The organism is Paenibacillus sp. FSL H3-0329, from assembly GCF_037963285.1.
In the GTDB taxonomy this organism is placed as follows: domain Bacteria; phylum Bacillota; class Bacilli; order Paenibacillales; family Paenibacillaceae; genus Paenibacillus_AQ; species Paenibacillus_AQ odorifer.
This window is the reverse complement of the sequence record NZ_CP150150.1, coordinates 2,998,915-3,921,660: the sequence shown is the minus strand read 5'-3', so window position 1 is coordinate 3,921,660 and position 922,746 is coordinate 2,998,915. Positions and strand designations below refer to the sequence as shown.

Below are 922,746 nucleotides of genomic sequence, written 5' to 3'. Positions count from 1 at the left end.
ATTGCAGCTATTTGGTGTTTTTGGAGCATTTTTCAGAATTACCGGACTGCATAGCTCTTATAGCCAAGTTTTTGCTCCAGAGAGGAGCGAATTAGGTTTAATAGCTGCATCTGGGTCCGATAGCATGGCGAAATGGGCTAAATCTGCGAAATAACGTCTCCTGAGTCCGAACCCATAGTTAGTGTGGACATAAAGCATCGGCAGACGAGAACGAATCGACGTATAAGGTCTCCAAGGTCCGATATCGCCGCATCGGAGATGCGGGTAAACATAATGTTACTCCAAGCAGAAACTAAAGACGCTCTATGCGAACTTTAAAGTGATCCCCCAAAGCGCACACCTAGCAAACTTAAGGACAATCCCAATGGTACACCTAGCAAACTCAAGACATTCACAGGGTACACCTAGCAAACTTCAAGACATTCACAGGGTACACCTAGCAAACTTCAGGACAATCCCAATGGTTCACCTAGCAAACTCAAGACATTCACAGGGTACTCTTAGCAACCTTTAACCTATCCCCAATGGTACTCTTTGCAAACGTCATCTCATCCCCAAACGTTCTTTTCACAGACTCCAAATCACTCCAATGTGCTCAGCGAAAATTCCTTCGAAGCATTCTCAAGTAATATTCCTCGAAGTAGTCACTTTTTATGCTTAATTCCCAAACTTGGAATCAAATCGCATAGTCTTCTTCGAGGCGCGCCAGACCAATCCAGTCAATTACTTAAAGTTAGTTTGAAACACAGTGGAAGGATGATCACATTTAGGCGACTGGGAATTTTGATCATGTTATAAACAGCTTTGTATGAAGAATTTTAAATCAGAGTGTGTAAAGTTAGAGCACCTAAACCCATGCTGGGAGCGGGTTGTTAACTTGCTCGCGGATTATTTCCTAGTAATTTAATATGAATAATCCAATAAGATAATTGGTGTGACATTAATCATAATTACCAATTTGAAGCTTTGTGAAAATAATAACTTTTCGTAAATGTCGAAATGAGGTTGACGAATAAAAATATCAGTCGTATGATTGATTCTACTGAGTATGCTAGTAATTAAAAGTAAGTTAATAAATAATATATAATAGCGGGAGGAATGAAAGTGGAATCATCAACATTTGTGCTTTTTGGCGCTACAGGAGATTTAGCAAAACGTAAAATCTATCCTGCACTATATAACCTCTTTTTAGATGGTCAAATTTCAGGTCCTCTCTCAGTGATTGGATTAGGAAGAAGAGAAGTTTCAACCGAAGCTTTCCGTAAGCAAGTCCTGCAATCTTTGCAGACATTTTCTAGACAACCGGCAGTAGAATCTCCACAGTTGCAGGTTTTCTTGGAAGCTTTTGAATATAGCGTTCTAGATGTAGGTAATACAGAAGATTATTTTAAGCTCCTGGAGCATGTTAAACGTCGTGAGCAATTTTTTAACATTCCGGAGAATCGGATGTTCTATTTATCGGTGGGTCCTGAGTTTTTCAAGGAAATTGCCGCCAATATTCATTCCAGTGGTCTGGGATCGACGAAGGGCTGGAAGCGTCTGATTATTGAGAAGCCTTTTGGTACAGACTTGCAAACAGCAAGAGAGTTAAATGACAGCTTGAATGCCGTATTTGCAGAAGAAGAGATTTTCCGAATTGACCATTTCTTGGGTAAACCGATGGTTCAGAATCTGGAAGTTCTAAAATATTCAAATCCTGTACTTAGAGCACTGTGGAAAAATCGTTATATCGCAAATGTGCAAATTACGGCGAGTGAGATTGTCGGCGTTGAAGAACGGGCAGGCTATTATGATAAAGCTGGGGCACTTCGTGATATGTTCCAGAACCATATGCTGCAATTGCTCATGATGATGGCGATGCAGCTTCCAAAAGGCAGTACACCTGAAGAGATCCGCGGGAAGAAAAGATATGTCATGGAGCGCCTCATTCCGTTAAGTAAAGACGAGGTTAATCAATACGTTGTCCGCGGACAATATGCTGAAGGTGAAATTAAAGGTAAATCTGTTGCAGGATACTTAGATGAACCAGGAATTAGCCAATCCTCACAAAATGAGACGTTTATTGCAGCGCGTTTGTTTATAGATGATCCATTGTGGAATGAAGTTCCGTTCTATATCCGTACCGGCAAGAGAATGAAAGAGAAATCAACAAGAATTGTTATAGAATTTAAAGAACCGTTTAATGATAACAATAACAAAAATAAAGGGAATGACGTTCCAAATCTACTCATCATCGAGATCGGTCCAAATGAAGCCATTACGCTTCAGTTGAATACGAAGGATCAGCTGCAAAAAGGGAAACTTGAACCTGTCCTCGCTACTTATGAAGCCGGAACTTCAGACGTACCAGAAGCTTACGAAAATCTGATCTTTGATGCGCTTCGTGGTGACGCCACTTTCTTCGCTCACTGGAAAGAAGTCGAGCTGTCATGGCAATGGGTTACACCAATCCAGGAAGCTATGGAGGAGGGGCTAATGCCACTTCATACCTATGCTTCAGGTTCTTATGGTCCAAATGCGGCTATGGAGCTTTTGGGTGAAGACCGCTGGTGGTTTGATGATGCAGATCAGGAGTCAGATGTTCTCGACGCTCAAGCAGAAGTTGCAGCAGCGCAGGAATCTATACGGCCAGGGGCTTAAGCCCCTGCCTGTTTTTTTTGCCAATTTAGCTAAAATACATCATAAGAATCTATAAATCGGAGGGAATTTACATGAAAGTAGGATTAGTTGGGTTAGGAAAAATGGGTTTTAATTTGGGTCAAAATTTGCTGGATCATGGACATGAGGTTGTTGCTTTTGATCTGAATGCACCTGCTGTAGAAGAAATGAAAGCTAAAGGCGCTAGTGGAGCAGTTACGCTTCCTGAATTGGTGCAGCAATTGGAAACGCCAAGAATCATTTGGATCATGGTTCCGCATCAGGTCGTTGATTCTGTAATCGCTGAACTCACTCCACAATTGTCTAAAGGTGATATCGTTATTGAAGCAGGAAACTCGCACTACAAGGAATCTATTCGCCGGTATGAGGAATTGAAGGAGCACGGAATTCACTTTATGGATGCAGGCACCTCTGGTGGTATGGAAGGGGCGCGTAATGGCGCTTGTTACATGGTTGGCGGAGATCCCGAAGCTTGGGAAGTTGTGGAGCCGATTTTCCGTGATACAGCTGTAGAAAGCGGCTTTTTATATGCTGGTAAAGCAGGTAGCGGCCATTTTCTAAAAATGGTGCATAACGGTATCGAATACGGCATGATGGCTGCGATCGGTGAAGGTTTTGAGGTTCTGGAAAAGAGTGAATTTGACTACAACTTTGAGGAAGTAGCTCGGGTGTGGAATCACGGCTCTGTAATCCGTTCATGGCTGATGGAACTTGTGGAACGCGCCTTCTCGAAGGACGCTAAACTAGATGAGATCAAGGGCATTATGCATTCGTCTGGTGAAGGCAGATGGACGCTTGAAACCGCCTTTGATCTACAAGCGGCGACTCCGGTTATCGCAATGGCGTTATTGATGCGTTACCGTTCCCTTGAGACCGACACATTCACTGGCAAAGTAGTTGCTGCACTGCGTAACGAATTCGGTGGACACGCTGTGGAAACTAAATAAGATTGGCCGACTCTGAAATGAGTGTTTACAAGCTCGAATTTCCCGCAATTTATGTTGCGGAGAAATTTGGGCTTTTTATTTTAAGGGGAATAGATAATGGGAAGTATAGATGGAGTACGAATTTAATGCAGTTTACATATTTTAGGGGTAGAAGGGGAAGTTAGGAAGCAAGGGGGAGATTTCATGCAAAGTGGAATTCGTGAGCGACTTCATTTTCTAAATAAATTTCTGCATGCGCCCCGACAATATGGTAGTGTGACTCCCAGTTCACATTGGCTGGCCCAGACGTTGCTTGATCCAGTGCCTTGGAACCAAGTGCATTCTATGGCTGAGTTGGGTGCGGGGACTGGTGCAATCACAAGGTTTATTCCGCGTGGAGAAAAGACCGGTATGAATGTTTTTCTATTTGAAATAGATCCTGATTTTCGCAGGCAATTAAGAGAGGAATTCCCCGGATGTTTCTGCAACAACGATTGTCTCCGGCTGCGTCTTGCGCTTCATAACAGCAGTCTGGAGAAGCTGGATTGTATCGTGAGTAGTTTGTCTTTGATGAATTTCTCGAAGCCAGACCGCACTAGGTTTATGGAACAGATCATTTCTTCTTTAAAAGAAGGAGGGTGGTTTATAACCTATGAATATTTTCCGCGGATGAAAACAGAGTTGAGCCAGCATTTTGAGATCCTACACACGAAGTGGGTGCTGCTGAATTTTCCACCAGCGCTTGTATATATTTGCAGGAAAAAAACCACAACGCAAGTGCAACGCGAAAATCCCAAATCAACAGTCAACGTAGTCCCAATCTCTCAGGTTTATACAAAAAGATAATCATCTTTATACAACAAATGCCGTCACCCATTACTCATTGGGGAACGGCATTTTTAATTGGGCACCGAAGGCATTTGAGCCCGATCAATAGAGAAGCTCAATATTCTCTTTGTTCAGGCGCTTCAACCAAACCTCAGAAGGCTGGCGGTCTGTGATCAAAAAGTCGATTTGGCCAAGCTCGATCAGCTTCGTAAAGGCGGTCTTATCGAATTTGGTGTGATCGGCCAGGAGTATGACCTTGTTAGCTTGACGTAGCATATATTTCTTGAGCTCACACTCCGGTTCATTAGAATCTGTGATGCCCCGCTCCATATCAATTCCTTTACAACTGATAACCGCAGTGTCCACATTGTATCTTTGAATGGTGTCATGTGCTACAGGACCCACGAGTGACATGGATCGGTAACGTAAAGAACCACCGGTAGAGATGATATCCATCCCTGAATTCGAGAACTCATGCAAAATATTAATCGAGTTCGTGATAATGGTCAGATTGTTTTTATTGCCAAGCAGTTTTAGAAACTCAAAGGCTGTGGAGCTAGGATCCACCATTAACGTATCTCCATCATTGATTAAATCGAGCGCCTTGAGGGCGATTCCCCGTTTGATATCTGTATTCAGCGCATTGCGTGTAACAAAAGGCAAATCCTCGTTCGTGTGACGATTCAGCATGGCCCCGCCATAGGTTCGGCTCAGAATGCCATCCTTCTCCAGCTTCTCCAAATCTCTGCGTATCGTCTCTTCTGTAACTTCAAACATCCGGCTTAGATCAGAGACTAATACTCGTTTATCCTGATGAACAAGATCTATTATTTTTTTGCGTCTTTCAGCTGCAAGCATAGGGATCACCTTTCCGAAATCTGTATATTCCTTAATCTTAGCTCCAAATATCTGTGTTTTGCAATAAAATCAACGTAGAATCATGTTTGTTTTCCAATAATATTCACAAAACGGATATAAAACAAATAAAAACAACACAAATAATATTTAAAATGTTGACAACAAAGATTTGCAGACATACGATGAAGGAGAAAAGAAGTCCTGTAGTGGTAATTAGATTTGAAAGATACCAGAGCCGGCCCAGTTGCGATTCAGAGGCCAGCCTGAGGCGCTGCAGCCGGAATACTACGCTCTAGCTTGCAGAGTTGTGTGTAAAACTTTGGTGTTGATAAATTAACTTTAGGAGGCTGGTCAAGCAATGAGCACGCATGTGTATTATGTTCCATCGATCAATATTATGGGCAAGGGATGCTTGCAGGAGATTGGTCCATACATCCAAGAACTTAAATTAAAAAAGGCGCTAGTAGTTACGGACAAATTCCTTATGAAAAGTGGCATTGCTGGTAAATTGCTGGCGGTATTGGACGAAGCGGGGATTGAATATGCCATCTATGATGAAGTGAAACCCAATCCGACCTGTAAAAATGTCCACGATGGCGTTGATTATCTCAAGTCGCAGAATTGTGATTATCTGATTTCCATCGGCGGTGGATCACCACAGGATACTGCCAAAGCCATTGGTATCATTGCCACAAATGGCAGTCATATCAAAGAATATGAAGGTGTACACAAGTCTAAGCATAAATCACTGCCGATTGTCGCCGTGAATACCACTGCTGGTACTTCGGCTGAAGTGACCATTAACTATGTAATCACAGACGAAGATCGCAAAGTGAAGATGGTTATGGTAGATAAAAACAGCCTTGCGACGATTTCAGTCAACGATCCTGAGCTTATGGTTGATAAACCAGCTGCACTTACCGCGGCCACGGGTATGGATGCACTGACTCATGCGATTGAAGCGTTGGTGACGCCAGGAGCTTATCCGGTAACTGATGCTACGGCACTAGCCGCAGTGGAGCTAATTTTTGCTAACCTGGCTCGTACTGTGAAGAATGGCCATGATATCGAAGCGCGTGAACAGATGGTATACGCGATATTCCTTGGCGGATTGGCTTTCAATAATGCGGGGCTTGGTTATGTGCATGCGATGGCGCATCAGCTGGGCGGCGTATACGATCTGCCGCACGGCGTATGTAACGCGATGCTGCTGCCTTTTGTGGAAGAAGAAAATGCCAAATATGTGCCTGAGAAATTCAGATCCATTGCTAAAGCGATTGGACTTAATGTAGAGAACCAAACGGATAAACAATGCGCGGATTTCGTAATTGAGTCGATCAAGGCGTTGTCTAAAGAAGTAGGGATTCCAGCCAAATTATCCGAGCTTGGTGTAGAAGAAGTAGATCTTGATCTTCTGGCTGAAAATTCGATGAAGGATGCTTGTGCACCAGGGAACCCTTTTATTCCTACTAAAGAAGAAGTTATTACACTGTTCAAAAAAATATTATAAATCACCCCTTATCATAGGAGATTGTTTATGAATAATCACATCGCCGTTGACATCGGTGCCTCAAGTGGGCGATTGGTGCGCGGAATATTGCAAGAAGGTATTCTTTCCTTAGAAGAGCTTCATCGCTTTAGCAATAGCTTTACGGAACAAGAGGGTTCCTGTTTCTGGGACATTGATTATTTAGTAGAGCAGATTATGATCGGGCTTCAGAAGGCTAAAACCGATGGAATTACTACCTGTACGCTCGGTATTGATACATGGGGTGTAGATTATGTGCTGGTAGATGCGGACGGGAATCGTGTTCAGGAAGTATACGCCTACCGGGACCGCAGAACGGATCTGGCTGTGGATCTGGTGGCAAAGCAGCTTTCACCACAAACCGTCTATGAAAAGACAGGAATCCAGCAGTTATCCATCAATACCTTGAATCAGTTATATGTTCATAATGAAGAAGAGTTAGCGCAAGCGGATCAAATTTTACTTGTACCAGATTATCTATATTACCGACTGACTGGCCGCAAGATCAATGAGGTTACTATTGCATCTACAACACAGCTGTTGAATCTGGAAAGCCGGGATTTTGACGATGACCTATTAGAATTCTTGAATATCAGGAAAGATCAATTTTCAAAATTAACTGAGCCTGGTGTAGTGGTTGGTCCTCTTGACGAAGCTTTAATCCAACAATATGACCTGCCAGAATGCCAACTGATCTGTGTGGCTTCCCATGATACGGCCTCAGCAGTGCTAGGTGCTCCACTTCAAGAAGGCTCAGCTTATATCAGCAGTGGAACTTGGTCTTTACTCGGTGTAGAAAGAACGGAGCCTCTAAATTCTCTACAAGCCATGCAGGCCAACTACACCAATGAGTGGGGAGCCTACGGAACTTATAGATTCCTCAAAAATGTAATGGGCTTATGGCTTATTCAAGAGGTTCGCAGATTACTGAACAATCGATATAGTTTTACGGAGCTTGCAGAGCTTGCACAGGGAGAAGAAGGGTTTCGCAGCCTGATCCCTTGTAATGCACCAAGGTTTCTTAATCCATCCAACATGATAGAAGAAATCCGCAGTGCCTGTATGGAGAGTGGGCAGCCCATTCCGGAGACACCTGGACAGTTAGCACGTTGTGTTTTTGACAGCTTGGCGTTATCCTATCTAACTTATTTGGAAGAGTTGGAGGAGCTGACAGAAGGTCGGATCGAGGGATTGCAAATTGTCGGCGGCGGGGCGAACAACCGGCTTTTATGCCAACTAACAGCTGATGTTATCGGCAGGGAAGTAAAGGCTGGACCAACGGAAGCGACTGCTCTAGGAAATATAGTAGTGCAGATGATTAGCACAGATTCCATTGCAGACATAACTGAGGCAAGAGCTATTATCGAACAATCTTTTGAAATAACATCATACATTCCGCAGCCGATCAAGCATTTTGATAACATTCTAAATCGCTGGAGAAGCCTTCATCTGTCCAGAGTGAATGAGCTTATCTAAGCGAAACAGACATTGCACTATTTTAGGAGGATAAACAGCATGGATCAGAGCATTATCACTAGCTATAACGAAGCCAAAAAACTATACGCCGCCCACGGTATTGATGTGGATAAAGTGCTGGAGCGACTCGCGCAAATTAAAATTTCCATACATTGCTGGCAGGGTGATGATGTAAAAGGTTTTCTTTTTAAGGAAAAAGAACTAAGCGGGGGCATTGCGGTAACGGGAAGTTATCCGGGCCGGGCGGGTACACCAGATGAACTACGTCAAGATTTAGAAAAGTCGTTATCTCTTATTCCTGGTAAACATAAGGTTAACCTGCATGCTATTTACGCAGATACAGATGAACCTGTAGATTTGGATGAACTAGAGCCACGACATTTTCAATCCTGGGTGGATTGGGCGAAGGAGCAGGGCTTAGGGCTTGATTTTAACCCTACTTGTTTCTCACATCCGAAAGCAGCCGATGGATTCACTCTCAGTCATTCGGACGCGGAGATTCGGGATTTCTGGATCAGACACTGTAAAGCTTCACGTACGATCGCTGAGCATTTTGGGCGGGAGCTGGGTCAGCCTTGTGTGACGAATTTTTGGATTCCAGACGGTTATAAAGATACGCCAGTAGATCGGCTAGCTCCAAGAGTACGTTTAAAAGAGTCGCTGGATGAGATTTTTAGTCAGGAAATAGATCCGCTTTATAATATGGATGCCTTGGAAAGTAAACTGTTTGGAATTGGCTCTGAAAGCTATGTGGTAGGTTCTCATGAATTCTATATGGGTTATGGTTTAACAAATGGAAAAGCAATCTGTCTGGATGCGGGACATTTTCATCCTACAGAAGTGATTTCGAATAAATTATCTTCGATTCTGATGTTCAGTGAGCAGCTGCTGCTGCATGTTAGCAGACCTGTCCGCTGGGACAGTGACCATGTGGTAACGATGGATGATGAGCTGCTGGAAATCGCCCGTGAATTAGTTCGTGGGGACTTACTTCCTCGTACAAATATTGGATTGGATTTCTTTGATGGCAGTATCAATCATCTCGCGGCATGGGTCATTGGCACCCGCAACACTATTAAGGCGTTGCTGCGTGCGATGCTGGAACCCGTGGAAGAACTTAAGCAAATCGAGCAGTCCGGGGATTATACTTCACGTCTTGCTCTGGTAGAAGAGTTCAAATCGTATCCGTTTGGAGCGGTCTGGGATTACTACTGTGCATCACAAGGTACACCGGTGCGTGAGCAATGGCTTACTGAAGTCAAAAATTATGAACAGGACGTTTTGTCTTTAAGATAAAAGTGGATACGGAGAGCAGCAAATACAAAGGAGAGAATAGACTATGAGTACATCCTTGTTAGAGTCAAAAGGTTATATTGCCAGCAGTGAAGCTCCATTTATTCAGGAAATGTCAGAGATCACCCGTCATATGTGGGAGCTTGGCTGGGATGAACTGAATGGTGGGAATGTCAGCTATTTGCTGGATGAGAATGAGGTGGCTAAGTATATTAATGTACTGGAGCCGTTGCGCACGATCAAACTCACCTTTCCGGTAAAAGAATTAGCAGGCAAGTATTTTATCGTAACAGGTTCGGGCAAATATTTCAGAAATGTGATTAAAGACCCTGAAGCGAATCTGGGTGTGTTAAGGGTTAGCGGCAATGGCGAAAGTGTGGAAGTATTGTGGGGATTGCGGAATGGGGCAGTTCCTACGAGTGAGCTCGCTTCGCATTTTATGAGTCATATTGAACGCTTGAAAGTAGATCCCACACACCGTATCGTGCTGCATACACATGCTACAAATGTTATCGCGATGACCTTCACGCATGATCTGGACGAACTAAAGTTTACCAAAACACTATGGGAAATGTGCACAGAGTGCCTTGTTGTTTTCCCTGATGGGGTCAGCGTTATTCCGTGGATTGTTCCGGGCAGCAGTGAGATCGGCCGTGAGACTGCCAAAAAAATGAAGGATCACCGTTTAGTCATCTGGCCGCAGCATGGGATTTTTGGCACGGGCTCCACCATGGATGCTACCTTTGGTCTAGTAGAAACGGTTGAAAAGGCTGCAACGATCTACAACTTGATTGGCGGTAGAGAAATCAAACAAAAGATCACAGACCAACAGCTATGGGATTTAGCTAAAGCATTTGGAGTTACACCTAAAGCGGGGATTCTTGAAGTCTAGAGAGTCATTATAATTTGGTGAAAACCGGGCATTCGTAGATTCTGCGAGGTCCGGTTTTTTTTGTCTTTTTCTTAAAATTTGCATTTCCCATCTTTTGGGTAGATAATAAGCTTACTTAAAGTAATCAATTAATAAATTGGAGGTAACATATGAATACAGAGCAACTATTTTCACCTTTTCAAGTGGGGAATCTTTCGCTGTCGAACCGATTTGTAATGGCGCCGATGACACGCGCGCAGTCTCCGAATGGTGTGCCGGGAAGCAATGTTGCCGCTTATTATCGTAGACGTGCAGAGGGTGGAGTGGGATTAATTGTTACTGAGGGTACTGCGGTAAATCATCCAGCGGCTGTCAGTCACCAAGATATTCCTAATATACATGAAGAAGCATCTTTAGAAGGCTGGAAGAAGGTTGTGGAAGAGGTTCATGCAGCTGGGGGCAAGATCATCCCGCAGCTTTGGCATGTGGGGATGGCGCGTACAATCGGCGAGTATCCTAACGTTGAAGCCCTTCCTGTAGGCCCTTCGGGTCTGAATTTAGCAGGTGAGCCGGTGACAGAGCCGCTGACCACAGAAGAGGTTGAAAGTTTAGTAACAGCCTTCGCTCAAGCGGCGGAAAATGCCAAAAGCGTTGGCTTTGATGGCATCGAGCTGCATGGCGCTCATGGGTATCTGATAGACCAGTTCTTCTGGGATAGAACGAATAAACGTACCGATCGTTACGGTGGCGATTTGGTAGGAAGAACAACATTCGCTGTCGAGATCATTAAAGCATGCCGTCAAGCGGTTGGACCAGACTTCCCAATCGTGCTGCGCTTTTCCCAGTGGAAGTTGGGGGCGTATGATGAGAAGCTGGCGAAGACTTCAGAAGAACTTGCGAGTTTCCTGGCACCGCTTAGCGAAGCGGGTGTAGATATTTTTCATTGCTCGACCCGACGCTTCAGTCAACCTGAATTTGCTGGCTCTGATCTTAATTTAGCTGGATGGACTAAGAAACTTACCGGGAAGCCGTGTATTACAGTGGGCTCTATTGGCCTGCAAAGCGATTTCTTCGCAGAAGATAAAGCTCAGAAGCCTGCGGATAATATCGATGAGTTAACTGAAAGGTTCGGTCGGGAGGAGTTTGATTTGGTTGCAGTGGGCAGAGCGCTTATTAGCGATCCGGCTTGGCCCGCTAAAGTACAAAGTGGAGCGATAGACGAAATCATCCCATTTACTCCTGAAGCGACGAACACTCTTTACTAAAACTAGCAGAATATACAATGACTATTTTTTTAGGTAAGAGGTTGTATAACTGTTTCAAGAGTAGTGTATCTGCTTATAATAGTAGCATACCCCCCTTAATATGATAGAACTTGACCCTGCCAAACGTTGGCGGGGTATTTTTTTGTCGATATGCAACGCTCCTTTACATCATTAATAGATCGGGCACTTCTATGTTAGGCCAGCATTATGTTATAATTTTAAATTAGCAAAGTATAAAAATAATTGTTGAACAATAGAGGACGTGAAAACAGCATGACAAAGGGGAACCACAACTCACCGGACTTAAAATCCGGCAAGGGTTCTAAGGATTATTCGAAATATTTTGATTTTAGTGATGCAAAGGTAATTAGTGAAGAAGAAGGTAAGGTTACTTACCGGATTAAAGGAAGAAATGTGCAAATTAATAGCCAGCCTGACTATAAAGAAGGAAAACGGCGCGGCAAGGAAGAAATAGAAGTGCATTATGATTTCGAGATTCCTGAAGAGATGCAGAATTTCGGAGTGGGCAAATATTATCATATAACGACTTATGGCTGCCAAATGAATGAGCATGACACGGAAACGATGAAGGGCCTATTGGAACAGATGGGCTACCGCAGTGTCGCTGACCGTAATGACGCGGATCTCATTTTGCTGAATACTTGTGCGATTCGGGAGAACGCCGAGGATAAGGTATTTGGAGAGCTAGGACATCTTAAGAACCTGAAGATCGAGAAGCCGGGTCTGTTGTTAGGGGTATGCGGTTGCATGTCCCAAGAGGAAGGCGTAGTCAACCGGATTATGTCAAAGCATGGCTTCGTGGATATGATCTTCGGTACGCATAATATTCACAGATTGCCACACCTCATTAAAGAAGCGGTATTTAGTAAAGAGCTTGTGGTTGAGGTATGGTCTAAAGAAGGCGACATTATTGAGAACTTGCCGAAGAAGCGGGAAGGCATGCGCGCTTGGGTGAACATTATGTATGGCTGTGATAAGTTCTGCACGTATTGCATCGTACCGTTTACACGCGGTAAAGAACGCAGTCGTCGTCCAGAGGACGTTATCGCTGAGGTGAGAGAGCTTGCCCGCCAAGGCTTCAAGGAAGTAACGTTGCTGGGGCAGAACGTAAATGCTTACGGTAAAGATTTTACAGACATTGATTACACTTTCGGTAACCTGATGGATGATATGCGCCTGATTGATATTCCGCGCATTCGCTTCATGACATCGCATCCGCGGGATTTTGACGATAAATTGATTGAGGTTCTAGGCAAAGGCGGCAACTTGGTGGAGCATATCCATCTGCCGGTACAATCGGGAAGTACTGCCGTTCTTAAGAAAATGAGCCGTAAATATACCCGGGAAGCTTACCTGGAATTAGTGCGTAAGATTAAGATAAGTGTGCCGAATGCTGTATTAAGTACCGATATTATCGTTGGTTTCCCTGGGGAGACTGATGAGCAATTTGAAGATACCCTATCGCTTGTGCGTGAGGTTGGGTATGATATGGCATATACGTTTATTTATTCTCCACGGGAGGGTACACCAGCAGCGGCCATGGAAGATAATGTACCGATGTCGGTGAAAAGTGAACGTCTGCAAAGATTAAATGATCTCATCAAGGAGAACAGCCGGATCATTAATGACCGGATGCTGGGTGAAGTTGTAGAGGTGCTGGTAGAAGGGGAGAGTAAGAATAACTCCGAAGTCCTTTCTGGCCGTTCCCGCGCTAACAAGCTGGTCCATTTTGAAGGTCCGAAGGAGCTTATCGGCACATTTGTAAACGTGAGAATTACAGATACCAAAACATGGTACATTAAAGGGGATATTGTGGTTGAGGCCGCAGCTGTTCATTAATCACATACGAATGGGGAGATGACTAATGAGTACAGAAGAACAACGGTTGAATAAATATGGAATGAAGACTTATAATACTCGTGATCTGATCGTTCGCGAGGATATTATGGGCAAAGCTAAAGAATTAGCATCATTAATCTCAACCAGCGAAGAGGTTCGCCATTTTCAGCAGGCGGAGCAAAAAATTCTTAATCACGAGCGTGTGCAAGGACTGATTGCAACCATTAAGAAAAAACAAAAAGAAATCGTGGCCTTCGAAAGCTTCAATAATAAAGATATGGTCGCCAAAATTGAACGTGAAATTGAAGTGCTGCAAGATGAGATCGACGGTATTCCTGTCGTCAATGAATTTCAGCAAAGCCAGAGCGATATTAATTATTTGCTCCAGCTGGTAATTTCCGTGATTAGAGATACCGTTTCGGAAAAAATAAATGTGGAAGCCGGCACCGAAGCGCCTCCGACCACATGCGGATAACCCACACTCAGTTCAGGGGGCGGATGCAGATCCGTCCCTTTATTTCAATATAAGAGGTAGAAGTAAGATTCAAGAATATACATAATCCTTATAATTCAACGACAAGGTCGTTTCTCATATAGTCTTTTTTGTAGGATAATGTAAAATAATGGAATTTAGCTGTTGATTTATGAAGAACATGTTTGGTACATTTAAAGATACGAATAAGTAAAACTACAGCTTCGGAAAAGGATGGGGCAATTATGAGCGACAATGGGGAATTAACCTATAACGCCAAAAAATATCGTACACCGGATGGTGTTCCGGCCGACATTGTAATGTTTACACTGACCAAACGCGAACGGAAGACGGTCACTAAGACGCTGCCTTTACGTGAATTGAAGGTAATGTTAATTAGACGGAAAAAATGGCCATGTGCAGGCATGTGGGCTCTACCAGGCGGATTCTGTCAGGAAGATGAGTCTATTTATGATGCTGCAACTCGTGAGCTGAAAGAAGAGACCGGTGTCGATGGAGGTCACTTAGAATATCTTGGAGTTTATAGTACACCTGGCCGCGACCCTCGGGGATGGATAATCAGCCATGCCTTTTTCGCCTTAGTAGAAGAGTGGATGCTGGAACAAAGACAAGCTTCCGACGATGCGGGTGAAGTGGGTTTATTTACGTTGCAGGAAGCGTTAGAAGAACTGGAGCTCGCTTTTGACCACCATGAAATCATCAAGGATGCATACGTACGTATCCAACAGCAAATGCTGCAGACAACGATAGCAAGACAGTTTTTGCCTAGGCATTTTACGCTAAGTGAGCTTTATCAGGTGATTCAGACAGTAGTGCCGGAATTTAAAGAGCCAAATTTTATTCGTAAAATCACGTCAACACGCAGCCGTCAGGGTATATTAAAAGAAGTGAGAGATGAAGAGGGCAATGCACTCAGCTCCAATCAATACTCACAACGCCCGGCTCAGCTGTATATGTTTACAGATCACGAGCCATTGTTGTCCATTTATACGTAGTGTCTTAAATCAGGGGAGGGACGATTCTCATGAGAGCACTAATAGTAATTGACTTTACCAATGATTTTGTCAATGGGAATTTACCGGTTGGGCAGCCTGCAATCGACATCGAGCCAAGAATCAGCCAATTAACATCTGAGTTTGTCCAAAATGGCGATTATGTTGTAATGGCTGTAGATTTACATGAAGACAATGATCCTTATCATCCTGAGAGTAAACTGTTTCCACCTCACAATGTACGAGGGACTGAGGGGCGGGAGCTTTATGGAAGTCTGAAAACTGTTTATGAAGCTGACCAGGATTCCATCTATTGGATGGACAAAACTCGATATAGCGCTTTTAGTGGAACCGATCTAGAGATCAAGCTGCGGGAACGTGGCATTACTGACCTTCATTTGATTGGTGTATGTACAGATATATGTGTTTTGCACACTGCGGTGGATGCATATAACAAAGGTTTTACTATTACTGTGCACGAAGATGCGGTCGCCAGCTTCAACGCGGATGGACATAAATGGGCACTAAATCATTTCCGGGGAAGTTTAGGAGCAGACGTTGTTAAGGCATAATACTATAAAAAACATACACATACAGCAACGTGGATATTAGGAGATGAGGACTTGAAGAGAGAACTTGCGCTACATACAGATAAATATCAGATCAATATGATGTATGCTCACTGGGTGAATGGAAGCCATAAGCGAAAAGCTGTATTTGAAGCTTATTTCCGCAAGTTACCTTTCGGAAACGGCTATGCCGTGTTCGCAGGATTAGAGCGTATCGTTGGGTACATCGGCGGTTTGCGTTTCACCGAAGATGATATCCGTTACTTGTCGGAGCAAGAAGAAAATTACGCTCCCGCTTTTTTGGAAGAATTGCTGCAATTTCATTTTCAGGGCAATGTTTATTCGATGAAAGAAGGGGCGTTGATTTTTCCGGATGAGCCACTAATCCGTGTGGAAGGGACGATCATGGAAGCGCAGCTGGTGGAGACCGCCATTCTGAACTTCATGAACTACCAGACGCTGATCGCTACGAAGGCTTCCCGAATTAAGCAGGTGGCTCCGAATGATATTCTGCTGGAGTTTGGTACCCGACGGGCACAAGAAGCGGATGCGGCGGTCTGGGGCGCTAGAGCGGCTTATATCGGCGGCTTTGATGCAACCTCTAACATGCTGGCAGGTAAAATGTTTGGCATCCCTACCAAAGGTACACATGCGCATTCTTGGGTTCAGAGCTTCAGCAGCGAGCAGGAAGCTTTTGATGCTTATGCCAAGGTGATGCCGGATGAAGTTACACTATTAGTTGATACCTTCGATACGTTGCGCAGTGGTGTGCCGAATGCGATTAGAACCGCCAAAAAGCTTGAAGCTCAAGGTAAAAAGATGATCGGTATCCGCTTAGACAGCGGTGACTTAGCCTATCTATCCCGGCAGGCGCGGAACATGCTGGATGAAGCTGGGCTCGATTATGTGAAGATTGTGGCATCCAATGATTTGGATGAGAATACAATCATGGATCTGAAGCTGCAAGGTGCAGCCATCGACACGTGGGGCGTAGGCACCCAATTGATTACGGCTTCGGATCAACCCTCTTTGGGTGGGGTCTATAAGCTAGTAGAAATTGAGTCCGCAACGGGAGAAATGGTACCGACGATCAAGATTTCTTCTAACCCTGAAAAAGTATCCACGCCAGGCAGCAAGGACGTATTCCGGATTATCGGGAAAAATGGCAAAGCGCTAGCAGATTATATCTGCTTCCCGGAAGAGGAAGCTCCGCGCAACGGCGGTCGGGTGAAGCTGTTTAATCCGCTGCATCCATACATGCACAAGTATGTGGAGCGCTATGAAGCGCTGCCTATGCTTGAGCCGATCTATGTGAACGGCTTCCAGGTCTATACTTTGCCGGATCTGAATGAAGTTCGCCGTTACCATCGGGAGCAGAAGGATCTGTTCTGGCCGGAATATCTGCGTAAGCTCAATCCTGAGGTGTACCGGGTGAATCTGAGTGAGAAGGTCTGGACCAACAAGCAACAATTGATCGCGGAGCATATTCAGCCGGAGATCGAGTAGATTTTGTAGTTTCGATGGAAAGAAGCATGGGAGGATTAGATTCCCGTGCTTTTTTGCGTTTGGGTGAAGCCGATGTTTGGGTGAAGCTTGCGTTTGTTAACTTCGAACGCCGCGAGTTTATTTTCTGAGAGTATATTAAGCCAGCTTGTCTGCGTATATCTGATTTGGATTTCGTTGCATTTTGTGCAGCAGAACACTAGTTAAAGTATATCGACAAATTACCATAAACCCAAAAGAATAAGTAATTCCCGCAGAATGGGGCGCATCCGGTGCGAGTAGGCGAATCAACGGTATAAATCCCGCAGAATGAGGCGCATCCGTTGCGAGTAGGCGAATCAACGGTATAAATCCCGTAGAATGAGGCGAATCCGGTGTGAGGAGGTAAATCAACGGTATAAATCCCGCAGAATGGGGCGAATCCGGTGCGAGTGGGCGAATCAACGGTATATCTCCCGCAGAATGAGGCGAACCCGGTGCGAGTGAGCAAATCTACGGTATAAATCCCGTAGAATGAGCCGAATCCGTGTGAGTAGGCAAATCAACGGTATAAATCCCGCAGAATGTGGCGAATCCGGTACGAGTGGGCAAATCTACGGTATAAATCCCGTAGAATGAGCCGAATCCGTTGCGAGTAGGCGAATCAACGGTATATATACCGCAGAATGTGGCGAATCCGGTGCGAGTAGGCGAATCAACGGTATAAATCCCGTAGAATGAGCCGAATCCGTTGCGAGTAGGTAAATCAACGGTATAAATCCCGTAGAATGAGGCGCATCCGGTGTGAGGAGGTAAATCAACGGTATAAATCCCGTAGAATGAGGCGCATCCGGTGTGAGGAGGTAAATCAACGGTATATATACCGCAGAACGGGACGAATCCGGTGCGAGTAGGCAAATCAACGGTCCCATAAGAAAAGGTGTATCCCCGTTCTACGCTATCGCGTGGAACAATGGATACACCTTCTTACATGTCAATGCGAGCAATTTAGTTTAGTTCTTCTTCCGGAATTTCGCGAATGACCAGATGGTAAGCATCAGCAGGAAGCCCAGACATGTGCCTATGCTGATCCGGTTCTGAGTGTCGAAAAGGAAGGAAATCGTAATAACCGACAAACAGATAAGTGTCAAAATCGTTATATAAGGAAAGCCCCAGACTTTAAAGCTTGGCTCTTTAGGATAGGTTTTCCGCAGCTTCAGCTGTGATAGACAGATGCTGATCCATACCAAGCTTACTACGAAGCCGGGAACAGCCATCAGCAGCCGGAAAAGTCCATCCTGTGCGAAGTACGCTAACATAGAACCAACAAAAAGAACTATAGCGCAAAGTTTAAGACTGTTGATCGGCACACCTTTTGCTGAGGTCTTTGCTAAGCTACGTGGAGCTTCACCCTGTGAAGCCAAAGAGTGCAACATCCGTGTGGCGCCATAGATACCGGAGTTAGCAGCAGAGAGCACAGCTGTAATCAGTATGAAGTTCATAACATGGTCAGCACCCTTAAGTCCTGTAGCTGCTAAAACCTGCACAAAGGGGCTGGTATGCTCGTTAAGCTGATTCCAAGGAATTAACCCACAGATGATCAGAATTGGAATCGTATAGAACAGAATAACGCGCAAAATGAAGCTTTTGACAACTCTAGGCAACACTTTTTCTGCATCTTGAGTTTCTGTTAAAGTTAGTCCAATCAGCTCAGATCCGCCATATGAGAACATGACGACCAGAAGGGCAGAGAAGATAGGTGTCCAGCCTTGTGGGAATAATCCGCCATAATCCGTAAAATTACTTAAATAGGGTGTCCCTTCAGACATAGGCAATAGCCCAAACAATAATGCAGCTCCCAGAATAATAAAGATGATAATCATAGCTATTTTGATTCCTGCTAACCAAAACTCCGTCTCTCCATAACCGCTTACACTCATCATATTGATGCCAATAATTAAAGCACCACTTGCTAGACTCAGTAGCCATAACGGAACATCCGGTAACCAGTATTGCAAGAAGCTTCCTGCCGCCAGCACTTCGATCACGCAGACAGTCAACCACATGAAGCAATAGAGCCAACCCACGATAAAGGAAAGCCGTTCTCCAAAAGCTTCGCGAATGAATTCCTTCATATTTTTGTTCGGGTATACCGTGGCCATTTCGGCAATTGCACCCATAACGACTAGTAGCAGCAAGCCTGCCAATACATAGGAGAGAACAACCCCTGGTCCAGCAATGCTTATCGTCTCAGAGCTTCCTTTAAAAATCCCCGTACCGATTACGCCGCCCATCGCCATAAAGCTGATATGCCGTGGAAGCAATTTTTTCTGTAATGATGCTTCGTTTGACTTCACATTTAATGCCTCCTAAGTAGGTTCAAAAAATTACACCAAGAATCAGTTTATCCTGAAATGGACTAGTTGAAAAGTATAAATGATACACATTTGTAGAAATAGAGGTGATTTTTCATCGGTGTGTGATATTTATCATGAACAATGTGATGAATTTAACATCTTAATTTTTAATTTTATTGCTAAATGAAAGTAGATAAATAAGCTTAGGCAACACTTGGAAAATGCAAGATTTGTCACTTCGCGTCTTGCGAAATCAAGTTACAATCGTTGAAAAAGTCAAAAGGATATTATACTAGATGACATTCTGAAAGGGGCTATGTCGGTGGTACAGTTACCAAAAGTGAACGAGCTCGGATTTTTTGAGATTCGTCTGGAGTCAATTGGAGGGTTGGGTGCGAACCTGGCTGGTAAAATGCTTGCGGAAGCAGGTGTTGTCGGTGCTGGAATGAATGGGGTCAGCTTTTCGTCATATGGTTCGGAGAAGAAGGGATCAGCGGTAAAAGCGCATATCCGGTTTTGTGATTTGAACACACCTATTCGTGACACGTCTCCGGTTGAGCGTCCGCATGTTGTTGGGGTATTTCACGAAGCACTAGCAAAGACAGTTAACGTAATTAGCGGAATTTATGAACATAGCACAGTATTGGTAAACTCAGCAAAATCGCCGGAGGAATTGAAATCCTCCCTGAATATGATGGCAGGAACTATTGCAGTAGTTGATGCTACAACTATCGCCTTAAATGAGAAAAACCGCGTTAATATGGCGATGCTGGGCGCGTTGTTCCGGATGTGTGATTTCTTGGACCCTGAAATTATGAAAGGCGTTATAGAGAAATCACTAGGCAAAAAGTATCCACAGGCAGTACAGTCAGCGCTGACTACTTTCGACCGTGGATTTAATGAAGTTAAGTTTATGCATTTTCCACTGCCTGCGGGCGTGACAATGCCTGAATTCGTGCGGTCTGATATTTCCGCATTGGGTTATGAAACACAGCCTATCGGCGGTACCATTACGAATCCTGGGAGCAGCTTTTTAAAGAACTTGAGCATTTCTCGCTCCGGTTTGCTGCCTCATTTTAAGCAGGAGGATTGTATTCATTGTGCGCAGTGCGATACGGTGTGTCCTGATCTGTGTTTTGTTTGGGATGAGCAGCCTGATAAGAAGGGGCGTCCACAAATGTTCCTGCAAGGTATTGATTACCAATACTGTAAAGGCTGTTTAAAATGTGTAGAAGCTTGTCCTACAACTGCCTTGTCTGGCGAACGTGAGGAAGAAGGCTACGCAGAGAGTCATACGGTCCGGCATATTTTTGATCTCGTTACTGAGGCCTAATTAACGGAGGAAAGGTGGAATACACGTGGCAATAGATTATGAAAAAGAAGTAGGCTCTGCTAAAGTAGAGCAGAAATTCCTATATGAATCCGGCAATGAAATGGCAGCTTATGCTGCTCATCAGATTAATTATCATGTAATGGGGTATTTTCCGATTTCTCCATCGACAGAAGTAGCGCAATTTCTTGATACGATGAAAGCGAACGGACAGCATGATATTATGCTGATTCCGTCAGATGGCGAGCATAGCTCTGCTGGAATCTGTTATGGCGCTTCAACGGCTGGCGGACGTGTATTTAATGCTACCAGTGCCCAAGGTTATATGTTCATGCTTGAGCAATTGCCTGTACAAGCTGGTACGCGTATGCCTATGGTTATGAATCTAATCTGCCGTTCGATCTCTGGACCGCTGAATATTCACGGGGATCATTCTGATTTGTATTTTGCCCTGAATACAGGTTGGCCAATTTTAATGTGCCGGGATCCACAATCTGTTTATGATATGAATCTAATGGCATTGAAGCTTGCTGAACATGCTAAAGTTCGTCTTCCGGTAATGGTGGCCTCAGATGGATATTTCACTTCCCACCAGAAGCGCCGCGTACAGGCCTTTACTCATCGGGAGGATGTTCATAAATTTGTTGGAGCACAACCTCCAACAGGTTTCACCGATACTTTAGACCGCAATAATCCGGTAACCGTTGGCCCTTATATGAACGAACCTGACTATATTAACAACCGTTATCAACAGTCCGTAGCTATGTACAATGCGGGTGAAGTTTTTGAAGAAATCGCGAAGGAATTTGCTGAGTTAACCGGACGTTATTATCCAATGATCGAGGAATATCGGATGGAAGATGCTGAAGTAGCCGTATTCTTGATGAATTCTGCCTCTGAGATTATTAAGGATGTTGTAGATCAGCTTCGTTTGCAAGGAATCAAAGCCGGTGCAATCTCGCCGAATATGATCCGTCCTTTCCCACAGAAGCAAATTGCTGAAGCGCTGAAAAACGTTAAAGCAATCACCGTTGGTGACCGCGCAGATTCTGTTGGCGGACACGGTGGTAACATGGTCAATGAAATTAAGGCAGCCCTGTTCACATATGGCAACACTACGACTAAAGTAATAAGCCGTATTTACGGTTTGGGTGGTAAGGACTTCTACGCAGAAGATGGTCATGCATTTTTCCAATTAGCAATTGATGCTGTTGCTGCAGATCGAGTAGACATACCATTTGATTATTACGGCCACAATCCGGGTACACCAGATAAAGCTCCACAACGTCTTCTGAAGCCAATGGACTTTGACTCACTGAAGACAGGCTTGATCACTGTGAAACAGGATGAAGCAACGGGCAAATTAAGCGTACGGATTCCGCCGCTACGTAGCTTGACGAAGAAACCTAAACGGCTCTCCCCAGGGCATGGTGCGTGTCCGGGTTGTGGGATTTTCTCAGGACTAGAGACTTTCTTCAAAGGGATTGAAGGGGATATCGTCGCACTTTATCATACAGGCTGTGCCATGGTAACGACTACGGGGTACCCGTATTCCTCCCATAAATCAACATTTATCCATAATCTTTTCCAAAATGGAGCGGCTACCTTGTCCGGTGTCGTAGAGATGTTCTGGGAACGCAAACGTCGCGGTGAGCTGGATGGACTAGGGCTTAAAGAGGACTTTACGTTTGTTATGGTAACCGGAGATGGCGGCATGGACATCGGGATGGGACCGGCAATTGGAGCTGCACTGCGTGGTCACAAAATGATTATTGTAGAGTACGATAACGAGGGTTACATGAATACTGGAGCACAGCAGTCCTATTCGACACCACTGGGTCACCGTACTTCAACCTCCAGTATCGGCAAGCAGCAGCAAGGTAAAGTGACTCAGCATAAAGATACAGCACAAATTATGGCGGCTACTAACATTCCTTATGTCTTCACGGGTTCGGAGGCTTATCCGCAGGATCTGGTGAAAAAAGCGGCAAAAGCACAGTGGTACGCACAAAACGAAGGTTTGGTGTATGGTAAAATCCTGATCGCATGTCCGCTAAACTGGATGTCTGATGATAAGGAAGGCACTAACATCGTTTCATTAGCTGTTGAGTCTTGCTTCTTCCCGTTATATGAAGTAGAGCATGGTTCTACGAATATCACATATAATCCCGAAGACAAGGGCAAACGTGTCGAGCTCTCAGCATGGCTGAAGACAATGGGTAAAACTCGTCACTTGTTGAAACCTGAGAATGAGCCAGCTTTGCACAGCTTCGAAGAAGAAGTTGAGCGCCGTTGGAATCGTCTCAAGGCAAAACACGAACATCCTGACTTATAAGATGTGTTTATCTCCAGCATATAAAATATGAAAAAACCCGGCAGATTTGTCTGCCGGGTTTTTTGTGGTTAGGGAGCATTTGCGCGTAAGAAACAGTTTTCGGACACCACTGACCTTAAACACAGTCTTCTTTCCCATTTGGAATTCTAACGGACTGCATAGCAGTTATCTGCCCTAAAAACTCCCAATATGAACCCTTTTTGAAGGAATAGTGTCACTGGAGTCCGCGAAACTTCTGAAAAAGCTAAGAACCGGCAAATAACGTCATTTAGGTCCTATGTGTTAAAGACTTGGTCATTTACAATTAGAATAAAGTCCAATTCCCTTTTACTCTTGCATGTTGTTCTGCCCTAACCAGAAGATAGCGGGTACAAATGACAAGACAAGAACTACCTACGATTAAAGCGCCGAGAGCCCACCACCAGCTAATCCCGATATTATCGTATAACGCCCCGCGCACGAGAACCAGACTATATGTGAGTGGAAACAGAAGGGATAGGCCCGTTGCCCATGCTGGGAATACCGCTGGTGGAATACGAACCCCACCAAACAGCTCCATTGGTGCTTGAAAGATGTAATAGAGTAGCCCTGAATCCCTTGAGAATAGAGATATCGCACACAGCAAAGCTCCCCATATAACCGCTGATATCATGATAAGTACTAATACAGGCAATAAGGCGCCCCAGTTAACAGTCGTTGCATCCGCAAGAAAAATGAAAGTCAGGATGGAGAAACAAGCGAACATCCATATTCCGTGAAATAGTGAATATATGGAACGTCCATACAGGAAGGCCATTTTTGACGCTGGGGTTAGGAACACTACCTCAAGTGTGCCCCCTTTGCGTTCTTGTTCGAATAACCATGCGGCTTGCACAACCGTCCAGTATAACTGAAAGACGAGATATCCGCTCAGCAGAAAAAGGGGAATCCGTCCATCTGGTATTACTTTTGAGAGTGCTGATCCTGCTCCTGTTCTAAAGGGCTGCATAGTAAAGTAGGTGGTTAAAAAGGTGAGCGCCGGCCAGAGTAGAAGTGAAAAAAACACTGCGCGTCCCTTAACTCTATTTCGATGCTGCTTAGTGATCTCCGCGCTAAGGGTAAACCATAAGCTATGTAAGTTCATGATACCCTTCCTTCCGAAAGGAGGATAATCGCATCCTCCAAATTAGGTTTTTCGGATGCGAAGCTTTTAATGCTAAGTCCATGCTCCGTAGTCCATGGCAGCAGCTCTGTAATGATCCTATCAGCCGAAGGTGTCTTTACAGAAATGCGCTGCAGTCCATCATTTCGAAGTTCAAGTTTTTCTGTTGCGCAGACACCCATTAATTCCGCAGGCTGAGTATATGTTCGTAGATGCTCTAGTAGCTTGGGACGAAGTGATTCATGCCAGCCTGTAACCTCTAAATGAGCAGTTTGCGAGCCTGCAACCTGATGGACAATCCGCTCAGGTTTGTCACAGAGCAGAAGCTCGCCTCGATTCAGTACATAAACCCGGTCACAGAGTTCTTCGACCTCCTGCAAATAATGGCTGGTCAGAAGGATACCCTTTCCACTGTCCAGTGCAAGCTTTCTTATCGTACCGCGAAGCTGCCTGGCAATGGGGGCATCAAGGCCAAGTGTGGGCTCATCTAGAAATAAGTATTGTGGATCGTTGATAAGTCCGCGGGCGATTTGCAGCCGTTGCTTCATCCCTTTAGAATATTGCTCAACGGGTTGGTCAGCAGCTTGGGTCAAACCTACTTCCTCCAGAAGACGTTCTGCTTCTCTAGCGATTTGAGGGCTGTTCATTCCATAGAGTTTACCGAAGTATTGAAGATTCTCTCTACCAGTGAGTCGCCAGTACAACATTCGTTCTCCTCCGGCGATCATATTTACTTTTTGCTGAATGGCCTGTCGATTCTTGTGCAGTGACATTCCATCGACTTCAATACTGCCTGAGGTTGGCTCTAGGAGAGTAGAGAGCATACGTATTGTAGTGGTTTTTCCAGCGCCATTTAGACCGAGAAGACCTACGATTTCCCCCGCAGCGATATCTAAAGATAGTGATTTCACTGCAGTCACTGATCTTTTTTCCGAACGGAACCAGCCCAGTCTATGTTTGCTTTCGTAAATTTTAGTAACTTCATGCATGTTTATCAATGGTTTTCACCCTCCAAGGTTTTAGAAACGTTCGAACAACCCGCGCTCTATGCGCCGATTTGTCCATTGACCAACCGTTATGTATACAACACTAAGTAGTATGATAGGCAATGCATCAATTAATCGTATTGATTCTCCAGTTAGCAGCGTGCCTCGTAGCAGTTGTAGCGCATAGGTCAATGGGAAAATCTCACCTATAGCCTGCAAGTAGTCAGGCAAGTATTGCCTTGGAAACTGAAATCCACATAGTAGAGCAGTTATCGTAAATAGAGTATTTTGAACAATGAAGGTGTCCCTTGTATAAAGCATAATGCTTCCTAGCACCAGCGCCATCGCATAACATGATAGTAAAAACAGCAAAATTCCCACGAGGAGAGATATAAAGTGAACAGAGGGGAACCGAAGTCCTGCCAAAAGGCCAAAGAAGAGAACCACCAGCAATTCCGCCCCGCTTCGATACAACTGCTGGACTGCGTTTCCTAGAAAATAACCGCTCCGGCTTGAAGGGGAGAGCAACAGTGCCTCAAGTGTACCTTCTCTCCATTCGGTAATAAGTGCCCTGGATACATTCATCATCATACTGACGGAAAATATACTGAGCATACCTCCAATAATTACATAGGTCAGATAGTCATCACTGCCACTATAGATAGCGAATTTTGAATCTATATCCCCATTGATTAGATACACATAAGAAAAATAAGAGATGATGACTAGATAAACTCCATCAATAATGTGCCCGAATGTAAAGGTCCAGGGAAAGGCTCTAAGATTAGATTTTTGGTTTCTTTTTAGGGTTGCGATAGCGATATGCCACAACTGTACTCACACCTTTCATTAACCTTATTGTTCAAGGTACTGCCTCTGCAGAACGAGAAGATTATCAAAGACTTCTTTGTTCACTGAATAAAATAAATAATTCCCTTTTCGCTGTGATTGGGTAAATCCTGCTTCACTTAGTTGTTTTAGCTGTTTAGAGACCGCAGCTTCAGAAATACCCAATATTGGCGCAAGCTGCTTGGTACAATGTGGACTTTTCCACAGTAGTTTCAGAATTCGCATCCGCGTATCATCACTTAAAGCTTTGAGTTGGCGCAACAGGTCACTCGGCGGTCCTTCACTAAAGGCAAGACCGGGAACATCCACCGTGAGTGGTAAAAATAAAGTATCTTCGTACCAGCCAACAAGCAGATGCGGAAATATGAATGTAGAGGGAAAAACGTACACTTGTCCAAACTGTTCATAAGAAAAGTAATACGTTACTGCCTTTTGAACTGTTAGAGTCCCGTTCTCTGCGAGGAGGCGTGGGTGGAGCGTATTTAGTGCCTTTTCCGGGGAACGACTGGCTAAGTCTTGAAACTGAGCGGCTGAGATGTTCATAAATGGTTCAATATAGTCCCATTCCTGCCCGAAATAATCATGTTCGTATGTAATTAATGTTGAGATTAACAGCTTGCGAACACTAGCCAGATTGTTTATCAGGTACTTCACGTTTCCACTCAACTTCATCAGCGAACGCTTGCTTTCAGATTCATTCAGCCATTCGACTAGGGTACTTAGTGCAATTTCTTGATTCATAAATAGATACACTAGCTCTGCATCCGGAAGTTTTTTGAGTAGGGTGATTCCTTGATTGCAAGAAATAGGGACACCCATACGGTCCGGTAAATCTAGCAGAGCGATCCAACGGTCTGACAACTGCCCAAGTGTGTGGATGTTCTCCTGTAGAGCAAGAGGCATCCTTTTCTTGAGCTCCAGAGCCCATTGTAATCTTGTTGGATGGTGTTCTGGTTGATGGAAGACATGCAGACTGCATAATAACTCATGAAAAGGACTGACGACCGTTTTGATCTTTCGATTTAAAGTTTGGAGTGAGCTCATCTCTTTCCTCTCCGATTAACTGTTTGGTTAATCAAAAACCACTTTCGCGTAAAGTGTTCAAAATTATAGGGGGATTGGTCAGGATTGTCAAATCTTTTATGCAGAAAAAAGCGAGAGCACATCCCCATGCGATGGACATGGATGATGTTTCTCTCACTTATAGGATTCTTTTGATAGAGTTATGAAGTAGAGTTATCTTCTGCCTCTAGGCATCATGGAGTTATCGCACATGATATCTTTAACAGAATAGGTGTAGCAATGACGAGGAACTGGGACACAGTGATGGCGTCTAACGATTTCTACCGGGTGAATAACATTCACAACTTGAGGGTGGTAGTAATCTTGATAAACCACCTTAGGTGGGTCAGTGACAGTTTGGGCCGGGCATTTTGGACATCCTTCTGACATTTCCTTCAGCTCCTTTGTGTGTGAACTTACCGTATTATACGCACAGAACAAAGGCATGCTTGGTTATTTGTCTAGTTTATAAAAAAAATGGGTGGGATTATTGTTTGTATATCTCTCGCATTACATGACGAAGCTCCGGGATAATGAGCCGTTCCATAGCCAATTTAACGGCTCCAGTGGAGCCAGGCATAGAAAAAACAGCTGTGTTGCCAATCGTACCTGCAATTGCCCGGCTAAGGATTGCCGCCGAACCAATGTCCTCTGTGTAGCTTAACATTCGAAAAATCTCACCGAAGCCCGGTAGCGTTTTATCAAGCAAGGATGAAACTGCTTCGTAGGTGGTATCACGGGGAGAGATTCCTGTTCCACCTGTCAGCAACACGGCCTCAACTTCAGTGTGATCAGCGTTTTTATAGAGTAGTTCACGAATGTCCTGATAGTTGTCTTTGATAATGGTATGACCAATAACTTCATACCCGGCAGCCTCGAGCATGGATTTGATTAATGCTCCACCGGTATCTGTTTCAGTAGTTCTGGTGTCTGAGACGGTAATGATGTAGCAGGAAACGGATTGTGGTGCTTCCTTCCGATGTTCTTCAACGGATGACAATGAGATCAGCTCCTAAATTAGAGATGTTCTCATGATAGGGTATGGGGAAGGCAAAGACAAGTTTTGTTATCAATCGCTATTCTTTTGAGGTTATAGGTGTGCCGCTTGCGTGCTTTGGCATCATGTAGTAAACTCGCTACCATACCCGTAATTTGCAAGGAGCGATGAATCATGGAACAGGTTGTACCTGTGTATATATTGTCAGGATTTCTGGGAAGCGGCAAAACTACCCTGCTGCAGCGCCTGCTGGAACATTGGAAAGATCAGGGCTTGCGCCCGGCCGTAGTGATGAATGAGCTGGGTGAAGTGAACCTGGATGGGCTGCTGGTTGAGCAAACCGTTCCTATGGCAGAGCTGCTCGGCGGCTGTATCTGTTGTTCTATCCGAGGGGATCTTAGCACAGAGCTAACTACTCTTATCAAGAAGGAATCACCTGATGTGGTTGTTATTGAGGCCACAGGTGCGGCGAACCCGTTGGAAATTGTAGATGGTGTAACCGAAACTTCACTGTATCAAAAAGTCGAGCTAAAAAGCTTGATCACCGTCGTTGACGCCGCGCATCTGCTCGAATTGTACCGTGCGCAGCAGGGGGCAACCTATCGACTGATGCAGGAGCAAATTCGCTGCGCATCTGTTTTGATTCTGAATAAAAATGACCGTGTCTCAGCAGATGAAGCGGAAGAGATCACAACTGTTCTGCGAAAATGGAATTCTTATGCACCGATTATGCCAGCGGAGCGTTGTGAGATTGACATAGAGGAGCTCCTGCGTAGCGCAGGTGGAGTTCTTACGGATACACAGCTTGAAGAGAGCGACAGCGAAAGCCATGTGCATGAGGAAGCTCTGCAACCTTCAGGAGGCACCCATGCTTCCCACGATCACGTGATGGCATACACACATTACTTCAAACGACCTGTCAACAGCGAGACCTTTGAACAGTTCGTCAAGGAGCTTCCGCGTGATGTTTATAGGGCTAAAGGCATTGTGACCTTTAATGACACCTCCAGTCGTTTTCTTTTTCAATATGCTTACCGTGAAGCTGATTTTATGAAAATCACACCTCAAGGCGAAGTCCCAGACGTAGCTGTATTTATCGGGGAACACTTCTCATCCAGTGAGTTACGCACGAAGCTGCTGGAGATGGAAGGACGTATTTTAGTTCGGCCTGGCACGATCAAAAGAAGCCTGTAATCCGTTCTGCTTCAGAAGAAGCTGTGGTTCATTCCTAATCTTGTAGGTTAATAGTAAGGCATACCCATTAAAAATGCAGGAGGTTGAAGGCTATGACCCGAATTCAATATCAGGAGTGCATTGACGCTTGTCTCGAAAGTATGAATGCCTGTAACTACAGCTATGTCTCAAGCCTAAAAGAATATGATCTTGCATCACTTCGTGAGAGCATGCGACTCGATCGTGAATGTGCGGATATTTGTTCTTATGCCATTCAAGCAATGACCCGTCAAAGTCCGTTTGTATCTGGAATTCTAAAACTATGTGCAGAAATATGTGAAGCATGCGCAGATGAGAGCAGCAAGCATATACATAATCACTGCCAAGAATGTATTAATGCCTGCCGTAAAGCTGCAGAGGCATGCCGTTTGATTAGCGATGCTGTTGAGGTATATGCGTAAGATCGTATAGCTTAACTCTCATATATGAACTAATAGCCAGACTGTTGCTGTAGAAATATAGCAATAGTCTGGTTTTTTATATTCGGGTCTGTTTGATTAATGCTACTGGTAGAAAAAAAGGGGAGGAATACTGGATAGAAAGGAAGTTTTAGAAAGGGCTGCTATAGCAGTTCTTTCATTTTTTTGATTCCTAGAAGAGGAAATTCGTAGGGAACCGGAGAATTAACAGTAGATATGAAGGGAGAATGTTAAGTGGCGAACTTAGTAGATCGTAACTTTGCCAGCGGTAGTATAGATGTTGCTATTCCCCTGATAGAATTAGAACAGATCAGTAAACAGTATGGACGCCGACCCGTATTGGAAGATGTATCGTTTACTATTGAAAAGGGGACTGCAACTGCTCTGATCGGACGGAACGGATCCGGCAAAAGTACGCTGTTGTCAATCTTAGCTGGACTGGTCCATATTTCCTCTGGAAAGCTGAGTTGTAAGGATTCAAATCTGAGAATTGGTTATGCACCTGAGATGTTTCCAGGGTTGAAGCTGACCCCAGAACAGTACTTGCGAAGTATGGGACAGATTAGCGGCCTTGCGCCAGTCCTGATCGAGCAGGAGCTAACAACGTTATTTCAACTTTTTAAGCTGGAGCACTTTCGCAAGCAGTCTATGCTAAACTTCTCCAAAGGAATGCTGCAAAAAATTAATTTGATTCAAAGCTTGCTGGGGAGTCCCTCGTTGCTGCTTCTTGATGAACCTATGTCGGGCCTTGATCTCCCCTCAATGAATAAGTTAGCTGAGCTTCTCATCGGTTTGAGAAATAAGGGTACTGCTATAGTCTTCTCTGTACATGAACCCCAATGGATTGAATTGCTTGCGGATCAGGTTCATGTGATACATGAAGGGAAAATTGTAAAGTCAATTCAGGGGTCAGAGAAGCTGAACTTTAAACCCTCTACATACATACTATTGTCTAATCTGTCGATTCAGAAACTGCAGCAATTGAAGGAAATGGCAGGTTTCATTGCAATAAATACGTTTAAGGATAGTTGTAACATAGAACGTACGGCATTGACAGTAACAAGTTCAGAATCAGATGCTTTTTTGCGGGTTATCTTGGAGTCGGGTGGTTCAATACAATCGGTAGAACCTCGCGGAGGATCGCATGACTTAGAAAAATGGATGAATCCTAGAAGTTGAACAGGGGGTCTTACGTGTATCCGTTTATCGTTTACATGCTGCGAAGTTATACTCGATCTCAGCGTTATTTCGGCCCGTTAGCAGGGATTGTGATTGCAGTCTTGATATTGTATTCTTATAAGCCCAATCCAGTTATGAATAGCTATGCCGCTACAGCAGTAATGTTCTTTATAAGCTGCGCTTGGATGAGTCTTAGTTTTTTGAATCATGAGCACGCTGTTCATCGGCAGATTGCAGTTGTTCACATGCGAAGTGCGGCAAAACATAGTGCAGGTGGTATCTTAACGCTTGCATTTCTAACGTTGCTGATAGATCTATTGATTGTCCTTTATCCTTGGGTAACAGGTCATTTCGCAGAATCACCTGGGGCATATCGGTTAATTCTAGCGCTTATAGGACATGGATTGTTGGGTATGCTTGGTGTGGCTATTGCCCTATTCTTTCAATCTTCTTGGATTCAAAAAGGCAGTCACGCAACAGGTATGTTATTAGCTATCGTTGTATTATCACTGGGTGGAGCACAAATCAGCGAAAGTTTGCCTGGTATATTTCATTTTTTGATCTGGTTGTTGCCGCCAGTAACTCCTGTAATGGAGGCCATGATGAAAGCTGATACATTGTCATTAGCGGAGTTGTTAGGTTCATTTGCACAAGCATTAGTATATATAACACTGCTTATCGGTTTTTATTTGTACAGATCAAGACAGAGGGATTACAACAAAACATAACTTGTATAGATAAAAGGAACAAGGATACAGAAGTGGGGGAAAAGATGAAGGATACATATGTACCTGAGAGTGAACAATCGAAAGAGTTATTCGCCTATTTTGGACTGGCAGTTTATTATGGACAGGCCCTCGAGCAGCAGCTTACCAACTTGCTATTGCTTACTAAGCTATCACAAGGAAAAACGCCAACAGAAGCAGATCTGACAGACCTTTATCAGCGAAAACTCAGCAATTCACTCGGCCAACTCATCAAAGAAATCCAACATCATTTTCCTTTCTCGGAGCAAGAAACCGCTCAGTTGGAGGAAGTGTGGAAACAACGTAATTACATCGTTCATGATTACTTTAAAGAGCGTATACAGGAAACCTTTACGCCTGCCGGAAGAGCTAAAATGATTCGGGAGCTGAAACGTTTTAAAAATAAAGCAAGTAGACTTGAAGTTAAACTGCAAGGCTACTGCACAGAAATGTTCACGAAGCTTGGATTAGAGGAGGAAAACTTATTGTAATAATCCTTCTAAGCCGCAAGCTGTTACAACCTCTGGTCTAAAATGAACCGAAGAAGCTCTAACACAGCGAGAGAGTGCAGTTAAAGCTTCGCCTAATGCCGGAATCATCTCCGGTGTTAGGCTTTCTCCAGGTTCCCACCACCAATTGTTAATATTCAATGTTTGCTTCTTCTTATCCATCACCGGTTCAAATCTGCCAACAAAACGATCATTATATAATATTGGCAGTACATAGTAACCATATTCTCGTTCTATTGCCGGCTTATAGACCTCCCAGCGGTAATGAAATCCGAATAATTGCCGAACCAGCTCGCGTTCCCACAACAAATTATCCAGCGGAGCCAAAACAGCCGCAAATGAATCACGTGGTTGAAGCCCAATCTCTTCAGATTCTTGCAGCATCACAGACTCCAAGGTTGGAGCATCTATACTGCGGATATAAAGCGGAACCTTAATCCCCTCGACCCAAACTTCTCTGAGACTATCCTTCTCCAGCAATCTCTGAACCGCCGCCGCACGCTCTTTGCTCTTCAGTCCGGATATGCCCAGCCATCCGTCTCCAGATTTATTCCATAACAAGCCGATACTTCCTATTCTACGTAACACATACCAATCGTGAAATTGTTCTTCCGTGACATTTGGATCGGCTGAACTCAGCAGCTCTGAGGGTAACAAACGTTCAACGAAATCATAATATCGCCGAGTATGTACACGATGGTGGACAACAATCTCTCCCCAAAAGTACATGCTTTCCATTGCAGCTCGTGATAATCTTGTCGGAGCCCAAGCCCAATCTACTTTCTCCTTTCCGTCTAAATCCAAAGAGGAGAGGGGACCGCGCTTCTGAAGCTCTTCACGAACCTGTGCTACAGCGACCATTACAGGCTCATTAGCCTGATGGTGGGAGGCAGCAGCTGTTCTTCTCCGCTTAAAATAAGGCCAATCCTCTGTACAATAAATAGACATGTTCTTGTCCCAGCCATCAACGAGCAACCTGTCTTTATACAGAAGCTCTTGGACCAGTTCTGGCGTAAATCCCGGAATCCGTGCTTGGAGGACCAGCTCATGATTATGGCCGGCAATATTAAGGGGGTCATATTGGATGCAGCCTACGTGACGAACATAGTCATAAATACTAAGTTTTCCGGAAGGGATAGCTCCGGCAGTTAACTTTTGATGAGATAGCAGAAAAAGCCTGGCTTGTTTCTTAGTCAGATTATAAGTAAGCATCGTTTACTCCTCCAAGGATATGTATTAATTTCCATAATACAGAACATCTGTTCTAAGATCAAGCAGGAAAAAAACCTGAATCACAATGAAGTGACTCAGGGTTGTAAATTACATTTTCTCAAGAGAGGGTTGCAAGTTTCCGAGTGCTGGACGGTTGCTTGCGCCAGCGTTATCGTCAGAGCTGTTAGCAGCGGCACCTACTTGCAGCTGGTACATACGGAAGTATCTTCCGCCAAGCGCCATCAGTTCATCGTGGCTGCCGCGTTCTACGATCTCTCCGTGATGCAGGACTAGAATCTGATCTGCACTGCGAATCGTGGATAAGCGGTGAGCGATGATGAAAGTGGTGCGTCCTTTTTTGAGAACTTCCAGCGCATCCTGAATGACGCTTTCCGTTTCTGTATCGATGTTGGAGGTAGCTTCATCTAGAATGAGAATAGCTGGGTCAAAGGAGAGAGCTCTCGCAAAAGAAATCAATTGCCGCTGACCCGCAGATAAAGTACTTCCTTTTTCGATGACAGGTTCATCAAATCCTTGTGGAAGATGAGCGAGTAACTTATCCGCACCAACCTCACGCAAAGCACGTTCTACCCGTTCACGGGAAATTCGTTCATCCCCTAGGCTGACGTTCGAAGCAATGGTGCCCGTGAAGAGGTACGGATCCTGCAGCACGATGCCCATGTGATTCCGCAGCCACTGCTTCGGAATATCCGTAACCTTTTGACCGTCAATCGTAATATCGCCTTTTTGTGGATCATAGAACCGGAACAGCAGATTGATGATTGAGCTTTTGCCGGAACCCGTATGACCTACAAGAGCGACAGTTTCACCCGGGCGTGCTTCAAAGGAGATATCGCGAAGGACGTAGTCTTTTTTATAAGCAAAAGATACATTCTTAAATTCCACTTTTCCTTTGTAGCGTGGCATGGAGCCGTCCGTAACATTCTCTCCAGGTTCATCCATAAGCGTAAACACACGTCCCGCAGATACCATAGAAGTATCCAGGTTCGCCAACTGGTTCACCATACCCGTGATAGGCTGGAACAAACGTCCGAGCACATCGACAAAGGCATATAGAACGCCTAAGGATACAAAGGTTGAACCAGTAATACTGCCATGTCCGAAATACCAAAGCACCATCACAAAAGAGAGAGAACGAAGTGAGTTCACCAGATTGTGGGACGTGAAAGCATTCAGATTTAACATTTTATTCTGATATTTCAAGTAATCATCGTTCAGGTTCTCAAATTCTGCACTAAGCTGCTTCTGACGGCGGAATATCCGGACGATTGACATCCCCTGAATCGATTCATTAATAATGGCGTTAATTTCACTTAGACGTGAGCGAATGATCGTATTGTATTTGGTCGCAATTTTGCGATAGAGCACGATCCACAGCACAAGAATAGGTACAATGAACAAGCTGATCAGACCCAGACGGACATCAAGTAAGAACAGAGCGATATATACGCCAGTTATATTGATAATACCGGTGCTGAAATTGGAAAGGACGGCAATGAATAGATCCTTAATCGCCTCGGTATCATTTGTAACCCGCGACACTACCTTACCAGCAGGCAAATTGTCAAAAAAATGAACGGGTAGTCGCTGGATATGTGCGTATACATCTGTCCGCAGCTTCCGGATTACCTGATTCGCCGAAGATTGCAGCCAGTAGGTTTTTCCGAATTCAGCAAAGATGGAGATTACAAGAAAAATAGCATACATTCCGACCAACTGATAGATTCCAGGAAGCTCAGGTTTGTAAAAAGCGAACAGCTCATCGGCCGATAGCTTAACCGCCGGATAGATAACTTCGTTATCACCACGGGTGATATGCATCTCTCCATCGATGAACTTTCGTTCACCGTCAGGCTGTGTTACAGCTTCGTTAATAAAATAAAAACTTCTCCCTGCTTGAAGAACACGAATTTCTTGGCCTTTAGTTTCACCAGGCTCAAAGCGATCGCCGCGTTTGTATAAACTATTGTTATATTCAGCCGCCTTATCGGGAGACGTGGTGCTGAAATAGGGCTTCTCGATGGCCAGCATGTGATTGTCGATCATGCTTTTGGCTATAAATGGACCTGCCAGCTCTGCCGCTACCCCGATTGAAAGCAGCAGAAGGGCTGCGATAAAGGTTTTCTTTGCGGTCAATGCATATTCCAGCAGGCGTTTGCCTGTACTTTGTGTCAACCGTGACACCTCCTAAAATGTTTTGCGTAGTCGTAGCTCGTTTATTTATGGTTGTAGTTTAATCATTCGACAAGTTATTTTCGACTTGCTGCCGATCATATTGTTCACGGTACCAGCCATTCAAATCCAACAGCTCCTGATGTGTACCTCGCTCAACGATTTGTCCGTTATCCAGTACAACAATCATATCGGCATGTTGGACGGCGGAGAGACGGTGAGTAGAGATTAATGTGGTTTTTCCGGCACGTTCATTCCGGATATTGTCGATAATCTGAGCTTCCGTACGAGCGTCAACGGCTGATAAGGCATCGTCCAGAATAAGAATATCAGGATTAGCGATAAAAGCTCTGGACAGAGAGACACGTTGCTTTTGTCCACCGGAGAGAGATACACCACGTTCACCCACCAGAGTATCCAGACCATCGGACAATGTGCCCAGGTCGTTCTGGAAAGCGGCAGCTGTAATGGCTTGCATAATCGTATCGTCATCGGCGTTGTCTAGACCAAATTGAATGTTTTGCCGAACGGATTTGGAGAAAAGAATTTGCTCTTGCGGAACATAACCCATCCAGCTATGCAGCTGATCCAGGGAAATCTGTTGAATAGGCACGCCAGAGATAAGGATCTCTCCATTACCTGTCGGATATTCGCGGAGCAATTGTTTGAGCAGTGTAGATTTCCCGCTTCCTGTACGCCCGACTACACCTAATGTCTGCCCTTGGTTCAGGGTTAAGTTGACATGGCTTAGATTGTCAATCGTCGAAGAAGGATAACGGAAAGTCACATCGTTAAGCTCGATTCGAGTAGGATGGGGAACTTGAACAGGATGGGCAGCATTTTGAACATCGGGTTTGGAGTTTAACGTCTCGTCGATACGTTCGAGGGAAGCTCCGCCACGCTGCATAATGTTGATCAATTCTCCAATAGCGAACATCGGCCATACAATCATACCGAGGTACATATTAAAGGAGACTAGATCACCCAGTGTGATCTGATTGCGGAATACAAGGTAAATCCCATAAGTAAGACCAATAATGTAGCTGAGTCCAACGCAGAAGCGGATAGTTGGTTCGAAGAAAGCATCGACACGAGCTACGGCCATATTTTTGTTGTAAACATCTTCAGTAATATCCGAGAAACGTTTTTCATCAAGACGCTCTTGGACATAAGCACGGATTACGCGCACACCAGAGACAGATTCGAGCACTTGGTCATTCATATCTCCGAATGCATCCTGCGCTAAGCTGTATCGATCATGAATAGCTTTACCATAAAAAATCATAGCTATTGCAATTAGGGGTAATGGTAATACTGCTGCAAGGGTCAATTTCCAACTCACGAGAAAGCCCATCGCAAACAGCACAACCGTGAGGTAGATTGTAGAATCCACCAGTGTAAGCATCCCGAATCCTACGGTAGCTGAGACGGCTCTGATATCATTGGTTGCCCGGGCCATGAGGTCACCAGTTCTATTTTTTTCGAAGAACGAGGGTGTCATAGTCATAAGATGATTCATAAATCGGGAGCGCAGCAGGCGCTCAACAAGGTTGGAACCTCCGAAAAGTTTGTGCATCCATATGTAGGTAATCCAATAAATAACTAGCAGCAAAATAAAGATCATGCCGATATATTTGGCAAGCGAAGCTGTAGTAATCGAACCGCGTACTATGTCGTCAATGGCATTGCCTAGCAGACGTGGAGGGAGTAATTCAAGAACGCCTACACCTATGAGTAATATGAGTCCAATCAGGTAACGCCTTTTTTCTCGGCGAAAAAACCAGCCGAGATCGCGAAGAACAGAGAACAAGTAAATCCCTTCCTTTCAGGTTGTAATGATTGCTTGTGATGCTGATAAAAGCGCAAGTGATTATCTCTTCAGCAAACAAAAAAGGCATATCATCCGAAAACGGACGATATGCCTGTAATTTACAGCTATCATGCGCACGGTGCGTTACAGCACCAAGCATGTGAGAGACCTTCAAGAACTAAAGTTATACGGTCCATAAGACTCGCAAAAACTTCAGGATGGCTTAATCACTTGGGCTGCTTCGGTATTCGGTTGAGTAAAAATTCCAACAATAGTAAAATAATATGGCTGTAACTTCGTAAACACCGCGCTCACCCCTTTCATTAATTTGGTAATAACTAGAAGACGTTTAGTTATGTTCAGAGTTTATCATCCGGTTCGCGAATTTGTCAAACTTAATTTTAAATGGATTGGGAAATCATTAATTGCATAAAGTTGTTTGAATATCGACTTATTTTCGTTATGATTAGAATATACAAAGGAGCTGAGAGAAATGAACATGGAAATTAGTCAAGCAGCGGCAGCTTGGTTTAAGAGAGAATTGGACCTTAAGAATGGAGACTATATTCGTTTATTTCCCCGTTATAGCTCGGGAGGTGGACTTCACCCCGGTTTTTCGCTGGGCATTGCTACAGAAGCGCCTGGGCGTCCAGCTATTCAGGTCAAACAGGATGATATTGTGTTCTACATGGAGGAGCAGGACTTGTGGTATATGGAAGGTTATGACCTATCTATCGTATACTCTGAGTCAGAGGATGACATTGAATATAAGTACGAACCAAAGCCGGTATCCGGCGAAGTGCAGGTATTGTTGTCTTAATGATTGTTTATTTTAATCAGGAAAAGCCCTTGCCAAAAGGCAGGGGCTTTTCAAATGCTGTCTTTAAAAATGAGGGTATTCCAGTTGGAAATACATAGGTGTTATCAGTGCAAATTGCGAGAGGTTTCTTCCTCCAGAGCGAAGTCGAAGTCGTCAATATCGTACACCTGAACTGGAACTCCACCCTCGATGATCCGTTGAATCAATTCAAATTGATCCGTTAGGATAGGTACTTTCTCACGTTGTGAGGACAGCAGAAGCTCTGTTTCGATGGGATCGAACATCTCACCGTAGACAGCGGTATCCATACTGTTAATGATGGTGATTTTGGATTGCCCGCCAAGGAGAATACCTGAGCTTTTCGCCCATGGCACTGCTAAACAGCGGTTGATCTTCTTCGCGTTGAGCGGTTCTTCAAAATAAGCAATGAGCTCACTAATCTTCAACTTAACATGCTTGTCGTCGTCCGGACGGTTCATCAACGGATCATCGCTGTCTCGCAGTTCGTATAGTTCCATCACAGTAGTATAAGGCACTATATATTCTACAGGGCTGCTCGATACGAGAAGCTGGCCGTAAATCGCCATCATGACGGCTTCCGTCACAAATTGTCTAGACATCGTTATCCTCCTGAAGTTCGGTACTGCAATTGTACTTATGATCTAAAATTATAAAAACACTGTAGAGAGCAAAAGTCAACTGTACTTAGCAACTCACTAAAGAGAAGGGAAAGAATATTCCTGTGAAGCAATGGAAATCATATTTTACTTTTGTACGACCTTATATGAAATTGATTGTGTTTACGCTGTTTATCGGCATGATCAAATTCAGTATTCCGCTAACACTGCCAATGATTCTGAAATACGTGGTTGATGACCTCCTAATGAACCCGAGCATGGGGATTGAGGAACGGGTATCGCATTTGATGCTTATTCTGGGTGGTGCCTTAATTTTATTTGTTATCGTAAGAGGACCCGTGGAGTATTATCGCCAATACTTTGCTCAGCTTATCACAAGTAAAGTGTTGTTCGATATGCGAAATAAGCTTTACAGTCATTTACAGCGGCTGTCACTGCGGTATTATCAGAATACCAAGGTGGGAGAAGCCATCTCCAGATTTATTAACGATGTTGAGCAGACCAAAAATTTGGTCGAAGTCGGCATGATGAATGTATGGCTCGACACGTTTACGCTAGTTTTTGCTTTGGGATTTATGTTTTATTTAAATCCGGTGCTGGCGCTCGTGTCTATCTCGGTATTGCCTTTTTACGCAATTGCTGTTAACAAATTGTATAAGCGGCTTAAGCTTTTAACGAAAGATCGTTCCCAAGCTCTGGCTGGCATTCAAGGTTATCTCCATGAACGGATTCAAGGGATATCAATTATCCGCAGCTTTACGATGGAAAAAGTGGATCAGAAGCAGTTTGAAGACATCAACGGTAACTTTCTTAAAAAAGCGATGGCGCAAACCCGCTGGAACGCTATGACCTTCGCAATTATTAATACATTAACGGATATAGCACCTCTTTTGGTCATCGGATATGGTGGTTATCAGGTCATTCATGGCAATTTGACAGTAGGTACCTTTGTAGCTTTCTTTGGCTATCTGGACCGGATGTATTCTCCGCTGCGAAGATTGATTAATTCCTCGACGGTGCTTACACAAGCCTCTGCTTCTCTTGAACGGGTGCTTGAGCTGCTGAATGAGCCTTACGATATTGTAGACAAGCCGGGAGCAAAAGTGCTAAAGGATGCACGTGGTGAGATTGCTTTTCAGAATGTATGGTTTAAATATAACGAAGAGAATGATTGGGTCTTAAAAGATATTAATCTGAGTATTCAGCCCGGACAGACCATTGCGTTCGTCGGAATGAGCGGTGGAGGAAAGTCCTCCCTTATAAGCTTGATCCCGAGATTCTATGACATCAGTAAAGGCAGCCTCCAAATGGATGGTTATGATATACAGGAATTAACACAGGAAAGCTTGCGCAGGTCTGTCGGTATGGTCTTACAAGATAATTTCTTATTCAGCGGATCTGTGCGTGAGAATATTTTATTCGGTAATCCTAACGCCACGGAAGAAGAGGTCATTTCAGCAGCGAAAGCTGCCAATGCGCATGATTTTATTGAGCAGCTGCCACTGGGTTATGAGACAGAAGTGGGAGAACGTGGTGTTAAGCTATCCGGAGGACAGAAGCAGCGGGTTGCTATCGCAAGGGTATTTCTCAAGGATCCGAAGGTTCTTATATTAGACGAGGCTACTTCGGCGCTGGATCTGGAATCGGAGCATTTAATTCAACAAGCGCTGCAGTCCCTTTCTTCGCAACGTACTACACTAATTGTAGCGCATAGACTGTCAACGATTACTCATGCAGATCAGATTGTCGTACTTGAGAATGGTGAAATTACTGAACGGGGTACGCATGAACAGCTGATGTCGATAGAGGGTAGTTATGCGCGATTATTTAACGTACAGCATTTAGACGCTTAATATGTTTTGAATAATTAAACACTTTAGTGGTCCTCTCGAAAGAGAAGGCCACTTTTTTTGAATTCCAATCAGGCTTGTGGCACACAGTAACTTATACTATGGCAAAAATTCTACAGGGGACTTGAGTCTTTTCGGTGATCATGTGCGTCTAAAGCTTATAAACATCATGAAAGGAAGTGAGGAACGTGAATAAAACCACGCTTGAGGAAAAGGCGATAGATGGTGATGAAGACAGCTTTACTGCGCTTATTGACGGCATGCAGGAGCGTTTATACCGAATGGCCTACTCCTATGTGCGGAATCAAGAGGATGCGCTGGAGATTGTGCAGGAGACCGTCTTCAAAGCCTATATCTCCATTCATAAATTGAAGCAACCGCAATATTTTAAAACTTGGCTCACCAAGATCGCTGTCAACTGTGCGCTGGACTTTATCCGTAAATCTAAAAAAATCGTGTATATAGATCAAGAGCTAGGAGGCAGTTATGCTCCGAAATCTAGGGAAGAGGTTATGGATTTGCATGAAGCGCTCAGCGGTCTTGATGAAAAATCAAGAATGGTGATTGTGATGAGATATTTGGAGGACTTGCCCATAAAGGAAATTGCAGAGGTTCTCGATATGCCCCTGAGCAGCGTCAAAACCGTTATTTATAGAGGTTTGGAAAAATTAAAAATAAGTATGGAGGAGAGTGAGTACTTTGGATAAGCAACTAGAACGTCTACAGGAAGCCTATAATGAGATTGAAATTCCTAAAGAACTATCATTCGCTTCTCGTAAAGGAATTGAAAGAGGGAAAATCTATAAACAGAAAAACAGTTCTTCAAAACGTACTTTGAAATGGACAGGATCAGTAGCTGCTGCTGTATTGATTTCTTTTACGGTGGGTGTAAATACGGTTCCTGCTTTTGCGAGTAGTATGGATCAAATACCGGTTCTAGGTAAGCTGGTCAGTGTTCTGCAATTTACGGAGGGAAGCGCAGGAGGGGGAACTATTCAGGATGGAGTAGATGTGAATTTTATTTCGGTCAAACAACTGAAGAATAGTGATCAATTGATTTTGAATTTTGCAAATCCGGATGAAACTCAACAGATGGCAAGCTCATATAACGTAAAGTTTACGGAAAATCCGGCAACAATGACGATTACAGTAAGTGGGGCCAGGAAATTCTCAGCAGTCAAAGATCTGGAGACATTAAAACAAAGCCGATATGTTCAGGATGCTTATCCACTAATTACACTAGATGATTCGGCCATTCGGTTCAATGTCACACTTACGGACTCGGTTGCTTATGAGGTGAAAGAATATAAAGAGCCAGCACAGGTAGTGATTACGTTAAAAGAGAAAGGAGACGAAGCAAAAGGGGGCTCTGTATATTCCTTAAGAACGGTCTCACAGCCTTCTGGTGAGGCGCTGGGTATGGCTGAAGAAATGTTATATGGGTTAGAGGATATGCGGATGTTAAAGGATCAGAAAGGCTTATATCTCGTGGAAGCAGGATATTTTAATACAGAAGAAGAGGCTTTGAAGCAGTTGCAGAAAATTAAGACAGAGTATGGCGTTGAAGATTTATTAGTCGTTGAAAAAAGAGCAGTACAGCAAATTCCGCAGTCCATTTCTCAGGTGGAGGAATAGTGAAGAAGATGGTTGTATAAAAGGCACAATAAAAAAGACCGCCAAAAGCGGTCTTTTTTGTGCTGTTCTATTACATTTTGCCGATCATAAGTGATAAAATGCCGGCTGCGATCAGCGGTCCGACCGGAACGCCTTTAAATAACGCAACCCCGATCACCGTGCCAATCAGCAGACCTGCAACAACTGTGGGTTGGTTGGTCATGAGCGTAGCACCGCGGCCTCCAAGAAAAGCGACGAGAATGCCAATAGCGATAGCAAGCAAGGACTTCCAGTGCAAGAAGGATTGACCGACTGTCTGCAGCGATATTTTGCCGCTGGCTAATGGGGTCATGACCCCGATGGTCAGGATGATAATCCCGATGGTTAAACCGTATTTTTCTAGCCAAGGAAAGGTTTGCTGCAGGCCAAGTACTCTTAGCAGTAATAGGACGACCATTGCTATTGTTACAGGGGAATTGCTGCTGATAATTCCCAGCGCTGCAAGTCCAAGCAAAAGCAAAGAGGTCATGTCCATCTTAATGTTTCAACTCCTTAGGATTAGAACTTTCTTTTGACACAATGTGATCTGCGATAAGCTTACCATGCCCTCTTCCGGTCTCAATAAACACTTCGTTAGCATTGCGGCCGGAGGCGATTACTCCAGCAACATACAACCCTGGAACATTACTTTCCATGGTAGAGGTGTTAAAAGCAGGCTTATCCATGTCGTCATCCATGATCACACCCGCTGAAGTGAGGAGGGTACGGCTAGGACGGAAGCCAGTCAAGGCAAGAACGAAATCATTATCCAATGCTTTCTTGTCCCCCTTATGATCCGTAACAATTACTGAGCTTGCAGTAATTTCAGTGACACGCGAGCCTAAGTGCAGAGTGATTTTCCCTTTTTGCACCATGCCTTCAAAGATTGGCCGAACCCAAGGTTTAATATTCTCTGAGATGCTTTCACCACGATATACCATATCTACCGTAGCTCCTACACGCATAAGCTCCAGCGCTGCATCTACTGCGGAATTACTGCCGCCAATTACAGTTACCTTCATTCCCGTGTAAGGATGAGCTTCACCGAAATAATGAGTAACTTTAGGTAGTTCTTCACCTGGAATGCCAATCATATTCGGCTGATCAAAATAACCTGTTGCTATAACTACATTAGCAGTGATACGTTTCTGATGCTCACCACGCATATTTGACGTATGTACGGCAAAGGTTCCATCTTCAAGCGGCTCAATGGATAAAGCTTCTTCATAAGCGGCGATCTCTAGACCATATTGCTCAGCGGCTCGGCGATAATAGACAAGCGCTTCGTGACGGTAAGGTTTGTCGTTGGTCGAAGTGAACGGAACATCCCCGATTTCTAATAACTGAGCCGTACTGAAAAATTGCATATTTGTTGGATACAAATAAATGGAGTGTACAATAAAGCTTTTTTCAATGATAAGGCTGGACAGGCCTTGGCGTTGGCATTCGATAGCTGCCGAGAGGCCGCAAGGACCTGCACCGATAATAATGACATCTTTCATAAAGCGGGTTACCTCCTGATTGTTACTATCTTTTCTTTAAATCCTACCCTAAATTCATGAATTTTTCCATAAGAGCAGATTGAGTATAATAACCATTGCAAGAATAACGTTGATTATTATATAATTAGATATATATCTAATGTTTCAATTTATTGTGAAATTCTAGGAGCGTGAACCCAGTGCAGTTGGAGAAAATCGTGAGTTATCATAAAGCTTTAGCTGATCCAACGCGTCTTCGCTTATTGTTGCTTCTGTCCCAAGGAGAAATGCACGGGCAAGCGCTGGCTGAGAAGTTGAATTTATCGCAGCCTACAGTCACTCATCATGCGGCTAAATTACGTGAAGCGGCTCTAATAAAAGAAAGACGCGACAAAAATACAGTTTATTTTAAGTTGAATCCGGAGTTTATCAATAATGGTGCTGAGGCTTCACTGCAGTTTATTTTTTCGAAAGGAGCTGAGAATATGGAAGAGCAATTACCTGAGAATAGTCTTCAGGATACTGTAATTCGTAATTTTTTCTCTAAAGATGGCCGGCTGCGGCAAATTCCAGCACAATACAAGAAGAAATTGATAGCGCTTCAATACATGGTTGAGAAGCTGGAGCCAGGAGTTGTTTATACGGAAAAGGAAATCAATGAGTTTATTAAGCAGTTTCATGAAGATTTCGCCACTATTCGTCGTGAATTCATCATGCATCAGTTTATGTATCGTGAGAAGGACAAGTATGAACTAAATCCTCGAGAAGTATGGACTCGGTGGGAATATGTCAAATAATGATCTTTTAAATATTAACATTCTGTGTCGATTTGAAATGTACTGATTAATTATTCGAATTTCGAATAAAATGGAATTGTAAGCGTTATCTGAGACATATTTAGAAAGGAGACTTTCGTTATGTTATTTAAACGCACAAAAAAGCAACCCAAATCAGATCATGTAACCGTCACATTACCCCAAGTGAAACAGGCGATTCGAAAGTTCGAAGAAGATATGCCTGGACCTATTAATAGAACAGCATTAATCTTAGAGGACAAAAGAATCGATATGAGTCGCCTGAAACGTTATTTGGGTGGAATACCCGAACGGAATTTCTATATGTCACGAGAGACCTATGAAATTTTCGAGGAAGAAGACAAGTTAGTGCCGTATTATCTGGATTTAGTTCAGGCTGCTGTAGACAGTTATATTAGTGATACAGGCAAGCTACCGTTGCTTGAAGACACCTGGTTGCCAGAGGTTCATTATCGATTGTTATCTACAGAAAGTTATCTAAAAGAAACACCTCCTTTTCCGCTGTATATTACGGATGAAGAAATGATGCTGACCCATCGGGCAGAGCATTTCGAGTAAAGGAATGACGCAGATACGAATCTTCATAAAGACTGTTCAGTAAAAGGGAAGCCATAAATCCTTTTTGTTGAATAGTCTTTTCTTTGTCTCTTAAGGCATAGTACAATTACATTCTGTAGGTTAGGTTTGAAAATTAACAGCATGTAAGGGGAATCGCTTGATGAAGGAAGTACAAGCTATTTTATTTGATCTGGACAATACTTTAATGGATCGCGACTATACATTTCGCAGCTTTAGCACTCAGTTCGTGCAGGATTTTCTTGGGCATCTGAAACCTGCGGAAGCGCAGGCCGTGATTGAGGATATGATCCACAGAGACGCTGATGGCTATCGTGATAAAGACGGATTTTTCTTAGAACTTAGTGAGATCCTGCCTTGGGAAAAGCCTGTGACGGCTGAACATATCCGGGCGTATTATGATGCGAGCTACATCAATCATGGCGCAGTCATGGAGCATGCTTTGGAGGTTCTGGAGTATTGCGTGGAGCGTGGATATACTTTGGGGCTGGTCACCAACGGTAAAAAAGAAATCCAGAACACCAAAATCGATATTCTCGGCCTGCGAGAGTACTTCAAGGCTATAGTTATATCTGGAGAAGTTGGCATTGCGAAGCCTGATCCTGCGATTTATCAATTGGCACTAGACAAGCTGGGTGCCTCTGCGGATCAAACCTTGTTTATAGGGGATCATCCGGTAAATGATATCTGGGGTGCAGGTAAGGCTGGCCTTGAAGGAATTTGGCTGCAAAGGAAACATCCTTGGGACGATCAGCTGGACATCCGACCTTGGAAAATGATCCGTGAGCTGAAAGAATTAAAGGCTATTTTGTAATCCGGAAAATTTGGGGTTGACATTTTACTGCTGCACCAATTATGATAACAGCATCTTAAATTTCGGAAGGAGACGATGTTTTATGACAGTTTTAAATGTAATGAACTCAACTGTTGTGGATACGTGTCTTCCGGGAACAGCTGCTGCCGAATAATTGATTCGTGCAGTTTAGCAGGTAAGCTCAATTACGCTTATTAGAGCCGCCGGGAACCGTATAGGGTCCGGTGGCTTTTTTGCGTGTGTAGAAAGATTGGATTTGGTGTAATAAATCCACATGTCTATATACCGCCGCCGGAGTCTTTATTTCCGGCGGCTTTTTGTGTTCTCGGAAAACGCCAAGGGGCAAGAAAAAACATAAACATATCTTTTAGGAGGAAATGAATGAATAGCATAAAGCAATATGGTTGGAATGAAAACTGGAGTACAAAATGGAATGAAAAGTGGAGTCATGCAGAGGATAAACAATTTATACCCGGGAGAATCGTTGGTGATTTCGGCAGTAAGTACAAAGTGTTAACTGATGTAGGAGAGACGTGGGGAGAGCTTGCCGGGAAGCTGAGACACACATTTGTAGCCTCGGGTGATTTTCCTGCCATTGGAGACTGGGTAGCATTAGCAATGCAAGATGGCGGCGAGCATGGAATTATACATGGCGTATTGCCCCGGCAGAGTGTGATCTCACGCAAGGTCGCAGGAAATACACAAGATGAGCAAATTGTTGCCTCCAATGTAGACACGTTATTTCTGGTCAGCGCGTTGAATGATGACTTTAATGTTCGCCGGATGGAGAGATATCTGATCATGGCTTGGAATAGTGGGGCAAATCCAGTTATTCTACTCACTAAAGCGGATCTTTGTCCGGATGCAGACAGTAAAATCGCTGAAATGGAGAGCGCGGCTCCCGGAGTATCAGTACATGCTGTTAGTGCATTACAAGATGAAGGGCGCGAGAAGCTGCTGCCTTACATTGGTGAGGGTCAAACAGTAGCTCTAACGGGCTCCTCCGGTTGTGGGAAGTCGACAATGGTCAACTGGCTATGCGGGAAGAACCTTCAGATTACTCAGGATGTTAGAGAAGGGGATAGCCGCGGACGTCATACTACTACCCACCGTGAACTGTTTGTTTTGCCGGATGGGGGGATTATCGTAGATACACCGGGGATGCGGGAGCTGCAGTTCTGGGAAGATGAAGGTGGTCTTGATCTAGCCTTTAGTGATATCAGCGGCCTAGCTATTAAGTGCCGGTTTAGTAACTGTAGTCATGAACGCGAAGAGGGCTGTGCTGTACTTGAAGCAGTCCAAACAGGTGAACTGGAAGAGAAGAGACTAATCAACTACCGAAAAACACAACGAGAAGTATTGTACCAAAATAATAAAGAAGCCAAGCTTAAGAGAAAAAGCGCAGCTTCCACTAAAGTGAGTTCATCCAGAACCAGAGGATACGGATGGCGTAAAGAGCTGGATGAATATTAAAAAGAATTGATATAACGGCATAGACATTGGAAAAGGGCGCCCCTTAGCTTTTGACAGCTAAGGGGCGCCCTTAATTATTGAATTGAATCTAAACGGTTATGGTTTAGAAGGATGCAGCAGTTTCCTTAGCCAGTTGCAATCCGTTTTCAATGATTTCAGCGGATTGTGCTGGAAGTTGGTTGTGGCCTTCGATGATTACTTGTGTAATATCTTTAATTCCCCACAGGTTAAGGTTACCAACGATGAAGTTTACTGCCATTTCAGCACTTGCTGCAGGACCTTCAGAGTAGATACCGCCTCTTGCATTCAGAACGATTGCTTTTTTACCTGTCAAAAGACCAACTGGACCTTCAGCAGTGTAAGAGAATGTTTTACCAGCTTGGCAAAGGTAATCTACATAAGTGTGCAATACAGCAGGTACAGTCATGTTCCACAGTGGGAAACCGAATACTACCTTATCTGCAGCGATGAACTGGTTAAGATATTTATTAACGATAGCGGCACCAGCTGCTTCATCAGGTGTTGCTTCGTATCCTTGAGCGGCTTTATACATACCAGTGATCAGGGTATTGTCGTAGTATGGAAGTTGCTCTGCGAACAGATCAAGCTCAGTGATTTCATCTTCTGGGTTGTTGAGCTTGTAGCTCTCCAAGAATTCATTGTAAAGCTTAACACTTACGGATTGTTCTGCTGGACGGTTGTTTGCTTTAATAAATAGAACTTTAGACATTATGATTTCTCCCTTGCATGTGTGTATTTAATATTAACTATATTTAATATAGCATGTAATCTTTTGTTTGTAAATTATTTTTTTGTCATTGAAATTTGTTTATGCTCAAGGAGTTTGAAAAAATGAAAACAAGGTTAATAGGTGATACAAGAGAAACAGGAAATAATTTCCTGTCTCTATAAGTTCCAGAATGATCTAAAAGGAGCGATTGACATGTCCATCGATCGGTTTATCATTAAAAAATTGGACAGCTGTCACGAAGAGCATACGCGTCAGAATTTAGTGAAGCTATTTAGACTTCGAATCCAAAAAGCTGAAAAAGCAGAGCAGAAGAATTACAAGATCAGCTGATAATTGCTTAGCTCTTCCTAATAGTAGATTTTTCGCTGAATGAGACAGAGTCCTTGGGTTAAAAAAGTCCGTAAATATAGCAGAGCAGTGATCCTCCCGTTAAGGGGGGATCACTGCTCTGCGTTTTTAGTCTTGGGCAGATTGTTTCAGCTTAGAATCAGCAAAGGAAGCTGACCGACCACAAACGTTACTTTGGCAAGTGACATTGTAGCGTCAGGTAAACCGCTACCTCTAATCTGCTGACAAATGCAAAGTCATTTGTTGAGTTACACACTAAGTGACCTTCCAAGTTATCCTCAGCGGCCAACGGACTCAGATGACGTTATATGCGAAATTATGGGCATTAGAGCAGAGTTTCGGACTCCAACGCAGCTATTTAGCTTTTTGAGGTCGTTAATTAGTGTTTTTCGTGCCAATAGTGACTCTGGGGTCCGATAGGATTCTAAATGAGCCAAAAAGCTGCGATTAAGGTCAACTGAGTCCGAAAGCATCCAACAATGAGTCCAATAGCAGTCAGCTATGTGACTAGTCAGTAAACAGCAATTCAATTTTGCTATATAGCAGTCCCAAGTCGAACCAAAGCAAACCATGCAGAACTCAAGCAGAACCAGACAGAACTAAGGTCGCATACTTTAATAGTTGAAGCTATGTATGTGTAAATGGTATCTAATACAAATGATGGCTCGGATTTAGATCAAGATGCTAGAGGGAGCTCCAAAATGGTCAAGAGGTCCCAGCGGTTATTATAGTGTTAAGTGACAACTCCCTGGAATTTCATGTAACCCGCTATACATACATCTGCACCACCGAGTAATAAACATCCATCGCAGGCAACGGACTCAGATGACGTTATATGCGAAATTATGGGCATTAGAGCAGAGTTTCGGACTCCAGCGCAGCTATTCAGCTTTTTGAGGTCGATAATTAGTGTTTTTCGTACCAATAGCGACTCTGGGGTCCAATAGGATTCCAAATGAGTCAAAAAGCTGCGATTAAGGTCTTCTGGGTCCGATAGCAGTCGGCTATGGGGATGGCCGGCAAGCAGCAATCTAAAATGTGCTATGAAATAGCACAAAGCAGTACAAAATAGCACCAAGCAGAACCAAGGTCGCTGATTTTGATAGTAGAAGCTATGTATGCGCAAATGGTATCTAAATCAAACGGAGTGTCATTTTGGATCAAGTTTAGCTTCAAAAAGAAAACGAGTCTAAGCAGCAATTCTTAGTTGCTTAGGACGCTCTTTATTAGAAGCGTAGGACTGCAATGTTGTGACAAAAAAACTACCCCTCCATTAATAGAGGGATAGCGCCAATGAATCATTTTCACTGTAACTGTGCAATATAGCTTCAGAGCCTTTAATTTCGATACTAATCAGAGAATTGAGGCATTTCTGGAGGGCACTTTTGCCCTTTTGAATTTTGAGCTCCAGCGTACTGTTAAGTAATCTAAGTACTTTTTGAGTGGGCTGTTTATTTTCTGTTGTGAAATACACAGGTACAAGTTTGTTCTGAAATGTGATGAGCATTCTCATTTTGAAATCACCTCGCTACAAGTATTTCATGTTAATGATCATACCCCTTGTTTCTTAATTTTACCTTAAAATTAGCTTATGATAACATAAAGATTGCTAGTTTAATATACATTTATATGTAATACAGGAAGGATACAATAATGTGAATGAGAAAGAACGAACGGATTTAACGGATTTAACGGAATTTTTATTTCCAGATCGGGTAACCGACCAAGTAGTATTAAATGAATTGTTAAATACTGCGCCTACAGCAGAAAGGATAGGTAGATTCAAATATAGAGAGAAGGAGAAAACTAAAGATCTGTGTTTGCAAATACATAAGGATAAAATACTAGCCTACTGCAATAATACACCGGACTCTCCTCCGTGTGTGCTGAAGAGCAGAGATGAAACAGAGAGCTTTTGTCTCGAGTTGTTCGAATGTGAGAGAGCGATGGAGCCCTTTGCTCACGGGATTCCGGCGTTGCTAATGTCAAAAAAAAGGTTTGAGGAGCTGAAAAAAGGCTCAGATTCCTCTACGGTTCACAGACTCTCAGAGTGTTTAGCTGCAGAGACAGGGGATGACGTCCATTCCAACCATCTTGCACGAGTGATGAAATGCTTCGACGCAGAGGGAGAATTACGACTTTGCATTTCTAGTGATAATGGCTGGAAGTTTCAGTATGCTAGCTTCATAAGCGATCATTCAAGTGGCTGGTTGCTGCGAATGAGCAGCGATCCTTCCCAAGACTGGATTGTAGCTCTTCCTATATCGAAAGCACAATTATGTAGTTCAGTGGCAGAGTGGGTATTAGATTCCTCCTCTTTTCCTACTTCACAATAACCGTTGAATAGGGAGGAAGAGTAAGCTGATCTGAATTTAAGGTCACTTTGTCAGCAGTTGTCTTTTGGATCTTGGTGTAAGAGATACCTTCGACATTTGGATGAAGCGTAATGATTTGTTCATCTCCAGTTAGGTTATGAACAACGAGGACTTGATCCTTTGTTGTTATACGTTCGTAGGCCATTACCCCTACATTGCCAGAAGTGTAGTCTCGAATTCCGCCATCACGGAGCGCAGGGACTTCGTTTCTTAACGCAATGAATTCGCGGTATCTTTTAAGCAGTGAGCTGCTGTCGTTAGTCTGGCTTTCGACATTAATGCTAACATCATCAGCGTTATTGCTGCCGACCTCCCAAGTAGTCTGCCCCTCACCCTGATCCGCTGTCATCCATCTCATGGGCTCACGAATTCCTTCATCTGGTTTTACACCAAGCATTCCTATTTCTTCACCATAATAAATAAAAGGATTTCCAGGCAAGGTTAACAGCAGGGCTGCTGCCATTTTTGCATGATCCAGATTGCCGTCTAATTGACTCATGACTCTGTTTTGATCATGATTTGTCAAAAAAATCGCATCGGTAAAATGGCTCTCAGATATTTTGGAGTACAGATTATACGTACGTTCCAGCGTAAAGGCAGTCCCGCTGTCTTTTTCAGTTTTCACGGAATTAATAAGAGTTTCCGCTAAACCAAAGTTAAAGCTGGAGTCAAAGGCTTGATCCAAATAAGCCCCTACGGTGACTGCAGAATTCTCCCATACTTCACCAACAATATAAGCTTGAGGATTCACTTCATTCATCGCTTTGCGGAAATCCTGCCACCAAGATACATTTTTATGGGTTGTGGCTTGGCTTTTGTCGGTTAGAAGGTCTTCGTAAATATGTTTAGCAGCGTCTAAACGGAATCCATCAACCCCTTGTTCCAGCCAAAACTTGCCGATATCCTTCATTTCATTACGAACTTCCGTATGATCAAAATTTAGATCAGGCATGCCTTCCCAAAAGCCACCTAGATAATGACTACCCAGTAAAGAGTGCCATGCATTTCCACTACCAGCGGCACTGGCTCCATTCGCAGGACGTCCTTGATCTTCAGCCCATATGTACCAGTCGCGATATTTGCTGTCCTTATTTTTAGCGGAATCTACGAACCAAGGATGTTCTTTGGAGGTGTGATTCACGACCAAATCCATAATTACTTTAATCCCACGTTTATGCGCCTCCGTAACGAGCTCCTGTAAATCCTCAATCGTCCCATAATCTGGATTGATTGCACGATAATCAGTCACATCGTAACCATGATAGCTTGGTGAAGGGTTGATAGGCATAAGCCAAATCCCACCGATCCCCAGATCGTCTGTGGTGTCAGGATTTCCGTCATTTAAGTAATCTAATTTTTTGGAAATCCCTTTGAGGTCACCGATGCCATCCCCGTCAGAGTCATAGAATGAACGAACAAAAATCTCATAATAAACCGTTGAGGGTTGTTCGTCAGTAGTTATCGTTTTTGCAGCGGGAGGTGTTGTAGTATCCTGAACAGTATTTGCTTTTGGCGATGGAAAAGGGGAGGCAGAGGAAGAAATATTGTTATTATTTCCTGAACACCCGGAGAGCAGAAAGGCAGTTAAGCTAAGACCCAAAAGTCCGTTTATTGTGTGTTTTTTGGTGATAGGTGTTGCTTGTTTATCCATATAAAATAACCCCTTCTGCTGCAATTTTCCTATAAAGGAAATGGTAAGCGCTTTAATTCTTATAGTACTGTAATCATATCCTCAGGTAAAACGTTTGCACAGATATAAAAACAGCAAATCCAGTGATATTTATCCATAAATTCAATAAAAACTGCTGATATCATGGATATTCTTTTAATTCCCCACGATATTCGGGATTTTAACCTTTCAGTAGGCATGTGCATATGCTTTAAGCAAGGGCGAAGGACCCGGTAAGAAAGGAGAATGAAGAATGAAGATTCGGAAAAAGCTGTCATTGTCGCTCATGATCATTACTTTATGCTTTTCAGTACTTGCCGGTTGCGGCGGAAAGTCAGAGACGGTAAAGGTGAAGATTGGGGAGGTTACCCGCTCTGTCTTTTATGCACCCGAGTATGTTGCCTTGACTCAAGGTTTCTTCAAAGATGAAGGGCTGGATGTAGAGCTGCAGACGATTCCCGGTGGCGATAAAACGATGACCGCATTGCTTTCAGGTGCTATTGATGTGGCGTTGGTTGGTTCAGAAACCTCCATTTACGTGTATCAGCAGGGCTCGGATGATCCGGTCATTAATTTTGCACAGCTGACTCAAAGGGATGGAACTTTCCTGTTCGCCCGGAAGGCTGATGGAGATTTTAATTGGGATAAAGTGAAGGGCTCTACTTTCCTTGGTCAAAGAAAAGGCGGAATGCCACAAATGGCAGGCGCGTTTACTTTATCTAAAAAAGGAATTGATCCTGCGAAGGATATTACCTTGATCCAAAATATCGATTTTGCTAATATTGCCGGTGCATTTGCTTCAGGTACTGGTGATTATGTGCAGCTGTTTGAGCCGCAGGCCTCTATCTTCGAACGAGAAGACCGGGGAGCTGTAGTGGCATCGTTTGGGGTAGAGAGCGGTTATTTACCTTACACAGTATTTATGTCAAAGAACAGCTATATAAGCAAAAATGGGGACACCGTGCAAAAGTTCACTAATGCCATCCAGCGTGCTCAGCTTTGGGTGAAGGAACATAGTCCTGAAGAAATTACGGATGCCATAATAACTTATTTTGATAAAACGGATCGTGACATTGTGATTTCTGCTGTAAAACGTTACAAGGAGCAAGACACCTACGCCATTAATCCGGTTGTTGATAATGAAGAATGGAATAATCTGCTAGATGTTATGGATAACGCAGGTGAACTTAAAGAACGTGTTCCAGCAGAAAAAATCGTGAACAATACTTTTGCTGAAAAAGCTGAAAAGACCATAAAGAGCAGTGGCTCTAAATAAGAGAGATAAGATCCTAAAAGGATTTTGTTAACTATAAGGAGGGGATGACCTTGCTTCCAGTAGTGCAATTAAAGGGAGTAACGCATGCCTATCTCGGCGATCGGGAAGCTTCACTGGCCGTTGAGGATCTAAATCTTAATGTCGAGCAAGGAGAGTTCGTCAGCTTAGTAGGCCCAAGTGGCTGTGGCAAGACGACTCTCCTGTCGATTATTGCCGGACTGCTGCAGCCCTCTGAGGGTGAAGTATTCGTAAATGGCCAACCCATTCTAGGCCCTTCACCTGAGGTTGGATATATGCTGCAGCAGGATTATCTTTTTCCTTGGCGGAGTATTCTTGACAATGCCGTGCTTGGACTGGAGCTGACCGGAAGCTTAAACGAGGAAAGTCATAAACGGACTTTGGAGCTGCTGCGCGAGATGGGATTAGAAGGGAAAGAACAGGCCTATCCTTCTCAGCTATCCGGAGGGATGCGGCAACGGGTGGCTCTTGTACGAACATTAGCTACCAATCCAGGACTGCTGCTGCTAGACGAGCCGTTCTCGGCACTTGATTATCAGATCAAACTTCAGCTGGAGGATTTAGTCTCAGAGACCTTACGCAGCCGGGGAACCACGGCTATTTTGGTCACGCATGATCTGTCAGAAGCGATTGCGGTCAGCAGTAGGGTTATTTTATTGCAGCGAAATCCAGGGAAGATTCGTAAAGTTTTTCCTGTTCCGGAGCTAATCCGCTCAGCCCCACCGCTGTATGCGCGTGATCAGCCAGGGTTTGCGGAGCTTTTTCATGAAGTATGGACAGAGATGGAGATCGCAGGGAGGGAAAGCTAATGAAACGAACAGAGCAAGCGGGAGTTTTAGCTTCCCGTGAACTGTGGCTGCAGCAAATGCATGTGGATTTCAAAAAAAGAAAGCAGCGCCAGCGTAATCAGGTAATTGCTGTAAGAAGCAGTCTGTTGCTGCTGTTCTTTGTGCTGTGGGAAGCGGGAGCAAGAATGGGCTGGATTGATGAGTTATTGTTCAGCTACCCGACAAAAATCTTCAAGCAGATTTGGCAGGATATGATCAGTGGAAGCTTGTGGCCTCATTTGGGGATGACGGTAGGAGAGACTGCGGTAGGGTTTGTTCTGGGAACCTTGTTAGGAACGCTGCTGGCAGTGATTATTTGGTGGTCTCCGTTTTTATCAGCGGTGCTTGATCCGTTTATGGTTGTCTTTAACAGTATGCCGAAGGTGGCCTTGGGGCCGATTTTTATCGTAATGTTCGGGGCGGGTTTCACCGCTATCGTTGTAACAACCTTATCGATTACGGTGATCATTACTACACTTGTTGTTTACAATAGCTTTTGTAGTGTGGATCCTAATCTAGTGAAGGTGGTTCGTTCTTTTGGAGCTTCTAAAGTTCAGGTGTTTTTTAAAGTGATTCTTCCGGCATCTTTTCCAACGGTTGTCTCTACCCTAAAGGTGAATGTGGGTATGTCATGGGTCGGGGTTATCGTGGGAGAGTTTCTAGTAGCAAAATCCGGTCTTGGGTACCTGATCATATATGGATTCCAGGTGTTTAATTTCACGCTTGTGATGTCCAGTCTGCTGATTATCGCAACCGTAGCAACGGCAATGTATCAACTGGTAGTGTATCTGGAGAAGCGCTTGTTATACCGGCGGTAAGTCTAATGTAACGTTGTGTCCGTACACAAAATCTTGTAACATGTCTATATCTTTACCTATTAACGGTTAGTGCTTTTAAGGAGAGATAGGGTTATGGGATTTCGTGTGATTAAAACAGCTGCTGCGACGTTAATGTCCGTTCTTCTCGCGTCTGCAGTAGGCATACCCAATGCACAAAGTGCAGGGCTTTTAGCCATTTTGGGTGTGGAGGTTACCTTGAAAAGGAGTTTCCGGACGATAACGGCGCGTTTTTTGGCCTCGCTCGTGGGACTCTTTTTTGGGTGTATTTTATTTTGGATATTAGGATTTCATTACTGGGTGCTTGGACTATACGTTCTGGTTGGCTTTCCGATGATTGTGAAGTCTGGCTACAAGGAAGGGATTGTCACTAGCTCTGTTATTGTGTTTCGTGTTTTTGGACAAGCTGAGTTATCGCTTCATGTGTTGTTGCAGCAAGTAGAGCTTCTGGCCATAGGTCTCGGTTCAGCGGGGGTGGTTAACTTGATTTACATGCCACAGACCGGGGGAGTTATTTATGGAATCCGCAAGGAAGTGGATCGATACTTTTCAGTTATTTTTACTCAGATGGCCCGTACTTTGCGTGAACCTGCGTATATGTGGGATGGCAAAGAATTAATTGATGCGGATAATGCAGTGCAGCGGGGACTGACTGCCGCTACTCGTGAGATGGAGAATCATGTGATTCATCCTGATGAAGCTTGGAATGTCTATTTCTATATGCGTAAGGAGCAGCTGGAATCGATTCAAAGCATGATGCAGCTGATTTCTCAAGTATATCGCCATTTACCGCATGGAGAGATGGTAGCTGAATTGTTCGACCAGCTTAGCGGAGATGTTTTGGCTGAAGAATATACAGGCCGCACGGAACATTTGCTGGAAGAGCTTGAACAAGAATTTGAAAGCATGGATTTGCCGGAGACACGTGAGGAATTCGAAGTGCGATCAGCGATTCTGCAGCTTTGCAGAGAATTGGCACTTTATTTGAAAATTGCGAAACGCCATAAAATACCGGTCAGCTATAAGCCTGAGAAACGTTTGCTCACCCGGAAAAAAGCTTAAAATTAGGCTTTAATAAAGTGAAGTATTAACATTCGCCCCTGAAATCACGATAAAATATGTATGAACTAAAAGTTGATCTCCGAAAGGGATTAACAATTATAGGGTGAGTTCAAATTCAAGCAGGAAATTCATATACGAATTTTCCGCATTGGCAGGTGAGGCGTATGGACAAAGATATGGAATCATTTATCGGAAAACAACTTGTAGCTAACCTCTTTAATGACAAAGGAGTATTTGTTTTACCCGCATTGACTTTATTGAGTGCTGAACATATTAGATTAATTCGACAACATAAGATCACTCTGGAATCTCATGACGTCGTCCAGCTGGATAGCGCGGAATTTTTCCAGCTTGCAATTGATGATTGTACAGCTGCGATTGAGAATATTTTTGAACAGATTCGTCATAACAAAAATAAAAGAATTCCTATGCTGGAAGTTAGAAATGAAGTGATTCCGTTTATCCAGCAGGTAAGCGAAAAGAATGACTTCTACGGAGTATTGGCTGCTTTGCAGACCAAAGATGATTATACATACAGACATAATGTAGCCGTGGGCATAATATCTACCTTGCTAGGCAAATGGCTGAAGCTAAAGTCTGAGGATTTGAGCATGTTGACCATTGCAGCGACTCTTCATGATATCGGCAAAATGAGAATCCCGGATGACATATTAACCAAGCCCGGTCCATTATCCGACGAAGAGTTTCAGCTGATGAAAAAGCATACGACCTTTGGGTATGAGATGATCAGGGATACGGTAGGCACAAACCATACCCAAGCGCTAGTAGCCTTACAGCATCATGAAAGAATGGACGGCAGTGGTTATCCATTTGGTGTGCTTGGGAACCGGATTACTGATTTCAGTAAAATCGTTGCTGTGGCTGATGTGTTTCACGCGATGACCTCCGACCGTTTTTATCGCAAAGCGGCTCCTTTATACGAAGTATTACTGCAAATGGAGGAGAGTGTGTTCGGTAAGCTCGACCCTTATATTTGCAGAGTGTTTATTAATAAGTTAATGCAGTCAATGCTAGGGAACGAAGTGGAATTGACAGATGGGCGAAAAGGAAAAATTGTTATGATTCTTGCTACAGACCCTTTGCGGCCACTGGTGAATATTGATGAGGATTTTATTGACTTAAGCAAACATAGATCGCTTGGAATTGTGCGGGTAATCCCGCAATAGCTGGTGTTTTAAGGTTTTTTTAGGGGTCAGGAATGGCTCTGGAACAGGTTGGACCATTTTTGGAATCTACTCATATATGTACAAATTTTGAAATAAAATGAACTATGAGTCTCCTGAAAAAGCCTTCTTGAGGGCTTACTCAAATTTATTTATAGTCTAACAATCAACAAATGCCTAGAACCTGCATACACTTGATAGTGAATGATTGTATGGAGGAGGTTCAAAGATGTCATTAAGCCATAAACGTCAAACAAGGGAGATCATTACGAAGGCAATTTGCGGCAAAGGTCGTAAGTTCTCTACAGCAACCCATACCGTGACTCCGCCACATCATCCGACTAGTATTTTGGGGGCTTGGATTATCAACCACCAATACGAAGCGGTTGCCGCCGGGAACGGAATCGAAGTAATTGGTACTTATGATGTAAACATCTGGTACTCGTACGACAAGAACAAGCAGACCGAGGTAGCAAAGGAAACAGTCTCTTATGTGGAGCTCATCCCGCTTTCCTACCTGGACACGAGACACCGCACTTCAACAGTTGAGGTCTCTGCGGAGGCAACGCAGGAACCCAACTGTGTAGAAGCGGGCGTATCGCCAGGCGGAGGCAGTGTGACACTTCGCGTAGAGCGCGAATTCGAAGTGGAGTTGGTGGCTGAGACCAAAGTCCGTGTGTATGTCACTGAGCAAAGTGATGATCCAGAAGACAAGGATTATGATTTTGAAGGTGATAGCTTCGATTACGATGATCTGGACCCTGACAATCTGGATGATGAGCTGTAAGGAAGGATACGCCGCCGTTAACTGAGTATCAATGGGTTATGGTCCATTATATGTAGGGAGTGCGGCGGCGTAGAGGGCGAATGCCCTCCTTTTTTTTATTTATTTTTAGGATGAAAAAAGGTTCACGCTCGGATGGAGGCGCTAAAGAGTATGAATGAAGGTCTTAAGGTGTATTCAGAATTGTCTGTGGCAGAGAGAGAGTCTAGATTGCTTAGAAGCGGAGTTGAAGCAACGCTGACGCCATCTGTAAAACGTTTTGTCGATACATATGCTTTACACGCTACTGAGAAGGGGCACAGGCAGTGTTATAAGATATTGGTTTATCATTTGACTGTGCTCCACATCTCTTTGCTTGGAGCGGGTCTTGGAATGCGTGCGGCCACCGATAATTATAGCGAAGCTGTGAGCTTTGCTAATGCCGAGAGCAATACCACGGGAGGCCGAGTGCGGGGAGAGCTTCGCGGGGTGATGAAATTGCTCCAGCGGATTGCTGTCCGCACGCTGTACAGCTTGGGGCTGGATAGCGGTGAGGTACTGCTGAGGGCAATGGGGAACCGGAGGTATGTGGTGGAGGGAGTCACTCCACTAGTAAAGACCTCCGGGCAACGATTGCCCGAGCCTTATCGTTCCGCAGCGTTAGCGCTGGAACGAGAGCTGGCTCTGGAGCAGCCGGGCCGCAGCGGCTTGCTGATGGGTATGGACCCGGAGTTCATCATCCTCCGGGAATCCACCGGCCGCGTCGTGCCTGCGTCGCGGTACCTGCCCACGGACGGCGTCGCTGGCTGCGACGCCGGACCTCCGGGAACGCGCGGCGCGTTCCCGGTCGCCGAGCTGCGCCCTCAGCCGCGCGGGGAACCGCGCGCGCTGCTGGCGCAGCTGATGTCCGCCGCGGCGCTGGCGGACCGGCTCATCGCCGACCGCTCGCTGCGCTGGCGGGCGGGAGGCATGCCGCTGACGGGCTGGGCCCTCGGCGGCCATCTGCACTTCAGCGGCGTGACGCTGACGGCGCCGCTGCTGCGCGCGCTCGATAACTATCTCGCGCTGCCCATGCTTCTGCTCGAAGACGTCCGCGCAGGGGCGCGTCGTCCCCGATACGGCGTGCTCGGCGATTTCCGGACTCAGCCGCATGGCGGCTTCGAGTACCGGACCTTGCCGAGCTTCCTGGTATCCCCGGTCATCGCTAAAGGCGCGGTCTATCTGGCTCATCTGATCGTGAGCCATTATGAGGACCTGACGCAACGCCCGCTAGACCGGGAAGACCTGCATATCGCCTACTACAGCGGCGATAAACCTCCGCTGCGCGCCGCAATCCCCCCATTGCTGGCGCAGCTGCGTTCCCTAGGCGGCTACGAGATTGCCGCCCCCTATATCGAGCCTTTATTCGAATATATTGCCGCTGAGCGGACGTGGGATGAGTCGCGTGATATACGTGAGTTATGGTGCAGCAAAGTAAAAATGTGATATTTTACTATTTGGTCTACATGTTAACGATGGTCCATGAACCGATATCTTGAAAGCCAAGTCGTTTATAAATAACTCCGGCATGTGGGTTGTCATAAAAGAGGCATAATGACTTTCCTTCATGAAGCAGGTCTGCACATAGCTGTGCCATTACGCGCGAAGCAAGGCCTTGCTCTCTGAATGCTTGATGTGTGGCAACCCCGACAATCATCGCTGACATGGAATTTTCCGCTGAAGTTGAAGCGGTGACAATGACCTTATCTTCCCGTTCCATATAATACGTGCGGCCGGTGTTGCTTTCCAGCGTTTTACGCAGGCTGGTTCTTGAACCATTCCGGCTGCTTTCAAATTCTTCAATGGTATCGGTGAGTGCGCAAATCGCTTCTACATCCTGAACTGTAGCTTTTTTGATAGGCTCAGCTGAAGAGAAGGACTCACTTATTTTATTGTTCATATCTTTTAATTCAGCAAAATACAGCTGTTTTACTTGTTTGAAATTAATTTCCCCGTCAAAAGCCTTCACCACCTCTGAGGCTCCGGAGATCATATGCATGTCATTATCCTTTCGGATAATCTCAGCGAACCCCTCGACATCAAAAGGGCCATCTGCATAAGGAAGGTAGCTTCTATAGAAGCGTAGCAGAACGGCTTTTATCCGCCCGTCAGCTGGATCAATCTCTCCCCACAAATCCATGAAATCCTGTTCAAACCCAAAATTCTCCACATCGCCAATGATAAATAAATTAAGCGCCGGCTCTTTCCGCAGCAACGCCATCAGCAGCTCTTGATCATCCTTCGTTAGCTTTCGTATCATATTGTATTCTCCTTTGATTTTCATATGGGCTGACGATCTGTGTTAATATTTTACAATATTTAAAAGCAGAAGAATATACCTCCTGTAAGTGTTTGTCTGATAAGTATTCTAGTCTTTCGTTGTACTAATGTGAGGTTTCAGGGTAACTTTGTCCACCAATTTTCTGTTATAATGGGGGACAGCATTAAATAGGCATGGAGGTTGACCATGGCACAATATACGCCGATGATAGAGCAATATTTAAAGGTAAAGGAAGGGGCTAAGGATGCCTTCCTATTTTTTAGACTGGGCGATTTCTATGAAATGTTCTTTGAAGATGCCATTTTGGCTTCCAAGGAGCTTGAGATTACGTTGACAGGCCGCGAAGGCGGGGGCGAGGAGAAAATCCCTATGTGTGGAGTGCCTTACCACGCCGCCGAGGGATATATTCAACGCCTGATAGAAAAAGGATATAAAGTCGCCATTTGTGAGCAGTTAGAGGATGCTTCAGTCACGAAAGGCATGGTGAAGCGGGATATTGTACGCGTCGTGACACCAGGAACCGTGATGGATGGAAAAATCATTGCTGACAAGAGCAACAACTACCTCGTTTGCGTTACCGAAAGTGACGGAATGATGGCATTAGCTGCCTGCGATTTAACAACTGGTGAGCTATATGTTACTTCGGTATTATCTGGAGCCGAATGGCTGCGTGATGAGATTGGCATCTATGAACCGGCTGAGATCATCGGAGACGCTGCACTGTTGGAGATTCTGCGAAGCGAAACGCCGCTGTTAGCCAAACCTGTAGTTTACACCCCTTGGGAGAAACGCGAGGAGGAGCTGGCACGTCGTCAGTTCGGTGAAGCGGCATGGGTACGTCTAGAGAAGGAACGTGGACAATGTCTGGCGCTTCTGATCTCTTATCTGAATGAGACCCAGCGGCGTTCGTTAGGGCAGCTTAGTCAGATTTCTCCTTATGAACCAGGCAATTATATGATTCTAGATCCATTTACACGCCGGAACCTTGAACTAACCGAAACGGTTCGCGAACGCTCCAAAAAAGGATCCTTGCTCTGGCTGCTGGATCGAACGGAAACGTCGATGGGCGCCCGTCTGTTGCGCCGTAGAATTGATAAGCCGCTATTGCAGCGAGCTCCGATCGAACGGCGCCTAGAGGCTGTCGATTATTTGTACAATCAGTTTATCGTTCGCGAGGACCTGCGTTTAGCGCTTAAAGAAATTTATGATTTGGAGCGGTTGGTGGGTCGTATTGCTTTTGGCAGCGCCAATGGCCGTGATATGAATGCCCTGAAATTATCGCTGGCGCAAATTCCTGCATTGAAGGAATTATGTATGACCTCCGGTTCAGCTACTTTACGAGAGATCGGTGCAAGCATGGATGAATGCGCCGAGCTGCGAGAGGACATTGACCGTGCAATCGTCGAGGATGCCCCGGTGTCTGTGCGCGACGGTGGAATTATCCGTTCCGGTTATCATGAACGTTTGGACGAGCTTAGGGAAGCTAGCAGTAACGGTAAACGTTGGATCGCTGAACTGGAGGCTAAAGAAAGACAGGCCACTGGCATTAAGTCACTGAAGATCGGCTATAACAAAATCTTCGGTTATTTCATAGAGATCACCAAATCCAATCTGGCTGCATTGCCGGAAGGACGTTATGAACGCAAACAGACGCTTGCTAACGCAGAGCGTTTTGTCACACCTGAGCTTAAAGAGAAGGAAGCACTTATTCTTGAAGCTCAGGATAAAATGACGGATTTGGAATACAGCCTCTTTACCGAGCTGCGTGATCGCATCAGCGGGCAAATCCCCCGCCTGCAAAATCTTGCAGAAAAGGTTGCCGAGATTGATGTGTATCAATGCTTGGCGGCAGTTAGTGCCGAACATCGTTTTGTGAAGCCAGTCCTTTCGGATGGTTATGATCTTCGGCTTGAAGGGGGCCGTCATCCCGTTGTGGAGGCGGTGCTTAAAGATTCCGCGTTTATTGCAAATGGAAGCACGCTGAGTAAGGAAGAAGGTAACATTCTTCTAATTACAGGTCCTAATATGGCGGGCAAAAGCACCTACATGCGTCAGGTGGCGCTGATCTGCATCATGGCTCAGATTGGATGTTTTGTTCCAGCAAACAGTGCTGAAGTTCCGCTTATAGACCGGATCTTTACTCGTATTGGAGCAGCTGATGATTTGATCGGTGGTCAAAGTACATTTATGGTGGAAATGGCTGACATCCAGGTTATGACAGAGAAAGCAACAGCTCGCAGCTTGATTATTATTGATGAGCTGGGAAGAGGTACCTCGACCAGTGAAGGTATGGCCATCGCTCAGGCGGTTATTGAATATGTACATGATGTTATTTCTTGCAAAGCTCTAGTTTCGACGCATTTTCATGAATTGGCTCATTTGGAAGGGAGTCTTAAAGGACTGCGGAATTACTCTATGGCTGTTCAAGAGAGCGGCGATAAAGTAAACTTCCTGCGCAAGCTAGTTCCTGGAGCGGCTGACAGCAGCTATGGGATCTATTGTGCACGTCTTGCGGGTCTTCCTGAAGGGATTATTGACCGAGCTTATGGTCTCTTACAGAGCATTGAGCAGGCAGCCCATCCTGGTGGTACTGAACTTCATTACGGGGGAAGCCTCGAAAGACAGGCGGCTGTAAGAGAAGTTGCTAGCACATCTTCCGTGGCGCAAGCCGTAAGTGTCATCACTGAGGCACCTGTAGAAAATGAGGTTGTTCAGTTGTCTATCTTTGGTGAGGAAGAACCACGCAAGAACCGCAAAGGTAGTGCACATCAAGTAGCGGTAACTGAAATCCATGAGAATCCCGCGCTAAAAGAGTTCATTTCTTCTGTGCGTGACGCTGATCTTATGAATATGACGCCGCTGCAGGCGATGAGTCTGTTGAACGAGCTGAAGATGAAGGTTAAGGATCTGCAATAAAGATTTTATAATAATTGATTGCCTAAATAAGAGGTGAATGAAATGGCCAAAATTCATATATTGGACGAGCATATTGCCAACCAGATTGCTGCGGGTGAAGTAGTAGAGCGGCCAGCTTCTGTTGTAAAGGAGCTTGTCGAGAATGCGATTGACGCTGGCAGTACAAGAATTGAGGTATCGGTAGAAGAGGGGGGCTTGCAGAGCATCCGCGTTAAAGATAATGGCTCTGGGATTGATCCTGAAGATTGTGAGACCGCCTTTTACCGGCATGCTACAAGTAAAATTCTGAATGGCCGTGATCTATTTCAAATCACAAGCTTAGGCTTCCGCGGAGAGGCACTTCCCAGTATTGCCGCGGTATCCAAGGTATCGCTTCTAACTGCAACTGCCGATGACGGCAAAGGGCGCCTAGTAGACATTGAGGGTGGCAATCTCATACGAAATGAGGACGCTCCTTCCGGCCGGGGAAGTGATCTTGCCGTTCGTGAATTATTTTTTAATACGCCGGCAAGGCTGAAATATATGAAGAGTATTCAGACGGAGCTGGGCCATATCTCAGATGCCATGTACCGCATGGCGCTCGCTCATCCGGGGATCTCTTTTACCTTGCATCATAATGGCAATCAGCTGCTGCATACGCTCGGAAATGGTGATCTGCTGCAGGTCATCGCAGCTGTTTACGGAACCAATGCCGCCAAAGCAATGCTGCCGATTACGGCAGAAGACTTGGATTACCGGATTTCCGGATATATTAGTCGTCCAGAATGGACTCGTTCCAATCGAAATGCAATCACTACTATTGTCGGTGGACGTTATATTCGCAGTAATGGTCTGAACGCAGCAATCATGCGCGCTTATCATACCTTGCTTCCGATTAACCGTTATCCGCTATTAGTTCTTGAACTGGATATGCACCCCTCTTTGGTAGATGTCAATGTACATCCAGCAAAACTGGAGGTTCGATTTAGTAAAGAGAATGAGCTTTACACCTTTGTTGAGCAGGAGATCCGCAAAATACTGCTGGGGCAAAGTCTGATTCCACGTCCAAGCAAGGAAACAATCGGACCCAAGGGCAGCAGCTCCTTTATCCAGGAGCAATTTGCTTTTTCCAAAGGGGCCGTTCCACCGTCATCTTCGACTGGTGATGTGAAGGATACAGCTCCCACGGGATCTGCCAACTTCTTAAGTGGACTACAGTCATCGAGCCTTGACCGTAATTCCCGTGATTTTAGCAAGGAAGGTCAGGCGGATCATCAGGTGGCTCGCGAGGTGGCTCCAGCTTACGGGTCAGGCTATCCGTCTTCATCTTCGCAGGGGCGCCAAACTAGTGCGAATACTAGTTATTCCAATAGCTATCGCCCGCAAGAAACCTCAATGTCGCAGAAGCAGCTCCCTTCGGTTGAGAAGCTATGGGCTCCACCACAACAAGAAGAGCCTGGACTTCCGGCCTTTCCTGAGCTTAATTATATAGGTCAGCATCATGGGACGTATATTATTGCTCAGAATGATGGAGGGCTTTATTTAATCGATCAGCATGCGGCACATGAACGAATTAATTACGAATACTTCTATGAGAAATTTGGTCGGCCGGAGGATGCCTCACAGGAGCTGCTACTGCCGATTACGCTGGAGTTCACGCCATCTGAAAGTCGCCAGCTTAGTGAACGTCTACATTGGTTTCAGCAGGCCGGGGTATACCTTGAGCACTTTGGCGGACAGACCTTTCTCGTTCGTTCCTTGCCCTATTGGTTTCCTGAAGGGGATGAGAAGGCGGTCGTTGAAGAAATGGCGGAGTGGGTCTTAAGTGAGCGTATGATTGATCTTGCGAAGCTACGAGAAAAGTCATCGATTCTGTGTTCATGTAAAGCCTCGATTAAGGCCAACCATAAACTAACAGAACAGGAAGTGGAAGCTCTGTTATCCCGACTTGCAGAGTGCAAGCAACCGTATACTTGCCCACATGGACGGCCGATTGTGATCTCTTTTTCATCCTATGATTTAGAGAAATTGTTCAAGCGGGTTATGTAATTATACATTTTTTTGAAATTTGTTGAGAGCAAGACTGGAGGCACCATGATTATAACTACGGGGTATAGCCCGATAATGGAAATAGTAGAACGCGCGCAAAGCCTTGCGAAGAGAACGGGTTGTAGTTATGCTTCACGTGAGAAACTCTCAATTACAAGGATGGTTGAACATTACGGAGATGAGGATATTCTGATTCTATCTCAGGACGCTGTTCGACTACACCGCTTAGGAATGGAGCCTATGGAGTTTCATCCAAGCATGGGCTTCGTTCGCGCTAAACGAATCCTAAAGGGTGAGATCGAGCCGATGCTTGTTGCTGCTCGAATGCTTCCCGGAGATAGCGTATTGGATTGTACAGCCGGATTAGGAGCCGACTCCTTACTGTTTGCTGTGCATGGTGGTGAGTCCTCGGAGGTTACCGCTTTGGAGAGCTCATTACCGCTGTACGCACTGCTCAGTGAAGGGATGTCTCATTACACCTCTGGGCAAGTAAAGGTCAATGAGGCTTTACGCAGAGTTAATGTCGTGCATAGTGAACATTTGGATTATTTACGGTCTCAACCAGATCGAAGTGTGGATATTGTCTACTTCGATCCTATGTTTCGCGTGCCTCTGACGGGTTCTGCCTCGATTTCCCCGCTGCGGCAATTCGCTAACCGTGCAGCCTTATCGACAGAGAGTGTAGCAGAGGCGGTTAGGGTCGCCCGTAAGACTGTTCTTTTAAAAGAAAAGGCTTTGAGTGGCGAATTTGAACGCCTAGGGTTTACTGAGCTGCTCCGAAGCAACTCCAAAACATCGTACGGGGTGATACACATTGACAACTAAAGAAAGGCATAAGGTTCTAGTGCTGTTAGGACCAACTGCCGTAGGCAAAACCCGGTTAAGTCTGGAGCTGGCAGCAGCTTATAACGCTGAGATTATTTCCGGCGATTCGATGCAGGTTTATTGTGGTATGGATATTGGTACAGCTAAGATTACACCCGCTGAAATGAAGGGAATTCCCCATCACCTGATCGATATTCATGATCCGCAGGATGCGTATTCTGCCGCTGAATTTCAAGAGCAGGGCACTAGACTTATCGAGGAGATAAGCGCTAGAGGGAAGCTTCCCTTTATCGTAGGGGGGACTGGACTGTATATTGAGTCTTTATGTTACGGCTTTCAGTTCTCGGAAGCAGTGGCTGATGAAGCTTTCCGTAAAGAGCAGGATCAATTTGCGGAAGAATATGGAGCGCTTGCACTGCATGCCAGACTCGAGGCGGTTGATCCAGTCAGCGCAGCCAAACTTCATCCTAACGACCGTCGCAGAATTATCCGTGCACTGGAAATTCAACACCAGACAAACACTACACTTTCCGCTTCTCATGCTGCTCAAAAGAAGGAATCACCCTATGACTTATGTCTCATAGGTTTGACAATGGACCGGAAAATACTATATAAACGTATTGAGGACCGAATTGATAGCATGCTGGCGGATGGTCTCGTTGCTGAGGTGAAGGGACTGCTGGATAACGGTTACAGCAGAAGCCTTGTGTCCATGCAGGGATTGGGTTACAAGGAAATTGCCGCTTACCTGGCGGGAGAACTGACGCTGGAAGAAGCTGTGATACTGCTTAAACGCGATACTCGCCGATTCGCCAAAAGACAGTTGTCATGGTTTCGCCACATGAAGGAAATCGAGTGGATCGATGTCGAAGGTGAACAAAACTTTTCTGAGAATTTCTCAAAAATACGTGGTATAATAGCAGGAAAGTTTCTCTCAGGTCTTGAATATACTTCTGAACAATCTAATTGAACCATTGGGGGTACGTCATATGAACAAGTCCATTAACATCCAAGATACATTCTTGAACCAACTACGCAAAGAAAATATCCCTGCTACGGTATATCTGACCAACGGTTTTCAAATCCGGGGAATAATTAAAGCATTCGACAATTTTACAATCGTCATTGACAGTGATGGACGCCAGCAAATGGTGTATAAACACGCAATTTCCACGTTCACACCACAGCGTAGTGTATCACTGATGCAAGACAGCAGTAGTGAAGAATAATATTTATCAAAAATGAATTGAAACCTTTCTTGTTTATAAATCGTTTGAATAGAGTGTGAGAGAGCAACCTGTGAAGGTTGTTCTTTTCATTCATGGCAGACCATTTATGTTTATTTCCGAAAGGGAGTCAGGAGGCATTATGTCTAGAGACGATACATCCAGGACGAATCACAATAGAGATAGAGGATCGTCCAGTTCCAAATCAAAACCAAAATCAAAACCAAAAAAGAAAAAGAAATTTTTGACGAAGAAGCGTGTGCTGTGGAGCTTGTTCTTCGCTACGGCATTAGCCATTTTTTGTGCATTAGGTGGATATCTGTTCATTATGCTAAATGGTCAAAAGCTTCTGCTTGAGAACCAAGATAAGCTAACAGTGAATGAAACTACTAAGGTATATGACCGCAATGCTAATTTAATCGGCGAATTATCACTGGAGAAAAGTGATCCAGTAGAGTATGAAGAAATTCCACCGTTATTGGTTAATGCTTTTGTAGCCACAGAGGATAAACGTTTCTTCGAACATTCTGGTGTGGATTTATGGTCGATTGGCCGGGCAGCAGTAAAGGATATCGCCGCACGAAGTATGGTAGAGGGCGGTAGTACCATTACTCAACAGCTCGCCAAAAACATCTTCCTGACACGGGACAAGACGTTTTTCCGTAAAGCAACTGAAGTGTCTATTGCCGTAGCCCTTGAGAATCAGAAATCTAAAGAAGAGATCATTACGATGTATCTGAACCGGATTAACTTCGGGGGTACAATTTACGGAATTAAAGCAGCATCAGTAAGATATTTTGGTAAAAGTGATTTGAGTCAGCTTAAGGTCTGGGAAATCGCGACATTGGCGGCGATGCCAAAAGGTCCGTCTCGTTACAACCCGCTGCGTAACCCAGATCTTTCGAAGGAACGGCGCGCAGTAGTGCTTCAGCTTATGTATGAGCAAGGGTACATAACGGAGCAGGAAAGAGACGAAGCAAAAGCCGTAGATTATAACTATAAGCCGCCAGAAAAGAAACAGCGTTATCAAGCATTTATTGATTTTGCAGTAGATGAGGCGGAAGAAAAATTTGGATTGTCAGAAGATGATCTGAATATCGGCGGATACAAAATTTACACTACCATGGATAAGCATGCTCAAGAAACGGTTGAAGATGCTTTTGCAGATAGTGATAATTTTGAAAAGAGTGTAGATGAAGAGCTGGTACAAGGCTCAATGACGATTGTGAATCAGGAGAATGGCAGTATTGTCGCACTCCTTGGCGGACGGAATTATGAGAAAAAAGGCTACAGTCGTGTAACTGGCAGCCGTCGTTCTCCAGGTTCTGCTTTCAAACCAATTGTCTCTTATGCTCCAGCGCTGGAATCTGGGAAATTCACCATGAATTCAACGCTAAGCAATGAGAAGCAATGTTTCGCGAACTATTGTCCAACCAACCTGCACGGATATTCTAAGAGCATCAACATGAGTGATGCCATTCAGAAATCAGAGAATATTCCTGCTGTTTGGCTGCTCAATGAAATTGGTGTGAATACCGGATTTAAATTTGCCAAGAAACTAGGCATTGGATTGGAAGACGAGGATAAGAACCTCTCGCTGGCTCTTGGAGGCATGAGCAAAGGAACCAATACGCTGGAAATGGCGCAAGCCTACAGCGCTTTTGCAAATGGCGGCGAACTAAGAGAGGCTTATTCCATTAAATCCATCTCTGACAGCAGTGGTGAGACGGTCTACAAAGCGAATACAACGCCTGAGCGTGTGATGAGTAAGGAAACGGCTTATCAAATGACTGAGATGATGCAGAAGGTCGTGGAGAGCGGTACGGGTAGAAAAGCTAGGATTGACCGTCCTGTGGCCGGTAAGACCGGTACGACGCAAAGTGGATATTCTGGAATCAGCTCGAACCGTGATGTGTGGTTTGTAGGCTACACGCCGGAATGGACAGCAGCAGTCTGGATGGGTTATGACAAGCCAAGTAAAAAGCATCTGCTTAAGAACAGCAGTCCGCTTGCCGCTGCTTTCTGGGGTAAGGTTATGGAGGAAGCGCTGAAGGATGTTCCTAAGAAATCCTTCCCGCAGATCGATAACGAGATTGCCCCTGAGCCTACAGAAACACCAGAAACAGCTCAGACCGTTACTGGACTATCAGCAGCATATGATCCTTCTACGATGACTGTAAATCTCAATTGGGAGGCAGTTCCTATTTCCGGAGTTGAGTATCGTATTTATCGTAGAGAGACATCGGAAGCTGAGTTTGGCTCACTGTTAAATACAGTGACTACCAGCGCAGGGGATTTTAGTGCACTGCCTGGTTTGGTTTACGAGTATTATGTAACTTCTTATGACCCTGCGCTGAAAGTGGAGAGCGAACCATCCAATGTGGTTAGTGTATCCGTGCAGGATGAAATGCCAACCCCTGAACCAACCATAGATCCTAATCTTCCGACCCCGACCCCAGAGGAAGGTGGCAACAACGGAGAGAATGGAAATGGTGGCAATAACGGAGGCGGCAACGAGGGTGGCGGAAATGACGGAGGTACAGGGACGATCCCTGAAATCACCCCGCCACCGCCAACACCAGTGCCGACTCCAACTCCAGAACCCACTATCGGTGGAGAGGGTTCCGGCGATGAGAGCGGGAATGTGTCCACAAACCCTGATCCAGAGGCGGGGTTTGTGAACGGAGATTCTTCCGCTCAATAAACGAGTTTGAATTTCAAATAATAAGCTTTATCCATGGCAGCCCAGCTTCGCTTTATTTAAAAAGCGAAGCTAGGCTGCCGTTTTTGTTAGGTTTAGAAGAAAAATTTCTTGTATTTTGCGGGATGTTTTGAGTGTATCCTCTAAATGTGTTAAGCTGAATAGACCATACTGGAGAGGGTAATTTCTATGAAACGTAAATTCGGAGACCGGGCCAACTGGCGCCGGATTACGCGTCGCCATTTTGCCTGCCGCTATGTGGAGAGCCGGGAATTCAGCGGATATATTACGCTTTATACCATCTACGGGCTGAAAGAACCACTGTGGAAGAGCTATGGACGACATACATATCGTATTGCAGATAAAGGTTATTCCTGGCTGCAATATTTTCCGAAAGACAGTCACTATATTGTGACGGCTATGTTCGACGAAAAACAAAATATTGTTCAATGGTACATAGACACCTGTAAGGTGCAAGGCGTCACTGACCAAGGTGTGCCTTGGTTTGACGATTTGTATCTGGACGTGGTAGTACTTTGGAACGGCGAGGTGTTTTTGCTCGATGAGGATGAACTGGAGGAAGCACTGGAGAGGCAAGATATCTCAGAAAGCGATTATAAGCTAGCCTGGGAGACTGCCCATACTATTTTACGTGGCATCGATGCTCATGCTTTCCCTTATTTCTCTCTCTCTTTGAAACATCGTGCCGAATTATTTCATCATGGAGAATTCAGGAGGAAATAAAGATGGAATGGTACGTTTATGGAAGAGACTCTTCCCCGATTCGGATTGTTCCCAAAAAACGCCGGATTTGGTCTAAACGAACGTTGCTTATTGCTTTAATGCTTATTGTTGTAGTTGGATTGTTGTGGTGTGCGTACGCATTGAGGAATATCAATAAAGCTGCAACGACAGATCCTATGCTCAAAGCCGATACAGGGATTATTCTTGGCATGTCGATGTGGGGAGATGAACCGAGCCCGGGATTGAAGGAACGATTGGATTACGGGCTTAAGCTTTATCAAGAGGGGATGTTCTCGCATTTCATAGTTTCTGGAGGTTTGGATAAACCTGATCTTAAATATACCGAAGGTCAAGGCATGCGCAATTATTTAGTAGCTCATGGAGTTCCGGATAGCGCCATTTCTGTTGAAAATAAAGCTACCAGCACTTACGAGAATCTTCTGTATAGCAAAGCCATTATGACAAGTGAGGGATTGTCTTCAGCAATTATTATTACGCATACATATCATGGATGGCGTTCACACGAAATCGCGGACGAGCTCGGTTATGTGAATCCTGAACTGGGACTTACAGAATCCACTGTTCTGTCGATGACAAGGCATAAGTCGCGTGAAATTCTAGCCTATACGAAATGGAAAATCCAGCAGTTGTTCCTGTAATTGTTCCCGAATATCAGAATCTTCTAATAACGCCTCCTATTCCGGAAGAGACTTGATTAGAAAAGCCAGCCCCCAAATGGATTAAACTCTAACTGGGGGCTATTTGTTATTTGTATATCAAAAATAATGGGAGTGTAAAATGATAAAAAAATAAGCGTTTGCTTATGGCTTTTATGTATTTCGGTCATTCTATCCTCGTGTACCATCGTAGAAGATGCGAGAGATAGCAGGGAATCCAATGTCGAAACCCCATTCTTTAAAACAAGTGCATGATGTCATTCAGTTATTGCATATAATGCTCTAACGAGGTGATTACAATGGGTGAAGAAAATTTAAGAAAGATAACCATTAATGATTCCAGAATGAATATAACTTTCAAAAATCAAGACCCAACAAATATTACGAATGAAACATTGGAGAGCGCGCTGGCTCAAAATAATCATTTAGAATCTACAAAAGAAATCCTGCAAGAGCTTCATGAGCTTATCGGTCTTGAAAAGGTGAAGGATCTTATATATGAAATTCATGCGCTTATCCAAGTGGAAAAAATGAGACAAGAACTGGGGTTAAATGTAGTTAATCAGGTTTATCATATGTTGTTTAAAGGCAACCCCGGGACTGGAAAAACAACTGTAGCAAGGATCGTTGCCAAGCTGTTAAAGAATATGGGCATATTAAGTAAAGGTCAATTAATCGAAGTAGAGAGAGCGGATTTAGTGGGGGAATACATAGGGCATACAGCTCAAAAGACCAGAGACCTTGTTAAGAAAGCTATGGGTGGCGTATTATTCATTGACGAGGCTTATAGCTTGGCTAGAGGCGGAGATAAGGATTTTGGGAAAGAGGCAATCGACTGTCTTGTAAAGGTTATGGAGGACAGGAATGATGATCTCATCATTATCTTAGCGGGTTATCCAAATGAAATGGAGATGTTCATGGAGGCTAATACCGGGCTTCCCTCACGTTTTCCAATTCAACTTGATTTTCAGGACTATACAACAGATGAACTGATATTGATTGCACATAAAATGGCAGCTGAAAGAGACTATATAATTACTCCGGAAACAAACGGGAAACTAAAAGAGTTAATCCTTAATGAGAAAATTATTGAAGAAAATTTTAGTAATGCGCGGTATGTACGCAATATCCTCGAGCAGGCAATTCGCCATCAAGCGGTTAGATTAATAAGCAGACATGTCAAAATATCCAAGCAATCTTTGATGGAGATCTTACCGAGAGACCTTGTTCTTCCGGTCGATGATTATCCAAAAGGGGAGAGTATAATCTCTTAAATAAATTGACACCGGCTAAGTTTATACGTGCTTAGTCGGTTTATCTTTTATAAAAGATTGAAGATTATCATAATGAAAATGCTGACAGCATGGGGAGCCGTTCCATTATCAGCCTATATTACCAATGAAACTTATGATAAAATGTTTTGAAGTGCTGTGAATGAACAGTTTCATCTGTATAACATCAGCAAGAAGTGAAAAACTGATTAAATGGTACACAAAGATTCTATTACCGTCATAAGGAGCATGAATAAATGGCAATAACTACGCATGATACAGAAACGGATATTCAAGATCGGGCGATATTGGTCACTCTCGTCACAGATAAAATTAAACGTACCGGTATTGACCCAGAGCTTTCTCTGCAGGAATTAGTACAGTTAGCAGAAACAGCAGGTGTTGAAGTCCTGGATGTGTTGCGTCAGAATAAGGAAACACCGGATTCAAAATGGTTTATCGGGAAAGGTAAGGTAGAAGAGCTCCGCATGGCCGCTGATGGTCTTGGAGCTAATACGGCTATTTTTGATCAGGAATTATCTGGAGCGCAGGTACGGAACCTTGAAGAGTCTTTGGATCTGAAGATTATTGATCGGACGCAACTCATTTTGGATATTTTTGCTGGGCGGGCCAAAACGAGAGAGGGTATTATTCAAGTAGAGCTGGCACAGCTGTCCTATCTTTTGCCGCGGTTATCCGGTCAAGGCAAAAACTTATCCAGATTAGGCGGGGGTATAGGAACCAGAGGGCCAGGTGAAAGTAAGCTTGAGACCGATCGCCGGCATATTCGCAATCGGATTACGGAGTTGAAACGCCAGTTGGATGAGGTAGTTAAGACCCGTGAGCTGCACCGTGAACGCCGTCGCAAGGCAGGGGCAGTGCAGGTTGCTCTAGTCGGCTACACAAATGCTGGTAAATCGACGCTGCTTAAGCAGCTTACGGATGCGGATGTTTATATTGAAAATCAATTGTTTGCTACGCTTGACCCTACTTCACGTGTGCTTCAGCTAACGGGTGGCAAAGAGGTAGTGCTTACGGATACTGTAGGCTTCATTCAGAATCTTCCGCATGATCTTGTGGCATCTTTCCGCGCAACGCTGGAGGAAGTCAATGAGGCCAATCTGGTGTTGCATGTAGTGGATGCCTCATCTCCAATGCGTGAGGAGCAGATGGAGATTGTGCAAACTATTTTGCAGGACTTAGGGGCAGCCAGCAAACCGCAAATAGTGCTTTTTAATAAAATCGATCTATGTGAGCCTGAGCAACTGGAAATGCTGCCAACCGGCACAGGGTTTTTGAAGATCAGTGCGTTTAACCCTGAGGATTTAACCCGGATTATCGAAATTATCTCTGATGAATTGGCCGGAGATACGCTGAATTTTCGAATTCCTGGAGACCGTGGCGATATTTCTTCCCTGCTTTACAGAGTAGGTGAGGTTCTGGAAACCACCTATGACGAGAACGATGTTATCTATAACGTCCGTCTTAATAAAGAGGATTATGATAAATGGGGTTACATGCTTGCTGATTTTGTGGACCAGCCGTAATCTTCTCTGTTCCCTAAAGTGGAAATGCTTGTTGTATAGGTATAAAATAATAGCTAATGACAAAAAGCGTCAGGCAACTGTCGCTTTCTGTCATTATGATGGCAAGTAAATGTAAGGAGCGAATAAGAACTAATGGCAGTTTTTGCAGAAGATATTTTAGGAGCGGCAGAGTCCGCAGAAGTTGAAATCGAAGGTGCAGTCAAAGCCCTCGATCGAATTGTCGATAAGAATCAATGGAAGGTTATTGAAGCGTTTCAACGTCATCAGGTCAGTGATTATCATTTTGCGGGTTCAACGGGGTATGCTTACAACGACCGTGGACGCGAAGTGCTGGATCTTGTCTATGCTGATGTTTTTGGTGCGGAATCAGCTTTGGTGCGCCCGCATTTTGCTTCAGGAACACATACCATTTCAACAGCCCTCTTTGGTGTGCTGCGACCAGGAGACGAGCTTTTATACATCACAGGTCGTCCGTACGATACCTTACACAAGGTGATTGGCCAAGCAGGAGATGGGACAGGCTCACTCGCAGACTTCGGAATTACATATCGGGAGGTTGCCCTTACCGCAGAGGGTAAGATTGATTGGGAAGAGGTAACTCTCTCTATCAATGAGAAGACTAAAGTAATTGGAATTCAAAGATCGCGTGGTTATGATTGGCGTGCTTCCTTCACAGTAGCCGAAATAGGTGACATGACAGCGAGAGTGAAGTCATTGAAACCGGATGTTATTGTGTTCGTTGATAATTGCTATGGTGAGTTTACTGAAGAGCTTGAGCCTCCACAGGTTGGAGTGGATCTAGTAGCGGGTTCATTAATTAAAAATCCTGGTGGTGGAATTGCTGAGACGGGTGGATACATCTGTGGGCGCAGAGATCTAGTAGAGCTTACAGCGTACCGTCTTACAGCTCCTGGTATCGGCGGCGAAGTAGGTGCAATGTTAGGAACTACCCGCGGGTTATACCAAGGACTGTTCATGGCTCCGCATACAGTTGGACAAGCCCTTAAAGGCAGTATTTTTGCGGCAGCTGTATTTCAGCGCTGCGGGTTTGAGACGAAACCAGCGTGGAATGAACCTCGTACAGATTTGATTCAGGCGGTTTCCTTTGATGGACCGGATCACTTAATTGCCTTCGTGCAGGGAATTCAACGTGCTGCGGCGGTAGACAGCCATGTAGTTCCAGAACCATGGGATATGCCGGGATATGAACATCCTGTCATCATGGCGGCAGGTACGTTTATACAAGGTGGTAGCTTAGAGTTATCGGCAGATGCGCCTATCCGTGCGCCTTATATCGGCTATATGCAAGGGGGATTAACCTACTCCCATGTCAAATATGGCGTTTTGATGGCACTCCAAAGTATGCGTGATCGAAAATTACTGTCAGAAAATCTTACACACTATTGACACGCTGTATTAGGAAATGTACAATGAGATCAGAAAAAGATCATTGGAAGGTTGGATGAGTCATGGGTGATGAAATCCGCAGAAATATGGCATTATTTCCTATTGGAATTGTAATGAAGTTAACTGATTTATCTGCAAGACAAATTCGTTATTATGAACAGCACAGTCTAATCGTACCTGCACGTACATCTGGGAATCAACGTTTGTTCTCTTTTAATGATGTTGAGCGCCTATTAGAAATTAAGGCCTTGATTGAAAAGGGTGTTAACATTGCTGGCATCAAGCAAGTAATGAACCCAGTCTCTAAGGAATCCGAAGAAGCTACTGTGATTACCCCTGACACAGAGGTTAGACGTAGAGAGCTATCAGATTCGCAGCTTCACCGTTTGCTGAAGCAAGAACTAGTTTCCGGTAAAAGACCGGGACAGGTATCGCTTATTCAAGGTGAGTTATCCCGGTTTTTTAATAAATAATAATATACAGAGTTTTGAAAGGGAGAGGATCACGTGAGCTTTTCTAAAGAGGATATTTTACGCATTGCCAAGGAAGAGAATGTTCGTTTCATTCGTCTGCAATTTACAGATCTGTTAGGTACTATCAAGAATGTAGAGATTCCGGTTAGCCAATTGGAAAAAGCACTCGACAACAAAATGATGTTTGATGGTTCCTCCATTGAAGGTTATGTACGGATTGAAGAATCCGATATGTATCTCTTCCCAGATCTTGATACTTGGGTAATCTTCCCTTGGGTGACTGATAGCCGTGTTGCACGTCTGATTTGTGACGTGTATATGCCTGATGGTACTCCATTTGCTGGAGACCCACGTGGTATCCTGAAGCGTTGTCTGAAGGAAGCCGAAGAAATGGGCTTTACAGCGATGAATGTTGGACCTGAACCTGAATTCTTCTTGTTCAAAACAGACGAAAGAGGTAACCCAACTACAGAATTGAACGACCAAGGTGGTTATTTCGACTTAGCTCCTACGGACTTAGGAGAAAACTGCCGTCGTGAAATCGTATTGACCCTTGAAGAAATGGGCTTTGAAATCGAAGCATCCCACCATGAAGTGGCTTCCGGCCAGCATGAAATTGATTTCAAATATGCTGACGCAATCACTTCTGCTGACCAAATTCAAACCTTTAAGCTCGTTGTGAAGACGGTTGCCCGTCAACACGGCTTGCATGCAACTTTTATGCCTAAACCTTTGTTTGGTATTAACGGATCGGGTATGCACGCTCACCAATCCTTGTTTAATGGCAAAGAAAACATGTTCTACGATGAAAGTGACAAGCTAGGTCTGAGCAAAACTGCACGTTACTATATGGCTGGTATTTTGAAGCACGCTCGTGCTTTTGCAGCGATTACTAACCCAACAGTGAACTCTTACAAACGCCTTGTTCCTGGTTATGAAGCACCTTGTTACGTAGCTTGGTCTGCAAGTAACCGTAGCCCGATGATTCGTATCCCGGCTTCGAGAGGGCTTAGTACACGTGTTGAAGTTCGTAATCCGGACCCGGCAGCTAACCCATACCTCGCACTTGCTGTTATGTTGAAAGCAGGGCTAGACGGAATTAAGCGTAAGCTTGATCTTCCAGCCCCAATTGACCGTAACATCTATGTGATGTCTGAGGAAGAGCGTATTGAAGAAGGCATCCCGAGCTTGCCATCCGATTTGAAAGAAGCGCTAAGCGAAATGATCCGCAGCCATGTAATTACCGAAGCTCTCGGCGAACATGCGCTGGCTCACTTCTACGAGCTGAAAGAAATCGAATGGGATATCTATCGTACTCAGGTTCACGAGTGGGAAAGAAACCAATACATGACTTTGTACTAGAACCTTTAAACCCTTGACACCTTTGGTGTTGAGGGTTTTTTTGTTTGGGCAAAATAGTGGTTTTGTAACCATCAATGATATGTCTACGAAAAATGCCCGCGAAATGCCCACAAATAGCTGAGGTTAAGGTTATTCGAGGATGTTTTACAGGTGAATATCAAAATTGGCATATTGTTGATTAACAATTTTAACGTGTAAGAAGTTGTTCATTTATCATAAATAATGGGATATGATTTGATATAGAAGAATTAAATGCAGAGACGGAGGAGTGAATTTGGATATAGTTTGGTCAAACTTAATATTAACTTTGATAATTTTCGGGATATTAGTGGTTTTGATTTTTAAAGGTATAAGTTTATTAGTAAGAAGTTATAAATCAAAAAAATAACTCTTCAGACGAGTCTGCATAGTCATGACAGATATTGGTTATATTCCCGCATCGCTCTGACTTTAAAAGGATTTATCAAAGAGTGTTGACACAAATCTGAGTTACAGATCATTAAGGATGGCGATTTACAGAACCACCCCGCGGTTGGCTGTGAGTCGCTATTTTATTATTTTTGTATATTCTAAAAGTGTTAAAGTAAAAGTGATTGTAAATTTTTTTCACTTTAATTGATTTATCGTCTACCTTGCTCTTGCTCAGTCCAATTAACCTTATAAAACCGAGAAGAACTAAGATCTCATGGGTCACTTTATGGAATCTGGTGGCATTAATTAAGATAGTAGGTGCCCGAATCGTCCGGGAACAATTTGAATTTCGAGCACAACTCCATAGCTGTCAATAAGAGTGAGTCGATTGAATGAAATTTTTCAATCCGTAGCAATAAAAATGAAGAAAAGATTTTGAAGAATAAGAGGACACGTTAGTCATGTGGGTAATAACTATTATAGTAATAAGGAGGTGCGTAATGAAAAAAATATTATTAACTACAGCTACTAGTATTCTTCTGTCTGCCTCAATTCTCGGTGCATGTAGTAACAATAAAACAACAAACGAGGCAGAGCCTACAGCGTCAAGTGCAGCGCCTACGCCAGTTGTCGAAGCTACAACCACTCCCGAACCTTCTGCTACTCCTTCTATGGAGGCGCAGGAGTCCGCCAGTCCGGAGGCCACTGATCCTCTAGCATCCGATCGACCAAAGACCAAAGCATTTGGTGAACAGGAGGGAGGGGTCTCAGGGCAAGAAGGTACACTTGGGCAAGGTGATGGATATTCCCTGTATGTTTTTCAGGGTTTCACACTAGACTCACAGTCTGGTCGTTTATCATTAACTGAGGATCCAACCTATTATGCCGAAATTGAACACTTGCCTGCCGGTTACGATCTCACAGCTTTGAAGCAACAGGGACAAACCGAGCTTTCTGCAATTGGTAAAGCAAACGACCATAGCGGGGAACTAATTGAACATCCTCTAGGTTTTGCAGAATTATATCTGCAGGCTACCAGTGATAAGGGGATAGAAGATTATATGGTCTGGAAAAATCAGGCGGGGGAAGCTTTTCTTTTTCGGATACACAATCCTAAGGGTGATTCGTCGAATAACTTTGCACCTTGGGTGATGGTTTCACTGGCAACACTTGAACTTGAAAGGAATTAAGTGTAAACAGAACCGAAGGGGTTGTATGGAGTAGAAGAAGTGTGCCATAACCATAATCAAAAAATGGTTGTTGGCACACTTCCTCTTCTTCTTCTTTTTGGTACCTTACTTCATTTGAACGCCAATTTCCGTTTGCTGAGGTTGCAAATTTCGCGTATGAGCCCGCTATAAGACCCAGCAGACCTTATATGAAGCTTTATCCCACATTTTGGATACTAAAGGACCCCATAGTCGCTATTGGCATTAAAAACACTCAATATGAGCCTCATTCTTAGGAATAACGTCACTGGAGTCCGAAACCATGCTCCAAAGGCTGAAAATAAGCAAATAGCGTCATCTGGGTCCGAAAGTCATGGCGCGTAGCAGAGGAATTTAATGTTAAAATATCTTATATATAGATAACTAATTCTTACCTGCGAAGGAGTAAGTTCATGCAAATTTTTATTTACATAGGCTTGGGATTTTTTATAATTTCAGGTATATGTGTTGGAGCCTTCACGACAGGTACACAACAAAGAGGTAACTTTTATTCGGAATCTAAGCAAGACCGTAAAGCTAAAAACAAAGTAGCGAATGGGTCCGCTTTAGGTGGTCTTATTTCATTAGCTATAGCTGGGATTCTTTATTTGTTGTAATTGAACGCAAAATATAAGGAGGAGGAGTGTGCAGATGGTAAAGATTTTTAATGAAAATACGGTCTCATTTACTCAAAAACAGTCCCCGATCCCAGAGTTTGCTTGGCATACGAGTGAAAGATTAGCTGAAATGGTGGGCTCCAAGCATTTAGTTTTTGATATCAGATCTTTAGATCCTGATAAATATTCTTATCCTTATCATTTTCATAGAAATGCTGAAGAAATATTTGTGATTTTAGCGGGAAAAGCGATGTTAAGAACACCGGAGGGTTTTACGGAGGTTACTGAAGGGGATGTAATATTTTTTGAAATGGGACCGGAAGGGGCGCACCAGCTTTATAATCATACGGATGCACCATGCAGGTATCTGGATCTCCGAACGAATCAGGGAATAGATGTTTGCGAATATCCAGACTCTGGAAAAATCAACATTTTGCCTTATCAAGAAATCTATCAAGCGGATGAACAGGCGGATTATTATAAGGGTGAAGAGCATGTAAGGGAAAAATGGAATGGGGGAGCGTAATTGATTAAAGATCGTTGGTTTACAGTAACGGAAATTGATCCGACCACCTATGCAATCAGTGAATATGGACATTGGGAAAAGGTGCATTCTTTTTTACTCTTGGGGCAAAAACAAGCCGCGTTAATTGATACGGGATTAGGTATTGATAATATAAAAAGAATAACGGATCAGTTAACGGATTTACCTATCGCTGTCATAACTACACATGTGCATGCAGATCATATTGGCAGTCACGGACAATTCGAGACAATCTATGTTCATAAAGAGGATGAGGATTGGCTGATTAACGGAATAAAAGGCTTGTCCCTTGCCCAGATTCGAAAGGATATGAGTCGAGACATCACTCTTCCTGTTCCTGAAACCTTTGATCCTAACAGCTACATACCTTTTCAAGGGAAACCAACGGCTCTTTTACAAGAGGGGGATGTGCTCGACATAGGTGGGCGCGAAATAGAAATTTACCACACACCAGGTCATTCGCCAGGTCATATCAGCCTATTTGATCATGCCAACGGATATCTGTTTACAGGTGATTTATTATATGACGTTACGCCAATCTATGCTTTTTACCCTTCGACTAGTCCGGTTGATTTAGTGGCATCCTTAGAGAAGATTACAGAAATTCCAGGGGTTACCCAAGTATATGGCTCTCATAATACGCTGGGTTTAGATCCATCTATTTTACAAGAGGTCAAAAAGGCAGTTCGTGAGTTACGTGAGCAAAAAGTAGTGGCACATGGTACGGGTATTCACCAGTTTGATGGGTTTAGTGTGCAATTTTAGGTTCTTTCTATTTCGAAATCAAATGAGAGGTATGGCGATAACAACTTAATTATTCAGATACGATTGACCTGAAGAGTGCATGCAATTGTTGTACTTGGGAGTAAGCTTCCTTGTACTGGTTGTCGGATTGTCGAATAGGCAATAAACCCGGCAAGAAGGAAATACAATACACAGGCGTTTCTTTGCTGTTCATATATATTTTAAGCGTGAGTTCTTCTATCACATTAGCTTCTTCATCAGGTTCCTTAAGGACGTTAATATCTGCACTAGTTGCAGTTGTTTTGCTGTTTTGTTGTCTTTTGGAGACTTTTGAAAGGGTAAGTGCGTTAACCACAATCTCGGATCCCATTACATTATCGAAAGAGTATAGCTTTGCTACTGCTTTTTTGTTGCTCTTCGGATTTCTGGTGCCTATTGCTAATTTTTTATTAGGTTCGTTAAGTGCGATCAAGTGAGATTGATTGGGGGGAATGAATGTTTTGGTGAAAATGATGTTAAAGGATGCAGCCGCATTAACTAGCATAGAAATATCAGATGAAGTGGATAGCGTTTTCAATTTTATAATGGCGGCACTTAGAATTAAAACAACTCCTAAAATAGCAAATAAGTACACTAAGATAATCAGCATATAATCACCTCCCAGTTATCTCATTAGACTCAAATTGTTGCTTATTGAAAGATATGCCTGAATGATCCCCACTAGTATCTTTTAAAAGGGAAATTCGTGGAATTATAGGATCGGCTTCGGAATTAGCCCAAAAAAAGCACCCGGAGAAACCTGCCGATTCTGCAAATGGCGCAAAATTGGGGGTTGCTGCAAGGGTGCTTTTTAAGGTAAGTATGTAACCTATAGAAAATTGAAGGCAGTGATATGATCGGTATAAACAATCAGCTGTTTGTATTCGATCGGAGTCCCATAACTAGCATAAGGTCTTAAAGTAACGTCATTGAGGACAACAAAGTTATAGCTGAAATTTTTATCAGGGTGTTCTGCTCCCAAATAAGATATGTATTCGTCTACTATTACATCATCCATCAAAGATTTTAAATCAAATACATCCTCTTTGTTGGAGACGGCTGGAGAGACGATTCCCTGAATGCTGCCAAAAGAGGTGAGCAAATTCACTTTTTTTCCACTAGCTTGTTCATCATTTAAAAGTAAACCGGACAGCTTACCCAGTGCATCGACTTTAAAATCGACGAGGGTTCTAATTTTTGAGTTATTCAAAACTAAACACATCCTTTTCAATTTGCAATCCTGTTAACAATATTCGACATATAATCACCAAACTCCTAGTATGCTAATGAAAAAATACTTACTTATGTAATGACCCCCATTCTGTATATGGTGATTTGGGGGTTGTGACGTCCTCAGCGAATTCAATTCCTTATCGTTACTCGTGTTCCTATAGGGACGATAGCTGCGAGTGTTAACACATCCTCGTTGTACATCCGGATACAGCCGTGGGATACCTCTTTCCCAATGGAGGAAGGATCATTCGTTCCATGAATCCCGTAGTGTGGTTTAGACAGTCCCATCCAAAAGGCACCAAAGGGACCGCCTGGATTGGGTTGTTTGTTAATAATCGTGAATTCTCCCACTGGGGATTGGGTTAACATCTTACCAATGCCGACAGGGAAACCTCTAATCACAATATCATTGTCCAGAAGATATAACATTCGTTGGGTCAGATCTACAATAATTCGGTAATTTGGCATTATGCACAACACTCCTTTCTAATTAGGATATGAGCAGAACGCCTAAACGGTTATTCATAGAAAATGCCCATTTTAGCGAACGAGAACAAATGTTCGTTAGTGGTTGAGAAAGCAAAATACACAGAAAAAAGGCTGTTCCGCATTTGCGGAACAGCCTTTTATGGTAGGAGTGCATACTTAGTGGATATCTCGAAACAATCCGATGACTCTTCCGAGAATAGTTACGCGATTAAGGCGAAGAGGCTCATAAGCTGGATTCTCCGGCTGAAGCCGTATATGATCACGTTCCTTGTAAAAGGTCTTAACGGTTGCTTCATCTTCTTCAGTCATGGCTACAACGATATCTCCGTTGTCCGCTGTTTGTTGTTGGCGAACAATTACATAATCACCATTCATAATGCCAGCATCCACCATACTATCACCCATAACTGACAGCATAAATACTTTGTTGTCACCTACATAGTGAGTAGGAAGTGGGAAGTAGTCCTCGATATTCTCTGTAGCAGTGATAGGTACCCCGGCGGTAACTTTACCTACGACAGGAATCCGTGAGATGGTCTGGGCGAATTGGTGAACATTCTCTGAATCCTCTTGGCCTAGTAATTCTATTGCACGTGGCTTCGTTGGATCTCGACGAATAAGTCCCTTCTTCTCAAGCCGGTCCAAATGACCGTGAACTGTGGAGCTGGAAGCAAGGCCAACAGCTTCTCCAATTTCCCGGACGGAAGGTGGATAACCCTTGCTGCGGACTTCGCTTCGTATAAATTCCAGGATCGCCAGCTGGCGACTTGAAATCTTTGACATTGGAATCAACCCCATATAGTAATGTTTGGGAAAATTATAACATAGAACTACCGTTCGCACAAACATAAGTTCTAACTATTATAAATATTAATCTGCTAGAGTTAAAAAATGGTAGACAAATGATAATAAAATGTACCACTTGAGTCTCTCGAAAAAAAGAGAACAATTGTTCTGAAATAGTATTGAACAAAACACATGTTCGTGTTATTATGAATTCGAAAGTAAGAACAAGTGTTTGGAGGATGATAATTATGCTAAAATACAGTACATATCGCAGCATCTACGATAAGGCCCCAGTGGTTGAATCTTTAGGACATAATGACGTTGCCCGTAATTCCGCTAAGGTGAAAGAGATAACGGAACGTTTGCTAGGAGGGATGATTTCGTTGTTCCGTCAGGACTTCTTTATTAAGTTAATATTGATTATCGTGCTAGTATTTTCTGGCCTAACAGTAGTGGGAAATGTATTTGCAGGATCGACGACTATAATGAAGGAAGAGAAGCGGATTGTGGTTGAACGTGGAGATACACTATGGAGTATTGCCCTTAAGAATAAACCGGCTGATATGAAGACAGTTGTTTATATAGAAGGAATTAAACGTTCAAGTGGGATTAAGAGTAGTCAAATTAACGCTGGAGACATACTTACTTTACCTATTTATTAATTTTCTGAGAACATAATAGAATGACCAGTAGAGCTTGCAGGGAGTAGACCTTGACAAGCTCTTTTTCTCATGGCAGAGTTAGAATTAATTTATAGGGGGAGGGAAAGTATTGAATATTGATGAGTTGGTCGCGCGAATTAACGAATTGGCACGCAAACAGAAGAGCGTAGGCCTTAATCAAGAGGAAGTGGCGGAACGCGCCAAGCTTCGTGAAATTTACCTGGGGAATATCCGCAATAACTTCCGAGCACAATTAAATACTATTGAAGTAGTAGATAACGATGAGCATGAACAAGGTAACAAGGGGCTTTAACATTAGCTCGCTGTTCCTTTTCATAGATATTTCAGGATGACTAGGGGGAACGCACATGGCCCGTTCTTGGGAAAGAATGGTTCAACGCAACACACAGCAAATCAACAAGCAAAGAAAGAAACAAGGCAAGGATACGATTTATGCCTCTAAATCTCCTACCCAGAATGCCGAAGTCTTTAAAGGTCGCAACATTGCATTTCCGGTAGTGTTAGTGATACTTGGCACTATGTTTTGGGTAGTTGGTTCTATTGATCAGGCCAAAGGAAACGGCATGCTGGCTAATTGGTTGGGAGTAGTACTGTACTATTTGCTGGCAGCGCTATTGTTCTTCCGTCGTCCGTACTTGAAGGTGGAAAAAGCAAGACTGTCTACTATTAAATTCAATCGCGAACGCGGGCTTCCAGCTGCAGATATTGAGAAAATCACCCTTTCGCGTGGAGCTGTAGTCATTAAGCACAAAGGGAAACGTACGAAATGGATTTTCACAAGACTTATGAATCGCTATGATACTAATGCGATGAGTACACGATTAGAAGCATTTGCTAAAGCTCACAACATTGAAGTAGTTCACGAATAGAACTAGACCAGTTAAAGGGAGAGGGAGACCTGTAATGCCAATTTCTGCTGTACTATTTGACCTTGATGATACATTGCTGTGGGATGATCGGAGCGTCGAAGAAGCATTTCGTTCTGCTTGTGAAGCCGCCGGGGATACGATTGATCCACAAGAACTAGAAGTTGCAGTTCGTAAGGAAGCAAGTAGCTTGTATGAATCTTATGAGACGTTCCCATTTACAAAGATGATCGGAATTAATCCATATGAAGCACTCTGGGCTAACTTTACGGCAGGTGAACAGCCAGAATTCCGTCAATTGGAGCAGCTTGCACCGGTTTATCGTAAAGAGTCTTGGCGTCGCGGACTTGCAACCTTAGGGGTGGAAGACGAAGCACTAGCTGAGACCTTGGCAACTAAATTCGCAGCAGAGCGCAGAAAACGTCCATACATCTATGAAGAAACAATGCATGTACTGGAGCAGTTACGGGGTCAAGTGAAGCTTTTGCTACTTACGAACGGTTGTCCTGCACTGCAACAAGAAAAACTAGATGGTGTGCCAGAGTTAATTCCTTTCTTTGATCATATTGTGATTTCCGGAAGCTTTGGTAAAGGCAAACCGGATAAGGAAATTTTCCTGCATGCTTTAGAGCTTCTTGATGTAACTCCTGAGCAAGCGGTTATGGTCGGCGATAAGCTTACAACGGATATCCGTGGGGGGCTGGCAGCAGGGTTGACCACGGTCTGGATTAATAGAAAAGGTAGAGCACCTAGTCTTGATATTCATCCGGATCATGAAATCAATCACCTTGAGGAGCTTCTTCCACTAGTTCAATCCTTGTAAGATATACAGAGCTATTAGCTCCAACATAAAGACTTTATAAAAGCAGCGAGTTTCTGAGATCCTAAGAAACTCGCTGCTTTTCTGTACATACATACTAACATAAGGATTTCATTAGATTTTTAAGTAAATGATTTAAGTCACAAGTCTAATGCGGAATTGATGCAAAATACTGAAAAACCAATAATAATGTGTATAATAGATGGAGATGTATAACATGAATTGGTAGATTTTTATTATTCGATAATGATTGGGAGGGCTCCAAATGATGAGATCGAAGAAATTAGTCGCTGTATTATTAGGTGCAACACTTCTAGTACTAGGTGGATGTTCTTCAAATGGAACCAAGCATTCAGAAATACATAACATGAATATGAACATGTCTATGGAACCTATCAAAGTCGAACTACAATGGAGTCCTGAAGAAGTTGTTGTAAATCAAAAGGTAACCTTTGAAGCTGTGGTGACCCAAGATAACGAGGCAGTAGATGATGCAAAAGAGGTTCTGTTCGAAATTGTGAATAAAAATGATGAGGGACAGAAAATAGAGCTTAAGGGAAAGCTAATAGGTAAAGGAGTCTATCAAGCAGAAGGGACCCTTGAAAAGGAAGGACAATATAATGTCACTTCACATGTGACAGCCCGGACACAGCACTCTATGCCTAGCAAAGAGCTGTCTGTGAAACCATGATTCAAAGGTTCACAACGGTTGCTGAGCAATAACAGATAAAGCAGAGTGGAAAGGAAGGCTTTTCGAAATTCCTTTATTCTGCTAAACTTACTCTAATGTTTTACTGGGGGGACTATTAGTTGGCTAAATATACACTTGAGGAAAGCTTACAACAAAGGATTTTGATCCTTGATGGCGCAATGGGCACAATGATCCAACAGGTGCCTCTTACTGGAGAAGATTTTGGTGGCGATGAGCTGGATGGCTGTAATGAAATGCTGGTATTAACACGTCCAGAAGTCATTCAGACGATTCATGAGCAGTATCTCGAAGCAGGGGCTGATCTCATTGAGACTAACACATTTGGTGCAACCTCTGTTGTACTAGCTGAATATGATATTCCTCAGCGCGCACGTGAGATCAATCTAGCGGCAGCAGAGTTGGCCCGCAGAGCAGTAGACAAATATGACACACCTGACCGTCCGCGATACGTCGTGGGGGCTATGGGTCCAACAACAAAAACGCTCTCAGTAACTGGAGGCGTTACTTTCCAAGAGCTAGTTGATAGCTATGAGGAACAAGCAGTGGCATTGATCGACGGTAAAGTAGATGTTTTGCTGCTGGAGACCTCTCAAGATACACTTAACGTTAAAGCTGGAAGTATTGGTATTCGTAATGCTTTTGAAAAGACTGGCATCACATTACCGGTTATGATTTCAGGAACAATTGAACCAATGGGTACTACACTGGCGGGTCAGAATATTGAAGCATTTTATATCTCATTAGAACATCTGAAGCCTATCTCTATGGGCCTCAACTGTGCGACTGGTCCAGAGTTCATGCGGGATCATATTCGTTCGCTTTCGGAGATCTCCTCGGCAGCCGTGAGCTGTTATCCAAACGCAGGATTGCCGGATGAGAATGGACATTATCATGAATCTCCAGATTCTTTAGCTCGCAAGATTGCAGCCTTTGCTGAAAAAGGCTGGCTGAATATTGCGGGGGGCTGCTGTGGAACGACACCAGAGCATATCCGTGCGATGAAGGAAGCACTTTCCGAATATCCTCCACGCCCGCTGGCAGGTAATCATCCACCTGCACTTTCAGGTATTGAGCCAATCTATATTGAGAACGACAACCGTCCTTACATGGTTGGTGAACGTACGAATGTACTTGGCTCTCGTAAATTCAAACGTCTTATCGTCGAAGGTAAATATGAGGAAGCCTCAGAAATTGCCCGAGCTCAGGTAAAGAGTGGGGCACAGGTTATTGACGTGTGTGTACAAGACCCTGACCGCGATGAGATTGAAGATATTAAGCTTTTCTTAGAACTGGTTGTAAAAAAGGTTAAAGTACCTCTGATGATCGATACTACCGATCCTAAGGTTATTGATTTAGCTTTGCAGTACTGCCAAGGTAAGGCGATAATTAACTCTATTAACCTTGAAGATGGTGAAGAGAAATTCGAGCTGGTGACGCCGATCATTCATAAATATGGCGCAGCTATTGTTGTGGGTACCATCGATGAGACGGGACAAGCAATTAAGGCGACAGATAAACTGGAAGTGGCTAAACGCTCCTATGACTTGCTAGTGAACAAGTATGGTTTAGCAGGAGAAGATCTTATTTTTGACACGCTGGTGTTCCCTGTAGGAACCGGAGATGAACAATATATCGGTTCAGCAAAAGAAACGATTGACGGCATTCGTTTGATCAAGGAAGCACTTCCAGGTGTTCATACGATCTTGGGCATCAGCAACGTCTCCTTTGGATTGCCGGAAGCGGGACGTGAAGTGTTGAATTCAGTATTCCTTTATGAATGTACAAAAGCTGGATTAGATTATGCGATCGTAAATACAGAGAAAGTGGAGCGGTATGCTTCCATTCCTGCCGTAGAACGTCATCTTGCTGAGGAACTGATTTATAATACGAATGATGAGACGCTTTCTGCTTTTGTAGCTGCTTTCCGTGGTAAAAAAGTAGAGAAAAAAGAGAAGATTTCCAACCTGTCACTTGAAGAACGTTTAGCCTCCTATGTGGTTGAAGGTACGAAGGAAGGACTCATTCCTGATCTAAATGAAGCATTGACTAAATCTGGTCCGCTGGAGATCATCAATGGACCGCTGATGGCAGGGATGTCGGAAGTCGGCCGGTTATTTAATAATAATGAATTGATTGTTGCTGAAGTGCTACAAAGCGCTGAAGTGATGAAGGCTTCTGTGAATCACCTAGAGCAGTTTATGCAGAAGGATGAGACAGCGGTTAAAGGAAAAATTATGCTGGCGACCGTAAAAGGGGACGTACATGATATTGGTAAGAATCTAGTGGAGATCATCCTCTCCAACAATGGTTATCAGATCATTAATTTGGGTATAAAAGTACCACCAGAGACCATTATCGAAGCCTTCCGTCGAGAAAAAGCTGATGCGATAGGATTGTCCGGGCTGCTTGTAAAATCTGCTCAGCAGATGGTGCTCACCGCTCAGGATTTACGTACAGCTGGGATCGATGTTCCGATTATGGTTGGCGGCGCAGCTTTGACCCGTAAATTTACGAAGACCCGTATTCGTCCAGAATATGACGGCCTAGTATTGTATGCTAAGGACGCTATGGACGGGCTGGATATTGCCAATCGGCTTATGAACCCTGAAGAACGGGAGAAGATTGCCGAGGAAATTCGTGTGGAGGCAGAAGCAGCGGTTGCGGTTGCGCCTAAGCAAGAACTGCCGAAACTAACCAGAGCAGTGCGTTCCAAAATATCTCCAGATGCACCTGTTTTTGTTCCACCGGATTTAGAACGCCACGTACTGCGTAACTATCCATTGGGGCATATTATCCCCTATGTGAATATGCAAATGCTGCTGGGTCATCATTTGGGGTTACGGGGTTCTGTAGAAGCCCAATTAGCTGCTGGAGATCAGCGGACTGTTGAACTGAAGGGTACCGCAGACGATATTCTCCATCAAGCGATGCTAGAGGGTACCATTACTCCACATGCTATGTATCAATTCTTCCCTGCACAATCGCAAGGGAATGATATTATAGTGTATAATCCACAGAATACGTCCGAGATCCTGCATACCTTTACTTTCCCAAGACAAGGGGTAGAGCCTCATCTGTGCTTGGCGGACTTCTTGAAACCTGTTGACAGTGGTATTATGGACTATGTTGGATTCCTAGTTGTAACAGCAGGTCACGGTGTACGTGAATTGTCTACTCAGCTGAAAGAAAGCGGAGATTATCTGCGTTCACACGCCTTGCAGTCGGTTGCACTTGAAGTGGCAGAAGGACTGGCAGAACGTGTCCATCATATGATGCGCGATACTTGGGGTTTCCCAGATCCGGCGGATATGACGATGAAGCAAAGACATGGGGCAAGATACCAAGGGATCCGTGTTTCATTTGGTTATCCTGCATGCCCGGATTTAGAAGATCAAGGTCCACTGTTTAAGTTGTTATCTCCGGAGGATATCGGTGTTCACCTTACAGAAGGCTTTATGATGGAGCCCGAAGCTTCCGTTTCGGCTATGGTATTTGCCCATCCAGAAGCGCAGTATTTTAATGTAGAGAAGCTGTAATTCTTTCATTTATATACCTGGTCTGTAGGGGATTGTATCCCTTTCAGCGGAACCTCCCGTAACTGGGGGGTTTTTTGCTGGAAGAAGGTCGTTTAGAATTGAAAAGAGATGGTTGAGCCAATAAGTAGAAGGGAGGAAAAAGAATGGATTTATATTTTTTAGGTACTAATGCAGGTGTGCCAACGCTACAACGCAATGTAACGTCCGTTACATTAAGACTGCTGGAAGAACGTCGCAGTATTTGGATGTTTGATTGTGGGGAAGGTACACAACATCAGGTTCTTAGTTCGCCGATTCGGTTAGGAAAGCTGGAAAAGCTATTCATTACCCACTTGCATGGTGATCACCTATTTGGTCTTCCAGGTCTATTATCAAGTCGTGGCTATCAGGGAGGTACAGCGCCGTTAACGGTGTACGGACCCCCTGGATTAAAAGCATACCTAGAGATCTCCTTAGCTGTGAGCCAATCCCGAATTCCTTACAAGATTGAGATTGTAGAGCATACAGGAGGAATTATATTCGAGGATGATGGCTTTAAAGTTGAGGCGGCATTACTTGAGCATCGCATTGACAGCTATGGCTACCGGGTAACGGAAAAGGATAGTCCCGGAAGCCTCAATACGGAATTGCTTAAGAGTTATGGTTTAAAACCGGGACCGATTTATGGGAAATTAAAAAAAGGTGAAGATGTTGTTACGGATGAAGGTGTACGAATCTGTGCTGCTGATGTTGTCAGGGAACCTAAACGAGGACGTATTGTTACTATCCTTGGGGATACAAGACCTTGTTCGGGAGCCTTAGAACTCTCTCTTAATGCAGACCTTGTTGTTCATGAAGCAACCTTCGCCCATGATCTGGCTGACATGGCGTATCAATATCATCACAGTACAGCGCGTCAGGCTGCAGAGTTAGCAAAAGAAGCCAAAGCAGGTCAGCTGTTGCTGACTCATTTCAGTTCTCGTTACAGCTCGCATGAAGAGTTAATTCCTTTGCTTGAGGAAGCTGAACTCATATTCCCTGAGACATTATTAGCTGAGGAATTTAATGCATATCCGGTACCTCGCAGACTAAATGGGCAATAGGGGGAATGATTATTTTCCGGGAAAGCGCAGGAAATGACAGTGCTATGCTAAAAAATGCTGGATGGGACGCTTGTTCGATTTCATTCGACGAAGTGTGTTAGATTTAAAGTAATCACGGAGTAAAAGACGAACGAATGGCTGGACATATTGCCGAAAATCAGTAGGTGATATCTTCCACCTAAAGGGATTGAGTATGCTTGTAAATCCAAGCAGGGCAAAGGCTGCGAGTTTGTTAATACTATTATTTATTTATTATATTAATTAAATTTATTATGGAAACTGAGGGGTTAGTGATGGAACAAATTGAAGGATTATTGATTGATCTAGACGGTACATTGTACCATGGGCATAAAATGATTCCCGGTGCTGATCTGCTGATAAAAGCTCTTCGTGAAGCGGATATCCCTTTTTTATTTGTTACCAATAACTCATCGCGTACGGCAGCTAACGTTGCTGCCCACTTAAGTGGAATGGGAATTGAGGCGAAAGCTGAGGAGGTATGTACCTCTTCTATGGCAGCCGCACGTTACATAGCTGAGGAATCACCTGGGGCTACAGTGGCGATACTTGGAGAAGAGGGACTGCGTATGGCTTGCATTGAGGCAGGGCTCCAAATCGTCACAGAATCCCCTGATTATGTGGTGCAAGGTATCGATCGTTCTTTTAATTATGCTTCGCTAGCTCAAGCTTCGCGTTGGATTTTGAGCGGGGCAAAGTTTGTGCTCACCAATCCAGATTTAATGTTACCATCAGATGATGGGGTTATGCCGGGTGCGGGTACGATCGGTGCAGCAATTGAGGCTGCCAGTGGTGTGAAGCCAGTAGTGATCGGTAAGCCTGAATCGCATCTGATCAAATATGCGACAGATCTTCTGAAAATTCAACCTGAACATGCTGCTGTTGTTGGGGATAATATGCGTACGGATATCGCTGCCGGTGTTAATGCGGGCTGTCGTACAATCCTTGTTCTTACCGGTTTAACCACTACAGAGAATCTGGAGCACTATAAAAGTATCACAGGGATCACTCCCGATGAAATATGTGCCGATTTAGCTGAACTTAAAATGTTTCTCGGTGTATAATAGCTAGGGTCTTATTACTTCACCAACTTAGAGGGGACGATGAGTATGCCAGAATTGCCGGAAATGGAGAATTATAGACAGCTGCTTAGCCAGCGTATTATAAATGTTCCGATAACTAATGTAATTGTGAACAGAGAAAAAACAATTAACATGGAAACAGAAGCTTTCATTGATGCCTTGATCGGTGCGCGTGTTGTTTTTGTAGAGCGGCGCGCCAAGTACATTTTGTTTCATCTCCATGATGGACGAAGATTACTATTGCATTTAATGCTGGGTGGATTGCTTTTTTATGGTTCAGAAGAAGAGCGGCCGGATCGTAATACGCAAGTAGAAATCGCATTTGGTGATCAGATCCTTTATTTTATGGGCCTGCGGTTAGGGTTCTTACATTTAGTATCCGTGAAGGAAAGCGAAGCAACGATGGGTAAGCTTGGACCTGAGCTGCTGGATCGACGGATGACGCCGGAACGTTTTGCAGGAATATTAAAAGGGCGGCGTGGTGCGTTAAAAAGTCTGTTAGTGAATCAGCATGTAATGGCGGGTATTGGAAATTGTTATGCGGATGAGATTGCTTTTGACGCTGGGCTTCTGCCTTCAGTTTTAGTACAAAATTTATCACCTGAAGCCATTTCCCGTCTGTATCAAAGCATTCAAAAAGTATTAACTGATGCGACAGAGATCGGCGGATACATGGAAATGCCGTTTATGACAGGTGACATGGTTACGGGTTCCTATAATGATCAATGTAAAGTCTATGACCGTGAGGGCGAGCCTTGCCTACGCGATGGGGGAACGATTATCAAAACAGAGCTGTCTGGACGCAAAGTATTTTATTGTCCAGACTGTCAGCATGAAGCCTAAACCCAAAATAGGGGCTCATGTTAGCATTCGTGGTGGATATGGGAGAGCTGCCCGATTGGCTTGGGAGAGCGGTGCAACAAGTTTTCAATATTTTCCGAAAAATCCGCGCAGTCTGAAGCTAAAGACGGTTGATATTCGAGATACAAGGGATTGTGCACTCTTTTGCCAAGAAAAAGGAATCACCTCTATCGCCCACACCCCTTATGCAATCAATATGGCTGCGAATAGGGATGACGCAACCCCTCGAAAGGTGTATGTAGACTCCCTTCTTAATGATCTGGAAATTGCTGAAGCCTGCGGTTCCTTAGGTATTGTTGTTCATTTTGGACATTTTGCTGGAATGGAGCCGTTACAAGGCTATCAAAATATTATACAATGTATGAATGAGACGCTGCAGTCCTGGGAAGGTAACGCCAAGCTGCTAATTGAGAATCAAGCGGGCAACCATGGTACCGAAGGGATTACACTTGAAGAATTGGTGAAGGTTCGTGAGCTTAGCCAGTTTCCCGAGAAGATTGGATTTTGTCTGGATACCTGTCATGCTTTTGCAGCAGGAATTTGGAATCCTGAGCATACGGAAGACTTGCTTGAACGAGGAAACCAGCTTGGATTTTGGCCGCATCTTGTAGCTGTTCATCTTAATGATTCTAAGTTTCCCTTTGGTTCAAGACGGGACCGGCATGCTGGAATAGGAAAAGGTTTTATCGGCGAAAAGGGTCTTGAAAGCTTAATAACTTCTGATCGATTACGTAAAACATCTGTTGTTTTGGAAACTGAAAAGGGTCCAGATGGCAGTCATCGGAATGAAATAGCTACTGTTCGCAGTTGGTTTGAAGCGGGGGCTAGAAAGTGATTCATATCTATATGGACGATCTCCGTAAAGGTCCGCTTGGATTTGCTTTAGCCCGGACAACAGAAGAATGTCTTCTGATGCTGCGTGAGTGTGAGGTCGGTATTTTATCGTTAGATTATGATATGGGACCGGATGATTATTCAGGTGGGGAAGTGGCTAGACGGATTGTTCTGGAAGGACTGTACCCCTGTGAAATCTATCTACACACCTCCAGCGTTTTAGGGAGAAAAGAAATGTATGAAATCTTATACGCGGCTAAACCTGAGGGGATGCGCTTGTTTAATGGTCCCCTGAGTTCTGATAAGCTTCATGATATCGCTGGGGAGACGGGACTAAAATGAAGGAAATGAACGAAGCGGATTTACTGGAGATACTCACGAGACCGGGAGAACCGCTGGTAGTGTTTTTGCATACTCCGCTGTGTGGTACCTGTAAGGCAACAGAACGCATGTTGGAAGTGGCGGCACATCTGTTGCCTGCTGAACTCCAAATGGTTGCTGGAAATGTGAACATGTTGCCTAATCTGGTACAACAATACCGTATTACCAGTGTTCCTGCTCTACTAGTGGCTTCTGCTGACCGGATAGAGGATCCGCTTATTTATTATTCAATGGTTTCAGTTGAGCGGATTCTGGAATACATAAGGAGTATTATATCATGATCATTTCATTACAACATTTATCTCTGCGCAGAGAAGAAAGCCTAATCTTGGACGATGTGTCCTTAGAAGTTAAGGAAGGCGAAAACTGGGTCATTTTGGGACGGAATGGTTCTGGCAAAACAACAATTTTGGAGATTATGACAGGTTATTTATTCCCTAGCAAAGGAACTGTTGAGGTATTGGGGAATAAATATGGTCAATGTGATTTACGCGAGGTTCGTAAAGAAATTGGTTATATTGGTCCTTCCTTAATGGAGAAGATGTCTTTAAATGATCCGGTGTGGGAGGTTGTCGCTACAGGAGCTTACGCTTATTTGCGTTTCTACGAGAGCATTCCACACGAAGTGAAGGAGAAGGCAATCCGCTTGCTAGAGGATATGAATCTGGGCAATATGGCACTTCATCCTTTTGGAACCTTGTCACAGGGAGAGCGAAAAAAAGCAATGCTGGCAAGATGTCTTATGGCTGACCCCAAACTACTGATTATGGACGAGCCTTGTGCAGGTCTTGATCTGTACGAAAGAGAAAAAATGCTGGCTGAAGTAGATAAGCTGAGACAACGTAATGTCTCCGTTGTTTATGTAACTCATCATGTGGAAGAAATTGTCCCGCTTTTTACACATGTTGCTTTAATTCGCGACGGTAAGCTAGCTGGTTCCGGACCGAAAGAAGAAGTATTAACCAAAGAAATGATCTTGGCCACCTATGATATTCCTGTTGATGTAGAATGGGATAGCGGTCGTCCCTGGATTAAAATTAGACCTGGAGGCAAAACGATTTGAACGAATTAAGACATGATAACGAAGAGCAGACCACTGCTCCGGAAGAAATAGTGTACTCCCGATATATTTGTACAGCTAATCACGGCTTTGCGCCATATGCTCAGGAAGAGCTTCGACGCTTGTTCGGCGCAGTGAAGAGTACGCTGCTGTTGCCGGGAGAAATCTTTCTCGCCACCTTGCAGTCTGAACCCGAGGAAGTATCACGATTGCTCACACAGAATCTGCCCATTTTCCTTCGTCATATACAGCCTGTGCAGTTTCAGGATGAAGGAACCATGGAAGCACTACAGCGTTTGGCTGTGTATTTAAGCCGCCGCAGTGAGCTAGAGGGGGAGAAAGTATCCCTAAATGTTCGTAAAGGGGATCCTTCCTTCTGGCAGGAAAGTCCGGGCGAACTTCGTGAATGGCTGCAGGAGCAATTACAAAGCTTGGGTGCAGAATTTACAGTACAAGATCCGGCATGGGTCATTTCTGTCTACGCAGACGGGAATGCCTTATATGCAGGAGTGTCCAGACCAGAAGAGAATCTATCCGGCTGGAATGGCGGTGCAATCCGCTTCCGCAAAGAAGACGGACAAATCTCACGTGCTAAGTTCAAGCTGATGGAAGCGGAGAAGGAGTTCGCTATTCCTTTTTACAGCTTCCGTAATGCGCTTGATATTGGCGCCTCTCCAGGGGGCTGGACTTCTTTCTTGCTGGAGCGTGGAATGAAGGTAACAGCGGTTGACCCTGCTTTGATGCATGAATCGCTGCGTAATTACCCGGGTCTGAAGATCTTGCGCAAAAATGCCGGAGAAGTGAAATTCCGCGATAATGAATTTGATCTGCTTGTATGTGATATGAGCTGGAGTCCTAAGCTGATGGCAAAGCTTGTAACCGGGCTGCTGCACAGCCTGTCACCAGGCGGAACAGCGATTGTGACCGTAAAGCTGATGCATAAGAAACCTCTAGCGATGATCAAAGAGATCATTGCAATGTTTGAGGGCGAACGTATGCAGATTCAGCGGGCTAAGCAGCTGTTTCATAATCGTGACGAGATCACGCTTTATATGATTAAATACTAGGTAAGATCCTAATTTAAAAATCTTAAGGGAAAGCATCCCGTTATTAACGTTATCGTAATCTGCGGTAACAACGTTAATGGCGGAAGCTTTCTCTTTTTTTTATGTGAAAAAGGGGGAAGTTCAGTGAATTTTGCATCGAAGCTTGGGGTAGGGCAGATAATGGACGCCAGATACAGAATTATTGACCAGATTGGAACAGGTGGAATGAGTATTGTTTATCTTGCGGAGGATCTGCGTTTAAAGGGGAAACGTTGGGCTGTAAAAGAAAGTGTTAGCTCAGCAACGCTGCATTCGGACATTGAAGCGGAAGCGGAGATGCTAATGGGGCTGGATCACCCGCGGCTTCCACGTATTGTTGATTACTATCTTTCGGATAAAGAAGGGTATTCTTATTTAGTCATGGATTATATTGAAGGGATAACTTTAAGTCAGCTGATGAGGGATAATCCCGGACCTTTGCCTTGTGAATTCATCCTACAAATTGCTAAACAGCTTTTAGAAGTCCTGCAATATTTGCATGGTCATCATCCGCCCATTGTTTATCGTGATTTAAAGCCCTCCAATCTTATGTTAACTAAGCAAAAAGAATTAATGTTAATCGACTTCGGAATCGCTCGAAATTTTAGAAAAGGCATCGCTGAAGATACGGTGAAGCTTGGTACGGTAGGATTCGCGGCTCCTGAGCAGTATGGGAATGGGCAGAGTCAACCGGTTTCTGACTTATATGGTCTTGGTGCGTTGCTTTTATATATGGCTACCGGAGGATTATGCAGCCACTGGGAGTCAGGAATGGAAAATAAGTTGCGTGACCAAGTTCCCGCAGCTTTTATTCCGATAATTAGACGTTTATTACGGCCACATCCGGAGGAAAGATATCAGGAGGCAACAGCTGTTATTCAAGCACTGGTTCATGTGGAGGCTGATATGGATGAAGGTAATCATTCAGCAGTGTCTGTACCCCTAGCAGTTGACAAACGGAAAGCTAAAGTGATTGCCTTACTTGGAGTAGGGCCAGGACTTGGAACAACACATACTTCATTTGCGATTAGCAGTTATCTGGCACAGATTGGTTCAACAGCTTGGGTTGATCTATCACCGGATTCATCGGTTTATGATCGCATGCACAATTTGCTTGATGTGCAGAGCGCTTCAGTTCCTGCTGAGAGCTCTGAGTCTGTATTTTCCTGGATGAAGGTTCATTACTGGAAGCGACCTCACCATGGGGATGTAGCAGAGCTTATGAGAGGGGCTTATCAATTTGTGGTATTAGATCTGGGCACGGGTGGATTTGATGGAGCGCTGGAAGAAATCAAACATAGCGATATTCCCATTCTAATTGCTTCTGGCGCAGATTGGCGACTGGAGGAAACTTTATTATGGATTAGGAGGAAGGGGCTGCAGCCTGAACGGGATTGGAGAGTGGGTTTACCACTTGCTGAACAGCAATCTGTTGAACTGTTGCGAAATTCTTTAGGTATAGATAGGGTTTATAATCTACCGTGTCAGCAAGATCCATTTTTACAAAAAGGGAAGTTGGCAGATGTAATTGCTGAGCTGTTAGGGGACATTAAGGGCGAACGAAACGATGGAAAACGCCGTGGTTTTTTCTTAAGATAGGCTATTGGGACTAACATTTAATTCAGTGTTCCGCTAAAGTGTGATAAAATATATATTTATACGTGATTTGATTTACGCATTATTTAAGTATAGACAGGAGCTTGCGGAGAATTTATGAGTTTACTTACTGTAGAAGACGTTTCCCACAATTTTGGGGATCGGACGTTGTTCAAGAACGTGTCTTTCCGGTTGTTACCAGGAGAACATGTTGGAATTGTTGGAGCAAATGGCGTTGGTAAATCGACGCTAATGAATATTTTGACAGGAAAGCTTTTGAAGGATAATGGTAAAGTAGAATGGACCCCTCGGGTGCGTTACGGTTATTTGGACCAACATACGATTCTTACACCAGGAAAAACGATTCGCGATGTTCTAAAGGACGCTTTTCTGCCACTGCTTGAGTTAGAGCAGGAAATGCTGAAGATCACAGAGCAGATGGGTGATGCTTCGCCTGAGGAACTAGAAGTACTATTGGAGCAGATGGGGGACATTCAGGAACAACTGGACATCGGAGATTTCTATCTGATTGATGTAAAAGTGGAGGAAATGGCAAATGGTTTAGGCCTGTCCGTGATTGGGCTTGATCGTGATGTAGCTTCTCTTAGCGGTGGTCAAAGAACCAAAGTACTGCTGGCAAAGCTTTTGCTTGAGAAACCCAATGTACTATTGCTTGATGAGCCTACCAACTATTTGGATGTTGAGCATATCGATTGGCTGACCAACTATTTGAAACAGTACCCATATGCATTTATATTGATTTCCCATGACACTGAGTTCATGAATAAAGTCGTTAATGTCGTTTATCACTTGGAGTTTGGTAAATTGACCCGTTACACGGCGAACTATGAGAAATTCCTTGATATGGCGGAGATGAACAAAAACCAGCATATCGATGCCTATGAGAAACAACAAGATTTTATCAAAAAACAAGAGGACTTCATCCAACGGAATAAAGCGCGTGCTTCAACCTCAGGCCGGGCAAAAAGCCGTGAGAAGCAGCTTGATCGTATGGACCGAATTGATCGTCCTGAAGAAGCTGCTAAGCCGACCTTTAAGTTTAAAGAGAGCCGGGCAAGCGGCAAAACCGTATTCGAAGGAATTGATTTCGAGATTGGTTATGATCGTCCGCTGCTGCCACAGCTAAATATGGTCATTGAACGTGGGGAGAAGATTGCTATTGTTGGCTGCAATGGTGTAGGTAAATCTACACTGCTGAAGACTATTCTGGGAGTGATCCCAACATACAGCGGCAAAACCTATCTTGGGGATTATCTGAACCCTGCATATTTCCAACAAGAAGTGAAAGCAGCTAGTCTTACGCCTATTGAGGATGTCTGGAATGAATTCTCCAGTTTAACTCAGAACGAAGTTCGTGGGCATCTGGCTCGCTGTGGTCTAAAAAATGAACATATTACACGTCCGCTTAGTATGCTGAGCGGTGGGGAGCAAGCGAAGGTGCGTCTTTGTAAGCTTTTGATGCGTGAAAGCAACTGGGTACTATTCGATGAACCTACCAATCACCTTGACGTTATTGCTAAAGCAGAGCTGAAGCGCGCTTTGCAAGAATATAAAGGCACAGTCCTGCTTGTATCCCATGAACCTGATTTCTATGAAGATTGGGTTACGAAAATTTGGGATGTTGAGCAGTGGTCAGCTGTACAAGTATAGAATAATCATAAATCCGGAGAATAGCAGACATCCTGCTGTTCTCCGCTTTTTGGATATGGGGAGGAGATAATGTATGTTTCATTACGCCGGGCGAGAAGATCGATACTCACGACAGATACGTTTCGCGCCATTTGGTACTGAAGGACAGCAAGGGCTCGCAAAATCAAAAGTGCTTGTGGTTGGTGCGGGTGCGTTAGGTACAGGGATTGCAGAGACATTGGTCCGTTGTGGTGTTGGGCATGTCCTTATCGTTGATCGCGATTATGTAGAGTGGAGTAACCTGCAGCGGCAACAGCTGTATACCGAGATGGATGCACAGGAGCGAGCTCCGAAAGCCATAGCAGCCCAGAACAGACTGCAGCAGATTAATTCTGAGGTTGTCATAGAAGCGCATGTTATGGATGTGCGGAAGGAAGAACTGGAAGGACTCATCTCAGGGGTGGATCTGATTATGGATGGGACCGATAATTTCGATACACGTCTCATCATTAATGATATTGCCCAAAAGAATAATATCCCTTGGATTTATGGAGCTTGTGTAGGAAGCTATGGAATTACATATACGATTTTGCCTGGAGAAACGCCATGTCTTCATTGTCTTTTAGGTACAGTCCCACTAGGGGGAGATACCTGTGATACAGCGGGTATTCTTCCACAGGCCGTGCAATTGGTTACTGCAAATGCTACAGCTGAGGCGTTAAAGCTTCTCGGTCACCGTAAGGACCAATTAAGAAATAAACTGCTCACTTTCGATGTATGGCGTAATGAACATCAAGAAATTGGAGTGAAAAGTGCCAAAAAGGAGAATTGCCCTTCTTGTGGGACTCATCCGATCTACCCTTATCTAACAGCCTTGAATACGGAACGAAGTGATGTGCTTTGTGGTAGGGATACCGTACAAATCCGCCCTGCCCGGCCGCAGAGCCTTAACCTGCAGGAAACAGCCAGCCGCTTGTCTCGTTTAGGAGACGGTGAGGTAGAGAGCAATCCTTATCTAATTTCCTTTAAAGAAGGTCCTTACCGGATGGTGATCTTCGCAGATGGCCGGGCATTGATTCATGGGACGAAGGATATTGCCGCCGCCCGTAGCTTTTATCATCGATATTTCGGTTAAAAAGCAAGATAAACTGATCTTCAGACCATTTCCTAGGAATGGTCTCTTTGCTTTCCGGGGATTCTATATCTATTAATGGGATGCTGATGCATGCCTGATGGATACGGGGGATCTTTGTGAGTGAGCAACTGATATGGTATATGTCTGAGGGAAACGAAAGAGGAGAAGAAGAGCGAATCGCTATAGAAAAAGTGTTTAATGATATCGGTCTGCAAATAACAAAAAGCGAAGATCCCGAAGATCTTCGCTTATCCATTTCTGAAGTAGAACCGGTATTGCTGGTTGCTGATTTAGGCGAGGTGGGAACATGGGAAGGATGGAAAATCATTTCCGCAGTAAGAGATGAGGGAATGATTCTTCCGGTCATGGTGATTTCCGAAGAGTTATCGGGTAACGGAGCGGTTGCGGCCTTTTTAGCCGGGGGGAATGATTTTATGTCAAAGCCACTACATACCGGTGAATTCAAATGTAGAATTCTAAATTTATTAACCCTCACGGGTCGGCGTCGAAATTTAAAACATCTGTTAAAGGTGGATGGTTTAATGCTCGATCCCAGCCGCAGGCTGGTCACCCGTGAAGGGATCGAGCTTAAGATGACGCATAAAGAATTCGATCTTCTATATTATCTCGCTGCGAATCGAGGGATTATATGTTCCCGCGAGGAAATACTCAAACAAGTATGGGGATATCAATTCCATGCAGATACCAATGTTGTAGATGTATACATCAGGCATATCCGCTTAAAGATTGATAAAGGGTACCGGAACAAGTTAATTCACACTGTTCGCGGAACAGGATATGTAATGAGGGTGCCCGAAGGCAGCACCACATCCTGAGACTTATTCTCTTTTATAGAAAAGACTCTACTATAGAGCTGTTGTTTACAGTACGCGGCGAGCCTTTAGATAAGTCTTTTTCCATGTACCAGAATTAAGATCAGAAACCGTAACACCTGGTTTACCGTAAGTGTGCAGAATTTTACCGTTTCCGGCGTAAACAGCTACGTGAGTTACATTTTTACCAGTTGCTCTGCTGCCGCTAGAGAAGAATACAAGATCGCCCACACGAAGGTTTGCTTTGGAAACAGAAGTTCCTACTTTTGATTGAGCTGCAGCTGTACGGGGTAATGATACATTATACTTTTTAAAGATATGTTTCATAAATGAAGAGCAATCAAAAACCTTAGTAGTAGAAGTAGATGCTCCGAATTTGTATGGAGTTCCCATATAGTTTTTCCCGAAATTGACAACGCTTTGTCCTTTGGACACCGTAGCGGCTTCGACTTTAGTTGCGCCTACGCCTGTTGCCATCATTGTTCCTAAGCCCATCGTAGTAACCATTCCTATGACAATCGCTTTTTTTATCCATTGTTGTTTATTCATGTTGTAAGTACCTCCAAAGTTAGTATATCAATCTGTCTTGCTGTGTCTTGTCTTGCTTGCCTGATTCGTAGTATAGCAGGTTATCTATGTCATAAAATTTGGTAGAGCAGCAATAAAGTGAGGCTGGGCCTGGGTTGTAAACGTTTTATTAAAAATTCATTAAAAGTTACAAAAAATTAATAACTTGATATTTTGGACAATAAAATAAGCCGTAAACCCCTTGATATATAAGGGATTTATCGGCTTTTTGATTTTAAAACAAAAGTTACAAGGATGTTTCTATATCACTATGTATTTAGTCTTTGCTCTGGATAATCAGCAATAATCCACTACGTATTCTAACTGTTCCAGTGGAGGAAATCAGTTTGTTGCTTACACCTAGAGATTGGCCTAGCTTTAAAGTGGCGTCATTCAAAGGATATTGAAATCCTTCTAATGTAATCCCTGTTACTTCAGGAGTTAATGGAAGCAAAGATACATAGGTGTAGCCCAAATCTTCAATGACTGTTTGGGATCCGGTAAGTGTCACATAGTTATTAGAATCCATGACGTAGCAATTGATTTGACGTTGCAGAGCCCTTGTCATCATTTGAATGCTGGCTAAGGAGTGGTCAATTCGAGTGCCTGTAACTCCTAATAGTAAAATAGAATCAGGTTGCTGATTCATCGCAATATCGAGCGCCATCTCACTGTCGGTTAAATCCTTGTTTACGGCATCACAAGTGATGGTTTTTTTACTTTTGGATTGAATATCCTGAAAAGCTTCAGGCGATACAGAATCAAAATCACCTACTGCAATATCTGGTATATATCCATGTGAGATTAGGAATAATGCACCCCGGTCCGCACCGATAATAAAATCTTCTTCATCTAATAGAGCGAAATAATCCGGAGATAGTTCTCCACCGGCAAAAATAACGACACGTTTGGATGGCATAACATCCATTCCTCCTCTAAAACTCTAGTTGGTTATCCTGTCCCAGTATAATGCAGATTGAAAAGTTGCACAATTGACCAAGACAACGCTAAAATGATAGTGTGCGATTTTTTATGTGCATAAATTCATATTTACTTATGTTTTAACAATTGGGAGGTGAATGAAATCGTAAACGTGCTATTTGTATGTCTGGGTAATATTTGTCGCTCACCAATGGCGGAGGCAGTTCTGCGCCATAAGATTGATGAACAAGAGCTTTCACATAAGATTCTGGTTGACAGTGCGGGAACTGGAGATTGGCATATTGGTAAGGAACCCCATGAAGGGACTAGACGTATACTTGATCAAAACATGATTAGTTATGCAAATATGGCAGCGCGTTTGGTCAGTAGCGAGGATTTTCAGAAGTTTGATTATATCGTTTGTATGGACAAGTCTAATGGAGAGAATGTTCGAAAGGTTCCTGGTGGGGAAGAGGCTAAGCTTTTGTTCTTCATGGATTTATTGCCTGAGGAAGAATTGAGAGAAGTGCCAGACCCTTATTTTACAGGGAATTTTGAGCAGGTATATGATTTAATCAATGCAGGCTGTGACGTTTTGATTGAAATGGTGATAAGAGAAAAGCTGTAACCCGGTTGGGTTCCAGCCCTCTCTGATTAGTATTAAAGTAAATTAAGGAAATTCGCTGGATTAAACTGTAAGCGCAAACACGGCTGAAATCTACATACGTTCTTTAGATGTTCATTTTTTGCTTCTATCAATAAGGCATTATGTGTTTAAAAAATAGAGTAGAGATTCAGGGAGTTCCTTTTGCCAAAAGCCCCAGAGATGACGACCGTCTTTCTCACGGTAGGATACGGTAGCTCCACGTGCTTCAAGCAACGCTTTTGTTTCTCTGTTCATCTGAACAAAATCATAGGTCCCTGTATCAGTCTGGTAATCTGTTTCCTGCAGTCCAACGACCATATTAATGTTAAGCCAGGCGAGATCTTCTTCTTTTGCCAGCATGGCTTGTGATTCGGGATAGAATGCACCGGATAGGCTGATGATACGTGTGAAGATAGCTGGATAAGCAAGTGCGAGATGGAGGGAGACGCTGCCTCCAAGGGAATCGCCGGCTAAGATTCGTTCTTCGGGTGTACGGCGTACGGGATAATTTTTTTCAATGAAGGGAATAATCTCTTCGGAAAAGCAAGATAGGTACTGCTTGAATCGGCTGCCGAACGGAGCGTATTCTTGAGTCCGAACAGCGACGTTAACTTCTACACCGACGATAATGAAGGGCTCGACATCTTCTTCTATAATAAGTTGTCCAGCAAGTGTAGCAATGCGTCCAAAGTTGAAAAATTCTTCTCCGTCTTGGCAGTACACCACGGGGTAACTGAGAACTTCATTGTAGCCTGGGGGCAGATAGATACGTAATTTACGTTCCTCCTGCAGATGTTCACTCCAAAGCGTTTCTTTTACAATTGTGCGTTTCAGAAAAACAGAATCGCTCATCGTTGTCACGTCACCTTTCTTGTCGAATTTTGCAATACACACAGGGTTACGCTAAAATTATTAAATGTGTAACTGTGTTATTAATCATTTACTTGTTGGAAAAGTGTTAAACTGTTATATTAAATTATCTCACCTGTTATACATACAAAATTTAAAGAAATATAAATTTTATAAGTATTTCTTTGACGAAAGTAACTAAACAGGTGTATAATAATATTATAACAGAGGCAGCTGATATTCAAATTTTTTTATTGAGGTGAAGATAATGAGTAAAGTTCCTTATGAAGTGTATACAGAGGACGTCGAGGCTCTATCGGTACTTTCCCCGGATGGAGAAATTATCAATAAGGATAAGATGCCAGATTTAACTGACGATCAACTGAAAGAAATTATGTATCGTATGGTATTTACCCGTACTTGGGATGATCGTGCAGTAAACCTTGGCCGTCAAGGTCGTCTTGGTTTCTACGCACCGGTATCCGGTCAAGAAGCTACCATGATTGGTAGTGAGTTCGCTTTGGAGAAAGAAGACTTCTTATGCCCAGGCTACCGTGATATTCCGCAGCTAGTATGGCACGGACTTCCATTGTACCAAGCTTTCTTATATTCCCGTGGTCACCAACATGGTGGAGCTATTCCTGATGGTGTTAATGTATTGATGCCACAAATTATCATTGGTGCGCAAATCCTGCACGCTACTGGTATTGCTATGGGCTTCAAATTGAAAAAACAAAAGAATGTTGCAATTACTTACACTGGTGATGGCGGTTCTTCAGAAGGTGACTTCTACGAAGGCTTGAACTTTGCTGGTCGTTTTAAACTGCCTGTAATCTTCTTTGTTCAAAACAATGGTTACGCGATTACGACTCCGTTCGCTAAACAAACGGCTTCCAAATCGATCGCTCACAAAGCGGTTGCAGCTGGTATTCCAGGGATTAAGGTTGACGGTATGGACATCTTTGCAGTAATCAGTGCTGTACGCGATGCTGCTGAACGTGCACGCAACGGCGAAGGTGCTACATTGATCGAAGCTGTAACTTACCGTTTCCGTCCACACTCCCTTTCTGACGATGCAAGTAAATATCGTTCGAAAGAAGAAGAAGGACAGTGGAGTGAAAAGGATCCAATCGCCCGTCTTGCCAAGTATTTGGAGAAGAAAGGTCTTTGGACTGAAGAAGATACACTGCGCGTGAAAGATGAAGCGAAAGCTACTGTTAACGAGCAGATCAAAAAAGCTGAACAAACCGAAAAAATGACAATACCTGGCTTGATCGACAGCATGTTCGAAGTAACACCTAAACATCTGGAAGAGCAAAAAGCCGATTTTGAATAAGGGGGATATCAGGCAATGGCACAAATGAATATGAAAGAAGCGATCCGCGACGCGATGCGCGTTGAACTGAATCGTGACCCTAACGTTCTTATCTTCGGAGAGGATGTTGGTAATGTAGGTGGCGTTTTCCGTGTAACAGAAGGTCTGCAAAAGGAATTTGGCGAAGATCGTATTTTTGATACACCACTAGCTGAGTCCGCTATCGGCGGTCTGGCATTTGGTCTTGGTGTACAAGGCTTCCGCCCAATTGCAGAAATTCAATTCGTAGGTTTTATCTTTGAAGCTCTGGATCAGATCGTTGTTCAAGCGGCACGTCTGCGCTGGCGTTCTGGCGGTAAATATAATGCTCCAGTAGTATTCCGTACTCCTTTTGGTGGCGGAGTTAAGGCTGCTGAGCTTCATACTGACTCACTCGAAGGTTTGATTGCACAAAGCCCAGGGATTAAAGTTGTAATTCCTTCAAACCCATATGATGCTAAGGGACTTTTAATCGCGTCTATCCGCGACAATGACCCTGTATTCTTCATGGAGCACTTGAACCTTTATCATGCATTCCGTGCTGAAGTGCCAGAAGGTGAATATACAGTTGAACTTGGTAAAGCGAACGTAGTACGTGAAGGTTCTGACGTTTCGATCATTACTTACGGGCTGATGGTACATACAGCTACCAAAGCAGCCGAGCAACTCGAAAAAGAAGGCGTTAATGTTGAAATTATCGACCTTCGTACTGTAAGTCCGATCGACATCGACACTATTGTAGCGTCTGTGAAGAAGACTAACCGTGCTATCGTGGTGCAAGAAGCACAAAAGAGTGCGGGTGTAGCTGCTGAAGTTATCGCACAAATCAATGAAAAAGCTCTACTGCACTTAGAAGCTCCTGTGCTTCGTATCGCAGGTCCTGACACTGTATATCCATTTGCACAAATTGAAGATACATGGCTTCCAAACCCTGCGCGTATTATTGCAGGCGTGAAGAAAGTTTTGGAATTCTAAATATTTTTACGAGAAACAGTTGTCATCCATATGGATGACAACGTTGTTTCATCTTATAAAGTTTAAATCATAAGGTTAGTCCCAATTTCACGAGGAGGTTTTCAAAGTGGCAAAGTTTGAATACCGATTTCCTGAACTAGGTGAAGGTCTGCATGAAGGTGAAATCATCAAAATGCATATCAAAGCCGGTGACAAGGTAACGGATGATGATATCGTAATGGAAGTTCAAAATGACAAGGCGGTAGTTGAGGTGCCTTGCCCAGTAAACGGTACTGTATTGGAAGTTCTGACTAAAGACGGTCAAGTATGCCGTGTCGGTGAAGTGGTGGCTATTATCGAAGCAGAAGGTGACGTGCCTGATCAAGAGGGTGCTGCTACTGAAGCTCCTGCTGCTCAAGCGCCAGCTGCACCAGCTGCTCCAGCATCTAACAAAGCATCGAATTTTGAATATCGCTTCCCTGAGCTGGGTGAAGGTCTGCATGAAGGTGAAATCATCAAAATGCATATCAAAGCCGGTGACAAGGTAACTGATGATGACATCATCATGGAAGTTCAAAATGACAAGGCGGTAGTTGAGGTTCCATGTCCAGTGAATGGTACTGTATTGGAAGTTCTGACTAAAGATGGCCAAGTTTGCCGCGTAGGCGAAGTTGTTGCTATTATCGCTGCTGAAGGCGACGTTCCTGAACAAGAAGGTCATGCATCTGCTGAAGCTGATGCAGCAAAAGGAAGTGCAAACACTACTTCTTCCCCTGCAGCAACAAGCCCTGCTGATGCTAAAGAAGGCGGATCTGCAGGTGTAACACCAGCTCCTGACCGCGATGTATTGGCTACACCAAGCGTTCGCAAATTTGCTCGTGAGCAAAAAGTGGATATTTCCAAAGTGAACGGAACTGGAAAAGGTGGCAAAATCACTCGTGAAGACGTAGAAGCCTTCTTGAAAGGTGGTTCTACACCTGCGGCTCCTGCAGCAGCAGCGGCGTCTGAAGCTCCTAAGGCTGCTAAGACCGAAGCTAAAGCAGCACCTGCAGCAGCTAGCGGTAACGTTAGTCTTGAAGAAGAACGTGTACCATTCAAGGGTATTCGTAAGGCGATCTCCAACGCAATGGTTAAATCGGCTTACACTGCTCCGCACGTAACCATCATGGATGAAGTAGATGTTACTGAACTGGTAGCATTCCGTACGCGTATGAAACCTATTGCTGAGAAAAAAGGCGTTAAGGTTACTTACCTTCCATTCATCGTTAAGGCTCTTGTTGCAGCTTCCCGTCAATTCCCAGCACTTAATGCTATGATTGATGAAGAAGCAGGCGAAATTGTCTACAAGAAATACTACAATATCGGTATCGCTACTGATACACCAAACGGTTTGATCGTTCCAGTTATCAAAGACGCTGACCGTAAGAGCATTTGGATGATCGCTAGCAGCATCACTGACTTGGCTGTTCGTGGCCGTGACGGTAAATTGTCTGCTAACGAAATGAAGGGCAGCACGATCTCCATCAGTAACATCGGTTCTGCTGGCGGTATGTTCTTTACTCCAATCATCAACTTCCCTGAAGTGGCTATCCTCGGAACTGGCCGTATCAGTGAAAAAGCAGTTGTGAAAAATGGTGAAATCGTAGTTGCTCCAGTAATGGCGTTGTCACTCAGCTTTGACCACCGTATTATCGATGGTGCGACTGCTCAAAACTTTATGAACTACATTAAATCGCTGCTCAATAATCCTGAGCTGCTGGTTATGGAGGTATAATTATGGTAGTAGGAGACGCTTCACTAGATATTGATACATTGGTCATTGGTGCAGGTCCTGGTGGGTATGTGGCGGCAATTCGTGCCGCCCAGCTCGGCCAAAAAGTCCTCATCGTGGATAAATCGGAACTCGGCGGTGTATGTTTGAACCGTGGATGTATTCCTTCTAAAGCCTTGATCGCTGCTGCACATCAATTTGAATCTGCACAGCATGGTGAAGTTTTCGGCGTTACAGCTGAGAATGTTAAAGTGGATTTTGCCAAAACTCAAGAATTCAAGAACAGCGTAGTTAAAAAAATGACTAGCGGTGTGACTAGCTTGATGAAGGGCAACAAAATTGAAGTATTTAACGGCGAGTGCATGTTTATCAGCGACACAGAAGCACGTGTGTTCAATGATCATGAATCTCCACGTTACCGCTTCAAACACTGCATCATTGCTACAGGTTCCCGTCCAATTGAACTTAAACCTTTCCCATTCGGCGGACGTATTCTGTCTTCGACTGAAGCTCTGGAACTTCCAGAAATTCCGAAGAGCATGATCGTAATCGGTGGTGGATACATCGGTGCCGAGCTTGGTCAAATGTACTCTAAATTTGGCACTAAAGTAACAATCATCGAAGGTTTGGATACTGTACTTCCAGGCTTCGATAAAGATATGACTCGTCTTGTTGCGAAAAACATGGCTAAAACTGGCATCGAAATCGTAACTAACGCTAAAGCTGAAAGTGCTGTTCAGAACGACAAAGAAGTAACCGTGAAATACTCTGTTGGTGGCGAGTCCAAAGAAGTTACAGCAGATTACTTGCTTGTTACTGTAGGTCGTCGTCCTAACACTGACGGTGAACTTGGTCTGGACCTGATCGGTCTTGAGCTCGACGAGCGCGGATTGATCAAAGTTGATCACCAAGGACGCACAAGCATTCCTACCATCTTCGCTATCGGCGACGTTGTTCCAGGTCTTGCTTTGGCTCACAAGGCTTCTTACGAAGGTAAAATCGCTGCAGAAGCAATCGCAGGACTTACATCTGTTGTTGACTACAAAGTCATCCCAGCTGTTGTATTTACAGATCCTGAGTGCTCAAGCGTTGGTTTGACTGAGAAAGAAGCAAAAGACAAAGGCTACAAAGTGAAAAGCGGCAAATTCCCATTCGCAGGAAATGGTCGCGCAGTATCTTTGAACAGCCCAGAGGGCTTCATCAAAATTGTTGCTAACTCCGAGAACAATTTGGTACTGGGAGCTCAAATCGTTGGTATCGAAGCATCCAATTTGATCGCTGAACTTGGTTTGGCAATCGAAATGGGCGCAACGCTTGAAGATATCGCCTTGACTATTCACGCGCATCCAACCCTTGGCGAAATCGTCATGGAAGCTGCTGAATTGGTTGAAGGTCACCCAATTCATGTAATGAAATAATTTTTCTCCAAAATTGCTCTAGCAGGCAACAGAAAGGCGGACGCAAATGCGTTCCGCCTTTTTTTGTGTTTTCCACTTTTTTGAAAAGAGATATACTGGAAGGAAGAGTAATTACCTAATCTGTAATTCATGAATATAGGGAGGTTCAATGATGAGAGCTGATAAATTAAAGCCTGGAGATGAGCTGCGGATTATCTCTCCTTCCAGAAGTTTGTCATTAATCGATGCTCAGCAAAGAAAAATTGCCAAAGAGCAGCTTGAACGGTTAGGTTTTCGGATATCCATTTCAACAAATTCTTTTGAGACGGATGATTTTGTTTCCTCTTCTATTGATTCGAGAATTGAGGATTTGCACGAAGCCTTTTTAGACCCCAAAGTGAAAGGAATATTAACGACCATTGGAGGCTTCAATAGTAACCAGCTGCTGCGTTATATAGATTATTCAATCATTGCGGGGAATCCAAAGCGTTTATGTGGTTATTCGGATATTACTGCACTAAGTAATGCGATTTATGCTCAAACAGGATTAGTTACATACTCCGGGCCGCATTTTTCCACATTTGCGATGCTCCACGATAATGAATATACCATCGAATATTTCCGCAGGCTGATGATGGACAATAAAGAAATTCTCGTGCAGCCTTCCAAGCATTGGAGTGATGATGAGTGGTATCTGGATCAGGAAAACCGGATATTTATTAAAAATGAAGGTCCATTCATTATCAATGATGGGGAAGCGAAAGGAACGATTATTGGTGGCAATTTATGCACTTTAAATCTTTTGCAGGGAACAGAGTATATGCCTAGTTTAAAGAATTCTATTTTGTTCATCGAGGATGATTATGAGTCAGCACCTGCAACCTTTGATCGAGATCTGCAATCCCTAATTCATCAGCCTGAGTTTGAAGAGGTCAAAGGGTTGGTGATCGGCAGATTCCAAAAAGAATCGCGTATGTCAAAGAAGCTGCTAACTACAATTATCCGCTCGAAAGAAGAATTATCTGATATTCCTGTGATCGCAGACGTGGACTTTGGACATACATCGCCGATGATTACCTTTCCTGTGGGTGGACAAGCAAACGTTCGTGCTTATGGGGCCAGAGTGGAGCTTAGGGTAGCGGAGTAGAGATACACTTGCTGAACCAATCCTTTATAATTGAATATGTAACCCGATTATTAAATATATTTAAAAATTATCTTACCTTCTACAAAATTCGGATTTTTCAGATATAATATATGAGGTGTAATATTACGGAGGTGCAGTACATTGACGAATGAGTTAGAACAAACCTATTTGAATTTTTTACGATATATTTTAGATCATGGTGTAAAAAAAGAAGATCGTACAGGAACTGGTACAATTAGTGTTTTTGGTTATCAAATGCGATTTGATTTATCAAAAGGGTTCCCGCTGTTTACAACAAAACGTACACCGTTTCGCTTAATTGCAAGTGAGTTATTGTGGTTTATTAAAGGCGATACCAACATTCGTTATTTATTGAAAAATAATAATCATATTTGGGATGAATGGGCTTTTAAAAGATGGGTTGAATCAGACGAATATGTTGGCCCAGATATGACAGACTTCGGGAATCGTTGTTTAGTTGATGAAGATTTTAATCAAGTGTATCAAGTAGAGATGAAATCATTCTGTGATCGTGTCTTAGAAGGTGATGAGTTTGCTGCGAAATATGGTGAGCTAGGGAATGTTTACGGTAAGCAATGGCGGAATTGGACATCTTCTACTGGTGAATCAATTGACCAATTACAAGACGTTATTCATCAGATCAAAACAAATCCTGATTCTCGGCGTTTAATCGTGAGCGCATGGAACCCGGAAGATGTTATAAATGCCGGAACAAAAGGAAGTAAAGCTGCGTTACCGCCCTGCCACGTTATGTTCCAGTTCTATGTTGCAAATGGTAAACTAAGCTGCCACTTGCTGCAACGCAGTGCTGACTCCTTTCTCGGGGCAAACTTCAATATTCCATCTTACTCATTACTTACGCATTTAATTGCATATGAATGTGGTCTAGAAGTAGGTGAGTTTGTATACAGCATTAGTGATGCGCATATCTATTCAAACCATGTTGAGCAAGTGAAAGAGCAATTATCAAGAGAATTAAGAGCATTGCCTACCCTGGTTATTAATTCACAGAAGAAATCAATTTTTGATATTGAACTGGAAGATCTGGTCATTGAGGGGTACAATCCGCATCCTTCGATAAAAGCGCCGATCGCAGTATAACGTAATTGTTATAAATTAAGATTCGCAAATATAATTTCTGGCAGCGTAGTTTTTTAATTTAGTATGAAGGAAGGAGGGAACTTCATGAGTATTAGCTTAATATGGGCAATGGGTGCCAATCATGTCATAGGAAAAGATAACGATATGCCTTGGCATTTACCGCTGGATTTTGCTTATTTCAAAGCAGAAACATTGGGCAAAAGAATGCTAATGGGCCGCAAAACATGGGATTCGCTCGGAGGCAAGCCCTTGAAGGGCAGAACGAGCCTAATTCTAACTAGGGATACTGATTATTCAGCTGAAGGTGCAGTGGTTCTACACACGCTTGAAGAGGCTCTCAGCGAGGGTAGAAAAGAAGATGAGCTGATGGTGATCGGTGGTGCAGAAATTTATCGCTTGATGCTGCCGTATGCTGACAAGCTAATGTTGACGCAGATCGATCAGGATTTTGAAGGAGATACCCGGTTTCCTGAGATTGACTGGAGGATGTGGAAAGAGGTCTCCAATATCAAGGGAATTCGTGATGAGAAGAATCCGTATGATTACCGTTTCCTTGTTTATGAACGTACGGAATAGCAATAAAACGTTTTCTCTGACATAACATGTGAAATAGTACAAATAATCAGTAGATTTATCCATTACTGTGCAAAAGTGATGAATGTTACTATAATTAAAATTAGAAATGATTATGTATAGGTATAGAATAGAATGTGCAGGTACTTCATTGCGTTGCTGACAACCATACGAAGCCGCAATATGCTACAATGTACTATACTTCAACACGAAGAGAACGGATGGGGGAAACGTAAACATGTCTACACCTACAGGTTTTATGGAGTATAAACGGCAGCTCCCAGGTGATCGGGATCCTGAGCAGCGGGTAAAGGACTGGGAAGAATTCCACCATCATTTATCCGAGGACGAGCTTCGGACACAGGGCGCACGCTGTATGGATTGCGGAACCCCCTATTGCCATACAGGTATTGATATGGCTGGCGGGACCTCAGGTTGTCCAGTACACAATTTAATTCCGGAGTGGAATAACTTGGTGTATCGTGGACTCTGGAAAGAAGCACTGGAACGTCTGCATAAGACAAACAACTTTCCTGAATTCACAGGCAGTATTTGTCCCGCCCCATGTGAAGGCTCTTGCACAGTGGGTCTGATCGGACAGCCGGTAACCATCAAAACAATTGAACTTGCGATCGTTGATAAGGGTTTTGAAGAGGGCTGGGTTGTACCTAATCCTCCTGAGAAACGGACTGGCAAAAAAATTGCAATTGTAGGCTCTGGACCTGCTGGACTTGCCGCGGCAGCACAGCTTAACAAGGCTGGACACACTGTAACTGTATTTGAGCGCAGTGACCGCATTGGCGGACTGCTGACATATGGAATACCTACTATGAAGCTTGATAAAAAAGTTGTACAACGTCGTGTAGATTTGCTGGCTGCTGAAGGAATTAACTTCGTGGTGAACACTGAGATCGGTAAAGACATTCCGGCTCAGCAGCTTGTTGATGAATATGATGCGGTTGTTCTGTGTGGTGGAGCTACTAAAGCACGCCGTTTCAACATTGAAGGCAGTGAGCTTAAGGGCGTTATGTATGCCATGGATTATTTAAATGGAACGATCAAGAGTTACTTGAATTCGAATCTGGAGGATGGTAACTATGTATCCGCTGAAGGTAAAGATGTAATCGTCTTGGGTGGAGGGGATACAGGTTCTGACTGTGTTGCCACAGCACTTCGTCATGGCTGCGGCAGTATCACTCAATTTGGTACACATGAAAAAGCGCCTCTGCAACGGGATCCGATTGCTAATCCTTGGCCGCAATTTCCGAATGTGTACAGCTTGGATTATGCGCAAGAAGAGGCGAAAGCTATTTTTGGTGATGATCCGCGTGAATTCTCAATCATGACCACTAAATTTGTTGGGGATGAAGAGGGGAACTTGAAGGAGCTTCATACCGTGCAGATCCGCCGGATCGTGGATGAGACAGGTCGTAAAATCTATCAGCCCGTTCCTGGAACAGAAGCTGTATATCCTGCTCAACTCGCTCTTATCGCTATTGGTTTCGATGGACCAGAGCAAGATATTGTTGAGGAGCTTAAACTGGAGACCGATCGTCGTACCAATGTGAAAGCACGTTACGGCAAGTTCAACACGAACGTGGATAAGGTGTTTGCTGCTGGGGATATGCGTCGTGGTCAAAGTTTGGTGGTCTGGGCCATCAACGAAGGTCGCGAAGCTGCACGTGAAGTGGATAAATATCTGATGGGCTCAAGCGTTCTTGTCTAGGCTTTAATTTAAGAAGCCGTTTCAAAAGCAGTTTACCTGCTGGAGAAGCGGCTTTTTTTTGGAGCCGACGCTTGACGGAAATATTATTTTCATATAGATTTAATACAATATTTAAATGACAAAAGCATTGACCAAGGACTTACGGTCCAAGAAGCGTTAGAACAGAGAGGGAACTCACCGGCTGAAAGGTTCCTCAAATACGTGTGGATGGTATCCTGCCTGGGTAGCTGCAGCGTACAACCGCTGCCGGAATCGGCCGTTATTCGATCGAGGATCGCCATGTAGACTATGTATGGGCTGGCGGTTAAATAAGGGTGGTATCACGACACATTCGTCCCTGACGAATGTGTCTTTTTGCGTTTAGAGCGTTCATTTTTTAGGGAGGGTACAAATATGCGTCAAAGTAATCTTTTATTAACAACTCTGCGTGAGGCACCTTCAGAGGCGGAGACAAGCAGTCATCAGCTACTGCTGCGTGCGGGATATATTCGCCAATTAGCAGCGGGTGTGTACACTTATTTACCGCTTGGAAGACGTGTTTTACGGAAAATAGAAGCGATTGTGCGGAATGAGATGGATTTCTCTGGGGCTCAGGAGGTATTGATGCCATCTATGCAGCCTGCGGAGCTCTGGAAAGAATCAGGCCGATATGAGGTATACGGTAAGGAGTTGATGACGCTTCGGGATCGTCATGAGCGGGAATTCATACTAGGTCCTACACATGAGGAAGTAGTAACCACACTCGTACGGAATGAGATCAGCTCTTATCGTAAACTTCCTATTACCGTATATCAGATTCAGACCAAGTTCCGTGATGAACGCCGACCACGTTTTGGACTGCTGAGAGGCAGAGAGTTTTTGATGAAGGATGCTTACTCTTTTGATACAAACATGGAAGGTCTCGATAAATCATATATCCAAATGTTCGAGGCTTATCACCGGATATTTGAGCGATCTGGATTGAAATTCCGTGCTGTCCATGCGGATTCCGGTGCGATTGGAGGCGAGGGCGGCAGTCATGAATTTATGGCGCTGGCTGAGATTGGGGAGGATACGATTGCTGCATGCTCCGTTTGTGATTATGCGGCCAATCTGGAACAGGCAGAGTCCGTGCGGCCTGCAAAAAATGAAGTTGTCATGCAAGTACCGGAGATAGAGAAGTTCCTCACTCCTGATTTGCGCACAATTGAGCAACTAGAGCAGGAGCTGGATATCCGGCCAGAGCAGATTATTAAAACATTAATCTATGAAGGTGACGGACAGATTTTTGCTGTTCTGGTCCGGGGAGATCATGAAGTCAATGAAATTAAGGTAAGTAAATATTTAGGAATGAATGAGATTAAGCTTGCTGACTATGAGGCAGTGAAATCCTTAGCCGGTGTAGAGAGTGGATTTGTAGGACCTGTGGGTTTAACGCTGACTGTCCTAGTAGATGCAGCAGTAGCAGATATGACCCAAGGGATTACAGGGGCGGGAGAAAAAGATTATCACTTCCGTAACGTAGTTCCAGGTAGAGATTTTGCGCTTGAGCATGTGGGGGATCTACGGAATGTAGCAGAAGGTGAAGTTTGTCCGCATTGTTTGGAGGGTATTCTGCATTTTCATCAAGGGATTGAAGTGGGTCATGTTTTCAAATTAGGTACTAAATACAGTGAAAAGCTAGGCGCTTCTTACTTAGATTCTTCAGGCAAAAGTCAACCTATGATTATGGGCTGTTACGGAATTGGTATCTCACGGCTTTTATCCGCTATTGCTGAACAGCATCATGATGAGGATGGATTAATGTGGCCAGCAGCATTGGCACCTTATCAGGTTCATATCTTGATAATGGCCGTCAAGGATAGTGAGCAGCGGACGGTTGCAGAAGGTCTCTATGATCAACTAACCAAGCTTGGCATTGAGACGCTGATCGATGATAGGGATGAACGCGCTGGCGTGAAATTTAAAGATTCAAGCTTGATCGGGATACCTTTATCAATAGTTGTGGGCAAGGAAGCATCTCAGGGAAGAGTAGAGTATCTGGAACGAAACACAGCGGAGAAAGAAGTCTTAGAAATTATGGAAGCTGTGTCTCGGATCAAAAAATTCTATTCACCGCTGATATAAATGATCTTTTTAATCTAATGAGAGTGCCAATGATCAGGGCACAAGAGTGCTGCTGGTAATTTCGTGAGAGTATTGCCTTTTGCCGCATTGATCTGTGCCTGGGTGAGAAAGAGAGCTTCTGCTAAATTAGCACCTCTGAGGTCAGTATCGCGAAAGTCTGCTCCAATAAGGTCTGCACCTCTGAGATCAGCATCCCTAAGGTCTGCGGCTATTAAATAGGCTCCTCTCAAGTTGGCACCTCTAAGATCAGCTCCTTTGAGCTTTGCTCCCATAAGGTCGGCACCTCGACTGAAATTCTTCGTGGATTTTTTTAGTTTACGACGAGCGTCAGTTCTTACAATTTCACTGACCTGCAACAGTAACATATTGATTTTTGCTCGATGAGCGGAAACATCCACCTTTATAAGAGCTTCAGGATTGAGTAAGGTGAGCTGTTCTGTTTCATCGAGAGCTGTTTGCAGCTCAGTATGGATTGTACGGGTTATTTCTAGGTTCAAAGATTCATGTAAATACCAAAGCAGCTCGTGCAAATGCCACATAATCGGAAATACCTCGAACATCTGCTTCGCAGTTTTCGGCTTTTTCCTCCAGTCTTCTCCAGCATAAGTGACTTGAGAAATCTTTTGCCCAGCTCCAAAACAGTCATAGACCGTACAACCACGGTAGCCTAATTCTCTTAGCTCTGTATGTACACCACAGCGAAAGTCCGACTGTAGATTGTGACACGGCTGTCCAGCGTCTTTGTCTCTAGCGAAATCTACGGAAGCAGCAAAAGGTAATGCGGCACAACATAAGCCGAAGCACTGCTCACAATCCGCCTTCAGGGCAGAGAGGCTTCGATCAGAAAAAGGTTCTGTAAATCTGTGATTCTCATACAAGGTTTGTTTCCCTCCGATACATGAATACGCTTATACCAACTTATTTTAAATCAAACGAAAGACTATGAAAAGTCCGGTCGATTAAAAAAAACCGAGGTTAATGTTATAATAGAGTACTGGACCTATTTTGGACTTAAGAACGAGAAGGTAAGGAGCGAATGTTTTTGAAGACACTTATTATTGCGGAGAAACCGGACATGGGGCGGAATATCGCCGCCGCAATAGAACCAAAGGCTAAAAATTACCGTTCCTATCTTGAAGGGGAGCAGTACATTATTACATGGGCAATAGGGCATCTAATCGGATTGGCTGAGCCGGATGCATATGATGTAAAATACAAAAAATGGAATATTAATGATCTTCCCATTATTCCGGACCAATTCAAGCTGGTTCCTAATGCACGGACCATTGATCAGCTGAAGGTAATCGGAGAGCTGGCTAAACGAAGCGATCTGCTAGTAAATTCTTGTGACGCCGGGCGGGAAGGCCAGCATATATTTTCGCTCATTCAGCGGCATTTGAAGCTTGAACATCCTGTGAAACGGCTGTGGATTTCCGATTTGACACCAGAGACAATCCGCAAAGGATTTCAAGAGCTAAAGGATGGGGCGGAGTACGAGAATCTAACAAAAGCGGCAAAAGCGCGCAGTGAAGCCGATTGGCTAATCGGTATGAACGGATCACGTGCATTTACTACGAAACATAATGTGCTGCTGTCGGTGGGGAGAGTTCAAACTCCAGTACTTGCACTTATTTATGATCGCCAGAAGACGATTGAGGCGTTCTCATCCCTTAAGTTTTTTGAGGTAGAGGGCCATTTTACACAAAATGAAATGACTTATAAAGGCATGTGGCAGGGTGACCGGCTGACCGATGGTGAGAAGGCGGAGGCGCTGGCTGCCAAGGTCAAAGGAAAACCGGGACGAATTGACTCTTATGAGGTTAAGGAAACGAAAGAGTATCCGAATAAACTGTATGATTTGACGCTGTTGCAGCGGGAGGCGAATGGGAAGTACGCTTTTTCCGCTAAAAAAACACTCGATATCGCACAAGCGTTATATGAAAAGCATAAGGTGATTTCCTATCCGCGGACAAATTCTAACTATGTTACAGAACAGAATATTCCGGAGATGCATAAGACTTTATCTGCGCTCCAAGGGACGGCTTATGATGAATGGGTGAAAGGCGCGAATCGTAATCTCGTTTATAAAGGAAATAAATTTATCTGCAATCCCTCGAAGGTCGAGGATCACCATGCGATTTTGCCTACATATAGAAAAGCAACAGGGCTTAGTGCGGATGAGGGAAAGCTGTATGATTTGATTGTGCGGCGCTTTTTATCACAGTTCTATCCGGCTGCGGAATATAAAGTGCATACGGTTATGACTGATGTAGAGGACGAAAAGTTCAAAACTACTGTTAAGGAATTATTAAGTCTCGGCTGGAAGGTCATTTACGCGGACCAGAAGAAAGATAAAGCGAAGTCGTCCAAGGGAAAAAACAAGGATGATGAGGAAGACGAAGAGATTGAAGTGAATGAACCGTTCACAATTGCTCCGGCAGATGAAGTGATCTGTAGTGATGCGATTGTTAAAGAGAAGGATACACAGCCGCCAAAACACTATACAGAAGGCACGCTGCTTAGAGCGATGGAAAGTGCCGGAAAACAGATTGAGGACGAAGAGCTTCGGGATGCTATGAAGGATTCAGGGTTAGGCACTCCAGCCACACGTGCTGCAACCATTGAACGGCTTAAGAATGTCGGATACATTGAAATGCAAGGTAAAAAAATCGCCATCACGCAAAAAGGACGAACGGCTATTGAACTGATACGTGGAGCGGGCATCGAGCTGTTGACTTCACCTGAAATGACCGGCCAGTGGGAACGTCGCTTGAACGAGATATCCAGAGGAACGGCGTCGGACGGACAATTTATGGAGAATGTAAAAAGATTCGCCTGCATGATCGTGGACAAGGTTCGTGTGCAGTCTCGGGCGTCCAAAACTTCTTTTGAAGGGGAAACTCCTTCTGTGAATACAGGGGCTAAAGGTCGGAGTGGTGGAGGTACATCTCGTAAAACCAGCGATAAACCTGCCGCGCCAAGAAAACGTAAACCAGCTAATGAAGAGGAATCAGCAAATTCCGGTCCGAAAATTATCGGAAACTGCCCGCGTCCTGGCTGTGGCGGGATGATTTTTATGGGTAAAAAAGGCTACGGCTGCTCTCATTACAAAGAAGGCTGCAAGTTCGTGATCTGGAAAGAAAACCACGGACGTACCCTTACAGATACACAAGTAAAGGCATTGATAGAAAAAGGCCGTACGGGAAAGCTGAAGCTTACGAGCGAAGACGGCACCCCGCTGGAAGGCAAACTTGTGCTCAATAATATGGATACGGGTCAATTAACAGTGGAGTCATAGTCTAACTGGAAGCTTGAATGGATCATGGATGATTACAGCGAATTTGCACGTACAAAGCCGCTATCGGACACAGTTGATCTTAAGCGCGGGAATACATCCTTTTTGGACTGCTATCGGACCCCATAGTCGTTATGGGCGTAAAGGGCTATAGATGCACCGCTTGCGGGAGAATACAGCACTGGAGTCCGCAAACTTGCTCCAACGGCTATAAATTCGCCAATAGCGTCAGCAGGGTCCATAGTCATGACTATTAGTCAGACTCGCCGTATAGGGGATTTGGTTTCGGTGACAGCTGTGGGTGACCATATCTTTTACACATAAAATTCATTAGTAAAGAGTGTAGGACATACCTATCTTAAACGGGATGTAGTAACTTGTGCGCACAAGATATTATGATTACGTAGGGGGCTGATCTTCACTCTTTTTTTATCCTACGGGATAAATTCAAAGGTTACATTTTGATAGGGCAGTATAGTCACTACTAGAATGGAAGGAAGGATGACATCATGGGAATGCGTGGATATTACTTCGCAATGGATGACAACCTAGTGCAGCAAATTATTGCAGGCGACATTGCATTGAAGAGCTTGAAAATAGATGATTATCCCGGACTGGACATTGATAGATCCTGGGAGGCGATTCACTACTTGCTTTGTGGAGCTATTTCCGATGGAGATGCCCCTCTTGGCTATGTTGTTCCGCTGACGTCAGACAAAGGCATCGATTTTGGCTCATTCGGGGCGTTTTCCTTACGCGCTGAGCAAGTTGCAGAAGCGCTTCAGGCTATTTCTGAGCTGGATGAAGCGCAGCTCCGCTTGCGGTATGATTTCCCGGCCATGGTCAAGGAAGAAGTATATCCTCTTGAACCTGATATTGTTTCAGACGAGGATAAGGATGCGTTCTTTGCCTACCTGCTACAGCATTTTAACGATATCCGGCGCTTCTACAGCCAAACTGTAGCCGAGGGCAAAGGTCTCATCTTTTATATTTTCTGATTCTAACCAAAAGGCGATACACGTCTCCTGATTCCAATGAGCGCGATAAAAAAAGAACCTTGGACTGCTGAAGATTATGACGATTAGAGAAATAAATGACCAATGCGGGAAACAGTAGGTTCAAGTAATCGATGAGACGAAGAGGGGGAAACGGAAATGAAGACGATCAAGCGCATGATGGACCACCTGTACTGGGCGGACGCACGAATCTTGGAAGCGCTCGAGGAGAGTGAGATGAAGAACAATGACCTTCTGAAGCTGGTTCGGCATGTCGCGGTTGCGGAACGAGTCTGGCTGTCCCGATTGCAGGGCAAGGGCAGTGCGCAATATTCGTTATGGGAGGAAGCGGAAGACCTGACGGCGATCCGAACGATGTTCGAAGAAAACGCCGAGCAATATCGTGTGTATATCGAAGGGCTGGAGGAATTTGATTTGGACGTGATGATCGACTACGCGAACCAGAACGGAGTCCCGTTCCGAACGTCCGTCCGTGACATCCTGTCGCAGGTCATTTTACATGGGCAATATCACCGGGGACAAATCAACCGGGCACTGCGGATCGAATTGGCAGAGCCTGTCCAAGTCGATTACATCACGTTCGCGAGACTCTAACAGGGCCTAATCATCACCATTACCCGGAATGAGATGGGCATTGAACTTCTCCGATATGATCTAGTTTACTCACGCAGGCTCATGAATTCGTAGGATTTTACCTTTAGCTAAATGTGAGATAAGAAGGAAATTGAGGAGGCGGTGGCTTGGAACAACTGTAAGGGCATGTGATTTTCACTCCCATGTCTCAACGGGTCCGAGCCCTTTTATTTAATGCCTCCCGGTACTCCGTGCTTCTTGTCCATCCTGCGAATGCATGACACGCTTAAGCTGCTTGCGGAAATACTTTGACAGAACGATAGGGTTATACACCGACCACTAAGTGCAAAGAGGAAATCTGATGAGATTCCGAAATAGTAGGACCAAAACGTTTGATTTGTCATTGAATGATAACGTTGATATTTTCCAAGGCGATTTAAGGTACAAATATATCCTCTCCTCTCTTTTCCGCAAGTAGAATCAAGCAATGCAAATTCCATTACTCTACAATGACTATAGAGTGGTTGAAACGAGGTGAACAGACCAATTGTACGAGTGGCACAAGCAAATCCAAATAATCGTTAATGAAATTGACGAGTGTATTAAGAATCGTAACAGTGAAGCAATAACGCTACGATTTCTTTCTCACAAGTTAGGTTATTCCGAATTTCATACTACGAGAAAATTTAAGGAAATATCGGGAATGCAATTTAGGGATTATCTACGGCATAGAAAATTAGCCTTCGCACTAAAAGAGGTTCGGGATAGTGAAAAGAGCATTTTGGATATTGCTTTTGATTATGGTTTTTCATCACATGAAGCTTTTACCAGGGCTTTCAAGGGAACATATGGTGTAACTCCAAGTGAATACCGGAAAAAGCCTATGCCTGTCGCCCTTCGTACAAAAATAAACTCTTTCGACCGCTACTTTTTCGGATTTGGAGAGATTGGTATGATGAAATCTACAGATGATCTTAACATTTATTTTGTAACCATCCCCACTCACAAATTTTTGCACATTAAAAACTATGAGAGTAATGGGTATTGGGATTTTTGGCAAAAGCAAAGCCTTATTACAGGACAGGACTGCGAAACTATTTGCGGCTTACTCGATAGTATCAAGGGCAAATTGGATGACGATGGTGGGAGTGAATCTAACGGTGGCAGCGGTCAGATTATGGCTTACATTAATGACCCGGATGGCAGACTCTGCGATTGGGGTATTCCACGTACAGAGTGTTTTGGTGTACGTCTTCCTCTTGATTATAAAGGTGAAGTACCTCCACAAATGCTTATGATTGATGTTCTCGAAGCCGAGTATATTGTTTTTGAACATGGGCCATTCAATTATGAACAGGAAAATCGTAGTGTAGAGGAAAAGATGGAAAGGGCAATGGCAGCTTTTAATTTTGCAGACACTGGTTACTGCTTTGATACTTCCCCTGGGAGAATCAATTACGTGTATCACGATCCGGAGCGGTTTTTGAAGTATATCAGGCCAGTAGTGAAGTTGACCTCCAAGCTAATCGAAACAGATTAAGCAGGTGCTATGTGTTGATGAAGAAAATAAGCAGACTGTAGTGTAGTCTCCGCAATCATATAGTCGCATGATTAGTTGGATTATCTGCTTTAGAAGCAATATAAGTTTAGAGATCCCTATTGTTGTTTGAGTTATTGACAGAATATTCCTATTATCTTATATTAAACTTAATTAATAATTACCAAATGCGATGAAGAGGACAATTAGATCTGGAAACGCCGTTCAGAGAACTGCCGGTTGGTGCGAGGCAGCGGATATCCGAATCAAAAAATCACCTCAGAGCTGTCCCCCGAATTATAGTAGATGGGACCGGGATTCTACCGTTACAAAGAAGCATCGTTGTTGGACGATGGCTAAGAGGGCGTTTATTATAAACGTCAATCAGGGTGGTAACGCGGAGCAACTCCGTCCCTAATGGGATGGGGTTTTTTGCGTCTTCATTAATTAATTATTAAATTGGCAGGCGAAAAATCAACAAACTGTAAGAAGAACGATTAGTTCGAAAAATCTGGAAAAACGTTGAGCAGATGAAAGGGTGATATTGCAATGCAATTCAAGTTGTATACGGATGTGCATGAGTTTTACAATGATACCTATGGTATGCTGATGCGTCATGAAGCACAAAATTTGATTCCTCTTGGCAATATCATAATTGGGCATGAAGGAAAAGACAAAACAGACTGGCGTGACCCTGTAAATTGGCTTATGGTAACTATTTCAGATTCTAGGGGCATACAACTTACCGCCATAATGACACCGCCACACAATATTACGCTTTATGCAACAGACAACATAATAAACCCAGAAGCTATAAACTGTCTGATAGATGGGCTGAAAGACCGTGAAATTCCAGGTGTGATGACCGAAAAAACCTTGGCAGAGTATTTTGCCAAAGAATATACCTTGCGCAAGGGAATATCCTTTAAAACAATGATGAGCCAACGTATATATGAACTTACTGCAGTAAATCCAGACATTCAAAAGGTTGGTATCGTTCGATTGCTAGATGAAAAGGATATTCACTTTTTCCCATACTGGGCTGAAGCATTTTATGCAGCGGGGAATTATGGTAAAACAGAAATGTCCATCCCGCAAGATGCAGACCCTTACCTCTACCGAATAGCATCGAAGAAACTCTATATTTTAGAGGACAACGGGATACCCGTATCTATGGCAGGATATACAAGGGAAATGCAGACGGCAATTGGCGTGGCATTTGTTTATACCCCTCCATATGAGCGCGGAAAGGGTTACGCTACTTCAATTGTGGCGCAAATAAGCCAACTTGCATTGGATAAAGGGTTTATTAAGTGCGTCTTATATACGGACTTAGCAAATCCCACATCTAATAGCATCTATCAAAAGATAGGCTATATGCCAATTTGTGATTCGCTTCAGTTAAAATTCGAATAGTAGAATGATGCGGACAGAACTTCTACTACTTTAGAAAATAAGAGCACAATATTCACTATACGACGGCGCGTTTTGGTGATGTAGGTTCAACAGATATGCTTGCAGCTGCAGCTGTAGGTGCCAAAAGAATTCTCGTAGAGACAGGATGGAGTAAGCAGTCTCTGGAAAATTATCGTCACACATGGTATGAGCTAGCATCAACAGATTTTGTTGCAAAGGACCTCTTGAATTGAAGAGCTTGAAGGTCGATTGATCGAGCTTTGGGAGAAATATAGAGTTACAACCAAATCCAACTGTATAACTCCAGGGTTGACGAGTTATAAAAAAATGAGTTGACACAAAAGTAGTTAGGGACCATACTACATATATGAACAACAATAATAAAAAAATAAACGACATTGAGGCTATTCCCTCGCTTGTACAATCCAAGCGTCAGATTGATCGTTATAACCTAGACATAGACGCACAGGCTATACTCGTCGCGTCTAGGCTAATGGCAGCGGGAGCCATGCTTGGACACGCCTCTGAGATTCATTTCTCTAGATTCGGTTTATCAACAGGGCGTTATCGTTTATTGGCAGATCTTGAAGATAACGAAGGAGAAGAGTTGCCTTCGCAATTAGCGGAGCATCTAGGCGTTACACGTGCTACAGTGACTGGTCTTATCGACATTCTTGAACGAGATGGGCTAGTATCTCGGCGATTAAGCTCAGACGATGGCCGTCAGAAATCAGTCGTTTTAACGGAAGAAGGAGCGAAGAAGCTCCGTGAAATGGCTCCTGAGCATTTCGCTCGGTTGGAAGCGATGGTGGGGTTGCTCAACATCGAAGAACGCAGCGTATTTCTCGACTTGCTGGGTCGAGTTACACAGGGCATTTCAGCACTTACGGGCGAATTAGGCTCGAAACCAAAGGGAAACATCAGTAATGAGTAGAATTGGGCTAGTGAAGCTAGCCTTTTTTTACTCTTATATAGTTAGGTGCCTAATTATAATTTACTGAAATCAATCGTTGAACTATTTCAAAGAAGAAGGGAGCAACTAAATGAACCAGATGAAATACCCGAATCAGACAGAAGATGTTTACAGCATCAAGGCTGTTGGTTCCAAGAAAAAGACTTTTGTACTATGGCGTGAAGTTGTAATGGCCTATGCTGCTCCTGCCATTATGGCAGGTATCGGGGGATTGGTTACTGTAGATAGGGGGCTTCAAATAGCGGCATTGACTACTATTGGCGGTGCATCGACCTTGATGGCCTTGATGATTGGACTTTTGTTGCACAGCCGAGTGGGCCGTTTGCGATGGGTCATCGGTGCACCTCACTTGGTTGTGGTAGGGGTATTCGCAATGGCCGGGTCCTCATTTGGGCTATACGCTGCATGGGTGACATCTGTTGTAGTAGAAATTATGATTCCGAGTAATCACTTGGCCTGGGTAAATCGTGTCTGGATCGATTTCCCGTTGTCTGGATTCATAGCGAGCACGATAGTGACATGGCGGTGGCGACTTGCCTTCACAACTAATTTTTCATCCAAAAGGAGAAGATAAAAATGATAGTTATTATCGGAGCAACAGGTACGATTGGAAGTGCGCTTTTGGAACGTTTGGTTGATCTTGGCGTACCTGTCAGGGCGCTGAGCAGAGAGCCAGAGAAGTTGCGTGATCAAATCGGAGAGAAAGGCCGATCGACTACTGAGGTCGCAAGGGTAGACGCTTCCGATCCTGAATCGCTGCGACGTGTGTTTACAGGTGCTAGCCAGCTCTTCCTTGCCATGTCCAACAGTCCAAGACAAATCGAATTGGAAACCTCAATCATTCAGATTGCCACCGAATCTGGAATCAAACACATCGTAAAAATATCCAGTCCAGCTTTTGAGCAGAGCTCTCCAGTGGCAGTGGCGGGCTGGCATCAAGAAATTGAGAACACGTTGAGGGAATCGGGTATCACCCATACCGTATTGCGCCCTTATGCGTTCATGCAAAATTTAATGCGCTTTGCACCAACGATCACAACCCAAAATGTTTTCTTCGGCTCTATGGGCGTTTCACCGTGTAACTTTATTGACTGTCGCGATATTGCAGACGTTGCCGCAGAAGTTCTGACCAACCACAAGGTATCAGGCCATATATATACGCTTACTGGTTCGGAGATTTTCAGTTATCCCCAGATCGCGAGTCGACTATCTGCCCTGCTTAATCGGCCGATAAGTTACATCAACATGGAACCTCAAGTACTACTCCGTAATCTTATTGAGCATGGGAATCTGCCTCCTTGGCTCGCGAACCACGTTGTGGAAATTCAAACCATGTCTAGGATGGTGCCAGAAAGTCCAAATGACACTGTGAAGCGTTTGCTCGGCAGAGATCCACGCACACTAGACGCCTTTCTACATGAGTGTATAGATAATTTCCGGTAGAGGCGGAGTCCACCTATTCTGATATTTGTATCGATAGCAGTATTTTATTCCGATTCCCATATCTCAATGGTTCAGAGTGTATCCCAAAGGTCATAAAATGACTGCTGGGATACACTCTTTTTATTATGTTCTATGGAACTCATAGAACTTGTTCTTCTATAGCGTTTATAACAGCATTACAAGAAATAAGCTAAAATTCGTCAATAAGTTAGTGTTATTTACGAAATAACACTAAAAAAGCTAATAAAATATTAACGAAAAGTTCATATTCAACAAATAAGTTATATTAATTATAACGAGTTATGCTAACTAACGTAACATTTTTTCTTGACAATCTTTGTGGAAAATTTTAGAATGTAAGCGATTACTCTTAGTTTTCTAAGTGAAATTCAAAAGAAGACATTCGAAAGTTCACAAACAAACATCTGAGTTTAAATTTAGGGGGGGCAAAACATGAGAAGGTGAAGGATAACATCATAGATAACAAAAAAATAAAATGTTATTTTTTAGATTCATGACTATGTACGAGGGGGTTCACTTGAGGATGAAAAAAAAGAACGCGTTCTTAGCTCTACTTCTGTCATTTTCTTTGTTATCTGTGACTGCTTGCAGTAATTCCTCTAATACTGCCAATGAGAACGGTAAAAATGCTGCAGGCAATAGCAATACTTCTGTAAAAGCAACCAGTGATGTGGGTCAAACGGCAGTTAAGAATGAAGGTGCTGCTGATCTTGAAATTAAGGCGGGAAGTTCGGTAACCGTTTTCAATCCAAAGATCCCGACGCTTGATCCTACACAATGGCAAGGACAAATTCTGGTAGGGCAAGGAACTTTGCTCGAAGGGCTTTATGGCTACAATCAGGATAATGAAATCGTTCCGAAAATTGCGACAGGTTATACCGTCTCCGACGACAAAAAAACTTGGACATTTACCCTCCGTAAAGATGCCAAATGGTCTAACGGCGATCCTGTGACCGCCCATGATTTTTATTTTTCTTATATGTATCAATTGGATCCAGCTAACACAACCGCACAACTTTGGCTAAGCGTGCTTAATTTTGTGAAGAACGGATATGCATACCATGCCGGATCTGTAAGTAAAGAAGAAGTTGGTCTAAAAGTAGTTGATGATTACACGCTGGAAATTACGACCACGCTGCCTCACGCGATTCTGGGTGATATGGTTCTTTCCGGGTCGATGCCTATGAATCCTAAAGCGGTCGAAGCGAACCCTGGTAAGTGGTTTGAACCGGGGAATTTTGTGAGCAATGGCCCTTACATGGTTAAATCTTTTACACCAAACGGTGAACTCGTCATGGTGAGCAATCCGAATTATGTAGGTGCAGCTGGCCAGCTTAATCACGGCAATGTAGAGACCATCCATGTTCTTCCGGCAACAACCGTGCCGGTGGAGGATTATATGTCCGGCCATGCGGATGTTGTTCTAATCCAAAGCGCGTCTGATTTACAATACGTGAAGAAAACGGATGAGCTAAAGTCCCAGTTGTATACTGCAGCGACTTATGCGATCAAATATTTGCTCTGGAGCAACCCGACAACGGAATCTCCATATGACAAAAAAGAGGTGCGCCAGGCTATCGCCAAAGCGATCCAACGTAAACCGATCGTAGAATCGGTGCTGAACGGCATGGGCGGGGCGACCAATATCTTTGCTTCACCAGGTTGGCCAACGGAAAAACTGGAGCAAGGACTTCCGGAAGATCTCGAGGCAGCCAAACAATTATTGAAGGATGCCGGTTATGAAGGCGGTAAAGGTCTGCCAACCTTATCGCTGTATGTTGGGGTCAAGCAAGTAGATGCTCAGGGTGAGCAAATCGCTTTGGCGTTAGGTCAATTACTGCAACAAAATCTTGGTATCAAAACAGAGCTAGTTCAGCTCAATGAGGCGCAGTTTAACGCTTATCAGTACAGCGGTCCTCAGGGCGACGCAAAACCGGGCTTTATTCTGGCGTCGGGCGCAACAAACTGGAGTGAACCAGGAAGTTTGGACATGGGTGCAACGCAGCAACTATATTCCATAGGAACGCTGGATGCTCCATTAGAAGCTACGAAACAATTCGTGGATTGGACCAAGGAAACTTATTATAAACCGGCCATTAAAAAATATGGAGATCCGGACAATAAGAACGCCGGTGTGGAATGGAGCGACTGGGCAGCATTAGAAAAAGCTGCCAAAGAGGATATCGCCTTTTTGGATAAATGGACAGCAGAGCAGCCTGCGGATTGGCAGCCTTATCTGAAACAACCGGGGCTTCCAACGGCCGCCGAACAATGGCAACAGATTGTAGATCTTTGGAAAAATGCTAAAAATAACGATGAAAAACATGCCGCCTTTGTAACCGCTTGGACCTTCGTAGCACCAAACGCGCCAGGTGGCAAGTTGAATCAAAATGCACTTGATGTACAGGTATACTATAACGGTTATCAATCCGATACCTTAAGAGATTTGAGAATGTGGCAAGCGCAATTCGTAAATGCGCTGACCGTCGAAGACGCTGCTCCTATCGCGGCTAAGGTAGTTAATAACCTGCTAGAAGAAGCTTATGCTATTCCGTTGTATTATCAACAGCAATACTTCTTGGTAAAACCCGGCATTACAGGAGTGCAATCAAATCCTTGGGCATGGGGCAACTTCTATGGGCTGCATCTTTTATCTGTAGAATAATCCTAAATGGGTTGAATAATTACCAATCGCGGGCGCCAATTATGGTGCCCGTGAATCGGTAAAGGAGGGTCGAATTTGACCATATTGAAATTTATTTCAAAGCGCATTTTACAAATCATTATCACTTTAATTTTGGTCATTTCAGTCAGCTATACCATGATGTATTATTCACCTGGCGGTTTCATGAATACGAATACCATGGCTACGGCACTGGCTCCGCTGCAAGGGCAAAACCCTGTTCTCTATCAGCAAGTCATGGACCAATTTCAAAGCCGGTATGGTTTAAATTTACCGCTGTGGCAGCAAATCATGAAGTATATATGGCATCAATTAACCTTCGATTTCGGTAATTCGATGCAGAATCCGTCTTTGCAAATTGCGACTCAACTGAAGCAAGCTTTGCCGATCAGTACACTTTTGGCATTTGGTTCTGTTGTTCTTTCGGTAATTATCGGGGTTCCGCTTGGCATTATTGCAGCACTCAAACGTAACACTTGGATCGATTATGTTGTAAGCACCATCTCATTGACGGGTCAGGCCATTCCGGCATTTGTTCTCGCGGTGATTATGGTTTTGTTATTTGGTGTTGTGTTTCAAGGGATTCTGCCTGTAACGGGATGGGGTCACTGGAGGCAAGCAATTTTGCCGATTATTTGTTTATCTGCGGCAAATGTCGGTGTTGTGGCCAGATATATGCGGGGCAGTCTGATCGAAACCATGAGGTCGGATTTTATGCGGACCGCAAAAGCTAAGGGCGTCAAATATTGGCCGATGATTTTTAAGCATGGTGTCAAAAATTCGCTGACAGCGATGATAACCGTCATCGGACCTCAATTTGCTTTTACAGTGATGGGCACGATCTGGGTGGAGCAAATTTTCGCCATTCCAGCGCTTGGTCAGGTGATGCAGACGGCATTTACCAGTTTCGACTATCCGCTCGCCATCACATCTGTATTTCTGCTGGGATCCATGATTATGATTATGAATTTACTTGTTGACATTATTTATGCCTTTATTGATCCGCGTGTCAGATTATAAGCGGCACAGACTATACGAACCTAGGAGGGGGAGCAATTGGCTGGCACAGTTGCAGCAACTCAATCGGATGTAGCTTTGAAGAGAAAAAAGAATCTTCAGAGATCCCAGTTTTATCAAGGTTGGAAGCGATTTAAAAGACATCGTCTTGCCGTTATTGGTTTGGTCTGGGTTGTCCTTTTTTTGATCGCGGGGATTATCGGACCTTGGGTGGCTCCGTATGATTATCGCACGGGAGATTTTTTGGCCATCAATCAAGGGCCGACATGGCAGCATATTTTTGGCACGGATAATGTGGGGCATGACATGTTCAGCCAGATCTTGTTCAGTGTTCGAAGCGCTTTGATTATTGCCTTTGGCGCGACTTTGGTCAGCTTCATCATCGGGATCATATTGGGCTTATGGGCCGGATTGCGCGGCGGAATTGCCGATATGATTATTATGCGTGCTGTGGATTTCATGATGACCTTGCCGGGATTTTTGTTCGCCTTGATATTAGTCATTATGCTGGGACGTGGGTATTTATCTTTGATTCTAGCGATTGGAATTCCGGGCTGGGCGGGGTATGCGCGCTTGATCCGAAGTCTGGTCCTGAGTATGCGGGACGGGGAGATGGTGGAAGCGGCAAGAGCGTTAGGCGCATCTCAGGCGCATATTGCTAGAAGGTATATGTTGCCGAATGTTATCGGCAGTATGGGTGTCTCTCTTGCCTTCGGGATTCCCGGTGATCTCATCCAGATTGCAGGCTTAAGTATTTTTGGCATGGGGCTTCGGCCGCCAATCCCTTCATTTGGGAGTATGATTGCTCAAGCCAGTGAGAATATTCTCGGCTTTCCGTGGCTGCTGTATTTTCCGGCAGGTATCTTTGCAATAACCTTGCTTTCGTTTCTGTTTGTAGCAGACGGTCTCCAGGAAGCATTCAGTCCGAAAGGAGGCAATTAATATGGGTGAACCGCTACTTTCTATTGATGACCTTCATGTGAAGTTCTCCCGCAGTGAAGATGAAGTTTATGCCGTAAACGGCGTTAGTTTTTCAATCAATGAAAATGAATCCTTGGGGATTGTTGGTGAAAGTGGCTCCGGCAAGTCCGTTACATTGATGTCATCAATTGGGCTCATTCGCGAAAATGGAAAAATAACATCGGGGACAGCTCAGTTTAATGGTAAGGACTTACTTAAAATGCGTCCCAAACAATTAGAAGATATTCGTGGACGTGACATCGGCGTTGTTTTTCAAGATCCGATGACCAGCTTGAACCCGATCATGCGTATCGGGGATCAAATAATGGAAGCCATGCTGACGCATCAATATGCAAACCGGAAGGAAGCTTTTGACCGAACCATTCAGCTCTTGCATGAAATGGGGATTCCGGATCCCAAATCACGGTTTAAAAGTTATCCTCACGAATTTTCCGGGGGTATGCGCCAACGTATCATGATTGCTATTGCTTTGGCATGTGAACCGCAATTATTGATTGCCGATGAGCCAACAACCGCGCTTGATGTCACTGTGCAGATGCAGATTCTTGCACTATTGCAGGAATTGCGCAGAAAACATGGGATGAGCGTAGTGATGGTAACGCATGATTTTGGCCTTGCGACCAACTTTTGTGACAAAATCATCGTGATGTACGGGGGCCAAATCATGGAGAAAGCCACTACGGACAAGTTCATAAGTGAGGCGGCGCATCCCTATTCACTTGGATTGAAACGCTCCATTATCGAAGTGGGCCACAAGGGAAAAGAAATAATGCCTATTCCAAAGACGGCAAAGACACTTACACAGACATTGACCGGCTGCCCATTTGCCGATCGTTGCTTCTATACAACTGAGCGGTGTCAGAATGAGGTTCCCAAGCTTCGAGATTTTAGCACCGATCATCAGATCGCCTGCCATCATGCTGAGGAGGTCGCTTCCTATGCCCAATAATCCGCTCTTGCGCGTAGAGAATGTCTCAAAAACTTTTCGGGTACAAGGAAAAAAGCTGCATGCCATCGAGAATGTTTCTTTTACCCTGGAAGCGGGGAAAACACTGGGGCTTGTTGGGGAGAGTGGCTCAGGAAAATCAACCTTAGGGCGAATGGTTCTGCGTCTACTCGAATCTGACAAAGGAAAAATATTTTTTGAGGACGTGGAGCTCTCAAAGGCAAATAAAGAGAAGCTGCGGGCGATGCGCCGGGATATGCAAATTATTTTCCAGGATCCCAAGGCGAGCCTAAGTCCGAGAATGACGGTAGGAGACGCTATTGAAGATGCAATGGCTATCCACAAAATCGGAACTAAAGTAAGCCGGCATGAGCGTGTGATCGAACTTCTTGAGCGGGTCGGTTTGCCTTCTGAAGTCCAATACGCTTATCCGCATGAACTGTCAGGTGGACAATTGCAGCGGGTTGGGATTGCCAGAGCGTTGTCACTGAATCCTAAATTGCTTATTTGTGATGAACCGGTGTCCGCATTGGATGTATCTATTCAGGTTCAAGTCATTCAACTACTAAAGGATTTGCAGAAGGAATTTAACCTGACTTATATCTTTATTTCGCATAATTTGGCAGTAGTGGAGTATTTGAGTGATGATATCGCGGTTCTTTATTTAGGAGAGGTGGTTGAGCAAGCTCCGGCGGATGAATTGTTCAAGAAACCTACGCATCCTTACACGCAGGTCCTGCTAAATTCGATTTTGAAGATTCCGGATAGTGTGGAGCAGAAGCAGCAGATGGTATCGATTCAAGGCGAGGTGCCATCACCGCTCAATCCACCAAGAGGCTGCACTTTTCATCCGCGGTGTTCTTTTGCCTCGGATGTATGTATGGCTGTCAAGCCTGAACGGAAAATCGTGTCAGAAGGCCATAGTGCCGTGTGTCATTTGGTAGAATAAGCAGAGGCTTAATTAAGTAATCAGCAGATGACTTCTGTATATCACAGAAGTCATCTTTTTTAATTCATACACACAAAAAAGCCCTATAAGAAGGTCGCTTTTTTCAAAGTGAACAGCTTATAGGGCGCAGTTAAAATCTGCTTACTGCTTATCAATCGCTGCTGCTAACCCTTCATAGGAAGAATCCTGAAGCAGTACTCCGTTCACCATAAATTTAGGAGTACCGTTCACTCCGTAGGAACCAGCGATCTTAAAGTCTTCTTTTACATCGAACATGTAGGTATGATTCTTGAGATCTGTTTCAAATTGAGCGTAATCAATGCCCTCGATGTTATTCTTAACGAATTTTAGAATGAATTTCTGAGTGGCCCAAATTTCGCTCTCATCGCCTTGATTAGCGTACAGCTTATGAAGGTATTCCCAGAACTTCTCGTTGCTTTGCTTGTAGATGGCTTCGCCGGCGCTAGCAGCAAGATAAGAGTCCCGGTCCAAAAATGCAAAGTTCATGAAAAAAAGTTCCACTTTTCCGGTATCCACGTAGTCTTTAATAAAAGTATCCAGATACTTTTCAGTCCACATTTTGCAGGCGGGACATTTGAAATCTGCGAATTCGATAACTTTAACTTTGGCATCAGGACTTCCAAGATGAGGTTGCTTCTCATATTTCAGCCCATCAACAACAATGCTTCCCTTTACGTCGGTGTAGTTGGGTAGATCTGCTGTATCATCAGTCTTATTGCTTAAGATGAAAACAATTACAGCGAGAAGGATTACAACAACGACACCTAATATCATGGGAAGCAAAGGTCTTTTGGTCTGAGATTGTTTAGCTGACACTTTCTTATTCATATCTCACCTCCTAGACAATATAGGAATACTATAAAAATAGTATAATCATCCAGTAGGTAGTGTAGATATGTCATTTGTAACAATGCTACGTAACGTTGTAGCTAGATTATTAGTTTTTGAATTTAGCGGCTGAGCGAATGACAGGAGGCACCTCGTGGATGGACGAAATAGTCATCACGGCTTGCTGCATCTCCTGCTCCAGCTCGATAAGGTTATAGCTCCATTCATTTTGTTGCTTCAGGTAGATACTGTTAATGCCTGCGGTAACTGCGGGAAGTACATCTGTACGTAACGAGTTGCCAATCATCCAGGTACGTTTGCGGTCAAAGCTTTGGGTAGCCAAAATATTTTCAAGTGCCTCAACATTTTTATGCTTCCGAATATAGATACGATCGTCAAAATAAGCATCCAGCTTCATTTGTTCAATTTTACGTTGCTGAATGGTGTCGTCCCCGCCAGTATACAAGAATAAATGGTGACCCTCTTGCTTCAGCGTATCGAGTGTTTCAACCATGCCAGGGTAAGCTTCAATTTCTTGGTCATAGACACTTAGGCCGAGCTTGTGTAATTGCTGCTCTTGAAAGCGATCTGTCGGACAGTTATATTTGCCGCAGAAATAACGGTAGGTGGCGATTAAGGATTTGGGAAAGTTGTCGCTGGCCAGGCCACTCGTGTTGACGGTATCAACATCAATTTCTATTTGCTTGCTGCGTAATTCACTGGTGCTTGGGCCAAATTCATTAAACCAATCAGTCATGAGCTCGAAATATTGACCTAAAATTAAATCGAAATACTTGTTGCAGTGAACCAGCGTATCATCTAGATCGAAAATTACCTGTTGAGTTGTGTATTTCATATCTCTCACTCCTTGGATCTGTATCTGTATAGTGTTCTATAGGTGAATATAAGATTCTAGAAACATTTGAAGCTCAGAAGCGCCGTCTGGACGGATACTGAAGCGCTCGTCTTGTTCCCCGCGAAGATGGATACGGAGTAAACCGGCTACGCGTAGGATCATTAGGTGATGCATAAGCATTTCTCTGGATTGATTTAGATCGGACTGCATCTCCCATAAAGATTTGGGTTCATGGGCGACATACCGAAGCAATCGGAGTCTGGTTGGATCTGACAGCGCCTTGGTCATGCGCAATAGCACCATCGGTGGCTCATTTTCATCTTCCAATGGCACATCTACAGGATACTGTACAATCACCATAGTTTTGTAGAAGCAGTAGGTGTTGATTGGTCGATTATGAACGGTAGGCAATAATACTATAGTCTTAAGATCCCGTATATCCTCGAAAACTACACCACCGGATGCGTATTCAATTAAAGAAATAGGATCCATTTTGCTTTCCAGCATTTTTTTCTCAGAGGCATCTTCAATTAATAACGGTAAAATCTTGTGTTCAACATGACGGAAATATTGCTCATACCAGAGTCTAAGAAGCGGACTATAGCTGCTCTTGATCCGGGAAGCTTCATCTATGGTGAAATCATGAATTAACGGTGCGATCTGCTGATAACACTCTTCTATAGAAGCTGAATCCAGATCATCCAGGAAATGCAGTACTGACGTTGCGGGCCCTCGGCTGTAAACCCAAGCATATAACACATCATAATCCGTAAATGGCCACTCCGCAGCTTGCATGAGAGCTGTTACTTTATGAGGAGTAATGCGATCTTCCACATCACTTACCCAGTGGGGACCGAGGTCCAAATTGGAGATCCATTTTCTGGTTACATATATCATAAAACTGTCCAGCAGTTCATAAACCGGCGATACGTCGATTTTTAATTCGTAATCCATGTAACATGCACCCCCAGAAATCCGTAACTTCTACATATTATCTCTTGTTTTGAAGAAGGTTGTCCACTATAATGTTCGGTGTTTGCCATTACATCATTGTTTTTATTATAGGGGGATATCATCCGTGTCAGACCGGCTTAAAGTATCTATACGAAGTAATAGCAAAATGACTTTCATGATTCTTATTACAGCTACTATAGCCGCGGGGCTTAGCCAAGGGCTATTGCTGCCCATTCTATCCATTCTTTTGGAGCAAAAAGGAGTCTCCTCGTCACTGAACGGACTGAATGCTGCTGCCCTATACATAGGATCATTTGGGATGACCTTGATTGCTGAACGTGTTCTTGGAGCGGTTGGATTTAAAAAATTGATAGCTGGTGGGATTAGTTTAGTCTTAGTAAGCTTGCTCATGTTTCCCTTTTTTACAGGGATCAAGGTATGGTTTGTATTGCGTCTGCTTGTGGGTGTGGGCGATGCTGCGATTAATTACGGGGCCCAGCTTTGGGTTCTACTCATGACACCTGCCGAGCATCGCGGACGTAATCTTTCACTATATGGCATGTCCTATGGTCTGGGCTTTAGCTTAGGGCCACTTGGGATAAGTCTGCTGCGTTATGGACAGGCCGTGCCTTTTATTGTTCTCGCATTTCTATTTTTGTTAGTCTTAATTCTTGTGACTACAATTCTGCCGGATTCCCGGCCAGATAAAGCGGAGAGTGGTGAAAGTCAGGTTCGCCGTTTCGGTCGTTGTTACAGCTTAGCCTGGTTCGCTTTAATTCCAGCCCTTTTATATGGCTTTATGGAAGCCAGCTTAAATAGCAGCTTTCCGGTATATGGTCTGCGTATCGGTTACAGCACAGATCAAATTGCAGCATTATTGCCTTTTGCGGGGGTCGGAGGACTGCTTCTGCAGTTTCCATTAGGTCTGTGGAGCGACCAGTTTGGCCGCAAGCGGGTACTGATTATTGCCGGGATCGGAGGCGGGATCGCCTTCACTATGTTGCCGCTGGCAGGTGACCATTTTACGTTGACAATGGTGCTTCTGATGATCGCAGGAGGACTAGTGGGCTCCTTTTTCTCATTAGGGCTAAGTCTGGCCGCGGATATTTTGCCACGACATCTACTGCCTGCTGCCAATGTGGTTGCTTCTTTCCATTTTAGTATTGGCAGTATTATTGGGCCCGGCATTGGTGGTTTGTTGCTGCAAGTGGGCTTAAGCGGCGGTATTTTTGCCCTGATGGGTGGTTTATATATCGTGTTCGGCTTGCTTGGGTTATTATTCTCGCCACAACCTAGAAATTGAGGTAAGATAAGAACGAGTGCTCGCATGGAAATTGAACTCACATTCAGAGTACACTATAGATTATAGATGAAGACAGGGAGAGGCTGAACTATGATCACAGTTGAACACTTAGCCAAGGCAGTTGGGGAAGATAAAAATCCGGTCCTGCAGGATATAGGATTTCAATTAGAGCCGGGTGAGCTCGTAGCCATACTTGGAGCGAGTGGGAGCGGTAAGACCACTTTATTACGCTGTTTAGCGCTGCGAGAGAAGTGGGACAGAGGGAATTTTAGAGTGGACGGTACGGATATTATGGCGAGTGCCTTTTCCGGAAAAAGAAAAATTCGCCGGGAGTGGGCTTACCTGGAGCAGAATGCTGAGCTCAATCCTAACCGAACAGCGCTGAAAAACGTGCTGATCGGCCAGTCCGCACAGACGCCAATGTGGCGTATGGTTACAGGGATGGTTCGTTCAGATGATTATATGGGTGCGATGGATGAATTAGATGCCCTTGGACTTCTAGATAAAGCGAAGATGAAGACTAGCCAGCTAAGCGGTGGTGAACGTCAGCGTGTAGCGATTGCTAGAGCATTAACTCATGGTGCCAAAGTAATTCTAGCGGATGAACCGGTTACGGGTCTTGATCCCAAATCGGCAGAGAGTGTATTGGAAACTTTGCGCAGACTATGTAAAGAGACGGGGCTTACCGTAGTGACGGTGCTGCCTATTGAACTGGCTGAACGTTTCGCTTCACGTATATGGGTACTAGAAGATGGACGAATTAAGCATGATATAAAGGGACGTAGATTAACGTCTCAGGAACGCGCGAATTTGTAAAGTTCGGACACGGATAAGGAAAAGAGTGATGAGGTTGAGTATAAAAAGTCTTAGGTGCCTGGCAGCTGCAACACTGTCGTTATCCGTACTTTCGGGTTGTACTTTCATCAGTGATCCCGTTTCGAAGATGAAAGCTCCGCAGCTGTCTGCTGACAAAGCAACACTTATGGCTGCTATTAATTCACATATTCCAGCGGGTACGGAGTTGATCCGTCCGGTTAATGATGAGAGCTCAATTTTCACAGAGGATCTCAATAACGATGGAATTATGGAGTCGTTGGTGTTCTATAGAACGCCAAGCGAAGCTGTAGAGATTCACGGGATGATCTTAGAGAAGCAAGGAGATGCCTGGGTCAAAAAGCTTGTTTTTGATGGGGATGGAACTATGCTGGAGTCCGTCGATCTGAAAGATATGACAGGTGACGGGAAGCTGAATATCATTACAGGTTATTCACGTGGGGAAGAAAAAGGCCTCGTCGTGTATAGCTATTCCAGCGGATCATTGGAAGAAGTGCTTTCACTTCCTTACACCAAATATATGATTGATGATCTTAACAAGGATGGAATTGAAGACATCACCGTTGTTTATTTTAAAAGAAATGAATTTGCAACCATTTCGATCTATCAGTACAATGATGGCTTTAAGGTGCTCGATAAGATCGAGGATATCGATCCGTATTTTTTTAATTATTACAATATTGTCGCAGGAAAGATTGCCAAAGATAAAGAAGGAATCGTATTGGACGCTTCGGTGGATTTCCAATCCGCCTACAGTTTAATTGTTCTTATGGAGCATAACAAGCTGCGCGTGGTTTTGCCAGGTGATACGAGGACTTACAAAGATCGTCTGATTGCAAGCGAAGATATTGATCATGATGGCATTATTGAAGTTGGATTGCTTGAAGCGCCAAAAGGATGGGAGTATTTCGACCCCGCAGATATTCCTTATTTCACCTCCTATTATAAATGGGATGGAAAAGATGGCCTAACCTTTGCAGTCCAGCTATATCGTGATCCATCGGATCGCTTTACTATTAATTTTGATCCAGAGCTGCATGGAAAGGTAAGTATTGACACGAAATCTGTTCTGGATAAAAACCTTAAGTTCATCATGACCGACACCGGAGAGACGTTTGCTGAGGTTTCCTTCTTTTCTCCTTCGGAATGGGATAAGGCTAAGAATGAAGGCTGGGAGCTGCTTGGGCGGGATTCAGATAAAGTCATCGGCTACCGTGGTGAGCTAGAACAAAGTACAACAAAAGAAGGAAGCAATAAGATTGCCTCCCCTATTGAAAGGAAGGGAATAGATGAGTAAAGTTCTGATATTGGAAGATGAAGAGTCCATTCGCAGTTTCATAGTCATTAATTTGAAGCGTAATGGGTTCGAAGTGCTGGAGGCTGCTGACGGAAATGAAGCATTGCATAAATTAACCACTATACCTGATATTGATATTGCGTTATTGGATGTTATGGTTCCCGGCATTGATGGATTTGAAGTTTGTAGACGGATTAGGGAGACTAATGAACGCTTGGGAATTATTTTTCTTACCGCCAAGGTTCAGGAGCAGGATAAAGTTTACGCTTTGTCCGTAGGTGCAGATGATCATGTTAGTAAGCCATTTAGCCCAACGGAGCTAATTGCGCGTATTCAATCTTTGCTGCGCCGAGTAAATGTGCATCGTGAACAGTCGGCCAAGGTTTCTTTTCATTCGGGGCCTTTCAGCTTGGATCTTATTACTAAACAATTCAAACGTGATAATGTAGCCATTGAACTGACGCCTACGGAGTTCTCTCTGATTCAATTCTTTCTTGAAAAAGAAAACACTCCACTTAGCCGCGATCTTCTGTTGGATCATGTGTGGGGCAAGGAGTATATGGGTGATCCCAAAATTGTAGATGTAAATATCCGGCGCTTACGCCAGAAGATTGAGAACAATCCTTCGGAACCGGAATTTTTGCAGACTGTATGGGGGCACGGATATAGATGGAAAGGCCAAGGACAATGATTAAGAAGGGGATGCGCAGACAGATTGTTCTGCACTACATTCTTGTAGTTTTTTTGGCGCTTCTCCTCGTAGAAGTTATCTTCCTGCTGGCCATCAGAACATATTATTATGACAGTGTATACAGCAAGATTAAAAATCACATTTCTGTTTCAGAGTCGTTTTTTCAAAAGAACATGATACCAAGCGATAATAGCATCTATCTGCTACAAGAAGTACTGGAGAGGTTCTCATTGAGCAAGACGGAGCTGGAAATCTTATCGCTAAATGGGGATATCATCACTAGTTCCACTGGCTTTCAGCCGGATCGGACCATTACGACCAGTGATGTACCAGAAGCCGTTGGCGGCAGCGTTGGACGCTGGGTAGGGCGTCAGGCAGGCACGAATGAGAGCGTAATGGCGGTTTCCAAAATGCTGCAGATTCATGGACAGGATAAGTATGTCCTAAGGTATATTACTTCACTAGAAGAAATCAATAATGATTTGCTTAATCTTACCTTATTGTCTACTGCTATTGCTGCAGCTGTTATGGCTGTAGTTGTTGGGTTTAGCTTCGGACTGGCCAATTCGATTGTGAAGCCGCTGAATAATATTACGGCAGTTTCAGCCCAGATGGCCAAGGGGAGATTCAACGTACGGATTAAGGGAGACTATAAATTTGAGATTGGTGATTTGGCTTCAACGCTGAATTATATGGCTCAGGAAATTGTGCGCAGCAATCAGATTAAGGATGATTTTATCTCGTCCATTTCTCACGAGCTGAGGACACCTCTTACAAGTATCAAGGGCTGGAGTGAAACTTTAGTTTCCGGCGGGTATGATCCGGAGGAGACAAAACTTGGAGTCAGCATCATTTCCAAAGAAAGTGAACGCCTGATTGGGCTGGTGGAGGAAATTCTCGACTTTTCTAAGCTGCAGCAGAACCAAATGAAGCTGTCGATTGGGGTTGTAGATGTAAAGGTACTGCTACAAGAGACGATACTGAATGTTTGGGCTAAAGCGGAAAAGAAACGAATTCATCTGCTGCTGGAATGTGAAGACGCGATCTTTGTTAAAGGGGATGCCAATCGCTTAAAACAGGTATTTTTGAACTTGGTAGACAATGCAGTGAAATTCTCACATGAAGATTCCAGTATTGAATTGTCAGCAAAGAGGCTGTCTGCTACAGAAACAGCGATTATGGTACGAGACAGCGGGATAGGGATTAGTGAAGCGCATATCTCCAGAGTTAAGGACCGTTTCTTTCAAGTGGATGCACTTAATGGAGGAACAGGCTTGGGGTTAGCGATCTCACAGCAGATTGTAGAACTTCATAATGGGACACTTGATATGGCAAGTGAGCTTGGAAAGGGAACGGAAGTAACCGTCATCTTGCCTCTTACTGAACCACAGCCGGAAGTTAACTCAGATGAGGTAACTCAAATTACAGCTACCTTTCCTGAATTAGATGATTGGGAGACGTGACCTGAGATGGGGATAACGAAGAATTCGATCCGTATAGTTCGTGGAGAGCCTGATCGGGTTAACGACATCTTGAGGCTGTTGCAAGAAGCGGCAGAATGGATGGAGCGTAACGGGATTAACCAATGGACACCCGGACAATTTAATGAGACCGATATTGCAGGATATTTCGCTGACAGACATGTTTATTTAGCCCTTGACGATGGGGCTGTAGTTGGCATGTTCACGTTGCAATTCAGTGATCCACAGTACTGGGGCAGTAAAAATGATAAGTCCTACGCTTATTTGCACCGATTGGCTGTGAAAGACTCCCACCGCGGCCGAGGACTTGGACAGCAAATGCTTAAATATGCAGTAGTTCTAGCCAAAGATCTAGGCTGTAAGAGTCTTAGGTTTGACACTGTGGCACATAACATTAAGCTCAATCGTTATTATCAGAGCATGGGTTTTCACTACATGGGCACTAACGATATGGGAAATGGTCGTTTAGTGAACTTATATGAACATTTTGAGGAGAGTGCTGAGTCAGACCGTCTGATCCTCAGGTTTATATCAGAATCTGATTTTGAACACTTAAAGCGCTGGAGTGTTTCTCCAGAGTATCTGAAGCAGTGGGCAGGACCTTCGCTTACTTATCCTTTAGACGATGAGCAGCTTGTTAAATACTTAACGGATGCTAATCATCCAGGCTTATCCGATCGCCTTATCTTCTGTGCAATTCAGGAAGCTACGCAGCAGGTAGTGGGCCATATTAGCTTTTCAGCCATTGACCGGGTTAATCGTTCTGCACGTATCGGCAGGGTAGTAGTGGACCCTGAGTTTCAAGGTAGAGGCATTGGTAAACGGATGATACAAGAAATGCTTCGAATTGGATTTGAAGGTCTGGACCTGCATCGTCTGTCTCTAGGCGCTTTCGATTTCAATACAGCTGCCCTGAAAGCTTATGAAGCTGTTGGCTTTAAGCGGGAGGGTGTTCAACGTGAGTCCGCTTTATTCGGTGAGCAATATGTAGATTGTGTGGAAATGAGCATATTAGACAGAGAATGGACGGCTAGCCGTAATTCATAAAATCATTAATTTTGTACAACCGAAGGGGCTGTTGCTCTGGTCATGATCGACCAGGACAACAGCCCCTTTTTATATAAAGTATTTTTCTATATAATGGTTGTTATGAAGGAAGAACTTCACGCAAACGTCCTGTCTTCTCATACACATCCTGAAACAGACGGGAAGGTTGGTTTCGGACCGCCGGCTTGGCAGCCACAGTCTCATGTGGTCCAACGACAACGATATTATTTATGCTTCCCTTGATGACTGCGCCATCCTTAATGATTGCCCCTTCACCAATAATGGCATTCTCAATCAATACTCCACGACCAATGCGAGCTCCAGGCATAATAACACTTTGTTTGATCTGGCTCATCTTACCGATTTCTACCCCATTAAAGACTACAGAACGTTGTAGACTACCTTCTTGGGAGCAGGATTCATTCACGAGAGAGTCCGTTGACGGGATCTGTACACGTGGTTTATGAACTGCAAGCTTATTCCGGCGAACCCGACTATACATAGGCCAATGAGTCTTGTCTAACTTCATGCCATTGTCTTTTTGCAGAAGGTCCATATGTGCTTCCCAGAGACTGCCGACTGTACCTACATCTCTCCAGTAACCCTTGAAACGGTAAGCGAATAAATCATCATTCTGATCCAGCATGGTAGGAATAACGTCTTTACCAAAGTCATGGCTGGAATTAGGATTAGCTGCATCCCGCAACAAGTGCTCCTTCAGATAAGCCCACTCGAACAGGTAGATACCCATTGAAGCAAGATTACTTTTTGGTACTTTAGGTTTTTCCGCAAATTCGGAAATTTTCAGATCATCGTTTACGTTCATTACTCCAAAACGACTAGCCTCATCCCAAGGAACCTCCATTACGGAGATAGTTGCTTTTGCTCCTTTTTCAATATGATAATTCAGCATCTTACGGTAATTCATATGGTAAATATGATCACCGGATAGAATGAGCACATGTTCTGGGTTGCGGCTATCAATAAAGTCAATGTTTTTATAAATCGCATCAGCAGTTCCTGTATAACTGTCTCTGCCTTCAACACCTGAAGGAAGCAATGTGACACCTTTATCCTTTTGACTAACTAAGCCCCAAGGCTCGCCTTCACCGATATGATTATGCAAAGAGTCAGCTTCGTATTGTGTCAGAACACCTACTGTATCAATGTTCGAATTTACACAGTTACTTAGCGGGAAATCAATAATTTTATACTGTCCACCGAAAGGGACTGCAGGCTTAGCCATACTGGAAGTCAAGGGAGCCAATCTGCGGCCTTCCCCTCCTGCCAATAACATGGCGATACAATCTTTTTTGTTGTTCATTTGTTATCCCTCCCATTATTTTGTCAATGCTTGTAATATAAACTTACGACAAGCGCTTGAAACGACATAGGTGAAATATATTGCTTTGTAAACAGAAAAATTACAATTAATATTTCTTTATCAGAAAATCTTTTCTTTTAACATCAAAACATTTTCAAAATGGTAATATTCGGGTAAGGTAATAGGTACAAGCACATTGAAAAAGGTGGTGTAGAATTGGCTGAAAAAGCAAAAATCGAGACCCTTCCGTCAGCTGCTGATATCTATCTGTTCCATGAGGGCACCAATTATCGCAGCTATTCTTTGCTGGGTGCACACACTGCCGCTGAAGAAGGCGTTACCGGTGTGCGCTTTACCGTGTGGGCTCCTCATGCGACATATGTAGGACTAGCTGGTGATCATAATGATTGGGACGGAACACAGGGCGTGGACTCGTTATATAAGATACCCGATTCAGGATTTTGGAGTCGTTTTTTTCCGGGAATACAGCCGGGAACTTTTTACAAATACAGGATTCTTGCCTCAGATGGATCAAGTTTCCTAAAAGCGGATCCTTTTGCTTTCAAAGCCGAGGTTCGACCGGCAACGGCTTCGGTAGTAGCAGAACTGGATGGCTACCGATGGGGAGATGCAGCATGGCGTCGGAAAAGCAAAGCGCCTTATCAACAACCAATGAACATTTATGAAATGCACTTCGGTACCTGGCGTCAAAAAGAAGATGGAGAGTTCTACACCTATCGGGAAATGAGCGAGCTCTTAATTCCTTATTTGGTGGAGATGAACTATACACACGTGGAATTTATGCCGCTGGCAGAACATCCATACGATCTATCCTGGGGTTATCAAGGGACGGGGTATTTTGCGGCAACCAGCCGTTATGGCGAACCCCATGAGTTGATGTATTTGATCGATCAGCTGCATCAGGCAGGTATCGGTGTGATTTTAGATTGGGTTCCAGCTCACTTTGCCAAAGACGCACACGGATTACGTATGTTTGATGGAGCGCCACTTTATGAATATGCCGATCCAATGTTAGCTGAAAAACCAGGCTGGGGGACACTTTCGTTTGATTTCAGTAAGCCGGAGATTTCTTCTTTTCTTATTTCTAATGCGCTTTTTTGGTTTGAGTATTATCATATCGACGGAATGCGTGTAGATGCGGTTACCAGTATGCTTCGATTAGATTTCGAAAAGCGGGATCATCAATATCGGCGGAATGTTAACGGTGGATTGGAGAATCTGGAAGCCATCAAATTTATCCAGAATCTGAACAAGGCTATCTTTCATTATTTCCCAAAAGCATTGATGATGGCGGAGGAATCCAGTGCTTGGCCGGGGGTTACTGCACCAGTGCATGAAGGAGGCCTTGGCTTCAATTACAAATGGAATATGGGTTGGATGAATGATACGCTAGGCTACATAGAACATGATTTTGGTGGGCGCCCTTATCATCATAATTTACTTACGTTCCCAATATGTTATGCTTATGCCGAAAATTACGCATTGCCGCTATCGCATGACGAGGTTGTCCACGGCAAGAAGTCTTTGTTAGACAAAATGCCAGGTGCTTATGAACAGAAGTTTGCAGGGCTCAGACAGCTGCTGGGATATCAGATCTCACATCCCGGTAAAAAGCTTCTGTTTATGGGTGGAGAGTTCGGTCAGTTTATCGAATGGAAGGATCAGGAGCAGCTGGACTGGCTGCTGTTGGATTATGAGAGCCATCGTCGTATGCTTGCATACACGGCTGCACTTAATAAACTGTACCGCTCCGAAAAAGCGCTGTGGGAGCTGGATCATGCTCAAGAAGGTTATCAGTGGATTGATGCAGATGACAATGATCAAAGTGTGATTTCGTATATACGCCGAGGGAAGAAACCAGGAGATACGCTGCTTATTGTCATCAATTTCCAACCGGTAGAACGGCACAATTATCGTATAGGCGTGCCACGGGCTGGGACATATGAAGAGTTCTTTAGCTCCGAAAATGTAGAGTACGGCGGTTCCGGATTGCACAATGTCCCTCAAAAGAGCGTTAAGCTGGAATGGCACAATCAGGTGAACAGCATAGAGCTGACTCTTCCGCCCCTTAGCTTCCTGGTGTTTAAAAAAACGTCACGAATGGGTAAGAATAAAGAGGCAAAAGAGTTATAGATCTAAGTACGAATAGAGAATCCGTACAGTTTAAGGGGGAAATAATCATGAAAGTTTTATTTGCCGCAGCTGAAGCCCATCCTTTTGTCAAAACGGGTGGTTTGGCCGATGTCATTGGAGCACTACCTAAAGCGCTGAAGGCTGCCGGGGTAGATGTACGAGTGATTTTGCCTAAATATCGTGGGATTCCTGATAAGTTCACCGCTCAAATGGAGCATTTAACGGAAGTGTATGTCCCAATTGGCTGGCGAAAACAATACTGTGGAATTGAACGCATTATCTATGAGGGTATCCCCGTTTATTTTATCGACAATGAGTATTATTTTGGGCGTGATGGAATTTATGGTTATATGGACGATGGTGAACGGTTTGCGTTCTATAATCGTGCAGTACTGGAGTGTCTGCCGGCCATTGATTTCCAGCCTGATGTTCTGCATTGCCATGATTGGCACGCGGCCGTAATTCCAATGCTCCTACAGGGGCATTATCGTCACAATCCATTTTACAGTGAAATGCGGAGTGTATTTACAATACATAACCTGTTGTATCAGGGAGTGTTTCCTTATGAGGTACTTGGAGAGCTGTTAGGTCTGGATAGCAGTTATTTTGGTAGTGTGGAGTACTATGGTAATGTGAATTTCTTAAAAGGCGGGATTGTATTCAGTGATCGGGTCACGACCGTTAGTCCGACCTATTCAGAAGAGATTCGCACACCTTATTATGGTTACGGCCTGGATGGTTTGTTGAACGCACGGTCAGATGTTTTAAGTGGGATTGTGAATGGCATTGATACTAAAAGTTATAATCCAGCGACAGATTCCAGCCTTGTCACCCGTTATCGTTCCAATTTAACCAAGAAGACGGAAAACAAAGTAGCCTTGCAGGAAGAGCTGGGATTACCCGTAGATGCTAATATCCCAATGGTAGCTATGGTCACGCGTCTTGTGGACTCCAAAGGCTTAGATCTGCTTACCCGAGTGCTGGATGAGCTGCTATATCACGATGATATTCAATTTGTGCTGCTTGGAACTGGTGATGAATCCTACGAGCGTTGGTTCAAGGAAGCAGCATGGCGTTATCCGACAAAGCTGTCTTCACAGATCCTATTTAATGATGCACTCTCACGTAAAATATATGCTGCCAGCGATATCTTCCTTATGCCGTCCAAGTTTGAGCCATGTGGCATCAGTCAGCTGCTCGCTTTGCGCTATGGTAGCATACCCGTTGTACGTGAGACAGGTGGCCTCAATGATACTGTGCACGCTTATAATGAAGAAACCGGTGAAGGCAATGGCTTTACGTTCAGCAATTATAATGCTCACGATATGATGTTTACGCTGCGCCGGGCACTTTCTTTTTACAAGCAGCCTGAACATTGGAAAAAGATCACAAAAAATGCATTCGCGGGAGATTATAGCTGGAATGTATCCGCTCAGCAGTACATGGATATCTATGATGATATAACAAGATAAAGTTTAACAAATTCTGTAATGGGTTAATAAGGGATTGCACCCGGGAGTATGGTAAATACTCTGGGAGCAGTCCTTTTTTTATGACAGAAGGGAATGAATAATCGAATGATTTAGCTAGTATAGGGGATAGTAAAAATGTATAAATCTTGCTTCATCGTGAATAAAAACGGTTTTTTAGTTGTGTATTATAGAATTACCCTCATAGAAATCCATTAAAAGGAAGTTATTGTCACAATTATGCCTTTGCATATTCATGCGTTCTGATTTATAATAAGTCAGTCATTGGGTCAACTTAGATTTTTTCATATGAATAGGGGAGATATAGAAATGAACAAATGGGGTAAACTTAGTTTAGGAATGGTATTAGCGGTAGGTCTGCTCTCAGGCTGCGGTCAAAATAAAAATGATAATGATACCGCTGCTAGTGGTAATGCAAATTCCGGTGCAGTTACTAAAAAGCTGATTATGGGAACAAGTGCAGATTTTCCTCCGTACGAATTCCATAAAGTAGTGGACGGAAAAGATACTATCGTAGGTTTCGATATCGACATCGCTAAGGAAATTGCTGCTGACATGGGCGCTGAGCTTGAAGTTAAGGATCTGCCTTTTGATTCACTGCTTAACGAATTGTCCAGTGGACGTGTAGATATGGTGATTTCCGGTCTTAGCCCGACTGAAGAACGCAAAAAAGCGGTTGAACTCTCAGATATTTATTACAAAGCAGAGCAAGCTATTGTAGTGCGCGAAGCAGATAAAGATAAATACGCTACTATGGACGCGGTGAAGGGCACCAAAATTGGTGTACAGACAGGCTCTATTCAAGAAGAAATCGCCAAAGAGATTGAAGGCGCAAAGATCACTTCTCTTGGTAAAATCTCCGAGATCGTTCTGCAATTGCAATCTAACCGTATCGATACAGCAATTATTGAAGGACCTGTTGCCAAATCTTTTGTTAAGAATTTAGCGGGTCTTGTAATTACCGATGCTAAGCCTGAAGTAGAAGATGATGGATACGCAATTGGTATTAAAAAAGGCAATACAGAGCTTCTAGATAAAGTAAATGCAACACTTAAACGTCTAGAATCAGAAGGTAAGATTGATGAATATGTAGCGGCAGCCAGTGAGCTTGCTGAAAGCACGAAGTAAGGAATGGATATTGTTTTAGGTCTGCTGAAGTAAATTGTATGTGTATTACAGAAAATAGCAGAACTTTGCTATTTTCTATTTTTTTGGAGATAGGGGGATAAGATATTGGATATTACTTTATTTAGAATGGCTTATGATTATCGTGATCTTTTCTTGACTGGATTACAATATACCTTGCTTCTTGCTGTTCTTGGTGTCTTTTTTGGCTTCATTCTTGGGATTATCGTCTCTCTACTACGGATGTCAAAATGGAGAGTGTTACGTTTCTTAGCCACTGCTTGGGTTGAATTTTTGCGGGGCACTCCAATGCTTGTGCAACTGTTTCTCATCCATTACGGGCTGGCGACGTTTGGGATTGAGTTTACTCCGATTCAGTCCGGGGCGATTACACTCTCCATTAACAGTTCTGCTTATCTGGCAGAAATATTTCGCGCCGGAATTCAGGGTGTCGATCGTGGACAAACGGAGGCCGCACGTTCACTTGGAATGAAACAAGGGATGACAATGCGTCATATTGTACTTCCTCAGGCACTTAAAAGTGTACTTCCGGCAATCGGTAATGAATTCATTACCATTATCAAGGAATCATCAATTATTTCATTTATCGGAGTAACGGATTTGATGTTTCAAGCTCGTACGGTTACAACGATTTCGTATGATGGTATGACACCACTCGTGATTGCTGCCTTTATGTATTTTGTTCTAACATTTACGCTTTCCAAGATCCTAGGTAGACTCGAAAGGAGGCTGAATACCGATGATCGCCGTTAAGAACCTGCAGAAGCATTATGGAAAGCTGGAGATTCTCAAGGGAATCGATTTGGAGATTAAAAAGGGTGAGGTTGTCGTTGTAATCGGGCCCAGTGGTTCGGGAAAAAGTACCTTTCTGCGTTGCTTGAATCTATTGGAGCAGCCTACAGGTGGAGAGATCACTTTTGAAGGGGAATCGATCACCTCAAAGAAGCATGATATCAATGCAACGCGTGAGAAGATGGGGATGGTTTTTCAACAGTTCAACCTTTTTCCGCACAAAACCGTTCTGCAAAACATTACACTCGCACCGATTAAAGTAAGAAAACAGCAACAGGCTGTGGCCGATAAATTCGCAATGGAGCTCCTCAAGACTGTAGGGCTTGAAGATAAAAAGGATGTTTATCCAGCTCAATTGTCCGGTGGACAGAAGCAGCGGATTGCGATTGCTCGTGCATTAGCCATACAGCCGCATGTGATGCTTTTTGATGAGCCTACCTCAGCGCTTGATCCGGAAATGGTAGGAGAGGTACTTGAGGTTATGAAAAAGCTTGCCGAAGACGGAATGACAATGGTTATTGTTACACATGAGATGGGCTTTGCCCGTGAAGTGGGTGACCGCATTCTGTTTATGGATGGCGGGGTAATCGTTGAACAGGGTACTCCTGAACAAGTATTTGGTAATCCTACACATGCTCGGACTAAGGATTTTTTAAGTAAAGTATTATAAAGAATTCGTCAAAACGGCCCTGGACAAGTATCCGGTGGCCGTTTTGTTATAGGGTCCTGAGGGTAATGTGGGGATATATCGCTGGGACTGAGTTCATTTATTTATGTAAACCATGTATAATAGATGGTCAGTCAATCAACAGGAAAAGGAGTACATACATAATGAGAGATGATCTACGCCGGATAGGCATTATTGATATTGGTTCGAACTCCATTCGTCTTGTAATTTATGATACAACGCGCGAAGGAGGCTATAAGATCATCAAGGAGTGTAAGTACTCCGCTCGCCTTAGTGAGAAGATTACGAAGGAGAATAGACTGGAACAAAAGGACATGGAAACGATTGTTCCGGTCTTGCGGCAGTTTAAGGAAATCTGCAATGCTTTTGCAGTGGAAACCATTCGGGCGGGTGCAACGGCAGCTATTCGTAATGCAGCTAACTCAAGCGAAATAATAAGCTTTTTGTCACAATCCTCTTCCATTCCGATTGAGGTGATCAGTGGCCACCAGGAGGCATATTATGGCTTCTTGGGTGTTATTAATGCCTTTAATGTAGAGGATGGTTATGTCATTGATATTGGTGGCGGGAGTACTGAAATCACTCTTTTTTGTCAGCGGCGTTATCAACATAGCATTTCTTTCCCGTTCGGGGCAGTAAATACCAATCTAATGTTTGGTCAAGGTGGGAATTGGAGCGATGAGCAGATTCACAAGCTGCAGACCTTTGTTCTGGGCAGGCTGGTTGAGCATGATTGGCTAAATGCTAAAGCTGGTCTTCCTTTATTCGGTTTAGGAGGGACGGTTCGTTCTTTAGGGAAGCTGGATCAGAAGACACGAGCATACTCATTGCCTAACTCCCATGGCTATACGATGACCAGTGAGACGATCGAGCACTTTATGAACACCCTACCTTCAATGCCTTACGAAAAACGTAAGGATTTAGAAGGACTATCTAAGAGTCGGGCGGATATCATTGTATCCGGGTTGATTATTTTCCATACGGTGTATCAGTATATTGGGGCGAGTGAGGCGGTGATCAGCGGGGAGGGACTCAGAGAAGGTTTGCTGCATGATCTGTTGGAGCCGGAGCAGCCAGTGCGTGATAGTGCTTTAGAATATAGCTTAAACACGATTATTCGCTTTGATATTCATACCTCTAAACGGTATTTAGATCATATCAACAAGCTAGCGCTCAGCCTGTTTGACGCATTTAAAGATGAATCGAATAGAGCAGAGCACGAGATGTTAATCTATGTGTCCATCATGCTGCATCGTACGGGAACGAATATTAACTATTACCAATCCAAACGACATACTTTGTATTGGTTGATGAATTCACCGATTCGTGGACTTACCCACCGTCAGCTTATTCTTTGCGCTATGATTGCCTCATACAGCACAAAAAGCCGGAAGCAGAAATTGTCCCAACAACATAAGGACATTTTGCTGCCATCCGACGAAGAGTGGATTCATAAGCTCGGATCGCTTGTCCAGCTTAGCATTGCGCTGGACAGCACGGAGATTGGAATTGTAAGCGGCCTGAAGGCCAATCTGCACGGCAATACGCTTCATCTGGACTTAGAGGGCGCATCGTCACTGCTAATTGGCCTAGAGGACATTGAGAACGCGATAAAAGCATTTAAGAATGCTTGGGCGGTGAAGGTAAAACTCGGCTTCCCTTCCAACGTGTAACATCCATTGCAGCAAACTGGCTCCGGAAAGGGGCCTTTTTGTCGTCTGGTTGTTCGTAATATCCATTAGCCTGCAAGAAGCTGGCTTTAACATTATCTTGTAGAGACAACTCTAGAATCTTGACGATCTGTTTACGGATGCCGCTGTCTCTGACAGGACACATCAGCTCAATCCGGCGGGTTAGGTTTCTAGTCATCCAGTCGGCACTGGATAAATACACCTCAGGTTTGCCGCCATTTTCGAAATAATAGATCCGGGAGTGCTCCAGAAAACGGTCTACGATACTGCGTACTGTAATGTTTTCACTTAAGCCCTCTATTCCCGGACGTAGGCAGCAAACCCCTCGCACGATTAAGTCAATGGAGACACCGGCTTGGGCTGCGCCATATAAATCGTCGATCACTTGCTGATTAGAGAGTGAGTTCATCTTGGCGATTATGCGTGCGGGTCTGCCTGCCCGCGCATGTTCAGCTTCACGCATCATTAGCTTTTGCAGGGATAAGCTCATATTCGTTGGCGCTACAATGAAGGAATGCCAGTCAAAATTAGCCGAATATCCAGTCATTTGATTAAACAGCTCGGAAGCATCCAGTCCGATATCGCTTTGGGCGGTGAATAGACTGAGATCCGTGTAAGCCTTGGCTGTACTGTCATTATAGTTTCCTGTGCCTACATGCACGTAACGACGCAGTTCAGGGCCTTCCTGGCGGACAATCAAGGTCACTTTGGCATGCGTTTTGAGTCCGATCAGACCATAAACGACATGACAGCCTGATTTTTCAAGCTGGCGTGCCCAAGCGATGTTCCGTTCCTCATCAAATCGGGCTTTTAACTCTACAACCACTGTAACTTGCTTGCCAGACTCCGCAGCATTGGCTAGTGCAGTGATAAGTGGAGAATTTCCGCTGACGCGGTATAAGGTCATTTTAATAGCCATCACTTGCTCATCTTCTGAAGCTTGAATGATAAAGTCTGTCATCGCATCAAAAGACTCGTAAGGGTGGTAGACTAATACATCCCGTTCACGCAGCACCTCGAAGAAATCCTCGTTTTCTTGAAATTCAGCAGGGTAGACCGGCTCAATAGGTGGATAGTTCAAGTAACTAAAACCTTTTAAGCTTCCGGCAAAATTACGAAGAAAGCCCAGATCGAGCGGACCTTCTATTTCAAATACGAAGTCCTCCAGCTCAAATTCAGCTTGTAGCTGCTCAAGAGCATAGGGATGGATACCTTTTTGTACCTCCAGACGAGCAGGCACCCCGCGACGACGCTTGCGCAGCTCTTTTTCGATCTCTTCCAGCAGATCCTCGGCACCTTCCTCATCGATAGTAAGATCTGAGTTACGAGTCAAACGAAACTCACTAACCGCAACAGGTTCGTAACCGCTGAATAAGGTTTGAATGTGATGGCGGATCACATCTTCAATAAATACAAATTGTCTTTTCTTACTATTAGAGCGGTGTGGAAGAGGGATACATCTTGGCAGATTCGAAGGAATTTGCAGGATAGCAAAATAAGGCTCCTCTTCAAGGCCATTCTTACGAGTAAGAACAACAGCTAGGTAGATAAACTGGCTGTGCACGAGTGGAAACGGCCGGCTCTGATCAACAGCCATTGGCGTAAGTACAGGATAGATGATATCTCGGTAATACTGTTCTATGGACTGCTCTTGGGCATGGGTAAGATCCTTATAATCCACAAATACGATGCCTTCTTTATGCAAACTCCGCGAAATATCACGGAATGTCCGGTATTGATCGGCAATGATTTTGGTTACGCGTTTGATGAGGCGTTTATACAGCCCGGAAGGGGTGTAGCCTGTGAAATCTTTTTTAGTATAACCCGCCCGGATCTGATCTTGAATTCCCGCTACGCGAACGCTTATGAATTCATCCAGATTGCTCGAGACGATTGCCAGAAATCTGGCACGTTCCATTAAAGGGTTATCAGGGTCCTGCGCCTCCTTGAGTACACGGCGGTTAAATTCGATCCAGCTCAAATCCCTATTGAGGTAAGCAGTGGCTGGACTGCTTTGGTTGTTTTTAATCTCTTCTGTATTCATGGGACCTCCAAATATGCTTCGATGTCTGTATCTCAAATCTATTTATCATATTCTATCATTTTACTATTGGATGAGGCACGAAATGTTAAATCTATGTAAAATCTCAAAGAATATTATTTAATTATCTTATATAATAGGATATGATTGTCGCTGATTAGTTAACATAATGAAAATTATGTTAACTAATCAGCGGATCAAAGACAATAATTAAACATGTTATTTCAGAATGGTAACAATTACATACGCATAGGTTACAAAATTGTGATATATTAAGTCCTGTCAGTTTTACAAAAGACAACAATACATCAGGACATCACACAAGATGTACATAAGTACAGGAAATGTACACGAGCGTATACGGAAGTCATACCGCTTACGCCCATCTAAAGAGGAGGCATTTATGAAGAACAAGTTCAGAACCATTAAAACCCTTGCTGCAGTTATGGGAATTAGTGCATTGCTGCACACCGCTCCTGCTTTTGCAGACAGCGTTCATATTGCAAAGGAAGGCAATACTTTCTATACTCTTTCTCAACAATACAATGTCGGTGTTAATGATCTAATGAAAGCTAATCCAAACGTTGCAGCTCTTAATATTTACGATGGACTTAAAATAACGATCCCTAGTAAAATGCAAGCAGAGTCTGTAGCTACGACAGAAACTCCAGTGCTTACCCCAAGCCTGAATGTTACTCCAGAATCAAAAACAGTTGAAGCATGGGGCAAGTCATTTAACTATGAGAAAACGATACAAGTTAAGGCTTCTGCTTATTCCTCAGCGGCTAGTGAGAATGGAGGCTGGGGTGCGGTTGATTATTTTGGAAACCCACTTAAGCTAGGAACCATTGCGGTTGATCCAAGTGTAATTCCTCTTGGAACAAAAGTGTTGGTTACCGGCCATTCACACTCAGGATTGCCTAAAGAAGCTTTTCTGGCTACTGCAACCGATATGGGAAGTGCCATTAAAGGAAACCGCATCGATATCTTTATTCCAGGCAGCCAAAGCTTTGTAGCGGATTTTGGTTATCAATATGTACAATTATACATTGTTAAATAGCTAGCTAAAAATATAGAGATTTATACAGAGATATGGAATGGTTTTAAATAGGTTAAATAAGAAACGGAGGGAGTCCTTAGCGGCTGCCTCCGTTTCTTATTTATTTATTTATTTATTTATTTTTAGAGACCTGCAGCAATTGAGGCACGGTAACGAAAGAATAGCCGCGTTTACGCATAATCGTGATTACCTCAGGTAAAGCCTGAATCGTTCCACTAAGATCACTACCCGGCCCACCTCCACCATGCTGAAGGATAATTGCTCCTTTTCCTGCATTAGCTAAGATATTATTTCTAACTTGAGTTTTGGAAAGTCCCTTCCAGTCCAACGAATCCACATTCCAATTTACGAGCTTATAACCATGATTTTTTGCCCATCTCAATTGTTGCTCAGAGATATCTCCATAGGGTGGACGAATCAGGCGAGGTTTATATCCGGCCAAGGTTTGAATAATGTTCTCGGTCTCAATGATCTGTGATCTGAAATCATGCATCTTCAGCTTCACAAACTGAGGATGGTCATAAGAGTGATTTCCAATAGCATGTCCTTCTCTAATCATCCGCTTCACTAGAGCAGGATGTTTCTCAGCTCGGCTTCCTACCACGAAGAAGGTTGCTTTGACATGATATTTTTTAAGAACATCTAGCAATTGGGGTGTAAACCTTGGGTCAGGCACATCGTCAAAAGTTAAGGCGATGACTTTATTCCGAGGACCGCTGGTCTTAAAGGTCTCGGGATATTTGTGTAATAGCTGACTCAGAGACAAGCCCTTAGTGTTCTTATTGTTGCTGCTCGTTGAATTATTTGTAGTAGAAGTTCCCGCAGATATCGCCTTGTCTTCGTCAGTGGTCTGCGTACTTTTAATTTGATCCTGTGAGGACTTCTGATTCTGAGCTGGAGCTGAAGCAACCTCTGCTGAAGAGGTTGGAAATAGCAGGACAATGATTGATCCTAATACTACTAGCAGTTTCTGGACTCTCCGTTGATCATACATCCCCAAATGCCTCCTTTACTACCTGATCATCACCATATTCTTCATTGTTATCTCCATTGAAGGATGAATTTATGCCGTTTCTTCAAGGTCTCTGGTAAAGATTTCTTGCACACACTAATGCGTGTATACTAAATAGAACGGGATATTCCCGGGCCAATTATAGACAGGTGGAAGGATGGGGACAAGGATGTCAGAATTGTTTGCACCTTATGAATTGAAGGGTTTAACGCTGAAAAATCGTATTGTTATGCCACCTATGTGCCAGTATTCGGTGGATAAAGAGGATGGCATCCCCAATGATTGGCATTTTGTTCATTATGTAAGCCGTGCTATTGGAGGTACTGGTCTAATCATTGTCGAGATGACTGGAGTACATCCGGACGGTAGAATAACGAACCGGGATACAGGGATTTGGAGTGATACGCATATAGAGGCGTATCGTAAGCTCACAGATAGTGTACATGCCTATGGAGCAAAAATAGCCATTCAACTAGGGCATGCCGGACGTAAAGCGGTCGATGCTGAGCCGCCGGTTGCACCTTCTGCAATTCCTTTTGATGCTCGTTCTAAGCAGCCACAGGTGCTTTCTAAGGAAGGCATCCTTGAGATGATAGAAGCCTTTCGTGATGCCGCTCGTAGAGCTGTGGAGGCAGGATTTGATACTGTGGAGATTCATGGTGCGCATGGTTACTTAATTCACCAGTTTCATTCACCTCTGTCCAACCTCAGAGAGGATGAATATGGACAAGATCCTGCACTTTTTGGAGAACAAGTAGTTGCAGCAATCCGAGAAGTAGTGCCAGTAGATATGCCCTTGATCATGAGGGTATCCGCGAAAGAATATGTTGATGGTGGATATGATGCTGCCTATGCCCTGGAGTTTTGCCGCCGATATAAGGATGCTGGAGTGGATATGTTCCATGTGTCTTCAGGTGGTGAAGGGCCCATTGGCTCTAATGGTGGACCTAATGCGGGCCCAGCCTACCAAGCAGATCTGGCAGAATATATTCGCAGTGGATTACAAGTGCCAGTAATTGCGGTAGGACGGCTTGAAGCCTATTCTGAGGCACAGTCCATCATTGCAGAAAAAAGGGCGGAGCTTGTAGCTATTGGCCGTGGGATGTTAAGTGATCCTTATTGGGCTTTACATGCTGAAGAAGCGCTTGGTGGCGTACATGATGTACCTAAACCTTATGAACGTGGGATTTGGAAAAGAGGCTAGACCGTTTTCAATGTGAAGTTTGTCACAGATTTTATGCTCCTTCTAAGGCAATCTTAATAAAGATAAAATTTGAAGGAGCTTGATAACGTGGGGACGGTTCTAAGTAACGAACGGCTGACAGATGGTGTGTATCACCTTAAGGTAGAGACGAATAGTGGCGGAGCAATGGGTCAATTCTACATGTTACGGGCATGGGGAGCTTACCCCATCCTATCCAGACCCTTAAGTATACATGAAGTACACGAGGATAGTGTTGAATTTCTGTATCACGTAGTTGGGGAAGGTACGGAGATATTCTCACGGCTGGGTTCAGGTGATTCGGTAGAGCTTGAGGGCCCTTTTGGAAATGGATTTCCACAGGTTGAAGGGAAGGTTGCGCTCATCGGCGGTGGGATCGGAATTGCACCGCTTTATTATTGTGCGAAGCAGCTTCCGGGGAGTGATATCTTTTTGGGCTTTAGCCGTGAAGCTTACCGGACAGAAGCGTTTCGCCCACTTGCAAGTGAGCTTGTAGTCGATGTTGGCGGTTTAATTTTGGATAGTGTGGATTTCAGCCAATATGATCATGTCTTTGTCTGCGGCCCACACCCTATGCTTAAAGCTGCTCAACGTAAAGGCATTGCTGCTGAAGAAGCAGGCATTAGAACGAAAGTATACCTTTCTCTAGAGAACCGAATGGCTTGTGGGATTGGAGCCTGTCTGGTCTGCAGTGTATCCTGCCGTGATGGTCAAAAGAAGGCCTGTGCAGACGGACCTGTGTTTCTTTCTGAGGAGGTGGTTTTCCATGACTAAGTTGAACACAACAATTGCTGGCGTTCATTTTAAAAATCCAATTATAATGGCCTCTGGAACGTTTGGTTTTGGCCGTGAATATGGCAAGCTGTATGATGTGTCTCTGCTGGGTGGAATCTCTGGCAAGGGGTTAACCCTCAATCCGAAAGCGGGGAATCCCGGCACTCGTGTATATGAGACAGCTTCTGGTATGCTGAATAGTGTGGGACTCGAGAATCCGGGTGTAGCTGCATTTATAGATAAAGAATGCCCTTATTGGGAAACACTCGATACTGCTCGTTTGGTCAACCTGGGTGGAGGCACACTTGAAGATTATGTTCTTGGTGCTGAGATGATTCAGCGGGATGCAGATGCTCGTGCGAGTGCAGGTAAGACAGCAGTGGACATGATTGAATTGAATATTTCTTGTCCAAATGTTAAAGAGGGCGGCATTGCGTTTGGGATCCAAACTTCAGAAGCTCAAAAAGTAGTACAGGCTGTTAGACGCGCAACTAAACTGCCCCTCGCTGTAAAGCTGTCGCCGGGAGCCGAAAATATCGTTGAAATGGCACAAATGTGTCAGGAGGAGGGAGCAGACGCTGTCTCACTCATCAACACGATCTCAGGAATGAAGATTGATGTCCGCCGCAGAAGCAGTGTATTCAATAACTTATATGCTGGATTGTCTGGACCTGCGATTAAGCCTGTCGCTCTTCGTATGGTGCATCAAGTTGCACAAAACGTAACGATTCCCGTGATCGGAATGGGTGGCATCACTTCAGCAACGGATATCATCGAGTTTATTATGGCAGGTGCTGCAGTTATCCAAGTGGGAACTTATAATTTCATGAACTTGCGTGCAGGTAGTCAGCTAGTTGCAGAGCTTGAGCAATTTATGGTTGAAGAAAATATTCAATCACTAGAGGAAATACGGGGCATTATATAAAGTGAAGTAGTGAGGGGAATACTATTGACTACTAACCAGATTGATCCTGAGGATATTGAGCTGAAGGCGACGGCTGTCGGACGTGATCTCTTGCTCTTAATTAGTGGAGGTGTTCGGCATATTGGTGCTACGAGTACTGCTTATCTGGAGGGGGAGCAGGTTAAAGTACTGACTTCAGCGGTTCCTCATCATAAAGAGCACACGATAAGCGAGCCCATTGCGATCAGAGTAGCTGAAGCGCTGAACAAGACGGTCACAGTAGTGATGGGGATTCATTATGACAATCTCACGAAAGAAGGTATTATGGAAGTCGTGGAAATTGTGAATTTAAAAGTAAATCAATATTTAGCGCAACAAATATGAAACGGTAGTGACAATTCTACGTAAAAGATAGCATGTGAGGAATTAAATTATCTTTTGGAGGAATGAAACCATGTCTATATTTAAAAGATTGCGCGATTTAACCATGTCTAATGTGAACGCGATTATTGACAAAGCAGAAGACCCGATTAAAATGACAGATCAATACATTCGTGATATGACCGAAGATTTAGAAGATGCAGAAAAAGCTGTAGCGGCGCAAATCGCCATTGAGAAGAAATTCAAACAGCTGTATGAAGAACAAGAAGCGCTTGTTAACAAACGTACCCAACAGGCTCATGCAGCAGCTCAAGCGGGTAATGTTGACCTTGCTCGCCGCGCTCTGGAAGAGAAAAATGCTGCTGAAGCTAAACTGGTAGAATACAAAGCCAGCTTTGATCAGAACAAAGCCTCTGCGGATAACCTTCGTGGCAAGCTTGAAGAGATGCGCAAACAACTTACCCAAATGAAGAACAAACGTGAGACATTGGTTGCGCGTTATAACGCTGCCAAAGCTCAAACCGAGATCAACAAAGCAATGAGCGGATTTAGCTCCGATTCAGCGTCTGCAGGTCTCAAACGTATGGAAGATAAAATGCTGCAAGCAGAAGCTCAGGCTGAAGCCAGCAATGAGATGAGTTCAGGCAATAAATCTCTGGATGATGAATTCGAGAAGCTGAACAAAGATCAAGCGGTTGAAGATGAACTGGCGGCTCTGATGAAACAATACGAGAAGCAATAACATTTGATCTTTAGCCGGTTCACGGCTGGTGTTCACAGGCGAAGGGGAGACAGAAATTCGTTTCTTCTTCGCTTTATCTATGCTTATGAAAGGCATGCAAAATGATTAAGCGGGGGCTATAGAATGGATCTCCATATTCTGGTGTCCATGGTCGTGTGGACGGTGAGCGGCGCTGTGTTGCTGTTTGTACTGATGTATATAGATTCACTTTTTACTCGTTATAACGATATTGAAGAGTTAAAGGCTGGAAATATGGCGGTGACTACACGGTTTGTAATGAAGCTTTTAGCTCAGGCCTTCATTTTATCTTCATCGATAGCGGCTTCCAATAGTTTGTTAGATGCGTTGCTGATTTCGTTGGTATCATTTTTGCTTTTGTTAATTTTAGAAAGAACGGTTCGGCTTCTACTAGCAAATTGGGGGAAGCTGGATCTGGATCATGGTACACAGCTTGGTAAAATCGGATATGGCCTGCTATCAGGTTCACTGCAAATTACGGGTGCTTTAATTATTACTGCCTTTATGTAGGAGGAACGATCAAGTTGAGTATGTGGAAACGTATAGGTAACCTTTTCTCTAAGCCAGCGCCTCAGGAAGTTCAAAAAAGTATGCTTAATTTGTCTCCCGGAGACATTTGTGAAGTATCGCTTGTCACCTATGAAGTTACTGGCCGGACACATAATCGGGGCCGTAATGCTGTAGTTCTGACCCTTAGAGATGGAAGCCAGATATCTTATCTTCATATAGAAGAGCGGGAACAGCTGCAATATGGATTGTACAGACCTATCGATGGGCGGTTAGATAATCCTGCTGAGGTTCCAGCAACGCTTGAGCTCGATGGCTATACATTTTTCCTGGAGGAAGAATATGAAGGTTTTGTCGCTGTTGCAGGTCAGACGCCATTTATGAATGGTGGAGAGCAGCATGTGTGGCAATATCAATCAGATGATTCACGTCTACTGCGTGTAGAGTGGCAACATGGACGGTTTATGCTTTATGAAGGGGAGAAAATAATCCCTGGGGATGTAAAGGTAATTAGAGCATCCTAGCCTAGTAGAGAAGTAATAGATCACTATACCGGAAAAAATATTGTAGAAAAGGCTGCTGCCCATAAACATGGATGGTGGCCTTTTGTGTTTATAATTTTACTTCAAGAGGTCTCATGTTAAAATAATACCTATTACAGCAAAAATCGACGTTTCAGAGCGGAGGTCTTTATGAAGGATAATAAATTTCAGCGGGAAGCGCTGCAAGTCAAAGAAGCTCAGGCCAAAATAATCAAATATGCCAATCCGCTAGAATCAGAAGACGTATCGCTGGATGAGTGTTGTGGACGTTATTTGGCTGAAAAAGTGATTGCTCCACACCCATTTCCTGCGTTTAATCGATCTAGTATGGATGGATATGCGATTATCGCGGGGGATACCCGTAACTGTGTTAATGGACAAGTTGTATGGTTAGAAATTGTGGATAATATTCCGTGTGGCGCAGTGCCTGCGGTAGATATAACTCCGGGAACAGCCGCAAGAATTATGACTGGTGCACAAGTACCGGTTGGGGCTGATGCTGTGGTGATGCTGGAGGTCACGGAGAGACGTGAAGAGGAAGGAAAGACTTACGTTGGAATTCGAAAAAAACTAGAAGCAAACAGCAATATCACACCTCAAGGTTTCGAATTAAGCCAAGGTGATCTTGTATTGCCAACAGGAAGGTTAATCTCTGCGGGGGATATAGCTGTTCTTGCAGCGTTTGGATTACATACCGTGAAAGTCTATCGTCGTCCCAAGGTAGCCATCTTTGCCACAGGAACAGAGCTGCTGGAAGTGCATGAGCCGCTGGAGCCTGGCAAAATCCGCAATAGTAACTCCCCTATGCTCGAAGCTCTAGTCAAAGAGACAGGGGGTGTTCCAGCAATGTTAGGCGCTATTGTGGATGATCTGGAGCTGGCTAGAAGTAAAGTACAGATGGCGCTGGAAACTTATGATTTTGTGATCACAACGGGTGGCGTTTCTGTGGGGGATTATGATATCATGGGCGACTTGGTTCGTGAACAAAGTGGTAATATGTTGTTCAACAAAGTGACGATGCGTCCGGGAAGCGTAACTACTGCTGCGGTTAGAGGGGGTAAGCTGCTGTTAGCTTTATCCGGGAATCCGGGGGCTTGTTTCGTTGGGTTTCAACTGTTTGCACGGCCTGTGATTTCACTGATGCAAAGTGCTTCTCAGCCTTTTTTACCGGAATGGAACGTTACACTCGGTACAGATTATAAAAGAGTGAATAATTTTACTAGATTTGTGCGAGCTCGCTTAGAAATAAAAGACGGCAGCTTGTTTGCTTATCCGGCACTCATTGATGAATCTTCCGTAACGGTCACGATCAAGGATAGCGACTGTTTGATAGTTGTACCCCCAGAAGAAAAGGGGCTATCTGCCGGAGATAAGGTAACGGTGATCAAGCTGCCAGGAGAGATTCGGGGCTAGATGTGGAGGGTACTCTGCCCATCGATGATGAACAAAATTTCACCGCAGGTATTGGAGTAATTAAAGGTATTTGATATCCACGCACGCACAGAAATCGTCATAGAATTGCTAGGTCAACGGTATTATTTCCAACATTTCAACATATGAAAAATTCACAATAGATAAGCAAAAAAACAGCGTTCCTGCTAACCCAATAGTCGCTAACAACCGGTTTTAAAGGGAGGGTTACCCCAGAAATTAGAATAAGAAAACCCACTTGCGTACCGTAAGTGGGTTTTTAGTGCAACAATAATCGGGTTAGGGGTGCCCGCCGAATGTAATTCAAATTTGAAGAAAAGCGAAAGTAAAGTTTCCGGGTAGGCGACACAAATCGCAGTAAATCTCCTATCGGAAGAGTTACTGCTCTATTGTTTTGAGTTATTGGCTGCGCCACTGCCGAGATTAATCACCCGCGGACGCTTACGGACCCAGATGATCTTATTTGCATATTTATCACCTTTTAAGCGGGGTTTCGGACCTCATGAAGCTAGAATAAAAAGTGGACAGTAGTTAACAGACTGGCGATAATGAGTCCACGGAGGTGTGTTCACATGGGAGAACATCGACAACGGTATAACGAAGAATTTAAAAAACAGACAGTGCAGTTCATTCAAGAGCAAACAAAGACAGTGGGCGACTTGGCGGAAGAGCTCAACATCCCAAAAAGTACCCTGCATCAATGGATGAGCCAGTATCGAGAACTAAAGAATGAACCGGCAGCTAGCGTGGATCGAGTACGGGAACTCGAGGCACAGTTGAAAGAAATGAGCCGTCAACTTCAAGAAAAAGATAACAAGATTGCTGATGTGGAAGAGGAATTAGCGATCGTAAAAAAAGCAGTGCACATCTTCAGCAAACCAAGGAACTGAGATTCCAGTTTATTGAAAAACATCGCTCCGAGTTTCTCTTGGAGAAGATGTGCATGACCCTACATGTGTCACGGAGCGGGTACTACAAGTGGCGGACAGAAAAAAACAGTACGCATATGCTTCGTAAGGCTGCGATAATGAAGCGAATTCAGTATCATTTTGCAGACCATCAAAAGCGGTATGGGAGTCCGAAGATCACCCGCCTGTTGCATCAAGAAGGTTATACCGTTACCGAACGCACGGTGAGTGTGTACATGCGACATATGAAGCTTCGCTCCATTGTCTCCAAAACGTATCGCGTACAGACCACCGACTCCAATCATGACCATCCGATTGCCCCGAATACGCTGAACCAGCAATTTAAAATACTCAAACCCAATTCAGTATGGGTTACCGACATTACGTACATTCCTTGCCGGGGAGGGCGCTTGTACCTGGCTAGTGTAATGGACCTTTGCACGCGCGAAATCGTGGGGTGGCGCTTGGAGAACCATATGGAAACTAGCTTAATTTCGGGCGCCTTACAAGATGCTTACGAAGCTAAACAACCGGAAAAGGGTCTATTACATCACTCCGATAGAGGTTCTCAATATACTTCTCATGAATACAGGCAGCAGTTGAAAGCGTATGGCATGGAGTCCAGCATGAGCCGCAGAGGTAACTGTTATGATAACGCCTGTATCGAGTCGTGGCACAGCATTTTGAAAAAGGAGCTCATTTATTGTAATCCACGATTCAAAACTAAGGAGCAAGCCTACCAGACACTTTTTCAATATATTGAGTTTTATTATAACCGCAAGCGAATGCATGGCGCGCTGGGGTATCTTTCTCCAGTTCGTTTTGCTGAGCAATTGACTAGAATGTCTGTTGCGTGACTGTCCACTTTCTTGACAGAGGTCCACCAGCGTCGCTATTTCATAGAAAGGAGCTCATATTTGCGTATTTCAGGCCAATAGCGACCTTGGGGTCCGGTGGCAATCCAAATGTGAGATAATCCTGCGTCTAAGGTCCGCTGAGTCCGATAACAACTCTGCACTAGCGAAGAGCAGCTACTCAACCGAAGTATGAGCTCCCCTTGGTGATGATTAATTATCGACACGTCGCTCGATCGCCTCAGACATCGTTTTATCCGTTAGATGAGCGTAGATCTCAGTTGTTTCGGTGGATGCGTGCCCGAGCTGTTCCTTCGTTTTATAAATATCATTTTGCAGATAATAATCTGTTGCAAAAGAATGACGCAGCTTATGAACCGTAAGATACGGTTTACCAAAGCGTTTAGCGTACTTAATAATCATTTCTTGAATCGCACGTTTGGTCATACGTTTGCCTTCTTGACGCCCGTTAGGGAGAGAGATAAATAAGGCCTTTTCTCTCTTGGGTGTTTTGTAGCGAGATTGGCGCAGACTAAGATAAAGAGCTAGATCATCTTTAGCTTGCTCTCTAAAATAGACGGGTGTCTTAAACGTTTCGTCATTATTCCCTTTGCGGGTGACATAGAGCAGCTTGTTGTTAATATCCAAATCGTCTACGTTTAGATTGACTACCTCAGATACACGCAGGCCAGAGTTCAGAATCAAGCTGGCAATACAGGCATCACGCTCGTGATTCAATTGAAACGAATAATAAGCCTGTTTGTTGCCTTCCACATCCCGTCCATACCCTTCATAAATGTACCCCACAAACTCCAGTAATTCCTCATCTTCCAAAATCTTACCCTTTAATTTAGCGGCAGTGTCTTTTGGCTTATGTGTTCGTTTGACCTCAACCTTAGCCATAATGTTTCGCTTAAGCAATGGATAAAAGTTCTCGTCCTCAGCGATTTGACTTAAATAATGAAATAAGGAGCGTAATGCAGATAGTTTACGGGATACAGTAACACGAGTGTTCGTACCTTCGGCTCGGGTAGTTAGATGCAACCGATATCCGACAATACTGTCCATATGTAGGGTTTCCAATTCTAGAAGCGTGATCTCGGTATTTGAGCCGGCTTGGGATAAGCCCTCTGCCCGCAACCAGCCGAAAAAAGATTCATAATCCCGGATATACTCCAGCAGTGTGGAGGGGGAGAGATCAGGTCGTTTATAGTCAATAAACTGCTGAACGAACCAGGGCATGAGGGGTAGCTTTTGATCAAGTTTTTTACGGTCATCGTTCTTTTGAACGCTCATGTGATTCACCTTTTTCCATAGATTGCATAAAATTTCTCCTTTCTATCTTAACATGTTTTGTCCCATATTGGACTTTGAATGAAGGGGAAACTAGGTACGAGCCTTGCTCCTGATGCCGCTAAGCTTTATGATGTGAAGTAAACATAAATATCAGAGGTGCACATAATGAAACTTGAAATTGAGCTGGTTCCTAAAGAACGTAAGCATACTATAAGCAGATTAATGCAGTTCTACCTATATGATTTCACCCGTTATTTGGAATTTGATGTCAATCAAGACGGGGTATTTCCGGCCTATCCGGGACTAGAAGCTTATTGGAGTAGCGGGAATAATAAATTCGCATATTTGTTTAAGGTGGACGGGCATATTGCTGGTTTTGCTTTGGTGGACAGGTTATTGCGTAATCCTGAAGGCCAGTTTTATATGACTGAGTTTTTTGTGATGCAAAAATACCGCCGAAGTGGTGTAGGTACATGGGCTGCGCATAAGCTATTTGATATGTACTCTGGTGAATGGAAGGTTTCACAAGTCCGTGCGAATACGCCCGCTCGTGATTTCTGGCATAAAGTGATCGGGGACTATACCCATGGAGAGTTTCAAGAGCGCTTTAATCCACAACAAGGCAACCCCAGCCAATACTTCAACACATTAACTATTAATCGAATTAAGAAATGAAAATCCGTGTGTTTTCGGGTTTTTCTTAAAGAAGGAGTTTACTATTAACAGCAAATGGAATGGAAAAGTGGTGCTAAGCGAGTGAGAGCTAGACAGTGGAGGATGACCAAGAGAGCGTCAAGAAGGACGGCCAGGAAACTGTATTTTTTATAAAACTGGCTAGCTATTAAGAACATATACGAATTGTAAAGTAATGAGCATCTAATGCTCTCTACTTTAGTTAACATAACATTATTTATGTAAACCAATTAAACCATTCACCATAAAAAGGGTCGTTGGTTTATTTTTTGTGTTCAAAATACCCAGTCAGTGAGGGCAATATTGCATATCTTATGATGTACTCAATTACAAAGGAGGAGTCAACAATGGGCGAATTTGCAGGAGGATACGGTGGTTTCACTTCCACAGGAGCTATTCTGGTTCTGTTTATCCTGTTGGTTATCATTACTAAAACCCTCTGTCTGTAATCCTTTAACTTCACAAATTAAAGGTTCCGTCAGTCTAAATGACTGGCGGATTTTTTATGTCCAGATATGTACATTGGAGGAGGGGAATACATGTGACTAAGGATATTGACATAAAACTAATCCGAAATATATATTAAACAGTGTTCAATGATTAAACAATGTTCAACTCATGAGGAGACAAATTTATGACTAAAGAACAACGAAAAGTACGTGAGCGTGAAGAAATGAGAAATCTGATCCTGCAAAATGCAGCTTTATTGATTGCTGAAGTGGGAATAGAGAAGCTCTCTATCCGAAAAATCGCTGAGAAAATCGAATATTCACCGGGAATTATTTATCATTATTTTAAAGGCAAAGAAGAGATTATCGAGAACTATTTGCAACAAAAATATACGGATATGCTTACTGAGCTTCAGTCTGTGCAACAAGAGGTACAGCAGGAATTACCTCCAGATACACTTTTAAAACGATCATTGGAGAAGTTCATCAGGATGTCTCTTTCCACGGGTGTAGAATACCGGAATGTCATGCTAAACGATACGCCGGCTGTTCTTAGTTACACAGCTGTTCTATTTAGAGGAGCAGCCCAGGAGCGTAAAGCGATTGGGATGCTCTGCCAGGGCCTGTTCAGATTTGAAGCACAGAAAAACCGTGAGGAAGCTTTCGTAGAACTCACTGCTCAGGTGATATGGAGTGCAGCGTTCGGTTTAATTATGCGTTTGCTTGTCGAAAAAGATCTGCCTGATGATCAGGTCGAAGCTCTGATTTCATGTCATTTGGATTCAATGGTTGCTATTGCCTCCAGGTAAAATCTAAATATTTTCATGAAGGGAGGGGGAGGTTGTTATAAAACATATAAGGAAAGTCGTAGTGCTGTCGGTGTTGATTTCGGTTATTGCAGTGTTTGCAACAGCGGTTGGGTTGTTTTCAGATGGGATAAGTGATGGAACAAAATATACTTTTACGTCAATATGGGGCGAGGATGTAAAGCTTCAGGGGTCAGGAGTGTACAGCCATGATTCTGTCTCTGCGGCGGCACAAGCTAAAGCACAGGATGGAGTTACATTATTTCTTGCCATACCTTTACTGCTCAGTTCGCTCATCATGACAATTAAAGGCTCGATAAAGGGGAGGATGCTCCTTACGGGCACTCTGGGGTACTTTTTATATACTTACGCATCCTACAGCTTTCTGACGATGTACAATTCATTGTTTTTAGTTTATGTGCTGTTGTTTTCTTTAAGTTTTTTCGCATTCATCCTAGCCTTATTTTCCTTCGATAAAGAATCCATACATACTTACTTTAAAAACAGTTTACCTTCTAAAGGAATCGGCTTTTCACTAATGGTTATTGCTTTTATGATTTTATTTCTCTGGCTAGGGAAAATACTGAATTCACTACTGGGGGGAATACCGCCACAAGGGCTCGAGCACTATAGTACGTTGGTAATTCAAGTTTTGGATCTTGCGATCTTGGTCCCATTAGCAATTGTTACGGGGATTATGGTCATTCGTAGACAACCTTTTGGGTACCTACTGGCAACTGTCGTTGTTTTCAAAGGAGTTACATTACTGCTAGCAATTACGGCAATGCTGGCGGCAATGATCTATAGCGGTGTGGCTGTGTCTATAGCCGAGTGTGTAATTTTTCCGACGATGGCTTTAGCTATTGCTGCTTGTATGGTTATTTTGTTAAAGCATGTACGTGAACCCTTAAGATAATAAGTGACCAGCGAGCGGAAGGGAGCGATTAGAATGAAGACAATAATTATGTTTACCTCGAAATATGGGTGTGCGGAGAAAGCGGCTTATTTATTAAAATCTCAACTGGGCGAAGAAACCGAAGTAGTTAATTTGATGCATGCTAAAGAGCCGACACTGGAACGATATGATACGGTCATCTTGGGAGGATCTATTTATTATGGGAAAATCCAAAAACAAATGACTGATTTTACAGCAAAATATCAACATGAACTAGGGAAAAAACGAGTAGGATTGTTTATTTGTGCAGGAGCAAAAGGTGAGGAGGCCTCACAAGAATTGAAATCTGCGTTTCCAGAAGTGTTATATAACCAATCTGTGACGAAAGAAGTTTTTGGAGATGAGATCTATGAAGAGAAGCTAACTTTGCTAGATCGGTTTGTATTGCGGATGGTAAAAAGAAAAAATAAGAACGTAAATGGGTTGTCAAAAGAGACGATAGAGCGTTTTGCGCTTGCTATGAAAAGGCAGTGAAAGTGAGTGGACAAACGAACTGCTAAACGTACTTCAGGTCATAGTTAACATAATTATGATTATGTTAACTATGATCTTGACATTCAAAAAAAGTAGTCCTTCTTGTGAGAAGAATTTTACTTCCTCATATCGAGTCTCTGTTCATCGAAACATGAAAACCCTACAGAATCGTGCAGAAAAAGTCGGGAAGGTAAAAACCTTCTCTGATAACCTATAATTAACGAGGGGAGGCAACGTCATGGATACGCTGATACAACTGAACAAAGCAATAAACTATATTGAGGAGAACCTAACAAATCAAATTGATTATCAGGAGGTTGTGAAAATAGCCTGCTGTTCGGAATATCATTTTACTCGCATGTTCTCATTCCTAGCAGGCATTACTCTGTCGGAATACATCCGGCGTCGACGTCTAACCTTGGCAGCACTCGAGCTATCACAAAGTAATATCAAAATTATCGATACCGCTCTGAAATATGGTTATAATTCGCCTGATTCCTTTTCTAGGGCTTTCCATAGCATGCATGGGGTAAATCCTTCGGAAGCTCGGGTCCATGGACAATCCCTTAAGGCGTTCCCTCGGATGTCGTTTCAGCTGACTATCAAAGGAGGAAATGAAATGAATTACCGTATTGAAATCAAAGAATCTTTTCACATCGTGGGCATAAAAAAACGGGTACCAATCATTTTCCAAGGGGTCAATCCGGAGATTGCGTCGATGTATGAAGGGTTGACGCCGGAAATGATTGATGAGATGAAGAGATTTTCCGATGTTGAGCCCTCAGGGTTTATAAGCGCCTCTACAAATTTCTCTGAGGGGCGTATGGAGGAAAAAGGAGAGTTCGATCATTATATTGGCGTTGCCACTACGAAAGACGCATGGAATGGCTTGGATCAGCTGGAAGTGGCGGCCTCCATGTGGGCTGTATTCACAGTCGTCGGCTCTTTTCCGAGTGCGCTACAAGAGATCTGGGGGCGAATATATTCGGAATGGGCTCCGTCATCGGGATATGAGCTAATTAAAGGGCCTGAAATTCTTTGGAATGAGCACAAAGATATCACATCGCCAAATTTTAAAAGCGAAATATGGGTGCCTATCACTAAGAAATAAAAGAGTTTGGTTGGATTAATGAGACTGAGAGCTGAATATCCTTTCACTACGAAGCTGCCGCGAAAAACATTCCGGCAGCTTCGTCAAGCTATAGGCAGGATATTTCGAAAATGTTGTAGAAGTACAATTGGTGAGTCGAATGATTTTTGGAATGTTGTAGATTTCAATTTTTATGATTCAGACGAAGATTGAATCAATGAATCCTTCTATTTTAAAGGAGTCCTTATGACGAACGAGAAGCTTTTGGACTTACTAGGCAGTTACGATATCCAACAGCCTGAGATTATTTTCTTAAGGCATAACGAGAACAGAACCTATCGTGTTAATGACAGAACGGGAAAATCATATTTACTCCGCATTCATGACCCTTTTATAGATGACATGAAAGGTCTGCAACATACATACGGCGGCATTCTTGGAGAATTGCAAATGCTTGAGAAGCTGGGAAGCTGGAGCAGCAACGAAATACAGACTCCCGTAAGAAACAATGAGGGTGAACTTATTACGATCATTGAATACGAAGGTGAACTGCTAAACTGCTCCGTCCTCACCTGGCTGGATGGAAGAGACATGAATATGAATGATGTTAACAATCTTGAACTGGTAAAAGAACTGGGATCGCAAATAGCAGAACTGCATACTTTTTTTCGGCAGTACGAACATACAGGTATGGAGATTCGACCGAGTCAAGGTAAAGCTTATAATGAACGGATGATCCGTGTGATTCATTCGGGTGTGAAAAAGAATTTATTTACGCCTTCTGATGCTAATGTCATTGAACAAACGCTGCAATTGATCAACTCCCGGTTAGATGACCGTGGCGGGGAGGCTGGCCCTGACCTTATTCATGGGGATTTGTGTATGGGTAATATCATCATCACAACCGAAGGAGAGGTGCGCTTCATCGATTTTGGCTTTTTCGGTAACGGTTATGCCTTACTTGATGTAGCCATGGGAGCTATGATGCTGCCATCCGATCGAAGAGATACTTTCCTAAAGGGTTACTACAGAGAGTACGAAAATACAGCGAATGATCTACTTCAGTTGGAAGGTTTAATGTTGGTCGCTATTATTGGATATTACGTCTTCCAGATGGAGAATGTACATGTTCATGCCTGGATGCGTGAAAGAATGCCCAAATTATGCGCTGAGTATTGTCGCCCCTTCCTCAATGGTGAAAGTATATTTTATAAAATATGAAATGGAATGTTCATGGTTGAACTAACGAGGAGTGGTAGGTTTGATAAAAATTGATTATATCCGTTTATCACCAAACGTGTTATCAAAAAAATAGTAAAATAATACTGTTAAGCGCGATGGCTGTCGATGAGCATTTATTTCGATTATATTATAACAAGGAATGAAAGGGGGAATGGTGTTGATTGAACATAGCAATCTTGAAGAATTTCAAGATCCGGTAAATTACGATCTTGAATTTGACGGTGAAATGGACAAATATCAGTTCTATCTTGAGCTTGCTAGATCGAGTCCTGGGGAAGTGTTAGAACTTGCTTGTGGTACAGGCTTAACAACGATCCCCCTCTCGAAAGCCGGTATAACAATGACCGGTGTAGATATCTCTTCAGCAATGATTGCATATGCGCGGTTGAAGGCGAAAGGGCTGACTGTTACTTTTATGGAAGGTGATGCCCGTACCTTCGAATCGGACAAGCGATTTTCGATGATTTATTTGACTGGTAATGCATTTCAGGCATTTTTAAGTGATCAAGATCAAAGCGATTTGCTCACGACCGTTCACAAACATTTACAACCTCATGGAATCTTTGCATTTGAGACCCGTAATCCGGAGGGAACGGATTTATCCGATCAAGAGGAGACAGAATGGGGATCATTTATTGATAAGGATGGAAATAACGTCAAGGTATCAGGCACACAATGTTACGATGCTGGCCAGCATATCATGCATTGGGTCACGATGCGTGATTGGGGGTATAAACGAACGACTTCCCGGATTGCTTGTCGGTTCACGGATCCGAATACGCTGCATTCTTTATTAACCCGTCACGGCTTTCGCGTCGAACATCTATATGCTGACTGGAATAAAACGCCGTTTTCTCCGTCATCTTCATCTATCATTAGCGTTTGTAGGAAATGTTAGGAGAAACGTAATGCATTGCAATAGAACTCCCCCTCAGATTGAGGGGGATTTTGTTGTTCCTAAGTTTAGCATACTTTTCGCATTAAGAATTCAATCGGTCCGCGGGACATTCGTTTTCTCCACCTATGTGAGAAGATCACACATGTATCGGATGAAGAAAGAAGTTCTGCTCAATAAATAAAAAAGAAGTCGACCCTCTCGTTGGTCGGCTTCTAATTGTTCTATTGCGCGGTCAGGATTTGTGGACCTTCAGCGGTGATGGCGATCGTATGCTCGTATTGGGCGGCGAGTTTGCGGTCCAGCGTCCGGGCGGTCCAGCCGTCCTGATCAATTGTCATGTTGTAGGTGCCTTCAGTGATCATGGGCTCGATCGTGAATACCATGCCTTCCTTGATGCGGGGGCCTTTGCCGGGCTTGCCGACATGCATATAGGTAGGCTCCTCATGCAGGTCACGACCGATGCCATGAGCGAGAAGGTCGCGCACGACGCCAAAGTTGTTCGATTCGGCATGCTGCTGGATTGCGCTCGTCACGTCTCCGAGCCGATTGCCGGGCTGTGCCTGCGCGATGCCGAGGTCAAGGCACTCCTTCGTGACGCGCATCAGCTTCTCAGCCGCCGGTGAGATCTTCCCGACCGCATAGCTCCAGGCTGAATCGCCGAGCCAGCCGTCGAGCTCCGCTACCGTGTCGATCGTCACGATATCGCCTTCCTCAAGTGGCTTATTTGTAGGGAAGCCATGTGCAATTACGTCATTGACGGAGGCACAGGTCGCATATTGATAACCATTGTAGCCCTTCGTATATGGTTTGGCGCCGTGCTTCAAAATAATATCCTCGAATATGCGCTCAATCTCGTTCGTTGTGATGCCCGGTTTGATGAGCGGGGCAATTGTGCGATGGCATTCGGCCACAACCTGGCATGCCTTGCGGATGGCTTCGATTTCATACTTGCTTTTTAAGATGACCATGTTTGTTTCAGGACTCCTTTGTAATGGCTTGTATCGCGAGCTGGGCGATTCGATCGATGTCCAGCTCGGAATTGCTCGCATAGTAGTGCAGCCCGCAGCAGCCGACCAACACGGCAAGCATAAGGTTGATGCTGTCGTCTTCACGCTGCATAGTCGATTGGAGTGGAACATACAGCCTTTCCATGAATCGTCTCTTGGCAGGGTGCCGATCTTTCTCTGGCAAGCCTGTAAAATGTTCCGCTGCCATTTTGTAGACGAGATATGCGCGGGCATCTGACTGCCACAACTGGAGTAGCGTCTTGCAATACGTTAACAACTGCCTGTCGTCAGGGTTGTCCCGGCTGATGTTCGCCCATTGAGTCAGGGTTTGCTCACATCGCTCGAAGCCGCTGCTCAGCACATCTTCTATTAGTAAATGCCGGTTGGGGTAATAATGGTATACCGTGCCATAACCGAGACCAGCCTCGCGGGCGACGTCGCGAATATCAAAGCTTCCGCCCGTACGGAAGTAGGTATGCGCGGCGAAGTCCAGGATCTGTTCTCTGCGCTGCATACGTATGAGCTCATTTTGTTCTTTGGTACGGGGGCACATGGGCGCGTTAACCTCCTTTTTTTATATAGACCTGCAAATTTGTCAATATAAAGAGTGTAACGCATGAGGCGGAGAAATGCAATTATCCGTTGGCGTTCGATGAAAACAAGTATTAGACTGAATAATAAAGTGCTTACCGGGTAAGACAATCCTGAGATACGAATTTGCATTGAATCGCTTCGTCAGCAGCAAGTTCAAGAGCCGACACCGAAACAAATTAAGCGGGAGATGGATGAAAACAACAAGGACGCCATCATTGCGTCGTTAAAACGAAAGATGAAGAAGCTCGAAGAAGAAAATAAAAAGTTGCGAGAACAACTTAAGTTTTCCTATGCGGAGGTCTATCAATGGATTTGAGGGAATGACTGTTAGCTTATCCAGCTTACGGGCAGCTTAATTTAAGATCATACTCGGTGAACTGTATCATAAATAGGGGCAAGTTTAACCCTTGAAACCAGTGAGCTAGGATCAATTTCGTTTCGAGTTAATGTGAATAATATCCATTATTTTTAAATATGCGACAAAAATTGCATTTGAAGAAATATTATTGTATGATTTTATTGTGTTAAAAATTGGAAAATTTAATCGTCATTGTGTGGACAGTACGGATACTACTTCAGCAGTTAATTATGGCGTAACCAAAGTTTCTTATACTTATTAACTAAGGAGAAGCAGCCTTGCGTAAGAAGAAATATGTTAGCATAGCCTCAATTACATTGATTGTGATTATGGTCGTTCTATTCTTCAGTATGAAAAATGTTCTTTTCGACGGCTCTTCTAACAAATCAGAGGAACAGGCCGTCACAACAACCAGTGAGATGATTAACGAGACAGAGAAACCAGCTGCCACAATAACGAATAAGGGAACCAATGAAAAGAAGAGCGTAACCGCGATGGAGGCACTGCGCCTTGGGTACTCAGAGGCGAATAAGCTTACGGAAGAAGAGCCATTACTTATTAACATAACAAGCACGGATGACACTTCTGTTTCCCAGGAACGAACCGATGGTTCGGATGGAACAAGAGATGCTTGGAATCTCGAATTTGGCAGCAAGAAAGGGAATGTTTTTATTTATATCAAGATCGATAATGGAATGGCCATTAAGACTGATGTGAAAAAGCACGATAAGAATTTACTTGTAAAAGGACAGTATGCGATATCTGATATTCAAATCGATTCTTCCGATGCAGTTAAACAAGCTGTTGAGAGACTGGGGATGAAACCAGGAAATCCTGCTATAGCAGATGACTGGATCAAGGGGTATCATTTTACTATCAGCAGGTATAATACTGATCCTAACTCCTCCAAAACACGTCTGCTGCTAAGAGTTATGGGTATCTCGCCAAATTCTCCTAATCGTGAGAATGACAGTTTGAGAATGAGCGCTTTCTTTGATGTCAAAACAGGCGAATTGATGAGCGCTACCGAGATGACAGGCTTCGACAAGGATGGGAATACCATGTGGAAGAATATTGAGCTTAAATACTGATGACGGCATAAATAAATGAAGAAGGAAGATATTTTCGTAAAAATACAACATATTACCAAATAAAGAGTTATTATTGATGGAACTTACCGTGCGTTACTGCTCATGAGCAGACGCATGGTAAGTTTGTTTTTGTGTAAAGGCGTTATTAACTGTCTACTTGGTAAAGTCTATACGCATCACTCAAGTTTATTGAACTGGAAATATCCATTCTTCGAGGTGATGTATATGCTGAGTATATTCTTTAGTCCCCTGAACGGCGGTTAGGGCAATTGGAACCTAGCGGATCAAAGAAAGAGCATCCTGCAAAGGATGACCCAAAAACTCACCGTTAAAAACAGCGCGGTGAACTGTATCACAAGTTGTGGTAAAGTAGATTGTTGGGTTGAGCTAAGAGCAGCAATGTTAAAAATTGCAGATTGTTGTTTATAGATTGCTAAGTGAGGATTGAAAGGCTGGAAGATCGATGAATAAAGGGATGCAGGCGATTCGCAAAGCTAATAATTTTGAGCGATCCTAATAAAAGATGAGGTATATGTGATGCCAAAAAACGATAATATGCTGGCAATCCTATGGATGCTGAATTCGGGTGTTAAAATGACCGCAAAACAAATATCCGAAAAGTTAGAAATAAATATAAGGACAGTCTATCGGTATATTGATGCGCTAAGTGCCAGTGGAGTGCCTATAATATCCGACACTGGTCATAATGGCGGGTATAGCCTACTGAATAATTTTATCAGAGCACCACTGCTATTTGATATTGAAGAAAAAAAAGCACTTCTTCATGCTGCTGTTTTTGCAAAAGAAGCCGGATACCCTTTGAGTGAGGCATTAGGTAATGCGACATCCAAATTGAAAATGTATTCGAATGAGGAACAGGAAAGTGTTCTCAGCCGTCATTTAGCCGGATTTGAAGTTATAAACCGTAGGGGAGATCCTTCTATTCAGCCAGTATTAGCGGAATTGGAGCAAGCTGTAGCAAACGAGTTCTCTGTAGAAATTGATTATCACACACGCCGTGATGATCAACCCAAGACTAGGGTGATAGATCCCTATGGTATGGTGTACTGGAACAATAAATGGTATATTGTTGCATTTTGCCACCTGAGAAATGAGATTCGCAGCTTTCGGGTAGAACGGATTTTACAAATCAAGCGGACTCAAAACATATTTAAACGTTCCGAAGCTTTTTTGGCTCGAGAATTTTTTTTGCGAAATCTATTACCTGATTTAGTCGGCAAGGACGGGTTAATTGCTTTAGTTATCGAAGGTAGGTCAGAGGCGTTGGATGACTTATGCCTGCATTGGTTTTTGGGGCATCATCTGAAAGAGCGTACATCAAATCAAGCAATCTTTTTACTTGAGGAAAAATCAATTCATACCTATGTTCCTAATTTTCTCTTATCCTACGGGAAATCCATTCAAGTAATCGAACCACAGAGTTTGAAGGAAAAACTTGTTGGTGTGGTGTCGGAGTTATTGGAATATTATCAACTTTAATAACTTCACTGACAGCGGATGTCAGTGAAGTCATTTTATAATGACGATAATCATTGATTACCGATGGTTGGTATCACTAGATGAATTGTAAAATAAGGAGAACTTGCAAATGAATAATACGGTATATCTTTATGTGTTTGACACAATGGCAGACTGGGAAATAGGCTACGTAACTGCCGAACTGAAATCGGGAAGATATTATAAAAAGGGGCTGGTCCCGTCAAAAATAGTTACCGTGGGAATTGATAAGACTCCAGTAACTACAATGGGCGGATTGAAAATACTGCCTGACATCAAATTGGATGAGTGCAGCATTGAAAGATCAGATCTATTGATTTTACCCGGTGGAGATACATGGACAGAAACCATTCACCACCCCCTCTTAAAAATCGCTGAAAGGTGTTTAAGGGAAGGTATATGGGTTGCAGCGATTTGTGGTGCTACAATGGGACTTGCCCAGACAGGATTGCTGAATTCACGTGGGCATACAAGCAATGATCTGGAATACCTTAAAATGATCTGTCCCACTTATACAGGAGAAAAGTATTACAAAATGGAGTCTGCTGTAACGGATGGAAAACTGATCACAGCATCTGGAATAGCTCCATTGGAATTTTCTGCACACATCTTGAAAGCTTTGGATGTGTTTTCTCCAAAAACATTAGACGCCTGGTATAGCCTTAATAAGACTAATGATTCTAAATATTACTATGAGTTGATGAATTCAATACAATGAAGGTATCAGCATTTAAGGAAAAGTGAAAGTGTGTTGTATATATGGATATGGACAAGATGCCACATGAGTAACAATGCGACTTAAAATATTCCTTCCATAGGAATCCTAATGGAGTACGATAGTTAAGCATAAAGGGTTCCACATATTAGTCATGTATAATATGTAGAACCCTTTATTATATCTGACTTTCCTAAATCTAGATCTTGATTAATTGAAAAAATAAAGTTGTAGACTGCACGCTGGCATTAAGTTGTTTAAGAATACATTTGGATAAAGTGGGAGATATTACTGAAAACTTCTCCAGATGGGCGGTTATTATGAAAAAAATACTGATATCATTTTTGGTGATACTTATTTTTTCCACTGTTACAGTAGTGGCTGCGCCTGAATACGCAAAATGGGGCAAAATTGCAGTAGAGGAAACACAAAAACGATACAATGCAGTCATAATTGATTATAAGCACATTGGTCGTACTGAACTAACACCTAAAAAGTCTGAAGAGAAATTCAAACTATGGATTAGAAGCAAAGCAGGTAACGAGTTTGGGGTTTTTGTATCAATCCAATTTGACCCATCAACTGATACAATCCAATCGATTCAGTTTTCTGAAACTAATCGTTAGATTTAATAAATCTCGCTATTTACGCTAATGGGGCACGATAGCACAATGACAACAGGCTGCCGAGATCATAGGCAGCCTGTTCAGCTCCCTCGAAATGATTCAGTTTCCTCACTCAGACTCATGAATTCGCAGGATTTCATCCTGTAGTTAAAGTGATGAAGAGGATGATGAAGGAGCCGGTGGCTGGGAGATGGGGAATTGGGCATGCGTAAATAAGGGTGAATAAGGATCACCCATATTGTTCCATTATATGCACGTCTCCACTTCGCCCTAGCGATTCTCACTCCCATGTCTCAACGGGTCATAGCCCTTTCATTCCTTCGTCACATCTAACTAAGGGGTGGAGGTCGGTCTTTCTAACGGAACGGGTCCGAGCCCTTTTGCGTAACGTCTCCCGATACTCCGTGCTTCTTGTTATCCTGCGAATGCATGAGTCGATGAGGATTAATTGGTTTTATGCTGCTTGTGGGAATACCTTGATCGGTTCGTAAGCGGTACTGCTTTTAGCCAATGCGACTAGCATTCTCGCTACTTTACCGATTAATTTCATAATGGATTTCATCTTCTTCAGTTTCTTTTCCTCTACATTATAACGATGTGCCGCTCGTATCTCCGGATTTGTCATAACCATACTCATTGTCATGAGATAAAGAAAATGACGTAAACGTGGCCGGCCTCGTTTGCTGAGCACCATCTTTCCTCGCCATTTCCCGGAGCTAGCTTCAGCTAGATTTAACCCAGCATGACGCAGTAAAGCATTTCCGTGCGTATATCCGCTTAGATCACCAGCCTCACCGAGTACACCAGCTAGATTCGTAACATAGATGCCTCGTATTTCAAGGAGCTTCTGTGCATAAGGAATACGCTTAAGAATGAGGCGGAGCTCATGCTCAATTTGTTCAAGCTGGCGCTGGGCCAGGTCATATTCTTCGAGCAATTGCCCAAGATGGAGCTTGTATGCGTGGAGTGCCTGAGTGGCACCCACACTGGATTTCGCAAGTGAAATGAGTAGCTCAGCACGTTTAACTCCAGCATGACGCTTTACATATTGCTTCCAACCGGCAAGGACCTGTTCCGTATTTAACAGACGGATCTCTTTTGGCAAGGGGAAGAGTCGGAGTGTTGCGATTGCACTGGTGCAAGTGAGGATTTTAAAAACCTGACGAAGTTCAGGGAAAACAATGTCTACCCAGCGATGAATCTGATTAACCGCAGCGTTGAGGCGCTTGGTAACCGTCTCTCGGTTCGCCATTAGAATACGTAGTTCCTCGTAATCTTCGGGATGAAAACGAACAGGGGAGTAGTACCCGTTTTTGACCATGTCTGCTATGACAAGCGCATCTTTATGGTCACTTTTAGACGGTGTATTATCTCGGTTTTCCTTGTTCTTTTTGACGAGATGAGGATTAACCAGAACGGGCTCCATGCCTTGATCGAGGAGCCAACGTGCCAGGCTAAACCAGTAGTGGCCAGTGGGTTCCATACCAACTATGACGCTGCTAAGTTTGTAGGATTTGAGTAGATCTTGGATCCAGCGTTCGAACAGATCGAACCCTTCACGATGGTTACCGAATTCGAGCGGAGTTCCCAAAGCAATCCCACGAAAGCTGACCGCGCGGGCCACATGGACTTCTTGGGCGATGTCTACGCCAATGACCAAATGATGAACGGTAATGTTTTCAATGAGTTGATTTTGCTTGTCTTGAGCTTTAAACTTCATAGTAGAGCGACCTCCTAAATGGTGAGATTAAAAGGGCTGTAGACCCGTATCCAACTCCCATGTTACCGAGGCGCTCGTTTTTGTTCAAACTCCAAATTATTCAGTTTACAGGAATTCTAACGGGCAGAATAACGTGATGTAGGTGTGTACTTTAAATGAGAAGAGTAATAGAGGTGGATTAAAGATAGGACTTTATTTTCCAGTCCAAGACTGCCGCTGGTTTTATAAGGCGCCATTCTAAAACCCTATTTGCCTCGGACATTACCTCCTCAATATCAGCAGGGTCCACGATTTTTGGGAATTTTCATCGTATGACTAGTTTAACCTCTAATTGAACTATCTTAATCCCAGGATGAAATCTCTCCAAAATGCTGTGAAATAACAGCATTTTATAAACTAGAACTAAGGACAGCTTACCAAAAAGGACTAAAATTACTACTTTGTTCTATAATTTCAACATATGAAAAATTCACAATAGAAAAATCAAAACCTATTCCTCTCCCTAGCTACAATTCACTAATTCAATAAGTTCTACGCCCCCACAAACAAAACCCATGAAAAAGGATACCCAACACCAACCTCTATGTTTACACAAGCTTTTTTTCTATTTTTATTGCTAGTTCCATAGCTTGTAGGGCATGGTCTAACTCGATTATGGATGAAGTACCCTCCTCTAAGCATTGGATAGCATGCGTAATACTCTTTTCAAAAGGATTAGCTTGTTCTATCAATAGTTGCTGTTTACCTGCAGAGGTATATTCAATTAATGATCCTTCAACCTTTCCGTTCATGTCGTCACTTTCTTGATAGACAAGCTTTCCTTGTTCAAAATAAGCTTCATACCCTACGGAAAAAGGATAACCAGCTGGCATTTGTGAGGATACAACGATTTCTGCGGAGACATTCGTTTTCTGAAAATGGGTACGTACTAACGCTTGTTCATTTCGTCCACCATCGGTTCCCCACACAGAGTATTCTTCTAAAGACCCAAGCAGCCAGGTAACAAAATCAAGTTCGTGAATCATCAGATTTGTGGAGATAGAATGAAGTCCGAGATCACCCCACAGAGGTGCCGTTTCTCTTTTTAAGGTGAAGGCTAAGAGCTTTCCATATTTCTCTTGATGAGTGGTTTCGTATAAATATTTGTACGCAGGATCAAATTTAATAAATTGGTTCACGAGGATTCGTCTGCCATACTGTTGTTCTGCTTCCTTCATCGCAAGGGCATCTTCATTGTTAAAGCATACAGGTGTTTCACAGAATACATGTTTCCCATGCTTAAGCGCCTCAACGGCAAACTGTCTATGTAAAGTTACGGGCAGACAGATATCGATCACATCAATTTTGGTATCAAGCATGATATCCTCTATATTTGTGGTAATCTCAACGCCTAAAGCTTGTTTTAAATTTTGCAGCTTAGCTTCATTTCTACCATAAACAATAACTTTGTCTACACGCTCATTTTTCGTCAATAATTCTGCATGATAAGCTCCGAACCCTGTTCCTAAAACGGCAATTTTCATATGTTTCAGCTCCCTTTATGTAATGAACTAATCATAACCTCTTATTGTTGACAACATCATGGCAAGAATTTTGAAGTATACTTGATAAAAAAGAAAAGCTCGGAGGTTCCCATGCGTTTGCATCGTTTGATTGCTATTTTATTATTAGTGGAGTCGAGAGGGAAAATGAAGGCCAATGAACTAGCTCAAGCCTTGGAGACTTCTGTACGTTCAATCTATAGAGATATTGATGTACTAGCTGAAGCTGGAATTCCTTTGTTGTCTATGTCGGGGCCGAATGGTGGTATCTCCTTAATGGAGGGATATACAGTTAACCTGAAGCAGTTACATGGTGAAGATGTAATCAATCTATATTTAACAGGTATGGGCATCTATTCTGGAGGACATTCTGAATCTGGTCTTAAGCTGAAGACGACGCTGTTGAAATTAGAAAAAACATTGCCCGCATCCTATCAACCTGACATTCAGAAAGCGCAAAAGCGCTTTTATTTCGATGACACACCTTGGTGGACAGAACGAATAGAAATCCCCTGTCTGGAATCTATCCGGACAGCCGTTTGGCGATCTCAGAAACTACAGGTTAAGTACCAAAAGGTTAACGGAGAAGTATCGTGCAGGAAATTACAGCCCTATGGTCTTGTGGTGAAAAAAGAGGAATGGTATCTTATAGCCTACTGTGAAGAAGCTAATCAAATCCGAACGTTTAAATGTGAGCGAATTGTCTCTACGCAGCTTGTGGAAGAAGAGTACTCTATACCTATGGATTTTTCATTAGAAGAGCACTGGAAGCAGCAGGGACAGGTTTTTAAGCAAGCGTGTAAAGAAGAAGAGGTCTATCCTGTTGTGATCAGAGCTGATAAGAGAACAATGTCTTCTTTATCTCAGCTAGAGATCATGGAAATGAGAGAAGAAGGGGATGCATTCATTTTAAAGGTGAATATGTTTGGTTATGAAAGTGCATGTGCTAATGTCTGGTGCATAATAGGTCATTCCGAAATCATGGAGCCCTTAGAGCTAAGGCAATATGTAAAAGGCCAGCTGAGTTTTCTTCAGGGAATATATGATTAACCGTTTTTTCTATGTAAAAGAGACCGTAGCTATTGCATATTCTGCAAAGATACGGTCCCTCTTTTCTGATTAAAAGAATTAATTCATATAATTGGTTAACATAATAATGATTATGTTAACCGAGATGAGGATGATCCAATAAACAACGTATTGAATTGGAAAATCATCCTTTTATTGCTCTATTTTTAATACCAAGTGTTAATTTCTCTCTGGCAACAAGTCTTTTGTGCGCTACGAGAAGAAAAGGAAGACCAAAAGCTGTTGTTAAAGCCAACGGCACAAAGATCGCAAGGCCATTCTGAGCGCCATAATGGTCTAACAACACCCCACCGAAGATAGGTGCCATAACACTCCCTAAATTATTAAAGCCAATCGTACCAAAGTACGTCCCTTTCATTTCAGGTTTGGCAATCCGATCGATTAACATGTCCATCATCGTAAAGAGTAAGACTTCCCCTATAGTGAACAGAACTACACTGATCATTAGTAGAGCCACACCACCAGCAAGCCCCACTAAGAGAAGACTAAGTGCAACGCAGATATTCCCAAGTATTAAAGGGACAATCGGTGGAAATTTACTTGCCGTACGTACAATGGGATACTGCACTACTAACACGGTTATAGCATTCAGTGAAAGCATATAGGAGAACAATTGCCCCCCATTGGTGAAATGCGTGTTCATCGCTAAATATTGAGCCATTGTTGAGCCGAAGTGACCGTATCCTAACACACAAAAGATTATACCCAGCAATACTGGCAGGAACACACGGTCTTTTCCTGTGATTGTCAAAGCTTCGAGTAAACGTGGTGCTTGAGCTTGTGTACGGGCGGGCATGCTTGAACGATGTGCCTTAAATTGCATGAATAATACAATTCCGTATGCAACATATACGATTCCGGCGATTAGAAAAGGAAAAGTTGATTCCGCAGAGCCGAGCTGTAGCCCAATGATCGGACCAAATACTACACCAAGATTAATTGCTGCATATCTAAGATTAAAGACAAGCAGCTTGCTCTCGGGTGGTGTAATATCGGACAAAAGTGCCCGTGAAGTAGGCTCGAATACTGATCGACATAAGCCATTTAGGGTGTTTACCAAGAAAAATACCCATAGATGCTGAGCCACTGAGAATCCGAAGAAGACGGCTGCCCAGCCAAATACCGAGATTAACATCACGATTTTGCGGCCAACAATATCAGAAATATAACCGCCATAGAAACTAGCCAATACGCCTGCCAGCGAGCTAACCGCGACCGTAATCCCTGTTTGTGTCGGGGAAGCTCCGAGAACTTGGGTCAGATAGATGGATAAGAATGGGATGCTCATCGAGGTCACCAGACGTCCGAACATGGTGCCGATGATAATTGTCCAGGCTAGAGGGTGAATGTGCCTTAGATGCTGTTTCATAATGATTACGATCTCCTAGTCTTATTGCTCTAATATTGTTGCTGCATATTCATTGTTGATTTATGTATAATTATAATGATAAAAGGGGGAAGGAAAAGTGTAAGAAATACATTGACCGTTTCACCTTTAAAGGAGTGAACCATTTGGACCAGATAAGTAATCATTTTTTATGTTTAGCAGCAAGCGTTACTAGTTCGTTCAAAGTGAATGAACCTGTTCCTGTGACGATAGATTTATTGGCTTCGATCCTAATTTGCACTCCACGCAATGTTAAATTCGTTCTGCGGAAACTGGAAGAGCAGGAATATATTCTATGGCAGCCGGGGAGAGGCAGGGGGCATATCTCTCAACTTACTTTTTTAAAAAGTATTGATGAGGTGTTCGAGGATAGCTTTCAGGAGTTAGTCAGTAAAGGCAAGATAAAAGAAGCTATCGAATTGATGAGCAGCGATCAGGTGACCGGACCCTTAAAGGAACGATTGTTAACGATGTTAAATAAACAGATGGGTTTCCGTAGTGAAGCAGAGTCAACCTCAGGGCTGGACGTCCTGCGGATTACCCGTAACCGGCATAAGGAAGTACTGGACCCTGCTTATGTATACACCGCTTTTGAATCCTATTTGCTGGGTCAGATCTATAGCACACTAGTTACTTATGACGCAACGACCGATGCCTTTCTTCCTGGTTTGGCCCATATGTGGGAAGCTAATGAGGAGCATACAAGTTATATTTTTTACCTCCGCAAGGGGGTACGCTTTCATCACGGAAGAATTATGACCTCGAGAGATGTAAAAGAGACGCTACAACGGCTTATTGACTTGAATAGCCCTGCGGTGAAACTTTATAAGGATATCGAACGAGTAGAGGTTGAAGGAGATCATCGAATCCGGTTTGATCTGTCTCGTCCAAATCTCTTTTTTCTGCATCTGTTTAGTTGCATTCACATGTCCATACTCCCATACGATATAGACATCACTAGTGAAGTGATCGGTACAGGTCCTTACCGTTTAATGGATCTGAATGAGGATGTATTGGTGCTCGCAGCTTTTGATTTTTATTTCGGAATTCGGCCGCTCCTGGATCGTGTTGAGATTTGGTATTTGCCAAAAGAGGCTTCTAATGAACGCCAATACCAGCTGCCAAATCCTGAACATGGAGAACTTTTACCTGATATCATCAGCAATCACAGTATAGATTACCCGGCCTTAGGCTGTAGATATATTCTGTTTAATTTTCATAGAGAGGGAATTCATCAGCAGCTATGGTTTCGTCAAGTGATCCGTATCCTTTACAGTCGAACGGCTTTAATAAAAGAGTTGGGTGGCAATCGTATCACTCCAGCAGATAGCTTTTTGCCATGGGAGAGCAGTAAGAGAGAGCTTGTAGATCCAACTTTGGAACATGCCCGAGCGCTTTTAGCGGAAAATGGGTATCAGGGAGAAGTCATTACTTTAGCAACTAAGGATAAAAAAGAAGAACGAGAAGAAGCGTTATGGCTCCAAACACGCGCTGCCTCCGTTGGTTTGCAAATTAAATTATACTTTTTCAATGAGTTTAAAGCAGATCATATACAGACAACAGCCGAGATCCAGCTTGCTGAAGAGGTTTTAGAAGACGATTGGCAATGGGGAATGATTAACTACTTTAATAATAAATCTAATTATTTATTTTCTTTGCTTAGAGAGGACCAGATTTCATTGTTTTCAAAGGTGTTAGGTCCTTTCACAGAATCTCCAAAGGATGAACGGGTGAAGCTGCTGAATCAAGCGGAGGGAATTTTACGAGACAATTATTGGGTGCTGCATGGCTGTCATATGAATAAAAAAGCTCAGCTAAATCAAAGCCTGTTTGGTCTGCACACCGGTTCCTTCGGGTTTTTGGACATCTCCAAGTTATGGATTAAAACTAGGCTTTAAGGTTTTCTTTTGTTATACTTTCCAGGGAGGCTGTATCGATAGAATCGAATGGTGCTCTAGTTGGATCAGATTTATGAATAGTAATTTAATTGTAGCCATGGAGGTGAACTCGTTGGATTTTGCTCAGATCCGTATGGACCGAGACAAAAGAACGGTCGATACTTGACTCTTTTTTTGCCATTCGGACCTGTTTAGCGGATAAGCTAAGCGGTCTTTTTATTTGTTTAAAATAAGGTGAAAAAAGGGGAGACTTACATGCGTTTTCTATTCGTGGGTGCAGGAGCTATTGGTGGTTATTTTGGAGGGCGTCTAGTTCAAAAAGGGGAAGATGTAACTTTTCTAGTCCGTTCTACTAAACAAAAGCAGTTAGAAGATGAGGGTCTGGCAATAAAAAGTGTGCATGGTGACTTTCAGACTCCCGTTCGGACGATTACATACGGGGAGAAGGCAGAGCCTTTTGACTGTATTATTATTGCAGTGAAGGCCTATCATTTGCCTCAGGTGATGATGGATCTAACCCCTTTCGTCGGTGAACATACAATGATTCTCCCGCTCCTCAATGGGTATAAACATTTTGGTATTTTGCAGCAGCATTTTGGAGCAGAAAAGGTACTGGGTGGTCTTTGTTATATCGAAACAACGTTAGATTCGAATGGAGCTATCATACAAAGTAGTTCTTTCCATAGTATTGTGTTTGGTGAATGGGCGGGTGGGGAGTCAGAACGGATGCAGATACTTCTCAGCCATTTGGATAAAGCAGGATTCACTGTGATATTAAGTTCTGATATTCAACGCGAAGTGTGGCAGAAATATATATTCGTAGCTAGTTTAAGCGGGATTACAACTTTAATGGATAGCTCGGTTGGACCTATTTTAGCCTCACCTACAGCTCGTGCTATTTATGAGCAGCTTCTGAATGAGATCGTGAGCATAGCGCAAAGTGCAGGTATGCCTGTTGGACCAGATATGGTGTCGGTCACGATGCAAAAGATGGATTCGGTCCTGCCCGAATTTACCTCCTCTATGCATAGGGATATGCTAAAACATCTGCCAGTGGAAGCTGAGCATCTGCATGGTGCACTTTTGGCGATGGCTGTACCTGGTCAAGTTGCGTATCCCATTCTTGAAACCGTATATGCCCGTTTGAAAGTATACGAAAGCGTTAATGATATGAGATGATCTGTATAAAATGACTGTAAGGAGCTGGACGATTATGAAGGAACTGAATCAAAAGATAATGACTTTTCTAATGTTCGAAGGAAAGGCTGAAGAAGCTATGAATTTCTATACTTCTTTATTTGATCACTCCGAAATCATCAGTATTAAGCGTTATGGAGCGGACGAAGCAGGACCTGAAGGGAGTGTCATGCAGGCTACTTTTTCATTACATGGACAAGTTTTTATGTGTATAGATAGCTATGTGAAGCATGGATTCACCTTTACTCCAGCGGTATCCTTATATGTGAATTGTGAAAGTGAAGCTGAAATTGACCGCGTTTATGAAGCATTATCCCAGGGTGGACAGGTGCTCATGCCACTAGGTGAATATCCATTCAGTTCGAAATTTGGCTGGGTGGCGGATCAATTTGGCGTGTCTTGGCAATTAAATCTTCTGGGGAATGTGTAAACGATTGATGTGTTGCACAGACAGATAATACGCTGTATCACAAGGGGCCGAGGTCGTCTATAAATGACGAACTCGGCCCCTTAGTGTCAGGCAGCGGAAAGGTCTGAGGACTCTTCTGATTTTAACTCACGATTGCAGCCCGCTTATGACTAATGATGAAATTCTCTCGGCGACTTCTTGTTGATTTATAGTATTATTTCCTGTTACCCATTGATAGACACCTTCATGGATCATTTGTGCGATGATCGGTACATAAAAGCTTTTCATGTTATCTCCTAAAGCGTTAGATAAGTGAACCTTCAGCTCATTTACAATCTTCTCTTTCAATTGAGGGACAACCATCCCTATATAACTGCTGCGGCATTGTATGTTCGGTTGCTGATAGAAATCGAATACCGATAATACGAGTTGAATGATGCCTTCTTGATCGAATTTAATTTCTCCTTCAGTATGTTTTACAATAGCCGCGGATGCCGAATCACCCATAATATAATCCAATAATTCATATTTATCATTAAAGTGTGCATAAAACGTGGCTCGATTAACTTTAGCTCCCTTTGTTATATCGACGATTGTTATTTTCTCAAAATCCTTCAGGGAAACTAACCTTAAAAAGGAGTCAATTAAAGACTGTTTAGTCTGTGTCAGCCGAATATTGTTTACTTTAGTAGCCATTACTTCACTCCTACCCAACAATTTAGCAATCTTGTTGCTATAGCAACATTTGCAGGTTGATTGTTGATTGATACATTAAATTAGTAGCTGTATATTAGCAATTAAAGCAACAGCTGTTGCTTTAATATATCATAGAAAAGGAGTTCATCAAAAATGAAAAATATTGTTATCGTTGGTGCAGGGCCTGGGTTAGGATTGTCTCTAGCTAAAAAATTCGGAGTTAATGGATTTAGGGTGGCTGTCATTTCACGCAATCCCGAGAAATTATCAATGATTATAAGTGAACTTAAGAAACTTAATATTGAAACACAATCTTTTGTAGCGGATGTGACAGATTTAGCAGCGCTAAAACAAGTCTTTCAAGCGATAATAAAAGAGTTTGGTTCAATCGATGTACTAGAGTTCAGTCCGTATGCAGGGTGGGATAAATTCACTCATGTGCTGGAAACTACACCTCAAAGTGTGTTGGAACAAATAAACAGTTACTTGCTGCCCGCCGTTCTTTCAGTTAATGAAGTATTACCCGATATGATCCATAGAGGATCAGGAGCCATTCTTTTTACCACTGGTATTTCTGCTATGTTCCCGTTGCCTTTTGTAGGAAATGGCGGCATTGTTATGTCTGGTATACGAAATTATGCTACTGCTTTACACAATCAGTTAATAGATAAAGGAGTATTTGTCGGCCATCTTTCCATAGGGACAATGATACAAGCTGGAACAGCTGGTGATCCTGATGTTATTGCAGAGACTTGGTATAGCTTATATGAAAAGCAAGATAACTTTGAGGAAGTATTCCCTCTAGGATTCGACCCGACCCTTTTTCCAAATTAAAAAACTAAATCTTATTGGATAAGCAAGTCGCCTTAATGGCGGCTTTTTATCTATTAGAAGACTTATCTCTCATCAGAGTGAAGCAGGATTGAAGGGTCAGATGAAAGGATTTAATTACATTGCTGAACAACGGTAGTGCGTTCATTAGTAATCGTGACTTTGGAATGACCTGATAAATATTCGGTATAACCGCACACGGTTTGTTCTTTAGACTGTCCGTTAGAGTTGGTGTATCGAAGATATATAGCACCTTCACCATTTAGACTCAATTTTGGTTTGAATTTTTTCTTTTGTCCTGCTTTTATTGGACTTGTATATAATTTCTTTGAATCCGCACGAATTAATCCTACTTCGATAGAGCTAATATCAACATCAGATTGATTATCTACGATGACTGAGAAGCTTTTAAACGGACTCAGAAGATTTGATATCGTCCCTACGCCAAGAACAACTCCACAAGCAATCAGAAATATCGTAATCCCTATAAAAAATCGTTTTCTCATCTTTTAGTCCCCCTATATAAGTAAGACAGGGTTTACTTAAAAAATGTTACATCAAGGAGAAGTTATTTATAACAATTAATTACCAAATGTAGCGTGGACATGCATGTTATTATAAATATATTCCATATTAATGATTTGAAAAGGGGTTTTGCATTGACTACTATTCGTCATTTTGAACAAGGTGACATGCCATTACTTGGGGAACTTTATAACTCGGTATCTACAAAGGGGAATGTTGTTTTTTGGTGGGTTGGTAATGAGGAAAATTGGGAAAATGTATATTGCGCTTTCGAGGACGGTAAAATGGTGGCCAAAGGCCAAGTGAGCATCATCAATATTGTGCCGCCCGGCCGTTCCAAGGATAGCAGACATTCGATCTACCTGAACTTAAAAACAATACCAGAACGTGAAAGTGATTTTGATTTATTAGAAAAAGTGTATCAGTCACTCTTATTAAGAGCCCTTGAATTAAAAGAAACTTTATCAAAGGATTACAAAACCACTCTTTGTATAGGGAACGATTCGGCAGAGGTCTTGAATACTCAATTTTTCGAAAAAGTGAAGGGCTTCTCTCATTATAATAGCTTATTTAAGATGAAACACAATCTAAGTGATGGTTTGTCCGAACCCACTCTGGCTAAGGAACTTGAATTCGCAACCTGGAATATGGAGACGCCTGAAGAAGACGAGCATTATTTGGAATTAGAAGCTGAGATTTGGCCGGAAACTCCGCTAGGGAAAGAACGGTTAGCTGAATTCAAACAAAATCCGCTCTGGACATCACTTGTTGTTCGAGAAGGGGAGAAGGTTGCGGGTAGCTTAATGGTCTGGCAGGAAGAGAAGGGCGGCTATATCGAAAATGTATTTGTACTTGAACCATGGAGAAGATCCGGAATTGCTAAGTACATGCTTTTTCAAGCATTGAACTATTTTAGAACCCACGGACTGGAAGAGGCATGCCTGATGGTGCTTACGGAAAATGATTCAGCATTACGGCTATATGAATCAGTGGGATTTATTCTAACAAATGAGGAAAGACGATATCGGATTGAGCTATAAAAGTTATTGAAAGTGAAGGATTACCAAGCAAAGTGCGATAGCTTTTTTGTCGAGCCTAGGTTCGAAGTTAAGGTCGCACTTTATTTGATAATCCGCTCTGTGAATCATCTGCTAAATGCTTTCATGCCTTTTGCTTTCCATCACATTTCTTACATACGTTAAGCTTTTCACCTGAAATGCCTTTCCCGAAGTACAACAGCTTAATACGTGTGCTGCCACAGATCGGACATGTTCCTCTGGCACGGGAGGGAATGCGCCAAAGTGCTTTGCCGCGTTTGTTTTTTGACATGATTTGACCCCACCTTTACTCTTAATACTCCATCTTATGACCAAGAGGAACTTAAAGTTCGAAGAGTGAAAAGAATAGAAAATCAGAAGAAAAAGGGCTGAAAAACGCTCTCAAAAAACAGCGTATAACTTAAATTATACGCTGTTTTGATTTTAAGGCGTTTTTTTAGGGGGAATGGGGCACTTGGACGAGTAAAACAGGTGGATTTTAAAGGGATATTTTATAAATAACGGATGTCGATATCTTTGAATCTTCCCGCTGACATTTTAGCCATTCTGAATTGCAGGGAACCTTGCTTATAAGTGCCTCTGCTCTGATCTGGAATGACGGGAACTGGCAGCTGAATAATCTCGCTATGATCTTTTCCTAAACCTGTTAATTTAATTTGTGTGCGATTGATTTGTGCCCATATACTTTCGGGGTGGATTCCGCTCGGAATACGAATTTTGGTAATCAGGTGATTATGAGTGTCGATATGCTCAAAGCTTAAACTTGAGGTTTCGTTCATAAATGAAGAGGAGGTCGCTGCAGTTGCTTCTCGGATGACTTTTTCGACATACCCGTCAATTTGGTTAGGATCCAACTTCCACTGCTCTTCAAGAGCTTTCAAGGATAACTTTTTCTTAAAAAAAGGATCTTCATTCATCCAATCTAAAGGGTTCGTCTTATTGGGACTCATAGCTCTGCGCCTCCTACGGTTTTTATCCATTGTATGGGCGTTTGACTTATTCAGTGACATCTGGGCGAATATCTACATAGAATAGCTTATCATTCCGAAAGGAGGAGTGGTTTGGTGGTTTCAATCATCGGCAATATTAAAATCAATAGCGTAGGCCCCAGCTCCACAGTCTTAGTAGGAAATACGGCATCCGTTATCCTGAGCAGCAACTCTAAAATTTATGCCGGTGCCAACTCCTTCTCCATAGGTGACTCCATAGGTACGAATATAACGAATAATGCGGCCAGCAGTACAAATACGATGGATTCAGATGTGGTGGATCAAGTATCACCTCCTTAAGGGTGGGGTTTAAATGAACATTACGGTATATCAATGCATATCGATCTATAATCTAAAAATCGGTACTATCTCTAATTCCTCGGTTCTTCAGATTGGTACATCGGGACGAATCAATACTTTGTCTCATAATTATGAGACCTCTGGAGCTCCATCATCGCCTTCAACACCTCCAGCGGAAAAAATGGATTCACCCCTTGTGTCCTTGCCGCCAGCGGCAGAACTATATGCACAACTGAATTAGGCTCTTTGTCCCCGCATACAATAAACCATAGGAGGGGGTTGTATGCATCCGTATTATGCTCAGCAGGTTTTTAATACACTAAGATTGCAAGCGGAGAAGATCCAACAGCTAGAGAAGCAACTTCGAGATTTGCAAGGCGATGTAGACAGCATAAAGAACAATAAATCTGCAAGTATAGGACCTATCAATTATCATTTTGAACAATTAAAAATCGAAAAGCTGGAAGGCACTTTAAATATAGGCATTACACCGAATGAGGGGAACAATCTGGATGAAGCGATGATCAACGGTAAATCTATTGGAGAGCAGGAGGTAGGTACAACTGCCTTATCGGATCAGATTCGCCCACAGATTCTGAAGTATGTGCAAGAAGAGGTTCCCTCGCAATTTTCACGTTTAGAAAAAGAGAAGAATTTAAGCATTGATGAGCAATATATCCAAATGGTGACTCAGGATCTGCTGAATCAGATGGATGGACGGATTAACGAGTATGTAAGCCAACTCCCTGCCACAGAAGAAGGGCGTGGATACACTGATGAGGAATGCGCTTCTATTGTAGAGCAAATCAAACGAGATATCGTTATGGCAGTAGAGCGGCATTTGGAAATAAATATAACCGGAAGGCGGGAGACGAATGAAGATAACGGTGATCAATAGAGATATTAGTGTCAATGCAGTGAAAGTCGTTTCGATCTCGGGTTCATCAGTATTTTTAGTAGGGGATACTCAATCCATTCATTGCTCCTCGGCGTTTGACAGCGTAATAGAATATACTCAGAGCGCTCCAGATCAAGTCAAAAAAGGCAGTTAACCTATGCACACCTCACGCATACAAGATGTCTATATCAACAATCTGTCTGACAGTTCTATTTTTATATGTGGATCTGTAGGCCGGGTTCAATCTAAATTCCTGGGAAGCAAGGAGAATTACCTTTTTAACATAAAGGAGATTAATAATCGCACGAAAGATACTACACTTATAGACATTCCTATCCCTGTATGGACAAACCAAGGGAATGAAGTGGATGAATTTGTGATATTAAAGGATTCCGCGGAATCAACAATTAATATACAATATATCAAAATTCTGTCGATTGGGTCTGGCACGACCTTCCAGATTGGAAACAGCGGGTCAGTTCATCTGGAGAGTCGAACCATTGAGTTTAAACGAGAAATGGCTGCAAAAGATAAGGAGTAACAACAACTATTTTAATTCTTTTGGCAGAGAAATCGCGAATATATTGTGCTCCGTCTGGATGTAGAGAATACCATTCGCACTGAATAGTTTACCGTATTGTTGTGCTCCAGTTTTTACTTTGCCAAGTGTTTTTCCTGTTTCTGCATTTATGATATAGAAGTAGCCATTCTCATAGCCAGCGTATAGCCCCTTACCCATAGATTGAACGCTTAACGCAGGACTGTCCGGCCCGTTGAAGTTAATAATGCGATTATCGTTCATTTGAACGGCAGTGATCTGTGCATCCTTTTGGAAAAAAGCCATGTTATTTACTGGACCAGCCACCCAATTTCCGTACTCCTCATAACTTTTGGGTTCACTCGCTGTTTCTTGACCTAAGGTAAAGCGGTATAGTGGATGACCCCCCCATTGGTCTAAACCTCCATCGACTGTATATAGATACGAGCCTTGAAGTGATGTGAAATAATTACCGAGTCTACTGACATCTTCGAGCAGTTTATAGTTCTTTTTGGTCTTCGCTTTTCCAGTTTTAACATCAACATGTACCAAGGTCAACTGATAGCCTTTAAGAGGCTCGTTAGAGGCATCATTTGCAGCATTTGCTTGTTCGCGGAGTAATAATTCACCATCCCGGTAAGCAACAAAGCTATAAAATCCCTGAATTCTCCATAACCTCTTGCCTGTAGCCGGATCGAGCCCGAAAAACTGTGTACGCCTATTATCAACAGTACTGGATACTACCAATACCCCGTTATATAGGCCGTCGATACTTCCTACATACATAGGGATGTCTTTATTCTCCCAGATTTTTTTACCAGTAACCGGGTGATAAGCTGCAATTCCACCATGCTCGTTCCGGAAGTACAACACTCCGTTAACTAACTCCGCGAAAGCACCGATTTCAATCGGATCTTTGGCAGCCTTAACCTTCCAAAGCAATTTCCCCGTTTGGGCATTAACTTTTACAAGATAACCCTCATAAGTGATAAAGAAAACCGAGTTATTCGTTATAATCTCAGGATTTGTTCCGTTTTTGTAGGACCATTTAACTTTGCCTGTACTGAGATCGGCGGCCTTTAGTGTCCCGCCTGATGAATAATAGAATAATCCATTTGCAATAGGGGCCTGTTGGCTATAAATTCCTTGACCATCTGCCTTGTCGTGCCATAAGGGTTTAATTGTGGTGATAGAGTCGACGGTTGTTGAAGAGGAGGCAGGGGTTGTTACTGCTGCTTGAGCACCAGGCAAATATACACCAGCTCCAGATACGAGCAAGGAGGATGCTATAACGGTCTTTAGGATAAACGGTACATATTTCACGATTTTAGCTCCTTATAGATCATTTATAATATATTGACGCAGGGAATAGATATTTGTTTCTCAATTGTAAAAATACACTTGTTAACATAATAAATATTATGTTAACAAGAAAAGACGAATCAGTTTCGCACAAAATTCTTGTGAGAACCAATTCGCCTAGTAAAAGAATATGTCAACAGTTGATTTGTTTAGAAACCTTCACGAAGCCATGTAGTCGCTAACTTGATAGCTCCCTTTTTAGCATGAGTCTCGGCTAAAGGATTCAGCATGACAAAATCATGAATGATGCCTTGGAAGCGGACAGCCGTAACATTCACGCCAGCTTCCCGCAATTTGGCGGCATAAGCTTCACCTTCATCCCTTAGCACATCTGCTTCACCAGTAATAACCAGTGCATCTGGTAAATCCCGTAGCTGCTCTAGGTTAGCCCGAAGAGGAGAGGCAGTGATTTGATTTCGTTCCTCAGGGTCAGTGGTATACTGATCCCAGAACCATTTCATGCCGTCCCGCTGCAAGAAATAACCTTCGGCGAACTCATGATAGGATTCAGTATCAAACGAGGCATCCGTTACCGGATAGAATAGTAGTTGTTTCGCTATCTTCGGTCCACTCCGTTCTTTCGCCATGAGAGTAATAGCAGCTGCCATATTCCCACCGACGCTGTCTCCGGCTATAGAAAGCTTGCTAGTATCTAATCCGTGCTCGCTTCCTTTTTCAGCTGTCCACTTGAGAACTGCGTAGATTTCTTCAATAGCTGTAGGATATTTAGCTTCTGGGGAGAGGCTGTAATTTGGGAAAACAATAGCGGCCTCCGCTCCGACAGCTAGTTCACGGATCAAGCGATCATGGGTATGGGCATTCCCAAACACCCATCCTGCGCCATGAATGTACAGGATAACAGGCAACGATGCTGATGAGGAGCTAGGGGGGCGAACGATTCGTATGGAAACATCACCGTTAGGTCCACCTGGCACCATTAGATCTTCAATATCAACTTCCGGTTTATATATATCACTGGATTGTACGCTATCTACCGTTTCACGACCTTTTTCTGGCCCAAGGTCAGGTAGAAAGGGAGGTTTCGCATTATCATCGGCAAATTTTTGAGCTGCTGGCTCAAGAATGATCTTAGTTTTGTTTGGCATGATTTATCGTCTCCTTTGACTGGTCATAGTCTAGTATACCCTCTTCATTCCATAACCATCTAAGCAGCTGCTGAAACGAATGCCAGTTTACGACTAGTTAGAGATTTGACACTATTTGCACATTTATCGCCTATTGAGCACGGTTTCGGACACCAGTGTAACTATTCCTTTGGGAGAGGTTCAAACGCAGTTAGAGCCTTACAACACCTTTTGTTGTTTCTCATGCATTCCACGACTAATTTCCTCAGTGACACTTATCCTCTGTTTACTTTTATTACGGATAATCCAAACGAACACCAAAGTGATGAGCAGCGGATAGCCTATCGCCCAACCCGTAAAAGGAAACACAGCAGCTGTTGCTAAAAAAGAAATCCAGCTTATCGTCACACCTAAGCGACTTCCTTTGAGCAGGCGTATCCCTGCGGCACACCCTCCGATATAAGTCAGGATAAAAGTAGCATTCGGAAACTGAATCAGAGTGGTGATGGAGATGGATCCGCTGCCATACAGTGTCATCACCGATACAAAACAGAGCAGAAGAAAAGCTATGCCACCGATAGGGGTATGATACTGTTTGGATATTTTACCCATCCATTTCGGCGCAGAGCCTTGGCGGGATAAAGCATAAGCCACACGTGAGGCAGCTCCTGCATAGGCAATAATCGTGGCTGTACAGATGAACAGACCGGTAAGTCCGGCGATAAATCCTCCCCAGCGCCCAAGAGGCTGACTAATAATCCAGACGAGTGATGTGCTTGCTCCACCTTTGAGGTAGCTTTGTGTACCAACAGTTGCTAGTGCGGAGAGAAAATATAGAATCCCTACTATAATAGCGGCGATGGTGACCCCTTTAACGGCGGCACGCTGTGGGTCCTTGAACTCCTCAGATAGGTGTGAAACAGCTTCCCAGCCAATAAAACACCAGAATAAGATTGCTGCAGCCTGGCCAATGCTCATCCATCCATGTGGGACAAAGGGAGTGAAGTGTTCGACTTCCATGCGGGGCAGTGCAGTAGCAAAGGAGAAGACCAGCACAGCAACAATCGCTATTACTACCGCTATCTGTACCTTTCCAGCGACGTGCATGCCAATCCAGTTCGTAATCAGGCCAATGACCAACATAATAGCGGCGATAGTAATTCTCGCAGATTCGTCCCAGCCCATAGCGGCTGTCATATAACCCGCTCCAGTCAGTGCAGCAACAGGTGCACCAATCGGAACGGACATCAGAAAAAACCAGCCCACCAGTGAGCCAGCTTTTGGACCAAAAGCAAGCGTTACAAAATGGGACACGCCTCCAGCGTTAGGGAATTTAGCAGAGAGCAGACCCATTGATAAGGCCATCGGCAAAATCAGCAACGACATAAATCCCCACGCCAGTAATGAAGCGGGACCCGCCATTTCTGCAGCTAAACCAGGAACAAGTAAGACCCCAGAACCCAACACAGCCCCGATGTAAAGGGCAATAGCCTGAGGCATGCCAATGTTTTTTTGTAAAGTGTTTGAACCGGATTCCTTCATGTTTTTTTATCCTGCTTTCCTTGTCTTTTGTTCTAGAGTAGCAGATAATAGATCCATTGGAAAAACAGAATTTTTGAATAGTATCCATTCGATATTCCGATGGTTCATTTTCATTTAGGGGGAAATTCATGGAGTCACGTCATCTTTTTACCTTTTTAGTGGTAGTGGAGACGGGCAGTTTTACTAGAGCAGCACAGAAGCTTGATTATGCACAGTCCAGTATTACTGCACAAATCCAAGCACTAGAGTCTGAAATTGGCCAGCCATTATTTGATCGGATCAGTAAAAAGATTATTCTAACCGACGCAGGCCGTCGTTTGCTTCCGTTCGCACAGGAAATATCCAGAATGCACAATTTAGCACAGGACGCGTTACGCTCGGATAGTGAACTAACGGGTTCTTTGCGGATTGGGGCTCCTGAATCTCTGGCTGCTTTTCGCTTACCAGGCATTATTAAGGAGTTTCGCGCTAAATATCCGCAGGTGCAAATTATTCTGAAGCCTGGAGCTTGCTGGGAACTATCAGATTTTGTCCGTTCGGGTGAACTGGATTTAGCGTTCTTATTGCAACCTGAGACGGAAGATAAAGATTTAAATATAGAAACATTAGTACATGAGCCGATGACGCTGATCGCAGCACCAGATCATCCCTTATTAAACCTTGCTGAGGTAGAACCCCTTCATTTAAAAGGAGTGACCATACTTCATACCGAAACTGGCTGTTCCTACCGGACTTTATTTGAACGGCATTTGAACAGTTACGGTGTATTTCCTGACCCCACGTTAGAGTTTTGGAGTATCGAGGCGATAAAGCAATGTGTAATGGCTGATCTTGGCATTGCCTTTCTTCCATTAATTACTGTAAAAAATGAACTGGCTGAAGGCAAACTTGCCAGATTAAATTGGAATGATGAATCACAGCGTGTGGCGACGCAGATCGCCTATCATCATAAAAAATGGAAATCGCCCGTGCTTACGGAGTTCTTACTTGCAATAAAAAAACATGCTGAGCAATGGAGAAGTCTAATATAGATCAACATTAACAAGGAGGCTCTAAGGCATGAATGAGTGGTGTGAAGACTACGAAGAAGGGCTGGAGGCCTTTCTCATCTGGATGAAGGATGCCGGGTACACTCCCTATACGCAAAAATCCTATTTAGTAGATGTGAAACAGTTTTTAGACAGTCTGAATGGTAAAAAGCTTGAGACAGTGAAGAAGCTGCATGTCATTTCCTTTTTGACCTCTGTCCGCGAACGTGGAGTGAGTGATGCCACTCGTAACCGGAAGCATGCTGCGATTAACTGTTTTTTCAAGGCATTGATTGAGCTGGAACTACTACAGAACAACCCGGCAGCCGGAATTAAGAAATCCAAAACTGAGATCAATCGTGAGCCGGTTTACTTAGATGAAAGTGATCTGGGGCGGTTTTTATCTTCTATAGATGGTAAATACAAAAAGCGTAATTTAGCAGTTTTTTTGTTGATGTCCTATATGGGGCTTCGGGTGGGGGAAGTCCACACGCTGAATTTGAGTGATTATAATGTAGAAAGACATTCCCTCCGTGTGTTTGGGAAGGGGCGTAAATGGCGTAATGTGCCGGTTCCCGAGGATGTAGTGCCTTTTCTCGACTCCGCGTTAGCAGAAAGGTTAGACCCTTGGCGCAGTAAAGAGGAAGCGATGTTCATTTCACAAAAAGGACGCAGGTTGTCTATCCGAGGCATTCAGCAAATCGCAGCAGATACCTTCGATCGTTTCCAAAGGGATGTGCCAGCAGCACAGCGACGCCCGTATTCAAGCCATAAGCTCCGACATTCTTTTGCAACCATGCTGCTGAGAAAAGGGGCAGATCTGCGTACCGTACAGGAACTGCTAGGTCACTCCTCGATCCAGACTACAACCGTATACACACATATCACGAGTCGTGAGAAGGAAGAGGCCATGTCTAAATTACAAATCCAGCTGTGATTGAAAAGAAAGCAACCTCCTTAGAAAATCGATAACAAAAAATAACTTGTTATTATAACGGTATTGATTTATTCTAACAGTTATTAAGAGTTTTATAGGAGGTCCTAATCGTGAAGAATGTTTTTCTAAAAGGGATGACTTATGGCTGGGGATCAAAACGAGGTGAATACCGTACAGAATATGCAGAAGATTCGATGAGAAAGCTGGCAGAGACAGGTAGTGAATGGATTGCCTTATCTTTTTGGACATGGCAAGACACTGTGCATTCAACAGAAATTCATTATGATTACGGTTACACGGTGACTGATCGTGATCTCACACATGCGGTACAACTGGCAAAACAGCTTGGTCTTAAAGTTTGTCTTAAACCTGTAGTGAATTCGAGGGATGGCATTTGGAGAGCTAGGATTGGATTTCCGGAAGAGGGAGATGTTTATTGGGCAGCATGGTTCCGTTCTTATACTAATTTCATTAAACACTACGCAGAGTTGGCGGAAGAACTTGAATGTGAGATGTTCTGTATCGGCTGCGAAATGGTCGGCACAGAGTCTAGAACTGCGGAATGGAGACAATTGATTCAAGAGGTCACCAATCTTTATACAGGGCCGATCATTTATAATGCCAATCATGGCAAAGAAGAAGGAATCGAGTGGCTGGATGAGGTGGATTTTATCGGAACCAGCGCTTATTATCCGGTAGCTTCAGTGCCGGGAGATTCTTATGAGAATATGCTGGCTGGTTGGGAGCGGCAGAAACCGCGGCTTAAGTCACTCTCTGAGCGATTTGGCAAGCCTCTCGTATTCATCGAGATTGGCTGCCGAAGTGCTCATGGGTGTGCCACCATGCCATGGGACTTTACATACACAGACTTACCATATTCAGAAGATGAACAGGCCAACTTCTATCGCTCAGCGCTGGAAGCATTCTGGAATGAACCTTGGTTTGCCGGTTACTTCTGGTGGGATTGGAGCACGAAATTGTATGACTTAGAAGAGGCTTCCATTGACCGTGGTTTTGATATTTATGGCAAAAAAGCCGAACAAGTTCTCAAAGAATACTATAAGCAAACTATCACTAAATAAATTGATAAAAAAGATCCGGAATTTCAGGTGAGCCTGGCCTGCTAAAGGATCTTTTTGTCATTGGCAGGCTAAGTTAATTCGTGTTATATTAAAAACCGTCCTTTTCATAGTGGAGGCAACGCTCCACATATAAAAAGGACGGTTTCTTGTGTCTTTTGTAGTCAAAAAGGGCTGTTTCCAGCCAGATTCGCTTACAATTCTAGCTTAGCTATTTCTGCTTTTAGCTTCTCAGCGGATTTCTGGAATAAAGCCTGTTCGGTTTCATTGAGTGGGAGGTCCAGTACCTGTCGAACACCCGAGCGATCTACTACGCAAGGTGCACCGAGATAGACATCCGAAACCCCGTTATAGTTATTTAATAAAGTAGAAACATTCAACACGGCGCCTTCATTATGAAGAATGGAGACTACAATTCGGTCCAGTGCAAGCGCTATTGCATAAGAGGTTGAGCCTTTGGCATCAATTATTTCATAGGCTGCATTCTTGGTATCTTGGAAGATTTCTTCGCGTTCTGCTTCGTCAAAACCAAGATCAATCCCAGCTACATTCGCAAGACTCCAAACCGGAAGCTCTGAATCTCCATGTTCACCGATGATCTGTCCGTGAATACTGCGAGGATCGATTTCTTTGTGAAGACCGATCAAATAGCGAAAACGAGCACTATCAAGTACCGTACCAGAACCAATTACACGTCTGCGGTCAAACCCGCTTATTTTCAAAGTCGCGTAAGACAGAATATCTACAGGGTTAGTCGCAATAAGTAGAATGGCATGTTGGTTATACTTTGTAATTTTTTCAATGATATCTTTAAAAATTGAAATATTTTTACGAAGCAGATCTATCCGGGTTTCTCCCGGTTTTTGTGATGCACCGGCAGTTACTATAATGATATCTGCTTCACGGCAGTCTTCATAAGTACCAGCCCATAACTTCACACCACCGACAAAAGGCATGCCGTGATTCATATCCAGTGCTTCGCCAAGTGCTTTCTGATGATTAACGTCAATAAGTACGAGTTCGGGCATACGTCTACGTAACAATAATGTATAGGCTGTAGTTGTACCAACTGCTCCAGTACCGATAACTACGACCCGATTGGGTTTTGGGGGGGCCATGTCTCCATCTCCTTAATATTTCAAATTTTTGGTTTCAATCTTGTCCATCATAATCGTTAACGGTAGTGTTTTCAAGCTGATCTTATTTAATGCATTACCCTAATTAAGGCCATACTAAAATGTGATTTTTATTTCATTATCTTAGCAAGACTAGACAGGAGAGAATGTAAGGATGGATTTATTTCGTAAAAAGGCTCTAAACATACCCACAAGTTCTGAGGAGACGCAGTTAAACAAGACGTTGGGTGCCCTGGATCTAACAATGCTTGGGGTAGGAGCCATTATCGGCACAGGTATTTTTGTAATGACAGGAGTTGCCGCAGCAGAACATGCAGGTCCTGGTCTTATAATTTCTTTTTTACTGGCGGCGTTTGCCTGTGTGCTCTCGGCATTATGTTATTCGGAATTTGCTTCGACCATTCCTGTTTCCGGGAGTGCTTATGCTTATAGTTATGTAGCCTTTGGAGAACTATTAGCTTGGATCTTAGGCTGGGATCTCGTCTTGGAATACGGAGTTGCCGCAGCGGCTGTAAGCAGTGGCTGGTCAGGGTATTTTCAGGGGTTATTAGAGGGCTTTGGGATACATCTCCCAACCGCACTATCGGGGGCTTATAATCCGGAAGCGGGTACAATAATAAATCTGCCTGCAGTAATCATCATTTTGTTAATTTCCTATTTACTGACTCGGGGAACGAAAGAAACGGCACGTTTTAACGCCATCATGGTCTTTATCAAAATAGCAGTGGTGCTTCTATTTATCGTAACTGGATTTTTCTATGTGAAGCCAGAGAATTGGACTCCATTTCTCCCCTTTGGGTACCATGGCGTGATCAATGGCGCGGCCACAGTGTTTTTTGCCTACATAGGTTTTGATGCGCTAGCAACCGCTGCAGAAGAGGTGAAAAGACCCCAACGCGATTTGCCGATTGGAATTATTTCATCCCTTGCTATCTGCACTGTCTTGTACGTTCTTGTCTCACTCGTATTAACAGGTATTGTTCCATATACTGATCTCAATGTTAGTGATCCTGTATCTTATGCGCTTCGCTTTGTAAATCAGGATATGATTGCCGGTCTGATCTCTGTTGGAGCCATCGCGGGAATGACTACAGTACTCCTCGTGATGTTATTCGGTCAAACCCGGCTGTTATTTGCCATCTCACGTGATGGCCTACTGCCAATAAGTTTATCTAAGATTAATGCTAAAACACAGGTACCTGTACGAAGCACATGGATGGTAGGCATCTTAATAGCCGTGTTAACGGGTTTCATCCCACTGGACCGGTTGGCAAATCTGACAAGCATAGGAACATTGTTTGCCTTTTTTGTAGTGTCTTTAGGGGTAATCGCGCTTAGATATATTCATCCGGATTTAAAAAGAGGGTTCAGAGTTCCATGGGTACCTTTCATTCCGCTGTTAAGTGCGGCAACTTGTGGTATTTTGATGTATAATCTAGGAAGTGAGACATGGATTGGTTTTCTAATTTGGACAGTTGTTGGACTTCTAATCTATGCACTATACGGCTATCGTAATAGTAATTTGAATCATAAATAAGATTCAATCCATCCGAGAGGAGAGAGGTTATTGGCATCTAAGATTGCTGGATTGAAGGGAATAAGATTAATATTGATGTTGATTTTGTTAGCGTGGGTGGTCACGGCTTGTTCATCTCCTCCCCCGGAACCTACTCAGCAGCCCCAGCCGACAGAGGCACCTGAAGAAGGACAGACGATAACCCTGATTACTCCAGACGCGAATCATGTTGACAATGATAGTGCTCCGAAATATCAAATTCAGACTCGTCTTACAGATTTTCAGCTGCTTAGTGAAAGTGAAGGTCTGGCCTGGGGGGTTACCAAAAACGAACTCCGGTTGTACTTAACCCGGGATAACGGAGCAACTTGGGCTAATATTTCACCAGCACCAAATGTGCAGTTCCTCTCCAACCCTGTGTATGGGAAGGGGATTTTCTTCACGGATCCATCTCATGGTTGGATTATAAGAAGTGCTTTTGGAGCGACAGAAACGATTGTGCTGCGAACCACAGATGGTGGCCAAAGCTGGAAAATCTCATCTTTAGGAGATGTGAATACAGTATCCTCTGTATATTTCAACTCACCCAAACGGGGTTGGCTGATGACCTCATGGAACGCTTCTTCCAATAAAGAGAACAAGGCACTTTTTTCAACGACAGACGGTGGGGCCACTTGGGAAGAAGTGATGCAGAATGAGCAATACAATCCGAATTTCCCTAATGATTCGATACCGTTTGCCGGCGTCACCACTGGAATGATTTTTCGCAATAGTACACATGGATTTGTGACAATGCAGACAGGTGCTCTTCCCAAAATCTTTATGACAAAAGATGGCGGTAAGAGTTGGAGCCTCGGGCCAGCTTTTCTGGTTAACGAACGTTTAGAGGATTGTGACCGAGTAATTACGGGCAAACCGGAGTTCTTCGATACCAGTAAGTCTACTGGTTGGATGTCTGTTGGCTGCCAAAAGGATAAAGAAAAAACAATCGCCTACCATGGATATTTTACAGCTAACGGAGGTGCTAACTGGAAATTTGCATCCTTTGGATTGAACGCACAAGCTGGTGTCAATCGTCAAATTACTCCGACGTTTTTGAACTCACAGATCGGTTGGACCATACTCGGCGACACTCTTTACCATACGGTTGATCAAGGAGCTACGTGGTTGCCCCTTAAAGAGAGTAGTGTATTGCGATCTAAACTTCTGGAATATCCGGAGATTGTAAAGCTGCAGTTTTTTTCCACTGAGGTGGGGTGGCTTTTGATTGAGAAAAAAGAGGACAAGCGCTCGATACTGTTACAGACTACGAATGGTGGTATCAGCTGGCGCGTAATGTAATAAGGAAAAAGAACCTGCCTGTTGGTAGGTTCTTTTGTTGTTAGCAGAGTGGGGGTTTATTGTTGTTTGTGAATGATTGAATATAAGGAAAAAACTTATTTAAAATTTTCTTTATAAATGTGAAAAAAATCACATGACATTTAAAGAATCCTGTGATATATTTAACACATAGAAAACAAGTTCAAATTTTCACAAACTCAGACATCGAATAGGAGAGATTACAATGAAAACATTCGAAACAGATTATATGACAAGAAACCTTTTGCAACTTTGCTACAACTGTGATGACGCTCATCTTTGTGAAACTGAAGAACAATGCAGAGCTTGCTGGGCTGAAAATGGAATGTTAGATGATCAGACAGACGAAACTAAGAAATTGCTAGACCTAGTTCATGCTTAATTTAATTACTGAAAACTCTGTATAGAGACCACTCGAATTCTTGATTTTTAAGAAAACGAAGTGGTCTTTTTGCATCTAGTCTCACTTATTTAATGCTTTCTGGACTAGATGAGGCATATACATGTACAGAAGTACCCAGAACGCAGCAATTAGGCTGAATTACAAGGGGAAGAAGGGGGAAACTGTCATGGGAATGGGCCCGGATCTTTCGTGGATGTTTGATTTTGCCGGAACGGTGATGCCGATCTTTATCGTTGTTATGATTGGTATTCTTGCTATATCAGCAGGCAGGGGCTTGCTTCAATGGGGCAGGAACAATGGCTCACCCATACTAACAATCCCTGCACATATCGTTAGCAAACGGACTGAAGTACGTCAGCAGCAGCTTCAGGAAGAGAATGGCTCAACTCGTACGAGTACAACTTACTATTTAACGTACGAGCTGGAAGGCGGCAGTCGCATGGAATTTAAAGTAGATGGCCATGAATATGGCTTGAGCGCAGAAGGCGATAGAGGAATGCTTACTTATCAAGGAACTAGATATCATGGATTCCAACGACAGCCACAATACTCAACTGCGGAGTAGTCATTTGTATTAAATCAAAACAGCGATCCTCATGCTAATGGAGGATCGCTGCTTTGCGTTTTGGTTATGTACAATTCAAGTTCATTGACCCTGTAGCTCTCAAAGCTCACTGATCCCGTAGCGCTCAAAGCTCACTGTAGGTGCGATCATCTATTAAGTGTCAGATATTCATTACCCTCTTACCTTACGGACCCAGATGACGTTATTTGTAATTTCACAGCCTTTTGAGCCTAGTTTCGGACTCCAATGCAGCTATTCATTAGAAAGATGCTTATAATCGGTGCTTTGCGGGCCAATAGGGGCTTTGGGGTCCGATAGAATCCCAAAAGTGGATTAATATCGCGAATAAGGTCGGCTGTGTCCGATAGCGCCTTCTGAGCGGACGTTTACGTGGATGCTGTTGCTGACGTTGAAGCTATTGCTGTTGCTAACAAGGACATCGACGCTGACGTGTACATTGTGGCTAAAACCGACAACGATTCCAGCACCGATTCGACGCTAAAACCGACGCCGACCCTGATGCTGCCACCAACATCGACTCAGACGCTAACGCTGTCGTTAACGAGGACATCGATGCTGACGCTGACTTTGTCGCTAACACCGCAGCTGCCCCCGACTCTTACGCTGTAACGCGAATGTAATTGGGCAAACGCAGCTTAGAGTGTAGATAAAGGGGATTTGCTGAGTGGTTAAAAGGAAAAATCCCTACTCTAAAAAATAGGCGGGAACTGTCACCTCTTAGGCGAATGCACATACTATACAGCATGCAGTTAAGAACGAGGTTGCTACAAGAAGTGACCCCAAGGAGGAGACAGCGTGGCCGTCATCAAAACGAACTCGGAAGATGTGAAGGTGCTGGCGCGGTTGATGAGAGCGGAAGCTGAGGAAGATGGAGAACTCGGTATGCTCATGGTCGGCAATGTTGGCGTCAACCGGATTCTTGGCAATTGCTTGGACTTTAATAACATTCGGAATGTGAATGACATGGTCTATCAAAGTCCAGGAGGTTTCGAAGCGCCGCAGAAGGGATACTTCTATCAGCGAGCCAGAGAAGCAGATATCCGTCTAGCCAAACGTGTAATTGCAGGTGAAAGAACCTGGCCAGCTACCAATGCTTTGTGGTTCTTCAGACCCGCAGGTGATTGTCCTGCAACCTGGTATAACCAACAAAACACAGGCCGCTTCAAAGCCCATTGCTTCTTTACTCCGACCGGAGAAGATTGCCCGACTGTATTTATCGGCAATTAGAATGGTAACTGTGCAAAGAGAATTACTCAATAAAATGAGTAATTCTCACAGAAAGTAAGAGTGATTTCAATTGTGTCCAAAGGAGTTTATGCTCCGATAAACATTTAGGAGGTTTCATTAAATGATCGTTCAACCTTACCGCCCCGTAACTTATACCATCGGTAGTGTCTCTTCTTCAGGTATGCCAATGTCTTCCGGAATGCCGATGTCATCAGGAATGCAAGGCATGGGCAGCATGCCACCTCAAGTAAGCAGTGGCAGTCCAATGACGCCAGGGGGAGTAGTAGTTCAGAATCCACCACAAACGTTCGAACAATCCTACATCGAAAATATTTTCCGCCTGAATTTAGGAAAAGTAGGTACGTTTTATTTTACTTATGAGAACAACAAAGACTGGAATGCCAAAGTTTACAAGGGTGTGCTGGAAGCGGCAGGCCGTGACCACATTATTATCAGTGACCCTGCGACTGGCCAACGCACCGTCTTACTTATGATTTATTTTGATTATGCTACCTTCGATGAGCCCCTTACTTATCAATACCCAGGTGTAATTGGCAATCCTCCAACGATGAGAAATTGTCGCTAAATGTAATCCATCTTCGATGAGAAGAACTCCAACGCCAAACGGTTAGGAGTTCTTTTTATTTGTGATTAATTTATGGAATAATCTTGATAATCACTGCCCATTTTTTTTCGAAAGGACACGCATGCTTGCGGTTTGCCCCAATATATTAATATAATAAAGTATATATTCAAAAACGTGATTCTAGACTGGAGATGAAACCATTGGGAAATTGATACTGAAAGGAACAAACGGCGAGCATTTTGCCAATACTCTGAAAAAACGAAGGAGGTGGGCCTATCCATCCATGTACGGAAAATGGTGGATAGGAGTATAAATTGAGCGACCCTTTACCCGGTATATTACATGTTGGTCTTATTATTTTGTTGGTATTGTTAAATGGATTTTTTGTTTCAGTCGAATATGCAATGGTGAAAGTGCGAAGTGGTAGAATTGATACCCTGATTGAAGAAGGTAGTAAAAAAGCTTTTAATGCAAAAAGCATTGTCAGCAACCTGGATGGCTATCTCTCAGCCTGTCAGCTCGGCATTACATTGGCTTCACTTGCATTAGGGTGGCTGGGTCAACCAGCTATAGCTAATCTTATAGGACCTTTATTAGGAAGCATAGGTTTAGGAGAAACTGCTGTTAATGTTGTATCTTTGGTTATTGCTCTTATGTTCATTACTATCTTGCATATCGTATTAGGTGAGCTTGCACCTAAGACCATTGCTGTTAACAAGGCTGAATCTGTCCTTTTACTAACAGCAGGACCGATGAATGTATTTTACAAAATCATGTATCCAGTGATATGGATCGTTAATGGGCTGGCGCGTGGTTTACTGCAAATTTTCCGATTAGCCCCGGCTTCAGAGCTGGGAACGGCGCATACGGAAGAAGAAATTCGTATTATCATGCAGGAAAGTAACAAAAGCGGCTTTATCGATAATACTGAAATGGCTTTGGTTGACAATATTTTTGAATTTGTGGATACCATGGCTCGGGAGATCATGATTCCGCGGACAGAGATGATCTGTCTGAATAATCATGTTTCTGCTGAGGAGAACCTTGAGATTGCCTATGATGGCATGAGGACACGTTATCCCGTCTGTGATGGTGATAAGGATCATATTTTAGGCTTCATCCATATAAAGGACTTAATTAAGGATCGCCCGCAAAGTTATCAGAAATTAATTCGTCCAATATTAACCGTGCCGGAATCCATTCAGATTAGCGCTTTGCTGAAAGTTATGCAGCGTGCGAAGACACAAATCGCCATATTGATCGATGAATATGGTGGAACTTCAGGAATGGTGACATTGGAAGATATCATGGAGGAAATTGTTGGAGAAATTCAGGATGAATTTGATGAGGAACGTCCCGGTGTTGAGAAGCTTGGCGAGGATGAACACTCCATTGACGGTTTGATGCTTATTGAAGAGATTAATGATCTTTTGGGTCTTCATATGGAGACTGAGGATTACGATACGATAGGCGGCTGGCTGTATTCTAAATTGGAGGTTAATCCACCTCAAAAAGGGCAATCCGTAGAATTTGATGATCATCTATTTATTGTAGAAGAGACTGAGAATAAGCGAATTTCTCGAATTAAGCTATTGCGGTTACAGTTATTGAATGAAGAAGCTGGAGCTTGATGGAATTATATATTTTTAAAATAAGAGCAGCGTTTCTCCTTTTGGAGTCACGCTGTTTTTTTTGACTATACTGTTTGCCAAAAAGAGATTAATAATTATATAATTTTAAATGTATATGATAAAAACTACATTAGTCCCTAGAGGACAGAAAGGAATTCTCCTTGAGTAAACCTAAAAAAAGTCCAAATGTTCCCCAGTTGAGCAAACAAGAGAAACGACGGGTAGAACAGGAGCAACAGAAGCAGAAAACGAGAATTTTAGTTATTAGTTCAATAGCTGTAGTAGTTATCATTTTTGTTGGATTGTTTATGTTAGCTTCGAAAGATGCAGCAAAGAATGTCTCTACAGGAGAACCGGTAGAATTCAATTACAGTGAGCTACCTAGGATTGGTAATGAGGATGCACCTGTTAAGCTTGTTGAATTTGGCGATTTCAAATGTCCAGCTTGTTCCCAGTTTGCTGGCTCCATGAAACCGAAAATTGTTCAAGATTTTGTCAACGAGGGAAAAGCAGCTCTTTACTTTGTAAATATGGCTTTCGTTGGTCCTGACTCTGAGACAGCTTCACTAGCTGCATTGTCTGTATACCATCAGAATAAGGATGAATTCTGGAAGTTCTATGATGCTGTATATGCGCAGCAAGGGGATGAGAGCGACGAATGGGCCACTGAGGATTTCTTGATAAGCCTTGCTGAAAAAGAGAAATTAGCGATCGATTACGATCTGTTGCGTAAAGACATCCAAGAGAAAACTTATGCAGATGAGCTGAAGAAAGACATTCAGTTGGCAACTGACGCAGGCGTGACAACTACGCCTTCGCTCTACATTAATGGGGTGAAAACGGCTGAACCTTTCGATATTGAAGCGATTACATCTGAAATTAACACCGCCGCAAAAGCAGTGGAGGCAAAGTGACAAAATTCCTATCTTTTTGCAAGCGTAACTGCCTCTATCTGGCCTGGTTTGTCTCTTTGGTTGCTGTAGCTGGTAGCTTGTATTTAAGTGAAGTCTTGAAATATGAACCTTGTAAGCTTTGCTGGTTTCAGCGGATTTTTATGTATCCGCAGTTATTTTTGTTGGGAATTGCCACTTTCCGTGGAGATAAGCGCATCATTCCTTATGTGCTTCCATTAAGTTTGATTGGTGGCAGTATCTCAATCTATCATTATGCGGAACAGAAGATTCCAGCGTTAAGTAAAGTTCTACCTTGTACAATTGGTGTTCCTTGTAATAAAGATTACTTGAACTACTTCGGATTTATTACGATTCCTTTGTTAGCTTTAATCGCTTTTGCTCTAATTAGTCTCCTTCTTTGGTATGGACGTAAGGAAGAAGAAATGATTGAAGTAGATGCAGAGGAGAGCTTAGGATTTTAGTTTTCGCTTTGGAAGTTACAAAAAAGCTGAAAAGGTATTAAAATCACGGGCTAGAGGGATAATTGAAGATAATGAAAGAGAGCATCCAATAAGACGCTATATTTGAGCTTATTGGATGTTTTTTCATTCTTTTTTCATTTTTTTCAACGCTTTACTGTAGGCACTTTGTAGACTAATATTAGACCTTGTGAGAAGTTGAATATGCGCTGAATTTTCTTAGGAAAAACGGGGGAACCAAACTTGGCATTCATGCCAATGGGGTGAATCGGAACCGGGTCGAACAGACCTGTACCGTAGGGCTATAACCACAGCCCGAATCCGCCAGCTAACCTCGTAAGCAAGGTGGGAAAATGACCATGCATAAGCATGCGGATCATTTCCGTATGCTTATTTTTGTGTCTGCATTTATGAAATCCACCGATGAAAACAGCGCACGGAAATTCCGTTTCAGCTCCCAAAGAAAGGAACTGTATCCACCATGGTAAGCAAGGTAAAACGACTATTGATCGGACGTCCGATGAAGTCGAATGAACTCGATCATGAAAAGTTATCCAAGGTTAAAGCACTGGCTGTCCTGTCTTCTGATGCGCTCTCGTCTGTAGCCTACGGAACGGAACAAATACTGATTGTACTGGTGGCTGCCGGGTTTACTGCCATCTGGTATTCCCTGCCAATTGCATTAGCCGTATTGGGCCTGCTGGCCATCCTGATTTTATCCTATCGGCAGACGATTTTTGCTTATCCGCAAGGAGGCGGAGCTTATATCGTAGCCAAGAGCAATCTTGGTATTCCGACAGGGCTGCTCGCTGGGGGTTCATTATTGGTGGATTACATTCTTACCGTAGCGGTTAGTGCCTCGGCAGGGACGGATGCGATCACATCGGCTTTTCCAAGTCTTCATAATCATACTGTTCTCATCGCTGTATCTGTTATCGTTCTATTAACAATCATTAATCTTCGCGGAGTGACTGAATCGGCTTCGTTCATCGCAATTCCAGTGTATTTGTTTGTGGTTTCGATTGTTGTTCTGATTATCTCCGGTATCGTTAAATATGCAATGGGTGGCGCGCATGCGAATGTTCCTGAAATAGGCAGCGCCGTATCTAATGTAAGTTTGTTTCTACTATTAAAAGCGTTTAGCTCTGGTTGTTCAGCCCTAACGGGGGTTGAGGCCGTATCTAATGCGATCCCAAACTTTAAAGCACCGGCTGAGAAGAATGCAGCCAAGACGCTAATGATCATGGGACTTATCCTTGGCTTTATGTTTACCGGAATCACTGTGCTGGCGTATTGGTATGGTATTGTGCCAGATGAAAAGGCTACGGTTGTCTCTCAGATCGCTGAATCGACCTTTGGCCGTGGCGGATTGTACTTTTTCATTCAAGGGATTACAGCAGTGATTTTGTTCTTGGCAGCTAATACAGCATATTCAGCGTTTCCGCTGCTTGCCTTTATGTTTGCAAAAGATAAATATCTGCCACACGCATTTATGGTCCGTGGTGACCGCCTGGGCTTCTCAAACGGCATTATTTTTCTAGGAGTTATGTCTATCATACTTGTGGCTGCATTCCATGGGAATACGGAAGGTTTGATTCCACTTTATGCGGTAGGCGTGTTCATTCCTTTTACCTTATCCCAACTGGGGATGATGGTGCATTGGATCAAAACAAGACCTGCTGGATGGGTGAAAAGATTTGTTGTAAATACCATCGGTATGCTGACTACATTGACGATTACGCTTATATTTATTATTACTAAATTCTCAAGCGTATGGATGGCATTCATTTTCTTACCTGCTGTAATGTTCGTGTTCCACCGTATTCATAAGCACTATTTGAACACTGCGGATCAACTGCGTATATGTCCGGCTACTGATAAACCTATAATTAAAGGAAGTACTGTAGTTGTTCCTGTTGCAGGGGTTACACGTGCTGTATTACATTCCATCAGCTATGCGAAGTCTCTAACAGATAATGTTGTTGCTGTGTATGTAGGCTTTGATGAAGAAGACATTCATAAGATGGAGCAACGGTGGGAGGAATGGAATCCAGGCGTACGCCTGATTGTACTTCGCTCCAGATATCGTAGTATCATTCGTCCGTTAGTGAAGTTTATCGATACGGTTGAGTGGAAGACAGCTGCGACGGATCACATCACGATTCTGATTCCACAGTTTATTACCAAACATTGGTGGCAAGCCGTGCTTCATAATCAGACCAGCTTTTTAATCCGCTCGTATCTAATGAATCAAAAGGACGTTGTAGTAGCGACTGTCCCTTATCATTTAAATAAATAAGTAGAAGATTAAAGATGAGGTTATATCCGGAACGTTCGGAATATAACCTCTTTTGTATTTTATATGAAGGAAATTGTTGCAAATCCACAGAATTTGAAATTTATATGTTGACACAGAGAATGAGAATCAATATCATTTAAAAGTGAAGCAGAGGTAAAGGTCACCTTTGAATATCAAAGCAGTTACATATAGGAGGGTTTTTAATGTTTTGGCTTAACAGAAAAAGATCAGGAAGCATGAAAGTGACAATGAGCGGACTAATAGTGATGACGCTATTACTTTCCGCTTGTGGTAATAATAATGCTGAAAGTTCATCAAATGCAGGAACAGCGCCTACAACAGCTCCTACAGCAGAATCTACAGAGGCACCTGCTGCTCCTAAGACATTAACAGATGCAATGGGCCATGAAGTAACGATTCCGGCTAATCCACAGCGCGTCCTGGGTTCATATTTGGAAGACTCATTGGTAACTCTGGGTGTGACTCCAGTAGCTCAATGGTCAGTTACAAATGGCGTTCAGGATTATCTGGCCACTGAATTGAAGGATGTTCCTACAATTAGTTACGATCTTCCGTTAGAGGCTGTAACCAGCTTTGCTCCGGATCTTATTATCATCCCATCGGAGTCTTCTGTTCAGAACGGGATTTACGATCAGTTGAATAAGATTGCACCCACTTATGTAATTGGGGATGAACTAAATCAAGATTGGCGCAAATCTTTGCTCAAGATTGGTGAGATTTTGAACAAAACCTCTGAAGCAGAAAAAGCCATTAAAGATTATGATGTTAAAGCAGCGGCTGCGAAAGAACAGCTTGCAGGAGCTATTGGACAAGAGTCCGCGGCTATTCTATGGTTGGTGCAAAAAAACTTCTATATTGTAGACGAAACCCGCAGCAGTGGTGCTGTATTATATACAGACCTTGGCGTAAAGCTTCCTAACTTAGTAACAGAGATCCCAGTAGGAACAAGAGCAACTTGGAATCCAATCTCGCTAGAGAAGCTTTCTGAGCTGACTGCAGATCATATTTTCCTTGTAAATAGTGATAAGACTGAGGGTTCGGAGATCTTAGATAGTGCAATTTGGAAGGGCATCCCAGCTGTGAAAGCTGGAAATGTGCATGAAATGAGCTCAACAAGCAGCTGGCTTTACAGTGGTGCGAACGCTGGCAGCAAAATCATTGACGATGTGCTAAAAAGTCTTGTGAAATAAAAGTCGTAATTCACCATGAATGAGACTGATCATTTCGGTGGGGAAGGGCGTGCAGATCAAGTATCTCGTGATACAAAGATCTGCACCATTTTTTTATAAACCAATCCCATAGTACGGAAAAATCGTTCCTGCAATTGTACAACATAAATATTTTTGCGATAATGAGAATGATTGTTGTTATCATATAAACCATTGTAACTATTGAATAAGGAGACAACCCATGGTTTCACCCTCAGATTTCGCAAATCGTATTAACAATGAACCCAAAAAAGCTCTACATACCCGACCGGCAGCTGCCATTGGTATTCTTATTTTTGGACTTGCTGCCATTGCCTTCGGATTGGCACTTTCGGTCTCAGTGGGTGCGGCAGATATCAAGTTAGCTACGGTATGGGAAGCAATATTTCATTTCAATCCAGATTTACAAAAACATCAGGTGATTAGAGAACTGCGATTTCCACGTGCTATTGCTGGCGCCTTAGTCGGTGCTTGCTTCGCAGTAGCAGGGGCTATCATGCAGGGGATGACAAGAAACCCGCTTGCGGATTCAGGGCTGTTAGGCTTGAATGCAGGAGCAGGAGTAGCGCTGGCAATAGTATTTGCTTTTGCACCCTCACTCTCATTCACTTCACTAATGTTGTATTGCTTTATCGGTGCCGCTGTGGCCTCTTTTATCGTATTCGGAATCGGTTCGCTTTCTTTTAATGGCCTGACCCCCTTGCGATTGACACTAGCAGGTTCGGCAGTTAGTGCTTTATTGGTTGCTATTAGTCAGGGAGTAGCTATTCTTTTCAACTTATCTCAGGATATAGCCTTCTGGTTAGCCGGTGGGATGGGGGGAGCTAGCTGGACTCAGATCAAGATTATATTCCCTTGGGTGGCCGTAGCCTTAATTGCAGCGATGATGTTATCACGATCCGTTACATTGCTCAGCTTAGGAAGAGAAGTTGCGGTTGGTCTGGGGCAGCGGACAAGGTTAGTTCAGTTGGCATGTATGATTGTTGTGGTTATCTTAGCTGGAAGTGCGGTTTCAACGGTTGGCCCGATTGCTTTTATAGGACTAATTATTCCACATGTTACACGTTATTTCGTTGGAGTGGACTACCGCTGGATTATACCTTGCTCGGCTGTTCTGGGGAGCTTATTGATTATCTTTGCAGATATTGCCGCAAGAATGATAAATGCACCGTATGAGACACCGCTAGGAGCCTTAATTGCCATCATCGGCGTACCTTTCTTTATTTATTTAGCGAGTAAGCGGAAGGGGGAGCTGTAATGCCCAAAATAACCCTTACTCCAGATGAAAAAGAACGCCGTACACGCGCCCTAACGGTGTTATCGCTCCTTGCTATACTGATCGTCGTGGTGTTTATAGTCAGTATGAATACAGGGTTTATGCGTCTATCCCCACTGGAGGTATTACATACACTGCTGGGTGATGGAACACATCAGCAAAAGCTTATTTTATTTGATTTCAGATTACCCCGCATCGTAATTTCATTGTTAGTTGGAGCGGGCTTTGCAGTATCAGGCTGTATTCTACAAAGTCTCGCACGTAATGCACTCGCCGAACCGGCTACGCTGGGCATAAGTGCTGGTGCAGGTTTTGCTGTAATCATTTTTATCTCGTTCTTTCCGGCTACAACAGCAGCTCCGGTATTTGTCTTGCCTCTCCTAGCGCTTGGTGGGGCTGGCCTGACCGCAGCTTTAATCTATATTCTTGCCTACCGGAAGGCAGATGGTCTGTCTCCTACAAGGCTGATCCTTATCGGGATTGCGGTCGCTGCAGGAATCAATGCTTGCCAGCTTGTATTGGCACTTAGGCTTGATCCTAATAATTATCAATTTGTAGCTACTTGGATCGCCGGGAAAATATGGGGTGGGGATTGGAGATTCGTCCTTGCTTTGCTGCCTTGGATCGCGATTCTGTTACCGTTCGCCTTCTATAAAGCCCGGGTTCTAAATGTATTGAATCTAGGGGACCATACTTCATTAGGTCTAGGAATGCGTGTGGAGAAGGAACGTATTCTCCTTCTGGTAACAGCCGTAGCGCTTGCCGGCTCCTGCGTCGCAGTAAGCGGAGGTATTGGCTTCGTCGGCCTGATAGCACCACACCTGGCTCGCAGGCTCGTGGGACCCCGTCATCAGGTGTTATTACCTGCTAGTGCTTTGACAGGGGCGCTTCTTATGATTACCGCTGATACCATCGGCAGATGGGTGTTGCAACCTGCGGAAGTTCCTACTGGCATTGTGGTTGCGATTATTGGCGCACCTTACTTTTTATATTTACTCGCCAAGTCTAAAGCGTAAATTAGTTCATACTTAGGAGCAAAGCTCCATAAAACTTTTAAGGGAGTTGTAGATCATGTCAGAACGTTTGAATACAGAAGAATTAAGTATTGGGTATGCAGAGGCTACTATAGTTAAAGGATTGAACTTGTCTATCCCTACGGGAAAAATCACCGCACTAGTGGGCGCTAACGGCTCCGGTAAATCTACAATCCTCAAAACGATGGCCCGGATTATGAAGCCGAAGAGTGGCACCGTAATGCTGGACGGCAAATCGATCCATAACTTTTCAACTAAAGAGGTTGCTAGGCAGCTAGCGATTCTACCGCAGAACCCAACGGCTCCTGACGGTCTGACGGTATCTGAGCTGGTCAGCTACGGTCGTTTCCCTCATCAGAAGGGATTTGGCACGATGACCGCTGAGGATCGCAACATCATCTCCAACGCCATCTCTGTTACGGGCATGGAATCTTTTCATGATCGCCCTATTGACCGTCTCTCAGGTGGACAACGTCAACGCGCATGGATCGCTATGGCGTTAGCTCAAGAAACAGATATTTTATTCCTTGACGAGCCTACAACCTTCCTAGATATGGCGCATCAGCTCGAAGTTCTTCAGCTATTGCAAAAGCTGAATGAGGAAGAAGGCCGTACCATCATCATGGTCGTGCATGATTTGAATCATGCTACTCGTTATGCGCAGCATATGGTAGCGATTAAGTCCGGTACTGTGGTTAGCGAAGGCTCACCTACTGAGGTTATGACACCAGATGTATTGCGGGAAGTGTTTGGAATTGAAGCGGATATCGTTCCGGATCCACGTACGGGTGTGCCACTGTGTCTTCCTTACGAGCTTGCTGCCTATAAAGCTGTGTAATTATCATCTAAAATCATACAACGAACAGGCTCCCGTCATTGACAAGGGAGCCTGTTCGTTGTTACAGTTGTGGTTGCCTACAATTTCATAATAACTCTTTAAAATAGATCAAGGACCATCATTTATACATGGTTAAAGGAGCATGAAAACATGAATATTGACAAAATTCAAGATGACCTAGAGCAGCTAATGACTGCAGGAAAAGTGAAAAGTCATGAGAATTTAAAAGATCACGTGTACACTAAAATGGGCGGCAAAGCTGATATTTTGGCTGCACCAGCTACTTATGATGAAATTCAAAAGATCGTTACATATGCAGAACAAAATGGGATAACCCTTACGGTACTTGGGAATGGCTCCAATGTGATTATCCGTGATGGAGGTGTACGTGGGATCGTTCTGCAAACGGCAGGACTGACCGAAATGGGGATTCGCGACAATCTCTTATATGCGCAATGTGGTGCCAAAATAATTGATGTTTCCAGATATGCACTTGATAAGGAGCTTACGGGTCTTGAGTTCGCCTGTGGCATTCCAGGAACAGTTGGTGGAGCGCTCTATATGAACGCAGGTGCTTATGGCGGTGAGATCAAAGATGTCCTGCATAGTGCACTAGCTATAAATAAGAACGGGCAATTGGTAACTCTGCAAGGTGATGAGCTGCAATGGGGTTACAGAAAAAGCGTGTTCGCAAGCGGTGAGTACATTGTACTTGAGGCCAAATTTGCTATGACTTCCGGTGATGTTTTAACGATCAAGGCAAAAATGGATGAACTAACTTATTTACGTGAATCGAAGCAACCGCTTGAGTATCCATCCTGTGGGAGTGTATTTAAGCGGCCTCCAGGCCGTTTTGCAGGTCAGTTAATTCAAGAGAGCGGCTTACAGGGTACAAGAATCGGCGGTGCTGAGGTATCCAAGAAGCATGCGGGATTTATTGTGAATGCAGATAATGCAACAGCCAGTGATTACATCGGGCTAATCCACCATGTAAGAGCGACTGTGAAGGATAAATTCGGTGTAGAGCTGGAAACTGAAGTGGAGATCATTGGAGAAGAATAAATGATAAGCAAAAAGAGCCCGCAATCGCTGTGGGCTCTTTTTGCTTATCATAATCATGTTCGTTTAATCTACTGAAAGGGTGTAATTAGCTCTGTCCGTAGTTATTTCTGCCTTGCGGTCGGCTAAGTCTACGATTTGAAGACCTTCAACAGCTAAATCATAAGTGGATTGTGGCAGGGATACCAGTTCACCATCGGCGTTAAGTGTGCTGCCGAAACCTCTTAATATCAGTGCACTTCCAAGATATTCATCAATAACATCGTCTGCACTCCGGAAATCTACGGACTCTAAATTGAAGTGAACTTTATCCAAATCACGAAGTTCTTTCTTTTCAATAGCGATTGTTTCATTCAAATGATTGTTAAGCCAATCCATAAGCTGCTGTATACTTTGTTCCATAAAATGCTCCCACCCTTAGCTCGAAGATTATTATGAATAAGTTACCCTTTTCTTAGGGTTTGAATCCTTTTTTTTGCCGCATCTTAATTAATCATATGAATAATTCATGTCATTAAAAAGAAATTCACGATCAAATGGCATTGTTTTTGAACTTCATAAACTCTACGTACGTAAAGAGTAGAACTTGTCAGGAGCGGGCTACCCATGGTATAGTTCAAGACGCAATATGCTTTAAGAAGAAGTCTGCACTAAAGTTGTGCAGGAGAGGTTCGCGAACTCCCTCTATAAAAAACTAAGAATATATTAAACAGTACAAGCGGTTGCTGTCCTTTATCCGGACGTTGCTTCCGTTTCTTCTTAGTGGAGCCAAGTTTTCGAAATCTCGTTCTTCTTTCCATTACCGGCCAAGGCCGAAGGAAAAGAGAGGGGTTTTTTGTCGTGTCAGAAGGAAGATTGAAAGAGGAAATGCAAGAAGTTACTTTGCTTGGTAATCAGGGAACACAGTACAAGTTTGGTTATGATCCAGACATTCTGGAGGTGTTTGATAACAAACATCCCGGACGTGATTATTTTGTTAAATTCAACTGCCCTGAGTTCACTAGCTTGTGTCCTGTAACGGGTCAGCCGGATTTTGCCACGCTGTATATTTCGTATATTCCTGAACAAAAAATGGTGGAATCCAAATCATTAAAGCTGTATCTGTTTAGCTTCCGCAACCATGGTGACTTTCATGAGGACTGTGTCAACATTATTATGAATGATCTGATCTCACTGATGGATCCGCGCTACATTGAGGTATGGGGCAAGTTCACTCCGCGCGGAGGCATTTCAATTGATCCTTATTGCAACTATGGAAGACCGGGTACGAAGTATGAGGCGATGGCGGAACACCGCTTAATCAATCACGACCTCTATCCAGAAAAAGTGGACAACCGCTAAATTCCAACTTGTGATAAGGAGAGATTCATATGAACAAAAAAGCACTCGTCGTATTCAGCGGCGGACAAGATAGCACCACTTGCCTGGTTTGGGCATTGCAGCAGTATGAGGAAGTGCAGGTAGTTACCTTCAACTATAATCAACGTCATGCGGCTGAAATCGAAGTTGCAACAGAGATAGCAGCTAAGTTTAATGTAAAACAGCATATTCTTGATCTGGGGCTGCTCAATCAGCTGGCACCCAATGCACTTACCCGTCAGGATATAGATATCGTGGCTGGTGAAGGAGATGAGCTTCCAAGTACTTTCGTCGATGGACGGAATTTGTTGTTTTTATCTTTTGCCGCAATATTAGCTAAACAACTGGGGTACTCCCATATCGTCACTGGGGTTTGCCAAACGGACTTTAGCGGTTATCCGGACTGCCGTGATGTTTTTGTGAAATCATTGAATGTTACGCTGAACTTATCTATGGACTATGAGTTTGCGATCCACACTCCCCTAATGTGGCTGGATAAAAAAGAAACGTGGAAAATGGCCGATCAACTGGGGTATTTTGATTATGTTCGCGAACACACACTGACCTGTTACAACGGTATTATTGGCAGTGGCTGCGGTACTTGTCCAGCCTGTCTATTGCGTCAGCGTGGTCTTGAGCAATATGAGGCGGAGAGAATGGAGGCCGGTTCTTAATGCTTAACGAGGTTTCAGTCTGCAAAATATTTACGTTCGATGCGGCACACCAGTTAGTGGGACACAAAGGGAAATGCAGCAATCTGCACGGACATACTTATAAGCTCGAAGTAGTGCTTAAGGGCAAACCTATGGCCGCGGAAGGCCACTCGGATGAAGGCTTCGTCATTGATTTTAGCGATATCAAAATGACAGTACAACAAAGCCTTGTAGATCGTTTAGATCACGCTTTTCTTGCTATGGGAAATGAACCTGTGTTAGAGACGTTAACGAATACGGGCTCCAAAGTAGCCTTATTGTCTTTCCGCACCACAGTGGAGAATATGTCTTCATATATTGCCTACAAGCTTAAGCAAGCAGGGTTGCCTTTATACTCGGTAAAGCTATGGGAGACTCCAACCTCTTGGGCAGAGGTGCTGGCTGAAGACGTTCCGGATGAAGGGCCATCCTACCGTTTGTATGGAGGCTGTGACTGTGAGTAAGATTCCTGTAATTGAAATGTTCGGTCCAACTATTCAAGGCGAAGGTGCGGTAATTGGAGTGAAGACGATGTTTGTCCGCACCTATGGCTGCGATTATCGCTGCGGCTGGTGTGACTCCGCTTTTACTTGGGATGGTACGGCTAAGAATAAGGTTCGCATGATGGAAGCAGAAGAAATCATAAATGAATTATTGGCGTTAGCTGGAGATAATTTCGACTGTGTTACGATTTCAGGCGGTAATCCTGCCTTGATTGGTGAAGGAATGGGTACCTTCATCAGTCTGCTTCATGAGCGTGGAATAAAAGCAGCGATAGAAACTCAGGGGAGTAAATGGCAGGATTGGTTCAATGACGTGGATGTGCTGACAATCAGCCCTAAACCCCCAAGCTCAGGAATGACAACGAATTGGGAAATGTTAGATAACATCATGAGTAAGATGGAGAAACTGGGTCGTTCTACGCATAGCTTGAAGGTCGTAGTGTTTGATGATAATGATTTTGATTATGCGAAAAACGTTCACCAGCGATATCCGAATGTGCAGCTCTTTCTGCAGCCTGGTAATGATGATGTCACGGAAGAGGGCAACATTTCTGCTCGACTTCTGGGAAGGCTGGAGTGGTTGTTTAATAAAGTAATCGTGGATTCGGATATGAACAAGGTTCGTGTACTTCCACAGCTGCATGCATTGATCTGGCATAATAAGCGTGGCAAATAAAAGATTGATGAAATCGTCCGGGTATCTGCTTACAGATGCTCGGTTTTTATTTTTAACATTTGTAACTTCTAGTAGGTAGATAGTCTGTCCCAGTTTCTGGTATGATTTTGAAAAAAGCTCTTGGAGGTTATTCATTTGGAACAATCAACAGCATTATTAATTATCGATGTTCAAGAAGCCATGTTCTCCTATGAACTAAAGCTGTACGATGAAGAGGGTGTGATGGACAGGATTGTCTCCCTTCAGCAAAAAGCTCGATTAGCAGGTACTCCTATTGTGTATATTCAACATACCGAAGATGAGGAGTACACAAAAGGTACACCCACTTGGCAGATCAGTCACCGCATCACACCGCAGGAAGGCGAAGTTATCGTTGAGAAGCCTACTTGGGATGCTTTTCACCGAACGGAATTGCAAGATGAACTCCAAAAGCTCGGGATCACGAATCTGGTGATCTGTGGGATGCAAAGTGAATTCTGTCTGGATACGACAATAAGACGCGCATACAGCATGGGATATAAAAGTGTACTGGTTTCAGATGCTCATAGCACCTTTGATAATGGGGTTCTGAGTAGTAGGGAGATCGTTAAGCATCATAATGCGATAATTGGAGGTAGATTCGCCCAGTTACGAGCTGAAAGCGAGGTTCAGTTCTAGATGAATACACCCCAGGCTGCCATGAAGCCTATTCAGCGTTCTCGCCTTAGATTGTTTGCTGGCAAACGATATTTTATTTGGAAAAGATATTTGAAATGGTACACTGGACGAAGCAAAATAGCGAAGCAGCGTACGGATGAAACATTATCTTATGCAGCTATGACTCATGCTACCCCGTTATTAAGAAGTCTTCGGAATGTAGATATGCTGCTTCAATACAATAAAATTACTAACTTACGGCTGGCAATTGCGAAGCTGGATGGACTTGTTGTGCAGCCGGGGGAGACTTTTTCCTACTGGAGAAGTATTGGTAAGCCCACTAAACGAAAAGGGTATCTGGAGGGTATGGTGCTGCATTATGGTGGTTTTCATTCCGGGGTTGGAGGAGGCTTATGCCAGTTGTCTAATCTGATCTATTGGATGGCACTGCACACACCACTTACCGTTATGGAACGGCATCGTCACAGCTATGATGTATTTCCAGATGAACAACGTACACAACCTTTTGGAAGCGGGGCGACCTGTTCTTATAACTATTTGGATCTTCAATTGAAAAATAACACCGCTCAAACGTATCAACTAAAGCTCTGGCTGGACGATAGCCATTTACACGGGGAATGGAGATGCAATGAGCAGGCGCTTTATGATTATGAAGTATACGAAAGTGATCATAGGATTAGTCTAGAGCCTTGGGGCGGATATATACGCAGTAATAAGATCAGTCGAAAAGTATATACCCGATCTGGAGATCTAATTGGAGATGAAGCTGTAACTGATAATTACGCACTGATGATGTATTCTCCGCTTCTTCATGGATAAGAGGTTAGGGCTTAGGGATATAACATAGAAAGGTATGAACGTTATATCTCTAGACCATCTCCAAAGGAGCGGATTAACAGCATGAAAGCACTAACCTACCAAGGGAAGAAAAAAGTGGAAGTTAAAGAAGTAGCTGATCCGAAGCTTGAGAAAAAAGATGACATTCTTGTTCGGATTACCACTACGGCGATTTGTGGCTCGGATCTGCACATTTATAACGGAGAAATTCCAGGTATGCATGATGATTATGTTATTGGTCATGAGCCGATGGGGATTGTTGAGGAAGTGGGACCTGACGTAACTAGAGTCAAAAAAGGTGACCGAGTCATCATCCCCTTTAATGTCGCCTGTGGGCAGTGTTTTTTCTGCCAGCATGAGATGGAGAGCCAATGCGACAATGCTAATGACGCCAAGGACACAGGCGGTTATCTTGGTTATTCCGATACTTATGGCGGTTTTGCTGGCGGACAAGCTGAATTGCTGCGGGTACCTTATGGTAATTTTGGGCCTTTTGTAGTTCCGGAGGATGCAGAAATGGAAGATGAGAAAATTCTTTTCTTATCTGATATTGTGCCTACTGCTTGGTGGGGAGTAGAAAGCGGGGGAGTGAAGCCGGGAGATACGGTCATTGTTCTCGGCTGCGGGCCCGTGGGACTGCTAACTCAAAAGTTTGCCTGGATCAAAGGAGCCTCTAGAGTCATTGCTGTTGACCATATCGGCTACCGATTGCAACATGCGAAGCTGACCAATAATGTTGAAGTTTATAACTTCGAAGAGATCAAGGACATTGGGGCTCATTTGAAGGAGATCACTCATGGGGGCGCAGATGTGGTTATTGACTGTGTGGGTCTAGATGCCAAAATATCTGCCTTGGAGAAAGTGGAAACGGTTCTGAAGCTGCAAGGGGGCTCGCTCAGTGCATTCAGAATGGCCGCGGATATCGTACGTAAATTCGGAACCATCCAGCTTGTAGGGGTCTATGGACTTAATTACAATATGTTCCCGCTGGGTCAGTTATTTGAACGAAACATCACATTAAAGATGGGACAAGCGCCGGTGATTCACTATATGCCGTTGCTGTATAAGATGATTAAAGAAAATAAATTTGATCCTACAGATATCATTACGCATCGCCTGCCAATTAGTAAAGCGGAGCATGGCTATGACGTTTTTAGTGAGAAAAAAGAAGATTGCATCAAGGTTGTTCTGAAGCCGTAGCCTTTTAAGAAGCATGAGCTTTCGTCAGAAATGACATTGCTTGTGCTTTTTTTAGTGAAATCTTATGAAAAAAGATGCATTTTTTCACGGTCTGCGTTAAATTAACATAAGTGACTTAAGATATTGAAAGGACGCGTAACATGTGAAACTTAAAAAACCGCCACTTCCGATTCCACTATTAATGTTGATAGGGATTGTGGCCATCTCTTTTTCCGCCATTTTTATTAAATGGTCTGATGCACCTGCATCTATACAAGGCATGTACAGATTATTATTTACCTCACTGCTGATGCTGCCTTTTGCAAGACCCTATAGTGGAGCTGCTTTTGCTCTTCGTAAAAAAGACTGGCTAATGCTCATCCTCTCAGGCGCAATGCTTGCGCTGCATTTTTTGCTATGGATGGGATCATTAAAGTATACTTCGGTAGCTAGTTCAACAATGATCATGGCGCTGGAGCCTGTATTTATTATGCTGGGTGTTTATTTTTTTGTATAAGGAAAAGACAGCTCTGTCTGCTATTCTAGGGCTTGGCATTGCAATTGGTGGTGTCGTGTTTATCGGCTGGGGTGATATTGGAATCTCTGCAGATAATCTTAAAGGTGATCTATTATCGGTCGGAGGCACTGTGGCGGTAGCTATACATATGCTGATCGGTCAAAAGCTAGTGGTGCGCATGCCCTCTTATTTATATAGCTTGATTGTCTTCTTGTCAGCCGCTGGCGTGTTCGCCGTATACAATCTGTTCATGGGGATTTCCTTTTTTAATTATCCGGCCAAGGAATGGGGAATCTTTGTATTGTTAGCAGTGGTGCCAACGGTGTTTGGCCATATTTTGTTTAATTGGTTACTACAATATGTATCTGCGACTACGGTTTCAATGAACATTTTAGGAGAACCAGTGGGTGCCAGTATCTTAGCGTATTTACTCTTGGGTGAACAGCTAACAACCTTACAATGGGCAGGTGGGCTGCTCGTTATGATTGGACTCGCAGTATATTTGTACGCGGGAAGAAGGAAAACTATCCGGATGGCTGATGCCATTCAGAATGCTTCATAACAGATATTTTACACATAAAGGGGTAGCAATGGATGGAAGAGCAGAATCAATATTCAAATAATCAGGCAGAAAAAAACGCTGTGCCAACAAGCGAAGAGCTTTGGAACGAAGATACTTATACCGCTTGGGTAACTCGGTTTGGTACACCGCCAGAAGCAGCTGCAAAATTAATAAAGGAACCAAGTGCAAAGCTTTACCCGCTCCTTTCTTTTTTTGGAGAGGTGAAGGGGAAGAAAATGATGAATTTAATGGGCTCAAACGGAATGAAGGCCGTGGCACTCTCATTACTAGGTGCGGAAGTAACGGTTGCTGACTTCTCGGAAGCCAATGCGCGATATGCGGCTGATCTTGCCCAAGAAGCAGGGGTACCACTAACCTATATCGTCTCAGATATTCTTAAGCTGCCAGAAGACGTCCTTGATGGTTCATATGACATCGTCTTCGCGGAGTTAGGAATTGTTCATTATTTTACCAACCTTACACTATTCATGGAAACAGCTCGCCGATTGCTTTCTCCTGGAGGCGTATTTGTACTCCGCGATTTTCATCCGGTAACGACCAAGCTTATTTCCTCGAAGGGATCTACTGCGAAGGTACGCAAACACAAAGTAAACGGAGATTATTTTGACTCATCATTGGAAGAGAAAAAGGTATCCTATTCCAAGTATTTGCCTTCCACAGGTAAACCAGCAGGTGTACAAGAGCATAGTGTTGTGTATTGGCGCCGCTGGACACTCGGAGAAATTGTAACCGCAGCAGCTAATAGCGGACTAGTGATCCGCCAATTAGTAGAAGAACCTAATCTATCTTCCGACGTGTATGATAAGGGAATTCCTAAGACCTTCACATTGGTGGCTGGAAATGGCGCAAGCCTGTAAGAGGGATCGCTGACATGTGATTTTTTAGGATATAACATTTGTGCTGAACTGAGGTGCTCTCGGTTCAGTTTTTTTGTGTGTAAAACATAAAATTTTAAACTTTTTTACGGAGATTATTCCATTACAATGGCAACTTATAGGGAATACAATGATTTTACATTCCGGATTGTAAGCGATTACTTTAAGGGTTAATGCATTCTCAAAGAATTTGAGGTGGATATCAAAATGAACGAAGTGTTGCTTCGTATGGAGGGAATCAACAAGTTTTTCCCAGGTGTTCATGCTTTGAATGAATGTCAATTTGAGCTGAAGCGTGGAGAAGTTCATGCGTTAGTAGGAGAAAATGGCGCTGGCAAGTCTACCCTTATGAAGATTGCGACAGGTGTCTATTCCAAGGATGCTGGTCAAATGTGGTACAAGGGAAATGAAGTGCAAATTGTTAATACCCGTGAAACACAGGAGCTTGGAATTAGTATCATCCATCAGGAATTGAATTTAATGCCTCATCTTACGGTCGCCCAGAACATTTACATTGGACGAGAGCCGCGAAAAGCTCTGAAATGGTTCGTTGATGATTTAGAGATAAACCGAAAAGTTCAGGTTTTGTTTGATCAAATGAATCTGAAGCTGGATCCCAGAGTTTTGGTATCAGACCTGACAGTTGCTAATCAGCAAATGGTTGAAATCGCTAAAGCCTTGTCTTTCCAAGCCGAGGTATTGATCATGGATGAACCAACCGCCGCGTTAACAGATACAGAAATTAACGAGTTATTTCGAATGATTGAGCAGCTACGAGATAAAGGTGTGGGAATTATTTATATCTCTCACCGCATGGATGAATTGAAGCGAATTACAGACCGCATTACAGTTATGCGCGATGGTTGTTATGTAGATACCGTTCGTACCGATTCAATAACGATTGATCAGATCATCAGCATGATGGTTGGACGTGAATTATATCAAACGTCGAAACCAACGATTGCGAAACAGACTCAGCAAGTTGTCTTAGAAGTTCGGAATCTTTCTAGAGGGCATGCGTTCAAGGATATTAGCTTTCATCTGTATAAAGGTGAGATTTTGGGCTTCGCTGGTTTAATGGGAGCTGGACGTACCGAGGTTGTTCGTGCCGTATTTGGTGCCGATCCCATCGATGAGGGTGAAATTATGCTCCATGGAAAATCGGTTCGTATACGTCAGCCACATCAAGCGGTACAGCATGGTATCGGGTATTTGTCCGAAGACCGTAAACGTTTCGGACTGCTTGTGGATATGGATATCAGCATGAATAATGCGATTGCCTCCTTTTATAAATTCCGTAATTCATTTGGCTGGATGAAGGAGCGGGAGATGCGAAGCTCAGCGGAGCAGCATGTTGAAGCGCTAGCCACCAAAACTCCAAGTGTAGGTCAAAAGGTTAAGTTTCTGTCCGGAGGTAATCAACAGAAAGTGGTCATCGGCAAGTGGTTGACGAGAGACTGTGATGTACTCATCTTCGATGAGCCCACACGAGGTATTGATGTAGGCGCGAAAAGTGAAATTTATAAGCTGCTGGATCAGCTTGCGAGTCAAGGGAAGGCGATCATTATCATTTCTTCAGATCTTCCTGAGATTCTAAGAATGAGCCATCGGATTATCATTATGTGTGAAGGGCGTATAACAGGAGAACTCCCCGCAGAAGAAGCATCGCAGGAGGCGATTATGAAATATGCGACGAAACGTTCATAACTGTTCAAGAGTTAACCGGAGGTGTCAGGACTATGAAGATCGCGGATAAAGAGATTAGTCAGCCAGCGGGTATGAAGCAAACGGGAGGGCAATCCGGATTCAAACAAAAATTATTGGCATTTGCCAGTCTGATCATATTGGTCATCGTATTCTCTTTATCCTCCAGTAACTTTTTTCAATTCTCAAATCTTGTCGGAATTCTAGTTTCTACAGCTGTAATCGGAGTATTAGCGCTTGGAGCTACCTTTGTTATTATTACGGGTGGCATCGACCTCGCTCTGGGTACTGTAATGACATTCTCATCTGTTATGGTTGGAGTCATTATTACCTTCTGGGGTCTGCCCGTCCCGTTAGGTATTGTAGGTGGGATTCTGGCTGGAGCACTGTGCGGCTTTATCAGCGGTTTGATGGTGGCGAAGATGAACATTCCACCCTTCATCGCCACTCTGGCGATTATGATGGTCACCAAAGGCTTGTCGCTTGTCATTACAGGAGCCAAACCCATTTATTTCAACGATGATCCGATCTTTGCCAAGATCGCCATGGGTAAAATGATCCCCGGTATACCCAACACCATCGTTATCTTCTTATTACTCGGTATGATCGCAAGCATAATCTTGTCTAAGACGATTATTGGGCGTTACAACTTCGCACTTGGCAGTAATGAAGAAGCTACTCGCTTATCAGGTGTGAACACAGTCAAATGGAAGATTATTATCTATTCCATTACAGGGATCTTTAGCGGAATCGCAGGTATCCTGATGGCATCACGTTTGAATTCAGCACAGCCATCACTGGGCACCGGTTATGAACTAGAGGCTATTGCGGCAGTGGTCATTGGCGGGACTTCCTTAAGTGGAGGTGTAGGTTCTATTCTAGGCACGATTATTGGCGCACTGATTATGAGTGTGTTGACGAATGGCTTGCAGATTATGTCTGTTGCTCAGGAATGGCGGACGGTCATTGTCGGTGTTGTAATCATCATTGCGGTTTACGCTGATATTCTACGCCGCCGTAAGCAATGAACTTGGTATGATCTCCATCCGGAGTGATATACAAAGCAAATGACGAGGGGGAAGATTCAAATGAAACTGCGTCGTAGAGGGTTTATCATGCTTGCCTGTCTGTTATTAGTTACTACATTGCTGAGTGCATGTAACAACAATGATAGTAACAAGAGTGCATCCGGTTCAGACAAACCATACATTCCAGTCATATCAAAAGGGTTCCAGCATCAATTCTGGCAAGCGGTAAAGCAAGGAGCGGAGAAAGCTGCTAAGGAGTTTGATGTTGAGATTACCTTCGAAGGTCCAGAAAATGAGAGTCAGGTGGATAAACAAATTGAGATGCTGCAAACAGCTCTCGACAAGAAGCCAGCAGCAATTGCGCTAGCCGCACTAGACAGCAAGTCTGCGATTCCTTATCTAGAAAAGGCAAAGGAAAATAAGATTCCTATCATCGGCTTCGACTCTGGTGTAGACAGTGATATCCCTGTAGCAACAGCAGCGACTAACAATAAAGCAGCAGCTGCTTTGGCCGCAGATAAAATGGCTGAACTGATTGGCAAGAAAGGTAAAGTGGGCCTTGTCATACATGACCAAACGAGCAGCACAGGGCAACAGCGTCGCAATGGCTTCTTGGAACAAATGAAAGCAAAATATCCGGATATTCAAGTGTTAGAGCCGCAATATGGGGGTGGAGATCAGTTAAAGTCCACAGACCTTGCGAAAGCGATGATGCAGGCAAATCCGGATCTGAAAGGAATCTATGGCTCTAACGAAGGTTCTGCTGTAGGTGTGGCTAATGCAGTAAATGAATTGCAAATGAATGGTAAGATCGTAGTCGTCGGCTTTGACTCTGGCAAGCAGTTGATGGATGCTATCCGCAGTGGTGTTGTGGCTGGCGCTGTTACACAAGACCCCATTGGTATTGGCTATCAAGCTGTGAAGGCAGCTGTGCAAGCGATTAAAGGGGAAGCGGTTGAAAAGAACATCGACACGGGGTTCCACTGGTATGATAAAAACAATATGGATTCTGATGAGATCAAACCTCTACTATACGAATAGAGTTTAATAATAGAGGTTGCCTCACGCAGGCGGCCTCTATTATGCTTATGCTGATAAGTTCAAAGTTGTGGAGGTGTTGGATGTACAAAATAATTCTGGTTGATGATGAAGATGAGGTTCGTGAAGGGATCAAACAGAAGATTACATGGAGTAAATATGGGTTTGAGCTGGTTGGTGATTTCGATAATGGCCGAGATGCGCTGGAAGCAATCGAGCAGCATCGGCCTGACGTAATTATTACTGATATTTGTATGCCTTTTATGGATGGACTGGGATTGGCCAAAGCTGTGATGGATAGGTACCGGGATATGAAGGTCATTATCGTCACTGGATATGAAGACTTCGAATATGCGAAGCAGGCCATAACACTGAAGGTGACTGAGTACTTATTAAAACCGATTAATGCACGTGAGTTTGCTGAATTTCTAAGTAAGATGAAGCAGGATTTAGATGAAGAGCATCTACAAAAAGCGAATTTAGTTAAGCTTCGTATGCAACTTAATCAGAGTCTTCCATTGCTGCGGGAACGATTTTTGGAGCAGCTGGTAACTACTCGAATGAAAAGCGAAGAAATCGAGAATAAATTGAGTTATTTTCATATTCAGTTACAGGGTCAAGTGTACCTTGCGCTCGTTATAGATATAGAACTTGAGAAACGAAGCCAGGACCTAGCTTTTGATGCAGAGCTACTGCGTTTCGGAGCCTTTAACATTGTTCAGGAGCAGCTTGAGAAAGAGCAAGACGGCGTGGTATTCCAGACGAGAGATGGAAAAATCGCTGCGATAAGATCCGGCAGTTCAGAGACGTTAGAAGTAGCAACGCAGCTTCTTGCAGAGCAAGTCCAGAGTAGCTTAAATAAATATTTGAAGCTGTCATCAAACATAGGCATCGGTAGAAAATATAATACTGTACAACAAATTCCACTATCCTTCCAAGAAGCGGTCTCCTCCATAGAATATCGTTACCTTTTAGGCATAGATAAAGTTATCTCCATACAGGATCTTGAGTTTGGCAAGGGATTGGATCAGGCGCATTTCACCTCATGGGAAAAGCAATTCATATCCGCTTTAAAGACAGGTAAAGCTTCTGCTGTATCGGAAATTCTATTGAAGTGGTTTCAGGAGCTTAAAAGTAATACCTCCTCTATAGAAGGCTGCCGTAGCAGCATCTATCAGCTGCTGGTTTCTTTGATGAATTATGTGGTCGACATCGGCTTCCCAAATACAGTAGTTGTTTCGCATAATATGTTTGCAGAGGTTGCTGCGCTTAAGACTTTAGATGAAGCTAGAAATTATCTGGAGAGGACTTGCCATGAGCTGATACTTAAACTATCGGAACAGAGAACAACGGTTCGGACTTCTCAGATGCAAGCCGCAGAAGCTTATATTCGCGAGAATTATTGTAATGACAGCTTTTCACTCAATGAGCTGTGTAGCCATATTTTTATGAGCATCAGTTATTTCAGTGCAACTTTTAAACAGCATACCGGTGAAACATTTATAGAGTATCTGACTCGACTCCGTTTGGAAAAAGCAAAAGAACTCCTTACCGTCACGCAGTTGAAGACATATGATATCGCTGCCAGAGTTGGTTATGCTGATCCACAGTATTTTAGTGTTATTTTCAAACGTAATGTAGGAAGCACACCGAAGGAATATCGACACCGGCAGAAGGAGAATCTCTCTCTATGAGATCACAGCGCTTTTTCCGCAGCCGAAGTATTCATACTAATATTGCTGTCTCCTTTTCACTTCTTATCCTCTGCACAACTATTGTCCTGAGTTATACTTCCTATCGCCTGTCCTCAGCCGCGGTCAAGGGCAATTCTGTAGCCTATACTTCACAATTAATAGAACAAGTAAAACTAAATATCGAGAATTACATTGGTAATATGGAGAGCATAGCTGCTCTGGTGTTAACTAGCAGTGATCTAGAGAAATATATAAAAGGCTCGAAATTAGATGAAGAAGAAGCGCTTAAGAATAAACTGCTTGCCAGTCATTATCTCCGGTCAGTCGTTCAATCCCGCTCGGATATTTCCTCTATATTATATGCAGGCTCAGATGGCATGACTGTTTCGGATCGACAGCATGCTATTTTGAAATCGCTTCCTGAACTAATAGCTCAAGATTGGTATCAAAAAGCTATGAATCAACTTGACGTTGCAGTTTCTTCCTCACATGTGCAGCACATCTTTCAAGATGAATACCGGTGGGTAGTGTCGATAAGCCGAAAGCTCTCGAATGCGAATGCTATGACGGAAGCGGATCAACAAGGTGTACTGCTCGTAGATCTCAATTACAGTGTAATTAATAATCTATGTAAACAAATCGAACTGGGAAAACGCGGTTATGTTTTTATCGTCGATCCCGCAGGTAGCCTTGTCTATCATCCACAACAGCAGTTGATTTACTCCCAGCTCAAGTTCGAACAATTGGAGACGGTCCTTGGGATCAAAAATGGATCTGTTACGGTTAACACGGGGAATGACCAGAAACTGTACACTGTGGACACTACCAGCTTTGGCTGGAAAATAGTTGGAGTCACTTATCCAGATGATTTGGTCGCGAACAAGCAACGTATGCAAGGAACCGCCGCCTTATGGGGAGCAATTAGTTTGATTTTTGCTATGGCTATATCGATTTTTCTCTCTTACGCACTGACCAAACCGCTGAAGAATTTGGAGCTGAATATGAAAAAAGCGGAACGTGGAGAGTTCGACATACGCGTAGAGATTGAGAGCACGAATGAAATCGGCAAGCTTGCTCGTACGTTTAATCTTATGATCATGAAGATTAAAGAGTTAATGGGTCAGATCGTCTTGGAGCAAGAGATGAAGCGTGTGAGTGAACTGAAGGCGCTGCAAGCGCAGATTAAACCTCACTTTTTGTACAATACACTTGATTCGATTATTTGGATGGCAGAGACAGGAAAGATGGAGGAAGTGGTGGAGATGACTTCATCTCTATCCAAGCTGCTCCGTTCAACAATTGGTAAGGGTGAGGAATTGATTCCGCTGGCCAAAGAATTAGAGCATATTCGGCACTATTTAACGATTCAGAACATGCGTTATCGTAATAAATTCACTTATTCCATAGAGGTACAAGAAGATATCCTAACCTGCAGCATTTTAAAAATGGTACTTCAGCCTTTGGTTGAAAATGCGATCTATCACGGCATAAAACATAATCCTGAGCAAGGGCACATTCTGATCCGGGCAAGACAAGAACAGAACGATATTATCGTACAGATCATTGATGACGGTATTGGGATGGATGAAGAGCAGATGGGTAAGGTACTGCTGCAAAAGTCAGATTTCAAGACTGGCAGCGGTGTAGGTGTCGCAAATGTGAACCATCGTGTCCAGCTGTATTTCGGTGTGAAATACGGTTTGTCTTTTACAAGCGAGATGGAGGAAGGAACGACGGCCACTTTACGAATACCTGTAATTTATGAGGAGGAGAGTCAATGAGCGCATTACGGTCAAAAATTGGCCTGTATACTCTGTTGCTGCTCTTCATTGTTACTTTGGGTTCATTAGCCTATCGTATGTTTGCAAATGAGCTTGACGCAAAGGTTAGGACCATTATTTATGTGCCCAAGACTATCGACAGCAGTATTGAATTCTGGGAAGTGATGAAACAAGGTGTGGCAACAGCGGCTAAGGAGTTCGGTGCAGAGGTTCGCACGGTTGGAACGGATACAGAGCTTGATGTAGATCAACAAATAGAACTGTTGGAGCAAGCAATTAAGGAGAAGCCTGACGCCATTATTTTATCTGCTACGGATTATTATCGCCTCATTCCAATCGCGGAAAAGATCAAATCAGCTGGCATTACGCTTATTACTGTAGATTCGGGCTTGAGCGGTGGTGTATCAGAGAGTTTTATTGCTACGGATAATTATGAAGCAGGACGTAAGGCAGGGCAGGAGTTAAGAAAATATATCGATCCAGAGGATAAAGTCGCCATCGTTAACTTTGTACAAGGCTCTGCGACAGCAATAGAGAGGGAAAGAGGAGCTCGTGACGCCCTTTTAGAAAATGGAGTTCATGATGTGCAGCCTACATTATACAGTGATGGTTCCGTGCGAAAAGCGTATCAGTTAACTATTGATTTGCTAAAGGACGAGCCAAATTTAAAGGGAATAATCGGTCTTAATGAACCTTCTACACTAGGTGCTGGGGAGGCGATTATGGATATGGGATTTCAGGACAAAGTGAAATTGTTTGGGTTCGACAATTCTAGCAATGAGGTGAAGCTCCTCGAAAAAGGGATTTTGCTTGGCACGGTCATGCAGAAGCCCTTTAATATGGGGTATTTAGCTGTGAAGACGGCGATTGAAGCTGTTGAGGGTGAGGAAGTGGAACAGATAATAGACACAGGCTCCGTGGTCATCACGAAGGAGAATATGTATTTAAGTGAAAATGAGAAATTAATGTTTCCTTTTATAGAATAAATGAACAAGGAAGCTTCTAAAACCGTTTGCGGCTTTAGAAGCTTCCTTGTTTTTTTAAAGATCAAGAGTCGTTACTATTTCAACAAAGGATTGCTGCAACGGTGTTAAAATATGATCTTTACGCCAGCCGAGCACAAACCCGCCGCTTTCAGGCAAAATCCCTGGTAGGTTGGCATAGCTAAGCTTGCCTAGCTCAATCTCAGCTTTAACAGCCGCTTTAGAACATATGCCAACACAGTCACTCCCGCTAACTAGCTGCTTAATCACTTCTGGAGAATTCAACTCGGATCGGTTCCATAAACGGATTTGATTGAATTGTGCCCATTGATCGGCATACCCCCGTAAACAAGATCCTTGCTCATGCTGAATCCACGGCTCATTGGCAATTAGTTCAGGTGTTAATTTCTTTAGGTCTTCAAATGGATGACCAGGTGCAAAAATTAGGACAGGTTCATCACGGACAATAAGCTGAAAATCAAAAGATTCGTCCTGCCAATCCGAAGTATGTAAAATGGCCATCTGAATATCCCGACTACGGAGACGTTCACGTAACAAAGCATCGCTTTGAACAGTCAAGGAGTTGTTAATCCCCGGATAGAGTTTCATGAATTGGATTAACACATTAGGTAAAATATAAGTTGCAGGAATAAAACTGGCTTCCAGCTCTAATGTTCCTTTTGAGGGAGAAGAAAATTGTTTGACTGTACGCTCAGCTTCTGCTGTGAGGGAAACGATTTTGAGGGCGTATTGATAAAGGGCTCGCCCAGCATCCGTAAGCAGCACTCTTCCGCTGCGGTAAAGAAATAGAGGGGTTCCGAGCTCAGCCTCCAGATTCTTCATATGAAAAGAAACAGTAGGCTGTTTAAGGCCTAATTCTGCGGCTACATCGGTTACCTTTTTATATTTTTCAATTAGAACTACGATGTTCAATTTCATAATATTCATGACTTTCCTCCACATAATGCTAAGTTGGATTACAAATTATATCTCCATTATAGATTATATCTATACAGATATACACTTTATATTGGTATTTTTTTCGTTCACTTTACAAAGATAAGAAGTTTCTCTAACGAACGAGCTCTAGAATAAGAAGAGTCAGAGGGGCCAAGAAGTCCCGGACAACATATAACATATGCGTTTGATGAACTTTTACAGTAACCATGCATATGGGGGCCAAGCTCCACAACACCATGTTAAAGCTTTCGAAGCCAGTTTGGTATGAACTGATCAGGGAGCCATGCTAACAAACCATTTAGGAGGAGACAAAACAATGCAATTCAAAAAATCATGGATCATGACTTTGGCTTTAACAAGCGTACTGGCACTATCGGCTTGCGGTAACGGCGGGGCAAACAACACAGGAGGAAACGCTGCAGCAACTAACGAAGGAAGCGGCGGCGCTGAAATAAGTGGTTCGATTCTGGCTTCTGGTTCAACAGCATTACAACCCTTGGTTGAGCTGGTAGCAGAGAATTTCATGGATAAAAACACTGGCGTGGACATTCAAGTTCAAGGCGGTGGCAGTGGTACTGGTCTTACTCAAGTAGCTGAGAAACAAGTAGATATCGGAAACTCTGACGTATTCGCAGAAGAAAAATTAAAAGATGCAGATGCAGAAAAAGCAGCAGCACTCGTAGATCATCAAGTAGCAGTAGTAGCGATCGCAGCAGTAGCTCATCCTGATGCTGGTGTGGATAGCTTAACTAAACAACAACTGGTGGACATTTTCACTGGTAAAATCACTAACTGGTCTGAAGTAGGCGGAGCGGATCAAAAAATCCAAATCATCAACCGTCCAGGCAGCTCCGGTACTCGTGCAACCTTTGAAAGCTTTGCACTTGGAACCAAAACAGAAGATATCCCAGGTTCGATTCAAGAAGATTCCTCCGGTACGGTTAAGAAAATGATCGGTGAAACTCCAGGGGCAATCGGATACCTTGCTCTTTCTTACCTGGATGATTCCATTAAAACACTTAGTCTTGACGGTGTGGAAGCATCTGTTGATAATGTTGTTTCTGGTAAATACCCAGTGTGGGCTTACGAGCATATGTACACAAATGGTGAACCTAACGCGACAGTAAAAGCATTCCTCGACTTTTTCTTAACTGACGAAGTTCAAACTGGTGAAGTTGTTGAACTTGGATACATCCCAGCTGTTAAAATGCAAGTTGTTCGCGACGTTGCAGGAACTGTTACCGCTAAGTAATTAAATTCTAGGCAATGTTATTGATTAGAATCTCAAGTGATTAGAGGCGGATACATCTGCCTCTCTTTTCACTTTAGAAAGAGGGAGCAATTGAGGGTGAAACTAAAGAACTCACGATTCGAAAAACATCATATTGAAGATTTTGTTGGACGTACTTATATGTCCTTCTGTGTATTACTGTTGATAACAATCATTGTATCGATGGTATATTTTGTAGCGTCTAAAGGAATTTCAACCTTCACAAGTGGTAATGCTACAGTTTCTGAATTTCTATTCGGTACAAAGTGGTCGCCAGAAGCGGATACGCCTTCCTTCGGAGCTTTTCCATTTATCTCGGGTTCCTTTCTGGTTACTTTGCTTGCCGCATTGATTGCTAGTCCACTTAGCTTATGCGCTGCGTTATTTATGACTGAGATTGTTCCAGGGTGGGGCAAAAAATTACTTCAACCTGTTATTGAGCTTTTGGCAGGGATTCCTTCGGTAGTATATGGTTTCATCGGATTAAGTGTAATTGTACCGTTTCTACGCAACAACCTGCCGGGCCAAGGCATCGGGGTAGCTGCAGGCGCGCTTGTGCTCTCGGTAATGATTCTTCCGACGATTACAAGCGTGGCTGCAGACGCGCTGGCTTCATTGCCGCAAAACTTAAAAGAATCTTCCTATGCGCTTGGTGCCACCCGGTGGCAGACGATTTCGCGGGTGATTATTCCAACAACCTTTCCTGCCATAATGACAGGGATTGTATTGGGAATGGCTCGTGCTTTCGGTGAAGCACTCGCTGTACAAATGGTTATCGGGAACGCGCCATTCGTACCAAAATCACTCTTTGAGTCAGCTTCTACCTTGACCAGTGTGATCACACTCGGTATGGGGAACACGACCATGGGCTCACCTCACAATAATGCACTGTGGAGTATGGCACTGGTTCTCATGCTGATGACTTTCGTATTTGTCTTCTTTGTGAGAATGCTTGAAAGGAGAAATAAAATTTGAAGCCGAGAACCGTAAATAAAATTGCCACCAGTCTTATTGTATTTTTCGCGATGCTCATCGTTGCCATTCTACTTGGACTTTTGGGATATATCCTCTTTAGAGGCTTAAGCCATATCAGTTGGGATTTTCTTTTCTCCGCACCGCAAAAGATTCGTGCAGGTGGAGGGATCGGACCACAGCTATTTAACTCCTTATTCCTGTTAGTACTGACACTTATTATTACAGTTCCGCTTGGACTGGGTGCCGGTATTTATATGGCGGAATATGCTCGTCCCGGTAAGATTACCGGCTTTATTCGCTTGATTGTTGAAGTATTGTCATCTTTCCCTTCCATCGTAGTCGGCTTGTTTGGTCTATTGCTGATTGTTAACTATTTCAATCTAGGCTTCTCCTTAATCTCCGGTGCATTGGCATTGACGGTCTTTAATCTACCACTGATGGTGCGGATTACGGAGCAAGCTTTTCGTAGTGTTCCAAAACAACAAAAAGAGGCTGGTTTTGCACTAGGATTATCCAAGTGGAAAATTGTTACCTCGGTGTTGTTTCCGGTAGCATTACCTACAATTATTACAGGTACTATCCTGTCCGCTGGCCGTGTCTTTGGGGAAGCAGCTGCGTTGATGTTCACAGCAGGAATGAGTAGCCCTAGATTGGATTTCACCAACTGGAATCCACTTAGTGCGAATTCGCCACTGAATCCCTTCCGTCCAGCGGAAACGCTGGCTGTCCACATTTGGAAGGTCAACAGTGAAGGTCTAGCTCCAGATGCTGCACAGATTGCTGCGGGAGCTTCGGCGGTGCTTGTAATTATGGTGTTAATCTTCAATCTGGCAGCACGTTATTTCGGAAGATTTATTTATCGTAAGCTTACAGCTTCAAAAAGAATGAACTAATCATACAAATTAAAGTAGAGATGTAGGAGGAGTAATCGATGGGAACGTCGGCAACAGCAGTGCGTGAATCTTTTCAAACCGAAGACCTGAGTATTTTTTACGGAACATATGAGGCAGTAAAGGGGATAAGCCTTCCATTTGCTGAAAATACGGTTACTGCACTGATCGGCCCATCCGGCTGCGGTAAATCAACCTTTCTTCGTTCTTTGAACCGGATGAATGACGAAATTTCTGGCTCAAAAACAAAAGGAAGCATCTGGATTGATGGAGTGGATATTAATGCTCCGGGTACGGATGTGATTAAGCTGCGTCAGAAGATCGGGATGGTATGGCAAAAGCCAAATCCGTTCTATAAATCGATTTACGATAACATCGCTTTTGGACCTAAGTATCACGGCATTAAAGGCAAAAAGGCTCTTGATGAGATTGTTGAGAGCAGTCTTCGCAAAGCAGCATTGTGGGATGAGGTAAAGGATCGTTTAAAAGATTCAGCACTTGCACTTTCCGGTGGACAACAGCAGCGCCTTTGTATTGCTAGAGCGTTGTCGGTTAACCCGCAAATTCTGCTCTTGGACGAACCAGCATCAGCTCTAGACCCGGTCTCCACAGGTAAAGTAGAGGAGCTAATCAAGGAGTTGAAAGAAGAGCTTCGCATCGTTATTGTGACACATAATATGCAGCAGGCAGCTCGGATCTCTGATTATACCGCATACTTTTATCTAGGCTCCCTTGTCGAATATGATAAGACGGATAAAGTCTTTACCAATCCAGAGAATCAAATGACGCAAGAATATATCATGGGCCGATTCGGCTGAAGCTGTGAACATCGTTCTTTCGGGAACGGTGTTTTTTTGTGAATTCAAGAGTTGTGATTCGAATGGTTGCCTATTATTTGCAAAAGGCAGAAAGATGCTGTATCATTTGTGATAATGATTATCATTATTACTATATTAGGGAGTGGATCTTATGACGCAATCTCAACAGACTCAACAGAATAGTGTGGCCGAAATAATAAAAGAACGACGCTCGATTAAGCTTTTTAAAAAAGATCCACTTCCACAAGGCCTTTTAGAGGAATTATTAAATGTAGCGGTATGGGCACCGAATCATGGTGTGCGTGAGCCGTGGAGATTTATTGCTTTTCAAGGGGAAGGTTCGAAATTCCTAGCTGAATCTGCATTTGCTTTTGTAAAACGTGCTATAGCTGATCCAGAAGTGGCTGCTAAACGTAAAGAATATATCTCGAATATTCCATTAACAGTAATCGTAGTGATGCCTGAAGATCCTCGGCAAAGAGAGTGGGACGAGGATTTTGCAGCAGCGTCCGCACTAGTACAGAACTTCCAGCTCGCAGCTTGGGAACAAGGTGTAGGAACGATTTGGAAGACAGATCCATACATCAACAACCCTGAATTCCGCACTAAAATTGGTGTGAAGCCCGGCGAAAAAATTGTAGCCATGATCCATGCCGGATATCCGGAGACTGTACCTGACAGCCGTCCACGCACAGACGCTTCGGAGCTGCTGAAGATCGTAGACTTCTATCCAGAGAATGGCGTAGTGGAATAAGGAAAGTCGAAGGCATTCGTATATTAAAAGCGGAAAGATCATAAACATCGAAAAAGCGTCGAAATATCAAAAAGATCGAAAGATCAAAAGCATCGAAAGATCAAAAGCATCGAAAGATCAAAAGTATCGAAAGATCAAAAGTGAACTGTGACCCGTAAGATGGAAACTTTGAAAAAAGTGACCCTCTTACGGGTCATTTTGTGTTTTAATCGAAATATCGAAATAACGGAGGAAGCCTTCATGAATAACAAAACAAGAGGAAGCTCAAGGATATTCAACGAAAATGAGATCAAACAACTAGAGAACAATCCAAATGTAGAGAACGTGACGGAAAAGAGTATTACCTATTCACCAACGTTTAAGTTGGCTGCGGTTAAGGCCTATAAGGAAGGCCAAGCCCCAATGGAGATCTTCCTTAGCGCAGGATTTAACCTAGATATTATCGGTCGCAAGAAGCCTAAGCATTGCCTAACCCGTTGGCGTAATACATATAATGCTCTGGGAGAGGCTGGACTACTAGAGGAACAACGAGGAAAAGGATCCCCGGGCAGACGACCGACAGGGGAACTTTCTACCGAGGAAAAGTTAAAACGTGCAGAAGCACGAATCAAGCTTCTGGAGATGGAGAACGACTTCTTAAAAAAGCTGGAGGCGCTCGAAAAGCAGAAGATGCAGAGGAAACGTTGACCCCCTCCGAGCGCTACGAAATTATTAACCAAACGATACGTAAGCACGGTCTGCAGCGAATGACGCGTTATTTGTGTAAGCTAGCTTGTGTGAGCTTAAGCGGATATTACCGTTGGCAAGTCGCTGAGGAAGCAAGACAGTTGCGAGAGAAGGCAGACGAACGAGACGCTTTCCTTATCAAGAAACACTATGACGCTTTGAATGGTAAAGCTGGAGCATTGGTCGTGAAGATGTGGCTGGAACGGGAGAATGGTATCATCATGAATCATAAAAAGATTCGAAGATTAATGCGAAAATATAAGCTTGTTGCTACGATCCGGCAAGCAAATCCCTATCGCAAGATGGCAAAAGCCACACAAGAGCACCAAACATGTCCCAACCTACTCAAGCGCCAGTTTGACCAAGGAGAGCCTGAGAAAGTGCTGCTGACGGATATTACCTATATGCATTATGGTAATGGACAATGTGCTTATTTATCCGTGGTGAAAGACGGGGCTACGAGACAAATTTTAGCTCACTACCTCTCTTCTTCATTGGCTATGCCAATTGTAGAACGAACACTGGAGAAACTACTTGAACGACTGGATGGCAATATTCATCCAGAAGCCCTTTTGCATTCGGATCAAGGAATGCACTATACTCACCCTAGATTCCGCCTTCTCGTACGCGAAGCTGGGTTTACACAGTCCATGTCACGGAAAGGGAACTGCTGGGATAACGCCGCCATGGAGAGCTTTTTTGGCCATCTGAAGGATGATTTGGAGTACAAGACATGTATGACTCTCTTGGAATTACGAACAAAGGTTGATGACTATATCGCCTACTATAACTCCGAGCGATATCAATGGACATTAAAAAAGATGACTCCCGATGAATTCAGGAGTCACCTATTAATTGCTTCTTAAAGGTCTTCTTTTTTTCAACTTTCCACAAATACGGTCACAGTTCAAAGTATCCTTAGGGATGCTTTTTTTTGTTACTTTGACTAGCGATAGTAGGGTGATGGCTGATGGCTGCTGATCACTTGTCGCTGCCGGTTCCTCTGCTGATGTGGCTCAACCTTCTACTTACTTCCTAGTGATCTTTGCTGACCTCCAGCGGGCTTCATACAGACCTCCTACAGGCTCCCTAGTGATATCCTACTGATCTCCTACTGATCTCCTACTGATCTCCTACTGATCTCCTACTGACCTCCTACTAACCTCCTACTAACCTCCTGCGGGTTTCCTACTGATCTCCGCATCGGACCGTATTGCAACTATTTGAGCTTTTGGAGTCATTTTGCAGAAGTATCGGACCACATAGCTCTTATAACCATATAACTGTGCAGAACTGGTGTGGTTATGAGTAAATAGCTGCAACTGGGTCCGATAGCACGTCAATTAGCTGCAAATATACGAAATAAGGACTCCTCAGTCCGATGCAACGGCGAATAAGCGAACTAACCCCAAACTAACCTAAACTAACTAAAGAACCTCATGTTGCGGACTGTATTGCAGCTATTTGAGCTTTTTGAGTCATTTTGTAGAAGTATCGGACCCCATAGCTCTTATTACCTTGTAAAGGCGCAGAATTGGTGTGGTTTTGAGTAAATAGCTGCAATTGAGTCCGATAACCCGCAGAAAACACTCGAATTTGCATTATAAGGTCATCTGTGTCCGAACTATTGGCAAAAGTGTGCTTACATACTAGCCAAGGCGGCGAGTTAGGCATCGCAGCTGACTGGGTATGGACTCAGTTACAATCACTCTTCACCATTTGATCCAACGGTGGGGAGAAAGTATTCCTGACGGAGAGGGAATGGAAAATGAAGTCTGGATCCTAAAATGACACGTCGATCCTAAAGTGAAATGTTGATCCCAATAAACAAATGTAATATATAATGTACATAATGACCGATAAAGATTACAATGATGGAAAATGGAATGCATCACAAACATTAAAGGGAGGTTATGGAGTGGGAGAGAACAAAAACATCAAGTTAAAGCTGGCAAGGATCCAAAAGAATCTTTCCCAAGAACAGTTAGCGGAAGTTGTAGGGGTTACACGGCAGACGATCGGCCTGATTGAAGCTGGTAACTATAACCCGACGATTAAGCTGTGCATAGCCATCTGCAAGGCGTTGGATACGTCATTAAACGATATTTTTTGGGAGGATTAGTTGTGAAAGGGCCAAAGATTAAAGACGAACGAATTATCACAGAAATTCAGAAGTTTAGTACGCACGGATTATTGATTGTGTTAGTGGGATTTATGATCAGCCTTTTGGTAAAAGTATTTATCCTGGAATGGGACATCAAATATTGGGTAGATACTTTTGGGATTATGCTGTTAGGTTGCTTGTATGTTACCGTTCGTTGTGTCAAAGATGGGATATACCTGCTGCCGAGTAAGGAAGGAGAACTCAGACGGTTTAAGAAGATTCATTTAATATCGGGTGTTATCAGCACGCTTATTTGGGCCACGCTAACATTTTTGCTTGATTTTAGAGAAGCGGGAGAAGTGGATATTAGAAAAAATATATCGAGTACTCTCGTGGGGGCGGTTGTTTTTTTCATAGGGATCACTTGGGCGATGTGGTACATAATTAATAAATCCAACAAAAATGCTGACAAAAACATTGAGAGTTAAATATTAAAGATTAAATATTAAAGATAACAATCTCTTGCAAAACTAATATCATTAGTTTATATTTAAGCTAATACCATTAGTTTATCGGAGGGGTAAGGATGAGAGTAACACGTGAAGGTCATTTATTGCAGTTGACTTGGATGCCAAATTTTTTTCCAGTGAATTGTTACATTATTGAGGAAAAGGATGGATTAACTTTGATAGATGCCGCTATGCCATTTAGTCTAAAAGGAATTATGGATACTGAAGCGAAGCTAAATAAGAAGCTTACACGTATGATCTTAACGCATGCGCATGATGATCATATTGGGGCACTGGATGGACTAAAAAAGCAACGTCCAGAGGCTCAGGTGTACATCTCTGAGCGAGATTCGGCATTACTACGTGGAGATCGTTCACTTCGGGAAGGAGAACCTCAGACCCCTATTAAGGGAGGCGTGCCGAAGAAGATAGCTACCAAGCCAGATGTCCTTCTCCACGAAGGGGATACCATTGGATCATTAACAGCGATTCACACTCCAGGACATACCCCCGGCTCTATGTCTTTCCTTGATTCACGCAGCGGTGCTGTAATCGTTGGGGATGCTCTTCAGACCTTCCGGGGAACTGCGGTGGCTGGAACCATCATCCCCCTGTTTCCTTTTCCAGCAATGGCTACATGGAATAAAGCTCAAGCTCTGAATAGTGCGATTAAGCTTCTAGAGTTATCTCCAGCTTTACTTGCTGTTGGTCACGGCAACTTACTGAAAGCGCCAAAGCAGGAGATGGAGAAAGCCATACGTAAGGCAGAAATGATTCAGGATAGGAGTAATTAAATGTCACCTAGAGCAGGATTAGATCGTCACACACTAGTGATTAGAGCAGCAGAAATTGCCGATGATGAAGGTATAGAGGCCGTTACCTTGGCTGCATTAGCAGGTAAACTAGGTGTTCGTTCCCCGTCATTATACAACCATATAAATGGACTGCAGGATTTGCGGACTGGGCTCGCCATTTACGGATTAGAGTTATTATTTACAAGCATGTCGAACGCAGCTGAAGGATTAAATGGAGATGCTGCTGTACACGCAATGGGCCGGGCATATGTGGATTTTGCTAGGAGTAGACCAGGTCTGTATGAGACTACACTACGAGCGCCTGAGCAGGAGAACACGGAGCTTGAAGCGGCTGGTGAGCATATTTTGCAGTTTATAATTCAGGTGATGAAGAGTTATCTATTAGGCGAAGAAGGAGAACTTCATGCCGTAAGGGGATTACGGAGTATCCTGCATGGATTCGCCTCATTGGAGCAAAAGGGTGGATTCGGTATGGCGCTCGATACTAACGAGAGTCTAACCCGCTTGATTAGCACTTTTATAACCGGAATTGGAAATATGAAATCTGATTAAATTAGATCTAGGAGATGATGAACAAATGGGTCAGGAATATGAACAAGGTAGTGTCACCACTTATGGTGAAACAGCAGAGGTTATTGCGAAATTGGGGATTTTACCGCTTGCTGCGCTCATCCCCGGGCACCCGTCTTTAAACGGCTTAACTAAGCCCGAGAATTGGCATACTGGAACAGATTTAGATCCGTGGTCATGGCGTGCGCAGTTTCCAGGTGAGGGCCTTGCAGGATACGGAAAGTTTATTAAGAAAAAGGCTATTTTGGTCTCAAGGGAGTGGTTCCCGGCATTTGTAGCAGCAGCAGGCAGTACCAAATCTATTGAAGAGCGGTATAAGGATGGGTTGGCTAGTAAAGAAGCTGTGACCTTGCTGCAGATTGTTCGTGAACATGAAGGTATTGATACACGTAAACTTCGGGCAGAGGCTGATATGAAGGCAAAAGAAAAGAAAACAGCCTTCGATAACGCGGTTACTGAGCTGCAAGGATCTTTAGATATGGTGATCTCAGGCATCAAGCAACGCCTGAATGATGAAGGTGAAGTAAATGGTTGGAGTAGTACCTCGTTCGAGACGGTCAGTCACTGGATGTCAGATAACGGTTTATCCGCTTTTGAAGGGGATAGAGAAGAGGCCATAGCTTGGATACAATCGAAGATGAACGGGGTATGGTCGCCTACAGCAATAGCTTGGACAAACAAAGCATTCTCATGGAATTAATAAAAACGGTTAATCACTACTCCATAGAGAGTGATTAACCGTAAGCGTTTTCCAATAAAGTTATATCCATCACATTAAGGTTCCAACATAGGCGCCAAGTAAGCAATCAGGAAATACAAGAATCCAAAAAGCAGCATAACATAGGCAGTGTATTTAATAGCATTAGATGCAACAATTCTTGAATCTACCGGTGGTTGAATTTCTAGCTGTTCTTCTTCGATGCTGTCAACTTCTTTGGATACTGGGTCTCTCAACATGATAATCCCCTCCTTGGAAATTCAATCCTTAATTGTATTGTGACATATTTGTGAACGAAAATCAACAATAGTGTGAACAAATATTGAACATTTATTCAAATTTGGGCATTTCACCACCTGAAATGTTATTGTTAAAACAAAAACAACCCGCTTACTCTCTAATTAGAGAGCTAAGCGGGTTGTTTGAAGTTGGTTCTATCTAGGATCTAACGGGTGTTGTTTAAGCCTTAAGCCCAATCCCCATTACGGAAGATAGGTACTGTTGTTCCATCATCGTTAATTCCGTCAATATTCATTTCAGGAGAGCCCATCATAAAGTCAACATGGGTATGGCTTTGATTCATTCCTTTTTCCAACAGCTGTTCCTTAGTCATCGTAATTCCTTCTTGAATTGTGAAGGCATAAGCTGCACCTAAAGCCAAATGACAGGAGGCATTCTCATCATACAACGTAGTGTAATAAAGAATACCGCTCTCAGAAATCGGAGAGTGGAAAGGTACCAAAGCAACTTCGCCAAGATAGGAAGAGCCTTCATCCAGCGCGATTAGTGATGCCAAAGTTTCAGCGCCTTCTTCAGCAGTAAAATCAATCACTTTACCGTTCTCAAAGGTCAGCGTGAAGTTATTGATTAGATTGCCGCCGTAGCTAAGTGGCTTAGTGCTGCTCACTTTACCATTAATACCAGACTTCAAAGGGGCAGTAAACACTTCTTCCGTAGGAATATTGGCTAAGAAAGGGACGCCCTTACCGTTCACAGCTCCTGCCTGACACCAGATGTGTCCTTCCGGCAACTCAATAGTTAAATCTGTACCAGGTGCTGTATAGTGCAGCTTGCGAAACTTACTTTCATTCAAGGAAGCGCAACGAGTTTTGAGTCCATCTAAATGGCGGCTCCATGCTTCAATAGGATCGTCCTGATCCGCACGTGTGGCTTTAAAGATGGCATCCCATAACAGTTCAACCTGCTGCTCGGATGGAGCATCAGGGAACACTTTTGCCGCCCAAGAGGCTGATGGGAAGGCAAGACCGCTCCAGCTCGCATGATTTCCCATTAAGTACTCACGATATGGCGCTAGGGTCTGCCCAGAGATACGCTGATTATCGGCAATTCTTCCAGGTTCAACGCCTTTTAAAAGATCCGGGTCAGCAGAGATAATGGTTAGAAATGCGGCTCCCTTTTTAGCAAGATCCTCTAATTCATCGGCTTGCCACTGCGGCGGCTCCAGGAAGGAATCGGATGGAGCAAGATCATATCGTGTACGTAATACAACTTCATCACTATAATTCACCTTTACAAGTCTCGCGCCGGCTTCATAGGCTTTACGAACCACAAGTCGCACAAGCTCTGCGGATACAATATCTGCATTCACAACGAGTGTCTGACCCGGTTGAATATTAACGCCAATCTTCACGGCAAGCAATGCGTAATTCTCCAGCTTTTGCTTGAAATCCAACATAGTTTCTATTCCTCCCAATATCCTGTATCTCTTGTGTGCTTAAATTAGAACGCCCAGTTTCCATTCAGGAAGACAGGTTCTTCAGTTCCATCAGCAGTTATCCCGTAAATGTTCATCTCAGCTGACCCGATCATGAAATCTACATGGGTTACACTATTGTTGAGGCCATGCTCAATTAACTGCTCTGGATTCATGTCTTTACCGCCTTCTAAACAGAAGGCATAAGCCATACCTATAGCAAGGTGATTAGAAGCATTTTCGTCAAACAATGTGTTGTAATAAAGAATGTTGGATTCAGAAATAGGGGATTTATGAGGAACCAAGGCAACTTCCCCTAAGTATTTCGCTCCTTCATCCATACTAATGAGGTGCTCTAGCGCTTCTTGACCTTGCTCAGCAGTAACACTTATAATACGGCCGTTCTCAAAGCTAATAGAGAAGCCATCGATGATGTTGCCGCCATGACTAAGTGGCTTTGTGCTTCTTACAGTGCCATTAACACCAGTCTTTAGTGGTGCAGTGAAGACTTCTTCGGTAGGCATATTGGCTACAAAAGAATGACCTTTTGCATTAATGCTGTCTCCTTGTGCCCAGATATGGCCTTCAGGAAGCTCGATGCTAAGGTCAGTGCCAGGTGCTATGTAATGCAGCTTTTTATATTTTTTTGCATTGAGTACATTTGCTTTTTGTTCTAAGGTGTCGAGATGCTCCTGCCATGCAGCTACTGGATCTTCACGGTCAAGACGCACGGTGTGGAAAATGGCTTCCCAGAGTTTATCTACACGTTCTTCGGCTGGAACCTCAGGGAACACTTTATCCGCCCAAGCTTGACAAGGAACAGCTACAATACTCCAGCTAACTTTGTCGGACATTTGCATTTCACGATATTTGGTGAGGGCAGCTCCACGTACTTTTTGGAAATTGGAGATACGTACTGGATCAATGCCTTTAAGTGCATCAGGATCTTCAGCGATCACGTTAAGGATAGCCGCACCTTTTTCGGCGAATTCAGTCATTTCACCTGCGTACCAAGTAGGAGGCTGAGTAAATACCTCAGGCGCAGCGTGTTCAAACTGTTGGCGTGTAATGCTCGCATCACTCCAGTTCACCTTAACTAAACTTGCTCCGATGGCATATGCCTTAGCGGTAATTAGACGTACGAAATCAGCGGCAAGAATCGGTGCATTCACCACTAGAATTTGCCCGGGTTGAACATTAACACCTATTTGTACAGCTAAATCTGCATATTTACTAAGCTTAGCCTGAAAATCAGTCATTGTAATTTCCTCCATTTACTAATAGTTTATTACTTTACAAGCATTGTACTAAATTATTAACCGCCGGATGAAAAAAGTCAATTACGTGGAATTTACAGAGCAAAGAGAAGGAATTACAATCATTTCAATGATATACTGAAAGGGTAGCTGATTTGATGATAGGAAGGAAGATAAGTGGATGAATTTAGAGATCGTAAATGCTGAAATGAGCCGTAAAGAAGATAAAAGTTATGTAGGGAGGACTGTATTCACTCTCGAAAATCATAAGGCTCCATATGAAATTACTTTCTTCAGTACAAGAGGAACGGAATGGGATTACAGTTTAAGCTTTGCGGGTGAGCCTGGGAGCGAGGAACAGTTCTTAGAAACGGATGCATTGCTGGAGAATAACGATGATGTGTACAATCAGTTGCTGGATGCTGCACTTGATCAACAAGAAATCGTGGAAGAATAATACTTTTATTGATATGACGCCAGCGGCATTATCTGGTAGCCGCTGGCCATATCATGACTATCCAATCGTTATCTTACCTTCTGGGTAACGATACAGTTCTTTACTACCTTTTGGTTTCAAAGCATAAGCAAGTGTAAGTGGTCCGGTCCGGCCCATAAACATCAGGATAATCACTAGAACCTTTCCTGCCGTAGTCAGTTCCGGAGTAAGGCCCATAGATAAGCCTGAGGTTCCAAAAGCAGATACAGCTTCAAAAAGTACAGTTAGAAATTCAGCGCTCTCGGTCAAGGATAATAACATCGTAGCGATGACAAGCAGCATAAGAGACATTAATGTGATGGTAAGGGCTCTATATACATTTTCTTTAGCGATCCGGTGGCGAAACATTACAATATCTTCTTTCCCCCGTAATCGTGCAGCTACCGCAGTAACCAGTACGGCGAATGTAGTGATCTTAATTCCTCCACCCGTCGACCCAGGTGCAGCTCCGATAAACATCAATAGAATCATCAGAAATTGTGTGGATTGCCGTAAAAGTGGAACTTCAATGGTGGTGACACCACCAGATCGCGGAGTTACCGCTTGTAAAAAGGTCGCCCAAAACTTTCCGCTTGCACTCAAGGGCTTCAGCGTAGAATTATACTCCAGTAAGAAAAACAGCCCCGCACCAATAATAATCAATATAAGAGAAGTCCAAAGAACAACCTTTGAATGAAGAGTGAGTCTTCTGCGTTTAGGAAAGTCCATAAGATCAGACAGAACGATAAAACCAATCCCTCCAAGAAATATAAGGCTCATTGAGGTGAAGTTAACAATGGGATCATTTACAAAACGAGTAAGTCCGCTAAAAGGCCCATGAATATCACCGAAGAGATCAAAGCCTGCATTATTAAAGATAGATATACTGTGAAAAATCCCATAATATGCTGCTTTCCCAAAGGGCATATCCATCATAAACCTTCCAGCAAACAACACGGCACCCGACAGCTGAATAACAAGAGAATAGATCAGGACCCTACGGATTAAGAGTACAATCCCCTGCATCGAATTTTGGTTCATAGATTCTTGCAAAAGGATTCGCTCTTTCAAGGATATCCGTTTATTAAGGACCAAGGTAATCAAAGTAGCCATCGTTACAAAGCCCAGGCCTCCAATTTGAAATAAAATAAGCAGAACAACTTGTCCGAAGGTAGTTAGCTGAGTTCCCGTATCAATGACTGCAAGACCTGTAACACATGTGGCTGAAGTCGCCATAAACAAGGCATCGATAAAGGATATTTGTCCGGATGTTGAGGAGACCGGGAGACTAAGCAGAAAAGTCCCGGCAGTGATAAGGATTAAGAATCCTAGTGATAAAACTTTGGGCGGGGTCATTTTAAAACCACCGAAGTTCAGGTTAGCCAATGTAATTCTCCTGACGTACGTGATATTGGAGTAATGCTCACAGAATTATAACACAACTTACCAGCCCTTCCCTAAATGGAGGGAGGTAATTGACATATTTTATCGAATTATTCTAGAATAACACCCTATCCGTCAACTTTAAAGAGGAGGCTTTCTTAATGATGATAAGTCCGATTCTGAATCAGATTGGTGCTGTTTTTATTCCGGTAAAGGATATTGAGAAATCTAAACAATGGTATTGCCAATTGCTTGGACTGCCACTAGATGGAGAGGTATTATTCGGCCATTTATATGTAGTCCCTATGCAGGGACCGGGCATCGTTTTGGACAGTAAGATTTACACCGCTGAATCTGTTCTAAACATCCCTTCGTTTCATCTAAACACCGAGGACATTGATGCTGCTTATGATTATGTAAAGGCCAACGGAGGAGAGATTTTGACGGATATCGAACATGATCATTGGTTTAATTTTAAAGATCCCGATGGAAATGTGATTATGGTCTGTCGTTGTTAAGCGTTATATAGAAGGGAGTAGACGAATGATAAGAGAAGCTGTGCCCAAAGACGCTATCAATATTGAAGAACTATACCGGATTTTGCTGCCTGAGCATCCAGCTATCTATGTATCCCCTGAGCGACTGAAGCAGATAGCAGATCATCCGGATAGTTTTCTTTATGTGTATGAAGAACAAGGAATAATTGTCGGGTCGTTACATCTTCATTTTTGTATGGATGCTTTGTGTGACGATAGGCCCTTTGCTGTTATAGAAAGAGTTATTGTGGCTGAAAAAGTACGAGGAAAAGGGTATGGCGCAATGCTAATGAGACATGCCGAGAATGTAGCAATCTCCAAGGGAGCCCTTAAGATTATGTTATCAAGTGCTGCAAAGAGAGAAGAAGCGCATCGTTTTTACGAGCATCTAGGTTATGATGGCAGCTCCAGCAAGTTGTTCAAGAAGTATTTATAGTTATTTACGATTGGAAGTGATGATATGATGGTCACACTTAGAGAGCTGGTGCCGGAGGATGCAGGTGAATTGCTTCGACTTCAGCATCAGTTAGACCAGGAGTCCAAATTTATGTTATTGGAACCGGATGAAAGACAAGCTAGTCTTTGTCAGGTCAAAGAAATGCTCGAAAGCTTTCTGGCAGGGAAAACTTCAATTCTTATAGGGGCAGAGGTTGACAATCATTTGGCAGGTTACTTGTCTGTTAGAGGTGGAAGTGTTAGACGCAATAGACATAGCGCGTACATAGTGATCGGGATTCAGAAACAATATCAGGGGAAAGGGATTGGAGCTGGCCTGTTCCGTGAGATGGACATCTGGGCTATGAACAATGGGATTGTTCGTCTTGAGTTATCCGTCATGACCCATAATCAAGCTGCTTTGGCGCTATATATCAAGAACGGGTTTGAAATCGAAGGGACGAAGCGGAAATCTCTTATTATCGATGGTGAGTGGGTGGACGAATATTATATGAGCAAAATTCTCCCAAAAGAAAAAAGGATAGAGGATCAGATTTAATCTGATGACCCTATCCTTTTTTTTATGAATAAAGGTTATGATTTCGTAATTTATGATGATTCAGTGTTGCTTGATTGTTCGATAACAACTTCAACCTTGCGGACACGGTATCTGTTCATCTCGCGGATGGTCAATGTTACATGGTCACGAACAATACTTTTGCCAATGGCTGGATCGGTAATATGACTGTATACCCAACCTCCAACTGTGGTCACTTCTTCATCTTCGAAATCAAGCCCTGTAAGATCCTTGACCTCTAACAGAGATACCTTACCATCGAACAGATAGTTAGTATCGCTTATTTTTTCGACTTCTCTGCGTTCATCACCGTCAAACTCGTCACGGATTTCACCAACGATTTCTTCCAAAATATCTTCAATCGTGATGAGACCGGATGTTCCACCATATTCATCAAGCAGCAAGGCAATATGCACACGCTCCAACTGCATACGAGTTAGAAGATTCTTGACCGGTGTCACCTCAGATACTGTCAGTACGGGTTGAATTAAGCTGTGGAAATCAAAATCAGGATTGTTATCATACTGCAAATAGAGCTGTTTTGTATTGATCATCCCGATAATATTATCCTTGCTGCCTTGTGCCACAGGGAAACGAGTATATTGCTCCTTGCGGATAATTTCGAAATTTTCTTTCAACGAATGATTGGTAAAAAGACATACCATATCGGTTCGCGGAACCATGATTTCTTTGGCGAGCATCTCATCAAAAGTAAAGATTCGGTTAACATAGCCATATTCGGCTTTATTGATTTTCCCGCTTTCGTAACTCTCGGACAAGATCAAACGAATCTCATCTTCACTATGCGCGTCTCCATGCTCACTAGCTGGTTTCATCCCGAAAAGACGAACAAGCATATTAGCGGAACCGTTCATGAACCAAATGAGAGGGTACAAAATTCTGTAGAACCAAATAATCAGCGGTGAAGTAATTTGACCGATTTTTTCCGGAATGTTTATAGCTGCCGTCTTCGGAGCAAGTTCTCCGACAACGACGTGTAAGAATGTTGCAATGATGAATGCGAGTAAAAACGCAAGAGGGTGACTCACACTAGAACTGATATTGGCCCAGTCGAAAATAGGAAGCAATAACTGTTCGAATGCAGGCTCTGCCAGTGCACCAATACCCAGCGCAGTGATAGTAATCCCGAGCTGACAAGCGGATAAATAGCCATCGAGATTAGCGGATACCTTCTGTACTGCTAAGGCATTCTTCTTTCCGTCAAGCACCATTTGACTGATCTGGCTACCTCTAAGTCTCACCAATGCAAATTCTGTTGCTACAAAAAAAGCGGTTAAAATAATCAAAATAACCACCAACGTCAAACTAAGTCCTATACCCATATAATCTTTACCATCCCTTTCGTTCCTAAAATAGGTTATACTCATTATTATGAGTTCTTATGAACTATTCTACGAACTTTTCAGTAAAATATCAAATGGTGGAGGGAAACAGATATGGAATCATTTGCATTGACTCGTGTGGAGATGTCCAGTCTACTGCTCTCATTGACCGGATTGTCAGACCGGAAACCGCTGAATATCCTCCAAGAGGCATGGGCAAAGTTTCACCGTGAAGAATTACAAAAGGGGACTTCGTTACCCGCTTTTTTATCAACCAATGTTCCACCCATATTACAAAAGATCATTAAAGGCGGCCATGTAAAAGGCTTTTCACTTGGTGAAATTGCTTCATTGGGCCATCTTATAGAGTATTCCACATTGACCGTCACAGCTATGCAAAATTGGGTCAAGCGCGACTTCAAGGAATATCTCGGTTCGCCTAAAGAAGGAAAGAAATATTCGGTTAATCAGGCGGCGCTTTTGTTTATTATTGATGATCTCAAATCAGCCCTTAACTTTGAAAGTATTCGCCAATTGTTCCAGCTAATGTTCCTAAAGCCGGATCGCGATGATGATGATCTAATTGAACCGGCCAAGCTGTATTACGCATATGCAGGGCTTTTTGAGGAGATCAAAAGCAATCCATCGATTCAGACGCAATGTAAAGTAGATCAAGTGTTGCACAAGGAGTTCTCTTGGAAAGAAGATACCTCGTTAAAAAGCTCTATAGATCGTGTAATTAACCGGCTGACACATTTGTCGAGAGCGCAGAGAGAATCCGTTCGTAATATGCTGCTTATCGCCACAATTTCTGTGCAGACCTGTTATTTTCAATCGCTGGCTAGGCAATACTTTAATGCTGCTTTATTTCTTGATTTTTGAGCACTTCAATTTTAAAATGTATAAGTGAAACAATCAAAAGTAAGTTTTATTAGTTAGCAGGTTGAAATAAGGGGGCTTCGAAGTGAATCAAATGACACTGCTGCGGAATCCGAAACAAAGGAAATTACTCTTCAGCGCTGGCTTGAGCTGGATGTTCGATGCGATGGACGTCGGAATGATTTCTTTTGTTGTAGCAGCTTTAGCTAAGGATTGGAATCTGGGACCGGAGCAGATCGGTATATTGACTAGTATTAATTCCGTCGGTATGGCAGTAGGTGCTGCAGCGGCAGGAATATTAGCAGACCGCTTTGGTCGTAAACCGGTATTGCTGTGGACACTCCTTATTTTCTCGGCGGCAAGCGGATTATCTGCATTTGCAACAGGCTTTGCGATCCTCTGTGTGCTTCGTTTTATTGCTGGGTTTGGCCTTGGCGGAGAGCTGCCTGTCGCTTCTACCTTGGTCTCAGAGAGCATGCCTGCTCAGGAGAGAGGCCGTGCGGTTGTGCTTTTGGAGAGCTTTTGGGCAGTCGGTTGGATTGCATCTGCATTAATCGCGTTCTTCATTATCCCTGATTATGGCTGGCGTATAGCTTTCGGAATTGGGGCTGTACCTGCACTCTACGCTTTATATCTAAGACGGGCGATTGATGATTCACCGAAATTTGCTGAGATTAAAAAGGCACCCGTTTCCTTAAAGAAACGAATCGCTACCGTATGGTCGCCAGAATATCGCCGTTCTACAATTATGTTGTGGATTTTATGGTTTACGGTGGTGTTCTCGTATTATGGCATGTTTCTATGGCTGCCTACAGTTATGGTACTTAAAGGCTTCAGCTTGGTCAAAAGCTTCGAGTATGTGCTTATTATGACGCTCGCTCAGCTGCCTGGGTATTTTACTGCCGCTTACTTTATTGAAAAGTTCGGACGTAAATTTGTCCTAGTCATCTATATGCTGTTCACTGCGGTTAGCGCTGCATGGTTCGGAAATGCGACTACTGAAGGAATGCTGATGGCTGCCGGAATTTGTTTATCCTTCTTCAATCTTGGCGCTTGGGGTGGCATGTACGCTTATACGCCAGAGCTGTACCCAACGGCTATTCGTTCCACAGGTGCTGGTTTAGCAACGTCCTTTGGCCGGATTGGGGGCATTATCGCACCTTTGCTGGTAGGGGTTCTAGTAGGTAAATCTATGGCGATTGGCTCGATCTTTATGTTATTTTTTGTAACAATTATTATCGGTGCATTAGCGGTATTGTTCCTTGGCAAAGAAACAAAGGGTACCGAGCTTCTCTAAAGTGTGATTCTGCATTACATACTTGATGTTAATCTATCAACAGTGCTAAAATATCAAGAAGAAACGATGTTGTCGTCCTGTATGGACGACCACTACTATTACGTAAGAACAAAACGGTTCCTTCACAGTTGTGAACAGGACCGTTTTTTTACATTAATCCTTATTTATAAGGACGGAGCGATCGCACATGAGTAATGATAGGAAGCAGCCGCATTTCACAGAATTAGTCTGGGAAAGTACGGAACAAAATGTACCGATTCCGCCGCGAAATTCCCCTGAACCTGCGCTGCCTAAGTCATCTTCTAAGAATAATGGCAAAACAAATTCCACCCCTGAACCTTCATTACAGCTGCAGCTTTGGGATACAGAGATGGAAACGCCGGAGCCTGTGACTACCACCGAAGGGCAGTTCGTAACAAGAGCGAAGGAATTGGTTGATAAAACTGAGGATTCAGCGCTATTTGTTCCTTTTAAGAGTTACTGGCCTACATATGGCCATATGACAGGCACGCAAAGCAGATGGTATTTTTATTGGCGGAATGAAGTTAGACAAGGCAGATATCTGAAAACAGATCTTTCTTATATTTTTCTGCATGTATATGAGCTTATTAATGGCGTGGGGTGGACTGATCCTTATGATGGCTATAGGCAGCTAAATCAGATGTGGGAAGCTTACCGGGAAAGTTATAAACGCTTGGATCAATATCTTGGCGGCTGGATCGCGGACTTCTCTTTTGTACATCACTTGGATGTCCCGCTTTCTATCATTGTGGCTCGTTCACGTGGTTTTGCAGGAGATCTGGCGGAACTTGAATTAATGAGAGGCTTGACCGCAGCGCCTGAGCAACTAACCTTTGCAGTATTAACGGCAATGTCGGACTATGATATTAGTAAATCCAAGTTCTACATCGGAGAAGGCAAAGAAGCTCTTGAACAATACATTCCGCAGGTCGTGGCGTTAATCAATGCTTATGTCACCCGAAAACACGGCTCCAATCTAGTTGAAATGTTTCCACCTGGACCAGCGGTGATGCGGGAGCGTTATTTATTCCGAAGTGCCGTATATGACATTTCATTATATGGCTATTCTGTTCTTATACCGGTTGTACGTATTAGTAAATCTCCACCACTTCGCAGTCTGATTACCAGGCTATTTCGTCTGACTGAGAATAAACTACGGGAACTGATGGGCTACCGCGGACGACTTAAAGGTGTTAATGTGGATGCCGATATGGACGATTTGATCACTCGTTTTCTAAAGCGTGAGTACCTTAAAGAGACGCAGGAAGACAAGGGGCCGGCAGTCGTCATAGATCCGGAGAAGCTAGAACGCCTGCAAAGTGATTCTGAAATTGTACGGACGATGCTTACGGTTGAGAATATGGACGAGCAGGAAGATTACGAGGATAGCGAGATCGATGTAACTATCGATGAAATCGGTCCAATAAAAGACAGCAAGGAAGAATTGTTGCCTGTAGATGTGATGGAAGAAGCTCAAGTGGTTAACATAGGGTCGGAGGCAGAACAGTTTGCCAATGCTTTAAGTCCACTACAACGGGAAGCACTGTTTGCTCTTTTGGATGAGGATGGAAGTCAATCTATGCTGAAGCTGGCTGCTGCCAATGGCACGATGTCAGAGCTTTTAATTGATGAGATTAATGAAATCGCAATGAATATTCTCGGTGATCTGATCATTGAGGGGGAAGACATTGTTGAGGAATATATCTCTATGCTGCGCAATATTTAATGAGGTGAACTTTGGATGAGTGAATTAAAAATACCTAAACGAATGACAACTGCGCTAGTCAATTCGTTGACGGCTGGTGTTGTTCCGCGTATCGGACTAGAGCATATAGCCGTTGGCCGCCGGCCGGAGATTGAAGCCATATTAAGAGATATGGAGAACATTGCAGAGGGTGGGGCAGCTTTTAAGCTGATTACAGGCAAATTCGGCAGCGGCAAAAGCTTTCTGCTTCAGATGATCCGTAATTACGCTATGGATCGTGATTTTGTAGTAGCAGATGCTGACCTCTCCCCTGAGCGCAGATTAGTGGGAACCAAAGGACAAGGCCTAGCGACTTACCGGGAGCTAATGAGCCATTTATCGACCCGCACACGTCCAGATGGTGGAGCGTTGGAGATCATCCTGCAAAAATGGATTATTACGCTACAGCAGTCCGTGATGCAGGAGAAGGAATATGGACCTGATCACCCTCAGCTTGGTGAAGAAGTAGAGAAGCGAATTTACGCTGTAGCCTCTGAAATGCGTGGTTTGGTACATGGTTTTGATTTTGCCAAAGTACTCGCCTCTTATTGGAATGCACACAAGCTGGCTGATGATGACCAGAAACAGGATTCGCTTCGCTGGTTGCGTGGAGAATTTGCAACTCGGACAGAAGCCCGCAAAGCGCTTGGAGTTGGCGTGATTATTGATGATGATAATTGGTATGACTATATGAAGCTTTGGGCGGAATTTACCGCGGCTATTGGCTATAAAGGTCTGCTGCTGTTTATTGATGAAGGTGTCAATCTCTATAAAATTACGAACAGTATTTCCCGCCAGAGCAACTATGAAAAGCTGCTTACCATGTTCAATGATACGATGCAGGGGAAGGCAGAGAACCTTGGGATTTTTATAGGGGGAACACCGCAATTTGTGGAAGATGGACGGCGCGGATTATTTAGTTATGAGGCACTGCGATCGAGATTGGTTGCAGGCCGGTACGGGGCGGCGGGTCTGAACAATTATACTGGACCTATCATTGCACTGGACATGTTATCACACGAGGAAATTCTGGTACTGCTGCAAAAGCTTAAAGGGATTCACGCCCTACATTATGGTTATGAAGCGCGTTTATCACAGGAACAATTGGTTCATTTTATGGAGGAAGCGGTTGGAAGATTAGGGGCTGAGGAACTCTTGACTCCACGGGAGGTAGTTCGTGATTTCATGGATCTGCTGCATACGCTCCACCAGCATCCGGAGATTACTTTTGAACAGCTAGTGGGCGAAAAAACAGCTAAGCCAGCTGAGACCGAGCAAAATGAACTGGATGGGTTCTTAGCGGAGTTTGAATTATGAGTGATAATCCGTTCTATAGGCTGGCACCCTTCATTAAAGAGTTTATTTATAAGAACCGCTGGGAGACTTTGCGTGAGGCACAGGTGGATGCCTGCCGTGTGCTTTTTGATACCCCGCATCATCTGCTGATTGCCTCAGGTACCGCTTCAGGTAAGACAGAGGCAGCTTTTTTCCCTGCGCTTACTGAGCTGTATGAACGTCCTTCCGGTTCGGTTGGCATTTTGTATATCGCCCCTTTGAAAGCTTTGATCAACGATCAATTTACACGTTTGAATGATTTGCTTCGCGAAGGCAACATTCCGGTGTGGCACTGGCATGGAGATGTACCACAAGCTGATAAAACAAAACTGGTGCAGAATCCTTCAGGCGTGCTGCAAATCACCCCTGAATCGCTTGAAGGATTGTTGATGAACCGCCCGAATGCTATTCCAGCGTTGTTCCATGATCTACGTTTTATTGTCATTGACGAGGTGCATGCCTTTATGGGAGCTGACCGGGGGATCCAGGTGTTAAGCCAGCTGGCGAGAATTTCACGAATGGCGGGATGCCATCCTCGCAGAATCGGTCTATCTGCTACGCTGAGCGACTACGCTTCTGTCACGGAGTGGCTAGCGGCAGGCACACGGGAGAGCGTTGAAGTGTCCGCTCCACAAGGCGGGCGTAAGCTCAGGTTAAGTGTGGAGCATTTCTCTTTCCCGGATGCACGGGATGAGGTGCAGGCGGAGCATTTAGAACGTGCGAAGCAGTCTTATTACGATTTTATTTATGATCATACGCATCTGAAGAAGGCGTTGATCTTCACCAACAGCCGCTCAGATGCGGAGACGGCGACCCTAGAGATGCGGAGAACGGCCGCGAAGCGTGGTGAACGGGATGTGTTTCACGTTCACCATGGCAGCATCTCCGCGATGCTGCGTGAAGAGACGGAAGCCGCGCTGCGGCAAGGCACCGGACCGGCTGTTGCCGCAGCGACGTTGACGCTGGAGCTGGGCATTGATCTGGGCGAGCTGGAGCGAGTGCTACAGGTCGGCGCTCCCTATAGCTGTGCTAGCTTTGTGCAGCGGTTAGGCCGCTCGGGCAGGCGTGGAGACGCTGCATCCGAGATGATCTTTGTCACGCCCGAGGAAGAGGACGAGGAAGCTCAGCTTCCGGCGCGGATGCCGTGGACACTGCTTCGAGCGATAGCGGTTATTGAGCTATATGTGCGCGAGAAATGGGTTGAACCCCTGGTCGTGCGTCAGCTGCCAGTTGGACTGCTATACCATCAGACGATGAGCATTTTGAAAAGTATGGGTGAGGCCGAACCGGATGATTTAAAAGAAGCGGTTCTGAGTTTGCCTTCGTTTAAAACCATAGATCCTACTGATTATGATATTTTCATGACCTATATGTTAGGCATGGGACAAATTGAGAAGATGGACGAAGGCAGCTTGATCATCGGGATGGCGGGAGAGAAGATCGTGAATAACTTCCGCTTCTACGCGGTCTTCAAAGATGATGAAGAGCATGTGGTCTATAACGGAACTGAGGAAATCGGATCGATCACAACGGTTCCACCACCAGGCTACTGTTTTACTCTGGCAGGTAAGCTTTGGAAGGTAGAAGAGGTGGATAATCGCCATAAAGCCGTTTATGTGAAAACCTCACGCGGCAAAGTAGATACGTTGTGGCTTGGTGCGGGTGGGGATGTACATACACGCATCATGAACAAGATCCGTGAAATCTTAGGAGCCACTTCATTGTATCCGTATTTAGCTCCGAGTGCCGCTGCGCGGCTCGAACGAGCTCGTCGTTTAGCGAAGGAAAGCGGAATGCTTGTGCGATCCGTTATGCCGGCGGGTGGAGATTCTATGTTCATTCTGCCCTGGGCGGGCAGTCGACAATTCCGCACGCTGGAGCGCCTTCTGAAGAACAATCTGAAGAGCCCTCTGGGACTGCGTTCTATCGTTCCGATGGAACCTTATTATATGGTTGTTGCGGGTAAAACTGATGCAGAAACGCTGGAAGCAGAGATCATTGCCGAAAGTATGGCTGCCACAGATCCATTATCATTGTTATCACCAGATGAAGCACCCTACCTCGGAAAATACGATGAGTTCATCCCGCATGAGCTGCTGCGCAAAGCTTTTTCCTTGGATGGATTAGATGTCCCGGGTTTGATTGAAGTTTTAAAGCAGTGGCAGTAACCTAATTAACCTTGGGCAGTAAACATCGAAAATACTCTAAATTGCAGACGCCCGCATAAGCGGGCGTTTTGTTATGTCCGGATCCATGGTGATATATGAACTTTCCTTAAGTTTCAAATGTTGCATAAGAATAGGGTGGAAGGAGAATAGTACTAACAGATTCCTATAGAGGATGATTGCGATGTGGCCTAAAATAGTCTCTTATATTCCGGACTGGACAATTTTTATGCAGGCGGCGATTACGCTGCTCTTTCCCGTAGGGATTTTTTATCTTTACAGGCATTTGTATTTTTATGTTGGAAGCGGACGCTCTAAGGAAACAGAGGCCAAATCACAGGATGCGGAACTGAAGAAGAATGACAATCGGGAAGTAAATCCGCAGCCTCCTGTGTCTACTGCTTTTACTCAGGACTATGATGCCGATCTGACAGCGATAAAAACGGCATTGGGGGAGAACAGTGATGTACATTTTCGTGAATTCTCAGTTAAAGGTATTCAGGCACGTGCCGCATTAGTCTATGTAGAGGGGATGCAGCACGAAGAACTGATCAATCAGCAGGTGCTGCAGAATTTGATGTTTGCCGGCGAAACGCAAGCTTCAGAAGGAATATACAACTACTTGAAACAGAATATGCTCCCGCTAGCTCAGCTCAGTGAAGCCAAGGATTTAGACCAGCTGCAGGAGTTTGTCCTATTCGGATACACTGCGCTGATTGTCGAAGGCATGTGTGAGATGTTGCTGGTGGGTTCTCCGCATGGAGCAGTGCGCTCGATTACTGAGCCGACCTCAGAGGCTTTGCTGCGGGGGCCTCGGATTGGCTTTACCGAGGTGCTCAGTGAGAATACCTCTATGCTGCGGCGCCAAGGGCTTAATAAGAATCTGGAAATGAAAATGGTTGAAGTAGGCAGCGAAATCAAGAAGAACCTGGTTATCGCTTATATGAAAAACATTGTAAATCCTGATCTGCTCCAGGAAGTGAAGGAACGTATCTCCAAAATTGATATGGACTTTATTCTGGAATCCGGCTATGTGGAACAGTTGATCGAGGATGATTATTTAAGCCCGTTTCAGCAGACACAGAATACGGAAAGACCCGATCGGGTAATTGCTTCCTTGTTAGAGGGAAGAGTCGCTATTTTGCTGGATGGCACACCGTTTGCACTCGTTGTTCCAGTGACGTTCAGTATGCTTTTGCAGTCTCCTGAGGATTATTATGAGCGCTGGATTCCGGGTACACTTTTGCGGATACTCCGGTTTTGCGCATCATTTCTGGCTCTGTTGGCTCCGGCGCTGTATATTTCCTTTATCTCCTTTCATCCGGGACTGATTCCTACACAACTGGCGATCTCCATTATCGAAACACGCCAAGGTGTACCCTTTCCTGCATTAATTGAAGTGTTGATTCTGGAAATTTCCATTGAAATCTTGCGTGAAGCTGGAATCCGGCTGCCGAAGCCCATAGGTCCGGCAATGGGGATTGTCGGAGGTCTGATCATTGGAGATGCCGCGGTACAGGCTGGTATTGTGAGTCCGTTTCTGGTAATTGTTGTAGCCGTGACAGCGATCTCTTCGTTTTCCATACCGATGTACAGTGCGGGGATTACTCTCCGGATCTTACGATTCGCAGGCATGTTATTTGCGGCGGTCCTGGGCATGTTCGGAACCATCCTTTTCTTCCTGCTTATTTGCAGTCATCTGACTCGGCTTTCAAGCTTTGGAGTTCCTTACGTCACTCCTATTTCCCCTTTCCGGTTAAGTGACTGGAAGGATTTGTTCGTCCGTGCACCGTTATCAATCATGAAGCGAAGACCGGAGATGCTGAAGACCCAGAAGAAAAAGCGCAGGTCCTAGAGAATGTATTCTTAGCAGGAGCAGAGGGGAGACCACAGTGTTCAAACGAACTGATGACAAGATCACAACCTCGCAGGCTTCCATAATCTTGACCAATTCAATGCTAGGTGCGGGAATTTTGACTTTGCCCAGAAATGTTGTTAAGGCTGTACAGACTCCCGATGCCTGGATTTCAGTAGTGCTGGGAGGTATCACCGTATCTTTGGTGATATTGGTTATGGTGAAGCTTAGCCAGCAATTTCCAGGGAAGACTGTCTTTCAGTATTCTAAAAGAATTGTTGGGAATATTCCAGGCAGTGTAATGAGTACAATATTGATTCTGTACTTTATTGTGATAGCGGGTTTCGAAATCCGCGTTTTGGCGGAAGTAACATTGTTTTTTCTTCTGGAAGGGACACCGATCTGGGCGATTGTGATGCCGTTCATCTGGGTGGGCACTTATTTGGTGTATGGTGGGATTAATTCCATGGCCCGCGTGTTTCAGATTGTATTTCCGATCAGTATTTTTATCCTGATAATTTGTTATATCTTAAGTACCAGAATATTTGATATCCAGCATTTGCGTCCTTTTCTGAGTGAAGGTATGATCCCGGTGATCCGAGGCATGAAGTCGAGCATCCTGATCTTTACCGGTTGTGAGGTTGTGATGACAATGACGGCCTTTATGGAGCATCCACAGCAAGCAGTCAAGGGAATGTTGGTTGGTTTAAGCATACCATTTGTATTATATTTGGTTACTGTTGTAATGGTTATCGGCGGCTTATCTATTAATTCTGTAATCTCCAGCACCTGGCCGACGATAGATTTGGTGCGGAGCTTTGAAATTTCAGGGTTCTTTTTTGAACGATTTGAATTTCCGTTGCTGGTTATCTGGCTGATGCAGATGTTCTGCAATTTTTGCAGCTTTTTCTTTAATGCGTCACTCGGAATCTCCCAGGTGTTTCACCTAAAGATCCATCCGGTTATGTTCGCTTTAATGCCCATCATCTTCATCTGCACGATGATCCCTCAACGCATCAATGATGTCTTCAGTCTTGGTGATGCGATTGGCTATATGGGTGTGCTGATCTTTATATTGCTGCCACTGTTATTGTCGATTGTATTAATCATTAGGAAGAAAGGACTCAAGCAGAATGTTTAGACAGCAGGTTATTCGCTTACTATTGGTATTTATGATTCTGCTTACGCAGTCCGGCTGCTGGAGCAGTAAGGAAATTGAAGACTTGAGTGTTTATACGGGATTGGCGCTTGACAAGGGGGAACCTCAAACAGTCGAAAAGAAATTTGAGGAACTCGGAGGAAGTTACCTTAAGCATAATAAATTGACGGCTACGGTACAAATTGTGCCTGAAAATGTAATTGGAAACTCCGGCAAAGAAGGTGAAACACCCAAAACTCATTTCCATAATATTTCAGAGTCTGGAGATTCCCTGCTTGAAGTATTCCGCCAGATTTCGATCCGCAAGAACCGTCCGATTATAGGCCATCACCTCAAGGTTGTTGTCATATCCGAGAAATTGATACAAGAGGAGAAAATCCGACGGCTAATGGACTTTCTGTTGCGTGATAACGATATTCGCCCTAGCTGCCTCATCTTTCTTAGCCAAGGACGTGCGTCTGATACGCTAAACACGACAGCAGAGGAGGTTCCTTCTTTTCGTCTGGAGGACATGGTCCATAACCACTTCAGGACTAGTAAAGTTATGAAGGGCATAACATTGTCGAATCTAGATGCATTGATGTATTCGAAGCAAAGCTTTGTTTTGCAGAACGTTATTGAGGCAAATGGTGAGGTGGAGTTTTCCGGTGCCGGTATTATCAAGGGAGACACAGGATATTGGATCGGCAATCTGAACCAACAGGATGTGGAGAGTATTGCCTGGATCAAAGGCGATGTTAAAGGCGGGAGCATCAAAACATATGATCAGTCAAACGAAGCAATTACTTATGAGATTAAATCAGTCAAGAGCAAGATTACACTGAAGGAGACTGCTGATGAGAAGTTTTCCTTTCATGTTGCGATTGAGTCTGATGGACGTCTTATTGAGCATTGGGATGATAATGAGCATTCCGCGGAAGTTGCCTATTTCAAAGAATTGGAGAAGATATTCGAGGAGAGATTGACCGAAAAAATTAATGCTCTTATTCACAAAATGCATTCCACCTATAAAGTAGATGTGGCAGGGTTCGGAAATTGGTTCAGCATAGAAAAACCGCAGGTTTGGAAAAAGGTCAAGGATCATTGGGACGAGGAATTTATTCGGATGCCATTAACCTTTGATGTAAAGCTTAAAATCACCGATTTTGGTTCCACGACTGAATGAAGGGTTCACTTGATAGCGTGTTAACTCGAAAAGGATCTCAGCAGCCGATGATGGCTATTGAGATCCTTTTCGTGGTTAGTAAGTAGAAGCTGCAAAAACAAACACAACGACGAATAATATAATAATTGCGTACATCAGCGTGCCCACAATTCCACATACCAGGCCTGCAATCGCTAGGCCTTTGCCTTGTTCATAACGATTACGGATTTCCTTCAGCGATAAGGCGGATAGAATAATCGCAATAATTCCTAACAGAAAACCAATATAAGGCACAACAATGGAGAGGATTCCCAAGACAAAACCAGCGATTGATTTGCCATTCGTTGGTGCCGGAGGGGGTGGAGGCTGATAATAGTTCAAATTGTCGTTTGGTGGATAGCTCATTAAAATCACCTCCAATAGAAATTGTTATTGAATGTAGTTAATCCAGTGCTCTAGCTGCACACAAGGGACAAGTCCAATAGATTCAGCTAGACGAATGGACGCTTGATTTCTTTCAAGGACGTGATAGCGTGGAATAAAGCCTCGTTCTAACGTTTCTTGTATGGCTGTGCGAACTACCATTTTCGCGTATCCGTATCTTTGAAATGCTTCTAAAGTATGTACAGCGCCGATTTCCCAAATCTGCTCTTCATTGCGGAACGCTAGGCAGGTACTAACCGGATTGTCGCCCTGAAAGATTGAAACGGAAAACGCTCCTTTTTGGAAATATTCCTCAATTTCTTCCTTATTGTAATGGTTAGCAGCCCAAAGTGGAAGTAGTCTGTCGTCAAATGAATGATTGATTGTTACCTCTTTGTCCTTAACATACCTTAACCCCTCAGTTGTGCTGTAAGAGAAAAACCCCCGAACTTTTTCTAAAGAAAAATGCGCAGACAGTGCCTCTTGGTACTTCACATCCTGCAGTTTAAAAACAAGCTTCGCCTCTGTGGGGAGCAGCGTTAGTAATGCTGGAAATATATCGGGGCAGCTGTAATCCAAAAATACGATGTAATCCGCTTGAGGATATACCCTATGATCATATGCGTATGCTGTGGCTGGAAGAAGTAAAACAACACCCCACTGCTCACCTTGCTCTACTAGATGTGTTTTCATGACTTCGTGGAAGGAGGTTAACATTTTTAACAAGCTAACATTCTTTAAGGGGTTCTTTTGTAGTTTGTTTATGATTTGTTCGTTCTGGTGCACACCCATCCACTCCTAGCTCAGATTTATATATTTTACTATAAATTGTACTTATGCAGATATTTATATTTTTGCTTTTACTAATCATTAATCTATTGAAAAAAGAAGGTTGACAGTGACTGATATAATATATTAGGGAAAATAAAGCTCGCTGTTTGAAGCAGCATACGTGAACGGAGGCACATAATTTCATGACACAATCTATCACAGGCGCTGCTGTTCGTGTAGGAGAAGGTCTATCTAAGCAATTCATCCTAATTCTAGCCATTGCATCAGGACTAAGCGTGGCAAATATGTATTATAATCAGCCGCTCCTAGCTGAGATAGGACGCACCTTTAATGCTTCCTCTAACTCAGTGGGATATGTATCGATGCTTACTCAAATCGGCTACGCGCTGGGAATGTTATTTTTTGTTCCACTAGGTGACATTCGTGAACGCAGAACACTGATATCCGGACTTCTTATTGCTGTATCACTGTCCCTAATTGGTTTCGCTACCGCACAAAACCTCACTTGGATGTATATCGCGAGCTTTGCTATCGGCATAACTACGGTGGTGCCGCAGGTCATCATTCCTCTCTCGGCTGAGTTAGCTTTACCGGAGGAACGGGGGAAGGTTATAGGTACAGTAATGAGTGGATTGTTTTTTGGTATTCTGCTAGCAAGAACAATATCCGGAATTATAGGGGATATGTTCGGCTGGAGGGCGATGTACTGGATTGCCGCAGTAGTCATGTTATTGCTATCCCTTATTCTTTATCGGCTAATCCCGGCAACGAAACCAGACAATAATTCTTCGTACTCCGATCTGCTGAAATCAATGGGGCAACTGATTCTCAGATATTCGACGCTTCGTGAGTCATCTTTAATTGGGGCTTGCATGTTTGGCGGCTTCAGTGTGTTCTGGACTTCTCTAGCTTTCTTTCTGGAAGGAGAACCTTATCACTACAGTAGCTCAATCACAGGATTGTTTGGTCTTATTGGTGTAGCAGGTGCTGCTGGTGCTCCATTTATCGGGAGGTTAGCAGACAGAATTGCTCCCAAAAAGATTGTAGGAATCCTACTGTTAATTACATTGATTGCTTACGGATTTTTTGGTTTAGCCGGATTTACAATCTGGAGTTTGATTGCAGGAGTTATTATTCTGGATCTTGGGGTACAGGGATCACAGGTCAGTAACCAAACACGGATATATGCACTTGAACCAGCGGCTCGAAGTCGTATAAATACTGTTTTTATGGTCAGCACTTTTACAGGTGGAGCGATTGGATCCACGCTGGGAAGTTTTGCATGGCAGCATTGGGGCTGGAGTGGCGTCTGCTTAATGGGGGGAACGCTTGTTGTAGCCGCTCTATGTATATGGATAGTCTATAGAGTGATCGAGAAAGAGGATATACCGGAGATTAGCTAGAAACGTATTATATTACCTTTTATTATACCCGGGAGGTGTTTGATCATCGCTGAGAAGACGAAAGTTATAGAGGTTGTCCCGTATAACCCAGAGTGGAAGGCAGAATTCAATAGATTAAAAGAACAGCTCTTATCTTATGTCGGAGATCTTATTATTTCTATCGAGCATGTGGGCAGTACTTCCATTGAAGGGCTGGCTGCTAAACCTATCATCGACCTAGATCTTGTGATGGAAAGCTACGATGTACTCCCACAAATCATCGAACGTTTACAACAGCGTGGTTATGAACACCAAGGGAACTTGGGAATAGAGGGCAGAGAAGCTTTTCAAAGACTTCAGGATGACGGGTTTATGAAATATCATCTGTATGTTTGCCCTAAGGATGGAAAAGGCTACTTGGAGCATATCGCTTTCAGAGACTATCTGCGATCGAATACAGCGGCGCGTCAAGCGTATGCAGAGGTCAAACAGCGCCTGGCAGAACAACATCGTTATGACATTGATGCTTATTGTGAAGGAAAGACAACGTTTGTTACCTCTATTTTATCTAAAGCCATGAAAGAAACGTAAGAAAGATCAATCATTTGCCCGTTCGAAGATGATTTCGAAATTCACTTGGAGACATGCCGCTCCACTTACGAAACTGCTTGGAGAAGTATAACGCGTCATTGAAACCGACCGAGGAAGAGATCTGGTCGATGGTCAGCGTTCCTCCTAGCAGTTTTTTTGCGTTATCCATACGAACCTTTAATAAATATTGTTTGGGAGACATGCCGATCTTTTGTTTAAAGACTTTAGAGAGATGCGCTCTATGATAGCCTAGAGACGATGCCATATGGTCGATACTGATCTGTTGATGAAACTGCAGAGAAATCCAACGGATCGCTTGATCGATCTGGCGGTCGATAACATCCGGTAATTCTATCGATTGAGAGGAAAGCGAACTTATGTTCGCAACACCGAATTTGTGCACTAGCAGCCGCAGCCAACCCGAAGCTTCTAAGCTCTCCAGTCGAGGATAAGCAGATTGCTGAAAGGATAAACGAATATGTTCATATATTTTATGTATCTCTATTAGGTTATCTAAGTGGATTATTGGCTTGTCCCTTGTAATTCCCACTTCGTGTAGTAGCTGTTCAACCGCTTCCCCTTGTAAGGCCACCCATACATATGTCCACGGACGATCCATGTCTGCCTGATAGCTAAATAACGCACCCGGAAAAATTACAAAGGTATCCCCCTTACTACATCCCTGTGAATTACTGCCACTTTGAAAAACACCTTTACCATCAATTACTGTATGAATGAGATAGTAATCATGAACAGAGGGGCCCATTTTATGGCCAGGAACAGGCTTGCCTTCTCCGCTGAATAATACAGATAGGTCATGATCATCGGGAGCCAGATTAAACCCTGCTGTAAAATGATAATGCTCTGAAGCCATTCACTTAGGACCTCCCCAAGATTGCTTTTATAATACATTTAGAGTATAGGATTGAATATACAAATGCAACAAACGTCCATATTTCTCTTGTATTTCTCCATACTCATTGGGACCGCTCTCATTTATAGTGATTAGTGAAGAGAGCAGACGGTTATGATCTAACATCCTAGTGTTTATAAGGGAATTATAGTTTACTCTACTCCATAAAACTGCGATGTTAACACCGTTCACCTCACCTATAAGGAGGAATATTTCATATGTCTAAAATTACATTTATCGGAGCGGGTAGCACCGTATTCGCCAAAAACGTGTTGGGAGATTGTATGAGAACGCCAGCCCTGCAAGGGTTTGAACTTGCCCTGTATGATATTGATCTGCAACGCCTTAAAGATTCCGAGAATATGCTTAATAATATAAAAGAGAGCAGCGGCAGCACTTGTGTTGTGAAATCCTATACGGATCGTAAAGAAGCTTTGCGTGGAGCTAAATATGTCATTAATGCAATCCAAGTGGGAGGTTACGATCCTTGCACCATCACAGATTTTGAAATTCCGAAGAAATATGGCTTGCGGCAAACGATTGCGGACACAGTTGGCATAGGTGGGATATTCCGTAACCTGCGTACTATTCCAGTGATGCTGGACTTTGCTGCGGATGTACGGGAGGTTTGTCCGGACGCACTCTTTATGAACTATACGAATCCTATGGCAGTTCTGACCAATGTGATGAATACCTATGGCGGTGTAAAGACGGTGGGATTATGTCATAGTGTGCAGCATTGTATTCCGGGCTTGTTCGAGCATCTGGGTATGGATCAGACAGGTGTTCAGGCTAAGATCGCTGGGATTAACCATATGGCTTGGTTATTGGAGGTTACTAAAGACGGCGAGGATTTGTATCCGGAAATTAAACGCCGTGCAGCTGAGAAGCAAAAAGAACATCACGGAGACATGGTCCGTTATGAAATGATGCTTAAATTCGGTTACTACATTACGGAATCTTCGGAACATAACGCAGAGTATCATCCTTATTTTATCAAACGTAATTACCCTGAGCTTATCGAACGGTTTCAAATTCCACTCGACGAGTATCCACGCCGCTGTGTAGATCAAATTGAACGTTGGCAACAAATGCGGGAAGAATTGGTTAATAACAAAGAACTTAAACATGAACGTTCGCATGAATATGCGTCTTATATCATGGAAGCCATCGAAACTAATGTGCCTTTCAAAATAGGTGGCAATGTTATGAACACAGGTCTTATCACCAATTTGCCAAATGAAGCATGTGTAGAGGTCCCTTGTTTAGTAGATAGAAGCGGAGTAACTCCGACCTACGTGGGAGATCTGCCTCCACAGTGCGCCGCACTGAATCGTACAAACATTAATACACAATTGTTAACGATCGAAGCAGCGATTACCCATAAGAAAGAGCATATCTATCACGCCGCAATGCTCGATCCACATACAGCAGCTGAATTGTCGATGGATGACATTACAAATATGTGCGACGAGCTGATCACAGCCCATGGAGACTGGCTCCCGGCGTATAAATAAATTAACTAGTTAGGACTAAGGAAGCCTGAGAAATCAGGCTTTTTTTGAATATATTTCTACGAGAAACGATTGTTATCTTTAAAAAAAGACAACGTCGTTTCTTCTTGCTTATATGTCTAGGACAACTGGGGTATATCGGAATACACATATATGGATTATCTAAATGTGGAGGTGATCCTTTATGATCGTTGAAAGCTATACCTTAGCATCGTCCACAGCTTTTGCTACCCCTTATTATGTGATTAGAGGTGAGCTTCCTGGTCCTGTCTTTATGGTGGTGTCGGGGATACATGGGAATGAGACAGGAAGTATTCGTGCCGCACAGATCATTGTAGAACGTTTTAACCAGAGAAGGTTGTATATACACCGGGGCACGATCATTGTAGTTCCTCTATTGAATCAAAAAGCTTACCGCAAACGGATCAGAGGTGTACCTGATTTAAATCGCACCTTTTCACGTTTCAGCAAAACAGCGGCAAAACATCCATTAGCTTCAGCTTTGCTACAGCTAGTACTAAGATATCGTCCCACCTGGTTTCTGGACCTTCATGAAGCAAATGGGTTGTCACAAAAAAATCCGAAGCGACTTGGCCAGTCGATCATCGTCACTCCGGGAAGCCGAGGAATAGGTACAGCAAAACGTGTCATCAAAGGCATTAATCGAACGATTCCCAAAACCGCTTATCATTTTAATATCCGTTTACGGGAGCGCCCCGGCTCCTCAAGGGCAGCCGTTACCCGTATATTAGGAGCTAAAGCATTTACTGTGGAAACCTGCTGGAGCCTTGATCGTGACCTACGGATTCGCTATCAGATAGATATTGTTAGCCGTTTTTTAAAAAGTGCTGGATTATTGTGATGAAGAAAATATCTGATAACTATGTAAGCTGGTTCTTAGATCCTAGGAATCAGCTTTTTTGCCGATACAAGAAAGGTAATTGACAACATTGAGTATAGTGTATATATTACATATATACAATGATAACACATAAACTAGGAGTGAGGGCACAATTCCATGAACATATTGATATCCAACACTTCCGGTGAACCCATCTATGCACAGATTGTCAGCCAGATCCGCCAGATGATTCTGCAAGGAGAGTTAGTGTCTGGCACCCCATTACCTTCTATCCGGCTATTAGCCAAAGAGCTGCAGATTAGCGTAATTACAACGAAACGAGCCTATGAAGAACTGGAGAGAGAAGGGCTTATCAATTCAATTGTGGGGAAAGGTTCCTTTGTTTCTGGTGCAGATCAGGAGTTTATTCGGGAACAACGGCTACGGATTATGGAGAACAAAATGAAGGGGATTATCGACGAGAGTAAAATGCTGGGGATTGATTTTGCTGAGTTTAGTGAGATGTTGAAATTGCTTTATGAGGAGGAGACAGAATGAAAGAAGTCATTCAATTGGACCAAATTTCTAAAAAATATGGCCATTTTAGCCTATGCGAACTTACGTTCGGAATCAAAGAAGGGTATATCACGGGGCTAATTGGACCGAATGGGGCAGGGAAAACAACATTAATTAAAATGATGATGGGGATGGTGTTTCCTGATCACGGCAGCGTCAAGATTTTTGATCAAGAGATGTCTATCCATGAAGCAGAGAATAAGGATCGGATTGGCTATGTCTCCGATGAGAATTACTTTTACGATCAATTAACCATCGATCAGATGAGTAAGATTATTGCTCCTTTTTATAGTCGTTGGGATCAAGAAACGTATAGGAAATACATAGAGATGTTCAAGCTTTCCCCGCGGAAAAAGATTAAGGAGCTCTCCAAAGGAATGAAAATGAAGTATTCGCTCGCTATTGCCTTATCACATGGTGCAGATCTGCTCATTATGGATGAACCTACTGCAGGACTTGATCCTATATTCCGAAGAGAGTTGCTTGATTTGCTTAGTGAGCATATCCAGGATGAGAAGAAGTCTATTCTTTTTTCAACGCATAATACGACTGATTTGGACCGGATCGCAGACTATATTGTTTTTGTGAATGAAGGGCGCCTAGTATTTAATGAAATGAAAGAATCTCTAGCCAACAAATACATGCTGGTAAAAGGCAATAAAGAGTTGCTTGATCGGGATGTACGAAAATGGTTCATCGGGCTTAGAGAGACGGAAGTTGGTTTCGAGGGTCTTCTGAACAATCGCTCTGAGGGGGAACACTTCTTTAGGGGTCATGCCATATGCGAAACACCTACTCTGGAAGAAATCATGTATTTTACGGTAAAGGGAAACACTTTGTATGTTTAATCTCTTTTTGCTGATTCGAAAAGACTTTATTCTCCTGCGGAATTTTATCCCTATATTTCTCTTGAGTATCTTGTTTATCGCATATGTTCAACTGGATAACTCCAGCATGTTTGCTACATTTCAATCTTTACTGTTGCTCGTATACTCCTGTTCTATGGATGCACAGAATAACAACACAAAGTTTGTTATAGGGTTGCCAGTAAGACGGCAAGAGATTATCTTGGCTAAATACTTATCACTTGTTCCTTATTGTTTCATCGGTTTGGTTTGCACTTTAGCTTTGTTACTAATTTCCTTTTCATTTGGATATTCCATTAGCCCGTTTTATTGGATAGGGGTATCTTTAACATTACTGATGATTCCTTTGACTGCGTCTATTTATCTGCCGATTCATTATTGGCTTGGTTCCAAAAACTATTACTTCAATATCCTTTTTAATGTAGTAATAACGATTACCACCCTAAACACTGGATCTTCACTCTCAAATTCATCCTTTTTCTTAACAATTACCCATTTAAAGCTGCAGGATCATCTGGTGCCGATTGGTTTGACAGGGATTGTTTATCTATTCATATTGTACTGCTCTTATAGGATTTCACTACGATTGTTTAGCAAGGAAGAGTTATAAGCTAAGGAGGACGTAAAGTGTATAAATCATTTTTTTTAATTCAAAAAGACTTCATTCTTTTGCGTAAATTTCTGATGCTGCTAATCCCTTTCTTTATTTTCATAGCATACTCAAACTATCATAGCTTCAGTTTATTTACGGTAATGCCACCTATGCTGTTATTGATAAGCTCCTGTTCAATGGATACTCAGCAGATGACGCAACGGTTTCTCGTTAATCTCCCTGTACGGAGACAAGAGCTTGTCCGTGCCAAATATTTTTCGATCCTTCCGTTTGCTCTTGTCGGGCTGGCAGCAACGGCCTTTACCTATCTCCTGATTGTTGTGACAGGTAAAGCCGTAACCCCTCATTTTTGGCAAGAGGTTGGTATTACGATATCCATTTTCCCTCTCCTTGCGATGCTTTATTTACCGATTCATTACTGGTTAGGGGCAAAGGGGGCACAAGTGGTTAATCTTGTATTTATGATGATTGTTATGTTTGGCCCGAACGTGTTTAGCTTTTTGATCCAGTGGATACCTGATGTGAACAGATGGCTAAGTTTTGGAGTGAAAGGTACGGTCATTCCCTTTATAATCCTAGGGCTGGCTTATATATTCTTGCTTAGCTGTTCATATATCATTTCTCTGCGGATTTTTGTGCGGAAAGATCTTTAATTCGAAGGATTTGAGATTTTGAATGAATTCATATACCATTGTCACTACAAAGATAAATAGTAGGGGAAGGGTATACAACCAATGCCTAAAATGATTTATAGCTTTCGTACAAAAATGATTATGCTGCTGATGGCCAGTATGCTTGTATCCGGTGGAATTACCTTTTCAATCTATAAAATTCTGCAGAGATATTATCGATCAGAGGTCTTATTAGAAAATCCATTGACTAAAGTTCGCTACTTGATGCGGGATATCGGTGATGTTAATGCGTTTTTGATTATCTTCATTCCTTTGGCCATCTTATTCTTTTTTATATTTACTAAACCATATGCAAATTATTTCAAGGAAATCTCGAAAGGGATCCATCAGCTGGCGTCGGGTGATTTCTCGGAGCGGGTGGATATCCCTTCTAAAGATGAATTCGGCCTTATTGGCCATGATATCAATCTGGCTATTGATCATCTTCAGGAAGCTATTGAGCGGGGAGACTTTGCGGAGAGCAGTAAAGATCAACTTGTGTTAAATCTGGCACATGATCTGCGTACTCCACTTACCTCAGTTATAGGTTATTTGGATTTTATCCTTAAGGACAATGAATTAACGCCAGAACAGACCAGACATTACACAACGATTGCTTATACTAAATCTCAACGTTTGGAAAAATTAATTGATGAGCTATTTGAAATTACAAGAATGAACTACGGTAAGCTTACGCTTGAGAAAACCTCGATCGACCTTAGTGAGCTTCTTTTACAATTAAATGAAGAGTTATATCCCGTTTTTGAGAAAAATGGTCTTACTTCCCGCTTGGATGTAACCCAACCTCTGAAGATAGAGGGTGACGGTGAGCTGCTGGCACGTGTATTTGAGAATCTTCTCACTAACGCAGCGCGATACGGAAGCGACGGTCAATTTATTGATATTCATGGGTATTTAGAAGAAAACGAAGTCGTTATTGAGATTATTAACTATGGAGATTGTATTGATCCGGAAGAGCTGCCGCGTATTTTTGATATGTTCTACACCGGGGATCGAGCGCGAACGCATCCCACAGGGAGTACGGGACTGGGCTTATTTATCACTAAAAACATTGTGGAACAACATGCTGGAACAGTTTCTGCACAAAGCAGTGTAGTGCGGACGATGTTTGAAGTGCGGCTTCCACAAAATAATTGAGAACGAAGTCAAGTGTTGACTGGGCAGGAGTAAAAAAACAAGATCTACGTGATCTTGTGGTTTTACTCCTTTTTTAATGGTTTGGTCAGCAGACAGGATGAACGTTACCGGACATTTATTTGAAATTTTTAATAAATCGTGATATTATTAGCTTGCTAAGTAATTTGTATGGCAGTACGGAGGAAATATCTGTGATAGAAGATGAGATAAGGGAACTACTGGATAGAATATCAGCGGAAATGCGTAGAGATTATGCAGAGCTGCTTAGAGAACTTAATCTTCATGTGGGTCAAGAACAGTTATTATGCCGGTTATGGAGAACAGATGGAATGACACAGATACAGCTAAGTGAACGCTTGAATTGTGAGCCTCCAACCATAACGAATATGGTGAAATCTCTTGAAAATCATGGGTTTGTTGTTCGAAAAAGAGATCCTGAAGATGGCAGAGTTAGCCGAGTGTATCTAACCCCAGCCGGACGTAATCTCTGCGAACCTGTGGAACAGATCTGGAACAAACAGCTGAATAAATTACTAGCCGGAATTATACCTGAAGAACGTTTATTATTAAGAAGACTTATGAAACAAATGGCTGATAATTTAGCTTGAATCTGGAACTAATCGCCATAACCGTTAGTAAGCTAATTAAAACTAAGAAAAGAGGAACATAGATGATTACAAGTTTGACTCGCATCAATGAATTAGCTAAGAAAGAACGTGAAGTAGGTCTGACACAAGGCGAATGGGTTGAACAGATCGCTTTGCGTGAAGACTACCTGCGTGAAATTCGTGGACAAGTTCGTAATAGTCTTTCTGGAGTGACAATTTTAGATCCGGATGGAAACGATGTAACCCCTGAGAAGCTTCGTGCAGCGCGTAAATAATCAATGAACTAATAAGTGGAAACTACACCTTTAGATAACGTTAGATTAGCCTATGGTTAATCGACGGATAACTAAAGGTGTTTTTTTGTTATTCCAATCTTAACAGAAGCTTAAATCGTTATCATTAGGGGCTGTTGAAAGTTAAGAATCAATTAAACTTGCGTTACACAGGATCTAAGACTGGATTGATAGAATGGAATAGACAAAAGATAAGGGATAACAAGAAGGGGTGCAGAAGTTGGAGAAACTAAAAGAAACATCAAGGAAGGAAATGAAAGTATGAAGAAAACATTATTAATTTTACTTAAAGTAATAGTCGCTATAGTCCTCCTCCTAGCACTTTTTCTGGTCATCGTTTTTACAGTCAATGTGATCAGCAATAAAGTGGAGAAAGGAAAAATAGAACCCTATGGTCAGCTTGTACCTGTCGACGGGAAAAAGATGAATGTAACCATACAAGGGCAAGGCAAGGAAACGGTCGTGTTACTCCCAGGGTTTGGAACCGCATCACCCGTAATTGATTTCAAACCACTTGTAGATGAACTGACTCCTTTCTATAAAGTTGTAGTAGTTGAGCCGTTTGGTTATGGACTAAGTGATGTCACCACAAAAGAACGAACGGTCGACAATATAGTGAGTGAGCTTCATGAAGCTTTACAAGAATTAAAGATAGATCGTTATATTCTGATGGGACACTCTATAGCAGGAATTTACGGACTGGACTATGTGAACAAATACGAAAACGAAGTTAGTGCATTCGTAGGCATCGACAGCAGCGTACCCACACAAGGGGGCAACGATGAAGAATTTCCATCAGGAACCTATAAGCTGCTTAAAAAATCAGGATTTATGCGATTGCTGGTAAAACTCAACCCGGCCCAAATCGTTCCACCAAGTGATGATGAGGAAACTAAAGAACAAAATAGAATGATTTCACTTAAAAACATGATGAATCCTAATATCATCAGCGAAGCAGAGCATTTTAAAAGCAATTTCAAAGCCACGGAAACATTAAATTTCCCTAAAGATCTTCCTGTTATTTTCTTCCTAGTGAAAGACAATACGGATGTTCCAGGCTGGGAATCCCTGCATAAAGAACAGATTAAAGACTCCTTACACGGGAAATTGATGTTGCTTGATGGGGAGCATTATTTGCACCATACCCGATCTAAAGACATTGTCGAGAACTTTAGAAGCTTTCTGGGAGAGATAAAGTAAAAATGAATGAGAAAAGCCTGCTAATACAGGCTTTTCTTTTTTTATATTTTCAAATAAGTGAATCCTTTAGAAAAAAATGATAAATTTATCAAAGCAATTATGGGCACTCTATATCCTAATCTTTATAATAGGAAGGACTGCCAGAGTATGTGCGGAATAGCAGGAATATTAAAATATAATGGACAGCCACCACATGAAGAAACCTTAAAACAAATGACAGGGGTTATGAATCACCGAGGTCCCAATCATGAGGGAGTATGGCTCGATTCTCGCATTGGACTTGGTTTTCGCAGATTGTCTGTAATTGATTTACGTGATGGCAATCAACCGATGACGAATGAAGATCGTACTCTTTGGATTATTTTTAATGGTGAAATCTATAATTATAAAACACTACGAGATCAACTTAAGCTAAAGGGACATCACTTTCAGACGCAATCAGATACAGAGGTCATTGTGCATTTATTTGAGGAATACGGCAAGGACTGTGTCCATCATTTACGTGGAATGTTTAGTTTTGCGATTTGGGATCTTAAGGAACAATCTCTTTTTGCTGCTAGAGATCATTTCGGGATCAAGCCTTTTTATTATTACAAAGACGAAAATAATCTTTTATTTGCTTCGGAAATTAAAAGCATACTTGCAGTGCAAGGGGTACCCAGAAAGCTTCAGTATCAAAGTTTATTCAGCTACTTAACTTTTCAGTATGTCCCGCATCCTGATACGATGTTTGAACACATTCATAAATTAGGACCTGCAGAGCGAGTATTTGTTAACTCGGAAGGTGAAATGAAGATCGAGAAATATTGGGAACCCCATTTTCAACCGGTAGTACGATCTTTAGCAGACTACGCAGAAGAAATTCAGTGGAAATTGAAAGAGTCTGTAAACCTTCATTTACAAAGTGATGTGAATAGAGGATGTTTTTTGTCCAGTGGAATTGACTCTACAGCTATAGCTGCAATGATGAGAACAGAAGAATCCACCAAAACCTTTTCAATTGGATTTGAAGGGTTGAACAATGAAACAATCATTGCAAATCAAACAGCAGCCAAACTGGGGACAGATCATTATTTTCACATCTTATCGCAAAAAGACTTTTTTGAAAGTATCCCGAAAACGGTCTGGCATCTAGATGAACCTGTAGCGGATCCTTCTGCCATTGCACTCTATCATCTAAACCAGCTTGCCAAAGAACATGTTACGGTTGTCTTATCAGGGGAAGGTGCTGACGAATTATTCGGAGGATACAGAATCTATAGAGAGCCAAATGCTTTAAGACCGATAACCTGGATGCCTAACTTTATAAAGGATTCGTTACGAAAATCATTATCCGTATATCCCTATCATTTTTATGGAAAAAATTATTTGCTTCGGGGTCTGACACCTTTAGAAGAACGTTTTTTCGGTAATGCGAACATCTTCAACAAAACCGGTAAGATGAATTTGCTCCACGAATCGGTACACGCTCAGCATAGCTTTTTACATCCCGCGGATATCGTTAAGCCTTTTTATGATAAGACAGCTCACCTAGACCCTACGACAAGAATGCAGTTTATTGATATGAATTTTTGGTTACCTGGAGATATTTTATCAAAAGCAGATAAGCTATCCATGGCACATTCATTAGAATTAAGAGTCCCATTTTTAGATAAAGAGGTTTTCGAAACGGCTAGTAAAATACCTGTATCCAATCGGATTGGGCAAAAAACAACAAAACTTGCTTTGCGTAAAGCTATGGAAGGAATCGTTCCGGAAGCTATTGTGAATCGCCCGAAACTAGGATTTCCCGTACCCATTCGTGATTGGCTCAAAACTCCAACTTCAGATATAATGTTCGAACAAATACGATATAGTGGCATTGAAGAAATATTCAATATGAATATCATCGAAGAGATGTTTACCCAGCATCGGAGTAATAAAGGCGACTATTCGCGTAGAATATGGCTAATTTACATTTTTTCAGTATGGTACACTCTTTTTATAAAAGAAGATCTGAAGCAATTAAATAGTGCCGTATTGTAATGGGGGAGTGATTCGTTGAATATTGAGGAATATGCATGGAATAAACATGAACAGCAATTAAGAGAAACTAACATGTTTACTTATACTAGTCCAAAGATAAAGATTATAGATAACCATGAATTAAGAAATTGGCTTGAAGAAACGCTTGAAGAGCTGCCGCAGAAGTTTCTGGCCAAATGGGCTTTGAAAGTAGCAGTTGAGCACCTGGATCATCTGGACCAGCAGCTTGTAAATGACCCGCGGATTGATTTAGGTATAAAAACGCTAGAAAAGCGTATAACTGGTGAGATTAGAGCCTTTGATTTAAGAAAAGTTGGATTCATAGTCAATGAATTGGCCAAAGAGTCCACAACCGAGGTTAGTAAGTATGCTGCCCGTTCTTTTGCACAAGCCATTGCAACTGGACATATGAGAGGACATGCTATGGTTTGCAGTGACTATGCAGTTAAACTAGTGAATTACATATCAGAACATTCTTCAGTTGCAGAGGCAGCTACTAAAGAACGGGAAAGACAATTAAGGATAGCTGAAGAGTTGCTTTGAAATTAAAGCTTTAAAGATGAACATGTATGAGGATGATTCTAAAAGTTAAATACTGGTAATAATTAACTTTTTATAATCGAGAGTTATTTAATCTAATGCAACAATAAAAACATTATCAGCACTTAAAGTTTTATGCGACACTCTGATGAGCTTTAAAGCTTAATAATCGTTTAAGATAAATCGATTACTAAATAAGAATCAATTGCTTATGAAAGGGCAGCTATTTTGAACAGGTTTGAACATTGATTAGATAATCATTAATAGACAGTAAATAGGCAATAATTTGGATCAAATTGGTTGGTTCCTTTAATTTATATACTACTTCCTCACAAAACCCGTATTTTGTACATATGTCACTAAGATGCATTCTACTTAGACTATACATAGATCTATATGGATTGTGTCACAATCTAGGGGTTTATATTATTTGATCTATTTATCACTTCCTCTTTCGAGTTCCGAGCAATAACCACATCATTAATTAGAGCCTTGCGATTTCGACTGGCCATATCAATTGCTCAGAGTTTCATCAACCACTTATAGGACGACACACAAATGCATTCAAAAAAACCGTTGAGCTGATTCAACGGTTTTTTTGAAATTCCTACAAGGCATCACATCCAAGTTAAACATTGAGCGATAATCACCCTTTGTTTATATGCGCTAATAACCGGTAGCGAAGCCAGATAATCTTCTTCGCTTATTGCACACAGTATGTACTAATTTCTTCTTTTTTGAAAAGATTAGATAATAAAGAACTTTGCTGCGTTCTATAGATATCCCCAAAAGTCCCGACAACAATTGTAAGTCTCTTTTGAAGAGTACTATTATTATTTAACTAATCACCGGAAAACGAATCATAACTGTCGTACCACACCCTACCCCGCTGCTAATGTGGACAGTACCTTGATGTTGATCGACGATCCAACGTGCGATCGATAGCCCTAGACCTGCTCCATGATCCCCTCTACTTCTAGAGGAATCTCCCTTATAAAAGCGATTAAATACGAGTGGTAATTCATGTTCCGAAATACCCACTCCGTTATCCTTGACGGTTACAAGAACTGATTTTCCCTGCCTCACTCAAGATCGATTTGCCCATCCGCCTGCGTAAATTTAATGGCATTGTCCAACAAAATCATGAACAACTGCTTTTTCCATTTTATATATCACCTATCAATTGATATTGATTATCAATATCATGATTCATGAGGTAAGTATATCATCATTAAGTGACATTGGGGACGGGGGCCGAATAAATGTATAGAATCCTTATCTAGGATGCTTTCATGAACGGTCATCGTTGCATCAACCCCACCTTTAAACACAGATATCGTAAAAATGAACGTTTCAGCGGGCTTCCGCTTCGAGAAATTTAGAAGAACATCGAATCGGCAATCACAAGTTCTTGCCCTGAACAAAAGACAAGAACTTGTTCCAATAAAAAAACCGCGCCCAGCGCGGATTCCAGTGAGACTATGTTCTTGTCCTCTGACCGAGTAATCGATTCTACAATCTCAGCAGAAGATATAGTTTACAGCTAAATATCACGAAGCAGTGAAGTATTAAGCTCCGCTCTCCCCAAGTAGCCGCTGCAGATAACGGGGCGGTTAATGATTTCATACATTTTTTTAAGATCGGAAATGTACTCTTGGCTCCAAGTTTCAAACGAATCGAATTCCGCCATAGATATTTGATGGTACTCCGGGGAGTCGGTTACCCCCGTTAGGACCTCATATGCATAAATATTGTCACCAAACTTTCCTGCAGATTGGTATCTACCTGTTTTCAGGCGGATATAATCGGTATATCTCACGGTCTTCCCTCATCCTTTCATTGATTTCATCATGTCTATTTTCTTAATCTTGTATAAATCTAACTCCGCAGCAACTCGTCCCGCGCTTCCGTCAGTGCGAACCCCAGCAGATTTCTACCCCGCCATTTCACGGGATTCTCCGCATCTGGATTGGACTGGCCCATGCCGATCCCCCAAATACGGTCCCGCGGGCTAGCCTCCACAAGGATGCGGTTCTTCGTCGAGTTAAGATAATCGTTAAGCTTCGGACTCTGCGAAAATTTGGCCAAGCTGGCTCTTTTGACGATACCGTAACATTCCTTATCCCAAATATCTTTGTCAAAGTTTTGGACCGCACGTCCAAAAGCCTTCATCTCTTTTGGGTGCTTAGCTTTAAGGATGGACTCCAGCATTTCGTCATCGCCGAACAACCTTGCCTTTTCGGCCATCATAAACTGCTCGGCGCAGGAGTACTGCGTTCCCTCTACCGTGAACGGGCACATCCACCATTGGCTGAAGCAGCTTTTATCGACGCTCCCGTCCTTAGGCGGTGTATGTCCCCAAAAAAATACGAATTTGAACTTTTTTCCTTCGTTATATACTTTTCTTAACTCATCGATATTGTAAATCATCGTTAACCCTCCAAATTTCTTCGATATAAGCGGGATGGCCTATGCCCCGCATTTTCGGTATAATGATCGGTCTCCACTACAAGATCTGCAACTTTACGCCGGAAGGCCGCCTTCAACAGCTCTTTATCCATAATTACCTCATACACCTGCTGCAGTTCCGTCAAGGTAAAAAGCATCGGCATCAAGTGCAGTGCAATATCGGTATAATTTACTTTTCCCCGTAACCGATCAATCGCGCATGCTATGATCTTCGCATGGTCGAAGGCCAATCCGTCATTCGATACGATCTCATAATCCGTGCCAGTCGATGTAGTCTTCGCTGTCATAGTCCTTGCCACGACCGCCGAAAGTTCTTCTTCTTCACTGCTTAGTTTGAGTTCGTACTCCAGCGTCTTGATGTATCCGTCCTCAATCAGCTCTTTTTGCTCCCGCAGCGGCCGATAGGATACCTTGAACCAGGCGGCGTCTGCTGCATCATCTCCTGCCTTAAGCTCCAACTTGTCGCTGTTGATCAGAGCCATATAGCTGCAGCTGATCACCCAGGTTCGTGGGTCGCGCCCGATATCACTGAACGTATACAGCTGTTCCAGATAAATGTCTTCCACGCCGGTTTCCTCGCATAGTTCCCTTACTGCTGCCTGCTCAGTCGTCTCATTCGGCCGGACAAAACCGCCAGGCAGAGCCCATTTGCCCAAGAAGGGGTGAGCCCCCCGGCGAATAAGGAGGACGCGTAGCTCTTTTTCCGGCAGTTTGCGATAACTGTCAGCATCCTCTTCCGTCACAGTGAAAATAACCATATCCGTTGTCACTGAAGGCCGCTCGTAATCCTCTGCTCTGTATTGCTCCAAAAATTCGCGTTCTATAAGTCCATCCTTATCCAACAAATCCAAGTGGGTACGCCTCCTTTATATTTGATTTAACCGTTCAGCTCTCCGAAATAGTTGCCGTAGGGCTCGAACTTTGCCAACACTTCATCAACCTTGCGAATACGTTCCTCCAGGCTCCCCCGCAGCGTAATATAGGGGATCCGCCGCTCCTTCAAATCCGCGATAATCTGTTTATGAAACACATGCCGCTTCTGATCCCCACTGCGGTCCCAAGTATCGTCGTAAGGAATATCGTCAGCGCATAGGAAGAACAGATCATAACGTTGCGCGTTCTCAAGAGCGATCCGGGTTAACAGCTCTGGGGCCCGGCCGTGGTAATCCAGGGCGAACATATACGTCGTGATCGCATTGGTATCGACGAACAGAACCCGGTTCGCCTCAAGTATTGCCTGTTCTTCGCGCTCGATATGACCCACCGCGATTTCATCGAACGCTTCCAAGCCGATTCGGCGGTCCACCTGATGTTCGGTCCAATAATCGCGTCCGTATTCGTTCGCGAACGTCGTGCAATATCGCCGTGCCAGCGCTTCGGTGATCGTCGACTTCCCCGTCGACATCGCTCCAACGAACACCACTTTCGTGATCAAATCCCGGTACACGATATCACTTACGAACTCCCTGTACTTATATGGATTGGAACGGACCATCGTCGCTGAGATCGGAACCCGCTCTCGGGCTTCATCCACCCGCCGGTCTATTGCACCCAAAGAGAGACTCATATGTTTGCCGTAGAACTCGCTCGAGTAAAAATGCGTTACTTGCTCTCCGTTCAGCAAACCGAGTATATACTGTTCTTCCCGAATCTCATGCTCCCTGTCATCCGAATACCCGTCCGGACCGTCCCAAGCCTCGATTACCCGGACTTCCGGATAGAGCCTGCGAATCCAATTTGCCCGGACATGAAGCGGGATCGGGGTGACCGTCGTTTCGTAAATGACCAAGATCAATTCATCGACTTCTTGTAGCGCCGTCTCGATCATGAACTGATGGCCTTTATGCAGCGGGGCAAACTTCCCCAGTGTTAGTCCAAGCGTTTTCATGCCGCCACCTCCTTAGCCCCTTTATTCCAAATATAGTACCCGTATACTGCGTTGACCAGATACGCGCTCCACATCACGATCATCATCAGGCCTTCTCCGCTACCCTCCAGCATACGAATCACCCACAATAGCACCGTAAAGAGATTTAGCACGATATAGACCAGCCATTGTTCCTTGAATCTTCTAACCATTAAGAAGGCCGCCCCAACAGACAGCACCGTCGTAGTAGCATCGATGTAAGGCGAGTTCTGTCCCGGAATGAACGAAAGACCAAATCCGAGGAGCAAGCAGCCGATTACACAGACCATCCCAACGAGGAGCAGTCTTCTAAGATCCATCTGCCTCATGGTCAGCCTACCGTCTTCTTGCCGATTACTTTTCCACATGTAGAAGCCAATGACATTCATTGGAACGAAGAATAGCAGATTGAGCATAACCTCTCCAAACAAACCGTTAATATAGGCCAAATAAGCGTAACCGACTGTATTGTACATGCCGAAAACATAGCTCATCAGGTTGCCCTTCGCCGCAAGCACCACGCATAACACCCCAGTAATAAAAACCGTAAATCCGAATAAAGAGTCCTTTGTTATCACCGTAAACCCGACAGCGATTGAGGTAAACAGTACCAACCACGTAATTTCGAACAGATTCCAGCTACCCGCCACCTTTTTCATCTTGCATCCCTCCGCTTTTTCGACTCATTCATAGAGTGAAAAACATAAGTTTTACTTAGTATCATTTTGTTAATAACATATTGTTACTATCAAAAATAACAGAAAATCCTGCGAAGGGCAAGTAAATTCTTCCTATTTCTACAGACAGGTACTTATTCATTTGTAATGGTTCGTTATAGGATCAAGCATAAGCCCTTTGCTCTAGGGATAATTGAACTCCTCGCCAGTAAGGTATGCGTTTGGAAGTCCAGAAGGCTTCTCAACAGAACTAACTTTAATTGTGTGAAAATAAAAGAAAACCCCTAATAAAAGGGGTTTCCTCCAATCTTGTTCAACTAACGTACCAATAGGTGAACTGTTTTTTTAGGTATGTATTTTATAATTCTCACTCTATAAGGTTTACTATTCCGTCTTTATACTTAAATAAATAATCACCCTCTTTTTCTAAGAGAACAGGTAAATATTGAGCTACCATTTCAGCAATTCCTAAATTACTTGGGTTCAATATCCAATCAATTTGTTTCCAATCGAGAATACCTTCTCTCGTTATTTGTATGGGCTGATTTCCTAAATTCTTATCTACTTCGAATAAGTACAGATACAATCCATCTTTTTCCTCGCCATTTTTATCCCAGGTAATGATACCTTTTGAATAGTATTTGCTTACTTTAATACCCGTTTCTTCTAATACTTCACGTTTTGCACCATCATCAGCATTTTCGCCTACTTCATTTTTACCGCCAACACCGTTCCACACGCCCATAATTGGTGGTTTTTCACGATTCAACATTAAGATACGGTCGTCACTCTTTAAAAAACACACATTATATTGAAACACGAAATCATCTCCACAATTAAATTGTGCACTACATCAGATAAACCCGTCTTCGGGTTCACCAACATCAAATCCTAATACTTTTGTCGCTTCCAATTTAAATCTCTCTATCCAAGAATTCCAATCACCATTACTCATCTGTGCATAAAATGATAATCCACTTGGCTCTACTGAGGCCACAATAAAAATATCATCATCTTCCTGCCCGAACCAATAGGGAATTCCATTTTTATATCCTATCCAACCTGGCATACTCTCATATATATTAGTTACTTTATCCCAGACTTCATCTGATAGGTAATACCATATATTTAGATTGCAATTTTGAGAGGTTAGGTTACTCATTTGTGTCCCTCCTTTAGCCAAGATCTATTTCAGATCCTAGCTTCACTTATCTCTATATAGCATCAGCAACTTATAAGAGTCAGCAGCTCTGATAGAATAACTCTAAGCTCATGCTCCGTCTGCTCTGACTTCACGGCTTTTTCCAGCTTTGCTCGACTTCCGAATATCCGGTATAGAACCTGCTCCCGTTCATATATTTCTTTAGGAGACACCTCTCGAAGCAGCACTTCTGCTAGCTCGGCCCGATCGATCACGAAGTTTTTGACAGATCTTGCTTCCTCATTTCCTGCTAGCAGAATGTCTACTAGGACTGGTATAAGCTCAGCCTCTACACCGTGCGCATCAATAAAGGCCTCCGCATAACCATCCTGTATCATTTGGTGCTCCGTATCTACCATCTCCATATAACGAGAGATGAGTGAAAAATATTCCTTGCTATATAATCCTAATCCGAGTACAGCATAGGTACCAGGCATGACCGACTTTTCACCCGGATTTGTGTCCTTGTACCACGCATAGGGCTCCATAGCGATATTCGCATACGCAGCTAGCTTAGGATATAGAGCCGGATATGCGAGTGCACCAGCAAAAAACTGATGAAGACCTGATTTAGCCATTTTTTTTAGAGGAAGATAGTTCTTTTGTGTGCTTTTAAGCTTCAGGTAATATTCCTTCGGAAATCCTTGCTGCAGCAATTCGTTAATGTGATCTAATGCTTCTCCATAAGCTGTTTCCTCCTCGGTCAAAATCCGGATTTCAATGCTCTGGGTTACATCATTATTATCAACTTCAACACGGGTTCCTTTATATACTGGAGTGAATTTCCCGCTTCCCCCCTGAATATACTCCGCTGCGCGTTTTGAACCAAGCTGGACAGCAAGTTTCAAATATTGTTCCCGGATGTCCGGTTTCGTTTTTCCAATTTGCAGAGCGGCATATACAAAAAAGGAAAGTTGATCTGCATTCGGATCCATAAGCGCCATATTCTCTTTAGGTATCCAATCCATTCTAAAGCTGCCTGTACGCACAAAATGGCGAGGAAGAAAAACATTCTGAATCCAATCATCCATAGCCGAAGTATACTGGCCAGTCCATTCGTCTAAGCGTCCCCTATTACTTCTGAGCTTGTCGGACAAACGCTCTATTAATGGGCCAACCGCATTCTCTTCCTGCTTCAAAAGATCAGGATTCATCAAGTGATGAGAAAAGAAAAACTGGTCATCAACACTCGGCAATACCGGAAGATCAGACATGATTTTGGATGTTATAAACTTCTGTAATGATTTGCGGAGTTCGTTCAGCTTCTCTTCGTTTACCAGATGCACGCAAAGCGTTAAGTCTTCGTCTTCCATTTCAAAGGAAAGTACGATCTGGAATCGGTAATCAAAAAAACGAGGACCTAGTTTATCTGATAAAAAAAGCTCCTCCACTCTCTTGCATAATGCCGGGTAAAGTTCAGATCTAATTAATTCATCCGTGAGCTCGGCGATATAAGGACCTGCTTCGATTTCATAAGAGCTGTCCGTCCAATCAAGCGGTTCTTCAACATCAATATGTATTTTTCCTTCACGCCAAGCTACTTGGAGATAATCCTTTATCCCAGCCTGAAGCGGACGATTGCCTATGAATTCATTTATTCTTATAGTCTCTTTGTTATATATGGTCATCATCTCGCTCCACACATCGTTTAAAAACCTCTGTACTGCTGCGTTCATTCCCACTCCTCCTCATAGTTAATGCTAATAGAACTTAGTACTCCTCATGCAGATTGAAGACGGAGCAGCAGTTGATCAACCAGATCTGTCTCTCGCAGCTGGTTGATCCAGCGCTGAGGGATATGCTCATAGCCATATCGGATTCCGGCAAGACCGCCTGTGATACAGGCCGTTGTATCCGTGTCGTTGCCTAAGGCAACTGCTCGTTTGACGGCATTTTCGTAGGAAGTGCAGGTTTGGAGGATCATACATGCACTGAACAAGGAATCCACGACATAACCAGATCCTTCGCCATAGAATACTTTATCAGGCTGAATGTTCTCTTCAAGCTCCCGTTCATGCTCAGGCATCTGCTGGTAGATCTTTCGAAGCTTGCTAAGAGCAGTTCGGTAGCACAGATTGAAGTCTTGCTTTTGCAACAGTTCACGTGCAATTAACACATACAAGGCACAACATACCTGATTACAGATATGTCCATGAGTTACAAGGCATTGAGTATGTGCGTTTTGAACGAGCTGCTCGTCTGTTCCTTTATGCCACAAGGCAAGTGGTAGCACGCGCATCAGCGCTCCATTCCCTTTCCCATCAGGAACCGTATTGCCACTCTCGTAAGGGGACATTCCATGGTAATAAGTAGTCAGCGTACGACTGGTTTGTATCCCAATATCAAAAACTTGTTGGGCTACTGCCCATCTACCTTCGTGATACCAATCGACCAATTTGTCTGCAAAATCAGTTAGCTCCAGTGTACCTTTATCGATCAGACTCTCCAGCAGACATAGTGCCTGCGCACCATCATCCGACCAGGTGCCTGCAGGGACATCTCGGTAGGTGGGCTGAAAGCCCACAGGAGGAGTAAACTCAATATGCTTCAGAGGTGGGAGCTGCTCCGCTGATCTGAATTCATAGGGGACACCAAGAGCATCTCCAATCAATAAGCCGTAAAGCCCACCCTTAATTTTATCCCACATGTTGTATTCTCCTTATCACTAGATATAATTTGGATCAAGTTGCCTACAAATATATAAGCCTACCCTATCAATATTTAAACTGTTTTGCATCATCTAAATAAAAATTGAAAAAATAAGCTTCCAATGAACAATACGATAGTAATCTAAGCCTATTTTGAAATCAATACATAACAAAAGATGAGGCTGTTTTTAAAAATCAACAACCTCATCTTTTTTATTAATCTTTCCCGAATAATTACGTATCTCTACTTAAATAACCAATCAACTTTTTCTGCGTATTCGCTGTTTACTTTAGTCTCAGTAATTAGTTAGGGTGAAGTGCCCGGGCCATCGCATCCATATAGCCCTGAACAGCGCGCTGACTCACTTCTGTTTCTGGAGCGAAAATTTCGAAAAGGTGAAAACAACCGGGATACAGGTGGAATTCAACATCTACACCTGCTTGTGCAAGTCGTGCCACATACTCCATTGTCTCGTCTCGGAATAGATCGAGCTGACCTATACAAGTATAGGCTGGCGGCAAACCTGCCAAGTTCTCCGCTCTCGAGGGTACTGCATAAGTAGATTCTCCTCTGCCAACGCTCTCCTCGCCCAGGTACATGTTCCAAGCTGCTATGTTGTCTGTTCGGTTCCAGATTGCGCCTGCTTCTGTAATCTCATGACTGGACGGTGTGATGTTACGGTTGTCAAGCATCGGGTATAATGGCATTTGGAAAATAAGAGAGGGTCCTCCTTTATCACGCGCCATCAGCGCGAGTGCTGCTGTCAGTCCGCCACCACCGCTAGCACCGGCAATTGCAACCCGATTCACATCAATGCCAAGCAAGGCTGCCTCCTCCGTCATCCATACCAATCCAGCATAACAATCTTCGATCGCCGCCGGATAAGGATGCTCGGGAGCAAGCCTATAATCAACCGATACGACAATACATTCAGCTGTCTGAACAAAACGTTCGCATAATTCGTCGTCCATATCCGGATGTCCTAACACGTATCCGCCCCCGTGAATCCATAGCATGGCAGGTAACAAGTCATTCGTTCGCCCGGCAGGTTCATAAATTTTCACCAGCATCTCGCCTCCATCCCTCGGGATTTTGCGACTGGTTGTGTTTACATGCTCTGATCCTTTCACGGATGCAGCTGACACTAAGCTCCTGCTCCACTCTAAATTCTTCTCCAATTCAAACCCAGGAAATTGTGAATAAACCTCTCTTAATTCTGGTAGTATACGTGTTTCATTACTCATAATAATCCCTCCAAATAAAATAATGAATTCGTTCGTTTACGTCTTATTCATAGATAATCCTTATCCCATTTGAGCTTCCCACTTGGCAATTTCCTCTCGAACTCGCGGCGCAACCTCTGTACCGAGCAGTTCTATAGCCCGCATAACCAACTCATGCGGCATCGTACTTAAGGGAACATACATCATGAATCGTGTAATCCCTACATGCTTACGCAGATGGATTATTTTTTGGGCGACTGTTTCCGGATCCCCTACATACAACGCACCATCAAAGCGTCGGGCAGCATCATAGCTGGAACGATCGTAGTACGCCCACCCCCGTTCTTTGCCGAGCTTATTCATACCGTACTGGGTAGACGGAAAAAAGAGTTCTGCCGCCTGTTCCGTATCTTCTGCAACAAATCCGATGGAATGTGAACCTACCTGAAGCCGCGATACATCATGTCCGGCATGAGCTGCCGCCTTTTTATACAGTTGTACAAGCGGTGCAAAATTGGTTGGGTTTCCACCGATAATCGCCAGGACTAATGGCAGGCCCAGAAGTCCTGCACGCACGGCAGACTCCTGGGTACCGCCACTACCAATCCATATGGGTAAAGAGTGCTGAACAGGGCGCGGGTATACACCCAGATTATTTATCGCTGATCGATGTCCTCCACTCCATGTAACTTTCTCAGATTCCCGTATTTTCAGAAGCAGCTCGATGTTTTCATTAAATAAATCCTCATAGTCATGCAAGTCATACCCAAAAAGCGGAAAGGATTCAACAAAGGAACCCCGGCCCGCTATAATCTCGGCACGTCCATTGGATAAGCCGTCAAGCGTGGCAAAATCCTGAAACACACGGACAGGATCAGCTGATGAAAGAACCGTCACAGCACTCGTCAATCGAATCTGCTTTGTTAGGGGGGCTGCAGCAGACAACACCACTGCTGGTGATGAAGCTGCATAATCTTCACGATGATGCTCACCTATGCCAAACACATCAAGTCCTACCTGATCCGCAAGGACGATTTCTTCGACGACTTCTCGTAATCGCTGTGCGTGACTCATCACAACTCCGGTCTCAGTATCAGGCTTTGTTTCTATGAACGAAGTAACACCTATTTCCATAGTTAATCTCTCCTTATATTTTCTCTTGCAATTCGCCCGACATCATCGGTGCAACCCAATTTTTTAAGAAGAATGCTCAAGACAACGGATTAAAGCCGTCCAATCCAACTCACCATAACCATTGGCAATTCCTTCAGACAAGTGATGGTGGATAAGCTGACCTAAAGGTAGAGGAGTTTGAACGGACTTCGCTGCCTCAATAGCCAATGCAACATCTTTTAACCCAAGCTTCATTTTAAAACCGGCCGGTTCAAAGCGTTGTTCGCTCATGATCGCTCCATAGTTCTGATATATTGGAGATTGAAAAAGAGCATTCACGACATTCATAAATCGGGACGAATCAATACCGTGCTTTTCTACCATTAGCTGCACTTCCGACAAAGCTTCCAGCATTGAAGCAATTAGAAAGTTAACGCCAATTTTCACAACGTTCCCTTCTTCGCCGTGATCCCCAATCTCTACTATCTCTTGACCCAATACTGTTAAAACGGGAAGTACCCGTTGTCTTGCTTGTTCCGGACCAGCTAAAATAATACGCAATTTAGCTTCTTTAGCGGCATCTGGGCGCCCCATCACCGTGGCAGACACAAAGTGTTGCTTTCGCTCCGCATGCGAGACGGATAATTTTCGAGCCAGATCTACGCTGATTGTACTGGCAGAGATGTGAATTCCATTTTCCGACAATCCATTCAGAACACCATCTGGTCCCTCGACGACCTCCTTCAAAGCAGCATCATCAGAAAGCATGGTAATTACAAGATTGCTTTCTTTCACTGCCTCTAGCGGTGTTTTGGCATATCGTGCTCCCTGTTTCATTAAGGGTTCAACTTTTTCAGGGGTCCGATTAAAGATGACTAATTCATAACCCGCTTTCGACAGATTTTGGGCCATTGGGAGCCCCATATTTCCAAGCCCAATAAACGATACTTTCATTAGACACCTCTCCTTATTTTGATGGGTTTCTCAATAACGGAATGATCGTTCCAAAATAATCAAAAAAATATAGTCTAACATATACTCTTCAATTATCACTTTCATAATATGGGGAATATGATAACGGAACGATCGTTCCGAAATAATTAAAAAAAATTAGATTCCTGCTATTACAAAGCTAATCATCTCTTTTGCACGTTCCGGATTCTGATCTGCTTTGGCCATAATATTAATACTTTGATGTAAATTCAACAATAAATAAGACAACGCTTTGATATCAGTCGTTTTATCAATTTCTCCCCGTTGCTGGCCCTTTTCTAAAAGGTCACAAAAAGCTTGCTCTAATTCCAAAAAACTAGTCTTTATCAACTCATTAATTTTTTCATCTGGCGACTCCAATGTTGTAGCTACATTCGTAACAAAACACCCGCCCGGCAGGCTGGTATCGTATGCTGAAGCAATATGATACTCAAAAAATTGAAGAATTCCATCTCTAACACTAGATGCATGTTCAAGAATAGCCTGCTTATTGAAATTCCCCTTTTTATAATGCTCAAGGGCATCTGTATACAAGGTTTGCTTGTCGGAAAACGTATCGTAAAGGCTGGATCGGCTAATGCCCATCACCTCTAGTAAATCCGGTATGCTAGCCGCTTCATATCCTTTTTTCCAAAACAACAGCATGGCTTGATGCAGGGCTTGATCTTTGTTAAATTCTTTTGTCCTAGCGATAAGTAACACCTCCCGTCATTGAAATATAACATATCTGAACTGATCAGTCCAGATTTATAAAATAAACGGACACTCATATTGGTGTCCGTTCTTAAGAGCAAATACTTATTTATTGAATTGCTCAAAAATATCTTTTATCCAAACATCAATGTTTGTTGCATATTATTCTAGTTTAATGATCAAATCAGCTAGTTCAGAGTTAGGCATCTCGTTTACGGTAAAATATAATAGCTGCTGTAATAAAGATCAGTGTCCATAACAGGGAAATACCTGTCCCTTCCATTGGTGTAAGGACATTTATTTCATTAGAGGAAGGTGGCATATACATATAATATCCTGCTGTATCCGGAAAAAAATATTTAGTATTGTCTAGAAAATCTTTCGACAATGGACTGACAATGAAGTAATAGCCAAGCAGTACCACTAAAGCAGGAGTAGTTCGTCTTAATAAAGCACCTATAGCTGCACTGAGAAGTGTGGTTAAAGTTAGATAGCCTGTTGCACCTGCTAATGATTTTATCATTTCGTCTATTTCAATCACTACTGCTGTGTCTTTCATCATGATAAAGGTATATAGTACACCTGATGCAGTAGTAAAAGACGCCGCAGGAATGGTTATAATGGTTAAGGCCAAATACTTCGTGGATAATTGAAACCCTCGCCAAGGTATCGTAGTTAAAGTAGTTCGAATCTGTCCCCCTGTATACTCTGAACAAGTAGCTAAGATACCAAGAATAATGAATCCTGCTTGAAGATATCCCATAGAAGAAAGTCCTGTATTCAGTATATTTTGCGTTCCTGCTGCCCCTTGTAGATCAACAGAAGTAAAAGCAGCGGCTAAACCTAAATTAAGAATGAATGTAACCAAAAGAGTGAGCCCTATCAATGGTAATGTAACTAATTTATCCAGTTCAGCACCCAGGATTTGTGTTATCTTTCTACTAGATGAGACACTCATGCTGCAACGTCCCTCCTATGGAATACAATAGCTGCAACAATGAAAACAACGACTACCCAGGCAAACATGACTAAACCGCCTGTGAGGGGGGTGTGAAACCTCTCGAATAAACTGCCTGTGGACGTGTTGTCCGTAAACATAAACATTTCAGCGCCAGCCCTATCTGGTAAGTAAAACGCCAACTTTGTAATCCTATACAACAGGACACTAAATGATACAACGGATGAATTTATTATGAGCACAGCAAGCGGGAGGATGCCATTCTTAGTTAGAAAAGTAATTCCAAGTGCTAAAAGAGCAGTGAATGTCCAGTAACAAATGGCACCGATAAGTCTGGACCATTCAAATGCAGGGGCATATTCACCAAGAATAAGATGCGTTGCAGACACAGTTGTCATAATAGCAACAATACAAAGCAGTATGCTGATCACAGTCACAGCGCCTGCTTTTGCCAGCAAAAAATGAAGACGGGATGAAACAACAGTTAAACTCGTTGTAATCTGTTGTCCTCCACCAGATTCACTGCTCTCTGTCAAATACTCACTGCTGACAGCAAGCACACCAAGAATAATAACGCCTTGCACACCAAGAGCTAACCCGATATAGCCAACTTCCGATAGCCGCGTGCTAACTCCAGCTATAATCTCCTCTTTTTGTGCTATGCTGTCCAAGGCAGAAATAAGCGCTGGGGCAAACGCTCCAATGAGAAAAGCAAGCCAAATACCCGGTAAGGAGAACAATTTAGATAGTTCCGCGTTGAATGCTCTCATACAACTTCACCCGCATTTTCAGATGTCAGGGCAAAAAAGGCTTCCTCCAGCGTGGAATAGTTACCTATTACTTCTTCCAATGTTCCATCTGCAACGATAGTTCCATGCTTAATAATCACCACATCATCAACCGTCTCTGCAAGCTCTCCCATTAGATGACTGGATAACAACACCGTATTTCCAGACTCAGCACGTTCACGTAAAAATGTCCGAATCCACCGAATTCCTTCTGGGTCGAGCCCATTTACGGGTTCATCTAAAATCAATACTTTTGGATCACCGAGTAGCGCAGCTGCTATTCCAAGTCTCCTCCCCATACCAAGAGAATACTTCCCAACTCTTTTTCCGGCTGCATTAGTAAGACCTACTATTTCCAGAACTTCCTCGACACGTGAGTTAGACAATCCTGCGGCACGGGCAATCCAACGCAAGTGTGCCCGTCCTGTTCGCATACGATGAGCTCCAAATCCATCAAGTGCGGCACCTACTGTTGATACAGGATTATGTAATTCTGCGTATGGCTTTCCATTGATTAGTGCACTCCCTGAGGTAGCACGATCTAATCCAAGCAGGATGCGAAGTGTAGAGCTTTTACCTGCTCCATTTGGACCTAGAAAACCAGTTACTCTGCCAGGTCTAGCTTTAAAACTGATACCTGATAAGATTTTCCCAGTTCCGCGATGTTTGACTAAGTTATTAATTGTAAGCAACCATAACACTTCCTTTCTGTTATGGTTCTAATTATAAAGAAGCAAAGTTACATCTCGGTTATCCTGCTGTTTACTTCTGGTTTAACTTTAGGTTAAGCTCTACCAATAGCCACTGTTGTGCCGTTTTCATTTGATGTAAAGCCAGCTTTAAGCTTCATTTTATTCAACATATAATTTGAAGTCGATAAACCTATCCCCACCCCACGCTCATAGGAAGAGTTATCCATCCCCGGACCTCTGTCTGCAACAATGATCTGTTCTTTTTCTACATCAACCACAATGTTTACATATTTCCCCTCTGCTGCATGGCGGAGAATATTCTGAAATAAATTATCCAGAACACGTGTTATCCATTTAGGATCTGCTTCCCAATAAAAAGTCTTCTCTGTCGGTAAATCAACCTCGATCCGGATTTCTTTTTCTTCAAATACAGGATACCACGCAGCAACAGATGCTCTTACTAAACGTCCAATATCTGTTGAAGTGGGCTCAAAAGGATGTTTTCCTGATGTAAGCAATGTATAGGAAAGTAAATCATCCATTAGATCTCCGACTCTAGTAATCGTATGGTTCATCTCTGATAATGAGTTTTGTCCTTCTAGACTCATTGATTCTTTATTTAATCGGGTGACATGTCCTCTCAAAATGGTAAGCGGCGTTCGTAAGTCGTGAGATAAATTCGCGATGAGTCGATGTCGTAACAATTCCTCTTCATGTTCTCGCTTGCGACTGTCTTCAAGCTGTTGAATCATCCAATTAAAGGAACTTCCTAACTGGTCTAATTCATCCATACGATCACTTTGAACAGCTATTGGTTTAGGAAATGAGTTATGATTAGCTGAAAATGACATGACTTCCTGTAAGCAGGTGAGACGTTTACGAAGTCTCAAGAAGAAAATCCAAGAGATTACCACAAATGCGACAATAATAAAACCAAACACAAGAAGTACAATGTAAAAATAATTTAACTTATTCAGCTCTTCTTCATTAAAAGGAGACGCAATGAACGCAGATAAGAAAATAAGTACGATCGGAGGTAAAAAGATAAATAGAAAATGTCCTTTTAGAAAACGACGAAATAATGATTTAGTCTGTCTCATAGTTTCACCCGATAGCCTATTCCCTTCAACGTTTCAATAATCTCTGGGGAGTCTGGATGGCGTTCCAGCTTTTGACGCAGTCGATGAATATGTACCATTAATGTTTTATCACCTGTGATATAAGCTTCTTCCCAGATGGCTTCATAGATTTGTTCTTTTGGTAAAACTTGATTAGGGTGGCGTAAGAAGTACATCAAAATATGATGTTGTTTCCCTGTCAATATAATTTCTTCTCCTGTGTGTTTGTCAAATACCATTTGGATGTCTGGATCTACTTCAATATAATTCCCTAATGAAATGCGTTCGGAATGTGTTCCGCCCTTTCGACGGATTAATACTTCTAATCTAGCAATTAGTTCATCCGTATGGAATGGTTTCGTTAAATAGTCATCAGCAAATTGTAACCCTTCTACCTTATCATCTATCGATGTTCGAGCAGTTAACAGCAAAATAGGAACAGCAGGAGCTGCCTTTTTTAATCGTTTCCCCACAGTAAATCCGTCTAAACCGGGTAACATGATATCCAAAATAACGATTTCATGCTGATTTACTTCTTTTTCAGCTCCTTCACCAGAAAGCAGCCACTGTACTGAAAATCCTCGTTGTTCCAATTCTTCCTTTACCCAACTGCCGATCTTCTCATTATCTTCAATATATAACACGTTTCTTTTCAAGTAACTTCCCTCTTTCTAAACCGAGTTCACTATTAGACAGATTAACACAATCTAAAGAATTGTTTCCAGTTAAGACAATTTTATCGTTCGTGCGGACTTTCACCGCCAAGTTATCGTCCATGACTGTCGCACACTAGAAAACCCTCTAACATGGCAGTGCATGTTAGAGGGTTTCGAGCGTAGCTGCTAATTTTAGGAAATACTACTTCATGATACTAATAGATTTCGAAGTATTATCGAAGAATATATTTGCACCAAAATACTCAACAATGAAACGTAATGGGAGCATAGTACGACCGTTTACAAGTTCAGCTGCTACATCCATTCCTGGTGCAAGTTCACCGATCTTAATCGATAAAGTCTGACCTTTCAAGGTGATCATTACGGTTTTCGTAACGTTATCCCAGCTTACATTTGCTCCTAAGCTCTCGGCAATGAAGCGCAGTGGGACTAACGTTCTGCCTTTAACTACCGTTGAAGCAACGTCCATACTCATTTCGATTCCGTTTAATTTATATCCTGTCTTTCCTAGAGTGAATTCCAATTTCACAGGTTCAGGCTTGGCTGTAATGAAGATATAACCTAGTCCTTTTGCCGTGAAGGTAAATTTACCTGTCTCACGCTCATAGTTGCCGCCTAAACGCTCCATGTTACCGTTCAATTGAAGCATAACACCGCATAGCATGTTAAGATCGTTTGTCGACAGCTTCTCTTTTGACAGATCGAAGGTTACGGGTATAAGCCCTCTATAATCCGTTACTTCCCGGCCATCCACGAAGATCTTTAATTCATATCCCCGCCCTATAGCTCCGTCTCTTTCATTTACAGGTTTAATGACAATCTTCATCCGCTTTCCTGTATTCAATTGCTTCAACAATTCAGCGGATAATTTAACAGATACGGTGTCATTCGTAACGATTAGCGGTTTGTCGGCATTAATAATCGCACCGATCGTATCGCTTTGAATCTCAAGCTCATCTTTTCCGGCTGACATCGTCAATGCAATGGAATTGCCCTTCTTCAGCTGCTCTTTGATTGTAGCATCAATACGCTCCGCTACTGATGACTCTGGCGAAGGAGTCGGCGTACTGCTGTGGCCATTTGAATTGCCGCCATTGTTATTGCCATTATTGCCACCACTGTCATTTGTAGTAATTACAATAGTTAACTCTATCGTATCCATGCCAGCATGATTGGAAGCCGTAATATTGAATTTGTAAGTTCCCGCTTCAGTAGGCACGCCTGAAATAATACCCGTAGCTCCTTCTAAATTCAGCCCAGCAGGTAAATAATTATCACTCACTTTCCAGGTAATCGGTTTGTCGCCGTAAACCGCTAATGTTACCGTATACGGTTGTCCAACGTTGCCGCTTAGCAGATTCTTAGTGATAATCTCCGGAGCTGTATCCACTGGCTTATCTTCTTTAATCTCGATGCTCAATGCTCGCTCATCTCTACCAAAATCATTCGTTGCTGCAACAGTGAATTCGTAATATCCCGCCTCTAGAGGCGTACCCGAGATAACGCCTGTTGCTTCATCTAGGTTCAAATCTACTGGCAAATCTCCTCCCTGGACCTTCCAAGAAATCGGTTCACTGCCATATACCGCTAGTGTTACTGTATACGGTTGTCCAACTTTGCCATTTGGTAAATTCTTAGTGATAACCTCCGGAGCTGTATCAACTGAGACATCTTCAGTGATCACTATATTGAACTGTTTTGTGTCACTGCCAACGTCATTGTTTGCTTGAACTTTGAACGTAAATTGACCCCATTGATCCGGTGTACCAGAGATAACACCAACATCTTCATCCAAGCTCAATCCTGATGGTAATTGACCCTCTACAACAGCCCATTTGATCGGCTTATCGCCATCAGTGGTAAGAACTGCCGAATAAGGTTGTCCTACCTTGCCATCCGCAAGCGAATTCGTCATTATCGTTGGTGCCGTACCTGCGTCTTCAGCCCATTTCGCATATAATTCAATATCCCTTGTAACAGGATCAGCATCGAAATTCCAAGCATCGTTTAATCCTTTATCTTGATACCAACCGCCGAAAACAGTTTTATCTTTTGTCGGCGCTGTTGGCTCGGTAATTGTACCGCCCATGTCAGCGAACTTCACCGCAACTTCGCTGCCCCCATTGGAATCAAAAGTTACCGCATAAGGGTTGTGCGCGCCGATGGAAGGCGTTCTACCGCTAAGTGAATTGCCGAAGAAGTCTGTTCTCTCCGTCATATGAGGCAGAGCATTCGCCCGATCCACATATGGGCTTACAATCTCGGCACCTGCACCATAGGCCAGGTTATTACCATCCGCAAGACGGAACCCGTTCATCGCATCGTAATCAAGCTTGGCATCCACTGTCCCACTGTTGGTAATCCAATGTTCAGGTGCAGATTTATAATCTTTTAATATAGAATTCAGTTCCTCTTCCGTTACATAGCGGTTGTCTGTTGCTGTTACGCCTGCACCTAGATATCCGCCTCCACCTGCGTTCATGCTGCCAAAAAGATTAGCCGGATACACAATGTTGTTCGTAAACCGTCCGGCTGCAAATGGAGCTGATGTTCCCCCGCCTTTCAGACCAACCTGGTTGTTTGCCCCAGTGTAGGCAAATATATTATTTTGGAAATAAATGTGCAAGTTGAAGGCTGTCGGGTCAAATACTAACGAACTGCTATTCTTCAATGGTGTGACGATGACATTGTTATAGTATAAGCCACTTAATTCCTCGCTCGTTGAAGAACCTCCTGCAAGCAATATTAGACTGTTAAAGCTCTTGTTAAAATCGGGGCTGCGGCCGTCGTTCACGCTAATATTATAGCGAACGATATTGCCCTTGGCAGCATTCATCTGTAAGTACCAACCACCATAGTTATTTCGGCTGTAATTGTATTCATACACATTGTCCTGACAATAGTTGTCAATGTCCCAAGCCATACCGTCATTACTTGCATGATAAGGGTTATCCACAGCTTCATTATAGCGGAAGATGGTGCCTTTACTTGCCATAATCCACGCAGCCGCATAGTTTTGCGAACCTAGATATGTTGGTGTTGTATTATTTGGCCCCCAGTTCGTAACCAGATTGCCGCTCTTATCGCTTAAATAGCTATAACCGTTGTCTGTGACCACATTTCGTTCCACAAGGGAGTTGTTCCCGCCGGACATGACAATGCCATCTCCAACCGAACTAGAAACCCAGTTGTTTCTAAACACAGCGTTGGATGCCCAAGGATAGCTTGAATTACTCCAAGTAATACCTGTGTTATTAGTCCCAGGATTGCTTGGCCCGTAGGCATTATTGCGAATCCCTTCGTTATCACAACGAAGGGTTTTGTTGCCTTCAACCAATATATCCACATAACCATTAATAATGATACCGCCGGATACCTTACTTGCTCCATTTGCTTGGTGCAGCCCATTAACATCATGAACATAGTTATCTCGAATGACGATTCCTTGCATACGAGCATCAGCATAATCTTGAATATTAAACTGACCTTGTCCCAGCTTGGAAATCCGTGACATTACAGCGATACCGGAGCGGCCGTCACCTGCCGCATTGCCGATGTTCGTTACTTCAATTCCACTGACTACCCAATAGTTTACGTCATATAACTCTATGGTACCGCTTAAGGAAATGCCTGATGGGCTCGACGCTGTTCCTCCACCATTAATTACCGGGCGTTGGTTAGGGTCGGTCGTATTATATTTTGTAAGTGTAATCGGATTTCCTTCCTCACCATTGCCGCGCAGTCTGATTTGTTCGTTCCATACGCTATTCGCATCCAGATAAATAGTTGAACCTGGCATAAATACATATTCATTAATCTTGGAGATTGATTTCCATGCCGTAGCTGGTGTGCGTCCATCTGCATGATCGTCACCGTTATTGGAGAGATAATAATCACGGACTTCAAGGGGTACAATGTTCAACTCGAAGGTGATTTCGGCAGGATACAGATCAAGTCTAACGGTATATTTTCCCGGCACGATATTATTTCTTGTGAATGATTTTTTGTTAATCTTCAATACATTACCGCTAACCGTATAATCCACATCCCGCAGCAGAGTTACAGCGCCGATCTTCACTCCAGCCAGATCCGTTAAATCAGGATTTACGGTGATATTATAGTCATCCAGACCAATAACATATGTGCTGTCTTCCAAGTGACTATACTCTTTAGGCAAGAGCTTTAGCGTAATAGAAGCTGTTCCGGTTTGGGCTGCTATTCCACTATCGATAACATATACGTCATCGATAAAATGCCTGTTCTGTATATCCTTAACCGTTCCAGGCTTGTTGCCCCAGTTCGTAGCAAGCTGCAATGCATCGATCTTGGAAATATTGTTCTTAACTGGAGTATCAAAATTTCCGCCAGCTGTTGTTTGCCTTTGAATGTCTTGTCCATCGATTTTATAGGTTGTTCCTGTTGATGTAACGAACCATTGAAATTTATGCCAACCTTCGCTTCGCTGGACATCTACAGGATAGAATCTCCCGGATGAACCAGGCCTGACTGCGTAATTGGTCAGATTTGCCGCCCAGTCACCATCTCCATTGCCATAATTTATTGCGATATGTTCATTGGACGATGGGGTTAAGCCAAAGACAGCGTGGTCATTGGAAGCCGCTCTGCCATCATCATAGTACCAAGCAGTAACGATTGTTGTCTTACCGGTTGCAGGGGCATAATTATAGGTACCTGGAACAGTCGCCACCTGACCGGCGCCGCTTGATGTCGCGGCCTTTCCTCCGGTACGAGACATCACATCGCTGTGAACATATCCGTTCGCACCATTTGAAAATTTCTTCTCCCCTTCAAATCCATCGTAAAACTTAGTGTCAGCCTTATTGAAGTAATCAACGCTCACATGTACAGTAACTTCTTCGTTCCCTGTCGGAATATAACCTTTCTTAACCGTCACGAATCCGGCATCATCAACTTCAATCTTATCCTTGTCTTGATCCGCCGGACTGAAGCTGATGTTATCAGCAACGAACACATCAGCTGTGTCAACCATTAACCGCGTTCTATCTCCTGCCCGTAATGTATCGTTCTGGCGAATTAGCGCAATGTTCGCTGAATATTGTGCACTCTCCCCTGACTCATCAGAGTCTAAGAATCGTGACGTTGCGTTGCCGTTTGCTTTTATTTTAAATGTATCATTTAAAGTCGGGGACAAAGCCGCATCATTGCTTGTTGCTGCAATCGGGCTTCCTTTAGCCACTCCATTACTGAAGAGTTGAACCGAATAGGCAGATGCGTTAGCGACGCGATCCCATGTAGCGTACGTGCCGTTCCATCTGGCATTTGCCGGTACAGGCAATTTCTCAATCTTTAATATTCCGGATGCTGCAACTTCTTCACTGATATCTCCCGCATTATTTATGACAATAGCTGTAACAGTGTAGTTGCCCACTCCCAGTGCCCTTGCATAGGGCAGAACATGATGCCTTTCATGATTGTTAGGATGGTCGGGTCCCCCATTTTTCGATAAATAATAACCAACAGGTACACCGTCTTTGAACAGTGTTACAAGGGTATCCCCGTAATTGGAAGCGCCATTATAAATACCCGAATCCGAGTCAAGCGTTGGATTAATTGGTGCATTCACCTGCGTATTGGTGGTTATCAACAACGGTACAGCATGGGATTTCACTACAACTCCCTCTGCCGAGGAAACTTCGCAATAATAAAAATTGCCTTGTTGTGAAGCTGCGTCCACATTGGAAAGTGTTAATACTGCCTTATCAGCTCCGCTGACTTTTGTCCCGCTCAAGCCAGTCTCATCATCAGATACATACCATTGATAAGCAGTAGCAGCGGCTGATGCCGTAATGCTAAATGTTGCTGTCTCACCTTGTTTCACTTCTGCAGCTGTTGGCTGAGTGCTTATTTCTAAATTTGGCAATCCGCCGGGAGGCACCAAATTCACTGTTAATGTTCTGGTTCCTGTTGTTGTAGCCACATCTTTTACAACATAAAAATCGTCGATTAGATGTTTATTTTTAATATAAGCTTTGTTCCCTGTCTGGCTATTCCATCCTCCCGCTATTTTAGGCTGAATGGTTGTACCGCTCTTCATAGCTCTGTAAATATCACTTTGCGCTGAATCGGATATTAATGTTCCGTCTATTTGTAACGTCGCACCATTTGGTGTAATAAGCCACTCGAATTTATGCCAGCCTGTGGAACGTAAAGCCCCGCTATCTTTCCAACGGTTGCCTGCTGTACCCGCTGATGATGGTGCATAAGCCCAAGTATATTTCGTCGGGTTATGAATAACATCAGCCTCTGAACTTTGATAGAATGTCCCGGCAAAGGTGGCATTTTTACCATCTACAATAGCAAATTGCGTTCTATCCGTCGCAGTCTTCTCCTCATTAGGATACGGGTCAAAATACCATGCCGTCATCTTATAATTGCTGCCAGCCGGCAATGCCACATCTTGAGCTACCTTTTCATTATTCGTATCATCCGAAGGTGTAATCGCTTTCAATCCAGAACGGGACTGTGCATCGGACAGCGTGAATGACGAGCCTAATTTGCTCATAGATGTCATCGGACCATTGTTGTTCTCGAAGTCCTCCATGAATAACACTTCTGAGTCAGGGTAATAACCCGCCCTGGCCGTGATTGTCACCGGAACGCCCGGAGCATCTGGCGACGCAAATGTATAACCGTTAGATAAAGTAATGTTCCCCTGATTATTAACAGTTAAAAGTTGCGAATTGCTGGAATCATAACTTACCTCGTCAATAACCGGTCCTTTAACCAGACTGCTTAAAGGTGAACCTTTATACGTAAGATTTACCCTACCTGTTTGACCTGCCGCTTTTGTCAATTCTAGTACAACGGAGTCAAAAGATTCGCTCCCTCCCGCAGCTGACACTTCGGATGAAGGTGCCAAGCCGAACAGACCAGGGAATGCCAACGTTGTAGCCGTAACTATCGACAAAGCTTTTTGCATCCATTTCCATCGTATCATTCCAAAATTTCCTCCCTTTGAAATTAATAAATTTATACTTTATAAAAAATCTGTATCTATGGAAGTCTCAATAGACATAGATTTTTATAAACTTAAAAACTAACTATTCTAGTTCACTACTAACTCACTGAATCGATTACCGTTATACACGATCTTCAATTCATTCGTATTTGCAATTAACGCTCGCAAGTCAGACTCCGCCGATCCGTATAGAATGGAATCTTTCACTTCTTCCAGTTTAAGCTTGGTGATTTCCGGTTTTGTGGTTAATGTAGCAACGACATCCTCACCCATATATTTACCGATTACTGTCTCACCTACAGAAGCAGCAGCTAAAGACTCCCAGAACTTAAGAGACTCGGTATCTTCTTTGGATATATCTAAACGATTTAGCACTTTCTCTTCTTTGACTTGTCCCGCTGTCGCTAACGCAGCCGTTAATTTATCAGCTACACGAATATAATCCGCACTTTTTGATGCATACTCAACTTGTAACTGGGCGTCGCTCATTTTCGTTTTCTTTACCTGGGTTTCTATCAAATCCGGCCAACGGGCGCCACTTAAATATTGCATGTATTGATATAAATCAAACTGAGGCAACCCATAGTAAGTCTCTCCTGAATCATCCATCTTAGCTCGCTTAACATTTTCTTCTTCCATGTCGGATTTAAGCTCATCAAAGCTTTGGTAAGGGGCGATCCCCCGCTCATCTGCAATAAATTGCTCCTGCTTGGTTTTTAGCAATGCAGTCATCGCAGAATTTTTGGCGTATTCAGAGGGGGTTTCATGATTTTTGCCGTATTTACGTGTCCAGAAGCCCTCATCTACTTGAGCCCCATAAGTTCTGAAGAAATAGTCTGCTGTTACAGCTCTTTGCTCTGTTACATAGAAATGAAATTCTTCCTCTGTTACGGCATATCCATCTACTGTAAATATCCAGTTTTCAGGCAGCTCCGCCTTTTTGTTAGTTAAGCCCAACATGAGTAAAGCAAGAACAATCAGAGCGGTAAACAAGATAATCACTGTTGGTTTTCGTCTTGTAATCCCCATGACAGCCCCCTTTCCAATATTCAACCTAGCTTTGCATGAAAGCCATGACAGTGAAATTCTTCCCCGTTGCAGGAGAAGTTCCCAAATTTAAATGGTTAGACATTATTGTAAGTTTAGCCACCCCTTAATGTAAGCGCTTATTTAGACTGAATTAGAACAAATTTGACTTATAAAAAAACAGTCCTAGTTCGCAACTTTGTGTGTGCTAGGGGATCAATATCTTAAAAAGGAACTGTCGTTTGGTGTAAACGCTTTTATTTATGGATATTAATTTTTAAATTTTATTCACAAACACCTAGACACGGCGAAAATAGTTGTGATACATTTGAGCATAAGTAATGCTGCTGGGTTAGCAATTTCTACCTATAGGTGAAAAGTGACGTTGAGGATGCGATGATTTCCTATTGAAGCGCATATCTTCAAATCTCTTCAGCATATAAGTCAAATGTCACTTCCGCCCTAAAGTTAAAGCGCTTAAACTTTATAGGCTTAAATAACATCTATTGTTAAGCGTGTTACTTTGGAGATCAGACTATAGGGAAGGAGGATTCATTGACGTTAATTAAAAACCGTCACTTAAGGAGAAATTTTTGTGCACTCATTGAAATCGACCTCGGGCACAATGAAAGTGTTAATAGTAACGTTGAGGATGCGATGATTCCCTAAGGAAGCACGTATCTCCAAATCTTTTTCAGCATATAAGTAAATGTCACTTCCGCCCTAAAGTTAAAGCGCTTAAACATTATAAGCGTGTGTAGCACTTATTGTTAAGCGTTTTACTTTGGAGATCATTCTATAGGGAAGGAGAATTCATTGACGTTAATTAAACTAACCATCACTTAAGGAGGAATTTTTATGTACTCATTGAAATCGACCTCAGGCACAATGAAAGTGATGTTACTTGTTATGCTTTCGGCGGTTATGCTTCTATCGACATTAGCCGCACCTGCACCGCTTCAACCAAAAGCTCATGGAGCGGGTGAATTGAAACCGTTTCCTCAACAAGTCAGCTATCCGGGTATCATTAAACCAAACCACGTCAGTCAATCCTCGTTGAATAGTTCTGTAGCTTCCTACTATGACTACTGGAAGGCTACTTATCTTAAAAACAACCTGTCCTCGCTGACTGGAGGATACTATGTAAAAGGTGACATTACTGGCGAAGCGGACGGCTTCGATCCGCTAGGCACATCGGAAGGCCAAGGATACGGTATGGTCATTACCGTGCTTATGGCCGGTTACGATACGAATTCCAGAACAATCTATGACGGTTTGTTCAAAACGGCTAGAGCGTTCAAGAGCTCTAACAACCCGAACCTGATGGGATGGGTAGTAGCAGATAGTACTGGGGCTCAAGGGCACTTCGGTTCGGCAACAGACGGGGACCTCGATATCGCTTACTCCCTTATTCTAGCTGATCGCCAATGGGGCTCGACCGGAACGATCAATTATTTGGCTGAAGCCAAAAAGATGATTGGCGCTATTAAGCTTAGCAATGTGACAACTAACAACAGGCTGAACCTTGGTGACTGGGATACGAAGAGCGCCTTGAATACCCGTCCCTCCGACTGGATGCTCAGCCATCTACGGGCTTTCAATGAAGTAACTGGAGATTCAACTTGGCTAAATGTCATCAACAATCTGTATAACGTATACAGCCAATTTACAGCAGCTTATTCGTCTAGCACAGGTCTGATATCGGACTTCGTGGTAGGCAACCCGCCTAAGCCGGCTCCCCCAAACTATTTGGAAGAGTTCCCTGAAACAAATGAATACAACTACAATGCAAGCCGTGTACCACTTCGGATCGTAATGGATTACGCCTTGTACGGAGATACCCGCGGTAAGGATATCGCTAATAAAATGGTGGTATGGATCAAAGGAAAAACAGGCAACAATCCGAACAATGTGAAGGATGGTTACCAACTGAACGGTTCGAATCGCGGTACTTATGCAACAGCGGTATTCGTAGCGCCTTTCATCTCCGCAGCGACGACTACCAGCACGCATCAAGCTTGGGTCAATGCCGGTTGGGACTGGATGAAGAACAAAAAGGAAAGTTACTTTAGCGACTCCTTTAACATGCTGAACCTACTGTTCATCTCGGGGAACTGGTGGAAGCCTACCTACAGTGCAGCGGATGCACAAGCTCCCTCGGATCCAACGAATCTGACCGCAACAGCAGCTTCAAGCAGCCAAATTAATCTGAGTTGGACTGCTTCCACAGATAATGTCGGTGTAACAGGCTATCGGGTTTTCCGTGGCGGCGTGGAAGTAGGCGCACCTACAGACACATCCTTCAGCGATACCGGACTTACCGCATCGACAGCTTACAGCTATACGGTGAAAGCTGTCGATGCCGCAGGCAACCTGTCTGCTAACAGCAATACCGCAACAGCAACTACAAGTGCAACTTCTCCTGACAACACCAACCTTGCGCTAGGTAAGACAGCGGTAGCCAGCTCTATCGAAGGTGCAGGATTTGAAGCTTCCAAGGCAACAGACGGCAACTCCACTACCCGTTGGGCGAGCATGGAAGGAAGCAACAATGAATGGATTTACGTCGATCTGGGTGCAACCCAAAGTGTGAACCGCGTCAAGTTGAATTGGGAAGATGCTTACGCTAAAGGCTACAAAGTTCAGGTGTCTAACGACGCAACAACATGGACGGATACTTACGTAACAACGACCGGTAATGGTTCTATTGACGATATTACATTTACCGCAAATAGCGGACGTTACGTCAGAGTGCTGTGTACTGCTAGAGGGACCGTATACGGATATTCAATATTCGATTTCGAGGTTTACGGCTCTTAATTGAACAAAGCCTGGCGGATATGAATCCGTCAGGCTTTGTTACTTTTGCTTAGGGTAGCGACGGTTCTATAAACCGTATTATCACTGGATGTGCAGCTATATGGACTTCATTTCGATTATAGGAGAATAAGAACCATTTCCATTGCGACATTTGCTCGTATCTCTTTATTAAAGATTAAATATCCCGAAATCTGGATGCCTCCCTCCACTCTCATATCCTGATCTTGATCATTTATTCGATTTATCGTTCGCAACAAGGTTGATTTCCAGCAACCGGAGGGGCCGATCAAAGCCGTAATTGATTTTTCAAGGATGCACATAGTTATATTTTTTAATCTGGCACATCTCACGTTCAAAATAATACGGTTGGCTGAAATCGCCCTGCTGATCTAGCATGAGCAGTATCGTGTAAATATCACCCAGTTGTGAGCTTTGAAAGATTAGATTAAATACGATCGGATGCTCCGGCATATGTTCCAAAAATGTACTGTCTTCTTACATCATCGTTTTACAAGTGATTTGCATAATTCAATACTAAATTCCTAGAAATAAAAAGCCGAATGGATCGTTCTCATCCACTCAGCTCATAGGTTTATTTTACAATAATCTGTATAGTATCACTTTCCGTAGTTCCACTTCCATTCATAAACTCACAGTGATATTGATAAATGCCAGGAGTTTTCCCTGAGATTTGTGTAATGGCCGATTGAGCACTTGGTGTTTGTGAAGATAAAGATTGCGTTTCAATGAGTTCGCCATTTTCATATAATCGATATTGTGCTGCGTTCGTGCCCCACCACATATTAGCAGTAATGTTATAGTCCCCATCTTGATCCCAGTTGTCACTAGACAACACAGGTTTGCCGGGATTCGCCTCAGTCACGGTGACGGTGTGTGGATCACATGAAGTCGTTCCATACAAATTCGATAACTCACATGTATACACATAGGTTCCATTCGGCTTTCCTTGAATAGGAATAATGGAAGTCTGGGCAGCAGGCGAAACATCGGCCAGTGACTTCGTTTGGATCAATTGGCCATTCTCGTACAACTTATACAGTGAGCCATTGTTTCCCCACCACATATTCATCGTAACTTCGTAATTGCCATCATTTATGCCTGTGGCAACACCGCTATTATTCGAAAGTGCCGGTTTACCTGGCACCCCATTTGCAAGCAATTCCGGGCTAACGGAATGCCGTTCGAACTTGACTGCATCAGCCCTCGTATAAATCATATCGGCAGGTAGAGTTGGCGGATCTACCGTTGTCGGAGTAACCCTGGTTAGACGAACATACTCGCTGCCGTCTCCAGTAAAGTCGAACGTTCCTAGATTAACCCAACCTGAGGAGCCGACGGTTGCATCAATATACGTGACCTCGGTAACCGACTGATGCTTCACTTCTACTTTGACATAATTATCGTTTGCCGTCGTATGGACGAGCTTGTAGATGGAGACCGTATATTTCCCCTCTGGGAACTGGCCTTTCCACGTCGCTGATGATCCTTGCACGGTAGAGTAACGGGACTTAACCCCAATTTTGTATCCGGCTAAATTGCTTTGGCTCCAAGATCCTTCTGTCGTGTATAACCCAGTCGTATTCGTGCTGTCGACAATAACCGTTAAGTCCCTGATCGCAATTGTCAAAGACGGCGTTGTTAAGGTCACCCCGTCAATCGTTACAGTGGCCCATACCTCAATATGATCCGTTTCTCCGTCGAGACTTAGAAGGGTCAACATACCGCTACTGTCCACTTCAGCCAGATCGGTTCGATCAACGAAATATTGCACATTTGCCTGTGATAGATCACCAATCAGACCGTTATCCAAATAGCCGGTCACGCTTAGTTGTGCGGTTTGAGTCATTTGCAGTTCACTCCGATCCGACAGGATCACCACAGACTCCAATTGCGGCATACTGTTTGGATCGACCCACATCATCGCATCGGCAACTACCCGTGACTTGTTGGCCTTATTGGTTAACTCGACATATCCGCTATCGCCTGCTGCAAAAGGATAATCTCCCAGGTGCACCCAAGTCCCATTGGCCGTTGTCTCATCAACGGTAACCGTCTCGGAGCCTCCACTATAATAAACGGTAAATGAGGCATTCGTTGCCCAATTTTCACTTGTAGCGGTTATTTGCGGAAGCTTGTAATACACACTGTAAGTAACACTTTCCGGCAGCTCAGGCTGCCATTTAATTCTGCTTGTCGCTGTGCCGGCAGCCGATTTGGCGTACACATAGTTATCATAGTAATAGTCGTTAGCGGTTGTATCCCGTATCCAGACGCCTTCTGTCTCCGCCTCCGTATTATCCACAATGATCGATGAACCCTTCTGCCAATCCGGTTGAACCGGAGTTTCTTGTACCTGATCAGGCAAATAGAGTGTCCGCTTGCGAGTCTGTTTCCCGTCCGATTCCACATAATAAGTGAAGGTTTGGGATAAATCGTTTACCCGTATCGACCATTCCATCGGATAAATCGTATCTGGAATCGTCGTATACGTCGCCCCGCCATCCAAGGAATAATGGATCGTCGCTGGTTTTGTCGTTTTTGCCTGCACATAAGCATCATAGGCCGTTTCGTCGGGCTTGACGATCAGCATACCTTTAACCGCATCTATAGGGCTGTGGATATCGAAGAAATAGCTTGCCTCCGATGTATCAGCAGTTCTGACCTGGTGCAGCGGCACATCAATGTTGAGTCCTTCTACAATGATAGCGGTTATTCCCTTGCTTGAAACCGTGGCTTGAATGATTCCGCCACTCATAACCGTTTGCTCTGGTGTGCCATTGTCGCGGATGATGGTTACGGTATAATCTTGTGCCGGGTTGAACCCAATGATTTGCGCATTCAATTCGATAGGAGTCTGGACTTCAGCTGACGATTCGTTGCTTAACCCGATGTAGAATTTATTCCCGCTCTCTCCCGTTATCCAGTTCAATTGAGGATGGTTGGTCTTAATAATCCCCTTGGGCATCCAGAGCCAAACGTCGGAATTACCGTAAAAATGACCTGGTTTATTTCCATAGAGGTGATATTTGAACCATAAAAAATTAGTTTCAAATACAGTAGGGAATGTAATACTACCATTCGATTTCAACGATTGTTCGCTGATCAAATAATCCATCGTTTGCCCGAGTTGTCCCGGTATATGGTGATAATAGATAGATGTAGCCCCGCTTGGGCCTTCCAGAGGAAACTCTGGTTCAAGTTGGCTAACGGCGAAGCCCTTATAGTAATAACCTGGATAACTGGAATACCGACCAATAACCGCATTATGAGCAATATCCTGCAGCAGTGTATCACCTGTATAGAGCGACAATCTCAGCATGAATGGAGCTTCCTGAGCATTCATCCGATAATAGCCAGTTGTACTTCCCGCTTCAAACGTCAATCCATTGGGAGAAACAAGCTCACTATCCGCTTGTACGCCTCCGGCTACATCTTCTGGGAGCTTGATCCGAGGATATTGATATTTACCACTTTCCGGCCAATGGAACGACTCCGCGTAATTATACGTCTCAGGCTGCGGAATCGTAACGGCACCTTCAGGAACCGGACGAGCAACGAACATCGTTGCATACCGTTTGGCTTCCTTATAAGCAGCATTCAAGTATTTGGGATCCTGAGTTTCCTCGTAAAGCTCCAAGATCTCCATCCACAGCTTGCTATAATAATAAATGAACTCATTTTTACTCACATTAACAGATGCAGGCGTATCAATATGCTGCATGATATAGCTGTCGGCTGCATCCTTGGCAGCCTGTAAATAATGCGCATCTCCCGTCATACGATACATCATCAGGGGCTGAATGACAGGACCGCGGTCTTTCTGGTCAGGATCACGCACGAGGTACTCTTCCTGTGCTAGCGCCCCAATTCCTGCCGAAGTACCCATCATCTGATTGACAGCGGCTACGCTTGAAAAATCAAACGGCAAGGTTGCCATTTTCCATAACGACGGCACACCGTATACTGGCTTCTGCGTCGGCGACCAACCTATGCCATTTCGCGATAAGCCATACTGGACGGACGGCAATGCTCTCGTATCGTAAAGCTGGTCATCCCCAGTCAAATAGTAAGCCCCCAAAAGAACCGCATTCGAGCTTGTTCGAACGCTATCCTCGTTTTCGATGTCAATGAAGCCCTTGGCACGGCTCCACCACCCGCTGGGTGACGGGACATAATCAACAGAGTCATCTCCTTGCGGCTCTATCTTAAGTAAATCGATCATATTGAACATCGCGTCAGTAAGCGACTGATCTGATACATTCTCACGGTATGCAGAATAACCGTACTCTTTGCGAAGAATATCCGCGTAGGACTCATACAAATTGCTTTTTTGAGCGATTAGTCCCATATGAAATTGATAAGTGCTTTCTGCGTTCATTTGCGAATAGGTCCCTAATTGAGGAGCATACAAGATTGGCTGCACGCTGCCTTCGTTGTTGACAAGGCTCATGCCGAGCCTTTGCTTCGTAACACCTCCCGTCGGTTCAAATTCAACCGGAAGCTCATCCGACGGAACAAATACCCCATACGTCAATGGATTCCCCGAACCGTCATTCTTCTCAACCAGACTCATCGGAGCGCTCAGTTCCCTTAAGCTTGTTGATTCCACTGAACCTACCATTTTGGCGTGTGATCTGAAACCATTTAACACTTCATTGACACCTGAGATTTGCTCTGTTGTGAAGGACTGATAACCGATTACATAATTGCCATCCCTGCGAGGTGTAAAGGCGAAGGAAACATCAGGTTTGTCCCCTGACATAGACCAGTTCACTTGTAAATCGTAATCGCTTTCATGTGATGAATCGGTTAATATCGCCGTGTGGCTGTCGGGGAAGTCGATCTCGTCGAATGTAATCCAGTGTTTGTTCATCGTATCGTAGTAATTGGTACGACTCCCCGCATTCCCATCCAATAAGACCCATTGTTCTTCAAGTCTTTCTGATACATTATTGACAGGTACCCAGTTCTCCGTATCCGCGTCCTTGTAGAACAAATCACGAACGATGGATTTGCCACCATCCCAAGCTGCTTCATAGAAGGTTGCTTTATAGCCGTCATTCTCGATGCTGCCTTTTTCCGTGTAACTGAGATTCGCCAATGTACGGCTGCGCAGCGGAGGCAACGGGGGAGCCTGCTGCCGGATATTCCCTTCAAATTTGACCGCATCGGCCCGCGTAATGATCTTTCCGGTCGTAGGTTGTGTTCGAGTCAGTCTGACAAATTCGCTATCATCACCACTGAAATAATATGACCCCAAATCAACCCATCCGGCCGATGGTCCCGACGAGGGTCTCAGATCCATAAACATGACATCCGTAATCCCATTGTGAACAATTTCGATTTTAACATTACTGTCTGCTTTGTCCGCCCAATCAAGCTTGTTGAATGAAATTTTCGCCGTCCCTGCTTCTAATCGCGGATTCCATGTGATGCTTCTTCCTACTGCATCGGTAAATTTGGAACTGGAATTATTATATCCCTTCACTCCCGTACTTGTAGTCCAATCAGGAGCGGAGAATCCGTTATTTGCGTTATTTACATCAGTGGTGACGACATCATCAATCGTGATGCTTCCATCATCAATGATGATCGTCTTATGAGGTTCTTTTTGCTGAATATTACCTTCGAACTTGACCGCATCTGCACGAGTAAGTATCGTACTGGTTGTGCTGGTAGACCGAGTTAATCTAACGAATTCGTTACCCACTCCGGAAAAATAGTACTCTCCCAAATCAACCCATCCCACAGAAGCGCCAAATGAAGGTCTCAAATCCATAAAAAGAACATCCGTCGTTCCATTGTGGACGATTTCAATTTTTACATTGCTATCTGCTTTATCTTCCCAGTTAAGCTTGTATAACGAAATTCTCGCCGTTCCCGCTTCCAATCGTGGATTCCATGATATCGTTCTGCCTGCTGTACTCGTATATTTGGAACTGGAGTTATCATACCCCTTCACCCCTGTACTTGTGGTCCAATTCGGAGCCAAATATCCGTTGTTCTCGTTACCCACATCAGGTGTCACAACATCACTGATCGTGATGCTCCCGTCATCGATGATAATCGTCTTATACGGTAAGGTCTCTGCATAAGCGGTCCTTATTCCGTCTAGGCTGAAAGGAACTAATATCGTCACGATGAAAACGATTAAGAAAAACAGCTTCCTTTTTATCATACAACTCACAGCCTCCCTTAAGTTGATAACGCTTTCAAAATAATAAAACCCTCCTTTGTTCGAAGATCATAAAGAAGCGATCAGCCGTATCCTTCTGGCTAATCCCGCTCCGTCGTTTTTATCATAGCATGTCACAGAACTGTGAAATTTCTTTGATTTCAAGAATTTCTTATAAGATTTTAAGCAAGAAGAAACGACTTTGTCTTCCTTTAAAAAAGAGACCTACATCATAACTGGCCGCTCAACTGCAGTCAGTATAAAATAGGTCTTTCAATTGGATAAAACCTTTAGATTAATTATAATGGCGGCTGCACCAATAACAACTTCCCAAGCTGGATCACCGTTTGATCATACCAATCTGGATGCTGCCGAACATGCTCAATACTTCGTTCATTGCCGCATGCCTCAAACACAGCCGCTTTGTCTGTCTTTTCGGTATCGACTTCGAAGCGAACTGTATGTTTCCCATTCGGGAGCTCTGGCAAGAATACATACTGATTACGATTATGATCGTTGTGTAGTGTGAATCGATCGACAATAAAGGGTTCTCCACCATCCACCGACACCTTCAATCTGCCAGAATCAGGCCCCCCGATATCGAATAACCCGATATGGGTTCCCTCGAACTGCACCGTGATAGCCTCTCCAGGATCGACTGCTCGCCATAGGCCGGGGAACAACCAATTGTACTCGCGCACTAAAGCACAATCATCCGGAGTCATGTAAGACCATCCTGCGGAAAAATCGGTAAGAATATCCAGTGACAGCATGGTCGCATACTCCCAAGGATTAGCCGGAACCAACGGATTCTGAGGTAAGTGATGTACTGACCTTCCCGGATGATCTTGAAGTTCTCTAATTTTCTCAAATGACCGGGTGATCGTATCCGTGTAAATCTGGTGTCCTTCGGGAATAGTCGGATGGATCGAATCATGCGTAAAAACAACGGCTCCGGAAATGGACACGTCTTCCCTTGAGGTAAAAACGAGTTTTCCCTCCGACACCAAGTGACTGACCTCTACGCCTAGATGAATCGAAGGAATGCCGTAATAGTCGGCCACTTCCTCTTGCATTATAGCCCCCTTCTGGTATTCCCCAGACTGAAATAAGGCCACATCCCGCTCCTTCAGCGTATAAACGAACAGGATATCAGTAAACCGGTTCCGCTTGCGGATCTGACGGACAATCCCTTCGATACGCGCCTTGGATTCGGGATCTCCGCCATCGTTACCGACAAATTCAACAAATACTAGATCAGGCCGATGACGCAGTACATCTGTCTCCAAACGGGCACAGCCCAAATCCGATCCTGTCCCATCAATGCCTGCATTCACAGAGCGGATATCCGCCTTAGGATATTGCTTACGAAGCCAATCCGCCGTCATGACCCTGTAGCCTTCAGAACGTGTATTACTGCCGCCGAAATAGACGATTGTTACGGTATCCCCATTTTCCAATTTTTGAATTATATTGGGGAGCCCTTTACGAGGGAATAATTCCTTCATCGTGACTTCACCTGACCTCATTTATCGATTTTAGGAGCAAACAATTTTACAGCAAACACTTCGAAATAAGGCGAACCATAAGTTGCGCAGAAATTAATCCGGATTCGGGATACACGTTTCTCATCCACCTTATGTTTATTCAAGGTGAGATAATTCCCACGAGTTATGATTGTCCTATCGGTTCCGTCTTCTAAGGTCAAGGTCATATCATAATCTTGAATAAGGGACTCGATCGGATCGTTGAAATGCTCCAAATCCAGCTGTGAATTAAAAACAAGATGGATTTCGTCCAGATTTTTGGGGCTTGTAAAACAGAATTCCAACCATTCCTGTCCTTTCGAATGTTCAGAAATCCAGCCGTTCGGTTGGCCATAAGGTCTGGAGTAGCCATTGACAACATTCTCAGGACTATACATATTCTGAGCTGGCATCAGGTCCTTAAAGCAAATGCTCTTATTGAATTTCTTCAGCCTGGACGGCTCTTCCGGCCTATAATGGAAGCTGACCGCACCTGTCAATTTCTCTTCATTACCGTATATGGCAAGGCTCGCCGTGCCCTCCAATATGATGTAGATTTTGTCGTCATCCGGTTTCTTGCAGTCCAAGTCTAGCGTAATCCAGTCGTCATGACCGGCTGTAATAACCAAGTGGTAGTCTCTCAACTCGCTGGTTGGAATGTAATTTTCCTTCCGTTCCCCGCCAAACAGCTTCACATGTAGAGTTTCCGAATGCTTGGACCTATTTTTAATTTTGATCCGTACGCTTTCAGCCACGGATGTCTGAATCGGCAAGACCAAACATAACCCTTTCTCCAAGGAAATCTCTTCGGTTGGATGAAGATTGTCATAACTGCGCTGAGACGAGGCACGAATAGTTAATCCGTCAGCGAAGTAAGGATCCAATTCTTCTTGAAGGCCTACAATGGTTTGCCCGTCTCGAAGCAGTAGCGCCTGCAGCTCCCCCATATGAGCTTCGACTATGGCCGCGGGGTCTACCTCATATTTCGAGCACAAAGAAGCAGCTGTTCCAACCGCCTGCCCCATACAACCGCAGGTTGCCATAACCCTTGTAGATCCGAAAGCCACATGGGTAGCACTTATATTGCGACCAGCGAACAAGAGATTAGGAATATTTCGTGAATATAAACTGCGGAAAGGGATATTGTACAATCCGGGCACGAAATTCCAAGCTGTAGCCGGCCCCTCATCGTAGATGCCCTTATTAGCATGTAAATCCATATACCATCCACCGACGGATACAGCATCTTCGAAATGCGGCTTTGCTGTGAGATCGTTCTGAGACAACATATGATCCCCAATAAACCTCCTCGACTCCCGCTTTCCCGGGATCGGGCATACATAATCCAAGATGAGATTGTCTACATCATCAAATTCACCGCTATTTTTGAGATAATCCCAAATCCCGTACACCAATTTCCGCAGTTCCAACGCGATGTCTTCATTATTTTTGATAATATCCATATGTCCGCCGTATTCCAGCCACCACAATCCGCCAAGCCCGTTGATTTTTCTTGGAAAAGCCCGATGGTTCAAGCCTTTTCTGATACTATCGAAAAAGGCCAACTTCGTAATATCATACGCAAAGCCAGGTCTTTTGTATGGAACGGAATATCCTACGTCACGGGCTTGAAACAGGATCGTATCGCCCATGGTGTAATGGTCCGCCACTTCAGGAGCCAATTCTTCCTTGTATTCATGTTTCGCTTCTCTCCCCCATCGGAAGAGAGCACCTGCCTGATATCCGACAACTCCATCTCCGGAGCAATCGATATAGGTTCGGCTTTCAAAACGAAATTTCCTTTCGGAAGCCAATTGAAGGCCCTCCACCCATTTAATTCTGCCGTTCTCCATGCCCGTTTCATGCACGCATGTATTCAGAAATAGAGAAATGTTAGGCTCAGCATAGACCATATCCAACAAGACCGTATCCGAAAGCGAAAGCATCAGCTTCTTGTTGTATAACGGATTATAGTGGAAAATCTTCAACTTGAGTTCTTCCACCAACCCTCCTTCGCGTGCATAATAGGATGGACTGTTTCCGAGATATGCCGACCCGTTGATATGAACCCTGACCTCGCTGCTCGCATTTCCCCCAAGAACCGGTCGATCATTAATAAGTGACACTTGCAGCCCTTGGCGTGCGGCAGCAATGGCAGCGCATATCCCAGCAATACCTCCGCCGACGACGGTTACATCTGCTTTAATAAGCTCCATTTTGATAACCTCCATGATTAGATCCTTCTATCATGGTAATCCTTTTGCTCCCTTTTTTTTTACATGATTTCGCGAAAAAATCACACATTTTTTGCAACCTTAATTGGATTCATACCGTGTCATTTTTATCCGATATTGCTTAGGAGTATCACCCGTATATTCTTTAAATAATTTGCAAAAATAACCTTCATTCACAATTCCTACTTCCTCGCACAATTCCAATATAGAATAATCCTGAACATTTAACAGCTCGAGAGCTAATTGGATTTTTTTACGATTGATGTAGCTGATAACGCCCTCGTTCATTGTTTTTTTGAATAAGCTGCTAAAATACGATGGAGCTAAATTCACTTCCTCGGCAATCGCCTCGAGCGTTAATCGCTGTTTCAGGTTTTTCTCTATAAACCGCATAGCACTCATGATTTCTATACGATGTAAAAGTTGGCCAGCGTGTACATATTCGAAGGTAAAGTCGCCAATATAGGCAAGCTGCTCCCGAAAAGCTAAAAATTCTATGGGAAACTCTGCTACTTCCGTGGCCAACTTGTTCCCCGATTTAAACTTCACAATAATGTCTCTGTACAAGTCTCGTAGCATAGGCGCCATGATGGACTTATGGATTTTATGGTCCGTAACAAATTGGTTCAGATCAGCAAATGCTTTCTCCAGCTCTTCCTTGGAAACCTTTCTTTTCACCCCAGCAAGAAAATCAGCCAATTTCTGTTGAACTTCTTCTTTCCTGTCATTCTGGTACTGGAACCGATGCATAGGTGTTTTTACAACTTTCTCTGTATGATAATAGAAATCATCACTCACATTTTGTGCTTCCGTGTAAGCTTGTTTGATGGATTCCCAGCCTCGGTGCTGACCTCCAAAAGCGACGGAAACCCTTTGATTCAAATATTGATGCAAGTGGGAGACGATCTGCCCCCCCAATGTCTGGCAATCATATTCCGTTTCCAGATCACTGCGATTATTTTCCCAGGAAAGAAAGCCAATAAAACGATTATCGGATAGATCCGCAGCTACACCACTGCCACCATTCATCACCGTTTCTTCGATTATATTTGTAATCGCATACCGCAAGATGTTCTGATCAGACGCTGAATAATCGTTTCGGAAACTTTCATACATATTCATTTCGACAATGAAGCAGCGATAGTTGGCTTGAAAGAAATGGAACTGCATACGATTGGCAAAATCCGATGCCCGATGAGAAGGAATTTCGCCTCTGATAAGCTCGTTAAAAAATTGCTTGCGGACTCTATATTTATTTTCAAGCACGGATACGTTTAAAGATTGAAATTCCGCTTCTTTTTTCTTAACTTCATTTAAAATCCCGGCTGCCTTATCTAAAGCCCGATCCAAATCCGCATCTCTGAGCGGAACCTTAACAATGTACTCCAATACGTTGGCTTGAATAGCTCTCTGGGCGTATTCAAAGGATGAATAAGCGGTCAAAAGAATGAATTGGGTATGGGGAAGCTTTGGCTTTAGCTGCTCAATCATGGAAATCCCATCCATACGCGGCATGACGATATCAGATATTACGATATCCGGCTTAAGCTTTACGATCTCCTCTAACCCCTTCAGCCCATTATTCGCTTTTCCCACTAAATGAAATCGCCTATCCCTAAGGGAGAGCTCGTGAAAAAACAATTCCAATCTCTGAATGATTAGATCTTCATCGTCAACAATGAAGCAGGTGTAGTCTCTCATCATCATGCATCTCCTTTAAACAAGCCTGCTGGGAATAAGGCGCGAACCCGGGTTATTTCCTTAGGTATGCTTATGATTTGGAGCCCGAATTGTTCTCCGTAGTGAAGTCTGATTCGGTCATGAATATTGTTTAACCCGATTCTTTTTCTTTTCAATTCCACATCCCCCGGTTCTGAAATTAAAATATGCTTTATTTTATCAGTTGGAATTCCCTCGCCCTGATCAACTACTTCTATGATGACATTGCCGCCCTCCCTGTACGCATGAATAGTAATAGGGCCTTCGATCCCCCCACCGTTATAACCATGGAAGATACTATTCTCCACAAGGGGCTGCAGCAGCATTCTAAAAACCGGAAAATCTATTAGCCCTGCTTCGATATTTTCGATTAAGTGGAAGTTTCTGTTATAGCGGATGTTCTGGATCGCGATATAGTCCGATACATTTTGCAATTCCTGACGCAGTGATACCTTCTCCGAAGCGTCGGCTATCCCATATTCCAATATTGAAATAAGAGACTCAATCACCACATCTACTTTCTCTATTTGTCCGAGTCGTATGACATTGCTGATAGAACCAAGCGTGTTATACAGAAAATGAGGGTTTATTTGAGACTGCAGTACTTGAATTTCCAGCTTGCGTTCAAGTTCATTATGAAGCTCTGCTCCCCGAATCAGTTCCACAATTTGCTGCAGCATACGATCGAATGCTCGGGAAAGATCTCCAAACTCATCGTTTCGGTTAATCGATATTGTAGTTGTGAGGGAGCCTTGCTCCACCCGCTTCATTTTTGTTTTGAGTGCATAGAGCGGAGTCCTTATATATTTGGCAATAAAGAAGGAAACGAACAGACTTAAGAGAAAACCTGCAGCTAGAAGCTCTATATAATAGGTTTCCAATCTGGATAAAGCAGCTTTTAGGCGTGATTCATCGTTGATTGAGATGATGGTCCAGTTAAATTTTTCAGTCGGTTTTTTCAGAAGGGAGACCTGAATCCCCTCCTTGGTGTGCAGTTGAAGGTTTGTTTCTGTAGTATCCAGAATTTGTTCCGCTGACGTTTCACCGACTGAAAAAGTATGATCTTGAACATTCAGGGGTCCTTTATTTTCCGAAAACCCGGCAATGATTTTTCCCGATGCGGTGATTAGAGCCAAATTCATTTGTTCTTTTTTATTAATCTTGAACAAGGTTTCTTCAATGGCATTTAGATCTAAGTCTACCGCAATGGCCATAGGAAACGGAGCACTGTTCAGATATCGGACCATCGTAACTGTCCAGCCGGAATATTTAGATTTGTAAGGATCACTGACAAATGTAATCCTTCTGTTCTTGTCAGCTGCCTCAAACAATGGTTCTCTTTCAGCTAAAGGTTCATCAAATATTCGGGTAGGTGTACTTCCGCCTAGAATAGATAAATCGTTTTTGATCAAATAAATATTACTGACGTAATTACTGTTGAGTTCATAGAGCTCTCTTAATTGCTTTTTAATCACGTCCGGATTGTCAATGTTGGCTTTCACCGATGACTCGACCGAGAACAGCATCGTCTGGAAGGAGGAAAAATTAACTGTGAAATACTGATCAATCTTATCAAGTATTTGGTTGGTGTAATAAATGTCAGAGGTTCTTATTTCCTTTTGGACATAGCGATAAGACAATTGACTTATCAAGATTATGCAGCTTAATACAAATGCAAACACGATAAAAAATAGTTTTAAAGGCAAGCTGATTCTTCTTCGCATCGATCATCTTCCTTTTAAATCTGTAATAAACAAATAATAGCATATGATAAGAAGAAACGCCTTCGGCGTCCTTTTTAAGGACGATAAGCGTTTCTTCGAAAAATAGAAGGATAAAGTATAAAGTAAAACTTATACTTTCTTATATTTCAATAAAGAGAGGGGCTAATTATAGCCGCTCTCTTCGTTTAAAAGATAAGAATTTATATGCTTCGCGCATAAATGTTCCTTATCTTTCTCGCTGAAACGGTACCGCCCTTTAAAAGGACGGCGAAGCCGTTTCTACTTGATTTACTTGATTAAGCCTGCTTCTTTAAATTGCTTGATTACTGAGTCTTTATACTTCTGCATGTCAAACTTAGTTTCCAATGTATTGAGGAAATTGTCCCAGTTCGAAAGAGGCTCTTTGCCAGTCATAAATTTGACCAAGCTTTCATTAATGTAACGTTGGCGGTCAGCTGCCAATGAATCGTTCGGGTCTTCAGTCAATAAATTCCCGGGCAACGTAGCCGCCACGTATTTCTGATTGTTCTCAAAAGCTTCTGCCGTCTTAGGATTCTGGAAGCTGAAGTACTCAGCATCATCACCACGACGCGGCATTCTATAATGATCGACCCATAAGTACTTTTCTTTCATTTCCTTTGATAATTCGGAGGTTTTATTTTTGATCTTGCCGTCTACCGAATCCCAATGAATCCCTTTAATTCCGTATGCAAAATTCGGATATGCTTCTTTGTCCGTAAAGAGATAATTTAGCATGGACAAGATCCGAATGATTTTGTCCTTATCCGCTTTCTTGGATATGGCCCATGAATTGCCTTGGAACGATTTTCTCTCTACAATTTGATCACCATAAGGACCTGTCATTGGAGGAATGACGATCCATTCCGGCACCTCTCCACTGATTTCTTTCATTTTTTGCTGATAATCTGGTTCCAGCCTGCGGGCATCTCTTATCATGAAGCCAACTTTACCCTTAAATAACTTTTGGTCCAATAAATCGGGAGTATTCATCGTCACCCAGTCTGGATCTACAACTTTAGCTTCCATCATTTTATTGATATAAGCGAGTGCTTCTTTCATTTTTGGGTCGGTAAACAGGAACACTGGTTCATTGTCTTTCACATCAATGGCTGAGGGAGGATTGACACCAAACATCCACATCAAACTATCGAAGCCGTAGGTTTGCAGATTACCTTCTTTATTCATTCCGCCTATGAATCCGTACGTATCATTTTTGCCATTGCCGTCAGGGTCTTTCTCAGTAAAGGCTTTCATAACTTCAAATAGCTCGTCAGGTGTTGTTGGCACTTCCATATTCAGCTTTTTCAGCCAATCATTACGGATAAAGAAGCTTCGGCTAATACCGTTTACGTTATCATAACCTGGAACCCCAATGGTTTTTCCCTGATAGGACATCGCCTCCCAGGAGTCGTTGCTAAAACGTTTCTGCAATTCAGGAAATTGATCCAGATACGGTGTCAAATCCGCAAGAACGCCCTGGTCATAATATTGTGCAAGATCAGCCCGGCTCTTTAAGAAGATCAAATCTGGAATATCTCCGCCAGCAATGAGCGTATTTAATTTAGTCGTTGCTTGCCCTGATTGAGGAATCAGCATTTCCAAGTCGATATTTACTGCTTTCTCCAACATTTGGCGTTGGATATCTTCTTCACGGGGAGGAATCGGAGCAGCAGCATTGAAAGTTCCTTGGTTAAACATCGAAATTTTCAATTTGGTTTCAAAGGGACTAGACTGGCCTTGTGAATTGCCCGAAGCTGTCGATGTAACCTCTTTTTGTTCCCCACAGCCTGACAATACTGTTCCCACACCGACCATTGCTGTCAGAATAGCAAATGTAATCGCTTTACGTTGCATAATGACCTCTCCTTTGCTTCTATATTATCACGGTTTCCCCGTAACAACTCAGGTTGGAATATCTTTTTAACCTTTAACCGATCCCAAGAGCACACCTTTGGTAAAATGCTTTTGCATAAATGGGTAAACGATCAAAATCGGAACTGTAGTCACGACAACTGCTGCCATTTGTATAGCGAACGTACTAACAGCTCCGGTATTGGCAAGCGAATCAGCACTTTGTGTTGCGACATTAAGCAGGATGTTGCGCAAGATCACTTGAAGCGGCATTAAGTTGGAATCATTGATATAAACAATAGCATCGAAGTAACTGTTCCAATGCCCGACTGCGTAAAATAAAGAAATTGTGGATAGGACGGGCAAGGACAGAGGTAAAATGATCCGCCATAACGACTGAAGTTCACTTGCACCGTCTACCCTCGCTGATTCCTCGATTTCAGCAGGCAATTGCTCGAAAAAGCCTTTAATGATCACCAGATTAAATGCACTAATGAGATTTGGAATAATCAATACCCACGGGCTGTTTAGCAATCCCAGAGAGCGGACTAGTAAATAAGTCGGAATTAATCCTCCCCCAAACATCATCGTAAAGACAATGAATAGTAAAAATGGGCTGCGACCCGGCAAATATTTTTTGGATAACGGATATGCCGCGATTACCGTAAAGAACACATTGAGAGCAGTGCCCACAATCGTTCGAAACAATGTAATTTTATACGCCTGCCCAATACCATGAGAAATAAATACTTCTTTATAGGCTAGAAAGGTAAAGGTTTCTGGTATAATAACAATTCCTCTTCTTAGCACTTCCGATTCTGGCGTTACTGAAACAGCAACCACATATAGAAAGGGTAGTAAGCAAAGTAGAGCTAGCAAAATAAGAATAAAATAAACGAATGCTTGCCAGACCTTTTCTCCGATTGTCAAATTGATCATTTTGATAACCACCTCACCAAATTTGCCCATCGAATTTTTTGGCGAGCTTATTCGCTGCCAACACTAAAACAAATCCGATGACCGCTTTAAATAATCCCACAGCAGTAGCCAAGCCAATCTTAAGTCGCTCGAGCCCTTCACGGTATACCCATGTGTCGATAATGTCGATCTTCTCCTGATTAAAGCTGTTGGCAAACATGAATATTTGGTCAAAACCAGCATCCAGAATATGGCTTAATTTAAGGATCAGCATCAGAATCATAACGCCTCGAATGCCGGGAAGTGTTACATGCCATAGCTGTCTCCACTTGGAAGCGCCATCAATTTTAGCCGCTTCATATAAGCTTGGATCGATTCCTGCTAATGCTGCAAGGTACAATATCGCTCCCCATCCAATATCCTTCCATATTTCAGATAAGATGATCAGCAGTCTGCCCCAGGCAGGTTCCGTTAGGAATGAGATGGGTTCAACTCCAGTTTCCTTCAAAATCATGTTAAAAAGACCATCCCCTGGGGCTAGTAATGCCACCATCATTCCATAAACAATGACCCATGATAGAAAGTGGGGTAAATAAGTGATCGTTTGTACGATTTTCTTAAACCATTGGGTATAAACTTCATTGAGCAGCAAAGCAAGTATGATAGGAGCTGAGAAACCGAACAACAGCTTATACAGGGATATGATAATCGTATTTCTCATGATGTCCCAGAAATAAACGCCGTTCATAAAATCTGTGAAATTTCTAAATCCCACCCATGGGCTATCCCATAGTCCCAAAGCTAGGTTATAGTTTTTAAAGGCAATAATGATTCCCGCCATAGGAATGTATTTGAATACGGCAAAGTAAACTAATGCCGGGAACAAGAGAGCGTACATCACTTTATACTTTTTTATCGTCCTTATCCATGAGTTCCGCTTTTTGGGGAGGGGAATGGCGTCCGCTGCCAATTTTGCTTGCATATCATCACCTCGTCTTTATTTGTATTTGTATAATAGCATCTCGTTATTGGATAAATTTCTGTAATTTCAAGAATTTCTTATAAGATATTAAGTAAGTACAGCCTCGGATAATTCGAATACAATAGGCATGATTGTCTTGCATTAAAGCTCGTACAATAACTCTGACACGAAAGTTTGAGTATAGACCAAATACAATCCTGAGGTCCCAAACAAAAAAAGCCCTAGAAAAAAATGGGCTTAATTTAATGAGTCTGTTTTTATATAATGCATCCACGTATTTTATTTTCCATTAATAAAAACTACATTCATGAACAAAAGTCATCCTCCAGCGTAAGTTTAGAGTTCTCAATATATAAATCAATAATGCTTATGACTAGACCAAAATTCCTTTAACAAACAATGAGACACTATGCTTGTAGAACTCTTCCTCGGTAACGAATTGGGATTGATATTGCCGATGAATCAGCTCGCTCATCTGAAATCCGTAACACATCGAGAGAAAAGACATTGCGACAAGACGCTCATCCTGCCTGGCGATAACTTTTTTCTTCTGCAAGCGTTCAAAATATTCAACCAGCAAGGAGTGAAGTTTCGCCGGCGGATCGGCCAGCACTCTGTCTAATTCGGGAAGCATTCCTTTGTCGCGGATGCCAATCAAAATGATGTCCGCATTTTTATGGAAAAATAAACGGTACTGCTGACTTACATTCAGCAGATCGACTTCCGGATTATCGGTCGCTTCCTCTTTTAACAGCTTCTCAAATTGCGGAATATCCGAATGTCTTTGAATGATGGCTTCCAATATCCCTTGCTTGCTTCCGAATTGCCGGAAAATCGTAGATTCATTTACTTTAGCTTCCGTTGCAATGGCTTTGGTGCTTACACCCCGATAGCCATTCTTTTTGATGAGACGTGTCGCGGCTTCAATGATTCTGTCTGAAGTTTGCATTGTAGTTCTCCTTTTGCATATGTTAATCCTATTCTACTACAAGTTTTGCAGTCAGGTACCACTTGCGTGAGCATGCTCTTTTACTATCATATCGAAAAGAATATATGCAAGCAAGTACTCGCTTGCATATATTCTTTTCATTCTCTATAATAATGACTTAGTCAGTATGCCTTATCCTAAAAACATATACGTAAAGGAGAATTTTTATGAAGTATGGACGTATTATCCAAAAACCTCGCGTTAAATTTTTTGAAGTCGCAGATGGCGTCTTTGCTGGTATTTCGCCGTATCGTGGGATCAGTTGGGCCAATGCCGGGTTCATCAACAAGGGTGATGGGTTGGTGTATGACACGTTCTTCGATTTGTTCCATGCGCGGGAAATGCGGGAGGTTTTTATGGAAGTAAGCAACGGCGGCTCTCCCGCATATGTGGTGAACTCGCACTATAACAGCGACCACGCCTGGGGAAACAAAGTGTTTGAAGATGCTTGTATTATTATGCACAAGGAAGCCTCCAGAGAGCGTCTCACCGAAAATATCGCTTGGATGGACAGCGTCATCAGAAGAGGAAAGAATTCTCCGGAATCGACTCCGGGTGAGCGGTTTTTTGCAGCGGAATTTGAAGGATTCGACCTGGAAGGCGTAGAATGGGTGCTCCCGAGTATTGAGATAAAGGACGATATCAACATCCGTCTTGGCGATACAGAAGTTATGATTCACAACGTAGCTCCAGCCCATTCTGATAGTGACTTACTGTTGTGGATGCCAAAAGAAAAAGTGCTGTTCGCTGGCGATGTCGTGTTTAATGGTTGTACGGCATACAGCGAAGAGGGAACCCTCAATTGGGTTAAAGTGCTTGATCGCATTATTGATGAAATTAAACCCGAAATCGTTGTTCCAGGGCATGGCGCCATTTGCGGCTTGGATTTCGTGAAGGAACAGAGAGACTACCTCTTGAACCTGATCAGCGAGTTCAACAAGCATTACAATGATGAAATCGATTCCTTGTCCCTGACCAAGCAAATGGATATTTCCCGCTTCCTTCATTGGATTCAGCCAGAACGCTTGTATGTTACAGTGGATATCCTATTGAAAAGCAAACGAGGGTTGCCACCCCTTCCAGTTTGGAACGAGGTGCCTGCTAAGCTGGAAGACATGAAAGTTTTTTTGGCTGGAAAATATGACAATCAGATCAAGCCATGGGACCCTATGAGTGTTTGGCAAGAATAGCAATTTACAGCTAACCTATGAAAACAAAAGAACGGCCCTGTCGCTAATGATGCGAACAGCGGCGGTTCTTTTGCATTGTTCCAAGGAATTAAAATCGGTGCTTAGAAACGATTATGATAAAAAATGGAGAAGGACTATGACTTACTAGAGGAGAATCTCCCCAATTGGATTGGAGAGATTCCCGTTGTTGTTGTATTTATTATTCCAAATAGCCTTGGGCAAGTTTCATTAGGGTTTCTTTGCTTACTTTATTTATGTCACCACGTAAAGTATAGGCGTATTTCACCTTTTTGTCTGGGCTCTCGTATACCCATTTCAGCTCGTGCGTCTGCGAAGGAGCAAATTCTGTATGCAGCATTTCTACTCCCTTCACTTGAATCTTCTCCTGCTTAAATTCAACCTTTTCGTCAATATACATTGTAGGGTCGCTCTTTCCACTCAGATTAGTGATATCAACCCCGATTTCATCTTCGCCATTTTTATACGTAGCAAAGAGAAGGAAAAACTGATCTGTCATTTCAACCGGCATCATGGCATATCCCTGATTGGATTCTTCCGCCTGCTTTCTCAGTTTTTCTGCCATTTTCTTTTTTTCTTCCGAAGAAGGAGGATTCACTTCCTGAGCATTTTTAAAGATTACGTCCGCCTTCTGGAATGTATAAATTCCATTGATGTTGTCTGCGATCTTAATGGATTGATCCGTAATCTTATCACGCAATTGAGATGAATCGTGGAAGATAGTCAACTTTGTTCCAAGATCTGTTTGATGATTCGGGTTATTGGCAACCAAATAGAACAGCCCAGCTTCCCCGTTCTTTAGCACCTTTTCCTTCAGTTCAAAAAATGCCTTGAACCGCGCTGCCTCATCTTTCGATTCTGTTTTTTCGTAATCTTTCGTAGATTTCGTTTCATATACGACTTTGCCATCCTTATTGGTCAAAGAATGATATTGAACTGCCGCATAACCCGTGGAGGCCATTAACATCATCCCTACACACGCAGTCAGAACAACTTTATATTTCATAAAAAACCTCTCCTTTTCTTTTGGCTTAGCATGTATTATTCTCATTACTTTTCCTGTCAAGTCGGCGTCAGGAATGCTCGCGTCATCAAACAGTTTTTTCAAATCCCGATCCCTGTCCATATTCATACACTCCCACTCCCTTCACTTGAGCATAATACTTTCGAAATTTTGCAGATGTACGTTCGTACCTTTTACGAAGGCTGGCGCTGTTTTTACCGAGAATCAATCCGATCTCCTGATAGCTTTTATCCTCGACACAACGTAAGATTAACAAATTACGCTCTTCCGCCGATAATTTTGCCATGGCCTGATGTACGGATTCATCAAAATAGTTGGCTTCAATATGCAAATCGACTTCATTATTTTCTTTATCATCCTGGTAAAAGAAAGGCAAATATTTAACCAACTTTCGCTTACGGATGATGTCTATACATTGATGGTAGGCAATCTTGTATATCCAGGCGCCAAAATCGATCTGATATTGGGTATATTTTTTCAAGGTGCGGAAGGTCTTCAAAAATACCTCCTGTGCGTTCTCCTCGGCTTCGGCATAATTGCCCAGCATGTGATAACAGTAGAGAAAAATCGGTTTTTGATAAATCTCCATGATTTTCTCGAATTGTTCTGTGTTCCCATCCAACACATCTGCAATGATCTGATTTAACTCCGTATCATTCAAGCTGTCTCCCCCCTTTCACTCTATACAACGAAGAGCTCGACCCAAAATGTGACAGCAATAAAGATCATTACAATCTAAATCGAGCTTCGCAAGGAGCTTGTGTGGCCCTTTTCCGTTGGAATGTTTGTCCTTTTTTCGCCATAAAAATATCCCCTCCAAGTGTCACTCGAACCTCCATGATAACATGCAGGTTTTTTCGAGTGTCTACTTGAAGGGGATAATACCAAACAAGATCAACCTTTAGTTTTTATCTTAACCATTTTTTGAATCAATCGTGTATAAACCATCGGAATCTGAGAAGTGGCATTTGCAACAAGTTGATGTGTTTGGTCTATATTTACACTTCAACTTCTCCGATCATTTGCTGTTCGATTTGTTTCATCTCATAAAAATAGCCTTTTTGCCCCATCAACTCCGAATAGGACCCCGTTTCGACTACCCTGCCTTGGTCCATGACCACAATCTGGTCCATCTCTTCTAATCCGGTTAGCCGATGACAAATCAGGAGAAGCGTATCATTAGCCGCCTGTGCGTAGAGATGCTTCAATACGTGATGCTCTGTCACATAATCCAGCGATGAAGTTGGTTCGTCCAGAAGCCATACCCGTCCTTTGCGGAGCATCGCTCGCGCCATAGCCAACCTCTGCTTCTCGCCGTCTGACAGATTCTCCCCTTTTTCATACACCATATCGGTCAACGATGTATCGGGCAGCTGCATTTTAGCTAGCACATCCAACAATTGTTCGTCAGCGTGTTCTTCTCCATTCAGCAGCAGGTTGTCCCGAATCGTTCCCCGGAAGAAATGACTTTGCTGAAATACCACATTAGCCGTTTGCCAAATGCTCGTCTCGTCCAGTTCCTTCACCGAAATACCGTTTAATCGTATCTCGCCAGCCGTTGGTGTTCGCAGTTTGAGCAGCAATTCGATATTTGTTGATTTTCCTGACCCACTCGGCCCGACTATTGCCGTTTTGGAGCCAGGTGAAATGTGCAGGGACATATCCCTGAGTGCCGGTCTCCACTCCCCTTCATATTGAAATGTAACATTGGATAGTTCCATCGTAACAGCATGATTAACAGGCAATGTGCCACTTGGTTGCGAAGACTGCTCATCAAAAGTCTGAACTGTTTCCGTCAGTCGTTTGGCTGCGTGTTCGCTATCCTCTTTATACGCGGGTAATGTGGCCATAGCCGCCGCTTCTTCAAATACGGTTTGTGATGCCATAACCAACATGGCAAGAAATACGCCTGCAAGCGCTCCTTCCATAATTAAATAGGCGCCGAGCGTCAGCACTCCCCAGGAAACGAGAAATGTAACAAAAGTGTGCATCGATTGCCCGCGCAGCAAGTGCCCGGCTGCTCGTTGCTGTTCAGTTGCCAATACAGCGGAAGCATGCTGAAGCTGCTCCTCCCGCTGTGCCAATTGACCATATACTTTCAAATCCCGGAAACCGTACAACACTTCGGTAACTTCCGTGGACAGCTGCGCCCTCTGCTCACGAACGCGTCCATGTGTTCTCCGCTGCCCGAGTAACACAATTCCCGGTACAACGAATGCCGTTACCAGCATACCTATTACAAACAAAACGGCAATCCAGATCGAAAAGGTAGAAGTAAACAGCACCGTAGCCAAAAATACCATGACGACCATGATCGGAGGATAAGCGACTCGCAAAAAATAATTTTGCAAACTTTCCACATCCCCAACGATCCGCGCAAGCAGATCCCCGCTTCGATTTTTGTTCAATATACCAGGCGTTAAAGGAATAAGCTTGGCGAAAAAGGATGTACGTAAACGGCTAAGCATGGAGAAAGTCGCCCGGTGAGAATACAAGCGTTCTCCATAACGACTCGCCGCCCGAAGCAGACCCAGCAGTTTGACCATGGAGGTGAGTACAATTAAAGTATAAAGCGGTGGCGCAAATACCGTTTGCGAAATCAGATACCCGCTCGCAGAAAAGAGTGCCACACCGGCTATGCCGGCAATAAATCCACCCAAAATCGAAAGAATGATATCCTTGCGCTCCTGAATCATCGCCTTTGACAGAACAGCCAGTTCATTCATGAGGATATCCCCCCTTTCCGCTCTACATCAATCATCTCGGCATACTGAGGCAGGCGCTCCAGAAGCTCGTCATGTCGTCCCGAGTCCACCAACACTCCATTGTCCATAAACAAAATCTTGTCGGCTTGTTGAATCGTATATAATCGGTGAGCCACCGTAATCATCGTAGCCGTTTTTGCCAGTTTGGCTATGGAGCGTTGCAGTACCCGCTCGGTGTGCAAATCCAGTCCAACTGTGGGTTCATCAAACAAAATGATAGCAGGACGCTTCAAAAAAGCGCGTGCTAAGGCAAGCCGCTGCTTTTCCCCACCAGACAGTCCCCGGCCTCCTTCACCAACAAAGGTATCAAATCCATGCTCTAATTGGGCTGTAAGCGCAGCGAGTCCGGCTTCCTCCCCCGCCCGCTCAATTTCAGCTCTGGAGATGTTTCCACCAGCACCAATCGCAATATTTTCAGAAAATGTGCCTGCAAAAATATACGGATGCTGTGTAATGTAGCTAACATGTTCGAACCATTCGGTTTCATCGTATTGCGAGAGTGGACTTCCATTCACCAGAAGCGTACCCGATTCTGGTTTCAGCAGACCGGCAATGAGATGTAGCAAAGTCGTTTTGCCGGAACCGCTTTTGCCAACAATGGCAATGTGTTCTCCTGGACTAAGCTGGATCCGCCCCGTCTTAAGCTCGAAAGAATCTGGAGCATACTGAAACCGAAGTTGGTCAATTACGATAGACGGTGGTATTAAAAGGTCTCCAGAATGGGCAAGTTCCAGTTTGCTTATTCTGTCGGTCCTATCCCCGACCTTATCTATGCTGTCGATCTCGTCGATTCCATCGGTTGTTAATGCTCCTTCAATGCCATTAGCGTCCCTGCTCTCCCCTGCCGTTTCCTCAAGCATCTGTTCCACCTTACGAACCGCACCCATACTTGTCCGGCCGCTGTGAAAGGCTGTTCCCGTATTCTTTAACAGGTTGTAAAACTCGGGAACGAGCAGCAAAACGAAAAAGGCAGTGTGGAACGTCATAGCTTTGAAAACAAGCAACTGGATGGCCAGTTCGAGAGCCACAATACCAATGCTTAGCATCACGATTGATTCCAGCATGAATGTATTCGTAAACGCAATCTTCAAAATACCCATCGTGGCATCACGATAACCCAAGCTACTGCGTTCAATCTCCTGTTGCTGACGGTGAGCCCGTCCAAATATTTTCAATGTCACCAGTCCTTGAAGAGAGTCCAGAAACGTCCCTGAAAACTCAGCCAGTTGCGCATATTTTTCTTCGGATTTGTTCTTCGTTTTCAGCCCTACCAAAATCATGAACAGCGGGATGAACGGAGCAGTAAACAATAGAATGAACCCCGTGTTGGCATGTTGGATAAATGTAACGACCAAAATCAGAACCGGGATGATAGCAGCTTCCATCATACGCGGCATGTATTGACTGAAATAACTATCAGCCTCATCCACAGCATCCAGAGCAATACTGACCTTCCCTCCCGTCTGTCCACTAAGGGTTGAAGGCATGGAAGCATGGGTCAAGTTTTGCAGCACGGCTGCGCGCATATTTGTCTTGGCAGCAGCTGCCATATGCAAGCCAACAATACCGTTTCCATAAGACAATAGTGTGCGTACAGCCATAATAGCCAGAAGTATACCGAGCAACAGGATAACCGATGAAAATGAAGCTCTCTCCACAAAAATCCGTTGGACTGCTTCAGCAAGCAGTCCAGCCTGACTCACAATAGCTATACCAAGCCCGAGCGAAATGATTGCGAGGAGAGCCATGTTTTTCCTTTGTGAAGACATTTGTTGAGAAATCAAACTGGATTTCCTCTTCACAGATCACACCTCCTTTATATATAGGCTTGTAGGGAAACCTCAAACATGCCGTAATGGATTAATCAGCTTTATTTTTTCCCTTTTACATAATCCGCATCAAACAGGAAGAGTCTGAAGACCAGAATAAGGGATGGGATCAACAGGCATAGACCGCCGATAAACACAATAACTAATGCTAAGCCCATTGCCGGTGAAGTTGCACTGCTCTGAATCGTGATATACGGATCAAGAATATAAGGGTATTGCCCAATTCCATAAGCGAAAAAGGCACAGAAAAATTGCAACATGACGCATATAAAAGCTAATCCGTAACGGCGTCCGTTATATAATAGCCACATCGCGATCATGAAGAAAGCAACGGAAAGTGCCAGCAACCACCATAAATCCATCATATTTTGAAAATGCCGCTCATTGTGTTGACCCAAATAGATAAATGCTGTAAGTGCGAGGATTATCGTCGGTGTGCTCCAAAACAGGGCGTAGTTGCGCATCAGCTTCAACGCGGAATGATCCTCTGCCCGAGAAGCGTAAAATGTCAGAAATGAGCCGCTAATGAACAAAACGGACACAATTGCCAGTCCAACGATACTCCACGATAACGGATTGGTGAACAGCGCCCAGTAATCCAGAGAAACCGTCTCCCCCTGCTTCACGATAAAGCTGCCTTCAGACAAAGTTAGCGCCACTGACAACGATGCTGGAATAAGCAAACCTGTAGCTCCGTACAAAAAAAGATATACTATGTTTTTCTTGGAACCGTAATTTTCAAAAGCATAGAATGAACCGCGAATCGCAAGAAGAATCAATGCAATGCTTCCCGGAACAAGTAGCGCGGAGCCATAATAATAGGCTGTGTCCGGAAAAAAACCGACGATGCCAATGTAGAAAAAGATAAAAAATACATTTGTAATTTCCCAAACGGGTGATAAATAACGCGAAATCAGACGATTAATGAGATGATCCTGCTTCGTTAAACGGGCATAAAAGGCGAAGAAGCCCGCTCCGAAATCAATGGAAGCTATAATTAAATAGCCGTACAAAAACAGCCAGAGCACCGAGATGCCAATCAATTCGTAACTCATCATTCAGTGCCCCCCTTTTCCGTAGATTGATTAGGATGATCCTTCATCCATTTCTCCATCTCAGCTTCTGCCGGATTATTGTTGAACAAGCGTCTTAGCACGATTACACACATACTGCCGAGAACGATGTACAAGAGCAATAAGGCGAAGAATATAATTCTTACATTCGGTGAAGACGTGGCCGCCTCCTCAACACGCATATATCCACGGATAATCCACGGCTGTCGGCCAACCTCTGCATAAAACCAGCCCAGCTCAACAGCCAGAAAAGCGAGGGGGGCGCTCAGTGCGATGATGCGAAGCATCCACTTGTTAAGCTCATTACGCTTTTTCCAGAACACAAACAGAAAATATAGGAACGAAATCGCGAGCAGAGTAAATCCGATTCCGACCATTAAATCAAACAGATAATGAACGAGAAGTGGTGGCCATTCTTCCTTGGGGAATTCCTCGAGCCCCGTCACCTCTGCATTAAAGTCTCCAAAGGCCAGGAAGCTGAGCAGCTTCGGAAGATGAAGAGCCCCTAGAACTTCATGCTCTGCATTCAGCCATCCCAATAGAACCAAATCCACCCTGCTACTCGTCTCAAAATGCCACTCTGCCGCTGCAAGCTTCTCTGGCTGATGCTCGGCCAAAAACTTGGCGGACACATCACCGGCTAACGTGTTCAGCAAACCGAATAGTAAAACGACCGCCATCATGAGATTTAAAGATTTTTTGTGGTATGCGGACACACCTTTTCTCAGCATCGCGAAGGCTGCAATCCCGGCTAACAAGGCAGCTCCTGTTAAATAGGCCGAGCTTAATACATGGAACACTTTGGAGAACGTCGCCGTATTCAGCATCGCTTGCACCGGGTTAATCGCTGTGAATTGGCCTGCTTCCATGACAAAGCCTTCAGGCTGGTTCATGAATCCGTTCACCGTCGTAATAAAAACGGCAGACATGCCTGCCCCGGCGACAATCGGTATCGTCAGCAGCCAATGGGTATATGGATTTTTGAACCGATCCCACGTATACAAATAAATGCCCAGGAAGATAGCCTCGAAAAAGAACGCGAACACCTCCATGAATAACGGAAGTGCAATGACATTCCCAGCCAGTTTCATAAAATTCGGCCATACCAGGGCCAGCTGTAGTGAAATCGCTGTACCGGTCACAACACCAACCGCCACAGAAATGACAAATCCTCGAGACCACCTCTTTGCCATAAGTGTATAATGGGGGTCTTTCTTCCGGATCCCGATGAACTCTGCTATAGCGATCATTAGCGGTATACCGACGCCAATCGTCGCAAAAATAACGTGGAACCCGAGAGTCAAGCCTGTCACTAGCCTGCTCCATAGCACCGTATCAATTGCCATTCTTTACTGCTCCCTTCAAAACTCTGTTCATTTTTCGTCTTAAGTTGATACTTATGATTAGGCCCGCTAACTGTAGGCTGCATTCAATATCAGGTTTAGCAAGGCTCAGCGACATCGTTTCCTGTTCGTTTTAGTATGACATTCCTCGTTCTTTGCTATGTAAAAAGAGAAATATTTCACAAAGCAAGAGTTGGCGAACCTGATTTACCTGTTACTGAGCAGTCAAATTAATAACGTGGCCTAATAATTAAAGTTATCTTATCTTAAATTTTAAGTATTTCAATCATCGACATCTCTTAATCCCTAAACGTTCAAGAAAGGGACAAATCTTTCTAACAACTCAGTGAATAACACAAAAAGCACCCGAAGGAGCTATTGATTGATTAGCGTATATGTGATGTCACAAGTTTCCTCCTACTTCGATGCTAACAAAAAAACGAAATTTTCTCATTTTAAGCCGTAATATACCCCCTTTTTGCAACAAAAAAACACTGACTTAAATCATCAGTGTTTTTGAATTCAAGCTAATTTCATCTTCGTCATGACAAATCTTGAACTGCCACCATCATTTAGTACGACCGTAGAAAAAAGAATACCCATCTGACTTCCCGAGTTTAGTCGTCTCCGTTCCGTCCACTAGCTTGACCGCTTTCAGCAACGATACAATTTGCGTATTCATTAGCTTTGCATCAAATTTGTCCATCTCTCTGTTGTCACTATCCACGAGCAGATAGTCGGGCATTGGAATGAATCCAATCACCGGTATCCCTGCTTCAAATAAGGGCTGACTCTCTCCAAACTCAAACTTGTTATGTCCACGCAATAATACAGTACGTGTGCTATCTGTCTTTTCAATAGCCTTCAGCCAAATGGCTGCCATCATTTCATTGCCTGCATACGTATATTCTGTACTTATTTGTCCAGTTGGACCATAGTGACCCGTATCATCGTCCTTCCACTCCATGCTGCCTAAATGCTCAACCGTAATTCCAGCTACAGCTTTTAAATGGCCATTCTTGCCATCCCAGAGCTCTCGATGCCCCTCCATCCAGGTGGAAGTTGCCTGAGAGGACCCTTTGAACTCCGGTAATCTAAAATGCCCTGTCACAAAAGCGAAAATCATCGTACGTTCCGGCTGCTCCTGCTGTAAGTAACGAATCATAGACAGCATACCCACAGCGCCATTCTCCTCCACTACATTTATCCCATCCGTATGGGTATTTACGATAATCGCTTCGTCTTTATTCTTACCGTCAATCTTCACATAAAAGGATTCTGTTGGGGCATCTTTTTGTATTTCCGCTTCTAAAATAACCGTACCTTCTTTATGCTCTTGAGCTGCGCTGATCACCTTTTTCCCTTCCGTTTCATTAACCCAGATTGCAGGGATTCCTGCATAATCGGTGGTAAAAGGCACATATTGCTCTTCAACCTTATCGTCAGATACCCCTTTCCAGACTAAAACAACAGCTTTTACGCCCATTTCCGTCGCTTGCTCCAATTTAGCTTCTTTTAAAGCTGTAGTGAGGACCAGATCGCCTTCATTTGGGGCAATTTGGTTGTCCATTGGAGATGAAGCCCGCATATTCATAACGATCCCACTTGGAAAATTTCTAAAATTCTCAATTTCAATGACAGCAATTTTTCCACTGGCCTGGCCATATTCACCACGCTTCGTATACACCAGCTCCCCTGTCACACCTTTTTCGTCAGTTTCCCCGGAATAGGGAAAAGCTGAAGAGACATGAATTGCCTGCTGATCAATCATTAAAGCACTGTTCTTTTCTTCCCATCGGTCAAAAGTATAGCGATCACGATATACTTGCAGCCCCATATCCGTTACCTGCTGCTCCAGCCAAGCAATAAACTGATTGTGACCCTCAGAGCCGGTTGTACGGCTTCCAAAAGAATTCATTACTTCAATATCTTTCAGCATCATTGCTGCAGAATCCAATTTACGTTCATCGATCGTCATAGCCGCATCAGCTGATAATACCACAGGTGTTGTAATAGGTTTTGCATAGATTCCAATCCCCCAAAGTGCAGTAACGATAAGTGCAGTAATGCTGAATAACACTTTACGAACGGCTAGAAACGGAGTGACTCTTTTGCTCCCCGATTGCCCAAAGAGTCCTCTACATATGCCCGCTACGATCAGCAGCAGGATAGAAAGCGCAAGCAGCCAAAATTCTCTTGTTAGTAAGAATAGCCCTTCTGCCACCATCACACTAATAAAAACCACATGTACCTTCTCACGTTTCTTTAAGAGTAAAAAAGAGATGCCTAAATCTGCTAACAAAAAGATAATGGTCACGATCGAGATTACCGTTTCTTTGCCAATGAATACCGTAGCACAGAGTGCTAGGATCAAAAGCAGCACCGCTGACAATCGTCTATATAAGATTTCTAACATGACGCCCTCCCATTTTAACTAACGATTATTTTGACATTACATTTGTAATGCCTTATGGTTTTAGCATATTGAAAAGACTCATGAAAAACAATGAAACGAACATCAGAATGTACAAACGGAGGGAAAATGTCATCTCAAATCATGAATTATACAGTCCAAATACCTCTCAGCATCGTTCCAATAAAGAAACTAACCGTTTGACAAGAGAAGCCATCTGCACGGCATTAGTCTTCTTGATCCAGGAACAGTCTTTTAGTAAAATCACCATCACCGATATTGTGAAACGCGCAGGGGTTTCTCGAACGGCCTATTACAACAACTATTCCTCCAAGCAAGAGATCCTGGTGGATTTGGTCGATTCGCTTATTTTCGAAATTAATCAAAAACTCTTACCTTACACCAATGAATTAACAGGCAAAGCTAAAGAACCTCAAAAATTTATCAAAGTGCTTTTTGAAGTTATTTTTCAGCAGCGGAACATCTACAAAGCACTTCAAAGTGCAAAATTTGATCATGTAATTCTGGATTGCTTGAATGAAATGATGCTTTCTACTGCTCATGACAAAAGCGACGAGAATGTGTACCGAATATACTTTAAAGCAGGGGCCCTCTATAATGTTCTCCTTAAATGGATACAATCAGACTTTGCAAAATCCATTGACGAAATGACCAAAATTTGTCTTGAGGTATACCATACTCCAATGTCCCAGGAATAAGGTTTAAAAATCGTGTTTATAAATAAAAAAACAAAGAAACCACGGAACCAAGTTCGGCTCCGCAGTTTAATTATCAACCCTACTATTGAATTTGAATTTGTTTCATGTACTCTTTGAATGCCTCAGCGATTTCTTTATATTTTGTATGATGCAGATAATGTGAACCTTCCATTGGGATCATTTTGCCCTGTGCGGATTGTTTGACTTGCTCCTCATGCAGCGGAATCCACTGTTTATTGTGCTCGTTATTCGATTGAACGAAGAGAAGCAACGGCAAGTCATTTGGCATTGTGATTTTTTCTCCATTTTTGAAATTGGAACCGAGGTGGCTCAGTTCATTCATCAACGTTGGATTGGTCGCGACTTGATTCGAAATCAAACGCATTTGTTCTTTGGTATGCTCATCGAATGCAAGCGATTCATACGGATCTCCGCTCACTTTTTGGACCAATCTCATTAGACCTGATTTTTGAAGAAATTGCATGGCTTTCAAAGGTAATTTGACATCCATTCCGGGTTGATTGGGAACGCTGCTATCGATGCCGACAAAAGCAAGAACTTCATCCGGATATGTGTTCACATAGGTCGCTCCGTAAAGTCCCGCGATGGAATGTCCCATTAGAATGTAACGGTCTACACCCAGCTGCTGCAAAGCTTCGTGAACCTCACTTACTATATTTTCCGTAGTTCTTTCCTTCTCGGTTTCATCGCTCAAACCATAACCAAAAGGCTCGACCACTACGACTTTATAATTAGGGGTAATTTCATCGATCAGTAATTTGAAATCAAGAGCAGGCGTAGGGGTTCCTTGTCCCGGTAGGAGTACAACGGTTTGTTCTCCGCTGCCTTGAATAAGCACATTCATCTTTTTCCCATCCACATTAACATACTGGCCATACGATTCGATTTTCTTTTTCTCTACCCCGTCGCTGATTGCATCAACGATAAAAACGATGCCCATGAACAACACGAGCGCCCCTACAATACCTCCGATTATTTTTAACCATAGGTTCCGTTTCTTGTGGCTCTTAGTCCCAGTTGTTTTTATTTCCACCTTATTTGCCACGTTCATCTCTTCCCTTCCTTGTCCCTGTATCTGAAGTGCCGCCTTGACGACATATTCAAAGTGTAATCAATCAAGATGTACTCTTCGTGACGACAATATGAACGGAATATGAACAAGCCAAATAAGAGGTTTTAGATCAACATCAAATCGGAAATGAAATAATGTTCTTGTCCTTTACTCAAAAAGCAGCGCCTCTCATTTAGAGGATCGCTGCTTTTTATTGTTTACTTCATTTAATTATGTGTAGGTTCTCACTATTATATTATTTTTCAGCACAAATCATGAACAACGGTGTTGACCGGTTTAAGACTTGCTGTTTCTCATCCAGTACTTTGGCGTTCAAATTCTCTTCAGCAAAAATAGTGGTGAATCCTTCTTCCTTGAGAGTCCGTATATCCCATTCGGGACGCCACTCTCTGGTCAGTGGCAATACAAGACTCAGACGGTCTGTCTCCTCTATGTCCTTATGATGCGGGAGCTCACCAAAGCCCTTATCTACATAGACTTTCTGATCCTCTACTCGCTTTTGCTGCATCTCTTCGTCCCAGAGATGGCGATTCCAGTTGGCATCAAAAACCAGTAGCCGTCCCCCAGGCTTAAGTACTCTTTTCCACTCTTTGTAAGCTGACTGCGGATCGGTAAGGCTCCAGGTAACATTGCGGCACACGATCAGATCGAAACTCTCCGCAACAAAGTCAAGCTTGTGCGAATCCATCTTGCGGAAGGTAACGGTGACACCCTCCCGACTGGAGTGGGAACGTGCTTCTTCCAGCATATTGTCGGTACAATCGATCGCAGTAACCAGATGCCCGGCACTTGAGAGAATCACAGAGAAGAAGCCAGGCCCGCAGCCAATATCTAGAACCTGCAATCTTTCCTTCTGTGGTGCGTTAGCGAGGATAAGCTTCAGCCAGGCCTCCCGCTGGAATCCGTTCAGTTCCTTCTGAATGCCTTCGCTGTACAGCTCAGCTTCGCCTTCCCAATACATTTCCACCTCTTGTTGTATACCCATTTATCATTCACTCCTTCTTGGCAAGTATCATGAACCGGTTTACATTCTGGTAACCGTATTTCAAATAATCTAGCGGCATCGCACGGGCAGGGATAAAGTTTCGGTGAACATCTATGGTTCGGAACCCGGCCTGTTTCAGCGCTGTCTCGTCAGCTTCAGGCCGTAATACATTAACAAATGGCAACTCGCTTAGCAGGTTTTTATCTTGACTGCTTCGCTGGCGGATTCTTTGTTCTGTGAGCAGAATCAGCGTCCAGGACAAAGCATACCAAAGTTTACGGAATACAGTCTTGCTCTCTTTATACAAATAGTTGCCGTCAAAAATAATCAGAGTCCCGCCCGGTTTTAGAATCCGGTACCATTCAGCATAAGCCCTCTGTGGATCAGGAAGCGTCCATACTACATCCCTGCAGACCACTGCATCAAAGCTATTCTCTAGCTCCATATGCAAGTCGGCAGCATCAGCGACATAAGCTGGAACTTTGTATCCATAACTCTCAAAATTTCGTGAAGCTCTATCTATCATTCCCTGAGAGGCATCCACCGCTGTAGGCAGATGACCCATCTGTGATAAGAGTATGGAGAAAAAGCCAGGTCCTGTTCCCACATCCATCACCTTTTGCTGGGGAGTTGTTCCCAACCCTTTAATAAGCAGTTGTTTCCAGAGGTTTATAGTTTTTTTACTGCGGAATTGAGTCTGTATGACTTTGTCATAACTCTCCGAGCTTGATGTCCAGTATTTCGAAATCTCTTTTAACATCATTTTTCTCCTATGTCGAGTAGATTCCAGAAGACCGGCATAAAGGTGGAGTACCCCGGTTTAAATCCAGTCACTCTATTATTTACTGCCAAGATATCGTCAGGGAAATAAATAGCTGCAAACATAGCCTCCTGATACAATTTGGAAAAAATGGAGTCATATGCGGTCTGACGTTCCTGAATATCGGTTGTTCCTACTGCTGTGTCAATTTGAGATTCTAGTGCAGGATCAGACCATACCACAGCAGATGCATCAGCTGTTTTATGAAATAAGGAGAGCAAGAATGCATGCGGATTATAGGCATCGTCATAAGTCCGGTACATAATTAGATCATAGGCTTTGCTTGTCCATAAGGCATCGTAATAGGCATTCGGCTCAAGAACCTGAAGATTCACTCTAATGCCAATCTCCTTTAACTCAGACTGAACCAGTTCACTGATGGACTTCCATTCGGGATACTCAGCCTGCTGCAGCACGAAATTAAGCTCAAGCTGCGCTCCGTCCTTCTGTACCATTCCATCTCCGTCCGAATCCGTGTAACCGGCAGTTGCTAGCAGCTGCTTCGCTTCCAGCGGATCGAAGCCGTACCAAGTATTATTGGACTCCGTCACATAAGGAACCGTCAACGGGAACAGACCTTGGGCTTCACTGCCGATACCGTCCATAAGATCATCGACAATGCTTTTTTTATTAATTGCCAAATTGATAGCTTTGCGCACATTCAGATCTTGAAGTGCGGGCGTTTTGTAGTTAAAGATCATAAAATGAGAGTTTGTTCCTTGTGCTTTTTGCAAGGTCAGTGAAGAATCCGCTTCAATCACTGGCACGCTTTCGACCGGAATCTTTCCCATTTGTCCCCCGGCAATGTCAACATCTCCAGCTTGCAGCGCTAGTACTCTGGACTGTGGATCAGGGATTACCTTTAAAATAATTTTCGACAGCTTCGGCATTTCTCCCCAATAATTCGGATTTCTGACGAGTACGGCTTCCTGATCTGTTTTGTAGCTCTCAGCCATCCATGCGCCAGTTCCAATCGCTTTGATGAATTTACCCGTAATATCTCCTGCGGGTTCCACAGCGGAAGGGCTGATAATTCGGACCGGTCTTGCAAAGGATAACTCGGTTAAGAAGGGATAATACGCTTTGTTGAATGTCATTGTAATCGTATGTTCGTCCACAACAACAAGGGATTGCATCGCAGTCGCCACATTTAACGAATTGGCTGGATCCTTAATCCAGCGTTCGAAGGAGAATTTAACCGCATCAGCATTAAACTCCGTACCGTCAGAGAATTTGACGTCATGGCGAAGATGGAACGTATATACTTTCCCATCTTCTGAAATATCCCAAGACTCCGCAAGCGACGGCAGTATTTCGCCTTTTTCACTATACTCCACTAATCCCTCATATATCATCGCGTGCACATTCATCGAACCATCATAGGCACCGGCATCCAATCGGTCTATACCGGCATCGGACGATATAGCAACAGTGACTGTCTTGTCCTGAGCTTCAGATCCTTGTGCAGCTTCATTATTGGCGGTATTATTGGCTCTAGCCGTAGAATTGCTGTTATTACTGTTACCGCAACCTGATATCACCATAACTACCACAAGAAGCATAAAGAATAACGATTTTGATAATAGGCTTTTTGTCTTAAGGTTCGTTCTCATTCTTGGTACATCCTTTCTCTACTTAACATCATAGGAATGGCTGGGTTGCCACTCTGTGCCCAGTCTCTTCTTCCTTAAGCGGGGGTCCTGCACGGGTACCGAAGAGAGTAATGTTCTTGTATAAGGGTGGTCTGCTTGCTGCAACATAGTTGCACCTGATTGCTTCTCTACTATTTCCCCTTGACACATTACTGCCACACTGTCGCAAAAACGATTTACAACTGACAAGTCATGTGTAATGAATACATAGGATAATCCCAGCTCATGCTTCAACTCCTGCAGCAGATCCATCATTTGCTTTCGCAGGGTGACATCGAGACTCGAGAAAGGTTCATCACAGATAATCAGCTCCGGCCGCAAGGAGATCGCTCGTGCAATTCCGACCCTTTGCTGCTGTCCGCCGCTGAGTTCATGCGGATAGCGGTGAATATGCCGCCGTTCAAGTCCCACAAGCTCAAGTGTGTCTGCTACCGTGGCCCTGCGGGCTCCAGCCTTCCTCTCTCCATAGTTTCGAAGAGGCTCCCCGATAATCTGCTCTACCGTAAACAACGGATTAAATGAAGCCAGACTGTTCTGAAACACCATCTGCATCTTCCTGCGGATCATGCGCATTTCGCTGAAGCTCCAGTCCGTATAATCCTCGTTCCGGTACATAACTCTTCCGGAGGATGGTTTCTCCAGTCCCAGAAGAAGTCTGGCCAAAGTGCTCTTACCACAGCCACTTTCCCCCACTAATCCAAGGGTTTCGCCGCTCTCCAGACTGAGAGACAGGTTGTTGACGGCATGAACACTTCTGGCATTACGTGTGAACCACCCCCTTTCCATCCCATATTTCTTGTTCAGGCTTACCGCTTCCAATAACTTCAAGATCACCACGTCCCTGAAAAATGTAATATTACTGTTGTTATCTGCACTCCATTAAGTATTGAGTATAGGAATGCATGGGATTAGAAAAGAGTTCAAACACATTGCCTGATTCCACAATCTTCCCGGACTTCATCACATATACATAATCTGCAAGCTCCGCAACAACGCCAAGATCATGGGTAATTAATAGGATGCCGACATTGTTCGTCCATCTGATTCGGTCTAGCTCTTTAAGAATCTGGGCTTGAATGGTTACATCCAATGCCGTTGTAGGCTCATCTGCAATTAGCAATTGTGCACCGGATACCAGTGCGATGGCGATCATTACTCTTTGACACATACCACCGCTAATTTGAAAAGGATATTTATTGAAAAGCAATTCAGGATCGCTGAGCCCTGCTTGCTCCATCTGCCTCATGGCAAGCAGCTTTGCTTCTTTTCCCGATATACGCTTGTGCAGTTTAATCATCTCCATGATCTGCCTGCCAATAGTAAGTACCGGATTCAGCGCGTTCATAGGATCTTGAAAGATAACAGCCATTTCTGTTCCCCGAAGCTTCTGTAACTGACGGCTGGAGCACTCACGTAGATTGTTACCCTTAAGCCAGATTTCTCCACTTTCAACTATACCTGGAGAATCTAATAATCCTAATATGGACATTGCCGTAACACTTTTACCGCTGCCGCTCTCGCCTACAAGTGCGACAATCTGCCGGGATTTCACCTCGATACTGACATCATCAACTGCCGTAACTTTATAACTGCCTGTGTGAAAGCAGGTGCGTAAATGACTGACCTTCAGCAGTGGAGACTCTACCATCATGTTCTGGCCCCCCACTTTACTACAGAATCGAAAACACGCTCTGGTTGTCGCAAGCCTTCTCCCAACAGATTAAAGCCCAGAACCGCCAGCATGATCATCATTCCCGGAAATAGCATCAACCGTGGCTCCGTTTGAATATAGGCACGGCTGTCGTTCAGCATTACTCCCCATTCCGGTGTAGGCGGCTGAGCTCCCAAACCCAGAAAGGACAAACCCGCAATGGAGAGCATAATCGTACCCACTTCCATAGATGCAAGAACCAGAATAGGCCGGGCTGCGTTCAGCAGAATATGCCTGGGAATAATTTGTAAATGAGAAGTGCCTGACGCTTTGGCCGCTGTAATATATTCACTTTCCTTGATTTGAAGGACCATGCTGCGTATCACTCTGGCATATCCCGTCCACCAGACAGCAGCAAATGCGATTAGCAAATTCTTCATACTGGGACCTAGCATGGCTGTAATCGCAAGGGATAGGATTAAGCTGGGAAAGGCTAGCAATATATCTATGATCCGCATAATCAAATGATCGATCTTGCCGCCAGCGTAACCAGCCAGTAAACCAACAGGGATGCTAATCGCAAAAACAACGATCAACACCATAAACGAATAATTCAGGGTGGTTCGGGTCCCATAGATTAATCGGGATAAGACACAGCGTCCCAGATGATCCGTACCAAGCGGGTATTGCCAGGAAGGCATAGCCAGTTTGTGTTCCATGTGAATCTGCAGCGGATCGGAAGGTGAAAGCCATGGGGCAAAGAGTCCAACGCATATGAACAAAAGTACTATGCCCGCTCCTAACCTTGATCCCTTATTCTTAAATAAGCTAATACGAAATATGACAATCCGCTCCTTCTAAATCGTCACCGCAGCTTGATTCGCGGATCCAGCAGCAGATGTAATAAATCCACTGTCAAGTTAATCAGGACAACGACAACAGCCATCCATAATACGTAACCCTGAATGACAATATAGTCTTTCGCAAAAATCGCCTCAATGGCATACTTACCGATTCCCGGCCAAGAAAATATAGTTTCAACAATAACGGAACCGCCCAATAGCCCCGCTATGTTAACTCCAAGGAGGGTAAGACTCGGAAGAAGCGCATTACGAAGTGCATGCCAAATGATTATTCTCCATTCCTGCAGCCCCTTAGCTCTAGCTGCTGTGATGTACCGCTTGCCCAAAACGTCTAGAAGACTGGAACGAATCAAGCGGATGTAGACTCCTGCCATTCCAAATCCTAGTGTGAGGGCAGGTAGAATGACACTGGATACCCCATCCATTCCCATCACAGGAAATAGCTTAAACTTCACCGCACCATAATAAATTAGGAGCAGACTTAGCCAGTATCCCGGCATTGAAACACTGAGCAGTGCACATACTCTTCCCAGTCGATCAAGCAATTTACCCGGATATAGTGCAGATCCCACTCCTATAGGCAAGGCAATAAGAATAGCGGACAATACGGAACAGGCACTGAGCAGTATAGTTGCCGGAAAGCGACTCATTAGCTCTGTGAATACTGGACGACCGCTGCTGTAAGATAGGCCTAAATCGAGATGGGACACCCGGCTCAACCAATGAAAATATTGCTTATGTACAGGACCATCCAGACCAAGTGCATGTCTGGTCACCTCAATAGCTTCCTGCGTGGGTTTAATGCCGTCAGCACGCAGCATGATCTCCGCTGGATCACCTGGCGTTAAGTGCATCAGCGCAAAGGTAATGCAAGAGATACCGAGCAGCACGGGGATGAGCTGCAATAAGCGTTGCAACAAGTATCGATTGATGGCATTCAACTCCAAGATCTTAATCGTAATAATTACGATTATAGCATAATCTTTTTAAATTAATAGTCTTAATTTGATTTATTTCATGTAGGACATAAAAAAATCAACCCATATTAAATGAGTTGATCTTTAAACATTTGGCCTCTGCACAGTCGCAACTTTTTTTTGCAATAATATTGTCAAATCCTTAATAATCATGTCATTATAAGTAGGTTCATATTAAAAATAACAATAAAGGAAGTGTGTATTTGAATCGGTTCAATTTAGTCCTCATCTATGTTTTATCCATCATGATAGCTTTTCTTTTAGGAATTTACGTGGCCCCTAGCGTTGAAACACGCTTGAATGGGCAGAATGTGGCAAGTAATCCCGTTATCGAAGAAATACCACCTAGTACCGCAGATAAAGCTGCTATTGCTGCTGAATCCAACACTACTGGGTCCAATTCTATTGAATCAGATCCTACTGAATCAGATCCTACTGAATCTTCACTTTCCCCGGAAGCCGTTGTCTTGGAAGATATGCCTTCGGACGATGATACCGGACCCGCCGGTGATGAAGCTGAAGATCTGCCAGCAGCAGATACCCCATCCGGGCAAGGGATTGGTGCGCCATTAGAATTCAAGTATAGTACGAACTCTGCCGATGCTGTTAAGCTGACCTGGGAAGCTGACAACTTAACCGGTAAAAGGATCAATTATTACACAGCCCACATCAGCACGTTTAATCCAGTAGGCGATCCTTCCAATGATCAGCTGAACGGCAAGAGCAGCTTTTCGCTTAAATATGTGGGGCCGGTTGAGCCCAATGATACTTTATTTATTTTCAGTGATTTTACATATCAGAATACAATACATACGATTATTATTGACCAGCTCACACTTCAATATGATGATGGTACTATCGAGACCTTCGACTATGGTTACGAAACTACCGATGATAGCGGCCTATAATCCATATGATTTGCAGCCCTGGTGCGAACCAGAGCTTTTTGCGAGGCACAATGAACTAATGGTAATGTAAAAAACGAAGAGCGGCCTGGAATCCGGCGCTCTTCGTTTTTTACTGTTATTGTTACTGCCATTCAGTTTAGCGGATGACCGTTACCTTGATCGTATCACTGGCAGTTACTCCCGCCGCGTTGACCAGCTCCGCCCGATATTCGTACACACCGGCAGAGCGTCCGCTGATGGTGGTTGCTGCACTTTGCGCCGAAGGTGTATGGGCATTCAGCGGCTGTGAGTCGATGAGCTCCCCGTTTTCATACAGTCGGTACTCTGTAGCGTTAGTTCCCCACCAAAGATTCATCGACACCTTATAGGTGCCATCTCCGTCCCAGTTATCTTCGGACAGAATCGGCTTGCCCGGCGCAGAGTCACTTATGGTGACCGTAAGCGAATCGATCTTGGTCGTGCCATATTTGTTGGTTAACTCCGCAGTGTATACATAAGTGCCGTTCACCTTGCCATGAAGCTCTGTGCTTGCCGTCTGGGCAGCCGGCGATACATCCTTCAGTGTCTTAGAATCAATCAGTGTGCCGTTCTCATAGAGTTTGTAGCTCGTGCCGTTATTACCCCACCATAGGTTCATGGTGACCGTATAGTTACCATCACTAAGTCCATTAGCATAGCTGCTGTTGGAGGAAAGATCAGCCTGTCCTGGCTTACCAGTCGCAATCACCTGGCCGCCAATAACCTGGAAAGTATAGCTCTTTTCAGTCGTATTGCTGGCCGCATCCTGCACGGTGTATTTCACGGTGTGGGAGCCGGCGCCTAAATCGGCGGCGCTCAGGGTCTGGCCCTCGGCAATCGTTTTCCCATCTAATAGAAGCTGTTTCGAGGTGACACCTGACAATATATCGTCAGCAGTCAATTCAAAGTAAAGCTGCGCTCCTTCTTCTACATCTCTCACCTCATGGCCGGATTCCTTCAGTTCGGCAACCGGTGGAGACGTATCAATATTGAGGTTCAACGTCTTGGGATCTTCCGATTTGCCTTTTCCCGGCACAGCATGGTATGTCAATGTATGCCGCCCGTCTTCCTTCAGGTCCACAGGTGTACTGTACTCAGCTTCATTGTTGCCGTTAAGCGAGTAATAAACATTAGCTGTATCTGTATTCGCCTTCAGGGTAACGGTGACCGGCTGGTTAAACCAGCCGGAAGCATTAGGCTCGGCAGACAGCGTCGCCGTTGTCACCGGAGCCCCCTCTTCTTCTGCTGCGGCGAAGTCATCGAGGCTTCTCGGCTTGAGCTGGTAGATGCCTTTAAAAATTGCGGCAACACCTGTGATATTAAGTTTTTGTCCCTCAGTATAAGGGAAGATATCCTTAGTAATGCCTGTCCGGGCATCCACGCGCACATGATTGCTTGTCCCGTCGGCGTTAACTGCGTCGAATTCAAAGGAGCCGCTTGGCGTAGCGTTGATAATGTTCGCCACTGTCACACCGTTCAGTTGAACCAATTGGCCTTGGTTGACATCATTCACCATGTTCGCCGTAATCGGCTGCGGCAGTGCCGCCGTGCCCGTCTTTGCAATTTGTACTGCTTCGGTCAGCTCCAGCTCTGTGTTGTACAGTGCGGTGGACGCTGTTACCTTGACCTTATCGCCCACGTGGAAGCCGCTCTGACTCTGGAAGACATAAACCCCACCGGTTCCATCTTGGAGATAGAAGGACTGTCCGCCAAAGATACCCGGCTCGGTCGTCACGGTCCCCTCCACCGTTACCAGTGATCCGGCTGCCTTAGCCCGGGAATCGCCGATAGAGATTGTAGCCGGTATGGGATCTTCCTCAGCCGGAAGCGGTTCAGCAGGAACATTGCCCAGCGTCACCGATTCAGTCTTGAGGTTTGTACTGTTCTGACGGAGGCGCAGATTGGATGCAGCTGTGGTGCCCGGCTTGATCTGGATCGTCAGGTCCTTGTAGGCATGACCGTTCAGATCAGTCGTCAGATTGAATGAGGAGCTATAGCCGTAGCTGCTTGGCCAGGTGCCGTCGCTGTTCTGAATCTTGGCGATTTGGGCGCCGCTGCTTACCTGGTAGACACCTACCTGGAAGCCGGAAACGCTTGTGCCTGCTGGAAGATTATCTGCACTCACCCGAATCTGAAAATTCTGTGCATTTGGCAGCACAGCCTGGTGCGTGAAGTTATAAACCGCACTTGCAGTGGCTGCTGGTCCGCCGTAGGAGCCTGCTTTGAAGGTGCTGCGATCATACCATTTGTAGCCAGCATTTGGTTGAGCCCAAGGCTCCGGTTGCGGCTCAGTGGACAGCGCTGGCTCCTCGAATGGCAGCAGTGCTGTCGGCTGATCTAGCATCAGGCCATTCACCTGGGTGAAATCCGTATAGCTCTCCTGCTCAGCGAGCCAGTTGACGGTGTTAACCAGCAGTGTGGCATCGTCCACTTCCTTGAAGCCATCGTAAGTTGTTTTCTTGGCGCCGGTATCTTCGCGCAGGTATTTCGGTGTTGCATCCTCTACAGGAGATGAGTCACCGATGAAGGCTGCCTTGCCGGCGCCTTTTTTCGCAACTGCCACATAAGGACCTTCTGCCACACCGCCGCCGTTATAGACCCCCTGGTCTACGGCATTGGCCCAGGCAGCATTGGTTTGCGGCAGGTAGACGATACCTTTCGCACGGGCTGGGTCTAGAATGGCCAGCGTGGAACCGGCATGCATAGCTACCGCCGATACGCCCGTTGTAATGCCGAAGGCTTGATCGGGAGCCACGATGTTGGTTGCGTTAATGTCGCCAAGCGCATTGTAGCGGAAACGGACACCGAACTCGTCCGCCAGCCAGTCAGAGCTAACCACACCCTGCATGGCTGCAGAAGCGACCTCATCGGCATTCATGCCTTTGGCTGGATTGTCCCACGCTCCACGGCGGTAGCCGTTGAAAGCTTCAGAACCATCCCAGCGGTTTTTGTTGCGGTCGGCGTTATAATGGTCGCCGATGAAGAAAATACTGCCGCCATCCTCCACATATTCCGCCATCGCAAGCTGCTCGCTTGCTTTGTAGGGCACGTTGGATTCGGCGACGATGTAGACATCATAATCGGAAAGATCACTCAAAGTAATTGGAGTCGTCTTGCGGAGTTCTTTGACATAATAGCCTTCCTGGGCAAGGGCATTCCCAAAGTCTGAAAAAGCGCCGTCAATCACCCAATCGGCTGCTCCCGCAGTCTGCTCATGGGTGTTGTCAAACAGGATCTTCTGGCCTGCATGCTCATTGACCACTTTGGCCTCAATGTACGGTGCAGGATCGTTTGGTCCTTCTGCGAATACCGCCGAACCGGCTCCGAACGTGAACAGCTGAAGTGGTACGGCCACCGCCACAGCTAGAGTGCTGTTCATCAGCCTCTTTTTCCAAACTGAATTCTTCTCCTTCATACCCTTCCTCCTCAAGAAATAGTCCGGTGAGTAATTACCATAAATACCCACCTGCTTGACATCTACTATCCTATCTCAAAACAATTAAAAAAAAGATAGATTTATGTAAACTGCTGTAAAAATTATACTTTTGGCCTATGAAACGGGTCGAATATAGAAAGGGTATTATGAAAAAAGTCACAGTTGCTGAGGCTCATGATGAAGGATTGGGCTATCGGGATATTAGTACAAAAAAAAGCGAAACGGATAAATGCTCCGTTTCGCTCTCTCCTAAGTTACTGATAACCAAGTAACAAATTCACAATCGTATCAAGCTGAAGCTCTAATGAAAAAGGGTCCTCCATTACGAATTCATCATGATAATTATCGCCATACAAATAAACTTTGCCATTTTTCACTGCAGGGATGCCTTTCCATATGTTACTTTCCATTGCTTTATTGGTTGCATCCGCATCGCCATTATATACAAAAACATAATCACCTAAGTATTCTGGAAGCACTTCAAGTGAAATGGATTCAAACCCCTCCGCCATATTTTTGGCACTTTCTGTTGGAGGTAGCTTCAGCATATTGTATATAGTGGAAGAACCATAATTTCCTCCCTTTGCCGCTAAGACGTACACGGCCTTTTGTGAAAACTGAACAATCGAAACGGTTTCCCCTTCCTTGATAACCCCGGCAAGTTTCGACTTTGCTTCAGCTACTTTCAGTTCATATTCCGTAATCCATTCTTCTGCTTCTTTTTCTTTTCCGAATATTTTGCTTACACTCCTAAATTTATCAAGCGGCCCTGCTGTTTTTAACCCCTCCCAATAAGGCAGAAAAACAGTGGTCCCAATTTTCTCATATTGTTCTATGTTCTCATCGATCGAACCGATAATTAAGTCCGGATCTAGCATCGTTAATTTTTCCAAATTTAAAGGAAAATCCCCTAAATCCTCAATTTTCTCGATCGTTTCTTTGGGTATGTCCGCTTTTTCCATCCAGCCTTCATCCAGCATAAACGTTCTTGCTCCGATGGGTATAATTCCTAATTTCAATAAATGCCCCATATATTGGTCAGCCGCCACTCTTTTCGGCTCTGCTGGTACTTCCACATCTCCCTTAGGCGTTGATACTATTCGAGTGTTCGTACTTTCTTCTGATGTTGCTTGATTTACGGTTCCATTCCCATTACTTTGTTCCTTCGTAGCAGTACCCGTCCCGCTTGAGCAAGCACCTAATAATAGAGAACTGCAAAGCAGTAAAGCTGCCGTCGTCTGAGATTTTGTCATTTTAAACATAGGTAATTCCCCTTTTTCCGTATTATGATAATGATTATCATTATTAATATACTGTTGAACGATGGGTTCAAAAATAGAGGATGTGGGGAAGTTTAATGGACTTTCAGCAACTTTAGGCCGCTGAAACTCTCTTGTTCTAAAATGTGCAGGGGATGCACCTTTTCTTTTCTTGAAAATTCGGCTGAAATAATATACGTCTTTATAACCAACACTTGCTGATATTTCCCCGACCGAAGCATCTGTTGTCATTAAAAGCTCCGTTGCAAGTTCAAGCCTAAACCGAATTAAGTAATCAATCGGACTCATACCTGTGTGCTCTTTAAACAAGGATGACAAATGATAAGCACTGAAATTAAATACTTCCGCAAGCGAATCTAATGTAATTGGCTCCGCATAGTACTCCTGGATATAGGTGATTACCTGGACTGCAACACTTGTTTGTTTCACTTCAGTCTCTTTTCTATGTAATTCTTTTAAAACCTGATGAATGAATTGATAAAAAAGTGATTTTACATTGAGTCTCTCTTCTTGCTCGTTCCATTTTTGATACATCAATTGCATTTTGTTATAAAGTAAAATGGGTGCATCTGGGGAAAAACAATATTGTGTTTGGAACAGATCCTCCTCTTGCATCCATGCACGGTAATAAATGATATAGTAAACAAAATTCTTGCTTGTCGGAACAATATTAAGGGTCGCTCCTTTCCCGCTATGCAGGACTTGAAATCCTGTAAAAGAAAATTCAGACTGATCTAATTGAACTTGAGCGCTCCCTTGTACCGAAAGTAAAAATATACTGGCAGGAATCTTATATTTATGAAGAATTTCGCCCCGAACCCTTTCAATACGGCGCACATCCAATAACTTGACCGTCGCTTGGTCCCAAAGCAATATTTGATTGCTTTTGTGCATAATGACTACCCCTCCGTTATCTGTCTAATACTCATCATAAATGATAACCATTATCAATAACAGTCAAGATATTTAACTTAATAACAAAAATCCGATTGCCCTAAAAGGTGCAATCGGATTTTGTAATATAATTTTATTGTTCAGACGCCAATTGCAGAAAATGATCTGCAGCCAAACGGACAGCCAGGATACTTGCGCTATTGAGTGAGTTATCAAAGATAAGTACATGATTGTTTTTCACTGCTTCCAGTGAGTTCCACACGTTCGAAGTTTCCTTGTCCTTGATGGCTGCCTTTGCGATATCCATATCATGCTGGATAATAATATAATCTGGATTCATGCTGTATATTCCCTCCAGAGAAAGTGACCCTCCCTCTTCAGGATATCCCTTTGGTGGCAACAACCCAAAGCCTACAGTTTGATTGTAGTACATCGTGTTTTTAGAGCCTTGAGCATTAAAATTGGCTTTTCCGTCGACCCGTAGTAAAGCAAATGTTTTATTCTCAAGACTACTTAACTGTTCTTTTGTTTTTGCAATCATTTCTTGGGTTTCCTTAATGGCTTGTTCCGCTAATGTCTCTTTACCAACAATCTGAGCACACAGCATCGCCGTTTTTTCCCAGGTATCGGTGTAGTCAATTAAGATGACTGGTGCAATCTTATTCAACTCTTCATAATTGCTATCAACAGAACCCTTGAAGGTTACAATCACATCTGGCTTTGCATCCATGATCATTTCCAGATTCGCATTGCTGCTGCCCAAATCAATAATTTCAGCAGTTCCAGCATAAGGCTGTAAAGTAGCAAAATCCTTCATCGCTTCCGCTGCATTGGTTGATGCGATTGGAGGAGTATCTAGAGCAAAAAAGTAATCTAAATACAAGGGATGCAGAACCGCTATACGCTCAGGACGTGTCTTAAGCACCACTCCATTGTCGCTGGCATCCGCAATTGTTCTTGGCCATCCCGCTTCATCGATCTTGCCGGCTTCCGGTGTAGGCGTGACTGAAGTTTCGGAACATCCAGCCAGTAATCCTGCAAGTATAATTAAGGATGCAATCCATCCATATAGTCTTTTCATTTGGCTCCCCCTTGAGTTGTTATCATTACTGTCTGTATAAATGCTTCATTAAATCACGGTTTTTCTGCGTGAACAGGTCATTATGTGAAGACACCATCCCGGACGAATTTGCCTCCGGTGTGATGTATTGTTTGGCTTGGTTTACCGCATTGGCAGCATCCTGGAATGCCCCCGCGATCAGGTGCAGTTTCCCATCATGATGTAGAACATCACCTGCCGCATAAATACCCGGCACGGATGTCCCGCTCGTTACTGATCCTGAAATCTGATGTTCCCACAGATCCATTTTAATTTCACTGTTCACCAGCAGTTCTTTGTCGCGCTCATAACCGTGATTAATGATGACCTCATCGACAGACAGCTCAAATGCCTCTCCGTTGTCATTACTTTTCAGCAGTACAGTCCCTATTCTTTCGTGATCCGGTGTGGCAATCAACTTTTCGATTGAAGTATTTAACAAGCACTCTACGCCATTGTTTGCCAAGCGTGAAATATCGGCTTCATGCCCCTTTAAGTTCTCTTTCCGGTACGTCAGAGACACCTTTTTGGCAATCGGAGCCAGTTCATTCGCCCAGTCAACAGCAGAATGGCCGCCTCCCGATATTAGGATAGTCTTCTCTTTAAATCGGGCAAGTGACTTCACCGTATAATGCAAATTTGTGATTTCGAATCTTTCGGCACCCTCGATTTCGAGCTTGACCGGCTTCAGAATGCCTCCTCCAATGGCCAATATCACAGTTTTAGTGAAATGCTTCCGGTTTGCGGCGGTGTGTAAAATAAAGTAACCTGCTTCATCTTGCGAGATGGATGTGACCTTTTCATTAAAGGCAACCTCCGGTTGGAAAGTCATCCCTTGAGCAACCATTTGTTCAATAAGTTGTGAGCCAAGAATAGGCTGTAAGCCTCCTACGTCCCAGATCATCTTTTCCGGATAGACATGCACCTTGCCGCCAAGCACAGGTTGGAATTCTATAATTTTGGTTTTCATTTCACGGAGTCCGCTATAAAATGCAGCAAATAATCCAGCCGGACCGCCGCCAATAATCGTAACATCAAACAATTCCTCTTCATGCATCGTTCAATCGCCTCATTTCTCTTTTTTAAATCCCTAAATGCTCACGGAAAGTGCTTCCAGTATATTCACTCCGGAATAAACCTCTTTCAACCAGCTCCGGTACCAACTTCTCAAAAAACAACTCCATAGATTGTTCCGAGCCGCCTGGCAAGGCGATGAAGCCATCCATAGCCTCCGCATCAAACCGTTCAATAATATCGTTCAGCACATCCTCTACTGTCCCGACAGATACCCAATGTGCAGATCCGACAACCTCCGGCCTGTCCAAGATTTCTTTCACTGTAGGCTGGTTTTTGATAATATACCGCCGTAACAATTCGGCATGAGTCCGGCTGCGGACGGCCTGACTGGAATCGGGTAATATATCGTCAGTTACTCGCTTATCTAAGGGATAACCGCTTAAATCAAGACCCATCACCGATTTGAGCGAAGCATGTCTGCGTTCAAGGCTTAAATTCGCATGTGCAGCCTTATGTAATTCAAGTGCTTCTTCGCGCGTATCGGCCAGGAAAAAATATAAGCCCGGCAAAACTTTGATAGCATCCGGATCACGGCCCTGCTCAACCGCTCTTCTTCTCAGATCATTCCTTAGTTCCACTCCCGATTCGCTATCCGGCATTGCCGCAAAAATAGCATCAGCTACAGATGAGGCGAAATTCCGTCCAATGTCTGAAGCACCAGCTTGAAATAGCGGCGGTGTTCCTGATTTGTGAGCAGGCAAAGTAAGCGGCCCTTTTACACTGAAAAATTCCCCGGAATGATTAATGGCAGTCACTTTATCCTTATCCGAAAACATACCTGACTGACGGTCGATAACAATCGCTTCATTCGGAAAACTCTCCCAAAGCTTGCGTACAACATCCGTGAATTCCATAGCCTTGGCATATCTTTCTTCCGGTGACGGCATAGGTGAATCGCTGAAATTATCGGCACCTTCAATCGAAGTGACAATATTCCAGCCGGCGCGTCCATTGCTCAGCCAGTGTAAGGACTGCAATTGCCTTGCAACAACATACGGCGGATTAAAAGTAGTGGAAATCGTCGTTACCAGTCCGATCCGCTCGGTTTCACGAGCTATCGCTGCAAAAAACAATGCAGGGTCGGGGCTGCCGAAATTTGAGGAGTCTCCTAACATCTGCGGGCTAACATACAGATAATCAGCCCTGAAAAGAAAATCGAGCTTTGAATTCTCAGCCATTTTTGCCAAATTAATATAGTAATCAATAGACTCCATCTTCTCTACTCCGCTATCCGGGTGTCGCCAGCCGTCTCCTTTCATCCAGGTTGCATTTAAGGACAGGCCAATACATAATTGTCTTGGTCTTTTTTCTGTCATATCTACCAGCCTTTCATTTATAAATCAATTTACTGATAATGATTCTCAGTTACAAAGGTGAGTTTATCAAAAATTTAAATAAATTCAAATGTACAAATCTCAAATCCAGCATGCATCATTATTTAATCTAAATAAAAAAAGTCTGCACTTCTGGCTTATCACCAGTAGCTGCAGACGTAGTTCAAGTAAAAGAAGCTCATTATGTACATTATTTATAAGCAGAGGGAGAAACACCGAATTTCTTTTTGAATAATCGGCTGAAATATAGTGGATTGTCATAACCAACACGGTCAGCAATCTCGCGGATAGGAAAATTACCTGCTTTGAGTAATTCACAGGCCCGTTCCAAACGATAATTAACGACATAGTCGATTGGTCGTAGTCCCGTATATTTATGAAAGAGGTAAGAGAAGCGGTTGGCACTCATTGCATGCTGTTCCGCTAACTCACCGAGTGTAAGTGAATTCATATAATGAAGTTTAATATACGCAAGAGCTTCGTCTACCATTCTTTGATTCGGAGAACTATCGTTCTCTCTGTAACTGCACGCAATCAGAACCTGATGCATCAGGCTTAAGAACAACTCCTTGATACGCAGCTTCCCAATTTCTCCGGATGGATGGGCATTCTGATGGAGCATAATTAGTAATTCAATAATCTTTAGATTCGCTCCCGGCTCCAGCTTGAAATGAGAGTCAAATTCGTGAGTACTATTCATTTCTTCCGGCATATCCAATTTATAAAAAAGTGAGTAATACTCGAGCTCAGATTGTCCTATAACCTGCGAATCCATCTGCATGCCCGGAGCAGCATGAAAAACTGATCCTGGCCGTAATTCATATACCGTTCCGTTCACACGTATTCTGGCTCCCCCGCGAATGATAAATAAAAATCCATGCTTAACGGTGGTGAATTCACTTAATAAGCTTTTGGGCTGGATGACTAAGCGGCTTCTATCTTCTATTTCATAGACACCTTTAGTAAATGCCTTTGCTAATTTGTCCAAATTTATCAATGTTCTGCACCTGCTTCCTAGCACCATGCTTCTTTTAAAATCAGATCCAATTCTGATATTTATTTAAAACAGTATAGACAATAGTGTGCGAAATTGCTAGAAGTGTAGTAGATATTCAAATGTACATTGTACCCAAGAAGATGCTCAGGAGATTTTGGTTGAAAATATGCCGTTTTCATTACAATCAATTTGAAGAAGTTCATCCTGTAAAATCCAAACATCAGTTTTTTCAACAAAAAAATGAAATCCGCCAATGGATTGAACCCATGCGGGATCGATCGGTGTAGCACTTGCATTAATTCCAACAGTGAAGGCATCTGAGCCTCCACCGGCATATTTTGCATAAATTCTTACATATTGGTCCTCTTCCAAACCCCATTCATTCTTAAATGAATCCAATGCTTTTTCGGATACTGCAAATGATATCATTCCTCTTCTCTCCTTTCTGCGGTTCAATCACATTTTTTTATTTCGCCACGATAATTGGCCATTCTGAAACTGGCTCCGCATCCACATGAAGCTTTTGCATTAGGGTTATTCATAGTGAATCCGCCTACCATTCCACTCTCTTCATAGTCAATTTCAAGACCGTCAATATAAGGAATACTATTCGGGTGAACCAATATACTAAAATCCTTTTTATTTAATACAATATCCTCTTCTGCCTGCTGTTCATCTAAGACTAGGGTATAGGATAATCCACTGCATCCCCCTTCATCAACACCCACTCTAAGGAATGGATTTCGGATATTCGCACTTAATAAGATTTCGGCGATTTTTTCTGATGCCTTATCACTGATCTCGATGATCATTGTGAACTCCTCCTTCGTGTTTATTTGTTTTTCAAACCTAAAGATTGAATACCTGTTCCTATCTGTTCAGCTACTGGTGAGATCCGAGTGCTCGCAAATAAACTCATTACAATCAACAAGAGATGGAAACCCATTGCTACAATTAATCCGGATTGGAGTGACATTCCGCCAGCCTGACAAACCACAAGAATGGAACCGCCGATCCCGATAACTACACCGGGTGTAAAAGAATCCGCAAATTGCAGATTTGCCGAGGTGTTGCCGACACCTCCTTCTCTTGTCTGAGAAAACGCCACAACACCGCTAATCGGATGCGCCAATCCAATGCCGATTCCAGCGATGATCTGTCCAAAAACTGCAACGGTAACGGTCACCACGGGTATCCAAAATACGATAGTAATCCCTATGGCAAGCAGCAATACACCCAGAATAATTCGCGTATGCCGTCCACGCCCCTGATCTGCCGAATCCCACCGTCCTTGCAGATACGCTATGACGCACCAACTCAACGCAGCACTCGCTACAATCAATCCGGCCTGAGAAGGCGTTATTCCCTTCACATCGATTAGAGCCAATACCAAGAAATTCTGTGTGCTGGTATAGGCAGCGAAGAACAGCCCACGTGTTGCCAGAATAGCTGGCATGCCTCTTCGAAGCGTAAGAGTTCCCTTCGGCAGCAGTTTGCGGAGCGGAAATATCATAAGTACTAAGCCGATAAGGACTAAAACAAATCCCATAATACTCGGAAGCATGCTTAGAGCAACCAAGAAAAACCCTGTACCCATCGTTAACAGTAAAGCCATCCAAGTCGATGAAGCTCCGATATCCCCTTGTGTCTTCGGTGTTTTTAATTTCGTGAACGCAGGTAAACTAAGCAGCGCTGAAATTATCAGGATCGGTAATATTCCCCAGAAAACAAACCGCCAGGACCACTGATCTGCGATAAGACCTGCAACGTATGGACCGAGCATGGACGGAAGAACATAGGCCGTACCAAATGCTCCTAGTATTTTGGCGCGTAATTCATCCGGGTAGCTTAAGGATATTGCTGTGTACACACAAGTCATCATAGCTCCGGCACCCAAACCCTGCATGGCCCGTGATCCTATCATGGTATACATATCGCCTGATGTTGCGGCAGCGATCAACCCAACGATAAACAAAAGTAGTGCGATAGTGAACGGTACTGCAGGTCCTCTTCTATCTATGATTCGACCGACGACCAGAGTTCCGATAATCTGCGCAAGCAGATAAGTACTGAATATCCAGCCAAACAGGCTAAGGCCTTTCAAATCTCCAGCAATTGAAGGGGCAATGGTGGTTACGGACAGACCTTCGAATCCAACGGCCATCACTGACAGAATAATACCTATGGATACTGCAAAATAACGTGGGCTGAAAATACTTTGATGATTAGACGACATGAAATGTGACCTCCAAGAAAATTGGTATGTATACATCGTATCCGGACACTTAGTAAACATTTTTGTTTATAATGTCTAAGCTACAGTTCAGCTTTGACTTTGTCAACATTTTTGTTTAAAATGTAGTCTGTGATGTAGATTTAGTTGCTTCAAAAGGAGGTGCACCTTGAGCCGAAATCAAACCAAAAAGGATGTCTCAACCAAGACCCGAAGAGCGATCATTGATCTGTTAAAGCAGCAAGGGGGAATGGATGTTATGGCACTCTCCTCGCAGTTTTCGCTATCTGGAATGGCTATTCGTCAACATTTGAATGCGCTGAAAGAAGAAGGGCTGGTTACTAATAAAGAAGAGGCCCGTCCCATGGGGCGGCCCACCAAGCTATGGATCTTAACCCCCGCGGCCGATCGGTTTTTTCCAAGCGGATATTCGGATTTATCCGTCAGTCTGATCCATTCCATGAAAGAAGCTTTCGGTAACGAGGGGCTGGACAAGCTGCTGGCTGTTCGAAATAAGAATATGCAAGAACAATATCTTCAGCAACTTGGTGATACAGCAGACGTTAGAGGGAAGCTGGAGAAACTGGCCGAGATTCGAACAAATGAAGGCTATATGGCCGAGGTTAAGGAGCAGGATGATGGCAGTCTTTTATTCATTGAGAAACATTGCCCGATCTGTGAAGCTGCTGCTGTATGTACCGGGTTATGCAAAAATGAGTTACATCTATTTAAAACTGTTCTAGGTAATAATGTTCATATTGAACGGGGGGAGTACATATTAGCGGGAGGAAGAAACTGTGTATATACGGTTAGACAAAATAAGCTCCTGTTTCCAAGCTGCCATGCTGAATGACCGCGCCACTAAGGGAAGGGTGTTCCCGTTGAAATATTCATAATTTGAAGCGGTACCTTGCAGCGGTTTTACATATTGTAACAAATTCATGGGGCATAACTTTCCTTTTCTGATATGGTCATATCATGCTTTATTTCATAAATGGAAGTTTTAATAGAAAATTATGGATGGTTATGTTCATGGGAAAATGGTAGATTATTCTATGGTTGATACCTCAGCTTGTTCGTGTTCGATATATGTTATTAGGATTACGCGCAAGTCGGGAGATATGTTTAGGCTTATATAATCTATATTTGGGGCGGGTGTCTGCATGGACAAAAATTCTGGTTATAGAACAAACGTTATAGGCGCGGGTGAGGTTGGCGTCGCCATCTCGGTCGATATGAATACGAATGCTATTCATGAAACAAACAGCTTATTTTGGGATACAAAAGGAAATGATGTTTTAGGAGCTACCGCACTACCTTTATATGGAGCATTTGTCTCAGAAGAACAATGTCAACTTTTTGGTGATGTCTCAGGGAAAAAGTTGCTGGAGATAGGCTGTGGAAGCGGTCAATCTTTGCAATATTTGGGGGAACGCAATGTATCTGAACTATGGGGTACGGATATATCAGAGAATCAAATCGAAAAGACTAGGCAACTTTTGACGGCGCACGGACTTTCAGCAAATTTGATCTGTTCTCCCATGGAAGAAGAATGTGGCCTGCCAGAGGATTATTTTGACTTTGTTTATTCGGTTTATGCCATAGGCTGGACAACAGACCTTGAGGGTACTTTTAGCCGGATTGCTTCTTACCTTAAAAAAGATGGAACATTTATTTTCAGCTGGTCTCACCCTATACACAAATGTGTTGTTGCAGAAAATGATATGCTTGTTTTCAAAAAATGTTATTTCGATGAATCTTGGTATTCAGTATCTCTTGAAGAAAGTACGCTAACCTTATCGGATCGTAAATTATCAACCTATGTGAATGCGCTCTCTAAAGCTGGATTTGTTATTGAGCAAATGATTGAGCAATCTGATGATGAACTTATGCAGTCGCGGGACGATAAAAGCGATTTTGCAAAAAAAGCAAAGATGCTTCCTGTAACTTTTGTAATTAAAGCAAGAAAACTCTAGCATCCGATACCTATTGAACAACCTTACAACGTAATAATTATTATTCTAAGCCGATCCAGAAAAGGATCGGCTTATTTGATAGCTTTTTTAAGATCAATCTTGTCTGTTCTCAACAGATTTCATACGGTTTTGATCATCTGGCACTCGGTCATTACTGAATTCCTGGCCTGCTTCTACTTCACCATGACCGGAAGCACTTCGGGCAAAATTTGTGAACTGCCTCTTCTGCTCATCTAGCTTATGTTTACTTTTAAGAAGCTCCTGCGGATCTTGATTTGTCATCATTATCACCTCGCAAAATGGATTCATGCTGTTTATTCGCACTACATAAGTTTTCCATAATAGAGCGGTGCTTATGCAAGATAAAAAAACTCCTGCTCACCATAAGCAGAAGTTTCTAAATGAAGTTCTATTTAACGAAAAATATCAATTATTTTATGCAAAACAAGGTATTCCAAAACAACAATCCCACCGCAAATGAGTATAAAAAACTGAAGTCTTGCCGTATTCATTCTATCCTTCCAATACTCTCCCCGGAATAAAGAAATGATGTTAGGCGTAAAAGTATGCCTAATCGATTCGTTATAATCATCATTATCCACGAAGAACACACGAAACAAAAATCTATATACTGGAATATTTAAGAACAGTAACAAAATGATCATCACAAGACTCAATGTCCTCTCCTCCCAAGATCCACTTATCCTAATTTTACCACATGGATAACTGTAGAAAATGGAAACTGATGACAACTTTATAACCGCTCCACTAAAAAAGACCTTTCCTTTATAGGAAGGCCATTATTGAGTAATATTCACTTTCAGCTGTGTAAACGACTATTTATGCTCCAACCACTTACACTCAGTAATTTCCATTTCCGTGAAAACGCCCTTAAATGAAGAATTCTCTGGGCTACAAGCATATAAGCCAAAATTTATTTCCTCATTCCCTTCAAACAAATGAAAAATACGCATCTGTTCAAACGTAGTTCCATCCAAAGAGCTTTCAATACAGAAATCACTTTCACGTCGACTTAGTCTATAATACATTGTTTTAATATTTGCATCGATATCTGTTGTTGCCCAATCTGAATATCCGTGATTTGTAACCACACTTCCAAGTCTTTGGAATTCCTCATTTTCATATTCTACCGATGCTTTGAACCAATTGTCACTGTTCTGATAGATGACTATCCCACACTGCTCGTATCTATTTGCACTATCATAATCTGTTCTTACTATAAATGAAAAATACTTCTCAGCAGTTTTCATTAACAGTGCAGGTGAATTATCATTTCTAAAACCATAATAGGTTCGTTGCCAAAAATCTGTATTCGGCATCGTTACAAATTCAATCCTGTTTTCTGTAATAGAATAATCATTGATTGGATTTATCCAAAAAAGCTGTTCTTTATTAAAGTTCATTGCTCTACTCCTCACTTTTTATAAAGTTTTGTCAACCATTTTCATTGCTAAGATTCCAAATACAATTTAAATAGTTTTCAGCAGTTCATCCTAATAATACCATTTGAAGAATATAACGCACATCATTTTCTAATCTTTTATATTGAAGTATCCAGAGAATTAAATAAAAAGGTTGTCCCGTTCACATAAGCTCTCAAAATCGCTTGAGCATATGGCTGCTCTTCGATCAAACCCTCGGTCTCTAGCGGATTCTCTGCATGAAAGCTATAGGCTTCGATTATTGCCATGACTAAGAAGCACTCTAGCTTCATTATATGTTCATCTTCCAGCTTTCTGATTCTCTGATATCCTTCGACGAAATAAGCTCTTTGTGTTGGGTATAATCCCATAATAGCCTGAGCTATATCGTAAAGATGGTAGCCGAAGCCACACCTGCCAAAATCAATAGGGTACGGTTCATTATCCTGAAAAATGACATTTCCATTATGTAAGTCAGCGTGGATCATCCCGTAATTTTGTTCATGTCTTGTGAACGTTTCGAGACATGTTGCCACTTTAGTGGCAGCTACGGAATACAACTTAAAACCCTCATCCGATATGAAATGTTTGCGATGTAGACTTAGGTGATCCCAGTCCCGTTTAAAGCTCAGTGCACCCCAAGAAGGACGAGTAAAGCCGCTGGAAGGACTAAAATCAGAGCTGGCCTCATGAAGCTTTGCCATCAATGATCCTGTTTTACGGATGCCCTCCTCCGTTAGTTCGCTTTTGTCTACATGCTTTCCCTCGACCCATCTCATTATGCTCGAATAAAACCGTTGTCCGTCACACACCGACGTTTCCGTAATAAAGGCCCCTTCACGATTGATTACAGCTTCGGGCAAGATGAGGCCCTTACTCTTCAATGCGAACAACCACTCTATTTCTGAAATGGTTCCTTCGCGTTGTTTGTTATTCGGGTGAATACGGAGCAAGAACTGTTCCCCCACTTCGCTTACAATGCGGAAGGTGACATGTTCGGATACTTGAATGAAGTGAATGGAGTTCCAGTCTATTTCGTATTCCTGCAAAGCATGAAAGGCCGCTTGTTTTACTTGTCTCAGAGTTCGGAGTCGATTCTCCTCAGTATTGATCTGAAAACCGTTATTCATTGCTTATCCCCTTTGTCTACCATACTTCCATCATTTTAACAGTCTAGACGGATAGCTGTAATAATAAAGTATGAATATGAAAAGAGTTTTCTCTTTTTGACTCACCTATAAAAATAGGGAATTCATTGCCATTTAGGCATGAAATTCCCTACTCTTCAAATCTAATAAGATTCTTCTACAAGCGAAATTGCAACAGGTTCTATGACATTAGTATAAGTGCCATCACCAAGCTGAGCTAACCCATTATACCCCCAGGTCAGCAAGGTCCCCTCCTCACTAACCGCACCGCCGCTCATATAACCTGCACTAATAGCGACGATACGACTGCCAATGTTGAGCTTAGAAGCGAGGGAACGCTCCGACTCAGCACTACCACCGAGCTGGCCCTCATTGTTCGCTCCCCATAACCATACGTTTCCATCGCTTTTCAGAGCCATGCTATGCAAGGCGCCAGCGGATACACTGATAACTGAACCAAGATCCAAGGCTTGAACGGGAGTATAATGATCTTCGGTTGTCCCATCCCCCAAGATTCCCTTAACGTTCGTTCCCCAGCTCCATACGGTTCCGTCCTTTTTCACTGCCATGCTGTGATAGAAGCCGGCAGATACGGAAGTAACGCTGCTTAACTCAGCAACCTGCACTGGGGTCACGTGGTCGATTTTTGTGTTATCTCCGAGCTGACCGTAGGCATTGAACCCCCATGCATAAACCTGACCATCGTGGCTAACCGCTAGATTATGAAAGGCTCCGGCTGAGATCGATGCGATTGAGTCCAAACCTGCAACCTGCACCGGTAATGCACTATCCTCGGTGGTTCCATCTCCAAGCTGACCATATGTGTTAAGTCCCCATGCCCACACCGTTCCATCGGACAACAACGCTAACGAATGCTGCTCACCTGCTTGAACCGCTATGACATTCACTAATCCAGTCACTTGCTGCGGCACAAGCTGGGGCGCCGACGTACCATTACCCAGCTGGCCCACGCTATTGCTTCCCCATGTCCAAATCGTTCCGTCCGTCGCGAGCGCGATGGAATGGTCTTGTCCAACGGATGTGGCGCTTATCTCCGGCAAGCCAACAATTCGCACAGGCTTATTACGAGCAATGGTTGTGCTATTACCGAGCTGGCCCATCCTATTATTGCCCCAAGCCCATACGGTACCATCCGGCTGTACAGTCAATGTATGAAAGGAATTCCCGTTGCCCATGCTCATAATGGGACCAACATTACTTACAACATCAAGTGTACTAACCTTCAACTCGTTACTAATTGCTGATTTGTTCCCTGCTTCGTCTATAGCTTGTACTACAAAGGTATACTCCTGTCCAGCCTTCAAGTCGACGGCCGTGTAGACCGTTGTGCTAACTGTTACTTCTGCCAACAGATCAGAGTCCTTATATAGAACATATTCCGCAACTCCGACATTATCCTCGGATGAAGTCCATGCCAAGCTAATGCTATCTGATGTGCGACTGAAAAGAGTTAGCTCGGGCGTACTCGGTGATTCTTGATCGGCTAGAGGGAGTTCCTCTTCCTTCGTTGTTGGTGGGTACGCTTCCGCTGGAAGCGTACTTGCGGTTAAAGGTGGACTTGTTTTTGACACGGGTCCGGATATGTTTACGGCTTGGACCGTAAATGTATAGCTCCGGTCGGAAACCAATTCCTTCACCGTATACTCCGTTAATTCGCCTGAATCGAAGGTATAGACCACATCGGTTACGCTAGGATTGGTAGACTCCATTAGATTTACCTTATAACTCACATCCGTGTTAGAGGTTCCCTCTACGGCATCCCAGGTAAGGCGAATGCTTGTGGAGGTTGAATCGCTGACTGCCAGATTCGCTGGTGCAGCCAATAGCTTTACTTGTTCAAAAGAGCGTCCTTTTGCATCTCCTACAGACGGGAATTGAATGACGGATGGAAATATAAGAACTAACACCAACATTAAGCTCAATTTTTTTATCGGAAATAGCTTCCTTGCCATTTTTAATCACTTCCTATCAAATAAAATGGATGGTTCCTACCTCAAATCTTGAATTACTTAATCTCAATTCCGGCGCTGGCATAACCTGTTACAGTATTTATCAAGCTTAGACCGGAAGCCGTCGAAGAGAACACTAACATTAAGCGATCGCCAGCCTGAACAGCCGTATTTATGCCTTTGACTGATCCGTCACTAGTAGATCCAATAGAAATTATTCCTGTCAAACTAGGCGCCAAGGATACTGCTGAACCAATAATAGGTGTAAAACTGTTGCTATTACTATCCGCTTTATATATTTCTGCTTGAACGTTTATGGTCGTGCCTATTAAAGAAAACGCTAAAGTTGGGCTGAAAAAAGCATATATTGAAGTGATCGTACCATTACGTGGAACGATAAAAGCTTGGTTGTACGGATCTTTTGTAGGATCAGAACCATTACTTCTGGTTAAATCTATTTTTCCACCTACTATACTAGCTCCTGAGTACGAACTGCCAAATCCAAGCATCGCAACTGTACCTTTTAATCCCCCGACGATTGTTGTTACAGTAATTGGTGATCCGGAAGAGAATGGAATTATAGTTGATGCGCCAGATGCCCCGGTAGCTCCGGTTACCCCTTGAATTCCTTGTACTCCCGTAGCTCCGGTTGCGCCAGTTACTCCTTGAACTCCTATTGCACCTGTAGCTCCGGTAGTTCCAGTCACCCCTTGAACTCCTTGTGCGCCTGTATCGCCAGTTACGCCTTGAATTCCCTGAACTCCTTGTGCCCCGGTAGCTCCGGTTTCACCTTTAGAGACAAGCAGGGTAAAGTCGTTATTTATATCAGAAGGTACTCCAGATGGGTTGTTTATAGTAACGATGTAGATACTTCCTAAATAAGTAACGACTTGTCCTGCATGATAGGAAGTCGCTGAATTGAACGGAGCAATGCTATCAAGACCAATGCCAGTTGCGCCAGTCGATCCGGGAGCACCGGTTATCCCTTGAATACCCTGTGCACCCGTTACGCCAGTTGACCCCATCGCTCCATTAGCGCCAGTTGCACCGTTAGCACCCGTGGCACCTGTTGCCCCATTTGCTCCGGCTGCTCCAGTAGCCCCGACAGCACCAGTTGCTCCAGTTGCGCCAGTAGCTCCAACAGCCCCAGTAGCTCCGACAGCACCAGTCGCTCCATTAGCACCAGTAGCCCCGGTTGTGCCAGTAGCTCCAACAGCCCCAGTAGCCCCGACAGCACCAGTTGCTCCAGTTGCGCCAGTAGCTCCAACAGCCCCAGTAGCCCCGACAGCACCAGTAGCCCCGACAGCACCAGTCGCTCCATTAGCACCATTCGCCCCGGTTGTGCCAGTAGCTCCAACAGCCCCAATTGCCCCGACAGCTCCGGTTGCACCAGTCGCTCCGGTCGCACCAGTGACACCTTGCGGTCCACTTGAACCAGATACCCCATTTTGACCCGCTGGACCGGTAGCACCTGTGTCTCCTTTTTCCCCTTTCGAACTAGTCTGGCCTACAGCCCCTAATCCCAACACTTCAACGAAGGATGCCATTCCTCCATTATGAATAAGCGTCACCAAAGACCCCGCAGGAAACACGCCCTTGCCATTGTCCCCGAACAGAACAGATTTGCTATTGATTTCGAGCTTCTCTGTCTGACCGCTGCTGCTTAAGAGTTCGATCGAATTTTTGGACATCGAGACGACAGAGCCATGGATAATCCGATCGGATACCTTGCTCGCAAATATTTCAGTCTTAGACAAGATAGCTGCAAACTCGGCGCGAGTAGCCGTCTGCTTAGGCTTGAAAGTATTATTAGGGAAGCCAGATATGACCTTGCGGTTAACTGCGGCATTAATGTAGCCTGCTGCCCAGTCCGATGCGTCTGATGCATCCGAGAAACCTATGTCGCTATCCCTAAACTCGATAGCTTCGGATTCTTTGCCTGCGGCACGAATAATTAGACGTGTTATCCACTCTCGACTTGCTTGCTCTTTTCCCCAGATGACGGTGTTGGGTCTCGCTTCCTCGCTTGGAATCACGAGGCCGATGTCAATCGCTTGCTGAATCCAAACAGTAGCCCAAGAATCTACGGTGAAGGGCAAGCTGCCGCTAGTAGCCTTAGGTTGCTCATATCCCATGAACCTGAGTACCATAACAACCGCTTCCTGATTCGTGACTGGTCGGTTAGGGCTAAAGTTTCCGGAACCGTCTCCTTCGATTACCCCAAGCGCGGAAGCTTTAGTGATATACTGATATGCCCATGAGGTAGAATCGACATCACTGTAAGCTGCTGCACTTGCCCGGGGTAGAATACTGCTATAAGCAGGGCTCAAGGGTGCAATCAACTGACTCATCAGAATAAATGCCATTGAGCTCTTGTAAGCTAACTGCTTGCCACTTTTCTTGCCACTTGTCTTCGTCCTCTTTAATCTTGCCATTACTAAATCCCCCTCAAATTTATAAAGTTATGTATTGCTTCAAATAATCGCGATTAACCATGACGCTCGGATAATCCGGTACATAGCCCCCAGCTATCTCATTGTGATAATGCGCTTGTTCGTATTGTCCTAAGCGATCGTAACAGACGCATAATTGCAAATGCGGCAGCCACGTCCATGCCGGAAGGTCTACTCTAGCGTTAAGCTCAGTCGGCTTTGGTACTTCCGTGGCTAGCTTGTACCAAAAAGCAGCATTCTCGAACCGTTGTTCGATTAGCTCATAAGACCCTAATTGACAACAGGCTTCGGCTCGGGGAGGCGACAAGGCAAAAGCTTGAAGTACTTTAAGCTTGGCTTCTTGAAAGAGACCTAATTGTGACAATGCATCTCCGGCACGCCGACTCGCAAGTAGCTTGTCCTCCAACCAGCCATTCGGCATGACTATGAAGGCATCGTATTGCTCTATCGCTCGCTGCCATTGGCCGTGATCGTATAGCTCGTTGGCATAATAAAATAAATCCCGCGGAGTGAACCTCGTTTGCGCTTTCAACATCCCCTCATAGATGAGAAGATTACGCGAGGACTGCGTATGCTTTCGATCATGTGTTATGCCTAACTCGGCATAGAACACATTGCCTGCGACCTCAAGGTACTCATGAACGACTCCAATCCAACGGAATTCACAATTTCGTCTTAGAAGGCGATTACGTCTCAAGCTCGAAGTTACACTTCCGTCTTTGTCACGGTCGAGATAATAATGCATCGATACAGCATCGATATCCCATGGTAGATCGGATACGATGGACTGGAGAGCCTTTGCATCCTCTAACTGCAGATAATCGTCCGCATCCAACCACATCAGGTACTCTTGAGTAGCGAGACTGAAGGCATAATTTCTTGCTTTGGAGAAATCGTTCACCCATTCGAAATCATAAACCCGTGCTCCATAAGATGCCGCGAGCTCTTTGGTTCCATCACTCGAACCTGTATCCACAATAATGATCTCATCGACAAGCTCCCTCACGCTGGATAAACAACGCCCTAAGGTGTACTCTTCGTTTTTTACGATCATGCATAGGCTGACAGTGACTTTCCTTGTGCCACTATACAAGGAAGAAGTTAAATCGAATCCCCACTTGCTTATGGCCATAGCACGATTTAAGATTAATCGGTTATTGTACCAATCAGGATCATTGGGATCTACTGAAGGAGGTTCATTCCGGAAGACTACGCATCCTTCGGCTATGTAAATATCCAGGTTCATAGATAACGTGCGATAACACAGATCGTCATCCTCGTAAGATTCGACCTCAAATCGCTCATCAAAGGACCCGATCTGCTCAAAGTAGCGACGGGGTATCATCATTAGTAAACTGACAAGTCTAGGAACCCGGGTCCAAGACATTGATTTCCCGATGGAAAGCATCGATGACGACTGATAGAGTTGCTCCATGTTCTGATATACAATCGGAATCCGTTGAGCGCCGCTAACATCATTCATCCTCGGACCCACGATTGCAGCATTGGAATGATGGTCCAGACAGCCCGACAACTGTTCTAACCATCCCTCGTTAACCATAATCTGATCGCGGATGAATACAAGATGATCTCCCGAAGATGACACCGCGCCCAGATTGAATGCTGCTGCAACCCCTTTGCTCCGGCTATGAATGACATGAACGCCGTATTCATACGCAAGGTAATTCGACACTTCGGCAGATTCGTTATCCGAGACGACAATCAGCTCATAGGACATAGACGTATATTTCTTAATCCGATCCAGACATTGTACGGTCAGGTTAAAGTGCTGAGCCAACAATATAATGCTAATATTCAATCGCTTTTCCTCCTATATTCGACATTTTCCCTAAATCTACCATTCTATTAGCGTTGCATTCAAGACAACCAAAGTTGCTATTAGCCAGTTTCACAAATAATGATAAGCTTAAAAAGACAGCCGGGTATGCAACTCTGCTCTATTAATGCAATAAATAATTTTTACAGAATGCAGGAAATTTCCACCTACTAATTCTGGCATGCAACGTATACCGTATTTGTTACGACTGGCAACGAAGGTATCGCTGTTTCCATATTCCAACAATATATATGTATAAAGAACATTTAAATAGTGTGGGTTGTCATCACTTTTGTCATATGACAATATGGTATTTAATGGGTTTTACATGAAAAGATAGGGTCGTTAATCATTTATCTGTTCCTATTGAGATTCAACATTCGATCGTCTTACATAAAAAAACTGCCTCTGAGGGCAGCTTTTTTTCTTAATATATCGTTTTTACGAATGGAGCGAATGAACCTTTAAAGCGCTCTTGTATCGAAAATTTGCACAGTATTGGCTATATAACTCCAACACACCTGATAGTGATTGAAAGGGATAGAGATTTCACAATTAGATTGTATTTTTTCTCAGGAAACTCTCATAAAAAAAAGGGTATCCCAAACTGGGACACCCTCTGATTAGCTTATCGTCTCACCCTCCGAGCAAAATCCACAAACTGAAATTTATCCAGCCGGTGTCTAGACTCGGTATATTGGTAAAGCACCGTGTTCTCCAAATAAACATAGTTTCGTACTACTACAATATGCGTAAAATTCTTCAAATCGAGCAGTCTATGATCCTCCTCTGTGGAAGGTTCAACAGATATCAGCTTCTTCGCATAACTGATCTTAAGGCCCAATTCCAGCTCCAGATATTCATAGATTGAGCCCTCGGCGATTTCCGCACTCAGGAAGGAAACGATATCCGCACGAAAATAATCCTTATCCAAAATGATCCGTTCACCTTCAATCTCTCTGGCACGAACAACCTTCCAAACCAGAGTTTCAGGTGGAATCTGCAGATGTCTGGCGAGAGCGGAGCCTGCCGGCTCTTGTATCGTCCGCTCTACCAGTGTCCGCGAGGCAGTACCCAGTGTATCGGCCATCTCTTTAAATGAAATCAAACCGGTAACGGGGAAATCCATTCGGGTCATGTCAAGCACAAAGGAGCCTCTTCCCTTAATTTTGTGAATATATCCTTCTCGGAAAAGTAGATTCAGCGCTTTGCGCACGGTCTCTCGTGAAGTGGCGTAAGCTTCGGCGAGTTCACTTTCGGAAGGCAGCTTGGTTCCCGGCAGCAGTTGTCCAGAATGGATTTGGTTGCTGTATTCATTATAAATTTGCAAATATTTATTTTCTCTCAATTTTGATCACCGCCCTTTATTGTATCACGTCATGCCTTTGGAAGCATCGATTCAATTGGAGGGGAATTCATAGCGTTGAACATATAAATTCTTATATTTATAGAAAAACAGCCCCCAAGGGGCTGTCTTTCTATAGTATAAAGTCTTTGCCAATATAGCCTTTATCAACCCTTGAGATGAATAGTCAAGATGCTTGTTTGTTTGGCCGTAGCTGGTCCGGTCTTCTCTTCAATCTTCTCGACCATCTCCTGACCTGCAGGAATGATGATTGGAGTAATCACCGGGTAACCTGCTGCGCGGATAGCTTCCATATCAAATTCTAGTAGAAGCTCGCCTGCCTGCACCTTATCACCAATATTCTTCAGGCTGGTAAAACCGCTACCTTTAAGCGCCACCGTGTTAATTCCAACGTGGATTAATACCTGAACACCGCTGGCATGCTCCAGTATAAGCGCATGTTTGCTCTTAATCACATGAGCTACTGTAGCATCAAAGGGAGCATATACTTTCCCCTCAGAAGGTTCGATTGCAATTCCCTCACCCATTTGCTTTTCAGCAAAGGCAGGATCGGGTACCTGTTCTAGCGATACTGCAGTTCCACTAAGCGGGGAGACAAGCTCCAGAATATTAACTGATTCCTGTGACCCTTGAACTGAATGACGGCTGCTCAATTCCTCTGGTTCGCTCGTAGTACTAGAAGCCTCTGTAGCTGTGTTCTTTTCGGAACGACCCACTACAGAACGTCCGTACAATACTGTGGCGGCAAATGGCACAACGAGAACAATAACCATACCTATGAAGAATACGCCCCACTGGTTCGGGAAAATCGAAAGGAAACCGGGAATTCCCCCTACGCCAATGGATGAAGCGCGAACCTGGTTAACGGTAAGGAGCATACCGGCAATTGCTGAGCCGATCATCCCGAAGATGAAAGGGTAGCGATAGCGGATATTCACCCCAAAGATTGCCGGTTCAGTCACGCCGAGGAATGCAGAGACGGAAGACGTAGCCGCCAAACCTTTTGCCTTTTGTTCTCTAACAACGAACATCATCGCCAGTGCCGCAGCGCCTTGTGCAATATTGGAGAGCGCCAGCATCGGCCAGAGGAAGGTGCCTCCCTCACTGCCGATGAGCTGTACATCGACTGCCAGGAAAGTATGATGCATCCCAGTGATGACCAGAAGTGCATAGAATCCACCATAGATCAAACCACCAAGGAGCGCAAAATGATCAAATACATAGATCAAACCCGAGGTGATAGCATTGGCAATGGCGAACGTAACCGGTCCGATAATGGTGAAGGCCAGAAAACCTGTAACCAGCAGGGTCACTGGAGCAACGACCAGTAGTTTAATGGAATCAAGCACCCGACGGTTGAGGAACTTCTCCAGTCTAGCCAGAATATAGGCCGAAACCAGTACAGGCAATACTTGCCCCTGATAACCGATCTTCTCCAAATGCCAGCCGAACAAATTCCAGGTCGGAACGGTTCCCTCAGTTGAAGCACTTGCATAACTGTAGGCACTTAATAGATCCGGGTGTACGAGAATGAGACCTAGCACGATCCCGAGCAGAGGACTGCCCCCGAAACGTGTAACAGCTGCCCAACCGATAAGTGCTGGTAAAAAGGTGAAGGCTGTGCTGGCAATCGTGTTAATAATCGCAGCAATGTCTTTCCATGCAGGATAGACATCTACCAATGACTTACTATCAAAAAAGATACCAGGTCCGGTCAAAATATTATTAATCCCAAGCAGCAAACCTGCGGTTACGATGGCCGGAAGAATCGGAATAAAAATATCAGCCAGTGTTTTGATCGCCCGCTGCAGTGGATTCTGTTTCCGTGCTGCCGCTGATTTCACGTCATCCTTGGAAGAGCGGGCACCACCAGTGATCTGAATCATTTCATCGTATACTTTATCTACAGTTCCTGGTCCGATAACAATCTGGAACTGCCCCTGCGTAGAGAATTGTCCTTTTACGAGTTCGTTACGGTCCAGGGCTTCCGAATCCACCTTGTTCTCGTCATACAGCGAGAATCTCAGCCGGGTTACACAATGCGTCGCAACTTCAATATTCTCCTTGCCCCCAACCGCCCGTACAATATCTTCAACATTTTTGCGGTCTATAGCCATATCTTCACTCCTTACAAAATTGATGTGTGCTCCTTCTTAAGTACACCTCGTTAGCGGACTAACCACATGTAGGAAGCATAAGGACTGAGCTGAAGCTTTTGTGTTAATTTAGGTGCATCTGCTGTATTCCCAATCAGAAGCTCGTCCTTACCACTTGGCGACAATTCAGTCCAGTGATTATCTTCAAAGCGGAAAGAGATCTCTTTACTGCTGAAGTTCGAGACCACAACAAGTGTCTCTTCATCGCCTGTTCTGGCGTATGCGAATACTTCGGGATGACCTTCATCGAGTCTCTTGAAAATACCTTCTATAAATATTTCATATTCCTTGCGTAGTGCAATCAGTTTACGGTAATGGTGGAAGATGGAACCAGGATTTTCCAGCTCCTTCTGCACATTGATGTTTCGATACCGCTCATCTACCTTCAACCATGGAGTACCAGTGGTAAATCCGGCATTCCGGCTGTCATCCCACTGCATCGGCGTACGTGAATTGTCCCGCGAACGTTCTTGGAGAATGCTGAGAGCAACCTCCGGGCTTTTCCCCTGTTCACACAGAATGCGGTACATATTTAGTGACTCAATGTCGCGGAACTCATCGATGCTTTTCCATACCGGATTCGGCATACCGATTTCTTCCCCTTGATATACATAAGGTGTTCCCTGAAGGCCATGCAGAGTTGTCGCGAGCAGCTTGGCGCTTTCCACACGGTAAACCCTATCATCAGTGAATCTGGAAAGGGCACGTGGTTGATCATGATTGTTAAAAAATAGTGCGTTCCAGCCTCCGCCTTTCTGCATTCCAGTCTGCCACTGCGAGAACAACCGTTTCATTGCCTCGAAATCATAAGGCATCAGTTCCCACTTCTGTCCATTCGGATAGTCGACTTTTAAATGATGAAAATTGAAGGTCATGGAAAATTCCCGCTCTTCGGGACTTGAGTACCGGATACAATGCTCCAGTGTAGTTGAGGACATCTCTCCTACAGTCACCATCTCAAACGGACCAAACACCTCTTTATACATTGCTTTGATGTATTCATGGACCTGTGGACCGTCAGTATAGAATTTACGTCCATCCCCCGGTGGAACACTCCCGTCATCGTTAGGGAAGCGCTGATCTTTGGAGATTAAATTAATTACATCCATGCGGAAGCCGTCGACACCCTTTTTAGCCCAGAATAACATCATATCATTCACTGCTCTACGTACCTTCTCATTCTCCCAATTCAGATCCGCCTGGGTTTTATCGAAGAGAGTAAGATAATATTGTCCCGAAGTTTCGTCGAACTGCCAGGCAGGACCCCCGAACTTCGACTGCCAGTTGTTGGGTAAGCCCCCGTCCGGAGCCGGATCCTTCCAGATATAGTAATCACGGTAAGGGTTGTTCCTGCTTGAAATGGACTGTTTGAACCACTCATGTTCAGTCGAAGTATGGTTAACCACGATATCGATCATTAGCTTCATTTCGCGTCTATGCAATTCCTGTACTAGCTCGTCAAAATCCTCCATCGTACCGAAATCCGGGTTGATATTTTCATAATCTGCTACATCGTAACCGTTATCATGTTGCGGCGAAACATAAACCGGCTGTAACCAGACAATATCGATTCCAAGCTTCTGCAAATAATCTAATTTCTCAATAAGTCCTTTAATATCTCCTGTTCCGTTGCCTGTAGTGTCCTTAAAGCTCTTCGGGTACACCTGATACACCGTGGAGCGGCGCCACCATTCCGAATACTGGGACTGACTCAAGTTGAACACCTCCAAAAAGAATTCTTTATTTCAACCATTAAACCTGTATATACAAGTTCAAACACTTCACACAGTTTAAACCTGTATATACAGGTTGTCAACACTATTACTATCGAAGGAGTGGCATGAGTAGAAACTAGATTATTTATAACGTTGTTTTAGAATGCGATTCATCGAAAAAAGGATTAACGACAGGTGGATATAAAATTAACCCCTTTAATAATTGATTATTACCCTAATAATTGATCCGTAATAACAAAAAAAGCCGCTTACTCGGCAGCTTTTTAGATACGAAGATATGTAGATAAAAAAACAAACAGGATACCTTTTACTAATACAAGTTAGGTACCCTGTTTCTATTCAAAGTGTCTATTCAAATTAAGTTTATTTAAGCTCCTGTAGGAGACTCTGACCAAATTGGGGCATGGTCACAACAAAGTTATCAGCAACTGTTGCTCCAATATCCGAAAAAGTCTTCGATATAGGCAGCTCCCCTTGTCGATTGAAACTCTTACTGTAGAGGAGTAAAGGAACATATTCACGGGTGTGATCCGTACCCGCATGAATGGGATCATTCCCATGGTCTGCCGTAATTATTAGAAGATCGTCTTCACATAGCTCCTTTAGAACTTCATGTAATCGATCGTCAAATTCTTCTAGCGCTTTCCCATACCCGATCGGATCTCTACGATGGCCATAAAGTGCATCAAAATCAACAAGATTCAAGAAACTAAGTCCTGTAAAATCAGTATGAAGGGTCTCCATGAGTTTATCCATGCCATCCATGTTAGACACTGTACGCAAAGACTTGGTGACACCCTCCCCATCGTATATATCTGAGATCTTGCCAATCGCTAGTACATCGAACCCGGCATCCTTGAGCTCATTCATCACGGTTCTTCCATAAGGCTTCAAGGCATAATCATGACGGTTCGATGTTCTTTTGAAATTTCCGGGCTGCCCGAGGAATGGTCTAGCAATCACTCTGCCTAGCATGTACTTCTCACGTAAAGTAATCTCTCTGGTAATCCCGCAGATTTGATACAGTTCTTCTAAAGGAATAACCTCTTCATGAGCCGCAATCTGAATCACGGAATCTGCTGAAGTATAGACAATGAGTGCACCTGTGTTCATATGCTCTTGTCCAAGCTCATCGAGAATAGCTGTGCCACTAGCGGGTTTATTCCCAATCACCTTTCGTCCTGTTCTTTCTTCTAATTCATTAATTAATTCATAAGGAAATCCTTCAGGAAACACTTTGAAAGGAACGTCAATTCGTAGGCCCATGATTTCCCAGTGACCTGTCATCGTATCCTTTCCATTAGAAGCTTCCTGCATTTTGGTCCAATAAGCTAAAGGGCGCTCTACTTTGGGAACTCCGGGTATTGGGTCAATATGACTTAACCCTAGCTTGGATAACGCAGGAACATGTAGCCCATTCATTTTTTCTGCAATATGCCGTAATGTATGTGATCCTGCATCCCCAAACTTTTCAGCATCTGGAGCTTCACCAATGCCTACAGAATCCATAACGATGACGAAAATCCGCTTAAACCGGGGTGTTTGTTTCATGTTAATACTCCTTGCTTCAACTAGAATATGATACCGATAATCAAAGCTGATAAAACGCTTACAAGTGTGGCGCCAAATAACAGCTTTAATCCAAATCGTGCGACGATATTCCCTTGCTTTTCATTCAATCCCTTCACTGCACCCACAATGGTACCAATCGACCCAAAGTTAGCAAATGAGATTAGAAAAACGGAGACAATGGCTGTAGTACGGCCACTTAAACCTTCTTGAATCTTAACAAAGTCAAGCATAGCAACGAATTCATTCGCAACAAGCTTTGTCGCCATAATACTACCGGCCTCAACAGCTTCATGCCATGGCACACCGATAAGAAAGGCGATGGGTGCAAAGACGTAGCCTAACACTCCTTGGAACGAGATTCCGAATATGCCACTGAAGACCCCGTTAATCAAAGCAATGATTCCCACAAAACCAACTAACATTACCCCAACTACTATGGCTACTTTAAAGCCATCCATAATATATTCGCCCAGCATTTCAAAAAACGTTTGTTTTTCTTCTACCTGAACTTCAACAATATCTTCTTCAGGTGTAACTTCATACGGATTAATGATGGATGAAATGATAAATCCGCCAAATAGGTTTAATATCAATGCAGCTACTACATACCGAGGTTCTAGCATCGTCATATAGGAACCAACGATTGACATGGATACCGTAGACATTGCAGACGCACATAATGTATACAAGCGATGTTTCGGCAATAGTCCAAGTTGGTTTTTCACTGAAATAAACACTTCATTTTGTCCGACAATTGCGGCTGCAACTGCATTATAAGATTCCAATTTACCCATGCCATTTATTTTACTCAGTACCAGTCCAATATACTTTATAATGAATGGCAGTATTTTGTAATGTTGCAAAATCCCTATCAATGCTGACATAAAAACAATGGGCATCAAAACATAAAGGAAAAATGTATGCGCCCCTTCATTTGCAATCCCGCCAAACACAAAGTCAGTACCTTCATTGGCGTATCCAAGTAATTTTGCAAAACTATCAGCAAACCCTTTAATCAAAAATTCTCCAATGCTCGTTTTTAGGATAATTAATCCCAAACCTATCTGAATAGCAATCATTACAATGATTGGACGATATTTAATCTTTTTCTTATTGTTACTTCCTAGCCATGCCAGTAATAGAACAATAACCAGACCAGCAATAGAAATTAGATAATGCATTTTTAGCCCTCCAAATTATCGGTTAATTTTCTTGGAATCCTCATATCGGAATGCATCTTTCCACATTAACCCTTGTTCCAAAATAATCGCTAACAGGCTTCCGCATATTAATCCATTATTTAAAATGGCTATCACGATCGGAGATAAATGGGCCGTAGCTGATGCAGGAATAAACATTAAACCTACACCCACTAAAAGGGAAAGCCCACTGACAATAAATGTTCGCTCTTCATGAATAACCTTTTTCAATTCCTTTAGCGCTAGTCCGACCATCTTCACAAAAATGACGAAGGTAACAGAATAGCCTATGGGAGCTGGAATCGCAGATATGAAATTCATCATAGGCGGAAACAAGGATATTGAGATCACTAAGCTGCAGCCTATTAAAAATGATTTGCGCTCCCTCATCCCTGTTTGCTCAACATATCCCGCCGCTCCCGAAATAGGGACTGAGCCGATCGCTCCTAAACCACCACTAATAAGATGCGTAATTCCAGAAGTAAACCCGGCGCGCAAATAACGACGATGATCCCCTTGCTTGGGTTTCATAACGGTCTCCATCAAACGGATGGATGCCACTGCATTGGTTATTAATAATAGGGTTAGTAAAAATGCAGTAGTAATTGTCCCGGCATCGAATCGGGGTTTTCCAAATGGGAATATTTCCGGCAGCTTAAATAGAGTATCCGCACGAGAAACCGCCGGCATACTACCGCAGATTATAAATAATAGGCAGCCTATCACTATACTGAAAATTATTGAAAACTGGCTGAGTAATACAAAGCGGCTGTTGCCTAACCAAAAGGTAATGCAGACCACAATCACACTAAGGATGAATACTTTAACATCTAACATGGTGTGGGATATGGTAATCCCCATCATCCCTTTCATAAAAGATCCGCTTAATTGAAAGATCAATAAAAGTAAATAAATAAAGGTGATGGTTGGAGTAAATAGACGAGCGATTTTATCCATTAGCTTAAATGCTGAAATTAGGATAAACAACACTCCGCTAATGATCATCGCTCCACTTAAAGCCTGTAAAGCTCCGTTGTTAGAGGAATAGAGTCCCCCCACTAAACTCGCGTAAATGGTAAAAATGCTCCACCATAACCCTGCCGGACCTTCATGAATAGGGAATTTATGACCCATCAGGCCTTGTAAAAATCCAGCTATTGCTAAAGTAATCATGGTGCTCTGAATGAGTCCGGAAGTCTCTATGGGTGTTAAGTTATATAAATCTGCGATAGCAATGGGTGCAGCAATTGCACCAGCGATCATAAAAATCATCCACTGCAATCCTGACAGTATTACCTTCATTTCTTTCTCACTCTCTTTTCTAACAACACTACACTCTTATCAATAAATCAGCCTTCAATGACTGTGTTAAGAGCTACTTCGACCATTTCATAAAAGGATTGTTCACTTTCTTTATGAGTTAGGTGTTCCTGTCTTAACAATTGACTGCCGACGGTCAAAATCGATAAAGCTTTTACACCATATTTAGCGGCTAAAGTGTATAGGGCGGTACTTTCCATTTCTACAGCTAATACACCGAAATCCATAAACTTGTGAAGCCGATCTAAATTTTCACGATAAAATTCATCAGAATTATAGATGTTACCAACAAACACATTGGCATTTTTAGCTTGTGCTTGTTGATATGCTTTCATTAGCAATGAGAAATCTGCCGTTGGTGCAAAATTACAGCCATGAAAGATCTTTTCCGTCATATTACTGTCTGAAGATACTGCTTGGGCTAATATAATATCGCGGATATTGATTTCTTCCTGCATCGCGCCACATGTACCAATGCGAATCAATTTCTTAACTTCATAATCGACGATCAATTCTGTCGCGTAGATACTCATCGATGGATTTCCCATCCCTGTCCCCTGAACCGACACAGGCACACCCTTGTATAATCCAGTGTATCCATACATCCCTCTTACTTCGTTATAACAATAAGCCTCCTCTAAAAAGTGTTCTGCCACAAACTTTGCACGCAAGGGATCTCCTGGGAGCAAAACGAGCTCTGCTATTTCTCCCTTATTTGCACCTAAATGCCTACTCATAGTTCTTCCTCCAACTTTTAATAGTAAACTGAGGTTTACCGAAATCGCTTTCCACTTGCCTTCAAGTAAAATCAGTTTCGAAACTAGATTGAGCATAAGGTTTTTTAACATTACAAACTAGACCAAAAACTTACGGAGCTTACGGAAAATAATTGGTCAAATTATAAAAGCAGTTCTTTACGAATGTTGTCTAAGTCTCTTTTAGAGGGGATCGTAGAAATAATAACAACAGGCACTGTCTTTAATGCAACCGGGATATTACTAATGACAAGATCGATATTATTTTGCTGCATGATCTCGTCGGTCAGGCCTTTCATTATGGAAGTATTAAGGATCAACTGATCCCCAATTTCTTTTTTTATCAAATCTGCTATGTAATGACGAATTGAAAATTCTTCCCCGATCACTAAAAAAGCCCTCTTACTTTTGTAACGTAAACTCGAGCGGACAATTAAGGTTAGCTTTGTTAAATGAAAGTGATTAAACAAAACAGAAGGGTAAGTTTTATTCCACGTTTGCATACAGGTTTGCAATTCTTGATAAATCTGCTGGCACTCCTTTTGAACATATGTTGTTAAATGACTTGTTGAAATCATCATCCACTCAGGAATGGCATTTTCGATTAATAGCTTGTCAAAGAACCCGTAAATCTCCAAAATAAACCGTTCTTGCATATGCAAGTTCGGGTATACCTTTGCTAATAACATTAGAAGCAGATTCCCCATTTGATATTCTTCTTTATCCTTATGTAATTCTACTTCTTTCATCGGAGTGATCTCTGACCCTTCATAATAATGATATTGGCTGAGACTAACCATGGATTGCATAAAGAATATTTCACTGTTTGGAAATTTAAGGGACAGCTTGTCCTCAAGACGTTTTGCAATAGTTTTCACTGGAAAATAAAACATCCCCTTTTCCCAAGGGTAAGCATTTTCGTCGATTTTCACACACTTTCCTTTAGCCACTCTTTCTATAACAATGGCCAACAAAAACGATAATCTCCTTTTGGAATTGATAAAATATACAATTTTATTCTCATTTTCTATATTTGTGATTAACTGATTAATATAAGCAAAATCAACATTCGCAAAGGGCCAGCCTGTAAACTCATACGCATCACAATATAACTTCCAATAAAAATATCGAATATTCATTTCATTCCCTTTGATCATGGGGGTAGAAAAACTAATGCGTAGCTTATAAGCTTTTAGATCATCATTATTTAATTGCACAATCAATTTCTTCAAAGACGAGGTACTCATAAACATGGCTTCGGAGAGCTCCTCCACAGACAGTCGACCCACATTCGTAAATAAAAAATCCATCAGCCGATAAAAGATGGTTTGTCTGAACATAGAAGAAATCACTTCACTAATCGTACTTCGCCCATCACGTTGAAGAACTATTCCCTTTCCTCTAGAAACCTCAATGGTTACAGTAGATGGTAATTGCTTGCTGATTTCCTCCACCATCTTCCGGATGGTCTTATCAGAGATCCCTAAACTTTTTTCAATTTCCGCTAAGGTAAACCATCTATGTTCCGTATCAAGCAGCGTTAATAGTTGACTAGCTAAATTAAATCCCTTATCCATTTTTCTACACCCACTTCAATTTCGTTTTAATTTTTATAGTATAAACAAATTCGCAACCATAACCCTATTATTTTTCAATAAAAAAACCCGGGTTTTATTTACCCGAGTTTCACATCACATTATATTTGTGTTTTTTCTTCAATAGGGCTAATTGCTTTCAGCTGCATCGTTATGACGGCTGCAATAACGGCTTTGATGATGTCTCCCGGAAGAAAGGCCAACGCTCCGACAAGACCAGCCCAGATCGAAGTATTGGTTATCAATGCCATGACAGGGGCACCAATCAGACTCACTAGTAATACACCGAAGATTATGTTGATAGCTACCAGCTTCCAAGTTCGAACCTTCGGCCAGATTTTTTCGGAATACCAGCCAATAAGGCCGGCCGCAATTGGAAAGCTAAATATGTATCCTGCAGAAGGTCCAACTAGCACCGAGATTCCGCCGCGACCGCCGGTCAGTACAGGCAGCCCAATGGCTACTAGTATGATGAAAATAATTAGACTGAGAGCGCCCATCCGTTTCCCCAGAAAACATCCAGCCAACATGACGCCAAGTGTCTGGGCAGTGATCGGAACGGGGATGAAGCCGAGTGGGATGGGCGGTATCATCCCCAACACCGCGATAAGTGCTGCGAATAATGCAGCATAAATAAGTTCTTTTGTCTTCAAAAAAATGACCTCCATTGGATATCAATGATTGTATTCTGGTTAGTAAATACGTCCAGTAAGCTGAATTATAATGGAGATATTCTTTATTGTAAACCATGAAATATTATATGGTTTACAATAGAATAAAATACCATGCTTGAGTTTTTCCTATTGTTATATAGAATTAGAGTATTCAGTCGCAATCGTTGGATGTTAATCTATTCAATGGGTTTTGGTCGGAGAGTTATACTTTTGGAGGTTTAAGTTCATGACAGTAAAAGAACATATTCTTGCCTTACTCGACAGTAATAAGGGTGAATATTTTTCCGGCGAGGAAATAGCCGTTCAGTTATCCGTGACGCGCAGCGCGGTCTGGAAAGCCATAAAATCTTTACAGACAGACGGTTATTCCATACAAGCTGTAACCAATAAAGGATATTCCATGTCACCACAAACGGATATCTTATCAGCCAGTGCAATTTCAAAGTACCTGGATACTCGGGGGCAAAAGTTACGAGTTGAAGTCTTTAAGACCATATCATCCACGAATGAAGCCGTAAAGAACCTTGCCTCAAATGGAGAAGCTGAAGGTAAGGTGATTCTTTCGGAAGAACAAACAGCTGGTCGCGGGCGAATGGGCCGGAAGTTCTTTTCTCCACCTGGAACGGGTATCTATATGAGCATCCTGCTGCGTCCCAAGCTGTCCGCAACAGACTCAGCTTTATTGACCACTTGCGCCGCAGTAGCTGTAGCCCTTTCTATCGAGAGCGTATCCAGTAAAGAAACGCAGATTAAATGGGTAAATGACGTTTTCATGGAAGGGAAAAAAGTGTGCGGGATTCTTACCGAAGCATCCGTGTCACTGGAAAACGGCTGGCTTGATTATGCTGTTCTCGGCATCGGTATCAATGTAGTCCTCCCTTCCGAAGGCTTTCCCAATGATCTTACCGAGATTGCAACAACTGTAATTTCCGAAAACAATCCTTATGGTGATCTCCGCAACCGTCTCGTTGCAGAAGTACTAAACAATTTCATGAGATATTATGAGCATTTAACGGACAGATTGTTTCTTTCCGAATACAAAAAAAGGTTAATTTCACTTGGCGAACCTGTGACCGTGATAAAGGATAATGAACAACGTAAAGCAACAGCCATTGATATCGATGACGATTGCCATCTGAAAGTCAGATATGAGAATGGTGACGAGGAGTATCTTTCAAGTGGAGAAGTCAGCATTAAAATTTAACTGGAGCTTCGCCTCCAAAGCAGCTATGTGCTGCCTCATGGCAGGCTGCGTCATCATACGAGCCAAAAAAACCTTGCTGATCCAAGGTTTTTTTAGATGAACTTAAAGTATCAACTTAAAGCTTAGGATTTTACTGTACTAAAGTATCTAAATCAGGCTGCAATTTGTTCCGCAGAACATACAGCATGATGGCCCCCACAAGGAACGCAACAGCATCCGAAATGACGAGCGACCAGACTACTCCGTGGAAACCGTTCATTCGATTAGCGATATACAATACTGGAATCAGAGTAATACCTTGAATAATTGACATAATAAAGGCGGCGGTTCCTTGTGCTGTCGCTTGGAAGATCCCTGTAAACAAAGCGGTCGTTCCTGAAATGAACAGGGATAAGAACGTTACATGAAGAATGTAGCTGCCCAGTTCAATTAATTGAGGGTCATTCGTAAATAAACCGATTAAGTGGTCTGAAATCAGATATACAATAATGCCGAACACGGCTGCTAATGCCACAGTCACTTTGATTGTAAAAGTAATGGTGTGCTTCATGCGTAATTTGTTAGCTGTAAAAGAGAAGGCAATCAGCGGCACGACTCCCTCACATAAGCCCATCAGGATAACCTCTGGAAATTGTAATAAACGTGATGAAATCCCGAAGGCCGCAATGGCCTGCTCCCCATATTCGACCAGAAAACGGTTAAAGATGAGTGACATTGCACCCATGAAGAGACTCATAACAAAGACTGGAACTCCAATTTTAAATACATTGCTGAGAATGTCTTTGGAAGCTTTGAACCATTTTACGGAGATGGTTAAGAATTGGCTCTTATATCCCATGTGGAAGGCGTAGAATGCACTTGCAACCAAGTTAGAAATGACTGTAGCAGATGCAACCCCGATCACGTCCCAATGGAAGACGAAAATGACTAGCGCATCGAGAATAATATTCACAACAACACTGAGAAGCATACCGATCATCGAAGTGATTGCTGCCCCCTCCGAGCGCACGATATTCTCCAGCGTGAAGAATAGAACGACGAAAGGTGAACCAATAAGCATAATCGTGACATAGTCCTTCGTGAATCCGAAGGAGTCAGGCGTCGCTCCCAAGCCATGAACGATTGAATCGATTAATGGGATGCCGGCAGCCATCAAAATAAGACCGAGAACTAAACTGCTGTAAAAGGCGAATGAAGACACATGCTTTACATCATCATATTTTTTCTCTCCCAACAAACGGGAGATAAATGCACTGCTACCGATGCCAATCAAGTTACCAAGCGCCATTATGGCGGCAAATAACGGTAAAGTTAGTGCGAGTGCGGTTAACATCGCAGTATTGCCCAGTGTACCAAGGAAATAGGCGTTCAAAATGGAGTATATGACACTCATCGACATGCCTAGCATCATCGGTACTGCGAAGTGAGCTACGGCTTTTGCGACAGGTGCTTTTTCAAAGTAATGGAGGTTTTCTGCATCCATAGGGTTCACCACTATCTTTCTTTATTTTGTTTTTTGAAATTACTTAGAATTCTAACTATCGGTCCAATATGAACCGTGACGCAGCAACAAGCAAACCTGTACCCTAACGTCGAGTTCTCAGATTTGGCATACGAAATTTGATTATTCTTCAGTTTCACATTACGCTGCCTTTGCCGTTCATCTTTCTCTGGTGGAAAGGCAGCGCCTCAGCTACTGTTTGCAAAAAGACTCTAATTACTTATCGTCCGGGCCATGTGACTTGTCAGGTGACGAATTACTGTCATCTCTGGAAGGCCAGCCGAATCCGCGCATGTCACCATGCCCTTTCTCCGCCAAACCCAGGGAATCTGCCGCTAAAGCGTTCGTCCCTAGAATTTCCCCACATTTTGTGCATTTGTCCGCGCATAGCCATCAGTTTTTCAAATTCCTCTGTTCCCATACGCTCCTTTGCGGCTTCCATCCACATAGCCATCACATCACGTTCTCCGTCCGTTCCAAGTTCTTCCTCCAAAGCTGTAATGACGCGAGTTAGGTAATCCCCGAAAGCTATCTGCTCTTCTGGCGATAAGCGAGAAAATATGTTGCCGTTGTCTATCTCTTGTTTCTCTTCCTCTTGCCCTTTTTGCGTTAGGTAAATCAACATGATACGTTTGTCTGTTTCTGAGGGCTTACGGGTGATGTATTCTGCTTTCTCCAGTTTACCAAGCAATTCATTGAGGGATGATACACGGATGTCCAGCATATAGGATAAGTCTTTGGTGCTGATACCGTCTTTCATCCGAAGAAATGCTAATATCCTGCCTTGCCCACGTGATGCGTCGGCCATAGGACCAACCGCGGCGTGAGTTTTCAAGTGTTGCCTTTGCAACAACCATTGCAGTTTCGCGAGTTTTTCGTATAACTCATCATTCATGTCCATAATGAATCCTCCGTTGAATTTTACGGTACCTGTTGCTCTTTGTGACGGTACCTGTTGATTTGTATTATAACGGTACCTGTTAGATATGTCAAAATGTTTTTTGCAGGTACCGTTAGTATGTTGTTACGATGTTTCTGGGAGGTGGCTTATAAGCTTGCAAACAAATACAAAACCCGCGCCCCGCGCGGGTTATTTTAAAATTATATTGTGATCAGTTTTCATTTTATATATCTGCAAGCAATCCTTCAAAGCACTTTAAAACGGTTTGCTCGCCTATTCGATGTGCCTTGATATTCTACTTATCACCGGCAAGTGTAAGCCACTTGCGGTTATGATGTTCCTGTACTTCAACAGGGGTATCGAAGAAATCGCTCAAGACATCCGACTGCAAGCAGTTTACTGTCTCATCCCCTTTGTAGATTTCGCCGCTCTTTACCAGCAGCGTGTGCGTAAAGCATGGTGTTATCTCTTCGATATGATGGGTTACATACAGCAAGGTTGGTCCACCGGGTTGCTTTGTTATCTTCTCGATCATCTGCAGCAGCTGTTCTCGGGCAAAAATATCAAGTCCCGTGCATGGCTCATCAAGAATTAGTAGATCTGGATTGGCCATTAGTGCGCGTGCTATGAGGACTTTCTGCCGCTGTCCTTGCGACAAGGTATCATATGTACGACTAACTAAGGAAGAGCAGTCTAGAAATTCCATTAACTCTTCGGCTTGTTTTTGATCCTCTTCATTTGTCTTATCATACAGACCAATGGTCGCAAATTTTCCGCTTAGGACGATGTTCAGGGCAGTCTGATGGCCGTACAGCTTCTGCTGCAAGGAGGTGCTTACCCAACCGATTCGTTTGCGTAGCTCTCTCAAGTCCACATCGCCGAAGCGATGGTCCAGCACCTCGACTTGTCCTGTTGTCGGCCAGATATAGCCGTTCACTACATTTAGCATCGTCGTTTTTCCTGAACCGTTCAGACCGACGATACACCAGTGTTGTCCCTGCTTCACTTCCCAATTCATATCGCGTAAGATCATTGTCGTATCACGTTGCCATGATACATTTTTGAGTGATATAATCATGCCCAATTTTCCCTCCTTAAACATGCTTCAATGAGTTCAATACTATCATGGTACAGCCCTTCCCGTAAAAAAACCATAACCTCAAGATTTTTTTACCAGTGGTTCTACGGACAATTAATCTTTGATTCTCTGTTTGTTTCGGTATACTGTCGGAGGGATCCCATTAAGCTGTTTAAAAATCTTGCTGAAATGATATTCTTCGTAGTACCCGCATAATTTGGCTATTTCCTTAACTGGATAATCGGTAAAAACCAGATAACGACAAGCTTGCTGGTTCTGTAAGTGCATATGGTATTCCTTCGGCCCCATCCCCGTAAATTTCAGGAACATCTTCCGCAAGTAAGATGGCGAAATGCCGTATTTCTCCGCCAATTTTTCGATCCGGTGATGATCCTTATAGTCGTTCTCGAGTGTTTTCTTGATCTGTTCGAAGGCGGCGAAAGCTCCAGACTCCATCAGATTCCAGTCCGGTTGTACGGTCTGGTGCAGCATATGCAGCAGGATCTGCATTTTAGCCCGGGATACAGCTATGCCATCGGTTAGTCCGGGCAGCCAGTCCTGGTGAATCCCCCAGACCAGCTTGCTAATTTCCTCAGCTTCCTGTTGATTATATTGGCTTAAGAAGGGAAGTCTCAGTTTTCCGATTGGCTTGACTTCCTTCCATAACGCATCATAACCAAGCTCTGCACAATCGAAGAGCAGCATCGTTATGCGAAGTGGAGCATCCATCTGCGAGCGCATGGACAGTTTAAGGCCTGGTTTTAAATAGACTAGCATTCCAGCCTCTACTTTGTGCTCAACATTGGTCAGGAAAACCCCTTTACCTTCATGAATCCAGTACAAGCTGTGCACATTTACCATGTTACGGATGTCCTCCCAGCCGGGATAAGTAGCTTTGTCGAGTACAAAATGGATATGCACGGTGAGGTCATTCAGCTTGTAATCATTTTCTTCCAATTAATATCCCCTCCTGCTGCTAAAAGAGCGATTTAAACAAGACGGTAACGTTTTTTTCTATTCAATGCTTAAACTCCAAATGTTACTATCCATATTATCAAGATGTCTGAAATTCTCAATACATTACAGGAAAAAAAAGGAGGAACACACTTGTTAAGGACTTTTAGCGAGTATCAAATTCGGAGAACTGAGCTGTTGGATGGGCCTTGGGATTTCATGAAGGATCCGTTAAATACGGGTGTTCAAGAAAAATGGTTTGAGCGATTTCCACATTCTAGGCAGTCTCTTTATGTGCCCTCGTGCTGGAATAATGAACTGGGAATGTACGATTATGAAGGTGTCGGTTGGTATCGTAAAAAAATACAGATTGTGAATTCGCAGCATGTCAGACTCATCTTTCATGCCGTGCTGGGCCATGCCGATGTCTATTTGGACGGGCGGCACCTTGGGTATCACTATGGCGGATTTACACCTTTTGAATTTATTGTTCCTTCCTTAGAAGCAGGAGAACATGAGATTATCGTCCGGACGGACAGCACCTTGGACCTACTTACGATTCCGACAGAGCAGGTGGATTGGTATCATTACGGGGGGATCGTACGGTCGGTGGAGCTGCAATATTTGCCTGATATTTACATCGAACAGCTGAAGTTTGATTATGCACTGCATGGATCAGATGCAGATGTTACTGTTCAGGTGCAGCTCCATTCCTTCCATAAGGAGCAGCATACTACCAAGATCACATTCTCCGAAAGCGGACATGAATTGCACTCGGAAGAAGTACAGATTGAGACTGGCCAAACCCTCAGTCATACGTTCAAGTTGCTTATGCCTGAAATACGTTTGTGGAACGTAGGTCTTCCAGAACTGTATACCTTTCAACTGCGGACAGAGGAAGACGACAAGATTGAACGGATCGGTTTTCGCTGTATTGAAACAAAGGATCATCGGATTCTAATTAACGGTTCACCCGTATATCTTAAGGGGGTGAACCGACATGAAGAGCATCCTGAGTGGGGTTTTGCCTTCCCACCGAAGCTGATGCACAAGGAGCTCAGTATCATTTTGGAATTAGGTTGCAACTCCGTCCGGGGCTCGCATTATCCCCAGAGCCCATATTGGCTTGATCTACTCGATGAGCAAGGGATTGTATACTGGAGCGAAATTCCGATATGGGGAGCCTTTCTGCCGAACGAAACGGTAAGTGAGCCGCTCTTCCAGGAGCGTGCACTGTCTATGATTGAAGAAATGATTGGCCTGCATTTTCATCACCCAAGTGTGATCTTCTGGTCCGTTCATAATGAGATTGATACCCGGACTCAAGAAGCATATGCTTTCACACAAGCTCTAGTCGGGTTGGTGAAGAAACTCGACAGCACTAGGCTTGTCACCTACGCTACGATGCATCCACTCGAAGATATTCTACTTCCATTATTCGATGTTATCGGTATAAATAAATATTTCGGCTGGTACGAAGGCGATACAGCCAGCTTCAAAGACATGCTGGAACAGTTCCATGTGCGTGCGGAGCAGATGGGAGCCGGTAACAAGGTTGTGCTCATGACCGAATTCGGTGGTGCTGGACTATTCGGGGATGTGGGCTGGGAGCCGAGATTGTTCAGCGAGGATTATCAGGCAGATATTGTGACTGAAGCGCTGACAATCTTCAAGAATGATTCGAAAATTGGCGGGACCTACATCTGGCAGTTTGCAGACATCCGCGGCGATCTGAAGAGCAGCAGTAAGAACTTCCGCGACCGGGCCCGCGGCTTCAACAATAAGGGTCTGGTTAATGAATACCGTAAACCCAAACAATCCTTTCGTGAAGTGCGCTGTATCTACCGATCTTGGACAGATTAATATCCACATTGACTAAGAAGCCCATCGTCAGCATGGGTTTTTTTAGTGTCTTCATTCTTAGATCCTTACAGCTGGTGTCGGATGCTGTATATATATAGTTAAGCTGGGCGTATTAAGCCGGTTCTATTCTTTGCGTACTCGGGTAGCAGTAAGTTGATTGTCTATTTTCGGCATTCGATACAAGTGCTTCTCCTCTTACATTGCAGATAGATAAAGGAGTTTTAATCTAGAGTGATCAGTATGGTATGAATAATACTTGTTAATTTTTTATGATCCGTTGCCGTTTTTACCATTGTACGCAGTCCTAACCAGGCATTCATTAAATAATGAGAAATGGCCTCGGGCTCCAGTGAAATTCTAAGTTCACCTCTTTGCTGGCCAGTCTGAACGAGGTCATATAACAACTTCTCCGTTTTTGAATAGCTATTCTCAACAAAGGATGCAACCTCCGGATCCAGTACTCCCAGCTCCACACCCGAATTAACTATGAAACATCCTTGAGGTTCTCCTTCGCTCCTCATCGAGGATTCTAGAAATTGTCGAATGATCTCCTTTACCGGTTCTTGCTTCTCAACCAAGAATCTCATTTTTTTGTTTTGAGTAGATTCGTACCGTTGGAGTGCCGTCAAATATAAGGCGTGCTTATCACCAAATGTATCATAGATACTTCTTCTGTGAATTCCCATACAGTCTACCAAATCTTGCATTGAAGTTTTCTCGTAACCTTGCATCCAAAATAGTTGTATCGCTTTATCTAGTACTTCATTAATTTCAAATTCTTTGCTTCTTGCCATTGTAATCACCTCAAGCAATCATTATACATTTAAGTAAACGATCCGCAAACTAATATATAAAACGTAAATAAAATCAAGCAAGATGCTTGATTTTATTCATAACATGATAACTGAACTGATGCTTACCATTGGATTCTTACTTTGGCTGTTTTTAAACAATCCAGAGTCCAATCTTTTTCCAGCGTGTGCAAAAGTTGTACCCTACGTTTAAGAATAGGGAAGCCAGTTCTTTTTGCTCCAGTTTCTTCGACGATCGTTTTCGTGACTAATATCTAATTCGATTTAAAACTCAGATATAATTGGATAGATTTGATCTCTCAGATTGAAGTTATAATTCTGGTCAACAATCCCTATCATATCATTGCTATTATAAAGTTCTACCATGAAACTCGCCATTTGTTTGGCAGTGTGGTACTTAGGCATGTTTGCTTTGTAATCAAATTCTTCAGCATCTATTGATTTCTTCACAAATTCCGTTTCAGTTATTGCTGGAGCTAAAACTTTTGCTTTTAATTTCGCGCCTTTAAGCTCTAGTTCTTTTGCAAGCCCTTCGGTGAAGGCACTAACATAATATTTAGATGCAGAATAAGCAACGCTCCCAACAGCAATGGCATATCCGAGTGCGGATGATACGTTAATTAACTGAGTTCCTTCTACATCAGCATAATCTCGCACAAATAGTGTAGAAAGGATCGTCAAGGATTCGATGTTAACACGTAACATAGTTTCAACTTTATCTAAATTCTGTTCTACCACAAAAGAAGCTTCACCAAGTCCTGCATTATTAATCCAGGTTTCTATTTGGTATTCCTTCAAAGTGTTATACAGTGTGTAAGCCTGCTCTGTAACAGACAGATCACTTGAACGAACAAGAACATTTACATTAGGATCAATATTCTGAATTGTTGATTTAAGTTCTTCTAATTTATCTAATCTTCTAGCTACCAAAATTAAATTTTTACCGCGTGCAGCAAACGCCAATGCTGTTTCATACCCAATTCCTGAGCTTGCTCCTGTAATCACTGTATATTTCATATTATTCTCTCCCTTTTAAGTTTTTTGATCATTTAACAACATTTCGATAGAGTTTTGTTCACGATTAAACTTGTATCTCGTTCATCCCTCCCTTAATAAATTTCTTCGAAATGTTCAAGAACGATCATTCTAGTTACGGCAAAAAAAACTACACTATTAACTCTAATTTAAATCAGTATATCAATTCTAGAATGATCAGTAAAGAATTTTTTGACAACCAATTGAGATATACTCCTTAAAATCTGATAATAACTTTCCCTTTAGGATGACCTTCAGCAACAAAATTCAGTGCTTCGTTAATCTCTTCTATGTGGAATTCTGTTGGGTCCACTGCTGGTACAATCCCATTATCTTCAATAATCTTCGTGATTTTCTTTAATTGTTCGCCATCACTGCGAACAAAAATGAAATGATATTGAATCTTCTTTTTCTTCGCTTTATGATCATACCTAGCCCCGGCGATGGTGAAGAGCTTTTTTTTCCAGCCAGAGAAGCCCAGATCTTCTGCAAAACGTTCGTTAGGACCGGTCCGCAGAGAAAGAAGGCGGCCTCCTGCTTTAATAATTGAAAGCTCATGATCAAATTCGCTTGGTCCCAAGGTATCAATCACATAATCTACATCACCAAGCTGTTCCCAATAGTTCTCAGTCGTATAATCAATATATTGGTCTGCACCAGCGGCCATTGTCCGTTCACGTGCTTCTGGATTTCCACTGATGATGACCTTGAGCCCCATACTTTTGGCGATAGGAATGGCCATTTGGCCAAATGAACCAGAACCTCCAGGGATAAACACGATTTCGCCAGCTTTAGCATCTAATTCTTCATTTAATCCTTGATAGGCTGTCAATCCTGTTAATGGCGCAGCTGCACCAGTCACAAAATTCAAATTAGCGGGTAGGTGCCCGATGGCATTTGCATTAATTGCCGCGTATTCCGCAAAGGCACCGATTTTTTGTAGTGGCAGACGTGAATAAATTGCATCGCCAACTTTGAAGCCTTGCACCTTCTTACCCATTTTTTCAATAACACCCGTCAGCTCGTTACCAAGTACCAATGGGAATTCATAATCCTGAATCAGCTTTACGCTTCCGGTACCAATGAGCAATTCCAAATGATTAACTGCTGCTGCTTTCACCTGGACCAAGACTTCGTTATCACTTATTTCTGGGATTGGAATATCGTTCACTTTTACTATGAACTTTTTTGAATATTTGGTGATCTGTGCTGCTTTCATAATTAATGACCTCCTATGCGTTAAAAAAGTAACATTTATTTTTTTTTGTAACTTATACAATAAGCATAAAGCAATAAGTTACAAAAATCAATAATTGTTACTGATTATTTTATATGTTAAAATATTCGCAAGTGTATTAATGATAAAAAGGAATTTATTGAAGAAAGAAGGGTTGGCAGTACTGTGGCTAAAATCACACAAGAGCTCATTATTGAAACAGCTGAGGCATTAATTAAACGCACGGAAAAATCCGAAGTGACACTCTCACAAATTGCGGATGAATTAAGTATCACCCATGCAGCGCTCTATAAGCACTTTAAAAATAAGCAAGAGCTCTGGGCAGCCGTATCTAAGAGCTGGTTCAACCGGATGATTTCAGAACAAATTAAATTAGATATGACTAGTTTAACTAAACCGCAAGAATTGCTTCACGATTGGTTATGGGCATTTGTTAACGCAAAAAAACGGGCTTATAACGAGAATCCCAAGATGTTTGCCTTGAATACTCAATACGTGGATAGCAATCCACTGGTATTACGCGATGTTCTCTGGGATTCCTACCAAATTATTGACGGCTTCATGGACTATCACGATCCCCACTTGGAACGGGCTGAGGCGATTCTCTCTGCGTTTGCAGTATTTAGCCTCCCATCCTTCAAAGAATCCTGGAATTTACCTGACTACCAAGACAGGTTTGAACGCATCTGGAGTTTAATCAAACAGGGTCTATGAATTCAAATCCTCTAGTTTTTAAAAAAAATTATTCTTCAATCATAAACATGGTCCAGAAGCTTCTGTCTTCTGAAGTACTGCCGTTGCTCTCCCACTTTTGTCCGGTTCCCCAATTTTCGTAAAACTCGGAATAAAATTATCATTACGAAGTCCTGTTTTGGTGGAATACGCGGAATTCCTGAATTCCTCACTGAGCATGCCAATATGTGCGGGTTACGGACGACTTCTGGAACCTGTGGCTGGTGAATGGCAAATTCAAGTGCGATTATCTTTAAATCTCTCCTAAAAATGGTTTGCTAAAAAAATGTAAAGCCGGTTATTCAGGATCATCCTGAAACCGGCTTTTTATTTAGAACAAATTAAAGGTATAAATTTTTTGCCGAGTCTGTAAATGCAGTCCTCAGTTCTAATCATAAAAATGGCCCCTATAGTTCCCTTTAACTCTAAAAAGTTTAGCTTTTTTCTCGGCTTCTATTCCGCAAGCCTGTAAGTCCAAGCAACCCTAAGAGACCCAACCAGCTCCAATTAGTGCCTCGATTCTCATCCCCGACTGCCTGCGCTCGGTAATTTCCATTCTCGACCGCTGTTGAATTATGATTACCCGTTGCATTAACATTCCTTGCATTCAGGTTATCATTTGTTTGATTAGCCGAGTAATGTGTTTGTATCCCTAGGTTTGCTTCATCTTGGTTCGCAAATGCTGGAATACTTAAAAGTAAACTAAGACATGCAACTGATGCAAAAGTAGCAATCTTCTTCATTTTTTTCCCTCCAGAACAATATTGGGCAGGCAGCACCCATTGCTATTTTCCCCTATTTAATCCTTCCTATCCGAGAATTTTGAGGAATAGCTTTGCTTCTGATTGTTCTTCCCTCCTGTCTTTCCCTCGCTTGGAGTAACAGCGAATAAGGATAGCAGTCACGTTCCGCCCCTACGGCTGCTATATAAAGAAGTGATCGTGCCTCGATTTTCTTTTTCAATTCCTTCAAGGGTGCAAACCATAACAATGTACCTAAATAAGCGCCGAGGACAGGGCTTAACACTTTACCAAAAGTGTTGGAAGTAATGACTCCTAATCCATGCCTCGATTGGAGATACACTCGACTCTCTCCAGTGATAACCAACTTCATTGAATGCAAAGGCAATTATACTTGCAAGCGGTCCGTTAGAACGATTACTGATAAGTCCTCTCTAAAATAGTATCTGCCATCGTCCATGGAAGTATCTATCCAATCATCACGATGAAAAACATTTGATTCCTCCACAACTCGTGTTCAATTTTATCGTTCCTTATTTTCACATTTATCCTATTATGAGAAAATTAGTGCTATTTATCCTTAAACTTGCACGGATGTCGAAGCCTCAAATTGACATACCTATTTTATGTGAAAAGCTGCAATTTTCTTGTTGTTGTGGGCATGCTAATGTTTGTTCAAATCCAACAATAAAGGAGACTATTTATGACAGGGATTCTAGGCGGTAACCCCAAAGAAGAACCGATGCATTATGGAGAGATTTTTACGGTTTGGCAAGCCTCAATGGTCGCAAAGGGAGCCCTCTCTTGTTACAGAGCTTATATGTACCACGCGGGCGACAATGACCTGAAAAAAATATTAGGAGCTTTAATTGATCAAGCGGAGCTTGAAATCAGTGAGTGTGATACACTGCTCTCAGAGCAAGGTATTGCATCTGCACCAGTAATGCCAAATCGGCCCGATGCTAAACTTGAAGATATTCCTGTAGGGGCACGTTTCACAGATCCTGAAATTGCAGCCAAACTTGCAGCTGATAATGCTGTTGGACTTGTGGCATGTAGTCAGGCAATGGGACAATCGATCAGAGAAGATATAGGGGCTTTGTTTGCTAAATATCACCTTACCAAAGCAGCCATCGGCCTTAAAATTCTACATTTGACTAAGAAAAAGGGCTGGTTGATTCCTCCACCTCTTCTTGTTAAAAGACCTGAATCCGTGAAGGCGTAATTCTACTCACTCTTTAGTTTCTTATAAAAGAAGGCCCGCGATCTTCCGCGGGCCTTTTTTTGGTTGTCCTACCACTGCCTTTATCAGAATAAGCTATCTATATAAAGGAGGAGGACAACATTAACGTATTTATAGGTTATATGATTATAGGATTATCCCTCTCGGCACCTCTCGGACCCATTAATGCAGCACAGCTGGACAAGGGACTCCGCGGAGGATTTATGCCTGCCTGGATAGTCGGTTTAGGGGCGGTTAGTGCCGATATCATCTACATGCTGCTTGTTTATTTTGGCCTCATTCATCTGCTGGATGCTCCGTTTGTTAAAGTGTTTTTATGGTTGTTCGGATTCTTTGTCCTCGTCTATTCAGGTGTAGACAGCATTAAAAATACAGGTGACATTTCAGCTGACGGGCTGAGGGGCAACGATACCTCACTATCCAAATCTTATCTGTCGGGATTTCTCATGTCCTTGTTCAATCCCCTCTCGATCCTTTTTTGGTTGGGTATTTACGGCTCAATATTAGCCAAGGCGGTCAGCGAGTATCCGATGCAGCAATTATTGATCTATAGCGGAGCAATCGTACTAGGGATTCTTTTCTGGGATGTAACCATGGCTGCCGCCTCCAGTCTCTTTCGTAAATTTCTAACCGTTCGGGTATTGAAGGCGATCTCCGTTCTGTCAGGTCTGTCGCTGATTGGATTTGGTTTTTATTTTGGTGTACAGGCTGCCCGACTTCTCTTTTTTCATTAAACCTTGTTTTTTCGCATCCTTATGCCCTTAATCCGAAATTCAGGACCGCCCGGTAAAGAATGATATTCATGGGTCTGTTCGTCCGCCCCATGCCCCATAACATAACTGTCCTTCTTATTACGGATGTGTTGAACGATCCAATCACTCAAGGCAATCAGCGAAACAATTAGCAGGCTGATGTAGAAGCCTGGACGACTGAGCGCATGAAATAGCGTACCTGCTACAGCAGTACGATCAGCACTAAGCCTAGCCAGCGTTTCACCCCGTTTAGAAGACTGGGCTTAAGCAGCTTGCGGGAGGAGAGCAATATAAAGGACCAGTTATAGAGGATCATCAGTCCGGCAGCTGTTGTAATGTATTCGTATACTTTTCCTGGCAACCACAATGACATCATAATGGCACCCCCTAAACCTCCAGCTATTAAACAAAGGGCAAAAAACGGATATTTATCCTTCCATTTCTTCGAAAAAACCTTGGGTGCATCCCCTTCCTGTGAAAGAGTGATCATCATCGAGGTAATGGCATAAAGCGAAGCTGTCATCGTGGAGAACCCAGCTATGATCAACACCCCGTTAAACAAATGCGGTATAAAGGTCAGATGGTCGCTGCTGAGCGCGAGCACAAAAGGACTTTCTTTTGGATTAAAAGCACTAAGCGGCACCATGATTACTGCAAGCCCGATTGAGAGAACGTATACTGTAGCCAGTCCCAGCAACATCACCTTTCCTGCTTTTGGAGCTTCCTCAGGTTTCTTTAGCCTGTAGGACATAATTCCCAGCACCTCAATGCCACCATAGGCATAAAAAGCAAAAATAAAGGCAGACCACAACCCAATACCTCCAGATGGAAACAACGCTTTAAACCCAAGTGGAACTTTCGGTGAGAACTTAGAACCGCCGATCCAACCCGTCAGAAGTACGGCAGCAATAACAAGGAACATTAGTATAGCCGCCACTTTAATGATGGCCAGTATATTTTCAACCCTGTCAAAGCCCTTATTACCAAAAAACACAATCAATAGGCTCACGGCCGCAAAGCTGGCAGCAAATACCCACATCGGTACGGCCGGGAACCAAAAACGCGAGAATATGGACAATGCTGTGAGCTGACTTCCCATAATCAACAGTTCCGAAAACCAATATACCCAGCCGCTCCCGAACCCTGCCCAATTTCCAAATGCTTTTTTTGCATAGGATCGAAATGAACCCTGCTCCGGATCTTCCGCTGTCATCTGAGCCAGTGCATCAAATACGACATATGTTCCAATAGCAGCTAAAATGTAGGCTAGCAGTACTGCTGGCCCTCCCATGGAAATTGCTAGACCTGAGCCAAGAAAGTACCCGGTTCCTATAGTGCCTGCTATGCCTAACAAGCTTAGTTGCCACCATTTCAGTTTATCGTCTTCTTCAGTTTTACTGGAAGGTTGCTTCATGAATTCCGTCCTCATCCTGATTAGAATTTGAGATGTCTCTCATCTCTAGAATTCCCTTCAGGCGGGTACGTTATTTACAGGAATCATAATAAATAAGCTTCCCGACCAGAAAGGCTGACAGGCTTATAGTTATTCATACCGGGCGCTGTTCTTTTAAGAATAGCTAGGATACCCAAACGTGCTTCTACAATCATTTATCTCACTCCTAAATACTCCAAACCGTATCCAGTAGCTCGTCCACTGCTTGAATTCTGGTCACAGAGGGTGTTTGTATTAAATTCCCTCTGACCATAACCATAGCTACATCAGACAAAGCTTTTATGTTCTCCAATGGGTTTTGCTCCATCATGATTAAATCCGCATATTTGCCCACATCTATAGAACCTGTCAGGTGATCGATTCCCAAAATATCTGCATTTGATTTGGTTACTAGTTCAATAACCTCACTTGCGTTCAGCTTTGTTTGTCGCATGAAATGATCAAGCTCACGCCAAAGATCATAGTGGGTTACATAGGACATAGCAGCGTCCGTTCCCACACCGATTTTGATATCATGTTCTATAGCCTGCTGTAGCCCTGTTAACATAGAGTCATACACAAGCCGGGCATTTTCCTTAATGGTTGTATTCAACTTTGTCAGGATCGGATCTAATTTCGCACTGGGATAAGCTGCTTGTAAAGTAGGAATCACAGCGGTGTAGCCCTTTAAGGCTCTGGGATTATTTTTGTACAGCCTGATCATATCCTCATCCATCTCCGCGCCGTGTTCAATAGTATCCACTCCACCCTTTAACGCAACTCTTACACCTTCGGTACTTTCTGCATGTGCCGCCACACGCATACCAATTTTGTGAGCTTCCTCGCAAATGGCAGCCACCTCTTCTTCCGTCATTTGCAAGCGGCCTGCTTCTCCGATCCTTTTGGCATCGGTGACCCCGCCAGTTACACATATTTTGATTAGGTCCACTCCGTTTTTTACATTGATTCTTACATTTCTTCTCCCTTCCCATGGTGAATCACCGACCAAAGCCAAATAAGGTGCACCGTGGCCATCCGTTACGCTCAGGAAATACCCAGATACCAAAAGATTAGGTCCAATAGATTGATTTGCCTTAATATCATCCCTCAACTGAACATCAGTATAAAAAAATTCACCTACGCTACGCATCGTTGTTACTCCGGAATGCAGTGCGGTTAGGGCATTTTTTTTCATCCGTCTCTTCAACATGTATCTGCCCAGTCTCGTATCCAAAATATGATGAAACGCAAAATTCAGCAGCCCTTCACTGGCCGACAGCGTAAACGGCTTACCATCGGCAAAAAGATGGACATGCGCGTTGATGAGACCGGGCATCACATATTTCCCCGAACAATCGATCGTTTGGAAATGGGTGGGGACAGTTACAGCGCTTGCTTTCCCGATCTCCTGAATCAAGCCGTTTTCATCAATCAAAATCGTCATATGGGAATCAGTCCCTTTTTTCGCATCTCCATAAATAACATTACAGTCCATAAACGCATAACCTGTCTTCATTGTAACTTCCCCCGTTTCTTGATTACACCGCCCAATAATGAATAAATAATTCATTATTGGATTAAAAAAATAGGGACCCTCGTAGATGCTAAATGTGCATATCCACTTGGTTGTCCCTCATTGCAGCGTTGCGCCCCAGTTCCACCCCACACCTAATTTCGGCGCATTGATGTTATTCGTTTAAGCTTTTTAGTCCATGCAGCCAGTATAAGCTTAATGCCTCAAAAATCCTTCTCCGGCTATCGGCGTTCATCTCGTACTTTAATAAATCCAGAATCATATTGATGACATTGTTCGCGATGATCTTCAGCAGAATCATATTTTCTTCGGTTCCGATTTCGTATCTTTTATAATGATCTTTTATAAAGGGTCTTTTAGTTTCGATCATCAGATCGATCAGCTCGTTTTTGGCATTGCTATATACGGTCCCTTTATTCTTTTCAAAAATAATGACAATCTGCCTGCTGTACTGGGTTAATATATTTATTTGCTCTTGAACGATAGCTGATTTTTTCTCATTATTAACATCATCAAAAAAAGTCTGGTTATCGATACGAATATTTTCCACTAGCACATTCTTCAAATAGTCCACTAAAGACGGCGGAACAACCGAATAGAACAACTCTTTTTTATTTTTAAAATAAGTATAAATATTGCCAACAGAAATTTGAATTTCATCGGCAATATCATTCATTTTGGCATCAGAGAAGCCTTTTCGGAAAAATACCTTTAAAGCGGCGGATTCAATTTCCTGTTTTACTTCTTCTTTTTTAGACTGCATATTGCCCCTCACCTTTAATAATGAATTAATAATTCACTATTAAAAATAATTCAAAAGATTCGATTTGTCAAACTACATTCGTGATTCAACCATTACAATATTTCGATATAGCCTTCTGTACCATGCACACGAATTCGTTGCCCATCTTTTATCAATTTGGTAGCATTCTCCACTCCGACAACTGCTGGTAAGCCATATTCACGCGCAATAACTGCCCCATGGGTCATTAGTCCACCAACTTCAGTAACTAGGCCTTTTACAGATACAAACAATGGAGTCCAGCTAGGGTCAGTGAATAAGGTAACTAATATATCTCCATCCTCTAGATCAGCATCCTCCATGTTTAAGATGACACGCGCTCGCCCCTCTATAACACCGGAAGAAACCGCTAGACCTACAATAGCTTCTGTTGGGAGGTTTTCTCGGTTGTACTTACCCGCAATAATTTCACCATCAGACGTGAGAACACGTGGTGGAGTTAGTTTTTCATATAATTTGTACTCTTCTTTTCGTTTGCTGATGATCTGGTAATCCAGTTTGCATGTACTTATGACTTCGCGAAGTTCTTCAAACGATAAATAGTATATATCTTCTTTTTCAGGAATAACTCCTGCTTGTACGAGTTGTTCGGCTTCTTTTAATAAAGCTTGCTTATAAACGAAGTAGCGATTAACCATACCGTATTTGGGGTATTCCCTAAACCCGCTGAAATTCCGGATGAGATCAATCATTCGTTTTGTTTCTTTAGCTTTTTGTTCACCATCGGGTAATTGCTTCAATCGATCTAATAGCTCTTGTTCTTTTTTCAAAGCTTCCTGTCGACCTTGCTCAAATTTCCGATGGCCAGCATTAGGTTCAAAGTTTTTGATATTACTAAGAATCATGGGGACAAGTGTAGTTGGTTTTTCGCTCCAACGAGTTCTTGTAAGATCGATTTCTCCGGTACATCGCATTCCGTATTTACTGAGATAGTCATAGAAAGCCTCTTGGGTTTCCTGCCCACCCTCAAAACTAACCAGTTCATCTAAGAAATTATCGTCTTTAACCTGCTGTAAATAATCAATGACTTCCGGATAAGGCCGAATCACATCAGCGAGATTGAGTAACGCCAGACCCATTTCCGAAGTAATATTGCCCTGTACAGATTGAGAAAGCGTATCTGCTACGTTTTTTTCACCTAACCATTCGTTTATTTTTTCATTGATCCATGCTGAAGCATCCATAGCCGCCATAATCACACGCATACTTTGTGGGTTGAATAGAATCTTCTTTAATTGCTGCATATCTTCCAGAATAAAATCAAACAACTCCGCCCCTGATTTGGTTTGAATGTTTTGTTGCAACTCTTCTATTGATGCTTGGTTGCTCTTAATGAGGTCAGAAACGATTGTCGGATCATTTTCGAGTTGTACTTGAGAATCACTAGGTGGCAGGCTTGTATTGCTTTTACTCGGAGTAGAAGCTTTTTCATTATCTGCCGAAAATTTTATAAAATCTTCTCGCTCTACGAGGGTTATGAGTGCGTCTTTTATGAGGGGATCAGATTTACCTAAGGCTTCTATGATCATTTCTCTGCTGCCAGGTGAAGCAAGACTTGATGTGACATCAACAAACAATCTTCCGCCAGCTGTACGCATAGGTGCAGGAGTCGTTAACAGGTAAAAAGCCAATCCCAGCGCTTTCATGGGATCTGTCATCATTTGTTGATGACCAACAGATACATAAACGTGGTTTTCTTGATCATTCGCTTCAGGGATGGGGAATAAAGTCGTGATTGGCCGACTCTGGACGATATAAAATGTATCCTCGTCCAAACACCATTCGATATCTTGTGGGCAACCAAAATAGGCTTCAATCTGTCTGCCTATCCTTGCTATTTTTAAAATTTGTTGTTCAGTAAGTGTTTGAGTCTTTTGCTGTTCGAGGTCGATCTGCCGGGTCTCTGTTCCGCCTTCTTTTAGTCCGTAGATAGCCAATTTTTTGGTTGCTATTCTCTTATCGACAATTTTCTCTTGCTGTACTTTATAACAATCGGCAGATACCAAGCCAGAGACCAGTGCTTCGCCAAGTCCAAAACTAGCATCGATGGATAGCAGTTTCCGGTTAGAAGTAATCGGATCAGCGGTAAATAAAATCCCTGAAGCCTGTGGAAAAACCATCCTTTGAACGATAACGGATAAATAAACTTGACTGTGGTCAAATCCATTTTGCATACGGTAGATTACGGCACGATCCGTAAATAGAGAAGCCCAACATTTGCTGATATGCTGAAGGATTGCTTCTATGCCGATGATATTTAAATAGGTATCTTGTTGACCTGCAAAAGAGGCATGTGGTAAATCTTCAGCGGTGGCACTAGAACGCACTGCATAAGCATGTTCATCACCAAGCTGGGTGAGATAGTGAGAAACTGCCTTCACAACATCGGAAGGAATTTCTGCTTCCATAATGATTTGCCGAATCTTCCTACTGATTTCACCGATTTGATCCCGATCTTCTACTTTTAGCATAGTTAGTTGATCCAACAAAGCATGATACGTTTGGTTCTGTTCGAGGGCTTGGTGATATCCTACTGTTGTAATACAGAATCCTTCTGGTACTTGTATTCCTTCTATTTTTGATAATCTCCCTAAATTTAACCCTTTTCCGCCAACGAGCAAAAGCTGTGTATTGTCCACTTCCTGAAAACCGAGAACTAAAGAACGCATTTATTATCGCTCCTAACTATTAAATTGAGAAAAAAATTGACAAGAATTTAACGGCATGATAATATAAATATATAAGATGCAATTATTATGCCTAACCTTTGAATATCAGTCGTGAGTTGATTATATCATCGTGTCTTTTCATATGCAATATATAAGAATCTGATGAGATAAATCAGGTTCTTTTTTTTGATTTCAGCTATCATTAGTGTTAAAGCAAATAAACCGCAGCCCCTCAAGTGGCCTACGGTTTATTTGCTGTAATATTAGAATGTCGTAATAGGGTATATTATAATCCCTTCACTTCAAACTCATAGATCCGCGCTGCCGTATCGGCTCCCTGCGTAGGTTTGAGAATCAATAATTTTACATAGCGGGCTTTTACTAACGCAATTGAATCAGTCGACTCGGCAGCCGAGTTTCCTTGGACGTTGACAACATCCGTCCAGTTCGTTCCGTCGCTGCTGATCTGAATCGTATAATCACTGGTATTAAAACCGGACCACTCTCCTCCGCTCTCAGCATGCTTGATGACAAAAGTGCTGAGTTGATGTTCGGCGCCGAGGTCAACCTGAAGCCAATGGGGCAGATTGCCAATTGCGCACCATTTACTGTTATCCGTCACTTTACCATCTACGGCGTTAGGTGCCCCTTCCTTTTCCCCGCAGGCATGATCGGCTGTTGCAGTTTTACCAAGTGCCAGATTTTTCACTGCGCTAGCTTCCTTGCTCACTGTGATGAGTGCTTTTTTCGTAATTGTGTCTTGGCCCGAGCTGTTGGTTGCAGTCAGCGTCACGCTATAAACGCCTTCCTGAGCGAACGTCACAACTGGGTTCTTCGATGTGCTGACCGCCGGGCTTCCGCTTTCGAAGGTCCATGACCATCCTTCTGTCACTTCAGTCGACAGATCAGTGAAGTTAACGCTCTCGCCTGGAGCCACTAGGGTACGATCAGCCTTGAACTCCGCAATCGGCTTAGGATAAGCTGGCCAGCTGATCTTCACGCTAGTGGTTTGACCTTGCTCGTATCTTCCATTGATGGCAACAACCTTCAATACTGTGACCGTTTCTTTGTCTATTCTTCGCATCTCAGGAACGTAAAACACATGATTTGGTGTTGCACCTATGAACATTTCACTACCATCTGGCAGTACACGATAGATTTCGTATTGTTTGACCTGCTGGTCAAGCTGTTTCCACTGTAATCGGGCGTCTCCATAAATACCATTGCGGAAATCGGATTGAGTGACCTTAAGATCGCGAACCGCGGGCAATGGTTTGATCGAGTCATTAGCATTTTGAATAGAGAGCTGGCCAATTTGAATGTTGTAATTATTAATCGCATCCTTAGAGTCAAAATACAGTGACAACGCTACGATCCGTTTCCCTTTGTATGGGGTCAAATTCAATGTTTCAGTAGTCCAGTCTGGCGATGTCTTATCCTTCACGTTAAGGAAGACATATTGGTTGGGATGGTCTGCGAAAGCGAGACCAACCTTCAGGCTTGGCTTATTTTGTGTTTTGTACGTAATAGACAGCTTTGTGCTTGCTTCGATCTTAAGGTCGGTCTTGTAGAGCTTCAGATGTGTCGCATTGTTAGGGTTCAGCACGCCTGATACCTTCAGCGAACTGCCGCCGTAATAGGCATCGGACCAATCGAGCACTGGTGAAAGCGGGGTACCTTTGCTGTCTGCAATCCAGCGCCAGGAGGGAAGAATATCCTGCAGACTCCGGTTGTTCCAGCCCTTATCCCGCACCTGCTTCCCTCGTACAAAATATTTCTGTCCGCTTCCCGTGTTGAAGTTAGTGGTGAAAGGCAGCTCATTTACTGGTGATGATTCGATCACATCGTTTGCGATACCTTTCCAGGCTTGATCGCTCGAGGTGTTACTCGGATTCCCGTTTGGACCCACCCAGAATTTGTTCTCGCGTACGAAGAATTCTTCCATACTCTCTGCGCTGTTAAAAGCCCAATCCGGGCGGTAAATACCAAGGGAAGTAACGGCAGGATCTTTATCCGGAAACAACAGATTCCAGTTCACCTTTGTATCGTAACCCTTGGCTTCGACATCGATGCCTGCATACAAGTCATATGGACTTCTGCCCAAGCTTCTAGCCTTCTCTGCCGAGCTTTTAAGATCCTTCCACCAAAAGTTCAGGAACATATTGTCTGTAATTTGCTTTTTATTGTCTTGCAGGAACATCGCATTCTTGTCGTTAAGTGCATTTTGCCAACTGATACTGCCCTCATTGGTCATGGAATCATACCATACGATGTGCATAGAATTTGACTTGTGTGATTCCAGATAACTTAGGAAAGCTTTCATTTGCTGTGCGTCGGCCGGTGTTCCGCCCTCAGTCTCCTGGTTAATAAACCAGCCGTCAAATCCGTAATGGCTCGCAACCTGGATCAACTTGTCAGCAGCAGGAAAGGAGCCGTCACTATTCTGCTGAAGCATCTGCTTGACCCATTCATACTTCCCGCCATATACGGTTGGTGGGAAGAACACCGTTCCGATAATCGGCACGCCATTTTTATGAGCTGCGTCGATCGTATCAGCGCTTGGAGGTACGATGATCCCTTCGCCCGCGGAACCACCCCAATAGACCAGCTTGTCAACATATTGCCAATAGGTAAATGTGTTAGCTTCGAATTTGCTTGAACCCTGCGATGGAACTCCGCTTGTTCCCGGGTTCAGTGCTGATAAAGCCATGACTTTTGGCGCTTTGGTTGCATGAGCGTTGACTCCATCTGCTACAAAACGGTCCTGCAGCGGGACTGTGCTCCGGTTAAATGCCGCATCCGGGTCGGATGCCGGACTCCACTGAAGCAATTGCTCCGGAAACCAATAGGATGAATAAGGCTGTTTCGCGAACGCAGTTGTGGATAAGGCTGCGCACATCACAAGTAAGAATATAAAACCTGCCCCAATCTTTTTCATGCCATACTCCTCCAATCGATAGATTAAATGATTGCGCTTACATTTTATCAAGTTGAACAAAGCTATAGATAGTGGATTAATGGCAAGTTCAGGTGCAATTATTACAGGTCGTAAGTCTAAGGTCAATAATCTCAGTGGGGAATTTGCTCCTATAAATTTGATATTTATATACAAAAAGCCGCAATTATGCGGCTAGTAAATGTAAATGTATAGGATAAGGTAAAGTGTATAGTTATTACGCTTTCAGGTTTAAAAGAAAATGCCGTGTGTCCTGATAAGCATCTGTCCAGCCCATCTTAGCATAGAATCGAAGTCCATCGAGTCCCTTAAAATAATAGGCACCGATTAGCCGCTCCTCAAAATTCGGGGTCACTATTCTAGCTTTCTCTTGATAGTTTTGATACGCGTTAATGACATTACACCAAGGCATATGCTTGTCGAGAATCGCAAGGTCTATGAGAGAATCGCCATACATGCAATTTCCATCAATAATGCTGGTTATCCTTGTTCCGTTGGACAAAATATTCCACTGTTGAAAATCTCCGTGTATAAAGCTTCTATTAGATTCATTATAGGGTACGTAGGTCATCAAACGACTATAGATTTCTTCGTATACGTCTCTTTCCAAGCAAGACGTGCGGAAGAGTTCATGCCAATTCTCCCAGAATGTCCCCGTCTGATCTTCCGCATTTACAGCAATGACGAAGTCTTTCCAAGATGAATAGGAGCCATTGCCGTCAGGCCCGATCCAACCATACCCGTTAGTTCCCCCAATATCCGTTTCGGCCATTCTTGTTAAAATGCCGATAATTCCAGGCATCAGCCGGGTTTGTTCCTTTGCTGAACAATCGGATAGATTGCGACCTTCCATTCGCTCCATGATCAAATAGGTTAACTGATTAGTCCTCCCTAACCCCAAACATTTTGGGAAAGGGATACCTTGGTCGAGTAGCAAATTGGATACAAATTGTTCGGTCTCATATGCTCGTTCCAAATCGCTGAATTTAACAACATAGTCTTTTCCTTCGAGAATAAAAGAAAACACGTTGCTAATATTGCCGCCAGACATCGGTGTAATCTCAGCTGCTCCCTGTCCAAGATGATTCCACAGTACTTTTTCAATTTCACTCATGGTCAATTCCGGTTTTTCGTAAACCATTTTTACTCCAACTCCTGCTTATTTGAGTCTACTATGAATTTATCCGCAGCATATCATAAACACCATCATCCTAAATATCTCGTTCCTCATACTCAAAGGGTTCATCACATGAGTAAATTTCATGGAAAAACCCTACATATGGGATATCGTCTTCTAGACATTTTATACGATATGACAGCTCTTCATCGCATTCCGGCTCTTCACCATTGTTCCGCATTACCTCGAATGCATCAACGATGTTTTCCATGAGGGTTACTTGGATAAATAATGGCAATGTATCTAACATCGAATCTTCGATCCTGGTCTCGGATCTGTAGCCACCAAGGACTGTTTTAAAATAATCATCCATAAACTTTTTGCGTTTATCAGTATCTTGTTCAAATTGTATCCAGCCCACTCCAAGTGTCCAGAGATTTGCCAGGTCATACATATACCAACAAAAACAGGAGTTATCGAAATCAAACACAGTTATTTGCCCTGTATTAAAATCGATCATATAATTCCCATCGCAGTAATCAAAATGGACCATCCCAAAAGACTCGTGATGCCTGTCCATCCCTTCTAACGTTGTAAGGAGATCTACCAGCTTCTCCTTCAACAGAGATAACGAGTCAGGTATTAGCTTATCTATATAATCGGCATTGTATTTATCAAAAAAATCATACCGAGAATGGACAGGCGTATATCCCTTCGATAATTGATGCATTTTTCCAAGGACTTTACCGCAGTTATAATAGTATTCCGTAATAGGAACGCCTTCCCGATACTGATAATTATTTTCCACGAGCATACCCCCCTTGGCCTTTACAAACAAGCAGACAAAAAAGGTATGATTATTAAGAGTTATCGTTTCCAGCAGATTCCCCTTCTGGGAGTTAACCACATTCGAAACACTGCCGCCATGCTCGTACAAGTACCTGATATATTCCACTTCACCCAGAATATCTTCTCGGCTTCTGTCGCTTAAGAAGGCAATTCTGATTATTTTTGCTTCAGAATCAGCTTTATCACAGTTATATGCAACATTCCGTCCTCCTTCATGTGCATTGATAAGCCTGATTTCATAACCTTCCAATCCGTACAATTCCATCACTAATGGAAGTATGTGTGTATCAGCAATTTTAATAACCTCGTTATAATTCAGAATATCTCTCCTCTCAACTCCTTCAATATATGGTTAGTTTACCAGCTCCAGCTGATAAACTGCATGGAGAAAACAACTATAACTGAAATATCCTGCTTCATTAGGTCATCGTTCCTAGGTACACACGAATTAAAATATCTTGGTCATGATTACCGAATCCAGCCCCATAAAGTGTCAAACCACCAACATTAACAGCCTTCTCGTCAACTGCGAAACGAAGCGTCCAGAATTGTTCCCGTAGCAAAATATCTGCGACAGTAATGTCCGACATCCTTTCTTCATCAATAAATGTGCCCGAAGTATCAATGCGGATCGTCTTCAATAACCCGTATTGATTTACATTCCGATGCCACCAATCCGGAGTATATATGCCTCGTGCCGCTCTTCCAAAGTCTGCCGGACTGGTCCAAGTTCCAAGCTTCACACCGTTAAAAAAGAACTCAATATCCGAAGGCCAATGATCTCTCAAGCCCGGGGCTTCAGAAGCAATTTCCATTGAAATCTCGATGGCGTCGGGCATTTGACCGGGAAGTAAGTAGTTAGGCGTTTTGTACTCTACGTAACCTCTCCCAAACCACAAAATGCCGGCGTTGACCCGCTCGGGATCCAGAAAATAGCGGGGATCGTCCCAAACCCCAATTTCTTTCTCTTGTGTCCCAAGACCACATGTAGGCTGAACATCAAACGAAGTATAATGACCGACTGAAATGGTCTGCTCTCTGATCCTCGGGGTTTGAGTGGCAGTGGGGAGTTCGATCTCAACTCTTTTTTGTTTAAGGAAGCACATTTTGTGCGTTCCTCCGTTTAGGCGTACCCTGTGGCTTCCTATAAGTCCAGCTTGTTCGAGCTTTCGGATATGCATAGTAACTATGGAAGGGCTAAGCTCTAACTTAGCCGCGATCTCCTTCACATTCATTTCATTATCTGCAATGAGGCTCATAATCCTCCATCTGACTTCGCTTGCCAGCGCTTCATACAACGCCATGAATTTTGCTTCACCGTTTGCTTTGATCATCATCATAATCACCTGACCTGTGCTTATTGAAATTACATATATATTAATTTAATAAATATAACGTATATCTTCAACCCCGATTCATTGAAAACCCATAAGCAATAGTGTTTAATTTTCTTAGTAGTTAAATATATTGAATTCATATTTATATAAATTTATTAATGAGGTGGAGAAATGAAATACAATAATCCGGTCATCAAAGGGTTTTATCCTGATCCCAGCGCATGTAAAGTTGAAGACACTTATTATTTGGTCTGCAGTTCCTTTCAGTATTTTCCCGGTGTTCCGATTTTTGAAAGCAAAGATTTAATTAATTGGACCCAAATCGGTCATTGCTTAACCCGAAAGAACCAGATTCAACTGGATACTGTGGACAGCTCCGGTGGTGTATTCGCCCCCACCCTGCGGTACAATAATGGACGATTCTACATGACGACCACTAATGACACTTTGCGCCAGAACTTCTATGTCTGGACTGACAATATTTACGGCGAATGGTCTGATCCGATTAATGTAGATCAAGGCGGTATTGATCCGGACTTGTATTTTGAAGACGGCAAAACGTATTTCATGAGTAATGGGACAGACGATTACGGAGTTAATGGTATAATCCAATGTGAAATTGAAATTGAAACTGGGCAGAAGCTGTCGCCAAGCCGTTCAATCTGGCAAGGATCCGGTGGGCGTTATTTGGAGAGTCCTCATTTATACAAAATTAATGAACAATACTATCTGCTAGCAGCTGAGGGCGGAACCGAATATGGGCATATGGTCACTTATGCAAGGGGCAATTCTCCTGCTGGCCCATTCGAAGCCTATCCGCATAACCCCGTATTGACTAATCGAAATTTAGGCGGTTACGAGCTTCAGGGTGTTGGTCACGGAGATTTGGTACAAGATCATGAGGGGGATTGGTGGCTGTTACATCTTGGATTCCGGCAGACTGGTCAGTATCTTACCTATCACCATTTGGGGCGTGAGGTTTTTCTAACTCCGATTACCTTTGGCGAGGATGGATGGTTTACAGCAGGTCATGAAGGTACCACTCTAATAAGTTTCGAGACTGATCGTATTGCGGACACAGTCATTCAGCAGGAGAAAGAAGTCTATACGTTCGAGAACACAGATTGGAATTTGGACTGGTGTTACCTGCGTCACCCGGTTACAGAAAATTATCGGTTAGAAGCTGATAAAATAAAGCTTAAAGGAACTCCAATAACGTTAGATATCCCGGCTACCCCGACATTTATTGGTATTCGTCAAAAAGACTTTAACGCGATTATTTCATGCGAAGTCAGCCTTACGAATGGTGAAGCCGGAATTACGCTTTACATGGACGAAAATCACCATTATGACTTGGCCTTGCGTAAACATCCAGAGGGTTATGAGATTATCGAACGGCTGAATATCGGAGATATCAAATCCATTGCAAAAACAAAACATATAGGTCAATGTAACCATGCTTCATTAGTTGTCAAAAGCAGTCCAACGCATTATCACTTTTATATCCAGGTAGACGGTACTGAGATCTTACTCGGAGCTGCGCAAACCAAATATTTATCCTCTGAAATAGCCGGAGGATTCACAGGTGTGCTTATTGGTTTGTACGCCACTGGAGAAGACCAAGATTATAATGCGATATTCACAAATTTTAGCTGCCTTTATTCTTAAACCTCCAAATTAGAATGAACTGTACAAGGCTAAGGGTGTTCTTATAAATAAAAGATGGGTTAACCCCTTAATTATGGTTAACCCATCTTTTATCAAAACCAATAAGATCCTAAGAAAAATTAGATATCCAGCTTCCTAGTACTTAACGCTTTTACCATTACAGGATCTCTATGTGAAAAGAACAAACTCTCTTTTGTGTCTAACAGCGCAATTTGTTCTATATCCTCTGAATTTAATTCAAAATCAAAGATATTAAAGTTTTCAATTATTCTTTCTTTCCGGACAGACTTTGGAATCACAACAACTCCTCTTTGCGTCAACCAGCGTAAAACCACTTGGGCAACAGATTTATTATATTTTCGAGCTATTGATACTAAAACTTCGTTCTGGAACATGTTGTTTTTACCTTCAGCAAATGGACCCCATGATTCGATCTGAACATTGTTTTCTTTCATGAATGCAGCACTTTCAATTTGTTGGCAGAATGGATGTGTTTCAACTTGATTAACGGCAGGCGTTACTTCATTATGAATAATCAAATCAATCAGACGATCGTTCTGGAAGTTACTTACGCCAATCGCTCTGATTTTTCCTTCACGGTACAATTCCTCCAGCGCCCGCCAAGAACCATGCACGTCGCCAAAGGGCTGATGAATTAAATACAAATCCAAATAATCAAGTTGCAATCTTGAAAGGGATTTTTCAAATGCTTCCTTTGTACGTTCGTATCCGGTATCTTGAACCCATAATTTCGTAGTAATAAATAGATCCTCTCTTGGTACTCCACTCCGTTTGATGGCTCTTCCCACCGCTTCTTCGTTTAGGTAAGAGGCTGCGGTATCTATCAGTCGATAACCTGACATGATCGCATCGTAAACAGCTTGTTCACATTCAGCTTCATCTTGAATTTGAAAAACTCCAAAACCAAGTATCGGCATTTCAACACCATTGTTCAAAATAACTTTTTGCATAAAAAATCCTCCTATTAGTTGATGATACACCTCTAGTTAGAAGTGTGTACTATCAATTTCCATTTTAGACAAAGCTTCATTTAGTCTATCTACATCTTCCTTTGTTAATTTCAGATCAGCTCCATATAGGTTTTCTTCTAATCTGTTTAATTTTGTAGTGCCTGGAATTGGAATGATATATGGTTTTTGAGCTAATTCCCACGCTAATACGACTTGAGCCGGTGTTGCATTTTTACTTTCTGCAACTTGAGTAATTAAATCTAATAACACTTGGTTATGATCAATCACATCAGGTTTGAATCTTCCCATGAAACTTCGATAGTCATCTTCATCATATTTGGTTTCCTTAGTATATTTACCACTTAAGAAACCATTTCCTAATGGACTGTAAGCGATAAAAGCAATTCCTAACTCTTCACAAAGTTCAAACAACTCTTTTTCCGGTTCACGCCACATCATGGAGTACTGATTTTGGGTTGCAGTAATCGAACAAACAGCATGTGCTCGTTTCATATAATCAATCGGTGCATTTGAGACACCCCATGTTTTAATCTTCCCTTCAGCTATTAAATCTTTCATTGTTTCTGCGACAGCTTCAGGTTCGACATTCGGATCCACTCGGTGCTGATAATATAAATCAATACAATTGACCCTCAGCCTGTTTAATGAACCTTCTATTTGCTCACGAATAGAATCTGGTGTGCTATTTAAAATAAGTTGAGGTTGACCGTCTACAGCTTCTTGTCCTAAAATTCCAAATTTAGTTGCAATCACAACTTGATCTCTTTGTGGTGCAAGAGCTTCGCCTACTAATTCCTCATTGGATTGTCCATAAAAAGCAGCAGTATCAAAGAAATTACATCCTAGTTCAACTGCTCTGCGAATTAATTTAACCATTTCATTACGATCTGCTGGCTTTCCATAGGCATGATCCATTCCCATACAGCCAAGCCCTATTGCCGAAACTTCCAAGCCACTATTTCCTAATTTACGCATTTGCATCTGAGATCTTCCTTTCGCATGAAGTTCAGTCAAAGTTCAACGTTCAACGTAGTCTGCATTATTTTCAGCACGTTAATTCAGCTAAATTAGTTTGGGTACTATTTTAGTATGCAACAATTTTTCACAAAACAGATATCATAATAGTATTAAATCATTGCCTATTCCTCTCATTTTAACGAATAGACAGATATATGAGTCACTTTATAGCGACTACAAGGATTTCAAACCGAATCTTAAGATTAGATAAATATTGATTCTGCTCCCTTTAAAACAAATTCCCCACAGGTAATAATGGATACAAACCTACTATTGGAGTGAACAGTAATGATTAACATACTCGTTGTTGAAGATGATAAGCATGTAAGAAGACTTCTTGAAGCTGTTCTGAAACGCGAAGGATACGATGTAGTAACTGCTGAAGACGGAGTTAAAGCTTTGGAGGTCCTAGATTCACAACATATTGATCTGATCATTCTGGATATTATGATGCCTAATATGGATGGTTATGAATTCGCCAAGGAAGTAAGAGATGCCGATAGCTTGGTCCCCATTCTTATGGCTACAGCAAAACAGCTGCCTGAAGATAAGAAAAAGGGGTTCCGGATTGGAACTGATGATTATATGACCAAACCCATTGATACCGAAGAAATGCTGCTCAGAATCCAAGCGCTGCTTCGCCGTTCGCAAATCGCAAGTGCCCGTAAATTAGTAGTGGGTAAAGTGATCCTTGATTATGACGCATTGACAGTAACCCGGGAGGACGAGAAACAAACGCTTCCGCAAAAAGAATTCTATTTGTTGTATAAGTTATTGTCCTATCCTGAACGGATTTTCACGCGCATCCAGCTTATGGACGAAATATGGGGCATGGAAAGTGAAAGTACGGATACAACCGTTAATGTGCACATCAATCGTCTGCGGAAACGGTTTGACGCTTATCCAGAGTTTGAACTGGTTTCCGTCAGAGGTCTTGGATACAAGGCGGTGCGAAGCCAGTGAGCAAAATAAGTAACAAGCTTAACAACAGAATCAGCCTTCCCATCTATTTTTCCCTTATCATATTTTTCATCTTTCTTATTACCGTTGTGATTACAGGACTACTCTTCTTTCTCGCACAGGTTTTTGGTTTGTTGAACGAAGAGCTTGCCCAGGATGGATTCGTACTACCCATAATGGTATTAATCGCTTGTACAATTATCGGTACCACGATATCAGCCATCACAAGCCGGAAAATGGTAAAATCCATCCGGATATTTATTGAGGCCACAGAGCGTCTTGCCAGCGGTGACTTCTCCATGCGGCTCCAGCTCAAAAGCCCGCCAGAGTTTGAAATTTTATCAGAGAATTTTAACCGGATGGCTGAAGAGCTTGGGGGTATCGAAATTCTGCGAACCGATTTTGTGAATAATTTTTCCCATGAATTCAAAACACCGATTGTATCTATCAAGGGATTTGCCGAAGTCTTAAAGAACGATGATCTTACCAAAGAAGAACGGAATGAATATCTAGATATTGTCATTGAGGAATCGACCAGACTTGCCTCCCTTGCTTCGAATGTACTGGAGCTGACACAGGTTGAGACGCAAAAGATTCTGACAAACAAAATGAGGTTTAATGTTGGGGAACAAATTCGCCAATCTGTGCTTTTGCTAGCTGCCAAATTTGAGAAGAAGCACCTGAAGCTAAATGTTAATATTCAGGATTATGAACTCTCCGGCAATAAGGAGCTTTTAAATCAAGTTTGGTTAAATTTATTGGATAACGCGATCAAATTCACTCCTGAACATGGCGAAATTGAAGTTAACATGAAGAGAAACGAAGATAACGTGGTGATTCTAGTTCGTGACTGCGGAAGCGGTATTCATCCGGAGGCTCTTCCCAAGATATTCGATAAATTTTATCAGCAGGATACTTCCCACTCGACTGCAGGCAATGGACTTGGATTAGCAATTGTTAAAAAAATCATTCATCTACACAATGGAACCATTTCTTGCGAAAGCATTCCATTACAAGGAACCACATTTACAGTAACGATTCCAATTGGAATATAGTACGAGCCCTGGAGAACCTCATCGTTCTTTCAGGGTTTTTTCATTTTTCAGAAAAGTTAACTTTCAGTTTATCTTCATTCGTTATCATATAAGCAACACCACATAAAGGAGTCAGATGTATGGTAACTATACTTAAGTACTTAAAACCGAAGGAATGGGCCCTAATCGGTATCAGCATCCTATTCATTGTTACACAGGTATGGTTGGATCTGGAATTGCCCGGTTATATGAGCGAGATTACTCGTCTTGTACAGATACCAGGAAGCGAAATGAGCGAAATCATTGCAGCCGGAGGCTGGATGTTGCTCTGTGCCCTCGGCAGCTTAGCCACATCAATCATAGTGGCAGGGATCGCCGCTAAAATTGCCGCTAACTTCTCTTCAAGATTACGCTCCAAATTGTTTGATAAGGTACAGTCTTTTTCTATGGAAGAAATCAACAACTTCTCTACAGCTAGTTTAATTACCCGTTCAACGAATGACATTACACAAGTGCAAATGCTGATTGTCATTGGTCTGCAACTGCTGGTGAAGGCTCCCATCCTTGCCGTTTGGGCAATGCTCAAAATTACAGGCAAGAGTTGGCAGTGGTCGCTTGCTACCGGTGTCGCAATTGGGGTATTGATTCTTATTGTCGGCATAGTGATCGTGCTTGTGCTTCCGAAATTCCAAAAATTGCAGCAACTGACTGATAATCTTAATCGTGTTGCAAGAGAGAATCTTACCGGTCTTCGTGTCATTCGTGCTTATAATGCGGAAAGTTACCAGGAAGATAAATTTAGCGTAGCCAACAGCGAGCTTACCCGAACGAATTTATTTGCCAACAATGTACTGTCCATGATGATGCCAAGTATTTCTCTCATTATGAGCGGTTTAAGTCTCGCAATATATTGGATTGGTGCTATTTTGATTCAAAATGCCAATGGTACGGCGAAGATGGGCTTATTTTCAGATATGATTGTCTTCTCATCCTATGCGATGCAGGTGGTTATGGCATTCATGATGCTGATCATGATTTTTATCCTGATGCCTCGTGCCCATGTATCCGCTAAAAGAATCAATGAAGTGTTGGATACTAAGCCAAGCTTAGAGAACGGATCACTTACTACCTCCAAGACAAATCGGTTGGGTGAAGTCGAATTCAAAAAAGTCAGCTTTAAATATCCGGATGCAGAAGAATACGTTATTGAGGATATCAGCTTTACGGTGAAAAAAGGAGAAACTGTGGCCTTCATCGGTTCAACCGGATGCGGAAAAAGTACTGTAGTGAACCTGATCCCTCGCTTTTATGATGCTACAGCAGGTGAAGTGTTGGTGGACGGTATTAATGTTAACCAATATGAGCAAACTGCACTGCGCAATAAAATGGGATATGTATCTCAGAAAGCGATTTTGTTTGGCGGCACGGTGAGCTCTAATGTTGCTTTTGGCGACAATGGCAGTGATCTGTCCTCTGATGTTGTAGATGCCATTTACACCTCTCAAGCTTCAGATTTTGTTGAAAAGATGGAAGGAAGCTACGAGGCTCATGTCTCTCAAGGCGGTACGAACTTGTCTGGCGGTCAAAAGCAACGTCTTTCCATTGCCCGAGCCATTGCCCGTTGTCCTGAAATATTGATCTTCGACGATTCCTTCTCAGCACTTGATTATAAGACGGATCGCAAATTGCGTAGTGAATTGAAGAAGAAATCTAGCGGTACGACGATACTAATCGTTGCGCAGCGGATCGGTACAATCAAAGACGCAGATAAAATCATTGTACTGGAAGCCGGACGAATGGCAGGCATGGGAACACATGATGAATTGATGCAGACCTGTGATGTCTACCAAGAGATTGCTTACTCACAACTTTCAAAGGAGGAGCTAGCTTAATGAACAAAAGCAAAGAGCAACTCAACACGTGGAGCAAACTTCTCCACTATTGCAGAAAATATATCCCTGTAGTTCTTATAGCTATTATTAGTGCAGCAATCGGTACGGTTCTGACTCTGCTTGGACCGGATAAGCTTTCGGAGATGACAGACTTGATCACTGCGGGCCTCGTCACCGGTATTGATATGGAAGCAGTAACTTCTATCGGCCTTTTCCTTGTATTTATCTATATCCTTAGCGCTGTGTTATCTTTGGTACAAGGATTAATTATGTCCGCAGTTACGCAAAAGGTCTCCAAAAACTTAAGAGCCGATCTCTCACGCAAAATGAACAAACTTCCGATCTCTTATTATAATAATTCTACAACCGGTGACATCCTGTCCCGGGTTACCAACGATGTGGATACGATCGGGCAAGCTTTAAACCAAAGCGTCGGCACACTGGTAACTGCCCTTGCCCTCTTTACGGGATCCATCATCATGATGTTCAAAACAAATGTGATCATGACTATTACGGCGGTTGTTGCAACTATCATTGGCTTTGGCCTCATAGCGGCAATTATGAAAAAATCCCAAAAGTATTTTCAAAGTCAGCAAGAATACTTAGGGAAAATCAATGGCCATGTGGAGGAAGTATATACAGGACATACTGTAGTGAAAGCCTACAATGGTGAATCGCAAATGCGCAATACATTTGAATCCCTGAATATGAATCTTAAAGATAGTGCATTTAAAGCGCAGTTCCTCTCCGGTCTTATGATGCCGATTATGATGTTTATAGGCAATCTAGGTTTTGTGGCCGTTTGTGTAGTTGGTGCTGTACTTGCTATGAACGGAACGATATCCTTTGGGGTCATTGTAGCCTTTATACTGTATGTCCGTTACTTTACACAACCGCTCTCTCAGATTGCTCAAGCCGCACAAAGTCTGCAATCGGCTTCCGCGGCAAGCAAACGTGTCTTTGAGTTCCTCGATGCTGACGAAATGGACAATGAAAGTCATAAAGAAAGACATCTTAAAACTGCTGTGGGCAAAGTTGATTTTGAACATGTGCAATTTGCTTATGAAAATTCAGATAAACTTGTGATTAAAGATTTTTCTGCAGAGATTAAGCCTGGGCAAAAAATTGCTATAGTCGGTCCTACCGGCGCAGGTAAAACTACACTGATAAATCTTCTAATACGGTTTAATGAATTAAAGGGCGGAGAAATATATATTGATGATACCCCCATCAGCAGCTTAACAAGAGAAAACATCCATGATCTATTCTGTATGGTCTTGCAGGACACCTGGCTTTTTGAGGGCACTATCAGAGAAAATCTAGTGTACAACAAAACAGGTGTAACCGATAAAGAAGTTGAAGATGCTTGTAAGTCGGTAGGCTTGCATCATTTCATTCAGACCTTAAGTGCCGGTTATAATACCATACTAAATGACAAGGTTAATTTATCCACGGGCCAAAAGCAACAGCTTACGATCGCCCGCGCGATGCTCAAAAATGCCCCAATGCTCATCCTCGATGAAGCTACAAGCTCAGTCGATACAAGAACAGAGCTCTTGATTCAGCAGGCAATGGATAAGCTCATGGAGGGAAGAACCTCTTTTGTTATTGCGCATAGACTCTCAACCATTAAGAACGCCGATGTAATTCTGGTTCTGAAGGAAGGCGATATCCTGGAAAGCGGCAGCCACGAAGAACTACTTGCCAAAAATGGTTTTTATGCGGAGCTTTATAATAGCCAATTCGACCAAGCCTCTTAAAGCCTAGTTGACACTGTGAATTATATAGCGAAAGTCAAAAGGACCTACTCATTGTTCTTATCCAGAACAATGAGTAGGTCCTTTATTTGCTATGAACACATATCATCTACTGGCAAGGAATTCATCAAGCTGTTTTTGCTTTTCAGCAATGACTTTATCTAGGCCGGCCGATTTTTGGGCGGCGATAAATTTCGGCAATTCTTTGTCCAGATCAACCGAGCCGGTCTCAAGCATCTTTTGATATTCTCTTAGAACGTTTGCTAGTGCTCCGACTTCGGATTTGACTGGCTCGCTGTCAAAGGTGAAGCCCAGTGCCGGCGATGATTTAGCGCCTTCGTTGAACTTTTTGAACTGCTCCCACTTGTCTGGAGCTTCCGAACTCCAGACATAGTTCAGGAATTGATTTCCCAGCTCCCAAGCGACGCCCGGTGCGTACTGTCCTGACTTCTCCGTCTGCGTCATAACATTACCATTAAGTGTAAAGTGTGTACCTTCAATACCGAAGTTAAGCAGATTAATAATCTCTTGATCTGTATGAAGCAGGTTAATCAGCATCATGGCGCGTTCCGGGTTCTTAGACGTTGATGAGATGGCTAACATGGCGCCGGTAGTCTCCGATGTGGCGACCGTTTTACCTGTTAAAGTAATTTGTGCAAGCTTGCCATCAAGTCCTGTCGCGGATGCGATTTCTTCTGCTTTGCCTGGCTTAAGAGGCTCTACAGTGGAAAATACATTGCCCGTCTTATAAGCATCAAGGGATGACGTTTGGGAAGTGGCCGCATCTTTGTTAAGATACCCCTTCTGGAAGAAATCACGGGTTACTTTTAATGCATTTAAGTATTGTGGATACTCTTCGGCCGGTTTGACTGTCGCTTCCGTGCCATTCTTATCGATAGCGCCAGGTATCGTCGTATCACCTAAAAAATCCAATTCCACAAAGGAGTGAGAGGCGAACGTGCCACCCGTTGTATACAGCGGATACATGGTTGGCTTCTTCTCTTTAACGATCTTATAAACGGCATCTAAATCTTCGATCTTTTGCACTTTACTCATGTCAATGCCGAGTTCATCAGCGATATCCTTCCGGTACACAATGCCCCCTGACGATGCCAATTCTTTATTCGTAGGGACTGCATAATTTTTGCCGCCGATTTTGGAGCCATCGAGAAAAGCTGGATCTAAGCTATCCTTAATGCCCTGGCCATACTGATCGAGCAAGGGACCGAGATCTAAGTAAGCACCTTTGGCAACGTTCTTTGCATACCCGTTCCATGAGGCTGTAAATAGAATGTCTACGGGCTCTCGAGAAGCGATGATGAGGTTAGTCTTATCATCCCATGCTCCCCAATCGATTGGTGCGATATCTACCGTCGCGTTGATTTTTTCGGTCAAGATCTTGTTCAGCGCTTCCTCGACGATAGCCTCGTCCGCCTGTGGAGCTCCTTCGTAGACCAACTTTATTTTATAAGGCTCCAGCTTCGAGGGCTCATTGGATGTGTTATCGGTGGTTGAATTCGCTGATGAGCTCGGTGTGGCGCTTTCTTTTCCGGCATTATCCGGTGTAGCGTTGTTCGAGTTGTTTGAATTGCCGCAAGCCGTAGTGCCTACTGCTGAGATAAGCATCAGTGTGAGAAGCAGTGAAGCCTTGCTTTTCGTATCCTTCATTTTCAAGTAATCCCCCCGTAAAATAGAATGATATGCTAAACCATATACTGGTTTTAGCCGTTTCCGTGCCCACGTAAGTGATCGGCAATCTTAGCCTTTAACGGAGCCTACTGTCAGGCCTCTGATAAAGTATTTCTGGAAGAACGGGTAAGCAAATACAATAGGTCCAACACCTACAACCACCATCGCCATACGCACGGTTTCACTCGGGAAGTTGATCATTCCGCCAGCTCGGGTAATTTCAGCCATCGCGTTCGGGTTACTGGATAAGTACTGGATGTTGACCATCATCTTGTAAAGAAAGTACTGCACGGATATATTGTGGTTGTCTGTAATAAACATTAGGCTTAGGAACCAGTCGTTCCAGTATGTCAGTGTTTGGAACAGTGCAACGGTTGCCAGAACCGGCAGAGATAATGGCAATACAATTCGGATAAATATCCGTAGCTCCCCTGCCCCATCTATTTTTGCTGACTCCAGCACAGCTTCAGGTACGGTCTCCTTAAAGAAAGTGCGCATGATCAGTACCCAGAATGCGGACATGATCAGCGGCATGATCAGTGCCCAAAGTGTATCTTTTAATTCCAGCATCTGTACGTATACCAAGTACCAAGGGACTAAGCCGCCGGAAATCAGCATCGTTAGAAAAACAAAAAATGTAAAATACTTTGCCTGCGGAAAATTATTCCGTGAAATGGGGTACGCATACAGAGCTATTATGATGACACTTAGTATCGTACCTATCACCGTGACGGTTAGTGAGATTCCATAGGAATGAACGATTTGACTGATATCTTTCATTAGGAATCGATAGGCTGCCAGATTGAAATTTTCGGGCATAAATCGATATCCGTGTGTCATAACGGACTGCTCATCGGAGAACGATACCGAAAGAATCAGCAAAAGCGGTAGGATACAGAGCGCCGAATAGATGACAAAGAAGATGTTGATGAGGGTTGACGCCCATCCCGACAGCTGATTCTTTGGATTGGACCCAGATAAGGATTTACTCATTGTATTGGTCATAAGGGCTCCTCTCTTAGAACAGCGCGTTCTCGCGGTTAAAGCGGCGAACGACCCAATTAGATACAAAAACCAAGATGAAACCAACGACTGATTGGAACAGGCCTGCTGCTGAGGAAAGTCCGATATCCCCAACGGTCAGGAAGGTGCGGTAGACATAGGTATCGATAACGTTTGTCACAGGGAACAATGCCCCCGATTCACGTGGCACTTGGAAGAATAGGCCAAAGTCGGCATTGAAGATCCGGCCAACCTGCAGCAAAGTCATAATCGTGAGGACAGGCATGATCAAGGGAATCGTGATTTTCTTGATCTGTTGCCACTTGTTTGCCCCATCAATTGTCGCGGCTTCGTAGTACTCCTCGTCGATACCAATGATTGCTGCCATATACACAACCGTGTAGTACCCCATGTTCTTCCACGTGTTAATGATCGGCAAAACGATCGGCCACACTTCTTTCGTGAAGTACCAGCGTACGGAATCAAGACCAAGCGCCGGCAGCAACGTGCCGTTGAAGTATCCTCGCTCGTCGCTCATGAACCCATACACTAAGTACGAGATGACGATCATCGACAGGAAGTATGGCAGGAACATGATCGTTTGGTGTAGCTTCGAGAGGAAGCGGTTCTTCATCTCATTAAGCATCAAGGCGAACCCTAGAGGAAGCGCCATGTTCAATACAATAAACAGCGAATTATAAAGCAATGTGTTGCGAATGATGATGTACGAATCCTTCGAGGCAAACAGGTATTCGAAATTTTTCATCCCTGTCCAGGGGCTTCCCAGGATACCGTCCTGGTAATTGATTGTTTTAAAGGCAATAACGATCCCGAACAAAGGGATGTAGTTATTTATTACAAGCAGAACGATTCCCGGCAGCATCATTGCGTAGAACATCCAGTAAGTACGAATATTCTTCACGATGGAAAAATTACGTACAGTACGTATTGGTTTCCTATTTGTAGGAAGCGGCATAGCTTTCAATAGAGTTGTTGCACTCCTTTCACTGTCTTACACACTCCCCACACCGTTGTTTAGGCGGTAATGGGGAGTTCAGGTTTTCACTATTGAGCCGTAACGTCAATTGTGACGTTACTTATTGAGGTTCTGTTCCCCACTGAAGAGCGCCTGCGATATAGCCAGTTGTATGGCTCCAATCGATGTAAGTCGAATCGGTCGGATCGAAGGAGTAATCTCCCGTCTGCGTGTAGTTCGTCCAATCGGTCTTGTTCACGCGGATCTGAAGCTCAATGCTGGCTCCAGCTGCCAAACTTCCGGCTCCGCTCGTAAAGCCGATTTCCAGATAATGATCAGATCCTGTCAAAGGAGCCGGCAACTTGACGAAGTCGCCAGTTACGTTGCTACTGCCGACAGTGGACCAATCGCACCAGAAATTCTGGTCCTTCTCCCCATCGATCGTGTAATAATAATGAAGCTTCACGTCGGACAGATTGATGGCAGTGGTACCGGTGTTCTTCAGCTTTATCCGAGGGCTCAACGAATTGCTCGTTGCCGTAACAGGAGAATTGTACTGCTGCACTTTGATAGAACCACTTTCGGCAGTGGGGGTATCGACCACGGAGACCTCAAGATTCGCACTTACTCCTGCGCTAAAGTTGAACGTCAGCGTTGTTGTTCCCACCGGTTGGGCAGCCAGATATGCCTTCTGAATCGTCACTGTCGTGCCTGATACGGTGTAGTCCGTACCAGCAACTAGGGCAGTCGTGCCATTATTAATGCCGATGAGTGTGTTATCGTTCAGCGTCAAGGTCACCGGAATGTCGGTCTGATTCGCGGGTTGCTTGTCAAAGGCAGCGGTCGTCGGACTGATCGTCGAGTTAATAACCGACGAATCGTTCACAGCAACGGATAGCGTAGCAGATGAACCGGCGTTAAACAGGAAAGTGAGGTTGACCGTGCCGATTGGCTGCTGCGCGAGATAGCTCTTGTGTAGAGTGACCGTGTTACCCGAAACGGTATAGTCTGTGTCCACAACCAGAGATGTCGTACCGTTCTTAATGTCGGTGAGCGTGTTGCCGTTCAACGTTAGGGTCACCGGAATATCAGCTTGATTTGCGGTTTTCTTATCAAAGGCAGCAGTCGTTGGATTAATGGTCGAGTTGCTGCTATTTCCGGTTGCGAATGCGGCAATGAATACCAACCCTGAATTCCAATAAACGGTATGTTCATTTGTAGTCCATTCTTGGAAGTTATCGGTATAGTTTTTGGCTGCAAATCTTGATATCTGGTTTCCTACAGTTATGTCGTTGGAGTATTTATTCGGTCCTCCGACCAGATATCCCTTAGGTACACCAGGTAAACCATCCGTTCTATACATGATGCTGAACGGATATTTCACGCTGTTATCGCCGTAACCTGATACAAAAGATACGCCTACCGGGTTCTGCCCCAGAATCCAGTCTAACTGGCTATTGTTAATCTCATTAATGATAGCGCGGTTGCTCTCAAAAGTTCCCAGCAATTTCGTACCGATGATCATTTCCATCGGTGTGTCCGCAACCTGCATGGTGATTCCCCAATAGTAGTTACCATCTTTTATGATGCTTTTCCAAGGGCTGTCGTTGTATCTGCTCACTTTGTCATTGAACCATTGCTGGAATTTATCCGAATACCAGCTTAAGACTCCAGAGTCCGGATTAGCGGCTTTCAGATAGCTGAAGAAGCCTGTATTCCAGGTGTTTGCCCAACCACTGGCGAAATCAAGGGTATCCTCAAAAAATATTCCCATATCAGTGTAATTCGCCAGAAAATAATCGTTGTATTCGGCATCGCCGGTCGATCGGTACAGAGAGCCAGCAGCCCACAGACGATTCGAAGCGTCATCCGTCACATCGTAAGGCCATCTGCCCGTGTTAGGCGTCCGAATATTTTCCGGATGTGCTTCCAGGTACCCCCATGCGTCTATTGCCGCATCCAAGCAACTTTGGGCAAAAGCCGGATCAATATTCTGATACATTAAGTAGGCATGTGCCAATACACCGGCTGCGGTAGCTGTATCGGCGGTCGTTTTGATATCAGTACGCGAGCTTACCGTATCCTTATCGATAATTTCTCTGTCTACCATATTGTCGTCATCCTGAAAGGTCACTCGCGCATAGAAACCGCCAGTTGCAGCATCCTGCATTTTGAGCATCCATTCCAGTTCCCATCTTGCCTCATCCAGGATGTCGGGAATGCCGTTTCCGCTCTCAGGAATATTAAATTGATTGTCCGTAAATTTCTCCGGCATCATTTCATAGGCCCAGAAGAGATCCGACAAGGCTTTGGCTCCTGCGTTAACGTACTTGCCTTTATCGCCCGCATCGTACCATCCCTTGGAAACATCTTTTTTGATGGAAGGATTGGACATTAAAGGCACTGCGGTGTCAGGAGTAAAATCTGTTCTTTGATAATTTTGAGTGTATGGGCTGGTAATATTAATCCCGGTTCTCTGGTAATAGAAGTATCTCGTTACGTCATTTAAAAAGGGTTCATAGATTTCGTTAGCTTCGCTGATAGTGAACTTGGGCGAATTCTGAAGACCCTGAACTGAAACATAATATTTTCCCGGAATCGTTAAATTTGTGAAATCGGCGGTAAAAATACGCTCCCCGCTGTCAATAGCATCATAATTCTTGGTGAGTACAAGCGTTCCGGAGTAAGCTGTGGAATTATTTGTGGCGTTAATAACGTTAAACGGAGTACCTGCATCGACCGTGAGCACATCCTCAAAACCGGTTACGAGCGCTTGCTTTACTCCATCTACGGGATAACCTAATTGATTGACCTTGATGGGTGCGTACTCTTTTTCCTTATCGGGAGACGTAACCCTAATGTCATTAAGCCAGACTTTTAAAGGTTGAAAACCATTATTCTTGATGGATAATGCATCTATGGAAGATACATCAATTCCTTGGGAGACCTGAATTAGATCCTTTAACGGGATCTTCACATGGGTCCAACTTGTAGTAATGCTGACGTAGTTGTTAATGTTTACTGTAGTGGTAATTTCATTGCCGGCAGCTCTTTCGAATACCCGGTCTTTGAAGCCCAGTAAAAAGGACTCTCCACCCGCATTTCCTTTGATATTAAACTCAAGGAATCCATTTGGATGATAAGAGGTAAAGTCATACGCTTTCCAGCCGGCAACCGTAATTAAAGCGTTGTACCAGGAAGGACTGGTAGGCGTCTTCGCATTCAACAATAATGAAGGCAATCCATTGTACATTGCTGTAGAATCTATGGGCAGCTTGCTGTTCTCCGTCTCCAATCCAAACCCGCTATCTCCTGCCCAGCCATCGGATATATTACTGAATATTTGGTAATCTAGTAAGTCTCTCCATCCTGCAGGCGCTTCGGGGGTTGCCGCATTAGTCTTGATCGGATTTGAAAAAAAGATAGTCACAAACATAGTTAATGCCAGAAACACGCTTACTTTTTTCCTCATTACCTCTCCTCCTAAAAAGTTTTGTGAGCATAAACTGCTTCGCTCCGCTTCAAACAAAACTCAGTTCGAAAGTTTACACTTAGTTGTGAGAGTTACTCTATGATTAGCTTCGTATACCATCACCTCTTTTTATTGAAAACGCTTTCTAATAAAATCATTTTAATTCAATAAGTTAATCCTGTTATATAGAAGAAATAAAGGAACATAGAAGAAAACAAGCCACAATATTATGGCTTGTTTTCCATGTACCAATTATTTACTTCTCTCGTGATTACGTCGCCGCCATTCTTGTAAAATTGGGCTACGAACTCATCAAAGTAGGAGAGCGGCTTCTCGCTATAAATGATGCTCAGATAACTCTCCGTTGCGAGTTTCTGCAGGAACACTCCGTGTTTCTCCATCCCGTCCGTTAAAGGTCCGTGGTACCGGTTCGGGATTTCGAGTCCCTGCTCGGCAATCGCTACCCCAGCCGCCGTAAGTTGAGCCGAATTCAAACCTTTAATGGCTTGTTCGATCGGCGTCGTCACTATGGCTTCCGAATTTTCAGATAATTTTCTGATTGCATCCGCATTCATATAAGGCAAGGCTGGAGCGCCACCTGTCAGCGGATAGAGCATCCAGCGCATATCCATTGAAGACCCGTCCGCAAGCGGCCACTTATCATTCGGCACGCCTTCAGTCGCAAAATTGACAGTAATGACCTTGTCGTTCATGATCACATAATCGTAACCTTCGTGAAACCCTTGTGCGAATCGGGGATCGAAGTACGGATCATCCGGTCCGAAATTTTTGGCAAGCAACTTGTTATAATAAGCGAACCAGGCTTCCATATTCGTGAAATCCTTGCTGAACACCGTATAGATACCGTACAACGGCTTTTGTGCCTTGCCCTTTAACCCATCCGGTCCGGCAGGAACGGAATAAGCCTCCCAATCCGCTTCCGGGTCGACCTTCACTGTATCGCCGAGCGGCCAGGCTCCCATCCAAAACGGGCCGAACATGACACCAGCCATTCCGTTAACCGCCAGTTCGGACGCTTGGCTCGGGTCCTGCATGCCTGCATCTCTGTCCATGTAGCCCTTCGCCATCCAGGACGCCATCGTTTCCAGGTATTTCTTAGCATCCGGATGTACGGCGCCAAACATCAAGCTGCCCTTCTCGTCCTCATTCCAGAACAGTTTGATGTCAGACGTGCTAATCATCTGCCTTGAAAAAGCTCCGGCGATCGCATCTGTCTGCCCCATCCAGCTCCAGGGACCTTCCTTTAGCGGAACCGCCAGACCAACTTCGTCATCTTCACCATTCCCATTAGGATCTTGTTCAGAAAATGCCTTCAGCACGTTCTCCAACTCACTTATCGTCGTAGGCGGGTTCAGCGACAGTTTCTCAAGCCAATCCTTACGGATCCACATGACCGTTCCCTCATCTCCTGCACTAAAACGGGGAAGTCCATATATCTTGCCGTCTTTGGTCACTTCTGCCATAGTATAAGCGTACTTCTCGAGCGCTTCTTTTAGCTTAGGATGCGCATACTTCTCGATGGCATCATCCAGCGGAAGCAGCTTGTCGGCTTTCAGCAGATACTTCAGGATGTCTCCTTCAGCGCTAAGGGTGTCCGGCAGCTTGCCATTCACAGCCAGCGCCAGCCGAATTTTGGTATCTGCATCCTCGAACTTGCTGACAATCCAATCAAACTTCGTGACGATTCCCAGATTATCTTCCATCCAGCGGGTGTGCACGTTGTCTGTAAGGCTCTCATCTGGCTTGAATGCGTTAGGCCGATTCTCGTCCACGATTCCTGTTGTGATGGTTATAGGCGGATCGTATTTAAAGTCCCATACCGGCTTCGTTTCCCCATTGGATGTACTGTTCTGTGCCGTTTTCCCTGTGTTACTTAAACAGCCGGAAACTAGCAGTACTCCGCTCAGAACTGCCCATAGAAATCTGGCCTTTCTTTTTTGCTTCTTCACCGGCCCAATCACTCCATTCCCGATCGGTATCTATCCCTGAATTCCTGCGGTGTCACCTGATAATAGTCACGGAATTTCCGAATAAACCAGTTGGTATTGGGATAGCCAATACTTTCACCAATATGGTAGATTTTATTATTTGTATGCTTGAGCACCTCGCAGGCTTTGAGCATACGCTGCTCGTAAATATATTGGGATACGGTAGTGCCTGTACACTGCTTAAAGATTTTTGACAGATGGTTAGGATGTACGAAGACGCGTTTGGCCAGCAAAGTAAGTGATAAGTCCTTGTCCAGCTCTTTCTGGATGTAGAGTTGCGTCTTCCGGACGATCACCTGGCTGTGGTCCTCGGTCTCCTCCCCTAGCTTATCGCGAAGTGTGCGTAGTAAGTCGAGCGCCCAGCTTTCCAGCTGCGACGCGTGCAGCATCGCTTTTCCTTTAACGAAAGCCGATTGCTCAGGAGTGAGCATTTGGGCCAGCGTCCTGCCACTGCGATTCGCGATATACTGGAAGGCATTGGAGAGAAAGAAAAAGACGTCGCGCATGAGGTTAGGTGAACCCGTATGCAATAGCGGTGACACGAACGCTCGGATCTTAGCTTCCGCCGCTTCCCATTGCTCCGTTTCCAAAAGATGTGTCAGCAGAGGCGTTTCATACAGCTTGCGCATAAGACGCGCTTCCTCTTCATTCCGCTCTGGCACCTGCCCACCCGAAAAACCGTCACTATCTAATCGCGATTTAGCTGTCATATAACTAGCTTGCAGTCCTTCCGGGAATAGACAGTCGGTTTCCCCTACAGAAATTTTACCTTTAAGCAAACTCTGTACTTCTTGCTTTAATCGCTCTATCCGCTCAAGCACCCATTCCGGATCGGGTGGTGCTCCTGACAGGTCGTATACCAAAGCGAGCAGGTTTCCTTCATCATCCGCCGCCGACCAGCAGTCATAGCGGTCCATCAGCAATTCTTCCAGCATGTTTGTTACCGCGAACCGGATCAGTGACTGCGAATAGAGGTCTTGTCCATCGAAGGGGGAACCCAATCGGACCAGGCACATCGAGACATGACCTGGTATCGGAAGAGGGAGGTCAAACAGCTTTAACTTCTCTGCAAGCGCCTTGCTATTCAGATTTCCGCTGAGCACTTTGAGCAACAACCCTGCTTTCAGTTCTGCACTATTGTCTCGGTAGATACGGAAGCCCTGTTCGATTGATCGCTCCTGCTCAAGCTGCTTAATGATCCGGCCCATTGCCGTAAGTAGCTGCTCGTCCTTCGCGGGCTTCATCAGGTAATCGAGCGCTTGCAGCTCAATCGCTTTTCGGGCGTAATCGAAGTCCGCATAACCTGTGAGCAGCAGGCACTTCAGCCCTGGAATACGAAGCCTGGCCTGTTCGATCAGTTCCAGGCCGTTCATGCGCGGCATACGGATATCCGTCATAAGGATGTCAATGGGGAAGGTGTCTATCAGAGCAAGTGCCTCGCTCGCGCTGTAAGCCTTCCAAACGCGGGAGATACCAAGTGTCGCCCATGGAATTGTATCTGCCAGACTGTCCGCATAATGTTTCTCGTCATCAACTACAAGCAGGCTATTCATTGCTCTTCCTCCTTCGTTTCGTCTTTCATCCCAAGTCTCCAAATCAGCCTCACGTTTAGCCCCCCCAGTCTGGACGGGCAAAACTCAATTTGAGCGTCTGAACCGAAGTTGCCTTGCAGTCTTTGATATACGTTCCAAAGACCGCAGCCTGCATATTCGCTGGCCGGAATATGAAGCTCCATTTGCAGTTGGTCCATCCGTTCTTTATTTAATCCTTTTCCGTTATCCTCCACTTCCAAGTGCAATTGGTCTTCATTGACGTAAACTCTAATTTCAACCCGGCCTGGATATTCGACGTTCTCAAGTCCATGCACGATCGCATTCTCCACGATCGGTTGGATAAGAAGCCGGGGAATTCGCAGCTCCGCCAACTCTTCAGGCAGTTCGATGCTGTAGGACAGCGTCTCATTGCGAAGCCGAAGAATCTCGAGGTGAATGCGCACGAACGCCAGTTCTTCCCCCAGGCTGACTCCTTGATTATCCATTCGCGTCGTATACCGGTAATAGTCGGCCAGATGATACGCCATGTCTATGACAGCCCGATTCTTTCCCATCTTGGTCATATTAATGATGAAACCTAAACAATTGTACAGAAAATGAGGATGAATCTGTGCTTGTAGCTGTTTTAGCGTAGCATCGCGCGCAAGGATACGCGATTGTAGGACATTCTCGATGAGATCTTGGATCTGCGTCGCCATCTCGTTAAAGTTCTGCATCAGGAACGTGAATTCATTGTTTGATTTCTTCGGCAGGCGGTAGGCGTAATCGCCTTCCTTAATCCGCTGCACCGCACGCACAAGTTGAAAGATAGGCCGATGTACGTTCCAGTACAAGGCAGACGCGGCGGTAATACAGGATAGGAGCAAAATAATCGAAGAAGCTCCAAACAATAACCGCTGTTGCTTGATAGGTCCGATAATCTGGTTAAGTGGAACAGAATCGACGAGATGCCACTCAAGAATATTGGAATAATAATAGGTAATCAGATAAGGCCTGCCGTCGAAGGAATGAATTAAAAAACTTGAATCCCGGCTATTGATCCTGTCGCCTAATTCCGTGATAATTTGGTCCATCTTGGGCCCATCTGCGGACCGGCTGGCGATGATGGCATGTCCTTCTTTGTAAAAAAACGGGTTGTCAGAGTGACCAGATTTGTAGGTATCAAGCAAATTTTCGAAGCTCCACTTGTAGAGGTTAATGCGAACGGCAACATCCAGATCGTCCGGACGGGCTGGTTTGTAACCCGTAGTGACATAAGTTCGAGTAAAACCGGAGCCAATCTCCAAATCTTCGCTGTAGCTCCACCCTAGCGAAAATCGGCTTTCAAACTCTTTAAGGTCATATTCATAGGAGGGGGAAGAAGAAATACTATCGTCTCGTTGCGGGAAATAGACGGTTACGTCATTGCGCCAGTTGCCCGATGCGCTGGCCAGCGACAGCTTCTCTTGGATCAGCAGCCTTGTTTTCATTAGGGAATAATCGCTCATGTTGAGGTTGTAAAGGTACTCCAGCACGTTCGTGTCAACGAGCATAGGTGCGGAGACTAAGTCGAACTTCTCAATGCTGGCATCCAGTTGTGCCACGAAAAGCTCCATCCGGTTCAGGCTGGCTTTGATAAGCTCCTCCTGTATGACGTTGATGCTCTTAGAGGTAGAATAATAGTACAGCGCCACAACCGGAGTTAGCAGAATCAGCAATAACACTAACATTTTCTGAAAAATATTAAATTTGATCCGCATGGGATTTCCATCCTTGTTTTGTAATTACACCTCAACCTGTATTTTACAATGGATAGAAAGCGTTTTCTATACAAATTCTTTGCGTTTCAACAAATTAAAATAACCTCATTCCCAATGAACTCTACTTAGGAATGAGGCTTCGTTAAAATTTAAAGGCATTATCAACCGTTATTTTAGGACTCCCCAAAAAGAATCTCCGCATTAAATATCTAGCGATCCTGCTATTTCCCATCAGTTTCATGCACGCTAGCGAGAAGTTTTTAATCCCTTTAGGGGATTTAACGATCATGCTGATTATCAACTGTTGAGCAAAATGCACTAAACGAATTTCCCGATTACGAATGGACTGCAAACGATCTAAACGCTTGTATTCATGATTTGGCTCTAATTTTGATGTAACAATAAGTTCAGCTGTGACCAGCGCTGTTTCAAAAGCCAAGGACAATCCGATAGCTCCGAGTGGAGAAGAACAATGTGCAGCATCACCGATTAGAATACAACCCTTATCATGCCAATTGTCCACCATAAAAGTCTCTGATTGGATAGAAACGAACGATTTGAAATCACTGATTTTTTCAATGTCTTCTTCAAGCTCAGGAAAGGCCTTTATGAATTCAAGCTTTAATGGTTCGATGCCTTTTCTTTTTATGGTATTCCATTGGTCTTTCTTCATTGTAAAACCTATTTGCACACAATCAGAGGAATAAGGAAGCCCTATGAAGTTACTAAAATCAGACAATCTGAAAAGGAGTTTTTGATTTAGCTTGAACTCATTAGTCGATATTTTGCACCAGATTAAATCAAAATCTTCTTTTTTATACTTAAAAGAAAAATCGCTTGTCTTCCTAACCGTGGACATCCGTCCATCCGCTCCGACTACTAAAGAAGCATGGATCTCAGTCATTTGTCCATCTACTAAGGCGTTTACCCCGACTGTTCGATTTGTACTTTTAATAGTTGAAGTGACCTTAGCGTTAAAAATGAGCTCAAAATTAGTATAATCCTTTGCTAGATCGTAAAGAAAAGTTAACAGGACGGATTGTTTTATTTTAATTGCGTAAGGTGCCTCCGGCATTTCTTTTTCATAATCAATTTGAGTGATATATTTCTTATTATTCCATATTTCGGAATTAAATAATTTTATATGCTCATACTTTTCAAGACACTGTTCCAGGTTCAGCTCTTTCATGAGCCTTACAAATCGAGGCTGGAGAACTTCTCCTCTAAACTTGCGATTAAAGCTTGTTTGACTTTCCAGTACGGTAACTCTAATTCCGTTTTTGGCTAACAGCAGCCCTAGAAAGAGGCCAGAAGGTCCACCACCAACAATGCAAATCTCCGTTTCTTTAATCATTCCTATCACTCTGTGGGTAAAGAAGCAGCCCGTTCATTTTTTACTGCGGGTTCCCTAGCCGATAATCTAAGAAAAAGAGAGATTAAAAAACCTAATAAAAGAATAGAACCTAATATAGTAAAGGATAACGAATAATTTTCTGTTTTTAATAATTTCAAAGCTAATATCGGGCCTGTGCTAGCGCCTAGGAATAGAATAAATGCATTGAATGAAATAGCAGACCCTCTTGCATTTCCCCCTAATTGACTGACAATTGAGATGATAACGGGAGTTACCAGCGCGATACCAGCCACAAATACAACGCTCATTAGGACAAGAAGTGGCAGGTTCGTGCTAAAACCTAGAGCAAGCAACCCAATTGCAGCTAAAGCTAAGCCTCCCCTTAGAACAGCGGCCATTCCAAGTTTTTGAGCAATTCTTCCGGAAAAGGGTGCTAAAAGCATCCCCGCGATTCCAAATGCACGAATATAAAGGATATCCTGTGAGGAAAGTCCAAACTTAGCTGAGCTTAAATAACTTCCCAAAACAGTGTACATGCCAACTAAAGTTAATAGAAGCATAAAGGTTATCGCAAAAGCCAAAAGCAATTGTGATTGTTTTAGCAGAATTGTCATTTGTTTAAACTTCCGCAGAACATTTTCTTTCGGTCTTAGCATTTCATCTTTAGGAAGGAACCTTATTACAATCACTGAAGTAATACCATACACAATCCCCAAAATAAAGAAAATAGCACGCCAGCCAAGAGCTTCGTTAACAATCCCACTAAAAACCTGGCCTACTATGCCTGCCATTAACAGTCCTGAGCTTATAAATCCAACGGCTGTTAATCTTTTATGAGGCGGAAACATTTCCCCTGCATACACTAGCGCAATAGGTGCAAATGCAGCAGCCACTAGGCCTTGCACTCCTCTGAGCATAATAAGCCCGTAAAAACTATCCACAAATCCTAGCGCAAGCGTAACTACGGTTAACCCAATAATGCTGGCTACTAAAAATACTTTACGTCCATACCTGTCTGAGAAAGGTCCATACAAAAGACAGCCCAGCGCATAACAAAGAGAAAATGAACTCCCAATCCAAGCCGCCTCACTCGGGCTAATCTGGAAGGCATGCGAAAACACTTCGGATAATGGAATTGTAATATACATGCTAGTTAGAATAACTAAACCACACCAAAATAAAATAATCGTCATTAATGAATAGTTCTTATTGTAATTCTGAACGTCTATCGTCTGATTCATAAAGTGAATATCCCCCGGTTTACTATTAATTTGCAACAGTGATGCCTTCCAAGACATGGATCAACAAATCGTTTATGTAATCCGCATCCGGAATTTTTTTATAGATGAGAATTTGAAAGTAAATGGGACCATAAAGCAGATCTAAAGTTATATCCAGGTTAATTGTTGACTTCAATTCTCCCTTATCTATGTCTGCTTGGAGTAATTGTTTGGCTTCATTTCTTTTAGTCATTAAAAACAATACGTAAAAATCTTTCGCGATTTCTTCGCTCTCTGTAACTATAGTTAAAGTGGATTTCCCGATTTTGCTATTGAGGATACGAGCTAAAGCTTCAAGCTGTTGTTTAAAGTTAACCTCAATGGATTTATTGCTATCAAATTCAAACTCTGATTCTACGGTCATTAGAAAAGCGTCCAATACAAGACGTGCTTTATTTTCCCACCATCTATAGATGGTTGTTTTACCTACTCCAGCTTGTGCTGCAATCGCCTCAATCGTTAATGATGAATAACTGTTGGATTCTAACATTTCAATGGTTGCAGTAAGAATCTCCTTTTTACTTCGAGGTTCTTTGTTTTTCCCTTTCATATTCATTTCACCTCCTAGATGTTATTTATTAAAAGTATGTAATTATAGAACGATACGTATCGTTCCACTGTTACATTATCTTATATCATTTTCATCAAATTTAAAATAGCTAATTTGAGAATTATTATTTTCTGGATTTAGGCATGCGTTAGATGACTAAACATAACTTGTGCATACAAAAACTAACGCTTCGGAATGGTCCGAAGCGTTAGTTTTTGTGGATATTTGCAATTTAGGATTTGATGACTAGTCCAGATACATCATTCCACTGATGATGGCTAAAACTTGAGCTACATCTGTTATCGGTGCAATATCCTTTAAAATTCTTTCCTTTGTTGGATAGATTCTTTTATCCAATCATTTAAAACGGATGTACTAACAAAAATTTCATCTCCGATTTTAATAATGGGAAACAACACACCGGTATATGCACCTTGTGTTTTCAACATTGTTTCTTCTGTAGTAATAATCTTGCGCACTTGAGATTCAGTGATGTTTAAATATTTAGCAGTTTCTTTAAGTGTCATTAATGGTTTATTTGAATATTCATTGTTAATTGTTGGACTTATAGATGACTGACTGCCTTTGATAATAAAACAACCAGTAATGATTGCAATTCCTAAAATTATTGAACTAATAACGTTACTAAGATTTTTCATAGATATTCCCCCGCTTATTTAGTTCTTGTAATTTTTGCAGCTAATAAACTTCTTAATTTTATTTAGTTTGCTACCTTTAATAGAAACTTGTTCGTTTTTTCAATAAAGCACCATTTCTAATTCTTATTGTAATACATCAGGAAAAGATGAGTGTTGTACTTAGTTACATATTACTCCTCAATTTTATTCGACACACCACATATTTTCAGCTGCTCTCATTTTAAAGTGAAATAACTAAAACGTTCAGCAAATCATTAGACCCATGAAGATTGTGATAAAAGTCAAGCAAAGGGAACGCGATCGTTACAAAGTTGCATCTGGAGAGAAGTGCCGCTTATCATACTTCCATCGTAAAACACTCTGGATTAAACGAAAAATGTGCATATTACTATTCATTGTTTCTTTTCTTTTAGATTCTATATTAGCATTTAATACTTTTAGTATAAGCAACTATTACAAATCATCTTCATGAAATAATTACTTATCTCCTATTTTTATATTAATAATATATTTTTCTAAAAATTAAAAAAACTTATTGGTGTAAATGGTGCTAAACTTTGTTCTTTATTATTATAAAGAAGTTTTATTTCTGGTTGAAAAACTATATTCTCCTTTTTCTTAATAATATAATTACATTTAATTTCATAAACTTTCAGTTCTTTTAAAATTTTTTTATCAACTTTATTTCTGAATTCTTCCTTAATTTCTTCCTCTGCATATATATCTGGATTAACTTCTACAGTAACAATTTCAATAAAACTCTTTACTTCTTTCGGATAAATTAATTCTGCTTTTATATCACTAGTAATAATATGATTTGAATCTAATATCTTATACGAGTATGAATACTCTTTATTTAGTGCTGTTACATTTTTAGGGGATATCGGAGATTCCATTACGGAAATTCCATTTTCCTCACCAGAATAAAATTGTAAATATACTGGACTAATATTTTTTTTAAAGGTTTTACTTCCTAGTTTTATTTTGATTTTATCAAAACCCAATTTTTCTAAACCTAATATCCTATCAGAATTTAACCTTATAGAAAATCCTTCTACTAAAAAATTCTGGTCAGTCAATTCCCATTCTATATCGTCTGGGCTAAATTCAATTTCATCCTTTTTTTCATTGGATAAAGTTATTGTTATATCCGATTTATTTAATTTTTCAAAAGTATCTTTTTTTAAATTTGATGTTGATCCAAATAGCAGCAATGACGAACCATTATTTTCTGAATGTTTTATATTGATCGTATATATCCCAACTGCTTGGTTGAATTCTAGCTTATTTAGTATATTACTAATGCTATTAGATTCACACCCAAATACTATTAATAGAAGAGCTACTTCAATCAAAAACATTATTTTTTTCAAATAGTGTCAATTCCCTTCCAGTTATACAGATATAAAAAAGGAGTGAATAGTATGTATCCACTCCTTTTTTACATTAACTAAACTCTTAAACTCTCAAACCTATTTCTGCTGTTATAACTCATCTTTAATATCAAATCTATAGAGCAACCTGCTGTAATGCGTAATATTGGTCATGTGCTTCAGTAAAAGCGCTGCCTGCATATTTAACACCTAACTTAGTAACATCATAAGTATACTGTTCTTGGTAATATCTTAAAATAATCCTACCTTTGTATCCTTTAGTAGTTGGGTACGAAATAGTCTGTGTCGTTGTGAATGCAGCACTTGAACCGATCGTTCCTGAAATATTGGTTTTTAAAAACGCTACGTCCACTCCACCACCACCCGTAACTGAAGCAGTGACAGTTGTGGTTACTCCTTTCGAAACTGAAACAGTACCAGGATAAGCAACGTAATCTGAGACTGGCTTAAATAAATTATAACTTATAGGCTTACTTACATTAGAAAGTGTGTATGTCGCTCTTGCCAAATAATTTGTTGCATCGGGTTCATTCGGCGTAATTGTTTCCAGTTCTGGTGTAAAGCTGCGCTTGGTTGAATAGTCACCGATATATGTTTCAATTGCACCTGGTTCATTTAAAGTAATTGTATCCTGTTCGGATTTAAAGATACTCTCGGATGCATAGTCACCGATATAAGTTTCAGTTGCGCCGGCTTCATTTACAGTAATTGTATCCTGATATTCTGATGCTGCAAAAGCGGTTGTGCTTAGACCAAAACAAAAAGAGCATGCAAGCAGCATTGTAAAAAATTTCCTAGTTTTTTGTGTTCTTACAGCTCCACCCCTTTTTTTTAAACCACCTATCTTAGTACAGTTTTTTTCATATCGCATCAAAGTCACCCTTTCGAATTTATGGAATTTTTCGTTAAAATGTGTTATCCAAATAATAGTTATTTACATCATCAACAATTTAGTTTCAAAAAATATCACAAGAAAAAAGTAACAACAATTGTACTTATTAATAAATCAATATGACCACCCACCTTCATATGAATAAAAATAAAGACATGTATGTACTTTTAACATTAACGCTTAACATTTAATGTGTATGGATAAATTACCATTTAAATCATTATTTTGTCAACGATAATTTAATAGATACCATTATTCTCTTAATTATTAATATAAAGTAAAAATCAACGGTTGATATAACGTGAAAATCGATCTATAATTTTAAGATACTATATTATACTGGGGGAACCTTTATGTCCTATACAAAATTGACTAATCGGGAATTAGAAATCATGCATATTTTATGGAAGGAACCCCACCCTCTTACCGCGACAAATATTTTTGAGAAAATCGAGGAGAAATTTAGTATATACAGCATACAAAACGCCTTACAATCGTTACTTACTAAAAATGCAATTGAAGTTGCAGCTTATACAAAGGTTTTTAAAACAACTGCAAGAAAGTACAGACCTATTATCACTACAAATGATTATGCAGTTATGCAATTTGCTCAATATTACTCAACGGATGATGCTCAAACTGGTATTACAGAATTAATCTCAACATTATTTAAGTTCGAGGATGAAAATATTGATATACACACGATTGATAGATTAGAAAAGTTAATAAAAGCGAAAAAAACAGAGCTTGAACAAACGAAACTGACGCAAAAAAATGGGGAGGTCGATAGATGATAACCATTTGGAGTATACAAACTACTCTATTAGTAAGTAGTTTGTTTATTTGCTTATATTGCCTTATAACTAAAAAATCATCTACTATTAGTAAAGTTGGTGTTCCGGTTTTATCCCTATTGCTGTTACTTATTACAATCAGATTACTTGTTCCAATAGAAATACCTTTTGCTCATACTATCGAATTACCAAAATTCCTACCCATAATAAATGATTTTTTTAATTTTTCTATTTATTCATTCAGCGATCAAATAAAGATTAACTTATATCTTTTTTTGGGTGTTATTTGGTTATCGGGAACACTCATAAGTATTAGTCGGATTTTTCAAAGGTACTCTAATTTGTGTAAATTAATAATGACGTGTTCTATCAAGAAAAATATAAACTCTGAACTTTTAAGTGTCCTCCAGAAGGAAATTAAAATACCTAAAAATTTAAAGTTAATTGAAACCTCATTGACTTCAGTTCCCATGATGTATGGTTTTTTTAGACCCACAATTGTTTTTCCAGTACATAATTTTACTGATCAAGAGGAATATTTTATTATTCGGCATGAATTGCATCACTATTTTAATAAAGATAATTGGATTAAAACTATCATTGAACTGTTATGTGCTTTTTATTGGTGGAATCCTTTTGTATATCAATTGCGTAACCAAGTGGATAGAATTTTGGAAATAAAAAATGATCTTACCATAACAAAAAATTGGGAGGAATATAAACGGCTTAATTACCTCGAATTTCTTGTGAATACCTATAAAAACTCTATAAAATCTAAATATATGCCCTTTACTATGGACCTTATTGATAAAAACAGATCTACTTTCATGAACCGCTTTGAGCTACTGTTATCAAACAATAAACCTAAAGAATCATGGTTAAGGTTTTCAACCACGAGTATATTAGCCTTATCATGCTTTGTGTCTACATTATTTTTTGTTGTACAACCACGATATTCTTTTCCAGATAATTACGCTAGCACAGCTATTGATATAACGCCTGATACAGCTTACATAATAAAAAACAAGGATGGTACTTTTGATATTTATCTCAATAAATTAGGTTATTTCACTACCATACAAGAGATTAATCCGTTTTACGATAAGTTACCTATCATAAAAATGAAAGAGGACGATATTAAATGAAGAACCAGAAGATTTTCAAGAGGATCATTGGAAGTATTATAATCATTGCTTTTTTTAGTAATTTTTTGAGTGTACATATAGAAGCTAGTTCATATACAACACCACTCGAACAAAGTGACTTTAAAATATTTGCAGACGTACTGGAAAATAAGATAGTACTTATTGACGGTAAATGGTATGAAATCGTATTTAATAGAACTACGGGGAAGATCATTAGTAAAAAAGAAATTAAGCGGAATTAGATTATCTGCACGAATATAATTTTCTGAAAAATGATAAATGAGCTAAAAAAACCTTAAGATGCACGAGCTACCAAAGTCAAAAATTAAAGCGAGACCGTACTTCAATATAGAGAGTACGGTCTCGCTTTTTCAATATAAATTAAGATCATGGATAAACAATACCTAGCAATTTCACAGAAAAGTGTGGCTACACTAGCTGCGCGGCTCGGGTAATTTATCCACTAGAATTGTAAGGTCAACAACATCGGATAGTTCAGTTAGCGAGCTACAATTCCCTTCAGAATAATTACCTTTGAAGGGAATTTTGTAATAGATACGCTTTAATACCATTCACAGACGAAAAACGAAAATGGTTTTATTCTGTGTTTTACCACTAATCATTAATTATATTATAGTGTCTCAGTTCACAATCTTCCATTTATTACCAGATTATATTTTTGCTCCGTTGTATAGGAGTCACATTCATCATTAGTGATATTCGCTTCGAAGAAGTTATCGTACTCTATGACTGTAGCATCCAAGTAAGAAGCAACCTCAGCATCACAATAAATTCACTAGTAACACTGCCTCCATCCAAAGACTCGACCAAAGGGCTGGTTCGTCCAACCCAACGATCCTTAATAACAGAAATAAGTGGCTGAATAGCGTCCTGTGATTAGTGTGATAAATGCTATTCTTCCATGTTTACCACTCCTTACTTCAAAAGATATTTATTAATAATTGTAGCTGTTAATGGATACATGTGAAAGGAAACAACATTTTTAATTATTAGATCTTTCGCCACCTATTAATAAACACTTTGTAAGCAAAAAGAGCTGGAGCCAAGTGAACTTGGCTCCAGCTCTTCTCTGGTGCTTACAATTCCATTACTCTGTAAATTAAAGCAGCGGCTTCTGCACGTGTGGTCAGGCTCAGTGGTCTGAAGGTACCGTCGGTATAACCGTTGACAATTCCTGTCTCCCGCATGTACTCAACCGCATCCATCGCGTAAGAACCGATTTGATTCTCATCGGCAAAAGTTGCTGCCTTGCCGGAGATATCCGACTGGAGAGCAGTTAAGCTCAGAGCGCGAAACAGAATAACAGCCATTTCTTGGCGGGAGATAGGTTCTTTTGCGGCAAATACGCCTTCGCTACGTCCGTTAACAAGCTTTAGCGCCTGAGCTGTTGAGACAGCTTGGTAATACCAAGCATTTGAACTCACATCTTTGAAAGTACTGCTACTCTCGGCTTGAAGTTCTAGCGCTGATACTAACAGCTGAACAAATTCCGCTCTTGTAATTTGCCGGGCAGGCTCGAATTTGCCCCCGCCTGTGCCATGAATAAGATCACGGGAAGCCAAAGCTTCCAAGATGACTGTGGAGCCTGAATCAACATCAGAGAAGTGGATATTTGCATTAGCTGCAGCATAGAGTCCAAAATCACTTGATGTAAACGTAATTTTTCCAGTACCTGATACGTATTTGGAGTTTTTGACCACTTTGGCCACTCCCTCTCCGGTAACAGAGTAGACGATGGCTTTATGTGCGACCTCGTCAGGGGTTAATTTATATCCAAATGATACCTTCATTGCCGCAGAAGGGCTTAATGTTTCTTTGGACTTGCCGTCTACCGTCATTGAGATCCGGAACAAAGCATGCGTTTTCCATTTCTCTTTTAAGGCAACTGGAAGGGTTGACGCATCAACAAAATGGATAGATAGCTCCAACTGCCGGGCACCCTCTGGAATATTCTCACCTAAAGTGTTAATTGGAAGTGTTATTGTGGCAGCACCTGCTTTTACAGTTAGGGAAGTAACATTATCTTTTAGTTCGGGAATGGGCACTTGAAAAGCCACACCGCTGGCAGTCGCATCCTCTTCAGCAAGCTCAAGTACTAAAGCTCCATCTTGCACTCCCTTCATCGCTTTTTGGAGTTCTCCTGTGGGAAGCTGTGCAATTTTCATTCCTTCAGCACCGGGTGAACCCTGAATGCGAATACGGCCCGCTGAAATTATATTCACTGGATTAACTATTTTTCCTCCACTACTTTCATTTGTGTTGCCACTATTATTGCTGCCGGACGAATTGCCGGTCGTATCTGTTCCCCCACCTTCTTCACTCCGCACTACATTCAAAGTGTAGGTCTTAGTTGTTATGCCGTTCGCAGCGGTAACTTTAACATCGATTCTGTTATCTCCTACCTTAAGCTCACTTCCACCTGTTACCGTCAATTTGGCTTCTGCATCTGAAGGTGTCCCAGTTACAGCCACCGCTGTCTTGGAAAAGGGCACATTTATTTTATAGTTCAGTTTCTTACGGTCAAACTCAGGGATGTCTGTACCGTCCATTCTCAAAACGCTCAAATCGGCATTATCACTCAGCGGTGTCTCTTCTTCACCTTCTACGTTCATAAACTGGAAGGTGCGGAAAAGTGAGGCGTCCTTCGCAGCGCCAATGCCTGATCCCCATTCAATATATCCTTTTCGACCCGCGCCATCATTATCGTTAACCAGCATGGAGAAGCTTAAGATATCGCTCGCCGCTGGACGGATCGGGCTTATTTCGCTCCAAGGTAGTGCCAGAGCATATGATGTAACCTTGGTCGCCTCATCTCTGGCCACACTTAAAGTTCCCTTAGTCAACACTCCGGTAGCTGCACCTTTCATGGACAGCCAGCGATATATTTGCGGCCCCTCTGGTGTTTGCGAGATTCCGTATTCATACCAGGATTGACTATCGCCCGGGACACCGGGAGCAAGACTGAACTGAATACTGTCATTTTGCCAAATATTAATCCCGGCAGCATTATGGCTGAATACATCATCGCGGATATCGGCGGTCAAATAAATGTGTTCTTCATCCCAGCGTAGCTGCGCTGTTCCACTAAGATCATCCGCACCCTTATATCCGTTGAGCAAAGGGGTTCCGTCCGCAAGATCAATCAGAGCGGGACTTCGTGTATCGGACTGATGCTGCATCCGGTTAATATCTATGTTTTGCTTGAGGTGAACTGTCTCATAACCTTCAAGGTCAACTGTCAACTCAAGAGGATATTTAACCCCTTCAGAGAATCCCGGCAGTGGAATTGAATAAGTAAATCCACTATTTGGGGCAATTTCAGACAATTGCGATTCACTACCGCTGATCTGACCAGTCTCTTCCCCTAGGGTCCAGGAAATCTTTTTAATTCTCAGAGGATCCACACTGGAACTGTTCGTAAATTGAAGTTGCAGCGACATGCCGCCGTTATTACCATCTGTAATATGAGGAGCAATTTTTAAACCTTGAAAATATAGTCGCAGATCATCTACAGGGGCTTCTGGAAGCGTAGCAGGATCAAGTCCGGGTCCATTATAAGCTCCAATATTCGGTGGAGTTGCTGCTGAAACGGGATTGCCCCAGTAGTCCCGTCCCCCGTTGTCTGCAATGATGGTACCGGCCCCAAGAGCAGGAGACCCCTCCCTCAGCTTGTAACCGTCCACTGTATTCCAGCCAATTCCGCCGGTGCCCTGAGCAACTAAGAGTGGATTTGCTGTGATAGGATTGGTATTTTCCGGCTCGCTTACTGGATGGTTGCCATATAATAGATTATGATCGAAGCTACCGTTCACCCCTGGCAGATTATAACCTCCTTGACCAAGGTTGTAGACCAGATTGTTTCTAAAAGAATATGGAGCGTTAATATTTCCTGCGTCATCCCATTCATGATCGATAATTTTGGTGTTTTGCCCAGCTCCGATATAGATAGTATTGTTATAGATTTGTGTATCTGGCGTAACCCCGCCTGCAAAATTAAACGTATGCGTTAGATCATTCTGGCTGATGTTGTATCTGACTACATTGTTAGAGGAGCCTGTCAGCACTCCCGGAGTCAAACGGGCATCGACAAAAAGCATGAATCCGCCTTTGTTGCCATGGCTGTAATTATATTGAACCACACTGTCCATCGTATCGATATCCAGATTGAAGCCCTGACCATCTCCCTCTGGTTTGTTCGTGTTAAAAGACTCATTGAACTGGACGATATTATTCTTGCCGCGAGTCGGCCAAATTGCGGCAGAGCCGTTAAACTCGCCTTCTTCGGAATAATTTCCGCCTTCCTCCGCTATGTTATGCTCAATCACCGCTCCATCCGCACCGAAGGTGAGAATACCGTCGCTGTCGGCTTGTTTGACATAATTTCCACGGATCGTAACATTGACCGTAGCATAGTCTGCTCCGTTAAAACGCTGATCCCATACCACAATACCGGTCCGGCCTATCCGTTCCACTGTATTGCCCTCGATCCATACCCCATCGAACTTGTCCGTGCCCGTCGTTCCGCCCACATATACGGAGATACCTCCAAACGCATGCGGGCCACCTTCGGCTCCGGAAACCGTCGGATAACGGAAACTGCTTGATACATCATGGACATAGTTATCCTGAATGCGGATATTACTTAATGTTCCTCCATTAGCATTCTCCACCATAATACCTTCCCGGTAAACAGTTCCCCTCTCGGAAGCATAATTAGTGACCTCAAGATCCCGAATCACCCAGTTCGAGGCGTTACGTAGGTATACAGCTGCTCCGGCCATGCCTCCACCGTTGATAATCGGTTTGCTTCCATTCCCATAGGCAGATATTGTAATCGGTTCTTCATCTGTGCCGCTGCCCTTAGGATATAATTGTTCGTTCCAGATTCCACCCTTCTTTAACAAAATACGATCCCCAGCTTCAAAGGTAGTCTGATTCACTACAGAGAAGGTCTTCCAGGCAGTCTCCGGTGTTTTTCCATCGTTGTTGTCGCTGCCTGCAAATGAATCCACATAATATTCTCCGTCTCCACCGCTGCTCCCTCCATCTCCAGGCAAGCGGTTGGATAAGGTGACCGATCCTAGTTGCATCAGCCAGGGTGCGGAATCACCGCTAAGCTCGATTTTTAAATAATGAATGCCGGAAGGAATCCCTTGTGCCGGACTATAATTCATCCCAGTCCAAGCCGCATCACCAGTGGCCTGTGGAGGTTCATGAACAGCAGAAAGTTCTGTCCAAGTGGATGCATCCGCCGAACCATAGAACTTGATAGTCCCGCTAGACCCGGCAAAGGAATGCATGCGGGTTGTGAAATGTTGCAGATTATGCAAATGGTACACGAGTGATTCTGCTGAGTCTGCTGTTCTCACCGCACGAGAATGATCTCCACCAAAAAAAGCGGGATTGCTTGTATCTAAAGACCAATTTGTACTGTGTGCATAAAGCTGTGCAATGTCGTCAAGCTCATCAACAATCGTTTGTGGTGCAAGCGACACATTGGAGAGCGTAAGGTGCCCAAGCTGCATCAGCCAGGTATCGAGGTCACCACTGACTTCAATTTTGAGATAATTGACACCATCCGGCAGCGCCCCCGAGGGTGTATATACTGTTCCGTACCAGCCAGAACCGGTTGCCGTGGGACTGTCGTTGATGGCTGGAAGCTCCGTCCAGATATCTGCATCTGGCGATCCGTAGAACTTGATAACAGCCGTGGAACCAGAGAAATAATACGCTTGAAGCGTAAACGACTGAACTCCAGTCAAAGGGTAAATGGCATAGCCAGTCTCCGTGGAGGTTCTGACCAGCCGGGCTGCATCTCCTTCGAAAAACTGAGGATTACTACTGTCAATTAGCCAGTTCTCGGACCTGTGTTCCGCTGCCGGAAGGGTTGAGAAATCATCGGCATTCGTCTCTTCAGCATGGGCAGAAACGCCCATTACAGGAAGCACCGCTGTGAAGATCAGCACCATTATAAGCAGTGATTTTGCGAGTTTTTTGAACATTATTGTATTATTCCCCCTTGAACATTTATTGGATGGTATGGTTTGCGAGATCTTCAGCCATCGGGTAATTCCATTCCACGACAGCTTCGGACAGCTTTTCGTCCACAATGGATCTATACTTCTGCTGCGCCAAATTCAGTGCGATGGCATCCTTCACATGATCGAACGGCTGAATAGCTGCATCATCTGCCGACAGGCAGTAAAGTAGGTGGATAGCCCCATTTTCAGTAATCAAACCGCTAAACTCTCCCGGCACCAGTTGCTCTGCGGTAAGCAATACCTTTGGATTTTCCAGAGCTGCTGTTCGACGTGAAGCACTTGTTATTTTCACCTCGCCAACGTTTACGCCAAACTCCTTTGCCTGGCCTTGGAAGCCTGTGCCTGAAGAATCTGTTGCTGCTGTCGCTGTTGCTATTGCATGGAGCTTTTCCATTCTTTCTAAGGCTTTTTGCTGATCTTTGTACTCTGTTTCTGGGCCAAAGGGAAGCGTTGCCCATTCCAGACGAATCGTTCCCGGCAGAGAATATTTCGCAATTAGATTTGCTTCATATTCCAATTTCACCTGTTCGTCTGAAATCACGATACTTCCGTTACTGCGCATGGCCTCAATCGTGGCATCCTCAAGGTTGCTCATGTAATAACTGAAATAGGCCTGCGTCTCCAGATGAAGAGGACCATATACCACCTCCTTATTCGCTGCTGCCTGACTCCGCCGATTATTCTCGCGCTCCATCTCCTTGAGAAAACCTTCAAAACTGATATCCGTTACGACTCCTGCTTCTTGAGCAAGCTGTAGCTCCATCCGCTTCGTCAAAAGCTGAGTTTGAGCTGTATTGATCCATTTCTGCATTGGATTTTCGCCGGAATAGTAGGCAGACCAGAAGTCTATTGAATAGTCGGCGTTGTAAGTTTGTTTAAAATAATCAACAATCAGTGCCCGATTCATTTGAAGATGCCAGTTGAACTCCGCTGCTGTGGCCTCCTGCCCGTTAAGGGTCAGAAGCATTTCTTCTGCTTGTGGAGCTTGCATATTCTTCGCACCAATCAGCAGCAGGCTTCCTGCTAACAGAGCGGTCAGAATAACGATTAGCTGATTTCTTTTGGAATGAAGTTTTAGAGTCATAAGTTATTTCCTCCTCTCTCATCCTCGATGTTAAGCGCTTTCATTCTCTTCGATATTAGACATGTTTACGTTGAAATAACAGGCGGGAAAGCTGCGAAATGGTTTGCCATTTCACGATTTGACCGTAAAGCCCAGTTTTCGCCCTATAAAAAAATGCTGTCGGAGAATAGAGAAGTTACGTATTCGAACGTGGAATGTTGTACAATGTGCAGGAATTCAGCGCGTTTGTCGGGAGTGAGCAGCAGCTTGTTGTATATCAAGCATGATTTCCATGCAATTACGGGATCGGAGTGATTTATAGAAAAGTCGATTTGCATTCATCACTGATTCAGTGTGTTCCTCAATTTTTTTTGATTGTAAAATCATCTAATAAAAACAAAGGCAGTCCGGAATTTTCCAGACTGCCTTGCATTGTTCTTAAGACTGATCTGTGCCCGAAAACATACAGAAATTCAAGACTCCACCTTTGGCAATCTCATCATGTGACAGAGAGTGGTGCTGCCATAGCGATCCGTTCCAGTGGACGGATTTACTGTACACATTGGCGGGGCTGTTGTTCTCTGCTTCAATGATCCATTGCTGCCCATTTTCAAGCTGAATAGTTACCTTATCAAAAAGCGGGCTGCCGAGCACATATTCAGGAATTCCAGGACTTAAAGGGTACAGGCCGATGGCGCTCCAAATAAACCAAGCACCCATGCTGCCGTTATCTTCGTCGCCGGGTAAACCATCCATCTGGCTGCTGAACAGTTCGGTCATGGTTTTGCGGACCCAATACTGCGTTTTGCACAGCACACCGAGTCTGGCAAATATATAAGGAATGTGGAAGCTCGGCTGATTGCTGATGGCAAACTGCCCCAGATCGGCGGAGGCCATTTCCGACATTTCGTGTATTTCCAAACCATAGGATCCCACTTTAAATACAGGTTCCTCAGCCATCAACTGATCCAGACGCTGGACAAAAGCCTCTTCACCGCCCATCAGCCCGGCTAGTCCCGGGAAGTCGTGGGGCACAGCCCAGCTCCCCTGCCAAGCCCCGCCTTCACAAAACGGATTACCCCACTCCAGAGGATCAAATGCTTCCTGCCAAGTACCGTCCTCATTGCGACCTCTCATAAACCCAACTGTTGGATCAAACAGCAGCTTATAATTCTGTGCCCGAGCCATAAAACGCTCATAATCATCCATTTTGCCAAGTGTTTTGGCAATCTGCGCAATACAGAAATCTCCGTATACATAATCCAACGTGTTGCTTACACTTTCATGGAAACGGTCATGCGGCAGATAACCATGCTGCAAGTACAATTCAAGGCCCCTTCTGCCCAGCTTCTCGTCCACTGATGGACGATCTGCATGCTTCAGAAGACCTTCATACAGTACCTCTGTATCAAATCCGCCGATGCCTTTAACCACGGCATCCACAGCTGCGGCATCAATCAGTGTGCCGGGCATGGCACTGCGCTCCCCTGGTGACAGCCACTTTGGCAGCCAGCCGCTCTCCTTGTATGCCAATGTCCACGCCTGCATTATCTCACCCAATAAAGATGGGAATAAGATACTGTATAAAGGAAAGCTGGTTCGGTATACATCCCACAGCCCGATATCCGAATACATTGGACCCTGGCAGATGCTGCCATTAAAAGGGCTGTAATGGATTTTCTCGTTCTGCTCGTTATATTCATGCCACGTTCTCGGGAACAGGCAGATTCGGTACATGCAGCTGTAAAAGGTGCGGAGGTTCTCTTCATCTGCGCTTTCAGCAACAATGCGCCCCAACCGTTCTTCCCAGCTTGCCTCTGCTCTATTCAAGATCTCTCCGAAGCTGTCTTCCCCAATCTCTCGGTTCAGATTAAGCAGCGCCTGCTCTCCGTTAATAAAGGAAGTCCCGCACTTCACTCCCACTATGCCAGATTCCGGTGCAGCTATTCCTACGTAAGCGCCCAGTCGTTCGCCAGTCCCTTCATGGGTCTCCAGTGGCTGATAATCTCCGTTAAAGATTCCCGACTCCTCCATGTGAAAATCCCTGTCGAACTGGAACACGAAATACATCGCGAAATTATCGGGAACCCCGGCGGTATGGCCTCTTGTGTAGCCGGTAATTCTACGTTTATCCGGCTGGAAGGTGATATGTGACTCACCTTTCAGGGGTGCTATAATAAGCCTGTTCTGCTGCCTCTCAGCGAAAGTTATTCTTATCGCTGCACAACGTTCGGTTGGAGTCAGCTCCAGCCGGGTGCGGTAACGTTGAAGAAACACATCGAAATAGTGAGGGGACACTTGCATCTCTTCCGTTTTGAAGGAAGAAGAACGTGAACCGGGACTGAGGAGCAGTGGACCTGTCTGCGGCAACAGGGTCAGATGCCCATAATCTCCGATCCACGGGCTGGGCTGATGGGTCAGCCGGATGCCCTCTAGGTGGCGATGGCGCGGGTGGAAGAACCAGGTTCCACCTGCTTCATAGGTTTGCGGGCACCAAGCCGCCATACCAAATGGCATCGCTGTAAGTGGCAGTGTATTGCCATGTGAATACCGGAAATCTGACTCCGTCCCCTGTAATGGATTTACATAATCTAACCAACCCAAATAGATACACTCCTTTGGCCAGTTTTCACCGACTCTATATTCTCCGTTCTTTATTGACACCGGTTAAGATAATCGGAATACTTGAACATCTCCAGCTTCCACAAGCACAGTCAGTTTTGTAGTTGTGGGTTTCAATAGATTCATTGGTTGAATTTCAGCGCTGCCGTCATCAAACCACGGTTCAACTGAAGTATAAATGATACCCAGCGTAACGTCAGCCTTAACCGCCATATCCCCTTCATTATGAACATAAAGAAATGCCCCTCGGTCCTGCTCACCTTCCCACTCGGAGAGATCCGCGCGGACACCGCCGCTTGCTTGTACATACGGCTGCAGCTTTAGTTCCTTCTGTAATAGATCCCGCACCAGCTGAAGCGTTCCGGGATGTCCATCCTGCCAGTAGGCAGCCGCAAGCAAGGTACCGAACCATACGGCACGCCCGTTGCCATAAGCGGCGGTAGTCAACACAGGCATGCGGTCCTCGGCAAATTCAGCCAGTACCTTCACATGGCTTTCCAGCTCGATATCCGATTTGTAATAGGATCCGTGCGCCGTATCGTCTGCTGCCGATTCCTCCGCCTTGCTGTGCTCCATAACATTCCGCAACGGAATCGCTGTCCGTGATTCGAACGCAACCTGATGATAGCTGTGATCCAGGTTCTCAGCGGAATGAATCCAAGTCTCACGGACCCCGAACACCTGGTCAAATCCATAACCGGGCACCGTATAGCTGTGGCAGCCATTCTCTGCCTGAAGTGCACCGAACGAGCATTCCGAAATCAAGATCCCGCCCTTTTCCACCCACTGGCGTAGGATGTCACACAGTTTGCGGTTCAAATATAGAGGATAAGGCATCCACAAGCAGTGGTATTGCTCCAGTGTCTTCTCGTTAACATCCGTCTCATGCAGAAATTCAACTTTATAATTGAGCTCATGCAGTAGTTTATGGGCGCCTTGTAAGGAATCGTTGTAGGTGTCCAGATGATCATGTGCCGCAAAGTTAGCAACCTGGTTCTGCGGACTGAACAGAATGGCAATCCCGTCTCCGCGCCGTTTTGCATGCATCAGCTCTTGCTTATTGTTTTGCACCAGCTTATTTAGATGAGCCATATCCTTGTACCATGGGGTTGGACTTCCGTCCAAATATACACTGCCCCATGCAGGGGCCTCCTGTCCCAATATCTCTGGTCTGTACTGCCAGAACAAATATCCCGTGATGCCACGAGCGAGCGGGGTCAGAATATGCCGTTTCATTTCCCGCAGGTCCGGCTGACGCGGCTTCATTGCAGTATTGCCTGGCAAAGCATGAATCTCCGAATTGATAATGGGTTTACCTTTGGCGGCAGAGATCAGTAGATCAGCAGACCAGGCCGAGGACCCAAGGCTATTGCCTGTCAAGTCACAGGGCTCAGCCAGCTTGAAGTCGTCCGAACCCGCTGTAATCATATTAAAGATAGGGGCGGGCACAGTGTGGGCCATAACAGGATGCAAAAGATCCAGTGACTTCACTATATCTACCCGGCTCCGCAGCTCATCCGTTAAAGTACCGGACATGAACAGGCGCCAGTCCACCAGATCATTAAATACGCCTTGTCCACGCGGTGCCTCTACTTCCTCCCAGCTCCCGTAAGTCCGCTGCCATGATTCATTGAGAGCTTCCAAAGTAACATATTTATTTTTCAGCCATTCTTGGAACACCCACAGCGATTGCTCGCAATAACACACCTGGTTGTCAAAAGACAACTTGCGCTTGATTCCTGTGGTTAGTTCAGGCTCATTCCATAAATCCCAGACCCAGAGCGCCGGATGATCCTTAAAAGTCTTCACCGTCTCCGCCAGAAACTTTGCCTTTTCTTCGGCGGCAGCTGGATGATGATAACAGGGCCCCGGCGCTCCGCCGATCTGGCGGCAGTTAATCGCCCTTGGTTCCAGAATGGAACCGTCCGCTGTAACCATTTTGGAATCAGGATATTTTTTATAGAACCAGGCCGGCGCCACGTCGAAAATTACATTCAAAATGACCTTCAAACCATTCCTCTGCGCAATATCCATTAGCTCCTGAATATCATCGAAATGATAGGTCCCTTCTTTGGACACACTCGCGCGCCATTGTACCCAATATTTCACACAATTGAAGCCCTGTCCGGCAATATTGCTTAGGTCTTGTTCCCATTGATCACGGAAGGGGGTCGGGGAACGGTAATATTGAAACCCAAATGGAATAAATGAATCTTGCATCTAGTGTACTCCTCCTACAACGTTCAATTTCGATCTCTCTATGTTTATAAAAGCGCTTACTGCTCTTTTACGCTTAAAGTCTATCACAGTGGATTTTGCAAAAGTTAGGATGGAATCCTATGAAACGGTTTGCGAAGCTGTTGAAATGTTTGATCCTTACGCTACGTGGCAGTCACTGCGCAGAGTCACCGGGGAATATACTGCGAAATCGTTTGCGATCCTGACAACCTCAGAAATTATACCTCCTCTTTAAGAGGTTTCATGTTTATAATGGCTGTAAGACATATTAGAAACTACTTCGAGGTGAAGCCAATGTTGAAAGCGCTTGTAGTGGATGACGAATATCTGGTCCGCATGGGCATCACCCAGACCATAGACTGGGCAGAATACAACGTCGAGATCATAGGAGAAGCCAGCAATGGCGAGGAAGGATTGGAGCTTGCCCTAGTGCACCGTCCAGATGTGATCATTACCGATATTCGTATGCCGTATATGAACGGTCTTGAGCTCATCGAAAAAATACGGGAACAGGACATGCTCGTAGGGATTGTCGTGCTCAGCGGTTATGACGAATTTCAATATGCGCAGGCTGCTTTGCGTTATGGCGCCTCCACCTATTTGCTAAAGCCCATTAATATAGAAGAACTTGCAAATACAGTTCGAAGCGTCGGGGATGAAATCCTTGGCAAAAAGCAACTCTCCAAGCGGTATTCACAGCTTAATGAGGAATTGGCCTCGATCTCCAAGCAGTTCTGGCAGGATTTGCTGCATGACCAACTGCATAACGAAGAGTTTATTTCAAATAAGATAAAATTACTGGAACTGCAATTGGAACCTGGAAAAGCTATCCTACCGCTGTCCATTACCTTTCCTCCTGATAACGGCCTTCAAGGAAATACTGTAGGCAAAGCGCTGGAGGATGCAGCGGCGACTATTCTGGAAGCGCATTCTTTTGAGCAACTGTGTCTATTCCGGGACAGCCATCTGGAGTGGGTTATGATCCTTCGGACCGGGGAACCAGAGCTGGCCGGAGATTCTGCACGAAAATTGGGCAAACAACTATCTGAATGGAGCCAACAGCACTTCGGCCAGGCCTTAAGCGTCGGCATAGGTAAACCTGCGGGAGAATGGAACGGGATCGTAGATTCATACCGGCAGGCTGTACTTGCTGCGCAGCGTGCCCTTTCTGGCATTGAACGTGTGCTGTATGCTGAAGAAGAGGCTGGGGCTCGGTGCCGGCGTGAAATCAGGGACGCACTCGCTTTTATCCGGGAGCACTATGCCGGAAACATTACCGTTGAGATGGTTGCTGCGGCGGTCTTCGTCAGTCCAACCCATTTGATGCATCTATTCCGTAAAGATCTGAACAAAACCTTTTACGAATGTCTGACGGAATACCGTATCGAGGAAGCCAAACGTATGCTGCGCAATCCGAAGTATCGGGTGTACGAGGTTGGCAATCAGGTCGGCTTCACCGACTCCAAATACTTTAGCCAGATCTTCAAAAAAATGACGGGCATCCCGCCGAGTGAATATGCAAAAACCTATGGGTAAGCGGAGACTAGCCAACCGGATGGATTCCTGGATGAGGCGGTTCAAGATCAAAAGCCGGATTGTTGTTGTTCTGTTAGCAGGACTGTCTCTGCATCTGGTGCTGATGCTCGTTATTTTCAATTTTTATTCCTATACCTACCTGCAAAAGGATCTGTACCGCCATGTCGTTCAGACTCAGCGCCAAATTGGGCTTAGCGTGGAGCTCATGGTCGATGACATTCAAATGTTGTTTCTGCGGTTTCTGGTGAACAGTGATATCTACCAAATCATCAATAATGATTCCCTGCCGTCAGCTGATAAGGAATCGCGAATCGGAGCTATCATCGACGGTATGCTGGCCCAGAACGACCTGGTGGGTAACGTGATTATCAGCACCAACGATAATATGCTTTATTCTTACCAGTCTAAGGAGCAGATGCTGGAGGTGCCTGAAGCCCTGTTCATCAAACGCATTCAGGAGAGCAGCATGCCTGTTGTCGGTGAGATCAAACGGGATGGAGAAGGCAATGCGTATATTCCATTCGGCCAGCAGTTCCGCAATTTCAATACAGGGCAAAATATCGGGGTCGTGATCATTTATGTCAGGGAGGCTGCTTTGGCGGACCTGTATTCCTCCAGCTTCACTGGCATCGGCTACTCCTTCCTGACTTCCGACAATCGGATTATTTCTCACCCCGACAAACGGCTCTTGGGCAATTTTTTGGAGGAAAACGCCCCTCTTCGCCCAGGTAAAAAAGAAGGCTATCGTACCTGGTCAGATAACGGAAATTCCTACATCATTGCTACTTATCCTTTGAATCCCCGGTTGGAGACACTTGGGGTCAGCTGGGAATTCACCAGCGTGATTTCCAATCACAAACTGCTCTCGGGAATCGCCAAAGGCAATCAAAATGCGCTTCTGTTCGCCAGCGTTACCTTTATTGTGCTGCTGATTTTTTCCTTCTATCTGGCAGCCAAAATCACCCGTCCACTGCTGAACTTGAAGAAGAAGCTGAGCCTGTTTGGCAAAAAAGATCTGGCCGCTGTTTATGAACAGCGCGGTCAGGTTGATGAGATTTTTCAGCTTGAGAACAGCTACTATCAGATGGTGGAGCGGATCAGCCAATTAATGCTGGAGAAAGATGAGGAGAAAGAAAAGCAACGGAAAGCTGAGCTGACCGCACTTCAATCACAGATCAATCCCCATTTTCTCTACAACACACTGGATGCAATTGCCTGGATTGCCCGACTGAAGAAGCAGCCCGATATAGAACGACTGATTTCTTCATTAGCTACCTTTTTTCGAATCAGCCTGCATAAAGGCGACAAGTTCGTGACCGTGGACGAAGAAATCCGCTTGGTGCAGAGTTTTGTGACAGTTGAGCAAATGAGGTTTCCGGATAAGTTCGAGATTGAATACGAGATTGAGGAATCGCTGCGCAAGGTTCGCATTCTGAAGCTGATTCTTCAGCCTATTGCAGAGAATGCGATCAAACACGGCATCAGCGAGAAACGCGGGATGGGCCGAATCTGGATTAAAGGCGAATTAGTGGCAGATGAGATTCGCTTCACAGTGACTGATGACGGGGTGGGATTTTCCAACGGTGCGACGCTTAGCCAAGCCAAGGAAGATGTGTTGTTTCAGAGCGGGTATGGACTAAGAAATGTGGACGAACGAATTAAACTGGAATATGGTCCTCAATATGGTTTAAGTATCTCCAGCACACCGGGGCAAGGCACCACAGTTACGATCAACTTGAAGAAGGAACTGCCCAATTAGCGAATTTAGTTTATAAATGCGGACACAACAAAGAAATCGATCCTTTTTGAGTGGGTAGGCGGGACTTCTACTTTGCTTAAAAAGACGATTGAGTAGTGGAAAATTAAAGATACTTTCGAGAATTATAGGTGCTTTAGTTGTATTTAATACAGCTAAAGCACCCTTTTTTGCAGCGAGCAGAAGTTTAAGTGTATTTGGTACATCTATACGTTCCAATTCTGTTGGCAGCAACTAACTTTCCGAATAATAAGTGTACTGAATACAACTATATCTTACTTCATCCGTTTATTGCCCACGCTAGATGTATGAAATACACTTCGGTTAGCGATTTTCATGATTCAGACTCCATCTTATCTTAGTCTTTCATTGTTGAATTAATCTTCAGGTACAACTGCTTCAGTGGATTAACTATACTGCCGCTAAGCACTGAGATCAGCAGCCAGAACACTATGAACACTACGATGTTCAGGGCGAGCATTAAATACTTAAACGTTCGCAGCTCTGCATTCATGCCATCTGCTGAGATATAGGTGACAATCCGCTCTGCCGATTCCGGTAGTGGATAGAGCAAAATCAGGCCGTCAGCCGTTTCCCGCTCCAGCAGATCTGCATCACCTCTGCCTGTACTATTTTGATCGATACCCTGTGTCACTGGCTCAGCCAAGGTAGCTTTTTCCGAAGTAACTAGTGCTGCTTTGATCTCCTGCAGTCGCTCCTTCGGGACATCGGCAGCACTCAATAGCTTCCCGTTTCCGGTCAGTAGGTAAACTTCATTTTCCCCGTAGATTGTATTCTCGCCAGATAGGTAGAATCTGTAAAGCTTGTCAATCTCCACTTCGAGCGAGAGCAGACCGAGGACGTCTCCCATCGAACCCTTAATTTTCACTTCAAGCAACAGACGGTCGCGCAGATCCGAAGGTGCATTCATTAGATGCTCCCGGTTCAGCACCGTCCAGCGCAAAGCCTGCTCTCGGTTATTTAGAAATTGTTCCATCCCTGGTTTTTTTTTGATCTCTGCAAAGGGCAGCAACCCGGAAACATTGCTCGAGGAGTAAGTTCCCCCTGCTTCTCCCCAAATGTAAATGCCGAGAATGTCACTACTGGAAGAACGTATGCCCTCAAGTATCGGAGAGATTGCCCCGTCATATGTTGGTTTTTTCAGCGCATTCTGCACCACCTGGTTGTTGGATATAAGCTTCGAGGTCTCCTCCAGCCAGTTCATGAACAGAAGTGTGTTCTTATGCTGCTGGCCAGTGTACTGAACGGATAGCTGCCGCAGCATGTCAAGGCTTCTATGCTCCATAGTACGGTACAGAATGAAGCTCGAAGCGACAATATAGACAGTAATGAACAACACCAGGACTAGGCGGATATTGCGGCCGAACGATCTGAACATATGACTTCCCCATCCCCCTCCGGTGTATGAATCATGAAAACAAAATCAACTGAAATCAGACTAACAGCTAAGGTGACTAATGTCGATCTCCTTGTAAAAGGAACCCTCATCTGTCTCATGCACTTCATGATTAGGCAGAATTATTGTAATTGCCGATCCGGTTTGCCAGGAAGCTTTCATGTGGAAGATCTCCTGTCCTGTTACTGAACGGATCTCCCATTTGATGTTTATTGGGCCGATACTTGTATTTACGGTTCCGCTGGCCTGCCGCAGTTCTCCATAGTGGGGCTTTATAGTTATTCCCTCTATTCCTTGTTGGACACCCAATATCCCTCTGGTGAACTCAGTGATCGGCAGTGCGCTCCATGCGTGGCAGTCACTTCTGGTGCCGGTTGAATCTATTTCTGGAAGTGTAGTGAGATTAAGCTCCAACTGCTTCAACCACCGTGTCCATAGTCCGAACGAGCGGTCATACATTCCGCATTTCTCTAGCGCGCGGAATAGATAGTAGCTCATCGGCAACGAAAGCTTAGCCAGTGATGTGTCTGTTAACGTTGACTCCAGCAGTGCCGCCCCTTCTACAACATCCACTGTGCCCGCCAAAACCGCCCAGACCTGCGTGTGCTGGCTATGCTGCGTTCCCGCAGTTGCCTCCGGACTGTCGCGGAACAGCAGACTGTTCGTTAGCCGGCAGCAATCCATTACCGCAGCGTTGACCGCCGCTTTGCGTTGACGCAGTTCACCAGCAATCTGTGTCCAACCGCTGGCTGCAAGCAATTCAGCCGCTTGCTCCAGCGCGGCCGCATACATCAGGCTCAGTACGGTTGCGGGTGCATCATCCGTACAATCCGGTGCGCCGAGCGGCCATTCCTCCACCCAATCGAAGTAATTCCAATATTGGCGGGGCGTTCTGTCCACCAGACCCTCCGGAGTCAGATGTTGATCGAACCAGTCCAGCACAGATAACAGCGCTAACCGGTACTGATTCACCAAGGCCATATCCCCGAAGGATCTGTAGTGGTCATGAATCATTCCGATCCAATATAGGGAGAAGGAAGGAATGACCTGCGGCAGCACAGAGGGATAGCGACTTTGCAGCATCCCGTTTGGTAGCTGAGAGGCCTTATAATCTTCCATAGCTCTCCGCGCTAACCGGTCGTCCCCTGATAATAGGTACGTAAACTCCATCATCAGTTTGGTATCCATGGTATACTGCAGCTGTTCATAATACGGAGTATCCTCGTAGGTCTCATGCATGCAGCGCTGAAGTGTTCGTACACTGAGCTCCCATAGTTGGTTATATTGTTCATCGGAGCAGTGAAAGTTTCCTTCCGGCTGCAGTGGATATCCGGTCTCCCTATAGCTAAAGCTGGAAATCGTTAGAGGCTCGACACCAGCCTGCACTTCCAGCCGTACATAGCGGAAAGTACGGAACCAGAACGGTTCGTAGATTTCCATCCGCGCAGAGATGCCGTAACCTGCCGGGTGATAGCTATCGTAGCCCCCTCTTAATACATGTTCCTTCGTATTATCGCGGACAGCTTTGCGGCGAATCTAATCATCCCCCGTTTCTTCTTCATAACACTCAGCGCATAGTAGGGTAATCCGGCTACCTTTGCCTCCAAGAAGTCTAAGCTGCAAATACCCTGTGGTTAGCTCGCCAGCATCCAACTCCAACCAAAAATGTTGCCCTGCTTCTATTGTTATTCCAGCGGAAGGCAGTACTGCGTTGGGTGAAGCGCCGCCATCTCCATTTCGCAGCTCCAGACTATGCCCTTCCTCAAAAAAGGCTTGCCCTACCCCGCTACTGCTGCGCATTAGCTTCAGAAAAAATTGCTCCCGCTCATACAACAGCGGAATCGGACGCCGGGCCAGCTGCCAAGGGGTTAATTGGCCATATTCATCCCGCACCGGTTGCACAATTCCGGTAGCAAGCCAGGCACTGTCATCATATTCGGGCAGTGTCCAATCCAGCAGCGCTGCGTCACCCTCCACTTCTTCCAGTCCACCCATCCAGCGTATGATCGGAAACTGCTGGAGCTTATAGCTGCGATCCTTAATACTTTTCCATGAGCTATCCGTATTTAGCTCCTGTACTAGCTGCCCGCCTTATGTAACTGCCGCTTCCACAAGCAGACCGCCTTTTTGCGAGCGCCAGACGGACAAAGGTCCGTCTTCACCCAGTTCAAAGGGCGTAGTCCCTGCATAATGAACGACCATAACAGCAAGCACATTTAAACCTGGTTGTAGAACATTGTCCAGACTGAATTCTTCATAATACTGTATATGACCATGTCCTTTACAAGGACCGGCCCATAAACGCTGCCCATTGACGAACAGCCTGTAGCGGCTGTCTGCGGTAATGGCCAAATCCAGGGTGCAGGTCTTTCCGATACCAGCTGGCAGTTCGAACACTCTGCGAAAGTACGCACGCTCGTGCTGCTGTTCCCTATCCGCTGATCCTTGCTCCTCCTGCGGCCAGATCCAGCGTGCTCCCCAGTCTCCCCATTCTTTTGCTGCCATGTTATGCATATCTCCTTTATCTCATTTAAGTAGTTAAGGCAATCTACGCAGAAACGGCATCGCCGCCCTTCAGAAGGACGACGTCGCCGTTGGTCTGCGTTTTATTTAACCTTATCGAGATAATCACGTTGGAATTCTTCGGCAGCCCTATCCAAGATCTGTTGCGGATCTGCGTTCTTGTCCGTCAGTACGGTTTGCAGTACGATATCCAGCTTTTGGTACAATTCCTGTGCGTTGACTGGTTCTTCCGCCCGCATGCCTTTGCTGCCATTGTCCATATAATCACGGAACAAATCCAGATTGACGTTGTTGTATTTGTCGAGAATCTTTTGTTCTTCTCCAATCCGTTTCTCATCAGTCCAAATCCGCAACCCGTAAGGCCCTACGATCAGCCCTTGATCGCTCAGTGTCTTCTTCTCAATATCCCAACCGGTCAGTGCCTCTTCAGAGGACTCTGGTGTAAATCCGTAGGTTTTTAGCCATTTGAATCCGGCATCAATCTGCTCAGGTGTTACATTAGGCGAGAACATATATAGGCCGCCACCGAGCAGGGTTACAGGTTTCCCGATCGGTCCTACTGGAAGCGCGGACATTGCCACATTGTCCTTGGACATCTTAGTCTGTTGCTGGATGACCGGTGACCAGTCATTCGTGCCGAAGCTCATAGCGACCTGATCGGTTCCGAACAAGCGGAACATATCGTTCGTAACATCGACCAGATTGTTGTCGGGCAGTACATCATATTTCCATTTTAAGTCCTTCACATATTGCAGGGCCGCTGCTGCTTCCGGCGAATTGAACACCGCCTGCCATTTCCCGTCCACTTGTTTTTCAAATTCTGCTCCGTATGCCCAGGCAATGTTCATGAACATCCAACCGCCTTGACCACTTTTTGTAGGCAAGAACATTCCGGCTTTACCGGTCTTTTGTTTAATAATCTGCGCAGTTTCTGCTAGCTCTTCATATGTTTTAGGAAATTTAGGAATCCCCTTGTCGTCCAGCAGTCCAGCCTCCTTGAAAAGATTCATATTGTAGAGCATACCGATGACGTATCCGTCCTTCGGAATCCCATAATACTTGTCGTCCTTGGTAACCATTTTCAGCAGATCTGGATTGATCGCCTTGTCGTAGCCATATTTTTTCATCGTATCCGTTATGTCAGCCGCGTAATTTGCCTTGATGATTTTGCTTGTTTCTGTAAAAAAGGTTTCGTATACCGTCGGAAGCTGGCCGCTGGCCGCTTTTGGCAGGAATGAGCTGACATCATAACCCCATTCATCTTTGTCCACAATAATTTCCGGATAATTGGCTTTCATCTTCGCCATGACCTGCTCATACTGGGCGATTTTGGCTTCCTCATTCGGCTTTGGCCAGTTACTGACCTTGATCGTCACCTGTTGATTGCCCGCTGTCTCCGTCTTTCCTCCGGCATTCTTCTCATTGGAGCCGCCTCCACAGCCAGCCAGTCCGGCAGAAAAAAGCAGCGTAAGTGCCAGTGTAGCTGTCAGGTTCTTGGTGTGTCCTTTTTTCAATGTAATTCCCCCTAGTCTTATTGTTAAAGCATTCTTCGCAACATGTAAAGCGCTTTCTTTTTGAATCTGAAATCATCTTAACATGCACCTTCTGCAGCACCCTACGGGGCAAAACTGTGAAATGGTTTGTGATCGGGTGATGTTACCCTTTAATACTGCCGCCGAAGGATTGCCCGTTCATAATGTACTTTTGGAAAAAAATAAACAGGATAATCGGCGGCAGAATCGCAAAAGTCAACGCAATAAACTGTATGTCCTGCGGCAATGTCGCCTTCAGATTGTAAATAGCCACAATGACCGACCAGGTCGATTTATCCTTCAGCACCATAAAGGGCCAGAAGAAGTCCTGCCAGACACTGTTCATCGTAAGGATTGTAATTGTAGCCATAACTGGTCCGCTGAGCGGGAGAATGACTCGAATAAAAATACCGATTGTGCTCGCTCCGTCAATTTTGGCGGCTTCCAGCAGCGCTTGTGGGATGGTATCGAAAAAGTTTTTGAAGATCAGAATTACCACCGGATTCACAGCAGCCATAAACCACATCGGCCAGTAAGTATTGGTCAGGTTCAAGTGCAACAGCGGAAAATCAATCAGATTCTTAAACAGCGGCACCATGCCCACTGTATTCGGCACCATCATGGTCCACACGATCAGTGCAAACAGCAGGGCACTGCCCCGCGGCTTTAGCTTGGAGAAGAAATATCCGGCCAGTCCGTTAAAAGTAAGGCAGAACAGTACAGAACCTGCGGCCAGATAAGCCGTATTCAGATAATAACTGAGGAAGTTAAACTCCTGCCAGGTCTCCCATAGCTTGCCAACATTGAACGAGCGGGGGATCAGGGTGGGCGGGATTGCATAAAACTCTTTGATGTCCTTCAGACTTGAGACCATAATCCAGACCGGAGGCAAAATACAGACAGCGGCCAGCACAATCATCAGAATGAACATGCACCAATACAGCAGGCGCACCCAAGGTGATCTGTATTCTATATTGCCGATAATGCCATATGCTTCTTTAGTTTTCATAGCTTCTACTCCCTGTTCAATTTCTTATCCAGCCGGAAATAAATAATGGTAAGCACCATCAGGACTAGAAAAGTAATAACCCCGAGCGCCATTGAATGGCCTGCTTCAAAACTCCGGAACGCATAATAATAGCTTTGCAGCATCAAGGTCATTGAGGCATTGTTCGGTCCACCCTCAGTCATTACTAGGGGTTCATTGAAGATCTGGAATACACCGCTGATCTGCAAAATCATCATCAGTCCGATCATGCTAGAGATTTGCGGAATGGTGATACTTTTGAATCTCCGCCATACATTCGCACCGTCAATCGAGGCTGCTTCGTACAGATCATGATTAATACTCTGTAGACTTGCCAGATAAAGCAGCACTGTTCCCCCGAAATTTCGCCAGGTAATCGTGAAGATAATCAGCATTATCGTCATTTGCGGATCCTGAAGCCATTGCTGCACCGGAAATCCCATGGCACTCAGCATAATATTCAGCACGCCACCCTTTCCGGGCTCAAACAAAAACATCCATAACATCGAAGCGGCAATGCCGGGAACCATACTCGGAAAAAAGACCGAAAAGCGAAAAAATGACTTCCCATGTCTCAATTCATTAATCACGACAGCGACAATAATGGGTACGGCAAAACCGATCAGTAGTGACCAGAACACATACACAAAAGAGTTGGTCAATGTCTGTTGAAACGCCGAGTTCTGTATAACATCCTTGTAATTCTGCAGTCCGGCGAAGCTTACGGCATTATAACCCTCAGTATTGAAAAAAGAGAGCACAATGCCCTTCACGAGCGGCTGCCAGGAAAAAAAGAAAAAGGCAAACAGTGTGGGTACAATTAATATCCAGGATGACCAATCTTTGAATAAACGCCGTACAGGATAACCTTTCTTTTTCTCTGTCATTAAAGGATTTAGTTCACTGGTTTTTCCAATCATGCTCCTGTCCTTCCTTCCTCCCGGAATCAAGCTTTAATCCGGTCAGGCGTTGTATAGTTGTTATACCTAAATGATAGCGCTTCCTACTGAGCGCCGAAATCCGGTAACCCTGCGAAAGCGTTTGTAAAGCTACTTATTTGTTGGCAAAAAAAAGCAGTGCACGCACCGGAATGGCCGCACACCGCTTATGTTCATGTTATGGTGAATCGTTTAGGCCTCACTTAACCCTGCGCTGATGCAGAGGACGGCCGCTTCCGCCCGAAACGCTTCGCTCGCCGGATTGGGCTGCTCCTCCAAAATACGAAGCACCGACTGAGGCTCTACGCCGGGCTGTGGCACACGGGAGGGAGAAACTACGCTCCACTTCTGCTCACCCTTGAGCCTGTATGACAGCTCATAAAGATAAAAGCCCGCATGTTGTCCGTCAGTGAGCTGGCTTACGCCATCCTGCCACGAGCAGAGTTCAAGCGGATGTTGTTTGTCCGGCAATACACCGGACGCCAGTGTGATGCGCTCATTTCGAACTACCTGCTGCTTCTGTTCCCAAGCCTGCTGATCTAGGATTCCCAGATCCAGGCGGTATTCCATTCCCGGCTCTCCATAAAGAGTCCAAGCCACAGGGCTACCCACCGCTACGAACTTAGGTGCTTCCAGAAAAACGGGTTGATGAGTTGGGACAAAACGTTCGGTCTGCTCCCACTCTCCCGCAGCCGGACTGCGTCTGCGATAATGCACCGTGCCCGTGAATTCGAGCTCCTGTTCCTGTAGCAGAGCTATTAGACATAGAGTAGCTTGCTCGTAAAGATCCGTGCAGTTGTTATGGCCGAAGCGGTATCCGATCTCATGGCGAAGCGGTATCCCGCGACTCCGAACCAAAGCCGCGAAGGAAAAGCTGAAGCGGCTAAGGGTAAAGGCATCATGCGTGCCATGGTTAATCAGCAGCTTTGTGCCACTCGCTTTAAGACCCTCCAGAAAAAATTCGGATTCCAGTCCGGTCGTTTCCTTTAGACTTGCAGAGTCAATAGTTCCCGTCAGAGTCTGTAGCAGAGTCTCGATTCCCGTGCTGCCGTTCTGTGGATGCTGCCAATCTTTCTTCCAGATTTCCCGGTAACCGGTGTCTACTTCCGCCACATGCCAGATCAGTGGGCAAGCTCCTTCGGCAAACTCACGGGTGAGCCCGTTCAGAATCAACGGCGGTGCATAACACAGTGTGTAGCGCACCCGATAGGGTAAGCAAAGCGGATTGCCTCCAGCCAGCAGCGCAGTTAAGCCGCCGCGCGAACCACCTACAGCCACTACCTGCTCTGCATCACCGCCATAACTTTCTTGACCTCTGGTAATTGCCGCCCCAATGCCAGCATAGATGGAGCCTTGCAAGGAACGGCTGCCGATATATCCTCCTCCGTTCCACAGAATGCCGACAACGCCTTTGCCGGTGCTGGCCAGAGTCTTGCCGATGATTTCCAGAAATGAGGGACCTACCGTGCTGAAGGTATTCTCATTGGCATCATAATAACCATTGAACAACAGTGGATATCCCTTAACATTTGCCGCACTCCAGAAGGGCGGCAGAATATAGGAAGCAAGGCTATGCTGGTCATTCTCTATAACTAACAGACTGCCGCTGATGAGCTGAAATACAGGCGCATTGCTTAAAAGTGCAGCATTGTCTGTGGATGCATTGCGGAAAACCACCGGAAATCCGAAGGTCTTAAGGATGCGGTCGCTCAGGGAAACTGCAACTAGATCATCTACAGCATAGAGACTGTAGCGGTCACCGATATAATGCTCGAATTGCGGAGTTTTAAGATTCTTATTCCCCTCGTTGCCTCCGAACAGCTGATGATCTTCCGTATTGTATACATAAGGGCTATCTGGGTCGCTATTGTAGAGCCGCGCATGCTCGGAAACAACCTTTTCCCCGGCTTCGTCCATCCGCAATGTCCCTATGCCATCTGTTCCGCCATAACGGAAGCCTCCTTTTCCCTCAGCAACGCTATTATCCCAGTGAGACACTACAGGAAGCATATTGGTCAGCAAAGGACTGACTAATACAAATACCCCCTCCTCTTTCTCGGAGATCTCTTCTGCTGCTTCAGCTTCAACAATGTCTTCATGGAGGGTTGACCAATTCGCTTTCTGATAAGCTACTTCGCCGCCTCGCAAGCAAGCAAGCAGCAGTGGAGCGTTGTGCAGCCTTAAGTAATCAGCCACTGCTCTGCTAACAGGTATAGCGACAGGTGTAGATCCCTCGGCTTGAATAAACCGACTTAGCGGAACATATGCCTCCGGTACAAAACACAATGTTTTACTCACGATTTTTTTCTCCTCCAACCTGTATCATTCTGCTCTGTGCTGTTAGGAACGACATGAATCTAATTTCTGGCAAGCCATCTGTGATCCTATAATTTTCCCCAGACAGGAATCCTCCTGAGAGTTTAGGAGTGCAAGTAACCGTTACTGTTTTGGTCTCACCCGGAAAGAGGGTATGGAACTGCTCATCCGCTTCCATCCAGTAGCGGTCTCCCCTTTCCTCTGCATGTACATGCAGCAAAACTTCACTACCGGTATTTCGGACTGTAAAACGGGCCTGCTGGCTCTTCTCCTGAGCACCCGTCGGCTGCCATAAACTCTCCTGACGCACCTCAAGATTGCCTCCTATAAGTGCAAGCGCGGGAGCATATGGATGCTTTTTATTGGTAGAGAATACATATAAATTCTGCTGTGGTGCTTCATCGCCGTCCTGGTAGGACAATCTGACGAAATATAAAGCATCGTCATGCTCTGGCACGTTGAAATTCAGCACCCCAGCGCCGACAGCCTGATCTTTGTTTCCCTCTGCCTCAAATGATTGCTGATAGATGCACCGTCCGACTGCATCGAAGACTTCCGCGTCGACTTCTACCCTGTGTCCATTTCCTCCATGCACGTATACATCTCCCTGAAATCCGGTGCTTGGTGTAAGCAGTAGACTGCGGTAGTCCAGCGAAACATGTAGCGGACGGAAGGCAGATTTCACCCAATGGTAGGCCATCTTCGTTTCACCGTAATAATCGACAAGGTTAGTGCAGGACACATTCGGCCACGGCTCGTTGAATTGCCAGACAATGCTGCCGCTGTTTCGGAACTTACGGCGGCGGTTAGCCTCCAGCACGAACCGGATTCCTTCCGCCTGTATCCACTGGCTGCAGGCAGAGAACTGCTCCAAATCTGTCATGCTGCCGAACATTTCTTCTTCACGGCTCAGCGTATCCCACCACTCCCCGTGATGTCTCCATATCGCGTTGTTCTCCATAGAAACCGGTCGCCGGTTGGTCTCACTCAGAAATTTCTCCAGACTTTTGAGAGAACTCAGACCGTCCACCCCAAATTCGCTGTGCAGCAGATTATCGTTGCTGCCATATAACTCGTAGTGATAAGGGTTTCCCATATACTTCCAGTAACCGTGCACATCATGCCCCTGACCTTTTGCATCCGTAATATATTCTACCGGGCCGGAAGCTGAGGTCGGTAGGAAGAGTCGCTGCGGATCATACTGTTCTACCAGTTCTTTCAACATCGCCAGATTGGAATCGCTGCTGTCGGAAGGCTTATTTGGCTCACTCATTAATTCATTGCCGCCGCTCCATACCGTTAGCGATACATGATTGCGTTTGTCACAGAGCGCTGTGCAGGCAGTCTTGTGAAGCAGCTCCAAAAACTCCGGCTGCTTCGAAGGGATATTGTCAATACCTGAACTGGACTGAATGAACTCCTGCCAGACCATAATGCCGTTTACATCACATAAGTCGTAAAAAGCCTTTTTCTAAATGATTCCACCGCCCCATACCCGAACGAGATTAATATGAGCTGCTTTCATCAGACGAATCATCAGTTGATATTGTTCAACCGTTACATTCCCGTAGAGATGGTCCAGAGGGGTCATATTTACCCCTTTCATATAGATCTTGCTTCCGTTAATCACCACTGTATATGGTAGGGCGTTGTCTGGACTGTCTACATTGTGGATATAATCGAGCTTGCGAATGCCCGTTTGAAAGCTCTGGGTATCCAATTCCGTTCCAGCTTCATCCAGTAGCTTTAGTTCAAGATTGTACAGTGGCTGCTTTCCATAACCGTTTGGGTACCATAGCTCAGGTTCGGGTATTTCCAGCTCCGCGTTCAGAAGCTCTCCAGCTCGAACTGGTCGCGATTGAACCAGCAGCAGATTCCCCTCCGGATCAGTACAGGTGATGCTCGCTGTCAGTGTCCCATCATCTTCAGAGCCAGCCATTCGCTTGATTCCTGCTTGAATGGTGATTCGACCAGACGAGATCTGATTTCTATCGTTCTCGCCAAACTCCGCATCTGTAGTGATCGACACATCATCCCAAGAGCACTGTTGATGTACCCTCAATACCACATCATCCCAGATTCCGACATTGACCAACCGGGTAGAGAAATCCCATTTATAATTAAAACGGCTCTTCTGCGTGAAGGTAGCCGAGGTTTTGCCGATTTGCCCCATTTCATCTGGCGCCTGCTTCAACAGCACTGAAATTTCAAGGCTTTCCCGCCCGGAGAGCAGGTCTGTAACATCAAATACAGCCGGCTCGAACATACCTTTATGTTCACCCAGCAGTAAATGATCAGCGTATACCGAGGCTTCATAGTCCAGTCCCTGAAAGACCAGTTCAACTCTGGCTGCTCTCAGCTCAGGCTGCTTCAAGGTCGTACGGTAAACCCACCAGCGGTTCTCCACCCATTCACAACTCAGGCTATTTAACTCTTGATAAGGGTTGGTAATCCAGCCCTGTCTGAAGAGATCATAGTGAACTCCACCCGGCACAGTGGCAGGCATCCAGTCCGTAACCCCCATCAATTCCTGTCCCAGCTCCATACTGGTGCCCTTTAGCGGAACCCAGGGCCAATACCCTTTGACTTCCCACTTCAAATCGTTCAATAGAATTTCATTCATGTCTTCTCCCGTTCCCCCAAACCCTGCTAAATTTGGCGCTGTTCCTGACGATGAGCGGCTCTGGCGCCATTCGTTAATGCGCTTACAACTTTAGGTGTGCAGCTTCATTACCAATGATAGCACCGGGTTAATGTTTTCAAAGGTCTCCAACCCTGTGAAATCGTTTGTAAAACTGCTCAGTTGCTGATAAACACAAACAACCCCTCTAGGCTGGAGTGAGGGTTATCAGCAATCATCTATAGAGGTGACTTTTTAAGGCTTGTTTTGTTTCGGAGCCTCTGACTCCCGTGCTTTACCAATACGTGTAATACGTCGAACGCGAAAAAAGGAGTTCCCTTCAGCCGCGAAAGGCTGCTTGGTGAACCCCTTTACTTTTTGTTCGATAGAAGTTTTAAGAACTATTGCAACAATGTAGCACCATCTATCGGACATAGATGACGCTAAAAGCAGTATTATTGTACTTTTGGTGGGCTAACGGTCCCCATAGTCACTATTTGCATAAAATACACCACATATGAACCTCTTTATAAGCAATAGCGTCACTGGAGTCCGAAATGTTGTTCACAAGGCTGAAAATCAGAAAATAGTGTCATCTGAGTCCGAAACCCTCAGAGGCTCAGATAACGATGACACTGTTGAAGCTGGCGGCTACCAATAAACTAAAAGCAGCAAAAAACTAAGAGCAGCGAATCTCTCTTCATTAAGAGAATCGCTGCTCTTCAGTTTTTTACGATGCGACAGTCTGTTTTACTCAAGTGGAGAACGTAGTTTTCACTGTAGCCCCATTGGACTATTCATCCATATGAAATTTGACAGGTAACCTTAGCAATCGCCTGCCTCTGCCTATTGGATCAGCTCAAGAAGTTCTGCAACATTCGCCTTGTACTGTGGCTTGAAATCATCTGATTTCATATAACCCGCAAGACTGAATAAGAACTGTCTGCCTTCCGGCGTATCGCTAACCTTATCAGCATCCAATGCGCATATCAGCAGGTTGCCTGCTCCTACACTGCATTCCACTAGGAAACTCAGCTTATGATTGCGTTCAAAATTATCGATAGTCTGCACAACGGGATTCCAATCGCGGTCAGCTGCATCCATGATGAGCGATTTCGAATTCTCAACAATACTCCACCAGGGATAGGTAGAATATTCCTCGCTCGGGAACTCACGAAGCACCGGGTGCTTGTTATCAATCAACAGCCCCATAGTACCAATGGGTACTGGCCGGTTCATGCTCTCTGAGATCGAGCGGAACATTGGATAACACCAGAAATCTGTGCAGTAATAACCTTCAACGGCATTTTGGAGAGATTCCGGTTTCGGCATAAGCAGCACATTCTCACCTTGCTCCAGCAATGCAAGCGCATCATCAGACAGCTTGTCGAAGACATGGACACCTTCCAGCATGTTGCCACTCTTCACTGGATAAATCCACAGGTTGTAACTCTTACGGATATCTGTTCCCTGTATGGAGAGGGACAATACGATAGTACTCATACGGTCAACTTCTGGTAGTTTTATTGCCAGATCGCAGATATCGATATAATTCGTTCCTGCAGGTACGTCCACCTCGGTTGAACCTGCGGCGAGAATACCATTATCCGCGGTAAGCTCCCAATGCAATTCAAATGCACTCGGCATACCACTGCGGAAACAGCTCAGTTCAACATGGGCATCGAACGATTCACCAGAGACATAGTTATACTTAGGGAATCTTGCCAACAGAACGGCATCATTACAAAAAGTTCGCCAGTCCTCAGGACTTATCACTCCTTTGGAATCCATAAAGGCGTCGAGGACACCCACCAGCGCCGTTCCCTGGCCACTGAAATCCTGCAAATCAAGCAGTTGGAAGCCCGCAAGCCGCCGGGAGCGGAATGCCGCCTCAAGTTCCTCTTTGTAGCAAGCTACTGCCAGTTGCCCCGAGGATTCAAAATATTTGGCGGCCAAATGACCCAACCCTTTACTTTCCAGTCGTTCACGGAAAATTTTGAAATTCTCAGCTTTGAGCGGACCGTTGTATTTATCGATTTCCTCATAATTAGGATAGGTAGCATACTGTCCGATCTCATGCGAGATTACCGGAATGTGCGGTATCCATTCTGCGGAAGCGTCTCCAGCCTTCACCGTCTTGGCTTCCGTACCATACTGGATCTGAATCTCTCCGCCAGCGGCAGCTTCCATCCCCTCTCCGTTGAAGAAATCCTGAGGGACGATCTGATCGTCATAGTCTTTCATCGTGCCTGGCAGATCGATCTGGACATGACCTAATGGAGCATCACACATCGCATAGGAACCTCTGAACAGCCGATCTCTGGAGAAGCGCACGCCGCTGAAGAAATCGTCATGTTCCAGAATTTCTGGCACCCATTGGTGGTTATTGGACCCCTGTGTATAGAGAATCCGGTTATCAAATGCTTTATAGTCCTTTAGGAAAGAATCAATCTTGGCTTTGCTGCCCCATAGCTCGTTGCCAAGCGACATCATCACGAAGGAGGGGTGATTGCCAAAAGCCTGAAGTATGGCATAGCCTTCGCTGATCAGATAGTCCTGCTCCGCCTGATTATGGCCCTCGTCGGTTTCTTCTGTGATTGTTCCCCAGAATGGAAGCTCTGGTTGCATGTAGATACCGAGCATATCCGCTGCGGTGAAAGCAGCTTCCGGCGGACAGCAGGTATGAAAGCGATAATGATTGATGCCGTAAGACTTGGAGATGCCCAGGATTCTTACCCATTCCTCGACGTCAGTCGGGGCATAACCGGTTAGCGGGAAGATCAGGCCGTCATGTTTGCCGCGGAGGAAGGTTTTTTCTCCGTTGATTGTAAACTTATCGCCCTCTGCCCGGAATTCCTTCAATCCAAAAACGAGCTCCTGTCGGTCCGTTATATATCCATCGCTGTCTTTCAAAACAAGGTTTATGTTATAAAGATTGGGAGCGCCTTCACTCCAGAGCAGCGCGTCTTGACCAAGCTCATAGTTGACGGAAAAACTACCCGGTGAGACTGGGTACTCCCTCTCGTCCACAGCATGTGTATTGTCGCTGTTGAAGCTCTGAGCAGACACTGTAAGTATAGATTCGTTCCTGCTGTCCAAGGTTGCCGTGATTCGGACTGAGCGTGCTGAGAGATCCGGATCGAGCCGGATGCCGCTGAGCCGTGACTCACCATAGAACTGAAGCTCCATACGTCCGGTAATCCCATTCCAGTTGGTCTGGGTATCCTGCGACGTTAAATGTCCACCTTTGGTTGGGTAACCCGTATTGTCCACACGGATGGTGAGCGTATGATTCCCAGGTTGAAGCTGCGGCAACTCGTATATATGTGGGGTGTTCAGACTGTTACGGCTGCCTATTTCCTGATTGTCCAGCCATAGAGTCGTCAGCCTCGTGCGTTCCAAATATAGGAAGCAGACTTTGCCGGCTAGTTCTTCCGGAATGACGACCTCTTTTGAAAACCAGACTTGCCCTTCAAACAAATACTCATCCGTTAATGCGCTTACTAAAACATCATCGTTCTTCGAACCTTTGCGTGCGTAGGACGTTGTTCCCGGCAGTGTGATAACATCTGTAAAAGGCAATGCCAGTCCTTGATTTCCCTCATCCAATTGCAACTTCCATTCGCCTTCCAGGCTGATCTTTGTCTGCAAAATATCACTCCTAATAATGATAATCTCTGAACTCCTGAGGTGTAGTGCCGGTTGTTTTCTTAAAAAGGAAGGCAAAATAAGCCGCGGTTTGAAAGCCCACTTGCTCGGCAACCTCGTAGACCTTAATATTGGGGTCACGAAGTAGTTCCTTGGCTTTGTTCATACGCGCTTCCTGCACGAAGTCGGAAATCGTCCGGCCCATTTCTTTCTTGAAGAGAACACTTAAATAGCTGTGATTCAAGTGAAACTGCTCAGCAAGCTGCTTTACAGTCATGTTCTCATGCAGATGCTCCTCCAATTGGCGGGCGACCCGCTGGATAAGGTTATGCTGCTGAGCGACCTGCTCTCTTTGATTAAGCTTAGCATATTGCGCCAAATATTCCAGTACGACCTTCCTGACTTCATCTACGCCTGTACAGTCGATCAACCGCTGCCACATGAGGATGTTCAACTCTGTATCCTTCTCATGTATACGCTTCAGTTTTCTGGCTAGTTCGCTAAGCAAACCCATTCCGAAAGCCTGCACATAGGAAAAGGACACAGGCTCTCGCGCAAGTAACACTTCGAAAGCATGATTGAAATAAGCGGAAGCTTTATCGCTCTCTCCTCTGTCCAGTAGCTTAACGATTTCCGGAATGTATTCTTCACGCAAGCGGAAATCATGATATTCGTTCATCAAGTTCCGGTCGAAATAGAGGATTTGTCCGTAGCCGGCCAGTCTGGCACCGGCCATCATATGCCTTACTTCCTTATACAGCAACGGTATTTCCGTCCAGAACAAACACTCTCTGCTGATTCCGACCGAGACGGAGGCTTTATACTGCTCTCTTAGGATGTCTTGGATAAACGCAAGCTGCTTCTCAAGTCTTGCCCGCACCAATGGCGTTGCGTTCAGCACAATGACGGCAAGTTCATCCGCTCCTGTCTTCCCTATATAGGTACCGGAGAAGCCAGATAGACCAGTCTTAACGCAGTTCAATAGCCCTTCGCTAAGCAGGATCCGATCCTTGGCATCATGCGGATTATCTAGGAACCTGCGGTCATATCCGAACAGGAATAATGTTGCCTGCCATTCCCCAATAGGCAGATCCAGCAGGCGCCGCCAGGATTCGAGCAGCTCATCACTGTGGATCCAGCCTTCGACCATATCTTTGACGAAACGTTCCTGCAGCACCTCATAGCTCTCTGTAACTTTCTCCCTAAGTACAGTGGTTTCCTGTTCAATCTGTTTTTTCTTCTCAACTACTTCTCTGAACGCAGCCAGTTTCATTTCGAGTTCTTCCGTCTTGATGGGCTTCAGAACGTAAGCTTTAGCTCCCAGATGTATAGCCTCCTGCACAAATTCAAACTCGTCATATCCACTGATCATCACAGTCTGTAAAGACTGGAGTAACGGATAATCCGCTCTGCATCTTGCGAGCAGTTCGATCCCTGTCATACCGGGCATCGAGACGTCAGCGATCAGCACATCCACAGGAGTTTCTCCTAGGATTGTTAGTGCTTCTTCACCAGATAATGCAGTTAACGGTTCCTCATACCCCAGAGCTTTCCAGCCAATATGACGAAGAAGCCCTTGAATCTGCATAGGCTCGTCGTCGACAATTAATGCCCGCATTAAGCTCCATCCCCCTTTTTTATCTCAGGACTTTCCTTGCAAACAGGGATATCAATGGTTACACAAGTCCATTCGTCTTCTACACTGTCAATCTCAAAGCGGCCCTCTGTGCCAAAATACAAGGCAAGACGTTCACGGATATTGTTCATCCCGAATCCGTTTTGCGTACCCGTGTGGCTGCCGGCACGGATCTGTTCCAGCTTCTCACTGCCAATCCCTTTTCCATTATCAAAAATCTGAAACTGCACCGTATTCTCCACTCGTTTGATCGTAATTTGTATAAAAGCATGAGTTCTAGTTGTGATGCCCCCGTGCAGATAACAGTTCTCGACCGTAGGCTGTAGGATCAGCTTAATGCTGTACAAGTCAAGAACGTCAGGCTCTACCAGCCACTCTACGGATACCTGACCGGGATAACGCAGCTGCTGAATTTCGATATACGCCTTAAGATGCTCAATTTCGTCACGGATCAGCGTCACATTAACCCGGTTATTGAGTGCCAGCCGATAGAATGTCGTCAGCGCATCTATGGTTCGGATTTGCAATTCGTCCTGCTGATCTAATGCCCGCCAACGGATCAGACTTAGCGAATTATAAATGAAATGAGGGTTAATCTGTGCCTGCAACGCCCTGAATGATTGCTCCCGCTCTTTGAGCATGGCCTCTGTATGTTCTTCGACCAGTTTTCTCAAACGGCCAGACATGGAATTGAACAATACCTCAAGCTCACCCAGCTCATCGTTGTCACGGTTTCTCACTGTAACTTCGAAATAGCCCTGTGAGATATCTGTCATTCGGGTGCCCAGCTTGCGGATCCGCCAAATCACATTTTTAAGTACAATCATGATTAGAAAGATGGACAACAGCAGGAAAAATGCAATACCTGCTCCGATATAGTACATAATCCGCGTAGACTGCTCCTCCAGTCTGTCAAGATGCACAAGCGCGGCAACCGTCCAGCCAGACTTAATCTCCTGAGTGATCAGCATCATCCCGCTTTTTGTAGCCGATGTTTCCAACGAGTTATTCCAGTACTGACCTAAGGAGGATGAGGATAACCAGCTGCCAATTTCAGAGGGCTCCGAGGATGCAATAATTCGTTCGTTGTCGTCAACAATATACAATTCTCCGGCCCCTTCAAAAGGATGCTCGAACGATTCCATGAAGACACCGTTATAGTTCAGTAACAGGTACACAATCCCGTAAACATCTCCATATGCGTTCAGAATTTTATGGGATACTACTAGCTTAGTCCTGTCGTCCGCTGCATTAGTCCATACCAGATTGTCTGTTGTGCGAAGCATTTTCGTATACCATTCCCGCTCTCGAATTCCCGAAAGGCTCCGTTTTTCCGGCTTCCACAGAAGCCCTCCATCTTGCACTAGTGTATCGTTGGTATGATAGATCCGGAAATTCTCAATACCTGGCAAGTATTTACTGGTGAGCAGGAAGGAACGGTCCACATAATTGACCGTACCCAATTGTTCATCGATATCCGCATAGTCCCTGGCTAATCTAGAGATCAGCTCACCATCCGTAGCCGTCCGGGTAGCCAGCAGATCATAGCTTTGCTTCCTGAATTCAATACTCTGCGCACTTTGCCGAACGGCTTCCCTGATCGTCAGCATATAATTGGCCCGCACCGTATGTAGCATCATGTACCCTGCACCTGCAGCCAGCAGTACGGTGGGGAGAAATACAATTAGTCCGTAGAATAATACAATCTTACTCCTCAGGTTCATAGAACGGGTCATACGGATGATCCATTTCTCTATTTGTTGTTTAATCATAGATTCCCCCCATGAAGTGCAAAGGGAGCCCCCTCCAAGTGAGAGGTGCTCCATTAATTTTTTTATCGTTTAAGATCCGTGACTGAAAGAGCATCACGGTTGTCTATTGCAAGGCGGTTACTTCCTCCTTGTACGTATCCAGCCACTCCTGCTTGACTTCACTCCAGTGCCCACGCTTCTCTAGTGCTGCTTGGAAATCGCTCCAATTCTTCTCGAATTGCCCCTCGTCTTTGGCCATTAAAAGCTTGGCTCGATATTCCTTGCGGATATTTTCGATCTCCGGTGAATATTTCTCCCATGCGCCGCCCTGTTTCATCTGGAATAGATCATAAGGCTCTGCCACGCGGATAGTTCCCATTTTGCCGATAGCTTCTGTGAACTTAATTGTCTTAGCAGCTCCGGCTTTTCCTGCATCCTCTGTGTTCCACCATGGGTACCATTCATTGCTGTAAGAGGCAGTCATGTAAAGCTCCGGGGTGACTTTAGCTTTTTGTGCGGTGTCTCCGGAATTGCGGCTCGTCTTGTAGGTTTCGTCTGTGAATTTCCATTTGCCCAACGGTTGATCAATCCAATCCCAGTATAATCCCGCCGGTCCTTCATTAATGACCTGCTGCTGTTCGGGTTTCGGCTGCAAGGTATAATCGAAGAATTTCAGAATAGCTTCCAGATTTTTAGTTTTTTCACTAACATAGACATCATAGCCTGGATTCGGATTGGTAACCTGATTAATTCCGACTTTCTCTACACCATCCACTTTAGGAAAAGGGATCGCTTCGTAAAACCACCCTGGCTCTGTTGGGCCGTCCAATGTCTCCCAGGCTGAGGCAGGAATGTTCCAGAAGCTGCCGACATTGAAGGCAATACGACCTGATTTGTTCTTTTCTGTATACTGTTCTTTTTTGCTGGTAACGACCTCTGGATCGATCAACTTCTCCTGGTACATCTTGTTCATCCATTGATAAGCTGCTTTATAATTGGGATCGTCGTAAGCGAATACAAAATCATCGCCGCGTTTGTCAACGCCATTACCTGCTGTAGTCACCCCAAATGCTGTCAAAATTGCGTTTTCATCGCTCCAGCCCAGATTATCACTAGTGTCCATCAGGAATGATAGAGGAATCAGCGATTTGCCGGAAGCATCCTTCTCTTCTGCAGCTTTCCGAAGGAAGGTCTCAACTCCTTCTAACGTTGCTAAGTCCTCTTTGGTCATACCTGTTTTCTCCAGCACATCACTTCTGACAATCCAGGCTTGAGATGCCCAACCTGGCCACGGATCTTCCGGGTTTTGGTCAAACCAGGTAGGTATGGACCAGATATGGCCCTCATTATCCTTCATAAGTTCCAGATACTGCTTTGGAATAGACGCAAGTCCTGGATATTTGTCAGGCATGTCGAAATACTGCTCTAGCGGCATAAGCTGTTTCGACCGGTTCATCGCGCTTTTGACCGTTTCGTTTCGGCTGAAGATAGCTGCATCCTCAAAGCCGCCAGTGTTTATCTTCAAATTAAGTGCAGTCATCGCGTCGCCTTGAGTGGTTTCCAGCTTCACATTTACTCCAGGCTCCTGTTCACGCCAATATTTCTGGACCAAACTATCATTATTGATGGTTGCCGTCCATCCGAGCCAGAGATTAAAGGAAGTCGAGCCACTGGCGGGCTGGTTATTTGACGTTTCATTGTCACTTCCAGGCTTGTTCGCAGTATTCCCACCTGATCCGGAGCATCCGGCAATAGACATCAGTAAGGTTGCTGCAGCCAAGGCGACTAGACCCGTTTTTTTGATCATCATTGTTTAATTCCCCCTGTTCTATTATTGTAGATCAACCTTTTACTGACCCTACAAGAACTCCTTTCACAAAATATTTCTGCAGGAACGGATACACGCACAGGATGGGGATTGCACTCACCATAACGACTGCCATCTTAATCGACATCAGCGTAATATTCTGCATTTGTGAGCTCCTCGCCAAAGCTTCCTGGTTGGTATTCGAGCCAAGGACAGCGGATAAATCCTGAGCAGCGAGCAATTGCTGCAGGAAGGTCTGCACCGGAATCAGATTCTGCTTCGTGACGAAGAAAGCACCGGCGAACCAATCATTCCAGTGTCCCACTGCGGTAAACAGTCCCAGCGCTGCAAGCATAGGTTGAGAGAGTGGAATAATAATCTGAATCAGAGTACGAACAGGACCGGCTCCATCTAGTTCAGCGGATTCTACCAGAGCTTCAGGGATTCCCTGTATAAACTTCAGCATGACAAACATGTTCCAGACCGAGAACAGCCCGGGGAAAATATACACCCAGAACGTGTTGATAAGCCCGAGATTATTAAGCTGAATATAGAAAGGAACCAGTCCTCCACTGAATAACATGGTTAAAAGAATATAGCCTAGTATCGTGCTTCTTAAGGGAAGACCGCGGTAGGACAAGCCAAATGCCACCAGAAGTGTGACGATAAGTCCTGCGAATGTGCCAATGACTGTCCTAGCGATTGTAATTAGATAAGACTGCCGGATAATTTCATTTCCTAATACGATCTCATAATTTATTAATGTGAAATTCTTGGGCCATAGATACACGCCACCTTTGGCTGCACTTGCACCGTCATTCAGTGAGATTGCCAGCATGTACAGGAATGGATATAGTACAGACAAGCACAGACCGGCCAGTACTATGACGATGACGTATTGAGCTATTTTTTCACCTCTGCTGAGCTTCATATGCCATCACCATAATCCTTCACCATTTATTTTTCTGGATAACTGATTAGTCGAAACAACCAATATCAAGCTGATCACTGAGGATAACAGTCCTACTGCGGTCGCCATCCCAAAATATCCCTGCTGCAATCCGTTGCGGATGATATACGTATCCAGTACATCCGCGACCCCTTGATTAGCAGAATTCATCAGCGGATAAATCTGATCCATCCCTACTGAAATCAGGCTTGGGATACTCAGAATTAGCACAATCGATATTGTCGGTAGAATACCCGGGAAGGTGATATGCCGAATCTGGGCTAGCTTTCCTGCACCCTCTACTTTGGCGGACTCATACAATTGCGGATCAATCGTTGTGATCGCAGCCAGATAGAGAATCGTGTTCCAGCCGGTCTCTTTCCACAAGCCGCTTAATATAACCATGGGCCGGAACCACTCCGTGGAACCTAGAAAAAATACGGGATCACCACCTGCTTTCTCGATGAACTGATTGACCAGCCCACCATCCAAAGTCAGAAAAGACTGCAGGATGTAAGCGACTACAATCCATGAGAAAAAATGTGGCAAATAGCTGACCGATTGCACGAATCGTTTAAATACAGGCCGGGTTACCTCGTTAATCACCAGCGCCAGCAGAATCGGTGCCGGGAATCCGAAGATGAACTTAAGCACGGATATATATAACGTGTTTTTGACAACAGTTAAAAACTGGGGATCTTGCAGGAAAGAAAAGTTGTCTAATCCCACCCATACGCTATTCCAGATCGAGGTGCCAATCTGAAAGTCGCGGAAGGCGACCTGAATCCCTGCCATCGGAATATAGCTGAACAGAAATAGCAACAGAACTCCCGGAAGAATCATTAAATATTGCCATCGGTACTTGTAGAACTTAGCGTACAATTTACATCCCTCCTTGATATTTCTATCATAAGCTGCAGCGGGAACCCTGCCTATATAACAGTGATTGGTTATCTATTGCTCTGATTGGATATTTAAAGCGCTTACGTTGATAGACAAGCTCCGCGCGCACGCAAATAAACGCAGCCTTAAACGGCTGCGTTACATTTTTTATGACGAAAGCTAAATATTGAAATTCAAATTAATATTATTGTTAATGTATGGCTTTATGCCCTGCCGGTTGAGATGCCTTGGAATAGCGGTTCTCAGGCAATGGAATACCGAGATTTCCACGCAGGGTGCTACTTTCGTATTCAGTGCGGAACAGACCCCGCTCTTGCAGAATCGGCACTACCCGATCGACGAATTCCTCCAGTCCGTTAGGAACAGCAGCTGCGATCATAAATCCGTCTGCTCCTCCACCCTCAAACCAGGTTTGAATCTGATCCGCCACTTGCTCAGGTGTGCCAATAAAGCTGCTACGCGGGGTAGCGGATTGTAAGGCGACCTGTCTTAGTGTTAAGCCTCTCTCCTTCGCGTCCTTTTTGATTTTATCCGTGCCGCTCTGAAAACTATTGCGCCCCAACTCGCCAAGCTCAGGGAACGGTGCATCCAGCGGATATTGCGAGAAATCATGATGCTCGAAGAATCTGCCCAAATAGTTCAGTGCATTCTCAATCGTCACGAGACCAGCAACCTCCTGATATTTGCGCTCTGCTTCCTCTGGTGTGTCGCCAATGATTGGTGCAATGCCAGGAAAGATCAGCACCTCATTCGGATCCCGGTCAAATGAAGCTACCCGTGTCTTAACATCGCTATAGAATGCCTGGGCATCTTCTAGCGTTTCGTGGCCAGTGAAGATAGCATCCGCTTCCTTTGAGGCGTAATTTTTACCAACTTCTGAGGAACCTGCCTGAAACACGACTGGCTGCCCCTGCTTCGAACGAGCAATATTGAGCGGTCCCTTCACGGAGAAGAACTCACCTTGATGGTCCAGGGTATGCATTTTTTGCGGATCAAAGAATACACCTGATTCCTTGTCTCGGACAAACGCATCATCTTCCCAGGAATCCCATAATCCGCGCGTCACCTGCAAATATTCGGTAGCAATGCGGTAGCGCTTGCCATGGTCAGGATGCTCTTTTTTGCTGTAATTAGAGGCAGAGCCTTCCAGCGGTGAAGTCACCACATTCCAGCCGGCCCGGCCTCCGCTGATTACATCCAGTGAGCCGAATTGACGCGCGACAGTAAACGGTTCACTGTAGGAGGTGGACAGGGTACCAACCAGACCGATGTTGGTGCTGACGGCGGCGAGTGCGCTAAGGATGGTCAGCGGCTCAAACCGGTTAAGGAAATGCGGAATAGACTTTTCATTAATGTACAAACCGTCTGCGATGAAGATCAGATCCAGCTTGCCTTCTTCTGCCTTCTGTACCCACGCTTTGTATAATTCAAAGTTTACACTTGCATCCGGCTTAGCATCAGGATGGCGCCACATCGACGTGCTGCCTCCTACTCCATGCAGCAGTGCGCCTAGCTTCAGTTGTTTTGGTTTGGTCATGTTCATTCCTCCTAAAAGTTTTGTGAGCATACGATTCCCAGGTTTTACTTTGTGCAAAACTCACTTTATAAGCATTTATTGCACGAACGATGCATTGGCAACGCCCTGCTTGATTCGCTCGATCTGGCCAAGATGCCTTTCCACATGTGCGGTGAAGCTATGGACGATATCGAAAATTTTCACGATCTCCCCCTTGAAGTTAATCCCGCTTTTCTCCCAATCCTCTGCGCTGAGCCGTTCAAACAATAGACTGTTATAATAAAGCAGGCTGCGGAACAACTCCAGGCTATCGGAAGCATAACCACTGTTGGCGTACTGGCCGCTGACCCAAGCGTCCTGATTGAAGACTGGCAGCTGCGCAGTTGTAGCAGCGAGAATATCACGGATGCGGAACGAAACCACAATGCTGTGATCAGCTAGATGAGCCAGCACCTCAGTGACACTCCAACTTGTTGGTTCCGCCTTCCATTTCAGCTGTTCCTCTGTTAACCCTGCAGTTGCATGCACCAGCTGGTTGTAAGTACTTAAAAAATTACTGATTTGAACTTTGCTCATTAAATCCCCTCCAATATAAAGCCTGCTTGCGAATGATCAGGTGCAAAACGTGATAACGAAAAAGGTTGGATGTTGTGGTTGGTAGCTCCACTTGTCGCCATATCAGCAAGTATTTCACCTACAACACTAGAAAATTTAAAACCATGCCCTGAGAACCCTCCGGCTACCAGCACATTGGAGTGGAGCGGATGGCGGTCAATAATGAAATCTTCATCAGGCGTATGCTCATATTTGCATACAGAACCTTTAAGTAATCGGCCAGCTGCACCCGGCATATAAGACTCCAGTACTCTACGAAGGTCTTGCTCATCGCTGGCTTCACTGCCAAAGGGAGCAAGTAGTGTGCCTGGTTTCCATTCCAGCCCCGTATCGTGCCGGCCGATCTTCAGACCGGTTCCATCAATGCTGGGAAAGCCATAATAGCCACCTTCCTCAGCCCCTAGCGTGAAGCCAGGGAAGTTACCGGCTGCAAAAGCAGGTGAGCTCTCAAACCAGCCCACAACTTTGCGGATCGCCTTGATTGGCAAATGCACAAAAGGCGCCAACGCACCAAACCAGGCTCCGGCACTAAGGATAGCTGACGCTCCGTGATAATCGCCGTTTGTTGTATGAACTGTCACACTGCCTTCGCGGGCGGTGATGTTTACTACCGAAGTGTTCGTCAACAGCTCCGCACCCTGTCCAAGGGCAAGCTGGCGGTAGGCGGAGATACAGCGCTCGCTGTACAAATACCCGGCATCTGGTTCATACATTGCTGCGAATGTTTCTGGAATGTTCAATCCCGGCCAGCGCCGCCGGATCTCTCCGGCATCCAGATGCTGAACCTGCACCTTCCGTTTCTTCGCTTCCGCGAGACGACCGCTGAAGGAATACACTGCACTATCTGCTAGATTCAATACGCCCGAGCGGACAAGCAGTTCTATTCCGCTCAACTGCTCGGCTTCTTTCCATAAACGATCTGCCCGCAGAGCCAAATCAATGTAAGCGGGATCACCACTGTAAGCGTGCCGGATCAGCCGGGTTTCCCCGTGATGGCTTCCCTGTGTATGTGGAGGATTAAAGGCATCAATTAGCAGCGTCTTCACTCCGCGCCTCGCAAGATAGTAACCGGCGCTCATGCCCATCGAGCCTGCGCCGACGATAATTACATCGTAACTGTTATGTTCAGCTATAATTCTGCACCTCCATCGGGACTGTACTGCACTAGGGAACGAACAGCTACATCCGCAAGGAAACGTGCTGCCACAGGGAGTGCACGTTCATTCAGATTGAAGGCCGGATGATGCCATTCCTGGCTTCCTTCAGTGCCTACAAAAACGAACAGTCCGGGTACCACGCGCTGATAGAAGGCGAAATCCTCTCCAGCCAGAGAAAGCTCTGGCTGAATCGCTCGGTAACCAAGAGCTTCGACCGATTCAACTCCAAGCGCTGCTAGGGAGGGGTCGTTGATAACCGGAGGTGGCCCTTCTATCCAGCGAACGGTAGCTTCTGCTCCAAGAGCCGCTGCTACACCGACCGCCACTTCCTGAAACCGGTTCAGCACTTTGCTGCGCACCGTTTCATCAAAGGTGCGGATCGTCCCTTCAAGCACGGCTTTTTCGGGGATAATGTTCCATGAATTGCCGCTGTGAATCTGCGTCACACTGACCACCGCACTCTGCAGTGGACTGACATTGCGACTTACAATGGACTGGAATGCCGTCACAATATGCGAAGCCGCTACAATCGGGTCTATGCCAGCTTCCGGAACGGCAGCATGAGAACTGCCACCCTGCACTTCAATCACAAACCCGTCAGCTGCTGCCATTAAAGGACCACCCTTAATACCGATGGTTCCGACTGGCAGGTCTGGCTTGTTATGCAGCCCGATCACTGCCCGGACGTCTTCTAGTGCCCCGCTAGCAATGATTCGCTGTGCACCCTGCGCCTTCTCCTCCGCTGGTTGGAATAACAGGCGCACCGTTCCCTGTAATTGCTGCTCTCGCTGTTTCAATTGAAAGGCGGCACCAATCAAGGCAGCCGTATGGAAATCATGCCCGCAGGCATGCATTTTGCCGGGATATAATGAAGCAAAGGATACTCCGCTTTCCTCCTGGATTGGCAAGGCATCAATATCTGCGCGCAGTGCGATGACCGAACCAGGCTTTTTGCCGCCAATCTCTGCGATCACGCCGGTAGACAGACCGTATTCTACGATCCTGACTCCTGCCCGCTCCAGCAGGGAAATAATATATTCTGTTGTGCCATATTCTTCATTGGACAGTTCCGGGTGCCGGTGCAGATGACGGCGTATCCCGATTAATTCTTCTTCAAGCGCTTCCGCACTCAACTCTTTAGCTTTACTTGTCATATACAGTCACCCTCCTTTACACGATTTCCTGTGTGATACCGAGCCCGCCCGCTTTATGCCTCTGCAGCCACTTCAGCGATTGCTTCGCTCAGTAGCTCAAAGGATCGGAGCCGTTTGTCAAAGGGCTGTACATTCGTCGTTATGATGAACTCCTCGACACCGGATGCCTCTGAAAGTTCCAACAACTGTTCACGGACAGATGATTTTGTTCCCTTGGTAATCTCCGATTCCAGCTCTTCAATCGTGTAGGCTTCATTGCTCTGGCGGGCAAATTCCTCCGCCTGTTCCAAGGTCCCTACTGTCAGCTTCTTCCCGCTCGCCAGTTGAATCCGGATCAGCTTATGCGCACCTGCCAGTTCTTTCGCTCCCTCCTCAGTCTCAGCCACCACTAACGCTAAAGCGATAATCGCTTGCGGTTGTCTGCCCTGTGAAGAAGCGAAACCGCTGCGGTAAGCACGAATGGCATCCAGCGCTACCGCCTTATCGCTGTTAATAAACAGGGAGAATACGTACGGTAACCCCAGTTCAGCGGCAATTTCCGCGCTGCTTACACTCGCGCCAAGGACATACAGCTCGGGAGGAATACCAGGAAGGGGACCTGCCTTCAACCCTGCCAGCGGATGGTTTTCTTCGAGGCGGTTATGTACATACTTTTCCAGCTCGATGATTTTGTCCGTCAGGTCTGGGGTCTCAGCTTTTCCCTGCTGTAGTGCCTGTGTGCTGCGTGGGAGTCCACCGGGAGCACGTCCCACACCGAGATCCACTCGTCCAGGAGCCAGTGTAGACAGCACATTGAAGTTCTCCGCTACCTTATACGGGCTGTAATGCTGGAGCATGATGCCACCGGATCCAATGCGGATTCGCTCTGTTTTAGCCAGAAGATGTGAGATAAGTACTTCCGGGGAAGAGCCGGCTACTTGCTCGGAGTCATGATGCTCTGAAACCCAGAACCGGTGGAATCCAAGCTCTTCGGACAATTGTGCCAGCTTGATCGTATGCTGGAATGCTTCCTCTGGCGTTTCTCCCGGATAGATCGGACTTTGATCAAGTACGCTGATTGTAATAGCCATTGTTTTGCCTCCTATATGGAATAGTTAAATTCAGGTGTGATCCGCTTCAGGAACTGCTTCGTTCTTTCTTCGCGCGGATGGTTAAACAGCTCTGCCGGAGTCCCTTCTTCAACAATGACGCCTCCGTCCATAAAAACCACATGATTCGCCACATCGCGAGCAAAGCCCATTTCATGAGTCACCACAATCATTGTGATGCCTTCTTTGGCAATTTTACGGATGACGGCCAGCACCTCACCCACTAACTCTGGGTCCAACGCCGATGTGGGTTCGTCGAACAATATAACCTCCGGCTCGAGCGCCAAGGCACGGGCAATGCCAACCCGCTGCTGCTGGCCTCCGGACAGCTGACTTGGATAGGCGTCCAGCTTGCTGCCAAGACCAACCTTTTCAAGTAGGGCGATACTCCGATTTTTCGCTTCGTCCTTCGGAAGCTTTTTGACAATCAGCAGTCCCTCCATCACGTTCTCCAGTGCGGATTTATGGCGGAATAAATTGTACTGCTGGAACACCATTGCCGTTTTTTGCCGGAGCAGATGAATCTCCTTTTTACGGGCATGCTTGCAGTTCACTTTGAAATCGCCGATGGCGATCTCTCCGCTGCTCGGCTTCTCCAGATAATTCACACAGCGTAAAAGTGTCGTTTTGCCTGAGCCGCTGGGACCGAGAATGACGACAACCTCGCCCTTCGTCACCGTTAAATCTATATTGTTGAGCACCTGATTCCGACCGAATGACTTCGAAATTTGCGCAAGCTTGATCATGCTACTCCACCTCGATTGTACAGATTAATTCTTTTTTCAATCAGCGACGTCACGCGTTCGATCAGGAACGTAAGTCCCCAGAAAATCAGTGCTGCCGCCAGATAAGCCTCAAAAAACTTCCAGTTCGTTGAAGCAACAATTTGCGCCTTAGCATTGATATCCACCACCGAAACGGTAAAAGCAAGGGTAGATCCATGCAGCATACCAATTACCGAATTTGACAGATTGGGCAGACTCGCCGCCAGCGCCTGAGGAAAAACAATCCGCCGCAGTGCCTGGGGCGTGGTCATGCCGATAGAATGTGCCGCTTCCAACTGACCGCGATCCACCGCAAGCAGACCGGAACGGACGACTTCGGACATATAGGCTCCCGCTGTAATCGAGAACGAAATATAGGCAAAACCGATCATCGGAATCGATACTGACCTGAAGCTCCAGCCGAACTGTACCGCCAGACCATCGATTAATACGGGAAGCCCAAAATAGATGAGCAAAAGATGCGTCAGCATCGGTGTCCCGCGGATGAACGTAACATAACCGACAGCCAGCGGATACAGCAGCGGAATTCTGTATATCCGGATCAACGCTACAGCCACACCAATCACAAATCCAATGAGTACTGAGACAACAGTAATAGATAAGGTCACAGGAATTGCACTTAAAATTTGCACCAGAGCAGTCCAGATAAAAGATGGGTCCAGCTTCATAATCCGCTACCTCCTTTACCCGGTCCAAGTTCAGCAATGATGCGGCGGTAGGACCAGCTTTTGTTGATTTTGAACGATTTTTTCTCCGGTGTATTCCGTTTCTCATGCCGCAGCAGCCGGCGTTCTGCTATAAGCAGCAGTTTCTCGATTGTAAAGCTGATGACCAGATAGATTAGCGCAAGCGCAATATACGTTTCAATAAAATGCTGAGTTAAGCTGCCTAGCGTCTGTGCTTTACCTGACATTTCCATCACCCCAAGAGTAAAGGCCAATGACGTATCTTTCAGTAGAGCAATCACCAGATTGGAGAATACCGGAACTGCGATTCCGAGCGCCTGCGGCAGCACGATTCGCGTAAAGGCTTGAACCCCCGTCATTCCTGTAGCATAAGCAGCCTCTACCTGCCCCTTATCCACCGCCATTACAGAAGCCCGGATCATTTCGGACATGTATGCCCCCGTATGCAGCCCGTAAGTAAGTATCACAAAAACAAGCACGGGAGTCCGGGTCATATCGACATGAACCAGCTTCATAATTTCGGGCAGACCATAATAAAACAAGAAGAGCTGGATAAGGATCGGAGTTCCCCGAAAAAAAGAAATATAGATTTCGGAGATGGTTTTTAACACAGGTACTTTATAAAGTCTTGGCAGAGCTACGAGAAAGCCGACAATAATTCCTGTCAGTAGAGAACAGGCGACAATCAGAAGCGTGGTGCTTAAAGTCCCTAGTAACTTAGGCAAAAACGAAAATACAAAGCTGATATCAAACTGTGCGCCCATATATTCCCTCCCTTCCCGTGCTCACCGGCTCAATCATTTAACCGAATCCGCTGTAACATCCGCACCCAACCATTCCGTACTAAGCTTGCCTAGTGTGCCGTCTGTCTTCAGCTCTTTAATCGCACTGTCAATCGCATCTGAAAGCTTTTGCGAATCGGCATCATCCTTACGGAAAACATAGAGAATGTCCGCGGAGGACAACTCGTCGCCCGTTGCTTTTAGCTGATTCTGCGGATCAATGATCGGCAGGACAAAATCTGCAGCCAGCGTTGCGTCCACACGCCCAGTACTGATTTGTGCGACGGTATCATTCGCTGCACCATTCTGATACACGATATCAATCGCATTGTCATTCTCTTTATTGTAGTTCTCGAGTATTTGTGCTTGTGCACTCGTTGCACCTACAAGCACCTTTTTCCCTTTGAGGTCATCAAGCGATTGGATTGAATTATTATCCTTTGCCACTACAATGCGGTTTCTCCAGTGGGCATAGGCTTCTTTGTTAAAAGAGTACTTCAGCTCCCGTTCCGGATTTTTCTCCATGACATGGGCGACCAAATCGATTTTTTTGGTTTCCAGGCTCAGCAGCAGATTGCTGAAATCCATGGTTTGAAATTCGAATTCATATTCTGGCAGCTGCTTATCGATTTCTTTGAGCAGTTCCACATCAAATCCGGTGAGTTTGCCGTTCTCATCTATGAAGCAGACTTTCGGAAAAGCAGTACCCGTGCCCACAATGATCTTAGTTACCTTTGCCGAATCCTTTGCCGGTGCCGCAGCTTCTGCTGCATTTCCCTTCTGATTGCTGCTAGCGCTGTTACTGTTGTTTCCGCAGCCGGCAATCGCCAGTGTCAATATCGATGCAAATACTAGTGAAATGGACTTTTTCATTGTTTTATCCCCTTTGAATGAACTGTGGTTTGTCTGTAAGTGTTTTTTTCAGCAGATACATAATGCCGTCACCATTCTGCTGATCCAGTTCTAGAAACCGTTCGTACCCCCGGCGTTCATACATTTGAACCAACCACGGATGTTTCTTCGCCGTTGCCAGCGTGACCGCAGCCGAACCTAACTGTCCAGCAATAATGTTCTCTTCCACCCAATCCAAAAGTTTTCCACCATAACCTCTGTTACTGTAATCTGGATGAGCAGCAAACCATTTGATAAAAGGCAGTGGGCTAATCTTCTTAATCTCTTCTTCCTTTGAAAGGGTTATGGTCGCAACTATCGTTCCGTCAACTTCAAGCACATAACACTCATTCGTAGCTATATTGTCTTCAATAAGCGCCAAGTCGGCTGTGGCCGCCGGCCAATGCAGCCCAAGTTCACGAATCAGCTGATAGGCACGATATGTAACATCCAGCAATTGCTCCGCATCCTTCAGTTCTGCCAGCCTGTATACCTCACTCATCACATGCCCTCCAGCCTTTCGAAAATTAATTTTATAATCCCTATCGAATTAGTTGTGATTATATGCAATTAACTTTATCACTGCATGTGTCCATGCGCTAATAGAGTTTTTTAATACATCTATACAATTAGTCGATCTCCGACTGTACCAATCCCCAGTTCAAGCAGGGTTTCGATGAATTCAGCGTTCTCTCCATTTAGCGAAATCAAGCTGGTTCGTAAGGAGATGCCTTCCGTCTCCGCAATATCCACCCGGATCAGCGACCCCGTCGCCACTTCCTCTTGCACACTGAGGGCGGGAAGGAAACAGATGCCTGCTTTTTTCAATACCAGCTTTTTGGCTGTCTCCAGGTTATCTACCTGATATTCAATCTTCGGTGGCTGTTCCATGCTCTCAAATACACGATGCAGCCGCATCCAATCCAAAGAGCCACATTCAAAAAAAACCAACGTCTCCTGGCGGATATCCTCCAGTGAAGCCCGCTGTGCTTTAGCAAAGCGATGTCCCTCATGTACATACAGTGAGATGGGGTCCTCGCAGAAAGGAAAGGTTTGAATTGCCGGATTTACGATCTTACGGATAAAAGCCAAATCAAGCTCCTTCGATTTCAACTTTTCAGTCAATACTTCCGTAGAAGCTGTCATCAGCTTGATTGTGATATGAGGATATCTGCGCTTTAAATGGAGCATCAGATGGGGCATTAAATAATTGGAAACCGAGACCGTACTGCCGATTCTCAGTTCATTTGGAATGTGTCCCTTAGCCTGAACCTGATATTTACCGTTCTGATAGATCTGGAGAATCTGCTGGGCATAGGGAAGAAACTGTTTACCTTTATCCGTTAGGTTAATCTGCTTGCCCAACCGATCAAACACTTTGCAATCCAGTTCCCTTTCTAGCGATTGAATCCGGGCCGTTACTGTCGGCTGGGAGATATATAGAACTTCGGCCGCTTTATTGAAGCTTCCATAATGGTTGATGTAGACAAAAGCCTCAATATTTTCAATGTTCATCCCTAATCCCCCTATGCTTTTATTAATTTTACTATTCCGATGTAATAACAATGAATTAAAGCGATGCTACCCTATAGATTTTGTTTATATCTTAGTCATCACCCTATTTTTTGTCAACAATTAATTCCGTGTAAATCAATCGGATTTTGAACTGAAAGTCATGTTTATTTCATATAGAACTTTTCTATTCCTAAATCAGAATTATGAAACTCATCTTATTCCACTAGGATTTATCATGTATAATAATTTCATTCGAATGAACATTACATTTGTCTGAAAGGGGATAGCGAAAACATGTCACAAAAGATCATTATCCGTGAAGCTGAGAATAAAGATCGTAATGCTATCGCCGATTTGCTGTTAGATGCATACCACCAATATTCGGAGATCATGCCTGAGCCGTTGTGGCTGGAGTATCGGAAATCGCTTCTTGATTCCGTTCATGGTGATACCCCGCTCGTTCGGATCATCGCTGAAATCGACAAGAAAATCGTTGGTAGCGCACTCTTGTTCAGTTCCTCGGAAACGGCTTACGGGAAACCGGAGCTCGGGATTCACTCCCCTATCCTACGTCTGCTAGCCGTATCTCCATCCGCTCGTGGTCTTGGCGTTGCAACTCTTCTGATTCGCGATGCTGCACGGAGATCACTACAGTTGGGTGCCACCACCTTGAACCTACACACCTCGGAAATGATGTCTTCAGCCATCAAACTGTACCAGCGCTTAGGCTTTAATCGTGCGTATGAGACCGATCTTATGAACGGTGACACTCTAGTACAAGGCTTCCGGCTAGACCTGCTGTCCTCCGTGCGTTCTACAGCGGGACAAATATAGAATTCGAGAATTCTTAAATATTTGTCTTTTAAATATAAAAAGAAGCCTCGGAAAGCTTCCCCAATGATCTTGTGTGATCGTTACGGTGAACTTCCCGAGGCTTATTTATTTTTCTTTTTTATAGGTGATTTCTTTAAAACTCACGGTGATTTCCCCCGTATTATCGATATCGCCCATTCGAAGATCTGTAGTAATGGTAGCACTGGAAGGGATGGACGAAAAGCTTGCCCCCTTCTGCTTCTTTTTTACATCATAGAGATAATAAGAAACACCCTTAACATTAAGCCCTATATTATCCTTGTGCATAAGTTCTACAGTATATGATTTTATCACGGCTACATTAGCGTCCATCCACCCCACAACTTCAATAGCCGTATCTTCATGATTGCCTTCAGTCTTAATGGATCCGATGGAAAGACCATCCTGATTATAAAAATTAATTTTTTGTGCAGCTATTTTCAGATAATCGATATCGATGTCAAGAATTCGGTTTTCGTTGATTTCTGCTGTATCCATCCAGGCAATCGTGCCCGCCGGGTTCCACTTTATTTTCTCAGAAGGTACATATTGCTCTTGTGGTAACGGTACAGTACGTAGCGAAACTCCTTTATTATCGTAAAAGGTTAATTCGCCGCTCTCATCATCATGTACAAATCTCTTAAAAGTTGGTGAGAGGAACAGGGATGGCGCCCCGGTCGTCGAATGTGGGATTACGCGATATTTCAGAAGATGGACATCGTCCTTTCCTGTTTTCAGATCAAAGATCCATACATTGCCGAGATAACTCTGCATAAACAATTTTTGCTCATGAGCTTTCCATTGAAATTTATAAATGTAATCATAATCATCAGAAAGCGGCCAGAAGTTTTCCCTAAGTCGTTCAATCTTTCCTGTAACAACATTATATGAGGACAAATGATATTGCCCGGCTTTTTTCGTCACATCCGATTCCAGAAATAATAGATGATCCTCACCCAGCGGGATTAGCATATTATAGTTGCTCATAAAAGCGTTATTCCATCGATTATTGGAATCGTTGAGTTCGTCGCTCCATTTCACCTTCACCTCATCCGTAGCAGGATCATGGGCTAACAAAGCGTTGACAGCATTGTGGTCGCCATAGAAAAGATGAATGGTATGATAAGAGATCCCTTGCAGTTCAACTACTTCTCCACCATTTAAAAGATAGTTATTTTCGGATAGGCCCATCGGTTTGGCCACCAGATCTCCAATAGAGTTCCGTTCTGTATTAAACTCCAAACCATTAAATTTTGCTTCCGAGAACAGAATTTTTTTTAACTCAGCAGTTGATTCCTTAGTAATTGTGTAGCCTGTATCCGTTTCGTTCACATTCATTAACATGCCTTGCTCGCTTGTCTCGTTAATCCATAAATGAAAGGCATATTTATTATTATCTGAAATTAGAACGATATCGTAGTTAGGCGTTGCGGTATTTAAATTCCCTGGTATTTGTTCAGCGGTACGGATGGCTCGGACGAAAGTATCTATGGTTTCATGATCTGTGTATTCATCCTTTATGTTAGCATTCACTGAACCATGTGCTAGAGAGTTTGCTAATGTGATTCGCTTGATGGTCTCATCGATCTTTAGATTATCGGATTCTACATGCTGATCATTTGATTCAAATAAGTTAAGCAAAGCAGCCTTATCCGTTTCAGATAACTTGTAATGCCCATTTTGTCCTGATTTGGTGAAAAGACCATTATTCATGCCCATAATCCAGAATGAGAACTTTTCGTTTTCTTTATTCTTCAATTCAACAGTAGCCTCATATTCAGGTGCTGCAATATCAAGCTTCGCGTTGTCATACTTAGCAGTATGTATAGTTTTATTGAAACGTTCTATTAGCTTTTGGTCCGTTATGGTTATTAATCCGCCGCTATCATCATGGATTGTAATGGAGTCCGCAGAACTCAGATCGATTAGCGTTTGATTCGCTTTATCTTTATCCCCTGTATTGACACATCCAACAAAGATTATTGAAATAACTGCTAAAAGGGCTAGTAGATTTAATTTTTTCATATAGCCTCCCCCTTCTTACTCTCTCTTCTTTGACGCCGGTTAGAGGATAAAGTTGCAAAAAATGAGATTTTACACCTATTTAAAAAGACCTAAATAAGCCAAATCTAGCCTGTAGCCATTGGATCAGATTCTTGATCTGAGCAAAGTTACAGTGTCTGTAGCGATAAAAAAAGCCACCGCACAGGCCTGTTCTCCTGTAAGGCAGCTTCTTCTTTATCTCAATATATCTCTTACAGCACCTGTCAGCACACCAATAACTTCTTGCTCGGTGGCCAGCGGAGAATCTCCTTCTACTGTGTGGGCTAGCATACCGGCCGTGGCCGCAAAGGCTACAGTATGCTGAGGATCAAAACCTTCCAGCTCTCCGTGAATTATACCACTGGCATATGCATCTCCAGCCCCGACTCTATCAAGCACCGGAAAGCTTAAGGTCTCGGAATATGCGAAGCGACCGGATTTGAAGATATAACCGCGCAACGAATGGCGGTTATCTTCATGGATGGACCGATGCGTTCCTGCTATCGTACATAGACTGTAGCGTGAAGCTACTGCGGGAATTAGCTCCTGAAGTTGTTCTTCCCTTGAAGTTCCCTCGGGCTTCATACCAAGGATTAGCATTGCGTCTTTTTCATTCATCAGCACGATGTCGGCCAAATGCAGCATGTCTTCGTAATGGAAACGCGCCAGCTCATAGCCTCTCTCTCCCCAAAGCGATGGGCGGTAATTGCAGTCAAAAACGACTAGACCACCGCGCTGCTTAACCGTTTCTGCATAAGTTTTCATCGCTTTTCGCACACCGTCGTTCATTGCCAGCGTTATCCCACAGAAATGAACAGCATCCGCGAGGTCTGCCAGCTCTGCGAATGGATAAGTGCCCGGAGGAGCAGTATTGAAGCTGCTCTCCGGGCGACCGGAATAAGTCACTCGGGAGGGGCGAGCCCCGAATCCGTTTTCAAGAAAGTACATCCCTATACTTGAGCCCCCGCGCTGGATATGCTCCGGCTGGATACCCAGTCGCCGAAGATAGGCTGTTGCTGCGTCACCAATAGGATTCGCAGGCAGCCTCGACACCAAGCTTCCTTGATGTCCGTATCGGGACAATGCAGACAGTACATTGACGCCGGTGCCGGAAAAGGAATACTTCAGCAGGTTACCCTGAGATAAAAGTTCAAAGCCTGGTACCTGTAGCCGCATCATTATTTCACCAAAAGCGGCGATATGTTTAGGCATATTGATCCGCCAGCTTTTTCATCGTCCGATAGAGCTGTTGTATATCCGCCACTCTCGTTGCTCCGCTCTGCGGATCGATAATCGATGTATAGACATGGGGAATCACCTGCGGCACTCCTGCTTCCAATATAATGGACAAGATCTCTTCAAAGTTGTCCAGATCGATACCGCCGGTCGGCTCCAGCGCAAAACCCTCTTCCGCACAGGCTTTGGCCACAGCGATTAGCTCCGCTTTACGGCTCAGCCCTTGCATCGGAAAATACTTTAAAGCATTTCCGCCCATATCCCGGACCAATGCAATGGCCGCATTCACAGGAATTACAGCCGGGACAGATTGTGCCGCACTGGCCGGGCCGGTGGAGATATTCACAAAACCAGGTTGTCCCGTTGGTGCGATCATGCTGTTAATCCAACTATCTTTCGCTCCAAGGTTGGCACGGGTCGCCCCAACTGCCGGGAACACCTGATTAATATGGCTGCCAGCATAGGATTTGACAATCTCTGCAACAACAGCAGCTTGCCGATTATCACCCGCACCTAGTCCTATCGATACCGCACCGTCAATTTCCCGCCCATATGCCTCCATCGCCTGTACGGCTTCCTCTACCGTTGCATAGTCTTTGGACAATACACCGACCAGTACATAACCTTCGGCGGCAGTAAACACTTCTTTGGCATTTTCTATATCCTTAGCCAATACGTTTAAGGCCACCCGACCTTTATAGAACCGCTTGTTAATTTCAGACATTGCTTGCCCCTCCTGTCAATTCCCTTATCCTCGCAGTAATCATTTCTATGTCATCACCCATTAGCGGACGCGGATCAATATCAAAATAACCTTGCCTTACCCCATAGTCTCTAGTGTATATAGCCACTTCACCTTGTTGAAGCTGCTGGGATAGCTCAAGTGCTGTTATTCCGCACTGATTCGGGTCCACATGGATGCGTCCACGATAAATTGCCCGGCCTGCTTCATCCTGCACGATAGCTACCCGAATTCCGGGAAGCCCGTCGAGCGGCATCAGCAATTGGAGCGTAGCTTTTTCCTTTTCGCTTGTATCCTGCTTGTGAGCATATTCATCCAACGCCTGCATCAGGCCGAAGGATGTTTCCTTACCAACCTTCATGCTGCGGCCAATGCCGTGAAGCTGCACTTTCAGCCATTCAATATAAAGACGTTTTCCCGCCACAAGTCCGGATGTTGGACCTTCTATAGCTTTGGAGCCACTATAAATAACCAGATCGGATATTTGCACGTATTTCTGCAGATCCTCTTCCGCTGCAGCATCTACAATAAGCGGTACGTTATGAGTTTGGGCCACAGCCCAAGCTTCCTCTACAGAGATCATATTCTTCTGAACGGCATGATGAGATTTGACGTACAAAATAGCTGCAGTCTGATCCGAGATCGCAGCGGCCAAATGCTCCGCCCGTCCTTCATTGGCATAACCTGCTTCCACCACCTTACCGCCACCGAGATAAACCATGGTTTCTACTGGTGCACCGTATTGTACGTTATGACCTTTTAGCATTACAATTTCATTTCTAAAAATGCTATCCTGATGGAGCCGCAGACTTGTACGAATATTACCGCGGGTTACCAGCGCAGCCACCGATAAAGCGATTCCACTGGAAGCCGAGTTCACGATCACCGCTGCTTCAGAACCTGTATGACGTGCAACATAATCTCCCGCTTTATCCACCAAATCGGCGATTTCCACATAACTCTGTCCGCCTTGACGCATAGCTTCCATCACCGTATCGGTCGGTGCCGATACCCCGAGGATGCTCATCCGGCCGCTTGCATTAATAACTCTTTTCAGGCCGTATTTCGCATTCCATGTATTTGTCACCTATGATCACCCCTATTGCTTGAATGGTTTGCTGCGCTACCCGGCGTTCCCCCTCAGAATCTACCAGCTCAATCTTCTCATCCGTCACACGAAAAAGGGTCAGATTCGCCTTGTTATTGATCCGAATCTCCCCAAGTTCCGGGCGTCCCAGCCACTGGGCTGCTCTGCTCGTCACTCGCGCAATTGTTTCTTCAAGGGAATATCCCAGTGCGAGAAACTTGTTTAACAGATTCGCCATGGAGTAGACGGGACCATTCATACGGTTGCCTCTGTATATGTCTGTGCTGATCGTATCCGGATCAATACCGTTTTGTTTGGCCGCCTCGGCCACAGCGAACGAGAAGCTAGCCGTACCGTGTCCCACATCCAAGTGAACTCCTCGCTCAATAGCATCTCTCAATACCTGGAGCGGACGATTCTCCTTATCGAATAAATTGTTGCTTTTACCATTTAGATAATGGGTTATCACGTCGTTGCGTTGAAGTAGCGGTAGAACCTCACGAATATCCGGCGGAGCGGAGCCAATATGTACCATCAGCGGCAGCCCGGTCTTCTCCGAGAGCTCCAGCGCATGATGAAGGGGTTGAATGCCATTGTCACCCACTACGCTTTTGCTGATTCTGGCCTTCAAGCCTACGATAAATTCTGGATAAGCAACTACCGCCTGAAGCACCTTTTCATGATCAATCCACTCTAGTTGGGACAACTCGTCAATTCGCATCAGGCCAATCTTTGAAATGTTAAGAAAAGCTAACAGTTGCGTTGCTGACTTTTCCCCCGCCTCCGCCAGCTCACCCATCCGCTCCGCTCCGCAGCTACCTGCGTCCACGAGCGTAGTCACGCCGCATCTGATTCCAATCTCATCGATCTCGTCACCATACGGATTCAGTTCTGCAAACGCATGTACATGTAAGTCGATCCAGCCGCTAGAAACATACGCCCCATTGGCTTCCACGACCTTGAACCCATGCTCTTCGGCGGTGCCACCGGGAACTATCTGGACTATGTTACCATCAGCTATGACAATGTCCATTTCCGTTCCATTCAGGACTTTCGCCCGGCGGAGGAGTAAACGTTCTGCTGTCATCGTCACACCTTCTTTCCAAATTCAGAACATTACCGTCCTAGGTCTTTCCCGCACACTCTATAACACAAACAGTCCCAATGGATGTAAGATCTTTTTTCACAGGGACTGTTTGGATGAACTATTTAATCTTTATTACTACCGTGTTCAGACCCGAAAACCCTTCAAAAAATTCACAGCCTGGCGGATATCTTCCTCCGGATTAGTGCCAACCTCCCGTTCTATGGTCAGGAATCCTGTATAACCGATGTCGTTCAGCGCTTGCAGATAGTTGTTCCAATCAACAGAACCTGCTCCGAGCGGAACTTCACGGAATGCCGAGCCGGTCTCGGCCATTTCAGCGATCTTCTCATGGTCTAATGCTGGTGCTTCATAACCATATTGACCGTAAACATCGCGCGGATCGATATCGGCAAGCTTGAGACCATCTTTAGCATGGGTGTGTACAATGTAATCTTTTAGAGTATGAACACCTTGCACCGGATCATCACCAGTCACCATGACCATATTGGCCGGATCAAAATTAACGGAAACCCCTCTGGAACCCAGACCGTCGAGGAAAGTCTTCAGACGTGCAGCGGGTTCTGGCCCAGTCTCAATCGCAAAATAAGAATTCATCTCATGTGCATATCTGCTAAGTTCCTCACAGGCAATGTGCATGGTTTCATAAATTTTACTGGCTGGGTTAGAGGGAACAATACCGATATGTGTAGTTACGATATCTGTACCTAGCTCCTTAGCCAGTTCCATAATGCGCTTGGACTTTTCAATTTTGGCACGGTTCTGGGCAGGATCCTGAAAGCCATGTCCGCCTAAATCTCCAACGAGGGCAGAGATTTCTAAACCCAGCGAAGCAATGTAATCCTTCCATTCACGGCGTGCTGACTGAGAGAGAGTAGCGGGATCAAATTCGCCTTGCACCGCATAAATCTGAACTCCATCTGCCCCAGCTTCTTTTGCCTTACGCAATCCCTCTTTCACTCCAACCTGAAAGCTGTCTACGATAACACCGATTTTATTAGTGATAATTGGTTTAACCATGGCAATAATCCTCCAGTATAATGAATTAGATTTGGTTCCAAACCCGCTTGATGTATTCCAGCCCCAGTCTTGTTCCCTTACGGCACTCTTCCATTCCCTCAAATTCTACAGAGATATATCCGTCGTAACCGCTTTCTTTAACGATTCGAATTACACTCGGCATGTCGATGTCTCCTTGACCAACGATGGCACCTCTCAACCAGTTCCCACCGGAGGATTGGAACCAACCTTCGCCAGGCTGGCGGTCTTGCGGACGAATATAGAAATCTTTGAAATGCACCATCGAAGCAAGCTTGATGTTGTTAGGTACAGCTATTAGCGGGTTCTCATCTGCGCACAGGAAATTCCCAATGTCGAGTGTTGTACGGAAGTTGTCTCTTCCTACGGCATGAACCAGCGCCTGTACACGATCGCTGTGCTGAATAAAGTATCCATGATTCTCCACACTGGTCGTAATGCCCAAACCTGAAGCATAATCGGCAATTTCTCGGCAGGCTTCAGCCAAACGTGGAAGCTCTTCCAAAAAATGCGTGATGGTTAGATCGTTTGAGGAGGCTACATCATGCCGCATCCGCTGAATGCCTAATGCCGCGCACACGTCTACTTCCCGCTTTACCCGCTCGACTTCCCGCTGCATTTCCGCTGTCTCCAGCCCGGCAAAGTTCGCCCCGATAGCATAATTGGATAACTCTAGTCCACGACCCGCTGCTGTTCGTACAATCTGATCAATTAGCTCAGGATTTTCAACCAAATTGATACCCAAGGGTACAATCTCCGCATGTTCTGCGCCCAGATCGGCGATCGTCTCAATGACTCCTTCAAGCGTGAGCTCACCCGTCGAAAAAGCTGAATGCAGACTGTAAGTGCTGATTCCTAACTTCATAGTTTCACCTCTTCACCTTTGGCTGCGGATTCATAGATCGCGCCGAGTACCTTCATGATTGTAACGCCGTCTTGCACAGGACTAATCGGTGTAGAGCCGGTACTGATGTTGCTCGCAAAATGATTAATTTCATTCTGGAATGCACTGTTGAACTCAAATCCTTTATTATCAGTCTGCGGATAGGTATTGACGATCGTATCCGCCTGTTCTTTAACGATGACTATCTCAGGATCGATTTCAAAACCACCCTTGTCCCCGTACAGGCGTACTGAGCGCTCGTCTTCTTTGGCATGCAGTGTAAAGCTGACATCGACCATCAGCGAAGCTCCATTCTCAAAGCGAATTAGTGCATTTGCTAAATCTTCCACCGTATTGTTCGCTGCGTCGTAATCCGCGGCTTTATAGAAAGAGAGATTCTTAATATTAGAACGATTGCCGAGCTTCCGGTAGGTATTGGCACTTACCGATACTGGATTCGGACGGCCCATCAAATACCAGCAAAGATCGATCACATGGACGCCAATATCGATCAGCGGTCCGCCGCCTGAGCGTTCAATGTCACTGAACCAGCCGCCGGGATTGCCTAGTCTACGGAACGTCGTTGCTTTTGCATAGTAGATTTCGCCGAATTCTCCTTGTTCCACCAATGTCTGAAGGAGCTGGGCATTGGAGTCATAACGTCGTACAAAGCCTACTTGCAAAATCTTGCCGCTCTTTTCCACTGCTTGCTGTACCTGAAGCGCTTCTTCAACCGTACGGCAAAGCGGCTTTTCCACAAGCACATGCTTGCCTGCCTCAAGCGCCGCAATGCTGATCTCGGCATGAGAGTTGTTCCATGTGCAGATGCTGACTGCATCTATTTCGGAATTGGCCAGTAATTCACGATAATCCGTGTATACCTTCTCGACGTTATATTCTGTAGCAACTTCGCGTGCACGCTCTTCATTCAGATCACATACCGCATATATGGTTGTCTGCGGATTATTCCGATAAGCACTTAAGTGCATGCCGGAGATAGAGCCCGTACCTATTACGCCAATTTTGATCTTATCCATTAATACTCGCTCCTTTATTTTGCATAGGTTATGATTCGTATTATAATGATTTCAACCCTAAACACCATGCAGAGCCTTGCGGTTTCATTTGTACAATTGTGCTATAGGAGGTGCAGTCTATTAATGTTGGACTATGATAAACATCTACAGGAACCCATGGACATGCCGGATCCCGAGTTTCCGATTAAAGTACATACCCAGCGCTTCAACCAAGAAGGAGTTATGTTGTTCCCACATCATTGGCATGAGCATCTTGAGTTTATATTTATTGAAAGTGGTGAGGCTGTTTTTGAGTGCGGACGAACACCGATCAACGTTCGGGCTGGCGATTTAGTTGCTGTGAACAGCAACGAGCTGCATTATGGGGTAAGCGCTTCTTCTGATTTATTGTATTATGCGATTATTGCAGATACTTCCTTGCTGCATAGTGCGGTAAGCGACGCTGCCGAAACCAAGTTCATCGCCCCGATTCAGCGGAACCAGCTGCTGTTACGTAACCATATCCGAGGGGATCAGCATATTACAGACTGTGCGTTGGCGATTATCCGGGAACTGGAACGTCGCGAATTTGGTTACGAGCTGGCTGTCAAATCCGAGCTGTACCGCCTGCTAACACTGTTGTTGCGCAGACATATCGTCACCGTACTCTCACAAGCGGAGCAAGAAAGACGTATTCAGACCGTTGAACGCTTCGCACCTGTTTTGCGTTATATCGATACCCATTACCAGGAGCCGATTCAAGTTGACGAACTTGCGGCGCTAACGGGGTTAAGCCGCTTCCATTTCAGCCGTCTCTTTAAGGAACTCACTGGGCATACGATATCGGAATATGTAAATGCTGTCCGTTTAGACCGTGCAGATTATTTGCTCCGCCATACCCAGCTAACGATTTCTGAAATCGCTACCACTACTGGCTTCAGCGATATCTACTACTTCAGCCGCACCTTTAAAAAACATAAAAAGGTAACCCCTAGCAGTGTGAGAGGATTCTAGTTAGAGTGAACAAAGGACTGCCTCTTGGCAGTCCTTTGTTAGTGTATGTATCGTTCCTCTAGTTAAACTGTCATTGCCATACAAGCTGACCCTTTCTTATTTTTGCTGCATAAATGATTTGGCCTGTATGATAATGGACTTCTCTCACCATCGCTATCATGAGATTAAGAGCAGTAGTCTCGTTATTTACTTGGCTATATGTAAGTGGTGGTAAATTAAGAAAGGGTTGTGACATCAATAACTCCGGGTTAGATTGGAGCCGTTCAAGATATTGGATGATAATATCAAAAGCATCCCTGGTCATGGTTATGGCTTGTTCTTTTGTCATTTCTAGGCCTCTTTCAAACTCCCTCTCCCTATCTCTAGTATCCGGAATATCTAAAAGGATGGTTTCAATTCGTGAGTGTACTGCCCCGCTAATATGAGCAACCAAATTTGCAATACTGTTACTTTCCACGGTTGGGGACCATGTAATATCCTCTTGGGTACATTGCTCGATTGCTTGGAGCGTCCATTTCTTTTCCGATCTAAATTTGACTAACATACTTTCAATTAACTCAATGGCGATATCCATTGCTAACCTCCTATTAATAAAACATATGTATAATTTTACCAAACACATCTCCTCTGTCAAATGAAATCTAGTCCCAATGCTATTTTTATGCCACAATGTTTTGTTACATTCTTATCCTGGCTCCTGAGAAAAAATAACTCTTTCATTTAACACCAAGAAGGTCAGGTAAGGGTATTTCCCTCTACTGACCTTCTTATATTTTATTAATTGTGTAAAAGAAACTATCTTCCATCTTATGGGTATAATTAACATAAAGCTCTATAGGAGGGAAAATCATTGAGAAAAATAAGGAAGCTGATTCTTTTAGGATTTTGCATCATGATTTTACCGGGAACCGTAATTTATGCTGCAGCTGGCTCATCTGAAGTTTCATTATATTTGAATAATGTGCTTCAAAAACAGCCCGCAATATTGTCCGAAGGTTCGATTTCCTTGACGACTGAACAGTTGTCTAAAGATTTATTTGCACTATTCACCTTGGATGAATCAGGTAAAACCGTTCGAATCTACAAGCCTAACATAAACATGGTAATGCTCGATAATAACGGAGAGATTTTTGGTAAAGTAAAAAGCCCGTCACGTTTTGCATTTTCTACTCTATTACAGGTGGATCATTTAAAAACTGAAATTTCAGATATTAAGGTTGTGATCACCGATCCTGCGGATAAAACAGAAACCATTGATACTCAACAAATTAAGAACAGCGAAGAAAACTTTTGGTTCAAAACCAACGAGTATACATATTCCTTTACTACAAAGGGCACCTACACTATTCAAGTATTTTTTAAAGATGTGGCTTCGAAAAAGTGGTTTCCTGTCTCCGAAATCGATATATTTGGCATTTGAATTCCAGTTATAATGGACTCCGCTCATTCTATTCTTATCGCGATATTACCAAATTGTTCTCCCTGCTGCATTCGGTGAAAGGCTTGAACTGTGTCTTGTAAAGGATACACTCGATCAATGATAGGTCGAATCGAATGGTGTTCCATAAACTGAAGCATATCCGCAAACTCTTCACTACTTCCCATTGAGCTACCTATGATACTAATTTGCGGGAAAAATATGGCTCGCGTCGGGATTTCGATTCGATCTCCTGAGCTTGCACCAAACGTAACAATACGTCCATTGGGTTTAATAATATCAAAGTAATGTGGGAACGTCGCAGGCCCAATGCTGTCGAGGATGAGATGAACGGTGTCTCCTTTCATGCTTTCCTTCCAGTTGCTATGACTGTCAAACGCATGATCAGCTCCATGAGCGAGTGCAGCTTGTCTTTTCGTTTCACTGCGTGAAGTGACACTGATACGTGCACCCACCGCTGAAGCCATCATCATGGCATAAGTCGCAACCCCACCACCAATGCCAGGTATAAGAACATGTTCACCTTTCTTTAAGCGGCCTCTAGTGAATAGCGCCCGATAGGCTGTTAAGGCAGATAAGGGCAGCACGCCGGCTTCTTCCCATGACAGGTAAGCTGGCTTGCTGATGGCATTTTGCGCAGGAATGATGATTGACTCAGCGAATGTGCCTTCTGAAGGTCCCCCTACAATGGCTGGAACGTTTGGAACATTATCGGTATGTTCCCATCCGATGCACGGATTAATGATGACATCTTCACCTACATTATGATCAAGCACACCTTCACCTATTGCTTCAATTCTCCCCGCACCATCAGAACCGATAATCAAAGGAACATCCTGTTTTGTTCTGGCATCCATGATAAACAAGTCCCTGTGGTTTAGCCCTGCAGCCTTTAACCTAACCTTCACTTCTCCAATCCCCGGTCTTTTATCCATAATCTCTTTATAGTTCAAGCCCTTCAGGCCACCTTCTCCAGCATGTATAATGGCTTTCATCATCTAAGCCCCTTCCTCAAGTTGTTATTAATGAATCTATAATAAATTTTACATAGTGGGTGTAATCCAGTAAAATGATCAAAACTGAAGGTGACTATCATAAATCATCATACCAAGAAGGTGCAAAGGAAATGGAAAGTGGAGATTTGAGAATATTTCAAGCGGTTGCTCGCGAGGGTAGCATAACGAAGGCTGCTCAAGTCTTAAATTATGTCCAATCAAATGTGACGAACCGGATTCAGTATCTAGAAGCTCAGCTGAAAATCCCCCTATTTCGTCGATCCAATCGAGGGATGACGTTAACGCCGGCAGGTGAGAACTTACTGGCCTATACAGACAAAATATTATTACTAATGGACGAGGCTGTGATAACCACACAATACTCTGAGCACCCTGCTGGTCCGCTCCGTTTAGGTTCCATCGAAACAACAGCGGCTACTCATCTAACGCCTCTGCTAACCGAATATCACTTACGATATCCCGATGTTAATCTATCGCTTATAACGGGAGAAACGCATAAACTCTTACAAAAGGTGCTTGATTACCAACTAGATGGAGCCTTTGTTTATGGGCCCATTGACCAGCCTGATATAGAACATGTTGTTGCTTTCGAAGAGGAGCTGGTGCTTATCTCACAACCAGGTAAGAGCGATATGCGCGAATTGCTTACAAAGCCAATGTTGTTTTTCGACGTCGGATGTACACATCGCGCCAAAGCTGAGAGTTTCCTAAATGAAAGCGGGATGAGCTCTTATAAGATTATGGAATACGGAACGTTAGATGTAATTCTAAGTGGGGTTACCGCAGGACTCGGCGTGTCTATGCTGCCCCAATCTTCGATTTCCAAGGCTGAAGAGACGGGAGTAATTACTTCCCACCGTCTGCCTGAAGGATATCGAGATTTGCAGGTATGGTTTGTGTATCGCCGGAACGCGGTTTTTTCTAGTGCGTTTTCAAAATTAATCCAAATGATCGAAGAAATATAGCAAACATACATATTGGGGTTTGATTATATTCGAGCGCAAAGCTTGTTTATTAATCAAACCCTTTTCAGCTTTTTCCGATTATATATGGTATGTCTTGTTCCCGTCTACTCACCACGAATTACTCGAAAACCTTGATCAGGACCCATACCATTCGCTTCGAACTTTCCCCGAAAAGAAATCTCGTTGTTGCTGATACCGCCGATCCACCCGCCACCCTTTACAACCCGGAAAGAACCGCTGTTACTATCTATATCTCCGTACCAGTTCCAACACCATTCCCTTACATTCCCTGACATATCGTAAAGACCTAGCTCATTAGGTTTTTTGCCACCGATAGATTTTGTTTTGTTGTGGTTGTTTTCTATGATCGGCCAGTTCCAATCTCCTGATAAGTATTTGTCTCCAGCATTTTGCCAATACCATGCTACTTCATCTGCTTTATTGCTTCCACTGTAGGTGTAACTTTTGCTCAACTGTCCTCCACTTGCAGCATATTCCCACTCTGCTTCAGTAGGCAATCGGTAACCATTAGCTCCTGCATTGAGCGTTACTGTCCATTTTAAATTATCGTTATCACTCTTATTATTCGGATCTTTTTTATTTTTATCTATATTGTAATAGGGTTTGAACCCCTCTTTTATACTTCTTTTATTACAGTAATCTATTACGTCATACCAGTTAACCATTTCTACTGGCAAGTTGTCGCCTTTGAATGCTGAAGGGTTGCTTCCCATTATTTCAACCCACTCTTTCTGAGTAACTTCATATTGGCCGATATAGAAATTTGATATAGTTGTACTTTTGTAGTTGGAATTTGTGTTAATGAAAGTCCCGCCTTTGACTAATACATAAGTATCCTTCTGTTCAGGCTTTTCTTGCGAACAAGCGCTGATAACAACTACTATTAAAAGAGAAATTAATAGTTTTCTCATGGATATATCTCCTTTCCAACCACTGGTATGTAGTTAAGTATCATTTGTTGAATGATCTAGAATGATCTAAGGCTGCCGGCTGTGGACCGACAACCTTAGCAATGACAGTGATTAATAGTTATTTTAATCATCTGGAGATGCCTGAGCTGGTCCGATGCTCAAGTTACCATACTGTTACGTTTGAGCTCCCGCTACTTTGATATCCTTCTGTCGCTAACACCTGATAAGACCAACTGCTGCCCAGATTCATTCCGTAACTTTTCCAAGCATTAACGTGGTTGGCAAAAGTGATCGCGACATTGCTTCCCGTTGCTCGCTTGGATTGTCTTACACTCCAAAACTGTGTGAAGGTTGCCGTACCATCAATAGAAGGGGCGTTCGTTCTCGTAGTCGTATATATATCATATGTGCCTCCATCACTGGTCACGGTACCTTTATAAGTTCCAGTAGGTCTATAAGTGCCCCAGCTATCAACGACGTAATATTCTATGAGGGAGTTTCTCGTCCACCCATAAAGAGTTAAATACCCATTGCCGGATGGTGCCCAGACGCCTGCATTGTAGTTTATTGTTCTAGATGGGGATCCAGTATTCCAACCTTTACCAACAACAAAGTTACCAGTATTTGACCATGTAACACTGTAATTCCCACCAGATCCATTAGTAGCATTTACTGTCCCGCCACCATCGGTCCAATTTTGCCAATAGTCTGTCGCTGCACTTGAGGTTGCTGCAAACAAGCTGAAACTCATTGAAGCTGCCATAATTACAGTCACGATTTTCTTGTTAAATTTAAACATAATCTACCTCCTGAAATTTTTTGTCACTACATACCTACATACTGCTTGTCTGTATTTCTAGTAGTCGAAGCAATTCCTTGTTGGGGCAGATTCGCAACACCACTTCCTTCCATATATATTAATGTAAGCGATTACATATGGAATTTTATCATAGATCGTTTACTATTTAATCTCTTCAAATTAAAGCTTTTACCCTAAAAAGTATTGTTCTTTTGGGATACCTTATTCACTGGATTTTTGTATCTGCCACAATTACAATCCAGTATTTTTTAGTAACACGTTCATAAACCAAGGCTTAATCAGTGGTAAGACTACTGCTGGTTGCATAGCTTTTGTATGGTCCATCTGGGCTCCCGAAAGGATTTCAACATCCCAGCCTAAATCCGCCAACTGCTCCTTATTCTTTTTTAACAACCCGACGATGTCAACGGTAACGCTCCCGAAATTTTCACCGTAAACAATCGTATCATTTCCACCTGCAAAAGCTAGTTTAGGGAGACTAAGCAAATGTTGAATACTGCGATCATCAAAGGCTGTGAGGCTCTGGTATAGAGAGACAAATTGTGCTGTAACACGGGTATCTATGGTAACCTTTATATTGTCCCAATCCATTTCGTTTGGATTCTCCGATCCTGTTGGGCTTTCTACAGATTCATTTTGGTTACTCAAAGCTTGTGTATGTGTTTTATGGGTCACAACCCTCATTTCTTGATAGGGGCCATTATAGGGTGGAAAACCTCCCATTACCAAACTCTCCAAGCGATCTGTTCTTGTAGCCATTTGCAATCCAATCAACGCAAGCCAGGAATAACCGTAGTAACTAAAGCTTGTAACATTCATTTCATCCGCAATGTGGAGAAGATCCTTCACAATATGATCTGCTGTTAGATTTTCCTCTGGATATTGAAATAGATGACCTTCATAATCGAAATAAAGCACTTGAAACGTATCCGCTAATCCTTCAACAAAATGTTTACCTAATTCGGGATCTACTCCCCATAGCTTTAAGTTTTCTGCTTCCTGATTGTACACAGATTTTTTAGCGATGGGTAACATGAGGGTTGGACAATCTGGAAGTCCTGCCATACCTACTTCTATTTCTGATTGGTTTGCTAATTGTATTATCTTTTTCAATGAACTCACTCCTTTGTGTTCTATAAAAGTATCATATAACATTCATGCAATCTTTCGGTTTATCCCTCTACCTCCCTTGATATATCTACCTAAATTCGATTTAATATTGTTGTAGCACTTGAAGGTTCAACTTTAATGTTTTGGGGTGATGATGTTTATGGAAGAGATATATACACCTACACTGATAGCTAAGCAATTAAATGTGAGTACCACTACTTTAAGGAGATACGAAGATCAAGGTTTAATTCCAGATGTACCAAGGACCGCCAGCAACCGCAGATGTTACACTTCCATCCATGTGCAAGCTTTTATTACCATTCGGGCATTATTGCAGGGATATGAAATTCCGGTTGTGTACGATGTGATGAGGAAGATAAAAGGCCAGCAGATGGAGTCTGCTCTTTGGGCAATCAATCAAGAGCAACATAAGACCCAAGTGGAAAAAGAAAGGTTAGAGGAAGTTTTACGCATGTTTCGGGATGTTGATTTATCAAAATACAAAGATTTAACTGTAACAGATTCAATGACGATTGGTGAAGTTGCACAAATGGCAGGAGTTAATCCATCAGCTATTCGGCATTGGGAACAAGAAGGGCTAATCTCTTCGAATAGGAACAAAGATAATGGCTACAGAGTCTTCACTTTAACGGAATTAAGAAAAATTATTCTTATCAGCAGTTTAAGGAAAACTGTTTATTATATCGAGAATATGAAACAGCTTTTGAATGAAATAGAAACACATAACTACAAAAAAGTGGAGGTATCCTTTCAGCTTGCCTTACAAAAATTGAATTCTCAATTAACGAAGCAATTTTTCGCGATAGCTGAACTTACAAACTATGTTAAATTGTATAAAAGTAATGCCAAGTAACATATTGATCATAGAAAAAGGACTACCTTGCGGTAGCCCTTTCGTGCCTATTTGAACTTGATGTCAACAATCTTTCCGCTTTCCACAAAACCAATATTTCGATAAACCTTATTGGAGTCAGGATTCTTTAAATCAGCATAAAGCATGGGCACTAAATCCTCCGATAAAAGAACAGAACATAACTCTGCTACTAGTGCACTTGCATAACCTTTTTTCCGGCAAGACGGAGGTGTGTATACCGCATTTAATCTAGAATATCTTGCCGACCGATGTGCAATGTACGCCATCGATACAGGTTTATCGTCTACAAACCATAAATACAAGTCACCTGTCTCAATCATCCTCTTGGCATCTAGAATTTTAGTTTCTGGGTTCACCGTAATCCCATAAGCCCCCTCTGAGAAACCCGCCAAAAATTCTGCTACAATGGCCACATTTTTTCTCGTTGCTTGTTGCATTATGCCCTTTACGTTCAAAGGTTTCTTTGGATCTGTACAGAAATAAGATTCTATAGTCATCGTGGACTCATATTGAAGATTATTTGCCTGAGAATACAGCTGTGCAAAACGTTCTGTTGTTTTTGGTTCTCCAGATACTCCCGATAATGTTGTCCCTTTAAGGAATTCTATAAGTTCTTCGTAGAGAACGATCTTCTTATCCTCGGCAATCTCCTTAGAACTCCAAAGCCATGCGTTATGTCCCGTTGACTGGGCATAGATCATTGTTTCACCAGAATCTTTTAAGCATCTAGAACTCTTCGACTCGCAAATAAGGTGAATCAGGTTGTATTGAACCTCATCAGCAATAAACATATCCTGGCTTAGTATGCGATCGGAAACATTGATTTTTTGGAACATCGTTACTCCTCCTTATTTATTTATATGAACGCAAAAAACTCCGTCCCATTAGGGACGGAGTAGATTCCGCGTTACCACCCTGATTAGTGTATTCGTGAATACACCCTCTCTGCCATCGTCCAACAACGATGCTTCTTTGTAACGGCAGAATCCCGGGCCCGCCTACTATGATTTCGGGAGCCAGCTCTGAGGCGATTGTTCGATTCGGGTGTCCACTGCCTCGCACCAACCGGCAGTTCTCTGATCGACATTTCCGGATTTACTTGTCCTCTTCGTCGCATTTGATTGCAATGTAATTAGATACAATATAAAGTAATAGGGATTTTATGTCAATAATATATTATTGTTCATTGCGCAAAAATACTAACCACCAAATTGTCTTAAATGATGGTCTAGATGTTTATAAATCCCTTTACCCCATTGCTCCGGAGTGAATTTTCCGAAAAAAGGATGTGGATGGGATGAACATTTTTCCGGACCGTTACTTTGAAAAATTAAAATCTTTTGTTTCAGTATTTCTTTTTCTTTCCCAAAATCTCTGTCATCTAAAATAAGTATGGTCGGAATTGTTGACATATTGTGTGGTACCGGCTTGTCATTATAAAAAATAGATTTTATAAAACTTCCTATTAGCATTCCTAGCCAATTTCTAGGGGGAAAGGAGTTTCCAATTGCGATGTCTTGAAATGCAGAACAGTGAGCCAACATTTGAGCAACATTCATTTTTCCCCATTGCGGTTTAGAATTTGGACTTAAATTCTCGATACGGCTCAGTATTTCTGCGGTATGTAATTTGTTGTATATATTTTCCATAAACACACTCCCCATTTCGATTTTCTGTTTTTTTCAAAAGTTAGCATGAAATTGTCAATAGAGTCTGCTATCTTATCCCATTGCTCTGGTACAAGTACAAGTTTAGTTATTAGATGCTGGTTCCACTCAGGATATTGTTCGTAGATAGCACCCAATATTTCTGCACCAGCTGGAGTAAGTTCAACCAGCTGGACGAAAATCTTCTTGGGCTATTATATTCATCGTTGCAACATTACAATTCGACAGCTACTACCAATCTAATCTTCGCCCTTCTCTATCATTCTATCCTTTATTCACTATCATGTCCGCTAACGTAACAAAGTTACCCATAATGCAGGTAGCTCGTCGTCTTAACTCGTTATTTAACTATCGTTTCCTGTTATCTTAATATTTTACGGAGAAATTTAATCCACTTCGGCTCGTATGCTTCGCTAATTGGAATCCCTGTATAATAACTATGATAAGGGTCCATTTCCCATATCTTTAAAAGCCCCTCGGAAACTTCATACTTAAATATGGGAGAGCTTTTGTCCGCCCTAATATAATACTTATTGCATGCAACACAGTACAAAATCTGCGATTCATCGGAGAAATATGAATAAATATTAAGCTCAGTGTTGCAGGCTTCGCATCGACGTATTCGATTGCGGTTTAGCCAATCAATAAATAGTTTCAGATTATCATCTCCTCCGTAAAACAAGGAATATCCTTCGCAAACTAACGTGTCCCGTAATTTCAACAACCTACGGATTTCTGCAATACAGAAATACTTTCCTTTAGGAACGCCCTGTTCTTTTCAATCCCTCTATTTTTACACCAGACAACAGCACTAAAAGCATCGTAAAAATTATAAAAGGGTAGTATTGTTTCCAAATCCATTAGAGGACGAATTGTTGAATATCCCTTTTTATACGAAATTCTACTTTGAGGATTCACTTCCCAAACATATCGGTTAATTTTTGTGAAATCAATTTCAGAGGATCCACCCCGTGCACTCTCAAAATCAATAATTCCAACAACCATATTATTATTTGTTAGTATATTACCTTGTCGAAAATCCATATGAACAACACACGGGCCATCAGGAGGAGGTAAAACTGAGAAAGCACCCTCAAAGTAATTAATACATTTTTCGAAAAGTCCTCTCTCAAGGACTTCCTTGCAAGGTTCTATAAATTTTTCAAAGCTATTTCTTATATAAAGTCTCCAATTGTTCTGATTAGAAAATTGAAAACCGTCTAATCCTTCCACACCATATCCCGGCATTTTAACTTCATGCAGGTTTGCGTGAAGTAACCCAATTTGAAATGCTAATTCATCGTCAATAGCACCTGTACATGGTATACCTTTAATCTCAGATAAAAGTAATGCACCAGAGATTAAGTCATCCCCACTCCAGAAGTCTAACACTTTTGGAACCGGTAATACCTCTCTCAACATTTCAAGCATACGATATTCGCGATATAGCTTATCCCTGTTATAAGGGATCTTCGCATACACCGTTTCTCCATTAGTAAGATTCAGCTTGTATACTTGTGAACTAAAGGACTCAGGAACATTATCTATACTTAATACATTAAGGTTAAATCTTTTTATGATCATTTCTACTAAGTTCAACTCGCACCTCACATGTTATGAATGAAATAGTAATTAGTTCAGCTATCTTTTTCTTAATTTTATTTGAACTATCCTAACCGTTAGTGCAATAAGATTACACTTAGCTCTTTTTCTTTCTTGCTCTCAGGTAAATGACTGAAATCACTACTAGTACTATTGCAATTACGATATACAAATCAGTATCCTGCTGAAACATTAACCACATCTTGTATTCTATGTGTACTTGCTGTTTGGGTCGAAGTCCTTCACCGAATAGTTCTGTTGCTTGGTTAAGGTTATTCATTTCAATGGTTGAACTGCATGGACTACTGCTTGTTACGCCATCCACTTCGCTAATGTATATTAAGTATTTATTACCTTCCTTAAAATCAAAACCCCAAGTGTAGTCTGTTCCCACAATAATTTGAGAGTCAACTTCAGTATTCCAACTTCGTTCAACATCCACTAATATATATCTGATTTTCTCTTTTGGCCCCGCAAATCCTTCTTGTTTCAAATCAACCTTTATTTGTTTTACTTCACCATAAATAGCTCCACCGTAGACCTCTTTGGCTTCTTTGGGACTTCCTATCTCGACACAGGATAAAGCTTTAGCATCTTGTCCATTTGCAATAAAGAACGCGAATGTGAATAAACATATTAACGTGATTAAACGAAGATTCAATTTACCACCTGCTCTTATGATTTTATTACATAACATCTTTATTGACTTAAGTTATAGGTGAAATGTTGCACTAATTTTCCAGTTCCTTCAATGCAATAGGGAGTACACCTAGATGGTATGCTCCCTATTTGGGTGAGAATAGTATTCTGTTAGCCATGCATGCAACGCAAGCGCCGCACCTCAGGTGATAGAAGCTAATGAATTCTTCCAAGGAGCTGAAAGCTTTGAAGAAGTATTACCCAAGGAGTTAATTCAACTTTAATCCCTAATTCATTTACAGTTAGATGTTGAACTGAGTTTTTATTAAACTAACGCACCTGTTAGCTCAATAGCAAAGATGTGCAACTCCTTATTTCTCCCAAAGCTCGATCAGTCGACCTTCTGGGTCTTCAATCCAAATAAACTTTCCAAATTCACTAATCTCTATTTTCTTTGCAAGAGGTACACCAATCTGTTCAAAATGCTTAATCGTCTCGTTTAGATCATGCACTTGGAAATTTAACATCACTTGTTGTTCTGTTGGAAAATAACTATCATCCTCGGTAAAGAAAGAAAAGATAGTCTCATTTCCCACTTGAGGTTTTATCACAGTCCCATTCCAATTCTCTATGTCAAGCTTCAACACCTCACTGTACCACTTTTTTGTAGCTTCAAGATTCTTAGTTCTCCAGAATATTCCTCCGAAACCTTTAATCATCGTATCTACACTCCTGTCTGCATTAAATTATCTAATAATATACCCTTTAGGATTAAGGAGAATCCACCGTTAACCTCCAGTCATTACATCGAATGGTAGTGCCAACGGGGTATTCAACATCATATTCACCAATAAACGAGAAGCCAAGCTTAAGACAAATGACAATAGAAGCATGAGTGAAGTCTATCGGACTCCAGAGTCGCTATTAGCCATAATTCGGCTCATTTGAGAACCTATCGGACTCTATAGTCGCTATTGGCTCGAAAATCCCTCATATCGCGCATATTTGGAACGAATAACGCCTCTGGGGTCCGAAACACTTCTTAAAAGACAAAATTCAGCCAAATAGCTGCAACTGAGTCCGATCGCTCATGGTGAAGAGAGAGCGTGGGAGTGTGGGAATACAAAACGCATAACAAGCAGCATAGTCGCACATCCGGTATCACAGACGTCAAACAAACAGCATAGTCGCACATCAAGTAATACAAACGCCCAACAGCAAAGCACCAATCAAGTATTGAAGTATCTGTGTGTTCGAGGATTCGAGTACTCAAGTGTTCAAGGAGTTACATCGTGCTTCTTCCATGGGGAGATCATTCCTCCTAACCCCACGCAGTGTCCGTTGCTCATTACTTCTCCTTCTTATGTAAATAATCTTCATTTTAGATTCTAGATTAGAATTATTTGCTATAATGTTCTCATGAAAAATAAAACTATTCTAAACAAATTAGCTATCATTCTACTTTTTATAAGCATTCTCTTTGGCCTACGCTGCATTTGGTTGAGTATATTTAAGGTTTCCAACACTGTACCTGTGATTAACAATGGTGTACTGGATTTACGCGGCCAGGATCTGGAGCAGTCTAACTTATTCAGGCTGGATGGTGAATGGAGCTTCTATCCTTCGCAATTCGTAACGTCCAAGGATATTTCAACTTTACCAGAACCTTCCCTCCCGCTTCAAGTTCCCGGAGACTGGAGCCGCGCGATAGGAACGGATGACCCTTCTTCGTACGGTTTTGGTACTTACCGTCTGCGAATTTTGGTAGAACCCCTTCAGCAGCCTGTAGCATTGTGGATCAAACAAATCTATACTGCATCCAGCGTAGAAATTAACGGTAGCCTATTGCTCAATAATGGGACAATATCTCTTGATGCCGATACTTATGTGCCCAAAACCACCTCATATAAAGTATCCTATTTCACAAAAAACACAACAGTAATTGATGTGCTTATTCGTGTAGCAAACTTTGATCTACCTTATAAGGGGGGGATTGCAGGGCCTGTTTATTTTGGTTCTCAGGAAAAAGTTGACCGTACATACTTTTATACCGTAGGTTTTCAATTGTTAACAGCAATTATCCTGTTATTGCATGGGCTCTATGCCTGCATTCTTTATTTATTTAATCCTAAAGAACGTGCTTTGTTTCTTGTAGGGTTAATGACATTATCCGTAGCTGTTATCATTTTAGCCCGTAATGACAACTTACTTCTTGCAATAGTGCCGATTAATTATACCTGGTCATTAAAGATCCGATTGCTTGCTTTTTTGTGGCAAAATCTTTTTATTCTGCTTGTTTTTAGAAAATTCACCTCAGTTGCCAAAATCAATAAGGGGTTACGTGCATACGTAGTGAGTCTTGGTCTTTATTCTGTTTTTATACTTACCGTCCCAGCTTATTGGGTCAGCACATCCATTCATTTGGGAATCATTCAAGTGTTCCAGTATATTCCCTTCATTTGGTTGCTCTATAGCTTAGGGCGCTTATTATTCAAAAAGCAAGATGATAAAGATGTTGTTTTTCTGCTGTTATCAGGTGCGGCGATCGTTTCTAATTTGTTATGGAATTTGTGGGATAGTAACGGACACTATTCAATTGTCTATTATCCTTTGGATATTATCGCAGCCATCGTGGGCTTCTCAGCATATTGGTTTAAAAAGTATTTTCAAAATGCTAAAGAGAACATGGAACTGAATGAGCAGCTGAAAAAAGCAGACAAACTTAAGGACCAGTTTCTCGCTAACACCTCACATGAGCTGCGCACACCGCTTCACGGAATCATGAATATCGCACAAAATATTGTCACAAAGGAAAAGGACAGACTTTACGAAAGTAGCCGTCAAGATATGGAGCTGCTGATTACAATCAGCCGCCGTATGTCTCATATGCTTGGTGATCTACTGGATGTGGTCCGTCTTCAGGAGCATCGTGTTATTTTACAACAGGAACCTATTTCGGTTCAATCGGTAGTTCCCGGTGTGATTAGTATGCTTCAATATATGATTGAAGGTAAGCCAGTACAGCTATCTATGGATATCCCGGAAGCTATGCCGCCAGTTCTTGCGGACGAGAAAAGACTGGTGCAGGTTTTATTAAATCTGGTGCACAACGCGCTCAAATACACCGAAGCAGGACTTGTAGCTGTTAAGGCTGAGGAACAGGACGGACAGGTTCTTATCTATGTGACAGATACCGGAGTGGGCATGACTGAAGAGACTATGGCAAGGATATTTCTACCCTATGAGCAAGGCCCTCACGGAATAAATGACGGGCGTGGAATTGGGCTGGGATTAAGCATATGCCGGCAGCTGGTAGAACTGCATGGAAGCAGCCTACGCATTCAATCAGAGCTTGGTAAAGGTTCAACTTTTAGTTTCACACTCTCTCTTGCCGATTCTTACAGCGAACAGATAATAAGACAGACGGAACCTACAGTTTCGTATATGGCAGATGAGATTCATAGACAGATGACTGAGTGGGGAATTTCCGAACATCAGCCAAGTAATCACTCTGAAAAAATTCCACCGCTTTTTACAGAGATTAAGGTAAATATTCTGGTGGTAGATGATGATCCTGTCAATCTGAATGTACTAAAGGGTATTCTTGAAACCGAACCTTATATCATAACTACCGTGAACTCAGCCCATGAAGCATTGGAATTGTTGGATAAAAGGAACTGGGACTTACTTATTGGCGATGTTATGATGCCACAGATGTCGGGATACGAATTAACACAGAAGGTTCGTACTCGCTACTCCTTATATGAGCTTCCGATTCTATTGCTTACTGCCCGTAGCCAGCCTGAGGATATTTATACTGGATTTTTGTCCGGTGCCAATGATTATGTCACAAAACCTGTGGACGCAGTGGAGCTTAAATATCGTATTCGGGCTTTAACTGCAATGAAGTTATCCTTCAATGAACGGGTACGGATAGAAGCAGCATATCTACAAGCACAGATACAACCACATTTTTTATTCAATACGTTGAACTCTATTGCCGCACTCAGTGATTTGGATACTAAAAAAATGCAGGAGCTCATTGGGGCGTTTACTTCTTTCTTAAGAATCAGTTTTGACTTTTTAAATGTCGGAGAGCTCGTGAACCTCTCCCATGAACTGGAATTGGTAGAATCTTATCTGTATATTGAACAGACTCGATTTGCAGAAAGGATATCTGTTGTCTGGAAGATAGATCCGAATATTGATATCCTACTCCCTCCTCTATCCATCCAACCGTTGGTAGAAAATGCTGTTAAGCACGGTATACTTAAGCGCCAACAGGGTGGAACTGTTCAAATACGTATTATCCGTCTGCACAAGGCTGTAAAGATTGAAGTGGAGGATGATGGGCAAGGCATGGATTCCGGAACACTCTCTTTACTGCTGAAGCCATTGATGGAAGGCAAAGGTGGCATCGGGCTGGCCAACACCCATCGGAGGTTAAGTCAATTATATGGTCAAGGTCTCTCGATCCAGAGTAAGCCTGGAGAAGGCACCTTGGTATCCTTTGTTGTACCAGAGGACAGTGATAACTTTTCAAGCAAAAAAGCCGCTCCATAATGATATGCTCCCGTCATAGTAGACAGTAGAAAAAACAAAAACTTCTACTGCTACAATGACGGGAGTTTTTCTAATGTCTAAAAGAAGTCCAGCATCTTTAGAAGTAAAATTACATGTCGTACGGCTGTGCCTTGAGCACAAGTCGAATCCAAACTATGAGGCAAAACAACGAGGTCTTAGTTCGCACACGGTTAGAGAATGGATTAGGAAATATAAAGCAGATGGTTTGGACGGGTTAAAGGAATCGAGAACATGGAAAACATACTCAAAGGAATTCAAACTAGCTGCTGTTAAAGAAGTGTTGTCTGGTCGTTTCTCCGTTGAAGAGGCGACAAACAAGCATCATATTTCAAGTAGAAGTGTTTTGATCAAATGGATTACCAAGTATACTAATGAGATAGAATTAAAACCTACACATAAAGGAAAAGGACTATCTCATATGAACAAAGGACGTAAAACAACTTTCGAAGAACGTATTGAAATTGCACAATATACCATCGCTAATGGATTGGATTATCAGAAAGCGATTGAAAAGTACGGTGTATCTTATCAGCAAGTTTACGCATGGGTTCGGAAATATCAAGCTGGCCGTGAGGAAGCTCTTCAGGACAATCGAGGCCGTAAAAAGCCTGTAGAAGAACTAGAGGAGCATGAACGTCTTAAGCTACGGATTAAAGAGCTAGAAGCGCGAAATGAATACCTAGAGATGGAGAATGACTTCGCAAAAAAGTTGGCGGAGATCAAGCGACGAAATACACGCTAACCCTCGTTCGACAAGTAAACTTGTATCAAGCGATTCAAGAACTGAACAAAGAAAAAGGTCACGCAATTACGAAGTTGTGTGCGTTAGCTGGGGTTGCTCGATCTGCCTATTACAAGTGGTTAAAATGGAAACCCTCTTGCATAGAACTTGAAACCCGTGCGTTAGCGAAAGAAGTAAAGCTACGATATGACAAGCGAAAAGGGATTCTTGGCTACCGTCAAATGCGCACGCAATTAAACCGAAAGCTCAAAAAGCAGTACAACAAAAAGCGTTATTACCGAATTATGTGTGCTCTTGGGCTTAAAGCCGTCATTCGCAGAAAACGAGCGAGTTATATGAAAGCTACGGAGATCCATGTAGCAGAAAATGTAATGAACCGTAACTTTGATGCCAACTCTCCTAATTTAAAATGGTGTACAGATGTGACAGAACTAAAGTATGGGAATGGACGAAAGGCCTATTTGAGCGCCATTATTGATGTATATGATAATTCTATTGTCTCATGGGTATTAAGCCATTCCAACAACAATAAACTCGTGATGGATACGCTGAAGAGGGCTTACGCAAAGAATCCTGGCGTATCCCCTCTTTTACAAAGCGACAGAGGCTTCCAGTACACGTCTCATGAGTACAACCGACTTCATATAAAATACGGATTTAAGAAAAGCATGTCTCGTGTGAGTCGGTGTTTGGACAACCAACCTATTGAGCGTTTTTGGGGTACATACAAGTCAGAAAGCTATTATCTTACAAAGTATGACACCTATGATGATGTCCTTACAGAGGTTAGCAAATATATTCACTACTACAATAATTACCGCTACACAGAGTGTTTGGATGGCTTGTCACCTAGCGAATACCGACGAGCTGCATAACGAAGATACCTCAGTTCTGGCAATACGAACTGAGGTATCTAAACTAACTATTTTTGTTTTTTACACTGTCCACTTGACAGGGAGCACTTCATAAGGAGTGGCTTTTTTGTATCGTTATCTATATCCTTTTAGAGTACGCTTAAAAAATAGTCGGCACCATTCCCCCATCCATGCGAATTGGAGAACCTTTAAATGCAGAGGCATAAGGACTGCATACAAATGCTGCTAGTCTGCCTATTTCAAAAGGTTTAATAAATCGTTGTATTTCAGATTGAGGAAGATTTGTAGTCATGAATTTTCTTTCTTTTTCTGAAAAAGTCATATCCTCATTGGAGTATATCCCATCAATAATTTGATGCACATTTTCAGATAGTGTTGGTCCTGGCATGATCGTATTGACTGTAACTTCAGTTCCTATCGTTAACTTAGATAAGCTTTTTGACAATGATAATAACATTGATTTGGTCATTGCATATTGAGGCATTTGGCCTGAAGGCATAATGGCTTCTTCACTAGCAATAAAGAGAATTCGGCCATAATCTTTTTGTAACATTTTAGGTAAATAGAATTTTGTTAATCCATTCGCAGCAAGGACATTAGTACGGATGTATTTTTCAAATATTTCGTCGTCAACGTCCTCATATTTCATAATTTCATAGATACCCATATTATTAACTAAAACATCTATATTAGGGTATTTTTCGAATAAGGCTTCTCTTTGCGCAATATCCACAATATCCGCTGTAGCATTTTGTGGAGAGGTAGCCGGGAAATTCGACTTTATTTCATTTACAGTCTGTTCTACCTGATCATAATTCCGTCCATTAATTAGTACATTAACTCCTTCTTTAGCGAGTTCAATGGCGATTGCTTTACCAATACCTTTTGTTGATCCTGTAATTAAAGCTGTTTTATTATTTAATCCCATATCCATATTACATTTCTCCTTTTATCCCGGCGTGCTGAGTAGTTGTCATTTTAAGAACAGTCCTGTGTGCCGGCTAGGATTATATTATCGTACCGGGGTTGTTCAGTAACTAGCGGATTGCGCCAAAGTTCTTGTTTAACACGCCAATGATAAAACTCTGAAAATACTGTCTTTATGAAGAGGGTATCGTGTTTAAACCTAAATGTTCATTACGCCAATTTGAAGGAGTATCACCTTCCCAAAGACGAAAGGCACGGTAGAACGAGTTCTGGTCTTCATATCCAATCAAGAAAGCCACTTCTTTAATATCAAGCGAAGGATCTGCCAGATACTCTCGTGCTTGCTCATGTCTAGCTTGTGTCAGCAATTGCTTGAAGCTTGTGTTTTCTTCAGTAAGCCTGCGTTGCAAGGTACGGTCACTCATACTTAATACCTTCGCAACAGCTTGAATGTCAGGGCGTCCTCCGCTGAAGCTGCGTTTCATGATCCATTTGACCCTCTCGGTTATAGAGCGTGTGCCCTTCTGTTCAGCAAGCGTCCGGTCCAAAACGGGAGTCAGAATCTCCAGCAGCTCTTCGTTGTACGAGATAAAAGGATGATTCAAATCATTTCGACGCAACGTCAAACGATTATATTGAGCATCTATCTGAATTCGGCAGCCGAAATAAGCTTCAAGAATCTTTACATTTCCTATAGGCTGTGAAAACTCGACAAGCTGTGCTGTCAAAGGTAGACCTGTGCCTCGCCGTCCGAGTTCTAGAAGAAATGCCAAAGTGAGGCCGAGCAGCAGCGGTGGACCAGAATGCCCGGGATGCTGCCATTCCAATTCGATTGTACATAGCTCGCCTTCCTCGGTAATACGCAAGCTTTCAGGAGGGCACATTTGTTTGTATCGTACCATTCGGTTAAGAGCATCGCGATAGTCCTTAGCATGGTATGTTGCTAAAACCGTCGGCGGATATTGTGTGGTTTCAAAGACGGTTGCAAGCTTAATGATTCCTTCGGCAGTATCCCCAATGAGATCGTTATATGCCTGCCAGACTGCGAAATATTGAGCAGTGGTGACTTCTGACTCTCTGAGATGGCTAAGTGGAAGATTTGCTTTGCTGGCTACATCTTGTGCAGTTATCCCTAATTGACTTAATCCAGCCCAAAATCCTGGTGGGATTTTAATTTGATCAGAGGTATGAGACTTCATACATATGGACCTCCTTTATTAAGAACTCCAGCACGCTTGGGCAAGCAGTTCGAACGAATGCAATCGTTTCTCATAATCTGGAATCATGGTAACGATAATGAATTCATTAACTCCATACAAAAGAGATAACCGTTCCAACTTACCTTTAACACTTTCCGGAGTACCTACCAGCAGCTTGCGTTCCAAGGGCTCAGACTTCGCTTCGGCAGAACCTTCTTGTTGGAATAATGCCGTACCAGATGAGGCCAATCGCTCTGCCTCTTCCTCAGTCTCGGCGCAAATGACGCCAACAGCAACCATGGCCCGCGGTTCAGGAGAAAGTGAAGAAGGAGTAAATGTTTCACGGTAAGCTTGCAAAACCTCCTCCCCTGCTACATCGCTCATGAACTGGCCGAACACATAACCTGCTCCAAACTCGGCAGCATATGCCGCGCTTTTCTTGTTTGTACCCAGCAGCCATAGCTCTGGAGATACGGGTGGGACCGGCCGGGCGGTTATTGAACGTCCTTCATAGGAATAGTTGCCCTGTAATAATTCAGTGACGCCTTTAAGCAGTTCTGGCATTTTCCAAACATTTTCGAGAAAATTTCCACTCAGTGCTAAACTTACTTCAGCAGTACCGCCGGGAGCTCTGCCTAATCCAAGGTCGATGCGTCCCGGGTACAAACTGGCCAGCAAATGAAATGCTTCCACCACCTTTAGCGGCTTATAATGTGGCAGCAATAAAGCCCCTGAGCCAAGGCGAATGTGTGCTGTTTTCGCTCCAATATGCGATAAAAGCACCTCCGTAGAGGTACATGCTAATCCCGGCATATCATGATGTTCAGCAACCCAATAACGAGAATATCCCAGTCTTTCTGCTGTCTGAGCCAGCTTCACTGCTTGTCCCAATGCGGTAATAGCATCCACCGTATTAAAAACAGGTACGAGATCTAATACACTAAGCTTAATGGATGTTCTTGTCATGATTAAGTCCTACTCGAGGGTTTCGGTAAAATTCGATCATATCGATAAAAATAAGCTTGTAATCAACTGCAACCGCGGCCAGATCATACATTCGGCCATGGCCGTCTTCTTTGGAGGCAAAAACAACATCGTGCCGCAGCTTATCCATAATCATTTTGCCGATGAACTGATGCTCGTATTCCGCGTACTTCTTTTTGAAAGCTTCATTAAACTCCCACAGCTCTTGGTAAGACCGCTCTAGCATTGCGTTTACCAAAGTCAGCTCATTGCCCTCTTTTTGTACAGCTACGTAATAATTTCCGCGATCATCCTTGATCAAATCCTTATATAACTCAACATTCAAAGTTAACGTCTCCTCTCTGATTACCTAGGACTCAATTTTATAGGCTTGCAGTCAGCACCGTTGGCTCTGTCGTGATTTCTACATTTCCTGCAACGGCTCTGGAGATCATGCAGGAGCCTTCTGCTTTATGGGCAATACGGATGGTTTTATCGATATCGTCCTGTGACGCATCTTTGGTAAGGGTGATTAGGGGTGAATGTTTGATGGCTTCATATGTAAAAATGTTATTCGTTACATCGACCGTCGCCTCTGAGGTTAACGTCAGCTCTGAAGTCGTAAGCCCTGCCCGCTCCAGCATTGCTGCAAGTGTAATGAGATAACAGGTTGCTGCTGCTCCCAAAAGCATCTCATCCGGATTCGTTCCTACTCCGGGTCCTCCCATTTCCTTCGGAATGGAGATTTGAGTCTTAAGCTGTCCAGCTTCAATAGTTCCGTCACTGTTACGGCCACCGTTCCATACGGCGTTCAATACAAATGGGTGCTTCATTTTTATATATCCTCCCTAGCTTGATATTGCATGATATATTTTTCATCGAATACTTTACATGCTAACATAGAAGAATGTGGTGAACAAACAGGCTCAGGCCTACTATTCATGAAACTTATCTATAAATTAAAATCCAGGAGGTTCTACTATCATGATAAACGACACGGATATCAAACATCTCAAGCGTTGTATTGAACTTGCCCGAATTGCACTAGAAGCTGGGGACGAACCCTTTGGTTCAGTCCTTGTATCAGCAAGTGGAGAAGTGCTGGCGGAAGACCGCAACCATGTAGGTAGCGGTGACCATACTCAGCATCCCGAATTCGCTTTAGCCCGCTGGGCAGCTCAGAATATGACACTGGAAGAACGTAAGCAGGCAACAGTGTATACCTCCGGAGAACATTGCCCTATGTGTGCAGCGGCACACGGTTGGGTTCGTTTAGGACGAATTGTATATGCCAGTTCCTCGAAGCAATTATCGGCGTGGTTAAATGATATGGGAATTGCAGCATCACCCGTCCGTAATTTAAGGATTCAAGAGGTTATTCACGATGCGTTCGTAGATGGCCCTGTACCGGATCTTGCAGAACAAGTACGGGAGCTTCATCTACAATTTCACGAGAAAAGACTTCTTCAGTAATACGAAGAATCAAAAATATTTTATTTTTCCGTAAAAAAAGAACCTTCGGATAAAGGTTCTTCGGCTGTCGAGAAAGTCTCGGCAGCTTTATTTATGTCCAGAAAAGGGTGATTTCACATCCCTTTACCTTTTATTATTCTTAATTACTTCGCTAAAGCGGTCAGGGAAATTTGTATGTACACCATCTACACCCCAAATTACGGCTTTATCCATATTCACTTGATAATTCACAGTATATGGAAACACCTTTAGCCCTGAATTTTTTGCCTGCGCGACATATGCCGCATTTATTTTTTGAAAGTTAGGACTTATGCCTACCGCATAAGTTTTTAATCTATTCACATAGGATTCTGATATTTTATAAACAGGAAAATCATACCATACAATTTGATAAAGAGGGACTGCTGGATTTATGGAATGGAATCTACGTAAACTCGCTTCACTAAATGAATGTATAGCAACATGAGCCGACAGATCATAATTTAAGATTTCTTCATTTAACAATGCCTCGATGTTCGAATTCGACGTGGGATCTTTAATCTCAATCATATAGTCCACTTCTTTTCCGAACCTTTCAAATACCTCTTTTAGTGTCGGAATACGTAAATCTACATATTTATCTCTAGCGAACATGGGATATTGTTCATTAAACCATGATCCCGCGTCTAATTTTGAGATCTGCTCTAAAGTAAAATCCTTTACATACCCTTTAGCATTCGTGGTGCGATTTACGGTCCCATCATGAATAACAACAGGAACATGATCTTTTGTTAACTGAATGTCTAACTCGATATAATCGGTCTTCATATCAATAGCTAGTTCGAATGCAGGTATTGTATTCTCAGGAGCATATCCTGAAGCACCACGGTGAGCGATTGTATATACTTTATCCGCAGGCATGATAATTTCCTTTACTTTAATGCGAATCCAGGGGGAATAAGCATACAAAGAGGTGAACAATAAGATTAACAAAAGCACATGTATACCTATAAAGTAGATTCTAGAATTTTGAATTTTTTGCATTAAGCTGACCTCATCTTTTAATAAATATAATGTAGAATACTTGGTGACTTTCGCTCTAACATTCATTCTTGTGTAAAATTATGATTTATATTCCCTTATGTTAATCCCACCTCAATGTATTTGTAAGGTCAAAGCTTGGAGATTTCTATTGTACCAGATTATCTAGAGAAAATATTGCGAGGCAGCATAAATGGGAAAGGGTCTGCAAGGTCAAGAAGCAACATCTAAACTTTGTGGGGTATAAACTATAGTTGCTATATATACAGAGTCCTAAAGTTCTTATACCATTAACTTTGTAAGCGATTAACTTTATAGGAGGAAATGACTTGACAAAGCCAGTGCAACCCAATGAACCTCTCGTAACTCATATTTATACTGCGGATCCTTCTGCTCATGTATTTGAAGGCAAGATTTATATTTATCCCTCTCATGACCTGGATCACGATATGATCTCTAATGACAACGGTGATCAATATAATATGGAGGATTACCATGTTCTGTCTATTGATGGAGATGGCTCCCCTTGTATCGACCACGGTGAAGTACTTCATGTGAAGGATGTTTCATGGGCTAAACAGCAAATGTGGGCTCCGGATGCAGCATACAAAAACAATACCTACTATTTGTTTTTCCCAGCCCGAGACCATGATGATATTTTCCGAATCGGGGTTGCCACCTCAACTTCACCTTCCGGACCCTTTACACCTGAACCGAACTACATTCCCGGCAGTTATAGCATTGATCCCGCTGTTTTCGTTGATGATAATGGCAAATCATATATATACTTTGGGGGTCTTTGGGGCGGTCAACTTGAAAAATGGCAAACCGGCTCATTTGTTGCGAATGCCGAGGGACCGGCTGAAACGGCACCAGCTCTTGGACCTATCGTAGCGGAGCTGAGCGAGGACATGCTGAGCTTTGAAGGTGCGCCTAGAGAAATATCCATCATCGATACGAACGGAAATGCGATTCTTGCTGGAGATGAAGAGAGAAGATATTTTGAAGGTCCATGGGTTCATAAATATAACGGTTATTATTATCTTTCTTATTCCACGGGAACTACCCATAATATTGTATACGCTATCAGTAAAGATCCGCTTGGGCCTTTTGTATATCAAGGAAAAATACTTACACCCGTCCTGGGCTGGACAACACACCATTCTATTGTTCAGTTTAAAGAGAAGTGGTATTTATTTTATCATGATAGTTCTTTATCTGGTGGTGCTGACAACAAGCGATCTGTAAAATATACGGAGCTGAAATACAACGATGATGGCACCATTCAAACCATCCATCCTTAGTTTTTATTGAAATGGAGTGCATGCTGGAGTGCACAGGAGGGGAAATATCATGCCAATGACACAACAAGGTGCTTTTTATACGGGGAAATATCGCAATTTATTTAAGGAGTTTGGCTTTTCTGAAGATGAAATCAACGCTAAACTCGAAGAAACTTGGAGTGATTTGTTTTACGGAGATCCGAACGTACGAATCTACTATCCGCTGGACGAGGATAAAAGCTATATTCTGGATACAGGTAATCTGGATGTTAGGTCTGAAGGAATGTCCTACGGGATGATGATGGCTGTTCAAATGAATAAAAAAGATGAGTTTGATCGTTTATGGAACTTCTCTAAGACGTTTATGCAGCACAAAGAAGGCCGTTATGCCGATTACTTTGCTTGGCACTGCAAGCCTGACGGTACAAGAATTTCACAAGGACCCGCACCGGACGGGGAAGAGTTTTTCGCCATGGCTTTGTTTTTTGCCTCAAAACGTTGGGGGAACGGTCCGGCACCTTATAATTATTCCGAGCAGGCTCGAATAATATTGCGTGCTTGTGTACATAAAACTGAAACAGGCGCTGGTGACTCAATGTGGGACGCGGAAACGAAACTGATTAAATTCGTACCGGAATCCACCTTCAGTGATCCATCTTACCATCTCCCCCATTTCTATGATTTGTTCGCTTTGTGGGCTGATGAAGGTGACCATATATTTTGGCGAGAAGCGGCGGAAGCCAGCCGCACATATCTACACACTACATGCCATCCTATAACTGGTCTCGCTCCCGAATATGCCAATTTTAACGGCACCCCGGCAGAACCCCAGCCTCATGGTGATTTCAGCCATTTTTTCAGTGATGCTTACCGGGTTGCGGCTAATATCGGTCTGGACTGGGTATGGTTCCAAAAGGACAGCTGGCAGGTCAATCAATGTAACCGAATTCAAGCTTTTTTTAGGAATATCGAAGTTTCCAATTACCGGCGGTACACCATTGAGGGACAGGCATTCGACGAACCGGCGCTGCATCCAGTAGGCCTTTTGGCGACCAATGCCATGGCTTCGCTTGCTTCGGATGGCCCGGAGGCAGAGCATTTTGTCCGTTTGTTTTGGGATACACCTTTGCGAACTGGACAACGTCGTTATTATGATAACTGTCTGTACTTCTTTAGTTTACTAGCCCTAAGTGGAAACTATCGCATTTATTGAAGTATATCGAACAAAACAATAGGACTCCATTCCTCGAAAAGGTCGAGGAATGGAGTCCTATTAATCGTAATAAAGCTTTGCTATTATTTAATTACTACATATTCCAAGTTAACAAGTTTTGCGTAAGCAATAATTTGGTCTGTTGTAAGAGTTAAAGAAACAACGGTGTGGTGACCGCCACCATTTTCGATCCAAGCTTTTACCCCGTCTTGGAAGTTTGGTTTAACATTCCAAAGCACACGAGCTACTGGAAGGTTTGGAGCTGGAACAGTTGGTTCAAAAGCAGTCACTTCGTTGATCAAAAGTTTGTAATGCGTACCGAAGTCAGCCATGGAAACCACTACACCGTCTCCTGCTTTACCGTCAAATACTAAACGGGCTGGATCGTCTTTGCCACCAATACCTAGTGGAGACACGATGATTTTTGGTTTGTTGCTTGCCAAAGTTGGATCTACTTCAAGCATATGGGATTGAAGAATAGATTCTTGTCCAACCGTCAATTCATAGGTGTAATCTTCCATAAAGCCAGTGGATTGGTTATGGCTCATCACTTTAAGTAAGCGGTCGAGAGCTGCAGTCTTCCAGTCTCCTTCTCCAGCAAAACCATATCCTTGTGCCATCAAACGTTGAACAGCAAGTCCTGGAAGTTGTTTCATTCCATGTAAATCTTCGAAGTTTGAGGTGAAGGCATTGTAGCCACCTTGATCAAGGAAACGTTTGATAGCAATTTCATAGCTTGCTTGAACTCTTACGCTAGCTTCCCATGCTTCTTTGCTGTTAGTGCCATAGTCGAATTCATACAGCTCTGCATATTCAGCAAACAAACCATCGATTTCTTCTTCTTTAACTTCATTAATGACTTGAACCAGGTCACCAATACCAAAGTAGTCAACCGTCCAGCCAAATTGAATTTGGGCTTCAACTTTATCTCCTTCAGTTACACCAACGTTACGCATGTTGTCACCAAAACGAGCAACTTTGATATTGAAGCTTTCGTTATAAGCAACGGCTACGTCCATCCATTCTGCAATTTGCTTTTGAACTTCAGGGCGTTCCCAATAGCCTACAACCACTTTGTTTTGTTTGTTCAAACGGGCGTTAATAAAACCATATTCACGGTCACCATGAGCTGCTTGGTTTAGATTCATGAAGTCCATATCTATTGTTGCCCATGGAATACTTTCATTATATTGCGTAGCTAGATGAAGCAAAGGTTTTTGCAGCATTTTTGTTCCGCGGATCCACATTTTTGCAGGTGAGAAAGTATGCATCCAAGTGATGACACCGGCAACTTCGTCACGGTAGTTAACTTCTTTCATAATGTTGGTGATTTTATCTGCGCTGACAGCCAAATCCTGCAATACTAGTGGGTAAGGCAAAACTCCGCTTTTATTCAAAGCATCTGTCATCGTCTGTGCGTGCGCTTTAACTTCAGCCAATGCTTCTTCCCCATAAAGATGTTGCGAACCTACGACAAACCAAAATTCTTTTGCTACTGCTGTTGACATATTCATCCTCTTTTCATCATTTTGTAGTTTGATTATTTTTGACCGTAATAAGCGTCTTTCCCATGTTTGCGCAAGTAATGTTTATCTAGAATACGTTGTGGCAATTCTTCCGCAAAATGGTTCAACTCTCTAGCAAATAAATTCATTTTTGATACTTCATCCAACACTACGCTGTTCATTACAGCGGATTTTGCATTTTTCCCCCAAGTAAAGGGTCCGTGGCCTTTAAGCAAAACACCGGGAACCGCCATAATATCTATCCCGCGTTGTTCAAAGGTTTCGATGATTACATTACCTGTTTCCGCTTCGTAACCCCGATCGATTTCCTCTTGCGTCAAGAAACGCGCACAAGGAATGGAGCCATAGAATGTATCAGCGTGCGTAGTTCCCATTACAGGAACGTCAAGTCCTGCTTGTGCCCAAATAGTTGCCCAAGTGGAATGTGTATGCACGATTCCGCCAATTTCGGAGTAATGTTTATAAAGTACTGCGTGAGTAGGTGTATCGGAGGAAGGTCTCATCTCCCCTTCAACCACATTGCCATCCAGATCAACAACTACCATATCGCTGGCTTTCATTGTTTCATAATCTACACCACTAGGTTTGATTACGAATAATCCACTTTCGCGATCAATTGCACTCACATTTCCCCATGTATACTTGATAAGTCCATGTTTCGGCAATTCCAGATTGGCTTGAAAAACCTCTTCTTTAAGTTGTTCTAACATCTTGGTCCCTCCATTTTCAGACTAAATTATCAACAGCGGATTGCTCAATCGCCAAACCTTTTTTATAACGTTCGATAAAGGTTTCAAAGCCTTTAATGTCGGTTGCATCGGGATGAATTTCTTCTCCCTTTACATCTTTGAACACTTTTTGATCGAGGAAGTCTTCCAAGCTTTCTTCCTGATTTTTGTTCATCATGTAGGAGGCAAGAATAGCCATTCCCCATGCGCCGCCTTCTCCAGCAGTTGACATTACGGAAACAGGAACATTCAGTGAAGCTGCCATCATTTTTTGGCCAACAACCGGAGTCTTAAATATACCGCCGTGTCCTAAAATACTATCTATGGCTACATTCTCTTCTTTCGTCAAAATGTCCATTCCAATTTTCAAAGCACCAAAGGCGCTGAACAAATGTGCACGCATAAAGTTAGCCAGATTAAATTTGCTCTCAGGCGAACGTACAAATAGCGGACGGCCTTCTTCTAACCCCGTAATGTTCTCACCCGAGAAATAACCGTAACTGAGCAATCCACCCGCATCTGCGTCTGCTTCCAAAGCCTTATTCAGCAATACGCTGTACAATTTATCAGCTTCTACGTTTTGCCCCATTGCTTCATAGAACTCACGGAATAATCCGAGCCAGGCGTTAAGGTCACTTGAACAGTTATTAGCATGAACCATACCTACCGGACTTCCGTCTGGTGTAGTCACCATATCAATTTCCGGATAAACCTTAGAAAGTTCTTGTTCCAATACGATCATGGCAAAAACAGAGGTTCCTACGGAGACATTCCCGGTACGTTTTCTTACACTATTGGTAGCAACCATACCGGTTCCCGCATCCCCTTCTGGAGGGCTAAGCGGAATCCCAGCTTGTAATTGCAATGATGGATCCAGAATTTTGGCTCCTGCTTCGGTTAATAGACCCGCTTGCTCACCGGCAACATACACCTTAGGAAGAAGATCGCTGGTCTTCAGCGAATAACCTTTGCCAGCAATAAGCTCATCAAACTGTTGTATCATGGATTCATTATAATTCCCTATGGATTCATCAATCGGGAACATACCTGAAGCATCCCCAACACCAAGTGCTTTGTTGCCGGTCAATAACCAATGAATGTATCCTGCCAACGTCGTAACAAACCGAATCTCCGGCACATGTTCTTCTTTGTTTAAGATCGCCTGATAAAGATGAGCAATACTCCAACGTTCCGGGATATTGAATTTAAATACATCCGTCAATTCTTTGGCTGCCTTACCAGTTGTTGCATTACGCCAAGTCCGGAACGGAACGAGCAATTGATCCTGTTCGTCAAAAGCCATATATCCATGCATCATTGCAGAAAACCCGATTGAACCAACGGTTTGGAGGGTGATTCCGTAATTTTGTTGAACTTCTTGCTTCATCTCACGATAAGCATCTTGTAGACCTTTGATAATATCTTCTAGGCTGTACGTCCAAAAGCCGTCTTTCAATTGATTTTCCCATTCATAACTTCCAGAAGCGATCGTTTGAAAACTATGATCAATAAGTACTGCTTTAATACGCGTGGATCCAAATTCAATCCCTAGCGAAGTTTCTCCCTTATTGATTGCTTCTTCGATGCTTAATCGATTCGATATCACGTTAGTCACCTCTCTGACAGCGCTTTTTTAATATAAAAGAATTCGCTTTCTTAATTAACAGCTTTAGTATAAATTTTTGTACGTACATTTGTCAATAAAATAGTTATATATACATACAAATATGGAGATGATAATAATTTAACTCCGTACTTAGTTTGTTTATGATGATCTAAAGGTACGAAATATTTACATTTTTTCATAAAAAAAGAGCCCCTTTATATTTAATTCGTAGTCATGCTATAATTTGTACATACAACTTAACGAAATGAACGAATCAAAAAGCGAACAAGTATGGAAAGAGGAATTACATGAAACCAAAGTATCAAGTGATTATAGAGGATATAAAAAGCAAGATCCTTTCAGGAGATTACAATGTAGGCGAACAAATTCCTACGGAGTCTGCCTTGCAGTCCTTGTACGAGGTTAGCAGACAGACTGTTAGAAAAGCCATTTTAGAGCTATCCAACGAAGGATTCCTCCGCAGCGAAAAAGGTTCTGGCACGTATGTCAGCAACCAATATCGCACAAAGACCGGCGGGAGTTCACATAAGAAGACGATCGGTGTAATTACGACGTATATCTCTGACTACATCTTCCCTTCTATTATCCGGGGGATTGAAAGCCGAATGAATGAGGATAACTATTCTCTATTATTGGCTAGTACCAATAACGATGTTGCGCAAGAAAAAAAAGCTCTCGAAATGATGTTGTCCTACGGTGTAGATGGTTTAATTATTGAACCTACGAAAAGTAATCTGTATAATCCCAATATTGCGTATTATCTGTCGTTTAAGGAGCAAGATATTCCACTCATTATGATTAATGCTTTTTATGAGGAAATAGAGCTCCCCTTCCTTTGTCTTGACGATGTGCAGTCCAGTTATCTGGCAACAAAAGAATTGATTTCCAAAGGCCACTCTCAAATTGGACTTATCGCAAAAATGGATGATTTACAAGGCAAATATCGAATGAAGGGTTATATCAAAGCCCTCGAAGAAGCTAAATTGCGGTTCTATCCAGAGCAAATATTTTCGTTCAACACCGAGACCAAACAAACCTTAGCTACGAACTTGAAGGATTTCCTAAATAAAAATAGAGATACCCTCTCTGCGATTGTCTGCTACAACGACGAGGTTGGTTTGGAAGTGGTCAATGCTTGCAGACAGCTGAACATTTCTATACCAGAGGAATTATCAATTATTGGCCAGGACAACTCCTATATTGCCCAAAATGCGAACATCAAACTGACCACTTTGACGCATCCCCAAGAAACTATGGGCCGTGATGCAGCGGATTGGGTCATTAAAAAATTACAAGGAAAAAAGGATCTTCCCAACAACACTTATTATCAACCTGTGTTGATTGAAGGAGAAACAGTAGTCGAGAGATAGAATAAATTCTGAGGGATTTGCGTTTATCTTCATATGTAAATGTAATAACCCACCAGTCGTGACTGGTGGGTTATTTGCAACTGTTATCTCCGTATTCTTTAAAGGTTCGATTCTTGGTTTGAAGTCAACAGTACAGTAGAAGCAAACTGTTTCACAAGCTTGCCGGGATTTATCCCGTATTTATCCCGAAATCCCTCGGCAGCCCGAGGGGTGATAGCCCCAAGGCTTGAATATGGTGTTATCTGGATACACCATCTAGGAAACACTAACATTTCTTTTACTTAATTTCTTAAATACCGAGTATTCCTTATTGGACTTAATAAAACTTAATATCTTTTCAGCACATTCTAATGAATTCATCTCTTCCGTATTTACTTCGAGGTCATATTCTTCAAAGCAATATACTTTGCTAAACTGTGAAGCTGCTAGTCCAATCATTCTATCTCCTCTTGTTTGCTCTCTTCTTATGAGTTCTTCTTTCGAGCATATTACACCTATAAATAACGTAGGGTGATCGAAAAATTGATCAAGAAACACATTAAACCTCTTATCGTTGTCGATTACGGTATCTACTATTACATTAAAACCAAATTCTGATAACAATTTAATTGTCGAATGGTACACTGAGAATATGGAATCATCCAATATTTGGGAAACGACTTGATGATCTATTTCTCTTGTAGGTTCATCTGGAAATTTATTATTAATAAAATCATTGTAATTATTAAAAAAATCATCAATTGATAAATGATAAAAAGGAATCTCTTTCTGTTTTATCAGTTCAGTCGATATGGAGGTCTTTCCGGAACTTGAAGTTCCATTTAGAAAAACTAATATCCCTTGCTTCAATTTAATCATCCCTTCAAATAATAATCATTGCAACTCAGAGAATATTCGAGAAAAGATTAAATTATCCTTTACTGTTTGATATGTTCCTTGATTTGTTCGGCTATTTGCTCCAACAATGCTTCTTTTCCTAAAGCAAAGAAAGCCTCATTATAATTTTGTCTGCTTGTTATACGATATATATTATTCGATTTTACAGCTTTCAGATTGCTCCAGACCTTGCTTTGGTCAAGAACATTCTGGTCATTATCGGATAATAAAATGATATGGTCTGGATTAAAGGTGGACAGTGCTTCTAGACTTGTCACTTTCCCTCCCCATGGATCTGGCTCCGGTGTACCTGGCGCGATGGGTAATCCTAGATCATTAAAAATCATATCCGCAATACCTGTGCGGGAATAGATGCGTATTTCTTTCTCTGTAGCTTCGATTACCGCAAACGTCTCTTCCTTGGTTATCTCAGTGATTTGATCATGTAGTAGTAGAGCACGTTGATCATAGGCCTTCAGCCACGTTTCCATTTCCGCTTTCTTATCAAGCACCTCCGCAACAAATGCAAATCGCTCTCTAAAAGCGTTAAAACCATAAGGCACCCTCACTGTTGGAGCAATCATATTTAGTTGATCATAGATTTTTTCTTGGGTAGGTCCTGCCAGTATCAAATCAGGGCTTGCTGCAATGATCGCTTCTAAGTTGACTTCCGTCTGAAACCATCCAGCGGGAGTTACATCAGGCAGTTCTTTTTTGAGAATAGGAGTGATTTCTAATGAATTAGCCATATCTGTATTCCCAGTAATAACAGGTTTATATCCAAGCACCAGAAGTTCTTCCGTTGAGCCGGATACATCGGCAATTCTAACCGGGTTCACCGGTATTACAATATCCCCTTTAGCATCCTTGAGGGTACGTGTTTCGGTCGAATTAGTAGCGACGGGTTCTGAATTTACCGCAGGTTGAGAATTTTCTACTTTAGCCTCCTGACCTGAATTCCCACACCCGTACAGCATCACCATCATGATTAAGGCGATTCCCACAAAAGAGATCTGTTTTAAACTGAACATTTTTTCCAACCCTCTCCAATCTACTGATAATCATTCTCACTTCTAGCAAGTCCGATCATACACTCTGCTGATAGGACAGAACTACCGGCAGAGGGATTGAATAACGGTTTGGCGGATATTTATTTAATTTTTATCGTTTTTTAATTACTTCTGAAGGATTAATTCCATACTGCTTCCGAAAAGCTTCGGCAAAATGACTAAAGTTGTTGTAACCTACCATCGTCGCTGTTTGGCTGACACTAATCTCCCCGGTACTTATGATTTCCCATGCTTTTTCTAAACGTTTGTTCCGTAAATATGCAAATACAGTTGTTCCGTACTCTTCCTTAAAACCAACTTTTAATTTGTATTCGTTAATGCCTGCCAGCTTGGACAATTCGATTAGCGAAGGTGGGTTTGCCATGTGGTCAAGGATGATATCCCTGGCTTTTCGAATGTTTTCTCGGTCACTACGTGATAAATGCAAACTCCGTTTAGTATGTTTCTGCTCAAAAAGAAAAACGTCAAAATATACAGATAGGAGTTCTAATGCCTTCCCCTCTACGTACAACCGGCGCATGGAGGTATGATATGGACAGTCTCTCAATTGCACCAATAATCGGGTGGTTTCTGGAAGAATAGGCATACGGAACATTCGAAAAGCACGTGAATCTAACAGCCCGGATAAGCTGCGAGCATGTGAAGAGCCTTGATCCGCCATCCATGAATCGAATAGTGTAACCGGTACACCTATGGACAATAAACGGATAGGTTCAGCACTGCGATAGTGAAATTCCGCTTGGAAATCCTGCATGAACTGCAATGAACAACTATCGGGCATTAACTCATGGCTGGTATCTGTTACATGAACTTCCCCGCTTCCCTGCAGACAAAAGCTTAACTCAATCATCGCCGCTTCGGATTGAACCCGAACTAGGCGATCATCAGCAAAACGGTAATCACTATCAACAATTTCGATCCCGGAGGGTGTGATCACTCTATCGACGTATCCTTGTGTACTGGATTGTGCAAAATGTTTCCTCTCTGTAGTGCCCCTCATAGACGGAGCCTCAAACAAAGCATCGAAATACCCGTTATAGATGTTATGAATAGATGAACTTGTCATTCTGTTATACACTCAGCAGGTAAGCTGCACTCCGTAATCCCAATATTATGTTTTATCATGAGCAGATCACCTTTTCTCTTCTATTAAATGATAACGATTATCATTTAGATCATTATATGCGAGATATTAGATAACCTGCAATGTACAGTTTTTAAGGATCTCTTATCTCCGCCTTCTCAGTAAAGCGGTAGCACTTCTTGTGTCAGCCCTGAAAAGAGGTCGCTGGTTTGATCAAAAAAGGCATCAGGCAAATAATAATAAGCATCACCCATAGACACCACCTTTAATTCGGGAATGATATACATGGCGATATAAGTCCCGTCTTTGAGGTTGAACTGTAATTGATATGATTTTCCTTGGGATTGCGCCGCTGCAAGAGCTTCATATTCCTTAATGCTTAGCTCTGTTTTTTTTGCGCTGTACAAACCTTCGATAATGGACTCAACAATAGGATGATCAGTGATAGTCTTTTGCACGTCATTCCCCACATGATTCAGAATATAGATATCTTTTGCATGCTCCTTCAGATTAGCCAGATCTAGATACTCCTTCGCGCTCATTGCAGAATCGTCTACCTTCGCCACAATTTCAGCTAGATAATAATATTGCTCATCCTTAACTGCAATACGAAAATGGGATGGGTATGTTGGGATTTCATACAGCTTTCCACCCATAGCGAACGTAGCGGCATAATCTTTTTCCGCATTCTTATCCCCGTCATTCTTTCCGGGCTCTTGGTTGAGATCAAACTCTAATGCACCAAGCGATTTGTCAGGCTCCATACCTGTGAACTTAAACTGAGCGCCATCTGCTACGAATGCATAACGGTATCCATTGTAATTCAGAATTTTGCGAACCCCTGTGGGAGACGAGACTGGTGTCTGCTGTGATATTTGTGGTGAATTAGGCAACGGAGTCTGCGGAAATTTATAAACGGCCACACCTAACACCAATGCAGCACAAGCTGCGAGTGAGCCCCACTTTACATAAGCTTTTTTATTAGTGCGTCTCGCGGAGTTGGCTTTTTCTATCAGATTTTCGTCTATGTAACCGATTGTTTTGAAGAGCTCTTTATTATTCAAAGGAAATAACCCTCTTTCTGAAGATATATTTGGAGTTTTTTGCGTGTTCTGAAAAGAATTGATTTGGTTTTACTTTCACTGATTGAGAAGCGTGCGGCAATATCGGCCAAAGAATCAGAATACCAGTAACGCCTCAAAAAAACATTCCGTTGATCTTCCTTAATGTTGTGTAGAAATTTGCTTATAGATTCGGCTATTTGTGCTTCCTCGTATTGGGTTTCAACGTTGTCTGAAGAGGATAAACAATCGTTTAATTCATTAAGAATCGTATCGAATTTTTTATTCCGTTTTTTAGCCATGTAATAATCGTATTTGTTCAAAGCAATATTTCGTGTGATTCTCCCCAGAAAAGAGGACAGCTTTGCAGGAGACTTCGGCGGTATTGCTTCCCATGCACCAAGAAAGGTATCGTTAACACATTCTTCCGAATCTTCAGCATTAGACAAAATGTTATGAGCGATCCGAGTACAATAATTTCTATATTTTTTCGATGTTTCTTCTACTGCCCTTTCATTACGTGCAAAATACAATTGTATGATTTCACTATCTTCCACTCCATCACTTCCGTTCGATTTGATTAAGCATTCACTTATAAAGTAGGAAAAGAAGTGTTTAGGTTGCATAAAAATATAATTTTCTATAAGCTTCGGCATTCAACGCTGATAATATGACATAAAAATACAAATAACCCCTCATCCTAAGGGATAAGGGGAAGTTATGATATCATCTAATTTTTAATTAATTCTACTTCCTTCATTGGAACCTTTGTCTTACGGAGCATCATCCAGATCCCCCCCAGACAAAATAAAACACTACATCCCATGCCAAACAACGCGCTGGCGTTTAATGCCTGAGGTGAGCCTTTCATTGTAAGCACAGCCATTTGAGTGACAACAATGGAGACTAAGGCATCAGTAAAGCTAATCATTTTTAATGTTGATATAATGGGATTTTTGAGATGACGGTTAACAATATTTCCATGAATGGCAAAACCAAGTTTTGTAAAAGCGATCAGTGCTACCAGATATACAATGTAACCTTCATAAACCAAAGCGTCTCCGACTAGATAAATCCGCAGGCAGACCAACAGATATGAAACCCCTAGAAGACAAAGAAAAACACCGCCACGCTTATAAACATAAAGCTCCATGGAATACCTTTGCTGTGCTGAACTGACTTTTTTAGCTAATGTATATTTATGAAGCACCTGTCCTTTGGCTATACACAGGATCAGATAATAAAGTGCATTTGTGATGAACCATCCGGACAATAGATATAACCCAAGAATTAACTTGCCTATACCAATAAAAGCATCGATGACTAAGGAAGCAGCGTTGAACATGGCGGTTCGATCTTGCGGATTTCCGAAGTACCGAACTAAGATTGCCTTAATATATATCATCCTTTCAAGAAAACCTTCATATCTCATTTTATGTTTCTAAGGGGACAATAGTATCATACTTGACTCAACCCAGCAATAAAGCAATTAAAGTTCTGATTTATGATATATTAGAAAAGGTTGTGCAAATTCGGCAAGAGGAAATAGCAACAGCAATTGTTAATGGAGGCAGGTCGTATATGTATAGAAAATTAACAGCAGCAGAGTTAGATGTTATATTAAGCTCGATTAATAAGGAACAGCATTTTTTATATTATTCATACCTTACTTTTCGCAGACAAAACACAGTGCATTACGGTCAGTATTCTGACCAGGGCGAGTTGCTTGGAGTATTAGCCTTTTTAAGTGGCCTTCCGTTTAATGCTTTTTCTGTATATCCAGTTCAGCAATCCTTTTGTCTCAGCTCAATGTTGGCGTTCATGAAAGATGAATTACATCTACATAACCATGCGGTAGGTAGCTTTATTATTAACGAACAAGAGCTGCAGGTCTTTGCTTCTCAGCTTGAGTTCTACAGCCCTCCCAAAAAATTGTTTCTTATGAAACATATTCATGAAGATGTTCTACCAACAGCGGACAAGCATGTTATGCACTTAGGACCTGCTCATTTCCAGCGAATTGAAGCAAAGATGAACGAGCTGCAAACCATGGCTTTTTCAAAAGAAGAATTACAGAATCCGTTCTATGGTGTGATGGCACAAGACGAGCTGATTGCTGTAGGAGGATACCATATATATAGTGAGGATTACGTTGAACTAGGAAATATCGGAACAGATGTAGCCTGGAGAAGAAATGGTTATGGAAAAAAAGTCTGTGCAGAGCTAACACGCCAAGGACATGCCATTTCAGCTAACGTATATTTGAATGTTTTTGAGGAGAATGTAGGAGCCATTTCTCTATATCAATCGCTGGGATATGAACTCATTTGCCAACAATACATCGTTAAATTTATTATTTAATCTAAAAACGTACTGCATTAGCTGCAGTACGTTTTTTCTATCTAAACCTCTTACGCCGTAGGCATATTCTTCGTAGAAGAATAGATTAAAGCATCTCTCAAAATGTAAATGTATTGGCTGCGCCCATCATCACTATAATCACACAATTCACCATGGCTCCCAGCCATATTTTTCCTGTGCACTTAAAGAGGTAACGCGAAATATAAGCTGCAATAAAAAGCTGGAAAACGAGAGGGAAAAGGACTAGTATTCTGAGCCAATCTTGATTTTGCCAAAAAGTTACGCCTGTTGAAAATAACGTTCCGTATTGTACCCCAATGAGCACTAGAATTCCAAGCACACCGCCTGTCCCGCTAATGAGCAGATCCCTCCATTCTTTCTGCCCTTCAACTGGGGTGGTAGAGTTCACGGCAATTGACTGTGCAACATAAAATATAAAGAAGAAAAGCATATAACGTAAGCCAATTAATAATTGATTCGGAGTGAATACTTTAATTGCCAGTACCCATAAGCGGAAGTCTGTCTGAAAGAAATAATCTGCAAATGCAACCAAAGCATAGAATCCAGTGAATATACATACCGCAAGTGCAAAAGTCTTCAGCAGTTCTTTCAAATTTGTTTTTATTCCCCAGCTTTCAGAGTGCTCATTATAATTTTTTCCTGATAAACGAGTGGTTAGCCAGAATAACAATAGACCCACAAGGCCGTTAAAGATCGCCCAGATTAAAATAAAGTTCATGGCGGTTTGTGGAAATAAACTACGAGGCTGAAGGATATTCTGTCCAGCTATAATACACCAGCGACTGATCGGAAGGTATGATATTGCGGAAATTACCCAACTCATTATCCAAGAGCCCCAAAAAAGAATCTTGCTTTTTCTGGTCTTAGGCTCCGGTAACTTGGCAGGAGTAGGTTGAATTAGACTATTGAAACAAGGAAGCTTGAGGAGCAATACCGCAAAGGGGACAATAAATAAAAAGGATCCTAACAAGCCGATAAAGTTAAAGATCTCTTTCCATAACCATAATTGGTTGCCGGCAGATAACGGATTATTGATTTGAAACGCTTTCGTAAAAAAGTCAACTAAATAACCAGTGCTCGCCACCGAAAAGTGTTGCCAAGGGTGGATCTCCGCTGGATTGTACACGACGCGCAAGGTTTGATCAGCTGCATTACCGTAATATTTGCCGATTTCCACAGCGTTTATCTTTTGATTCTCCGGCATTACTGAATTTATAGCAGCTAGTGATTCTGGGGCATCGCCCGAAAGATCAGCATTCCCTCTCGCAAATCCGGATCCGCCTTCATCATATTTGCCTACATTGATGCCTACATTGGCATGGATGTTTTGAAAAGTCTCATCGGTAGACTGTTCGACCTGAGAAACAATGAAAGCGGATGCAACTTTATTCAAAGCATCAGCCTTGGCTTCTTCACTTACCGTAATAATTGCGCCTTCTTCTGAAGAGGGATCTTTCGCCGCTTCGAGCTCTGCCAAATAAAGTTGGCCATAATACTGGAGTGTACTCCAGGTAATCATTCCACCCATAGAATGACCACTAATGCCGATTTTTGTAGAGTCTACATAATCAAGACTGGATGATGCATATTCCACTAAAGGAATCATCCCATTATTCTCTGACATTATCGTTGGGAAAAATGGCATATCAGGAGAGCTCGAGCCACCATGCCATAAGAAATCCATTGCAATCACAGCAATTCCCCGACGGGAAAGTTCGATTGCGGTACTATCCTGCATCTCTTTATTGTTTAAAAAACCGTGACTAGTAATGACGAGTGGAACTTTATGCTCTGCATTTGCTGAGACAGGCCTGAACAGATTTCCCTCAATCCAAGTACCATTATCGGACGGAATCTTAAACTTACTAATCTGGACCTTGCCGAAATCTGTTTGCAAGAAAGAAGCTCCCACACAACTGATCAAAACCATGGATAAAGCGACACATAAAAATTTCAATGCTAATCTCGTAGACAGAAACTTTTTCATCTGGTCTCCCCCCCAAAAAAAGTATCAAATCAAAATGTGTAACACAAAATGGGCAAAAAAAATAACCTGAATCCGAAAAATTCATTAGTAGACCCCATGAGTAGATATCCCTCGGATTCAGGTTATGTGTGTGATTCTTATTTCATTGCTTTTGCAAGCTCTGTGAAAATAACCCCAAGTGCATGAGCACCCGCATCCGGATAACCGATGCTGCGTTCCCCTACTGTGCCGGCTCTTCCCATACGGGCAACGATTTCTATAGTATTTTTAGAACCTTGGACAGCTGCTTCCGCTGCTTTACTTGCCGCCACTTTGATATCGTCGCCTTGTTCTGCACTTTGGGTCCAGGCATCTGCAAACGGTACAAGCGCATCAATCAATGTCTTGTCTCCGACAACAGCCCCTCTGCCAAAAGATCTTTCACCCGTTTCTTGAATCCCTTTGACAACAGCCTGCATCATATCAGCAAACTCCTGAATGGTCAGCTCTTCCTTCTGTTGAACATTTTTGCTCGCTGCGCGGAAGCCTGATCCCCAGATCGGTCCGGATGCTCCGCCGCAATATTCCATAATGACCATGGAGCAGGCGTCAAGAAACTCACCGATATTAGTGAGATGATGAGCTAAAATATCCTCCCACTCGACTTTCAGCTGTTTAAAGCCCTTAGCTACACTCATCCCGAAATCTCCGTCTCCAGCGTGGGAGTCAAGCTCACAGAACGGAACTTCATTCTCAATAATAACCTGGCTCATTTGATCGAGCAGATAGACGATATTTTGCAAAGTAAACCGATTGTTCTTAATCACCGCTGCAGCAGCATCCGTATTATTCTTAAAGGATACATTGCTGTCTGCTTTCTCTTCCTGGATTACTTCAGTATAGTTCACAGGCTCAAAGGGGCCTTTAATCGACAAGGCTGGTGTATCACAAGGCGCAGATAACCATTTCTTCAGCGTCTCATCCAGCTTCATTATCGTCACCGATGCACCTGCCATGTCAATGCTGGTCATGTAGTTACCAACAAACACTTTAAACACTTGTTTATTCTTAGCAGTTAATTCGCGGATGACAGAATTGTTCAGCAAATATAACTCTTGCAGCGGGGTGCCGCCAAATCCATTAATTAATACGGCTACTTCCTCCTGCTTCTGATCATTCATTTGGAGGTTGTCTAGCAAAGAGGTAACCATTCGCTGTGCTAATTCATCTGCGGGTACAATTTTCTCCCTGCGTATTCCAGGTTCTCCATGGATCCCAACCCCGTATTCCATCTCGTTCTCTTCAATATGAAATGTCGGAGTACCTTTGGCAGGTACGGTACAAGAGGTATAGGCGAAGCCTATGCTGCGCACATGATCAATTGCATGTTGCGCCGCTTCTTTCACTTCTGCTAAAGACAATCCAGCTTCTGCTGCTGCTCCGGCTACCTTATGAACAAGCACTGTTCCGGCTACGCCTCTTCTCCCTACTGTATAAAGACTGTCTTCAACGGCAATGTCGTCGTCTACTTTGACATAATCCACTTCGATACCATCTTCAGTTGCTAGATGGGCCGCATTTTTAAAGTTCATGATGTCACCGCTATAATTCTTGATAATAAGCAACGAACCTTTGGTGCTTGCTGTGCGGCGAATCGCTTGATAAACCTGGATTTGGGATGGAGAAGCAAACACATCACCGCATACAGCTGCATCCAGCATCCCGGTTCCTACGAACCCGGCATGAGCCGGTTCATGCCCGCTTCCGCCACCACTGATCAGGGTAACTTTATCTTGATTAATCTCTTTCTTAGAAATCACTTTAAATTTCGGATCGAAATCCAGCTCGGGATGCGCCAAGACAAGCCCGTTACACATTTCCCTAACCAGAGTCTCCGGCTTGTTTATTATTTTTTTCATCTTAAAGCTCCTTACTTGATTTATATTGACGGCCTAATTGATCGGCTGCCATAATTGCTGATGCAACCGCATCCTCCGTAATTGGAAACGGCATCGAATGGATAGATTCCTCAGCAATGCAAGCTTTTTTAGCAACCTCAAGCAGTTCCTCATAGGTTACATGCTCAACACCAATATCCGCTAAGCAAACTGGGAGACCAATCGAAAGACAGAAGTCCAACACTTCTTTTAATTCATTCCGGTCTGCGTTTTCAAGAACCAGTTGAGCAATCGTGCTGAAGGCTACCTTTTCACCATGATAATAATGATGAGTTCCTTCCAAAGCAGTTAACCCATTATGAATCGCATGAATCGCTGCCAAACCACCGCTTTCAAACCCAAGACCCGATAAAAGAATATTCGTCTCGATTATATTCTCCAAAGCTGGGGTTACGATATTCAGATCGCAAGCCTGCTTCGCCTTGAATCCATTCTCAAGCAATGTCTCATAACAGAGCTTTGCAAGTCCCAGCGCTGTTACTGTCCCTTTAGCTTCACCGCAAACCCCTTCACGAACTCCGCAAGGTAAACCTGCATTCACATTGGAATACGAATTTGCAGTAGCTCTTGCTTCAAAATAGGTTGAAAGTGCATCTCCCATGCCTGCCACAAGAAATCTTGTAGGTGCATTGGCAATAACTGTTGTATCAATCATGACTACACTCGGGCTTTGCTTGAAATAAGCATAATCATCAAATTCACCTTCCGGAGTATAGAGCACCGCTGAGTGGCTTGTCGGAGCATCAGTTGCTGCTATCGTTGGAACGATAATCAGTGCTTCTCCTTCAGCTACACATTTTGCCGTATCAATCGCCTTACCTCCACCCAAGCCAATCGTACATGCACATTGATGCTCCTTGGCTAGCGCTTGTAATCTGGCGACTTCTTGTCTTGAGCATTCCCCGTGGAAGCCGCTTTCAACAAGAGTTATATTAAATTTCTGTTTAGTTGACTCCAGTTTGTCTTTCACACGTGTTACATCATCTGGATGGGCAATTAACAAAGCAGAATCACCAAAGGTTTTTACGAAGTAACCTAAGTTCAATAATTCATTCTCACCTTGTACATATTTCGTCGGACTGATAAATGCTCTTCTCATTTTTCGTTCCTCCTCAGTTGTTTATAGTTATCATTATAGATTGCTCTAATTTAAGAAACATGAAACAATAAAAGCTTATTAAAGCGTTTTCTTATCGTATTTTTTTGTCATAATCGTGAAAAATCGAACTTTCATGTCATTGTGTTGAATTATTCTGTATAATGTTCATTAAGATTCTATAACTTACATAGGAGAATTTTGTGATGTCAAAATCCCGGTTCAATCTAGAAGAAATTATTGATTTGAAGAAATGGGAAAAGCTCCAGGATTCCTTATCTCTTGTAACCAAAATGGCTATTCTTACTGTTGATTACAAGGGTGTTCCCGTGACCAAGCACAGCTATTGTCAGCCTTTCTGTCAAGGTGTGCGCCAGGACTCCCATCTCTCTCAATATTGTCAAAAATGTGATGCCCGCGCTGGAATTGAAGCGGTTCGCCAGAACAAACCGTTTATTTATTTATGTCATTTCAATATTATAGATATCGCGATTCCAATCATTATAGATAATCAATACCTAGGTGCAATTATGGCCGGACAGCTCAAGCTTCGTGAACCTGACGCGCCACAACTGGAGCAGATTGTCTCTCGGCCACCGAATGTGGAGACGAACATGAAGTTTCAAACACTCAAAGAGGATTACCTGGCACTGCCTGTTTTATCCTACGATGAAGTAACAAAGTGTGTTGAGCTGCTGCTGCAGTTAAGTACCTATATCGTGGAGGAAGCCATTCAAAAGCATACTACCGTGGATTTGTACAAAAAGGTTCTGACCACCAATATAGAAGAACCCGCTTCTGCCGAAGCTATGGACGAATCAGACCGTACGTACCGAAAAATCCAATCCATACAGCAGGAGTTATCCGGGGCGTTGATCGAGACCAAATTAAAAAATGGTGTTCAAAAGTTCGTCTCAGCGAATTCTGTGCTTCAGCCTGCTTTTAATTACATTTATACACATAAAAATGAGAATTTCAGCCTCAAAGAAATGGCTAAGCTTTGTCATATCAGCCCCAGTTATTTCAGCCGTATTTTCACAAAAGAAACTGGAGAGAATTTCTCCGTCTTCATTGCCAGACTCAAGATTGAATGGGCTAAGCAACTGCTGGAATCCACGGATTCCCCGATCAATCAAGTCAGTGATGATTTGGGCTTTTGCGACACGGGCTATTTCATTAAAACCTTCAAAAAATACGAGAACCTCACCCCGGCTGTATATCGGAATATGTATATGAGGCGATCAGCAAAAGAAACCCTCCGTTAATAAAATTAGCGAAGGGTTAGTTCCTCATTCCCACCAATGCTTCATTTCACTAAATCCTACATCCCATAACTTCACATTCCCTTTAAGGATAAAGGTTATTTCTTTTACGGTAACTAATGCCGTATTGTTGAGTTCAGCTTGGGAACTATATTGTTCACTGGATTGAAGGATCACGTTGCCATCAGCTATAATCATTAGTTCACTGCTAGAATTTTCATTTTCCGGGAATCCAAAGCTGAAATATAACGATACCTCTTTTTTATCACCCAAAGTATAGGTGTATTTTTTAATTTCTTCACCTTCACTGCTGTATAAATTCATTTTTGGTATTATATTTTCACCAGCGATAGTGAAACTGGGAAGATTATGCGTGATAGGCATGCTTCCCGTAAGCTTTTCCAACTTTTGTAATCCCTGCACAGGTCTTTCACTTTTCTTCAGAGTTAAATCAATGATCTCAGAGATTCCCATGATTCCAACCAATAGCACAACAACAGATAATGTCGAAGTAAAAAGCGATCTCCTGGTGATTTCCGGGGAAAATCCAATCTTATATGCACAAAATCCGATCATTGCCCCTAACGTATTGGAGATGACATCGGCTACATCAAAGGAACCTAAAAAAGTTAAAGCTTGAAGAGTTTCCAGCCCAAAAATTGTTAAGATAAACAAACAAATAAACTTCTTAAAATGTGTACGATACAGCAAAGGGAATAATACGCCAAAAGGAATAAAAGCAGCGATGTTCCCAAAGTCATAAACCCAAGAAAAGGATAGGTCAAAGAGATCAGGAAAAAGAAGCGGAACACTTTCAGGAATCAACATAAACGTGTATTCATACTGGCTTGTTGCATGCTCAACTCTATTGAAAGCAAAAAACAAAAAATATAAGATCAACAGTGTATACAAAATAGTTCCTATAATAAGGATCTTCCGTAATTTCACTCCCATAATAACTTCACAATTCCCTCCATATGTCGATGGAAATAGTATATCTCTCCAAGGTGACATTCCCGTGACACTGAAGGTGACGATTTAGTCATTCAAGGCTTATTTCGATAAAAAAGCCATCACCCTTAGTTTGAACTGTGACCGTATTTGTGGAAAGTTGAAAAAAGAAGACCTTTAAGAAGCAATTAATAGGTGACTCCTGAATTCATCGGGAGTCATCTTTTTTAATGTCCATTGATATCGCTCGGAGTTATAGTAGGCGATATAGTCATCAACCTTTGTTCGTAATTCCAAGAGAGTCATACATGTCTTGTACTCCAAATCATCCTTCAGATGGCCAAAAAAGCTCTCCATGGCGGCGTTATCCCAGCAGTTCCCTTTCCGTGACATGGACTGTGTAAACCCAGCTTCGCGTACGAGAAGGCGGAATCTAGGGTGAGTATAGTGCATTCCTTGATCCGAATGCAAAAGGGCTTCTGGATGAATATTGCCATCCAGTCGTTCAAGTAGTTTCTCCAGTGTTCGTTCTACAATTGGCATAGCCAATGAAGAAGAGAGGTAGTGAGCTAAAATTTGTCTCGTAGCCCCGTCTTTCACCACGGATAAATAAGCACATTGTCCATTACCATAATGCATATAGGTAATATCCGTCAGCAGCACTTTCTCAGGCTCTCCTTGGTCAAACTGGCGCTTGAGTAGGTTGGGACATGTTTGGTGCTCTTGTGTGGCTTTTGCCATCTTGCGATAGGGATTTGCTTGCCGGATCGTAGCAACAAGCTTATATTTTCGCATTAATCTTCGAATCTTTTTATGATTCATGATGATACCATTCTCCCGTTCCAGCCACATCTTCACGACCAATGCTCCAGCTTTACCATTCAAAGCGTCATAGTGTTTCTTGATAAGGAAAGCGTCTCGTTCGTCTGCCTTCTCTCGCAACTGTCTTGCTTCCTCAGCGACTTGCCAACGGTAATATCCGCTTAAGCTCACACAAGCTAGCTTACACAAATAACGCGTCATTCGCTGCAGACCGTGCTTACGTATCGTTTGGTTAATAATTTCGTAGCGCTCGGAGGGGGTCAACGTTTCCTCTGCATCTTCTGCTTTTCGAGCGCCTCCAGCTTTTTTAAGAAGTCGTTCTCCATCTCCAGAAGCTTGATTCGTGCTTCTGCACGTTTTAACTTTTCCTCGGTAGAAAGTTCCCCTGTCGGTCGTCTGCCCGGGGATCCTTTTCCTCGTTGTTCCTCTAGTAGTCCAGCCTCTCCCAGAGCATTATATGTATTACGCCAACGGGTTAGGCAATGCTTAGGCTTCTTGCGACCGATAATATCTAGGTTAAATCCTGCGCTAAGGAAGATCTCCATTGGGGCTTGGCCTTCCTTATAGGCCTTAACCGCAGCCAACTTAAACGTTGGTGAATAGGTAATACTCTTTTCCGTCACGTTCTCTACATTTGGATTGTTCTCTAGTTGTTTGATCTCATTTTCGTTGAATATCCTTGAGCTTCCTCTTGTTTTGTTATTCATGAAGGCTTCCTCCGTTATTTCGATATTTCGATTAAAACACAAAATGACCCGTAAGAGGGTCACTTTTTTCAAAGTTTCCATCTTACGGGTCACAGTTCAGTTTAAGGCCGATGACTTTTTGATACATGATATTTTATCTATTCGTGACTAGTTTCCAGTGCTGGCTAGCAGAACCTGTATTATTTGCTTGAATAATATTTGCACCCTCTGTCGTTGAACCCTGATCTACTGCCAGAACTTTTCCACTGTTACGATTAATAATATTGTAAAACTCACCTGAGGGTTCCAAAGTCCACTGCTGGTCATTCGATCCGTTATCATTCCATTGAACACTTTGAGCACCGTTAGCTAATGAACCTCCTAAAATGCCCAGGTTTTTACGACTATTAGTATTGACCAGTTTCGTATAACCATCAGCTGTGCTGACTACAAACCAATTTTGGTCATATGATGAAATTCCGCTGGTCCACTGAACCGCCTTCCCTCCATCTGCCATCGAACCTTGATAGATTCCCAACACTTTACCACTGTTCTCATTAACCAATCGATAACTGTCCACCATAATATGTCCTTCATCTGGAACCAACTCCCACAGCTGATCAGTGCTGCCTGCATCAGCCTGCTGCATAACTTGGGCACCCTCTTCAGTAGAACCCTGCGCTATACCTAACGTCTGACCACTGTTACGATTAACAATCTTGTAGTAGTTACCAGAGGCTTGTAAAGTCCACTGCTGGTCATTGGAATTGTTTTCAGTCCATAATACGGCTTTAGCTCCATCAGTTGTTGATCCTTCTAATATTCCGGCGACCTTACCACTCTTTGCATTCACAATGGATTTGTAACCGTTAGGAGCATAACCACTTTCCGCAGTGGAAATGAGCCAATATTGATCCAAGGAATTAGTCCCACTGCTCCATTGCACGAGCGGATTGCCATTCGCAGTTCCGCCTTCCAATACACCTAAAGCCTTCCCACTCTTCACATTAATTAATTTGTAGTAACCTACGGACATATCACCGTATTTCACCGTGTTTTTCCCACTAAAAAATCCGGCTTGTGGGATAAATAAGCGGCCATTGCTAAGCGGCAGTAGTTGGCGGTTATACCCTGCGTCTACGGGTGGATTATATGGAACCCAGCTGCCGGATGCATCCACTCTAGAAGAGTTGATCAGCACTTCTTTTTTTCCTGCAACGTTTAATACGAGTCTCCCATCTCCCAAAGCAGAAATATAGGGACTTCCTCCGTACCCTACAAGAGTTCCTACTTCAGTTGGATTCCAGCTCTCAGGATCTGCTGAAATTTTCAAATAATTGGGCACGCCCGGGTATCCGACCATCTCATAGGTCATTGCGTAATTACCATTGCCCAGCTTAGCGATTGTAGGCATTCCTGGACGTAATTTACTGTCTGCAAATGCCACATCAGCTACCACAGGTCCCCAGTTCGTGCCCTCCAACGTAGTCTGATGAACTAACTTCTGGGCATGAGCAGGATCACGTTCATCTGAATAATAAACAATGAGTTTGTTGTTGTGAACCAAAAAGAAAGGCTCCCAAATGGGATCGTAACCAATATCGTTTCGTCCACCTTCAGCAATGGTGCTTACATATGTCCATGTTCTACCTAAATCATTGCTTTTATATAATTCCAACTTGGTAGCTGCTTTGTTGCTTGGCACAGAATTTCCTGCAAGAAGCATAGTACCCGCAGGCATGTTACCTATAGATTGGGGGAGTTCAAACAATTCAGGGCAATTTAACATTCCCCAACCGTTTTGATTATCCTCCACTTCTCCAACCTGATTCCAAGTGACACCATTGTCAACGCTTTCATAAATAGGGAAAACAGGTGTGGTATTAGAGGTTTGTTCAAATGTAGCATACATTTTATTATTGTTGATGCCACTATATTTAAGCTGGATTGCCCTAGGTGATAAAGCCCCATAGGATGGTGAATCTGCTGGTGGTACATATAAGACATTAGGTCCGAAAGCGTTTACAATATTTCCATCAAAGCTAATCCCTGTGCCAACCACTGTCACTAAAACCAACAAAAAAGTCAAAACCTTTCTCAGTTCTCTTCTCAAAAGTAATTTCTCCTTTACTCTGGGATTTTTTAAACGAATACAGCTTCAATATAATTAATAAACGGATGAATGAGAATGTAATATCTCGACCGGATCATGCAATATGATTACTCAAGTAGATTATCATCCCCTCAATAAAGTTTTGGAGTTAGATCTGGTTTATAAAATAAGGGTGCCCCTTAGCCTTTTCATGGCTTTTAGGGCACCCCTTGGATGTGCAATACAAATGTTAAATATCAAATTTATGTTTAGCGAGTCCTTCTACGATTTGGGGATCATTATGCGAGAAGAAAACACTCTGTTTCGTATCTAATTTAGCTATTGTCTCTAAATCTTCTTGGTTTAATTCGAAGTCAAAAATATTAAAATTTTCGATGATCCGTTCTTTATGCGTAGACTTTGGAATAGCAATCACGCCTCTTTGAGTTAACCAACGTAAAACTACCTGAGCAACGGATTTCTGATATTTTTCAGCGATAGAAACTAATACTTCATTATTGAAAAGGTTGTTTCGTCCTTCCGCAAAAGGTCCCCATGACTCGATCTGCACATTCTTCTCTTTCATATAATTCGCACTTTCGATTTGCTGCTGAAAAGGATGTGTTTCAATCTGGTTGATTGCAGGTGTAATTTCATTGTGGCTAATCAAATCAATTAGACGATCCATTTGAAAATTGCTGACTCCAATCGCCTTGATCTTACCCTTACGGTACAATTCCTCCATAGCACGCCAGGAACCATATACATCACCAAATGGCTGATGAATTAAATATAAATCTAAATAATCCACTTGTAATCGATCGAGCGATTTGGCAAAGGCTTTCTTAGTACGCTCATAACCGGCATCCTGAATCCAAAGTTTAGTAGTAATAAATATTTCTTCTCTTGGTACACCACTGCGTTTGATGGCTCTACCGACGGCTTCTTCATTTTGGTAAGCTGCTGCAGTATCAATCAGGCGATAGCCTGCCATAATAGCTTCATAAACGCTCTGCTCGCATTCGCTAGCATCATTCATTTGATAGACACCAAAACCAAGGATAGGCATCACTACACCATTGTTCAGAGTTACTGTTTGCATATGAAATCCTCCTATTTACATGTTCTGTGATTAAGATTACAATAATTAGCCTAACAGGTTCGAGTAACACGAAGTCAAGCGATGCTGAGTTCTTTTCGCATCCATTTTCAAGGAGAATTACAATGTATACTGTGAAGGAAGTTGCCAAACTACTGGGTTTGACTGAACATACCATCCGTTATTATACGGATAAGGGTTTAGTTCCAACGATACAACGGGACAAAAATAACATTCGTCTTTTTGATGATGACTCCATTAATTGGCTAACAGGTGTAAAATATCTCAAACAATGTGGGATGTCAGTAGAAGACATTAAAAGCTATGTAGACTTGTGTTTACTAGGCGATTCTACCATCCACGATCGTTATCAAATCATAATGGAGTATAAAGCCGCTGCTGCAGCTCAGTTGGAAGAGGCCAAACTTAAAGTCAAATATATGGAAGACAAAGCCAATCATTATCTAGATATTATCAATCAGGTAATCCCGGATGACACGAATCCAGCTAAATGGACAAAATCATGAACAAGAGGCAGATGAACAACTTTTGATTATCAAAGGTTGTTCATCTGCCTCTTAACTTGTTAGGAATCTACTTTTCTTCTTGATGTGATATCTATTCATTGTGATAAAGGACGAATTCGTATTTATTCCCCGTTAGTTGATCATTATAAAATACAATTTTACGGTTCAGTATATCTAAGTTTTGTTGCAATGCCTTAATTTCTTGTTCCACTTGTTGCTTACGCTGTTCAAGTAAATTTTTCCGTTCAGGAATTGTCTCGTCCCCCATAGCCCGCCACTCGGTATATTGCTTCAATTCTGCCATCGTCATTCCTGAATCTTTTAAATGAAGTAAAAATTGAACCCAACCTATATCCTGATCTGTATATTCGCGTAAATTATTGTCACTTCGATGTGGAGTAAGTAATCCTTCCATTTCGTAATATCTGAGCGTGCTCTTGTTAACACCGACGATTTCTGCAAATTCTCCAATGGAATAAGGCATGATCCCCACCTCCATTTCTAATTTTGTTTCTATCCAAAGGATATACTTAAACTAATAAAAAACCAAATGTCGGAGTATGAATCCATTTTTATGGCTTGCCTTAAAGTGTACTTTAAGGTCTATACTTCATTTTGAAGCAGTTAATTTCGTTTTATGTAGGGTGGCCTAAAGCTTGGTCGGCATTTAATATTGCCAAAGAAATTTATAAAAATTAAACGAAAGAGGTTTTTTATTATGGCTAATGAGCAACTAAGCAACAGTACTATCTTTCCACTCGGACAAAAGGTTGAAGCTAATTTTATAGGTGATGCATACTTGCAGATGATTTATACTGACGCGACACCTTTGAATGCGCCTATTGGGAACGTAACCTTTGCCCCGGGAGCTCGCAATAACTGGCACTCTCATAAAATCGGACAAGTATTATTAGTTACCGGTGGTGAGGGTTGGTATCAAGAAGAAGGCAAACCAGCTCAATTCCTCCAAACCGGGGATGTTGTGAATATTCCAGCGAACGTAAAACATTGGCATGGTGCTACAAAAGACAGCTGGTTTGTTCACTTAGCCATTTCACCCGGAGAAACAGAATGGTTAGAACCTGTTGATGGTAAGCTTTATAATCAATTGTAAAAAAACGCATCGGGTCTATGGACTCGATGCGTTACTTTTCTATATCGTCTTTTTGAGAAAACTAAACTCTATTGCTCAAGAAATTGGTAAACTGCCATCATCTCTTGTTTATTCAACTCACGAATACGATTGAAAATTGGAATATCAGCTACAGCCTCAATGTTTAAGCTTTTAGAAACAACGTCACTTATTTTACCCGTTAGCCAAGTTTGCACATCTATACCTTCAACGACTTCCTTACGCCCTTCATCATTGATGCCACTCGCATAACAACTTACACAAGGAATCGTTAATTTATATACGCCATCATGAAGTCCATCTTCCGAAATAACTTTTTTCCCTTTACAGAATGGACATGGATGGCTTGCTTTAATCTTATTAATTAAGGTGACGATTTTTTTGTAACCAAACGCTTCATAGACATAAGTCAGCTTTTTATATTTTCCATTAGTGAAATACTTATCTATGATATTTTCTCTTGTTTCGTGGATATTGGCAAAATCACAGATCGTAATCTGGTTTTTCCTGCTGATGGATTCGATACTGCTGCTAATGCTGTCCCAGAATGGCAAGGCATTTTGTAACACCATTTCATATTGCGCAAAACTTCCTAACTCTAGTTCAAGCATTTTTAGAGCGACTTGTGTTTCCCTGGGTAATAGAGAGACCTCTTCTGTCAAAACCATATCTCCGCCCACGATGGCTTTCATTTTTTCTAGTACCTGTAATTCACCAACGGTGCTAATGACTTGATCAAGGGGCATCCCAATAATCTCGCGAATATCAGTGTCGCCGAATTTAAGCTTTTTATGATGATTTAACACCGTTCCTTGACAGATTGGACAAGTAATCATTTTTTTGGACGCTTTAATATGCTCTTTAATAATTGATTTCGAAATGACCATATAGTTCCCGATAATGGTATTAAAGCCTTCCCAAGTTCTCGAGGCTTTAGCTGCTTTATCATAGAAGGACTTTTCCCAATACCCGTATAAAAAGGTGTGTTTTTCAGCTTCTGTCATCTCATTATAACTTTTGCTAATATCTTGTCCGAGCTCATTCTTTAACTCATCAAAGATGAATTTTATTTTTGGTAATTGATAGAATTTCAGAATCTCCATCGCATCTGGATGTAATGAGCCGTCCCAAAAGGGGACGTTCTTGTCCTGAAGTACAATATCAAAATCAAATTCTTCAATCACACGGCGGCCCTTACAGCTTGGACAATGATTGTCTGATTGATAGAGATCAAAGCTTTTTGTATCCTTATTAGTGGGATGCGTTGCCACAATATGGTTGATCAGTCCACCCATTTCATAAAGGAAAGTAAACTGACTATACAAGTGTCGTTCCAGATCAATGGCGATGACAGGTGCAATCGTATCCGATTGATATTCACCATAAATCAGGCGGGCCATGGAGGATAAGCTTTTTAAGATGCCACCTTTATAGATGTTCTCTGCATTTTTAAAATAGGCGATCTGATCTTCTTTTAAATAGTCAATTCCATTTTGTTGCTGGAGTGTTGAAGAAATGTGCGCAGGCGCCACGCTATCTGCACTGTTTTGTTGACGATAATAATCATCATGACTGAGAACATCAAGATGCTCCACAGGTGCAAGCTGTCTTTTGCCAAAATCAACGATAAAATCAGAGTTATCTAACATATAAGAATTATGTTCAATCATGATTATGGAGACAGATTCATCCTGCAAAATGTCCCTAATGCTGTCAATGAATTGATTTAAAATATTTTGTGATAAACCTTTGGAAGGCTCGTCAAAAATAAAAAGTGTATGTGGATTTCTTGAGCCCGCAAACAGCTCAGAAACTAAATGGACACATTGAAATTCACCCGTGGATAAGGACTGTGTTTTTCGCTCCAACGTCAAATAACCAAGGCCAAGCTTGATCAATAAGCTTAGTCTTTTATGAGCAATGTCCTCATTTGGCAGTTCAACAATAATATCTTCAATCGAGCGTTCAAAAATATCATCAATATCCTCACTGTATTTTGTCAGTTTCCTTTTAATATCAAGAAAAGTGGCAACGGTCGAGCGACTGGTAATCGACTGATTTCGATCTTGCCCTACGATCACCAGCTTATCTTTGGAATAACGCTTTAGAAAATCTTTGACCATACATTCATTAACCAGCGTAGATTTACCACATCCGGACTCACCTGTAAAAGTTACCAGCCTATTTTGGGGAATCTGAATCTCGGCCATTTGAATATTACGACAATAAAGCTCATGAAATTGATAATATTCTGCAGGTGCTGCCTGATTTAGTTCTCTATTGATGGGCTCAGGACGTGGTGATTCCTCAACTATTTTCCCGCCGTATTTGCCACTGCCAGGTCCAAAGAACAAGTGTTTATCCGCTGTGTCCAGCACCGTGTCAGAATGGTCAATGAGCCAAATTTGATTTTTATATCCCAAATGTTTAATCTCCGCTAAAATCTTCAATAGGGTTTGGTGATCGAGACCCACGGAGATTTCATCAATGATAATCACGGTGTTTTCACTTGTTGCCATAAATTCTGCCAAGTAAAGTCGTGTTAATTCTCCGCCTGACAATGTACCCATAATACGATTTAATGTTAAATAACCAATATTCATATTGATTATATTTTTCAGGATTTGTTGTTTACCCTCACTTATCTTAAGCTTTTCTGCTAGTTTAAAAATGGTTTCGATGCTAAAGTCGTTTAGATCGGAAATACTCTGTGCTTGATCCAATAATTCAATTTTATATTGTTCAGCTGCTTGATTGTAGCGTTTTCCTTGACACTTTTTACACTCGATATTTTTTGTAGTTCCACGCCCCTTACAATCAGGACACCAACCTAATTCATTATTAAATGAAAAAACCTCTGGAGAGAGATTATATTTTTCAGCAAGAGTGACACGAATTTCAGTAAACACACCTGTATGTGTGCCAATGGTTGACCGAGGATTTGAAGATATGGATGACCTACCAAGAAAAAGAACAAGGGGCATTGCTTCCATTTTGATCGCACTGAAATTAGTCTCCATAATATTGGGGAATAAATACTGGTATTCAGCTTTTGGCAATAAGGAAACGAGACGTTTTTTTGATTCTTCCCCAATCGTTTGACAAAAAGTTGTTTTACCAGATCCAGACAAACCAGCAATTCCTAACGACTCATCCACTGGCAGTACCGTTTCTAATCTGTTAATATTGTTCGCAATTAATTGATTTATTTTCATAGTAAGCTCATCTCATCTCCATTCTCTTCATCTAGTATTGCCATGATTTATTCCATTAAAAAGGGCACTTTCCTTGTTCCAGAAAAGCGCCCTATTCTTGAATTACAATTCTGCTAATACCTTTTCGAGCTGACCACCCATATTTGTCCAAGCATATTTAGCACCTTCGATGGCTCCTTGGCGGGCTTTCGTCTCTTCACTAAATCCTGATTGATCTAGATGGAGATTAACCTTCCCCTCTGAATCTTGACTCACAGTCCAAGTAACAGTAGTACTTTCTCCCGCACTATTCCAAGTATAAGATAACGTATGAGGCTCATCCACGACGAGTACTTCGCTATCTACAATTCCATCCCACCATTCATTTGGCTCAGCACGGAATTGAAATTTATGACCAACGACGGGTTTAAAATCATTACTCCAGATCCATTTCGCAAGCGTATCCGAATCCGTTAAAGCATTCCATACCTTCTCGATCGAACTTGTAAATTGAAAATCTAATGATACATCTGGTTTCATAGTTATTCCTCCAATATAAGTTTTAATTTATCAATTCTTTGCTTCCAGAATCCTTCATAAAAAGATACCCAATCTTGAATTTCTTTCAAAGGATTGGCATTCAACCGATACCTCGTCTCTCTGCCAACCTTTCGAACAATTACGAGACCAGCATCTTTAAGTATATTTAAATGCTTCGAAACGGCTGTACGACCCATTTCAAAATGAATCGTTATCTCATACAGAGGTAATTCATCAACATCAGCCAGAATTTGAAGAAGTTTTCGTCTTGTTGGATCCGCAACAGCGTCATAAACATCCCTCACTTGACTATTGTCGCTCACAACCACCCCCACCTTTTCCGTAATATTTCCTGTAATGTCACCGAGTATCCATCAATATTACCTAATAGGACACTATTTGGTGTCTGATTGATTATAAGACACCAAATGGTCACATGTCAACAATCCAGTGAAAAAAAGCATTACCAAAAAGCAAGTCCAGCTTAGGACTGCTCCTGATAATGCCTCCAGATGAATCATTTCGTTTTACGATTTAATAATTAATCTAATTGTTCTCCATTAGTAGCGATAACATTTTTATACCAATAAAATGATTTTTTCTTCGAACGTTTAAACGACCCGTTTCCTTTATCATCCAGATCGACGTGAATAAAGCCATAACGCTTTTTCATTTCACCCGTTCCAGCAGAAACAATGTCTATGCAGCCCCAAGGTGTGTAACCTATCAGATCCACATGATCAATTTCGATAGCGTTTTTTATTTCTTTGATATGATTTTTTAAGTAGTCGATACGTTCATCATCATTGATACTACCATCTTCTTCAACCTTATCTATGTTGCCCATTCCATTTTCAACAATAAACAGAGGTTTTTGATAGCGATCATATAGCTCATTTAATACAAAACGCAGACCTTTTGCATCGATTGGCCAACCCCACGGTGTTGCTTTAAGATACGGGTTAGGCGAACCTTGTTGCCCACCAGTTGTTGTTGTGTTAGGTGAAAAACGATCAAATACAGTTGTACGGTAATAAGAAAACGCTAGAAAATCGGAAGTATACTGTCTTAGGATCTCTTCATCACCAAACTCTGTTTTTAACTCGAAATTATATTCATCAAAAATGGCTTGTGCATAATTTGGATAATAGCCTCGTAAAATTACATCTGAGAAAATTAACGCTTTTCTTCTGAATTCATAGGCCCCAAAAACATCATCTGGATGACATGTTGCTGGATAGATCCCTGATAATGCCAACATAGCTCCCATTTTAAAGTCAGGATTAATCGTTCGTGCCAGTTTATTAGCTAAAGCCGAAGCAACCATAAGATGATGGATAGATTGTAATTTGTCACCTGCATCAGCGAGGGGAGTTTCGCCTTGATTAGAATGGGTTCCTTCCTTGATATTATTTGAAGCTAACCCCAAAGTCCAATAGCCGCCAAGCACATTTACTTCATTAATAGTGACCCAATATTTCACTTTGTTTTTCCAACGCACAAATATAGTTTCGGCGAATCTTAAATAGAAATCAATTAGCTTACGGTTGGTCCAGCCCCCATACTTATCAGCCAGATTAAGAGGCATATCAAAATGCAATAATGTTACCAGAGGTTCAATGCCGTATTTCAGCAATTCATCTATAACATTGTCATAAAACTCCAGTCCCTTTTCATTAGCTATTTCATCATCACCATTTGGAAAAATTCGCGTCCAAGAAATGGATAATCGATAAACTTTAAATCCCATCTCCGCAAATAAAGCAATATCTTCTTTGTAATGATGGTAGAAATCCGTCGCATTATGACTTGGATAATAATATCCTTCTTTTAAAATGCCTTTAGCTCCGATTGGTATGCAGGCACCTTGTCCAATTACTCCTTCGCGGCCATCGGGAAATTGATAAAATATTTTGCGCGGAGAATCTTTTGTGCCATCAGTCATCAGATCAGAAACGGCTAATCCTCGACCTCCTTCATTGTAACCACCTTCATATTGATTAGCTGCAGTTGCACCACCCCATAAAAATCCCTGTGGAAATCCCATGCTGTTACCTCCTTCTTTTTACTCAATCTAATTTTTTGCTACTACGCTAAAACGCTTTCAGTTTCATTACTACGGCTATCCTGTTCTTCTTTATATTTCTGGTTATCTAAAACTTTGAAGAACGGGAAGTAGATAAGAATCGCTACCACGAAATTAACCAGCTGCAAGACAATTCCCGAGATACTTTGCGTTACTAAATATCCTGAAATAAATATCGGCGTTGTTGGAGGTGGCAATGCTCCGATTGGTTTGGCCACGATTCCTAAAGACATGGATAGATATGCGAGCAGAACAGTAACGATTGGAGTGATGAGAAACGGAACTAACATAATCGGATTCAATACAATCGGTAGTCCGAATAGAACGGGTTCATTAATGTTGAATAAGCTTGGTCCAATACCTATTCGTCCTATTTGCTTCATCTGCTTACTTTTGGAGAACAGGAACATTAAAACAACTAGACTTAGCGTGGTACCTGCGCCACCTATCCAGATAAAGAATTTGAATTCTGCAGTAGCGATATTCTCAAGAGGCATGCCTGCAGAGAGTGCAGAGGCATTGGCTGCTGACAGCTGAAGCCAGACGGGCAACATAATGGTGCTGCCGATAATAGAAGAACCGTGCAGACCTACAGCCCACAATAAATTGGCAAGTAAGAAAACAATAATAGTTCCTACTAAGCTTGTCCCAACAGCAGTTAAAGGTTCTTGAAGAAGTTGTGCCACAATTTTGTGAACGCTCTCAAAAGAGGTGAAGTTCTCAACGAGCAAACGAATCGCGACAACGCTCATGACTGCTACAAACCCCGGAATTAGGGCTGTAAAAGATCTCGCAACTGTTGGCGGAACTCCGTCCGGCATTTTGATAACAATATCCTTTTGGACAATCTTGCGGAATATTTCTGTTGTCAAAACGGCAATGATCAATCCTACGAACAATCCTTGGCTAGTGAAATAAACAACATTCACCGCTGTGGTAGTCACATTATCTACCGTAAAGGTTGAATTAGGTGTGATAATAAAGAACGAACATAAGGCTACTATCCCAGACGATAGCGGATCGACTTTATAACTCTCTGCTAATCGGTATGCCACGCCAATAGTAGCAATTAAAGCAATTAGGTTAAATGTGCCACCGTAGGGATACAACAAGGCAGTTTTGATACCTGGATGAGCAGTTAAATAATCTAAATAGGCTGGAATGGGCAGATAAGCTAGTATTAAGAATACTGAACCAATAATTATAAATGGGATAGTCAAGACCATCGCATCACGGAGTGCAGATAAGTGCCTTTGTGCAGCTATTTTCCCCGCAACAGGCATTACCTTTTCTTCTAAGAAGTCCGTTATTTTCATATGTGCTACACTTTCCTTTCTTGAAAGGGGTATTTTGCAGCGTTAATTTATTTATTTCGCACGCTTATATAGTTCAATCATTTCTGTAACAAGCAGAGAAATGGTTTCTACACTCATTAGTTGATCTTCAGCATGAACAAGAATCAGTGAGAATTGAAGTTGTTCTCCATTTGCTTCTCTTTTGATTAATGATTTATGCATTTTATGGCCTTCTCTAAAAAATTGCTTTGATTCTTCTAACTTTTCTTCCGCTCCTTTAAAATCCCCCTCTTTTGCTGCATAAAGCGCCTCCATTACTGAGCTTTTAGCTGCGCCAACGTTGCTTATGATGTTAAATGCTACAGTATAGTATTCCTCTTTCACTTCATCTACCATTACTTACCGCTCCCTTCGTCTCTCTCTATTTACTTAATTGCTTATTTACTCTCAATTATCTTTAATGCTTGTTCTAGTACTTTTTCGCCGTTCATCATACCGTAATGCAGCATATCAATCGCTTCAATCGGAATATTTTTACCGACCAGTTTAGCTTCTAATTGTTTTTTCATAAATTTCACTTGAGGACCTAATAGGATGACGTCTACGTTTTTTTCTTGTAACGTAAGTTCAATTTCAGTAACTGGTTTCGCGAAAATATTAGCTTGTATTCCTTTTTCCTCAGCGGTCTTTTGCATTTTAGTTACTAATAAACTTGTACTCATCCCTGCATTACACGCTAACATAATTGTATTCATTATTGTTCTCCCCCTTAAATACTGTTGTATTTACTAACAACCTCAGTTTATCGCTAAACAGCTTTCTTTTTAAGCGAACCTTTTTCCAAAAACAATAGGAAACGTTTGCAGTGTAAAAACGCAGATTCATTTCAGTAACTCTAAGATTTCTTCCGCAGAATCTTTAACAAGAATTTGCTCAACGATCTCTTTATCATCAATAAGCGAACCAAGTTTCTTATACATGCTATCTAGATCGCCACTATTTCCTTCTTTTATATTTAACAGACATATTAACTGCACCATCTGCTTATCATTCCAACGAATAGGCCGCTTTAACGTACATAACGTCCAAAAGGTTTCTTTCGTTACGGGAGTAGTTGGATGAGGAATGGCCACCAGATTACCAAAGCTTGTTGGAGCCAGTTCCTCCCTTTCTAATACTAAAGATTCATAATGGTCGGGAACAAGACCTTGCTTAATCAGCTCACTACTTAAAAAATGAATAACACTTTCCTTTGTTGTTAATTCTTTTTTCACGAATATCCGGTAAGGATCAAGATAAATATGAGCTTCTCCCGGCTGTTCTGAAGAAGATAAGAGATTCCTGATCTGATCCAGATCCGTATCGTCTAGAAAGGTTTTTACTACATGGACAGGTATTCCTATATTTTCCTTGATAGGGATTGTACTGATGACTAAATCTATCGAGGATAGATCGGTTTCTGCTAATTTATAATAGCTAATTGTATTTACAACATGAATCTTGTTTTCGAATAGATTGATTAAACGGTAATAGAGTAATTTTGCACTTCCGACACCTGAGGCACATACAAGAATAACTCTTTTGACCTTTTTATTTTTACTTTTCATTCTTTCTAAAGCAGCACCAATGTGTAAAGCAATAAAAGCCACCTCATGTTCCCCAACTTCTAAATCTAAAAAGTTGTTAATACACTTGCTGGCTATAAGAGCTCCTTCAAAAGCCGCCGGAAAATTTATTTTAATTTCTTTTAACAAAGGATTTCGAATATTCATTTTATACCTGATTCTGTTCATCGCAGGCCTGATATGAAGGGTCAGAGCTTGAATAAATTCAACGTCACCATTAAAATCCCAATTAGATTCGTTTTTTAATCTATTCAGTATACAGCTTACAATGGTTCCCACTTCATCCAGCTTACTGTACTCTGACAAACTTTCTTTTGGAAGCAACTTCGTACCCACCAAATGGATAATAACATAGTTGATCTCCGAATCAGGAAACTCTAGTCCGGTAAAGTCTTCTATTTCTTTAACAATTTCTTGGCTCACTATTTTTTCAAAAGGATAATCTTCTTTTAGATGTACTGAAGGATTATCAATTAGAAAGCCCTCTTCAATTCTCTTGCAAGCTATAATTAAATGGATGGCAAGGTTATCTAAAGAAATATCAGATATTTCGATTTTGTAGTTGTTTACTTTATCAACGATTATTTCCTTTACTTTTTTGTATGTATCTTTATCAAATAAACTAGAGCTCACGTGAGTTGGATCGAGTTCTTCTTCTCTTTTGTATAAATAATTGGACAAACATATTCGTTTCATAAATTCATCCCCCTCTATATACAAGCCGTAATGGGGGCGGTTTACTATACTCAGGTTGTAATTTTCTAGTATTTTACGCACTTCTTTTAAATCATTTTGTATTGTGGATTTAGAAACAAACATCTCATCTTCAATCGTCGCTAATTTGATATAGTTATTTTTCAACAAAAAACGGTTCAACAAATAAAAGACCCTATTGTCTTGTTCAGAAAAGTCAATCGTAGTATAACTGATCTTATCACTTGTTAAATCACCAAATTCCTGATGAAATAGATTTATATCAGTAATTTTTGCTGCGAAGCCTTTCCCACGAATCAATTCTATTTTCAGGCCTAATACGGAAGATATATTTTGTAGTTCCTTTAAATCATTACGGATCGTTCGATCGCTAACATTCAGTTCTTTAGAAATCCATGCAGCTGTGACAGGTTGATTAGAATTAATTAAATATAAAAGTATTTCTTTTTGCCGTTTTGAAAACAATTCTATCCCTCTTTCTTATCCAGAGTATGAATATGAGCTAATATTAACTGAAGCATACATTTACATACATTTGCTCATTTTTTTATATCGGTTACAATATCACTTCCTAAGAAAATTTGATAGTGTTCTTACAGCACCAAACGAAACAGGCGTCCTCATTTAAGAAGACACCTGTTTAAATTTCAGCTAGGTTATCGAGTCATGGGCAATAATTTTGCGGGTTAACTCAACTTCTGCTGCAGTATAATTGCTAGTTCTTCTGCTGAATCCCACACGATAGGACGAATATCCTTAAGCTGTACAAAAAGTTTATCCGCCTCAATACTGTTTACGGTCCATAATACGGGTATGTTTAAACCAAGTGCATATCCCGCCGAAAAATACACCTCTGGGGATTGCCCCGTTAAATCTGCGATAATCAGTTTGCTTTCTGCGATTTGATCCAACTCGTATTTTTCACCGTTCTGAGTTTTCGTATGTGTTAATAATCGCGGCAGGAAACCACACTGCTCTATTTTGGGCAATAACTTCTCCAGCCATGTTGTAGACAAATTCTCTTCATCCGACACGAGCACGAGGCAAGGTTTTAGTTTCTTCCCTCCAGCGCTTTCCGCAGCTTCATTCCAGCCGGTTTCAGTAAGCTTAAAGGTCATGCCTTCCCTGATCAAAAGCTGATCACTTATCAACTTGTCTATGATGTATACCAGCTCTTGCAGATTGGGAGAATACGTCAAGTTATAGCTGCTTGAGAGGGGTTGAATGACAACCGCTTCCCCCGGGCCCTCAGAATGTCTATATAAATATTGCAGTAGACGGTTTCCTTTATCTTCAATGCTCACAGGTATTTTGGGTGAGTTTACAATGGACTCTAAATCATCAGCAGATATAGTGATCTTTTCATCACAATCAGTCAGCTCACGTATGTAAGCCGATACTACATGCAGCATGTCGCGTTTCTTTTGATGCGGGAGCGAATTAATGGGTTCGTAGCTGTCTCTACGTAGACTATAAAACCCGCCTGGTGAACAAGAACAGCCTATATATCTATCGTTATCGCCTTCTGGTTCAATGGAAACAATCTCATCACAGAACAAACAGTGTTTCTTAATCATGACAACTCTTCACCTCTTATTAAGTGTTAGCCTCTACCTTACCAAGATTTTTTTGAAAAGTAGACAAGAAGATATTTCCTGTAGCAGGTTATCCTAAGGCGTAAACGTAATATTTTGAGGCTCCATAGAAGCATTTATACAATAAAAAACCGACATAGGAATCAGCTGTAAACTGAACCTTCTGTCGGTTGATATAAGCTTTGAGCCAGGCATTTAGGATTGAGATAAACCTTCTATAACTTTATCAATATTCCATTTGATCATCTTAATGTATGTGTCGCCCTCTTCGCCTTTCTTAGCTAAAGAATCGGTGAAAATCTTAGAATGTATCGGTACTCCCGTTTCATTTGCGATAGTTTCCATTGTTTTTGGATTTACGCTAGTTTCCAGAAATAATGCAGGCACTTGATTTTCATCAATGATCTTAATTATGTTTTTCATTTGTTCTGGCGTTCCTTGACTATCCGTATTGATCTCCCAGATAAAAGCCGATTCAAATCCGTAAGCTTTAGAAAAATATTTGAATGCTCCTTCACTGGTAACAAGGATACGTTTCTCTTGTGGAATTTTTTCGACTGCTTCTTTTGCATATTGATCCAATTCATTCAGTTTCTTAACATATTCTGATTGATTATTAAGATAAAATTCTTTGTTGTCGGGATCTTTTTCGATTACACGTTTAGTGATAATATCTACATATTTTATTGAATTCTGAATATCCAGCCAGGCATGAGGGTCAACCTGAGTTTCTTTTCCTTTTTCTGTTAGGTACATTGGAGATACTTCATCTGAGACTGCAAAAGCAACATCCTTTTTATTAGTCACATCTAGAAGATCTTGAAACCACCCCTTACCTGTTTCTAGGTTCAAACCGTTATAAAACACTAAATCTGCGCTAGAAACCTTACTTGTATCCTTGGGTAATGGATCGTACATATGCGGATCTGTTCCGATGGGTACCATACTGTAAACTTCAGCTTTCTCCCCTACAATGTTTTCGGTCATATCAGCGATAATGGAGTATGTTGCAACAATCTGCAGCTTATCATGGTCTGCATCTCCTTCACTAACCTTTGAGCATGCGGTAAGAAGTACGATAAACATTGTCAAAGAGAGTATTTTTATGGTCTTCATCCTTGTTTCAACCCTTTCCTGAAAAAATTATTTTTTGGTGAGATTATAAATGAAATTCCGAACATGCTTACGCCGACCAGAACAATCGTGGCACTTGTAGGTAAATTGAATTTAAAGCTTACAATTACACCTATAATCCCGGATACAGCGCCGATTGTAGAAGCTAGGATAATCATGTGGAACAGCTTATTCGTCCAGAGATAGGATGTAGCAGCCGGAATAACCAGCATTGCAATCACAAGCACAATTCCTACTTGAGATAACGAAGATACGGTTACCACAGATAGGAGCATCATCAATAAATAATGATAGAACCCTGTTTTTAACCCATAGGCTTTGGAAACAACCGGATCAAACGAACTCATTAAAAGCTCTTTATACAGCAATGAAATGATGGCAATAACAACAAGCATAATAATAAAGGATTGCATTAACTCCGACTGTGGGACGGCCAGAATATTACCAAATAGAATGTGAGTTAGATCAAGCCCGCTTTTGGCGAAAGTAATTAGGACAATGCCTAGCGCAAAAAATGAGCTAAGAATAATGCCAATAGAAGTGTCACTTTTAATATTGCTGCGACTTGTTATAAATTGAATGAGAACTGCTGCTAATAGTCCAAACAGTGAAGCTCCAAGAAGGATATTGATTCCTAAGATATAAGATAACGCCACCCCAGGTAACACCGCATGTGATAACGCATCTCCCATTAATGACATCTTTCTGAGCACAATAAAGCTTCCTAAAACCCCTGATACAATTCCAAGAATGATAGCAGATAATCCCGCGTTAAGTGCATATATTGGAATGTTTAATACCCCTGAGAAATAATCAATCATGATCTGTCGCCCCCATCCCTTTGATCACCAGATTACCTAAGGAGGCACCATAGGCGCTGAGGATATTCTCTGGCGTAAAGGTGTCTTTAACGTCACCAAAAGCAATTAATTTCTTATTGAGAATGATGACTTTGTCAAAATATTCTTCGACCTCATGCAAATCATGATGAACGATGAGTATGGTTTTTCCTTCTTCGCGAAGTTGTTTAAGCAGCTTTACAATGATTTTTTCACTGACTAGATCTATGCCAACAAAAGGTTCATCTAAAAAAAATACATTTGCTTGTTGTGCAAGTGCCCTGGCGATAAAAACTCTTTGGAGTTGTCCCCCGGACAGATTGCTAATTTGTTTATTTGCAAGATCACTTATATCCACCATCGCCATACATTCCTCGACTCTTTGCCGCTCTGTTTTTCCGGGACGCTGGAAAATTCGCAAATTTGGGTAAGTTCCAGTCAGCACTGTATCCCTCACCGTGATTGGAAAAGAAAGATCAATGTCATTTTTTTGCGGCACATATGCGATCTTCCGTTTGTACTCAGAAATATCTTTTCCCTCCACCATAACTGATCCTGTTCTCTTCTTTATCACCTCTAACAAAGACTTGATAAATGTAGATTTCCCGGCACCATTTGGTCCGATAATTCCGATTGCATACCCAAAGGGAATATCAATATTTACATTTTCTAGTGCAGAATTACCGAAATAATCTACGTTTAGGTTTCTGATTTCAATCATAAAAAAACTCCTTATCTCTGTTAAGTTCATATGTAGCACTGTTCTGTTCACCCGGTTAATTTATTTCCTAATAGAAACAATGATTCCTTTGGTTCAATTTGTTTCCCTCAGTAAACATTTATTCTTATATACAATATATTTACCCAAGGGCAATATGTCAACAACAATCCTTAAATCAACAAAAAAAAGAACCCAAGTGATTTGAGTTCTTTTTCATTATTACAATATAAAAATTATCATAGTTGCAGTAGTTTTAAACATCTAGGCTGCATCAAATAACCCCCTGTAATAAGCTCTGCCTGCAATTGAATCGTATATTCTCCTGCCGTGGGGAGATACAGTTCACCTACTTGAAAGCTTTGAAAATTATTAACCTCATCGGTAGAAATAACTTTAGCTTGCAAAATTTGATCCGCAGCCTTGATGAGGTAGACTCCGCCACCGCCATTCTCTCCTTCTTCGCTGCGATATGCGATACTAACTTGAAATCTTACCGGACCTAATGTCCGGACATGCCAAACTGTGGTATCCTCTCTATCCTTCCAGTCCAACAGATTATCATGGTCTTTTTTTCCTGTATCGTAACGAAGGGTTGGACCAAAGATCTCACTTTCAAATACCCCCAATTCTAGTAAGGTATCTTCTCCAAAGTCCAATAATTTGACTGAATTACCTTCTACAGGTTCTGCACAGACAATTGCGATGACCAGCGGCATGTTGTTAGAATTTTCGGCAAAGTTCGGTAAGCTGGGGAGTTCGACTTCCAGATCCTGCTCAGATAGCTTTGTGAAAAACAGCTCCTCCCCTCCATCTAAAGCAAATACCTTTTGAACAGCGGTCTTCAGACCGGGAACGATTAGCTTATTTCTCTTCTTAAGATCGAAAACATGCAGATATAATGTGTTTCCTTTCAAAGTGCATCTACCCCAAGACGGTTTGGCTGTGGGCGATTCTCCAGCACCGTAAATGCTATCCCCATTGGTATTTAACCAATCTCCTACTTCAAGCAAAATGGATTCGGATACTGGATCCCATTCCCCTGTCGCTGTTGGGCCGATATTGATAACCAGATTCCCATTTTTGCTTACAACATCGATGATCTGGCGGATGATAGTTACAGGGGATTTCCAATGGAGATCGGATCTCTTATACCCCCATGAGTCATTTAACGTAATAATATTCTCCCAGTACTTACCAAGGTTACGAGTCGTAAGTTGATTATCAGATGTATTTGAATAATCTCCAAGTGGTGCTTTCCATACTCTGCTATTGACCAAACAATCTGGCTGAATTGCATGAACCGCCGCCAAAAACGCTTCTCCTTGCTCACGGGTCAGTTTGCCCCCGCAATCAAACCACATTAAACCAACTTTTCCGTAGTCCGTCAGCAGCTCACGGACTTGAGGGATTGATTTGCTGTGCAAATATCGTTCAAAGCGGGTGTGCTTATCGGTATCATTTAACCAAGTTTGAACGTCATCATAAGCGCCGATATTCAGTGGATAATCCCAGGTATTCCCTTGAGAGTCTGGATCATGCCAATCCATCGCATGGGAGTAGTAAATTCCGAGTACCATTTCTTCCGCACGACATGCCTCCATTAGTTCCCGAAGGGGGTCACGGCCCAATGAGGTGTGCTTACTGATCGAATATTGGGATACACTCGAGTCATACATCGCGAAACCGTCGTGATGTTTAGCTGTAAAGATGATATATTTTAGGCCAGCACGCTTGGCAGTCCGCACCCACTTCATTGCATCAAAAGCTGATGGACTGAACGCTGCGGCCATTTCCTCATATTCAGCAACTGGGATCTTCGCGCGTAGCATAATATGCTCACTGTAAGAAGCTTGTATTTCTTTTCCCTTCCATTCACCCGCAGGCAGGGCATAAGGTCCCCAGTGAATAAACAAGCCGAGCCTGGCTTCCTGCCACCATTCCATACGCCGAGCCTGTTCATTGTCTATCGGAGTTTCGACGGACTGTATACTATACGGATCATCGAGAAGGTTTTCTGTTGTTTTTCCGTTTCTTACCATAACTGAAGAACGGTTCCGCGGAGTTTAGATACAGCCTCGACAAAGAAATAATCGCCATAGATCAGTGGCGTATCAATGTGCACACCCCCTGGGAGATTGGATGTTCCAGAAAGAATCAATCCTTCCTCTTCCGGAATGTCCCAAGTCCCATAATTCTCATAAAGTGAGCGAACGATTTGTTCTGCGGCTCGCAGGTAAAAAGAGGCTTCCGTCTGTGGTACGATCTTTGCCAGCTCGATCAAGCCACATGCCGCACATGCACCAGCAGAGGTATCACGCGGCTTTTCGCCTGCATCAGGTGCCCTGAAATCCCAGTGAGGTACATGATTCTCCGGAAGATTAGCCAAGAAGAAGTGCGCAGCTCTTTTAGCTCCCGATAGAAACTTGTTCTCTCCGGTATAGTGATAAGACAAAGTAAGACCGTAAATCATCCATGCGCTGCCCCGTGCCCAAGCGGATTCTTCCGCATAACCTTGGCCGGACATAGCGCCTATTTTTTCTCCTGATTCCGGGTTGAACTGCAGAATATGATAACTTGATCCATCCGGACGTAAAAAATGCTCCACTACCGTTTCCGCATGCGCAGCGGCGATATGCCGGAAACGCGGATCCTCTGTAACTTCCGATGCCCAGTATAATAAGGGCAGATTCATTACAGTATCAATGATGGACCATCCCGCCCGGTTTATCTTCTCCGTGTCATGCCAGGCTCTGATAAATGACCCTTTCAGGTTAAAGCGGCTGGCCAGTTGAGCGGCAGCCATCAACCCGCGCTGCTTGGAGCGTTCATTACCAGTCACGCGGTAATTGGCCAAAGCTGAGAGTGTCCATATAAAACCGGCATCATGATGTACGGAAAGAGCATAAAGAGGTTCGTCCAGTTTCTCTTCAATTTGCTCGGCGATTTCTTGCAGCGCCGGATAATTCCCCTCTGCGGCAATCTGCCACAAAATACCCGGCCAGAACCCTGCTGTCCACCACGATGGACGCATGTTATCGTATACTCCGCTCACGGAAGCATGCGGAAAACTAACGCCAATTCGCTTACTAGTCTTTTCCACTTTATTTACAATTTGTTGCCATGCGCTATCCGCCCATTCCAGAGTTGACTCCGAAATTACCAGTTCGCGAGTTTGTTGAGTTGGTATTACATCTCCCATTTTAGTACCTCCTGTTAACATTGATGATATTTATGAAATTCGACCTCTTAAAGCGTTGTCCTTAGTGGAATGACCATATTCCAAGTGTGCTTCGCATTTCGGAACCCTCCCGGTCCATCTGCTACCGCAGCGAATAAATGGGTAGGAACCCCTTCCTGAAATAATAGGAACGGCCGTTCAAAGCTGCCCATCCACTGCTCAGTGCCGTCCTCCCAGAGAACTCGTCGGGAATACGATTGAGTTGAATCAACCAGTTGCCAGTCGGTTCCATTCTTAGAAGATGCAAATATCCCACCGTGCTTTTCTCCACATATCCGGCCATCCATATCCTTGGCGATCATTTGGTACCCGTCCGCGGTCCGCCAGATAAATGGATCTTCAATATGAGACCGCTCTGGTGGAAACAGCGGTGCGTTGTTAATTACTCTATATGGCCCTTCGTCCTTAGATGAACCGGCAATGCCAAGCGTCATCTGTCCATAGGAATCGCCTTCGTATTTGCGGGCTTTATATACCAATAGCAAGGAGCCATCTTCGCGGATACAAGGAGCCGGATTGGATGTGAGGAAGCTATCGAACCTGCCCGGACGTGTAGGCAGAATAGGTGCGTCCATCCTTGTCCATGGTCCGAATACACTGTCGGCTACAGCTAGGCCAACACGTTTGTTGGCACGAGCGGCAATCACCCGATAGTCGTCAAGTTCCACTGTTTCATTAGGCTGCGGCTCAGCGAATGGATAAGTTGAGCCCATATAATACATCAGAAACTTATCGCCATAACGAAGGATATGCGGATTATGGGTGCTTCGTCCGTCCCAGTATTCCGCTCCCCTTGCGGGTAGTACGGTTTCTTCGTACGTATAGGGTCCTTCCGCGTTATCGGCAGATGCGCGGACAATTTCTGAGCGAAGTAACCATCCCGGATGCATCGGCAGCCACTTCGGCCAACGGGATGCGAATAAATGAAAACGCCCATCCTCGCCACGCACAGCTGAGCCGCACCACACCCACCAGTCCTCCATACGGAATCCTCCGTTCAAAGGAGCAGGCAACATTCGGTCCATTAATGAAAAAGTCATTTTCTCCCTCCATGGCTTATTGCTTAACATCCGTTAGTCTATAACGTTTAGCAGCACTGCCATGCAGCCATTCCGCAGCAATATCCAGCGCCTCATCTCGGCTGATCCAGCCTTCCGCTATTTGACTTTCCAAAAAGCGCGCAAGTATTTTTTTAACGATCAGCAGCTTGCCATATGTCCATTCGATACAGCGCGCATCCGAGACAATGAGCGAACACTTGAGCGGGGCGAGTGCCTCTAACCGATACTGCATGCTCTGCAAATAGGTACTGGGTCTGAAGTTATACCACCACATCCCGCCTACATGAACGTTAGGGAAATTCCATGCAGCCTGCACAACATCCAGGTTATTTAATTCCGAAGCCACCACCAGCTCAAACGGAATGGAATACCGTTCGAATAAACCGTACAGTTTAACAATCCGTAGCGAATCGTTAACTGGCGCAGCTGATGTATTACACCATCTGCGTTCGACGCCGAGAAACAACTGCAAGAACATTCCTCTTGCTTGCAGTTCCGAACAAATATGATGAAAGAGCAGCATCATGATTTCATCCGGTCCAGTTACGTTGCTAAGATTGTAAACATCATGAGCTTTGGCTTCAAAAGCTGGCAACGTAGTCATGATTCCTGGACAGCCCATAGTCTGATAAGACTGCAGCTGCTCGCTAATAAATTTTTTCGCTTGAGCATAAGCAGCCTCCCGGCTGGGATCATAGGAATCTGCAATATTCTTTGCCAGCTCAGGCAGCCAAGAGTCAATTCGAGGAATCAGTAGAGCATTTTCCCTCATGTGTGCAAAGTTGGCATGTTCCGGACGGTTTACAATAAACCGCTGCACATGCAGACGGTCAGCTACGTTCTGCGCCCAGCCGGGATCGTGACTTTGCTGTTTAATCGTTATATCCGCTTTGAACACCGACTCTGAATCTGTGATGGAGATACCGTACAGATCTTTCATGATTGCTGTAAAAGCACGATTCATCATCGTATTACGGGAAGCGTGGTAGGCGCTAACAAAAGAGTCAGCCCGTTTCTCTTTCGAAAGTTGGTCCGCATTCGCCGGATATCCTGCTGACTGAAGCTCTTGGTTCAACCAGAAATAATCGGCTATTTCCCAGAAGTCAGCCGCGTTTAGCTTATCGCCGACGAGATGGGTATGTGTATCGATTACAGGCAGACGCATGATTTCATCACACAATGAAGTTTGACTCATCGTTCTCCCTCCTAACTGGCAGGAAGCCCTTCGAATGAAGAGGCTTCCTGAGAATCTATCTATTTCCGGCTTTGCTGATTAAGGATTCCCTCATTATTTTTGTAGCGTTCTGTTGCTTCTTTTAAGATTTCTACGCCGCCTTTTTGCTTATATTCCTCGATGACTTTTGGGAAATCGCTAATCGGTTCTTTGCCATAAATCATTTTGACCATATGGTCTATGATCAATTTTGGTGCCTGATCGGGACGTTTGGAGGCAAGATCAGGGAACTTGCTAAAAGACTCCAGATCAGGTACAAATCCAATGCCCCCTAAGCCTTCTTTGCTCAGCGTTTCATCCAATGCTTTCAAGACATCTTTACCACCCGAAAGCAGCTCAGTTCGTTCGCGGTTGATCGTTCCGTCCCCTACCCAGCGCAGCTGTGTGCGGAATTTCTCTTCATCTTGGGCAGCCTTGTTCTCTGGCAGCTTATAATCAACTTTTCCGTCTTTTACCGTGTAATTCTCGCCTTCAATCCCAAAACTATAGAAATTACTTGCTTCCGGGGTCTGCATCCATTCAAACATTTGAATAATCCGGGCAGCCTTTTCTTTACTGACCTTATTGTTGATATACAGTGAGGTATTGACCGAACTATACAAGCCATATCCTTTTTGTCCATTGTCACCGGTTGGCGACGAGATAATATCCACTTTCGCTTCCGGATTGGATGCGGCGATTTGGGTCCGGAAATCCAGTAGATTTTGCGCGTTAGCTGTCCAGATTCCTGCATTGCCTGCAGCAATATTTTCGCCATACTGCGCCGTCTGAATTGTCGCAAAATCCTTCTGAATGAGGCCTTCGTCATACATCGTTTTGTATACGTTCAGTGCTTTTTCCATATTCTCGGAATTATAAAATTTGGGTACGATCTCTCCATTATCCTCTGTAAACTGATAGCCAAGCGCGTCATATGCACCGAATGCGATATCTGCATATTTGAAGTTCTCACGCATCTGATAAGGCGCGCTCACACCGAGTTTCTTAAAAGCGCGTAGCACATTCAAGAAATCTTCAATCGTTACAGGTACCGGGAGACCGGTTTTCTCCAATAAATCTGTTCGGATAAAGGTGGCACGTCGAGACGGATTGCTGAGCCAAGTCGGAATGCCATATATTTTTCCGTCGTAGCTGACTTCATCCCATGCTTCCTGCGGGACAACCTTCATCAAGTTAGGCGCATTCTCCTTCAGCAGATCATCTAGCGGCATAAAAACACCAGCCTGAACCGATCCAGCCATCGATTTATCTGTAGCCCCTCCGACATTTTGAACCACATCCGGAATATCACCGCCTGCGAACATAACAGCCATTTTGGAATCAAAGTCCTTCAAAGGAATTAACTTAATGTCTAAATCGACATTCGCCCGTTTTTCCAACTCCTTGACCCACTTATCGGTGTTAATGTCTTTAGAACTTTCCGTGTAAGCGTTTCCGCTTGTGTTTAACGAAATACTAAATTTAAGCGGTTTTGATTCGCCTGCTGCATCGGCGTTACCGTCCGATGTTTCATTGCCTCCGCATCCTGCGACGAGACTTGATACAAGCGCCGTGGATAGGATCAGACTAACCCATTTTTTCATCTGGATAATCCCCCTTATTAGTATAAAAAGGTATTTGGTTTACCTGTACCCATCATAAAGCTGTATCATCAGCACTCCCATGGGGTGGATTATTATGGGATGTGTTTTTTTGTGATCGGTTGCCGTTATAAAAAAAGGCCATCCCAAAAAGTCCGCGGCTCGGACCTCAGGACAGCCTTTTGATCCTCGTTCTCTTCGGCGAGTAGCACCTATGCGTGAAGCACTTGATGTTCCTTACTTCCGGAAATCGGCATTCTCATGATCATGCGTGTTCCCCATTCTGGACTGCTTTCTACGTCAACACCGCATTCTTCCCCGAAGACAAGTTGTATCCGGCGGTGAACATTTTGCACACCGATGCCGCCTGGGCTTCCTTTACCTTCCTCCACATCGGCGAGTCGATTTTCGCTCAGTTTGAGGCGAAGTTCTTCAAGCCGCTCCGGGGTCATCCCGCTGCCATTATCCGTAATGCTGACCCAGAAGATATCGCCATCCTCTCCAGCATCAATCGTAATCGTGTGATGATCTTCAACACCATAACGAAAAGCGTGCTGGAACACATTTTCGACAAGTGGCTGTAAGGTCAACCGGACCATTTTGCGCAGAAGCATTTCAGGCTTTATCCGCACATCGATTTCAAACGGTCTTCCGATCCGGTGATTGATAATGACCATATAATGGATGACATGCTTCAGCTCATTGGCCACGGTTATCTCTTCAAGATTGGTGCGCACCGAATAATGCAGCATGTAGGACAGGGCTCCGACGATTTCTGATATTTCATCTGAATCCTGAATTACTGCATAGCAGACCACCGTTTCGAGCGTATTGTATAAAAAATGGGGGTTGATCTGTAACTGTAAGGATTGGAATTCGGCCTTCTGCCGCTCGGCTTCCACTTCCTTGTTCTTCAGTTCTGATTGATACACGGTGTCCACAAGCTCTGACAGGCGCGTTACCATCAGATTGTAACGAACGATAAGCCCAGTGACCTCATCCTGGCTTTTCGGAAGGGAGATTAATTCCCAATTTCCTTTTTCGGTCTGGCTCATTCCTTTCATCAGTGTACGGATTGGTGTAGTAACAGACTTACCAAATCGGCTTGCCAGAAACAGCGCTATCATAAATGTCAAAATCGCGACAGCAATAATATAATTCCGGATGGTAATTAGCGGCTTTTGCAGCTGAGTGTCTGGAATGGATACAACCAGATGCCAACCGGAATATTCCGCATTACGGCTGATATAAGATTTTTCCACTCCCTCTGCCGAGCTGCGGAACATCGCATCTCCTGCTAACTCAATTTGCTTGCCAAGACTATCGGGAATCAACGTCCCTACTTTGTTTTGATCGTTATGATATTGAATCCTGCCTTCGCCATCTACAATAAAAAAATAGCTTTCGGGACCAAGATCGATCCCTTTCCATAACGTGGAGAGCTCCTCCGCTTTGACTTCGATGCCTACAAATCCTTTCATCTCTGGTGACTGAAGGCCACGAATGCTGCGGATTAAGGTCAACATCGGCGTTTGATCCCCACGGATACTGTAATTGATTACATTCAACTGTCCACTGACATCTGTATGTTCTTTGAAATACCTAATCTGTCTAGCGGTGTCTTCCTGTGTAAAAGATGGCGCTGAACCGCCATTATAATAATAAAGCGCATTTCCGGAATACCCGATAATATATAAGGCTTCAATCTCGGGATTGCGAATCCATACTGGTTCGACAATTGCATCGCGAATATCGGTCGTGTAGCGGTAATTTTCATATTCCTCACGGTCTGATGATAGGTCAATATATCTTTTAACTCTCAAATCCGTTAGTAGCGCCACGGTCGACCGTTGATAGGATGAAATATAGAGATTGGTATGATGAACTGCATTATTTACGATTTGTATCATCTGGTTTTCAGTACTTGCCTGCAATTGCTTGGCAGAAATGCTGTAGAAGGAAATCCCCAGCGCTGACAGGGAAAGTAAGATGACAATGGTAAAATAAAATAGCAGCTTCCGGCTGAGGGTTGCTCTCATTATTCAATGCCAAACGAAGCACGGTATTCCGAAGGTGACACACCCACGAGATTTTTAAACGTCTTCGTAAAATGGGGATAATCCTCGTAACCTACATGAATCGAGATATCACTGATTGTCATGGTAGGTACGGCAAGAAGTCTGCGCGCTTCCTCCATTCTTCTTCGGATCCGGTAGTGTACGAAGGTTTCCCCCGTCATTTTTTTGAATAATGCGCTGAAGTAGGTGCGGGCAAGTCCCACCCGTTTGGCTACTTCTTCTAACGACACATCCTCAGCCAAATGTTTATCAATGAAAGCTTTTGCTTCTTCAACCGGGTCCTTATAGTTGCCTTTGCGAGTAAGTTGCAGCTCCGCAAGTATACCGTTTATTATCGCGACAAATGCTAACATCGTTTCTTTTTTCGTATTGGCGGCTTTCACATCTCCACAGCACCGGGACTGAGGCTTCCAGCCTCGGCGTTCCAAGCGATCTACGATCATTTGTAGACAATCATTCAGGACTGCATCCATGCTAAAGACGTTCAACCCTTCAAATAAACCGGATGTTTCTCTGTCATCAAGCAGACGGTTTGTCTCATCACGTTGCAGCAGCCAGATATGTTGTTCCAGCTGTTCGGCCCAATCCACGTATTTATGAACAGGAATAATGTTGCCTGTCATTCCGGATATAAGTTCTCTCAGCATATCATGCACATCCTGCTGGAGAACCGGCTTTAACAAATATCGCTTAACGCCGTATGCCATTGCTCGTTGAGCATATTGAAAGTCATTGTACCCGGAAATGACTGCCACCTGGACATGACTGTAATCACGGTGAATTCGTTCACATAAATCAAGGCCATCCATCCGCTTCATGCGCAAATCTGTCAGTACTAAATGCGGTTCTAGCTTTTGGATAGTTTCTAAGGCTGCTTCGCCGTCGTCGGCTGTATAAATCGCGGTGAATGAGACCGGATAACGCTGGACCATCTTCACCAATCCTTTTTGAATGACAGGCTCATCTTCTACAATCAATACTCGCACTTGTATCAAATCCCTTCCGGAATGGAATCAGAATCAGTTGTCTTGTGGTATGAAATTGATTTGAAGTTGCGATCATTGGCAACGCTTCCATTTTTGAGTTTGGATTATATCTTACCATATTTTGATAAGCAGATGGCTGTTTCTTTTAAAGGATGATGCAAGCTGGTTGATTTAAGACTTAATAGATCCGATTAACATCCCTTTGATAAAATACTTTTGCAGAAACGGATACACGATAATAATCGGTATGACGGAGACGACAATAACTGCCATTTGCACACCTGCCGGAGATACTTCATTTACGTTTTCTAATAAGCTGCCCGCTTGCCCAAGGTCGTTACTCAGTACGATTTCCCGAAGCCGCAGCTGAAGTGGATAAAGCGCTCGTGTATTGATAAAATACAACGCCGATGAATAAGAATTCCAATGGGATACCGCGTAGAACAAGCCCATAGTTGCCATAACAGGTTTGGACAAAGGAAGGATGACGCTCCACATCGTGCGCAGCTCTCCCGCTCCATCCATTCGCGCGCTGTCTATCAGCTCAGTAGGCAGGGCTGAGAAAAAAGAACGCATGATGAACAGGTTATATGCACTGATGGCCGATGGGATGATTAATACCCATAAAGAGTCGATCAAGTGCAAGTTTTTGATGACCATATAGTTCGGTATGAGCGGAGCGTGAAATATCATCGTAATTAGGATTAAAATCAGAACTCCTTTGCGCATCGAATATTCGGATCTGGATAAAGGATAGGCCAGTGATGCAGTTAAAATCAGATTAATAAGCGTTCCGACGACTGTAATAAATATACTTACCATGAAAGCTCTCCAGATGGAGGTATCCCCAAGAATAACTTGATAATTCATAAGCGTCCAATCTACAGGGAATAGCTTAACCTCGCCTGCATTAATGGCATGAGTGCTGCTAAATGATTTGGCGAGCACATGCAGCAGAGGGAAGACCATCAAGCACCCGACCAGCATCAGAAATATATAGTTAAAAACGTCAAACAGGCGACCTTTATTTTTCATTTACTCTTCGACTCCTTTCTAGTAAAGTCCATCCCCTGATGCTTTTTTGCTAAGCGTATTCCCGATCATGACTAGCAACAGTCCGACGACCGATTTAAAGAGGCCTATAGCTGTTGTATAGCTGTATTGCTGATCAATAAGACCCACTCGGTATATATACGTATCGAGAATACCTCCATTGGTCTCATTAAGCGAATTGATAAATACAAACACTCGCTCGAAGCCAAAATCAAGGAAGTTACCGATATGAAGCAGGAACATAATCATGATGGTGGGCAAGATCGTCGGGATCGTTATAGATAAGGTTTGTTTCCACCGATTTGCTCCGTCAATCCGGGCCGCCTCGTACAGCTCAGGATTCACAGCAGCGAGTGCGGCTAAATAAACAATAGTTCCCCATCCACTGTCTTTCCATATGCCTGTTCCAACCAGGATGGTACGAATATACGAGTCCTCGCCCAGAAAATAAACGGAGTCGAGCCCAAAAGCATTTAAGATCTGGTTCACGATACCTGTCGTTGGGGACAAAATGCCGATCATAATCCCCCCAATAATGACCCATGAGAGAAAATGGGGCAAATAAACGACGGTCTGCAAAATCCGTTTATAGAAAGCTTTTCTCACTTCATTAAGAAGGAGGGCGAATATTATGGGAACCGGAAACGCAAAGACCATATCATATAGGCCGATCAGGATAGTATTTTCAAGAATTCTCAAAAACTCTGGATAGGTGAACATCCGCCGGAACTGATCAAGGCCAACCCAAGGACTGCCTGTAAAACCTTTGAATATGTTGTAGTTTTGAAAGGCCATGATGGAACCCGCCAAGGGTAAGTATTTAAATACGATAAAAAAAATAATGCCCGGCAGTGAAATGAGATATAGCGCCTTATATTTGCGCAAATTGGTCATTCTTCTTTGGAATGGGGAAAGATCTGGCCTGCTCGCTGGCAATGCGGCTGGCACTTGTTGTGGCATAAATATCGCTCCTTTGGTTGCAGTTTGGATTTTGTTGTATGGCTAATGTTAATCCAATATCCAGGTCTTCAAAATGGAGATTTTTCGGCTTGCCTGTGTTTTATTACGATTGACTATTGTGCACAAATCTTGCGGGACTTCCCTGCAACTGAAGAAAAAGTATATTCAAATCCCTGACCATCGCTAATAAGAGATTGTTCTGGCAGATCAAGCGGAACAGCAGACCAAATTCGATATTCAGCGGTTAACGTAGAGTGAATCGTCGCTTCATCAAGCTTTCCTTGGCTCCAAGCAAGATCAACGGTAAAACCACCTCTTGCTCTCATTCCCATTATGCTGCCTGAAGCCCACTCCTTAGGAAGGGCAGGTAATAGTCGAAGTTCTCCTCGGTGGGATTGCAGCAGCATTTCTGCTACGCCTGCTGCTCCACCAAAGTTTCCGTCTATTTGAAAGGGTGGATGGCAGTCTAAAAGATTCGAATACGTGGAGGAGGCTAAGAGATTAAGTAAATGCTCGTAGGCTTCCGCACCCATACCGAGACGGGCATAAAAGTTGACGATCCATGCCCTGCTCCAGCCGGTATGGCCTCCACCTCCGTCAAGACGGCGTTCAAGCGTTCGTCGGGCTGCTGCGGCAAGCTCAGGGGTGTGCCTCATGTCAATCTGTTCACCCGGATGTAATGCGAACAACTGAGAAATATGCCGGTGACCTGCGTCTTGCTCTTCGTAGTTAAACAGCCATTCCTTAATCTGTCCATGACTGCCCACACTCGGCTGTGGAATGTGTTCAAGCGTCTCATGTAGTTCAGAGAGAAACATTGTATCTTCTTCTCCGAGAATTAATGCCGCTTCCGAACAGGCGGATAGCAATGTATATGCGATTTGCAAATCCATAGATGGTCCCATACAGAGGCTGCCGTTGCTTCCGTCCGAAAGAAGGAAGCGGTTTTCAGGGGAGACCGAAGGCCCAGTAATCCGTACACCACCCTCCTCTACCATGTAATCAAGCAGAAAAATCGCTGCTTCCTTCATCACTGGATAGGCCCTTTCCTTGAGAAAAGACAGGTTCAGTCCAAACCGGTAGTGTTCCCACAAATGAAGGCATAACCAAGCAGCACCCATTGGCCAGACCGTACAGGTAATTAGGATGCCTTCAGGTCGGGTTTCCGCCCATAAGTTAGTGTTATGATGAGCAACAAAACCGCGACAGCCATACATTTCTTTTGCCGTTTTTTGACCGTTCAACTGCATCCGTTCGATCAGATCAAACAGCGGTTCATGACATTCAGCCATATTTAGGACTTCGGCAGGCCAGTAATTCATCTGGAGGTTAATATTAATTGTATATTTTGATTCCCATGGCGGGGTAAAGCTATCATTCCATATGCCTTGCAGATTAGCAGGCAACGTACCTGGTCGAGAACTGGAAAGCAATAGGTAGCGCCCATACTGCACATATAGTGCAACTAGTCCTGGATCACCAAACTCATTGGAATTGCTTCTTTCATCTTTTGCTTGCTGTAACCGCAGTAATCGTTTATCGGTAGGAAGCTCGGCGTACGGGTCGCCATCCCTTGTTAAATCGATTGAAAATCGAGCAAACCGGGACTTGTATTCCTCCTTATGCCGCTTTATTAGAGTTGCAAAAGACTGAGCCGTGGCTTGATCCAATTGCTCCAGACAGGCTTTTTCAGGTTGATCCACACGAAAGGTACTCTGCGCTGCCAGCATAAGGGTGACGGAGTCTGCTCCCTCAATAGAGATGAAATCCCCAATGAGCCTCTGGCGGCCCCCTTGTTGAACTGCCCTTAGTGCTGTGCAAAAGCGAACACCATCCGCTCCGCATTCCCCATTCATTAGAACTGTGTTAGCAGGGCCAGTGCTACAGCCGGTATCGAACGGACGACGCATAAGATTCGCAGCCAACGTGATCTTGCCAAGTCTGTCAGCTGTCAATCGGACTACTAATACACCGTCCGGTTCACTTACAAAATATTGCCTGTAATAGCGAACCCCGCCACAAAGGTACGATACCGTAACAACCGCTTGCTCCAAATCGAGCTCCCGCTCGTATTCTTCAATAACCTCACTGGAATCCAGAAACTTCAAAATCAAATCGCCAAGTGGCTGGTACGGCTGTTCATATTTTGGTGAAGCAGTCATAGCCATTCGAGCCAAATGTTCTGCCTCCGCCTGCCTGCCGTCTTTCAGCATTTGCCGAATCTCCGTCAAATACGGCTGAGCTGCAGGATTAGCTGCGCGTCCAGGGCCGCCGTACCAGATTGAATCTTCGTTAAGCTGGATTTTATCTTGGCCGATCATACCAGACACCATCGCCCCAAGGCGCCCGTTTCCTATGGGAAGAGCCTCATTCCAATTTGACGCCGGGCTTGTATACCATAATCGAAGACGTTCTGATTCCCGCATGGTTGCCGATAATGCCACCTCTTGTTTCGCTCGTCTTCTTTCACTCAACTCTTGTTCACCTGGCCTTTCCTATTTTCAGGTCATATCATTCGTCAGTAACTCCACTTCTTATGCTACTCTTGATTCTGATGTCTCTCCATGGCATAGATTGTTAGGGGTTGTGTTTTTTTATGATCCAAACTAAAAAGGATGCGGAAGATTCCGCACCCTACTGTAAATTATTTTTTTATATTACTGAGCGCATTTCGACCTAAACGTTCCATCAGCTGCTGCTTGTAGAGACTATTAATGACGACATGTTGACCGCAACTGCACCAATATCCATCTTCACGGGGCCGGGGATCATAATCGTTAGGAACCAGTCCGGGTACCTTGCTACCAACATGGCCAATGGCGTAGTTTTGAGCGGTTGGTGGCCGCTGTAAAGTGAGTTCTCCTTGCGTATTCCAGGTTACATAATTCGCGCCTGCCCAGCCATGTCCGCTGCCTAACCACGCCCTATCCCGAATAGAGATGGGAGCTTTGATATTATCGAACAGGCCTCCGACTGACCAGCGATGATGAGGCTCACTGGTGTTATAATTGTTAACAGCTTCCCCATCCAGAAATACATTTGGCCCCGGTACCCAGCTATCGACGGTGAACGCATGCCGCGCCGTTTCTGTATAAATACGTTGAGCGAGATTTAGCTGGCCCATCTGATGTATGACATAACGGCGACCCCCAGTAACCATACTGATCATATCGTACATTTGACAATCCTGAACCGTAATCCATTTGGAATAACGCTTCATTTGAACGAGAGAATAGGACAGATGGTAACCCGTCACATCTCGAACCCAGCCATTCTTCACACTGTTGAATACGACAAAACGCTCAGCATGCTTTTCGTCCGCATAATAAGGATCCGTTGTATCGTTATCCATCTTAATATCTATAATGCTCGGGTCAAAATCGGACTCTACCCTCATATTCTCTACCCCCACCTGCTGAATGCGGGCATGGTCTGTATATTTATAGATCTCTCCGCCGCCCCACTGAAGTTCGATAGCATTCGCTAGTGGGGCATCGACCGTAATCGCATTACCTACAATAGCAGTGATGACTCGGTCAAAATCCAGATTGAACGGTGACCATTGGGTTACGGTTCCACCCGGGCGCTTATATATGTTATCCATGCCAATTTCGTGAATCCAGTTTTTATCACCTATTCTGAGGACTATGATCTGATCGCCTACACGATAAGCATTCCCGTCTTCTACATGGAAAGTGCGCGAGCCTGAGGGTACATACAAATCTGAAATCATCCGTTTCGAGTTGCTGTCCAGCATAAGATCTGCATTTTCACCAATTTCAACTAGATTTCGTTGTTTCACTCCGGTACCATAGAGAATGGTGCCCTCTTTGTCCTGACCTTCGCCGCGAAGGACGATCCCGCTTGCTTTAATGAATAACGTGCCTCCGATTTCATATCTGCCTTTTTTCAACAGGATCGCTCCGCGGAATCCGTTCTTATCGAGCGGGCGCTTGGCCAACTGGTCAATCGCAACCTGAATACGTTCCGTCGCGTCTCCGTCTAAGGGTAGAACGGTCGACTTAACGGGGATATTCGGGATTTCAACACCGCCACCCCTATAACCCGCATTGGAAAAATCTAAGATCCGATTACCTCGATAATCACCGATATACATCATCATTCCATCGTTACCAAGGAAAGCAATTGGGCTCTGTCCCGCGGAGATGCTCTTTGGATCCAGCACGGTAAAATAATATGAGTCATACTGAGGAGATTTTCCGTCCTGTTTGAGGGTCATTCGCAGTTCATAAGTACCCAGTTGTTCTGCCGTGCCTAACGGTGTCCATTCCATTAATGAGTCTTTGACCATAGGAGTCTCAGGCAAACTATCAACCAGCTTCGTTCTATCAAAAATCAATTCACCGGCAACCCTTCCGTCAACACACGATGTGAAGGAAACCGTCGGATAAACCTCCCTAGGCTTGAGGATAGCTGGTTGACCAATTTCAGTAGTCATGTGCGTATGCTTTAACGTGGAATTAATAATAAAGAGTTCACCTCCTTTTCTATATTCACTCTCACAAGTCGGATACATATTACCTTGGCTAAAGAAGAATTAACATGTCATTTTTATTGATTGGAATGTGTTTTCTTATTCACCTATTTAAGCAAACCCTTGCACCCGCATGGTGCTGAGCAACGATTAAGCCAAACTAAAGATAAGATTCTAAAGGCACTAAATAAGGGATGAAAGTTAACTTAGATAAAAAAAGGCGCGATCCCAAAGGGCATCACGCTTTTTTATCTAGCTTAGATTTCCTATAACTGGGTGTGGCACATAAGGCTCTTCTAGTCTCGCTATATCACTTGGCTCCAGCGTCACTGATAACGCTGCAACGGCGTCCTCCAGATGATTAGGTTTGGTTGCACCAATGATAGGCGATGTTACTGGCTTTTTTTGCAGAACCCAAGCAAGCGCTACTTGTGCACGTGGAATCCCCCGCTTAGCCGCAATTTCGGCAACTACCTCAACAACCTTGCGGTCAGCTTCAGCCATTTTTGCATAAAATGCCTTTCCGACTTCGTCTATCTCTGAACGAGCTGTTTGTTCATTCCAATCACGGGTTAGTCGGCCTTTAGCAAGCGGACTCCATGGGATCACACCGATTCCTTCTTCCCGGCAAAGAGGCAACATTTCCCGATCTTCTTCCCTGTAGAGTAGATTCAAGTAATTTTGCATAGAGACAAATTTAGTCCAACCATTTCGCTCAGCAACATGCTGTGCCTGCAAGAACTGCCAAGCATACATAGAGGACGCTCCAATATATCTAACTTTACCTGCCTTTACTACGTCATGAAGGGCCTCCATGGTCTCTTCGATAGGGGTGTCATTATCCCAACGATGGATCTGGTATAGGTCCACATAATCTGTGCCCAGCCGTTTTAGACTGTTGTCTATTTCGGTCATAATCGCTTTGCGTGAAAGTCCTGCCCCATTTGGTCCCTGATGCATCCGGAAAAACACCTTTGTCGCAATGACTACCTCATCGCGGCGAGCGAATTCTTTTAAGGCACGTCCGACAATTTCTTCGCTTGTTCCGTCAGAGTATACATTAGCCGTATCAAAGAAGTTGATGCCAAGCTCCAGTGCTCTTTTAATAAAGGGTCTGCTCTGCTCCTCATTTAGCGACCACGGAGCCATTCCACGTTCAGGTACTCCGTAACTCATACAGCCAAGACAAATTCTAGATACGTCCAAACCAGTACGTCCAAGTTTTATATATTCCATTCGCTTGTGCCTCCTTTAGATTTTGGGTTTGTTTACTCCTAAACTGCGGCGAATTTCCATATTTGGTGTCTCGGCCAATTTAACAACTAATGCAGCCACACTTTTTCGCGACACTTCTCTCCCTTTAAAAGGTTCACCTTTCTGAGTTGTTTCGTATTCTATCTCGTCTTTATAGGTAAACCATCCAGGTCTCAGAATTGTATAGTTAAGATTTGAAGCTTCAATGATCTCTGCAGATTTACGATATGGATCCAATATACTGCTGTACTTCTCTCCTGGAACTTCATCGTAAATGCCCATTGAGCTGATAAAAATCAAACGTTTAAGACCAGTGGTGTTCATTGCTTCAACAATAGTCTTAGACATTTTCTCCAAATTACCTGCCAGATTAGCATAAACAACATCTTGCCCGATCATCGCTTCTTTTAATTGCTCACTATCCAACACATCTCCTTCAACTACTCGAGCACGGCTGGATGTTATATGGCTTAATCTGTCCGAGTTACGGAGATAAAGTATTAACCGGGCATCGGTTTCGTTCAAGAATAAATCAATCGCATGACGAGCAATTCCACCGTTAGCGCCTAAGATCAAAACATTGCTCAATTTCAAAACCCCTTTCTTAGTTCTAATTATGCGATGTATGAAGTTGACAGCGTTATCTCAATTATCTTAAATGATTGCCTATTCCTCTCACTAGCACTAACACAAAAGATGCTTTTACTTTATAATTGAGTAAGAATAAAACATTAGGAGGAGCACATGTCTGAAGAATTACTAGAGCGGAAAGAAGAACTCGCCAGATTGATTGAACATCATTCGTGCCAGGATGAAGTATATGAGACCGCTATCCCCTCATTGTTTGTGATTCGTAACTCCAACGTGACTGAGCCAGTATACAGAGTATACAAACCTTCTTTATGTTTCATTGCGCAAGGAACAAAGGAGATCATACTGGCCAAGGACCGTTTTGAGTATGGTCCCGCAAATTATCTAATATCATCAATGAATTTACCGGTTATCGGTCAGATTATAAAAGCTTCTCCCAATGCACCCTATTTAAGCTTTAAGCTAGAATTTACGCAGAGTCAGATATTGAAGGTACTAAATGATTCCGAATTTAAACTCGCTCCGAAAGAAAATGCTAAGCGAGCTATGTATGTCGGGCAGATAGAGTTATCACTATTGGATGCGATCCTACGATTGGTACGTTTGCTGGATGATCCCAAGGACATTCCGTTTTTGGCTCCGATTTATACTGATGAAATTCTATACCGGCTTCTGCAGGGACCATATGGAGTTACACTCGCACAGATTGCGATGGAAGGAAGCAGCACCTACCGCATTCGGGAGGCCATCGAACAGATTATCGAGAACTGTGATAAACCTTTGCGCATTGAAGAGCTTGCTGAAACAGCCAGTATGAGCATTTCATCGTTCCATAGACACTTCAAAGAGGTAACTGCCATGAGTCCTATTCAGTTTCAAAAGCATCTTCGCTTACAGGAAGCTCGCCGCCTTTTATTATCTGAATCAGCGGATGCAGCGGATGTCGCGTTTCGCGTTGGCTATGAAAGTGCATCACAATTCAGCCGCGAATATTCACGGATGTTCGGTTCACCACCTAGAGCAGACATCAAGCGTTTGAAGGAAGATATGCTCATTTGATAAAAGCGTGCTTCATTCACAATATGGAACTATCCGCTAAACACCAACATGTATAGGTAACTTTTGCGCACACGCTGATTCTATCGGGTTTATCGCTAATGAGCTTATTACTATCGGACCCAGAGGACCTTAAACGCAGTAATATCTCACATTTGGGATGCTAAAGGACCGCATAGCTGCTATTGGCTCAAAAAACGCTCAATCTGAATCGCTTTCGAAGTAATAGCTGCAATGAGGTCCGAAACTAAGCTCAAAAAGGGATAAATACGCAAATAACGTCCTCTGAGTCCTTAAGCCCAAGAGGTTTATAAATACAAGCTGAGGCAAACAACCAACGACGACAAAAAAACAACGACAACCAAAAAACACAAAGCAGCGATTCATCCATACTTGGAGAATCGCTGCTTTGTGTTTTCCACAAGCTAACACTGCTTTTTCTGACGAACACGTAGCCGACCGCTTTTTATTTCTTTTGATAGCTAAACCAATCATAATAAGCAGTTGTTTGATTAGGAGAGTAGCTATACATACCGAAAAATACTCCAGTAAATCCTCCTGCGACTTCAGTAGAAATCAAGTGTGTCTCGGCTTCGCCAAGCTGATGCCATATTTGATCCACACCTCGATAGTAAAACATATATTTTTCAGGTGATGCCTGGATTCTAAATTCTACCGCCGTGCCTTCGAAAGGCGAAGAGTATGCCACATCGCTTATGCTCCCTACCTGTCTGCGCAGTGTAATAACATTTTCACCTTCCATTTGCGTTAGTCCAATTGCGTAGTGATACTGCTGATCCATAAAAACTACAAGACCAGCTTCGTCACCATCAAGAGGGCTAAATTCCATTTTGGTGGTAATTTCACAATTCAAATGCCGCTGTCTACAACCAATAAAAGCAGGCGTTCCCTTCTCATTTAATCTCACATCTGATCCACGTAAAGCTAGCCACCCTCCCCGTTCCTGCAATGACCAATCTACCTTATTAGCATTACGAATGAAATTCCAGCTCATTCTTAGGTCAGATTGATTAAAATCGTCGGTTTCAGGCTCTTCTTCCCACGGCATTGGTGAAGGCAGGTCAGCTTCCATTTCTAATCCAACCACTCCGTTATCCCCAATCATTGGCCAACCCTCCTCCGTCCACTGAACCGGAGCCAAATATGTCTCTCTGCCAAGATGATGACGGTAAGGATAACCTACTGGTCGAATCCCCAGAAATACCGCCCACCAGCTACCATCCTGTGCTTCAACTAAATCGGCATGTCCTGTAGCTTGAATGGGGTAATCTGAACTTCGATGAGTCAAAATCGGATTGTGAGGAGACGATTCATAAGGCCCATATGGCGATTTACTTCTTGCAATAGTCTCCATATGTCCATATTCTGTCCCACCTTCTGCACACATCAAATAATAGTAATCGTTTATTTTGTAAAGATGTGGACCCTCCGGGAATTTCCCTCCGCTACCAGTCCAGATCAAGCGTGTATCGCTAAGCTTTTGACCCGTTTCAATATCAATCTCACATTGGTAGATCCCCATTCCTTGCTCGGAGCCTGTGCTTGTGAAATAAACCTTTCCATCATCAAAAAACAAGGAGGGATCAATACCTTCCTGCTCCACATAAAGTGAATCCGACCATTCGCCTGCAGGGTCATCCGCCCAAACGTAGAAATGACCTCCGCTATCCTGATTTGTCGTAACCATATAAAAACGACCGTTATAATAACGAAGAGTCGGCGCCCACACACCTCCGGAAACCACTGATTCATCAAATTGAAGCTGATTCTCACGAGTCAAACAATACCCAAGCTGCTTCCAATGCACCAAATCCTTGCTGTGCCAAATAGGTATTCCCGGAGAATAGGCAAATGAACTGTTTACCAGATAATAATCCTCGTCTACTCTGCAAATGCTTGGATCTGGATAAAACCCCGGGATAATCGGATTGTTATATTTCATGTAGTATTCTCCTTCTCTATCTTAATCACTGAAACCTATGTCAAGGATTATACTGCTTCAGCTGGATAGAAAGCCTTGATTATTCGGTCCTAAAATAGCATGATATAGACATTCATCTAGACAAGCTTTTGGAGGGTAACGAGTTGAGTGAATTTTATTTAAAATGGTTTACATCTGATCGTCAATTTCCATTTTTTATTCAATACGGCTATCACGACGAAGACACCGATCTACATAGACATGCGGACTTTTCAGAGCTCGTAATTGTATTGAGTGGCACAGCTACACATATTGTTAATACTGAGGAGTCTTTTATCAAAAAGGGAAATGTGTTTGTAATTAATGGTTCGACCCCGCATGCTTTTAAAGATCCTCAGGATTTTAAGATCTGCAATATTATGTTTCAGCCTGAAATGCTATCGACAGCTGGGCCAGATTTGCGGACATCCAACGGCTTTCAAGCATTATTTGTGTTGGAACCCCTGTATCGTCATAAACATTCCTACACAAGCAAACTCAGCTTGCCGATTCCTAACCTGGAGTATGTCTCTTTTCTCATAGCGGGCATGATTGAAGAATATCACAACAAGCTACAGGGTTATCAGACCATGCTGGGCTCCAAGTTTATGGAACTGGTTGTCTATTTGTCCAGACATTATGACCAACAGGAAAAAGGGATTCAAGGGAACCATCTGATGCATTTGGCGAATGCACTCTCATATATGGAAGATCGTTATCTTGAGCCCTTAACACTGGATCAGATCGCCAAACATTCGGACATTTCAGTCAGACACTTAAACCGGATCTTTCGCTCCTACTATCAGACAACCCCGATCGCTTATCTTCATCGTTTACGTCTGGAACGGGCTTGCGGACTATTAAAGCATTCTAACCTCAGTATCACCCAAATCTCACATGAATGCGGGTTTAGTGATAGCAATTATTTTACCCGCCAATTCACCAAAATCTATGGGATGTCACCTAAGGTCTATAGGAACAAGCTTTGAGGGTAAAAAAAGAACACCAGGCAGCGATTCTCCTATTGTTGGAAAATTACTGTCTGGTGTTTTTGGATTAACCAGCTTACCTGATCAGATTATGGGCAAGTGAATATAAACAAACTAATGGTCCGCATATCGCTTATAGCAAACCTTGGAATGTAACCGATCGGAATGCCCTCTCCGTATTCTCTTAGTTCTGTGTCTTAATCGAATCTGGGAGATAACTGCATTCTATACACTTATTCCGTACGGAAAAGGAACCTTCATACTTTAACTGCATTCTATACAACTAAAAACGATCAAATCCACCTATTGGGTAGAAAATCAAGGAAATAGATGTACGAAGTACACTTATATCCCCGAGCTGAGTGATTTGAAGGAATATAGTTGTACGAAATGCAGTTAAACGTTGGTACACATCGCATCCATCGGCTATCTATTCAGCGTTAGCGTGCTCGTCGCTTATTAGTTAATAAGTTAATTCATACCAACAATGGAACATATGTCTTTTCCAGAAACGCAATTTCTTCATAGGTTAACGCATATATTTAGATTTTTGGATCTGATCTGTTTCTGTGCGATGAGTTGTTTCTGCTCAGTCTCACGTAAGTCTTCTTGTTCATCCGCCTCTTTCCGAGTAAGCCTGTGTCCAAAGAATCTTCATTTCATAAAATAGCTTAATAAGGTTTCTGCGCTTCTACTTGGGAATATGAGGTGACATGATGTTATTTTCTGCACAAGGGGTACCACCCCAAGGATATTACCAAAGCATCTGGGACTTTACTTCCCACAACGAAAACAGTACAAAGGAAGCTGGGAATGTCGTTCCTTTTGACTTCGGACGGGCGGCTGAGTTCAGAGCGCCCAAAAGCATTGAAACGAGTATTGCTCCAGCACTAACACCTTATTGTTTAGAGCCATTTGGCGGATACGTAGCCACCATTTCCAGAGGGAAGGTATGGGGAGAATCTGGTGCCCTTCTAACACCAGAAGGGAAATTGATCTTTGATCTTTCCCAAGAATATGATGCCGAACAATACAAGATGCTTGAAGCAGATGAGCACCCAGTGTTTCACCGGTGGAACGATCCTCAGCTTCAACATTTTGCCGGGACCGCGGCGGTGTTAACATTTTGCGGAGCCCATAACTATTTTCATTGGATGTATGATGTGCTTCCTAGATTAGCGATGCTTCAATCGAGCGGAATCACTTACTCCACTATTATCATGAATCCAAATCCGTATGGACCCTTTGTGGAACAAACGTGGGCCATGCTTGGGATATCCGAGTCATTGGTGATCCGGACGAATTCAGAAGCATATGTTCAGGCTGACCAGCTACTTGTCCCTTCCTTAATGATGAATTCACATTATCCTCCTTGGACCACGGATACACTGCGGAGATTTTTGTTACCGCATAGAGAAACAACACTAGTCACTCCAGAACGAATTTATATCTCACGAAAAAAAGCAAGCTCAAGAAGGTTGGTTAATGAAGATGATGTCATCCGCTGCCTAGAGAAATTTAATATCGTACCGATTTGTCTAGAAGACTGGACGGTTGCCCAGCAAATCCAATTATTCGCCTCAGCGAAAGTAATCGTAGGTCCGCATGGTGCTGGACTCGCTAATCTGGCTTTTTGCCAGCCTGGAACACTGGTCATTGAAATTTTCCATGCCCAGCATGTTGTTCCAACCTATTGGATGATCAGCAACCATAATAATCTCGAATATTATATGGTGTACGGGCAAGGTGTAGCAGATCCTGCGATTCGTTTTCCAGGACTGGAAGACATCTATGTGAACGTAGATCGTCTGAAACAAACGATGCATCTGGCAGGCTTGGAATGAGAAGCTTGCTTACTACTTTCTCGAATTCAAAAAGCGCAAAGCATATTTTGCTTTGCGCTTTTTAAGAAACATAGATTTAATCACGCCGTGTTACATACTTCAACCATAGCCCATCATCCGCAAGTTTTTCTACACTTTTTAAGCTGAAATTTGCTGGGGTCTGTTGTTTCATAGATGCATCCATTTCAAATATGGTCACAGAATTAGAGGCACCATCTACGATGGGAACAATAACCAAGCTTAACTCATCAATTAAGTTTTCGTTCAGGAAAGAGCCGTTTAAAACGCCCCCACCCTCCAGCATCAATTCATCGATTGAAAATAATTGTTTTAGCTTTCCCACAACTACAGAAAAATCCAATCGTTCTTTTCCACCGAATATATATGAGATTCCTAGATTTTTCAGATAAGCTAGATAAGCATCAGATACCTGTTCTGTAAGCACTTCAATGATATGATCCTCTGTTCTATTGTAACTTTCTTCTGAAATGTAGTTTTTGGTCCAGCCTAATTTTCCAGTGGGATCTACAGCTACTGCATATGTTGAGGCATCATTTTGAACGATAAAGTCTGTTCTAGGAATGCTTGAAGTGTTACTCTGCTCTAATTCTAATTTATTGCCTAACGTAAAATTTTCCTCCATGGTAATCCTGCCACATATCCAAGCTTTACATCCATACCGATCATGAATGTTTTCGTACTCATCAATAAAATAGGCAGTCCGTTCTTCATCCAAGTAATCTCCGATGGTTTTACCATCCAATGAGGTAAGCATATGGCAAATAATATAGGGCCTGTCCATAACGATCCCCCTTTAACCTACTTGAACTGTTGGACGAATAATCATTTCATTGATAGCCACATCTGAAGGTTGCTCAATGGCAAATGTGATGGCACGAGCGATGCTGTCTGCATCAATGGCTATTTTGTAAAATTCATTCAAGCCAGCTTTTGACTCTGCATCTGAGGTAGTAGCTAACAATTCGCTGCTGACGGCTCCTGGAGAAACATTGGTAACACGAATATTGGTTCCACTCATCGCTTCTTCTTGACGAAGCCCTTCAGAAATTGCTCTAACCGCATGCTTGGTGCCACAATATACTGTACCCCCTGGGTAAATGTTATGGCCAGCAACCGATGATAAGTTAATAATATGACCAGATTTTTGCTCTCTCATTGATGGGAGAACAGCTGCAATCGCATATAAAACCCCTTTGATATTTACGTCAATCATTTGATCCCATTCATCCACCTTTTTCTTAAAAGGAAAAGCTTGTGGCATGATTCCCGCATTATTAACTAATACATCAATTTTGCCAAACTCTTTAAGTGCATAAGCAGCCAGTTCTTCCATTTGTGCTTGGGAAGTCACATCTGTCACTTTGTAGATGGCTGTTCCACCACTTTGTTCAATTTCTCCTTGAAGCTTTTGAAGACGTTCCTCACGACGAGCGGCTAGAACAAGCTTAGCACCTTTAGAGGCTAGTTCTTTCGCGGCGGCTTCCCCAATCCCACTAGAAGCACCTGTAATAATTACGACTTTATCTTTGATATTTGGCATGTGAAAAAACACCCTTTCGATATTGTATATTGATTCATTAATAGACTATAATCTATTATTATAAACAGTTACAGAATACATTCAATTGTACGATGAGTCTGTTTTGTTCAATACTAAACAGATCCTATAAATGTGTTTATTATTTTTAGAAAGTAAGGTGAACCCCGAATGTCTAAAGTGGATAGAAGAATACTCAAATCTCAAGATGCGCTTAAAAAGGCCGTCATTGAACTGATGACCAAGAAAAATTTTGACGACATTACCATACAGGACCTCTCCGACACAGCAAATGTAAGCCGGGGAACGATCTACCTTCATTATCTGGATAAATATGATTTGTTAGATAAACTTATCGAAGAACATATAGAGGTCCTAAGAGCACTTTGTGAATCGGCGTCTGAATTGGATTTTATCGAGGCAACGTTGATCTGGACGGAATACTTCGATAAAAATTATTCTTTCTTCTCTATGATGTTAGCGAGTAAAGGTGCTCCTTATTTTCGAAATCGTTTCTTAAGCTTTCTTCTCGATGAGTTTCGGCATGAAGTAAATGTCACCGCAGGAATAAACCAAGGGTTAAATGAAGAGGTTATTATTAGTTTTGTTGCATCGGCTTATGCAGGGGTAGTGGAATGGTGGTTCAAGAATGAAAGACCTGTAGCACATCAAGTCTTGGCTGAACAACTCGGAACGTTATTAGAGAGGAATTTATAAAAAGAGCGGCGATTCTCCTATAATAGGTGAATCGCCGCTCTTTTTTATCGGGCATTAATTACGCAATAGATTACACATCTTTTTAAGGACTTCGGACCCTGGGATGCTATTCCTTCACCCCAATAGCTGCAGTGGGGTCCTTAACATTCTGAAAATCAGAAAATCTCGCCTTTAAGGTCAGATGAGTCCGATAAAAGCATCTACTTACAAATGTTATCGGTTCAAGTAAAGATTCTTTTAAATCGCTCGTTTGAACTGGGTATTGTACAGCTCGTAATAAACACCTTGCAGCGCAAGAAGCTCTTTATGACTGCCTTGCTCGGCAATTCCGCCACCCTGAATAACGAGTATACGATCAGCATCCTGGATGGTACTAAGCCTATGGGCGATCACAAAGCTTGTTCGTCCCTTCATTAGCTTTTCCATCGCCTGTTGAATATGCATTTCCGTACGCGTATCCACACTGCTGGTTGCCTCATCTAGGATCAAAATAGCTGGATCAGCTAGAATGGCGCGGGCAATCGTTAAAAGCTGACGCTGGCCGTGGCTCAAATTACTGCCTTCCGCATGGAGAATAGTCTCATATCCATGCGGCAGTCTATTGATAAAGGCATCTGCATTGGCCAATCTTGCCGCTTCCTCTACCTCTTGGTCAGTCGCATCAAGACGGCCAAAGCGAATATTTTCCCGAATCGTTCCCGAGAATACATGCGCGTCTTGCAATACCATTCCCAATTGACTACGAAGTGCATATTTATCCAGCTCTCCAATATCGCGGCCATCAATGAATATGGAGCCGCCGCTCAAATCATAGAATCTGATCAGCAAGTTGACAATGGTCGTTTTTCCAGCACCCGTTGGGCCGACAAGCGCAATTTTCTCTCCGGGTTTTGCTTCAAACGTAACCCCACTCAGAATTGGTGAATCCGGCTTGTAAGCAAATGAAACGTCTTTGAAAACAACGTTCCCTTTTAACCTTGGCAGATCGTCACTTTGTTCATCACCGTCACCGTATTCGGATGGCATATCCATAACTTCAAACACACGCTCCGCACCAGCAATTGCCGACTGAATTAGATTGTACTGGTTAGCAAGATCGGAGATCGGTCGTCCGAACTGTTTGGAATACGTAAGGAAGCTAACGATTACGCCAACCGTAGCCATGTTATGAAAAGCCATCCAGCCACCCACCCCGGCAATGATCGCAAATCCAAGGTTATTAATCATGTTCATAACCGGTCCCACTAATCCGGAAACAATTTGTGCCTTAACGCCGACTTTATTCAGCTCTCCGCTGATTTTGCGGAACCGTTTCACTTCTGTCTCTTCCCTGCTGTATTGTTTGACCACTTTTTGTCCGCTGATGGTTTCTTCGATAAATCCACCCAATTCACCTAAATGGCGTTGCTGATTTTTAAAATAAGTTCGACTTAAACCTATAATTTTACGGCTGGACAATAACACAAGAGGGATCGTTATCAGTGAAACTACGGTCAACGGAACGTTCATCATTAACATGATCACTAGTGAACCGCTTAATGTGATCAAACTGTTTAATAACTGGGTCACACTCTGATTAAGTGTACTGGATACGCTCTCTATATCGTTGGTTGCCCGGCTCATTAGTTCTCCGTTAGCTTGCGTGTCAAAAAACTTGATCGGTAGCTGTTGATATTTGCTGAACAAATCACGACGCAGCTCGAATACGGTATTTTGTGAAACGGAGGTCATAACATAGGCTTGCACCCAAGCAACCACACTGCTTAGCCCATAAATACCAATTAGGAGTAGACAAAAGCGAATTAGACCCTGATAATCGTGGGGAATTACGGCAGTGTCAATGGCTTTACCGATTAGATAAGGCCCAATCAACGAAAGGATTGCATTCAACACAGTAAATACATATACAATGATTAACCCGAACCGCTGGCGGTTCAAATAAGTCCAGATGCGTTTGAGTGTGCCCGCTTGATTCTTAGCGCGTACGATCGGCACAGCTCCGCCGCGTCCGGGACCAGATCCCTGTCCAGGTCCGAATCCTCCTGATCGATTAAAAGGAGTGGTGTTCATGCCGTTATTAAGCTTTGACATAAGGCACCTCCTCTCCCTTCATCTGTGATCTCCAAATATCTCTGTATATTTCACTGCTATTCATAAGACCATCATGTGTACCTTGTACAGCAATTCGGCCGTTTTCTAATACCAGAATACGATCAGCGTCAATTACAGAGGTGACACGCTGAGCTATCAAAATATTCGTGCTGCTACGCAGCCGTGTTTTTAACATCTGCCGGATTCGTGACTCTGTCGCTGCATCGAGCGCACTAGTGCTGTCATCCATAATGAGGATTGTTGGCTGAATTAAAAGTGCCCGTGCAATCGAAAGCCGCTGCTTTTGCCCACCGGACAGGTTAATGCCACGCTGGCCGAGCTCTGTATCGTAACCCTGTGGAAGTTCTAAAATGAAATTGTGAGCTTCAGCGGCTATTGCTGCTTCTTCCACTTCCTCATCTGTGGCATCCGGTCTGCCATATCGGATATTATTGCGGATAGTACCGCTGAACAGAGTAGCCTGCTGCATAACATATCCGATTCTGCTACGTAAATCTTCCAGAGCAATCATACGAGTGTCGGAGCCATCAATAGAGATGGATCCAGAGGACACTTCGTAAAACCGGGGAATGAGGCTGACCAATGATGATTTACCAGTACCGGTGGCACCAAGAATGGCGACTGTTTCTCCTGGCTCCGCAGTGAAATTAATACCGTCTAACACTAGATTTTCATCCGTAGGATCATAAGCAAAAGATACATTGTCAAATACGATCCGACCGTTGTGTATGGCATCTTTTTTAGCGTTGGCAACTTCTGTAATCTCACTAATGGTGGAAAATACTTCATTCTCCCGATCGGCAGAAACCTTGGCTCGTGAGAAGAAGGTCAACATATTGCTTAACATCAGCATTGACATCAACAATTGGGTTATATAGTTAATAAAAGCGATCAGCTGACCAACTGGCAGCCCACCGTTCCAGCTTTGCACTCCCCCAAACCATAGTACAGCAACAATACTGGCATTTAGTACAAGCATCATTAGCGGCATATTTAATGACATTAACCGTACCGCTCTTATCGCAATTTCTGTATAATCCTTGTTCGCTGTATTAAAGCGTTTCTGTTCATGATTAGCGCGGACGAATGCTTTGACTACACGGATGCCGGATAAATTTTCCTGCAACACTATGTTCACACCGTCTAATTTGACCTGCATTTTTTGAAACAAAGGAAAAGAAAGTCGGATTAACCCATACAATATTAAACTCAAGAGTGGCACGGCAACGGCTAGGATGAGGGTCAGCATAGGACTAATCCGGATGGCCATCACCAAGCTTCCGACTAATAGCAATGGAGATCGAATACTCCGCAAAATCATTTGCACAAAGGTTTGCAGCTGCACCACATCATTTGTTAATCGCGTAATCAGTGAGCCCGTCTTCAATTGATCCAGGTTCTTGTTAGAAAATTTCTGAATATGTTCAAACAAGCTAATCCGCAAATCATTACCGAAGTTTTGAGAAGCAATACTCGAAAAAATAGTGCAGCCAACCCCACCAATTAGACCGATAAACGCTACACCAAGCATAATCAGTCCGGTCGAGAAAATATGAGACAAATCTTTTGTCATAACACCCTTATCCACAATGCTCGCCATGAGCGTGGGCTGCAGTAAATCCATAGTCACTTCGACCAGCATCAGCAATGGTGCCAACACACACCACACCCAATATGGCCTCAAATAATGCTTAAGCTTCCACATTCCGCCACCTTCAATTGTTTAAGATAAATACGTGATTTTAGAACTAATCGGTGTTCTGGGTTTCGCATTCGGCATTTCCTCCGGATAACCCATTCCAAATATCCCAATAACATCGTAATTTTCTTGAACATTAAGAATCTCACGATTATGAGGCAAAGCCCCCAGCGAAGCCCAATACGTACCTACACCTGCTTCATGTGCAGCTAATAGGAAATTTTGTACGAAACAAGCAGCAGCCATAACATTCTCATCGCGTTCAAACGCAGTTGCGGCAGGCTTAGACAGAACTGCAAAAACAACAGGTGCGTTGCCAAAATCCGTCTTATGTTTTAATTTCGCTCTAGTATTGGGTCCGATGAAAAGAAGCTCCCAAGGTTCGGTCATACGATGATTAGGAGCGTAACTTGCAGCCTCCAGCCATGAATGTAACTCCTCTTCACCTATTGGAGTCTGTTTGAATTGTTTTATACTTCTACGGGTTTTAATGAGCTCAGTTATTTTCATCTTTTTCTTTACTCTCCTCTTTTTTAACATTTGATGTTGTATCTTCTGGAGCGATCTCATGAATCTGAAAGATTTGTTTAAACTCTTCAATGATCGCTTCCGTTGCTTTTAATTCACCGCTAACCACTTGTTTAATCGATTCAAGCTCAGGCTGATTTAACTGCCGCTGTAATGTAGCCCGGTTAACCATAAGCTTATCTAAAAAAGCGATGGCTCTGCCACGGCGAAAAGTTTGAGCACTTTTAGGATGTTGATCCATTTGTTCTGTCATCCCATGTTTCATAAAGCCACGATCTCTGTGTTCTCCGTGCTCCCTATGACCGCCACGTTTGCCGATATGTCCTTCACGCATTTTATTTCCTCCTTTTGCAGTAGTGTATACATTTGTATACGCGTTCTTTTTGTATACAAATGTATACGATAGAAACCATTTCTGTCAAGATCATTTTTCCATTTTGTAACATCATAATTGCTCATTTTATATCTGAAAAAACAATAAAAACCCGCATAAAGTGCGGGCTTAAAGAGAAAAATTATCAAATTCAACGGAGTGATTTATAGGGAAAAACTATTTTTCTTATACTCCTGAACGGATACTCCCATTACTTTTTTAAAACAGTTACTGAAGTAAAATGGATCTTTAATGCCTACCTTTTCAGCAATTTGATAAGCTTTCCAATCCGTTTCATTCAGAAGCTTCACCGCTTTTTCCATTCTGCACTTGAGAAGATAATCCGTAAAGCTAATCCCTATGTCCTGCTTAAAGATCCGGCTAAAGTAACTGGAATTCATGTGGAATTTATTCGATACATAGGATAAAGACATCTCCGGAATGTGCATCTCCTGTTGAATAAATTCTTTAACTTCATGGATAATATTATTGGTTTTTTTACTTCGTGCCCGGGTTACTTGAGAGGTTACCTTCTCTGTGAGTTCTAGCAATGTCTGTTGCATGTCTGGCAGGCTATCGAGCTCAAAAATCCTTTTATATGGCGAAATATCGAATGAAAGATTATTATCTAGTATAACTCCCATTTCAGCGAGTGAATTGATTAATGTGGAGACAAATTGGGCGGAAACCAACCTAGCTCGTTCCACAGAAAAAGCTTTGGACTTCTCCAAATCCTGAAACAATTTCTCGATGGATTGCATAGCCTTGTCTAAGACACCAGCTTTTACAAAAAACAAAATCTCCTCAATTTCATTCGTCTTAACTTCCCAGGATCGGCCTCCGAAATGAATTTCTTCATTAAAAAAATAGATAGCGTTACTGCCCTTTAACTTACCATATCTAACTGCCTCCAGCGCCTCTTTATAGGATTCTTTGATCCTATTGAAATCCTTGCAGGTACTCCCTACGCCAATGGAAGCTTTACATTCAAGCTTTTCATGGAGCGATTGGGCCAGCCACTCTCCAATCTTCGTAAGATTCTGATTATCTTTTCTATTGAGAAGGACTATTCGTTGACTGTTATCAAAAAAAACTTCGATTCCCTCATACTCTTCAAGCGCGTAATCAATAAACCTCTTACAACGCAAAGACTGCAGGATTCGTTGTTCCTCCCCTTCTTCTAAGGAGATTTGAAGTTCAATGAGCATGATTGAAAACAGGCTGCTCTCTGAGTCAGGAAAAAAGTAATAGAACCGGCTGTCCAGCTGATCGGGGTCCCAGAGGCCTGATAGCAAATCATTTAGAAATTTTTCTTTTAGTTGAACGGCATTTTCTTTTAACTGTCGATTCAGCTCCTGATATTCGTTCCACCGCTCTGTCTCTTCCCGGATTTTCCCATGAAGATCTACCGCAACTCTTCGTACTTCCTCGGCTTGAAGCGGCTTCAAGATAAAATTTTGTACTCCAATGTCCAGACTTCTTTTTGCATATTCGAATTCGGGATGTGCAGTGATGATCACAATTTTGACTAGCGGATACCTTTCTTTTATCAACCGGCTTAATTCCAGCCCATCCATAAAAGGCATACTGATATCTGTAAATACTACATCCGGTTTCATCGTTTCGATCAAATCTAACGCTTCGCTTCCATTCGAGGCCTCACCTACGAATCTGTAACCAACCGCTTGCCAATCTATAATAATGGGAACAATTTTTCTCGCATTAATTTCATCATCCACAATAATGGCTCTGAGCAGTTCAAGCTCCATGACTATTCCCCTCCTCAAGCGGTAGTTCCAATTCAATCCGAGTTCCTTCTCCCGGTGCACTGACCAAACTACAATTCATGTCCGCCCCATAGTACAGCTTCAGACGCATCAAAGTACCGCGCAACCCAAAACTGGACTCATTTTGCCCATAGGGCTCAGCTTGCATTTCCCGACGTTTGTCTTCATTCATCCCCACACCATCGTCTTCCACGATTAACTTCAGTCGATTCCCCTGAATTCGGGCAAGGATGCGAATCTTACCACACTCCCCTAAAGGGCGAATACCATGATAAAGCGCATTTTCTACAAGCGGCTGAAGTGTCAATTTGGGTATCCGAACATACTCAGCTTCTTCCGGCACCTCAATTTCACTGGTGAAAATTTCTGGATAGCGAATATTTTGTATACTCAAATAACTTTTAGTGATCTCTACTTCTTCTCTTAACGTTACTACATCACTGCCCTTACTAAGACTCTGGCGATAGAAGGCTGCAAGCTCAGAAATAATCTGGTACGCCTCATTATTATTTCCTGACAAAGTTAAATAGCCAGCTGATTCTAAAGTGTTATATAAAAAATGTGGTTTAATTTGCTGCTGCAAAATATCCAATTCGAGTTTCCGAATTAATTTCTGTTCTTCTTTCTCCCGCTTCAGCGCTTGCTCAATGGTCATAATCATATTGTTATACCTATCTTTCAACTGGTTCAGTTCATCAGTTCTCGCCTCGTACCGAACCAAACTGAACTCTCCATTCTCCACTTTTTTCATGGATCGCAGCATATGTAAAATAGGTGTTGTAATGAATCTAGAAATCCAGACGGAACCTAAAAATATAGAAATGAAATTAAACAACATAATCATTAACAGCATTAGATTAAATTGACGATAGGGGCTTTCCCATTCCCCCAGAGGCTGAGCGCTAGTAAACTTCCAACCACGATCCATTGAAACCAGAGAAGAGATCAGATAATTATGATCTTTGATCTTTACGATTTTGCTACTGCCGAGCGGCACATCAAGCATAGAAGAGTTTGTATAAGTCGATAATTCAGGCCTTGTAAAATCAAGGAGTGTCTCATATCCAGTTTCGATCATTAAATCAGGTTTATTATCGTTGATCGAACGTTCATAGCTTTTTTTCAGCTCCTGAACGGTAATGTTCACGACTAATAATCCTATTTTCTTGGAAGTGTTCATGTCGTTTACGATGCGAATCAGAGAAATATATTGTGGATCCTGCTGGGGTTCCTTCGTCTCAAAATTGAAGATACCTCCGGCATTTTTCCTCCAAATTGCTTTTCCGTCCAAGGCGACCGCCTCGGAGTACCATTCCGCTGACTCGATCCCATCCGTTCTGATCGGTTTTGCAGACTGCAAATCAATCGCAAACTTACGTCCTGCATTATCGAATAGATAAACAGAAGAGATAGAGGGCTCTGCGAGCATAAAATCTGACAGAGCCACCTCTAGCTTGTAAGTTAAAATCCCGATGTCGTTACCCGCCAGATCACTGCCCAAAATTTCCTGAACTGTGTTGTTCGACACGATCATCTTGGAATAATTATTCGTGCTGTCAAGAAGTGATTCAATTCCGGAATTCATGGCGTTTAAGGTTTGAAGCGATACCTCACCTACCTTTTCCTCGGTGAATTTCTCATTGATTCGTTGGTACATAATACCGCTTGCAATCATGGAAACCACTAATAAGGCCAAGTAGTAAAAAACGATTTGTGATCGGATACGTGCAAACCTCATCGGTAACCTCCTGGCCGACAATTAAGCGAATACGGACCTTTATTTATAGCTACTTCAATACGATACTAGTATAGCATTTTTCGAAGGATTCCTATCCCATTGCTTTAGCCCTTAACTGCCCCGGCAATAATGCTTTTTTGGACTTGGTTACTTAGGAACAAGTAGATAATGATCATGGGTAGTGTAGCCACAACCATTCCAGCGAACATAGGTCCGAATTCTGTGGCATAGGCACTTTTAAACGAATTGATGGCGACGGTAATTGTTGCTAAGTCAGGATCATTAATGAACGTATTGGCAAACATCAGTTCGTTCCAAGCGGATAAAAAAGTAAAGATGGAAGTGGTTACGATAGCCGGCTTTACAAGCGGAAGCATAATACGGAAAAAAACCTGATAAATATTGCAGCCGTCTACAACGCTGGCTTCTTCCAACTCCCCTGGCAGCGCTCTAAAAAAACCAATCATGATAAAGATTGTAGTAGGAAGTGCACTAACGGTATAAGGAATGATTAAGGCCCACGGCGTATTCAGCAAGCTTGTCATTTTTAACATCTGAAAGACAGGTAGCAGCGTAGCATGAACGGGAATCATCAATCCCAGCATGAAGAAAGTAAGCACCACATTATTAAGCTTCCACTTCATTCTTGCGACAGCAAAAGAAACCATTGCCGATAACAGAGCAGAAATAATGACAGTTACCGTTGTATACATAAGGCTGTTCAAAAAGTTACGTGCGATATTCGCCTTAAAAAGTGCGTAGTCGTAGTTCGCCCACCGCCACTCATTAGGCAAGCCCATCACGTTTGAGCCTGTAATTTCTATGTTTGTTTTAAAGGAGGAAAATACAAGCCACACGAGCGGATACAATTGAATAACGGCGAAGATTAGAAACGCAATCTGCAAAACAACCTTTGGCCAGCGGCGGTTATGTGTTGTTGTCATTAGCTCTCCTCCTTATCATCGTAGGTTCTGATCAGTTTTTGTAGAACTAAGTAGAAAAAGAGACATTCCACAACCATAAACACGGCCATCGCGCTGCCGTACCCATACATATTGCGATTAAAAATCGACGAATACATCAATGTACTTGGAACACTAGTTTCCGGTGTAGGGTAGCCATTGGTCATAATGAAGACTAAATCGAAAAACTTCAATGATCCCAAAACAGCAAATATGACGCATACCTTCAGGATCGGTGAAATTAGTGGAATAGTGATAGAGAAAGCGGTTCTTATACTTGATGCTCCGTCAATTTTTGCAGCCTCGTACAAATCTTCAGGAATCCCTTTGATGGCAGCGTACATTAGCAGCATATGGTAGCCGATATATTGCCAAACGATTGGAATCATAACACTAATTAGTGCTGTTCCGCTTTCCGTCAACCAATCATGTGTCCAGGAGGACAAGCCTAATTGATTGAGTATCGTATTCAGCAAGCCATATTCAGGCTGATAGATTTTCAGAAACATAACCCCGATGACAGAGGAGGATACCAAGACTGGAATGAAATACAAAGTACGATACAGCTTTTCCCCGCAGACCCCTCTGGCAAGAACCAGAGCGAGCACCAGGGCTATCGGAAGTTGCATGAAAACAGAAAGAACTGCCAGATACAACGTATTAAGTATCGAATGATTAAAATCCATGCCGAACGTATCTGTAAAAAATAAATCCTTATAAGAAGCTAAACCGATAAATTTAGCCGGTTGAATTCCGTCCCAGTCCAGCAGACTGTAATACATGGACTGAAGGATCGGGAAAAAACCAACAAGAATGTATAAAATCAAAGCAGGAACAACAAATACGGCGATAGCCTTTTTGTTTCCGAATACTTGATGCATGTTTCACTCCACCTTTAAATCGAACAGGCGGCGAACAATTCTCACCGCCTGACGCAGATTATTATCCTTGATTGACCTTGCTCTGTAGTTCTTTCGTGTAGTCTTCAGGTGTTGTTTTTCCGGCGACGAATTTCATCAGCGATCCGAACATAGATTCAGTGTCATTACCATTCAGCATTTGATCCCACCAGTAGGAGAAACCTGTTGCTGAAGAAGACAACTCACCAATTTTCAGAGCCAGTGGATTCATTTGAGAAGTGTCACCTACATCAACTTTCCATGCTGAGGAGCCTGAACCAGCCAGGAATACTTCTTTAGACATGGTCTCAATAAAGAACTTGTATACTTCCCATATTCTTTCCTTGTTTTTCAGATCGGCATTGAGCACGAATGTTTCACCCGAACCTCCGAACCACTCGTCAGCATTTCCTTTTCCCCCTGGAATGGTTGGAAATTTAATCGGTACCACTTTACCTTTGACCAGAGAGTTATCATCTTCAATCTGTCCGTTGACCCAAGCACCCATGAACATCATAGCTGCTTTGCCTGATAGGGACATATTTGTCGCGTCATCATAAGAAGTTCCAACAAAATGTTTGCCGAAGGAGTCCGCATCAATCAATTGTTTGTATTTCGCAGCAGCTTCTGTGAATTCAGGTGTGTCGAATGATCCTGTTTTCGTTAAAGCGGCATTTACAGCATCCACGCCTGCCATCCGGATGGCTAGAATCGCGTTCCATTGCATGGCTGGCCATCTGTCTTTAGCCCCAAGTGCAATCGGCTGAATACCTTTTGCTTTTAGTGCTTCAATCGCAGCAACAAGCTCATCCCATGTTTCCGGAATTTTTGCTCCTGCTTGCTCAAATAGTTCTTTATTAACGTACATTTGAGCAGTAGCTATATTAATCGGCAGACCGTAAAGCTTGCTATCGAAGACGAAATTGTCTGTCGTACCTGGTACGATTTGGTCCAGCGTTCCATCTTTTGCGAGATCATCAATGGACAGAATCCGGTTCCCCGCTATAAATGGCTCAGAGAATCCGCCACCCCAGGTGTAAAAAATGTCGGGTAGTTCATTGGCTGCTGAAGCCGCTTTCACTTTTGTTTTATAAGATTCGCCCCCAACACCTACATGCTCGATTTCTACATTAGGGAATTTAGCCTTGGTTGCCTCAAGTGCTTTATAAAAACCAACAAACCCGCCATCTTTAGAATTTGGATCCGCGAATTGAGACCACATGGTAATCTTGAGCTTCTCTTCCGCCGCAGTTGTTTTTCCCGTATTGCCTGCGTTTGCATTAGCCTCGGAATTCACGTTATTCCCGTTGTTCCCACCACAAGCAGTGATAAGCATGGACATAGCCATCAACACTGTTAGAGTTAGGTTCATCCTTTTTTTGTTGACTTTTTTCATTCTTTTTCGCCCCCCATTTTTATATTGCTTACAGGACTAATTATATAAATCAATTTATCAAGTGAACATGAAAGCGTTTTACTTTATGATGTATTCTCTTTACATTAGACATTTTTCTTTATTAACTACACATAAAGAAGACCTCTGATTTCTTCAGAAGTCTTCTTTTTTCATTCATATCAAAACCTAGGGCATGAACACCTCTATATAGCTGAGTGGCTTAGGTTCTATCCAAATTAAAGTTTTCTCTTTTATCAGAAGTTATCTCATGAATCTGAAACATATGAATGAACTCATCGATGATCGCTTCTGTAGCTTTTAGTTCACCACTAATGACTTGTTTTGCCGATTCAATCTCTGACTCTTTTAGCTGCTGCTGCAACGCCGAACGATTAATCATTAGCTTGTCCAAAAATGCGATAGCCCTAGCACGACGAAAGGTCTGAGCGCTTTTGTGAGGATGCTCCGAACCCTCCTTGACTCCATTTATATTCATTTCTCCATGCTCTCCGTATTCTCGATGCTCGTTATAACCATGCTTATCTATGTGTCCTTCGCGCATGTTATTTCCTCCTCTAACTCCGATTACAAATGTATGGCCCATTAATAAGACCGGGCAAGACGGAAGCCAAGATCATCTACGCTAAATGTTGGATGACTACGACGGCGGCATGTGGCTCCACATCCTCTGTCCTCTTCTGCCCAGCTGCCTCCCCGAAAAATTCGATAGGAGCCATACACTTGTTCATCATATAAATCCCAGCACCATTCCCATACATTTCCTAACATATCATAAAGTCCCCAAGCATTGGGTTCCTTTTGTCCTATTTCGTGGAGTTCGCCACCTGAATTTTCATTATACCAAGCAATTTTATCCAGTTCTCCATATTGATAACCGGAAGTTCCTGCTTTACATGCATATTGCCACTCTGCTTCTGTTGAAAGTCGATATCCGTTTGTTTCCTTATCCCAAGTAATGAGTTTACCATCTTCACCTATAGTATAAGCTTCTATAAATCCAGCTTTCTGGGAAAGCAGATTGCAAAAAGAGATGGCTTCAAACCATGAAATATTCACAACCGGTTTTAGATCTCCATGAGATGAGTTATTAATTATAGCATTGTATAGATCCACAGTTACAGGATAAGGTGCAAGAAGAAACGGTTTGATTTCTGCTTTCCATCTACGCTTTATCCGATCGTCTCTTAATTCTATTTCTCCCCCTGGAATTGCAACCATAGGATAGTCCAAATAGCTCTCAATTTCGATCGACACTCTAGCTGCCTCCTATCTATTATTTTAATCATGTATTGACGGGTATACAGAATAGAACTATAATCTATATATTTCCTAGTTAATTACTCAGGATTACAAACAATAAGAAACATTAAATCATACTTGGTTTATCCAGAAGAAGGAGTGTAAACACATGCCAAATGTTCAAACTTTCAAAGCAACTGCTCATTTGCAAGACGGCGTTAGGGTCGTTACTAATGTAAGACAATTCGAGCTGGTCATCGACGAACCGACAAGTCTAGGGGGTACGGATACAGGAATGAATCCTGTTGAAGCTTTGCTCGCTTCTTTGGGTGCCTGCCAATCCATTGTAGCTCGGGTCTACGCCTCTAAATTTGAGGTGGAGCTAGAAGATTTCAGAGTAGATGTGGAAGGTGACTTGGATCTCGACGGATTCTTCAACCGCTCTGAAGTACGTCCTGGCTATTCCGATATTCGGTATACATTCTACATAAAGACTCCATCCCCTGCTGAGAAGGTCGAACAGTTCGTACAATTTCTGGAGAGCAAATGCCCTGTAGGTGACACCATTGCTGCTCCGGTTAATCTCAAGCTAAATCGTATTGTGATTGAAAATTAACCGTTTTATAAAGCTAAGAGAGCTGCAAAGTTGCGTTAAAGCGACTAAGCAGCTCTTTTTCATGACCTGTTCTCCGACTTCATATAATGTTAAAAATGATGCCTTCGGAGGAACCCAAAAAATGACGGATATACTAAGAAAAGTAGATGAAGAAATCGAACGTTTGACAACGTTCTTGCTACAACAGCAGAAGGATGACGGCTCATGGCATTTTTGTTTTGAGAACGGGATTGTGATCGATGCTTATATGATCATTCTCTTTAGGGTGTTGAACCTACAGAATGAAACCCTCATTCGGCAGCTACATGACCGCATTCTTGACGCACAACAGCGAGAGGGTTGCTGGCAGTTATATAAGGACGAAAAAGCTGGGAACTTATCCACATCGGTCGAAGCTTATTATGCCCTGCTCTACTCTGGGTACAGTAAGATAACAGACGAGCCAATACAGCATGCTAAGCGTTATATACTGTCTAAAGGTGGATTAGGCAAAGTCACAAGTATCTTAACTAGAGTCATTCTCGCCGCAACGGGTCAAAGCAAGTGGCCTTTAGCAATTTCTTCGATTCCACTGGAGGTGCTTTTGTTTCCGTCTTACTTCCCTATTAACTATTTCGAATTCTCTGGCTACTCTAGGGTACACCTCACTCCTATGCTCATTATGGCCGATCGGCGATTTTCGATCACTACAGCCCATGCTCCTGATCTGTCAGATCTTATGGAGACACGGTTGGATGCAGATGAATCGCCTACCCGTGGATATCAGGAGCTGCAGGAGGTTATTCAAATGGGTTTGAGCAGATTACTCGGGAGTCCACACTACATACATGAAGCTGCCAAAAACAAAGCAGAGCAATATATGCTCCAGCGAATCGAATCCGACGGTACCTTTTACAGCTATGCCAGCAGTACAATTCTTATGGTTTTTGCCCTGCTTGCTCTCGATTATGATCGGCAGCATCCAATAATTACAAAGGCCATTCAAGGTCTCACCGCGCTGCAATGCCAATCAAATCATAAAACTACAATTCAAAACTCTCCATCTACAATATGGGATACAGCGTTAATCTCCTATGCTTTACAAGAGGCTCAAATTCCGGTTGATCACAAAGGAATAAAACACGCTGCAACTTATCTTCTGGATAAACAGCATCATCAAACTGCTGATTGGAGCATCCATAATCCGGATACAGTTCCCGGTGGGTGGGGATTCTCTGAGTCCAATACAATCAATCCGGACGTAGATGATACAACGGCAGCCTTGCGAGCCATCCGAAGCTTATCAACAATTCACCCTTCATATCTGAAATCATGGAATCGCGGTCTGAATTGGGTCCTATCGATGCAAAATAACGACGGCGGCTGGCCGGCATTCGAAAAAAACACCAATAAAGAAATGCTCACATGGCTCGCTATCGATGGTGCTAAATCTGCAGCCATTGATCCTTCGGAAGCAGATCTTACCGGACGAACTTCGGAGTTTCTCGGAAACTTCGCTGGTTTAAATACACAACACGAGTTCATTAAACGGGGTACGAAATGGCTGATTCAACATCAGGAGAAGGATGGTTCGTGGTATGGAAGATGGGGTGTTTGTTATATTTATGGCACTTGGGCATCATTAACAGGCCTGCAGGCTGTTGGGCTCCCTATAAATCATGATACGTTGCAAAAAGGAGTGAAGTGGCTCCTAAGCATTCAGAACTCGGACGGCGGTTGGGGGGAGTCTTGTCACAGCGACCGGCTTCTACAATATGTTCCTTTAGGAGAAAGCACACCTTCACAAACCGCCTGGGCACTTGATGCGATTATTGCCGTTCAGCCAGAGCCAACAGCTGCGGTGGAAAAAGGGATTCAAAGACTAATCACGTCTATTCATGAAGAAGATTGGAAAACTTCTTATCCCACTGGCGCTGGACTCCCCGGTAATTTCTATTCCAATTATCATAGTTACCGCTATATCTGGCCACTACTCACATTGAGTCATTACAGAAAAAAATACGGTCAAGGATAATACTCGGTAATACTCGGTAATAACTAGCGTTGTCCTGCTCCACTTCTTAACTGTCTCGAAAAAGCTTGGATCGCCAGAGCAGCAATCGTCCGTTACTGGAGAATCCCGTTGCTCTGATGTTATGAATCGAGAGATGAATGCTTTTGTCCGTTGCACCTACCTAAATCACCCAGTCTTGATCAAGCATAGAGCTTTTCGGACCCAGAAAACGCTATTTGCTTGTTTTTAGGCTTTTGAGTTAAGTTACGGACTCCAGTGAAACTATTCCTTAAAAAGAGAGTCATTTCGGGTTTTATTCATGGTAATAACTGCGATGGGGTCCGTTAAAATTCCAAATGTAAGCTAAATCTGCTCATAAGCTCAGCTGTGTCCGATAGCAAATACGTGTGCGCAAAATGTTACCTAATCAATCCAACTTGCCATATGGATCATCCCTATAGGAATTACTTAAATTACTTATGAGCTAGCTCCATTTTTGCATGTGAGTCAATCGAGCATAGTTAGCATAAAGCTAATTAGAATCAGGCAGCGATCTCCGATAATCAAGGATCGCTGCCTGATATTTTGGATCACTGGCGTTTTGCCTGAGCAATTAAGACTGTAACGTCTGATATCCCCACTCCGTATATTTGTAGCGCAAGATTTTAACGGAAGCTATTAAGTAACTGCATTTTATACACTTAATCCATATTGCTAGGGAATAACTTCGACTTTAACTGCATTCTATACAATTAAAATCAAGAGAAATCACCTAGAAGCCTTAATCTCATGAGAATAGATGTATGAAATACAGCTATTTTTAATGCACAACTATTTTGAACGATTATAGCTGCACAAAATACAGTTAAACACCTCGCTGCTCCCCATCCATTACCTTCATCCGCCTCCATACGGGTACACAGAGGGTTGCATCATTACTAAGTTTACTTTTTGGAGCACGGTACCGGAATATCAGAAATATTCCCTTTCAAGAAACAGGCGTAATCGTTGGTGGTTTCGGTGCTCTTTCCCAAGCACGGGTTACCTGCAATGTTGCTGCATAGGTGATTAACGAAACGAGCAACGCTCCGAACAGTTCAATGATCTGCCCCAGGTCCAATCGTTCCAGAATTCCGTGAGCCGCCAGTCCGCTAAGCGCCATGACAATTCCTCCTGCTCCCACCTTAAATACAATACGAAAGTCAAAATAAAATCCGATCGTTCCTGCCACAGATAAGAAATTCAACAGTGTCAGCAGCAAGAGTCCCAGTCCGAATCCCATGGCCACCCCTTCGATTCCAATATTAGAACCTAGAACAAAGATCGCAATCACTTCGAAAATATTCGTAAGAATATGATTCCACATAACGGTTGATGCTTTCCCCAAACCAAGTAAAATCGCTTGCAGTGGCGCTCCGAAATAATAAAGAAAAAATAAGGGGGCAATTAACCTTAACAGCTCGCCCGCTTCTGGCGAATGATAGATCATAGTTGTTAAGGGTACAGCCCACAAGTACAGGATGATTGTACATGGGAAACCTACTATAAGCGCGGATCGCATAGCCATATCCATCCGATTATGCATAAGCTTGCTATTGTTGCTCACACTTGCTTCGCTGATCGCCGGAATTAATGCAGTCGACAGCGATTGTGTGAAGAAGCTGGGGAGAAACAACATGGGAAGAGCATAACCCGCCAGAAGTCCGAATTGCTTGGTTGCCATCTCAACACCTACACCAAACAGTACTAGACTTTTCGTAATCAGCAGTGGTAGAAAGGCATGATAGAGCGAATGAATAAAACCGCTGCCTGTCATCGGTAAGCCGATGCGCAGCAAATCTCTTAACGTACTATCTCCTTTAAGTGAAATTCTTGACGGTGGTGGTGGAGAGGTTTTGATCTTACCTCGATTAGCCCATTTGAAAACTGCAAACAAGTAGAGCAAACCAAAACCTTCTCCAACAACGGAGGCAGCCATTGCGCCAGCAGCTGCATAAGCAATACCGTAGGGCAGCAAAACGTTGACAACACCGATAATAACAATGATTTGCGCCAGATTCTCAATAATATCGGAAAAGGCAAGTGGGTTCATGTTCTGTTTTCCACGGAAATAACCTTTCAGTACAGCAGACATCGCAATAATTGGAATGATCGGCGTAATAGCAACCATAGCATAATACGCCCGCTGATCGGCCAAAAAAATCGATGCGATCCATTTGGAGCCAAATAGAGCCACTAAAGTTAATATAATACTCAACGTACCCGTAATGCTTAAGGATACAGTGAGAATACGCTTTACTCGCGCTTCATCCTGCTTAACCTCAGCTTCCGATACAAGCTTTGAAATCGCAACAGGAAGCCCCAGCTCTGTCAGCGTAATAAATAAGGGAAGCAGTGGATGAGCAATCATAAGCAGCCCTACTCCCTCTGCTCCCAAAAAACGTGCCAGCAAGACTCCGTTCAAAAAACCAAGCCCTTTTGTGAAAAATGACGACACGGTTAATATGAACGTGCCACGAATAAAACTTTGTTTACGCATCCCCATTTATACGCATCTCCACCTATGGTTTGTCCTGTCCTTCTTTCTAACTTATTCGAACAAACACAAGTACATGCAGACAAGTATTTGTAAAGTATTTAATCAGCAATAAGCCGCCACATCTTAGTTGGTATACCAGGCAATTTCCCTCACTTTCATTATCTTCTGTAGCAAAAACATTTTTCATAGACCAGAGATACTCCTCTGTATCGCTCATTAGTACTGTTTTTGTATAAATTTCATCCTCCGCAATAAAAGATATATTAAGAAATAAATAGATAATTTACCAATGACATGTTATCATTTTGAATGCGATTTCAATAGCTTTGTTATAACGGTTTTTTTACTCTTCTTCGTGAATGTCTTTTTGCAAAATCTTTGATATGATAAAAAAGAATACAAAAGGCTTTACGGAAATCATTCACATCGTTAATAACCACTTCTAAATTTTCCAAAGATAAAGGAGAACTTCATTCATGAGTCAGAAAACAAGATTAAATAATGACTGGTTATTCAGCAAACAGCCGCTTAAGTCTACTTTAGAATCGGTGATAGCAGCTGATTCGGAATGGATCGACGTAACTTTACCCCATGACTGGCTTATTTTTGATACACATAATCTATATGAAAGCGGAGAAGGCTGGTACCGTAAAAGCATAGTTATAGATGAGCACGTGCCAAATAGCCGTGTGTCGCTTCGTTTTGAAGGCGTATACATGGACTCCACTCTCTATGTGAACGGCCATATCGCAGGCGTCTGGAAAAATGGATACTCCACTTTTGAATTAGATATCACGCCATACATTATTGAAGGTGTCAACGAAATCTATGTTCAAGTGGTTCATGAGTCTCCTAACTCACGCTGGTATTCCGGTGCGGGCATCTATCGGAGTGTATGGCTGAAGACGTATCCAGGGACACATATTGTGCCTGATGGTATTTATATCTCTACTCGCAAAAAAGAGGATGCCTGGAATGTTGAGGTAGATACCGAAGTATTGTGCAATGATCTATTGCAAAGCGCAAAGCACTACATAATTCGTCACAGTATACTAGATGCTTCAGGAACTTGTATCTCTCATGTAGAAAATGAAATCCCAGTACAAGTCGGGTCTGCTGTACCCAGCTCTGCCCTCTTATCCATCAATAATCCAATGCTCTGGGATATTAACCAGCCTTACTGTTATAACCTAAAAACGGAGCTGTTAGAGAACGAACAAGTGATCGAGGAAGAAGTCCAAACCTTCGGATTCCGTACGATGGAGTTTGACAGCCAACAAGGTTTCTTATTGAATGGCCGAAAGGTGAAGATTCATGGCGTATGCCAACATCATGATTTGGGATGTTTGGGGGCTGCGGTGAATAAAACAGCTCTAAAAAGACAGATTATCCTCCTGCAGGAGATGGGCGTAAACGCTATTCGTACGGCCCACAATATGCCAGCCGTTGAATTGATGGAACTAGCCGATGAGATGGGCGTGCTCATAGTTTCCGAAGCATTCGATATGTGGGAACGCAGTAAAACTCCTTTTGACTACGCCAGATTTTATCCGGATTGGTGGAAACAAGATATTGCCAGCTGGGTACGCCGGGATAGAAATCGCCCCTCCATGCTCATGTGGAGTATCGGAAATGAAATATACGACACCCATGCCGATGAACGCGGCCAAGAGTTAACCATAGAATTACGTGATCTGGTGCAGGTTCATGACCCTAAAGGAAATGCAGTGGTTACTATCGGTTCCAACTATATGCCTTGGGAGAATGCACAGAAATGCGCAGATCTAGTGAAGTTCGCAGGGTATAACTATGCCGAAAAATACTATGATCAGCATCATGAGGAACATCCAGACTGGATTATTTATGGCAGTGAAACATCGTCTACTGTACAGAGCAGAGGCATCTATCACTTCCCTTTTGCTCAGTCTGTATTGTCTGACGATGATGAACAATGCTCAGCTTTAGGAAATAGCTCCACTAGCTGGGGTGCCAAGAACACAGAAGCTTGCATCATTGCAGATCGTGATGCGACCTACTCACCGGGACAATTTATTTGGACTGGATTTGACTATATCGGGGAGCCGACCCCGTACTTCACTAAAAACTCGTATTTCGGTCAACTGGATACCGCGGGATTCAAAAAGGATTCCTATTATATTTATCAAGCAGAATGGACGGATTACAAGGTCGCCCCGATGATTCATATTTTTCCATACTGGGATTTCTCTGAAGGGCAGCTTATTGATGTGCGAGTATGCTCCAACGCACCACAAATCGAATTGTTCTTTAATGATCAATCCATGGGCACTTTTAACATTGACCATAAACATGGTAAAAAGCTGCTTGGGGAATGGCAGCTCCCATTTAGCGAAGGTACTCTACGAGCAGTCGCTTATGATGAACACGGAGTACAGATCGCTGAAGATACGGTAACTTCTTTCGGAGATTCAACTACTGTGGTCATGAAGCCTGATAAAACTCAGATCACTGCTGACGGATCGGACTTGGTATTTGTTGAGATCTCGACCCTCGATCAAGAAGGACGTCCCGTGGAGAACGCCAATAATCGTATCCAAATCTCTGTAGAAGGACCGGGGCGTCTTGTTGGTTTGGATAATGGTGACAGCACTGACTACGATTCATATAAAGGAACAAGTCGCCGGATGTTCAGTGGAAAATTGCTTGCAGTCATTGCCTCTTCATTGGAGCCAGGTAAAATCGTTGTACGTGCATCTTCCCAAGGCTTACAGTCCGCTGAGCTTACACTGACTGCCGAAGCACGAGAGCTAGATCATTCTAAGGACGAAGAGCTTGTACTTTATCAGCATTCGTCACAATCACTATCGGATGTGAGCGAGTTATCCCAAGACTATTTATCAGATGAAATTCCCGTTCGCAAGCTGGAAATCATATGCCCACAAGGAAATCAACTAACGAAGGACACCCGAGCACTTCCGGTTCGTGTGCAAATTCATCCAGAGAACGCAACCTATCAGGAAATTGAATGGCGAGTTACGAATGCTGCCGGCATTGACGCCAATATAGCCGTTCTTGAGGCAAATGGGCATGAAGCAGTAATATCGGCTTTGGGAGACGGAGACGTCTATGTACGGTGTGCAACGAAAAACGGTGCAGATCAAGTGCGCCTGTACTCGCTTATGGAATTCCATATTCGAGATATGGGAGCGGCCTTTTTGAATCCTTATGAGTTTGTTTCCGCTGGTTATCATAGCAATACGAGCCGGAACTTAACAAATGGGAATGAACGCGGAGTGGCTACTGCAAGAGAAGGTGAAAGCTGGATCTGTTTCGACAACATCGATTTCGGTGATTATGGAGCTACTGAACTTACCCTTCCTATCTTCGCGCTAGATAACGATAAATATACGATTGATATATGGAAAGGTACTCCGGATGCTCCAAACGCAGCTCTGCTGACACAGGTAACCTATCAAAAACCTTCTATATGGAATGTATATCAAGAGGAAACCTACTCATTACCTGAGCGAATAAAAGGTGTCACCACCCTTTGTTTTGTTCTTCATAAAAAGATTCATCTCAAGGGCTTTCAGTTTAACAAACCTTTAAAAGCGTACGAACAACTTAACGTTCTGGAATACAATCAGATTTATGGGGATTCCTTTACACTGGCAGATGGACAAATCAAAAATATTGGTAACAACGTCTCTCTCATCTTTAAAGATATGGACTTCGGTGATACTGGAAGCACTAAACTAACCTTATGCGGGCATTCGCCTATCGATAAAAATACTCTGCATATTCTATTTAGCGGACCAGAGGGTGAAAAGAGACAGCTTGTGGAGTTTACACAGTCAAGTGATTATTGCGAAAGAGAATTTGTGTTGGAGCGCGTAACCGGTCCACAAACCGTCACCTTTATATTTCTACCGGGGAGCCAGTTTGACTTTAAGTGGTTCCAGTTCCAAGTAGAATAAGGTAGTTTCAACTTTAAACTAATCGCTTACCAAAAGAAAACCCTGCGCATTAGCACAGGGTTTTTCCTTTAACTTATATTTAGAGCTACTTAGTCAACTTTATTAAATTCGATCCAGTCGATCTGTAAACCTGGTTTAATGAATTCCAGTTTCATTTCATAAAGACCTGCTTCGAGTTCTACTTTCACAAGCTTTTGTCTAATCCATTGACCTTCTGTCCCGTTGGTTTGAATGGTTGTCATCAATTGATCATTCAAATTAACATTGCATGCACTTTGAGCCAGCTCAGGCTCTGTTGACATGATATGCACGAGGATCCGATATTGACCAGCTTGGCCAACTTCAAAGAAAGTCGATCCTTCAACGGCTGGCTTAACCTGTGGATTTTGAGATAAAGATTGTACTTGTTCTGCAGTAAGTGAAGGATTGGCCTTAAAGGACTCAACCGTTTCAATAATTTGCTGTTTTCTCGAGAATACTGGAGCATATATGATGAACTCACAAATATTCATTGCAGAACGTTGCAGCTCTCCTCTAGTCAAAGATCCATTTTCCAAGGATTCAATGGTGTTGTCATTCCATCCATTAATTTCGGCGCCATAGTTAGCTACAACCATGTACAGGTCATTTTGTGCACGGACCATCCAATTTGTAAATTTCCGGTCTGCAGCTCCACCATTAACGACATCATTCATGATGGCCCACCAGTCTGTCATGACAATACCTTTGAAGCCCCATTCTCCGCGGAGAATTGTAGTGTTCAAATCGTAATTTGAAGCGGCCCAATGTCCATTAACAGGGTTATAAGAGGTCATAATTGAATTTGCCCCACCCTGCTTCACAGCAATTTCGAAACCTTTCAAATAAATCTCGCGAAGCGCACGTTCCGACACAACAGCGTCAACCTTACTGCGATGTTTCTCCTGATTATTGCAGGCAAAATGCTTCAGTGTGGCATTAGAGCCACCTTTCATAATCCCACGTGTACATGCAGCGGCAAACACCCCAGAGATCAAAGGATCTTCAGAAAAATATTCAAAGTTGCGGCCATTAAGCGGGCTGCGACGAATATTCAGACCTGGTCCAAGCAAGGTGTCTATGTTGTTTCTTACCAACTCTTGTCCTTCTAACACATACAGCTCTTCGACTAATTCGGCATTCCAAGTAGCTGCAAGAAGCGTTCCGATCGCAACCTGAGTCGCTTTTGCTCCACTATCCATACGAATTCCTGAAGGACCATCTGCCGTACATGCAACAGGGATTCCTAAGTTATATAGACTATCACTTACTCCTCCAAATGCAGAAGCTGTACCCGGTGTAACTAAAGGACTGCTCATGCCTTCACCCCGGACAATGGCAGCCAAGTCATCGTCACTAAGCTGGGCAATAAAAGCTTCCATACTAACTTTTTGTTCAAATACATCTCTTAATTTATGCCCTTGATTGCCTGTCTGGGAGATCGTTGTTGGTAGATTGCTCTCGATCCGTTCTGCTAACGAAATCTTGCGTGTTGGAACCTCTACATACAGAAGTTCATACGAACCGTCTGCATTTTGAACGCCAGGTTGCATTCTTGTAAAGCTTTGCGTTGGTGCAAGAGCTTCTTGTAACTGTTCCACAACTTGAAGAGTTTCCACGACATAGCCGCTATTCCCTTCAACCTTGACTTCCTCCACTTTTTTAACACTCGTTCCCGCAAACACGCGGTACGTGCCTTCTTCTAGCACATAAGCAGAAGCATGCCCTGTCACACCAGCGTCATCATAGGAAGCCATAGAATGAACAGGAAAACTCACAGTAAGACGTTGAGCTTCGCCTGGCTGAAGGACTTTTGTTTTTGCGAATGCTGCCAAAGCTTTAGCAGGCTGTCCCAATTTTCCTTGTGGAGCTTCATAATAGACCTGAACGACCTCTTTTCCAGCAAAGGTAGTTCCTATATTGGTTACGGTTACGCCGACTTCAACATTTAGTTCGCCAGCTTTGTTAATAAGTTTTGCTTCTTCTGGCTCGAGCTTAAACTTGGTATACGATATTCCATAACCAAACTCATATTGAACCTTTTCTGGGCAAAATGTCTCGAAATAGCGATAACCAACATAGATATCTTCCTGATAAAGGTTTGTAAATTCATTGCCGTAGTTATGTGTTGACGGGTAATCGTTGATGGAATATGCGATCGTGTCTGTTAATTTACCGCTTGGAGTCACTTCTCCGGCCAGCACGTCCGCAATTGCATTACCACCTTCCATTCCCCCCTGCCAAGAGTAGATGACAGACGAAATCGGATTTTTATAGCTTTCATCGTTCAGCCAGCTCATATCAATAATATTAGAGACGTTCAGTACAACAATCGTTTGCTCAAAATATGTAGTTACCTGCTTCAGCATCGCCTTTTCATCAGCTGTTAGTTGGTAGCTCCCTGAACCATCGACATTATCCTGATCTTCTCCTGCTGTACGTCCGATTACAATGATTGCTTTGTTCGATTTTCTTCTAGCCTCTGCTACCAATTCGTCGGATAAAAGCATTTCCTTCTGGTTCCATGGCTCTGCAGCCCAAACGCCGCCACCATTATCAAATGGATTTTGCGCAATCCACTTCTCATATACTGCTGCCAAATCTTCGTTGACCGTAAGGTTCTTTTTACTGCGAAGACCGCCTAGCAGGTTGGTCGTATAAGTAACATGAACACTACCGCCCGAACCAGTACCACTGCGATAATAATTCACTTGAGTTCTGCCAAATACAGCAACATTATCATTTTCACCAAGCGGAAGCACCTGATGATCATTCTTCAACAGTACCGCACCTTCAGCGGCTACCGTTCGGCTAAATTCTGCAAAACCTTCTAATGGAATTCCCACACTCTGTGTACTCAACTTGTTTCCTCCTGTTGTTCAATTCTATAGGTTGTTTCTTTAGGCATCAATTACATATCATAAAGTTTAACTATACCATTATAGTACATTGGATAACTGTAATATATATAATAATTATCTTTATTAATATAATAATATTGGTCTGTTAGAGTTGGAAATTTTCAATCGATGTTAAAAATATCAGCTAAGTTCAATGATCTTCGTGGCAACATTATGGCAAAATTCGCGATCATGCTCCACAAAAACGAGTGTTGGGGTATATTCAAGCAATAGCTCTTCAATTTGCATACGTGAAATAACATCAATAAAATTAAGCGGTTCATCCCAAATATACAAATGAGCTTTTTCACTAAGACTTTTGGCGATCAGGACTTTTTTCTTTTGGCCGCCACTGTATGTGGAAATATCCTTATCAAATTGAATTCTGGAGAAATCAAGCTTTCGCAGAATAGATTTAAAAAGACTTTCATCTATCCCATTCTCTCTAGCATAATCTGTTAAATCGCCCCGTAGATCTGAAGTGTCTTGTGATACGTAGGAAATGATAAGCTGGCTATCCTTAGTGAAGGAGCCGGTATAATCTATCTCCTCACCGCAGATCAATTTGATGATACTTGATTTCCCGGAACCATTTTTACCCGAGAGTGCTATTCTCTCCCCCTGCTCAATGGTAAAGCTTACTTCTGAACATACCCTTTTCTCTCCGTAAAAAACCGAAACATTGTCCAGCTCCGCAAGATGACGTTTATGATAAGCAAGCTGCGTAATCTCTAAGTTCTCAGAATTTTCAATATTTTTAAGAAGCTTAGACTTTTCGTTGATGGCAGATTGCTGTCTTTGCTCGATGGCTTTAGAGCGTTTCATCATTTTAGCGGCCTTGTGCCCAACATAACCTTTATCTAACTTAGATCCAGAATTTCTAGTTCCGTTTTTAGTTTTTTCCACCTCATGTGACCAGTTACCTGTCCGTTTAGATGATGCTGACAAGCGTTTGATATCTCTTCTAAGTTTTTCGTCCTCTGCTAACTCAAAGTTATCTTGTCTGACTTTATTCTCCCACCAGCTAGAAAAATTGCCCTTTTGAATCTCTATATTAGTTTTATTAATCGATAAGATGTGATCCACACAATTATCTAGAAAGGATCTGTCGTGAGAGACCAGAATATATCCACTTTTTGAATTGAGGTAATCACTGACAAGCTTTCTTGCCGTCATATCCAAATGATTTGTAGGTTCATCAATCAACAGGAAGCTATTTTCCTTTATGAATAATGTGGCTAACAGCACTTTCGTCTGCTCTCCGTTAGACAATGAATCAAAGGGACGATATAACACATCCTCAGAAACCTTTAGCAAAGAAAGCTCACGCATTAACTTCCAATGAATATAATCCGGAAAAATCTCGCTGATCACATCTATGGTGTTAAGCTCCTTGTTATTCACCTGAAAAGGGAAATATTCAAAGCTGACATGAGCAGAAATATTACCGCTGTATTCATGCTTTCCAAGCAATAAGCTAAGAAATGTAGTCTTTCCTCGACCATTTCTCCCTGTGAAACCTAATTTCCAATCGGTATCGATTTGAAAGTTTACGTTCTCAAATATGTTATCGTAGCTGCCTTCATAGGCAAAGGTTAGATTTGTGACATTTATTAATGACATAAAATAATCCTCCTGTATTTTAAAAAATAAAAGCCACAAGAAAGTTACTTTCTTGTGACTCAAATAAATACAGCAAATCCAGCCCCAAATGGAGTTAGATATGGATATATTTTCGAGTGAAAAGAAGTAGTAACTTTCTTGCATACAAAGAATAAAACAAACGAAATAAACCATTGTTGTTGTTTTATTCATCATAGGACGCAAGAATAATTACTACACTATACTTTTCAACTCCGATCATTAATTTGTAATTATGTTATCATGCATACTTATTATTTTCAACTTCCTACCCATAATTCGTTAAAAAAGTTCAAATTCTTCTTCTGTAAGATCCATATTTACACTCATAGCTGTCCGACTCCCGTCAGCCGCGGCAAACACTAGCTGAGAAGGCATAAAATAAGAAACATCTCCAGCCGAATATAATCCTGGAATCGAGGTTCTCCCCGCACCATCTGTGCTAAACCCACCAGAATCATTCCGCTCTACAGCCAAATGATCTACGATCGATGCCGTTTGGATCAAATTCGGAGCAATAAACCCTCCCGTTCTTATGATCTCAGTACCATCCGCAAAACGAACCGCCTGAAGTTGCCCGTCATGACCCATAAAAGAGGAAACTAATGATTCTTTGACTACAACCCCCTTGGCCTCAAGACTTTTTTTCTGTTCATCTGAAAGGAATGTCTTGCCGTTCGTGCAGATAACCAAATCTTTACTCCAATTGAGCAGCATCTTTGCCATATGAAAAATATGTGGATTTTCGCAAACAACGACAAGGGGTTGATCTCGTAATTCCCAGCCGTCACAATACGGGCAATTAAACAGACTTTTTCCGTATAATGGACGTAGGCCCTCTATCTCAGGAAGGACCTCCTTTAACCCAGTCGCCAAAATCAATCTGCGAGCTTCAATGTGACGACCAAACGAATCAAGTACTGCAAATCCAGAATCATTTTTGTTAATCGAAATAATCTCAGTCTGGATATGCTCAACTGACGGATAACGTAGTACCTCCTCATACGCAATACGACGAAACTCGGCTGGTGTAACCCCGTCTCTTGTAATAAAACCATATGACGCATGGGTAACAGCATTTCTTGGCTGATTATTATCAATTAAAGCTACTTTTCGTCTTGCCCTACCAAGAACAAGGGCTGCGTTCAAGCCTGCGGGTCCACCACCAACAATAATGCAATCGTAAATCATATGAATCATCTCCTATATGCAGATATTAAAGACTCTTTTTGTCTATTATTAAATCAAAAAAATATCTGTTACATCATAGATTTAATGAATCTATAATATCTCCAAATTAACTAAAGTGTCAACCCAAACCTCCCGATCCTCCATGAGTTTTATTTAGTGTAGTGCTAGAAAAAAGCAAATAAGCCCATTACCGTATGTTTGGAAGTAACTTAATACTCCAATATATAAGGTAAGAGCTATATCTTGAACTTACTTGGCAGTGTAGGGCTTCCTCACTAATCAAACTTCCCCGTTTGCTAATTCTAATTCATCAGCCGAGGGTCCATAAAGACCAGGTACCGGCACGTCAAGCAGCCGCAAATATACTCCAAGCTGTGCCCGGTGGTGAACCATGTGATTCAATCCGATGGTACGAAGCGCAGCAGCCCGGGTCTGACGACGGATGATCTGCTCCCCGTTCCGCAAGGTCCACTCGGCGCCGAGCATCTCCACATTGCTTGCAGTAATTAATTCCTCAATCTCACGAGCTTTCAGGTCGAACTCTTGTAGAACCGCATCGGGACTCTCCAGTGCTTCTCGTCGGTATGCCACGGATGCCAAATCAAACTCCGAGTAAAGAAGAATTGCGGATTGCCAGCTCAGAAGGTTAACGAGATGTGTGGCCAGCCCACCCAGGCTCATTGACTTAGAGTGTGGTTTCCATGTCATATGCTCCTGAGGCAGCTTCTCCAGTATCCGACGCGTACCAGCCAACTCCTGCAAAACATCCCCAATGATCAGCTCTTTAACCATTCATCTCTCTCCTCTCTTCTGTAAAGCAATTTCTTTTGATCATTCGTGTGATACTTTTGTTCCTTTTCCCAAACAGTTTCTAACTCTCCGCTGGATCGGACCGTGGGGCTCTTATTTCGAAGATTTATGGCATTTCACCAGGTTATCGGACCCAGTGAAGCTAGAATAAAAAGTGGACAGTAGTTAACAGACTGGCGATAATGAGTCCACGGAGGTGTGTTCACATGGGAGAACATCGACAACGGTATAACGAAGAATTTAAAAAACAGACAGTGCAGTTCATTCAAGAGCAAACAAAGACAGTGGGCGACTTGGCGGAAGAGCTCAACATCCCAAAAAGTACCCTGCATCAATGGATGAGCCAGTATCGAGAACTAAAGAATGAACCGGCAGCTAGCGTGGATCGAGTACGGGAACTCGAGGCACAGTTGAAAGAAATGAGCCGTCAACTTCAAGAAAAAGATAACAAGATTGCTGATGTGGAAGAGGAATTAGCGATCGTAAAAAAAGCAGTGCACATCTTCAGCAAACCAAGGAACTGAGATTCCAGTTTATTGAAAAACATCGCTCCGAGTTTCTCTTGGAGAAGATGTGCATGACCCTACATGTGTCACGGAGCGGGTACTACAAGTGGCGGACAGAAAAAAACAGTACGCATATGCTTCGTAAGGCTGCGATAATGAAGCGAATTCAGTATCATTTTGCAGACCATCAAAAGCGGTATGGGAGTCCGAAGATCACCCGCCTGTTGCATCAAGAAGGTTATACCGTTACCGAACGCACGGTGAGTGTGTACATGCGACATATGAAGCTTCGCTCCATTGTCTCCAAAACGTATCGCGTACAGACCACCGACTCCAATCATGACCATCCGATTGCCCCAAATACGCTGAACCAGCAATTTAAAATACTCAAACCCAATTCAGTATGGGTTACCGACATTACATACATTCCTTGCCGGGGAGGGCGCTTGTACCTGGCTAGTGTGATGGACCTTTGCACGCGCGAAATCGTGGGGTGGCGCTTGGAGAACCATATGGAAACTAGCTTAATTTCGGGCGCCTTACAAGATGCTTACGAAGCTAAACAACCGGAAAAGGGTCTATTACATCACTCCGATAGAGGTTCTCAATATACTTCTCATGAATACAGGCAGCAGTTGAAAGCGTATGGCATGGAGTCCAGCATGAGCCGCAGAGGTAACTGTTATGATAACGCCTGTATCGAGTCGTGGCACAGCATTTTGAAAAAGGAGCTCATTTATTGTAATCCACGATTCAAAACTAAGGAGCAAGCCTACCAGACACTTTTTCAATATATTGAGTTTTACTATAACCGCAAGCGAATGCATGGCGCGCTGGGGTATCTTTCTCCAGTTCGTTTTGCTGAGCAATTGACTAGAATGTCTGTTGCGTGACTGTCCACTTTCTTGACAGAGGTCCACAGATGCAGCTATTTCCCTAAAAACACTCCGATTCTGTGCCATTATAAGCCAATAAGAGCTATGCAGTCCGATAAGCTTGAAAAATGCTGCGAAAATCTAAAATAGCTGCAATAGAGTCCGATACGATGGACATTTGGCGAAAGTCCGACACAGAATACATCAGAAGGAAGATCAGATTGGACTATGAATAACGAATTCGACATCGCTTAAGAAACATCCTCCTGAGCATTCGCTTTCCAAGTCTTCTCTCTACAACTTTTTAGATACTTTCTGCCAATTGCATAGTGGTAACACATGTATTATCACTCTTAAAAGTGGAAAGTTCAGATTTTGCTGCTTTTCCGTCCTGCTCAATGGTTACGTTATATTTTTTGTCCCGGGGCAACCAAAGATCAATAAATCCGTTAGATAGCGATTTCATTTCTTTATCCACAATCACATTGCCTTCGCTGTCTTCGATATATACTTTAAACTCATCATCCGTTAATTCCCCTTGGCAGCCGGTCAAGCTATGTGTAGCGCAAGGATGCGTATTCTCCACATATGGAGCTATAGAAACAAAAAACTCATCTTTAGGCAAGTCGTAAGTTTTCTCTTTATTGTTACTATCGGTTACAATAAGTTGCTCAGAAGTGATAGAAGCGGACAGGTTTTCCATACTGCTTGAACTATATTCTTGCACTAATTGCTTAATGTCGGTTGTATCTTGTGCTGAGGGCGTATCCTTGTCGATACCTCCCAATAACAAATACGCACCTAATGCAACAACCGCCGCTCCAGATACCAGCAAGATATTTCTTTTCATTTGTAATCATCTCCTTCGCTTATTCGCCAGATTATGTACTCTCTCAGAGTATCTTCCATTTCTTTTAGTATAACTAGTTAAACTAAACTAACACAATTATGAACAAGGCAAAATAGTGAAAAGTTATGTATTTGATTCATCCTCTATCAACACAAAAAAGGCCTCCTCACTGGTTTTTCAACCTCGAGGAAGCCTTTTATCTTTTATATTATTATGCTTGTAAATTACCGACCATAACACGAATGACATCCGCAAGAGGAGTAGCTGAACGTTTCAGCAGTTTCTCTAAATCGCTACTTTCAATATTAAGCCAACCTTCACGAATACCACGTTGTATAGCTACAACTATTGGAAGCGCAGCTTCTGGGACACCCACCTCCGACATGGTCTTGGCATAAGCCTCGTCGTCAACCTGGATTACTTTGATTTCTTTACCGATTACAGTGCCTATGATCTCAGTCAATTCCTCTTGTGTTAAAGGTTTGCCAGACAATTCATACACTGTGTTCTCATGTCCGTCACCTGTCAGTACATTAGCTGCAGCTTCTGCATAATCTCCGCGTGTAGCCCAGCCAACTTTACCGTTCCCTGCTGAAGTCACCCATGGGGCACCTGCTAGAGCGCCTTGAATGGAGCCGATCTCATTCTCCAAATACCAGTTATTACGGAGGAAGCTGTAAGGAATGCCTGTTGCGCGAATAGCTTCTTCGGTGATGCGGTGAACTTCAGCAAGAAATAGTTCACTCTTGTCTGCTTGTCCTACACTTGTGTAGGCAATGAAGCCAACGCCTTCTTTTTCCGCAGCAACAACAGCTGCTTTATGTTGACGAATCCGGGTTTCATTATCACCATCTGCGGAGACAATTAATAGTCGATCCACACCGGCAAATGCTGATTCCAGCGTCTCAGGTTGATCAAAATCACCATGACGGACTTCTACTCCACGCGCCTGAAGATCACTTGCTTTTTCTGGGTTCCGCACACTAACTACAAGATCACCTGCGGGTACAGTTTTAAGTAAAGCTTCTATCACCAATGATCCGAATTGACCTGTTGCTCCTGTTATTGCTATTTTCATTTTTACTTCCTCCTCAAATTAGGATGATAAATTTATTTTTAACCACTACCTGTAACTATTGTAGTTACAATCAGTTTAGATGTCAACTTATTTATGATCCCAACTCTGGCTGGATAATACGCAGAAGAATTAAAAAACTATATTCACAACAAAAAAACCACCGTCATTTCCGTTAGGAAAAACGCTGGTTCTATGATCAGCTCCATATCAACTTAATAATGGTCCCTTGTCCAGGGCTACTCTCAACAGCAATCCTGCCCTCCATACATTCGATTAATCCCTTGGAGATCGCCATGCCAAGGCCGGATCCGTTGGAGCTAGATACGGTGTCCGTTCCTCGATAATAACGTTCAAATAGACGGTTAAGTGTGACTTCATCCATTCCATCGCCATCATCGGAAAATTGAATAGTAAATCCACTGTCCTCATCATTCATAGTAAGCGAAACCGTTAAAATCGTATCTGAGGGGTTATGAAGTAAAGCATTCGCAGTCAAATTGTTGACCACCCGCTCTAGCCATGGAGTATACAATCGAGCTCTCACTTCGTTTGGTGCCGGCACAAATATAATTCGTTGCTTCCCGTATTCGGGATTTGCAGCAGCTTGATCAAGGGCTTGATGTAGCCAAAAGTTCAATTCCACCTCCATCAGCTCTGGTGGCTTGATCCCTGTTTTTAGCCGATAGGTCATGGCAAGATCACTAATAAGCATGTCCATATGGGCTGATTTATCCAGCATAGTCCTTGTAAACTTGCGAACTTCCTCTTTCGACCAATCATACGAAGGCTCCGCCAGTAAATGGGCATAACCAGTTATAGAAGATAAAGGAGTTTTTAAATCATGTGTAACACCTGCGATCCATTCTTCCCTCAAATTCTCTGTTTGTTGCCGCAACGCTTGATCTCTCTGCAAATTAGCAGATAATTTCTCTATGGATACCATAACATCAGAAAAAACCCGGTATCTCCGTCTCCATTTACCTACGTGTGTTCGACTACGACGATTTCCTTTACGGTCCATAGGCTCTGTATATATGGCATTTCCAATGGAATCGAGCCATACAAGCATATGCAGCATTGGCGCTCCAAACCTATGAGCTTGCCATAAAGAAAGCAATATAAATGCAAGCAATAAAGCCGCGAGCATTGCTAATGAGCCTTTAATAACAATTTTAACCTCTTCAGGTACCCATACCTTTTGGCCTGTATCTGCTCCCTTTACGTTTGGTTGTCCAACGATCCATGTTTGGCCGGTTTGTTTATCAAAAGAAGATCGGACATGATAGCCGTAACGTTCACTGTAGAGAGTGCGTAGTGCTAGCTCTGGCACTGAGTACTTGGTGGGAATCATCTTTGGCCTATTATAGGAGAGCAGCTCCGTACCCGATGAATCAATGAGTTGAACAAAAGCCTGTGATGATTTAATTTCTCTTTCAATCGAATCAGGCAGAACCAGATCTCCATCTACTGCATCAAATGTACCTTCGCTCATTTTTTTTAACAGAGGATCTAGTATATTTGGCGCGCCATAAAGAAGCGTGAATTGTCTCCCATTTTTCTCTTGAATCCATACAGCCAGAGTATACGGAAAAGGCTGAGTCCCTGTCCAATAGGCGACTACTTCACCCGGTCCATATTGAATTGGGACATCTTTTGGAGTGTTGTAGGCACTTTCAACTTTTCCATTTTCATCGATGTTTTGCAGCCAGCCCTTATTCTTCTTCACTTGCTCCAGCAAGCTCGGGGAAAATTGAATGCCCTTCTCATCAATTTTGGAGGATTCAACCAGTTGCTCTAAGCCAACATTAGCAAAATCACGCGTAATACTGATATCGAGAAAACGCAACAGCATCCAAGTAAACGTTACCGCTGCAATAGCGAGAACAACCATTCCCGTAATTGCTAGCTGTAGAACGAACCTTAACGTTAACCGGCGTTTGATGTTCATGGCATGGACAACTCCTGGCGGTCTACCTTCACCAGCTTATAACCAAGGCCCCTTACGTTAACAATAAATTTTGGATCGGACGGGTCTGCTTCGATACGTTCTCTAATTCGATGAATATGAACCATGACCGTATTATCATCACTCAGTGCTTCATCGCCCCATACTTTCTCATATAACTCACTTTTGCTGAAAATCTGATTGGGATGTTTGCATAGGAAGACCAGCAGTTGAAATACAAGTGCCGGACAAGCAACAGACTGACCCTCTACCAGGAGTTCTCCCGCTGTCTCATCTAGCTTAAACCTTCCGTAATCATATACATTTGCAGATTTATGGGGGACTATTTCTACACTCTTGCCAGTAGCCTGTTGGTTAGCAGAAGCAAAATATCTCCGCAGCTGTGCTCTTATACGAGCCACCACTTCAAGCGGGTTAAAGGGCTTAGTGATATAATCATCTCCACCTATAGCAAAGCCCGTTAATTTATCGAAATCAGACGTCCGAGCAGTCAGAAAAAGAATAGGAGCATCCGTCGTCTGCCGGATAAAAGGGCAGATTTCGATGCCACTTCGTCCGGGCAGCATTACATCCAGCACAATTAAATCATATTTTTTGGATTCACAGGCACTTACTGCTTCTTCACCTGTTTGCACTGTATCTATATTGACGTAGCCTTCCTTACGCAGCACTGTCTCCATAATGTCTAAAAGTGATACCTCATCATCAACCAATAAAATTGAAGCCTCATTCATATAAATTTTCCCTTTCACAATAGACGTTTTTATCATCATAGCATGATTTTTTTGGCTAGCAATCTTACTAATCTTAACGGAAGCTTAATTCGTATTCATTAAATAGCTAGTAAATTATGTAAGTGTTAATATAGAATTTCAGAAGAGCTAAGGATAGACTGCTACAATCGTAATACTGGGAGGCGATATATATGTACAAAAAACCTAAAAAAATCATTCATAAAGTTATTTTGAATACAAGAACTGCCTTGGCTGTAGGGTCATTGTCTTTATTAATGGCTGCCTGTGGAGGAGAGAATGCTGATGTGCCGACTACTGAAAAGGCGGAGCAGACAACAAACCCGGCCACAGCTGCCATTCTGAGCGGATTTGCTCCAGATGAACTATCAAAGATTCTACTGGACGGGAAGTATAAGGAGTTGTATGCCCGCTTTAACCAGCCTTTAAAAGATGAAATAAGTGAAGCAGAATTAGCAGAGACAGGAAAAGAATTCACTAAGGGTATCCATACATTGGAAAAGGCATCGACCATGCAGCTTAATGGATTTGATCGACGCACATGGGTTAGTGATGCTGGCAATAAGGGGCTCGTCGGGATGTTTGATCCGGATGGGATGATTACATTAATTCAAGTTCAAGAGCTTATCCCTTCTCCTGAAACCGACAATGTACTAAGTAAACATGAATACGCGCTGCCGTTTGAGGGGGATTGGTATGTGTTTTGGGGTGGCGAGAATGTGCTTGTGAATTATCATTATGAGTTAGAAATCCAGCGTTACGCTTACGATTTTATCCAAACCAAAGATAACTATTCCTATAAAGGAGACCCACTAAAAAATGAAAGCTATTATGCCTTTGGCAAAAACATTCTCGCTCCAGCGGACGGCACCGTTGTATCGGTTGTGAATGACATTAAAGACAATGAGCCAGTTGGGGTCATGAATCCGAATCAAGCTACCGGAAATATCGTTGTCATTGATCATGGCGGGGAATATAGTCATTTGGCGCATCTCAAACAAGGGTCAGTTACTGTAAAACCGGGGGATAAAGTCGAAAAAGGGGAGGTTATTGGCTTAACAGGTAATTCTGGTAATACGAGCGAGGCCCATCTACACTTCCAAATCTCAGATGGAGCTGATCTATTCACTTCCCGGGCAATCAGAGTTAAATGGGAGCAAGATTTAAAACCAATTCAAGGCGAGACTATTTTCGCCGCTAATTAGCGCTAAATTCCGGGTCGCTAAGGTTGTCTCTCATAAATAATAGATCAGATAAGACAACCTTGATCTTCCCTAAAAAACTTCCTGTATTCTGAGGAAAGGAAGTGTCAACCCCGATGTCTTTACTCCTAGGCTCTCATGTGTCTATGACCGGAACAAAAATGCTCCTTCGAGCTAGTGAAGAGGCAGCTTCTTATGGAGCGGCCACCTTCCTTTTTTATACCGGAGCCCCACAAAATACACGCCGCAAACCCATTGAAGCTTTGAATATTGAAGCAGGACATGCTCATATGAGAGATAACGGTATTTCTAATATTATTGTACACGCTCCATTTATTGTTAACTTAGGAAATACACTTTCGGCACAGGTCTTTGAGCATAGTATAGAGTTTCTTCAATCAGAAATCATAAGAACAGAAGCTTTGGGTTCAACCCAAATCGTCCTACATCCTGGCTCTCAAGCCGGCATCTCTCGGATCGCGGAAGGCTTAAACGAAGTGCTAACAGATAAACGAAATGTTCAGGTTTCATTAGAAACTATGGAAAAGGTAGTGAATGTGGAGTCTCTTTTGAATAACTTCCAGCTATTCCCAAACTCTTAGAGACTCCCTCCATCGGTGAAAAGAAATATGTAAACGCACCCTATAAGCATGAGATTTCCTTGTTAAGGGGAGATACAGATGAGCTGGTAAAAAAATAAAAACCGCCAGTTACGCGGTTTTTTATCTGTGCAACCATCATCGATTATCCTTTTGTGGAATCAATTGTAGTAGGCGCGGTTCCATTTACCTGGAGTTTTTTTAACGAGTTTTTCTTTGCTGTTAATTCTTTGGAAAGATCAGCTTGCAGGCGATTCATGTTTTTAATTTCATCGTTAAGCTTTTTGATTCGCGTCATTTTACTGCTCAAATCTGTGTGAGACTTGCTAAATTTCATATCCTGTTCTAATTGATTAATTTTGAATTTGGATTTTTCCTTTTTGTTCTTCACGTTTTTGAGCTTGCTCTCTACCTCTATGATTTCTTGTTCTAACCTTTGGATCATTGGTTTGGTGAAATTAATCGCCATTCTTACACCCCATATCATTTAGTGTTGCCGAGAATCAATTCTACTATAAAAGAACAAAAAAGCACACTCATTAGAGTATGCTTTTTAAAAATAATCAGAGAAATAAGGATGTTCTGGCCTGATTAACCCTTCCAGGAATTGAACTGTCGCTTCATCTGCCTGGATCCGACCGATCCTAGCCAAATAGGTAGGTCGCTTATAGCCCATTAACATCGTGGTTAAAGTCGGAATGTCAATCAACAAGGAAGGGTTAGTCCCTCCTGCGTGCAAAACACCTGTTCCATCTTTATCCACATTAAGCGTAAATGTACCCCGGTTCCATTCCAGCATCGGATCACTCAAGGTGAAGATAAGGCAACCCTCTTTATCCTGTTTTTTAAACGGATACTGTTCGATAAATAATTGTACATCCACTATCCGGGCCATAAAATAAGGAGCAATGGTTTCCTTGATGTCACCATCATCTAAAACGAAGGAAAGCGGCTCCCCTTTATAAATATCCCCTTTGACAAGAGTAATCATCGAAAAATGTGCACTTATAAAGTTCCATAATCCCACCCGAGCTTCTTCGTTAATATATACCATTTCTTTGATATAAAAGATCTCCTCAGCAACCCAATACAACAAATACCCCGTGGGCAAATCATCATTGTTATAATAGATGCCTACCGTCATTTCATCCAGATCCCAGCGTAAATATTCTTCCCAAGCCAACTTATTTCGAAGCATAGCTCCATGATGCTGCATGGAGAACTGATCATATATCTCCTTGATATCCGGATGTTCAATAGTTACCCGCTCCACGTTCCCAGGAACTTTTTTAGTTTTCGGCAGCTGAGTATCCGGAACTTCAAATGAGATTTTATCGGTAATGATCTCCCAGCCTTTCCGCCTATAATATGGAATGGAATACGGAAATAGATAAGAAATTGATTGCTTGCGGCCCCGCATTTTAGTTAATGCATGCAGCATCAGCTTATTCATTAAACCTAAATTAGCATATTCGGGATAGGTTCCAACACCCGTCAGGCCACCCATCTCATAAATTCGCCCAAAAATATTTACTTGAAATGGGTATACTGCTAACTGTGAAATCAATTTATCACCATCAAACCAACCGACTACATCAGCATACTTTAGAACTGGCAGCTTCGCTTGGGTGATTTCACGATTTTCCCAACCAAAGATTTGTAAATCACGATTCGTCACTTGAAATACATAACGTAATAAATTATTAAATTGCTCTGCATGTTTAGTCTCGACATTTGCTAACCTGATTCTATCCTGCAACTTATTGCGACTCACTATCAATACCCCCGCTGAATTACCCAGATATAAATCAGAAATCACTCTTATTATTCTTTATATCCGTTCAATAAATACATTCTTTCAGAGAAGGTTAGCCTAACGAGTTCTTTTGCAGCTTCGGGATCAAAGCATACGCAAACGTGATGAATGGGCTTAACCACAGAAGGGTGGCATAAGGTATATATTCAATTACCGGTACACCTAGTGTAGCTGCGAAAAAAGCACCGCTAACTCCCCAAGGAATTAAAGGATTAACAAGGGTTCCACAATCCTCTAACGTACGGGATAGTGTCTTTGCTGGAATGCCTCGGCGATTATATTCATCTTTGAACATTTGACCGGGCAGCAAAATAGAAAGATACTGTTCACCAGTCATCCCATTAACCGCAATGGATGATGCGCCGCTCATAAGCACGATACTGCTTTTACGTTTGAGAGGTTGAATGATTTTGCGAAAAAAAGCCTCTATGACACCACAATATTGTATTAGCCCGCCTAATGATAAAGCAATCAAGATAAGTGAAACGGAGCTCATCATTGATTGCATTCCACCTCGGTTAACGATAGAAGCAACGGTTTCATTGGCAATAGTACTTTCGTATCCATTCTGCATCACACTGAACCAGACACCGATTTCTGTCTGCTGCTGAATAATAGCGGTCACCAGAAGACCAGTGACAATGCCAACCATCAGTGTAGGAAGGATTGGGATTCGTTTGATTGAGCAAATAATAACGGCAAGTGGTGAGATCAACGTTAACCAGTGAATACTAAATCCATCCTGTAGAGCAAACTTAATCCCCTGAATCGACGATAAATCAATCGCATCGGCTTTTGGTGCGAACAAGAAAAAGACAGTAGTTATAATAAGCGCTGGAATCGTTGTGTACATCATATTACGAATATGTGTGAACAAGGATATACCTACCACTGCAGGTGCGAAATTTGTAGTATCAGATAAAGGTGACATTTTATCACCAAAACAAGCTCCACAAATAATCGCTCCAGCAGCAAGTGTTGGAGAAATCCCTGTCGTCAAAGCAATACCCATCAAAGCTACACCAATCGTGCTAACGGTGGTGAATGAGCTTCCAGTAAACATAGAGACGACAATTGTGACATATAACGCGCTTACTGCAAAGTAGTTCGGATTAATATAATCCATACCATAAAATAAAAGTGTAGGCACCGTACCACTCATCATCCATACAGCGATCAATATTCCGATTAGCATGAGAATAAGAATGGGCATTATAGCTGTTTGTATGCCTTTGATGATAGCTGCCTCAATATCTTTCCATGACACACCAAATAAACCCAATAAGACTGCTGTGCCAACTGTGGTTGCGAGAAGCGGGATATGAGGTTCTGCTTTTAATAGGAAAATAGATACAAAAAGAAATGCAAGAATAAAGGCGATGATAATCATACTTTTTGAAAAACTAAGCTGACGGTCCATAACGATAGTGCTCCTTAACATTGTGATTGGGATAAAATCCGAAGAATGCGGCGCTTCCTTACTTTTAAGCTTTTAAGCTTTTAGGCTTTTGGGCAATGAAGCACAGAGGTAATATTAACGATAAGATAGAGAAGAGTCAATGTTAAGAACATACAATGAAGGTTTTTCCATTAAAAAACAGAGGGCAAAATGCCGCTCTGCTTTATATTCATCCTATTCACTTTACAATTGCAGCTTTAAAATATCCTGCGGAGTTTCAAATTTATATTTCGCGGGAATATGCTCATGCTGCTTGCATCCCCATAAAGCTAATCCAAAATCGACACCAGCATCTCGTGCACATTCATAATCATAAATCGTGTCCCCTATGTAAATAGATGATTCAGGGTTTGCTTTTGATACTCTAATAAATTCTAGCAAGGGGTCTGGATGTGGCTTATGCTTTGCTGTATCTTCTGCGATAACGGTATATGATAAATATTTAGTTAAGCCAAATGGAGCGAAATCGTCATTTAGCTCATCTCTTGTCTTGGAAGTCACAATTCCTTGAACGATCTCTTTTGACTGTAATGAACTCATTACATCTACAATTCCGTCAAAGATGTTAATAGTATCATAGAAATCTTTCATGTAAACATTCCATCTCTCATTGCCCTCATGAATATCTTCGATCCCAAGTTGCGGTAATGAAGCTGAACCTGGAATACCTAACACAAAATTAAGCTCTGACAATTCATACTCTTTGTTGTGATCCACCTTTAACATCTTTTGCAGAGAACTCAAAACAGCAATTTCTGTATCAATTAAGGTTCCATCCACATCAAAGATTACAGTGTTATATTTACGCATAACTACCTCCTATAGGATTACAACAAATACAAGATTATTAATCGTTAAGCTTAATCTATTACTTAGAAAATAACTCTACGGCTTGCGTATCCATAATCGGATTGATATATTTCTCTAGCGTAATCGTTAGTGGTTGAGGATAATCTTTCGCTCCCTTTCCAAAAGTATAACGCATTTCATCCACGGCTGTACCATCCTTTGAAGTCATGTAGCCACCGAAGTTTCCTGCCGAAGTTGTTTTGATTGCTCTTTTATGCACATTTCCTTCCGCATCAGTAAAAGTCTCAGCAAGTCTAGTGTAGTATTTTAAATATTCGGCATCAGTAATTGTATGCCGCAACAAGATCTCTCCTTCATCTGCATAATTCTCTTGCGTTGGAGCAACAAGCTCAAGGCCGCTTCCCGGTGCTTCAATGATTTGCTGCCTATTGAGATCGACAACAATTTTCATTTTATTTTTTTCGACTGCCGAGATACCAAAGGTTTTTAATGAAACGGTGTCTGGCTGATGCTTTAGGCCGCTCTGGCTGTTCCTGAACACCAGCGTAAACTTGGTGTTGTCCGAATAGACTTCAGAATTGTCAGAGTTGACGATGTCGGGGTAAAATAATTTTTCGGTAGCACCCCCATTTGTACTAATCAGAACTGGATTAATCAATTGGAAAATTTGTTTATCATTGTTCAGATCATACTCCAAATCTGCATAGGTACTAAGCGGTGTATATTGCACTAGATTCACTTTAATCTTTTGCCCGTCAACTGTCAGCGTTTTATCCGTTTTTAGAATTCTTTCCTGTGCTTTGAGCATATCAGGATTAAGTTCGAAAGCAACATCCAGATTAGTCCGGTATTTATTACTACTGGATTGTAGCGCCTTATCTGAAGTTTCAGTGAGAATGACATTATAGTTTACTTCCTTTGGATATTTAATCGTTGGTGAAAGACTAGTGGTGTATATAAAATCCTTAGACTGGCCTGGTTGAATTCGGTTATCGCTGGCAAGCATACTTAGTGCAGCACCTTTATGTAGATTCGACTCCTGTATGCCTTCATATTGAAGCGCAAAATCCGCATGTATAACTTCTTTGTCTGTATTGTTCTGAACACTGTATAGAATATACACCTTCCTTCCATCTGTTACTGCACCAGTTACATCCACTCGGTACCCCTTGTTTTCCGCGCTCTGACCCACCGGCATCACGAGATTCTGTTCCAGAGCACTTGCAAGTGCTGGTTCTAACCTTGAAAATGAGCGATAAGCTGCAAAATCATCTGTATTTTTAGGGCTGGCGGTTTGAACTGAAGGTTGGGCCACTTCCTTGGCCGGTAATCCGATTGAAGAGTATGTAAATAATAGGGCTACGGCTGCAGCTGCAATCACTCCCAAACCTGCGGTATAAACACGGCGTTTCTCACGTTTTTTTCCTTCCATAATTCCCTTTCGCATCGCGTTATAAATTTTCATTTCCTGTAAAGTCTCAGTATTCTGATTCATTTCATCAACATTTTTCTGCAAAATACGATCTTCTTTATCTGTCACTCTGTTCACCTCCCATATCACTTCAGCACATTACGAAGCTGTTTAAGTCCCTCACGTAACCAGGTTTTGATTGTACCTTCTGGTTTTTCTAGCACTTTTGCGATTTCGATTGTAGTCATGTCATTGTAATATTTAAGAAGTACCACATGCCGATATTTGGGCTTTAACCTGTTCATAGCGCGTTCCAGATCAATCCGGTCGTTGCTTTTCATTTCCTGAGTTGCAACCTCTGCTAGCTTCTCCGTAGGAATCACTCGTTTTTTTCGTCGTAGTTCATCCATACAGCAATTGATCGTAATTCGAATCAACCAAGGTGTAAATGACTGTTCATCTTTAAGCTTCTTACGTTTCATCCAGGCCCGACATGAAGCCTCTTGTACAACTTCTAACGCGTCCGCTTCTGTTCGTAGATAACTATAAGCGACGGTGTACATTTTCCGATGCTCCACATACAGGCGTTTAAAGAAAACATCCTCATCCATACGGGCAAAATCAACCATTCTGACCTCGTCCATCGTCCTATCCACCACTCACTACACCCCCTCTTTTTTTGTCAGTGTCGGTATTAGGATAAAGTCATCGTTCTGATGTTCTTATAAGTAAGACGGAGCTGAACGTAAAAACGATTGATTTTTTTCATAAAAAAGTGCTGGCAAAGATGCCAACACTCCATTTTCATATTTATCGATCACGATTAACCATATAATTCAATAGATGTTTTAAAAAATTGATATTGCGGGGGATCTCTTTTAACGCCTCCATGGCAAGACAATAGTGCTCCCACATCTCTTTTCTAGCACCTTCTGAACCCAGAATGGATACAAACGTTGCATTGTTATTCTCAACATCCTGCCCTGTCGGCTTACCTAGTAATTGTAAATCCCCTTCCAAGTCGAGTAAATCATCTTTAATCTGAAAAGCAATCCCCGCATGATAAGCGAATTTCTTCAAAGCTTCAATTTCTGTCTCCTTAACCTGTGCAAGAATCGCTGGCATAACTAGTGAAGCTTCGAACGCAATGCCCGTCTTATAGAAACAAATCATATTTAATTGCTCTAGCGTCAATGCTTTTCCTTTAGAATTCAAATCCATCGCTTGCCCCATGCAGGTATCTTCCGCCTTTTGAGCTGAATATTGCATTAAAGCAATTACGGATTTAGCATCGAATGTATGAAGGGATGCCTGTTCCTCAATCGACTTCTGAATTAGAAAGAGTCCTGTCAATTCCGCCGTAGCGCTATTATACACCTCATGTAGAGTTGAACGGCCTCTTCGAGTGGGGGCATTATCCTGAGAGGGCAGATCATCGAAAATTAAGGATGCAGTATGCATATATTCCAAAGACCTCAAAAGCGGCACAATTGCTGCGCTGTCTAATCCGTATTCGTTCACACCCATAACCCAAGTCAGGATAGGTCGTATTCGCTTGCCATCACCCTCTAAACTATAATTGGCTGCATCAATTAACATTTCTTTCATAGCTGGTGTCCCAACAGGTTTATTAATCGGCAATTGATTGTTGATTTCACCACGAACCTTTTGAATCGTATTGTGAAAATCCACCTTTTCCTGCTTGTTGTTTTTTAAATTCGTAAGCAGTTGATCTCTTAGTAGTTTGTCAAAAAAATCCACATCATCAGCTTTCAACACCATTTGCTGCACGAGATGATTAAATTCGGGTTGACCCGAAGCAAAGATCTGCATAATCTCTTTATACTTTTCAGTACCCACACGTTCTTTACAACGCTTCAAACCGTTAATTGCTCGATCTAGAATCACTTCACGGGTTTTGGCATCGGAGTGATATACGGAATGGATTAGATGAGAGATGACGGTCCAGTATAATTCAAAAGGGTTTATCAAATCTGAACGTTGATCACGGTATTTCAGAAAATAGGTATACGGCGTTACCGCTCCCTCTTTCATATCGTCAAACATATCCGCAAAATCATCAGCCAGTTGATTGTAAAGACCATAATAAAAAGTACGTTGATCAAATCCATCATCTGTAGGAGCACTAATAACGGATCGGACAATTAAACGGGAAGAAGAGGATTTTAAGATAATGGGGATATAAAGCTCTTCATTGGTGTATTTAGCGTTGGAAAGTTCCTTAACACGGTCCAGCTCCTGAGATTGAAAAAACACAAAGGATTGCTCGAAAAATATGTTCTGCATTTCTGGACGTTGATAGCTTTTAATATAGTGGAAAGCTTCACTAAGCTCCGAATGTACGTATCGAATGAATTCCATGTTCTCTCCGGTCCATTCTCCAAGCTCAGGCACAGATCTAGTAAGGATAGCGTCGCGTATCATGAGGGAATATTGCTCTTTTTCTTGAAGCGTTAAGACACTGGAATCGAGAAGATCATCAATAAAAGGGTAAGTCAGCCCATAAGAATAACCAAGTCTAATGGCTTCACTAAGCTTCTTAGAACGTTCCAAAGGTGGGGTACTCTCCCCCATTTCCTCCATTACATGCAGAATGACCCCGATAATGATCTTAATTAACTTACGCTGCGCTTGTTCGGTATTCATTTCCTGCGGAATATGGGTTGATACGTTCTTTAGCTTGTCGATCACCCAGATGGTGGCGGTCTCGACGCCTTCTTTTTGCGCCCAGCGATATACTCCTGCCAAGCTCATAAATTCCGATTGTTCTCTTATCATTGTTGAACCGTCTGGGATCAATTGAGATCTAATGTCAGCAACCATTCGCTTAATCCTGTTTTGTGTGTCAGGAGAATCCAAGGCTTTGCCCAGATCTCTCATATATAAATAGGAAACGCTGCGATCTAAATAATCATCCAATTTACCGGAAAGATTCAGCCACCCTATATACTTATGATAATCCTGAGAATCAGGTTTCCTCTTCCCTCTAGAGAAAAAGGACAACCATGAGCGGCGATGAATATGATGTTTTTTCCATAATTGAATATCTTCAGTCAGAGTAGATACATACGTTTTTTCTTTGAACTGCATATGCAGTGAAACAAAATACTGAGCCGCCCTCTGCTCGGCTAGCGAATAGGCTGAATCGGCATGATCGGTTAAATTTACATTCATAGGTGGATTACCTCAACTTCTCTTTTGGTTAATTGTCGGTCATGTTCATATCTTATACGGGGAAGTGTCTTTATGGTTACGAATTCTTCGCCATACGTTTCCCAATAAAGTCAAAGATCAGACCCGCTGTCCTTTTTATAGGACCCAATGAAACAGGATAATAATAACCAGACTCAAACCAGCCTTGTTCTTTGTAATACCGGTAATCCCTGGAATGATCATCAAGCATTGTTTTTATACTTGTACGTGACATTCGAAACAGCATTAACCTGAAAAATGAAGGAACCGGAGTCTTAGGTGACATGAGGTCCTTATAGAATCTTTCGGAGGCTTTCTTAATTTCTCTCGTCATTTTTTTCTGCGCAACTTCTGTTCTTGGTTCCAAAGTAGTCAAGACACAGCCTTTTGTGACTTGAAATCCGAAATTCTCGCCCATATTACTAAGATATTTTTCAATTTTGTTGCCTCCAAAGATCCCCTGATTGACAATAGCCGTGAAGGTTTTTCCGAAGAAACGAGGTCTATGAAATACAAAGGCAAGCCGATCCAAGAGGTTCTTCATCGGTGCCGATACATGAAATGCATAATTAGGGGTAGCGAAAATAACCCCGTCAGAATGAATCATTTTCTCCATCAATACATCACGATCATCCTTTAGTGGACAATACTCCTCACCTTTATTGAAACATATCTTACAGCCCCGGCAATATTCAAGCCGATAATCTTTTAAAAAGACATACTCAAATTCAATATCACCATATGCTTTTAAATTATTGCCAAATTCACAAACCGCTTCAAAGGTCGCATGCTTTTGCTGATTCCCAATAAATGCAGTAACTTTTTTCATTTGGAGTCCTCCATATATCGCATATTTTGAATAATCCCGATAAATATGAATGAATTTATTTTTGTTCATTCATATTGTAGCACCTTGATTCCCTTTATGCGATAAAATTCCATTTGAGAATGCAAAAAAAGAAGCCCTACTTAATTAGGCTTCTGTTAACTTCCCACTATATCTTTTTAGCGTAATTATGTGTAACAAAATCAACTAGCAGATTCACACTGCTCTCCATATTGTAAATCTCTGTGTCAACTGTCAATTCGGCATGTTTAGGGGGTTCATAAATAGCATCAATACCTGTAAACTCACGAATTTCACCTTTTCTAGCTTTCTTATACAACCCTTTAGGATCACGTTGTTCGCAGGTTTCTAATGAACATTGCACATAAATCTCTGCAAACTCGCCAGACTGAAAACGATATCTAATCGCTTCTCTAGCAGCTGAAGAAGGTGAAATCATCGGGACAAGCACTATAAAGCCAAGGTCCAAAAACATAGACGCTACTTCGGCCGCGCGCCGCATATTTTCTTTACGATCCTCTTCTGAAAAACCTAAATCGATATTTAAACCTTTTCTTAGCTGGTCGCCGTCGATCACAGCACATCTTATGCCTTGCTTAAACAATTCTTTTTCAGCTTGTTGTGCTAGTGTACTTTTTCCTGAACCTGATAATCCTGTGAACCAAAACACGCCCGCTTTATGACCGTTCAACAGCTCCCAATCTTTTCTATTCATTCTATGACGCCCCTTTCTATATGATTAATATTATACTAGTTTACCGCAGTCTTGAGAGAAATTGCTGATCCTAATTCCTTCTGTATATACGCTATATCAGTCAGCTGCTCAATATGGTAAACTCCACCTGGGGGTGGTGAATCATATAGATGTTTTGCTACTGCCGCTGTTACTTTTGCCGTAATGATAGATTGATTCTTTCCTTGTAATAAAAAATCCGCATGAAGTAATTTACCTTCTAAATTTCTTCCACTTGCCTCAACCTTAATAGCGAACCCATCATCCCCCAAATGCAGCCGCCCCATAGCACGAACAATTAAATTCTTCAGCCAGCCTATTTGCAGTAAGCGAACGGCTCCTGTTTTTTTCGTTATTGCCAGTATTTTAGTAACCATAGCTGAATCAAGACAAAATCGTGTGGAGATAGACGCTGCTTTCAGTGTTCTGCTCAGTGTCTGTTGATCTGAGAATGGAAAACGGTAAGCATATCGATTACCCATCTTATCACCAAAATGATATAACCTTCTGTCTGTAAAGCTCTCCACCTCAACCTGGCGATTACCCTGCTTCACTTCGAACTTAGCTGCTAAACTGTCGACTGTCCATTCTAGCGCCGCTTTGCCATGAGAATCACCTAGTCCGAGCATAATTGCAATTTCTATCTCCTCGATCTGATCCATCTGCCGCTCTGCTTCAAGGGCCAGGAGATTAGTGATGCCGGGAGCAAGTCCTACACTTAAGACAGTACTTGACCCATTATCTTCAGCCTCTCTCTTGTATTTCTCAATTTCATTCAAAAACAAACCGTTCGCAGATACATCCACATAATGAATACCGCTTCGAAACACAGCTCTTACAAAATCTGTATCCGTTTGATCTAAGCACATAATGATTAATTTAACTCGTTCTAACTTATCAGTAGGTAAAGGTTTATTAATATCCACCTGCATCGGCTTAATTTTCCCATCAGTTGCTTGACTGAATTGCTTTGCTTTTACAAGGCTTCGCCCTGCAGCATATACCTTTCCAGGATATTTTTTCTCTAAGATTTCACAAATGGTACGCCCTACATGGCCATATCCACCGACGACTACAATATCTTCTTTTCTCTGCATTTTATCACCGCATCCTATATAATAGAAATAATTAAGAACCATTCTCAATTATACGGATATGGTTTACATTCACTATCCCATAAATGTGGGATACCTGTTTTTATACTCCATGACTAGAGGGCTGACCTATGAAAACCATAAGACAACTTAATCATATTAAACAACAAATCATAAGGTTAGGTGCTGTTTCTGATTCTTCACATAGCTACCGTACTTCATTACTGTCGATTTTACGCGATGCTGTACCCTTTGATGCTGCCTGCTGTACCCATGTTGATCCACGTACACTACTCTCGACAGGTGCAGTTACAGAAGATAACGTGGAATCCATTCACCATCACTTGTTCCAGATCGAATACGGTGAAGACGATATTAATCCCTATGAGCAAATGGTTCATAGTAAAATGCACGTAGCTACTTTATATGAAGCAACCGAAGGGCAGCCAGATTTGAGTGCTCGCTATCAAAAGGTACTATCTCCGGCAGGATTTGAGGATGAATTACGCGCTGTACTTGTTCATGGAGATGCGTGTTGGGGGTATCTGACACTTTACAGAAAGTCGGGTCAGCCTGTATTTTCGCGGGAGGATTGTGAGTGGATAGCCTTAATGCTTCCTGAGATTGCCGCAAGAATGCGGGCTTTCAGTCTTGAGTTGCCTGAGAGAAATCAGACTTGGCTGGAAGAAGATTACGGTTCCGGAATTGCTGTCCTTTCTGATCAACTAGTGCTCCTCTCCTCCAATCCTACAGCAGACCGCTGGTTAGAGAAACTTCGTTCATTAGAAAAAATTGATCACCATATCCTGCCACGTCCAATTCGGGCGGTGAGCACACAAGCAATCAATAGTCCCTCTGAATCTTCGGGGATGGCTAAGTCCTGTATCCGGATGTCAGAAGGACCTTATCTAGTGATCCGGGCTAGCCGGCTTCATGCATACGACGGTCAGACGCAAATCGCTATTTCATTCGAGCCTGCACGTCCAGCAGATATGCTTCCTATCATTGCAGAAGCGTATGATCTGACGAAACGGGAACAGCATTTACTTGAAGGAGTAATTCGTGGATTATCTACTAAAGAATTGGCTGCTGAGTTACATATTTCTGCTTACACGGTTCAGGATCATTTAAAATCCATTTTCGCTAAAGCAGGTGTCAGCAGCCGTAGAGAGCTTATCTGGCATTTACATTCTCGATATAGCATTTCAGAGAAATAGGATCGCCGAGCTTCTTATCAAAAAAGCCCAAGCCTTTATTAACAAAGGACTTAGGCTTTTATTTTATCTTTTATTTCCTTAATGCGATGCCGTAAATTCTTCCAGCTCAGAAGCAGGATCAAACTTCTCCCTGCTCATCACAAATGCCGCCATTAGAGCTATAACTGATGGAATAATCGCCCAAGCAAAGGTATGAACAAGAGAAGAAGATAATCCTTCGGTGATTTTATCAAGAACCTCAGAGGGAATTTTGGCCCGTGTGTCGGGAGTCAAAATTGTACTTGGATCACTTAGATTAACACCTTCTGGTGCCGCGCCTCCTTTACTGAACATGGAAGTTAATTTATTCGAAAAAATGTGACTTTGAATAATACCAAATACCGTAATACCAAGTGTCATTCCCAGCTCCCGTGTGAAGCTAAGTGTCGAACTTGCAGAACCCCGTTGTCTTGCTGTAAATCCATGAATCGCTGCATTGCTTAGAACAGAAAATGATGAACCTATGCCAAGACCCACCAGAAACATAAAAATAGTGACCATAAACCGGGAGGAGTCTGGTGTTAGTGTGGTAAGCAGAGCAATACCTGCAACAAGGAGTACTAACGTAGAAATCATGATCGTGCGATAATTAAATTTAGAGAGCAAGAATCCTCCGCCAGCAGCAGTGATAACAGAACCAATCATCATCGGAAGTAGAACAAGCCCCGAATTTGTGGCAGACCCGCCAAGAACCCCTTGAATATAAATTGGAATGTACACCGAGGCTGTAATAAATGCCGCTCCGCTAAATATCGCCATAACATTACTCGTAGAATAGAGACGATTCTTGAACATGCCAAAGGTAATGATAGGCTCTTCTGCACGACGTTCGATAACAATAAAACCAATTAAAAACACAACAAAAGCCATAAACAATCCCAGAATCATTGGCGAGTCCCAAGCGTATTTCTTACCCCCGAGCTCAATCGCAAACATGAGACAAAGAATTGAAGCTACTAGTGTAAAAGCCCCAAGATAATCAATTTTCTCTTTGGAATGCTCAACAGATTCTTTGTAGAAGAAAGCGATCATAAAGAATGCAATAACACCAATGGGTAAATTGATATAAAAGACCCAAGACCAATGAATATAATCCGCTATATAAGCGCCAATAAGGGGACCGAAAATACTGGAAATACCATAGGCAGCACCGAATAACCCACCGATTTTCCCCCGTTTCTCCGGGGCCACTACATCGAACATAATCGTGAATGCGATAGGAACGAGTGCCCCTCCACCAATACCCTGAATCGCCCGATAAATACTAAGCTGGACAATAGAATTTGCCGTACCACATAAAGCTGAACCAATCATAAAGACAATAATACCGAAAATAAAAAATCGCTTACGTCCATACATATCCGATAATTTACCGAAAATCGGCATACCCGCCATCTCAGCTATCATATAAGCGGACGTAACCCACATCAATTTGTCAAAACCGCCAAGGTCACCTACAATGGTTCCCATTGCGGTTGCAAGTATAGTATTATCCATTGATGCCATAAGGGTGGCCAACAATAGAGCTACTATAATAACCCCAACTTTATTTTTCTTTTCCATGCTCCTTTTTCTCCTCCACTTTTCCCAAATGTTTAGTTCTGCTCTAATTGTTAAAGGATTGTGCACAGGCTTCATTCCAAACCACGTGATGTTATACCCTTTGCAAATTAGTGAATAATTCGATAAAATCAAGACAATTAATTAGATGTTCATCAAGCATCTTGTTTATTAATTATCTTGACTATCAAGATATAAACATTTTAAAAGGAGGGTCCTCTTTTGTCAAGAGATCGACACAATCAAGTTACAATTCAGCAGGAAGACTTAACTTTACGCATGCGGGGCCTAGGCAGCCGAACGGTTTTGTACCAGCAAAAAGTAGCAACTTCTTTAGGGTTATACAATAACGATTTTCTATCTATAGATATCCTTCAGGAAAAAGGTCCTATCACCGCCGGCGAGCTATCCAAATTAACTGGACTTACTACAGGCAGCATTACCACATTAGTTGATCGACTTGAAAAAAACGGCTTTGTTCGCAGAGAACATGACCCAAATGACCGTCGTAAGGTGATCATTGTCCCTTTATATGAGAATAACGAGGTTGGAAATGCCTACCTTCCTTTGCACACTAAGATGGTTAAACTGGCGTCTTCCTTTACTGAGCAGGAGCTTGAGTTGATAACAACATTTTTAGGCAAAGCAAGTACCATCCTGGAAGAGCAGATTCATTATCTCAGCACTACAACTAGTAACTAAAACTGTATAATCATCAAAAAAGGACGATATCCCATGAAGTCAAATGACTTTGAGATATCGTCCTTTTAATATAAGTATGGATCAAAGAGAAGCTGAAGCTTGAGCAACTAAAGAGACCAACTGTGCAGAATCAAATGTGTCTCCTTTTCGAAGCTTTAAGGTTTTCCTTTCAGGTGGTCCCTCAAATGCTCCCTCTGGAAGCGTTAGCTCGGTTGTATTAAAGATTACAAAGCTGACTGCGTCTTTTGATATCGAGATGGCCGCAGCGTATTTTCCATTTTTCAAAAAATGAGGTTTCTTATACTGAATACGTTCCTGCACATCCGGTATAGCCAGATGAACAACCTCACGTAGTGAGGTGGACAACTCCACCTGCCATGATTCTTTTAGCGCTTCAATAAAATCGATTACTTCCTGATTCATTTTTCATCTCTCCCTTTAAGTAATTAAATGGTTTGCCTGAATAAGCGCAGTAAGTTGTTTAACAAAATCAGGAGGTCCTTTGAGATCCGACGCATCTGCTATGACGAACATGATGATGAAATCAACACATCTGCAAAAGATTTTCAAAATTTAATAGTTTAAATTCCCTTACATTAATTTCTTGTTCATGTAGTCATTATCCTTCTTGCAAATTAGAGATATTAGCTCGTTACAAGCTAAAAAGGGAAAAGCTCCTAAGAGCTTCTCCCTCAACCTCGTACATAAAATTAATGAATCGTTAGATTAAAACCGCTCTGAATATAATTCAGATTCGGATAAGCAATGTTGGAAGTTGTCAGGTTATTAAAGGTTGCCGCACCATTGCCTGTATAGGTGTAAATAGCTGCACCTTTATGTGGACCTGAGAACCGTGAAGTTGTTATTCCATCAAGTCCTGTACCGTTAATATTGATGTTGTTGAACACGATGTTCTCGAATCCACCACCATATCCAAATTGAATCGCATCACGCTGGGTATTAATGATGTCTATGTTGTTAAATGTAACGTTCTTGATAGCATCATTTGATGCTTCAAGATCAATTGCGCCACGTTCACCCCCATAAAGATCTTTACTCGTGCCACTGTTAATAATGGTTGTGTCTGAGAAAACTACACCCGTATTATTCTGGAAATGATAACCTGGAAAAACGGTATTCATACGTATGCCGGAACCACCAACTGTATCAATGATATAGTTATGATCAGCCTTATGACCACTTCCTCCAAAGAAAGCAATCGCTGCCGCACGCCAGTTATTCTCAATGGTGTTATACGAGAAGGTATTATTCACACCAGCAGGTGCACCATTTGTGTTACTGGTCCATACTGCAAGACCATCGTCACCATTATTTCGCACACTGCTATTGCGTACAATTGAATTGCTAGTACCTTGCGAGAAGTTGATGCCGTCTGCAAGATTGTTCCGAATCCGACTGTTTTCAACTACCAGCCCGTTAGCATAAATCGCAGGTGTATGAGCGTAGTCGCCTACCCACATTCCGCATTCAAAATGCTCTACCCAGACATCATGGATAATAGAGTTGGTTCCAAAGTTATCCATAAAACCTTTGTAAATTGCATTTTGCCCATAACGTGAGCGCAAATTAGAATTCATATATACATTACTGAAATCTAGCTTACCTGTAATACGGAGTGAAATACCACCGCCCGCAGCATTAGGATTGGTAAACTGAATATTGGTGTGCCAGAGACCAGCACCAGTAATAGTGAGGTTATTGATCATATTACTAGCAGAACCAATCTCCCACATACTGCTAAGATTAAAGGTTCCTGCTGGAATATAAATAGACTTCCCGCTTGCCACGGCTGCATTTACAGTAGCTTTAAAAGCTGCCAGATCATCTTGTCCGTCGTTTGCCACAGCACCGTAATCTGTTACAGATACGGAGTTAGCTGGGCGGGCAATTGCTGTTGGAACAGATTCAATTTCAATGAAATCCACACCATATTCCAAGCTATCTCCATTGTTCTTCTGGATTCGAATCTTGTCCCCAGGTTGGAGGGGTGTATCCATCTTCCAGTGAACTTCATCAAAACGGAATAGTGGACGTCCTGCACTAGGTGTATCGCCAGGCATATCACCTGAGAAATACTGCCAGCTGTAGTATGAGGTTAAGGAAACTGTTTTTACTTTCGCTCCATTCACATACACATCCAGTGAACCATTCAATCCCATCCCATCTGCAGAGTCAGGCATTGTAAATCTCATCGTTACACCTGCGCCGCCTTGACCCTGTCTGACCGTCCACTCTAAGTTCGAACCATTCGAAGGAAGAGCTATATAACGCTGGCCAGAAGCTTCAGAAGCGATTAATGCTTGATCAAAGGTTGGCGCCGATTTCAATGTCGCGCCACCCCCGAGAGTAGCGTCCTCGGTATCATATCGACTATACGGCATGCTTGCACCACGCGCAGCATAGACAACGAGATTAGAAACACTTACATTATTCGCTTGCTTGGCAGCTATCTCATTAGCATCCACTTCAACAGTAGTGGTGACTGTGTAGTTACCATTAATCGCTGTCCAAGTCCCTGGAATCGCAACATTAACTGATGCCCCCCCTGCTAAGGCACCGTTATAAGATCCATTATAGGTTTGAATAGTGGAACCCGCAGAGTTTTTAAGAACAACGCTTATACCATGTGAACCACTTGCAGTGGTGACGGTTCCTTGATTCTTAAGATTTACATTGAACGTTACATTGTTATTAGCAACAGGATTACTTGGTGTCCATGTAACAGTTCCCACTAAGTCAGAGCTGGACACTGGAGCGATAATAAGTGACGCTGGGTTCGTGTAGCTGTTATTCGCTTCATTTTGTTCGATAACTAGGTTATCTTCATCAACTTTGGCACTAACTGAATACGTTGCTGCAGGCTTAACTCCTGCGGTAAGTGTCATCGATGCTGTTGTCGATGCTCCAGTTGCTAGTACACCTACCGGAGCTGAGCCTACAAGCTCATTATTCAAATAGAAATTAACAGTAGTAGCTGGAGAGCTGGCATTGCCGATATTCTTTACGATTGCGTTCAGCGTAATCGCATTAGACTCAACCGGATTCGTTGGTGACCAGGACATGCCAGTAATCACCAAATCCGGATTCGGAGCTGGAGTACCGTACACTTCTAATTCGGCGATCTGTCCAGCTGGAGCACCCGAGTTGGCAGTAATATTAAGCTGTAGACGTTTGACAGTTGCGGTAACAGGAATGGTTACTGTATTTCCTGAAGCTGGATTAAACGAATACGATTGTGCTGACACCAGATTTCCAAATGTCGTTGTGTTTTGATTGTGACCGAGCACTTGAATCGTTTGGGTACGTGCTCCCCATGCAGCGGCTGGATTTAACTTTAGAACGATTGAGGAAACGTTGTAGTTTGACCCCAGGTCAAGTATCAATGAACTAGGATTACTGCCACCTTCCCAGTATGTGTTGGTGTTGTTGTCATTAGCATTTGCTGCCACAAATGATTGCGTATTAGAGGATGCGGTAATCGATTTGCCAAACGCGATATTACTGCCCGCAACAGGCGTAGCCGTTGGCGTTGCTGTCGGTATGGCTGTTGGCGTTGGTGTGACAGTTGGCGTTGGTGTGGCTGTTGGCGTTGGTATGGCTGTCGGTGTGGCTGTTGGCGTTGGCGTTGCTGTCGGTATGGCTGTTGGCGTTGGTGTGACAGTTGGCGTTGGTGTGGCTGTCGGTGTGGCTGTTGGCGTCGGTGTTGGTGTGCTAGCTCCATAAATTTCGAATTCAGATACTTGCGCTGCCGGCCAACCCGTATTGCCTGTTACATTCAGGCGTACATAACGAGTGCTGGTTGCTGAAAAATCAATCTTAACGGTGTTCCCTCCTGCTGAAGGATTGAACACATAATCAGCTGAACCAACAATGTCAGTGAATGTAGATCCATTTGTGCTGCCTTGAACGGCGAGTGTTTGCGTACGCGTCTCCCAGCCCGTTGGCAGCTTCAATACGATTTGGTCAATACTTGTCTCTGTACCAAGATCAACTTGGATCCATTGCGGAAATGCATTATTGCTGCTTTCCCAATACGTCTCTTGATTGCTGTCTTTCACATTGTTTGGACTATACGTTTGTGATTGACCGCTAGCCGTTACAGTTTTGCCCAGCGTCAAATTCGCGCCACCAGAGGCACTAACAAATGTGAACGGACCCGCTGCCAGGTATAAACTTGAAATCAACAGGGTTACTACAAGCGACCATACGACATACTTGTTGCGCATTATAATCCTCCTCTTAATGTAGATTATCACTAACGTGTCACCCTATCTGAGTGCTCAAATGATAGCGTTTACATTCAAATTCATCTCAGAGCACATTAAATAACAACCGATCCTCCTTTCAATGTGAGACACTTTCATTATAGAGAAAGAACAGTTCAAGCTATAAGATGTAATTCTACGGAAAAGATATGTGATACCAATATCGCCAAACTACCCTAAATATGGAATCTATCAACATCACGCCAATCAAATATAGGCCTGATTTCTCAGGCCCTTGTTTTTTATAAAGATTAGCTTGTGGTTTTAAGTTCTTTTTCATCAGCTGAATCTGGAGAGTTTAATAAAACTACACCTCCAACTATTAATACTATGCCTGCAAGTGTAAGCACACTAAATGGATCCCCCCATATTACTATGCCAACGATAGCGGTTAGAACTGTACCTACACCTGCCCAAATCGCATAAGCTAAGCTTAAAGGTAAAACTCTGAGACTTATAGACAAACTATAAAATGCGATTATAAAACCAATAATAACACCTATAGTAGGCAATATTTGTGTGAACCCTTCTGACATTTTCAGCATAGTTGTACCTATTACTTCGCTTATAATAGCTACCCCTAGTACCAAAAAACCCTTATTCTTGTTCATAATAATTCCTCCAAGCTCTAATGAGATCCACCAGAAAGTTTCATAATGACTACTCCACCAATGATAAGAATCAGGCCGAGTAATTTCTTCAGATTGAAGTTTTCTTTATAAATGATTACTCCAATTAACGCAGTTAAAGCCGTACCTACCCCTGACCAAATAGCATAAGCCGTCCCTAGAGGAATCGTTGAAAGCGCTAAAGAAAGACAATAAAAGGCTGAACCCATGCCGAGTACGACTCCTATTGAAGGTAAAATCTTTTTAAACCCGTTAGAAACCTTAAGCATGGAGCTACCAAATACCTCGCAGATAATCGCTGTTGCCAGTAACACATATGAATTCAACAATAGCCCCTCCTTACTCCGTCATATTTATTAATTCTTGAATCACTTTACTGCGTAACTCCTTATCTAAAACTCCTAATCCGAACATTTCTGAATACCATAAACCGTCCGCTGCCAGCCTGACAATCGTTGAACGTACAGGATCTATTCCATCGTTCTCTATATTGTTTTGCCATACTGAGTATTGATCTTGAAATTTCTTAAGGATATCCGGATTCGTAAAAAGAGCAGCCGAAAGCGCTGTGCTAATCTCCTGCTCTTCCTTAAGATCGTCGTCAATCGCCTGAACAAACGCTCGTCCCCACTTCCCCGTTTCTCTAGATGCATTCGCTACTCTTTCTTGAACATTACTGAAAAAATCGCTTGTTAACTCTTCCACCATACTTTTTATTAAAGCTTCCTTATTCGGAAAATGGTGCAGCAGTCCACCTTTACTGACCCCGGCTTCTTTGGCAACGGCTTCAAGCGTAAGCTTCTCCACCCCATTATTTTTAACAACAATAGAAGCTGCTAATAAAATACTACTTCGTTTTGAATTACTGTTCACGATAATCACCCCTGTTATTTACTATACCGTCTGGACGGTTTTATTGTCAAATAAAAAATCATTATCTTAGAGCAAAAAAAGCCTGGTAATCCAGGCCTCCAACATTTTTAAATCAATTACATTAAATTTTTAATATACCAAGCATCACAAGCAAAATGCTCCGACCCAGCAAGTGGTTTTTCTAATAGCTCAAATCCATTTTTTGTGTAGAAACGGTTGGCTGCGTGCATATTTTGCAGTGTCTCCAAATAACATTGGTTGTAATGAAGCTTGGCAAAGTCCAGCGCTGTATTTAAAAGTTCGTTGGCTATCCCGTTACCTCTAATCGACTGAGATAAATACATTTTTTGCAACTCACATATCTTGTCATCATTCCCGAAAGGAGCAATTCCACAACCTCCCAATACTTCCCCTCCCTCTTCAACAACCCAATAAGCCCGATTCTCACTATGATTATAATAATCTGATAAATGATGCAGGCTGTCATCCTCCCAGGCGAGACCCGCGCGATTCCCGCCAAACTCAATTAGGCAGTCCCTGATGACCTTTTCAATGGAGCTATTATCTTTCATTTGTAATAGTCGGATATTCATGAGTAACGTTCTCCTATCTTTTGATTAGCTTTCTTCAGTTATTATATTGTATCAGCCTTCAGAATGGATAATTATAATGGGAATCAAACATAATATAGAGAAATTTATTTAGGAGGGGCTTCAATGAAAATGGCAGCTAAGCAGCTCTCGATTGCAGCATTAGGCGGGGTTCATGAAATCGGTAAAAATATGTATATCCTGCAATACGCAGATGACATTGTCGTTATTGATTGCGGCTCTAAATTTCCAGATGAAAGTCTTTTAGGAATTGACCTAATTATTCCTGATGTTTCGTATTTATTAAATAATATTGATAAGGTACAAGCATTGGTGGTTACTCATGGACATGAGGATCATATCGGTGGGATTCCTTACCTGCTTAAACAGTTGAATATCCCGATATATGCTTCCCGTTTAACCCTAGGATTAATCGAAAATAAACTTAGGGAACATGGGATTTTACGACAAACGAAACTCAATTGTATTGATTCAGAATCTACTTTAGCCCTGGGTGCCATTACTACAACATTTTTTAATACAAATCATAGCATTCCAGATTGCCTTGGCGTAGTATTCGATACACCTGAAGGTACCGTAGTTCATACGGGAGACTTCAAATTTGACATGACGCCCGTCAACAAGCAGTATCCAGATATACATAAAATGGCCGATATCGGTAAAAAGGGTGTAAAGATCCTGCTGTCAGAAAGCACCAATGCTGAGCGCCCTGGCTTCACCCCTTCTGAGAAGCTTGTTGGCGCTCACATAGAAGAAGCCTTTTTAAAAGCAGAACGTAGAATTTTTATTTCTACCTTCGCCTCAAATGTACATCGTCTACAGCAGATCATTGATGCTTCTCATTTAACTGAACGTAAATTGACCTTACTAGGCAGAAGTATGGTTAATGTAGTCGGAGTAGCCCAAGAGCTCGGTTACTTAAACATTCCGGACAATATGCTGATCGAACCTGCAGAAGCTGCTAAGCTTCCTCCGGCTCAGGTAACTGTTTTATGTACAGGCAGTCAAGGAGAGCCCATGGCCGCCCTCTCCCGCTTAGCGAACTCAAGCCATCGATTGATGGAGATCCAGGCTGGGGACACGGTTCTGCTCGCAGCCAATCCCATCCCAGGAAATGAAAGAAATGTTTCAAGGATTGTCGATAATTTATATATGCTGGGTGCTAAAGTCATCTATGGTTCACGCAGTGAGCTTCACGTCTCAGGGCATGGTAGCCAAGAGGAACTTAAGCTAATGCTGACTCTAATGAAACCTGAATACTTTATTCCGATCCATGGTGAATACCGCATGCTGCATCATCACAGCTTGTTAGCGGAGGCGGTAGGCGTCAAACCAGAAAATATCTTTATTCTAAAAAATGGGGACATCGTCGAGTCATCGTCTGGTGTTGTCCGCCAATCCGGTCGAGTGACTGCTGGGCAAATTCTAGTGGATGGCCTTGGGATCGGTGATATTGGAAATGTTGTGCTTCGCGATCGTCGCCAGCTGTCAGCAGACGGCATACTGATTACGGTGATTACACTGAGCCAAACCGATGGACGTCTATTAAATGAGCCGGACACCATTTCCAGGGGATTCGTTTATGTCCGTAACTCCGATAATTTAATGGACGAGATCAACCAGCATGTAACATCGACCCTTAAAAAGATGAACGAAACTGATCTCGGCCAATGGAATATCATCAAGCAGACCATCAAAGAATCATTAAGTAAGTTCCTATACGAGAAAACGAAACGGCGTCCAATGATCCTTCCAATCATCATTGAGGTTTAATGTAGGAATGCATCCAAATAGATATTGGCGGATTCTCACTCCATTATGAGTAAGAATTCGCCTTTTTGTGTTTTATAGTTTTAATACTCTTCTTTTATATATTCTGCTGATAGTATTAGATTCAGGTGCAAATTTCTACATACTGAAGTACAACTAAGCAAGAATTATCAAAATCCCTTTAAATAGATGAGGTATATTAAGACCAGAACAAGGAGGTGATCAGGCTGTATTACAAGATGATTCACAATAGTATTGAATTTATTGAGAACCATTTGGAAGAAGAAGAATTGAATCTGGACAGAATTGCGAAAGAGGCTGGATTCTCCAAATATCATTTCCATCGGCTCTTTCAGAAATATGTCGGCAAAAGTGTAGCTGAATACATTCGTTCCCGTAGGTTGAGTTCTGCTGCCCAACTGCTGCTCTATTCCGAAGAACGCATTCTAGATATTGCACTTCTTTATGGTTTTGATAGTCAAGAGGCTTTTACAAGAGCTTTTAAAGGACTTTATGCTCTCCCCCCAGCCCAATACAGGTCACAGATAAAACTATTGATTCAGGAAAGAGAGGAATTTACCATGTCCGAAATTAAAGGTTGGTTCATCACCGGAACATCCCCCAGCAAATATAAGGCATCATTAGATATGCAGATTTACCATAAGGGAAGGAACTCTGTATCACTGGAATGCGCAGAAACTGAACCACTCGAAGGGAACGAATTCGGTACTCTAATGCAGCAGTTTGACGCAAAAAATTATCTTGGGAAACGGATGCGGTTTGCCGGCTTTATCCGGACCGAAGAAGTAAGCGACTGGTGCGGCTTATGGATGCGTATTGATGACAAGCTCCAGAATATGCTGGGTTTTGACAACATGCAGTACAGAAGTATTAAAGGAACTGCTTCCTGGAATTTTTACGCTTGTGTGCTGGATATCCCGGCAGAGGCGGATTGTATCAACATAGGTATTCTCCTATCCGGATCCGGAAAGATTTGGCTGGATGACTGCACCTTTGAAGAAGTAGGCCTGGACGTTCCCGTCACTGATTCCCGTGCACGGACAGAAGAATTTCCGACGGAACCGCAGAATCTGAAGTTTGAAGCCTAAAGTTTGCTTACCGGCGGAAAGTTTTGAGGAGTGATCTATTGTTTGTGTTAATTATGGAAATCATGAAGACAGCCATTCAATTTTTGACGGATTTGTTATCTGGGAATCTGCCAAAATACTTTTACCTCTGGTGTGGTCTATTTATGCTATTTGTAATCATCTACGCCTATCTTGAGGTACGGATGAAATATAAATCAGCCGATTTTATAAAAGGCATCTGCATTGAAAGTGTCTCCCAACTTGCAGGCTGGATCATCGGTATCCTGGTAGCTCGATTATCCGGACATATCATAGAAGGTGGAATCACTCCACATGATGATCTTGATTTCTACTCAGACGCCAATTTAATCGCCACAATTAATGCAGATAGTGCCTCGGGATAAAAAAAACAGGATACCCTTCGGAGAATCGAAGTAAGGTATCCTGTTTAAGATTCGTTAATTGAACTCGTATACTTAGAATACTTTCGTCGTCCAATCTTCGCAATTCCAGATATCGGTTACGATGTCCTGATAAAAATCGGGTTCGTGAGAAATCATAAGAATGCTTCCTTTGTATGCTTTTAGAGCGCGTTTCAGTTCATCTTTGGCATCGATATCCAAGTGGTTTGTCGGCTCATCTAATACGAGAATATTGGTTTCGCTATTAATGAGCTTACATAGACGCACTTTGGCTTTTTCCCCACCACTTAGAACAGCAATCTTACTCTCAATATGCTTCGTAGTTAATCCGCATTTAGCAAGGGCAGCACGTACTTCGAATTGTGACAGAGACGGGAACGTGTCCCAGATTTCCTCAATACAAGTCTTGTAATTGCCTTCCTTCATCTCTTGCTCAAAATAGCCAATCTCCTGATGGTATCCACGTTCTACCGAACCGGACAATGCAGAGATTTCACCTAAAATGCTGCGCAGCAAAGTTGTTTTACCAATTCCGTTTGCCCCAACCAACGCGATCTTCTGTCCACGCTCCATCAGCAAATTAAGCGGTCTGGACAATGGAGAATCGTAGCCGATAACCAATTCTTTTGCTTCGAAAATCATCTTGCCCGCAGTTTTACCTTCTTTAAAGTTAAACTGTGGTTTCGGTTTCTCCTTGGCAATCTCGATGATCTCCATCTTGTCGAGCTTCTTCTGTCTGGACATTGCCATATTACGGGTTGCCACGCTGGCTTTATTACGAGCTACGAAATCCTTCAGCTCTGCTATTTCTTGCTTTTGACGATTATAAGCAGATTCAAGCTGTTGTTTTCTCATTTCGTAGACTTGTTGGAATTGCTCATAATCACCCACATAGCGGGTCAGCTTTTGATTTTCCATATGGTAGATCAGGTTAATAACGCTGTTCAAGAATGGCATATCGTGAGAGATCAGAATAAAGGCATTATCATACTCTTGAAGATAACGTCTCAGCCACTCAATATGCTGCTCATCCAGATAGTTCGTAGGCTCATCGAGGAGCAAAATATCTGGTTTTTCAAGCAATAGCTTCGCAAGCAAGATTTTGGTACGTTGACCACCACTAAGATCGGCTACATCACGGTCCAATCCAATGTCAGTGATCCCTAGTCCACGCGCAGTTTCTTGTACTTTCGCATCAATCATGTAAAAATCTTGATTTGTAAGTGTATCTTGGATGGTACCTACTTCTTCAAGCAGCTTTTCCAGCTCTTCAGGTGAAACGTCACCCATTCTGCCGTACATATCATTCATCTCTTGCTCAAGATCAAACAGGTATTGAAAGGCACTTCTCAGTACATCTTGAATCGTCATTCCTTTGGTTAACACAGCATGCTGATCGAGGTAGCCAACACGCACCCGCTTGGACCATTCGACTTTACCCTCATCAGGTTGCAGTTTGCCTGTAACAATATTCATAAAAGTGGATTTTCCTTCGCCGTTAGCGCCGAATAATCCGATATGCTCGCCTTTTAGGAGACGGAATGAAACATCCTTAAAAATCGCACGATCCCCAAAGCCATGACTTAATCCTTCAACATTTAATATGCTCATTTATGGACACCTTTTTCTTATTTTTCTCGCTATATTATAAGCAGGATTAACTAAAAACTCAATGGAGAAGCAAAAAATTATCATTTTTCAGGCTAATTTGCGAACAATTTTAGTTTTTGTGGACCGTCACTTGCCGAGATTAGGTTTGCGCTGGCGATCGCTCGTCATCTTTTATATGATAGTATGCATAGATACACTTTGGAGTTGACTTGAGAACTAAGGAGAATTAGAAATGAATAAACTTGTATTTTTTCTTGGTCCAGCTGGAGCAGGCAAAACAACGTTAGCTAAAGCGATTGCTTCGCGGCGCAAGATACCATTTTTCGATATGGATATTCTGCTACGGCCTGCTGCCGACGCCATAATGACTTTACACGGACTGGATCCGGCAGATAGAGACTCAGCAGAGTACAAAAGGTTATGCCGCGATTTAGGTTATCGAATCACTATGGATGCTGCGCTGGATAATATAGGCTTGGACGTCGATGCTTTTGTGGTTGGTCCCTTCACCAAAGAGGCAGCCAATCCTGACTGGATCAGCAATGAGTTAGTTCGGATCGGACGTTCCCTCCTTGATGTTGAAGTCAAGGTTGTCTTGGTAGGTTTAGCCAACGAGGAATTGTACCGGGAACGAATTCAAGACAGAGAATCACCACTAGATGAATGGAAGTTCCAGCATTGGAATGAATTCCGCACTTCTCTTGGCAACCGTACGGTAGAATGGCCGCTCCCGGCTGAAAATATTGCGTTGATCGATAATTCTAACCCGGATATTAATGCTACCGTTGCGGCAGTAGAGCGATTTATTTACGTCTAAACTTTCGGACCCAGATGACGTTATTTCCGCTTTTATCAGCTTTTGCGCAGAGTTTCGGACCCCAGTGCAGCTATTCGTTAGAAAAGAGTGCTTGGGGAGTGTTTTTCGTGCCAATAGCGACGATGCGGTCCGTTAGGATTGCAAAAGTGCGATAATGCTGCGTTTAGGGTCAGCTGAGTCCGATAGCTGCTGCGTCCCCCGTAAAATAATGACATCAAACGATGTTTAAGGCTTTGACAAAGAGTTTTGGCTAAACTTTTGGACTCAGATGACGCTAGTTCCACATTTATCAACTTTTGCGCAGAGTTTCGGAACGCAGATGACGTTATTCCCAGAATTCTTTTATTGAATATACTTCTGACTGACCAAATCATCAGCAAGCACCGCGGTTGGTATCACAAATTCAACGGAGCCCATATAACCCGGTGCGACATCGTATTTATTAAACACAATCACAAGCTTACCTTCGGTATTGATATAAAAGCTTTGATCCTTCGTAATGGATGTAAACTGATCCGTTGGCACATCATCGCCATACTCAGGGATCCAGTAAACTTTCTCAGAGTCTGCTTTCATTTGAGCAATCATCTGTTCTTTAATATTTTCGCTGATGCGCTCAATGTATTGATCATCTTTAAATAACATTGGTAATGTAATAAGGATCTGATTTTCTTTGTCTATCGTATCAAAAGTAACTTCCATTGAAGATGAACCAGCGGTTTCCTCAACATATCTGCCAATGGAGAAAATATGCTCATTATCCGTTTTCACTTCATAACCAACATCCAGCCCCAAATGGCCCCCACCTTGTTCCTTCAACGCTTCGATCTCCGCTTGGAACTTTTCGTATAGTGCTTTATTCTCACTTAAATATTTGCTGTTCAATCCAAGCTCCAGTTCTTTGTTTTCCATATCCGTTACGGCTGGAACTTTGATATTAGCATCGTAGTTCTCTTCTTCTACAACGTATTCTTTAATAGTTAGCACTTTTATTATCCGATCAACGCCTGGGATGGAAGATAATGCACTAGCTACGGTTGTACTGGTGTTTATGGCTACTAGAAAAATAACTGCGGCCGCTCCAACACTAGCCACCCACTTAGTTGTTGTGTGTTTTTTTCTATTGGCTTTAAGTGACTGCTTTATAGAGCGGTTTACAATCAAATCAAGTTCATCCGGAATGGGAATATCGGTATACTCTTTATGTAATTCTTGTATTCTTTCGTCCATCTTACTTTATCTCCTTTAAGGCTTCATCATCCAGCTTCACTCGCAATAACTGAAGGGCCTGATACAGCCTTGTCTTTATTGTATTGGTGTTCTCGTTAAGAACTTCAGCCACTTCATTAATCTTCATATCCTCAAAATATCTAAGCACGATCACACTTCGGTATTTCGCCGGCAGCTCTTCCAGTGTTCTTTTCAAATCCATATCTGTATAGTTATCCTCAACAGCCGGACTATAGGTTTCTATTATCTCTGGCTCCATCGTCTGAACCTTCTTGTTTCTGCGCAAAAAGTCTAAAGAGGTATTCACGACAATCCTGTAAAACCAGCTTTTCACGGCATCGTGATCCTTTAGCAAATCCATCCGTGTCATCGCTTTATAAATAGAATCCTGCACAATGTCGAGGGCATCCTCTTTGTTTTTCACATAACTGTAAGCAAGCCGGTATACATTTTCTTTGTTTTCTTTGATACATCGCGTCAATATTTTCTCGGTTTTCCTATTCAACATGGTCGATTATCCTTCTCTGTTTGTGATCTGGTGTTGTAACAGGAGTAAGACGTTTGGTGAGTATAAAAAAGTTTGGAGATTCCAAATAAATTATTTATTTTCTTTTTCCAAAGCTTTAATTAGAATTGATGCATAATACTTGGCACCCTCACGTTTCAGATGAACACCATCTTTGTAGAAGTAGTCGTCTTTTCCTTCACTAGCTGAGTACCAGTCTACTATGGTCGTATTCCTGAATTCACTGGAAACTTTTGAAAGGGTGGAATTCACAGTCTGCTCCCACTTTCTCGGCACACGTGTATTGACCAAAATAATCTGCTCCGCATCGCTTAACGAGTTTAATAGTTTACGTAATTGCTTGGAGTTAAAAGCTCCATTCGTCCCCAGCTCTATGATCATCCGCTTCCCTAACCGTCCTTGTGCTCTAAGCTGATCGACCACCTCCTGTGCCTGCAGCATCTGTCTGCCGACCTTTCCATCGATAACAATACCAGGGAGACTTTCTACCAAAAATGGTGCCGCATCCAAAATGACAGAATCGCCAATGGCCGTAATATTCTTTCCGGTTTGATTTTTTTCGGTTACCGCTATGTTTCTTTCTGGTTCAGCTTGTTTCTCTTCAGTGTCAGGTTTTTGCTTCTCAACATCCGTCGTATCTTTTTCTACGGGTGGTGCCAATGAGTTGTGATCTATTGGATCTTGCGCTGTTCCTTCTTGCTGTACATTCTGCTTATCTGCAACTTCGATTGTAGGCGTGTCAGATTCAGCATTGGATAAATATCCATTGCAGGCAATCGGAATAAGAATCAAAAAGATCATGGTCATAAGAAAGACTGGGCGGTAGCTGCGGCGTTGTTTCGCACTCCAATGGTTCCAAATGTTTCTTAATGATCCCCGCCGGAGCGGCTCCTCCACATATTTGTATGATAAGGCTGCCAGTAGAAAACTTCCTGCTAACTGAAGGATCATACGAAGCACGCCGCTCTCATCTGGATTCCCATTAGGGCTGGTAAGAATAATTACGGGATAATGCCAAAGGTATAAGCTATATGAACGTACACCTATCCATCGCAAAGGTTTGCAGCCTATTTTCCGGCCAAGAGAACTGGCAGGATGAGCAAGCACGGCAATCACTACTGCAGTAATGATAGAGATGATCAAAAATCCACCACGATATAGTGATTCATCAAATTCGTTAATCCGGTAAACTAGCACCATTAATACCAGCAGTCCCAGAGCACCAATGATATCAAACATATAACGAGATCTTTCTGTGACTGTATTTTTAAGTTTCTGACTAGGCCATGCAACGGCAAGCGCCGCTCCAACTAGAAGTGCAAATATGCGAGTATCTGTTCCATAATAGACCCTGCTTGGATCTGTGCCCGGTACATAGAACATAGCCATGGCTAAAGCTGAGACAGCAGCACAAGCCAGAATCCAGGCAGTAAGTTTACCTCGACGAGGTATGATCTTTAGTCCTAATACGAGCAGCAGCGGCCATAGAATATAAAACTGTTCTTCAATAGAAAGTGACCATAAATGTCCGATCGGTGAAGGAGGTCCAAAGCTTTCGAAGTACGAAACATCATGAAATATTAACCACCAGTTATTAACGTAAAATAGTGATGACATGAAATCTCCTGTCAGCCCATTTAATCTCGTGGGATCTATGATTAAGAGCCATAAGGTGACAACGATCAGCATGACTATCGTCGCCGGCAGCAACCTCCGTGCTCTACGTATCCAAAAGTCCAGAAGGTCCAATCTTCGATGACGCTCCCATTGGTTAATGATTTGGTCTGTGATGAGATAACCCGAGATCACAAAAAAGATTCCCACTCCCAGCAGTCCACCCCCAGCCCATTTCAAATTCAAATGATAGGCTATGACAGCGAGGACAGAAAAAGCTCTTAGTCCATCAATTCCAGGCATATAACGCTTGTTGTCATTCATTCTGTTTCAGTCCTTACCCTTAATTTGTTGTTCATAGGCAGGACGCAGGAGTAGCACAAAAAGTTCTTTTAACTGGTTATTCTGTTATCAAAAGTAAAAAAACACCCGCGCAAGAATTACCCTGCGGGATGTTTTTAAAAAATCTAACTACTTTCACAAACTTCTAAAAGGTTATTTCTGAACTTCAACCTGTAGAATTTCTGATACGAATTGAACAGGTACATAGGTTTTGTTATCTTGCAGAACAGGGGCAGCACCTAAAGCTTTAGGAGTCGTTTTTGCGAAGAAGTATGAATCTTTGTTAAGCGTAACACTTGTCCACTGTGCACCTTTCATCAATTCAGCGGTTTTGGTAGACTGATTCCATTTCAATTCATAGTTTAGTTGACTGGCCACATCACGAAGCGATACCATGCGCACGCCTTTCTTATTCGTGAAAGTAGCTACTTTTTTCAAATCTAGCTTAGTTGTATCCGTTGAACTATGATTTAAGCTGAACCGAAACTCTGGTGAACCTACATAACCTGGTGCAATGCTGTATTTAGGGAATACGATTACTAAGTTACCTTTATCGATATAGAACGACTGCTCAGTTGAAGTTCCTGTGTACTCTTCTAAGAAATACTTATCTGAATCCTTTTTAATTTCTGCCAGAATGTCTGCATCGAGCTTCTCTTTGTAGTTAGCTCCCAGTAGATCCGTTAGTGTAACAGGTTCTGCCTCAGCTATATTTTTCACATTATAAGTATCGATCCGCGGCATGCTTGTTCCACCTTCAGAGCCTTCAGTAGTAACAGTCAAGGAGATAACGCCTGCTGGAGAACCTGTTCCATCTGATTTCAGATCATAAGTAATGTAAAGAGTATAAGGATGAAATTCCATTTGATCAGCCTGTGCTTTTTTGCCCATTTCTGCGGCGTCTTTCTCCCACTGTGCCAGATCCTTTTCAGCATGAGAGAGGATAATATCGTTCAGTTCATCTTGATAATGAGTATCCAGCATTCCTGTTAGCTGTGGTACTTTTAAATCTGCAATCAGGTATTTACTTGTTGTGTTAAGTACTTTTTCTTGCACTTTAATGCCAGCAAGAGCTGGTGCCTTGGACGGTAAAGCCGCAGAAACATTAGCTGTTACTTGTGTGGGAACCATAGCATGAACCGGTAAAGAAGCTGCACTCACTCCCATAATGGCTACACATCCAACTGCACTCATTTTAAATAGATTTTTTGTTCTTTTGTTCATATCTCGTCATCCTCCATCTCTATTTATAAGTGCCTTCCGATGACACTCATTAGCTAGGACGCAGGAGGACCTCTAAAAAGTTTGCTGGTTTTCTAATTTAAATATAATTTCTTCAACTTCTGTACCCCGTAACTCTACGTAAAAAGGCTGTACCTCATCATTTAGACAATACTCTAGCCGCAGTCTGAGGTTTTTCCATGTGACCATTTCCAATGCTTGTTCTATCGAGAAAAAACCAACTTCTAAGCTCTCGGAACTAGTAGCAGGTTCGCCGCCGATGGCTTTCCCTAGAAATAGGTTAGTACAAATAGATCGATTAACATTTTGAAAAACTCCGCAGAACTTATTAATCTCTATATCAATGCCCGATTCTTCTTTGGCTTCCCTGATTGCTGCTTCTATAAGGGACTCCTCCTCTTCAACCTGTCCGCCTGGCATCTCCCAGCCTCTACGTGGACCTTTTATTAATAAGATTTCTTCTTGATCATTGAATACAACTGTAGCTGCTGAAAGAATATGTTTGGGGGGATTCATATCCATTGTTACCTCGCTCTAAATTTATTCTAAGCCCTAATTAATTCTGAATACAGGTCCTTTGGGTGAGAAAGGCAAGTCATTACCCTTGGGCAAAATATAAGCATGGTCTCTTTTAAGGATCAGCTTGTCACAATAACCATCTGTAATAATTAGAAGCGGTCCTTTTTTCGGGAAATCCTCAGCTTGTTGAATCAAATCAATAGCTGGTTGTAAGATCGTTCCCCCTCTTCCCTTCACTTGTACCCGATCCGCGATAGCCTCGGGGGGCATGTAACCTGCATCATAAGGACAAGCATCACAAAAGATAATCCGTGCAAAAGGAACATCACGAGCCTGCGCATAACTTGAAATGGCCCCTAATGCTTTGGCCAGAAGTTTTTTATCCATTGAGCCTGAGGTATCTAAAATAACGCCAAAAGTACGGCCATCATCTGCAGCACCGCTATGAACCCACTGTGGTCGAGGGATATCAGGCGTAGAAGATTGACGTCTGCTAATTCGTGAATAAGATCTGGTCTTCTCAAGCGGTGAAAAATAATAATCAAACCACCGAGCAAGCTCTACATCCCATTTAATAGGTGGCTGGCCCAGCGCTCTAATCTCTTCAACTAGGCCTGATGGCAAAAGACCGCGACTTTGCTCTTCATGATACATAAGTCCCTGTTGCATAGCATTTTTACAGAAATCATCTAACGTCTGTCCTTCTCTCGCATCCCAAAAACTTGATGAACCGTTATCTAAAATGTCACCGAGTCCATTCCCTCTCAAGGTTGCCAGTTTCTTATAAGTGCGGATATCTCCGACCATACGATCATAAATCGTTTCAGCAGATAAACCTTTAAGCTCAGGATCTAATAAGAGTCCAATTCGCGGATACTCCCCTACACTCATTTCCACTAGCCATAAATTTATAACGTAGTCACAAGCCACATTCCAAAGATAATGATCCCGGCCAAGACATCGCTCGTGATGCTGAAGCCCCGCATGCAGAAGCTCATGCGCCATCACGAAAATACACTCCTCATCGTTTAGTCCAGCTGCAGGGTTCATGAATATTTTGCGATCAATAACGTCAATGGCAGCTATGGAAATATCTAATCGCCGACATATCGCTGGATCTTCTATAATCTCAAAGCCGGCGGCAAGCGCTCCTAATAAAGGATATCTGTCCATAAACCATCGTTTTGCCCGTTGTGGAGCTGTTAATGAAAGTGCAGGGTCACTAATAGTATTAGCATGTCCTCCAGCAACACTTACTGCATTCGTCACAGCATTAGATAACCCATAAGCAAAATAGGCTTCCCAATCCGGCGCTTTTCCCCAGTATCTTTTGGTGGTTTCTCGAACATTCATGTCCGGCTTTGAAACACCCGCAGTCCCAAAATATCTGGAGTTGTCCGGAATTCCTTTTATCATAAATTGCTCGTAAAGCTGTTGTTCATCTTTAATTGTAAGATCAATTCGCGACTCCATATCTGCGGGTATTTCCCCAAACTTCAAGTCATTTAAAAACTTTGCTATGTACACATCACATGCAACGTTCCACGCCACTTGATTCTCTTTAATCTTTAAATGTCCAAGACCTAAATGAAGAAAACAATGTGCCAAAACGTACATCCATTCAGCAACCTCGCCACGCCGTTTAGGATGAGTGTAAATATAACCGTTATTAGTGACAATTGCCCAGCCGTCTTCAGGATAGGGACTATTTTCATTATGGATAATCGAAGCTCGAACAGATAACGGCGCAAAAATAGGATGATCCGCGATTAACGAACATGCTTCATTAAAATTTTTCAAAGCGGGATTATCTGGAGTTGTTTTTTTAGCCATATTTACCCCCGCTCTTTTATTGCAAGACGTGGTAAATCACGTACAATTTCAACCATTAACCAATCTGGAATATTATCACTTTGCTCCTGCTTAGCAACTACTAGCTGTGCAATTTCGAAGCTAATGACGGACAAGTCTTTAATCAGCTTTTTAACAGTGTGTGCAAATTGGCGATGTCCATCTCGTACGTTATCTTTAATCGGAGGGAGTTCTTTGATAATCTGGGCACGCAAGGATTGCGCCAGGAAATACAGGAGATCCCGATCTTCTGGAGCCGTTGGAAATGTGGATTTACCATCTATAATTTGATTAAGTTCATATTTTCCAGTTAGATTTTTATAAAAAGCCCTGAATTGTGTGGCGTGAGAAGGTGTCAGTGAACCATTCGCTAAAATCCCCACGGTATCCACATTTATATCATCGCCAAACTCATGTAGTGCATCACTAAGCATATGCCAAGAGCGTGGCGTGGAGAAAGGCTCTTCAGTCTTTGGAGGTGCACTCCACAAATGATCGGGACGCAATTCCAGATATTCAATAACCATGGGATGAATGCTATGCTCATATGCCCAAGAGATCCAATTCTGAAACGATACATTTAACTGTATATGGAACATCCGATTGATAAGCGCGGAGGACATAGGTTTAACAATTGCACTATCTTGTGCACGGTTACCAGCTCCTATTACTATAGAGCCCTCAGGTAGGTGATAATCGCCGATGCGGCGTTCGTGGATGAGACTATAAAAAGCTTTTTGCACCTCTTGAGAACAGGCATTAAGCTCGTCCAGGAACAAACAATATGGTTCATCCCGAGCAATCATTTTTGGAGGACAGAATTGGCTCTTACCGTTAACGATTTGCGGGACTCCAATGATGTCTTCAGGTGCTAATTGAGAACCTAATAGTGACACACAAGGAAGGCCCACCTGATCAGCAAAAGCTTCTACTAGCGAAGATTTCCCAATACCAGGCGCCCCCCAGATAAAAACAGGGCGAATCACAGAAACGTTTAGAAGTACTTGCATAAGTTGAATAGGTGTTACAGGAGTTGCTAGATTCAAATAAATGCTCCTTTTTAATGAAATAATAATAAAGATAACTGTACACAGTATAACAAATAATTCATTAGCTCAGGAACGAACTTCAACAACAACACTCTATTTCATTCGAAAAAAACAAACCTTTTCTTGACGAGATATAAAAAAGGATGATATATTGTTTCACGCTTTAATAATTAAGTAGTTAATCATTTAGTTGTTATCTAAAATTTAATGGAATTACTTATTCCGCCCTATTTCATAACTTTAGGAGGCGTGATTTGGCTAATAATGAAGATTTTCTTCAGATTTCTACTATGTTCAAATCCTTTTTAAAAGGAATCTCCCAAGATTGGAACAAACAAGACTACCCCTTAAATATTACACAGTTCAAAACCCTCAGGACTTTATCTAAGAACGGTCCACAAAACGTATCACAGATTGCTGCAGCTCTGGGTATTACCTCAGCAGCAATTACAGGCGTAACAGACCAATTAATCGCTGAAGATTACGTAAATAAGGAACGCGCCAAAGATGATCGAAGGGTTGTCCACATCACCATTACGCAGAAAGGAGAAGCAACGATTAAAGAGGTGCAGGAACGCCATCAAGAACTTATGGAATCTTACTTTAAGATACTGCCCGATGAGGATATTGAGCATTTAAGAAGAATTTTCGCAGTAATAATTTCTGATTTAGACAAGAGATAAAATTTAAAAAGTGGCGGGGAAACAATCAAATGGAACATTTATCCAGCAAACGAAAACTTAGTATTATGATAGCAATAATGGCTGCAATGCTGTTCGCAGCGATTAATCAGACAATTACAAGTACTGCTATGCCGCGTATAATCGCAATTCTTGATGGCATGGATTACTATACTTGGACTATTAACATTTATTTATTAACATCAACAATAGCAACCGTTCTTGTCGGTAAGTTATCTGATATGTTCGGACGTAAACCCTTTCTATTAGCAGGTATTCTCTTATTTATGGTTGGGGCTTTTCTGACAGGTACATCTTCCGATGTTTATCAATTTATCATTTACCGTGGGATTCAAGGGGTAGGTGCAGGTATTATTCAATCCACCGCATTTACTGCCGTAGGTGACTTATTCCCTCCGCGTGAACGTGGTAAATGGATGGGGTTGATGATGGCAGTATTCGGCTTCTCCAGTGTGCTTGGACCAACGCTTGGAGGCTTTTTGATTGACAATATGGATTGGCATTGGCTGTTCTGGATCTTCCTACCGCTTGGTGTAGTAGCCTTCGTGATGATTCTTACCTTATTTCCTAAAGGCAAACGCGGGGAGTCAACCAGCATCGACTATTTAGGTTCCTTGCTAATGACAACTACCATCGTGCCTCTACTGCTTGCCTTCACCTGGGCAGGTACAGAATATGATTGGGGTTCTTCGCAAATTCTCGGCCTGTTGGCGGGAACGGTCGTTTCGGCACTTCTCTTTATTTTGGTCGAATCCAAAGCTAAAAATCCAATTCTTCCGCTTCATCTATTTAAGAATAGCGTAGTTACCATATCTAATATTATTGGTTTTATTATGAACTTCGGTATGATGGGAGCTATGATCTATCTTTCCTTCTTCGTACAAGGTGTTCTGGGGATCTCCGCGACATATGCAGGGTATGTTACTATGCCAATGTCGATCGTTATGGTTGTAGCCAGTGCCCTTACCGGACAAAAGATGGCGAAAAAAGGGAAGTATAAACGTTACGCATTAATTGGAATACCCATTATGATTGCTGGTATGACAATTATGGTATTTATGAATAATGTACCGATGGCTGTCCTAAGTATGATTGTGTTTGGTCTTGGGTTAGGATTGGGAATGCCAGTATTCTCACTAGCTACTCAAAATGCGGTTTCACACACAGAACTGGGTGTAGTAACGGCCTCCTCACAATTATTCCGTAATTTAGGCGGTACGATCGGTATCGCAGTCATGGGTACCGTTATGTCAAATAGTCTTACCAAAAACTTGAAGGAAGCTCTGCAATCGTCATCAGCACCGGATTTCACACAGATAGATCCAAAACTTGCTGAGCAAATGCTCTCCTTCGCTAATCCACAGGCATTAATGAACAAACCATTGCTTGAACAGACTCAAGCTAGTCTGCCAACCGATGTACAGCCTATCTTCTTACAAATGATTGAGGGTATCCGTGACGCTTTAGGACAGACATTGTCATCCGTGTTCTTAACCGGGACCATTGTGCTTGTTGTAGCTTTCGTGCTTGTCTTCTTCCTGAAGGAGCTTCCACTTCGTACTTCTAACCAAATGCCAGTTCCTGAAGAAGCTGAACAGGACCCGTCAAACATGAAATCTTCAAAACTTGCAGTGGATAAAGCCTAACCGCAAATTACTTTGAAGCTGACTATAAAACAACAAAAACTGCAACGTACTCATGCGTAACTGAGTAAGTTGCAGTTATTGTGTTGATCTATTATTTTACAGGTGAAAGCTCATCTTCTGTTACCCACTTATGATTTTTCACTTCATCTCCACCTGTAGTAGGTTTGTAATTAATCATGTAGACAATGGTTTTTTCTGCGGAGTTAATCTGAGCCGTTGCACCCTTCATATCCTTCATATGATCAGATTCCATAATAACCTCTGAGCCTGGTTGATAGGATATATCATCTGCTTCTTTTATTTCTTCATGAATAATCCACTTATGATTTGTGACCGGTTGACCTCCTGTAGTAGGTCTATAGGAAACATTATATGCTGTCGTCTCATAAGCTCCCACAATTGTCGCAATGGCTCCCTTCATCCCTTCCATATGGTCAGTTTGGATCACAGCTTCACTTCCTACTTTGTAAGTAGGGTTCTCCGCTACCCGCAGATCTTTTGGAACTTCACCTGAACTTGAATGTGAGTTATGTTCCATTTGTGTATCGTTAGAAGACATTTGATTGCCATAGCTATTGTCATTACTACAAGCACTTAAGCTGAAAGCAGCTGCGACGACTAGTAGAAATAATTGCTTTTTCATATAAAAGACCTCCGAAATTTTATCTGCCTATAAGTATTATTTTACCCATTTCAGAAAATCACAAACTGAACTAAGGATTTACAGTTTGTAAAACAGTAATTTATTTTCCATTAAATGAGTGTTGTCTCAATGATTAAACTATATTTATAATGTTTTCTGAAAGGAGGCTACTATAATGAAGACTAAAATATTCACTTTGTTGCTTCTTTGGGGTCTGGTGAGCATGGCTACTATGATTGGTTCTGCTAATGCAGCTCCGGTATTAACCATAGGAAGTTCTTCAGGAGATGTATGGGATCTACAATATAGATTAAAAACCCTTGATTTCTATACTGAGCCCTTAGATGGGGTATACGGATCACAAACGAAAGCAGCGGTTGCTAAATTTCAAAAGGCCTATGGAATAAGCGCTGATGGAATTTCGGGGACAAAAACTTGGAATATTTTAAAAAAACACACGCTTAATATTAATGAAATGGATATTTTGGCTAAAGTTATCTACAGTGAGTCTCGCGGTGAGCCTTATGTTGGACAAGTTGCAGTGGGTGCAGTAGTCATGAATCGTATACAATCAAGTCAATTTCCAAATAATATTAAAGAAGTTGTATTCCAAAAAGGAGCTTTCACAGCCGTATCTGACGGTCAGTATTGGCTTACACCAAATCAGACAGCTTATTTAGCTGCTCTTGATGCTGTTCGGGGTTGGGACCCCACAAACCATTCAATCTATTATTTCAATCCGGATACAGCAACAAGTGCATGGATCTGGTCACGTCCGCAAAACTTAAAAATTGGTAAGCATATATTTGCAAGATAAACGCATCAAATAGCTTAGAGCAACAAAAGCCGATCTAACTATGATAGTTAGATCGGCTCTTCAATTCCAAGCACTAAAGCCATATTAATCTGCCCTACTTCGTCCTTATGGTTATACCCCAATTCATTATAGATTCTGATCGCATTTCGATTTTCTTTATCTGCTGCTAGAAAACTCCGCTTAGCGCCGTTGTTATTCCCCCAGCGTATACCTTCAACAGCTAACTTATGTCCGATACCTTGGTTATGATATTTCGGATCTACAGCTAATTCTCTAAGCCATAACACAGGTCCCTTTTCATTTTCAAATCCGTAGATGTTCAATAAACATACTCCAACAATGCTTTTATTCAATTCTGCTACAAGAATACAAGAATGATCCGATTCATTCCATGTTTGTATGAAATCCAACTCTTCACCATAGAAACCTCTTGAAAGATTTATACATGCTTTGGTGATCATACTAACCTGTAAATAGTCTTTAGGCTCAATGTTTCTTATGAATGGTGATTCTGCTTGATCGGTGATCTTCTTTGAGATATCCTCATTCCAGAAATCAATAAACTGACTAACTATCTTGAACCCCAAAGACTCCATAACTGGCATGAGATCTGGATGTATAAATTCGATATACATTCTATGAGTTCCACCCACAGGTAATTGAATAAACTTACTGGTCAGATCTATTAGTGCAGACCTAAATAATTCTGTAGACTCGGCAGCCCAGTGAATATTATGACCCTCATCAACCGATTTACATAATATAAACACACCAGGTTCATCAATAAGAATATCCTCAGGCGCCTGTAGTTCCAGCTCTTCAACATCCAAATATTGCAAAGAACTGTACTTATAAGCTTTCGCTTTTAGGAATGAATTCTTAAACATAACTTCGAAATAATCCCCTTTTATGGATTCGATAATTTTGATTGGTTACTAAATGTAAAAATCATCTTTAATTCATCATCATATGACTTCCCGCATTCCTCTAAATAACTATCACCAGTGTATTCTTTTAAAGTTTTCCTCCAAAAATGCTGTGCTCTCCCATTTGTGCCCGTGGGATTTGTTTGCAACTCCCAGTTACCCAAATGAAGCTTAAAGACTTCCTTAGCTGCATATTCAGCAATTCCCTTACCACGGAAGGGCCGTAGAATAAAAAATTCATTCAAATAGAATTCACAAGCAGACGGTGTGTAAGGCGGTGTAGCAACTAATGCAAATCCTACTGGAATATCATTTTCTTTTATTAAATAAGGATACAAAACGCCAGCTTTCTCCCACCAAATGTCGAAGACTTTATTCTGTTCCTTCAGTGTCTGTGTCTCGTCCTCCTCGAATACCCCGTATTGATTAGGAATCGTCCCCCATATTTCTGATAGATCGTGTAAGTATAGTGGGTAGAGGTTGTTAATAATAAACTTTGAGGCACTATCAGTTAAGGTGATTGTGATATTCATATCGTTACCTTCCTACCTTCTATCGAATTTTTGAATATATTAATGGAGATCACTCAAATAACATTCTGTATAATTATCTTTTGTATACTCTGTAAGTACTTTCCGTTAAAATATTATGGCAGAATAACTTTTTATCTTCAATGGTTCAGGAACAAACTTAATCTCCAACATCCCCCACAATTTCTTCTCAATAATTACTTCTTTTCTCAGTATAATTACGACCTCGCTCTAGTTATATGCCATATTCGATTAGAATTAATTTTTATATAATGTCACCATTTATATTTAATAATTAAGTTAAGCGTACCTGTACTTCTATATACTCGACTCGCCTTAACTTCTGCGGATATAGTACAAACCTCTAGCATATTATAATTGTATAAAAATGGGAGGTGTGCTCAGATATGCCGGATCCTTTTGTTTCGAGATCTCTAGATGAAATACGATTCTGGTCACGAATCATGAAAGAACACTCTTTTTTTCTTAAATTAGGGTTTCGTTGTGAAGACACGCAACTAATTAATGAAGCAAACCATTTCTATGCCACTTTCGAAGCCATAGAGAATAGATCACTCGGATTTACTGTGGATTCTGATCCAGCAGTAATACGGAAGTTTAATGAGGAAGTTCATAGTGCAGCTTCACATATCTGGGCGTTCAAAAGAAAAATACTAGGTCTAATTCTACAATGTAAGCTTCCAGGCGGAACGAACTTCCCCTTATTAGTGGATCATGTCAGTAGGGAAGCCAACTATTTTCGAAATCGACTGGAAGAACTGAATCAGGGTAGGTTAGATCCTTTACCAGACGCAATTATTAATGAAAATGTATTCTTCCTACGTATAATGGCAGACCATGCTAAATTCATTGGTCATTTATTGGACCCTTCTGAACGTCAACTTGTTGAACAAGCAAGAAATTTCAGCCATGACTTTGATGTTTTGCTGTATCAAGCTATTGATCTTAGCTCCATGCGTCCTCAATCCCAAACCAAACCCCTGCTCAGTCAGCAACTTGACGAGAATAAAGTCTCAGTTAAATCTCTCCGTGACTTTAAGAAAACGGCACGAGATCTTATTGAGGAATGTCGAATAAAGAGCATCATCCATCCATTACTTGCGGATCATGTATTCCGAGAAGCAGAACGATTCCTGTATATAATTGATGCATTTGAAGCCTCTTTGAATATGAATAAACAAATCGTATAGCATTACATATTTAATGGATAGGGCGACAACTTGTATCAAAAAATACAGGTTGTCGCCCTATCTATCTTTATATTTGACTTCATTTAATTCAGTAATCCATTCCCAATCGATGTATAGAGATTTAAAGCACAAAAAGTAGTTGGTATTTGAGAAAAAACACTTTATAGTAAAACTCAGGGAGGAATAGTAAGTTTATGGAATGCGGGATTGCTACCAGTAAATACAAAATCAATAGATAAGGATGATTGAAAATGAAAAGGTTTGGTCGATATTTGATACTATGCACTATGGTTATTGCTCTATTAATGCCATCCACTGTGTTTGCTGCTGATAAGAAATTGCTCAACGAAGCGAGTATTACTTTGTCTAGTGATGTTATTCCCGTGGGTGGAACCACAAAAATAAAAGTTCGCTTACTAGCCGAAATGACCAGTCTTACATATGCAAAATTGACACCTGAAGTTTCTGATGAATCTATACTTACCATTGAATTGGATGGTTACTCAGATTATATTATTACAGGAGTTCAAGAAGGTTCTGCAGAAGTAGTCTTCAACATTCCTGGTTGGTCTAAAGAAAGATTCCCTATTACCGTTCTATCTGAGGCAGATTATGAAGAAAAGATGAAAACGCCACAAGAAGTAATAGATTTCACAACCTATTCTAATCAAATAGCAGCGATTTTTAAATTTGACGAAATTGCCTCTGAGGCATATGTAAAGAACAGAATAGATACAGGTAACAATAGAAAACAACGCTATACAGCGTTTAATAATGTGATCATTCCCAATTACACTAAGTTGGTAATAGAGGCGAAAAAGATCAAAGCACCCAATACAGAATTGCAGGCGTTACATGAAATCTATTTAAAAGCGATTAAGTTGCAATTAGAAGCAATGACAATGATGAAAGAAGCACTATACAAAACAAAGGTTTCTAGTACAGCTATTAATGCCGCAAATAAAAAGATGGATGAAGGCGTGAAGTATGAAGGACAGTTTGTAGATGGGATCAATAAATATCGGAAAAAATATGGTATTTAAGATTAAATTATAATCAAATTCCAAAAACCACGTCAGAGTTTCCTCTAACGTGGTTTTTTTGGATGATAAGCTATTTTTTTGAATAAACAATTTTCTTGATACTATCTCTAGAAAGGCAATATTCATCTGAAAGCTGGTCAACCGTTGCACCAACAGCAAATCTTAGACAGATTTCGATATTTCTAGATCTTAAGTATTTTCTGCTCCCTGATTTTTCGCCCCATTTTACATGTGATTCTTCAGGCTTAGGGATATAAACCATACCACCGTTGATATATTTCTGAATTTCCTCTAATAATTCTTTTGGGAAAATCGTATCTGCATTTACATATTTCATAATCGCTCTGCTCCTTAAACTTTTTAATGAGTTTGAAGGTAGCAAAGTCTATTCTGTAAACAACCCATGCACACTGCACTAGCGGTAAACTCAATTTTTCGCTCTATACAAACAACCGCCGTTGTTTATAAGTCTAGACTTTGCATAGAGCTGATCGCTAATCTTCTCACGATTGTACACCCTCCTTTTTATTGTATAGTTACTTGTTCCAAAATACGCTCAGCTGTCTTTTCTCCATTCGCAATACAATCCGGAATACCAACTCCATAATAAGAGCATCCGGCAAGGATAACATTAGGATACCTATCTGTCATCTTCTTCTCTAAGGATACTACAATTTGATGATGAAGTTTATGGTAATTTGGCATTACATCATGCCATTTGGTCACATCATAGGTAGCTGGCTGTCCTGTTATCCCGAGACTGGTCTGTATATCTTTCAAAGCCACCTTCAATAGTTCCTCTTCAGATAGCTTGATCAACGAATCATAATGAGGGTTTGAGCTCTTATAAAAGAGTCTGACAAGCAGACGCTGTTGTCCTGACGTATGCTCCCACTTGCGACTTGTCCACGTACACGCATTACATAGAACATCATCGCTGTTGGCAGTGATGAACCCTGTGCCATTCGCAGGCAACTGACTATCAGGGATATTAAATCCTAAATATACACTAATCATTGAACTATTATATAACTGATTGAAATCTTCATTTAGTTCTTCGTCTTGAAGTAGCGCTTGTGCTGTAGAATGCATCGTTCCAAGTACGACAACATCGGAGTCTATGATTCGTCCATCTGCCAAAGTTACCCGGTACTGCTCTCCACGTTTCTCAATTCTCTCGGCACGAATCCCTTTGATGATCTCCGAATTAGAAAGATGTTCTTCCATAGAATCGATCAAGGCAGATACACCTCCCTTGAATGACATGAACTTCTTATCGCCATTTCCTTGAAATTTGGCTTTATTAGCGGATAAACCCTGAATAATACTGCCGTATTCATTCTTATAATCAATCAAATAAGGCAGTGTCGAAGCAATTGTAAGTTCACTCAACTTCCCGGAATATACACCTGAAAGAACAGGTGAAATTTGCTTCTCGACAAGTTCCTTTCCTAAAAAAGCTTCTAGAAAATCACCCACGGAATCGTTTTTCGTAAACTTATTATTGGGTGTGTAGAAATCTTTGAGTGCTTCAACCTTTCCTTCAGCTGAGATCAGTTCTGTTGTAGCAAGCGACTCCATACTGAGTGGAATGCCAAAGACTGCATCTTTAGGAATTTGCTTCAGCTTACCTTCCGTATAAATAAAGGATATTCCTGTCGCGTTATATACGACCTCATGTTGTATACCCAATTCTTCAATCAGAGGTGCAACATTCGTTTTGCGAGTGACAATAGAATCTGCCCCAGACTCCATAATGAAGTCTTCTTGTTTTAGTGTTCTGATTTTGCCGCCCAGTCTATCGCTGGCTTCAACCAAAATAATTTTTACATCTAGCTTGTTATGCTCAATAGATTTCTGTAAATAGTAAGCGGTAGACAATCCAGTAATTCCCCCGCCAATCACGACAACTGTTCTCAATTCGTTGACACCTACCTCGTGGTTATAATCTGTATCAATTCAATTGTGTACATTATATCATAGGAATTTATAAGAATTTACATACCAACGTGTCAGATATGACACAAAAAAGCCGCGTTAAACGCGGCAATGATGGGCTAATAATTATATATTTTCCTGTTTTAATGCATCAATAATATTCTCTTTTTTCACTTTTGAGCTTGAATATAACATGGCTGCGCTAACGATGATAAATACAGCCGCTATGACACACAAGATACTCATCCACGGAAGTGTGAATCCATAAGAGAAGCTGCTCATCATTGATCTATAGATCAAGTACATAATAACGATACTAATCGGAAGCCCGTATAGTAGTGACTTTATTCCATAAAAAACACTTTCGTAATTAATCATTTTATTAAAACCATTTGGTGTCATCCCCACAGACTTCAGCATTGCGAACTCTCTTTTACGAAGGGATATGCTGGTTGATATCGTATTAAAAATATTCGCAATTGATATTAAAGTAATCAAAGCAATAAAACCATAGGTGAAAATAGACATTAACATGATCATCTGCTCACTATTTTGTCTATTTTGATACACATTTTGAACATAGATATTCCGCTCTTTCATTTCCTCTATGGCTTGTTGTGTCGCTAATGGGTCTGTGCTGTTCAAGTTAAGCCGACTTTGAATATCTTTACTCATCGTATCATTTGTTAGTTTATCGAAGACTTGTTCAGAGACGATGATGTTTATTCCACCAACCATTGCTGAATGTACACCCATGGGACGTTTATCAGTTAGAGCGGCAATTTTTACGGGTAATAAATCCGTCTCTTTTTTTGTATCCCAATCCGTATAAAAAAGATCAAGCTTTTGGCCGACTTCAGAGTGAAAAGCTTTGGTCTCGACAATTTTTTTGGCTTTCTCATCCTCAAAAGTAACCGTATCATTCACAATAGCAGTCATCTGATCAAGCTTCGTTAGTTGTTCATAATTTGTGCCGACCGTTTCTGCATAGGTTTTCAAACTCTGTTCATTTAGTGCATAAATCTGAATGTAGTAAGGATATTTCCCGTTCTTTAGAACACTCTTATCCGCCTGCACAATCTCTTGCAATTCTTTCGCCATATTTTTTTCATCAATCCATGAACTCACACTAAGTTCCCTAGTCACATTATATTCCGTTATATTAGGTAATTTGGATATCGATTTCGTCAACCGATCCACTTTTTGAGCGTCCTCAGTCCCCATAAATACTTGGATATCATAGTTCAACCCATCCTGTGAGAGTTCTACCGACCTTGTCATATTAGAAGTGAACGCTGATACAGATAAAAACAAAACGATACTAATGACAAGTGAGAACACGGTTGCTTGGTACCTGCGTTTATTTCTCTTTAAATTCTTCAAACCAATTTCTGCTTCAATACCAAACAATCTGCGCACGAACTTGGATGTTTTCACAGCTTTACCAGAGAGCCTAACATCGGTTGTTTGTCTGATCGCATCAATAGCCGAGATCTTTGAAGCCTTTCTGGCTGGAAGATAGGTGGATATAAAAATTGTCAGTATTGAAACTAAACAAGCGGTTAGTAGAGACAGAGGTGTAACAACCAACGTTAATCTTTCTGTTATGCCTAATACATCTTGAATCATCGAATTGATAAACATAAAAGTGATCCCGATGCCTGCTATTCCGCAAATGATCCCAATGGGGATACTAATTAAACCGATAATCATTCCTTCAAAAAACACTGAATTCTGCTTCTGCCACTTTGTAGCCCCTACGCTGGAGAGCATCCCTAAATGACGTGCACGCTCCGAGACAGAGATCGCAAAAGCATTATAGATTAATGAAACGGAACCAATGATAATCACAACCATAATGATCACTGACAATGAAAGAAGTGTGTTACGTAAGCCATCGTTATTCGTCACACCATAGTAGCGGAGCAGACTATTATTATAAGAGATCGACTCGATATTGTTTTCTTTTGCCAATTCCTCTGCATGCTTGTATATGGAGCTATCCACCTTGTTTAATACTACCGTCGCTGTGGTTTTTTCGGCTGCTCCAATCAAGCTTTCATCCACATAACTTAAGGCAGTATAGCCCGGAGACCATGTTGGTTCCCAAGTAGGACGCTTTATCACTCCCACAATCGTATAGTTCATTGTTTTTTTATGAATAATCTTTTCAAGCAGGGTGTCCTCTTCAGTCCGTAATCGTTCATTCTGAGATAGGGGTTGGCCACTATTTTCACCATCGCTAGTGACACGTTCACCAACATCAAGCGTTAAAGTTTCCCCCATCTTGTAAGTGACTTTTGCATTCTTTGCAATCTCCTCAGAAATGACTACTTCGTGGTTTGTCTTCGGGAGTCTACCTTCCAGCAGTTCAATCGGAAATTGTTTAAAACCAGCTGCATTATATTCCTTGATATACCAATAAGGTTTATTCTCATTCTTCCCACCCTCTAAAGGGGCGTAACCACGATCGTTGGAGATCACTAGTGCTTTTGTCGCATCATCTGTTTCTATCGCTTTGAGCTGAGCTTTAGTAACATTTCTATATTGGACATGCCATTCTCCATTTGTCGAGATACTTTGCTTCTTCATTAATTCCATAAAAGAAAAACCTAAGGTCGCGACAGCCGTTACCATAGCTACAGAAATAATGACTCCAATGATAGTAACCAATGTTCTTCGCTTATTCTGTTTCAAATGTCTTATAGTTAATTTGTTTACGATATTCACGGACGAATCACCTCATCTTTAGCGATCCTTCCATCTTCAATAGTAATGACCCGATCTGCTTGCAAGGCAATACGTTCATCGTGAGTAATAACAATAAGTGTTTGATTATACGTTTTATTAAACATTTTTAATAATTCAATAATTTCACTACTATTCTTGCTATCTAGATTACCAGTTGGCTCATCTGCCAGCATAATTGCAGGATTACTAATTAACGCTCTGCCTATGGATACCCGCTGCTGCTGTCCGCCTGATAGCTGATTCGGCAGATGTTTTAAACGATTGTCCAGATTCAACGCCTTCACGGTATCCGCAAACTGTTTCTTATCCACCTTATGCTGATCGAGCAGTAACGGTAGTGTGATATTCTCTTCGACCGTCAACACCGGTATGAGATTATAGAACTGATAAATCAGACCAATTTGTCTGCGTCTAAAGATCGCCAGTTGTGCTTCATTCAAATCGTAAATATCCGTGTTATCTACAAATACTTTGCCGCTTGTCGGTCTATCCACTCCACCTAATAAATGCAAAATGGTTGATTTTCCTGAGCCGGATGGTCCGATAATCGCTACGAATTCACCTTTTTTAATTGAAAACGATACGTCATCCAGAGCCTTTACTGCAGTCTCGCCTTTACCATATGTTTTAGACAGATGTTCAATCTTTAAAATATCCATTGTTAGACCTCCATTTGTTGATGAGATCAGTATATCTGTCTACAATGACTCTCCAGTGACTCTTAAGTGACATTCTAGTCACTAAGCTATAAGTGTTAAATCACTTGCTTGTAAAATTTGATCTGAAATTGTGTACCCTTCCCTACTTCACTCATCACATCAATCGTTCCGTTTTGTTCAGTGATAATACTTTGCGCCAAGGCAAGTCCAATTCCAATGCTGTCTTCGTTTGCATTTGTCCCCTTGTAGAATCGTTTGAAAATATAGGGGATCTCTGCCTTAGGAATTCCTTTGCCATTATCAGTAATGACAATTTCCGTGAACAGCGTGTTTTCTGCAAAAGAAATCGTGATCACTCCCCCAGCAGGTGTATGCTCTACACAGTTTTTCAGAATATTAATCATCGCCTCAGTTGTCCAATTGTAATCGCCTATGAATGAGGTAGCGTCTTCTCCTTCGATTTGGATCCGTTGCTCCTTAATATCCATTGGAATCAGTATGGGCTCCATAGATTTCTGAACAAGCCTCTTTACTTTTATTGAATCTTTTTTAAATTGAATGGTTCCGGCATCGATCTTTGAGAACTTTAATAATGAAGAAACCAGCCAGCCAATCCGATCGAGCTGAAGACTGATTTTCCGCGTAAATTCCATTCTTTTCTCAACGTTCAGTTCAGGGTCGCTTAATAAATCTGCCATCACGGTCATGGAGGTAAGTGGTGTTTTGAGCTGATGGGAGATGTCGGAGATCGCATTGGTAAGCTTTATTTTATCCTCTTGCAACAGCAAACGCTGCTCCGATAACATCAACGTCACCTTATAAATATCATTTTTCAGAATACTAAGCTCGCCTTCCTGATTATCACGAACATCGAGCGAATAATTACCGCTGCTAATTTGACGTAGATACCCTGAAAGCTTCTCAATTTCGCGGTATCTCCAGCGGGTAAATAATAAACAACAACCTATAAGCAGAACTGAAGTTACCGCCGTGATCCCCATCGCCCCTGATGAAATAAATGCCGTTACTATAATCGCCAGAAGGCTGATCGTAGACATCGTTAGTAATAACCATCTAAATTCTTTGTTACGTAACATCCTAATCACCAACCTTATACCCTAAACCGCGTACTGTTTTGATTAAGGTGGGCTCTTGCGGGTTATCCTCTAACTTTTCCCGTAAGCGTTTAATATACACAGACAATGTATTATCATTTACAAATTCTCCGGCGACATCCCAAATCCGCTCTAACAATTGATTTCTGGAAAGGACTTGTCCCACATGATTAGCAAATATCAGAAGCAGACGATATTCTAATGCTGTTAGCAGAACTTCATTGCCGTTCTTATACACTTTTCCTTCTAGCGTATTAATCCGTACATTCTCTAGTTCAAAATTAGACGGGGTCTGAGCCTGCTTGTTATATCTCCTTAACACCGATTTAATGCGTGATAACAGCTCACGAATCCGAAATGGCTTAGTTATGTAATCGTCTGCTCCCATATCAAGTCCCATCACTACATTGACCTCATCATCAATCGCAGTTAAAAAGATGACCGGAATATCGCTCCGCTCCTTCACGATCTTACACAGATCATATCCGCTGCCATCCGGTAGAGAGAGATCAAAAATGCAAAGTGTTACTTCAGATATCTGCTCCGCCAACACCCTCCTAGCAGAGGTTGCATCATAACATAAAATAGTTTCAAAATGATCCTGCTGCAAGGAATATTCAAGTCCTGACGCAATGGTTCTATCGTCCTCTACGAGCAATATTTTCATATATGTTCATCCTAACCTAATAATTTGCGAAACCGTCATATTGAAAAAGCGCTACACTTATATTGATGAATTTGCTGAAATCCTAAACGAAGAGCTAGCTTTTGGGAAGCTTCATTATCTAATGAACAGTCCCAATAAGGTGTAAAACCATTTGCAAGTATATCTCCCGCTACTAAAGCCGCTAAATGGGTCCCCACTCCTCTATTCTGATACTTGGAGAGGGTTTCAATTCCGATAGCATGAGTATCCACAGTAACGAAACTAGAATAACATACACCAATGATCTCAGCTCCCTCAATAGCAGCATATCCATAGCCTGTTGCCTTAAAGCCTTTTTTCGATGACCAGAATAAATCAATATTCTCATGTACAAATTCCATGTGCTTTAAATCTAAGTTCTCCCAATCCTGTATTTTAAGATTTATAGTTCTAATCCCATTATTAAGGGACTCAGCGGGCTTGTGGAATAACTTGAACACCATTTGTTCAAAAGGATATAGCTTCCTAGAAGGAAACATCAATGCCAGATTCCATTCATCGTGTTGACCTGAGACTTCAAAATACTCCAGCCCAAGCTTTTTCATCCTCGGTGCAATATGACTGGATACATAACTATCTAAGCTTTTGATAAATATCTCATTGGTGTGATCGCCTATAATATAAAATCCTTGCATCCCCTTACTCCATACCAACGCGCTTTTCGGTGTTACAAGTTGATCTACAAAAATCCAGCCCGGATTATTTCCCTCGATGATGGAGAGAATTTCAGGATGAATAGGAGCACCTGTAAGTAACGGTTTCACTTCAATAAAATCCTGTTGAGATAATTCAAGCATATGAACACTCCTCGCCAACAATTTATCTAAATAACTGAGCAATACTTAAAAGAATAATTCCCCTTTGTATATTCTATAAGATAATTCAACAGATTGCTTATTATTAAATCCGATCCGGGTATCCTAAATAAAAAAGAATTGAACCCAATGCTTAACGCACAGGCCCAATCCTTTATTTGGAGTATCCATGATGACCGAAATCAGCTTGCATTATTGACCTATCATACCACCGTCGACTGTATATAGAGAACCCGTTACGAATGAAGCCTCATCCGACAGAAGGAAGTTCATCACAGCGGCAACTTCTTGCGGTTCACCGTAGCGACCCATTGGTGTTGCAGCTTCGTTAGCTGCCTTGTATTCTTCTGCACTTCCGAAATTATTCTCAATTTTACGCATCATTTGTGTATTGATCGTTCCTGGCAGTACCGCATTAACACGAATGCCAAGTGGTGCAAGCTCATTTGCAGCTACGCGAGTCAGACCAATTACAGCATGCTTAGACATAATGTAAGGGGCCATGCCTGGTGCGCCCATGAGTCCTGCCAGAGAAGAAGTGTTCAGAATAGCACCTGAGTTTTGTTTTTTCATCACAGGAATTACATAGTGTAGTCCAAGAAATACACCACGTACATTGACGTTGTATACAAGATCAAGTGCTTTGACGTTAAGCTCTTCGATTTGACCTGCTGGACCTTCAATTCCGGCATTGTTTGCAAAATAATCAATGGCACCAAATTTTTCTACCGCTTTATTAACATAATTCTGAACGTCTTCTTCATTAGAGACATCCGCAGCTACAGCTAAAGAGTTAGATTCATTTAAGCCTAAATCTTGGATAACATTTTTTATCGCTTCTTCATTCAGATCGACAAGTACAAGATTCAGTTTACGATCAGACAATCGACGGGCAAGCTCCTTACCGATTCCTCCTGCAGCTCCAGTAATTACAGCAGTTTTTACATATGATTCACTCATTGTATATTCGCATCCTTTGTTATGAATTGGCTATATATTATAGTCTTAGGAGATGGGATAACCTATCTCTATTACTAGAGTACACCCCATTAGTTAATCTGTTCAATAATCAGAATTTTAATCAATGTCGCCTAACCAACAGAACTGATCTCTGTGTTTACTTATGTCTAAATCTTGAACATTGGCTGATCTTTTGTTACTTTTAAAGTAGGAATTATAAATGAACGATAAAAAGATCATAGCTGGGGGTAGTTTTTTTTGATACAGGAAGAGCATGAAGACAGAAGAACCAGAAGAACACGCCAAGCTCTGAAATCTGCATTCGTTGAACTAATATTGGAAAATAGTTATGATTCAGTTACGATATTGGACGTGACTAATCGAGCGGATTACAATCGAGGGACTTTTTATAAGCATTTTGAGAGTAAAGAGGCTTTGCTTAAGGAAATACATGATGAATTTCTACAGGGCATAGGTGAAGCGCTAATAGACCCTTATGAGGGATTGGATCGTATTGAGGCAACAGAGGTTTTCCCTTCCATTTTGCAATTGTTCGAATATATTGAGGGGCATAAAGCTGAGTTTTTGGCCTTATCCGCTGTGGAACGTGGGAAAATGACTGTTGAACTGTTCGACCGTTTACGGGAATCCATGCGTGAGGATATGCGGATTGAGATAGAAGCTGATGCTGCTCCCGTGGATTATGAAATTATGTTGAGTTACCAAATGTCTGCTACAGTAGGTGTCATTATGCACTGGGCTGAAGTCAATTTCAAATATTCGGCGAGCTATATGGCAGAACAGTTAATTACACTGGTTAACAGCAAAATAGACCATATAGCGTTTATGAAAAAATCAAATGGATAAGAAACGAAACGCAAGCAGCTAATACGGAAACAAAAATTCAAGAAACCAGAGCATTGAGAGATGATCTCAAATGCTCTGGTTTTTTAGTGTAGCAGTGCTCTACTCAGCGAATATCTTTTACTCGAATATTATTTCCTAACAGACTGGCATCACTACTTAATTTAAATGTAGGGTAATTTGCATCTGCTTCAAGTCGCATCTGTTCATCAAATAAAGATTCCTGTTGACGATCAACAAAAAATGTAAAAGGCTCTTTCTGAACTTCAATATCTGTAGCATAGGGTTCACTAATGATCTGAATTACGATCACGCCATTACAACCACAACCCTCTGTATCGAAGAACAATTTAAAATCACCTGGCCGTTCCCCAAGGTTCTCTTTTAACTTATCTACTGTTAGTGCGTTTAGTTCTATGTGCATAAGATACTCTACTCCTTATTTTGTAATTTAGACTACCCTTCAATCGATTCATCGTTGCTTGCCCCAGGCGGGACAATTGGATAGACATTTGTTTCTTCGATGACATCAAATTCCATAATAGCAGGACCTTCGGTATTCATAGCATGTTGGATTATGGCTTTAGCCTCTTCTTTAGTGCTGGCTTGATAACCTTGTGCACCAAAGGATTTAGCGAGTGCGGCAAAGTCAGGTGAACTAATCTGTACGGCTGAGTATCTTTTGTTCAAGAATAGTTCCTGCCACTGACGCACCATTCCTAAATAACCATTTTTCAAAATAACTACTTTTACATTGAGCTGCAAATCTACAGCTGTCATGATTTCCTGCATATTCATTTGAAAGCTTCCATCCCCACTTATACATACAACCTGCCGTTCCGGAAAAGCAACTGCTGCTCCAATAGCTGCAGGAAACCCGTAACCCATAGTACCCAATCCTCCAGAGGTTAGAAAGGTACGCGGCTTTTTAAAATTATAGTGATGTGCTGTCCAGATTTGATGTTGTCCTACATCCGTGGAAATAATAGCATCGGAGACAGTTGCATGATCAACGTACCGAATAACGTCTTGAGGTGTCAATCTCGATTCATGATGATCTCTAAATGGTTGAATTGGACATCTGCTCCATTTATTGATCTGGTCATGCCATTCAGGAATCTTTCTATCTGATAAGCGATTAAGCATTTCCTGTAATACGTTTGTTATAGAATCACAAAGAGCTAGATCCATCTCTATATTTTTATCAAATTCAGCTTCATCTATGTCCACTTGGATTTTATACGAATGAGGAGAGAACGCTCTGCGTTTTCCTGTTACACGATCACTAAATCTGACGCCGAGACAAACTAGAACATCAGCTGCTTGTATAGCGCGGTTCGCGGCCACCGTTCCATGCATACCTACCATTCCTAAGTGCAATGGATGATCAGATGGAAACGCCCCTATACCCATCAGAGTAGAAGCAACTGGAAGATCGAGGCGTTCTGCCAAATTAAGCAATAAGGAAGGGGTTTCACCTGCTACACATCCCCCGCCGATCAATAGTAAGGGTCTGGCAGCATTCCGAAGTTTCTCCGCCATCGTATCCAAGTCATTCCCATTAGACTGATTAGCAACTGAATATCCACGAATAGAAACAAATGATTGTTGTTCGGGAATTTCGTATATTATTGGAGTTGTGTCCATCATAACATTTTTAGGCAGATCAATAAGAACTGGGCCAGGACGTCCTGTAGTTGCCAAATAAAAAGCTTCATCAATGATGCGTGGGAGATCACTCTTATTCATTACTATGTAATTATGCTTCGTGATGGACATGGTCATGCCATAAATATCAACCTCCTGAAAGCTGTCTAATCCAATCATATCCGTGGGGACCTGACCAGTTAGTACAATCAGTGGAATGGAGTCCATAAAAGCTGTCGCTATCCCAGTTATAGCATTGGTGGCTCCAGGACCACTAGTTACGAGTGTAACGCCTACACTTCCTGTCGCTCTCGCGTAACCATCTGCGGCATGTACTGCAGCCTGTTCATGCCGTACTAAAATATGCTCTAATCCTTCACAATCGAACAATGCATCATATACAGGCAGTACAGCCCCACCGGGGTAACCAAAAATCGTTGAAATACCTTTCCTCAATAACAAGTCTACTAACAATTCTGCTCCCGACATTAGATAATTTCTCCTTTCCTTCTATGCTCCAGATTTACTGCTTTGGCAAAGTATAAATCGATTTTCTTCTCCTCTCGTGTGACTGCCATCACTTCTAATTTGACAGTCATGCGTCCGAGAATAGGTTATTCATAACAAAAAAAAGCATGAACCCTATGGGTCCACGCTTACAAATTTATTAGCTCTATTTAGAGGATTGATTTAAGCCGACTTTTGAGTCTCCCGGGCACCGCCTAGCTTAAACACTAGAATACCGCCAACAATCACAAGTACTCCGACCAACTGCTTCCAAGTGAAAGGAACCTTCTCAAGCCCTAACCAGCCGAGGGAATCCCACAATAAAGCGAATCCAAGCTGAGAGATTAACACGATAGAGATCGCATAGGTTGGTCCAAGCCGCTTGGTCCCTTGCACGAGACAGATTACAACTCCCACTCCGATCAACCCGCTGATCCAATACCAGGGCTCCATGTTTCGCAAAGTAAATATACGGTTGCCTTCAAAGATAAGACTCATGATAAAAGAAGCCAGAAATCCCATGCCTAACACTAATGTCGTTGTAGCCCAAGATCCAACCTTCTCATTAACCTTCGTATTAAATATATTTTGCAGGCTCACTAGTGAGCCCGCGATAAGCGCTAATATCAAACCTATAATCATAACTTCATTCCTCCATTTATCGATTGTCCATCAGGATCACGACGCCAGCAATCATTAACGCGATACCGATAAATTGTGGCAGTCTCATCTTTCGTTTTTCCATCCCGAACCAGCCTTTAATATCGATGATGAAGGTCAAGCATAGCTGAGCAATCAGCAATGTGGATATCGTAAACGTTACACCAATCTGCTGAATAGCTGTTACCTCACTGAAAATAATGACTGCGGCAAAGGCGCCGCCAATCAAATATAAAGGTTTTACCTGTTTAAAGCCCTGTGATTTGCCATCTCGGACGAACAGCAGGATTAATAAGGACATTATAAACCCAGTTAGCTGTGTAATTGTCGCAGCTTGCCAAGTCCCAATATCTTGACTAATTCGAGCATTAGATACTCCTTGCAGAGTGATACAAGCCCCCGCTAAAAACGCAAATATAATTCCTCTCATTTCTCTCTCTCCTCAACTTCGATCTCTTACATATTAAAAAGCAATTCAGGTCTTTAAAAAAGGACATCTGTCCTAAACCAAAATAAACGATGTTGTTGCCCCTATAAGCCTTTCGTATATTTTCAAAAAAAAGACCGCCTCAAGCCATCTCTTAGGCTTAAAACGGGCTTTCAGAACTTTAAATTGTAGATTAGGAAAGTAATTTATGCTCATGCAATTGATCAAAAATGATCTGTGTAACGACAGAAACTCGATTTCGATCCTTATAAGATAACCAGGATAACTCATCAATTTCCGACGCAGGACTAAGTGAACCTTCAAAATCCGCGATATAACATGTCATTTTAACTATGACGCCTTCAGCTTTACCGTGAGCTTCCGCTTCAAAGGTTCCAAAATAGGAGATGGTTTCTGGTTTAATACGAACAGAGATCTCTTCCTCGATTTCCCGCACGAGCGTCTCCTCGTCTGTTTCTCCAGCTTCTCTTTTTCCTCCAGGCAAATAATAGGTATCTTTCCCTGTGGAACGCGCACACAAAACTTGTCCATTCTGAAAATGAATCCATGCAATTTTATCAATGATAGTAGTCATAAAGTTCTCCCCATATTTTTTCTGATAATTATATCATACAGCCAAGACCATCTATTTATACAACGTCTATATTTGATTTTTGTATGTGCAGCTTAGCTTTGGCCTGAGGTACATGATGGAGCAAATAGTACGCAGCAAGAGAAAGAAGTGTTACTCCCCCTGCAACCTCATACATCATTCGGTAATCTGTATAAGAAGCAATCAAACCCATGAAATAGGAGCCCGCTCCATAACCCAAATCAAATAACAAGAAAAAGGTCCCATTTGCACTACCTCTACGATCTTTAGCCGCTAATTTAAGCGCAAGAGTCTGGAAACATGGCATAAGTGCACCATATCCAATTCCCATAATGACACCAGACATCATTAACATCAAACCAGACCGAGCTTGACTTAAACTAAGCAATCCAACGGCGAAGATAATAATTCCGGGATAGATGAGAATATGCTCATTATATTTATCGAATACTTTACCTATAACCGGACGAAACAATACAATCATAATTGCAAAAGCCACAAAAAAATAACCAGTAAGCTGTGATTGATGGATTTCTTTCGTGAAAGAAGCTATAAATCCAGACAATGAGCTATAGGAAAAAGCAAGTGTAAATCCGACAAGTGAAATCGGCAAGGCTTTTGGCTCGATTACGTCTCTCCAGCGGAGCCCTTTTCGCGTCTTCGCAGGTTCCTTAATAGCTTCAATAACGTTAGCCTTATCTTCTTTTGGCATCCGAACACCTAACGTGAATAACAGCGAAAGAGCAGCAATCACACATACGCCTAACAGTAATACATTAATATTCTCATCTTTCCAGAGAAAAAGCCCCCATGCGGGTCCAATGACCATAGCAATGCTCATAAACATGCTAAAATAACCGATGCCTTCTCCTTGACGTGAATAAGGAATTAGCGTCGAGGCTATTGTACTTGTAGCTGTAGAGGCAACAGCATAACTCATTCCGTGTAGGAAACGAATCACCAGGAATAATACAATTCCATTAGATCCGAAGTAACCAATACAGGCGATTAGAAAAATGGTTAGGCCAATAACCGCCATTTTCTTTTTACCGAATTTATCGACCCATTGTCCCGAAAAAGGACGGATCAATACTCCCCCTATTACATAGATAGTAATCGCTAACCCCATTTGCTGCTGATTCCCGTGCAAACTTTCCTTTACGTATAACGGGAATGCAGTTGCTAGAATGTAAAAGGTCAGGAACATAAAAAAACTACTTAAGCAAACAACAATAAAATTCCGGGTCCATATTTTCTCTCTAATCACAACAGACTCTCTCCATCCTACCTATAACTTTTTATATGTTACAATAGTATAGGACTGAAAATTAATTAAGTAAAATACATATTATATGATCGATAGATCACATTAGAGTTATAAGTAAAGTGAGGTTTTTGTTATGGAATTCCTTCAGCTTCAATATTTCCAGGCAGTTGCACGCCATGAACACATGACTAAGGCCGCAAAAGAATTAAATGTATCTCAGCCCTCCCTTAGTAATTCCATACAGCGTTTAGAGAAAAACTTAGGTGTTCCCTTATTCGAGCGACAAGGCAGAAATATAAAATTGAACGAATTCGGCAAAACCTATCTGCAACGTGTCGAGCAAGCTTTTATGGAACTTGAAGAAGGACAGCGTGAGCTCACAGATATGGCTGGACTTGAACATGGTGTAATTTCTATTGCGGCCACACTCCCGTATGTATTGCCCACTTTACTAAAAGAATTTCTTACCCTTCATCCGCATGTACGGATTATCCAACGCCAGCTTGGCTCTGCGTTAGAAATGAGAAATGATTTAGAGAGTGCAGCGATTGATTTTTGCATATCATCTACACCTGTTACCGGACCAGATATCGAGTGGCTTACCTTAGCAGAAGAAGAATTATGTTTGACTGTGCCCAAGAATCATCGCTTTGCTGATCGAAAGAGTATTTCTTTGATAGAAGCAGCAGGTGAGAATTTCATTTCTTTATCTTCTAGATATAATTTCCGTGAAATTTCAGATGAATTTTGCCGACAAGCTGGATTTGAACCTCAAATTACGTTCGAGCTTGAAGAAGTAAGCGCCATTCAAACCCTAGTAGAAATGGGACTAGGAATCACCTTCACCCTCCCTCTCTCCTTAGGCAGAAGAAGTCAAAATACCGAAATTGTTCAATTAAAAATAACAGATCCGTTATGTCAACGCTCTTTTGGCATCGCATGGAGCAGAAAGCACTTTTTATCGCAAGCAGCTATACATTTCCGGAAATTTGCTGTGGATTTTTTTAGTAAACCTCATGGATATAATTAAGGTAAAAACTACAATGCTAAGCATTTTTAGTTATACCAAGATGATTGTAAAGCGTACATATCTGCATAAATCCCTTTATTATTTATTAAGTCTTGATGCTGCCCCACTTCAGCTATACTTCCATTATCAATAACATAGATCGTATCAACATTTTTCGCCCAGCCCAGTCTATGTGAAATGAAGATCGCAGCTTTATCTTGGCAGATATCTAATAATTGTGTATAGATCTGCATCTCAGCATTCGGATCAATCGCAGAAGTAGGTTCGTCAAACACTATAAGATCCGCATCATTATATAACGCACGCGCTATCGCCAGCTTTTGCCACTGTCCGCCTGATAGCTGCCTGCTTCCTTCAAGCATTTGACCTAACCTTACATCTAGTCCCCCTAATTCGTAAAACAAATCCATCAGCTCACATTTTTCCAGAATACTTAGTATTTTCACATCGTCCGGCGAAGATTTGGCATCACCCAACAGGATGTTTTCTCTTAGTGTCATTTCGAATTTAATAGAATGCTGGTACACGACGGATACTTTACCTTGAGGTTCTGGACTGTCTTTCCAGTAAATAGATCCAGAACTAGCAGTGTACTGCCCTAATAACAATTTGATCAAGGTAGACTTTCCTGCTCCATTTTCTCCAACGATGGCTATTTTCTCACCGGGCTTTATGACCATATTGATGTTAGATAAAACATACTTACTGGATTTGGCGTATTTAAAATAAACATTTGAAACGGTAATAGGAAGCATAGATTCAGAGCTATTATTGATATTATTTTTTCGGAAATCTCTATTTTTATAGGTAAGCACTTCATTTAAGTCATATAATTTACTGCTGCTGATGTAAAGCTTGCTTAGCGGCCAGGTCAAACTCATGATTTTACCACCACAAGTTAACAAAGCCAGAAATAATACTGAGATTGTCCCCACAGTAACTGTATTTGACTCCCCCATTTTACTTAACAGATAGACCAATACGATAAAAATAGCACTCGTCTGAACCATAGCCACAATCATCCCTGTTTTGATTTCGAATTTCCTCGCACTATACCTTTTATCATGCTGCTTCTTCATAAGCTTTGCCCAGAGATCCGTAAAATAGAAGATAGAGTTATAGATTCGCATTTCCCTAATCGCATTAGGATCTTCCAAAGTTACAGCTAGATAATCCCCCATTCTGCCGTCAAAAGTAAGCTCTCGCCCTGTTCTTCTAACTTTAATCTCTGTAAACATTCGAAAAGATAAAGTAGATACGATCATTAAACCCACCACCAGTGTGACTAAAAAATATCCACTTGTAGCCGATAACCAGATGATACTTATAAGTCCTGAGATATTTCCTACACTGGACAACAAAAAACCAGTAATTCCCTCTAAATCTTCTCCAACTATTGTTTTAGCTCTTTGCAGCTTGTTCCCAAACTCTTCATCATCAAAATCCTCAAAGTCAACTTGGTTTGCAATATCTATCAGCTCGGATTGGAAAGCGAGAGTTAGTTCCGCATTCATTCGACTTTTCATTATGTTGGTTATACTCAATGAACAGGCTTGTACTCCATGAATTAAAACAAACCATAGAATCGGAATAAAGGTTATCGCACCAGCAGCTACTGCATTAATGATATGAACTTGAACAGAATACGAATAAAAAGTTAATAATCCACTGATTATAGGAACTATGATCGTTATTATTGAGATTACTGGACTTTTTCCAATCATCCGTGCCAGTATCGTTAAAATATTCTTAAGGTCTCTTCTCAGCAGAATCTCTCCTTTCTCAGCCATATAAAGAGGACTGGCGGTTAAACATTCCCCTGTACTTACCATCCAACTTCATTAATTCTTCATGTGTTCCACTTTCAACGATTTCTCCATGCTCAAACAGAAAAATTCTATCTACGAATTTGGACATATATAGCCGATGTGTCACAATAATGGAGGTCTGCTGCTCTCCTAATTTCATAAAGGTTTCAAACGCCTGCTGTTCCGCGTAAGGATCGAGGGCTGCAGTAGGTTCATCAAAAATCGTAAGCGAGCCGTTGTTGAGATAAGCACGTGCGATCGCAAGTCTTTGCCATTGTCCACCAGACAGATCGATCCCCCCAAACTGTGGACCTACTAAAGTGTCCAACGCAACACCATAGGAATCAGCTTCTACTTTTCTCATCGCAGCTAATAATCTTGAATCGTCATACATGGCAGCAATATTCCCCATGGCTATGTTTTCTCGAATTGGTCTATGTAATTTAGTGAAATCCTGAAAAACAACTCTCACACCCTTTGTGACGTTATGAGCCAGCACTTCCTGCTCTCCATTAAACCACTGGATGTTTCCCGCTGTTGGATGATATAACCCTGCTATCAGCTTGATGAGCGTGGATTTTCCGGAACCATTCTCACCTACAAAGGCAACTCGTTCACCAGGATTGAGAGTCATGTTTATACTATTAAGCGTGTCCTGTGCATTGGTTGCATAACGAAAATTCAACTGCTGAATTGTGATCTGCATCGCATCGGTATTCCTTATGGAATCTTCCGGATCTCTTTGAACTTGCTCTTCAAGTTCCAAATACGCACTATACTCATTGAAGCGCAAACGACTTTTGGTCAGATCAGAATACATCCTTGTTAGTGCAGGTATGACAATAAATATTTGACTAGATATCTGAAGTAATAATACGAAAAGTCCGGCGCTCTGCCCGCTACCTCCAAGTGTAATTGCTAAAATAGCAATCGTAAGCCCGTTTAATAAAGTCATTATTATACTTTGGGAGAAGCTTAAGGTCTCAGATAAAATAACTTTTCGGTGCATTTGTTTGAAATTTCCATTGAAGATTTCTTTCATTGTGGTAACCAAGTAGGAGGACATTCCGTACATTCTTACTTCCGGGAGGGTATTTCTACTAACCAGCAAATCAACGATATAATTAATCATTCGTACAGAGGAGGTTTGATTCGCTGAAATGGCCTCTACTTTCCGAGACATCCATCTCATGAGGTAAAGCTGCAGAATTTGTACAACTAAAATGAACACTGCCAGGATATAAAAGCCATAACAGGATAGAACTACGATTAGTGCGATTAATGTTATAAAGTGGATTGTCACTCCGGTCCATTGATCTAATAAATCGATCAGGGAAAGCCGTTTTGCTTTTTCTCTAATCGTTTTTGTTGCGGGGTCTTCCAATAAAGCCGTCGATAATTTAGAGGTCTTAGCCAAAATACTATGTTCCAGTTCATAAATACTGGTTGCCGTTAAATTGGTTACAGAAATGGCTCGAAGAGAACCATTGATGCCAGCCAGATATAAAATTAACATCAGTGAACTTACCAATAGTAAGATATGTAGGTAGGCGTTAGTCGTGAAGTTCTGAATGAGGTCAACCACATATTTCGTTATGAACAGCTCTGCAAATAGAATTGGTGGGCTCAGCAGGTTAGTGATAAAATATAAAAGTGAGTTTCTTTTGTCTTTTACATAGAGCAGTTTTACAACGTAGAGAAAGTCAGGCAGATAGCATCTCTCCTTAAGTGTATATTTCTCACTGAAAACTCTTTCCTTTTTAAACGTGGAATCTGATTATAACGTTAATTGTTTATAATTGGAAGAAGTAATTTCGAGATTACCAAATTATAGGAGTGTGAATTCATGAAACTTCAATTCAACTTATTCCCAGGCGGATTATCTAAGGCGCTCACTATGAGCTATGATGACGGCCAGAAACACGATATCCGCTTGGCTGGTATTTTTGATCAATATGGAATCAAAGGGACCTTCCATTTAAATAGTGCAATGATCAATGCACCTGGGTTCTTATCGCCCGCTGATGTTAAGCATTCGCTCAGGAATCATGAAGTGTCCGCCCATTCCGTTACTCACCCACATCTAGAGCGTCTTCCTTTACCGATGGTAATTGAAGAGCTGTTCGAAGACCGTAAACGATTGGAAAAGCTGGTGGATTATCCAGTGCGAGGCATGTCCTACCCCTACGGTACATACTCTCAGGAGATAATTGCACCACTTCAGTCCGTAGGAATTGAATACAGCCGCACTGTTCACTCTACTAAACAATTTGATATGCCTCTTAATTTCATGGAATGGCATCCAACCTGCCACCATATTGAAGATCTGCATCAGGTTTGGGAGCGATTCACAATGGAAGGACCCTCCCAGAAACTAAGACTCTGTTATGTTTGGGGCCATAGCTATGAGTTCGCACAGCAGAACAATTGGGAGCTAATCGAAACCTTTTGCCAACAAGCAGGTGGACATACAGATATTTGGTACGCTACTAATATTGAGATTTATGATTATGTCACTGCCCTGTATTCACTGAAATTAAGTGCCGACAAAACGATTATCCGCAACAATTCTGCCATAGATGTTTGGGTATCTATAAATGATCAACCCGTTCAGATTAAGGGTGGAAGTATGATGACGACGAAATAATCATAAATACATAAAAAAGAGCGATGTTCAACATCGCTCTTTTTTTGTACTAATTATATTGATGTGATTCCGAATTATTTCGCTTGAAGTGTATATGTCACTGTTTTTGCTTTTTCCTCAAGGATTGGCGTGTAGGTGAAGGTCAGTACATTCCCCTTACGGCTTTTCATCCCTAACATTCTGCTCAGAATGTATTGATCTCTGCCATCATTTACTTTATCCCATTCTTTACGATCCTCACTAGTAATCAGTTGTTCACTGAGATTGACGATTTCTCCTGTACTGCTGTAGACAATATATAATTGTGTTGTATCTAATAAGCGAACGAGTGCCACATCCTCCGCGGCGTACTCCACTATGAAATCACCGGTTGCCCCGGTTAATTTCTCCATCTCAAACAACTTGCCCAAACCGCCATCGTTAGTAATATACTGAACGTTCTTCCCATCGGTCATATACACCTGAGTGGAGGGCACTTGAGGCGCATGAGGATAAGCAGAGATCATATAATGATAATCCATTTGCTGAATTATTGTACCTGCTTGAACTAGTACCTGATAGCTGTTGCTGAAATCATTAAACATAGCATAGTGATTGTCTGTTAACTGGAGCAAGTACTTGCCATTTCCAAATTTCTTGATCTCAAATCCATGATTGTAAGCGGATCCCTTGAGCGGTAGTTGGCCAATAATTACTGGTTTCCCAGCTGCTGTAGCCCGGTAATATAAATCACCGTTTTTTTGAGATATCCAATAGGATCTTCCTTCTACAGAAGCGGCAACAAATCTAGGTTCATCTACGATGTGGATAATTCCATCCGTTTTATTTAGCCCCGCTTTACCCCCAAGTACACTGACCGCAGAGACCAATGGCACGTACAATGAACCTTTTATGATACGCGGAGATTTTGTTAATCCCATCGCTCCCCCGTTCACTTTTGACGTTGCAGCACCCGCAGTGAAGATGACTTCACGCTCTGGACGTACCAGCTTGGCCGTTTTTAATTTTTGATCCCACGATAACGTATAACCCATAGCATCTGCAAGTGATTTCAAAGGTACAAAAGTTGTATTCTCCGCGATGACTTGTTTACTGCTGATTCCAATTTCTTTATAGTTGAATTGAATTTGCTTGTCTGCTTGCGCAGATGCCGATCCATACCCAGTACTTAAAATCAAAACAGCAAAGATCCCTAGCGTTACTTTCCATTTATTCATTTCTATCCGTCTCCTTCGACATTATAATCATATGTAATTAGACGGAAGATAATGGAAAAAGTTTCATTTCACTCTCTAGCAAACTCATAAAAAGCCAAAGCATCCTCCCAAGTTGGGAATCCTGCTTGCGCCAGTTTATCGCTGCCCCCGCCTTTACCGTTGTAGCTGCCTAGATGAGCTTTGAAAAAAGCTCCACAGGAAATCTCCAGGCTCCCATTCTGCGCAAACACAACCTTATTCTCCGCAGAAGTAGCTAATAATACAGGAAGATCACATTTCGAAGTCAACTTATTAGCTAAGCTCTGTAGATCTTTTAGCGATTTATCCTCAAATACTTGTGCGATTATCTTTCCCGCTTGCTCATTTAAAAGCTCTTGCACGACATAGTCGTCATTTTTTTCTTTAAGCAGGTTAATTTCAGCTTGCAGAAGCTTTTGTTCATTTTCCCATTTTTCAATTCGATCGATAATTTCATCTTTGCCTGTATTGAATTTGGAAGATAGTGTACCAAGGATTTGCTGACTGGTATTAAATTCCTCTAAAGCCCGGTATCCACATTTAAAATAAATCCGCGTATTCCCTTTTATTTTTTCAGCTTTCAGAAGCTTAATCATTCCAATTTCACCTGTTGAGGACACATGTGTCCCCCCACAAGCGTTGTATTCAACATCTTTGATCTCAACAATCCTGATGTTCTCTGTCACTTTTGGCTGTTTAACCAATTTAAGCTGTGAAGCCTCTTCCCCTGTTACGAAATAGCTGAGAATATTGTGATTTAAGTAAATCTGCCGATTAACTTCTCTCTCTATCGAGGACAGTTGACCAGCATTCAGTTCTGGCACTTCTATATCAATGGTGCAATAATCCTCACCTAAATGAAAGCTTAAGATCATAAAGTTATGTTTTTCTAGACAAACCGCTGAGAGCAAATGCTGCCCACTATGCTGCTGCATATGGTCAAATCTTCTATTCCAATCGAGCTGGCAAGCTACCGATTCATCATTAGGTAAACGTTCCAGCTTATGTAGTACAAGCTCTTCCTCACTGATTACATCAAGCACAGGAATTCCCTGAATAGATCCTAGATCACAGGGTTGTCCACCACCATGCGGATAAAAAGCCGTCTCCTCCAAAAGAACATAAAGACCATCTTCTCGTTCTATGGTTTCAGTCACACGGGTTTGCCAATCAGTCAGGTATGTTGAATTGTAGTATAATTTGTTGGTCATAAATGGTTTCCTCTCTTTTTACGTTATCGACATATTAAGTTTATAGTATCATAACGGATAGTGTGAATCTTATTATTTCAAAAAAACCAGCTCCACGCAAAAGCTGCGTAGAACTGGTATTAGGGTAATTAACAAGAACAAGTAGCATCTTTTAAATTTCTAATGGCAATTGCATTTAGTCGAAGCGCTTCTACTATTGAGTCTCTTACTGCTAACAATTCAAATCTTTCACGACTGCCAATAGGCAACCTGCAAAGAATGGCTTCAATTCTTTTAAGACTTTCTTTCAGAATCACTCTTTGCTTACGCAATGCGTTCAAAGCTCTTTGAATTTTTCTCTTCTCTGCAGCAGTCATAAACTACCACCTCTTTTCGATTGTGATAGTATATGAGATGCTTATTCCCCCTTATTTGCTTGTACAATCCGGAAACCAAATAACTATATTTACTCTTTTTTGCTAGCTTCCATGATAGGAACGGACCAGTCTACATTAGTATACATTCGATTGTTTATCGTGCGTATTAATTGAAGCTGCTCGGGAATTTGTGTAAGGCCTTCGGCACGGAATTGGAAATATTTCTTTTGATTATTTGACTGAGATTGAACAATTATAATATATCCATCCTTCCATCCTTCCCCTTTGATAGAATGCGCTCCTTGTTTAGTGAGTTTGTATTCCTTGCCATCCATTGTCTTGAACATCCATTCATCATTCATAAATTCATTTTTCAATCTTCCGCTAAAATGTAATACACCTTCCTTCGCTGATACATTGTTATCGGGAGACGATTCCACTATAAAATCATTTAACATCAGCTCATCCCCGTCAAAAGCAAAGGGAATCGGATGTTCTTTCAACTTGGCTGGCTCAAATTGCACACTAGAACCATCCTTCTCTGGGATAAAATATCCATCCAATACGAAAGTATAAGGCGTATCCTGTGGTAAATATTTAAACGTATAGCTCCAGTGCATAAGTCCCTTTGTTGCCCCGGGAATGTTAGAGTAGGACATAACGCTGTTCTTATTAGGAAACTTTCTAGCATTAACACTGTGAATCTCTTCTCCTACTGTATCCTCAAAATGGAATTTCAAACCTTGTTGCTTCCATAGTTCGCCTGGAGAACGGGTCAACGCCTCTTCACTCAATTGAGTATCGAACTCAAAACGAACACCTTGCACCATATGAGTTAATTTATTCAAGGTCACAGTTAAACCGTCCGGGGAGGTGTAGCTACCCGTTAGTGGCATGGAGGTCGTTTGTTTATTCGCTTCCGTCATATCCATCGAAAAATTGAAATTCCAATCGCCTTTAAGAGTAGGGATGTTCTTGCGTTCACTTCCCAATTCAGTAATATGACCTTCGACCGTAATTCGATCAGTTTGCAGAGGTTCAGTGAAATTAGCGATCAAATAGTAAAAGTCACTGGTAAATCCTATATCGTATAACTCCCCAACAACCTTCCCTTGATCATCCTTAATCGCAATACTGTTCCCATCATTAAGGGCCAAGCGTTTTTTATCATGCTTTCCATCCGGTCCAAACAACTGTAACGCAACAATTACCCGTGTAGGATCTGCCACCGCTTCATCTATTTTGATAGTGTAGCCCTTATCCTTCACCTTAATATTAGGATGTTCTACTAACCCAAATTCTTGTGCTCGTAGAAGGCCAATGTCCATGTTGTTTTTAACAAAAAGAGAACGTAAAGTCTCTGCCAGTGTAGGAACGGAATATAAGATCACGGCACTTAGTACAACCAGTAACAACGCCGCGCCCATAAATAATCTCAGCAACTTATTGCGCTTCGGATGCTTGCGATTCCTTTGTGTTGGAGTAAATTCCTCAAGCTCTACTTGTTCCAAAGAAGCCATTACTTGAGCAGTAAATGAATCTGGTAAGCGCTCTTCATACATAGCCTGCGACCATTCAGCTTGTTCTTCAAGCTCTGCTTCGTAGATCATATTACAATGCGTACAAGTTGCCATATGTTCAGCTACGGCTTGATCTCGTAAGATAGATTTGCTTAAAATATATTCTTCGATCTCATAGGAATTTAAGCACCTCATCGGTCTTCACCTCCTGGAGTGTAATTAGCTGCTTCAAACGCTGTTTAGCCCGGTATAAATCATTTTGAATCTTGCTTAATGGAACATCTAGAACCATACACATTTCTTCATAGCTTAAATCATTGGTATAACGAAGCAGTAAAGCCGTACGATAATTAGACGGGAGCTTCTGCATCAGGTGAAGCAGCTCTGTGCGATGCTCCGATCGCATTAATTCTTCTTCTGGATTATCTGAAAGAGAATGTTCGGCATTGTTGTCCGGCAAGCTCGCTGTTGGTCGGTCTTTTTTCCACAAATCCTTCAGTAAATTAGTAGCGATAGCATATAGCCACGCCGCAAAATTCTTATCCAAATCATGTGAGGCTAGCTTGCGGTAAGCTTTAATAAAAGTCTCCTGCGTTATGTCTTGTGCATCTTGATGATTGGCTCCCATTCCTCGCATAAGCCCATAAATTTTATTCTTATATCGATTTACAAGATACGAATAGTCTTCTTTATGTCCATCGAGAATATTTTGGATCCATAGCCTCTCATCCTCTTTTTCAACTTTCGGTACATGTCCCTTCACCATGAAGCCTCCTTGAAGCACGATACTGTATAGACGATCCCTATTTAAAAAACTCTCACTTTATACAAAAAAAAGTAGATCTTCAAATAAAACGAAGACCTACTGTGTAATCTACCGATTACGTTTTAGAACAAAATACAACAATTGATCACGAAGTTCAGCGTCCTGCTCAAACGCTAATCGCTCTAGCAGCATTAAGGATCTAACATTCTCTGGCTCAACTGTAGCGTCAATACTAGTAAACCCCAATTTCAAGAATCCCAAATCAATAATCTCTTTCATCACTTCGTACATGTAGCCTTTGCCCCAGAACGATCTGGATAAATCATAGCCTACCTCTGCTGTAAATTCATTGCCTACTCTTCTTAAATAATGATATCCGCAGGTGCCGATAAACTCATTATTCGCTTTTTCGAACATTCCCCATCTACAACCCGAATCGTCCAAATGATACTGAATGATCTCTTCAGCTTCTTTTAGATCTTTGCAGGGCTCAATGTCCATATATCTAGTTACTTCTTCATCAGAAAAATGTCTAAAGACTACATTTGCATCCTCTAGATTTAAAATCCGCAATTCAATTCTTTCTGTATGCAACGCAGGAAACACAACACTTTGACTGTTCAACTTAACACCTTCCATTTCTACAGCAATAAAATCACTGAAGCGCTAAAGAAACATCTTTACTCCAATAAATTAACTCTTCATCCCTACCATATGCCCCGATACATTGAAACCCTAATGGCATGTTATTTATAGTGGCAGCTGGAATACTCACCGCAGGCGCTCCAGCATATGACCAAATGGCTGTCATTCCGGTCCATCCGGTTCGTGTTCGCCACAGCGGAGCTGTTCCTGCCTGAGCCGGCGAAACCCACAGATCAATCCCCTGTGACTTCTGCACATCTAATAGATCATTTCTGAGCTTGAGTTGTCCGCTACGATATCCTTCCAGTTCTTCCTCAGTGATGGTTCGTCCAGATAAAATAGCCTGCCGTACGGTATCATCATAAAGATCTTTATAAACATCAAATAGTGGATCATGGACTTGCGCCATTTCTCCATGTACAAACCGCACCATGGCATCTCCGTAGATAAAGCTATCTTCCCACGGCATCGCAACTGTTTTTATGCTGAACCCTGCTTCCTCAAGCTTCTTAAGCTGCTTCTGAAAGGTTATCTTGGTGTCATCCTCCAATAATGTCATGTATACACCTTCGGGTATCCCCAGTACAGGTTTACGAGCTTCTTTAAAAGGTCTCCATCCCGTTACAAGCTCAGCGGCGAGAAAGTCCATACCCTCCATATCCTGAGTGAAAAATCCAAACGTATCAAAAGATGGCGACATCAATTGGACACCATCTATAGGGATACGCGCATAACTAGGTTTAAAGCCGACCACTCCGCAAAATGAAGCAGGTGCCATAACAGAACGCAAGGTTTGTGTACCTATCGCAAATGGACAGATGCCCGCGGCAACCGCAGCAGCAGAGCCTGCACTAGAACCGCCAGGCGTATGTTCCAGCTGATAAGGATTGCGGGTTGTGATAGGTCCGGCATAAGCAAATTCCTCCGTCACTGTTTTGCCGGTGAACCAAACCCCTTTTTGCCGAACCTTTTGAATAAAACTACCTTCAGACTTCGTCAAAGCTTGTGGGGGGAGGTTCGACCCTGCACGGGTAGGCAACCCATCTAAGTGAATTAAATCTTTGATTCCAGCAGGTATTCCATATAGCGATGGTTTAGGAATTTCTGAATACTTCTCTCTTACCCCAGCCACTTCATTTTTTATTCTATCTGCTCGGTTCTCCTCTAGCACAAAAGCACGCACGTGTGGTTCTACCTTATCGTAAAGATCTAAATATTGTGTAAGATATCTATCCATGGTTACATCTGAGGTCTTATTGCCCTGAGCAAACTGAGCTAACGAAGATTTATTAATGTACATGTCTGATTGGAACCCTCCTTAATATTCACTTAAACCAGGAAGCCATTTGAAGACGATTGTATTAATTTGGAACAGCTTCATGTTACTAGTTAACCTTATCTATGGCTATACTTTAGTTCTCTATTTCTATTTTCATCCACAATATTGATTACACGATCCACCCACCCTTGATAAAATTGCTCCTCATGAGAAACCAGAATCACTGTACCTTTAAATTGGATTAAAGCTTTCTGTAAAGCATCTTTTGTTTCGGCATCTAAGTGATTGGTGGGCTCATCTAAGATTAAGAAATTACATGCTGTAAGCAATAAAAGACACAGCTTAACTTTAGATTGTTCGCCACCGCTGAGTGTACGGATAGGCTGTGTAACGTGACTATCTTTTACAACACATAATGCTAGATGACGACGTATTTCCTTAATAGTCAATTTTGGATAAAACGATGAGACGATTTCAATAGGTGTCATGTTATCGTTTTCCCAAATTAAATCTTGCTCGTAGTAACCAATAGAGACTTGTTCGGCAAAGCGGAAAGCCCCGGCAACACAAGGGATTTGACCAACTAATGTTTTCAGCAATGTTGATTTTCCGATGCCGTTAAAGCCTGTTATGACTATCTTTTGTCCTCCTCGAATCGAAAATGTTAATTTGGGCAGCAGCGGTTTGACGTAACCAACCACCAGATGGTCTACTCTAAGCGCAACTTGTGCATTAACAGGAAGCTCTTGAAAATGGATAGATGCTTTAGTGACAAACGTCGGTGCAGCGACTCTCTCCATACGATCCAGCTGCTTCTGACGGCCACGGGCAATTCTAGAATTAACACCAGCACCATTTTTCCGGATATATTGCTCAGTGGCTTCAATTTTTTTCTGCTGTGCATGGTACTGCCGGATATGGCTCTCGCGAAAATGCTCCTTCTGTCTCAAAAAATCAGCATATTTGCCATGATATTTCTTAATCGTTTCCCCTTCAATATCGCAAATGCTTGTTGATATTTTATCGAGAAAAGCATAGTTATGAGAGACCACAATGAAGGCTTGATCGAACGCTATCAGATATTCAGCAAGCCAGTTAATATGCGTGGTGTCGAGATAATTGGTGGGCTCGTCGAGCAATAACACATCAGGTTGTTCAAGCAACAGCTTTGCCAATATAACTTTGGTTCGCTGCCCCCCACTAAGCTGATCAATAGGACGGTCCATCCCCATTGCGTTTAATCCTAGCCCCGTAACCACTTTACTGATATTGCTCTCGATAGAATAATAGTTGAGCGCCTCGAGTCGTTCCTGAAGGTCTGCTGCCTTCTGCAAAAGCACTTCATTGCCAGTAACTGCACATTCCGCATAAAGTGCATTCATCTTTTCTTCCATTTTGTATAATTCAGTGAACGCTCGCCTTAAATAACTTTGAACTGTACTTGACCCATCAATAACCGCGTATTGATCAAGATGGCCTATTTTGATATTGGGCTGCCATTTAATCGTTCCACCATCAGGAATCACCTCGCCCGTCAGAATACCAATTAATGTGCTTTTCCCTGTTCCATTCTGACCCACCACACCTACATGCTCCCCTTTGTAGACTTCCAAAGAAACCTGTTTATACAGCACTTTATCTCCAAAAGCATGTGATAAATTAGAAACCTCAAGTAAACTCATTTACTTTCCTCTTTTCTATAATTGTTTTTAAGCACAAAAAAAGCAGAAGACACCGCGCCCTTGGGCGCAAGCCTTCTGCTTATCCGTGCACGAATAGACGGCACAAATAGATAATTGTCAGTTTGGAAACTGAACATTATAAACACAAAAGGCTGTAGACGAAAATTGTCTACAGCCTCTTAATCATTAACATCGGAAGATGGCGTAATCAAATAAGCATGAATAATCACACTAAAATGACCTAGCTATCTTTCGATGATATAAAAAGCGATTCGCTTTTTGATTAAGCTCCGGACAACGTTTCATCGTTTGTATCCGATTGTTCGGAGCAGCTTCTGGTATATAATTTTTCAGTTTCCACATGAATCATGTTGAACCATCCCTTCGTTTGGTAACAGTTTAAAACGCATGCCGTTACTTGTCAACCATCATCCGAGAGGTCCTCTTATTTTTTGCGGGTGCGTTTGACCGTACCGATCCTAGTTCCTTGAGGAATTGTAATGAACTGGCTCTTCGATACACCGATAAGCTGTGAAGTATAAATACTACTATGTCCGGAGAATAAATAACTCACCACACAAGCGATAAACATGTATATGGCTCCTTCCGAACCAAACAGCTCGATCCCCATTAAAAAGCAAGCGATAGGCGTGCTAGTAGCTCCACAGAAGACAGCAATAAAACCGAGGGCAGCTAAAAAGGGTCCATACACATGTAATATTTCAGCCAAAGCATTGCCTAGTGTGGCACCAATCACAAATAACGGAGTAACCTCACCACCCTGAAATCCTGTTCCTAAGGTAAAGGCAGTAAAGATCAGCTTCCATAAAAAAGCGAACGGTGAGATATCTCCCTCAAAAGAATCCTTGATTAATGGAATTCCGAGGCCTAAGTAATCACGAGACCCTACAAGGAATACTAAGGCAATGATAATTAATCCACCTACTGCACCTTTTATCATTGGATTGCTTATCATGGCGGTGAAGATTCTTTTTAGAAAATGAGTCAGTTCACTGAAAAGCATACTCACGAGACCAAAAATTACAGAGGCCAATACCACTTTTAGAATAATCATTAAACTTAAGGCTGGAAATTCATTCACTACATAGTGTGTATGATGAACGCCCCACAATCGAGTGGTGACCAGATCACCAACAAAGCTAGCCACAAAACATGGAAGTAATGCCTGTTGACTAATAAGTCCAATGGTTACTACCTCTAGACCAAACAAAGTTCCTGCTAGTGGAGTGCCGAATATAGATCCAAAACCACCGCTAATTCCGCACATTAACAATATTTTGCGATCCATAGGACTGATTTTAATCAGCTTTCCGAACCATTCCGCAAGGCTTCCGCCCATTTGAACAGCTGTCCCTTCACGCCCAGCGGATCCACCGAATAAGTGGGTTACTAATGTTCCGAACAACACCAATGGAGCCATTCGCAAAGGTATGGTTTCTTGTCCGTCCTGAATTTGTTCTAGAATGAGGTTATTGCCTTTAGAACTGTTCTTGCCATATCGCATATATAAGAAACTAACAAGTACTCCCCCAAGAGGCAACAAATAAAGTAGCCACGGATGCTCTAAACGTACATCTGTAACGTAATCCAAGCTTTTCAGAAAAAAAGCAGAGGCGGTGCCGGATAAAATGCCAACCACACTACCAAGCACAATCCATTTGATAAAAGTACTCCAAAGTGCAAAATAACTTCGCTTCTTAGTGATTTCAAACCATCGGGTAGACCATGGATTCATCTCGACAGCTCCTAAGGACAAAATAAATTAGTCTCAACAATAAAACAGACCCCTACCAGGGAAGCTCACACTGGTAGGAGTCATTAGTCTCAGAGAGACAGTTATGGCGAACTCCATCGCCCTTTATAAAACTTAAATTATTCTTCTTCTGAATCTACGTTATGATACACTTGTTGAACATCTTCCAGGTCTTCCAAAGCATCAATCAATTTCTCGAATTGAGCTTGAGCATCTTCTGGGAGTGCCACATAGTTTTGTGGAAGCATGTTTAACTCAGCAACAGTAAATTCAGTGATGCCTGCATTTTTGAATACTTCTTGCACTGCATTGAACTGATCAGGCTCTGCATAAACAATTACTGCATCATCCTCTTCCAGCACATCGCGTACATCAAGTTCTGCATCAAACATCATTTCAATTACTTCATCAGCAGTTTTACCTTCCACACCTATAACGGCCGTAGAGTCAAACATGTAAGCTACTGATCCGCTGACACCCATATTTCCGCCATTCTTACTGAAGGTTGAACGGATCAATGGAGCTGTCCGATTAACGTTATTTGTGAGCGCATCAACGATGATCATTGAACCGCTAGGTCCAAATCCTTCATAACGAAGCTCTTCATAATTTTCTTCAGCGCTGCCTTTAGCTTTATCAAGCGCACGGTCAATGATCGCTTTTGGTACATTGTAAGTTTTTGCACGTTCTAATACAACTTTCAGAGCCCGGTTCGCTTCTGGATCGGGTTCACCCTTCTTTGCTGCTACATAAATCTCAACGCCAAACTTTGCATAAACACGACTTGTGTTTGCGTCTTTGGAAGCTTTCTTTTCTTTAATATTATTCCACTTACGACCCATATTGTTCCCGCTCTCTTTCAACATGAATTAAAAACAATTGTTACTTATTATACCCTTCTTCGATAGCTCTAGTAAAGTGCAGTAGTAGGTTAATCCTCTAAGCTGTCACAATACGCATAGAAAAAGGCTTCTGATTCAATCAGGAGCCTGCTAATTTTTTATAGATTACTGCCATATTTCATCTGCAATCTCTTTAATAAACTGCAGTTTGTCCCATTGTTGTTGATCTGTCAGATGGTTTCCTTCTTCCGTAGAGGCAAAACCACATTGTGGGCTCAGGCACAACTGATTGATATCCACATATTGCGAAGCTTCTTTAATCCGTCCTATGATTTCTTCTTTATTCTCAAGCTCACCTGACTTCGAACTGAACAAACCTAAAACCACTTGTTGATCTTTAATAAATCTAAGGGGTGCAAAATCTCCGGCCCGATCCGTATCGAACTCCAGATAGAAACCATCTACATCCACCGTTCCGAATAACACTTCTGCGATAGGCTCGTATCCGCCGGATGCTGCCCAAGTGGACGCATAGTTCCCACGGCATACATGCATCGTAATTACCATATCTGCTGGATGATCTTTTATCGCTTCGTTATTTACAAATGCGTATAGCTTAGCGATTTCGTTAACATCTACACCCTCTTTTTGACGAGCTTCCCAATATCCTTTATCACAGAGCATCCCCCATGTGCAGTCGTCCAATTGCAGATTACGGCAACCTGCCTCATAGAAGTCGCGAATAACTTCACGATAAGCTGCAGCAATATCAGCCACTAGTTCATCCTGGTTGTTGTAAACCGCTACAGTTGTCTTTTGATTGCGCTGAAGTTCAGCAAGGAACTGCGCTGGCGAAGGAATCGTTTGGCGAGCTACTACATCATTTCCCGCTATGCTAACCAATTGTCTGTAGTCAGCGATCATCGGATGGTTAGTCCCACGGATTTTTCCGGATAATTCTGCAGTTTCCGCTCTAGTCTCTACACCATTAAACAGGTAGCCCACTGGGCTGACTTTCTTTGTTACCCCTTCAATGCCCCACATAAAATCTAAATGCCACCAAGAGCGGCGGAACTCTCCATCCGTTACACCTTTTAATCCGACCGCTTTTTGTCTTTTCACGACTCTGGTAATCTCTGTATCTTCAACCTTGCGCAATTCATCAGCGGAGATTTCATTATTTTGATATTGGACACGAGCTCTCTTAATCGTTTCCGGACGTAAGAAGCTGCCAACGATATCTACTCTGAATGGCACTTCAGTTCTTTGATTTCCTTTTTGGATGGTACTCATAGGGGTTCGTCCTCCTTCATTGTCTGTGCTTTTCTGTTGAATTCACTATAGCACTGTACAATCAGGACAGGGTAACTCCTAAAAACTATGGCCTACCATAAGCTTACGCTATAGCAGGCCACCAAATTAGCTTATTTAATTATAACCAGACCTCTCGGGCGGTTTCGATCACAAGGCGTACTTTATCCCACTGCTCTTCTTCGGTTAGAATATTTCCTTCCTCCGTAGAAGCAAATCCACACTGGGGACTTAGGCACAGCTTCTCAATATCTACATATTGCGCGGCTTCTTCGATCCTTGCCTTAAGCTGCTCTTTACTCTCCAGACCCCCATGTTTGGTTGTCACTAATCCCAACACTACAAATTGGTCTTTAATAAATCGTAAAGGCTCGAAATCACCAGCTCGTTCATTATCATATTCCAAGAAAAAGGCATCAACTTTTGTATTGGAAAAAAGCACCTCGGCAACAGGCTCATAACCACCAGCAGCGAACCAAGTGGAGCGAAAATTACCTCGGCATACGTGCAGAGCGATGGTCATATCATGCGGACGCTTCGCAATACTCTCATTAATCAGCCTAACATAATCCTTTGCTAACTGATCTGGATCTGTACCTCTACTGCGTAAATGTGCGCGATGTCTACCACTGCTCAGCGTTCCCCAAGTTGTATCGTCTAACTGGAGGTAACGGCAGCCTGCATCGTAAAATGCTTGAATCGCAGTTTGGTAAACCGCTATGATATCTTGAAATAAAGTTTCCTTATCAGGGTAAACTTCATTTCCATTAAACTCCTCCACAAAGTGAAATAATGCAGGTGAAGGAATCGTCATTTTGGGTATTCGGTCTCCCGCCATTTGCTTGAGCTTGATAAATTGCTGGAGCATCGGATGATCTTCAAAGGAAATTCGGTCAACAATTCGGAATGATTCCGCGCGCTGAACCGTTTCCGCTCTTCCACTCCCTTGGTTTAAGTTAATTTTTTCAGTTCCTTTAATTCCAACAAAGAAATCAAGATGCCACCAGGAACGGCGAAATTCACCATCTGTAACTGCTAATAATCCTACTTCCTTTTCTAGTTCCAGTAGTTTAGCAATCTCAATATTCTCTATTTCATAAAGCTCACTTCCTGTGATTTCACCATTCTCATATTGGAGGCGGGCTGCTTTAATTTCTTCCGTACGCAAGAAGCTGCCGACGATATCATAGCGAAAGGGTGGAGCATTTCTCTGGGTGCCAGTTACGGGTCTAATCATACCGATCCTCCTACAGCTATAGTAAAAAATGATTTAGATCAAAATAACTTCCGGAAACCAAGTCATTTAAGATTTCTATATACTTGGATGCCATCACACTAGGTCTGCGATCTTTATGTGCAATCCAACCAACCGTGAATACTTCATTACTCTCAAATGGAATCGTCTTCAGTCCATTACCGTTCAGATCGGATGCCATGATTCCTGTACCCACCGTATAACCGTCCGTGCCCATTAATAAATTGGTCAAGGTTGCCCGGTCATTCACTTTAATATTCTTCTCAATCTGAGAAAAACTTAACATTTCCTCCGAGAAGTGAAGTGAATTGTTCTCACCTTGTTCAAAAGTAATATACGGAAAAGGTAAAATATCGTCCTGCGAAATCCTTTCCTTCTGGGCAAGCGGATGTTCAGTTCTGACATAAAGATGTGGGTCGGTATTAAAGAGTGGCGTGAATTTCAGATTACCATCACTGAACAGCTTATTCATATGCTTATAGTTGCTCTCGTTAATATAAAGAATCCCTAAATCGCTACGGAGGGTACGCACATCTTCGATGATGTCGTAGGTTTGCGTCTCTCTCAAGCTGAAGTTGTACTCTGAGACATCACTTTGCTTCATGAGACTCACAAAAGCATCTACCACAAAAGCATAATGCTGAGTCGAAATGGAAAAATAGATTGGGCTACGCTTTTTCCCAGTATAACGATTCTCCATAAGCTCTGTTTGTTCAATGATTTGACGGGCATATCCGAGAAATTCCATTCCTTCTACAGAAATGCTTATTCCACGGTTCGTCCGTTCAAAGATGGTAATCCCAAGTTCATTTTCAAGCTCTTTAATAGCGTTGGACAGGCTCGGTTGAGAAACAAAGAGCTTCTTTGCCGCCTCATTCATGGAGCCACTATTTGCAATTTCGATAGCGTAGCGGAGCTGCTGCAACGTCACTCCTATTCCCCCTGTTCCAGACCTATTCGTACTGCATTCTGTTTCATACTAGCTGATATCGTAGCATAAATACATCTCTCATTCCAAGATAATCCTTTTCAGGTGCCCAATAACGCGTACTTATTGTGTTCTCTTTTTCCCAGCATCAATCTTGGCAGGATCTAGTCCTTTCCAAATATTTGGCATATCAACCTGTTCTGGATGCTCAAAAACTAAAAAGGCTGTAGGCAAATACCGCTCACCATATTGGGATGAAGGTTTATTCATAATCTCATTGTCTTTTACAAGTACCGTAGAAGATCCACCATCAAGATTAGCCGCTATCACGGCTCCATGCTTAAGCAAAATTTGCTGCACATCATAGAGATTTGCTCCAATACTATAAGTAGGCTGTCGACCGTCAATTACCACAAAAATAATAGCGCCATCTGCCCGCTGACCCATTGCTGTTCTAGGTGCAATCCCCCAACCTTCCGCTGCATTCTTAATCAATCCTTTGCCATTGACGATTAGCCGCGGGCTAAAAGTAACTGCCTCCTGAACCCCCATTTTACTAATCTCATCTAGTGTATAATTCCCGGCAACCATTTTTCCTTGTTTATCAAGACCAACAATCTGTGTAGATTTTTTACCGCCTAGACCGTTGTAATATAATTTACCTTGAGAGACTACAATTCCTATAGGTTTAAAACCGTTACCTTTCCAGTTCGGATCAGCGAACCCACCACCGTTAACTCCGGCGACAGCGCCTGTACGCTTCACCATACTGGTTACTTTTTCACCTGAACCAATCTTATTAGGTATTCCTAGCCGGACTTTGGTTGGATCATTAACAATCATTACATATCCGGTATAACCACTGCCTGAGACATTCTCAATCTCGACAAGTGGCTTCTCTACCACCTCAGGTTCGGGAGCGATCGTATGTGTATCTATTTCGTCCCCCATCTCTTCAAAACGGGCGGTATACTCGGTTACCCGGTCCTTCAGTTGATCTTCACCTATAATATATTTAGCCGTATAGCGATGTTGTGTTGTAATTAGCGTATCTGCGATCGTATAACGTAAGTTCTGAGCCGAGGGTGCAAAATAAAGCCATCCACCAGCAGCGATCATTAAGAATAAGCAGAATAAAAAAACTTTGGATAAGGTGCGAAAAAAACTCCGTTTCTTACGCTTTTTTATTGGTTTCTTAACAGGTTTCTTATTGCGTGCATTGGAACGTTGAGGTAATGATGAAGTGCTCACTTCTAAGTATTCCTCCCTAAATATTACTAATTTGATAATATGTACAACTCGTCCTTATCATAGACGATGATTTTCGTTAAAAGTTTCTATTTGAGTAATAGTCATCATTTCAAAAACAAAAAAGAGCAGGTTTCCAAAGTTTTGGCTACCTGCTCACATATAGCTAATCAAATTCTAATGTCTTCCTACTCCACCTCCGCCGCTAGCGCTACCGCCGCCACCTGATGAGCCACCACCGCCGGAATAACCTCCTCCACCGGAAGAGCCACTATCATTGTTAGATCTGCTGCTGCTTGAAGAGCTGGAAGAATGTCTTCCTGCTCCGCCACCACTGCTGGAACCTCCACCACCATGGTTCTCGTTGCTTGAGGAATACCTTCCTGCACCGCCACCGTTAGTAGAGCCTCCGCCACCACTGTTTCCCCAGAAGCTTGACTGTGAGTTATTGGATGGTGTATTTCTATGATGATTATGATGGTGATGATAATAACGTCTGTGCCATCGTCTGCCATAACCGTAATCCGCTTGACCATGCCAAGGACCATAACGGCGTATATTCCTTTGACTATATGGATTAAATGGCAAACCATACATTTCTATATATCTATTGCGTCGTGAAGCAGTAAATCCAAATAAGATGAGCGAACCAAAAATCGCTGAGAAAATTAGAAAAGCCTTGCTTTTACTAACCGCCTCACCTCCACTTGTAGCTGTAGTAGAGGAAGTACCAGAATTCGTTGTAGTTCCAGGATTAACATTGTTTCCGTTGTTTCCAGTGACTCCTTGCGGATGATCCGCTCTCGCTAACAAGAAACTGTAGAACGAATTAACTGTCGTTGTAGCTCCCGTTCCGTAATCTTTTTTCACAAATTGGGGTTCAAGCACGGTATTTAAAATATTACTAATAGCCTCATTGGTTAAAATCTTGTCGATATCCTTGCCTTGTAGAACATGATAGTTGTCTCCGCCTATGTCCAATACAAGCATAACATCCTTAGGACCAGCACCTACCGAAGCAAACTTCATATAGGTATAGTCCTGCAATGTTTTATCTCCAGCATTTTTTACGGTAACCACATAAATTCCACTTCCGGTTGTTGTTTTATATCTGTTGCTGGAATCGTTCAGATAGTCTTTAGTTACTTTTTTGAGCACACCCGCATTATCGGATACGTAATTTTTGGTGCCAACATTTTCTGCCCAAGTACCGCCCATAGCTTGAATAAAAGCTCCATACGTCTTCCTAGCACCATTACTGTATGTTTTAGCTGCGAAATCCGGCTCAAGATATTGTGAAAGAATCTCTTTAATCTTACTGTTAGGCAATGATTCCTCTATACCTTTACCTTGTACCGCCCAATAATCATCATCTTTTATAGAAAGGAGCAGCAGCAGACCGTTATTTTTATCCGCAGCCCCCACACCCCAGCTATTGAAAAGCGATTTTGCATACTCTTCCATCGAAACCCCTTCAGTAGAGTCGACAGTTACAAGCACAACTTGAGCTCCAGTAGCCTGATGTAATCGAATACCGTAGTTCACCATGTAATTCTCTGCTTTCTCGTCAATCACATTCGCAAAATCATTCACATAAAATGAACCCGTATGCTTAGGTACAGCAGTTTTGGCTAAACTTACAGCCGGCAAAAGCAATACACTTAACAATAAGGCAGCAAGTGTGGTACGTAGCAGTATTTTTAGAGTTCTCGTGTTCATATGTACCTCCTGATCTATCATTATCTCTCTTATTTATCGGTTACGCGCGGTTAGCGGAATAGTTCCATTTTATTCTAAACTGGAAATTACACAACAGGAAAAAACGATTAGAATTTGTGAGGCAGGTGATTTAAGGCGTGCGAGTCGCTTTAGGGGCAATCATCGTGTTGTGTTGAGGGATCAAACTCAAGAACATTGGAGTTTTGGAATCCTCCTACTGGATAACATACTTTTCGCCGATGGATCGGACGCAGGAGACGTTATTTTGTTCATTTGCGGGTTTGTGGCAGTCTATCGGACTCAGTTGCAGCTATTTACTTAAAACCACACCACTTATCCATAAATGTTGGCCAATAAGTGCTATACAGTCCGATAACGCAGCAAAATGAGCTTAAAAGGCGAAATAGCTGCAATACGGTCCGTAACACACTGAACTTCCTTGGCTACTATACAAAATTGGAGTTTTGGATTCCTCTTAAACTTCTTAGTTACTTGAGTACCCGTTATCTTGAGATACCCAGCCAATACTCCAACAACAAAAAGACTCAGCATATTGCTGAGCCTCATGATTTTAAAGCCAATTAGTTGGATCTCGAGCTCATGTTCCGTTAAAAATCAAACAGAGTAGTTGTTAAGTAACGCTCACCGGTATCCGGCAGAATTACCACGATGGTCTTGTCTTTATTCTCAGGACGCTTAGCGATTTGTGTAGCTGCGTAAACAGCTGCTCCGGAGGAGATACCCACCAGCAAACCCTCTGTTCTCGCAAGTGCACGTGATACGCTATAGGCATCATCATTTTTCACCTGAAAAATCTCATCCACTACCTCATTATCGTAATTCTCCGGAATAAAGTTAGCTCCAATGCCCTGAATCCCATGTCCCTTAGGACGGCCTCCTGATAAAACAGGGGAGTCAAACGGCTCGATAGCAACGATTTGGACTGCGGGGTTCTTTTCTTTCAACGCTTTTCCAACACCCGAGATAGTGCCTCCAGAACCAACACCTGCTATAAAAATATCTACATCTCCATCGGTATCCCGCCAAATTTCCTCAGCTGTAGTCGTTCTGTGTATTTCCGGGTTCGCAGGATTGCTGAATTGTTGGGGAATAAATGAATTTGGAATTTCCGCAGCTAATTGTTCTGCCTTTCTTACAGCTCCGCTCATCCCTTCAGTTCCCGGTGTTAACACAAGCTCAGCACCTAGTGCCAGCATTAATTTACGGCGTTCAATACTAAATGTATCTGGTAGGACGATGATCAGTGAATACCCCAAGCTAGCAGCTGCAAAAGCAAGTCCAATCCCAGTGTTTCCACTGGTAGGCTCAATAATGACAGAATCTTTATTGATGAGACCTCTCTCTTCCGCATCTTTGATCAATGCATACCCAATACGATCCTTAACACTACCTGCAGGATTAAAGGATTCCAGCTTGGCAAGAACCCTTGCTTCTACGTTTTGGGTTTTACTATACTTTGAAATCTCTAATAACGGTGTATTTCCGATCAGATCGGTTAAGCTCTTGTAAATATTAGCCATAATGATCCGCACCTCATTTCTTAATTTCCAATCAAATTACTCTGTATTAAGTCTAGCAGGATTTAAAGGATTTACAACCTATTGATTCTTATTAGTCGCAAATTAAGGCCGTTAATTCGTACTACGTCTAACCGAAACACTCGACTCTCGCACGATTAATCGTGGATCAAGCTGCACCCTTTGATACTCCCCGGTAATATTATCCTGAATACGTTGTAAAAGAAGCTGTGTGGCTAAACGCGCCACTTCATTCCCCATGATGGAAACCGAACTAATCTGAGGCGTTGTAATAGTTGTCCATGAGTTATTATCCACCCCAACCACCGCCACATCTTCCGGAACACGAACGCCTAATTCTTTAAAACGATTTACAATACCTATCGCCACCATGTCATTCACTGCATAAATAGCGTCTGGCATATGTGTCAGGCTGTAGAAATAATCAGCAGCTTGTAACCCCGTTTGCAAGGAAAAGTCTTCGCCAAAATAAACAAGCGAAATATCCACTTGTTTTAAAGCTTGCTGATAGGCAAGATAACGATCTTCAATAAGATCTTTTTGAGCTCCTGCATATGCAATTCTAGTTCGACCGATATTGATTAAATGCTCCATCACTAATTGACCTTCAAAACGTGACAAGCTGACGATGTCTGCTTTCACATTTTCTGTGATTCTTTTCCCGTAGTTAATGATGGAGACCGGAACACTCGATTTATTAATTAACTCTACCATGGTCTTTGGATAAGCAAGAGGCATGATAATGAGTCCATCTACATGTAATTTTTTGACCTCACGAATCGTTTCGAGCTCAGTGCGCGGGTTGCCAGAAGTATTAATTTGAATTACCCGATAGCTATGTTGTTTAGCGGCTTGCTCTACGGACCAGGCGATATCCGGAATAATTGCGTTGCGGATGTCAGGAACGGCCAGAGCAATTTGCTTCGTTTGGCGGATTTTGAGGCTTTGCGCAGAGGTGTTCGGAGTGAAACCCATCTCCTCAATCACTTGAAGTACCAGCGCCTTGGTCTTGGAACTAATTCCCTCTGAATTATTAATGGCTCTTGAGACAGTAGCAATACCTACCCCCGCCCGTTTCGCTACATCCTCTATGGTTACTTTGTTTTTATTAGCCACTCTGATAGTCCCCTTATTTCCGGAATCGTTTTCGTATTTATCTTTATTCCGCTCATCTAAAGTCAAAATTTCAATGTATAGATTATAACATAATAGTACATAGAAGAATACTTATCTCAGCTGCTAATGCGAACCTAAAGTCTTGATATACCTCTGTTTTAGTGAAATATTTCACTAATTTTCGATATTAATATTTTCATTATTTAAATTTGACAATATGAAAATTATGTGACATATTTGTTCTCGGAAACGTTTCCTCTTTTCCAGAAATAAAACACTATTTATTATCAATTATTAATCTAGGAGATGAATGATATGCAAGCATTAAGATGGCATAACGTCAAAGATCTACGGTTAGAAACGATTGAAGAACCAGCAGCCCTTGAAGGAAAAGTGAAAATCAAAATCGAATGGTGCGGAATTTGTGGCAGCGATCTTCACGAATATGTAGCCGGCCCTATTTTCATCCCCCAAGGTACTGATCATCCCCTTACTGGTGAAAAAGCTCCAGTCGTAATGGGACATGAATTTTCTGGACAAATCGTAGAAGTAGGTAAAGGCGTTAGCAAGTTTAATGTTGGTGATCGCGTCGTCGTTGAACCTGTTTTTGCATGTGGTGAATGTGTGGCTTGTCGACAAGGTAAATATAATCTTTGTGAAAAAATGGGCTTCCTAGGTTTGGCTGGTGGTGGCGGTGGATTCTCAGAATACGTCGCAGCAGACCAACATATGGTGCACAAAATTCCAGACAGCTTATCCTATGAACAAGGTGCTCTCGTGGAACCTTCTGCCGTTGCTCTACACGCTGTTCGTTCCAGTCAACTAAAGGTTGGAGATAAAGCTGTAGTATTCGGTGCTGGCCCAATCGGTTTGCTGGTCATTGAAGCTTTGAAAGCATCCGGTGCAGCGGAAATCTATGTTGTAGAACTTTCTGAAGAACGTAAGAGTAAAGCTGAAGAACTCGGTGGTATTGTAATCGATCCTAAACAATATGATGTGGTCGAAGAAATTCAAAAACGTACCGATGGTGGCGTAGATGTTGCTTTTGAAGTCACTGGCGTCCCTCCCGTTCTAACCCAAGCCATTAATTCCACTAAATTGAGTGGACAAATCATGATCGTTAGTATTTTCGAAAAAGATGCTACGATTACTCCAAACAATATCGTACTTAAAGAACGCAACTTAACTGGTATCATCGGATACCGTGATGTTTTCCCAGCTGTAATTAGCTTGATGGAACAAGGGTACTTCCCTGCTGAGAAGCTTGTTACTAAGAGAATTAAACTGAATGAAGTGATTGATCACGGGTTTGAGGCACTTTTGAAAGAAAAAAATCAAGTAAAAATCCTTGTAAGTCCTAAACAATAACCATAAGCAGCCTATTGGCTGAATCATAAAAGAAGGCGCTGCCCCTAGCAGCTCTTTCTAGAATTTGTAGCGGTCTCTGTTATTAAAAAAACAACCAGGCAGCGATACTCCGGGAAATGGAGTATCGCTGCCTGGTGTTTTTGATCTGTGGCGGGGCTTAAGCAAATTTATGGGCAAATCCTTATATACTCTGATTTAACCCGCTTAAACATCCGCTGATCCACCAAAGTATAATTGTCCACACACTATGCTGGAGCTGCCAAGTCTGATGCTCTTGAGGGATCCTTTCGGACCGTCCGTAGCTTCCGGTATCCCCTCTTAGTATACTTCTAGCACCTAATTTAAAGGATTTGAATGAGATAATGGGGAGTGATATAGGGTGAATGTGAAATAACTGCATTCTGTGCACTTATTCCGGATGAAAAAGCAACTATACTTGTTTTAATTGTATTCTGTACAATTAAAAACCTAAAAATCTACCTATACGGAAGTAAATGAGGAAAATAGATGTACTAAATACAGTTATATCTATGACCCAACCAATTAAGGAATTATAGTTGTACAAAATACAATTAAACGCTCTGCTTCAACTAATTGCTTCCATCGCCACTCTGATTCATCTATTCTAGATGAAGTGTAGCACCCTATGGAACAGCCCCTAGCCCGTTTGTTTGCTACTATCTATACTTATGCGTATTTATCATTTATCAAATAATGCAGATTTTCTTTTACAGCAGGCCATTCGGTATCCAATATGCTAAAGACCACATTATCATGAATCGATCCGTCAGACTTGATTCTATGCTTGCGCAGAACTCCTTCTTTAACCGCCCCAATTCGTTCTACTGCTCTTTGTGACCTCAAGTTGTTCGCGACCACTGTAAATTCTACACGGATCAGCTTAAGTTCTTCAAAACAATAGTGTAGCAGCAGCGACTTGCCCTCTGTGTTCACACTAGTTCTCCAATAATCAGGCGAGATCCAGGTACATCCGATTTCCGCATTGCGATGAACCAAATCCGGATGCATAATCCTTGTGGTTCCGATAATTCGCTCCGTTGCTTTATCAATGATAGTAAAGGTAATTTGTGAACCGTTTTTTTGATTTGCTAAAGCTGTTGAGATTAATCCTTGCACCTGCTCGTCCGACGTTATTTTTCGCCAGGTAAATTCCCAGATGTCTGGATTTCTTAACACTCTCGCCAATCCTTCTGCATGACTTTCATCTATTGGAACCAGCTTAATTGTTTTCCCGTCAAGTAGTTCAGTATTCATAACACTCATTTGGTGCACCGTTCTCTCAATGAAATATGCTGAATGATATCTGCAATTTCTTCCACACGAAAGGCGATATGGTCTGCTCCGGCTTGTTCAAGCTCTTCCTTGGGACCATAACCAAAAGTCACTCCAATAGATTCGACACCACAGCCAATAGCACCGATCATATCATGCTTACGATCTCCTATCATTACCGCTTCCTCTGGATGTATGTCATTCTCATCAAGCACGTACTGAATAACCTCTTGCTTCTTAGAACGGGTACCGTCCAGATTACTTCCTCCGATATGTTTGAAATAATGATCGAGCTTATAATGCTCAAGAATCTGTGCTGCAAAAACAGTCGGTTTGGAGGTTGCTACATACAATGAGTATCCATTCGTCTTAAGTCCCTCCAGCAATTGGGGTATACCTTCAATCACCATATTCTCAAATAATCCCGTGGCACTGTAACGCTCCCGGTAAAAAGCAACCGCTTGAAGCGCTTGTTCCTCAGTGAAATGGTGCAGCTCGATAAATGAATCATATAACGGAGGACCTATGTAAGGAAGAAGCTCATCCAAATGTTCGATCTGTATATCAAATTTGTTCAAAGCGTATTCTACGCTTTTGGTAATGCCTTCTTTGGGGTCTGTTAAAGTACCATCTAAATCAAATAAAATGTTTTGTAATCCTCTTCCCACGGTTGTCTTGCTCCCCTCGACTGTTATTATTGCATATATTTATCATACCTTCGTTTCCACATACTTTCCACATACTTCTCGAATACGATAAGTAACCGAAGCTATTACATATTATCGGAGGAGTATCTTATGAACATGACGCATTACATGTCTTTGCTAGCGGACAACCAGCCTTGGAACTTGATTATATTCATGGCAATCCCCGTGATTTTTGCTGAGACGATTACCATTACAGAGTTTATTATTTTATTCACCAAGAACCTAAAAGGCCCACTACGATCCTTCAACAAAGTCTGCAGCATACTCGCAGGGTTATATTTCACAGGGGTATTCCTTTACTTGTTCCCAACTGCGTTTATTCCTTTGTCTGTGAATGGGGAATGGCACACATGGGTTGATATCGTAGCCGTGGGCTTCTATTTAAGCGGAGTACTCTTCTTATTGCCACTGGCTTTGTTAGATCTTGATCTGATTGCCCGTAAACGATCGGAAGAGCACAAGATGAAGCTGCATTTTCTGCTAATTAGTGGCTTCTTGGTCGTGGCGCATATAGCGATGATATTTGGGATGATTAATCCGGAAATTGTGGGCAGTATGGGTGGAATGGGCGATATGATGCATTAAAGTTTATTAACATAACGTAATCTAAGTCAAAAAGCAGATCAAGGATAAAACCTTGATCTGCTTTTTTTCTCGTACCGGTTATCCCGCGCTTTGTACAGTTACCACAGTACGCTTCTTGCGTAATAAAAACATCAGCGGAAATCCAAACAACACGATAATGGAACCTACCACAAAAACATCATTCACACCCATCGTGAACGATAGTAAACGTATCGAATCTGTATTACTTGCACCGGAGCTGATCAACTCTTTAGAGTGGAGTAAAGATCTACTCGACAACAGGGAAGTGAATACTGCAATCCCAAGTGAGCTTAACACATTGCGGACCCAGTTGTTGATCGACGTAGCATGCCCAGACCATTCGACGGGAATTTCCTCCATTGAGGCTGTACTGCTTGGAACATTGGCTAGTCCAATGCCGAGATTACGAACGACCATCGCCCACATAATAAAGCTATAAGATATGTTCGTTTGCAGCCGACTAAGCATGAATAAACCGATGAATATAAATAAATTACCCGCAGAAATCAACTTCACAGGTCCGAACTTTGGATACAGCTTACCTACGATTGGACTCAGCAAGGCAAGGAGGATCGAGGACGGCAATAAAATCAGCCCTGTTTTAAGCGTTGTAGCCCCTTCTACCGTTTGTAAGAACAAAGGGGTTAAATAGGTTCCGGCATACATCGCAATCGTAACCAAACTATAGATACTAAGCATGGCGGTAAAACGGCGATTACGGAATACACGCAAATTCAGCAGAGGCACCTCCGCCTTCAGCTCGCGCAAAACAAACAAAATTAACAACACAACCCCCAAAAGGATTAACGATAAAGTTTTCCATGAAGTCCATCCCCAGCTGTTGCCTTGGCTAAATGCGGTTAATAACGATAAACTACCGAGGACAACGGTGAGGAAACCAGGAATATCAAATGACTTCGGAATATTCATTCGATAATATGGGATTAACGTTAGGGTTAGAATAACAGCTATAATTCCAATAGGAATGTTAATTAAGAATAACCAATGCCAGCTGGCATATTGGAGCAGCCAACCGCTAAACGTCGGACCTATGGCTGGCGCGACCATCGCGGATAGCGACCAGAGGCTTACAGCAAACGGTCTGCGTTCTCCCGGTATTACTTGAAATATGATGGTCATCGTACAAGCCATAATGAGACCGCTACACGAACCCTGAAGCATCCGAAATACAATTAATGATGTTGGATCCCATGCCAAAGCACAAAGCAAAGAGAACATGGTGAATCCCATCAAGGCGAAAAGATAAAGCCTTTTGTAGCTGAATCTTCCTCCGAGATATCCGGCGAGTGGTGCGGTTACTCCTGTCGCCAGCATAAAACCGGTGACCATCCATTGCATGGTGTTCAGACTCGTATTGAAATGATCCATTAAAAGAGGAACAGCAATGTTGATCGTCGTTGTACTTAAGACAGAGACGAAATTTCCGAAGAATATGGCAATCATGATCGGCCAAAAATGTATTTTGCTTGCTTGATTTTCTTCCATGCTTCCCCTCCTCATTATTTTTTATATGTCTACTTTTACATATATAAGGTGACTCGAATAATGTTATAATCGTATGATCAATATGTCAATGATGACATATCCCCGAAAAATTCAATGAAAACGGATTTATAATAACTGGAGGGCTTTATAGTAATGAATACACTGTCTTATGGACTTCTAGCTTTACTTAGCGCTAACTCATTGTCTGGATATGAATTAACTCAGAATATCAAGCCGCTCTGGCGTGCTGGACATAGTCAAATCTACCCTCTATTAATGAGCATGGAGCAACAAGGTTATATCACCTTTAAGCTCATTGAACAGACCGACAAACCGGATAAAAAAGAATACTCCATTACGGAAGCAGGACTGGAGCAATTGCGGCAATGGGTGGAAACTACTGCAGAGCCTCCGGTGCTACGGGATGAACTGCATTTTAAGCTGTATAGCTTATGGCTATCCAACCCCGCAGAAGCCAAGGACCTATTACTAAAACGTGCAGAGTTTTGTAAGAGTGAGTTGGAGCGATACAAGGTTTTGCTCAAAGCAAACGAAGTCTTGCGTGATGAACGCGGTGAGACTCGTGAGTTAAAAGCCACAACTTTTGGACGTTATTTACTGATCCGCAAACGTGTGCTTGATATGGAGAGCTCTATACAATTTTGCGAATGGGCACTTGAAGAGCTTGAGTCGAATCAATAACATTATAAACAAGCAAAAAAGAGACCTCATTTTGTATCTGAAGTCTCTTTTTACTTACATTTATTCGGATTTAGATAGATTCAATAGTTGCACCTCGCAACGAGTACCCGCTCCAGGCTGACTTATCATTCGAATCTTGCCTCCATGCAATTCCACCAGCTTTTTAACAATGGAAAGTCCCAGACCTGAACCGCCGTATTGTCTTGAACGTGATTTCTCTACCCGGTAGAAACGCTCGAAGATATAGGGAAGCTCTTCCTCAGGAATACCTATTCCTGTATCTTCAACTATTAGAGTTGCAGCATCCGCTGCAAATTCCATATGAACAATAATCTCACCTTCATCCGTATAACGAATTGCATTTTCCAGAAGGTTCATAATAATCTGTTCCATACGTTTTTGATCTCCACGGATCATATACGCATCTCCGCTAAGCTGAAGCTTCAGCAGTAACCCCTTCTCCTTTGCTTTCAGTTCAACTCTGCGCACGGCTTGTTCCGCTAGCTGACTGAGATCGATCCACTCTTGGGTAAGAGTAACCTTTCCTTCCTCCATCTTTGCCAGTTCAAATAAATCATCCACAAGATGCTGGAGCCGATGTGCTTCCTGATGAATGATATCCAAGTATAGATCTCTTTCCCCTTCGGTCTCGTAAAGTCCATCTTTTATTACCTTGGTATACCCCTCCAAATATGTAATGGGCGTTCTCAGCTCATGTGAGATATTTGCCAGAAATTCCTGACGTGTATCCCTGTATCGTTGCAGATCGACAGCCAGATCATTTATAGCCTCTGCCAAAAAACCAATCTCATCGTTGCTACGTATAGAAAGTCTCGTTTCCAGCTCGCCAGCCGCGATTTTCCGGGTTGCCTTTTGCATCTTGATCAGAGGTCTGGACAAAATCATGGCGATCACACCAGTGATCCCTATAGCCAATATAAAAGCCCCTATTCCTGCAATCAGCAGCAGATTCCGGATGGAAGCCAAAGATTGCTTCATACTCTCTGTAGAGGACATTACATAAAGTGCAGACTGAGTTGTATCCCCCTCCATTATTGGTTTTCCAATGATAAAATAAGAATGTCCAGCAGGATCTTTATACTCAAAATCAACACTTTTCCCAGCGAAAATCCGGCTAACATCCGAAGCTTGGATGAATGAACGATCCGAACGATCATGTACACCCGAGTGGAGTATCACATTGCCATCCTTCGAGATATTAAAGATACTGACATCCGAAAATTCTGCAAAGGTACTCATCATCTGCTCATTTGAACTATCCTGCGATTCCGCCATTCCGATAAAATGTGAGGTGAGTTCCTCCGTCTCTTTTTGCATCTCGTTGTAATAGAAGCTTGTAAACATCCGGTCTATAGTAATTCCAAGGACAAGCAAAACAACTAAAAAAACAGACATTATAATATAACCAAGCTTAAGTCCGATGATGTTATTTTTCATACCAGATTACCTGGAACGTGAAATTTATAACCTAACCCCCACACTGTTTGAACCGGATTATAGGAGAGGCCTGCCTTATGCAATTTCTCACGGATATTCTTAATATGGGTGTCGATAACACGATTCTCCCCCTCATAATTATTCCCCCATAATCGTTCCACCAGTTCTTCTCTCGTAAAAACCCGGGTAGTGTTTTGCGCCAAAGTAGCCAGTAAATCAAACTCCTTGAGAGTGAATTCAATGGATGTATCCTGAATATGTACCTCCCTAGCTTCTGGGTATATTTTAAAATCAGGGTATGTGAGCACCTTATCCTGAGGTTGGTGGGCAAATGTAAGTGTTGAACGCCGCAGCAGAGAATAAATCCTAGCCACTAATTCTTCCGGCTCACACGGTTTAGTAAGATAATCATCTGCTCCTATACCGAGACCACGTACCTTATCCTTGGTTTCAGAACGTGCGGTTAGCATTAGAATTGGGATAGAGCTTGTCTCCCTCACCAGCTTGCAGACCTGCCAGCCATCCATATCCGGCATCATCACATCCAGCAAGATTAGGTCAAAGCTGTGTTGTTTCAACAGTTGGAGTGCCTCATGACCCGTTGACGCCTCTTTTGTAGACATCCCTTCTTTACTTAAATAAATCCGCAATAAATTCCGCATGTTCCATTCATCATCTACGATCAGTATCTGTAGCTTATTCAAGCCGTTCACCCTCTTTATGACCTAGTTCTTCTCATTATACAAAAAAATACAGAACAAGCCGACATCATCCCTAAATGATGCCAGCCTGTGATTATGGTTAGTGGCCGGAATGCGGATTGCCTCCTGCAGTAGGTGAGATTTCTAGCATATCATCAATTTCACTTTGTGCTCGCTCATTTATTGCAAGGTTATCTCCAGTTATCCAAGCATGATTGTAAGGACCTTCCGCTGGTGAATCTTGAAATTTAGGTTGAAGCTCCATCATATACTCCATTACTGAATCTGGCAGCCCGTCTTTTTCTGTAAAAATAAGCGGCGCATGTTTCCCCAAATGGGAAAAAGGCGCAGCGGTGATAGCGAGCATCGTTGAATCCGTGGTTAACAAAGACAGGTTATGACCGGGTGTAGTGATTCCCCAGCCGAATCCGTTATTGGCATCCTTAAAACTTGCAAAAGCTATAGCGTTCTTAAAAACATCTTGTCCAGCTATACGGGTAACTGTTCCGTATTCTTTTAATTGCTTTTCTACATCTGCTGAGACAATGTCTTCTGGTCCTAGTATGTAAATGGTTGCGCTACCTCCACGTTCTTTTAAAGCCTCGTCCGTTGAGTTAGGAATTTCGTCTTTGGTTACATAGAGTAGAGGTTCCGGCATATGTGCGATCCAATTCACTGCTGGCAGCGTGTACTCAGGATTATCCATAGAACCAATAATGACCGACTTTGGAAGTTCGCCGGCTGCTTTAGCGTAATAAGTATCTATAGCCTGAGCTACAGCCGCTGGCTCATCCCCTTCTATCCGGTCTACTTTTAAATCAATGGCCTTTAATTGTTGTTCTACATTAGATGCCATAGGCCCAACAAGCACTACCTGAACCCCATTATTGCCATCAGCACCTATTGGATTCAGTCGCTTAAGTTCTGCGAGGGTAACCTCAGGAACCCCATCTTTTGTGGTATACAGGACGGGGCCGTTACTGGGATGATGAATCAAATCTGCACTAACTGCGGCAATCTGCCAATTACTCACATCCGTCAAAACTACACTTGAGGGTCTATTATTCTTTGTTTGCGCAGTCCATAAAGTCTGAGAAACTAACACTGCGGCTTGAATCGGATCTGAAGTGTTAATGCGAGTAGTATTCTTCGTAGCTATCCAAGGTGGCTCCACCGTTGCAGAACTAGCATGCGAATTAACCTTAGATGGAACATTATTGCCTGATTGGCAGCTTGTTATCACTGTACTCAAAAGCAAACTAACGGCAACAAATGGTATGATTTTTTTCATCCTAAACCCTCCTGTGTGATGTTCTCGCTTGATTTAGAGTAGTTTAGTCTACAAATGTGTGGAAAGTATGTAGAATTTAAAATAAATAAAATTTGTATATAATGCAAAAAGAGCATCCCGTAAGCCATGAATGACTCAGGATGCTCTGGGTCTAGATTTTTCAATGCTTACCAGTGTTTTGCGATAAAAGTATCCCGACCGGATTGCTCCCGATCTTCTTTGTAGTGCTTAGGATTCTTATGATGATAATCCTGATGATACTCTTCTGCACGATAAAAAGTTGGCGCCGGAAGAATTTCCGTAACGACTGGACCGGAGAATCTGCCGCTGCCCGCAACCTGTTCCTTCGAGGCAAGAGCCGCTAACCGCTGTTCTTCATTATAATAGAAGATAGCTGTCCGGTACTGAGTCCCTCGATCCTGGAATTGTCCACCATCATCGGTAGGGTCAATCTGAGGCCAATATAATTCAAGCAGCTTCTCGTATGAAAAAAGCGCTGGATCAAACGTAATCTGCACAACCTCGTAATGCCCCGTTGTTCCGGTTTTGACTTCTTCGTAGGTTGGATTCTCAGTTAACCCTCCCGCATATCCCGATACAATTCCATGAATGCCTGGTAATTCCTCAAACGGTGTCACCATGCACCAAAAACATCCGCCTGCAAACATCGCTTGTTCCATATGATCAAATCTCTCCCTATCTATCTTCATCTAATAAATAATATATGCTATGACGATAAAGCCAAAAGATCATAAAGTCAATGGAAGTCAGCAGCACCATTAGAATTCAAATCTCCAAAACGTTATAATATAACAACAACAGAAGTAGAAAGGAATGCGCTATGAGAAAAAATCGTTTAGGACAATCCGATTTGTATGTAAGTGAAATAGGACTTGGCTGTATGTCTTTGGGTACGGATGAGGCGAAAGCCATTTCCATTGTTCATGAAGCACTCGATCAAGGAATCAATTTTGTTGATACAGCAGATCTTTATGATGAGGGCCGTAATGAAGAGATTATTGGCAAAGCCATTCGTCAACGTCGTCAGGATGTAATCCTAACAACAAAAGTTGGCAACCGCAGAATTCCCGGTCAAGAAGGCTGGAGCTGGGACCCTTCAAAAGCCTATATTAAAAATGCAGTCAAAGATAGTCTCAAACGGCTGCAAACGGATTACATCGATCTATACCAGCTGCATGGCGGCACTATTGAAGATCCAATTGACGAAACGATTGAAGCTTTTGAAGAACTTAAGCAAGAGGGTCTTATCCGCTATTATGGGATCTCTTCTATTCGTCCTAATGTAATTAGAGAATATGTGAAAAAATCAAATATTGTAAGTATTATGAGCCAATATAGCATTTTAGATCGACGTCCTGAGGAAGAAATCCTTCCTCTGCTAGCTAAGCATGGAATTAGCATGATCGCACGCGGACCTTTAGCAGGGGGCATTCTATCAGAGCGTGGCCGCAGCAAGGCGGAAAAGAATTACTTAGATTACAGTAGTGAGGAACTTCTGAATTTACATGATCAACTTTCGCAGGAAACTAGTGACTCGCGCAATCTTGCGCAAACAGCGCTGCATTATCCACTAGCTAATCCATCTGTAGCCGTTATTATTCCTGGGGCAAGCAGTCTGGAGCAATTAAAAAGCAATGTAATGGCTGCTGATGTAGCTCCACTCACTTCGGAGGAACTTGCAGACATTCAGCAGATGAGCAAAGCAAATCGTTACAAGCTTCATGTATAGATTAGTCACTTTCGTTAAAAACAATGGGGTGTCCATAGCCATACAATGGCTGTTGGGCACCCTTACTTTTTGAATCTAACTGATCGCTGATCTAATCCTTAAACTTGGTTTGATTAGATATTATTCACACGAACGAAGCCGCTATAGGACACAGTTGACCTTATGCGCTACTTTTTACTATATTAAGGGTGCTCGCGGACTCCATAGCCGCTATGAGCTTGATAATCACCATATATCATCCTCTATTTAAGGAATAGCAGCACTGGAGTCCGAAATCATGCTCCAAAGGCTAAATATATGCAAATAACGTCATCTGAGTCCGAAAGTATTCAAGTCACCCCGCGTGACACATCCAGCCTGCCATAATTCCAGTAGAATAAAATCGAGTGATTCTCGTGAAGCCTGATTCTTTCAATAACTCTTCAATTTGTTTTTCAGGAAGAAAAGATATTTTCGTAATATTGCTACTTACATTATCAAACGCTTCGGGAGATTCATACCCTGCAACCCAAAAGCTTTTCCATACATTTATTCTGTCGTGGAGTTCAGGATCATCCAAATCTCCATATGCACTTACGAGAACAAATGGAGCACCCGGTTTCAGATTATCCTTTATGGAGCGAAGCAATTTCAATTTTTCTTGAACATCATGAATGAAGTGAAGGACCAAAATACAACTTGCCACATCGAACTTTGAGTCCTGCTGAGGAAGATCATCGATTGTCCCAGGAATCAGACTGACACGGCTCTCTAAGCCCAGTTCATCTATCTTTAACTTCGCGATCTTAAGCATATCTTCCGAAGGATCCACTCCAGTAAATGTCCAGTTTGGGTTAGATGGACCCCATGCCGAAAATTCATTTCCTCCCCCCGCACCGACCACGAGCAAAGATACAGGGATGTCACCTAATTCGAAGCGAAAATAAGATTGGATCATCGAAAATAATGAATCATAAGAGGGAATCGAAATACGAGTTGTTTTTTCATAGGTCGCCCTCTTGGCATTTAATTTTTGCTCATCAGTCATTGTAATCATCCTCCATTGTTTTAAACTTCACATTTTAGTATCAAAACCCACATTAAAGTTATTACGGATTTATATTATCTCTAATAAGCCCGAAAAAAGAACGGATCTTTACTCCGTCTTCATCGTTTTTGCCAAATCTGCAATTTTCGTGTTCTCTAAGTACTGCTCCATCTGTCGCTCAGCGTCAATCACAACCTGTTGAATCAGACATTCACTTCCGTGATCTAGACTGCATTCAAAAAAGGAAGCAGTTCCTTCAATCGCATGGATAATATCCAGAAAAGAAATTTCCTCCGACTTGCGTCTGAGACGATACCCACCATTAGCGCCAGGCGCAGATTGAATTAATCCAGCCTTCACTAGCTTAGTCATCATTTTGGACAGATAGGTTTGGGAAACACCCAGCTTCTCAGCAAGCAATTGAACACCCACCGGCTTATCAGACGCTACCGTCACCATATAGAGCATTGCATGAAGTGCATAATCTGTCGCTTGGGAATATTTCATTCAGCACCTCCATTAACGACTTTAGAAATCTATGATAACTCTAACATTTTTAAAAGGCAAGTATATAATTCCTACACTCGCCCATTAAGCAATCTTCTTCATCCTCAACTAATTGGAGTATACTCTCCATTAAACTCAAATTCATAGTCATTAGCGATACGGATATAGCCATATACGCAATGCCAGCGATCTCTGTAGAAAACACTGGAATAATTCTGATTATCCCTATTTCCTTCAGCAACTAAGATCTCTTTGTCATCGCATGCTAAAACAATACCTGTATGATCGTGAGGGTCATTAGTTAGCAATTTTTCATAAATCACAATATCACCACGTTGAGGAGTAAACCCCTCTTGCCCGTCAAAATAAAAAAATGCGGTCTCAGGTAGTTGCGCCCACTCTAACCATGCCCCTACGCCAGCTAATCGAAAATCAGCATTCGGATATCGAATCGGCAGCAGAAAGCCAGCTTGCATACAGCAGTAATATACAAATGCTGCGCACCAATTGTTTTGTAATACTTTATAAATCCCTTGGTCAGGCCAATATTTACAGATTTCTCGATATCGTTCGTTTCCTGGTATTCCAACAATGTTTTCTTTTCCAAATGCTTCAGCAATATTAGCCAACTTGCCTCGTTTATCCGTAGGCTGGTGAACTTCAGCCCCGCTACTGTAATCTATCTCTTCCAAAAAATCCTCTGGAATCGTCATTTCACGAAGTACATTCCGAAGCCTATTCGTGTCCTGTTGTGTTACATTACAGTCCCTATTCTGCAAATGTAATTGTAGAACTTGAGCATCCTTTAGAATCTCTTCATAGTGACCCTTAACTTTATTCCTATCCCCTTGATGGAAGATCGCCTTTAGAATTTGAGTCAGCTCTTCATTGGTGAACATATTCAAGTCTCTTAATAAAGGCCTTACGGTATCTGCACTGTTGGGACCTGGAAAATCCTTGACTCCGGTTTTGAAGAAATAATAATTATGAAGCAGTCCTATAATGGCTGCCAATTCCTGATTTTGTTCTCTTTTCATGGCAAGCAATGAAGCGAAGCTAGACACTCCGTACAGGTGAACACACGCTTCCTGTTTCCGTTGTTCGCTACCTAAAGACATGATCATTTCTTGAACCAGCACACGCACACTATCGAGGCGCTGGTTCACTTTTGTTATCAGTCGTTGAGTCACTGGAAACCTTCCCCCTCCGTTACTGCTCAGCTGTAATAATACCAAAGCTAAAACTGACATAAATTTTTTTATCAATTCAGTCCCTAAAGACTACCTTTTTCTGTCCATCCTTGACGAATTCCACACCAAAATAATCGGTATTACCGTTCGCCCCGAATTCAGCGATCCGAGCATCAGGCTTACTCTCAAAGTGAATGTTATGTTTAATATTAGATCTTGGTAACAATGTAATCTCTTGCGGCTGAACCTCTGCGAATGACCAAATCCCTTGAGAATTACCATACTCTCGAAAGATTGGACGAATCATAACGGTTTCATTTTGCCCGCCATAGTTGATTAGCCTGATTGTACATTGAACCTTCACTATATCCTCTTGAGTACCGTACATACAGTGCGAATCTTTTTCCAGAAAATCCACAACTTCAATTCCTTCATTGTTCATATTCACAAGATAATACAATCGTTCTGTTAGAAATGGATATAACGTAATGAAAATGATGATAGCAAGCAAAACGGTTCTGCCTACATATTTTTTATAACGCTGTCTAAAGTGCTTTATAGTTAAACTCCCACTGACGATTAACATAATAATCCCGAATATCGCTGAGTAATGTAAACCATGGTTTGTCGCAGGCTCGCTCCAAGGCGGAATTCCAATGGTTCTGAAGAGGTAATCCCCAAACATAGTCCCCTGATGTGTGATTCCCACAAAAACTAAAGAAAACAGCAAAAATAAAACAGCCATCCATCCTTTACCCTTGATCATTTCATCCCTCCCAACCAATAACAGTTATGTCTTCTCTATCCTCCAAGGAAAGATTCCTATGCATATGCAATTCAATTTTTTTACCGCTAAAACTTAAGGTGTAATCAACTACGTAAGGGGTTTCAATGTAATATACCGTGAGGATTAATTTAGAATCAGCATATTGCCAGCTTGCAGATGTACAAACTTCCTGCTCACTAAGGGATAAGTCTTTAATAAATAAACATTTTGCATAGGCAGGCTTTAAAAAATTGAAGTTAAATTCATCTAAATGATCGTCGTAAAGTAAAGAAAAACTAAGGTGATCTTCTTCAAACTTCAGTGTTAATTCTTTGATTTTATGCTTATTATCTTCAAAGATATAAATTCCACTGTACGATCTATAATCTACTTTAACTATCCTGTCTACTAAGGAGGTAAATGTAGGAGGTTTAATAATGTTAGATACAACCGTTGGCCAATCAAGGTTCAGTAAATTTGCATATATGATATCTAAAAAATCCTGTAACTTCTTCATCTCGGTAAAACTTGAAGTTGCAGCAATCACAATCTCTCGACTCGGATCAATGAAGCACAATTGACCAAAAGCTCCATTCCCCATCTTACATCCATTCCTGCACATAAAGAACTGATAACCATATCCGTTTGACCAATCAGCCTTATTTTGTCCCCAACGATTATCGCTTTGTTCATTTAGCGCCAGCTTTAAATAATCTTCAGAAACAATTCTACAGCTATTGTAAACTCCTTGATTGAGGAGCATCTGGCCAAATTTCGCAATTCCATCTGTTGGTATGCTTAGTCCCATTCCACCAGCAACAATTCCTAACGGGCAAGTCTCCCAATCCGGTCTTTCTATGTCCAATGGAGTAAATAATCTTGGCATTAGAAAATCAACAAGATTCTCTCCAGTCGTCTTTTCGATAATAGCCGAAACCATATAAGTGGCGTGTGTATTGTAATTGTAATAACTTCCCGGTTCATCTTCTACGTCCAAAGCTAAAAAGGCACGAACCCAATCATTTTGCTTGGCTATCGCACCATATATATTATTGTTATGCCCCGTATTCATGGAAAGAAGATGATGTATCGTCATCTTATCTAAATTAGGTGAAATTGAGCTAGGAAGCTGATCTGGGAAAAAAGAAACCACTTTATCCGTTAATTCAAAATAACCGTTATCCCATGCTATGCCTGCTGCAATAGATGTAAAGCTCTTACTCAGAGAAAATAAAATTTGGGGAACGTTTTTGCGATACGGTTGACGATAAAACTCGGTAATAACTTCTCCCTTTCGCAATAGCATAAAAGTATTAACCGGTAAATTAGATCGTTCAAGTTCTTCATAAAACTTAGACAGCGCTTGAGTCAAAATCTCTGGCTGATCCATATAAACCTCGCTTGTCATTATATTTTTGAGTTTTTTAATAATTCTCAGGTGGAGCGCTAAGTCTCGTGTCAGGTCTAAAATACTTGATATAGTTGTGGTATATTTCCGTTTCTTTAAACCCAAGGCTCTCATATAAGGCTTTCGCAAAATTCCCCTTCACTACTTCAAGTATGACCTTATCTTCACCTCTACTAATGATTTCATTAATAAGAAATTTCACAAAAGATCTTCCATAACCTCGTGATTGATGTTCTATCGAAATAGCAACCATACTTATTTTATTTCCTGCTATCTTGCCTACTGCTACTATCGTTTCATCAACTATCATTACAAACATATTATCTTTATTCTCCGCATACTGTTCCCGTTCCCATTCCACAGGTTTATAAAAAAACGAGGGATACATTCCTACACGTTGACGCATATGATAAAAAGCTAATTCGCAAACTCTGTCCCATTCAAAGTAATCCTTTTCCTCATAATTTCTAACCAGGATATTCTCTGAAGGAAAGGGAGCGCCTGTTCGTTCCATATTATAGATGGCAAAGTATACGCGATAATTATTTTTTTCCAAAACGCTGATTAATTGAGCATTGTTAGAAAGAACATTGAATACTGTATGCTCTACTGTTTCATTATGTATAAGCATGTTTTCATATTCTTCTATAAGCTTGGAGCCGACTTCCATTGTGTCATACTCATTATTAACAAACAGGATTGCTTGTGGTTTTCTTCCAAACCCGTTAAATGAAAGAAAGCCTATGGATGTATCATTCATAATGGCAACCACAATGTTCTCTCTGTTGCTTTCTTCATTTTGATAAAAACTCTTTAATAAATCCTTATTGTGAAGTAACATATGTTCAATTTGCGCCTTATCTCTTTGCGGACTATATTTTTGTATTAAAAATGAGTTCATCTTGCTCCTCCATTTGTTCATTTAGACGGCAACCTTGTCATACTTAACCTAAAGACTTGTTATACCAAAAATAATCTTCAACGTTTTACGACTCTTCTTACTTATTTTCAAGCCTTGTCTTAAGTCTAGAATGATTACGGTTTTGCCAATCCAAACTCTAAAATATAACGAGCGGAACTTTACCGGTTTCACTATGCCTTTTTCTTCATATTCCGTTCCATCCTCTAACTCCGTTTCAGTTCTAATAAGCCATGTATTGCCAAGACCAAATTCGATATACTTCAGAATCTATCTCCCCCGTACAAGAGCTGCTTTTATTGCTCAATAGTTTTTATTAGATAAAGGCAGAGATCATCGTCCACACAAACATGTGCCCCAGGCTCAACAGGCTTATTATCGTACATGATTCCCCGCCCATCAGGGATAAAACCACGCTTTATATACATCCGTTGTGCGGTTCCATAGTCAGCGTATAATCCAAATCCAATACCAATAGTATTAGATATAGTAAAAGCATCTTTTTCAAGAGCTTCAATTAATACACTTCCTACCCCACGTTTCCTAAATGGCGGGATGACGTCAAAGTTTTGAATTTCAGGTATATTATTCTCTGCAAAATAAGGATATTCCGACCTGTATACCACATGTCCCCATCCAACAAACTCATTTTCACAAAAAGCTAAAATTGTAACTCGCTTTTCATTTTGATTTTCTTGCCAACAACGCTGGACATAATCAAGAGGTTGGCTTACGTCATGCTCAGATAACCCCGTATGTATAATAGCAATATCGTTTTGTGTCATTCGACGGATTTGTAAAGGTAAGGCCATAATATAATTTCCTCCTAACTTATTAAATGAGTCCATTCCTATATTAACATACTAATTAGGATTAATCTGGTAAAAAACAATTATTGTTAAACTACCCTGTCAGATAAAAGAACAGGCTGCAGAATATACCGGCAGCCTGTTCTGATTTTGTTATTTTTTTATTTCTTTAAGGTAAAAGTCATATAATTGATCAATAGATGAACTTGAAAAGATAGACGTGGTTTGTTCAATTTTCTCACGTTTCCAATCGAACCAGCACATTTCCTTTAACTTTTCGATTTCTTGATCTGTAAACCGTTGCTTGATCACTTTAGCAGGATTGCCGCCTACTATCGTATACGGTGGGACATCCTTTACAACAACTGATCCTGCCGCAACAATAGCACCTTCGCCTATTTTCACACCGGGCATAATCATTGCATTCATCCCAATCCAGGCATCACTTGCAATGATTGTATCCCCTTTGGATTCGTAAGAGTTTGCAATCTGATCTACAAAAGGATACACGGTGATCCATTCAGGATGATGATTGTGATTCCCACCCATGAGAATAATTACACCACTAGCAATACAAACATAATTTCCTATAATCAATTTATCTAAATGCCAACCATAATCTTCACTGGGATTAAACAACTTTCTTGATTGTTCATCACCCCAAAGGTATCTAACACACCCATCTTCAAAATCAAGATTATCGTAATAACCAGAATAGTAAGAGTACTCTCCTACCTCAATCATTGGGTTGGTGACAATATCCTTTAAATACTTAATTTCAGACCAGTGGCTGAACTGATGTTGTTTCATTTTCTTTCCCTCGCTTCTAAGTAATGTAATTCATTTATACTTAGAAGCTTGATGCAGTAGCGACATTCTTAAACCTTTTCAAACGACGAACCATCGTCCTCATCCTTTTCCTAATTGATGCCGTCATTGTAACAAACGAATGATTTATTCGTCAAATCAACCGTATTGTCCGAACTCAGCTCAATTATGAATTTATCGGATTACGGTTAGCCTTAACATGTTTAAGCTGGGCAACTATAATGACGCTAATGATCACTAGAAGGAACCACGAACTGATCTTACTGAAACTAACCAGTTGCCACGTTTGATATTGATCAGGATATTTCCATGCATTAAAAAATGTAGCGATATTTTCAGCTAACCAGATAAAAAATCCTACAATAAAAAAGGCCAGTGTCAAGGGCATTCGATAGGTAACCGTCCGTACCCTATAAATGATCCATGTTTTCCAGAAGACAACAACCACAAGCGCTGTCAGCCACCAACGAAAATCAGGAATGAAATGATGTGTGAAAAAATTTAAATAGATGGCTCCTCCCAACAATCCCGCTGAAGCAAGCCCCGGCCAACCGGTCATATCCATTTTCAATCTTCGCCATATCTGGCACATAAAGCTTGCGACACTTGCATACATAAATCCACTATAGAGGGGTACACCAAACACCTTCGTAAACCCTGGCTCAGGGTATGCCCATGAACCCATCTTTACCTTATAGATTTCCAGCAATAAACCAATAACGTGGAACACACAGATTACTTTTATTTCATCCAGTGTCTCTAATCCAGTACGGTACATGAGGTACTGCACTGTAAGCAGTATTAGAAGAATGGCATCATAACGGTAAAGAAAAGGCATTTCTATTATGTTAGAAAGAGCTAAAGTCCCAAAAATCGCAACTGGAAATATGCAACTCATCGCCTGATGATATCCGAAATGCAGTAATTGTGTTATTGACTTCATTCTTATGTTTCCTCATCATTTTTGTATTCTAATAGATCTCCAGGCTGACATTCCAAAGCCTTACAAATTGCCTCTAAAGTTGATAATCGCACCGCTTTTGCTTTTCCATTTTTCAATATAGAAAGGTTAGCCATTGTTATTCCAACTCTCTCCGAAAGCTCAGTAACACTCATTTTTCTTTTAGCCAGCATCACGTCGATATTAATTATAATCGCCATTGTTTTCACCTCAGACAGTTAAGTCATTTTCTGATTTTATATCAATAGCTTCTTTTAAAAGCTTTTGCAGAACTGCTGCAAAAACGGCAATCACCATGGAGGCAAAAATGATAATCAAGCCGATGACTATAATCCCGGGGGCATCATCTTTCTCCGCCATGAGGTAAAAGAGTGGCATACCAACTACATACAAGCCACTGATGATGATTGCACAATATTTTATTTTCTTTAAAACCTGTACAGACATTTCCGAGAAAGCATTGTTCTTGTCAATATAGCCTAACAGTTTAAAAGCTTGATACAGTGCAAAGTAAAAAGGTATCGCCGAGGCATACAAATCAATGGCAATGAGATATTTCAATAAACTATAATCCGGATACAGTTCTGCTGCGAAACTCGCTATTTCCGGCACCACAAATATGCACAAAGCAAGCACCGGGATACCTATAAGAATAACCGCTGCCCTTAAAAAAAGTGTTGATCCTCTTTCCATAAAAAACACACCTCACAGATTTATTGTGAATTGAATTTATCACATTATTTATCGTTTTACAATATATTTTAATCGAAATACAGTTATTATTGGCTGTTTTATAATTTTCGACTAAAAGGCCGAGCTAATTGACTATTAGAAGTCATTAGCTCGGCCTTGGTACCTTTTCATATCTCTTTATCTCTATTTTTCTATTCTACAAATAATTCTAATACTGACCGAGATCGATAAAATTCAAGTCCATGTTAGCTTCATCTTCAGCCTGATTTGCAGCATCTGTTGATACTACTTTTCCTTCATATTCAAGGTTACCGCTTGTCAAATCGAATACATATAGACGATTACCTTTGAAATTCTTATAACCCACAATATAGAGATAGTCTTGTTTAAAATCATAGGTAATGTTTTCACTTAAATCTATATTTGTATTCTTCAAAGTAGTCTCATATTCTTTACTCACGAGATCGTAAGAAATAACAGTAAATCCTATATTCTCCTTACCCGATACAGCTTTTTGCAGGAAATAAATTTTCTGTCCATACGCATTCATAATATTATTCAATAACATTTCATGCCCTTGGAACGCGAGCGGCGAGATTTGTCCTGTTGCAACATCTACTTGATATGCCTTTTTATGATTATCTTTACTAACCGTTAAAATCCATTGATCCGTGTGATCAAGATTTTGATTGGCTAACCTAACGAATTGATTATCCCCATTTGCTGCTTCAGATTTAGCTCCTGGTAACACGAGCGGCTCATTCGTAATCTCCTTTGTTGTTAGATTAACACGGATAATCTGCGGTTCAGATACATAACCTTTGGCGCTGTGATTCAAAAACACCATTGCAACAAGCTCTTGATCAACAAGCTGTACATTTTGTACATACATATCTGAAACATCATGATCTACATTGATATCGGATGTGATTTCCAGCGTATTGTTCTTCTGCTTGTTAAGCACAGAAATACTGAGCTTAGCATTTTTCTTCGCTGAAGGATCATTGGATTGCTGCTTATCTACGGTCCAATTCACGTAAGCAAGCAAATCCTGATTTTCATAGAACCCAGCTAAGTTCTTCTTCCCACGCATGAACTGACGATGCTGATCCCTCCATTTATCCAATTGTGTGTTCACTGGTCTTCGGTTTAAGCTTTGGCTGATCGTTAACTTTTCATCTGGATAATCTGTACCATTTGTAGTGATATTAGCTCGTTTGATGCCAAAAACACTATCCTTAGTCAGATAATTTCCGTATAAAGCTATATCTTCAACGAGAGAAGCATCCCCTTGAACCATCGTCAGCTTATAATTAGGTGGTGTCTCTTGTGAAGCCTGTACATAATACGTCCCGATTGTAACAACCGCGAACACTACAAGAACGGCGGTAACCATATATTTTCTCATTCCTTAACCTCCATACCCCTTCAATTATACCGATATTTTCTTACGCAATAGATACAAGCTGTACCAAAGCGAACCTCCAGCAATAATCACTATTAATCCGAGACAAGCACCTATGATTTCTCCGGGATAGAAGTAGCTATCGTATCTGCTATAACCCATAAGATAGGGTATTGAGGCTAATCCAGCTAGAACCGCTAAGTATAGTACGATAAAGCCGATCCCTTTCAGTCTGTAGCTCCGCTCCATTAGAATCGCTGTGAACAAGACGATCAAGCCCGTAATGCCCAGTCCATAATATAGAACAAACTCAGAAAAGTAGGGCGGAACCAGTACTCTAAGCACAGTAGGATACTTCAAATAATCAAATACCGAGATGTTCCGATATAGTTCAGCAGGAAGAATCGACTGTGCTATCAAACGCTCCAGTGGCACAAGCACAATTTGCAGGGCAACAAGTCCAAATGCGAATAGCAAGATCGTAACCAGCTTGGCAAAATACAAATTCGCCCGATTGGATGGCAAGATGAGCAGGCGATATACTATCGTATTTTTACCTCTCCAGTCACGGTACCAGATGAAGCAGCTATATATTAGTAACACTGTTATGCTCAAGAATATGGGTCCGAAATATAGAAGTCCATTATAGCGAGCATACATCATACTGTTTAGCTGAATATATCCAGTCACATTGTGATATTGCTCAAGCGTCCATTGATTCACTCTCATTGCCTCATTCGCAGAATCCAGCCAATGATTAGCACCGATGGTGACTGCTGCAAGCTGCAAGGCAACTGTCAGCACCATGAGTCCAATATATATTTTGGCAAATCGGTTCATTTCAAAATTTAATAGCTTCACAAAAGCTCTCATTTCATGTACACCTCTCTCATTACGTCCGTAATGGACTTACCTTCCTGCTCGCGAACTTCTTCACAGTAGAATTCACGCTCTACCTTCCCGTGCTGTAGCAAGACCGCTTTATCAATTAAATGCTCAATATCGTTAATTTCATGAGTTGTAATAATCACACCACGGTCCTCGATCAATTCACTCGTGAACACATCAGTAATTTGCTCGCGGCTGAACATATCAATCCCCGAGAACGGTTCGTCCATTAGGATGTAATCACAATCCAAGGCTAGTCCCAGCAACAAATTTACCTTCGCAGCCATCCCCTTCGACAATGAGGATACGCGATCCGAAGAGCTCAGTTGGAAGAACTTAAGCAATTCCTTTGCACGTTCAGCGTTCCAATTCCGATAAAAGTCAGCCATAAAGATCAAGCAATCAGCAATTCGCATATTGGAGGGCATCGTTAACGAATCTGGAATAAAAGTAATTTTCTCATACATCACAGGTGTTAGTGATACATTATCGATTAAGACTTCACCTTTGTATGGTGTCAGTCCCATGATGGACTTCAGCACCGTTGACTTCCCGGCACCATTGATTCCGATCAGGCAGGTAATCTCTCCTTTGGCAGCAGTGAAGCTAACGCCATTAAGTACCTTCTTGAATCCATAATTCTTCACCATCTGATTCACTTGGATCATCTTGTGTCACCATCCTCTGGAGATAACTTTCGCTCGGATGTATATTTTGTCTTTATGATCTCTACCAGTTCTTCAACTGGAATTTGAATATTCCGAATGGAGCTGATGAATATATCCACTGCACTTTCGATTAATTCAGCTCGAATCGAGTTAAGTATTTGCTGATCCTGTGTAATTCGGCTCGGGGAATTCCCTTCTGTTACGATCAAACCCTGTTCCTCCATTTCCTTATATGCCTTCTGCGCCGTGTTCGCATTAATCTTCATTACTGATGCAAGTTCACGCCGTGAAGGAATTTTGTCTCCCGCTCCGATTTGCCCTGTGGCGATCTGTTCCTTGAAATGACGCACAACTTGAATATATACCGGCTCACGAATATTAAAGCTGACGCCTGATTTCTGTTCTTCTGTCATACAACCAACTCCATATACTAAGTGTGTGTACTAAGTGGTTCATACATCTTATTTATGTACTATACGTGTAATACACTTTTGTGTCAATAGTTCAGGTTTGAGCAGAAAAAAAAGCTGCCTCTCGGCAGCCCTTTTATTACTAAAACACCTTTTGATTAAAAACATGTTCTTTTCCACCTAAACCCAGTGCAGCTGCTGTTGTAGTGTGAATTTTCTGCAGAAGCACGGGATTATCCATTAGTGACAAGCCATAAGAAGGAATCATTTCTTTTATTTTGGGTTCCCATTCTTTTATATATTGAGGGAAACATTTGTTAAGCACTTCAAGCATCACGTGAACAGCCGTAGAAGCTCCAGGGGAAGCCCCTAACAGTGCTGCGACCGAACCATCAGCGGCACTAATAACCTCGGTACCAAATTGAAGTGTGCCTTTGCCAGCTTCTGTATCTTTGATAACTTGCACACGCTGACCAGCTACAACAAGATCCCAATCTTCAATTTTGGCATTGGGGATAAACTCTTTCAGTTCTTCCAGACGTTTTTCTTTCGATAACAGCACTTGTTCGATCAGGTATTTTGTTAATGACATATTTTTAGCACCTGCCGACAGCATTGTTATGAGGTTATCCGGTTTTACAGAAGTTATTAAATCAAACATTGAGCCCGTTTTTAAGAATTTAGGTGAGAAGCCGGCAAATGGTCCAAATAGCAGTGATTTTTTATTGTCGATAAATCTTGTGTCTAAGTGCGGTACGGACATTGGAGGGGCTCCAACTTTAGCTTTGCCGTATACTTTGGCATGATGCTGCGCAATAACTTCCGGATTATTACACACCATAAAAATACCACTTACTGGGAATCCACCTATATGTTTTCCTTCAGGAATACCTGATTTCTGCAGTAAGTGCAGGCTTCCTCCCCCGCCACCAATAAACACAAATTTCGCTGTATGTTGTTCAATGTTACCGCTGGCATTTCTGATTTTCAGATCCCATAAGCCAGCACTGTTGCGCTTCATACTATTGACACTATGCTTGTAGTGGAGATCGACGTTTTTACTCTTTAAATGCTCAAATAAGATACGCGTTAAAGCACCAAAGTTAACATCCGTTCCAGAGTCAATTTTTGTAGCCGCAATGGATTCGTTCGCTGGACGATTTTGTATAATAAGCGGAATCCATTCCATCAGTTTTTTAGAGTCAGCAGAAAATTCCATACCTTGGAATAATGGATTTTTTGAGAGCGCTTCAAATCTTTTCTTTAAAAAAGCTATATCCTTCTCCCCTTGCACCAAACTCATATGAGGTAACGGCATAATAAAGTCCTGGGGATTATGTATCAGCTTACGATTTACAAGATAAGACCAAAACTGCATCGAAAGCTGAAACTGTTCATTAATCTGAATAGCTTTGCTAATATCTATAGATCCGTCTGGCTTTTCAACAGTATAATTAAGCTCACAGAGCGCCGCATGCCCGGTTCCTGCATTATTCCATTCATTAGAGCTTTCTTCCCCTGCTTTTTCAAGCTTTTCAAATACTTTAATTTTCCATTCCGGTACTAATTCCTTCAAAAGTGTTCCTAAAGTCGCACTCATGATTCCGGCACCAATTAAAATGACGTCTGTATCAGTTGCACTTTTGCCCATTATTACCATCCTTATCCCCTGAATTTTGCAGAAAGGATGTGGGCGCTCCTTCTTAGGCGTCACACCTTTTCTGTATCAATTATAACCTTATCATGGTGTATTACAATTATTTATAAATTTAATATCTACTATTATATGAAAAAAATAAAATATTTAAAAGCTTGTAAAAAAGATAGAAATAAGTCCTCAAGATTTATGGAATAAAAAAAGCTGTATCATCCCCTGTTCTCATTGTAGACAATTCCGTTTTGATATCCCAACCCTACTATTGTTTTTTGAATTTCCTGATCTACTTTTCTTTTAAAAGTTGCAAACTCTAATGTAGTTAAGCCAATTGGAAGCTCTTGTTCTATAAATGAATCAAAATCGATCGCCGTTTTGAAAATACGAAGCTTGTGCAGAAAAGGTAATTGCTCCATTCCCGTTAAATGAGCCAATGTTTTGCAATTCATAATCGTTAGCTCTTCCAATGCCCTCATCTGCGAATCAAAGTTAATCTCACGTAGCTGGATTTGATCTTCAATCACAAGCTTTTTTAACGCACGAAAAACCGAAATATTACTCAGATCATGAAAGCCACGGACTCTACAAATTTCCAGGCTCTCGATCTCATTCTCTTCGATGTCCTGAATATGTTCTCTGCCTCCAAGTAAAATGCGAAGTTCTTTCAATTTCTTTAGCCGATTAATAAAATGTAAGGGTTTGTTGCTGATGGAGTGCAGCGCGAGATAGGTAAGATCCTCCAGATCTCCAATAGCATCAAGGTTTTTAACCTTTCCTATTACATGCAACTGTTCTAGACGAGAGAATTCTTTTAGGTATTCCAGATTAAGCGTCTTTTTCTCCGAACTAATATTTAAAATGCTTAAAGACCGCAACGTATCTATACTCAGAATCTCCGAATTCTCAAGCTCATAAATACCCACGCTCAGACTATACAGGTTATTCAGCTTAGCCAATACGTTCGTGTTATGTGCCTGGCGAAGACAATTCAGCAGCAGCATTTTAACATTTGGAATCTGCAGGAGTGTCTCACAATCAAAGGATACAGAATAATGGCCATAAAAACGCACTCCAAAATTTTCATCAAAACGCGCGCAAAGCTCATTTACTTCATCCAGAATCGAGCCATAGGTCGATGGATCAGAGAACTGAACAATCACTTGGTTGCCGCTGTACAAGTCTTGCTGAATCTGAACTGGATCTAGTGAAATAGGATCATTGATCAGAATCCTTCGTTTCCATGTAACACTCATTCCTAACCCCTCCTACCTGCCGTTAATCATCATTTTATATTTATTGTAAATCTACGAATTACTTACCCAAGAACATAATTACATAAATCAACCCCATGGACAAGCTAAAAAGGTAGGTTATAGATTATTTAGAGTTCCGTTTGAGGATTGAGAATAAGTGATTCACATTAAAAAATACAATAAGCTGTATCATTCGTAGAGTAATCTACTTTTGATACAGCTTATTTATTATTTATTCAGCCTTTTGCGATGAACTATAAATCCCCGCCACCAACTCCAGCGCTTTTATCCCTTCAGCACCATCCAACCAAAACTTTTGACCCCTGGCGACATGCTCATAGAAGTCCTCAATCAGTCTCTTATGCCCGGTACCCCAATAGGATTTACCTTCCGTAGCACTAAATCTAGGCTCACACAGCAAGGTTTCCTTTCCATCCTTCCAAAGATATAAATGATCTCTGCGGAGGTTGATAGTACCTTCTTCAAAAACTAGCTCCAGCTCCACTGGAGAATTCTCCAGATAGGTATTTGTACCATAAAAGAGCCCTCTGACATTACTAGTGAAATCGATGCAGGCATGGGCGGTATCTTCTACCTCTATGACCCCATTTAGCACATCCGTGGTAATACTGCCTTTCACCGATGCCACCTCTCCACCAAACCACTGAAGTAAATCCAGTGTATGAATGGTTTGGTTAATTAGCAGACCTCCACCTTCCGTAGACCAGCGTCCTCTCCAGTCACTATCGCTATAATAACTTTCGCTGCGGTGCCAGGTCACGATTCCTTTCATGCAGAGCAGCTTCCCATATATTCCTGAATCAATGACCTGCTTAATATATATGGAGGCATCATTATAACGGTTCTGAAACACCACACCAAGCTGACCTGTGCTTTGCTGTGCGGCTTCAAGTATTCGTCTGGCTGAAGGAAGATCTGCCGCCATAGGCTTTTCGGTAAGGACATGTTTTCCTGCTTGTAACAACTCCGTAGCCATTTCTGCATGTAAATAATGAGGCGTACAGAGATGTACAACATGAATACGGTCATCCTTTAAAATTTCTCTATAATCATTAGTAGCTTGGCAGTCATATTCTTTAGCCGCATGTAATGCTTTGTCAGCATCAATATCTGCAACTGCAAGTAGGCTCACACCATCGATGCCTGTTAATGTTTTTGCATGTAGAGGGAAAATGGCTCCGCATCCAATAATGGCTGCTCCAAGTTCTTTCATCTATATTACCCTCCGTTCATCATTCAATCGTTATCTGAGTATTGCCGGGGTTAGATTGATCGCTTGTTCTTGAGCCTTCAGACATAGCTCGGCAGCTTTGAACACATGGCTCTGTGTCATCGCCAGCTCTGTCCGATTCAGACAGTCAAGGATTAGCTCACCAAAGAAAGGAAAACCAACCTTCCCAGCTACATGCTCATAATGTTCCCCTTCCCCATTGACCCAGTACACATGATCCGGTGTATTTGAACGACCCATATCAGTATATTTACGCAGTTCAATATATCCTTCAGTACCCATAATCATCGTGCGCCCGTCTCCCCATGTGCCCAGCCCATCAGGCGTAAACCAATCCACGCGAAAATATTGTGTTGCCCCATTGTCACCTACAAGAGTAGCATCACCAAAATCCTCTAATTCGGGATAAGTCGGATGGTTGTAATTGGCCACTTTACTATGAATAACCGAAGCATCCTGACAATCTGCATAATACAAAAATTGTTCTATTTGATGACTGCCTATGTCACACAAAATCCCACCATATTTCTCCCTTTGGAAAAACCATTCCGGCCGGTTAGGAGCATTTAGACGATGTGGCCCTAATCCAATGACTTGCAGGACACGGCCGATAGCTCCTTGCTGAATCAGCCGCCCAGCATAGATAGCGCTTTCAACGTGAAGGCGTTCACTGTAGTAGACCATATATTTCTTATTAGTTGCTGCTGCCACTGCTCTAGCGGATTCAAGCTGTTCCAGGGTTGTAAAGGGTGCTTTATCCGTAAAATAGTCCTTCCCGTGAGCCATTACTCGATTGCCTAAAGGTCCGCGTTCAGATGGAATTGCTGCCGCTGCTATTAATCGCACTTCGGGATCTTCCAGAACTTCTTCCACAGATCCAGCAGCTTTGACACCGGGATATTTACTAATAAAATTTCTGACCTTTTCCTCATCCGGATCATATACCCATTTCAGCTCTGCCCCTGCTTCAACCAGTCCGTTACACATCCCGTAAATATGACCGTGATCTAGGGCAATAGCGGCAATGATGAATTCACCCGGCTTCACTACTGGTTTGGATTCATATGTTGGTGCATAGGTCATCCCATTTTTCCGATTCATAAAACCCCTCCTAATCAGTATTACTCCATTCTATAACGTATTAAGAAGATAACGCAGACTGATCTCCAAGCTTTCAAAAGGATCACGACGGCAAACATCCTGCTCCACTACGAACCATTCAACACCTGTTTCGCGACAAACATTGATAATTTCTTTATAGTTCATATTCCCTTCACCGATTTCAGCAAAGATCTGTTTTCTATTAACGATCGCCATATCTTTTAAATGAACTACCTGCATTCTGCCTGCAACTTTGCGTATCCATTCAGCCGGACTCCCTCCGCCTGCTTGAACCCAATATAAATCCAGCTCAAAACCAACGGCAGGATCAGACTCGGTGAGCAGAATTTCCATGCCAGTCATTCCATCAAAGCGTTCAAATTCAAAATCGTGATTATGATAAACAAATTGCAGATCATGTTGATCTTTTAAAGTAACTGCAATGTCCGACATCAGCTTTGCGAATTCACGGTAACCTTCTTGTCCCGTACGGAATATTTCCGGTAAACTTCCTAGTCCAATATTTTTGCAGTTCCACAGCTTATGTTCAGCGGCTAAAGCATCCAAATCGTTCGTTAGGCGATCCCATGACACATGGGTTGCACATATTGCCAGACCTGATTCATCCGCATACTCTTTTACGAGTTTCGGATCGATCGGCCCGATGGCTGAAATCTGAATAGCTTCATAACCCATAGCAGATACCTTTTGAAAAGTGGATCTTAAATCCTCCGCAGTTTTAGTAAAATCACGTAATGTGTACATTTGAGCAGCAATGGTTGAACGATTCATAGGATCTTTCCTCTCTGATTAGAATTTAATGAGTTCCCTTAACATCAAAGGTTTGGGCGACTGTGGTTTCTTTGTTGAAGTTAGAATTCTCTACCTTTTCCATGAGCTTCTCATAAAATAAATCTTCATCAATCGGTAACTCCACCCAATCGTCGGTCCAAGCCGATAAATACATTCCATTAGATAACGTTAGACCGTGAATACCTTCCTCACCCGGAGCTAACAATTTCTCATCGTGTAGAATGGCATTCGTAAAGTTCCGCAAAATTCCTTTATGCTGTTCACCGCCACCTTCTTCTACAGGAATCTCACATTTCCAACACTCTGGGCTGCCGAATCCTCCCGTAAACTCTGCATTGAATTGCGGCTCCGGCGTGCGTAGACGCCAAAAGGTTAGCTTCCCGTCTTCCACTACGATTTTTCCTTGATCGCCAGTAATTTCGAAACGGTTAGTTCCCGGTGCTTCACCTGTTGTGGTGATAAAAAGCCCTGTCGCACCATTTTCATATTCCACATAAGCGGTTACATCATCTTCAACCTCAATATTGCGGTATTTACCAAAATGACAAAATGCTCTGATCCGCTTAGGCATCATACCTGTCGTCCACTGCCATAAATCTAGTTGATGAGGATCTTGATTCAGCAGCACCCCACCACCTTCGCCTGCCCATGTAGCCCGCCAACCACCGGAATTATAGTAACTTTGTGATCTGTACCAGTTGGTGATGATCCAATTTGTGCGGCGGATTTCGCCTAGTTCACCAGACTTTATGAGATCCCTAAGCTTTTGATATAAAGGATTCGTCCGCTGGTTATACATGATTCCGAATTTGCGATCAGACTTTGCTGCAGCTTCGTTCATCTGCTTAACAGCTTTGGTATAGACCCCAGCCGGTTTCTCTACCAATACATGATAACCATATTGAAAAGCCTCGATAGCTAAAGTTGGATGATCATAATGTGGAGTACAGATTAATACTGCATCTATGAGATGAGACTCATATAACTCTTGGGGTGTTGCAAATTTCTGTACACTTTCCGGTAAATGCTCTTCTGCCCATTTCAAACGTTCTTCCCTTACATCACATACAGCTGCAAGCTCAGCATCTTTAATATGATTCAACAGACTTTGTGCATGTGCACTCCCCATATTCCCAATTCCAATAATGCCATACCGTACTTTATTCAATCAGATCACTTCCCTATTTGAGGTTATGTTATGAGAATATACTTAATTAATAGACATGAACATGATCGAAATTAAGCATTATTTGCATAATAATAAGATGATTTAGTTAAATAAATTCGTTATAATAAGGATAATCAAGTCATAGAGGAGCTAGATGATGAATAATCCAGGTAACCTTACCGGCAGATTCCTCCAGAATCTTACCGTAAAAGTGACCCATGCCCAACTTAGAAGCGGATATAGCGGGTGGAATCGTACGCTGGAAACCCCAACATTTAATCGGCTGTATTTTATTGACCGCGGTGAGGGAAAAGTTATCATTAACGGTGTTACTTATTATCCGAGAGCAGGTCAGCTAATGATCATGCCCGCAGGAAGCACTCAAACTACAGAAACGTCAATGAATGATCCCTATACACGCTATTTCTGCCATTTTGATGCTGATATTGGGGAGTGGCCCTTATTCCATTCGGCAAACAAACTGTTTATCTGTGATGCGCCCGACCCAGATTCCGTACGGGTTATTTTCACAGAAATGATCGAACAGTTTCAAAAAGATGATGTATTGTCCATTCTGCGTACTCAGGCGAACGTCCTCAATCTAATTGCTACTTGCCTTGAATCGAACGAGAATATCAAAACAGACTTTATGCAAGAATTTATACATACGGGGGATCAAGGAAAGCTCGCCTATGTTCTTCAATATATTGATGAGCGGCTGGATAAACCCATAGAAATAGAAGAGTTAGCAGAAATTGTCCACTTACATCCGAACTATTTCATCCCCTACTTCAAGAAATTTATAGGGGTTCCCCCCATGCATTATGTACAATTGAAAAGAATGGAGCATGCTAAAAGACAGCTTTCTTATAGCAATTTCAGCATTTCAGATATCGCGGAGCAAGTAAGTATGGAATTAGCCCATTTCTCTAAATATTTCAAAAAGACAATAGGAATCTCCCCTTCTGCCTATCGTAACAGCACTAAGTAAATTTATTAGGGAATGTCCGGATCTATGTGTTGGAACAATTAGGAGAACGACTACAAGAAATTGGAACCCATAGAGATCATGCTGTATATGTAGCTGAATCAGATCACCGATTGGTAGGATGGATACATGCGACCGTTCGAATTTTGCTTGAGTCTCCTTCATTTGTTGAAATCGGAGGTCTTGTTGTTGATCAGACTTGCCGCGGAGAAGGAATTGGCAGACAGCTTGTAGAAACCTGTGAACGATGGGCAATCCAAACAGGGATTAGTTCGTACTTGATAAGGAACTTTAATCACACTCAGGACTTTTAGGGAGGCTCAATGGTTATGCTAGAATTAACTTTGCATCCAACATTAGAAGGAAAAATCGCTGTGATTACCGGAGGAGCCGGTGTATTATGCCGGGTTATGGCGCTAGAGTTAGGTCGACAAGGAGCTAAAGTCGCGATTCTAAACCGTACCGCAGCTAAGGGAGATTTGGTTGCCGCTGAAATTACTGCCGCAGGCGGTCAAGCAATTTCACTCTCCTGTGATATTACAGATCAACAGAGTGTTATGAAAGCCGCAGAAGCTGTTAAGAATCACTGGGGTCCTTGCGATCTATTAATTAACGGAGCTGGAGGAAATGATTCCTCAGCAAATACGACCCAAGAGATTTTCAAAAATGATGACCTGGAGAACCCGGACATATTCACTTTTTTTGACCTTAGTGTAGATGGATTTCGCAACGTGATGGACCTTAATCTGATTGGAACATTGATCCCAACCCAAGTTTTTGCCAAGCAGATGCTCGGCAGAACGGGCACATCTGTTATTAATATTTCATCCATGAGCGCACCTTCTCCAATGACCAAAGTACCTGCCTACAGCGCTGCCAAAGCAGGAATTAATAATCTCACCCAGTGGCTCTCCGTTCATTTCGCTGAGTCTGGTATACGTGTGAATGCCATTGCCCCTGGCTTTTTCCTTACTAAACAAAATGAGAAGCTGTTGGTTCGTGAAGATGGCGAGCTTACAGACCGTTCCCAAAAAATCATCTCTCATACTCCAATGCGCCGCTTTGGACAGCCGGAGGATCTGCTTGGCACACTACTCTGGTTAGCAGATGAAGCAATGTCCAGCTTTGTGACCGGAGTTACCGTCCCCGTTGACGGTGGATTCTTGGCTTATTCGGGAGTATAGACTAATCTAATGAGGGATTAAAATGATTGTAGATCCATTACGCGTATTCGTTACTGTAGCTGAACTGAGTCATTTTTCCAAAGCAGGAGAAGCGCTGAATTTATCTCAACCCGGTGTCAGTCTGCATATCCGGAATCTTGAGAATGAGCTCGGTGCTAAACTCCTGCATCGTTCTTCTAAACAGGTTAGATTAACAGAAGCCGGTAGTATTCTTTATAAACACGCCAAACAAATATTGGCTCATTTCGATGAAGCAAGTCAGGAAATCCATATGCTTCAGGACGAAGTCACTGGGAGTATACATATCGGCGCTAGTTTTACTATTGGTGAATATATTTTGCCGGCAAGACTTGCTGATTTTGCCAATCAATATCCGCAGGTCAAGCTGCAAGTGACGATAGGCAATACTGAGGAGATTATTGGAGGAGTTAAATCCAACGAACTGGACATAGGGTTTATTGAAGGCGAGGTCCATGAGAATGATCTCAACGTCACTCCTTATATGAAAGACGAGATGATTATGGTCGCCCCTGCTACCCACCCTCTGTCAAAAGCGATTTCTGTGGAGCAGAGCATGTTGCAGGATCAGGTTTGGGTGCTTCGCGAGCATGGCTCGGGCACACGAGCTTTCAGCGATCATTTCCTACAGGAGGAAGATATTTCTGTTAAAAGATCCTATGTCTTCAACAGCTCTCAAGGTGTTAAAGAAGCTGTGGCCTCCGGTCTCGGAATCGCCATGCTCTCCAGATGGATTGTACGGAAGGAACTGGAAAGTGGTGAGATCAAGGAGCTGCCAATCAGGCAACATCATCTGGAAAGGCAATTCTCGATCATCCGACATCAAGAATGTTCTTCTTCCTTAGCTACCGATGTCTTTATAAAAAAGCTACTTGTCTTTAGAAAAGACAAATAGCTTTTTTTCTTCCACACTATGAAATTATACTTGATGTTCAACCAAATGCCCGTCTTCCAGATGCAGAACGCGGTCACACCATTCGAGCATCCGTTCATCATGAGTGACCATTACCGCTGCTTTCCCCTCACTCTTCACCTCATCAGCGATCATGCGTACAACTTCTCTTCCGCGTTTGAAGTCCAGACTGGCTGTCGGCTCATCTGCAAAGAGAATCGCTGGTTTATTCATCCATGCTCTAGCGATAGCTACACGCTGCTTCTCCCCACCGGATAGCTGCTCCGGATAGTGATTACGCCGTTTCCAGATATCCAATCGTTTCATCAAATCGGCAGCCCGTTCCTTCGCTTCCTTAGCACTCATTTTCCCCTGCTTAGCTACAAAAAGGAGTTGCTCCTCTACCTTCAAATAAGGCAATAGTTGAGCGCTTTGGAACATAAAGCCTATCTTCTCTAAACGGAGCTCTGTCAGCTCACTTTTACTTTTATCTGTAAGTGATTCTCCATCTATAAAAATCTCACCGCTAGTAGGTGTTAGAAGCGCACCAGCCGCTGAAAGGAATGTACTTTTCCCTGTTCCCGAAGGTCCAAGGACAGCAACGAATTCCCCTTCATTAACGATCAGATTCAAATTGTTCAGCACAGACACCGTTGTGTCGCCATCACCGTAGTTTTTGGTTACTTGCTTCATAATTAGTTTTGCACTCATGCTCCAGCCCTCCCAATAGCTTCTAATGCATCTACTTTTGCCACTTTAGCGACAGAAATTAGTGATCCTAAAAGAGACATCCCAACGAATAAACAGCTGGTTAAAAGAATGGTGGAAGGCTCTAGTTGGAATGGCATCGAATCTGGCAGGACCTTATTCATCCCAAAGGTAAGCAGTAAGCTAATGCAAAGACTTGATATAGCTAAAATCATGACCTGCCCTACCACGCTCCAAGCCAAGTAAGACATTTTAGTACCCATCGCCTTCAGAATACCAAACTGACTTGTTTTCTGAATCGTAATGACATAGAAGAATACCGCCAGAACAAACGCTGCGATCACAAACAGGAAAACAATCATCATTAGCAGTGAACCCTGCTCTGCCGAGTAGCCCGGAATATTGGATATAGCTACTTTTTGCGTAATGACCTCTACATCTTTTACATTCGTTGAAATCTTATCTACTTGATCAGCATTCGCATTCAGGGCAATCACATTAAACGGTACCGACGAAGAGGTTTCTTCTCCTTGGTTAACCCCCTGCTTCATAGCTTGCCAATCCTGATTGTTGATATAAACTACTGGGGTATGGCTGTATGAGCTATCCTCAACAAAACCTGCAACAGTAAATTCCATCCCGGTTGCCTGATCACGAATAATACTGCCAAGTTTGATTCCTGACTGTTCGAGGTCACGATCAACAAGGACTTTACCGTTTGTCTCATTAGTAATCTTGTCACCTTCAGCTACTTTAGGGGCTAATAACCCATTCATATCTACTGCAAAAAAAGTAATATCTGCTTTAACGTCTGCATCATTAGCAGTGACAGTGCTCATCTGCATTGCAAGTGAAGACGCATTATTGTCTCCAACTACTGAACGTACATTCTGGAGCTCCGTATCTGTTAACTGAGAACGTCTAAAGGTCTGATCCGCATCACCTTGTACTACAAAATAATTCGCCGGCATGTTCTCTACTGCAGAGATATTTGCATACGCTAATCCTCTGGCTAGTCCCGTGACGAAAAGTACAAGAAAGGAAACCAATAACATGATAACCATAATTAATAGGTATCTGGCTTTAGAATGTCGCATTTCCCTTAAGGCTAAAAACATATTACCACTCCTTCTAATCTGTATAGTCACAGTTTAGAAGATGAAAATGAACGGAGTATGAATAATGAATTACAAAAGCGGAAGTGTAACTGTAAAGGTAGTCCCTTCACCCAAAGTACTGGTTACTTCAATGGTTCCGTTATGCGCTTCTACGATTTTTTGAGAAATCGCAAGTCCAAGTCCGCTGCTATGTGTTTCATGCGTTCGTGCTCGATCTACTTTATAGAAACGATCAAAGATTAATGGTAACTCCTCGGCTGAAATGCCTTCACCAGTATCCGACACAGAAACAATACAGTTCTGTTCCACTAGCTTCGCGGAAATCATAATGGAACCTTCAGCAGGTGTGTATTTTATGGCGTTGGAGAGCAGGTTCATCCATACCTGGAACAATAGATTTGAATCACCTAGAACGCTGATGTCAGCAAGATTCAAACGCACGGCCAGTTGTTTCTCCGTTAATCTCCATTCCATGATTTGTACGACCTGTCTTAGTTGTGCACGCAAGTCTGTCGACTTTTTCTGTATGGAATTAGGATCATAATCAAGTGAAGACAAGGTAAGCAGCTGTTTGCTAAGCAATGAAAGACGATGGCTTTCTTGGTCAATAATATTGAGATACTGTAACCGTTCATCCTCAGGTAAGGTAGAATCTTTTAAAGCTTGGGCAAATCCCTGAATAGATGTTAATGGCGACTCAATTTCATGCGATACATTGGCCACAAATTCCTGTCGTGCCCGATTTGTTCGTTCCAGCTCCCGGCTCATAATCATAAAATGGGAAGCTAGCTGACCAATCTCATCACGCCGCCACGTATTCAATTTGATATCGTATCTGCCTTTTGAGATCCGTTTAGTGGCCGTCGTCAAACGTGTAATAGGTCTTACCACATGCAGTACGCTAATCATTACAAAGCCTAAGCTAAACAACACGGTGAACCCAATGATCACAGCAAAAAAGACGCGCAGCTCCCCGAACTGTACTTCAGCATCCGGCCGCATAAACAAAGCATACGTCTCATTGTTTACTTTTACAGGAACGCCAATTGAATTACGCAGTTGATTATCAAAAAATCCGGTAATAAATGCACTGTCCGGGAAATCCGCGACCCCATGATAAATTTGCCCATTCAGAACCTTCTCTAGTTGCTGCTCATCCAAATCTTCTTTTCTAAAGGGCTTACCGTAGAATCTTGATTCCCCTTCAGCATCAGTTAAATAGATTTTATAACCCAGCTTGGCTATACTCCGCAAATAATCCTCCATCGTTTCCGGATGTGATTCTGCGAATTGTTGAACCTCGATAGCCATTCCGGTAAGTTTGGCATCGTTCTGAGATTTAATCTGGGCTTGATAGTAAATATTAGACACCAAAAATCCAAGAAGGCTACTCACCACAATTACTGAACAGAAGACAATACACATCCGGACATACAAGGATCTCATACGTTAACCATCTCCAATTTATAGCCAATACCTCGAACTGTTCGGATCACAAAATCTTCCTGATAATCTACGAAGCGCTGACGCAAACGTTTGATATGTACATCGACTGTTCGCTCATCACCTTCATAATCCATGCCCCATACCAGTTCAATTAACTCACTACGTGTATATAACCTGCCTGGATATTGCGCCAATTGAGCCAGAAGCTCAAACTCTTTTACCGGCAGCAGCAGAACCTCATCACCATCGGTTATTTCATAATTTTTGCGATCAATAACTAGAGAATTTAATCGAATCCGATCATCTGAAGCAATGGAATAGCGGCGGAATAAAGCTTTGATCCGAAATAGCAACTCTTCAGGCTCAAAAGGCTTCGTTACATAATCATCCGTCCCCCGCAAATAACCTTGCTCTTTATCACTCAGCTGCTGGCGTGCTGTCAATAAAATGATCGGAATATCATACGTTTCTCTAATATGCTGACATAGCTCTAACCCATCTACATGTGGCATCATTACATCTACGACCGCTAAATCCGCAATACTGTCCTGCAATTTATGTATCGCATCTCGGCCATCACTGGCCTCCATCACCTGATATCCTTCCCTTGTTAGTACATGTTTTAATAATGTTCGAATATTCACATCGTCATCTGCTACTAAAATCTTCTTCATCATTTACACTCCCTGAATAATGGATGAACTCATAGTAACAACTTTATAACGATAGAACAACTAAAGTCAGATCAAACAAAAGGCTTGATACTCTCTCTAAGTGTGGTAACCGGCCGCTCCATCAGTCTCTCCAGATCTTTTGATGTAGAAGCAGTGTCTATCTTCGCAAGAAACGAATATATCCAATGTTGAACGCTTGAATCCTCGCGAAACGTAATTCTTTTCCCTGATAACTCTGATAATACATCAACTAATTCGTTAAAGTCCCAAACGCTAGGTGCGGCTAGTTCGTAGGTTTGGTTCTCATGTCCACTCGTTGTAAGAACCTTTGCCGTAGCTAAAGCGAGATCCTCACGAGTGACTGAGTTAAACTGCCAGTTCCCTGGATAAGTGGTTAGCTCGCCGCTTTCCATGGCTTCCTTCAACCCAAGCACACCCACAAAATCTATATACAAAGCGTTACGCAGAAACGTATAATCTATCCCTGATTCAAGAATCATCTGATCAGTTAGTAAATGAACATGATAAGAAGGAATCGGACCTTTGGGGGGAAAGGCAAATCCAGTATAAAGCAGATGTTTCACATCGGCTTTTTTTGCTGCATGAATGACCTGAGCGTGCTGATTTAATCTGATCTTATCATCGATATGAGAGCTGGAGATTAAAAGTAATGTTGTGACCCCTGTAAAAGCTTCAATTAACGAATCCAACTGGTCATAATCGCCAAAACGGACTTCGAACCCTTTTTCTAAATAATTAGCAGCTTTCTCTCGCTGACGAAGACAAGCAATAACTTGACTAGCCGGAACATACTTCTCAAGGTTCTCCATAATTAAGCTGCCTAATTGGCCTGTGGCTCCTGTAACCATAATCGACATACATAACACCCTTTCTGTTATTCGAATGTACTGAGTTTTTGTAATAAAAAGATAAGTTGGTGCAGCTCCTGATCATTCAGATTCTGCATTCTCTCTGCGACAGCCTGACGATTCTCTGGAAGATGCTCCAGAAGTAATTGCTGGCCTTCACTAGTAATCGAAATGACGCTTTTTCTGCCATCCTTGGTATCATTCGAACGGGTTATTAATCCATCTCGCTCCAATGGTGTTAACAGCATGCTTATATTAGCTTTGGTAACTCCAATAATTTGAGCCAATGTAGAAGGTAAAATCGCACCTCCTTGTTTAGAGATCTCCACCAAGATACGAATTCTTGCTCCGTTCAATCCTTTCGACTGCCAATATTTCTCAGAAACAGAAACTAAATTTGCAGTAGCTTCAACTAATGTAAAAAATGCTTTGGTATGCAATGGCTGATTCAGCACAAACTGTTGTAAATGATCCATAATCTATAATTCAGCTCCAATATAGTTAAGTCCTTAACTTTTTTCAAACATACTACAATCCCCATGCGTTGTCAAAAAAAAGAAGCTGCCTCACCTAGCAGAATAAATCTGCTGATGAAACAGCCTCTAAATATAAACTCACCTTAGATTAACACCGTTTTTGTGGAAACAGGCTCTTCACTGTATTTTTTAGAACCCTCCAGCATAACCTCCAGCTTAATGATCTCCGACCGGCTTGCTAAACGAATTGGGGGTCCCCATGTTCCATAACCTGACGACACGACTACATGCAAATTGTCCTTACGAAGATATCCCCAGTCCAGCTCGAACAAACGTTTAGTGATCCAGTGATTTGGAGCAATCTGTCCTCGGTGTGTATGACCAGAGAGTAGAACGTCTACCCCAGCTTGAGCGGCTACGTCGAAGCCTGTAGGCTGATGATCCATCATAATCACAGGACGTGTAAGATCAAGTCCTTCGAGCAAGGAGCTTACACTTTGTCTGCCACCGGCTTCCATCGCCTCGGCTGTCTTATCTTTTCGGCCTACAATATAGGTTCCTGCGACTTCTTCAACCTCATCTTGCAGGACCTTGATCCCAATACTACTCATCAAATCGGTATATTCCTTAATTGATCCACCATAATATTCGTGATTGCCCAGTACTGCGTAGACACCATAACGAGCTTTTAACTGTTTAATCTGTTCACTCATACTATTGCGGATAAAAGGTTCAATGCTGTCATCCAAGACATCTCCAGCCAGCAAAATCACATCGGGTTGCATAGCGTTCATTTGTGACACCATTTTTTTGAGATGACGATTGCCCACGATATTCCCTAAGTGCAGGTCTGAAGCAACCGCGATCGTTAATGGCGTGCTGGTGCCAATAGATTTATCAATAGGAATGGAATGTGTGCGGATCACGGTACTCCAGGCGTTGATTGAACCCCAGACCAGAAAAACTGCCAATAATATCAGAATTGTCCCGCCCGCTTCTGCGATGTAATAGGTACGATCGATTCCCGACCATCCCAGTATCACGTATAATAGGTCTGCCAAAGGTAACGTAATGATAGCAAATTCCATACAGGCTAGATAATACGATCCAATCACTTTAAAGAATCTGGCGATCGGTTTAACCGATTTTGGCCATGGAATCATTCCAATGACATACGCAAAAGCGATGAGTATAAATAATGTCCAGAATACTGCTGACGAAACACCTGAAAACCATTCATCAATAAGCAGCCAACCGTGATAGCCAATGTAGAAATTAACAAGACCCAGAATGAGCAGCATAGCGAATCCTGAAGCTAACATTCGTAATGTTTTCATCGTTTCTCTCCCCTTTACCTAACTACTTCTCTACCTCTTATCTCAAATCATAACACAAACCGTTAACCCAGTATAAACTGCAATGCGGTGTTCGGAAAACATCGGAACTAAAAAAAGAAAATGCCCTTCGGCATCTTCTTTGGAGGTTTATCTTATATCGCTTTATCACGTGTGGCCATACATTGACCAATCAGCTTATCGCATTTATTGATGTGATTTATCAGCCAGTCTGTTAACGTTCGATTAAGCTTGATGGTTGAGAGTACGGACACTCCCTTTGTTTTGACCGTTTCTTCCAATTCGAGAACTGCCTTCACGAAATCAGCATGCGTCTGACGATGTTCAGCTAGTTCAGGGAAGTTGATCTCCTCCATCAGCTGCTCTTCATTACTGAAATGTTCAATCGTGTATTCTTTCAAGAATTTCAGCGTTTCCTCAATCTTTTCTTTTCCTTGCTGATTACTGCATGCTTCAAAGAACTCGTTCAATTTCGCTAACAACTGTCTGTGCTGGCAGTCAATTTTTTCTACACCGATATCATATGAATCTTTCCAAGCGATCATGAAATCACCATTCCGTTTCTTGAAAATTACATTTCAATTTTATTTTCCACCTTTCTCCATAAAAGAACTATTAACAACATCACAGGCGTCTATATTCAACCTTTAGCTGTACATATAGCACCTACTGATTTGGTACCTATTTAATAATCTCTACTTCATCACGGGTTCGATATGTACAAGTACATTGGAAACTTGGTGCCGGTCTTTTAACTGTTCTTCAATTTCTTCCGTAATATCATGGCTCTGCACCACACTTAGCTGAGAATCCACTAGTACAGTTGTGTCTACTAATACGTTATTCCCATGGATACGGGCTTTGATATCTTTTATGGATTGTACGCCATCAATTTCTGCCACAGTTTCTTTCATCTGTTCAAGCTCTTCCGCATCAAATCCGTCCGTTAGATCATGCGTAGCCTTGCTAAAGATATCCCATGCCGTCTTACAGATGATTAGTCCGACAATGATAGCTGTAAGCGGGTCAAGCCAAGGAACGCCTAAGGAGGAAGCCACAATTCCGATAAAAGCGCCCACGCTAACTATAGCATCTGATCGATTATCCAGTGCTACTGCCCGCATTGCGTTACTGTTAATGGCGCGGGCCAGCCTAATATTATACATATAGACAGCCATCATAACTACAGCACACCCCACTGCCGTCCACGCCGCTATAAGATCAGGACTTTCCAGTGCTGGTTGAATAAACTTGTTCACAGCTTGATACAAAACTTGAAGCCCTACCGCAATCATAATGAATGAAGCAATTAATGAAGCCACGGTCTCCGCTCTAAAATGCCCGTAGCTGTGGTTCGAATCCGGCGGTCTTCTGGAAATCTTCAGGCCAATTAGTACCGCGATAGAAGCAATAATATCGGTACTGTTATTCAATCCATCTGCAAGCAACGCTTGAGATCCTGAGACTGTACCTATGAACAGCTTGATAGCTGATAAAAAGATATAAGCAACGATGCTTAGCCAAGCTCCTTTTTCGCCTTGTTTAATGTCGTTATAAGTTTCCAAAAAAAGAACCCCCAAAGAATAGTATTGTTCTATACTACACTTTGAGATTCGGGTGGGTCTAGAGAAACAGTGTTGCTACGGGGCGTAATAGTTCCCTCTGTCAAATAGAGTTGCAAGGTCGTAACTGTTTTGCAGAACGTAACATAGTTTGCCCCCGTTCAACTTTGCTTCCATTCTTCTGGAATAGTAACTTTTTGCTATTTTTATTGTCTAATTATAGTAATGACAAATTTAAAGGAGCGTGGAGTGATGATTCAGTCTTTGCCGAAGAAAATTGTTACATGTTTAGCTATAGGGAGTATTTTAATTCCAATAACAAACAGTGGATCAACGTCAGTCATTTCCGCAGAAAAAGCAGTTGTAAGCCTAAGTAACACTTATTACAGTGAAGTCACAGCCCCGATCCTAAAACCTGTTTGGTCAGCACAACTCGCCATTTTAAAAAAAGACAGAATCACCGGACAGGACATTACAGCACTCGCGGAAAACGGGAAGATCTTTGCGTTGCAGCGCAATGAAAAATTAACCGCAATGAATGCGGCAACAGGCAAAAAATTATGGGAGTTCGGAAGTGGATTAGCGCCGCTATTCACATACAGTAATGGATTTATCTACGGTCTGACCCAAAGCGGCTCCCTATATGCCGTTAGTGAGGCAGGTAAAAAAGCATGGTCGGCTTCCATAACACTCCCCAAAGCTACAAATATACAGCGTTTAGGATCTACTATTTATGTTACACAAGAGGAACAATTAGCAGCAGTTGACGCCGTAACCGGAAAGATCAAATGGAAGGCTGTAGAAAAAAGTAATAACTTTACAGGCTTATCAGATCTCATGGAAACAGATGGGGTCGTTATTCGCAGCTATCTGTCTCAAGGGGCCTTAACAACTGCTGGACTAGCCGCCTATGACAGTCTGACAGGAAAAAAACTATGGGACCAGACCCGGCAATGGATGCCGTTAGCAGTGAAGGATGGACTTCTCTACTCCATTACGAATACATTTATGATGGATGATGACCCGGTAAATCGTAAAGTCAAAGTATCCGTGTTCAACATAAAGACGGGAGAATTAAAAGGAGAACGTTTATATAAATGGACAGATACCGAGAATAAGGATGGTGTGTACACTTATAATGGGATGAATGGAAACGCGTTTTTGGATGGAAAAGACTTTTATATCTTTCAGGGTAGTAAGTTTGTGAAATATGATTTCTGGAATTATTCTGCAGAGGGTAAGCCGGTGCAAACCTGGACCTCGATGGTTAAAGAAAAAGACTCTCCACTGAACCAAGTTTATCAACAAAGAATGTTATTTCAAAATCAAGATAAAGGTACTTTATCCGCACTTAAGCTAGGAACTGGACAGCTTGTCGACCTCAATATTGGAGAGAATCCAGTGGTACAGACGGATCTGTTCGGAAACGTGGTTTATAGTGGACAATCTGATGGCCTATTTCACGCTTATGACATGTTAACTCTGAAGCCTATTTTCACTGTGAACACAGGCTCTCGTAACTTTGCCCCTTCCCTTAAAACTGGAGGGATGCTGATGATTCGAACGGATAATAAGCTGCTCGCCATTAAACTTCCTGCATCTATAAAATAAAAAAGCCTGATTTCTCAGGCTTTTGGGCTTCAATAACTTATTCAGCCGGAGCTGTAAAAGTACGTGCAGCAAACTCGGCATCCAGCATGTAGAAGGCGTTGCTATCTTTATCAATTCGTTTCAGTTTACTGATGATGTTGCTAAAGAGTGCTTCTTCTTCTACTTGCTCGTCTATAAACCATTTCAAGAAATAAATCGTCGCATGTTCACGCTCATCCAGAGCAAGATCAGCCAAATGATAGAACCGTTTAGTGTTCTGTTGTTCATGCGCGAAGGCATGTTCAAAAGCATCTAACATCGAGTTATATTCGTTCTTCGGCTCTGGTAGTGCTTCTAGCGTAGCACGGTTATCCCGATCGTTAAGGAACTTATAAATCTTCATGGCATGGAACCGTTCTTCTTCGGCTTGAATTAGAAAAAAGTTTGCAAATCCATCCAGACTTTCGCCGGAACAATAAGCAGCCATCGCTAGATAAACATGAGCGGAATAAAACTCGAAATTCATCTGTTCATTAAGTGCTTGTACTAATCCATCTTTCATTGGACCGTCACCTCATTATTCAAATTTAATATGTAAATATTTAAGTTTATCTTATCACCGTGCTTCTAAGTCAGCAAGGATTCCTCTCCCAATATCTAATTTAGCTAACGAAAGGACGACTATTCAGATGATTAGATTGACCCGTCACAGCCTAAAGCCTAAGATTTCCGGTACACTCTTCATTATTGCAGCTATGGTGTCACTGTTCCTCATAGCTGGCTGTTCCAATAGCAGCAATAATTCACAATCTGAAGCTACCGCTACACCGACCTTCCAATCCACACCTTCACCAACCGCTAGCTTGGCTCCCCCCCCCTCAGCAATCAGCGATCCAATTGCTCTTCAGGTTGCTGGGATGACTTTGGAAGAAAAAATCGGACAAATGCTCCTAGTTGGAATTGATGGAACTGTCCTTGATGAGCAAGCTAAAAAGATGATTACCGAAGACAAAATCGGTGGAATCATCCTCTATAAGGACAATATTAAAAGCCTGAAAGGGATGATCAGTCTTATCAATTCTATGAAAAAGAGTAACACTGGCAACCCTGCCCCACTATTCATGAGTGTGGATCAAGAGGGTGGAAAAGTCAGCCGGATGCCTAAAGAATATGCTACATTCCCTTCTAACGGAACAGTGGGTGCAAGTAATGACGCTGCTGCTGCCGAGAAAATGGGAAAGCTGCTCGCAAGAGAAGTACGTTCAGCCGGATTTAATATGAACTTTGCTCCCGTTCTCGATATCAATAGCAATCCAGATAATCCAGTCATCGGAGATCGTTCGTTCGGTAATGCTGCTGGCCAAGTCATTCAACTAGGGATTGCCGAAATGAAGGGAATTGAGAGTGAAGGCGTCGTTCCTGTTGTCAAACATTTCCCAGGACACGGAGATACCTCTGTCGACTCCCATCTGGCTCTGCCGATTGTGAATAAAACAGCCGGTCAGCTAGCCGAATTAGAATGGCTCCCCTTCCAAGCAGCCATTAAAGAGGGGACGGACGCCGTAATGGTCGCTCATATTTTGTTTCCAAAATTAGATCCAGACAAACCCGCATCCTTATCGCGTACCATTATTGGTGAACAGCTTCGAGATGAAATGGGCTACCAAGGAATCGTAATTACAGATGATCTAACCATGGGAGCCATCATGAAGAACTACGATCTGGCTGCTGCAGCTGTAGATACTGTGAATGCAGGTAGTGATATTCTCCTTGTCGCTCATGGCTATGATAATGAAAAACGGGTCATGGACTCCCTCCTGCAAAACGTAAAAAACGGTAAGATTCAAGAAACACGGATTGATGAAAGCGTCTATCGGATCTTAGCCTTAAAAGCCAAATATAACCTTTCCGATGAGCAAATCCCGGTTCCTGATCTTACCGATCTTAATAAAGATATTAACGTTTGGCGTCAAACGATTGAGAAGTAAATCAAGCGTTAGTCATTTTTACTGAAGAACAACAACATCTCCAACCTTCAACCCAGAGAGAACCTCTGTTTTGTCCGTTGTTTCCAGACCCACTTCGATATCTTTTCGTTCATATTGCCCGTCCCCTTTATCCAGCATAACGTAGGAGAGGTCTCCTTCATGCATTACAGCTATGCTGGATACAACGGTGGCATTTTCTTTGCGAACTGTTTCAATTTCTCCGTTTAAGCTTAAGCCACCGATCAAATGCTCGTCAGGCTGCAGCGTGATCACCACTTCGAATTGAGGAACTGAACTGGTAGTGGCATTCTGACCTGAAGCAGTCTTTGCAAATTTCGCTACCTTCGTAACTTCTCCAGATAACTTCAAATCTTTTATAGCTGTCATTTTTACGTCGACCTTCATGCCTGTCTTTATACGGAAGACGTCTTGTTCACCTACAAGAGCAATGAATTCAAGCTTGTTCATATCTACTATTTTTCCGATATATTGATTATCTGTCACTGTTTGCGGAATTTCGCTTGCACTGTCAAATAAGAAAATGCCGGATGCCGGAGCATAATAAAGTGCTGTTTTGAGTTTGGCTTTTTTCTCTGTTAATTCGCGTGCCTGTATTTCGGCATTGACCTGATTAAGCTCGTCCCCTAGCCGTGTTGCTTCTTGGGCTGTGAGTGCTTTAATCCGTTCTGCTTCAGTCGCACCAAGGGCTGCATTCTCCTCATCTTGCTGGCTCACAAATTCATTCAGCTCTGCTTCCAGCTTTGCTTTTCGGATAGTCGCCTCTTGTGTAGCAATCTCATTCTTTAAGGCTTCCTGATCGAGAGTAAACAGTAAATCGCCTTTTTTGACTTGTCCACCGTTCTCAACCTTCCACTTTGTCACCTTTGAAGCATATGGAGCATAAACAAGCGTTTCTTTCTCATAATTAGAATTACCTTTAACCTGTATGGAATTGGTAATGGTCTCCTGTGTGACCTCAAAAGTTATTGCTTGTGGGGGTTCAACAGGCTCTAACTGCGCTTCAGGCTTATACATCTTATTGTATAGAAAATAACCTGCTGCAATTATAATCAGTACCAATACTATCCACTTGATTCTCCTCTTCATCACTTTGGCTTCCTTTCAACTTAAAAATAGCTAATCCCGTTTAATCGCCGTGAGTGCATTCGTTCTGGATGCACTGATCGCCGGATAAATACCTGATAATACCCCTGTCATTACCGCAAATGCGATCCCTACCGGGAGAGTCATCAGAGGAATATAAATCACCAAAGGCTCGCCTCCACCCATTCCTGAAGAGGTACCGATGAGCTTATTAATTCCTAATACAATCAAGTATGAAAAGACTATACCAAGCAATCCGCCCAACATCCCGAGCAATGCCGCTTCTGTAATGAACATATTGCGGATCTGGCCCATATTGGCGCCCAGCACTTTCATGATACCGATCTGCCGCCGTCGTTGATGAGTGGACATAGTCATCGCAACGATAATGGAGATCGAAGCAATAATTAGAATAAATACACCTACACCGAGAGCCGCTTTCTTGACCATGCTGAAGGTATCAGCGAGTGCCTCTTTTTGATACAAATTCGTGCTTGTCGTTAGTGTAAGTTTCTGAATAAGCTTCTCTAGTTCCACGATATTCTCAGTGCTGTCTACCTTTACAATCGCTGAGTTATAGACACCCTTTTGCCCAGCGGTTCCACTCGATAGCTTCATTTGTTCTACAAGCCGCTCGCCAGTCTCTAGTGACACATAGATCTTCTTGTCGTACATAGCCATATTCTCGTTCGTTCCACTCGGGTTGTCGAGGATCCCCACCACTTGAATCGGTGAGCTAACTAACATCCCTCCGGTTTGAGAGGCGGGATCAAAAGATTGTAATTGAACCTGTTGCTTGTACATATCTGTTGGAAGCATACTTAAGCTGTTGTACTGTTCCATCAACTTATTGTTATATGGATCTGTACTCAGTTGTTCAAAAAGCCGCTGCCGAGTTTCGTTATCAATCAGTCCAACGGTTGCACCATAGTTCAGTACAGCCATTCCCACTAAATCAGAAGCCCCGCCTTGTTTGAATTTCTTATCATATTTCGTTAACAGGCGTAGATCGGTTCCAATAAGCTGTACATCTGTTATTTTATTATCGATAGTCAACATCTGTATGTACCCTAGCTCTTGAAAGGGAGCTGCTGCAGTTACATGCCGCAAGCCTTTAATAATCTCCAGCTTTTGCGCCGTCAGCCTGCCGGGATCAAGCTTTTCATTGGCCGCAGACGATCCGCTGCCACCGCTGCCTCCTCCTTGGGAGGGTATACCTCCGTTGGGCGACACCGTAATTTCATCCATTTTGAAATTGCGGTTGATTTCCCGCTCCGTGTAGCTCTGTGCGGAGTCTCCTATACTTAATGCAACTATGATTGCAGCACATCCAATGGATATGCCAGCCATACAAAGACCTGTGACAACTTTCCGCCGTTTGACCTGTTCCCAAGCCAAGCGGGAAATATCACTAATCCTCAATGAGTATACCCCCTTCGAGTTCAGTATCCGAAGAAGTTTGGTTTTCAGTAATCATATATCCGTCCCGAAGCGTGAATATCCGCTGCATTTGCTCCGCGACTTTTAGCTCGTGAGTTACAACTATGAAGGTGGTCTTCATCTTCTTGTTCAGGTTAAGCAGGATATTGATAATTTCTTCTTCTGTCTTCGAATCTAGGTTTCCGGTTGGTTCATCTGCAAAAATAACAGACGGTTCCGTAATTAAGGAGCGCGCAATACTGACACGCTGCTGCTGTCCGCCAGACAGCTGGGAAGGGAACAAGTCGGCTTTATCAGGAATGCCGACCCCTTCCAACAATTCTAAAGCTTTTTGTTTACGTATAGAGGGTGCAACGGATTGAAAAACCAGCGGCAGCTCTACATTTTCACGGACTGTCATGCTAGTAATCAGCTCATACGCTTGAAAGATAAACCCGATATTTTTTCTGCGAAATTCCGATAGCTTATTCTCACTCATCTTCACGATATCTTGATCGGCAATATAAATATGGCCTTCAGTAGGCTTCATTAGTCCTGCCATCAGATTCAGCATCGTTGACTTACCGGAACCCGAGCTCCCCAGCAGTGCTACCATCTCCCCCTCTTTCACAGAAAAGTCAATTTGATGAAGCACTGCTGTAGTTTCATTACCGTTTTTATAAGAATGCGTTACATTTTCCACTCGCAACATTGGAGCTGCTCCTCTTCGTACAATAATAGATATGAAATGCTATTTCTCAGTTACAACTGCTCTATCAATCTTGATGTTATAAGCTTGACTAGCCAGCTCGATCCGTTCGCCTTGGAATTCATCGTACAGCGTGATCCGGTAGGTACCTCCTGACAAATTCTTATACATATTATTGCTAAAGCTTGCTGTATACGAGTTGTTGGTCCCTTCAAGAATATCAGTACCGATGTTCAAGCTTCGTTCCTGAGAAAGACCATATGGGTCCGTCATTTTCAGGACCAGTTTATGCGTGAAGGTACCCATATCATAGCTGCTATCACGAAGAAGATTGTAATTCATAACTATATTTATAGAGTCACTGCCTTGCAATGAGCGCCCTTCTGAACTTAGAACGGACATGGTATACGGATAAATTGCCACCTTCGTCAAGTTCTTCTCTGGTGGAGTGGTAACCGGATTTAATGACAGTGAAGCCATATTAATAAATCCAGTGGATTCCTGACCCGGTTCCGTCAGCTTATTCCCAGTAATCCCTGGCCCTAGGAACAGGCTAACATCAGAAGTATTAACGGCCTTCGGAACCTTCGCCCAGAAGGTGATTAATTGCTTACCGCCCGGAGTAGCAGAAGTATCTGGTTGATTGGCTGTAGCTTCGAATAGCTGACCGTCTCCCGTTTTGTAATAAGCTTGGAGGCGAGCCATTTTGCTTTGTCTTTTCTCTTCACTGCTCAAAAGGAGCTCTGTGTATACGAGATTGGAGTTAAGTCCTTCATAAATAATGGTTTTGTTCTCTTGCACTTTAGCGTTCTTACCTTTACCAGAGATAACATAACTTCCTCCAGTTTCAATAGAAGCTACAGCGTTCATCATGCTGTTAGTAGTAACTGATAGGAACGAGCTCTTCTCTTCTTTTACCATAGAATAAAGATTTAATTTTAGTTTATCGAACTCTTGTGTATAAGGAATTTTGGCAAACACATAGATTTCAGCGTTTTTACCTGGTCCAATCGTTGAAGTTTCCTTATCCATAAACAGTTCCGTTGAAGATGACATGTCCTCATTGTCTACCTGAACAGCTCCCTTTAATTCCGGCATAGACAAGGCAACCGATTGGGTATTCGTAATATTTAATCTGGCAACTACGATATCGTCGTCTTTCCATGGAAAACGCTGTAAGGAAACTAAACTGTAAGTAAACGTCCCATATTCATTTGTAGCTCTATATTCGAGCCCTTTCTGTATCTCTGGACGCAAGGTATAGGAGATTGTAAAGTAAGCAACCGGAACAGTTAGTTTAGCTGTGTTGCCCGTAACGACATTGGTTCCACCAGTGCTTCCAGTTCCTGCTCCGTCTCCGGTAGTTCCCGTCTCACTATTATCTGGAGCAGAAACAGCCTCAATCATCTGCAATTGCAGTGAATTCTGTTCTACTTCAAGGGGGACTTGTGCGGTAAGCGGGATGATTTTTTCCTCCAGAGGTTTTATGGTTAATCCGCTCAAGCCCTTAGAATTGATCGGAAAGGTTGTCCCAGTTGAGGATTTGACGGCAAGCTCATAAGAAGGTAACGTAACGGCTGTCTTCCCTGTATTCTTCACTCGCAGCTGAAAAGTCCAGAATCCCTTATTGTTCTCTGCGTATACGGTTGCGTTATTTAATTGTGTTTCAATCGTATTGTTATTGATGGTAATTTTCTTGATTACACCTTTGCCAACTACCAAATTTGGTGTTGTAGCCGCAGGCAGCTTGTACGAAGATTTGGCAATCTCCAGCTTCAGCGCCTCATCCTTTTGGGTGAATTGCAGTTTCATATTATCCGTCTTCATATACGAAGGAATTTCTGTAAGATAATAAATGGTCTTTTTCTCTTGTGGCTGAATTTTATAACTAAGCTGAGAACGGTCAAGGGCTAATTCATACGAGCTTCCCCCTGCCGAGACCAAATATGCTGCGTAACCAGGATCACTTAATACTTTGCTGCCTTTATTGGTCAAGCTTATGCCGACCTTGGCATAAACCTTTCCGCTGTATTTGTAGAGCTCCAAGGATTCACTTTTAGCAACAACCGGAATGTCATTCATTGTAGTGCTTACAGTTTTACCGTTTACAGCGGTTGGCGAATAGTTGGCGGGTATATTAAAAGTTCCTACTTGCTTGAGATACCCCTTGGTTTTGGAATCCCAAACGTACATTGGAATCTTGATACCTTTTAACGAGTTTACCTGGCCGACATTAACATAATATGTAACGCGCAAGCTTTCATTAGAACCCACTTTTTTCTTAGTAGAGTCAGCACTTAGTGGATTCCCTGGAATGACAGAGCCGCCAGAGGTCATAACTCTCGAAAAATAATACAATAGGCTAGCACTTTTGTTGCTGCCATTCGAATAGTTAATTGTATAAGTTAAAATATTGCCTCCAGGTTGTGACCAAATATTCACATCTTCCAGTGTAGCTTTGATATTAGCTCCTAAAGAAACGGAACCCAGATTACTAGGAGCTGCTACAGTTGCAGCAGCTACCGCAGATTTTGGCTGAACAGAACTAACTGATGCAGCCGAAGCGGTATGCCCTGTCAACTGGCTTATGACAAAGGTGCTTAAGAGTAAAACAACATATGTACTGCTATGCTTTCTCATTGACTTCCCTCCACGAGTATTTTACTAGAATTATTATAGTGGTTAGAGCAGATCCAATTGTATCCATGTTGTAACACTTACAGGCCTTTTGTAACCTATTTGTTCCAATTTGCATATATTCTGAAAACGATTCTATAATTTCAGTTGATTTTTCAAGGCTGCAATATCAGAAGCCGCAGGCTGGTCTTCTCCGTATCTAACTTTTTCATATATTTCAATCAATTGTTCTGACGCAGCTATAGAATCTTCATCTCCCTTACGTTTATGCTTGTTACGATCTCCCCATAGCAAAACATCCCTTTTTGTTTCCTGCGGCGTAAGATAACTTTTCATTTCATAACCGTTATCGCGCTTTATATTTAGCCACCGCCGATAAAGCCAACGTACACGTTCCTGCTCGCCATTCATCTGTTCCCAGCGATCCTTTCGATGTTTTGAAGGAAGACGTGAGCTCCAGAAATCCTTCAACCCTCGAACGGTTTGTTCCCAAGTAAAGACGCTTTTCTCTTCGTCAAGATATGCTGTATTATTCTTAGGGGCATGTTCCCTACGTAACATCGATAACAATGCATCTATGGCTCTCCGCCACTTTTCTCCAGCATTTCTGTACAACCAGCGAAGTGCATAATAGGCTACAAACCCCAATAATACCGCTGCCAAAATATAGAACCCGTACTCTAGTATAATAGCTAGCCAGCCCCGCTTTTGCTCGCCAACAGGTGGTAACATCGGCGTTGCTGGCGGCAATTCTGCTGGCGGAGGCTCTGGTTCTTTTGTGCCAGAAAATAACTGATTAATAAAATTGAAAAATGAGCGTAAGAGTCTCCATACCAGTGTTCCTATAGCTTTGCCGACACCTGCTGCTAGTACAGCTGCAATAACTCCAATCACAATGACATATATACGATTATTCCGTTGTATCCCTTTGGGCAGCGTTTCATTCTCTTCAGTAAGTGCGCTGTATCGTATATAGCTGCTATTAGAAATAAGTAAAGTCAGTATTAAATACAGACTGCCACACCAGGTCAATAACGGCACACTTGGCTCCAATTCAGGAACTCTATGAAACGCTATAGTAGCTACAAAATAGATTATTATACCTATCCAAAACATTCTGAATCTATTATTTCTAGAGTCTACCGTCATCCCTAAAAATGTACATATAAATCCAGCCACACCTAAGGGAAGGCTTTCGATGGATAAACTCCCTGAAACCGCACCTAATAATACCCCGAGGATTAAGGCGGCAAGCAATTGCTTCCATCTTACATTGCAAAAATTGCGCAAAAGAATGCCCGCTAAAGCTAGTATAGGCAGCGCAATCAACCATATTTGTTCATCTTGTTGGGGCAACAAATAAATCTGAAATAGAACCCAAACCGGTAGAAATAGCAACAATTCAATAACAGACCACAACCAGAGTTTGACTGTTTCCCTTACATAGCCAGACAACGTAAGCTTCATGCGCTCTCTCTCCCTTGTTCCGGAATATCCAGCCATTCCACACCATTGCCTTGCTGCATTAGGAGATCCGTCGCCTTTTGCAATTCTGCTCCTCTATGGCAGCTTATGATTAGAAAGTCTGTGTCACTAATTCCACTCTCAACCTGCAATTCCAATAGTCGACTCATAGGAAGTGTTCTATCCAGCTTCAGCCTTGCCAGCAGCTCTAACATATCTTCGAGCTGAGCCATCGGCTCTGCTTCAATTGGATCTCTTTCGCCAGCATCGTCCAATCTGCCATTACAGATTAATCCGGTCTCAATTCCATGCTGCATTGCGTATTCAGCTATAGTCGCTGCATATCTTATTCCTTGCTCGATTCGTTCCACATCAGTCACCGTTCTCCACATGGAATCACTGTCCTCTATATTCAGACAGATGACGAGCCGGGAGTCAGCAGTATAATCTTTTTTATGAACCTGCATAACACCAGTACGTGCTGTAGCCTTCCAGTTTACCAATCCCATAGAATCTCCTGAGCTATACTCACGAATGCCAGCAGTCAGAAAAGGGTCTTCAACGATCCATCTTTTCACAGGAAGCTCACCCAGCCAGCTATGAATGGGCAATGGAAGCTCGTCTAGATTCAGCAGAACGGGATAGATCAATAACTCTAACTCGAGTGGATACGTTTTGTTTTTTCGAGTCAAACCAAATGGATCTCCCGTTGTCATAGTCACGGATTCCAAACGATATAAACCACGACGCTCACATGTCACCTGATGCCGTCTTTTAATATGACGATAAGATTTTAAATAGAATAAACTAATATGATTCTGAGAGATTTCTCCTGTACTAATCCCAAGATTATCCTGACTTCCAAATTCCAGACCTCTCGCAATACTAGACTCCAATCGGAGCCACGGCAAAGGAAGAAGCTTCGCATTAACGATCTCCTCGATCATCTCAATACGTTCTCCTTCATATGCAGTCTTGCGTGAAAAATAGCGAGAATAACTAAGCGCTTTCAGGCCATTCCGTTTATAAATGTCAGCAAGAAGTAACACCAACGCCACTGTAATGAAAATGAACCAAGGCAAAGCCATAGGTCATTCCACCTTTCCGCCTCTTAAGGACGTCACGGGTTCAGCAGGCACCTCAACTTCACGAAGCACTTGCAATACAATATCCGCGGCTTGTCCCTCTCTTGAGCCTAATCCCCGATGAAGCAGCAGACGATGTGCAAGCACGGAAACAGCTACGGCTTTGATATCATCCGGTGTTACATAAGATCTGCCTTGAATAAGTGCATATCCCTGAGCTGATCTAAGCAACGCGCCACTAGCACGTGGACTCGCCCCCAGTTTTACTGCCGTAGATTTGCGGGTAGCTTCCGTTATCCGTACGATATAACCTAATAAATCATCACTGATACTTACCGATGCGGCTAAACGCTGTGCGGCTTGAATATCTTGTGCCGTTGCTACAGGAAAAGACTCTTCGAGCGGATTATTCTCACGAAAACGCTGTAAAATATGTATCCCTTCATCGAAGGTAGGATAACCCGTAGTAATCCGCATCAAAAATCGATCTAACTGAGCCTCAGGCAGTGGGAAGGTCCCCTGGTTGTCTATCGGATTCTGAGTAGCAATGACAAGAAATGGTGCTTCTAATCCGTGCGTTACGCCATCGATAGTAATTTGCCGTTCCTCCATACACTCTAATAGGCTGGATTGAGTTCTAGGTGTTGCACGATTAATTTCGTCAGCCAGCAGTATATTAGCAAATACCGGACCCGGTCTGAACTGAAACTCTCCCGTCTTCTGATTGTAATAGTTGATCCCGCTTAAATCAGAAGGCAATAAATCCGGTGTAAATTGAATGCGCTTAAATGAACAATCTAATGATTTGGCAAGAACCTTTGCGAGCAAGGTTTTACCCGTTCCTGGTACATCTTCCAGCAGAACATGTCCATTCGCAAGTAATGCGGTCAGCAGCAAGTCTACTCCATCCTCTTTTCCTACAATGACTTTGGCAAGATTGGCCCTAATAGATTTGATAAGTTCAGTAACTTCTTGAAGATTCATGTGAATGCACCATCCAATCTGAGGATAATTATGTAATAAGTGCTTTAATCATAACAGAAAGCGTACCCAATTTATAATTCACACAAAAAAGGCACTGTCCATAATTAGACAGCCCCCGTCATCCTTTCGATTTTCATTTCACAGTCTTATGCCGATATCGAATGAAAGCTACAATCCCATAAAAGATAGGTATGCTTTCTACGATTAGCCAAATGATCACAATTGCAAAGCTTTTATAGTGTTCGTAATATCTGCCGACGTTTCGTGAATATAAGTATGCTATTGTCACTGAAGCCAGTGTTAAAAGAGGAACGTAAATTTTTTTACCATTAGTATTGAACAAACTCGATAGACATTTTGAAGCTATGTAGATAAGGAAAGAGCTGTGAATAAACATAGATGACGACCATATTCCAATCAAAAGCGGGTCAGTATTCCCTAATAAATTCTCTTCTTTCGAACTACGCACCATCTCAAGAAAAGGATATTGGAGCTGCTGACCAAGATGTGGACCAAAACTCAGCATCGTCAATATCCATCCAATTAAGACAGTAATTGATACATAGAGCTGTGCAAATACCAATCTTTTTAACATCTTTGCTTCAATTTTTAAATCAGGTGCAACGAACAAGAGAACAATCCATTCTCCAAACCATGACATGACCACAATAGAGTCTTTCAAGGCGATTCCAGGATCATGATAATGAATAAAAGCTGGTAACATATTAAAATCCGCGTTCGAAAGGAACAAATTAAATAAAATGATCGTGGTTATTAGAAAAATAATAAATAATCCGTCGGCCATATATGTAATCGTTACAAAACCTAGACTTGCTGTGTACATAATCACCAAACCAATTACAAGCTGAATAAACAGCGGCGGAGTTCCTCTTAAATAATTTGAACCAAAGAATAGTACAAAGTTCTCTATATCGTAAGAAACATAATAAACACACCAGCATAGTAGGACCAGTAGCATAAATTTATGTGGCCATTTGCCAATGATCTCTTTTCCAAAGTGAACCCAAGCTTGATTAGGTCGCAGCTTACCAACATAGATTGTAAACCATAATAAAATCAAGCCTAATAAAGAGCCAACTATTAATGCAATCCAGCCTTGATAGGAGGAACTAGCAATAATAGTTGGAATCAAAAAAATGGTGGTTTGTGAGCTGAAAAAAATAGTGATAAACCGGAACAGCTGCCACTTTGTTGTACGCATAACTTTTCATTCCTCAGTTCTTTATTTTGCTGTTCCAAAATCTACAATGCGAAAGTCCGTTGCCACCTTAATATCTGCCTCGTGAGTGTAGTAATTATCCCAACGTTCTCTTACTTCCTTCCAAAGTTTCGGATCATTCCATTCCAGTAACATGCCGAGTTGTAGAACATCCGCACCTGCTTCTTGGGATAAACGTATAGCTTCGGTCAGATTAGCAGTAATTTTATCGCTTAGTTTCTCTGTAATGATATTACTGATCTCTTCTAGATTTCTTTTCTTAGGGTCCCTTAAATAAATCACACTAGCTTTTCCTTTTAATTTCACTGTGAACACTGGGCCTTTATCCGTTAGTTTTACTTTCTTTGAAGCTTTGGTGCTAACAAATACAACACTTGCCGCACTTTCTCCTCCATCCCAGGTAACAGAATAAACCGACAGCTTAAGCTTGCCTGCGGCCCATGCCAATGCCCTACCTTCTTTAAGCTTTAGTATTCCCTTCATTTTCTCATTCTGAAACAACATGGCCCCTTGAATGCCTGCCCAATATTGTGGTTTACCTTCTTTTGTAGTTTCCTCTTTTTTACCAAATGAAAGATTATTTATAGCAAACCCAACTCCAGATGCCTCGGCGAACAAGCAGTCCTTGATTGTAGTTGAAAACATATATTTTTCTGTTCCAAAGCTCATTAGTACATCAGAAGGCAATTGTTCGTAGATAGGTGTTAATGTATTCATCTCTTTGGCACTGCCGGGACTCGCCATGACATAGGTTCCAAGGGGAAGGGCTGGCTCTCGTCTAATCCATAACAGAAGTTCACCGATTCCTTGTTCTGCATAAGCTTTCCCTAAGACGATTATTTTTAATTGGGAAAGACTAAGCTGACGTGTTAGGTCTTTTTGGACTAGTAACATGGCATCTGCTATCGTATCTGCGGTCTTGGAAACTGTAGAATAACTATTTCCATCGCCGCCACCACTAGCGGGTTGGCTTGATGAGTTAAGACGATTGGGCAAAGGAGAGTTAATCGTAATTTCAACGGTGCCTGCTTCTTTGCCTACATCTATAAACAAGCCGTATACAAAGGTTAATTCGTCCAGTTCCACCTTGGACGACCAGCAGCCTGTTACATTTAGGAATAGAAGTATAACAACTCCAATTTTTAGAGTTCTCATTTTTGTTTCTGTCTCCTTAGATTCCTGTTGCTATAAATGTTGCTTCGTTTCTTCATATAGTTAGAGGGAAAACGAGATAATGTGTCCTTCCAGTCTTGTAACACCAAAGGAGCAACGGGTTGTAAATACGGTGAACCTAACGGCCTAAGATTAGCCAGATGCCCGTAAATCAAAAAGGCTGTAATATATACCCCGAGTAATCCCATCGTCCCCCCCATAATCAATAAAGGGAAACGAAGTAAACGAAAAGTCAAACCCAGCTCATAATGGGGAATGATGTAGGTGGCAATTCCGGTAATAGAAACCACAATGACCATTGGAGCAGATACAATTCCTGCTTGTACCGCAGCTTGACCGATGACTATACCCCCAATAATAGAAACGGTCTGGCCCACAGGCTTTGGTATTCGGGTTCCAGCTTCTCTAAGGGCCTCGAAGGTAAGCTCCATGATTAAAGCCTCAGTCAAGGCTGAGAAAGGAATATTCTCTCTGGCAGATGCTATCGTAATTAACAGGTTTGAGGGAATGATCTGAGGATGAAAGGTTGTAATCGCAACATAAAGCGATGGAAGAATCATGGATATGATGGAGAACACAAATCGAACGATTCGAATCCAGCTTGCTGCATAGAAGCTTTGATAATAATCCTCAGAGGATTGTAGCATTGTAAAAAAAGATGTAGGTGCAATCATTGCAGTGGGTGTGCCATCCTGTAATATTCCAATCCGGCCTTCCATTAAAGAAGCTGCCACCGAGTCGGGGCGTTCTGTATATTGAAATACCGGAAATGGTGTCAAGTTCCCCTTCCGCAATTGTTCCGATATATAACTAATGCCCAATATTCCGTCAATTTCTATTTCATTTATTTGCTTTTCAATTTCAGCAAGAACTTCTTTTTTATAAAGACCTTCAATGTATACAACATACACATCGGTTTTTGTATATTTACCAATCGTATAATGAATAGTCTTTAGATCCGGATGTTTAATTTTGTGTCGGAGCAGGGACAGATTCGTTTCAATATCTTCAATAAATGCCTCTTGAGGTCCAATCACCACAAGTTCATTTTGTGATTCCGTGACCGATCTTTTCTGATATTGCGTGATCTCAAAATAATAAACATAAGGAAGCTCTTCAAAACAAAGCACTACTTTTCCAGCGACGATCAGATCTACAGCCTTGTTTAAGTCAAACTCCTTAAGATACGGGATTGGAAAAACAGCTCCTCGATCCAGTCGTTCTAAAAAATCAGACCATTTGTGCTCTGAATTTGCTTCATTTCTTAGCGGCAATGCAATATCCTTATGAAGACTCAGGGAATTCACAATGAATGGGATATAGATCAAGTGGCAGGAATGCCCGTGAAGGCGAATGGATTGAAAAACTGCATCACTAGATCCCTCTAGTTGTTCTTTAATTGTTTCAATAATTCCAGACATCTGCGGCATACCTCCAAGATTGTGACTTGTTAATCTGGCTTAGTTTGCCAATGAAATGGAAGGTTTATTCTTATATCAGAGCAAAAAGGCATGAGTCCGGTATAGTACCGAACTCATGCCCATCAAACCCCTAGATTTCAAATCAAGGAAATGTAGCACCAATATTAGTTCCGCTAGGTGTTCCAGATCCGATTAGGTCGCTACCCCCAGTTAATTTGAGGAAACTGCCCAGACTAAAAGATCCATCAGCATTTCGCACCACTGAAGGCGTAAGACTTACAAAATCAGCGGCACTGGCTACCAAACCCTTGGCATTGGTACTTGCATTACTCTTCCACCACACATTAGTACTTAGAATATCGGTGCCACTTGTTTTATCGCTCGATCCTCCTGCAAAAGACAAGTTGTTCGTAAATTGGTGAGTACCGGTATCAAAAGCAAAGTTACTCTGTCCGTTACTCCAAGAAGTATTATTTGTTAACTGGATGGAACCTGGATTACTGTTGTAAGTGAATCCGTGTTTTTTATTTTGAAATGCGATGCTATTCAGTACAATGTGGTTTACTGCAATCTTTTCACCACCTAGTTTGAATCCATTCCCATCGCTGTTTGCCGTTGAATTTCCATCTGAGGTCTGTCCGTTCTTATAGGAGATACTATTCTTGATCGTCACCACTCCGATGGGGCCTGTTTCTGATTTACTGTAAAGATCCCAGCCGTCATCTGTATTCCATGCAGCTATACATTTATCAAATACGTTACCAGGACCTATAGTCAGCTTAGCAGCAAAACCATCAGCGTCTTCTCCATTATCTGGATCATAATTATCATGAGAGTATACTCCAATGATTTGATTATAGCTCGGCCATTGACTCATGCTGGTCAGAGATGAAGCATAACGGCTGATTTGCAGTCCCGAATCCCGGTTATGATGGGTTTCAACATTCTCAATAATGTTATAGTTCCCGCCAATAAAGAGCCCATTGTCTCCTGAGCCTCTTATCTCTAATCCTTTTACCTTCCAGTAGTTACCGTATATCTGCAAACCACGTTGAGCTGGGTCAAATGGCTGGGCGTAAAAATCCAGTATAGGCTTCTCAGTCCCATATGCAGCGATGTTCTTTCGTAAGTTAGAGCTTCCGTTATTATCTTGTCCAACAATTATTGTTGAAGAATACGTGTAAACCCCTCCACGCATATAGATGGTTTCCCCGGGGGCTACCTTCGTAATCGCTGAGGCCAGTGTGGTTGGACTACCAATTGTTCCTGCGTTGCTGTCCAGACCATTAGGGGCTACATAAATCGAGCCTGCAATTGGTGTTGCAGTTGGAGTGGTGGTTGGAGCTACTGTCGCAGTGGGGGTTGCGCTTGCTGTTGGAGTAGCCGTAGGAGCTACCGTTGGTGCAATTGTTGGTGCTACGGTAGGCGTAGATGTCGGAGTGCCCGTTGTGATATCGGAGACATTGATATTGTCGAACTTCGCTGCTGTCTTATAAGCTACAAGTCCAATACCTCCTGCTGTCAAATTGTTATCGTGTGCATTTAACTGCAAAACATCATTTACATACATTTTAAGCGAATCTCCACTAAGCTCCAGCCTAACTGTATAGGCAGTTCCAGTGGTTATAGGAAAATCAGTTTTACTAGCCAGTGTTGAACTTGAACCATTCACCTTTTTTCGTATTTCAAGCGTCCCACCATTACTGTTAGACAGAGATGCAGCATAATAGTTATTTCCGTCAACATAGCGCCCGCACACATAAGTTCGATTAGTTCCATTGAAATTATCAATCTTCACATCGGCTTGAACACTGTAATCTGTCCACGTGTTGCTACCGGAGAACGAACGTCCTTCGTTTTGACTGGATTGATAATACATATGATTGCCACTCTCTTCAACTACAGACCAAGTTCCTGTTGTACTCGTCCAATTGTCGGCATTTCCATTCTCAAAATCATTGCTAAAAATATTTGCTGCCTGTGCGGTAGGGTTACTCCATACCAAATTACCTAGAACCAGCGAAGTTGTAAGCGTAACCATAATTCCGAATGAAAATTGTCCTTTTAGTTTCACGTGAACATCTTCCTCCTTGTTTTTGTGATTTAAATAAAAAGCGAGGACATTCCTCCAATCCTGTGTCATCTATAACTCCAGCCTAATCTCAACTATAATTAATATTTTGAAGTTGTACAGCTACTTTGTGCCCATATTATTACATTTATTTAAATTAATATAAAAAAAGCACCCTCGATCTCACTCGAGAGTGCCTTATCTATACCCTTAGTTTTGAATTAACGGTTTCAAAACCTTCAGTGAAGCTTGCAATTGCTCCGAACATTGTTCATACATTTTTTTAGCTTTTTCGTTATCTGTTGATAAACTGAACATCTCTAAATCAGCTTCACACTTTTTCAGCAAAGCATATAATTGTGGCTTATCCTGCGGCTGTGGGACTTTAAAGTTATCGGCATACAAATCGACTGTCAGCTCACCATAAGAATCAACTTGTCCAAGAAACACATTTTCAACAGTCAGACCCATTTTTTCAAGGGCACCATCAAGCCAGCTTCGCGTTAGATTTAGAGTATCTAATGGTTTGTCGAGCACTTTACCATCCATAATGACAACTTGTGACTCTTTCTCTGGAGCAACCTTTATACCCAATTGCTTAGGGGTTAGCGGCTGATTTTCACTCTTAAGTAAAACATTTATGGCTCCATCAGATTCCATAATCGCAAATTCCACTTCCGATATATTGAAAACGTCTTTTTTGCGTAACTCCTCCAGCAGTTCATCTGTGGTTAAACGTTCTTTTTTCATGTGATCTTCGAGAATTTTCCCGTCCTTAATTAGTACGGTAGACTTGAAATCAATAAAGTCTCTTGCTTTTTTACTCTTCATCTGAAGGTATTCGATCCCTAAAGAACAAGCTACCCATACAATTAGTGCAATGAGCCCTAAATGCCATAACTTATCCGTATCCAAAGAAATGTAAGCGGCTAAGCTGCCGACGGTTATCCCCGTAATATACTCGAAGAACGAGAGCTGCGATACTTGTCTCTTTCCCAGTAATTTTGTTAAAAAGAAAAGTACAACCACAGCAAAGAGCGTTCGAACTATAACCTCCAACCACTCCGGCATTACAAATACCCTCCTTTTTGAATCAAAGCTTGTTTACTAACACTCATTATTTGTCAATAAAGCCGCATTCACTCCGGAATTTCACTACTTATTTATGGAAAATCCTCTATTACTACAAACATGAATTTTTTTCCTGCATAACGATAGATGCATTTGAGGACAATAGCAATCGTCATGCTAATAATCCAACACAGAGGAGAGAAACTCAATGACAGTAGCCTCACAAGTAAAAACATGTTTATCTTCTTTAAAAGGTGCTCAAGCCAGTCTTGAACAATTTGCACTAGAAACACAAAACGAGAGTGCAAAAACCTTGTTCACAAACGCAGCTGAGCAAACACAACAAATCGTAACTCAAGTAGAGAACCGGGTAACCGAATTAGAGTCCGAAGAGCCTCAATATAAAGGGTTCTAATTAAAGCTAAAGGGGTCTTAGGCTAGAAAAACTAGCTTTAAGACCCCTTTTCATCATGTACAATATTCGAACGAATGCCACGCATGCCCTTATTAGCCGGAATAAGTATCTGAACAGAAGTGCCAATTCCGACACGACTAAAAATGGTTACGCCATACTCAGATCCATATTGCAGTTTAATCCGCTGATCCACATTACGGACCCCATAACCTGTATTCGTATGGCCCTTTGGATCAAAAATTTGATCAATACGTTCCTGTCTCATGCCGATTCCATCATCAATGATGCGGAACAGAATATCATTGCCCTCTTTACGCCCAACAATGCGTAAATGAATGTGGTCACCACACCAGGCGTGCTTCAGCACGTTCTCGATAAATGGTTGTAGAATCAGTTTTATGGTCTCATAAGGCCAGATTTCTGTATCAAAATCAAACATAACTTCCAGACGATCACCGTATTTAATTTTCTGAATTTCTAAATAAGCGTTTGCTTGTTCAATTTCAGTGGGGACCGGAATCATGGTACGTCCTTCATTAAGCGTCAGGCGATAAAACTTCGCTAATTCCAGCACCATCTGCTGCAGCTTTTCATTTTGACCAAACTTGGCTAATTGAATAATAGATGACAACGTATTATATAGGAAATGAGGATTGATTTGTGATTGTAGAATTTCAAGCTCTGCTTCCTTCTTCTGGAGCTGCGTCAAATATACTTCTTTAATCAACATATCGATATTCTCGCCCATATCATTTAACGCGGTTGCAATCTGAGAGAATTCATCCTTGCCTCGATAGGAAATACGCTTGTGAAGATCACCTTCCCGATAGGCATTCAGCACGTACACGAACTTATTAATCCGAATTGAAAAATATCGGGATATAAATATGCCGACAAAACTAAAGACAACACAACAGATGAGACACATTAAAATAATAAACAGTCGTACCTTCACTGCATCCTGTTCAAGTATCGTAATTGGAACTAGCGCGTTTAATTGCCAAGCTTGGTTAGAAACCGTAACTGTTTCACTAATCGTCAGGTAATCCTTATTAAGTTCGGCTTCATTGGTATAGTGCTCTGGTAGTTCTCCCGATTGGTACATCGTTCTTCCGAACTCGTTTTTTAAAATTAGAATACTTCCTTTTCCTATCTTCGTATAATTCACACTATTAAACAGATCTGGAATGCCTACATTAATCCGCAAGAAGCCAATCTCCTTAGGCACGAGAGGGTCGTATGTATCTATTAATCTACGGAGCAACGAGATCCGATTATTTTCTACATCGCGCTCGATCTGCCACCATTTCATAGTCTCCGCGTATTTCTCGGTTGGAAAATCATAATACCAGGATTTCCCTTCAATCCGTTTCATATGGTAAAGATGATAGAAGCTACTATTATCCAGATAGCCCTCAAGTGAATTCGAATAGATCTCAGGAATGGATTCATTCTTTAAAAATAGCGACATCCCAATCCTCATACCCGTTGATTGAATAGCTACGTCCAGCTTTGGAAGTACCTTCATAGACATCCTATCATAATTTTCCCAGCCTTCTTCATAACTTCGCAAATTCCGATAGAAATCATAATCACTATATAATTGCGTTGATATCCGAATAACTTCCCCCATTTTATAATCAATATTATCGCGAATCTGCAACAACGTACCTTTAATATTCGAACTTGTATGCTCGCGTAATGAATCATTGTACATAGAGTGAGAGACAAAACCGATCACGGATACAGGGATAATAATGAAAAAAATATAGGTCAGCATTAATTTATACCCTATCGGCACATACTTATGTTTTCTTCTTGGTTGTTTCATGCAACATCATCCCCCATCACTTCTCCCGCTTACGATACTCCATAGGTGTCATACCATAGGCTTCTTTGAACTGTCTGCTGAAGTAAGGAAGATAACGGTAACCTACCTGGCTCGCGATTTCATAGATTTTACACTTCGGATCTTTCAAAAGCTTGCCTGCTTGTTCCATTCGCAGCTGAATGAGTACTTCGCTGAACGTTTTCCCAGTTTCCTCTTTAAATAGATATCCCAAATAGTTGGGTGAGAAAGAGAACTGCTGTGCAATATCCTTTAACGTAAAATTCTCGCTCATCTTATCCTTCATCATTTGCATAATTTCTCTAATCAGTTTATTGTTCACTGACTCTGTTTTGCTTCGTAGGTACTCGGATATTTCAAACGTTTTGAGTACAAGCCAAGAGCGTATATCACTGATCGTATCGAATTGAAGCAAAATATCTAAACTATGTAACTCCATACCTAAGATTTCAAATAAATCCTCGCTAACCTCCTTCAACTGCTGATCCAGCTTCCATATAATATACATGGCTAGATTATGAATCGTAAATTTAGATCTTAGACTACTCACGGATCTGAACAGCTTATCGATCTCATCATAAATAAGGACTAACTCATATTCTTTCATCGCTTTAAAAAGCGTATCCATACGGGTATCCAACGTACGGGCATCAATCATTCCAGGTTCGCTGCTAACCGTTTCATACATAATAAGTTTGCCTTTGCCAAGAAACATCTTTCCGTCAACGGCTTCCATAGCTTGCCGATAGGAGGTGTGGACCTGTTCCATAGCAAATGTAGGCTTCCCTACACCTACGGTCATAGTGACAGGAAATTTTGTACGAATCGAGTCATAAATTTCTTCAATAAACCTCTCCATCTCCTGTTCGTTAATCAACAACGCGATTCGATAAGACGATACCTTATAGCAATGAGGCATCCCGTGCTTCTGAGCAATTGTATTCACTTCATATAGAAAGTCCTTGGACATTAGATGTTTAGTTAGATTATCCTGTTCTTGAAACCAGTTGAAATAGTCCAGCTCCAAGACCGCCACACGTATAGGCCATTCCAGCTTATCCAGACCGTAGGATTTCATAAGCTTCAACATTCCAGCTTGAGTATCCCCCTCCCATTCCCCTTCAAACAAGCGGATCAACAAATCATTTTTGGCCATAGGAATCATATGCTGATAAGCTTCTTCAACGTCACGCCGTTTACTTTCATCATCTAAATCCTGCTTAACTTTCTGAAGTGCAGCAATAAGTTCCTTGTCATCCATTGGTTTAAGGACATAGCTATACGCTTTTAGCGAAAGCGCCTGTTTCACATAACTGAAATCCTGGTAACCGCTTACAAAAATCACACGTATATCGTTTTTTTTCTCTATGGCAATCCGAGCCAGCTCTAGACCCGACATATTCGGCATATTCACATCACTAACAATAATATCAATAACATGCTGTTCTAAAATATCGCATGCGGTAAACGCGTTATTCGCTGCCTCCACGACCTGCATACCCAGTTCATTCCAAGGAATGAATTGTCTCATGCCTTCAAGATCAAGCATCTCATCGTCTACTAATAATACGTTGTACATCAACACAATCCTCCTTTGAAATGTTTTTAAACCAACCTGCTGAATTCTACTAACCAATCTTTTTCAGTATACCATTCATTCTCTTACCTAACAGCTTATAAAGCAATGAGCACTAGAAATGGGACGTAAAAACGAAGGCTCGCTAAATAGCAAACCTTCGTATTACAAATTATTATTTACCTAAAGCTTTCTTATTTTCTGTCCATACTTTTGTTACATAATCGAGGAATTTCTCATAGCCAACCTTGATAGAATCTTCATGTGCTTTATCAAGAATTGCTAATGCTTCTGCATCAGTCTTCGCATACATAGATTTTGCTCTTGCTGTTAACCAGATATCTCTGACACTTTGTCTAATAATACCTTCTTCACTGTCTGGAGCCGGATCCCAATTCAGGAACTCCGTAAAGTCACCTTGTGAAGCCCAAGTTACTTCCATCTGCCAACGGTTACTAAAGTCAATCTTGTCAGCTGGAAGGGTTTGCAACATCATTTTCTTTGTATTATCCAAGAAAACTGTATTACCTACCCATACCAAGTCACCGGCTTTTCCGCTAATTTCGGACAGAGCTTCTGGCTCATTCAGATACTTATCTTTATTAAATTTAGGAGTAAGTCCATCTGCTTCAAATCCATCCCAATAACCATCTGGTCCTGGAGGACCCCAGTTAAGAACCATAGAACCTTCTGGTCCTGTCATCCAGTCAAGCATAGCGAATACAGCCTCTGGATTTTTAGCGTTTTTAGTGATTGTAGCAACGTTCCAACCTAACTGATTGTACGTTCCTGGAGTAATCTTACTTTGATCCAAACCAGCTTTGTAAATCGGTTTAATAAACATATAACCAGCTTCTGGATCCGTCTTCTTCATCTCTTCATCAGCAGTGGCGAGCAATTTCATTGGATCAAAAGTCGCAATAACAGCAAACTTGCCATTCATCGCTTTCTCTCTAATTTGATCTTCTGTTTGTGTATTCGCATCCTGCGTCATTAGCTTCTCACGCATTAATTTAGCAGCAAATACAACAGACTCACGGAATCCTTCATCCTTGTATATCGAACCCATTTTGTCGCCATCAGGTACGGCGTATATTCTAGTATACGACAGATTATTCTCTTTAAAAGAGGAAAATAACTGGTCAATTCCGTTACCATCTCTCGCTAAGCCTGTCTCGAACGGAATAACGTCAGGGAACTTCGCCTTAACAGCATTTAAATATGCATACAAATCATCTGTCGTTTCTAGCTTAGGAGAACCAAGCTCTTTGTAAATCTTCTTATTAATAGCATAACCGGCATTTCCGTTTGGTTGAGTTGTATAATAATTCGGCAGCTGATAAATCTTCCCATCAGGGGAACGAAGTAATTCCAAATGTCCAGATGTTAGGTATTTCTTAAAGTTTGGATATTTATCAATATATTCATCTAAAGGAACTAGCATATCCGCTTGGCGAAGACGTTCTACGTCAGCACCTTTCTCGGTCCACACAATATCCGGCAGCTCGTTACCAACGATCATCGTTTGCAGCTTTTGAGCGTTATTACCACCAGAGCTAATTCCTGTGACATTAATCTTCAGATTATCTAAAATCCATTTAGAAGCAGCATCTTTGCCCCATTTCGGCATTTGATACCAGCCGTAATTTCCGTAGAATGAGACTTCAAGCGGTTCTTTCCCTAATTCATACAAATCAGCCGCGGGAGCTTCAGTTGCTGTGTTGACCGCTGTTCCTCCTTCTTTCTCTGGTTCAGCAGTTGCCGCTGGAGCGCTTGAATTGTTGCCACTACAACCCGCCACCAAAGTCGTTAATAGCAAGGTAGACATCATACCGAGAAGCATCTTTCTCTTAGTCTTCAATGTATTTTCCCCTTTCAATTTGTAATCTATGTTCAAAGCAATACGCTCTAAACCCAATCTCATTCTATCATCCTACTCTTTTAATGATCCGACCAAGACCCCTTTAACGAAGAATCTTTGTAGGAATGGATACACACATACAATCGGAATGGTTGCAACCATAATCGTAGCCATCGTTAATGACTTCGAGGTTATTTTCTTAGCCGAGTTAATATGAGCAATGGAGCTTGCATCTACATTAGACAGCTGTTCTGAAGCAATATTAGAGAACAGTATCTGTCTTAAGATGGTCTGAATCGGCATTAACTCCTCTTTCGTAATGTAAATACTCGCTACGAACCACTCATTCCAGTGATTTACTGCTGTGAACAAAGATAATGTTGCTATAACTGGCCCCGACAAAGGAAGTACGATGCGGACAAAAGTCCCCCAATACCCGCAACCGTCAATCTTTGCTGACTCCTCTAAACCTTGTGGAAGACCTTGAAAGAAGGTCCGGAATATGATCATATTCCATACGCTGACCAGTGCAGGAATAATAAACACCCAAAATGAGTTGAAGAGACCTAAACTTCTGATAAGCATGTATGACGGAATGAGTCCCCCACCGAAATACATAGTAATGATACACATAATCATGTAGTATTTGCGACCCATCAGTTCACGCTTCGACATTCCATAAGCGAATATCGAAGTGGCCAGTATCGCTGTTACTGTACCGATTACCGTCCGCAATGTAGCAATGACGAATCCACCCATTAGACGGGAATCTTCAAAAACGATCTTATAATTCTCAAGCGTGAACTCACGGACCCAGAAAGTAACTCCGCCTTTCGAAGTATCCATCCCCTCATTAAAGGAAATAACAAGTGAATTCCAAAATGGATAAAAGGCGGAAAATGCCAGTAAAGTCAAGAATACATATATGAATCCTATAAATATTCGATCTCCTATATTAATACGTTTCATAGTTTGGTCCCCCTATATTGAGTAATTCATTACCACAAGCTGTTCCCTGCTCTTCTGGCAATGAAGTTGGCAAAGGTAAGTAATGTCACGCTGATCACGGCCTTGAACAATCCGATAGCAGTCGCATAGGAGTACCTGAAATTGTCTATACCGACACGTACAACATATACATCAACTGAATCTGACACTTCTCGTAGTGCTGGATTAGAAGCTAGGATCAAAATATCTTCGAATCCTGCATTCACCAGATTACCGATTGCCAAAATCATAAAGATGATTACAACTGGCATAATTGAAGGCAACGTAATCAAATATATCTGTTTAAACCGACTTGCACCATCCATCGAAGCCGCTTCATATAAATGCGGGTCAATACCAGCAATGGCAGCTAAATAGACGATTGAAGCAAATCCAATTTCTTTCCATACATTGGTTGTAACTAAAATGCCCCAGAAATATTCAGTCATGGAAAGGAAGTTGATCGGTTCATCAATAAATTTCAATTTCTCAAGCAGCATATTTATACTGCCGTTATCTACAGATAACATCGAGGTAACCATTGAGCCGATAACTACCCAAGATAAGAAGTGAGGCAAATATGTAACGGTCTGAATAACCCGTTTAAAGAACATCTTACGAACTTCGTTCAGCATTAACGCCAAAATAATCGGTGCAGGAAATCCAAAACAAAATTTCAGTAAGCTGATGATGATTGTATTTTTCATAACCACTTCAAATTCAGGTGCATTAAAAAAGTAAATAAAGTGCTTAAAGCCAACCCAGTCACTGCTAATAAAACTATTCCCTAACTTGTAATCCTGGAATGCAATTAGAATCCCATACATGGGGATATAGGCAAAAATAAAAACTAGAACAAGTGCTGGTAATACCATAAGCTGTAGATCTATTTGCTTAAAAAAGCGTCTGATCCCGCTAGTTCGTTGCTTGTTGAGATTCGGTCCGGATCTCTTGTCTGGTGCGACGCTTGCGTTCGCCATAGGTGAATCCTCCTTGTGATGATTTTGAAGATATGTACAGATAATTAATGTCCTTTCTCCCTCCGCTATAGTTGCAACATTTATAAAATAATCATAAGGTTTAAGCGCTTTCAAAAATATATGACAAAACAACTATTATTGATACTTTGACACTCTCTTGCATTAGCTCGTCTCATATTCCTTAAGCTTGAATAAAAAAAGACACATACAGAGATAACATCTGCATGTGTCTTTGACTTTCTCCTTAATTAGCAAGAGTACTCAGTATTTCTTCATTTATCTTTTCAGTAATTACTTTTTGGACCTTCCCATTATCCAGATAAACAATAGAAGGAACTGAATCTATTCTTAGCTTGGCAGCAAGTCCGGGTGACTTATATACATCTACCTTTGTGACCCTGACATCCGAATGGGATTGCTCAAATCCTTCAATTAGAGGCAATAACTCCCGACAGGAAGGATCTGTGGCATTCCATAAATAAACAACGGATGATTTACCTTGATTTAGAATTTGATGCTCATAAACCTCACATTCAGATATATACTTCTCTGCACCGTACCCTGCAATGGCACCATCGCCAACAGCAGTAGCAACTTGTTTAAGAAACTTATCGCACACATCTCCCGCTGCAAAAACACCAGGGATATTCGTTTCCATTTTCTCATTAATAAATACATAACCATTTCGATTCAAATCTACTACACCTGATAAGATTTCTGTGTTCGGGGTGTATCCAATAAATAAGAAACATGAATCGACCTTTACGTTTTGCAGTTCATTAGATTTTAAATTTTTCAGGACGACGGAATTCAAACGTTCCTCACCTTCGAAAGAACTTACCACCGTATTCCACATGAATTCCATTTTAGGGTTTTCTAGTGCCTGCGTTTTGGCAATTTCATTACAATCCATTTTCCCATGATCATGCATGACAGATACGATCACTTTATCAGCAAACTTAGTTAGAAACATCCCTTCCTCAATAGCTGCATCACCACTGCCAACGACCATAACTGTCTTCCCCGTATTTGCCGCAGCGTCACAGGTTGCACAGAAGGAAATCCCTTTATCATATAAGAACATATCTTCATTAGCTGCACCTGTAATTCTTGGTTTTCCTCCACTGGCTATGATAATGACTTTACACTCATATCGTACCCGAAAGGTCTCCACTACTTTAATGTCTTCTACTACCGAGACAGATTTGACATCTGTCATTTTGAAATCAACACCAAATTTTTTGGCTTGTTTATGAAATAATCCCATAAGGTCTGTTCCGGTCGTTCCTTCAGGAAAACCAGGATAATTTTCTATTTCATTAGTATAAGTCGCAAGACCGCCTACCAGCGATTTTTCCAAAAGGAGTGTCTTCAATTTTGCTCGTCCACAATAGATCCCTGCTGTTAATCCAGCAGCCCCGCCACCGATAATGACGACATCATACTGTTCTGTCTTCTTTTCCATTTCAATTGTCCCTCCTGTGTAGATTTTGATTTCAATAAAATAGGCTGACTCTCGTCAGCACTATAAGCTCAGCCTATTTCACTTTTACATAAAGAATTTGGCTAATAATTTACTGCCTATAAATGCACCAACCAGCAGGAACAATCCAAAAATCCAGCCTGAAAGCGATAAAGAAGCTATAGCCGTAAATAATGCACCTATATTACATCCATTAGCCAGTCTAGCTCCGTACCCCATGAGCAACCCACCAAGTACAGCCGCCACTACCTGCTTTTTGGACTTAATTTTCTTAAGCTTGAACTCGGAAGCAAACAATGTCGCTGCTAATGCACCTAAGATAATCCCTACATTTCGAATGGACCCACCATCATTTAAAAATCCGGAAGATAATGTTTTTTGAGCTTTCTCCGTACTAAAGTAAGCCCAGTTATCTACATTTCCTCCTACCAGTCGATACGCCCAAGCTCCCCAGTCCGCGAAGGCGCTGGTTACTCCCCATCCTTTTGAGAAAACAGCCAGATGTGCTGTAGCGAACACAGCCAGAAGTACAGCTCCAGTTACATAAGTAAACGGTTCTTTGAGCAATTGCTTGTAAAAGCGGTTAGACGATATCTTCAACCAGAATTCGTTCACCGTTTCATTCACCGTCCTTTCCTACTCAGCGATCCTATTTTACCTTCTCAATAACAACTTCCCACTCGCCATCATCGACCTCTTCGATTTCCACATTATGTCCCTGTTTTCTCGCCCATTCTGGTACGTTTTTCATTGCGCAACTATGATCAATAGCAACAACTAAAACGTCTCCAACATTTAGTTCAGTCATCTTCTTTTCTGTTCTCATTAACGGTACCGGACAAGCTTCTCCCATGCAATCAAGTGTAAATTCAGCCATCTTAAAAACCACCTTTATATTTTTTTGAAATACCAATAGTGAAAATATTCACGTAATAACTTATACTAATCTGCGCTTCCCATCTTTTTCTCTTGCCATTTAACTGCAGCGATGTACAACAGAAGAATGATCAGGAACTGAACAACTAGTGCTCCAAGCCAACCAAAGACGTCTGGTAAAAATACTGTTGGTGCATCCTTTATAACGTTAGCTCTCCACCAACCCATATCATGTGATCCCCAAAGTGAACCAATGATAAAAAATACAAGCGACAGCATCTGCATTGTGAACCCTTCACCTACACGCATCAATGTACCCGAAGCGCAACCACCTGCAATAACCATGCCAATTCCAAATAATACAGCGCCAATTATCAAAGCAAAACTGATTTGACCCACATTGTCCATCCCAGGAATCGGTTTACCTTCCAGGAACGCTGGATACTTAATGGCTGTAAATCCGATCGTAGCGAGAGAAAATGCTATCAGTACAGCTCTTGTTACCGATGTGCTGCCTGTAATACATGGATCTCTAAGTGATGCAGTAAAGCAGAATCGTGATCTTTGCAAAATAACGCCAAACGAAATACCGAAAAGCAGGTAGACAACCATTTTATCGTGGGAATGGTCTAGGAAAAAACCAAACCCAATAATGAGAACTGTAACCAGCAACGCGATGGGCAACTGACTCTTTTTAGGTTTTCTAGGAGCTCTGGTTCGGGTTGATTTCGTTTCGGGACTTACGGTTTGCCCCATAGTCTAACACCTCCATCGTTTTATGTAATTGACTATGTGAAAATAGTAACATACTTATTTGAGCTGTGGTTATCTGCTTTCTTTATGCTGTATAAGTGTTACTAATGGCACAGATGGAGCGTAATCAAGTATGCTATAGTGTGCACTAACAGCGGGCAACAGGAGGAATAAGTATGAATATGGAAACGCTTAAATTATTTTTAGATATTGCTTCGTTAAAAAGTATATCTAAAGCCGCTCAGAAATCTCATATCACCCAATCCGCACTTAGTCAGCAGTTGAAATCCTGGGAGAATACCCTGGGTTCTGAGCTTTTTGTGAGAAGTAATAAAGGGGCCAGCCTTACAGAAGCAGGGATTATAGCGGAGAAGTATGCGGAGCAAATCTGTAAATTATATGATGATATGGTCACAGAAATCAATCATTTACAGCCAACACAGCATGAGCTGTCTATTTATGCGATTCCAGAAGTCTGTAATTATGCCCTGCCCTGTACCTTATATGAGGTAAAAAAACATTTTCCCAATTGCCATATCACTCTAAACGAAGGGGCATCGTCACTAGTAGAGGAACGTTTGCTTCTTGAAGAAGGTGATGTTGGCTTTATTTCCGGGCCTTCCCCGAAATCTGAATTATGCTCCAATATGGTGTTTTCTGATCAAGTTATGTTAGTGGCAAGCAGTACGACCGTATGTCCTGATAAAATCACACTGAATGAGCTCCCTAAATATCCGTTAATCTGGTCCTCACAGCTTCATTGTGTGCAAAGGGCTTTGAACAACATATCTGCAGGGGAGCTTAAACTAAATATACTGTTTAATTTGGACTCCCTTGAGGCGGTAAAGCTTGCAGCAATTAGAGGACATGGTGTCGCCTTTCTGCCTTATATGTCCATAAAAAAAGAGTTGTATAGTAAACAACTCAAGATTATTCATATTGATCAGTTCCAGGTAAATAACGATGTCTACATGGTAAAAAAACACAATCAGCGTTGTGACAATGATACGAAACAATTAATTCGTTATATAGAAAAGACATTGATTGATACATTATGTTGAACTTATAGCTCAATCGTAATCTCCCATACCCCATTAATGACTTCTTGAATGGAGCATTTCAAATTTGAACCACGACAGTAATCCGTGATGGAAACTTTTGCACAGCTATGATCAGTAACCAGCATCACCTTTTCGCCATTTTGAATGGCTTTTTGATGTTTTTTTAACATCATTACTGGTACTGGGCAGATTTCTCCCAGACAATCAATTTCAATCATGAGGTTACCTCCATTCCATAGATCATTAAAGTTCTAATAATGACCCAGCATTATTTTCTTCACAAAAGGAGTTGATGTAACTCTTCTAACTGGGTATCACTAAGACTCCGTACACTCCAAGTGAGTATATTTTATCATTTCCCTAAATCTACCTCCCCCACAAACACCGCAGTTCCAGAAATAAACACATCCATTCTATCAGAATCTAGTCGGTACACTTCTACATTTACTTTCCCATCTCTACCGATTTCTTGTCCTTGTTCTACATCAAATTGGATTGAGTCCATGTGCGGATTAATATATTTTAAATAATAAGCCCCCATAACTCCCGATGCTGTACCTGTTACTGGATCTTCAACGGTTCCCGAAAAAGGCGATGAGAAATTCTCCGGAAACAACTCGTTTATCGGTTTCATTTTATTAAAGCTATCTATACTCTTAATTGGAACTAATAGAGTCCATGCGCCAGTACAGCCATAAACAATCGGCATATCCTCATCAAATTCGTCAACTGTTAAGCCTAAAGCATGGGCAAGCTTAGCTCTATCACCGTCAAATTCAATAAACTCGGGATGATCTTGCTTCATTTTTATTAGTAAGTGATTATTGTTGTCCATACTGAATTGAATGGGGAGCACACCCACGTTTGTTTCGATCTTTACCGAGCTTGCCTCTCCAAGGATACCCTTTGTTTTTAAAGCAAATAAAGAAGCCATAGTTGCATGCCCACAAAGATTGATCTCATGGCCTGGCGTAAAATACTTAAGCCTTAAATCAGCTACATCCAATGAGACTACAAAAACTGTTTCATTAAAACCGACCTTATGAGCTATCGATTGCATGTCACTTTCGCTCAAATGAGCCGCATCTAATACTACACCAGCTGGATTTCCTTTGTTCGGATAAGGAGAAAACGCATCATAATGAAGCACTTTGATGTTGTTCACTGGTACGTCTCCTTTATTAAAGATTTATGAAGGTTGGATGACTGAGTATAATAATTCAGCAGTGAATATCCTAACTCTTGGCGTTCACTATTTTTTATTTCATCATCATAGCAAGTTTCATTGATAGCCTAATGGGGAGTGCAGGATTACCCATCTGGTTTAGATCCCCCACAATGAATAAATTTTTAATAGGATAAAAAAAGGCAAACGAACCTGTTGAACCGGAGTGCCCTAGTAACTCACCTTTCCCCATGTAAAGCGTGGACAAGCCATCCAAAGGAATTCTCATATAGCCGCTGCTATAGTAAATAGGTCCCATCGATAATTGAAGTTTATTAGAAGCCGATAGCATCTTAAACAACTCATTTTTAAATAGCATCCCACCAAAGAAAGCTTTGATAAATATCATTAATTCACGAGCTGTGGTGATACATCCTCCACTCGCACGACAACTCCTAATAAATTTGGAACGGTTAATTGATTTATTTTGATAAAAGATATTCGGTACAAAATCGTTGTCACCTTCAGGGAGATATGTACTTACGAGTGACAGGGGATCAAATATGAACCGCTTATAGACTTCTGCTAATGTTGACTGCTCTACCTTCTCAATGATTTCACCTAGTAAATCAAAATTTATATCAGCATAATATGCTTTTCGTTTGGTACGAGGCATAAAATGAGGCTTCAATTTTTTAATTAATGCAATCTGTTCCTCGAAGGTAATATAATAATCCTCCTTAATCGCACGACGCTTGTCATTCTCTTTTCCTTCTTCAAATACATCTGGCAAGCCACTAACCTGAAACAATAAATCGGATATTGTCAGGTCAAACGAATAATCATTACCACCAAAGACATGAAGACCACTTAACACAGCGTTATCAAAATACTGTGTAACCTTGTCATCCAACGACAGTTTACCTCGCTCTTGTAGGGCCAAAATACAGGTGGTGGTAAACAGCTTGGTGATGCTGGCCATTAGCAAAGGTGAGTCTATATTCTTCTCCCCATATCCAATATTATAGGAGTAGTCGCCATCTGTATTCTCAATGTATAGGACGCCTTCGTGAATGTGACGTGAGCTTATCGTTTTTTTGAAGGCTTGTTCTATCTTTTGTGATGTATTAGTTGTCATAGATCATCCTTTCCTCCGCTTCATTATCCAAATAATTAATAAGACAATAACCGATGTTCCCAATAAGAAATACATCCAAATCGTTTTTTCAACCAATTCATCATTGGGATAATGGCCTTTATTATAAGCTTTTACAAAGATACCCTCTTGGGTCTTAATAGCAATAAAATCTTTTGGATCGGTATTGATAATTGAATAGTAGGGCGTACCTTTAGGATAAATATTCGAGAAATTCCCCCTGTACGTTCCTTCCTCATCGGAATATTTAGTTACATGCCCTATCTTCTTATCGATTTCTTCCGAGGGGATGAGTTCATCATCTGATATTTCGTAGATGTCACCTGAATAAACAACAAACGAACCGGCCCAATCCGCGGAGACCGCATGTAATGGCGATAAAGCAATTATAGCTAGAATTACAATAATGAATTTCTTCATCTCAACCTCCTAGCTTGGATTCGATTGGTCTTTTAAATCTTCGAAGAACTCAGTAACTCTCTCCCTCGATTGTTCGAAATCGTTCAAAAGTATCGTTGTTGTGAGAAGCAAAAATGAAAGAAATGCGAAGATGATTATGGGTTTCTTTGATTTCATATATCTCACACTAATCATAGTTTTTAATGAAAATCTTAAACGAGCTCTCAATTGCGTCAAAATCAGTCGAGCCAATAATTTGATCCATAACCTTGCCATCAGAGTTTATAAAAAACAACGCAGGAAAAGCTTGTTCACCAAATTGTTTATGGAGATCACCTGTTTCATCTAGGAGAACGGGATACTTAATGTTGTAATTCGCCACGTATTGTTCTACATCAGAAAGATCATCTTGATAAAGCAAATTGATTCCGTATATGTTCACTCTATTTTTATATTTCTCATACAATGAGACAATCTTAGGAGCATCGTCATTACAATATGGACACCATGAGGTGAAAAATACGAATACAGTGGGTTTCTTCGAGAAGTCCACTTGTATTTTGTTTCCATTCGCCAACTCTTTTAGTTCAATGTTCTCAGGACTTTTAATGGGTTTTGCAGAGTTGTTTACCACGACAAATATAATCGAGCTTAATGCAATCAAAAATATAAATGTACTTACAATAATAGATATTTTCTTCAAAAATAATCCGTCCTTTTATACTTCCTTAGTTACATTAAGTTTTTTCCATTTGCGAATCTTAGAACGAAAAGTCTTAAACGGTGCTACTGAATTAATATGAATCCATTTGACCATAGGCCATCTTGGATTGTTTCCTGTCCATTTCCGCACGCCTTGCGTAAAAAGTTCTTCATCACTTAAAGAATCAATCCAGTTCTGCCACTGATGTTCTGTCTCTTGAAATAAAGATCTTAACTCGTCTAATGAGTAGGCAGCATATGTATGATAAAACGATTGATATAATCCGCCAAGTTGATTCCATTTATAATCCGGTGAAGGTGTAATAACGGTTAACCCTGCTTTTTCATCCTTATCCCATTTCATAACAAGATTCAACCAGCCCAATTGATAAGCAATGATTTCTGCTGGGGTTCGATCAACCCCTTCCATACGATTGTCTCTTTGGGAGTTCTCAATGCCGTCAAATTCTTGATCAAGAGACTGATAGGCAATATGAATCGCATCTTTCAATTCTTCTTTTGATAGATAATCGGTTGACATCATACCCCTCCTTTAAATCACTTTATTAAATTACTTTACAAATGTATTATGTACTCGCTCTGATTTCAATAAATATGCAGTCCAAATTGCACAAGTAAACGCTGACCTAATGATCCTTTTGAGTGAATCTCCATTTCCAAGTTCTCTGGCAAGAGGAATTTGATAAAGAAGTACAACATCAATGATTCCTACTACAGGGATTGCAATATAGAAAATAATCAATAACCGTGGTAAAAATGCTTTTTTTCTGTAGAAATTAATTAGAATATATACACTAAACGCTAATATAGCTATATTGAAAGTGGTTTCAAAAACAATTATAAATCCCCACAAGGGATGATAGAAATCCGAACCTTTAGAAGTAAAAGCAGTCCAGATATCGGCATCAAATGCTGTAAAAGAATCCTGAAAAAGCTGCATCAACTGAATGATAATCGTCCCATAAAGACCGATTTGTACAAGAATCAACCATCCCCCAAGTCCTGATATCCCTAATGGTTTATAATCATTTTTCTTTTCGTTTAAATTAGTTTCCACGTCAACTCTCCCTGTTTATCATCTATCACTGCTATTTATCCATAATATCCCTAAACAATTGTTCTTTTTCTTCATCTAGATCCTGATAAATCCCTAAATAATCAAAGATTTCAAATGAAAAATCAACAAATGCACGGCCTTTAGCAGTAATGATATGTTCATCTCTAACTACTCTCTTATCAACATAATTGTCTCTTGGAAATGGATCCTCTACATTAAGTTTACTGATTCTTTCCACTGAACACGAAGTAGTGAATTTACAATGGTCTAAAATGCCCGCTCGTCCTAAATACTGTGGTCCATGACATATGGCTGCCAGCATCTTCTCTTCTCGATCAAGATGGTTTATCAGATCAGTTAAATCCTGTTTTTGATTTACAATCGGACCTCCGGGAATAATTAGCCCTTCAATATCATTAAGCTTAACTGCTTCTTTGAGGACCAAATCAGGTTGATAAGTCAGACCAGATTCGCTAACTACAGATTCATAACTGTATCCTACGGATAACACTTCTTTTTTTCCAACATTTCTAATCTTATGTAGTGCCAAGGTAATCTCAAAATCCGCAAAATCATCAGATATGAAGCAAAGAATTTTGCCCATCGCACACTCCACCTTTTTTACAAAGTGATTTTATCGCCCACAACAATACACTTACTGTTACTGCCATGCCCAATCTCAGCTGTCTTTATGATAGGAATGGAGGTGGAATGGCTAATTTCCTTCACATACGCTTCTACTATCGGAAATTCATTAAAGTTCTCTAGTTCTGAAAATGACCCTAGAATCAATCCAGCACAAGCATCAAAATATTTCAATTGCTGGAGCTGAGCAAAAAAGGAGACTATTTTGTTAGCTCTGCCACTTAAACTCTCCAACAATAATATTTTGTCCGAAGGATCCGGAAAATAGCTTGTCCCTGCCAGCTTCAAAAAGCAGCGAATATTCCCTCCGATTACTATCCCGCTCATCTGGTTACCACGGACCCAATGATACCGGAAATCGTAAAGATCGTTTTGCCCCTCGAAGAATGTTCGATAAAAAGCCCTCTGCTGCTCTGCCCCATCAGAAGACACTAAATTCATCAACTGATAATGATAGGATTTCGAATTATTTTGCGTAAATAAAGCGTTCAAAATAACTGACAAATCACTCATTCCAAAAAAGGGTTTGGGGTTCATACGGATACTTTCGTAGTCTATGTACTCTAAGATTTGGTTGGCAGAATCCCCACCTGAAATATCGAATATCGCGCTAATTTCAGTATTTTTAAATAGTTGATTCAGCTCCGCTGCCCTTTCCTTTGGATTTCCACTGAAATAACCATCTTTTCTAAACAAAGTATTAGCCACCACTACATGGAGTCCAAATGAATGCAAAACTTTTTTTAATTCCTCTACTTTAGGTAGGTTCTCTACTCTCACACCATCTGAACAAGCAATCAGTCCTACTTTATTCCCGTGTGTGAATTTTAAGGATGTGTTCATTTTAATAATCCTTTCGATTCTACTTTTTAGTTTAATCACCGCAAATTTACGATCATATTTACACCATACCATATTTAGGGAGTTGAATCATTTTCTTCTTGAAATTATGAAACCACAACATGGTAATATAAGTATAATAATGCAAGATCAAATACATTGGGGGTGTACTAATGCGTAAATCACCGTTGATATTGAGTATGATATTATTATCTCTTGCGTTAATTATCGGATGTAGTTCAGAGGTAGATGATGCCACTAAAGCCGCAGAGAAATATAAAAATGTAGAATATACCGTCAAGGCTTCTGAGGATTTAATGTCTGATGAATCCATTCTTGCGCGAAATGAAGAGATGAAACCGTATTTTACAGAATACTTTACTGAAAAGGCTATAGCGAGCCGAATTACAACTATCCCAATTAAAATCGCTGATAAACAAAAGCTTTCTTTAAAACCGGAAAACCTAAAATTTAACCTTTCCGAACAAAAAAAAGATATTATCGAGTTAAAATATACGGTGGATCTTGTCTTATTGGATAAGGATGACAAAGAAAGTAAACGTGTGCCTTTGGAAGGTATATTGACTCTCTTTGATGTGGACGGTAAATGGTTAGTGCAAGGGGATCGATTTGATACTGTAGCATTAATGAACTTGATTGATGGGTGAATTTGAATATCCTTCTTATCACAAAAAGCAGACTGCTCTAATGAGCAACCTGCTTTTTTGAATTACATTATTTTTTTACTCATCCTATAATTGACCAACAGAACACCTTTTCGTTCTACACTTTGTTTCGCAATAAGCTGGTATCCCCGTCGTTCAAAAAAAGGTTTAGCAGTGATGCTTGCTTCGGCATCCATTTCATAAAGACCCAGTTCTTTCGCTTTCAATTCAAGCTTACTCACCAATGCAGAGGCTATACCTAATCCTTGGTAATCTTTGTGAACATATAATCGATCCAAATGTCCATCTGCTGTCATATCAGAAAAGCCCACAATAATATTATCAATTTCGGCTACATAAGTGATATTTTGACGCAAAGAAGCTCTCCAAGTATTATGCTTAAGTACCTCTTCCTCTTTAGGTGCCCAAGCATCTAGCTGTTCCTGTGAATAGTCTTGTTTGTTTACGGAATGAACTGTTTCGTAGAACAATGAGACAATTTGACTAAGATCCGATTCTCGGTAAGCTCTAATATCCATTTTAATCTCCTTGCTGGCGATTGTAGTAACAGAAGTCAATCTCAGAACTCCACTAGATCGATTTTCCGGCCAGATTCAGCACTTTCCAGCGCTCCGAACACCATTGCCATACTATACCGATTATCTCTACAATTCGTCTCTGCAGGACGTTGCTCTGCCAATGACAAGAACATCTCATCCAAACACCCGTGATGGAATGTTTTATTCATCTCAACATTATCTCCATTTATACGCTTTACGTCACGAATGAACTTATCGCTCTGATCTCCTGCAGTAACTACCTCAGCATATGGCAGCTCATGACCATCCCAGATTGCTGTTCCTTTCTCCCCGTTAACCCGCCAAGAAGCTTCCCATGACGTGGATGCACCTTCTGCACACCAAGATCCCTGATAGGTAAATATTGAACCGTCGGACATCTCGAAAATGCACACTGCCGACGCATTCCCCTCATACCATGAACCGGGAGGATTAAACTCCTGACAGTATACGGACACAGGGTTCGCGCCATTAATAAACCGGGCCTGGTCGAAGGTATGAATTGCCATATCCAACAGCAGCGGACTTTTCATAACATCACGGAATCCCCCGAAATGGGCCCCAAGGAAAAAGCTTGCACCGATAAATCCTGTTCTTCCTATGGTTCCTGATTCTATGATTTTTCTTAAAGAACGAATTCGAGGATCATAACGGCGGTTCTGCATCACAGCATGAGCATTTCCAGTCCGTTCCGAGATCTCAACAATCTTATTACATTCCTCCATAGTCTCAGCTAACGGTTTCTCACTAAACACATTACACCCAAGTTCCAATGCAGTACTAGAAATATTGAAATGACTTCCGGGAACGGTAACGTCAAAGACGAGATTTGCTGCGGTCTCCTGAATTGCCTGCTTAATATCCGTAAACGTCAGACATGAAATCCCATGCTTCGCAGCCATCGCCTCAGCCGACTCCAACCTTATATCTACTAGAGCAACGATCTTAGTATCTGGACGCAATAAAGCGTATTCAATCCATGCGTTAGCCATTCCTCCGCAACCTGCAACCGCTACACGGTACTGTGCTGTCATATTTCTCCCCCTGACTTATTAAAGCGGATTAGGCACAAAGCTGCCCCCGCGGCATTGTTTTAAATAATTCAAGGCATGTACTTGACCCATCATTTCCAGCTCATCCCGATAGACAGGATCATGCCAACCTTCAATATCAATGGTACCTTTATAACCAGCCTGACGCAAAATGGAAATAACATCCGTCCAGTTCGTATCACCAAAACCCGGAGTACGGTGCCATACATAAGGTTTTGGGCCGTGGATTCCATATTCTTTTACAATATCCCAAGCGATGGTGGCATCCTTGCCGTGTACATGGAAGATCTTATCTGTCCATTTGCGCAGCTGTGGAATCGGATCAATCAGCTGCACCATCTGATGGCAGGGCTCCCATTCAAGTCCCATATTGTCAGCAGGTACAGCGTTAAACATCTTTTCCCAGGCTATTGGATGATGAGCGATATTCCAGTCCCCTGAAGTCCAATTGCCATCCATGGAACAGTTCTCGAAGGCAATTCGTACCCCGCGATCTGCTGCTCTTTTTGTCAGCTCACCAAATACCTCGGTAAACTTCGGAATCGATTCATCAATGGACACTCCTGGTAGTCGTCCCGTGAACCCTGATACCATATCAGTACCAAATACATGAGCATGATCAATAAGCCGTTCCCAGCTCGCTAATGCATCGGAATTGTCACCAGTATTCGTCAAAGGATTGCCAAAGATGCCAACCGATGAAATCACAAAATCATGTTTTGCCGCAAGTTCTTGCACACGCTTACCAGTTTCCACAAGATCTGTTTCACCTGTAGTCTGCCAGAAGGTTAAGCTAAAAGATTCGAAGCCATGACCTACGATTTGCGGAATCACTCTAACAGCATCTCCGCCACCAACTAATGTGCCTATACGCATTGTATCCTTCATCTTGTGTACCACTCCAATATTGGTTTATAGTAAGTTCTATAACCCGAGTATATACTGCATTTAAGCTTAAAACTCTTATTATATTGTGTTTATATAGTCGTATATTGTGGGAGTTGAATAAATATTGAGCTATCCTAATGATCTTAAAGAATACCCTCAATTAGAAGGAAGCACCTATCCATTTCGATTGTTTTTTAATGAATGCAGACATGCGAAAATCGGCCAGAACATCCTTTTTCTACACTGGCATGAGCATTTCGAAATCATTATCATGCAAGCAGGCAGCGCCATTTTCCACATTGACAGCAAGCCCTACGAACTGCATCCCGGAGAGGTTTTGTTTGTTCCTTCTGGAGGTTTGCACGTTGGATATAGTCTGCGGGATGATCATGTCCGATTTATATCCGTCGTATTTCATAGTTCTTTATTTAAAGATTGGAAGCAAGATCCTCAACATGAGCAGTTCGTAGCTCCCTATTTGGAAAATCGATATCAGCTACCAGTTAAACCAGCAGCACTTGTTCCAACCTGTTCTACTTATTACTCTCTTCTAGACACTATCGTGGATGAAGTGCATCAGAAAGGTCCTGCATTTCAGCTAATCATCAAAAATCAACTTCATCTGCTTTTTGTATTGCTCTCCCGTACCTTTTTGCCTGAGCGGGTTTCTGGCAGAACAAATGAACGTCATTCCTTCAATCGTGAGCGTTTTAAGCCACTGCTGGAGTATATGGAGAACCACTTTGATGAGAAAATGACTATTGAAAGCGCCGCGAGATCCGTTAATCTAAATCCATACCATTTCTGCAAAACTTTTAAGAAGCTCACCGGCCGAACCTTCATCGATTATGTTAATCTTTGCCGCGTAAATGAAGCAGAACGACTGCTGCTGGAGACAGATTTTACTGTAACGGAGATTGCTGGACGAGTGGGCTGCGACAATCCTAATTATTTTACCAAGCTGTTTAAGCAATATAAAGGAACTACACCATCCGGTATTAGAAAATAATTCACACTGGAAAATAGGAGCATGTAAAATGAATTTAAAAGAAACGCTGATATGCATAAAAGAAAATGATTACCAAGCACCTCCCGATACAATCCAGTTGGTACAAGAAATGATAAATAACATTGGTTCTTTAGATGCCCAACTACGGGATGAGCTAATTTATACAACCTTATCACATTGGATCCCAGGTAATGCTCTAACTACAAACGAACTGGAGCACCTTATACCCGTTATCTTGGATAAAAACCATTTGCATTTTAAGCTTGGCGAAACCAATGCAGACTCTGTCTTTACCAGATCTTTCTCTATGCTAGTCATCCCACTCCTCTTCATGAGGCATAAAGAATCACCATTTCTCTCAAGAGAGCAAATTCATCAGATAAAGGAGAAGGTATTTTGCAGTGTGCAAAATGAGCGCGATTACCGGGGGTATGACGAAGAAAAAGGCTGGGCTCATGCCATAGCCCATGCAGCAGATACTTTAGATGAATTGGCTCAATGTTCAGAACTGGATAAAAATGACCTTATAACTATCCTCGATTTGGTTTACGAAAAGATGACCATAACAGATCGAATATACTCCGATGGGGAAGATGAGCGAATGGTAAGATCCTTAATGAGTGTTTTAGATAGAAAAATGCTTAGTCAGACTTATGTAGAGCAATGGATTCGAAGTTTTGGTGATGTGGAGAAAACTCCAGAATTTCTTCCTGCCTTTAAACAAAAAAATAATATAAAGAATTTTTTGAAAAGTTTATATTTTCGAGTTAAATATTACAAAGTAGATGCCAATCTCTGTCCAACAATCGAGCATACATTATACAAAGTAGAAAAAGTATACTATTCCTAATTAAGAAAAAGTGAGGGTTAGAGCACCCTCACTTTCCATCTACTGTTCAAATGCGTGGAGCACTTGCTACCTGTTGACGGGTCTATTAGATTATTCAGTAACTGCTAGCTCCATTCTCCGCACACTCGCAAGCGCGGGAAAAGATTCCAGCACCATCCCTGTATTCCATAACTTAACCAGCTGTCCAACCTGCAAATCCTTAAAGCTGATGGTCTCTCCAGCTTCATTAAACATTTCAGATTTCGCATTGATTGTGAACCAGTAAGATGGATCTTCGTTTCCAGGTTCAAGGATTAGTATCCGCTTTGCCTGTTTAGTGTCGATCTCAACGATTGTACCCACTACATGTGGATCACCTATTTCTGAAATATCATAGGTCAACATCTCTGGATCGATCCACTTTTCAATTTCAAGCTTGGCTGCTTCCGCATCATCAGACGGAATGGTAATAGTTACTTTATTGCCAATCGTATCTACACCAGAGCCGTAGAGATTCAGCTTCTGGTAGAGTTCTTGTTCATGCAACAATTCTTGAGCAGCTAATAACTCTTGCATTGTATATTTCACATCATGAAGCTCATAAGTACCTGCAGTGAAAGCCTGAGCAAAGCTCTGCTCAATCTCCGAGTTCAAACCTACAATATTAATATGAACCTTGTTATCTTGCAGATAAATATCTCCGTTAGGAATCTTCTGAGCAGATAAGAAAGTCTTAACCTCGCCTGGATCATCCATTGCAGGGTTCTTAGAAGCTAGAATTTGTGGTTCTGAACTAATTACAGGAGTAGGAACCGGCTCCTTATTCGCTTGTTGAGCCTCTGAACAGCCACTGATTAACAAAATAACAACGGGAATCCATATCCAACCAATAATTATCTTACGCATCCTATTAACACCTCCACTCTTCATCTTCTCAAACGAAGACCGGAAGTGATAGGTTGCAGATTCAGGAAGAATTCTCTAATCCAAAGTGTAAGGAGCAAGACCGATTGGAAGTGCCGCAGGACGAGTGCAGGTGCTTTCCATTTCGTAGAATGAATGAGCATCAGAAGAATCATGGAAAGCCCACATTGCTTCTAATACGTGATAAGCCAGTTCTCCACTGGCACGATGCCCTCTACCCGTTCGAATGGCGTAAGCCATATCTGCTGGTCCAATCCCGCGGGTATTCTGATCATACCCGGACAACAACGGCTGTTCCGTCCACTCATTCTCACCCATAAGCCGGAGTTTCACGGGACCCCCAAAGTTATTCGGGTCTGGAACTTGAATCGTTCCTAGCGTTCCGTAGATTTCTATATGCGGCAGGTTGCTCCCGCCAAAGATATCAAAGCTTGTAATCAACGTTGCAATGGCACCATTTTCAAATCGCAAGGTTCCGGCTACGTGAGTTGGAATTTGAACAGGAATTTTATTCCCAAATTTCTTCTCGCTTGTAATCGTACGTTCTTCCAGCGCTTTCCCAGTCATTCCGCTAACCGTATGAATAGGACCCAGCAGCTGCACCAAAGCCGTCAAATAGTAAGGACCCATATCGAACATTGGACCTCCACCAGCGGCATAATAAAATTCCGGATCTGGATGCCAATGCTCATGTCCACGGCCCAGCATAAACGAAGTAGCTGCAACAGGTTCGCCAATTACTCCTTCATCTATCAGCTTCAAAACCGTTTGAATTCCCGCTCCGAAGAACGTCTCCGGTGCACTGCCCACAAGTACTCCCTTTTCCCGCGCCGCAGTCAGAACTTTGCGTCCTTCTTCTCTCGTCACAGCTAGAGGTTTCTCAACGTATACATGTTTACCCGCTTCAATAGCTTTCAGGCATACTTCCGCATGAACAGCTGGTATCGTTAAGTTGATTACGATTTCTATCTCTGGATCATTCAGTAATTGTTCTGTGGTATAGACGTTTGGAATATTGTATTTATCCGCTTGTTCTTGTGCTCTTACCAAATCTAAATCCGCACATGCAACTAGATCAAGGATCTCAAACTTTTGACAGTTCTCCATATAGATACTACTGATTTTACCGCATCCAATAATACCAACTTTGACTTTATCCATTCGCTGATCGCTCCCAGAATTTATTGACTGTCTGCCATTCCACTATAGCTATTACTAACCTCCATAACATTGGACAATGCCTGCGCTTTACCTTCAGCTGCCCATATTAATCCTCTGCGCATCATTTCACGCACTTGCGGCTGATCTACAATGTCCGCATGATGCCCGAGTGAATTATAATAAACTCTGCCCAAGCCCCAACGTTTTGTCCAAGCTACTGGCATATCAACAGCCTTATTATACGAATGAGGCCCTTCAACTACTGGAAAACGAGTCGTAGCAAGAACTTCAACAGCTGGATCTACATGAAGATAATATTGCTCTGAGCAAATGCTGAAATCTTCTAATCCTTCTACCAGAGGACTTGAGCTTTGACAAATCTCTACGGTATAGTTAACGCCGTCATTACCAGGATGAGCTACCCATTGTCCACCCGTCATAAACTGCCAATCTACATTATTACGAAAAGAATCACACATCCCGCCATGGCAACCGGCAAGACCTGTTCCATGCTGTACAGCTGCTGAGACATTATTCACAAGTTCCTGCTCGATTGTGCCCATTGTCCATACCGGCACGATCAAATCTAGTCCAAGAAGCTTATCTGCATCAGCAAAAGCCTCCAGAGTATTTGATACTTCAACTTCAAACTGTTCCTCTTGCAACATTTTAGCGATTATATCAGCTACCTGCTCAGGCTCATGACCATCCCAACCGCCCCAAACAATCAATGCTTTTCTCATTTTCAGCACTCCTTCTAAGGTTAGATTACATTTCGGATAAATCGACCCAACGGCGTTCATCAATAGAACGTTCTACAGCCTCTAACACCGCTTGGCATTTCACTCCATCATTGAAATTTGGTTCTGGCTGACGACCTTCTTCAATTGCGTTAGAAAGCTCCAGCATTTCGTGAATAAACGTATGTTCAAAACCAATCGTATGACCAGGCGGCCACCAAGCCTCTGCATACTCATGAGCAGGATCGGTCGCCAGCACACGGCGAAAACCTTGTACATCCTCGGCATCCGAGGTCAAATAAACTTCTAATTCATTCATACGTTCGAAGTCGAATTTCACACTACCAAGACTCCCATTGATCTCAAAAGAATTGGTAGAGCGATGACCCGCTGCGAATCTTGTAGCTTCAAAGCTGCCCAGAGCACCATTATCAAAACGGGCTAAAAACAAGGTGGCATCGTCAACGGTAACCTTACCCTTGGGTGCATCTTTATCTCCTTTAGCGCTTAAACCAGTCATTTCAGCGGCAAGCGGACGCTCTTTTATGAAGGTCTCGCTCATGCCGATTACTTCCTTCATATCGCCTACTAAGAAATGAGCCAAATCTATAAGATGCGCCCCCAAATCTCCATGCGAACCTGAACCGGCGATATCCTTCTGCAGTCTCCATACTAAAGGGAAATCCGGATCTATTATCCAATCTTGTAGAAACCAAGCCCGAAAATGATAAATCTTTCCCAGACGCCCACTCTCTATGAGCTTCTTAGCCAGTCGAACTGCCGGAGAAAAGCGATAATTAAAACCAACCATATGTGTAACTCCCGCGTCTTCAGCAGCTTGCAGCATTTCACGGGAATCTGCCAAGGTCAGCGCAAGTGGTTTTTCACAAAAAATATGTTTACCTGCTTTGGCTGCTGCCAAAGCTATCTCCTTGTGCGCGTTGCTGGGAGCATTAATATCTATAAGATCAATATCCTCTCGAGCGATCAGATCCTTCCAATCCGTAACACAATCCGCCCAGCCTAACTGCGATGCAGCTTCTTCAAGCGCTTCACTATTACGTCCACAGATTACAGACATTTCCGGTTTAAGCGCTTTCGGGAAAAACATAGGCAAACTGCGATAAGCATTACTGTGGGCTTTACCCATAAATTTATAACCGATCATTCCAATGCGAAGCTGTTTCATCTTATTCCTCCTAAGTGTTGATAGATTTAGATGAAGCTCGTATAACTAGTTCTGTCGGTAATTTGATCTGTACGGCTGGTGCGGGTATATCTGCCAGATTGTTTCCCAGCAATTCAATGATTTGGGCTGCGGCAAGTTCACCTAGTTCGTAAAAGGGAACCCGCACACTGCTTAATGCAGGTGTGGTAAGCTCCGCAGCTTCCGAATCATCATAACCCACAATAGCTGGCAGGCGATCCCTTGGTATTCCTAGCTCCTGCAGCCCTTGCTGCAAACCAATGGCCATCCGATCATTGGCGACCATAATCGCATCAATCTCATCCAGCAGAGGCAACATTTCTTTGGCAGCTATAATCCCGCTTTTCCGGCTGAAGTTACCTTCGAACAAAAGTGAAGAATCTACAGAAAGATTCACCTCTGCCAAAGCGCGGGCATACCCCGTTAGACGATCTCGGCTGTTGGAATAAGATTCAGGCCCATTTAGAAAAGCAATCCTCGTAAAACCTTGTTCCAGTAAGTGTTTAGCCGCTTGCCAGCTTCCTTCGACATGATCGGCATCCACCTCGTGAAAAGCTTCCCCTGCAAAATGCTGATTAATCAGACAAAAAGGATGGTTTTCTTCCTTCAAACGGCGGAGTGAGGCTAGCTCACCTGGCTCTTCTTTAGCGCCAAGCACAATGCAAGCATCGATCTTCCGCATCTTAAACAACCCGCTATAATCCATTGGCTCTTCGGCATTCCGAAACAGCATTAACAGATCATAACCCTCTTCTCGCGCCTTGCTCCCTATTCCACTTAATATTTCCGAAAAATAATAAGTGGAGAACAAGCGGGCTTTCGGCAAATAAGGCATCACTACACCCAAGTTCCCGCTCCGTCTACGTGCAAAGCTCTGAGCGAGTGAACTAGGGGTATAGCCTAGCTTCAGAGCAGCTGCCAACACACGTTCCTTCGTTTCTTCCTTAATCGGGCCAACGTTATTTAACACGCGAGATACTGTGGCTTCTGACACACCTGCAAGCTCGGCAACCTCTTTACGGCTGGCGATATAAATTCCTCCTTCTCATAGGTTATGAACAGTGACATTTAGCCTCGTTCAATATACTATTCGAAAACGCATTCATTTAATGTACGCGCGTACATTTTCTCATGAACAAGGCTCTTCGTCAACCCTAAGATTGGATAAATTTAAAAGACGTTCGTATACACTAAGGAGAAGAACGTCTTTCTATTTCTTTTCAACTATCCGCGAGGTACTAGCAATAGGACACCAAGTAAAATGATAATCAGAAATAAGTAACTCTCAAATTTCTTAGCAGGAATACGTTTATTCACATATACACCGAGCACTGTAGCTAAGATAATTGCTGGAATAGAATATCCATAAAGAACAAGAGCATCCGTAGTCCACAATCCCCCGATAGCATGACCAGTTACAACAAGTACACCAGAAATAAGAAAATGAGCTTGCAACGTACCCCGAAAGCGATCAGGATTCCACTGTCGTAAAGTACCATAGATCACGACCGGGACACCATTAAAGTTATAAGCACCGCCAAGTACACCCGAAGCGAATCCGAAGGGATACACCCAGCCTTTTGCCTTAAGCAAGGGATGATCGATCGTCTTAACTATTCTCTTCTTAATCACTGAATAAACTCCATAAACAATCAAAAATATACCAAGTCCAGTCATAATTACACTTGCAGGTGCTAAATAAAGCATAACTAGTCCTACAGGAATTCCTATCACTGTTGAGAGTGCTAATCGAATCAGAATAGGTCGTTCTATATGCCGCCACCCACTCACAACTGTAAGTGAGGCAACCGTGAGGCCTGCCAATCCAATCAAAGAAACTGAGGTATGTATAGGAATCGGGAGCAGTGCAAGCAGTGGCATGCTCACAATCGCTTCACCAAAACCAAACATGGTTCTCATCAAGGCACCTATAAATACTGCTACTACGACTAGTGTAATTATTGTAACGGACAATCGTTTATCCCCCTCCTAATCTCATCCATCCGTAATTGTGTATAAAATCATCACATAGACAGATCATCTGGAATACATTTCTTTTTCCCACTCTTCTAATTATAACATATCATTCGCTAAAAAACAGATATCGATAGAGAACAAACGCGCATTTTAACATCCCTAAAATCCATCACATTGCCGTTATAACTACACAATAATGGAGATATACATATAATTAACGAAAACCCCTTAAAATCGATTACAGAGGCCCGTATGTATTACCCTTTTTCTAAAAAACAACTAAGTATCTAAAAAAAACTGATTCCCCTAACGTTGAAGAGGTATCAGTTTCTTATTTTTTGACGTATTTATTTAGGCGTTATCTTTCAGCCACACTTGCACATGCTTTAGAAATTTTTTGGTGACGGGAGAAGCGTATTTCATAGAGTGGACAGCAATTCCTAACGATCTGAAACTTCGTTCCTCTAATTCTAACATGGCTACATTATAATTTTGCCGGGTTAAGACAAGCTCTGGCAAAATACTAATCCCAAGCCCCTTCTCCACCATAGACATAATGGCATAGTCATCACCCGCAGAGAATTTAACATTTGGTTTAATCCCCGCCTTATCCAGCACACGTCTAACATCATAATCCGAACCTGCTTTCGGGATAATGAAATCCTCCTTAGCAATTTGCGATAAGGAAAGAAAGGGCTCCGTGCTTAGCGGATTCTCTTTAGATACAATCCCTAACATCCGGTCTTTTTTTAAAGGAATTACATCAAACTTCTCACGTGTAGGCAGTGAAATAAAACCGCAGTCGATCACTCCAGCCTCTATCCATTGCTCAACCTCCAAATAACCGCCTTCCATCAGCTTGATTTCTATATAAGGGTATTCACTGCGAAATTGCTTAATCATCCCTGGCAGCCAATGCACAGACACACTGGTGAACGTACCGATGGTAATCGTGCCAATCTCTAGCCCGTGGATGTCCGCTACCTCCTGCTTCAATTTCTCGTTCCACTTCAAGATTTCACGGATAGGCTGCAGAACTTGTTCTCCGTTTACCGTCAATTTCACACCGGATCTATTTCTAATTAATAACGCGAACCCAAACTCCATCTCCAAGCTGCTAATGGTGTGACTAATTCCGGATTGCGTAAAACCCAGTACATCTGCTGCTTTTGTTAAGCTGCCTAGCTCCACAACTTTCAGAAAAATCTCATATTTATTAATGCTCAACCTCTGTTCCCACCCTTATAAATTGCATAAGTTTTACTCATGTATTCTATGATAAACATTCAGTTACCTTATGTATAGAGCCGTATTATACTATATTGAGTTGAAAATGAAGAAGGATGGATGAAGAGATGAAACCGCTCAAAGCTGAGCTGCTGCTGTTAGTTGTAACATTATTTTGGGGCTCCTCCTACATATTTATGAAAATGGGGTTAGGTACGTTAGGCGAATTCAATCTGATTGCACTGCGCTTCGGACTTGCTTTTATATTAGCCGTTATGATATTCCACAAACGATTAAGACGAGTAGACATCAAAACATTAAAATATGGCGCCCTACTCGGATTCCTCCTGCTCGGCGTATTCACATGTATAACCTTCGGACTTCAAACAACCACCACCTCAAACGCAGGATTTCTAGTTGCGTTGACGGTTATTTTTGTACCGATCTTGGATCGAGTTATTTTCAAAAAAAGAGTTGCACCTCCACAAGTGTTCGGCTCCATCCTCGCCATAGCCGGGATTGGACTCCTTACCTTAAATGCAACCTTAACTATTCAGCCGGGTGATTTCCTGTGTATCCTTTCGGCAGTGTTCTATGCGGTACAGATCTTATTTACAGGCAAGGCGGTAAAAGAATGTGATTCCCTGAATATCGGAATCTTGCAGTTAGGATTTGCCGGAGGGTTGGCCTTAGTGTTGTCCGCACTCTTCGAGACACCTGCGCTACCGTCTACTTTGCCAGGTTGGACTGCAATTCTTGCGCTTGGTATCTTATGCAGTGCCTGTGGCTTCATCCTGCAACCTATTGCTCAAAAATATACTTCACCGACCCGCACCGGACTAATCTTCTCCCTTGAGCCGGTCTTCGCTGCGATGTTTGGTTATTGGTTCGCTGCTGAGAAGTTATCGATGCAGGGTTATGCTGGCGCAGCGCTTGTTCTGCTCGGAATCGTGGCTTCTGAATTGCTTGGTAAAGCAACACTCCCCGCATCGTGGGCTCAGAAGAAACCAGAGCATTTATAACAATAAAGGCGTCGTTCAACTATACAAGCTGAACGACGCCTTTTCTATGTTTATTGGTTCAATTAATGCCCCATCATCATCGCCGCATCTGCCTTCTGTCCCTCTCCAGAGGAAGGATCGCCAGCGGAAAGCTTAGGCTTGCGCAAAATAATACTCATTAATACACCTACCACACCTATGCAGCCAGACAGGAAGAACACATCATCAAAACCACTAACTGCGGCTGTCAAAGGATTACTTCCCGCTTTCAGTGCTCCCATATGAACAGCGATCTGACTAGTCAGGTAACCTGTCATTCCAGCTATAGCAAATGAAACAACGACTTGTTGAGCAGCAGCAGTAAGTGAAGTTACACTTCCCACCCATTCACGTGGAGCAGCATTCAAAACATGAGTATTCAAAGGCATCATCGTTAGACCCATACCAAAACCTAAGAAACCCAGGTATGTCATAATTAACGATAAATTTGTTGAAACACTAATTCCGGATAACAGGAACAAGGTGACCGTAATGATACTAAGTCCAACAAACGCCAGCGGACGAGCCCCGATCTTATCAAACAACCTGCCGCCAATCGGCATTCCGATTGCTGAAGCTAAAGCCTGCGGAAGTAGAATTAGGCCGGTCTCCAGCGGGGTATAGCTTCTAATCTGCTGCAGATAAAGGGGCACAAATAACATGGACCCAAACAAAGCGGCTTGCATAACCCAAGTTAAAATAATACCCCGAGTGAAATCCGACGAACGGAAAACTCGCAGTTGTAAAAGCGGATTTTTGTGAAGCAGCTCCACAATGACAAGAAGGATCAATGCAACCCCTCCAACAGATAAGCCAACAATAGCGGGAGTAGACGACCAGCTTGTTCCACCGCCTTCATTCACCCCATAAGCCAACATAGAGAAGGCAATTGGGGCAAGGATAATGCCTAGGATATCGAGTTTGCCTTTGCTCTTTTTTTCAGAATTCGGCAAATATTTAACACCAAGAATAATGCCAACGATTCCAATAGGTACATTAATCAGAAAGATCCAGTGCCAGCTTACGTACTCCACCAGCCAACCGGATAAGACTGGACCGAGTGCCGGAGCTAAAAGCATTGGAATACCAAGCATCCCCATAATAGAACCTCGACGTTCTACTGGAGCTAATTTAAAAACCATCGCCATCCCAATGGGAGCAACCATCCCCCCGCCAAGACCTTGAATGACTCGAAAAATAATGAGCTGAGATGAGCTTTGTGCAACCGAACATAACATAGAGCCAAGAATAAACATCGTAAGAGTTGCCAGAAAAACTTGTTTCGATCCAAAACGATCGGTCATCCAGCCCGCGAGTGGGATTACAGCCGCTAAAGCTAAAGTATAACCCGTAATCGCCCACTGAATCGTTTTGAGATCGGAAGCAAAATAATCAACCAGCTTGGGAACGGCCACATTCACAACAGTACCATCCAGAATAACCATAATCATACCGACAATAATAGCAAGAAGCGGGGGGATGATTGCTTTTAACGAAAATGGTTGATCTTCTGCAGTACTCATTCCAGTCATAGTTTTTGTCATCCAGTACTCCACTCATTTCTCTAATTTAATTAAATGCTTTATTGATTATTTCAAATTTTAATTTACATTCGATGAATCTCGAAGTCAACAAATAAAACCATTTTTTCCATTAAAAACACATCGAGTTTACGATACCCTTCAGAAATTATCTTGAAATGTATATTAGAACAGCAAAAAGACTATGCATGATCCCCTTAAATCTTCTTGCTTGGGAAATGTGCATAGTCATCATGGAATCATTTTCCGATTAGAGCGTCTCTCTTAATTCTATAATTTTGCCCGATGTGTTCAATATAATTTCAAGTGGAATCTCTGTCTCTGCAAAATCCAATACACAGCGAATAGAAAATTGATCCTCGTTATAGCTACTTTTTGTAGATTTAATCCCATGATAATTCCCGGCTTTTACCGTAATTTGCTTCCAGTCTTCCAGTAATCCATTTAAGCTCTGCTTATTTACGACCACATCATAATGATATCGCTCCGATAATTCATTATATTTACCGCCGACCAGTAACCCCGCTATAACGCTCGCTGTCACTTCAGGGGTATACACTTCAACTTGATTGGAATCACCATCATATATGGTTACTAAACCAATAGTCTTAAAAAAAGAGATTGGAACGTAGATATGATCCTCTCTGAATTCGATATCATCTTTAAAAAACAACTCTTGTGTATCATTGATGCTAACCAAATGTTCGTTAAGCTTCCATTTAATTATTTCATTTATCCTTGTTAGTGTTATAGTTTCTGAACTTTTTTGATATGTTGTTTTATATTTCAATGCATTAGAAGCCTCTCTGAGCGGAATCATGACTGTGGAACCCTTGTTGAAGGCTGAATGGGGATCAGTATCCAGTACTTTACCATTCAAAATTACGCTAACCTGGCCGGAGTCTGCCCATACTGTTGGAGCGGCAAATCCACCAAATCCATTAGTTAAAAATAGAACACCTAACACAACAACCGCTGCCATTTTGATCATCCGTTCGAAACCTCCCTTTTATCTATTACAAGTATTATGTGCGTTTCCAGCATGTGCTAATCCTAATGATAATCAAGACAAGCAAAAAAAAGAAGCCGTTCAACATTATGTTGGGCCGCTTCTTATAAATAACTATTCCACTTTGAAGTCAAAATACTGCTTTGGAAAAGGTTCTTTTATCAGCGTAAAATGCCACCATTCCTTACTATAAGGTTTAAAGCCTTGCTTCACCATAACCTCTTTGAGAATTGCGCGATTTGCTTTCTGAGTCTTGGTGATTAACGATGTATCATAAAAAGAGATATCTCCGAAAAAATCAAACAGGCTGCCCATATCTACATCTACACCGGTCTCTTTATTGACGATCGTTAAATCGATGGTACTGCCACGGGAATGTCCTGATTTTTTCGCTATAAATCCGAGTTTGAATAAATTACGTTTATCCAGTAGCGGGTAATATTGCTGCTTCATCTTAGTATCCGCGGAATTCTGTGACCATCTTACAAAATGATTCACCGCGGTCTGCGGACGATAAGCATCATAGATTTTTAGGATATATCCTTTTTTGGCTAAATCCTCACTTACTGCCTTCAAGGCTGTAGCCGCAGTCCTTGAAAAGATCGCTAAAGGCGCTTTATATCCATCAATCCGCTTCCCTACAAAATTATTGTCTCCGTAATAACGAATCTCAAATTGAGCAGTAGGAATTACTTCATCCAAATAGACAAATCCTTGCGGCAGGCTGTTTTTCTTCTCCAGCTGCATTTGCTGCAGTACATTGTCTGTAGATGAGCCAACGTAAGCTGCATCTGCGCTGCCCATAACAATAGTGTTTGTCCATAACAACAGCACAAATGCGAAAACTATGATTTTTGTTCCTCTAAATCCGGTTCTCAAAGGATCCCGCCTCTTCATTTCGAATTAACCGTTTGATTCAGAAATTTTTCCACTTCAGGTGTGAGTTTATTATTCGTGGAATCAAGTAACTGTAGTAGTTTTTCTAAAATCATTAGGATTCTGGTGTCGCCTTTGTTTCCTTTTAATGCATTCTCATACGCCTTTTTCACTTCAGGTTTGATTATTTGCTCATCATAGTCATAAGCTGGTGTGTTGCTTGACCCATATAATAAGCGTGAAGTTGCATTAAGCAGCTCTTTTTGTAAAACGGTTGACCGATTGGAAGCTGGATATTTCGTCACAAAATCCTCCAGTGCTAGCGCCCTGTTCGTTAACTCTGTCCAACTAATCACAATAGCTGCATCAAATACACTTGGTTGATTCGATTCAGTGGCCATGATGTCAATGTAAGCTGCGATGTCCTTCGTGACATACGGCTTAAAGCTTTTGAAGCCCTCATAATGCATCACTGGATAGTACATGCCCTCACTAGTCTCCAGCTTATATCCCTTATCCCGTCCTTCAATTAACATATTGCGTACATTGGCATCTTTGATCGAATTAAGGAGTGTGCTGTAGGTTAGATTTTTGCTTTTGGAAAAAGCATTATTTATCTCTTTCTGAACATTCTCCGGAAAAACCTTCTCAGAGTACACAGGTAAATATGCCTTCTGTGCATTTTCGAGCTGGAGTGTCATTAGAGTTGCTGTCCAGGTATCCACTTCTTTGATATGGTTAATCAAATAATTCCGTGCGTTAGCCAGAGATGCCGGCTTCTGTACATATTGCTGGAATTGATTATAGACTTTTGCAGATTCTTTCACAGTTGCGGCAGCTACAGTATCTGTTGTATGTATACTCCCAAACCCTCCCATAGAGCCTAGGGCAAAGGCAACACTTAACAAGCCTGTTTTTTTCCATCCCATTAAAAGACCTCCCTTAAGTATTCATACTTAATAATTAGACATACGAGAGGATCCTGAATCTAACTTAGTACAGTATTATCCTGGACGCCTCCAATGTCCTTCCTACGATAAATACCCATCAGAAGTCCAATAGCCGCATATTCAAACCACACATGACTCCCATAGCTCAGGAAAGGGAACGGGATAGAAGTCAGCATCATTCCACCGCTCAAAATAGCAAGACCATAGGTTAGTCTTATCGCTAGCAAAAATGCCAAACCCAACACTAGAGCTTGTCCATAGGGCTCACGAATCGCTCGTATCGTAGATAGAAGCTTGATGAAGAACCAGGAGATAACTGCCAGCAAAAGCAGTGCCCCCGCCCAACCAAAACAATGAATAAGATAGACAGGCAACATATCTGAGTAGACATACGGCAGCTTTTGTTCTACTGCTCCGAATCCGTGCCCCCACCAACCCGCTGAACTAATAACTTCACGCATTACTTGGTATATATAGCCATAACCGTCTGGATCTAAAGAGGGATTTATAGCACTAATGATTCTGACCATCAGGTAGTCGCTATTGAAGATGAACATTAGTCCAACTATTACAAAGAACCCTAATAATACTACACTCTTTATCCAATCGCGAGTAATCCATACATATAATACTAATGAAGAAATTAGATACACCACAAGCTCTGGAAGAGAGTTTAAAGAGATTAGAAGCAAGGCAGGTGCTAACAGAATGCTTATGTTGAACAAACCACTCCGCCAAGTTTTCTTTTTAGCCGATTCCTTGCGATTCACTAAAATCCCTGCTAACGCGACTATCAAAACATAAGGACGATAGGATGTCATATCAGGTAAGATCAAAAAAATCCTAGGACCATAATTCACTCCATTTATTGTTATCCCCCAGAATATACTCGACAGAATTCCGGCTATTGATGTTCCGTATAATACCCACGAGAAACTTTTCAGCTTTCTGAAATCGATAAAATACAATCCAAACATCAATACAATTCCAATGAGTATATTTATCGCTTGGCGTCTAAACGCATTATCCAAAAAAGAACCCTTAACGATATCACTGTAGCCTACATCCACAGAACTCATTCCGATCAGACTGATCGCGGATAACAAAGCTACAACTCCAAACAATCCCCAAGGTACATGTGGTTTATGTATTAGATGAAGTTCCTTCCCTAACGTTTGCGGGCTCCCCATTTGTTCGATCGCCCAAGCTATGGCTTCTTCCCGTGATACACCGTCGGCTTCTTTTTCACAAATTAAATCTTCTAGATGACTAGCTAATTCTTGACGTATCTCTGGGTGAGTTTTTTTCGCTTTAATCTCTGCACACACTACATCCAAAAATTGCTGCTGCCTCTCTTTCATCATACACCACCCTCTCCCAGAACGGAGTCAACTGCACCTTTAAACATAACCCATTCTGCTTTTTTCTCCTTGAGTTTCTCTTTACCTTCATCCAGGATTCTATAGTACTTACGCTTCCTTCCTTCTACCTCCATCCAGTAAGCCTCTACCCAGCGCTCACTTTCCATCGCATGCAGAATCGGATACAAGGTTCCTTCTTTTAATGAAAAAACACCCTGAGATCTCAGCTCCAGCGCTTTGATCAACTCATAACCATATAATGGCTTCTCCAGTAAAAGAGTCAGAATCAACGTTCCCGTACTGCCCTTCAGCATCTCTTTACTTACTTTCAACGGCTAACACCTCCTAAATTCTAAACTTTACAATTGGCGTGGATGTATCTGATCCACTAAACAAATTTCACTCATCATAGTAGTTGATCTGCATCCTTGGACCGGCCGGATTCGGCTCATTCCACGGGATTTATACCGTTGATTTGCACCCCCGGGCCGGCGTGGGCTTAATCTACGGGATTTATACCGTTGATTTGCACCCCTGGGCCGGCGTGGGCTTAATCTACGGGATTTATACCGTTGATTTGCACCCCCGGGCCGGCGTGGGCTTAATCTACGGGATTTATACCGTTGATTTGCTTCCTCGGTCCGGATTCGGCTCATTCTACGGGATTTATACCGTTGATTTGCACCCCCGGGCCGGCGTGGGCTTAATCTACGGGATTTATACCGTTGATTTGCCTCCTCGGTCCGGATTCGGCTCATTCTACGGGATTTATACCGTTGATTTGCACCCCCGGGCCGGCGTGGACTTAATCTACGGGATTTATACCGTTGATTTGCTTCCTCGGTCCGGATTCGGCTCATTCTACGGGATTTATACCGTTGATTTGCTTCCTCCGTCCGGATTCGGCTCATTCTACGGGATTTATACCGTTGATTTGCTTCTTCGTCCAATGACTAATATCTGTATACATGAATATTATTTATCCTTTTATACCTAGGACAACTATACATCGTAAATCTATGTATGTAAAGTTCCTCTTATTCCCCCCCCCTTATTCCATCCCTATTCCCCACTCTCCCATGTATAATAATGGTAATACAAGCGACATTTTGAGGAGATCTACCATGCAAAAAACAACAATAGCCATCTGGAGTTTTTCGTTCTTTTCAAAGTTATTTTCGTTGGATATATGCTCCATAACAATTCTTTGACCTATTATGAGGCGTGGAAGATAAATTGGGGAATAGCGATCTCTAAACCTACAGAGTCAAAAGTGATATTTGAAAGTCCACCCAGTTTCCATGGGGATGGCGAAAGCTATTACGTATTAAATTACAACGAAAAGCAATTCATAGAAATCAAAGACGCAGCATTTTGGCATCCCCTCAATGTTGAATCCATTGACCCCTTAAAAGAGAGAATATCAAGCTTCAAAGATTCCGTGATGGCCATTTATCCAAATGAAAAAGCCAAATACGAAAAATTATTTTGGGCGAACCTTATAGAACTCGAAGAAAGTGGATTATATTACTATAAGAAAAAGATGATGATAGCTACTGTATCGTGATCCTTAACGTGGAATTAAAACGAGTATATATGATGGAATGGACACAATGATTGACGACAAAAAAGGAGTGCTAGAACTGTTGCCAGTTAGCACTCCTTTTAATCGAATTCCTCTAATTATTAATGCATTGGAGTATTCATTTTATGATTAACAACTACTCTTTTTATGAAGAAAGCAAGAATTAGTCCTACAATCGCCATACTCATTCCGAAAATAAAAGCATTTTGTACACCGTTCGTAAACGCAGGTAACATATTAGCTGGATCTGCTGGGTTCTCTACAGTTTTCATATAGCTTTTTGAACCCGCGGACATAATGCTGACTGCTAATGCAGTACCAATTGCACCAGCAACCTGCTGCAGTGTATTCATGATAGCTGTACCATCTGGATATAGCTCTAGTGGTAACTGGTTAATACCATTTGTTTGTGCCGGCATAAATACCATCGAAATACCAATCATAAGCGTACTGTGAAGTACGATTACGAACACAACCGTAGAAGCTACACTAATACTGGAGAAGAACCACAAGGCTACCGCTGCAATAATCAGACCTGGAATAACGAGCCATTTCGGACCGTATTTATCAAACATACGACCCATAATTGGGGACATCAATCCGTTTATAATTCCGCCTGGAAGCAGCAACAGACCTGCTTTGAAAGCTGTATAACCTTGTCCTTGTTGAAGGTACATCGGAAGAATTAGCATGGAGGACAGAATAACCATCATACAGATAAATACCATAGCTACACCAATAGCGAACATTGGATATTTAAAAGCACGCAGATTAATCATTGGCTCCTTCATCTTCATTTGACGAAGTCCAAACAATAACAATGCTGCTACACCTACGATGATCGCAATGATCACTTTCGGACTTCCCCAGCCCGCTTCTTCACCCGCGCTGCTGAAACCAAACACGATACCGCCAAACCCGAGTGAAGATAACACAATGGAGAGGATATCAATTTTTGGTTTCGTCACCTTTGTTACATTCTGCATGAACAGAATCCCGAATATCAATGCAATCACCAAGAATGGCAATGACAACCAGAAAATCCAGTGCCAGCTGAGGCTTTCAATTAGAAGTCCAGCAATGGTAGGTCCAATCGCCGGAGCAACCATGATAACCAGTCCGATCATCCCCATTGCAGCCCCCCGTTTTTCAGGAGCAATGATGATAAGGATTGTATTAAACATCAGTGGCAACAGAAGCGCTGTTCCCATAGCTTGAACCACTCTTGCTGTAAGTAAGAACTCAAAGTTAGGTGAGACTGCTGCCAGGAATGTTCCTAGAATTGAAAAACATAAAGCCGCTATAAACAGCTGTCTCGTCGAGAACCATTGAAGCAGCATCCCCGAAATTGGTACTAATATACCCAGTGTAAGCAGATAAGCTGTTGTCAACCATTGTGCTGTTGCTGGGGTAATTTGTAAGACATTCATTAGATCGCTTAAAGCAACATTTAATGCCGTTTCACTGAACATTCCGATAAAACCTGCTAGTAATAAAGAGACAAGAATCGGAATAGTCTTAAACTTCTTGACCTCTTTTTGTTGATTCCCTTGCATAGTTGCTTCCACCCTTAATCCTCCTGATAATCTTGTCTATTTGTCTGTATCTAACCAAGTATTGCTGGGATAATCTTTGCCGCCGCGAGAAGCGGTTGTTCATCCCGAAAAGTCAGCGTCTGGAGAAGCGCACCTTCAAATAAAGAGATTACCACTGAAGCCTTATCGGCCGCGGGCTTGTTCTCTACGCCTTCATCCAAAAGACGTTTCTTGATCACATCCTGCAAGTCCATAAACACAGATTTACATGCTGTCCGCAGCTCTTCACTAATACAGGATGTTTCCGCCGCTAACCAAAAACTAAACGGAACTATCCCCTCGTATGAGGACTCCACTGCATCTTTAGCCATTCCTAGAATGAAATCCTCCATTGCCTCAGACGCACTCTTGCTGTTCTCCATATGATGTCTAAGCTTCTGAGCGACAACTTCACTAGTCCGGTTAATACATGTTAAAGCCAGTTCTTCTTTGCCGTGGGGAAAGTAGTAATAAAGAGATCCCTTCGGCGAGTCGCTGTCTTTAATAATCTGATTCAGTCCTGTTGCATGATATCCCTGAGAAAAAAACAATTTCGAAGCTGTGTCCAAAATCGCCTCACGCGTATTCGGCTTGTTCGACAAGCTGACACTTCCTTTGCATTATAACAATTGGTCTACATAATAAAACCATATTTTAAAGAGATATGTCAACACATAAATTACTTAAATTCAAAGTAATTTTGGTGGAAGATCGTGGAGGTTGGGTTGGGTTGGGTTGGGTTGGGTTGGGTTGGGTTAGCTCCATCCTCCCTATCGGACTCAGATGCAGCTATTTGTGCTAAAACGGGCTTTTGGACACATTTTCGGACCTGAGCGACGCTATTCCGCTCATAGGGAGCTGATTTCCTCCCTTTTTGTGCTCATAGCTGCATTGGGGTCCGTTAATCTTTCAAAAGGTTACTTTTCGATCAAATAAGAACTCTGGGGTCCGATCGCTCCTAACTTCGAGCATCCTTCTACATCACATTTACTTCCCATCGAGCTATTAGCTTCGTTAGTTCTTACACTTGTCCCACACTATTTCCGCGCATGCATTTGTCCGTGTACTCCCTTGCTTCGCACTTACTCCCACACTTTTGTTTTCCATGTACTACACTTTGCTCTCAAGCTAACATTTCTATCGGACTCAGATGCAGCTATTTGCGCTAAATCAGGCTTTTGGACACATTTTCGGACCTGAGCGACGCTATTCCGCTCATAGGGAGCTGATTTCCTCCCTTTTTGTGCTCATAGCTGCATTGGGGTCCGTTAATCTTTCAAAAGGTTACTTTTCGAGCAAATAAGGACTCTGGAGTCCGATGGAGTGAAGGTGATAGAGTGGATCAGTTGGACTGAAGGAAATGGAGTGGATCAGTTGGACTGAAGGAAATGGAGTGAACCAGATGCGGTAAAGGAGAGAAGGCCCAATGTGCTGTCGAGAGGAGATGAGGACGTAACATGCTAGGTGGGTGGGATGCTATTAATGTCCATCTGTATTTTCTCAATAAATTACCAACTGCCTCCATCCAGCCCATCTGCTCCATCAGCTCCATCAGCTCCATCTGCCCCCATTCGCTCCATCTGCTCCACCTACCTCCATCCGCCCCATCTTCCCCATCCGCTTCCAGCCATCTCCATACCTTCTCCATCCCTCACTAATCCACTCTCGCACGAAATTATCTACTTCCCATTCCCACAATCCCAGCGTATACTATAATTATTCCAATGAGAAAGGTGTGAATAAAATGCAAAACGTGCCCAAAGGAATCGCCCGGCCATTAGTAAAAACTAATCAGGCGTTTATCGTCATTTCTGTAATATTAACATGGCTAACAGGACAACACTGGATACTAGCGCTGCCCTTGTTTGCCGGATTGCTCGGTCTTTTGTTCGGTTATAATCCCATCATTAAGCTAGCTGCCAGGTTTCTGACAAAAGAGCGTTCCCACTATGTACTCGAAGACTGGTCACAACAACAGTTTAATCAAAGCATAGCTGTCTTCTGCCTCGCAGGGGGTCTGATCAGCTTCATCGTTGGCTGGACGATCGCAGCTTACATTTTCACAGCGCTCGTTGCAGTGGCTGCCACTGTGGCGATTTTTGGTTTTTGTATCGGATGTTTTATCCATTATCAATGGAGAATGTACAATTACAGACGTAAACAAAGCAGCACAAATTAAATTTGTTAATTCTTAATCTTTCTCTTCTCCAACAACATCCCAGCGATGGCGAAATTTTAGTAACCGTGGATGCAGTGATGAAGGTGCAGCTGGCAACAATAACCGAATCTTTACAATCCACTCTTCAAAAGAAGAATAAGACGCAAACTGATTCGCCACCTCAGGCGTTAAATACAGAAAAATCGGCGAAGGATAGATCTCCAAAAGATGCCGCAGCGCAGAATCAAGCGGAGTATACTTTTTTCGCTTCCCTTCCAAACTCTCTACCGTGATAAAGCTACGTCCTTGCTCTCTTTTCCATTCATGCAGCCGGTCCTCTCGCTTATAATAAGCGCTCACCGGCTCTTTGGTCATCCGTCGCACCGTTTCCTCATGAAGTGGATATAACACCAGTTTAGTGAAACGCCGGTCTGCTGCAGTTTTTGCCGCCACTTCAAGCTCTTGATCTGTTATATGTTCAAAAGAATCGTAAAACACTAAAGTCCCTTTACGTTGCTCAACTGGTGGCTCATAGCCATAGGGTACATGCTGAATGTCTCTTTTCAATGAAATCCCTCCTGCTTGTTCTATTTATTAATCATATCATGTGACAACAGCAGGGCTATCATTCTTATCTTACAGCTGAAGATGAATGGTTAATGAAATCCTGAACTTTTGATATCAAAGCTGGGTAAATCAAGGGATACGTCAGCTCTTTTGGTATCTCAGTAAATCCTCTGATCTCAGCCATCTCATAAGGAGGAAGTTCAGCGAACTGTTCCACATTTGCTAAATATAACTTACCATAGTTTTCTGGAGCGTCGATACTAGTGACCCTATAAATAGCTATTGGAAAAAGTGAGAATTGTTCCGCACCCGTTTCTTCATATAATTCTCTGGCAGCAGCCTGCTCCGGGGTTTCCCCAACCTCTATATGTCCTCCGGCAAACTCCCACGTCGAACGGTCCTGGTGCCTCGCTAAGATCCATTCTTCACCGTGTTTAACCATAATAACAACGTACTTCAGCTCAACTTCTTTTTCCTTTACCCAATCAAAAAAGTTTACCTGCAATTATATCCCTCGCCTTCCCACCAGCCTCAAACATTTTTTGCCGCATCCCAAGCCAATTTAAATTCTGCTACATTCCGATACCGCTGCTCCCTCACCGCACTGACGGCCCGTAAAGCTACCTCGTAGAGGGCTTGACTGGTTTCCCATTTTACAAACGATCGATCGGATGCTCCTCCTAATAAAACAAATGCTGTGGCGCCCATATTAAATACATTCGTAACTTCATCAATCGGCGCATCCAAGCTAAACTCTTCCGGTGACTTGAATCTGGATGAACCCCAGAAGTTCTCTCCCAGATCATTTACAGTAGGCTTTAGTCTATAATAATCAATATCACAAATTTTAGTTTCATCGTTTACAAAATCATATAAAATACTTCCGTCATAAAAATCCACAGCTGCATACCCTCGACACTCAACATGTTCATGAAACGAAAAGATTACATTTAATGAAGACAGACGTTTTTCAACGGATAATTGCTTATAACGAAAAAAAGGCGACTCCGGATGACTCAGCTTCGCTTCTCCCGCAAATAGCCAATGCGAATGTAAACATTCACCTGCAAACCAATCAAAGACTGCTACATACCCTGACTCAACCTCATAATGCGACAGTAGCGTGATCAGCGCATCAGATCTAAGTTCTTTATATAACGGAATAGCTTCAATTAATCGGTTAACAGCATCCTGAGGATTGCCGGCATAAGTCAAAGGTCTCGCTCCAGCAAATTTCACAAAAAACTTCTTTCCATCCTGCTCCACACCAAAAGAAAGATTTCCGGAGTCTTGCTGATCGAACACTTTAAACACTTTTCCCAGCTTAGTTAACCAAGCAAAATCACAGGCTTCCTGCAATTGAAAAGTTACCGCATCGATTTCATATGTATAATTTTTTTCGCGCAAATTAACCTCCTGCATTCACTATCTAGATTAAATTTATAAGCTTCATTCATTGTCTTGTTCGATATTTAATCACTAGAATAATAACCAGCAATACAACACATAAAGACATCGTATTCGTAATCAAAAAAGCTAATCCAACCCCCGTAACCGCCAAACTGATCGCATAAGCTTCCATTAGACTAATCCCGAGCAGCATAAGTAAATACGATTTGAGATTTAAATCGGCTACGGATTTTGATTTGAGGATTTGAACAATCTGCGGGATCCATCCCAAAGAAAGAATCACTCCACCTATTAATTGCATGATGGCAAACATAAGAGCACCTCCACGGATTTTATACAGTTGTATTCCGGGCGGCTCGATCTGGTTCCATTTCATGTAAAAAAACAAATAACACTAAGCAAAGTTTAATTTTCCTGCATCTTGCAGCTTATTATATGCATAAGAGGCCGCACCTATAGTTCCTGCCCGACTCCCAAGCTCTGCTTGAACAATTTTACACTTCCTGCTTGATAGCTTCAACGCATGCTGATGCACAGTCTCTCTTACGGGTTGGAGCAATTTATCTCCCGCCGCTGCCATTCCCCCACCTACAATAATAAGATCCGGGTTGAGGATATCCACAACATTCGCTAATCCAAATCCAAGTATAGTTCCAGTCTCCTGCATTACTTCCATAGAGAGAGCGTCTCCAAGTTCGTAAGCCTCAGATATCATTAACGCGGTAATTTGCTCATCTTGACCCTTAGTCCAAGTCTGAATAATACTTGTTCGACCTTCTTTCAGCTTCTCTTTAAAAGTATTCACCATGCCAATAGCGGACACATATCGCCCCAAACAACCGGAGCTACCACATTTGCAGGGACGCCCATTCCTGTACATATTCATATGCCCAATTTCACCAGCGCTATAAGACGTACCGTAGATCACTTTTCCGTCATTCACGATACCTGACCCTAATCCCGTTCCCAATGTAATCAGAACCAGATTGTTATACCCTCTTCCTGCGCCTTGTTGCCATTCACCATAAAGATTAATCCTAACATCATTATCAATAAAAGTAGGAAAGTCATAGAATTTTTTCATCTCATCTACAACATGTACATGCTCCCAATCCGGAAAATTCGGTGAAAAAAAAGAAATTCCCGCTACCGGATCAAGTAATCCTGGCACTCCGATTCCCATTCCTTCTACCAAATCTAATGGAATATTCGCTTCATCCGTGATTAAACGAACGGCTTCTCTAATCCGTCCCAACACATGGGCTGGGCCCTTAGCAGCCTCTGTTGGTATAGATCTTTCTTTAACAGCTATAAAATCAGTATCGTAAATCCCTGCTTTAATATTGGTTCCGCCAAGATCAATCCCTATCATATACCGTTTCATAAAAACCTCCAGAATTAGATATTCTATCGCTTTCGATTAAGTTCTAGTACTAACTGCCGCTGCCGCTTCCGTTTCAGCTAACATCAAGCGGTTCACACCCATCTTAATCTGATTCTCGGTGAGATTAGAATAACCAAGTAGAAAGACAGGACCTTGAGGTTTACTGCCCACAAAATAAGAAGACGCAGGATAGACCCGAACTCCATATCGTAACGCCAATTCAGCTATACGATGCTCTTCGGCACCAGATTCCAGCTCAATTAATAAATGAAGACCCGCCTCTTCCCCATAATAGCGGACACGACTGCCAAATTCAGCATCCAAACTTTTTACTAGACAAGCCCTGCGGGCAGCATAAAGTTTCCCCATCTGCGTAACATGCCTTGCATAATGTCCATTCTGAATAAATTCCGCCAACGCTTCCTGATCCAGAGCAGAAGACATACGATCTGTTATCCATTTGACCGCCAAAAAAGGTTGCATCAGAGTCGGAGGCAATACTACATAACCTATGCGCAGAGAAGGAAATAACACTTTACTAAAACTGCCTACATAAATTACTCTACCGTCAACATCTAGTCCAGCAAGTGATGATAGCTTCGGACCCTCGTACCTGTATTCACTATCATAATCATCTTCAATAATAAAAGCTTGATTGGCTTTGGCCCATTCCAGTAACTGCACTCTTCGTTTCATCGACAGGGTCACCCCGAAAGGAAACTGATGCGAAGGAGTGACATAAGCTAGTTTTGGTTTTTTATGAGGACCTTCTTTGATGTGATCACAGCTTGCTTGGAGCTCATCTACGGAGATACCCTCTAGGTCAACTCTGATGGGTGTAACCACCGCTCCAGCGAACGAAAAAATCTCCCGCACAACGTTATGTGATGGATCTTCAACAACAACATGATCACCTTTTGAAACAAAAATTCTCGATAATATATCCAATGCCTGCGTTGCCCCGGATGTAATCACAATTTGCTCCGGAACCACGGGCATCGAACGTGTGGACCGTAATAAACGTGCAATCTCTTGGCGTAGTCCCAAAGAGCCCTCGACCGGGCCGTAACCCAAAGTATCAGGAGATGCACGACGACAGGCATTCATTAATGCTTTTTGCCACTGATCCATTGGAAATGCGTCCCATGCAGGTACACCGTGCCGAAAATTACATAATACTGTGTTCAAGTCGTTTTCTATAATAGAAGAAGGATTGAGTGTAAGGAAATCAGGACCTTTCGTTATAAAATTGTAAGGGTTCTCAGAATCCTGGAGGTTCTTCTCCTCCACCGGCAGCCCCGCTATATAGGTTCCTGCCCCTTTTCTCATCTCCAGATAACCCTCTGCTTGAAGTAGCTCGTAGGATTGAAGAATTACACTTCTGGATACTTCCAGTTGATTAGCCAAAGTCCTTGATGGAGGCAGTGAATCCCCCCCACTTAAAGCTCCTGAATGGATAGCATTACGAACCTGCTCATAAATTTGACGGCTTAATGGAATGGGTCTTTGTTTATCGAGAGTAATCAGTAATTCATGCTTCATAAGATTTCCTACCCTTCTAATCCGGGTTTTCTTAATGGTTCATAGTAAGGATTTTTACAATTAGTGCTGCAGAAACAACACCTAAGATCACGAGTAACAGCGGGATTTTCCTAATTAATACCAGTATAACAGCGACTATACCCGAAGCGATACCTACAAGATTGTCATCTGCGTCCACCTGAAATATCCCAGGAACCGTTAAAGCACTAAGAACCGCGATAGGCAAATATTCCAACAAAGCTTGGACTTTGGAAGAGCCATTCGTATGCTTTGTCAGCAGCAAAGGTACAAAACGAAATGAAAATGTAAGGATTGCCATCCCGATAATGATCAGAATAGTCATACGGATACCTCCTTTTCTACTTCAGCTTGCTCTGGAAATAAGGAGCCTACTGCCATACCAATTAACATAGCTGCAAGTATCGAGGAGTTTCCAAGTACGGGATGTAGAAGCCATGAAGAACCCGCCGCTGCTAAACATATGGCCAAATTCCGAATGCTTCCCTTTAGTTGTGGCACTATTAGTGCTATCAGTAAGGCATATAATGAGGTGTTCAAAGCAGGTAAGTATATAGCCGGAATGTAGGATGCCAGCGATATTCCCGCAGCTGTTGCCAGCAAATTTGCTATATACGGAGGAATTTGTAGACCCAGCAAATATGGAAGAGTTATATTTTCTTTTGAATGATTGCGGGGGATCATACTAACAGCGTACACTTCTTCTGTTAAACTAAACCCAATCCAGACTTTGGCCAGAGGATTGATTGTACGGTCAAGCTGACCCCCAAAAGATAGGCTGATAAACAAATATCTTAAATTAATGATCAACGTAAGCAGCAGGATCATTGGAGCGGCGGCCCCAGCAGCAAGCATTTTCACGCCAATAAATTGGCTGGCTCCCGCAAATACGAGCGCTGACAATAAGAACACTTCCAGACTCCCTAGGCCTAATCCCTTACCGACCAATCCAAACGTAAAACAAGCAGGAATAAATCCTGCAACAATAGCTACAGAATCCTTAAGACCCTTTCTAAACATCACTTTCTGATCACTCATAAGTTTCTCTCTCCCTTATCGTTGTCCCTTATCGTTGTCCCTAGAGAGAGCATACTTGGATACAATTCTTGTGGAAATAACCGCATGGGTGCGTATGTACCATACCAATTTCTTGACATAGAAAAAAGACCGCCCGCTAAGAGAGCGATCTTTAATGAAGGTTAAACCTCCTGAGGACTTTCCACAATCCCGCTGATTTCTTGTTGAATTTGGGATTTAATCTGATCTACATGGTCAAAATCTGTAGCGGCGGCATAGATTGTCTTTAACTCATCCAAAAATACTTTGGCATCTGTCAGATGTTGAATGGATCGTTTCATGGTGCTGGAATATCGCTCTTTAATACCTGCGATGGCTTCGGCAAAAGTTTCATCCGTACCTGACTGTATGCACCGTGAATACATATCAACAATCTCGTCGGTGGCACGGTCAGGGAAATACTCATGCGGAGCTGTGCTGTCAAAAATAGCAAACCCAAGCTCGCGTACGATAATCATATCAAGACTGTTCGGATCGAAACCACAGTGGTAAATCTCAACATTGACACCACGTTTTATTCCTTCAGCTGCCAATTTTTTTAAAAGTGTAGATTTACCGGATCCCGCGCGACCTTTTACAAGATATCTTTTTAGTCCTGCGGTTAAATTAGGTACAAAATCCACTGCACCCTTAGGCGTAGCTGCACCTAAAAAACGGTGATCCACCCGGCTTACTTTTTCGAAGTTCTGATCACCATACAGAAGTTGAATATACTCCTGAGTCAGCTCATCAGCGGCTTGGAAATTCATTGTCGCAATATAAATCGCTTCCCACTCGTCATGAATGCGGAGTGCTTCAGCAAAGCCTGAATAAGCGAGTTCATGCTCTTCCGTGTACTGATCAACTAAGCTGTCGATCTCAACACAACGCTGGCTTAACTGGAGCGTATCGACGGCCTGCTCCAAATTCACATGTACGATGGCCTCTTCAGGCAATTCTGGCTTAATGACCCGTGGAGCCGTACCATCTATAATTCCTACTTTTAATTCAGGAATAACCACTCCGTCGAGTGAATCATTATCTGACGCTGCGTGAATTAACCAGATCTCATAACCTTGTTGAGCCAGAAGATCTCCGATTTCTCGAATGATTCTAGTTTTCCCCGTACCGGGGCCTCCTTTTAAAACAAACAAACGCGTTAAATCTTGCAATGACGACTCATAGAGGTTAGAGAAGCCGTGAGCTGTGTTGCCGCCAGCAAAGAAATTCAGGATTGTTCCGTCCATAATCGCACACCTTTCCGGGCTGATGTCATGTTTCATTGTTCATCTTATTAATGTACCCAGGGAAAGGTGACGCTTTGAGTGAGATGTGGTTTCGTTAGCCGGTTCAGTTACAAACAAAACGATCCATAAACCTCTTAATGACGGGAACATCTGGAGGAGACAGCTCGCTTGGCAATTCTTCATAACTAAAAAAACGCAATTCTTGCACCTCAATTCCATCTACTTTTAGCGCCCCATCAAAGTCCGTGCATAGATACGCAGCCACAACATTATATACTTCATCACCGTGCGGGTATTTATAATAAAGATCTTTTCCAGAGAACATGTCGAACAAATCAAGAACTTTGGCTGTTAAGCCTGTTTCCTCAAAAAGCTCCCTCTTAGCGACCTCTTCTAAAGTCTCCCCAAGCTCCATTGAACCACCTGGCAAACCCCAGCACCCGTTGTCCGTTCTACGTTGCAATAATAATTGATGATTGCTGCACAATAAAACACAGGCTCCTGCCATTATAAGCGGTCTGGTACCTACCAGCTTTCTTAACTCCATAATATAATCGCTCAATAAACTATCCCCTGTCTTCTAATAGGCTCAAATACCCTACGTTAATAGAAGTTCATTTCTTTTTCTGCACATGAAAACCTTTGTCTTTCGCGTAATTTTCAATGCTCCAAATACCTATTCCCCGCTCTCGCGCCTTATCCTGAATCGCTCTAAATTGATCAACATATTTTGTGTTAGGTGCAAATACATAGGCTACACGTGCATAACCCTGCTCTAGCAGAATCTCATTGAACATTTTCCCATCTATATAGAGGTAACAAAGTAGGCGGCCATATTTGTCCCGCTCCGATACATCTAGTTCAATTTGTACATCTTTATCCGTAAGCATCTTTTTGGCGAAATCAGAAGCTTCTAGCGAAAATGGCTGTGGTTCGGGGATATTCGGATTCACTGACTCTGGAGTATCGACCAGCAATAAACGAATGGTTTCCTTTTTGCCGCCTATAGTCAGCTTCATGGTGTCACCATCGACTACTCGTGTTACCTTTGCATCTATTAAACGTTTGTTGTCCTCTGTTGTATTGTCTGGCGTAGAATCTAATCCAGAACTGGAATCGGCCGTAATCGTTGGAACTGGTTCTAAAGTAATCTGCTCGGCTAAGTTGCAGGCAGTTGTTGTTCCAAGTAAGAGTGTGATAGCTAGAAAGCTTTTTAATAGATAAATCTTATTCATTGATAACCTCTTTCTTATACACGTATGTAATTTCATGGGGTCTAATAAAAATAAATTAAAACACTTAAAAACACAAGACTGTAATACTAATCATAGAAAACAGCGATAGCCATGTACCAGAAAAAAGATACTTGGTTATCGCTGTTTCGCCTTTACTCTACTTCCACCACGTTTAATTTGGAAATCTTTATTTTGATTATGATCGATAAGAAAGCAAGCAGGGAAAACATAATTCCGATCCAGATGAGTTGATGTATTCCTGCATGAGAAATAAACCAACCACCGATAGCAGTCCCTATAGTAATTCCAAGGTTAGAAAATGAGATAAACAAGCTGTTACCGAATTCGGGAGCTTCTTTCGCTTCGGTCGTTAACCATACTTGACTGACAATCAGTCCGCCGGAATGCACTGCCCCCCAAATGATTATGATAACAACCATCGGAAGGAAATAAGAACCTAGATAATATACGAATAAGTAAGTTACCGCATATAACAATGGAAACATGATAACGGTCTTTGTAATGCCTTTATGCAAAAGGCTTCCAAATAAAAAATTCCCAAAAATCATGATTATCCCAAAGGCCATCAACATGATACTAATCCATGACCCGTTCATATGTGTTACCTGCCCAAGATATTCAGCAAAGTAACTGTACACAGAAAACATAGCTGCAAAGATAAAAATAACTGCCACAATATTTAACCACAATAGGGGTTTGCGTAAAATACCAAGTTGTTTACCATAAGACATTTTTTCTTTAACTGGCATGGAAGGAAGCCAAGCTAGTATTCCTAAAAAGGCAATTATACTTACGACAGCTCCAAAGAGAAAAGCGACTTCTAAAGAAATTTTGTCCGCGAGATAAGAAGTCAAAGGCACACCAAAAGCAAACCCGACCGTTATTCCGGCGAAAACCTTTGTAACTGCTTTGGTGCTCTTTTCCGGAGGGACAAGTTGGGCAGCGGTAACAAGTGCAACTGAAAAAAATACGGGATGAAAAATAGCAGGGATAATACGAAAAATCAGCATTACTTCAAACATGGTCGTATACGCATAAACAATATTTGAAATTGCAAAAATAAGTACGGCAGTTAATAGAATTACTTTACGATTAATTCCAGAAGCCAATAAGGTCAGAAATGGACCTGAAATAGCAACAACTAAAGCAAATATACTTACAAGCCATCCAGACTGAGAAGTTGATATATTAAATTTTTGAGTTACCTGTGGCAGAACACCTATAATCCCCATTTCCGTTGTAATAATGCCAAATACGCCTAAAGCCAAAATAATAATAAGTAAAGGGTTAACCTTTTTCATTTTAAAATAATCCTCCATTTATATTCACATATATAGATTTGTAGATATGTATTATCAAAAAAAAGCCCTTCCTCCTCTCTCCTATAGTTTCTCTTTAATATAATCGGAAAATTCTTGAATTATCTTTTCGTTTCGACGATAATACGTCCACTTCCCAATTCGCTCAGATTCCAGCAAACCAGCTTTTTGCATGGTCAATAGATAACTCGAAATAACCGACTGTGCAAGCCCCGCTTTAGCTTGAATATCGCCCACGCAAATCCCGATTTGAAAATTTAGGCCTTGTTGTAAATAAGGCTTTTCATCAAAAAATTCCTCGGGAGTTTTTAGCCACATCATAATTTGACTACGAGTCTCGTTAGACAACGCTTTGAATATCATTAAAGGTTCCATGTGTTCCATTATATCTATTTTTATAGATTTGTAAATACAAAAGATGCCGATGTCTCGTTGTTGCAATAACATTATGTAGATTCATGTTTCGTATCGAATTGTTCGTTTAATGAATTAAATATTTCCAAATCAACCAGCATAGCAGTACGGATACCCACGAAATGAAACCGAAAATCATCACGATTTTGTTCTCACTCCATCCGTATTTTAAGCTGAAATGGTAATGGATCGGAGCCATCCGGAATAGCCGCAGCTTCGTCCGTTTGTAGTACCAAACTTGTAAAATGACCGACAACTGCTCCGCAAAATAAACGAAAAACAAAATTGGAAGCAAAAGCTCAACCTTTTCAATGACAGCCAGAACGGAAAGGGAGCCCCCGATCGCCAGTGATCCAGTATCGCCCATAAACGCTCTTGCTGGATAAATATTGTAAAGAAAAAGTCCTAGCAGACAACCGATCATAACAAGTGAAAATGTCTGCACTTCAGGTTTGTCCGAAATCATAAAAAAGAAAAAATACGACGGTATGGCAACATTGATCAGTAGCCCATCGAGACCATCTGTAAAATTGATGGCATTCGCGGAGCCGACCACAAACAGCAAAATGATGGCCACATAAAGGTACACAGGCAACTGCAGATTTTGCCCTTTAAATAACTCGATATCACTCGTCAGGCCGAACGAATGGAACAACACATATAATATAATTCCAGTAAAAAGAAATTGAAGCACTAGTTTTGAGCGGCCGCTGATGCCGGATGGATTTTGCCAAAAAGCCTTTTTGAAATCATCCAGAAATCCGACCGAACTAAACAACAAAAACGTAACGCATAAGAGTAACATTAGAGGCCCGGGTTGAAACTGCAGCGAAATCGCTATCCCGATAAGCAGGATCAACCCTGCCATTAGTGGTGTACCCCGTTTGGCCTGATGATCTGCTGGAAGCTCAGCACGAATCGGCTGCGTTAACCTCAGTCTATGCAGCGTCCAGATTAATAGAGGCGTAAACACCGCCACCAGAAGAAAAGACAGGCCGGAAACAGCCAAAATTCCATACATATAACGAACTCCCCCTCTTTGAAAAAGATCATTTATAATACTCACAAAATATTTCTAGAGTTAATGAGGTCGTCTGTAATTATGTACTCTTTTCATCTGTTGATAAAGAGAAATTATTCTATTTTTATTTCCTGTTTTCTGCTGTGTAACAGCTAAGAGTTTTCTATAAGCAGATCCCAAAACATAAACTTGCCCAATGAGAAAGTTTGCACTTTGGGCAAGTTTACATTAGTATATAGTCATTAATCCTAATCTTCACCACAATAACAGCCATATGGGAGGTGTATACATAAAGTTATGATTAAACAAACTTTGAGAGATTTCAAAAAAGAAGCCACTGAAAAAGCGCTAGCTGAAGCGGCATTCGAACTTGCACTTGAACATGGGTTGGACGGTTTTGTTGTTGAAGATATCGCGCAAAAAGCCGGCTACTCCAGAAGAACTTTCGCAAACTATTTCACATGCAAGGAAGAGGCAGTTGCGATGGGAGCAGTTACCGTACGGAACACGAATGAGTATGAGGAATTGCTCACCAAAATCCCTGAAAATGCCTCCTTGCTTGACACCCTATATCAGCTAATAAAGATGCAACTTACAGCTGAGCTTATAGGGAGGTTACGTGAGCTTTCATTACTTTCCCGAAAATTCCCAGCGCTCGAGCCCCATTATCTAAGAGCAATACACCTTACGCAAACTGGAGCACAAAAAACATTGTTGCACTTGTCAAATGGTAAGTATGACGAGGTCTATACTTATCTGCTTATAAATTCGGTTTACGGAACTGTACTTCCCTTAATTGACGGAAAACTTAATGTGCTGCTTCCGGGACAAACGACGAGCGACGATCCAAGTCCTGAAACTCTTACGTTCGATCAATTTTTGGAAACTATTTACGGATATTTACGCAACGGATTCTAATAGGCTAATAATCAGTTTTCATCATAGAGGGAGTGTAAAATAGATACATGTCAACATTATTATACAGAGTGGGAAAAACCGCTTATCGCAAACCTGGGTACTTCATTTTAGGTTGGATTTTAATTTTGGGATTTGTCATCTCTATGATCAGTATGAATGGTGTTCATATCAGTTCGGAAATGAAGATTGAAGGCACGGAATCGCAAAAGATTTTGGATCAATTAGCAACAGAACTTCCGGCTGCATCTGGTGGACAAGGAAGTGTCGTGTTCAAAGCACCTCAAAGCGAGCGATTGGATACGCCAGAACGTTTGGCAGCGATCACTAAGGGTATTAATGAGGTTTACGGTTTAAACGAAGTGATTAATCCTGCGGATTATGCAGCGGAAGCAAGTAGTTCAACTACTGAAGCAACTCAGGCTGCCAGTATGGATCAGTCTGCAACAGCCACAGCACCCCCTTCCTATGGTCCTCTGATGGCAGATGGTGTTCCGGTGCCTGGTGTTATTCTTTCCGCAGACGGTAGAATTGCATTGTTCCAATTCCAGTTTACCATTGAGCAATCAGCTATCTCTCAAGATATTTTTGATTCTGTAATTGATACCGTCATGAATGTCGAGAAAGATACCAACATTACTGTACTGCCGGGTGAGACACTCAAATCAGTATCTATCGGTGTAGGATCAGCTGAGATTGTCGGACTTGTCATTGCTGCAATTGTTTTGCTGGTGACGCTTGGCTCTGTCGTTGCAGCAGGGCTGCCCCTTATAACTGCACTGCTTGGAGTCGGCATCGGTGTGGGTGGAGCATTTTCTATTTCCAAATTCATTGAAATGCCTAGTGTCACTTCCGTCTTGGCGCTTATGATTGGATTAGCCGTCGGAATCGATTATGCTCTTTTCATTGTAAATCGCCAACGCCGAATGATTATTGATCAAGGATTAAGCGCACAAGAAGCTGCGGCTAGAGCAATTGGCACATCCGGCAGCGCCGTATTTTTCGCCGGTTTGACGGTTATTATCGCTCTCTGCGGTATGCTTGTAATCGGGCTTACTTTCTTATCTACGATGGCGTTAGTAGCAGCAGCTACCGTCCTCATCAACGTATTTGTTGCCTTAACCCTATTGCCGGCATTGCTCGGATTGGTGGGTGAACGCATCTGTTCGCCTAAAGCTCGCAAGAAAAACAAGGATCATCATAAAACGGGTAACCGCGGTATAGCTGATAGATGGGTTAAATTCGTCATCAAGTATCGTTGGGTCACTATTGTTGCCATCGTCGTGATACTTGGCGTAGCAGCAACCCCTATAGCGAAAATGGAAATGGGCATTCCCGGAGCTGCCTCGGCGAACTTGGACACGGTAGCAAGACAAAGTTATGATGCTATATCCGAGGGTTTTGGAGAGGGATTTAACGGACCGCTTATTCTGGTTGCAGAACCAAAGAACTCTTCCACTCCAGTCACTCCGGAGCTCCTAGGAAATCTTGTAAAAGAGCTCCAAGCTCAAAAGAATGTCGCGCAGGTCACTCCTCTGGGCATGACTAAGGATTTAGCTATCTTCAGTCTGATTCCAGAAACGGGTCCTAGCGATATAACAACCAAAAATCTGGTGAATGATTTACGGGCTACGGAATCTAGTATCGCTCAAAGTAATGATGTTAAACTCGGGGTTACCGGCTTTACCGCCGTTAACATCGATATGTCGGCCAAGCTGGCAGATGTATTTCCCATTTATGTAGGAATCATCATTCTCCTATCGCTCATTATTCTTCTGTTGGTATTTCGTTCGATTATCGTTCCTATCAAAGCTACGATCGGCTTTCTGCTTAGCATACTCGCTACCTTCGGGATCACCACAGCCGTGTTCCAATGGGGCTGGCTCCATTCTCTCTTCGGTTTCGACACCGGTGGCCCATTGCTAAGCTTTATGCCAATCATCGTTACGGGTATCCTATATGGGCTCGCGATGGACTATCAGGTTTTCCTTGTCAGTTCCATGCGTGAATCGTACGTTCATGGTCATGAGGGATCAGAGTCCGTTGTTCATGGATACAACCAGGTGAGTCGTGTCGTAGTAGGCGCTGCTATAATTATGATCTCCGTTTTTGCAGGGTTTATTTTTACGGATGATGTCATGATTAAACAAATCGGCTTTACACTGGCCGTAGGGATCTTAATCGATGCTTTCATTATTCGAATGGGATTAGTTCCTGCTGTAATGTCTATTTTCGGCAACAAAGCTTGGGCACTTCCAAAATGGCTCGACCGTATTCTGCCAAACCTGGATGTCGAAGGCGAGAAACTGATTGCTACACTCAATGCTAAAGACAAATCTAATTCCATGAAATAGAAACAATAATAAACAGCCTGAGCCATGTATTCCTAGGGGTTCAGGCTGTTTTGTTTCTGTGGTAAGATTCGCTTCCCATGAAACGATGTTGGAGAAAGAGCTTAATAATTAAGGATTATAGCGGGGCGCACACCGTAACAAGCTAAGTTTACATGTCCGTAACTGCGAATACTGCTACGGGTACCTACAAAATACGCACGTGAAGAAATCGCAGGTTGAGTTCTCAGCCACCACCATGAGCAGCCAAACTCTTCATCCTTCTCAAGGATATAATCAGCTTTGACTTTTTTATCATACACATACAATTTACATCCATCGTTCTTTTTCACTTTGGAGAATCCCGTTCCTATCGCCCTACGCTTCGCACGTAAAGTATCTTCACCAAGTTTAAAGGTCAATTCATTCGCCTCCGAAACACTGAGCAGAAAAATCTTATCTTCCGTGTTTATACTTCCCTCTCCGTTATCTGTGCATTGTGTAGTCTTGATGAGCCTGTGCTCGGAGTCATTAAAAGCGGCATTATAAAAATCATCGTTCAACCACTTTCGCAAATCGGAGTCATGCCATGTAACATCAACATATTCACTGTGATACCGCCTGCAGTCCAAAATGTACTCGCTTAAAATGAACAGCTCTCTACCTGAATTTTGCAGCACCCGCCACTTTATCGGCATTTTTTCTGCTCCGTCCGCCATTTGCGGATAAGAGCCAAAAGTAATTATTTCGCCGGGTTTTGCCCGCTCATACATGGGAGTAAGATTATCATTTTCATTACAAATCATAATAATAAATTCTGTAGTTCCTTTAACGATTTCAGCTTCCCGGCTAAATCCTAGTTTTTCATACAAGCGTATCGCTCTATCGTTGAACTTCGCCACTGTCAGCCGCTTTGGTTTTTCCTCGAATCTCTCATTAATATAGTTAAGGACTGTTGTGAAAAATAGAGTCCCATTCCCCTGTCCGGTTAACTCTGGCTTCATTCCTAAACCCACATCTATAAAATCCTGAGAATATGTATATTTATCATTTGGAACCTGTGCCGGACTTCCTACACAGAAGAATCCGATCAATTGTTTATTTGCATCAAGTACAGAAAAAAATGCTTCCTCTAGCATTTCACTTATAGCTTCAGGAGTTGTTTCATTATTGTAAAAATCATAGGGTGGATCATATTGCCAGCTTAAAATATCCCTAGCAGCATCAGCATTCAGCTTTTCCACGTAAAGTTCCATTTCGCATCCCCCTTTGTTTTCAAAATCGATAAGTCCCTAAGAGTCTAGCTTTGCTAACTCCTGAAGAATTGTCTCTACATCACCATCAGGATTTAACGCTTTGATCATCTCTTTGGTAATGACTGCACCCTCATAAACTTGTGCAACGACCTCTAAAGGGAGTGTGAGTTCAAAATAACCTTCGGCAAATTCCACAAAATCCTCAGCTGTGCGGAAAATAGTCCCTAGCAAAAAGTCCGAACCATCTTCTGCCCCCGCTGGAATCTCTACCTCTCCCTTCTGCCACGCCATGTCGTTATTTTCACGCCAAAAACAAAAAGTAACATCATCCTTAGCTATCGCCTCATCTTCCAGTAAAGACAATAGCGAGGTTGGGACCTCTTCATAGATTCCTGGCCAAACTTCATGTTCGTCACGCGCATATGGACTTACTTCGGACTCATGATCAAAACCTTTAATTATCGTTCCTTGAGGTGTAAAAATAATAAACAAATTATCACCTGAGCCATTATCGATCGATGCTAGAGAAACATTCTTATCAAATATAGAATCAAAACTATGATAGCGAAGCCAGTCCTCTGGACATAAGACAATATTTAGAGAAGCAAGTATTTTCATAAGTTTTTTTAAGTTTTCGGGTGCTGGTAAAATATCTAACACATTCATCTATGATTCCTCCCCAATGTAGATATTAATGATTTTAGCATATTCATGAATTCCGGGTAAAAAAAAGACTACCCGAAGGTAGCCTTTCCAACTTAACAAAACACTAGCCTAACTTAAGACCCCGCACCCTTATATCTTCGTACGCCATAACTCCAGGCTAACAAACCAATCCCCAGGAATATAGCGCCTACTACAGGTGTCATCAGAGCAAGGCTGGTCATCTCCTCCCGCTGCAGAAAAAGCGCGGCTGGATACACTCCGACGAATGCAAATGGAATGATCCAAGTAAGCAATACCTGTATAGCACGATTGTAAATCGTTACCGGGTAACGGCCATAAGTCTGAATGTTGTACATTAACGGAAGAATCCCAGTAGGAGCATCCGAATAGAAAGACAATGAAGTCAACGTTGTATAAATCCCCGTATAGATGGCGACCGCACTTAACGTCAGAATGATCAGAGCCGGTATCGTCCACCATTCAAAGGGAAGACCCAGATTGCTGCCACTGATGGCCATAATAATAATACCTATGAATGAGCCCATAAGTGCTGGTGGATCAACATTTTCCAAAAAGATCTGGAACAAATTATGAGCTGGGCGTGTCAAAATACGGTCCATCTCACCTTTAACGATGTAACGTTCACTAAATCCCCATAGATTCACAAAACAACTAAACACCCCAAAAGGCACCATAAAGAATCCATAAACGAACACTACTTCATTCTGATTCCAACCGCCCAGGCTATCTGTATGCATAAAAATTACGAGAATAAAGATAAAGTTGGTAGCTTGAAAAAGCAAGTCTGAAATGACCTCTACCCAAAAGTCAGCGCGATAGGTGAGCCGGCTCTTCATATAGTTTTTGATATATTCAATTAATAATCCCAGGTAATACATGTTTCCTCAACCTCCCTGCACGAAGAGACGCTGCCGCGCCGCATGATATAACCAGACAATTGGAATCAGCAATACCAGGAACCAAATAATTTGTATCCCTAATACATTCCATATTCCAACCCCTTGCACCCGTCCCGTAAACACTGAACCTGGCAAGTAGGTAATCGCCTGAAACGGCAGCACCTCAAGTACGGAAGATAACCAGTTAGGAAACAGACTGATCGGTACGATTAAGCCGGAGAATAAGTCTACAATTACCCGCTTCATTCGCATCATGCCTTCATTATTTTCCACGAAAAAAGCCGAGAGCCCTGTAATGATATTGATCTGTGAATTAATTAAAAAGCTGAAAAAGAGCATCACCAGGAACCCCGCCCAAGCAGATGGCGCTGTTGGCAATTGTACTGGGAACAGCAGCATCGCTATGGCCATGCCGGGAATCATAAATAAGAGGAAGCGGAACATTCCCTCTCCAAGACCTTGCATCATTTTGACTAAGACATAGTTATAGGGCCTTATAAACTGGATAGCGATACTTCCATCACGGATATCCGTAGAGATCTCGCGGTCTAGGTTATTAAAATAAAAGGCTCTAGCCATCCACGACACAGCAACATATGATGTCATTTGCGTTGCAGTAAATCCACCCAATGAATCCCCATTACCATAGATGGCCATCCAAGTGAAATAGTTAACCCCAATATTCAGTGAATAGATAAGAATACCTGAGTAGTAGTTAATTCGATAAGCAAGCATGGTAAGGAAACGGATGCGTATAAAATCTAAGTAAGCCCCGAATAGTAATTTACGGCTATTCTCCTGAGGACCACCAGAAGACGCGCCTCCTGAGGAGGAGGACATAGCCGTTGCAGGATTAAGCTTATCAGACATGTAAAGCCTCTCTTTCATCCTTCAGAGCGGCAGCCATTTCATCAGGCTTGTCTGCAGACCCGGATTGATAAATACTGCGAACAATATCGTCCGTATTGGTCTCTATGATTTTGATATCAGTAATGTCTGCTTTTCCCACTACTCTGCTTAATACATCCGATACATTTATATCTAGCGGTATCCAGACAGATGCCCCTAGATCGTTCTCCGCAGACCAAGTAACAGGCAACCCCTCAGTCCATAACTCAAGTTGCTGACGTTTCGTTGCATTTCCAAATTGAAATTGAACCTCACGTCCGGTTCCCCAACGCTGCTTCAGGTCTTCCAGTCCTCCGTCATAAATGATACGGCCATCATCAAGCATTATCACTCGGGAGCAAAGCGCCTCAATATCTTGCAGGTCATGTGTAGTCAGCAGTATGGTTGTCCCATGCTCGCGGTTCATATCTTTTAGGAATTCACGGATCTCTGACTTCACCACAATATCTAAGCCAATGGTCGGTTCATCCAGAAATACAATCGACGGATTATGAAGCAATGCTGCTACTAATTCACAACGCATCCGCTGACCTAGACTAAGCTTACGAACCGGACGATTCAGCAGTTCTTGCAGCTGCAGCCGTTCGACCAATTCATCCAGCCGTTTCTTGAAATCTTGTTCAGACACCCGGTAAACCTTGCGCAGGAGCTGGAACGACTCAATCACCCCAATGTCCCACCATAGCTGACTGCGTTGCCCGAATACCACGCCGATATTTTTCACGAATTTCTCGCGCTCCAAATACGGAACATAACCACCTACTGTCAGATTTCCGGAAGTCGGCACGAGAATACCTGTGAGCATTTTGATCGTGGTCGATTTCCCAGCACCGTTCTCGCCGATATAACCACAGATCTCCCCTTCAGGAATGGAAAAGGAAATGTCCTTCACTGCAGTCACTTCCGTATATTCCCTTTTAAACAAATCAGCGAAGGCCCCTTTGAGACCCTCGCGGTTTTTTTGTACTTTAAATGTTTTGCGTAAGTCTTGTACTTGAATAGCAGTCATATTGTACCTCACTAAGCTTAGAGTTGGTTCCCAGTACCCCATTATAATAGAAGAAGCGCAAAAGCACTACTTCAATCTTTACTTAGCCAGTCTTTCATTTAGCGAATGGGTGTCCTTCACAGCTTCTAAATGCCCTGAGCGAGCGACTTTAGTCCGCAAATATTTCTCGTTAAAAGAAGATACATCTCCCCATAACGCTACTCTTTTCACGGCATTCATCCCTGCAGCCTTGAGCGCATCCAATTTCTTCGGATTATTCGTGATCAGCGTCACTGGTTTGTGACGTAAAGTTTGCAGAACACTGATTGCTTCTTCGTAGTTTCTTGAATCATCAGCAAATCCCAACTCTAAATTAGCCTCAACTGTATCGTATCCTTCTTCCTGTAAAAGATACGCTAAAGATTTGCTGAACAGGCCAATGCCTCTTCCTTCATGATTCGCGAGATAAAATAATGCCCCAGAGCCATGCTCAACAATCATTTTCATGGATTGATGCAGCTGGAATCCGCAATCGCAACGTTTACTGCCAAAAATATCGCCAGTATGGCAGATGCTATGCATCCGGATCAATGCATCCTCAGACCCTTCGAAATCGCCATATACCAACACACTGGATTGTTGTCCTTCTGCTAAGTTCATGGATGGCAAACGTGAAATTAAAGCTGCCGTTGCTTTACTGCTATCCTCTTGAAGAAGCTCTGCATCAGTTGTATTCAGCCAGTTGTACCATTTAAAAACAACGGTCTCGCCGTCTAAATTCACGGGTAACGTGATGGGTCCAACCAATATATTTGTGGAATTTGCTAAAGGAATTCGCGTGATTTTATTCTGTAAAATAGAAGTGATTTCTGGTTTAATCATAATTACACCTTCCTCATTGTTCATCAATGCTTAGATAGAGCTAAGCATAAGGATAAAATATTAGTTAAATTATAAGTAACTATTTGTAAGTAAGTTTATCATTGTAATATAACTTCGTCAAGTTATAATATATATTTAAATATTTATAATTACTTTATGTAAGTTTATGATATAATGAATGTCGAGGTGATATTATGAATGATTTCAACATGTGTCCTCGCTTTGAAAAAGCGGTAGACTTGCTAAGTAAACGTTGGGTCGCGCTGATCGTTTTCGTGCTTATGCCAGGGCCACGCCGTTTTGGTGAAATTGAGAGCTGTCTGTCCAATCTCAGTGGCAAGGTGTTATCTGACCGATTGAAGGAAATGGAAACCGAAGGCATTATAGAGCGAACTGTATATCCTGAAATGCCAGTACGTATTGAGTACTCTCTGACTCCAAAAGGCACAGCGCTTGCTCCTATACTTGGTGAAATTGGAAACTGGTCTACCGAATGGATTGAGCTTGGTATTAAGAAATGATTCCCGCTACACAACACAAAGAGCCCTAATTGTCCCGATCATAAGACAAGAGGGCTCTTTTTGGATTAACATCCCCTTTATAAGTCTTTTCGCTCGAAGCGAAGGAGACCTATAACAAAAGCTAACAGGGTATATCCTAGCGCATAAAAAATAAACATATTTGACGGAACCGTATTAAAATCCAGCAATCCATTCATGCTGCCGAACAATCCCATCATTCCACTCATTTCATTAGCGCTGAACAGGACGGCGGTCATTTTCCGCTGTAAACCATCCACTGGCATAAGCAGTGCCATCATTCCTGACAGATTATTTAATGTGTCAAGAACATCGGGTTCTAATCTAAGCGATCCTCCGATCTTATCAATCATCCCACCTAACCAGCCCGCTCCATATAACATTGTCATAAAGACGCCATTCCCCACTGCTGAGAAGAATCCAGAACCCAGCATAGAAATCGTAATTAGCAAAGGCACTATAGAGGAGAATAACAAAAATGATTTCAATAGGACTACGGCATCTCTAGGAACGGTTGCATGGATCTCAGTAATCCATAAAATAGAAATAAATAAAATCAGGGCATAACCAATCCCAAGCGTCACATATCCAAGCCAGCGACCTATATACCATTTCCACCGCGGCAGCGGTCTTGGCAGTAAAGCCTGCATAACCCCTTGTTCCGCTTCACCTGCAATAGCTGAGAAGGAACTGAAGATCGCCAAAAAGGCGATTACAAAAGCGCCAAAAAAGAATCCAAGTGATAATATAAAAGCACCATTTGTAAAATTAGCTAAGAGATGCTCGCCACTGCTAATATCTGTTCTATTCGGTATTCCACTTTGTCCAATCGTATTTGCCACAAACCAAAATCCTATAAGAAAGACAATGGTCATAAGCAGTGTTAATATCATCACTCGTTTTCGCAGCAATTCCTTCCAGGTCATTCCCATGATTATTCTCATTCGTGTTCACCTCTGTGACTTAGGCCGGATACAGCACTCATAAACCAGTCTTCCAGACGTTCTTGCTTTCGTGAGACTTCATATAAGGTCATTCCTTGTTCAATAATTAACGTGTTCAGCCAGCCTACTTGCTCCTCATTCTCCAGTTCCGCTTCCAGCCAAACTGTGCTACTTTCCAATGTAGCTGGGATTGAAGCTCCTTTTTCAGATTGAGATCCAATATCCGCTGAAACTTTGATCTTAAGATCAGTACTATCCTGTAGCCAAGACAACAAAATAGGCGTAAAACCGCCCACTTTAAAATGCCAGCTTGTTCGCTTATTTAAGATCTCAGATACTTTCCCATGCCGCAGTATAACTCCGTTATTCAGCAGTGCCATACGGTCGCAGATGAGTTCAACATCCTCCAGTAGATGAGAGTTAAGAAATATCGTAACTCCCTTCTCTTTTAGCCTCTGCAAAATATTCCGAACTTCCTGACGTCCAATCGGGTCTAGCGCCGATGAGGGCTCATCCAGAAAAACGATGGCCGGATTGTTTACAAGAGCACAAGCAAGCCCTAATCTCTGCTGCATCCCTTTGGAATAATGTTTCACACGATCCCGTCCACGGTTTCCAATTCCAACTTCCGCTAGAAGCTCTGGAACTCTTTTATCGGCTACAGATCGCTCTACACGGCACAGCTTGGCATGCAGTCTTACTACTTCTTCCCCGGTAAGCCATTCTTGATAGCGATATAATTCCGGTAAATATCCGATTTGAGACTTGGCTTCAAGTGAACCGATCTTATGGCCTAATAGAGTAGCACTACCACTCGATGGACGAATGAGACCTACCAACATTTTGACAAAGGTACTTTTCCCCGCACCATTAGGGCCGAGGAAGCCAAAGGCTTCCCCTTTCCCAACAGTAATCGTTACATCACGGCAACCACGTCCGTTATCATATTCTTTGGTCAAAGACTTCGCTTCTATTGCAGCAACCGTCATTATTCAATCAACTCCTCTAGCTTCTCTAAGAATACAGCTTTATCTGTATACACGCTTCCCCCGTTGAAATCGAACAATTGCCCGTTCTGTACCCAAATGGCCGAGTATACAATCCCTTGACTATATTCATTCTGATTCAGTAGAACCGTAGTATCTTTAATCTTTATTTGATCGGTATTCAGGCCTTTTACCAGTGGCAGAGGAATTTCACCTGATAAAATGCGGCTCTGCTTTAAGCTGGATTTCAGATAATCTGGCAGCAATGGAAAATCGATTATAGCTTCCAAAGCTTCATCAACCTTTATAGTTGGATCTACAGTAATTAAAGGAGTCTTCGTCTGTGTAAGATTAGCCCATTTATCATTATCCATCGAAAGATCATAATTCACGATCTCCGAAAGATCTAATTTAATTTCTTTCCCATCTATGGCCTCTGGAAGAAGCTGTTTTGCACCCAATCTTTTCATTGCTTTATTAACCGCTTCAATATTAAGCTTCAAGGTTATTTCTTGTGAATTGGTTATATATGCGCTCTTCACATTCTTGAGCAAAGTTCCGCTTGGAAGTGTAAAACCTAGAGTCTCTTCCACCTGATTTAGCGGAATAATCCCTTTATTTGAACCAAAAGTACTTGTAAACACACCAAATTTGTTCATAGCTTCATTCATGGATTGACTTTCATTTACCTGATAAAAAATATCCCGAATATCATTTTCATTCACAACTGTAACTTCTTCCATCCGAAACTGATTCAGCAGCGATGCCATAGCCGTATTTCCTACTGGAGTTCCAAGTATAACCGCAACGATCGCGGCACCTGCCACTGCTACTCCCCACTTACGCCGACGATTCATGCGAGGTCGCTTGGATCGGCGATTAGTTATCGGATTGTCATCTGTAGATTGAGGCTGGCCCATTTCTGGGTGTGGTATATCATCATCTTTCATAACATCCACTGCCAACTGCTGACTCCACACAGCCCATTTAGGACTTGCAGGCTCAGACGCTAACTTGTTTTGCAATTTGGCCCAGGCTTCATCTGTATATTGCTTATTATGATCTTGATTTAGCGGTTGTTTAGTCATTAGTAAACCCTCCTAAATAATTTGGAGCTTCGTTTATCTCGGTTTGTTAATCTGACTGAGATAGTGATTTTGCTGCATTTTGTCTTAACCTCTGGGTCGCACGGTGCAGTAATGTCCCTACTACGGGAGGTCTTAGACCAAGCTCGCCTGCTATTTCCGCATAACTATAACCAGAGTATCTAAGCAGAAGCGCTTGTCTATCCCTGTCAGGCAGCTCGTTCAACCATTCATGAACATCCTCCTGATCCAGCTTACTGATTAAGACTTCCTCTCCTGAAGGAGGTGATTCCCCAACTTCGTATAACTGTTCTTGTTTATTTTGCAGCCGCCGTTCCCTTGCTTTTTTGTCCAGATAATCATATCCAATACGAGTAAGGACTCTATGAAGCCAGGCACCCAGCGCTGCTGGATCATCTGGGGGTTACGATACAATCTCAGAAAAACTTCTTGTGCCAAATCATCTGCTGCCGACTCATCACGAACCAAAGCGGTCAGCTTACGTCTGACAATAGGATAATGTTCATAGAATATTGCTTTAAAAATTTCAGATTCCGGAATTTCCATCTTGTAAATCCTCCTTATCAGCTGCAGCTATAAGTAAGACGACTATCAATGCTTTTTTGTATCAAGATTACGTAAAAAAGACAGCCCCTAAATTAATAAGGAAACTGTCTTTTAGTGTTTACCTAATTCGAATGTAACGATTAAGAATCTTTTTTGATAAAATACTTCGTTCCAGCCTAAGCTCCCAGAGCTGCTCTTTCCACTGAAACTGTTGCTCTGAATGTTCATTCTCACGTAGCTTCTCAAACAGCTTCATGATCATTATGTTAATGGCATCAAATCTTGACCATAATTCTATTACACTTTCTTCTTGAATCTGAGGACTTTCCGCTGCTGCACTAAGATTCTTTAAGCGCTCAATGATGTCAGCCTGCCACTGTCCATCTTTAATCGCCTTGGCGTAATTTAAAAGATCCAAATAATCATCGACTGACATGTGTACCGACTCCTTTGCCTACTTATACCAAGTATTATACTAGGCATTATCTATAAAGCAACCCTTTATCTCTGGACACAGCAAAAAAACAGGACTGGTATAAGAACCAGCCCTGTTTAATGAATTTAACATGATCAATTTAGTTATAACAGCTTTTGAATATCATCTTTAATTTGCTCTGATTTTGGACCAAATACGATCTGCACAGCCCCTTGACCCAGTCTCATAACACCGGAAGCTCCGAGCTGTTTCAATGCGGAATCTTTAACGGCTTTTTCGTCATTAACAATCAGACGAAGGCGTGTGATACATGCATCGATATTGCGGATGTTCGATGGACCGCCGATGTTCTCAAGAATTTGAGCAGCTTTAGAAGACGATGAAGGCGTTCCATTACCTCCAGGTGGTGCTAACAGACTTTCTTCATCATCATCTTCACGTCCAGGTGTTTTTAGCTTGAACAATGAGATAATAAAGCGGAATAGTACATAATACAAGACGAAGAATCCAAGACCCACAGGAATAAGTATCCATGCATTAGTGGACAGTTTCAGGTTTACAAGATAATCGATCAAACCTGCAGAGAAACCAAAACCAAGCTTAACATCTAAAATGTACATCAAGGCCATGGAGAATCCTGTTAATAAAGCATGAACTCCGTACAAGAGTGGTGCTACGAACATAAAGGAGAACTCAAGTGGTTCAGTGATCCCTGTTAAGAAAGAAGCAATGGCAGAACCGATGAAGATGGAAGCAACCATTTTACGTTTTTCCGGTTTAGCTGTATGAATAAATGCAAGTGCTGCCCCTGGAAGCGCAAACATCATAATTGGGAAGAATCCAGTCATAAACATCCCAGCAGTTTTATCTCCAGCGAAGAAGCGGTACAAGTCACCATGCACCAGTTCACCAGCTGCATTCGTAAAATCACCAATTTGGAACCAAGCAATCGTATTAAGCACGTGGTGAAGACCGAACGGAATCAGCAAGCGGTTAGCTGTACCGAAGATGAATGCTCCAACAGCCCCCAGTGACACAACCCAGTTCCCGAAGTCACTAATAACATCTTGTATCGGACTCCAGATCATACCTACAAATACAGCAAGAACCATCATAGAAGCTGCCGTAATGATTGGGACAAAACGTTTACCTGCAAAAAATCCGAGCCAATCAGGCATTTTTATATTGTGATATCTCTTGTATAAGAATGCTGCCCAAGCACCGGCAAAAATACCACCAAGCACACCCATGTTCAATACAACATCATCATTGATGAAAGAGAACTGAAGCGGTACGATAAGCAGAATCTTAGTCAGTACCATGTAAGAAATTACTGCTGACAAAGCTGCTACGGCGTCACCGGCAAATCCAATGGCAACCCCTACCGCGAAGATTAAGGCAAGGTTACCGAAGATCGCATTCGCTCCGGCGTTTAGAAATGGCGCAAAGTATTGATTCAAGAATCCACCAATGGTCGCTCCTAGCGGAATATCTTTTTCGTAGTTAAGCAAACCAAACCCTTGAAGAATAGCTGCCGCCGGCATGGTTGCAACAGGAAGCATTAACGACTTACCTAGTTTTTGTAGAAAAGCCAACATTTAAAATCATCCTTTCGGTTCAATAGTAGTAGTGCTCTATAAACCAATTACTTTGAAGCCACGGTAAGAATCAGATCCTGTCCTGCTGTAACCTGACCATAATGTCCGCTTACTTGAGGTGGATTCTCCTCTGTACTGGTCACGATTACAGGCGAAATTGTGTCACAACCTGCCGCGCGAATTACGTCCAGATCAAATTCGATTAGGGTTTGACCTGCTTTTACTTGATCTCCAGAGGTTATATGACTGACAAAACCGTTGCCCTTGAGGCTGACAGTATCGATTCCGATATGTAATAGCAATTGCATACCGGAGGAATGTTCCAGAATGACTGCATGACTCGATTTCACGATATGAGCAACCTTACCGTCAAAAGGCGCTTTCAAAATTCCCTCAGATGGTTTTATTGCAATTCCGTTACCCATATGACCGCCAGCAAAGGTTTCATCCGGAACCTGTGCTAGTGGAACTGACTCCCCGCTGATTGGTGCCATGATTTCGATGGTATGTTCAGTATGTTTCTCTTCTTTTTTTGATTTCCATTTGGAAAACATATGCTCCACTCCTCTTAAGATGTTAATTTGATTTCACTAAGGTCTGAAATAACCGGTGCAAATGCATGGCTAGAAAACATAGTTCTTCTTCCGGGATTTCGACTTCAAGCGACCTTTGCATTACTTTACCGAGCTTTTGAGCCAGCTTGTATTCCTCTTTGTATTCTTTCTTAATATGTTTCACAAAGGGATTATCTATTAGTGATCCTTTTAAAATACGTTCCAGCGAAAAACGCAAGTGGATCATTAATCGGATATGATTCATACTGCCATGCTCAAAAGTTATCTTTCGTTCTTGCTGAATCATGTCTAGAAGCTCATTGACAATATTAGAGGCCTTGACTAACTGACCAACCGATACATTATTGACTGCTGAATACACATGATAAGTAAGAAATCCAATCTCATCTTCGGGGATTTGCACTTGAAATTCAGCATTGATTTTCTCCGATGCCTTGTAAGCGATCTCAAATTCCTTCGGAAATGACATTTTGGTTTCTTGCAAAAACGGATTAATAATATCCATCCCGTTGCGCAGACGGTAGATGGTGAACTGTATGTGGCTCGGGAGTGCCAGATAAATCTTGTCGTTTAACTTGTCAGGAAATTGACTTTGGATATCTGCAATTATCTCATCAGTTATTTTCATTACCTTAGGATCTATATCTTCCAGCAAAACTTGATATTGGCTCCAGGCTTCGCGATCTTCTAGACGAAACAATTTCTCAATCCGAGCATCATTTCCTTCGATCACACCAGAACCCTTCACTGCAAATCCAATACCTTTGCCAATGATGACATATTCCTTCCCGTTTTTGCTTCCCTGAACCATTACAACGTTATTCCCTATTACACGCTGTACTTGAAATTGCTCGATCTCTCGCGACAAGCTCATCACTCCTCTCCCTAATTATCGTCAAATCGGAACAAAAAAAGCCAAGAATTGTCTAATGGTAATAAAGACAATTCTTGGCTCATGCCCTTAACGGTAACACGCCACTAAAATATAAATGATCATTTATGAACATATCATAATTCATGAACTGCTAACTCGTCAATGGTAAATTTAGAAATGTCAAGCGGAGCTCCCTTTACACCAAACAACTCCTTATAAAAACTCTTCCACGCGAGGAAGCTTATCTTTAAGCTGGCGGACGTTAGTCTCAAGCCTCAGAATAACCTCTTCCAATTCTTTTGGATCAATGCCTCGGGAAACAGGTACCTGGATTACCTCTGTTTTGGTTTCTGCCTTTAATTCCCGCATTTCCAGCTGCTGCTCTTGCCATTTATCCATCAGATCAGCGATCGTCGCATAGAAACGTTCGTAATCCTTGATTACGCTGTCCAGAAATGTATCTACTTCCTCCGCATCGTAGCCACGCAGCTTCATGCTGAATTCTTTTTCATGTATGGTTAGAGCGTCTAATGTGATGCCGAGTTGACTGAACAGCTTCCGCTGTTTGTCTAACCGACGTTTCATATGTTCATCCATCTTTTGCTACCTCCAAGTATATACTGCAATCATCCGGCAGTAACCATTATAACAGGGTGAGAGCATCCTGAAAATATTACTATAGTTGCAGTTCTAATAGTTGTCCACAACAGCTTTATTCAAAATGCCTAAGCAGCGGTCAAGATCTGTCTTTACCTGCTTTTTATATAACTTTGCTTTCTCTTCTCCATCTGAAGTGAAATGGTAAAGTACGATTTCTTGAAAATCCACTTTAGGGTCATTGCCTTTCAGCTGCTTGGTACGATATAAAATCCCTTGCTGCACCAGCTCATGCAGGGCGCGATAGATTTCACTCTGCGGAGGGGAATAACCATGGGCTTTGAAATCCCGACGTAAATCCTCCAGCATTTGATATCCGTAACCGCGGTGTTGTTCTACCATTGTTATAAGATACACCTTGATAAACGCTCGTTGAGCAATCATAAACGCCATATAAACCCTCCTCATGTTGTAAATGTTGTTGGCTAATCTTTCCTTCTATTACTCTAGTATAAGCACTATTTTCCAACTTTCACAACCTGAAATTTGATAGAGGGTTCACTTATTCCGTTGTTTATAGAGATTTGGTGGTATGTAGAATGATTTATGTGGATGTGAGCAGGGAGAGTGTAGTTTTTTCTGGTCTTCTATTGTGAATTTTTCATATGATGAAAGTATGGAATAAATGGCTGTACATCGTTGATTGCGTTGAATGATTCCTCGAAGAAGTAGGTCCACAGCTTCGGCACGATACAAACTCCATCTGAACCCGCATGCTTCTGCACACCCCTCCCATTCTTTGTTTAGTTTGATCAGTTTAGTTTGTTCAAGTTTGCTCGTTCGAGCTACTATCGGACCCAGTTGACCCTATTCGCTGCTTTTCCCCACTTTTGGTGTGTTATCGGACCCCATGGGCGCTATTGGCATAAAAAGTAACATTAATACAGCTATTCTTGGGGAATAGCTGCACTGGTGTCCGATACTACTCTGAAAAAGCTTAATATTTGCAAATAGCGTCTTCTGAGTCCGCAAGCTTCAGCGAGAACCAAACTCTATCTGAATCCACATGCTTCAGCACGCCCCCCCTCCCATTCTTTGTTGGTTTGATCAGTTGCTCGTTCGAGCTACTATCGGACCCCATTGACTCTATTCGCTGCTTTTCCCCACTTTTGGTGTGTTATCGGACCCCATGGGCACTATTGGCATAAAAAGTAACATATATACAGCTAAACTAGAGGAATAGCTGCACTGGAGTCCGATACTACTCTGTAAAAGCTTAATATTTGCAAATAGCGTCTTCTGAGTCCGCAAGCTTCAATAGAACATCGATCCACAAAACGAAACGCAAAAAAGCGATCCTCCAGTTATTGAAGAATCGCATTCCAAGTAGCCTCTCCTAATCACTATTTCATAGCGTTTTTCTCCATAAATTCATCCTTCGTCAATCCAAACAACAGTAAGTCTAAATACTGTCCATTTGTATAAATTACTTTCCGGCGCACGCCTTCTTGGACACAGCCCACTTTTCTGAGCATAGCTGCTGAGGGTTCGTTACCTTCGAGCGCACATTCGTTAAACTTGTTGAGTCTTAGCTCCAAAAAAGCATACTTCAACAGGATGTTGATAGCTCTTGTCCCATACCCCTTACCTCGATGATCTCTATCCACTTGCACGCCTATACTGAACGTACCATTTTTCTCGTCTATGCTATTAAGATTTACTCCACCCACATATTCGCCATTTAGATTCTCGATCGTAAACATCAGCCGCTGTGATGAGAATTCTGCAAATGTATCTACAAATTTTCGGGATTCAGCTATGGTAGGTGGTAGTTCAACAGTACACTCTAAAAGTCGCCGCGCTGGTGTATCGAAACGGTTGATGTAATGACCTTCCCAATCCTCTTCCTGAACGGATCTTAGTCTTATTTTCTCATCCTGCCAAAAATAATGACTGTAATCTACCTCTCTCATCTTGTACCTCCGAGTTTAATAATTTAGAGATTATGATAACACATCTACAGGATTATATTGGTATAGTATTTTTAAAATCAACTTTACGGTTTAAAAGCATAGTATTATATATTCATAAAACGCGATTCCCGAAATCATCTGAAATAGAGGTATATACTATGAATGAATATCAATTGATTAGCGATTATAAACACATCGATAAATATAAGCTTAGCTTCAATTCTTTAGCCCAATCAATCTTTGGTATTGATTTTAAACCTTGCTATGAACAAGGGGGCTGGAATGACAAATATATTTGTTATTCCTTTATCGATGAAGATCACGTCATTGCGAATGCATCTATTAATAAAATGACTATTCTCATCAACAAAAAAGAATACAACGCCATCCAAATTGGGACGGTGATGACACATCCTGATTATCGTATGCAAGGTTTATCCAGAAAATTAATAGACCACATTATCGCTAAGTACGAACATGAATACGACTTCCTCTACTTATTTGCTAATGAGCGCGCTTTGGATTTTTATCCTAAATTCGGGTTTGAACGCATGCAAGAAAGCAGCTTTTCACTTAACGTTGCTCATCTTAGCAATCAGCCAACTACAACCTACTCTGTGCGGCCTTTATCTATAGGTAACCCCGTTGATTTTAGCATGATCAAAAATTTTGCAGTCAAAAGAACACCGGTATCCTCCGCGCTAAGTGTGATAAATAATGAACATCAGCTGCTGTTTTATTTTATTCTTCCTTTTCATGATTCCTTTTATTATATTGAAGAGGCTGACGTTATTGTGATCTTTAAACATGAGGATCATCAGCTTCATATTTTTGATATTATCAGTACAACAAGTTTTGATATCAACACAGTATTGAAAAGCATTATTTCTCCGGAAACTGAGGTTATACATTTTTATTTCACACCAGATTATCCAATCGATCAAGTTAAGGCAGAATTAATTTTCCAAAGTGAAGATACCTTATTTATACGTCCGCTATTAAAAGAACTCCCTCAACATTTCATGTTTCCTATTACCTCTCATGCCTAGTTAACGAAAAGAAAGGCTGCCACATGGCAGCCTTTCTTAATCGTGCATAGGAATATACATACTCTGTATCTCTTGTACTCCAGGGACAAATCCTAGATTTAAATAAACAGACTCCGCGTCATTACCTTCCATGACATATAACCTTAGGATCGGATACTTATCTTTCAGGAGATTAAGTCCTCTTTTCAACATCCGTGTAGCAATCCCTTTTCCTCTGTAAGCAGGTATTACACCAATACTGTAAACTGCTGCGTAATCATCTTGTAAACCCAAGAGACAATTCGCAATTAGCTGTCCCGATTTCTTATCATACACAAGCGTGGACGCTGTAAGTAATACTTCATTTGTATAATTAGGTTCTTCACTTGGGATAAAATCTTCATAAGAGAATTTCTTTCTTCTTGTTGCCTCAAGACTTCCATCAAAGCTCGCATAGTTACATTCGGCGATCTGCTCTTCAAGAATAAATCGTTTAGCGCCCATACCATTATCTTCGATCTGAGGACTTTCAATCCTTAACTCTTCGTTCCATTCGACCTCAAAATGATCTGTAGGACGGTGCATCCAACGGCATCTGAACTCATCAGGCCAAAACCCTGCCCGCGCAAATAATTGAACCTGGTCTGGCAGAACCTCGAAGGTTTTTATAGGTTTTGTGCTATCTGACCAATAAATCAAAAGCTTTTTTAATAGCTTCAGCACCACAAATGTATCGTTAAAAGGTGGAATAACAAATAAATGATATATCCGATTAGGCGACATCCTTACTCCACCTATTTTTGACTCCCCTCTATAGATCCAAAAAGCGTTTCTTTGGGCAGAATTGAACCCTTCTTCTTTAAAAAAACCATTATATTGCATATTATAATAAATGGAACAGTACAGTCCCCATTCTTCCGAGTCTGCCATACGAATAGAATAATCATTATTTAAGTCATATGAAATCTCGTATTCAGACCATGCCATTAATTGCATTTACATTTCCTCCTCGCTAGTCCTATCACCTTCTGTATTCCATAGTATCACTTCTTAAAGTAAATGTTTGGTAATAAACTGTTATATTAATCTTTTGCCGATTTAAAGCAAATGCTTTTCTTTTATCATAGAAACGGCTTGTACCCGGTTTTTAACCTCAACGATTAGCATAGGGCTGAAAGATTCTCTCAATTGCGGTATGCAAACTTAACCAGAACCGTACAAGATGGTTATCTGCAAGTTCCAGTGACAACCATGCAACCTCATCGGAATGAGTGCGAGCCCATTCAGCCGCAAGTGTCGTTTTTCCAAATCCAGCTGAGGCGGCAATAAGCGTTACTTTAGCACGGTTTTCATCCATGAGTTTGGACATTAATCTTATGCGCTGAACATAATAAGGAGCTTGCTTTGGAATGGTGACTCGTGAGGCAATTATAGATTGTTGAGAATAAGTGAGCGCACGTTGGTTCGGTGTAGGAGAATTCATTGGAACCTTCCTCTTTTTAAAAAAATTCAATTTTTAACCATCTATTAAGTACTAACATTACATTGTAGCTTTCTGACGTCCAATATCCAAAAAAAAGACCGCCAATTGGCAGTCTTTTTTCTAATATATTCTCGAGCATAACCAAAAAGCAGAACCCACTGCGAGAATGCCTGCCATAGTTACAAACAGGACATACCCTTTCTTTGTTCTAGTAACGGCGTGCTTATCATAAAACTCTGGTTTTCGAACAATTCCAAACCATAGATCAGCAATTAAATTCACGACTACTAAAGAAAAATTCTTTAATTTACTCATGTCATCTCTCCTTCTACATGTAAGGATTCATCTCTCTAACCCTTCAAACTCTGAGCAAAACCTGACCTCCATGACGGGTAAGATGGGCTCCATCCGTAATCCATTCGAGCTTTTGTATTGGACGCCCCCCGTTCCCAGCCTTCTCTGCCCATTTGCGAAGCAGGTCCAGGAGCTCCCAAGAGTTCTGAAAAAACAGGCATCCAATCTATTCCTCGCGCAGGTTCATTATCCACAATATTGACTGGACCAGAAGGCCAGTTCAGAGCAAGCGCCGCCGCGTTAGCTGCATCCTCCACATGAAGGAATGACGTAACTGCTTCTGTTGCTGTCAGTCTTCCATGCCGAATTTCTTCTGTCATTAATCCTGCAGAATCATACCAAGTCCCTTGGCCGTACAACATTCCGTACCGCAAAATCACATGATTAGGAATCTCAGCGACTGCTTTTTCAAGGGAGCGGATACCCTCAATGGTTCTCATCCGTGATTCAGAAGCATTAGTATCTAATGGAGTATTCTCCGTGGCAGGTCCCTCACCAGCTTCATATGCCCAAGAGATACTTTGGGCAATGATCTGTTCAACCCCGGATGCCAATGAAGCATCGACAATATTTCGTGTTCCTTCTATTCTTATCCTTGAATTATCTGCAAAATTCCGCTGACTTAGTGAAGTCAGCTGATGAATCACCACTTCAGGTTGAGCTGCGCGAATAGCCGCAAATATAGACTCACGCTCATACACATCCGCGATTACCGCTTGTGCCCCAATGCTCTCAAGGATTGTTTTGTTTTCTTCTTTATGGGTCAGACCGATAACCTCATGCCCCGCTTGAAGTAACTTAGGAAGCAATAGCCGTCCAATCACACCTGCAGCACCTGCAACAAAGATTTTCATCTATTCCCTCCTTTTTGCTGTACCGTATCTTATGGCATAGCTAGAGTTAAAGCATAATTTGAATGATTATCCATATGATACCACATATGCAAAAAAGACTGCACCTCACAGCATGCTAAGAGGTGCAATCTTTGAGTTGAATCATTATCATAAAGTGTTTTTATCCAAAAATAGCAGCTTGTCTTTTATAAAGATCTTCCAATACCAAGCAAGCCATTGCTTCAACAACCGGCACGATTCTCGGACAGATACATGGATCATGTCTGCCCTCCGTTTTAATCTCTACTTCTTCACCATTCGTGTTTATGGTCTGTTGAGTAACAGAAATCGATGATGTAGGCTTTACACTTATTCGAAAAATAATTTCTTCTCCTGTGCTAATTCCGCCTATAATCCCACCGGAATGGTTACTAAGAAATCCATCCTTATTCATCGCGTCATTATGTTCACTTCCAAGCATAGAGGCCGCTTCGAATCCAGCTCCAAACTCTATTCCTTTTACAGCACCGATAGATAACATCGCTTTAGCTAACTCTGCATCCAATTTATCAAATACGGGTTCTCCAAGACCCGGAATAACCCCTCTAATCCGACACTCCACGATACCTCCACAGCTGTCTCCAATCGAAGCTAAGTGTTCAATTTTTTTAATCATTTCAGCTCCTGCCTTAGCATCACAGGCGCGGACTGCATTTTGTTCAATGACATCTTCATCAAAGGTTTGGCACTTAATCCCTCCGACCTCTTGCGTGTAGGCCAGTACCTCAACTCCTCTTCTTTCAAGCAGTTTCCGAGCGATCGCTCCGCCAGCTACTCTTGCCGCTGTTTCCCTGCCTGATGCCCGCCCACTGCCTCTATGATCGCGAATTCCGTATTTCTGCAAAAAAGTATAATCCGCATGGCCGGGTCTAAATGAATGCTGAATATCGTTATAGGCCTCCGGTTTCATATCTTTGTTGTACAGGACCACAAAGAGTGGAGTTCCGGTTGTTTTCCCTTCGAATACTCCTGATTGTATTTGCACAACATCATATTCCTTACGCGGTGAAGTTACTGAGGACTGGCCTGGTTTCCTTCTATCCATCTGTTTCTGGATATATGCTTCATCAATTTCAACATTAGGTGTAACTCCATCCACTATGACCCCAACCGCTGCACCATGTGACTCTCCAAAGGTAGTAATTTTAAATACTTCCCCAAATGTGTTACCTGCCATAATATTCAAACCTCCATTGCCGACTCTTTTATTATTTATCTATCCAAATTATAATAAGATTGTTGCAATTAATGAAATCACATTTTCAATAGACTGTCATAGAGGTGATCTATATCAAATTCTTTAATCTTGAATGGTATCGCATTTTTTTATATACGGCTCGTTACAAAAATCTAACAAAGGCTGCAAATGAATTGCATATTACACAGCCATCCGTAAGTTATGCCATTAAACAAATGGAGGATTCTTTAGGACTCAAATTATTTCATCGTTTATCTAAAGGTGTAGAGCTAACTGAGGAAGGACTGGCGTTATTGGAATATGTTGAGCCCTCACTAGTCATGCTGGATTCTGCACAAAAGCATCTTCACAATCTAAAGCAGTTAAACGAAGGAGAAGTTCGGATTGGAGCGAGTGATTCCCTTATTAAAAATCTTTTGCTTCCGCAATTGAACGCATTCCACAAACAATATCCCGGTATACGAATTCGGCTATCACACGGAAAAACGCATGAGATCACCAAACGTTTGAAAGAAGGCGAAATAGACTGTGCGCTCGTCCATATGCCTATTGACGATCCACAATTAAATATTCAGACGCTTGCCACCCTTGAAGATTGTTTTGTAGTGGGACGAGCCTTTCAGCAACTGGCAAACCGTTCGCTTACGGCAAAAGAACTTGCAGAGTTACCTTTTATTTTATTATCCCCAGAAAGCAGCACCAGACTGTTTGTTGATCATTGGTTTGCTGGTAAGAGTTTGTCCGTTAAACCAGATATAGAGCTGGGCAGCATCGATTTACTCTCTGAATTCGCAAGACTTGGTTACGGGGTAGCGTTTATTAGCCGTTCTTTTGTAATTGAGGAGATTCAAAAAGGAGAACTTTTCGAGCTGCAATTAGATGATCCGCCTCCACCCCGGAATATAGGATTCGCAATCCATCGCGATATGAGGTTATCCGTAGCAGCTGATTCTTTCGTCCGCATGCTTCGTATCCTTGATTAAGATCGTGCACGTAGCAGCACATATGGACACTGCGGAACGGGGCATATGCTTAGCAACCATAAGGACGCTGCGGAACGGGGCGATTTCGTAGCTGCAAACCGGGGGCGTATGCTCAGTAGGATAAGGACACAGAGTCCGGGTGCGCTTACGTAGCAATATAAGGACACAGTGGAACGATGCACGTATGTATAGCAAAAGGACACAGTGATCGGGTGCGCATACATAGCAGTACAAAGACAACACGTGCGTAGCAGCATAAGGACTCTAGGGAACCCTGCATGTACGTAACAGCATTAGGACACAGCGGAACGATGCACCTCCAGCATAAGGACACAGTGATCGGGTACGCATACATAGCAGTACAATGACAGCACGTGCGTAGCAGTATAGGGACACTGCGAAATGGGGCACGTTCGGAGTTGCAATCCGATGCGAATACTCTGTAGCATAAGGACACGTGACCGGGTGCGCTTACGTAGCAATACAAGGACAGCACGTGCGTAGCAGCATAAGGACACTCCGAAACGATGCAGGTACGTAGTGGGAAAGGACACAGTGATCGGGCGTGTACGTAGCAGTACAAAGACAGCACGTGGCGTAGCAGCATAGGGACACTCCGAAACGATGCAGGTACGTATTAGCAAAGGACACAGGGGACCTTAAACGCAATATTATTCAATATTTGGAGCCCTATCGGACCCCATTGCAGCTATTGGCAAAAAAAACAGCAAATAAGAGCCTCATTCTATAGAATAGCGTCCATGGAGTCCGAAATCCTGCTGCAAAGGCTAAAAATTAGCCAATAGCGTCCTCTGGGTCCCTATGCCTCAAAAGTGGATGAGTTATGGGTGATTCCATGAGACGCGATGGACTAAAAACGCAAAGGAGCGATTCTCCATTAATCGGAGAATCGCTCCTTGTAACCTTTTACCGCTTTTAAAGCAGGTTATTATAATGATTATATTTTATCGCGGTTGTAGACTTCAGCCGTCCGATCCGCTCTGTTAGCCATCGAATTTCCTAGTCTAGTGTCTTCGTTATAGACGCCTTCGTAACGCTGAGTATTCAGCGAACGGTTGCCGCGGAACACATCATGCGCTTGATAGCCGCGTCCATTATCATCGACTAGTACAAGGATTTTGCCGCTTTCCACATAACCTTCGTACTCTTTAGCCTCATCCTCAGGAATACCGAGTCCGATCAAGCCGCCGACTAATCCACCTGCGCCTGCACCAACTGCTGCACCTGTAAGGGTAGCAACTATTGGCCCTGCCGCCAGGATCGGTCCAATCCCCGGAATCGCCAATGCTCCGATCCCTGCTAATAATCCGGCAACGCCGCCAACTACACCACCTGTAGCAGCGCCTGTCGCCACTCCTTCTGGAGCTTTTGTGCCTGTATCCTCTGAGATGTTTCTAAGCTCATCACGATCACGTGTGATTACTGATATTTCATCATTACTAAATCCTTGATTGTGAAGTCCTTCAATTGCTCTGGTTGCTTCTTGTTCTGTGTCGAAAATACCTACGATTTTTTTAGTCACTTGAAGCCCTCCTTAGTAATTGTCTTCGCTAGTAATTACCCTTTAAACGGGAGACCAAACATCTAAGGGAAAATTTCAAGAGCATATGTACCATAAATTATTTTACGGGACGTGTACGATTAGTCGGAATGGCCTGTAATGGGTCATCTGGCCAATAGTGCTTCGGGTACCGTCCTTTCAAATCTTTTTTGACCTCAAAATAGGTCCCCCGCCAAAAACTTGCTAGATCAGAGGTTACCTGCACAGGTCGTCTAGCTGGTGACAAAAGATGCAGCAATACCGGCACCTTCCCCCCTCCAATTCGAGGTGTGTCCAGCTGTCCAAACATCTCTTGCAATCTTACTGCCAATACCGGGGCAGCAGGATTAGTATAATCTACGGGCACACGCGAGCCACTAGGAACAGATATATGTGTAGGTGCTTCCTTTTCCAGCATCTGCCGCTGATTCCAGTCCAACATCCCCTCAAGCGCCCGTGCTAACGGTACACGCTGAAGGTCGCGGAGGTTCCTCATACCCTGAAGATATGGCAAAAGCCATTCATCCAACGTAGCAATTAAAGCAACATCTGAGACATCCGGCCAATCTGAACGTAAGGTATGCATAAACATCAAACGTTCGCGAAGCTGTAAGGTTCCCTTCTCCCACGGTAGTATTTCAATGCCATCAGTAGCGATGACACTTAACAGTACATTTGCCGTTTCTTCCGCGGAGGGTCTTTCATGTGAAGTTTCTTTTAAGACCAACGCGCCGAGCATTGTGCGACGACGTTTCTTCACACTCCCACTTTCTTTATCCCAATACACATCCGCTTCCTCGGTGATGCGGTCTGCATGATAGGTAAGCAGTTGTCCTTCTTCTATCTCAGCTGCCAGCATAATTGCGCCCTGTGTAGCGCGATCATCGATCGAAGCAGCTACGATATAAGGTGACCGGGCCAGCGGTTGTCCTTCCCGCATGGCCGCCCCCCGACCGGAGGAGAGCAGAAACGCGCCATCGCCGCGTTTCTGCCCGATCCGGTCGGGATAGGCGAACGACAGAAGCAGCCCGCAGCGGCTGATGTCGTTCACGTTCTCGCCCGGCGCGGCTTGCAGCTGCGCCAGGAAAAGGCGGCTCTCGCGCTGCACAGCGCGCAGAGCCGCCGGGTCCGCTCCGCCGCTATCAGCGGAGCGCTCGAACCGGAGCAGCGCCTCAACGCGGAGCGTGAGGTCGCAATCTAGGGCCGCGGGACCCTTGAAAAGGTCCCGCTCTTGCAGCAGCGCCGCCAGCCGGCAGGCGAGCGGTGCTGCGCCAAGCTCTGCCGCGCGCAGCAGCATATGCGCGGCTCGCGGGTGCGCGCCAAGCACGGCCACGCTGTGGCCGTGCGGCGTAATGGCGCCGCCGGCGTCCAGCGCGCCGAGCTGGCGCAGCAACGCGGTGCCCTGCGCATAAGGCGCAGCGGGCGGCGCGTCAAGCCAAGATAGCGCGGCAGGATCGCGCACGCCCCACAGCGCCAGCTCCAAAGCAAGCTGCGCAAGGTCCGTCTGCATAATCTCCGGCACATTGTCATCCGGAAGTCGATTATGCTCCTCCTGACTCCACAGCCTGTAGCACACGCCTGGGGCTGTCCGTCCGGCACGTCCCCGCCGTTGATCCGCGGAGGCTTTTGATACCGGGACCGTCGTAAGACTCGGCATTCCTGTGCGTGGTGAGAATACCTGTGTACGGCGTTGCCCTGTATCAATCACCGTTCGCACGCCTTCAATCGTTAGACTTGTCTCAGCGATAGAAGTCGCGAGCACTACTTTTCGTTCACCTTGCACAGATGCAGCCACGGCTGCATCTTGGATATTTTGTGGCAGCTGACCATATAAAGGGCGAATAATTGCCGGAACTGGCAAGCTCCCATTTTCCAACTCACTTTGAGTTCTGCGTATTTCTCTTTCCCCCGGTAAAAAGACGAGAATATCTCCGGGTTGTTCAGCAAGCGCACGTCTCACAGCAGCTGCAGCAGTTTTTTCCAGTGGAAGATTCCCAGTAGTTGGCACATAGATTGTTTCTACAGGATAGGTTCTGCCCGGACAATTTACTACAGGCGCATCCCCTAGTAAAGCAGACACCCGCTCACTGTCCAAGGTAGCTGACATGATAAGAATCCTTAGATCCTCCCGCAGCACAGCCTGTGCTTCCAGTGCAAGGGCAAGTCCCAAATCCGCATGAAGACTGCGCTCATGGAACTCATCAAAAATAACTAAACCCACATCACCCAAAGAAGGATCGCTTTGCAGCATTCTCGTTAATACTCCTTCAGTGACTACAACAATCCGCGTATTTTTGCCTACTTTAGTGTCATTCCGCATCCGATAACCTACCGTCTGTCCAACACTTTCTCCAAGGCAGGATGCCATGTAAGTGGCGGCAGATCTAGCAGCAAGCCTTCTAGGCTCTAACATTAAAATGCTTTTACCCGCCATCCAGGGTTCGTCCAAAAACGCCGGAGGCGTTCCAGTTGTTTTGCCTGCACCCGGTTCAGCGATAAGTACTGCTGCCTGCGCAGTGTTAAGTATGTTTTTCAGGTCAGGAAGCACCTGTATAATCGGAAGCTGTTTCATTCTATCTCTCCATCGTCTATAATCATATGTTATAATTTTCCTAGAAGTTATCTTAGATCATCTTCATCATGTGTGAAAAAACCTTAAAGATCAAGACTTACCATTCATACCCTCTATAATATTAATAAGGAGACTTACTATGATATTCGTAACAAAAGCTACAATTTCAGATCTACCCATGCTAACCAAAGTAGACAGCAAGATCATTGGCAATGAAAGCCGCAAATCGAAGATTGAAAAATATATCAATCATGAGCAGTGTTACGTAGCATCGCATAATGGAACGCTTGTAGGATTTGCTTGCTACGATACCACCTTTTTCGAATGTTGTTTTATTCAGCTGGTCATTGTGGATCCTGAGTTCAGACGCCTAGGCATAGCCAAAACACTCCTTAGCTACATCGAGGAACAATGCCCAACCCCCAAGCTTTTCACCTCTACCAATGAATCCAATACGATCATGCAGCAACTATGTCTTTCTCAAGGGTTTGTTAAAAGCGGAGTCATTGAGAATTTAGATGATGGCGACCCGGAATGGGTTTATTTCAAACAAATTAGATGAGCATACATGATTAGTTACACACAACAAGCAAAAAGGCAGCTCTTCTGTCTAAAACGACCAAGAGATGCCTTTTATTTTACACTATTTATTCTGATGTCCAAATGACCGTAGGTATTTAGGCAGTAACCTAACCAGCATTAATCCTCTTCCTTTATCATCTGTCCGTGTATTTGAGCACTGTATTGCATAAAAGCAGGGTTACTATCCAAGCCGCGTTCACGCAATAACTCCTGTAGATGCAGTCTTTTCATAGACAGTTTTGACCGCAGAGCCTTGCCCTCACTGGTTTCTGCACCTCCGCTATTATGACACGCCGCTAGCAATCCTTCCAACGTAACACATTCAGCTCGCAGAGAGATTTCCTCAGGAACAAGTCCGGAGTTCTTCATGATTTTAAAAGACATCCGTAATTCTTCTGGCACACCTGATAAATCCTCAAGCTCCAGCGGCTTGCCATGCCCAGGTAAATCTCGAAATTCCCCGTTACGCATAGACTCCTGAATCCGCTGCTCAGCTAACCAAGACATCATCCCCATATACGCAGCCTCCTTTACCAATGCCACACTATTATCAACCCTGCCTAATCAAAAGTATATTTTACGGAATTGCGTTAATTTTAGCATAAAAGACTTAGGATTTGCATCAAGCTACCGGGATGCTTTCTCAGATTTTGCCTATACGTTAACTATAGGTGTGGCGAGCTATTCACTCAAATGCTCCTTGCCCCTCGTCGCACAGTTGAGCAGCTCGGACTCTGTAACTATCGTATGCTAAGTATATTCTAAGTCCATAACCGTAACGTTAGAGCACACTCGCCTCAGGGAAACGTTCGGACTCAGATGACCTTATTTCACAAATTCAGTCCATTTCGCTGTACTATCGGACCTAGTTGCAGCTATTCGCTCATATGTGCCCTACTTTTAATCAAAATCACAGCGATAAGAGCTATGCAGTCCGATACTGCTAATAAACACACGAAAAACACCAAATAGCTGCAATACAGTCCGCAACGTCAGCGCAAACTCTCCTCTACAAATCGATCGGACTCAGCAGCTCTTGCTCGTATACTACATCCTTTACGCCTTCGTTACATCCTCGTCGCAGCGTTCGGACCCAGTAGCCCTTATTTTGCAAATTCATGCCTTTTTGCTCTGCTATCGGACTCAGATTCAGCTATTCGCTCAAATACACCCTACTTTTGTTCAAAGTCGCGGCGATAAGAGCTATGCAGTCCGATACTGCTAATAAACACACGAAATACACCAAATAGCTGCAATACAGTCCCATTCATTAGCACACACTCGCCACCGTGAATCGTTCGGACTCAGATGACCTTATTTCACAAATTCAGTCCATTTCGCTGTACTATCGGACCTAGTTGCAGCTATTCGCTCATATGTGCCCTACTTTTAATCAAAATCACAGCGATAAGAGCTATGTAGTCCGATACTGCTAATAAACACACGAAAAACACCAAATAGCTGCAATACAGTCCGATACATTAGCGCACACTCGCCACCGTAAAACGTTCGGACCCTGGAGCTCTTGCTCGTATACTACATCCTTTATTATACATTCATTACATCTTCGTCTCCATTGATCGTTCGGACCCAGAAGCCCTTATTTCGCAAATTCATGCCTTTTTGCTCTACTTTCGGACTCAGATGCAGCTATTCGCTCTAACACACCCTACTTTTGTTCAAAGTCGCGGCGATAAGAGCTATACAGTCCGATACTGCTAATAAACACACGAAAAACGCCAAATAGCTGCAATACAGTCCGCAACGCCGATGCATCCTCGCCACCATAGATGCTACTATTTACTTCCGCCATTCATCACTCACTTATCACCTTCATCACTCACTTATCCCTGTCTTCACTCCCTTTCCCCCGTCTTGCACACTTATCACCTTCATCACTCCCTTATCTCCGCCAACACTAACTCCGCGCCGTACGCAAATCGAGCTCGTGGACTTGCTTGTGACCTTATCTCTCCCGCTATTTTATTGCCCTCTATTCCCTATAAGATAGTCTTCTAACTCACAGCCGCATCGTGCAATTAACACAGGCGATTGCTATACTCTTTCTAACAAGACTCAACTCAATAAAAAAAGGACTACCACAGTAGTCCAAAGGAGAATATTCATGTTAGCTAACATCCAAAAAGAAGATCAACATTATGCTGCTCGTTTCGAACGCCAGTTAAAGCATTCTGCATCTGAGATTTGGTCCTACCTGACGGAGAATGAGAAGCTTGCCTTATGGTTCTCTGAATTAAGAATCGAAGACTTACGTGAAGGCGGACTTATAAAGTTTGATATGCAAAACGGAACGTTTGTGGATATGAAAATTACTGAGCTACAGCATCAATCTACTTTTGAGTTTACATGGGCTGAGGATCTTGTTCGTTTTGAGTTATACCCTAATTCAGAAGGCTGTTTACTCATCTTGAATGAAACACTACAGACGCTCACCCCGCATACACCACGAGATCTCGCTGGCTGGCATGTTTGTCTAGAAGTGATCCAGCATCTTTTGGAAGGCACGACGCTGGAGTCACGGAAAGACGAATGGAACAAATGGTACGAGCATTACCGTGAAGCCATCTCGAAATTAGGATAACAAGGACTCCGCGCCGTCAATCACGATTTGCGCACCTGTAATATGGATAGATTCATCCGAAGCCAGAAAAGCAACGAGATCAGCGACATTATCCGGCTTGCCCGGTCCATCAGCCAAGGGTTGCGCTCCATCAGGGAATTCAATTGGAATGACGATTGCTTCCACATCTTCGCTCATTTCAGTGGTTTCATCTATATTCGTAGCAATAGCCCCAGGGCAGATCACATTTACACGAATCTTAAACTTAGCAAGCTCGAGAGCTGCCATTTTGGCAAAAGCCACCTGTCCAGCTTTGGTAGTGCTATAAGTAGACCACCCAAAGCTGGCAAATCTAGTGTTCCCATTAATGGAACTAGTAATAATAATACTGCCCTTCCCTTTATCTTTCAGATGAGGAATGGTATATTTCAGGGTCAAAAAAGTCCCCGTCAAATTCACCGACATCGTACGCTCCCAGTCGCTCAAGCTCAGTTCTTCTATCGGACCCACAGCGCCATTAATTCCCGCGTTAGCGAATACTACATCCACGCCTCCGAATTGTTCCACCGTACAACGTACGGCTTCCTCCATCTTTTTCTCATCGGAAGTATCTACCTCTATGGCCAGCGCGCAATCTTTTCGAAGCTTATTAAGCTTTTCTGCCAAGGAAGAGGTTCTTTCAAGATTTAAATCAAACAATGCTACATTTGCACCTTCCCGCGCCAGCTTAATAGCGGTAGCACGGCCAATTCCCGAGCCCGCTCCGGTTATAATCGCTGTTTTTCCAATAAATCTTTGTTTCTTAGATATGTTTGGGCTCATATGTAATCTCTCCTCTAATGTCTGTAAGATAAGTACTATGGATCAAGATTACCCAAATAAACCTGTAATGGAATCATCTCGTTCATAAATCTTCATAATTTAAGCACGCCGCACAAAAAAATCTCCCCATTCAATAAGATGAGCGGAGAGTTTGTTTCGAATATTTTGATTTTTTTGATTGTTTCGATGTTCGATGTTCGATGTTTCGATTATTTCAATTCAATTGTCCAGCTTGCGTACGTCCACTTTTACAGTCAGTGTGCCTGCTCCGCCGCGATATACCCCTTTTACAGGTACTATATCTTTATAATCCCGTCCATGACCCAGCTTGATATAACGCCAGTTCACTTCAACATTATTCGTCGGATCAAAACCAAGCCAGCCCGTACCCGGAATATGGGTCTCCACCCAAGCATGTGAAGCCTGCTCGAAATTGGCATTGCTGCTCTGTAGATCACCGACAAAATGATATCCACTAACATATCTGGAAGGCAGACCCACACTGCGGCAGACAGCGATCATAAGATGAGCATAATCCTGACAGACACCCCGCTTGAGCTTCAGGGCTTTTTTTACCGTTGTATTTACGCTTGTTGCCTCAGGATCATAGGTGAACTGTTCATAAATCGTCGAAGATAACCTCAGAATCCATTGATACATATCTTCAGCTTCACTAAAAGGGTACTGTGAGGCGAACTCTACCAATTCAGGAGTCACCTCGGTATAACGGGTCGGCAAAATAAACTCAATGTACCGGTTCTGAAACTTCTCATCATTTAGCAGTTTAACTTGCTCTTCAAGGCTGGTTCGCGGAAGATCGGTACCTTGAGATTTATCCAATGTTACTACAGTAGCTTTCGTATGGATTACCATTTCCGTATGTGGCTTATTAACTGAATAGGCATGCACCCGATTACCAAAGAAATCCTCATACGTTAATAGATTAGCTGCCGGATATACTTCAACCTCGTGGTGATAACAGGATTGCCGATAGTTGGTGCGAGGGGTGAGTCTGATTTCATTGACACTGTCCGTAACTGGCTCTGGATAACTGTATGTGGTGGTGTGATTGATTTGAATCTTCATACAGATACTCCTTCTCGCCGAAAAAAGGCGCCCTCCATCGTTTTGCCCAGTCTCTGGCAAGATATTACGAGTGATTGCAGTACATCTTCCACCAGCTCACCGGACATTTCTTCTTTTTCCATATAATCCAGCTCTGCCTTCAGCTTTCCTGCTTGACGGATGACCTTCTCATGACCTGAGCCTTTTTCTGAGGAATCCAGTTCAAGTCTAGCTAAATGTTCTTCCAGCTGGTGAAAAGAAAAGCGGATCGAACGTGGAAATTTGGGATTCGCGATCAAAAAATCTAAAATGCTCTCCGGTGACATGGCATCTGCATAATAACGGCGAAACGCCTGATACCCACTTACGGATTTCAGCACAGCCTGTAACTGAATATAGATTGCATTAAGCTCTTTGAAACGGCAAGAGGCTATAACTGCCTGCAAAATACGCGTCGTATTCTCGGCCCGTTCCAAAAAACGGCCGCTCTCTATAAAGTGCCATTCATTCCCTCTAAGCATTACGGATTGTTCTGCTCCTAGAAACATAGCTGCACGTTCCTTCACCTGCTGGTAGAAATGATGTGGACCACTCATAATATCAGCAACTGACCGCTCACCAAGCCATAGATTAAAGCTGTTGACGACATCCCATAGCTCACTTGGAAGATGCTGACGCAGTGTGCGAAGATTATTTCTGGCATGATGTACGCAAGAGAATAATGAATTCGAATTGCCTAAATCAAGTGTAATAAAGGATAACACGTCCTGTTCAGAAAAGGTTTCGAACTGCTGTAAATATTCACTTCGAACCCCTAATGCATCGATAAGCCTCGACCATTTATGTCCTTCTTCCTGAAAATCCTCTTCCTGCTGGATATGATAATGTACATTGATTAGCCGCGCATGATTCTCTGCCCTTTCAATATATCGGCCGATCCAGAATAAAGCCTCCGCATTTCGATTCAGCATCTTTAGCCACTCCTTTATCCTCCAAATTGATGCTGCATATTTTTGATTCACAATCAAGGCTTACAAGATAATAGATCACGCCATAACCCAAGTATCCTTTACGCCACCACCTTGCGAGGAATTCACAACCAATGAACCTTCTTTCATAGCCACTCGTGTTAATCCGCCAGGTATGACATGCGGCTTCCGGTCTGCACCCATTAATACAAAAGCCCGAAGGTCGATATGCCGGGGTGCCATAGTGCCTCCCGACAATACAGGTGCTCTAGACAAGGACATAATTGGCTGTGCCACATAACGATCTGGATCAGCAATAATTTTCATTCGGAACTCGGCTAATTCTTCTTTGGTTGCCTCGCTTCCGATCAACATCCCATATCCTCCGGATAATGAGGTTTCCTTAACAACCATTTCGGATAGGTTCTCAAGAACATACAGGCGTTCATCGGGTCTGGATAACAAATACGTCGGCACATTGCCAAGGATCGGCTCTTCATTCAGATAATAACGAATCATATCCGGTACATAGACATACATCGCTTTATCATCTGCAACACCGGTTCCCGGAGCATTAGCAATCGCTATGTTGCCTGCCCTATAAGCATTCATAAGTCCTGCTACACCCAGTAAAGAATCAGGTTGAAAGGCTAGCGGGTCAATGTAATCATCGTCCAACCGACGATACAGCACATCCACTCGACGTAATCCGTTCATTTCTTTCAGATATATTTTGTGATCCTTTGTTACCAAATCTCGTCCTTCGACCAAATGTATACCCATCTGCTGTGCCAAAAAAGCATGTTCATAATATGCAGAATTGTATTCTCCAGGCGTTAGGAGTGCTATAACCGGATCTGACCTCCTTGATGGAGATAGACTACGAAGCACAGATAAGAAGCGATTCAAGCTATGATCTACATCTCGGATGGAGCTGGCAAAGGACAATTCAGGAAACAATTGATTCATAAGTGTTCTGCCTTTAAAAAGATAGGAAAAGCCGGAGGGAGTTCGCAGGTTGTCTTCAAGTACATAATAATGCCCATCGTGATGGCGGATCAGATCGATTCCTGAGGTGGTGATGTAAGCTCCACCGGGCACGCGCAGACCTGACATTTCTGGCCGGAAGTAACAGTTGGAAATAATCATACGCCTAGGGACGATGCCATCTTTAACAATGTATTGCTCATGGTAGATGTCATGAATGAACAAATTCAAAGCTGTGATACGCTGAATTATTCCAGCTTCTAGCCTCTCCCACTCATTCTTAGGGATTATACGTGGAATCATATCGAAGGGGATCGTTCGCTCCATAGGATGATCTTGAGCCGGATTGTAAAGCGTAAAGGTAATTCCTTCTTCCATCATCCTACGCTGCATTAAATTTTGCTTCCCTTGCAGCTCTTCGGAGCTCATTCCGGAAAACATGCGGTTCACATGTCTGTAGTGCGGCCGGACATTCCTCTTATCAGCATACATTTCATCGAAAAAATGCTGTAATGGATACGGAGACAGACCTGGCAGAGGATCTAATTTGGACATGAGCCCGACTCCTTTCGATAGATGTAATCTTTGTTAACAACTTATACTTTCATTTCAGAAAACATCCATAAAAATATTGGTTTATATTCTCATAATACGTAAATCTACTTGTTCATGTCAACATATATAACAGAGAAATGTGATTCCAGAGGTATTTGTATTTTTTGGAATCGCTTCCTTTCTCTCTTATATAGGTTGCCGGAGATGAAATGTACATTCATCATTGAATTGTATGCAGGAAGTGTGACAAGCATTACTATTATGAATTTTTCATATAATGTATTTTTTATATAGTTGCCTGAGGATGTGGATTCATTGAGTATGGTATAATTTGTTGCGATGGGAGAGTGACCTATGGAGCACAAATATACTATGTCAATTGAGCAGGAAGAGCTTAGGCGGAATCACATTTATCTGTTATTTGGTCTATCGGAAGCGGGGTCAATGAAGGTAGCCCTTAGTCATTTGGGTTATCGCCATTTAATACGAGTACTTTCATTTAATGAGACATTCTCTGCTGGACCGTTGCGTGAATTACATAATAATGAAGGATATCATACCCGTGAGTTATGGTTTCAGGAACGATTTCCGGATCATGGTTATCATCTCAATCCCCAGCACAAACTGGAAGCCGTGATACAGACCTTAAAAGAAATTCCCGAGGACAAAAAAATCACTATTTGGTGCGGAGACAACTCCCATGATCAGACAGGTTTACGATTTGCGCTTTCTATTCTTAATGAGAGGACGCAACCTATTCATGTTATTGATCCCGTCAAGGCTTATAGGGAGATTGCCGCTCCATTTGAAACCGGCTTATATCCCAGAGCACTTAGTCAGCTCCCAAACGAAGCTGTGCAAAAAATTATAAAAATTACCGAAAACACATCCCCTGTCACCTCCGCTCAAAGAAAACAGTATGAACTAGAATGGCAAAAAATAAGCAACACCGAGGATATGCTTAGAGTTTGGGTTGATGGCCAGCTTATGAATGTTCCCGAGAGTTACTATGACGAAGAAATTCTTTCTTTAATTCTGCAACTTCAACAGTGTGAGGAAAGAGAAGGCTACGTAAATGCAGGTCTGATTGTAGGCGCAATTATAGGGCAATGGAATTTGTATATCAGTACCTCATTCATAGAATATCGCTTCTGGAGGCTAGTTAGTGAGGGAAAGCTGTTATTTAAAGGGATCCCTTACGCGATGCATTTATACTTTCTAAGAGTCGCTTAGCAGTTGCTACAAAATGACGGACAAACCCTTTATAAAAAAGAAAAGGAATGCCCTCCTAAACTAAATATAGCTTCGAGGACATTCCTTGTAAATATGACTTCTTTATGATTATATTGTGCTGTTGATTACACTTGCTCTTCCGATTCTTCTGACTCTTCTTCCTCGGCAATTAATCCAGCAAAAAGAGCATGTACGAACTGCTGCGAATCAAATGGCTGCAGGTCTTCCATTTTTTCTCCAAGACCTACAAACTTCACCGGTAAATTCATTTCCTGACGAATCGCTACAACGATTCCGCCTTTAGCCGTACCGTCCAGCTTCGTCAAAACCAAGCCGGTGACGCCACTCTTTTCACCAAATAACTTGGCTTGTGTAAGTGCATTTTGACCCGTCGTAGCATCTAACACCATCAGTACCTCATGTGGAGCACTTGGAATTTCTCTTTGAATGACGCGGAAGATTTTGTTGAGCTCTTCCATCAGATTGCTTTTATTCTGCAGTCTGCCAGCAGTATCGCAGATTAAGATATCCACGTTGCGCTGTTTAGCCGCTTGCACCGCATCGTACATTACAGCCGCCGGGTCAGAGCCTGCTTGTTGTTTAATGACATCTACGCCTGCGCGTTGGCCCCAAACCTCAAGCTGCTCAATCGCTCCGGCACGGAACGTATCCCCTGCAGCCAAAAGAACTTTTTTACCTTCTTGTTTGTAACGATGAGCCAGCTTGCCGATGGTAGTCGTCTTGCCCACGCCATTAACCCCAACGAACAAAATAACTGTAATTCCATTCGGATTTTCCTTCAGGCTGTTATCATCATCTCCGCGCAGCAGCTCCATAAGCTTACGGGACAAAATCGGCTTCAGCTCGGCAGCATCTTCAATCCGACTTTGCTTCACTTCGGCACGCAAATCCTCGACAAGGGTCATAACAGTGTTTACACCCACGTCTGCACCAATTAAAATCTCTTCCAGCTCTTCGTAGAACTCTTCATCTATCTTTTTGCGGCGGATGATAAGGTCGGAGACCTTCTCTACAAAACCTTTACGGGTTTTCTCTAATCCGTCGCGGAATTGTTTCGTTACACTTTCCGTTTTGCCGGAAATGCTTTCTTTTAATTTTCTAAAAAAGCTCATTTGGTTCCTCCTAAAAGTTTCTCTTCTTTGATGAATTTAAGCAATCTCAGCTTCTTCATCCTCTAAACGTACTGAGACGAGCTTGGAGACGCCGCCCTCTTCCATCGTTACTCCGTATAACACGTCCGCCTCTTCCATCGTTCCTTTGCGGTGGGTAACGACGATGAACTGAGTTTGTTCAGAGAACTCGCGTAAGTACTGTGCAAAACGAACAACGTTTGCTTCGTCGAGTGCAGCCTCAACCTCATCCAATACGCAGAACGGAACTGGCTTCACTTGCAGGATAGCAAACAATAACGCCATCGCAGTTAGAGCGCGTTCGCCGCCGGATAAGAGCTGCAGATTTTGCAATTTTTTACCCGGTGGTTGGGCTACGATATCTATACCTGTTTCCAGCATATGTTCCGGATCCAGCAGCATAAGATCAGCTCGCCCGCCTCCGAACAGCTTTGAGAACACGGTCCCGAACTGTTTACGGATCGCATCAAAGGTCTGTTTGAAACGCTTGGACATTTCATCTTCCATCTCACGGATTACCTGATACAGAGTAGTCTTAGCTTCGACTAGATCATCTTTTTGTCCACTGAGGAACGTATACCGTTCATGGACCCGCTGATATTCTTCGATCGCCCCTAAGTTAACCTCACCTAGCGCAGAAATACTGCGTTTCAAACGCTGTACATCGGCTTGTGCGGCAGGTACATCTTCAGGCACCGGATATCTCTGTTTCGCTAATTCATAACTTAGCTCGTAGTCATCACTCAGCTTGCGTAGAATATTATCCAGCTCCACATCGAGTCGACCAACAGAAACTTCAGTGGCACGCAGCTTGTCCTCCACTACTTTAAGGGCCTGACGTTGGTCTTTAGTTTTGCCTTCCTCAAGTTCCAGCTTACGGGTTAACGCTGTACGCTCAGCCCGGGCAAAATCCAAAGTTCCAGTCGTCTCTTCCTTCTTCAACCGGTAACTGTTCAAATCTTCCTTCTGCTTCACAGCTTCCAAAGCATTGTTAGCCAGATCTTGTTCTATCGTATGTAACAGATTTCGATTCTGGCGCAGCTCCTTGTCCTGTGAACCCACATCTTGTCTAAGGCGACGTAACTGCTCCTCCAGGGAGAATATCTCCTGATCAAGCTTGCCTTCCGAGACTTTCATACTGGTCAACTTGCCTTGCAGCTCTTCCTTAGCTGATTCATTCGCTTTACGCGCAGATTCAGCATTACGGATACCCTCATGGGCTTCCTTTTCTTCCTTTTCAAGGCGTTCAAGCTCAGCAGTGGCTTGTTTCCGCGTCTCTTCAAGCGCACGTACTTCACTCTCAAAGCCGCTGCGTTCCGCACCTGTGCTCTCCACTTGCTCCTGCACATGCCGAAGCTCATGCTCGAGCTGCTTCAAATCACCGGAGACTCTTTGCTCTTCCAGTCTCTTCTCGTCACCATCACGGCGCAGGTCCTCCAGCTTCACGCTAGCGTTCTCCTGCTCCTCACGAAGTCTGGCAATGCCTTGCTTCAGCTTCACTATTTGCCGTTCGCTTTCTTCAATTTCACTGCTTAATTGATCCAGCTGACGTTTGCGGCTAAGCAAGCTATTGTTCTTCTTATGCTGGCTACCCCCGGTCATCGAACCGCCGGCATTAACTACATCGCCTTCCAGTGTAACTACCCGATAACGATATTGGCATCTAGCGGCAATGCGGTTCGCTTGCTCCAAGCTCTCCGCAATAACCACATTGCCGAGCAAACTGCCGATAATGCTAGTATATTTATCATCGTAACCAACGAGTTCGGAACCAATTCCAACAAATCCGTCAGCATCACCCACCATACCACGGTCACTGCCAGAAATCTGGCGCGGCCGGATAACATCTAGCGGAAGAAAGGTAGCTCGTCCCAGCTGACGTTGCTTTAGAAATGATATCGCTTGGCGGGACACAGTCTCATTATCCATGACCACATGCTGAAGTGATGCACCTAGAGCAGTCTCAATCGCCATTTCCAGCTTCTCCGGAACGGAGATCAGCTCTGCAACCGCACCATGCACTCCGTTGAGCTGTCCTTTCCGGGCGCCCTTGAGCACTTCTTTAACCCCAAGCATGAAGCCATCGAAATCATCCTGCATCTCTTTCATGGTCTCATGACGAGAGACTTGCGCTTCCCGCTTCTGTTCCCACTTCCGAAGACCGGACTGTGTTTCTTCAATCAGCTTCTGACGTTTACTGAGCTGTTCACTTTCAGTGATGTAAGCCCCGCGAAGATTGCTAAGTTCCTTCCCTAGCTGGGCAATCTTGTCCTTCAGCCCTTTCTGGTTGGCAGACAACTCTTCATGCCGGGCTGTCCATTTGCCGCTTTCTTCTTCACTGCGGCTCATACGACGTTCCAGATTCTCCTTCTGTTGATCCGCGTAACGAATTTCGTTACGTGCATTCGCCATAAGGTTCATTAACTCCAAAAGAGCACTTTTGAGCTTTTCTTCCTGGCTCTGGCTAATCCCGTCTGCCACACCTTCAAGCCTTGTCTCTTCATCTTCGATCTGTTTCCGAAGATCCACAAGCTTAAGCCGCGATTGTTCAAGCTTAAGCTCCAGATCCACGACTTCACGCTGACGATCTGCAGAACGCTCGCCAACCGAACCTAACGTGAGCATTAACTGCTCACGATTGCTTTCCAGATTTCGCTTGCGTTCCCTCAGCACTTCACCGTAACCTTCGCTCTTCTCAAATGCTTCGCTATAACGCAGCAATTGCTCTTGCTGCTTCTCGATCTGTGCTTCGAGTGTGCGCAGTTCAGAGCGTCCGCTCTCCAGCTTGGCATCATGAGCCGAAACAACGGTAGACAGCTCCAGCTGCTCGTCCTTCAACGTTTCAAGCTTTGCGTTACCTTCCTGCCAAGCGGTATGAATGCCTTCAATCTGGTGTACGTATACTGAAATTTCCTGATGTTTTAATTGTTCGCGAAGTTCCTTAAAGCGGATAGCTTTCTCGGACTGATCCTTAAGTGGCCCAATCTGATCCTCAAGCTCACTGATCAAATCATGAATACGAAGCAGGTTCTGCTCGGTATCATCCAGCTTTCGACTTGCGTCTTTCTTGCGCGATTTATATTTTACAATACCTGATGCTTCTTCAAAGATGCCTCGCCGATCTTCGGAACGAGTACTTAGAATTTCTTCAATCCTACCCTGCCCGATAATCGAATAGGCTTCACGTCCGATACCGGTATCCATAAACAGCTCTGTGATATCCTTCAGACGGCAGGATTGCTTATTAATTAAATATTCACTATCTCCACTGCGATGAACTCTCCGAGTCACTGTAACTTCGCTGAAATCCAGCGGAAGTGTGTGATCTTCATTATCAAGCGTAAGTGATACTTCGCCATAATTCACGGCTTTACGCGCATCACTTCCAGCAAAAATGATATCCTCCATCTTGCCGCCACGCAGTGATTTAGCACTCTGTTCGCCGAGTACCCAGCGTATGCCGTCAGAAATATTGCTTTTGCCGCTTCCGTTCGGGCCAACTACAGCCGTTATACCGCGCACAAACTCCATTTCTGTTTTGTCGGCAAATGATTTAAAACCAGCTAATTCTATCCGTTTCAAAAACATACTTGCCAATCACCTCTGACCCATTATACCATAGCGTTTGTACCCTAAAAAACCATTAAGATGCAGCTTATTCTATCCTTCAAGCATAAACGCTTTCGCTTAACTTCCCTATAAGGACGGCAAGTGTCTAAGCGAGAAATAGAAGGCTACTTTATAACGTGGACATATAAGTTCTTATATTGTCGAAAAAGAGCAGCAACGGTCTGAGCTCCGCCTAAACGCCGGTATTCAGACCTTTGCTGCTCTCCTCCGCTTGTCCCCTTGATGCAAAACTCAGGCACCGTCCTCTTTCAGATGCAAGAGTGCAGCTGCCGCTGCCTGCTGCTCTGCTTCCTTCTTGGACCGGCCGCTTCCTTTACCAAGTGAACGGTTAGCCATATACACCTCTGAGACGAATTCACGCTCATGTGCGGGTCCCCGTTCTTCTATAATTCGATATTCCAATGTACCCATATTGTGCTGCTGAATTAGCTCTTGCAGTTCCGTCTTATAATCGGTCATCTGCATTTGCAATTTCCCATCCGTCTCCACCAGAGGAAATACGTGATTATCAAGAAAACTTCGCACCGTTTCCAGTCCTTGGTCGAGATAAAGCGCTCCCACGAAGGATTCGAATACATCAGCCAGCAGGGCCGGGCGAGTACGTCCGCCCGTAAGTTCTTCCCCTTTGCCCAACAGTACATAACGGCCAAAACCTAAACTCTCCGCAAATTTGACCAGTGAAGGCTCGCATACAATAGCGGCCCGCAGCTTGGTCAACTCTCCCTCAGGTCGGTCTGGCAATAGATTGTACAAATATTCAGAAACCGTTAACTCCAGAACTGCATCCCCAAGAAATTCGAGACGCTCATTGTCCTGATGTTGATTGAAACGGTGTTCATTCACATAGGATGCATGGGTAAAGGCCTGCTTCAGAAGCACAGAATCGTGAAATTGGATTTGAAGTTGCTGTTGTAACTGCTTCAGTTCTCCTTTCACCGCACTGTCCCCTTACTAATTATATTTTTTTAGAATAACTGTTGCGTTATGTCCCCCGAAGCCGAACGAATTCGACATTACAATATCAAGATCAGCTTTACGTGGCACATTTGGTACATAATCCAGATCACATTCCGGGTCTTGGTTGTCCAAATTAATCGTTGGCGCAATCATCCCTTTTTGCAAGGAAAGGCCACAGATAATAGCTTCTACTCCACCAGCCGCACCCAGAAGGTGACCTGTCATGGATTTCGTTGAACTGATTGCCACTTTATATGCATGGTCACCCAATGCTTTCTTAACAGCAGCAGTTTCTGATCTATCTCCTACAGGCGTTGAAGTACCATGAGCATTGATATAATCAATATCTTCAGGAGAGATACCAGCATCCCGGATTGCCATCTTCATGCAGCGAGCTGCACCATCTGGATCAGGCTCAGTCATATGATGAGCATCTGCGCTTAGACCATAACCGATAACCTCAGCATAGATCTTCGCTCCGCGTTTCTCAGCATGTTCGAGTGATTCCAGAATAAGAATCCCGGCGCCTTCACCCATAACAAAACCATCGCGATCCACATCAAACGGACGACTTGCCTTCTCAGGCTCATCATTGCGAGTGGACATTGCTCTCATTGCACAAAAACCAGCCATACCTGTTGGACGAATGGTCGCTTCGGAACCACCGCAGATCATTGCATCTGCGTCTCCACGTTGAATCAAGCGGAAGGATTCCCCAATGGAGTGACTTCCTGTAGCACAAGCAGTTACTGTCGTCGTATTAGGACCCTTTGCACCAAGGTTAATGGACAACTGTCCAGAACCCATGTTAGCGATCATCATCGGAATGAAGAACGGACTAACCCGCTTCGGTCCTTTTTCAAGCAACAAGTTATGATTGTCTTCCCAAGTTCCAAGACCACCAATACCTGATCCTACAGATACACCTATTCTTTCGGCATCAATATCTTCACCGATCTTAAGTCCGCTATCTCGCAACGCTTCCTCACCGGCAGCCACTGCAAATTGTACAAAACGGTCCATTTTGCGGGCTTCCTTACGACCAAAAAGTGCCTCTGGATCAAAATCTTTAACAGAGGATGCTATTTGCGTAGTATACTCACTGACATCAAAGGTCTCAACCTGTGATACACCGGATTTGCCGCTCATAAGATTATCCCAGAACGTCTCCAAATCTTTGCCCAATGATGTAACTACGCCCATCCCGGTAACAACCACTCTATGACTCAAACACAATCACCCCATCTATAGGTTGTATACATTATATTCAGAACTTATATACTTTCTGTTGCTACTATATGAACAGCGATAACCGCATCAATAACCATCCTGCGGTTCTGTTATATCCCTTATATAGTTGCTCACGGCAACCTTTGATTCCTCTTTAATGCTCTATAAATGAGGAGAAGTCCCGCCCTAGCAGGAACGGGACTCTCAATCATATGACTCTAGGTATGAGATTGTATGTACTTCACAACTTCACCCACGGTCGTAATCGTCTCTGCATCTTCATCAGAGATTTCCATATCGAATTCATCTTCCAATTCCATAACCAATTCTACTACATCAAGAGAATCAGCACCTAAATCATCTTTGAAAGACGCTTCTAATGTTACCTCAGCTTCATCGGCACCTAAGCGGTCGATGACAATGCGTTTTACACGCTCTAATACATCGGACATCCGGTTCACCTCCTCTTTTGGTATTATACGAGATATGAGTTCAAAATACCATAGAGCGTCAAAAACGCTTTCTTTATCCCTCACATTTCAGCATTAAAACAGTGTAATTTCTCCTTGACGGAGAGTTACATATACATCCCGCCATCCACGTGTAGTGTCTGGCCGGTCATATACGCAGCGCCTTCAGAGGCCAGGAAGACTACAGCCATAGCAATCTCTTCAGGGCGCCCCAGACGAGCAAGTGGAATGCCCTTCTCAAGCTCACTGCGCACTTCCTCAGAGAGCTCACGCGTCATATCTGTATCAATGAAGCCAGGAGCGATACAGTTCACCGTGATCCCCCGTGAGGAAAGCTCACGAGCCGATGCCTTCGTTAAACCGATGACACCTGCCTTAGCTGCGGAGTAATTAGCTTGTCCAGGATTTCCTGTTACACCTACTACGGAAGAAATATTGATAATTCGCCCGTAGCGTTGCTTCATCATAGGGCGTGTAGCTGCCTTTAGGCAGTTAAACACCCCTTTTAGATTCGTTTCGATCACTTGATCGAACTCTTCTTCTTTCATGCGCATAATCAGGTTGTCTCTGGTAATGCCGGCATTATTGACAACAATGTCAATACGTCCCCAGGTATTCAGAACCTCTTTGACAAGGTTCTCGGCCTGTTCACTATTGCCGACATCGCCACGAAGGGCAATACCCTCCGAGCCAAGCTCGACAATCCGAGCTACGGTCTCTTGTGCGGCTGCTTCACTGCCCGCATAGTTCACGGCCACCTTCACGCCATGTTCCGCGAGAGCAAGTGCAATACTGCGGCCGATGCCGCGAGAGCCACCAGTTACAAGGGCCGTTTGACCCCGCAATACTGAGAACATCATTTATTCCCCCTTCGATCATATTGCTATTGATAAACAATGTTTGAACGTATCTTACAAGACAGCTTGCACACTTTCTAGCGTGTTAATGTTGATTACTTTGACCGTTTTGTCTATTTTGCGGATCAGACCTGCCAGAACACTGCCAGAACCAATTTCCACAAAAGTATCCACACCATCAGCAATCAGCCATTCAATACTGTCTTGCCAGAGCACAGGGGAGTACACCTGGCGGACAAGCAGTTCACGGATTTCTTCAGGATCCGTTACAGGTGCTGCGGTAACATTGACAATAACAGGTACAGCCGGAGCATTAAAAGTAACACTCTTCAGCTCGTCTGCCAAGCGGTCTGCCGCAGCCTTCATCATCGAAGAGTGAAAAGGTCCACTTACTTCCAGCGGAATAGCCCGCTTTCCGCCTGCTTCCTTAACACGCTGCACAACACCGTTAACCCCGGCTTGTGAACCAGAAACAACAATCTGTCCCGGGCAGTTCACATTCGCCAGTTCTACCACGCCGCTCTCCTCGGATACGCTCCGGCATAATTCTGCCAGAGCATCCCGCTCCGCACCAAGCACTGCAGCCATAGCTCCCTGTCCACCTGGAACAGCTTCCTCCATAAAACGACCGCGTAAACGCACAAGTCTTACAGCATCTTCATAGGACAATACGCCTGCCGCAACCAGTGCGCTGTATTCTCCTAGGCTATGACCAGCTACATAATCCGGCTTCATCCCTTGATCACGTAATGCTTCCAGATAAGCCACACTTGCTGTTAGCAGAGCTGGTTGCGTATTTACGGTCTGTTTCAAATCACTGTCAGGTCCTTCAAAAATCAGCTGGCTCAGTGAAAATCCGAGGACCTCATCACCTTTTTCGAATACCGCGCGGCTGTGCGGAAGAGCTTCATATACATCTCTACCCATTCCAACTGCCTGTGCACCCTGACCGGGAAAGACAAATGCGATTTTACTCATAAGTAAGAACTCCTTCCTCTATTACCAGATCAATACGGACGCGCCCCAAGTCAAGCCACCGCCGAATCCAACCATCAGAACCGTGTCGCCTTCCTTCATGCGTCCTTCTTCCGCCGCTTCCACTAGAGCTAGAGGAATAGAAGCTGCTGATGTATTAGCATATTTATCAACATTGATTACACATTTCTCCGGTGGCAGGTCAAGCCGCTGCATAGCGGATTGAATGATACGAATATTCGCTTGATGCGGCACGAACAAATCAATATCTTCTTTACCTAATCCGGCTTTAGTTAGCACACGTTCTGTAGCTGAGCCCATAACACGAACGGCAAACTTAAACACTTCACGGCCATTCATATAAATGAAATGTTTCTTGTCTTCAACCGTCTGCTGAGATGCAGGCAAGCGCGAGCCCCCAGCTTCCAGCTTAAGCAAGTTTCCTCCAGAACCTTCAGCACCCAGATCGAAGGATTGGAAACCGCGTCCCTCTGGAACCTCACCGATGATTACTGCTCCTGCACCATCGCCAAACAGTACACAGGTGTTACGATCCGTATAATCAGTGATGCGGGATAAAGTGTCCGCACCAATTATGAGTGCATTATTGTACATTCCGTTCTGAATAAAGCCAACCGCAGTAGCTAGGCTGTATACAAAACCAGAGCAGGCTGCTGACAAGTCAAATGCCGCAGCACCTTTAGCTCCAAGTTTATCCTGCAAAATGCAGGCTGTGGAAGGAAAGGAGCTATCAGGGGTTACCGTTGCAATAATAATAAGATCCAGATCTTCAGCTTTCATGCCTGCAGAATCCAAAGCTTTAAGTGCAGCTTCATAGGCTAAATCAGAAGTTGCCTCATGTGGTGCAGCGATATGTCTTTCACGGATCCCTGTCCGACTGACGATCCATTCATCGTTAGTCTCCACTATTTTTTCTAGATCACTGTTTGTTAAAATTTTCTCAGGTACATATTTACCCGTACCGATAATCCCAACCGGCCGCAACTGTTTCATTTCGTCACTCACTTCCCGCTAATTTCCTTGGATATACTTGGCACAAGATCGGCTTGCAGAGCAATCCGCGCTTGTCTTACCGCATTTTTAACCGCATTTCCGTCTGAAGATCCGTGCCCCTTAACTACCAATCCGCTAAGACCAAGCAGCGGTGCACCACCATGCTCTTTGTAATCCATCTTGCCCTTCAGGGCTCTAAGCTCCGGCATCAGCATAGCCGCTCCAAGCTTAGTTTTCAGAGAACGACTGAATTGCTCCTTCAGCAAAGAGAACAATGCACCTGCTGTACCCTCAAGCGACTTCAATAGGATATTACCAGCAAATCCATCGCAGACAAGCACATCGCAGTTTCCTGTCAGTACGTCGCGTGCCTCAACATTACCGATAAAATGAATGCCTGGCAAGTTCTCCAGCAGTGGATAGGCTTCTTTGGTCAGCTCGTTGCCTTTTCCAGGCTCCGTTCCTACATTTAGAAGTCCAACCCGCGGCTTAGCAATACCGTGCACTTTATTCCGATAAATGCTGCCCATCAGCGCATATTGCACCAGATGTTCAGGTTTCGCATCCATGTTAGCACCAAGATCAAGCGCAAGCACGCCAACATCATCAAGTGTCGGAATCATAGGTGCCAGCGCAGGACGTTCAATCCCCTGCATACGGCCCACTACGAGTAACCCTGTAGTCATAAGCGCCCCTGTGTTACCTGATGAAATCATAGCATCTGCTTCGCCCTCACGCACCATACGTCCAGCTACAACCATGGATGAATCTTTTTTGCGGCGAACCGCCTTAACCGGCTCTTCATCAGAACCAATAACATCTCCTGCATGCCGCACACTAAGGTTGGACGGCTTGTCCTTCAGCAGCGGCTCTAGTCTGGCTTCGTCACCTACGAGCACAATCTGCGTATCTTTCCATTCCGCGGCCGCGGACAACGCCCCCTCGACATTACATTCAGGAGCGTTGTCCCCGCCCATGGCATCAATGGCGATCAGCACTACGGTTACCCCCTTCACTATACTCTTCATTAGCGGAACGATACACTATAAAGTGGCCTTGAAATACCAATTCTTCTCCGACATAGGTGAATACGTCCACCTCTGCTTTGCCGCCTCTGCCTGCAAGTGACCGCACTTGAGCTTTAGCAATGCACTTCTCACCAAGCAGAACCATACGAACAAAGCGTATGTCGGCTGAAGCAGTCAAGGCAATTTCATCGTTAATCACAGCAACCGCAAGCGAGTTGGCTTGAGCAAACACGTAGTGGCCACGGGCGATCCCATTTCTGGAAAAGACATGATCCTCACGAATTTCAAAGATCGAAATCCCGCTCTTATCGAGCTGTAAATCCACAATATCTCCGATCACTTCATCCGCAGGCAAAGAGCGCACCTGATCATAGGAATGCTCTGCCATTTGTTTCATTCTTTCACGCAGTTCTGGTATTCCCAGCTCCATCCGGTCTAACCGAATCGTCTGAATGCTCACCTTCAGCTGACGAGTCAACTCCCGATCAGTCACAAAAGGATTGCCTGCAATTATATGTAGCAGCTGTTGCTGACGTTCTTTCTTGGACATCCGCTCGATAGCGGCTCACCTCCTGGCACATGCCAAGCGTAAACGCCTTCGGCGTCCTAATAAGGACGGTAAGCGTTTAAGCGAGAAATATAAGACATAAAGTATAGGTGCATAACTTATACTTCCTTATATTTTAAAGAAAGCATCCGGCCTCTTGAATGGCCGCTGTTATATTAGGTCAAACAATCATAAATATTATTTAGAACCAGGTACTAATATGTAGTATAAAGCATGCCGCACCAAAAATAAAGCATTGACTTCTGAGCGGAACATAAAGTACAGGTGCAAACCCTATCTTTATTATATTTAAGCAAAAAAATAGTACCTCACCGAAGTGAAGTACTACTTATTCTGAAACTATTGTTTGATGATTTCTCTTGCTTTGTAAGTTCCGCAAACTTTGCATACGTGGTGAGCTAGTTTCAACTCTCCGCATTGTTCACATTTCACCATGCCCGGCACAACCAACTTAAAGTGGGTGCGACGTTTGTCACGGCGTGTTTTAGACGTTCTACGTTGTGGTACTGCCATGTGTTCCACCTCCTCGTGATATTTCTGTCAGCCTGCTCCTCAGAGCAGGATGTGTTTTGTTGTAATGTTTCATTTGAAAAAGTCTTTCAACCCAGCGAGTCGAGGATCGATCACTGTGTTGTCGCAACTGCAGGTGCCTTCGTTCAAGTTCTGTCCGCATTTCTGACAAAGACCAAGACAGTCTGCCTTGCACAATACCGAATCCGGTAAGTGCAGTACGAAATTTTCTTCCACATACGGGATAAGATCCACAACCTCATCCTTGACGTAAATGAGATCCTCATCTTCGTCATCATCTGGAAGAACTGGCTGCTTAAGCCACTTGAAAGTCTCAGCAAAAGGAATGTTCAAATCACTTTTGACCTCCGTGAGACAACGTGAACATAACATGTCCACATCTCCACTCAGTTTCCCCACCACGTTCACACAATCGGTTCCCGCGGGCAGCGCTTTAAGGTCTACTGAGAGCGGAGCAACAGTTAGAATATCCTTGCGCCCTTTGACTACCTCGCTGACATCCACAACATCGTGAATATGTAACGGTTCGTCGGCATTCGCTAATTTGCGAAAGTGAATCTGCATACTTATCACTCCCAAACAAACAAAATTTATTATACCTAGTATTCTATACCTTTGTCAACCATTTTCCCTTTATATTGTTTCAGAAAATGCGGTGAATTATGATATAACTATTAGTGTAAATCAAAAGATCAGCTTGTGCTAACAGTATCTCAAGAAATCTACCCTACTAAACTCAATAAATATACCTTACTTATCGGAGGGAAGCCACAGTGACAACGGTTGGAATCATCGCAGAATACAATCCTTTACATAACGGACACGTGCATCACTTCACAGAAGCCAAAAGACTCTCCGGCGCAGAGCGCACCATCGTCGTCATGAGTGGTCCCTTTACCCAGCGCGGCGAGCCGGCGGCGGTTAGCAAGCAGGCCCGGACAGAGATGGCGCTGCATATGGGCGCCGACCTCGTCATTGAGCTGCCGGTGGCCTATGCCGTCCAGCCAGCCGAGTGGTTCGCGTTCGGAGCAATTGCACTGCTGGAAGCGACCGGGGTCGTGGACAGCTTGTGCTTCGGCTCCGAAGCCGGCACTTTGGGCTCGCTGCTCCCGCTGGCCAGATATCTGGCTGAGGAAAGTAGCGAGCTTCAGAGCGAGATCCGCCGCCGCATGGCGCTCGGAGCAAGCTTTCCCGCCGCCTACAGCGCAGCGGCGGCGGTGGCCTTTGAAGGGACTCTCCCGGAAACGGAGAGTCCCGGAGATGCAGGCGAGCTGCTACGCCAGCCGAATAACAGCCTTGGCCTGCATTATCTTATCGCCTTGCAGCGGCTGCACAGCAAGATAATGCCACTAACCGTTCCGCGCACGGCAGCAGGCTTCCATGATCCATTACAAGCCGACTCTTCTATTGCAAGTGCGAGGGCCATCCGCAAGCTGCTGCAAGAAGGTGGCTCTCCTGCTGCTTATATGCCGGATTATAGCGTGTCCATTTTGGAAAGAGAGCATGCAGCCGGAAGGGGTCCTCTGAGCTTAGAGAGCTTCAATATCCCTCTCCGCCATCTGCTGTCTACCCATACCGCTGCCGAGTTACAAGCAATCCACGATATGAATGAAGGCTTGGAAAACCGGATACTGCGGCTTTTACCTGAGTTGGAGCAATTCTCTGTTTCAGGCCTGCTTCACACCCTTAAGAGTAAGCGCTACACGCATACACGGCTCCAACGGCTGCTGCTACATGTTCTGTTAAATCATTCTAAAAAAGAAATGACCCCTTCCATACTAGCAGAGGGGCCCGGATATATTCGCATTCTTGGTTTTAGAGAAAGCGGACGAGCACTGCTTAAAGAGATGAAACAAAAAGCTACGTTGCCCATCGTCATGCGCCCGTCCCTTTGTTCCCATCCGCAGCTTGAGCGAGATCTTCAAGCCGCTTCCGCTTTCGCGGGAGCTTTTAAGGAACCCCGCAGAATTGATATGTACCGCGATTATTTGGAACCTCCGGTCATGGTTTGACCGGCAGTTCCTCCATATACTTCAGCGCCTCATCCAGCGTAGATACAGGCACCAGCTTCATAGATGTGCCGATTTTATCAGCTTTTGCTTTGGCTTCGTCATAATTCTTAACAGGCACGAAAAAAATCTCCGCCCCTTCTCGGTCCGCAGCCACGATCTTGTGTTTCACTCCACCGATAGCACCTACCACACCCTCAGCGTTAATCGTACCCGTCCCTGCAACCCTATGGCCTTTAGTTAAATCACCAGAAGTAAGGCGATTGTAAATTTCCATAGTGAACATTAGCCCTGCCGAAGGTCCGCCAACATTTGTATCTACAAAACTGACAGCTTTCCCTGCTTCTTTTGGTTTTACTTTTTGAACGGCGGCAATAGTGACTCCAAAACCAGGTCGAACGGCCGCGCCCTCTTTATCCTTTATTTCAACCAGCGTCACTTGTTCTTTAACTTCCTTGCCATTTCTTTGCAAAACAACAGCGACTTGATCTCCGATTTTTTTAGTGGAGAGCAGTTTAGACAGTGCTTCAGGATCGGGCACTTTTTGTCCTTCTACGCTAATGATTTTATCACCCGGCAGAAATTGTCCCTTATTACTTTCTACAGGAACCGAAAAGACGTAGAGATAATCCACTACATCCTCATATGGAATTCCCGCTGCATGATAAGCGGCCTGAACAGAATAAGACTGTGAGCTATTCATGTAAAAAACCTGCTCCGCAGCATATTCGTCTTCTGACTTATCCCCTAGCCGGGTTTCTTTTCGCACAACCTCTGAATTGGAATTAAAAGCAGAGGCGACCAATAAGGCCACATTAGCATAACTAGCAGACACCGTAGTCATCATAAACGTTCCTTCTTCAGCCGGATCGGCATTCTCCACCTTAATCATAGGGGCAACTTCAGATGCACTGCCTGGCTGATATACGATGTACGGGGTGTTCATAAAGACAAATACATACACGATAACTACAAACGTAAACAGATAAGCTGTGGCGCGGAAACCCGGCCGATGCTTCAGTTGCTTCACTGCTCTTCCCTTCTTTCCCGCGGCACATTTAGGATATGAATGATTGAACTTCATTACCGCTTCGACTAGTGGTTTGGCATGATGGTTGTCTACTCTGCATAAATTGATAACACATCGTCCATGCCTTAAGTTATGAAGAGGTGATCTGAGAAATGAAAAATATTCAAATACGCCGACTAGCTACACGCTCCACACCATTTATACCCGGGATTATGGCAATCCTGATAGCCATTGCAATTATTATCTCACCGGAGAGCTCCTTTGAGGCTTCACTCCAAGGATTGAAGCTTTGGTGGACACTCGTATTCCCTGCCCTGCTCCCCTTCCTGATGCTGTCAGAGATGCTTACCGCTTCGGGTTTCGTGCATGGTTTTGGAGTGCTTCTGGAGCCATTGATGAAAAAGGTCTTTCGTCTGCCCGGTGCCAGCGGCTGGACCTTGGCACTCGGAATCACAGCCGGATTCCCCGGTGGAGCTGGAGGGGTCATGCAGCTACACAAGCAGAACAGCATCTCTGACAAGGAAGCCGCTCGACTTGCAGCACTTACACACTTCGCCAGCCCAGTAACCATGCTTATAGTAATTGGCATAGCTTTTCTACACAGTAATTCAGCAGGTTATTTCCTGCTGGCCATCCATTGGATCTCTGGACTTCTAGCCAGCTATACCGATGCTCTGTTAAAGGGACGGTCAGCGAACACGAAACCAGTTGATAAGATTTCTGCGGACACCAAACGTCCTTCTTTATATAGTCGTGTTCAGCTTGCAGCAACAGATGCCAGAGCAAAAGACGGTCGCAGCTTCGGCAAGCTTCTCGGTGAGTCCGTAGCTAATGCCGTGCAAAGTCTGATGGTCGTGGGCGGTTACATGATTATGTTCGCTGTAGTCATCAATATCATCACTACTGTACTTCCCGCATTGCCAGCTGCTCTGCCAGCAAGCCTACTGGAAATTCATTTAGGCGCCGACGCAATCAGCAAAGGGCTGGAAAGCATTGGAACAGGTCCCTCTAGTATGCTCGGGATAGCTTTGCTGTCTGCTGCACTGGGCTGGAGCGGACTATGTGCACAACTACAGGTGCTGACCATGCTCAAACAAGCCAGAGTCAGATTTCTACCCTACGCTACGGTTCGTCTGATGCATGGACTTTATGCTTTTCTGTTAACTTTATTGCTCTGGAAACCATTGCTGGCTATCCGTAAAGCTGCTTTACCAGCACTTGCAGACTCACGCCCGACTCCAACCGGCACCATGAATGTTACGGACATATGGAGCTCTTTTCCACAGCTGCTAAGTCTGCAAGCACTTCTGCTCATCATACTGTTGGGATTATCTGCTGGAACTTATCTGGTAAGTACTATTCGCCATCGACTCGGTTAAATTTACGCTTCATCGCTTGTTCAACCTCAGGCGTCACAAAATCAGTCACATTCCCGCCGAAATGGGCGATCTCTTTAACAACACTGGAACTTAAGTAGGAATATTTCGGATTAGTCATCATAAAAATCGTTTCCGCATCGGGATCCAGGCTATGGTTGATCGATGCGTTTTGCAGCTCATATTCAAAGTCAGTAACGGTACGGATACCCCGAACTATGACCTGAGCATCTTTTTGACGAACATAATTCACTAACAGATCACGGAAGCTGTCAATTTCCACATTGGGAATATCAGCGGTTGCCTGTCTTAATAGCTCTGTCCGTTCATCTACAGTAAACAGCGGGTTTTTACTCAAATTATTAAGCACCGTTACAATCAAACGGTCGAATTGCTTGGATGCGCGCCGAATAATATCCATATGTCCCATAGTCACGGGATCAAAGGTACCTGGATAAATGGCAACACGTTCTTTTCTAATTTGCTGACTCATTCTCTACCTCCTCACCAGCTTCACTTTCCTCTGTAGGATTAGCTTCATACTGGTAAATAGAAATTGTCGTTTCTCCGTATACGGCCTGACGCAGCCTATAAAATCCTGGAATATCTTCAGGATAGGCATAACTTGATTCATGCTCCAGAACAATAATCGCGTCCTCTTGCAGCATTCCTTTTTCGACCATCATAAGCATAAGCTCATCCCCGTGCTTCAAGCGATAGGGAGGGTCCAAAAAGACCAAATCAAAAACTTTTCCCCGCTTCTCCAGCGCACCTAGCGCCCTTCCAGCTTCATTACGGTACACCTGCGCTTGTTCTTCCAGCTTGGTAGCCTTCAGATTGGCGCGGATCGTGTCGATACTTTTAGGATCCATATCAACAAATACACCGCTTTCCATCCCTCTGCTTAAGGCTTCGATCCCCAAACCGCCAGTACCGGCGAACAAATCCAGCACCGCTCCACCTTCGAAATATGGGCCTACCATGCTAAATACAGCTTCCTTCACCTTATCGGTCGTAGGCCTTGTCCCACTTCCCGGAACACTCTTCAGTGGCCTTCCTTTTGCACTTCCCGATACCACTCTCACTGTTATTCACCCGCTCTATATCTCTGTTTGTTATGCCCAAAAGGGCATAAGTCCACGCCTATCGTAACACATTTGCGCGATGAAATAAAAAATTTGTCTAGATATGAAATAAGAAGGCGAAACAGCTTATTCAGAGAAATAAGTCATCTTAATGTATAAGATTGGACTTCCAGGGACATCATGTAATTATCGACACCACAAATGTCGTAGACAACCGCGGAGCAGGCTTACGTTTCCCCATAAGCTCTTCGTCCGGTTTCTCCTCTCCCATGAAAGGGGCCCTAGAGATAGGGCCCCGAATTTATGTTTAACGGTTTTATAAACACAAAAAGACTACCCTTTCGGCAGCCTTTTCAGCAGCAACTATTTCACAAATCTTCCGATAAACTCAGAAACTACGCTCTCATACTTAACCGGATCCATGCGGAAAGCTTCTCCGTGACCCGCATTAGGAACGATGTAAAGCTCCTTCTCGACCGGACTATTCTCATATACCGTATGAACCATTTCCGTAGGAACAAAAGTATCATTATCGCCATGAATAAACAGGGTTGGCGTTTTAGATTTCTTCACCTGTTCTAAGGCTGAGGCTTCACCAAAGGAATAACCTGCCCGAATCTTTGTTAGCATACTGGTCGTATCTACAATTGGAAAGGCGGGGAGATGGTACATTCTTTTTAATTGAAAGGTAAGCTCGTCCTTCACTGAGGTATAACCGCAATCTTCCACAATTGCTTTAACATTAGCTGGTAAATCCTCTCCGCTTGTCATCATAACGGTAGCTCCCCCCATGGAAACACCGTGCAGGATGATCTGTGTATCCTCACCATTTGCTTTTAGGGCACTCTGAATCCACTTCAGGTAATCCTTACGTTCAGGCCATCCAAATCCGATATAGTCACCGCCACTTTCACCATGTCCTCTGGCATCCGGCAGCAAAATATTATATCCAAGTCTCTCATAATACATTCTGGCATATCCACTCATTTGAGTTGCATTTCCAGCATACCCATGAGCAACAATAACTGTCTTATCGGAATGTTCAGGGGCAGCTAAATAGTACGCTTTAAGCTGTATTCCGTCATCAGAATCTATCTCCCATCTATCAAAGCTCTGGGTATCCCACCACTCTTGGTCTGCCTTCGAGGTATCTTTAGATTGTTCTACCTCTGGACTGGACTGCAGGTCAGGGCTTTCATTTAAGAAATCCTTTGAAGCACGTGCAATAGCAACATGATAGAAATAAAAACTTCCCACAGTCACAACAATGATTAAAAGTACAATAACAGAAGAAATTCCGATCATCATTTTTTTCTTCAAACTAGCTCTCTCCTAAATAAAATTTAACAGTATTAATCTATGTTATCAGACTAAGATACCATGTATATTTGAATATTCAAAATCACAGTATTGTAAACTCATGTTATTCACTACGTGATTAGTATTCTTTTAATTCATTAATTTATATAGCTTTAATGGACACAACATTTACAAAAAAAAGCCCCAAGTCGGCAAAATGCCAACATGGAGCCCTGCTATTTTAGAAATTTAGAACATACATGCACTTGTAATAATTACTAATAAGATGAACAATACTAAGATTGCGCCTGTAGAAGTAAAAGCGCCACCAACCTGACCATATTCAGCACCCATGAGAAGACCTCCTCCGTATTTAGAATACAATATATAATATGTATTTATCCCCCTAGAAGATTGGGCGTACGGTTAAAAAAAAAGACCTCCACTGGGCTACCAGCGAGGTTATGAGCTCAACATCTAATCAGAAACTAAAATACCATCAAAGCTTTCCGGACCCACACGTACTGTACCGAGAAGATTAGAAGATACAAATGCTGTATAAGTGAGCTGAGGTGTAATGGCTGGTAAGAAATCCGCTGCTGAAAAGGTTATTACTTGCGGAGCCAGAAGACTAAGAGAAAAAGTAGAAGTAGCAGAATACACTTTTGGATCAGTAGCCAAGGTTCCTCTTACAATCGTAATTGTGATACCTACTAAAGCTAACGGAAGCGTTACAGATATCGTTCCTTTAAGAAGAACGCGTGGATTGGTAGTCACTCCAGCCGTTAACAACCCAATCTGTCCAAAGAGCTGCGGCGTGTTAAGTACCGTAATAGGAATAGATATAGAGTTGGCGAGGCTGGCATTTTGAGATGTTCTTGCATCAAGGTAAGTTCCCATCGTTGCACCCCCTTTATATATTGGCATACCATAATATATTAGTGTTCTCGATAGAATGCATAGCCACATTACCAGTGTAAAACGATTGTTTTATAAAACTCATAGGCAAAATCTATTTATCATCTTTTTTCGTCCCATCCCTTTTATTAAACGCCAGTTCAAACAACCCGGTCGCTGATAGTCCCGCAAGCCCCCCCGCCCAGAGTCGCAGAATCAGATTCATATCAGTGAACGGATAGGCAACTGCTCCAACCAGCAAGCCAATACCCAACCCCACAACTGGCACAATGTTCCGCGGAAGTTCAATGCTATTCTTCACAAGTTGTACTAGTGCCATTACAAAAACAGCTAGGACTGAAGCAAAGGCAAGCACACTGTTGAGAGCATCGTTATACATGTTTTTTAATCCTCCTTATTTCATTTTTTACTTTCTGTTACAAGTAAACCTGCACGGTTCAGAACCGTTAATATGCGATAGAAATCGTAACTGCCACCCGATGGAGTATCGAGAAGTCCTGCCGCAGTCGCTGTTTTCACAGCCGCCTCAGCCCATGCAGGGACATTCATGACTGCTCGATTTTCAATTAATGCCACCCGATCTCTAAGCTTAGTGATCGACTGCCCCTGTTCTTGCACACCTGTTTTCAGCGTATCCCTGCTAGCTGTAAGAACTGCAATAAGGGCACGCAGTTCCTTTACTTCCGATTCTAGACTAACAAGCTTTTGCTTATCCTCTGCGGACATCTCATCATCTCCTCCCATGGATTTGTCGTCATATTGATACAGATTATAGGTATTCATAATTTGAATCAGCTTAGCTGCATAGTTCGGATCAGTAGCGTAGCCAGCTGCGGCAATCTCTTGTGCGGCCGCCTTGCCACTCGCACCGAGAACCTTGCTGTAAAGGTTGCGATTCCATGAGACTCCATTCACAATCAATTCGGAGTGATCCGCGATAGATTCTCCCCAGTTGTTGTAGGCTCGAAAAGGGGCATTAACTTTAACAGCTTTACCGTTAATATATTCAGTAGTTTGTACAGTAATGCTGCCAGCAGGTCCACTTCCTTTGATCCCAAACAAATTATTCGCTTTCACAGTCAATCCACTGCTGCCCCAGCCTGACTCCAGAGCCGCTTGAGCAATGGTTAACGAAGCGGGAACCTTAGTGAGCTGCATGTCCTTTACAGCAAAATTTGCAATCTTCGCTATAAACTCGCCTTCTGTCATCTCATCACATCCTCTCCATTTATTAAATGCGAGGCATCATAAAATGACTGTGCTTATCCCCTACTAACATTGTGTTTTTACTAGATTCGTATCCGCTATAGGACTCAGCTGACCTTATACGCAGCATTAGCTCACATTTGGAATGTTAACGGACTCCATAGCCGCAATTGGCACCAAAATCACTCAATATCATGCTCTTCATATGGAATAGTGTCACTGGGGTCCGAAACCATGCTCAAATGGTTAAATACATGCTAATAACGTCATCCGGGTCCTTAAGCTTAAGCAGACTGAATATGACTCGGCGGTGTAAAAGCAGCCAAACAACGCTCCAAAAAAGGAGCAGCGGTTCTCCTATTATTGGAGAACCGCTGCTCCTTTATCTTTTCATGACATCGACATCTGCTATCCACTGTGATCAAGCACTTTTCCCGTGTTTAGCTAATTTCCGATCTCACTAATCCCTGTAAATGTATCAGTTGCTCTCTCACCTTCACAACTTCCCCTACTATAATAAGAGCAGGATTTTTAATCTTTGTGGCCACTGCCAGCTTATCGATATTCTCCAGCGTGCCTGTCACTGTTCGTTGGCAAGCAAATGTACCATTCTCAATCAACGCAATCGGTGTTTGGGCATCTTTTCCGTGTATTAAGAGTTGTTCACGAATATGGCTTAATTGACTAACTCCCATATAAATAACAAGAGTATCTACACTATGCGCTAACCGGTTCCATTGTATAGGAGCAACATGCTCAGGGCAGCGACTACCCGTGACGACGGCAAAAGACGCTGCAATACCACGATGTGTCAGGGGAATTCCAGCGGAAGCGGCTACACCGATTGCGGAAGTTATACCCGGAATGACTTCATAAGGAATACCAGCTTGCACGACAGCCAGTGCTTCTTCCCCGCCTCTGCCGAATACGAAGGGGTCTCCACCCTTGAGTCGGACCACTCTATGGCCTTCGCTAGCATATTGAATGAGCAGCCCGTTAATTTTCTCCTGTGACATTGAATGCTGGCCTGGAGATTTACCACAATAGATTACTACTACTCCGGCTTTGGCATAGTTAAGCAATTCTTCATTTACCAAGCGATCATATAAAATAACGTCTGCTTCTTGGATTCGCCGCATTGCTTTTATCGTTATAAGTTCTGGATCTCCCGGTCCCGCTCCAACTATAGCTACGCATCCCGGCTTCATATCGTTTTCTCCAACACAACCTGTTCCAGCACAACAGAATCTCCGCGACCCGTCGATACATCAGACGCAGGAGTTAAGCGACTGCCCTTGAAACTTTTTTGAGAGAGATAGAATAGAATTCCAGTAAACAGAACACCTCCAATAAAATTTCCAAGGAGAACAGGAATGCCGTTCCATAACCACCAGTCACCAAAGCTAACACTCGCTCCCAGCATCATCCCTGCAGGGATCACGAACATATTTACGACGGTGTGCTCAAACCCCTGTCCAAAAAAAGTTAGGATTGGCAGCCACATGGCAATGATTTTACCGGAGGTAGAGCTCGAAGTCATAGCCATAACAGCCCCTAAGGTAACCATCCAGTTACAGAGCATGGCTTTAATAATAACTAACAGCATTCCGTCTCCACCCATATTTTTATAGGCAATGGTCTTGGCCTCACTTGTATTAATGAGGGTTTGAATCATTGGATGACTCATATCTGTGCCCATTTTTGTAATCGTAAGGCCATAAAGAACAGCGTATACCGCACAACCGAGCAGATGTCCGAATATAACCCATAAATAGTTGTTCAACATCCGCTTCGTTGTTGTCTTCTTTTCCAGAACCGCCAGAGGGATCAGCGCAAAACTGCCTGTCACTAGCTCTAGACCAAGTAGAATAATCATTACGAACCCTACCGGAAAAATAATAGCTCCTACCATAGGAATCCCGGTCTGCGCCGCAGCTGTAAATGCAAGTGTAGTAGCACAAGCCAGAATCGCTCCACCCAGACTACCTCTCACCAATAACTGCAGGATAGATAACTCTGCTTTGTTCTTGCCGCTTTCAATCATAGCGTTCAGCACTTCACGTGGTTTGATATAATCCATGATTAATCCCCCTTCAACGGTCTTTTCTTTAAATGGTTACATAGATCGAACCACTATTAGGATCAATTTCTACATCAAATGTAACAACACAGCCTTTATCTGGCTCCATAGCAACTCCACTATGCAGGTCAATCTTCCAGTCGTGCAGAGGACAGTGAACCTTCGTACCACATACCATCCCTTCGGATAATGCGCCACCTTTATGAGGACATTTATTCTCTACCGCAAGAACCTCACCATCTGAAAGTCGAAATAACGCGATCTCCATGTCATTGACCCTAAAAGTTCGTGAACCCCTTGTATCAATATCAGTTACTTTACCAACGAGCATTTTGGTTATAGTCATCATTAGCCCCCCTTTAAACACTCTCTATTTGTGCAATAGCTTCGAAATTCTTACGTAGTTCTGGCTCATTCACAATTTGTTTCCAAGGATCAGTAGTGAGCCCCAGCACTGTCTCAATTCGTTCTTTGAGCGCCAAGCGCTCCTCCTGACTTTCAAGAGCTTTCTTTATATTGTCTACCCCTACTCGTTCAACCCAGTGTGCAGTTCTCTCATTCCAGCCGGCCTGCTCACGGTAATATTGTAAGAACGCACTTGCCCATTCGACTACCTCTTCTTCAGTCTTCACCACACATAGAAGATCCGTGGCCCGCACATGTACCCCTCCATTCCCACCAATATGCAGTTCCCATCCACCATCTATCGCCACAACACCAAAATCTTTAATCGTCGCTTCCGCACAATTACGAGGACATCCGGAAACCGCAAGTTTCACTTTACCCGGCGCATTCAGGCGTTCGAATTGTTTTTCCAGTGTAATCCCCATACTGATCGCATCCTGAGTGCCAAATCGGCAGAAGGTAGACCCCACACAGGTCTTCACTGTACGTAACGTTTTGCCATAAGCATGCCCGGAAGGCATATCCAGCTCCTCCCACATCTTAGGCAAGTCTTCCTTCTTAACGCCAAGCAAATCTAGTCTTTGTCCTCCAGTAAACTTCACCATAGGAACAGCAAATTTCTCGGCAACCTCTGCAATCTTCTTCAATTCTGCAGGTGAAGTTACCCCCCCATAGATTCGCGGAACCACAGAGTAAGTCCCGTCCTTCTGAATGTTGGCGTGATATCGCTCGTTTGTATAACGAGACTCTTTCTCGTCTATATATTCCTCAGGCCACAACATGCCCAGATAATAGTTCAGCGACGGGCGGCATTTCGCACAACCTTCCTCCTGACTCCACTCCAGAACATTCATCACTTCTTTAACTGTCATTAGCTTCATTCTTTTTATCTCAGAAACAATTTCATCACGGTTCAGCGTTGTACAGCCACATATTCCTTCTTTAACTACGGTGACCGCATCACCTGCATAGAGTTGCAATAACCCTTCTACAAGTGGTTTACAGCCCCCACAGGAAGCGGATGCTTTGGTGCACGCCTTAATTTGCCCTACACTGGTACAGCCTCCAGACTCAATCGCTTCAGCAATAGTCCCCTTCGAAACACCATTACATCCACAAATGATTTCATCTTCCGGCATAACTTCCAACCGATTCCCTTGCGTCGATGAGAACACATCCGCTGAGATTCCTAATAACAGTTCCTTTTCTCTTCCACTAATATTTTCTTTATTCTTAATTATCGAGAACAAGTGAGCACCGTCGCTGGTATCACCAAATAGTACTGCCCCGATTAACATGTCATCTTGTATAACTAGCTTTTTGTAGACTCCTTCTATTTCATCCTGATATCGCAGCGCCCTGGATCCGTCCGGCTCGGTGAATTGTCCTGCTGAGAATACATCAACACCAGATACTTTCAGCTTGGTAGAAGTTACAGAACCCATGTATCCTTCAACCTTAACTCCAGCCAGCCTTTTTGCTAATACGGCACCTTGTTCATATAAAGGAGCTACCAGACCATAAGCGATTCCTCGGTGCTCGGCACATTCCCCCAGAGCAAAGATACCGGGGATATTCGTCTCCATATAATCATTTACGATAATTCCGCGGTTGATCTGCACACCACTTTTCTTTGCCAATTCAACATTTGGTTTAATCCCAACTGCCATGACAATAAGATCCGCATCGGCTGTGCTACCATCTGTGAATAGTAAACCTCTTACTCTCTTCTTACCTAAAATCGCCTCGGACTGCTTATGGAGCAGAAATCTCATTCCTTGCGCTTCCAGCTCTCTTCTGAGCATTACTGATGCAGCTTCGTCCAGCTGGCGCTCCATAATATAATCGTGGATATGCACTACAGTGACTTCCATTCCCAGATGTAACAGACCTCTAGCCGCTTCCAGCCCTAGCAGGCCTGCACCGATGACAATCGCCTTTTTATAAGATCCTGCAGTCTCCTGCATGATCTGGCAATCCTTAATATCACGAAAAGCAATGACCCCTTCTTTATCCGCACCCGGTATCGGCAACATAAAGGGATTCGATCCTGTAGCTAGGATTAACTCATCGTATTCGGCAGTGATCCCCTTATCGGAATATACCTTTCGACTCTCACTGTCTATTGAAGTCACCGTATGTCCCATATACAACTTAATACCTTGGCTGTGATACCACTCCAGATCATTGATGATGATCTCACTCATATTCGCTCCACCAGCAAGAACGGAAGATAACATGATCCGGTTATAGTTAGGATAAGGTTCCGAGCCAAAGATGGTAATCTCATACCCCTCAGGATTTAATTTGAGCAAATGTTCAATCGTACGAACCCCCGCCATTCCATTGCCGACTAACACCAGTTTCTTGCGCGCAGCTATCATCTATATCTCTCCTCTCCGTTTGGAAAACCCAAAAAGCCCGCTCCACTCCACACGGAAACTTACATTTCCATTGCGATAAGTGAAAGCAGGCGCCATTGCCGCTTCAGTCGAATACACCGTTGTATTCGTGAATGATTAATTTGTTAAACCGACTATACAACAGGAATCAGAGAACGTCAACAATTATGACATATAAAATTTAAAAATCTTAAATTCGTCGACAACCCATCGTTTCTGTGTTATATAAAATAACATAACGATTAAGAAAGGGCGTCGAACTATGCATTCCCTGTTGATTATTCAGAATAGCACGACAGAGAAGGACACAGCCGAGCGCTCAAATAGTAAAACGGATGCCATTCTCCGTTCCTCCGGATATATTGTCACAGTAGCCGTTACACAAGAAGAAGCTGTGGCACGGATCAAAGACGCTGATGCTTCCATACTCCATTTACCCATCACAGAGATCAATAGCTGGGGTACTTTACTAATGAGTCATAAGATTGCACCAATCCTTTGGTGGTGTACTGACGAAACAGCCACACTTTCACTTGCTGCATGTGAAGATAATATCATGGTGGATGGTGTATTATCGCCTTCCATGCTCTCACAGGAGATCCATTGGATCCTTCATTTCAGTGCCAAGCAATGTTTCGAAAGACAACAATGGCGTAAAGAGCGAGAACAGCTGCATGCTCGAATCGAAGAACGGAAATGGATTGATATGGCTAAAGGTATCCTGTCCAAGGTCAAGAATATTTCCGAATCTGAAGCTTATGATCTTCTCCGTAAACAAGCAATGAATGAACGTAAACGTATGGTTGATGTAGCTACTTCAATCGTTAGAGTCTATCAATTACTGCAAGATCAAACCTAAGGGGGGAATATACCTATGATCAACATTTTAAAAGAAGTCGCCCGAGGCAAAAGAGGCGCCCGAGATTTAAATTATGAAGAGTCTACATATGCCGCAGAATCTATACTCGGACGAACAGCATCTCCTGCTCAGATTGGAGCCTTTCTGGCTGCTGAGCGGATTAAGCTAGAAAGCGTAGAAGAACTTGAAGCTTTCGTCTACGTTTTACGTAAATATGCGCATCGCGAACCCCTTTTTGCGGAAGGTCTTGATTGCGCCGGACCCTATGATGGTAGAAAATCCTCATTCATCGCAACTTTTCCCACTGCATTTCTATTGTCCGCGGCCGGACTGCCAGTCACACTACACGGTACTGCTTCTCTGCCTCCTAAATGGGGAATCACTTTACAAGATATCATCTATCAATCTGGGATTGAGAAAACTGCGCTAGAACGTAAAAAAGCCATTGCAGCTGCTAACAAGAGTAATGTACTATTTGCCGATGCTGAAGAATGGTGCCCTCCTCTAGGCGACCTTCGCAGCATCCGTGAGGAAATTGGTATGAGAACCTTATTCAACACCGCCGAGAAGCTGATTGACTACGCCTGCTCTCCTTTTATTATCTTCGGGATATACCATAATACAGTCTTTGACCGATTATCTAGATTACTCATAAAGCTTGGTTATCAAAAGGCGTTAATTGTCCAAGGGGTGGAAGGCTCCGATGATCTTTTCATCGACCGACCTACCCGCGTTTACACTGTCGAGAACGGTGTGGCGGCTCTTGATATTATTGATCCGGAAGGATTTGGTTTGGATACAATTGTTCCTGAAGTCCATTGGACACCACATCAACAGCTAATGACAGCTGAGGCAGTTCTACAGGGCGGCGGTCACATGGCTTTCTATAATCAAACTCTGCTGAACGGTGCAGCAAGATTACATCTAGCTGGAAAGGTCAACTCTATCGAGGAAGGGCTGTATACCTGCAAAAGCTTATTGGATAATGGTGAAGCTTGGAGCGTATATGTGAAATGGAGGGGTGCACTTCTCGGTAGCACAAGCGGTGCCTTAGGTCCTGCATAATGCATTTTCACCTCATTTTACCCGGACAATATGTAATTATTAGTAAATCTAGCTTGTGAATCCCGTAGAATTAGCGTAATATATAGTAATAATTTACTATATAGGAGGGTCTAACAGACTATGCCTTCATATTATTTTAAAGAAGTATGGACACCCTTACGCTGGGTAGGTATAAAGTTTTTTCGTGATGATGATGGATTCTTATGGATCAAATGGTGGGCAAAACCCAGAAAACGGTTACGTTAACGCATAATATTTCATATGCAATAATACATAGGTTCAGCAGTGAGTTAATTATAATAATCTGCGTTTGCCACCACCTCCGCTCTAAGCATTGGTTTGCTAGCGGAGGTCTTTAGGCATCTTTCCTGATGAAATCCTTCAAATTCAATTAAAAAGAGCACCCATCGCTAAAGTACTAGCAACTGATGCCCCTATTTACTAATTCCCTACTTTTGCCCCAAATGAACGTGCCAAGAGTACCGCCTGTTCCATATCCATCCGCACTCCCTGTAGATCCAGACTCTTTAAATCAATGCCTTCAACAATCGCTTCCCGCATATCCGCTCCCTTAAGCTTGCATTGAGACAATTGTACACGGCTCAAATCCGCTCCACGCAAGTCACTTTTTTGCAAATTACAGCCCATTAAATCCGCTTCTGTAAATCGAATCCCCCGCAGATCCTGTCTGCTTAGATTGGTATGTCTAAGGTTCGTGTACGACCAGTCCCCTCCAAGCAGCGAGATTCCGTCCAAATAAGCGTTTGAGAAATCCGATCCTACCATCTTGCAATCTTCAAATTTAGATACAAACAGGTTCGCTCCCGTAAATTTACAATTGGTAAAAGCTGAACCTTTATGGTGAGACGCATTAAGCATGGCTCCTGTAAAATCACAATCAATAAATCGACAGCCAATAGAGTTCATCTCTTCCATAGAAGTGCCTTTGAAGGAGCATTGCTCGAATGTGCAGTTGTTTAACTCACCATCCTGCAAGCTTCCTTGGTCAAAATTGTGATTACGGAACGTTTCATTAAGGTATTGGTACATATAAGTCTCATCACCTTCATCAGTATTAAAAAAATTAATTCTTAATTAAAAATAGCACTTTAGTAGATTGTTCTCAACATTCCCTTTCGATATAATAGCAAATAAACAATGGGGAGGTAAATTATGGATGTGTCCAGCAGGAAAGAACCATTCCGTTATGTTATGAACCATCCGCTTGAATGCTGGATTGAAGTTCCGCTTAACAATTCCGGTCCAGGTGCTGGAAAGTTAACAGAGGCTGTATTACTCGATCTTAGCCGTTCGGGTTGTAAAGTACGCACCCCTTTGAATCTTCGATTCACGGCAAGAGATACCAGGCTTATTATTCATCTTCGATTAAATGAGGAGAAGCTTCAGCTCTTATGCAGCGCCCGTTGGGGTTGGATGTTTGGACTTGGCCAATATCAATATGGAGTTAAATTCCGCTTGGACGAAAATGAGGAAGACCGCCTAATAAGAGAGCTTGAGACATGGACCGCCACCCTTCGGGTTGAAGGTCTGTAGAACTTACCATAACAGATGCCCTTCACTTAGAAGGACGTCTTTTTTTTGCACAAAAACGAAGACAAAGCTAAATCGCTCTGCCTCCGTTCTAAAAACTATTCCGCCATGTGGTTAGGCGTCCACTCTTTTTTTAACGAGCTTGATGATGACTGCTATAAGGAGAACTGCTATCACCGCTTCAAATAGAAGAGGAGCTAGATTCAAATGACCCTGTGTAAGCTGTATCCCACTTCGGGTATCGGTCTCAGCTATGACCTCGAACTGGAATACACTTTCCCAAGCAGTGAAGTTACTATTGAAAATCAAATATTCCAAATAGGATATTCCATTCTGTAACAAATACGCAGTGGCCAGCCCAATCCATACTCGCCCCTTAAATTTCATACTTCGCGCAACCGTAATGGAGACCATCAAGGTAAGCATGATATAACCGGCAAACCAATATGCCTGCAAAAGAACTAACAATCCCACTGTCCAGAAATTCTCTGGAAGAACTAATGTGGAATACATCGAGAGATACACGCCTAAATGCATCAAAGCTATTAAAATAATACCCAGCAGCAGAGCTAAAAAAAGTACTAACGGAGAAAGGACTGTGTTCAGGGTTCTTACGGGCAATAGGCGACGATTATAGGAATTTATATTGTTAAAAAAGGTTCGTGCTGCCATGACAAGAAAGATCAGCCCTGCGATGACATAAGTTAATCCGTTCAAAATAAACCTTTCATAGTCATGTAATTTAGTGAACCCCAACCCGATCTGCGCCAGAATTATGATTACAAAAACAGCAAGGAACTTATCCCTATCTCGTCTAAAATCGTACTTCACTAGCTTTAGCATTCTGCGTACACCTCTCTGAACAGTTCATCTATGCTTTTGCCTTGGCGAAGCCGGATATCCTCTACCGCCGTATGCATCACAATTTCTCCCTCTTTTATAAAAATCACATCATCAAAGATCCGCTCAATATCCGATACTAAATGGGTTGATAAGAGAATGGTACTATCCTCTTCATAAAACTCTACCAATGCATTAAGAATTTTTGTTCTAGCTACCGGATCTACACCACCAATGGGTTCATCCAACAAATAAAGGCTAGCTCGGCGTGATAGAGCAAGTGTAAGCTGTAAACGTTCATTCATCCCTTTGGACAGATCCTTTACCTTATCTTGCGGACTTAGCTTCATAAACTCCAACATTCGCGAGGCTTTAGTCAGATCAAAATCAGGATAGAAGTCAGTTTGGAACTTTAGAGCATCAGAAACACTCATCCAAGATTCTGTAAGCGGCTTATCAGGCATAAACGATACCACCGCTTTACTTTCTGTTCCTACAGAACCCCCAATGACCGATACACGACCGGTCGTAGGCTGTGACAGCCCGGCGATGATTTTCATAAGTGTACTTTTGCCGCTGCCGTTACTGCCTAACAGTCCCGTGATCTTACCCGCACTCAGATTAAAGGATACCTCGCGGAGGGCATGCTTGGAACTATATTTTTTTGTAACTTCATGAACCTCAAGTATATTTTCCAACTTGCGTATCCCCCTATTCTCCATCCTTATTGCGGATATTCTCCGCCACCGCCGCTAAAATATCTTCGCCTTGAAAGCCAAGATCCTGCATACCACGAATGAAACGATCCAGCACATCTTTTGCCATTTCTTTTTTGATAGTCAGGATAGTACCTTCATTACTTGTGACGTATCTTCCCATTCCACGCCGGGTTTCCACGATTTCTTCACGCTCCAGTTCCTGAAAAGTTCTTTGCACCGTATTCGGATTAATCTGCAGCTCACTGGCAAGTTCTCGTACCGAGAGGATTTTATCTCCTGGTTTCAGCTTACCTGTGACGATTTCACCTTTGATGTAATTCATGATCTGTATATAAATCGGCAGGTTGTTATCGAATTCGATTGTCATGATTAAGCAACATCCCTTCGTCTAAAGACGGAGAAACCTATGAGAAGAAAGACAACTGTGTATAAGACAAGCATCACGATGGAAAAGGTCAGCGTCATTCCAGGCATAGGTGCTCCTCCACCTTCATAAGCAGATAAATTTAAGTTAGGAAACAGAACATATTTGTAAAAATCACGGGAAATAATCAATTTGTCTATCATTAGCGCAAACATAGTAGCCCCAATGGTTACCCCAGTTGAAGTGGTTAATACCCCCAGCATAAAAGCAAGTGTTCCATACACAACCGTACTAACGAGATTATACAATAGGTTTGTAAGCATCTCACTCATACCCGCTTCTCCACCACTTAGTCCAAACCACAAAGCCCCTGTTCCAAAAACGGCTATACCTCCGATGACGGTCAAAGTCAAAGCATACAACAGTACAACCACATATTTGGATGCGAGGATTGCTGTACGGCTTCTGGCGCGGATAAGCAAGAACTTGATGGTTCCTTGACTATACTCTTTTGAGACAATACCTGCTGTTCCGATGATCGCAAGAATTGTAATCACTTGGCCAATCCCTTGGGAAAGCAGCATCATTGCTGAAAAATCATAAGCTGATTCAAACATGTCAGGTGAAACAGAATGAACAATATAACCTAATAGCAGGGATAATAGAATTAATATCACATATGGCACAATAAATGTGCGTTTCTTTGAGATCTTGAGCCATTCATTAACAATAAGATTATTGAAGTTACGCAATGCGGTTTCCTCCTGTCCATTTCAAGAAATCTTCCTCAAGACTCTGTTTATTCTCCGTAATCCGGAAAATTCCCACACCTTCATCACTAAAAGCAGATACAAGCTCCGGTACTCTGCTATCAAGCAGACTTACTATCACTTCAGAACGAGCGCTGTCCATGGAGGCCAATTCCGCATAATCTAAACGCTCCAAGAGGTTTATCGCCGCTTCAACCGATCCTACACGGATGGTTAGCTTTACTTGTGCGGTTGCTTCCTGCTCTTCACCAATCGCAGTTACGGTTACCAGCTTACCATTCTGGATTACGATAGCCCGATGGCATATTTGTTCAATTTCAGTGAGCAAGTGGCTGGAAATTAGAATAGAGATGCCTTCCACTTCGGCGATGGTACGCATATAATCACGCATTTCCCGTATTCCAGCCGGATCAAGTCCGTTCGTAGGCTCATCTAAAATCAATAACTTGGGCCGATTGAGTAGCGCCTGAGCAATCCCTAGACGTTGGCGCATGCCCAGCGAATAAGCCTTTACTTTTTTATTCATCGCTTCTTGAAGTCCTACCAGTTCTACAACCTCATCTATTCTGCCAGCCTCAATATTATCCGTCATTCTTTGGTACTGCTTCAGATTATCAAGTCCAGTCATATACGGATAAAACTCTGGATTCTCAATTATCGCACCGATATGGCCAATCGCCTGCTTAAAATCATTCCTTACACTGTGACCTTGGATAATCACATCGCCTTCACTCATCCGTATTAAACCCGTCATCATTCGAATCGTTGTGGTCTTACCTGCACCGTTTGGACCTAACAACCCAACAATTTCACCCTTACGGATATCAAATGTCAGCTTATCCACAATCGGTCTTCCTTTGATAATCTTACTTACCTCATTCATTTGCAGAACGACTGAATCTTTCATCTCTACACCACTCCCCTGTTTCATGCGGATCCTCCCTGCCAACTAATGTATTGTTCATTCGTTTTATTGTGTCAGTGTTATAGTTGAATAGTACACTAATATGTTATTGAAGTAAAGCCCAAAATGATAAGTTAATGCAAATAAGGGCTTTCTATTAGACTATTAGCCAAGCAAAAAATTTATATGAACATAGATTAGATAACAAAGGAGGAATTACAAATGAAAAAAGAAGTTCATGTATCGCAGACTTACCCTCGCTTGACCGTGTACGATGAAGAAAACTTCAATGGACGCCGTAGAATATATACTGGCAACCTGGGTATTCGTAATACGGACAACATCCTCGATGGTATTGAGAGCCTTCGGTTCTTCTCTACTAGCAGCAATGCTACACTGGTACTTTTCACTAGAACACGGTTTAGAGGGAACTTCCGTGTACTTCGCGGGAACCGCAACATTAGGGATCTGGATGATTTCATTTCAGGTAATGACGTGGAGTCCATTATTTCTACTAACCAACGCTTAACCCTCGAACAAATCCGTAATATCCGCAGCAGCGGTAACTTGCCTTCGGGATATCGTTTGATCTAATTTTTAGAGGACGCAGTTTAAGCCATAAGCTTAAGGTGCGCCCTCTTTTATTTTCCGCTATAATGTCTCCATACATATTAAACAGGAAAGAAGGCTACTTTATGGAACCGATCGTTTCTACTCGATGGCTGCTTGCTCGGTTATACGAGCCTGAACTTGTTATAGTTGATTGCCGTTTTTTACTTACTGACCCGGAAGCTGGACGTAAAGCCTATACAGAAGATCATATTCCCGGCGCAGTTTATCTACATCTGGAAGAACAACTCTCCGCTCCTGTAAGCTCACACGGGGGACGCCACCCACTGCCAGAAATTTCAAAGCTAACTGCCGCACTTAGTAAGGTTGGTATTAACAGAGATAGTATTGTTGTTGCTTATGATGATCAAGGTGGTGCCTACGCTTCCCGTCTGTGGTGGATGCTTAAATATTTGGGGCATGAACGTGTGTTTGTAATGGATGAAGGCTACTCTGCTTGGAAAAAAGCATCCTTCCCCGTCAGTGATCATCAAGCGGTTCGGATTCCTAGCCAGTATGAAGCAGATGTTCAGAAGAAGATGCTTGCTAGCATGGAAGATGTGCAAAATGTAGTTAACGCCGGTGGCGCACTATTGATTGATTCCCGCGAGTCCCGTCGCTATGAAGGTTTGGAAGAACCGATTGATCCGAAGGCAGGTCATATTCCTGGGGCGATCAATAAGTTCTGGAAGGATGTTCTCGATGAGCAAGGGCGCTGGAAATCAACTGAGGTGCTGAAAGAGCATTATGAAGGAATTGATCCTGAGCAAGAGGTTATTGTGTACTGCGGTTCAGGTGTAAGTGCTTGCCCTAATGTGCTCGCGCTAGGCAAAGCCGGGTACAAGAATGTTAAGCTGTATGCGGGAAGCTGGAGTGATTGGATTTCATATGAGGAGAATCCGGTGGCTACGGGAGAGGGTTAAGCGTTCGTTTTTATTTGTATATTTAAGAAAAGGAAAAGCCCGCAATCTTTGCGGGCTTTTTTAGCTTGCGCTATATACCGAAACGTTTACGGCAAGAAATCGATTTTCCGAAGGTCGGATACGTTTGCCTCTGCTTCGTCTTCTTCACCGTACAGCATCGTACATATCGTATTGGCGGCAGGCTTCGTATATTCGGGATGGATGAAAACCGTTCGTATTGAGTCGTCAAAAAAGACATGGGCCTGGGTAAATGATGTGCCGAAAAGACTAGTTGTTCTGATCGGAATCGCGGAGCTACTCGGAGCGCTGGGCCTTGTTTTGCCGTGGGCACTGAACATAGCTCCGTTGCTAACGCTGATCGCCGCGATCGCTTTGGCTGCGGTTGCACTGCTCGGGATGCTGTTTCATATTGGGCGAAAAGAGTACCGGGAGCTCGGCGTAAATATCTTTTTTGTAGTTCTGGCGTTGATCGTGGCAATTGGAAGACTATAAAGGAAGTTGTATGCGGGTAGTCGGAGTAATTGGATTTCATATGAGGAGAACCCGGTGGCTACTGGAGGAGAGTAACATACAAAAGCCCGCGTCCGACGCGGGCTCTTGTATTTATGAGTAACTCCGATAGATAGCTAAAATCAACAAATCAAAACTCAAGTCAACAGTTAACTAACTTCAACTACCTCTTTTATGCTGTTTAGATCGGTCAAATACTTTTCTAGTGCATTTTCTAGCTGCGTACTCTTTTCAAGGTTTGGAGGAATTATTCTAAAAATCGCTGATCCGCAGCTGATTCTCCGCGTCCAACAGCTCAAATTGATTTCGATTAAACCGGATCAGCCCGTCCTGCGCCATCCGCTGCAGCTCTCTGGACAAGGCGCTGCGGTCAACAGTCAAATAATCAGCCAGGTCGCTGCGGGTAAACGGAATTTCAAAACAGGCGGAATTGTTTTTTTTGGTCTGGAGGGCTAAATAATGCAGAATACGGTCCCGCAGCGATTTGTGGGAGACCAGATCCAGCTTTTGATAGATGGACCGGTTGTTCTCAAGCAGCAGGGCCAGCATATTCTCAATGATCCGGCCCCTTAAATGGCAAGTGTCCTGGCCGGGCCGGACAATTTTATTTATTTTGACAAACAGAATCCGGCATTCCGAACCCGCCACCGCTTCATAGCCGCTGTGTTCTTGGACAAGGCGAAGCGCCGTTTCGCCAAAGATTTCCCCATCCCCGAGCTCCGAGAAAATAAATCTCATGCCTGAGATATTATCTTTGCACAGCAGAACATTGCCATGGATAATAATGCCCGCCGAATCCAGAATATCGTCTTTTCTAAAAATAACCTCCTTCCGCGCAAAATCCTTGATTGTGCCCTGCAAACAGCTCAGCGCTTGCTGCACCTCCCGCTCCGCGAACCCCTTAAACAAAATAGTGCTCTGTATCCTGCTCAGATATTTCTGCAATTTTCTCAGCCTCCTGTTGCCATGGCAACAGAGTCATGATAAATACTCTGCTACAATAAAATAAATGAGAATAATTCTCATTGGTCATTCTCATTATATCAAATTGCAGGAATCATTCAATCAAGCAATTTGGAAATAAACAAAATGCTGTACTTTGAACAGGGGGGATCGTATGAGTGGAATTACAGCAGGCAAGGTATTTTTTTTAACAGATATGATCAGCGTTAAGCCACACCGGATTGCGAGCCGAGTGCTGGCATTGCCCGTATCTGCAGCCGAAACAGCGGCACAACCGGAATGGGTATTGTATGCCATGGATCAGGAGGAGACCATCAGTTCAGAGACCTCCCCCAAATCTAAAATCATCCATGTGCTGGAAGGCGAGCTTCATCTGCTGGTGGCGGAAGAGCCCTATCAATTGACAGCCGGCGCATCCGTTATCGTCCCAGCGGGCACTTGGCATGATTATTCCGCCCGCAGCAGCTGCAAATTTCTGCAAATTAGTATATAAAACGGAGGTATTCAAAATGGAAACAGGTTTATTCATTAAAAAACTGCCGCAATCCGCAGTCATTGATTTGAAGGACATCATCACAATAGAGGAACAGCAGGTTTCCAGTCTGACCCTTGTACAGCGGCCAAATCTGGCAATGACACTTCTTTCGCTGGACAAAGGCTCGTCGATTGGGGGACATTCTTCCCCGGGTGATGCCATGGTCAACATTTTGTCCGGGCAAGCGGAAATTACAATTGGAGAAGACAAGTACACTGTTCATGCCGGGGAGACCCTCGTTATGCCGGCCAATATTCCGCATGCCCTACACGCAACAGAGGCGTTTCAGATGCTTCTGGTTGTAGTCAAGCCGGATAAGTAATGGGGTGAATGCGATGAAAAAGGAAGTAGGCCATAATTTTTTAGCGCGGCTGGGAAAAAAACGTTTGCGGCCCGGCGGCGTTGCAGCAACCAACTGGCTGATCCAGCAAGCCAATCTGAGTACGGACAACCAGGTATTGGAGGTAGCCTGCAATATGTGCACCACCTCCATTCAACTGGCCGGGAAATACCACTGTCAAATTACCGGCATTGATATGGACCCGCGGGCGCTGGAAAAAGCAAACCGAAATATCAAAAATGCCAACTTGGAAAACTATATCCGTGTCCGGCAAGGAAATGCACTGAAGCTACCTTTTGAGAATGAGAGCTTTGACGTTGTCATTAATGAAGCCATGCTCACGATGCTTAACCAGCCTGCGAAGGAAAAGGCAGTCGCCGAATACTATCGGGTACTGAAACCTGGCGGCATTCTGCTTACCCATGATATTACCTTTGCCAAGGAAAATATGGAAGAACGTCTGGCCGAGCTGCGCCGCACCATTCACATCAATGTCGAACCACTGTCTGTTGGGCATTGGGCGGGATTGTTCCACTCCGCAGGCTTTAAGCAAGTAGACAATGCTACCGGTCCCATGTCCTTGATGAGTATCAATGGACTCATTCGTGATGAAGGGGTTATCGGGGCGCTGCGTATTGTGAAAAACGGGCTCAAGAAAGAGAACCGGGAACAGTTCAAAAAGATGTATACCTTTTTTAATACGACGGGTAAAGATCTGAATTATATTGCCGTTTGCAGCAGCAAACAATAGTTGTGCGCAGGCCTATCATGTCTTATGATAGGTTTTTATTTCCGCTGACGTTGAGAATGATTATCAATACAATTCATCGAAATTACCGTCTAGAAGTCAAAATAACCGCTTGAAAGGAACTCACGATGAAAGCTAAATCTGTTTATGCCTTGTGTCTCAGTTTGCTGTGTTAAGTGCCTGTTCGCAACAAAAAAATGAAAGTTCGCCCAAATCCGCTGCTCCCTCCGAAATTCTGGAGCAGCTGCTGACGGCGCAGTAATTGCCTGAATGAAGCAGAACATTTCAAAATCAAGTATATAGAAAACGCGAGCCCGGGTAGCACTGCCCTGAACTCGCGCTTTTTTGCTAAGTTATTCGGTTATGTATTTCTATCGCCTATTTTGCCGGGTATCGCTTCAACTGCTGCTCAAACACGGTATTGTAGTAAAATTTTCGCGGATAGGCATCCTCCTTCAACAACTTGTAAAGTACGGATTGACCTTCTTCATAACGGACCGCAAATTCACATTCATCATAAAAACGCCGGGACAGCTCGCGGATCAAGTCTATCTCGGACGAACAGCGCCATCCGAAATAAATCATATCTAGCTGGTCCAGCGGATCACGGTAAGTGTCGAGGACAATACAAGCGTTTGGCTGCACTGGATTACTGTAAACAAGCACATGTCCGTTGTGAACAGGGTTGGCAAAAAAATGTTCATAAATCTCCGCAACGGGTACTGTAATGCCCAATTGATCCATGATCATCTGAAAATTCGGGTGCGCAATGTAGGCATCATTCTGCTCATCCGGGTACTCCACCAATTCTGTAATGGATGCCATGATCCCAAATTCATACTTCATATGAACATCCTCCCTGTTGATTGCTTGAAAAATATCCCTATGCTTGCTATGATAACAAAATTATTGGGATGAGAGGCGATTATTATGAAAAAAAAGCTGCGTTCTATCACGCTCAGGGGACTGGAATACAGCTACATACTGGGCATGCGAATCCATGACAAACGGAGTCTGCTTGAATTAAAGGTTTATCATAAAAATGTAAAGCTCCATCCGCTACGCATCCAAATCCTAACATGGGATGATCCGATTGCCGGATGTCCGCTGAATACAGGCTATCTGCTGCAAAACCATAAAAAAGGGTTTGATGTTGTCTATAATCTAAACCATCCACAGCGTATCCGCGAATGGATCGAATATGGAACGGCTAAAGGCTGGGACGGCACCCGGACAATAGAGATCATATATGGATTGGATGCTATGCAGGAAATGGGCTACGATATTACTTCATTGCGCACTTCTATATAAATTCAGGCGTATGAAGTTAACGGTTGCGGATCAGTCAAAAACCTGTTCCAGTGCTTGCGGATTATAAGGACTGATAATTTTATATGCATTCAAGTGAGGATTGCTTAAATCATTGTCATAGATGATCATATGCTGTCTGCTTTTTAGAATAATATCAAATCGTTGCTTGCGATCAGCCTGAACTATCGTAATATAATAGCTGAAATTTTTGTCAGAACTGACATTTCGGGCCGATTTCATTAATTGAACATGAGAGAAATCAGTAAAGATCCGCTCAATAACAGCAGGATCAGTAATAATGATGTCTTTCTTTTCACCGGGAACTGAAGACAATCGCGAGATTTCTAGAGAGGCGATTTCTTCCAATCGGATGGTATTAGCTACGATTCGTTTAAACGAAGTATAGCGGCTTGCTGTATAGGCCATCAAAGAGACACCTCCCCCTGTCAGAAGCGCACCGACAAGCATGTATTTTCTATTTTTATCCATTTCCCATTCCTCCCAGTAATACGATTCTGTAAGCTACAATTATAAAACTATAAAGACATCGGTGCAAATCTGCTTATTTTAACTTCTACATAGCACACGAGCCAGGGGTCAGAAGGAAATACTTAAGTCAAGTCAGCCCCCAAGCTGTTTTGTTCCTAAACTAGCGCAGAAAAGCCACTCTATGGGCGGTACGATGGACGGCTTGCCCCTAATCCTCTAGCTCGTCCAGCTTCGCTTCCAGTTCAGCCAGCTTACGATTTGATTGTTCCAATATTTCCTGAAGCTCTGCAGCTTCTGCTCGTTTTATTTCTTTTTTAACGGTTTCAATCTGCTGTTCCAAATAGAGAATATCGGCTTCATTTCCTGAGTTGTTCCAAATCTGTGAGTAAGTCATAGTCAGCCTCCGTTTATCTGTGTGCACGATTCAAGCATAACCCGCATTCTACTTCTTCAGATTAATCGATGCTACTCTTAGCGTCTAGCTAATCAACAAAAATCAATGAGCCGATTACTTTCCTATATTCAACACCCTCTACTTTATAAGCAAAACAAAGAAGCAGCGAGTTACTTCACTGCTTCTTTGTTGAATCTTACTTCTCTCATTCAAAACGGTCATTAAACTTCACGTCAAGGGTTAACCTGAGATCTCATTTATTTAGTCAGCAGTTTAGGGAACTCATCCAGCAGCATGCTGCTGGTCAGCATATCGTCGTAATTCCATTTGGTCTCCACAAAAGTAACTTTTCCGCTCTTAACAGCAGGGAGCGAGCTCCACAACGCAGTTTTCATTAACTCATTAAAGGAATTTTCCGCATCAGCATTGGCCGGATAAATGACAAACAAATGGTCACCAATAAGCATCTTATGCATTAGCTCAGGGGAGACCTCAATATAAGGCGCGCCTTCTGCCGGCTCAATTTCCTTCACTGCTTCTGACATTTTGTAGCCCTGCGGCTGATACAGCAGTGCAGGAATGCCACCAGTTTTCATCAAATACATTGTCTTGTTCCAATAATAAATCAGCACTACCGCTGTTTCTCCTTCGGCAAGTTTGCCTTCCTGACGCAATCCGCTCCACATATTCTCGGCCTTGCGATTATATTCGGACAACAGTTGCTCTGCTTCAGCCTTTTTACCCACTATCTCACCAATGACAGGCAGACGCTCAGACAAGGGTTTACTCTGGTCAAATACAACAGTAGGTGATATTTTGGACACTTCTTCATATTGTTTGTCCATCACATAACCTAGCATTGTTAAATCCGGTTCCAGATCCAAAACAAGTTCCAGATTTGTAGGAAATCCGATATCCTGTGCCGGGGTTATCTCCTTGTCCAAATAGACTGATTCTTCAATAAACCGGCGGTCGACACCGACCGGCTGAATCCCGAGTGCCAGCAGGTCTCCGATCGAATTACCCTGCAGCACAATCCGCTGTGGACGCTCTGGAATATCAACCTCATGCCCCTGACTGTCTTTATATACTCTTGTAGATTTTGAATTGGTGGCTGAGTCCGGTGGACTTGTCTCTGTTTGCACAGAGGATACCGGACTAGGGCCAGCATTCGCAGAATTAACAGGACTGTTCCCTGAAGAGCAAGCACTAAGCATTAAAACCAGACATAACAGCATCGCTGCTCCCATTGACATTTTTGTATTTCTAACCATCAGTAAATCCCCAAGTGAACAGACTAATTGTTAAGATCTCCCTCGCCCCCCACCATCTTGAAATCCCGCACCAGTCAAGGGTTTATCCTGTGCGTTATCCATTTTAATTTAATTTTTTTATTCTCAAAATTACTATTTCGAAAATCTCACTATCTTCCGATATGTTCTTATGAGCTATTTGCTCAGAGACAACTTGGGGGAGATGGTAGCATGTTAAAACAACTAAAAAAAAGGCGGTTCGGTTCATCAAGCATAGCAAATACTTTGTCCATTGTACTTTTAGTTATTATTGTTGTCGTCTTCTCAATCTTGGGAACCTTTATGTTTTCCAGCACTCGCAGCATACTTGTGAAACAACAAGAATCTATGCTTCAGACCAAAACACAGGCACTTGTCAGTCAATTTGATGCACTATTTAAGGAAAAGGGTTCACTGGTCAAGCAAATGTCAACGAATAACTTATTCAAACAATATATCGAAACCACCAAATCTCCAGAAATGGCCAAAACTTCTCCGCATGCCGCTGAAGTAGCAAAGACTCTAGCTGCCATTGTAAAGGTGGAACCCACTTTTGCAGATGCATGGATTGCTAGTACTGCCGGCAAAGGTTTTTATATCCTGAACAATGGTACGACATCAGATGCTGCTTTTAACATTAAAGAACGGCCGTATTATAAGCCAGCAATCGAAGCAGACGGCCTATACTACTCCGATCCTTATATTGACATCACTACAGGCGATATGCTGATGGGTATTTTTTATCCGATAAAAAATGACAACAATACATTAATCGGTTTTGTCGCGGTTGATATAGCGTCTAAAAATATCCCTGAGATAATGGAAAGCTATAAGCTAGGCAGCACTGGTTATTCCATTCTCGCCTCCAAAACAGGTGATATTCTGTATCACCCAGACCAGTCTAAGGTCACAAAGGAAAAGATTAATGAGCTGCCAGGTGATCTTGGGGGGATCGGCAAGAAAATGATCGCTGGTGAATCCGGCGTACATCTGATTAATGACAACGGAGAACGCCGTTACATCGGCTATGCTACAAGTAAAGATACCGGCTGGTCCGTAGGTTTAACTATTTCAGAGCGTGAAGTGCTCTCCGAATTAAAAAAGTTCACCTGGATAACGATTGGCGGGTTTGTGGCAGCGGCGATTCTGCTCGTTCTATTTTCGTATATCACACTCCGTTATCTGCTCAGATCCATACCGAAGCTGCTCACCAAAATCAAACGGGTGGAAAATGGGGATTTGACTGTTCAATTTGATGCCTATTCCAACAACGAAATTGGACAGATCTCCAACGGAATATTCAACATGGTCCAGAAAATTCAAGGGATGCTTCAAATAGTGGGTACCTCCGCTCAGGTATTAAACCAGTCCTCAAAAGATCTACAATCCATTTCTTCCCGTACAGCTATAACGATGAACGATACAGCAACGGCCATTAATGAGATTGCGAATGCGACCAACTACCAGTCGATTGAAACGGATACGATTTTGCAAAAAACCGGATCATTATCTGGTCAAATTGACGAAATCGCAAATGATGCCATAGCCATAGAGACGATGGTGCAGGCTTCTGCCGACCAGAGCGAACTGGGGTTAGGTGTATTGAATCAGTTATCGAAATGGGCAGAAGAAAATCACAACTCCACTCATTCGATATCGTCTGCCATTCATGATATTGATCAAAGCCGTCATGAAATTTCAAGTATCGTGGACACGGTACATCAAATCGCTACGCAAACCAATCTGCTGGCGCTAAATGCTTCCATTGAAGCAGCACGTGCGGGAGAACAGGGGCGCGGATTTGCCGTTGTTGCCGGAGAGGTTCGCAAGTTGGCGGAGCAGACCGCACAGGCCACACAGGAGATTGGCAGAAAGGTTCATGAAATCGAGGAAAAAACTAGAGCATCCGTGGAATACACAGCCCAAGGACTTGAAATTGCCGAAGAAAATGCAAAATCCGTGGAGGCTACGAAACAGGTATTCTTTAGCATCAACAGCGATTTGGAGGCTTTGAGATTACGTATGATTCAAATCAGCAGCAACACCTCCAAAGTCCATAAGCACAAAGATGAAATCCTACAGGCACTCGAAATCATTTCTTCAACTACAGAAGAGAATTCCGCTTCGACGGAAGAAGTTAGCGCAAGCACGCAGGAACAATTGGACAGCATTGAACAGGTTGCCGAGCTATCCCAGCAGCTCAACCAGTTGTCCAAAAAGCTTCAGGACGAATTAAACCAGTTCCAGGTCGAATAGCCCTCTAGTCATCCGTAAGTTACGCAGTCATGAGACTATCCTCCCTTCTAGAAAAATTAAGCAGCCAGTGCATGCCGATAATCCATCGGCGCGCACTGGCTGCTTTTAGTTTCAATTCGCTAGTAATGGTCTCTTCAATCGTACGGTACAGACCTATGATAATTAACTATTTATACGGGTCAGGAATTTCCTCCCACTGACCAGTAAAGATATCTACTTTAATCGTGAATTCCCTGCTTCCTTGCCTAACATCACTGAACAAATAACCATCCCCGATAAACCCTGAAATCCAGTCCGTACCTGTTGGCTTGAAACCCTCTGTATCAAAGATAGGTTGGAGTAACTTATACAGTTCCTTCTGGTATTCTGTACCGTTAGAGATATCCCACAGATCTATCGCTTCTCGGTTTACAAGACTTCTCAGTGGACTGCCAGAAGTTACGTCATGAACCGTTCCGGTAAGCGGATTAATTTTGTAGCTGTTGCCTTCCCCTTCGCCATTCAGTGGATCTATATCCACCCTATATTGATCTCCGTCTTTGCTAAAGGTCCAACCGCTTGCCGGAAGCTGTTTTTTCATCATGGACTTGATGTCCTGTTCACTGAGCGGTGGAGATATAAACGAACCATAGTACATCTGTGCGCTCTCAATGGTCAGATTCTTCCCGTAAACGGCAATTACTTCGAGCGGAAACTCAGACATAGAGGCTGCACCAGCCAAGTGGGCTATAATTTGGTCATCTATCAGCTCGTATGAAACTATTGAGCCAAATCCGACCTTCTCTCCCCAAGCTCCCTCAGTGTAATCATATACTTTGGTCAAATGCTTTCCGTCCAGTTCAGCAGATACATAGGTATGGTTATTTCGGTGTGTAATGGAGGATTTCAGCCTCTGATTCAACGTTTCGATCGGATCTTCGACCACAAGCTCTTCCAAGGTAACAGGCTGGAGCACATGAATCTCACTCATAGAAAGTCCGGTACCTGTGCCGGTCGTAATGCGTATGAAGATTTCTTTAGTCCCATCCCCGTTCACATCTGCTTCTTCAATCAATGGAGGCCGAGTTTCATCTTCCCCGGCATTCCACAAGAACGTACGGCTTACTTCACCACGCACATCTACCATGACTTTATGCAAAAGTGCATTCTCCCCAGTGGGATTAGCAGATACCGTGATTCCGTTTTTTTCCGCCAATAGAGTGCCTTTAACGCTGGAAGCCGTGCTCTCTTTATCCTGCGCTTCTGCCCGAAAAGTAGCAGGAGCGCTCTTTGCCGGGGCTGATGCAGAATTCAGCTTTGCCCCTGTCAGGGTACAGCCACTTAAGACCATAATTACAGCTAGGCCCAGCAGTGAGTTTTTTGCCGTAAATTTTTTGTGTCTGGTAATCATGATAATCCTTCTTTCCATTTCCTTTTTACTGCTCGAAATGCCAGCTGTACCTGCCAACCGGATCGGGTCGGGTAAGGTTTCTAACAATTTGAGAAGTGTCAGGGCATAACTTCTGTGGCACGCTGGTTCAAGATGCTTCAAGGCCAGAGCATCACAGGCAACCTCTTGATCCTCTTTCATTTGGCGTACGGCATACCACAACAGAGGATTAAACCAATGCATGGCCAGCAGCAGACCTGTCAGCAGATTTAGCAAAATATCACGGCGCTTCACATGCGCCAGCTCATGAAGGAATATATGACGGAGCCCGTTCGTCTCCAGAGTGTGTAAAGTAGAGGTGGGCAGCAGCAACTTGGGCCGTATAACGCCAAGTAGTGTCGGTACGGCAATCTGCTTCGTCTCGATCAGCTTGACTGGGCGCCGTACCTGCATCTCCTGCTGACAGGTTCGGAACAACCGTTGGATTTCTAAGGAATGAATCTCTGGTTCCCTTCGAACCCGTGCGGTAAATCGCAGTTGTGCTCGAACCGACAAGCCCAGTACCACCGCGGCTCCGCCAAGCCACGCCAAAACCAGTAAATGTAGAGGCTCCCACCCTGAATCGGTCGCCCTGGTAGAACTGTCTATTTGCGGATTGACTTGTGCCACATCATCCGATGCCGATGCTCCCGGCAAAGGTCCAGTTTCTGCAATTCCAGTAACTGACGCTGCTTCCTCTTCCTCTCCGGTCAACCCGGGCATATAAGTAAAGCCGATTTCCGACTGTACTGACGGAAAAATGGTACTCTGCGCCGCTTCTTTCTCCAGCGGCAACAGATTAAAAATACTAAATGTGCTTTCTGGTGCCCAAGGTATTGCCAGCCTCACGATCAGTGGTATCCACAGAAGATACGTCCAGGTAGGTTTTAGACGATCCTTGAACAGGAACCGGGTCAATAAGATCAGCAGAGCCAGCACGCTCGCCATGGCAGACAGCGACAATACCTTGACGAACAGATTGTATGCAGCTTCCAGCAAGCGGCTCAGTCCTTTCGTTCATCCAAAATTCTCTTCAATTCTTCAATATCTTCCCGGGACAACTTTTCATCCTGCAAAAAATTGACCAACATCGGGCGCAGAGTTCCACCGTAGATCCGCTTCAGAAAGGATCGTGTCTCCGATTGGACACATTCCTCTTCCCTCACCAGCGGATAATATGAATACACCCTACCTGTCTGGTTATAACCAATAGCCTGCTTCTCTGTCAGACGCTTAATCAACGTCCGTACCGTCTTTGGGTTCCAGTCCCTGCTGCCTTCTAGTGCTTCAACAATCTCACCTGCAGTGCGCGGGGCACTTGCCCACAGCACCTTCATCACTTCCCACTCGGCATCCGAAATCCTTGGAGTTTCCTTAGACATAATACTATCCACCATTCTTTCCTGGCATGACTACATTTGTAATCCAATATCCAAAATATACAAGTCAGCTTCGTTTATGTCAACCCCAAACTCCCTGTTCACACACGGTATATGGACAATGTACACGTAGATTCATGGTCACGTACATTAATAGCAATAATACGGCTTATTAGTCAAAGATGACTTCAATGAGGTGGAACCTATGCCTATAAAAACAGGTAATCAATACATCGAACGAATCGACCGGCAAAAGATCAATATCTGGTACAGAGGAACACGTATTGAAGGTCCTTTATCCAAACACCCTGCCTTTCAGGGTCTCATACAAACACAAGCTGAAATGTATAACATGCAGTGTGATGAACGTTATTTGGCGCAGATGACCTTTCCTTCACCTGATACTGGAGATCCTGTTGGTTTATCTTTTCTTCCACCCAAAAATGCTGAAGATTTAGAACGCCGGAGAAAAATGATTGAACTCTGGTCCAATAGACATCATGGATTTTTAGGACGCTCCCCCGATTATATGAATACAGCCATTATGTCTCTCTTCACAGCTGCTGATATCCTTGAGGACCTTAATCCGAAATATGCTGAGAACCTCAGAAAATACTATGCCTACTGTCGTGATTATGACATTACCTTATCCCATGCCTTCATCCAGCCTCAAGCCAGCAAAATATCCGGCCAGATTGATGCTACAGAGGATTCTATCGCTGCTAAAGTCGTAGAAATCAATGATGAGGGGATGATTGTTACCGGTGCTTTTATGATGGCAACACAGGGAGCTACCTGCGATGAAATGCTTGTATTCCCGACTCCCTCACCCTCACTTGTGGATGATGATAATCCCTTTGCGTTTGCCTTTGCGGTGCCTAATGATCTGCCTGGAATGACTTTTTTTTGCCGTGAAAGCTACGCTGCCTCATCTACTTACGACCATCCGTTAAGTTCAAGATATGAAGAAATGGATACCCTTGTTATCTTTGACCGTGTACTTATCCCTCATGATCGTATATTTTATTATGGCGATGAAATGTACTGTTCCCGATTATTCGGCGAGAGTAACTTTCATACGCATATGGCCCACCAAATTGTCACCCGCTATATTGCAAAAACCGAGTTTTTTCTTGGTATGCTAGAGTCTTTGGCTGAAGAACAAAACGCTGTCCTTGAATCCTACACGATTTTGCCTATTTCCAGAATATTAACCTATTTAGAAACTTTCAAAGCCTTAAGACTTGCAGCGGAAATAGGGGCTTCGCTCGACAAATTTGGATATCTCGTTCCAGACAAGGGACCACTATTGGCTTCAACCATTCACTTTTCAGAGTTTTATCCAGAAATGGTTGAAATGGTTCAAAACCTCAGTTCAAGCGGTCTCATCATGATCCCCTCTGAAGCCGACTTTACATCAAGCGCTGGTTTTTATCTTTATGAATATTTGAAGGGGAATGTCTCGGATGCATGGTATCGAAATGCCTTATTCCGGCTGGCGTGGGAACTAGGAGCGGGTGCATTCGGAGGTCGTCAAACCCAGTTCGAGCGGTTATTTTTCGGCAACTCCCAAACGGTGGCCTGGCGTATGTACAACAGCTATGATAATCACGAATATTTCCGTCAAATCGTTCACGATTTTATTGCCCCCGATACCCCCTTGCCTAAGTCAACAACGGATGGAATTTCCAATTAATAAAGAGTTGCAAAGGCTTATAATGATGTGTTTTAGGATTGATTAAGAGACTGCTTTCGTTCTCTTTCAGTCCTTTTTGAGCTCTATTCACAATCAAAATTATGAAGAACTAGATGCTTTTTCATACCTTCACTGGACAATTCTGTAATAAGTTGTTTATAGTTTATTAGCATTAGGAAGTGATTTGCTAGCTTAGGAGGGAACAATGAACTATGGGCCATATCATAGTCGTAGAAGATGAACGTGCAATCAGTGACTTAATTACTATGAATCTAAAATTAGTCGGACATACCTATAGCAAGGCTTATCGCGGGCTGGAGGTTATTGAACTGCTGGAACGTGAAAAGGCCGATTTAATTCTGCTCGATATAATGCTGCCCGAACTGGATGGTTTTGAGATCATGCAGCGGATTGCTCACTTACAAATTCCGGTGATTCTAATCACCGCTAAAGATTCACTGGCTGATCGCATCAAGGGCTTTGAGCTGGGCGCCGATGATTATATTATTAAACCTTTTGAAATCCTTGAATTGTTGGCAAGAATCAATGTGGTGTTACGCAGGAGTGAAAAAGGCACTTCCAATTTTCTTTGTGAAAACGTTGAGGTACGTTATCTTGAGAGGCTTGTCATGGTGGATCAACTACCCGTAGATTTAACCGCTAGGGAATTTGAGCTTCTTGAAGTCCTTATCCGCAACAGAAACATTGCTTTATCAAGGGAAAAGTTGCTGGAATTAGCTTGGGGCTATGATTTTGAAGGAGATACCCGTACCGTAGATGTACACATCAGGCAGCTGCGCAAAAAACTAGGCTGGGAAGAACGAATTAAAACCGTATTTAAGCTTGGTTACCGCTTGGAAGTTCAGGTCTAGTATGAGATTCTGGCATAAAATTCTGCTGTCAGTCCTCGCCTTCTTCATCGTCGCCCTAGATGTGAGTGTAATAATGATTATGAAAAAAAGCTGGCAGCTGAACATGGACAGCGAAATGCAGCGTGCTTCAAGCGAACAGCTATTAATTGCAAACAACATTTATGAAAATCTTGAATCGATTCAGACCCGTGGGGCCACACTTACCTCTACTTTAATCTCCAGCGTGGCTCAATCCTATGGTGAATTTTATCATAAGCAGGGAATCGGACTACAGCTCTGGGAGAATGACCAGCTGGTTTATCCGAATGCCGGAGTCCCATCCGTCTCAACGCCGGAATCACATTCTATTCAACTCTCTACTGAGCTCCCTGCTCCCTATCAAGCTTTGACGATCGTTTATCAACGTGATATCAGTGACCTGTATGCTAAGCAGCATGAGCTGAACCGTTTTTTTGTAATGATTAACTGGATTATCGGTCCAATTCTGCTCCTATTACTCTACTTGCTGATCCGGCAGTTGACCAAACCACTTAAACAGCTTTCAAAGACTACAAAAACGATCGCTGAAGGCAAATATACCGAGCGTGTGCAGTTGCGCAGTAAAGATGAATTTGGTGAGTTAGCCCTGAACTTTAACCGAATGGCAAACGCAGTGGAACAGCACGTGATCGAACTGTCTAATATGGCCGATGAAAAGCAGAGAATGGTAGATAACCTCGCCCACGAACTGCGCACACCTTTAACCAGTATGCAGGGATTTGCTGAATTTCTGACTTCCGCGAATATAGGCCAGGAAGAACAGCAGATGGCTGGTCAATATATCCTTAGTGAAACCTTACGCCTGAAGAATTTTACCTTCAAACTGCTGGATTTGTCCGTCCTACGGCATCATCCTCTGACTCTGAAACAAGTAGACATATCAGATTTGTTCAAATCGGTTAAACAGATTGTGCAGCTTAAATTGGACGAAGCAGGCATCAAACTAGAAATGGATTATTCGATCCCTGCGGTTTGGGGTGATCATGATCTGCTAACTTCCTTCTTGGTTAACCTTGTCGAAAATTCCATTCATGCATCTCCGCAAGGGAGCACCATCCGCTTGCTTGCCTATGCATTGCAAAATGAAGCCATATTGGAAGTATGTGATTCGGGATTTGGGATGACCCCGGAACAGAGCGCGCGTGTTTTTGAACCCTTTTATCGAGGTGAAAAATCGCGCACACGCGAATACGGGGGTGCGGGTCTTGGTTTATCTTTATGCAAGCAAATCGCAGATGCACATCAAGCCAGAATTTCACTGAATTCTACTTTAGGTCAAGGAACAAGTATCCGCATTTTTTTACAACTCCATAACATCTGTTCACCTACTCTATAACATCTATAGTTTAAGGTTAGGAAGATTCAGCATCATCCGAAGCAAATGGAGGTTATTCAAGTGAATAACAAAAAATTCCCCACTGCTTTAGCTGTACTCCTGTTCTCGGGGAGTCTGCTAATCGTCAGTGCAGTCATTCAAAACACCACCCATTTAGCTTTAACCAGCATCAAAACCCCAGGGGTGAAGTTGGAAGCACCCACGCGGGTGTCCACAGAGAATGACGATCTACAACAGCAGACGAGCCCTAAAGAAATACAACAAATTAACAATTTCATAGACATGGCTGGTAATGAGACTTCTGTATCCAAACGGAACACTGTTACACCGCCTGCTGTAGGGCATTTGAGTCAAAGCGATACCGTTGCTCTCGCTGCTTCAAGCGTTCGCAAATTATTCGAAGTGGACATGGGAAAGCTGCAGATGCGGGTTATTCTGAGTGATACCCGAACCTCGCTGCCGTGGACATGGGCTGTACATTTCAGTCCATATAACGCCAAGACCCTAGAAGGGCAAGGTAAGGAATTCTGGGAATACGATGTACTAATTGATCCCATAAACGGTATGGTAGTGAATACGACCGCGATTAATAATTCTCTGAAAAGAACACCAATTAGCGCTTCTGCTGCCAGCGCCATCTATAAAGATGCTAGTTGGATCAATACGGCCATTACTATCCTTACAGATAAACAAAAAGAAAGCCGAAAAATTGTTACAGCAACACTAATCAACACTGAAACCAATGATAAACGCGGCATGGTCGCTGTTCAGATGATGCTGGAAGATGGCAGCAGCTACACGGCAGAAATGCGTTATCCTGATCAAAGTCTGCGCTGCCTTACCTACGAGACTGCTCAAGTAGTGAAATAAATCAAAAATAGAATCAGCTCTTCACTAATCCTACTTTTATGTCGATAATTTATAATACATGGAAAAGTATGGAGGAGCATATGAACACTAATCGCAGAACCGAACCTTTTCGATATACCCTTAAAGAACCTGTAACATTTGATCTTCATATTCTTACTATTAACGGCATCCAGGTTCCTTCCAAGCCTGTAAGGGCTGTATTGTTCGACATCAGTCGATCGGGTTGCCACTTATCGTTACCCCTCAATATCAACCCAGAAAATAACCTAGTACGCATTGGCATGGAAATGAATCTTACGGATGAATCTATGTACATAGAAGGAATATTGAAATGGAACAAAGAACAACAAGGCAGTTTCCACTACGGCATTCAGTTGGACATCCCTGAGAATGACGGTGAACGACTCCCAAGGGTACTTCGCATACTTGCTGGAGAAGGCAAAATATTAGTTCGTTAAGATAACAAAAAAAGAGTAGTTTTAATCTAAAAAAGCAACAACCCCGCGTTTTCATGCAGGGTTGTTGCTTTTTAGCTATTGCGATCCAAACTTATTGTTGTAATCCGAAATTACAGACTAACATTTCCTGAATTTTATTCTTGAGGCACATCCCGTTCAGGGGATGCTGCTACAGCTTTTTCTTTCTCCAGTACCTCTCTTAAATCATCCTGAATTCTGCGATTCCATAAGGGAACCCCTGAGCGATAAGCAGCTCTACCTGTCAAATGCGCAGATAAAGGTGAGGTCATAAATACAAAGACAATCCCCAGTAGCAGCTTAGCACTTATATGATCTAGAAAAAATGCAAAATATAGAAAGGCCCCGCTCAGAACACATAAAACACCAAGGGTTGCACTTTTAGCAGCGGCATGCGATCTCAGATAAACATCAGGCAGCCGAATCAGTCCATAAGCACTTACAGCACTAAGCAATGCCCCCATCAGAATTAACAAAGCAAACAGCAATTCACCGACTGTCTTGATCGTTTCCATGTTCTAGCACCACTCCCCTTTCGATGTATCTGGCAAATGCCGTCGTGCCGATAAAGGAAAGAATGCCTATTAACAAAATAATTTCGATAAAAGCCTGCGTTCGGAGTAAAACAGAAAGAACGGCTACCATGGCTAACAGATTAATTCCAATCGTATCCAGTGCTGCTACCCGGTCAGGCAAAGAAGGTCCCTTCAACAAACGCCAGGCGCATACACCAATCGCCAGCGCCATAATCGTAAGCGAGAGCATAAGAATAAAATGGATCATTAACGGGTCACCTCCAATATCGCACGCTCAAAGGTGTCACGGATATTCGCTCTGAACTGTGCGGGATCATCAACATCCATGGCATGAATATACAAAGTCCGGTTATCATCCGATACTTCAAGTACCACAGATCCGGGAGTAAGGCAGAGCAATGTGATCAAAGTAGCCACTTCCCAATCCGATTTCAGCTCTGTAGTATATTTCAAGATTGCAGGACGTATATTAAGCTCCGGTCTCAGAACGGCTTTTACCACTACATAACTTGAAACGACCAGTTCCCGCAGCAGTAAAAGGATTAGCTTAATAATTGCCCACACTTTTCCTAGATATAATTTGGGCCAAAAACGTCGCATTCCGAGCAGAATGAGGATACCGATCAAGAAACCAATGACGAAACGTGGCCCAGTCCAGTCATTGTGCAGGAACATCCACAGGAATGCTATCATGAAATTCAATAATAGTTGAAAAGCCATAGTATCACTCCTTCATGACAGCGTTAATGTATAGTGCTGGATCAGCCAGTACGGCTCCGGCTTGACTCACAAAACCGTTTACCGTCTCCGCACCTACACCCATCAGAATTACAATCACGAACAGAACAGCCGCCGGTGCCATCATGGCTTTATAATGAAGCGGTTTGACTTGTTCTTCCCTTTTCTCGCCACCCCAGAATACTTGCTGGAATACCTTGATCAAGGAATATAACACTACAAAGCTGGATGCAAGTGCAATCAGCGCCAGAGCCACGTGATTCTCTCCAAATCCACTACGCACCATCATCACTTTTCCAGCGAAACCACTAAGGGGTGGAACACCAACCAATGCCAAAGTCAGTACAAAAAACATCCAGCCGGTCCACGGATAACGTCGGATCAAACCACCCATTTCTTTTAATCGGTCGGTGCCCGAAGCTGAGATAATCATCCCACCCAGGAAAAATAATAATGCTTTGGCAACCATGTCATGCATTAAATAAAACACTACACCATTTAACGAATCCTGAGTCGCGACAGAGATCCCAAAAGCAATAAATCCTACACTGATGATGATATTATAATTAAATATTCGGCCCAGATCGTTGTAAGCCAATGCCCCGATTGCCCCAAGTATCATTGTCGCCCCCGCCATCCAGGCAATCAATGTATGGGTGAGTCCCGGTTCTTGAATAAAAATCAAAGTAAAGGTACGTGTAATTGCATACAATCCGACCTTGGTTAACAAAGCCCCAAACAGGGCTCTAACAGCCAATGGCGGTGCACTATAGGAATCGGGAAGCCAGAAAAAGAGCAGCAAACCTGCCTTAATCGAAAATACAATTAGCAGCAGGACCGCAATGACGTTCATTACACCGCCTTGTCCCGCCTCTGCTACACGCATAGATAAATGCGCCATATTCAGTGTGCCTGTCGCAGCATATAAATAAGCAATCGTCGCCACAAACAAGGAAGAGGAAATCACATTAATTAATACATACTTTAATGTCTCTCGCAGTTGACCCTTGGACCCACCAAGTACGATCAAAGCGTAAGAAGCAACTAACAGCACCTCAAAGCAGACAAACAAGTTAAACAGGTCCCCGGTGAGGAAAGAGCCAAAAACCCCGGTTAATAAAAAATGGAAAAACGGGTAGTAATAAAACCGTTCTCTGTCTTCCCCAATGCTAGCGAAGGAAAAAAACAGACAAGCCGCACCAACAATGGCCGCTGTCAACACGAGCAATGCCGAAAACATATCGGCAACAAACACAATGCCATAAGGTGGACGCCATCCCCCCATATATAAGGTCTGGATACCGTTTATATTTACCTGATACACAATGAATCCTGCAACAAAGATATTTAAAAACACACTGACGGCACTTATGATTCGTTGCAGACGTACTCGTTCTTTCAGAAAAATGAGTATAACTGCCGTAATGGCCGGAATCAGCAGAGGCAGCACTAACAAGTTGTTCATCGTCTCTCCTCCTTGGTTCCTTCCACATCATCGGTACCCGTCGAGCGGTAAGTCCGGTATGCCAAAACAATAAAAAATGCTGTTACTCCAAAGCTAATTACAATAGAGGTCAAAATGAGCGCCTGCGGCAAAGGATCGACATAAGCTTCCGCTTCCTCACCCAGCAATGGTGCAGCACCTGTCTTGAGGCCAGACATTGTCAGTAACAACAAATGAACGCCGTGCGTTATTAAAGTGGTTCCCAGAAGGATACGCAGCAAGCTTTTGGAAAGAACTAGATAAACACCTACGGAAAACAGTACACCGATCGCCAGGGCAATAATAAGCTCCATTAGCTATCCCTCCCGATCGTAAATATGATATTCATAGTGACACCAATAACAGCTAAGAAAACACCGAGATCAAAGAACATTGCTGTGGTCAGTTCTGTTTTGCCCATAAGTGGCAGTTGGAAATAGCCAAACGCTTGGCTCAGAAAAGGTACATCGAATAAAAACGAACCTATTCCTGTAAGAAAAGCTACAGATACCCCTATCGCGATTAACTTACGATAGTCGATAGGCAATACCTTCTCAACCATATCAATCCCAAAAGTAATGGCGAGTAGTACCAATGCGGCTGATGCCATCAATGCTCCAATAAATCCGCCTCCCGGATTATTATGTCCGGCGAAAAACAGATAAAGCGAAAATATTAGTATCATAACGAAGGCTACTTTAGCTACCGCTTGTAGTAACACATCATCACTTACAGAAGAACGTGGTTTATTATCCTTCACAGCCCGCTTCAGTGGGGCAATAGTTCCATCTGTATCCAACTGCAGTTTGATCATGGAATAAATAGCAAGTGAGGCAAGGCCAAGCACTGTAATTTCAAACATGGTATCAAAGCCGCGGAAATCAACGAGCAGAACATTAACAATATTTTTACCGCCACCCAAGGTATAGCTATTCTCCACATAATATTTCGAGATGGATTCGAACGGACTACTGCCTAAAGCAGCAAGTGCAACCAATGTCATGGTTATTCCCATCCCGATGGAAATAATTAGCTTAGGCAAGCGGGACCGAAGTTTGAACGGTTCTTTCTCCAGCTTAGGCAAATGCCGAAAACATAGCAGGAACAATGTAACGGATACTACTTCGACAATCATCTGCGTAAGCGCCAGATCAGGTGCCCGGAACAGAACAAAGAGTAAAGTAACCATATAACCAACCATTCCTGTTAACAAAATGGCTGTGATTCTGGAACGTACAAATGGGATAGCCAAAGCGCCCGCAAGCATAACCATAACAACAATAACTTCAAACAACGAAAACGGAGCATATTCAGTTGTCCCAAGCGTAATTCCATCGGTATACCACACGGCTCCACCAATGGCTACGATCAGGAAAGCGAAGATATACATCAAGTAATGGCGCATAGAACCTGTCATATAGGTGCCAGTCAACGCCCTAGACGATTTCTCGACCAGCCGGATTACTCCGTCATAGACTTGATTTAAAGTGTAGCCACTGCCCCATTCTTTATCGACCAGACTCCAGCGGCCATAGATTCGGTATACAATAATACCAAGAATCACAACACCAAGTGTCATCCATATTTCTGGTGTAAAGCCGTGCCAGAAATGAATATTCACAACAAAGGGTTCTCCGGTCTGCAAGATTGGGTGAATAGCATTCATTGCAGGGATAATAAGTGTATTGGATAATATATTCGGGAAAAAACCGATAAATATAGACAGCACTGCTAGCAGGCACGGGGCAAGCAGAAGTCCAAATGGGGCTTCATGCGGTTTTTTGTCCAGCTTCTCAGGCTGATATTTTCCGAAAAAGGTGTGAAAAACCAAAATCATACTGTATGCAAAAGTAAACACGCTGGCAATCCAGGCCAAAACCGGGAAGAGCGTAAACAACGAGGGAACAGACAATATATCCAGGTTTCGGATATTCAGAACAGCTGTAAAAAACATTTCTTTACTTAAAAACCCGGAAAATGGCGGCAAACCAGCCATCGAGAAACTGCCGATCATCGCTACCGTAAAGGTAACCGGCATAATGGAAATCAGTCCGCCCAGCTTCCGCAGGTCGCGGGTACCCGTCTCATGGTCAACTATACCGACCATCATAAACAAAGAGCCTTTAAAGATGGCATGGTTAATAAGGTGAAAGATAGCCGCTGTTGTTGCAGCAGTGTAAAAGACTGAATCTCCCCCTACATAAAATGCCGCTGCCGATCCCATTCCCAGCAATCCCATAATCAGTCCAAGTTGACTAATCGTTGAATAGGCTAATAGAGCCTTCAGGTCCGTCTGCTTCATCGCCTGGATAGAGCCATAAATCAAGGTGATCAAACCGACGCCTGACACAACCCAGAACCACTCATATTGCCCCGCAAAAACAGGGCTGAAACGGGCGACAAGATACAATCCAGCTTTAACCATCGTTGCCGAGTGAAGATAGGCGCTAACGGGTGTAGGTGCCTCCATGGCATCTGGCAGCCAGATATGAAACGGGAACTGCGCTGATTTGGTGAAGGCGCCTAAAAGAATTAGTAGCATCGCCGGAATAAATAAAGCATGCCCGCTAATATCGCCAACCTCACTCCAAATTTCCCGGATACTAAAGGTGCCTGTCATTACATAAAGCATTAAAAAGCCGGCAAACATCGCTAAACCACCAAATACGGTAATCAACATAGATTTGAGAGCACCATACCGCGATTTTTGCCGCCGATGCCAAAAGGCAATTAACAGAAATGACGAAACACTTGTTAATTCCCAAAAGCCGTATAACACCATCAAGTTATCCGAGAGCACAACGCCAAGCATCGCCCCCATAAACAACATTAGATAAATATAAAAAGGGGTTAACGCTTCTTTTCGCCGGTCAAGATAATAAATTGAATAGATAATTACAAGACTACCCATCCCAGTGATTAGCAAAGCAAACAACAAACTTAATCCATCCAGATGGAAAACCAAATCAATTCCTAGTGAAGGAATCCATGAAATGGTTTCATATCCCAAATCCCCACCCTTAATAACGGGAATCCGGGTTAAGAAATAAACAAACAAAACGAGTGAACCAGGGAAAACAAGCCATCCTCTATGAAGGTTGGGTGCTCTCTTGGACAAAAGTGCGATTACTAAGGCCATTAGAAACGGAACAAGTATGATTACATGCAGCAAAGGCAGTCCTCCTTTTCCACTTGAGCTTATCAAGTTGTGAACTTTAGTACTTACTTTTTTACCAAAAGCCAAAGATCATATGATTGGTAGGGCCTTATATACAAGGCCCCAATGTTGATAAGGGCAAGCCCGATTATAAAGAATCGGTCAATGTGCCATCACAAATATGCAGATATCTAGCCTTTCCATCTTCCTGCTCAATTCTGAATAAACCGTTCTCAAATTCTGTGTGTAGTTCGTGAAAGAACTTTCCCTTAAGCGAATACTCTCCCTGAGGTTCATCACTGAGCTGATATTCAGCCCCGTTTTTGACCAGGTAGGCGATAACGCCTTCCTCATGGGTTTCTTCCAACCCGGCGCGCATCCGCTGCACAGCCACGACATGCAGATCCATCATTTTCATTTTACCAATGAGTTCATTGATGAAATTACGTTTGGTAAGCTCCTGCCACCGAGTTTGAGCAGATTGTCCAATGACGATCTGTGTAACCTCATTCTCTTCAGCAACTTCTACAATAATATCTGTTGTTTTTCGGCCTTCACGTTTCCGAATGATAAACTCTGCGCCAGCTTCATCGGCAAGACGTTTCCAGACCGTCATATACATTTCTTTGCTCTGATTATATTCATCAATATCCGAACTATCGACATTTAATACAAAC

Annotated in this window: 833 protein-coding genes, 6 pseudogenes, 3 riboswitches and 2 other annotated features (1 of these 844 only partly in view); of the genes and pseudogenes, 321 read left to right on the top strand and 518 right to left on the bottom strand. The window is 43.0% G+C overall.

Features of this window, described 5'->3' with window-relative positions; genetic code table 11:
• Nucleotides 1-1,104 precede the first annotated feature (1,104 nt).
• The 3 genes from zwf to NSQ66_RS17270 all read left to right on the top strand — a co-directional run bounded on the left by zwf (nt 1,105) and on the right by NSQ66_RS17270 (nt 4,430).
• Nucleotides 1,105-2,640, top strand: a complete 1,536-nt coding sequence (gene zwf, locus NSQ66_RS17280; protein ID WP_036688070.1) for a glucose-6-phosphate dehydrogenase — start codon at nt 1,105-1,107, stop codon at nt 2,638-2,640.
• A 71-nt stretch (nt 2,641-2,711) separates the two neighbouring features.
• A complete protein-coding gene (gnd, locus tag NSQ66_RS17275) occupies nt 2,712-3,605 on the top strand; it encodes a phosphogluconate dehydrogenase (NAD(+)-dependent, decarboxylating) (RefSeq protein ID WP_036688068.1) in 894 nt (297 codons plus the stop codon).
• Nucleotides 3,606-3,788: 183 nt separating this feature from the next.
• Nucleotides 3,789-4,430, top strand: coding sequence for a methyltransferase (locus NSQ66_RS17270; RefSeq protein ID WP_076142135.1), 642 nt, complete (start codon nt 3,789-3,791; stop codon nt 4,428-4,430).
• A gap of 84 nt (nt 4,431-4,514) precedes the next feature.
• Here the strand turns inward: NSQ66_RS17270 and NSQ66_RS17265 are convergent, their stop codons facing one another.
• Entirely contained in the window at nt 4,515-5,270 is a 756-nt protein-coding gene (locus NSQ66_RS17265; protein ID WP_076100077.1) for a DeoR/GlpR family DNA-binding transcription regulator, read from the bottom strand.
• 358 nt (nt 5,271-5,628) lie between these two features.
• Between NSQ66_RS17265 and NSQ66_RS17260 the strand changes: the two genes are divergently transcribed.
• The 10 genes from NSQ66_RS17260 (at nt 5,629) to NSQ66_RS17215 (ending at nt 17,123) form a co-directional block, all read left to right on the top strand.
• Nucleotides 5,629-6,780, top strand: coding sequence for an iron-containing alcohol dehydrogenase (locus NSQ66_RS17260; RefSeq protein WP_076142134.1), 1,152 nt, complete (start codon nt 5,629-5,631; stop codon nt 6,778-6,780).
• 27 nt (nt 6,781-6,807) lie between these two features.
• Nucleotides 6,808-8,274, top strand: a complete 1,467-nt coding sequence (gene rhaB / locus NSQ66_RS17255; protein WP_076142133.1) for a rhamnulokinase — start codon at nt 6,808-6,810, stop codon at nt 8,272-8,274.
• A 39-nt stretch (nt 8,275-8,313) separates the two neighbouring features.
• Nucleotides 8,314-9,570, top strand: a complete 1,257-nt coding sequence (gene rhaA, locus NSQ66_RS17250) for an L-rhamnose isomerase (protein ID WP_036688063.1) — start codon at nt 8,314-8,316, stop codon at nt 9,568-9,570.
• A gap of 43 nt (nt 9,571-9,613) precedes the next feature.
• Nucleotides 9,614-10,459, top strand: a complete 846-nt coding sequence (gene rhaD, locus NSQ66_RS17245; protein WP_036688060.1) for a rhamnulose-1-phosphate aldolase — start codon at nt 9,614-9,616, stop codon at nt 10,457-10,459.
• A gap of 149 nt (nt 10,460-10,608) precedes the next feature.
• The gene (locus NSQ66_RS17240; RefSeq protein ID WP_076142132.1) at nt 10,609-11,703 is read left to right on the top strand and encodes an NADH:flavin oxidoreductase; all 1,095 of its coding nucleotides are present in this window, start codon (nt 10,609-10,611) and stop codon (nt 11,701-11,703) included.
• A gap of 273 nt (nt 11,704-11,976) precedes the next feature.
• Nucleotides 11,977-13,563, top strand: coding sequence for a tRNA (N6-isopentenyl adenosine(37)-C2)-methylthiotransferase MiaB (miaB, locus tag NSQ66_RS17235; RefSeq protein ID WP_038571650.1), 1,587 nt, complete (start codon nt 11,977-11,979; stop codon nt 13,561-13,563).
• 25 nt (nt 13,564-13,588) lie between these two features.
• Nucleotides 13,589-14,038 carry a YlbF family regulator gene (locus tag NSQ66_RS17230; RefSeq protein ID WP_036688057.1) on the top strand — a complete coding sequence of 150 codons (450 nt, stop codon included), beginning with the start codon at nt 13,589-13,591 and terminating at the stop codon, nt 14,036-14,038.
• 242 nt (nt 14,039-14,280) lie between these two features.
• On the top strand, nt 14,281-15,051 hold the full coding sequence (locus NSQ66_RS17225) for an NUDIX domain-containing protein (RefSeq protein ID WP_036688055.1): 771 nt from the start codon (nt 14,281-14,283) through the stop codon (nt 15,049-15,051).
• A 29-nt stretch (nt 15,052-15,080) separates the two neighbouring features.
• Complete coding sequence (locus NSQ66_RS17220) at nt 15,081-15,620, top strand: isochorismatase family cysteine hydrolase (RefSeq protein ID WP_076100056.1); 540 nt, start codon at nt 15,081-15,083, stop codon at nt 15,618-15,620.
• A gap of 51 nt (nt 15,621-15,671) precedes the next feature.
• Nucleotides 15,672-17,123 (top strand): nicotinate phosphoribosyltransferase, encoded by a 1,452-nt coding sequence (locus NSQ66_RS17215; RefSeq protein WP_036688051.1) that lies wholly within the window; start codon nt 15,672-15,674, stop codon nt 17,121-17,123.
• Between the two features lie 135 nt (nt 17,124-17,258).
• Here the strand turns inward: NSQ66_RS17215 and NSQ66_RS17210 are convergent, their stop codons facing one another.
• From NSQ66_RS17210 to NSQ66_RS17200, 3 genes are all read right to left on the bottom strand, one after another.
• Nucleotides 17,259-17,564, bottom strand: coding sequence for a hypothetical protein (locus NSQ66_RS17210; protein WP_141118595.1), 306 nt, complete (start codon nt 17,562-17,564; stop codon nt 17,259-17,261).
• 48 nt (nt 17,565-17,612) lie between these two features.
• Nucleotides 17,613-18,017 carry a hypothetical protein gene (locus NSQ66_RS17205; RefSeq protein WP_141118594.1) on the bottom strand — a complete coding sequence of 135 codons (405 nt, stop codon included), beginning with the start codon at nt 18,015-18,017 and terminating at the stop codon, nt 17,613-17,615.
• A 95-nt stretch (nt 18,018-18,112) separates the two neighbouring features.
• Nucleotides 18,113-19,456 (bottom strand): amino acid permease, encoded by a 1,344-nt coding sequence (locus NSQ66_RS17200; RefSeq protein WP_036688050.1) that lies wholly within the window; start codon nt 19,454-19,456, stop codon nt 18,113-18,115.
• 322 nt (nt 19,457-19,778) lie between these two features.
• Between NSQ66_RS17200 and NSQ66_RS17195 the strand changes: the two genes are divergently transcribed.
• Nucleotides 19,779-20,789: a 2-oxoacid:acceptor oxidoreductase family protein gene (locus NSQ66_RS17195; protein ID WP_076142131.1), complete on the top strand. Its 1,011-nt coding sequence runs from the start codon at nt 19,779-19,781 to the stop codon at nt 20,787-20,789.
• Nucleotides 20,790-20,814: 25 nt separating this feature from the next.
• Nucleotides 20,815-23,121, top strand: coding sequence for a thiamine pyrophosphate-dependent enzyme (locus NSQ66_RS17190; protein ID WP_076103970.1), 2,307 nt, complete (start codon nt 20,815-20,817; stop codon nt 23,119-23,121).
• A 304-nt stretch (nt 23,122-23,425) separates the two neighbouring features.
• On the opposite strand, the gene NSQ66_RS17185 is transcribed toward NSQ66_RS17190, so the two are convergent.
• The 5 genes from NSQ66_RS17185 to NSQ66_RS17165 all read right to left on the bottom strand — a co-directional run bounded on the left by NSQ66_RS17185 (nt 23,426) and on the right by NSQ66_RS17165 (nt 28,165).
• On the bottom strand, nt 23,426-24,244 hold the full coding sequence (locus tag NSQ66_RS17185) for an ABC transporter permease (RefSeq protein WP_076103969.1): 819 nt from the start codon (nt 24,242-24,244) through the stop codon (nt 23,426-23,428).
• On the bottom strand, nt 24,241-25,251 hold the full coding sequence (locus NSQ66_RS17180; RefSeq protein WP_038574550.1) for an ABC transporter ATP-binding protein: 1,011 nt from the start codon (nt 25,249-25,251) through the stop codon (nt 24,241-24,243). The genes NSQ66_RS17185 and NSQ66_RS17180 overlap by 4 nt, the downstream gene beginning before the upstream one ends.
• 30 nt (nt 25,252-25,281) lie before the next feature.
• Nucleotides 25,282-26,079 (bottom strand): ABC transporter permease, encoded by a 798-nt coding sequence (locus NSQ66_RS17175; RefSeq protein ID WP_076142130.1) that lies wholly within the window; start codon nt 26,077-26,079, stop codon nt 25,282-25,284.
• A 24-nt stretch (nt 26,080-26,103) separates the two neighbouring features.
• Complete coding sequence (locus NSQ66_RS17170; protein WP_076142129.1) at nt 26,104-27,141, bottom strand: metalloregulator ArsR/SmtB family transcription factor; 1,038 nt, start codon at nt 27,139-27,141, stop codon at nt 26,104-26,106.
• A gap of 505 nt (nt 27,142-27,646) precedes the next feature.
• Nucleotides 27,647-28,165 (bottom strand): molybdenum cofactor biosynthesis protein B, encoded by a 519-nt coding sequence (locus NSQ66_RS17165; protein WP_036688034.1) that lies wholly within the window; start codon nt 28,163-28,165, stop codon nt 27,647-27,649.
• Nucleotides 28,166-28,330: 165 nt separating this feature from the next.
• Between NSQ66_RS17165 and NSQ66_RS17160 the strand changes: the two genes are divergently transcribed.
• From NSQ66_RS17160 to NSQ66_RS17140, 5 genes are all read left to right on the top strand, one after another.
• Nucleotides 28,331-29,350, top strand: a complete 1,020-nt coding sequence (locus tag NSQ66_RS17160; RefSeq protein ID WP_076142128.1) for a GTP-binding protein — start codon at nt 28,331-28,333, stop codon at nt 29,348-29,350.
• Nucleotides 29,351-29,442: 92 nt separating this feature from the next.
• Nucleotides 29,443-29,790 carry a four-helix bundle copper-binding protein gene (locus tag NSQ66_RS17155; RefSeq protein ID WP_036688030.1) on the top strand — a complete coding sequence of 116 codons (348 nt, stop codon included), beginning with the start codon at nt 29,443-29,445 and terminating at the stop codon, nt 29,788-29,790.
• A 252-nt stretch (nt 29,791-30,042) separates the two neighbouring features.
• On the top strand, nt 30,043-30,987 hold the full coding sequence (locus tag NSQ66_RS17150) for an ABC transporter ATP-binding protein (RefSeq protein ID WP_076142127.1): 945 nt from the start codon (nt 30,043-30,045) through the stop codon (nt 30,985-30,987).
• 14 nt (nt 30,988-31,001) lie between these two features.
• The gene (locus tag NSQ66_RS17145) at nt 31,002-31,715 is read left to right on the top strand and encodes a hypothetical protein (RefSeq protein ID WP_076142126.1); all 714 of its coding nucleotides are present in this window, start codon (nt 31,002-31,004) and stop codon (nt 31,713-31,715) included.
• A gap of 44 nt (nt 31,716-31,759) precedes the next feature.
• Nucleotides 31,760-32,224 carry a hypothetical protein gene (locus NSQ66_RS17140; RefSeq protein ID WP_038571625.1) on the top strand — a complete coding sequence of 155 codons (465 nt, stop codon included), beginning with the start codon at nt 31,760-31,762 and terminating at the stop codon, nt 32,222-32,224.
• Here NSQ66_RS17140 and NSQ66_RS17135 read toward each other — a convergent pair.
• From NSQ66_RS17135 to NSQ66_RS17125, 3 genes are all read right to left on the bottom strand, one after another.
• Nucleotides 32,216-33,454, bottom strand: a complete 1,239-nt coding sequence (locus NSQ66_RS17135) for a winged helix DNA-binding domain-containing protein (RefSeq protein WP_076142125.1) — start codon at nt 33,452-33,454, stop codon at nt 32,216-32,218. The two genes, NSQ66_RS17140 and NSQ66_RS17135, sit on opposite strands and share 9 nt — an antisense overlap.
• A gap of 108 nt (nt 33,455-33,562) precedes the next feature.
• A complete protein-coding gene (locus NSQ66_RS17130) occupies nt 33,563-35,650 on the bottom strand; it encodes an ABC transporter ATP-binding protein (RefSeq protein WP_036688022.1) in 2,088 nt (695 codons plus the stop codon).
• Nucleotides 35,651-35,708: 58 nt separating this feature from the next.
• Nucleotides 35,709-37,457 carry an ABC transporter transmembrane domain-containing protein gene (locus NSQ66_RS17125; protein ID WP_036688020.1) on the bottom strand — a complete coding sequence of 583 codons (1,749 nt, stop codon included), beginning with the start codon at nt 37,455-37,457 and terminating at the stop codon, nt 35,709-35,711.
• A gap of 493 nt (nt 37,458-37,950) precedes the next feature.
• Here NSQ66_RS17125 and NSQ66_RS17120 point away from each other — a divergent pair, with 493 nt between their 5' ends.
• Nucleotides 37,951-38,277, top strand: coding sequence for a HesB/YadR/YfhF family protein (locus NSQ66_RS17120; RefSeq protein ID WP_076142124.1), 327 nt, complete (start codon nt 37,951-37,953; stop codon nt 38,275-38,277).
• Between the two features lie 104 nt (nt 38,278-38,381).
• Here the strand turns inward: NSQ66_RS17120 and NSQ66_RS17115 are convergent, their stop codons facing one another.
• A complete protein-coding gene (locus tag NSQ66_RS17115; protein WP_038571616.1) occupies nt 38,382-38,897 on the bottom strand; it encodes a hypothetical protein in 516 nt (171 codons plus the stop codon).
• A 122-nt stretch (nt 38,898-39,019) separates the two neighbouring features.
• Between NSQ66_RS17115 and NSQ66_RS17110 the strand changes: the two genes are divergently transcribed.
• The 3 genes from NSQ66_RS17110 to NSQ66_RS17100 all read left to right on the top strand — a co-directional run bounded on the left by NSQ66_RS17110 (nt 39,020) and on the right by NSQ66_RS17100 (nt 42,400).
• Entirely contained in the window at nt 39,020-40,768 is a 1,749-nt protein-coding gene (locus tag NSQ66_RS17110) for an ABC transporter ATP-binding protein (RefSeq protein ID WP_036688015.1), read from the top strand.
• 185 nt (nt 40,769-40,953) lie between these two features.
• Nucleotides 40,954-41,472, top strand: a complete 519-nt coding sequence (locus NSQ66_RS17105; RefSeq protein WP_076142123.1) for a sigma-70 family RNA polymerase sigma factor — start codon at nt 40,954-40,956, stop codon at nt 41,470-41,472.
• The gene (locus NSQ66_RS17100) at nt 41,465-42,400 is read left to right on the top strand and encodes a DUF4179 domain-containing protein (protein WP_076142122.1); all 936 of its coding nucleotides are present in this window, start codon (nt 41,465-41,467) and stop codon (nt 42,398-42,400) included. The genes NSQ66_RS17105 and NSQ66_RS17100 overlap by 8 nt, the downstream gene beginning before the upstream one ends.
• A 70-nt stretch (nt 42,401-42,470) precedes the next feature.
• On the opposite strand, the gene NSQ66_RS17095 is transcribed toward NSQ66_RS17100, so the two are convergent.
• Both NSQ66_RS17095 and NSQ66_RS17090 read right to left on the bottom strand, forming a co-directional pair.
• On the bottom strand, nt 42,471-42,914 hold the full coding sequence (locus NSQ66_RS17095) for a DUF441 domain-containing protein (RefSeq protein WP_036688009.1): 444 nt from the start codon (nt 42,912-42,914) through the stop codon (nt 42,471-42,473).
• A gap of 1 nt (nt 42,915) precedes the next feature.
• The gene (locus tag NSQ66_RS17090; protein ID WP_036688007.1) at nt 42,916-43,920 is read right to left on the bottom strand and encodes a YpdA family putative bacillithiol disulfide reductase; all 1,005 of its coding nucleotides are present in this window, start codon (nt 43,918-43,920) and stop codon (nt 42,916-42,918) included.
• A 179-nt stretch (nt 43,921-44,099) separates the two neighbouring features.
• Between NSQ66_RS17090 and NSQ66_RS17085 the strand changes: the two genes are divergently transcribed.
• The 4 genes from NSQ66_RS17085 (at nt 44,100) to rsgA (ending at nt 47,577) form a co-directional block, all read left to right on the top strand.
• On the top strand, nt 44,100-44,696 hold the full coding sequence (locus NSQ66_RS17085; RefSeq protein ID WP_036688006.1) for a metalloregulator ArsR/SmtB family transcription factor: 597 nt from the start codon (nt 44,100-44,102) through the stop codon (nt 44,694-44,696).
• Between the two features lie 120 nt (nt 44,697-44,816).
• Nucleotides 44,817-45,272 (top strand): DUF3939 domain-containing protein, encoded by a 456-nt coding sequence (locus NSQ66_RS17080; protein ID WP_036688004.1) that lies wholly within the window; start codon nt 44,817-44,819, stop codon nt 45,270-45,272.
• A gap of 160 nt (nt 45,273-45,432) precedes the next feature.
• The gene (locus tag NSQ66_RS17075; protein ID WP_036688002.1) at nt 45,433-46,104 is read left to right on the top strand and encodes an HAD family hydrolase; all 672 of its coding nucleotides are present in this window, start codon (nt 45,433-45,435) and stop codon (nt 46,102-46,104) included.
• Between the two features lie 381 nt (nt 46,105-46,485).
• On the top strand, nt 46,486-47,577 hold the full coding sequence (rsgA, locus tag NSQ66_RS17070; RefSeq protein ID WP_076142121.1) for a ribosome small subunit-dependent GTPase A: 1,092 nt from the start codon (nt 46,486-46,488) through the stop codon (nt 47,575-47,577).
• A gap of 103 nt (nt 47,578-47,680) precedes the next feature.
• Here the strand turns inward: rsgA and NSQ66_RS17065 are convergent, their stop codons facing one another.
• Nucleotides 47,681-48,307, bottom strand: a complete 627-nt coding sequence (locus NSQ66_RS17065) for an FMN-dependent NADH-azoreductase (RefSeq protein WP_036687999.1) — start codon at nt 48,305-48,307, stop codon at nt 47,681-47,683.
• 213 nt (nt 48,308-48,520) lie between these two features.
• Here NSQ66_RS17065 and NSQ66_RS17060 point away from each other — a divergent pair, with 213 nt between their 5' ends.
• Entirely contained in the window at nt 48,521-48,658 is a 138-nt protein-coding gene (locus NSQ66_RS17060) for a hypothetical protein (protein ID WP_170914292.1), read from the top strand.
• Nucleotides 48,659-49,949: 1,291 nt separating this feature from the next.
• Here the strand turns inward: NSQ66_RS17060 and NSQ66_RS17055 are convergent.
• Nucleotides 49,950-50,189, bottom strand: a complete 240-nt coding sequence (locus tag NSQ66_RS17055; protein WP_036687997.1) for a hypothetical protein — start codon at nt 50,187-50,189, stop codon at nt 49,950-49,952.
• 142 nt (nt 50,190-50,331) lie between these two features.
• Here NSQ66_RS17055 and NSQ66_RS17050 point away from each other — a divergent pair, with 142 nt between their 5' ends.
• Complete coding sequence (locus NSQ66_RS17050) at nt 50,332-51,012, top strand: hypothetical protein (RefSeq protein WP_076098755.1); 681 nt, start codon at nt 50,332-50,334, stop codon at nt 51,010-51,012.
• Here NSQ66_RS17050 and NSQ66_RS17045 read toward each other — a convergent pair.
• Complete coding sequence (locus NSQ66_RS17045; protein ID WP_076142120.1) at nt 50,999-52,702, bottom strand: alpha-amylase family glycosyl hydrolase; 1,704 nt, start codon at nt 52,700-52,702, stop codon at nt 50,999-51,001. The two genes, NSQ66_RS17050 and NSQ66_RS17045, sit on opposite strands and share 14 nt — an antisense overlap.
• A 271-nt stretch (nt 52,703-52,973) precedes the next feature.
• Between NSQ66_RS17045 and NSQ66_RS17040 the strand changes: the two genes are divergently transcribed.
• The 7 genes from NSQ66_RS17040 to NSQ66_RS17010 all read left to right on the top strand — a co-directional run bounded on the left by NSQ66_RS17040 (nt 52,974) and on the right by NSQ66_RS17010 (nt 60,171).
• Nucleotides 52,974-53,996 carry an ABC transporter substrate-binding protein gene (locus NSQ66_RS17040; RefSeq protein WP_038571597.1) on the top strand — a complete coding sequence of 341 codons (1,023 nt, stop codon included), beginning with the start codon at nt 52,974-52,976 and terminating at the stop codon, nt 53,994-53,996.
• A gap of 50 nt (nt 53,997-54,046) precedes the next feature.
• Complete coding sequence (locus NSQ66_RS17035; protein WP_076142119.1) at nt 54,047-54,823, top strand: ABC transporter ATP-binding protein; 777 nt, start codon at nt 54,047-54,049, stop codon at nt 54,821-54,823.
• A complete protein-coding gene (locus NSQ66_RS17030) occupies nt 54,823-55,659 on the top strand; it encodes an ABC transporter permease (RefSeq protein ID WP_076142118.1) in 837 nt (278 codons plus the stop codon). The genes NSQ66_RS17035 and NSQ66_RS17030 overlap by 1 nt, the downstream gene beginning before the upstream one ends.
• A 93-nt stretch (nt 55,660-55,752) precedes the next feature.
• Nucleotides 55,753-56,739 (top strand): aromatic acid exporter family protein, encoded by a 987-nt coding sequence (locus tag NSQ66_RS17025; protein ID WP_036687757.1) that lies wholly within the window; start codon nt 55,753-55,755, stop codon nt 56,737-56,739.
• A gap of 164 nt (nt 56,740-56,903) precedes the next feature.
• Nucleotides 56,904-57,926, top strand: a complete 1,023-nt coding sequence (locus NSQ66_RS17020) for an HD-GYP domain-containing protein (RefSeq protein ID WP_051491532.1) — start codon at nt 56,904-56,906, stop codon at nt 57,924-57,926.
• Between the two features lie 226 nt (nt 57,927-58,152).
• Complete coding sequence (locus NSQ66_RS17015; RefSeq protein ID WP_036687755.1) at nt 58,153-58,710, top strand: outer spore coat protein CotE; 558 nt, start codon at nt 58,153-58,155, stop codon at nt 58,708-58,710.
• Between the two features lie 150 nt (nt 58,711-58,860).
• The gene (locus NSQ66_RS17010; RefSeq protein WP_170914290.1) at nt 58,861-60,171 is read left to right on the top strand and encodes a hypothetical protein; all 1,311 of its coding nucleotides are present in this window, start codon (nt 58,861-58,863) and stop codon (nt 60,169-60,171) included.
• A 16-nt stretch (nt 60,172-60,187) separates the two neighbouring features.
• On the opposite strand, the gene NSQ66_RS17005 is transcribed toward NSQ66_RS17010, so the two are convergent.
• On the bottom strand, nt 60,188-60,985 hold the full coding sequence (locus NSQ66_RS17005) for a GNAT family N-acetyltransferase (protein WP_038571594.1): 798 nt from the start codon (nt 60,983-60,985) through the stop codon (nt 60,188-60,190).
• Between the two features lie 207 nt (nt 60,986-61,192).
• Here NSQ66_RS17005 and mutS point away from each other — a divergent pair, with 207 nt between their 5' ends.
• The 5 genes from mutS to hfq are packed head-to-tail and all read left to right on the top strand — an operon-like array spanning nt 61,193 to nt 68,004.
• Nucleotides 61,193-63,922, top strand: a complete 2,730-nt coding sequence (mutS, locus tag NSQ66_RS17000) for a DNA mismatch repair protein MutS (protein ID WP_036687747.1) — start codon at nt 61,193-61,195, stop codon at nt 63,920-63,922.
• Between the two features lie 42 nt (nt 63,923-63,964).
• Nucleotides 63,965-65,950 (top strand): DNA mismatch repair endonuclease MutL, encoded by a 1,986-nt coding sequence (gene mutL, locus NSQ66_RS16995; RefSeq protein ID WP_076142116.1) that lies wholly within the window; start codon nt 63,965-63,967, stop codon nt 65,948-65,950.
• 45 nt (nt 65,951-65,995) lie between these two features.
• On the top strand, nt 65,996-66,775 hold the full coding sequence (locus tag NSQ66_RS16990) for a class I SAM-dependent methyltransferase (RefSeq protein ID WP_076142115.1): 780 nt from the start codon (nt 65,996-65,998) through the stop codon (nt 66,773-66,775).
• Nucleotides 66,765-67,745, top strand: coding sequence for a tRNA (adenosine(37)-N6)-dimethylallyltransferase MiaA (gene miaA / locus NSQ66_RS16985; RefSeq protein ID WP_063829841.1), 981 nt, complete (start codon nt 66,765-66,767; stop codon nt 67,743-67,745). Before NSQ66_RS16990 ends, miaA begins: the two co-directional genes overlap by 11 nt.
• Nucleotides 67,746-67,764: 19 nt before the next feature.
• On the top strand, nt 67,765-68,004 hold the full coding sequence (gene hfq / locus NSQ66_RS16980; RefSeq protein ID WP_036687741.1) for an RNA chaperone Hfq: 240 nt from the start codon (nt 67,765-67,767) through the stop codon (nt 68,002-68,004).
• Nucleotides 68,005-68,172: 168 nt separating this feature from the next.
• On the opposite strand, the gene NSQ66_RS16975 is transcribed toward hfq, so the two are convergent.
• Nucleotides 68,173-68,328, bottom strand: a complete 156-nt coding sequence (locus NSQ66_RS16975) for a hypothetical protein (protein ID WP_248548744.1) — start codon at nt 68,326-68,328, stop codon at nt 68,173-68,175.
• A gap of 1 nt (nt 68,329) precedes the next feature.
• On the opposite strand from NSQ66_RS16975, the gene NSQ66_RS16970 reads away from it, so the two are divergent.
• The 12 genes from NSQ66_RS16970 (at nt 68,330) to NSQ66_RS16915 (ending at nt 81,728) form a co-directional block, all read left to right on the top strand.
• Nucleotides 68,330-70,705 carry a PBP1A family penicillin-binding protein gene (locus tag NSQ66_RS16970; RefSeq protein WP_339279319.1) on the top strand — a complete coding sequence of 792 codons (2,376 nt, stop codon included), beginning with the start codon at nt 68,330-68,332 and terminating at the stop codon, nt 70,703-70,705.
• 186 nt (nt 70,706-70,891) lie between these two features.
• On the top strand, nt 70,892-71,446 hold the full coding sequence (locus NSQ66_RS16965; protein WP_036687739.1) for a DUF402 domain-containing protein: 555 nt from the start codon (nt 70,892-70,894) through the stop codon (nt 71,444-71,446).
• Between the two features lie 2 nt (nt 71,447-71,448).
• A complete protein-coding gene (locus tag NSQ66_RS16960; protein ID WP_036687738.1) occupies nt 71,449-72,105 on the top strand; it encodes a YdcF family protein in 657 nt (218 codons plus the stop codon).
• Nucleotides 72,106-72,422: 317 nt separating this feature from the next.
• Complete coding sequence (locus NSQ66_RS16955; protein ID WP_036687736.1) at nt 72,423-73,397, top strand: AAA family ATPase; 975 nt, start codon at nt 72,423-72,425, stop codon at nt 73,395-73,397.
• Nucleotides 73,398-73,651: 254 nt separating this feature from the next.
• A complete protein-coding gene (gene hflX / locus NSQ66_RS16950; protein WP_036687733.1) occupies nt 73,652-74,941 on the top strand; it encodes a GTPase HflX in 1,290 nt (429 codons plus the stop codon).
• Between the two features lie 132 nt (nt 74,942-75,073).
• Complete coding sequence (locus tag NSQ66_RS16945; protein WP_076141986.1) at nt 75,074-76,348, top strand: methionine gamma-lyase family protein; 1,275 nt, start codon at nt 75,074-75,076, stop codon at nt 76,346-76,348.
• 62 nt (nt 76,349-76,410) lie between these two features.
• Nucleotides 76,411-76,821, top strand: coding sequence for a MerR family transcriptional regulator (locus tag NSQ66_RS16940; protein WP_019910684.1), 411 nt, complete (start codon nt 76,411-76,413; stop codon nt 76,819-76,821).
• 33 nt (nt 76,822-76,854) lie between these two features.
• The gene (glnA, locus tag NSQ66_RS16935; RefSeq protein WP_036687730.1) at nt 76,855-78,183 is read left to right on the top strand and encodes a type I glutamate--ammonia ligase; all 1,329 of its coding nucleotides are present in this window, start codon (nt 76,855-76,857) and stop codon (nt 78,181-78,183) included.
• 911 nt (nt 78,184-79,094) lie between these two features.
• On the top strand, nt 79,095-79,784 hold the full coding sequence (locus NSQ66_RS16930; RefSeq protein ID WP_052097089.1) for a hypothetical protein: 690 nt from the start codon (nt 79,095-79,097) through the stop codon (nt 79,782-79,784).
• A 431-nt stretch (nt 79,785-80,215) separates the two neighbouring features.
• Nucleotides 80,216-80,419, top strand: coding sequence for a DUF5316 domain-containing protein (locus NSQ66_RS16925; protein ID WP_036687728.1), 204 nt, complete (start codon nt 80,216-80,218; stop codon nt 80,417-80,419).
• A gap of 34 nt (nt 80,420-80,453) precedes the next feature.
• A complete protein-coding gene (locus tag NSQ66_RS16920) occupies nt 80,454-80,945 on the top strand; it encodes a cupin domain-containing protein (protein ID WP_051491529.1) in 492 nt (163 codons plus the stop codon).
• A complete protein-coding gene (locus NSQ66_RS16915; protein ID WP_036687727.1) occupies nt 80,946-81,728 on the top strand; it encodes an MBL fold metallo-hydrolase in 783 nt (260 codons plus the stop codon).
• Nucleotides 81,729-81,777: 49 nt separating this feature from the next.
• On the opposite strand, the gene NSQ66_RS16910 is transcribed toward NSQ66_RS16915, so the two are convergent.
• From NSQ66_RS16910 to lexA, 4 genes are all read right to left on the bottom strand, one after another.
• A complete protein-coding gene (locus tag NSQ66_RS16910; RefSeq protein ID WP_036687725.1) occupies nt 81,778-82,356 on the bottom strand; it encodes a hypothetical protein in 579 nt (192 codons plus the stop codon).
• A gap of 219 nt (nt 82,357-82,575) precedes the next feature.
• A complete protein-coding gene (locus tag NSQ66_RS16905) occupies nt 82,576-82,956 on the bottom strand; it encodes a hypothetical protein (RefSeq protein WP_036687723.1) in 381 nt (126 codons plus the stop codon).
• 152 nt (nt 82,957-83,108) lie between these two features.
• Entirely contained in the window at nt 83,109-83,447 is a 339-nt protein-coding gene (locus NSQ66_RS16900) for a L,D-transpeptidase (protein WP_036687722.1), read from the bottom strand.
• 177 nt (nt 83,448-83,624) lie between these two features.
• A complete protein-coding gene (lexA, locus tag NSQ66_RS16895; protein WP_036687720.1) occupies nt 83,625-84,251 on the bottom strand; it encodes a transcriptional repressor LexA in 627 nt (208 codons plus the stop codon).
• Between the two features lie 251 nt (nt 84,252-84,502).
• Between lexA and NSQ66_RS16890 the strand changes: the two genes are divergently transcribed.
• The 18 genes from NSQ66_RS16890 (at nt 84,503) to NSQ66_RS16805 (ending at nt 102,491) form a co-directional block, all read left to right on the top strand.
• Nucleotides 84,503-84,916: a LysM peptidoglycan-binding domain-containing protein gene (locus NSQ66_RS16890; RefSeq protein ID WP_036687719.1), complete on the top strand. Its 414-nt coding sequence runs from the start codon at nt 84,503-84,505 to the stop codon at nt 84,914-84,916.
• Between the two features lie 109 nt (nt 84,917-85,025).
• Nucleotides 85,026-85,229, top strand: coding sequence for a DUF896 domain-containing protein (locus NSQ66_RS16885; RefSeq protein WP_076141987.1), 204 nt, complete (start codon nt 85,026-85,028; stop codon nt 85,227-85,229).
• A 55-nt stretch (nt 85,230-85,284) separates the two neighbouring features.
• On the top strand, nt 85,285-85,806 hold the full coding sequence (locus tag NSQ66_RS16880) for a hypothetical protein (RefSeq protein ID WP_036687716.1): 522 nt from the start codon (nt 85,285-85,287) through the stop codon (nt 85,804-85,806).
• A gap of 34 nt (nt 85,807-85,840) precedes the next feature.
• Complete coding sequence (locus NSQ66_RS16875) at nt 85,841-86,626, top strand: HAD family hydrolase (RefSeq protein ID WP_076141988.1); 786 nt, start codon at nt 85,841-85,843, stop codon at nt 86,624-86,626.
• 262 nt (nt 86,627-86,888) lie between these two features.
• The gene (locus NSQ66_RS16870) at nt 86,889-87,314 is read left to right on the top strand and encodes a FixH family protein (protein WP_038571571.1); all 426 of its coding nucleotides are present in this window, start codon (nt 86,889-86,891) and stop codon (nt 87,312-87,314) included.
• A 119-nt stretch (nt 87,315-87,433) separates the two neighbouring features.
• Entirely contained in the window at nt 87,434-90,871 is a 3,438-nt protein-coding gene (gene metH / locus NSQ66_RS16865; RefSeq protein ID WP_076141989.1) for a methionine synthase, read from the top strand.
• A gap of 143 nt (nt 90,872-91,014) precedes the next feature.
• Nucleotides 91,015-91,953, top strand: coding sequence for a ribonuclease Z (gene rnz, locus NSQ66_RS16860; protein ID WP_076103946.1), 939 nt, complete (start codon nt 91,015-91,017; stop codon nt 91,951-91,953).
• Nucleotides 91,954-92,246: 293 nt separating this feature from the next.
• Nucleotides 92,247-93,035, top strand: a complete 789-nt coding sequence (locus NSQ66_RS16855) for a TIGR01457 family HAD-type hydrolase (protein ID WP_038571566.1) — start codon at nt 92,247-92,249, stop codon at nt 93,033-93,035.
• A 45-nt stretch (nt 93,036-93,080) separates the two neighbouring features.
• A complete protein-coding gene (locus NSQ66_RS16850) occupies nt 93,081-93,896 on the top strand; it encodes a DNA-formamidopyrimidine glycosylase family protein (protein ID WP_036687706.1) in 816 nt (271 codons plus the stop codon).
• Nucleotides 93,886-94,749, top strand: a complete 864-nt coding sequence (locus tag NSQ66_RS16845) for a deoxyribonuclease IV (protein WP_076141990.1) — start codon at nt 93,886-93,888, stop codon at nt 94,747-94,749. Before NSQ66_RS16850 ends, NSQ66_RS16845 begins: the two co-directional genes overlap by 11 nt.
• Nucleotides 94,746-95,090, top strand: coding sequence for a cyclic-phosphate processing receiver domain-containing protein (locus NSQ66_RS16840; RefSeq protein WP_036687703.1), 345 nt, complete (start codon nt 94,746-94,748; stop codon nt 95,088-95,090). The genes NSQ66_RS16845 and NSQ66_RS16840 overlap by 4 nt, the downstream gene beginning before the upstream one ends.
• Nucleotides 95,087-95,410: a thioredoxin family protein gene (locus NSQ66_RS16835; RefSeq protein ID WP_076141991.1), complete on the top strand. Its 324-nt coding sequence runs from the start codon at nt 95,087-95,089 to the stop codon at nt 95,408-95,410. Before NSQ66_RS16840 ends, NSQ66_RS16835 begins: the two co-directional genes overlap by 4 nt.
• Nucleotides 95,410-96,192 (top strand): ATP-binding cassette domain-containing protein, encoded by a 783-nt coding sequence (locus NSQ66_RS16830; protein ID WP_036687827.1) that lies wholly within the window; start codon nt 95,410-95,412, stop codon nt 96,190-96,192. Before NSQ66_RS16835 ends, NSQ66_RS16830 begins: the two co-directional genes overlap by 1 nt.
• Nucleotides 96,189-97,256, top strand: coding sequence for an SAM-dependent methyltransferase (locus tag NSQ66_RS16825; RefSeq protein WP_036687700.1), 1,068 nt, complete (start codon nt 96,189-96,191; stop codon nt 97,254-97,256). The genes NSQ66_RS16830 and NSQ66_RS16825 overlap by 4 nt, the downstream gene beginning before the upstream one ends.
• Before the next feature lie 123 nt (nt 97,257-97,379).
• Nucleotides 97,380-98,873 (top strand): serine/threonine-protein kinase, encoded by a 1,494-nt coding sequence (locus NSQ66_RS16820; RefSeq protein WP_036687699.1) that lies wholly within the window; start codon nt 97,380-97,382, stop codon nt 98,871-98,873.
• Nucleotides 98,874-98,987: 114 nt separating this feature from the next.
• On the top strand, nt 98,988-100,541 hold the full coding sequence (locus tag NSQ66_RS16815) for an ABC-F family ATP-binding cassette domain-containing protein (RefSeq protein WP_036687697.1): 1,554 nt from the start codon (nt 98,988-98,990) through the stop codon (nt 100,539-100,541).
• Nucleotides 100,542-100,614: 73 nt separating this feature from the next.
• Nucleotides 100,615-101,655, top strand: a complete 1,041-nt coding sequence (locus NSQ66_RS16810) for a ThiF family adenylyltransferase (protein WP_036687696.1) — start codon at nt 100,615-100,617, stop codon at nt 101,653-101,655.
• A gap of 116 nt (nt 101,656-101,771) precedes the next feature.
• On the top strand, nt 101,772-102,491 hold the full coding sequence (locus NSQ66_RS16805) for a response regulator transcription factor (RefSeq protein WP_051491528.1): 720 nt from the start codon (nt 101,772-101,774) through the stop codon (nt 102,489-102,491).
• 45 nt (nt 102,492-102,536) lie between these two features.
• On the opposite strand, the gene NSQ66_RS16800 is transcribed toward NSQ66_RS16805, so the two are convergent.
• On the bottom strand, nt 102,537-103,037 hold the full coding sequence (locus NSQ66_RS16800) for a C40 family peptidase (RefSeq protein ID WP_036687694.1): 501 nt from the start codon (nt 103,035-103,037) through the stop codon (nt 102,537-102,539).
• A gap of 295 nt (nt 103,038-103,332) precedes the next feature.
• Nucleotides 103,333-103,974: a thiamine diphosphokinase gene (locus NSQ66_RS16795; protein WP_036687693.1), complete on the bottom strand. Its 642-nt coding sequence runs from the start codon at nt 103,972-103,974 to the stop codon at nt 103,333-103,335.
• Nucleotides 103,975-104,139: 165 nt separating this feature from the next.
• Here NSQ66_RS16795 and NSQ66_RS16790 point away from each other — a divergent pair, with 165 nt between their 5' ends.
• Complete coding sequence (locus NSQ66_RS16790) at nt 104,140-104,604, top strand: low molecular weight protein-tyrosine-phosphatase (protein ID WP_076141998.1); 465 nt, start codon at nt 104,140-104,142, stop codon at nt 104,602-104,604.
• Nucleotides 104,605-104,742: 138 nt separating this feature from the next.
• Here NSQ66_RS16790 and NSQ66_RS16785 read toward each other — a convergent pair whose 3' ends face one another.
• Nucleotides 104,743-105,474 (bottom strand): alpha/beta hydrolase-fold protein, encoded by a 732-nt coding sequence (locus NSQ66_RS16785; RefSeq protein ID WP_036687691.1) that lies wholly within the window; start codon nt 105,472-105,474, stop codon nt 104,743-104,745.
• Nucleotides 105,475-105,739: 265 nt separating this feature from the next.
• Here NSQ66_RS16785 and pdhA point away from each other — a divergent pair, with 265 nt between their 5' ends.
• The 9 genes from pdhA (at nt 105,740) to NSQ66_RS16740 (ending at nt 117,621) form a co-directional block, all read left to right on the top strand.
• Nucleotides 105,740-106,807: a pyruvate dehydrogenase (acetyl-transferring) E1 component subunit alpha gene (gene pdhA / locus NSQ66_RS16780; protein WP_038571556.1), complete on the top strand. Its 1,068-nt coding sequence runs from the start codon at nt 105,740-105,742 to the stop codon at nt 106,805-106,807.
• 15 nt (nt 106,808-106,822) lie between these two features.
• Nucleotides 106,823-107,800, top strand: coding sequence for an alpha-ketoacid dehydrogenase subunit beta (locus tag NSQ66_RS16775; protein WP_038571553.1), 978 nt, complete (start codon nt 106,823-106,825; stop codon nt 107,798-107,800).
• 106 nt (nt 107,801-107,906) lie between these two features.
• On the top strand, nt 107,907-109,553 hold the full coding sequence (locus tag NSQ66_RS16770) for a 2-oxo acid dehydrogenase subunit E2 (RefSeq protein WP_038571549.1): 1,647 nt from the start codon (nt 107,907-107,909) through the stop codon (nt 109,551-109,553).
• A gap of 2 nt (nt 109,554-109,555) precedes the next feature.
• The gene (gene lpdA / locus NSQ66_RS16765; protein ID WP_036687684.1) at nt 109,556-110,968 is read left to right on the top strand and encodes a dihydrolipoyl dehydrogenase; all 1,413 of its coding nucleotides are present in this window, start codon (nt 109,556-109,558) and stop codon (nt 110,966-110,968) included.
• A gap of 151 nt (nt 110,969-111,119) precedes the next feature.
• Nucleotides 111,120-112,094: a S66 peptidase family protein gene (locus NSQ66_RS16760; protein ID WP_076141992.1), complete on the top strand. Its 975-nt coding sequence runs from the start codon at nt 111,120-111,122 to the stop codon at nt 112,092-112,094.
• A 141-nt stretch (nt 112,095-112,235) separates the two neighbouring features.
• Complete coding sequence (locus tag NSQ66_RS16755) at nt 112,236-113,216, top strand: thymidylate synthase (protein WP_076141993.1); 981 nt, start codon at nt 112,236-112,238, stop codon at nt 113,214-113,216.
• 84 nt (nt 113,217-113,300) lie between these two features.
• Nucleotides 113,301-113,792 carry a dihydrofolate reductase gene (locus NSQ66_RS16750; RefSeq protein WP_036687679.1) on the top strand — a complete coding sequence of 164 codons (492 nt, stop codon included), beginning with the start codon at nt 113,301-113,303 and terminating at the stop codon, nt 113,790-113,792.
• A 235-nt stretch (nt 113,793-114,027) separates the two neighbouring features.
• A complete protein-coding gene (locus tag NSQ66_RS16745) occupies nt 114,028-115,515 on the top strand; it encodes a glutamate synthase subunit beta (protein WP_036687677.1) in 1,488 nt (495 codons plus the stop codon).
• A 393-nt stretch (nt 115,516-115,908) separates the two neighbouring features.
• Complete coding sequence (locus NSQ66_RS16740) at nt 115,909-117,621, top strand: proline--tRNA ligase (RefSeq protein WP_076141994.1); 1,713 nt, start codon at nt 115,909-115,911, stop codon at nt 117,619-117,621.
• Between the two features lie 14 nt (nt 117,622-117,635).
• Here the strand turns inward: NSQ66_RS16740 and NSQ66_RS16735 are convergent, their stop codons facing one another.
• Nucleotides 117,636-118,499 carry a pentapeptide repeat-containing protein gene (locus tag NSQ66_RS16735; protein WP_036687674.1) on the bottom strand — a complete coding sequence of 288 codons (864 nt, stop codon included), beginning with the start codon at nt 118,497-118,499 and terminating at the stop codon, nt 117,636-117,638.
• Between the two features lie 164 nt (nt 118,500-118,663).
• Here NSQ66_RS16735 and NSQ66_RS16730 point away from each other — a divergent pair, with 164 nt between their 5' ends.
• The 14 genes from NSQ66_RS16730 (at nt 118,664) to NSQ66_RS16665 (ending at nt 134,471) form a co-directional block, all read left to right on the top strand.
• On the top strand, nt 118,664-120,919 hold the full coding sequence (locus tag NSQ66_RS16730) for a type IA DNA topoisomerase (RefSeq protein ID WP_036687820.1): 2,256 nt from the start codon (nt 118,664-118,666) through the stop codon (nt 120,917-120,919).
• 506 nt (nt 120,920-121,425) lie between these two features.
• Nucleotides 121,426-121,914, top strand: coding sequence for a YfbM family protein (locus NSQ66_RS16725; RefSeq protein WP_076103932.1), 489 nt, complete (start codon nt 121,426-121,428; stop codon nt 121,912-121,914).
• A 156-nt stretch (nt 121,915-122,070) separates the two neighbouring features.
• Nucleotides 122,071-122,526, top strand: coding sequence for a DinB family protein (locus NSQ66_RS16720; RefSeq protein ID WP_036687671.1), 456 nt, complete (start codon nt 122,071-122,073; stop codon nt 122,524-122,526).
• A gap of 526 nt (nt 122,527-123,052) precedes the next feature.
• Complete coding sequence (locus NSQ66_RS16715; RefSeq protein ID WP_036687669.1) at nt 123,053-124,045, top strand: helix-turn-helix transcriptional regulator; 993 nt, start codon at nt 123,053-123,055, stop codon at nt 124,043-124,045.
• 181 nt (nt 124,046-124,226) lie between these two features.
• Nucleotides 124,227-124,461 (top strand) — a binding site (T-box leader).
• A 142-nt stretch (nt 124,462-124,603) separates the two neighbouring features.
• Nucleotides 124,604-125,458 (top strand): GNAT family N-acetyltransferase, encoded by an 855-nt coding sequence (locus NSQ66_RS16710; protein WP_339279318.1) that lies wholly within the window; start codon nt 124,604-124,606, stop codon nt 125,456-125,458.
• 50 nt (nt 125,459-125,508) lie between these two features.
• On the top strand, nt 125,509-125,691 hold the full coding sequence (locus NSQ66_RS16705; protein WP_256715430.1) for an HAD hydrolase-like protein: 183 nt from the start codon (nt 125,509-125,511) through the stop codon (nt 125,689-125,691).
• A gap of 134 nt (nt 125,692-125,825) precedes the next feature.
• Nucleotides 125,826-126,392, top strand: coding sequence for a MarR family transcriptional regulator (locus NSQ66_RS16700; protein WP_036687664.1), 567 nt, complete (start codon nt 125,826-125,828; stop codon nt 126,390-126,392).
• A gap of 109 nt (nt 126,393-126,501) precedes the next feature.
• On the top strand, nt 126,502-127,005 hold the full coding sequence (locus tag NSQ66_RS16695; protein WP_170914282.1) for a hypothetical protein: 504 nt from the start codon (nt 126,502-126,504) through the stop codon (nt 127,003-127,005).
• Nucleotides 127,006-127,007: 2 nt separating this feature from the next.
• Nucleotides 127,008-127,874, top strand: coding sequence for an SDR family oxidoreductase (locus NSQ66_RS16690; RefSeq protein ID WP_036687662.1), 867 nt, complete (start codon nt 127,008-127,010; stop codon nt 127,872-127,874).
• 544 nt (nt 127,875-128,418) lie between these two features.
• The gene (locus NSQ66_RS16685) at nt 128,419-130,560 is read left to right on the top strand and encodes a peptide ABC transporter substrate-binding protein (protein WP_051491527.1); all 2,142 of its coding nucleotides are present in this window, start codon (nt 128,419-128,421) and stop codon (nt 130,558-130,560) included.
• Between the two features lie 75 nt (nt 130,561-130,635).
• Nucleotides 130,636-131,598 carry an ABC transporter permease gene (locus tag NSQ66_RS16680; protein WP_036687660.1) on the top strand — a complete coding sequence of 321 codons (963 nt, stop codon included), beginning with the start codon at nt 130,636-130,638 and terminating at the stop codon, nt 131,596-131,598.
• 36 nt (nt 131,599-131,634) lie between these two features.
• Nucleotides 131,635-132,537 carry an ABC transporter permease gene (locus tag NSQ66_RS16675; protein ID WP_080742512.1) on the top strand — a complete coding sequence of 301 codons (903 nt, stop codon included), beginning with the start codon at nt 131,635-131,637 and terminating at the stop codon, nt 132,535-132,537.
• Between the two features lies 1 nt (nt 132,538).
• Nucleotides 132,539-133,525, top strand: a complete 987-nt coding sequence (locus NSQ66_RS16670; RefSeq protein ID WP_036687658.1) for an ABC transporter ATP-binding protein — start codon at nt 132,539-132,541, stop codon at nt 133,523-133,525.
• The gene (locus NSQ66_RS16665; RefSeq protein WP_036687656.1) at nt 133,515-134,471 is read left to right on the top strand and encodes an ABC transporter ATP-binding protein; all 957 of its coding nucleotides are present in this window, start codon (nt 133,515-133,517) and stop codon (nt 134,469-134,471) included. The genes NSQ66_RS16670 and NSQ66_RS16665 overlap by 11 nt, the downstream gene beginning before the upstream one ends.
• Before the next feature lie 141 nt (nt 134,472-134,612).
• On the opposite strand, the gene NSQ66_RS16660 is transcribed toward NSQ66_RS16665, so the two are convergent.
• The 3 genes from NSQ66_RS16660 to NSQ66_RS16650 all read right to left on the bottom strand — a co-directional run bounded on the left by NSQ66_RS16660 (nt 134,613) and on the right by NSQ66_RS16650 (nt 137,130).
• Nucleotides 134,613-135,320: a DsbA family protein gene (locus NSQ66_RS16660; protein WP_036687653.1), complete on the bottom strand. Its 708-nt coding sequence runs from the start codon at nt 135,318-135,320 to the stop codon at nt 134,613-134,615.
• A 109-nt stretch (nt 135,321-135,429) separates the two neighbouring features.
• A complete protein-coding gene (locus NSQ66_RS16655) occupies nt 135,430-136,176 on the bottom strand; it encodes an HAD hydrolase-like protein (RefSeq protein ID WP_076141995.1) in 747 nt (248 codons plus the stop codon).
• Between the two features lie 36 nt (nt 136,177-136,212).
• On the bottom strand, nt 136,213-137,130 hold the full coding sequence (locus tag NSQ66_RS16650) for a helix-turn-helix domain-containing protein (protein ID WP_036687649.1): 918 nt from the start codon (nt 137,128-137,130) through the stop codon (nt 136,213-136,215).
• A 148-nt stretch (nt 137,131-137,278) separates the two neighbouring features.
• Between NSQ66_RS16650 and NSQ66_RS16645 the strand changes: the two genes are divergently transcribed.
• The 6 genes from NSQ66_RS16645 to NSQ66_RS16620 all read left to right on the top strand — a co-directional run bounded on the left by NSQ66_RS16645 (nt 137,279) and on the right by NSQ66_RS16620 (nt 143,783).
• Complete coding sequence (locus NSQ66_RS16645; protein ID WP_076098793.1) at nt 137,279-138,433, top strand: MFS transporter; 1,155 nt, start codon at nt 137,279-137,281, stop codon at nt 138,431-138,433.
• 90 nt (nt 138,434-138,523) lie between these two features.
• Nucleotides 138,524-139,249 (top strand): ATP-binding cassette domain-containing protein, encoded by a 726-nt coding sequence (locus NSQ66_RS16640; protein WP_036687647.1) that lies wholly within the window; start codon nt 138,524-138,526, stop codon nt 139,247-139,249.
• A 34-nt stretch (nt 139,250-139,283) separates the two neighbouring features.
• Nucleotides 139,284-140,564: a hypothetical protein gene (locus NSQ66_RS16635; RefSeq protein ID WP_235219555.1), complete on the top strand. Its 1,281-nt coding sequence runs from the start codon at nt 139,284-139,286 to the stop codon at nt 140,562-140,564.
• Nucleotides 140,557-141,255 (top strand): response regulator transcription factor, encoded by a 699-nt coding sequence (locus NSQ66_RS16630; protein WP_036687642.1) that lies wholly within the window; start codon nt 140,557-140,559, stop codon nt 141,253-141,255. The genes NSQ66_RS16635 and NSQ66_RS16630 overlap by 8 nt, the downstream gene beginning before the upstream one ends.
• On the top strand, nt 141,252-142,718 hold the full coding sequence (locus NSQ66_RS16625; RefSeq protein ID WP_051491526.1) for a HAMP domain-containing sensor histidine kinase: 1,467 nt from the start codon (nt 141,252-141,254) through the stop codon (nt 142,716-142,718). Before NSQ66_RS16630 ends, NSQ66_RS16625 begins: the two co-directional genes overlap by 4 nt.
• Nucleotides 142,719-142,724: 6 nt before the next feature.
• A complete protein-coding gene (locus NSQ66_RS16620) occupies nt 142,725-143,783 on the top strand; it encodes a GNAT family N-acetyltransferase (RefSeq protein WP_081382393.1) in 1,059 nt (352 codons plus the stop codon).
• Nucleotides 143,784-143,883: 100 nt separating this feature from the next.
• Here the strand turns inward: NSQ66_RS16620 and NSQ66_RS16615 are convergent, their stop codons facing one another.
• Nucleotides 143,884-145,107 (bottom strand): glucose-1-phosphate adenylyltransferase, encoded by a 1,224-nt coding sequence (locus NSQ66_RS16615; protein ID WP_076098784.1) that lies wholly within the window; start codon nt 145,105-145,107, stop codon nt 143,884-143,886.
• A 216-nt stretch (nt 145,108-145,323) separates the two neighbouring features.
• Between NSQ66_RS16615 and glgB the strand changes: the two genes are divergently transcribed.
• The 5 genes and pseudogenes from glgB (at nt 145,324) to NSQ66_RS16590 (ending at nt 153,050) form a co-directional block, all read left to right on the top strand.
• Nucleotides 145,324-147,261: a 1,4-alpha-glucan branching protein GlgB gene (gene glgB / locus NSQ66_RS16610; protein WP_076098785.1), complete on the top strand. Its 1,938-nt coding sequence runs from the start codon at nt 145,324-145,326 to the stop codon at nt 147,259-147,261.
• 47 nt (nt 147,262-147,308) lie between these two features.
• Nucleotides 147,309-148,733 carry a glycogen synthase GlgA gene (glgA, locus tag NSQ66_RS16605; protein WP_036687636.1) on the top strand — a complete coding sequence of 475 codons (1,425 nt, stop codon included), beginning with the start codon at nt 147,309-147,311 and terminating at the stop codon, nt 148,731-148,733.
• Nucleotides 148,734-149,186: 453 nt separating this feature from the next.
• A pseudogene (locus tag NSQ66_RS16600) lies at nt 149,187-150,650 on the top strand (ABC transporter permease subunit); the annotation flags it as partial.
• Nucleotides 150,637-151,359 carry an amino acid ABC transporter ATP-binding protein gene (locus NSQ66_RS16595; protein WP_339279317.1) on the top strand — a complete coding sequence of 241 codons (723 nt, stop codon included), beginning with the start codon at nt 150,637-150,639 and terminating at the stop codon, nt 151,357-151,359. The pseudogene NSQ66_RS16600 and the gene NSQ66_RS16595, both read left to right, overlap by 14 nt.
• A 161-nt stretch (nt 151,360-151,520) precedes the next feature.
• Complete coding sequence (locus NSQ66_RS16590) at nt 151,521-153,050, top strand: Ppx/GppA phosphatase family protein (RefSeq protein WP_076103923.1); 1,530 nt, start codon at nt 151,521-151,523, stop codon at nt 153,048-153,050.
• Here NSQ66_RS16590 and ppk1 read toward each other — a convergent pair.
• Nucleotides 152,998-155,112, bottom strand: coding sequence for a polyphosphate kinase 1 (gene ppk1, locus NSQ66_RS16585; protein ID WP_036687629.1), 2,115 nt, complete (start codon nt 155,110-155,112; stop codon nt 152,998-153,000). The genes NSQ66_RS16590 and ppk1 overlap by 53 nt on opposite strands.
• Nucleotides 155,113-155,512: 400 nt before the next feature.
• Between ppk1 and NSQ66_RS16580 the strand changes: the two genes are divergently transcribed.
• Entirely contained in the window at nt 155,513-156,169 is a 657-nt protein-coding gene (locus NSQ66_RS16580; RefSeq protein ID WP_038571518.1) for a 3D domain-containing protein, read from the top strand.
• A 112-nt stretch (nt 156,170-156,281) separates the two neighbouring features.
• On the opposite strand, the gene NSQ66_RS16575 is transcribed toward NSQ66_RS16580, so the two are convergent.
• Entirely contained in the window at nt 156,282-157,163 is an 882-nt protein-coding gene (locus NSQ66_RS16575; protein WP_036687626.1) for a polysaccharide deacetylase family protein, read from the bottom strand.
• A gap of 187 nt (nt 157,164-157,350) precedes the next feature.
• On the opposite strand from NSQ66_RS16575, the gene NSQ66_RS16570 reads away from it, so the two are divergent.
• From NSQ66_RS16570 to NSQ66_RS16525, 10 genes are all read left to right on the top strand, one after another.
• Complete coding sequence (locus NSQ66_RS16570; RefSeq protein ID WP_076141996.1) at nt 157,351-158,385, top strand: NADH:flavin oxidoreductase/NADH oxidase; 1,035 nt, start codon at nt 157,351-157,353, stop codon at nt 158,383-158,385.
• Nucleotides 158,386-158,472: 87 nt separating this feature from the next.
• Entirely contained in the window at nt 158,473-159,177 is a 705-nt protein-coding gene (locus NSQ66_RS16565) for a dihydroorotate dehydrogenase electron transfer subunit (protein ID WP_076141997.1), read from the top strand.
• Nucleotides 159,170-160,102, top strand: coding sequence for a dihydroorotate dehydrogenase (locus NSQ66_RS16560; protein WP_038571513.1), 933 nt, complete (start codon nt 159,170-159,172; stop codon nt 160,100-160,102). Before NSQ66_RS16565 ends, NSQ66_RS16560 begins: the two co-directional genes overlap by 8 nt.
• Before the next feature lie 24 nt (nt 160,103-160,126).
• Nucleotides 160,127-160,465, top strand: coding sequence for a hypothetical protein (locus NSQ66_RS16555; RefSeq protein ID WP_076218215.1), 339 nt, complete (start codon nt 160,127-160,129; stop codon nt 160,463-160,465).
• Between the two features lie 70 nt (nt 160,466-160,535).
• Nucleotides 160,536-161,204 carry a PspA/IM30 family protein gene (locus NSQ66_RS16550; protein WP_036687619.1) on the top strand — a complete coding sequence of 223 codons (669 nt, stop codon included), beginning with the start codon at nt 160,536-160,538 and terminating at the stop codon, nt 161,202-161,204.
• Between the two features lie 123 nt (nt 161,205-161,327).
• The gene (locus NSQ66_RS16545; RefSeq protein ID WP_036687618.1) at nt 161,328-161,732 is read left to right on the top strand and encodes a DUF350 domain-containing protein; all 405 of its coding nucleotides are present in this window, start codon (nt 161,328-161,330) and stop codon (nt 161,730-161,732) included.
• A 14-nt stretch (nt 161,733-161,746) separates the two neighbouring features.
• Nucleotides 161,747-162,253, top strand: a complete 507-nt coding sequence (locus tag NSQ66_RS16540; protein WP_036687616.1) for a DUF4178 domain-containing protein — start codon at nt 161,747-161,749, stop codon at nt 162,251-162,253.
• A 168-nt stretch (nt 162,254-162,421) separates the two neighbouring features.
• Complete coding sequence (glp, locus tag NSQ66_RS16535; RefSeq protein ID WP_076098789.1) at nt 162,422-163,684, top strand: gephyrin-like molybdotransferase Glp; 1,263 nt, start codon at nt 162,422-162,424, stop codon at nt 163,682-163,684.
• A 590-nt stretch (nt 163,685-164,274) separates the two neighbouring features.
• Nucleotides 164,275-164,592: a transposase gene (locus NSQ66_RS16530; protein WP_036683594.1), complete on the top strand. Its 318-nt coding sequence runs from the start codon at nt 164,275-164,277 to the stop codon at nt 164,590-164,592.
• Entirely contained in the window at nt 164,541-165,467 is a 927-nt protein-coding gene (locus tag NSQ66_RS16525; protein WP_143766314.1) for an IS3 family transposase, read from the top strand. Before NSQ66_RS16530 ends, NSQ66_RS16525 begins: the two co-directional genes overlap by 52 nt.
• Nucleotides 165,468-165,677: 210 nt before the next feature.
• Here the strand turns inward: NSQ66_RS16525 and xerS are convergent, their stop codons facing one another.
• Nucleotides 165,678-166,760 carry a tyrosine recombinase XerS gene (gene xerS / locus NSQ66_RS16520; RefSeq protein ID WP_036687613.1) on the bottom strand — a complete coding sequence of 361 codons (1,083 nt, stop codon included), beginning with the start codon at nt 166,758-166,760 and terminating at the stop codon, nt 165,678-165,680.
• Nucleotides 166,761-166,925: 165 nt separating this feature from the next.
• Here xerS and NSQ66_RS16515 point away from each other — a divergent pair, with 165 nt between their 5' ends.
• The 8 genes from NSQ66_RS16515 (at nt 166,926) to NSQ66_RS16480 (ending at nt 173,367) form a co-directional block, all read left to right on the top strand.
• A complete protein-coding gene (locus NSQ66_RS16515) occupies nt 166,926-167,435 on the top strand; it encodes a GNAT family N-acetyltransferase (RefSeq protein ID WP_076126756.1) in 510 nt (169 codons plus the stop codon).
• Nucleotides 167,436-167,800: 365 nt separating this feature from the next.
• On the top strand, nt 167,801-167,902 hold the full coding sequence (locus NSQ66_RS16510; RefSeq protein ID WP_197069683.1) for a sporulation protein YjcZ: 102 nt from the start codon (nt 167,801-167,803) through the stop codon (nt 167,900-167,902).
• 185 nt (nt 167,903-168,087) lie between these two features.
• Entirely contained in the window at nt 168,088-168,711 is a 624-nt protein-coding gene (locus NSQ66_RS16505; RefSeq protein ID WP_076099062.1) for a TetR/AcrR family transcriptional regulator, read from the top strand.
• A gap of 61 nt (nt 168,712-168,772) precedes the next feature.
• Nucleotides 168,773-169,624, top strand: a complete 852-nt coding sequence (locus NSQ66_RS16500) for a hypothetical protein (protein WP_081382429.1) — start codon at nt 168,773-168,775, stop codon at nt 169,622-169,624.
• 33 nt (nt 169,625-169,657) lie between these two features.
• Nucleotides 169,658-170,137: a flavodoxin domain-containing protein gene (locus tag NSQ66_RS16495; RefSeq protein ID WP_076099064.1), complete on the top strand. Its 480-nt coding sequence runs from the start codon at nt 169,658-169,660 to the stop codon at nt 170,135-170,137.
• A gap of 238 nt (nt 170,138-170,375) precedes the next feature.
• Nucleotides 170,376-171,248: an AraC family transcriptional regulator gene (locus NSQ66_RS16490; RefSeq protein WP_076099065.1), complete on the top strand. Its 873-nt coding sequence runs from the start codon at nt 170,376-170,378 to the stop codon at nt 171,246-171,248.
• A 225-nt stretch (nt 171,249-171,473) separates the two neighbouring features.
• A complete protein-coding gene (locus NSQ66_RS16485) occupies nt 171,474-172,448 on the top strand; it encodes an aminoglycoside phosphotransferase family protein (protein WP_076099066.1) in 975 nt (324 codons plus the stop codon).
• A gap of 178 nt (nt 172,449-172,626) precedes the next feature.
• The gene (locus NSQ66_RS16480; protein WP_080742510.1) at nt 172,627-173,367 is read left to right on the top strand and encodes a class I SAM-dependent methyltransferase; all 741 of its coding nucleotides are present in this window, start codon (nt 172,627-172,629) and stop codon (nt 173,365-173,367) included.
• Nucleotides 173,368-173,588: 221 nt separating this feature from the next.
• On the opposite strand, the gene map is transcribed toward NSQ66_RS16480, so the two are convergent.
• Complete coding sequence (gene map / locus NSQ66_RS16475) at nt 173,589-174,335, bottom strand: type I methionyl aminopeptidase (RefSeq protein WP_036687603.1); 747 nt, start codon at nt 174,333-174,335, stop codon at nt 173,589-173,591.
• A gap of 7 nt (nt 174,336-174,342) precedes the next feature.
• Nucleotides 174,343-174,888: a TetR/AcrR family transcriptional regulator gene (locus NSQ66_RS16470; protein WP_254924482.1), complete on the bottom strand. Its 546-nt coding sequence runs from the start codon at nt 174,886-174,888 to the stop codon at nt 174,343-174,345.
• A gap of 716 nt (nt 174,889-175,604) precedes the next feature.
• Between NSQ66_RS16470 and NSQ66_RS16465 the strand changes: the two genes are divergently transcribed.
• The 4 genes from NSQ66_RS16465 to NSQ66_RS16450 all read left to right on the top strand — a co-directional run bounded on the left by NSQ66_RS16465 (nt 175,605) and on the right by NSQ66_RS16450 (nt 179,276).
• Nucleotides 175,605-176,417, top strand: coding sequence for a hypothetical protein (locus tag NSQ66_RS16465; RefSeq protein ID WP_036687600.1), 813 nt, complete (start codon nt 175,605-175,607; stop codon nt 176,415-176,417).
• A gap of 537 nt (nt 176,418-176,954) precedes the next feature.
• The gene (locus tag NSQ66_RS16460; protein ID WP_076099069.1) at nt 176,955-177,917 is read left to right on the top strand and encodes a YafY family protein; all 963 of its coding nucleotides are present in this window, start codon (nt 176,955-176,957) and stop codon (nt 177,915-177,917) included.
• Nucleotides 177,918-178,026: 109 nt separating this feature from the next.
• Nucleotides 178,027-178,653 (top strand): type 1 glutamine amidotransferase family protein, encoded by a 627-nt coding sequence (locus NSQ66_RS16455; protein ID WP_076099070.1) that lies wholly within the window; start codon nt 178,027-178,029, stop codon nt 178,651-178,653.
• Between the two features lie 317 nt (nt 178,654-178,970).
• Nucleotides 178,971-179,276, top strand: coding sequence for a DUF3889 domain-containing protein (locus NSQ66_RS16450; RefSeq protein WP_076099071.1), 306 nt, complete (start codon nt 178,971-178,973; stop codon nt 179,274-179,276).
• Between the two features lie 454 nt (nt 179,277-179,730).
• Here the strand turns inward: NSQ66_RS16450 and NSQ66_RS16445 are convergent, their stop codons facing one another.
• Nucleotides 179,731-180,996, bottom strand: coding sequence for an IS110 family transposase (locus NSQ66_RS16445; protein WP_036684113.1), 1,266 nt, complete (start codon nt 180,994-180,996; stop codon nt 179,731-179,733).
• A gap of 587 nt (nt 180,997-181,583) precedes the next feature.
• Nucleotides 181,584-182,519, bottom strand: a complete 936-nt coding sequence (locus NSQ66_RS16440) for a Gfo/Idh/MocA family oxidoreductase (RefSeq protein WP_076142207.1) — start codon at nt 182,517-182,519, stop codon at nt 181,584-181,586.
• A 111-nt stretch (nt 182,520-182,630) separates the two neighbouring features.
• On the opposite strand from NSQ66_RS16440, the gene NSQ66_RS16435 reads away from it, so the two are divergent.
• Nucleotides 182,631-183,587, top strand: a complete 957-nt coding sequence (locus NSQ66_RS16435; RefSeq protein WP_076142206.1) for a WYL domain-containing protein — start codon at nt 182,631-182,633, stop codon at nt 183,585-183,587.
• Between the two features lie 163 nt (nt 183,588-183,750).
• On the opposite strand, the gene NSQ66_RS16430 is transcribed toward NSQ66_RS16435, so the two are convergent.
• Nucleotides 183,751-184,995: an MFS transporter gene (locus NSQ66_RS16430; protein WP_076142205.1), complete on the bottom strand. Its 1,245-nt coding sequence runs from the start codon at nt 184,993-184,995 to the stop codon at nt 183,751-183,753.
• A 143-nt stretch (nt 184,996-185,138) separates the two neighbouring features.
• On the opposite strand from NSQ66_RS16430, the gene NSQ66_RS16425 reads away from it, so the two are divergent.
• The 3 genes from NSQ66_RS16425 to NSQ66_RS16415 all read left to right on the top strand — a co-directional run bounded on the left by NSQ66_RS16425 (nt 185,139) and on the right by NSQ66_RS16415 (nt 188,538).
• Nucleotides 185,139-186,911: an ABC transporter substrate-binding protein gene (locus tag NSQ66_RS16425; RefSeq protein ID WP_076142204.1), complete on the top strand. Its 1,773-nt coding sequence runs from the start codon at nt 185,139-185,141 to the stop codon at nt 186,909-186,911.
• A 255-nt stretch (nt 186,912-187,166) separates the two neighbouring features.
• The gene (locus NSQ66_RS16420; protein ID WP_076142203.1) at nt 187,167-188,090 is read left to right on the top strand and encodes a ketopantoate reductase family protein; all 924 of its coding nucleotides are present in this window, start codon (nt 187,167-187,169) and stop codon (nt 188,088-188,090) included.
• Between the two features lie 34 nt (nt 188,091-188,124).
• Nucleotides 188,125-188,538 (top strand): VOC family protein, encoded by a 414-nt coding sequence (locus NSQ66_RS16415; protein WP_076142202.1) that lies wholly within the window; start codon nt 188,125-188,127, stop codon nt 188,536-188,538.
• Between the two features lie 126 nt (nt 188,539-188,664).
• Here NSQ66_RS16415 and NSQ66_RS16410 read toward each other — a convergent pair whose 3' ends face one another.
• A complete protein-coding gene (locus NSQ66_RS16410) occupies nt 188,665-189,213 on the bottom strand; it encodes a TetR family transcriptional regulator (protein WP_076099076.1) in 549 nt (182 codons plus the stop codon).
• 153 nt (nt 189,214-189,366) lie between these two features.
• Here NSQ66_RS16410 and NSQ66_RS16405 point away from each other — a divergent pair, with 153 nt between their 5' ends.
• Nucleotides 189,367-190,047: an SDR family NAD(P)-dependent oxidoreductase gene (locus tag NSQ66_RS16405; RefSeq protein WP_076099077.1), complete on the top strand. Its 681-nt coding sequence runs from the start codon at nt 189,367-189,369 to the stop codon at nt 190,045-190,047.
• Between the two features lie 110 nt (nt 190,048-190,157).
• On the opposite strand, the gene NSQ66_RS16400 is transcribed toward NSQ66_RS16405, so the two are convergent.
• Nucleotides 190,158-190,550, bottom strand: coding sequence for a hypothetical protein (locus NSQ66_RS16400; RefSeq protein WP_076099078.1), 393 nt, complete (start codon nt 190,548-190,550; stop codon nt 190,158-190,160).
• A 186-nt stretch (nt 190,551-190,736) separates the two neighbouring features.
• On the opposite strand from NSQ66_RS16400, the gene NSQ66_RS16395 reads away from it, so the two are divergent.
• A complete protein-coding gene (locus tag NSQ66_RS16395) occupies nt 190,737-191,609 on the top strand; it encodes a GNAT family N-acetyltransferase (protein WP_076142209.1) in 873 nt (290 codons plus the stop codon).
• A gap of 121 nt (nt 191,610-191,730) precedes the next feature.
• On the opposite strand, the gene NSQ66_RS16390 is transcribed toward NSQ66_RS16395, so the two are convergent.
• Nucleotides 191,731-191,898, bottom strand: coding sequence for a hypothetical protein (locus tag NSQ66_RS16390; RefSeq protein WP_169744777.1), 168 nt, complete (start codon nt 191,896-191,898; stop codon nt 191,731-191,733).
• 220 nt (nt 191,899-192,118) lie between these two features.
• Nucleotides 192,119-192,577 (bottom strand): Hsp20/alpha crystallin family protein, encoded by a 459-nt coding sequence (locus NSQ66_RS16385; protein ID WP_036687578.1) that lies wholly within the window; start codon nt 192,575-192,577, stop codon nt 192,119-192,121.
• Nucleotides 192,578-192,691: 114 nt separating this feature from the next.
• On the opposite strand from NSQ66_RS16385, the gene NSQ66_RS16380 reads away from it, so the two are divergent.
• The 5 genes from NSQ66_RS16380 to NSQ66_RS16360 are packed head-to-tail and all read left to right on the top strand — an operon-like array spanning nt 192,692 to nt 194,355.
• Complete coding sequence (locus NSQ66_RS16380) at nt 192,692-192,916, top strand: spore germination protein (protein WP_036687577.1); 225 nt, start codon at nt 192,692-192,694, stop codon at nt 192,914-192,916.
• Between the two features lie 13 nt (nt 192,917-192,929).
• Nucleotides 192,930-193,157 (top strand): spore germination protein GerPB, encoded by a 228-nt coding sequence (locus tag NSQ66_RS16375; RefSeq protein ID WP_076142201.1) that lies wholly within the window; start codon nt 192,930-192,932, stop codon nt 193,155-193,157.
• A gap of 42 nt (nt 193,158-193,199) precedes the next feature.
• Nucleotides 193,200-193,814 carry a spore germination protein GerPC gene (gene gerPC / locus NSQ66_RS16370; protein WP_076142200.1) on the top strand — a complete coding sequence of 205 codons (615 nt, stop codon included), beginning with the start codon at nt 193,200-193,202 and terminating at the stop codon, nt 193,812-193,814.
• Entirely contained in the window at nt 193,792-193,968 is a 177-nt protein-coding gene (locus NSQ66_RS16365) for a spore gernimation protein GerPD (protein WP_111504304.1), read from the top strand. The genes gerPC and NSQ66_RS16365 overlap by 23 nt, the downstream gene beginning before the upstream one ends.
• 3 nt (nt 193,969-193,971) lie before the next feature.
• Nucleotides 193,972-194,355 (top strand): spore germination protein GerPE, encoded by a 384-nt coding sequence (locus tag NSQ66_RS16360; RefSeq protein WP_076142199.1) that lies wholly within the window; start codon nt 193,972-193,974, stop codon nt 194,353-194,355.
• A 6-nt stretch (nt 194,356-194,361) separates the two neighbouring features.
• Here the strand turns inward: NSQ66_RS16360 and NSQ66_RS16355 are convergent, their stop codons facing one another.
• The 3 genes from NSQ66_RS16355 to NSQ66_RS16345 form a co-directional block, all read right to left on the bottom strand.
• Nucleotides 194,362-195,675: a PQQ-binding-like beta-propeller repeat protein gene (locus NSQ66_RS16355; protein ID WP_076142198.1), complete on the bottom strand. Its 1,314-nt coding sequence runs from the start codon at nt 195,673-195,675 to the stop codon at nt 194,362-194,364.
• Nucleotides 195,676-195,863: 188 nt separating this feature from the next.
• Entirely contained in the window at nt 195,864-196,820 is a 957-nt protein-coding gene (locus NSQ66_RS16350; protein WP_036687569.1) for an alpha/beta hydrolase, read from the bottom strand.
• Between the two features lie 198 nt (nt 196,821-197,018).
• Nucleotides 197,019-198,341 (bottom strand): amino acid permease, encoded by a 1,323-nt coding sequence (locus NSQ66_RS16345; protein ID WP_076142197.1) that lies wholly within the window; start codon nt 198,339-198,341, stop codon nt 197,019-197,021.
• A 128-nt stretch (nt 198,342-198,469) separates the two neighbouring features.
• On the opposite strand from NSQ66_RS16345, the gene NSQ66_RS16340 reads away from it, so the two are divergent.
• The 3 genes from NSQ66_RS16340 (at nt 198,470) to NSQ66_RS16330 (ending at nt 201,388) form a co-directional block, all read left to right on the top strand.
• Nucleotides 198,470-199,372: a LysR family transcriptional regulator gene (locus tag NSQ66_RS16340; RefSeq protein ID WP_076099085.1), complete on the top strand. Its 903-nt coding sequence runs from the start codon at nt 198,470-198,472 to the stop codon at nt 199,370-199,372.
• Between the two features lie 28 nt (nt 199,373-199,400).
• The gene (locus NSQ66_RS16335) at nt 199,401-200,306 is read left to right on the top strand and encodes a tyrosine-type recombinase/integrase (RefSeq protein ID WP_076106781.1); all 906 of its coding nucleotides are present in this window, start codon (nt 199,401-199,403) and stop codon (nt 200,304-200,306) included.
• 110 nt (nt 200,307-200,416) lie between these two features.
• Nucleotides 200,417-201,388 (top strand): glycosyl hydrolase family 53, encoded by a 972-nt coding sequence (locus NSQ66_RS16330; RefSeq protein WP_249267770.1) that lies wholly within the window; start codon nt 200,417-200,419, stop codon nt 201,386-201,388.
• Nucleotides 201,389-201,579: 191 nt separating this feature from the next.
• Here NSQ66_RS16330 and NSQ66_RS16325 read toward each other — a convergent pair whose 3' ends face one another.
• The gene (locus tag NSQ66_RS16325; protein WP_036687562.1) at nt 201,580-202,503 is read right to left on the bottom strand and encodes an L-lactate dehydrogenase; all 924 of its coding nucleotides are present in this window, start codon (nt 202,501-202,503) and stop codon (nt 201,580-201,582) included.
• Between the two features lie 172 nt (nt 202,504-202,675).
• On the opposite strand from NSQ66_RS16325, the gene NSQ66_RS16320 reads away from it, so the two are divergent.
• The 16 genes from NSQ66_RS16320 to murB all read left to right on the top strand — a co-directional run bounded on the left by NSQ66_RS16320 (nt 202,676) and on the right by murB (nt 218,939).
• Complete coding sequence (locus NSQ66_RS16320; protein ID WP_076142196.1) at nt 202,676-204,058, top strand: amino acid permease; 1,383 nt, start codon at nt 202,676-202,678, stop codon at nt 204,056-204,058.
• 30 nt (nt 204,059-204,088) lie between these two features.
• Nucleotides 204,089-205,378: a hypothetical protein gene (locus NSQ66_RS16315; RefSeq protein ID WP_081390176.1), complete on the top strand. Its 1,290-nt coding sequence runs from the start codon at nt 204,089-204,091 to the stop codon at nt 205,376-205,378.
• Nucleotides 205,379-205,601: 223 nt separating this feature from the next.
• A complete protein-coding gene (locus NSQ66_RS16310; protein WP_169744776.1) occupies nt 205,602-205,778 on the top strand; it encodes a hypothetical protein in 177 nt (58 codons plus the stop codon).
• Between the two features lie 193 nt (nt 205,779-205,971).
• A complete protein-coding gene (locus NSQ66_RS16305) occupies nt 205,972-206,364 on the top strand; it encodes a DUF2500 domain-containing protein (protein WP_036687780.1) in 393 nt (130 codons plus the stop codon).
• A 390-nt stretch (nt 206,365-206,754) separates the two neighbouring features.
• Complete coding sequence (locus NSQ66_RS16300) at nt 206,755-206,994, top strand: hypothetical protein (RefSeq protein WP_076142195.1); 240 nt, start codon at nt 206,755-206,757, stop codon at nt 206,992-206,994.
• A 186-nt stretch (nt 206,995-207,180) separates the two neighbouring features.
• Entirely contained in the window at nt 207,181-207,612 is a 432-nt protein-coding gene (locus NSQ66_RS16295; protein WP_036687557.1) for a cell wall hydrolase, read from the top strand.
• A 121-nt stretch (nt 207,613-207,733) separates the two neighbouring features.
• On the top strand, nt 207,734-208,198 hold the full coding sequence (gene gerQ / locus NSQ66_RS16290; RefSeq protein ID WP_036687556.1) for a spore coat protein GerQ: 465 nt from the start codon (nt 207,734-207,736) through the stop codon (nt 208,196-208,198).
• A gap of 314 nt (nt 208,199-208,512) precedes the next feature.
• Complete coding sequence (locus tag NSQ66_RS16285; protein ID WP_036687555.1) at nt 208,513-209,829, top strand: hemolysin family protein; 1,317 nt, start codon at nt 208,513-208,515, stop codon at nt 209,827-209,829.
• A 161-nt stretch (nt 209,830-209,990) separates the two neighbouring features.
• Complete coding sequence (locus NSQ66_RS16280; RefSeq protein WP_036687554.1) at nt 209,991-210,743, top strand: DsbA family protein; 753 nt, start codon at nt 209,991-209,993, stop codon at nt 210,741-210,743.
• Complete coding sequence (locus tag NSQ66_RS16275) at nt 210,740-211,204, top strand: disulfide oxidoreductase (protein WP_036687553.1); 465 nt, start codon at nt 210,740-210,742, stop codon at nt 211,202-211,204. Before NSQ66_RS16280 ends, NSQ66_RS16275 begins: the two co-directional genes overlap by 4 nt.
• A gap of 194 nt (nt 211,205-211,398) precedes the next feature.
• A riboswitch (cyclic di-AMP (ydaO/yuaA leader) is annotated at nt 211,399-211,558 on the top strand.
• A 124-nt stretch (nt 211,559-211,682) separates the two neighbouring features.
• Nucleotides 211,683-213,500: an APC family permease gene (locus NSQ66_RS16270; RefSeq protein ID WP_036687552.1), complete on the top strand. Its 1,818-nt coding sequence runs from the start codon at nt 211,683-211,685 to the stop codon at nt 213,498-213,500.
• 203 nt (nt 213,501-213,703) lie between these two features.
• Nucleotides 213,704-214,711, top strand: a complete 1,008-nt coding sequence (locus tag NSQ66_RS16265; protein ID WP_036687551.1) for an iron-hydroxamate ABC transporter substrate-binding protein — start codon at nt 213,704-213,706, stop codon at nt 214,709-214,711.
• A 220-nt stretch (nt 214,712-214,931) separates the two neighbouring features.
• The gene (locus tag NSQ66_RS16260) at nt 214,932-215,987 is read left to right on the top strand and encodes an iron ABC transporter permease (RefSeq protein ID WP_051491521.1); all 1,056 of its coding nucleotides are present in this window, start codon (nt 214,932-214,934) and stop codon (nt 215,985-215,987) included.
• Entirely contained in the window at nt 215,987-217,021 is a 1,035-nt protein-coding gene (locus NSQ66_RS16255; RefSeq protein WP_036687550.1) for an iron ABC transporter permease, read from the top strand. Before NSQ66_RS16260 ends, NSQ66_RS16255 begins: the two co-directional genes overlap by 1 nt.
• Before the next feature lie 55 nt (nt 217,022-217,076).
• Nucleotides 217,077-217,877, top strand: coding sequence for an ABC transporter ATP-binding protein (locus NSQ66_RS16250; RefSeq protein ID WP_036687549.1), 801 nt, complete (start codon nt 217,077-217,079; stop codon nt 217,875-217,877).
• A gap of 150 nt (nt 217,878-218,027) precedes the next feature.
• Complete coding sequence (gene murB, locus NSQ66_RS16245) at nt 218,028-218,939, top strand: UDP-N-acetylmuramate dehydrogenase (RefSeq protein WP_036687548.1); 912 nt, start codon at nt 218,028-218,030, stop codon at nt 218,937-218,939.
• Between the two features lie 63 nt (nt 218,940-219,002).
• On the opposite strand, the gene NSQ66_RS16240 is transcribed toward murB, so the two are convergent.
• Nucleotides 219,003-219,338 carry a hypothetical protein gene (locus tag NSQ66_RS16240; RefSeq protein ID WP_036687547.1) on the bottom strand — a complete coding sequence of 112 codons (336 nt, stop codon included), beginning with the start codon at nt 219,336-219,338 and terminating at the stop codon, nt 219,003-219,005.
• Nucleotides 219,339-219,596: 258 nt separating this feature from the next.
• A riboswitch (PreQ1 riboswitch) is annotated at nt 219,597-219,640 on the top strand.
• Nucleotides 219,641-219,803: 163 nt separating this feature from the next.
• On the opposite strand from NSQ66_RS16240, the gene queF reads away from it, so the two are divergent.
• From queF to NSQ66_RS16160, 16 genes are all read left to right on the top strand, one after another.
• A complete protein-coding gene (gene queF / locus NSQ66_RS16235) occupies nt 219,804-220,277 on the top strand; it encodes a preQ(1) synthase (protein ID WP_036687775.1) in 474 nt (157 codons plus the stop codon).
• A 29-nt stretch (nt 220,278-220,306) separates the two neighbouring features.
• A complete protein-coding gene (gene queC, locus NSQ66_RS16230; RefSeq protein WP_036687545.1) occupies nt 220,307-220,969 on the top strand; it encodes a 7-cyano-7-deazaguanine synthase QueC in 663 nt (220 codons plus the stop codon).
• Nucleotides 220,969-221,451 (top strand): 6-carboxytetrahydropterin synthase, encoded by a 483-nt coding sequence (locus NSQ66_RS16225; RefSeq protein WP_036687544.1) that lies wholly within the window; start codon nt 220,969-220,971, stop codon nt 221,449-221,451. The genes queC and NSQ66_RS16225 overlap by 1 nt, the downstream gene beginning before the upstream one ends.
• A complete protein-coding gene (gene queE, locus NSQ66_RS16220; protein ID WP_038571434.1) occupies nt 221,444-222,166 on the top strand; it encodes a 7-carboxy-7-deazaguanine synthase QueE in 723 nt (240 codons plus the stop codon). The genes NSQ66_RS16225 and queE overlap by 8 nt, the downstream gene beginning before the upstream one ends.
• A 135-nt stretch (nt 222,167-222,301) precedes the next feature.
• A complete protein-coding gene (locus NSQ66_RS16215; RefSeq protein ID WP_036687540.1) occupies nt 222,302-222,823 on the top strand; it encodes a cysteine hydrolase family protein in 522 nt (173 codons plus the stop codon).
• On the top strand, nt 222,824-223,642 hold the full coding sequence (locus tag NSQ66_RS16210; RefSeq protein WP_076142194.1) for a VanW family protein: 819 nt from the start codon (nt 222,824-222,826) through the stop codon (nt 223,640-223,642).
• 81 nt (nt 223,643-223,723) lie between these two features.
• The gene (locus tag NSQ66_RS16205; RefSeq protein ID WP_076142193.1) at nt 223,724-224,860 is read left to right on the top strand and encodes a zinc-dependent alcohol dehydrogenase; all 1,137 of its coding nucleotides are present in this window, start codon (nt 223,724-223,726) and stop codon (nt 224,858-224,860) included.
• Between the two features lie 142 nt (nt 224,861-225,002).
• On the top strand, nt 225,003-225,356 hold the full coding sequence (locus NSQ66_RS16200) for a DMT family transporter (protein WP_339279316.1): 354 nt from the start codon (nt 225,003-225,005) through the stop codon (nt 225,354-225,356).
• The gene (locus NSQ66_RS16195; protein ID WP_339279314.1) at nt 225,349-225,918 is read left to right on the top strand and encodes a DMT family transporter; all 570 of its coding nucleotides are present in this window, start codon (nt 225,349-225,351) and stop codon (nt 225,916-225,918) included. Before NSQ66_RS16200 ends, NSQ66_RS16195 begins: the two co-directional genes overlap by 8 nt.
• Nucleotides 225,919-225,950: 32 nt before the next feature.
• Nucleotides 225,951-226,796, top strand: coding sequence for a class I SAM-dependent methyltransferase (locus NSQ66_RS16190; RefSeq protein ID WP_051491520.1), 846 nt, complete (start codon nt 225,951-225,953; stop codon nt 226,794-226,796).
• 225 nt (nt 226,797-227,021) lie between these two features.
• Nucleotides 227,022-228,521: a sugar ABC transporter ATP-binding protein gene (locus NSQ66_RS16185; RefSeq protein ID WP_076142192.1), complete on the top strand. Its 1,500-nt coding sequence runs from the start codon at nt 227,022-227,024 to the stop codon at nt 228,519-228,521.
• A 71-nt stretch (nt 228,522-228,592) separates the two neighbouring features.
• Entirely contained in the window at nt 228,593-229,546 is a 954-nt protein-coding gene (locus NSQ66_RS16180) for an ABC transporter permease (RefSeq protein WP_036687770.1), read from the top strand.
• Between the two features lie 60 nt (nt 229,547-229,606).
• Nucleotides 229,607-230,587 (top strand): ABC transporter substrate-binding protein, encoded by a 981-nt coding sequence (locus tag NSQ66_RS16175; protein ID WP_076142191.1) that lies wholly within the window; start codon nt 229,607-229,609, stop codon nt 230,585-230,587.
• A gap of 80 nt (nt 230,588-230,667) precedes the next feature.
• Nucleotides 230,668-232,278: a response regulator gene (locus tag NSQ66_RS16170; RefSeq protein WP_076142190.1), complete on the top strand. Its 1,611-nt coding sequence runs from the start codon at nt 230,668-230,670 to the stop codon at nt 232,276-232,278.
• On the top strand, nt 232,275-234,059 hold the full coding sequence (locus NSQ66_RS16165; RefSeq protein WP_076142189.1) for a sensor histidine kinase: 1,785 nt from the start codon (nt 232,275-232,277) through the stop codon (nt 234,057-234,059). The genes NSQ66_RS16170 and NSQ66_RS16165 overlap by 4 nt, the downstream gene beginning before the upstream one ends.
• A complete protein-coding gene (locus NSQ66_RS16160; RefSeq protein WP_036687526.1) occupies nt 234,056-235,045 on the top strand; it encodes a substrate-binding domain-containing protein in 990 nt (329 codons plus the stop codon). Before NSQ66_RS16165 ends, NSQ66_RS16160 begins: the two co-directional genes overlap by 4 nt.
• 54 nt (nt 235,046-235,099) lie before the next feature.
• Here the strand turns inward: NSQ66_RS16160 and NSQ66_RS16155 are convergent, their stop codons facing one another.
• The gene (locus NSQ66_RS16155) at nt 235,100-235,990 is read right to left on the bottom strand and encodes a LysR family transcriptional regulator (protein WP_036687523.1); all 891 of its coding nucleotides are present in this window, start codon (nt 235,988-235,990) and stop codon (nt 235,100-235,102) included.
• Between the two features lie 328 nt (nt 235,991-236,318).
• On the opposite strand from NSQ66_RS16155, the gene NSQ66_RS16150 reads away from it, so the two are divergent.
• The 11 genes from NSQ66_RS16150 to NSQ66_RS16100 all read left to right on the top strand — a co-directional run bounded on the left by NSQ66_RS16150 (nt 236,319) and on the right by NSQ66_RS16100 (nt 246,133).
• Complete coding sequence (locus tag NSQ66_RS16150) at nt 236,319-237,254, top strand: phosphate ABC transporter substrate-binding protein PstS family protein (RefSeq protein ID WP_036687522.1); 936 nt, start codon at nt 236,319-236,321, stop codon at nt 237,252-237,254.
• Between the two features lie 90 nt (nt 237,255-237,344).
• Nucleotides 237,345-238,247, top strand: a complete 903-nt coding sequence (gene pstC, locus NSQ66_RS16145; RefSeq protein ID WP_036687519.1) for a phosphate ABC transporter permease subunit PstC — start codon at nt 237,345-237,347, stop codon at nt 238,245-238,247.
• Entirely contained in the window at nt 238,244-239,140 is an 897-nt protein-coding gene (pstA, locus tag NSQ66_RS16140) for a phosphate ABC transporter permease PstA (protein WP_036687518.1), read from the top strand. The genes pstC and pstA overlap by 4 nt, the downstream gene beginning before the upstream one ends.
• Before the next feature lie 38 nt (nt 239,141-239,178).
• Nucleotides 239,179-239,955, top strand: a complete 777-nt coding sequence (gene pstB / locus NSQ66_RS16135) for a phosphate ABC transporter ATP-binding protein PstB (protein WP_036687516.1) — start codon at nt 239,179-239,181, stop codon at nt 239,953-239,955.
• Between the two features lie 151 nt (nt 239,956-240,106).
• Nucleotides 240,107-240,709, top strand: a complete 603-nt coding sequence (locus NSQ66_RS16130) for a nitroreductase (RefSeq protein ID WP_076099095.1) — start codon at nt 240,107-240,109, stop codon at nt 240,707-240,709.
• Nucleotides 240,710-240,949: 240 nt separating this feature from the next.
• Nucleotides 240,950-242,301, top strand: a protein-coding gene (locus NSQ66_RS16125; RefSeq protein ID WP_141118633.1) for an IS3 family transposase whose coding sequence is annotated in 2 segments (ribosomal slippage) — nt 240,950-241,337 and nt 241,337-242,301 — 1,353 coding nt in all. Because the reading frame shifts where the segments join, the coding sequence is not laid out codon by codon here.
• 1,052 nt (nt 242,302-243,353) lie between these two features.
• A complete protein-coding gene (locus NSQ66_RS16120; RefSeq protein ID WP_036676881.1) occupies nt 243,354-243,557 on the top strand; it encodes a helix-turn-helix transcriptional regulator in 204 nt (67 codons plus the stop codon).
• Nucleotides 243,558-243,559: 2 nt separating this feature from the next.
• On the top strand, nt 243,560-244,027 hold the full coding sequence (locus NSQ66_RS16115; protein WP_036676884.1) for a DUF6773 family protein: 468 nt from the start codon (nt 243,560-243,562) through the stop codon (nt 244,025-244,027).
• 98 nt (nt 244,028-244,125) lie between these two features.
• On the top strand, nt 244,126-244,842 hold the full coding sequence (locus NSQ66_RS16110) for an MBL fold metallo-hydrolase (RefSeq protein WP_076141284.1): 717 nt from the start codon (nt 244,126-244,128) through the stop codon (nt 244,840-244,842).
• Entirely contained in the window at nt 244,843-245,415 is a 573-nt protein-coding gene (locus NSQ66_RS16105; RefSeq protein ID WP_038571406.1) for a TetR/AcrR family transcriptional regulator, read from the top strand.
• 25 nt (nt 245,416-245,440) lie between these two features.
• Nucleotides 245,441-246,133 carry a hypothetical protein gene (locus NSQ66_RS16100; RefSeq protein ID WP_036676892.1) on the top strand — a complete coding sequence of 231 codons (693 nt, stop codon included), beginning with the start codon at nt 245,441-245,443 and terminating at the stop codon, nt 246,131-246,133.
• A 74-nt stretch (nt 246,134-246,207) separates the two neighbouring features.
• Here the strand turns inward: NSQ66_RS16100 and NSQ66_RS16095 are convergent, their stop codons facing one another.
• The 3 genes from NSQ66_RS16095 to NSQ66_RS16085 form a co-directional block, all read right to left on the bottom strand.
• The gene (locus tag NSQ66_RS16095) at nt 246,208-246,390 is read right to left on the bottom strand and encodes a hypothetical protein (RefSeq protein WP_036676895.1); all 183 of its coding nucleotides are present in this window, start codon (nt 246,388-246,390) and stop codon (nt 246,208-246,210) included.
• A gap of 227 nt (nt 246,391-246,617) precedes the next feature.
• The gene (locus NSQ66_RS16090) at nt 246,618-247,847 is read right to left on the bottom strand and encodes an aminopeptidase (RefSeq protein WP_076099098.1); all 1,230 of its coding nucleotides are present in this window, start codon (nt 247,845-247,847) and stop codon (nt 246,618-246,620) included.
• A 44-nt stretch (nt 247,848-247,891) separates the two neighbouring features.
• The gene (locus NSQ66_RS16085) at nt 247,892-249,124 is read right to left on the bottom strand and encodes an aminopeptidase (RefSeq protein ID WP_036676902.1); all 1,233 of its coding nucleotides are present in this window, start codon (nt 249,122-249,124) and stop codon (nt 247,892-247,894) included.
• Nucleotides 249,125-249,302: 178 nt separating this feature from the next.
• Between NSQ66_RS16085 and NSQ66_RS16080 the strand changes: the two genes are divergently transcribed.
• Complete coding sequence (locus tag NSQ66_RS16080) at nt 249,303-249,578, top strand: hypothetical protein (RefSeq protein ID WP_036676904.1); 276 nt, start codon at nt 249,303-249,305, stop codon at nt 249,576-249,578.
• A 57-nt stretch (nt 249,579-249,635) separates the two neighbouring features.
• On the opposite strand, the gene NSQ66_RS16075 is transcribed toward NSQ66_RS16080, so the two are convergent.
• Complete coding sequence (locus NSQ66_RS16075) at nt 249,636-250,952, bottom strand: TrkH family potassium uptake protein (protein WP_036677378.1); 1,317 nt, start codon at nt 250,950-250,952, stop codon at nt 249,636-249,638.
• Nucleotides 250,953-251,143: 191 nt separating this feature from the next.
• Between NSQ66_RS16075 and NSQ66_RS16070 the strand changes: the two genes are divergently transcribed.
• From NSQ66_RS16070 to NSQ66_RS16060, 3 genes are read left to right on the top strand one after another with little or no spacing between them, the layout of a single operon-like run.
• Nucleotides 251,144-251,497, top strand: coding sequence for a VOC family protein (locus tag NSQ66_RS16070; RefSeq protein ID WP_036677380.1), 354 nt, complete (start codon nt 251,144-251,146; stop codon nt 251,495-251,497).
• A gap of 25 nt (nt 251,498-251,522) precedes the next feature.
• Complete coding sequence (locus tag NSQ66_RS16065) at nt 251,523-251,951, top strand: GNAT family N-acetyltransferase (protein ID WP_036676907.1); 429 nt, start codon at nt 251,523-251,525, stop codon at nt 251,949-251,951.
• A gap of 24 nt (nt 251,952-251,975) precedes the next feature.
• Nucleotides 251,976-252,509 carry a GNAT family N-acetyltransferase gene (locus NSQ66_RS16060; RefSeq protein ID WP_036676909.1) on the top strand — a complete coding sequence of 178 codons (534 nt, stop codon included), beginning with the start codon at nt 251,976-251,978 and terminating at the stop codon, nt 252,507-252,509.
• Between the two features lie 50 nt (nt 252,510-252,559).
• Here the strand turns inward: NSQ66_RS16060 and NSQ66_RS16055 are convergent, their stop codons facing one another.
• Entirely contained in the window at nt 252,560-253,870 is a 1,311-nt protein-coding gene (locus tag NSQ66_RS16055; protein WP_036676912.1) for a hemolysin family protein, read from the bottom strand.
• Nucleotides 253,871-253,984: 114 nt separating this feature from the next.
• Between NSQ66_RS16055 and NSQ66_RS16050 the strand changes: the two genes are divergently transcribed.
• The 8 genes from NSQ66_RS16050 to NSQ66_RS16015 all read left to right on the top strand — a co-directional run bounded on the left by NSQ66_RS16050 (nt 253,985) and on the right by NSQ66_RS16015 (nt 265,490).
• The gene (locus NSQ66_RS16050) at nt 253,985-254,752 is read left to right on the top strand and encodes a DUF1836 domain-containing protein (RefSeq protein WP_036676915.1); all 768 of its coding nucleotides are present in this window, start codon (nt 253,985-253,987) and stop codon (nt 254,750-254,752) included.
• An 82-nt stretch (nt 254,753-254,834) separates the two neighbouring features.
• A complete protein-coding gene (locus NSQ66_RS16045; RefSeq protein WP_094900681.1) occupies nt 254,835-256,046 on the top strand; it encodes an MFS transporter in 1,212 nt (403 codons plus the stop codon).
• A 187-nt stretch (nt 256,047-256,233) separates the two neighbouring features.
• A complete protein-coding gene (locus NSQ66_RS16040) occupies nt 256,234-257,793 on the top strand; it encodes a TerB N-terminal domain-containing protein (RefSeq protein ID WP_339279312.1) in 1,560 nt (519 codons plus the stop codon).
• A gap of 15 nt (nt 257,794-257,808) precedes the next feature.
• Nucleotides 257,809-259,128, top strand: a complete 1,320-nt coding sequence (locus NSQ66_RS16035) for an ATP-binding protein (protein WP_036676916.1) — start codon at nt 257,809-257,811, stop codon at nt 259,126-259,128.
• Nucleotides 259,125-261,314: a DEAD/DEAH box helicase gene (locus NSQ66_RS16030; RefSeq protein WP_036676919.1), complete on the top strand. Its 2,190-nt coding sequence runs from the start codon at nt 259,125-259,127 to the stop codon at nt 261,312-261,314. The genes NSQ66_RS16035 and NSQ66_RS16030 overlap by 4 nt, the downstream gene beginning before the upstream one ends.
• Before the next feature lie 181 nt (nt 261,315-261,495).
• Nucleotides 261,496-263,166 (top strand): spore germination protein, encoded by a 1,671-nt coding sequence (locus tag NSQ66_RS16025; RefSeq protein ID WP_036677387.1) that lies wholly within the window; start codon nt 261,496-261,498, stop codon nt 263,164-263,166.
• Between the two features lie 37 nt (nt 263,167-263,203).
• Nucleotides 263,204-264,307, top strand: a complete 1,104-nt coding sequence (locus NSQ66_RS16020) for a GerAB/ArcD/ProY family transporter (protein WP_036676920.1) — start codon at nt 263,204-263,206, stop codon at nt 264,305-264,307.
• A complete protein-coding gene (locus NSQ66_RS16015; protein ID WP_036676923.1) occupies nt 264,300-265,490 on the top strand; it encodes a Ger(x)C family spore germination protein in 1,191 nt (396 codons plus the stop codon). The genes NSQ66_RS16020 and NSQ66_RS16015 overlap by 8 nt, the downstream gene beginning before the upstream one ends.
• Nucleotides 265,491-265,565: 75 nt before the next feature.
• Here the strand turns inward: NSQ66_RS16015 and NSQ66_RS16010 are convergent, their stop codons facing one another.
• Both NSQ66_RS16010 and NSQ66_RS16005 read right to left on the bottom strand, forming a co-directional pair.
• Complete coding sequence (locus NSQ66_RS16010; protein ID WP_036676925.1) at nt 265,566-265,874, bottom strand: DUF4190 domain-containing protein; 309 nt, start codon at nt 265,872-265,874, stop codon at nt 265,566-265,568.
• 24 nt (nt 265,875-265,898) lie between these two features.
• Nucleotides 265,899-266,585: a GNAT family N-acetyltransferase gene (locus NSQ66_RS16005; protein WP_170914196.1), complete on the bottom strand. Its 687-nt coding sequence runs from the start codon at nt 266,583-266,585 to the stop codon at nt 265,899-265,901.
• 281 nt (nt 266,586-266,866) lie between these two features.
• On the opposite strand from NSQ66_RS16005, the gene NSQ66_RS16000 reads away from it, so the two are divergent.
• Nucleotides 266,867-268,087, top strand: a complete 1,221-nt coding sequence (locus NSQ66_RS16000) for an MFS transporter (RefSeq protein WP_076099100.1) — start codon at nt 266,867-266,869, stop codon at nt 268,085-268,087.
• A 39-nt stretch (nt 268,088-268,126) separates the two neighbouring features.
• Nucleotides 268,127-268,657 carry a GrpB family protein gene (locus NSQ66_RS15995; RefSeq protein WP_235219390.1) on the top strand — a complete coding sequence of 177 codons (531 nt, stop codon included), beginning with the start codon at nt 268,127-268,129 and terminating at the stop codon, nt 268,655-268,657.
• 10 nt (nt 268,658-268,667) lie between these two features.
• Here NSQ66_RS15995 and NSQ66_RS15990 read toward each other — a convergent pair whose 3' ends face one another.
• On the bottom strand, nt 268,668-269,531 hold the full coding sequence (locus NSQ66_RS15990) for an AraC family transcriptional regulator (protein WP_076099101.1): 864 nt from the start codon (nt 269,529-269,531) through the stop codon (nt 268,668-268,670).
• Nucleotides 269,532-269,788: 257 nt separating this feature from the next.
• Here NSQ66_RS15990 and NSQ66_RS15985 point away from each other — a divergent pair, with 257 nt between their 5' ends.
• The 12 genes from NSQ66_RS15985 (at nt 269,789) to NSQ66_RS15930 (ending at nt 280,478) form a co-directional block, all read left to right on the top strand.
• Complete coding sequence (locus NSQ66_RS15985; RefSeq protein WP_036676934.1) at nt 269,789-271,087, top strand: alpha-glucosidase/alpha-galactosidase; 1,299 nt, start codon at nt 269,789-269,791, stop codon at nt 271,085-271,087.
• Nucleotides 271,088-271,268: 181 nt separating this feature from the next.
• A complete protein-coding gene (locus NSQ66_RS15980; RefSeq protein ID WP_076141283.1) occupies nt 271,269-271,946 on the top strand; it encodes a succinylglutamate desuccinylase/aspartoacylase family protein in 678 nt (225 codons plus the stop codon).
• A 156-nt stretch (nt 271,947-272,102) separates the two neighbouring features.
• Nucleotides 272,103-272,483: a GntR family transcriptional regulator gene (locus NSQ66_RS15975; protein WP_076141282.1), complete on the top strand. Its 381-nt coding sequence runs from the start codon at nt 272,103-272,105 to the stop codon at nt 272,481-272,483.
• On the top strand, nt 272,480-273,349 hold the full coding sequence (locus tag NSQ66_RS15970) for an ABC transporter ATP-binding protein (protein WP_076141281.1): 870 nt from the start codon (nt 272,480-272,482) through the stop codon (nt 273,347-273,349). The genes NSQ66_RS15975 and NSQ66_RS15970 overlap by 4 nt, the downstream gene beginning before the upstream one ends.
• Entirely contained in the window at nt 273,342-273,977 is a 636-nt protein-coding gene (locus NSQ66_RS15965; RefSeq protein WP_076141280.1) for an ABC-2 transporter permease, read from the top strand. The genes NSQ66_RS15970 and NSQ66_RS15965 overlap by 8 nt, the downstream gene beginning before the upstream one ends.
• 17 nt (nt 273,978-273,994) lie before the next feature.
• A complete protein-coding gene (locus NSQ66_RS15960; RefSeq protein ID WP_036676948.1) occupies nt 273,995-274,633 on the top strand; it encodes an ABC-2 transporter permease in 639 nt (212 codons plus the stop codon).
• Nucleotides 274,634-274,714: 81 nt separating this feature from the next.
• Nucleotides 274,715-275,809, top strand: coding sequence for a HAMP domain-containing sensor histidine kinase (locus NSQ66_RS15955; RefSeq protein WP_036676951.1), 1,095 nt, complete (start codon nt 274,715-274,717; stop codon nt 275,807-275,809).
• A gap of 191 nt (nt 275,810-276,000) precedes the next feature.
• The gene (locus tag NSQ66_RS15950) at nt 276,001-276,417 is read left to right on the top strand and encodes a MarR family transcriptional regulator (protein WP_249267694.1); all 417 of its coding nucleotides are present in this window, start codon (nt 276,001-276,003) and stop codon (nt 276,415-276,417) included.
• Nucleotides 276,418-276,479: 62 nt separating this feature from the next.
• A complete protein-coding gene (locus tag NSQ66_RS15945; protein ID WP_036676956.1) occupies nt 276,480-276,692 on the top strand; it encodes a DUF896 domain-containing protein in 213 nt (70 codons plus the stop codon).
• 279 nt (nt 276,693-276,971) lie between these two features.
• Nucleotides 276,972-277,910 (top strand): alpha/beta hydrolase, encoded by a 939-nt coding sequence (locus NSQ66_RS15940; protein WP_076141279.1) that lies wholly within the window; start codon nt 276,972-276,974, stop codon nt 277,908-277,910.
• 147 nt (nt 277,911-278,057) lie between these two features.
• Complete coding sequence (gene asnB, locus NSQ66_RS15935) at nt 278,058-279,935, top strand: asparagine synthase (glutamine-hydrolyzing) (RefSeq protein ID WP_076141278.1); 1,878 nt, start codon at nt 278,058-278,060, stop codon at nt 279,933-279,935.
• A 15-nt stretch (nt 279,936-279,950) separates the two neighbouring features.
• Nucleotides 279,951-280,478: a putative immunity protein gene (locus NSQ66_RS15930; protein WP_076141277.1), complete on the top strand. Its 528-nt coding sequence runs from the start codon at nt 279,951-279,953 to the stop codon at nt 280,476-280,478.
• Between the two features lie 834 nt (nt 280,479-281,312).
• Here NSQ66_RS15930 and NSQ66_RS15925 read toward each other — a convergent pair.
• The 21 genes from NSQ66_RS15925 to NSQ66_RS15825 all read right to left on the bottom strand — a co-directional run bounded on the left by NSQ66_RS15925 (nt 281,313) and on the right by NSQ66_RS15825 (nt 305,685).
• Nucleotides 281,313-281,561, bottom strand: coding sequence for a HAMP domain-containing sensor histidine kinase (locus NSQ66_RS15925; RefSeq protein ID WP_076143606.1), 249 nt, complete (start codon nt 281,559-281,561; stop codon nt 281,313-281,315).
• Between the two features lie 457 nt (nt 281,562-282,018).
• Nucleotides 282,019-282,294, bottom strand: coding sequence for a hypothetical protein (locus NSQ66_RS15920; RefSeq protein WP_076141275.1), 276 nt, complete (start codon nt 282,292-282,294; stop codon nt 282,019-282,021).
• 59 nt (nt 282,295-282,353) lie between these two features.
• Nucleotides 282,354-282,905: an NADAR family protein gene (locus tag NSQ66_RS15915; protein ID WP_076141274.1), complete on the bottom strand. Its 552-nt coding sequence runs from the start codon at nt 282,903-282,905 to the stop codon at nt 282,354-282,356.
• A 2-nt stretch (nt 282,906-282,907) separates the two neighbouring features.
• Nucleotides 282,908-283,795, bottom strand: a complete 888-nt coding sequence (locus NSQ66_RS15910) for an NUDIX domain-containing protein (protein ID WP_076141273.1) — start codon at nt 283,793-283,795, stop codon at nt 282,908-282,910.
• A 26-nt stretch (nt 283,796-283,821) separates the two neighbouring features.
• Entirely contained in the window at nt 283,822-284,832 is a 1,011-nt protein-coding gene (locus NSQ66_RS15905; RefSeq protein WP_036677020.1) for an AAA family ATPase, read from the bottom strand.
• On the bottom strand, nt 284,829-285,509 hold the full coding sequence (gene pnuC / locus NSQ66_RS15900) for a nicotinamide riboside transporter PnuC (protein WP_036677023.1): 681 nt from the start codon (nt 285,507-285,509) through the stop codon (nt 284,829-284,831). Before pnuC ends, NSQ66_RS15905 begins: the two co-directional genes overlap by 4 nt.
• A gap of 385 nt (nt 285,510-285,894) precedes the next feature.
• Nucleotides 285,895-286,347, bottom strand: coding sequence for an 8-oxo-dGTP diphosphatase (locus tag NSQ66_RS15895; RefSeq protein ID WP_036677025.1), 453 nt, complete (start codon nt 286,345-286,347; stop codon nt 285,895-285,897).
• Nucleotides 286,348-286,380: 33 nt separating this feature from the next.
• Nucleotides 286,381-286,689: a hypothetical protein gene (locus tag NSQ66_RS15890; protein ID WP_036677026.1), complete on the bottom strand. Its 309-nt coding sequence runs from the start codon at nt 286,687-286,689 to the stop codon at nt 286,381-286,383.
• 62 nt (nt 286,690-286,751) lie between these two features.
• On the bottom strand, nt 286,752-288,404 hold the full coding sequence (locus NSQ66_RS15885) for a DUF6138 family protein (protein ID WP_076141272.1): 1,653 nt from the start codon (nt 288,402-288,404) through the stop codon (nt 286,752-286,754).
• A gap of 44 nt (nt 288,405-288,448) precedes the next feature.
• Nucleotides 288,449-289,375, bottom strand: a complete 927-nt coding sequence (locus NSQ66_RS15880; protein ID WP_036677031.1) for an ADP-ribosylglycohydrolase family protein — start codon at nt 289,373-289,375, stop codon at nt 288,449-288,451.
• A gap of 304 nt (nt 289,376-289,679) precedes the next feature.
• Nucleotides 289,680-290,621, bottom strand: coding sequence for an alpha/beta hydrolase (locus NSQ66_RS15875; protein ID WP_036677034.1), 942 nt, complete (start codon nt 290,619-290,621; stop codon nt 289,680-289,682).
• Nucleotides 290,622-290,681: 60 nt separating this feature from the next.
• Nucleotides 290,682-291,734: an LLM class flavin-dependent oxidoreductase gene (locus NSQ66_RS15870; RefSeq protein WP_076141271.1), complete on the bottom strand. Its 1,053-nt coding sequence runs from the start codon at nt 291,732-291,734 to the stop codon at nt 290,682-290,684.
• A 63-nt stretch (nt 291,735-291,797) separates the two neighbouring features.
• Nucleotides 291,798-292,667, bottom strand: a complete 870-nt coding sequence (locus NSQ66_RS15865; RefSeq protein ID WP_076141270.1) for an NAD(P)-dependent oxidoreductase — start codon at nt 292,665-292,667, stop codon at nt 291,798-291,800.
• A 156-nt stretch (nt 292,668-292,823) separates the two neighbouring features.
• Nucleotides 292,824-293,408 (bottom strand): TetR/AcrR family transcriptional regulator, encoded by a 585-nt coding sequence (locus NSQ66_RS15860; RefSeq protein WP_249267693.1) that lies wholly within the window; start codon nt 293,406-293,408, stop codon nt 292,824-292,826.
• Nucleotides 293,409-293,598: 190 nt separating this feature from the next.
• Complete coding sequence (locus tag NSQ66_RS15855) at nt 293,599-294,357, bottom strand: ABC transporter permease (RefSeq protein WP_076141269.1); 759 nt, start codon at nt 294,355-294,357, stop codon at nt 293,599-293,601.
• Complete coding sequence (locus NSQ66_RS15850; RefSeq protein ID WP_076141268.1) at nt 294,354-295,127, bottom strand: ABC transporter permease; 774 nt, start codon at nt 295,125-295,127, stop codon at nt 294,354-294,356. The genes NSQ66_RS15855 and NSQ66_RS15850 overlap by 4 nt, the downstream gene beginning before the upstream one ends.
• The gene (locus NSQ66_RS15845) at nt 295,124-295,846 is read right to left on the bottom strand and encodes an ATP-binding cassette domain-containing protein (protein ID WP_249267692.1); all 723 of its coding nucleotides are present in this window, start codon (nt 295,844-295,846) and stop codon (nt 295,124-295,126) included. The genes NSQ66_RS15850 and NSQ66_RS15845 overlap by 4 nt, the downstream gene beginning before the upstream one ends.
• A gap of 83 nt (nt 295,847-295,929) precedes the next feature.
• Complete coding sequence (locus NSQ66_RS15840; protein WP_076141266.1) at nt 295,930-296,937, bottom strand: HAMP domain-containing sensor histidine kinase; 1,008 nt, start codon at nt 296,935-296,937, stop codon at nt 295,930-295,932.
• The gene (locus NSQ66_RS15835; protein ID WP_076126558.1) at nt 296,934-297,611 is read right to left on the bottom strand and encodes a response regulator transcription factor; all 678 of its coding nucleotides are present in this window, start codon (nt 297,609-297,611) and stop codon (nt 296,934-296,936) included. Before NSQ66_RS15835 ends, NSQ66_RS15840 begins: the two co-directional genes overlap by 4 nt.
• A gap of 202 nt (nt 297,612-297,813) precedes the next feature.
• Nucleotides 297,814-304,611 (bottom strand): stalk domain-containing protein, encoded by a 6,798-nt coding sequence (locus NSQ66_RS15830; protein ID WP_076141265.1) that lies wholly within the window; start codon nt 304,609-304,611, stop codon nt 297,814-297,816.
• 108 nt (nt 304,612-304,719) lie between these two features.
• Complete coding sequence (locus tag NSQ66_RS15825; RefSeq protein WP_339279310.1) at nt 304,720-305,685, bottom strand: hypothetical protein; 966 nt, start codon at nt 305,683-305,685, stop codon at nt 304,720-304,722.
• Nucleotides 305,686-306,636: 951 nt separating this feature from the next.
• Between NSQ66_RS15825 and NSQ66_RS15820 the strand changes: the two are divergent.
• Both NSQ66_RS15820 and NSQ66_RS15815 read left to right on the top strand, forming a co-directional pair.
• A pseudogene (locus NSQ66_RS15820) lies at nt 306,637-307,785 on the top strand (glycosyl hydrolase family 8); the annotation flags it as partial.
• Nucleotides 307,762-308,478 carry a discoidin domain-containing protein gene (locus NSQ66_RS15815; RefSeq protein ID WP_249267696.1) on the top strand — a complete coding sequence of 239 codons (717 nt, stop codon included), beginning with the start codon at nt 307,762-307,764 and terminating at the stop codon, nt 308,476-308,478. The pseudogene NSQ66_RS15820 and the gene NSQ66_RS15815, both read left to right, overlap by 24 nt.
• A 306-nt stretch (nt 308,479-308,784) precedes the next feature.
• Here NSQ66_RS15815 and NSQ66_RS15810 read toward each other — a convergent pair whose 3' ends face one another.
• The 10 genes from NSQ66_RS15810 to NSQ66_RS15765 form a co-directional block, all read right to left on the bottom strand.
• Nucleotides 308,785-308,958 carry a hypothetical protein gene (locus NSQ66_RS15810; protein ID WP_162164256.1) on the bottom strand — a complete coding sequence of 58 codons (174 nt, stop codon included), beginning with the start codon at nt 308,956-308,958 and terminating at the stop codon, nt 308,785-308,787.
• A gap of 112 nt (nt 308,959-309,070) precedes the next feature.
• A complete protein-coding gene (locus NSQ66_RS15805; RefSeq protein ID WP_076141261.1) occupies nt 309,071-314,677 on the bottom strand; it encodes a hypothetical protein in 5,607 nt (1,868 codons plus the stop codon).
• A gap of 296 nt (nt 314,678-314,973) precedes the next feature.
• Nucleotides 314,974-316,182 carry an SGNH/GDSL hydrolase family protein gene (locus NSQ66_RS15800; protein WP_036677063.1) on the bottom strand — a complete coding sequence of 403 codons (1,209 nt, stop codon included), beginning with the start codon at nt 316,180-316,182 and terminating at the stop codon, nt 314,974-314,976.
• A 17-nt stretch (nt 316,183-316,199) separates the two neighbouring features.
• A complete protein-coding gene (locus NSQ66_RS15795; protein ID WP_076141260.1) occupies nt 316,200-318,431 on the bottom strand; it encodes an FAD-dependent oxidoreductase in 2,232 nt (743 codons plus the stop codon).
• An 84-nt stretch (nt 318,432-318,515) separates the two neighbouring features.
• On the bottom strand, nt 318,516-320,135 hold the full coding sequence (locus NSQ66_RS15790; RefSeq protein ID WP_249267691.1) for a response regulator: 1,620 nt from the start codon (nt 320,133-320,135) through the stop codon (nt 318,516-318,518).
• A 2-nt stretch (nt 320,136-320,137) separates the two neighbouring features.
• Nucleotides 320,138-321,877 (bottom strand): histidine kinase, encoded by a 1,740-nt coding sequence (locus NSQ66_RS15785; RefSeq protein ID WP_339279309.1) that lies wholly within the window; start codon nt 321,875-321,877, stop codon nt 320,138-320,140.
• A gap of 288 nt (nt 321,878-322,165) precedes the next feature.
• A complete protein-coding gene (locus tag NSQ66_RS15780; RefSeq protein WP_038571309.1) occupies nt 322,166-323,752 on the bottom strand; it encodes an extracellular solute-binding protein in 1,587 nt (528 codons plus the stop codon).
• Nucleotides 323,753-323,818: 66 nt separating this feature from the next.
• Entirely contained in the window at nt 323,819-324,688 is an 870-nt protein-coding gene (locus NSQ66_RS15775) for a carbohydrate ABC transporter permease (RefSeq protein ID WP_036677077.1), read from the bottom strand.
• A 13-nt stretch (nt 324,689-324,701) separates the two neighbouring features.
• A complete protein-coding gene (locus tag NSQ66_RS15770) occupies nt 324,702-325,649 on the bottom strand; it encodes an ABC transporter permease subunit (RefSeq protein WP_076099129.1) in 948 nt (315 codons plus the stop codon).
• A 373-nt stretch (nt 325,650-326,022) separates the two neighbouring features.
• Nucleotides 326,023-326,598 (bottom strand): TetR/AcrR family transcriptional regulator, encoded by a 576-nt coding sequence (locus tag NSQ66_RS15765; protein WP_076273214.1) that lies wholly within the window; start codon nt 326,596-326,598, stop codon nt 326,023-326,025.
• A 206-nt stretch (nt 326,599-326,804) separates the two neighbouring features.
• Between NSQ66_RS15765 and NSQ66_RS15760 the strand changes: the two genes are divergently transcribed.
• Nucleotides 326,805-327,827 carry an MBL fold metallo-hydrolase gene (locus NSQ66_RS15760; protein ID WP_339279307.1) on the top strand — a complete coding sequence of 341 codons (1,023 nt, stop codon included), beginning with the start codon at nt 326,805-326,807 and terminating at the stop codon, nt 327,825-327,827.
• Between the two features lie 199 nt (nt 327,828-328,026).
• On the opposite strand, the gene NSQ66_RS15755 is transcribed toward NSQ66_RS15760, so the two are convergent.
• From NSQ66_RS15755 to NSQ66_RS15725, 7 genes are all read right to left on the bottom strand, one after another.
• Nucleotides 328,027-328,851, bottom strand: a complete 825-nt coding sequence (locus NSQ66_RS15755) for a hypothetical protein (protein ID WP_076099132.1) — start codon at nt 328,849-328,851, stop codon at nt 328,027-328,029.
• 85 nt (nt 328,852-328,936) lie between these two features.
• The gene (locus NSQ66_RS15750) at nt 328,937-329,530 is read right to left on the bottom strand and encodes a sigma-70 family RNA polymerase sigma factor (protein WP_076099133.1); all 594 of its coding nucleotides are present in this window, start codon (nt 329,528-329,530) and stop codon (nt 328,937-328,939) included.
• Between the two features lie 337 nt (nt 329,531-329,867).
• On the bottom strand, nt 329,868-331,595 hold the full coding sequence (gene cydC / locus NSQ66_RS15745) for a thiol reductant ABC exporter subunit CydC (protein WP_076099134.1): 1,728 nt from the start codon (nt 331,593-331,595) through the stop codon (nt 329,868-329,870).
• Entirely contained in the window at nt 331,592-333,436 is a 1,845-nt protein-coding gene (gene cydD / locus NSQ66_RS15740) for a thiol reductant ABC exporter subunit CydD (RefSeq protein WP_076099135.1), read from the bottom strand. Before cydD ends, cydC begins: the two co-directional genes overlap by 4 nt.
• 68 nt (nt 333,437-333,504) lie before the next feature.
• Nucleotides 333,505-334,521, bottom strand: a complete 1,017-nt coding sequence (locus NSQ66_RS15735) for a cytochrome d ubiquinol oxidase subunit II (protein ID WP_036677093.1) — start codon at nt 334,519-334,521, stop codon at nt 333,505-333,507.
• Nucleotides 334,518-335,882 (bottom strand): cytochrome ubiquinol oxidase subunit I, encoded by a 1,365-nt coding sequence (locus NSQ66_RS15730; protein ID WP_036677095.1) that lies wholly within the window; start codon nt 335,880-335,882, stop codon nt 334,518-334,520. Before NSQ66_RS15730 ends, NSQ66_RS15735 begins: the two co-directional genes overlap by 4 nt.
• Nucleotides 335,883-336,447: 565 nt before the next feature.
• Nucleotides 336,448-338,295: a hypothetical protein gene (locus tag NSQ66_RS15725; protein WP_076141256.1), complete on the bottom strand. Its 1,848-nt coding sequence runs from the start codon at nt 338,293-338,295 to the stop codon at nt 336,448-336,450.
• A gap of 107 nt (nt 338,296-338,402) precedes the next feature.
• Between NSQ66_RS15725 and NSQ66_RS15720 the strand changes: the two genes are divergently transcribed.
• On the top strand, nt 338,403-339,011 hold the full coding sequence (locus NSQ66_RS15720) for a TetR/AcrR family transcriptional regulator (protein WP_080742704.1): 609 nt from the start codon (nt 338,403-338,405) through the stop codon (nt 339,009-339,011).
• Nucleotides 339,012-339,093: 82 nt separating this feature from the next.
• Here the strand turns inward: NSQ66_RS15720 and NSQ66_RS15715 are convergent, their stop codons facing one another.
• From NSQ66_RS15715 to nikB, 8 genes are all read right to left on the bottom strand, one after another.
• The gene (locus NSQ66_RS15715) at nt 339,094-340,083 is read right to left on the bottom strand and encodes an alpha/beta hydrolase (protein WP_076099138.1); all 990 of its coding nucleotides are present in this window, start codon (nt 340,081-340,083) and stop codon (nt 339,094-339,096) included.
• 256 nt (nt 340,084-340,339) lie between these two features.
• Nucleotides 340,340-341,089 (bottom strand): class I SAM-dependent methyltransferase, encoded by a 750-nt coding sequence (locus NSQ66_RS15710; protein WP_076099139.1) that lies wholly within the window; start codon nt 341,087-341,089, stop codon nt 340,340-340,342.
• 7 nt (nt 341,090-341,096) lie between these two features.
• Nucleotides 341,097-341,852 carry a class I SAM-dependent methyltransferase gene (locus NSQ66_RS15705; RefSeq protein ID WP_256717829.1) on the bottom strand — a complete coding sequence of 252 codons (756 nt, stop codon included), beginning with the start codon at nt 341,850-341,852 and terminating at the stop codon, nt 341,097-341,099.
• Entirely contained in the window at nt 341,849-343,522 is a 1,674-nt protein-coding gene (locus tag NSQ66_RS15700; RefSeq protein WP_076099141.1) for a nickel ABC transporter substrate-binding protein, read from the bottom strand. The genes NSQ66_RS15705 and NSQ66_RS15700 overlap by 4 nt, the downstream gene beginning before the upstream one ends.
• An 18-nt stretch (nt 343,523-343,540) precedes the next feature.
• On the bottom strand, nt 343,541-344,389 hold the full coding sequence (locus NSQ66_RS15695; RefSeq protein WP_076099142.1) for an ATP-binding cassette domain-containing protein: 849 nt from the start codon (nt 344,387-344,389) through the stop codon (nt 343,541-343,543).
• A gap of 37 nt (nt 344,390-344,426) precedes the next feature.
• Nucleotides 344,427-345,212, bottom strand: a complete 786-nt coding sequence (locus tag NSQ66_RS15690) for an ABC transporter ATP-binding protein (RefSeq protein WP_076099143.1) — start codon at nt 345,210-345,212, stop codon at nt 344,427-344,429.
• On the bottom strand, nt 345,209-346,045 hold the full coding sequence (nikC, locus tag NSQ66_RS15685; RefSeq protein ID WP_141118477.1) for a nickel transporter permease: 837 nt from the start codon (nt 346,043-346,045) through the stop codon (nt 345,209-345,211). Before nikC ends, NSQ66_RS15690 begins: the two co-directional genes overlap by 4 nt.
• A gap of 32 nt (nt 346,046-346,077) precedes the next feature.
• On the bottom strand, nt 346,078-346,995 hold the full coding sequence (nikB, locus tag NSQ66_RS15680) for a nickel ABC transporter permease (RefSeq protein ID WP_256717830.1): 918 nt from the start codon (nt 346,993-346,995) through the stop codon (nt 346,078-346,080).
• A 260-nt stretch (nt 346,996-347,255) separates the two neighbouring features.
• On the opposite strand from nikB, the gene NSQ66_RS15675 reads away from it, so the two are divergent.
• A complete protein-coding gene (locus NSQ66_RS15675; RefSeq protein WP_076099145.1) occupies nt 347,256-347,960 on the top strand; it encodes a hypothetical protein in 705 nt (234 codons plus the stop codon).
• A gap of 136 nt (nt 347,961-348,096) precedes the next feature.
• Here NSQ66_RS15675 and NSQ66_RS15670 read toward each other — a convergent pair whose 3' ends face one another.
• The 9 genes from NSQ66_RS15670 to NSQ66_RS15630 all read right to left on the bottom strand — a co-directional run bounded on the left by NSQ66_RS15670 (nt 348,097) and on the right by NSQ66_RS15630 (nt 360,331).
• Nucleotides 348,097-351,393, bottom strand: a complete 3,297-nt coding sequence (locus NSQ66_RS15670) for a chitinase N-terminal domain-containing protein (protein ID WP_076099146.1) — start codon at nt 351,391-351,393, stop codon at nt 348,097-348,099.
• A 275-nt stretch (nt 351,394-351,668) separates the two neighbouring features.
• Nucleotides 351,669-353,588 (bottom strand): AraC family transcriptional regulator, encoded by a 1,920-nt coding sequence (locus tag NSQ66_RS15665; protein ID WP_076099147.1) that lies wholly within the window; start codon nt 353,586-353,588, stop codon nt 351,669-351,671.
• A 133-nt stretch (nt 353,589-353,721) separates the two neighbouring features.
• A complete protein-coding gene (locus tag NSQ66_RS15660; protein ID WP_076099148.1) occupies nt 353,722-354,669 on the bottom strand; it encodes an ABC transporter substrate-binding protein in 948 nt (315 codons plus the stop codon).
• Between the two features lie 25 nt (nt 354,670-354,694).
• On the bottom strand, nt 354,695-355,744 hold the full coding sequence (locus tag NSQ66_RS15655) for an NAD(P)/FAD-dependent oxidoreductase (protein ID WP_036677108.1): 1,050 nt from the start codon (nt 355,742-355,744) through the stop codon (nt 354,695-354,697).
• A 25-nt stretch (nt 355,745-355,769) separates the two neighbouring features.
• Nucleotides 355,770-357,080 carry an NtaA/DmoA family FMN-dependent monooxygenase gene (locus tag NSQ66_RS15650; protein WP_076099149.1) on the bottom strand — a complete coding sequence of 437 codons (1,311 nt, stop codon included), beginning with the start codon at nt 357,078-357,080 and terminating at the stop codon, nt 355,770-355,772.
• Between the two features lie 208 nt (nt 357,081-357,288).
• On the bottom strand, nt 357,289-358,086 hold the full coding sequence (locus tag NSQ66_RS15645; protein ID WP_244886340.1) for an AraC family transcriptional regulator: 798 nt from the start codon (nt 358,084-358,086) through the stop codon (nt 357,289-357,291).
• Between the two features lie 153 nt (nt 358,087-358,239).
• Nucleotides 358,240-358,524 carry a hypothetical protein gene (locus tag NSQ66_RS15640; protein WP_076141255.1) on the bottom strand — a complete coding sequence of 95 codons (285 nt, stop codon included), beginning with the start codon at nt 358,522-358,524 and terminating at the stop codon, nt 358,240-358,242.
• 23 nt (nt 358,525-358,547) lie between these two features.
• Nucleotides 358,548-358,904: an iron-sulfur cluster assembly accessory protein gene (locus NSQ66_RS15635; RefSeq protein ID WP_076141286.1), complete on the bottom strand. Its 357-nt coding sequence runs from the start codon at nt 358,902-358,904 to the stop codon at nt 358,548-358,550.
• Nucleotides 358,905-358,927: 23 nt separating this feature from the next.
• Complete coding sequence (locus NSQ66_RS15630) at nt 358,928-360,331, bottom strand: MFS transporter (protein ID WP_076141254.1); 1,404 nt, start codon at nt 360,329-360,331, stop codon at nt 358,928-358,930.
• Between the two features lie 166 nt (nt 360,332-360,497).
• On the opposite strand from NSQ66_RS15630, the gene NSQ66_RS15625 reads away from it, so the two are divergent.
• Together NSQ66_RS15625 and NSQ66_RS15620 are read left to right on the top strand one after the other, a co-directional pair.
• The gene (locus NSQ66_RS15625) at nt 360,498-361,181 is read left to right on the top strand and encodes a metalloregulator ArsR/SmtB family transcription factor (protein WP_076141253.1); all 684 of its coding nucleotides are present in this window, start codon (nt 360,498-360,500) and stop codon (nt 361,179-361,181) included.
• 310 nt (nt 361,182-361,491) lie between these two features.
• Entirely contained in the window at nt 361,492-362,304 is an 813-nt protein-coding gene (locus NSQ66_RS15620) for a class I SAM-dependent methyltransferase (protein ID WP_076141252.1), read from the top strand.
• Nucleotides 362,305-362,397: 93 nt separating this feature from the next.
• Here NSQ66_RS15620 and NSQ66_RS15615 read toward each other — a convergent pair whose 3' ends face one another.
• The 16 genes from NSQ66_RS15615 to NSQ66_RS15540 all read right to left on the bottom strand — a co-directional run bounded on the left by NSQ66_RS15615 (nt 362,398) and on the right by NSQ66_RS15540 (nt 383,506).
• The gene (locus NSQ66_RS15615; protein ID WP_036677120.1) at nt 362,398-362,589 is read right to left on the bottom strand and encodes a hypothetical protein; all 192 of its coding nucleotides are present in this window, start codon (nt 362,587-362,589) and stop codon (nt 362,398-362,400) included.
• 128 nt (nt 362,590-362,717) lie between these two features.
• A complete protein-coding gene (locus NSQ66_RS15610) occupies nt 362,718-362,981 on the bottom strand; it encodes a hypothetical protein (RefSeq protein WP_051490957.1) in 264 nt (87 codons plus the stop codon).
• Between the two features lie 159 nt (nt 362,982-363,140).
• Complete coding sequence (locus NSQ66_RS15605) at nt 363,141-363,728, bottom strand: DUF1349 domain-containing protein (protein WP_036677123.1); 588 nt, start codon at nt 363,726-363,728, stop codon at nt 363,141-363,143.
• 137 nt (nt 363,729-363,865) lie between these two features.
• On the bottom strand, nt 363,866-364,876 hold the full coding sequence (locus tag NSQ66_RS15600; RefSeq protein WP_038571272.1) for a phosphotransferase: 1,011 nt from the start codon (nt 364,874-364,876) through the stop codon (nt 363,866-363,868).
• A gap of 161 nt (nt 364,877-365,037) precedes the next feature.
• Nucleotides 365,038-366,828 (bottom strand): fibronectin type III domain-containing protein, encoded by a 1,791-nt coding sequence (locus NSQ66_RS15595; RefSeq protein ID WP_170914194.1) that lies wholly within the window; start codon nt 366,826-366,828, stop codon nt 365,038-365,040.
• A gap of 92 nt (nt 366,829-366,920) precedes the next feature.
• Nucleotides 366,921-369,299, bottom strand: coding sequence for an exosporium glycoprotein BclB-related protein (locus NSQ66_RS15590; RefSeq protein WP_080742505.1), 2,379 nt, complete (start codon nt 369,297-369,299; stop codon nt 366,921-366,923).
• A gap of 19 nt (nt 369,300-369,318) precedes the next feature.
• Nucleotides 369,319-371,136 carry a glycosyltransferase gene (locus NSQ66_RS15585; RefSeq protein ID WP_080742504.1) on the bottom strand — a complete coding sequence of 606 codons (1,818 nt, stop codon included), beginning with the start codon at nt 371,134-371,136 and terminating at the stop codon, nt 369,319-369,321.
• Nucleotides 371,137-371,782: 646 nt separating this feature from the next.
• Entirely contained in the window at nt 371,783-372,502 is a 720-nt protein-coding gene (gene treR / locus NSQ66_RS15580) for a trehalose operon repressor (RefSeq protein ID WP_038571269.1), read from the bottom strand.
• Between the two features lie 164 nt (nt 372,503-372,666).
• Complete coding sequence (treP, locus tag NSQ66_RS15575; RefSeq protein WP_036677132.1) at nt 372,667-374,637, bottom strand: PTS system trehalose-specific EIIBC component; 1,971 nt, start codon at nt 374,635-374,637, stop codon at nt 372,667-372,669.
• 50 nt (nt 374,638-374,687) lie between these two features.
• Nucleotides 374,688-376,391: an alpha,alpha-phosphotrehalase gene (treC, locus tag NSQ66_RS15570; RefSeq protein ID WP_076099166.1), complete on the bottom strand. Its 1,704-nt coding sequence runs from the start codon at nt 376,389-376,391 to the stop codon at nt 374,688-374,690.
• A 384-nt stretch (nt 376,392-376,775) separates the two neighbouring features.
• The gene (gene deoB, locus NSQ66_RS15565; RefSeq protein ID WP_076099167.1) at nt 376,776-377,963 is read right to left on the bottom strand and encodes a phosphopentomutase; all 1,188 of its coding nucleotides are present in this window, start codon (nt 377,961-377,963) and stop codon (nt 376,776-376,778) included.
• 20 nt (nt 377,964-377,983) lie between these two features.
• Nucleotides 377,984-379,165, bottom strand: a complete 1,182-nt coding sequence (locus NSQ66_RS15560; protein WP_036677141.1) for a NupC/NupG family nucleoside CNT transporter — start codon at nt 379,163-379,165, stop codon at nt 377,984-377,986.
• A gap of 15 nt (nt 379,166-379,180) precedes the next feature.
• Nucleotides 379,181-380,485 (bottom strand): purine/pyrimidine permease, encoded by a 1,305-nt coding sequence (locus NSQ66_RS15555; RefSeq protein WP_076099168.1) that lies wholly within the window; start codon nt 380,483-380,485, stop codon nt 379,181-379,183.
• Between the two features lie 47 nt (nt 380,486-380,532).
• Entirely contained in the window at nt 380,533-381,240 is a 708-nt protein-coding gene (gene deoD / locus NSQ66_RS15550; protein WP_036677145.1) for a purine-nucleoside phosphorylase, read from the bottom strand.
• 161 nt (nt 381,241-381,401) lie between these two features.
• Nucleotides 381,402-382,835, bottom strand: a complete 1,434-nt coding sequence (locus tag NSQ66_RS15545) for a helix-turn-helix domain-containing protein (protein ID WP_076099169.1) — start codon at nt 382,833-382,835, stop codon at nt 381,402-381,404.
• A 119-nt stretch (nt 382,836-382,954) separates the two neighbouring features.
• On the bottom strand, nt 382,955-383,506 hold the full coding sequence (locus NSQ66_RS15540; protein WP_036677150.1) for a biotin transporter BioY: 552 nt from the start codon (nt 383,504-383,506) through the stop codon (nt 382,955-382,957).
• Nucleotides 383,507-383,753: 247 nt separating this feature from the next.
• Between NSQ66_RS15540 and NSQ66_RS15535 the strand changes: the two genes are divergently transcribed.
• Complete coding sequence (locus NSQ66_RS15535; RefSeq protein ID WP_076099170.1) at nt 383,754-384,731, top strand: biotin--[acetyl-CoA-carboxylase] ligase; 978 nt, start codon at nt 383,754-383,756, stop codon at nt 384,729-384,731.
• A gap of 130 nt (nt 384,732-384,861) precedes the next feature.
• On the opposite strand, the gene NSQ66_RS15530 is transcribed toward NSQ66_RS15535, so the two are convergent.
• The 4 genes from NSQ66_RS15530 to NSQ66_RS15515 all read right to left on the bottom strand — a co-directional run bounded on the left by NSQ66_RS15530 (nt 384,862) and on the right by NSQ66_RS15515 (nt 389,168).
• The gene (locus NSQ66_RS15530) at nt 384,862-386,214 is read right to left on the bottom strand and encodes an MATE family efflux transporter (protein ID WP_038571252.1); all 1,353 of its coding nucleotides are present in this window, start codon (nt 386,212-386,214) and stop codon (nt 384,862-384,864) included.
• Between the two features lie 313 nt (nt 386,215-386,527).
• Nucleotides 386,528-387,133: a MarR family transcriptional regulator gene (locus NSQ66_RS15525; protein ID WP_081390127.1), complete on the bottom strand. Its 606-nt coding sequence runs from the start codon at nt 387,131-387,133 to the stop codon at nt 386,528-386,530.
• A 295-nt stretch (nt 387,134-387,428) separates the two neighbouring features.
• Nucleotides 387,429-388,211, bottom strand: a complete 783-nt coding sequence (locus tag NSQ66_RS15520) for an ABC transporter ATP-binding protein (RefSeq protein WP_036677157.1) — start codon at nt 388,209-388,211, stop codon at nt 387,429-387,431.
• 114 nt (nt 388,212-388,325) lie between these two features.
• On the bottom strand, nt 388,326-389,168 hold the full coding sequence (locus NSQ66_RS15515) for an AraC family transcriptional regulator (RefSeq protein ID WP_076099171.1): 843 nt from the start codon (nt 389,166-389,168) through the stop codon (nt 388,326-388,328).
• A 150-nt stretch (nt 389,169-389,318) separates the two neighbouring features.
• Between NSQ66_RS15515 and NSQ66_RS15510 the strand changes: the two genes are divergently transcribed.
• Nucleotides 389,319-391,028, top strand: a complete 1,710-nt coding sequence (locus NSQ66_RS15510; RefSeq protein WP_076141249.1) for a glycoside hydrolase family 2 TIM barrel-domain containing protein — start codon at nt 389,319-389,321, stop codon at nt 391,026-391,028.
• Between the two features lie 221 nt (nt 391,029-391,249).
• On the opposite strand, the gene NSQ66_RS15505 is transcribed toward NSQ66_RS15510, so the two are convergent.
• From NSQ66_RS15505 to NSQ66_RS15495, 3 genes are all read right to left on the bottom strand, one after another.
• On the bottom strand, nt 391,250-391,822 hold the full coding sequence (locus NSQ66_RS15505) for a TetR/AcrR family transcriptional regulator (protein ID WP_076099173.1): 573 nt from the start codon (nt 391,820-391,822) through the stop codon (nt 391,250-391,252).
• A 282-nt stretch (nt 391,823-392,104) separates the two neighbouring features.
• On the bottom strand, nt 392,105-392,857 hold the full coding sequence (locus tag NSQ66_RS15500; RefSeq protein WP_038571241.1) for an SDR family NAD(P)-dependent oxidoreductase: 753 nt from the start codon (nt 392,855-392,857) through the stop codon (nt 392,105-392,107).
• A gap of 235 nt (nt 392,858-393,092) precedes the next feature.
• Nucleotides 393,093-394,094, bottom strand: a complete 1,002-nt coding sequence (locus tag NSQ66_RS15495; protein ID WP_076141248.1) for an NADP-dependent oxidoreductase — start codon at nt 394,092-394,094, stop codon at nt 393,093-393,095.
• Between the two features lie 183 nt (nt 394,095-394,277).
• Between NSQ66_RS15495 and NSQ66_RS15490 the strand changes: the two genes are divergently transcribed.
• Nucleotides 394,278-394,826, top strand: a complete 549-nt coding sequence (locus NSQ66_RS15490; RefSeq protein ID WP_038571236.1) for a TetR/AcrR family transcriptional regulator — start codon at nt 394,278-394,280, stop codon at nt 394,824-394,826.
• Between the two features lie 452 nt (nt 394,827-395,278).
• Here the strand turns inward: NSQ66_RS15490 and NSQ66_RS15485 are convergent, their stop codons facing one another.
• Entirely contained in the window at nt 395,279-395,587 is a 309-nt protein-coding gene (locus tag NSQ66_RS15485; RefSeq protein ID WP_038571232.1) for a WGxxGxxG family protein, read from the bottom strand.
• 700 nt (nt 395,588-396,287) lie between these two features.
• On the opposite strand from NSQ66_RS15485, the gene NSQ66_RS15480 reads away from it, so the two are divergent.
• Nucleotides 396,288-396,809, top strand: a complete 522-nt coding sequence (locus NSQ66_RS15480) for a DUF3231 family protein (RefSeq protein WP_036677170.1) — start codon at nt 396,288-396,290, stop codon at nt 396,807-396,809.
• A 119-nt stretch (nt 396,810-396,928) separates the two neighbouring features.
• The gene (locus NSQ66_RS15475; RefSeq protein ID WP_038571226.1) at nt 396,929-397,561 is read left to right on the top strand and encodes a LysE family transporter; all 633 of its coding nucleotides are present in this window, start codon (nt 396,929-396,931) and stop codon (nt 397,559-397,561) included.
• Here the strand turns inward: NSQ66_RS15475 and NSQ66_RS15470 are convergent.
• The 8 genes and pseudogenes from NSQ66_RS15470 to NSQ66_RS15435 form a co-directional block, all read right to left on the bottom strand.
• Nucleotides 397,558-398,993, bottom strand: a pseudogene (locus NSQ66_RS15470) (amino acid permease). The gene NSQ66_RS15475 and the pseudogene NSQ66_RS15470 sit on opposite strands and share 4 nt — an antisense overlap.
• Nucleotides 398,994-399,198: 205 nt before the next feature.
• A complete protein-coding gene (locus tag NSQ66_RS15465) occupies nt 399,199-400,527 on the bottom strand; it encodes an amidohydrolase family protein (protein WP_076141247.1) in 1,329 nt (442 codons plus the stop codon).
• A gap of 172 nt (nt 400,528-400,699) precedes the next feature.
• Nucleotides 400,700-401,308, bottom strand: coding sequence for a TetR/AcrR family transcriptional regulator (locus tag NSQ66_RS15460; protein ID WP_076099182.1), 609 nt, complete (start codon nt 401,306-401,308; stop codon nt 400,700-400,702).
• A 92-nt stretch (nt 401,309-401,400) separates the two neighbouring features.
• Nucleotides 401,401-404,016 carry a phosphoenolpyruvate synthase gene (gene ppsA, locus NSQ66_RS15455; RefSeq protein WP_076141246.1) on the bottom strand — a complete coding sequence of 872 codons (2,616 nt, stop codon included), beginning with the start codon at nt 404,014-404,016 and terminating at the stop codon, nt 401,401-401,403.
• Nucleotides 404,017-404,302: 286 nt separating this feature from the next.
• Nucleotides 404,303-406,954, bottom strand: coding sequence for a discoidin domain-containing protein (locus NSQ66_RS15450; protein WP_076141245.1), 2,652 nt, complete (start codon nt 406,952-406,954; stop codon nt 404,303-404,305).
• A gap of 235 nt (nt 406,955-407,189) precedes the next feature.
• On the bottom strand, nt 407,190-408,113 hold the full coding sequence (locus tag NSQ66_RS15445) for an aminoglycoside phosphotransferase family protein (protein ID WP_038571204.1): 924 nt from the start codon (nt 408,111-408,113) through the stop codon (nt 407,190-407,192).
• Between the two features lie 70 nt (nt 408,114-408,183).
• Nucleotides 408,184-409,203, bottom strand: a complete 1,020-nt coding sequence (locus NSQ66_RS15440) for a phosphotransferase (RefSeq protein WP_170914197.1) — start codon at nt 409,201-409,203, stop codon at nt 408,184-408,186.
• A gap of 154 nt (nt 409,204-409,357) precedes the next feature.
• Entirely contained in the window at nt 409,358-410,272 is a 915-nt protein-coding gene (locus NSQ66_RS15435; protein ID WP_036677185.1) for an ArsR family transcriptional regulator, read from the bottom strand.
• Nucleotides 410,273-410,446: 174 nt separating this feature from the next.
• On the opposite strand from NSQ66_RS15435, the gene NSQ66_RS15430 reads away from it, so the two are divergent.
• Complete coding sequence (locus NSQ66_RS15430) at nt 410,447-411,943, top strand: glycoside hydrolase family 43 protein (protein ID WP_076141244.1); 1,497 nt, start codon at nt 410,447-410,449, stop codon at nt 411,941-411,943.
• Nucleotides 411,944-412,062: 119 nt separating this feature from the next.
• Here NSQ66_RS15430 and NSQ66_RS15425 read toward each other — a convergent pair whose 3' ends face one another.
• On the bottom strand, nt 412,063-412,914 hold the full coding sequence (locus NSQ66_RS15425; protein WP_036677189.1) for an aldo/keto reductase: 852 nt from the start codon (nt 412,912-412,914) through the stop codon (nt 412,063-412,065).
• A gap of 36 nt (nt 412,915-412,950) precedes the next feature.
• Nucleotides 412,951-413,916 carry an aldo/keto reductase gene (locus NSQ66_RS15420; protein ID WP_036677191.1) on the bottom strand — a complete coding sequence of 322 codons (966 nt, stop codon included), beginning with the start codon at nt 413,914-413,916 and terminating at the stop codon, nt 412,951-412,953.
• Nucleotides 413,917-414,240: 324 nt separating this feature from the next.
• On the opposite strand from NSQ66_RS15420, the gene NSQ66_RS15415 reads away from it, so the two are divergent.
• The 4 genes from NSQ66_RS15415 to NSQ66_RS15400 all read left to right on the top strand — a co-directional run bounded on the left by NSQ66_RS15415 (nt 414,241) and on the right by NSQ66_RS15400 (nt 419,598).
• Nucleotides 414,241-414,915 carry a response regulator transcription factor gene (locus tag NSQ66_RS15415; RefSeq protein ID WP_036677195.1) on the top strand — a complete coding sequence of 225 codons (675 nt, stop codon included), beginning with the start codon at nt 414,241-414,243 and terminating at the stop codon, nt 414,913-414,915.
• Nucleotides 414,912-415,967, top strand: coding sequence for a HAMP domain-containing sensor histidine kinase (locus NSQ66_RS15410; RefSeq protein WP_081383663.1), 1,056 nt, complete (start codon nt 414,912-414,914; stop codon nt 415,965-415,967). The genes NSQ66_RS15415 and NSQ66_RS15410 overlap by 4 nt, the downstream gene beginning before the upstream one ends.
• A 119-nt stretch (nt 415,968-416,086) precedes the next feature.
• On the top strand, nt 416,087-417,838 hold the full coding sequence (locus NSQ66_RS15405) for an ABC transporter ATP-binding protein (RefSeq protein WP_036677198.1): 1,752 nt from the start codon (nt 416,087-416,089) through the stop codon (nt 417,836-417,838).
• On the top strand, nt 417,838-419,598 hold the full coding sequence (locus tag NSQ66_RS15400) for an ABC transporter ATP-binding protein (RefSeq protein WP_036677200.1): 1,761 nt from the start codon (nt 417,838-417,840) through the stop codon (nt 419,596-419,598). Before NSQ66_RS15405 ends, NSQ66_RS15400 begins: the two co-directional genes overlap by 1 nt.
• Before the next feature lie 102 nt (nt 419,599-419,700).
• Here NSQ66_RS15400 and NSQ66_RS15395 read toward each other — a convergent pair whose 3' ends face one another.
• The 13 genes from NSQ66_RS15395 to NSQ66_RS15335 all read right to left on the bottom strand — a co-directional run bounded on the left by NSQ66_RS15395 (nt 419,701) and on the right by NSQ66_RS15335 (nt 438,143).
• Nucleotides 419,701-421,263, bottom strand: coding sequence for an ABC transporter substrate-binding protein (locus tag NSQ66_RS15395; RefSeq protein ID WP_076141243.1), 1,563 nt, complete (start codon nt 421,261-421,263; stop codon nt 419,701-419,703).
• Nucleotides 421,264-421,353: 90 nt separating this feature from the next.
• Nucleotides 421,354-422,289: a carbohydrate ABC transporter permease gene (locus tag NSQ66_RS15390; protein ID WP_081383287.1), complete on the bottom strand. Its 936-nt coding sequence runs from the start codon at nt 422,287-422,289 to the stop codon at nt 421,354-421,356.
• A 13-nt stretch (nt 422,290-422,302) separates the two neighbouring features.
• Nucleotides 422,303-423,262: an ABC transporter permease subunit gene (locus NSQ66_RS15385; protein WP_051490977.1), complete on the bottom strand. Its 960-nt coding sequence runs from the start codon at nt 423,260-423,262 to the stop codon at nt 422,303-422,305.
• 121 nt (nt 423,263-423,383) lie between these two features.
• On the bottom strand, nt 423,384-426,734 hold the full coding sequence (locus tag NSQ66_RS15380) for a glycoside hydrolase family 9 protein (protein ID WP_076141242.1): 3,351 nt from the start codon (nt 426,732-426,734) through the stop codon (nt 423,384-423,386).
• Nucleotides 426,735-426,961: 227 nt separating this feature from the next.
• The gene (locus NSQ66_RS15375) at nt 426,962-428,704 is read right to left on the bottom strand and encodes an extracellular solute-binding protein (protein WP_036677205.1); all 1,743 of its coding nucleotides are present in this window, start codon (nt 428,702-428,704) and stop codon (nt 426,962-426,964) included.
• An 8-nt stretch (nt 428,705-428,712) separates the two neighbouring features.
• A complete protein-coding gene (locus NSQ66_RS15370) occupies nt 428,713-430,377 on the bottom strand; it encodes a response regulator (protein WP_141118475.1) in 1,665 nt (554 codons plus the stop codon).
• Nucleotides 430,293-432,035 (bottom strand): histidine kinase, encoded by a 1,743-nt coding sequence (locus NSQ66_RS15365; RefSeq protein WP_076141241.1) that lies wholly within the window; start codon nt 432,033-432,035, stop codon nt 430,293-430,295. The genes NSQ66_RS15370 and NSQ66_RS15365 overlap by 85 nt, the downstream gene beginning before the upstream one ends.
• Nucleotides 432,036-432,177: 142 nt before the next feature.
• Nucleotides 432,178-433,389 (bottom strand): FAD-dependent monooxygenase, encoded by a 1,212-nt coding sequence (locus NSQ66_RS15360; RefSeq protein WP_076105740.1) that lies wholly within the window; start codon nt 433,387-433,389, stop codon nt 432,178-432,180.
• A 5-nt stretch (nt 433,390-433,394) separates the two neighbouring features.
• Complete coding sequence (locus tag NSQ66_RS15355; protein ID WP_249267689.1) at nt 433,395-434,582, bottom strand: MFS transporter; 1,188 nt, start codon at nt 434,580-434,582, stop codon at nt 433,395-433,397.
• A gap of 73 nt (nt 434,583-434,655) precedes the next feature.
• Nucleotides 434,656-435,219, bottom strand: coding sequence for a TetR/AcrR family transcriptional regulator (locus tag NSQ66_RS15350; RefSeq protein ID WP_076141240.1), 564 nt, complete (start codon nt 435,217-435,219; stop codon nt 434,656-434,658).
• A gap of 317 nt (nt 435,220-435,536) precedes the next feature.
• Nucleotides 435,537-435,878 carry a helix-turn-helix domain-containing protein gene (locus NSQ66_RS15345; protein ID WP_036677218.1) on the bottom strand — a complete coding sequence of 114 codons (342 nt, stop codon included), beginning with the start codon at nt 435,876-435,878 and terminating at the stop codon, nt 435,537-435,539.
• Between the two features lie 515 nt (nt 435,879-436,393).
• Nucleotides 436,394-437,251 (bottom strand): hypothetical protein, encoded by an 858-nt coding sequence (locus NSQ66_RS15340; RefSeq protein ID WP_076141239.1) that lies wholly within the window; start codon nt 437,249-437,251, stop codon nt 436,394-436,396.
• A gap of 136 nt (nt 437,252-437,387) precedes the next feature.
• On the bottom strand, nt 437,388-438,143 hold the full coding sequence (locus NSQ66_RS15335) for a hypothetical protein (protein ID WP_141118474.1): 756 nt from the start codon (nt 438,141-438,143) through the stop codon (nt 437,388-437,390).
• Between the two features lie 374 nt (nt 438,144-438,517).
• On the opposite strand from NSQ66_RS15335, the gene NSQ66_RS15330 reads away from it, so the two are divergent.
• From NSQ66_RS15330 to NSQ66_RS15320, 3 genes are read left to right on the top strand one after another with little or no spacing between them, the layout of a single operon-like run.
• Nucleotides 438,518-438,958 carry a BlaI/MecI/CopY family transcriptional regulator gene (locus tag NSQ66_RS15330; protein ID WP_036677226.1) on the top strand — a complete coding sequence of 147 codons (441 nt, stop codon included), beginning with the start codon at nt 438,518-438,520 and terminating at the stop codon, nt 438,956-438,958.
• The gene (locus tag NSQ66_RS15325; protein ID WP_036677228.1) at nt 438,955-440,103 is read left to right on the top strand and encodes a M56 family metallopeptidase; all 1,149 of its coding nucleotides are present in this window, start codon (nt 438,955-438,957) and stop codon (nt 440,101-440,103) included. The genes NSQ66_RS15330 and NSQ66_RS15325 overlap by 4 nt, the downstream gene beginning before the upstream one ends.
• On the top strand, nt 440,100-440,345 hold the full coding sequence (locus NSQ66_RS15320) for a hypothetical protein (RefSeq protein WP_036677231.1): 246 nt from the start codon (nt 440,100-440,102) through the stop codon (nt 440,343-440,345). Before NSQ66_RS15325 ends, NSQ66_RS15320 begins: the two co-directional genes overlap by 4 nt.
• An 855-nt stretch (nt 440,346-441,200) precedes the next feature.
• Here NSQ66_RS15320 and NSQ66_RS15315 read toward each other — a convergent pair.
• From NSQ66_RS15315 to NSQ66_RS15300, 4 genes are all read right to left on the bottom strand, one after another.
• On the bottom strand, nt 441,201-446,126 hold the full coding sequence (locus tag NSQ66_RS15315; protein ID WP_076141237.1) for an S-layer homology domain-containing protein: 4,926 nt from the start codon (nt 446,124-446,126) through the stop codon (nt 441,201-441,203).
• A 25-nt stretch (nt 446,127-446,151) separates the two neighbouring features.
• Nucleotides 446,152-447,249: a peptidyl-prolyl cis-trans isomerase gene (locus NSQ66_RS15310; RefSeq protein WP_036677240.1), complete on the bottom strand. Its 1,098-nt coding sequence runs from the start codon at nt 447,247-447,249 to the stop codon at nt 446,152-446,154.
• A gap of 417 nt (nt 447,250-447,666) precedes the next feature.
• Complete coding sequence (locus tag NSQ66_RS15305; protein WP_076141236.1) at nt 447,667-449,832, bottom strand: GH92 family glycosyl hydrolase; 2,166 nt, start codon at nt 449,830-449,832, stop codon at nt 447,667-447,669.
• A gap of 63 nt (nt 449,833-449,895) precedes the next feature.
• The gene (locus tag NSQ66_RS15300; RefSeq protein ID WP_076141235.1) at nt 449,896-452,070 is read right to left on the bottom strand and encodes an alpha-amylase family protein; all 2,175 of its coding nucleotides are present in this window, start codon (nt 452,068-452,070) and stop codon (nt 449,896-449,898) included.
• Between the two features lie 270 nt (nt 452,071-452,340).
• Here NSQ66_RS15300 and NSQ66_RS15295 point away from each other — a divergent pair, with 270 nt between their 5' ends.
• Nucleotides 452,341-453,624 (top strand): response regulator, encoded by a 1,284-nt coding sequence (locus tag NSQ66_RS15295; protein ID WP_036677246.1) that lies wholly within the window; start codon nt 452,341-452,343, stop codon nt 453,622-453,624.
• On the top strand, nt 453,617-455,383 hold the full coding sequence (locus NSQ66_RS15290; RefSeq protein WP_170914192.1) for a sensor histidine kinase: 1,767 nt from the start codon (nt 453,617-453,619) through the stop codon (nt 455,381-455,383). The genes NSQ66_RS15295 and NSQ66_RS15290 overlap by 8 nt, the downstream gene beginning before the upstream one ends.
• Nucleotides 455,384-455,738: 355 nt before the next feature.
• On the opposite strand, the gene NSQ66_RS15285 is transcribed toward NSQ66_RS15290, so the two are convergent.
• From NSQ66_RS15285 to NSQ66_RS15155, 27 genes and pseudogenes are all read right to left on the bottom strand, one after another.
• A complete protein-coding gene (locus NSQ66_RS15285) occupies nt 455,739-456,779 on the bottom strand; it encodes a hypothetical protein (protein WP_076141234.1) in 1,041 nt (346 codons plus the stop codon).
• A 60-nt stretch (nt 456,780-456,839) separates the two neighbouring features.
• Nucleotides 456,840-458,237, bottom strand: coding sequence for a family 78 glycoside hydrolase catalytic domain (locus NSQ66_RS15280; protein WP_051490962.1), 1,398 nt, complete (start codon nt 458,235-458,237; stop codon nt 456,840-456,842).
• Nucleotides 458,238-458,333: 96 nt separating this feature from the next.
• Nucleotides 458,334-458,792, bottom strand: a complete 459-nt coding sequence (locus tag NSQ66_RS15275) for a hypothetical protein (protein WP_076141233.1) — start codon at nt 458,790-458,792, stop codon at nt 458,334-458,336.
• A 96-nt stretch (nt 458,793-458,888) separates the two neighbouring features.
• Nucleotides 458,889-459,302, bottom strand: a complete 414-nt coding sequence (locus NSQ66_RS15270) for a hypothetical protein (RefSeq protein WP_076141232.1) — start codon at nt 459,300-459,302, stop codon at nt 458,889-458,891.
• 101 nt (nt 459,303-459,403) lie between these two features.
• Nucleotides 459,404-460,834, bottom strand: coding sequence for an extracellular solute-binding protein (locus NSQ66_RS15265; RefSeq protein ID WP_081383668.1), 1,431 nt, complete (start codon nt 460,832-460,834; stop codon nt 459,404-459,406).
• A gap of 142 nt (nt 460,835-460,976) precedes the next feature.
• Nucleotides 460,977-461,861 (bottom strand): carbohydrate ABC transporter permease, encoded by an 885-nt coding sequence (locus NSQ66_RS15260; protein ID WP_051490964.1) that lies wholly within the window; start codon nt 461,859-461,861, stop codon nt 460,977-460,979.
• A 5-nt stretch (nt 461,862-461,866) separates the two neighbouring features.
• A complete protein-coding gene (locus tag NSQ66_RS15255) occupies nt 461,867-462,799 on the bottom strand; it encodes a sugar ABC transporter permease (protein ID WP_197740348.1) in 933 nt (310 codons plus the stop codon).
• A 210-nt stretch (nt 462,800-463,009) separates the two neighbouring features.
• Nucleotides 463,010-465,115 (bottom strand): hypothetical protein, encoded by a 2,106-nt coding sequence (locus NSQ66_RS15250; RefSeq protein WP_076141231.1) that lies wholly within the window; start codon nt 465,113-465,115, stop codon nt 463,010-463,012.
• A pseudogene (locus tag NSQ66_RS15245) lies at nt 465,108-466,586 on the bottom strand (glycoside hydrolase family 2 TIM barrel-domain containing protein); the annotation flags it as partial. The gene NSQ66_RS15250 and the pseudogene NSQ66_RS15245, both read right to left, overlap by 8 nt.
• A gap of 18 nt (nt 466,587-466,604) precedes the next feature.
• A complete protein-coding gene (locus NSQ66_RS15240; protein ID WP_076141229.1) occupies nt 466,605-467,756 on the bottom strand; it encodes a hypothetical protein in 1,152 nt (383 codons plus the stop codon).
• A gap of 843 nt (nt 467,757-468,599) precedes the next feature.
• A complete protein-coding gene (locus NSQ66_RS15235; RefSeq protein WP_339279306.1) occupies nt 468,600-471,404 on the bottom strand; it encodes a glycoside hydrolase family 2 TIM barrel-domain containing protein in 2,805 nt (934 codons plus the stop codon).
• 10 nt (nt 471,405-471,414) lie between these two features.
• A complete protein-coding gene (locus NSQ66_RS15230) occupies nt 471,415-473,019 on the bottom strand; it encodes a helix-turn-helix domain-containing protein (RefSeq protein WP_076274508.1) in 1,605 nt (534 codons plus the stop codon).
• Entirely contained in the window at nt 473,019-474,809 is a 1,791-nt protein-coding gene (locus tag NSQ66_RS15225; RefSeq protein WP_076274507.1) for a sensor histidine kinase, read from the bottom strand. Before NSQ66_RS15225 ends, NSQ66_RS15230 begins: the two co-directional genes overlap by 1 nt.
• 103 nt (nt 474,810-474,912) lie before the next feature.
• The gene (locus NSQ66_RS15220; protein WP_036677265.1) at nt 474,913-476,598 is read right to left on the bottom strand and encodes a hypothetical protein; all 1,686 of its coding nucleotides are present in this window, start codon (nt 476,596-476,598) and stop codon (nt 474,913-474,915) included.
• Nucleotides 476,599-476,629: 31 nt separating this feature from the next.
• Nucleotides 476,630-477,526: a carbohydrate ABC transporter permease gene (locus tag NSQ66_RS15215; protein ID WP_036677267.1), complete on the bottom strand. Its 897-nt coding sequence runs from the start codon at nt 477,524-477,526 to the stop codon at nt 476,630-476,632.
• 6 nt (nt 477,527-477,532) lie between these two features.
• Nucleotides 477,533-478,426, bottom strand: coding sequence for an ABC transporter permease subunit (locus tag NSQ66_RS15210; RefSeq protein WP_051490965.1), 894 nt, complete (start codon nt 478,424-478,426; stop codon nt 477,533-477,535).
• 211 nt (nt 478,427-478,637) lie between these two features.
• Complete coding sequence (locus NSQ66_RS15205) at nt 478,638-479,984, bottom strand: LLM class flavin-dependent oxidoreductase (protein ID WP_076105731.1); 1,347 nt, start codon at nt 479,982-479,984, stop codon at nt 478,638-478,640.
• 75 nt (nt 479,985-480,059) lie between these two features.
• Nucleotides 480,060-480,539: a DinB family protein gene (locus tag NSQ66_RS15200; protein WP_076141226.1), complete on the bottom strand. Its 480-nt coding sequence runs from the start codon at nt 480,537-480,539 to the stop codon at nt 480,060-480,062.
• Nucleotides 480,539-481,711: an N-methyl-L-tryptophan oxidase gene (solA, locus tag NSQ66_RS15195; RefSeq protein WP_076099206.1), complete on the bottom strand. Its 1,173-nt coding sequence runs from the start codon at nt 481,709-481,711 to the stop codon at nt 480,539-480,541. Before solA ends, NSQ66_RS15200 begins: the two co-directional genes overlap by 1 nt.
• Nucleotides 481,708-482,889 carry an amidohydrolase gene (locus NSQ66_RS15190; RefSeq protein ID WP_076099207.1) on the bottom strand — a complete coding sequence of 394 codons (1,182 nt, stop codon included), beginning with the start codon at nt 482,887-482,889 and terminating at the stop codon, nt 481,708-481,710. The genes solA and NSQ66_RS15190 overlap by 4 nt, the downstream gene beginning before the upstream one ends.
• 53 nt (nt 482,890-482,942) lie before the next feature.
• Nucleotides 482,943-483,959: an LLM class flavin-dependent oxidoreductase gene (locus NSQ66_RS15185; RefSeq protein WP_076133219.1), complete on the bottom strand. Its 1,017-nt coding sequence runs from the start codon at nt 483,957-483,959 to the stop codon at nt 482,943-482,945.
• A gap of 11 nt (nt 483,960-483,970) precedes the next feature.
• Entirely contained in the window at nt 483,971-484,723 is a 753-nt protein-coding gene (locus NSQ66_RS15180) for an amino acid ABC transporter ATP-binding protein (RefSeq protein ID WP_076141225.1), read from the bottom strand.
• Nucleotides 484,720-485,430 carry an amino acid ABC transporter permease gene (locus NSQ66_RS15175; protein ID WP_036677282.1) on the bottom strand — a complete coding sequence of 237 codons (711 nt, stop codon included), beginning with the start codon at nt 485,428-485,430 and terminating at the stop codon, nt 484,720-484,722. Before NSQ66_RS15175 ends, NSQ66_RS15180 begins: the two co-directional genes overlap by 4 nt.
• Entirely contained in the window at nt 485,427-486,212 is a 786-nt protein-coding gene (locus NSQ66_RS15170; RefSeq protein WP_076141224.1) for an amino acid ABC transporter permease, read from the bottom strand. Before NSQ66_RS15170 ends, NSQ66_RS15175 begins: the two co-directional genes overlap by 4 nt.
• Nucleotides 486,213-486,245: 33 nt before the next feature.
• A complete protein-coding gene (locus tag NSQ66_RS15165; RefSeq protein ID WP_036677286.1) occupies nt 486,246-487,103 on the bottom strand; it encodes a transporter substrate-binding domain-containing protein in 858 nt (285 codons plus the stop codon).
• 4 nt (nt 487,104-487,107) lie between these two features.
• A complete protein-coding gene (locus tag NSQ66_RS15160; protein ID WP_036677287.1) occupies nt 487,108-487,623 on the bottom strand; it encodes a GNAT family N-acetyltransferase in 516 nt (171 codons plus the stop codon).
• A 119-nt stretch (nt 487,624-487,742) separates the two neighbouring features.
• Nucleotides 487,743-488,636: a LysR family transcriptional regulator gene (locus NSQ66_RS15155; protein WP_036677289.1), complete on the bottom strand. Its 894-nt coding sequence runs from the start codon at nt 488,634-488,636 to the stop codon at nt 487,743-487,745.
• Between the two features lie 294 nt (nt 488,637-488,930).
• On the opposite strand from NSQ66_RS15155, the gene NSQ66_RS15150 reads away from it, so the two are divergent.
• The gene (locus tag NSQ66_RS15150; RefSeq protein ID WP_036677290.1) at nt 488,931-489,470 is read left to right on the top strand and encodes a GNAT family N-acetyltransferase; all 540 of its coding nucleotides are present in this window, start codon (nt 488,931-488,933) and stop codon (nt 489,468-489,470) included.
• A 105-nt stretch (nt 489,471-489,575) separates the two neighbouring features.
• On the opposite strand, the gene NSQ66_RS15145 is transcribed toward NSQ66_RS15150, so the two are convergent.
• From NSQ66_RS15145 to NSQ66_RS15110, 8 genes are all read right to left on the bottom strand, one after another.
• Nucleotides 489,576-491,513, bottom strand: coding sequence for a hypothetical protein (locus NSQ66_RS15145; protein WP_036677292.1), 1,938 nt, complete (start codon nt 491,511-491,513; stop codon nt 489,576-489,578).
• A 213-nt stretch (nt 491,514-491,726) separates the two neighbouring features.
• The gene (locus NSQ66_RS15140) at nt 491,727-492,743 is read right to left on the bottom strand and encodes a sugar kinase (protein WP_036677293.1); all 1,017 of its coding nucleotides are present in this window, start codon (nt 492,741-492,743) and stop codon (nt 491,727-491,729) included.
• Nucleotides 492,736-493,491, bottom strand: coding sequence for a KDGP aldolase family protein (locus NSQ66_RS15135; RefSeq protein WP_036677295.1), 756 nt, complete (start codon nt 493,489-493,491; stop codon nt 492,736-492,738). Before NSQ66_RS15135 ends, NSQ66_RS15140 begins: the two co-directional genes overlap by 8 nt.
• The gene (locus tag NSQ66_RS15130) at nt 493,484-494,596 is read right to left on the bottom strand and encodes a DgaE family pyridoxal phosphate-dependent ammonia lyase (RefSeq protein ID WP_036677297.1); all 1,113 of its coding nucleotides are present in this window, start codon (nt 494,594-494,596) and stop codon (nt 493,484-493,486) included. The genes NSQ66_RS15135 and NSQ66_RS15130 overlap by 8 nt, the downstream gene beginning before the upstream one ends.
• Nucleotides 494,550-495,683 carry an amidohydrolase/deacetylase family metallohydrolase gene (locus NSQ66_RS15125; protein ID WP_036677299.1) on the bottom strand — a complete coding sequence of 378 codons (1,134 nt, stop codon included), beginning with the start codon at nt 495,681-495,683 and terminating at the stop codon, nt 494,550-494,552. Before NSQ66_RS15125 ends, NSQ66_RS15130 begins: the two co-directional genes overlap by 47 nt.
• Nucleotides 495,684-495,827: 144 nt before the next feature.
• Nucleotides 495,828-496,721 (bottom strand): sugar phosphate isomerase/epimerase family protein, encoded by an 894-nt coding sequence (locus NSQ66_RS15120; protein ID WP_036677301.1) that lies wholly within the window; start codon nt 496,719-496,721, stop codon nt 495,828-495,830.
• 25 nt (nt 496,722-496,746) lie between these two features.
• A complete protein-coding gene (locus NSQ66_RS15115; RefSeq protein WP_036677303.1) occupies nt 496,747-497,604 on the bottom strand; it encodes a sugar phosphate isomerase/epimerase family protein in 858 nt (285 codons plus the stop codon).
• Complete coding sequence (locus tag NSQ66_RS15110; protein WP_036677306.1) at nt 497,601-498,659, bottom strand: Gfo/Idh/MocA family oxidoreductase; 1,059 nt, start codon at nt 498,657-498,659, stop codon at nt 497,601-497,603. The genes NSQ66_RS15115 and NSQ66_RS15110 overlap by 4 nt, the downstream gene beginning before the upstream one ends.
• Before the next feature lie 123 nt (nt 498,660-498,782).
• On the opposite strand from NSQ66_RS15110, the gene NSQ66_RS15105 reads away from it, so the two are divergent.
• Entirely contained in the window at nt 498,783-499,652 is an 870-nt protein-coding gene (locus NSQ66_RS15105; RefSeq protein WP_036677307.1) for an AraC family transcriptional regulator, read from the top strand.
• 70 nt (nt 499,653-499,722) lie between these two features.
• On the opposite strand, the gene NSQ66_RS15100 is transcribed toward NSQ66_RS15105, so the two are convergent.
• Nucleotides 499,723-500,226 carry a DUF1572 family protein gene (locus NSQ66_RS15100; RefSeq protein ID WP_036677310.1) on the bottom strand — a complete coding sequence of 168 codons (504 nt, stop codon included), beginning with the start codon at nt 500,224-500,226 and terminating at the stop codon, nt 499,723-499,725.
• Between the two features lie 318 nt (nt 500,227-500,544).
• Here NSQ66_RS15100 and NSQ66_RS15095 point away from each other — a divergent pair, with 318 nt between their 5' ends.
• Nucleotides 500,545-501,072, top strand: a complete 528-nt coding sequence (locus NSQ66_RS15095) for a hypothetical protein (RefSeq protein WP_339279722.1) — start codon at nt 500,545-500,547, stop codon at nt 501,070-501,072.
• A gap of 23 nt (nt 501,073-501,095) precedes the next feature.
• Here NSQ66_RS15095 and NSQ66_RS15090 read toward each other — a convergent pair whose 3' ends face one another.
• Nucleotides 501,096-502,085, bottom strand: a complete 990-nt coding sequence (locus tag NSQ66_RS15090) for a zinc-binding dehydrogenase (RefSeq protein ID WP_036677456.1) — start codon at nt 502,083-502,085, stop codon at nt 501,096-501,098.
• A 131-nt stretch (nt 502,086-502,216) separates the two neighbouring features.
• Between NSQ66_RS15090 and NSQ66_RS15085 the strand changes: the two genes are divergently transcribed.
• Nucleotides 502,217-503,071: a LysR family transcriptional regulator gene (locus NSQ66_RS15085; RefSeq protein ID WP_036677458.1), complete on the top strand. Its 855-nt coding sequence runs from the start codon at nt 502,217-502,219 to the stop codon at nt 503,069-503,071.
• 104 nt (nt 503,072-503,175) lie between these two features.
• Here the strand turns inward: NSQ66_RS15085 and NSQ66_RS15080 are convergent, their stop codons facing one another.
• From NSQ66_RS15080 to NSQ66_RS15070, 3 genes are all read right to left on the bottom strand, one after another.
• Nucleotides 503,176-504,003 (bottom strand): SUMF1/EgtB/PvdO family nonheme iron enzyme, encoded by an 828-nt coding sequence (locus NSQ66_RS15080; RefSeq protein ID WP_036677313.1) that lies wholly within the window; start codon nt 504,001-504,003, stop codon nt 503,176-503,178.
• A gap of 163 nt (nt 504,004-504,166) precedes the next feature.
• Nucleotides 504,167-504,802 (bottom strand): glycoside hydrolase family 11 protein, encoded by a 636-nt coding sequence (locus NSQ66_RS15075; RefSeq protein ID WP_036677315.1) that lies wholly within the window; start codon nt 504,800-504,802, stop codon nt 504,167-504,169.
• A 252-nt stretch (nt 504,803-505,054) separates the two neighbouring features.
• Nucleotides 505,055-505,936 carry a hypothetical protein gene (locus NSQ66_RS15070; RefSeq protein WP_036677317.1) on the bottom strand — a complete coding sequence of 294 codons (882 nt, stop codon included), beginning with the start codon at nt 505,934-505,936 and terminating at the stop codon, nt 505,055-505,057.
• Between the two features lie 157 nt (nt 505,937-506,093).
• Here NSQ66_RS15070 and NSQ66_RS15065 point away from each other — a divergent pair, with 157 nt between their 5' ends.
• Complete coding sequence (locus NSQ66_RS15065) at nt 506,094-506,807, top strand: MerR family DNA-binding transcriptional regulator (protein ID WP_036677320.1); 714 nt, start codon at nt 506,094-506,096, stop codon at nt 506,805-506,807.
• Between the two features lie 47 nt (nt 506,808-506,854).
• Here NSQ66_RS15065 and NSQ66_RS15060 read toward each other — a convergent pair whose 3' ends face one another.
• From NSQ66_RS15060 to NSQ66_RS15040, 5 genes are all read right to left on the bottom strand, one after another.
• Nucleotides 506,855-507,664: a GNAT family N-acetyltransferase gene (locus tag NSQ66_RS15060; RefSeq protein WP_036677321.1), complete on the bottom strand. Its 810-nt coding sequence runs from the start codon at nt 507,662-507,664 to the stop codon at nt 506,855-506,857.
• A gap of 47 nt (nt 507,665-507,711) precedes the next feature.
• Nucleotides 507,712-507,949: a binding site (T-box leader), on the bottom strand.
• A 78-nt stretch (nt 507,950-508,027) separates the two neighbouring features.
• On the bottom strand, nt 508,028-508,477 hold the full coding sequence (locus NSQ66_RS15055; RefSeq protein ID WP_036677324.1) for a DUF1569 domain-containing protein: 450 nt from the start codon (nt 508,475-508,477) through the stop codon (nt 508,028-508,030).
• Between the two features lie 735 nt (nt 508,478-509,212).
• A complete protein-coding gene (locus NSQ66_RS15050) occupies nt 509,213-510,094 on the bottom strand; it encodes a phosphotransferase (RefSeq protein WP_036677327.1) in 882 nt (293 codons plus the stop codon).
• Nucleotides 510,095-510,194: 100 nt separating this feature from the next.
• Nucleotides 510,195-510,758 (bottom strand): hypothetical protein, encoded by a 564-nt coding sequence (locus NSQ66_RS15045; protein ID WP_036677329.1) that lies wholly within the window; start codon nt 510,756-510,758, stop codon nt 510,195-510,197.
• 349 nt (nt 510,759-511,107) lie between these two features.
• The gene (locus NSQ66_RS15040) at nt 511,108-511,455 is read right to left on the bottom strand and encodes a VOC family protein (RefSeq protein WP_036677331.1); all 348 of its coding nucleotides are present in this window, start codon (nt 511,453-511,455) and stop codon (nt 511,108-511,110) included.
• 814 nt (nt 511,456-512,269) lie between these two features.
• Between NSQ66_RS15040 and NSQ66_RS15035 the strand changes: the two genes are divergently transcribed.
• From NSQ66_RS15035 to NSQ66_RS15025, 3 genes are all read left to right on the top strand, one after another.
• Nucleotides 512,270-515,299, top strand: coding sequence for an ATP-binding protein (locus tag NSQ66_RS15035; protein ID WP_339279720.1), 3,030 nt, complete (start codon nt 512,270-512,272; stop codon nt 515,297-515,299).
• Between the two features lie 73 nt (nt 515,300-515,372).
• On the top strand, nt 515,373-516,062 hold the full coding sequence (locus tag NSQ66_RS15030; protein ID WP_076142611.1) for a helix-turn-helix domain-containing protein: 690 nt from the start codon (nt 515,373-515,375) through the stop codon (nt 516,060-516,062).
• A 20-nt stretch (nt 516,063-516,082) separates the two neighbouring features.
• The gene (locus NSQ66_RS15025; protein WP_081390719.1) at nt 516,083-516,937 is read left to right on the top strand and encodes an IS3 family transposase; all 855 of its coding nucleotides are present in this window, start codon (nt 516,083-516,085) and stop codon (nt 516,935-516,937) included.
• 139 nt (nt 516,938-517,076) lie between these two features.
• On the opposite strand, the gene NSQ66_RS15020 is transcribed toward NSQ66_RS15025, so the two are convergent.
• The 5 genes from NSQ66_RS15020 to NSQ66_RS15000 all read right to left on the bottom strand — a co-directional run bounded on the left by NSQ66_RS15020 (nt 517,077) and on the right by NSQ66_RS15000 (nt 520,859).
• Complete coding sequence (locus tag NSQ66_RS15020; protein WP_076105710.1) at nt 517,077-517,871, bottom strand: SDR family oxidoreductase; 795 nt, start codon at nt 517,869-517,871, stop codon at nt 517,077-517,079.
• 166 nt (nt 517,872-518,037) lie between these two features.
• Nucleotides 518,038-519,063, bottom strand: coding sequence for an AraC family transcriptional regulator (locus tag NSQ66_RS15015; RefSeq protein WP_038571075.1), 1,026 nt, complete (start codon nt 519,061-519,063; stop codon nt 518,038-518,040).
• Between the two features lie 18 nt (nt 519,064-519,081).
• Nucleotides 519,082-520,029: an LLM class flavin-dependent oxidoreductase gene (locus tag NSQ66_RS15010; RefSeq protein ID WP_076099231.1), complete on the bottom strand. Its 948-nt coding sequence runs from the start codon at nt 520,027-520,029 to the stop codon at nt 519,082-519,084.
• Nucleotides 520,010-520,372, bottom strand: a complete 363-nt coding sequence (locus tag NSQ66_RS15005) for a hypothetical protein (protein ID WP_076141221.1) — start codon at nt 520,370-520,372, stop codon at nt 520,010-520,012. The genes NSQ66_RS15010 and NSQ66_RS15005 overlap by 20 nt, the downstream gene beginning before the upstream one ends.
• Before the next feature lie 37 nt (nt 520,373-520,409).
• The gene (locus NSQ66_RS15000; protein ID WP_076105707.1) at nt 520,410-520,859 is read right to left on the bottom strand and encodes an OsmC family protein; all 450 of its coding nucleotides are present in this window, start codon (nt 520,857-520,859) and stop codon (nt 520,410-520,412) included.
• Nucleotides 520,860-521,010: 151 nt separating this feature from the next.
• Between NSQ66_RS15000 and NSQ66_RS14995 the strand changes: the two genes are divergently transcribed.
• The gene (locus tag NSQ66_RS14995) at nt 521,011-521,499 is read left to right on the top strand and encodes a nucleoside deaminase (protein WP_076105706.1); all 489 of its coding nucleotides are present in this window, start codon (nt 521,011-521,013) and stop codon (nt 521,497-521,499) included.
• Between the two features lie 123 nt (nt 521,500-521,622).
• Here NSQ66_RS14995 and NSQ66_RS14990 read toward each other — a convergent pair whose 3' ends face one another.
• Nucleotides 521,623-522,588, bottom strand: a complete 966-nt coding sequence (locus NSQ66_RS14990; protein ID WP_080742497.1) for a glycerophosphodiester phosphodiesterase — start codon at nt 522,586-522,588, stop codon at nt 521,623-521,625.
• A gap of 260 nt (nt 522,589-522,848) precedes the next feature.
• On the opposite strand from NSQ66_RS14990, the gene NSQ66_RS14985 reads away from it, so the two are divergent.
• On the top strand, nt 522,849-523,823 hold the full coding sequence (locus NSQ66_RS14985; RefSeq protein WP_076141220.1) for a glycoside hydrolase family 43 protein: 975 nt from the start codon (nt 522,849-522,851) through the stop codon (nt 523,821-523,823).
• A 49-nt stretch (nt 523,824-523,872) separates the two neighbouring features.
• On the top strand, nt 523,873-525,015 hold the full coding sequence (locus tag NSQ66_RS14980) for a glycosyl hydrolase family 8 (RefSeq protein WP_076141219.1): 1,143 nt from the start codon (nt 523,873-523,875) through the stop codon (nt 525,013-525,015).
• Nucleotides 525,016-525,098: 83 nt separating this feature from the next.
• Here NSQ66_RS14980 and araA read toward each other — a convergent pair whose 3' ends face one another.
• The 3 genes from araA to NSQ66_RS14965 are packed head-to-tail and all read right to left on the bottom strand — an operon-like array spanning nt 525,099 to nt 528,875.
• Nucleotides 525,099-526,523 (bottom strand): L-arabinose isomerase, encoded by a 1,425-nt coding sequence (gene araA, locus NSQ66_RS14975; protein WP_038571054.1) that lies wholly within the window; start codon nt 526,521-526,523, stop codon nt 525,099-525,101.
• A 32-nt stretch (nt 526,524-526,555) separates the two neighbouring features.
• Nucleotides 526,556-527,251, bottom strand: a complete 696-nt coding sequence (locus NSQ66_RS14970; RefSeq protein WP_036677359.1) for an L-ribulose-5-phosphate 4-epimerase — start codon at nt 527,249-527,251, stop codon at nt 526,556-526,558.
• Nucleotides 527,252-527,267: 16 nt separating this feature from the next.
• Nucleotides 527,268-528,875, bottom strand: a complete 1,608-nt coding sequence (locus tag NSQ66_RS14965) for an FGGY-family carbohydrate kinase (protein ID WP_038571051.1) — start codon at nt 528,873-528,875, stop codon at nt 527,268-527,270.
• A 308-nt stretch (nt 528,876-529,183) separates the two neighbouring features.
• Between NSQ66_RS14965 and NSQ66_RS14960 the strand changes: the two genes are divergently transcribed.
• Nucleotides 529,184-530,266, top strand: a complete 1,083-nt coding sequence (locus tag NSQ66_RS14960) for a GntR family transcriptional regulator (RefSeq protein ID WP_036677364.1) — start codon at nt 529,184-529,186, stop codon at nt 530,264-530,266.
• 255 nt (nt 530,267-530,521) lie between these two features.
• Here NSQ66_RS14960 and NSQ66_RS14955 read toward each other — a convergent pair whose 3' ends face one another.
• The 6 genes from NSQ66_RS14955 to NSQ66_RS14930 form a co-directional block, all read right to left on the bottom strand.
• Nucleotides 530,522-531,115: an AAA family ATPase gene (locus NSQ66_RS14955; protein WP_038571047.1), complete on the bottom strand. Its 594-nt coding sequence runs from the start codon at nt 531,113-531,115 to the stop codon at nt 530,522-530,524.
• A 68-nt stretch (nt 531,116-531,183) separates the two neighbouring features.
• Entirely contained in the window at nt 531,184-532,173 is a 990-nt protein-coding gene (locus tag NSQ66_RS14950; RefSeq protein WP_076141218.1) for an ABC transporter substrate-binding protein, read from the bottom strand.
• Nucleotides 532,174-532,303: 130 nt separating this feature from the next.
• Nucleotides 532,304-533,278 carry an AraC family transcriptional regulator gene (locus NSQ66_RS14945; RefSeq protein WP_339279719.1) on the bottom strand — a complete coding sequence of 325 codons (975 nt, stop codon included), beginning with the start codon at nt 533,276-533,278 and terminating at the stop codon, nt 532,304-532,306.
• A 176-nt stretch (nt 533,279-533,454) separates the two neighbouring features.
• On the bottom strand, nt 533,455-534,360 hold the full coding sequence (locus NSQ66_RS14940; RefSeq protein WP_249267687.1) for a hypothetical protein: 906 nt from the start codon (nt 534,358-534,360) through the stop codon (nt 533,455-533,457).
• Nucleotides 534,357-535,013, bottom strand: coding sequence for a sigma-70 family RNA polymerase sigma factor (locus NSQ66_RS14935; protein WP_249267686.1), 657 nt, complete (start codon nt 535,011-535,013; stop codon nt 534,357-534,359). The genes NSQ66_RS14940 and NSQ66_RS14935 overlap by 4 nt, the downstream gene beginning before the upstream one ends.
• A 74-nt stretch (nt 535,014-535,087) precedes the next feature.
• Nucleotides 535,088-535,789 carry a hypothetical protein gene (locus NSQ66_RS14930; RefSeq protein ID WP_076141217.1) on the bottom strand — a complete coding sequence of 234 codons (702 nt, stop codon included), beginning with the start codon at nt 535,787-535,789 and terminating at the stop codon, nt 535,088-535,090.
• Between the two features lie 149 nt (nt 535,790-535,938).
• Here NSQ66_RS14930 and NSQ66_RS14925 point away from each other — a divergent pair, with 149 nt between their 5' ends.
• Nucleotides 535,939-536,718 carry a GNAT family N-acetyltransferase gene (locus NSQ66_RS14925; protein WP_076141285.1) on the top strand — a complete coding sequence of 260 codons (780 nt, stop codon included), beginning with the start codon at nt 535,939-535,941 and terminating at the stop codon, nt 536,716-536,718.
• Between the two features lie 97 nt (nt 536,719-536,815).
• Here NSQ66_RS14925 and NSQ66_RS14920 read toward each other — a convergent pair whose 3' ends face one another.
• From NSQ66_RS14920 to NSQ66_RS14910, 3 genes are all read right to left on the bottom strand, one after another.
• Nucleotides 536,816-538,726 (bottom strand): alpha/beta fold hydrolase, encoded by a 1,911-nt coding sequence (locus tag NSQ66_RS14920; protein ID WP_076141216.1) that lies wholly within the window; start codon nt 538,724-538,726, stop codon nt 536,816-536,818.
• Between the two features lie 137 nt (nt 538,727-538,863).
• Nucleotides 538,864-540,624: a dihydroxyacetone kinase subunit DhaK gene (gene dhaK / locus NSQ66_RS14915; protein ID WP_076214836.1), complete on the bottom strand. Its 1,761-nt coding sequence runs from the start codon at nt 540,622-540,624 to the stop codon at nt 538,864-538,866.
• A gap of 1 nt (nt 540,625) precedes the next feature.
• Nucleotides 540,626-541,762, bottom strand: a complete 1,137-nt coding sequence (locus NSQ66_RS14910; protein ID WP_036677373.1) for a glycerol dehydrogenase — start codon at nt 541,760-541,762, stop codon at nt 540,626-540,628.
• A 203-nt stretch (nt 541,763-541,965) separates the two neighbouring features.
• Between NSQ66_RS14910 and NSQ66_RS14905 the strand changes: the two genes are divergently transcribed.
• Nucleotides 541,966-543,024 (top strand): PocR ligand-binding domain-containing protein, encoded by a 1,059-nt coding sequence (locus NSQ66_RS14905; RefSeq protein WP_036677374.1) that lies wholly within the window; start codon nt 541,966-541,968, stop codon nt 543,022-543,024.
• A gap of 24 nt (nt 543,025-543,048) precedes the next feature.
• Here the strand turns inward: NSQ66_RS14905 and NSQ66_RS14900 are convergent, their stop codons facing one another.
• The 4 genes from NSQ66_RS14900 to NSQ66_RS14885 all read right to left on the bottom strand — a co-directional run bounded on the left by NSQ66_RS14900 (nt 543,049) and on the right by NSQ66_RS14885 (nt 548,674).
• Nucleotides 543,049-543,933 carry a VanZ family protein gene (locus NSQ66_RS14900; protein WP_339279718.1) on the bottom strand — a complete coding sequence of 295 codons (885 nt, stop codon included), beginning with the start codon at nt 543,931-543,933 and terminating at the stop codon, nt 543,049-543,051.
• Between the two features lie 216 nt (nt 543,934-544,149).
• Nucleotides 544,150-545,501, bottom strand: a protein-coding gene (locus tag NSQ66_RS14895) for an IS3 family transposase (protein ID WP_141118633.1) whose coding sequence is annotated in 2 segments (ribosomal slippage) — nt 544,150-545,114 and nt 545,114-545,501 — 1,353 coding nt in all. Because the reading frame shifts where the segments join, the coding sequence is not laid out codon by codon here.
• A gap of 133 nt (nt 545,502-545,634) precedes the next feature.
• Nucleotides 545,635-547,593 carry an RICIN domain-containing protein gene (locus tag NSQ66_RS14890; protein ID WP_051490992.1) on the bottom strand — a complete coding sequence of 653 codons (1,959 nt, stop codon included), beginning with the start codon at nt 547,591-547,593 and terminating at the stop codon, nt 545,635-545,637.
• 229 nt (nt 547,594-547,822) lie between these two features.
• Entirely contained in the window at nt 547,823-548,674 is an 852-nt protein-coding gene (locus NSQ66_RS14885; RefSeq protein WP_036677846.1) for an aldo/keto reductase, read from the bottom strand.
• Between the two features lie 122 nt (nt 548,675-548,796).
• Between NSQ66_RS14885 and NSQ66_RS14880 the strand changes: the two genes are divergently transcribed.
• A complete protein-coding gene (locus tag NSQ66_RS14880; RefSeq protein ID WP_036677847.1) occupies nt 548,797-549,198 on the top strand; it encodes a MerR family transcriptional regulator in 402 nt (133 codons plus the stop codon).
• Nucleotides 549,199-549,289: 91 nt separating this feature from the next.
• Here NSQ66_RS14880 and NSQ66_RS14875 read toward each other — a convergent pair whose 3' ends face one another.
• Nucleotides 549,290-549,682 (bottom strand): MerR family transcriptional regulator, encoded by a 393-nt coding sequence (locus tag NSQ66_RS14875; protein WP_036677848.1) that lies wholly within the window; start codon nt 549,680-549,682, stop codon nt 549,290-549,292.
• Nucleotides 549,683-549,916: 234 nt separating this feature from the next.
• Between NSQ66_RS14875 and NSQ66_RS14870 the strand changes: the two genes are divergently transcribed.
• Nucleotides 549,917-550,312 (top strand): cupin domain-containing protein, encoded by a 396-nt coding sequence (locus tag NSQ66_RS14870; protein ID WP_036677849.1) that lies wholly within the window; start codon nt 549,917-549,919, stop codon nt 550,310-550,312.
• Nucleotides 550,313-550,380: 68 nt separating this feature from the next.
• On the opposite strand, the gene NSQ66_RS14865 is transcribed toward NSQ66_RS14870, so the two are convergent.
• The 25 genes from NSQ66_RS14865 to NSQ66_RS14745 form a co-directional block, all read right to left on the bottom strand.
• Entirely contained in the window at nt 550,381-553,545 is a 3,165-nt protein-coding gene (locus tag NSQ66_RS14865; RefSeq protein ID WP_036677850.1) for an ATP-binding cassette domain-containing protein, read from the bottom strand.
• Between the two features lie 102 nt (nt 553,546-553,647).
• On the bottom strand, nt 553,648-554,064 hold the full coding sequence (locus NSQ66_RS14860; RefSeq protein WP_036677852.1) for an SRPBCC domain-containing protein: 417 nt from the start codon (nt 554,062-554,064) through the stop codon (nt 553,648-553,650).
• Between the two features lie 2 nt (nt 554,065-554,066).
• Entirely contained in the window at nt 554,067-554,387 is a 321-nt protein-coding gene (locus tag NSQ66_RS14855) for a metalloregulator ArsR/SmtB family transcription factor (protein WP_036677853.1), read from the bottom strand.
• Nucleotides 554,388-554,605: 218 nt separating this feature from the next.
• Complete coding sequence (locus tag NSQ66_RS14850; RefSeq protein ID WP_076105687.1) at nt 554,606-556,111, bottom strand: family 1 glycosylhydrolase; 1,506 nt, start codon at nt 556,109-556,111, stop codon at nt 554,606-554,608.
• A gap of 41 nt (nt 556,112-556,152) precedes the next feature.
• Complete coding sequence (celB, locus tag NSQ66_RS14845) at nt 556,153-557,466, bottom strand: PTS cellobiose transporter subunit IIC (RefSeq protein ID WP_076105686.1); 1,314 nt, start codon at nt 557,464-557,466, stop codon at nt 556,153-556,155.
• A gap of 51 nt (nt 557,467-557,517) precedes the next feature.
• Nucleotides 557,518-557,841, bottom strand: coding sequence for a PTS lactose/cellobiose transporter subunit IIA (locus NSQ66_RS14840; protein WP_076105685.1), 324 nt, complete (start codon nt 557,839-557,841; stop codon nt 557,518-557,520).
• 41 nt (nt 557,842-557,882) lie between these two features.
• Nucleotides 557,883-558,200 (bottom strand): PTS sugar transporter subunit IIB, encoded by a 318-nt coding sequence (locus tag NSQ66_RS14835; RefSeq protein ID WP_076105684.1) that lies wholly within the window; start codon nt 558,198-558,200, stop codon nt 557,883-557,885.
• Nucleotides 558,201-558,326: 126 nt separating this feature from the next.
• The gene (locus NSQ66_RS14830; protein WP_249267767.1) at nt 558,327-560,249 is read right to left on the bottom strand and encodes a BglG family transcription antiterminator; all 1,923 of its coding nucleotides are present in this window, start codon (nt 560,247-560,249) and stop codon (nt 558,327-558,329) included.
• 221 nt (nt 560,250-560,470) lie between these two features.
• Nucleotides 560,471-561,361, bottom strand: a complete 891-nt coding sequence (locus NSQ66_RS14825; RefSeq protein WP_036677862.1) for a hypothetical protein — start codon at nt 561,359-561,361, stop codon at nt 560,471-560,473.
• A 213-nt stretch (nt 561,362-561,574) separates the two neighbouring features.
• A complete protein-coding gene (locus NSQ66_RS14820) occupies nt 561,575-562,495 on the bottom strand; it encodes a metal ABC transporter substrate-binding protein (protein WP_076099247.1) in 921 nt (306 codons plus the stop codon).
• Entirely contained in the window at nt 562,492-563,334 is an 843-nt protein-coding gene (locus tag NSQ66_RS14815) for a metal ABC transporter permease (protein ID WP_076099248.1), read from the bottom strand. Before NSQ66_RS14815 ends, NSQ66_RS14820 begins: the two co-directional genes overlap by 4 nt.
• Nucleotides 563,327-564,070, bottom strand: coding sequence for a metal ABC transporter ATP-binding protein (locus NSQ66_RS14810; RefSeq protein ID WP_283160366.1), 744 nt, complete (start codon nt 564,068-564,070; stop codon nt 563,327-563,329). Before NSQ66_RS14810 ends, NSQ66_RS14815 begins: the two co-directional genes overlap by 8 nt.
• Before the next feature lie 239 nt (nt 564,071-564,309).
• Nucleotides 564,310-566,112 (bottom strand): alpha-L-fucosidase, encoded by a 1,803-nt coding sequence (locus NSQ66_RS14805; protein ID WP_076142110.1) that lies wholly within the window; start codon nt 566,110-566,112, stop codon nt 564,310-564,312.
• A complete protein-coding gene (locus tag NSQ66_RS14800) occupies nt 566,106-567,272 on the bottom strand; it encodes a glycoside hydrolase family 88 protein (protein WP_076142109.1) in 1,167 nt (388 codons plus the stop codon). The genes NSQ66_RS14805 and NSQ66_RS14800 overlap by 7 nt, the downstream gene beginning before the upstream one ends.
• 47 nt (nt 567,273-567,319) lie before the next feature.
• Nucleotides 567,320-568,351, bottom strand: coding sequence for a glycoside hydrolase family protein (locus NSQ66_RS14795; RefSeq protein WP_170914288.1), 1,032 nt, complete (start codon nt 568,349-568,351; stop codon nt 567,320-567,322).
• 16 nt (nt 568,352-568,367) lie between these two features.
• A complete protein-coding gene (locus NSQ66_RS14790) occupies nt 568,368-569,567 on the bottom strand; it encodes a glucuronate isomerase (protein ID WP_076099251.1) in 1,200 nt (399 codons plus the stop codon).
• Nucleotides 569,568-569,626: 59 nt separating this feature from the next.
• On the bottom strand, nt 569,627-571,189 hold the full coding sequence (locus NSQ66_RS14785) for an extracellular solute-binding protein (protein ID WP_038570999.1): 1,563 nt from the start codon (nt 571,187-571,189) through the stop codon (nt 569,627-569,629).
• A 209-nt stretch (nt 571,190-571,398) separates the two neighbouring features.
• The gene (locus NSQ66_RS14780) at nt 571,399-573,225 is read right to left on the bottom strand and encodes a sensor histidine kinase (protein ID WP_076142108.1); all 1,827 of its coding nucleotides are present in this window, start codon (nt 573,223-573,225) and stop codon (nt 571,399-571,401) included.
• Entirely contained in the window at nt 573,225-574,250 is a 1,026-nt protein-coding gene (locus NSQ66_RS14775) for a response regulator (RefSeq protein ID WP_076099254.1), read from the bottom strand. The genes NSQ66_RS14780 and NSQ66_RS14775 overlap by 1 nt, the downstream gene beginning before the upstream one ends.
• 171 nt (nt 574,251-574,421) lie before the next feature.
• Complete coding sequence (locus tag NSQ66_RS14770) at nt 574,422-575,285, bottom strand: carbohydrate ABC transporter permease (protein ID WP_076125649.1); 864 nt, start codon at nt 575,283-575,285, stop codon at nt 574,422-574,424.
• Nucleotides 575,286-575,303: 18 nt separating this feature from the next.
• Nucleotides 575,304-576,197, bottom strand: coding sequence for an ABC transporter permease subunit (locus NSQ66_RS14765; RefSeq protein ID WP_076142113.1), 894 nt, complete (start codon nt 576,195-576,197; stop codon nt 575,304-575,306).
• 179 nt (nt 576,198-576,376) lie between these two features.
• Nucleotides 576,377-578,737, bottom strand: coding sequence for a glycoside hydrolase family 95 protein (locus NSQ66_RS14760; RefSeq protein WP_249267766.1), 2,361 nt, complete (start codon nt 578,735-578,737; stop codon nt 576,377-576,379).
• A gap of 170 nt (nt 578,738-578,907) precedes the next feature.
• Nucleotides 578,908-580,722 carry a hypothetical protein gene (locus tag NSQ66_RS14755; protein WP_155986532.1) on the bottom strand — a complete coding sequence of 605 codons (1,815 nt, stop codon included), beginning with the start codon at nt 580,720-580,722 and terminating at the stop codon, nt 578,908-578,910.
• 288 nt (nt 580,723-581,010) lie between these two features.
• Nucleotides 581,011-581,994, bottom strand: coding sequence for an aldo/keto reductase (locus NSQ66_RS14750; RefSeq protein WP_076142106.1), 984 nt, complete (start codon nt 581,992-581,994; stop codon nt 581,011-581,013).
• Nucleotides 581,995-582,009: 15 nt separating this feature from the next.
• Complete coding sequence (locus tag NSQ66_RS14745) at nt 582,010-582,600, bottom strand: NAD(P)H-binding protein (RefSeq protein WP_076142105.1); 591 nt, start codon at nt 582,598-582,600, stop codon at nt 582,010-582,012.
• Nucleotides 582,601-582,756: 156 nt separating this feature from the next.
• Between NSQ66_RS14745 and NSQ66_RS14740 the strand changes: the two genes are divergently transcribed.
• The gene (locus NSQ66_RS14740; protein ID WP_076142104.1) at nt 582,757-583,662 is read left to right on the top strand and encodes an AraC family transcriptional regulator; all 906 of its coding nucleotides are present in this window, start codon (nt 582,757-582,759) and stop codon (nt 583,660-583,662) included.
• Between the two features lie 463 nt (nt 583,663-584,125).
• Here NSQ66_RS14740 and NSQ66_RS14735 read toward each other — a convergent pair whose 3' ends face one another.
• A complete protein-coding gene (locus tag NSQ66_RS14735; protein WP_076142103.1) occupies nt 584,126-585,622 on the bottom strand; it encodes a glycoside hydrolase family 43 protein in 1,497 nt (498 codons plus the stop codon).
• Nucleotides 585,623-585,765: 143 nt separating this feature from the next.
• Between NSQ66_RS14735 and NSQ66_RS14730 the strand changes: the two genes are divergently transcribed.
• On the top strand, nt 585,766-586,629 hold the full coding sequence (locus NSQ66_RS14730) for an AraC family transcriptional regulator (RefSeq protein WP_038570981.1): 864 nt from the start codon (nt 585,766-585,768) through the stop codon (nt 586,627-586,629).
• Nucleotides 586,630-587,342: 713 nt separating this feature from the next.
• Entirely contained in the window at nt 587,343-588,473 is a 1,131-nt protein-coding gene (locus NSQ66_RS14725) for a glycosyltransferase family 61 protein (protein ID WP_081388157.1), read from the top strand.
• 76 nt (nt 588,474-588,549) lie between these two features.
• Here the strand turns inward: NSQ66_RS14725 and NSQ66_RS14720 are convergent, their stop codons facing one another.
• Nucleotides 588,550-589,275, bottom strand: coding sequence for a RibD family protein (locus NSQ66_RS14720; protein WP_076142102.1), 726 nt, complete (start codon nt 589,273-589,275; stop codon nt 588,550-588,552).
• Nucleotides 589,276-589,287: 12 nt separating this feature from the next.
• On the bottom strand, nt 589,288-590,034 hold the full coding sequence (locus NSQ66_RS14715; protein ID WP_076142101.1) for an SDR family oxidoreductase: 747 nt from the start codon (nt 590,032-590,034) through the stop codon (nt 589,288-589,290).
• A 168-nt stretch (nt 590,035-590,202) separates the two neighbouring features.
• Between NSQ66_RS14715 and NSQ66_RS14710 the strand changes: the two genes are divergently transcribed.
• Nucleotides 590,203-590,748: a TetR/AcrR family transcriptional regulator gene (locus NSQ66_RS14710; protein WP_076105670.1), complete on the top strand. Its 546-nt coding sequence runs from the start codon at nt 590,203-590,205 to the stop codon at nt 590,746-590,748.
• A 237-nt stretch (nt 590,749-590,985) separates the two neighbouring features.
• Here the strand turns inward: NSQ66_RS14710 and NSQ66_RS14705 are convergent, their stop codons facing one another.
• The 11 genes from NSQ66_RS14705 to NSQ66_RS14655 form a co-directional block, all read right to left on the bottom strand.
• Nucleotides 590,986-592,839 carry an ABC transporter ATP-binding protein gene (locus tag NSQ66_RS14705; RefSeq protein ID WP_081383787.1) on the bottom strand — a complete coding sequence of 618 codons (1,854 nt, stop codon included), beginning with the start codon at nt 592,837-592,839 and terminating at the stop codon, nt 590,986-590,988.
• Nucleotides 592,826-594,565 (bottom strand): ABC transporter ATP-binding protein, encoded by a 1,740-nt coding sequence (locus NSQ66_RS14700; RefSeq protein ID WP_036677892.1) that lies wholly within the window; start codon nt 594,563-594,565, stop codon nt 592,826-592,828. The genes NSQ66_RS14705 and NSQ66_RS14700 overlap by 14 nt, the downstream gene beginning before the upstream one ends.
• 18 nt (nt 594,566-594,583) lie before the next feature.
• Complete coding sequence (locus NSQ66_RS14695) at nt 594,584-595,069, bottom strand: nitroreductase (RefSeq protein ID WP_036677894.1); 486 nt, start codon at nt 595,067-595,069, stop codon at nt 594,584-594,586.
• Nucleotides 595,056-595,421, bottom strand: coding sequence for a hypothetical protein (locus NSQ66_RS14690; protein WP_051490998.1), 366 nt, complete (start codon nt 595,419-595,421; stop codon nt 595,056-595,058). Before NSQ66_RS14690 ends, NSQ66_RS14695 begins: the two co-directional genes overlap by 14 nt.
• 203 nt (nt 595,422-595,624) lie before the next feature.
• Complete coding sequence (locus tag NSQ66_RS14685) at nt 595,625-597,229, bottom strand: response regulator (protein WP_076142100.1); 1,605 nt, start codon at nt 597,227-597,229, stop codon at nt 595,625-595,627.
• Nucleotides 597,219-598,985 carry a sensor histidine kinase gene (locus NSQ66_RS14680; protein ID WP_076142099.1) on the bottom strand — a complete coding sequence of 589 codons (1,767 nt, stop codon included), beginning with the start codon at nt 598,983-598,985 and terminating at the stop codon, nt 597,219-597,221. The genes NSQ66_RS14685 and NSQ66_RS14680 overlap by 11 nt, the downstream gene beginning before the upstream one ends.
• Nucleotides 598,986-599,089: 104 nt before the next feature.
• On the bottom strand, nt 599,090-599,929 hold the full coding sequence (locus NSQ66_RS14675) for a carbohydrate ABC transporter permease (RefSeq protein WP_076125690.1): 840 nt from the start codon (nt 599,927-599,929) through the stop codon (nt 599,090-599,092).
• Nucleotides 599,929-600,828, bottom strand: coding sequence for a sugar ABC transporter permease (locus NSQ66_RS14670; protein WP_076274466.1), 900 nt, complete (start codon nt 600,826-600,828; stop codon nt 599,929-599,931). Before NSQ66_RS14670 ends, NSQ66_RS14675 begins: the two co-directional genes overlap by 1 nt.
• 61 nt (nt 600,829-600,889) lie before the next feature.
• Nucleotides 600,890-602,242: an extracellular solute-binding protein gene (locus NSQ66_RS14665; RefSeq protein WP_339279717.1), complete on the bottom strand. Its 1,353-nt coding sequence runs from the start codon at nt 602,240-602,242 to the stop codon at nt 600,890-600,892.
• 220 nt (nt 602,243-602,462) lie between these two features.
• Complete coding sequence (locus NSQ66_RS14660; protein WP_339279716.1) at nt 602,463-602,804, bottom strand: hypothetical protein; 342 nt, start codon at nt 602,802-602,804, stop codon at nt 602,463-602,465.
• A gap of 41 nt (nt 602,805-602,845) precedes the next feature.
• On the bottom strand, nt 602,846-603,481 hold the full coding sequence (locus NSQ66_RS14655; RefSeq protein WP_174890055.1) for an SUMF1/EgtB/PvdO family nonheme iron enzyme: 636 nt from the start codon (nt 603,479-603,481) through the stop codon (nt 602,846-602,848).
• Between the two features lie 190 nt (nt 603,482-603,671).
• Here NSQ66_RS14655 and NSQ66_RS14650 point away from each other — a divergent pair, with 190 nt between their 5' ends.
• Nucleotides 603,672-604,118, top strand: coding sequence for an OsmC family protein (locus tag NSQ66_RS14650; protein WP_076272536.1), 447 nt, complete (start codon nt 603,672-603,674; stop codon nt 604,116-604,118).
• A gap of 121 nt (nt 604,119-604,239) precedes the next feature.
• A complete protein-coding gene (gene shc, locus NSQ66_RS14645) occupies nt 604,240-606,132 on the top strand; it encodes a squalene--hopene cyclase (RefSeq protein ID WP_339279713.1) in 1,893 nt (630 codons plus the stop codon).
• 967 nt (nt 606,133-607,099) lie between these two features.
• Here the strand turns inward: shc and spoVB are convergent.
• Nucleotides 607,100-608,656 carry a stage V sporulation protein B gene (spoVB, locus tag NSQ66_RS14640; protein ID WP_036677910.1) on the bottom strand — a complete coding sequence of 519 codons (1,557 nt, stop codon included), beginning with the start codon at nt 608,654-608,656 and terminating at the stop codon, nt 607,100-607,102.
• Between the two features lie 470 nt (nt 608,657-609,126).
• Between spoVB and NSQ66_RS14635 the strand changes: the two genes are divergently transcribed.
• On the top strand, nt 609,127-612,606 hold the full coding sequence (locus NSQ66_RS14635; protein ID WP_076316235.1) for a glycoside hydrolase family 2: 3,480 nt from the start codon (nt 609,127-609,129) through the stop codon (nt 612,604-612,606).
• A gap of 89 nt (nt 612,607-612,695) precedes the next feature.
• On the opposite strand, the gene NSQ66_RS14630 is transcribed toward NSQ66_RS14635, so the two are convergent.
• The 4 genes from NSQ66_RS14630 to NSQ66_RS14615 all read right to left on the bottom strand — a co-directional run bounded on the left by NSQ66_RS14630 (nt 612,696) and on the right by NSQ66_RS14615 (nt 619,148).
• Nucleotides 612,696-615,485, bottom strand: coding sequence for a glycoside hydrolase family 3 C-terminal domain-containing protein (locus tag NSQ66_RS14630; protein ID WP_076099272.1), 2,790 nt, complete (start codon nt 615,483-615,485; stop codon nt 612,696-612,698).
• A 180-nt stretch (nt 615,486-615,665) separates the two neighbouring features.
• The gene (locus NSQ66_RS14625; protein WP_036677916.1) at nt 615,666-617,147 is read right to left on the bottom strand and encodes an Lsa family ABC-F type ribosomal protection protein; all 1,482 of its coding nucleotides are present in this window, start codon (nt 617,145-617,147) and stop codon (nt 615,666-615,668) included.
• Between the two features lie 300 nt (nt 617,148-617,447).
• Nucleotides 617,448-618,356: an NAD(P)/FAD-dependent oxidoreductase gene (locus tag NSQ66_RS14620; protein WP_038570935.1), complete on the bottom strand. Its 909-nt coding sequence runs from the start codon at nt 618,354-618,356 to the stop codon at nt 617,448-617,450.
• Between the two features lie 279 nt (nt 618,357-618,635).
• Nucleotides 618,636-619,148 carry a DinB family protein gene (locus NSQ66_RS14615; RefSeq protein WP_076099273.1) on the bottom strand — a complete coding sequence of 171 codons (513 nt, stop codon included), beginning with the start codon at nt 619,146-619,148 and terminating at the stop codon, nt 618,636-618,638.
• Between the two features lie 224 nt (nt 619,149-619,372).
• Between NSQ66_RS14615 and NSQ66_RS14610 the strand changes: the two genes are divergently transcribed.
• Both NSQ66_RS14610 and NSQ66_RS14605 read left to right on the top strand, forming a co-directional pair.
• The gene (locus tag NSQ66_RS14610) at nt 619,373-619,690 is read left to right on the top strand and encodes a transposase (protein WP_036683594.1); all 318 of its coding nucleotides are present in this window, start codon (nt 619,373-619,375) and stop codon (nt 619,688-619,690) included.
• Nucleotides 619,639-620,565, top strand: a complete 927-nt coding sequence (locus NSQ66_RS14605) for an IS3 family transposase (protein WP_143766314.1) — start codon at nt 619,639-619,641, stop codon at nt 620,563-620,565. Before NSQ66_RS14610 ends, NSQ66_RS14605 begins: the two co-directional genes overlap by 52 nt.
• 286 nt (nt 620,566-620,851) lie before the next feature.
• Here NSQ66_RS14605 and NSQ66_RS14600 read toward each other — a convergent pair whose 3' ends face one another.
• The 4 genes from NSQ66_RS14600 to NSQ66_RS14585 form a co-directional block, all read right to left on the bottom strand.
• Nucleotides 620,852-621,397: a CueP family metal-binding protein gene (locus NSQ66_RS14600; protein WP_036677924.1), complete on the bottom strand. Its 546-nt coding sequence runs from the start codon at nt 621,395-621,397 to the stop codon at nt 620,852-620,854.
• Between the two features lie 211 nt (nt 621,398-621,608).
• Nucleotides 621,609-622,475, bottom strand: a complete 867-nt coding sequence (locus tag NSQ66_RS14595; protein WP_076141649.1) for an SDR family oxidoreductase — start codon at nt 622,473-622,475, stop codon at nt 621,609-621,611.
• Between the two features lie 196 nt (nt 622,476-622,671).
• Nucleotides 622,672-624,423 (bottom strand): HAMP domain-containing sensor histidine kinase, encoded by a 1,752-nt coding sequence (locus NSQ66_RS14590; protein WP_076141650.1) that lies wholly within the window; start codon nt 624,421-624,423, stop codon nt 622,672-622,674.
• Complete coding sequence (locus NSQ66_RS14585) at nt 624,420-625,175, bottom strand: response regulator transcription factor (RefSeq protein ID WP_036677929.1); 756 nt, start codon at nt 625,173-625,175, stop codon at nt 624,420-624,422. The genes NSQ66_RS14590 and NSQ66_RS14585 overlap by 4 nt, the downstream gene beginning before the upstream one ends.
• A gap of 191 nt (nt 625,176-625,366) precedes the next feature.
• Here NSQ66_RS14585 and NSQ66_RS14580 point away from each other — a divergent pair, with 191 nt between their 5' ends.
• Together NSQ66_RS14580 and NSQ66_RS14575 are read left to right on the top strand one after the other, a co-directional pair.
• Nucleotides 625,367-626,398, top strand: coding sequence for a M23 family metallopeptidase (locus NSQ66_RS14580; protein WP_076215403.1), 1,032 nt, complete (start codon nt 625,367-625,369; stop codon nt 626,396-626,398).
• A gap of 113 nt (nt 626,399-626,511) precedes the next feature.
• A pseudogene (locus tag NSQ66_RS14575) lies at nt 626,512-627,095 on the top strand (TIM barrel protein).
• A 44-nt stretch (nt 627,096-627,139) separates the two neighbouring features.
• Here the strand turns inward: NSQ66_RS14575 and NSQ66_RS14570 are convergent.
• From NSQ66_RS14570 to NSQ66_RS14525, 10 genes are all read right to left on the bottom strand, one after another.
• Nucleotides 627,140-627,463 (bottom strand): hypothetical protein, encoded by a 324-nt coding sequence (locus NSQ66_RS14570; protein ID WP_036677934.1) that lies wholly within the window; start codon nt 627,461-627,463, stop codon nt 627,140-627,142.
• A gap of 84 nt (nt 627,464-627,547) precedes the next feature.
• Nucleotides 627,548-628,768, bottom strand: a complete 1,221-nt coding sequence (locus tag NSQ66_RS14565; protein WP_036677937.1) for a GNAT family N-acetyltransferase — start codon at nt 628,766-628,768, stop codon at nt 627,548-627,550.
• 94 nt (nt 628,769-628,862) lie between these two features.
• A complete protein-coding gene (gene nhaC / locus NSQ66_RS14560) occupies nt 628,863-630,230 on the bottom strand; it encodes a Na+/H+ antiporter NhaC (protein WP_038570924.1) in 1,368 nt (455 codons plus the stop codon).
• A 222-nt stretch (nt 630,231-630,452) separates the two neighbouring features.
• Nucleotides 630,453-631,079, bottom strand: coding sequence for an HAD family hydrolase (locus tag NSQ66_RS14555; RefSeq protein WP_076141652.1), 627 nt, complete (start codon nt 631,077-631,079; stop codon nt 630,453-630,455).
• A gap of 58 nt (nt 631,080-631,137) precedes the next feature.
• Complete coding sequence (locus NSQ66_RS14550; RefSeq protein WP_038570918.1) at nt 631,138-632,619, bottom strand: DUF4179 domain-containing protein; 1,482 nt, start codon at nt 632,617-632,619, stop codon at nt 631,138-631,140.
• A gap of 17 nt (nt 632,620-632,636) precedes the next feature.
• Entirely contained in the window at nt 632,637-633,149 is a 513-nt protein-coding gene (locus NSQ66_RS14545; protein ID WP_306018833.1) for an RNA polymerase sigma factor, read from the bottom strand.
• A 151-nt stretch (nt 633,150-633,300) separates the two neighbouring features.
• Nucleotides 633,301-635,685, bottom strand: a complete 2,385-nt coding sequence (locus NSQ66_RS14540) for a polyprenyl synthetase family protein (RefSeq protein ID WP_076141653.1) — start codon at nt 635,683-635,685, stop codon at nt 633,301-633,303.
• Nucleotides 635,686-635,761: 76 nt separating this feature from the next.
• The gene (locus NSQ66_RS14535; protein WP_076099278.1) at nt 635,762-636,532 is read right to left on the bottom strand and encodes a flavodoxin family protein; all 771 of its coding nucleotides are present in this window, start codon (nt 636,530-636,532) and stop codon (nt 635,762-635,764) included.
• 166 nt (nt 636,533-636,698) lie between these two features.
• On the bottom strand, nt 636,699-637,265 hold the full coding sequence (cysC, locus tag NSQ66_RS14530; RefSeq protein WP_038570909.1) for an adenylyl-sulfate kinase: 567 nt from the start codon (nt 637,263-637,265) through the stop codon (nt 636,699-636,701).
• Nucleotides 637,266-637,300: 35 nt separating this feature from the next.
• Nucleotides 637,301-638,380: a saccharopine dehydrogenase NADP-binding domain-containing protein gene (locus NSQ66_RS14525; RefSeq protein ID WP_076141654.1), complete on the bottom strand. Its 1,080-nt coding sequence runs from the start codon at nt 638,378-638,380 to the stop codon at nt 637,301-637,303.
• A gap of 128 nt (nt 638,381-638,508) precedes the next feature.
• Between NSQ66_RS14525 and NSQ66_RS14520 the strand changes: the two genes are divergently transcribed.
• Nucleotides 638,509-639,594: a helix-turn-helix transcriptional regulator gene (locus NSQ66_RS14520; protein ID WP_076099281.1), complete on the top strand. Its 1,086-nt coding sequence runs from the start codon at nt 638,509-638,511 to the stop codon at nt 639,592-639,594.
• A 78-nt stretch (nt 639,595-639,672) separates the two neighbouring features.
• Here NSQ66_RS14520 and NSQ66_RS14515 read toward each other — a convergent pair whose 3' ends face one another.
• Nucleotides 639,673-641,196 (bottom strand): MDR family MFS transporter, encoded by a 1,524-nt coding sequence (locus tag NSQ66_RS14515; RefSeq protein WP_076099282.1) that lies wholly within the window; start codon nt 641,194-641,196, stop codon nt 639,673-639,675.
• A 276-nt stretch (nt 641,197-641,472) separates the two neighbouring features.
• Here NSQ66_RS14515 and NSQ66_RS14510 point away from each other — a divergent pair, with 276 nt between their 5' ends.
• Complete coding sequence (locus tag NSQ66_RS14510) at nt 641,473-641,895, top strand: MarR family transcriptional regulator (protein ID WP_169744822.1); 423 nt, start codon at nt 641,473-641,475, stop codon at nt 641,893-641,895.
• A gap of 81 nt (nt 641,896-641,976) precedes the next feature.
• Here NSQ66_RS14510 and NSQ66_RS14505 read toward each other — a convergent pair whose 3' ends face one another.
• The 6 genes from NSQ66_RS14505 to NSQ66_RS14480 all read right to left on the bottom strand — a co-directional run bounded on the left by NSQ66_RS14505 (nt 641,977) and on the right by NSQ66_RS14480 (nt 648,276).
• Nucleotides 641,977-642,318: a DUF1801 domain-containing protein gene (locus tag NSQ66_RS14505; protein ID WP_076099283.1), complete on the bottom strand. Its 342-nt coding sequence runs from the start codon at nt 642,316-642,318 to the stop codon at nt 641,977-641,979.
• A 287-nt stretch (nt 642,319-642,605) separates the two neighbouring features.
• Nucleotides 642,606-646,142, bottom strand: a complete 3,537-nt coding sequence (locus NSQ66_RS14500; protein WP_076099284.1) for a discoidin domain-containing protein — start codon at nt 646,140-646,142, stop codon at nt 642,606-642,608.
• Between the two features lie 290 nt (nt 646,143-646,432).
• A complete protein-coding gene (locus NSQ66_RS14495; RefSeq protein WP_038570897.1) occupies nt 646,433-646,792 on the bottom strand; it encodes a multidrug efflux SMR transporter in 360 nt (119 codons plus the stop codon).
• Between the two features lie 17 nt (nt 646,793-646,809).
• Nucleotides 646,810-647,136 carry a multidrug efflux SMR transporter gene (locus NSQ66_RS14490; protein WP_036677974.1) on the bottom strand — a complete coding sequence of 109 codons (327 nt, stop codon included), beginning with the start codon at nt 647,134-647,136 and terminating at the stop codon, nt 646,810-646,812.
• 13 nt (nt 647,137-647,149) lie between these two features.
• On the bottom strand, nt 647,150-647,683 hold the full coding sequence (locus NSQ66_RS14485) for a TetR/AcrR family transcriptional regulator (RefSeq protein WP_036677976.1): 534 nt from the start codon (nt 647,681-647,683) through the stop codon (nt 647,150-647,152).
• A 116-nt stretch (nt 647,684-647,799) separates the two neighbouring features.
• Nucleotides 647,800-648,276: a GNAT family N-acetyltransferase gene (locus NSQ66_RS14480; protein WP_038570891.1), complete on the bottom strand. Its 477-nt coding sequence runs from the start codon at nt 648,274-648,276 to the stop codon at nt 647,800-647,802.
• A 129-nt stretch (nt 648,277-648,405) separates the two neighbouring features.
• Here NSQ66_RS14480 and NSQ66_RS14475 point away from each other — a divergent pair, with 129 nt between their 5' ends.
• The 3 genes from NSQ66_RS14475 (at nt 648,406) to NSQ66_RS14465 (ending at nt 651,556) form a co-directional block, all read left to right on the top strand.
• On the top strand, nt 648,406-650,067 hold the full coding sequence (locus NSQ66_RS14475; protein ID WP_076099360.1) for a ribonuclease J: 1,662 nt from the start codon (nt 648,406-648,408) through the stop codon (nt 650,065-650,067).
• A 236-nt stretch (nt 650,068-650,303) separates the two neighbouring features.
• Nucleotides 650,304-651,173 carry a helix-turn-helix domain-containing protein gene (locus NSQ66_RS14470; RefSeq protein WP_076099285.1) on the top strand — a complete coding sequence of 290 codons (870 nt, stop codon included), beginning with the start codon at nt 650,304-650,306 and terminating at the stop codon, nt 651,171-651,173.
• Between the two features lie 44 nt (nt 651,174-651,217).
• Nucleotides 651,218-651,556, top strand: coding sequence for a DUF5823 family protein (locus NSQ66_RS14465; protein ID WP_249267731.1), 339 nt, complete (start codon nt 651,218-651,220; stop codon nt 651,554-651,556).
• Between the two features lie 72 nt (nt 651,557-651,628).
• Here NSQ66_RS14465 and NSQ66_RS14460 read toward each other — a convergent pair whose 3' ends face one another.
• On the bottom strand, nt 651,629-653,185 hold the full coding sequence (locus NSQ66_RS14460) for an ABC-F family ATP-binding cassette domain-containing protein (RefSeq protein ID WP_036677991.1): 1,557 nt from the start codon (nt 653,183-653,185) through the stop codon (nt 651,629-651,631).
• 232 nt (nt 653,186-653,417) lie between these two features.
• On the opposite strand from NSQ66_RS14460, the gene NSQ66_RS14455 reads away from it, so the two are divergent.
• Complete coding sequence (locus tag NSQ66_RS14455; RefSeq protein ID WP_076099287.1) at nt 653,418-654,002, top strand: AAA family ATPase; 585 nt, start codon at nt 653,418-653,420, stop codon at nt 654,000-654,002.
• A gap of 342 nt (nt 654,003-654,344) precedes the next feature.
• Here the strand turns inward: NSQ66_RS14455 and NSQ66_RS14450 are convergent, their stop codons facing one another.
• The 7 genes from NSQ66_RS14450 to NSQ66_RS14420 form a co-directional block, all read right to left on the bottom strand.
• Complete coding sequence (locus NSQ66_RS14450; protein WP_036677997.1) at nt 654,345-655,232, bottom strand: RsiV family protein; 888 nt, start codon at nt 655,230-655,232, stop codon at nt 654,345-654,347.
• A gap of 1 nt (nt 655,233) precedes the next feature.
• A complete protein-coding gene (locus NSQ66_RS14445) occupies nt 655,234-655,740 on the bottom strand; it encodes a sigma-70 family RNA polymerase sigma factor (protein WP_036678001.1) in 507 nt (168 codons plus the stop codon).
• A gap of 90 nt (nt 655,741-655,830) precedes the next feature.
• Nucleotides 655,831-657,696 carry an acyltransferase family protein gene (locus NSQ66_RS14440; protein ID WP_036678004.1) on the bottom strand — a complete coding sequence of 622 codons (1,866 nt, stop codon included), beginning with the start codon at nt 657,694-657,696 and terminating at the stop codon, nt 655,831-655,833.
• A 171-nt stretch (nt 657,697-657,867) separates the two neighbouring features.
• Entirely contained in the window at nt 657,868-658,938 is a 1,071-nt protein-coding gene (locus tag NSQ66_RS14435) for a stalk domain-containing protein (protein ID WP_076141655.1), read from the bottom strand.
• A gap of 72 nt (nt 658,939-659,010) precedes the next feature.
• Nucleotides 659,011-659,472: an NUDIX hydrolase gene (locus NSQ66_RS14430; protein WP_076099361.1), complete on the bottom strand. Its 462-nt coding sequence runs from the start codon at nt 659,470-659,472 to the stop codon at nt 659,011-659,013.
• 36 nt (nt 659,473-659,508) lie between these two features.
• Entirely contained in the window at nt 659,509-661,308 is a 1,800-nt protein-coding gene (locus tag NSQ66_RS14425) for a peptidase (protein ID WP_076141656.1), read from the bottom strand.
• Between the two features lie 2 nt (nt 661,309-661,310).
• On the bottom strand, nt 661,311-662,372 hold the full coding sequence (locus NSQ66_RS14420; RefSeq protein WP_076141657.1) for a MoxR family ATPase: 1,062 nt from the start codon (nt 662,370-662,372) through the stop codon (nt 661,311-661,313).
• 257 nt (nt 662,373-662,629) lie between these two features.
• Between NSQ66_RS14420 and NSQ66_RS14415 the strand changes: the two genes are divergently transcribed.
• Both NSQ66_RS14415 and NSQ66_RS14410 read left to right on the top strand, forming a co-directional pair.
• Nucleotides 662,630-663,058: a MarR family transcriptional regulator gene (locus NSQ66_RS14415; protein ID WP_036678010.1), complete on the top strand. Its 429-nt coding sequence runs from the start codon at nt 662,630-662,632 to the stop codon at nt 663,056-663,058.
• Nucleotides 663,059-663,087: 29 nt separating this feature from the next.
• Nucleotides 663,088-664,722 carry an MDR family MFS transporter gene (locus NSQ66_RS14410; protein WP_076099291.1) on the top strand — a complete coding sequence of 545 codons (1,635 nt, stop codon included), beginning with the start codon at nt 663,088-663,090 and terminating at the stop codon, nt 664,720-664,722.
• 91 nt (nt 664,723-664,813) lie between these two features.
• Here the strand turns inward: NSQ66_RS14410 and NSQ66_RS14405 are convergent, their stop codons facing one another.
• A complete protein-coding gene (locus NSQ66_RS14405; protein WP_076099292.1) occupies nt 664,814-665,365 on the bottom strand; it encodes a YdhK family protein in 552 nt (183 codons plus the stop codon).
• A 223-nt stretch (nt 665,366-665,588) separates the two neighbouring features.
• Between NSQ66_RS14405 and sleB the strand changes: the two genes are divergently transcribed.
• Complete coding sequence (sleB, locus tag NSQ66_RS14400; RefSeq protein WP_249267732.1) at nt 665,589-666,182, top strand: spore cortex-lytic enzyme; 594 nt, start codon at nt 665,589-665,591, stop codon at nt 666,180-666,182.
• Between the two features lie 47 nt (nt 666,183-666,229).
• On the opposite strand, the gene NSQ66_RS14395 is transcribed toward sleB, so the two are convergent.
• Entirely contained in the window at nt 666,230-667,069 is an 840-nt protein-coding gene (locus tag NSQ66_RS14395) for a GNAT family N-acetyltransferase (RefSeq protein WP_076099293.1), read from the bottom strand.
• 20 nt (nt 667,070-667,089) lie between these two features.
• Nucleotides 667,090-667,641 (bottom strand): GNAT family N-acetyltransferase, encoded by a 552-nt coding sequence (locus NSQ66_RS14390; RefSeq protein ID WP_036678025.1) that lies wholly within the window; start codon nt 667,639-667,641, stop codon nt 667,090-667,092.
• Between the two features lie 404 nt (nt 667,642-668,045).
• On the opposite strand from NSQ66_RS14390, the gene NSQ66_RS14385 reads away from it, so the two are divergent.
• Both NSQ66_RS14385 and NSQ66_RS14380 read left to right on the top strand, forming a co-directional pair.
• The gene (locus NSQ66_RS14385) at nt 668,046-668,849 is read left to right on the top strand and encodes a DUF2935 domain-containing protein (protein ID WP_036678028.1); all 804 of its coding nucleotides are present in this window, start codon (nt 668,046-668,048) and stop codon (nt 668,847-668,849) included.
• 251 nt (nt 668,850-669,100) lie between these two features.
• Nucleotides 669,101-669,892: a hypothetical protein gene (locus NSQ66_RS14380; RefSeq protein WP_076099294.1), complete on the top strand. Its 792-nt coding sequence runs from the start codon at nt 669,101-669,103 to the stop codon at nt 669,890-669,892.
• Between the two features lie 70 nt (nt 669,893-669,962).
• On the opposite strand, the gene NSQ66_RS14375 is transcribed toward NSQ66_RS14380, so the two are convergent.
• From NSQ66_RS14375 to NSQ66_RS14340, 8 genes are all read right to left on the bottom strand, one after another.
• Nucleotides 669,963-670,229, bottom strand: coding sequence for a CD3324 family protein (locus NSQ66_RS14375; protein WP_038570858.1), 267 nt, complete (start codon nt 670,227-670,229; stop codon nt 669,963-669,965).
• Nucleotides 670,230-670,417: 188 nt separating this feature from the next.
• Entirely contained in the window at nt 670,418-671,812 is a 1,395-nt protein-coding gene (locus NSQ66_RS14370) for a protoporphyrinogen oxidase (protein ID WP_076099295.1), read from the bottom strand.
• A gap of 144 nt (nt 671,813-671,956) precedes the next feature.
• Nucleotides 671,957-674,560, bottom strand: coding sequence for an ABC transporter permease (locus NSQ66_RS14365; RefSeq protein WP_076099296.1), 2,604 nt, complete (start codon nt 674,558-674,560; stop codon nt 671,957-671,959).
• On the bottom strand, nt 674,557-675,240 hold the full coding sequence (locus NSQ66_RS14360) for an ABC transporter ATP-binding protein (RefSeq protein ID WP_076141660.1): 684 nt from the start codon (nt 675,238-675,240) through the stop codon (nt 674,557-674,559). Before NSQ66_RS14360 ends, NSQ66_RS14365 begins: the two co-directional genes overlap by 4 nt.
• 95 nt (nt 675,241-675,335) lie before the next feature.
• Nucleotides 675,336-676,337, bottom strand: coding sequence for a HAMP domain-containing sensor histidine kinase (locus tag NSQ66_RS14355; protein ID WP_038570849.1), 1,002 nt, complete (start codon nt 676,335-676,337; stop codon nt 675,336-675,338).
• Between the two features lies 1 nt (nt 676,338).
• The gene (locus NSQ66_RS14350; RefSeq protein WP_036678046.1) at nt 676,339-677,022 is read right to left on the bottom strand and encodes a response regulator transcription factor; all 684 of its coding nucleotides are present in this window, start codon (nt 677,020-677,022) and stop codon (nt 676,339-676,341) included.
• Nucleotides 677,023-677,057: 35 nt separating this feature from the next.
• A complete protein-coding gene (locus NSQ66_RS14345) occupies nt 677,058-677,858 on the bottom strand; it encodes a GNAT family N-acetyltransferase (protein ID WP_076099297.1) in 801 nt (266 codons plus the stop codon).
• A 210-nt stretch (nt 677,859-678,068) separates the two neighbouring features.
• On the bottom strand, nt 678,069-678,836 hold the full coding sequence (locus NSQ66_RS14340) for an SDR family NAD(P)-dependent oxidoreductase (RefSeq protein WP_036678050.1): 768 nt from the start codon (nt 678,834-678,836) through the stop codon (nt 678,069-678,071).
• Nucleotides 678,837-679,094: 258 nt separating this feature from the next.
• Between NSQ66_RS14340 and NSQ66_RS14335 the strand changes: the two genes are divergently transcribed.
• Entirely contained in the window at nt 679,095-679,703 is a 609-nt protein-coding gene (locus NSQ66_RS14335) for a TetR/AcrR family transcriptional regulator (RefSeq protein WP_038570842.1), read from the top strand.
• A 103-nt stretch (nt 679,704-679,806) separates the two neighbouring features.
• Here NSQ66_RS14335 and NSQ66_RS14330 read toward each other — a convergent pair whose 3' ends face one another.
• From NSQ66_RS14330 to NSQ66_RS14305, 6 genes are all read right to left on the bottom strand, one after another.
• Nucleotides 679,807-680,124: an iron-sulfur cluster biosynthesis family protein gene (locus tag NSQ66_RS14330; protein ID WP_038570840.1), complete on the bottom strand. Its 318-nt coding sequence runs from the start codon at nt 680,122-680,124 to the stop codon at nt 679,807-679,809.
• Between the two features lie 32 nt (nt 680,125-680,156).
• Complete coding sequence (gene ilvB, locus NSQ66_RS14325) at nt 680,157-681,836, bottom strand: biosynthetic-type acetolactate synthase large subunit (protein WP_038570837.1); 1,680 nt, start codon at nt 681,834-681,836, stop codon at nt 680,157-680,159.
• A gap of 201 nt (nt 681,837-682,037) precedes the next feature.
• A complete protein-coding gene (locus NSQ66_RS14320) occupies nt 682,038-682,496 on the bottom strand; it encodes a DMT family transporter (protein ID WP_036678062.1) in 459 nt (152 codons plus the stop codon).
• Between the two features lie 16 nt (nt 682,497-682,512).
• Nucleotides 682,513-682,944, bottom strand: a complete 432-nt coding sequence (locus NSQ66_RS14315) for a DMT family transporter (RefSeq protein ID WP_076141661.1) — start codon at nt 682,942-682,944, stop codon at nt 682,513-682,515.
• A 190-nt stretch (nt 682,945-683,134) separates the two neighbouring features.
• On the bottom strand, nt 683,135-683,536 hold the full coding sequence (locus NSQ66_RS14310; RefSeq protein ID WP_038570834.1) for an NUDIX domain-containing protein: 402 nt from the start codon (nt 683,534-683,536) through the stop codon (nt 683,135-683,137).
• A gap of 55 nt (nt 683,537-683,591) precedes the next feature.
• Nucleotides 683,592-684,821 carry an MFS transporter gene (locus tag NSQ66_RS14305; protein WP_038570831.1) on the bottom strand — a complete coding sequence of 410 codons (1,230 nt, stop codon included), beginning with the start codon at nt 684,819-684,821 and terminating at the stop codon, nt 683,592-683,594.
• A 133-nt stretch (nt 684,822-684,954) separates the two neighbouring features.
• Between NSQ66_RS14305 and NSQ66_RS14300 the strand changes: the two genes are divergently transcribed.
• Nucleotides 684,955-685,851: a LysR family transcriptional regulator gene (locus tag NSQ66_RS14300; protein ID WP_076141662.1), complete on the top strand. Its 897-nt coding sequence runs from the start codon at nt 684,955-684,957 to the stop codon at nt 685,849-685,851.
• A 26-nt stretch (nt 685,852-685,877) separates the two neighbouring features.
• Here NSQ66_RS14300 and NSQ66_RS14295 read toward each other — a convergent pair whose 3' ends face one another.
• Together NSQ66_RS14295 and NSQ66_RS14290 are read right to left on the bottom strand one after the other, a co-directional pair.
• Nucleotides 685,878-687,641: an ABC transporter ATP-binding protein gene (locus NSQ66_RS14295; RefSeq protein WP_076141663.1), complete on the bottom strand. Its 1,764-nt coding sequence runs from the start codon at nt 687,639-687,641 to the stop codon at nt 685,878-685,880.
• On the bottom strand, nt 687,634-689,175 hold the full coding sequence (locus NSQ66_RS14290) for an ABC transporter ATP-binding protein (protein WP_339211981.1): 1,542 nt from the start codon (nt 689,173-689,175) through the stop codon (nt 687,634-687,636). The genes NSQ66_RS14295 and NSQ66_RS14290 overlap by 8 nt, the downstream gene beginning before the upstream one ends.
• 330 nt (nt 689,176-689,505) lie before the next feature.
• On the opposite strand from NSQ66_RS14290, the gene NSQ66_RS14285 reads away from it, so the two are divergent.
• Complete coding sequence (locus NSQ66_RS14285; protein WP_076105627.1) at nt 689,506-690,306, top strand: polysaccharide deacetylase family protein; 801 nt, start codon at nt 689,506-689,508, stop codon at nt 690,304-690,306.
• A gap of 74 nt (nt 690,307-690,380) precedes the next feature.
• Here the strand turns inward: NSQ66_RS14285 and NSQ66_RS14280 are convergent, their stop codons facing one another.
• The 17 genes from NSQ66_RS14280 to NSQ66_RS14200 form a co-directional block, all read right to left on the bottom strand.
• On the bottom strand, nt 690,381-691,523 hold the full coding sequence (locus tag NSQ66_RS14280) for a copper amine oxidase N-terminal domain-containing protein (protein ID WP_076141666.1): 1,143 nt from the start codon (nt 691,521-691,523) through the stop codon (nt 690,381-690,383).
• Between the two features lie 68 nt (nt 691,524-691,591).
• Complete coding sequence (locus NSQ66_RS14275; protein ID WP_076141667.1) at nt 691,592-692,752, bottom strand: DHHA1 domain-containing protein; 1,161 nt, start codon at nt 692,750-692,752, stop codon at nt 691,592-691,594.
• A gap of 128 nt (nt 692,753-692,880) precedes the next feature.
• A complete protein-coding gene (locus NSQ66_RS14270) occupies nt 692,881-693,108 on the bottom strand; it encodes a hypothetical protein (protein WP_036678084.1) in 228 nt (75 codons plus the stop codon).
• Between the two features lie 89 nt (nt 693,109-693,197).
• The gene (locus NSQ66_RS14265; protein ID WP_052097022.1) at nt 693,198-694,823 is read right to left on the bottom strand and encodes a DUF4179 domain-containing protein; all 1,626 of its coding nucleotides are present in this window, start codon (nt 694,821-694,823) and stop codon (nt 693,198-693,200) included.
• Nucleotides 694,801-695,394 carry a sigma-70 family RNA polymerase sigma factor gene (locus NSQ66_RS14260; protein WP_052097020.1) on the bottom strand — a complete coding sequence of 198 codons (594 nt, stop codon included), beginning with the start codon at nt 695,392-695,394 and terminating at the stop codon, nt 694,801-694,803. Before NSQ66_RS14260 ends, NSQ66_RS14265 begins: the two co-directional genes overlap by 23 nt.
• A 108-nt stretch (nt 695,395-695,502) precedes the next feature.
• Entirely contained in the window at nt 695,503-696,018 is a 516-nt protein-coding gene (locus NSQ66_RS14255; RefSeq protein ID WP_038570819.1) for a GNAT family N-acetyltransferase, read from the bottom strand.
• A gap of 31 nt (nt 696,019-696,049) precedes the next feature.
• On the bottom strand, nt 696,050-697,339 hold the full coding sequence (locus NSQ66_RS14250; protein WP_076141668.1) for an amidase: 1,290 nt from the start codon (nt 697,337-697,339) through the stop codon (nt 696,050-696,052).
• Nucleotides 697,340-697,434: 95 nt separating this feature from the next.
• A complete protein-coding gene (locus NSQ66_RS14245; RefSeq protein WP_036678090.1) occupies nt 697,435-699,000 on the bottom strand; it encodes an ABC-F family ATP-binding cassette domain-containing protein in 1,566 nt (521 codons plus the stop codon).
• A gap of 445 nt (nt 699,001-699,445) precedes the next feature.
• A complete protein-coding gene (locus NSQ66_RS14240) occupies nt 699,446-700,756 on the bottom strand; it encodes a voltage-gated chloride channel family protein (protein WP_036678092.1) in 1,311 nt (436 codons plus the stop codon).
• A 67-nt stretch (nt 700,757-700,823) separates the two neighbouring features.
• Nucleotides 700,824-700,886: riboswitch (Fluoride riboswitch) on the bottom strand.
• Nucleotides 700,887-700,893: 7 nt separating this feature from the next.
• Complete coding sequence (locus tag NSQ66_RS14235) at nt 700,894-701,616, bottom strand: YebC/PmpR family DNA-binding transcriptional regulator (protein ID WP_036678376.1); 723 nt, start codon at nt 701,614-701,616, stop codon at nt 700,894-700,896.
• 165 nt (nt 701,617-701,781) lie between these two features.
• A complete protein-coding gene (locus NSQ66_RS14230) occupies nt 701,782-702,909 on the bottom strand; it encodes a 5-methyltetrahydropteroyltriglutamate--homocysteine S-methyltransferase (protein WP_036678095.1) in 1,128 nt (375 codons plus the stop codon).
• 139 nt (nt 702,910-703,048) lie between these two features.
• Nucleotides 703,049-704,164 (bottom strand): 5-methyltetrahydropteroyltriglutamate--homocysteine S-methyltransferase, encoded by a 1,116-nt coding sequence (locus NSQ66_RS14225; protein WP_036678098.1) that lies wholly within the window; start codon nt 704,162-704,164, stop codon nt 703,049-703,051.
• Nucleotides 704,165-704,180: 16 nt separating this feature from the next.
• Nucleotides 704,181-705,113, bottom strand: coding sequence for a LysR family transcriptional regulator (locus tag NSQ66_RS14220; protein ID WP_036678100.1), 933 nt, complete (start codon nt 705,111-705,113; stop codon nt 704,181-704,183).
• Between the two features lie 120 nt (nt 705,114-705,233).
• Nucleotides 705,234-706,361: a phosphodiester glycosidase family protein gene (locus NSQ66_RS14215; RefSeq protein WP_339279712.1), complete on the bottom strand. Its 1,128-nt coding sequence runs from the start codon at nt 706,359-706,361 to the stop codon at nt 705,234-705,236.
• Nucleotides 706,362-706,535: 174 nt separating this feature from the next.
• A complete protein-coding gene (locus NSQ66_RS14210) occupies nt 706,536-708,077 on the bottom strand; it encodes a TPM domain-containing protein (RefSeq protein WP_051491005.1) in 1,542 nt (513 codons plus the stop codon).
• 608 nt (nt 708,078-708,685) lie between these two features.
• Nucleotides 708,686-709,618 carry a cysteine synthase A gene (cysK, locus tag NSQ66_RS14205; protein WP_038570807.1) on the bottom strand — a complete coding sequence of 311 codons (933 nt, stop codon included), beginning with the start codon at nt 709,616-709,618 and terminating at the stop codon, nt 708,686-708,688.
• Nucleotides 709,619-709,729: 111 nt separating this feature from the next.
• The gene (locus tag NSQ66_RS14200; RefSeq protein WP_036678110.1) at nt 709,730-710,752 is read right to left on the bottom strand and encodes a LacI family DNA-binding transcriptional regulator; all 1,023 of its coding nucleotides are present in this window, start codon (nt 710,750-710,752) and stop codon (nt 709,730-709,732) included.
• 315 nt (nt 710,753-711,067) lie between these two features.
• On the opposite strand from NSQ66_RS14200, the gene NSQ66_RS14195 reads away from it, so the two are divergent.
• Nucleotides 711,068-712,120 (top strand): 2,3-butanediol dehydrogenase, encoded by a 1,053-nt coding sequence (locus tag NSQ66_RS14195; RefSeq protein ID WP_036678113.1) that lies wholly within the window; start codon nt 711,068-711,070, stop codon nt 712,118-712,120.
• Between the two features lie 687 nt (nt 712,121-712,807).
• Here the strand turns inward: NSQ66_RS14195 and NSQ66_RS14190 are convergent.
• A complete protein-coding gene (locus tag NSQ66_RS14190) occupies nt 712,808-713,395 on the bottom strand; it encodes a GNAT family N-acetyltransferase (protein WP_244886482.1) in 588 nt (195 codons plus the stop codon).
• A gap of 5 nt (nt 713,396-713,400) precedes the next feature.
• Nucleotides 713,401-714,081, bottom strand: coding sequence for an HAD family hydrolase (locus NSQ66_RS14185; RefSeq protein ID WP_036678119.1), 681 nt, complete (start codon nt 714,079-714,081; stop codon nt 713,401-713,403).
• A 129-nt stretch (nt 714,082-714,210) separates the two neighbouring features.
• Between NSQ66_RS14185 and NSQ66_RS14180 the strand changes: the two genes are divergently transcribed.
• The gene (locus tag NSQ66_RS14180; protein WP_038570801.1) at nt 714,211-714,705 is read left to right on the top strand and encodes a DUF6803 family protein; all 495 of its coding nucleotides are present in this window, start codon (nt 714,211-714,213) and stop codon (nt 714,703-714,705) included.
• 78 nt (nt 714,706-714,783) lie between these two features.
• On the opposite strand, the gene NSQ66_RS14175 is transcribed toward NSQ66_RS14180, so the two are convergent.
• Nucleotides 714,784-716,232, bottom strand: coding sequence for an MDR family MFS transporter (locus NSQ66_RS14175; RefSeq protein WP_076141669.1), 1,449 nt, complete (start codon nt 716,230-716,232; stop codon nt 714,784-714,786).
• A gap of 153 nt (nt 716,233-716,385) precedes the next feature.
• Between NSQ66_RS14175 and NSQ66_RS14170 the strand changes: the two genes are divergently transcribed.
• Complete coding sequence (locus tag NSQ66_RS14170) at nt 716,386-716,934, top strand: PadR family transcriptional regulator (protein WP_076141670.1); 549 nt, start codon at nt 716,386-716,388, stop codon at nt 716,932-716,934.
• 60 nt (nt 716,935-716,994) lie between these two features.
• On the opposite strand, the gene NSQ66_RS14165 is transcribed toward NSQ66_RS14170, so the two are convergent.
• From NSQ66_RS14165 to msrA, 4 genes are all read right to left on the bottom strand, one after another.
• Nucleotides 716,995-718,392: a HAMP domain-containing sensor histidine kinase gene (locus tag NSQ66_RS14165; protein ID WP_036678128.1), complete on the bottom strand. Its 1,398-nt coding sequence runs from the start codon at nt 718,390-718,392 to the stop codon at nt 716,995-716,997.
• Nucleotides 718,389-719,096, bottom strand: a complete 708-nt coding sequence (locus NSQ66_RS14160) for a response regulator transcription factor (RefSeq protein ID WP_170914243.1) — start codon at nt 719,094-719,096, stop codon at nt 718,389-718,391. Before NSQ66_RS14160 ends, NSQ66_RS14165 begins: the two co-directional genes overlap by 4 nt.
• Nucleotides 719,097-719,193: 97 nt before the next feature.
• Nucleotides 719,194-720,384 carry an ArsR family transcriptional regulator gene (locus NSQ66_RS14155; RefSeq protein WP_076099310.1) on the bottom strand — a complete coding sequence of 397 codons (1,191 nt, stop codon included), beginning with the start codon at nt 720,382-720,384 and terminating at the stop codon, nt 719,194-719,196.
• A gap of 167 nt (nt 720,385-720,551) precedes the next feature.
• Entirely contained in the window at nt 720,552-721,064 is a 513-nt protein-coding gene (gene msrA / locus NSQ66_RS14150; protein ID WP_036678131.1) for a peptide-methionine (S)-S-oxide reductase MsrA, read from the bottom strand.
• A 161-nt stretch (nt 721,065-721,225) separates the two neighbouring features.
• Here msrA and NSQ66_RS14145 point away from each other — a divergent pair, with 161 nt between their 5' ends.
• Nucleotides 721,226-722,134 (top strand): aldo/keto reductase, encoded by a 909-nt coding sequence (locus NSQ66_RS14145; protein ID WP_036678134.1) that lies wholly within the window; start codon nt 721,226-721,228, stop codon nt 722,132-722,134.
• 334 nt (nt 722,135-722,468) lie between these two features.
• Here NSQ66_RS14145 and NSQ66_RS14140 read toward each other — a convergent pair whose 3' ends face one another.
• From NSQ66_RS14140 to NSQ66_RS14035, 22 genes are all read right to left on the bottom strand, one after another.
• Nucleotides 722,469-723,161, bottom strand: coding sequence for a class I SAM-dependent methyltransferase (locus NSQ66_RS14140; protein WP_036678136.1), 693 nt, complete (start codon nt 723,159-723,161; stop codon nt 722,469-722,471).
• A gap of 108 nt (nt 723,162-723,269) precedes the next feature.
• On the bottom strand, nt 723,270-723,668 hold the full coding sequence (locus NSQ66_RS14135) for an Rrf2 family transcriptional regulator (protein WP_036678138.1): 399 nt from the start codon (nt 723,666-723,668) through the stop codon (nt 723,270-723,272).
• Nucleotides 723,669-723,772: 104 nt separating this feature from the next.
• Entirely contained in the window at nt 723,773-724,858 is a 1,086-nt protein-coding gene (locus tag NSQ66_RS14130) for a CHAP domain-containing protein (protein WP_249267729.1), read from the bottom strand.
• A gap of 76 nt (nt 724,859-724,934) precedes the next feature.
• Nucleotides 724,935-725,624 (bottom strand): hypothetical protein, encoded by a 690-nt coding sequence (locus NSQ66_RS14125; RefSeq protein WP_036678141.1) that lies wholly within the window; start codon nt 725,622-725,624, stop codon nt 724,935-724,937.
• Nucleotide 725,625: 1 nt separating this feature from the next.
• On the bottom strand, nt 725,626-727,014 hold the full coding sequence (locus NSQ66_RS14120; protein WP_170914244.1) for a serine hydrolase: 1,389 nt from the start codon (nt 727,012-727,014) through the stop codon (nt 725,626-725,628).
• Nucleotides 727,015-727,048: 34 nt separating this feature from the next.
• Nucleotides 727,049-727,933, bottom strand: coding sequence for a GNAT family N-acetyltransferase (locus NSQ66_RS14115; RefSeq protein WP_076141672.1), 885 nt, complete (start codon nt 727,931-727,933; stop codon nt 727,049-727,051).
• Between the two features lie 48 nt (nt 727,934-727,981).
• On the bottom strand, nt 727,982-728,218 hold the full coding sequence (locus NSQ66_RS14110; protein ID WP_076141673.1) for a DUF3977 family protein: 237 nt from the start codon (nt 728,216-728,218) through the stop codon (nt 727,982-727,984).
• A 29-nt stretch (nt 728,219-728,247) separates the two neighbouring features.
• Complete coding sequence (locus NSQ66_RS14105) at nt 728,248-728,763, bottom strand: GNAT family N-acetyltransferase (protein WP_036678147.1); 516 nt, start codon at nt 728,761-728,763, stop codon at nt 728,248-728,250.
• Nucleotides 728,764-728,913: 150 nt separating this feature from the next.
• A complete protein-coding gene (locus NSQ66_RS14100) occupies nt 728,914-729,570 on the bottom strand; it encodes a CatB-related O-acetyltransferase (protein WP_076141674.1) in 657 nt (218 codons plus the stop codon).
• 184 nt (nt 729,571-729,754) lie between these two features.
• Entirely contained in the window at nt 729,755-730,531 is a 777-nt protein-coding gene (locus NSQ66_RS14095; protein ID WP_076141675.1) for a DUF817 domain-containing protein, read from the bottom strand.
• A 2-nt stretch (nt 730,532-730,533) separates the two neighbouring features.
• On the bottom strand, nt 730,534-730,749 hold the full coding sequence (locus NSQ66_RS14090) for a helix-turn-helix transcriptional regulator (RefSeq protein ID WP_076129351.1): 216 nt from the start codon (nt 730,747-730,749) through the stop codon (nt 730,534-730,536).
• A 10-nt stretch (nt 730,750-730,759) separates the two neighbouring features.
• Nucleotides 730,760-731,242: a DUF2975 domain-containing protein gene (locus tag NSQ66_RS14085; protein WP_076141676.1), complete on the bottom strand. Its 483-nt coding sequence runs from the start codon at nt 731,240-731,242 to the stop codon at nt 730,760-730,762.
• Nucleotides 731,243-731,450: 208 nt separating this feature from the next.
• Nucleotides 731,451-732,650: a hypothetical protein gene (locus tag NSQ66_RS14080; RefSeq protein ID WP_076141677.1), complete on the bottom strand. Its 1,200-nt coding sequence runs from the start codon at nt 732,648-732,650 to the stop codon at nt 731,451-731,453.
• 24 nt (nt 732,651-732,674) lie between these two features.
• Nucleotides 732,675-733,520 carry a hypothetical protein gene (locus tag NSQ66_RS14075; protein ID WP_076141678.1) on the bottom strand — a complete coding sequence of 282 codons (846 nt, stop codon included), beginning with the start codon at nt 733,518-733,520 and terminating at the stop codon, nt 732,675-732,677.
• Nucleotides 733,517-734,203, bottom strand: coding sequence for an ABC transporter ATP-binding protein (locus NSQ66_RS14070; RefSeq protein ID WP_036678167.1), 687 nt, complete (start codon nt 734,201-734,203; stop codon nt 733,517-733,519). The genes NSQ66_RS14075 and NSQ66_RS14070 overlap by 4 nt, the downstream gene beginning before the upstream one ends.
• Nucleotides 734,200-734,616, bottom strand: a complete 417-nt coding sequence (locus NSQ66_RS14065; protein WP_076141679.1) for a GntR family transcriptional regulator — start codon at nt 734,614-734,616, stop codon at nt 734,200-734,202. The genes NSQ66_RS14070 and NSQ66_RS14065 overlap by 4 nt, the downstream gene beginning before the upstream one ends.
• A gap of 139 nt (nt 734,617-734,755) precedes the next feature.
• Nucleotides 734,756-736,264: a malate:quinone oxidoreductase gene (locus NSQ66_RS14060; protein WP_076141680.1), complete on the bottom strand. Its 1,509-nt coding sequence runs from the start codon at nt 736,262-736,264 to the stop codon at nt 734,756-734,758.
• Nucleotides 736,265-736,479: 215 nt separating this feature from the next.
• The gene (locus NSQ66_RS14055; RefSeq protein WP_076141681.1) at nt 736,480-737,520 is read right to left on the bottom strand and encodes a hypothetical protein; all 1,041 of its coding nucleotides are present in this window, start codon (nt 737,518-737,520) and stop codon (nt 736,480-736,482) included.
• 232 nt (nt 737,521-737,752) lie between these two features.
• The gene (locus NSQ66_RS14050; RefSeq protein ID WP_038570769.1) at nt 737,753-738,754 is read right to left on the bottom strand and encodes a Gfo/Idh/MocA family oxidoreductase; all 1,002 of its coding nucleotides are present in this window, start codon (nt 738,752-738,754) and stop codon (nt 737,753-737,755) included.
• 30 nt (nt 738,755-738,784) lie between these two features.
• Nucleotides 738,785-739,873 (bottom strand): Gfo/Idh/MocA family oxidoreductase, encoded by a 1,089-nt coding sequence (locus tag NSQ66_RS14045; protein ID WP_036678180.1) that lies wholly within the window; start codon nt 739,871-739,873, stop codon nt 738,785-738,787.
• Nucleotides 739,874-739,903: 30 nt separating this feature from the next.
• On the bottom strand, nt 739,904-740,665 hold the full coding sequence (locus NSQ66_RS14040; protein ID WP_038570765.1) for a sugar phosphate isomerase/epimerase: 762 nt from the start codon (nt 740,663-740,665) through the stop codon (nt 739,904-739,906).
• 25 nt (nt 740,666-740,690) lie between these two features.
• Nucleotides 740,691-741,854, bottom strand: coding sequence for a Gfo/Idh/MocA family oxidoreductase (locus NSQ66_RS14035; RefSeq protein ID WP_036678183.1), 1,164 nt, complete (start codon nt 741,852-741,854; stop codon nt 740,691-740,693).
• Between the two features lie 154 nt (nt 741,855-742,008).
• On the opposite strand from NSQ66_RS14035, the gene NSQ66_RS14030 reads away from it, so the two are divergent.
• From NSQ66_RS14030 to NSQ66_RS14015, 4 genes are read left to right on the top strand one after another with little or no spacing between them, the layout of a single operon-like run.
• Entirely contained in the window at nt 742,009-742,845 is an 837-nt protein-coding gene (locus NSQ66_RS14030) for an AraC family transcriptional regulator (RefSeq protein ID WP_305953517.1), read from the top strand.
• A 29-nt stretch (nt 742,846-742,874) separates the two neighbouring features.
• Nucleotides 742,875-743,156: a GNAT family N-acetyltransferase gene (locus NSQ66_RS14025; protein ID WP_254924520.1), complete on the top strand. Its 282-nt coding sequence runs from the start codon at nt 742,875-742,877 to the stop codon at nt 743,154-743,156.
• A 15-nt stretch (nt 743,157-743,171) separates the two neighbouring features.
• Entirely contained in the window at nt 743,172-744,026 is an 855-nt protein-coding gene (locus NSQ66_RS14020) for an SDR family oxidoreductase (protein ID WP_076141682.1), read from the top strand.
• 22 nt (nt 744,027-744,048) lie between these two features.
• On the top strand, nt 744,049-744,939 hold the full coding sequence (locus NSQ66_RS14015; protein WP_036678189.1) for a LysR family transcriptional regulator: 891 nt from the start codon (nt 744,049-744,051) through the stop codon (nt 744,937-744,939).
• A 24-nt stretch (nt 744,940-744,963) separates the two neighbouring features.
• Here the strand turns inward: NSQ66_RS14015 and NSQ66_RS14010 are convergent, their stop codons facing one another.
• From NSQ66_RS14010 to NSQ66_RS13970, 9 genes are all read right to left on the bottom strand, one after another.
• On the bottom strand, nt 744,964-745,647 hold the full coding sequence (locus NSQ66_RS14010; protein WP_036678191.1) for an ABC transporter ATP-binding protein: 684 nt from the start codon (nt 745,645-745,647) through the stop codon (nt 744,964-744,966).
• Nucleotides 745,644-746,708 (bottom strand): ABC transporter permease, encoded by a 1,065-nt coding sequence (locus NSQ66_RS14005; protein ID WP_249267730.1) that lies wholly within the window; start codon nt 746,706-746,708, stop codon nt 745,644-745,646. The genes NSQ66_RS14010 and NSQ66_RS14005 overlap by 4 nt, the downstream gene beginning before the upstream one ends.
• Nucleotides 746,709-746,831: 123 nt before the next feature.
• Entirely contained in the window at nt 746,832-748,208 is a 1,377-nt protein-coding gene (locus tag NSQ66_RS14000; protein ID WP_036678196.1) for a HAMP domain-containing sensor histidine kinase, read from the bottom strand.
• Nucleotides 748,205-748,882, bottom strand: a complete 678-nt coding sequence (locus tag NSQ66_RS13995; RefSeq protein WP_036678199.1) for a response regulator transcription factor — start codon at nt 748,880-748,882, stop codon at nt 748,205-748,207. The genes NSQ66_RS14000 and NSQ66_RS13995 overlap by 4 nt, the downstream gene beginning before the upstream one ends.
• 71 nt (nt 748,883-748,953) lie before the next feature.
• The gene (locus tag NSQ66_RS13990) at nt 748,954-749,760 is read right to left on the bottom strand and encodes an NmrA family NAD(P)-binding protein (RefSeq protein WP_339279709.1); all 807 of its coding nucleotides are present in this window, start codon (nt 749,758-749,760) and stop codon (nt 748,954-748,956) included.
• Nucleotides 749,761-749,777: 17 nt separating this feature from the next.
• Nucleotides 749,778-750,230 carry a MarR family transcriptional regulator gene (locus tag NSQ66_RS13985; protein ID WP_036678204.1) on the bottom strand — a complete coding sequence of 151 codons (453 nt, stop codon included), beginning with the start codon at nt 750,228-750,230 and terminating at the stop codon, nt 749,778-749,780.
• 140 nt (nt 750,231-750,370) lie between these two features.
• Complete coding sequence (locus NSQ66_RS13980) at nt 750,371-751,564, bottom strand: metallophosphoesterase (RefSeq protein WP_036678207.1); 1,194 nt, start codon at nt 751,562-751,564, stop codon at nt 750,371-750,373.
• Between the two features lie 152 nt (nt 751,565-751,716).
• Nucleotides 751,717-752,127, bottom strand: a complete 411-nt coding sequence (locus NSQ66_RS13975; protein WP_051491008.1) for a bacteriohemerythrin — start codon at nt 752,125-752,127, stop codon at nt 751,717-751,719.
• A gap of 150 nt (nt 752,128-752,277) precedes the next feature.
• Nucleotides 752,278-753,147, bottom strand: a complete 870-nt coding sequence (locus tag NSQ66_RS13970; RefSeq protein ID WP_036678210.1) for a cation diffusion facilitator family transporter — start codon at nt 753,145-753,147, stop codon at nt 752,278-752,280.
• A gap of 249 nt (nt 753,148-753,396) precedes the next feature.
• Here NSQ66_RS13970 and NSQ66_RS13965 point away from each other — a divergent pair, with 249 nt between their 5' ends.
• A complete protein-coding gene (locus NSQ66_RS13965; RefSeq protein ID WP_076099329.1) occupies nt 753,397-754,755 on the top strand; it encodes a PQQ-binding-like beta-propeller repeat protein in 1,359 nt (452 codons plus the stop codon).
• A 37-nt stretch (nt 754,756-754,792) separates the two neighbouring features.
• On the opposite strand, the gene NSQ66_RS13960 is transcribed toward NSQ66_RS13965, so the two are convergent.
• On the bottom strand, nt 754,793-755,296 hold the full coding sequence (locus tag NSQ66_RS13960; RefSeq protein WP_036678216.1) for a ferritin: 504 nt from the start codon (nt 755,294-755,296) through the stop codon (nt 754,793-754,795).
• Nucleotides 755,297-755,423: 127 nt separating this feature from the next.
• Here NSQ66_RS13960 and nagZ point away from each other — a divergent pair, with 127 nt between their 5' ends.
• On the top strand, nt 755,424-756,722 hold the full coding sequence (gene nagZ, locus NSQ66_RS13955) for a beta-N-acetylhexosaminidase (RefSeq protein ID WP_076141683.1): 1,299 nt from the start codon (nt 755,424-755,426) through the stop codon (nt 756,720-756,722).
• 18 nt (nt 756,723-756,740) lie between these two features.
• On the opposite strand, the gene NSQ66_RS13950 is transcribed toward nagZ, so the two are convergent.
• The 12 genes and pseudogenes from NSQ66_RS13950 to NSQ66_RS13895 form a co-directional block, all read right to left on the bottom strand.
• Nucleotides 756,741-757,829, bottom strand: a complete 1,089-nt coding sequence (locus tag NSQ66_RS13950) for an efflux RND transporter periplasmic adaptor subunit (protein ID WP_076141684.1) — start codon at nt 757,827-757,829, stop codon at nt 756,741-756,743.
• Between the two features lie 30 nt (nt 757,830-757,859).
• On the bottom strand, nt 757,860-759,248 hold the full coding sequence (locus NSQ66_RS13945; RefSeq protein ID WP_170914247.1) for an ABC transporter permease: 1,389 nt from the start codon (nt 759,246-759,248) through the stop codon (nt 757,860-757,862).
• Nucleotides 759,238-759,957 (bottom strand): ABC transporter ATP-binding protein, encoded by a 720-nt coding sequence (locus tag NSQ66_RS13940; RefSeq protein WP_036678220.1) that lies wholly within the window; start codon nt 759,955-759,957, stop codon nt 759,238-759,240. The genes NSQ66_RS13945 and NSQ66_RS13940 overlap by 11 nt, the downstream gene beginning before the upstream one ends.
• A 39-nt stretch (nt 759,958-759,996) precedes the next feature.
• Nucleotides 759,997-762,594: a hypothetical protein gene (locus NSQ66_RS13935; RefSeq protein ID WP_076141685.1), complete on the bottom strand. Its 2,598-nt coding sequence runs from the start codon at nt 762,592-762,594 to the stop codon at nt 759,997-759,999.
• A 132-nt stretch (nt 762,595-762,726) separates the two neighbouring features.
• Nucleotides 762,727-764,058 carry an FUSC family protein gene (locus tag NSQ66_RS13930; protein WP_036678223.1) on the bottom strand — a complete coding sequence of 444 codons (1,332 nt, stop codon included), beginning with the start codon at nt 764,056-764,058 and terminating at the stop codon, nt 762,727-762,729.
• Complete coding sequence (locus NSQ66_RS13925; protein WP_036678226.1) at nt 764,055-765,143, bottom strand: DUF58 domain-containing protein; 1,089 nt, start codon at nt 765,141-765,143, stop codon at nt 764,055-764,057. The genes NSQ66_RS13930 and NSQ66_RS13925 overlap by 4 nt, the downstream gene beginning before the upstream one ends.
• A gap of 3 nt (nt 765,144-765,146) precedes the next feature.
• Nucleotides 765,147-766,124: a MoxR family ATPase gene (locus NSQ66_RS13920; RefSeq protein ID WP_036678228.1), complete on the bottom strand. Its 978-nt coding sequence runs from the start codon at nt 766,122-766,124 to the stop codon at nt 765,147-765,149.
• 133 nt (nt 766,125-766,257) lie between these two features.
• A complete protein-coding gene (locus NSQ66_RS13915; RefSeq protein ID WP_076141686.1) occupies nt 766,258-767,346 on the bottom strand; it encodes a GerAB/ArcD/ProY family transporter in 1,089 nt (362 codons plus the stop codon).
• A 21-nt stretch (nt 767,347-767,367) separates the two neighbouring features.
• On the bottom strand, nt 767,368-768,519 hold the full coding sequence (locus NSQ66_RS13910; protein WP_076141687.1) for a Ger(x)C family spore germination protein: 1,152 nt from the start codon (nt 768,517-768,519) through the stop codon (nt 767,368-767,370).
• Nucleotides 768,516-769,967, bottom strand: a complete 1,452-nt coding sequence (locus NSQ66_RS13905; protein WP_036678236.1) for a spore germination protein — start codon at nt 769,965-769,967, stop codon at nt 768,516-768,518. The genes NSQ66_RS13910 and NSQ66_RS13905 overlap by 4 nt, the downstream gene beginning before the upstream one ends.
• A 133-nt stretch (nt 769,968-770,100) precedes the next feature.
• Nucleotides 770,101-771,270, bottom strand: a pseudogene (locus NSQ66_RS13900) (right-handed parallel beta-helix repeat-containing protein); the annotation flags it as partial.
• Between the two features lie 969 nt (nt 771,271-772,239).
• A complete protein-coding gene (locus NSQ66_RS13895) occupies nt 772,240-773,100 on the bottom strand; it encodes a DUF421 domain-containing protein (protein WP_036678238.1) in 861 nt (286 codons plus the stop codon).
• 208 nt (nt 773,101-773,308) lie between these two features.
• Here NSQ66_RS13895 and NSQ66_RS13890 point away from each other — a divergent pair, with 208 nt between their 5' ends.
• The gene (locus NSQ66_RS13890; RefSeq protein ID WP_036678243.1) at nt 773,309-773,515 is read left to right on the top strand and encodes a DUF1657 domain-containing protein; all 207 of its coding nucleotides are present in this window, start codon (nt 773,309-773,311) and stop codon (nt 773,513-773,515) included.
• A gap of 37 nt (nt 773,516-773,552) precedes the next feature.
• Here the strand turns inward: NSQ66_RS13890 and NSQ66_RS13885 are convergent, their stop codons facing one another.
• From NSQ66_RS13885 to NSQ66_RS13845, 9 genes are all read right to left on the bottom strand, one after another.
• Nucleotides 773,553-775,346 (bottom strand): sensor histidine kinase, encoded by a 1,794-nt coding sequence (locus NSQ66_RS13885; protein WP_076141688.1) that lies wholly within the window; start codon nt 775,344-775,346, stop codon nt 773,553-773,555.
• 16 nt (nt 775,347-775,362) lie between these two features.
• Entirely contained in the window at nt 775,363-776,943 is a 1,581-nt protein-coding gene (locus NSQ66_RS13880) for a response regulator (protein ID WP_036678246.1), read from the bottom strand.
• A gap of 172 nt (nt 776,944-777,115) precedes the next feature.
• The gene (locus tag NSQ66_RS13875) at nt 777,116-778,801 is read right to left on the bottom strand and encodes an extracellular solute-binding protein (RefSeq protein ID WP_170914248.1); all 1,686 of its coding nucleotides are present in this window, start codon (nt 778,799-778,801) and stop codon (nt 777,116-777,118) included.
• Nucleotides 778,802-778,873: 72 nt separating this feature from the next.
• A complete protein-coding gene (locus NSQ66_RS13870) occupies nt 778,874-779,770 on the bottom strand; it encodes a carbohydrate ABC transporter permease (RefSeq protein WP_036678249.1) in 897 nt (298 codons plus the stop codon).
• 29 nt (nt 779,771-779,799) lie between these two features.
• Nucleotides 779,800-780,768 carry an ABC transporter permease subunit gene (locus tag NSQ66_RS13865; protein ID WP_036678250.1) on the bottom strand — a complete coding sequence of 323 codons (969 nt, stop codon included), beginning with the start codon at nt 780,766-780,768 and terminating at the stop codon, nt 779,800-779,802.
• Between the two features lie 244 nt (nt 780,769-781,012).
• Nucleotides 781,013-782,233: an FAD-dependent oxidoreductase gene (locus NSQ66_RS13860; protein ID WP_038570727.1), complete on the bottom strand. Its 1,221-nt coding sequence runs from the start codon at nt 782,231-782,233 to the stop codon at nt 781,013-781,015.
• 84 nt (nt 782,234-782,317) lie between these two features.
• Complete coding sequence (locus NSQ66_RS13855; RefSeq protein WP_232061338.1) at nt 782,318-782,878, bottom strand: YeeE/YedE thiosulfate transporter family protein; 561 nt, start codon at nt 782,876-782,878, stop codon at nt 782,318-782,320.
• Nucleotides 782,879-782,900: 22 nt separating this feature from the next.
• Nucleotides 782,901-783,128 carry a sulfurtransferase TusA family protein gene (locus NSQ66_RS13850; protein WP_036678256.1) on the bottom strand — a complete coding sequence of 76 codons (228 nt, stop codon included), beginning with the start codon at nt 783,126-783,128 and terminating at the stop codon, nt 782,901-782,903.
• Between the two features lie 65 nt (nt 783,129-783,193).
• Nucleotides 783,194-783,883: a YeeE/YedE thiosulfate transporter family protein gene (locus NSQ66_RS13845; protein WP_036678259.1), complete on the bottom strand. Its 690-nt coding sequence runs from the start codon at nt 783,881-783,883 to the stop codon at nt 783,194-783,196.
• A 173-nt stretch (nt 783,884-784,056) separates the two neighbouring features.
• Between NSQ66_RS13845 and NSQ66_RS13840 the strand changes: the two genes are divergently transcribed.
• A complete protein-coding gene (locus NSQ66_RS13840) occupies nt 784,057-784,941 on the top strand; it encodes a LysR family transcriptional regulator (RefSeq protein WP_038570725.1) in 885 nt (294 codons plus the stop codon).
• A 2-nt stretch (nt 784,942-784,943) separates the two neighbouring features.
• On the opposite strand, the gene NSQ66_RS13835 is transcribed toward NSQ66_RS13840, so the two are convergent.
• From NSQ66_RS13835 to NSQ66_RS13795, 9 genes are all read right to left on the bottom strand, one after another.
• On the bottom strand, nt 784,944-785,159 hold the full coding sequence (locus NSQ66_RS13835; RefSeq protein WP_036678264.1) for a sulfurtransferase TusA family protein: 216 nt from the start codon (nt 785,157-785,159) through the stop codon (nt 784,944-784,946).
• Nucleotides 785,160-785,293: 134 nt separating this feature from the next.
• Nucleotides 785,294-786,106, bottom strand: coding sequence for a PhzF family phenazine biosynthesis isomerase (locus tag NSQ66_RS13830; protein WP_038570722.1), 813 nt, complete (start codon nt 786,104-786,106; stop codon nt 785,294-785,296).
• 94 nt (nt 786,107-786,200) lie between these two features.
• Nucleotides 786,201-787,244 (bottom strand): serine hydrolase domain-containing protein, encoded by a 1,044-nt coding sequence (locus NSQ66_RS13825; RefSeq protein WP_036678270.1) that lies wholly within the window; start codon nt 787,242-787,244, stop codon nt 786,201-786,203.
• A gap of 3 nt (nt 787,245-787,247) precedes the next feature.
• On the bottom strand, nt 787,248-787,682 hold the full coding sequence (locus tag NSQ66_RS13820; RefSeq protein WP_176462545.1) for a hypothetical protein: 435 nt from the start codon (nt 787,680-787,682) through the stop codon (nt 787,248-787,250).
• A gap of 166 nt (nt 787,683-787,848) precedes the next feature.
• Nucleotides 787,849-788,364, bottom strand: coding sequence for a TlpA disulfide reductase family protein (locus NSQ66_RS13815; RefSeq protein WP_051491011.1), 516 nt, complete (start codon nt 788,362-788,364; stop codon nt 787,849-787,851).
• Nucleotides 788,365-788,379: 15 nt separating this feature from the next.
• Nucleotides 788,380-788,907, bottom strand: coding sequence for a ClbS/DfsB family four-helix bundle protein (locus NSQ66_RS13810; protein WP_076141689.1), 528 nt, complete (start codon nt 788,905-788,907; stop codon nt 788,380-788,382).
• 27 nt (nt 788,908-788,934) lie between these two features.
• The gene (locus NSQ66_RS13805; RefSeq protein WP_036678279.1) at nt 788,935-789,441 is read right to left on the bottom strand and encodes a DUF2569 domain-containing protein; all 507 of its coding nucleotides are present in this window, start codon (nt 789,439-789,441) and stop codon (nt 788,935-788,937) included.
• Nucleotides 789,442-789,472: 31 nt separating this feature from the next.
• Complete coding sequence (locus NSQ66_RS13800; protein WP_036678282.1) at nt 789,473-790,045, bottom strand: DJ-1/PfpI family protein; 573 nt, start codon at nt 790,043-790,045, stop codon at nt 789,473-789,475.
• Nucleotides 790,046-790,062: 17 nt separating this feature from the next.
• Nucleotides 790,063-790,929 (bottom strand): S66 peptidase family protein, encoded by an 867-nt coding sequence (locus tag NSQ66_RS13795; RefSeq protein WP_076105583.1) that lies wholly within the window; start codon nt 790,927-790,929, stop codon nt 790,063-790,065.
• A gap of 170 nt (nt 790,930-791,099) precedes the next feature.
• On the opposite strand from NSQ66_RS13795, the gene NSQ66_RS13790 reads away from it, so the two are divergent.
• Nucleotides 791,100-791,594: a hypothetical protein gene (locus tag NSQ66_RS13790; protein WP_076105582.1), complete on the top strand. Its 495-nt coding sequence runs from the start codon at nt 791,100-791,102 to the stop codon at nt 791,592-791,594.
• A 62-nt stretch (nt 791,595-791,656) separates the two neighbouring features.
• On the opposite strand, the gene NSQ66_RS13785 is transcribed toward NSQ66_RS13790, so the two are convergent.
• Genes NSQ66_RS13785 through NSQ66_RS13775 form a run of 3 tightly spaced genes read right to left on the bottom strand, consistent with a single transcriptional unit; the run spans nt 791,657 to nt 794,109 of the window.
• Nucleotides 791,657-792,130, bottom strand: coding sequence for a GNAT family N-acetyltransferase (locus tag NSQ66_RS13785; RefSeq protein ID WP_076141703.1), 474 nt, complete (start codon nt 792,128-792,130; stop codon nt 791,657-791,659).
• Between the two features lie 41 nt (nt 792,131-792,171).
• Complete coding sequence (locus tag NSQ66_RS13780; RefSeq protein ID WP_076141690.1) at nt 792,172-793,203, bottom strand: Gfo/Idh/MocA family oxidoreductase; 1,032 nt, start codon at nt 793,201-793,203, stop codon at nt 792,172-792,174.
• Between the two features lie 18 nt (nt 793,204-793,221).
• Nucleotides 793,222-794,109, bottom strand: a complete 888-nt coding sequence (locus NSQ66_RS13775) for a sugar phosphate isomerase/epimerase family protein (protein ID WP_038570709.1) — start codon at nt 794,107-794,109, stop codon at nt 793,222-793,224.
• Between the two features lie 124 nt (nt 794,110-794,233).
• Here NSQ66_RS13775 and NSQ66_RS13770 point away from each other — a divergent pair, with 124 nt between their 5' ends.
• On the top strand, nt 794,234-795,118 hold the full coding sequence (locus NSQ66_RS13770) for an AraC family transcriptional regulator (RefSeq protein ID WP_076105579.1): 885 nt from the start codon (nt 794,234-794,236) through the stop codon (nt 795,116-795,118).
• Between the two features lie 28 nt (nt 795,119-795,146).
• Nucleotides 795,147-795,968 (top strand): DUF2785 domain-containing protein, encoded by an 822-nt coding sequence (locus NSQ66_RS13765; RefSeq protein ID WP_076141691.1) that lies wholly within the window; start codon nt 795,147-795,149, stop codon nt 795,966-795,968.
• Between the two features lie 90 nt (nt 795,969-796,058).
• Here NSQ66_RS13765 and NSQ66_RS13760 read toward each other — a convergent pair whose 3' ends face one another.
• From NSQ66_RS13760 to NSQ66_RS13730, 7 genes are all read right to left on the bottom strand, one after another.
• Complete coding sequence (locus tag NSQ66_RS13760; RefSeq protein WP_076141692.1) at nt 796,059-796,853, bottom strand: hypothetical protein; 795 nt, start codon at nt 796,851-796,853, stop codon at nt 796,059-796,061.
• A 75-nt stretch (nt 796,854-796,928) separates the two neighbouring features.
• Nucleotides 796,929-798,032: a Gfo/Idh/MocA family oxidoreductase gene (locus NSQ66_RS13755; protein WP_076141693.1), complete on the bottom strand. Its 1,104-nt coding sequence runs from the start codon at nt 798,030-798,032 to the stop codon at nt 796,929-796,931.
• Nucleotides 798,033-798,052: 20 nt separating this feature from the next.
• Nucleotides 798,053-798,775, bottom strand: a complete 723-nt coding sequence (locus NSQ66_RS13750) for a ThuA domain-containing protein (protein ID WP_076105575.1) — start codon at nt 798,773-798,775, stop codon at nt 798,053-798,055.
• A 25-nt stretch (nt 798,776-798,800) separates the two neighbouring features.
• Nucleotides 798,801-799,961, bottom strand: coding sequence for a Gfo/Idh/MocA family oxidoreductase (locus tag NSQ66_RS13745; RefSeq protein ID WP_038570692.1), 1,161 nt, complete (start codon nt 799,959-799,961; stop codon nt 798,801-798,803).
• 10 nt (nt 799,962-799,971) lie between these two features.
• Nucleotides 799,972-801,015 carry a LacI family DNA-binding transcriptional regulator gene (locus tag NSQ66_RS13740; RefSeq protein WP_036678305.1) on the bottom strand — a complete coding sequence of 348 codons (1,044 nt, stop codon included), beginning with the start codon at nt 801,013-801,015 and terminating at the stop codon, nt 799,972-799,974.
• A gap of 188 nt (nt 801,016-801,203) precedes the next feature.
• Nucleotides 801,204-801,953, bottom strand: coding sequence for a sulfite exporter TauE/SafE family protein (locus NSQ66_RS13735; protein ID WP_076105574.1), 750 nt, complete (start codon nt 801,951-801,953; stop codon nt 801,204-801,206).
• A 354-nt stretch (nt 801,954-802,307) separates the two neighbouring features.
• Nucleotides 802,308-803,183, bottom strand: a complete 876-nt coding sequence (locus NSQ66_RS13730) for a LysR substrate-binding domain-containing protein (RefSeq protein WP_076141694.1) — start codon at nt 803,181-803,183, stop codon at nt 802,308-802,310.
• A 128-nt stretch (nt 803,184-803,311) separates the two neighbouring features.
• On the opposite strand from NSQ66_RS13730, the gene NSQ66_RS13725 reads away from it, so the two are divergent.
• A complete protein-coding gene (locus NSQ66_RS13725; RefSeq protein WP_076141704.1) occupies nt 803,312-804,205 on the top strand; it encodes a DMT family transporter in 894 nt (297 codons plus the stop codon).
• Nucleotides 804,206-804,267: 62 nt separating this feature from the next.
• Here NSQ66_RS13725 and NSQ66_RS13720 read toward each other — a convergent pair whose 3' ends face one another.
• The 6 genes from NSQ66_RS13720 to NSQ66_RS13695 all read right to left on the bottom strand — a co-directional run bounded on the left by NSQ66_RS13720 (nt 804,268) and on the right by NSQ66_RS13695 (nt 810,292).
• Complete coding sequence (locus NSQ66_RS13720; RefSeq protein ID WP_081390145.1) at nt 804,268-805,767, bottom strand: DHA2 family efflux MFS transporter permease subunit; 1,500 nt, start codon at nt 805,765-805,767, stop codon at nt 804,268-804,270.
• Nucleotides 805,768-806,014: 247 nt separating this feature from the next.
• Nucleotides 806,015-806,755, bottom strand: coding sequence for a copper amine oxidase N-terminal domain-containing protein (locus NSQ66_RS13715; protein WP_076099343.1), 741 nt, complete (start codon nt 806,753-806,755; stop codon nt 806,015-806,017).
• Nucleotides 806,756-806,887: 132 nt separating this feature from the next.
• Nucleotides 806,888-807,652: a M15 family metallopeptidase gene (locus NSQ66_RS13710; RefSeq protein ID WP_212592214.1), complete on the bottom strand. Its 765-nt coding sequence runs from the start codon at nt 807,650-807,652 to the stop codon at nt 806,888-806,890.
• Between the two features lie 14 nt (nt 807,653-807,666).
• Nucleotides 807,667-808,578: a hypothetical protein gene (locus tag NSQ66_RS13705; RefSeq protein ID WP_076141695.1), complete on the bottom strand. Its 912-nt coding sequence runs from the start codon at nt 808,576-808,578 to the stop codon at nt 807,667-807,669.
• A gap of 59 nt (nt 808,579-808,637) precedes the next feature.
• Nucleotides 808,638-809,963: an FtsW/RodA/SpoVE family cell cycle protein gene (locus tag NSQ66_RS13700; RefSeq protein WP_076141696.1), complete on the bottom strand. Its 1,326-nt coding sequence runs from the start codon at nt 809,961-809,963 to the stop codon at nt 808,638-808,640.
• Nucleotides 809,960-810,292 carry a PadR family transcriptional regulator gene (locus NSQ66_RS13695; RefSeq protein ID WP_076141697.1) on the bottom strand — a complete coding sequence of 111 codons (333 nt, stop codon included), beginning with the start codon at nt 810,290-810,292 and terminating at the stop codon, nt 809,960-809,962. Before NSQ66_RS13695 ends, NSQ66_RS13700 begins: the two co-directional genes overlap by 4 nt.
• 83 nt (nt 810,293-810,375) lie before the next feature.
• Here NSQ66_RS13695 and NSQ66_RS13690 point away from each other — a divergent pair, with 83 nt between their 5' ends.
• Nucleotides 810,376-810,957, top strand: coding sequence for a hypothetical protein (locus NSQ66_RS13690; protein ID WP_339193009.1), 582 nt, complete (start codon nt 810,376-810,378; stop codon nt 810,955-810,957).
• A gap of 210 nt (nt 810,958-811,167) precedes the next feature.
• Nucleotides 811,168-811,527, top strand: a complete 360-nt coding sequence (locus NSQ66_RS13685; protein ID WP_141118520.1) for a hypothetical protein — start codon at nt 811,168-811,170, stop codon at nt 811,525-811,527.
• Nucleotides 811,528-811,646: 119 nt separating this feature from the next.
• On the opposite strand, the gene NSQ66_RS13680 is transcribed toward NSQ66_RS13685, so the two are convergent.
• The 3 genes from NSQ66_RS13680 to NSQ66_RS13670 form a co-directional block, all read right to left on the bottom strand.
• On the bottom strand, nt 811,647-813,101 hold the full coding sequence (locus NSQ66_RS13680; protein WP_339279734.1) for a DHA2 family efflux MFS transporter permease subunit: 1,455 nt from the start codon (nt 813,099-813,101) through the stop codon (nt 811,647-811,649).
• 50 nt (nt 813,102-813,151) lie between these two features.
• Entirely contained in the window at nt 813,152-813,721 is a 570-nt protein-coding gene (locus tag NSQ66_RS13675) for a TetR/AcrR family transcriptional regulator (RefSeq protein WP_076100919.1), read from the bottom strand.
• Between the two features lie 740 nt (nt 813,722-814,461).
• Nucleotides 814,462-814,767 carry a hypothetical protein gene (locus NSQ66_RS13670; protein ID WP_076141455.1) on the bottom strand — a complete coding sequence of 102 codons (306 nt, stop codon included), beginning with the start codon at nt 814,765-814,767 and terminating at the stop codon, nt 814,462-814,464.
• Between the two features lie 96 nt (nt 814,768-814,863).
• Here NSQ66_RS13670 and NSQ66_RS13665 point away from each other — a divergent pair, with 96 nt between their 5' ends.
• Nucleotides 814,864-815,298, top strand: a complete 435-nt coding sequence (locus tag NSQ66_RS13665; RefSeq protein WP_038570671.1) for a DUF4395 domain-containing protein — start codon at nt 814,864-814,866, stop codon at nt 815,296-815,298.
• Between the two features lie 12 nt (nt 815,299-815,310).
• Here the strand turns inward: NSQ66_RS13665 and NSQ66_RS13660 are convergent, their stop codons facing one another.
• From NSQ66_RS13660 to mraY, 14 genes are all read right to left on the bottom strand, one after another.
• Nucleotides 815,311-815,844, bottom strand: coding sequence for a hypothetical protein (locus NSQ66_RS13660; protein WP_076141456.1), 534 nt, complete (start codon nt 815,842-815,844; stop codon nt 815,311-815,313).
• A gap of 64 nt (nt 815,845-815,908) precedes the next feature.
• A complete protein-coding gene (locus NSQ66_RS13655; RefSeq protein ID WP_076141457.1) occupies nt 815,909-816,349 on the bottom strand; it encodes an NUDIX domain-containing protein in 441 nt (146 codons plus the stop codon).
• Nucleotides 816,350-816,375: 26 nt separating this feature from the next.
• A complete protein-coding gene (locus NSQ66_RS13650) occupies nt 816,376-817,266 on the bottom strand; it encodes a serine/threonine protein kinase (protein ID WP_081390133.1) in 891 nt (296 codons plus the stop codon).
• A gap of 31 nt (nt 817,267-817,297) precedes the next feature.
• Nucleotides 817,298-817,630 (bottom strand): PQ-loop domain-containing transporter, encoded by a 333-nt coding sequence (locus NSQ66_RS13645; protein ID WP_080742697.1) that lies wholly within the window; start codon nt 817,628-817,630, stop codon nt 817,298-817,300.
• A gap of 18 nt (nt 817,631-817,648) precedes the next feature.
• Complete coding sequence (locus tag NSQ66_RS13640; protein ID WP_076141459.1) at nt 817,649-818,638, bottom strand: ROK family protein; 990 nt, start codon at nt 818,636-818,638, stop codon at nt 817,649-817,651.
• 36 nt (nt 818,639-818,674) lie between these two features.
• Entirely contained in the window at nt 818,675-820,180 is a 1,506-nt protein-coding gene (locus NSQ66_RS13635) for a PLP-dependent aminotransferase family protein (protein ID WP_076100922.1), read from the bottom strand.
• A gap of 31 nt (nt 820,181-820,211) precedes the next feature.
• Nucleotides 820,212-820,523 carry an AzlD domain-containing protein gene (locus tag NSQ66_RS13630; RefSeq protein WP_076141460.1) on the bottom strand — a complete coding sequence of 104 codons (312 nt, stop codon included), beginning with the start codon at nt 820,521-820,523 and terminating at the stop codon, nt 820,212-820,214.
• Entirely contained in the window at nt 820,520-821,236 is a 717-nt protein-coding gene (locus tag NSQ66_RS13625) for an AzlC family ABC transporter permease (RefSeq protein WP_038570649.1), read from the bottom strand. Before NSQ66_RS13625 ends, NSQ66_RS13630 begins: the two co-directional genes overlap by 4 nt.
• A gap of 161 nt (nt 821,237-821,397) precedes the next feature.
• Nucleotides 821,398-822,501 carry a PRK06851 family protein gene (locus NSQ66_RS13620; protein WP_076141461.1) on the bottom strand — a complete coding sequence of 368 codons (1,104 nt, stop codon included), beginning with the start codon at nt 822,499-822,501 and terminating at the stop codon, nt 821,398-821,400.
• A 103-nt stretch (nt 822,502-822,604) separates the two neighbouring features.
• Nucleotides 822,605-823,048: an NUDIX hydrolase gene (locus NSQ66_RS13615; protein WP_038574424.1), complete on the bottom strand. Its 444-nt coding sequence runs from the start codon at nt 823,046-823,048 to the stop codon at nt 822,605-822,607.
• Nucleotides 823,049-823,115: 67 nt separating this feature from the next.
• Nucleotides 823,116-823,736 carry a thermonuclease family protein gene (locus NSQ66_RS13610; protein ID WP_076141462.1) on the bottom strand — a complete coding sequence of 207 codons (621 nt, stop codon included), beginning with the start codon at nt 823,734-823,736 and terminating at the stop codon, nt 823,116-823,118.
• A gap of 152 nt (nt 823,737-823,888) precedes the next feature.
• A complete protein-coding gene (locus tag NSQ66_RS13605; RefSeq protein ID WP_076141463.1) occupies nt 823,889-825,058 on the bottom strand; it encodes an MFS transporter in 1,170 nt (389 codons plus the stop codon).
• 81 nt (nt 825,059-825,139) lie between these two features.
• Nucleotides 825,140-825,451 (bottom strand): winged helix-turn-helix transcriptional regulator, encoded by a 312-nt coding sequence (locus NSQ66_RS13600; protein ID WP_051491476.1) that lies wholly within the window; start codon nt 825,449-825,451, stop codon nt 825,140-825,142.
• Between the two features lie 106 nt (nt 825,452-825,557).
• Entirely contained in the window at nt 825,558-826,511 is a 954-nt protein-coding gene (gene mraY / locus NSQ66_RS13595) for a phospho-N-acetylmuramoyl-pentapeptide-transferase (RefSeq protein ID WP_076141464.1), read from the bottom strand.
• A 297-nt stretch (nt 826,512-826,808) separates the two neighbouring features.
• Here mraY and NSQ66_RS13590 point away from each other — a divergent pair, with 297 nt between their 5' ends.
• A complete protein-coding gene (locus NSQ66_RS13590; protein WP_076141465.1) occupies nt 826,809-827,429 on the top strand; it encodes a TetR family transcriptional regulator in 621 nt (206 codons plus the stop codon).
• Between the two features lie 47 nt (nt 827,430-827,476).
• Entirely contained in the window at nt 827,477-829,780 is a 2,304-nt protein-coding gene (locus tag NSQ66_RS13585; protein ID WP_076141466.1) for an MMPL family transporter, read from the top strand.
• Nucleotides 829,781-829,881: 101 nt separating this feature from the next.
• Here the strand turns inward: NSQ66_RS13585 and NSQ66_RS13580 are convergent, their stop codons facing one another.
• From NSQ66_RS13580 to NSQ66_RS13555, 6 genes are all read right to left on the bottom strand, one after another.
• Nucleotides 829,882-831,012 carry a GNAT family N-acetyltransferase gene (locus tag NSQ66_RS13580; protein WP_080742484.1) on the bottom strand — a complete coding sequence of 377 codons (1,131 nt, stop codon included), beginning with the start codon at nt 831,010-831,012 and terminating at the stop codon, nt 829,882-829,884.
• A gap of 36 nt (nt 831,013-831,048) precedes the next feature.
• A complete protein-coding gene (locus tag NSQ66_RS13575; protein WP_038570641.1) occupies nt 831,049-831,678 on the bottom strand; it encodes a hypothetical protein in 630 nt (209 codons plus the stop codon).
• Between the two features lie 113 nt (nt 831,679-831,791).
• A complete protein-coding gene (locus NSQ66_RS13570; protein WP_036686696.1) occupies nt 831,792-832,577 on the bottom strand; it encodes an ABC-2 family transporter protein in 786 nt (261 codons plus the stop codon).
• 6 nt (nt 832,578-832,583) lie between these two features.
• The gene (locus tag NSQ66_RS13565) at nt 832,584-833,333 is read right to left on the bottom strand and encodes an ABC-2 family transporter protein (RefSeq protein WP_051491475.1); all 750 of its coding nucleotides are present in this window, start codon (nt 833,331-833,333) and stop codon (nt 832,584-832,586) included.
• A 127-nt stretch (nt 833,334-833,460) separates the two neighbouring features.
• Nucleotides 833,461-834,516, bottom strand: coding sequence for an ABC transporter ATP-binding protein (locus tag NSQ66_RS13560; RefSeq protein ID WP_038570639.1), 1,056 nt, complete (start codon nt 834,514-834,516; stop codon nt 833,461-833,463).
• 78 nt (nt 834,517-834,594) lie between these two features.
• Nucleotides 834,595-835,377 carry a GTP cyclohydrolase II gene (locus NSQ66_RS13555; RefSeq protein WP_036686690.1) on the bottom strand — a complete coding sequence of 261 codons (783 nt, stop codon included), beginning with the start codon at nt 835,375-835,377 and terminating at the stop codon, nt 834,595-834,597.
• Nucleotides 835,378-835,571: 194 nt separating this feature from the next.
• On the opposite strand from NSQ66_RS13555, the gene NSQ66_RS13550 reads away from it, so the two are divergent.
• Nucleotides 835,572-835,898 carry a winged helix-turn-helix transcriptional regulator gene (locus NSQ66_RS13550; RefSeq protein WP_036686688.1) on the top strand — a complete coding sequence of 109 codons (327 nt, stop codon included), beginning with the start codon at nt 835,572-835,574 and terminating at the stop codon, nt 835,896-835,898.
• 77 nt (nt 835,899-835,975) lie between these two features.
• Here the strand turns inward: NSQ66_RS13550 and NSQ66_RS13545 are convergent, their stop codons facing one another.
• From NSQ66_RS13545 to NSQ66_RS13490, 12 genes are all read right to left on the bottom strand, one after another.
• Nucleotides 835,976-836,860: an ABC transporter permease subunit gene (locus NSQ66_RS13545; protein WP_038570635.1), complete on the bottom strand. Its 885-nt coding sequence runs from the start codon at nt 836,858-836,860 to the stop codon at nt 835,976-835,978.
• Nucleotides 836,857-837,849, bottom strand: a complete 993-nt coding sequence (locus NSQ66_RS13540; protein WP_038570632.1) for an ABC transporter ATP-binding protein — start codon at nt 837,847-837,849, stop codon at nt 836,857-836,859. The genes NSQ66_RS13545 and NSQ66_RS13540 overlap by 4 nt, the downstream gene beginning before the upstream one ends.
• On the bottom strand, nt 837,849-838,934 hold the full coding sequence (locus NSQ66_RS13535; RefSeq protein WP_038570629.1) for a hypothetical protein: 1,086 nt from the start codon (nt 838,932-838,934) through the stop codon (nt 837,849-837,851). The genes NSQ66_RS13540 and NSQ66_RS13535 overlap by 1 nt, the downstream gene beginning before the upstream one ends.
• Nucleotides 838,935-838,980: 46 nt before the next feature.
• Nucleotides 838,981-839,286, bottom strand: a complete 306-nt coding sequence (locus tag NSQ66_RS13530; protein ID WP_306018821.1) for a sigma-70 family RNA polymerase sigma factor — start codon at nt 839,284-839,286, stop codon at nt 838,981-838,983.
• Nucleotides 839,193-839,498, bottom strand: coding sequence for a sigma factor (locus tag NSQ66_RS13525; RefSeq protein WP_306018820.1), 306 nt, complete (start codon nt 839,496-839,498; stop codon nt 839,193-839,195). Before NSQ66_RS13525 ends, NSQ66_RS13530 begins: the two co-directional genes overlap by 94 nt.
• 118 nt (nt 839,499-839,616) lie before the next feature.
• On the bottom strand, nt 839,617-839,934 hold the full coding sequence (locus NSQ66_RS13520; RefSeq protein WP_036686678.1) for a hypothetical protein: 318 nt from the start codon (nt 839,932-839,934) through the stop codon (nt 839,617-839,619).
• Nucleotides 839,935-840,077: 143 nt separating this feature from the next.
• A complete protein-coding gene (gene nagE, locus NSQ66_RS13515; protein WP_036686675.1) occupies nt 840,078-841,532 on the bottom strand; it encodes an N-acetylglucosamine-specific PTS transporter subunit IIBC in 1,455 nt (484 codons plus the stop codon).
• Between the two features lie 47 nt (nt 841,533-841,579).
• Nucleotides 841,580-842,086, bottom strand: coding sequence for a PTS glucose transporter subunit IIA (locus NSQ66_RS13510; RefSeq protein ID WP_036686673.1), 507 nt, complete (start codon nt 842,084-842,086; stop codon nt 841,580-841,582).
• A gap of 22 nt (nt 842,087-842,108) precedes the next feature.
• Nucleotides 842,109-842,981, bottom strand: a complete 873-nt coding sequence (locus tag NSQ66_RS13505) for a PRD domain-containing protein (protein ID WP_036686671.1) — start codon at nt 842,979-842,981, stop codon at nt 842,109-842,111.
• Nucleotides 842,982-843,194: 213 nt separating this feature from the next.
• Nucleotides 843,195-843,578: a DivIVA domain-containing protein gene (locus NSQ66_RS13500; protein ID WP_036686669.1), complete on the bottom strand. Its 384-nt coding sequence runs from the start codon at nt 843,576-843,578 to the stop codon at nt 843,195-843,197.
• 93 nt (nt 843,579-843,671) lie between these two features.
• Complete coding sequence (locus NSQ66_RS13495) at nt 843,672-844,031, bottom strand: helix-turn-helix transcriptional regulator (protein ID WP_036686667.1); 360 nt, start codon at nt 844,029-844,031, stop codon at nt 843,672-843,674.
• Between the two features lie 950 nt (nt 844,032-844,981).
• Nucleotides 844,982-845,551 carry a GNAT family protein gene (locus NSQ66_RS13490; RefSeq protein WP_076141468.1) on the bottom strand — a complete coding sequence of 190 codons (570 nt, stop codon included), beginning with the start codon at nt 845,549-845,551 and terminating at the stop codon, nt 844,982-844,984.
• A gap of 158 nt (nt 845,552-845,709) precedes the next feature.
• Here NSQ66_RS13490 and NSQ66_RS13485 point away from each other — a divergent pair, with 158 nt between their 5' ends.
• The gene (locus NSQ66_RS13485; protein ID WP_076141469.1) at nt 845,710-846,600 is read left to right on the top strand and encodes a GNAT family N-acetyltransferase; all 891 of its coding nucleotides are present in this window, start codon (nt 845,710-845,712) and stop codon (nt 846,598-846,600) included.
• A 36-nt stretch (nt 846,601-846,636) separates the two neighbouring features.
• Here the strand turns inward: NSQ66_RS13485 and NSQ66_RS13480 are convergent, their stop codons facing one another.
• The 5 genes from NSQ66_RS13480 to aroC all read right to left on the bottom strand — a co-directional run bounded on the left by NSQ66_RS13480 (nt 846,637) and on the right by aroC (nt 850,486).
• On the bottom strand, nt 846,637-847,575 hold the full coding sequence (locus NSQ66_RS13480; protein WP_038570621.1) for a GNAT family N-acetyltransferase: 939 nt from the start codon (nt 847,573-847,575) through the stop codon (nt 846,637-846,639).
• A gap of 157 nt (nt 847,576-847,732) precedes the next feature.
• Nucleotides 847,733-848,062, bottom strand: coding sequence for a hypothetical protein (locus NSQ66_RS13475; protein WP_036686659.1), 330 nt, complete (start codon nt 848,060-848,062; stop codon nt 847,733-847,735).
• Nucleotides 848,063-848,182: 120 nt separating this feature from the next.
• Nucleotides 848,183-848,377, bottom strand: coding sequence for a hypothetical protein (locus tag NSQ66_RS13470; protein WP_036686658.1), 195 nt, complete (start codon nt 848,375-848,377; stop codon nt 848,183-848,185).
• 35 nt (nt 848,378-848,412) lie between these two features.
• Entirely contained in the window at nt 848,413-849,270 is an 858-nt protein-coding gene (locus NSQ66_RS13465; RefSeq protein WP_038570616.1) for an NAD(P)-dependent oxidoreductase, read from the bottom strand.
• A 160-nt stretch (nt 849,271-849,430) separates the two neighbouring features.
• Nucleotides 849,431-850,486: a chorismate synthase gene (aroC, locus tag NSQ66_RS13460; RefSeq protein WP_036686655.1), complete on the bottom strand. Its 1,056-nt coding sequence runs from the start codon at nt 850,484-850,486 to the stop codon at nt 849,431-849,433.
• Nucleotides 850,487-850,590: 104 nt separating this feature from the next.
• Between aroC and NSQ66_RS13455 the strand changes: the two genes are divergently transcribed.
• Nucleotides 850,591-851,490 (top strand): LysR family transcriptional regulator, encoded by a 900-nt coding sequence (locus tag NSQ66_RS13455; RefSeq protein ID WP_249267711.1) that lies wholly within the window; start codon nt 850,591-850,593, stop codon nt 851,488-851,490.
• A 958-nt stretch (nt 851,491-852,448) separates the two neighbouring features.
• Here NSQ66_RS13455 and NSQ66_RS13450 read toward each other — a convergent pair.
• Nucleotides 852,449-853,033, bottom strand: coding sequence for a general stress protein (locus NSQ66_RS13450; protein ID WP_051491471.1), 585 nt, complete (start codon nt 853,031-853,033; stop codon nt 852,449-852,451).
• 97 nt (nt 853,034-853,130) lie between these two features.
• A complete protein-coding gene (hrpB, locus tag NSQ66_RS13445; RefSeq protein ID WP_076141470.1) occupies nt 853,131-855,623 on the bottom strand; it encodes an ATP-dependent helicase HrpB in 2,493 nt (830 codons plus the stop codon).
• A 139-nt stretch (nt 855,624-855,762) separates the two neighbouring features.
• On the opposite strand from hrpB, the gene NSQ66_RS13440 reads away from it, so the two are divergent.
• Nucleotides 855,763-856,185 carry a GNAT family N-acetyltransferase gene (locus NSQ66_RS13440; protein WP_036686651.1) on the top strand — a complete coding sequence of 141 codons (423 nt, stop codon included), beginning with the start codon at nt 855,763-855,765 and terminating at the stop codon, nt 856,183-856,185.
• Nucleotides 856,186-856,322: 137 nt separating this feature from the next.
• On the opposite strand, the gene NSQ66_RS13435 is transcribed toward NSQ66_RS13440, so the two are convergent.
• On the bottom strand, nt 856,323-856,721 hold the full coding sequence (locus NSQ66_RS13435) for a DUF1992 domain-containing protein (RefSeq protein WP_076141471.1): 399 nt from the start codon (nt 856,719-856,721) through the stop codon (nt 856,323-856,325).
• A gap of 1,153 nt (nt 856,722-857,874) precedes the next feature.
• Nucleotides 857,875-858,018, bottom strand: coding sequence for a hypothetical protein (locus tag NSQ66_RS13430; protein WP_155986615.1), 144 nt, complete (start codon nt 858,016-858,018; stop codon nt 857,875-857,877).
• A gap of 312 nt (nt 858,019-858,330) precedes the next feature.
• On the opposite strand from NSQ66_RS13430, the gene NSQ66_RS13425 reads away from it, so the two are divergent.
• Nucleotides 858,331-858,807, top strand: a complete 477-nt coding sequence (locus NSQ66_RS13425; protein WP_076141472.1) for an SRPBCC family protein — start codon at nt 858,331-858,333, stop codon at nt 858,805-858,807.
• Here NSQ66_RS13425 and NSQ66_RS13420 read toward each other — a convergent pair.
• The 4 genes from NSQ66_RS13420 to NSQ66_RS13405 all read right to left on the bottom strand — a co-directional run bounded on the left by NSQ66_RS13420 (nt 858,799) and on the right by NSQ66_RS13405 (nt 863,183).
• Nucleotides 858,799-859,608: an SDR family NAD(P)-dependent oxidoreductase gene (locus NSQ66_RS13420; RefSeq protein WP_036686506.1), complete on the bottom strand. Its 810-nt coding sequence runs from the start codon at nt 859,606-859,608 to the stop codon at nt 858,799-858,801. The genes NSQ66_RS13425 and NSQ66_RS13420 overlap by 9 nt on opposite strands.
• A 219-nt stretch (nt 859,609-859,827) precedes the next feature.
• On the bottom strand, nt 859,828-860,694 hold the full coding sequence (locus NSQ66_RS13415; RefSeq protein ID WP_036686503.1) for a transglutaminase family protein: 867 nt from the start codon (nt 860,692-860,694) through the stop codon (nt 859,828-859,830).
• Nucleotides 860,691-861,644: an alpha-E domain-containing protein gene (locus tag NSQ66_RS13410; protein WP_036686637.1), complete on the bottom strand. Its 954-nt coding sequence runs from the start codon at nt 861,642-861,644 to the stop codon at nt 860,691-860,693. The genes NSQ66_RS13415 and NSQ66_RS13410 overlap by 4 nt, the downstream gene beginning before the upstream one ends.
• 75 nt (nt 861,645-861,719) lie before the next feature.
• On the bottom strand, nt 861,720-863,183 hold the full coding sequence (locus tag NSQ66_RS13405) for a circularly permuted type 2 ATP-grasp protein (RefSeq protein ID WP_036686502.1): 1,464 nt from the start codon (nt 863,181-863,183) through the stop codon (nt 861,720-861,722).
• 354 nt (nt 863,184-863,537) lie between these two features.
• On the opposite strand from NSQ66_RS13405, the gene NSQ66_RS13400 reads away from it, so the two are divergent.
• A complete protein-coding gene (locus NSQ66_RS13400; protein WP_076141473.1) occupies nt 863,538-864,416 on the top strand; it encodes a DUF1835 domain-containing protein in 879 nt (292 codons plus the stop codon).
• A gap of 125 nt (nt 864,417-864,541) precedes the next feature.
• Here NSQ66_RS13400 and ftsY read toward each other — a convergent pair whose 3' ends face one another.
• From ftsY to NSQ66_RS13340, 12 genes are all read right to left on the bottom strand, one after another.
• The gene (gene ftsY, locus NSQ66_RS13395; RefSeq protein ID WP_076141474.1) at nt 864,542-865,549 is read right to left on the bottom strand and encodes a signal recognition particle-docking protein FtsY; all 1,008 of its coding nucleotides are present in this window, start codon (nt 865,547-865,549) and stop codon (nt 864,542-864,544) included.
• Nucleotides 865,550-865,585: 36 nt separating this feature from the next.
• Complete coding sequence (gene smc / locus NSQ66_RS13390) at nt 865,586-869,155, bottom strand: chromosome segregation protein SMC (protein ID WP_036686496.1); 3,570 nt, start codon at nt 869,153-869,155, stop codon at nt 865,586-865,588.
• 273 nt (nt 869,156-869,428) lie between these two features.
• Nucleotides 869,429-870,133 carry a ribonuclease III gene (gene rnc / locus NSQ66_RS13385; RefSeq protein ID WP_038570606.1) on the bottom strand — a complete coding sequence of 235 codons (705 nt, stop codon included), beginning with the start codon at nt 870,131-870,133 and terminating at the stop codon, nt 869,429-869,431.
• 15 nt (nt 870,134-870,148) lie between these two features.
• Nucleotides 870,149-871,384 carry a beta-ketoacyl-ACP synthase II gene (fabF, locus tag NSQ66_RS13380; protein WP_076141475.1) on the bottom strand — a complete coding sequence of 412 codons (1,236 nt, stop codon included), beginning with the start codon at nt 871,382-871,384 and terminating at the stop codon, nt 870,149-870,151.
• Between the two features lie 218 nt (nt 871,385-871,602).
• Nucleotides 871,603-871,836 (bottom strand): acyl carrier protein, encoded by a 234-nt coding sequence (locus tag NSQ66_RS13375; RefSeq protein WP_036686493.1) that lies wholly within the window; start codon nt 871,834-871,836, stop codon nt 871,603-871,605.
• Between the two features lie 125 nt (nt 871,837-871,961).
• The gene (gene fabG, locus NSQ66_RS13370; protein ID WP_038570603.1) at nt 871,962-872,711 is read right to left on the bottom strand and encodes a 3-oxoacyl-[acyl-carrier-protein] reductase; all 750 of its coding nucleotides are present in this window, start codon (nt 872,709-872,711) and stop codon (nt 871,962-871,964) included.
• Between the two features lie 54 nt (nt 872,712-872,765).
• A complete protein-coding gene (gene fabD, locus NSQ66_RS13365) occupies nt 872,766-873,689 on the bottom strand; it encodes an ACP S-malonyltransferase (protein WP_036686490.1) in 924 nt (307 codons plus the stop codon).
• Between the two features lie 21 nt (nt 873,690-873,710).
• Nucleotides 873,711-874,700: a beta-ketoacyl-ACP synthase III gene (locus NSQ66_RS13360; RefSeq protein WP_139329841.1), complete on the bottom strand. Its 990-nt coding sequence runs from the start codon at nt 874,698-874,700 to the stop codon at nt 873,711-873,713.
• 8 nt (nt 874,701-874,708) lie between these two features.
• The gene (gene plsX / locus NSQ66_RS13355) at nt 874,709-875,698 is read right to left on the bottom strand and encodes a phosphate acyltransferase PlsX (RefSeq protein WP_038570599.1); all 990 of its coding nucleotides are present in this window, start codon (nt 875,696-875,698) and stop codon (nt 874,709-874,711) included.
• Complete coding sequence (gene fapR, locus NSQ66_RS13350; protein WP_036686484.1) at nt 875,682-876,278, bottom strand: transcription factor FapR; 597 nt, start codon at nt 876,276-876,278, stop codon at nt 875,682-875,684. Before fapR ends, plsX begins: the two co-directional genes overlap by 17 nt.
• A 357-nt stretch (nt 876,279-876,635) precedes the next feature.
• Entirely contained in the window at nt 876,636-876,809 is a 174-nt protein-coding gene (gene rpmF / locus NSQ66_RS13345) for a 50S ribosomal protein L32 (protein WP_019911234.1), read from the bottom strand.
• A 69-nt stretch (nt 876,810-876,878) separates the two neighbouring features.
• Complete coding sequence (locus tag NSQ66_RS13340) at nt 876,879-877,391, bottom strand: DUF177 domain-containing protein (protein WP_036686482.1); 513 nt, start codon at nt 877,389-877,391, stop codon at nt 876,879-876,881.
• Nucleotides 877,392-877,600: 209 nt separating this feature from the next.
• Between NSQ66_RS13340 and NSQ66_RS13335 the strand changes: the two genes are divergently transcribed.
• A complete protein-coding gene (locus NSQ66_RS13335; protein ID WP_339279708.1) occupies nt 877,601-878,839 on the top strand; it encodes a nucleotidyltransferase in 1,239 nt (412 codons plus the stop codon).
• Here NSQ66_RS13335 and NSQ66_RS13330 read toward each other — a convergent pair.
• Nucleotides 878,829-879,866 carry a SepM family pheromone-processing serine protease gene (locus NSQ66_RS13330; protein WP_036686478.1) on the bottom strand — a complete coding sequence of 346 codons (1,038 nt, stop codon included), beginning with the start codon at nt 879,864-879,866 and terminating at the stop codon, nt 878,829-878,831. The two genes, NSQ66_RS13335 and NSQ66_RS13330, sit on opposite strands and share 11 nt — an antisense overlap.
• A gap of 152 nt (nt 879,867-880,018) precedes the next feature.
• On the opposite strand from NSQ66_RS13330, the gene NSQ66_RS13325 reads away from it, so the two are divergent.
• Nucleotides 880,019-881,245 carry a nucleoside recognition domain-containing protein gene (locus tag NSQ66_RS13325; protein WP_051491461.1) on the top strand — a complete coding sequence of 409 codons (1,227 nt, stop codon included), beginning with the start codon at nt 880,019-880,021 and terminating at the stop codon, nt 881,243-881,245.
• Here the strand turns inward: NSQ66_RS13325 and coaD are convergent.
• The 11 genes from coaD to nirB all read right to left on the bottom strand — a co-directional run bounded on the left by coaD (nt 881,223) and on the right by nirB (nt 890,616).
• Nucleotides 881,223-881,735, bottom strand: coding sequence for a pantetheine-phosphate adenylyltransferase (coaD, locus tag NSQ66_RS13320; RefSeq protein ID WP_036686476.1), 513 nt, complete (start codon nt 881,733-881,735; stop codon nt 881,223-881,225). The genes NSQ66_RS13325 and coaD overlap by 23 nt on opposite strands.
• Nucleotides 881,719-882,327 (bottom strand): 16S rRNA (guanine(966)-N(2))-methyltransferase RsmD, encoded by a 609-nt coding sequence (gene rsmD, locus NSQ66_RS13315; protein ID WP_036686473.1) that lies wholly within the window; start codon nt 882,325-882,327, stop codon nt 881,719-881,721. The genes coaD and rsmD overlap by 17 nt, the downstream gene beginning before the upstream one ends.
• Nucleotides 882,328-882,690: 363 nt before the next feature.
• Complete coding sequence (locus NSQ66_RS13310) at nt 882,691-883,647, bottom strand: alpha/beta hydrolase (RefSeq protein WP_036686471.1); 957 nt, start codon at nt 883,645-883,647, stop codon at nt 882,691-882,693.
• A 228-nt stretch (nt 883,648-883,875) separates the two neighbouring features.
• On the bottom strand, nt 883,876-883,980 hold the full coding sequence (locus tag NSQ66_RS13305) for a sporulation protein YjcZ (RefSeq protein ID WP_080742482.1): 105 nt from the start codon (nt 883,978-883,980) through the stop codon (nt 883,876-883,878).
• 123 nt (nt 883,981-884,103) lie between these two features.
• The gene (locus NSQ66_RS13300; protein ID WP_036686469.1) at nt 884,104-884,526 is read right to left on the bottom strand and encodes a hypothetical protein; all 423 of its coding nucleotides are present in this window, start codon (nt 884,524-884,526) and stop codon (nt 884,104-884,106) included.
• A 112-nt stretch (nt 884,527-884,638) separates the two neighbouring features.
• Nucleotides 884,639-884,923, bottom strand: a complete 285-nt coding sequence (locus NSQ66_RS13295; protein ID WP_036686468.1) for a holin — start codon at nt 884,921-884,923, stop codon at nt 884,639-884,641.
• A gap of 20 nt (nt 884,924-884,943) precedes the next feature.
• Nucleotides 884,944-885,753 (bottom strand): glycoside hydrolase family 73 protein, encoded by an 810-nt coding sequence (locus NSQ66_RS13290; protein WP_036686466.1) that lies wholly within the window; start codon nt 885,751-885,753, stop codon nt 884,944-884,946.
• A 437-nt stretch (nt 885,754-886,190) separates the two neighbouring features.
• Complete coding sequence (gene cobA / locus NSQ66_RS13285) at nt 886,191-886,958, bottom strand: uroporphyrinogen-III C-methyltransferase (RefSeq protein ID WP_036686464.1); 768 nt, start codon at nt 886,956-886,958, stop codon at nt 886,191-886,193.
• Complete coding sequence (locus tag NSQ66_RS13280) at nt 886,955-887,830, bottom strand: formate/nitrite transporter family protein (RefSeq protein ID WP_036686462.1); 876 nt, start codon at nt 887,828-887,830, stop codon at nt 886,955-886,957. The genes cobA and NSQ66_RS13280 overlap by 4 nt, the downstream gene beginning before the upstream one ends.
• A 28-nt stretch (nt 887,831-887,858) precedes the next feature.
• The gene (gene nirD / locus NSQ66_RS13275; RefSeq protein WP_170914222.1) at nt 887,859-888,176 is read right to left on the bottom strand and encodes a nitrite reductase small subunit NirD; all 318 of its coding nucleotides are present in this window, start codon (nt 888,174-888,176) and stop codon (nt 887,859-887,861) included.
• A 13-nt stretch (nt 888,177-888,189) separates the two neighbouring features.
• Nucleotides 888,190-890,616, bottom strand: a complete 2,427-nt coding sequence (gene nirB / locus NSQ66_RS13270) for a nitrite reductase large subunit NirB (RefSeq protein ID WP_141118497.1) — start codon at nt 890,614-890,616, stop codon at nt 888,190-888,192.
• 283 nt (nt 890,617-890,899) lie between these two features.
• On the opposite strand from nirB, the gene NSQ66_RS13265 reads away from it, so the two are divergent.
• Together NSQ66_RS13265 and NSQ66_RS13260 are read left to right on the top strand one after the other, a co-directional pair.
• Nucleotides 890,900-891,496, top strand: a complete 597-nt coding sequence (locus NSQ66_RS13265) for an ANTAR domain-containing protein (protein WP_036686455.1) — start codon at nt 890,900-890,902, stop codon at nt 891,494-891,496.
• 9 nt (nt 891,497-891,505) lie between these two features.
• Nucleotides 891,506-892,561 (top strand): anthranilate phosphoribosyltransferase, encoded by a 1,056-nt coding sequence (locus tag NSQ66_RS13260; protein ID WP_036686453.1) that lies wholly within the window; start codon nt 891,506-891,508, stop codon nt 892,559-892,561.
• Between the two features lie 441 nt (nt 892,562-893,002).
• Here the strand turns inward: NSQ66_RS13260 and NSQ66_RS13255 are convergent, their stop codons facing one another.
• The gene (locus NSQ66_RS13255) at nt 893,003-893,611 is read right to left on the bottom strand and encodes a pentapeptide repeat-containing protein (RefSeq protein WP_036686451.1); all 609 of its coding nucleotides are present in this window, start codon (nt 893,609-893,611) and stop codon (nt 893,003-893,005) included.
• A gap of 123 nt (nt 893,612-893,734) precedes the next feature.
• Here NSQ66_RS13255 and NSQ66_RS13250 point away from each other — a divergent pair, with 123 nt between their 5' ends.
• The gene (locus tag NSQ66_RS13250; RefSeq protein ID WP_036686449.1) at nt 893,735-894,115 is read left to right on the top strand and encodes a PilZ domain-containing protein; all 381 of its coding nucleotides are present in this window, start codon (nt 893,735-893,737) and stop codon (nt 894,113-894,115) included.
• Between the two features lie 111 nt (nt 894,116-894,226).
• Here NSQ66_RS13250 and NSQ66_RS13245 read toward each other — a convergent pair whose 3' ends face one another.
• Genes NSQ66_RS13245 through NSQ66_RS13225 form a run of 5 tightly spaced genes read right to left on the bottom strand, consistent with a single transcriptional unit; the run spans nt 894,227 to nt 897,736 of the window.
• Nucleotides 894,227-894,955, bottom strand: coding sequence for a hypothetical protein (locus NSQ66_RS13245; RefSeq protein ID WP_036686447.1), 729 nt, complete (start codon nt 894,953-894,955; stop codon nt 894,227-894,229).
• A complete protein-coding gene (locus NSQ66_RS13240; RefSeq protein ID WP_170914223.1) occupies nt 894,949-895,650 on the bottom strand; it encodes an ABC transporter ATP-binding protein in 702 nt (233 codons plus the stop codon). Before NSQ66_RS13240 ends, NSQ66_RS13245 begins: the two co-directional genes overlap by 7 nt.
• A gap of 13 nt (nt 895,651-895,663) precedes the next feature.
• Nucleotides 895,664-896,038: a GntR family transcriptional regulator gene (locus tag NSQ66_RS13235; protein WP_036686443.1), complete on the bottom strand. Its 375-nt coding sequence runs from the start codon at nt 896,036-896,038 to the stop codon at nt 895,664-895,666.
• A gap of 2 nt (nt 896,039-896,040) precedes the next feature.
• Nucleotides 896,041-896,787: a DUF2705 family protein gene (locus NSQ66_RS13230; protein WP_036686441.1), complete on the bottom strand. Its 747-nt coding sequence runs from the start codon at nt 896,785-896,787 to the stop codon at nt 896,041-896,043.
• Nucleotides 896,780-897,736: an ABC transporter ATP-binding protein gene (locus NSQ66_RS13225; RefSeq protein WP_235219535.1), complete on the bottom strand. Its 957-nt coding sequence runs from the start codon at nt 897,734-897,736 to the stop codon at nt 896,780-896,782. Before NSQ66_RS13225 ends, NSQ66_RS13230 begins: the two co-directional genes overlap by 8 nt.
• A 195-nt stretch (nt 897,737-897,931) precedes the next feature.
• Here NSQ66_RS13225 and NSQ66_RS13220 point away from each other — a divergent pair, with 195 nt between their 5' ends.
• The 3 genes from NSQ66_RS13220 (at nt 897,932) to NSQ66_RS13210 (ending at nt 899,733) form a co-directional block, all read left to right on the top strand.
• Nucleotides 897,932-898,303: a hypothetical protein gene (locus NSQ66_RS13220; protein WP_036686439.1), complete on the top strand. Its 372-nt coding sequence runs from the start codon at nt 897,932-897,934 to the stop codon at nt 898,301-898,303.
• A 101-nt stretch (nt 898,304-898,404) separates the two neighbouring features.
• Nucleotides 898,405-899,241 (top strand): sulfurtransferase, encoded by an 837-nt coding sequence (locus tag NSQ66_RS13215; protein WP_036686437.1) that lies wholly within the window; start codon nt 898,405-898,407, stop codon nt 899,239-899,241.
• Nucleotides 899,242-899,289: 48 nt separating this feature from the next.
• Nucleotides 899,290-899,733 (top strand): DoxX family protein, encoded by a 444-nt coding sequence (locus NSQ66_RS13210; RefSeq protein WP_235219534.1) that lies wholly within the window; start codon nt 899,290-899,292, stop codon nt 899,731-899,733.
• A 270-nt stretch (nt 899,734-900,003) separates the two neighbouring features.
• Here the strand turns inward: NSQ66_RS13210 and NSQ66_RS13205 are convergent, their stop codons facing one another.
• Nucleotides 900,004-900,696 carry a Crp/Fnr family transcriptional regulator gene (locus tag NSQ66_RS13205; RefSeq protein WP_036686434.1) on the bottom strand — a complete coding sequence of 231 codons (693 nt, stop codon included), beginning with the start codon at nt 900,694-900,696 and terminating at the stop codon, nt 900,004-900,006.
• 172 nt (nt 900,697-900,868) lie between these two features.
• Between NSQ66_RS13205 and NSQ66_RS13200 the strand changes: the two genes are divergently transcribed.
• Genes NSQ66_RS13200 through NSQ66_RS13190 form a run of 3 tightly spaced genes read left to right on the top strand, consistent with a single transcriptional unit; the run spans nt 900,869 to nt 902,340 of the window.
• Nucleotides 900,869-901,207, top strand: a complete 339-nt coding sequence (locus NSQ66_RS13200) for a cupin domain-containing protein (RefSeq protein ID WP_036686432.1) — start codon at nt 900,869-900,871, stop codon at nt 901,205-901,207.
• Between the two features lie 16 nt (nt 901,208-901,223).
• Nucleotides 901,224-901,571 (top strand): cupin domain-containing protein, encoded by a 348-nt coding sequence (locus tag NSQ66_RS13195; protein ID WP_036686430.1) that lies wholly within the window; start codon nt 901,224-901,226, stop codon nt 901,569-901,571.
• Between the two features lie 13 nt (nt 901,572-901,584).
• A complete protein-coding gene (locus tag NSQ66_RS13190) occupies nt 901,585-902,340 on the top strand; it encodes a class I SAM-dependent methyltransferase (protein ID WP_036686429.1) in 756 nt (251 codons plus the stop codon).
• Nucleotides 902,341-902,715: 375 nt separating this feature from the next.
• On the opposite strand, the gene NSQ66_RS13185 is transcribed toward NSQ66_RS13190, so the two are convergent.
• Entirely contained in the window at nt 902,716-903,183 is a 468-nt protein-coding gene (locus NSQ66_RS13185; protein ID WP_036686427.1) for a hypothetical protein, read from the bottom strand.
• A gap of 84 nt (nt 903,184-903,267) precedes the next feature.
• Here NSQ66_RS13185 and NSQ66_RS13180 point away from each other — a divergent pair, with 84 nt between their 5' ends.
• On the top strand, nt 903,268-903,648 hold the full coding sequence (locus tag NSQ66_RS13180) for a hypothetical protein (RefSeq protein ID WP_036686425.1): 381 nt from the start codon (nt 903,268-903,270) through the stop codon (nt 903,646-903,648).
• 30 nt (nt 903,649-903,678) lie between these two features.
• On the opposite strand, the gene NSQ66_RS13175 is transcribed toward NSQ66_RS13180, so the two are convergent.
• The 3 genes from NSQ66_RS13175 to NSQ66_RS13165 all read right to left on the bottom strand — a co-directional run bounded on the left by NSQ66_RS13175 (nt 903,679) and on the right by NSQ66_RS13165 (nt 905,787).
• Nucleotides 903,679-904,137, bottom strand: a complete 459-nt coding sequence (locus NSQ66_RS13175) for a hypothetical protein (RefSeq protein ID WP_036686422.1) — start codon at nt 904,135-904,137, stop codon at nt 903,679-903,681.
• A gap of 208 nt (nt 904,138-904,345) precedes the next feature.
• The gene (locus NSQ66_RS13170) at nt 904,346-904,531 is read right to left on the bottom strand and encodes a hypothetical protein (RefSeq protein WP_036686420.1); all 186 of its coding nucleotides are present in this window, start codon (nt 904,529-904,531) and stop codon (nt 904,346-904,348) included.
• Nucleotides 904,532-904,788: 257 nt separating this feature from the next.
• A complete protein-coding gene (locus tag NSQ66_RS13165; protein ID WP_339279705.1) occupies nt 904,789-905,787 on the bottom strand; it encodes an ABC transporter substrate-binding protein in 999 nt (332 codons plus the stop codon).
• A 228-nt stretch (nt 905,788-906,015) separates the two neighbouring features.
• Between NSQ66_RS13165 and NSQ66_RS13160 the strand changes: the two genes are divergently transcribed.
• Entirely contained in the window at nt 906,016-908,079 is a 2,064-nt protein-coding gene (locus tag NSQ66_RS13160) for a methyl-accepting chemotaxis protein (protein WP_036686418.1), read from the top strand.
• A gap of 166 nt (nt 908,080-908,245) precedes the next feature.
• On the opposite strand, the gene NSQ66_RS13155 is transcribed toward NSQ66_RS13160, so the two are convergent.
• Together NSQ66_RS13155 and NSQ66_RS13150 are read right to left on the bottom strand one after the other, a co-directional pair.
• Nucleotides 908,246-910,486 (bottom strand): M56 family metallopeptidase, encoded by a 2,241-nt coding sequence (locus NSQ66_RS13155; RefSeq protein WP_036686416.1) that lies wholly within the window; start codon nt 910,484-910,486, stop codon nt 908,246-908,248.
• Nucleotides 910,487-910,491: 5 nt separating this feature from the next.
• Complete coding sequence (locus NSQ66_RS13150) at nt 910,492-910,869, bottom strand: BlaI/MecI/CopY family transcriptional regulator (protein WP_036686415.1); 378 nt, start codon at nt 910,867-910,869, stop codon at nt 910,492-910,494.
• Between the two features lie 202 nt (nt 910,870-911,071).
• On the opposite strand from NSQ66_RS13150, the gene NSQ66_RS13145 reads away from it, so the two are divergent.
• From NSQ66_RS13145 to NSQ66_RS13125, 5 genes are all read left to right on the top strand, one after another.
• Nucleotides 911,072-912,562: a 4-hydroxyphenylacetate 3-hydroxylase N-terminal domain-containing protein gene (locus NSQ66_RS13145; RefSeq protein WP_051491459.1), complete on the top strand. Its 1,491-nt coding sequence runs from the start codon at nt 911,072-911,074 to the stop codon at nt 912,560-912,562.
• A gap of 212 nt (nt 912,563-912,774) precedes the next feature.
• Complete coding sequence (locus tag NSQ66_RS13140) at nt 912,775-913,434, top strand: response regulator transcription factor (protein WP_036686413.1); 660 nt, start codon at nt 912,775-912,777, stop codon at nt 913,432-913,434.
• A gap of 73 nt (nt 913,435-913,507) precedes the next feature.
• Nucleotides 913,508-914,809 (top strand): HAMP domain-containing sensor histidine kinase, encoded by a 1,302-nt coding sequence (locus NSQ66_RS13135; protein ID WP_235219533.1) that lies wholly within the window; start codon nt 913,508-913,510, stop codon nt 914,807-914,809.
• Nucleotides 914,810-914,869: 60 nt separating this feature from the next.
• A complete protein-coding gene (locus NSQ66_RS13130) occupies nt 914,870-915,679 on the top strand; it encodes a hypothetical protein (protein ID WP_051491458.1) in 810 nt (269 codons plus the stop codon).
• 80 nt (nt 915,680-915,759) lie between these two features.
• Nucleotides 915,760-916,137: a PilZ domain-containing protein gene (locus NSQ66_RS13125; protein ID WP_036686410.1), complete on the top strand. Its 378-nt coding sequence runs from the start codon at nt 915,760-915,762 to the stop codon at nt 916,135-916,137.
• A 134-nt stretch (nt 916,138-916,271) separates the two neighbouring features.
• Here the strand turns inward: NSQ66_RS13125 and mnhG are convergent, their stop codons facing one another.
• From mnhG to NSQ66_RS13090, 7 genes are all read right to left on the bottom strand, one after another.
• Complete coding sequence (gene mnhG, locus NSQ66_RS13120) at nt 916,272-916,670, bottom strand: monovalent cation/H(+) antiporter subunit G (protein WP_036686408.1); 399 nt, start codon at nt 916,668-916,670, stop codon at nt 916,272-916,274.
• Complete coding sequence (locus tag NSQ66_RS13115; protein WP_036686407.1) at nt 916,645-916,938, bottom strand: Na(+)/H(+) antiporter subunit F1; 294 nt, start codon at nt 916,936-916,938, stop codon at nt 916,645-916,647. The genes mnhG and NSQ66_RS13115 overlap by 26 nt, the downstream gene beginning before the upstream one ends.
• Nucleotides 916,938-917,411, bottom strand: a complete 474-nt coding sequence (locus NSQ66_RS13110; protein ID WP_036686405.1) for a Na+/H+ antiporter subunit E — start codon at nt 917,409-917,411, stop codon at nt 916,938-916,940. Before NSQ66_RS13110 ends, NSQ66_RS13115 begins: the two co-directional genes overlap by 1 nt.
• Before the next feature lie 4 nt (nt 917,412-917,415).
• Nucleotides 917,416-918,894, bottom strand: coding sequence for a Na+/H+ antiporter subunit D (locus NSQ66_RS13105; protein ID WP_036686404.1), 1,479 nt, complete (start codon nt 918,892-918,894; stop codon nt 917,416-917,418).
• Entirely contained in the window at nt 918,891-919,226 is a 336-nt protein-coding gene (locus NSQ66_RS13100) for a Na(+)/H(+) antiporter subunit C (protein WP_036686402.1), read from the bottom strand. Before NSQ66_RS13100 ends, NSQ66_RS13105 begins: the two co-directional genes overlap by 4 nt.
• Nucleotides 919,226-922,090: a Na+/H+ antiporter subunit A gene (locus NSQ66_RS13095; RefSeq protein ID WP_036686622.1), complete on the bottom strand. Its 2,865-nt coding sequence runs from the start codon at nt 922,088-922,090 to the stop codon at nt 919,226-919,228. Before NSQ66_RS13095 ends, NSQ66_RS13100 begins: the two co-directional genes overlap by 1 nt.
• Nucleotides 922,091-922,217: 127 nt before the next feature.
• On the bottom strand, nt 922,218-922,746 hold the 3' portion of the coding sequence (locus NSQ66_RS13090; RefSeq protein ID WP_232061321.1) for a universal stress protein. The gene runs 110 nt beyond the window's last position; the window shows 529 of its 639 coding nt (coding positions 111-639); its start codon lies off the right edge, out of view — the gene reads right to left on this strand; its stop codon occupies nt 922,218-922,220.

What these genes read in the sequence shown, in the direction of transcription:
- NSQ66_RS16345 (WP_076142197.1), bottom strand. Translation starts at nt 198,341, where the DNA reads ATGAAGGAATCCGGTTCAAACACTTTACAAAAAAACATTGGCATGCCT.
- NSQ66_RS13235 (WP_036686443.1), bottom strand. Translation starts at nt 896,038, where the DNA reads ATGACAATCGAATTCGATAACAACCTGCCGATTTATATACAGATCATG.
- NSQ66_RS13750 (WP_076105575.1), bottom strand. Translation starts at nt 798,775, where the DNA reads ATGAGAAAAGCATTGATTGTTTGGGGCGGTTGGGATGGTCATGAGCCT.
- NSQ66_RS14180 (WP_038570801.1), top strand. Translation starts at nt 714,211, where the DNA reads ATGAACATGACGCATTACATGTCTTTGCTAGCGGACAACCAGCCTTGG.
- NSQ66_RS13100 (WP_036686402.1), bottom strand. Translation starts at nt 919,226, where the DNA reads ATGGAGCTTATTATTGCCCTGGCGATCGGTGTACTGTTTTCCGTAGGT.
- NSQ66_RS14295 (WP_076141663.1), bottom strand. Translation starts at nt 687,641, where the DNA reads ATGGCTGAGAAAGGAGAGATTCTGCTGAGAAGAGACCTTAAGAATATT.
- NSQ66_RS13915 (WP_076141686.1), bottom strand. Translation starts at nt 767,346, where the DNA reads ATGCGTACAACAAAGTGGCAGCTGTTCCGGTTTATCACTATTTTTTTC.
- NSQ66_RS13440 (WP_036686651.1), top strand. Translation starts at nt 855,763, where the DNA reads ATGATATTCGTAACAAAAGCTACAATTTCAGATCTACCCATGCTAACC.
- NSQ66_RS15315 (WP_076141237.1), bottom strand. Translation starts at nt 446,126, where the DNA reads ATGTTCAAAAAACTCGCAAAATCACTGCTTATAATGGTGCTGATCTTC.
- NSQ66_RS13850 (WP_036678256.1), bottom strand. Translation starts at nt 783,128, where the DNA reads ATGGCTGAATTTACACTTGATTGCATGGGAGAAGCTTGTCCGGTACCG.
- NSQ66_RS17135 (WP_076142125.1), bottom strand. Translation starts at nt 33,454, where the DNA reads ATGCTTACTTATAATCTGACTAAGAAACAAGCCAGGCTTTTTCTGCTA.
- NSQ66_RS16960 (WP_036687738.1), top strand. Translation starts at nt 71,449, where the DNA reads ATGGAATGGTACGTTTATGGAAGAGACTCTTCCCCGATTCGGATTGTT.
- NSQ66_RS15795 (WP_076141260.1), bottom strand. Translation starts at nt 318,431, where the DNA reads ATGGAGGTTATCAAAATGGAGCTTATTAAAGCAGATGTAACCGTCGTC.
- NSQ66_RS15345 (WP_036677218.1), bottom strand. Translation starts at nt 435,878, where the DNA reads ATGAAAAATCTTAGTAACGTTATTAGTTCAATAATTTTAGGAATTGCA.
- NSQ66_RS15605 (WP_036677123.1), bottom strand. Translation starts at nt 363,728, where the DNA reads ATGAACTTTAATAAAGAACAGCTTTTTTGGATAAATCCAATCAATGAT.
- NSQ66_RS16265 (WP_036687551.1), top strand. Translation starts at nt 213,704, where the DNA reads ATGTTTTGGCTTAACAGAAAAAGATCAGGAAGCATGAAAGTGACAATG.
- NSQ66_RS16405 (WP_076099077.1), top strand. Translation starts at nt 189,367, where the DNA reads ATGAAAAATATTGTTATCGTTGGTGCAGGGCCTGGGTTAGGATTGTCT.
- NSQ66_RS14770 (WP_076125649.1), bottom strand. Translation starts at nt 575,285, where the DNA reads ATGAAAAATAAAGGTCGCCTGTTTGACGTTTTTAACTATATATTTCTG.
- NSQ66_RS15060 (WP_036677321.1), bottom strand. Translation starts at nt 507,664, where the DNA reads ATGTTCCAAAAAATCAATGTTTCCGATCGCATACTAAGCCAGGATATG.
- NSQ66_RS15415 (WP_036677195.1), top strand. Translation starts at nt 414,241, where the DNA reads ATGATTAACATACTCGTTGTTGAAGATGATAAGCATGTAAGAAGACTT.
- NSQ66_RS15850 (WP_076141268.1), bottom strand. Translation starts at nt 295,127, where the DNA reads ATGAGAGCATTCAACGCGGAACTATCTAAATTGTTCTCCTTACCGGGT.
- NSQ66_RS13550 (WP_036686688.1), top strand. Translation starts at nt 835,572, where the DNA reads ATGAATGATTTCAACATGTGTCCTCGCTTTGAAAAAGCGGTAGACTTG.
- NSQ66_RS15425 (WP_036677189.1), bottom strand. Translation starts at nt 412,914, where the DNA reads ATGCAAAAAGTTATTTTGAACAATGGTGTTGAAATGCCGATACTTGGT.
- NSQ66_RS15365 (WP_076141241.1), bottom strand. Translation starts at nt 432,035, where the DNA reads ATGCGGATCAAATTTAATATTTTTCAGAAAATGTTAGTGTTATTGCTG.
- NSQ66_RS14790 (WP_076099251.1), bottom strand. Translation starts at nt 569,567, where the DNA reads ATGAGTCAAACTTCATTGTGTGATGAAATCATGCGTCTGCCTGTAATC.
- NSQ66_RS14435 (WP_076141655.1), bottom strand. Translation starts at nt 658,938, where the DNA reads ATGAACAAAAGAACAAAAAATCTATTTAAAATGAGTGCAGTTGGATGT.
- NSQ66_RS14470 (WP_076099285.1), top strand. Translation starts at nt 650,304, where the DNA reads ATGATTCACAATAGTATTGAATTTATTGAGAACCATTTGGAAGAAGAA.
- NSQ66_RS17240 (WP_076142132.1), top strand. Translation starts at nt 10,609, where the DNA reads ATGAATACAGAGCAACTATTTTCACCTTTTCAAGTGGGGAATCTTTCG.
- NSQ66_RS16155 (WP_036687523.1), bottom strand. Translation starts at nt 235,990, where the DNA reads ATGAATATTATGAAATTGAACATCGTAGTTCTAATTGAAAAATATAAA.
- NSQ66_RS13185 (WP_036686427.1), bottom strand. Translation starts at nt 903,183, where the DNA reads ATGAAGTATGAATTTGGGATCATGGCATCCATTACAGAATTGGTGGAG.
- celB (WP_076105686.1), bottom strand. Translation starts at nt 557,466, where the DNA reads ATGAAAATAACGGACTTCTTAGAAGAAAAGGTAATGCCTGTTGCGGGG.
- NSQ66_RS15870 (WP_076141271.1), bottom strand. Translation starts at nt 291,734, where the DNA reads ATGGAAATAGGTGTTACTTCGTTCATAGAAACAAAGCCTGATACTGAG.
- NSQ66_RS13635 (WP_076100922.1), bottom strand. Translation starts at nt 820,180, where the DNA reads ATGAAGCATGAATTACTGATTACTCTCGATAAACAAAGACCCATTCCA.
- NSQ66_RS15055 (WP_036677324.1), bottom strand. Translation starts at nt 508,477, where the DNA reads ATGGAAAATATATACAACAAATTACATACCGCAGAAATACTGAGCCGT.
- NSQ66_RS15445 (WP_038571204.1), bottom strand. Translation starts at nt 408,113, where the DNA reads ATGGTTTACGAAAAACCGGAATTGACCATGAGTGAAATTGAAAAAGTA.
- NSQ66_RS17005 (WP_038571594.1), bottom strand. Translation starts at nt 60,985, where the DNA reads ATGATACGAAAGCTAACGAAGGATGATCAAGAGCTGCTGATGGCGTTG.
- NSQ66_RS16560 (WP_038571513.1), top strand. Translation starts at nt 159,170, where the DNA reads ATGACTAAGTTGAACACAACAATTGCTGGCGTTCATTTTAAAAATCCA.
- NSQ66_RS15615 (WP_036677120.1), bottom strand. Translation starts at nt 362,589, where the DNA reads ATGATGACAAATCAAGATCCGCAGGAGCTTCTTAAAAGTAAACATAAG.
- NSQ66_RS13600 (WP_051491476.1), bottom strand. Translation starts at nt 825,451, where the DNA reads ATGGAACCTTTAATGATATTCAAAGCGTTGTCTAACGAGACTCGTAGT.
- NSQ66_RS14535 (WP_076099278.1), bottom strand. Translation starts at nt 636,532, where the DNA reads ATGAAAAAAGTTACTGCATTTATTGGGAATCAGCAAAAGCATGCGACC.
- nhaC (WP_038570924.1), bottom strand. Translation starts at nt 630,230, where the DNA reads ATGGACCGTCAGCTTAGTTTTTCAAAAAGTATGATTATCATCGCCTTT.
- NSQ66_RS16900 (WP_036687722.1), bottom strand. Translation starts at nt 83,447, where the DNA reads ATGCCAAATTACCGAATTATTGTAGATCTGACCCAACGAATGTTATAT.
- NSQ66_RS14740 (WP_076142104.1), top strand. Translation starts at nt 582,757, where the DNA reads ATGTCTGAAGAATTACTAGAGCGGAAAGAAGAACTCGCCAGATTGATT.
- NSQ66_RS15275 (WP_076141233.1), bottom strand. Translation starts at nt 458,792, where the DNA reads ATGGGTGGACTGGAAGAAGTGGAGGGTGACGCAGCGCTGCTGGATTGG.
- NSQ66_RS14595 (WP_076141649.1), bottom strand. Translation starts at nt 622,475, where the DNA reads ATGAAAATAGCAATAACAGGAGCAACAGGTCAATTCGGATCATTGGTG.
- NSQ66_RS14330 (WP_038570840.1), bottom strand. Translation starts at nt 680,124, where the DNA reads ATGCACATAGAACTAAACGCACTAACAGTAGATAAGTTAAAAGAGAAC.
- NSQ66_RS15165 (WP_036677286.1), bottom strand. Translation starts at nt 487,103, where the DNA reads ATGAAAAAGTCCATTTCACTAGTATTTGCATCGATATTGACACTGGCG.
- NSQ66_RS15630 (WP_076141254.1), bottom strand. Translation starts at nt 360,331, where the DNA reads ATGTCGTCTAATCATCAAAGTATTTTCAGCCCACGTTATTTTGCAGTA.
- NSQ66_RS16640 (WP_036687647.1), top strand. Translation starts at nt 138,524, where the DNA reads ATGATCACAGTTGAACACTTAGCCAAGGCAGTTGGGGAAGATAAAAAT.
- NSQ66_RS14660 (WP_339279716.1), bottom strand. Translation starts at nt 602,804, where the DNA reads ATGCGCGAAGGACACATAGATAAGCATGGTTATAACGAGCATCGAGAA.
- NSQ66_RS16530 (WP_036683594.1), top strand. Translation starts at nt 164,275, where the DNA reads ATGGGAGAACATCGACAACGGTATAACGAAGAATTTAAAAAACAGACA.
- NSQ66_RS15660 (WP_076099148.1), bottom strand. Translation starts at nt 354,669, where the DNA reads ATGAAAAGACTATATGGATGGATTGCATCCTTAATTATACTTGCAGGA.
- NSQ66_RS16455 (WP_076099070.1), top strand. Translation starts at nt 178,027, where the DNA reads ATGAATAATACGGTATATCTTTATGTGTTTGACACAATGGCAGACTGG.
- NSQ66_RS16040 (WP_339279312.1), top strand. Translation starts at nt 256,234, where the DNA reads ATGAGTAATGATAGGAAGCAGCCGCATTTCACAGAATTAGTCTGGGAA.
- shc (WP_339279713.1), top strand. Translation starts at nt 604,240, where the DNA reads ATGACGGATATACTAAGAAAAGTAGATGAAGAAATCGAACGTTTGACA.
- NSQ66_RS16445 (WP_036684113.1), bottom strand. Translation starts at nt 180,996, where the DNA reads ATGAAGTTTAAAGCTCAAGACAAGCAAAATCAACTCATTGAAAACATT.
- NSQ66_RS13870 (WP_036678249.1), bottom strand. Translation starts at nt 779,770, where the DNA reads ATGAAACGTATTAATATAGGAGATCGAATATTTATAGGATTCATATAT.
- NSQ66_RS14270 (WP_036678084.1), bottom strand. Translation starts at nt 693,108, where the DNA reads ATGACTGCTGCAGAGAAGAGAAAAATTCAAAGAGCTTTGAACGCATTG.
- NSQ66_RS16440 (WP_076142207.1), bottom strand. Translation starts at nt 182,519, where the DNA reads ATGAAAATTGCCGTTTTAGGAACAGGGTTCGGAGCTTATCATGCAGAA.
- NSQ66_RS15945 (WP_036676956.1), top strand. Translation starts at nt 276,480, where the DNA reads ATGATTACAAGTTTGACTCGCATCAATGAATTAGCTAAGAAAGAACGT.
- NSQ66_RS14960 (WP_036677364.1), top strand. Translation starts at nt 529,184, where the DNA reads ATGAAACCAAAGTATCAAGTGATTATAGAGGATATAAAAAGCAAGATC.
- NSQ66_RS14625 (WP_036677916.1), bottom strand. Translation starts at nt 617,147, where the DNA reads ATGTCATTAATAAATGTCACAAATCTAACCTTTGCCTATGAAGGCAGC.
- NSQ66_RS16575 (WP_036687626.1), bottom strand. Translation starts at nt 157,163, where the DNA reads ATGTATGATCAACGGAGAGTCCAGAAACTGCTAGTAGTATTAGGATCA.
- NSQ66_RS14735 (WP_076142103.1), bottom strand. Translation starts at nt 585,622, where the DNA reads ATGAAATATAACAATCCGATTATCCCGGGGTTTTATCCAGATCCAAGC.
- NSQ66_RS14765 (WP_076142113.1), bottom strand. Translation starts at nt 576,197, where the DNA reads ATGACCAATTTGCGCAAATATAAGGCGCTATATCTCATTTCACTGCCG.
- NSQ66_RS15985 (WP_036676934.1), top strand. Translation starts at nt 269,789, where the DNA reads ATGTCTAAAATTACATTTATCGGAGCGGGTAGCACCGTATTCGCCAAA.
- NSQ66_RS16255 (WP_036687550.1), top strand. Translation starts at nt 215,987, where the DNA reads ATGCCCAAAATAACCCTTACTCCAGATGAAAAAGAACGCCGTACACGC.
- NSQ66_RS15120 (WP_036677301.1), bottom strand. Translation starts at nt 496,721, where the DNA reads ATGGTTAAACCAATTATCACTAATAAAATCGGTGTTATCGTAGACAGC.
- NSQ66_RS14825 (WP_036677862.1), bottom strand. Translation starts at nt 561,361, where the DNA reads ATGATTAAGAAACACTGTTTGTTCTGTGATGAGATTGTTTCCATTGAA.
- glp (WP_076098789.1), top strand. Translation starts at nt 162,422, where the DNA reads ATGAAGGATAATAAATTTCAGCGGGAAGCGCTGCAAGTCAAAGAAGCT.
- NSQ66_RS16570 (WP_076141996.1), top strand. Translation starts at nt 157,351, where the DNA reads ATGTCAGAATTGTTTGCACCTTATGAATTGAAGGGTTTAACGCTGAAA.
- NSQ66_RS15790 (WP_249267691.1), bottom strand. Translation starts at nt 320,135, where the DNA reads ATGAGAGACTACACCTGCTTCATTGTTGACGATGAAGATCTAATCATT.
- NSQ66_RS17225 (WP_036688055.1), top strand. Translation starts at nt 14,281, where the DNA reads ATGAGCGACAATGGGGAATTAACCTATAACGCCAAAAAATATCGTACA.
- NSQ66_RS13700 (WP_076141696.1), bottom strand. Translation starts at nt 809,963, where the DNA reads ATGATGAAAGAGAGGCAGCAGCAATTTTTGGATGTAGTGTGTGCAGAG.
- cobA (WP_036686464.1), bottom strand. Translation starts at nt 886,958, where the DNA reads ATGAAGCCGGGATGCGTAGCTATAGTTGGAGCGGGACCGGGAGATCCA.
- pnuC (WP_036677023.1), bottom strand. Translation starts at nt 285,509, where the DNA reads ATGAAAAAGGTGGCGGGTAGCTGGAATCTGTTCGAAATTACGTGGTTG.
- NSQ66_RS14055 (WP_076141681.1), bottom strand. Translation starts at nt 737,520, where the DNA reads ATGAGTGTTACATGGAAACGAAGGATTCTGATCAATGATCCTATTTCA.
- NSQ66_RS16845 (WP_076141990.1), top strand. Translation starts at nt 93,886, where the DNA reads ATGAAGCCTAAACCCAAAATAGGGGCTCATGTTAGCATTCGTGGTGGA.
- NSQ66_RS15760 (WP_339279307.1), top strand. Translation starts at nt 326,805, where the DNA reads ATGAAGTATGGACGTATTATCCAAAAACCTCGCGTTAAATTTTTTGAA.
- NSQ66_RS14820 (WP_076099247.1), bottom strand. Translation starts at nt 562,495, where the DNA reads ATGAAGACCATAAAAATACTCTCTTTGACAATGTTTATCGTACTTCTT.
- NSQ66_RS13410 (WP_036686637.1), bottom strand. Translation starts at nt 861,644, where the DNA reads ATGCTGAATCGAAATGCGGAGGCTTTATTCTGGATCGGCCGATATATT.
- lpdA (WP_036687684.1), top strand. Translation starts at nt 109,556, where the DNA reads ATGGTAGTAGGAGACGCTTCACTAGATATTGATACATTGGTCATTGGT.
- NSQ66_RS14795 (WP_170914288.1), bottom strand. Translation starts at nt 568,351, where the DNA reads ATGACTTTTTCATTAATGGACCGAATGTTGCCTGCTCCTTTGAACGGA.
- NSQ66_RS13810 (WP_076141689.1), bottom strand. Translation starts at nt 788,907, where the DNA reads ATGATGTCAACCGATTATCTATCAAAAGAAGAATTGAAAGATGCGATT.
- NSQ66_RS13935 (WP_076141685.1), bottom strand. Translation starts at nt 762,594, where the DNA reads ATGAGAAAGCATAGCAGTACATATGTTGTTTTACTCTTAAGCACCTTT.
- NSQ66_RS15095 (WP_339279722.1), top strand. Translation starts at nt 500,545, where the DNA reads ATGATTTTACCGGGAACCGTAATTTATGCTGCAGCTGGCTCATCTGAA.
- rpmF (WP_019911234.1), bottom strand. Translation starts at nt 876,809, where the DNA reads ATGGCAGTACCACAACGTAGAACGTCTAAAACACGCCGTGACAAACGT.
- NSQ66_RS13505 (WP_036686671.1), bottom strand. Translation starts at nt 842,981, where the DNA reads ATGAGCTTGTCGCGAGAGATCGAGCAATTTCAAGTACAGCGTGTAATA.
- NSQ66_RS13435 (WP_076141471.1), bottom strand. Translation starts at nt 856,721, where the DNA reads ATGGGGATGATGTCTTGGTTAGCTGAGCAGCGGATTCAGGAGTCTATG.
- NSQ66_RS13360 (WP_139329841.1), bottom strand. Translation starts at nt 874,700, where the DNA reads ATGAAACAGTTGCGGCCGGTTGGGATTATCGGTACGGGTAAATATGTA.
- NSQ66_RS16685 (WP_051491527.1), top strand. Translation starts at nt 128,419, where the DNA reads ATGAAAAAAAAGAACGCGTTCTTAGCTCTACTTCTGTCATTTTCTTTG.
- NSQ66_RS13630 (WP_076141460.1), bottom strand. Translation starts at nt 820,523, where the DNA reads ATGACTATTCTGATCATTATCGGGATGGCAATCCTTACATTTTCATTT.
- NSQ66_RS14140 (WP_036678136.1), bottom strand. Translation starts at nt 723,161, where the DNA reads ATGACTGATGAGCAAAAATTAAATGCCAAGAGGGCGACCTATGAAAAA.
- NSQ66_RS15040 (WP_036677331.1), bottom strand. Translation starts at nt 511,455, where the DNA reads ATGATTAAAGGTTTCGGAGGAATATTCTGGAGAACTAAGAATCTTGAA.
- NSQ66_RS14080 (WP_076141677.1), bottom strand. Translation starts at nt 732,650, where the DNA reads ATGAGAAAATATATGGTTACCGCCGTTCTTGTAGTGTTCGCGGTTGTT.
- NSQ66_RS16910 (WP_036687725.1), bottom strand. Translation starts at nt 82,356, where the DNA reads ATGCTGATTATCTTAGTGTACTTATTTGCTATTTTAGGAGTTGTTTTA.
- NSQ66_RS16150 (WP_036687522.1), top strand. Translation starts at nt 236,319, where the DNA reads ATGCAATTCAAAAAATCATGGATCATGACTTTGGCTTTAACAAGCGTA.
- NSQ66_RS13520 (WP_036686678.1), bottom strand. Translation starts at nt 839,934, where the DNA reads ATGTCAGTCGATGATTATTTGGATCTTTTAAATTACGCCAAGGCGATT.
- NSQ66_RS15230 (WP_076274508.1), bottom strand. Translation starts at nt 473,019, where the DNA reads ATGCGGGCATTAATTGTCGACGACGAGCCTATGCAGATTCAAGGGCTT.
- NSQ66_RS13195 (WP_036686430.1), top strand. Translation starts at nt 901,224, where the DNA reads ATGGAAACAGGTTTATTCATTAAAAAACTGCCGCAATCCGCAGTCATT.
- NSQ66_RS13125 (WP_036686410.1), top strand. Translation starts at nt 915,760, where the DNA reads ATGAACACTAATCGCAGAACCGAACCTTTTCGATATACCCTTAAAGAA.
- gerPC (WP_076142200.1), top strand. Translation starts at nt 193,200, where the DNA reads ATGCATCCGTATTATGCTCAGCAGGTTTTTAATACACTAAGATTGCAA.
- NSQ66_RS14360 (WP_076141660.1), bottom strand. Translation starts at nt 675,240, where the DNA reads ATGGATATTTTAAAGATTGAACATCTGTCTAAAACATATGGTAAAGGC.
- NSQ66_RS17025 (WP_036687757.1), top strand. Translation starts at nt 55,753, where the DNA reads ATGGGATTTCGTGTGATTAAAACAGCTGCTGCGACGTTAATGTCCGTT.
- NSQ66_RS16375 (WP_076142201.1), top strand. Translation starts at nt 192,930, where the DNA reads ATGAACATTACGGTATATCAATGCATATCGATCTATAATCTAAAAATC.
- NSQ66_RS16105 (WP_038571406.1), top strand. Translation starts at nt 244,843, where the DNA reads ATGTCACCTAGAGCAGGATTAGATCGTCACACACTAGTGATTAGAGCA.
- NSQ66_RS16810 (WP_036687696.1), top strand. Translation starts at nt 100,615, where the DNA reads ATGTTTCATTACGCCGGGCGAGAAGATCGATACTCACGACAGATACGT.
- NSQ66_RS13880 (WP_036678246.1), bottom strand. Translation starts at nt 776,943, where the DNA reads ATGTACAACGTATTATTAGTAGACGATGAGATGCTTGATCTTGAAGGC.
- map (WP_036687603.1), bottom strand. Translation starts at nt 174,335, where the DNA reads ATGGTCATCTTAAAAAGCAAGTATGAAATCGAAGCCATCCGCAAGGCA.
- NSQ66_RS13795 (WP_076105583.1), bottom strand. Translation starts at nt 790,929, where the DNA reads ATGAACACATCCTTAAAATTCACACACGGGAATAAAGTAGGACTGATT.
- NSQ66_RS16745 (WP_036687677.1), top strand. Translation starts at nt 114,028, where the DNA reads ATGTCTACACCTACAGGTTTTATGGAGTATAAACGGCAGCTCCCAGGT.
- miaB (WP_038571650.1), top strand. Translation starts at nt 11,977, where the DNA reads ATGACAAAGGGGAACCACAACTCACCGGACTTAAAATCCGGCAAGGGT.
- NSQ66_RS15590 (WP_080742505.1), bottom strand. Translation starts at nt 369,299, where the DNA reads ATGGCAAGATTAAAGAGGACGAAGACAAGTGGCAAGAAAAGTGGCAAG.
- NSQ66_RS14720 (WP_076142102.1), bottom strand. Translation starts at nt 589,275, where the DNA reads ATGGACAGGCCCTATATTATTTGCCATATGCTTACCTCATTGGATGGT.
- NSQ66_RS15710 (WP_076099139.1), bottom strand. Translation starts at nt 341,089, where the DNA reads ATGGGTATACAACAAGAGGTGGAAATGTATTGGGAAGGCGAAGCTGAG.
- NSQ66_RS14875 (WP_036677848.1), bottom strand. Translation starts at nt 549,682, where the DNA reads ATGCCTTATTCCATTGGAGAATTTGCAGAAATCGTCGGTGTTAACAAG.
- NSQ66_RS15480 (WP_036677170.1), top strand. Translation starts at nt 396,288, where the DNA reads ATGACAGGGATTCTAGGCGGTAACCCCAAAGAAGAACCGATGCATTAT.
- NSQ66_RS16545 (WP_036687618.1), top strand. Translation starts at nt 161,328, where the DNA reads ATGGATCTCCATATTCTGGTGTCCATGGTCGTGTGGACGGTGAGCGGC.
- NSQ66_RS15325 (WP_036677228.1), top strand. Translation starts at nt 438,955, where the DNA reads ATGATAACCATTTGGAGTATACAAACTACTCTATTAGTAAGTAGTTTG.
- NSQ66_RS13470 (WP_036686658.1), bottom strand. Translation starts at nt 848,377, where the DNA reads ATGAGTAAATTAAAGAATTTTTCTTTAGTAGTCGTGAATTTAATTGCT.
- NSQ66_RS14800 (WP_076142109.1), bottom strand. Translation starts at nt 567,272, where the DNA reads ATGGGAGATGTAATACCAACTCAACAAACTCGCGAACTGGTAATTTCG.
- NSQ66_RS15000 (WP_076105707.1), bottom strand. Translation starts at nt 520,859, where the DNA reads ATGAAGCACCCATTTGTATTGAACGCCGTATGGAACGGTGGCCGTAAC.
- NSQ66_RS14005 (WP_249267730.1), bottom strand. Translation starts at nt 746,708, where the DNA reads ATGGTTATCATGTTATTGGTTTCCTTTCTTGTACTTTTCGTCACGGGA.
- NSQ66_RS16310 (WP_169744776.1), top strand. Translation starts at nt 205,602, where the DNA reads ATGAAAACATTCGAAACAGATTATATGACAAGAAACCTTTTGCAACTT.
- NSQ66_RS13325 (WP_051491461.1), top strand. Translation starts at nt 880,019, where the DNA reads ATGAAAAATATTCAAATACGCCGACTAGCTACACGCTCCACACCATTT.
- NSQ66_RS14275 (WP_076141667.1), bottom strand. Translation starts at nt 692,752, where the DNA reads ATGACCAACAAATTATACTACAATTCAACATACCTGACTGATTGGCAA.
- NSQ66_RS15155 (WP_036677289.1), bottom strand. Translation starts at nt 488,636, where the DNA reads ATGAACATTGAAAATATTGAGGCTTTTGTCTACATCAACCATTATGGA.
- mutL (WP_076142116.1), top strand. Translation starts at nt 63,965, where the DNA reads ATGGCCAAAATTCATATATTGGACGAGCATATTGCCAACCAGATTGCT.
- NSQ66_RS14655 (WP_174890055.1), bottom strand. Translation starts at nt 603,481, where the DNA reads ATGGTTGCAATTCCAGGGGGAGAAATAGAATTAAGAGACGATCGGATA.
- NSQ66_RS14905 (WP_036677374.1), top strand. Translation starts at nt 541,966, where the DNA reads ATGTCAAAATCCCGGTTCAATCTAGAAGAAATTATTGATTTGAAGAAA.
- NSQ66_RS15495 (WP_076141248.1), bottom strand. Translation starts at nt 394,094, where the DNA reads ATGAAAGCAGCACAGATCACCAAATATTCAAAAAAGTTCATAGTAAAA.
- NSQ66_RS14385 (WP_036678028.1), top strand. Translation starts at nt 668,046, where the DNA reads ATGCCGGATCCTTTTGTTTCGAGATCTCTAGATGAAATACGATTCTGG.
- NSQ66_RS14100 (WP_076141674.1), bottom strand. Translation starts at nt 729,570, where the DNA reads ATGAAACAACATCAGTTCAGCCACTGGTCTGAAATTAAGTATTTAAAG.
- NSQ66_RS14685 (WP_076142100.1), bottom strand. Translation starts at nt 597,229, where the DNA reads ATGGAGCTTGAACTGCTCAGAGCCATTATTGTGGATGATGAAATTAAT.
- NSQ66_RS15280 (WP_051490962.1), bottom strand. Translation starts at nt 458,237, where the DNA reads ATGGAAATCTACGAACCGTTCTGGTTCCGTACTTTCCGCTATGTACGG.
- NSQ66_RS13480 (WP_038570621.1), bottom strand. Translation starts at nt 847,575, where the DNA reads ATGCAATTAATGGCATGGTCTGAATACGAGATTTCATATGACTTAAAT.
- NSQ66_RS17265 (WP_076100077.1), bottom strand. Translation starts at nt 5,270, where the DNA reads ATGCTTGCAGCTGAAAGACGCAAAAAAATAATAGATCTTGTTCATCAG.
- NSQ66_RS15640 (WP_076141255.1), bottom strand. Translation starts at nt 358,524, where the DNA reads ATGATATCATTTGCAGTATCCGAAAAAGCATTGGATTCATTTAAGAAT.
- lexA (WP_036687720.1), bottom strand. Translation starts at nt 84,251, where the DNA reads ATGTCAAAGATTTCAAGTCGCCAGCTGGCGATCCTGGAATTTATACGA.
- NSQ66_RS14235 (WP_036678376.1), bottom strand. Translation starts at nt 701,616, where the DNA reads ATGGGTCGTAAGTGGAATAATATTAAAGAAAAGAAAGCTTCCAAAGAC.
- NSQ66_RS15715 (WP_076099138.1), bottom strand. Translation starts at nt 340,083, where the DNA reads ATGAACGTGGCAAATAAGGTGGAAATAAAAACAACTGGGACTAAGAGC.
- NSQ66_RS17115 (WP_038571616.1), bottom strand. Translation starts at nt 38,897, where the DNA reads ATGTCTAGACAATTTGTGACGGAAGCCGTCATGATGGCGATTTACGGC.
- NSQ66_RS15805 (WP_076141261.1), bottom strand. Translation starts at nt 314,677, where the DNA reads ATGATAAAAAGGAAGCTGTTTTTCTTAATCGTTTTCATCGTGACGATA.
- NSQ66_RS14210 (WP_051491005.1), bottom strand. Translation starts at nt 708,077, where the DNA reads ATGAACACGAGAACTCTAAAAATACTGCTACGTACCACACTTGCTGCC.
- NSQ66_RS14785 (WP_038570999.1), bottom strand. Translation starts at nt 571,189, where the DNA reads ATGAAAAAATGGGTTAGTCTGATCCTATCCACGGCGCTTGTATCAAGT.
- NSQ66_RS17270 (WP_076142135.1), top strand. Translation starts at nt 3,789, where the DNA reads ATGCAAAGTGGAATTCGTGAGCGACTTCATTTTCTAAATAAATTTCTG.
- NSQ66_RS16185 (WP_076142192.1), top strand. Translation starts at nt 227,022, where the DNA reads ATGAACGAAGTGTTGCTTCGTATGGAGGGAATCAACAAGTTTTTCCCA.
- NSQ66_RS13215 (WP_036686437.1), top strand. Translation starts at nt 898,405, where the DNA reads ATGGAACCGATCGTTTCTACTCGATGGCTGCTTGCTCGGTTATACGAG.
- NSQ66_RS15170 (WP_076141224.1), bottom strand. Translation starts at nt 486,212, where the DNA reads ATGGGCGCACAGTTTGATATCAGCTTTGTATTTTCGTTTTTGCCTAAG.
- NSQ66_RS13860 (WP_038570727.1), bottom strand. Translation starts at nt 782,233, where the DNA reads ATGGAAAAGAAGACAGAACAGTATGATGTCGTCATTATCGGTGGCGGG.
- NSQ66_RS15295 (WP_036677246.1), top strand. Translation starts at nt 452,341, where the DNA reads ATGGCTGTAAGACATATTAGAAACTACTTCGAGGTGAAGCCAATGTTG.
- NSQ66_RS14805 (WP_076142110.1), bottom strand. Translation starts at nt 566,112, where the DNA reads ATGGTAAGAAACGGAAAAACAACAGAAAACCTTCTCGATGATCCGTAT.
- NSQ66_RS16030 (WP_036676919.1), top strand. Translation starts at nt 259,125, where the DNA reads ATGAGTGATAATCCGTTCTATAGGCTGGCACCCTTCATTAAAGAGTTT.
- NSQ66_RS13165 (WP_339279705.1), bottom strand. Translation starts at nt 905,787, where the DNA reads ATGTCAATGGGAGCAGCGATGCTGTTATGTCTGGTTTTAATGCTTAGT.
- NSQ66_RS13245 (WP_036686447.1), bottom strand. Translation starts at nt 894,955, where the DNA reads ATGCTAAAGCTAGTGAAGTACGATTTTAGACGAGATAGGGATAAGTTC.
- NSQ66_RS13775 (WP_038570709.1), bottom strand. Translation starts at nt 794,109, where the DNA reads ATGAAGGATACAATGCGTATAGGCACATTAGTTGGTGGCGGAGATGCT.
- NSQ66_RS15885 (WP_076141272.1), bottom strand. Translation starts at nt 288,404, where the DNA reads ATGAACGCAGCAGTACAGAGGTTTTTAAACGATGTGTGGAGCGAGATG.
- NSQ66_RS14075 (WP_076141678.1), bottom strand. Translation starts at nt 733,520, where the DNA reads ATGAGAGCTTTTGTGAAGCTATTAAATTTTGAAATGAACCGATTTGCC.
- NSQ66_RS16925 (WP_036687728.1), top strand. Translation starts at nt 80,216, where the DNA reads ATGCAAATTTTTATTTACATAGGCTTGGGATTTTTTATAATTTCAGGT.
- NSQ66_RS16625 (WP_051491526.1), top strand. Translation starts at nt 141,252, where the DNA reads ATGATTAAGAAGGGGATGCGCAGACAGATTGTTCTGCACTACATTCTT.
- NSQ66_RS15405 (WP_036677198.1), top strand. Translation starts at nt 416,087, where the DNA reads ATGGTAACTATACTTAAGTACTTAAAACCGAAGGAATGGGCCCTAATC.
- cysC (WP_038570909.1), bottom strand. Translation starts at nt 637,265, where the DNA reads ATGAATAGAAAAGATTGGGAGCTGTTGAACGGTCATAAAGCGGGCGTG.
- NSQ66_RS15010 (WP_076099231.1), bottom strand. Translation starts at nt 520,029, where the DNA reads ATGACAAGAACATCCATTAAGCTTAGTGTATTAGATCTCGTACCTGTT.
- NSQ66_RS15200 (WP_076141226.1), bottom strand. Translation starts at nt 480,539, where the DNA reads ATGAGCAAAGTTCAAATCAGTAATTTTTTAAGTACTTACAACCAGCTG.
- NSQ66_RS14050 (WP_038570769.1), bottom strand. Translation starts at nt 738,754, where the DNA reads ATGAAAGAACTTGGAGCAGCCATTATTGGATGCGGAGCCATTTTCCCT.
- NSQ66_RS14840 (WP_076105685.1), bottom strand. Translation starts at nt 557,841, where the DNA reads ATGGTAGATGAAGTGAAAGAGGAATACTATACTGTAGCATTTAACATC.
- NSQ66_RS17120 (WP_076142124.1), top strand. Translation starts at nt 37,951, where the DNA reads ATGAACATGGAAATTAGTCAAGCAGCGGCAGCTTGGTTTAAGAGAGAA.
- NSQ66_RS14020 (WP_076141682.1), top strand. Translation starts at nt 743,172, where the DNA reads ATGCTAGAATTAACTTTGCATCCAACATTAGAAGGAAAAATCGCTGTG.
- NSQ66_RS16450 (WP_076099071.1), top strand. Translation starts at nt 178,971, where the DNA reads ATGAAAAAAATACTGATATCATTTTTGGTGATACTTATTTTTTCCACT.
- NSQ66_RS13845 (WP_036678259.1), bottom strand. Translation starts at nt 783,883, where the DNA reads ATGGGGCAAACCGTAAGTCCCGAAACGAAATCAACCCGAACCAGAGCT.
- NSQ66_RS17055 (WP_036687997.1), bottom strand. Translation starts at nt 50,189, where the DNA reads ATGAGAATGCTCATCACATTTCAGAACAAACTTGTACCTGTGTATTTC.
- NSQ66_RS15840 (WP_076141266.1), bottom strand. Translation starts at nt 296,937, where the DNA reads ATGAGACAGACTAAATCATTATTTCGTCGTTTTCTAAAAGGACATTTT.
- NSQ66_RS15450 (WP_076141245.1), bottom strand. Translation starts at nt 406,954, where the DNA reads ATGAAAAAGATTGGGGCAGGTTTTATATTCTTACTTGTGATGTGCGCA.
- NSQ66_RS14515 (WP_076099282.1), bottom strand. Translation starts at nt 641,196, where the DNA reads ATGGAAAAGAAAAATAAAGTTGGGGTTATTATAGTAGCTCTATTGTTG.
- NSQ66_RS14245 (WP_036678090.1), bottom strand. Translation starts at nt 699,000, where the DNA reads ATGAGTTTACTTGAGGTTTCTAATTTATCACATGCTTTTGGAGATAAA.
- NSQ66_RS16660 (WP_036687653.1), bottom strand. Translation starts at nt 135,320, where the DNA reads ATGAATAAGAAAGTGTCAGCTAAACAATCTCAGACCAAAAGACCTTTG.
- NSQ66_RS15785 (WP_339279309.1), bottom strand. Translation starts at nt 321,877, where the DNA reads ATGCGAAGAAGAATCAGCTTGCCTTTAAAACTATTTTTTATCGTGTTT.
- NSQ66_RS13615 (WP_038574424.1), bottom strand. Translation starts at nt 823,048, where the DNA reads ATGGAGTTAAGAAAGCTGGTAGGTACCAGACCGCTTATAATGGCAGGA.
- NSQ66_RS13280 (WP_036686462.1), bottom strand. Translation starts at nt 887,830, where the DNA reads ATGGATTATATCAAACCACGTGAAGTGCTGAACGCTATGATTGAAAGC.
- cydC (WP_076099134.1), bottom strand. Translation starts at nt 331,595, where the DNA reads ATGAATGAACTGGCTGTTCTGTCAAAGGCGATGATTCAGGAGCGCAAG.
- NSQ66_RS14340 (WP_036678050.1), bottom strand. Translation starts at nt 678,836, where the DNA reads ATGAGTGAATCATATGTAAAAACTGCTGTAATTACTGGAGCTGCAGGA.
- NSQ66_RS15400 (WP_036677200.1), top strand. Translation starts at nt 417,838, where the DNA reads ATGAACAAAAGCAAAGAGCAACTCAACACGTGGAGCAAACTTCTCCAC.
- NSQ66_RS13930 (WP_036678223.1), bottom strand. Translation starts at nt 764,058, where the DNA reads ATGAAGCTTACGTTGTCTGGCTATGTAAGGGAAACAGTCAAACTCTGG.
- NSQ66_RS15725 (WP_076141256.1), bottom strand. Translation starts at nt 338,295, where the DNA reads ATGTTAGAAATCTTATATAGACGATTGTCAGCGGTGCTGCTTTTGATC.
- NSQ66_RS13250 (WP_036686449.1), top strand. Translation starts at nt 893,735, where the DNA reads ATGGATGTGTCCAGCAGGAAAGAACCATTCCGTTATGTTATGAACCAT.
- NSQ66_RS14505 (WP_076099283.1), bottom strand. Translation starts at nt 642,318, where the DNA reads ATGAATCAGGAAGTAATCGATTTTATTGAAGCGCTAAAAGAATCATGG.
- NSQ66_RS15780 (WP_038571309.1), bottom strand. Translation starts at nt 323,752, where the DNA reads ATGCAACGTAAAGCGATTACATTTGCTATTCTGACAGCAATGGTCGGT.
- NSQ66_RS14175 (WP_076141669.1), bottom strand. Translation starts at nt 716,232, where the DNA reads ATGGAAGAAAATCAAGCAAGCAAAATACATTTTTGGCCGATCATGATT.
- ppsA (WP_076141246.1), bottom strand. Translation starts at nt 404,016, where the DNA reads ATGCGTTCTTTAGTTCTCGGTTTTCAGGAAGTGGACAATACACAGCTT.
- NSQ66_RS17060 (WP_170914292.1), top strand. Translation starts at nt 48,521, where the DNA reads ATGTCCATCGATCGGTTTATCATTAAAAAATTGGACAGCTGTCACGAA.
- NSQ66_RS16725 (WP_076103932.1), top strand. Translation starts at nt 121,426, where the DNA reads ATGGGAATGCGTGGATATTACTTCGCAATGGATGACAACCTAGTGCAG.
- NSQ66_RS14170 (WP_076141670.1), top strand. Translation starts at nt 716,386, where the DNA reads ATGAATACACTGTCTTATGGACTTCTAGCTTTACTTAGCGCTAACTCA.
- NSQ66_RS14815 (WP_076099248.1), bottom strand. Translation starts at nt 563,334, where the DNA reads ATGATTGATTATTTCTCAGGGGTATTAAACATTCCAATATATGCACTT.
- NSQ66_RS15555 (WP_076099168.1), bottom strand. Translation starts at nt 380,485, where the DNA reads ATGAAGGTAATACTGTCAGGATTGCAGTGGATGATTTTTATGATCGCT.
- NSQ66_RS17090 (WP_036688007.1), bottom strand. Translation starts at nt 43,920, where the DNA reads ATGAAAGATGTCATTATTATCGGTGCAGGTCCTTGCGGCCTCTCGGCA.
- NSQ66_RS13555 (WP_036686690.1), bottom strand. Translation starts at nt 835,377, where the DNA reads ATGATTAAACCAGAAATCACTTCTATTTTACAGAATAAAATCACGCGA.
- NSQ66_RS15970 (WP_076141281.1), top strand. Translation starts at nt 272,480, where the DNA reads ATGAAAGAAGTCATTCAATTGGACCAAATTTCTAAAAAATATGGCCAT.
- NSQ66_RS15880 (WP_036677031.1), bottom strand. Translation starts at nt 289,375, where the DNA reads ATGTGGGATAAAATTAAGGGTGGGCTTTACGGCTTATTGATTGGAGAT.
- NSQ66_RS16055 (WP_036676912.1), bottom strand. Translation starts at nt 253,870, where the DNA reads ATGGGTATAGGACTTAGTTTGACGTTGGTGGTTATTTTGATTATTTTA.
- NSQ66_RS17020 (WP_051491532.1), top strand. Translation starts at nt 56,904, where the DNA reads ATGGACAAAGATATGGAATCATTTATCGGAAAACAACTTGTAGCTAAC.
- NSQ66_RS14250 (WP_076141668.1), bottom strand. Translation starts at nt 697,339, where the DNA reads ATGTACATTAATAAATCTTCGTTAGCTCAGTTTGCTCAGGGCAATAAG.
- NSQ66_RS13425 (WP_076141472.1), top strand. Translation starts at nt 858,331, where the DNA reads ATGTTAGCTAACATCCAAAAAGAAGATCAACATTATGCTGCTCGTTTC.
- NSQ66_RS15180 (WP_076141225.1), bottom strand. Translation starts at nt 484,723, where the DNA reads ATGATCAAGCTTGCGCAAATTTCGAAGTCATTCGGTCGGAATCAGGTG.
- NSQ66_RS16165 (WP_076142189.1), top strand. Translation starts at nt 232,275, where the DNA reads ATGAGATCACAGCGCTTTTTCCGCAGCCGAAGTATTCATACTAATATT.
- NSQ66_RS16505 (WP_076099062.1), top strand. Translation starts at nt 168,088, where the DNA reads ATGACTAAAGAACAACGAAAAGTACGTGAGCGTGAAGAAATGAGAAAT.
- NSQ66_RS16005 (WP_170914196.1), bottom strand. Translation starts at nt 266,585, where the DNA reads ATGAAAACACATCTAGTAGAGCAAGGTGAGCAGTGGGGTGTTGTTTTA.
- NSQ66_RS14650 (WP_076272536.1), top strand. Translation starts at nt 603,672, where the DNA reads ATGCCAAATGTTCAAACTTTCAAAGCAACTGCTCATTTGCAAGACGGC.
- NSQ66_RS14555 (WP_076141652.1), bottom strand. Translation starts at nt 631,079, where the DNA reads ATGCGTAAATATAACACTGTAATCTTTGATGTGGATGGAACCTTAATT.
- NSQ66_RS15320 (WP_036677231.1), top strand. Translation starts at nt 440,100, where the DNA reads ATGAAGAACCAGAAGATTTTCAAGAGGATCATTGGAAGTATTATAATC.
- NSQ66_RS17075 (WP_036688002.1), top strand. Translation starts at nt 45,433, where the DNA reads ATGAAGGAAGTACAAGCTATTTTATTTGATCTGGACAATACTTTAATG.
- NSQ66_RS16210 (WP_076142194.1), top strand. Translation starts at nt 222,824, where the DNA reads ATGAATACACCCCAGGCTGCCATGAAGCCTATTCAGCGTTCTCGCCTT.
- NSQ66_RS15300 (WP_076141235.1), bottom strand. Translation starts at nt 452,070, where the DNA reads ATGCAAGATTCATTTATTCCATTTGGGTTTCAATATTACCGTTCCCCG.
- NSQ66_RS17015 (WP_036687755.1), top strand. Translation starts at nt 58,153, where the DNA reads ATGTCATTAAGCCATAAACGTCAAACAAGGGAGATCATTACGAAGGCA.
- NSQ66_RS15310 (WP_036677240.1), bottom strand. Translation starts at nt 447,249, where the DNA reads ATGACTCTAAAACTTCATTCCAAAAGAAATCAGCTAATCGTTATTCTG.
- NSQ66_RS14405 (WP_076099292.1), bottom strand. Translation starts at nt 665,365, where the DNA reads ATGAAAAAGCAATTATTTCTACTAGTCGTCGCAGCTGCTTTCAGCTTA.
- NSQ66_RS16775 (WP_038571553.1), top strand. Translation starts at nt 106,823, where the DNA reads ATGGCACAAATGAATATGAAAGAAGCGATCCGCGACGCGATGCGCGTT.
- NSQ66_RS15290 (WP_170914192.1), top strand. Translation starts at nt 453,617, where the DNA reads ATGGGTAAGCGGAGACTAGCCAACCGGATGGATTCCTGGATGAGGCGG.
- NSQ66_RS14000 (WP_036678196.1), bottom strand. Translation starts at nt 748,208, where the DNA reads ATGAGATCCTTGTATGTCCGGATGTGTATTGTCTTCTGTTCAGTAATT.
- NSQ66_RS17040 (WP_038571597.1), top strand. Translation starts at nt 52,974, where the DNA reads ATGAAGATTCGGAAAAAGCTGTCATTGTCGCTCATGATCATTACTTTA.
- NSQ66_RS16085 (WP_036676902.1), bottom strand. Translation starts at nt 249,124, where the DNA reads ATGACTGATTTTCAGGCTAAGCTTAGTAAATATGCAGATTTAGCTGTA.
- NSQ66_RS13585 (WP_076141466.1), top strand. Translation starts at nt 827,477, where the DNA reads ATGTCAACATTATTATACAGAGTGGGAAAAACCGCTTATCGCAAACCT.
- NSQ66_RS16170 (WP_076142190.1), top strand. Translation starts at nt 230,668, where the DNA reads ATGTACAAAATAATTCTGGTTGATGATGAAGATGAGGTTCGTGAAGGG.
- spoVB (WP_036677910.1), bottom strand. Translation starts at nt 608,656, where the DNA reads ATGGGGATGCGTAAACAAAGTTTTATTCGTGGCACGTTCATATTAACC.
- NSQ66_RS16000 (WP_076099100.1), top strand. Translation starts at nt 266,867, where the DNA reads ATGACACAATCTATCACAGGCGCTGCTGTTCGTGTAGGAGAAGGTCTA.
- NSQ66_RS13475 (WP_036686659.1), bottom strand. Translation starts at nt 848,062, where the DNA reads ATGAATTCTCCTACACCGAACCAACGTGCGCTCACTTATTCTCAACAA.
- dhaK (WP_076214836.1), bottom strand. Translation starts at nt 540,624, where the DNA reads ATGAAAAAAATAATAAACAAGCCGGAGACTCTGGTTAGGGAAATGTGT.
- NSQ66_RS13105 (WP_036686404.1), bottom strand. Translation starts at nt 918,894, where the DNA reads ATGAACAACTTGTTAGTGCTGCCTCTGCTGATTCCGGCCATTACGGCA.
- NSQ66_RS14780 (WP_076142108.1), bottom strand. Translation starts at nt 573,225, where the DNA reads ATGAGAGCAACCCTCAGCCGGAAGCTGCTATTTTATTTTACCATTGTC.
- rhaB (WP_076142133.1), top strand. Translation starts at nt 6,808, where the DNA reads ATGAATAATCACATCGCCGTTGACATCGGTGCCTCAAGTGGGCGATTG.
- NSQ66_RS13300 (WP_036686469.1), bottom strand. Translation starts at nt 884,526, where the DNA reads ATGGGAACTTACCTTGATGCAAGAACATCTCAAAATGCCAGCCTCGCC.
- NSQ66_RS13610 (WP_076141462.1), bottom strand. Translation starts at nt 823,736, where the DNA reads ATGAATAAGATTTATCTATTAAAAAGCTTTCTAGCTATCACACTCTTA.
- NSQ66_RS16160 (WP_036687526.1), top strand. Translation starts at nt 234,056, where the DNA reads ATGAGCGCATTACGGTCAAAAATTGGCCTGTATACTCTGTTGCTGCTC.
- NSQ66_RS14230 (WP_036678095.1), bottom strand. Translation starts at nt 702,909, where the DNA reads ATGAGTACCATCCAAAAAGGAAATCAAAGAACTGAAGTGCCATTCAGA.
- NSQ66_RS16785 (WP_036687691.1), bottom strand. Translation starts at nt 105,474, where the DNA reads ATGAGCGATTCTGTTTTTCTGAAACGCACAATTGTAAAAGAAACGCTT.
- NSQ66_RS15100 (WP_036677310.1), bottom strand. Translation starts at nt 500,226, where the DNA reads ATGGATATCGCCATTGAGTTAATTGAAAGTATGTTAGTCAAATTTAGA.
- NSQ66_RS16270 (WP_036687552.1), top strand. Translation starts at nt 211,683, where the DNA reads ATGGTAAGCAAGGTAAAACGACTATTGATCGGACGTCCGATGAAGTCG.
- NSQ66_RS14635 (WP_076316235.1), top strand. Translation starts at nt 609,127, where the DNA reads ATGAGTCAGAAAACAAGATTAAATAATGACTGGTTATTCAGCAAACAG.
- NSQ66_RS16385 (WP_036687578.1), bottom strand. Translation starts at nt 192,577, where the DNA reads ATGAGTCCCAATAAGACGAACCCTTTAGATTGGATGAATGAAGATCCT.
- NSQ66_RS16815 (WP_036687697.1), top strand. Translation starts at nt 98,988, where the DNA reads ATGAGTTTACTTACTGTAGAAGACGTTTCCCACAATTTTGGGGATCGG.
- NSQ66_RS16010 (WP_036676925.1), bottom strand. Translation starts at nt 265,874, where the DNA reads ATGAGCTATCCACCAAACGACAATTTGAACTATTATCAGCCTCCACCC.
- NSQ66_RS13190 (WP_036686429.1), top strand. Translation starts at nt 901,585, where the DNA reads ATGAAAAAGGAAGTAGGCCATAATTTTTTAGCGCGGCTGGGAAAAAAA.
- NSQ66_RS16335 (WP_076106781.1), top strand. Translation starts at nt 199,401, where the DNA reads ATGAATGAGTGGTGTGAAGACTACGAAGAAGGGCTGGAGGCCTTTCTC.
- NSQ66_RS14750 (WP_076142106.1), bottom strand. Translation starts at nt 581,994, where the DNA reads ATGGAATATATAAAACTTGGACGTACTGGTTTGGACGTATCTAGAATT.
- NSQ66_RS13825 (WP_036678270.1), bottom strand. Translation starts at nt 787,244, where the DNA reads ATGACAACTAATACATCACAAAAGATAGAACAAGCCTTCAAAAAAACG.
- NSQ66_RS13820 (WP_176462545.1), bottom strand. Translation starts at nt 787,682, where the DNA reads ATGAAGAAATTCATTATTGTAATTCTAGCTATAATTGCTTTATCGCCA.
- NSQ66_RS16695 (WP_170914282.1), top strand. Translation starts at nt 126,502, where the DNA reads ATGAACCAGATGAAATACCCGAATCAGACAGAAGATGTTTACAGCATC.
- NSQ66_RS16670 (WP_036687658.1), top strand. Translation starts at nt 132,539, where the DNA reads ATGGGTGAACCGCTACTTTCTATTGATGACCTTCATGTGAAGTTCTCC.
- deoD (WP_036677145.1), bottom strand. Translation starts at nt 381,240, where the DNA reads ATGAGTAGGCATTTAGGTGCAAATAAGGGAGAAATAGCAGAGCTCGTT.
- NSQ66_RS16850 (WP_036687706.1), top strand. Translation starts at nt 93,081, where the DNA reads ATGCCAGAATTGCCGGAAATGGAGAATTATAGACAGCTGCTTAGCCAG.
- NSQ66_RS14860 (WP_036677852.1), bottom strand. Translation starts at nt 554,064, where the DNA reads ATGAAACCAGATGTATCATTAGATTTTCAATTTACAAGTTCGATCGAG.
- NSQ66_RS16320 (WP_076142196.1), top strand. Translation starts at nt 202,676, where the DNA reads ATGGATTTATTTCGTAAAAAGGCTCTAAACATACCCACAAGTTCTGAG.
- NSQ66_RS14925 (WP_076141285.1), top strand. Translation starts at nt 535,939, where the DNA reads ATGTATAGAAAATTAACAGCAGCAGAGTTAGATGTTATATTAAGCTCG.
- NSQ66_RS16325 (WP_036687562.1), bottom strand. Translation starts at nt 202,503, where the DNA reads ATGGCCCCCCCAAAACCCAATCGGGTCGTAGTTATCGGTACTGGAGCA.
- NSQ66_RS14355 (WP_038570849.1), bottom strand. Translation starts at nt 676,337, where the DNA reads ATGTTACGTAACAAAGAATTTAGATGGTTATTACTAACGATGTCTACG.
- NSQ66_RS15285 (WP_076141234.1), bottom strand. Translation starts at nt 456,779, where the DNA reads ATGTTCAGATCGTTCGGCCGCAATATCCGCCTAGTCCTGGTGTTGTTC.
- NSQ66_RS15855 (WP_076141269.1), bottom strand. Translation starts at nt 294,357, where the DNA reads ATGAGTGTCTCATCTAGTAGAAAGATAACACAAATCCTGGGTGCTGAA.
- NSQ66_RS14610 (WP_036683594.1), top strand. Translation starts at nt 619,373, where the DNA reads ATGGGAGAACATCGACAACGGTATAACGAAGAATTTAAAAAACAGACA.
- NSQ66_RS13220 (WP_036686439.1), top strand. Translation starts at nt 897,932, where the DNA reads ATGAAAAAAGAAGTTCATGTATCGCAGACTTACCCTCGCTTGACCGTG.
- NSQ66_RS13910 (WP_076141687.1), bottom strand. Translation starts at nt 768,519, where the DNA reads ATGAGAACTCTAAAAATTGGAGTTGTTATACTTCTATTCCTAAATGTA.
- NSQ66_RS16365 (WP_111504304.1), top strand. Translation starts at nt 193,792, where the DNA reads ATGAAGATAACGGTGATCAATAGAGATATTAGTGTCAATGCAGTGAAA.
- NSQ66_RS16075 (WP_036677378.1), bottom strand. Translation starts at nt 250,952, where the DNA reads ATGACCCCGCCCAAAGTTTTATCACTAGGATTCTTAATCCTTATCACT.
- fabG (WP_038570603.1), bottom strand. Translation starts at nt 872,711, where the DNA reads ATGTTCTCAGTATTGCGGGGTCAAACGGCCCTTGTAACTGGTGGCTCT.
- NSQ66_RS14310 (WP_038570834.1), bottom strand. Translation starts at nt 683,536, where the DNA reads ATGACTACTATCATTGATAAAATTGCATGGATTCATTTTCAGAATGGA.
- NSQ66_RS15225 (WP_076274507.1), bottom strand. Translation starts at nt 474,809, where the DNA reads ATGATTAAACAACAAATAGAGAAATGGATCATCCGTATGACCCGTTCT.
- NSQ66_RS15965 (WP_076141280.1), top strand. Translation starts at nt 273,342, where the DNA reads ATGTTTAATCTCTTTTTGCTGATTCGAAAAGACTTTATTCTCCTGCGG.
- NSQ66_RS14095 (WP_076141675.1), bottom strand. Translation starts at nt 730,531, where the DNA reads ATGAAGTCAATAACACAATTACTGCATTTCGGATATCATCAGGCGATG.
- NSQ66_RS14600 (WP_036677924.1), bottom strand. Translation starts at nt 621,397, where the DNA reads ATGAAAAGAAATATCTTGCTGGTATCTGGAGCGGCGGTTGTTGCATTA.
- NSQ66_RS13890 (WP_036678243.1), top strand. Translation starts at nt 773,309, where the DNA reads ATGACAGTAGCCTCACAAGTAAAAACATGTTTATCTTCTTTAAAAGGT.
- NSQ66_RS14970 (WP_036677359.1), bottom strand. Translation starts at nt 527,251, where the DNA reads ATGTTAGAACAACTTAAAGAAGAGGTTTTTCAAGCCAATCTGGAATTG.
- NSQ66_RS15160 (WP_036677287.1), bottom strand. Translation starts at nt 487,623, where the DNA reads ATGAGTGAGGTATACAGGCTGGCAGAACTGAAGGATGCGGAGCAATTG.
- NSQ66_RS16360 (WP_076142199.1), top strand. Translation starts at nt 193,972, where the DNA reads ATGCACACCTCACGCATACAAGATGTCTATATCAACAATCTGTCTGAC.
- NSQ66_RS14500 (WP_076099284.1), bottom strand. Translation starts at nt 646,142, where the DNA reads ATGCGCAACAAGTATGTCGTATGGTCGCTTGTAGTAACCCTGTTGATT.
- NSQ66_RS13840 (WP_038570725.1), top strand. Translation starts at nt 784,057, where the DNA reads ATGAATATGGAAACGCTTAAATTATTTTTAGATATTGCTTCGTTAAAA.
- NSQ66_RS15255 (WP_197740348.1), bottom strand. Translation starts at nt 462,799, where the DNA reads ATGATTGGAAAAACCAGTGAACTAAATCCTTTAATGACAGAGAAAAAG.
- NSQ66_RS13765 (WP_076141691.1), top strand. Translation starts at nt 795,147, where the DNA reads ATGAATTTAAAAGAAACGCTGATATGCATAAAAGAAAATGATTACCAA.
- NSQ66_RS14980 (WP_076141219.1), top strand. Translation starts at nt 523,873, where the DNA reads ATGCCAATGACACAACAAGGTGCTTTTTATACGGGGAAATATCGCAAT.
- NSQ66_RS15600 (WP_038571272.1), bottom strand. Translation starts at nt 364,876, where the DNA reads ATGAATAACGGTTTTCAGATCAATACTGAGGAGAATCGACTCCGAACT.
- NSQ66_RS16750 (WP_036687679.1), top strand. Translation starts at nt 113,301, where the DNA reads ATGAGTATTAGCTTAATATGGGCAATGGGTGCCAATCATGTCATAGGA.
- NSQ66_RS16720 (WP_036687671.1), top strand. Translation starts at nt 122,071, where the DNA reads ATGAAGACGATCAAGCGCATGATGGACCACCTGTACTGGGCGGACGCA.
- NSQ66_RS14240 (WP_036678092.1), bottom strand. Translation starts at nt 700,756, where the DNA reads ATGAATCCATGGTCTACCCGATGGTTTGAAATCACTAAGAAGCGAAGT.
- NSQ66_RS13535 (WP_038570629.1), bottom strand. Translation starts at nt 838,934, where the DNA reads ATGACTAAACAACCGCTAAATCAAGATCATAATAAGCAATATACAGAT.
- NSQ66_RS16975 (WP_248548744.1), bottom strand. Translation starts at nt 68,328, where the DNA reads ATGAACAGATATCCACCTAATGCACAAAAAATGGCTAATGCCGTAGCG.
- NSQ66_RS14945 (WP_339279719.1), bottom strand. Translation starts at nt 533,278, where the DNA reads ATGACAAGTTCATCTATTCATAACATCTATAACGGGTATTTCGATGCT.
- NSQ66_RS13200 (WP_036686432.1), top strand. Translation starts at nt 900,869, where the DNA reads ATGAGTGGAATTACAGCAGGCAAGGTATTTTTTTTAACAGATATGATC.
- NSQ66_RS15665 (WP_076099147.1), bottom strand. Translation starts at nt 353,588, where the DNA reads ATGCACAAAAGCAATCAAATATTGCTTTGGGACCAAGCGACGGTCAAG.
- NSQ66_RS16025 (WP_036677387.1), top strand. Translation starts at nt 261,496, where the DNA reads ATGTGGCCTAAAATAGTCTCTTATATTCCGGACTGGACAATTTTTATG.
- NSQ66_RS13895 (WP_036678238.1), bottom strand. Translation starts at nt 773,100, where the DNA reads ATGCCGGAGTGGTTGGAGGTTATAGTTCGAACGCTCTTTGCTGTGGTT.
- coaD (WP_036686476.1), bottom strand. Translation starts at nt 881,735, where the DNA reads ATGAGTCAGCAAATTAGAAAAGAACGTGTTGCCATTTATCCAGGTACC.
- NSQ66_RS16990 (WP_076142115.1), top strand. Translation starts at nt 65,996, where the DNA reads ATGATTATAACTACGGGGTATAGCCCGATAATGGAAATAGTAGAACGC.
- NSQ66_RS13405 (WP_036686502.1), bottom strand. Translation starts at nt 863,183, where the DNA reads ATGTCCAAATTAGATCCTCTGCCAGGTCTGTCTCCGTATCCATTACAG.
- NSQ66_RS15830 (WP_076141265.1), bottom strand. Translation starts at nt 304,611, where the DNA reads ATGATACGATGGAAATGGATGCAAAAAGCTTTGTCGATAGTTACGGCT.
- NSQ66_RS13545 (WP_038570635.1), bottom strand. Translation starts at nt 836,860, where the DNA reads ATGAGAATAATCATGGGAATGACCTGGAAGGAATTGCTGCGAAAACGA.
- NSQ66_RS14480 (WP_038570891.1), bottom strand. Translation starts at nt 648,276, where the DNA reads ATGAATATCCGACTATTACAAATGAAAGATAATAGCTCCATTGAAAAG.
- NSQ66_RS15530 (WP_038571252.1), bottom strand. Translation starts at nt 386,214, where the DNA reads ATGGATGCAGAAAACCTCCATTACTTTGAAAAAGCACCTGTCGCAAAA.
- NSQ66_RS15330 (WP_036677226.1), top strand. Translation starts at nt 438,518, where the DNA reads ATGTCCTATACAAAATTGACTAATCGGGAATTAGAAATCATGCATATT.
- NSQ66_RS13175 (WP_036686422.1), bottom strand. Translation starts at nt 904,137, where the DNA reads ATGGATAAAAATAGAAAATACATGCTTGTCGGTGCGCTTCTGACAGGG.
- NSQ66_RS15500 (WP_038571241.1), bottom strand. Translation starts at nt 392,857, where the DNA reads ATGAAATATACAGTGATTACAGGAGCAAGCTCAGGAATTGGGTATGAA.
- NSQ66_RS13705 (WP_076141695.1), bottom strand. Translation starts at nt 808,578, where the DNA reads ATGGGATGGAAAAAAACAGGCTTGTTAAGTGTTGCCTTTGCCCTAGGC.
- NSQ66_RS16095 (WP_036676895.1), bottom strand. Translation starts at nt 246,390, where the DNA reads ATGTTGAGAGACCCAGTATCCAAAGAAGTTGACAGCATCGAAGAAGAA.
- NSQ66_RS13645 (WP_080742697.1), bottom strand. Translation starts at nt 817,630, where the DNA reads ATGAAATGGAACCAGATCGAGCCGCCCGGAATACAACTGTATAAAATC.
- NSQ66_RS15090 (WP_036677456.1), bottom strand. Translation starts at nt 502,085, where the DNA reads ATGAAAGCCATTATACATGCTGGAGAAGGTGGCCTGAAGGGCTTGAAC.
- NSQ66_RS13835 (WP_036678264.1), bottom strand. Translation starts at nt 785,159, where the DNA reads ATGATTGAAATTGATTGTCTGGGAGAAATCTGCCCAGTACCAGTAATG.
- ppk1 (WP_036687629.1), bottom strand. Translation starts at nt 155,112, where the DNA reads ATGAATACAGAAGAGATTAAAAACAACCAAAGCAGTCCAGCCACTGCT.
- NSQ66_RS13110 (WP_036686405.1), bottom strand. Translation starts at nt 917,411, where the DNA reads ATGGCTTTTCAACTATTATTGAATTTCATGATAGCATTCCTGTGGATG.
- NSQ66_RS15670 (WP_076099146.1), bottom strand. Translation starts at nt 351,393, where the DNA reads ATGAAGGAGAAGAATTCAGTTTGGAAAAAGAGGCTGATGAACAGCACT.
- NSQ66_RS14135 (WP_036678138.1), bottom strand. Translation starts at nt 723,668, where the DNA reads ATGAAATATTCCCAAGCGACAGATTATGCACTTCATGCAATGCTCTAT.
- pstB (WP_036687516.1), top strand. Translation starts at nt 239,179, where the DNA reads ATGGGAACGTCGGCAACAGCAGTGCGTGAATCTTTTCAAACCGAAGAC.
- NSQ66_RS14705 (WP_081383787.1), bottom strand. Translation starts at nt 592,839, where the DNA reads ATGTCAAAGCTTAATAACGGCATGAACACCACTCCTTTTAATCGATCA.
- NSQ66_RS14300 (WP_076141662.1), top strand. Translation starts at nt 684,955, where the DNA reads ATGGAATTCCTTCAGCTTCAATATTTCCAGGCAGTTGCACGCCATGAA.
- NSQ66_RS15765 (WP_076273214.1), bottom strand. Translation starts at nt 326,598, where the DNA reads ATGCAAACTTCAGACAGAATCATTGAAGCCGCGACACGTCTCATCAAA.
- NSQ66_RS14520 (WP_076099281.1), top strand. Translation starts at nt 638,509, where the DNA reads ATGAAAACCATAAGACAACTTAATCATATTAAACAACAAATCATAAGG.
- NSQ66_RS15125 (WP_036677299.1), bottom strand. Translation starts at nt 495,683, where the DNA reads ATGACAGCAGAACGTTTACTCCTCCGCCGGGCGAAAGTCCTGAATGGA.
- NSQ66_RS17230 (WP_036688057.1), top strand. Translation starts at nt 13,589, where the DNA reads ATGAGTACAGAAGAACAACGGTTGAATAAATATGGAATGAAGACTTAT.
- araA (WP_038571054.1), bottom strand. Translation starts at nt 526,523, where the DNA reads ATGTCAACAGCAGTAGCAAAAGAATTTTGGTTTGTCGTAGGTTCGCAA.
- NSQ66_RS15030 (WP_076142611.1), top strand. Translation starts at nt 515,373, where the DNA reads ATGTCTAAAAGAAGTCCAGCATCTTTAGAAGTAAAATTACATGTCGTA.
- gnd (WP_036688068.1), top strand. Translation starts at nt 2,712, where the DNA reads ATGAAAGTAGGATTAGTTGGGTTAGGAAAAATGGGTTTTAATTTGGGT.
- NSQ66_RS15440 (WP_170914197.1), bottom strand. Translation starts at nt 409,203, where the DNA reads ATGGAATTGTACGGATTGGAAGGTTATGAAATCAGGCTTATCAATGCA.
- nirD (WP_170914222.1), bottom strand. Translation starts at nt 888,176, where the DNA reads ATGACTATAACCAAAATGCTCGTTGGTAAAGTAACTGATATTGATACA.
- NSQ66_RS13625 (WP_038570649.1), bottom strand. Translation starts at nt 821,236, where the DNA reads ATGAGTGATCAGAAAGTGATGTTTAGAAAGGGTCTTAAGGATTCTGTA.
- NSQ66_RS14105 (WP_036678147.1), bottom strand. Translation starts at nt 728,763, where the DNA reads ATGGCCTTACCTTTACAAATCCGTCGAATGACACAAAACGATATTGCT.
- NSQ66_RS16395 (WP_076142209.1), top strand. Translation starts at nt 190,737, where the DNA reads ATGCCATTACTTGGGGAACTTTATAACTCGGTATCTACAAAGGGGAAT.
- NSQ66_RS14425 (WP_076141656.1), bottom strand. Translation starts at nt 661,308, where the DNA reads ATGGCTAAAAAAACAACTCCAGATAATCCCGCTTTGAAAAATTTTAAT.
- NSQ66_RS15150 (WP_036677290.1), top strand. Translation starts at nt 488,931, where the DNA reads ATGTCACAAAAGATCATTATCCGTGAAGCTGAGAATAAAGATCGTAAT.
- NSQ66_RS13140 (WP_036686413.1), top strand. Translation starts at nt 912,775, where the DNA reads ATGGGCCATATCATAGTCGTAGAAGATGAACGTGCAATCAGTGACTTA.
- NSQ66_RS13920 (WP_036678228.1), bottom strand. Translation starts at nt 766,124, where the DNA reads ATGAATCTTCAAGAAGTTACTGAACTTATCAAATCTATTAGGGCCAAT.
- NSQ66_RS16590 (WP_076103923.1), top strand. Translation starts at nt 151,521, where the DNA reads ATGAGAGATGATCTACGCCGGATAGGCATTATTGATATTGGTTCGAAC.
- NSQ66_RS15890 (WP_036677026.1), bottom strand. Translation starts at nt 286,689, where the DNA reads ATGAGTAACCTAACCTCTCAAAATTGCAATCTAAATATATGGTATTAC.
- NSQ66_RS13725 (WP_076141704.1), top strand. Translation starts at nt 803,312, where the DNA reads ATGAAACCGCTCAAAGCTGAGCTGCTGCTGTTAGTTGTAACATTATTT.
- NSQ66_RS16400 (WP_076099078.1), bottom strand. Translation starts at nt 190,550, where the DNA reads ATGAGAAAACGATTTTTTATAGGGATTACGATATTTCTGATTGCTTGT.
- NSQ66_RS15875 (WP_036677034.1), bottom strand. Translation starts at nt 290,621, where the DNA reads ATGAGTAATGAAACACGTATACTACCAGAATTAAGAGAGGTTTATTCA.
- NSQ66_RS16510 (WP_197069683.1), top strand. Translation starts at nt 167,801, where the DNA reads ATGGGCGAATTTGCAGGAGGATACGGTGGTTTCACTTCCACAGGAGCT.
- NSQ66_RS15110 (WP_036677306.1), bottom strand. Translation starts at nt 498,659, where the DNA reads ATGGATAAGATCAAAATTGGCGTAATAGGTACGGGCTCTATCTCCGGC.
- NSQ66_RS16940 (WP_019910684.1), top strand. Translation starts at nt 76,411, where the DNA reads ATGGGTGATGAAATCCGCAGAAATATGGCATTATTTCCTATTGGAATT.
- deoB (WP_076099167.1), bottom strand. Translation starts at nt 377,963, where the DNA reads ATGAAACAAACACCCCGGTTTAAGCGGATTTTCGTCATCGTTATGGAT.
- NSQ66_RS15955 (WP_036676951.1), top strand. Translation starts at nt 274,715, where the DNA reads ATGCCTAAAATGATTTATAGCTTTCGTACAAAAATGATTATGCTGCTG.
- NSQ66_RS14510 (WP_169744822.1), top strand. Translation starts at nt 641,473, where the DNA reads ATGCGGGGCCTAGGCAGCCGAACGGTTTTGTACCAGCAAAAAGTAGCA.
- NSQ66_RS14710 (WP_076105670.1), top strand. Translation starts at nt 590,203, where the DNA reads ATGTCTAAAGTGGATAGAAGAATACTCAAATCTCAAGATGCGCTTAAA.
- treP (WP_036677132.1), bottom strand. Translation starts at nt 374,637, where the DNA reads ATGGCTATAGACCGCAAAAATGTTGAAGATATTGTACGGGCGGTTGGG.
- NSQ66_RS16260 (WP_051491521.1), top strand. Translation starts at nt 214,932, where the DNA reads ATGGTTTCACCCTCAGATTTCGCAAATCGTATTAACAATGAACCCAAA.
- NSQ66_RS17260 (WP_076142134.1), top strand. Translation starts at nt 5,629, where the DNA reads ATGAGCACGCATGTGTATTATGTTCCATCGATCAATATTATGGGCAAG.
- NSQ66_RS14350 (WP_036678046.1), bottom strand. Translation starts at nt 677,022, where the DNA reads ATGAAAATATTGCTCGTAGAGGACGATAGAACCATTGCGTCAGGACTT.
- NSQ66_RS14885 (WP_036677846.1), bottom strand. Translation starts at nt 548,674, where the DNA reads ATGCAAACAGTAACTCTGAACAATGGTGTAGTGATGCCTATCCTTGGT.
- mutS (WP_036687747.1), top strand. Translation starts at nt 61,193, where the DNA reads ATGGCACAATATACGCCGATGATAGAGCAATATTTAAAGGTAAAGGAA.
- NSQ66_RS13495 (WP_036686667.1), bottom strand. Translation starts at nt 844,031, where the DNA reads ATGGCGTTTATGATTGCTCAACGAGCGTTTATCAAGGTGTATCTTATA.
- NSQ66_RS14950 (WP_076141218.1), bottom strand. Translation starts at nt 532,173, where the DNA reads ATGTTCAGTTTAAAACAGATCTCTTTTGTGGGAATCGCCTTAATCATG.
- NSQ66_RS13670 (WP_076141455.1), bottom strand. Translation starts at nt 814,767, where the DNA reads ATGGAGAAGGTATGGAGATGGCTGGAAGCGGATGGGGAAGATGGGGCG.
- NSQ66_RS13650 (WP_081390133.1), bottom strand. Translation starts at nt 817,266, where the DNA reads ATGCAGGAGGTTAATTTGCGCGAAAAAAATTATACATATGAAATCGAT.
- NSQ66_RS14085 (WP_076141676.1), bottom strand. Translation starts at nt 731,242, where the DNA reads ATGGAAAGAGGATCAACACTTTTTTTAAGGGCAGCGGTTATTCTTATA.
- NSQ66_RS14715 (WP_076142101.1), bottom strand. Translation starts at nt 590,034, where the DNA reads ATGCCAAATATCAAAGATAAAGTCGTAATTATTACAGGTGCTTCTAGT.
- NSQ66_RS13255 (WP_036686451.1), bottom strand. Translation starts at nt 893,611, where the DNA reads ATGTACCAATACCTTAATGAAACGTTCCGTAATCACAATTTTGACCAA.
- NSQ66_RS16340 (WP_076099085.1), top strand. Translation starts at nt 198,470, where the DNA reads ATGGAGTCACGTCATCTTTTTACCTTTTTAGTGGTAGTGGAGACGGGC.
- NSQ66_RS13640 (WP_076141459.1), bottom strand. Translation starts at nt 818,638, where the DNA reads ATGAAACGGTATATGATAGGGATTGATCTTGGCGGAACCAATATTAAA.
- NSQ66_RS16970 (WP_339279319.1), top strand. Translation starts at nt 68,330, where the DNA reads ATGCTAAATGGTCAAAAGCTTCTGCTTGAGAACCAAGATAAGCTAACA.
- NSQ66_RS15240 (WP_076141229.1), bottom strand. Translation starts at nt 467,756, where the DNA reads ATGAATGAAATTCTATTGAACGATTTGAAGTGGGAAGTCAAAGGGTAT.
- NSQ66_RS14070 (WP_036678167.1), bottom strand. Translation starts at nt 734,203, where the DNA reads ATGATCCAAGTGAATCAGATGGTGAAGAATTATGGATTCAAGAAGGTA.
- NSQ66_RS16460 (WP_076099069.1), top strand. Translation starts at nt 176,955, where the DNA reads ATGCCAAAAAACGATAATATGCTGGCAATCCTATGGATGCTGAATTCG.
- NSQ66_RS17010 (WP_170914290.1), top strand. Translation starts at nt 58,861, where the DNA reads ATGAATGAAGGTCTTAAGGTGTATTCAGAATTGTCTGTGGCAGAGAGA.
- NSQ66_RS13135 (WP_235219533.1), top strand. Translation starts at nt 913,508, where the DNA reads ATGATTATGAAAAAAAGCTGGCAGCTGAACATGGACAGCGAAATGCAG.
- NSQ66_RS14445 (WP_036678001.1), bottom strand. Translation starts at nt 655,740, where the DNA reads ATGTTGAATAGGAAAACCGAGAAAATATTGACGCGATGTATCAAAGAA.
- NSQ66_RS16205 (WP_076142193.1), top strand. Translation starts at nt 223,724, where the DNA reads ATGAAAGCACTAACCTACCAAGGGAAGAAAAAAGTGGAAGTTAAAGAA.
- NSQ66_RS16225 (WP_036687544.1), top strand. Translation starts at nt 220,969, where the DNA reads ATGCTTAACGAGGTTTCAGTCTGCAAAATATTTACGTTCGATGCGGCA.
- NSQ66_RS14320 (WP_036678062.1), bottom strand. Translation starts at nt 682,496, where the DNA reads ATGATTATAGGTTTGATATTAGCGCTTATCGCGGGCTCACTAGTGAGC.
- NSQ66_RS13865 (WP_036678250.1), bottom strand. Translation starts at nt 780,768, where the DNA reads ATGGCGAACGCAAGCGTCGCACCAGACAAGAGATCCGGACCGAATCTC.
- mnhG (WP_036686408.1), bottom strand. Translation starts at nt 916,670, where the DNA reads ATGGAAACGATCAAGACAGTCGGTGAATTGCTGTTTGCTTTGTTAATT.
- NSQ66_RS16880 (WP_036687716.1), top strand. Translation starts at nt 85,285, where the DNA reads ATGGCCCGTTCTTGGGAAAGAATGGTTCAACGCAACACACAGCAAATC.
- NSQ66_RS16760 (WP_076141992.1), top strand. Translation starts at nt 111,120, where the DNA reads ATGAGAGCTGATAAATTAAAGCCTGGAGATGAGCTGCGGATTATCTCT.
- NSQ66_RS14580 (WP_076215403.1), top strand. Translation starts at nt 625,367, where the DNA reads ATGTACAAAAAACCTAAAAAAATCATTCATAAAGTTATTTTGAATACA.
- NSQ66_RS13115 (WP_036686407.1), bottom strand. Translation starts at nt 916,938, where the DNA reads ATGATCCATTTTATTCTTATGCTCTCGCTTACGATTATGGCGCTGGCG.
- NSQ66_RS14460 (WP_036677991.1), bottom strand. Translation starts at nt 653,185, where the DNA reads ATGAGCATATTAAATGTTGAAGGATTAAGTCATGGCTTTGGGGATCGT.
- NSQ66_RS14570 (WP_036677934.1), bottom strand. Translation starts at nt 627,463, where the DNA reads ATGGCGATTAATTTCACCAAACCAATGATCCAAAGGTTAGAACAAGAA.
- NSQ66_RS13500 (WP_036686669.1), bottom strand. Translation starts at nt 843,578, where the DNA reads ATGGATGAACATATGAAACGTCGGTTAGACAAACAGCGGAAGCTGTTC.
- NSQ66_RS16305 (WP_036687780.1), top strand. Translation starts at nt 205,972, where the DNA reads ATGGGCCCGGATCTTTCGTGGATGTTTGATTTTGCCGGAACGGTGATG.
- NSQ66_RS15215 (WP_036677267.1), bottom strand. Translation starts at nt 477,526, where the DNA reads ATGAAGCTCAGCAGAGGTGAAAAAATAGCTCAATACGTCATCGTCATA.
- NSQ66_RS13590 (WP_076141465.1), top strand. Translation starts at nt 826,809, where the DNA reads ATGATTAAACAAACTTTGAGAGATTTCAAAAAAGAAGCCACTGAAAAA.
- NSQ66_RS13760 (WP_076141692.1), bottom strand. Translation starts at nt 796,853, where the DNA reads ATGCGTAAGATAATTATTGGTTGGATATGGATTCCCGTTGTTATTTTG.
- NSQ66_RS15185 (WP_076133219.1), bottom strand. Translation starts at nt 483,959, where the DNA reads ATGGCTATTACAATCAGCGTACTTGATCAAAGTCCGATCTATCCGGGA.
- NSQ66_RS15190 (WP_076099207.1), bottom strand. Translation starts at nt 482,889, where the DNA reads ATGACAAGTAAAGCTAAAGAGTTGAGTGCGGAAGCGCTTGAAGAAGAA.
- NSQ66_RS15560 (WP_036677141.1), bottom strand. Translation starts at nt 379,165, where the DNA reads ATGCATTATCTAATTTCTATTGCTGGTCTGGTTATTGTTCTATTACTG.
- NSQ66_RS14010 (WP_036678191.1), bottom strand. Translation starts at nt 745,647, where the DNA reads ATGAGTGCAAAACTAATTATGAAGCAAGTAACCAAAAACTACGGTGAT.
- msrA (WP_036678131.1), bottom strand. Translation starts at nt 721,064, where the DNA reads ATGGAACAAGCGATGTTTGCAGGCGGATGTTTTTGGTGCATGGTGACA.
- NSQ66_RS13800 (WP_036678282.1), bottom strand. Translation starts at nt 790,045, where the DNA reads ATGGGCAAAATTCTTTGCTTCATATCTGATGATTTTGCGGATTTTGAG.
- NSQ66_RS13785 (WP_076141703.1), bottom strand. Translation starts at nt 792,130, where the DNA reads ATGGATATTAGAGCTTACCGAGAATCGGATCTTAGTCAAATTGTCTCA.
- NSQ66_RS14115 (WP_076141672.1), bottom strand. Translation starts at nt 727,933, where the DNA reads ATGAACTCATTTTTAATACAAAAATATAGTCCGCAAAGAGATAAGGCG.
- NSQ66_RS14935 (WP_249267686.1), bottom strand. Translation starts at nt 535,013, where the DNA reads ATGCCGAAGCTTATAGAAAATTATATTTTTATGCAACCTAAACACTTC.
- NSQ66_RS17080 (WP_036688004.1), top strand. Translation starts at nt 44,817, where the DNA reads ATGTTATTTAAACGCACAAAAAAGCAACCCAAATCAGATCATGTAACC.
- NSQ66_RS16410 (WP_076099076.1), bottom strand. Translation starts at nt 189,213, where the DNA reads ATGGCTACTAAAGTAAACAATATTCGGCTGACACAGACTAAACAGTCT.
- NSQ66_RS15690 (WP_076099143.1), bottom strand. Translation starts at nt 345,212, where the DNA reads ATGATGGTAGAGTCTCCACTGCTGAAGGTCAGTCATTTACGCACCTGC.
- NSQ66_RS14495 (WP_038570897.1), bottom strand. Translation starts at nt 646,792, where the DNA reads ATGAACAAGAATAAGGGTTTTTTGGTACTAGGGGTAGCTATTATAAGC.
- NSQ66_RS16065 (WP_036676907.1), top strand. Translation starts at nt 251,523, where the DNA reads ATGATAAGAGAAGCTGTGCCCAAAGACGCTATCAATATTGAAGAACTA.
- NSQ66_RS16700 (WP_036687664.1), top strand. Translation starts at nt 125,826, where the DNA reads ATGAACAACAATAATAAAAAAATAAACGACATTGAGGCTATTCCCTCG.
- NSQ66_RS15775 (WP_036677077.1), bottom strand. Translation starts at nt 324,688, where the DNA reads ATGATCAATTTGACAATCGGAGAAAAGGTCTGGCAAGCATTCGTTTAT.
- NSQ66_RS17180 (WP_038574550.1), bottom strand. Translation starts at nt 25,251, where the DNA reads ATGCATGAAGTTACTAAAATTTACGAAAGCAAACATAGACTGGGCTGG.
- NSQ66_RS14525 (WP_076141654.1), bottom strand. Translation starts at nt 638,380, where the DNA reads ATGCAGAGAAAAGAAGATATTGTAGTCGTCGGTGGATATGGCCATGTA.
- NSQ66_RS16430 (WP_076142205.1), bottom strand. Translation starts at nt 184,995, where the DNA reads ATGAAACAGCATCTAAGGCACATTCACCCTCTAGCCTGGACAATTATC.
- NSQ66_RS14670 (WP_076274466.1), bottom strand. Translation starts at nt 600,828, where the DNA reads ATGCATCAAGTATTCGGAAACAAAAAGGCTATCGCCGTATTTGTTGTT.
- NSQ66_RS17155 (WP_036688030.1), top strand. Translation starts at nt 29,443, where the DNA reads ATGACCCGAATTCAATATCAGGAGTGCATTGACGCTTGTCTCGAAAGT.
- xerS (WP_036687613.1), bottom strand. Translation starts at nt 166,760, where the DNA reads ATGAGCGTTCAAAAGAACGATGACCGTAAAAAACTTGATCAAAAGCTA.
- NSQ66_RS15520 (WP_036677157.1), bottom strand. Translation starts at nt 388,211, where the DNA reads ATGATTATATCACTCAAAAATGTATCATGGCAACGTGATACGACAATG.
- NSQ66_RS13745 (WP_038570692.1), bottom strand. Translation starts at nt 799,961, where the DNA reads ATGAAACAGCTTCGCATTGGAATGATCGGTTATAAATTTATGGGTAAA.
- NSQ66_RS13715 (WP_076099343.1), bottom strand. Translation starts at nt 806,755, where the DNA reads ATGATCAAAATGGCAGCGGTTGTTGTGTTAGGTGTTCTATTTTTAACT.
- NSQ66_RS16630 (WP_036687642.1), top strand. Translation starts at nt 140,557, where the DNA reads ATGAGTAAAGTTCTGATATTGGAAGATGAAGAGTCCATTCGCAGTTTC.
- NSQ66_RS16180 (WP_036687770.1), top strand. Translation starts at nt 228,593, where the DNA reads ATGAAGCAAACGGGAGGGCAATCCGGATTCAAACAAAAATTATTGGCA.
- NSQ66_RS14850 (WP_076105687.1), bottom strand. Translation starts at nt 556,111, where the DNA reads ATGGGATTTCCACAGGGATTTTTATGGGGTGGTGCAACTGCAGCTAAT.
- NSQ66_RS13490 (WP_076141468.1), bottom strand. Translation starts at nt 845,551, where the DNA reads ATGAGAGAGGTAGATTACAGTCATTATTTTTGGCAGGATGAGAAAATA.
- NSQ66_RS14995 (WP_076105706.1), top strand. Translation starts at nt 521,011, where the DNA reads ATGATAAACGACACGGATATCAAACATCTCAAGCGTTGTATTGAACTT.
- NSQ66_RS14430 (WP_076099361.1), bottom strand. Translation starts at nt 659,472, where the DNA reads ATGAATCCCCCCAAACATATTCTTTCAGCAGCTACAGTTGTATTCAAT.
- NSQ66_RS14030 (WP_305953517.1), top strand. Translation starts at nt 742,009, where the DNA reads ATGATGAATAATCCAGGTAACCTTACCGGCAGATTCCTCCAGAATCTT.
- NSQ66_RS16515 (WP_076126756.1), top strand. Translation starts at nt 166,926, where the DNA reads ATGAAACTTGAAATTGAGCTGGTTCCTAAAGAACGTAAGCATACTATA.
- cysK (WP_038570807.1), bottom strand. Translation starts at nt 709,618, where the DNA reads ATGGCTAATATTTACAAGAGCTTAACCGATCTGATCGGAAATACACCG.
- rsgA (WP_076142121.1), top strand. Translation starts at nt 46,486, where the DNA reads ATGAATAGCATAAAGCAATATGGTTGGAATGAAAACTGGAGTACAAAA.
- NSQ66_RS15360 (WP_076105740.1), bottom strand. Translation starts at nt 433,389, where the DNA reads ATGATTAAAGAAACGGAGATTTGCATTGTTGGTGGTGGACCTTCTGGC.
- smc (WP_036686496.1), bottom strand. Translation starts at nt 869,155, where the DNA reads ATGTTTTTGAAACGGATAGAATTAGCTGGTTTTAAATCATTTGCCGAC.
- NSQ66_RS14280 (WP_076141666.1), bottom strand. Translation starts at nt 691,523, where the DNA reads ATGAATAAATGGAAAGTAACGCTAGGGATCTTTGCTGTTTTGATTTTA.
- NSQ66_RS14145 (WP_036678134.1), top strand. Translation starts at nt 721,226, where the DNA reads ATGAGAAAAAATCGTTTAGGACAATCCGATTTGTATGTAAGTGAAATA.
- NSQ66_RS14060 (WP_076141680.1), bottom strand. Translation starts at nt 736,264, where the DNA reads ATGGGCAAAAGTGCAACTGATACAGACGTCATTTTAATTGGTGCCGGA.
- NSQ66_RS14390 (WP_036678025.1), bottom strand. Translation starts at nt 667,641, where the DNA reads ATGAATATCACAATCACCTTAACTGATAGTGCCTCAAAGTTTATTATT.
- NSQ66_RS14990 (WP_080742497.1), bottom strand. Translation starts at nt 522,588, where the DNA reads ATGAATGTTAGAGCGAAAGTCACCAAGTATTCTACATTATATTTATTA.
- NSQ66_RS14090 (WP_076129351.1), bottom strand. Translation starts at nt 730,749, where the DNA reads ATGGCGATTATAATTAATATCGACGTGATGCTGGCTAAAAGAAAAATG.
- NSQ66_RS13150 (WP_036686415.1), bottom strand. Translation starts at nt 910,869, where the DNA reads ATGTCTAAGGAAACTCCAAGGATTTCGGATGCCGAGTGGGAAGTGATG.
- NSQ66_RS16580 (WP_038571518.1), top strand. Translation starts at nt 155,513, where the DNA reads ATGAAGAACAAGTTCAGAACCATTAAAACCCTTGCTGCAGTTATGGGA.
- mraY (WP_076141464.1), bottom strand. Translation starts at nt 826,511, where the DNA reads ATGTATGGAATTTTGGCTGTTTCCGGCCTGTCTTTTCTTCTGGTGGCG.
- NSQ66_RS16485 (WP_076099066.1), top strand. Translation starts at nt 171,474, where the DNA reads ATGACGAACGAGAAGCTTTTGGACTTACTAGGCAGTTACGATATCCAA.
- NSQ66_RS16930 (WP_052097089.1), top strand. Translation starts at nt 79,095, where the DNA reads ATGAAAAAAATATTATTAACTACAGCTACTAGTATTCTTCTGTCTGCC.
- NSQ66_RS16090 (WP_076099098.1), bottom strand. Translation starts at nt 247,847, where the DNA reads ATGTTGGATTTCAAGCAAAAGCTGGAGAATTACGCATTGCTTGCCGTG.
- NSQ66_RS15395 (WP_076141243.1), bottom strand. Translation starts at nt 421,263, where the DNA reads ATGAAGGATACGAAAAGCAAGGCTTCACTGCTTCTCACACTGATGCTT.
- NSQ66_RS14290 (WP_339211981.1), bottom strand. Translation starts at nt 689,175, where the DNA reads ATGTTAATTTTATATCTGGCTGGCATCAATGGTTCTCTTCGAGCCATT.
- queF (WP_036687775.1), top strand. Translation starts at nt 219,804, where the DNA reads ATGCAAGAAGTTACTTTGCTTGGTAATCAGGGAACACAGTACAAGTTT.
- NSQ66_RS14165 (WP_036678128.1), bottom strand. Translation starts at nt 718,392, where the DNA reads ATGAAAAATAACATCATCGGACTTAAGCTTGGTTATATTATAATGTCT.
- murB (WP_036687548.1), top strand. Translation starts at nt 218,028, where the DNA reads ATGAATATTGACAAAATTCAAGATGACCTAGAGCAGCTAATGACTGCA.
- NSQ66_RS13950 (WP_076141684.1), bottom strand. Translation starts at nt 757,829, where the DNA reads ATGAAGAGGAGAATCAAGTGGATAGTATTGGTACTGATTATAATTGCA.
- NSQ66_RS16655 (WP_076141995.1), bottom strand. Translation starts at nt 136,176, where the DNA reads ATGAAATACACAACTCAACAGGTAATTTTCGATCTAGATGATACGCTG.
- NSQ66_RS16035 (WP_036676916.1), top strand. Translation starts at nt 257,809, where the DNA reads ATGAGTGAATTAAAAATACCTAAACGAATGACAACTGCGCTAGTCAAT.
- NSQ66_RS13680 (WP_339279734.1), bottom strand. Translation starts at nt 813,101, where the DNA reads ATGCAAGGGAATCAACAAAAAGAGGTCAAGAAGTTTAAGACTATTCCG.
- NSQ66_RS17095 (WP_036688009.1), bottom strand. Translation starts at nt 42,914, where the DNA reads ATGGACATGACCTCTTTGCTTTTGCTTGGACTTGCAGCGCTGGGAATT.
- NSQ66_RS17160 (WP_076142128.1), top strand. Translation starts at nt 28,331, where the DNA reads ATGGAACAGGTTGTACCTGTGTATATATTGTCAGGATTTCTGGGAAGC.
- NSQ66_RS13420 (WP_036686506.1), bottom strand. Translation starts at nt 859,608, where the DNA reads ATGAGCCCAAACATATCTAAGAAACAAAGATTTATTGGAAAAACAGCG.
- NSQ66_RS13780 (WP_076141690.1), bottom strand. Translation starts at nt 793,203, where the DNA reads ATGACAGCACAGTACCGTGTAGCGGTTGCAGGTTGCGGAGGAATGGCT.
- NSQ66_RS13790 (WP_076105582.1), top strand. Translation starts at nt 791,100, where the DNA reads ATGCGTAAATCACCGTTGATATTGAGTATGATATTATTATCTCTTGCG.
- NSQ66_RS14120 (WP_170914244.1), bottom strand. Translation starts at nt 727,014, where the DNA reads ATGGATCAGCCAGAGATTTTGACTCAAGCGCTGTCTAAGTTTTATGAA.
- sleB (WP_249267732.1), top strand. Translation starts at nt 665,589, where the DNA reads ATGGCTACTATGATTGGTTCTGCTAATGCAGCTCCGGTATTAACCATA.
- NSQ66_RS13560 (WP_038570639.1), bottom strand. Translation starts at nt 834,516, where the DNA reads ATGACTGCTATTCAAGTACAAGACTTACGCAAAACATTTAAAGTACAA.
- fabD (WP_036686490.1), bottom strand. Translation starts at nt 873,689, where the DNA reads ATGAGTAAAATCGCATTTGTCTTTCCCGGTCAGGGTGCACAGGCAGTT.
- NSQ66_RS14690 (WP_051490998.1), bottom strand. Translation starts at nt 595,421, where the DNA reads ATGCGTGAAGGACATATCGGCAAACGTGGCGGTCATAGGGAGCACGGA.
- NSQ66_RS15350 (WP_076141240.1), bottom strand. Translation starts at nt 435,219, where the DNA reads ATGAAAGGGAAAAACAAAGAACCTCGAAGTAAAAAGGAGATTCTTACT.
- NSQ66_RS14930 (WP_076141217.1), bottom strand. Translation starts at nt 535,789, where the DNA reads ATGAGATATGAAGGTTTTCTTGAAAGGATGATATATATTAAGGCAATC.
- NSQ66_RS14695 (WP_036677894.1), bottom strand. Translation starts at nt 595,069, where the DNA reads ATGAAAATAACTGAGCTCATTAAAACCCGTAGAAGTATAAAACAATTC.
- asnB (WP_076141278.1), top strand. Translation starts at nt 278,058, where the DNA reads ATGTGCGGAATAGCAGGAATATTAAAATATAATGGACAGCCACCACAT.
- NSQ66_RS15135 (WP_036677295.1), bottom strand. Translation starts at nt 493,491, where the DNA reads ATGTCTGAAATTAACAAGCGGTTCTATAAAGGTCGGGTGGCCTTAAAC.
- NSQ66_RS16920 (WP_051491529.1), top strand. Translation starts at nt 80,454, where the DNA reads ATGGTAAAGATTTTTAATGAAAATACGGTCTCATTTACTCAAAAACAG.
- NSQ66_RS16835 (WP_076141991.1), top strand. Translation starts at nt 95,087, where the DNA reads ATGAAGGAAATGAACGAAGCGGATTTACTGGAGATACTCACGAGACCG.
- NSQ66_RS14195 (WP_036678113.1), top strand. Translation starts at nt 711,068, where the DNA reads ATGCAAGCATTAAGATGGCATAACGTCAAAGATCTACGGTTAGAAACG.
- NSQ66_RS15485 (WP_038571232.1), bottom strand. Translation starts at nt 395,587, where the DNA reads ATGAAGAAGATTGCTACTTTTGCATCAGTTGCATGTCTTAGTTTACTT.
- NSQ66_RS13430 (WP_155986615.1), bottom strand. Translation starts at nt 858,018, where the DNA reads ATGGCGGAAGTAAATAGTAGCATCTATGGTGGCGAGGATGCATCGGCG.
- NSQ66_RS14700 (WP_036677892.1), bottom strand. Translation starts at nt 594,565, where the DNA reads ATGTGGAAGCTTAAGCATTATTTGAGGCCATATTGGGTGTGGTGTGTG.
- NSQ66_RS15385 (WP_051490977.1), bottom strand. Translation starts at nt 423,262, where the DNA reads ATGCCGCTTCCTACAAATAGGAAACCAATACGTACTGTACGTAATTTT.
- NSQ66_RS15770 (WP_076099129.1), bottom strand. Translation starts at nt 325,649, where the DNA reads ATGCAAGCAAAATTGGCAGCGGACGCCATTCCCCTCCCCAAAAAGCGG.
- NSQ66_RS16965 (WP_036687739.1), top strand. Translation starts at nt 70,892, where the DNA reads ATGAAACGTAAATTCGGAGACCGGGCCAACTGGCGCCGGATTACGCGT.
- NSQ66_RS14315 (WP_076141661.1), bottom strand. Translation starts at nt 682,944, where the DNA reads ATGAGAGGAATTATATTTGCGTTTTTAGCGGGGGCTTGTATCACTCTG.
- NSQ66_RS13905 (WP_036678236.1), bottom strand. Translation starts at nt 769,967, where the DNA reads ATGCCGCAGATGTCTGGAATTATTGAAACAATTAAAGAACAACTAGAG.
- ilvB (WP_038570837.1), bottom strand. Translation starts at nt 681,836, where the DNA reads ATGTCGGGAGCAGAATTGTTAGTAGACTTGTTATTGAGGAAAGGTATT.
- NSQ66_RS16190 (WP_051491520.1), top strand. Translation starts at nt 225,951, where the DNA reads ATGGAAGAGCAGAATCAATATTCAAATAATCAGGCAGAAAAAAACGCT.
- NSQ66_RS16470 (WP_254924482.1), bottom strand. Translation starts at nt 174,888, where the DNA reads ATGCAGCGCAGAGAACAGATCCTGGACTTCGCCGCGCATACCTACTTC.
- NSQ66_RS13400 (WP_076141473.1), top strand. Translation starts at nt 863,538, where the DNA reads ATGGAGCACAAATATACTATGTCAATTGAGCAGGAAGAGCTTAGGCGG.
- NSQ66_RS16870 (WP_038571571.1), top strand. Translation starts at nt 86,889, where the DNA reads ATGATGAGATCGAAGAAATTAGTCGCTGTATTATTAGGTGCAACACTT.
- NSQ66_RS17065 (WP_036687999.1), bottom strand. Translation starts at nt 48,307, where the DNA reads ATGTCTAAAGTTCTATTTATTAAAGCAAACAACCGTCCAGCAGAACAA.
- NSQ66_RS13375 (WP_036686493.1), bottom strand. Translation starts at nt 871,836, where the DNA reads ATGTCCGATGTATTAGAGCGTGTAAAACGCATTGTCATCGACCGCTTA.
- NSQ66_RS14590 (WP_076141650.1), bottom strand. Translation starts at nt 624,423, where the DNA reads ATGAACATCAAACGCCGGTTAACGTTAAGGTTCGTTCTACAGCTAGCA.
- NSQ66_RS14455 (WP_076099287.1), top strand. Translation starts at nt 653,418, where the DNA reads ATGAATAAACTTGTATTTTTTCTTGGTCCAGCTGGAGCAGGCAAAACA.
- NSQ66_RS15175 (WP_036677282.1), bottom strand. Translation starts at nt 485,430, where the DNA reads ATGAAGCTGGACCCATCTTTTATCTGGACTGCTCTGGTGCAAATTTTA.
- NSQ66_RS15260 (WP_051490964.1), bottom strand. Translation starts at nt 461,861, where the DNA reads ATGAAAACTAAAGAAGCATATGGCATTATCGGCAATATAGAATACAGA.
- NSQ66_RS16060 (WP_036676909.1), top strand. Translation starts at nt 251,976, where the DNA reads ATGATGGTCACACTTAGAGAGCTGGTGCCGGAGGATGCAGGTGAATTG.
- gerQ (WP_036687556.1), top strand. Translation starts at nt 207,734, where the DNA reads ATGATCGTTCAACCTTACCGCCCCGTAACTTATACCATCGGTAGTGTC.
- NSQ66_RS15735 (WP_036677093.1), bottom strand. Translation starts at nt 334,521, where the DNA reads ATGATGAGTTACGAATTGATTGGCATCTCGGTGCTCTGGCTGTTTTTG.
- NSQ66_RS15220 (WP_036677265.1), bottom strand. Translation starts at nt 476,598, where the DNA reads ATGATGATCAAAAAAACGGGTCTAGTCGCCTTGGCTGCAGCAACCTTA.
- NSQ66_RS15075 (WP_036677315.1), bottom strand. Translation starts at nt 504,802, where the DNA reads ATGTTTAAATTTAACAAGAAAATCGTGACTGTAATTATGGCAGCTTCA.
- NSQ66_RS15915 (WP_076141274.1), bottom strand. Translation starts at nt 282,905, where the DNA reads ATGATTTACAATATCGATGAGTTAAGAAAAGTATATAACGAAGGAAAA.
- NSQ66_RS13960 (WP_036678216.1), bottom strand. Translation starts at nt 755,296, where the DNA reads ATGAAAGATGGATTAGTACAAGCACTTAATGAACAGATGAATTTCGAG.
- NSQ66_RS16130 (WP_076099095.1), top strand. Translation starts at nt 240,107, where the DNA reads ATGACGCAATCTCAACAGACTCAACAGAATAGTGTGGCCGAAATAATA.
- glgA (WP_036687636.1), top strand. Translation starts at nt 147,309, where the DNA reads ATGAAAGTTTTATTTGCCGCAGCTGAAGCCCATCCTTTTGTCAAAACG.
- NSQ66_RS17170 (WP_076142129.1), bottom strand. Translation starts at nt 27,141, where the DNA reads ATGAGCTCACTCCAAACTTTAAATCGAAAGATCAAAACGGTCGTCAGT.
- NSQ66_RS16350 (WP_036687569.1), bottom strand. Translation starts at nt 196,820, where the DNA reads ATGCCAAACAAAACTAAGATCATTCTTGAGCCAGCAGCTCAAAAATTT.
- aroC (WP_036686655.1), bottom strand. Translation starts at nt 850,486, where the DNA reads ATGGCAGGTAACACATTTGGGGAAGTATTTAAAATTACTACCTTTGGA.
- NSQ66_RS13180 (WP_036686425.1), top strand. Translation starts at nt 903,268, where the DNA reads ATGAAAAAAAAGCTGCGTTCTATCACGCTCAGGGGACTGGAATACAGC.
- hfq (WP_036687741.1), top strand. Translation starts at nt 67,765, where the DNA reads ATGAACAAGTCCATTAACATCCAAGATACATTCTTGAACCAACTACGC.
- NSQ66_RS14375 (WP_038570858.1), bottom strand. Translation starts at nt 670,229, where the DNA reads ATGAAATATGTAAATGCAGATACGATTTTCCCAAAAGAATTATTAGAG.
- NSQ66_RS16420 (WP_076142203.1), top strand. Translation starts at nt 187,167, where the DNA reads ATGCGTTTTCTATTCGTGGGTGCAGGAGCTATTGGTGGTTATTTTGGA.
- NSQ66_RS14725 (WP_081388157.1), top strand. Translation starts at nt 587,343, where the DNA reads ATGATGTTATTTTCTGCACAAGGGGTACCACCCCAAGGATATTACCAA.
- NSQ66_RS16390 (WP_169744777.1), bottom strand. Translation starts at nt 191,898, where the DNA reads ATGTCAAAAAACAAACGCGGCAAAGCACTTTGGCGCATTCCCTCCCGT.
- NSQ66_RS15620 (WP_076141252.1), top strand. Translation starts at nt 361,492, where the DNA reads ATGGACAAAAATTCTGGTTATAGAACAAACGTTATAGGCGCGGGTGAG.
- NSQ66_RS16795 (WP_036687693.1), bottom strand. Translation starts at nt 103,974, where the DNA reads ATGCCATCCAAACGTGTCGTTATTTTTGCCGGTGGAGAACTATCTCCG.
- NSQ66_RS15975 (WP_076141282.1), top strand. Translation starts at nt 272,103, where the DNA reads ATGAACATATTGATATCCAACACTTCCGGTGAACCCATCTATGCACAG.
- NSQ66_RS15990 (WP_076099101.1), bottom strand. Translation starts at nt 269,531, where the DNA reads ATGGCTTCAGAGCATTATCATTTTACAGCAGGGTTTAATCTGGCTCCC.
- NSQ66_RS15020 (WP_076105710.1), bottom strand. Translation starts at nt 517,871, where the DNA reads ATGGATATGGGATTAAATAATAAAACAGCTTTAATTACAGGATCAACA.
- hflX (WP_036687733.1), top strand. Translation starts at nt 73,652, where the DNA reads ATGGCAATAACTACGCATGATACAGAAACGGATATTCAAGATCGGGCG.
- NSQ66_RS14015 (WP_036678189.1), top strand. Translation starts at nt 744,049, where the DNA reads ATGATTGTAGATCCATTACGCGTATTCGTTACTGTAGCTGAACTGAGT.
- NSQ66_RS14065 (WP_076141679.1), bottom strand. Translation starts at nt 734,616, where the DNA reads ATGACAGAAGAACAGAAATCAGGCGTCAGCTTTAATATTCGTGAGCCG.
- NSQ66_RS16015 (WP_036676923.1), top strand. Translation starts at nt 264,300, where the DNA reads ATGTTTAGACAGCAGGTTATTCGCTTACTATTGGTATTTATGATTCTG.
- NSQ66_RS16415 (WP_076142202.1), top strand. Translation starts at nt 188,125, where the DNA reads ATGAAGGAACTGAATCAAAAGATAATGACTTTTCTAATGTTCGAAGGA.
- NSQ66_RS14155 (WP_076099310.1), bottom strand. Translation starts at nt 720,384, where the DNA reads ATGAAAAAAATCATACCATTTGTTGCCGTTAGTTTGCTTTTGAGTACA.
- NSQ66_RS16890 (WP_036687719.1), top strand. Translation starts at nt 84,503, where the DNA reads ATGCTAAAATACAGTACATATCGCAGCATCTACGATAAGGCCCCAGTG.
- NSQ66_RS16690 (WP_036687662.1), top strand. Translation starts at nt 127,008, where the DNA reads ATGATAGTTATTATCGGAGCAACAGGTACGATTGGAAGTGCGCTTTTG.
- NSQ66_RS14675 (WP_076125690.1), bottom strand. Translation starts at nt 599,929, where the DNA reads ATGACAACAACACATAACCGCCGCTGGCCAAAGGTTGTTTTGCAGATT.
- NSQ66_RS15525 (WP_081390127.1), bottom strand. Translation starts at nt 387,133, where the DNA reads ATGGACATGAATGATGAGTTATACGAAAAACTCGCGAAACTGCAATGG.
- nagE (WP_036686675.1), bottom strand. Translation starts at nt 841,532, where the DNA reads ATGTTGGCTTTTCTACAAAAACTAGGTAAGTCGTTAATGCTTCCTGTT.
- NSQ66_RS13975 (WP_051491008.1), bottom strand. Translation starts at nt 752,127, where the DNA reads ATGATCGCTTGGAAAGATTCATATGATATCGGTGTAGAAAAAATTGAC.
- NSQ66_RS13305 (WP_080742482.1), bottom strand. Translation starts at nt 883,980, where the DNA reads ATGGGTGCTGAATATGGTCAGGTTGGTGGCGCTTTTACTTCTACAGGC.
- NSQ66_RS14225 (WP_036678098.1), bottom strand. Translation starts at nt 704,164, where the DNA reads ATGATTAGACCCGTAACTGGCACCCAGAGAAATGCTCCACCCTTTCGC.
- NSQ66_RS14540 (WP_076141653.1), bottom strand. Translation starts at nt 635,685, where the DNA reads ATGAATGTAAATTTAACCGATCATGCCGATTCAGCCTATTCGCTAGCC.
- NSQ66_RS15465 (WP_076141247.1), bottom strand. Translation starts at nt 400,527, where the DNA reads ATGAAGACAGGTTATGCGTTTATGGACTGTAATGTTATTTATGGAGAT.
- NSQ66_RS15085 (WP_036677458.1), top strand. Translation starts at nt 502,217, where the DNA reads ATGGAAAGTGGAGATTTGAGAATATTTCAAGCGGTTGCTCGCGAGGGT.
- NSQ66_RS13755 (WP_076141693.1), bottom strand. Translation starts at nt 798,032, where the DNA reads ATGGATAAAGTCAAAGTTGGTATTATTGGATGCGGTAAAATCAGTAGT.
- NSQ66_RS16800 (WP_036687694.1), bottom strand. Translation starts at nt 103,037, where the DNA reads ATGAATAAACAACAATGGATAAAAAAAGCGATTGTCATAGGAATGGTT.
- NSQ66_RS13485 (WP_076141469.1), top strand. Translation starts at nt 845,710, where the DNA reads ATGAATGAATATCAATTGATTAGCGATTATAAACACATCGATAAATAT.
- NSQ66_RS13980 (WP_036678207.1), bottom strand. Translation starts at nt 751,564, where the DNA reads ATGAAAACATTACGAATGTTAGCTTCAGGATTCGCTATGCTGCTCATT.
- NSQ66_RS13605 (WP_076141463.1), bottom strand. Translation starts at nt 825,058, where the DNA reads ATGAAAAAGGTTAACCCTTTACTTATTATTATTTTGGCTTTAGGCGTA.
- NSQ66_RS14870 (WP_036677849.1), top strand. Translation starts at nt 549,917, where the DNA reads ATGGCTAATGAGCAACTAAGCAACAGTACTATCTTTCCACTCGGACAA.
- NSQ66_RS16620 (WP_081382393.1), top strand. Translation starts at nt 142,725, where the DNA reads ATGGGGATAACGAAGAATTCGATCCGTATAGTTCGTGGAGAGCCTGAT.
- NSQ66_RS16665 (WP_036687656.1), top strand. Translation starts at nt 133,515, where the DNA reads ATGCCCAATAATCCGCTCTTGCGCGTAGAGAATGTCTCAAAAACTTTT.
- NSQ66_RS16550 (WP_036687619.1), top strand. Translation starts at nt 160,536, where the DNA reads ATGTCTATATTTAAAAGATTGCGCGATTTAACCATGTCTAATGTGAAC.
- NSQ66_RS16875 (WP_076141988.1), top strand. Translation starts at nt 85,841, where the DNA reads ATGCCAATTTCTGCTGTACTATTTGACCTTGATGATACATTGCTGTGG.
- NSQ66_RS17045 (WP_076142120.1), bottom strand. Translation starts at nt 52,702, where the DNA reads ATGGATAAACAAGCAACACCTATCACCAAAAAACACACAATAAACGGA.
- NSQ66_RS15115 (WP_036677303.1), bottom strand. Translation starts at nt 497,604, where the DNA reads ATGAAGTTAGGAATCAGCACTTACAGTCTGCATTCAGCTTTTTCGACG.
- NSQ66_RS16250 (WP_036687549.1), top strand. Translation starts at nt 217,077, where the DNA reads ATGTCAGAACGTTTGAATACAGAAGAATTAAGTATTGGGTATGCAGAG.
- NSQ66_RS13925 (WP_036678226.1), bottom strand. Translation starts at nt 765,143, where the DNA reads ATGGCTTTGCCTTGGTTCATTTTCATTACAGTGGCGTTGGTGTTACTT.
- NSQ66_RS13565 (WP_051491475.1), bottom strand. Translation starts at nt 833,333, where the DNA reads ATGCTTGCTTATCGAATTAACTACTACTCAGGTATTCTTATCTATTCA.
- NSQ66_RS14620 (WP_038570935.1), bottom strand. Translation starts at nt 618,356, where the DNA reads ATGATTTACGATTGCATTATTGTTGGTGGTGGACCCGCAGGCTTGAAC.
- NSQ66_RS15905 (WP_036677020.1), bottom strand. Translation starts at nt 284,832, where the DNA reads ATGAAAACGCTTGGACTAACACTGGGGAAGTTTGCCCCGCTGCATAAA.
- NSQ66_RS13570 (WP_036686696.1), bottom strand. Translation starts at nt 832,577, where the DNA reads ATGTATTACCTGGGATTATTAATTGAATATATCAAAAACTATATGAAG.
- NSQ66_RS13525 (WP_306018820.1), bottom strand. Translation starts at nt 839,498, where the DNA reads ATGGAAATTCCGGAATCTGAAATTTTTAAAGCAATATTCTATGAACAT.
- NSQ66_RS14920 (WP_076141216.1), bottom strand. Translation starts at nt 538,726, where the DNA reads ATGAAAAAGTTTCTGTCTACGAGATTAGCATTGAAATTTTTATGTGTC.
- NSQ66_RS14040 (WP_038570765.1), bottom strand. Translation starts at nt 740,665, where the DNA reads ATGAATCGTTCAACCATTGCTGCTCAAATGTACACATTACGTGATTTT.
- NSQ66_RS15355 (WP_249267689.1), bottom strand. Translation starts at nt 434,582, where the DNA reads ATGACGATTATTTTATTTTGGTGTGGTTTAGTTATTCTAACTAGCATG.
- NSQ66_RS15380 (WP_076141242.1), bottom strand. Translation starts at nt 426,734, where the DNA reads ATGAGGAAAAAAGTAAGCGTGTTTCTGGCATTAACTATGTTTGTGACT.
- NSQ66_RS13990 (WP_339279709.1), bottom strand. Translation starts at nt 749,760, where the DNA reads ATGTCGATTATGGTTACAGGAGCCACAGGCCAATTAGGCAGCTTAATT.
- NSQ66_RS14475 (WP_076099360.1), top strand. Translation starts at nt 648,406, where the DNA reads ATGGCAGCTAAGCAGCTCTCGATTGCAGCATTAGGCGGGGTTCATGAA.
- NSQ66_RS15700 (WP_076099141.1), bottom strand. Translation starts at nt 343,522, where the DNA reads ATGAGAACGAACCTTAAGACAAAAAGCCTATTATCAAAATCGTTATTC.
- NSQ66_RS17140 (WP_038571625.1), top strand. Translation starts at nt 31,760, where the DNA reads ATGAAGGATACATATGTACCTGAGAGTGAACAATCGAAAGAGTTATTC.
- NSQ66_RS13340 (WP_036686482.1), bottom strand. Translation starts at nt 877,391, where the DNA reads ATGCAGATTCACTTTCGCAAATTAGCGAATGCCGACGAACCGTTACAT.
- NSQ66_RS14440 (WP_036678004.1), bottom strand. Translation starts at nt 657,696, where the DNA reads ATGAATGACAACAAGCGTTATATGCCTGGAATTGATGGACTAAGAGCT.
- NSQ66_RS15105 (WP_036677307.1), top strand. Translation starts at nt 498,783, where the DNA reads ATGTTGGACTATGATAAACATCTACAGGAACCCATGGACATGCCGGAT.
- NSQ66_RS15980 (WP_076141283.1), top strand. Translation starts at nt 271,269, where the DNA reads ATGATCGTTGAAAGCTATACCTTAGCATCGTCCACAGCTTTTGCTACC.
- NSQ66_RS15080 (WP_036677313.1), bottom strand. Translation starts at nt 504,003, where the DNA reads ATGAGAAAACTATTAATTTCTCTTTTAATAGTAGTTGTTATCAGCGCT.
- NSQ66_RS13265 (WP_036686455.1), top strand. Translation starts at nt 890,900, where the DNA reads ATGCATTCCCTGTTGATTATTCAGAATAGCACGACAGAGAAGGACACA.
- NSQ66_RS13540 (WP_038570632.1), bottom strand. Translation starts at nt 837,849, where the DNA reads ATGACGGTTGCTGCAATAGAAGCGAAGTCTTTGACCAAAGAATATGAT.
- NSQ66_RS16650 (WP_036687649.1), bottom strand. Translation starts at nt 137,130, where the DNA reads ATGGATTACGAATTAAAAATCGACGTATCGCCGGTTTATGAACTGCTG.
- NSQ66_RS14755 (WP_155986532.1), bottom strand. Translation starts at nt 580,722, where the DNA reads ATGACTACTGAAATTGGTCAACCAGCTATCCTCAAGCCTAGGGAGGTT.
- NSQ66_RS14880 (WP_036677847.1), top strand. Translation starts at nt 548,797, where the DNA reads ATGTATACTGTGAAGGAAGTTGCCAAACTACTGGGTTTGACTGAACAT.
- rnz (WP_076103946.1), top strand. Translation starts at nt 91,015, where the DNA reads ATGGATTTATATTTTTTAGGTACTAATGCAGGTGTGCCAACGCTACAA.
- NSQ66_RS15720 (WP_080742704.1), top strand. Translation starts at nt 338,403, where the DNA reads ATGTACAAACGGAGGGAAAATGTCATCTCAAATCATGAATTATACAGT.
- NSQ66_RS16100 (WP_036676892.1), top strand. Translation starts at nt 245,441, where the DNA reads ATGGGTCAGGAATATGAACAAGGTAGTGTCACCACTTATGGTGAAACA.
- NSQ66_RS15145 (WP_036677292.1), bottom strand. Translation starts at nt 491,513, where the DNA reads ATGAAAAAATTAAATCTACTAGCCCTTTTAGCAGTTATTTCAATAATC.
- NSQ66_RS17185 (WP_076103969.1), bottom strand. Translation starts at nt 24,244, where the DNA reads ATGAACTTACATAGCTTATGGTTTACCCTTAGCGCGGAGATCACTAAG.
- NSQ66_RS16740 (WP_076141994.1), top strand. Translation starts at nt 115,909, where the DNA reads ATGCGTCAAAGTAATCTTTTATTAACAACTCTGCGTGAGGCACCTTCA.
- NSQ66_RS13170 (WP_036686420.1), bottom strand. Translation starts at nt 904,531, where the DNA reads ATGACTTACTCACAGATTTGGAACAACTCAGGAAATGAAGCCGATATT.
- NSQ66_RS14665 (WP_339279717.1), bottom strand. Translation starts at nt 602,242, where the DNA reads ATGAAAAAAGTCAACAAAAAAAGGATGAACCTAACTCTAACAGTGTTG.
- rhaD (WP_036688060.1), top strand. Translation starts at nt 9,614, where the DNA reads ATGAGTACATCCTTGTTAGAGTCAAAAGGTTATATTGCCAGCAGTGAA.
- NSQ66_RS14380 (WP_076099294.1), top strand. Translation starts at nt 669,101, where the DNA reads ATGAAAAGGTTTGGTCGATATTTGATACTATGCACTATGGTTATTGCT.
- ftsY (WP_076141474.1), bottom strand. Translation starts at nt 865,549, where the DNA reads ATGAGCTTTTTTAGAAAATTAAAAGAAAGCATTTCCGGCAAAACGGAA.
- NSQ66_RS14125 (WP_036678141.1), bottom strand. Translation starts at nt 725,624, where the DNA reads ATGATCAAGGGTAAAGGATGGATGGCTGTTTTATTTTTGCTGTTTTCT.
- NSQ66_RS14260 (WP_052097020.1), bottom strand. Translation starts at nt 695,394, where the DNA reads ATGGTGAAGGGACATGTACCGAAAGTTGAAAAAGAGGATGAGAGGCTA.
- NSQ66_RS13940 (WP_036678220.1), bottom strand. Translation starts at nt 759,957, where the DNA reads ATGTTGCGAGTGGAAAATGTAACGCATTCTTATAAAAACGGTAATGAA.
- NSQ66_RS16050 (WP_036676915.1), top strand. Translation starts at nt 253,985, where the DNA reads ATGGAATCATTTGCATTGACTCGTGTGGAGATGTCCAGTCTACTGCTC.
- NSQ66_RS15800 (WP_036677063.1), bottom strand. Translation starts at nt 316,182, where the DNA reads ATGAAGGAATTATTCCCTCGTAAAGGGCTCCCCAATATAATTCAAAAA.
- NSQ66_RS15505 (WP_076099173.1), bottom strand. Translation starts at nt 391,822, where the DNA reads ATGGCAAGAAGCAAAGAATTTGAAATTAATGAAGTACTAGATAAAGCG.
- NSQ66_RS15430 (WP_076141244.1), top strand. Translation starts at nt 410,447, where the DNA reads ATGAAATACAATAATCCGGTCATCAAAGGGTTTTATCCTGATCCCAGC.
- NSQ66_RS15335 (WP_141118474.1), bottom strand. Translation starts at nt 438,143, where the DNA reads ATGCGATATGAAAAAAACTGTACTAAGATAGGTGGTTTAAAAAAAAGG.
- NSQ66_RS13965 (WP_076099329.1), top strand. Translation starts at nt 753,397, where the DNA reads ATGATTCAGTCTTTGCCGAAGAAAATTGTTACATGTTTAGCTATAGGG.
- NSQ66_RS14345 (WP_076099297.1), bottom strand. Translation starts at nt 677,858, where the DNA reads ATGCTTGAATTATCTCAACAGGATTTTATTGAAGTGAAACCGTTACTT.
- NSQ66_RS15140 (WP_036677293.1), bottom strand. Translation starts at nt 492,743, where the DNA reads ATGCCTAAACATATCGCCGCTTTTGGTGAAATAATGATGCGGCTACAG.
- NSQ66_RS13620 (WP_076141461.1), bottom strand. Translation starts at nt 822,501, where the DNA reads ATGGACGGAACAATCCTGAATTTCTTTGCTGGCGGCAACACAGCTCAC.
- pdhA (WP_038571556.1), top strand. Translation starts at nt 105,740, where the DNA reads ATGAGTAAAGTTCCTTATGAAGTGTATACAGAGGACGTCGAGGCTCTA.
- rhaA (WP_036688063.1), top strand. Translation starts at nt 8,314, where the DNA reads ATGGATCAGAGCATTATCACTAGCTATAACGAAGCCAAAAAACTATAC.
- NSQ66_RS15545 (WP_076099169.1), bottom strand. Translation starts at nt 382,835, where the DNA reads ATGGATAAGGGATTTAATTTAGCTAGTCAACTATTAACGCTGCTTGAT.
- NSQ66_RS16855 (WP_038571566.1), top strand. Translation starts at nt 92,247, where the DNA reads ATGGAACAAATTGAAGGATTATTGATTGATCTAGACGGTACATTGTAC.
- NSQ66_RS13510 (WP_036686673.1), bottom strand. Translation starts at nt 842,086, where the DNA reads ATGTTTTCCAAATGGAAATCAAAAAAAGAAGAGAAACATACTGAACAT.
- fapR (WP_036686484.1), bottom strand. Translation starts at nt 876,278, where the DNA reads ATGTCCAAGAAAGAACGTCAGCAACAGCTGCTACATATAATTGCAGGC.
- NSQ66_RS15065 (WP_036677320.1), top strand. Translation starts at nt 506,094, where the DNA reads ATGGAAGAGATATATACACCTACACTGATAGCTAAGCAATTAAATGTG.
- NSQ66_RS15650 (WP_076099149.1), bottom strand. Translation starts at nt 357,080, where the DNA reads ATGACAGAAAAAAGACCAAGACAATTATGTATTGGCCTGTCCTTAAAT.
- NSQ66_RS13290 (WP_036686466.1), bottom strand. Translation starts at nt 885,753, where the DNA reads ATGACAGAAGGCGAGTTTATAGCGAAGATTGCAAATTTTGCTGTAAAG.
- NSQ66_RS14045 (WP_036678180.1), bottom strand. Translation starts at nt 739,873, where the DNA reads ATGAATCGGAAAAATGGGATGACCTATGCACCAACATATGAATCCAAA.
- NSQ66_RS14680 (WP_076142099.1), bottom strand. Translation starts at nt 598,985, where the DNA reads ATGAGGTTTGCACGTATCCGATCACAAATCGTTTTTTACTACTTGGCC.
- NSQ66_RS17220 (WP_076100056.1), top strand. Translation starts at nt 15,081, where the DNA reads ATGAGAGCACTAATAGTAATTGACTTTACCAATGATTTTGTCAATGGG.
- NSQ66_RS13225 (WP_235219535.1), bottom strand. Translation starts at nt 897,736, where the DNA reads ATGAAACAGGGGAGTGGTGTAGAGATGAAAGATTCAGTCGTTCTGCAA.
- NSQ66_RS13720 (WP_081390145.1), bottom strand. Translation starts at nt 805,767, where the DNA reads ATGACAAAAACTATGACTGGAATGAGTACTGCAGAAGATCAACCATTT.
- NSQ66_RS15865 (WP_076141270.1), bottom strand. Translation starts at nt 292,667, where the DNA reads ATGAAAGTATCGTTTATTGGGCTTGGAAATATGGGGCTCCCAATGGCC.
- NSQ66_RS16240 (WP_036687547.1), bottom strand. Translation starts at nt 219,338, where the DNA reads ATGGAACAAAGTATACAGCAGCTTATGGATTGGCTTAACAATCATTTG.
- NSQ66_RS13145 (WP_051491459.1), top strand. Translation starts at nt 911,072, where the DNA reads ATGCCTATAAAAACAGGTAATCAATACATCGAACGAATCGACCGGCAA.
- NSQ66_RS15755 (WP_076099132.1), bottom strand. Translation starts at nt 328,851, where the DNA reads ATGAAATATAAAGTTGTTCTGACTGCGTGTGTAGGGATGATGTTAATG.
- NSQ66_RS16495 (WP_076099064.1), top strand. Translation starts at nt 169,658, where the DNA reads ATGAAGACAATAATTATGTTTACCTCGAAATATGGGTGTGCGGAGAAA.
- NSQ66_RS13295 (WP_036686468.1), bottom strand. Translation starts at nt 884,923, where the DNA reads ATGTATAACGATGCTCTCAACAGTGTGCTTGCCTTTGCTTCAGTCCTA.
- NSQ66_RS16435 (WP_076142206.1), top strand. Translation starts at nt 182,631, where the DNA reads ATGCGTTTGCATCGTTTGATTGCTATTTTATTATTAGTGGAGTCGAGA.
- NSQ66_RS13160 (WP_036686418.1), top strand. Translation starts at nt 906,016, where the DNA reads ATGTTAAAACAACTAAAAAAAAGGCGGTTCGGTTCATCAAGCATAGCA.
- NSQ66_RS15270 (WP_076141232.1), bottom strand. Translation starts at nt 459,302, where the DNA reads ATGGCAGCAAAAGAATGGGGAGACTGGGGAGCACGCTGGATCTGGCCG.
- hrpB (WP_076141470.1), bottom strand. Translation starts at nt 855,623, where the DNA reads ATGAAACAGCTTCCGATTATACAGGTGCTTCCTGACCTGAAAAACATA.
- NSQ66_RS15435 (WP_036677185.1), bottom strand. Translation starts at nt 410,272, where the DNA reads ATGATCAAAGCAAACGGTGAAGCAAAATTCATGGCGTTGTATGAAGCG.
- NSQ66_RS15595 (WP_170914194.1), bottom strand. Translation starts at nt 366,828, where the DNA reads ATGTTGGTGTTAGTTCTTATATTTCCATCCGTCATTCAATTCCCGTCT.
- NSQ66_RS15015 (WP_038571075.1), bottom strand. Translation starts at nt 519,063, where the DNA reads ATGAAGTCTCATACCTCTGATCAAATTAAAATCCCACCAGGATTTTGG.
- NSQ66_RS13885 (WP_076141688.1), bottom strand. Translation starts at nt 775,346, where the DNA reads ATGAAACAACCAAGAAGAAAACATAAGTATGTGCCGATAGGGTATAAA.
- NSQ66_RS14910 (WP_036677373.1), bottom strand. Translation starts at nt 541,762, where the DNA reads ATGAGAAGAGCATTTATCAGTCCGACGAAATATGTACAAGGTGAGAAT.
- NSQ66_RS14450 (WP_036677997.1), bottom strand. Translation starts at nt 655,232, where the DNA reads ATGGACGAAAGAATACAAGAATTACATAAAGAGTATACCGATATTCCC.
- NSQ66_RS16595 (WP_339279317.1), top strand. Translation starts at nt 150,637, where the DNA reads ATGATCGCCGTTAAGAACCTGCAGAAGCATTATGGAAAGCTGGAGATT.
- NSQ66_RS14285 (WP_076105627.1), top strand. Translation starts at nt 689,506, where the DNA reads ATGAAACTTCAATTCAACTTATTCCCAGGCGGATTATCTAAGGCGCTC.
- queC (WP_036687545.1), top strand. Translation starts at nt 220,307, where the DNA reads ATGAACAAAAAAGCACTCGTCGTATTCAGCGGCGGACAAGATAGCACC.
- NSQ66_RS15730 (WP_036677095.1), bottom strand. Translation starts at nt 335,882, where the DNA reads ATGGCAATTGATACGGTGCTATGGAGCAGGCTAGTGACAGGCTTGACT.
- NSQ66_RS15940 (WP_076141279.1), top strand. Translation starts at nt 276,972, where the DNA reads ATGAAGAAAACATTATTAATTTTACTTAAAGTAATAGTCGCTATAGTC.
- NSQ66_RS15655 (WP_036677108.1), bottom strand. Translation starts at nt 355,744, where the DNA reads ATGCATGAAGAGGAATTGTTTGATGTTACGATTATTGGCGGCGGTCCG.
- NSQ66_RS14190 (WP_244886482.1), bottom strand. Translation starts at nt 713,395, where the DNA reads ATGAATACTGAACTACTTGACGGGAAAACAATTAAGCTGGTTCCAATA.
- NSQ66_RS15535 (WP_076099170.1), top strand. Translation starts at nt 383,754, where the DNA reads ATGACAGTAAAAGAACATATTCTTGCCTTACTCGACAGTAATAAGGGT.
- NSQ66_RS15460 (WP_076099182.1), bottom strand. Translation starts at nt 401,308, where the DNA reads ATGCAGTCTAAAAAAGAAGAAGTAAAACAGGAAATTGAATCCGCCGCT.
- NSQ66_RS16070 (WP_036677380.1), top strand. Translation starts at nt 251,144, where the DNA reads ATGATAAGTCCGATTCTGAATCAGATTGGTGCTGTTTTTATTCCGGTA.
- NSQ66_RS13465 (WP_038570616.1), bottom strand. Translation starts at nt 849,270, where the DNA reads ATGAAAATCTTTGTTGCAGGTGCTGCAGGTGTGATTGGACGGCTATTG.
- NSQ66_RS14615 (WP_076099273.1), bottom strand. Translation starts at nt 619,148, where the DNA reads ATGGTTAAAGAGCTGATCATTGGGGATGTTTTGCAGGAGTTGGCTGGT.
- NSQ66_RS15420 (WP_036677191.1), bottom strand. Translation starts at nt 413,916, where the DNA reads ATGCAAATGCGTAAATTAGGAAATAGTGGCTTGGAAGTTTCGGCAATA.
- NSQ66_RS14265 (WP_052097022.1), bottom strand. Translation starts at nt 694,823, where the DNA reads ATGAGGTGCTTAAATTCCTATGAGATCGAAGAATATATTTTAAGCAAA.
- NSQ66_RS17030 (WP_076142118.1), top strand. Translation starts at nt 54,823, where the DNA reads ATGAAACGAACAGAGCAAGCGGGAGTTTTAGCTTCCCGTGAACTGTGG.
- NSQ66_RS16080 (WP_036676904.1), top strand. Translation starts at nt 249,303, where the DNA reads ATGAATTTAGAGATCGTAAATGCTGAAATGAGCCGTAAAGAAGATAAA.
- NSQ66_RS14395 (WP_076099293.1), bottom strand. Translation starts at nt 667,069, where the DNA reads ATGTTTAAGAATTCATTCCTAAAAGCGAAAGCTTATAAGTACAGTTCT.
- NSQ66_RS14865 (WP_036677850.1), bottom strand. Translation starts at nt 553,545, where the DNA reads ATGAAAATAAATCAATTAATTGCGAACAATATTAACAGATTAGAAACG.
- NSQ66_RS14410 (WP_076099291.1), top strand. Translation starts at nt 663,088, where the DNA reads ATGGAACATTTATCCAGCAAACGAAAACTTAGTATTATGATAGCAATA.
- NSQ66_RS16945 (WP_076141986.1), top strand. Translation starts at nt 75,074, where the DNA reads ATGGCAGTTTTTGCAGAAGATATTTTAGGAGCGGCAGAGTCCGCAGAA.
- NSQ66_RS16615 (WP_076098784.1), bottom strand. Translation starts at nt 145,107, where the DNA reads ATGAACAACAAAAAAGATTGTATCGCCATGTTATTGGCAGGAGGGGAA.
- NSQ66_RS16490 (WP_076099065.1), top strand. Translation starts at nt 170,376, where the DNA reads ATGGATACGCTGATACAACTGAACAAAGCAATAAACTATATTGAGGAG.
- NSQ66_RS14585 (WP_036677929.1), bottom strand. Translation starts at nt 625,175, where the DNA reads ATGAATGAGGCTTCAATTTTATTGGTTGATGATGAGGTATCACTTTTA.
- NSQ66_RS15705 (WP_256717829.1), bottom strand. Translation starts at nt 341,852, where the DNA reads ATGATGTTAAAAGAGATTTCGAAATACTGGACATCAAGCTCGGAGAGT.
- nagZ (WP_076141683.1), top strand. Translation starts at nt 755,424, where the DNA reads ATGATTAGATTGACCCGTCACAGCCTAAAGCCTAAGATTTCCGGTACA.
- NSQ66_RS13665 (WP_038570671.1), top strand. Translation starts at nt 814,864, where the DNA reads ATGCAAAACGTGCCCAAAGGAATCGCCCGGCCATTAGTAAAAACTAAT.
- NSQ66_RS13415 (WP_036686503.1), bottom strand. Translation starts at nt 860,694, where the DNA reads ATGAAGATTCAAATCAATCACACCACCACATACAGTTATCCAGAGCCA.
- NSQ66_RS14835 (WP_076105684.1), bottom strand. Translation starts at nt 558,200, where the DNA reads ATGAATACAATTATGTTAGCGTGTAATGCAGGGATGAGTACAAGTTTA.
- NSQ66_RS13580 (WP_080742484.1), bottom strand. Translation starts at nt 831,012, where the DNA reads ATGGAACTTTACGTGGAAAAGCTGAATGCTGATGCTGCTAGGGATATT.
- NSQ66_RS16955 (WP_036687736.1), top strand. Translation starts at nt 72,423, where the DNA reads ATGGGTGAAGAAAATTTAAGAAAGATAACCATTAATGATTCCAGAATG.
- NSQ66_RS15205 (WP_076105731.1), bottom strand. Translation starts at nt 479,984, where the DNA reads ATGACCAAACCAAAACAACTGAAGCTAGGCGCACTGCTGCATGGAGTA.
- NSQ66_RS16175 (WP_076142191.1), top strand. Translation starts at nt 229,607, where the DNA reads ATGAAACTGCGTCGTAGAGGGTTTATCATGCTTGCCTGTCTGTTATTA.
- NSQ66_RS13575 (WP_038570641.1), bottom strand. Translation starts at nt 831,678, where the DNA reads ATGAATGTGTTAGATATTTTACCAGCACCCGAAAACTTAAAAAAACTT.
- NSQ66_RS13995 (WP_036678199.1), bottom strand. Translation starts at nt 748,882, where the DNA reads ATGAAGAAGATTTTAGTAGCAGATGACGATGTGAATATTCGAACATTA.
- NSQ66_RS15390 (WP_081383287.1), bottom strand. Translation starts at nt 422,289, where the DNA reads ATGACCAATACAATGAGTAAATCCTTATCTGGGTCCAATCCAAAGAAT.
- NSQ66_RS16110 (WP_076141284.1), top strand. Translation starts at nt 244,126, where the DNA reads ATGAGAGTAACACGTGAAGGTCATTTATTGCAGTTGACTTGGATGCCA.